The organism is Gordonia terrae (assembly GCF_001698225.1).
In the GTDB taxonomy this organism is placed as follows: domain Bacteria; phylum Actinomycetota; class Actinomycetes; order Mycobacteriales; family Mycobacteriaceae; genus Gordonia; species Gordonia terrae.
Genome location: NZ_CP016594.1, coordinates 2,350,639 through 3,273,384 on the forward strand (window position 1 = coordinate 2,350,639; position 922,746 = coordinate 3,273,384).

793 protein-coding genes, 6 tRNA genes, 3 rRNA genes, 8 pseudogenes and 3 riboswitches (2 of these 813 cut by a window edge) are annotated in these 922,746 nt (G+C 68.1%); of the genes and pseudogenes, 474 read left to right on the top strand and 336 right to left on the bottom strand.

The window, feature by feature from the left end:
• The 3 genes from BCM27_RS10625 to clpX form a co-directional block, all read left to right on the top strand.
• Positions 1 to 201 carry the final stretch of an ATP-dependent Clp protease proteolytic subunit gene (locus BCM27_RS10625; RefSeq protein ID WP_004019614.1) on the top strand. It extends 399 nt beyond the left edge of the window, so only the last 201 of its 600 coding nucleotides appear in the window; its start codon lies off the left edge, out of view; the stop codon is at positions 199 to 201.
• A gap of 65 nt (positions 202 to 266) precedes the next feature.
• Positions 267 to 962, top strand: a complete 696-nt coding sequence (locus tag BCM27_RS10630) for an ATP-dependent Clp protease proteolytic subunit (RefSeq protein WP_033203562.1) — start codon at positions 267 to 269, stop codon at positions 960 to 962.
• 210 nt (positions 963 to 1,172) lie between these two features.
• A complete protein-coding gene (gene clpX / locus BCM27_RS10635) occupies positions 1,173 to 2,453 on the top strand; it encodes an ATP-dependent Clp protease ATP-binding subunit ClpX (RefSeq protein ID WP_004019616.1) in 1,281 nt (426 codons plus the stop codon).
• Positions 2,454 to 2,527: 74 nt separating this feature from the next.
• Here the strand turns inward: clpX and BCM27_RS10640 are convergent, their stop codons facing one another.
• Positions 2,528 to 4,828, bottom strand: a complete 2,301-nt coding sequence (locus BCM27_RS10640; protein ID WP_239450699.1) for an FdhF/YdeP family oxidoreductase — start codon at positions 4,826 to 4,828, stop codon at positions 2,528 to 2,530.
• Between the two features lie 148 nt (positions 4,829 to 4,976).
• Between BCM27_RS10640 and mobA the strand changes: the two genes are divergently transcribed.
• The 11 genes from mobA (at position 4,977) to proB (ending at position 19,013) form a co-directional block, all read left to right on the top strand.
• Positions 4,977 to 5,552 carry a molybdenum cofactor guanylyltransferase gene (mobA, locus tag BCM27_RS10645; RefSeq protein ID WP_373278279.1) on the top strand — a complete coding sequence of 192 codons (576 nt, stop codon included), beginning with the start codon at positions 4,977 to 4,979 and terminating at the stop codon, positions 5,550 to 5,552.
• Positions 5,553 to 5,647: 95 nt separating this feature from the next.
• The gene (locus BCM27_RS10650) at positions 5,648 to 8,311 is read left to right on the top strand and encodes a valine--tRNA ligase (protein ID WP_085944151.1); all 2,664 of its coding nucleotides are present in this window, start codon (positions 5,648 to 5,650) and stop codon (positions 8,309 to 8,311) included.
• On the top strand, positions 8,308 to 9,840 hold the full coding sequence (gene folC / locus BCM27_RS10655) for a bifunctional tetrahydrofolate synthase/dihydrofolate synthase (protein ID WP_004019620.1): 1,533 nt from the start codon (positions 8,308 to 8,310) through the stop codon (positions 9,838 to 9,840). Before BCM27_RS10650 ends, folC begins: the two co-directional genes overlap by 4 nt.
• Positions 9,837 to 10,229 carry a DUF4233 domain-containing protein gene (locus BCM27_RS10660; RefSeq protein WP_004019621.1) on the top strand — a complete coding sequence of 131 codons (393 nt, stop codon included), beginning with the start codon at positions 9,837 to 9,839 and terminating at the stop codon, positions 10,227 to 10,229. The genes folC and BCM27_RS10660 overlap by 4 nt, the downstream gene beginning before the upstream one ends.
• A 219-nt stretch (positions 10,230 to 10,448) precedes the next feature.
• A complete protein-coding gene (locus BCM27_RS10665) occupies positions 10,449 to 10,910 on the top strand; it encodes a hypothetical protein (protein WP_004019622.1) in 462 nt (153 codons plus the stop codon).
• A 38-nt stretch (positions 10,911 to 10,948) separates the two neighbouring features.
• Positions 10,949 to 11,365 carry a nucleoside-diphosphate kinase gene (gene ndk, locus BCM27_RS10670; RefSeq protein WP_004019623.1) on the top strand — a complete coding sequence of 139 codons (417 nt, stop codon included), beginning with the start codon at positions 10,949 to 10,951 and terminating at the stop codon, positions 11,363 to 11,365.
• Between the two features lie 426 nt (positions 11,366 to 11,791).
• The gene (locus BCM27_RS10675; protein ID WP_004019624.1) at positions 11,792 to 15,403 is read left to right on the top strand and encodes a translation initiation factor IF-2 N-terminal domain-containing protein; all 3,612 of its coding nucleotides are present in this window, start codon (positions 11,792 to 11,794) and stop codon (positions 15,401 to 15,403) included.
• 283 nt (positions 15,404 to 15,686) lie between these two features.
• Positions 15,687 to 15,998, top strand: a complete 312-nt coding sequence (rplU, locus tag BCM27_RS10680) for a 50S ribosomal protein L21 (protein WP_004019625.1) — start codon at positions 15,687 to 15,689, stop codon at positions 15,996 to 15,998.
• A 38-nt stretch (positions 15,999 to 16,036) separates the two neighbouring features.
• Positions 16,037 to 16,300, top strand: a complete 264-nt coding sequence (rpmA, locus tag BCM27_RS10685; protein WP_004019626.1) for a 50S ribosomal protein L27 — start codon at positions 16,037 to 16,039, stop codon at positions 16,298 to 16,300.
• A gap of 95 nt (positions 16,301 to 16,395) precedes the next feature.
• The gene (obgE, locus tag BCM27_RS10690; RefSeq protein ID WP_004019627.1) at positions 16,396 to 17,865 is read left to right on the top strand and encodes a GTPase ObgE; all 1,470 of its coding nucleotides are present in this window, start codon (positions 16,396 to 16,398) and stop codon (positions 17,863 to 17,865) included.
• Positions 17,862 to 19,013, top strand: a complete 1,152-nt coding sequence (gene proB / locus BCM27_RS10695) for a glutamate 5-kinase (RefSeq protein ID WP_004019629.1) — start codon at positions 17,862 to 17,864, stop codon at positions 19,011 to 19,013. The genes obgE and proB overlap by 4 nt, the downstream gene beginning before the upstream one ends.
• 15 nt (positions 19,014 to 19,028) lie before the next feature.
• On the opposite strand, the gene BCM27_RS10700 is transcribed toward proB, so the two are convergent.
• Positions 19,029 to 19,907 (bottom strand): Sir2 family NAD-dependent protein deacetylase, encoded by an 879-nt coding sequence (locus BCM27_RS10700; RefSeq protein ID WP_004019630.1) that lies wholly within the window; start codon positions 19,905 to 19,907, stop codon positions 19,029 to 19,031.
• A 21-nt stretch (positions 19,908 to 19,928) separates the two neighbouring features.
• On the bottom strand, positions 19,929 to 20,564 hold the full coding sequence (locus tag BCM27_RS10705; RefSeq protein ID WP_004019631.1) for a TetR/AcrR family transcriptional regulator: 636 nt from the start codon (positions 20,562 to 20,564) through the stop codon (positions 19,929 to 19,931).
• A 77-nt stretch (positions 20,565 to 20,641) separates the two neighbouring features.
• Between BCM27_RS10705 and BCM27_RS10710 the strand changes: the two genes are divergently transcribed.
• A complete protein-coding gene (locus BCM27_RS10710; RefSeq protein ID WP_004019633.1) occupies positions 20,642 to 21,496 on the top strand; it encodes an alpha/beta fold hydrolase in 855 nt (284 codons plus the stop codon).
• Between the two features lie 47 nt (positions 21,497 to 21,543).
• Here the strand turns inward: BCM27_RS10710 and BCM27_RS10715 are convergent, their stop codons facing one another.
• The 3 genes from BCM27_RS10715 to ectA all read right to left on the bottom strand — a co-directional run bounded on the left by BCM27_RS10715 (position 21,544) and on the right by ectA (position 24,013).
• Positions 21,544 to 21,978, bottom strand: a complete 435-nt coding sequence (locus BCM27_RS10715; RefSeq protein WP_004019634.1) for an ectoine synthase — start codon at positions 21,976 to 21,978, stop codon at positions 21,544 to 21,546.
• On the bottom strand, positions 21,975 to 23,246 hold the full coding sequence (gene ectB, locus BCM27_RS10720) for a diaminobutyrate--2-oxoglutarate transaminase (RefSeq protein ID WP_004019637.1): 1,272 nt from the start codon (positions 23,244 to 23,246) through the stop codon (positions 21,975 to 21,977). Before ectB ends, BCM27_RS10715 begins: the two co-directional genes overlap by 4 nt.
• A 239-nt stretch (positions 23,247 to 23,485) precedes the next feature.
• Complete coding sequence (gene ectA / locus BCM27_RS10725; protein ID WP_004019638.1) at positions 23,486 to 24,013, bottom strand: diaminobutyrate acetyltransferase; 528 nt, start codon at positions 24,011 to 24,013, stop codon at positions 23,486 to 23,488.
• 23 nt (positions 24,014 to 24,036) lie between these two features.
• Here ectA and BCM27_RS26305 point away from each other — a divergent pair, with 23 nt between their 5' ends.
• The 32 genes and pseudogenes from BCM27_RS26305 (at position 24,037) to BCM27_RS10880 (ending at position 53,840) form a co-directional block, all read left to right on the top strand.
• Positions 24,037 to 24,096: an SWIM zinc finger family protein gene (locus tag BCM27_RS26305; RefSeq protein ID WP_354559857.1), complete on the top strand. Its 60-nt coding sequence runs from the start codon at positions 24,037 to 24,039 to the stop codon at positions 24,094 to 24,096.
• An 81-nt stretch (positions 24,097 to 24,177) separates the two neighbouring features.
• Entirely contained in the window at positions 24,178 to 24,729 is a 552-nt protein-coding gene (gene rsmD, locus BCM27_RS10730; protein WP_004019640.1) for a 16S rRNA (guanine(966)-N(2))-methyltransferase RsmD, read from the top strand.
• Between the two features lie 16 nt (positions 24,730 to 24,745).
• Positions 24,746 to 25,234: a pantetheine-phosphate adenylyltransferase gene (gene coaD / locus BCM27_RS10735; RefSeq protein ID WP_004019642.1), complete on the top strand. Its 489-nt coding sequence runs from the start codon at positions 24,746 to 24,748 to the stop codon at positions 25,232 to 25,234.
• 117 nt (positions 25,235 to 25,351) lie between these two features.
• Positions 25,352 to 26,203 (top strand): DivIVA domain-containing protein, encoded by an 852-nt coding sequence (locus tag BCM27_RS10740; protein ID WP_033203506.1) that lies wholly within the window; start codon positions 25,352 to 25,354, stop codon positions 26,201 to 26,203.
• 105 nt (positions 26,204 to 26,308) lie between these two features.
• Positions 26,309 to 26,956: a YceD family protein gene (locus tag BCM27_RS10745; RefSeq protein WP_004019646.1), complete on the top strand. Its 648-nt coding sequence runs from the start codon at positions 26,309 to 26,311 to the stop codon at positions 26,954 to 26,956.
• Complete coding sequence (gene rnc / locus BCM27_RS10750; RefSeq protein ID WP_004019647.1) at positions 26,949 to 27,674, top strand: ribonuclease III; 726 nt, start codon at positions 26,949 to 26,951, stop codon at positions 27,672 to 27,674. The genes BCM27_RS10745 and rnc overlap by 8 nt, the downstream gene beginning before the upstream one ends.
• Before the next feature lie 51 nt (positions 27,675 to 27,725).
• Positions 27,726 to 28,631 carry a bifunctional DNA-formamidopyrimidine glycosylase/DNA-(apurinic or apyrimidinic site) lyase gene (gene mutM / locus BCM27_RS10755; RefSeq protein WP_004019648.1) on the top strand — a complete coding sequence of 302 codons (906 nt, stop codon included), beginning with the start codon at positions 27,726 to 27,728 and terminating at the stop codon, positions 28,629 to 28,631.
• A gap of 599 nt (positions 28,632 to 29,230) precedes the next feature.
• On the top strand, positions 29,231 to 30,400 hold the full coding sequence (locus BCM27_RS26070; protein ID WP_004019650.1) for a hypothetical protein: 1,170 nt from the start codon (positions 29,231 to 29,233) through the stop codon (positions 30,398 to 30,400).
• A 74-nt stretch (positions 30,401 to 30,474) separates the two neighbouring features.
• Entirely contained in the window at positions 30,475 to 31,488 is a 1,014-nt protein-coding gene (locus BCM27_RS10765; RefSeq protein ID WP_141638814.1) for a hypothetical protein, read from the top strand.
• Between the two features lie 191 nt (positions 31,489 to 31,679).
• Positions 31,680 to 31,835, top strand: a pseudogene (locus BCM27_RS25420) (zinc finger domain-containing protein); the annotation flags it as partial.
• A 115-nt stretch (positions 31,836 to 31,950) separates the two neighbouring features.
• On the top strand, positions 31,951 to 33,345 hold the full coding sequence (locus BCM27_RS10770) for an HNH endonuclease signature motif containing protein (RefSeq protein WP_004019652.1): 1,395 nt from the start codon (positions 31,951 to 31,953) through the stop codon (positions 33,343 to 33,345).
• A 103-nt stretch (positions 33,346 to 33,448) separates the two neighbouring features.
• Positions 33,449 to 33,907 carry an OsmC family protein gene (locus BCM27_RS10775; protein ID WP_004019653.1) on the top strand — a complete coding sequence of 153 codons (459 nt, stop codon included), beginning with the start codon at positions 33,449 to 33,451 and terminating at the stop codon, positions 33,905 to 33,907.
• Between the two features lie 4 nt (positions 33,908 to 33,911).
• The gene (locus BCM27_RS10780; protein ID WP_004019654.1) at positions 33,912 to 34,217 is read left to right on the top strand and encodes an acylphosphatase; all 306 of its coding nucleotides are present in this window, start codon (positions 33,912 to 33,914) and stop codon (positions 34,215 to 34,217) included.
• Between the two features lie 44 nt (positions 34,218 to 34,261).
• Positions 34,262 to 37,870 carry a chromosome segregation protein SMC gene (gene smc / locus BCM27_RS10785; RefSeq protein WP_033203499.1) on the top strand — a complete coding sequence of 1,203 codons (3,609 nt, stop codon included), beginning with the start codon at positions 34,262 to 34,264 and terminating at the stop codon, positions 37,868 to 37,870.
• The gene (ftsY, locus tag BCM27_RS10790; protein WP_004572308.1) at positions 37,867 to 39,444 is read left to right on the top strand and encodes a signal recognition particle-docking protein FtsY; all 1,578 of its coding nucleotides are present in this window, start codon (positions 37,867 to 37,869) and stop codon (positions 39,442 to 39,444) included. The genes smc and ftsY overlap by 4 nt, the downstream gene beginning before the upstream one ends.
• Before the next feature lie 228 nt (positions 39,445 to 39,672).
• Positions 39,673 to 41,022, top strand: a complete 1,350-nt coding sequence (locus tag BCM27_RS10795) for an ammonium transporter (RefSeq protein WP_004572307.1) — start codon at positions 39,673 to 39,675, stop codon at positions 41,020 to 41,022.
• A 50-nt stretch (positions 41,023 to 41,072) separates the two neighbouring features.
• Positions 41,073 to 41,411 (top strand): P-II family nitrogen regulator, encoded by a 339-nt coding sequence (locus BCM27_RS10800; RefSeq protein ID WP_004572306.1) that lies wholly within the window; start codon positions 41,073 to 41,075, stop codon positions 41,409 to 41,411.
• Positions 41,412 to 41,440: 29 nt separating this feature from the next.
• Positions 41,441 to 44,063 (top strand): annotated as a pseudogene (locus BCM27_RS10805) ([protein-PII] uridylyltransferase).
• A gap of 37 nt (positions 44,064 to 44,100) precedes the next feature.
• A complete protein-coding gene (gene ffh, locus BCM27_RS10810) occupies positions 44,101 to 45,678 on the top strand; it encodes a signal recognition particle protein (protein WP_004572304.1) in 1,578 nt (525 codons plus the stop codon).
• A gap of 25 nt (positions 45,679 to 45,703) precedes the next feature.
• On the top strand, positions 45,704 to 46,780 hold the full coding sequence (locus BCM27_RS10815) for an amidohydrolase family protein (protein WP_051987022.1): 1,077 nt from the start codon (positions 45,704 to 45,706) through the stop codon (positions 46,778 to 46,780).
• Between the two features lie 470 nt (positions 46,781 to 47,250).
• Positions 47,251 to 47,688: a 30S ribosomal protein S16 gene (gene rpsP, locus BCM27_RS10825; RefSeq protein ID WP_004572302.1), complete on the top strand. Its 438-nt coding sequence runs from the start codon at positions 47,251 to 47,253 to the stop codon at positions 47,686 to 47,688.
• The gene (locus BCM27_RS10830) at positions 47,685 to 47,927 is read left to right on the top strand and encodes an RNA-binding protein (RefSeq protein ID WP_004572301.1); all 243 of its coding nucleotides are present in this window, start codon (positions 47,685 to 47,687) and stop codon (positions 47,925 to 47,927) included. The genes rpsP and BCM27_RS10830 overlap by 4 nt, the downstream gene beginning before the upstream one ends.
• Before the next feature lie 26 nt (positions 47,928 to 47,953).
• The gene (gene rimM, locus BCM27_RS10835) at positions 47,954 to 48,487 is read left to right on the top strand and encodes a ribosome maturation factor RimM (RefSeq protein ID WP_004572300.1); all 534 of its coding nucleotides are present in this window, start codon (positions 47,954 to 47,956) and stop codon (positions 48,485 to 48,487) included.
• Positions 48,487 to 49,206 (top strand): tRNA (guanosine(37)-N1)-methyltransferase TrmD, encoded by a 720-nt coding sequence (gene trmD / locus BCM27_RS10840; protein ID WP_004572299.1) that lies wholly within the window; start codon positions 48,487 to 48,489, stop codon positions 49,204 to 49,206. Before rimM ends, trmD begins: the two co-directional genes overlap by 1 nt.
• 40 nt (positions 49,207 to 49,246) lie before the next feature.
• Entirely contained in the window at positions 49,247 to 49,591 is a 345-nt protein-coding gene (locus tag BCM27_RS10845) for a YbaB/EbfC family nucleoid-associated protein (RefSeq protein ID WP_004572298.1), read from the top strand.
• Positions 49,578 to 49,934: a hypothetical protein gene (locus BCM27_RS10850; RefSeq protein WP_004572297.1), complete on the top strand. Its 357-nt coding sequence runs from the start codon at positions 49,578 to 49,580 to the stop codon at positions 49,932 to 49,934. Before BCM27_RS10845 ends, BCM27_RS10850 begins: the two co-directional genes overlap by 14 nt.
• Positions 49,931 to 50,902 (top strand): hypothetical protein, encoded by a 972-nt coding sequence (locus BCM27_RS10855; protein WP_004572296.1) that lies wholly within the window; start codon positions 49,931 to 49,933, stop codon positions 50,900 to 50,902. Before BCM27_RS10850 ends, BCM27_RS10855 begins: the two co-directional genes overlap by 4 nt.
• 208 nt (positions 50,903 to 51,110) lie before the next feature.
• Positions 51,111 to 51,452 carry a 50S ribosomal protein L19 gene (rplS, locus tag BCM27_RS10860; RefSeq protein WP_004572295.1) on the top strand — a complete coding sequence of 114 codons (342 nt, stop codon included), beginning with the start codon at positions 51,111 to 51,113 and terminating at the stop codon, positions 51,450 to 51,452.
• Positions 51,453 to 51,470: 18 nt separating this feature from the next.
• Positions 51,471 to 52,325 carry a signal peptidase I gene (lepB, locus tag BCM27_RS10865; protein WP_004572294.1) on the top strand — a complete coding sequence of 285 codons (855 nt, stop codon included), beginning with the start codon at positions 51,471 to 51,473 and terminating at the stop codon, positions 52,323 to 52,325.
• Between the two features lie 10 nt (positions 52,326 to 52,335).
• Positions 52,336 to 53,025 (top strand): ribonuclease HII, encoded by a 690-nt coding sequence (locus tag BCM27_RS10870; RefSeq protein WP_004572293.1) that lies wholly within the window; start codon positions 52,336 to 52,338, stop codon positions 53,023 to 53,025.
• Positions 53,022 to 53,333 carry a DUF2469 domain-containing protein gene (locus BCM27_RS10875; protein ID WP_004572292.1) on the top strand — a complete coding sequence of 104 codons (312 nt, stop codon included), beginning with the start codon at positions 53,022 to 53,024 and terminating at the stop codon, positions 53,331 to 53,333. The genes BCM27_RS10870 and BCM27_RS10875 overlap by 4 nt, the downstream gene beginning before the upstream one ends.
• 102 nt (positions 53,334 to 53,435) lie before the next feature.
• A complete protein-coding gene (locus tag BCM27_RS10880; RefSeq protein WP_004572291.1) occupies positions 53,436 to 53,840 on the top strand; it encodes a YraN family protein in 405 nt (134 codons plus the stop codon).
• A gap of 6 nt (positions 53,841 to 53,846) precedes the next feature.
• Here the strand turns inward: BCM27_RS10880 and BCM27_RS10885 are convergent, their stop codons facing one another.
• Positions 53,847 to 55,187, bottom strand: coding sequence for a DUF4185 domain-containing protein (locus BCM27_RS10885; protein ID WP_004572290.1), 1,341 nt, complete (start codon positions 55,185 to 55,187; stop codon positions 53,847 to 53,849).
• Between the two features lie 98 nt (positions 55,188 to 55,285).
• Entirely contained in the window at positions 55,286 to 55,924 is a 639-nt protein-coding gene (gene bluB / locus BCM27_RS10890; RefSeq protein WP_004572289.1) for a 5,6-dimethylbenzimidazole synthase, read from the bottom strand.
• 122 nt (positions 55,925 to 56,046) lie between these two features.
• On the opposite strand from bluB, the gene BCM27_RS10895 reads away from it, so the two are divergent.
• Entirely contained in the window at positions 56,047 to 57,555 is a 1,509-nt protein-coding gene (locus BCM27_RS10895; RefSeq protein ID WP_004572288.1) for a YifB family Mg chelatase-like AAA ATPase, read from the top strand.
• Positions 57,552 to 58,694 carry a DNA-processing protein DprA gene (dprA, locus tag BCM27_RS10900; RefSeq protein WP_004572287.1) on the top strand — a complete coding sequence of 381 codons (1,143 nt, stop codon included), beginning with the start codon at positions 57,552 to 57,554 and terminating at the stop codon, positions 58,692 to 58,694. Before BCM27_RS10895 ends, dprA begins: the two co-directional genes overlap by 4 nt.
• 2 nt (positions 58,695 to 58,696) lie before the next feature.
• On the opposite strand, the gene BCM27_RS10905 is transcribed toward dprA, so the two are convergent.
• On the bottom strand, positions 58,697 to 59,275 hold the full coding sequence (locus BCM27_RS10905) for a TetR/AcrR family transcriptional regulator (RefSeq protein WP_004572286.1): 579 nt from the start codon (positions 59,273 to 59,275) through the stop codon (positions 58,697 to 58,699).
• 174 nt (positions 59,276 to 59,449) lie between these two features.
• Between BCM27_RS10905 and BCM27_RS10910 the strand changes: the two genes are divergently transcribed.
• Positions 59,450 to 60,316, top strand: coding sequence for a siderophore-interacting protein (locus tag BCM27_RS10910; protein ID WP_004572285.1), 867 nt, complete (start codon positions 59,450 to 59,452; stop codon positions 60,314 to 60,316).
• Between the two features lie 86 nt (positions 60,317 to 60,402).
• Positions 60,403 to 61,287 (top strand): tyrosine recombinase XerC, encoded by an 885-nt coding sequence (locus BCM27_RS10915; protein WP_004572284.1) that lies wholly within the window; start codon positions 60,403 to 60,405, stop codon positions 61,285 to 61,287.
• 25 nt (positions 61,288 to 61,312) lie between these two features.
• Here the strand turns inward: BCM27_RS10915 and BCM27_RS10920 are convergent, their stop codons facing one another.
• Entirely contained in the window at positions 61,313 to 61,798 is a 486-nt protein-coding gene (locus BCM27_RS10920; RefSeq protein ID WP_004572283.1) for a M23 family metallopeptidase, read from the bottom strand.
• A 357-nt stretch (positions 61,799 to 62,155) separates the two neighbouring features.
• On the opposite strand from BCM27_RS10920, the gene rpsB reads away from it, so the two are divergent.
• Together rpsB and tsf are read left to right on the top strand one after the other, a co-directional pair.
• Positions 62,156 to 62,977, top strand: a complete 822-nt coding sequence (rpsB, locus tag BCM27_RS10925) for a 30S ribosomal protein S2 (protein ID WP_004572282.1) — start codon at positions 62,156 to 62,158, stop codon at positions 62,975 to 62,977.
• Positions 62,978 to 63,033: 56 nt separating this feature from the next.
• On the top strand, positions 63,034 to 63,858 hold the full coding sequence (tsf, locus tag BCM27_RS10930) for a translation elongation factor Ts (RefSeq protein ID WP_004572281.1): 825 nt from the start codon (positions 63,034 to 63,036) through the stop codon (positions 63,856 to 63,858).
• Positions 63,859 to 63,912: 54 nt separating this feature from the next.
• Here tsf and BCM27_RS10935 read toward each other — a convergent pair whose 3' ends face one another.
• Both BCM27_RS10935 and BCM27_RS10940 read right to left on the bottom strand, forming a co-directional pair.
• Positions 63,913 to 65,499 (bottom strand): MFS transporter, encoded by a 1,587-nt coding sequence (locus BCM27_RS10935; protein WP_081486963.1) that lies wholly within the window; start codon positions 65,497 to 65,499, stop codon positions 63,913 to 63,915.
• 95 nt (positions 65,500 to 65,594) lie between these two features.
• Positions 65,595 to 67,016, bottom strand: a complete 1,422-nt coding sequence (locus tag BCM27_RS10940; RefSeq protein WP_004572279.1) for a condensation domain-containing protein — start codon at positions 67,014 to 67,016, stop codon at positions 65,595 to 65,597.
• Between the two features lie 303 nt (positions 67,017 to 67,319).
• Here BCM27_RS10940 and BCM27_RS10945 point away from each other — a divergent pair, with 303 nt between their 5' ends.
• From BCM27_RS10945 to BCM27_RS10960, 4 genes are all read left to right on the top strand, one after another.
• The gene (locus BCM27_RS10945) at positions 67,320 to 68,351 is read left to right on the top strand and encodes an alpha/beta hydrolase (RefSeq protein WP_004572278.1); all 1,032 of its coding nucleotides are present in this window, start codon (positions 67,320 to 67,322) and stop codon (positions 68,349 to 68,351) included.
• 101 nt (positions 68,352 to 68,452) lie between these two features.
• On the top strand, positions 68,453 to 69,187 hold the full coding sequence (gene pyrH / locus BCM27_RS10950; RefSeq protein ID WP_004572277.1) for a UMP kinase: 735 nt from the start codon (positions 68,453 to 68,455) through the stop codon (positions 69,185 to 69,187).
• Between the two features lie 57 nt (positions 69,188 to 69,244).
• On the top strand, positions 69,245 to 69,802 hold the full coding sequence (gene frr / locus BCM27_RS10955; RefSeq protein WP_004572276.1) for a ribosome recycling factor: 558 nt from the start codon (positions 69,245 to 69,247) through the stop codon (positions 69,800 to 69,802).
• A complete protein-coding gene (locus BCM27_RS10960; protein WP_004572275.1) occupies positions 69,799 to 70,650 on the top strand; it encodes a phosphatidate cytidylyltransferase in 852 nt (283 codons plus the stop codon). Before frr ends, BCM27_RS10960 begins: the two co-directional genes overlap by 4 nt.
• Positions 70,651 to 70,657: 7 nt before the next feature.
• Here the strand turns inward: BCM27_RS10960 and BCM27_RS10965 are convergent, their stop codons facing one another.
• Complete coding sequence (locus tag BCM27_RS10965) at positions 70,658 to 71,065, bottom strand: LapA family protein (RefSeq protein ID WP_004572274.1); 408 nt, start codon at positions 71,063 to 71,065, stop codon at positions 70,658 to 70,660.
• A gap of 30 nt (positions 71,066 to 71,095) precedes the next feature.
• Between BCM27_RS10965 and rlmN the strand changes: the two genes are divergently transcribed.
• Positions 71,096 to 72,202 carry a dual-specificity RNA methyltransferase RlmN gene (gene rlmN, locus BCM27_RS10970; protein ID WP_033203494.1) on the top strand — a complete coding sequence of 369 codons (1,107 nt, stop codon included), beginning with the start codon at positions 71,096 to 71,098 and terminating at the stop codon, positions 72,200 to 72,202.
• A gap of 77 nt (positions 72,203 to 72,279) precedes the next feature.
• Here the strand turns inward: rlmN and BCM27_RS10975 are convergent, their stop codons facing one another.
• Complete coding sequence (locus tag BCM27_RS10975; protein ID WP_004572272.1) at positions 72,280 to 72,582, bottom strand: DUF2631 domain-containing protein; 303 nt, start codon at positions 72,580 to 72,582, stop codon at positions 72,280 to 72,282.
• Between the two features lie 125 nt (positions 72,583 to 72,707).
• Between BCM27_RS10975 and dxr the strand changes: the two genes are divergently transcribed.
• From dxr to BCM27_RS11000, 5 genes are all read left to right on the top strand, one after another.
• Positions 72,708 to 73,901 carry a 1-deoxy-D-xylulose-5-phosphate reductoisomerase gene (dxr, locus tag BCM27_RS10980; RefSeq protein WP_033203492.1) on the top strand — a complete coding sequence of 398 codons (1,194 nt, stop codon included), beginning with the start codon at positions 72,708 to 72,710 and terminating at the stop codon, positions 73,899 to 73,901.
• A 51-nt stretch (positions 73,902 to 73,952) separates the two neighbouring features.
• Positions 73,953 to 75,179: a M50 family metallopeptidase gene (locus tag BCM27_RS10985; RefSeq protein ID WP_004572270.1), complete on the top strand. Its 1,227-nt coding sequence runs from the start codon at positions 73,953 to 73,955 to the stop codon at positions 75,177 to 75,179.
• A gap of 85 nt (positions 75,180 to 75,264) precedes the next feature.
• The gene (ispG, locus tag BCM27_RS10990; protein ID WP_004572269.1) at positions 75,265 to 76,452 is read left to right on the top strand and encodes a flavodoxin-dependent (E)-4-hydroxy-3-methylbut-2-enyl-diphosphate synthase; all 1,188 of its coding nucleotides are present in this window, start codon (positions 75,265 to 75,267) and stop codon (positions 76,450 to 76,452) included.
• Between the two features lie 33 nt (positions 76,453 to 76,485).
• On the top strand, positions 76,486 to 77,322 hold the full coding sequence (locus BCM27_RS10995) for a GNAT family N-acetyltransferase (protein ID WP_004572268.1): 837 nt from the start codon (positions 76,486 to 76,488) through the stop codon (positions 77,320 to 77,322).
• Between the two features lie 57 nt (positions 77,323 to 77,379).
• Positions 77,380 to 79,221: a penicillin-binding transpeptidase domain-containing protein gene (locus BCM27_RS11000; RefSeq protein WP_033203486.1), complete on the top strand. Its 1,842-nt coding sequence runs from the start codon at positions 77,380 to 77,382 to the stop codon at positions 79,219 to 79,221.
• On the opposite strand, the gene BCM27_RS11005 is transcribed toward BCM27_RS11000, so the two are convergent.
• Genes BCM27_RS11005 through BCM27_RS11015 form a run of 3 tightly spaced genes read right to left on the bottom strand, consistent with a single transcriptional unit; the run spans position 79,163 to position 82,154 of the window.
• A complete protein-coding gene (locus tag BCM27_RS11005) occupies positions 79,163 to 80,005 on the bottom strand; it encodes a heme ABC transporter ATP-binding protein (protein ID WP_004572266.1) in 843 nt (280 codons plus the stop codon). The two genes, BCM27_RS11000 and BCM27_RS11005, sit on opposite strands and share 59 nt — an antisense overlap.
• Complete coding sequence (locus BCM27_RS11010) at positions 79,999 to 81,135, bottom strand: FecCD family ABC transporter permease (protein ID WP_004572265.1); 1,137 nt, start codon at positions 81,133 to 81,135, stop codon at positions 79,999 to 80,001. Before BCM27_RS11010 ends, BCM27_RS11005 begins: the two co-directional genes overlap by 7 nt.
• Complete coding sequence (locus BCM27_RS11015) at positions 81,132 to 82,154, bottom strand: heme/hemin ABC transporter substrate-binding protein (protein ID WP_004572264.1); 1,023 nt, start codon at positions 82,152 to 82,154, stop codon at positions 81,132 to 81,134. The genes BCM27_RS11010 and BCM27_RS11015 overlap by 4 nt, the downstream gene beginning before the upstream one ends.
• A gap of 122 nt (positions 82,155 to 82,276) precedes the next feature.
• Here BCM27_RS11015 and map point away from each other — a divergent pair, with 122 nt between their 5' ends.
• Positions 82,277 to 83,140: a type I methionyl aminopeptidase gene (gene map, locus BCM27_RS11020; RefSeq protein WP_033203484.1), complete on the top strand. Its 864-nt coding sequence runs from the start codon at positions 82,277 to 82,279 to the stop codon at positions 83,138 to 83,140.
• Between the two features lie 58 nt (positions 83,141 to 83,198).
• Here map and BCM27_RS11025 read toward each other — a convergent pair whose 3' ends face one another.
• Positions 83,199 to 85,463, bottom strand: a complete 2,265-nt coding sequence (locus BCM27_RS11025; RefSeq protein ID WP_231895972.1) for a protein kinase domain-containing protein — start codon at positions 85,461 to 85,463, stop codon at positions 83,199 to 83,201.
• Between the two features lie 171 nt (positions 85,464 to 85,634).
• Between BCM27_RS11025 and BCM27_RS11030 the strand changes: the two genes are divergently transcribed.
• Together BCM27_RS11030 and BCM27_RS11035 are read left to right on the top strand one after the other, a co-directional pair.
• The gene (locus BCM27_RS11030) at positions 85,635 to 87,182 is read left to right on the top strand and encodes a cobyric acid synthase (protein ID WP_033203558.1); all 1,548 of its coding nucleotides are present in this window, start codon (positions 85,635 to 85,637) and stop codon (positions 87,180 to 87,182) included.
• 68 nt (positions 87,183 to 87,250) lie between these two features.
• Entirely contained in the window at positions 87,251 to 88,054 is an 804-nt protein-coding gene (locus tag BCM27_RS11035; RefSeq protein ID WP_033203557.1) for an alpha/beta fold hydrolase, read from the top strand.
• 23 nt (positions 88,055 to 88,077) lie between these two features.
• Here BCM27_RS11035 and mtr read toward each other — a convergent pair whose 3' ends face one another.
• The 3 genes from mtr to BCM27_RS25870 are packed head-to-tail and all read right to left on the bottom strand — an operon-like array spanning position 88,078 to position 90,751.
• Positions 88,078 to 89,475 carry a mycothione reductase gene (mtr, locus tag BCM27_RS11040; RefSeq protein WP_004572259.1) on the bottom strand — a complete coding sequence of 466 codons (1,398 nt, stop codon included), beginning with the start codon at positions 89,473 to 89,475 and terminating at the stop codon, positions 88,078 to 88,080.
• Positions 89,472 to 90,500 carry an alpha/beta hydrolase gene (locus tag BCM27_RS11045; RefSeq protein WP_004572258.1) on the bottom strand — a complete coding sequence of 343 codons (1,029 nt, stop codon included), beginning with the start codon at positions 90,498 to 90,500 and terminating at the stop codon, positions 89,472 to 89,474. The genes mtr and BCM27_RS11045 overlap by 4 nt, the downstream gene beginning before the upstream one ends.
• Before the next feature lie 20 nt (positions 90,501 to 90,520).
• Positions 90,521 to 90,751 carry a hypothetical protein gene (locus BCM27_RS25870; RefSeq protein WP_162180533.1) on the bottom strand — a complete coding sequence of 77 codons (231 nt, stop codon included), beginning with the start codon at positions 90,749 to 90,751 and terminating at the stop codon, positions 90,521 to 90,523.
• Between BCM27_RS25870 and mqo the strand changes: the two genes are divergently transcribed.
• The 6 genes from mqo to BCM27_RS11075 are packed head-to-tail and all read left to right on the top strand — an operon-like array spanning position 90,699 to position 98,485.
• On the top strand, positions 90,699 to 92,225 hold the full coding sequence (gene mqo / locus BCM27_RS11050) for a malate dehydrogenase (quinone) (protein ID WP_004572257.1): 1,527 nt from the start codon (positions 90,699 to 90,701) through the stop codon (positions 92,223 to 92,225). The genes BCM27_RS25870 and mqo overlap by 53 nt on opposite strands.
• A gap of 47 nt (positions 92,226 to 92,272) precedes the next feature.
• Positions 92,273 to 92,752: a GNAT family N-acetyltransferase gene (locus BCM27_RS11055; protein WP_004572256.1), complete on the top strand. Its 480-nt coding sequence runs from the start codon at positions 92,273 to 92,275 to the stop codon at positions 92,750 to 92,752.
• The gene (locus BCM27_RS11060; protein WP_004572255.1) at positions 92,749 to 94,737 is read left to right on the top strand and encodes a VWA domain-containing protein; all 1,989 of its coding nucleotides are present in this window, start codon (positions 92,749 to 92,751) and stop codon (positions 94,735 to 94,737) included. The genes BCM27_RS11055 and BCM27_RS11060 overlap by 4 nt, the downstream gene beginning before the upstream one ends.
• A 42-nt stretch (positions 94,738 to 94,779) precedes the next feature.
• Positions 94,780 to 95,397, top strand: coding sequence for a cob(I)yrinic acid a,c-diamide adenosyltransferase (gene cobO, locus BCM27_RS11065; RefSeq protein WP_004572254.1), 618 nt, complete (start codon positions 94,780 to 94,782; stop codon positions 95,395 to 95,397).
• Positions 95,391 to 96,872, top strand: coding sequence for a cobyrinic acid a,c-diamide synthase CobB (locus BCM27_RS11070; RefSeq protein ID WP_004572253.1), 1,482 nt, complete (start codon positions 95,391 to 95,393; stop codon positions 96,870 to 96,872). The genes cobO and BCM27_RS11070 overlap by 7 nt, the downstream gene beginning before the upstream one ends.
• Complete coding sequence (locus BCM27_RS11075; protein ID WP_004572252.1) at positions 96,872 to 98,485, top strand: GAF domain-containing sensor histidine kinase; 1,614 nt, start codon at positions 96,872 to 96,874, stop codon at positions 98,483 to 98,485. Before BCM27_RS11070 ends, BCM27_RS11075 begins: the two co-directional genes overlap by 1 nt.
• Before the next feature lie 13 nt (positions 98,486 to 98,498).
• Here the strand turns inward: BCM27_RS11075 and BCM27_RS11080 are convergent, their stop codons facing one another.
• The gene (locus tag BCM27_RS11080) at positions 98,499 to 99,194 is read right to left on the bottom strand and encodes a response regulator (protein WP_004572251.1); all 696 of its coding nucleotides are present in this window, start codon (positions 99,192 to 99,194) and stop codon (positions 98,499 to 98,501) included.
• Positions 99,195 to 99,335: 141 nt separating this feature from the next.
• On the opposite strand from BCM27_RS11080, the gene BCM27_RS11085 reads away from it, so the two are divergent.
• The 6 genes and pseudogenes from BCM27_RS11085 to BCM27_RS11110 all read left to right on the top strand — a co-directional run bounded on the left by BCM27_RS11085 (position 99,336) and on the right by BCM27_RS11110 (position 104,789).
• On the top strand, positions 99,336 to 100,343 hold the full coding sequence (locus BCM27_RS11085) for an acyl-ACP desaturase (protein WP_004572250.1): 1,008 nt from the start codon (positions 99,336 to 99,338) through the stop codon (positions 100,341 to 100,343).
• Between the two features lie 41 nt (positions 100,344 to 100,384).
• Positions 100,385 to 100,651, top strand: coding sequence for a hypothetical protein (locus tag BCM27_RS11090; RefSeq protein ID WP_239402786.1), 267 nt, complete (start codon positions 100,385 to 100,387; stop codon positions 100,649 to 100,651).
• A gap of 28 nt (positions 100,652 to 100,679) precedes the next feature.
• Positions 100,680 to 101,969 (top strand): uroporphyrinogen-III C-methyltransferase, encoded by a 1,290-nt coding sequence (gene cobA, locus BCM27_RS11095; protein WP_004572248.1) that lies wholly within the window; start codon positions 100,680 to 100,682, stop codon positions 101,967 to 101,969.
• An 86-nt stretch (positions 101,970 to 102,055) separates the two neighbouring features.
• The gene (locus BCM27_RS11100) at positions 102,056 to 103,591 is read left to right on the top strand and encodes a DHA2 family efflux MFS transporter permease subunit (RefSeq protein WP_033203482.1); all 1,536 of its coding nucleotides are present in this window, start codon (positions 102,056 to 102,058) and stop codon (positions 103,589 to 103,591) included.
• A 12-nt stretch (positions 103,592 to 103,603) separates the two neighbouring features.
• Positions 103,604 to 104,179: pseudogene (locus BCM27_RS11105) on the top strand (class I SAM-dependent methyltransferase); the annotation flags it as partial.
• Positions 104,180 to 104,222: 43 nt separating this feature from the next.
• On the top strand, positions 104,223 to 104,789 hold the full coding sequence (locus BCM27_RS11110) for a pyridoxamine 5'-phosphate oxidase family protein (RefSeq protein WP_004572245.1): 567 nt from the start codon (positions 104,223 to 104,225) through the stop codon (positions 104,787 to 104,789).
• An 18-nt stretch (positions 104,790 to 104,807) separates the two neighbouring features.
• Here the strand turns inward: BCM27_RS11110 and yaaA are convergent, their stop codons facing one another.
• The gene (yaaA, locus tag BCM27_RS11115) at positions 104,808 to 105,590 is read right to left on the bottom strand and encodes a peroxide stress protein YaaA (RefSeq protein WP_004572244.1); all 783 of its coding nucleotides are present in this window, start codon (positions 105,588 to 105,590) and stop codon (positions 104,808 to 104,810) included.
• Here yaaA and BCM27_RS11120 point away from each other — a divergent pair.
• A complete protein-coding gene (locus BCM27_RS11120; protein WP_004572243.1) occupies positions 105,589 to 107,319 on the top strand; it encodes a proline--tRNA ligase in 1,731 nt (576 codons plus the stop codon). The two genes, yaaA and BCM27_RS11120, sit on opposite strands and share 2 nt — an antisense overlap.
• Positions 107,320 to 107,326: 7 nt before the next feature.
• Here the strand turns inward: BCM27_RS11120 and BCM27_RS11125 are convergent, their stop codons facing one another.
• Positions 107,327 to 107,809, bottom strand: a complete 483-nt coding sequence (locus tag BCM27_RS11125) for a ferritin-like domain-containing protein (protein ID WP_004572242.1) — start codon at positions 107,807 to 107,809, stop codon at positions 107,327 to 107,329.
• Positions 107,806 to 108,369 carry a hypothetical protein gene (locus tag BCM27_RS11130; protein ID WP_004572241.1) on the bottom strand — a complete coding sequence of 188 codons (564 nt, stop codon included), beginning with the start codon at positions 108,367 to 108,369 and terminating at the stop codon, positions 107,806 to 107,808. The genes BCM27_RS11125 and BCM27_RS11130 overlap by 4 nt, the downstream gene beginning before the upstream one ends.
• 96 nt (positions 108,370 to 108,465) lie before the next feature.
• Here BCM27_RS11130 and rimP point away from each other — a divergent pair, with 96 nt between their 5' ends.
• The 10 genes from rimP (at position 108,466) to truB (ending at position 118,880) form a co-directional block, all read left to right on the top strand.
• Positions 108,466 to 109,062, top strand: coding sequence for a ribosome maturation factor RimP (rimP, locus tag BCM27_RS11135; RefSeq protein WP_004572240.1), 597 nt, complete (start codon positions 108,466 to 108,468; stop codon positions 109,060 to 109,062).
• A 16-nt stretch (positions 109,063 to 109,078) separates the two neighbouring features.
• Positions 109,079 to 110,089 (top strand): transcription termination factor NusA, encoded by a 1,011-nt coding sequence (nusA, locus tag BCM27_RS11140; RefSeq protein ID WP_004572239.1) that lies wholly within the window; start codon positions 109,079 to 109,081, stop codon positions 110,087 to 110,089.
• A 103-nt stretch (positions 110,090 to 110,192) separates the two neighbouring features.
• Positions 110,193 to 110,477 (top strand): YlxR family protein, encoded by a 285-nt coding sequence (locus BCM27_RS11145; protein WP_004019005.1) that lies wholly within the window; start codon positions 110,193 to 110,195, stop codon positions 110,475 to 110,477.
• Between the two features lie 99 nt (positions 110,478 to 110,576).
• On the top strand, positions 110,577 to 113,441 hold the full coding sequence (gene infB / locus BCM27_RS11150) for a translation initiation factor IF-2 (RefSeq protein ID WP_033203474.1): 2,865 nt from the start codon (positions 110,577 to 110,579) through the stop codon (positions 113,439 to 113,441).
• 100 nt (positions 113,442 to 113,541) lie between these two features.
• On the top strand, positions 113,542 to 113,994 hold the full coding sequence (gene rbfA, locus BCM27_RS11155) for a 30S ribosome-binding factor RbfA (protein WP_004021895.1): 453 nt from the start codon (positions 113,542 to 113,544) through the stop codon (positions 113,992 to 113,994).
• Positions 113,991 to 114,947 carry a DHH family phosphoesterase gene (locus BCM27_RS11160; protein WP_004021894.1) on the top strand — a complete coding sequence of 319 codons (957 nt, stop codon included), beginning with the start codon at positions 113,991 to 113,993 and terminating at the stop codon, positions 114,945 to 114,947. Before rbfA ends, BCM27_RS11160 begins: the two co-directional genes overlap by 4 nt.
• 17 nt (positions 114,948 to 114,964) lie before the next feature.
• The gene (locus BCM27_RS11165; RefSeq protein WP_004021893.1) at positions 114,965 to 116,296 is read left to right on the top strand and encodes an MATE family efflux transporter; all 1,332 of its coding nucleotides are present in this window, start codon (positions 114,965 to 114,967) and stop codon (positions 116,294 to 116,296) included.
• A 28-nt stretch (positions 116,297 to 116,324) separates the two neighbouring features.
• Positions 116,325 to 117,326, top strand: coding sequence for a metallophosphoesterase family protein (locus tag BCM27_RS11170; protein ID WP_172622053.1), 1,002 nt, complete (start codon positions 116,325 to 116,327; stop codon positions 117,324 to 117,326).
• Entirely contained in the window at positions 117,323 to 117,979 is a 657-nt protein-coding gene (locus tag BCM27_RS11175; RefSeq protein ID WP_004021891.1) for a 4'-phosphopantetheinyl transferase family protein, read from the top strand. The genes BCM27_RS11170 and BCM27_RS11175 overlap by 4 nt, the downstream gene beginning before the upstream one ends.
• Position 117,980: 1 nt before the next feature.
• Entirely contained in the window at positions 117,981 to 118,880 is a 900-nt protein-coding gene (gene truB / locus BCM27_RS11180) for a tRNA pseudouridine(55) synthase TruB (protein ID WP_004021890.1), read from the top strand.
• Between the two features lie 27 nt (positions 118,881 to 118,907).
• Here the strand turns inward: truB and BCM27_RS11185 are convergent, their stop codons facing one another.
• Positions 118,908 to 119,576 (bottom strand): metal-dependent transcriptional regulator, encoded by a 669-nt coding sequence (locus tag BCM27_RS11185; protein WP_004021889.1) that lies wholly within the window; start codon positions 119,574 to 119,576, stop codon positions 118,908 to 118,910.
• A 100-nt stretch (positions 119,577 to 119,676) separates the two neighbouring features.
• On the opposite strand from BCM27_RS11185, the gene BCM27_RS11190 reads away from it, so the two are divergent.
• The 3 genes from BCM27_RS11190 (at position 119,677) to BCM27_RS11200 (ending at position 123,824) form a co-directional block, all read left to right on the top strand.
• Positions 119,677 to 120,645 (top strand): bifunctional riboflavin kinase/FAD synthetase, encoded by a 969-nt coding sequence (locus tag BCM27_RS11190; RefSeq protein WP_081487019.1) that lies wholly within the window; start codon positions 119,677 to 119,679, stop codon positions 120,643 to 120,645.
• A 146-nt stretch (positions 120,646 to 120,791) separates the two neighbouring features.
• Positions 120,792 to 121,061, top strand: a complete 270-nt coding sequence (gene rpsO / locus BCM27_RS11195) for a 30S ribosomal protein S15 (RefSeq protein WP_004021887.1) — start codon at positions 120,792 to 120,794, stop codon at positions 121,059 to 121,061.
• A gap of 474 nt (positions 121,062 to 121,535) precedes the next feature.
• On the top strand, positions 121,536 to 123,824 hold the full coding sequence (locus BCM27_RS11200) for a polyribonucleotide nucleotidyltransferase (protein WP_004021886.1): 2,289 nt from the start codon (positions 121,536 to 121,538) through the stop codon (positions 123,822 to 123,824).
• A 72-nt stretch (positions 123,825 to 123,896) separates the two neighbouring features.
• On the opposite strand, the gene BCM27_RS11205 is transcribed toward BCM27_RS11200, so the two are convergent.
• Complete coding sequence (locus BCM27_RS11205) at positions 123,897 to 124,637, bottom strand: chymotrypsin family serine protease (protein ID WP_004021885.1); 741 nt, start codon at positions 124,635 to 124,637, stop codon at positions 123,897 to 123,899.
• Between the two features lie 136 nt (positions 124,638 to 124,773).
• Here BCM27_RS11205 and BCM27_RS11210 point away from each other — a divergent pair, with 136 nt between their 5' ends.
• Both BCM27_RS11210 and BCM27_RS11215 read left to right on the top strand, forming a co-directional pair.
• On the top strand, positions 124,774 to 126,255 hold the full coding sequence (locus BCM27_RS11210; protein WP_033203469.1) for a putative nucleotidyltransferase substrate binding domain-containing protein: 1,482 nt from the start codon (positions 124,774 to 124,776) through the stop codon (positions 126,253 to 126,255).
• Positions 126,256 to 126,261: 6 nt separating this feature from the next.
• Positions 126,262 to 127,041: an NRDE family protein gene (locus BCM27_RS11215; protein ID WP_004021883.1), complete on the top strand. Its 780-nt coding sequence runs from the start codon at positions 126,262 to 126,264 to the stop codon at positions 127,039 to 127,041.
• A gap of 10 nt (positions 127,042 to 127,051) precedes the next feature.
• On the opposite strand, the gene ald is transcribed toward BCM27_RS11215, so the two are convergent.
• Entirely contained in the window at positions 127,052 to 128,167 is a 1,116-nt protein-coding gene (ald, locus tag BCM27_RS11220) for an alanine dehydrogenase (RefSeq protein ID WP_004021882.1), read from the bottom strand.
• Between the two features lie 145 nt (positions 128,168 to 128,312).
• On the opposite strand from ald, the gene BCM27_RS11225 reads away from it, so the two are divergent.
• The 6 genes and pseudogenes from BCM27_RS11225 (at position 128,313) to BCM27_RS11250 (ending at position 132,953) form a co-directional block, all read left to right on the top strand.
• Positions 128,313 to 128,795 (top strand): Lrp/AsnC family transcriptional regulator, encoded by a 483-nt coding sequence (locus BCM27_RS11225; protein WP_004021881.1) that lies wholly within the window; start codon positions 128,313 to 128,315, stop codon positions 128,793 to 128,795.
• A gap of 55 nt (positions 128,796 to 128,850) precedes the next feature.
• Positions 128,851 to 129,600, top strand: coding sequence for a 4-hydroxy-tetrahydrodipicolinate reductase (gene dapB, locus BCM27_RS11230; protein WP_004021880.1), 750 nt, complete (start codon positions 128,851 to 128,853; stop codon positions 129,598 to 129,600).
• Between the two features lie 4 nt (positions 129,601 to 129,604).
• A complete protein-coding gene (locus BCM27_RS11235; RefSeq protein ID WP_004021879.1) occupies positions 129,605 to 130,144 on the top strand; it encodes a hypothetical protein in 540 nt (179 codons plus the stop codon).
• Between the two features lie 4 nt (positions 130,145 to 130,148).
• Positions 130,149 to 130,604, top strand: a complete 456-nt coding sequence (locus tag BCM27_RS11240; protein WP_004021878.1) for a flavodoxin family protein — start codon at positions 130,149 to 130,151, stop codon at positions 130,602 to 130,604.
• A 692-nt stretch (positions 130,605 to 131,296) separates the two neighbouring features.
• Positions 131,297 to 131,413: pseudogene (locus BCM27_RS26075) on the top strand (flavodoxin family protein); the annotation flags it as partial.
• A 151-nt stretch (positions 131,414 to 131,564) separates the two neighbouring features.
• Positions 131,565 to 132,953 carry an HNH endonuclease gene (locus BCM27_RS11250; protein WP_004021876.1) on the top strand — a complete coding sequence of 463 codons (1,389 nt, stop codon included), beginning with the start codon at positions 131,565 to 131,567 and terminating at the stop codon, positions 132,951 to 132,953.
• A 49-nt stretch (positions 132,954 to 133,002) separates the two neighbouring features.
• Here BCM27_RS11250 and BCM27_RS11255 read toward each other — a convergent pair whose 3' ends face one another.
• Together BCM27_RS11255 and BCM27_RS11260 are read right to left on the bottom strand one after the other, a co-directional pair.
• Positions 133,003 to 133,365 (bottom strand): HNH endonuclease, encoded by a 363-nt coding sequence (locus BCM27_RS11255; RefSeq protein ID WP_004021875.1) that lies wholly within the window; start codon positions 133,363 to 133,365, stop codon positions 133,003 to 133,005.
• 58 nt (positions 133,366 to 133,423) lie between these two features.
• The gene (locus BCM27_RS11260; RefSeq protein WP_004021874.1) at positions 133,424 to 134,104 is read right to left on the bottom strand and encodes a TetR/AcrR family transcriptional regulator; all 681 of its coding nucleotides are present in this window, start codon (positions 134,102 to 134,104) and stop codon (positions 133,424 to 133,426) included.
• A 64-nt stretch (positions 134,105 to 134,168) separates the two neighbouring features.
• Here BCM27_RS11260 and BCM27_RS11265 point away from each other — a divergent pair, with 64 nt between their 5' ends.
• The 5 genes from BCM27_RS11265 (at position 134,169) to BCM27_RS11285 (ending at position 137,995) form a co-directional block, all read left to right on the top strand.
• Positions 134,169 to 134,486 carry a hypothetical protein gene (locus tag BCM27_RS11265; RefSeq protein WP_004021873.1) on the top strand — a complete coding sequence of 106 codons (318 nt, stop codon included), beginning with the start codon at positions 134,169 to 134,171 and terminating at the stop codon, positions 134,484 to 134,486.
• Positions 134,487 to 134,552: 66 nt separating this feature from the next.
• Positions 134,553 to 135,386, top strand: a complete 834-nt coding sequence (locus BCM27_RS11270; RefSeq protein ID WP_004021872.1) for a thymidylate synthase — start codon at positions 134,553 to 134,555, stop codon at positions 135,384 to 135,386.
• The gene (locus BCM27_RS11275; RefSeq protein ID WP_004021871.1) at positions 135,383 to 135,910 is read left to right on the top strand and encodes a dihydrofolate reductase; all 528 of its coding nucleotides are present in this window, start codon (positions 135,383 to 135,385) and stop codon (positions 135,908 to 135,910) included. The genes BCM27_RS11270 and BCM27_RS11275 overlap by 4 nt, the downstream gene beginning before the upstream one ends.
• The gene (locus BCM27_RS11280) at positions 135,910 to 137,139 is read left to right on the top strand and encodes a winged helix-turn-helix domain-containing protein (RefSeq protein ID WP_004021870.1); all 1,230 of its coding nucleotides are present in this window, start codon (positions 135,910 to 135,912) and stop codon (positions 137,137 to 137,139) included. Before BCM27_RS11275 ends, BCM27_RS11280 begins: the two co-directional genes overlap by 1 nt.
• 76 nt (positions 137,140 to 137,215) lie before the next feature.
• The gene (locus BCM27_RS11285) at positions 137,216 to 137,995 is read left to right on the top strand and encodes an HAD-IIB family hydrolase (RefSeq protein WP_033203553.1); all 780 of its coding nucleotides are present in this window, start codon (positions 137,216 to 137,218) and stop codon (positions 137,993 to 137,995) included.
• Here the strand turns inward: BCM27_RS11285 and BCM27_RS11290 are convergent.
• Positions 137,992 to 139,650 (bottom strand): alkaline phosphatase D family protein, encoded by a 1,659-nt coding sequence (locus BCM27_RS11290; RefSeq protein WP_004021868.1) that lies wholly within the window; start codon positions 139,648 to 139,650, stop codon positions 137,992 to 137,994. The two genes, BCM27_RS11285 and BCM27_RS11290, sit on opposite strands and share 4 nt — an antisense overlap.
• A gap of 148 nt (positions 139,651 to 139,798) precedes the next feature.
• Between BCM27_RS11290 and thyX the strand changes: the two genes are divergently transcribed.
• From thyX to BCM27_RS11325, 6 genes are all read left to right on the top strand, one after another.
• Positions 139,799 to 140,551 (top strand): FAD-dependent thymidylate synthase, encoded by a 753-nt coding sequence (gene thyX / locus BCM27_RS11295; RefSeq protein ID WP_004021867.1) that lies wholly within the window; start codon positions 139,799 to 139,801, stop codon positions 140,549 to 140,551.
• A 38-nt stretch (positions 140,552 to 140,589) separates the two neighbouring features.
• Entirely contained in the window at positions 140,590 to 141,495 is a 906-nt protein-coding gene (gene dapA, locus BCM27_RS11300) for a 4-hydroxy-tetrahydrodipicolinate synthase (RefSeq protein ID WP_033203462.1), read from the top strand.
• Positions 141,495 to 143,441 carry a ribonuclease J gene (locus tag BCM27_RS11305; protein WP_004021865.1) on the top strand — a complete coding sequence of 649 codons (1,947 nt, stop codon included), beginning with the start codon at positions 141,495 to 141,497 and terminating at the stop codon, positions 143,439 to 143,441. Before dapA ends, BCM27_RS11305 begins: the two co-directional genes overlap by 1 nt.
• A gap of 46 nt (positions 143,442 to 143,487) precedes the next feature.
• Positions 143,488 to 144,120: a TIGR03085 family metal-binding protein gene (locus BCM27_RS11310; protein ID WP_004021864.1), complete on the top strand. Its 633-nt coding sequence runs from the start codon at positions 143,488 to 143,490 to the stop codon at positions 144,118 to 144,120.
• A gap of 81 nt (positions 144,121 to 144,201) precedes the next feature.
• Positions 144,202 to 147,201: an FtsK/SpoIIIE family DNA translocase gene (locus BCM27_RS11320; RefSeq protein WP_110117415.1), complete on the top strand. Its 3,000-nt coding sequence runs from the start codon at positions 144,202 to 144,204 to the stop codon at positions 147,199 to 147,201.
• 219 nt (positions 147,202 to 147,420) lie between these two features.
• Positions 147,421 to 148,467 carry a TerC family protein gene (locus tag BCM27_RS11325; RefSeq protein ID WP_004021861.1) on the top strand — a complete coding sequence of 349 codons (1,047 nt, stop codon included), beginning with the start codon at positions 147,421 to 147,423 and terminating at the stop codon, positions 148,465 to 148,467.
• A gap of 37 nt (positions 148,468 to 148,504) precedes the next feature.
• On the opposite strand, the gene BCM27_RS11330 is transcribed toward BCM27_RS11325, so the two are convergent.
• Together BCM27_RS11330 and BCM27_RS11335 are read right to left on the bottom strand one after the other, a co-directional pair.
• Positions 148,505 to 148,789, bottom strand: coding sequence for a YciI family protein (locus tag BCM27_RS11330; RefSeq protein WP_004021860.1), 285 nt, complete (start codon positions 148,787 to 148,789; stop codon positions 148,505 to 148,507).
• Between the two features lie 2 nt (positions 148,790 to 148,791).
• On the bottom strand, positions 148,792 to 149,307 hold the full coding sequence (locus tag BCM27_RS11335) for an amino-acid N-acetyltransferase (protein WP_004021859.1): 516 nt from the start codon (positions 149,305 to 149,307) through the stop codon (positions 148,792 to 148,794).
• Between the two features lie 163 nt (positions 149,308 to 149,470).
• Between BCM27_RS11335 and pgsA (BCM27_RS11340) the strand changes: the two genes are divergently transcribed.
• The 7 genes from pgsA (BCM27_RS11340) (at position 149,471) to BCM27_RS11370 (ending at position 154,885) form a co-directional block, all read left to right on the top strand.
• Positions 149,471 to 150,172: a CDP-diacylglycerol--glycerol-3-phosphate 3-phosphatidyltransferase gene (pgsA, locus tag BCM27_RS11340; RefSeq protein ID WP_004021858.1), complete on the top strand. Its 702-nt coding sequence runs from the start codon at positions 149,471 to 149,473 to the stop codon at positions 150,170 to 150,172.
• Positions 150,173 to 150,318: 146 nt separating this feature from the next.
• Positions 150,319 to 150,696 carry a helix-turn-helix domain-containing protein gene (locus BCM27_RS11345; RefSeq protein WP_004021857.1) on the top strand — a complete coding sequence of 126 codons (378 nt, stop codon included), beginning with the start codon at positions 150,319 to 150,321 and terminating at the stop codon, positions 150,694 to 150,696.
• Between the two features lie 143 nt (positions 150,697 to 150,839).
• Positions 150,840 to 151,655, top strand: a complete 816-nt coding sequence (gene pspA, locus BCM27_RS11350) for a phage shock protein PspA (RefSeq protein WP_033203461.1) — start codon at positions 150,840 to 150,842, stop codon at positions 151,653 to 151,655.
• A 37-nt stretch (positions 151,656 to 151,692) separates the two neighbouring features.
• Positions 151,693 to 152,901, top strand: a complete 1,209-nt coding sequence (locus tag BCM27_RS11355) for a glycosyltransferase (protein WP_004022861.1) — start codon at positions 151,693 to 151,695, stop codon at positions 152,899 to 152,901.
• Positions 152,892 to 153,086 (top strand): DUF3046 domain-containing protein, encoded by a 195-nt coding sequence (locus tag BCM27_RS11360; RefSeq protein ID WP_004022862.1) that lies wholly within the window; start codon positions 152,892 to 152,894, stop codon positions 153,084 to 153,086. Before BCM27_RS11355 ends, BCM27_RS11360 begins: the two co-directional genes overlap by 10 nt.
• Positions 153,087 to 153,284: 198 nt before the next feature.
• Positions 153,285 to 154,328 carry a recombinase RecA gene (gene recA, locus BCM27_RS11365; protein ID WP_004022863.1) on the top strand — a complete coding sequence of 348 codons (1,044 nt, stop codon included), beginning with the start codon at positions 153,285 to 153,287 and terminating at the stop codon, positions 154,326 to 154,328.
• 8 nt (positions 154,329 to 154,336) lie between these two features.
• The gene (locus tag BCM27_RS11370; RefSeq protein ID WP_004022864.1) at positions 154,337 to 154,885 is read left to right on the top strand and encodes a regulatory protein RecX; all 549 of its coding nucleotides are present in this window, start codon (positions 154,337 to 154,339) and stop codon (positions 154,883 to 154,885) included.
• Between the two features lie 15 nt (positions 154,886 to 154,900).
• Here the strand turns inward: BCM27_RS11370 and BCM27_RS11375 are convergent, their stop codons facing one another.
• Genes BCM27_RS11375 through BCM27_RS11390 form a run of 4 tightly spaced genes read right to left on the bottom strand, consistent with a single transcriptional unit; the run spans position 154,901 to position 158,203 of the window.
• Positions 154,901 to 155,791, bottom strand: coding sequence for an amino acid ABC transporter permease (locus BCM27_RS11375; protein WP_068884376.1), 891 nt, complete (start codon positions 155,789 to 155,791; stop codon positions 154,901 to 154,903).
• A complete protein-coding gene (locus tag BCM27_RS11380) occupies positions 155,788 to 156,465 on the bottom strand; it encodes an amino acid ABC transporter permease (protein WP_004022866.1) in 678 nt (225 codons plus the stop codon). The genes BCM27_RS11375 and BCM27_RS11380 overlap by 4 nt, the downstream gene beginning before the upstream one ends.
• A gap of 15 nt (positions 156,466 to 156,480) precedes the next feature.
• Positions 156,481 to 157,473 carry a glutamate ABC transporter substrate-binding protein gene (locus BCM27_RS11385; protein ID WP_004022867.1) on the bottom strand — a complete coding sequence of 331 codons (993 nt, stop codon included), beginning with the start codon at positions 157,471 to 157,473 and terminating at the stop codon, positions 156,481 to 156,483.
• Position 157,474: 1 nt separating this feature from the next.
• Complete coding sequence (locus BCM27_RS11390; RefSeq protein ID WP_167550915.1) at positions 157,475 to 158,203, bottom strand: amino acid ABC transporter ATP-binding protein; 729 nt, start codon at positions 158,201 to 158,203, stop codon at positions 157,475 to 157,477.
• Positions 158,204 to 158,337: 134 nt separating this feature from the next.
• Here BCM27_RS11390 and miaB point away from each other — a divergent pair, with 134 nt between their 5' ends.
• Positions 158,338 to 159,876, top strand: coding sequence for a tRNA (N6-isopentenyl adenosine(37)-C2)-methylthiotransferase MiaB (gene miaB, locus BCM27_RS11395; RefSeq protein WP_033203552.1), 1,539 nt, complete (start codon positions 158,338 to 158,340; stop codon positions 159,874 to 159,876).
• Between the two features lie 62 nt (positions 159,877 to 159,938).
• Here miaB and BCM27_RS26360 read toward each other — a convergent pair.
• Positions 159,939 to 160,046, bottom strand: a pseudogene (locus tag BCM27_RS26360) (pentapeptide repeat-containing protein); the annotation flags it as partial.
• On the opposite strand from BCM27_RS26360, the gene BCM27_RS11400 reads away from it, so the two are divergent.
• Positions 160,000 to 160,584: an Rv2732c family membrane protein gene (locus tag BCM27_RS11400; protein WP_051987147.1), complete on the top strand. Its 585-nt coding sequence runs from the start codon at positions 160,000 to 160,002 to the stop codon at positions 160,582 to 160,584. The pseudogene BCM27_RS26360 and the gene BCM27_RS11400 sit on opposite strands and share 47 nt — an antisense overlap.
• Before the next feature lie 94 nt (positions 160,585 to 160,678).
• On the opposite strand, the gene BCM27_RS11405 is transcribed toward BCM27_RS11400, so the two are convergent.
• The gene (locus tag BCM27_RS11405) at positions 160,679 to 162,082 is read right to left on the bottom strand and encodes a DUF349 domain-containing protein (RefSeq protein ID WP_033203456.1); all 1,404 of its coding nucleotides are present in this window, start codon (positions 162,080 to 162,082) and stop codon (positions 160,679 to 160,681) included.
• 331 nt (positions 162,083 to 162,413) lie between these two features.
• Between BCM27_RS11405 and BCM27_RS11410 the strand changes: the two genes are divergently transcribed.
• The 4 genes from BCM27_RS11410 to hflX all read left to right on the top strand — a co-directional run bounded on the left by BCM27_RS11410 (position 162,414) and on the right by hflX (position 166,602).
• Positions 162,414 to 163,193 carry a class III extradiol ring-cleavage dioxygenase family protein gene (locus BCM27_RS11410; protein ID WP_004019384.1) on the top strand — a complete coding sequence of 260 codons (780 nt, stop codon included), beginning with the start codon at positions 162,414 to 162,416 and terminating at the stop codon, positions 163,191 to 163,193.
• The gene (gene miaA / locus BCM27_RS11415; RefSeq protein ID WP_004019385.1) at positions 163,190 to 164,125 is read left to right on the top strand and encodes a tRNA (adenosine(37)-N6)-dimethylallyltransferase MiaA; all 936 of its coding nucleotides are present in this window, start codon (positions 163,190 to 163,192) and stop codon (positions 164,123 to 164,125) included. Before BCM27_RS11410 ends, miaA begins: the two co-directional genes overlap by 4 nt.
• 61 nt (positions 164,126 to 164,186) lie before the next feature.
• Positions 164,187 to 165,077 carry a diaminopimelate epimerase gene (gene dapF / locus BCM27_RS11420; protein ID WP_204161411.1) on the top strand — a complete coding sequence of 297 codons (891 nt, stop codon included), beginning with the start codon at positions 164,187 to 164,189 and terminating at the stop codon, positions 165,075 to 165,077.
• 52 nt (positions 165,078 to 165,129) lie between these two features.
• Positions 165,130 to 166,602 (top strand): GTPase HflX, encoded by a 1,473-nt coding sequence (gene hflX, locus BCM27_RS11425; RefSeq protein ID WP_004019387.1) that lies wholly within the window; start codon positions 165,130 to 165,132, stop codon positions 166,600 to 166,602.
• Positions 166,603 to 166,622: 20 nt separating this feature from the next.
• Here hflX and BCM27_RS11430 read toward each other — a convergent pair whose 3' ends face one another.
• The 4 genes from BCM27_RS11430 to BCM27_RS11445 form a co-directional block, all read right to left on the bottom strand.
• Positions 166,623 to 166,883: an HPr family phosphocarrier protein gene (locus BCM27_RS11430; RefSeq protein WP_004019388.1), complete on the bottom strand. Its 261-nt coding sequence runs from the start codon at positions 166,881 to 166,883 to the stop codon at positions 166,623 to 166,625.
• A gap of 110 nt (positions 166,884 to 166,993) precedes the next feature.
• The gene (locus BCM27_RS11435) at positions 166,994 to 169,099 is read right to left on the bottom strand and encodes a PTS fructose transporter subunit IIABC (RefSeq protein ID WP_004019389.1); all 2,106 of its coding nucleotides are present in this window, start codon (positions 169,097 to 169,099) and stop codon (positions 166,994 to 166,996) included.
• Positions 169,100 to 169,176: 77 nt separating this feature from the next.
• Entirely contained in the window at positions 169,177 to 170,142 is a 966-nt protein-coding gene (pfkB, locus tag BCM27_RS11440) for a 1-phosphofructokinase (protein WP_004019390.1), read from the bottom strand.
• Positions 170,139 to 170,909 (bottom strand): DeoR/GlpR family DNA-binding transcription regulator, encoded by a 771-nt coding sequence (locus tag BCM27_RS11445; protein ID WP_004019391.1) that lies wholly within the window; start codon positions 170,907 to 170,909, stop codon positions 170,139 to 170,141. Before BCM27_RS11445 ends, pfkB begins: the two co-directional genes overlap by 4 nt.
• Positions 170,910 to 171,058: 149 nt before the next feature.
• Between BCM27_RS11445 and BCM27_RS11450 the strand changes: the two genes are divergently transcribed.
• Positions 171,059 to 172,768, top strand: a complete 1,710-nt coding sequence (locus BCM27_RS11450) for a phosphoenolpyruvate--protein phosphotransferase (protein WP_004019392.1) — start codon at positions 171,059 to 171,061, stop codon at positions 172,766 to 172,768.
• On the opposite strand, the gene lexA is transcribed toward BCM27_RS11450, so the two are convergent.
• Positions 172,746 to 173,450 (bottom strand): transcriptional repressor LexA, encoded by a 705-nt coding sequence (lexA, locus tag BCM27_RS11455; RefSeq protein WP_004019393.1) that lies wholly within the window; start codon positions 173,448 to 173,450, stop codon positions 172,746 to 172,748. The genes BCM27_RS11450 and lexA overlap by 23 nt on opposite strands.
• Before the next feature lie 242 nt (positions 173,451 to 173,692).
• Here lexA and BCM27_RS11460 point away from each other — a divergent pair, with 242 nt between their 5' ends.
• Positions 173,693 to 174,232 carry a LysM peptidoglycan-binding domain-containing protein gene (locus BCM27_RS11460; protein ID WP_004019394.1) on the top strand — a complete coding sequence of 180 codons (540 nt, stop codon included), beginning with the start codon at positions 173,693 to 173,695 and terminating at the stop codon, positions 174,230 to 174,232.
• Between the two features lie 99 nt (positions 174,233 to 174,331).
• A complete protein-coding gene (nrdR, locus tag BCM27_RS11465; RefSeq protein ID WP_033203453.1) occupies positions 174,332 to 174,844 on the top strand; it encodes a transcriptional regulator NrdR in 513 nt (170 codons plus the stop codon).
• Here the strand turns inward: nrdR and hrpA are convergent.
• On the bottom strand, positions 174,818 to 178,807 hold the full coding sequence (gene hrpA, locus BCM27_RS11470) for an ATP-dependent RNA helicase HrpA (protein WP_033203451.1): 3,990 nt from the start codon (positions 178,805 to 178,807) through the stop codon (positions 174,818 to 174,820). The genes nrdR and hrpA overlap by 27 nt on opposite strands.
• A gap of 83 nt (positions 178,808 to 178,890) precedes the next feature.
• Here hrpA and BCM27_RS11475 point away from each other — a divergent pair, with 83 nt between their 5' ends.
• Entirely contained in the window at positions 178,891 to 180,144 is a 1,254-nt protein-coding gene (locus BCM27_RS11475; protein WP_033203550.1) for an aminotransferase family protein, read from the top strand.
• 208 nt (positions 180,145 to 180,352) lie between these two features.
• On the opposite strand, the gene BCM27_RS11480 is transcribed toward BCM27_RS11475, so the two are convergent.
• Positions 180,353 to 180,886 carry an alkyl hydroperoxide reductase gene (locus tag BCM27_RS11480; protein ID WP_004019398.1) on the bottom strand — a complete coding sequence of 178 codons (534 nt, stop codon included), beginning with the start codon at positions 180,884 to 180,886 and terminating at the stop codon, positions 180,353 to 180,355.
• Between the two features lie 11 nt (positions 180,887 to 180,897).
• Entirely contained in the window at positions 180,898 to 181,485 is a 588-nt protein-coding gene (locus BCM27_RS11485; RefSeq protein ID WP_004019399.1) for a peroxiredoxin, read from the bottom strand.
• A 126-nt stretch (positions 181,486 to 181,611) separates the two neighbouring features.
• On the opposite strand from BCM27_RS11485, the gene BCM27_RS11490 reads away from it, so the two are divergent.
• Positions 181,612 to 182,544, top strand: a complete 933-nt coding sequence (locus tag BCM27_RS11490) for a hydrogen peroxide-inducible genes activator (protein WP_172622054.1) — start codon at positions 181,612 to 181,614, stop codon at positions 182,542 to 182,544.
• Here the strand turns inward: BCM27_RS11490 and BCM27_RS11495 are convergent.
• Together BCM27_RS11495 and BCM27_RS11500 are read right to left on the bottom strand one after the other, a co-directional pair.
• Complete coding sequence (locus BCM27_RS11495) at positions 182,541 to 184,673, bottom strand: DEAD/DEAH box helicase (RefSeq protein WP_033203449.1); 2,133 nt, start codon at positions 184,671 to 184,673, stop codon at positions 182,541 to 182,543. The two genes, BCM27_RS11490 and BCM27_RS11495, sit on opposite strands and share 4 nt — an antisense overlap.
• Before the next feature lie 17 nt (positions 184,674 to 184,690).
• Positions 184,691 to 185,662 (bottom strand): proteasome assembly chaperone family protein, encoded by a 972-nt coding sequence (locus BCM27_RS11500; protein ID WP_004019402.1) that lies wholly within the window; start codon positions 185,660 to 185,662, stop codon positions 184,691 to 184,693.
• Between the two features lie 177 nt (positions 185,663 to 185,839).
• On the opposite strand from BCM27_RS11500, the gene BCM27_RS11505 reads away from it, so the two are divergent.
• Positions 185,840 to 186,544: a hypothetical protein gene (locus tag BCM27_RS11505; protein WP_004019403.1), complete on the top strand. Its 705-nt coding sequence runs from the start codon at positions 185,840 to 185,842 to the stop codon at positions 186,542 to 186,544.
• Positions 186,545 to 186,637: 93 nt separating this feature from the next.
• Positions 186,638 to 187,762, top strand: a complete 1,125-nt coding sequence (locus BCM27_RS11510; RefSeq protein ID WP_052369245.1) for a DUF4192 domain-containing protein — start codon at positions 186,638 to 186,640, stop codon at positions 187,760 to 187,762.
• 30 nt (positions 187,763 to 187,792) lie between these two features.
• Here the strand turns inward: BCM27_RS11510 and BCM27_RS11515 are convergent, their stop codons facing one another.
• Complete coding sequence (locus BCM27_RS11515) at positions 187,793 to 188,488, bottom strand: iron-dependent transcriptional repressor DtxR (protein WP_004018860.1); 696 nt, start codon at positions 188,486 to 188,488, stop codon at positions 187,793 to 187,795.
• 185 nt (positions 188,489 to 188,673) lie between these two features.
• Here BCM27_RS11515 and BCM27_RS11520 point away from each other — a divergent pair, with 185 nt between their 5' ends.
• A complete protein-coding gene (locus BCM27_RS11520) occupies positions 188,674 to 189,918 on the top strand; it encodes an acetoin utilization protein AcuC (protein WP_004018859.1) in 1,245 nt (414 codons plus the stop codon).
• Positions 189,911 to 192,760, top strand: a complete 2,850-nt coding sequence (locus BCM27_RS11525; protein WP_004018858.1) for a bifunctional acetate--CoA ligase family protein/GNAT family N-acetyltransferase — start codon at positions 189,911 to 189,913, stop codon at positions 192,758 to 192,760. The genes BCM27_RS11520 and BCM27_RS11525 overlap by 8 nt, the downstream gene beginning before the upstream one ends.
• A 55-nt stretch (positions 192,761 to 192,815) precedes the next feature.
• Here BCM27_RS11525 and BCM27_RS11530 read toward each other — a convergent pair whose 3' ends face one another.
• Positions 192,816 to 193,754, bottom strand: coding sequence for a sigma-70 family RNA polymerase sigma factor (locus BCM27_RS11530; RefSeq protein WP_171011532.1), 939 nt, complete (start codon positions 193,752 to 193,754; stop codon positions 192,816 to 192,818).
• Positions 193,755 to 194,030: 276 nt separating this feature from the next.
• A complete protein-coding gene (locus BCM27_RS11535) occupies positions 194,031 to 194,483 on the bottom strand; it encodes a DUF3099 domain-containing protein (RefSeq protein ID WP_004018856.1) in 453 nt (150 codons plus the stop codon).
• A gap of 100 nt (positions 194,484 to 194,583) precedes the next feature.
• Between BCM27_RS11535 and BCM27_RS11540 the strand changes: the two genes are divergently transcribed.
• On the top strand, positions 194,584 to 194,856 hold the full coding sequence (locus BCM27_RS11540) for a DUF3039 domain-containing protein (RefSeq protein ID WP_010840877.1): 273 nt from the start codon (positions 194,584 to 194,586) through the stop codon (positions 194,854 to 194,856).
• Positions 194,857 to 194,908: 52 nt separating this feature from the next.
• Here BCM27_RS11540 and BCM27_RS11545 read toward each other — a convergent pair whose 3' ends face one another.
• Complete coding sequence (locus BCM27_RS11545; protein WP_004018854.1) at positions 194,909 to 196,114, bottom strand: YihY/virulence factor BrkB family protein; 1,206 nt, start codon at positions 196,112 to 196,114, stop codon at positions 194,909 to 194,911.
• A gap of 283 nt (positions 196,115 to 196,397) precedes the next feature.
• Here BCM27_RS11545 and BCM27_RS11550 point away from each other — a divergent pair, with 283 nt between their 5' ends.
• Positions 196,398 to 198,158, top strand: a complete 1,761-nt coding sequence (locus tag BCM27_RS11550; RefSeq protein WP_004018853.1) for a DEAD/DEAH box helicase — start codon at positions 196,398 to 196,400, stop codon at positions 198,156 to 198,158.
• 131 nt (positions 198,159 to 198,289) lie between these two features.
• Here the strand turns inward: BCM27_RS11550 and BCM27_RS11555 are convergent, their stop codons facing one another.
• From BCM27_RS11555 to ppgK, 4 genes are all read right to left on the bottom strand, one after another.
• Positions 198,290 to 198,496 (bottom strand): DUF7455 domain-containing protein, encoded by a 207-nt coding sequence (locus BCM27_RS11555; RefSeq protein WP_004018852.1) that lies wholly within the window; start codon positions 198,494 to 198,496, stop codon positions 198,290 to 198,292.
• Positions 198,497 to 198,754: 258 nt separating this feature from the next.
• On the bottom strand, positions 198,755 to 199,804 hold the full coding sequence (locus BCM27_RS11560) for a sulfite exporter TauE/SafE family protein (RefSeq protein ID WP_004018851.1): 1,050 nt from the start codon (positions 199,802 to 199,804) through the stop codon (positions 198,755 to 198,757).
• A gap of 393 nt (positions 199,805 to 200,197) precedes the next feature.
• Positions 200,198 to 201,760 carry an RNA polymerase sigma factor gene (locus BCM27_RS11565; protein WP_004018850.1) on the bottom strand — a complete coding sequence of 521 codons (1,563 nt, stop codon included), beginning with the start codon at positions 201,758 to 201,760 and terminating at the stop codon, positions 200,198 to 200,200.
• A 56-nt stretch (positions 201,761 to 201,816) separates the two neighbouring features.
• Positions 201,817 to 202,620: a polyphosphate--glucose phosphotransferase gene (gene ppgK, locus BCM27_RS11570; RefSeq protein ID WP_004018849.1), complete on the bottom strand. Its 804-nt coding sequence runs from the start codon at positions 202,618 to 202,620 to the stop codon at positions 201,817 to 201,819.
• 157 nt (positions 202,621 to 202,777) lie between these two features.
• Between ppgK and BCM27_RS11575 the strand changes: the two genes are divergently transcribed.
• Positions 202,778 to 203,731, top strand: a complete 954-nt coding sequence (locus BCM27_RS11575) for an inositol monophosphatase family protein (RefSeq protein WP_004018848.1) — start codon at positions 202,778 to 202,780, stop codon at positions 203,729 to 203,731.
• A 1-nt stretch (position 203,732) separates the two neighbouring features.
• Here BCM27_RS11575 and cei read toward each other — a convergent pair whose 3' ends face one another.
• Positions 203,733 to 204,425 carry an envelope integrity protein Cei gene (gene cei, locus BCM27_RS11580; RefSeq protein ID WP_004018847.1) on the bottom strand — a complete coding sequence of 231 codons (693 nt, stop codon included), beginning with the start codon at positions 204,423 to 204,425 and terminating at the stop codon, positions 203,733 to 203,735.
• Between the two features lie 411 nt (positions 204,426 to 204,836).
• On the opposite strand from cei, the gene BCM27_RS11585 reads away from it, so the two are divergent.
• Positions 204,837 to 205,136, top strand: a complete 300-nt coding sequence (locus BCM27_RS11585) for a DUF4193 domain-containing protein (protein WP_004018846.1) — start codon at positions 204,837 to 204,839, stop codon at positions 205,134 to 205,136.
• Positions 205,137 to 205,217: 81 nt separating this feature from the next.
• Here the strand turns inward: BCM27_RS11585 and BCM27_RS11590 are convergent, their stop codons facing one another.
• On the bottom strand, positions 205,218 to 205,790 hold the full coding sequence (locus BCM27_RS11590; RefSeq protein ID WP_004018845.1) for a DUF3093 domain-containing protein: 573 nt from the start codon (positions 205,788 to 205,790) through the stop codon (positions 205,218 to 205,220).
• A 22-nt stretch (positions 205,791 to 205,812) separates the two neighbouring features.
• Between BCM27_RS11590 and dut the strand changes: the two genes are divergently transcribed.
• Together dut and BCM27_RS11600 are read left to right on the top strand one after the other, a co-directional pair.
• On the top strand, positions 205,813 to 206,298 hold the full coding sequence (dut, locus tag BCM27_RS11595; RefSeq protein WP_004018844.1) for a dUTP diphosphatase: 486 nt from the start codon (positions 205,813 to 205,815) through the stop codon (positions 206,296 to 206,298).
• 84 nt (positions 206,299 to 206,382) lie between these two features.
• Positions 206,383 to 207,324 (top strand): DUF3710 domain-containing protein, encoded by a 942-nt coding sequence (locus BCM27_RS11600; protein ID WP_004018843.1) that lies wholly within the window; start codon positions 206,383 to 206,385, stop codon positions 207,322 to 207,324.
• A gap of 7 nt (positions 207,325 to 207,331) precedes the next feature.
• Here the strand turns inward: BCM27_RS11600 and BCM27_RS11605 are convergent, their stop codons facing one another.
• The gene (locus BCM27_RS11605; RefSeq protein WP_004018841.1) at positions 207,332 to 208,063 is read right to left on the bottom strand and encodes a hypothetical protein; all 732 of its coding nucleotides are present in this window, start codon (positions 208,061 to 208,063) and stop codon (positions 207,332 to 207,334) included.
• A gap of 214 nt (positions 208,064 to 208,277) precedes the next feature.
• Between BCM27_RS11605 and BCM27_RS11610 the strand changes: the two genes are divergently transcribed.
• Positions 208,278 to 208,652 carry an OB-fold nucleic acid binding domain-containing protein gene (locus BCM27_RS11610; RefSeq protein WP_004018839.1) on the top strand — a complete coding sequence of 125 codons (375 nt, stop codon included), beginning with the start codon at positions 208,278 to 208,280 and terminating at the stop codon, positions 208,650 to 208,652.
• Entirely contained in the window at positions 208,649 to 209,341 is a 693-nt protein-coding gene (locus tag BCM27_RS11615; RefSeq protein WP_004018838.1) for a DUF3159 domain-containing protein, read from the top strand. The genes BCM27_RS11610 and BCM27_RS11615 overlap by 4 nt, the downstream gene beginning before the upstream one ends.
• Here BCM27_RS11615 and BCM27_RS11620 read toward each other — a convergent pair.
• Together BCM27_RS11620 and BCM27_RS11625 are read right to left on the bottom strand one after the other, a co-directional pair.
• A complete protein-coding gene (locus BCM27_RS11620; RefSeq protein WP_004018837.1) occupies positions 209,322 to 209,984 on the bottom strand; it encodes a potassium channel family protein in 663 nt (220 codons plus the stop codon). The genes BCM27_RS11615 and BCM27_RS11620 overlap by 20 nt on opposite strands.
• A gap of 22 nt (positions 209,985 to 210,006) precedes the next feature.
• Positions 210,007 to 210,675 (bottom strand): potassium channel family protein, encoded by a 669-nt coding sequence (locus tag BCM27_RS11625; RefSeq protein ID WP_004018835.1) that lies wholly within the window; start codon positions 210,673 to 210,675, stop codon positions 210,007 to 210,009.
• Positions 210,676 to 210,753: 78 nt separating this feature from the next.
• Here BCM27_RS11625 and BCM27_RS11630 point away from each other — a divergent pair, with 78 nt between their 5' ends.
• The 4 genes and pseudogenes from BCM27_RS11630 to BCM27_RS11645 all read left to right on the top strand — a co-directional run bounded on the left by BCM27_RS11630 (position 210,754) and on the right by BCM27_RS11645 (position 217,373).
• Complete coding sequence (locus tag BCM27_RS11630) at positions 210,754 to 212,769, top strand: APC family permease (protein ID WP_004018834.1); 2,016 nt, start codon at positions 210,754 to 210,756, stop codon at positions 212,767 to 212,769.
• Positions 212,766 to 214,070 carry a class I SAM-dependent RNA methyltransferase gene (locus BCM27_RS11635; RefSeq protein WP_004018833.1) on the top strand — a complete coding sequence of 435 codons (1,305 nt, stop codon included), beginning with the start codon at positions 212,766 to 212,768 and terminating at the stop codon, positions 214,068 to 214,070. Before BCM27_RS11630 ends, BCM27_RS11635 begins: the two co-directional genes overlap by 4 nt.
• Before the next feature lie 151 nt (positions 214,071 to 214,221).
• Positions 214,222 to 216,180, top strand: coding sequence for a 1-deoxy-D-xylulose-5-phosphate synthase (dxs, locus tag BCM27_RS11640; RefSeq protein WP_004018832.1), 1,959 nt, complete (start codon positions 214,222 to 214,224; stop codon positions 216,178 to 216,180).
• A 30-nt stretch (positions 216,181 to 216,210) separates the two neighbouring features.
• Positions 216,211 to 217,373: pseudogene (locus BCM27_RS11645) on the top strand (carboxylate-amine ligase).
• A gap of 12 nt (positions 217,374 to 217,385) precedes the next feature.
• Here the strand turns inward: BCM27_RS11645 and BCM27_RS11650 are convergent.
• The 3 genes from BCM27_RS11650 to BCM27_RS11660 form a co-directional block, all read right to left on the bottom strand.
• On the bottom strand, positions 217,386 to 217,814 hold the full coding sequence (locus BCM27_RS11650; protein WP_004018830.1) for a type II toxin-antitoxin system Rv0910 family toxin: 429 nt from the start codon (positions 217,812 to 217,814) through the stop codon (positions 217,386 to 217,388).
• Positions 217,815 to 217,934: 120 nt separating this feature from the next.
• Positions 217,935 to 219,212: an HRDC domain-containing protein gene (locus BCM27_RS11655; RefSeq protein WP_004018829.1), complete on the bottom strand. Its 1,278-nt coding sequence runs from the start codon at positions 219,210 to 219,212 to the stop codon at positions 217,935 to 217,937.
• Complete coding sequence (locus tag BCM27_RS11660; protein ID WP_033203548.1) at positions 219,209 to 219,835, bottom strand: DUF3000 domain-containing protein; 627 nt, start codon at positions 219,833 to 219,835, stop codon at positions 219,209 to 219,211. The genes BCM27_RS11655 and BCM27_RS11660 overlap by 4 nt, the downstream gene beginning before the upstream one ends.
• 91 nt (positions 219,836 to 219,926) lie before the next feature.
• Between BCM27_RS11660 and hemE the strand changes: the two genes are divergently transcribed.
• Genes hemE through hemQ form a run of 3 tightly spaced genes read left to right on the top strand, consistent with a single transcriptional unit; the run spans position 219,927 to position 223,150 of the window.
• Positions 219,927 to 220,991 (top strand): uroporphyrinogen decarboxylase, encoded by a 1,065-nt coding sequence (hemE, locus tag BCM27_RS11665; protein WP_081486956.1) that lies wholly within the window; start codon positions 219,927 to 219,929, stop codon positions 220,989 to 220,991.
• On the top strand, positions 220,991 to 222,397 hold the full coding sequence (locus BCM27_RS11670; RefSeq protein ID WP_004018826.1) for an FAD-dependent oxidoreductase: 1,407 nt from the start codon (positions 220,991 to 220,993) through the stop codon (positions 222,395 to 222,397). The genes hemE and BCM27_RS11670 overlap by 1 nt, the downstream gene beginning before the upstream one ends.
• 57 nt (positions 222,398 to 222,454) lie before the next feature.
• Positions 222,455 to 223,150 carry a hydrogen peroxide-dependent heme synthase gene (gene hemQ, locus BCM27_RS11675; protein ID WP_004018825.1) on the top strand — a complete coding sequence of 232 codons (696 nt, stop codon included), beginning with the start codon at positions 222,455 to 222,457 and terminating at the stop codon, positions 223,148 to 223,150.
• Between the two features lie 15 nt (positions 223,151 to 223,165).
• Here the strand turns inward: hemQ and msrB are convergent, their stop codons facing one another.
• The 4 genes from msrB to BCM27_RS11695 form a co-directional block, all read right to left on the bottom strand.
• The gene (msrB, locus tag BCM27_RS11680; RefSeq protein WP_004018824.1) at positions 223,166 to 223,597 is read right to left on the bottom strand and encodes a peptide-methionine (R)-S-oxide reductase MsrB; all 432 of its coding nucleotides are present in this window, start codon (positions 223,595 to 223,597) and stop codon (positions 223,166 to 223,168) included.
• A 37-nt stretch (positions 223,598 to 223,634) separates the two neighbouring features.
• Complete coding sequence (locus BCM27_RS11685; protein ID WP_004018823.1) at positions 223,635 to 224,939, bottom strand: glycosyltransferase family 87 protein; 1,305 nt, start codon at positions 224,937 to 224,939, stop codon at positions 223,635 to 223,637.
• A 60-nt stretch (positions 224,940 to 224,999) separates the two neighbouring features.
• Entirely contained in the window at positions 225,000 to 226,610 is a 1,611-nt protein-coding gene (locus tag BCM27_RS11690) for an alpha/beta hydrolase (RefSeq protein WP_033203439.1), read from the bottom strand.
• A gap of 76 nt (positions 226,611 to 226,686) precedes the next feature.
• Complete coding sequence (locus BCM27_RS11695; protein WP_004018821.1) at positions 226,687 to 227,487, bottom strand: pyrimidine reductase family protein; 801 nt, start codon at positions 227,485 to 227,487, stop codon at positions 226,687 to 226,689.
• A 35-nt stretch (positions 227,488 to 227,522) separates the two neighbouring features.
• Here BCM27_RS11695 and zapE point away from each other — a divergent pair, with 35 nt between their 5' ends.
• Positions 227,523 to 228,536, top strand: coding sequence for a cell division protein ZapE (gene zapE, locus BCM27_RS11700; RefSeq protein ID WP_033203437.1), 1,014 nt, complete (start codon positions 227,523 to 227,525; stop codon positions 228,534 to 228,536).
• A 24-nt stretch (positions 228,537 to 228,560) separates the two neighbouring features.
• On the opposite strand, the gene BCM27_RS11705 is transcribed toward zapE, so the two are convergent.
• From BCM27_RS11705 to BCM27_RS11715, 3 genes are read right to left on the bottom strand one after another with little or no spacing between them, the layout of a single operon-like run.
• Positions 228,561 to 229,136, bottom strand: a complete 576-nt coding sequence (locus tag BCM27_RS11705) for a GNAT family N-acetyltransferase (protein WP_004018819.1) — start codon at positions 229,134 to 229,136, stop codon at positions 228,561 to 228,563.
• Positions 229,133 to 229,951 (bottom strand): sulfurtransferase, encoded by an 819-nt coding sequence (locus BCM27_RS11710; RefSeq protein WP_004018818.1) that lies wholly within the window; start codon positions 229,949 to 229,951, stop codon positions 229,133 to 229,135. Before BCM27_RS11710 ends, BCM27_RS11705 begins: the two co-directional genes overlap by 4 nt.
• Before the next feature lie 22 nt (positions 229,952 to 229,973).
• Positions 229,974 to 231,917 (bottom strand): flavin-containing monooxygenase, encoded by a 1,944-nt coding sequence (locus tag BCM27_RS11715; protein WP_004018817.1) that lies wholly within the window; start codon positions 231,915 to 231,917, stop codon positions 229,974 to 229,976.
• Between the two features lie 138 nt (positions 231,918 to 232,055).
• Between BCM27_RS11715 and BCM27_RS11720 the strand changes: the two genes are divergently transcribed.
• Genes BCM27_RS11720 through BCM27_RS11735 form a run of 4 tightly spaced genes read left to right on the top strand, consistent with a single transcriptional unit; the run spans position 232,056 to position 236,017 of the window.
• Entirely contained in the window at positions 232,056 to 232,694 is a 639-nt protein-coding gene (locus BCM27_RS11720) for a nitroreductase family protein (protein WP_004018816.1), read from the top strand.
• Positions 232,691 to 234,301, top strand: coding sequence for a class I adenylate-forming enzyme family protein (locus BCM27_RS11725; RefSeq protein WP_004018815.1), 1,611 nt, complete (start codon positions 232,691 to 232,693; stop codon positions 234,299 to 234,301). Before BCM27_RS11720 ends, BCM27_RS11725 begins: the two co-directional genes overlap by 4 nt.
• Entirely contained in the window at positions 234,282 to 234,926 is a 645-nt protein-coding gene (locus tag BCM27_RS11730) for a TetR/AcrR family transcriptional regulator (RefSeq protein WP_004018814.1), read from the top strand. The genes BCM27_RS11725 and BCM27_RS11730 overlap by 20 nt, the downstream gene beginning before the upstream one ends.
• Entirely contained in the window at positions 234,923 to 236,017 is a 1,095-nt protein-coding gene (locus BCM27_RS11735) for a CaiB/BaiF CoA transferase family protein (RefSeq protein ID WP_004018813.1), read from the top strand. Before BCM27_RS11730 ends, BCM27_RS11735 begins: the two co-directional genes overlap by 4 nt.
• A 49-nt stretch (positions 236,018 to 236,066) precedes the next feature.
• Here BCM27_RS11735 and BCM27_RS11740 read toward each other — a convergent pair.
• The 3 genes from BCM27_RS11740 to BCM27_RS11750 form a co-directional block, all read right to left on the bottom strand.
• Positions 236,067 to 236,141, bottom strand: a tRNA-Val gene (locus BCM27_RS11740).
• A gap of 21 nt (positions 236,142 to 236,162) precedes the next feature.
• Positions 236,163 to 236,236 (bottom strand) — tRNA-Cys (locus BCM27_RS11745).
• A 22-nt stretch (positions 236,237 to 236,258) separates the two neighbouring features.
• Positions 236,259 to 236,331: transfer RNA gene (locus tag BCM27_RS11750), tRNA-Gly, on the bottom strand.
• Positions 236,332 to 236,584: 253 nt separating this feature from the next.
• On the opposite strand from BCM27_RS11750, the gene BCM27_RS11755 reads away from it, so the two are divergent.
• Positions 236,585 to 236,656: transfer RNA gene (locus BCM27_RS11755), tRNA-Val, on the top strand.
• Positions 236,657 to 236,742: 86 nt separating this feature from the next.
• Here BCM27_RS11755 and BCM27_RS11760 read toward each other — a convergent pair.
• Entirely contained in the window at positions 236,743 to 237,504 is a 762-nt protein-coding gene (locus BCM27_RS11760) for a GTP pyrophosphokinase (protein ID WP_004018812.1), read from the bottom strand.
• Positions 237,505 to 237,773: 269 nt separating this feature from the next.
• Here BCM27_RS11760 and BCM27_RS11765 point away from each other — a divergent pair, with 269 nt between their 5' ends.
• On the top strand, positions 237,774 to 238,106 hold the full coding sequence (locus tag BCM27_RS11765) for a hypothetical protein (RefSeq protein ID WP_004018811.1): 333 nt from the start codon (positions 237,774 to 237,776) through the stop codon (positions 238,104 to 238,106).
• Positions 238,107 to 238,143: 37 nt separating this feature from the next.
• On the opposite strand, the gene BCM27_RS11770 is transcribed toward BCM27_RS11765, so the two are convergent.
• The gene (locus BCM27_RS11770) at positions 238,144 to 238,677 is read right to left on the bottom strand and encodes a hypothetical protein (protein WP_004018810.1); all 534 of its coding nucleotides are present in this window, start codon (positions 238,675 to 238,677) and stop codon (positions 238,144 to 238,146) included.
• A 148-nt stretch (positions 238,678 to 238,825) separates the two neighbouring features.
• Between BCM27_RS11770 and BCM27_RS11775 the strand changes: the two genes are divergently transcribed.
• From BCM27_RS11775 to BCM27_RS11890, 24 genes are all read left to right on the top strand, one after another.
• A complete protein-coding gene (locus tag BCM27_RS11775; protein WP_004018809.1) occupies positions 238,826 to 240,223 on the top strand; it encodes a glycosyltransferase 87 family protein in 1,398 nt (465 codons plus the stop codon).
• 85 nt (positions 240,224 to 240,308) lie between these two features.
• Positions 240,309 to 240,821 (top strand): TIGR02611 family protein, encoded by a 513-nt coding sequence (locus BCM27_RS11780; RefSeq protein WP_004018808.1) that lies wholly within the window; start codon positions 240,309 to 240,311, stop codon positions 240,819 to 240,821.
• A 121-nt stretch (positions 240,822 to 240,942) separates the two neighbouring features.
• Complete coding sequence (gene thrS / locus BCM27_RS11785; protein ID WP_033203434.1) at positions 240,943 to 243,036, top strand: threonine--tRNA ligase; 2,094 nt, start codon at positions 240,943 to 240,945, stop codon at positions 243,034 to 243,036.
• Positions 243,029 to 243,592 carry an ATP adenylyltransferase gene (locus BCM27_RS11790; protein ID WP_004018806.1) on the top strand — a complete coding sequence of 188 codons (564 nt, stop codon included), beginning with the start codon at positions 243,029 to 243,031 and terminating at the stop codon, positions 243,590 to 243,592. The genes thrS and BCM27_RS11790 overlap by 8 nt, the downstream gene beginning before the upstream one ends.
• Before the next feature lie 96 nt (positions 243,593 to 243,688).
• Positions 243,689 to 244,390 carry a phosphatidylinositol phosphate synthase gene (gene pgsA, locus BCM27_RS11795; protein ID WP_004018805.1) on the top strand — a complete coding sequence of 234 codons (702 nt, stop codon included), beginning with the start codon at positions 243,689 to 243,691 and terminating at the stop codon, positions 244,388 to 244,390.
• Positions 244,387 to 245,310, top strand: coding sequence for a phosphatidylinositol mannoside acyltransferase (locus BCM27_RS11800; RefSeq protein WP_004018804.1), 924 nt, complete (start codon positions 244,387 to 244,389; stop codon positions 245,308 to 245,310). Before pgsA (BCM27_RS11795) ends, BCM27_RS11800 begins: the two co-directional genes overlap by 4 nt.
• A 46-nt stretch (positions 245,311 to 245,356) precedes the next feature.
• Positions 245,357 to 246,481, top strand: a complete 1,125-nt coding sequence (locus BCM27_RS11805; protein ID WP_004018803.1) for a glycosyltransferase family 4 protein — start codon at positions 245,357 to 245,359, stop codon at positions 246,479 to 246,481.
• The gene (locus BCM27_RS11810; protein WP_004018802.1) at positions 246,481 to 247,026 is read left to right on the top strand and encodes a LemA family protein; all 546 of its coding nucleotides are present in this window, start codon (positions 246,481 to 246,483) and stop codon (positions 247,024 to 247,026) included. Before BCM27_RS11805 ends, BCM27_RS11810 begins: the two co-directional genes overlap by 1 nt.
• Positions 247,027 to 247,121: 95 nt before the next feature.
• The gene (gene pdxS / locus BCM27_RS11815) at positions 247,122 to 248,033 is read left to right on the top strand and encodes a pyridoxal 5'-phosphate synthase lyase subunit PdxS (RefSeq protein ID WP_004018801.1); all 912 of its coding nucleotides are present in this window, start codon (positions 247,122 to 247,124) and stop codon (positions 248,031 to 248,033) included.
• Between the two features lie 131 nt (positions 248,034 to 248,164).
• The gene (locus BCM27_RS11820; protein WP_004018800.1) at positions 248,165 to 249,031 is read left to right on the top strand and encodes a PP2C family protein-serine/threonine phosphatase; all 867 of its coding nucleotides are present in this window, start codon (positions 248,165 to 248,167) and stop codon (positions 249,029 to 249,031) included.
• An 11-nt stretch (positions 249,032 to 249,042) separates the two neighbouring features.
• Positions 249,043 to 249,810, top strand: coding sequence for a hypothetical protein (locus BCM27_RS11825; RefSeq protein WP_004018799.1), 768 nt, complete (start codon positions 249,043 to 249,045; stop codon positions 249,808 to 249,810).
• Positions 249,811 to 249,980: 170 nt separating this feature from the next.
• Positions 249,981 to 250,475, top strand: coding sequence for a helix-turn-helix transcriptional regulator (locus BCM27_RS11830; RefSeq protein ID WP_033203431.1), 495 nt, complete (start codon positions 249,981 to 249,983; stop codon positions 250,473 to 250,475).
• A gap of 64 nt (positions 250,476 to 250,539) precedes the next feature.
• Complete coding sequence (locus BCM27_RS11835; RefSeq protein WP_004018797.1) at positions 250,540 to 251,382, top strand: acyl-CoA thioesterase; 843 nt, start codon at positions 250,540 to 250,542, stop codon at positions 251,380 to 251,382.
• Positions 251,379 to 251,999 (top strand): pyridoxal 5'-phosphate synthase glutaminase subunit PdxT, encoded by a 621-nt coding sequence (pdxT, locus tag BCM27_RS11840; RefSeq protein WP_004018796.1) that lies wholly within the window; start codon positions 251,379 to 251,381, stop codon positions 251,997 to 251,999. Before BCM27_RS11835 ends, pdxT begins: the two co-directional genes overlap by 4 nt.
• 155 nt (positions 252,000 to 252,154) lie before the next feature.
• Complete coding sequence (locus tag BCM27_RS11845; RefSeq protein ID WP_004018794.1) at positions 252,155 to 252,910, top strand: YebC/PmpR family DNA-binding transcriptional regulator; 756 nt, start codon at positions 252,155 to 252,157, stop codon at positions 252,908 to 252,910.
• Positions 252,911 to 253,014: 104 nt separating this feature from the next.
• Positions 253,015 to 253,584, top strand: a complete 570-nt coding sequence (gene ruvC, locus BCM27_RS11850) for a crossover junction endodeoxyribonuclease RuvC (RefSeq protein WP_033203429.1) — start codon at positions 253,015 to 253,017, stop codon at positions 253,582 to 253,584.
• Positions 253,581 to 254,174, top strand: a complete 594-nt coding sequence (gene ruvA / locus BCM27_RS11855; RefSeq protein ID WP_004018792.1) for a Holliday junction branch migration protein RuvA — start codon at positions 253,581 to 253,583, stop codon at positions 254,172 to 254,174. The genes ruvC and ruvA overlap by 4 nt, the downstream gene beginning before the upstream one ends.
• On the top strand, positions 254,175 to 255,263 hold the full coding sequence (gene ruvB, locus BCM27_RS11860) for a Holliday junction branch migration DNA helicase RuvB (protein ID WP_004018789.1): 1,089 nt from the start codon (positions 254,175 to 254,177) through the stop codon (positions 255,261 to 255,263).
• Between the two features lie 149 nt (positions 255,264 to 255,412).
• The gene (gene yajC / locus BCM27_RS11865; protein ID WP_004018788.1) at positions 255,413 to 255,796 is read left to right on the top strand and encodes a preprotein translocase subunit YajC; all 384 of its coding nucleotides are present in this window, start codon (positions 255,413 to 255,415) and stop codon (positions 255,794 to 255,796) included.
• Positions 255,797 to 256,048: 252 nt separating this feature from the next.
• Positions 256,049 to 257,674: a protein translocase subunit SecD gene (gene secD / locus BCM27_RS11870; RefSeq protein WP_004018787.1), complete on the top strand. Its 1,626-nt coding sequence runs from the start codon at positions 256,049 to 256,051 to the stop codon at positions 257,672 to 257,674.
• Complete coding sequence (gene secF / locus BCM27_RS11875; RefSeq protein ID WP_004018786.1) at positions 257,671 to 258,867, top strand: protein translocase subunit SecF; 1,197 nt, start codon at positions 257,671 to 257,673, stop codon at positions 258,865 to 258,867. The genes secD and secF overlap by 4 nt, the downstream gene beginning before the upstream one ends.
• Before the next feature lie 10 nt (positions 258,868 to 258,877).
• Positions 258,878 to 260,599 (top strand): ABC transporter substrate-binding protein, encoded by a 1,722-nt coding sequence (locus tag BCM27_RS11880; protein WP_004018785.1) that lies wholly within the window; start codon positions 258,878 to 258,880, stop codon positions 260,597 to 260,599.
• A gap of 16 nt (positions 260,600 to 260,615) precedes the next feature.
• Positions 260,616 to 261,191: an adenine phosphoribosyltransferase gene (locus BCM27_RS11885; RefSeq protein WP_004018784.1), complete on the top strand. Its 576-nt coding sequence runs from the start codon at positions 260,616 to 260,618 to the stop codon at positions 261,189 to 261,191.
• A 109-nt stretch (positions 261,192 to 261,300) separates the two neighbouring features.
• Positions 261,301 to 263,853: a RelA/SpoT family protein gene (locus BCM27_RS11890; RefSeq protein WP_276205107.1), complete on the top strand. Its 2,553-nt coding sequence runs from the start codon at positions 261,301 to 261,303 to the stop codon at positions 263,851 to 263,853.
• A 205-nt stretch (positions 263,854 to 264,058) separates the two neighbouring features.
• Here the strand turns inward: BCM27_RS11890 and BCM27_RS11895 are convergent, their stop codons facing one another.
• Positions 264,059 to 264,979, bottom strand: coding sequence for a peptidylprolyl isomerase (locus BCM27_RS11895; protein WP_033203425.1), 921 nt, complete (start codon positions 264,977 to 264,979; stop codon positions 264,059 to 264,061).
• A 210-nt stretch (positions 264,980 to 265,189) separates the two neighbouring features.
• On the opposite strand from BCM27_RS11895, the gene BCM27_RS11900 reads away from it, so the two are divergent.
• Together BCM27_RS11900 and hisS are read left to right on the top strand one after the other, a co-directional pair.
• The gene (locus BCM27_RS11900) at positions 265,190 to 265,930 is read left to right on the top strand and encodes an MBL fold metallo-hydrolase (protein WP_004018780.1); all 741 of its coding nucleotides are present in this window, start codon (positions 265,190 to 265,192) and stop codon (positions 265,928 to 265,930) included.
• Positions 265,927 to 267,192, top strand: a complete 1,266-nt coding sequence (gene hisS, locus BCM27_RS11905; protein ID WP_004018779.1) for a histidine--tRNA ligase — start codon at positions 265,927 to 265,929, stop codon at positions 267,190 to 267,192. The genes BCM27_RS11900 and hisS overlap by 4 nt, the downstream gene beginning before the upstream one ends.
• 15 nt (positions 267,193 to 267,207) lie before the next feature.
• Here hisS and BCM27_RS11910 read toward each other — a convergent pair whose 3' ends face one another.
• Positions 267,208 to 267,879: a TetR/AcrR family transcriptional regulator gene (locus BCM27_RS11910; RefSeq protein WP_004018778.1), complete on the bottom strand. Its 672-nt coding sequence runs from the start codon at positions 267,877 to 267,879 to the stop codon at positions 267,208 to 267,210.
• Between the two features lie 113 nt (positions 267,880 to 267,992).
• On the opposite strand from BCM27_RS11910, the gene BCM27_RS11915 reads away from it, so the two are divergent.
• Positions 267,993 to 268,670: a hypothetical protein gene (locus BCM27_RS11915; RefSeq protein ID WP_004018777.1), complete on the top strand. Its 678-nt coding sequence runs from the start codon at positions 267,993 to 267,995 to the stop codon at positions 268,668 to 268,670.
• Positions 268,667 to 269,482 (top strand): SDR family oxidoreductase, encoded by an 816-nt coding sequence (locus tag BCM27_RS11920; protein ID WP_004018776.1) that lies wholly within the window; start codon positions 268,667 to 268,669, stop codon positions 269,480 to 269,482. Before BCM27_RS11915 ends, BCM27_RS11920 begins: the two co-directional genes overlap by 4 nt.
• A 16-nt stretch (positions 269,483 to 269,498) precedes the next feature.
• On the opposite strand, the gene BCM27_RS11925 is transcribed toward BCM27_RS11920, so the two are convergent.
• Together BCM27_RS11925 and ypfJ are read right to left on the bottom strand one after the other, a co-directional pair.
• Positions 269,499 to 271,172: a DUF885 domain-containing protein gene (locus BCM27_RS11925; protein ID WP_004018775.1), complete on the bottom strand. Its 1,674-nt coding sequence runs from the start codon at positions 271,170 to 271,172 to the stop codon at positions 269,499 to 269,501.
• 10 nt (positions 271,173 to 271,182) lie between these two features.
• Entirely contained in the window at positions 271,183 to 272,040 is an 858-nt protein-coding gene (gene ypfJ / locus BCM27_RS11930; RefSeq protein WP_004018774.1) for a KPN_02809 family neutral zinc metallopeptidase, read from the bottom strand.
• Between the two features lie 140 nt (positions 272,041 to 272,180).
• Here ypfJ and aspS point away from each other — a divergent pair, with 140 nt between their 5' ends.
• The 14 genes from aspS to aroB all read left to right on the top strand — a co-directional run bounded on the left by aspS (position 272,181) and on the right by aroB (position 293,358).
• Positions 272,181 to 274,001 (top strand): aspartate--tRNA ligase, encoded by a 1,821-nt coding sequence (aspS, locus tag BCM27_RS11935; RefSeq protein WP_004018773.1) that lies wholly within the window; start codon positions 272,181 to 272,183, stop codon positions 273,999 to 274,001.
• 98 nt (positions 274,002 to 274,099) lie between these two features.
• Positions 274,100 to 277,585 (top strand): transglutaminase family protein, encoded by a 3,486-nt coding sequence (locus BCM27_RS11940; RefSeq protein ID WP_033203546.1) that lies wholly within the window; start codon positions 274,100 to 274,102, stop codon positions 277,583 to 277,585.
• Positions 277,582 to 280,287, top strand: a complete 2,706-nt coding sequence (locus tag BCM27_RS11945) for a circularly permuted type 2 ATP-grasp protein (protein WP_033203422.1) — start codon at positions 277,582 to 277,584, stop codon at positions 280,285 to 280,287. The genes BCM27_RS11940 and BCM27_RS11945 overlap by 4 nt, the downstream gene beginning before the upstream one ends.
• The gene (locus BCM27_RS11950) at positions 280,284 to 281,189 is read left to right on the top strand and encodes a transglutaminase family protein (RefSeq protein ID WP_004019012.1); all 906 of its coding nucleotides are present in this window, start codon (positions 280,284 to 280,286) and stop codon (positions 281,187 to 281,189) included. The genes BCM27_RS11945 and BCM27_RS11950 overlap by 4 nt, the downstream gene beginning before the upstream one ends.
• A 148-nt stretch (positions 281,190 to 281,337) precedes the next feature.
• Entirely contained in the window at positions 281,338 to 282,516 is a 1,179-nt protein-coding gene (locus BCM27_RS11955; RefSeq protein WP_033203545.1) for a hypothetical protein, read from the top strand.
• 7 nt (positions 282,517 to 282,523) lie between these two features.
• The gene (locus BCM27_RS11960; RefSeq protein WP_004019009.1) at positions 282,524 to 283,909 is read left to right on the top strand and encodes a replication-associated recombination protein A; all 1,386 of its coding nucleotides are present in this window, start codon (positions 282,524 to 282,526) and stop codon (positions 283,907 to 283,909) included.
• Between the two features lie 123 nt (positions 283,910 to 284,032).
• A complete protein-coding gene (gene alaS / locus BCM27_RS11965; RefSeq protein WP_004019008.1) occupies positions 284,033 to 286,744 on the top strand; it encodes an alanine--tRNA ligase in 2,712 nt (903 codons plus the stop codon).
• On the top strand, positions 286,744 to 287,205 hold the full coding sequence (gene ruvX, locus BCM27_RS11970; RefSeq protein ID WP_004019007.1) for a Holliday junction resolvase RuvX: 462 nt from the start codon (positions 286,744 to 286,746) through the stop codon (positions 287,203 to 287,205). The genes alaS and ruvX overlap by 1 nt, the downstream gene beginning before the upstream one ends.
• The gene (gene mltG / locus BCM27_RS11975) at positions 287,192 to 289,051 is read left to right on the top strand and encodes an endolytic transglycosylase MltG (RefSeq protein ID WP_033203420.1); all 1,860 of its coding nucleotides are present in this window, start codon (positions 287,192 to 287,194) and stop codon (positions 289,049 to 289,051) included. Before ruvX ends, mltG begins: the two co-directional genes overlap by 14 nt.
• 23 nt (positions 289,052 to 289,074) lie before the next feature.
• Positions 289,075 to 289,935, top strand: a complete 861-nt coding sequence (locus BCM27_RS11980; RefSeq protein WP_051987070.1) for a shikimate dehydrogenase — start codon at positions 289,075 to 289,077, stop codon at positions 289,933 to 289,935.
• 86 nt (positions 289,936 to 290,021) lie between these two features.
• Complete coding sequence (locus tag BCM27_RS11985) at positions 290,022 to 290,426, top strand: prepilin peptidase (protein ID WP_004020874.1); 405 nt, start codon at positions 290,022 to 290,024, stop codon at positions 290,424 to 290,426.
• 51 nt (positions 290,427 to 290,477) lie between these two features.
• On the top strand, positions 290,478 to 291,686 hold the full coding sequence (aroC, locus tag BCM27_RS11990) for a chorismate synthase (RefSeq protein WP_004020875.1): 1,209 nt from the start codon (positions 290,478 to 290,480) through the stop codon (positions 291,684 to 291,686).
• On the top strand, positions 291,683 to 292,231 hold the full coding sequence (locus BCM27_RS11995; protein ID WP_004020876.1) for a shikimate kinase: 549 nt from the start codon (positions 291,683 to 291,685) through the stop codon (positions 292,229 to 292,231). Before aroC ends, BCM27_RS11995 begins: the two co-directional genes overlap by 4 nt.
• Positions 292,232 to 292,242: 11 nt before the next feature.
• A complete protein-coding gene (aroB, locus tag BCM27_RS12000; protein WP_004020877.1) occupies positions 292,243 to 293,358 on the top strand; it encodes a 3-dehydroquinate synthase in 1,116 nt (371 codons plus the stop codon).
• A gap of 41 nt (positions 293,359 to 293,399) precedes the next feature.
• On the opposite strand, the gene BCM27_RS12005 is transcribed toward aroB, so the two are convergent.
• A complete protein-coding gene (locus BCM27_RS12005; protein WP_004020878.1) occupies positions 293,400 to 293,930 on the bottom strand; it encodes a B-4DMT family transporter in 531 nt (176 codons plus the stop codon).
• Between the two features lie 96 nt (positions 293,931 to 294,026).
• Between BCM27_RS12005 and BCM27_RS12010 the strand changes: the two genes are divergently transcribed.
• The 21 genes from BCM27_RS12010 (at position 294,027) to BCM27_RS12110 (ending at position 317,753) form a co-directional block, all read left to right on the top strand.
• The gene (locus BCM27_RS12010) at positions 294,027 to 295,136 is read left to right on the top strand and encodes a M24 family metallopeptidase (protein WP_004020879.1); all 1,110 of its coding nucleotides are present in this window, start codon (positions 294,027 to 294,029) and stop codon (positions 295,134 to 295,136) included.
• A 21-nt stretch (positions 295,137 to 295,157) separates the two neighbouring features.
• Positions 295,158 to 295,721 (top strand): elongation factor P, encoded by a 564-nt coding sequence (efp, locus tag BCM27_RS12015; protein ID WP_004020880.1) that lies wholly within the window; start codon positions 295,158 to 295,160, stop codon positions 295,719 to 295,721.
• A 3-nt stretch (positions 295,722 to 295,724) separates the two neighbouring features.
• Positions 295,725 to 296,201: a transcription antitermination factor NusB gene (nusB, locus tag BCM27_RS12020; protein ID WP_004020881.1), complete on the top strand. Its 477-nt coding sequence runs from the start codon at positions 295,725 to 295,727 to the stop codon at positions 296,199 to 296,201.
• 118 nt (positions 296,202 to 296,319) lie between these two features.
• Entirely contained in the window at positions 296,320 to 296,904 is a 585-nt protein-coding gene (gene pyrR, locus BCM27_RS12025; protein WP_033203415.1) for a bifunctional pyr operon transcriptional regulator/uracil phosphoribosyltransferase PyrR, read from the top strand.
• The gene (locus BCM27_RS12030; RefSeq protein ID WP_004021995.1) at positions 296,904 to 297,854 is read left to right on the top strand and encodes an aspartate carbamoyltransferase catalytic subunit; all 951 of its coding nucleotides are present in this window, start codon (positions 296,904 to 296,906) and stop codon (positions 297,852 to 297,854) included. Before pyrR ends, BCM27_RS12030 begins: the two co-directional genes overlap by 1 nt.
• 31 nt (positions 297,855 to 297,885) lie before the next feature.
• Complete coding sequence (locus tag BCM27_RS12035; RefSeq protein ID WP_004021994.1) at positions 297,886 to 299,211, top strand: dihydroorotase; 1,326 nt, start codon at positions 297,886 to 297,888, stop codon at positions 299,209 to 299,211.
• Positions 299,208 to 299,882: a PH-like domain-containing protein gene (locus BCM27_RS12040; RefSeq protein WP_004021993.1), complete on the top strand. Its 675-nt coding sequence runs from the start codon at positions 299,208 to 299,210 to the stop codon at positions 299,880 to 299,882. Before BCM27_RS12035 ends, BCM27_RS12040 begins: the two co-directional genes overlap by 4 nt.
• A complete protein-coding gene (gene carA / locus BCM27_RS12045) occupies positions 299,879 to 301,066 on the top strand; it encodes a glutamine-hydrolyzing carbamoyl-phosphate synthase small subunit (protein ID WP_004021992.1) in 1,188 nt (395 codons plus the stop codon). The genes BCM27_RS12040 and carA overlap by 4 nt, the downstream gene beginning before the upstream one ends.
• The gene (gene carB, locus BCM27_RS12050; protein ID WP_004021991.1) at positions 301,066 to 304,401 is read left to right on the top strand and encodes a carbamoyl-phosphate synthase large subunit; all 3,336 of its coding nucleotides are present in this window, start codon (positions 301,066 to 301,068) and stop codon (positions 304,399 to 304,401) included. Before carA ends, carB begins: the two co-directional genes overlap by 1 nt.
• Positions 304,398 to 305,228 carry an orotidine-5'-phosphate decarboxylase gene (pyrF, locus tag BCM27_RS12055; RefSeq protein WP_004021990.1) on the top strand — a complete coding sequence of 277 codons (831 nt, stop codon included), beginning with the start codon at positions 304,398 to 304,400 and terminating at the stop codon, positions 305,226 to 305,228. Before carB ends, pyrF begins: the two co-directional genes overlap by 4 nt.
• Positions 305,229 to 305,734: 506 nt before the next feature.
• Positions 305,735 to 306,049: an integration host factor, actinobacterial type gene (gene mihF, locus BCM27_RS12060; RefSeq protein ID WP_004021989.1), complete on the top strand. Its 315-nt coding sequence runs from the start codon at positions 305,735 to 305,737 to the stop codon at positions 306,047 to 306,049.
• A gap of 52 nt (positions 306,050 to 306,101) precedes the next feature.
• Positions 306,102 to 306,719: a guanylate kinase gene (gene gmk / locus BCM27_RS12065; RefSeq protein WP_004021988.1), complete on the top strand. Its 618-nt coding sequence runs from the start codon at positions 306,102 to 306,104 to the stop codon at positions 306,717 to 306,719.
• A 41-nt stretch (positions 306,720 to 306,760) separates the two neighbouring features.
• Complete coding sequence (gene rpoZ / locus BCM27_RS12070; RefSeq protein WP_004021987.1) at positions 306,761 to 307,060, top strand: DNA-directed RNA polymerase subunit omega; 300 nt, start codon at positions 306,761 to 306,763, stop codon at positions 307,058 to 307,060.
• A 13-nt stretch (positions 307,061 to 307,073) separates the two neighbouring features.
• A complete protein-coding gene (gene coaBC / locus BCM27_RS12075) occupies positions 307,074 to 308,345 on the top strand; it encodes a bifunctional phosphopantothenoylcysteine decarboxylase/phosphopantothenate--cysteine ligase CoaBC (RefSeq protein ID WP_004021986.1) in 1,272 nt (423 codons plus the stop codon).
• Between the two features lie 89 nt (positions 308,346 to 308,434).
• Positions 308,435 to 309,643, top strand: coding sequence for a methionine adenosyltransferase (gene metK, locus BCM27_RS12080; RefSeq protein ID WP_004021985.1), 1,209 nt, complete (start codon positions 308,435 to 308,437; stop codon positions 309,641 to 309,643).
• 64 nt (positions 309,644 to 309,707) lie between these two features.
• Positions 309,708 to 311,672 carry a primosomal protein N' gene (locus tag BCM27_RS12085; protein WP_004021984.1) on the top strand — a complete coding sequence of 655 codons (1,965 nt, stop codon included), beginning with the start codon at positions 309,708 to 309,710 and terminating at the stop codon, positions 311,670 to 311,672.
• Entirely contained in the window at positions 311,673 to 312,635 is a 963-nt protein-coding gene (fmt, locus tag BCM27_RS12090; protein ID WP_004021983.1) for a methionyl-tRNA formyltransferase, read from the top strand. It begins immediately after the preceding gene.
• Positions 312,632 to 314,005: an RsmB/NOP family class I SAM-dependent RNA methyltransferase gene (locus BCM27_RS12095; RefSeq protein ID WP_004021982.1), complete on the top strand. Its 1,374-nt coding sequence runs from the start codon at positions 312,632 to 312,634 to the stop codon at positions 314,003 to 314,005. The genes fmt and BCM27_RS12095 overlap by 4 nt, the downstream gene beginning before the upstream one ends.
• 150 nt (positions 314,006 to 314,155) lie before the next feature.
• Positions 314,156 to 314,446, top strand: a complete 291-nt coding sequence (locus BCM27_RS12100) for a hypothetical protein (protein WP_239450682.1) — start codon at positions 314,156 to 314,158, stop codon at positions 314,444 to 314,446.
• Positions 314,446 to 316,959, top strand: a complete 2,514-nt coding sequence (locus BCM27_RS12105; RefSeq protein WP_004021980.1) for a TPR repeat domain-containing protein — start codon at positions 314,446 to 314,448, stop codon at positions 316,957 to 316,959. The genes BCM27_RS12100 and BCM27_RS12105 overlap by 1 nt, the downstream gene beginning before the upstream one ends.
• Positions 316,960 to 317,078: 119 nt before the next feature.
• The gene (locus tag BCM27_RS12110) at positions 317,079 to 317,753 is read left to right on the top strand and encodes a hypothetical protein (RefSeq protein ID WP_004021979.1); all 675 of its coding nucleotides are present in this window, start codon (positions 317,079 to 317,081) and stop codon (positions 317,751 to 317,753) included.
• A gap of 51 nt (positions 317,754 to 317,804) precedes the next feature.
• Here the strand turns inward: BCM27_RS12110 and BCM27_RS12115 are convergent, their stop codons facing one another.
• Together BCM27_RS12115 and BCM27_RS12120 are read right to left on the bottom strand one after the other, a co-directional pair.
• Positions 317,805 to 318,284, bottom strand: a complete 480-nt coding sequence (locus BCM27_RS12115; protein ID WP_004021978.1) for an SRPBCC domain-containing protein — start codon at positions 318,282 to 318,284, stop codon at positions 317,805 to 317,807.
• Positions 318,281 to 318,616: an ArsR/SmtB family transcription factor gene (locus tag BCM27_RS12120; protein WP_004021977.1), complete on the bottom strand. Its 336-nt coding sequence runs from the start codon at positions 318,614 to 318,616 to the stop codon at positions 318,281 to 318,283. The genes BCM27_RS12115 and BCM27_RS12120 overlap by 4 nt, the downstream gene beginning before the upstream one ends.
• Before the next feature lie 112 nt (positions 318,617 to 318,728).
• Between BCM27_RS12120 and BCM27_RS12125 the strand changes: the two genes are divergently transcribed.
• The 16 genes from BCM27_RS12125 to ppc all read left to right on the top strand — a co-directional run bounded on the left by BCM27_RS12125 (position 318,729) and on the right by ppc (position 338,589).
• On the top strand, positions 318,729 to 321,110 hold the full coding sequence (locus tag BCM27_RS12125; protein WP_004021976.1) for a TPR repeat domain-containing protein: 2,382 nt from the start codon (positions 318,729 to 318,731) through the stop codon (positions 321,108 to 321,110).
• Positions 321,111 to 322,030: 920 nt separating this feature from the next.
• Positions 322,031 to 322,735, top strand: a complete 705-nt coding sequence (gene rpe, locus BCM27_RS12130) for a ribulose-phosphate 3-epimerase (RefSeq protein ID WP_004021974.1) — start codon at positions 322,031 to 322,033, stop codon at positions 322,733 to 322,735.
• Positions 322,736 to 322,739: 4 nt separating this feature from the next.
• Complete coding sequence (gene ribD / locus BCM27_RS12135) at positions 322,740 to 323,765, top strand: bifunctional diaminohydroxyphosphoribosylaminopyrimidine deaminase/5-amino-6-(5-phosphoribosylamino)uracil reductase RibD (protein WP_004021973.1); 1,026 nt, start codon at positions 322,740 to 322,742, stop codon at positions 323,763 to 323,765.
• An 82-nt stretch (positions 323,766 to 323,847) separates the two neighbouring features.
• Positions 323,848 to 324,004: riboswitch (FMN riboswitch) on the top strand.
• A gap of 44 nt (positions 324,005 to 324,048) precedes the next feature.
• Complete coding sequence (locus BCM27_RS12140) at positions 324,049 to 324,687, top strand: riboflavin synthase (protein WP_004021972.1); 639 nt, start codon at positions 324,049 to 324,051, stop codon at positions 324,685 to 324,687.
• Between the two features lie 20 nt (positions 324,688 to 324,707).
• Positions 324,708 to 326,048: a bifunctional 3,4-dihydroxy-2-butanone-4-phosphate synthase/GTP cyclohydrolase II gene (locus BCM27_RS12145; protein WP_033203541.1), complete on the top strand. Its 1,341-nt coding sequence runs from the start codon at positions 324,708 to 324,710 to the stop codon at positions 326,046 to 326,048.
• Positions 326,045 to 326,557 carry a 6,7-dimethyl-8-ribityllumazine synthase gene (gene ribH / locus BCM27_RS12150; RefSeq protein WP_004021970.1) on the top strand — a complete coding sequence of 171 codons (513 nt, stop codon included), beginning with the start codon at positions 326,045 to 326,047 and terminating at the stop codon, positions 326,555 to 326,557. The genes BCM27_RS12145 and ribH overlap by 4 nt, the downstream gene beginning before the upstream one ends.
• A complete protein-coding gene (locus tag BCM27_RS12155; RefSeq protein WP_004021969.1) occupies positions 326,554 to 327,048 on the top strand; it encodes a PH domain-containing protein in 495 nt (164 codons plus the stop codon). The genes ribH and BCM27_RS12155 overlap by 4 nt, the downstream gene beginning before the upstream one ends.
• Before the next feature lie 10 nt (positions 327,049 to 327,058).
• Entirely contained in the window at positions 327,059 to 329,110 is a 2,052-nt protein-coding gene (uvrC, locus tag BCM27_RS12160; RefSeq protein WP_004021968.1) for an excinuclease ABC subunit UvrC, read from the top strand.
• Positions 329,103 to 330,035 (top strand): RNase adapter RapZ, encoded by a 933-nt coding sequence (gene rapZ / locus BCM27_RS12165; RefSeq protein ID WP_004021967.1) that lies wholly within the window; start codon positions 329,103 to 329,105, stop codon positions 330,033 to 330,035. Before uvrC ends, rapZ begins: the two co-directional genes overlap by 8 nt.
• Complete coding sequence (locus tag BCM27_RS12170) at positions 330,032 to 331,057, top strand: gluconeogenesis factor YvcK family protein (protein ID WP_004021966.1); 1,026 nt, start codon at positions 330,032 to 330,034, stop codon at positions 331,055 to 331,057. Before rapZ ends, BCM27_RS12170 begins: the two co-directional genes overlap by 4 nt.
• A gap of 70 nt (positions 331,058 to 331,127) precedes the next feature.
• The gene (whiA, locus tag BCM27_RS12175) at positions 331,128 to 332,105 is read left to right on the top strand and encodes a DNA-binding protein WhiA (protein ID WP_174316851.1); all 978 of its coding nucleotides are present in this window, start codon (positions 331,128 to 331,130) and stop codon (positions 332,103 to 332,105) included.
• Positions 332,106 to 332,297: 192 nt separating this feature from the next.
• On the top strand, positions 332,298 to 333,317 hold the full coding sequence (gene gap / locus BCM27_RS12180; protein WP_004021964.1) for a type I glyceraldehyde-3-phosphate dehydrogenase: 1,020 nt from the start codon (positions 332,298 to 332,300) through the stop codon (positions 333,315 to 333,317).
• Positions 333,318 to 333,350: 33 nt separating this feature from the next.
• Positions 333,351 to 334,562, top strand: a complete 1,212-nt coding sequence (locus BCM27_RS12185; RefSeq protein WP_004021963.1) for a phosphoglycerate kinase — start codon at positions 333,351 to 333,353, stop codon at positions 334,560 to 334,562.
• 3 nt (positions 334,563 to 334,565) lie between these two features.
• A complete protein-coding gene (tpiA, locus tag BCM27_RS12190) occupies positions 334,566 to 335,354 on the top strand; it encodes a triose-phosphate isomerase (protein WP_004021962.1) in 789 nt (262 codons plus the stop codon).
• Between the two features lie 121 nt (positions 335,355 to 335,475).
• A complete protein-coding gene (gene secG / locus BCM27_RS12195; protein ID WP_010841002.1) occupies positions 335,476 to 335,712 on the top strand; it encodes a preprotein translocase subunit SecG in 237 nt (78 codons plus the stop codon).
• A 45-nt stretch (positions 335,713 to 335,757) separates the two neighbouring features.
• Complete coding sequence (gene ppc / locus BCM27_RS12200) at positions 335,758 to 338,589, top strand: phosphoenolpyruvate carboxylase (RefSeq protein ID WP_033203410.1); 2,832 nt, start codon at positions 335,758 to 335,760, stop codon at positions 338,587 to 338,589.
• 8 nt (positions 338,590 to 338,597) lie between these two features.
• On the opposite strand, the gene pgl is transcribed toward ppc, so the two are convergent.
• From pgl to tkt, 5 genes are read right to left on the bottom strand one after another with little or no spacing between them, the layout of a single operon-like run.
• The gene (gene pgl / locus BCM27_RS12205; protein WP_004021959.1) at positions 338,598 to 339,335 is read right to left on the bottom strand and encodes a 6-phosphogluconolactonase; all 738 of its coding nucleotides are present in this window, start codon (positions 339,333 to 339,335) and stop codon (positions 338,598 to 338,600) included.
• A complete protein-coding gene (locus BCM27_RS12210) occupies positions 339,332 to 340,264 on the bottom strand; it encodes a glucose-6-phosphate dehydrogenase assembly protein OpcA (RefSeq protein WP_004021958.1) in 933 nt (310 codons plus the stop codon). The genes pgl and BCM27_RS12210 overlap by 4 nt, the downstream gene beginning before the upstream one ends.
• 49 nt (positions 340,265 to 340,313) lie before the next feature.
• A complete protein-coding gene (gene zwf / locus BCM27_RS12215; RefSeq protein WP_004021957.1) occupies positions 340,314 to 341,867 on the bottom strand; it encodes a glucose-6-phosphate dehydrogenase in 1,554 nt (517 codons plus the stop codon).
• Positions 341,868 to 341,873: 6 nt separating this feature from the next.
• Entirely contained in the window at positions 341,874 to 342,995 is a 1,122-nt protein-coding gene (gene tal / locus BCM27_RS12220) for a transaldolase (RefSeq protein ID WP_004021955.1), read from the bottom strand.
• A 27-nt stretch (positions 342,996 to 343,022) separates the two neighbouring features.
• A complete protein-coding gene (gene tkt / locus BCM27_RS12225) occupies positions 343,023 to 345,101 on the bottom strand; it encodes a transketolase (RefSeq protein ID WP_004021954.1) in 2,079 nt (692 codons plus the stop codon).
• Between the two features lie 338 nt (positions 345,102 to 345,439).
• Here tkt and BCM27_RS12230 point away from each other — a divergent pair, with 338 nt between their 5' ends.
• The gene (locus BCM27_RS12230; RefSeq protein WP_004021953.1) at positions 345,440 to 346,435 is read left to right on the top strand and encodes a heme o synthase; all 996 of its coding nucleotides are present in this window, start codon (positions 345,440 to 345,442) and stop codon (positions 346,433 to 346,435) included.
• A gap of 7 nt (positions 346,436 to 346,442) precedes the next feature.
• Here BCM27_RS12230 and BCM27_RS12235 read toward each other — a convergent pair whose 3' ends face one another.
• A complete protein-coding gene (locus BCM27_RS12235) occupies positions 346,443 to 347,417 on the bottom strand; it encodes a quinone oxidoreductase family protein (protein WP_033203407.1) in 975 nt (324 codons plus the stop codon).
• A gap of 32 nt (positions 347,418 to 347,449) precedes the next feature.
• Here BCM27_RS12235 and BCM27_RS12240 point away from each other — a divergent pair, with 32 nt between their 5' ends.
• The gene (locus BCM27_RS12240; protein WP_004021951.1) at positions 347,450 to 347,836 is read left to right on the top strand and encodes a hypothetical protein; all 387 of its coding nucleotides are present in this window, start codon (positions 347,450 to 347,452) and stop codon (positions 347,834 to 347,836) included.
• Between the two features lie 12 nt (positions 347,837 to 347,848).
• On the opposite strand, the gene BCM27_RS12245 is transcribed toward BCM27_RS12240, so the two are convergent.
• The 4 genes from BCM27_RS12245 to mptB all read right to left on the bottom strand — a co-directional run bounded on the left by BCM27_RS12245 (position 347,849) and on the right by mptB (position 352,631).
• On the bottom strand, positions 347,849 to 348,892 hold the full coding sequence (locus BCM27_RS12245; protein WP_004021950.1) for a COX15/CtaA family protein: 1,044 nt from the start codon (positions 348,890 to 348,892) through the stop codon (positions 347,849 to 347,851).
• Entirely contained in the window at positions 348,889 to 349,704 is an 816-nt protein-coding gene (locus BCM27_RS12250) for an ABC transporter permease (RefSeq protein WP_004021949.1), read from the bottom strand. The genes BCM27_RS12245 and BCM27_RS12250 overlap by 4 nt, the downstream gene beginning before the upstream one ends.
• Positions 349,701 to 350,690, bottom strand: coding sequence for an ABC transporter ATP-binding protein (locus BCM27_RS12255; protein WP_004021948.1), 990 nt, complete (start codon positions 350,688 to 350,690; stop codon positions 349,701 to 349,703). The genes BCM27_RS12250 and BCM27_RS12255 overlap by 4 nt, the downstream gene beginning before the upstream one ends.
• Positions 350,691 to 350,798: 108 nt before the next feature.
• Positions 350,799 to 352,631, bottom strand: a complete 1,833-nt coding sequence (gene mptB / locus BCM27_RS12260) for a polyprenol phosphomannose-dependent alpha 1,6 mannosyltransferase MptB (protein ID WP_033203403.1) — start codon at positions 352,629 to 352,631, stop codon at positions 350,799 to 350,801.
• Between the two features lie 133 nt (positions 352,632 to 352,764).
• Between mptB and BCM27_RS12265 the strand changes: the two genes are divergently transcribed.
• The 8 genes from BCM27_RS12265 to BCM27_RS12300 all read left to right on the top strand — a co-directional run bounded on the left by BCM27_RS12265 (position 352,765) and on the right by BCM27_RS12300 (position 359,767).
• The gene (locus tag BCM27_RS12265) at positions 352,765 to 353,619 is read left to right on the top strand and encodes a helix-turn-helix transcriptional regulator (protein ID WP_033203401.1); all 855 of its coding nucleotides are present in this window, start codon (positions 352,765 to 352,767) and stop codon (positions 353,617 to 353,619) included.
• Positions 353,616 to 355,064: a Fe-S cluster assembly protein SufB gene (gene sufB / locus BCM27_RS12270; protein WP_004021945.1), complete on the top strand. Its 1,449-nt coding sequence runs from the start codon at positions 353,616 to 353,618 to the stop codon at positions 355,062 to 355,064. The genes BCM27_RS12265 and sufB overlap by 4 nt, the downstream gene beginning before the upstream one ends.
• Complete coding sequence (gene sufD, locus BCM27_RS12275; RefSeq protein WP_004021944.1) at positions 355,064 to 356,251, top strand: Fe-S cluster assembly protein SufD; 1,188 nt, start codon at positions 355,064 to 355,066, stop codon at positions 356,249 to 356,251. The genes sufB and sufD overlap by 1 nt, the downstream gene beginning before the upstream one ends.
• Before the next feature lie 55 nt (positions 356,252 to 356,306).
• Entirely contained in the window at positions 356,307 to 357,080 is a 774-nt protein-coding gene (gene sufC, locus BCM27_RS12280) for a Fe-S cluster assembly ATPase SufC (protein WP_004021943.1), read from the top strand.
• A gap of 43 nt (positions 357,081 to 357,123) precedes the next feature.
• Positions 357,124 to 358,413 carry a cysteine desulfurase gene (locus BCM27_RS12285; protein ID WP_004021942.1) on the top strand — a complete coding sequence of 430 codons (1,290 nt, stop codon included), beginning with the start codon at positions 357,124 to 357,126 and terminating at the stop codon, positions 358,411 to 358,413.
• Between the two features lie 3 nt (positions 358,414 to 358,416).
• Positions 358,417 to 358,884, top strand: a complete 468-nt coding sequence (gene sufU, locus BCM27_RS12290) for a Fe-S cluster assembly sulfur transfer protein SufU (protein WP_004021941.1) — start codon at positions 358,417 to 358,419, stop codon at positions 358,882 to 358,884.
• Positions 358,881 to 359,273 (top strand): metal-sulfur cluster assembly factor, encoded by a 393-nt coding sequence (locus tag BCM27_RS12295; protein ID WP_004021940.1) that lies wholly within the window; start codon positions 358,881 to 358,883, stop codon positions 359,271 to 359,273. The genes sufU and BCM27_RS12295 overlap by 4 nt, the downstream gene beginning before the upstream one ends.
• A gap of 101 nt (positions 359,274 to 359,374) precedes the next feature.
• Positions 359,375 to 359,767 carry a DnaJ family domain-containing protein gene (locus BCM27_RS12300; protein ID WP_004021939.1) on the top strand — a complete coding sequence of 131 codons (393 nt, stop codon included), beginning with the start codon at positions 359,375 to 359,377 and terminating at the stop codon, positions 359,765 to 359,767.
• On the opposite strand, the gene BCM27_RS12305 is transcribed toward BCM27_RS12300, so the two are convergent.
• Together BCM27_RS12305 and BCM27_RS12310 are read right to left on the bottom strand one after the other, a co-directional pair.
• A complete protein-coding gene (locus BCM27_RS12305) occupies positions 359,768 to 360,895 on the bottom strand; it encodes a lycopene cyclase family protein (RefSeq protein ID WP_004021938.1) in 1,128 nt (375 codons plus the stop codon).
• A gap of 57 nt (positions 360,896 to 360,952) precedes the next feature.
• Positions 360,953 to 361,765 (bottom strand): SDR family oxidoreductase, encoded by an 813-nt coding sequence (locus BCM27_RS12310; protein ID WP_004021937.1) that lies wholly within the window; start codon positions 361,763 to 361,765, stop codon positions 360,953 to 360,955.
• A gap of 100 nt (positions 361,766 to 361,865) precedes the next feature.
• Between BCM27_RS12310 and BCM27_RS12315 the strand changes: the two genes are divergently transcribed.
• A complete protein-coding gene (locus BCM27_RS12315) occupies positions 361,866 to 363,494 on the top strand; it encodes an ABC-F family ATP-binding cassette domain-containing protein (protein ID WP_033203399.1) in 1,629 nt (542 codons plus the stop codon).
• Here BCM27_RS12315 and BCM27_RS12320 read toward each other — a convergent pair.
• The 6 genes from BCM27_RS12320 to BCM27_RS12345 form a co-directional block, all read right to left on the bottom strand.
• Entirely contained in the window at positions 363,478 to 364,536 is a 1,059-nt protein-coding gene (locus tag BCM27_RS12320; protein ID WP_033203539.1) for a pyridoxal phosphate-dependent aminotransferase, read from the bottom strand. The genes BCM27_RS12315 and BCM27_RS12320 overlap by 17 nt on opposite strands.
• Positions 364,533 to 365,564 carry a 3-oxoacyl-ACP synthase III family protein gene (locus BCM27_RS12325; RefSeq protein ID WP_004021934.1) on the bottom strand — a complete coding sequence of 344 codons (1,032 nt, stop codon included), beginning with the start codon at positions 365,562 to 365,564 and terminating at the stop codon, positions 364,533 to 364,535. The genes BCM27_RS12320 and BCM27_RS12325 overlap by 4 nt, the downstream gene beginning before the upstream one ends.
• Positions 365,561 to 366,226 (bottom strand): hypothetical protein, encoded by a 666-nt coding sequence (locus BCM27_RS12330; RefSeq protein WP_004021933.1) that lies wholly within the window; start codon positions 366,224 to 366,226, stop codon positions 365,561 to 365,563. The genes BCM27_RS12325 and BCM27_RS12330 overlap by 4 nt, the downstream gene beginning before the upstream one ends.
• On the bottom strand, positions 366,223 to 367,905 hold the full coding sequence (locus BCM27_RS12335) for a thiamine pyrophosphate-binding protein (RefSeq protein ID WP_004021932.1): 1,683 nt from the start codon (positions 367,903 to 367,905) through the stop codon (positions 366,223 to 366,225). Before BCM27_RS12335 ends, BCM27_RS12330 begins: the two co-directional genes overlap by 4 nt.
• A 157-nt stretch (positions 367,906 to 368,062) precedes the next feature.
• Positions 368,063 to 369,625 carry an acyl-CoA synthetase gene (locus BCM27_RS12340; protein ID WP_004021931.1) on the bottom strand — a complete coding sequence of 521 codons (1,563 nt, stop codon included), beginning with the start codon at positions 369,623 to 369,625 and terminating at the stop codon, positions 368,063 to 368,065.
• Between the two features lie 112 nt (positions 369,626 to 369,737).
• A complete protein-coding gene (locus tag BCM27_RS12345; RefSeq protein ID WP_004021930.1) occupies positions 369,738 to 371,348 on the bottom strand; it encodes a GMC oxidoreductase in 1,611 nt (536 codons plus the stop codon).
• 151 nt (positions 371,349 to 371,499) lie between these two features.
• Between BCM27_RS12345 and BCM27_RS12350 the strand changes: the two genes are divergently transcribed.
• Positions 371,500 to 372,363, top strand: a complete 864-nt coding sequence (locus BCM27_RS12350; RefSeq protein ID WP_004021929.1) for a hypothetical protein — start codon at positions 371,500 to 371,502, stop codon at positions 372,361 to 372,363.
• Between the two features lie 3 nt (positions 372,364 to 372,366).
• On the opposite strand, the gene BCM27_RS12355 is transcribed toward BCM27_RS12350, so the two are convergent.
• Complete coding sequence (locus BCM27_RS12355; protein WP_004021928.1) at positions 372,367 to 372,933, bottom strand: TetR/AcrR family transcriptional regulator; 567 nt, start codon at positions 372,931 to 372,933, stop codon at positions 372,367 to 372,369.
• Between the two features lie 15 nt (positions 372,934 to 372,948).
• The gene (locus BCM27_RS12360; protein WP_085944170.1) at positions 372,949 to 375,771 is read right to left on the bottom strand and encodes an aconitate hydratase; all 2,823 of its coding nucleotides are present in this window, start codon (positions 375,769 to 375,771) and stop codon (positions 372,949 to 372,951) included.
• A gap of 372 nt (positions 375,772 to 376,143) precedes the next feature.
• Between BCM27_RS12360 and BCM27_RS12365 the strand changes: the two genes are divergently transcribed.
• From BCM27_RS12365 to BCM27_RS12405, 9 genes are all read left to right on the top strand, one after another.
• Complete coding sequence (locus BCM27_RS12365) at positions 376,144 to 376,755, top strand: Rv1476 family membrane protein (RefSeq protein WP_004021926.1); 612 nt, start codon at positions 376,144 to 376,146, stop codon at positions 376,753 to 376,755.
• Between the two features lie 373 nt (positions 376,756 to 377,128).
• A complete protein-coding gene (locus BCM27_RS12370; protein ID WP_033203537.1) occupies positions 377,129 to 378,640 on the top strand; it encodes an NlpC/P60 family protein in 1,512 nt (503 codons plus the stop codon).
• Positions 378,641 to 378,833: 193 nt separating this feature from the next.
• Positions 378,834 to 380,033, top strand: coding sequence for an AAA family ATPase (locus tag BCM27_RS12375; protein ID WP_004019125.1), 1,200 nt, complete (start codon positions 378,834 to 378,836; stop codon positions 380,031 to 380,033).
• A complete protein-coding gene (locus BCM27_RS12380; RefSeq protein ID WP_004019124.1) occupies positions 380,023 to 380,961 on the top strand; it encodes a DUF58 domain-containing protein in 939 nt (312 codons plus the stop codon). The genes BCM27_RS12375 and BCM27_RS12380 overlap by 11 nt, the downstream gene beginning before the upstream one ends.
• Positions 380,962 to 380,965: 4 nt before the next feature.
• On the top strand, positions 380,966 to 381,934 hold the full coding sequence (locus BCM27_RS12385) for a VWA domain-containing protein (RefSeq protein WP_004019123.1): 969 nt from the start codon (positions 380,966 to 380,968) through the stop codon (positions 381,932 to 381,934).
• Positions 381,935 to 382,020: 86 nt separating this feature from the next.
• A complete protein-coding gene (fabG1, locus tag BCM27_RS12390; RefSeq protein ID WP_004019122.1) occupies positions 382,021 to 382,755 on the top strand; it encodes a 3-oxoacyl-ACP reductase FabG1 in 735 nt (244 codons plus the stop codon).
• A 76-nt stretch (positions 382,756 to 382,831) separates the two neighbouring features.
• A complete protein-coding gene (gene inhA, locus BCM27_RS12395; protein ID WP_004019121.1) occupies positions 382,832 to 383,671 on the top strand; it encodes an NADH-dependent enoyl-ACP reductase InhA in 840 nt (279 codons plus the stop codon).
• Entirely contained in the window at positions 383,668 to 384,801 is a 1,134-nt protein-coding gene (locus BCM27_RS12400) for a ferrochelatase (RefSeq protein ID WP_004019120.1), read from the top strand. The genes inhA and BCM27_RS12400 overlap by 4 nt, the downstream gene beginning before the upstream one ends.
• A 286-nt stretch (positions 384,802 to 385,087) precedes the next feature.
• Positions 385,088 to 385,747 carry a hypothetical protein gene (locus BCM27_RS12405; protein WP_004019119.1) on the top strand — a complete coding sequence of 220 codons (660 nt, stop codon included), beginning with the start codon at positions 385,088 to 385,090 and terminating at the stop codon, positions 385,745 to 385,747.
• Here the strand turns inward: BCM27_RS12405 and BCM27_RS12410 are convergent.
• Positions 385,733 to 386,602 (bottom strand): hypothetical protein, encoded by an 870-nt coding sequence (locus BCM27_RS12410; protein WP_004019118.1) that lies wholly within the window; start codon positions 386,600 to 386,602, stop codon positions 385,733 to 385,735. The two genes, BCM27_RS12405 and BCM27_RS12410, sit on opposite strands and share 15 nt — an antisense overlap.
• Positions 386,603 to 386,745: 143 nt before the next feature.
• Here BCM27_RS12410 and BCM27_RS12415 point away from each other — a divergent pair, with 143 nt between their 5' ends.
• The 3 genes from BCM27_RS12415 (at position 386,746) to BCM27_RS12425 (ending at position 389,358) form a co-directional block, all read left to right on the top strand.
• Positions 386,746 to 387,573 carry a DUF3097 domain-containing protein gene (locus tag BCM27_RS12415; protein WP_004019117.1) on the top strand — a complete coding sequence of 276 codons (828 nt, stop codon included), beginning with the start codon at positions 386,746 to 386,748 and terminating at the stop codon, positions 387,571 to 387,573.
• Between the two features lie 82 nt (positions 387,574 to 387,655).
• Positions 387,656 to 388,084, top strand: coding sequence for an NfeD family protein (locus BCM27_RS12420; RefSeq protein WP_004019116.1), 429 nt, complete (start codon positions 387,656 to 387,658; stop codon positions 388,082 to 388,084).
• 50 nt (positions 388,085 to 388,134) lie between these two features.
• Positions 388,135 to 389,358, top strand: coding sequence for an SPFH domain-containing protein (locus BCM27_RS12425; protein WP_004019115.1), 1,224 nt, complete (start codon positions 388,135 to 388,137; stop codon positions 389,356 to 389,358).
• 16 nt (positions 389,359 to 389,374) lie between these two features.
• Here BCM27_RS12425 and BCM27_RS12430 read toward each other — a convergent pair whose 3' ends face one another.
• The 3 genes from BCM27_RS12430 to BCM27_RS12440 form a co-directional block, all read right to left on the bottom strand.
• Positions 389,375 to 390,025, bottom strand: a complete 651-nt coding sequence (locus tag BCM27_RS12430) for a hypothetical protein (RefSeq protein ID WP_004019114.1) — start codon at positions 390,023 to 390,025, stop codon at positions 389,375 to 389,377.
• Positions 390,022 to 390,633: a hypothetical protein gene (locus BCM27_RS12435; protein WP_004019113.1), complete on the bottom strand. Its 612-nt coding sequence runs from the start codon at positions 390,631 to 390,633 to the stop codon at positions 390,022 to 390,024. The genes BCM27_RS12430 and BCM27_RS12435 overlap by 4 nt, the downstream gene beginning before the upstream one ends.
• 81 nt (positions 390,634 to 390,714) lie before the next feature.
• Positions 390,715 to 391,500, bottom strand: a complete 786-nt coding sequence (locus tag BCM27_RS12440; RefSeq protein WP_004019112.1) for a TVP38/TMEM64 family protein — start codon at positions 391,498 to 391,500, stop codon at positions 390,715 to 390,717.
• Positions 391,501 to 391,645: 145 nt separating this feature from the next.
• Here BCM27_RS12440 and BCM27_RS12445 point away from each other — a divergent pair, with 145 nt between their 5' ends.
• From BCM27_RS12445 to meaB, 3 genes are read left to right on the top strand one after another with little or no spacing between them, the layout of a single operon-like run.
• Entirely contained in the window at positions 391,646 to 393,592 is a 1,947-nt protein-coding gene (locus BCM27_RS12445; RefSeq protein ID WP_004019111.1) for a methylmalonyl-CoA mutase family protein, read from the top strand.
• Positions 393,589 to 395,877: a methylmalonyl-CoA mutase gene (scpA, locus tag BCM27_RS12450; RefSeq protein ID WP_004019110.1), complete on the top strand. Its 2,289-nt coding sequence runs from the start codon at positions 393,589 to 393,591 to the stop codon at positions 395,875 to 395,877. Before BCM27_RS12445 ends, scpA begins: the two co-directional genes overlap by 4 nt.
• Positions 395,877 to 396,875, top strand: coding sequence for a methylmalonyl Co-A mutase-associated GTPase MeaB (meaB, locus tag BCM27_RS12455; protein ID WP_004019109.1), 999 nt, complete (start codon positions 395,877 to 395,879; stop codon positions 396,873 to 396,875). Before scpA ends, meaB begins: the two co-directional genes overlap by 1 nt.
• 225 nt (positions 396,876 to 397,100) lie before the next feature.
• On the opposite strand, the gene BCM27_RS12460 is transcribed toward meaB, so the two are convergent.
• Together BCM27_RS12460 and BCM27_RS12465 are read right to left on the bottom strand one after the other, a co-directional pair.
• Complete coding sequence (locus BCM27_RS12460) at positions 397,101 to 398,051, bottom strand: LLM class F420-dependent oxidoreductase (RefSeq protein ID WP_004019108.1); 951 nt, start codon at positions 398,049 to 398,051, stop codon at positions 397,101 to 397,103.
• Between the two features lie 4 nt (positions 398,052 to 398,055).
• On the bottom strand, positions 398,056 to 399,123 hold the full coding sequence (locus tag BCM27_RS12465) for a nucleoside hydrolase (protein WP_051987027.1): 1,068 nt from the start codon (positions 399,121 to 399,123) through the stop codon (positions 398,056 to 398,058).
• 112 nt (positions 399,124 to 399,235) lie between these two features.
• On the opposite strand from BCM27_RS12465, the gene BCM27_RS12470 reads away from it, so the two are divergent.
• Together BCM27_RS12470 and BCM27_RS12475 are read left to right on the top strand one after the other, a co-directional pair.
• Positions 399,236 to 400,498 (top strand): M23 family metallopeptidase, encoded by a 1,263-nt coding sequence (locus BCM27_RS12470; RefSeq protein WP_004019106.1) that lies wholly within the window; start codon positions 399,236 to 399,238, stop codon positions 400,496 to 400,498.
• Between the two features lie 92 nt (positions 400,499 to 400,590).
• Positions 400,591 to 401,511 (top strand): mechanosensitive ion channel family protein, encoded by a 921-nt coding sequence (locus BCM27_RS12475; RefSeq protein WP_004019104.1) that lies wholly within the window; start codon positions 400,591 to 400,593, stop codon positions 401,509 to 401,511.
• A gap of 71 nt (positions 401,512 to 401,582) precedes the next feature.
• On the opposite strand, the gene BCM27_RS12480 is transcribed toward BCM27_RS12475, so the two are convergent.
• Positions 401,583 to 401,671: transfer RNA gene (locus tag BCM27_RS12480), tRNA-Leu, on the bottom strand.
• Between the two features lie 108 nt (positions 401,672 to 401,779).
• On the opposite strand from BCM27_RS12480, the gene BCM27_RS12485 reads away from it, so the two are divergent.
• Both BCM27_RS12485 and BCM27_RS12490 read left to right on the top strand, forming a co-directional pair.
• Positions 401,780 to 403,114 (top strand): M20/M25/M40 family metallo-hydrolase, encoded by a 1,335-nt coding sequence (locus BCM27_RS12485; RefSeq protein WP_004019103.1) that lies wholly within the window; start codon positions 401,780 to 401,782, stop codon positions 403,112 to 403,114.
• A gap of 129 nt (positions 403,115 to 403,243) precedes the next feature.
• Positions 403,244 to 403,789, top strand: a complete 546-nt coding sequence (locus BCM27_RS12490) for a YbhB/YbcL family Raf kinase inhibitor-like protein (protein ID WP_004019102.1) — start codon at positions 403,244 to 403,246, stop codon at positions 403,787 to 403,789.
• 66 nt (positions 403,790 to 403,855) lie between these two features.
• Here the strand turns inward: BCM27_RS12490 and BCM27_RS12495 are convergent, their stop codons facing one another.
• From BCM27_RS12495 to BCM27_RS12505, 3 genes are all read right to left on the bottom strand, one after another.
• Positions 403,856 to 404,992 carry a quinone-dependent dihydroorotate dehydrogenase gene (locus BCM27_RS12495; protein ID WP_004019101.1) on the bottom strand — a complete coding sequence of 379 codons (1,137 nt, stop codon included), beginning with the start codon at positions 404,990 to 404,992 and terminating at the stop codon, positions 403,856 to 403,858.
• Positions 404,986 to 405,321, bottom strand: a complete 336-nt coding sequence (locus tag BCM27_RS12500; protein ID WP_004019100.1) for a DUF5703 family protein — start codon at positions 405,319 to 405,321, stop codon at positions 404,986 to 404,988. Before BCM27_RS12500 ends, BCM27_RS12495 begins: the two co-directional genes overlap by 7 nt.
• Before the next feature lie 133 nt (positions 405,322 to 405,454).
• Positions 405,455 to 406,531, bottom strand: coding sequence for a YncE family protein (locus BCM27_RS12505; protein ID WP_239450683.1), 1,077 nt, complete (start codon positions 406,529 to 406,531; stop codon positions 405,455 to 405,457).
• A gap of 100 nt (positions 406,532 to 406,631) precedes the next feature.
• Between BCM27_RS12505 and BCM27_RS12510 the strand changes: the two genes are divergently transcribed.
• The 6 genes from BCM27_RS12510 (at position 406,632) to BCM27_RS12535 (ending at position 411,590) form a co-directional block, all read left to right on the top strand.
• A complete protein-coding gene (locus BCM27_RS12510; protein ID WP_004019098.1) occupies positions 406,632 to 407,474 on the top strand; it encodes an undecaprenyl-diphosphate phosphatase in 843 nt (280 codons plus the stop codon).
• 68 nt (positions 407,475 to 407,542) lie between these two features.
• Entirely contained in the window at positions 407,543 to 408,304 is a 762-nt protein-coding gene (locus BCM27_RS12515) for an MSMEG_4193 family putative phosphomutase (protein ID WP_004019097.1), read from the top strand.
• A gap of 25 nt (positions 408,305 to 408,329) precedes the next feature.
• Positions 408,330 to 409,064 (top strand): DUF3090 domain-containing protein, encoded by a 735-nt coding sequence (locus BCM27_RS12520; protein ID WP_004019095.1) that lies wholly within the window; start codon positions 408,330 to 408,332, stop codon positions 409,062 to 409,064.
• Positions 409,027 to 409,890 carry an SCO1664 family protein gene (locus tag BCM27_RS12525; protein ID WP_004019092.1) on the top strand — a complete coding sequence of 288 codons (864 nt, stop codon included), beginning with the start codon at positions 409,027 to 409,029 and terminating at the stop codon, positions 409,888 to 409,890. Before BCM27_RS12520 ends, BCM27_RS12525 begins: the two co-directional genes overlap by 38 nt.
• Positions 409,891 to 409,974: 84 nt before the next feature.
• Positions 409,975 to 411,225 carry a cysteine--1-D-myo-inosityl 2-amino-2-deoxy-alpha-D-glucopyranoside ligase gene (gene mshC, locus BCM27_RS12530; protein ID WP_004019091.1) on the top strand — a complete coding sequence of 417 codons (1,251 nt, stop codon included), beginning with the start codon at positions 409,975 to 409,977 and terminating at the stop codon, positions 411,223 to 411,225.
• Between the two features lie 56 nt (positions 411,226 to 411,281).
• A complete protein-coding gene (locus tag BCM27_RS12535; RefSeq protein ID WP_004019090.1) occupies positions 411,282 to 411,590 on the top strand; it encodes a hypothetical protein in 309 nt (102 codons plus the stop codon).
• A gap of 16 nt (positions 411,591 to 411,606) precedes the next feature.
• Here BCM27_RS12535 and BCM27_RS12540 read toward each other — a convergent pair whose 3' ends face one another.
• A complete protein-coding gene (locus BCM27_RS12540) occupies positions 411,607 to 412,485 on the bottom strand; it encodes a PAC2 family protein (protein WP_004019089.1) in 879 nt (292 codons plus the stop codon).
• 51 nt (positions 412,486 to 412,536) lie between these two features.
• Here BCM27_RS12540 and metH point away from each other — a divergent pair, with 51 nt between their 5' ends.
• Both metH and BCM27_RS12550 read left to right on the top strand, forming a co-directional pair.
• Entirely contained in the window at positions 412,537 to 416,127 is a 3,591-nt protein-coding gene (gene metH / locus BCM27_RS12545; protein WP_004019088.1) for a methionine synthase, read from the top strand.
• A gap of 38 nt (positions 416,128 to 416,165) precedes the next feature.
• The gene (locus tag BCM27_RS12550) at positions 416,166 to 416,933 is read left to right on the top strand and encodes a crotonase/enoyl-CoA hydratase family protein (RefSeq protein WP_004019087.1); all 768 of its coding nucleotides are present in this window, start codon (positions 416,166 to 416,168) and stop codon (positions 416,931 to 416,933) included.
• Between the two features lie 353 nt (positions 416,934 to 417,286).
• Here the strand turns inward: BCM27_RS12550 and BCM27_RS12555 are convergent, their stop codons facing one another.
• Positions 417,287 to 418,927, bottom strand: a complete 1,641-nt coding sequence (locus tag BCM27_RS12555) for an HNH endonuclease signature motif containing protein (protein WP_004019086.1) — start codon at positions 418,925 to 418,927, stop codon at positions 417,287 to 417,289.
• A gap of 223 nt (positions 418,928 to 419,150) precedes the next feature.
• Positions 419,151 to 420,080: a manganese-dependent inorganic pyrophosphatase gene (locus tag BCM27_RS12560; protein ID WP_004019085.1), complete on the bottom strand. Its 930-nt coding sequence runs from the start codon at positions 420,078 to 420,080 to the stop codon at positions 419,151 to 419,153.
• A 127-nt stretch (positions 420,081 to 420,207) separates the two neighbouring features.
• Here BCM27_RS12560 and BCM27_RS12565 point away from each other — a divergent pair, with 127 nt between their 5' ends.
• Together BCM27_RS12565 and BCM27_RS12570 are read left to right on the top strand one after the other, a co-directional pair.
• On the top strand, positions 420,208 to 420,660 hold the full coding sequence (locus tag BCM27_RS12565) for a MarR family winged helix-turn-helix transcriptional regulator (protein WP_004019084.1): 453 nt from the start codon (positions 420,208 to 420,210) through the stop codon (positions 420,658 to 420,660).
• A complete protein-coding gene (locus tag BCM27_RS12570) occupies positions 420,657 to 422,132 on the top strand; it encodes an MFS transporter (RefSeq protein ID WP_004019082.1) in 1,476 nt (491 codons plus the stop codon). Before BCM27_RS12565 ends, BCM27_RS12570 begins: the two co-directional genes overlap by 4 nt.
• A gap of 3 nt (positions 422,133 to 422,135) precedes the next feature.
• Here BCM27_RS12570 and BCM27_RS12575 read toward each other — a convergent pair whose 3' ends face one another.
• Positions 422,136 to 422,951 carry an alpha/beta fold hydrolase gene (locus tag BCM27_RS12575; protein WP_004019081.1) on the bottom strand — a complete coding sequence of 272 codons (816 nt, stop codon included), beginning with the start codon at positions 422,949 to 422,951 and terminating at the stop codon, positions 422,136 to 422,138.
• A 119-nt stretch (positions 422,952 to 423,070) separates the two neighbouring features.
• Between BCM27_RS12575 and BCM27_RS12580 the strand changes: the two genes are divergently transcribed.
• The 5 genes from BCM27_RS12580 (at position 423,071) to hisG (ending at position 426,356) form a co-directional block, all read left to right on the top strand.
• The gene (locus BCM27_RS12580; RefSeq protein ID WP_004019080.1) at positions 423,071 to 423,541 is read left to right on the top strand and encodes a CinA family protein; all 471 of its coding nucleotides are present in this window, start codon (positions 423,071 to 423,073) and stop codon (positions 423,539 to 423,541) included.
• A gap of 71 nt (positions 423,542 to 423,612) precedes the next feature.
• A complete protein-coding gene (locus tag BCM27_RS12585) occupies positions 423,613 to 424,413 on the top strand; it encodes a helix-turn-helix transcriptional regulator (RefSeq protein WP_033203530.1) in 801 nt (266 codons plus the stop codon).
• Positions 424,414 to 424,493: 80 nt separating this feature from the next.
• Positions 424,494 to 425,165, top strand: coding sequence for an HAD family hydrolase (locus BCM27_RS12590; RefSeq protein WP_051987029.1), 672 nt, complete (start codon positions 424,494 to 424,496; stop codon positions 425,163 to 425,165).
• On the top strand, positions 425,162 to 425,425 hold the full coding sequence (locus tag BCM27_RS12595; protein ID WP_004019076.1) for a phosphoribosyl-ATP diphosphatase: 264 nt from the start codon (positions 425,162 to 425,164) through the stop codon (positions 425,423 to 425,425). Before BCM27_RS12590 ends, BCM27_RS12595 begins: the two co-directional genes overlap by 4 nt.
• An 85-nt stretch (positions 425,426 to 425,510) precedes the next feature.
• Positions 425,511 to 426,356, top strand: coding sequence for an ATP phosphoribosyltransferase (gene hisG / locus BCM27_RS12600; protein WP_004019075.1), 846 nt, complete (start codon positions 425,511 to 425,513; stop codon positions 426,354 to 426,356).
• Between the two features lies 1 nt (position 426,357).
• Here hisG and BCM27_RS12605 read toward each other — a convergent pair whose 3' ends face one another.
• Positions 426,358 to 427,209, bottom strand: coding sequence for a thioesterase family protein (locus BCM27_RS12605; RefSeq protein WP_004019073.1), 852 nt, complete (start codon positions 427,207 to 427,209; stop codon positions 426,358 to 426,360).
• Positions 427,210 to 427,278: 69 nt separating this feature from the next.
• Entirely contained in the window at positions 427,279 to 428,169 is an 891-nt protein-coding gene (locus BCM27_RS12610) for a RecB family exonuclease (RefSeq protein ID WP_004019072.1), read from the bottom strand.
• Positions 428,170 to 428,368: 199 nt separating this feature from the next.
• On the opposite strand from BCM27_RS12610, the gene BCM27_RS12615 reads away from it, so the two are divergent.
• From BCM27_RS12615 to BCM27_RS12625, 3 genes are all read left to right on the top strand, one after another.
• Positions 428,369 to 429,199 carry a tRNA (adenine-N1)-methyltransferase gene (locus BCM27_RS12615; protein WP_004019071.1) on the top strand — a complete coding sequence of 277 codons (831 nt, stop codon included), beginning with the start codon at positions 428,369 to 428,371 and terminating at the stop codon, positions 429,197 to 429,199.
• Between the two features lie 179 nt (positions 429,200 to 429,378).
• Positions 429,379 to 431,196: a proteasome ATPase gene (gene arc / locus BCM27_RS12620; protein WP_004019070.1), complete on the top strand. Its 1,818-nt coding sequence runs from the start codon at positions 429,379 to 429,381 to the stop codon at positions 431,194 to 431,196.
• A gap of 117 nt (positions 431,197 to 431,313) precedes the next feature.
• A complete protein-coding gene (locus tag BCM27_RS12625; RefSeq protein WP_004019069.1) occupies positions 431,314 to 433,872 on the top strand; it encodes an FHA domain-containing protein in 2,559 nt (852 codons plus the stop codon).
• Positions 433,873 to 433,913: 41 nt separating this feature from the next.
• On the opposite strand, the gene BCM27_RS12630 is transcribed toward BCM27_RS12625, so the two are convergent.
• Both BCM27_RS12630 and glgP read right to left on the bottom strand, forming a co-directional pair.
• Complete coding sequence (locus tag BCM27_RS12630; RefSeq protein WP_004019067.1) at positions 433,914 to 434,339, bottom strand: nitroreductase family deazaflavin-dependent oxidoreductase; 426 nt, start codon at positions 434,337 to 434,339, stop codon at positions 433,914 to 433,916.
• Positions 434,340 to 434,425: 86 nt separating this feature from the next.
• On the bottom strand, positions 434,426 to 437,023 hold the full coding sequence (glgP, locus tag BCM27_RS12635; protein WP_033203392.1) for an alpha-glucan family phosphorylase: 2,598 nt from the start codon (positions 437,021 to 437,023) through the stop codon (positions 434,426 to 434,428).
• A gap of 67 nt (positions 437,024 to 437,090) precedes the next feature.
• Here glgP and dop point away from each other — a divergent pair, with 67 nt between their 5' ends.
• From dop to BCM27_RS12690, 11 genes are all read left to right on the top strand, one after another.
• The gene (dop, locus tag BCM27_RS12640) at positions 437,091 to 438,590 is read left to right on the top strand and encodes a depupylase/deamidase Dop (protein WP_004019065.1); all 1,500 of its coding nucleotides are present in this window, start codon (positions 437,091 to 437,093) and stop codon (positions 438,588 to 438,590) included.
• A 268-nt stretch (positions 438,591 to 438,858) separates the two neighbouring features.
• Complete coding sequence (locus BCM27_RS12645; RefSeq protein ID WP_004019064.1) at positions 438,859 to 439,050, top strand: ubiquitin-like protein Pup; 192 nt, start codon at positions 438,859 to 438,861, stop codon at positions 439,048 to 439,050.
• Entirely contained in the window at positions 439,047 to 439,928 is an 882-nt protein-coding gene (prcB, locus tag BCM27_RS12650) for a proteasome subunit beta (RefSeq protein WP_004019055.1), read from the top strand. The genes BCM27_RS12645 and prcB overlap by 4 nt, the downstream gene beginning before the upstream one ends.
• Complete coding sequence (gene prcA / locus BCM27_RS12655) at positions 439,925 to 440,746, top strand: proteasome subunit alpha (RefSeq protein WP_004019053.1); 822 nt, start codon at positions 439,925 to 439,927, stop codon at positions 440,744 to 440,746. The genes prcB and prcA overlap by 4 nt, the downstream gene beginning before the upstream one ends.
• Before the next feature lie 75 nt (positions 440,747 to 440,821).
• Positions 440,822 to 442,180, top strand: coding sequence for a Pup--protein ligase (gene pafA, locus BCM27_RS12660; RefSeq protein WP_004019052.1), 1,359 nt, complete (start codon positions 440,822 to 440,824; stop codon positions 442,178 to 442,180).
• 68 nt (positions 442,181 to 442,248) lie between these two features.
• Positions 442,249 to 443,241: a helix-turn-helix transcriptional regulator gene (locus tag BCM27_RS12665; protein WP_004019051.1), complete on the top strand. Its 993-nt coding sequence runs from the start codon at positions 442,249 to 442,251 to the stop codon at positions 443,239 to 443,241.
• On the top strand, positions 443,241 to 444,212 hold the full coding sequence (locus tag BCM27_RS12670) for a helix-turn-helix transcriptional regulator (RefSeq protein ID WP_004019050.1): 972 nt from the start codon (positions 443,241 to 443,243) through the stop codon (positions 444,210 to 444,212). The genes BCM27_RS12665 and BCM27_RS12670 overlap by 1 nt, the downstream gene beginning before the upstream one ends.
• A 107-nt stretch (positions 444,213 to 444,319) precedes the next feature.
• Positions 444,320 to 444,592, top strand: coding sequence for a Sec-independent protein translocase subunit TatA (gene tatA / locus BCM27_RS12675; RefSeq protein WP_004019049.1), 273 nt, complete (start codon positions 444,320 to 444,322; stop codon positions 444,590 to 444,592).
• 93 nt (positions 444,593 to 444,685) lie between these two features.
• Entirely contained in the window at positions 444,686 to 445,606 is a 921-nt protein-coding gene (gene tatC / locus BCM27_RS12680) for a twin-arginine translocase subunit TatC (RefSeq protein ID WP_085944146.1), read from the top strand.
• Positions 445,603 to 448,410 carry a DEAD/DEAH box helicase gene (locus BCM27_RS12685; RefSeq protein WP_004019047.1) on the top strand — a complete coding sequence of 936 codons (2,808 nt, stop codon included), beginning with the start codon at positions 445,603 to 445,605 and terminating at the stop codon, positions 448,408 to 448,410. The genes tatC and BCM27_RS12685 overlap by 4 nt, the downstream gene beginning before the upstream one ends.
• A gap of 218 nt (positions 448,411 to 448,628) precedes the next feature.
• Entirely contained in the window at positions 448,629 to 449,504 is an 876-nt protein-coding gene (locus BCM27_RS12690; protein ID WP_004019046.1) for a DUF4333 domain-containing protein, read from the top strand.
• Positions 449,505 to 449,583: 79 nt separating this feature from the next.
• Here BCM27_RS12690 and BCM27_RS12695 read toward each other — a convergent pair whose 3' ends face one another.
• The gene (locus BCM27_RS12695) at positions 449,584 to 450,540 is read right to left on the bottom strand and encodes a 5'-3' exonuclease (RefSeq protein ID WP_004019045.1); all 957 of its coding nucleotides are present in this window, start codon (positions 450,538 to 450,540) and stop codon (positions 449,584 to 449,586) included.
• 54 nt (positions 450,541 to 450,594) lie between these two features.
• Here BCM27_RS12695 and BCM27_RS12700 point away from each other — a divergent pair, with 54 nt between their 5' ends.
• On the top strand, positions 450,595 to 451,755 hold the full coding sequence (locus tag BCM27_RS12700; protein WP_081486964.1) for a M24 family metallopeptidase: 1,161 nt from the start codon (positions 450,595 to 450,597) through the stop codon (positions 451,753 to 451,755).
• 103 nt (positions 451,756 to 451,858) lie between these two features.
• Here BCM27_RS12700 and BCM27_RS12705 read toward each other — a convergent pair whose 3' ends face one another.
• Positions 451,859 to 453,481, bottom strand: a complete 1,623-nt coding sequence (locus BCM27_RS12705) for an HNH endonuclease signature motif containing protein (RefSeq protein ID WP_004019043.1) — start codon at positions 453,479 to 453,481, stop codon at positions 451,859 to 451,861.
• A 1,044-nt stretch (positions 453,482 to 454,525) separates the two neighbouring features.
• Positions 454,526 to 454,927, bottom strand: coding sequence for a PPOX class F420-dependent oxidoreductase (locus BCM27_RS12710; protein WP_004019041.1), 402 nt, complete (start codon positions 454,925 to 454,927; stop codon positions 454,526 to 454,528).
• Positions 454,928 to 454,975: 48 nt separating this feature from the next.
• Here BCM27_RS12710 and BCM27_RS12715 point away from each other — a divergent pair, with 48 nt between their 5' ends.
• Genes BCM27_RS12715 through BCM27_RS12730 form a run of 4 tightly spaced genes read left to right on the top strand, consistent with a single transcriptional unit; the run spans position 454,976 to position 458,716 of the window.
• Complete coding sequence (locus BCM27_RS12715; protein WP_051987028.1) at positions 454,976 to 455,773, top strand: decaprenylphospho-beta-D-erythro-pentofuranosid-2-ulose 2-reductase; 798 nt, start codon at positions 454,976 to 454,978, stop codon at positions 455,771 to 455,773.
• On the top strand, positions 455,770 to 457,167 hold the full coding sequence (locus BCM27_RS12720) for a bifunctional cobalt-precorrin-7 (C(5))-methyltransferase/cobalt-precorrin-6B (C(15))-methyltransferase (protein WP_043457908.1): 1,398 nt from the start codon (positions 455,770 to 455,772) through the stop codon (positions 457,165 to 457,167). Before BCM27_RS12715 ends, BCM27_RS12720 begins: the two co-directional genes overlap by 4 nt.
• Positions 457,164 to 457,940 carry a precorrin-4 C(11)-methyltransferase gene (cobM, locus tag BCM27_RS12725; RefSeq protein WP_004019037.1) on the top strand — a complete coding sequence of 259 codons (777 nt, stop codon included), beginning with the start codon at positions 457,164 to 457,166 and terminating at the stop codon, positions 457,938 to 457,940. The genes BCM27_RS12720 and cobM overlap by 4 nt, the downstream gene beginning before the upstream one ends.
• Positions 457,937 to 458,716, top strand: a complete 780-nt coding sequence (locus tag BCM27_RS12730) for a cobalt-precorrin-6A reductase (protein WP_004019036.1) — start codon at positions 457,937 to 457,939, stop codon at positions 458,714 to 458,716. Before cobM ends, BCM27_RS12730 begins: the two co-directional genes overlap by 4 nt.
• On the opposite strand, the gene cobJ is transcribed toward BCM27_RS12730, so the two are convergent.
• From cobJ to cobG, 3 genes are read right to left on the bottom strand one after another with little or no spacing between them, the layout of a single operon-like run.
• Positions 458,669 to 460,276 (bottom strand): precorrin-3B C(17)-methyltransferase, encoded by a 1,608-nt coding sequence (cobJ, locus tag BCM27_RS12735; protein ID WP_004019035.1) that lies wholly within the window; start codon positions 460,274 to 460,276, stop codon positions 458,669 to 458,671. The genes BCM27_RS12730 and cobJ overlap by 48 nt on opposite strands.
• A gap of 2 nt (positions 460,277 to 460,278) precedes the next feature.
• Entirely contained in the window at positions 460,279 to 460,902 is a 624-nt protein-coding gene (locus tag BCM27_RS12740) for a precorrin-8X methylmutase (RefSeq protein WP_004019034.1), read from the bottom strand.
• A gap of 13 nt (positions 460,903 to 460,915) precedes the next feature.
• Positions 460,916 to 462,076: a precorrin-3B synthase gene (gene cobG, locus BCM27_RS12745; protein WP_004019033.1), complete on the bottom strand. Its 1,161-nt coding sequence runs from the start codon at positions 462,074 to 462,076 to the stop codon at positions 460,916 to 460,918.
• A 3-nt stretch (positions 462,077 to 462,079) separates the two neighbouring features.
• A riboswitch (cobalamin riboswitch) is annotated at positions 462,080 to 462,215 on the top strand.
• A gap of 72 nt (positions 462,216 to 462,287) precedes the next feature.
• On the opposite strand from cobG, the gene cobN reads away from it, so the two are divergent.
• From cobN to BCM27_RS12770, 5 genes are all read left to right on the top strand, one after another.
• Positions 462,288 to 466,019 carry a cobaltochelatase subunit CobN gene (gene cobN, locus BCM27_RS12750; RefSeq protein ID WP_004019032.1) on the top strand — a complete coding sequence of 1,244 codons (3,732 nt, stop codon included), beginning with the start codon at positions 462,288 to 462,290 and terminating at the stop codon, positions 466,017 to 466,019.
• Between the two features lie 105 nt (positions 466,020 to 466,124).
• The gene (locus BCM27_RS12755; protein ID WP_004019031.1) at positions 466,125 to 466,634 is read left to right on the top strand and encodes an FxsA family protein; all 510 of its coding nucleotides are present in this window, start codon (positions 466,125 to 466,127) and stop codon (positions 466,632 to 466,634) included.
• A gap of 104 nt (positions 466,635 to 466,738) precedes the next feature.
• On the top strand, positions 466,739 to 468,373 hold the full coding sequence (locus BCM27_RS12760; protein ID WP_004019030.1) for an amidohydrolase: 1,635 nt from the start codon (positions 466,739 to 466,741) through the stop codon (positions 468,371 to 468,373).
• Positions 468,370 to 470,058 (top strand): apolipoprotein N-acyltransferase, encoded by a 1,689-nt coding sequence (gene lnt, locus BCM27_RS12765; protein ID WP_004019029.1) that lies wholly within the window; start codon positions 468,370 to 468,372, stop codon positions 470,056 to 470,058. The genes BCM27_RS12760 and lnt overlap by 4 nt, the downstream gene beginning before the upstream one ends.
• Entirely contained in the window at positions 470,042 to 470,860 is an 819-nt protein-coding gene (locus BCM27_RS12770; protein ID WP_004019028.1) for a polyprenol monophosphomannose synthase, read from the top strand. The genes lnt and BCM27_RS12770 overlap by 17 nt, the downstream gene beginning before the upstream one ends.
• 77 nt (positions 470,861 to 470,937) lie before the next feature.
• On the opposite strand, the gene BCM27_RS12775 is transcribed toward BCM27_RS12770, so the two are convergent.
• A complete protein-coding gene (locus BCM27_RS12775) occupies positions 470,938 to 471,282 on the bottom strand; it encodes an RNA polymerase-binding protein RbpA (protein WP_004019027.1) in 345 nt (114 codons plus the stop codon).
• A gap of 333 nt (positions 471,283 to 471,615) precedes the next feature.
• Here BCM27_RS12775 and BCM27_RS12780 point away from each other — a divergent pair, with 333 nt between their 5' ends.
• The 6 genes from BCM27_RS12780 to BCM27_RS12805 all read left to right on the top strand — a co-directional run bounded on the left by BCM27_RS12780 (position 471,616) and on the right by BCM27_RS12805 (position 475,835).
• Positions 471,616 to 471,981 (top strand): hypothetical protein, encoded by a 366-nt coding sequence (locus tag BCM27_RS12780; RefSeq protein WP_004019026.1) that lies wholly within the window; start codon positions 471,616 to 471,618, stop codon positions 471,979 to 471,981.
• Positions 471,978 to 473,129, top strand: coding sequence for a DUF475 domain-containing protein (locus BCM27_RS12785; RefSeq protein ID WP_004019025.1), 1,152 nt, complete (start codon positions 471,978 to 471,980; stop codon positions 473,127 to 473,129). Before BCM27_RS12780 ends, BCM27_RS12785 begins: the two co-directional genes overlap by 4 nt.
• 218 nt (positions 473,130 to 473,347) lie before the next feature.
• A complete protein-coding gene (locus tag BCM27_RS12790) occupies positions 473,348 to 473,569 on the top strand; it encodes a DUF3263 domain-containing protein (protein WP_004019024.1) in 222 nt (73 codons plus the stop codon).
• A 96-nt stretch (positions 473,570 to 473,665) separates the two neighbouring features.
• Positions 473,666 to 473,989: a hypothetical protein gene (locus BCM27_RS12795; RefSeq protein ID WP_004019023.1), complete on the top strand. Its 324-nt coding sequence runs from the start codon at positions 473,666 to 473,668 to the stop codon at positions 473,987 to 473,989.
• Positions 473,986 to 474,711: a VOC family protein gene (locus BCM27_RS12800; protein WP_004019022.1), complete on the top strand. Its 726-nt coding sequence runs from the start codon at positions 473,986 to 473,988 to the stop codon at positions 474,709 to 474,711. Before BCM27_RS12795 ends, BCM27_RS12800 begins: the two co-directional genes overlap by 4 nt.
• 116 nt (positions 474,712 to 474,827) lie before the next feature.
• Positions 474,828 to 475,835 (top strand): oxygenase MpaB family protein, encoded by a 1,008-nt coding sequence (locus BCM27_RS12805; RefSeq protein ID WP_033203385.1) that lies wholly within the window; start codon positions 474,828 to 474,830, stop codon positions 475,833 to 475,835.
• 20 nt (positions 475,836 to 475,855) lie between these two features.
• Here the strand turns inward: BCM27_RS12805 and BCM27_RS12810 are convergent, their stop codons facing one another.
• Positions 475,856 to 477,031 (bottom strand): NAD(P)/FAD-dependent oxidoreductase, encoded by a 1,176-nt coding sequence (locus BCM27_RS12810; RefSeq protein WP_004019020.1) that lies wholly within the window; start codon positions 477,029 to 477,031, stop codon positions 475,856 to 475,858.
• Positions 477,032 to 477,143: 112 nt separating this feature from the next.
• On the opposite strand from BCM27_RS12810, the gene BCM27_RS12815 reads away from it, so the two are divergent.
• From BCM27_RS12815 to BCM27_RS12865, 11 genes are all read left to right on the top strand, one after another.
• Positions 477,144 to 478,373 carry a glucose-1-phosphate adenylyltransferase family protein gene (locus tag BCM27_RS12815; RefSeq protein WP_033203381.1) on the top strand — a complete coding sequence of 410 codons (1,230 nt, stop codon included), beginning with the start codon at positions 477,144 to 477,146 and terminating at the stop codon, positions 478,371 to 478,373.
• The gene (locus tag BCM27_RS12820) at positions 478,370 to 480,040 is read left to right on the top strand and encodes a phospho-sugar mutase (protein WP_004019018.1); all 1,671 of its coding nucleotides are present in this window, start codon (positions 478,370 to 478,372) and stop codon (positions 480,038 to 480,040) included. The genes BCM27_RS12815 and BCM27_RS12820 overlap by 4 nt, the downstream gene beginning before the upstream one ends.
• A 25-nt stretch (positions 480,041 to 480,065) precedes the next feature.
• Complete coding sequence (locus BCM27_RS12825) at positions 480,066 to 480,497, top strand: helix-turn-helix transcriptional regulator (protein WP_004019017.1); 432 nt, start codon at positions 480,066 to 480,068, stop codon at positions 480,495 to 480,497.
• A 19-nt stretch (positions 480,498 to 480,516) separates the two neighbouring features.
• A complete protein-coding gene (locus tag BCM27_RS12830) occupies positions 480,517 to 480,927 on the top strand; it encodes a VOC family protein (protein WP_004019016.1) in 411 nt (136 codons plus the stop codon).
• Positions 480,928 to 481,132: 205 nt separating this feature from the next.
• Positions 481,133 to 483,541, top strand: coding sequence for an ATP-binding cassette domain-containing protein (locus BCM27_RS12835; RefSeq protein ID WP_004019015.1), 2,409 nt, complete (start codon positions 481,133 to 481,135; stop codon positions 483,539 to 483,541).
• A 232-nt stretch (positions 483,542 to 483,773) separates the two neighbouring features.
• The gene (locus BCM27_RS12840; RefSeq protein ID WP_068884378.1) at positions 483,774 to 485,528 is read left to right on the top strand and encodes a transposase; all 1,755 of its coding nucleotides are present in this window, start codon (positions 483,774 to 483,776) and stop codon (positions 485,526 to 485,528) included.
• Positions 485,529 to 485,953: 425 nt separating this feature from the next.
• A complete protein-coding gene (locus BCM27_RS12845) occupies positions 485,954 to 487,225 on the top strand; it encodes a reverse transcriptase family protein (protein WP_004019405.1) in 1,272 nt (423 codons plus the stop codon).
• Positions 487,226 to 487,337: 112 nt separating this feature from the next.
• Positions 487,338 to 487,784, top strand: a complete 447-nt coding sequence (locus BCM27_RS12850) for a globin domain-containing protein (protein ID WP_004019406.1) — start codon at positions 487,338 to 487,340, stop codon at positions 487,782 to 487,784.
• A gap of 50 nt (positions 487,785 to 487,834) precedes the next feature.
• Positions 487,835 to 489,133 carry a glycosyltransferase 87 family protein gene (locus BCM27_RS12855; protein WP_004019407.1) on the top strand — a complete coding sequence of 433 codons (1,299 nt, stop codon included), beginning with the start codon at positions 487,835 to 487,837 and terminating at the stop codon, positions 489,131 to 489,133.
• A 100-nt stretch (positions 489,134 to 489,233) separates the two neighbouring features.
• Entirely contained in the window at positions 489,234 to 490,649 is a 1,416-nt protein-coding gene (locus BCM27_RS12860; RefSeq protein WP_172622055.1) for a cytochrome P450, read from the top strand.
• Positions 490,650 to 490,782: 133 nt separating this feature from the next.
• Positions 490,783 to 492,003: a PucR family transcriptional regulator gene (locus tag BCM27_RS12865; protein ID WP_033205512.1), complete on the top strand. Its 1,221-nt coding sequence runs from the start codon at positions 490,783 to 490,785 to the stop codon at positions 492,001 to 492,003.
• 40 nt (positions 492,004 to 492,043) lie between these two features.
• Here BCM27_RS12865 and BCM27_RS12870 read toward each other — a convergent pair whose 3' ends face one another.
• Genes BCM27_RS12870 through BCM27_RS12920 form a run of 11 tightly spaced genes read right to left on the bottom strand, consistent with a single transcriptional unit; the run spans position 492,044 to position 505,319 of the window.
• Positions 492,044 to 492,274 (bottom strand): NAD(P)-binding domain-containing protein, encoded by a 231-nt coding sequence (locus tag BCM27_RS12870; RefSeq protein WP_004019410.1) that lies wholly within the window; start codon positions 492,272 to 492,274, stop codon positions 492,044 to 492,046.
• Positions 492,275 to 492,284: 10 nt separating this feature from the next.
• Positions 492,285 to 493,751, bottom strand: coding sequence for an aldehyde dehydrogenase family protein (locus BCM27_RS12875; protein ID WP_004019411.1), 1,467 nt, complete (start codon positions 493,749 to 493,751; stop codon positions 492,285 to 492,287).
• Positions 493,748 to 494,866, bottom strand: a complete 1,119-nt coding sequence (locus BCM27_RS12880) for a Zn-dependent alcohol dehydrogenase (protein WP_033205515.1) — start codon at positions 494,864 to 494,866, stop codon at positions 493,748 to 493,750. The genes BCM27_RS12875 and BCM27_RS12880 overlap by 4 nt, the downstream gene beginning before the upstream one ends.
• Positions 494,863 to 497,289 carry an AMP-binding protein gene (locus BCM27_RS12885; protein ID WP_004019413.1) on the bottom strand — a complete coding sequence of 809 codons (2,427 nt, stop codon included), beginning with the start codon at positions 497,287 to 497,289 and terminating at the stop codon, positions 494,863 to 494,865. Before BCM27_RS12885 ends, BCM27_RS12880 begins: the two co-directional genes overlap by 4 nt.
• Complete coding sequence (locus BCM27_RS12890) at positions 497,286 to 498,047, bottom strand: gamma-glutamyl-gamma-aminobutyrate hydrolase family protein (RefSeq protein ID WP_004019414.1); 762 nt, start codon at positions 498,045 to 498,047, stop codon at positions 497,286 to 497,288. Before BCM27_RS12890 ends, BCM27_RS12885 begins: the two co-directional genes overlap by 4 nt.
• The gene (locus BCM27_RS12895) at positions 498,044 to 499,408 is read right to left on the bottom strand and encodes a glutamine synthetase family protein (RefSeq protein ID WP_004019415.1); all 1,365 of its coding nucleotides are present in this window, start codon (positions 499,406 to 499,408) and stop codon (positions 498,044 to 498,046) included. The genes BCM27_RS12890 and BCM27_RS12895 overlap by 4 nt, the downstream gene beginning before the upstream one ends.
• Positions 499,401 to 500,048 carry a hypothetical protein gene (locus BCM27_RS12900; protein WP_004019416.1) on the bottom strand — a complete coding sequence of 216 codons (648 nt, stop codon included), beginning with the start codon at positions 500,046 to 500,048 and terminating at the stop codon, positions 499,401 to 499,403. Before BCM27_RS12900 ends, BCM27_RS12895 begins: the two co-directional genes overlap by 8 nt.
• Positions 500,049 to 500,097: 49 nt before the next feature.
• A complete protein-coding gene (locus tag BCM27_RS12905) occupies positions 500,098 to 501,525 on the bottom strand; it encodes an APC family permease (RefSeq protein WP_004019417.1) in 1,428 nt (475 codons plus the stop codon).
• Positions 501,522 to 502,922, bottom strand: coding sequence for a flavin monoamine oxidase family protein (locus tag BCM27_RS12910; RefSeq protein WP_033205520.1), 1,401 nt, complete (start codon positions 502,920 to 502,922; stop codon positions 501,522 to 501,524). The genes BCM27_RS12905 and BCM27_RS12910 overlap by 4 nt, the downstream gene beginning before the upstream one ends.
• Positions 502,919 to 503,818, bottom strand: coding sequence for an alpha/beta fold hydrolase (locus BCM27_RS12915; protein ID WP_004019820.1), 900 nt, complete (start codon positions 503,816 to 503,818; stop codon positions 502,919 to 502,921). Before BCM27_RS12915 ends, BCM27_RS12910 begins: the two co-directional genes overlap by 4 nt.
• A complete protein-coding gene (locus BCM27_RS12920; protein WP_004019819.1) occupies positions 503,811 to 505,319 on the bottom strand; it encodes a flavin-containing monooxygenase in 1,509 nt (502 codons plus the stop codon). The genes BCM27_RS12915 and BCM27_RS12920 overlap by 8 nt, the downstream gene beginning before the upstream one ends.
• A gap of 283 nt (positions 505,320 to 505,602) precedes the next feature.
• Between BCM27_RS12920 and BCM27_RS12925 the strand changes: the two genes are divergently transcribed.
• Positions 505,603 to 506,304, top strand: a complete 702-nt coding sequence (locus tag BCM27_RS12925) for a hypothetical protein (RefSeq protein WP_004019818.1) — start codon at positions 505,603 to 505,605, stop codon at positions 506,302 to 506,304.
• The gene (locus BCM27_RS12930; protein WP_004019817.1) at positions 506,301 to 507,734 is read left to right on the top strand and encodes an NAD(P)/FAD-dependent oxidoreductase; all 1,434 of its coding nucleotides are present in this window, start codon (positions 506,301 to 506,303) and stop codon (positions 507,732 to 507,734) included. Before BCM27_RS12925 ends, BCM27_RS12930 begins: the two co-directional genes overlap by 4 nt.
• A gap of 242 nt (positions 507,735 to 507,976) precedes the next feature.
• Here BCM27_RS12930 and BCM27_RS12935 read toward each other — a convergent pair whose 3' ends face one another.
• The 13 genes from BCM27_RS12935 to BCM27_RS12995 all read right to left on the bottom strand — a co-directional run bounded on the left by BCM27_RS12935 (position 507,977) and on the right by BCM27_RS12995 (position 519,613).
• Entirely contained in the window at positions 507,977 to 508,585 is a 609-nt protein-coding gene (locus tag BCM27_RS12935; RefSeq protein ID WP_004019816.1) for an FKBP-type peptidyl-prolyl cis-trans isomerase, read from the bottom strand.
• Positions 508,586 to 508,614: 29 nt separating this feature from the next.
• Positions 508,615 to 509,079, bottom strand: a complete 465-nt coding sequence (locus BCM27_RS12940; protein WP_004019815.1) for an SRPBCC family protein — start codon at positions 509,077 to 509,079, stop codon at positions 508,615 to 508,617.
• The gene (locus BCM27_RS12945) at positions 509,079 to 510,113 is read right to left on the bottom strand and encodes an LLM class F420-dependent oxidoreductase (RefSeq protein WP_004019814.1); all 1,035 of its coding nucleotides are present in this window, start codon (positions 510,111 to 510,113) and stop codon (positions 509,079 to 509,081) included. Before BCM27_RS12945 ends, BCM27_RS12940 begins: the two co-directional genes overlap by 1 nt.
• Positions 510,110 to 510,538, bottom strand: a complete 429-nt coding sequence (locus tag BCM27_RS12950) for a nuclear transport factor 2 family protein (protein WP_004019813.1) — start codon at positions 510,536 to 510,538, stop codon at positions 510,110 to 510,112. The genes BCM27_RS12945 and BCM27_RS12950 overlap by 4 nt, the downstream gene beginning before the upstream one ends.
• Positions 510,504 to 511,505, bottom strand: coding sequence for a DMT family transporter (locus tag BCM27_RS12955; protein WP_004019812.1), 1,002 nt, complete (start codon positions 511,503 to 511,505; stop codon positions 510,504 to 510,506). The genes BCM27_RS12950 and BCM27_RS12955 overlap by 35 nt, the downstream gene beginning before the upstream one ends.
• Positions 511,502 to 512,575 (bottom strand): MSMEG_0565 family glycosyltransferase, encoded by a 1,074-nt coding sequence (locus BCM27_RS12960; protein WP_004019811.1) that lies wholly within the window; start codon positions 512,573 to 512,575, stop codon positions 511,502 to 511,504. The genes BCM27_RS12955 and BCM27_RS12960 overlap by 4 nt, the downstream gene beginning before the upstream one ends.
• 59 nt (positions 512,576 to 512,634) lie before the next feature.
• Positions 512,635 to 513,483: a carbon-nitrogen hydrolase family protein gene (locus BCM27_RS12965; protein WP_004019810.1), complete on the bottom strand. Its 849-nt coding sequence runs from the start codon at positions 513,481 to 513,483 to the stop codon at positions 512,635 to 512,637.
• Positions 513,484 to 513,547: 64 nt separating this feature from the next.
• The gene (locus BCM27_RS12970; RefSeq protein WP_004019809.1) at positions 513,548 to 514,978 is read right to left on the bottom strand and encodes an MSMEG_0567/sll0787 family protein; all 1,431 of its coding nucleotides are present in this window, start codon (positions 514,976 to 514,978) and stop codon (positions 513,548 to 513,550) included.
• Between the two features lies 1 nt (position 514,979).
• Positions 514,980 to 516,035: an MSMEG_0568 family radical SAM protein gene (locus BCM27_RS12975; protein WP_004019808.1), complete on the bottom strand. Its 1,056-nt coding sequence runs from the start codon at positions 516,033 to 516,035 to the stop codon at positions 514,980 to 514,982.
• Between the two features lie 409 nt (positions 516,036 to 516,444).
• Complete coding sequence (locus BCM27_RS12980; protein ID WP_004019807.1) at positions 516,445 to 517,716, bottom strand: MSMEG_0569 family flavin-dependent oxidoreductase; 1,272 nt, start codon at positions 517,714 to 517,716, stop codon at positions 516,445 to 516,447.
• Complete coding sequence (locus BCM27_RS12985; RefSeq protein ID WP_004019806.1) at positions 517,713 to 518,129, bottom strand: MSMEG_0570 family nitrogen starvation response protein; 417 nt, start codon at positions 518,127 to 518,129, stop codon at positions 517,713 to 517,715. Before BCM27_RS12985 ends, BCM27_RS12980 begins: the two co-directional genes overlap by 4 nt.
• Positions 518,122 to 519,033: a carbon-nitrogen hydrolase family protein gene (locus tag BCM27_RS12990; RefSeq protein ID WP_004019805.1), complete on the bottom strand. Its 912-nt coding sequence runs from the start codon at positions 519,031 to 519,033 to the stop codon at positions 518,122 to 518,124. Before BCM27_RS12990 ends, BCM27_RS12985 begins: the two co-directional genes overlap by 8 nt.
• A gap of 55 nt (positions 519,034 to 519,088) precedes the next feature.
• The gene (locus BCM27_RS12995; protein WP_004019804.1) at positions 519,089 to 519,613 is read right to left on the bottom strand and encodes an MSMEG_0572/Sll0783 family nitrogen starvation response protein; all 525 of its coding nucleotides are present in this window, start codon (positions 519,611 to 519,613) and stop codon (positions 519,089 to 519,091) included.
• 549 nt (positions 519,614 to 520,162) lie between these two features.
• On the opposite strand from BCM27_RS12995, the gene BCM27_RS13000 reads away from it, so the two are divergent.
• Entirely contained in the window at positions 520,163 to 520,849 is a 687-nt protein-coding gene (locus BCM27_RS13000) for a ZIP family metal transporter (protein WP_004019803.1), read from the top strand.
• 71 nt (positions 520,850 to 520,920) lie between these two features.
• Here the strand turns inward: BCM27_RS13000 and BCM27_RS13005 are convergent, their stop codons facing one another.
• Positions 520,921 to 522,036: an alpha/beta hydrolase gene (locus tag BCM27_RS13005; RefSeq protein ID WP_004019802.1), complete on the bottom strand. Its 1,116-nt coding sequence runs from the start codon at positions 522,034 to 522,036 to the stop codon at positions 520,921 to 520,923.
• Positions 522,037 to 522,160: 124 nt separating this feature from the next.
• On the opposite strand from BCM27_RS13005, the gene BCM27_RS13010 reads away from it, so the two are divergent.
• Genes BCM27_RS13010 through BCM27_RS13020 form a run of 3 tightly spaced genes read left to right on the top strand, consistent with a single transcriptional unit; the run spans position 522,161 to position 527,993 of the window.
• Complete coding sequence (locus tag BCM27_RS13010) at positions 522,161 to 523,675, top strand: DUF3375 domain-containing protein (protein WP_004019801.1); 1,515 nt, start codon at positions 522,161 to 522,163, stop codon at positions 523,673 to 523,675.
• Positions 523,672 to 524,652, top strand: a complete 981-nt coding sequence (locus tag BCM27_RS13015; protein ID WP_004019800.1) for a DUF4194 domain-containing protein — start codon at positions 523,672 to 523,674, stop codon at positions 524,650 to 524,652. Before BCM27_RS13010 ends, BCM27_RS13015 begins: the two co-directional genes overlap by 4 nt.
• Positions 524,649 to 527,993, top strand: a complete 3,345-nt coding sequence (locus BCM27_RS13020; protein WP_004019799.1) for an ATP-binding protein — start codon at positions 524,649 to 524,651, stop codon at positions 527,991 to 527,993. The genes BCM27_RS13015 and BCM27_RS13020 overlap by 4 nt, the downstream gene beginning before the upstream one ends.
• 1,158 nt (positions 527,994 to 529,151) lie before the next feature.
• Here the strand turns inward: BCM27_RS13020 and BCM27_RS13025 are convergent.
• The 7 genes from BCM27_RS13025 to BCM27_RS13050 form a co-directional block, all read right to left on the bottom strand.
• Positions 529,152 to 529,382, bottom strand: coding sequence for a hypothetical protein (locus tag BCM27_RS13025; RefSeq protein WP_033205572.1), 231 nt, complete (start codon positions 529,380 to 529,382; stop codon positions 529,152 to 529,154).
• A 39-nt stretch (positions 529,383 to 529,421) separates the two neighbouring features.
• Positions 529,422 to 531,662 (bottom strand): 3'-5' exonuclease, encoded by a 2,241-nt coding sequence (locus BCM27_RS13030; RefSeq protein ID WP_004019796.1) that lies wholly within the window; start codon positions 531,660 to 531,662, stop codon positions 529,422 to 529,424.
• Positions 531,663 to 538,037 carry a DEAD/DEAH box helicase gene (locus tag BCM27_RS13035; protein WP_033205529.1) on the bottom strand — a complete coding sequence of 2,125 codons (6,375 nt, stop codon included), beginning with the start codon at positions 538,035 to 538,037 and terminating at the stop codon, positions 531,663 to 531,665.
• 155 nt (positions 538,038 to 538,192) lie between these two features.
• Positions 538,193 to 538,747 carry a hypothetical protein gene (locus tag BCM27_RS13040; protein WP_004019793.1) on the bottom strand — a complete coding sequence of 185 codons (555 nt, stop codon included), beginning with the start codon at positions 538,745 to 538,747 and terminating at the stop codon, positions 538,193 to 538,195.
• A 43-nt stretch (positions 538,748 to 538,790) separates the two neighbouring features.
• The gene (locus BCM27_RS25775; RefSeq protein WP_004019792.1) at positions 538,791 to 545,162 is read right to left on the bottom strand and encodes a P-loop NTPase family protein; all 6,372 of its coding nucleotides are present in this window, start codon (positions 545,160 to 545,162) and stop codon (positions 538,791 to 538,793) included.
• 134 nt (positions 545,163 to 545,296) lie between these two features.
• Positions 545,297 to 549,874, bottom strand: a complete 4,578-nt coding sequence (locus BCM27_RS13045) for a DNA methyltransferase (RefSeq protein ID WP_033205535.1) — start codon at positions 549,872 to 549,874, stop codon at positions 545,297 to 545,299.
• Positions 549,875 to 549,877: 3 nt separating this feature from the next.
• Positions 549,878 to 552,742 (bottom strand): helicase-related protein, encoded by a 2,865-nt coding sequence (locus BCM27_RS13050; protein WP_004021270.1) that lies wholly within the window; start codon positions 552,740 to 552,742, stop codon positions 549,878 to 549,880.
• Between the two features lie 208 nt (positions 552,743 to 552,950).
• Here BCM27_RS13050 and BCM27_RS25780 point away from each other — a divergent pair, with 208 nt between their 5' ends.
• Both BCM27_RS25780 and BCM27_RS13055 read left to right on the top strand, forming a co-directional pair.
• Positions 552,951 to 553,127 (top strand): hypothetical protein, encoded by a 177-nt coding sequence (locus BCM27_RS25780; protein WP_004021271.1) that lies wholly within the window; start codon positions 552,951 to 552,953, stop codon positions 553,125 to 553,127.
• A gap of 473 nt (positions 553,128 to 553,600) precedes the next feature.
• Positions 553,601 to 554,092, top strand: a complete 492-nt coding sequence (locus BCM27_RS13055) for a nuclear transport factor 2 family protein (protein WP_004021272.1) — start codon at positions 553,601 to 553,603, stop codon at positions 554,090 to 554,092.
• A 58-nt stretch (positions 554,093 to 554,150) separates the two neighbouring features.
• Here BCM27_RS13055 and BCM27_RS13060 read toward each other — a convergent pair whose 3' ends face one another.
• The 3 genes from BCM27_RS13060 to BCM27_RS13075 all read right to left on the bottom strand — a co-directional run bounded on the left by BCM27_RS13060 (position 554,151) and on the right by BCM27_RS13075 (position 556,909).
• Positions 554,151 to 554,756 carry a class I SAM-dependent methyltransferase gene (locus BCM27_RS13060; RefSeq protein ID WP_004021273.1) on the bottom strand — a complete coding sequence of 202 codons (606 nt, stop codon included), beginning with the start codon at positions 554,754 to 554,756 and terminating at the stop codon, positions 554,151 to 554,153.
• A gap of 473 nt (positions 554,757 to 555,229) precedes the next feature.
• The gene (locus BCM27_RS13070; RefSeq protein WP_004021275.1) at positions 555,230 to 555,736 is read right to left on the bottom strand and encodes a flavin reductase family protein; all 507 of its coding nucleotides are present in this window, start codon (positions 555,734 to 555,736) and stop codon (positions 555,230 to 555,232) included.
• Positions 555,737 to 555,742: 6 nt separating this feature from the next.
• The gene (locus BCM27_RS13075) at positions 555,743 to 556,909 is read right to left on the bottom strand and encodes an LLM class flavin-dependent oxidoreductase (RefSeq protein WP_004021276.1); all 1,167 of its coding nucleotides are present in this window, start codon (positions 556,907 to 556,909) and stop codon (positions 555,743 to 555,745) included.
• 223 nt (positions 556,910 to 557,132) lie between these two features.
• Between BCM27_RS13075 and BCM27_RS13080 the strand changes: the two genes are divergently transcribed.
• Positions 557,133 to 557,888 (top strand): helix-turn-helix transcriptional regulator, encoded by a 756-nt coding sequence (locus tag BCM27_RS13080; RefSeq protein ID WP_004021277.1) that lies wholly within the window; start codon positions 557,133 to 557,135, stop codon positions 557,886 to 557,888.
• A gap of 25 nt (positions 557,889 to 557,913) precedes the next feature.
• On the opposite strand, the gene BCM27_RS25430 is transcribed toward BCM27_RS13080, so the two are convergent.
• A complete protein-coding gene (locus BCM27_RS25430; RefSeq protein ID WP_081487006.1) occupies positions 557,914 to 558,564 on the bottom strand; it encodes a DUF3558 family protein in 651 nt (216 codons plus the stop codon).
• Entirely contained in the window at positions 558,557 to 558,880 is a 324-nt protein-coding gene (locus BCM27_RS25945) for a hypothetical protein (protein WP_205635027.1), read from the bottom strand. The genes BCM27_RS25430 and BCM27_RS25945 overlap by 8 nt, the downstream gene beginning before the upstream one ends.
• A 417-nt stretch (positions 558,881 to 559,297) precedes the next feature.
• Between BCM27_RS25945 and BCM27_RS13085 the strand changes: the two genes are divergently transcribed.
• The 5 genes from BCM27_RS13085 to BCM27_RS13105 are packed head-to-tail and all read left to right on the top strand — an operon-like array spanning position 559,298 to position 567,560.
• A complete protein-coding gene (locus BCM27_RS13085) occupies positions 559,298 to 559,690 on the top strand; it encodes an SseB family protein (RefSeq protein WP_004021281.1) in 393 nt (130 codons plus the stop codon).
• Entirely contained in the window at positions 559,687 to 560,319 is a 633-nt protein-coding gene (locus BCM27_RS13090; protein WP_004021282.1) for a hypothetical protein, read from the top strand. Before BCM27_RS13085 ends, BCM27_RS13090 begins: the two co-directional genes overlap by 4 nt.
• On the top strand, positions 560,320 to 566,574 hold the full coding sequence (locus tag BCM27_RS13095) for a putative T7SS-secreted protein (protein ID WP_052369253.1): 6,255 nt from the start codon (positions 560,320 to 560,322) through the stop codon (positions 566,572 to 566,574).
• A complete protein-coding gene (locus BCM27_RS13100; RefSeq protein ID WP_004018540.1) occupies positions 566,571 to 566,990 on the top strand; it encodes a hypothetical protein in 420 nt (139 codons plus the stop codon). The genes BCM27_RS13095 and BCM27_RS13100 overlap by 4 nt, the downstream gene beginning before the upstream one ends.
• Positions 566,991 to 566,999: 9 nt before the next feature.
• Positions 567,000 to 567,560 carry a hypothetical protein gene (locus BCM27_RS13105; protein WP_239450592.1) on the top strand — a complete coding sequence of 187 codons (561 nt, stop codon included), beginning with the start codon at positions 567,000 to 567,002 and terminating at the stop codon, positions 567,558 to 567,560.
• Between the two features lie 91 nt (positions 567,561 to 567,651).
• Here the strand turns inward: BCM27_RS13105 and BCM27_RS13110 are convergent, their stop codons facing one another.
• From BCM27_RS13110 to BCM27_RS13125, 4 genes are read right to left on the bottom strand one after another with little or no spacing between them, the layout of a single operon-like run.
• Positions 567,652 to 569,013, bottom strand: a complete 1,362-nt coding sequence (locus BCM27_RS13110; protein ID WP_004018542.1) for an MFS transporter — start codon at positions 569,011 to 569,013, stop codon at positions 567,652 to 567,654.
• Complete coding sequence (locus tag BCM27_RS13115) at positions 569,013 to 569,549, bottom strand: 3-isopropylmalate dehydratase small subunit (protein ID WP_004018543.1); 537 nt, start codon at positions 569,547 to 569,549, stop codon at positions 569,013 to 569,015. The genes BCM27_RS13110 and BCM27_RS13115 overlap by 1 nt, the downstream gene beginning before the upstream one ends.
• Positions 569,546 to 570,802, bottom strand: a complete 1,257-nt coding sequence (locus tag BCM27_RS13120; RefSeq protein WP_172622056.1) for a 3-isopropylmalate dehydratase large subunit — start codon at positions 570,800 to 570,802, stop codon at positions 569,546 to 569,548. Before BCM27_RS13120 ends, BCM27_RS13115 begins: the two co-directional genes overlap by 4 nt.
• A gap of 5 nt (positions 570,803 to 570,807) precedes the next feature.
• Positions 570,808 to 571,671: an isocitrate lyase/PEP mutase family protein gene (locus BCM27_RS13125; RefSeq protein ID WP_033205544.1), complete on the bottom strand. Its 864-nt coding sequence runs from the start codon at positions 571,669 to 571,671 to the stop codon at positions 570,808 to 570,810.
• A 109-nt stretch (positions 571,672 to 571,780) separates the two neighbouring features.
• Between BCM27_RS13125 and BCM27_RS13130 the strand changes: the two genes are divergently transcribed.
• Positions 571,781 to 572,617 (top strand): IclR family transcriptional regulator, encoded by an 837-nt coding sequence (locus BCM27_RS13130; protein WP_004018546.1) that lies wholly within the window; start codon positions 571,781 to 571,783, stop codon positions 572,615 to 572,617.
• Positions 572,618 to 572,721: 104 nt separating this feature from the next.
• On the opposite strand, the gene BCM27_RS13135 is transcribed toward BCM27_RS13130, so the two are convergent.
• On the bottom strand, positions 572,722 to 573,477 hold the full coding sequence (locus BCM27_RS13135) for a M23 family metallopeptidase (protein WP_004018547.1): 756 nt from the start codon (positions 573,475 to 573,477) through the stop codon (positions 572,722 to 572,724).
• 166 nt (positions 573,478 to 573,643) lie between these two features.
• Here BCM27_RS13135 and BCM27_RS13140 point away from each other — a divergent pair, with 166 nt between their 5' ends.
• A complete protein-coding gene (locus BCM27_RS13140) occupies positions 573,644 to 573,934 on the top strand; it encodes a hypothetical protein (protein WP_004018548.1) in 291 nt (96 codons plus the stop codon).
• Positions 573,935 to 573,940: 6 nt separating this feature from the next.
• Here BCM27_RS13140 and BCM27_RS13145 read toward each other — a convergent pair whose 3' ends face one another.
• Positions 573,941 to 574,546: a TetR/AcrR family transcriptional regulator gene (locus tag BCM27_RS13145; protein ID WP_004018549.1), complete on the bottom strand. Its 606-nt coding sequence runs from the start codon at positions 574,544 to 574,546 to the stop codon at positions 573,941 to 573,943.
• 360 nt (positions 574,547 to 574,906) lie between these two features.
• Here BCM27_RS13145 and BCM27_RS13150 point away from each other — a divergent pair, with 360 nt between their 5' ends.
• The 5 genes from BCM27_RS13150 (at position 574,907) to BCM27_RS13170 (ending at position 580,652) form a co-directional block, all read left to right on the top strand.
• On the top strand, positions 574,907 to 576,142 hold the full coding sequence (locus BCM27_RS13150) for an ABC transporter substrate-binding protein (protein WP_033205547.1): 1,236 nt from the start codon (positions 574,907 to 574,909) through the stop codon (positions 576,140 to 576,142).
• Positions 576,143 to 576,208: 66 nt separating this feature from the next.
• Positions 576,209 to 579,004 carry a branched-chain amino acid ABC transporter permease/ATP-binding protein gene (locus BCM27_RS13155; protein WP_004018551.1) on the top strand — a complete coding sequence of 932 codons (2,796 nt, stop codon included), beginning with the start codon at positions 576,209 to 576,211 and terminating at the stop codon, positions 579,002 to 579,004.
• Positions 579,001 to 579,723, top strand: a complete 723-nt coding sequence (locus tag BCM27_RS13160) for an ABC transporter ATP-binding protein (RefSeq protein WP_004018552.1) — start codon at positions 579,001 to 579,003, stop codon at positions 579,721 to 579,723. The genes BCM27_RS13155 and BCM27_RS13160 overlap by 4 nt, the downstream gene beginning before the upstream one ends.
• A gap of 213 nt (positions 579,724 to 579,936) precedes the next feature.
• Entirely contained in the window at positions 579,937 to 580,251 is a 315-nt protein-coding gene (locus tag BCM27_RS13165) for an ArsR/SmtB family transcription factor (protein WP_172622057.1), read from the top strand.
• On the top strand, positions 580,248 to 580,652 hold the full coding sequence (locus BCM27_RS13170) for a VOC family protein (protein WP_033205550.1): 405 nt from the start codon (positions 580,248 to 580,250) through the stop codon (positions 580,650 to 580,652). The genes BCM27_RS13165 and BCM27_RS13170 overlap by 4 nt, the downstream gene beginning before the upstream one ends.
• On the opposite strand, the gene BCM27_RS13175 is transcribed toward BCM27_RS13170, so the two are convergent.
• On the bottom strand, positions 580,653 to 581,843 hold the full coding sequence (locus BCM27_RS13175; RefSeq protein WP_004018555.1) for a DUF2235 domain-containing protein: 1,191 nt from the start codon (positions 581,841 to 581,843) through the stop codon (positions 580,653 to 580,655).
• 104 nt (positions 581,844 to 581,947) lie between these two features.
• On the opposite strand from BCM27_RS13175, the gene BCM27_RS13180 reads away from it, so the two are divergent.
• From BCM27_RS13180 to fadD5, 4 genes are all read left to right on the top strand, one after another.
• Entirely contained in the window at positions 581,948 to 582,457 is a 510-nt protein-coding gene (locus tag BCM27_RS13180) for a M15 family metallopeptidase (protein WP_004018556.1), read from the top strand.
• A gap of 179 nt (positions 582,458 to 582,636) precedes the next feature.
• A complete protein-coding gene (locus tag BCM27_RS13185; RefSeq protein WP_004018557.1) occupies positions 582,637 to 583,014 on the top strand; it encodes a YciI family protein in 378 nt (125 codons plus the stop codon).
• Positions 583,011 to 584,261: an RNA polymerase sigma factor gene (locus BCM27_RS13190; protein ID WP_033205555.1), complete on the top strand. Its 1,251-nt coding sequence runs from the start codon at positions 583,011 to 583,013 to the stop codon at positions 584,259 to 584,261. The genes BCM27_RS13185 and BCM27_RS13190 overlap by 4 nt, the downstream gene beginning before the upstream one ends.
• Positions 584,262 to 584,497: 236 nt before the next feature.
• Positions 584,498 to 586,108: a fatty-acid--CoA ligase FadD5 gene (fadD5, locus tag BCM27_RS13195; protein ID WP_004018559.1), complete on the top strand. Its 1,611-nt coding sequence runs from the start codon at positions 584,498 to 584,500 to the stop codon at positions 586,106 to 586,108.
• Between the two features lie 268 nt (positions 586,109 to 586,376).
• Here fadD5 and BCM27_RS13200 read toward each other — a convergent pair whose 3' ends face one another.
• From BCM27_RS13200 to BCM27_RS13245, 10 genes are all read right to left on the bottom strand, one after another.
• Positions 586,377 to 587,177: a crotonase/enoyl-CoA hydratase family protein gene (locus BCM27_RS13200; protein ID WP_004018560.1), complete on the bottom strand. Its 801-nt coding sequence runs from the start codon at positions 587,175 to 587,177 to the stop codon at positions 586,377 to 586,379.
• 4 nt (positions 587,178 to 587,181) lie between these two features.
• Positions 587,182 to 587,895: an FUSC family protein gene (locus BCM27_RS13205; RefSeq protein ID WP_033205558.1), complete on the bottom strand. Its 714-nt coding sequence runs from the start codon at positions 587,893 to 587,895 to the stop codon at positions 587,182 to 587,184.
• Positions 587,896 to 587,947: 52 nt separating this feature from the next.
• The gene (locus BCM27_RS13210; protein ID WP_004018563.1) at positions 587,948 to 589,069 is read right to left on the bottom strand and encodes an FAD-dependent oxidoreductase; all 1,122 of its coding nucleotides are present in this window, start codon (positions 589,067 to 589,069) and stop codon (positions 587,948 to 587,950) included.
• On the bottom strand, positions 589,066 to 589,995 hold the full coding sequence (locus BCM27_RS13215; RefSeq protein ID WP_004018564.1) for a DUF1295 domain-containing protein: 930 nt from the start codon (positions 589,993 to 589,995) through the stop codon (positions 589,066 to 589,068). The genes BCM27_RS13210 and BCM27_RS13215 overlap by 4 nt, the downstream gene beginning before the upstream one ends.
• A 4-nt stretch (positions 589,996 to 589,999) precedes the next feature.
• Entirely contained in the window at positions 590,000 to 590,476 is a 477-nt protein-coding gene (locus BCM27_RS13220) for a glutathione peroxidase (protein WP_004018565.1), read from the bottom strand.
• A 60-nt stretch (positions 590,477 to 590,536) separates the two neighbouring features.
• Positions 590,537 to 591,253 (bottom strand): ferredoxin reductase, encoded by a 717-nt coding sequence (locus tag BCM27_RS13225; RefSeq protein ID WP_004018566.1) that lies wholly within the window; start codon positions 591,251 to 591,253, stop codon positions 590,537 to 590,539.
• On the bottom strand, positions 591,250 to 591,846 hold the full coding sequence (locus tag BCM27_RS13230; RefSeq protein ID WP_004018567.1) for a sulfite oxidase-like oxidoreductase: 597 nt from the start codon (positions 591,844 to 591,846) through the stop codon (positions 591,250 to 591,252). Before BCM27_RS13230 ends, BCM27_RS13225 begins: the two co-directional genes overlap by 4 nt.
• A gap of 103 nt (positions 591,847 to 591,949) precedes the next feature.
• Positions 591,950 to 593,293 (bottom strand): permease prefix domain 1-containing protein, encoded by a 1,344-nt coding sequence (locus BCM27_RS13235; protein WP_004018568.1) that lies wholly within the window; start codon positions 593,291 to 593,293, stop codon positions 591,950 to 591,952.
• The gene (locus tag BCM27_RS13240; protein ID WP_004018569.1) at positions 593,290 to 593,649 is read right to left on the bottom strand and encodes a PadR family transcriptional regulator; all 360 of its coding nucleotides are present in this window, start codon (positions 593,647 to 593,649) and stop codon (positions 593,290 to 593,292) included. The genes BCM27_RS13235 and BCM27_RS13240 overlap by 4 nt, the downstream gene beginning before the upstream one ends.
• Positions 593,650 to 593,721: 72 nt before the next feature.
• Positions 593,722 to 593,925, bottom strand: coding sequence for a hypervirulence associated TUDOR domain-containing protein (locus BCM27_RS13245; protein WP_004018570.1), 204 nt, complete (start codon positions 593,923 to 593,925; stop codon positions 593,722 to 593,724).
• Positions 593,926 to 594,023: 98 nt separating this feature from the next.
• Between BCM27_RS13245 and BCM27_RS13250 the strand changes: the two genes are divergently transcribed.
• Both BCM27_RS13250 and BCM27_RS13255 read left to right on the top strand, forming a co-directional pair.
• Positions 594,024 to 594,989, top strand: a complete 966-nt coding sequence (locus BCM27_RS13250) for an ABC transporter ATP-binding protein (RefSeq protein WP_004018571.1) — start codon at positions 594,024 to 594,026, stop codon at positions 594,987 to 594,989.
• A 4-nt stretch (positions 594,990 to 594,993) separates the two neighbouring features.
• Positions 594,994 to 596,583, top strand: a complete 1,590-nt coding sequence (locus BCM27_RS13255; RefSeq protein ID WP_004018572.1) for an ABC transporter permease — start codon at positions 594,994 to 594,996, stop codon at positions 596,581 to 596,583.
• A 282-nt stretch (positions 596,584 to 596,865) separates the two neighbouring features.
• Here the strand turns inward: BCM27_RS13255 and BCM27_RS13260 are convergent, their stop codons facing one another.
• The 3 genes from BCM27_RS13260 to BCM27_RS13270 form a co-directional block, all read right to left on the bottom strand.
• Positions 596,866 to 597,726: an LLM class F420-dependent oxidoreductase gene (locus BCM27_RS13260; RefSeq protein WP_004018573.1), complete on the bottom strand. Its 861-nt coding sequence runs from the start codon at positions 597,724 to 597,726 to the stop codon at positions 596,866 to 596,868.
• A 52-nt stretch (positions 597,727 to 597,778) separates the two neighbouring features.
• Positions 597,779 to 598,666 (bottom strand): hypothetical protein, encoded by an 888-nt coding sequence (locus BCM27_RS13265; RefSeq protein ID WP_004018574.1) that lies wholly within the window; start codon positions 598,664 to 598,666, stop codon positions 597,779 to 597,781.
• 169 nt (positions 598,667 to 598,835) lie between these two features.
• Positions 598,836 to 600,044 (bottom strand): beta-ketoacyl synthase N-terminal-like domain-containing protein, encoded by a 1,209-nt coding sequence (locus tag BCM27_RS13270; protein WP_004018575.1) that lies wholly within the window; start codon positions 600,042 to 600,044, stop codon positions 598,836 to 598,838.
• 292 nt (positions 600,045 to 600,336) lie between these two features.
• Between BCM27_RS13270 and BCM27_RS13275 the strand changes: the two genes are divergently transcribed.
• From BCM27_RS13275 to BCM27_RS13285, 3 genes are all read left to right on the top strand, one after another.
• Positions 600,337 to 602,736, top strand: coding sequence for a sensor domain-containing protein (locus BCM27_RS13275; RefSeq protein ID WP_033205974.1), 2,400 nt, complete (start codon positions 600,337 to 600,339; stop codon positions 602,734 to 602,736).
• Positions 602,737 to 602,957: 221 nt separating this feature from the next.
• Entirely contained in the window at positions 602,958 to 604,424 is a 1,467-nt protein-coding gene (locus tag BCM27_RS13280) for a sugar porter family MFS transporter (RefSeq protein ID WP_064570301.1), read from the top strand.
• On the top strand, positions 604,425 to 605,438 hold the full coding sequence (locus tag BCM27_RS13285) for an NAD(P)H-dependent flavin oxidoreductase (RefSeq protein ID WP_004018578.1): 1,014 nt from the start codon (positions 604,425 to 604,427) through the stop codon (positions 605,436 to 605,438).
• Between the two features lie 11 nt (positions 605,439 to 605,449).
• Here the strand turns inward: BCM27_RS13285 and BCM27_RS13290 are convergent, their stop codons facing one another.
• Positions 605,450 to 606,214: an SDR family oxidoreductase gene (locus BCM27_RS13290; RefSeq protein WP_004018579.1), complete on the bottom strand. Its 765-nt coding sequence runs from the start codon at positions 606,212 to 606,214 to the stop codon at positions 605,450 to 605,452.
• A gap of 101 nt (positions 606,215 to 606,315) precedes the next feature.
• Between BCM27_RS13290 and BCM27_RS13295 the strand changes: the two genes are divergently transcribed.
• Positions 606,316 to 607,167 carry a helix-turn-helix transcriptional regulator gene (locus BCM27_RS13295; protein ID WP_004018580.1) on the top strand — a complete coding sequence of 284 codons (852 nt, stop codon included), beginning with the start codon at positions 606,316 to 606,318 and terminating at the stop codon, positions 607,165 to 607,167.
• Between the two features lie 18 nt (positions 607,168 to 607,185).
• On the opposite strand, the gene BCM27_RS13300 is transcribed toward BCM27_RS13295, so the two are convergent.
• On the bottom strand, positions 607,186 to 607,656 hold the full coding sequence (locus BCM27_RS13300; protein WP_004018581.1) for a MarR family winged helix-turn-helix transcriptional regulator: 471 nt from the start codon (positions 607,654 to 607,656) through the stop codon (positions 607,186 to 607,188).
• 114 nt (positions 607,657 to 607,770) lie between these two features.
• Here BCM27_RS13300 and BCM27_RS13305 point away from each other — a divergent pair, with 114 nt between their 5' ends.
• From BCM27_RS13305 to BCM27_RS13315, 3 genes are all read left to right on the top strand, one after another.
• Positions 607,771 to 608,235, top strand: coding sequence for a DoxX family protein (locus tag BCM27_RS13305; protein WP_004018582.1), 465 nt, complete (start codon positions 607,771 to 607,773; stop codon positions 608,233 to 608,235).
• Positions 608,236 to 608,324: 89 nt separating this feature from the next.
• The gene (locus tag BCM27_RS13310; protein WP_004018583.1) at positions 608,325 to 608,669 is read left to right on the top strand and encodes a DMT family transporter; all 345 of its coding nucleotides are present in this window, start codon (positions 608,325 to 608,327) and stop codon (positions 608,667 to 608,669) included.
• A gap of 2 nt (positions 608,670 to 608,671) precedes the next feature.
• Positions 608,672 to 608,992 (top strand): DMT family transporter, encoded by a 321-nt coding sequence (locus BCM27_RS13315; protein WP_004018584.1) that lies wholly within the window; start codon positions 608,672 to 608,674, stop codon positions 608,990 to 608,992.
• A gap of 155 nt (positions 608,993 to 609,147) precedes the next feature.
• Here BCM27_RS13315 and BCM27_RS13320 read toward each other — a convergent pair whose 3' ends face one another.
• The 6 genes from BCM27_RS13320 to BCM27_RS13345 all read right to left on the bottom strand — a co-directional run bounded on the left by BCM27_RS13320 (position 609,148) and on the right by BCM27_RS13345 (position 616,040).
• Complete coding sequence (locus tag BCM27_RS13320) at positions 609,148 to 610,152, bottom strand: YihY/virulence factor BrkB family protein (protein ID WP_004018587.1); 1,005 nt, start codon at positions 610,150 to 610,152, stop codon at positions 609,148 to 609,150.
• A gap of 136 nt (positions 610,153 to 610,288) precedes the next feature.
• Positions 610,289 to 611,623, bottom strand: coding sequence for an NAD(P)H-binding protein (locus tag BCM27_RS13325; protein ID WP_004018588.1), 1,335 nt, complete (start codon positions 611,621 to 611,623; stop codon positions 610,289 to 610,291).
• A 130-nt stretch (positions 611,624 to 611,753) separates the two neighbouring features.
• On the bottom strand, positions 611,754 to 613,109 hold the full coding sequence (locus BCM27_RS13330; RefSeq protein WP_004018589.1) for an LLM class flavin-dependent oxidoreductase: 1,356 nt from the start codon (positions 613,107 to 613,109) through the stop codon (positions 611,754 to 611,756).
• Between the two features lie 38 nt (positions 613,110 to 613,147).
• Positions 613,148 to 614,365: an acyl-CoA dehydrogenase family protein gene (locus tag BCM27_RS13335; protein WP_004018590.1), complete on the bottom strand. Its 1,218-nt coding sequence runs from the start codon at positions 614,363 to 614,365 to the stop codon at positions 613,148 to 613,150.
• The gene (locus tag BCM27_RS13340) at positions 614,362 to 615,273 is read right to left on the bottom strand and encodes a haloalkane dehalogenase (RefSeq protein WP_004018591.1); all 912 of its coding nucleotides are present in this window, start codon (positions 615,271 to 615,273) and stop codon (positions 614,362 to 614,364) included. The genes BCM27_RS13335 and BCM27_RS13340 overlap by 4 nt, the downstream gene beginning before the upstream one ends.
• 317 nt (positions 615,274 to 615,590) lie before the next feature.
• Positions 615,591 to 616,040 carry a nuclear transport factor 2 family protein gene (locus BCM27_RS13345; RefSeq protein WP_004018592.1) on the bottom strand — a complete coding sequence of 150 codons (450 nt, stop codon included), beginning with the start codon at positions 616,038 to 616,040 and terminating at the stop codon, positions 615,591 to 615,593.
• Between the two features lie 357 nt (positions 616,041 to 616,397).
• On the opposite strand from BCM27_RS13345, the gene BCM27_RS13350 reads away from it, so the two are divergent.
• The 3 genes from BCM27_RS13350 (at position 616,398) to BCM27_RS13360 (ending at position 619,350) form a co-directional block, all read left to right on the top strand.
• Positions 616,398 to 617,192 carry a PfkB family carbohydrate kinase gene (locus BCM27_RS13350; RefSeq protein WP_004018593.1) on the top strand — a complete coding sequence of 265 codons (795 nt, stop codon included), beginning with the start codon at positions 616,398 to 616,400 and terminating at the stop codon, positions 617,190 to 617,192.
• Positions 617,193 to 617,291: 99 nt separating this feature from the next.
• Positions 617,292 to 617,732 (top strand): DUF1622 domain-containing protein, encoded by a 441-nt coding sequence (locus tag BCM27_RS13355; RefSeq protein WP_004018594.1) that lies wholly within the window; start codon positions 617,292 to 617,294, stop codon positions 617,730 to 617,732.
• An 85-nt stretch (positions 617,733 to 617,817) separates the two neighbouring features.
• Positions 617,818 to 619,350, top strand: a complete 1,533-nt coding sequence (locus BCM27_RS13360; protein ID WP_004018595.1) for a flavin-containing monooxygenase — start codon at positions 617,818 to 617,820, stop codon at positions 619,348 to 619,350.
• Here BCM27_RS13360 and BCM27_RS13365 read toward each other — a convergent pair.
• A complete protein-coding gene (locus BCM27_RS13365) occupies positions 619,323 to 620,270 on the bottom strand; it encodes a GlxA family transcriptional regulator (protein ID WP_004018596.1) in 948 nt (315 codons plus the stop codon). The genes BCM27_RS13360 and BCM27_RS13365 overlap by 28 nt on opposite strands.
• A gap of 122 nt (positions 620,271 to 620,392) precedes the next feature.
• Here BCM27_RS13365 and BCM27_RS13370 point away from each other — a divergent pair, with 122 nt between their 5' ends.
• A complete protein-coding gene (locus tag BCM27_RS13370) occupies positions 620,393 to 621,028 on the top strand; it encodes an isochorismatase family protein (protein ID WP_004018597.1) in 636 nt (211 codons plus the stop codon).
• Between the two features lie 27 nt (positions 621,029 to 621,055).
• Here BCM27_RS13370 and BCM27_RS13375 read toward each other — a convergent pair whose 3' ends face one another.
• The 8 genes from BCM27_RS13375 to BCM27_RS13410 form a co-directional block, all read right to left on the bottom strand.
• The gene (locus tag BCM27_RS13375) at positions 621,056 to 621,874 is read right to left on the bottom strand and encodes a DUF1206 domain-containing protein (protein ID WP_004018598.1); all 819 of its coding nucleotides are present in this window, start codon (positions 621,872 to 621,874) and stop codon (positions 621,056 to 621,058) included.
• 79 nt (positions 621,875 to 621,953) lie between these two features.
• Positions 621,954 to 623,045: a YihY/virulence factor BrkB family protein gene (locus BCM27_RS13380; RefSeq protein WP_004018599.1), complete on the bottom strand. Its 1,092-nt coding sequence runs from the start codon at positions 623,043 to 623,045 to the stop codon at positions 621,954 to 621,956.
• Between the two features lie 68 nt (positions 623,046 to 623,113).
• On the bottom strand, positions 623,114 to 623,839 hold the full coding sequence (locus BCM27_RS13385) for a lysophospholipid acyltransferase family protein (RefSeq protein ID WP_004018600.1): 726 nt from the start codon (positions 623,837 to 623,839) through the stop codon (positions 623,114 to 623,116).
• 82 nt (positions 623,840 to 623,921) lie between these two features.
• Positions 623,922 to 624,965, bottom strand: a complete 1,044-nt coding sequence (locus BCM27_RS13390) for an NAD(P)-dependent alcohol dehydrogenase (protein WP_004018601.1) — start codon at positions 624,963 to 624,965, stop codon at positions 623,922 to 623,924.
• Positions 624,966 to 625,079: 114 nt separating this feature from the next.
• The gene (locus BCM27_RS13395) at positions 625,080 to 625,451 is read right to left on the bottom strand and encodes a TraR/DksA family transcriptional regulator (protein WP_004018603.1); all 372 of its coding nucleotides are present in this window, start codon (positions 625,449 to 625,451) and stop codon (positions 625,080 to 625,082) included.
• A gap of 22 nt (positions 625,452 to 625,473) precedes the next feature.
• On the bottom strand, positions 625,474 to 626,979 hold the full coding sequence (locus tag BCM27_RS13400; RefSeq protein ID WP_004018604.1) for a protein adenylyltransferase SelO: 1,506 nt from the start codon (positions 626,977 to 626,979) through the stop codon (positions 625,474 to 625,476).
• An 88-nt stretch (positions 626,980 to 627,067) separates the two neighbouring features.
• Entirely contained in the window at positions 627,068 to 627,271 is a 204-nt protein-coding gene (locus BCM27_RS13405) for a zinc-ribbon domain-containing protein (RefSeq protein ID WP_033205967.1), read from the bottom strand.
• 53 nt (positions 627,272 to 627,324) lie between these two features.
• Positions 627,325 to 627,789 (bottom strand): GNAT family N-acetyltransferase, encoded by a 465-nt coding sequence (locus BCM27_RS13410; RefSeq protein WP_239450593.1) that lies wholly within the window; start codon positions 627,787 to 627,789, stop codon positions 627,325 to 627,327.
• 243 nt (positions 627,790 to 628,032) lie between these two features.
• Between BCM27_RS13410 and BCM27_RS13415 the strand changes: the two genes are divergently transcribed.
• Complete coding sequence (locus tag BCM27_RS13415; RefSeq protein WP_004018607.1) at positions 628,033 to 628,824, top strand: hypothetical protein; 792 nt, start codon at positions 628,033 to 628,035, stop codon at positions 628,822 to 628,824.
• 208 nt (positions 628,825 to 629,032) lie between these two features.
• On the opposite strand, the gene BCM27_RS25785 is transcribed toward BCM27_RS13415, so the two are convergent.
• Entirely contained in the window at positions 629,033 to 629,173 is a 141-nt protein-coding gene (locus BCM27_RS25785) for a hypothetical protein (RefSeq protein WP_156036621.1), read from the bottom strand.
• Positions 629,174 to 629,379: 206 nt separating this feature from the next.
• Here BCM27_RS25785 and BCM27_RS13420 point away from each other — a divergent pair, with 206 nt between their 5' ends.
• Positions 629,380 to 630,129, top strand: a complete 750-nt coding sequence (locus tag BCM27_RS13420) for a DUF6319 family protein (protein ID WP_004018610.1) — start codon at positions 629,380 to 629,382, stop codon at positions 630,127 to 630,129.
• 18 nt (positions 630,130 to 630,147) lie between these two features.
• Here BCM27_RS13420 and rsgA read toward each other — a convergent pair whose 3' ends face one another.
• Both rsgA and BCM27_RS13430 read right to left on the bottom strand, forming a co-directional pair.
• Entirely contained in the window at positions 630,148 to 631,233 is a 1,086-nt protein-coding gene (gene rsgA, locus BCM27_RS13425) for a ribosome small subunit-dependent GTPase A (protein ID WP_004018611.1), read from the bottom strand.
• A gap of 263 nt (positions 631,234 to 631,496) precedes the next feature.
• The gene (locus BCM27_RS13430) at positions 631,497 to 633,980 is read right to left on the bottom strand and encodes an AAA family ATPase (RefSeq protein WP_004018612.1); all 2,484 of its coding nucleotides are present in this window, start codon (positions 633,978 to 633,980) and stop codon (positions 631,497 to 631,499) included.
• A gap of 187 nt (positions 633,981 to 634,167) precedes the next feature.
• On the opposite strand from BCM27_RS13430, the gene BCM27_RS13435 reads away from it, so the two are divergent.
• Both BCM27_RS13435 and BCM27_RS13440 read left to right on the top strand, forming a co-directional pair.
• On the top strand, positions 634,168 to 634,986 hold the full coding sequence (locus BCM27_RS13435) for a class I SAM-dependent methyltransferase (RefSeq protein WP_004018613.1): 819 nt from the start codon (positions 634,168 to 634,170) through the stop codon (positions 634,984 to 634,986).
• Entirely contained in the window at positions 634,983 to 635,507 is a 525-nt protein-coding gene (locus tag BCM27_RS13440; protein ID WP_004018614.1) for a hypothetical protein, read from the top strand. Before BCM27_RS13435 ends, BCM27_RS13440 begins: the two co-directional genes overlap by 4 nt.
• Before the next feature lie 73 nt (positions 635,508 to 635,580).
• Here the strand turns inward: BCM27_RS13440 and BCM27_RS13445 are convergent, their stop codons facing one another.
• Positions 635,581 to 637,380: an ABC transporter ATP-binding protein gene (locus BCM27_RS13445; RefSeq protein ID WP_004018615.1), complete on the bottom strand. Its 1,800-nt coding sequence runs from the start codon at positions 637,378 to 637,380 to the stop codon at positions 635,581 to 635,583.
• Positions 637,381 to 637,490: 110 nt separating this feature from the next.
• Here BCM27_RS13445 and BCM27_RS13450 point away from each other — a divergent pair, with 110 nt between their 5' ends.
• Both BCM27_RS13450 and BCM27_RS25440 read left to right on the top strand, forming a co-directional pair.
• The gene (locus BCM27_RS13450; protein ID WP_004018616.1) at positions 637,491 to 638,066 is read left to right on the top strand and encodes a TetR/AcrR family transcriptional regulator; all 576 of its coding nucleotides are present in this window, start codon (positions 637,491 to 637,493) and stop codon (positions 638,064 to 638,066) included.
• A gap of 108 nt (positions 638,067 to 638,174) precedes the next feature.
• A complete protein-coding gene (locus BCM27_RS25440; protein ID WP_004018617.1) occupies positions 638,175 to 638,360 on the top strand; it encodes a hypothetical protein in 186 nt (61 codons plus the stop codon).
• A 70-nt stretch (positions 638,361 to 638,430) separates the two neighbouring features.
• Here BCM27_RS25440 and BCM27_RS13455 read toward each other — a convergent pair whose 3' ends face one another.
• Positions 638,431 to 639,045 carry a hypothetical protein gene (locus tag BCM27_RS13455; RefSeq protein ID WP_004018618.1) on the bottom strand — a complete coding sequence of 205 codons (615 nt, stop codon included), beginning with the start codon at positions 639,043 to 639,045 and terminating at the stop codon, positions 638,431 to 638,433.
• A 221-nt stretch (positions 639,046 to 639,266) separates the two neighbouring features.
• Here BCM27_RS13455 and BCM27_RS13460 point away from each other — a divergent pair, with 221 nt between their 5' ends.
• On the top strand, positions 639,267 to 640,211 hold the full coding sequence (locus BCM27_RS13460; protein WP_004018619.1) for an NADP-dependent oxidoreductase: 945 nt from the start codon (positions 639,267 to 639,269) through the stop codon (positions 640,209 to 640,211).
• 28 nt (positions 640,212 to 640,239) lie between these two features.
• Here the strand turns inward: BCM27_RS13460 and BCM27_RS13465 are convergent, their stop codons facing one another.
• Positions 640,240 to 640,572: a hypothetical protein gene (locus tag BCM27_RS13465; protein WP_239450594.1), complete on the bottom strand. Its 333-nt coding sequence runs from the start codon at positions 640,570 to 640,572 to the stop codon at positions 640,240 to 640,242.
• 6 nt (positions 640,573 to 640,578) lie between these two features.
• Between BCM27_RS13465 and BCM27_RS26080 the strand changes: the two genes are divergently transcribed.
• From BCM27_RS26080 to BCM27_RS13475, 3 genes are all read left to right on the top strand, one after another.
• Complete coding sequence (locus BCM27_RS26080; protein WP_231895879.1) at positions 640,579 to 640,722, top strand: hypothetical protein; 144 nt, start codon at positions 640,579 to 640,581, stop codon at positions 640,720 to 640,722.
• A 175-nt stretch (positions 640,723 to 640,897) separates the two neighbouring features.
• On the top strand, positions 640,898 to 641,365 hold the full coding sequence (locus BCM27_RS13470) for a hypothetical protein (protein ID WP_004018621.1): 468 nt from the start codon (positions 640,898 to 640,900) through the stop codon (positions 641,363 to 641,365).
• A gap of 237 nt (positions 641,366 to 641,602) precedes the next feature.
• On the top strand, positions 641,603 to 644,614 hold the full coding sequence (locus BCM27_RS13475; RefSeq protein ID WP_004018622.1) for a Tn3 family transposase: 3,012 nt from the start codon (positions 641,603 to 641,605) through the stop codon (positions 644,612 to 644,614).
• Between the two features lie 35 nt (positions 644,615 to 644,649).
• Here the strand turns inward: BCM27_RS13475 and merB are convergent, their stop codons facing one another.
• The 3 genes from merB to merA all read right to left on the bottom strand — a co-directional run bounded on the left by merB (position 644,650) and on the right by merA (position 647,252).
• Positions 644,650 to 645,300, bottom strand: coding sequence for an organomercurial lyase MerB (gene merB, locus BCM27_RS13480; RefSeq protein ID WP_004018623.1), 651 nt, complete (start codon positions 645,298 to 645,300; stop codon positions 644,650 to 644,652).
• 70 nt (positions 645,301 to 645,370) lie between these two features.
• A complete protein-coding gene (locus tag BCM27_RS13485) occupies positions 645,371 to 645,781 on the bottom strand; it encodes a MerR family transcriptional regulator (RefSeq protein WP_004018624.1) in 411 nt (136 codons plus the stop codon).
• A gap of 34 nt (positions 645,782 to 645,815) precedes the next feature.
• Positions 645,816 to 647,252 (bottom strand): mercury(II) reductase, encoded by a 1,437-nt coding sequence (gene merA, locus BCM27_RS13490; RefSeq protein WP_004018625.1) that lies wholly within the window; start codon positions 647,250 to 647,252, stop codon positions 645,816 to 645,818.
• A gap of 122 nt (positions 647,253 to 647,374) precedes the next feature.
• Between merA and BCM27_RS13495 the strand changes: the two genes are divergently transcribed.
• The 6 genes from BCM27_RS13495 to BCM27_RS13515 all read left to right on the top strand — a co-directional run bounded on the left by BCM27_RS13495 (position 647,375) and on the right by BCM27_RS13515 (position 651,584).
• Positions 647,375 to 647,761 (top strand): ArsR/SmtB family transcription factor, encoded by a 387-nt coding sequence (locus tag BCM27_RS13495; protein ID WP_004018626.1) that lies wholly within the window; start codon positions 647,375 to 647,377, stop codon positions 647,759 to 647,761.
• Positions 647,758 to 647,907 carry a hypothetical protein gene (locus tag BCM27_RS25790; protein ID WP_156036620.1) on the top strand — a complete coding sequence of 50 codons (150 nt, stop codon included), beginning with the start codon at positions 647,758 to 647,760 and terminating at the stop codon, positions 647,905 to 647,907. Before BCM27_RS13495 ends, BCM27_RS25790 begins: the two co-directional genes overlap by 4 nt.
• 66 nt (positions 647,908 to 647,973) lie before the next feature.
• Positions 647,974 to 649,353: a dihydrolipoyl dehydrogenase family protein gene (locus tag BCM27_RS13500; protein WP_004018627.1), complete on the top strand. Its 1,380-nt coding sequence runs from the start codon at positions 647,974 to 647,976 to the stop codon at positions 649,351 to 649,353.
• 166 nt (positions 649,354 to 649,519) lie between these two features.
• A complete protein-coding gene (locus BCM27_RS13505; RefSeq protein WP_004018628.1) occupies positions 649,520 to 650,047 on the top strand; it encodes a site-specific integrase in 528 nt (175 codons plus the stop codon).
• A 71-nt stretch (positions 650,048 to 650,118) separates the two neighbouring features.
• Entirely contained in the window at positions 650,119 to 650,460 is a 342-nt protein-coding gene (locus tag BCM27_RS25950) for a hypothetical protein (RefSeq protein WP_004018629.1), read from the top strand.
• A 320-nt stretch (positions 650,461 to 650,780) separates the two neighbouring features.
• Positions 650,781 to 651,584 (top strand): M56 family metallopeptidase, encoded by an 804-nt coding sequence (locus BCM27_RS13515; protein ID WP_239450595.1) that lies wholly within the window; start codon positions 650,781 to 650,783, stop codon positions 651,582 to 651,584.
• 28 nt (positions 651,585 to 651,612) lie between these two features.
• Here BCM27_RS13515 and BCM27_RS13520 read toward each other — a convergent pair whose 3' ends face one another.
• Entirely contained in the window at positions 651,613 to 652,266 is a 654-nt protein-coding gene (locus BCM27_RS13520; protein ID WP_004018631.1) for a DUF305 domain-containing protein, read from the bottom strand.
• A 271-nt stretch (positions 652,267 to 652,537) separates the two neighbouring features.
• On the opposite strand from BCM27_RS13520, the gene BCM27_RS13525 reads away from it, so the two are divergent.
• Positions 652,538 to 653,473, top strand: coding sequence for a M23 family metallopeptidase (locus tag BCM27_RS13525; RefSeq protein ID WP_004018632.1), 936 nt, complete (start codon positions 652,538 to 652,540; stop codon positions 653,471 to 653,473).
• A gap of 19 nt (positions 653,474 to 653,492) precedes the next feature.
• Here the strand turns inward: BCM27_RS13525 and BCM27_RS13530 are convergent, their stop codons facing one another.
• The 7 genes from BCM27_RS13530 to BCM27_RS13560 all read right to left on the bottom strand — a co-directional run bounded on the left by BCM27_RS13530 (position 653,493) and on the right by BCM27_RS13560 (position 662,212).
• Positions 653,493 to 653,840 (bottom strand): metal-sensitive transcriptional regulator, encoded by a 348-nt coding sequence (locus BCM27_RS13530; protein WP_004018633.1) that lies wholly within the window; start codon positions 653,838 to 653,840, stop codon positions 653,493 to 653,495.
• Positions 653,837 to 656,038: a copper-translocating P-type ATPase gene (locus tag BCM27_RS13535; protein WP_004018634.1), complete on the bottom strand. Its 2,202-nt coding sequence runs from the start codon at positions 656,036 to 656,038 to the stop codon at positions 653,837 to 653,839. The genes BCM27_RS13530 and BCM27_RS13535 overlap by 4 nt, the downstream gene beginning before the upstream one ends.
• A complete protein-coding gene (locus BCM27_RS13540; protein WP_004018635.1) occupies positions 656,035 to 658,392 on the bottom strand; it encodes a heavy metal translocating P-type ATPase in 2,358 nt (785 codons plus the stop codon). The genes BCM27_RS13535 and BCM27_RS13540 overlap by 4 nt, the downstream gene beginning before the upstream one ends.
• A 61-nt stretch (positions 658,393 to 658,453) precedes the next feature.
• Positions 658,454 to 659,404, bottom strand: a complete 951-nt coding sequence (locus BCM27_RS13545) for a TolB-like translocation protein (protein ID WP_004018636.1) — start codon at positions 659,402 to 659,404, stop codon at positions 658,454 to 658,456.
• A 92-nt stretch (positions 659,405 to 659,496) separates the two neighbouring features.
• Positions 659,497 to 659,703, bottom strand: a complete 207-nt coding sequence (locus BCM27_RS13550; protein ID WP_033205924.1) for a heavy-metal-associated domain-containing protein — start codon at positions 659,701 to 659,703, stop codon at positions 659,497 to 659,499.
• 103 nt (positions 659,704 to 659,806) lie between these two features.
• Positions 659,807 to 661,075: an MFS transporter gene (locus BCM27_RS13555; protein ID WP_004018638.1), complete on the bottom strand. Its 1,269-nt coding sequence runs from the start codon at positions 661,073 to 661,075 to the stop codon at positions 659,807 to 659,809.
• A gap of 3 nt (positions 661,076 to 661,078) precedes the next feature.
• Positions 661,079 to 662,212, bottom strand: a complete 1,134-nt coding sequence (locus BCM27_RS13560; RefSeq protein ID WP_004018639.1) for a PLP-dependent cysteine synthase family protein — start codon at positions 662,210 to 662,212, stop codon at positions 661,079 to 661,081.
• 207 nt (positions 662,213 to 662,419) lie between these two features.
• On the opposite strand from BCM27_RS13560, the gene BCM27_RS13565 reads away from it, so the two are divergent.
• The 3 genes from BCM27_RS13565 to BCM27_RS13575 are packed head-to-tail and all read left to right on the top strand — an operon-like array spanning position 662,420 to position 664,840.
• Entirely contained in the window at positions 662,420 to 663,190 is a 771-nt protein-coding gene (locus BCM27_RS13565; protein WP_004018640.1) for a response regulator transcription factor, read from the top strand.
• Positions 663,180 to 664,412: a sensor histidine kinase gene (locus BCM27_RS13570; protein WP_004018641.1), complete on the top strand. Its 1,233-nt coding sequence runs from the start codon at positions 663,180 to 663,182 to the stop codon at positions 664,410 to 664,412. Before BCM27_RS13565 ends, BCM27_RS13570 begins: the two co-directional genes overlap by 11 nt.
• A gap of 47 nt (positions 664,413 to 664,459) precedes the next feature.
• Positions 664,460 to 664,840, top strand: a complete 381-nt coding sequence (locus tag BCM27_RS13575; protein WP_033205923.1) for a BlaI/MecI/CopY family transcriptional regulator — start codon at positions 664,460 to 664,462, stop codon at positions 664,838 to 664,840.
• Positions 664,841 to 664,901: 61 nt separating this feature from the next.
• Here BCM27_RS13575 and BCM27_RS13580 read toward each other — a convergent pair whose 3' ends face one another.
• Together BCM27_RS13580 and BCM27_RS13585 are read right to left on the bottom strand one after the other, a co-directional pair.
• Positions 664,902 to 665,228, bottom strand: a complete 327-nt coding sequence (locus BCM27_RS13580; RefSeq protein WP_004018643.1) for a hypothetical protein — start codon at positions 665,226 to 665,228, stop codon at positions 664,902 to 664,904.
• Between the two features lie 28 nt (positions 665,229 to 665,256).
• Positions 665,257 to 665,700, bottom strand: a complete 444-nt coding sequence (locus BCM27_RS13585) for a hypothetical protein (protein WP_239450596.1) — start codon at positions 665,698 to 665,700, stop codon at positions 665,257 to 665,259.
• A 1,032-nt stretch (positions 665,701 to 666,732) separates the two neighbouring features.
• Here BCM27_RS13585 and BCM27_RS13590 point away from each other — a divergent pair.
• Both BCM27_RS13590 and BCM27_RS13595 read left to right on the top strand, forming a co-directional pair.
• Entirely contained in the window at positions 666,733 to 667,689 is a 957-nt protein-coding gene (locus tag BCM27_RS13590) for an adenylate/guanylate cyclase domain-containing protein (RefSeq protein ID WP_039865688.1), read from the top strand.
• 246 nt (positions 667,690 to 667,935) lie between these two features.
• Positions 667,936 to 668,238: a hypothetical protein gene (locus BCM27_RS13595; protein ID WP_004018646.1), complete on the top strand. Its 303-nt coding sequence runs from the start codon at positions 667,936 to 667,938 to the stop codon at positions 668,236 to 668,238.
• A 156-nt stretch (positions 668,239 to 668,394) separates the two neighbouring features.
• On the opposite strand, the gene BCM27_RS13600 is transcribed toward BCM27_RS13595, so the two are convergent.
• The 6 genes from BCM27_RS13600 to BCM27_RS13625 all read right to left on the bottom strand — a co-directional run bounded on the left by BCM27_RS13600 (position 668,395) and on the right by BCM27_RS13625 (position 672,984).
• Positions 668,395 to 668,622 (bottom strand): carboxymuconolactone decarboxylase family protein, encoded by a 228-nt coding sequence (locus BCM27_RS13600; protein ID WP_004018647.1) that lies wholly within the window; start codon positions 668,620 to 668,622, stop codon positions 668,395 to 668,397.
• 21 nt (positions 668,623 to 668,643) lie between these two features.
• Positions 668,644 to 668,916 (bottom strand): hypothetical protein, encoded by a 273-nt coding sequence (locus tag BCM27_RS26260; protein WP_033204881.1) that lies wholly within the window; start codon positions 668,914 to 668,916, stop codon positions 668,644 to 668,646.
• Between the two features lie 174 nt (positions 668,917 to 669,090).
• Positions 669,091 to 669,984: an SGNH/GDSL hydrolase family protein gene (locus tag BCM27_RS13610; protein ID WP_033204917.1), complete on the bottom strand. Its 894-nt coding sequence runs from the start codon at positions 669,982 to 669,984 to the stop codon at positions 669,091 to 669,093.
• 155 nt (positions 669,985 to 670,139) lie between these two features.
• Positions 670,140 to 670,520, bottom strand: coding sequence for an SRPBCC family protein (locus BCM27_RS13615; RefSeq protein WP_004018650.1), 381 nt, complete (start codon positions 670,518 to 670,520; stop codon positions 670,140 to 670,142).
• Between the two features lie 314 nt (positions 670,521 to 670,834).
• Entirely contained in the window at positions 670,835 to 671,740 is a 906-nt protein-coding gene (gene sigJ, locus BCM27_RS13620) for an RNA polymerase sigma factor SigJ (protein ID WP_033204918.1), read from the bottom strand.
• 29 nt (positions 671,741 to 671,769) lie between these two features.
• Positions 671,770 to 672,984 (bottom strand): NAD(P)/FAD-dependent oxidoreductase, encoded by a 1,215-nt coding sequence (locus tag BCM27_RS13625; RefSeq protein WP_033204919.1) that lies wholly within the window; start codon positions 672,982 to 672,984, stop codon positions 671,770 to 671,772.
• A 184-nt stretch (positions 672,985 to 673,168) separates the two neighbouring features.
• On the opposite strand from BCM27_RS13625, the gene BCM27_RS26315 reads away from it, so the two are divergent.
• Both BCM27_RS26315 and BCM27_RS26320 read left to right on the top strand, forming a co-directional pair.
• A complete protein-coding gene (locus BCM27_RS26315) occupies positions 673,169 to 673,516 on the top strand; it encodes a DUF3500 domain-containing protein (RefSeq protein ID WP_373278269.1) in 348 nt (115 codons plus the stop codon).
• Positions 673,446 to 673,835, top strand: coding sequence for a DUF3500 domain-containing protein (locus tag BCM27_RS26320; RefSeq protein ID WP_373278270.1), 390 nt, complete (start codon positions 673,446 to 673,448; stop codon positions 673,833 to 673,835). The genes BCM27_RS26315 and BCM27_RS26320 overlap by 71 nt, the downstream gene beginning before the upstream one ends.
• Here BCM27_RS26320 and BCM27_RS13635 read toward each other — a convergent pair.
• On the bottom strand, positions 673,807 to 674,643 hold the full coding sequence (locus BCM27_RS13635; RefSeq protein WP_004018654.1) for a DUF4436 family protein: 837 nt from the start codon (positions 674,641 to 674,643) through the stop codon (positions 673,807 to 673,809). The genes BCM27_RS26320 and BCM27_RS13635 overlap by 29 nt on opposite strands.
• A 239-nt stretch (positions 674,644 to 674,882) precedes the next feature.
• On the opposite strand from BCM27_RS13635, the gene BCM27_RS13640 reads away from it, so the two are divergent.
• Positions 674,883 to 675,185: a hypothetical protein gene (locus tag BCM27_RS13640; RefSeq protein ID WP_004018655.1), complete on the top strand. Its 303-nt coding sequence runs from the start codon at positions 674,883 to 674,885 to the stop codon at positions 675,183 to 675,185.
• A gap of 212 nt (positions 675,186 to 675,397) precedes the next feature.
• Here the strand turns inward: BCM27_RS13640 and BCM27_RS13645 are convergent, their stop codons facing one another.
• Positions 675,398 to 675,841 (bottom strand): DUF1801 domain-containing protein, encoded by a 444-nt coding sequence (locus BCM27_RS13645; RefSeq protein ID WP_239450597.1) that lies wholly within the window; start codon positions 675,839 to 675,841, stop codon positions 675,398 to 675,400.
• A gap of 179 nt (positions 675,842 to 676,020) precedes the next feature.
• Between BCM27_RS13645 and BCM27_RS13650 the strand changes: the two genes are divergently transcribed.
• Positions 676,021 to 676,500, top strand: a complete 480-nt coding sequence (locus BCM27_RS13650) for a DoxX family protein (RefSeq protein ID WP_004018657.1) — start codon at positions 676,021 to 676,023, stop codon at positions 676,498 to 676,500.
• A gap of 177 nt (positions 676,501 to 676,677) precedes the next feature.
• The gene (locus BCM27_RS13655) at positions 676,678 to 677,118 is read left to right on the top strand and encodes an SRPBCC family protein (RefSeq protein WP_004018658.1); all 441 of its coding nucleotides are present in this window, start codon (positions 676,678 to 676,680) and stop codon (positions 677,116 to 677,118) included.
• A 63-nt stretch (positions 677,119 to 677,181) separates the two neighbouring features.
• On the opposite strand, the gene BCM27_RS13660 is transcribed toward BCM27_RS13655, so the two are convergent.
• The gene (locus BCM27_RS13660; protein WP_004018659.1) at positions 677,182 to 678,069 is read right to left on the bottom strand and encodes a DUF5996 family protein; all 888 of its coding nucleotides are present in this window, start codon (positions 678,067 to 678,069) and stop codon (positions 677,182 to 677,184) included.
• Between the two features lie 193 nt (positions 678,070 to 678,262).
• Between BCM27_RS13660 and BCM27_RS13665 the strand changes: the two genes are divergently transcribed.
• A complete protein-coding gene (locus tag BCM27_RS13665; RefSeq protein ID WP_004018660.1) occupies positions 678,263 to 678,610 on the top strand; it encodes a hypothetical protein in 348 nt (115 codons plus the stop codon).
• A gap of 72 nt (positions 678,611 to 678,682) precedes the next feature.
• Here BCM27_RS13665 and BCM27_RS13670 read toward each other — a convergent pair whose 3' ends face one another.
• Positions 678,683 to 679,285 carry a TetR/AcrR family transcriptional regulator gene (locus tag BCM27_RS13670; RefSeq protein ID WP_004018661.1) on the bottom strand — a complete coding sequence of 201 codons (603 nt, stop codon included), beginning with the start codon at positions 679,283 to 679,285 and terminating at the stop codon, positions 678,683 to 678,685.
• A gap of 145 nt (positions 679,286 to 679,430) precedes the next feature.
• Here BCM27_RS13670 and BCM27_RS13675 point away from each other — a divergent pair, with 145 nt between their 5' ends.
• The 3 genes from BCM27_RS13675 to BCM27_RS13685 all read left to right on the top strand — a co-directional run bounded on the left by BCM27_RS13675 (position 679,431) and on the right by BCM27_RS13685 (position 681,907).
• Entirely contained in the window at positions 679,431 to 680,291 is an 861-nt protein-coding gene (locus tag BCM27_RS13675; protein ID WP_004018662.1) for an SDR family NAD(P)-dependent oxidoreductase, read from the top strand.
• A gap of 137 nt (positions 680,292 to 680,428) precedes the next feature.
• The gene (locus BCM27_RS13680) at positions 680,429 to 681,268 is read left to right on the top strand and encodes a PE-PPE domain-containing protein (RefSeq protein WP_004018663.1); all 840 of its coding nucleotides are present in this window, start codon (positions 680,429 to 680,431) and stop codon (positions 681,266 to 681,268) included.
• Between the two features lie 105 nt (positions 681,269 to 681,373).
• A complete protein-coding gene (locus BCM27_RS13685) occupies positions 681,374 to 681,907 on the top strand; it encodes a hypothetical protein (RefSeq protein ID WP_004018664.1) in 534 nt (177 codons plus the stop codon).
• A gap of 128 nt (positions 681,908 to 682,035) precedes the next feature.
• Here the strand turns inward: BCM27_RS13685 and BCM27_RS13690 are convergent, their stop codons facing one another.
• Positions 682,036 to 682,485 carry a GNAT family N-acetyltransferase gene (locus BCM27_RS13690; RefSeq protein WP_004018665.1) on the bottom strand — a complete coding sequence of 150 codons (450 nt, stop codon included), beginning with the start codon at positions 682,483 to 682,485 and terminating at the stop codon, positions 682,036 to 682,038.
• 168 nt (positions 682,486 to 682,653) lie between these two features.
• On the opposite strand from BCM27_RS13690, the gene BCM27_RS13695 reads away from it, so the two are divergent.
• Complete coding sequence (locus tag BCM27_RS13695) at positions 682,654 to 682,947, top strand: hypothetical protein (RefSeq protein ID WP_004018666.1); 294 nt, start codon at positions 682,654 to 682,656, stop codon at positions 682,945 to 682,947.
• Between the two features lie 15 nt (positions 682,948 to 682,962).
• Here the strand turns inward: BCM27_RS13695 and BCM27_RS13700 are convergent, their stop codons facing one another.
• Complete coding sequence (locus tag BCM27_RS13700; protein WP_004018667.1) at positions 682,963 to 683,478, bottom strand: MarR family winged helix-turn-helix transcriptional regulator; 516 nt, start codon at positions 683,476 to 683,478, stop codon at positions 682,963 to 682,965.
• A 42-nt stretch (positions 683,479 to 683,520) separates the two neighbouring features.
• Between BCM27_RS13700 and BCM27_RS13705 the strand changes: the two genes are divergently transcribed.
• The gene (locus BCM27_RS13705; RefSeq protein ID WP_033204888.1) at positions 683,521 to 685,662 is read left to right on the top strand and encodes an MMPL family transporter; all 2,142 of its coding nucleotides are present in this window, start codon (positions 683,521 to 683,523) and stop codon (positions 685,660 to 685,662) included.
• 78 nt (positions 685,663 to 685,740) lie between these two features.
• On the opposite strand, the gene BCM27_RS13710 is transcribed toward BCM27_RS13705, so the two are convergent.
• Positions 685,741 to 686,913 carry an acetyl-CoA C-acyltransferase gene (locus BCM27_RS13710; protein WP_004018670.1) on the bottom strand — a complete coding sequence of 391 codons (1,173 nt, stop codon included), beginning with the start codon at positions 686,911 to 686,913 and terminating at the stop codon, positions 685,741 to 685,743.
• Positions 686,914 to 687,037: 124 nt separating this feature from the next.
• Here BCM27_RS13710 and BCM27_RS13715 point away from each other — a divergent pair, with 124 nt between their 5' ends.
• The 3 genes from BCM27_RS13715 to BCM27_RS13725 all read left to right on the top strand — a co-directional run bounded on the left by BCM27_RS13715 (position 687,038) and on the right by BCM27_RS13725 (position 688,980).
• Positions 687,038 to 687,541: a winged helix-turn-helix transcriptional regulator gene (locus BCM27_RS13715; RefSeq protein ID WP_004018671.1), complete on the top strand. Its 504-nt coding sequence runs from the start codon at positions 687,038 to 687,040 to the stop codon at positions 687,539 to 687,541.
• Positions 687,538 to 688,044: a putative immunity protein gene (locus BCM27_RS13720; RefSeq protein WP_004018672.1), complete on the top strand. Its 507-nt coding sequence runs from the start codon at positions 687,538 to 687,540 to the stop codon at positions 688,042 to 688,044. Before BCM27_RS13715 ends, BCM27_RS13720 begins: the two co-directional genes overlap by 4 nt.
• Before the next feature lie 189 nt (positions 688,045 to 688,233).
• Complete coding sequence (locus BCM27_RS13725; protein ID WP_004018673.1) at positions 688,234 to 688,980, top strand: MBL fold metallo-hydrolase; 747 nt, start codon at positions 688,234 to 688,236, stop codon at positions 688,978 to 688,980.
• Between the two features lie 98 nt (positions 688,981 to 689,078).
• Here the strand turns inward: BCM27_RS13725 and BCM27_RS13730 are convergent, their stop codons facing one another.
• A complete protein-coding gene (locus BCM27_RS13730; RefSeq protein WP_004018674.1) occupies positions 689,079 to 690,455 on the bottom strand; it encodes an NAD-dependent succinate-semialdehyde dehydrogenase in 1,377 nt (458 codons plus the stop codon).
• A 250-nt stretch (positions 690,456 to 690,705) separates the two neighbouring features.
• On the opposite strand from BCM27_RS13730, the gene BCM27_RS13735 reads away from it, so the two are divergent.
• The 6 genes and pseudogenes from BCM27_RS13735 (at position 690,706) to BCM27_RS13760 (ending at position 696,524) form a co-directional block, all read left to right on the top strand.
• Positions 690,706 to 691,701 (top strand): alpha/beta hydrolase, encoded by a 996-nt coding sequence (locus BCM27_RS13735; protein ID WP_004018675.1) that lies wholly within the window; start codon positions 690,706 to 690,708, stop codon positions 691,699 to 691,701.
• Between the two features lie 559 nt (positions 691,702 to 692,260).
• Positions 692,261 to 692,524: a hypothetical protein gene (locus BCM27_RS13740; RefSeq protein ID WP_240492360.1), complete on the top strand. Its 264-nt coding sequence runs from the start codon at positions 692,261 to 692,263 to the stop codon at positions 692,522 to 692,524.
• A 200-nt stretch (positions 692,525 to 692,724) separates the two neighbouring features.
• The gene (gene gdhA, locus BCM27_RS13745; protein WP_004018677.1) at positions 692,725 to 694,086 is read left to right on the top strand and encodes an NADP-specific glutamate dehydrogenase; all 1,362 of its coding nucleotides are present in this window, start codon (positions 692,725 to 692,727) and stop codon (positions 694,084 to 694,086) included.
• An 87-nt stretch (positions 694,087 to 694,173) separates the two neighbouring features.
• Positions 694,174 to 694,716 (top strand): annotated as a pseudogene (locus tag BCM27_RS26325) (DNA polymerase III subunit beta family protein); the annotation flags it as partial.
• A 34-nt stretch (positions 694,717 to 694,750) separates the two neighbouring features.
• Complete coding sequence (locus BCM27_RS26265; RefSeq protein WP_004018680.1) at positions 694,751 to 695,545, top strand: tetratricopeptide repeat protein; 795 nt, start codon at positions 694,751 to 694,753, stop codon at positions 695,543 to 695,545.
• Positions 695,546 to 695,684: 139 nt separating this feature from the next.
• Positions 695,685 to 696,524, top strand: a complete 840-nt coding sequence (locus tag BCM27_RS13760; RefSeq protein ID WP_004018682.1) for a hypothetical protein — start codon at positions 695,685 to 695,687, stop codon at positions 696,522 to 696,524.
• Between the two features lie 12 nt (positions 696,525 to 696,536).
• Here BCM27_RS13760 and BCM27_RS13765 read toward each other — a convergent pair whose 3' ends face one another.
• Positions 696,537 to 697,220 carry a DNA alkylation repair protein gene (locus tag BCM27_RS13765; protein ID WP_033204937.1) on the bottom strand — a complete coding sequence of 228 codons (684 nt, stop codon included), beginning with the start codon at positions 697,218 to 697,220 and terminating at the stop codon, positions 696,537 to 696,539.
• Positions 697,221 to 697,280: 60 nt separating this feature from the next.
• On the bottom strand, positions 697,281 to 697,580 hold the full coding sequence (locus BCM27_RS13770) for a putative quinol monooxygenase (RefSeq protein ID WP_004018684.1): 300 nt from the start codon (positions 697,578 to 697,580) through the stop codon (positions 697,281 to 697,283).
• Between the two features lie 157 nt (positions 697,581 to 697,737).
• Here BCM27_RS13770 and BCM27_RS13775 point away from each other — a divergent pair, with 157 nt between their 5' ends.
• Positions 697,738 to 699,381: an alkaline phosphatase D family protein gene (locus BCM27_RS13775; RefSeq protein WP_004018686.1), complete on the top strand. Its 1,644-nt coding sequence runs from the start codon at positions 697,738 to 697,740 to the stop codon at positions 699,379 to 699,381.
• A gap of 23 nt (positions 699,382 to 699,404) precedes the next feature.
• On the opposite strand, the gene BCM27_RS13780 is transcribed toward BCM27_RS13775, so the two are convergent.
• Both BCM27_RS13780 and BCM27_RS13785 read right to left on the bottom strand, forming a co-directional pair.
• On the bottom strand, positions 699,405 to 699,842 hold the full coding sequence (locus BCM27_RS13780; protein WP_033204893.1) for a VOC family protein: 438 nt from the start codon (positions 699,840 to 699,842) through the stop codon (positions 699,405 to 699,407).
• Positions 699,843 to 699,922: 80 nt separating this feature from the next.
• Positions 699,923 to 700,354 carry a PPOX class F420-dependent oxidoreductase gene (locus BCM27_RS13785; protein ID WP_004018688.1) on the bottom strand — a complete coding sequence of 144 codons (432 nt, stop codon included), beginning with the start codon at positions 700,352 to 700,354 and terminating at the stop codon, positions 699,923 to 699,925.
• A 125-nt stretch (positions 700,355 to 700,479) separates the two neighbouring features.
• Between BCM27_RS13785 and BCM27_RS13790 the strand changes: the two genes are divergently transcribed.
• Both BCM27_RS13790 and BCM27_RS13795 read left to right on the top strand, forming a co-directional pair.
• Complete coding sequence (locus tag BCM27_RS13790; protein WP_004018690.1) at positions 700,480 to 701,040, top strand: DUF4334 domain-containing protein; 561 nt, start codon at positions 700,480 to 700,482, stop codon at positions 701,038 to 701,040.
• A 72-nt stretch (positions 701,041 to 701,112) separates the two neighbouring features.
• Positions 701,113 to 701,526 carry a hypothetical protein gene (locus BCM27_RS13795; RefSeq protein WP_033204939.1) on the top strand — a complete coding sequence of 138 codons (414 nt, stop codon included), beginning with the start codon at positions 701,113 to 701,115 and terminating at the stop codon, positions 701,524 to 701,526.
• 37 nt (positions 701,527 to 701,563) lie between these two features.
• Here BCM27_RS13795 and BCM27_RS13800 read toward each other — a convergent pair whose 3' ends face one another.
• Positions 701,564 to 702,460, bottom strand: coding sequence for a hypothetical protein (locus BCM27_RS13800; protein ID WP_004018692.1), 897 nt, complete (start codon positions 702,458 to 702,460; stop codon positions 701,564 to 701,566).
• Positions 702,461 to 702,590: 130 nt separating this feature from the next.
• Here BCM27_RS13800 and BCM27_RS13805 point away from each other — a divergent pair, with 130 nt between their 5' ends.
• The 5 genes from BCM27_RS13805 to upp all read left to right on the top strand — a co-directional run bounded on the left by BCM27_RS13805 (position 702,591) and on the right by upp (position 708,731).
• The gene (locus tag BCM27_RS13805; protein ID WP_033204941.1) at positions 702,591 to 703,022 is read left to right on the top strand and encodes a Fur family transcriptional regulator; all 432 of its coding nucleotides are present in this window, start codon (positions 702,591 to 702,593) and stop codon (positions 703,020 to 703,022) included.
• Positions 703,023 to 703,102: 80 nt separating this feature from the next.
• Positions 703,103 to 705,364 (top strand): catalase/peroxidase HPI, encoded by a 2,262-nt coding sequence (gene katG / locus BCM27_RS13810; protein ID WP_004018695.1) that lies wholly within the window; start codon positions 703,103 to 703,105, stop codon positions 705,362 to 705,364.
• 184 nt (positions 705,365 to 705,548) lie between these two features.
• Positions 705,549 to 706,796, top strand: coding sequence for a GTP cyclohydrolase II (locus tag BCM27_RS13815; RefSeq protein ID WP_004018696.1), 1,248 nt, complete (start codon positions 705,549 to 705,551; stop codon positions 706,794 to 706,796).
• The gene (locus BCM27_RS13820; RefSeq protein ID WP_004018697.1) at positions 706,796 to 708,040 is read left to right on the top strand and encodes a URC4/urg3 family protein; all 1,245 of its coding nucleotides are present in this window, start codon (positions 706,796 to 706,798) and stop codon (positions 708,038 to 708,040) included. The genes BCM27_RS13815 and BCM27_RS13820 overlap by 1 nt, the downstream gene beginning before the upstream one ends.
• Positions 708,041 to 708,101: 61 nt before the next feature.
• The gene (gene upp / locus BCM27_RS13825) at positions 708,102 to 708,731 is read left to right on the top strand and encodes a uracil phosphoribosyltransferase (protein ID WP_004018698.1); all 630 of its coding nucleotides are present in this window, start codon (positions 708,102 to 708,104) and stop codon (positions 708,729 to 708,731) included.
• A gap of 73 nt (positions 708,732 to 708,804) precedes the next feature.
• Here upp and BCM27_RS13830 read toward each other — a convergent pair whose 3' ends face one another.
• The gene (locus tag BCM27_RS13830; protein WP_004018699.1) at positions 708,805 to 709,515 is read right to left on the bottom strand and encodes a CPBP family intramembrane glutamic endopeptidase; all 711 of its coding nucleotides are present in this window, start codon (positions 709,513 to 709,515) and stop codon (positions 708,805 to 708,807) included.
• A gap of 36 nt (positions 709,516 to 709,551) precedes the next feature.
• Between BCM27_RS13830 and BCM27_RS13835 the strand changes: the two genes are divergently transcribed.
• Entirely contained in the window at positions 709,552 to 710,553 is a 1,002-nt protein-coding gene (locus BCM27_RS13835) for an arsenic resistance protein (RefSeq protein WP_172622059.1), read from the top strand.
• On the opposite strand, the gene BCM27_RS13840 is transcribed toward BCM27_RS13835, so the two are convergent.
• On the bottom strand, positions 710,528 to 711,262 hold the full coding sequence (locus tag BCM27_RS13840; RefSeq protein WP_004018701.1) for a glucose 1-dehydrogenase: 735 nt from the start codon (positions 711,260 to 711,262) through the stop codon (positions 710,528 to 710,530). The genes BCM27_RS13835 and BCM27_RS13840 overlap by 26 nt on opposite strands.
• 134 nt (positions 711,263 to 711,396) lie before the next feature.
• On the opposite strand from BCM27_RS13840, the gene BCM27_RS13845 reads away from it, so the two are divergent.
• Positions 711,397 to 712,482, top strand: coding sequence for an NAD(P)H-dependent amine dehydrogenase family protein (locus BCM27_RS13845; RefSeq protein ID WP_004018702.1), 1,086 nt, complete (start codon positions 711,397 to 711,399; stop codon positions 712,480 to 712,482).
• A 219-nt stretch (positions 712,483 to 712,701) separates the two neighbouring features.
• On the opposite strand, the gene BCM27_RS13850 is transcribed toward BCM27_RS13845, so the two are convergent.
• Together BCM27_RS13850 and BCM27_RS13855 are read right to left on the bottom strand one after the other, a co-directional pair.
• Positions 712,702 to 713,352: a response regulator gene (locus BCM27_RS13850; RefSeq protein ID WP_004018704.1), complete on the bottom strand. Its 651-nt coding sequence runs from the start codon at positions 713,350 to 713,352 to the stop codon at positions 712,702 to 712,704.
• Positions 713,349 to 714,482, bottom strand: coding sequence for a sensor histidine kinase (locus BCM27_RS13855; RefSeq protein WP_239450601.1), 1,134 nt, complete (start codon positions 714,480 to 714,482; stop codon positions 713,349 to 713,351). The genes BCM27_RS13850 and BCM27_RS13855 overlap by 4 nt, the downstream gene beginning before the upstream one ends.
• A gap of 149 nt (positions 714,483 to 714,631) precedes the next feature.
• On the opposite strand from BCM27_RS13855, the gene BCM27_RS13860 reads away from it, so the two are divergent.
• The 5 genes from BCM27_RS13860 (at position 714,632) to BCM27_RS13880 (ending at position 719,787) form a co-directional block, all read left to right on the top strand.
• On the top strand, positions 714,632 to 715,555 hold the full coding sequence (locus tag BCM27_RS13860; RefSeq protein ID WP_004018707.1) for an ABC transporter ATP-binding protein: 924 nt from the start codon (positions 714,632 to 714,634) through the stop codon (positions 715,553 to 715,555).
• Positions 715,552 to 716,364, top strand: coding sequence for an ABC transporter permease (locus BCM27_RS13865; protein ID WP_004018708.1), 813 nt, complete (start codon positions 715,552 to 715,554; stop codon positions 716,362 to 716,364). The genes BCM27_RS13860 and BCM27_RS13865 overlap by 4 nt, the downstream gene beginning before the upstream one ends.
• Positions 716,365 to 716,467: 103 nt before the next feature.
• The gene (locus tag BCM27_RS13870) at positions 716,468 to 718,219 is read left to right on the top strand and encodes an alpha/beta hydrolase (protein WP_004018709.1); all 1,752 of its coding nucleotides are present in this window, start codon (positions 716,468 to 716,470) and stop codon (positions 718,217 to 718,219) included.
• Positions 718,220 to 718,285: 66 nt separating this feature from the next.
• On the top strand, positions 718,286 to 719,233 hold the full coding sequence (locus tag BCM27_RS13875; RefSeq protein ID WP_004018710.1) for a helix-turn-helix transcriptional regulator: 948 nt from the start codon (positions 718,286 to 718,288) through the stop codon (positions 719,231 to 719,233).
• Positions 719,233 to 719,787: a dihydrofolate reductase family protein gene (locus BCM27_RS13880; RefSeq protein ID WP_004018711.1), complete on the top strand. Its 555-nt coding sequence runs from the start codon at positions 719,233 to 719,235 to the stop codon at positions 719,785 to 719,787. Before BCM27_RS13875 ends, BCM27_RS13880 begins: the two co-directional genes overlap by 1 nt.
• Before the next feature lie 58 nt (positions 719,788 to 719,845).
• Here the strand turns inward: BCM27_RS13880 and BCM27_RS13885 are convergent, their stop codons facing one another.
• The gene (locus BCM27_RS13885; protein WP_004018713.1) at positions 719,846 to 720,505 is read right to left on the bottom strand and encodes a PaaI family thioesterase; all 660 of its coding nucleotides are present in this window, start codon (positions 720,503 to 720,505) and stop codon (positions 719,846 to 719,848) included.
• 112 nt (positions 720,506 to 720,617) lie between these two features.
• On the opposite strand from BCM27_RS13885, the gene BCM27_RS13890 reads away from it, so the two are divergent.
• On the top strand, positions 720,618 to 721,460 hold the full coding sequence (locus BCM27_RS13890; protein WP_004018714.1) for a crotonase/enoyl-CoA hydratase family protein: 843 nt from the start codon (positions 720,618 to 720,620) through the stop codon (positions 721,458 to 721,460).
• A 356-nt stretch (positions 721,461 to 721,816) separates the two neighbouring features.
• Here the strand turns inward: BCM27_RS13890 and BCM27_RS13895 are convergent, their stop codons facing one another.
• On the bottom strand, positions 721,817 to 723,079 hold the full coding sequence (locus BCM27_RS13895; protein ID WP_033204898.1) for an HNH endonuclease: 1,263 nt from the start codon (positions 723,077 to 723,079) through the stop codon (positions 721,817 to 721,819).
• A gap of 376 nt (positions 723,080 to 723,455) precedes the next feature.
• Entirely contained in the window at positions 723,456 to 724,475 is a 1,020-nt protein-coding gene (locus BCM27_RS13900; RefSeq protein WP_081486952.1) for an N-acetylglucosamine kinase, read from the bottom strand.
• 99 nt (positions 724,476 to 724,574) lie between these two features.
• Here BCM27_RS13900 and BCM27_RS13905 point away from each other — a divergent pair, with 99 nt between their 5' ends.
• Entirely contained in the window at positions 724,575 to 725,042 is a 468-nt protein-coding gene (locus BCM27_RS13905) for a nitroreductase family deazaflavin-dependent oxidoreductase (RefSeq protein ID WP_004018718.1), read from the top strand.
• Between the two features lie 11 nt (positions 725,043 to 725,053).
• Here BCM27_RS13905 and BCM27_RS13910 read toward each other — a convergent pair whose 3' ends face one another.
• Complete coding sequence (locus BCM27_RS13910; protein ID WP_004018719.1) at positions 725,054 to 726,094, bottom strand: hypothetical protein; 1,041 nt, start codon at positions 726,092 to 726,094, stop codon at positions 725,054 to 725,056.
• Positions 726,095 to 726,125: 31 nt separating this feature from the next.
• Positions 726,126 to 728,144 carry a molecular chaperone HtpG gene (gene htpG / locus BCM27_RS13915; protein ID WP_004018720.1) on the bottom strand — a complete coding sequence of 673 codons (2,019 nt, stop codon included), beginning with the start codon at positions 728,142 to 728,144 and terminating at the stop codon, positions 726,126 to 726,128.
• 173 nt (positions 728,145 to 728,317) lie between these two features.
• Between htpG and BCM27_RS13920 the strand changes: the two genes are divergently transcribed.
• A complete protein-coding gene (locus BCM27_RS13920) occupies positions 728,318 to 729,073 on the top strand; it encodes a PIG-L family deacetylase (protein WP_004018721.1) in 756 nt (251 codons plus the stop codon).
• On the opposite strand, the gene recD is transcribed toward BCM27_RS13920, so the two are convergent.
• Genes recD through BCM27_RS13940 form a run of 4 tightly spaced genes read right to left on the bottom strand, consistent with a single transcriptional unit; the run spans position 729,066 to position 738,346 of the window.
• Entirely contained in the window at positions 729,066 to 730,955 is a 1,890-nt protein-coding gene (gene recD / locus BCM27_RS13925; protein ID WP_004018722.1) for an exodeoxyribonuclease V subunit alpha, read from the bottom strand. The genes BCM27_RS13920 and recD overlap by 8 nt on opposite strands.
• Complete coding sequence (locus BCM27_RS13930; RefSeq protein ID WP_033204901.1) at positions 730,952 to 734,332, bottom strand: UvrD-helicase domain-containing protein; 3,381 nt, start codon at positions 734,330 to 734,332, stop codon at positions 730,952 to 730,954. The genes recD and BCM27_RS13930 overlap by 4 nt, the downstream gene beginning before the upstream one ends.
• Positions 734,329 to 737,808, bottom strand: coding sequence for an exodeoxyribonuclease V subunit gamma (recC, locus tag BCM27_RS13935; protein WP_033204903.1), 3,480 nt, complete (start codon positions 737,806 to 737,808; stop codon positions 734,329 to 734,331). The genes BCM27_RS13930 and recC overlap by 4 nt, the downstream gene beginning before the upstream one ends.
• A gap of 31 nt (positions 737,809 to 737,839) precedes the next feature.
• Positions 737,840 to 738,346 (bottom strand): acyl-CoA thioesterase, encoded by a 507-nt coding sequence (locus tag BCM27_RS13940; protein WP_033204905.1) that lies wholly within the window; start codon positions 738,344 to 738,346, stop codon positions 737,840 to 737,842.
• A 134-nt stretch (positions 738,347 to 738,480) separates the two neighbouring features.
• Here BCM27_RS13940 and BCM27_RS13945 point away from each other — a divergent pair, with 134 nt between their 5' ends.
• Together BCM27_RS13945 and BCM27_RS13950 are read left to right on the top strand one after the other, a co-directional pair.
• Positions 738,481 to 739,086 carry a GNAT family N-acetyltransferase gene (locus BCM27_RS13945; RefSeq protein WP_004022142.1) on the top strand — a complete coding sequence of 202 codons (606 nt, stop codon included), beginning with the start codon at positions 738,481 to 738,483 and terminating at the stop codon, positions 739,084 to 739,086.
• A gap of 170 nt (positions 739,087 to 739,256) precedes the next feature.
• Positions 739,257 to 740,786, top strand: a complete 1,530-nt coding sequence (locus BCM27_RS13950; RefSeq protein ID WP_004022143.1) for an NAD(P)/FAD-dependent oxidoreductase — start codon at positions 739,257 to 739,259, stop codon at positions 740,784 to 740,786.
• A 19-nt stretch (positions 740,787 to 740,805) separates the two neighbouring features.
• Here BCM27_RS13950 and BCM27_RS13955 read toward each other — a convergent pair whose 3' ends face one another.
• The 7 genes from BCM27_RS13955 to BCM27_RS13985 all read right to left on the bottom strand — a co-directional run bounded on the left by BCM27_RS13955 (position 740,806) and on the right by BCM27_RS13985 (position 745,984).
• Complete coding sequence (locus BCM27_RS13955) at positions 740,806 to 741,534, bottom strand: urease accessory protein UreD (RefSeq protein ID WP_004022144.1); 729 nt, start codon at positions 741,532 to 741,534, stop codon at positions 740,806 to 740,808.
• Between the two features lie 2 nt (positions 741,535 to 741,536).
• Positions 741,537 to 742,223, bottom strand: a complete 687-nt coding sequence (ureG, locus tag BCM27_RS13960; RefSeq protein WP_004022145.1) for an urease accessory protein UreG — start codon at positions 742,221 to 742,223, stop codon at positions 741,537 to 741,539.
• A 62-nt stretch (positions 742,224 to 742,285) separates the two neighbouring features.
• Positions 742,286 to 742,942, bottom strand: coding sequence for an urease accessory protein UreF (locus tag BCM27_RS13965; RefSeq protein WP_004022146.1), 657 nt, complete (start codon positions 742,940 to 742,942; stop codon positions 742,286 to 742,288).
• On the bottom strand, positions 742,942 to 744,660 hold the full coding sequence (locus tag BCM27_RS13970) for an urease subunit alpha (protein ID WP_004022147.1): 1,719 nt from the start codon (positions 744,658 to 744,660) through the stop codon (positions 742,942 to 742,944). The genes BCM27_RS13965 and BCM27_RS13970 overlap by 1 nt, the downstream gene beginning before the upstream one ends.
• A 3-nt stretch (positions 744,661 to 744,663) precedes the next feature.
• Complete coding sequence (locus tag BCM27_RS13975) at positions 744,664 to 745,041, bottom strand: urease subunit beta (RefSeq protein WP_004022148.1); 378 nt, start codon at positions 745,039 to 745,041, stop codon at positions 744,664 to 744,666.
• A gap of 85 nt (positions 745,042 to 745,126) precedes the next feature.
• A complete protein-coding gene (locus tag BCM27_RS13980) occupies positions 745,127 to 745,429 on the bottom strand; it encodes an urease subunit gamma (RefSeq protein ID WP_004022149.1) in 303 nt (100 codons plus the stop codon).
• 132 nt (positions 745,430 to 745,561) lie between these two features.
• Complete coding sequence (locus BCM27_RS13985) at positions 745,562 to 745,984, bottom strand: PaaI family thioesterase (protein ID WP_004022150.1); 423 nt, start codon at positions 745,982 to 745,984, stop codon at positions 745,562 to 745,564.
• Positions 745,985 to 746,337: 353 nt separating this feature from the next.
• Between BCM27_RS13985 and BCM27_RS13990 the strand changes: the two genes are divergently transcribed.
• The 9 genes from BCM27_RS13990 (at position 746,338) to BCM27_RS14030 (ending at position 757,790) form a co-directional block, all read left to right on the top strand.
• The gene (locus tag BCM27_RS13990; protein ID WP_004022151.1) at positions 746,338 to 746,736 is read left to right on the top strand and encodes a BlaI/MecI/CopY family transcriptional regulator; all 399 of its coding nucleotides are present in this window, start codon (positions 746,338 to 746,340) and stop codon (positions 746,734 to 746,736) included.
• Between the two features lie 45 nt (positions 746,737 to 746,781).
• Positions 746,782 to 747,735, top strand: a complete 954-nt coding sequence (locus tag BCM27_RS13995; protein ID WP_004022152.1) for a M56 family metallopeptidase — start codon at positions 746,782 to 746,784, stop codon at positions 747,733 to 747,735.
• 86 nt (positions 747,736 to 747,821) lie between these two features.
• Entirely contained in the window at positions 747,822 to 749,279 is a 1,458-nt protein-coding gene (gene gndA, locus BCM27_RS14000) for an NADP-dependent phosphogluconate dehydrogenase (RefSeq protein WP_004022153.1), read from the top strand.
• Positions 749,280 to 749,295: 16 nt separating this feature from the next.
• Complete coding sequence (gene guaB1 / locus BCM27_RS14005; RefSeq protein WP_004022154.1) at positions 749,296 to 750,729, top strand: GMP reductase; 1,434 nt, start codon at positions 749,296 to 749,298, stop codon at positions 750,727 to 750,729.
• A gap of 1 nt (position 750,730) precedes the next feature.
• Positions 750,731 to 752,173 (top strand): hemolysin family protein, encoded by a 1,443-nt coding sequence (locus BCM27_RS14010; protein WP_004022155.1) that lies wholly within the window; start codon positions 750,731 to 750,733, stop codon positions 752,171 to 752,173.
• Complete coding sequence (locus BCM27_RS14015; protein ID WP_004022157.1) at positions 752,166 to 753,239, top strand: hemolysin family protein; 1,074 nt, start codon at positions 752,166 to 752,168, stop codon at positions 753,237 to 753,239. The genes BCM27_RS14010 and BCM27_RS14015 overlap by 8 nt, the downstream gene beginning before the upstream one ends.
• A gap of 5 nt (positions 753,240 to 753,244) precedes the next feature.
• The gene (locus BCM27_RS14020) at positions 753,245 to 754,147 is read left to right on the top strand and encodes a 3-methyladenine DNA glycosylase (RefSeq protein ID WP_231895873.1); all 903 of its coding nucleotides are present in this window, start codon (positions 753,245 to 753,247) and stop codon (positions 754,145 to 754,147) included.
• Positions 754,148 to 754,221: 74 nt separating this feature from the next.
• Positions 754,222 to 756,414, top strand: coding sequence for a malate synthase G (locus BCM27_RS14025; RefSeq protein ID WP_004022159.1), 2,193 nt, complete (start codon positions 754,222 to 754,224; stop codon positions 756,412 to 756,414).
• A 140-nt stretch (positions 756,415 to 756,554) separates the two neighbouring features.
• Positions 756,555 to 757,790, top strand: a complete 1,236-nt coding sequence (locus BCM27_RS14030; RefSeq protein WP_033204908.1) for a substrate-binding domain-containing protein — start codon at positions 756,555 to 756,557, stop codon at positions 757,788 to 757,790.
• A gap of 88 nt (positions 757,791 to 757,878) precedes the next feature.
• Here BCM27_RS14030 and gcvP read toward each other — a convergent pair whose 3' ends face one another.
• From gcvP to secA2, 8 genes are all read right to left on the bottom strand, one after another.
• A complete protein-coding gene (gene gcvP, locus BCM27_RS14035) occupies positions 757,879 to 760,788 on the bottom strand; it encodes an aminomethyl-transferring glycine dehydrogenase (protein ID WP_004022161.1) in 2,910 nt (969 codons plus the stop codon).
• 173 nt (positions 760,789 to 760,961) lie between these two features.
• Positions 760,962 to 761,063: riboswitch (glycine riboswitch) on the bottom strand.
• A 29-nt stretch (positions 761,064 to 761,092) separates the two neighbouring features.
• Positions 761,093 to 761,737, bottom strand: a complete 645-nt coding sequence (locus BCM27_RS14040) for a MerR family transcriptional regulator (RefSeq protein ID WP_004022162.1) — start codon at positions 761,735 to 761,737, stop codon at positions 761,093 to 761,095.
• 294 nt (positions 761,738 to 762,031) lie between these two features.
• Positions 762,032 to 762,544 carry a bifunctional nuclease family protein gene (locus BCM27_RS14045; RefSeq protein ID WP_004022163.1) on the bottom strand — a complete coding sequence of 171 codons (513 nt, stop codon included), beginning with the start codon at positions 762,542 to 762,544 and terminating at the stop codon, positions 762,032 to 762,034.
• A gap of 161 nt (positions 762,545 to 762,705) precedes the next feature.
• Positions 762,706 to 763,428 carry a transcriptional regulator FtsR gene (ftsR, locus tag BCM27_RS14050; RefSeq protein WP_435529114.1) on the bottom strand — a complete coding sequence of 241 codons (723 nt, stop codon included), beginning with the start codon at positions 763,426 to 763,428 and terminating at the stop codon, positions 762,706 to 762,708.
• Positions 763,429 to 763,433: 5 nt separating this feature from the next.
• Positions 763,434 to 763,886, bottom strand: coding sequence for a glycogen accumulation regulator GarA (gene garA, locus BCM27_RS14055; protein ID WP_004022165.1), 453 nt, complete (start codon positions 763,884 to 763,886; stop codon positions 763,434 to 763,436).
• 316 nt (positions 763,887 to 764,202) lie between these two features.
• Positions 764,203 to 764,607 carry a glycine cleavage system protein GcvH gene (gene gcvH, locus BCM27_RS14060; protein ID WP_004022166.1) on the bottom strand — a complete coding sequence of 135 codons (405 nt, stop codon included), beginning with the start codon at positions 764,605 to 764,607 and terminating at the stop codon, positions 764,203 to 764,205.
• Positions 764,608 to 764,628: 21 nt separating this feature from the next.
• Entirely contained in the window at positions 764,629 to 765,258 is a 630-nt protein-coding gene (locus BCM27_RS14065) for a CDP-alcohol phosphatidyltransferase family protein (RefSeq protein ID WP_004022167.1), read from the bottom strand.
• Positions 765,255 to 767,696 carry an accessory Sec system translocase SecA2 gene (gene secA2, locus BCM27_RS14070; protein WP_004022168.1) on the bottom strand — a complete coding sequence of 814 codons (2,442 nt, stop codon included), beginning with the start codon at positions 767,694 to 767,696 and terminating at the stop codon, positions 765,255 to 765,257. Before secA2 ends, BCM27_RS14065 begins: the two co-directional genes overlap by 4 nt.
• A 152-nt stretch (positions 767,697 to 767,848) precedes the next feature.
• Here secA2 and BCM27_RS14075 point away from each other — a divergent pair, with 152 nt between their 5' ends.
• Positions 767,849 to 769,399, top strand: a complete 1,551-nt coding sequence (locus BCM27_RS14075; protein ID WP_004022169.1) for a hypothetical protein — start codon at positions 767,849 to 767,851, stop codon at positions 769,397 to 769,399.
• A 19-nt stretch (positions 769,400 to 769,418) separates the two neighbouring features.
• Here the strand turns inward: BCM27_RS14075 and BCM27_RS14080 are convergent, their stop codons facing one another.
• Positions 769,419 to 770,633: a hypothetical protein gene (locus tag BCM27_RS14080; RefSeq protein WP_004022170.1), complete on the bottom strand. Its 1,215-nt coding sequence runs from the start codon at positions 770,631 to 770,633 to the stop codon at positions 769,419 to 769,421.
• Positions 770,634 to 770,797: 164 nt separating this feature from the next.
• On the opposite strand from BCM27_RS14080, the gene BCM27_RS14085 reads away from it, so the two are divergent.
• The 4 genes from BCM27_RS14085 to BCM27_RS14100 are packed head-to-tail and all read left to right on the top strand — an operon-like array spanning position 770,798 to position 773,332.
• Complete coding sequence (locus BCM27_RS14085) at positions 770,798 to 771,214, top strand: META domain-containing protein (protein ID WP_004022171.1); 417 nt, start codon at positions 770,798 to 770,800, stop codon at positions 771,212 to 771,214.
• Between the two features lie 8 nt (positions 771,215 to 771,222).
• Positions 771,223 to 772,194, top strand: a complete 972-nt coding sequence (locus BCM27_RS14090; protein ID WP_172622102.1) for a malate dehydrogenase — start codon at positions 771,223 to 771,225, stop codon at positions 772,192 to 772,194.
• A gap of 11 nt (positions 772,195 to 772,205) precedes the next feature.
• Complete coding sequence (ppk2, locus tag BCM27_RS14095; RefSeq protein WP_033204948.1) at positions 772,206 to 773,036, top strand: polyphosphate kinase 2; 831 nt, start codon at positions 772,206 to 772,208, stop codon at positions 773,034 to 773,036.
• Positions 773,036 to 773,332, top strand: a complete 297-nt coding sequence (locus tag BCM27_RS14100) for a DUF503 domain-containing protein (protein WP_004022174.1) — start codon at positions 773,036 to 773,038, stop codon at positions 773,330 to 773,332. Before ppk2 ends, BCM27_RS14100 begins: the two co-directional genes overlap by 1 nt.
• Here BCM27_RS14100 and BCM27_RS14105 read toward each other — a convergent pair.
• Positions 773,313 to 773,900: a mismatch-specific DNA-glycosylase gene (locus tag BCM27_RS14105; RefSeq protein ID WP_004022175.1), complete on the bottom strand. Its 588-nt coding sequence runs from the start codon at positions 773,898 to 773,900 to the stop codon at positions 773,313 to 773,315. The two genes, BCM27_RS14100 and BCM27_RS14105, sit on opposite strands and share 20 nt — an antisense overlap.
• 40 nt (positions 773,901 to 773,940) lie before the next feature.
• On the bottom strand, positions 773,941 to 774,309 hold the full coding sequence (locus BCM27_RS14110) for a VOC family protein (RefSeq protein WP_004022176.1): 369 nt from the start codon (positions 774,307 to 774,309) through the stop codon (positions 773,941 to 773,943).
• 115 nt (positions 774,310 to 774,424) lie between these two features.
• Here BCM27_RS14110 and BCM27_RS14115 point away from each other — a divergent pair, with 115 nt between their 5' ends.
• The 10 genes from BCM27_RS14115 (at position 774,425) to BCM27_RS14160 (ending at position 787,000) form a co-directional block, all read left to right on the top strand.
• Positions 774,425 to 777,625 carry an ATP-binding protein gene (locus BCM27_RS14115; protein ID WP_004022177.1) on the top strand — a complete coding sequence of 1,067 codons (3,201 nt, stop codon included), beginning with the start codon at positions 774,425 to 774,427 and terminating at the stop codon, positions 777,623 to 777,625.
• 122 nt (positions 777,626 to 777,747) lie between these two features.
• Positions 777,748 to 779,172, top strand: coding sequence for an FAD-binding oxidoreductase (locus tag BCM27_RS14120; protein WP_004022178.1), 1,425 nt, complete (start codon positions 777,748 to 777,750; stop codon positions 779,170 to 779,172).
• 55 nt (positions 779,173 to 779,227) lie between these two features.
• Positions 779,228 to 779,638: a PIN domain-containing protein gene (locus BCM27_RS14125; protein ID WP_004022179.1), complete on the top strand. Its 411-nt coding sequence runs from the start codon at positions 779,228 to 779,230 to the stop codon at positions 779,636 to 779,638.
• Positions 779,639 to 779,756: 118 nt separating this feature from the next.
• Positions 779,757 to 781,385, top strand: a complete 1,629-nt coding sequence (locus BCM27_RS14130; protein WP_004022180.1) for an FAD-dependent monooxygenase — start codon at positions 779,757 to 779,759, stop codon at positions 781,383 to 781,385.
• A 73-nt stretch (positions 781,386 to 781,458) separates the two neighbouring features.
• Positions 781,459 to 782,766 carry a polysaccharide pyruvyl transferase family protein gene (locus BCM27_RS14135; protein ID WP_004022182.1) on the top strand — a complete coding sequence of 436 codons (1,308 nt, stop codon included), beginning with the start codon at positions 781,459 to 781,461 and terminating at the stop codon, positions 782,764 to 782,766.
• A gap of 70 nt (positions 782,767 to 782,836) precedes the next feature.
• A complete protein-coding gene (locus BCM27_RS14140) occupies positions 782,837 to 784,033 on the top strand; it encodes a serine hydrolase domain-containing protein (RefSeq protein ID WP_004022183.1) in 1,197 nt (398 codons plus the stop codon).
• A 29-nt stretch (positions 784,034 to 784,062) separates the two neighbouring features.
• Positions 784,063 to 784,548 carry a PPOX class F420-dependent oxidoreductase gene (locus tag BCM27_RS14145; RefSeq protein WP_004022184.1) on the top strand — a complete coding sequence of 162 codons (486 nt, stop codon included), beginning with the start codon at positions 784,063 to 784,065 and terminating at the stop codon, positions 784,546 to 784,548.
• A gap of 31 nt (positions 784,549 to 784,579) precedes the next feature.
• Positions 784,580 to 785,548, top strand: coding sequence for a daunorubicin resistance protein DrrA family ABC transporter ATP-binding protein (locus tag BCM27_RS14150; protein ID WP_004022185.1), 969 nt, complete (start codon positions 784,580 to 784,582; stop codon positions 785,546 to 785,548).
• Positions 785,545 to 786,348 (top strand): ABC transporter permease, encoded by an 804-nt coding sequence (locus tag BCM27_RS14155; RefSeq protein ID WP_004022186.1) that lies wholly within the window; start codon positions 785,545 to 785,547, stop codon positions 786,346 to 786,348. The genes BCM27_RS14150 and BCM27_RS14155 overlap by 4 nt, the downstream gene beginning before the upstream one ends.
• Before the next feature lie 10 nt (positions 786,349 to 786,358).
• A complete protein-coding gene (locus BCM27_RS14160) occupies positions 786,359 to 787,000 on the top strand; it encodes a GyrI-like domain-containing protein (protein WP_033204952.1) in 642 nt (213 codons plus the stop codon).
• A 29-nt stretch (positions 787,001 to 787,029) separates the two neighbouring features.
• Here the strand turns inward: BCM27_RS14160 and BCM27_RS14165 are convergent.
• Positions 787,030 to 788,070 (bottom strand): annotated as a pseudogene (locus BCM27_RS14165) (LLM class flavin-dependent oxidoreductase).
• A gap of 131 nt (positions 788,071 to 788,201) precedes the next feature.
• Between BCM27_RS14165 and poxB the strand changes: the two are divergent.
• Entirely contained in the window at positions 788,202 to 789,938 is a 1,737-nt protein-coding gene (gene poxB / locus BCM27_RS14170; protein ID WP_004022189.1) for a ubiquinone-dependent pyruvate dehydrogenase, read from the top strand.
• On the opposite strand, the gene BCM27_RS14175 is transcribed toward poxB, so the two are convergent.
• Positions 789,935 to 790,585: an MBL fold metallo-hydrolase gene (locus tag BCM27_RS14175; RefSeq protein WP_004022190.1), complete on the bottom strand. Its 651-nt coding sequence runs from the start codon at positions 790,583 to 790,585 to the stop codon at positions 789,935 to 789,937. The genes poxB and BCM27_RS14175 overlap by 4 nt on opposite strands.
• Positions 790,586 to 790,791: 206 nt before the next feature.
• On the opposite strand from BCM27_RS14175, the gene BCM27_RS14180 reads away from it, so the two are divergent.
• Together BCM27_RS14180 and BCM27_RS14185 are read left to right on the top strand one after the other, a co-directional pair.
• Entirely contained in the window at positions 790,792 to 791,988 is a 1,197-nt protein-coding gene (locus BCM27_RS14180; protein WP_239450702.1) for an oxygenase MpaB family protein, read from the top strand.
• Positions 791,989 to 792,053: 65 nt separating this feature from the next.
• On the top strand, positions 792,054 to 793,106 hold the full coding sequence (locus BCM27_RS14185; protein ID WP_033204954.1) for a fused (3R)-hydroxyacyl-ACP dehydratase subunits HadA/HadB: 1,053 nt from the start codon (positions 792,054 to 792,056) through the stop codon (positions 793,104 to 793,106).
• Between the two features lie 9 nt (positions 793,107 to 793,115).
• Here the strand turns inward: BCM27_RS14185 and BCM27_RS14190 are convergent, their stop codons facing one another.
• Together BCM27_RS14190 and BCM27_RS14195 are read right to left on the bottom strand one after the other, a co-directional pair.
• A complete protein-coding gene (locus BCM27_RS14190) occupies positions 793,116 to 793,592 on the bottom strand; it encodes a hypothetical protein (RefSeq protein WP_004022193.1) in 477 nt (158 codons plus the stop codon).
• 80 nt (positions 793,593 to 793,672) lie between these two features.
• A complete protein-coding gene (locus tag BCM27_RS14195) occupies positions 793,673 to 794,098 on the bottom strand; it encodes a nitroreductase family deazaflavin-dependent oxidoreductase (RefSeq protein ID WP_004022194.1) in 426 nt (141 codons plus the stop codon).
• Positions 794,099 to 794,243: 145 nt separating this feature from the next.
• Between BCM27_RS14195 and BCM27_RS14200 the strand changes: the two genes are divergently transcribed.
• Positions 794,244 to 794,723, top strand: a complete 480-nt coding sequence (locus BCM27_RS14200; RefSeq protein ID WP_004022195.1) for a methylated-DNA--[protein]-cysteine S-methyltransferase — start codon at positions 794,244 to 794,246, stop codon at positions 794,721 to 794,723.
• Between the two features lie 57 nt (positions 794,724 to 794,780).
• Here the strand turns inward: BCM27_RS14200 and BCM27_RS14205 are convergent, their stop codons facing one another.
• Positions 794,781 to 795,692, bottom strand: coding sequence for an alpha/beta fold hydrolase (locus tag BCM27_RS14205; protein ID WP_033204957.1), 912 nt, complete (start codon positions 795,690 to 795,692; stop codon positions 794,781 to 794,783).
• A gap of 286 nt (positions 795,693 to 795,978) precedes the next feature.
• Between BCM27_RS14205 and BCM27_RS14210 the strand changes: the two genes are divergently transcribed.
• From BCM27_RS14210 to BCM27_RS14250, 9 genes are all read left to right on the top strand, one after another.
• Complete coding sequence (locus BCM27_RS14210) at positions 795,979 to 796,548, top strand: recombinase family protein (RefSeq protein ID WP_004022197.1); 570 nt, start codon at positions 795,979 to 795,981, stop codon at positions 796,546 to 796,548.
• Positions 796,545 to 796,847: a hypothetical protein gene (locus BCM27_RS14215; RefSeq protein WP_004022198.1), complete on the top strand. Its 303-nt coding sequence runs from the start codon at positions 796,545 to 796,547 to the stop codon at positions 796,845 to 796,847. The genes BCM27_RS14210 and BCM27_RS14215 overlap by 4 nt, the downstream gene beginning before the upstream one ends.
• A 289-nt stretch (positions 796,848 to 797,136) precedes the next feature.
• Positions 797,137 to 797,556, top strand: a complete 420-nt coding sequence (locus tag BCM27_RS14220) for a chorismate mutase family protein (RefSeq protein WP_004022199.1) — start codon at positions 797,137 to 797,139, stop codon at positions 797,554 to 797,556.
• A gap of 1 nt (position 797,557) precedes the next feature.
• Positions 797,558 to 799,687: an aminodeoxychorismate synthase component I gene (gene pabB, locus BCM27_RS14225; protein ID WP_004022200.1), complete on the top strand. Its 2,130-nt coding sequence runs from the start codon at positions 797,558 to 797,560 to the stop codon at positions 799,685 to 799,687.
• Positions 799,684 to 800,574, top strand: a complete 891-nt coding sequence (locus tag BCM27_RS14230; RefSeq protein ID WP_004022201.1) for a prephenate dehydrogenase dimerization domain-containing protein — start codon at positions 799,684 to 799,686, stop codon at positions 800,572 to 800,574. Before pabB ends, BCM27_RS14230 begins: the two co-directional genes overlap by 4 nt.
• Positions 800,571 to 801,512 carry a diiron oxygenase gene (locus BCM27_RS14235; protein ID WP_004022202.1) on the top strand — a complete coding sequence of 314 codons (942 nt, stop codon included), beginning with the start codon at positions 800,571 to 800,573 and terminating at the stop codon, positions 801,510 to 801,512. Before BCM27_RS14230 ends, BCM27_RS14235 begins: the two co-directional genes overlap by 4 nt.
• Positions 801,513 to 801,564: 52 nt before the next feature.
• Positions 801,565 to 802,038 carry a GNAT family N-acetyltransferase gene (locus BCM27_RS14240; RefSeq protein ID WP_033204959.1) on the top strand — a complete coding sequence of 158 codons (474 nt, stop codon included), beginning with the start codon at positions 801,565 to 801,567 and terminating at the stop codon, positions 802,036 to 802,038.
• 38 nt (positions 802,039 to 802,076) lie between these two features.
• On the top strand, positions 802,077 to 803,165 hold the full coding sequence (locus BCM27_RS14245) for an ATP-binding protein (protein ID WP_004022204.1): 1,089 nt from the start codon (positions 802,077 to 802,079) through the stop codon (positions 803,163 to 803,165).
• Between the two features lie 182 nt (positions 803,166 to 803,347).
• Complete coding sequence (locus tag BCM27_RS14250; RefSeq protein WP_004022205.1) at positions 803,348 to 804,079, top strand: dienelactone hydrolase family protein; 732 nt, start codon at positions 803,348 to 803,350, stop codon at positions 804,077 to 804,079.
• A gap of 15 nt (positions 804,080 to 804,094) precedes the next feature.
• Here BCM27_RS14250 and BCM27_RS14255 read toward each other — a convergent pair whose 3' ends face one another.
• Complete coding sequence (locus BCM27_RS14255) at positions 804,095 to 804,565, bottom strand: DUF6389 family protein (RefSeq protein WP_033204914.1); 471 nt, start codon at positions 804,563 to 804,565, stop codon at positions 804,095 to 804,097.
• Between the two features lie 57 nt (positions 804,566 to 804,622).
• Here BCM27_RS14255 and BCM27_RS14260 point away from each other — a divergent pair, with 57 nt between their 5' ends.
• Positions 804,623 to 805,162 carry a hypothetical protein gene (locus BCM27_RS14260; RefSeq protein WP_004022207.1) on the top strand — a complete coding sequence of 180 codons (540 nt, stop codon included), beginning with the start codon at positions 804,623 to 804,625 and terminating at the stop codon, positions 805,160 to 805,162.
• A 76-nt stretch (positions 805,163 to 805,238) separates the two neighbouring features.
• Here BCM27_RS14260 and BCM27_RS14265 read toward each other — a convergent pair.
• The 41 genes from BCM27_RS14265 to infC form a co-directional block, all read right to left on the bottom strand.
• A tRNA-Pro gene (locus tag BCM27_RS14265) sits at positions 805,239 to 805,312 on the bottom strand.
• 150 nt (positions 805,313 to 805,462) lie between these two features.
• A complete protein-coding gene (locus tag BCM27_RS14270) occupies positions 805,463 to 805,726 on the bottom strand; it encodes a GlsB/YeaQ/YmgE family stress response membrane protein (RefSeq protein ID WP_033204961.1) in 264 nt (87 codons plus the stop codon).
• 50 nt (positions 805,727 to 805,776) lie between these two features.
• A complete protein-coding gene (gene der / locus BCM27_RS14275; protein ID WP_004022209.1) occupies positions 805,777 to 807,216 on the bottom strand; it encodes a ribosome biogenesis GTPase Der in 1,440 nt (479 codons plus the stop codon).
• Entirely contained in the window at positions 807,213 to 807,926 is a 714-nt protein-coding gene (gene cmk, locus BCM27_RS14280) for a (d)CMP kinase (RefSeq protein ID WP_004022210.1), read from the bottom strand. The genes der and cmk overlap by 4 nt, the downstream gene beginning before the upstream one ends.
• The gene (locus tag BCM27_RS14285) at positions 807,923 to 808,858 is read right to left on the bottom strand and encodes a pseudouridine synthase (RefSeq protein WP_004022211.1); all 936 of its coding nucleotides are present in this window, start codon (positions 808,856 to 808,858) and stop codon (positions 807,923 to 807,925) included. Before BCM27_RS14285 ends, cmk begins: the two co-directional genes overlap by 4 nt.
• Positions 808,859 to 808,864: 6 nt before the next feature.
• Positions 808,865 to 809,623 (bottom strand): SMC-Scp complex subunit ScpB, encoded by a 759-nt coding sequence (scpB, locus tag BCM27_RS14290; RefSeq protein ID WP_004022212.1) that lies wholly within the window; start codon positions 809,621 to 809,623, stop codon positions 808,865 to 808,867.
• Positions 809,620 to 810,498, bottom strand: a complete 879-nt coding sequence (locus BCM27_RS14295) for a segregation and condensation protein A (RefSeq protein WP_004022213.1) — start codon at positions 810,496 to 810,498, stop codon at positions 809,620 to 809,622. Before BCM27_RS14295 ends, scpB begins: the two co-directional genes overlap by 4 nt.
• A complete protein-coding gene (locus BCM27_RS14300) occupies positions 810,495 to 811,457 on the bottom strand; it encodes a ParA family protein (protein WP_004022214.1) in 963 nt (320 codons plus the stop codon). Before BCM27_RS14300 ends, BCM27_RS14295 begins: the two co-directional genes overlap by 4 nt.
• A 210-nt stretch (positions 811,458 to 811,667) precedes the next feature.
• Positions 811,668 to 812,588, bottom strand: coding sequence for a site-specific tyrosine recombinase XerD (gene xerD / locus BCM27_RS14305; RefSeq protein ID WP_004022215.1), 921 nt, complete (start codon positions 812,586 to 812,588; stop codon positions 811,668 to 811,670).
• Positions 812,585 to 813,220 (bottom strand): NUDIX domain-containing protein, encoded by a 636-nt coding sequence (locus BCM27_RS14310; RefSeq protein WP_004022216.1) that lies wholly within the window; start codon positions 813,218 to 813,220, stop codon positions 812,585 to 812,587. Before BCM27_RS14310 ends, xerD begins: the two co-directional genes overlap by 4 nt.
• 6 nt (positions 813,221 to 813,226) lie before the next feature.
• Complete coding sequence (locus tag BCM27_RS14315) at positions 813,227 to 815,026, bottom strand: CTP synthase (RefSeq protein ID WP_004022217.1); 1,800 nt, start codon at positions 815,024 to 815,026, stop codon at positions 813,227 to 813,229.
• Between the two features lie 143 nt (positions 815,027 to 815,169).
• A complete protein-coding gene (locus tag BCM27_RS14320; protein WP_004022218.1) occupies positions 815,170 to 816,105 on the bottom strand; it encodes a copper transporter in 936 nt (311 codons plus the stop codon).
• Between the two features lie 3 nt (positions 816,106 to 816,108).
• A complete protein-coding gene (gene steA, locus BCM27_RS14325) occupies positions 816,109 to 817,296 on the bottom strand; it encodes a putative cytokinetic ring protein SteA (protein WP_033204963.1) in 1,188 nt (395 codons plus the stop codon).
• 103 nt (positions 817,297 to 817,399) lie between these two features.
• Complete coding sequence (gene recN, locus BCM27_RS14330) at positions 817,400 to 819,154, bottom strand: DNA repair protein RecN (RefSeq protein WP_004022220.1); 1,755 nt, start codon at positions 819,152 to 819,154, stop codon at positions 817,400 to 817,402.
• Between the two features lie 2 nt (positions 819,155 to 819,156).
• Positions 819,157 to 820,179, bottom strand: a complete 1,023-nt coding sequence (locus tag BCM27_RS14335) for an NAD kinase (protein ID WP_004022221.1) — start codon at positions 820,177 to 820,179, stop codon at positions 819,157 to 819,159.
• A gap of 76 nt (positions 820,180 to 820,255) precedes the next feature.
• A complete protein-coding gene (locus tag BCM27_RS14340; RefSeq protein ID WP_004022222.1) occupies positions 820,256 to 821,143 on the bottom strand; it encodes a TlyA family RNA methyltransferase in 888 nt (295 codons plus the stop codon).
• Between the two features lie 43 nt (positions 821,144 to 821,186).
• Positions 821,187 to 821,477, bottom strand: coding sequence for a hypothetical protein (locus BCM27_RS14345; RefSeq protein WP_004022223.1), 291 nt, complete (start codon positions 821,475 to 821,477; stop codon positions 821,187 to 821,189).
• Between the two features lie 11 nt (positions 821,478 to 821,488).
• Positions 821,489 to 823,519, bottom strand: a complete 2,031-nt coding sequence (locus tag BCM27_RS14350) for an HAD-IIA family hydrolase (RefSeq protein WP_239450602.1) — start codon at positions 823,517 to 823,519, stop codon at positions 821,489 to 821,491.
• 38 nt (positions 823,520 to 823,557) lie between these two features.
• On the bottom strand, positions 823,558 to 823,713 hold the full coding sequence (locus BCM27_RS26090; protein ID WP_231896064.1) for a hypothetical protein: 156 nt from the start codon (positions 823,711 to 823,713) through the stop codon (positions 823,558 to 823,560).
• A 136-nt stretch (positions 823,714 to 823,849) separates the two neighbouring features.
• Positions 823,850 to 823,966 (bottom strand): 5S ribosomal RNA (gene rrf, locus BCM27_RS14355).
• A gap of 113 nt (positions 823,967 to 824,079) precedes the next feature.
• A 23S ribosomal RNA gene (locus BCM27_RS14360) occupies positions 824,080 to 827,214 on the bottom strand.
• Positions 827,215 to 827,643: 429 nt separating this feature from the next.
• Positions 827,644 to 829,166: ribosomal RNA gene (locus tag BCM27_RS14365) — 16S ribosomal RNA — on the bottom strand.
• The 16S, 23S and 5S rRNA genes sit together here, the layout of an rRNA operon.
• Before the next feature lie 450 nt (positions 829,167 to 829,616).
• Complete coding sequence (gene tyrS, locus BCM27_RS14370; RefSeq protein ID WP_004018771.1) at positions 829,617 to 830,933, bottom strand: tyrosine--tRNA ligase; 1,317 nt, start codon at positions 830,931 to 830,933, stop codon at positions 829,617 to 829,619.
• An 87-nt stretch (positions 830,934 to 831,020) separates the two neighbouring features.
• A complete protein-coding gene (locus BCM27_RS14375; RefSeq protein WP_033206417.1) occupies positions 831,021 to 831,236 on the bottom strand; it encodes a Trm112 family protein in 216 nt (71 codons plus the stop codon).
• 5 nt (positions 831,237 to 831,241) lie between these two features.
• Positions 831,242 to 834,238: an AMP-binding protein gene (locus tag BCM27_RS14380; protein WP_004018769.1), complete on the bottom strand. Its 2,997-nt coding sequence runs from the start codon at positions 834,236 to 834,238 to the stop codon at positions 831,242 to 831,244.
• A 94-nt stretch (positions 834,239 to 834,332) separates the two neighbouring features.
• Complete coding sequence (gene argH / locus BCM27_RS14385) at positions 834,333 to 835,805, bottom strand: argininosuccinate lyase (protein ID WP_004018768.1); 1,473 nt, start codon at positions 835,803 to 835,805, stop codon at positions 834,333 to 834,335.
• Positions 835,802 to 837,001, bottom strand: a complete 1,200-nt coding sequence (locus BCM27_RS14390) for an argininosuccinate synthase (RefSeq protein ID WP_004018767.1) — start codon at positions 836,999 to 837,001, stop codon at positions 835,802 to 835,804. The genes argH and BCM27_RS14390 overlap by 4 nt, the downstream gene beginning before the upstream one ends.
• Positions 837,002 to 837,160: 159 nt before the next feature.
• Entirely contained in the window at positions 837,161 to 837,667 is a 507-nt protein-coding gene (locus tag BCM27_RS14395) for an arginine repressor (RefSeq protein WP_004018766.1), read from the bottom strand.
• 47 nt (positions 837,668 to 837,714) lie between these two features.
• Positions 837,715 to 838,638: an ornithine carbamoyltransferase gene (gene argF / locus BCM27_RS14400; protein ID WP_004018765.1), complete on the bottom strand. Its 924-nt coding sequence runs from the start codon at positions 838,636 to 838,638 to the stop codon at positions 837,715 to 837,717.
• Entirely contained in the window at positions 838,635 to 839,828 is a 1,194-nt protein-coding gene (locus BCM27_RS14405; protein WP_004018764.1) for an acetylornithine transaminase, read from the bottom strand. The genes argF and BCM27_RS14405 overlap by 4 nt, the downstream gene beginning before the upstream one ends.
• Positions 839,825 to 840,742, bottom strand: a complete 918-nt coding sequence (gene argB, locus BCM27_RS14410; protein ID WP_004018763.1) for an acetylglutamate kinase — start codon at positions 840,740 to 840,742, stop codon at positions 839,825 to 839,827. The genes BCM27_RS14405 and argB overlap by 4 nt, the downstream gene beginning before the upstream one ends.
• Entirely contained in the window at positions 840,739 to 842,007 is a 1,269-nt protein-coding gene (argJ, locus tag BCM27_RS14415; RefSeq protein WP_004018762.1) for a bifunctional glutamate N-acetyltransferase/amino-acid acetyltransferase ArgJ, read from the bottom strand. The genes argB and argJ overlap by 4 nt, the downstream gene beginning before the upstream one ends.
• Positions 842,004 to 843,062 (bottom strand): N-acetyl-gamma-glutamyl-phosphate reductase, encoded by a 1,059-nt coding sequence (argC, locus tag BCM27_RS14420; RefSeq protein ID WP_033206414.1) that lies wholly within the window; start codon positions 843,060 to 843,062, stop codon positions 842,004 to 842,006. Before argC ends, argJ begins: the two co-directional genes overlap by 4 nt.
• 65 nt (positions 843,063 to 843,127) lie before the next feature.
• Positions 843,128 to 845,605, bottom strand: a complete 2,478-nt coding sequence (gene pheT / locus BCM27_RS14425; RefSeq protein WP_004018760.1) for a phenylalanine--tRNA ligase subunit beta — start codon at positions 845,603 to 845,605, stop codon at positions 843,128 to 843,130.
• 63 nt (positions 845,606 to 845,668) lie between these two features.
• Positions 845,669 to 846,721: a phenylalanine--tRNA ligase subunit alpha gene (gene pheS / locus BCM27_RS14430; protein WP_004018759.1), complete on the bottom strand. Its 1,053-nt coding sequence runs from the start codon at positions 846,719 to 846,721 to the stop codon at positions 845,669 to 845,671.
• 125 nt (positions 846,722 to 846,846) lie between these two features.
• Positions 846,847 to 848,256 (bottom strand): acyltransferase family protein, encoded by a 1,410-nt coding sequence (locus BCM27_RS14435; RefSeq protein WP_004018758.1) that lies wholly within the window; start codon positions 848,254 to 848,256, stop codon positions 846,847 to 846,849.
• 159 nt (positions 848,257 to 848,415) lie between these two features.
• On the bottom strand, positions 848,416 to 850,887 hold the full coding sequence (locus tag BCM27_RS14440; protein WP_004018757.1) for a Tex family protein: 2,472 nt from the start codon (positions 850,885 to 850,887) through the stop codon (positions 848,416 to 848,418).
• 46 nt (positions 850,888 to 850,933) lie between these two features.
• On the bottom strand, positions 850,934 to 851,743 hold the full coding sequence (locus BCM27_RS14445; RefSeq protein WP_004018756.1) for a TrmH family RNA methyltransferase: 810 nt from the start codon (positions 851,741 to 851,743) through the stop codon (positions 850,934 to 850,936).
• A 47-nt stretch (positions 851,744 to 851,790) separates the two neighbouring features.
• On the bottom strand, positions 851,791 to 852,171 hold the full coding sequence (gene rplT, locus BCM27_RS14450; protein ID WP_004018755.1) for a 50S ribosomal protein L20: 381 nt from the start codon (positions 852,169 to 852,171) through the stop codon (positions 851,791 to 851,793).
• 43 nt (positions 852,172 to 852,214) lie between these two features.
• On the bottom strand, positions 852,215 to 852,409 hold the full coding sequence (gene rpmI, locus BCM27_RS14455) for a 50S ribosomal protein L35 (protein ID WP_004018754.1): 195 nt from the start codon (positions 852,407 to 852,409) through the stop codon (positions 852,215 to 852,217).
• 131 nt (positions 852,410 to 852,540) lie between these two features.
• Positions 852,541 to 853,182 carry a translation initiation factor IF-3 gene (infC, locus tag BCM27_RS14460; protein ID WP_081486955.1) on the bottom strand — a complete coding sequence of 214 codons (642 nt, stop codon included), beginning with the start codon at positions 853,180 to 853,182 and terminating at the stop codon, positions 852,541 to 852,543.
• Between the two features lie 276 nt (positions 853,183 to 853,458).
• Between infC and BCM27_RS14470 the strand changes: the two genes are divergently transcribed.
• Positions 853,459 to 853,884 (top strand): DUF1844 domain-containing protein, encoded by a 426-nt coding sequence (locus tag BCM27_RS14470; RefSeq protein WP_004018751.1) that lies wholly within the window; start codon positions 853,459 to 853,461, stop codon positions 853,882 to 853,884.
• Positions 853,885 to 853,903: 19 nt separating this feature from the next.
• Complete coding sequence (locus BCM27_RS14475) at positions 853,904 to 854,191, top strand: hypothetical protein (protein ID WP_004018749.1); 288 nt, start codon at positions 853,904 to 853,906, stop codon at positions 854,189 to 854,191.
• Between the two features lie 45 nt (positions 854,192 to 854,236).
• Here the strand turns inward: BCM27_RS14475 and uvrA are convergent, their stop codons facing one another.
• Positions 854,237 to 857,119 (bottom strand): excinuclease ABC subunit UvrA, encoded by a 2,883-nt coding sequence (gene uvrA, locus BCM27_RS14480; protein WP_004018748.1) that lies wholly within the window; start codon positions 857,117 to 857,119, stop codon positions 854,237 to 854,239.
• Between the two features lie 242 nt (positions 857,120 to 857,361).
• On the opposite strand from uvrA, the gene BCM27_RS14490 reads away from it, so the two are divergent.
• From BCM27_RS14490 to BCM27_RS14505, 4 genes are all read left to right on the top strand, one after another.
• The gene (locus BCM27_RS14490; RefSeq protein WP_004018746.1) at positions 857,362 to 858,060 is read left to right on the top strand and encodes an MBL fold metallo-hydrolase; all 699 of its coding nucleotides are present in this window, start codon (positions 857,362 to 857,364) and stop codon (positions 858,058 to 858,060) included.
• A 212-nt stretch (positions 858,061 to 858,272) separates the two neighbouring features.
• The gene (locus tag BCM27_RS14495; RefSeq protein WP_004018745.1) at positions 858,273 to 859,367 is read left to right on the top strand and encodes a DoxX family protein; all 1,095 of its coding nucleotides are present in this window, start codon (positions 858,273 to 858,275) and stop codon (positions 859,365 to 859,367) included.
• Positions 859,368 to 859,473: 106 nt separating this feature from the next.
• Complete coding sequence (locus BCM27_RS14500; RefSeq protein WP_033206411.1) at positions 859,474 to 860,169, top strand: hypothetical protein; 696 nt, start codon at positions 859,474 to 859,476, stop codon at positions 860,167 to 860,169.
• Positions 860,166 to 862,514: a HelD family protein gene (locus BCM27_RS14505; RefSeq protein WP_004018743.1), complete on the top strand. Its 2,349-nt coding sequence runs from the start codon at positions 860,166 to 860,168 to the stop codon at positions 862,512 to 862,514. The genes BCM27_RS14500 and BCM27_RS14505 overlap by 4 nt, the downstream gene beginning before the upstream one ends.
• 34 nt (positions 862,515 to 862,548) lie before the next feature.
• Here BCM27_RS14505 and BCM27_RS14510 read toward each other — a convergent pair whose 3' ends face one another.
• Positions 862,549 to 889,161: a non-ribosomal peptide synthetase gene (locus tag BCM27_RS14510; RefSeq protein WP_068884386.1), complete on the bottom strand. Its 26,613-nt coding sequence runs from the start codon at positions 889,159 to 889,161 to the stop codon at positions 862,549 to 862,551.
• On the bottom strand, positions 889,158 to 897,368 hold the full coding sequence (locus tag BCM27_RS14515) for an amino acid adenylation domain-containing protein (protein ID WP_004018863.1): 8,211 nt from the start codon (positions 897,366 to 897,368) through the stop codon (positions 889,158 to 889,160). Before BCM27_RS14515 ends, BCM27_RS14510 begins: the two co-directional genes overlap by 4 nt.
• Before the next feature lie 466 nt (positions 897,369 to 897,834).
• On the opposite strand from BCM27_RS14515, the gene BCM27_RS14520 reads away from it, so the two are divergent.
• Entirely contained in the window at positions 897,835 to 898,737 is a 903-nt protein-coding gene (locus BCM27_RS14520) for a hydroxymethylglutaryl-CoA lyase (RefSeq protein WP_004018864.1), read from the top strand.
• A 61-nt stretch (positions 898,738 to 898,798) separates the two neighbouring features.
• Here the strand turns inward: BCM27_RS14520 and BCM27_RS14525 are convergent, their stop codons facing one another.
• Both BCM27_RS14525 and uvrB read right to left on the bottom strand, forming a co-directional pair.
• Positions 898,799 to 899,242, bottom strand: coding sequence for a universal stress protein (locus BCM27_RS14525; protein WP_004018865.1), 444 nt, complete (start codon positions 899,240 to 899,242; stop codon positions 898,799 to 898,801).
• A 173-nt stretch (positions 899,243 to 899,415) separates the two neighbouring features.
• Complete coding sequence (uvrB, locus tag BCM27_RS14530) at positions 899,416 to 901,572, bottom strand: excinuclease ABC subunit UvrB (protein WP_033205868.1); 2,157 nt, start codon at positions 901,570 to 901,572, stop codon at positions 899,416 to 899,418.
• Between the two features lie 145 nt (positions 901,573 to 901,717).
• On the opposite strand from uvrB, the gene BCM27_RS14535 reads away from it, so the two are divergent.
• Complete coding sequence (locus BCM27_RS14535; RefSeq protein ID WP_004018867.1) at positions 901,718 to 902,311, top strand: ribonuclease FAU-1 family protein; 594 nt, start codon at positions 901,718 to 901,720, stop codon at positions 902,309 to 902,311.
• 24 nt (positions 902,312 to 902,335) lie between these two features.
• On the opposite strand, the gene BCM27_RS14540 is transcribed toward BCM27_RS14535, so the two are convergent.
• The 4 genes from BCM27_RS14540 to BCM27_RS14555 form a co-directional block, all read right to left on the bottom strand.
• Entirely contained in the window at positions 902,336 to 902,806 is a 471-nt protein-coding gene (locus BCM27_RS14540; protein WP_004018868.1) for a hypothetical protein, read from the bottom strand.
• A 136-nt stretch (positions 902,807 to 902,942) separates the two neighbouring features.
• Positions 902,943 to 903,839 (bottom strand): dephospho-CoA kinase, encoded by an 897-nt coding sequence (gene coaE, locus BCM27_RS14545; RefSeq protein ID WP_033205890.1) that lies wholly within the window; start codon positions 903,837 to 903,839, stop codon positions 902,943 to 902,945.
• A gap of 143 nt (positions 903,840 to 903,982) precedes the next feature.
• Positions 903,983 to 905,248 (bottom strand): zinc metallochaperone AztD, encoded by a 1,266-nt coding sequence (aztD, locus tag BCM27_RS14550; RefSeq protein WP_275447532.1) that lies wholly within the window; start codon positions 905,246 to 905,248, stop codon positions 903,983 to 903,985.
• A 66-nt stretch (positions 905,249 to 905,314) separates the two neighbouring features.
• Complete coding sequence (locus tag BCM27_RS14555; RefSeq protein WP_004018871.1) at positions 905,315 to 906,037, bottom strand: TetR/AcrR family transcriptional regulator; 723 nt, start codon at positions 906,035 to 906,037, stop codon at positions 905,315 to 905,317.
• 44 nt (positions 906,038 to 906,081) lie between these two features.
• On the opposite strand from BCM27_RS14555, the gene BCM27_RS14560 reads away from it, so the two are divergent.
• Together BCM27_RS14560 and BCM27_RS14565 are read left to right on the top strand one after the other, a co-directional pair.
• Entirely contained in the window at positions 906,082 to 907,893 is a 1,812-nt protein-coding gene (locus BCM27_RS14560; RefSeq protein ID WP_004018872.1) for a DEAD/DEAH box helicase, read from the top strand.
• A complete protein-coding gene (locus BCM27_RS14565) occupies positions 907,890 to 908,513 on the top strand; it encodes an SWIM zinc finger family protein (RefSeq protein WP_004018873.1) in 624 nt (207 codons plus the stop codon). The genes BCM27_RS14560 and BCM27_RS14565 overlap by 4 nt, the downstream gene beginning before the upstream one ends.
• A 59-nt stretch (positions 908,514 to 908,572) precedes the next feature.
• On the opposite strand, the gene rpsA is transcribed toward BCM27_RS14565, so the two are convergent.
• Positions 908,573 to 910,048 carry a 30S ribosomal protein S1 gene (gene rpsA, locus BCM27_RS14570; protein WP_004018874.1) on the bottom strand — a complete coding sequence of 492 codons (1,476 nt, stop codon included), beginning with the start codon at positions 910,046 to 910,048 and terminating at the stop codon, positions 908,573 to 908,575.
• A 225-nt stretch (positions 910,049 to 910,273) separates the two neighbouring features.
• Here rpsA and BCM27_RS14575 point away from each other — a divergent pair, with 225 nt between their 5' ends.
• From BCM27_RS14575 to BCM27_RS14585, 3 genes are all read left to right on the top strand, one after another.
• The gene (locus BCM27_RS14575; protein WP_004018875.1) at positions 910,274 to 910,849 is read left to right on the top strand and encodes a 2'-5' RNA ligase family protein; all 576 of its coding nucleotides are present in this window, start codon (positions 910,274 to 910,276) and stop codon (positions 910,847 to 910,849) included.
• Positions 910,850 to 911,186: 337 nt separating this feature from the next.
• Positions 911,187 to 912,284: a class I SAM-dependent methyltransferase gene (locus tag BCM27_RS14580; protein WP_004018876.1), complete on the top strand. Its 1,098-nt coding sequence runs from the start codon at positions 911,187 to 911,189 to the stop codon at positions 912,282 to 912,284.
• A gap of 84 nt (positions 912,285 to 912,368) precedes the next feature.
• Complete coding sequence (locus BCM27_RS14585) at positions 912,369 to 913,232, top strand: class I SAM-dependent methyltransferase (protein WP_004018877.1); 864 nt, start codon at positions 912,369 to 912,371, stop codon at positions 913,230 to 913,232.
• A gap of 6 nt (positions 913,233 to 913,238) precedes the next feature.
• On the opposite strand, the gene BCM27_RS14590 is transcribed toward BCM27_RS14585, so the two are convergent.
• The 6 genes from BCM27_RS14590 to BCM27_RS14615 form a co-directional block, all read right to left on the bottom strand.
• Positions 913,239 to 914,048 carry an amino acid ABC transporter ATP-binding protein gene (locus BCM27_RS14590; protein WP_004018878.1) on the bottom strand — a complete coding sequence of 270 codons (810 nt, stop codon included), beginning with the start codon at positions 914,046 to 914,048 and terminating at the stop codon, positions 913,239 to 913,241.
• Positions 914,045 to 915,004, bottom strand: a complete 960-nt coding sequence (locus BCM27_RS14595) for an amino acid ABC transporter permease (protein WP_004018879.1) — start codon at positions 915,002 to 915,004, stop codon at positions 914,045 to 914,047. Before BCM27_RS14595 ends, BCM27_RS14590 begins: the two co-directional genes overlap by 4 nt.
• 1 nt (position 915,005) lies before the next feature.
• On the bottom strand, positions 915,006 to 915,905 hold the full coding sequence (locus BCM27_RS14600; RefSeq protein WP_004018880.1) for an ABC transporter substrate-binding protein: 900 nt from the start codon (positions 915,903 to 915,905) through the stop codon (positions 915,006 to 915,008).
• A 304-nt stretch (positions 915,906 to 916,209) separates the two neighbouring features.
• Entirely contained in the window at positions 916,210 to 917,301 is a 1,092-nt protein-coding gene (locus BCM27_RS14605; RefSeq protein WP_004018881.1) for an isocitrate/isopropylmalate dehydrogenase family protein, read from the bottom strand.
• Complete coding sequence (gene polA / locus BCM27_RS14610) at positions 917,301 to 920,081, bottom strand: DNA polymerase I (protein ID WP_004018882.1); 2,781 nt, start codon at positions 920,079 to 920,081, stop codon at positions 917,301 to 917,303. The genes BCM27_RS14605 and polA overlap by 1 nt, the downstream gene beginning before the upstream one ends.
• A gap of 60 nt (positions 920,082 to 920,141) precedes the next feature.
• Positions 920,142 to 920,714 carry an N-acetyltransferase gene (locus BCM27_RS14615; RefSeq protein WP_033205901.1) on the bottom strand — a complete coding sequence of 191 codons (573 nt, stop codon included), beginning with the start codon at positions 920,712 to 920,714 and terminating at the stop codon, positions 920,142 to 920,144.
• Positions 920,715 to 920,975: 261 nt separating this feature from the next.
• Here BCM27_RS14615 and BCM27_RS14620 point away from each other — a divergent pair, with 261 nt between their 5' ends.
• Together BCM27_RS14620 and BCM27_RS14625 are read left to right on the top strand one after the other, a co-directional pair.
• A complete protein-coding gene (locus tag BCM27_RS14620; protein ID WP_004018884.1) occupies positions 920,976 to 922,229 on the top strand; it encodes an ABC transporter permease subunit in 1,254 nt (417 codons plus the stop codon).
• A gap of 3 nt (positions 922,230 to 922,232) precedes the next feature.
• A protein-coding gene (locus BCM27_RS14625) for a branched-chain amino acid ABC transporter permease (RefSeq protein ID WP_004018885.1) crosses the window boundary here: on the top strand, positions 922,233 to 922,746 show its 5' portion. 476 nt of this gene lie beyond the right edge of the window; 514 of the gene's 990 nt are visible here — the first part of the coding sequence; the start codon lies at positions 922,233 to 922,235; its stop codon lies off the right edge, out of view.

Below are 922,746 nucleotides of genomic sequence, written 5' to 3' on the forward strand. Positions count from 1 at the left end.
GGTGGTACCGCCGCCGACATCGCGATCCAGGCCGAGCAGTTCGCGCTCACCAAGAAGGAGATGAACCGGCTCAACGCCGAGTTCAGCGGTCAGCCGCTCGAGAAGATCGAGGCCGACGCGGACCGTGACAAGTGGTTCACCGCGGAAGAGGCCAAGGAATACGGCTTCGTCGACAAGGTCATCTCGCGTCCGGGTCAGTGAGACCCGGGGTCGATGACCGCGCCTGACAGCCACCGCCGAGCCACCTCTACTCAATGGAGCAACAGATGACCAACTCCCTTTCCCACGACGGCATGCCCGCCGAGGTCGCCGCCGGGATCCCCGCGTCGGCCCTGGCGCTGAAGAACATCGAGGCGCGGTACATCCTGCCGCAGTTCATCGAGCACACGCCGAACGGTCAGCGTCAGTACGACCCGTACGCCAAGCTCTTCGAAGAGCGGATCGTGTTCGTCGGCACCCCGATCGACCAGGTCGTGTCCAACGACGTCATGGCGCAGCTGCTGGTCCTGGAGTCGCAGGATCCCGACCGCGACATCACCATGTACATCAACTCGCCGGGCGGCAGCGTGCCGGACATGCTCGCCATCTACGACACCATGCAGTACGTGCACTGCGACATCGTCACCGTCTGCCTCGGCGAGGCGGCCTCGGCCGCGGCGATCCTCCTCGCCGGCGGAACGCCCGGCAAGCGCGCGGCACTGCCGAACGCCACGGTCCTGATCCACCAGCCGCGTACCGGCGGTGCGTACCAGGGTCAGGTGTCCGACCTCGAGATCCAGGCCGCCGAGATCGAGCGCATCCGCGACCGGCTCGACGAGATCCTGGCCGGCCACACGGGCCAGGACAAGGTGAAGATCCGTAAGGACACCGACCGCGACAACATCCTGACCGCCGCGGCGGCCAAGGAGTACGGGATCATCGACGAGGTCTTCGAGTACCGCAAGAAGTCGATGAGGAAGTAGACGTCGCAAAAGAAGTAGTTGTGGCAGTACAGAAGTCCCGGTGATTTTCTGCCGCGACATTTGGCCTTATCGGTCGAAGTTCGGGCGGCACGCGGGTACCGTCGGGTTACTGGGCATTCGAGTGTCGATCAAATGACCCATGCCCGGCTGCGTGCGACGCGACGGACAAGACACGACAGTCCGGCAACGAGGAAGTAGGTACAGCGCGAGATGGCACGAATCGGAGACGGCGGCGACCTGCTCAAGTGCTCTTTCTGCGGCAAGAGCCAGAAGCAGGTGAAGAAGCTCATCGCCGGCCCTGGCGTGTACATCTGCGATGAGTGCATCGATCTGTGCAACGAGATCATCGAAGAGGAACTGGCCGAGAACGGCGACGTCAAGCTCGACGAGCTGCCGAAGCCGACGGAGATCCGTGACTTCCTCGAGAAGTACGTCATCGGTCAGGACACGGCCAAGCGGACACTCGCGGTGGCGGTGTACAACCACTACAAGCGGATCCAGGCGGGAGAGAAGAAGGACTCCCGGACGGGCGAGACCGTCGAGCTGATGAAGTCGAACATCCTCATGCTCGGCCCGACCGGGTGTGGCAAGACATACCTGGCGCAGACGCTGGCGAAGATGCTCAACGTGCCGTTCGCGATCGCCGACGCGACCGCCCTCACCGAGGCCGGTTACGTGGGCGAGGATGTGGAGAACATCCTGCTGAAGCTGATCCAGGCCGCCGACTACGACGTGAAGCGCGCCGAGACCGGCATCATCTACATCGACGAGGTCGACAAGATCGCGCGCAAGAGCGAGAACCCGTCGATCACCCGCGATGTGTCGGGTGAAGGTGTGCAGCAGGCACTCCTGAAGATCCTCGAGGGTACGCAGGCGTCGGTGCCGCCGCAGGGCGGACGCAAGCACCCGCATCAGGAGTTCATCCAGATCGACACGACGAACGTGCTCTTCATCGTCGCCGGTGCATTCGCGGGCCTCGAGAAGATCGTGTCGGAGCGGATCGGCAAGCGCGGCCTCGGCTTCGGCAACGAGGTGGCGAGCAAGGACGAGGTCGACACCTCGGATCAGTTCGCCGACGTGATGCCGGAGGACCTGATCAAGTTCGGTCTGATCCCCGAGTTCATCGGACGCCTGCCGGTCGTGGCCTCAGTGACCAACTTGGACAAGGATTCGCTGGTCAGCATCCTCTCCGAGCCGAAGAACGCGCTGGTGAAGCAGTACACCCGGCTGTTCGACATGGACAACGTGGAGCTGGAGTTCACCAAGGATGCACTCGAGGCGGTCGCCGACCAGGCGATCCACCGCGGGACCGGTGCCCGTGGCCTGCGCGCCATCATGGAAGAGGTCCTGCTGCCGGTGATGTACGACATCCCGAGCCGGGACGACGTCGAGAAGGTCGTCGTCACCGGTGAGACCGTCCGGGACAACGTGCTTCCGACGATCGTGCCGCGGAAGGCCTCCAGCGACGAACGTCGCGACAAGAGCGCCTGACCCGCAGCCCACTCACCGACGACAAGCGAGCCCCGCCCGGTCCTCCGGGCGGGGCTCGCTGCTGTTGTCTCCGGCTAGGCGCATTCGACCGGTTCGATGCGGATGACCACCGCCTTGGAGACCGGTGTGTTCGACTCCCTGGCCACCGATCCGAGCGGGACCAGCGGGTTGGTCTCGGGGTAGTACGCGGCCGCGTTGCCGCGCGGTGTGTCATACGGGACGACCTCGAAGCCGCGGACCCGTCGTTCCTCGACCCCGGCCTCGCCGTCGAACTCCGAGACGATGTCGACGAGTTGCCCGGCGCGCAGGCCGAGGGACCCGATGTCGTCGGGATTGACCATCACGATGTGGCGGTTGCCGGAGATGCCCCGGTAACGATCGTCGTGGCCGTAGACGGTGGTGTTGTACTGGTCATGGCTGCGGAGTGTCTGCAGGACGAGGCGGTCGGCTGGGACGTCCACCCATTCGAGGGGATGGACTGCGAAGTTGGCCTTGCCGTTCGGGGTGTCGAACGACCGGGTGTCGCGGGGCGGGTGCGGCAGCACGAAGCCGTCACTCCGACGGACGCGGATGTTGAAGTCATCGAAGCCGGGTACAACCCGCTCGATCCGGTCGCGGATGCGGTCGTAGTCGCGCTTGAGTTCCTGCCACGGAACCGGGTGATCGGCACCGAGGACGCGGGTCGCCAGGTCGCAGATGATCGCGACCTCACTGCGCAGGTGCGCCGACACCGGCGGCAGCGACCCACGGGACAGGTGCACTGCCGACATCGAGTCCTCGACCGACACACGTTGTGCCACACCGTCGATGACGTCCCGGTCGGTGCGCCCGAGGGTGGGCAGGATGAGTGCGCGACGACCGGTGACGAGATGGGATTCGTTGAGTTTGGTGGACACGTGCACGGTGAGTGCGCAGCGCCGCAGGGCGTCGGCGGTGACGTCGGTGTCGGGTGAGGCCGACACGAAATTGCCGCCCATCCCGACGAAGACGCGGACCTTACCGGCGGCCATCGCGGTGATGGCGGCGACGGTGTCGTACCCGTGCTCGCGTGGGGACGTGATGCCGAACTCGGCGTCCTGAGCAGCGAGGAAGGACTCCGGCATCTTCTCGAAGATCCCCATGGTGCGATCGCCCTGCACATTCGAATGACCGCGAACGGGGCAGAGGCCGGCGCCGACGCGGCCGATCATGCCGCGCAGGAGCAGCACGTTCGTGCCCTCGGCGATCGTCGCGACGCCGTGGCGGTGCTGGGTCAAACCCATCGCCCAGCACAACACGATGCGGCGCGAAGTGGCGACCGTCCGTGCGAGCTCGTCGATCTGGGTGCGGGTCACGCCGGTGACCTCGACGACCCGGTCGAGGTCGACGTCGTCGAGCAGGTCGAGGTACTCCTCGACCCCGGCGCACGACTCGTCGAGGAACTGGTGATCGAAAACCGTTCCGGGGGAGGCTTGTTCGGCGTCACGGAGCAGACGTGCGACGCCGCGGAACAGAGCCATGTCGGACCCGAGCCGGACCTGGAGGAAGTCGTCGGCCAGCTTGGTACCCGCGCCGACGACCCCGCCGACCTTCTGCGGATCCTTGAAACGCATCAGGCCTGCCTCGGGCAGCGGGTTGATCGCCACGATCCGGGCCCCGTTGTGCTTCGCCTTCTCCAGGGTGGCGAGCATTCTCGGGTGATTGGTGCCGGGATTCTGGCCGGCGATGAGGATGAGGTCGGCCGCCTCGAGATCGGGGACGGTGACCGAACCCTTGCCGATTCCGATCGACGCGCCGAGAGCGGCGCCGGAGGACTCGTGGCACATGTTCGAGCAGTCGGGGAGGTTGTTCGTACCCAGGCTCCGGGCGAAGAGCTGGTACAGGAAAGCGGCTTCGTTGCTGGTGCGACCTGACGTGTAGAACACGGCCTCGTCCGGCGAGTCCATCGCGGCGAACTCGGCGGCGATGACGGCGTTGGCCTCGTCCCAGCTCAGCGGGCGGTAGTGGGTGTCGCCCGGACCGAGGTACATCGGGTGCGCCAGGCGTCCCTGCTGCGAGAGCCAGTAGCCGCTGCGCGTCCGGAGGTCGTCGACGCTGTGGGCGGCGAAGAACTCGGGGGTGACGGCTCGACGCGTGGCCTCCTCGGCGACCGCCTTGGCGCCGTTCTCGCAGAACTCGGCATGCTTGCGGTGGCCCGGCGTCTCCGGCCAGGCGCAGCCGGGACAATCGAACCCATCACGCTGATTGAGCTTGATCAAGGTCTGTGCCGTCCGGAGCGCGCCCATCTGCTCGACTCCGCGCTTGAGGGCGACCGCGACCGCCGGGACTCCGGCGGCGTAGGACTTCCGGTGCGCGCGCCGGACCTCGTGCGGCTCGTCGACGGGGTGCGCCGCCATCGATTCAGTGTCGTGAGTCTTGCTCATGATGTCCATCTTGCCCCGCCCGTGCGCCAGATCGCGCACACTGGACACTGTGACTCAACACACGGAATCGGACACATCGGTGATCGCCGCCCTGGTGCTCGCGGGCGGACGCTCGCGGCGTATGGGCAGTGACAAGGCCGCACTGGACTGGGACGGCGAACCGATGCTCGCCCGGGTGGTGCGCGTGGTGTCGCAACGGTGCGATCCGGTGCTGGTCGTCGCGGGTGAGACATCCGCCGCATTCCGCGGCGTCGACGACATCCGGGATCGCGCGGCGCCGGGTATCGATGCGTCGAAGGTGCGCTGGGTGACCGACGAACAGGAGGGGACGGGCCCGCTCGGGGGTCTCGTCGCGGGTTTGTCCGCCGCTGCCGCCGCGGGCGCCGAGTATGCGTTCGTGTGTGCCACGGACATGCCGCTCATCGCCCCGGAGCTCATCGACGAGTTGCGGCTGGGCGTGACCGGGTCGACTCAGGCGGTCATCGCGCGTGACGCGCAGCGGGATCATCCGATGGCGGGCATCTACCGCACGGACGCGGCCGGACTGATCGCCGACATCGTCGCCGGCGGCGAACGACGGATGCTGGGGGCGATCGAGGCACTCACCACCCACCGTGTCGGAATCTCCGATCCGGACTGGCTCGTCAACGTCAACGCACCCGAGGACCTGCACAGGTTGCGCGTGTCGGCGGGCTAGCGGCGGGCGCGGTCGCGCGGACGGGTCCCGGGCGAGGTCCGGCCCGGCGAAAACATAGAATAGCGCCCGTGACATCACCCGACCAGACATCCGCGTTGCCCGAGACAGCGTCGCCCCGGACTGCCGTACCCGAGACCGGGTTGCCCAAGTCCTGGGATCCCGCTGAGCACGAGGCGTCGCTTTACCAGGGCTGGGTGGACGCCGGGTACTTCACCGCGGACGCGGCGAGTGACAAGCCGCCGTTCTCCATCGTGATCCCGCCGCCGAATGTCAACGGCTCCCTGCACATGGGTCACGCCTACGAGCACGTCCTGATGGATGCGCTCTCGCGTCGTCGACGCATGCAGGGCTACGAGGTGCTGTGGCTGCCCGGCATGGACCACGCGGCCATCGCGATGCAGACGATGGTCGAGCGCAAGCTCGCCGCCGAGGGCAAGACGCGTGACGATCTCGGCCGGGAGGCGTTCATCGACCGCGTGTGGGCCGAGAAGGCCGAGATCAGCGGCAACATCGGTGAGCAGATGCGGCGGCTCGGCGACAGCGTCGACTGGTCGCGCGAACGCTTCACGATGGACGAGGGCCTGTCGCGGGCGGTGCACACCGTCTTCAAGAAGATGTTCGACGACGGGCTGATCTACCAGGCCGAACGTCTGGTCAACTGGTCGCCGGTCCTCAAGACCGCCGTCAGCGACATCGAGGTGAGTTACGCCGACGTGGAGGGCGAGCTCGTCAGCTTCCGTTATGGATCGCTCGACGACACCGAACCCCACATCGTCGTCGCGACGACCCGGTTGGAGACGATGCTCGGCGACACCGCGATCGCGGTTCATCCCGACGACGAGCGTTATGCCCACCTGGTCGGTACCGAGCTGCCGCATCCGTTCGTCGACCGGACGATCCCGATCGTCGCCGACGACTATGTGGACCCCGAATTCGGCAGTGGCGCAGTGAAGATCACTCCTGCGCACGACCCCAACGACTTCGCGCTCGGGCAGCGGCACAACCTCCCGATGCCGACGATCATGGATGAGTCGGCCCGGATCGCCGACACCGGAACCGAATTCGACGGCATGGACCGGTTCGAGGCGCGGGTCAAGGTGCGTGAGGCGCTGGCCGAGCAGGGGCGCATCGTCAAGGAGGTGCGTCCGTACCTGCACAGCGTCGGCCACTCGGAGCGGACCGGTGAGCCGATCGAACCGCGGCTGTCGATGCAGTGGTGGGTCGCGGTCTCCGCGCTGGCCGCAGCGGCCGGCGACGCGGTGCGCGACGGGTCGACGGTGATCCACCCGACGTCGATGGAGCCGCGCTGGTTCAGCTGGGTCGACGACATGCACGACTGGTGCATCTCGCGTCAGCTGTGGTGGGGTCACCGGATTCCGATCTGGTACGGACCCGACGGCGACGTGGTGTGCGTCGGGCCCGACGAGCAGGCCCCCGAGGGTTATGTCCAGGAGACCGACGTCCTGGACACCTGGTTCTCCTCCGGGCTGTGGCCGTTCTCGACCATGGGCTGGCCCGACCAGACCGCGGATCTCGACAAGTTCTATCCGACCTCGGTTCTCGTCACCGGGTACGACATCCTGTTCTTCTGGGTGGCCCGCATGATGATGTTCGGCACCTACGTCGGCAAGGATCTGGGGCAGGGCAACGAGATCCCGTTCCACAACCTGTTCCTGCACGGGCTGGTGCGCGACGAACACGGTCGCAAGATGTCGAAGTCCAAGGGCAACGGCATCGACCCGCTCGACTGGGTGGAGCGCTTCGGCGCCGACGCCCTGCGCTTCACGCTCGCCCGCGGGGCCAATCCCGGCTCGGACATCTCGGTCGGTGAGGACCACGCCCAGTCCTCGCGCAACTTCGCGACGAAGCTCTACAACGCCACCAAATTCGCGCTGATGAACGGCGCGAAGCTCGGTGAACTGCCCGATGCCGAGGCGCTGACCGACGCCGACCGGTGGATTCTCGGCCGCCTGGACGAGGTGCTCGCCGAGATCGACGCCGGATTCGAGTCCTATGAGTTCTCCAAGGCCTGCGAGGCGCTCTACCACTTCGCGTGGGACGAGGTGTGTGACTGGTACCTCGAACTGGCGAAGGTGCAGATCGCCGAGAACGACGAGAAGCGTTCGGAGGCAACCGCTCTCGTACTCGGCGCGGTCCTCGACCCGCTGCTGCGGGCGTTGTCGCCGGTGATGCCGTTCGTCACCGAGGTGCTCTGGAAGGCGCTCACGGGGGGCGAATCGTTGGTGATCGCGCCGTGGCCGACCACCTCCGGACGTGACTGGTCGTCGGATTCGGCAGCCCGCGTGGACGATCTGCAGCGGTTGATCACCGAGGTCCGGCGTTTTCGCAGCGATCAGGGTCTGCGTCCCGGCCAGCGCGTCGCCGTGCAATTCGACGGGCTCGGTGAAGCCGGGCTCGAACCGCTGCTGCCGTACGTGACCTCGTTGGCGCGCCTGGACCCGGCCGGCCCCGGTTTCGGTGCCACCGCGACCATCGAGGTCCGCCTCAGCGTCGCGACGGTGGTCGTCGCGATCGACACCTCGGGCACCGTCGACGTCGAAGCCGAACGCAAGCGGCTCACCAAGGACCTGGCAGTCGCCGAGAAGGAACTGTCGACGACGTCGGCGAAACTGGGCAACGAGCAGTTCTTGTCCAAGGCTCCCGACCACGTGGTCGCCAAGATCCGGGATCGTCAACGGATCGCGACCGAAGAGGTCGAACGGCTGAGCGCGAAGCTGGCGAGTCTGGCCGGCGCGTGAGCGACGACACCGGTTTTCCCGAAGAGGATCCCGCCGTCCTGGGAATGGATGCGGCGGGCGACCCCCTGGGTCTGTCCGCGATCCTGGGAGAGGACGAACCGGATCCGGATGCCGAGCCGGCTCGGTTGCGCGTCACCGACAGCGCCGACGATCTCGCCGAACTCGCCGAGGTCGAGGCCGAACTCGACACCCGGTGGCCCGAGACGAAGATCGAGCCGTCGCTGACCCGCATCGCCACGCTCATGGACCTGCTCGGTTCTCCGCAGCACGGGTACCCGGCGATCCACATCGCCGGGACGAACGGCAAGACATCGGTCACCCGCATGGTCGATGCCCTGCTGTCGGCGTTGCACCGGCGCACCGGACGGATCACGAGTCCGCACCTGCAACGCGTCACCGAGCGGATCTCGGTGGACGGCAAGCCCATTGCGGCCCGCACGTACATCGACACCTATCGGGAACTCGAGCCGTACATCACCATGGTCGACGATTCGTCGACCGCCGCGGGTGGGCCGCGGATGAGCAAGTTCGAGGTCTTGACCGCGATGGCGTACGCGGTGTTCGCCGAGGCGCCGGTCGACGTGGCCGTCGTCGAGACCGGTATGGGCGGACGCTGGGACGCGACCAACGTCATCGACGGCACGGTCTCGGTCATCACGCCGATCGCGATGGATCACGCGGACTATCTCGGCGACACCCTGACCGCGATCGCGGGGGAGAAGGCGGGAATCATCAAAGCCGCCGAAGCCGATGCCGCCGGAACCGTCGACCCCGTCACGGTGATCGCCGAACAGAGCCCCGAGGTCATGGACGTGCTGCTGCGCGCGGCCGTCGACGCGGGCACCATCGTCGCCCGCCAGGGTTCGGAGTTCGCGGTCCTCGACGCGGGCATCGCGGTGGGCGGACAGATGCTGACCATCCAGGGGCTCGGCGGTGTCTACGACGAGATCTTCGTGCCGTTGCACGGCGCGCACCAGGCGGCGAACGCCGCGCTGGCCCTCGCGGCGGTGGAGGCGTTCTTCGGTGCGGGTGCCGATCGGCAACTCGACATCGACGCCGTCCGTGCGGGTTTCTCGACGGTCGACAACCCCGGGCGGCTCGAACGGTTGCGCAGCGCGCCGACGGTGTTCGCCGACGCGGCACACAACCCGCACGGGGCGGCCGCACTGGCGCAGGCCCTGGCCGAGGAATTCGACTTCCGCCGTCTCGTCGGCGTGGTCGGCGTGCTCGGCGACAAAGACGCCCGTGGGGTCATCGAGGCCCTGGAGCCGGTGCTCGACGCGGTGGTCGTCACCGACAACGGATCACCGCGCGCCCTCGACCCCGAGACGCTCGCGGAGTACGCGCGCGAGGTGTTCGGTGAAGACCGCGTCGTCGTCAAACCCTTCCTGCCCGACGCCGTCGAAGAGGCCATCGCCCTGGCCGAGGAAGCCGACGGGGAGCGTGTGTCGGGCGCGGGCGTGGTCATCACCGGGTCCGTCGTGACCGCAGGCGCCGCGCGAACACTCTTCGGGAAGGAACCTTCATGACCACCCGATACACCCCACCCACGAACGATCCGTGGAAGGGGCTGCGCGGCGTGATGGCCGGCACGATGATCCTCGAGGTCATCGTCATGATCCTGGCGTTCCCGATCGTGTGGCGCCTGGGCGATGGGCTGACCTGGTTGTCCGGTGGTTATCTCACGGTGGTCGTCATCGCGATGATCGTCGCCGCGGGGATGCAGGGCAGGCCGTATGCCATCAACCTCGACCTCGGCTTGCAGATCGTCGTGATCGCCGGCGGGGTCTTCCACTGGTCGATCGCGGTGGTGGGCGTCGTCTTCGGGTCGGTCTGGCTCTACATCCGCTACATCAAGGGCGATGTCGAGAAACGCGTCGAGCGCGGAATGCTGCCCGGCCAGGAACCGATCGACTAGCGGGAGCGGTTCGGCACCGTCTGCACGGGCACCTGACCAGCCGTGTTCGCGGTGCTCAGTACGGGCTTTGGTGGCCGCAAGAGCTGTGGCCGGACCGTTACCGCCGAACCCGGGCGGCCCGGCGGGTCGGCTGCAACAATGGCCCAAGCCGCGGGGGCGACAGGTCGTTCCTCGCAGCCTGTCGAACCACTTCCCGCTACACCCGATGTGAGGACATACGTGCAGTTCCAGCTCTCCCGGACCGTCATCTCCGACCGCGCCCGCCGCACCGCGCTGCCCGCGGGTCTGCTCGCCGCCGCGGCACTCGCGCTGACCGTCCCGGCGACGGCCGCCGCCGCGCCCGAGGACGAACAGGCCCCGCTCGCGATCGTGAACCTCACGGGTGCGCCGGAAGCCGGTGCGCCGGTTCCCGTCGGGCCGGGGGAGTACAGCTACGTCGCCACGCACGCGATCACCGAGCGTGCCGCGTCGATGAAGGCGCCCGAGGCGATCGCCGGCCTGCCGGTACCCGCCCAGTACCGGCCCGCGAATCTCGGTCTGGCGCAACAGTTCGACCTCGCGTTGGCCGGGGCTCTCGCCTCACCGGGCGGCTGCATCCAGGTGGTCGTCGATCCGCGGTCCCGAACCGGCAGCCTGTTCAATTACGGTTTCTTCCCGGTCGCGGGTGAGTACTGCTCCTGACCGGTGCGGAAGCGTCACCGGTCGATAGGGTGTGAGTCGTGACTGAACGCACTCTCGTACTCATCAAGCCGGACGGCGTCGAACGCGGCCTCGTCGGCGACATCATCAGCCGTATCGAGCGCAAGGGACTGACCCTGGTGGCACTCGAGCTCAAGACCGCGGACGACGCGGTCGCCCGTGGGCACTACGCCGAGCACGAGGGAAAACCGTTCTATCCCTCGCTGCTCGATTTCATCACCTCGGGTCCGCTGGTCGCGGCGGTCCTCGAGGGGGACCGCGCGGTGGCCGCGTTCCGGCAGATCGCCGGCGGCACCGATCCGGTGGAGAAAGCCGTGCCCGGAACCATCCGTGCCGACTTCGCCCTCAACACTCAGTACAACCTGGTCCACGGGTCCGATTCGCCCGAATCGGCGGAGCGTGAGATCGCGCTCTGGTTCCCCGGCCTCACGGGCTGAAACAGGTTCGTCAGCTCGACGCGCGCCGTCAAACGCTCATCCTTTGCGGTCATCCGACCGCGGTGTGGGATACTTGTGCAGTTATCGCCGACACACTTTGTCGACGGCAACCGGATGACGCGCCCTGGTTCCGGCGCGTCGCGGTGCGTCACCGACGCATCGCGACGCCACGGAACCGCAGCTGACCCCACCGAGTTCGCACTGCTGCCAGCAGCCGAACACTCAGGTTCTCCTGTGCCCGGTGGCGTGGAAGGCGTCCGGGGATGCGGTCATCGACACAGCAAGAGCGTCGTCGGGTGACCCGCAGATCGGGTCGTCGCAACGACGCGCAGACCACACAACACCGGTCCGATCAGGTCCGGGACACAGAGCAGACCCTCGCGTGGCCGCGTCAGCCCGACGCGCCCGGGGGTTCGAGGAGACTGAGTGACCGACAACGGGTCGCCGGCTGACGCGAACGCAGCGTCGGAATCGGCGGAGGAATTTCCCAGCAAACTTCGTGTGCACGCCCTGGCGCGCTTCTTGGGCCTGACGAGCCGACAGGTGCTGGCTCACCTGGCGAGCCTCGGTGTGCAGACCCGCAGCCCGCAGTCCAGCGTCGAACGCGACCTGGCGAAAGCCGTGGCCGACCGGGTCCGCGCCGGGGTCGACGAGACCGCGGCGACGCCGGCCGCAGACGGCCCGGCGGAGGCTCCGGCGGCGCAGTCCACGCCGGCCCAGGCCGAAACAGCCGAGGCCCGATCTGACCAGGCTGAACCAGCCCAGGCTGAACCAGCCCAGGCGGAAACAGCCCAGGCGGAAACAACCGAGACCGGTTCAGCCGCTCCGGCGCCGGCCGCGGTCGAGGAGACCGAGACCGAACCGATCCCGTCGCCGACGGAGACGTCGGCGGACGAGGCCGGCTCGACGTCGGCAGCGGAGGCCCCGACACTGTTCTCGGCGGCGTCGGCGCAGTACAACGCGCCGGTGGCGCCGTCAGCAGGCGAGGCCGAGCCATCTGCCGGCGTGCAACCGCTGTTCTTGCAGCCGCAGGCCCCGGCCGAGAAGCCCCGCTCCGCCCGGTCCGGGCGCGCGAAGGCCAAGGCCGACGCGAATGCCCCTGCGGCGACCACCGACGACGAGTCGGCCGGCTCCCCGACCTCCGAGGCCCCGACCTCCCAGGCCGCGACAACCGAGGCAGAGACAACCGACGCCGCGACACCCGAGGCCGCGTCACCCGAATCCGGGGCAGGCGGAGCGGCGGACCGGCCGGTGGTCGACGAGTCGAAGGCCGACGACGCCGGCGATTCGAACGCCACCGATTCGAATGCCGAAGACTCGAACGCCGATGACTCGAACGCCGAGGACTCGAACGCCGAGGATTCGAACGACGACGATTCTGCCGACGATTCGGGTTCGGGTCGGAGCCGCCGTCGTCGTCGTGGGCGTCGTGGTCGCGGACGCGGTCGAGGCGACCAGGGCGGAGACGGTGAGTCCGACTCCGACGAGTCGGATGCCGACGACTCCGCCGGTACCGACGCGTCGAGCGACGCCGCGACCCGTGATTCCGACAGCACCGCCGGTGAGACGGACTCCGAGGACAGCTCGTCCGAGGACGAGTCGGCCGACGAGTCACGCTCGGATGAGGGCCGCCCGTCGGGGAAGCGCACACGGCGCCGCAGCCGCAGGTCGGGTTCGGAGAAGTCGGCCGACGCCGAGTCCGCGGGTGCATCGAGCGGCCGCGCCGAGGAGGCCGGCGACGACGCCGACACCGGTGATGATGACGGTGACGACGCGTCCGGCGACGATGACAACGGCGATTCGTCGTCGACCCGCCGCCGGCGCCGGCGCCGCCGCCGCAAGGGCGGGGGCGAGGCCGACGAGGCGTCTCCCGACGATCCGCCGAACACGGTGGTGCACGAGCGTGAGCCGCGCAGCAAGCGGGCCCGCGACGAGGTGCAGGGCATCTCGGGCTCGACCCGCCTGGAGGCCAAGCGTCAGCGTCGTCGCGACGGCCGCGATGCCGGTCGCCGTCGGCCGCCGATCCTGACCGAGTCGGAGTTCCTCGCGCGCCGCGAGGCGGTCGACCGTGTCATGGTCGTCCGGGAACGCAGCGCCAACAGTCGCATCTCCGGCAACGACGGGCACGAACACGCCGCGGTCGAGGACTACACCCAGGTCGCGGTCCTCGAGGACGGCGTCCTCGTCGAACACTTCGTCACCACCGCGACGTCGTCGTCGATGGTCGGCAACATCTACCTCGGCCGGGTTCAGAACGTCCTGCCGGGCATGGAAGCCGCGTTCGTCGACATCGGCCGCGGACGCAACGGCGTGCTGTACGCGGGCGAGGTCAACTGGGACGCCGCCGGACTCGACGGCGGTTCGCGCAAGATCGAACAGGCACTCAAGCCGGGCGACAATGTCCTCGTCCAGGTCAGCAAGGACCCGGTCGGGCACAAGGGCGCTCGTCTGACCACCCAGATCTCCCTCGCCGGTCGCTACCTGGTGTATGTGCCCGGTGGTTCGTCGACCGGGATCAGCCGCAAGCTGCCCGACGTCGAACGCAAGCGTCTCAAGCAGATCCTGGCCAAGCTCGTCCCCGACGAGGCCGGCGTCATCATCCGCACCGCGTCAGAGGGGGTCAGCGCCGAGGAACTCGGAGCCGACATCGCACGCCTCGAGTCGCAGTGGAAGACCATCGACGAGGCGGTCGCACAGGCCAAGAAGGGCGGGTCGTCGAACCCCAAACCGCTGTACGAGGAGCCCGATCTCCTGGTGCGTGTGGTCCGCGACCTGTTCAACGAGGACTTCAAGAAGCTCGTCGTCGAGGGCGACAAGGCCTGGAACCTGGTCGAGGGCTACGTCAGCTCAGTGGCGTCGGACCTGATGGAGCGTGTCGAGAAGTTCGACAAGCCGCACGCCGACGCGCCGGATTCGTTCGTGGTGCATCGCATCGACGAGCAGCTCGCGAAGGCGCTCGACCGCAAGGTGTGGCTGCCGTCCGGCGGCACGCTGATCATCGAGCACACCGAGGCGATGACCGTCGTCGACGTGAACACCGGCAAGTTCACCGGCTCGGGGGGCAACCTCGAGGAGACGGTGACGCGCAACAACCTCGAGGCCGCCGAGGAGATCGTGCGCCAGATGCGGCTGCGCGACATCGGCGGCATGATCATCGTCGACTTCATCGACATGGTCCTCGAGTCCAACCGGGATCTGGTGCTGCGCAGGCTCACCGAGGCCCTCGCTCGTGATCGCACCCGCCACCAGGTCTCCGAGGTGACCTCGCTCGGTCTCGTCCAGATGACCCGCAAACGCCTGGGAACGGGTCTGCTCGAAGCCTTCTCGACCACCTGCACGGCATGCAGCGGCCGGGGCATCATCGTGCACGCGAATCCCGTCGAGGTGAAGACCGAGGACTCCTCGCGGGGGGAGGGCTCGGGCTCGAAGCGGTCGCGTCGCGGCAAGAAGAAGGCCGACGCACAGCCGGAGGCCGCTCCGGCGGTCGCGCCGGCCCACAAGCCCGCCGAGCATCCGATGTTCCGGGCGATGGCCGCGCACTCCCATGACGACGAGCACGCCGAGGACAACGGCGGAGACCAGCCGGACCGTGACACGCCGCGCGGTTCCGGCGGGGACGCGGCACCGGGCGTCGACGCGCCGGCCGGACAGCCGGTCACCGACGCCGAGTCGGACGCAGCTGCGGACAGCTCGACTCCGGCCGCCGACACCTCCGCGGAGCCGGTCGGGGCACAACCGGTCGAGGCGGAAGCGGACACGACCGAACGGGAAGCGCCGGAACCGGCGGCTGCCGGGACCCCCGCGTCCGACGGTCAGGCGCCGGCGCGACGACGGCGTCGGGTCGTCCGTCGTCCGGCCCAGACGACCACGGCACCCGAGAACGTGGTGATGACCGCGGTGGACGTGGTCCCGGACACCCCGCTGACGACCTCGGGGCCGGTCTCCTCCGAAACTCCGCAGACGGCGGTCGCGGTCCGGCGCCGACCGCGTAAACGCGGCGCCGGGCGTCCCGCGGGACCACCGCCGGCCGACGACTGAGGGGCGGTGGCCGGACGGTGACGGGCCGGCGTCGGGTGAGTTTGACCCGACCGCCGACATTCCCGTAACCTTGGAAAGTCGCCTCCCGCGGAGGGTCTGCGCTGTTCTGCCCGCTTCGGCACAGCAACGGTGCGAATCCCGTCGGCAGGCCCTCTGGTGCGAACCGCAGCTTCCCGGCCACGTGACTGGGTGCCCTGCGGCCCGCCCCGGCACGCACAACACAAACGCCCCAGGAGCGCCCGCGCCCCGAGGGTCCGAGTAGACGAGTAAGAGGAATACTTCGATGGCAACGTACGCGATCGTCAAGACCGGCGGAAAGCAGTACAAGGTCGCTGAGGGCGACACTGTGAAGGTCGAGAAGATCGACGGAGAGATCGGCAGCACGGTGAGTCTGCCGGTCGCGTTGGTCGTCGACGGGTCGAATCTGACCACCGATGCCGACAAGCTGGCCAAGATCTCGGTCACCGGCGAGGTCGTCGACCACGTCAAGGGCCCCAAGATCCGCATCCACAAGTTCAAGAACAAGACCGGCTACCACAAGCGCCAGGGTCACCGTCAGAAGCTGACGGTCCTCAAGGTCACCGGCATCAAGTAGTTCGACCCGCTTCGAGAAGACCTCAGGAGGACTGACACATGGCACACAAGAAGGGCGCGTCCAGCTCGCGCAACGGTCGCGATTCCAACGCCCAGCGACTCGGCGTGAAGCGCTTCGGCGGCCAGCAGGTGAGCGCAGGCGAGATCCTGGTCCGCCAGCGCGGCACCAAGTTCCACCCCGGCGTCAATGTGGGTCGCGGTGGCGACGACACCCTGTTCGCGCTGGCCGCGGGCGCGGTGGAGTTCGGCTCCAAGCGTGGCCGCAAGACGGTCAACATCGTCCCGGAAACCGCTTCGGTCTGACCTGAGCAACCGGCACGACACAGCTCTACACAGGGCGGGCAGGGTCATCGCGTACCCCGCCCGCCCTGTTCTTTTTTGACGGAAGAAGGATTTCGATGTCTCGGTTCGTCGACCGCGTGACCATTCACGTCGCCGCGGGGAACGGCGGCCACGGCTGCGCGTCGGTCCATCGCGAGAAGTTCAAGCCTCTCGGCGGACCGGACGGCGGCAACGGCGGCAACGGCGGCTCGGTGCGCCTCGTCGTCGACCCCCAGGTGCACACCCTGCTCGACTTCCACTTCCACCCGCACGCCAAGGCGTCGAACGGCAAGCCCGGAGCCGGCGACAACCGTGACGGGGCCACCGGAGGCGACCTCGTCCTGAAGGTGCCCGACGGCACGGTCGTCCTCGACGAGCGCGGCACGATCCTCGCCGACCTGGTCGGGGAGGGTGCGGTCTTCGAAGCCTCGCAGGGCGGTCGCGGCGGACTGGGGAACGCGGCGCTCGCGTCGAAGGCCCGCAAGGCCCCCGGCTTCGCCTTGCTGGGGGAGGAGGGCCAGCAGCGTTCGCTCGTCCTCGAACTCAAGTCCGTGGCCGATGTCGGCCTCGTGGGGTTCCCGTCGGCGGGCAAGTCCTCGCTCGTTTCGGTGCTCTCGGCCGCGAAACCGAAGATCGCGGATTACCCCTTCACCACGCTCGTCCCGAACCTCGGGGTCGTGCAGACCGCCGGCGACGTCTTCACGATCGCCGACGTCCCCGGTCTGATCCCGGGCGCCTCGACCGGCCGCGGGCTCGGACTGGAGTTCCTCCGACACCTCGAGCGCTGCGCGGTGCTCGCGCACGTCGTCGATTGCGCCACACTGGAACCCGGGCGCGACCCGATCTCCGACATCGATGCGCTGGAGGCCGAGCTGGCCGCCTACGTCCCGGCACTCGACGACGATCACGGACTCGGCGACCTCGCCTCTCGCCCGCGTGTGGTGATCCTCAACAAGCTGGACGTACCCGACGCCGCCGAGCTCGCCGATCTGATCGAACCCGAACTGGCCGAACGCGGTTGGCCGGTGTTCCGGATCTCGGCGGTCGCCCACGAAGGTCTGCGCGAGCTCACCTTCGCACTGGCGCGAATGGTGCGCGAGTACCGGGAGTCCCAGCCCGCCAAGGTCGCCCGGCGTGCGATCATCCGGCCCAAGGCCGTCGACGACACGGGCTTCACGATCGAGACCGATCCCGACAACGAGGGCGGGTTCATCGTCCGCGGCACACGCCCGGAACGCTGGATCGCGCAGACCCAGTTCGACAACGACGAGGCCGTGGGCTACCTGGCCGACCGGCTCAACCGTCTCGGCGTCGAAGACGAACTGGTGAAGCGGGGTGCGCAACCGGGTGCGCCCGTCACCATCGGTGCGGTCACGTTCGACTGGGAACCGTCGACGCCCATGGGCGACGACGTCCCGATCACCGGCCGCGGCACCGACATCCGCCTCGACCGCTCCGATCGCGTGGGTGCCGCCGAACGCAAGCAGGCACGACGCCTGCGGCGCGGCCTGCCGGACGAGGACGGCGGGGAGCGGGACCTCCCGTGACCGCCGGCTCCGTCGATCGGGTCCACGACGGATCGGTGCGCGACCGGATCGCCCACGCGCGCAGCGTGGTCGTGAAGATCGGGTCGTCGGCGCTGACAGACCTCACCGAGGGACTCGACCGCAACCGACTCGACGCTCTGGCCGACGCCCTCGAGGCCCGGATGCGGGCCGGGTCGGATGTGATCGTCGTGTCCTCGGGGGCCATCGGCGCCGGGATCGCACCCCTCGGCCTCAAGCGACGGCCCACTGATCTGGCCACCAAGCAGGCGGCGGCCAGCGTCGGGCAGCTGGCCCTCGCGCACGCGTGGGGTACGTCGTTCGCTCGGTACGGCCGCACGGTCGGTCAGGTCCTGCTCACCGCCGACGACATCTCCAACCGCAGTCATCACGCGAATGCGCAACGGACGCTTGACCGTCTGCGTTCGCTCGGCGCCGTCGCGGTGGTCAACGAGAACGACACCGTGGCCACCAACGAGATCCGCTTCGGCGACAACGACCGCCTCGCCGCGCTCGTCGCCCATCTGTCGGGAGCCGATGCACTGATCCTGCTCTCCGATGTCGACGGCCTCTACGACGGCGATCCGCGCAAGGTCGACGTCGACGGACGGCGTGCCCGGCTGATCCCGGAGGTCAACGGTCCCGAGGATCTCGACGGGGTGATCGCCGGATCCGGCGGCGCGCTGGGCACCGGCGGCATGGCGTCCAAGCTGGCCGCCGCACGGTTGTCGGCCGACGCCGGCGTGCCCGTGCTGCTGGCGGCCGCCTCGTCGGCGGCTCAGGCGCTGGCCGACGCCTCGGTGGGGACGGTGTTCGCCGCGCGACCCGAGCGACTGTCCGCCCGGCGCTTCTGGGTACGTCATGCCGCCGACGCGCGGGGCCGGATCGCGCTCGACGACGGAGCGGTCGATGCGGTGTCGCGCAAACGGCGTTCCCTGCTCGCCGCGGGGATCGTCGGGGTGACGGGCAGGTTCTTCGAGGGCGACGTCGTCGAACTCGTCGACCGGTACGACACCGTGCGGGCCAGGGGAGTCGCGGCCTACGGTGTCGACGACGTGACGTCGATGGTCGGTCGTTCCACGCGTGACCTCCCGCCCGAGCTGCAGCGTCCGGTGGTCCACGCGGACGATCTCGTGGTCGTCTCGCGCTGAGCTGTCGCTCGGATGTCAGAAGGTCGCCAGCGCCGGGAGAACGAAGCCGGCCTCGTGATCGATCTTCAGGGTCGCGATCTCATCGGCACGCGTCACTCCCCGGTTGACGATGATCAGCGGCTTGCCGGCGCGGTGCGCCCGCCGCGCGAACCGCAGACCGGACATGACGGTGAGTGACGATCCGACGACCACCAGGGCGTCGGCATCGTCGACCACCGAATATGAATCGTCCACAACGTCTTTGGCGACGGTCTCGCCGAAGTAGACGATGTCGGGCTTGAGGATGCCGCCACAGTTCGGGCAGTCGATCATCACGAAGTCCGATGTGTCCGACAGGGTGGCATCGGCATCGGGGGCGACCTCGATGGCCCCGCGCCCGCGGACCCGCCGGGCGAACTCGATGTTGACCTCCTCGAGGAGTTCGGCGAGGCGGTGCCGCGAGATCCGCCAGTCGCAGTCGAGGCAGCGGACTCGTCCGTAACACCCGTGCAGCTCGATGACCCCGCGTGTGCCGGCCTTGGTGTGCAGCATGTCGACGTTCTGCGTCAGGACCCGGGAGAGCCATCCGCGCTGCTGTAGCCCGGTCAGTGCGAGATGAGCGCGGTTGGGGACCGCGGCGTCCATGTGCCGCCAGCCGAGGTGATTGCGGGCCCAGTAGTGGCGGCGGAAGTCGGCGGAGGACAGGAACATCTCGAGGGTCATCGGCGTGCGCGGCGGCGACCCGGGGCTCCGGTAGTCGGGAATACCGGAATCGGTGGAGATGCCCGCTCCGGTGAGCACCGCGAAACGGCGCCCGGCGAGGATGTCGGCGGCCAGCGCGATCCGGTCCGCGACGTCGTCGTCGAGCGGGGTGTGCTCGGCCGGGGTGGAGCCGAGCTGGAGACGAGTACGCACTCTCGCCAGGATAGGCCGGTCTCAGATCTCGTCGATACGGTCCGCCGTGGCCGTGGTCTGCGCGATGAACCACTGCTCCCATCGGGCCGCGGTCCAGCCGCGCTCCCGCGTGAGGCGGAGCCACAGGGTTCTCGAGGCGAGCATCCACATCGAGTCCACGGTGTGGTCGTCCGGCTCCCGGTCGAGGACGAGTGTGAGGGCAAAGCGGACCTCGTGCCAGCGGGTCTGCTCGCGTGCACTGCGAAGCGCCGCCGCGTCGCCGTCGGTGACCGCGGCTTCGTCGAGAACGTGCTGGATGGCCGCCGATCGGAGGTGCGCGTCGCGCAACCACGAGGCCGCCGCGCGAATGCGAGCGTGCCGGTCGCCGCGTCCCATGGCCTGGTAGTCGGAACTGTCGCGAACCGGGACGTCCTCGTCTCGTCGCAGGGCCGAGACGATGCAGGCGTTGAGCAGGTCGAGCTTGTTGTCGAACTGTCGGTAGACGGTCGGTCGGGTGAGTCCCGCGCGGGTCGCCACCCCCGACATCGTCGTCGCCACCCACCCGTCTTCGCAGAACATCTCGGTGGCGGTCTCGAGGACCAGGGCGCGGTTGTCGCGGGCTCGCTCCGCGCGAACTTCCGATGAGTAGGTCCTGGCCACGTCGACGAGTCTAGACATAATTGAAGATACACTGTGTAATGTGAATTAAAAGGGTGGTCCGACTCGAGTGCCACCTCGTCAGGCAGGGAGCACCGATGGACGACTTCTTCGTACCGACGACGCTGGGGCGTCTGCACGTCCGTGCTGTGGGCAACGGGCCCCCGGCGGTGCTGTGGCACAGCATGTTCGTCGACTCGGCGGCCTGGGATCGTGTGGTCCCGGGCCTGGCGACACACCGGCGTCTGTTCATCGTCGATGCGCCCTGGTGTGGGGAGAGTGACAAGTCGGCCGAGCCCGCCGACATCGCCGCGTGTGCGGACGCCGCGGTCGAGATCATCGCGACCGTTCGCGACCTCACCGGTTCGGCCGCGGTGGACTGGGTCGGCAACGCCTGGGGTGGGCACGTCGGCCTGCACCTGGCCGCGGTCGAACCCACACTCGTCACCACGCTGGTGGCGATGAGTGCGCCGACGGGTCCGATCGAACGCGACCTACGACGACGGATTCGGCTCCTGCTGCCGATCTATCGGGTGATCGGCGCACGCGGCCCGGTGTGGTCGGCGATCGTGGCGACGTTGTTCACCGACGACACACGTCGCGACGATCCCGAGGCGATCGACCTGCTGCGGCGCGCTGTACGGGTTTCCGGACGGTCGATGATCCGAGCCGTCCGCACCGCCATTCTCCACCGCACCGACCTGACCTGGGCGGCCGAGGCGATCACCTGTCCGGTGCTGTTCGTGACGACCGATGATCGAGGAGAGTGGACTCCCGAGGAGGCGAGGTCGGTGGCGCGCACAATGCATGATGCGCGCGAGATCACCGTTCGCGGGGCCCGGGTGATCCCGTCGGTCGAGCAGGCGGCTCAGACGGTCGACGCGGTGCTGGCGTTCTGGGAGGCGATAGAACGACAATCGCCACCTCCGAGGGCAGTCGCGACAGACATCTGAGCGACTGCCACGCGGGGTGGCGATTGTTGGGGGCTTGTGTCAGCAGATCAGGAGGACACGGCCTCGTCGGCGTGCTTGCCGGTCGGTTGCGGCACGGCCACCAGCGGATACACGCCGTTCTCGTCATGCACCTCGGTGCCGACGACCGGCGGGTTGAACACGCACAGCATGCGCATCTGCGTGTCGGCGGTCACCGTGTGGCGCTCGTGTCCGTTGAGCAGGTACATGGTGCCGGGCGCCAGGGGATAGGTCTCGCCCGTCTCACGATCGAGCAGGTTGCCGGTGCCCTCGACGAGCCAGACCGCCTCGACGTGATTGGCGTAGTGGAATTCGTTCACCGAACCGGCCTTGATGGTGGTCTCGTGGAACGAGAAGCCCACCTGGTCGCCGCCGAGCACGATGCGCTTGGAGACCCAGTTTCCCTTCGGGTCGGCGACCTCGCGTTCGGTACCGGTGATCTCTTCTGTGGTGCGGACGATCATCCGATCACCTCCTTGACTGCGTCGGACAGGATGGTCAGGCCGCGGTCGAGATCCTCGCGGGAGATGGTCAGCGGCGGGAGCAGCTTGACGACCTCGTCGGACGGACCCGACGTCTCGGCCAGGAGCCCCGCGCCGAAGGCCTGCGCGCAGACCTTGCCGGCGGCGGTGTGGTCGTCGAAGGCGAGTCCGCGCACCATGCCGCGACCGCGGGTGGAGATGCCGTCGTAGCGGCTGCACAGGTCGGTGAAGACCTCGTGGATCCGCTCACCCTTGGCATGGATGTCGCGGGTCAGCGCGTCATCGGCCCAGTAGGTCTCGATGGCCTTGGCGGCGGTGACGAACGCGGGATTGTTGCCGCGGAAGGTCCCGTTGTGCTCGCCGGGGGTCCACACGTCGAGCTCGGGCTTGAACAGGGTCAGCGCGAACGGCAGGCCGTAACCGCTGATCGACTTCGACAGCGTGACGATGTCGGGCTTGATGCCGGCTTCCTCGAACGAGAAGAACTCGCCGGTGCGGCCACAGCCCATCTGCACGTCGTCGACGATCAGCAGGATGTCGCGACGCTCACAGAGCTCGGAGAGCGCGCGCAGCCACTCGGCGCGGGCCACGTTCACGCCGCCCTCACCCTGGACCGTCTCCACGATGACCGCTGCCGGACGGTTCAGGCCGCTGCCCGAGTCGTCGAGCACGCGCTCGAACCAGTGGAAGTCCTCCATGACACCGTCGAAGTAGTTGTCGAACGGCATCGGGGTCGCGTGGACGAGGGGGATACCGGCGCCGGCGCGCTTCATTGAGTTTCCGGTCACCGACAGCGACCCGAGGGTCATGCCGTGAAAAGCGTTGGTGAAGCTGATGATCGACGTACGTCCGGTCACCTTGCGGGCCAGCTTCAGCGCCGACTCGACCGCGTTTGTGCCCGTCGGTCCGGGGAACTGGATCTTGTAGTCCAGTCCGCGCGGCTCGAGGATGTGGCTGGTGAACTTCTCGATGAAGTTCCCCTTGGCGGCGGTCGCCATGTCGAGACCGTGCGTGATGCCGTCGGCTTCGATGTACTCGAGGAGCGCCTTCTTCAGGACCGGGTTGTTGTGGCCGTAGTTCAGCGAACCGGCGCCGGCGAAAAAGTCGAGGTACTCGCGACCGTCTTGGTCCTTGATGTGGGAGCCCTTGGCGGTGGTGAAGACGGCAGGCCAGTTGCGGCAGTAGCTGCGCACCTCGGACTCATGGGTGGTGAATATGGCGTCATCGATCTGGGTGTCGAGAAGTTGCATGTCTTGTGCTTCCTTCTGGTGTGACAATGTGGGGCTCTTCAGGTGTGCCCGGCTCGTCATTCGCTTCGTTGCGATCGCCGGAGGAGGATGGGTCCCACGGGGCGGGGTCGGCGATGGTCGAGATGTCGTCGGGGACAATCGATCACGGGGTCTGTGTCCGACAAGTGGTGTGCGGGCCGGAAGCCCGGACGTGCAGCGTCCACCTGCGATCTGCGCAGGCGGACCCAGTGCTCAGAACCTCAGGGCTCGGGGATCTCCGGTTCGAGCATGTAGAGGTCCTCCGGCTCATGAGAGTCGGGGAACGTGTTGGCAGCGAACAGATCCCGGCGTTCGAAGCGGAGTCCGCGAGCCTTGGCGACCGACGCGAACAAGCGCTGCGACGGGATGTTGTCCGGGCTGATGGTCGTGTGCATGGCCACCATGCCCTGCTGGTTGACGCGATCGAACAGTTGATGGAGCATCGTCGCGGCGATGCCGTGTCCACGGACGTCGTCGTCGACGGCGACCTGCCACACCATGAGGGTGGACGGATCGCTCTGCCGACGGTAGCCGGTGACGAAACCGACTGCGCGACCGTCTACTTCGGCGACGATGGACGTGCTGGCGAAATCGTGGCACCACAGGACGTAGGAGTAGCTCGAGTTGACGTCGAGAACCTTTGAGTCCGAAGCGATTTCCCAGAGGCGGGTGCCGTCGTCGACTGTGGGTGTCCGATAGTCGACGGCGAGGGTGGTTGTTGGGGCCGTTCTTGTTTGGGAAGGGCTCATAACGCATTCGACGTTAACAACGCGTGTCGGCGAAGTCATGTACCTGCGGAAATTGGTCCGCGGAACACCTACCTTGTCCCTGATCAGACATGCAATGTGAAGTGGGTCACAAAGACGTGATTCATGATTGGTTCGGGCGGCTTCCCGGGTTGCAGAATGGCTTCATGACGAGGATCATCGCCGGCCGCTTGGGGGGTCGCCGGCTGCGCGTTCCGGGAGAGGGCACCCGACCCACGTCGGACCGGGTTCGCGAGTCGGTGTTCAACATGCTCGCCGCCCGATCCGACCTGGACGGACTCTGGGTGCTCGATCTGTATGCGGGGTCGGGGGCGCTGGGGCTCGAGGCGATCTCACGGGGGGCCGCCGGGGCGACGTTCGTGGACTCCGGCCGCCGGGCCGCCGCCACGATCGCCGCGAACGTGCGGGCCTGCGGGGTGGCCTCGAACGCCACCGTACATACGCGTGCGGTGTCCGCCTACCTCGCCGGCGCCCCGGAACGGCGCTTCGGAGTGGTCTTCGCCGACCCGCCGTACGACGTCGTCGCCGAACGGATCGCCGAGGACCTGACCCTGCTGACCGCACATCTGGACGACGACGCGCTGGTGGTCGTCGAACGGTCGACGCGGTCCATCGGGGAGGTCTGGCCGTCGGACTACGAGGTGATCGTCGACAAGTCCTACGGAGACACCCGGGTGGAGATCGGCCGCCTGGTCTGACCGGTAGGTTCGGACCATGACGACGGCTGTGTGTCCCGGTTCCTTCGATCCCTTCACCCTCGGTCATCGATACGTGGTCGAACGCGCTGCGGCGTGTTTCGACGAGGTCGTGATCACGGTGGTGGTCAATCCCAACAAGCGCGGCATGTTCGCGGTCGACGAGCGCATCGCACTCATCGAGGAGGACTGCGCCGACATCCCGAACGTGCGGGTCGATCGGTGGGAGGGCCTCCTCGTCGACTATCTACGCCAGGAGTCGATCCACACGATCGTCAAGGGGCTGCGTTCCGCGGTGGACTTCGACTACGAGGTGCCGATGGCCCAGATGAATCGCGAGCTCGCCGACGTGGAGACCGTTTTCCTGCTCACCGACCCGCGGTTCGCGCACGTGTCGAGTTCGCTCGTGAAAGAGGTGGCGAAATTGGGAGGCGACGTCTCGCCGTTCCTGTCGAAACACGTGCACGGCCGATTGCTGGGTCGACTGTCCGGCGAGCTGACGGCCTGATCGGACACCCGCTGCGACACACCCCACGCGCTTCACGAGTCACAGACGCACCATTCGGCACAATAGTCACAGATTCACCAACTGTTGCAACCAGGCAAGCGCCGGATTGGGGTGGCTGTGTACCGGGTATTTGAGGCTCTCGACGAGCTGGTCGCGATCGTCGAAGAGGCACGAAGTGTGCCGATGACCGCAGGCTGCGTCGTCCCGCGCGGCGATGTGCTGGAACTCCTCGACGACATCAAGGACTCCATCCCCGGCGAGCTCGACGACGCGCAGGACGTGCTCGATCAGCGCGACACGCTCATCGGCGATGCCCGCGAGCATGCCGAGACGACGGTGGCGAAGGCGGATTCGGAGTCCGAGGCCGTTCTCGCGCACGCCCGCGCCGAGGCGGACCGGATTCTGTCCGAGGCGAAGGCGCAGGCCGACCGAATGGTCGACGAGGCGAGCGCGCACTCGAACTCGCTGGTCGGGGATGCCTCCGAGGAGGCCCATCGCCTGCAGACGAGCGCTGCTCGCGAATTCGAGGCCGTCACGGGTCGGGCGCGGGCCGAGGCCCAGCGCACCATCGACGCGGCCAACAACTCCTACGACAAGTCGGTGGCCGACGGCATCGCCGAGCAGCAGCGGCTGGTCTCCGAGACCGAGGTCGTCGGCGCGGCGAAGTCCGAGGCGGAGCGCATCATCGATGCCGCCCACGCGGAGGCGGATCGTCTGCGCGGTGATTGCGATGTCTACGTCGACGAGAAGCTCGCCCAGTTCGAAGAGGTCCTGACCGGCACGCTGCGATCGGTGAACCGTGGGCGGCACCAGCTGCGCACCGGTGCCGGAATGCACGATTACGTCGAGTACCCCCGCGGCGTCGACGAGTCCGGCCGGACCGAGAACAAGGGTGACGGTTCACGCTCACGCGAGGCGTCCGCGCGTCACACCTACGACCGCGATCATGGTTCGCCGCTCGCGGTGTGACCCTGGGTGTGACACGGTCGTCGACCCGGCTGTCCACACGCCGCCGGCGTCGGTCGATCATTCGGGGACGCCAGCGTATGGTGGGCGTCTGTGGCTGATCATGCTGTGACATCAGAGCCGTCGCACGGTCCCGGTTCGACCCCCAGGCGCGAGCCGTTCGTGCTGGATGTGCGTTCGATGGGACGCCGCCCGGGCACCATGTCCGAGGTGCACCGAACGGTGCGTACACCCGAGCGGCTCGGCGTCGAGATGGTCGGTATCCCGGCGGATTCCGACGTCGATCTCGACCTGCGCCTCGAGGCGGTGTCCGAGGGGATCCTGGTGACCGGCACGGTGTGCGGCGAGACCGTCGGTCAATGTTCACGGTGCCTCGAACCCGTCGACGGAACGGTCACGGTCTTCCTCACCGAACTCTTCGCCTATCCGGACAGCGCGACCGAACAGACGACCGACGCCGACGACATCCATCGCATCGCCGATGACCGCATCGATCTCGAGCAGTCGATCATCGATGCGGTCGCGCTCGAGCTGCCGATGTCGCCGTTGTGTTCCGAGGACTGTCAAGGTCTGTGCCAGGTGTGCGGCGTCCGGCTCGCCATCGCCGAGCCGGGCCACTCCCACGAGGTCATCGACCCCCGGTGGGCTGGTCTCGCGAGCAAGTTCGCCGACCTCGACGCCGACGACTCGGCATCGGCGTCGGAGGGCGACGCCGCCGACACCGCGGATCCCGACCGGAAACGACATCGTGACTGAGGCCGTGCGGGAGGATGGACCGCGAGCCGCGCTGCTCGACGCCCTGGACACCGACATCCCCGATGAGCTCCTCACGCTGGCGCTGACCCATCGGTCCTACGCCTACGAACACGGCGGTCTCCCCACCAACGAGCGCCTGGAGTTCCTCGGCGACTCGGTGCTGGGCGTCGTCATCACCGAGCGTCTCTATCTGCGCTATCCCGATCGTCCCGAGGGTGAACTGGCCAAGATCCGCGCGAGCGTCGTCAACATGCACGCCCTCGCCGATGTGGCTCGCGGGCTCGGGGACGAGGGCGGGCTCGGAAAATACCTGTTCCTCGGTCGCGGCGAGGAGATGACGGGCGGCCGCGACAAGGACTCGATCCTGGCAGACGGTCTGGAATCACTGTTCGGCGCGGTCTTCCTCAGCCATGGTCTCGAGACCTCGCAGCGGGTCATCCTGCGCTTGTTCGACGAGCGTCTCGACCGTGCCGGCAGCCTCGGCGCGGGCCTGGACTGGAAGACCTCGCTCCAGGAGCTGAGTTCCGAGCGCGGCTTCGGTCCGCCGCAGTACCAGATCAGCGCGACCGGTCCAGACCACAACAAGGAGTTCACCGCGACCGCGCTGGTCGCGGGCGAGAGTCTCGGCGAGGGCGTCGGCCGGACCAAGAAGGAAGCGGAGCAGCAGGCGGCTGCGCATGCCTGGAAAGTGCTCACCGAGCGCGCTTCCGCCTCGTGAAACCCGGCTTCGTGATCTTCCGTCTCGTGCACGACCTGCCCGCGGTGTCGCATGCCTGAACTGCCCGAGGTCGAGACCGTCCGCAGCGGTCTCGAGACCCATCTCGTCGGGCGCGTGGTGACCTCGACCGAGGTCCTCCATCCCCGCGCGATCCGTCGTCATGCCGGGGGTGAGCCGGATCTGATCGGCCGGCTCGCCGGCAAGCAGGTGACCGGCGTCCGCCGCCGCGGCAAGTACCTGTGGATCGATCTCGCCGACTCCACCGACCGGGCGGCGCTCGTGGTCCATCTCGGGATGAGCGGGCAGATGCTCATCGCGCGGGTCGGAACCCCCGACCACACGCATCTGCGGGTCCGCGCCGTCCTCGACGACGAGAACGAACTCCGCTTCGTCGACCAACGCACCTTCGGCGGCTGGCATCTCGACGACTACACCCCTGATGTGTATGCGCCCCAGCATAATTCGGGCACGACCGACTCGGCATCCGCTGACGTCCCGACGTCGGTGGCGCACATCGCCACCGATCCCTTCGATCCGGCTTTCGATCCCGGCCGTGTCGTGGATCGCATGCGCGCCAAGCACTCCGAGATCAAACGGGTGCTGCTGGACCAGACCGTCATCTCCGGGGTCGGCAACATCTACGCCGACGAGGCGCTCTGGCGCGCGCGCCTGCACGGTGCGCGGATCGCCGAGACCATCAGTCGCAAGAAGCTACGCGAACTGATCGACGCCGTCACCGACGTGATGGCGGCGGCGCTGAAGGTCGGCGGGACATCCTTCGACGCGCTGTATGTGAACGTCAACGGACAGTCCGGGTACTTCGAACGGTCCCTGAACGCCTACGGGCGGGCGGGGGAGCCGTGTCGCAGGTGCGGCGCGATCATGCGGCGGGAGCAGTTCATGAACCGGAGCTCGTTCTTCTGCCCGAAGTGCCAGCGGCCGCTGCGAACTCTGTAAAGCCTCTGCCTGGACAGCGATCGTTCCCGGAGCGCTGCGATGTACGTTGTACGTTTTGGTCGCGTGCGCATCACCGTGATCCTGCGAAAGTCGGATCGACCTAAGGAGTCGGAAGGTAGGTTTCAGGCTCCCGAAGCCCTATCGCCACCGCCAACGTGACCTGCTTTGACGGTTGAAAGTAGGCGGTTGGCTCCTGTCGATCTGCGCGTGGCAACGCCAGGTGACCGCTCGCATCGAGATTGGCAGCTGGGGGACTAGGTGCAGTGACTTGACAGGGTGTTGTCAAGCGGCGAGCACGCAGTCAAAGCAAGTCCCCTCGATCGACCGCTCTGGGTAACGCTTGGGCTTGGTGCGAAGCTTCAACAAGAAAGCGTGACTAGCAGTGATGGCATCACGCCCGGACAACCCCGGGGGCACATCATCCGGTGGGGGACGAACCGGGAATCCTGCAAGGGGCGTCCCGCGGCACAACGTCCCGACGACCGGGCACTGGTGCTGAACTGCGAGTACATCAAGACCGTCGTGCCTGACGTCGCTGAGACTGATGGACTGACATGATGAGTGTTTGAGGCCCATCAGGAGACGAGTTAAGAGGCTGCATGAGTTTGGTGAATCAGATCCACGACACGCGAACCGATTGCTACTCAGTTATGACCGAGATGAAGGTAGGGGACTATCTGAAGGTCGTTGAGAAGGCGCATGCCGATAGGGGAGGTATTGAGGGCCAGCGCGCGGTCTTGGGGACTACTACCGCGCGGCGCATCCGAGACCGGATGGTCTCGGATATCACGCAAGGTGCTGTTCTGCCCCCGATTGTCATCGGCCTGGTCGTTGACGTGGAGACCTTCAATGCCGGGCCTCTGTCGACATTCGAAGAACTGCAAACGATTCTTGCCGGAGCACCGGGTGAGGACGTCGCGATTATCGACGGTATGCAACGCACTGCCGCCCTGCTCGCAGCAAGCGAGCAGGACGAGTCAGTAAGCGACCGGCCAATGCGAGTTGAGTTCTGGCTGACGCGGGGCGTTCGCGCTTTGATCTACAGGATGCTGGTACTCAACACCGGTCAGGTTCCGTGGACACTCGATCGACAGATAGCTGTGGTGTTCGCGTCGATGCTTGGAGAGGTCCGTGACCGTGTCCCTTCAATTGAGAAGCTGATCACGCCTGATGAACCCGGCCGACGCGTTGGCGCCGCGCAATTGAGGTTTGACTCCATTGTCGAGATGTATATGGCCTTCTCACTACGAAAGGCGACGGTCGATACAAAAGAGCAGGTTTCTGACGAGTTCTCGCGCCTCGACTTTGTTGAGAACTTAGATGACACCAATTTCCAGGCCCAATTCTACGGAGTGCTGGAGATGCTCGTTGATCTCGACAAGGAATTCTCACGAGCGGCAGCTTCTCCAGGTGTGCCGCTCAGTAGCGGGCGTCGGGTATTTGATCGGCAGCCGGCACGAATCGGCTTCTCCGTGGCCTTCGGCCTCAAAATAATCGGCCGTCCGGGCGAGAGTCGCAGCTCGGAGAAAAAGGCGCGCGCTTTGCAGACCCTACAATCGCAACATCAGGATTTTCTCGATCAGCTGAAAAGGCTTAATGACCAAGAACTCGTCGACTTTCTGCGCCTGGATGTTCTTGGGGAGGTTCTCGATAAACGTGTTGGTCAGGTTGGTCGTTATGAACGCGGAGTCTTTCAGGAGGCTTTCAAGGTGCTCATTGAAGAGCAGTTCGATGTGACGTCGATGGAGATATGCTGGAGGGCAGCGTAGTAGTGTCTCGGAATGCCAAAGACACTGCAGCCACGATCTTCGATCGGCTCGTGCGGTACGCAGCGGACCGAGGAGTGCAAATCCCGCTCGGCGAACGATACATATTTCTCGATGAGGCCGAGTACGACATCCTCGTGAGGACTAAACGGCTTGCGCACGTCAAGTTCGGGAGGAACCAGGCCGCTGCGCTGATCAAGTCACAGAACACGGTGGTACTGGCGATTGCAGGGTTTGAGGCCGAGGCAGTGGTATCGACCTCCCAGACTCGCGAGGTGGAGATGACTGCTGGACTCGCGGTCGCGATGCTGGCTGATCTGGAAGTGAATCCATCAGCTAGTCCAGCGTCCGTCCTTGATGTCGCTGGAGCGGGCAGCGCGGCGGATGGCGGGTATCAGGGTCACGACCTCGATCTGGTGTTGGGGCTCTATCCAGACATGCAGGCCCTCGAGATCGACGACCTGGCCGCCGGATGGACGGATCTTGACGCCAACTTATTACCCACGTGTGCTCGTCAGGGCGCCCACGGCAACGGCTGGGTCAACAGTGAACTCGCTGGTGAACTTGCAATGCTTGGGGAGCAACGTATTGCGGGCATCCCGTACGAGTTCCTGACCCGGGCGGTCCTTGATCTGAACCCCACAAGTCTCTTCCTATCGCTGTATCGCTGTCTGGAGGCCACTTACGCGTATACAAAGGCTTCAGAACTCGCTACCACTCTTGGGATATCCAAGCCCTGGATTGAGATTGCCGAAGCGTTGGGAAACACCCTCAGCTGGTATCCACGCCACGATCAGGGTTTGGCTGCAGTCCTGGCTATGCCTACGGTTGGCAGTGACGAACTTGAGGCACTGGCCGTCGCTCTTGGCCGCGACGAAGGTGCGGATGCACTCTCAACTCGTGTTGCCGCTGGCGTGCGAGAGCTACGAAATAGCTTAGTGCACTACGGCCCAACGACACGTCAGGTGGCTATCTTGAACGACGATTGGAATGCGCTATGCATTCCTCTTGCACGAGTCGTGGGGAGCGTATTCGCGCATGCGTATGCGGGCGACTTACCGGCAGTCTCATCGACGTTAGGTGATCGTTAGAGCGGCGCTGTTTGCCCGCGCGGATAGAGGCGAAAGTTGCCTCGATCTACCCGCTGCGGAAATACCTCGATGGTGACGCCAGGCAATCTCTCGACGGCGAGGTCGGCTGGTCGGGTGCATCTGTCCTGCTCAAAGAACACGCGAGATCAAAACTCTTTAACCGTCTTCATCGCGTACCTCGGCTGTCCTTCAACCCCTACGGACGCGAAGGGCAGCCGTGCCGCAGCTGCGGGGCAATCATGCGCCGAGAGTCGTTCATGAACCGCAGCTCGTACTTCTGCGCGCGGTGCCAGACCGTGCCTCGGCGCCGCCCACGTCGCTACGAGCGTTCCGCGGAACGCTCGTAGCGACGTGGCCACCCATTTTGTCGGTGGGCGCCGCTACGTTGTTCGCATATCCGTTCGAACAGCTGGGGGGCTCGGGGTGTCGGTTTCGGTATTGCACGGTGAGAACGTGTCGTCGATGTTCGATGGCGCGGATCCGGCGTCGTTGTCCGATGACGCGTTGGAAAGCAGGGTGCTGGTTCATGCCGCGCAGATCACCGCTCTCACCGCCGAGTTCTTGTCTCTGGTGGCGGAGTTGAATGAGCGGCAGTCGTGGCGGGGGCCGGGTGTTCACTCCCTGGCGCATTGGCTGTCGTGGAAGGCGGGTGTCTCTCGGCGCACGGCGCAGGAGCAGGTACGGGTGGCGAAGGCACTGACGGAGTTGCCGCTGATCCGGCAGGCGTTCGGTGCGGGGCGGTTGTCATATTCGAAGGTGCGGGCGCTGACGCGGGTGGCGACCCCGTTGCGGGAGAAAGAGCTGGTGAACCTGGCGTTGTCGTGTACGGCCTCCCAGCTGGAGCGGGCGGTACGTGCGATGGGACGGATCGATATGGATCGTGGCATCGAGGCGGAGAATCGCCCGCCGGTGGAGTCGACAGGCCGGTGGAAGTGGAATGCCGATGGTTCCTTGTCTGTGTCGCTGACGCTGTCTCCGCTGGATGGTGCCAGGGTCCTTGCCGGTGCGGTCCGTGCGGAGTACGAACGCACCCGGACCTGCGACGATTCGGATCTGCCCGCGGTGTCGAGCGTTCCGCGGAACGCTGCGAGCGAGTTGGAGACCGTGGAGGGAGAACCGGATTTCGAGGTCAAGCCGGCGAATCGGCGGGACCTGTGGCGGAATGTGCCGTCGAATCTGGCTCCCGCGATGGTGGCCATGGCCGACATGGTGCACGACGGGATCGCGATGCCTGATCTCGCTCCGGGCGCCGAGATCCTGATCCACACCGACGAGGGTGGAGAACTGGCCCACCTCGATGACGGGCCGGCGCTGTCGGTGGCCGAGTTGGAGGAGGTGCACTGTGGTGCTGCGGTCCGGAAGGCGTTGTCCAGGAAGGTGTCCGGCGCTCCAGGGAAGTTGGCATTGTTGGGGCTGGGGCGTAAGTCGCGAACGCCGAACAGGGCACTGGTCAGGGCGTTGTTCGTGAGAGACCGGTGCTGTCAGATGCCCGGCTGTGAACGCACACGGCATCTGCACGCCCATCACGTGGTGTTCTGGTCGGCCGGTGGGGAGACCGACCTGGACAACCTGATTCTGTTGTGTGGGAGCTGTCACCGTGCGTTGCATCGGGGTGAGTTCAGTATCACCGGTCATCGGTCGCAACAGTTTTCGTTCCACAGGCCGGGTGGTTCGGTGATCGACGTAAGTCCCGCGACACGCGCGCCGGGGCAGTGGTCGCCGGATGAACGGGTGGCGGCGGATGCGACGGTGCCCGTGGGTGGCGGCAAGCTTGACCTCGGGTACGCGACCGAGGTGATCTATGCGGTGTGGGAATGGAAGGAACGCAGCGCACGCCGAGACGCGGCAGCGGCCTGACGACGTCGGAAGCGGCCGGTGCGGGAATCTTTCCTGATCCTCGGCTCTTACTATGGTCTGCGGTGCCAGCGCCGCCCCGCCGCCTGAGAGGACCCATCCCAGCATGACGATCGAACAGAACACCGCCGCCCCGGCACAGGCCGCGGAGCCCGCGTACACCGACCTCTGGGTCGAGCGCACCGGCACGCGCCGCTACACCGGACGCAGCTCGCGCGGTGGCGAGGTGCTGATCGGCTCACAGGATGTCGATGGTGTGTTCACCCCGGGTGAGCTGCTCAAGATCGCATTGGCAGCCTGCACCGGCATGTCCTCGGACCGGCCGCTGGCGCGTCGCCTCGGTGACGACTACGACGCGACGATCCGGGTGAGCGGCGACGCGGACCGCGACAACGAGGTCTACCCGCGCATCGAGGAGACCCTCGAGATCGACCTGTCCGAACTCGACCCCGATGCCGCCGCGCGCCTGCTGGTCGTCGTCGAACGGGCCATCGACGCGGTGTGCACGGTCGGGCGCACGGTGAAGGCCGGTGCCGAGGTGGATCTGCGGATCGAGACGGACTGACCCGATGACCGACGAGACCCGGATTGGGGACGGCGCCGACCGCATCAGGCTGACCGCGCATGTCCACGGACACGTGCAGGGCGTGGGCTTCCGGTGGTGGACGCGGTCCCGCGCCCTCGAACTCGGTCTGGTCGGCTACGCATCGAACCAGGCCGACGGCCGGGTGCTCGTCGTCGCCGAAGGGACACGGGACTCGGCGCTCGCCCTGCTGGAGGCGCTCCGGTCCGGCACCACGCCGGGACGGGTCGACCTGGTCGTCGAGCGTGTGGATGAACCGCGCGGGGACCTCGACGGCTTCGTCGAACGGTGAGCGGAGCCCGGAACATGTCGCGATGGTGAGTAGTCTGTACCGTCGTGCACCTCAAAAGCCTGACCCTGAAGGGCTTCAAGTCGTTCGCCTCGGCGACGACCCTGCGCTTCGAGCCGGGTATCACGTGCGTGGTGGGCCCCAACGGCTCCGGTAAGTCGAACGTCGTCGACGCCCTGACCTGGGTGATGGGCGAGCAGGGCGCCAAGGCGCTACGCGGCGGGAAGATGCAGGACGTCATCTTCGCCGGCACATCCGGCCGGCCGCCGCTGGGCCGCGCCGAGGTGACATTGACGATCGACAATGCCGACGGCGCGCTGCCCATCGAGTACTCCGAGGTCTCCATCACCCGCCGGATGTTCCGCGACGGTGCCGGCGAGTACGAGATCAACGGCAGTTCGTGCCGGCTGATGGATGTGCAGGAGCTGCTCTCGGATTCGGGTATCGGCCGCGAGATGCACGTGATCGTCGGCCAGGGCCGGCTGTCGGCGATCCTCGAGTCCCGGCCCGAAGACCGCCGCGCGTTCATCGAAGAAGCCGCGGGTGTACTCAAGCACCGCAAGCGCAAGGAAAAGGCGGTCCGCAAGCTCGACGCGATGCAGGCCAACCTCGCGCGCCTGACGGACCTGACCGCCGAACTCCGTCGCCAGCTCAAGCCGCTCGGCCGGCAGGCCGAGGTGGCACGCCGTGCCCAGACCGTGCAGGCCGACCTCCGCGACGCCCGGTTGCGTCTTGCCGCCGACGACCTCGTCACCCGCCGGACCGAGATGGCCGAACACGCCGCCGTCGAGGACGAGGTCCGTCGCAGGCAGGATGAGGTGGCCGCCGAGCTGGACCGCGCGAACGCGGAAGTGGCCGAACACGAACAGCATCTCGCCGAGATCACGCCCGCCGCGGCCGCCGCGAACCGCGCGTGGTTCCGGCTGTCGGCGCTGGCCGAGCGCGTCGACGCGACCCGCCGGGTCGCCGCCGAACGCAGCCGGTACCTCAGTGAACCGTCCGGCGAGGCGTCCGGACCCGACCCCGACGAGCTCGACGAGCAGGCCCTCGAGGCCGCCGAACTCGAAGCCGAACTCACCGAGGGCGTCGAGATCGCCGCCGAACAGCTCGAGACCGCCAGAGAAGTCCTCGGCGAGCGCGAGTCGATCGCCGAAGCCGCCGAGGCCGCTCACCTCGCCGCCGTCCGCGCCATCGCCGACCGTCGGGAGGGATTGGCGCGTCTGGAAGGGCAGGTCGACAACCTACGGACGCGTTCGGAGTCGGTCGACGCCGAGGCGCAACGCCTCACGAACGCGATCTCGGCGGCCACCGAGCGCGCCGAAGGTGCTGTGACGCAACAAGACTCGGCCGCCGGAGAGCTGGCGCAACTCGAGGCCGCCGAACGCGCTCTCGACGAACATCACGAACGCTGCGTCGCCGCGCTCAACCTGTCCAACGAGCGCGTCGCGACCCTGCAGGCATCCCACCGCGAGGCCGAGCACGCCATCGCCTCGCTGTCGGCGCGGGTGGACGCGCTCGCCATGGGACTCGAACGGGGCGACGGCGGTGCCTGGTTGCTGGAGAACGCGCCCGAGGGTCTCCTGGGTCCGATGTCCGAGCTGGTCACGGTCGAGGCGGGCTTCGAGACGGCCATCGCCGGGGCGCTCGGACCCGCCGTCGACGGCATCGTCACCGTCGACGGGATCGCCGCGGTGCGAGCGCTGGCGGCCCTCAAATCCGGCGACGGTGGACGGGCGGCGCTGATCTGCGGCGGGCTCACCGGTCCGGACCGGAAGAGTGAGGTCGCGTTGCCGGACGGGGCCAGGTGGGCCGCCTCGGTGGTCGACACCCGGCCCGAGATCCGCGGTGCCATCGACACCGTCCTGGCCGACACCGTCATCGTCGACGATCCCGCCCAGGGACTCGAACTCGCCCGCCGCCTCGGGGTGCGGGCGGTGACCCCCGCGGGCGACCGCATCTCGGCAGCGTCGGTCGAGGGGGGTTCGTCGCGCCGACCCTCCACGCTGGAGGTCCAGTCCGCGATCGATGCGGCGACCGCCGAACTCGGCGCGACGCGCCGACGCGTCGAAGAACTGGAGGCGGCGCTCGACGGTGCGCTGACCGAACAGCACGAGCGACGCGAAGCGGCCGAGGAGGCGCTCGCCGCGCTGCACGAGTCCGACGCCGGCGTCGGCGCCGCGTACGAGCAGATGGCCCGGCTCGGTCAGGAGATCCGGGCGTCGCGCGCCGAGGCCGACAAACTGACGCGCCAGCGGAACCTCCTCGAGAAGGGCCGCGCGGAGACCCTCGAATCGTTGCAGGAACTCACCGAGCGGCTTCGGCTCGCGCGCGACGAGCCCGAGGTGGGGACCGAGATGTCGGCCGACGACTCCGAGCGCGCGACCGCATCGGCGGCGGTCGGGGTGGCGCGCAGCGCCGAGATGGAGGCGCGTCTGACGTTGCGGACCGCCGAGGAACGCCTCGCCTCGGTCCGGGGCAAGGCCGACTCGCTGCGTCGCGCCGCCCAGCGCGAGCGGGAGGCGCGCGAACGAGCCCGCCGCCAGGACGAGATCCGGCGACAGGCCGCCGGCGTCGCGGTGGCCGTCGAACGCGCGGGCGCGCAGGTCAGTGAGCGCCTCGCGGCAGCGGTGGCCTCGGCGCAGGCCGGGCGCGACGAACTCGAGGAGATCCGGACCGCACGTACCGCAACCCTGGACGAGCTCCGCGTTCGGGCGGGCGAGCTGACGACCACGCTGAACTCACTGCGCGACACCGTCCACCGCGACGAGGTGGCGCGAGCCCAGGTCGCGCTCCGCATCGAGCAACTCGAAGAGCAGGTGCTCGAGACGTTCGCGATGGCACCCGACGATCTGATCGCCGAATACGGCCCCGACGTGCCGATGCCCCCGTCGGCGCTGGAGATGGCCGAGTACGAGCAGGCGAGGGAACGCGGCGAGCAGGTCGTCGCGCCGGCGCCGATGCCGTACAACCGGGCGACCCAGGAAGCCCGCGCGAAGAAGGCGCAGAAGGACCTCAACACGCTCGGCAAGGTCAACCCGCTCGCACTCGAGGAGTTCGCCGCACTCGAGGAGCGATACAACTTCCTGTCCTCACAGCTCGAAGACGTCAAGGCGGCGCGCAAGGATCTCCTCGACGTGGTCGAGGAGGTCGACGCCCGCATCCTGCGGGTGTTCACCGAGGCCTACGCCGACGTCGAACGCGAATTCGCGCAGGTCTTCCAGACGCTGTTCCCGGGCGGCGAAGGGCGACTGGTCCTCACCGAACCCGGCGACATGCTCACGACCGGCATCGAGGTCGAGGCGCGTCCGCCCGGCAAGAAGGTCAAGCGGCTGTCACTGCTGTCGGGTGGGGAGAAGTCGCTCACGGCCGTCGCGATGCTGGTGGCGATCTTCCGGGCACGGCCGTCACCCTTCTACGTCATGGACGAGGTCGAGGCCGCTCTCGACGACACCAACCTGCGGCGACTCATCACATTGTTCGAGCAACTGCGGGAGAAGTCCCAGCTCATCGTCATCACCCACCAGAAGCCCACGATGGAGGTCGCGGATGCGCTCTACGGGGTCAGCATGCGCGGCGACGGCATCACGACGGTCATCTCACAACGCATGCGCGGAGTGAACATGCCCGTCGGACAACAGGAGGACACCAGCCAGTGAACACCGGAATCATCATCGGCATCGTCGTCGCGGTGCTCGTCGTGATCGCGTTGATCGTGCTCGGTCTGGTGCTGTCGCGCCGCCGGCGCATCTCGCTCACCGACGAACGACAGCCAGAGGTCGTCGACGGCACGACCCGTCAGGTCGACCGGTCGGGCGGTTACCAGGCCGGGTCGGGCTTCAGTTTCAGCCGCGGGGACGCCGGTACGGCGCTCGCGGAACCGCCTGCGCGCAAGCCCGAACCCGTGCGCAAGCCGGCCGAGCCAACCGTGCGGCCGCCGGGAGATCGCACCGACGTGGACGGTCAGCCGGGTGTCGGCGACGACGCCGCGGTCCCGCGTGACTCGATTCGACGCGGCGTCACCGACGTATCCCTTCCCGAGCCGGACACCGCCGAGCCGGACACCGTCGAGCCGGAGGCTAGCGAGCCCGGGACAGCCGAGCCCGAGGCTGCAGAGCCCGAGACGGTTGAGCCCGAGACGGTGGAACCGGAGGCCGCCCGGCCTGCGACTGCACCGCCGGACACGGTGGTTCCGGACACGGCTGAACCGGACACGGCGGAACCCGCGGCAGTCGAGCCGGAGATCGTCGAACCCGAGACGCGGGTGCCCGACGATGTCGCGGAGGCGACCACGGCGCCGCCGCTGGACGACATCGCGCCGACGGCGGGCCGGATCGGTCGGCTGCGTGGCCGGCTGTCCCGGTCGCAGGGCGCGATCGGCAAGGGTGTGCTGGGACTCCTCGGTGCGGGCGATCTCGACGAGGAGAGCTGGGAGGAGATCGAGGACACGCTGGTGATGGCCGACCTCGGCGCCGCGACCACCGCCACCGTCGTCGAGACGTTGCGAACCGAACTCGCGGCCAATCCGGTCCGGACCGCGGGGGAGGCCCGGGCCTTGCTCAAGCGGGTCCTGATCGAGCAGCTCGACCCGACCCTCGACCGGTCGATCCGGGCGCTGCCGCACGCCGGTCGCCCCGCCGTCGTGCTCGTCGTCGGGGTCAACGGCACCGGCAAGACGACCACGACCGGCAAACTGGCGCGCGTGCTCGTCGCCGATGGTCGTCGCGTCCTGCTCGGAGCCGCCGACACCTTCCGCGCCGCCGCCGCCGATCAGCTGCAGACCTGGGGTGAGCGTGTCGGTGCCGAGATCGTGCGCGGCAAGGAACAGGCCGATCCCGCCGCGGTCGCGTTCGACGCGGTCGACCGCGGCATCGAGACGGGTGTCGACGTGGTCATGATCGACACCGCGGGCCGCCTGCACACCAAGACCGGCCTGATGGACGAGCTGGGCAAGGTCAAACGCGTCGTCGAGAAGAAGGCACCCGTCGACGAGGTGCTGCTGGTCCTCGATGCGACCGTCGGACAGAACGGCCTCATGCAGGCCCGCGTGTTCGCCGAAGTCGTGAACATCACCGGTGTGGTGTTGACGAAGCTCGACGGCACCGCGAAGGGTGGCATCGTCTTCCACGTCCAGAAGGAACTCGGGGTACCGGTCAAGCTCGTCGGGCTCGGCGAGGGAGCCGACGATCTCGCGCCGTTCGAACCGGACGCATTCGTCGACGCCCTGCTGTGAACTCCGCTGCCGCTGTGAATTCCGAATCTGTGATCGGAAATGTCGGGTTAGACGTCGGCCGAGGAGTCTGAGAGTCGGCTCAGAGCCGAACTGGGACGTTACCTGTGCGCAATACAAACCACTCAGGGGGTTACGCGCCCGAAACGTCAGGGCACCACGGCTGAAACCGACTGCCGACAATCTCTGTGGAGGCGCCGAGCCGTCGGCGCATCCTGAGGAGGTTTCGTAGTGGATTTGGCTCAGTTGCCAAACGAATCGTTTGGCCCGATCGACACGGGCAACACGGCATTCATGCTCGTGTCGGCCGCGCTCGTGTTGCTGATGACCCCAGGCCTCGCGTTCTTCTACGGGGGGTTGGCGCGAGGCAAGTCCGTCCTGAACATGATGATGATGTCCTTCGGCGCGCTGGCGTCGATCAGCGTCGTGTACGTGCTGTGGGGCTTCTCGATGTCGTTCAGCGACGGGATCACCGGTAGCAGCGACATCGGCGGGATCTTCGCGAACCCGTTCGCTCTGTTCGGGTCCGACCAGTTGATGAGCACGATCGGCGAGGGCGACACCGAGCTGTACGTCACCGGCGGCCTCTCGATCCCGGCGATCGTCTTCATGGGCTTCCAGCTGACCTTCGCGGTGATCACCGTCGCTCTCATCAGCGGTGCCCTGGCCGAGCGCGTCAAATTCTCCACCTGGATGGTCTTCACCGTCCTGTGGGCGACGATCGTCTACTTCCCGCTGTCGCACATGGTCTGGGGCGGCCTGGTCGGTGGCGGCGGTCTCCTGGGTGCGGGTGAGGACGGCCTGGCGGCCAAGATGTTCGGCACGACCGACGGGGAGGCCAACGTTGCCCCGATCGACTTCGCCGGCGGCACGGTCGTCCACATCAATGCCGGCATCGCGGCGCTGGTCCTGGTCCTGATCATCGGCAAGCGCGTCGGCTTCGGTCGCACCGCGTACCGTCCGCACAACATCCCGTTCGTCATGCTCGGCGCCGCCCTGCTGTGGTTCGGCTGGTTCGGGTTCAACGTCGGCTCCGAGCTGGGCGCCGACCTCCTCGCCGGACAGGTGTGGGTCAACACCACCGCCGCGACGGCTGCCGCGATCATCGGCTGGCTCGTGGTCGAGGTCATCCGCGACAAGCACGCGACGAGCGTGGGCGCCGCATCGGGCATCGTCGCCGGTCTGGTCGCGATCACCCCGGCGTGTGGCTCGCTGACCCCGATCGGCTCGTTGATCCTCGGCCTCGTCGCAGGTGCGCTCGCCGCGACGGCCATCGGACTGAAGAACAAGTTCGGATACGACGACTCGCTCGACGTCGTCGGCGTCCACCTCGTCGCGGGCCTCTGGGGCACGGTGGCCATCGGTCTGATCGGCGAGGACGTGGGCCTCTTCTGGGGCGGCGATTACAAGCAGCTGGTGGTCCAGGTCGTCATCGCTCTGTTCGCGCTCGTGTTCACCGCTGTTCTCACCGCGATCATCGCCTTCGCGCTCAAGCCGCTGGGTTGGCGCGTCAGCGATGAGGACGAGAAGACCGGCATCGACGAGGCGGAACACGCCGAGACGGCCTATGAGCTGGCATGACGCTCGAAGCCATTCGCTACTACGCTGAATCCTGTGGAGAGGGATAACTTATGAAGCTGATCACTGCAATCGTCAAGCCGTTCACGCTCGAGGATGTCAAAGCCGGGTTGGAGCAGGCCGGCATCCTGGGCATGACCGTGAGTGAGGTCCAGGGCTACGGACGCCAGAAGGGCCACACCGAGGTCTATCGCGGCGCCGAGTACTCGGTCGACTTCGTGCCCAAGGTCCGCGTCGAGGTCGTGGTGGACGACGCGGCCGTGGACAAGGTCGTCGATGTGATCGTCGAGGCCGCCCGGACCGGCAAGATCGGTGACGGCAAGGTGTGGGTGTCGCCGGTGGAATCCGTGGTCCGCGTCCGCACCGGTGAGCGTGGCGGCGACGCCCTGTAGCGAGCCCGTGCCGCGTTGACGAACTCCCGGTGAACGGCCCCGTGCCCGACGACCAGTCGGACGCGGGGCCGTACCGTTCGACAGCTCGAGATCATCTCTCTCCCACACACTTTGGAGGCAGTCGTAAGCGCCGCAGACCTGGCCAAGACCCGACGGCAACTCACCGAGTCCGGCCGCTCGGGAAAACTCGATGCACCGGCGCTGCGCCAGGTGCTCGTCGACCTGCACGAGTTCTGGCTGACCAGCAAGGGTGCCGAACTCGGCATCAAGCCGCACAGCGGTTTTGCGATCGTCGCCGTGGGCGGGCTCGGTCGCGGTGAGATGCTCCCGTACTCCGACCTCGACCTGATCCTGTTGCACGACGACATGCCCGTCGAACGGGTGTCCGAGGTGGCCGATGGGCTCTGGTATCCGTTGTGGGACGCCAACATCCCGCTCGACCACAGCGTGCGGACGGTGCCGCAGGCGCTGCAGGTCGCGGGGGAGGACGTCACCGCGGCGCTCGGCTTGCTCGAGGCCCGCCACATCGCGGGTGACGAGGATCTGTCCACGTTGCTGATCGGCGGCGTCCGTCAGCAGTGGCGCAACGACATCCGCACCCGGTTCCCCGAAGTCGTCTCCCACGCCCAGGACCGCTGGCGGCGCGCCGGCGACATCGCGCACCGTGCCGAACCCGATCTCAAGAACGGCCGGGGCGGGTTGCGCGACGTGCAGTTGCTGGGAGCGCTGGCGATCGCGCAGCTCACCCATGGGATGGCGAGCCTGCGGCCCGACTCGCCCGGTGCCGGACCGCAGGTCGCCTACACCAGGCTCCTCGACATCCGCACCGAGTTGCATCGCATCGCCGGGCGTCCCCGCGAGCACGTGCAGGCGCAGGACGCCGACGAGATCGGGGCAGCACTCCGGATCGGGGACCGGTTCGACCTCGCGCGGGTCATCAGCGACTCGGCCCGCACCATCAGCTACTCCATCGACGCCGGCCTGCGGACAGCAGGCAACGCCCTGCCGCGTCGCGGTCTGGCCAAGCTGCGGCGCTCGCCGCTGCGTCGTCCGCTCGACGAGGGCGTCGTCGAGCACAGCGGCGAGATCGTGTTGGCGCGCAACGCGATCCCGAGCAAGGACCCGGGACTCATCCTGCGGGTGGCGGCGGCGTCGGCACGCACCGGTCTGCCGATCGGCGCATCGACGCTGAGCCGACTCGCCGACTACGCGCCGGAACTGCGTGAGCCGTGGCCGGCCGAGGCGCGCAGCGACCTGCTGGTGCTGCTCAGTTCGGGGCACCACATGGTGGATCCGATCGAGGCCCTCGACCGCACGGGTCTGTGGGGCCGGCTGCTGCCGGAGTGGGGCGCCGTCCGCGACCTGCCGCCCCGCGACGCCATCCACACCTGGACCGTCGACCGTCACCTCGTGGAGACCGCCGCGTACGCGAGCGCGATGACCACGCGGGTGTCCCGGCCCGATCTCCTCGTACTCGGCGCGCTCATCCACGATCTGGGCAAGGGGCGGGGTGCCGATCACAGCATCGTCGGCGCGGATCTGGCCGTTCAGGTCGGCAACCGGTTCGGGCTCTGGCCCCAGGACGTGACGATCCTGTCGGACATGGTCCGGCATCACCTGCTGCTGCCCCAGGTCGCCACCCGCCGCGACCTCGACGACCCCGCCACGGCCGAGTCCGTCGTCGAGACCCTCGGGCACAACCGTGTTCTCCTGGAACTCCTTGCCGCACTCGCCGAGGCGGACTCGCTCGCCACCGGACCGGGGGTGTGGGGGGAGTGGAAGGCCTCGCTGATCCTCGACCTCGTCCGCCGGTCGATGCGGCTCATCGACGGGGAGAAGCCGAGCGCTCCCGACCCGCTGACCGCCGAGCAGCTCGCGACCGCGGCCGAAGGTGATTTCGCAGTGCGGCTCGTCCGGGCCGAGGGCCAGCACACCTATCGCGTCACCATGGTCGCGCCCGATCAGCCCGGCCTGTTGTCGAAGATGGCCGGGGTCCTCGCCCTCGGCGGGCTGCGGTCGCACTCCGCCTGCGCTCAGAGCGCCGACGGCAAGGCGATCAACTCGTTCCTCGTGGTGCCGATGTTCGGCAGTCCGCCCGATGCCGGACTGCTGCGCCAGCAGCTCATCGCCGCGATCGACGGCAAGATCGACGTCCTCGCGCGGCTCGACGCGCGCGAACGGGACTCGCCGGTCCCGACGATCGGCACGGTTACCACGATCCCCGGCACCGTCGTGACCATCGGCGCCAGCGCCGGCAGCACCGATCCCGAGGTGGACGGGGCAGGCCATCCGAAGAACGCGGTTCCCGCGCTGTTCGCCGTCGCGCCGCCACGGGTGACGTGGCTCGAGGCGCCGGCGGGGCAGGCAGTGCTCGAGGTCCGCTCGGACGACCGGATCGGCCTGCTCAGCCGGGTCAGCGCGGTCCTGGAACGGCACGGCGCCGACATCCGGTGGGCCAAGGTCGCGACCCTGGGTGCGACCGGCGTGGACATCTTCGGCCTGCGACTGGCGACCGACACCGACGCCGCACGGGCGGAGCTGGCCGACGCCGTCGTGGCGGTCTGCCCGCCTCCGCAACCGGTGCGCGAGGAAGACGGCGACGGGCCGCAGTCCTACGGCGGGACCGGGCGGTCCGGAGTGCCGATCTCCTAGCTGTTCGGTCCCGGGACCCACATGGAAGGATGGGGCCATGTTCGATTCCCTCTCCGACCGGTTGACCGGTGCCCTGAAGGACCTGCGTGGCAAGGGGCGGCTCTCCGACGCCGACATCGACCGCACCTGTCGCGAGATCCGGCTCGCCCTGCTCGAGGCGGATGTCTCGCTCGCCGTGGTCCGGTCCTTCATCGCCCGGATCAAGGAGCGAGCGAAGGGCGCAGAGGTCTCCGCGGCGCTGAACCCGGCGCAGACGGTCGTCAAGATCGTCAACGAGGAACTCATCGGCATCCTCGGCGGCGAGACCCGCCGCGTGCGGTTCGCCAAGAACCCGCCGACCGTCATCATGCTGGCCGGCCTGCAGGGCGCGGGTAAGACGACCCTCGCCGGAAAGCTGGGCAACTGGCTCAAGCAGCAGGGTCACACGCCCCTGCTCGTCGCCTGTGACCTGCAGCGTCCGGGGGCCGTGTCGCAGCTCCAGATCGTCGGCGAACGCGCCGGCGTCCCGGTGTTCGCGCCCCATCCGGGCACGAGCGTCGGCGGCGACGGCGTCCTCGGTGTGACCTCGGGCGATCCGGTCTCGGTCGCGCAGGCAGGCGTGGACGAGGCGCGGGCCAAGCACTACGACGTCGTGGTCATCGACACCGCCGGTCGCCTGGGTATCGACGCGGAGCTGATGAAGCAGGCGTCCGACATCCGGGATGCGACCTCGCCCGACGAGGTGCTCTTCGTCGTCGACGCCATGATCGGTCAGGACGCGGTGACCACCGCCGAGGCGTTCGCCGACGGTGTGGGGTTCACCGGAGTCGTGCTGACCAAGCTCGACGGTGACGCACGCGGTGGTGCGGCGCTGTCGGTGCGCGAGGTGACCGGCCAGCCGATCATGTTCGCGTCCTCGGGCGAGAAGCTCGAGGACTTCGACGTCTTCCACCCCGACCGCATGGCCAGCCGCATCCTCGGCATGGGCGACGTGCTGTCCCTCATCGAGCAGGCCGAACAGCACTGGGATGCCGAACAGGCCGAGGCCGCGGCCGCCAAGATCACGCAGGGCGAGCTCACCCTCGAGGACTTCCTCGACCAGATGCTGATGATCCGCAAGATGGGACCCATCGGCAACATCCTGGGCATGTTGCCCGGCGCGGGCCAGATGAAGGACGCGCTGTCGCAGGTCGACGACAAGCAGCTCGACCGGGTGCAGGCGATCATCCGCGGCATGACGCCCGCCGAGCGTGACAATCCGAAGATCATCAACGCCTCCCGCCGCATCCGGATCGCGAACGGCTCGGGGGTGACGGTCAGCGAGGTCAACCAGCTCGTCGATCGGTTCTTCGAGGCCCGCAAGATGATGGCGCAGATGTCGGGACGCATGGGCATGGGCGGGATGAACCGCAAGTCCAACCGCAAGAAGGGCAAGGGCAAGAAGGGCGGCGGAAAGAAGAGCACCGGCCGCGGCCCCACGCCGCCGAAGGTCCGCGGCGGCTTCCCGGGCATGCCCGGGGGAATGCCGGCCGGGTTCCCGGACCTGTCGAACATGCCGGCCGGCCTCGACCAGCTGCCGCCGGGACTCGAAGGTCTCGACGTGTCGCAGTTCCAGCAGCCCAAGAAGAAGAAATAGTCACGTGGGCGCGAGCAGGGACGGGATGGGAGCGCCGAAGCACTACCGCGGCACCGACCCGCTGACCGCGGAGCCGGTCGAGTTCTGGGTCAGCGGTGACACCATCAGTGCGACACCGGTTCCCGACGCCGAGACGGCCGTCGACGGCGGCTGGATACTGCCGGGCCTCGTCGATGCCCACAATCATGTGGGCATCGCCCCCGGTCTCGGGGTCGACATCGAGCAGGCCCGCGGCTTCGCCTATGCCGATGCGCGCGCCGGCACCCTGCTGATCCGCGAGGTCGGGTCGCCGCTGGACACGCACCCGCTGGACGACGATCCCGCATGCCCGCGCTTCATCCGATCGGGCAAGCACATCGCGCGACCCAAGCGATATCTGCGCGACTACGGCGTCGACCTCGACGATCCGAACGAACTGGCCGCCGAGGTGGCCCGGCAGGCGCAGGCCGGCGACGGCTGGGTGAAGATCGTCGGGGACTGGATCGATCGCGAGGTCGGCGATCTGGCCCCGCTGTGGACGCGAGCGCAGATCGAGTCGGCGGTCGCGGTCGCGCACGAGCACGGTGCGCGGATCACCGCCCACGTCTTCGGAACCGACGCCCTGGTCGACCTGATCGGCGCGGGTGTGGACTGCATCGAGCACGGCACCGGACTGACCGGTGATCTCGTCGACCAGCTCGTCGAACGCTCGATTGCCTTGGTGCCCACCATGATCCAGGTCGAGAACTTCCCCGGGATCGCCGACGGCGCCGAGCGCTTCCCGACCTACGCCGCGCACATGCGGGCTCTGCACGCGGGTGCGCCGAGCGTGTTCGACGCCGCGTACGAGGCCGGAGTGCAGATCTTCGCCGGAACGGACGCGGGCGGATTCGTCGAGCACGGTCGCATCGTCGACGAGATCGAGGCGCTGTCGGGCATCGGCCTCGGTCCCGCGGCCGCGATCGCGGCGGCGTCGACGGCGGCGCGGGGCTGGCTCGGTGCCGACGTCCTCGAAGACGGTCATCGTGCCGACTTCGTGGTCTACGCAGACAACCCATGTGACGATCTGGGCACGCTGCGGCACCCGGTGGCAGTGGTGTCGTCGGGTCGCCACATCGTGTGAGCAACGCCACACGATGGCATCTGGTTGCTCTTCTTACCGCCGCGTAACGTAGCAACGGCGTTGCAACGGTTCGGCCCACGATGCCGACCAGTCCACGCCGGAATCACTTCAGCCTGGGTCCGGCGACGCGGAACCGTCGGAGCCGGGGGTCGAGGGAGGCTCCGGCGGTGTCGTGATCTCGGACACCGATGAGCCGACACCGATGAGTGACGGAATGGCGACGTGCGGCATGTGGTCGCCTTCGCGGGGTGGGTGACCACATGCCGGTACATCGGCCGCCTTCGTCGGCATGGACGCCGGTCATGGTCGCCGGATTCGGTGTCCGTCGTCTGGTCTGGCACAATGGCTCGCTGGTTCGTCGGATCCGGTCACGGCCGCCCGACGGTCACACCGATACAGACGCAAAACCGGGTCCGCCATTCCGGGCGGTCTGCTGAATTGCGCAGTGACCATACGAAAGAGAAGTAGACATGGCTGTCAAGATCAAGCTCACGCGGCTCGGCAAGATCCGCAACCCGCAGTACCGCATCGTCGTCGCCGATGCCCGCACCCGCCGCAACGGCCGGGTCATCGAGACCATCGGCAAGTACCACCCGAAGGAAGAGCCCTCGCTGATCGAGGTCGACTCCGAGCGCGCACAGTACTGGCTGGGAGTCGGCGCGCAGCCGACCGAGCCCGTCGCCGCGATCCTCAAGGTGACCGGTGACTGGCAGAAGTTCAAGGGCCTGCCGGGCGCCGAGGGCACCCTGAAGACCGCCGAGGCCAAGCCGTCGAAGCTCGACCTGTTCAACGCTGCGCTCGCCGCCGCCGACAACGAGCCCGTCGCCGCCGCGACCACCCCGAAGAAGAAGGCCGCCAAGAAGGACGACGAGGCAGCCGAGGCGCCCGCCGCCGAGGGTGACGCGTGAGCGCAGTCGTCGCCGACGCGGTCGAACATCTCGTCCGCGGAATCGTCTCCAACCCCGATGACGTCCGGGTCGACCTCGTCACCGGCCGCCGCGGCCGGCTCGTCGAGGTCCACGTGAACCCCGACGATCTCGGCAAGGTGATCGGACGCAACGGTCGGACCGCGACCGCACTGCGGACCCTGGTCTCCGGAATCGGCGGACGCGGGATGCGCGTCGACATCGTCGACACCGACCGCTGACCGAGAACCCGAACACCGAACGCATCGTGGATCTCGTCGTCGGCCGTGTGGTCAAGTCGCATGGAATCCGTGGCGAACTCGTCGTGGACGTCCGCACGGACGAGCCCGAGATGCGTTTCGCACCGAACTCGGTGCTGCGTGGCCGTCTGCCGCGCGGCGCCGGGGAGCGGGACTTCACCGTCACAGCCGCCCGGGAACATTCCGGGCGGCTGTTGGTGTCCCTGGCCGGTGTCGCCGACCGGAATTCGGCCGACGCCCTGCGCGGCACGCTGTTCCTCATCGACTCCTCGCAGGTCGAGCCGTCCGACGACCCGGATGAGTTCTACGACCACGAACTCGAGGGCGTCCCCGTACAACTCGTCGACGGTTCCGCGGTCGGCGTCGTCGAATCGGTCCTGCACCTGCCCGGCGGTGAGCTGCTGTCGGTGCGGACCACCGACGACCGCGAGGTGCTCGTCCCGTTCGTGCGGGAGATCGTGCCGGGCGTCAGCCGCGAACTCATCGTGATCGACCCACCCGACGGACTGCTGAATCCGGACTCGCTCGACGAGGCGCCCTGATGCGTCTCGACGTCGTGTCGATCTTTCCCGAGTACCTCGATCCGCTCCGAGTCGCCCTGCTGGGCAAGGCGATCGACGCCGGACGGATCAGCGTCGCGGTCCATGATCTACGAAACTGGGCCCACGACGTCCACCGCAGCGTGGACGACTCGCCCTACGGCGGCGGACCCGGGATGGTCATGAAACCCGAGGTGTGGGGACCGTGCCTCGACGAGGTGTGCCCCGACGACGCCCTGCTGATCGTGCCGACGCCCGCCGGTGTGCCGTTCACCCAGGAGACCGCGCGTCGCTGGAGCGCCGAGAAGCACCTGGTGTTCGCCTGCGGCCGGTATGAGGGCATCGACCAGCGCGTCTTCGACGACGCCGCCCGACGCGTGCGCGTCGAAGAGGTCTCCCTGGGCGACTTCGTCCTCATCGGGGGAGAGGTCGCGGTCATGGCCATGATCGAGGCGACCGTGCGTCTCCTCGACGGCGTGCTCGGCAATCCCCGGTCGCATCAAGAGGATTCCTTCTCCGACGGACTCCTCGAAGGTCCGAGCTACACGAGGCCGGTGAGCTGGCGCGGCCTCGACGTCCCGCCCGTGTTGCTCAGCGGCGACCACGCGAAGGTGGCCCGCTGGCGTGCCGAGCAGGCCCTCGAGCGCACGCGTGTGCGGCGCCCCGACCTGCTTCCGGACGCTGTGGACACCGCCACGGACCATCCGGGCGATTCCGGCTAGGATCTGCCGGAGAGTCGACTCGCAGGGGGTTCGGGGGACGATGCAGGGGTATTCGGCCATGGTCGACGAGCTCGACCGTCAGCGCACCGAACTCGAGCGCATCCGGAAGATTCTGTCGCAGCTGACCTCTCGGGCGACCAGTCACGACCGGCTCGTCGCGGTGACGGTCGACGCACGCGGGCTCGCGGTGGACATCATCATCGAACCCGCCGCGCTGCGGCGCTACCGCGCGGATCAGTTGTCGACCCTGCTCACCACGCTGATCGCCGAGGCGGACACCGCCCTGCGCGTCCGTGTCGCCGAAGTGCTCTCCGGCGCACCGGATCTGGCGATCGACTACGCCGACATCCGCCTCGAGAGCGTGATGGCCGATGACGAATCCTGATCCGGTCGCCGGAGGACAGAACCACGCCCACCGGGTGAGCGCCGATCCCGCCGCGGCCGTCGCCCTCGCGCTGCGTCTTGCGCAGGCCGCCGAGGGGCTGGCGGCGGTGCGCGGCGAACTGTCCACGCTGCTTCTCGACATCGATGCGGCGGTGGGCGCCGATGGCGCGGCTGGTGCATTCCGGACGGGGTTCGCGCCGGCGGCCACGGAGGTCGCCGCGTCCCTGCGGGACGCCGAGGAGCGACTCGGAGAACACCGTCGGGCCCTCGAGACCGGCGTCGACGCACTGGTCGGCGCCGACGCCGACGCGTCCGCGCATCTCGGCCGGAGCGCGGCGCGATGACGCCGGGCGAGGCCGAGCGGATCGCGGAGGGGCTGGCACCAGGGGTGTGGCCGAGCGCCGACGCCGTCGCCCTGCACGACTCGGCGCAGCGCGCCCGCGCGCTGGCCGCGACGCTGGACGGCCTCGCCGAGACGGTGACGTCGGCGATCGGGTCGTACACGGCCGGCGACGTGACCGCAGGCCGGTTCCATGAGGCCGTCGTGGGCGGGCTCGGGCGCACTGCCGGCGCCGACCTGCCCGGAGCGGCGGAACGACTCCGTGCGCTGGGGACGTCGTTGGACGCCTATGCCCGGACGGTGGCCGATACCCGACAGCAGATGACGGTGATCGCGCTGATCGCCGACCGCGACGCGCGGCGGGCCGAGGTGAACGCCGCCGTCGGAGACGACACGTGGCGGGTGGAGGCCGCGGGTGCGGGCCGGATGGCACTCACCGCCGCCGGTGACGACCACACCGAACGGTCGGAGGACGCGGGTCAGAGTGCCGGCGCGCCTGCGGCGACGAGCGGCATGATGCCGATGATGCCGCTCGGGGCGATGGGCGCGGCAGGGGCGGTGGCGGCCGGCGTCGGGGGTCTGGCCGGTGGGCGGGCTCATGCCGTCCACAGCGGCGTCGGCGCGAGCGATCTCACCTGGCTGCGGACCCGCGCCGAGAAATTGCAGACAACGGTTCCGTCGTCGATCGCCGGGTGGTTCCGGACGGCGGTCGGGTTGGGGACCGGTGACCGCGGTACCCGGGTGGTCGTCGTGGGGACGAACGATCCGCAGCCCTACCAGCGGGCCGGCGTCGAGCTCGCCGACGACGAGGCGATCACGGCCAACGGTCGGGCGCCGGAGCTCGCGATCCTCGACCACATGGTGCACGCCGGTGTCACGCCCAGGGCGATCGCGGCGGCGACCCCGATGGACGCCGCCACCATCTCCGCCCTACAGGCCGAGGACGTCGTGGTCATCGGGCCGCGCGCATAGCCACTCCGCGATTTCGTCGGCTCGGGGTGTCTCTGGCACAATAGTCGGGTTGCCTGTCGACGATGCCCCGGCCACGGGGCCGTCCATGACCGCGATGTCAGTGACACCGTCGACAGTGACGCCAACGACTCGGAGCACGAACCGGTCGAGCCCTCGGGCCGCCAGGTTCCTCTGCTCAACGTTTCCCGCCAGACAAGGACCACGACACATGAACACGCTCGACTTCCTCGACAAGCAGTCCCTCCGCGACGACGTGCCGGACTTCGGCCCCGGCGACACCCTCGACGTCCACGTCAAGGTCATCGAGGGCAGCAAGGAGCGCGTGCAGGTGTTCAAGGGTGTCGTCATCCGCCGCCAGGGCGGCGGCGTGCGCGAGACCTTCACCGTCCGCAAGGTGTCCTTCGGCGTCGGCGTCGAGCGCACCTTCCCCGTGCACAGCCCGAACATCGCCAAGATCGACGTCCTCACCCGCGGTGACGTCCGTCGCGCCAAGCTGTACTACCTGCGCGATCTGCGCGGCAAGGCAGCCAAGATCAAGGAAAAGCGCTGACGCGTCTAACCTGACGAGGTGGCCGACACACAGCGACCCCACGATGCACCCGACGGTGACCGCGACGAGGACGCCAAGCGTCCGTGGCGGTTGAAGACCGACCGGGACGACCCCACCGACGACCGCGGAAAGCGTAAGTCCGGATCGGGCTCGCTCCTACGCGAAGTCGTGATCATCGTGGGGTGCGTCCTGCTCCTCACCTGGGTTCTGCAGACCTTCATCGGTCGGCAGTACGTGATCCCGTCGGAGTCGATGGAGTCGACGCTCATCGGCTGCGACGGGTGCACCAACGACCGCATCGTCATCGACAAGCTGACGTACCGGTTCGGCGATCCGCAGCCCGGTGACGTCGTCGTGTTCAAGGGTCCGTCGGAGTCGTGGAACGGCGCCTGGGTGTCACCCCGGTCGACGAACCCGGTGATGCACAAGGCGCAGGATGCCCTCTCGTGGTTCGGGTTCGCGCCACCGGACGAGAACAATCTCGTCAAGCGCGTCATCGCCACCGGTGGTCAGACCGTCGAATGTCGCAACGACGAGGGCGTCGGCGTCAAGGTCGACGGGCGACCGCTGCGTGAGCCCTACATCGACATGAAGCTCCAGGAGGAGACGGTCACCTCGTTCGGCCCCGGCGTCGCCGGGCCGGGCAACCAGGTGCCGCCGTGTCTGGGTCCGGACTTCGGTCCGATCAAGGTCCCCGAGGGCAACGTGTGGGTGATGGGCGACAACCGGCTGAACTCCCAGGACTCCCGGTACCACGTGGACGACCAGTATCAGGGCACGGTCCCAGTCAGTGACATCCGCGGCAAGGTGCGCTTCATCATCTACCCCTTCTCGCGGATCGGTGGTGTCGGTTCGTTCAATCCGCAGCAGTGATGGGTGCACTGTGACGACTCGATGGCCTCCGCGCTCTCCCGTCCGCCGCGCCGCGGGGCTGCGGACGTTCGAATTCGCGTTGCATCGCCAGGGCCTCGGACCTGTTGCCGGCGTCGACGAGGCCGGTCGCGGTGCCTGCGCCGGGCCGCTCGTGGTCGCGGCGTGTGTGCTCAAACCCACGCAGCTCGTCTCGCTGGCGGAACTCGACGATTCCAAGCGTCTCTCCGAGCGCACGCGCGAGGGTTTGTACCGCTCGGTGACGCGCTACGCCCAGAGCTGGAGCGCGGTGGTCATCGAGGCCGCGGAGATCGATCGCATCGGGATCCACGTCGCCAACATCGAGGGCATGCGACGTGCGGTGGCGGCGCTCGACGTGAAACCCGGATACGTATTGTCCGACGGCTTCGCGGTGCCGGGACTGACCGCGCCGTCACTGCCGGTGATCGGGGGAGACGGGGCGGCCGCGTGCATCGCCGCCGCCAGCATCATCGCCAAGGTCACCCGAGACCGCATCATGGTCGCGATGGACGACGACCTGCCCGGCTACGACTTCGCCATCCACAAGGGCTACAGCACGGCGCTGCACATGTCGCGCATCGACGCGGCAGGCCCCTCACCCCAACACCGCATGTCGTACCGTAATGTCGCGGCACGTGTGGTCACCAGCGCAAACGACAACAGGGATAGGCTGACAGGATGAGTGCTGAGGATCTCGAGAAGTACGAAACCGAGATGGAACTCTCTCTGTACCGCGAGTACAAGGACATCGTCGGGCAGTTCACGTATGTGGTGGAGACAGAGCGGCGCTTCTACCTCGCCAACGCGGTCGAGATGATCCCGCGCAACACCGACGGCGAGGTCTACTTCGAACTCCGCATGAGCGATGCGTGGGTGTGGGACATGTACCGGCCCGCGCGTTTCGTCAAACAGGTTCGCGTGATCACGTTCAAGGACGTCAACATCGAAGAGCTGGAGAAGTCGGAACTCCGCCTGCCCGACGAGCCCTGATCGAGATCGAAGCCTGTTGACAACGCCCTGATCCTCCACAGATCAGGGCGTTGCTCGCTCTCGAGGGGTCGGCGAAAGCGGTTCTGCGCGAAGCTGATCGGCATGAGTTCTGAACCGCGCGGACATCCCTGCCCCGATCGACGTGGCCACATCGGCCGACTCGGCGAGGACGTGGCCGCGGACTACGCGACGTCGCTGGGTTGGGTTGTCCTGGATCGCAATTGGCGTACCAGATATGGCGAGCTCGATCTCGTTGCGTGCGATGGGTCGATCCTGGTGATCGTCGAGGTCAAGACGCGAGCGAGCCGCACCTACGATGATCCGGTCATGGCGGTGACGCCGACCAAGCTCACCCGGATGCGTCGACTCGCCCGGTTGTGGCTGGCCGCGCAGGACCGCCGGTGGTCGCAGATCCGGTTCGACGTCGTCAGCGTGCGGCTCGATCAGGCCACGCCCGATGATCTGGCTCGCGCGCGGGTGCGGCATCACCGAGGCGTGTACGTGTGAGGTGCGTCAGAGTTTGCTCAGGTCCGTGCGGATCAGCATCACGTTGTAGTCGCTCCACCGCGACGCATTGAAGTACAGGTCCTTCGAGTCACTCTGCAAGGCAGGGGAGTTCGGCAGCATCATCGGCCCGTACAGCACCAGTGCGCCGCGGGGCACGATGGTTTTCGGAGCGCTCCACGGTCCTTCGGGATGGTCGGAGGTGCGCAGCGTGATGTCGTTGTCGCCGGCGAGCATGATGTATTTCTCGAGGTATGGGCTCCAGGCGACCGAGAGTTCGGTGACCGGCTGTCGGACGACCACCGCGGAGCCGTCGTCGGGGATGGCGGCGATGTCGTCCACCCACCCCCGGCTGGTTCCCGCCCAGTACTCGTAGGCGTCGAGTTTCAGGATGTCGGCCGGCTTGAACCGTGCGAGGAACGCGGCGCCGAAGCGGCCGTTCGGCGTGCCGTACTGGTAGACGTAGTCCGCTTCGGGCGTCCCGGGCCGACCGCGGACGTAGGCGTTCTGCTGGAACTTGCCGTTGTTGAACTCCACCGGACGGAACTCGCCGGGGAGTCGGAGCGAGACCGGCGCGTTGACGAGGATCGTGTCCTGGTCGGTGACCCAGGTCTGGCCGTTGTCGTCGGAATGGGCGATCGCCGAGAAGTTGGTGACCCAGTTGCCCGGCGATCCCCACGATCGCACCGACATGTAGTTGATGTACTGGCGGAAGCCGTCACCGTATGGGAGGGAGATGGCCGCGGTCGGGATGGTCGTGACCTCGACGTTGGAGATGCCGACCGACGGGATGAGTTCCTGCGCGTAGTTCGGTTGTCCGGGCGCGATGACCGAACCGGACGTCACGTCGCCGGCCCGGCCGTCGGGAACGGACAGCCCGTTGGCGAGGTTGTCGTCGTCGGTGCGCAGCAGCACGTTGTGACGCCACTGCTGTCTCGGGGCGTTGCAGTTGCCGAACGTGTCCCCGAACGCCATCAGGGTCTGGCCGCGCCCGTTGTCCCAGGCGACGCCTAGGTCGGTGCCGCCGATGCCGAACCGGCTGAACGTCCGGTTGGCGCTGAGCGGGCCCGTCACCCAGCCGACGGTGCGGGACTTGGCGCCGACGTAGGGCACGAGCGGGGCCTGCGGACCCGGATTCGGGATGTTCGAGCTGCCGGAGGAGCCTGCCGATCCGCTCGATCCGCTCGAACCGCTGGATCCGAAGCCGAGAAAGCTCGATCCGGTGCTCGCGTTGCCACAGGGTGCAGCGTGCGCGACGCCGGCGCCGGTCGTCAGGGCGATTGCGGTACCGCTGAACGCGATGACCCCGGCGAGCGCCAGCCGGACACTCGTGGTGAGACGGCTCGACACGCGCGTCCTCCAGTTACTTTTGTGGCAGAAGTGAATGACGTGACTATTGTTACTGGAGTTACCGTCGGATCGCGCAGTCCGAGGGTCACGATCTGGTGTCAGCGCACGAAGAACCGCTCCTGGTAACCCGTCCGTGACTGCCAACCGACACGCTCGAGTTCCGGCGTCTCCGAGTCGTGGGCAGGGTGGCCGATGCACAGATAGGCGACCAACTTCCAGGAAGACGGTACGTCGAGTGCCGTGGTAACCCGGTCGGGTTCGATGATCGACACCCACCCGACACCGACGCCCCGCGCCCGCGCCGCGAGCCAGAGTGTGGAGATCGCGGTGACGACCGAATACTCCAGCGTCTCGGGCACTGTTTGTCGGCCGAGTCCCCGGCCCTGCTCGACAGCGGGTTCGCAGAACACGGCGAGGTGGACGGGAGCGTCATCCAGACCGGAGAGCTTGAGCGACGAATACAGCTGTGCGCGTTCGCCCGTATAACCGTCCAGCGCGTCGGCGTTGCAGCGAGTGAAGCTGTCGCGCACCGATTGTCGGGCTTCGGCGGACCGCACCTCGACCCAGCGCCACGGCTGACTGTTGCCCACGGACGGTGCCAATTCGGCCGCCTCGAGGATCTCGGGAAGCACGTGGGGTTCGAGTGGTTCGCGGCGGAAGCGACGGACGTCGCGCCGCCATCGAAGTAGTCGGTCGAGATCGCCGACGAACTCATCGTCGAAAGTTTTGTCGCTCATCGATGGTCGAGCCTAGTCGGGCCGCTGTGAACGGCGGTGCACAACCGCGGGGTCATCCACAGATCGGTTGTCTGAGCGGTTCGGCGCCGCCCGCCACGCGCGTCACCGCCGAGACTGTGCTCATGCTGGGGCAAACACAGGCGGTGGGGCTCAATGCCTTTGCCGCAAGCGTCGTCGACGTGCAGGCGAGTGTCAGTTCGGGGTTGCCGGGATTCGCGGTGACCGGCAACCCGGATCCGTCGGTGCGAGAGGCGCGGGACCGGGTGCGGGCCGCGATCAAGAACTCCGGGTTCAGTTTTCCCGAGTTGAAGGTGACGGTGGCTCTGTCGCCGGCCGACATACCGAAGATCGGTTCGGGGTTCGATCTGTCGATGGCCGTCGCGATCCTGGCTGCCACCCAACAGGTGTCGGCGGAGAGGCTGTCATCGACGATCTTCTTGGGCGAACTCGGTCTGGACGGCAACGTGCGGCCGATCCGCGGAGTCCTGCCGGCGGTGATCGCGGCGCGGCAGGCGGGCTACTGCCGGGCGGTCGTGCCGATCGAGACGGTCGCCGAGGCGGCGCTGGTCGTGGGGATGGACGTCGGTGGTGCGACGAGTCTCAAGGAGGTGACGCAGTGGCTGGCCGGTGACCACGTGCTCGACACCGTGCACGAGGCGACGACGACGAAGCCGCCGCCGATCCCGGACATGGCCGACGTCGTGGGGCAGCAGGAGGCCCGGCATGCGCTCGAGATCGCCGCGGCCGGAGCGCATCACGTGTTGATGACCGGATCGCCGGGGATCGGCAAGACGATGTTGGCGCGGCGGTTGCCGGGTATTCTCCCGCCGCTGGGCCTCGAGGATTCCCTGGAGGTGACGGCCATCCATTCTCTGGTGGGCGAGTTGTCGCCCGGGCGTCCGCTGATCACCGAGCCACCGTTCATCGCCCCGCATCACAGTTCGACGACCACAGCCCTGCTCGGAGGGGGTACGGGTTTCGCGCGTCCGGGTGCGGTGTCCAAGGCACACCGAGGGGTGTTGTTCCTCGACGAGTGCGCCGAGATGAGTGTCAAATCCCTGGAGTCGCTTCGAGAACCCCTCGAGGACGGTGAGGTCCGGGTGCCGCGACGAGACGGCGTGGCGGTCTACCCCTCCAGGTTCCAGCTGATCCTGGCGGCGAACCCGTGTCCGTGTGCGCCCGCCCACGACGTGGATTGTGTGTGCTCGGCCGTCGTCCGACGACGCTATCTGGGCAAGCTGTCGGGGCCACTGCTGGACCGCGTGGACATCCGCGTACGCATGGATCCGCCGGGAAACACGGCCCTGATGAGCGGTGCGGGGGAGTCCAGCGCCGATGTCCGGGCCCGCGTGACCACTGCGCGCGCCACCGCGATCGACCGGTGGGCGGAGTTCGGGTGGCGCACCAATGCCGAGGTCCCCGGGTCCGCGCTGCGACAGCGGTTCCGACTGCCGCCGGACGTGTTGCGGCCCATCGAATTGTTCCTGCGCGACGGCCGCGTGACGGCTCGCGGTGCCGATCGCGCGCTGCGCCTGGCGTGGACCCTCTGTGATCTGCGCGGTACGGGTCGTCCCGTGGAAGACGATGTCGCGCAGGCGCTTCTGTACCGAGACCGAGGAGCGACCTGGTGACCGCCCATCCGTCGGAGTCCCGTTCTCCCGAATCGATCGCGTGGGCTTATCTGGCGCGGGTGGCCGAACCGCCGTGTGCCGCGCTCATCGCGCTCGTCGACGACATCGGTCCGGTCGAGGCCGCATCGGCGATTCGTCGACGCACCGTGCCCGGGAGTCACGACGCGGTGCTCGCCGCGACCGCGGCCCGGTGTGATTCCGACTGTGCGAGAGACGACCTCGACACCGCCGACCGGATCGGCGCTCGGTTGGTGACCCGCGCCGACCCGGAATGGCCTGCCTGGTCGATGCTGGCACTGGGACAGGCAGACACAGCGGCGCGTGGGGGCGAACCGCTCGCCCTGTGGGTGCGCGGTCCCGCGCGCCTCGACGATCTCGCCGCCGCGTCGGTGGCGCTGATCGGGTCCCGCGCCGCGTCGGCCTATGGCGAACACGTCACGCAGACACTCGCGTCGGGACTGTCAGGGGAAGGTTTCGCGGTGCTGTCCGGGGGTGCGTTCGGCATCGATGGCGCCGCCCACCGTGCGGTGGTCGCGGCGGGTGGAGTGACCGCGGCGGTGATGGCGTGCGGCATCGACCGGGACTATCCGGCGTCGCACTCGGCTCTGCTGACCGCGATCGCGCGCACGGGTGCGGTGATCAGCGAGTATCCGCCGGGGACGACGGCCGCCAAACATCGGTTCCTCACCCGGAACCGTCTCGTGGCGGCGATGAGCGGTGCGACCGTGGTGGTCGAGGCCGGGCGACGGTCCGGCGCGGCGAACACCGCCGCGTGGGCGCGCAAGCTCGGGCGGCCGCTGGGCGCGGTGCCCGGCCCGGTCACCTCGGCGACCTCGGTCGGCTGCCACCGCATGATCGCCGACGACCTCGCGGTGCTGGTCTCCGACGTCGCCTCGATCGTCAACCTGGTGCGCCCCGACGGAGGGGGCGACATCGGCCGCGGTCGCACGAAGCCGACGGACGGACTCGACGCCGAGCAACTGCGTGTCCACGACGCCATTCCCGGCCGCGGCGCCGTGGGGATCGACGAGATCGCCTTCGCCGCGGGTCTCGACATCGGGGCGGTCCGGTCGGCGTTGGCGCACCTCGACATCAGGGGGTATGTGCAGAACGTCGATGGACGATGGCGGCTGGCGTGAGCTCAGCGGCGGGTGAGGACGTCGATGATGACGCGCAGATCGTCGGCGGTCGCCTCGTTCAACCGGCCGTGCGCGTGGACATAGCCGATGCCCGCGTACAGCAACGTCGTGGCCCGAGCGTGTGTCTCGGCCTCCGAGAAGCCGAGCTCGCGCATCGCCGAGATCGCGATCGAGAAGATCCGGCAGTCGAGCTGGTCGACCGAGTCCGCGATCGAAGCGTCGGTGTCGGCCCACCGGCGCAGAGCCGACTCCATCGCCCAGCGGCGCGGGTCGGACAGCAGGCGTGCCATCCCTTCCAGCCGTTCGACCGGTGGTAGGGCTTCGAGCGCCTCGATCCGATCGGCTGCCGCCGACTGAGCCCGCCGACAGTGTTCCGCGAGCGCGGCCTTCAATGCCCCGATATCGGTGAAATGCCAGTAGAAACTGCCCTTGGTCACACCGAGACGCGCGCTCAGACGCGAGATCTTCAGTGCATCGATGCCGTCGTCGACCAAGATCTGGGTCGCGGCCTCCAGCCAGTCGTCCACGCTCAACCGCGAGCCGCGGCGCGGGGTGGATTGATCCACGGGCTGATCCGGCATGGAGTCACCTCTGGTCGGGTCTCGCGACGTCTGATTTTAGTAATGGCAAAGTCTCAGATACACATCGCTCGATCGAAGAGAAACCTTACAACCGCGGATGGGTGGTTCGCTCGACTAAAGCTAAGGGTCACCTAATCTGGAAGGCGTAGGGTTGACGCCTGAAAGGGAGGTTCGATGGCGAAACGCGTGAACACGATGACGGTGCTGCGGAGCGAGCGGATCAGTCCGCACTTCGTGCGCCTGTTCCTGGGTGGAGAAGGATTCGACGACTTCCAGCCGGCGCTGGGGAAGTCCGGGGAGCCCGACACCGACATGTACGTGAAGTTCGTCTTCGCGCCGCCGGGTGTCACCTACCCGGAGCCGTTCGATCTCCAGGAGATCCGTTCCGCCGAGCCGGCGGAACGCCAACCGGTGCTGCGGACCTACACCGTCCGCCGCGTGGATGCGGCGGCCCGCGAGCTCGTCGTCGACTTCGTCGTCCACGGCAGCGAGGGCATCGCCGGCCCCTGGGCGGCGTCGGTCCAGCCGGGGGAGACGATCCGGTTCATCGGCCCGGGCAGCGGTTACCGCCCGCGGACCGACGCTCCCTGGCACCTGCTGGCCTGTGATGAGGCCGGACTCCCTGCGGTGGCGGCCGCACTGGAGGCGCTGCCCGCCGACGCCGTCGCCAAGGTCTTCATCGAGGTGGCCGGTCCCGAGGACGAGCTCGAACTCCGGGCGCCGGTCGGGGCGGAGATCTCCTGGGTGCATCGCGGCGGACCCGCGGGCGAGGTGGGCGACTCACTCGCCGGCGACAACGCCCCGCTGATCGAGGCGGTCCGCGCGGCGGAATGGCTCGACGGCGAGCCGCACGTGTTCATCCACGGTGAGGCGCAGGCGGTCATGCACAACCTGCGGGCCTATGTCCGCAAGGAACGCGGAGTGGGGGCGGCGAACGCGTCGATCTCCGGCTACTGGCGGCGCGGACGGACCGAGGAGGGCTTCCGGCAGTGGAAGGCCGACCTGCGTGCCGAGGAAGAGGGTGTCGGCGCCCAGGGCTGACGCGAACCGACCATCGTGGCACCGATTCGGCCACGACGCCGCGTGTGCTGTTGCGCCCGGCTGCCCGACACGGTGAGGTCGTGACCATGCTCGACGACTTCGCCGACCACCTGCGCCTCGAGAAAGGGCGCAGTGAGCACACGATCCGTGCCTACGTCGGTGGTGCTCGTGCGCTTGTCTCGTTCGCCGGTGCCCGGGGGATCGAGGTCGGCGCCATCGACCTCGCACTGCTGCGGGCCTGGCTCGCCGAACTGACCCGTCGTGGCGCTGCGCGGACGACCGTCGCCCGACAGGTCTCGGCGGCGAAGACCTTCTGCGCGTGGGCGGTCCGCGAGGGCTACCTGGCCACCGACCCGTCGCAGCGACTGAAGGCGCCCAAGGCGCACCGGACCCTGCCCGCGGTCCTGGCCCCCGCCCAGGCCGAAGCCGCGATCGCGGCCACCGGCGTGGACCGAGCGGCCGACGACCCGATCGCACTACGCGACCGGGTGATCCTGGAGCTGTTGTACGCGAGCGGGGTTCGCGTGGGGGAGCTGTGCGGGCTGGACGTCGGTGACGTCGATGCCGACCGGCGGGTGGTGCGCGTGATCGGCAAAGGCGACAAGGAACGGTCGGTGCCCTACGGCGAGCCGGCCGCGCGCGCGATCGACGACTGGCTCCGGACCGGACGCCCGGCCCTGGTGACCGACGCCTCGGGGGCGGCGCTGCTCCTCGGTGCCCGCGGGGGCCGGTTGGACCAGCGGATGGCGCGCTCGGTCGTGGCACGGGCGGTCCACGCGAGCGGCGGGCCGGCGACCGGACCGCACGGGCTCCGCCACAGCGCCGCCACACACCTGCTCGAGGGCGGTGCCGACCTGCGCGTCGTCCAGGAACTGCTCGGGCACTCGTCGCTCGCGACGACACAGATCTACACCCATGTGAGCGTCGAGCGCCTGCGCGCCGTCCATCGTCAGGCGCACCCGCGGGCCTGAGGACTCCGGGCGGCGCGCCCGTCGGTCATCCAACCGGTTTGAGTCGGACTCGGACCGCGCCGAGCAGTCCCAGCGGGTCCATGTAGTCCGACCCGCGGCCGCTGCCGCGCCGAGCTCCCCAGTGCAGGCAGACGACCACCGGGCAGCCCGGATGCCCGCCGATCACCGTCCCGATGATCTCGCCACGAGAGACGTGGTCACCCGCCGCGACGCGGGCCTCCACCGGCTCGTACGTCGTGATCACACCGTCGGGATGCGCCACCGAGACGACCGGCCGTCCCACGACCGTTCCCGCGAACCGCACCCGCCCGGCACCGGCCGCGCGGACGGCCTGTCCGGGCCCGGCGGCGAGGTCGACGCCCCGGTGCCCCCGCTGCCAGCGTTTCTCCGGTTCGTCGAAGGCCGTCACCACGGTCGGCCGAGGTGTCAGCGGGGCCGAGTACACCCCGTCGGTGGAGGCAGTGGCGATCGGACCGGCACACCAGAGGGCGGCGAGCACGAGCGTGGCCACGACACGCGGTGAAGGAAATGGCACCTGGATTGGACGCAGCAGAGGCCGTGCGGGATCCGCCGGTCGGTGCACCGGTGCCGGATTCGCACTCCGACGTGGGCGAAGGCGTTTTGGTGTTCCTTCCGCGGCGGCGTAAACTTCTCACCGCACCTCATCGATCGTTGATGAGGTGACTTCGCGCGCCTGCATTCGGTTCCGTGTTGCTCAGCGGCTTCGACGCCCTGACCAGCACAGTCGAGAAAACACACGCCAAGTGAGCAGTCCCGGAACGGTCCATGCCGTCCCGGGTGGCACTCGGCCGCAGGCGCCAGGGTCGGTACCGACGGTGCCGACGACAACTGCGAGAAAAGGACGATCATGGCTGTCGTGACCATGAAGCAGCTGCTTGACAGCGGCGCACACTTCGGGCACCAGACCCGCCGTTGGAACCCGAAGATGAAGCGATTCATCTTCACCGACCGCAACGGCATCTACATCATCGATTTGCAGCAGACGCTGACCTACATCGACAAGGCGTACGAGTTCGTCAAGGAGACGGTCGCCCACGGTGGCACCATCCTCTTCGTCGGCACCAAGAAGCAGGCGCAGGAGTCGATCGCCGCGGAGGCGACCCGTGTCGGCATGCCGTACGTCAACCAGCGCTGGCTCGGTGGCATGCTCACCAACTTCTCGACCGTCCACAAGCGCCTGCAGCGCCTGAAGGAACTCGAGACCATGGAGCAGACCGGTGGCTTCGAGGGTCGCACCAAGAAGGAAATCCTCATGCTCACGCGTGAGAAGAACAAGCTCGAGCGCACGCTCGGCGGTATCCGTGACATGGCCAAGGTCCCCTCGGCCGTGTGGGTCGTCGACACCAACAAAGAGCACATCGCCGTCGGTGAGGCGCGCAAGCTGAACATCCCGGTCATCGCGATCCTCGACACCAACTGCGATCCCGACCTCGTCGACTACCCGATCCCGGGCAACGACGACGCCATCCGCAGCGCCGCGCTGCTCACCCGTGTCGTGGCCTCGGCCGTGGCCGAGGGTGTCCAGGCCCGTGCCGGTGCCGCCAGTGGCGACGCCAAGCCCGAGGCCGGCGGCGGCGAGCCCCTGGCAGAGTGGGAGCAGGAACTGCTGACCCAGGCTGCCGCGCCGACAGGCGGCGACGCCGCGACCGACGCACCGGCCGCTCAGTAGTCCCGACTGCTCTGCAGTCCGGTCCCAACACACTTCCCGAAGGAGGCTCGCCGACGATGGCGAACTACACCGCAGCTGATGTGAAGCGTCTCCGTGAGCTCACCGGCTCTGGAATGCTCGACTGCAAGAACGCGCTGGCCAACAACGACGGCGATTTCGACAAGGCCGTGGAAGAGCTGCGCATCAAGGGTGCCAAGGACGTGGGCAAGCGCGCTGAGCGTTCCACCGCCGAGGGCCTGGTCGCGGCCAAGGACGGCGCGCTCATCGAGATCAACTCCGAGACCGACTTCGTCGCGAAGAACGGTGAGTTCCAGCAGCTCGCCGACGACATCGTGAACGCGGCGGCCGCGGCCAAGACGAACGATCTCGACGAACTGAAGAAGGCTCCGCTCGGCGACGGCACCGTCGACGAAGCGGTCGCCGCCCTCTCGGCCAAGATCGGCGAGAAGCTCGAGCTCCGTCGCGTGGCGTACTACGACGGCCCGGTGGCCGTGTACCTGCACAAGCGTGCCTCCGATCTGCCCCCGGCGGTCGGTGTGCTCGTGTCCTACACCGGTGAGGGCGAGGGTGCCGAAGAGGCCGCTCGCGGCGCCGCGATGCAGGTCGCTGCTCTGAAGGCGCGCTACGCCACTCGTGACGAGGTTCCCGCGGACGTCGTCGAGAACGAGCGTCGTATCGCCGAGCAGACCGCCAAGGAGGAGGGCAAGCCGGAGCAGGCTCTGCCCAAGATCGTGGAGGGTCGCGTCAACGGCTTCTACAAGGATGTCGTGCTGCTCGACCAGTCGTCGGTGCAGGACTCCAAGAAGACCGTGAAGGCACTGCTCGACGAGGCCGGCGTGACCATCAAGGGCTTCACCCGGTTCGAGGTCGGCCAGGCCTGATCGAACTCGCTCCACATCGCCCCGTCTCCGTCGAGGAGACGGGGCGATGTGCGTTCACGGGGTCTGTCGTGTCCGCAGAGCAATCGTGAGTGCCGCGATCGCCATGGCGACGAGGCCCAATGTCACCAGGGTCGTCTGCAGCGCGGCCAGGAACGTCCGGGCGGTCACCGACCGCGCCGCATCCTGGGTCCAGGGTCGGGCTTGCGCGGCGACCGCGGCGACCGCCGGCGACGTCGGTCCGCCTGCGCAGGCGGGCGCCGGTCGCTCCGGATGAGCGGACCGCAGCTGATCGCTCGCGCAGGAGGCGAAACGGTCGGCGACCGCCTCGTGGAGCATCGGCTGAACGGGTGACTCCGACAGCGAGGCAACGAGTTCGGCTCGCACGGCCGGAACCGTCTCGGTTGTCTGGCCGGCCACCTGGCCGAAGAAGAAGAGGGTGACGACCGCCAGACCGAGCGAGGCGCCGATCTGCTGGACCGTGGGGATCGTCCCGGTTGCTGTGCCCACCGTGGCCTCGGTCGTGTCGGAGAGGATCGCCGCCTGCAGTGGTGCGATGAACAGACCCGTGCCCACGCCGCCGAGTACGAGGGGACCGAGAATCCCGGGCATCGGCAAGCTCTCCGCTGCCGGTTCGATGATCATCGCGAGCCAGACGAATCCGGCTCCGACGGCGACGGATCCGGTCGTCAGAGTGAACGGAGCCGTGAACCGGGCAACCACCCGGGGCGAGCAGAGCGAGCCGACGGCGGCGCCGATCGCGAAGGGCAGGGCCAGCATCCCGGTTCGGAACGCCGAGTAGCCGAGTCCGAACTGGGCCGAGATCGACACGGTGAAGAAAAATCCCGCGAACACGCTGAAGAACACGAGGGACAGGAGAAGTCCGACCGCGAACCGGCGCGAGGCGAACAGCTGTGGTCGCAACAGGGGAGTGCCACCGCGGGCGTCGACGCGCACCTCGTGAAGGGCGAACAGCGCCAACAGGACTCCGGCTGCCCCGATCATCATCCACAGGATCGGGGGCCACCCCATCTCGCGTCCGAGGGCCAGTGGGTACAGCAGCAGGAACAGCGCCGTCGCCGACAGAACCACGCCCGGGACGTCCACGCGTCCCGGCGCCGGCTCGCGCGCGTCGGGTAGGCGGCGGTGGGCGAGCAGACAGGAGAGCAGGCCGAGCGGGACGTTGACGAAAAAGATCGCGCGCCAGCCCCATCCGAGGACGTCGGCGTCGACGAGCACGCCGCCGATCACCGGACCGAGGATGGCGGCGAGACCGGCGACGGCCCCGTAGACGCCGAAGACGAGTCCGTGACGCCTCTTGTCGAACAGGGCCGCGATGAGCGCCAGGGTCTGTGCGGACATGAGCGCCGCACTGACGCCTTGTATCCCGCGGAGGGCGATGAGCTCACCAGGGCCGGTCGCCACCCCGCACAGGACCGAGGTCAGCGTGAACGCCACCATCCCGGCGACGAACATCCGGCGGCGTCCGACTCGCGCCCCGAGCGTTGCCGCGGTCAGCAGGGTGCAGGCGAACGACAGCGTGTACACGGTCAGCACCAGGAGTTGCTGCGAGGTCGACGCACCGAGATCCCGTGCGAGATCGGGCAGAGCGATGTTGACGATGGTGGTGTCCAGCATCTGCATGAACACACCGAGCAGGCATCCCGCGAGGGCCGCCCATGCGCCCGGACGATCGCGCAGAGCGCCGGCGGTCTCCCGGCCCGCCGCGGGACCGGCGGTCACGGAGCGAGAGCCGGCAGCGATGGTCGGTAATCGCCGAGGTCGGCGACCGCCGACATCACCGCGACGAATCGTTCGACGTACTGCGCCACGGAGTCGTGCGCGATCTCGGTGTCGGGGTACAGCAACGTGATCGAGGTCTGGCCGGAGAACCGGTTGACCCACATGTACACCTCTTCGCTGCTCCCGCGATTGCCGAAGAGGCACCCGTTCCCGGCCTCGAAGATCTCGACGCCGGGCAGTTTGCGGACGTCGATGTAGGACACCATCGGTACCGCCCAGCCGGACCGGACCGCGATCTCGTCACCGGGTTCCACGAGTTCGAGCACCCGGTGAAACGAGATGTCGGTCAGCTCTTTTCCGGATTCGTAGCTACGCGCGGCCGCCGGCGCGAGGGAGCGGAACGTGGTGTCGTCGCCGACGGTGAGCGGAACGGGGATCAGGCTCGTGAACCAGCCCACCGACTTCAGTTCCGCGGCACCCGATCTCGTGCTCTTCGGGGTCATCCCGAAATACTCGGTCCGACCGGTGAACTCGGCATACACGAGGGCGGCCGCCGTCATGATCCCGGCGATCATGTTGGCGCCCAGATCGCGACAGATCTGCTCGAATCGCGCGGCCGTGAGCTCGTCGAACAGGGTCGAGTTCACGATTGCGCTGCGGGTGTAGGTCTGCGCGCCGGTGCCGAGCGGCAGCGGGAAGCCGGGCAGGTGCCCACCGTTGGCCTGCACCAGGTCGATCCAGCGCTGGACGTGCGGTGATCGGCGGGTCAGCCGGCGCGACACGGCGCGCTCGCGCACGCAGTAGTCGAGGTAGCTGCCGACCGGGGGCAGCTCGGCATCGCCGCCGAAGGCCTCGTTCATGTAGAGCGTCAACAGGTCCACGCAGGTGATGGCCTGGGAGATCCCGTCGGTGTTGAGATGGTCGGCCGCGGCGTAGAGGGTGAACCCGCCCTCCCACTCGATGGCCCCGAAGGTGAAACAGTCCCAGTTGAACGGCCCGGAGGTCTCGTCCTGCACGTGCGTCCGCAGTTGCGACGCGTCGCGGTCGCCGTGTGCGACCGGAACCAGTTCGACGACCTCCGGGGGCACGAGATGGCGGAGGACCGAACCGTCGTCCTCCATCGAGAACCAGGACCGAAAACTGTCGTGGCGCTTCACGAACTCGTTGACCGCCTTCGTCATCGCGGACACGTCGAGCGGTGCCGAGACGTCGAAGGCCATCAGGCAGAGCCGCGCGAAGCGGAACCCCGCGGACTCGTTGCGCCACGCCACCCGCAGGTACTCCTCCTGCTGGTGGGACGGCGGGGAGGGATGCACAGGAGCCCGATCGGCATTCGTCACCGAAGCGAGGGAGGCGACCCAGCTGGTCAGGTGACCGGGACGGGGCTCCCATTGCTCGATGAGGCCGAACTTCATCATGTGTGTTCCTCGATTCGCCTGTGGGAAAGTGGATCCGGCGACCGCTCGCTCGAGAGGCGTCCGAGGTCTCCCGGACGGTGGAGCGGCCGACCGGGACGCACCCTACCGCACGGTAACCTCGACGGTCGGGGAAACGGGACAACCTCGATGCGATGAGACGGTGTATCGGTTCGTGTATCTCTGTGTCATCGAATGCCGTTGCGGTGCTGGACGATTGACCCATGTGGACATCGGGCGGTGCGTCGGGCACACTGCCGGGGTTGCGCGTGTGACGCCGGTCGCACCCGAATGAAGGCGAGGGGTATGGACGACGGGTCTGTCAACGAGGACCGACCACGGCACCGGCACACGCCGGTGCGACCGGCCGTGCTCGTGATCGCGCTGGTCGCTGCGACTCTCGGGCTGGCGGTGCCCGCCGCCGCGACACCCGCGCCCGCTCGCATCGTCGGCGAGACGGTTCAACGCGGTGGTGAGATCGACGTCGCCGTCCGGTCGGCGGCGATGCGCCGGGTGGTCCCGGTCAAGGTGTGGCCCGCCCGCGGGAACCGGCCCGCGCCGACGCTCTATCTCCTCAACGGCGCGGCCGGCGGCGAAGGTGGGAGCAGTTGGTTCGACCGGACCGACATCCGGACCTTCTTCGCCGACGAGAACGTCAACGTCGTCGTCCCGATGGGCGGTGCGGCGAGCTACTTCACCGACTGGCACCGCCCCGATCCCGTGTTGGGGAGGCAGAAATGGGCGACCTTCCTCACCGAGGAACTGCCCGGGACGATCGACGACCGATTCGGCGGCACTGGGCGCAACGCGATCGCCGGGATCTCGATGGCGGGCACGTCGGTGTTCCAGTTGGCCTTGCACGCGCCGTCGGTGTACCGGGCGATCGGCTCGTTCAGCGGCTGCGCCCAGACCAGCGATCCGCTCGGCCAGGCTGTCGTCCGGATGGTCGTCGAGGGGCGTGGCGGCGCCAACACCCTGAACATGTGGGGACCCCCCGACGATCCCGCCTGGCGTGCCAACGACCCCTATCTGCATGCCGAGGCGTTCCGGGGGATGTCGATCTATGTCTCGAACGGGTCCGGGATGCCGGGACGGTACGACACCCTCGACGGCCCCGGCATCGACGGCAACGGCTCCAAGCTGTTCGACCAGATCGCGGTCGGGGCGGTGATCGAGACCGCCACGGCCCAGTGCACGCGGAATCTCCAGCGCCGGATGCGCGACATCGGTGTGCCTGCGACGTTCCACCTCTACGAGGGCGGCACGCATGCGTGGCCGTACTGGCAGGACGAACTGCATCGCGCCTGGCCGCAGTTCGAGGCGGCGCTGCGCGGCTGACCTCGCGCGAGGCGGTTTCCCGAGGCGCGCACGACGCGTGTCGCGGGTCGGTTCCGGTGACGACGTACGATAGTTCACCGAACCGACGAGTGAGGAAGCCGATGAGTGAAGCGTCCGACCCCATCCGGCGGGATGGATTCCGTAGGGTCTTGCTGAAGTTGGGCGGCGAGATGTTCGGTGGCGGCGAGGTCGGGCTCGATCCCGACGTCGTGGGCACCGTCGCCGACCAGATCGCCGACGTCGTCAATTCCGGTGTCCAGGTCGCTGTCGTGATCGGCGGCGGAAACTTCTTCCGCGGCGCCGAGCTGCAGCAACGAGGCCTCGACCGGAGCCGCTCGGACTACATGGGCATGCTCGGCACGGTCATGAATTGCCTTGCACTGCAGGACTTCCTGGAGAAGCGGGGAGTCTCGACCCGCGTGCAGACAGCCATCACGATGGGACAGGTCGCCGAGCCGTATCTGCCGCTGCGCGCGCAGCGGCATCTGGAGAAGGGGCGCGTGGTCATCTTCGGCGCCGGCATGGGCATGCCGTACTTCTCCACCGACACCACCGCCGCCCAGCGCGCGCTGGAGATCAAGGCCGAGGTGGTCCTGATGGCCAAGGCGGTCGACGGTGTGTACGACGCCGACCCGCGCACCAACCCCGATGCCACCCTCTTCACCGAGATCACCCATCGCGAGGTGCTCGACAAGGAACTCAAGGTCGCCGACGCGACGGCCTTCAGCCTGTGTATGGACAACAAGATGCCGATCTTGGTGTTCAATTTGCTCCAACAGGGCAATATCGCCCGTGCGGTCGCAGGCGATCGCATCGGCACCCTGGTCAGCACCTGACCCGACGCCCCACCCCGAGATCGACGAGAACCCCGACCGAACGGAACAAGGACGAACATGATCGACGACGCGTTGCTCGACGCCGAGGAGAAGATGGAGAAGGCGGTCAACGTCGCCAAGGAGGACATGGGTTCGATCCGGACCGGGCGCGCCAACCCGGCCATGTTCAACAAGGTCAACATCGAGTACTACGGCTCGTTGACCCCCGTCACGCAGGTCGCCAGCATCAACACGCCCGAACCGCGCCTCGTCGTGATCAAGCCGTACGAGGCGTCCACGCTGCGCGACATCGAGACCGCGATCCGCAACTCCGATCTCGGGGTGAATCCGACCAACGACGGCACGATCATCCGGGTGGCCGTCCCGCAGCTCACCGAGGAGCGGCGCCGCGACCTCGTCAAGCAGGCCAAGGGCAAGGGTGAGGATGCGAAGGTCGCGATCCGCAACGTGCGCCGCAAGGCCGCCGACGAGCTCAAGCGCATCCAGAAGGACGGCGAGGCCGGCGAGGACGAGGTCACCCGCGCCGAGAAGGAACTGGACAAGACCACGGCGACCTACGTGCATCAGATCGACGAGCTGGTCAAGCACAAAGAAGACGAATTGCTCGAGGTGTGAACGAGGTTCCGCAACGAGGCGGTGAGAAGAAGTCGCGTGCGGGGCGCGACCTGCCGGCCGCCATCGCGGTCGGCGGCACACTCGGCATCAGCATCATCGCGATCCTGATCTTCGTGCCGAAGGTCTGGTACGGCCTCGTGGCGGTTGCCTTCGCGATCGCCACCTGGGAGGTCGTCAAACGCCTCCGCACCGGGGGTTACGAGGTCGCGCTCTGGCCGCTGCTCATCGGCGGGCAGGCCATCATCTGGGCGAGCTGGCCCTGGGGTCCGACCGGCGCGCTCGTCGCGTTCGTCGCGACGGTGCTGGTGGCCATGGTGTGGAAGCTCCTCGGGCAGGGCATCAACCATGCGCCGGTCAACTACCTGCGCGACCTCGCGGTCACCGTCTTCGTGCTCGCGTGGCTGCCGCTGCTCGCCTCCTTCGGCGCACATCTGGTGGTGCAGGACGACGGAGCCGCGCGGGTCGCCACGCTGATGGTGGTCGTGGTGTGCTCCGATGTCGGCGGTTACGCCGCGGGCGTGCTGTTCGGCAAACACCCGATGGCGCCGGCCATCAGCCCGAAGAAGTCCTGGGAAGGCATGGTGGGGTCGCTGGTCGTCGGCACGGTCGGTGCCGTCGGCTGCGTGGTGTATCTGCTCGGGAGCCACTGGTGGATCGGCATCATCCTCGGACCGGTCCTGGTTGTCTGTGCGACCCTCGGCGACCTGGTCGAGTCGCAGGTGAAGCGCGACCTCGGGATCAAGGACATGGGCACGCTGCTGCCCGGGCACGGCGGGATCATGGACCGGCTCGACAGCCTGCTGCCGTCGGCGTTCGTGGTGTGGGTCGTGCTGACCGGATTGCTCTGACCGGGCGCTACTTCGCGGCTTTCTTCAGCGCACGCCGCAGTTGCAACATGCGCAGGCCACCCACCAGTGCGACGATCAGCGCGCCGGCGATCGCCGCGATGAGCAGGCTCACCCCGAGTGGCAGATTCACCTCCCAGAACAGCAGCTCGATGGTCTGCGAGCCGAGGTTCTGGACGATGAAGACCAGCAGCAGGACGAGGATGATCGCACCGATCACCACTCCGAACCAGGTGGCTCTGGTGCGTGTGTGCTCGACGTCGGCGACCGTGCGTCGGAGACGATCGCGGGGGTCGGGCTCGGGGGAGTGCTGCTCGGGGGTGTGCGGGTGGCCGGCCGCCGGGACCGGCGACCCGGCGGGTTGTTCGCCCCACGCTGGTACCGAACCCGTGTGCGGTCGGTCCTCGGGTGTCGTCATCGCTTCATCATGACATGCGACAATGGCGAAATGACCTCATTGCCACTTGTGTTCGACGCGCCCCGACGCGGGCGTCCGCCGACACACTTCGCCGACCTCGACGCCGCCGGTCGCGTCGCGGCGCTGGCCGAGCTGGGGCTGCCGAAGTTCCGGGCCGACCAGTTGGCCCGGCAGTACTACGCGCGTCTCAACGGGAACGTCGACGAGATGACGGACCTGCCGGCCACCTCTCGCGAAGCGGTGCGGGACAAGCTCTTCCCGCAACTGCTCACCCCGGTCCGGCACATCTCGTGCGACGACGACTCGACACGCAAGACGCTGTGGCGCCTGCACGACGGCACTCTCCTGGAGAGCGTCCTCATGCGCTACACCGAACGCAACACCCTGTGTATCTCGAGCCAGGCCGGGTGCGGCATGGCCTGCCCGTTCTGCGCGACCGGGCAGGGCGGGCTCGACCGCAACCTGTCGACCGCGGAGATCGTCGACCAGGTCCGGGCCGCCGCGCGCGCGCTGCGGGACGGCGAGATCGGCGAACCAGGGCGCTTGTCGAATGTCGTGTTCATGGGCATGGGCGAGCCGCTGGCCAACTACAAGCGGGTCGTGAGCGCGGTCCGGCAGATCACCTCGCCCGCGCCGGACGGACTCGGCATCTCGGCGCGCTCGGTGACCGTCTCGACCGTCGGTCTCGCGCCGTCGATCCGTCGGCTCGCCGACGAGGGGCTCGCGGTCACGCTCGCCGTGTCGCTCCACACGCCCGACGATGAACTCCGCGACACCCTCGTCCCGGTCAACAACCGGTGGTCGGTCGCCGAGGTGCTCGAGGCTGCGCGATACTACGCCGACACCACCGGACGGCGCGTCTCGATCGAGTACGCCCTCATCCGGGACGTCAACGACCAGCCCTGGCGCGCCGATCTGCTGGGGGAGAAGCTGCACCGCGCGCTCGGATCGTTGGTGCACGTGAATCTCATCCCGCTGAATCCGACCCCGGGCTCGGAATGGGACGCCAGTCCCAAACCGGTCGAGCGCGAATTCGTCCGGCGGGTCCGCGAGCAGGGAGTCTCCTGCACCGTCCGCGATACGCGCGGTCAGGAGATCGCCGCCGCATGTGGCCAGCTCGCGGCCGAAGAGCGCTGAGTCTCGACGAGGCAGACACGAGAAACGCCGAGCGGATCACCGCTCGGCGTTTTCTCTGGGTCTGGCGAGGTGGCCGGTCAGGACCACTTTCCGCGGTTCATCCACCAGCCGCGGACTGCGAAGAACAGCGTGCCCACGGCGAAGGCGATGAGGTAGAGGTCCTCGATGTGGCCGGTGTGGTTGCCGATGATCATCGCGAGCAGGAACAGCGCGAAGAAGATGGCCGCACCGTAGAAGGTCTTGGTCGCCGCGCCGTGCCAGCCGAACCGGGCGGACGGGGCATCGGCGGGCTCGCGGCGCCAGCCGGTGTCGATGACCTCGACTTCGCCATGCCTCCCATCGCCGTGCCCCACAGTGTGCTCCACATCGGTGCTTGCCACAGCCACTCCTCACAGCGCGGATGTCAGATGTCTGACGATCGGTAGTAGTTCTCCGAGCAGCATAGCGGCACGCCCCGCCCGCGGGTCGGTCCGGTGTCGCCGGCCACGGTGGGCCGCGCGACCCGATGGTCCAGAATGGGTGCGTGCCCACACGTGTGCTGATCCTCGGTTCCACCGGTTCCATCGGCGTCCAGGCGCTCGAGGTGATCGCCGAGCATCCCGACCTCTTCGAGGTCGCCGGTCTCGGTGCCGGCGGGTCGAACCCCGATCTCCTCGCCGACCAGGCCGCCGCGTTCGGCGTTCCGGCCGCGCGGATCGCCGTCGCGGACACCGCGCGGGCGCAGGAGCTCGCGGACCGTCTCGGCGGCCGGGTCCTCGGCGGACCCGACGCCATGTGTGACCTCATCGACGCGGTTGTCGCGGACACCGGTGTGGATGTGATCCTCAACGCGGTCGTCGGCTCGATCGGGCTCGCACCCAGTCTCGCCGCGCTCCGCTCGGGTGCCCGGCTCGCGCTGGCGAACAAGGAGTCGCTCGTCGCCGGCGGCGCCCTCGTCCTCGACGCCGCGGCGCCCGGGCAGATCGTGCCGGTCGATTCCGAACACTCCGCCATCGCCCAGTGCCTGCGCGCCGGGACGGCCGCCGAGGTCGACCGGCTGGTCCTCACCGCGTCGGGCGGCCCGTTCCGCGGGTGGTCCCGCGCACAGCTCGAGGACGTCACCCCCGAGCAGGCCGGCCGACACCCCACCTGGTCGATGGGTCCGATGATCACCCTCAACTCGGCGACCCTGGTCAACAAGGCTCTCGAAGTCATCGAGGCGCACCTGCTGTTCGACGTCGACTACGACCGCATCGACGTCACCGTCCACCCGCAGTCCATCGTCCACTCGATGGTGACCTTCGTGGACGGCGCGACGGTGGCGAAGGCCTCGCCGCCGTCGATGAAGCTGCCCATCGCGCTGGCGCTGGGCTGGCCGGACCGGGTGCCCGGTTCGTCGGCGGCGTGCGACTTCTCGACCGCGTCGTCGTGGACCTTCGAGCCGGTCGACGACGCGGTGTTCCCCGCGATCGATCTGGCGCGGCGCGCCGGCAGTGCGGGGGGCAGCCTGACGGCGGTCTACAACGCGGCCAACGAGGCCGCCGCGGCCGGGTTCTTCGCAGGTGCGATCCGGTTCCCGCGCATCGTCGAGGTGATCGAGGAGGTGCTCGGCGAGGCCGATCAGTGGCGCCGGACGCCAGGTACTGTGGAAGAGGTCTTCGCCGCCGATCGGTGGGCCCGGGATCGCGCTGCGCAGCTGGTCGCGGCGGCATCCCGCTGATCGGCGGCCCTCGTGAGCGGGTGCGTCCCGTGATCCGGATGGAGTAGGTACGTGAGTTTCGCGATCGGCGTCACGCTGTTCGCCGTGGCGCTGTTGCTGTCGGTCGCCTGGCATGAGTGTGGTCACATGTGGGCCGCCCAGGCGACGGGCATGAAGGTCCGACGCTACTTCGTCGGCTTCGGTCCCACGATCTGGTCCACCCGCCGCGGCGAGACCGAGTACGGGATCAAGGCGCTGCCGCTGGGCGGTTTCTGCGACATCGCGGGGATGACCCCGCACGAGGAGCTCGCCTGGGACGAAAAAGACCGGGCGATGTACAAGCAGAAGGCGTGGAAGCGCCTCGTCGTGCTGTTCGCGGGACCTGCTCAGAACTTCATCCTCGGCTTCGTCCTGATCATCATCGTCGGGCTGACCTTCGGTCTGCCCAATCTCAACCCGGGACCCACCCCGGCGACCGTCGGCAAGACCCAATGCGTTCCGGCGACGATCACCATCGAAGGGAACACACAGACCGACGCACCCTGCGGTGGCACCGGTCCCGCGGGCGCCGCCGGCCTGCTCCCCGGTGACGACATCGTGGCGATCGACGGCCGGCCGGTCGGCCAGGCCTCGGACCTGACCCCGGTGATCCGCGAGTCCACCGGCCCGGTCGCCCTGACCGTCGACCGGGACGGGCAGCGACTCGACCTGACGATGACTCCCGAACCCGTGACGGTCACGGCGACGCGTGCCGACGGCACCAGCGAGACACAGACCTACAACATGGTCGGCATCGAATACGACGTCCCGCCGGGGATCATCCAGTACGGCGTCACCGACATCGTGCCCGGCGCGTTCGCCTTCACCGGCGACCTGATCGTCGAGACGTGGAACGCGCTGCTGTCGTTGCCGTCGAAGATCGGCGCCCTGTGGACGGCGGTCACCGGCGGGGAGCGCGCACTCGACACCCCGGTCAGCGTGTACGGCGCCTCCGTGCTCGGCGGGCAGGCTGTCGAACGCGGCCTGTGGGACATGTTCTGGATGCTGCTGATCAGCATCAACTTCTTCCTGGGCCTGTTCAACCTCGTGCCGCTGCTCCCGCTCGACGGCGGGCACATGGCCATCGTCGGCTACGAGAAGGGCCGCGACACGATCCGCCGCTGGTTCGGCCGCGCGCCCGGCGGAGCCGTCGACTACTACAAGCTGCTCCCGATCACCTACGCGGCGGTGGTGGTGATGGCGGGCTTCATGGTCCTCACGCTGACCGCCGACATCGTCAACCCGATCAACCCGTGGTGAACACATCCGGGGTGAGCCCGCACGACGAACACCTTGTGACCCAGCCCGAACACACCGACACTCCGATTCCCCAGAGGTGAACGAGATGAACGCCCCGACTTCCGCGAACGCCGTGCCGATCGGACTCGGCATGCCCGCCGGGCCGCCGCCGGTGCTCGCTCCGCGCCGCAAGACCCGCCAGCTGTTCGTCGGCTCGGTCGGGGTCGGCAGCGATCACCCGATCTCGGTGCAGTCGATGACGACCACCAAGACCCACGACATCAACGCGACCCTGCAGCAGATCGCCGAGTTGACCGCCTCCGGCTGCGACATCGTGCGCGTCGCGTGCCCGCGTCCGGAGGACGCCGAGGCGCTGCCGATCATCGCCAAGAAGTCCAAGATCCCGGTGATCGCCGACATCCATTTCCAGCCGAAGTACATCTTCTCCGCGATCGACGCCGGCTGCGCCGCCGTGCGCGTCAACCCCGGCAACATCAAGGAGTTCGACGGACGCGTCAAAGAGGTCGCCAAGGCAGCCGGTGATGCGGGTATCCCGATCCGCATCGGCGTGAACGCCGGCTCCCTCGACAAGCGCATCCTGCAGAAGTACGGCAAGGCGACGCCCGAGGCGCTGGTCGAGTCGGCCCTGTGGGAGGCGAGCCTGTTCGAGGAACACGGCTTCGGCGACATCAAGATCTCGGTGAAGCACAACGACCCGGTGATCATGGTCGAGGCCTACCGGCAGCTCGCCGCCGCCAGCGACTACCCGCTGCATCTCGGCGTCACCGAGGCCGGCCCGGCATTCCAGGGCACCATCAAGTCCGCGGTCGCCTTCGGCGCGCTGCTGAGCGAGGGCATCGGCGACACCATCCGGGTCTCGCTCTCGGCGCCGCCTGCCGAGGAGATCAAGGTCGGCGACCAGATCCTGCAGTCGCTGAACCTCCGCCCGCGCAAGCTCGAGATCGTCTCGTGCCCGTCGTGCGGCCGCGCCCAGGTCGACGTCTACAAACTCGCCGACGAGGTCACCGCGGGACTCGAGGGCATGGAGGTCCCGCTGCGCGTCGCCGTGATGGGCTGCGTGGTCAACGGCCCCGGTGAGGCCCGGGAAGCCGACCTCGGGGTCGCGTCCGGCAACGGCAAGGGACAGATCTTCGTCAAGGGTGAGGTCATCAAGACCGTCCCCGAGGCGCAGATCGTGGAGACCTTGATCGAAGAAGCGCTGCGGATCGCCGAGGAATCAGGAGAAACTGGAGACAGTACTCACGTGGGCCCACCCGTGGTGACCGTCTCGTAGGTCGGGCGCAAGGCTCGAGAGGGAGGAGCGGCGTTGCTGAAGCTTCTGGGCGACAAGCCGCTCGGTGCTCGTGATGCGGCTGTCGTCGAGCGCGTCCTCACCTCGGACCCGGTGGCGATGTGCATGGTCGCGGCCCGATTCGAGACGCACGGGATCAATCCGCGCCTGCTCGGTGGTGAACTGTGGACGGCGCACGACCCGGCGTCGTCGCTGTGTTTCTCCGGGGCCAACCTGATCCCGCTCAGCGGGTCGCCCGGAGACCTGGACTACTTCTCCGATCGCGCCATCGCCGGACCGCGAGCCTGTTCGTCGATCGTCGGCCGCGCCGAACTCGTGCTCCAGATGTGGGATCAGATCGAGCCGGTATGGGGTCCGGCGCGCGAGGTCAGACCGGTGCAGCCACTGCTCGCGCTCACGACCTGCTCGGCGGTGCCTGTCGACCCGCTCGTGCGGCTGGTCACCCTCGACGACCTCGACGCGTACATGCCCGCGGCCGTCGACATGTTCATCGGGGAGGTCGGCGTCGATCCGACGGCCGGGGACGGCGGCCGGTCGTACCGGCGGCGTCTCGCCTCGCTCATCACCGCGCAGCGGGTGTTCGCGCGGTTCGACGGCCCCGACGTGGTGTTCAAGGCCGAGATCGGCTCACTGTCCCGTCGAGTCGGCCAGATCCAGGGTGTCTGGGTCGCCCCGGACCGGCGTGGTGAGGGGCTCGGGCTGGGCGGTACCGCGGCGGTCGCCGAGGCGGTGGCCGCGCACGGTCGCATCCCGAGTCTGTACGTGAACAGCTTCAATGTCACCGCACGCGCGGTGTACGACCGCATCGGGTTCACCGAGGTCGGCACCTTCGCCACCGTCCTCGTCGACTGAACGCCCCACCGCGTGGCGTCCCGGTAATCCGACCGCGCCACCCTAGACTCGACGTCGATGTGGCACATGCGAACTCGATGGACCCCGGCGGTGATCGTCGCGCTGTGTGCTGCCGTGACGGTGGCGACGGTCGGCTGTTCGGCCTCCGAGGACGACGGCCCGCGCCATGCCGCGGAACGTTTCCTCCAGGCCTACGCCGACCGTGAGGTCGGATCCGCGGCCGCGTTGACCGACGCGCCCGCCGCCGCCGAGTCCGCGATGGAGGCGGCCTGGTCCGGTCTGGGTGCCGAGGCACTCGAGTCGCAGGCCGGCCGCGTCCGCGTCACCGGCGACACCGCCGAGGTCGACGTCGACTACCGCTGGGCGCTGCCGCGCGGTCGCGACTGGGCCTACGACGCCACCCTGCGGATGGGCCGGTCCGACACCGGGTGGGCGGTGCGCTGGGCGTCGACGAACATCCACCCGAAACTCGGTGCGGATCAACGACTCTCGCTCCAGATCGTCGAGGCGCCGCGGGCCACGGTCAACGAGGCCGACGGCTCGGAGGTGATGGTCAACGGCAGCGTCGTCGGCATCAACTTCGATGCGTCCGCCGCCGCCGAACAGGGCGCGCCGATCGCGGAGTCGGTGACCGCTGCGGTGGCGGTGCTGCGTCGGTTCAGTCCGTCGCTCGACGAACAGACGATCACCGAGCAGGTCACCGCGAACCGGCAGCAGTACCCGCTCGCCCGGCTTTCACATGAGCAGTTCGACCGCCTGCGCGATCAGCTGGCGATCCCCGGTGTGGTGACCAACGAACAGGCCGAACTGGTCCCCGAGGACCCGCAATTCGCGCCCGCCCTGCTCACCGAGGTCAAGAAGGTCGTCGACTCCGAGGTGTCGGGTCGGGCGGGCTGGCGCGTGGTGACGGTCAATCCCAACGGGCTCGACGCCGACGTGCTCGCCGACCACGACCCGGATCCGGCGCCGGCGGTCTCGCTGAGCCTGTCGCGGACGGTGCAGAACGCGGCCCAGCGAGCGGTCAACGCCACCAATCGTTTCCAGATCGCGCTGGTGGCCGTGCAACCGTCCACCGGACGCATACTCGCGGTCGCGCAGAACCCCGCCGCGGACCGACAGGGCCCGATCGCCACGACCGGTCTGTACCCGCCCGGTTCGACGTTCAAGATGGTGACCGCCGCGGCTGCCATCAGCCACCGGATGGCCACCCCCGACACCCCCGTCGGATGTCCGGGCGCGATCCAGATCGGGCCACGACTGATCCCGAACTACGACGGCTTCTCGTTGGGGACCGTGTCGATGCTCCGGGCGTTCGCGCAGTCCTGCAACACCACGTTCGCCAAGCTCGCCAGTGAGATGGGGCCGTCGGACCTTGCGCATGCCGCGGCCGCGATGGGCATCGGACAGCAGTACGAGATCGCCGGTCTCGACGCGGTGTCCGGCTCGGTGCCGATCGAGAACGAGCTCGTCGCCCGCAGCGAGGACGGCTTCGGGCAGGGCAAGGTGCTCGTGTCCCCGCTGGGCCTCGCGCTGGTGGCGGCAACCGTCGCCAACGGCACCAAGGCGCCGGTGCCCCAACTCATCCTGGACAAGCCCACCAAGGTCGAGGGCCCGAGGCCCACCATGGCGCCCGAGGTCTACGACCAGCTGCGTCCGATGATGCGTGCGGTCATCACGAGCGGAACCGCGTCGGTGATCGACGGTCAGGGAGCCGTGTTCGGCAAGACCGGTGAGGCGGAGTTCGCCGGCGGTTCGCATGCCTGGTTCGCCGGGTACCGCGGCGACATCGCCTTCGCGACCCTCGTCGTCGGTGGTGGTGACTCGAACAACGCGGTGGCCGTCACCCGGGATTTCTTCGGTGGTCTCGGACCGGGGTACGCGATTCGCTCGGCGTCCTGACCGGCAGGACCACGCGTCGACCGGCGTGCTCGATCACCTCGACGGGGTGATCGTAGGTGCGACTGAGTAGATCGACGGTCATCACCTCCGACGTCGGTCCGATCGCCAGCAACCGGCCGTCCTTCATCACTGCCACCCGGTCGGCGTAGGCGGCCGCGAGGGTCAGGTCGTGGACCACGAGCAGCACCGCGTTCCCCGCGTCGCGGTGAACCCGCAAGATGTCGAGGACCTGCTCCTGGTGGTGGATGTCGAGGGCGGCGGTCGGCTCGTCGAGCATCATCACCGGGGTGTCCTGGGCGAGTGCGCGTGCCAGGGATACGCGTGCCTGCTGGCCGCCGGAGAGCTGCCCGAACGGGCGGTCGGCGATGGCGCCGAGTTCGCACAGAGCCATCGCGTCGGCGATGACGGCGGGGGAGTTCGCGGCGCGCGGTGTCCGCAGCCACGGGTACCGGCCCATCGCGACGACCTGGGCCACGGTGAAGGGCGTGTCCACGCGGTTCAGCTGCGTGACCAGCGAGCGGTGTCGGGCGAGTTCGCGCATCGAGGTCGAGGTGACGTCCCGACCGTCGACCTCGATGTGTCCCCGCTGTGGTGCGCGGGTGCCCGACAGTGCCGACAGCAGCGTCGACTTGCCGCACCCGTTGGGGCCGACCAGCGCGACGAGTTCGCCCGGACCGACGTCGAGGGAGACCCCGCGGACCACCTCGCGCCCGCCCAGGACGACCGAGACGTCCCGGGCGTGGATACCGAGGACCGTGGTCGCCGGCTTGTCGGCGGTCACCATCCGGCACCCGCATGACGGCTTCGACGCAGCAGGATGAAGAAGACCGGACCGCCGATGAGGGACGTGAACATCCCCAGCGGGAGGTCGGCGTCACCCAGCATCGTCCGGGCGGCCAGGTCGGCGCCGGTGATGACCAGTGCTCCGCCGATGACGCTGGTCGGCAGCAGGATCGCGTGGCGCGGCCCGACGATGAGACGCATCACGTGCGGCACCACCAGGCCGACGAACGCGATGATCCCGGCGAAGGCCACTGCGGCGGCGGTCAGCACCGCGGTCAGGACGATCGCCTGTCGGCGGACGGCCTCCACGTTCACGCCGAGGGAGGCGGCCTGGATGTCACCGAGGGCCAGCAGGTCGAGCTTGTGCACGAGGAACAGACAGGCGGCGACACCGCCGATCACCAGTGGTGCCACGACCCAGATCTCGCTCCAGGTGCGGCCGGCGAGCGAGCCGAGCTGCCAGAAGATGATCTGCTCGCGAGCCGCGGTGGTGGCGACGAAGGTGAGGAACGCGATGATCCCCGCGGCGAACGCGTTGACCGCGATACCCGTGAGGACCAGCATGATCGCCGACGACGAACCGTCTCGGAGCGACAGCAGGTACACCGCCGCGGCCGTGATGAGGCCGAACACGAAAGCGGCCCCGGCGAGAGCCCAATTGCCCGCGGCGCCACCGACTCCGACGGTGCCGCCGGCCAGCACGATCATCAGACAGGCGCCGACCGCGGCGCCTGAGGAGACGCCGATGATGCCCGGTTCGGCCAACGGATTCGCCAGCACCCCCTGGAGGAGGCAGCCCGCGGCGCCGAGTGCGGCACCGACGAACAGACCGAGCACGATGCGGGGGAATCGCACATTCCAGAGTGCGCCCTCGCCGTTCGGGTGTGACGGGAGTGGTCCCAGGTCGAGGTGGAAGTGGTGGGCGATGCTGCCGAGGACCTCGAGTGGCGGCACCGACACCTTGCCGGTACCGGCCGACACGATGACGAGAACGACGGTGGCGGCCAGCATCACCGCCACCACCGTGAGGTCGCGGACCCGGTGCGGTGTGCCGCCCGGGGGAGTGGCGACCGCCGACGAGGTCGTCGGCTCGGTCGTCGGCTCCGTCGTGGTCCGCGCGGGGTCGGTCATGCGTAGATCGACCTCGCGAGGGCGCCGAGCACCAGTCCGACCTCGGGTCCGAACGCCAGGATCTGACTCTCGTCCATCTGCACGACCCGTCCGTTGCGGCCGGCCTCGGTGTCGGCCACACCCGGCAGGGTCAGCACTCCCTCGGGCCCGCCGACGGTGGCGGCGCCCTGGGTCATCACGAGGATCACGTCCGGGTCGGCGGTGATCATGGCCTCGGCGCTGATCGCGGTGAACGCGCCGGTGAGATCGGCTGCCGCGCCGGCATCCCGGCCACCGAGCGCCTCGATCAGGTCGTCGGCGCCCGATCCGGGCCCGGCCAGCAGCAGCAGGTTGCGTCCGCGGATGTAGAGGAACGCCATCGTGGGATCCCCGGACGGGTCCGGTACCAGTGCGCGCGCCTGCTCGATCTGGGCGTCGGTCCGCGCGACGAGCTTCTCGCCGGCGTCGGCGACGCCGAGAGCGGCCGCCACCGAGCGGATCAGGGTGTCGTTCGACTCCAGGTTGCGGGCGGCCGGGAACACGACGACCGCGACCCCGGAGTCGCGGATCTGGTCGACTGCGGCGGTCGGCACGGTGGACTCGCTGACCAGCAGGACGCTCGGGTCGAGTGCGAGAACCGATTCGGCGTTGAGACTGTGCCCGCGGTTGGTGACGACCGGGAGTGACCTCGCCGAGGGGAAGGCGGTGGACGTGTCACGCCCCACCACGCGAGACCCGAGTCCGAGGTTGTACACGATGTTGCCGAGGGTTCCGTTGATGTCGACGGCGATGATCCGGTCGGCGTCGTCGACGGTCACGTCGCCGTACCGCAGTGAGTCGACGGTCGCGGGCAGCCGGGGAGCAGGGTTCTCGACGACGGGAGTGACATCGGACTCCGCGAGCGTCGCGGTCTGCGGGCCGGTGCGCAGATGCGCGCCCGGCGAGTGCCTGTCCTGCTCGATCGGGGTCACGAAGCATGCCGACAGGCTCAGTACGGCCAGCACCATCACGAGCGCCGCCCGCCACCCCCTGGTCCGCACTGCCTCACCTCCACCGTCGACCCCGATGGCCTCCCATCGGCTCCTCCCGGCGAGCTTAGTGGCGTTCGGTCCGGAGTCCGCCCACGGGCCTCGCCGCGACGGGCAGGGATAGTCTGGACCGCATGCCAGTTCGTAGTGCCCTCACGCCTGGGATCGTGTCGCCCGTCCGGTCCGTGCCCGACTCCATCGAACGTCCCGAGTACGTGTGGAAGCCCACGGTCAACGAGGGCCACGAGCCCTGGGTGCAGACCGCCGAGACCATCGAGAAGATGCGCATCGCGAGCAAGATCGCGGCCAACGCACTCGCCGAGGCGGGCCGGGCCGTCGCCCCGGGTGTGACCACCGACGAGCTCGACGCGATCGCGCACGAGTACATGATCGACCACGGCGCATACCCATCGACGCTGGGATACAAGGACTTTCCGAAGTCGTGCTGCACGTCGCTCAACGAGGTGATCTGCCACGGCATCCCGGATTCGACGGTGATCGAGGACGGGGACATCGTCAACATCGACGTCACCGCCTACATCCACGGCGTGCACGGCGACACCAACGCGACGTTCCTCGCCGGCGACGTCGATCAGGAGGCTGTCGACCTCGTCGACCGGACCCGGATCGCCACCGAGCGGGCCATCAAGGCCGTCAAGCCGGGCCGCGAACTGAATGTCGTCGGTCGCGTCATCGAGTCCTACGCGAACCGCTTCGGCTACACGGTCGTGCGCGATTTCACCGGCCACGGCATCGGTGAGACCTTTCACAACGGGCTGATCGTGCTGCACTACGACGAACCGAATGTCGACACGGTCCTCGAACCCGGGATGGTGTTCACGATCGAGCCGATGATCAACCTCGGCGCGCTGCCGTGGGAGATGTGGGACGACGGCTGGACCGTGGTGACCGCCGACCGTCGGTGGACCGCCCAGTTCGAGCACACCCTCGTCGTCACCGACGATGGCGCCGAGATCCTCACCGTGCCAGACAACTGATACAGGCCAGACAACTGAACCGGGCCGGACAACTGAGTTCGGGCCCGACGACTGAGGGTCAGGCGGGGAACCGGACGGGTTGCGGTTCGCTGCTCGTCGTGGTGGTCCCGTTGCCGAGCTGCCCCTTCCCGTTGAGGCCCCAGCAGTACATCTCGTCGTCGGCGACGGCGCACACGTTCGCCGAACCGGTGGTGACCTCGGTGACCCCGGACAGTCCGTTGACCCGGTCGGGGCTCTTGTCGGGCTGGTCGCTGCGCGAACCCCAGCAGTAGGCGGAGCTGCCTGCCGCGGCACAGCCGCCGTAGGCCGCGGTCGACACCTCGGTGGCACCCCGGACGTCGATCCGGGTGGGCGTGCGCCGGTTCTGCTCGGTTCCGTCGCCGAGCTGACCGCTGGTGTTCTGTCCCCAGCAGAACACGCCACCGGAGCCGGCCACCGCGCACGTCGAGTACAGGCTCGTACTGATCGACGTGGGCGTGTCGAGTCCGAGAACGCGGGTCGGGGTCAGTCGGTCGATGGTGGTGCCGTCGCCGATCTGGCCCTCCCGGTTGTTACCCCAGCAGTACGCGGAGCCGCCGGCGATGGCGCAACTCGTGGTGTGCGAGGTGGAGACGGCGGTGACGTTCGACAGGCCGGCGACACGGGTGGGCACCTCCACCGATCCGGTGCTGCCGTTGCCGACCTGTCCGCTCGCGTTGTTACGCCAGCAGTAGGCGTCGCCGTCGCTGATCGCGCAGATGGTCAAGCCGACCGACACGGCTGTCACCCGGGACAGACCGGCCACCTTCGTGGGGAGCGGTACGTTCTGCCCCGGTTGGCCGACCCCGTATCCCCAGCAGTACAGGTCGCCCGAACTGATCGCGCACGTCGTGCCGAGGCCGCCCATGCTGACCGCCGACACGTCGGAGATGCCGGTGATCGCGACGGGCCGCGGCCGGTCGGTCGTGGTTCCGTCGCCGAGAGTGCCGCGTTCGTTGCCGCCCCAGCAGTACAGCCGACTCTCGCGCACCGCGCACGTACTGTCGCCGCTGGAGGCGATGGACTCGAAAGTGCCGCTGCCCGACGATGATCCGCCCGAGGTGCTGGGCCCGGTCGTCGACGATCCGGCGATCGTCGTCCCGGGTTCCGACTCCGATCCGCTGAGCGCGATGGCGGCCCCGACGATCCCGACGACGAGGACGAGGACGCCGAGAACCGCGGCGATGATCCATGCGGTTCGTGAGCCCGATCCCCGGGGTCCCGGGCCGGGCCCCTGGGGTCCGCCGGGGCCGGTCGGGTATCCGGGAGGGGGGCCGGGGGGTGGCCCGGCCGGACCGTACGCCGGGAACGGGGTGTACCGGCCGCCGCCGGGTGGCGGCGGGTTGTGGGCGGGTGCCTGCTGGGTGGGCTGGTGCTGACCCGGCGACTGGTGGTGTGGGAACGACGGTGTGGGAGCCGGGGTGGTCGCGATCCATCCCTCGGGCATCATCGGAGACGGTTCCGGCCGCCTGGCGTGCGGACTCGTCGGAGCGGTCTCGACAGCCCGCGCCAGCGTCGCCGCGAACTCCGAGCACGACGAGAACCGGTCGGCCGGGTTCTTGGCGAGGGCACGTGCGAACACCGGGTCGAGATGGCCGAGATCGGACCGACGCTCGGAGATCCGCGGCGCGGGTGAGTTGACGTGGCCGGCGATCAACGCCATGGGGGTCTGTCCGGGGAAGGGCTGGGTTCCGGTGAGCAGTTGGAACATGGTGCAGGCGAGCGCGTACTGGTCCGACGCCGGGATCGCCGCGTCGCCGGTGAGGATCTCGGGCGCGGCGTAGGCGAGAGTGCCGACGAACAGATTGGTGGCGGTCATCTTCGCGCCGTCCATCAGCCGCGCGATGCCGAAGTCGAGCACGGTGACGCGCGTGATCCGGCCATCGGGCCCGCGCGCGATCACGATGTTCGCGGGCTTGATGTCGCGGTGGATGACGCGTTGTGTGTGGGCGTAATCGAGGGCGTCGGCGACCTTGCCGGCGATCGTCACCACGTCCTCGATGGGCAGGACCGGTGCGGCGGTGAGGTCATCGCCCTCGAGATAGGTCATCGAGAACCACGGGCTCCCGTTCTCCACGCCATGCGTGTAGACGGTCACGATGCCGGGATGATCGAGTGCGGCCGCGGTGCGGGCCTCGTTGCGGAACCGCTCGGCGAAACTGGGGTCGGCGGGATTCGGCGAGATGATCTTGAGCGCCTCGCGCCGGCCCAGCGTCGGATGTTCGACGAGCCAGACTTGTCCCATGCCGCCGTGTCCGAGCAGCGAGAGAACGCGATACCCGGCGAACACGGATCCGGGCTTCACGACCTCCACGTCCGACGACCCCCCGTTGCTCGACGACAGGCTGTCCACCTGTTCGATGGGGTCACTGTATCCAGCGCTGCCGGCTCGCGAGGCGAACGGTGTGTCGTGTGAACGACGCCACTGGGGTCGGCGCCATCCGGCGGTGTGTCTCGGGACCACTACGCTGTCCGGGTGGACGGACTCGGTGGCGCGCTGCTCGTGGGTGGTACCAGCAGCGATGCCGGCAAGAGCCTGATCGTCGCCGGACTGTGCCGGGCGCTGAGCCGGATGGGCGTTCGTGTCGCGCCGTTCAAGGCGCAGAACATGTCGAACAACTCGATGGTCACCCTCGACGGCGGCGAGATCGGGCGCGCGCAGGCGTTGCAGGCGTTCGCATGCGGGCTCGAACCGTCCACCCGGTTCAACCCCGTGCTGCTCAAACCGGGCAGTGACCGTCGCTCGCATGTCATCCTCCGGGGCCGGCCGGCCGGTGACGTCGGCGCCGCCGACTACCTGGCCTGGCGGGCGCGTCTGCGCGCCGTCGTCGCCGACGAATTGGCGGGTCTGCGTGCGGATTTCGACGTCGTCATCTGCGAGGGTGCGGGTTCCGTCGCCGAGATCAATCTGCGCGCCAACGACATCGCCAATCTCGGTCTCGCCCAGGCGGCACGTCTTCCCGTGCTGCTGGTGACCGACATCGACCGGGGCGGATCGCTGGCCCACCTGTTCGGGACCACCGCCGTTCTCGACGACGCCGATCAGGCGCTGATCGCGGGTTTCGTGATCAACAAGTTCCGCGGCGACCCGTCGATCCTCGAACCCGGGCTTCGCCAGGTCGAGGCGATCACCGGACGGCCGACGTTCGGCGTGGTGCCGTTCGCCGACGACCTGTGGCTCGACGCCGAGGACTCCCTCGCCGCGCCGGTCGGGCGCCGCGTCGGGCCGCCACGGTCGTTCACCGAGTCCGGCTCCACCCCGGGCGCCCGGTTACGGGTCGCGGCCATCCGCCTGCCGCGGATCTCGAACTCGACCGACGTCGAGGCGCTCGCCTGCGAACCGGGAGTCGACGTCACCTGGGTCGACGACCCGGCCGGGGTCGCGGCCGCCGACCTCGTGGTCGTGCCCGGCACCCGCGCCACCGTCGCCGACCTCGAGTGGGTGCGGGCGCGCGGCATCGGCGAGGCGCTGAGCGAACGCGCCGCTCGCGGCCGTCCGATCGTCGCCGTCTGCGGCGGTTTCCAGATGCTCGGGCGCACGCTCGACGACCGGGTGGAATCCGGTCGCGGGCGGGTGCCGGGACTGGGGCTGTTCGACCTCGACATCGAGTTCCACACCGACAAGACCGTGCGGCAGGTCACCGGCACCGGGGGCGGCCCGATCAGCGGTTACGAGATCCATCACGGCCGCGTGGTCCGGTCGGCGGAGGACACCTGGATCGTCGACGACAGGTACGGACCGGAGGGTGCGGTCCGCGGAGCCGTGCGGGGTACGCACTGGCACGGACTGCTGGCGTGCAACGATTTCCGTCGCCGTCTGCTCGTCGACGTCGCCGCCGAGGCCGGGGTGCGCGGATTCCGTGTGGCACCGGACACCGACGTCGACGCCGAACGCCGACGGCAGGTCGACCAGATGGCCGACCTCGTCACCGACCACCTCGACCTCGACGCCGTGACGCGCCTCATCGAACAAGGGCCGCCACACAATCCGCCGATCATCCGGCACCACCTCGAAGCCTTCTAGGCGTTGCGGCCACCGTCGACGGGTGGTGCCGGCCGGGTTATCGTGGCCCAATGACTGAAGCCACGCAGGTGACCGTGAACGGCCTCACCTTCGACGTCCGGATCGGGGGACCGGAGACCGGTCCGTGGGTTCTGCTGCTGCACGGCTTCCCGGTGAACGGAAGCTGCTACGACCAGGTCCTCCCGCGCTTGCACGAGTCGGGCCTGCGCACCCTGGTGATCGATCAGCGCGGATACAGCCCGGGCGCGCGACCCGCCGAGGTGGACGACTACCGCCTCACCCACCTCGTCTCCGATGTGATCGGTGTGCTCGACGCGCTGGGCATCGGCTACGCGATCCTGGTCGGACACGACTGGGGTGGCATCGTCGCGTGGCACCTCGCCGGGAAGTATCCCGACCGGTTCACCGGACTCGTCGTCGGGAGCACCGGGCACCCGTCGGCCATGCGCGACGCGCTCGTCGGCAGCGATCAGCGTGAACGTTCGTCGTACATCCTCGATTTCGTCGCCGACGGGGCCGAGGAGAAGTTGCTCGCCGACGACGGGGCGGAGCTGCGGACCGTTGGGATCACCGCGGACGAGCTCGCCCCTCTCCGGGAGCCGGGGGCGCTGACCGCGGCGCTGAACTGGTACCGCGCGAACTTCACCGGCGACATCAAGGCGACGATGGCATGCCCGCCCGTGGAGATCCCGACGACGCTGCTGTGGAGCGACGCCGACACCGCGCTGGGCCGCGAACAGGCGCAGGGTAGCGGCCGGTACGTCTACGGCGACTTCCGCTTCTGCGAACTCGCCGGCGTGGACCACTGGATCCCGCAGCACGCGGCTCCGGCCCTCGCCAGCGAGATCGCGCTGCGCTCAACGATCTTCTGAGCCGCCCGGCGATCGCCGGGCGGTCAGATCTCGAGCCCGAGCAGTGCGTTCTCGAGGACCTCGGGCATCGCCGGGTGGATCCAGTACTGCCCGCGCGCCAACTCGTGTGCGGTCTGTCCGAAGTGCATCGCCTGGATGACCGGCTGGATGACGGTCGGTGCCTGCGGGCCGATGAGATGCGCGCCCAGCAGCCTACCGGTGCCCCGCTCGGCGATCAGCTTGCAGAATCCGGTGGTGTCCTCCATGGCCCAGCCGTAGGCGACGTCGCCGTAGGCCTGCACCTTGACGGCGATGTCGAGGCCGGCGTCGAGGGCCTCTCCCTCGGTCAGGCCCACCGATGCGATCTGGGGGTGGGTGAACACCGCAGCCGGCACGAACCGGTGGTCGAACGCATCCAGATCGGCTGCGTCCCAGCCCTTCAGGAGATTGGCCTGAACGACCCGCTGCTCGTGGTTGGCGACGTGCTTGAGCTGGTAGGGCGAGCTGACGTCGCCGAGCGTCCACACGCCGCGCGCGGCGGTGCGCCCGTGCTGATCGCACCGCACCCGGCCCTCGTCGTCGAGTTCGATGCCGACGGAGTCGAGGTTGAGCCGGTCGCCGTTGGGCTGCCTCCCCGTCGCGACCAGGAGCACATCGGCCTCGATCGTCGTGCCGTCGGAAAGCTCCACTCGCACACCGCCGTCGGGCAGGTTCTCGGCGTGGGTGATCGTGGTCTCGAGCCGGACGTCCCACTTCTCCCGGGCGACCTCGGTGAAGCGGTTGGAGATGTCGGCGTCCTGCTTGCGCAGCAGTGCCGGTCCGCGCGCGATGATCGACACATGTGAGCCCAGTGCGCCGAAGACGTGCGCGAACTCGGCGGCGATGTAACCGCTCCCGGCGATGATCAGGCGTTCGGGCAGCTCGGGCAGACGCATGACGTCGTTGTTGGTGTAGTAGGTGACACCCGAGTCGGCGATGACGTCGGGGATGACCGCGCGCGACCCGGCGGCGAGCACCACCTCGGCGGCGAGGACCGTGTCGCCGTCTCGCGTGACCAGTCGATAGCGGCCGTCGTCGTCGCGTCCGTCGAACTCGACGTGGGAGTCGTACACGGTGATGTTCTCGCACCGGTCGACGCGATACTCCTTGCCGCCCTGCGACAGTGGATCGATGCGGCCGAACACGCGCTCGACGATCCCCGGCCAGTCGACCGAGTCCACCTTCGCGTGGACGCCCAGGCGGGCGCCGTGGGTGGCGATCTCGGCCACCTCGGAGGCGTAGACGAACATCTTGGTCGGGATGCAGCCCACGTTGAGGCAGGTGCCGCCGTAGACGCCCTCCTCGAAAATCGCGAGGGTCTTGTCCGCGAACCGGTCGTCGGGGATCGCGTTGCCGCTCCCGGAGCCGATGATGGCCAGGTCGACGACCTGTGTGGCGGTCATAGGGGGTTCTCGCTTTCGGTTGAGAGGACGGCGGACAACCAGTGATCGACCTCGCGATACGCGTGTTCACGAGCGTGCCGGACGGACAGGAATACGTCATGCCGGGCGTCGGGGATCGGTACCGCGGTCACCCGGCCGCCGAGACAGCCGCTCCAGCGGGCGATGTGGGTGACGTCGAGGACGGCGTCGGCGTGATCGGTGGACGCGGAGTAGGTCCGGGCGAAATGCGTTTTGTCCGAACGTAACACGAGTGCAGGAACGCCGACGTCGATGCCGCGGTGCAGGCGCCGCTGCCCGGTGCGGACCGCGTCGAGGAACCCGAAGGTGACCGGGAAGCCGCCCAGCGGTTTCGCCGACAGGTCGTAGTTCCACTCGCCGTGGGCGCTGTCGTGCAGGCTCTCGCCGTAGGCCTGCGAGAGTTCCTTCGGGATCACCCTCGTCGGCGCGACGGCGGCGACCGCCTTGATGAGCATGGTCACCGGGAGCGTGCGCAGGATCGCATCGCCCTGCAGATCGAACCAGGGGGAGTTGAGCAGCAGCCCGTCGACCGCGGCGTGCAGGTCGGGCTCACGCTGCCGCAGCCGGTCGAGCCAGAGCGCGGTGATGAGACCGCCGGTCGAGTGGCCGGCCACCACGACCCGACAATCGGGGCCGACCTCGCCGAGGATGATCCGGAGCGAGGCGTTGAGCTCCTCGTCGTACATCGCGAGGTCGGTGGTGAAGTGTGGCGTGTGGTGCGCCTGGCGTGACCGTCCGCATTTGCGGAGATCCACCGCGTAGAACGCGTAACCGCGGTCGACGAAGAAGTCGGCGAGCGGCTCGTGGAAGAAGTAGTCGGTGAAGCCGTGGACGTAGAGCACCGCACCGCGTGCGGGTGACGTCTCGGCGCGGCGCACCAGGGTTGCGGTGACCGGCGACTCGCCGTCGGGGTCGGGGCCCAGCGGGAGCACGCGTTGCCGGTAGTCCTCGAGGAATCGGTCGGGCCGCCAGTCGGCGGCGTCGGATGCGCTCACGGCAGCCAGCATAGTGACAGGTCACCGACTGCTCAGGTGTCATGCAGCACACAGTTGCGCAGGTCGATTCTGTCGGGGGACATGCCATGCTGGACAATGGCGGTTGAGAAGGATCGGGCGAGAAGTGCCCGGTAGAAGAAGTTGCCATCCGGGACGACGTGCCGCGACGAACTCAGGTCACAGTGTCCCACCAGGTGAAGTGGAGTCCAGGTGTCGAAAACGGAGATCACGACCGACGTCGCGTTGGTGGGTGCGGGAATCATGAGCGCCACCCTCGGTGCACTGCTCCGGCAGTTGCAGCCCGACTGGTCGATCAGCCTGTTCGAGCAGCTCGACGCGGCAGCCGCGGAGAGCAGTGACCCGTGGAACAACGCCGGCACCGGCCACTCGGCGCTCTGCGAGCTCAACTACACGCCGAAGACCGCCGACGGTGACGTCAACATCGACAAGGCGCTCACCATCAACGAGCAGTTCCAGGTCTCGCGCCAGTTCTGGGCCCATGCGGTCGACAACGGCATCCTCGGCGACCCGTCGGAGTTCATCAACCCGATCCCGCACGTCGCGTTCACGCACGGCGCGGAGGGGCAGAAGTACCTGCGCAAGCGTTACGACAATCTCGCCACGCAGACCTTGTTCGAGGGCATGGAGTACATCGACGACCCCGCCGAGTTCACCGCGCGGCTGCCGCTGATGTCGCAGGGGCGCGACTTCGCCGACCCGGTCGCATTGAACTGGTTCGATCAGGGCACCGATGTCGACTTCGGCGCGCTCACCCAGCAACTCCTCAACTACGTCGCACACGGCGCCGACATCTACTTCGGCCACTCGGTCACCAACCTGTCCAAGCAGTCCGACGGCAGCTGGATCGTCAAGGTCCGCAACGGGCGGACCGGGGAGAAGCTGTCCGTGCACGCGAAGTTCGTCTTCGTCGGTGCCGGTGGTGGCGCACTGCATCTGCTGCAGAAGTCGGGGATCAAGGAGGCCAAGGGATTCGGCGGATTCCCGGTGTCCGGTGAGTTCTTCCGCTGCACCAATCCCGATCTCGTCGCCGAGCACCACGCGAAGGTCTACGGGCAGGCTGCCGTGGGTGCGCCGCCGATGTCGGTGCCTCACCTCGACACCCGGGTCATCAACCACAAGCCCGGCCTGCTGTTCGGTCCGTACGCCGGGTGGTCCCCGAAGTTCCTCAAGAGCGGCAAGATCACCGACCTGCCCGCGTCGATCAAGCCGGGCAACCTGCTCCCGATGGTGTCGATCGCACCGAAGGAGTTCGGACTCCTCAAGTACCTCATCAGCGAGCTCGCCGCCGGCCCCGCCGACCGGGTGAAGACGCTCTCGGAGTTCGTTCCCCGCGCGCTCGGCGCCGACTGGGAGCTCATCACCGCCGGCCAGCGCGTGCAGGTCATCCGCAAGACCGGCGTGGGTGGGCAGCTGGAGTTCGGCACCGCGGTCGTCGCCGCAGGCGACGGCACCATCGCCGGTCTGCTGGGTGCATCCCCCGGTGCCTCGACCGCCGTCCCGGCGATGATCTCGGTTCTCGAGCAGTGCTTCCCGAAGGAGTACGCGGGCTGGTCGTCGAAGCTGTCCGGGATCATCCCTTCCTTCGGCCAGAAGCTGAACGGCAACCGCGACCTGTACCGCCAGGTCTGGGACTGGACGAACAAGTCCCTGCAGCTGACCGAGCGGACCGAGACCCCGGCCGAGACGGGTCGGCTCGCCCCCGCCACCGCCGGCTGATCACTCGCGAGATGAAGTCCGGTCGCGTTGTGTGCTAACCACGACACATGATCTCCGAACCGCGGGTGCATCGCGCCCTGGCCGATGACATCGACGCAGCCACGCTGTATCGGATACTGCGGCTGCGGGTCGAGGTCTTCGTCGTCGAGCAGGCGTGTCCGTACCCCGAACTCGACGGACGGGATCTGGAACCGACCACGCGACAGTTCTGGATCACCGACGAGAACGGGTCCGGCGAGGCGGGGTCGGTGCTGGCCACCCTGCGTCTGCTGGAGGAACCGCAGGCCGATGGCGGTCAGGTCTTCCGGATCGGGCGGGTGTGCACCGAGCGGAACCATCGGGGCCACGGTCTCGTGTCGACCCTCATGACCGCGGCGCTCGACGAGGTCGGGGACCGGCCGTGCCGGATCGAGGCACAGGCCTACCTGACCGACATGTACGGCAAGTTCGGCTTCGCCCGCGACGGCGAGGACTACCTCGAGGACGGGATACCCCACGTGTCGATGCTCCGCGCCGGGTCGCGATGACCCCCTACGGTGAACCTCCCGCCCCTGCCGGTCCACCTGCTGAGGTGCGGTACCCCTTCAGCGCCGTCGTCGGCCAGGAGCAACTGAAACTCGCGCTGATCCTCTCGGCCATCTCGCCGGGCATCGGAGGTGTCCTGATCCGCGGCGAGAAGGGCACCGCGAAGTCGACGATCGTCCGTGGACTCGGCCCCTTGCTGAATTCCCCCGGGGCGGCGGACGAGTCCGCCGGCCGCGTCGTGGAGCTGCCGATCGGCGCGACCGAGGACCGGGTGATCGGCTCCCTCGACCTCACCTCGGTGCTGCGGGACGGCCGCGCGGAGTTCACTCCCGGTCTGCTCGCCCGTGCGCACCGCGGGGTCCTCTACATCGACGAGGTCAATCTGCTCGCCGACCATCTCGTGGACGTGCTGCTCGATGCGGCGGCGAGCGGGCGGGTCACGATCGAGCGCGACGGCGTGTCGCACACGCAGGCCGCCGATTTCGTGCTCGTCGGCACCATGAACCCGGAGGAGGGGGAGCTCCGTCCGCAGTTGCTCGACCGGTTCGGGCTCGCCGTCGACGTGGCGGCCGGTCGCGAGGTCGACGAACGCGTGGAGGTGGTGCGCCGGCGGATGGCCTACGACGCCGATCCGGCATCGTTCGTCGCCGCCCACGCCGACGCCGAACACGAACTGACGCAACGCATTGCGACCGCGCGGGCCGCAGTGGGCGCCGTCGGACTCCCGGACCGGGAGTTGCGGCGGATCGCCGGGATCTGTGCGCACCTCGACGTCGACGGCCTGCGCGGCGACATCGTGGTGGCGCGGACCGCGCTCGCGCACGCCGCCTGGCGCGGTGCCGACGTGGTCGAGGACGTCGATGTCCGCGCGGCCGTCGAGCTCGCGCTGCCACATCGCAGGCGCCGCAATCCCTTCGACGAATCCGGGCTCACCCAGGATCAGCTCGACGAGGCCATGTCGGCGGGCGACGAAGCCGCCGGACCCGAGACGCCCGACGACGACCCGGGACCACCCGAGACGCCACCACCCGGTGGTGGAGGCGAGCCGCCGGCGGCACCAGAGGCCGGCACGGCACCCGATGCCGCACCCGAGGCCGCCGACGCACCCGGCACCGACGACGCCCCGCAGCACGCACCCGGCCCCGCATTCGGCGCGGCGCCGGCCCCCACCGGTCGCCGGCTGAGGACCCTGCGCGTCGACGGCCTCGGCGACGGCGACCCGGGCCGCCGCTCGAAGGCCCGCAGCCGCCGCGGGCACACCACCCACGCCGTCGACTTCGACGCCGCCCGACCGGTTCACCTGTTCGGCACCGTCCTCGCCGCCGCCGGCCGGGCCGCCGGACGCGAGGACGGGACCGGGCCCGGCAGTGTTCGGATCGCCGCCCCGGATCTGCGGTCTGCGCAGCGGATCGGTCAGGAGTCGAACCTGGTCGTGTTCGTGGTCGATCTCAGCGGTTCGATGACCGCCCGGCGGCGGCTGGCCGCGGTGTCCGAGCTGTGCGTGGAGATGCTGCGCGACTCCTACACCCGCCGCGACCGCGTCGCGGTCGTCGTCGCACGGGGGTCCGCCGCGACACTCGCGGTGCCGCCCACGAAGTCGGTCGAGATCGCGGTGCGCCGCCTGGAGGAGATTCGTACCGGTGGTCGGACGCCCCTCGGTGAGGGTCTGCAACTGGCGGCCGACGTCGTGCAGCGGTGTCGCCGCGCCGAACCCGACCGGCGGCCGCTGCTCGTGGTGCTCACCGACGGGCGGGCCACGTCCGGCCGTGACGCGTCGGGACGGAGCGCGATGACACGCGCACGGGAGGCCGCGGACGGCATCCGGCGGCGCGGCATCGGGTCCGTGGTCGTCGACTGCGAGCAGGGAATGGTCCGGCTCGGGTTGGCCGGCGATCTCGCGGCCCACCTCGGCGCGAGCCTGATCCCCATGGACGAACTGTCGGCCACCGCCCTCACCGGACCGGCACCCGCACGCGGGGCGGCCTGACCCGCCACCGAACCGACCACTGACAGCGCGAGGAGAAGTCGAGTGCCCCAAGGAGTTCCGGTCAGCATCCCCGACGACGGGCTGACGACGCGACAGCGCCGCAATCAGCCTGTGCTCGCGGTGCACACCGGCGACGGCAAGGGCAAGTCGACCGCTGCCTTCGGCATGGCGATGCGCGCGTGGAACGCGGGCATGCGCGTCGCGGTGTTCCAGTTCGTCAAGAGCGCGAAGTGGAAGGTCGGGGAGGAGTCGACGATGCTCGCCCTCGATCGGGTCCACGCCGAGACCGGTGCCGGCGGTCCGGTCGAGTGGCACAAGATGGGCCAGGGCTGGTCGTGGCTGCGCGCCAACTCCGACCACGATGACGACCACGCCGCCGCCGCGCAGGCGGGGTGGGCCGAGATCGCCCGCCGTCTCGACGCAGGCGAACACGACTTCTACGTCCTCGACGAGTTCACCTACCCGCTGCACTGGGGATGGGTGGACACCACCGAGGTCGTCGAGACCCTCGCCCGACGTCACGGACGCCAGCACGTGGTCATCACCGGCCGGCGCGCGCCGGCCGAACTCGTCGACGCCGCCGATCTGGTCACCGAGATGCGCAAGATCGCCCACCCGATGGACGCCGGCCGCAAGGGGCAGAAGGGGATCGAATGGTGACACCCACGGGGGCCACCACCGGGGCTCCGGCCGCCGGTTCGACGCCGGCCGTAGTGATCGCCGCGCCGTCGTCCGGCAGCGGCAAGACGACCGTGACCACCGGCCTCATCGGTGCCCTGCGGGCGGCCGGTCACCGGGTGGCGCCCTTCAAGGTCGGTCCGGACTACATCGATCCCGGGTACCACGCCGTCGCGGCCGGCCGGCCGGGGCGCAATCTCGACCCGAATCTGGTGGGCGCCGACCGTATCGCGCCGCTCTTCGCCCATGGCGCCGCGGGCGCCGACATCGCGGTCGTCGAGGGCGTGATGGGCCTGTTCGACGGCCGCATCGTCGACTCCGGCACCGCGGACGAGGACGGCTCCCTCGGTGTCGGGTCCACCGCGCACGTCGCGTCGATGATCGGCGCGCCGGTGATCCTCGTCGTGGACGCCGCGGGCCACAGCCAGTCGCTGGCCGCCGTGCTGCACGGATTCCTGTCCTACGACCCCTCGGTGTCGATCGCGGGCGTGATCCTGAACCGGGTCGGTTCGCCGCGTCACGAGATGGTGCTCAGGCAGGCGGCCGCGCGGGTGGGACTGCCGGTCCTCGGCGTGCTGCGCCGTCACCCGTCGCTGACGGTGCCCTCCCGCCACCTGGGCCTGATCCCGGCCGCCGAACGCAATGCCGATGCGGTCGCGGCCGTGGACGCGATGACCGAGCACCTGCGCGGCGCCCTCGATCTCCCGGCCATCGTCGCCGCCGCCCGCGGCCGGTCGACACCCGACGCGACGCCGTGGTCGGCGGCGGAAGCCGTTGCGCCCCATCGCCACACTGATCTGACCGGGTCACCGGTGATCGCCGTCGCCGGGGGAGCGGCGTTCACCTTCGGCTACACCGAGCACGCCGAGATGCTGACGGCCGCCGGCGCGCGCGTCGTCGTGTTCGACCCGCTCGTGGACCGGCTGCCGGCCGACGCGGCCGGTGTCGTGATCGGCGGTGGCTTCCCGGAGGAACACGCCGAGGCGCTGGCCGCCAACGAGGTGCTGCGCGCCGACCTCCGCGCGCATGCCGCCGCGGGCCGACCGATCCACGCCGAATGCGCGGGTCTGCTGTACCTGTGCGAGCAGCTCGACGGGCACCCGATGAGCGGCGTCCTCGACATCCCCGGCCACTTCGGCCCCACCCTGACACTCGGTTATCGCGACGCCGTCGCCGTGAGCGACTCGGTCCTGTTCCGGACCGGCGAACGCGTGACCGGCCACGAATTCCACCGCAGCGGGGTCGGGGACGGGGCGCTCGCACCCGCCTGGGCGTGGCGGGACACGGCCGGCCGGGCTTCGACGCACGGGGTGACGACCTCCTCGGTGCACGCCTCCTACCTGCACCTGCACCCCGCGGCGATCCCGGAAGCGCTGTGTCGCTTCGTCTCCCGTGCCGCCGCGGTGGCCCCGGCGAGATCGGCGTCGCGGGCCGGGAACACCGCCGGGATGTCCTGATGCTCGACCATCGGCTCCGGGAGACGCTCGACGCGTTGGCCGACCACGGCGCCGACGACCCGGCGCTGCTCCGGGAACTGCTGGAGGCGGTCCTCGTCGTCGGGCAGGGCGTCGAACTCGACCGGGCGCTGCAGCGCATCGTCGAGGTCGCGGCGGGGCTGGTCGATGCCCAGTACGGCGCCCTCGGCGTGCGCGGTCCCGACGGCGGCCTGAGTGAGTTCGTGCACATCGGGATCACCGATGCCCAGCGGGCCACCATGGGGCACCTCCCCGTCGGACGCGGGGTGCTGGGCCTGCTCATCGACGACCCCCGCCTGCACCGCATCCACGACCTCGGCGCCCACCCGACCTCGGTCGGCTTCCCGCCGAACCACCCGCCGATGCACACGTTCCTCGGGGCGCCGATCATGGTGCGCGGGGAGGTCTTCGGCAGTATCTACCTGACCGAGAAGCGGTCCGCGGAGGACTTCTCCGAGGTCGACGAGACCGTCGTCGCGGTGCTCGCGGTCGCCGCGGGGATCGCCGTCGACAATGCGGGCCTGTTCGAGCGGGCCCGCACCCGGCACCGCTGGATGCAGGTCCTCGCCCGGCGCGGGTCGGAGCCGCTCGCCGGAATCGCGCTGTCGGACACCATGTCCCGCATGTGTGCCGACGTCGCCGATCTGGTCGGCGCCGTCGACGTGTACTTGTTCACCGAGCTGGCCGGACAGGTGGAACTGCGTGGTCACACCGGTGACCCGGTCGAGGTCGACACCTTCATCGCGCCGGACGCCACGGCCCTGCGGGTGCAGCGAGCCGGTCAGATCGCCGACTCGCTCATCCGCCACGGCGCGCGCTGGACCTCGGTGCAGCCGCTCCAGCGCGCCTCGGGGGCGTTCGGGTGGATGCTCATCACCCACCGCAAACGGCCGTACTGGGACGACGAGGAGATCGCCGGTCTCGCGGGTGTCGCCGAAGTCGCCTCACTGGCGGTGGTCTACGCCGAGCAGCAGCAGATCGCCCGCGATCTGGAGGTCCTCGAAGACCGGCACCGGATCGCCCGCGACCTGCACGATCACGTCATCCAGCGACTCTTCGCGGTGGGGATGTCGGTCCAGACGCTGCTGGCCGGGACCACCGACCCGGCTGCCGCGACCGCGCGCCTCGAACAGATCATGACCGATCTGGACCGCACGATCGCGCAGATCCGGACCTCGATCTTCGACCTGCAGACGGCGTATGGACCCGATGCCGATCAGACACTGCGGCGGCGGGTCCTCGACATCGTCGCCGAATTGTCCGGGCACGCATCCATCTCCCCGAGCGTGGAGTTCGACGGCCCGGTCGACACGGTGGTGCCGGATTCCCTCGGACCGCACATCGACGCGGTCCTGCGGGAGGGGTTGAGCAACGCGCTGCGGCACGCGCGCGCCGAGCACATCGAGGTCTCGGTGACCGCCGACGACGTGCTGACGGTCGAGATCAGCGACGACGGCATCGGCATCGGCGCCGACGTGACCTATCGCGGACTGGAGAACCTGACGCGGCGGGCCGAGGACTGCGACGGGACGTTCAGCGTCTTCACCCGCACGGGCGGGACGACGCTCACCTGGTCCGTGCCTCTCCTGGGATAGCTCGCCTCCCGGCTCAGTCCCTGCCGTCGCGGAGCTTGGTCGCCATCACCGCGACCTGGGTGCGTCGCTGCATGTCCAGCTTGCCCAGGATGCGCGACACATAGTTCTTGATCGTCTTCTCCGCCAGGAACATCCGCTCGGCGATCTGGCGGTTGGTCAGCCCCTCGCCGATGAGTGCGAACACCTCGCGCTCCTGGTGGGTCAGCTCGGCGAGCGGGTCCTTCTCGGTCTGCTTTCCGTCGCGCAACTTGGCCAGCAGCGCCGCCGTCGACCGGTCGTCGAGCAGCGAGCCGCCCCGGCCGACGGTCCGGACGGCGGCGACCAGGTTGTGGCCCAGGATCTGTTTGAGGACGAAACCCGACGCTCCGGCGAGAACCGCGGCGAGCAGCGCGTCGTCGTCGGCATAGCTCGTCAGCATCAGACACTGGATCCCGGGTTCGGCGGCACGGACGTCCCGGCACAGCTCGACGCCGCTGCCGTCGGGCAGGCGGACGTCGAGGACGGCGACATCGGGCCTGGTCGCGAGGATGCCGACGAGGGCCTCGCCGACCGACGCCGCCTCACCGACCACCTCGATGTCGCCCGCGGTCCCGAGAAGGTCCCGCAGGCCGCGCCGGACGAGTTCGTGGTCGTCGACGAGATAGGCGCGTACGGGGGTCGGTGACGCGGTCGGATCGGTGGTGGGCGAATCCGTCGTGACAGGGGCCATGGGTCTGAAAGTACCGGATGTCCGGCTCTGCCAACTCGCGACGTCGGACCCCATCCAGGCGGGACTTTTGCCTCACGAACACCACCCGTCCCGTCGCGCAGAGTGAACGGTACGACCCCCGGCCCGCGACCAGGAGAGCATGTGACAACCCTCATCGGACCCCCCGACACCGACCTCGGCAACTCCGGCATGACCGGCTCGGACCTGCTGCGCGAACTGCTGCCGGTGTGCGAGACCGAAGTCGAACGGCACATGAAGATGACCCGGGACTGGCACCCGCACGACTACGTGCCCTGGGACGACGGACGCAACTTCGCGGCCCTGGGTGGACACGACTGGGACCCGTCGCAATCCCGGCTCTCCGATGTCGCCAAGGCCGCGATGATCACCAACCTGCTGACCGAGGACAACCTGCCGTCGTATCACCGGGTGATCGCCGACAACTTCACCCTCGACGACGCCTGGGGCTGGTGGGTGGGCCGCTGGACCGCCGAGGAGAACCGCCACTCGATCGTCATGCGGGACTACCTGGTGGTGACCCGCGGCGTCGACCCGGTCGAACTCGAAGAGATCCGGATGGCGCACATGACGTCCGGGTTCAACCCGCTGCCCGACGACGACGGCCAGCGCGACCACAGTTTCGACATGCTCTTCGCGGTCGCCTACGTCAGCTTCCAGGAACTGGCCACCCGGGTGTCGCATCGCAACACCGGAAAGGCGTGCGGTGACCCGATCGCCGACCGCATGCTCCAACGTGTCGCGGCCGACGAGAACCTGCACATGCTCTTCTACCGCAACATCGTCGCGGGTGCCCTCGACCTCGTTCCCGATCAGACCATGGCGGCCATCCACGCGATCGTGACGAACTTCCAGATGCCCGGCGCGACCATGCCGAACTTCCGGCGCAACGCGGTGCTGATCGCCAAGGGCGGCATCTACGATCTGCCGCAACACATGTCGGATGTCGTCATGCCGGTCCTGCGCAAGTGGCGCATCTTCGAGCGCGACGACTTCGGCCCGATCGGCGAGCACTACCGCGAACTGCTCGCGGAGTTCCTGGAACAGATGGACATCAAGGTGCGCAAGTTCGAGGAATCGCGCGAGCGCGCACTGGAACGACAGCGCGCTCGCGAGCAACGGACACAGTGACCGGCATGACAGTGATCGACTCGACGATGACCGACCCGACGATGACCGACCCGACGATGACCGACCCGGGGCCCTCGGCCACCACACCCGCCGGGTTCACCACCGCGATCGCCATGGCCGAGGCCGCCGCGGATCGCAACCCGTTGTGGTGGAACGAGATCCGGGTGAACGCCGACGACTCGCTGGATGCCGCGTTCTGCACCTCGACCCTGCTCGGCGTGCTCCTGCAGTCCGCAGCCCATCGCCTCGGGGTCCCGGCGGCCGACGTGTGGGCGCACATCCGCTCCACGGGTGAGGTGCCGCTCTGACCCGGCCGTCCCGGTAGTGTCAGCTCCCATGTCCGAGCCTGACTCCGCCCTGTCGAATGTCCCGGGGTCGAATGTCCCAGGACCCCCGCACGCCCCCGGGCCCGACGCCTTCCCCTCCGGCGAGGGGCACTACCTGGTCGGCCTCGACCTCCGCGGACGGAAGGTCGTCGTGGTGGGTGGTGGGTCCGTCGCCCAGCGGCGCCTGCCCAACCTCGTGGCGGCCGGCGCCGACGTCCACGTCGTCGCGCTCGACCCGACGCCCGCCGTCGAGTCCTTCACCGGCATCACCGTCACCCAGCGTCGCTACGTCGACGGGGACCTCGAGGGTGCCTGGTACGCGATGGCCTGCACCGACGACCCGGCCGTCAACGAGGCGGTGGTCGCCGAGGCCGAGCGCAGGCACACGTTCTGCGTGCGCGCCGACGACGCCCGCCACGGCACCGCGGTCACACCGGCGTCCGGGCGCCACCGCGACGTGCAGTTCGGCGTCCTCGCCGGCGGCGATCACAAACTGTCGGCCGCGCTCCGCGCCGCGATCAGCCGCGCGCTGGCGGAGGGCTCGCTCAGCGTCGACGACGCCGCACCACATGCCGCAGGCGTGGCCCTCGTCGGCGGCGGTCCGGGTGACCCCGACCTCATCACCGTCCGCGGGCAGCGGCTCCTCGCCGAGGCGGACGTCGTGGTCGCCGACCGGCTCGCGCCGCCCGAACTGCTCGCCGAGCTAGGCCCGCAGGTCGAGATCATCGACGCCGCGAAGGTGCCCTACGGCCGCGCGATGAAGCAGGAGGCCATCAACGACGTCCTGGTCGAGAAGGCCAAGGAGGGCAAGTTCGTGGTCCGTCTCAAGGGCGGCGACCCCTACGTGTACGGACGGGGCTTCGAGGAACTGCAGGCCTGCGTGGCCGCCGGCGTCCCGGTGACCGTGGTCCCGGGGATCAGCAGCTCGATCGCCGCACCGGCGTCGGCGGGCATCCCGGTCACCCACCGCGGCGTCACCCACGAGATCGTCATCGCCTCGGGGCACGTGCCACCCGGCCACCCCGACTCGCTGATCGACTGGTCGGCGATGGGCAGGCTGCGGGGCACCCTCGTCCTGATGATGGCCGTCGAACGCGTCGACGTCTTCGCCGACGCGCTGCTCGAGGGCGGCCGCCGACCCGACACCCCGGTCGCGATGATCGAGAACGGGTCGCTGCCGACCCAACGGCTGCTGCGTACCGATCTCGCCCACGCCGGCGAGGTCGCCGAGGCGGAGGGACTGCGTCCGCCCGCGATCGTGGTCATCGGCGACGTGGCCGCGTTCACCGAGGGCGCCTGACCGAACCGGCACCCGGCCGAAGCGGCGCCCGACCGAATCAACGGGGATTGGCATGTCCCGGCCGTCGGCCGGTACGGTCGTTCTCTATGTCGACTCCCGGACCTGTGAACACCGGAACCGTGAACACTGGAACGGTGAACAGCGAGCAGTTCCGTCCGGTCTTCGGCCTGCCGATCCTGGTGCTGTCCGGAATGCAACTGCTCGTCGTGCTCGACGGCACCGTCGCCGCGCTCGCGCTGCCGAGCATCCGGGACGCACTCGCCCTGTCGGAGTCGAGCGCCAACTGGGTCATCAGCAGCTATGTGCTGGCCTTCGGCGGGCTCATGCTCCTCGGCGGCCGACTCGGCGACACCTTCGGTCGCAAACGGATGTTCATCGTCGGGGTCGTCGCATTCACACTCACGTCATTGCTGTGTGGTCTGGCATGGAACGAGGCCAGTCTCCTCGCCGGGCGGGCTCTGCAGGGTGCGTCGGCCGCGATCGCGGCGCCGACCGCGATGGCCCTGGTCGCCACGACCTTCGCGCCCGGCAAACCGCGCAGTCAGGCCTTCGCGGTCTACGCGGCCATGACCGGTGTCGGATCGGTGGCCGGGCTGATCCTCGGCGGGGTGCTGACCGAGTTGTCGTGGCGCCTGGTCTTCCTCATCAACGTGCCGATCGGTCTGATCGTCGTGGTCGGGGCGATCGTCGCGCTCCGGGAGTCCCAGGGGGAACGACTGCCCCTCGATGTCCCCGGCGCGGTCCTCGGCACGCTGGGCTGCACCCTGCTCGTACTCGCGGTGAACGAGGGACCGAACGGCTGGACCGCGCCGGTCGTCGTCGGGTCGTTCATCCTCGGCGCCCTCGCCCTGGCGGCGTTCATCGTGGTCGAACGTCGTGCCCGCAACCCGCTGCTGCCGTTCTCCCTCTTCGACAACAGCTCCCGTGTCGCGGCGCTGCTCGCGATCCTGCTGGCCAGCATGATCATGATGTGCATGGCGGTCTTCATCTCGCTGTACCTGCAGGGCATCCTGCAGTACTCACCGATCCAGAGCGGGCTCGCGGTGGTGCCCTTCGCGTTCGGACTTGGCATCGCCGCGGCGATCGCGTCGAAGCTGGCGCTGATGATCCAGCCGCGCTGGCTCGTCCTGGTCGGCGGCGCGGTGATCCTCGTCGGCTGCCTGTACGCATCGTCGATCGCGACCGACTCGCCGGACTATTTCCCGAGCATCTTCATCCCGGTCGTCGTCATCGGCTTCGGCGTCGGTCTGGCGGTCATCCCGCTGACCCTGTCCGTGGTGGCCGGGGTGGGCACCACCGAGATCGGACCGCTGACCGCACTGGCCCAGGTGGCGCAGAACCTCGGCGGCGCCGTCGGCCTGGTCGTCGTCGGTGCGATGGTGACCTCGCGAGCACTGTCGAAGGGCGGCACCACCGCGCCCGTGGAGACGATGAATCCCGCTCAGCTCGCGGCGCAGGCCGAGGGCTACGGACTGGCCTTCGGAGCCTGCGCCGGCATCGCCGTCCTCGCCGCGATCGTCGTGCTGTTCATGCGGTTCACGCCCGAACAGGTGGCCGAGGGACAAGCCGCTCAGGAAGCCGCCGACGCGGGGCTCCCGGAAAGTGACAAAGCCACCGGGTGACACGTCGCGGCTGTCGATCCCTCCGAACCCTTCGTCGACGCCTGCCGCGAGGCGTATCCCGGAGTCGACGTCCGCCGGGGCGTGGCGGCCGAGCTGCCCTATGCCGACGCGACGTTCGATGCGTGCGGCGCATGTCTCGTCGTGCACTTCATGCCCGACCCGGTGTCCGGTCTCGCCGAGATGGGGCGCGTCACCCGCACCGGTGGGTGGGTGGGCGCCACGGTCTGGGATCTGGCAGGTTCCCGGGAGCCGATGGCCGCTGTGTGGGCGGTTCTCCGCGAGCTCGATCCGGCGGTGCACGACGAGCGGGGTCTTCCCGGCGGGCGCGAGGAGCAGCTCGCGGAGTTCTTCACCGTAGCCGGACTGGACGACGTCGAGACCACCGAGATCCCGGTGACCGTCACGCACCCGGATTTCGACGAATGGTGGGAGCCCCACCTGCACACGGTCGGCCCGATCGGGGAGACCATCGCGACGCTCTCGCCGGGTCAGCGCGAACGGCTCCGTGACGGTTGCCACGAACGGCTCGGTGACGGACCGTTCGACGTCACGGCGGTCGCCTTCGGTGCTCGCGCACGCGCGCGCTGACGCGACAGGCCACGGCCCGCCACCCGGCGCTCGGCGATGAGTTGTGACCGCCGGCGCGGTCGACCTCTGTATGGACGCCAAGAATCTCGCTGAGCTCTACGACATCGACACCCTCGCCTGGCAACCCGTCGCGGCGCGACTGGCGGCCGGGGTGTCGCAGGCACCCGGCACCGGCGGTCCCGACCGGCACACATGGTGGATCGCCACGATCAACCCCGACGGCAGTCCGCACGTCACCGGCATCGGGGCGCTGTGGCATCGAGACGCGCTGTGGCTCGAGACCGGACCCTCGACCTGGAAGGCGCGCAATCTCGCGCGCGATCCACGCTGCACCTTGTCGGTCGCCCTCGACGACGCCGATCTCGTCGTCGACGGGCACGCGCGCCGGATCACCGAACCCGACGTCGTCGCCGAACTCGCAGAGCTGTGGGCGAGTGACGGCTGGCCGTGTCGCGTCGACGAGTCCGGGATCGCGCTGACCGCCGACTTCAGTGCGCCGTCGGCCGGCCCGCCGCCGTGGCACGTCTACCGCGTCGCACCGCGCCGGGCGACCGTTCTGCAGACCGTCGAGCCCGGTGGCGCGACGCTGTTCGAGTTCGACGAGCGGTAGCGCCCCATCGAGTTGGGGTCAGTCGGTCAGCACGACGATGCGGTCGGGAGCCTCGATCTCCACCCGCTGTCCGGCGTCGGCGAGGACCGCGGCCAGTCCGTCGACGTCGCGGACGGTGCGGCGCGTGCGGACCAATTCGCGCGCCATGAGGCCCTTGTAGTGCTTGTTGAAATGGCTCACCACTTTGCGCGATCCGTCGGTCTGCTCGGTCATGACCGTCGCCGTCACCGCGTCGCGTACCGGTCCGAGCTGGTGGTAGACACCCGACCGCAGGTCCACGACGAAGTCGTCGACCGCGTCCAGCGCGGGGGACAGGTCCGATTTCCACAGCGCCGCCAGGGTCGGCATGCCGGGCAGCTTGGACCCGCCCGAGAGGCGGTAGGCGGGAATCGGATCGGGTGCTCGCACCACGCCGAACAGCGCCGAGCCGATCGCCAGCCGGTCGGCCGCCTTCGTCTTGCCCGCCCGGGTCAGCGACCGGTGGTCGAGCGCGTCGTACAGGACGCCGGTGTAGCGCTCGAGCGCCGGCCGCGTGGGCGAGAGCCAGAGTTCGGCGTTGCGGTCGACCTCGGCGAGCTGGGTGGCCCCGAGACCGAGCGCGGTGCGACTGGCGTCGAGGTCGGCGGACAGGGCGACGAGCGCCTCGGCGAGCTGTTTGCGGACGGGGTTCAGCTCGGGGAAGGACAGCGTGTCGAGATCCAGGGGAGCCCCGCGGCCGCCGTCGGATTTCGTCTCTGAGGGAGGCAGGATGACGAGCACCGCAACACCATAACTAAGCTGGTTGGTCGTGATCACACGCATGTCGACCCTGTTCCTGCGGACCCTGCGCGACGACCCCGCCGACGCCGAGGTCCCCAGCCACAAGCTGCTGGTCAGAGCCGGTTACGTCCGCCGGGTCGCACCCGGCGTGTACTCGTGGCTGCCGCTGGGATTGCGCGTGCTCAAGGCGATCGAGAACGTCGTCCGCGAGGAGATGAACGCCATCGGCGGCCAGGAGATCCTCCTGCCGGCCCTGCTGCCGCGTGAGCCCTACGACACCACCAACCGCTGGACCGAATACGGGGACGCGCTGTTCCGCCTCAAGGACCGCAAGGGTGCCGACATGCTCCTCGGCCCGACGCATGAGGAGCTGTTCGCGACCCTGGTCAAGGGCGAGTACTCGTCCTACAAGGACATGCCGGTCATCCTCTACCAGATCCAGACCAAGTACCGCGACGAGGAACGGCCGCGCGCGGGCATCCTCCGCGGCCGCGAGTTCGTGATGAAGGACGCCTACTCCTTCGACCTCGACGACGACGGACTCAAGGCCGCCTACAACGCGCACCGCGAGGCCTACCAGAAGATCTTCGAGCGCTTGCGGATCGAGTACGTCATCGTCGCCGCGACCTCCGGCGCGATGGGAGGCAGTGCGTCCGAGGAGTTCCTGGCGGAGTCCGCGGTCGGCGAGGACACGTTCGTGCGCTGCGTCGAGTCCGGCTACGCCGCCAACGTCGAGGCGGTCATCACCCGCGCGCCCGACCCGTTGCCGTACGACGACCTGCCCGCGGCGGTCGTCCACGACACACCCGGTACCCCGACGATCGACAGCCTCGTCGACTGGGCGAACGCGACGCTCTCCGGGCAGTACAGCGGCGCCGACACACTCAAGAACGTCTTGGTCAAACTCCGTGCGCCGGGTGGTGATTGGGAGATCACCGGCATCGGCGTCCCGGGTGACCGCGAGGTCGACTTCAAGCGTCTCGAGGCCTCGGTCGAGCCGGCCGAGGTGGAGTTGCTCACCGATGCCGACTTCGCCGCGAACCCCTTCCTGGTGAAGGGATACATCGGACCGAAGGCGCTGGCCGCGAACGGGGTCCGCTACCTCGTCGATCCGCGCGTCGTCGACGGGACCGCGTGGATCACCGGTGCCGACGAGCCGGGCCGGCACTACGTCGGGCTCGTCGCGGGTCGCGACTTCACGCCCGACGGAACGGTCGAGGCGGCCGAGATCCGGGACGGCGATCCGTCGCCCGACGGCGCCGGACCCCTGGTGAGCGCCAAGGGTATCGAGATCGGGCACATCTTCCAGCTCGGCCAGAAGTACACCGACGCCTTCGAGGTCGACGTCCTCGGCGAGAACGGCAAACCGGTCCGCCTCACCCAGGGGTCGTACGGGGTCGGGGTGTCGCGTCTGGTCGCGGTCATCGCCGAGCAGTCCCACGATGACAAGGGTCTGCGCTGGCCGAAGTCGGTGGCGCCGTTCGCCGTTCACCTCGTCATCGCCAACAAGGACGAGGCCGCCGTCGCGGGCGCCGAACAGCTCGCCGCCGACCTCGACGCGGCCGGGCTCGAAGTGCTCCTCGACGACCGGAAAGCCTCTCCGGGTGTGAAGTTCAAGGATGCCGAACTCCTCGGCATGCCGACCGTCGTGGTCGTCGGACGGGGATATGCCAACGGCACCATCGAGATCCGGGATCGCTTCACCGGCGAGGCCGCCGAGGTCGCGGTCGACGCCGCGGTCGACACGGTGGTGGCGGCCGCCCGGGCCTGATCGCGGCTCAGCCCTGTGCGGGAGACCCGGGGAACGCCACCGTGACCGGGCTCTCCTGCAGCACCACCCGCCACCGGGCGGCGCGCACCGAACTCTCGGTCAGTCCGTCGACGCCGATCCGCCGGCCGGTCTCGTCGTCGGCCTGTTCCAGCAATGCGCGATAGGCGACCGTGCAGTCGATCTCGGCGGCGAGGGCCGCGCGGGCCGCGGTGGTCGGATCGGTGACCTCGACGGGAAGCGTGTAACCGGCGGCGGCCGGCGGCGGTGTGTTCCCCGCCGCCTCGATCGCCCGCTCGATCTCGTCGCGACGCGCCCGGTGCGCGTCGGCGTAGTCGGCGACGGTGCGTCGGCGCGATGCGGCGACGAACGCGGTGATGACGCCGTAGGTGAAGACGGCGGCGTTCTCCGCCTCGGCGGCGACGGCGAGCGGATCGTCGGAATCGGCCTGTGCGGCCGGGCTGTTCGGGGTCGTGCTCAGTGGTGAGGTCATGCCAGCTGCACCTCTCGCATCGATGTGACCGCGGCGGCGACGGAGCCGGTGAGCCCGGAGACATACCCGCCCGCGGCGAGGGCGATCGTACGGGCCTGCCCGGCCGCGGCATCGAGATCGGTGCGGAGCCGGGCCAACGACGGTGCGGCGGGGGGCGCGCCCGCAGCCGTGGTCGCGGCGGTCGAGGAGGTGGCCGGGCGATCGAGGGTCGCCGCCACGTCCTGGTCGAGGCGGATGATCTCCTCACGCAGCGCGCGGGCGTGCTGCGCGCGCTGATCGGCCACGACCCCGAGCGCGGTCGCGTAGGCGGGCTCGACGGCGACCAGGGCGCGCGCGGTGCTCTCGTCGGCGGTCGCCGACCGCACCAGAGGCACGAGGTCTTCGGCGAGGAGGGTCTCCGCGGAGGGTGACGAATCGCAACCGGTCAGTCCGACACCGGCCGCGCCGGCACCGATCACGGCGGCACCCGCGAGGAGTCCGCCGCGCAACGCCGTGCGCCGGTCGATCGGGTGCCGCACGGTCCGTCGCGCGATCGGGGGCATGCTCACCCGGGACATCATGCCAGCAGTTCTCCACCCGATCGATCCACTACGATGTTCGGAGCAACGTCGTGCGACACCCGGCACGGCCCGACAACTGAAGACGAGGGGAGTGGCATGCCGATCAGCCCGACGCACGTGAGCGAACTCGTCCAAAAGCTTGTCGCCGAACGGGGATTCGACCTCGAAGACGTCGCGGTACGCACCCGTGACGGCCAGGAGGAACTGTCGATCGTGGTCGACCGCGACGGCGGCAGCGACCTCGACGTCCTCGCCGGCCTCAGCACCGAGATCTCCGACCTCCTCGACGCCACCCCCGCTTTCGCCGACCTCGCATATGTGCTCGAGGTGACCTCGCGCGGCGTCGAGAGCCCACTGACCCTGCCCCGGCACTGGCGCCGCAACACCGGCCGCCGGGTGGTCGTCGAGCTGACGGGCGACCCCGACTCGCCCGCGCGCACGGTCACCGGCCGCATCGGCAGGCTGCTCGACGACCCGGCCCCGGCGGTCGAGGTGGTCGCGAACCACAAGGGACGGATAGCGGTAAAGACGGTCGAGCTCGGCTCGGTGACCACGGCCGTGGTGCAGGTCGACTTCTCCCAGCCCAGCGTCCGCGAACTGGAACTGTGCGGCCTCGAACCGCACGAGATCGAGGCGCGCCGCGCACCCGCCGCGGCACGCCGGCTGGACACGACAACCGAACACGACAAGTGAATAGGAGACCGACGACATGAACATCGACATCGCCGCCCTGCGAATGATCGAGGCCGACAAGGGCATCTCGATCGAGACCGTCATCACGGCGATCGAGACCGCGCTGCTGACCGCCTATCGGCACACCGACGGATTCGCGCCGCACGCCCGCGTCGACGTCAACCGCAAGTCCGGCGCCGTCCGTGTGATGGCACAGGAGGTCGACCAGGACGGAAATGTCGTCCACGAGTGGGACGACACCCCCGAGGGATTCGGACGCATCGCGGCGACGACCGCGCGGCAGGTCATCCTGCAACGTCTGCGCGACGCGGAGAACGAGAAGAACTTCGGCGACCTCGTGGCCCACGAGGGCGAGATCGTCGGTGGCGTCGTGCAGCAGGACTCACGCGCCAACGCCCGGGGCATGGTCGTCGTCCAGATCGGCAGCGACGCCAACTCCACCGAGGGGATCATCCCGCCCGCCGAGCAGGTGCCCGGCGAGGTCTACACCCACGGCGACCGGATCAAGTGCTACGTCGTCGGGGTCAGCCGTGGACCCCGCGGACCCCAGATCACCCTGTCCCGGACCCACCCGAACCTGGTGCGCAAGCTGTTCTCGCTCGAAGTGCCCGAGATCGAGGACGGCAGCGTCGAGATCGTCGCCGTGGCGCGGGAGGCCGGACACCGGTCGAAGATCGCCGTACACACCGGGGTCTCCGGCCTCAACGCCAAGGGCGCGTGCATCGGGCCGATGGGTCAGCGCGTGCGCAACGTGATGAGCGAACTCGCCGGCGAGAAGATCGACATCATCGACTTCGACTCCGACCCGGCGGCCTTCGTCGGGAATGCACTGTCACCCGCGAAGGTTGTGTCGGTGACCGTTGTCGACGCCGAACTCAAGGCCGCGCGGGTCGTTGTGCCCGACTACCAGCTTTCGCTGGCCATCGGCAAAGAAGGCCAGAACGCCCGACTCGCGGCCCGGCTGACGGGGTGGCGGATCGACATCAGATCCGACGCCGCGCCGGCCGCCGAGGCGGGGCAGGAGTGACGCGCGCGACGGTCGATTGTCCTCCGCGCGTTCGCTCGCGCTAGACTGATCGATGGTTCAGCGATCCGCCCCACGGTCGCCCGTCGACGGCACACCCATCCGGATGTGCATCGGCTGTCGGCAGCGGGCAGAGGCCGTCGAGTTGGTTCGTGTCGTGGCGCAAGTGCGCGACGGCACCCCGACAGTCGTGGTCGATCCCGCGAAGACCATGCCGGGGCGAGGCGCGTGGCTGCACGCGCGGGCGGAGTGCATCTCCACCGCGACGCGACGCCGGGCCTTCGCCACGGCGCTCCGGACCCCCGGTCTGACCGTGGACCCGGACGATCTCACCGAACAGCTCGGCGCGATCACCCACCAGAGGAAGGCTCCCCGGAGCCAGAACAGGTAGCAGAAGACATGAGCACACCGTGAAGTCACGATGAGCATGTACCGGACTTAAATCGAGGCCGTAGCGGGTGAGCCGCTTGGCCTCCAAGTGAGGAGAGCAGTGGCAGGCAAAGCCCGCGTGCACGAACTGGCCAAGGAACTCGGCGTCACCAGCAAACAGGTGCTCGAGCGACTCAAGGAACAGGGCGAGTTCGTCAAATCGGCGTCGTCGACGGTAGAGGCCCCCGTGGCCCGTCGACTGCGTGAATCATTCCCCGGCAAGGACGGGGGAGCCAAGGACTCCAAGTCGTCCCCGGCCCCCGGCCCGCGCCAGAGCGCAAAGCCCGGACCCAAGCCGTCCGGCACCACCAGTGCACCGAAGCCCGGTGCATCTGCGACCCCGGCGGCACCCGCCGCCGACCGCCCGAGCCCCGGTCCGCGGACCGGCGGCCCGAAGCCCGGCGCACCCAAGCCCGCACCCGCACCGGTGGAGACCCCGGCGCCGGCTGCGCCCGCACCGGCGGCGGAACGTCCCAGCCCGAAGCCCGCCCCCGCGGCACCCGCCCCGCAGGCCCCGGCCGCGTCGGCGGCACCTGCGGCCCCGGCACCGTCCCCGGGCGCGCGTCCCGGCCCGAAGCCGGGCCCGCGCACCCCGCGGGTGGGCAACAACCCGTACTCGTCGGCACCGGCGCCCGCGCCGCGTCCGGCTGCCCGTCCCGGTCCGGGACAGGGCGGCCCGCGTCCCGGCGGCGGTCGTCCCGGCCCGGCCGGCCAGGGTGGTCCGCGTCCCGGCGGCGGTCGTCCCGCTCCCGGTCAGGGCGGCCCCCGACCCAATCCCGGCAACATGCCCCCGCGCCCGAGTCCCGGCGCCATGCCGTCGCGCGCGGCCCGTCCGGACGCCCGCCCGGGTGGTCGTGGCGGACCCGGCGGTGGCGGCGGCCGTGGCGGTGGCGGCGGCGGATACCGCGGTGGCCCCGGTGGCGGCGGCGGTGCACCCGGTGCACCCGCAGGTGGCGGCTTCCGCGGTCGTCCCGGCGGCGGTGGCGGTGGCGGCCGTGGCCGCGGCGGCGCTGCAGGCGCCTTCGGTCGTCCCGGTGGTGCACCGCGCCGTGGTCGCAAGTCGAAGCGGGCGAAACGCGCCGAATACGAGAACATGCAGGCACCGGCCGTCGGTGGCGTCCGGCTGCCGCGCGGCAACGGCGAGATCATCCGTCTCGCCCGTGGCGCGTCGCTGTCCGATTTCGCCGACAAGATCGACGCCAACCCGGCATCGCTGGTCCAGGCGTTGTTCAACCTCGGCGAGATGGTCACCGCGACCGAGTCGGTCAACGACGAGACGCTCGAGCTGCTCGGCTCGGAGATGAACTACCGCGTCCAGGTGGTCAGCCCCGAGGACGAGGACCGCGAGCTCCTCGACAGCTTCGACCTCACCTACGGCGAGGACGAGGGCGGCGAGGAAGACCTCGAACAGCGTCCGCCCGTGGTCACCGTCATGGGCCACGTCGATCACGGTAAGACCCGACTGCTCGACACGATCCGCAAGGCCAACGTCCGTGAGGGCGAGGCCGGCGGTATCACCCAGCACATCGGTGCCTACCAGGTGAACACCCACCTCAACGGCGAGGATCGCCTGATCACGTTCATCGACACCCCGGGTCACGAGGCGTTCACCGCCATGCGTGCCCGCGGTGCCAAGGCGACCGACATCGCGATCCTCGTCGTCGCGGCCGACGACGGCGTCATGCCGCAGACGGTGGAGGCGGTCAACCATGCCCAGGCGGCCGACGTGCCGATCGTGGTCGCGGTGAACAAGATCGACAAGGAAGGCGCCGACCCGCAGAAGATCCGCGGACAGCTGACCGAATACGGTCTGATCCCCGAGGAGTACGGCGGCGACGCCATGTTCGTCGACATCTCGGCCAAGCAGGGCGAGAACATCGACGCGCTGCTCGAAGCCGTCCTGCTCACCGCGGACGCGTCGCTCGACCTGCGGGCCAACCCGGACATGGACGCCCAGGGTGTCGCCATCGAGGCGCACCTCGACCGCGGCCGTGGCCCGGTGGCGACCGTGCTGGTCCAGCGCGGCACGCTGAAGGTCGGCGACTCGATCGTCGCCGGTGACGCCTACGGACGTGTCCGTCGCATGGTCGACGAGCACGGCGACGACGTCCCCGAGGCGCTGCCGTCGCGTCCGGTGCAGGTCATCGGTTTCACCTCGGTCCCTGGCGCAGGCGACAACCTGCTCGTGGTCGAGGAGGACCGCATCGCACGGCAGATCGCCGACCGGCGCAACGCGCGCAAGCGCAACGCGCTGGCCGCACGCAGCCGCAAGCGGATCAGCCTGGAAGACCTGGATTCGGCGCTCAAGGAGACCAGCCAGCTCAACCTCATCCTCAAGGGTGACAACTCGGGTACGGTCGAGGCCCTCGAAGAGGCGCTGCTGAACATCGAGATGGGCGACGAGGTCTCGCTACGGATCATCGACCGCGGCGTGGGTGGCGTGACCGAGACCAACGTCAACCTGGCGGCGGCCTCGGATGCGATCATCATCGGCTTCAACGTCCGTGCGGAGGGCAAGGCCACCGAGCTGGCCAACCGCGAGGGCGTCGACATCCGGTACTACTCGGTGATCTACCAGGCCATCGACGAGATCGAGAGCGCGCTGAAGGGCATGCTCAAGCCGATCTACGAAGAGGTGGAGCTCGGCCGCGCCGAGATCCGCGCGATCTTCAAGTCGTCGAAGGTCGGCAACATCGCCGGTTGTCTCGTGCAGTCGGGCATCATGCGGCGCAACGCCAAGGCCCGCCTGTTGCGCGACAACGTGGTGGTCGCCGAGAACCTCACCGTCTCCTCGCTCAAGCGCGAGAAGGACGATGCCACCGAGGTTCGCGAAGGCTACGAATGTGGTCTCACGCTGACCTACTCGGACATCAAGGTGGACGACGTGATCGAGACCTACGAGCTGCGGGAGAAGCCGCGCGACTGATCGCGGCAGCGACTGCCCTCGTACGACATCTCGACAGCTGTGGTGCGCGCCGACCGGTTTCCGGTCGGCGCGCACGCAGCGCTACGGAAGGAGTCCTGTAATGGCTGATCCGGCACGAGCTCAGCGCCTGGCCAAGCGGATCTCGTCGATCGTCGCGTCGGCGATCGCGCACGAGATCAAGGATCCGCGACTGGCGTATGTCACCGTCACCGATGCCCGGGTGACCAACGACCTGCACGACGCGACGATCTACTACACCGTGATGGGCGAATCCATCGATGCCGAGCCCGATGTCGAGGCCGCGGCCGCGGGGCTGGCGAAAGCGACCGGCGTGCTGAGGTCGAAGGTCGGCGCGGGCACCGGGGTGCGCTTCACCCCGACGCTGCGTTTCGTACTCGACACGGTGCCCGACGCGGCACGTCAGATGGAGGAGCTCGTCGCCCGCGCCCGCGCGAACGACGAAATCGTCGCCCGGCGTGCGGCGGAGGCGAAGCCGGCGGGCGATTCGGACCCGTACCGTTCGGCGGACGACTCCACCGGTACCGAAGAGTGAGCGGTTCGTCGAGCGCGGCGATCGCCGCGACGCTGGCCTCTGCGACCGCGGTGACCATCTGCTGTCATGTGCGCCCCGATGCGGACACGATCGGCAGTGGTCTGGCGCTGGGGCTGGCACTCGACCGCCGGGGCGTCGACGTCGAGGTGTCCTACCCGGGGACCGAGCAACTCCCGGCGTCGCTCGCCGGGCTGCCCGGCAGCAAGCTGCTGTGTTCGCCCGCGCAGGTCGTCGGACATCCGCTCGTGGTGGCGGTCGACGCCGCCAATCTCGATCGTCTCGAATCGCTCGGCGCGACGTTCACCGCGGCGCAGACCTCGGTTGTGATCGACCACCATGCGTCGAATCCCGGCTTCGGGGACCTCGACCTGGTCGACCCGGACGCCGACTGCACCGCGGTCCTGGTGCTCGACGTCCTCGACGACCTGGGCGTTGAACTCGACGCCGACATCGCCACCTGCATCTACGCCGGTCTCAGCACCGACACCGGTTCGTTCCGGTGGGCTCGTCCGGCGTCGTTCCGGGTTGCGGCCCGACTCCTCGAGACCGGCGTCGACGCGCGGAGGTGGAGCCGCATCCTGTTCGACTCGCATCCGTTCGCGTGGTTCTCGATGATGTCGGGCGTCCTGGCGTCGGCCCAGCTCGCCCCGTCGGCGTGCAACGGCGAGGGTCTCGTCTACGCGATCGTCGATCACCAGGCACTGGCCGGGATGAGTTGGGACGAGGCCGAGAGCGTGATCGACACGATCCGTACCGCGCGCGAAGCCGAGGTGGCCGCGGTCTTCAAGGAGAGCGAGCCGGGGAGGTGGACGGTCTCGCTGCGATCCAAGGACATCGTCGATCTCGTCCCGATCGCCCGGGCCCATGGTGGCGGCGGACATCGTCAGGCCTCCGGGTACAGCGACACCGGTACCGCTGACGACGTGGTCGCCAGGTTGCTGGAGTCGCTCTGAGCGAGGATTCCCCAGGCGTGGCGCGCATCGCCACGCTGACCGTCTCGGCTCTCGCGGTTCTCATCGCGCCTCCGCTCTACCTCCTGCTCGACCTTGCCGTCGTGGGACGTCTGGGCGGCGAACAACTGGCCGCACTGGGAGTCGGCACCCTGGTGCTCTCGATCGTCAGCACCCAGCTGACCTTCCTGTCCTACGGCACCACGGCCCGGTCCGCGCGACGCTTCGGTTCCGGTGACCGGCCCGGTGCGGTCGTCGAAGGCGTGCAGGCGAGTTGGATCGCGGTGGCGGTCGGCATCCTGATCGTCGCGGTGGCGTATCCGTGTGCCCCGGTCGTGATGCGCCTGCTGGTCGGAACGTCGTCGCCGGAGTCGGCCGCGGTCGCCCAGGACGCGGCGGGCTGGCTGCGGATCGCGATGTTCGGTGTCCCGCTGATCCTGTTGTCGATGGCGGGCAACGGGTGGATGCGCGGAGTGCAGGACACGCGTCGTCCGGTCGTCTACGTCGTGGTCGGTCTGTCCCTCGCCGCGGTGCTCGTCGTCGGACTGGTCCACGGCATCGGCCCGTTCCCGCGTCTGGGCCTGGACGGCAGCGCGGTGGCCAACGTGATCGGACAGGGTGTGACCGGCATGCTGTTCGCCGTGCGAGTGGTCCGTGAGGCGCGACGGGTCCCGGGTTCGCGCGCCTTCGCGCCCGACTGGTCGATCATCCGCGCCCAGCTGGTCATGGCGCGTGATCTGGTCGTGCGCAGTCTGTCGTTCCAGATCTGCTTCGTGTCCGCGGCCGCAGTCGCCGCCCGATTCGGGGTGGCCCAGGTCGCCGCTCATCAGCTGGTGCTGCAGCTGTGGGAGTTCATGGCGCTGTTCCTCGACTCGCTGGCCATCGCCGCCCAGGCCCTGGTCGGCGCCGCACTCGGTGCGGGACGCCTCGGCGCCGCCGACTCCGTGGCCCGTCGCGTCACCGCGGTGTCCGTGGTCGCCGCCACCGCGATGGGTGCACTGTTCGCCGCCGGCGCGACGCTGATCCCGCGCATCTTCACCTCCGACGCCGCGGTCCTCGATGCCGTGGGTGTGCCGTGGTGGTTCTTCGTCGGGATGCTGCCGATCGCCGGGGTGGTCTTCGCGCTCGACGGCGTCCTGCTCGGCAGCGGCGACGCCGCCTTCCTGCGCACCGCGACACTCACCGGCGCCCTGGTCGGCTTTCTGCCACTGATCTGGCTGTCGCTGGTGTTCGACTGGGGCCTCGCCGGCGTCTGGTCGGGCCTGGTGGTGTTCATGCTCGTCCGGCTGGCCACCGTGGTGTGGCGGATCCGATCCGGACGCTGGCGGCAGGCGGGTGCGGTCCGCGCCTGAGACCGCGACTCTGGCACGATGGATCCTCGTGGCTACTCTGTGGGCGATCAGCGATCTGCACATCGCACATCGGGGCAACGAGCACATCATCGACAGCATTCGGCCGACGTCGCCGGAGGACTGGCTCATCGTGGCCGGTGATGTCGCCGAACGCACCGACGACGTCGTCGACACCTTGCGTCGACTGCGGGCGCGCTTCGCCACCGTCGTCTGGGTGCCGGGCAATCACGAGCTGTACACGACGGCCAAGGATCCGCTGCAGGTGTTCGGGGTCGCGCGCTACGACTACCTGGTGCAGGCCTGCCGCGACATCGGTGTGGTCACCCCGGAGGACATCTATCCGCTCTTCGACCCGGGTGACGGCTCGGATCCGGTCCGCGTGGTCCCGATGTTCCTGCTCTACGACTACACCTTCCGCCCCGAGGGCACGGCGAACAAGCTGACCGCGCTCGCGCTCGCCCGGGAGCGCAACGTGGTGGCGACCGACGAGTTCCTGCTGTCGCCCGAGCCGTTCCCCACCCGCGACGCCTGGGGGCGAGCGCGGATCGAGATCACCCGACGCCGGCTGGAGGCCATCGATCCGGCCGAGAAGACGATCCTGATCAATCACTGGCCCCTGCGTCGGGAACCGTGCGACGCACTCATCTATCCCGAGTTCGCGCTCTGGTGCGGCAGCGAACTGACGGCCGACTGGCACACCGAGTTCAACGCGGCCTGCTGCGTCTACGGCCATCTCCACATCCCGCGGACCACCTGGTACGACGGCATCCGGTTCGAAGAGGTGTCGGTCGGCTACCCGCGGGAATGGAAGCGTCGCGGACTGCCGAATCCGTTGATGCGCAACATCGTTCCCGGCGATGGGCTCGGCGCGGCCGATCTGCCCGAGCACGGGGTGCGGTTCGATCTGCCGCCGGACTATGCCGAACGCGCCGCCGAGTTCCGGCAGCGCGTCGAGCAGCGGCAGGCGGAGCGACGCACCCGGCAGGCCGAGAGACAGGCCGAACGCCAAGCACGAGAGGACAACCGATGATCGAGCAACTCCTGCCGGCGGGCGTCGCCTCGGCGGAGGCGTTCGCCGACCCGCCCGGTCTGATCCTGATGCCGGCCGAGCAGAGCCTGATCGCGCGTGCGGTGGAGAAGCGCCGCCGCGAGTTCACCACCGTCCGGCACTGCGCCCGCCAGGCGCTGGGCGAGCTCGGTCACGAGCCGGTCCCGATCCTCAAGGGCGACAAGGGTGCACCCGTCTGGCCGGCCGGGATCGTCGGGAGTCTCACACACTGCGACGGCTACCGCGCCGCGACCGTGGCATACGCGATGTCGGTGCGTTCCCTCGGCATCGACGCCGAACCGCACGACGCCCTGCCCGACGGCGTGCTCGAGCACACCAGTCTGCCCGCGGAGCGGGAGGTCCTCGCGACGCGATCGGGCGACCTGCACTGGGACCGATTGCTGTTCTGTGCCAAGGAGGCCACCTACAAGGCATGGTTCCCGGTCGCCAAGCGCTGGCTGGGTTTCGAGGACGCGCACATCACCTTCGAGCAGTCCACCCCGACGTCGGGCACGTTCACCTCGCGCATCCTCATCGACCCGGCCGCGACAGACGGGGGGCCGCCGCTGCTCGAGTTCTCCGGTCGCTGGCTGGTCGAGCGGGGCATCATCACCACCACGATCGCGCTGACCTGACGTGGCCGACGCAACCATCGAGAACGCCGGGCTGCTCGTCGTCGACAAGCCGGCCGGTATGACGAGCCACGACGTCGTCTCGCGCTGCCGGAAGATCTTCAACACCCGCCGCGTCGGCCATGCGGGCACCCTCGACCCGATGGCGACCGGCGTCCTGGTCGTCGGGATCGAGAGGGCCACAAAACTTCTCGGTCTGTTGTCGCTGACCACGAAGTCCTACACGGCGACGATCCGGCTCGGTGCGTCCACGACGACCGACGACCGCGAGGGGGAGATCCTCTCCACCGCGGACGCATCCGGGGTGTCCGATACCGAGATCGCCACGGCGATGGTCGAACTCACCGGTGACATCCAGCAGGTCCCGGCGAAGGTCAGCGCGATCAAGGTCGACGGCCGACGGGCGCACGCGCTCGTGCGTACCGGCGCCGACTTCGACCTCGCGGCGCGCCCGGTCACCGTGTCCCGCTTCGAGCTGCTCGCCACCCGGCGCGACGGGGAGTTCGTCGATCTCGATGTGGTGGTGGACTGTTCGTCGGGTACCTACATCCGGTCACTGGCACGCGATCTCGGCGCCGCCCTGGAACTCGGCGGGCACCTCACCGAACTCCGCCGGACCGCGGTCGGCCCGTTCACCCTCGACCATGCGCGCACGCTCGACGACGTGCGCGAGGAGCCGCGCGTCAGCCTCGACATCGACGAGGCGGTCAAGATCTCGTTCCCGCGCCGGGACATCGACGACGACGAGGCCGAGTCGATCAGTCAGGGACGGTGGCTGGAGCCGATCGGACGCAAGGAGATCTATGTCGTCGTCGACCCGCGGGAGCAGGCGATCGCGCTGATCCAGGAGAAGGGTCGTCGCGCGAGTTCGGTGATGGTGGTCCGGCCGGCGACGCTGCGCTGACGCCGGTGACCGCGCTCCCGGACCGGGTCAGGCGCGCGGGACGACGAAGATGGCGCGCGCGGCGATGTCGCCGAGGTCGATCGGATCGGCATCGTCGAGCGACACCGAGATCGTGCCCGCGAACGGGCGTTTCTCGGCGACGGTCACCACGCAGTCGAGCGCGACGCCCACCTGATCGAAGTAGCGCAGCATCTCGGGATCGGTGTCGGAGATCCGGGCGATGGCGCCCGACGCCCCCACATCCAGGTCGGCGAGCAGGGCCGCGTCCGGCGCGGGGATCGTGCCGTCCAGGGCGGGGATCGGGTCACCATGTGGATCCCGGTCGGGGAAACCGAGTTTCGCGTCCAGCCGGGCCATCAGACGGTCGGAGACCGCGTGCTCGAGGATCTCCGCCTCATCGTGCACCTCGTCCCACCGGTATCCGAGTTCGCGCACCAGGAAGGTCTCGATCAGACGATGGCGGCGCACCATCAGGATGGCCGCGGATCGACCCTCGTCGGTCAGGGTGACCGCGCCGTACGGTTCGTGGGAGACGAATCCCTGGTCGGCGAGCTTGCGGATCGCCTCCGAAGCGGTGGATGCGGACACACCGAGGGACTGGGCCAGCAGCTTGGTGGTGACCTTGACGTCCTCCCACTCCTGGCTGGTCCAGATCACTTTGAGATAGTCCTGGGTCACCTGTGACAGTTCTGTCACCGGACGATCCGATCCCCGAGGCATGACCAAGAGCTTAACCCCACCGCAAACGCGAGTGGCGGTGGTGGTTTGGAACACCGGGTGCCCGTAGTCTGGTCGCGTGTTGCGATGGCGAGGTCTGGACGACATCCCCGCGGACTGGGGACGGTGCGTGGTCACCATCGGTGTCTTCGACGGTGTCCACCGGGGACACGCCGAGCTCATCAGCGCCGCCACCACGGCGGCGAAGGAGCACGGGGTGCCGGCGGTGCTGATGACATTCGATCCGCATCCGTCCGAGGTGGTCCGGCCGGGATCCCATCCGCCGCAACTGACGACGCTGACGCGGCGCGCCGAGCTGGCCGAGGAACTCGGCATCGACGTCTTCTGCGTCATGCCGTTCACCCCCGAACTCGCCGCCCGGTCGCCGAAGGACTTCGCCCACGACATCCTCGTGGAGACGCTGCACGCCGCCGTCGTGGTGGTCGGCGACAACTTCACCTTCGGTCGCAAGGCGGCCGGGGACGTGTCCAAGCTCGCCGAACTCGGTGGGAAATTCGGCTTCTCGGTGGAATCGGTGTCGCTGTTCGGTGAACACGCGGTGACGTTCTCGTCGACCTACATCCGTTCCTGTGTCGCGGCCGGTGACGTGGACCGTGCCACCGAGGCGCTCGGTCGGCCGCATCGGGTCGAGGGCGTCGTGGTGCGCGGCGACGGCCGCGGCCGCGACCTGGGCTACCCGACGGCCAATGTGGCGCCGCCGATGTACGCCGCCATCCCGGCCGACGGCGTCTACGCCGCCTGGTTCACGATCCTCGGCGCCGGTCCGGTCGTCGGCGAGGTCGAGCCGGGGGAGCGGTACGAGGCCGCGGTGTCGGTGGGCACCAATCCGACGTTCTCCGGCCGGACTCGCACCGTCGAGGCGTTCGTGCTCGACAAGAGTGCCGATCTGTACGGCCAGCACGTCGCCGTCGACTTCGTCCATCGCATCCGTGGCATGGAGCAGTTCGACGGCGTCGACGATCTGATCACCGCGATGGGTGACGACGTCACGAAGACCAGGGAGATCCTGGCCGCGGCCGAGAGCTGAGGGTCCACGGCCCGCTCGCTGCGCTCCCGGCGCCGATTTGGGCCGCGTCCCACTCGGGCTGTAGCCTGATCAGTCGGTGTTGCTGCAGTCCGCGGTGGCGCATCGTTGTCGTTTCGGACGCGGTACTGAGAAACAGGAGTATCTCCATGGCTTTGACTGTCGAGCAGAAGAAGGAAATCCTCGCCGAGTACGGTCTGCACGAGACCGACACCGGTTCGCCCGAGGCCCAGGTCGCGATGCTGACCAAGCGCATCACCGACCTCACCGAGCACCTGAAGCAGCACAAGCACGACCACCACAGCCGGCGCGGTCTGCTCCTGCTGGTCGGACGCCGTCGTCGTCTGCTCAAGTACGTCGCCAAGGTCGACATCAACCGCTACCGTTCGCTCATCGAGCGCCTCGGCCTGCGTCGCTGATCCCACGACTTCGACCGGCCGCCCCCGAATCCGGGGGCGGCCGGTTTGTCGTATGCCTGTTTGTCGTATTGAGGTATTGACAGTCGGCGGTGATACGCTGACAGACGGATCGTGCCGGAACTCGAGGCAGTACGGAACGACCAGCCAGATCGGTCCTCGGTAGTGGCCGCCGGAAACCTCGCCCGGGCAATCCCCGGGCGCGCAGGATTCCGGCCGCTTCGATCGAAGGCCGTCTGAGCACTCATCCGGCGCAGATACGCTGCGCCATTCACCGTGCTGCCGCACATTCTCGGCGCGTTCTGGGTCGGTCCGATCCGCGCGTGCGCTCTTCGAGGACATGTCCGCTCGATGCGGCATGTGAGTACGTGCTGCGCACCTCCGCGATGACCACCCCCAACCGCACAAGCGGCCGACTCCGCGTGGCCGCGTCAGACGGCCGCCACCGGCAGCCGCTACGAAGGGATTCCACCCCACATGACAGATGTGAACACGACCGAAGACTTCGCCGACGACTACGACGACGCCATCACCGAGGCGACCGCCGTCATCGACAACGGGAGCTTCGGCAGCCGCACGATCCGGTTCGAGACCGGACGGCTCGCGCTGCAGGCCGCCGGGTCGGTCACCGCCTACCTCGACGACGAGAACATGCTGCTCTCGACCACCGCGGCGTCGAAGCACCCGAAGGAGCACTTCGACTTCTTCCCGCTCACCGTGGACGTCGAGGAGCGGATGTACGCCGCCGGACGCATCCCCGGATCGTTCTTCCGTCGAGAGGGCCGCCCCTCGACCGACGCGATCCTGACCTGTCGCCTCATCGACCGTCCGCTGCGCCCGTCGTTCGTCGACGGTCTCCGCAACGAGATCCAGGTCGTCGTGACCGTCCTCTCGCTCAACCCCAACGACCTCTACGACGTCGTCGCGATCAACGCCGCGTCGGCCTCGACCCAGCTCGCCGGCCTGCCGTTCTCCGGCCCCGTCGGCGGCGTGCGCGTCGCGCTCATCCCGACCGAGGAGAACAAGGCCGGACAGTGGGTCGCGTTCCCGACCGTCGAGCAGCTCGAGGGCGCCGTGTTCGACATGGTCGTCGCGGGCCGCATCGTCGCCGGCTCCGGTGACACCGCCGACGTCGCGATCATGATGGTCGAGGCAGAGGCCACCGACAATGTCATCGACCTCGTCGCCGGTGGCGCACAGGCGCCGACCGAGGCGATCGTGGCCGAGGGCCTCGAAGCCGCCAAGCCGTTCATCGCCCGCCTCTGCGAGGCGCAGAAGTCCCTGGCCGCCGCCGCGGCCAAGGAGACCGCCGAGTTCCCGCTGTACCCGCCGTACCAGTCGGACGTCTACGACGCCGTGGCCGCCGCTGCCACCGATCGCCTGTCGGAGATCCTGACGATCGCGGGCAAGCAGGAGCGCGACGACAAGACCGACGAGCTCAAGGCCGACATCCTGGCCCAGCTCGGCGAGCAGTTCGAGGGTCGCGAGAAGGAGATCGGCGGCGCCTACCGGTCGCTGACCAAGAAGCTCGTGCGCCAGCGCATCCTGACCGACCACTTCCGCATCGACGGTCGCGGCATCACCGACATCCGCGCGCTGTCGGCCGAGGTCGCCATCATCCCGCGTGCGCACGGCAGCGCGCTGTTCGAGCGCGGCGAGACCCAGATCATGGGTGTCACCACCCTCGACATGGTCAAGATGGCGCAGCAGATCGACTCGCTCGGACCCGAGACGTCGAAGCGGTACATGCACCACTACAACTTCCCGCCGTACTCGACCGGTGAGACCGGCCGCGTCGGTTCGCCCAAGCGTCGCGAGATCGGCCACGGCGCGCTCGCCGAGCGTGCCCTGGTGCCGGTGTTGCCGAGTGTCGAGGACTTCCCGTACGCGATCCGTCAGGTCTCCGAGGCATTGAGCTCCAACGGTTCGACCTCGATGGGTTCGGTCTGCGCGTCGACCATGTCGCTGCTGAATGCCGGTGTGCCGCTGCGCGCCCCGGTGGCCGGTATCGCCATGGGCCTCGTCTCCGACACCGTCGACGGCGAAACCCGTTATGTCGCACTGACCGACATCCTCGGCGCCGAGGATGCCTTCGGCGACATGGACTTCAAGGTCGCGGGCACCAAGGACTTCGTGACCGCGCTGCAGCTCGACACCAAGCTCGACGGCATCCCGTCGCAGGTGCTCGCGGGTGCGCTCAGCCAGGCCAAGGACGCCCGGCTGACCATCCTCGACGTCATGGCCGAGGCCATCGACGAGCCGGACGAGATGAGCCCGTTCGCGCCGCGGATCACCACCATCAAGATCCCGATGGACAAGATCGGTGAGCTGATCGGCCCCAAGGGCAAGACGATCAACGGCATCACCGAGGAGACCGGCGCGAACGTCTCCATCGAGGACGACGGCACCGTGTTCGTCGGCGCCGCCGACGGCCCGTCCGCGCAGGCCGCGATCGACCGCATCAACGCGATCGCGAACCCGCAGCTGCCGAAGGTCGGGGAGCGTTTCCTCGGCACCGTCGTCAAGACCACCGCGTTCGGTGCGTTCGTGTCGCTGCTGCCGGGTCGCGACGGCCTGGTGCACATCTCGAAGCTCGGCAAGGGCAAGCGCATCAACAAGGTCGAGGACGTCGTGAACGTGGGCTCCAAGCTCCGCGTGGAGATCGCCGACATCGACGAGCGCGGCAAGATCAGCCTCGTCCCGGTCGACGACGACGCCGACAAGGCGGAGGCACCGGCTGCCGAGGCAGCCACCGCAGACGCCTGATCTGACACCGAGTGGGTCCGGAAGGGGCCCGTCGTCCATGCGGACGGCGGGCCCCTTCGCCGTGTCGTGGCTCTACCGACGATCGGGTTCGTCGAACCAGATCTCGAATCCGTCGGTCCAGGCCGTTCCGGAGCCGGCGATCTGCTCGTACAGACCCTCGATGGTCTGGGCCGTCGAGATCGCCTGGTCGGGGTTCTGGGTACCGAAGTTCCCGCTCGAGGAGATCCCGACGAGGACGTACCGGCCGGCGCGGGTCTCCTGGTACCAGGGCGACCCGGAGTCGCCGCCCAGGACGACGAGCTCGGCGTTGACGAGCCGGTGTTCGGGTGCCGCGTCCTGATGCAGCAGTCCCGTCACGGTGCCGACGGTCGTGCCGGTGCGTTCACCGGTCTTGGCCACCGGATCGCCGACCTCGGGATCGGCCGCCGTCACGAACACCGGGTCCACATCCCAGTCATCGTCGATCGCGATGACGGTGTAACCGCGCGGATCGGCGAGGGTGATCGACCCGTCTGCGGTGCCTCCGTCGTCCTTCCACTCCACCACCTCGCCGATCGGCTCGCCGTCGGTGGTGGTGACCTCGTCGCCGACGCCCTCGGCGCAGTGCCCGGCCGTGACGGCGAGACGGTCGCCGTCGTCGTTGGTCCCGAAGAATCCGATGGAGCACAGGCCGTCGCCGATCAGGATGCCCTGGCCCGCGGTGAGGGTGTCGGCGTACTCGGGGGTGATGGCGGCGGCTGGGGCGGTGGTGCCCAGCGCCACGGCCAGAGCGGCCAGCAGAGTGGTCGCGGCGGCGACGTGAGGCTTGATCATCGGGGTGTCCTTTGCTCCGAGCGGGTGTCTGCTCCGTTGGAGTGCCGCACGGGTCCTGTGGTGTCCGGCCCGACGCGGAATCATCCGACCGGCCGACGGCCCGGTCGGTCGCGACGCGCGCCTAGACTCTGCAGAGATGTCCGGTGAGGAGAAGGTGCAGCTGACGGTCGCGCGCCGTCGGGACGCCGGTGACGTCTCCGCCGCGCGCGCCGTCGCCGAACTCCTGCGCACCGCACCGGTGATCGGCCGGGCCGACATGACCGTTCGTCAGGCGGCCTCGCTGATGACCGAGCGCGGACAGGATTATGTGGTCATCCCGCTGCCGGACCGACGCCACGGTGTGCTGACCGACGGCGACATCCGGGCCGAGGTGGTCGCGGCCGGGCGCAGCGTCGACACCGAGGTCGGGGAGATCGTGACGGAGCCGGCGTTCGTCGTCGATGCCGGGGCGGCCGCCGTGGACGTCCTGACCGAACTCGTCGATCGTGACCTCTCGATCGTCCCGGTGTGCGACGCCGACGGCGATGTGGTCGGTGTCGTCGGTCCGGGCGATTTCGTCGCGGACCCGGCGGGCGCCGGAATTCCTCTGCGCGAACAGATCCGGCGGTCGATCGACGTCGACGAGCTGCAGGGGCACGCGCGCCGACTGCCGCAGTTCGTCGCCGACCTGGTGCGCCGCGACCGGCCGCCGTACGAGATCACCCGCGCGGCGTCCCTGATCGTCGACTCGGTCGTCGGTCGTGCGCTCGATGTCGTCCTCGCCGCCCATCCCGAACTCGATCCGGCGGCGTTCACCTGGCTGTCGCTGGGTAGCACCGCCCGTCGGGAACCGGTCTTGAGCTCCGACGTGGATTCGGCTGTCTCTCTCGATGATTCGGTCGCCGACGAGATCGATCGGTACCGGACGGCGTTCGGCGAGGTCGACGAGGTGTTGCGGAAGGCCGGACTGCGGGTCGACGCCAACGGCGCCCTCGCGTCGAAGCCGCTGTTCGCGCGGACGCACTCGCAGTGGCAGGCGGCGGCGCGGGGCTGGATCGACGACCCGCTCGCGGGCAAGGGGATGATCTTCACGTCGCTGATGCTCGACGGCCGGCCGGTCCGCGGGGGCGTCGCGTCGTCGGCGACGCCGGCGGTGGCGATGATCGCCGGCCTGCGGCGTGACCCGAGGACGATGAATCTGCTTCTGGCCGAGACTCTGTCGACGCGCGCCCGGTTGCGCTCTCGGCGTGATGTGCTGACCGGGCGGGGCAACGTCGTCGACATCAAGAAGCATGCGGTCACACCGCTGGTCAACATCGCGCGATGGGCTGCGGTCAGTGTCGGTTCGACCGACGTCGACACCCGGGGCCGTCTGCGCGCGGCGTCCGGCAGCGAGATGCTGCCGGACGAGCAGGCGTCGATGCTCATCGAGGTCTTCGACGTGTTGCAGCGCGTCCGACTGCGATATCAGGTCGCGCAGTTCGACAACGGCGACCCGCCCGGCGATCGGTTCGACGTCAGACAGTTGTCCCCGCTGGACCGCAGCCTCCTCGGGCAGGCGGTCCGCGAGATCGCCGGTGTGCAGCGGCGGATGTCCACCATGAGCCGACTCCTCCCCGGACCCGAGCAGGTGACCTGAAACCCGATGTGTCTGATCCTCTTCGCGTGGAACGCCCACCCCACCCGGCGTCTGATCGTGGCCGCCAACCGGGACGAGCAGCACCGCCGCCGCACGTTCGCGCTGTCGCACTGGGACGACCTGCCGATCCTCGGGGGTCGCGATGCCGTCGCCGGCGGGACGTGGATGGCCGTCTCGGCGGAGACGCCCGACCGGGTGGCGATGGTCACGAACGTCCGCGTCGGTCCGGCTCGACGAACCGGAATCCGTTCGCGCGGACAGCTTCCGGTGGACTATCTGGTCGGTGACGACGATCCGAAGGTGTACGCGCACCGGGTCGTCGACGACGCTGCCGCGTACGACCCGGTCAATCTGCTCGTCGCCGATCGGAACGAGCTGTGGTGGATGACGAACTGGCCGGAGCCGCGCGCCGAGCGGGTCGCCGACGGTGTGCACGGTCTCTCCAACGGGGCCCTGGACAACGACTGGCCGAAGGTTGTCGACGGTGCGGCGGCGTTGGGTGAGCTGGTCGAGGCGGAGGGCGCCGATCCAGACGCCGCCACCCTGGACGAGTCCTACTTCGCCATGCTGGCCGACCAGGATCGGCCGGACCCGGCGAGGCTGCCCGACACCGGCGTCGGCCCACAGGCCGAGGCGGCGCTGTCGTCGATGTTCATCAACATCCCCGGATACGGCACCCGGGCATCGACCCTTCTGCGGGTCGGGCACGACGGCCACGGATCGATGACCGAGCGACGCTATGGCTGGCGTGCGCGACGTCGAGGCACCACGACGCTGACCTTCTGACCGCTTGTGCTCAGTTGTGCGCGAAGGGGTTAGGCGACACTTCCAGATCGAGTGCGGCGCCGACCTCCGCGGTGAACAGTTCGCCGTCTCGCGTGCTCAGCCCCGAGGCGAGTGCCGTGTCGGCCGCGCACGCCTTCGCCGGTCCCGAATCGGCCAGCCGGAGGACGTGCGGGAGGGTGGCGCCGGTGAGCGCCTGGGTCGACGTACGCGCGACATTGCCGGGCATGTTCGCGACGCAGTAGAAGACGGTCTCGTGGACGGCGAAGGTCGGATCATCATGCGTGGTGGGCCGGGAGTCTTCGAAACAACCACCCTGGTCGATCGCGACGTCGACGAGCACCGCGCCCGGCTTCATCCGGGCGACAGTGCTGTTCGAGACGAGGACCGGTGCCTTGGCACCCGGGACGAGAACGGCTCCGATCACCAGGTCAGCGTCGACGACGGCGGCCTCGATCGCGAGTGCCGTGCTGTACCGGGTGTGCACGCGACCGCCGAAGCGGGCGTCGATGGCCCGCAGTTTGGCGATGTCGATGTCGAAGACGGTGACCTGGGCGCCCATGCCGAACGCGATCTGGGCCGCGTTGACGCCGCTGACGCCACCGCCGAGAACGACGACGTCGGCGGGCTCGGTTCCCGGGACGCCGCCCATCAGTACGCCCCGGCCACCCGCCGAACGCATCAGGTGGTAGGCGCCCACCTGTGGTGCGAGGCGTCCGGCGACCTCGCTCATCGGGGCCAGGAGGGGGAGTGCACCGTCGGCGCTGCGGACCATCTCGTAGGCGATGGAGGTGATGCCCGAGGCAAGCAGTGCCTGTGTGCACTCTCGGCCCGCCGCGAGGTGAAGGTAGGTGAACAGGGTCTGATCCCGGCGCATCAGCGGGAACTCGGAGGCGATCGGTTCCTTGACCTTCAGCAGCAGATCGGCCTGCTCCCACACCTCGGCGGCCGATCCCAGGATCTGAGCGCCCGCGGCCTTGAAATCGTTGTCGGGAATCGCCGAGCCCTCACCCGCACCGGCCTGGATCACGACGTCGTGACCGCGATGGTGGAGTTCGGCGACGCCGGCCGGGGTGATGGCCACCCGGTACTCGTGGTTCTTGATCTCGGTGGGGATGCCGATACGCATGGTGACTCCGTACTGGTTGCGTCTCCTGAATGTTCCTCGATGAACTGATTCCAGCGTGAAGGAACGTCGATCATGTCACAATGCGACTGAAGAATATTCTCGACAGTCGGGATTCGCCGACGATTCTGTGATCGGAGAGCATGCGATGCCCGCGACGCCGAAGGATTTTCGGACGGGCGACCTCGACGCGACGGACCGGGAACTGCTGCGACTGCTGCAGTCGGATGCGCGGATGCCCAACAGCGAACTGGCCCAGCGCGTCGGCATCGCCGCGTCGACCTGCCATGGGCGTCTGCGGAGGCTCGTCGAACTCGGCATCATCCGCGGCTTTTTCGCCGATGTCGACCCGGCCGCGCTGGGACGTCCGTTGCGCGCGATGGTCGCCGTCAGCCTGCAGTCCGACGCGCGCGGGCGGATCCGGCAGTTCGTCGGCGAGATCGCCACCCACGACGAGGTGATCGACGTGTTCTTCCTCGCCGGCACCGACGACTACCTGTTGCATGTGGCCGCCGCCGACACCGAGGCGCTGCGGCAGTTCGTCGAACGACTCAACGGGCGGCGCGAGGTCGCCGGAACGACGACGTCCCTGGTGTTCGAGCACCGCCGCGGGGGCGCGCCGATCTTCTGAGTGCGCCGCGCCACTAGACTGGGCTCCGGCATTTGTCGAGACGAAGAGGGTGGACATGAGCGGTATCAAGGTGGGCGTCCTGGGCAGCCAGGGCAAGGTCGGGCAGGCGATCGTCGCCGCGGTCGAGAACGCCGACGACCTCACCTACACCGTGGGCGTCGACAAGGGGGACTCCCTGGAGTTCTTCACCGACACCGAGACCCAGGTCGTCGTCGACTTCACCCACCCCGATGTGGTGATGGACAACCTGAGGTTCCTCATCGCCAACGGGATTCACGCCGTCGTCGGCACCACCGGATTCACCGAGGAACGACTGGACACGGTCCGTGGCTGGCTGTCGGACAACCCCGGCGTGGGCGTCCTCATCGCACCCAACTTCGCGATCGGCGCCGTGCTGTCGATGCGTTTCGCCGCGCAGGCCGCCAAGTACTACGAGTCGGTCGAGGTGATCGAGTTGCACCACCCGCACAAGGCCGACGCGCCGTCGGGTACCGCCTATCGGACGGCAGAGCTGATCGGGCGGGCGCGGGCCGAGGCCGGTGTCGGACGGAGCCCCGACGCCACGACCGAGGAACTCGACGGCGCCCGCGGCGCTGTCGTCGACGACGTGCGCGTCCACTCGGTACGGCTCGCCGGACTCGTCGCACACCAGGAGGTGCTGCTCGGCACCGCCGGTGAGACGCTGACCATTCGGCACGACTCCCTCGACCGGGCGTCCTTCGCGCCCGGGGTGCTGCTCGGTGTGCGTAGCATCGCCGACCGACCCGGGCTGACCATCGGGCTCGAAGAACTGATGGATCTCTGAACCGATGACTCCCGACGGACCGCAGACCGGACCAGCCCACGACGACGACACCGAGGGTGGCGCACCGCGACTCGGTCCGCGCACAAAGGACTCGCGTCCGATCGTCTGGATGATCGCGTTCCTGGTGGTGGCGCTGATCGTCTACTTCGTACTGCTCGGATGGCGCGGCATCCAGTTGATCGGTTCGGGGTCCGTCGCGGGCATCGGGTTGGGCGTCGGGGTCATCGCCCTACCGCTGATCGGGGCCTGGCTGATCTACGCGACGCTGCGCGCCGGCCTCGAGCATCAGAAGCTCGCGGCGATCATGGCCGACGAGGGTCGCGAACTCGACATCTCCCAACTCCCGCACCGGGCTTCGGGCCGCATGGAGCGCGACGCGGCCGACGAACTCTTCGCTCAGGTGAAGGCCGAGTGGGAGGCCGACCCGAACGACTGGCGCAACACCTACCGCATCGCCCGTGCCTACGACTACGCCGGCGACCGCACCCGCGCCCGCTCGATGATGAAGCGGGCTGTCGCCCAGTACCACGGCCGGGAACAGTAGCCCGGTGAGCCGGCTGCTGATCGTCCACCACACCCCGTCACCGGCGTGCCAGGAGATGTTCGAGGCCGTCGTGTCCGGCGCGACCGACCCCGAGATCGAGGGCGTCGAGGTGATCCGACGAGCCGCGCTCGCCGTCACCGCCTCCGACTTCCTCGACGCCGACGGGTACCTCCTCGGCACGCCCGCCAATCTCGGATACATCAGCGGCGCACTGAAACACGCCTTCGACGTCAGCTACTACCAGATCCTCGACTCGACCCAGGGCCGGCCGTTCGGGCTGTACCTCCACGGCAATCAGGGCACCGAAGGTGCTGTGCGAGCGGTCGATTCGATCACCTCCGGCCTCGGCTGGACCAAGGCCGCCGAGTACGTCATCGTCTCCGGTTCGCCGAGCAAGGACGACCGCGAAGCGTGCTGGGAGTTGGGTGCGACGGTCGCGGCGGGGTTGATGGCGGGGTGAGCTTACAGGGACGTTTTCCCTCACCGATGGACGTCGGACGCCGAGATTGCGGAGTCCAAGCGGCAGGCTGCTGCGGGTGGGGTGGGGAAGAAGCATCACCATGTTCCGAGGGTGTACCTCCGCCGGTCAATCGTTTTGGCCGTGCGAAAATTGTGAGTAGGGCGCTGCCTTGGGTGTGTGCACTGTATAGAATTCCGTACTCGCACGATCGTCACGATCGTCGCATGTGATCTTTCCGGTGGGACCGCACCGACTATTGGTGCTTGGGGTGAGGGAGCTTCATCCACTGCCTCCGCCGTACACGCTGACCACTGACGAGGCCCGTCAGATCAACTTCGAGATGGTCGCCGCGTCACACGAATTCACTTACGAGAGTCCCGAGACGATGATCGCGGCGACACTCAGCGTCCCGCCTTGGCCAGTTCATGACCCCGATGGTGCGCAGACGTTCATGGAAGCAGTCTTGGAACCCTCGAGATGGCAACCGGGCGAAGGCCCGTCGTGGGCAGTGGGGCGGTGGTACGCCTGAGGTGCGGCAGACGAATCGCCGCATGGCTGAGCGTCGTCGATGACTAGTTGCGTGTCCCGGTCGAGGACATCTGGATCTTCCTTGCGGTGGACCGCCGCGAGTACGTGCCGGGGTGAAAGCTTGTACCTCGGGTATTAGGATCAGAGGAACGGACCCCGATCCAGGACTCGGCTGGACCAAGGCCGCCGAGCACGTCATCGTCTCCGGCGCCCCGGCCAAGAAAGCCCGAGACGCGTGCTGGAAATTCGGCGCGACCGTCGCCGCGGGGTTGATGGGGTAGCTCGCGAGTGTTCCGCGGAACACTCTGAACCTTGGATTGGGGCTCGAGGAATTGTCGGTGCCTGGCGATACCTTGTTCCTGTACTTCTCGTCCGGTTCAGGGGGTTGCTGTGGGGGTCAGTGCTTTTCGTTTCGGTGGAGATGTGTCGTCGATGTTCGATGGTGCGGATCCGGTCTCATTGACGGATGAGGTGCTCGAGGCGCGGGTGCTGGGATATGCCGCGCAGATCACGGCGCTGACAGCGGATTTCCTCGAACTGGTGGCGGAACTGGATGAGCGGGAGTCGTGGCGGGGGCCCGGGATTCATTCGTTGGCGCACTGGTTGTCGTGGAAGGCCGGCATCGCACCGCGAACGGCGCATAAGCATGTGAGGGTCGCCAAGGCGATACGAGAGTTGCCGGTGATCCGCAAGGCCTTTGGCGAAGGTCGGTTGTCGTATTCGAAGGTCCGGGCGTTGACGCGGGTGGCGACGCCGGAGCGGGATCAGGAGTTGGTGAATCTGGCGTTATCGTGCACGGCGAGCCAGTTGGATCGGGCGGTGCGGGCGATGGGCCAGATCGACCGCAACCGTGGCGTAGAAGAGAGTAAGCCGCCGGTGGAGTCGACCGGTCGGTGGAAATGGAATGCCGACGGGTCGTTGTCGGTGTCATTGCGGTTGAGTCCGTTGGATGGGGCGCGGTTCCTTGCTGGGACGGTGCGGGCGGAATATGAACGCACCCGGACCTGCGATGACCCGGATCTGCCTACCGTTGGGAGTGTTCCGCGGAACACTGAATCCGGTTCAGAGTCAGAGGATTCGGAGGTGGTTCCGGCGCGGCGGCGGGATCTGTGGCGGCAGGTGCCGTCGAATGTGGCGCCGGCGGTGGTGACGATGGCCGACATGGTGCATGGCGGGATCGCGATGCCTGATGTTGCGCCGGGTGCGGAGATCCTCATTCATGCCGGTGAGGGGGTGGAGCAGGCTCATCTCGATGATGGTCCGGCGTTGTCTGAGGAGGAGATGGCCGAGGCTCGGTGCGGCGCGTCGACTCGAGATGTGGTGAGTCGCAGGGTTCCCGGGCAGCCGGGGAAGCTGGCGTTATTGGGTGTGGGGCGTCGTAGGCGTGCGCCGAACAAGGCGTTGGTGCGGGCGCTGTTTGTGCGGGATCGGTGTTGTCAGATGCCGGGGTGTGGTCGGACGCGTCATCTGCATGCTCATCATGTGCGGTGGTGGTCGGTGGGTGGGCGGACGGATCCGGACAATCTGATTTTGTTGTGTGGGTCGTGTCATCGGTCGTTGCATCGGGGTGAGTTCTCGATCACTGCGCATGGGTTGCAGCGGTTTACGTTTCACGGCTCGGGCGGGGTCGAGATCGAGGTGGCTCCGCCGACGGTGAGACCTGCTGGGTGGCGGCCCGATTGGCGGGTGGGTGTGGAGGCGACGGTCCCGATCGGTGGGGGTCGGATGGATCTGGGGTACACCACCGAAGTGCTTTACGCGGTATGGGAATGGAAGGAACGCAATTCTTCCGGTGTCGACCTCGAAAGGTCAGCGGCGTAGCCGGCGATGGTCGACCGGCCGGGTTCGCCAGCAGGCGCGAGCCGGCTGATCAGTCGACCGGGTCCACGGCGCCGGCGAGTTGCCTGCTCACCTCGAATTGCCGGACCAGGAACGCCTTCTCGTCGAGCTTCTTGCGCCGCATCCACGTCGTGACCTCGGAATTGCACTTGCTGGCGTTGCACGAACCACAGCAGGGCACGACGTTGGCGACGGTGTACCGGCCGCCCCGGGAGATGGCGAGCATGCAGTCGCGCTGCAGTGCGACACCGATGGCCCCGCAGTACGCGCACCCACCCCACGCCTCCTGCAGCGCCAGCCACTGGGCGTCGGTGAGGTCGTTGTCGCGTGAGGCGACACGCTTGCGACGTCGCTTCGCGTAGCGATTGGCACGGGTGGTGCTGCGTGGGGCCACGGGAGGAGAGTACCGGTCGAATCACATGTGCCACAGCAGCCACACGGTCGTGCGTGAGTCAGCGGTCGGCGGGATCGGCCAAGAGCAGTCGGCACCACGCATCGAAAAGCCACTGCCTGAAGCGGTCCGCCGACCAGTCGCGATCGGTCACGAGCATCGAGTAGTACTCGGTGGAGTTCATCGTCCAGACGATGTCGGCGATCTCGTCGACGGTCAGGTCTGTCCGAGTGCCGCCCGTTGACGCTAGGTCAATGGCGAGCAATCGCATGTTGTCGGCACGACGGCGAGTGATCTCGTCCCACAGCTCGCGGAGGTTGGGGTCGAGGGCTGCGGCATCGCGCAGTACGAGGAACAGCGGTGCGAGGCGGCCCTGGATGTCGGTGACCGCCTCGGCGTACACGGCCAGCTTGCGACGCGCGTCGGCCTCTGCCTGCATGCGGGCGACGTAGTCGCGCTGTGCACCTGGAACCGGCTGATCGGTGCCGGACAGTGCGAGCTCGATCAGCTCCCGGAACAGGACGGGCTTACGGCCCACCGCGGTGTAGACCGTGTCGGGCACGACACCCGCTCGCCGGGCGATCTCGGCGACGGTGGTCGCGGCATACCCACGTGTCACGAACAGTTCGCGCGCAGCGTCGAGGATGTGCACCCGGGTCCGCGCTGCGGCCGCGCGCCGACGGCTGGCGTCGTACTTGCGGGGACGTTGTTCGGGTAATTGCTCATTGACTGCCTCGGACATCGGACCTAGTCTAGGTGCACGTCAATTGATCCGATACCGAGTCGGATGAAATAAGAGGTGCGCGATGGCATTCTTCGCCTGGACCCAGGACGTCCCGATCAACGCCGAGATGTACGGGGAGATCGCCGACCGGATAGGGGAGACCCCGATGCCGGGGTTACTGGTCCACGTGGCGATCGAGAACGCGGACTCGACCGTGAGCTACCTCGACGTGTGGGAGTCCGAGGAGAGCTGTTACGCGTCCCTCGAGAAGGTGGTCCACCCCGCGGTGCACCCGGTTCTGGAGGCGCAGGGCATCCATCCGCCCGGCGAACCGCCGCGCACGCCGGCCACTGTCCTCGAGGTGCGGTTCGGCGACGGGACGGCGCAGCGCCCGTCGTAGACCCGCGGGTCGGGTGGAGGTGCCACCTCCGAGCTGTGGTGCGGGTCGGGCCGTAGACTGTCCCCCGTGAGTACGGCGATCCGCGACATCTCAGCGACCGGGACCATCCCGACACCGTACGAGGACCTGTTGAGCCTCGTCATGGAGACGGGGACGCCGAAGGCCGACCGCACGGGAACCGGGACACGCAGCCTGTTCGGTCGACAGTTGCGCTACGACCTCGCCGAGGGCTTCCCGCTGATCACCACCAAGAAGGTGCACCTGAAGTCGATCGTCTACGAGTTGCTGTGGTTCCTGCGCGGTGATTCCAACGTGCGGTGGCTGCAGGACCGCGGGGTGAGCATCTGGGACGAATGGGCCGACGAGAACGGTGAACTCGGACCCGTCTACGGGGTGCAGTGGCGGAGCTGGCCGACCCCGTCGGGCGAGCACATCGACCAGATCTCGGCCGCGCTGGAATTGCTCAAGACCAACCCCGATTCGCGCCGGAACATCGTGTCCGCGTGGAACGTGGGGGAGATCCCGCAGATGGCCTTGCCGCCCTGCCATGCGTTCTTCCAGTTCTACGTCGCCGACGGCAAACTGTCGTGCCAGCTGTACCAGCGCAGCGCCGATCTGTTTCTCGGGGTCCCCTTCAACATCGCGTCGTATGCGCTGCTGACCCACATGATGGCCCAGCAGGCGGGCCTCGAGGTCGGCGAGTTCGTGTGGACCGGCGGCGACTGCCACATCTACGACAACCACGTCGACCAGGTCACGCTGCAACTGTCGCGCGAGCCGTATCCGTATCCGAAACTGGAACTGCGCAAGCGGGACTCGATCTTCGACTACGAGTACGACGACATCGCCATCGTCGATTATCAGTCCCACCCCGGGATCAAAGCCCCGGTGGCAGTGTGACGTCCGACCTCGCAGGGGAGGGGTCGCGCCAGGTGCGGCTGGTCTGGGCGCAGGGACGTGGCGGGGCGATCGGCCGGGACAACACGATCCCGTGGCGGGTCCCCGAAGACGTGGCTCGGTTCAAGGAACTGACGGTCGGGCACCCGGTTGTCATGGGCCGCAAGACCTGGGATTCGCTGCCGCCGCGCTTTCGGCCGCTGCCCGGCCGTACCAATGTGGTGGTCACGCGCGACGCGGGATGGTCCGCCGACGGGGCGACGGTCGCGGGGTCGGTCGCCGACGCGCTCGAGCTGGCCGGCGGCGACTATATCGGGGTCATCGGTGGTGGCGAGATCTACCGGCTGGCAATGGAATTCGCCACCGAACTGTGCGTGACAGAGATCGACGTCGAGGTCGACGGTGCCGACGCGCATGCGCCGGAGATCACCGACGACTGGACGGTGGCGGTCCGTGGCGAGTGGCAGACCTCGACGAGCGGGATCTCGTACCGATTCGTCGACTACCGGCGGACCCGGCAGGCCTGATGCCGCCGGATCGTCTCTCGCCGGCTCAGGCGCGCCGAACCGCGCTGGCCGCACAGGGTTTCACCGACCGCCGGCCCGCCGCGGCACCCACCATGGCGCACCTGAAGCGGGTCGTCGGCCGGACCAGGCTCCTGCAGATGGACTCGGTCAACATCGCCGCGCGAGCCCACTACATGCCGCTATACTCCCGGCTCGGCCCCTACGACCCCGATCTGCTGCACCGCGCCGCGTGGCAACCCGGGCGGAGTCAGCGGTTGCTCGTCGAATACTGGGCGCACGAGGCCGCGCTGATCCCGGTGGCCGACTGGCCGCTCTTCCGCTGGCGGATGGACGAATTCGCCGATGGTCGGTATCGGCACACGCGAGACGTGATGCGTCGCAACCGTTCTCTGGTGGGTGACGTCCGGGCGGTGATCGAGGCGGTGGGCGCGACCACGCCCCGCGCCATCGAAGCGGAATTGGGCATCGAACGGGCGCCCGGCGCCGCGGGCAGCTGGTGGCAGCGGGGTGAGGTCAAGCACCTGTGCGAGGCCATGTTCGCCGCAGGTGACCTGTCCGCCGTGCGCAACGGCAACTTCGTGCGCCACTACGACCTCACCGAACGGGTCGTCGGCGCCGACATTCTCGCGCAGCGACCCAGCCGCGCCGAGGCGCACCGTGAACTCGTCAGCCGCGCCGCACAGGCACTCGGAGTCGCGACCGTCGCCGATCTGGCGGACTACTACCGGCTCCGGCCGGCCGACGCGCGACCCGCGGTCGCCGAACTCGTCGAGAGCGGGGCGCTGCGGGAGATCTCCGTGGACGGCTGGCGCGACCCCGCCTGCCTGGCCGCGGGCGCAGCGATGCCGCGACGCGTCGACACCTCGGCCATCCTGTCGCCGTTCGACCCGCTGGTCTTCTTCCGTCCGCGGGCCGAGCGTCTCTTCGACTTCCACTACCGCATCGAGATCTATGTGCCCGAACACAAACGCGTGCACGGCTATTACGTGCTGCCGTACCTGTTGGGCACCGACATCGCGGCGCGCGTGGACCTGAAGGCCGACCGCAAGAACCGCACCCTCCTGGTCCTCGGGGCGTACTGCGAACCGGGGCATCCCCGGGATCTCGTCGCCGAGCGGCTGTCCGCGGATCTGCGGAACTTCGCCGGCTGGCAGGACCTCGACGACGTCGTCGTGGGCGGGCGCGGGGACCTCGCGCCCGACCTGCAACGCCTCGCGCACGGTGGGTGAGTCACGGCGGGTGCTGTGCACCGGTTGATGCAATCCTGGAGATCAGAAGTTCACGACAACGATGGGAGACGAAGAGATGACCGTGTCGTATGAGGGCAACGACTACCGATTGGTGATGTTCGATCTCGACGACACCCTGGCGCCGTCGAAGAGCCCGCTCGACGACAAGATGGTCGAACTCCTGCGTCGCATGCTCGACGTGAGCCTGGGCTGCATCATCTCCGGCGGCAACTTCACCCAGTTCCAGAAGCAGGTGCTCGCGCGGCTGGGCAGTTTCGACAGCGTCGGGAACCTCCACCTCATGCCGACCTGCGGAACCCAGTACGTGCGATGGTCCGGCGACGAGTGGGAGACGGTCTACGCGGAATTCCTCACCGACGACGAGAAGCAGCGCACTCTCGACGTGCTGGAGACCGGCGCTCGGGAACTCGGCCTGTGGGCGAGCGAGACGTGGGGTGACATCCTCGAGGACCGCGGCAGCCAGATCACCTTCAGCGCGCTGGGCCAGAAAGCCCCGGTCGATGCGAAGGCGGCCTGGGACCCCGACGGGGCGAAGAAGGAGTCACTGCGCGCCTACGCTGCCGAGCGACTTCCCGACCTCGAGGTGCGCAGTGGCGGTTCGACGTCGGTGGATGTCACCAAGAAGGGCATCGACAAGGCCTATGGCGCACTGAAGTTGATGGACATCCTCGGACTCGGCACCAGCGACATCCTGTTCTTCGGCGACCGGCTCGACGAAGGCGGCAACGACTACCCGGTCAAGGCCCTCGGGATCACCTCGATCGCGGTCCACGGCTGGCCCGACACCCACGCCAAGCTGTCGGCGCTGCTCGATCAGGTCGACACCGGCAGCTAGACCGCGGGCCCGCCCGCCGGGACGACCCGCTGGGTGCCGCTGGCGACCCGGTAGGACTTCGCGTAGTACTGGCCCGACCGCGGGTTCGTCTTGTCGTGCACGAAATACCAGTCCATCTGGGTGGCCGCCGGGGTCACGGTCAGGACCGAGTAGCCGTGCGCGTCGAACTCGCTCCAGCGCACGTGGTGGTTGGTGGCACCGAAGGCCGAGGACACGGCGACCCCCGCGGTGTTGGCGGGCACGTTCAGCATGTCGTCGATGTTGGTGGACGTGATCGACGTGCCGACCAGTTCGGTCGCGACACTCCCGCCGCCGGGGTAATTCGCCGGGTCGGCCGGGATGTCGCAGGCCCACGACGAGTGGATGTCGCCGGTGATGAACACGACGTTGTCCACACGATCGCGGCGGAGCGATTCCAGCAACCGCCGGCGATCGGCCGCGTAACCGTCCCACTGGTCGGCGTTGTACGGGATACCCTCACGCGGGATGCCCAGCAGTGCGGTGACCGCCCCGGTCGTCTGCGGATCCAGCGGGGGGATCAGCACGGGGGCGATCATCACCGGATTGCCGACGATCTTCCAGCGGGTCTCCGACGACGTGAGTCCGTTGGTCAGCCACGACATCTGCGCGCGGCCGAGGATCGAGCGGGCGGGATCGTCGATGGCCGCCGACCGCGCGCTGACCTGCAGGTCGCGATAGGAGCGCAGATCGAGCATGGACAACTCGAGCAGACGGCCGAAGCGGAGCCTGCGGAACAGATGCCGGCCCGCGGTGTCGACGGCGGGGCGGATCGGCATCCACTCGGCGTAGGCGCGTAGCGCCGCGGTGCGCCGCGCGGCCCAGGACCCCTCGCCCGGTTGGTGATTCTCCGCGCCGCCCGACCACGAGTCGTTCGACGACTCGTGGTCGTCCCAGATGCAGATGAACGGCTGTTCCCGGTGCAATGCGGCCAGATCCGGGTCGGTCTTGTACTGCGCGTGGCGAGTTCGGTAGTCGCGCAACGTGATGATCTCGTGCCGGGGCTCGTGCGCCCGAACGGTTCCGGTCTTGCCGGTGTAGCGGCCGGTCTCGTACTCGTAGAAGTAGTCGCCGAGATGGACAACCGCGTCGAGTGCGGGCTGCGCGGCCAGATGACGGTAGGCGGCGAAGTAACCGGCCTCCCAGTTGGCGCACGAGACGACGCCGAAACGGATCTTCGCGACGTCGGCGCCGGCCGCGGGCGCGGTGCGCGTCCGCCCCACCGGCGACACCGCACCGGCCGCCGGGCCGGACACGACGGTGAAGCGGTAGTGGTACCGGGTCCGCGGGGCCAGGCCGGTGACATCGACCTTCACCGTGTGGTCGGCGTCGGCCGAGGTGCGGGTCTGGCCCGACGCCACTTCAGTCCCGAACCCGGGATCACCGGCGACCTCCCAGCGAACCAGACTCTCCGGTCCGATCCCGGAACCGGGCGTCGCCGCCGGGGTCGGGGTGATGCGGGTCCAGAGGATGACGGCATTCGGAAGAGGGTCGCCCGAAGCGATGCCATGGGCGAAGACGCGCGCGGACGAGGACTCGGGCGACCGCGGTGCCGCGTGGGCGACGACTGCGGGTGCGGCGAGCGCGGTCCCGGTCACGACCGTACCGGTGCGCAGGAAATCGCGTCGTGTCGTCATCGCATCCCACCCCCGGTCGTCGAGCACGCCCCAGGGACTCTACCCGCGGGCACAGCCCGAAGGTGCGGTACGGAGGCGGTGGGGGAGAATCGGGTACCGCAGGGCACGCGGAGGTGTGGCCGTACGTGAGGGACGACAGGAGACATGCGTGTCCGAATTGGTGCCGCTGAAGGTGCAGATGGTGGCGATGACCCAGTTCACCCCGCCGGAGGACGTGCCGTGGAGCACCGACGCCGAGGGTGGTGAGGCGCTCGTCGAGTTCGCCGGTCGGGCGTGCTACCAGAGCTGGGACAAGCCGAACCCGCGCACCGCGACGAATGCCGGCTATCTGCGGCATATCCTCGAGGTCGGGCACCTGTCGCTGCTCGAGCACGCCTCGGTCACCTTCTACATCAGCGGCATCTCGCGGTCGTGCACCCACGAGCTGATCCGGCACCGGCACTTCTCGTACTCGCAACTGTCCCAGCGGTTCGTCCCCGAGCACGACTCGAACGTCGTGGCGCCGCCCGCGATCGTGGGCGATCCCGAACTCGAGGACCTGTTCACCGCGGCGACCGACGCCAGCCGGGCCGCCTACACCGAACTCCTCGCGGCGCTCGAGGCGAAGTTCGCCGACGTCCCCAACGCCATCCTGCGTCGGAAACAGGCACGTCAGGCCGCTCGGTCCGTGCTGCCGAACGCCACCGAGACCAAGATCGTCGTCACCGGCAACCACCGGGCCTGGCGGCACTTCGTCGGCATGCGTGCCACCGAGCACGCCGACGTCGAGATCCGCCAGCTGGCGGTGGAATGCCTACGCCAGCTGATGCGCGTGGCGCCCACCGTGTTCGGTGATTTCGAGATCGGCACCCTGGCCGACGGGACCGAGGTCGCGACCTCACCGTTCGTGCTGGAAGGGTGAGGATCGTCACGGACAGGGAGGCGGTAGCCTTGAGCACCATGAACGCAGTCCAGGAACCGCTGCACGAGCATCCCTTCGGGACGAACGTGGTTGCGATGGTCACCCCCTTCCGCACGGACGGAAGCCTCGATCTGGACAAGGCGGCCGTCCTCGCCGACCACCTGGTCTCCAAGGGCTGTGACGGGCTGGTCGTGTCCGGTACCACCGGCGAGTCGCCGACCACCACGGTGCCGGAGAAGCTCGAGCTGCTCCGGGTCGTCCTCGATGCGGTGGGCGACCGGGCCCGGATCACCCAGGGCGCAGGCAGTTACGACACCGCCGAGAGCGTTCGGTTCGCGATCGAGTCCGAGAAGATCGGCGCCCACGCGCTCCTCGTCGTGACCCCGTACTACTCGAAGCCGCCTCAGGCCGGCCTCCTCGCGCACTTCCGGACCGTCGCCGACGCCACCGCGTTGCCGGTCCTGCTCTACGACATCCCGCCACGGTCGGTCGTCCCGATCATGAACGAGACGATGCTCGCTCTCGCCGAACACCCCAACATCCGCGGGGTCAAGGACGCCAAGGGCGACCTGCACTCGGCGGCCGGTCTGATCGCGAGCACCAGCCTCGAGTACCTCTCCGGTGAGGACGCGCTCAACCTGCCGTGGCTCTCGATCGGTGCCACCGGGTACGTCAGCGTCATCGGTCACCTCGTCCCGGATCGGTTGCGGGACATGCAGATCGCCGTCGAGAAGGGGGATCTGCACGCCGCCCGGGCGATCAACACCTCGATGCTCCCGCTGGTCAACGCCATGGGCCGGCTCGGCGGGGTCACGATGGTCAAGGCGGCACTGCGCATCCTCGGGCTGGAGGTCGGCGACCCGCGCCTGCCGCAGGTGCCCGCGAACCCGGCGCAGATCGAGGAACTGATCGTGGATCTGCGCGCGGCGGGTGTGCTGATCTGATGACCGACAACGACACCACCGGCCCTGACGCCGGCACCGACCGCCCCCGCACCCGACGCCGGGCCGCCGCCCGCAAGGCCGGCCCGCCCAGTCCGCCGCCGGCCGTGGCCACGCCGCCCGCCCCACCCGCCATCTCTGACGCGACCGCCCCGAAGCATGCGGCCAAGCGTCCGGCGAACCCCGCGTCGAACACCCGCCGGCCGCGTCACGAACGCGGTGATGCCCGCGGTGGGCGTCGGACCGAGCCGGCGACCCCGGCCCCCGTCGACCGGTTGGGCACACCCCGACGGCTGCCCAAGGGCGGTCTGCGCGTGGTGGCTCTCGGCGGTATCGGCGAGATCGGCCGCAACATGACCGTCTTCGAGTACAACGGTCGTCTGCTGATCGTCGACTGCGGTGTGCTGTTCCCCGAGGACGCACAGCCGGGTGTGGACCTGATCTTGCCGGACTTCCGCTACATCGAAGACCGCATGGACGACGTCGACGCGGTGATCCTGACCCACGGCCACGAGGACCACATCGGCGCCCTGCCGTTCCTGCTCCGGCTCCGCAGCGACATCCCGGTGATCGGTGCGAAGTTCACGCTCGCCCTGGTCGAGGCCAAGTGTCGCGAGCATCGCCTGCGGCCCAAGCTCGTCGAGGTCGTCGAAGGTCAGAAGACCTCGCACGGCCCGTTCGAGTGCGAGTACTTCGCGGTCAACCACTCGATTCCCGACGCGCTCGCGGTGGCGATCCGGACCCCCGCCGGCGTGGTGCTGCACACCGGCGACATCAAGCTCGACCAGCTCCCGCTCGACGGCCGCCTGACCGACCTCGCCGGTTTCAGCCGACTCGGTGACGAGGGCGTCGACCTGTTCCTGGTGGACTCGACCAATGCGGAGGTGCCGGGCTTCGTCACTCCCGAACGCCAGATCGGCGGGGTTCTCGACCAGGTCATCGGCAAGGCCAAGCAGCGCGTCATCGTGGCGTCGTTCGCCAGCCACGTCCATCGCATCCAGCAGATCATCGACGTCGCCCACACCCACAACAGGCGGGTGACCTTCGTCGGCCGTTCGATGGTGCGCAACATGCAGATCGCGCAGGACCTCGGTTACCTCTCGGTCCCCGACGGCGTCGTCGTCGACCTCGACACCGCCGCGAGCCTGCCGGACCATCGCGTCGTGCTGATCTCCACCGGTTCGCAGGGTGAGCCGCTGTCGGCGCTCTCGCGGATGGCACGCGGCGAGCACCGGCAGATCAACATCCGGGCCGACGACCTCGTCGTGCTGGCGTCCTCGCTCATCCCGGGCAACGAGAACTCGGTGTTCGCCGTCGTCAACGGTCTCGCCAAGCGCGGCGCGACCGTCATCACCCAGCAGAGCGCGAAGGTCCACGTCTCGGGCCACGCGTCGGCCGGCGAGCTCCTCTACCTCTACAACGCGGTGCGCCCCTCGAATGCGATGCCCGTGCACGGCGAATGGCGGCACCTGCGTGCTAACGCCGCACTCGCGGTCGCGACCGGTGTGCCCGAGGACCGGGTGGTCCTCGCCGAGGACGGCGTCGTGGTCGACCTCGTCGACGGTCGGGCCGACATCGTCGGACGGGTTCCGGTCGGGCACGTCTACGTCGACGGCCTCTCGGTCGGCGACGTGGGGGAGTCGACGCTCTCCGAACGCCTCGTGTTGGGTGAGGGCGGCTTCATCGCCATCACGGTGGCCGTGGACGTGGCGACGGGCCGGGCAGTGAGCACGCCCGAGGTCTCCGGCCGCGGATTCTCCGATGACCCCGACGCGCTCAAGGAGGCGGCGAACATCGTCAACCAGACGCTCGATTCGTTGGCCGCCGAGGGCGTCTCCGACACGCATCGGATCGCCCAGGGGATCCGGCGAGCGGTCGGGCGCTGGGTGTCGACCGCCTACCGTCGCCGGCCGATGATCGTGCCCACGGTCATCGCGGTGGGGGACTGACCGGCGCCAAGGAACGAATTCCCGGTGATGTCGCTACCGTGGTCGTGTGACCGGTGCACAGAACGAAAGAGCAGCCCTCGTCGAGACCCTCGCGAAGGTGGGTCCCGACGCGCCCACCCTGTGTGAGGGTTGGACCACCCGCGACCTCCTGGCCCATCTCGTCGTCCGCGAGCGACGACCCGACACCGGCCCGGGCATCCTCATCCCCGCCTTCGCCGGCCACACCGAGAAAGTGCGGGTCCAGGCGACGTCGAAGGACTGGGATGAGCAACTCGCGCTGCTGGCGTCGGGGCCACCGGTCTTCTCGCCGTTCAAACTGGTCGACCGATTCGCCAATCTGGCCGAGATGTTCGTCCACCACGAGGACGTCCTGCGCGGCGGCGCCGATCCCGACGGCCCCTGGACCCCGCGGGCGCTGACCCCGGAACTCGAGGCGGAGCTGCGCACTCCGGCGAAGTCGATGGGCAAGATGACGCTCAAGAAGGTCCCGGCCCGGGTGACGCTGCGTACCCCCGACGGTGAGGACCTCGTCACCGCGGGATCGGGCGAGGAGGTCGTCGTCACCGGCCGGATCGGTGAGCTGGTGCTCTTCGCGTTCGGTCGTTCCCCCGTCGACGTCACCTTCACCGGCGACGACTCGGCGATCTCAGGTGTCCGAGCGAGTTCCCGGGGTCTGTAAAGCGGTCACAACTTCGACACGTACCCCGTTGTCCGTGTTGCCCGTGTGACTGATGTGATCGCCGCCCACTAGTCTGTCCGTATGGCTTCGAAGGCAAGCACGGGTACGCGCGCGTCCTCTTCGCGCGGCGCCGCCGGCTCCACACGCGGCGGTTCCGCACGCGGTGGCTCGACGCGCGGGAGTTCGACCTCGGGGAATCCGACCGCCGGCCGGCGCTCGACGAGCGGTTCGAAGGGTGGCGCCTCGAGGAGCGGCAAGTCCACCGGCAAGCCGAAGAGCGGCGGTACCACGAGGTCGAAGGCCGGGGCCTCGCGAGGCGGCTCCCGCTCCACTGCACGATCGGCGCCCGCCGAGTCGGTGGACCTGCATCGCCGGTCGGTCGCCGCGGCCGGGGCGTCCGCGGTCGGCAAGGGCATCGGCGCCGGGTGGTCGCTGTTCGCGCGCGGAGTCGGAAGTGCCGCACGGGCGGGTTCGGGCGTCGGGCGCGGGCCGCGCACGGATGTGGTCGGGGAGTTCGACGACGGCGACGACGCGGACTTCGATGCGGACCTGTTCGACGACGACGCCGGGGTGGACGAGCGTGGTCGGCCCCGCGCCGGCGGTCACACCCATCGACGTGACGGAATCGCGCTCGGACTCCTGGCCTTCGGCCTGCTCGTCGGTGCCAGCGTCTGGTTCGGCGCGGCCGGCCCGGTGGGCGCCTTCATCGAAGCCCTCATCCGTGCGGTGATCGGCACCGCGGCGGTGGTCGTGCCGGTCGGTCTGCTCGCGCTGGCCGTCGTCCTGATGCGACGCCCGGCTGCTCCGGAGCGACGCGGTCGCTACCTGGCGGGCGGATTCCTCGTGGTCCTGCCGCTGCTGGGTCTGATGCACCTCGTCGCCGGGGCGCCGGTTGATCTCCCGGGCCGTTCCGAGGCCGCCGGGTTCGTCGGTTTCGCCGTCGGCACACCGTTGACGGCGGGTGTCACCGCCTGGGTGTCCGTCCCGATCTTGTTGCTGTGCATGGCATTCGGCGTGCTCATCCTCAGTGGACGAACCGTCCGCGAGGTGGTGGACGCCGCCGCGGGCTACCTCGGTCTCGGGGTGGGGCGCGCCGACGACGCGCCCTGGGACGACGACGAGTGGGACGCGGAGGCGTGGGACACCGACGCCGAGAACTACGAGGATCCCGACTTCGGCGATCCGGCCGGCGGCGATGCGGACGCCGAGTCGGACCGCTGGGATTCCGACGCCCTCGCATCGCGGTCCCGGCGCCGCCCGTACTCGTCGAACCCGTACGACAACTACCCGCCGGACTCGACGCCCGCGCGGACCTCGGGACGAACGGCGCGGCGCAAGCCCACCGACGTCGCCGACGCCGCACCGCTCGAGGAGGCCGTCACCGAGAATTTCGCGGATGCCCCCGGTGGAGTCACCGATCAGGTCACCGAGGTGATCGCACCGAGCCCCCGTACCCGTACCACCCCCGCCCGGCGGGCGACCGCGCGGCCGGCACCGCGCCCAGCACCCGAACCGGAACCCCAGCCCGACCCCGCGGACGAGAGTGCGGACGACGAGGCGTTCATCCCGTCGGACCCGACGGGCGACGGGGACTATCGACTGCCGCCGCCTGATCTGCTCCTCGAGGGCGATCCGCCCAAGATGGGCAGCAGCGCCAACGACGACATGATCGACCGGATGACCGGGGTGCTCGAGCAGTTCAAGATCGATGCCGCGGTGACCGGATACACCCGCGGCCCGACCGTCACGCGCTACGAGATCGAACTCGGCCCGGGCGTGAAGGTCGAGAAGATCACTGCGCTGCAGCGCAACATCGCCTACGCCGCGGCGACGGACAACGTCCGCCTGCTCGCGCCCATCCCCGGCAAGTCCGCGGTCGGCATCGAGGTCCCCAACTCCGACCGCGAGATGGTCCGCCTCGCCGATGTGCTGAACTCGCCGTCGACCCGAAAAGACAAGCATCCGTTGGTGATCGGCCTCGGCAAGGACATCGAGGGTGATTTCGTCAGCGCGAACCTGGCGAAGATGCCGCACCTGCTCGTCGCCGGTTCGACCGGTTCGGGCAAGTCGAGCTTCGTCAACTCGATGCTCGTCTCGCTGCTCAGCCGGGCGACCCCGGAGCAGGTGCGGATGATCCTCATCGACCCGAAGATGGTCGAGCTCACCCCATACGAGGGGATCCCGCACCTCATCACGCCGATCATCACCCAGCCCAAGAAGGCCGCCGCGGCCCTGGCGTGGCTCGTCGAGGAGATGGAGCAGCGCTACCAGGACATGAAGGCCTCGCGCGTGCGTCACATCGACGACTTCAACTCGAAGGTCCGGTCCGGTGACATCACCGCCCCGCTGGGCAGCGAACGCGTCTACAAGCCGTACCCGTACATCCTGGCCATCGTCGACGAGCTCGCCGACCTGATGATGACCGCGCCGCGCGACGTCGAGGACGCCATCGTGCGGATCACCCAGAAGGCGCGCGCCGCCGGTATCCACCTGGTGCTCGCGACGCAGCGCCCGTCGGTCGACGTGGTCACCGGTCTGATCAAGACCAACGTGCCGTCGCGGCTGGCGTTCGCGACGTCGTCGCTGACCGACTCACGCGTCATCCTGGACCAGCCGGGTGCGGAGAAGCTGATCGGCATGGGCGACGGGTTGTTCCTGCCGATGGGCGCCAACAAGCCGATCCGCATGCAGGGCGCCTACATCACCGACGAGGAGATCGCGGCGGTCGTCGACTTCTCCAAGGAGCAGGCCGAGCCGGAGTACACCGAGGGCGTCACCGCGGCGAAGGCCGGCGACAAGAAGGACATCGACAGCGACATCGGCAACGACCTCGACGATCTCCTGCAGGCCATCGAACTGGTCGTGTCGAGTCAGTTCGGCTCGACGTCGATGCTGCAGCGCAAGCTGCGGGTCGGTTTCGCGAAGGCCGGCCGGCTGATGGACCTGATGGAGACGCGTGGAGTGGTCGGACCCAGCGAGGGATCGAAGGCGCGGGAGGTGCTCGTCAAGCCCGACGATCTCGCCGGCGTGATCGCCTCCATCACCGGCGGGGACGGCGAAACGGACAGTTCCGACACCTGACGCATTCGCCTGACCAGCGGTTTCTGCGCGTCACCGGCGGTTTGTATATGGTGGCCGAAGATCCATGAGGGGAGTATCCCCAAAGCGGCGTCTCCGTCAATACGGTCACGACCCCCGACGATGCCGATCATCGTCGCGGCCGGGACCCGGAGCGTCGGCCCCCGTTCGGTGGGAGAGACCTCTGGCTCGTCAGCTCATGCTGCCTGCTGGAGGTATGGAATGGATGTGTCGCTGTCCGTATGGCTGATCACCTGTGCGGTGATCCTCGGACTGTTCGTGTTCGACTTCTTCACCCACGTGCGCGTGCCCCACGCGCCGTCGCTGAAGGAGTCGGGCATCTGGTCGGCGGTCTACATCGGCTTCGCCGTCATCTTCGGTCTCTTCGTCTGGTGGAACTGGGGTTCCACCTTCGGCGGTGAGTACTTCGCCGGGTACGTCACCGAGAAGGCCCTCTCGGTGGACAACCTGTTCGTCTTCGTCATCATCATGGCGAAGTTCGCGGTGCCCAAGGAGTACCAGCAGAAGGTCCTGCTGCTGGGCATCCTGATGGCCCTGGTCATGCGCGGCATCTTCATCGCCGTCGGCGCCGCCGCGATCAACGCCTACAGCTGGGTGTTCTATCTGTTCGGCGCGTTCCTGATCTTCACCGCCGTCAAGCTGCTCCGCGAGAGCGACGACCCGGTCGAGCACGAGGAGGAGCGCGAGACGCGCCTCGAGCGCTTTGTGAAGCGCTACCTGCGCACGCATGACTCGTACGACCGCGACAAGCTGTTCACCCGCGTCAACGGCAAGCGCCTCGCGACCCCGATGCTGATGGTCCTCATCGTCATCGGCTTCACCGACGTCCTGTTCGCGCTCGACTCGATCCCGGCGATCTACGGACTCACGTCCGAGCCCTACCTCGTCTTCACCGCCAACGCGTTCGCGCTGATGGGTCTGCGTCAGCTGTTCTTCCTCATCGGTGGACTGCTCGATCGTCTCGTCTACCTGTCCATCGGCCTGTCGATCATCCTCGCGTTCATCGGCGTCAAGTTGGTGCTGCACGCCCTGCACGAGAACACCCTGGGATTCATCAACGGCGGCGAGCACGTGGCGGTCCCCGAGATCTCGACGGCCCTGTCGTTGTCGGTGATCCTCGGTGTCCTGGTGATCACGACGGTGGCCAGCCTGATCAAGAGCCGTGGGATGGCCAAGACGCCGGAGGTCGAGTCCGCCGGTGATCCGACCGGCTCCGACACCCCGGCGCCGAAGACCAAGGACCTCTGACCGGTCGGTCCGTCCCGGATCGACGGGTGGACGCGGGTCAGGCCGGGAACGGCCCGAACACCTGCGTCCACTCGTCGATGCGGATGGCGTCCACTGCCTGATGGGCCTGGAACGGATCATTGGCGAGGAACGCCTCGGCCGCCTCGAGGTCGGCGGCGCGGATGACGATGAGTGCGCCCGAACCGTCGGGGTACGGGCCGGCGATCAACACGTTCCCGGCCGAGTGTTCCTCGGCGAGCCACTCACGATGCAGTGGCCGGTGCTGATCCCGCAGGGCGGCCTTGGCGGGACGGTAGGTGTACTGCACTGCGAAGAACGGCATGGTCACTCCTGCTCGATGGTTGCCAGCATCCGGGTGTTGCCCAGGGTGTTGGGTTTGACATAGCTGAGGTCGAGAAATTCCGCGACGCCGGTGTCGTACGACCGGCACATCTCCTCGAAGACCTCCCGCGTGACGGGGGTGCCCTGGATCTCGGCGAATCCGTGGCGTGCGAAGAAGGTCGTCTCGAAGGTGAGCACGAAGACGCGCGAGAGCTGCAGCTCCCGCGCGACCGCCATGAGCCGGTCGACGAGCAGGTGGCCGATGCCCCGCCCGGCGTGCGCGTTGTCGACGGCGACGGTGCGGACCTCGCCGAGGTCGGCCCAGAGCACGTGCAGCGCACCGCAACCGACGACCACCCCGTCGATGTCGGCGACCCAGAACTCCTGGACGGACTCGTAGAGCGTGACGAGATTCTTCTCGAGCAGGATCTTGCCGGCGTACTGATCGATCAGTTCTTTGATCCGCGGGACGTCGGAGGTGCGCGCACGACGGACGACGACGTGTTCGGCGGGGGGCATGGGAATCCACTTTAGTCCTGTCCGGCGCGCGCGCCGTCCACGCCGGCGCGGCGCGCAGGACCGACCTGTTCACCACGTTCACCGGGCCTGCCGATACCCTGATGGGCGTGTACATGAGGACTGCCCCGAACTGCGGCATGACGCCGCGATCGGGGACGAGCTCATGACCGACCGGATCAGGCGGGCCGTCGACGAGAAGGGCATCGCCAACGTCGGCCGCGGGCCCGATCACATCACCGACCCGGTCGACCCGGTGCCGGTGGTCAACATCGCGAACGCGCTCACCGTCTTCCGCATCGTCCTGGTCCCGGTGTTCCTCGTGGCGTTGTTCATGGAGTCCGGTGAGTCGACGCTGTGGCGCGCGATCGCGACGATCGTCTTCGGTGTCGCGGCGCTGACCGACCGCTACGACGGGATGATCGCCCGGCAGCGTGGCCTGATCACCGACTTCGGGAAGCTCGCCGACCCGATCGCGGACAAGGCGCTGATCGGCGGTGCGCTCGTCGGCCTGTCGATCCTCGGCATCCTGCCGTGGTGGGTGACCGTGGTGATCGTCGCCCGCGAGGTGTGGGTGACCGCGCTGCGTTTCTGGGTGTTGCGGCACAAGGTCATCCCGGCCAGCCGGGGCGGCAAGCTGAAGACGCTGCTGCAGGCGCTCGCCATCGGCCTCTACCTGCTCCCGCTGGGCGGTCCGTGGCAGGTCGCCGCCGACATCCTCATGGGACTCGCGGTGGTGGTGACGATCTACACCGGGCTGGACTACACCTGGCAGGCCATCAAGGTCCGGTCCGATCGCGATGATCCGGAACCGCAACCGTCGGCAGCGCGACGACGTGCTGTGGGAGGAACCGGCGGCGGCCGCTGAGTTCGACTATCGTCGACCAGACGGTGCTTCGGTGACCCCACCGGTCGGTCTGCGGGAACTCGTCGACGCCGCGAAGCGTTGGCTAGGGCAGCAGACGCGCCACCGTCAGGTGTGCGTGGCGAGAAGGTCAGTAGGGAGGAGACTCGATGGCGATGCTCTTACGCGAGGCGCTCGGCGACAGCCTGCGTCGGGTCCGCACGCAACAGGGCCGAACCCTCCGCGAGGTGTCCACCGGAGCGCGGGTGAGTCTGGGGTACCTCTCGGAAGTCGAGCGCGGGCAGAAGGAGGCGTCGAGCGAACTGCTCGCCGCGATCTGCGATGCGCTCGACGTGGAGATCGCCGACCTCCTCCTCGAGGTCGGGAGCGCCATGCGTCCGGCCGGTGCCGAACCGGTCGTGGTCGGCGCCGAGCCGATGGGCGACACCGCCGGTGTGGATGCCGCAGACGCCGGCCTGACCGCGACCAAGGTCGTCATCCCCGCGCCCACCGGGCGGCGTGATGCGACGGCTCTGGCCGCTGCCTGATCCCCGGTTCCGCCGAAGGACGCCGTGTGTACGGTCCGACGGGCGCCGGTTTGCACCATCCGAACGACACCGAATCACCCGGGACTCACAGACGCTAGATTGGTCACCAGAGTTCTCAGACCCCGGAATGGAGTACGACGAGCATGGCGAACCCGTTCGTGAAGTTGTGGCGCTACCTCACAGCACTCGGCAACGCGAAGATCGACGAGCACGCAGACCCGAAGGTCCAGATCCAGCAGGCCATCGAAGACGCCCAGCGCCAGCACCAGGCGTTGTCGCAGCAGGCGGCCTCGGTGATCGGCAACCAGCGCCAGCTCGAGATGAAGCTGAACCGGCAGCTCGAGGACATCGAACGGTTGCAGGCCAACACGCGTCAGGCCCTGACCCTGGCCGACCAGGCCGCCGCGGCGGGTGACACCCAGAAGTCGACCGAGTACACCAATGCCGCCGAGGCGTTCGCGGCGCAACTCGTGACCGCCGAGCAGAGCGTGGAGGATCTCAAGTCCCTGCACGATCAGTCGCTGCAGGCCGCCGATCAGGCCAAGAAGGCCGTCGAGCGCAACGCGATGATCCTGCAGCAGAAGCTGTCCGAGCGGTCGAAGCTGCTCAGCCAGCTCGAGCAGGCCAAGATGCAGGAACAGGTCTCGGCCTCGCTCAACCAGATGAGCGAACTGTCGGTCCCCGGCAACACGCCGAGCCTGGATCAGGTCCGCGACAAGATCGAACGCCGCTACGCCAACGCGCTCGGTTCGGCCGAACTGGCCAAGAACTCCGTCCAGGGCCGCATGCAGGAGGTCGAGCAGGCCGGCGTCCAGATGGCCGGTCACTCTCGCCTCGAGCAGATCCGCGCCAGCATGCGCGGCGACGCGCTGCCCTCGGGCGGTGCCACCGCACCCGGCCTGCAGAAGCCCGCGACCCAGGCCGCGCCGCCGACCACCGAACCGCCCCAGCAGAATTGACGCGGTCGAGCTGACGCGTCCGGAAGGCGGTCGCGACGTGCCCGTCCGCGTCGCGATCGTCGCGGGTTCCGACGCCGGGCACGCTTTTCCGGCCTTCGCGCTCGCCGAACGATTTCGCGCGGCCGGTGACGATCCGATCGTGTTCACCTCCCTGGGGTGGTCGGACGCCGCGCGTCGCCGGGGGATCGAGATCGCCGAACTGCCCGGATTGCGTGCCGAGGACTCCGACGACGACACCGACGCAGGGGCCAAGCTGAGCGCACGTGCCGCCCGGATGGCCCGGCAACTCGTCGGGCCGATGCAGTCGGCCGGTACCGAACTCGTCATCTCCGATGTCATCACGGTGGGCGGTGGCTGGGCTGCCCAGCTGGGTGGCCTTCCGTGGCTCGAGCTGTCCCCGCATCCGCTGTACCGGCCGTCCCGGGGATTGCCGCCGATCGGTTCCGGACTCGAGCCGGGCCGTGGCTTCGGGGGTCGGCTGCGCGACACACTGATGCGGGCGGCCACCGCGTCGTCGATCCGACAGGGCGTGCTGCAGCGTGAGGTCGCCCGACGCTCGATCGGTCTGGGCGCAGCCGATGCGGAGCCATCAGCGCGCCTGATCGCCACCCTGCCCGGGCTCGAGGTCCCGCGACCGGACTGGCCGGCGGCCGCGCATCTCGTCGGGCCCCTGGTGTGGGAGCCGACCGACGAGCTCTTCGCCGTGCCGGCCGGGGACGATCCGCTCGTCGTCGTCGCACCGTCGACGGCCGAGACCGGTGCCGCCGACATGCTCGGCGCGGCCCTCCACGCGCTGTCGCCCGCCTCGCTGGGCAGGACGGTTCGAGTGGTGGTCTCCGGGCTGCGGTACCCGGCCGACGCCGACCTCGCGAGATTCGACGGCCGACTGATCACCGTCGGAGCTGGCCGGCAGGACGAGGTGCTCACCCACGCTGATCTGCTGATCTGCGGTTCCGGGCACGGCATCCTCGCCAAGGCGATGACGGCATCGGTGCCGGTGGTCGCGGTGCCCGGCGGGGGAGACCAGTGGGAGCTCGCCACGCGCATCCGGCGTGCCGGCGCAGGCCGCGTCGTCCGCCCGGTCACCTCGGTCGCCGTCGCCGAGGCCGTGCGCGCGGTGCTCGACGATCCGGCGTACGCCCGAGCCGCGGGCGCGATCGGGGAGTCGGTGACCGACGTCGTCGACCCGGTGGCGGTGGCGCATCGGGTCCTGGCGTCGTCCCCTAGGCTGGACCCGTGCGTCTGACCGAGTTCACCGAGCTGATGACCGCCGAATTCGGTGTGCCCTCGGCGGATTCGATCCTGTCCGATCACATCCTGATCGATGTCGGCGGCCGTACCGGCGCCCAGGCGATCGACGACGGGGTCGACCCGCGCGACGTCTGGGTCGCGATCTGTCGCGACTTCGACGTGCCGCGCCACCGCTGGTGACACGCGACCGCGTGTCGCACTTGCCATCGAACAGGTGTTCGTCCATCCTGGTGCCCAGAGGTGAAACCAGACGGAACCACACGGGCCGCGTCTGCGTCTGAAGAGTTGTCGGACCCACCGGCTACCTTTCATCACATGAACGCCCGGACCGCACAGACCGCCCGCCGGAAATCCGGCTCACAACCGAGGAGAACTCCCATGGCACCTGCGCCCCAAGACCGCGAGAAGGCTCTCGACCTCGCCCTCGCGCAGATCGACAAGAACTTCGGCAAGGGCTCGGTGATGCGGCTCGGCGAGGAGACCCGTCAGCCGATCGAGATCATCCCCACCGGGTCGATCGCGCTCGACGTCGCCCTCGGCATCGGCGGGCTGCCCCGCGGCCGCGTCGTGGAGATCTACGGCCCGGAGTCGTCGGGTAAGACGACCGTCGCCCTGCACGCGGTCGCCAATGCCCAGGCGCAGGGCGGCATCGCCGCGTTCATCGACGCCGAGCATGCACTCGATCCCGACTACGCCGCCAAGCTCGGTGTCGACACCGACGCGCTCCTGGTGTCCCAGCCCGACACCGGTGAGCAGGCTCTCGAGATCGCGGACATGCTGATCCGGTCGGGCGCTCTCGACATCCTGGTCATCGACTCGGTGGCCGCGCTGGTCCCCAAGGCCGAGATCGAGGGCGAGATGGGCGACAGCCATGTCGGTCTGCAGGCCCGTCTGATGAGCCAGGCGCTGCGCAAGATGACCTCGGCACTGAGCCAGTCGAAGACCACCGCGATCTTCATCAACCAGCTGCGCGAGAAGATCGGCGTCATGTTCGGTTCGCCCGAGACCACCACGGGCGGTAAGGCGTTGAAGTTCTACTCCTCGGTGCGTCTCGACGTCCGTCGGATCGAGACCCTGAAGGACGGAACAGACGCGGTCGGTAACCGGACGCGCGTCAAGGTCGTGAAGAACAAGGTCGCACCGCCGTTCAAGCAGGCCGAGTTCGACATCCTCTACGGCCAGGGCATCAGCAAGGAGGGTTCGCTGATCGACATGGGCGTGGCGGAGGGCTTCATCCGCAAGTCCGGCTCGTGGTTCACCTACGAGGGCGATCAGCTCGGTCAGGGCAAGGAGAACGCCCGTAAGTTCCTCCTCGAGAACGTCGACATCCGCGACGAGATCGAGAAGAAGATCAAGGAGAAGCTGGGCATCGGTGCCACGGTCGACGCCGACGACATCGCCCCGGCCCCGGTCGAATTCTGAGGTAGTTCTTGAGCGAGGCATCGGACCCCGAGCAGACGCGCAGGCGGCGGGACAGTGATCCCGACCGCAAGGGACCCAGCGCATGGGACTCGGGGTTGCGGCTGCTCGGGGTCCGTGCGCGTTCTCGGCAAGAGATGCGGGATCGGCTGACGCGCAAGGGTTTCGAACCCGAGGTGGTCGACGAGGTGATGGCACGCCTGGAACAGCACAAGCTGCTCGACGACGAAGAGTTCGCGTCCGAGTGGGTGCGGTCCCGGCACCTCAATTCCGGTAAGGGACGCGTGGCGCTACGGCATGAATTGCGCACCAAGGGCGTCGACGAGTCGATCATCTCCGAGGCGCTGGCCGATATCGACCCCGACGACGAACGAGAGATCGCGTCCGGTCTGGTGGCCCGCAAACTCACACCCTCGGTCGTCGACCGTATCGGCGATGATCGCGCCGAGCGTGACAAGGCGATGCGTCGCCTCGTCGGGATGCTGGTGCGGCGCGGGTATTCCCAGTCCCTCGCCTTCGAGGTCGTGGGTGAGGCGCTCAGTGCGCTTCGCAGCGGCTGAGCGCCTCACCTCGTACTACCTACCGGTCGGCATGTTCTCCGACGCTGCGAGTTCCGTCGCCTCGGGGTCCGCGGGCCGCCCGGACGACCGGCGCCCTTGCCGAAGCCGTCGTTCGAGAGCGGTGGCGAAGGTCGAAAGCCCGAAGTTGATCAGGATCATGATGATGGCGACGACGATCAGCGCGGGGATGTAGTTGCCGTAGCGCGATGCCGAGAGCAGGCCGCTGCGCACCACCTCGGAGTACCCGATGATGTAGCCCAGCGCGCTGTCCTTCAATGCCACGACCATCTGCGAGATCAGCGCGGGCATCATCGCGGTGATCGCTTGCGGCAGAAGGACGATGCGCATCATCTGGCTCTTGCGCAGCCCCAGTGCCATCGACGCCTCGGTCTGGCCCTTGGGCAGCGAGTTGATTCCCGACCGCAGGATCTCGGCCATGACCGACCCGTTGTAGAGGGTCAGACCGGTGACCACGGCCGCGAACGCCAGGAACGACGACGGGAAGATGCCGTAGATGGCGAACAGGAACCACGTGAACACCATCAGGATCAGCACCGGGATGGCACGGAAGACCTCGACGAACAACCCCGAGAGCGTCCGCACCCACAGGTGGTCGGAGAGCCGACCGATGCCCAGGACGGCCCCGAGCAGCAGCGACAGCACGATGGACACCGCCGCGGCAGCCAGGGTTCGCCACAGGACCGGCAAGATGTAGCCGGTCCAGGTGCTCCACGTGACGAACGGCGACCACTTCTCGGCGGTGAACTGTTCGTTGGCGGCGAGGACGACGATCACGTAGATCGCGATGGCGGCCAGGATCGCGAGGAAGGCGATCGCGAGCAGGCGGTTGCGGGCCCGGGCGCGTGGTCCCGGCGCGTCGTAGAGAACGGTCGAGTCGGCACTCATCGTTTCACCGCCAGTCGCTTGGCGAGGTAGCCGAAGACGGCACCCTCGCTGAGTGTGATGATCATGAACCCGACTGCGATGACGCCGAAGATGACGAACAGCTGATCGGAGTAGGTCTCGATCTCGGTCTTCATCAGGGCCGCCGCCTCGGCGACACCGATCACCGAGGCGACCGTGGTGTTCTTGGTGAGGGCGATCAGGACGCTGCCCAGCGGACCGATCACCGACCGGATCGCCTGCGGCAGCACGATGATCCCGAAGACCTGCGCGAATGACAGACCGAGGGAACGAGCAGCCTCGGCCTGGCCGAGCGGGACCGTGTTGAATCCCGACCGCAACGTCTCACAGACGAACGTCGACGTGTACAGCACGAAGGCCAGGACGGCGAGCCAGAAGTTGTTCGACGCGATCGTCGGCGCGAACGTGAGTCCCAGGTTCTGATACAGGCCGATCGCACAGAACAACACCACCAGGGTCAGGGGTGTGTTCCGGACGATGTTCACGTACACCTCGGCGAATCCGCGCATCACCGGCACGGGGGAGACGCGCATGGCGGCGAGGATCGTGCCCCAGACCAGCGAGCCGATCGCCGAGTAGAAGGTCAACTGGATGGTCACCCAGAAGGCGGGCCACAGTTCGGGACCCATGCTTTCCCACAGAGAGACGTCATTCATCGGTTGCTCCGTCGCTCACTGGAGCCCGGGCGGGCACGGGGTGGAGGGCGAGTCGAGGAAGTCGAGATCGCCGGGATCGGGGAGATACGGGAACTTCGAGTCCGGCCGGTCGGCACGGGCGATGATCTCGTCCACGTAGGGGTTGCCGAGCGCCTCGCGCAATGCGGCGTTCCAGGCCGACTCGCCGTCGACCGCGGGCGCGAGCATGGCGTCGAGCGCCTTGTTCACCGCGTCCTGCGAGGCGGTGTCGTCCAGGGCGAGCCCCACGCCGTAGCGCTCGGTCGAGAACGGGCTGCCCGCGGTCTTCAGGGCGTCCTTGACGCAGGCGTCCTTGAGGTAGGTCATCTCGACGAGCTTGAACTCGCCCTCCCAGAAGTTGGAGTAGCCGGCCAGGATCGCCTCGTCGGTGGTCACCGCGTCGACCTTGTCGCGGCGCAGCGCCTCGACACAGGCCGAATAGGAGTCGTACTCCTGCAACTGCACCGCGGGGAGCTGTGCCTTGACGTTCTGCGCCGGCGTCGAACCGGTCACCGAGCAGAGCTTCTTGCCCTTGTCGAGGTCCGCGAGCTGGTCGATCGTGTTGTCGTCGGCACGCACCATCAAGCCCTGATAGGTGACGAGATAGGGGCCGCCGAAGGACACCTTCTTCGAGCGGGCCGCGTTGATCGAGTACGTGGCCGCGATGAGGTCGACCTCGCCGTTGTCGATCATCGCCTCGCGTCGTGCCGACGGCGTCTCGCGCCAGGTGACCTCGGGATGGGGGACACCGAGGTCGTCGGCGATGTGGTTCACCACGTACCGCGACACAGACGCGTCGAAGCCCTCGACGTTGCCGTCCGGCTCGTACAGACCGAGACCCGGCTGATCGAACTTGACGCCGAGCACGACCGAGCCCTCGCGGATGGAGTCGAGCAGGTTGCGGGGTTCGGTGCTGCCACACGCCGACAGCACGGTGGCGAGCAGTGCGCCGACTGCCAGGATCAACCCGGCGGTGCGTACCTGTCTCATGTCAGTGCCCCAGGATCTTGCCGAGGAAGTCCCGGGCACGGTCGGTCGAGGGGTTGCTGAAGAACGCCTCCGGATCGGAGTCCTCGATGATCGCCCCGTCGGCCATGAAGATGATGCGGTCGGCGGCCTTGCGCGCGAAGCCCATCTCGTGGGTCACGACCACCATCGTCATGCCCTCTTTCGCGAGGGACACCATCACGTCGAGCACCTCGTTGACCATCTCCGGATCGAGCGCCGAGGTCGGCTCGTCGAACAGCATGATCTTGGGGTCCATCGCCAGCGAGCGGGCGATGGCCACCCGCTGCTGCTGGCCGCCGGAGAGCTGGGCGGGATACTTGTCCTTCTGGCTGGCGATGCCGACCCGTTCGAGCAGTTCGAGGGCGCGCTTACCGGCCTCGTCCTTGCTCTTCTTGCGCACCTTGATCGGTGCGAGGGTGACGTTCTCGAGAATTGTCTTGTGCGAGAACAGGTTGAAGGACTGGAAGACCATCCCGACGTCGGCGCGGAGGCGGGCGAGATCCTTGCCCTCGGCCGGCAGGACCTGACCCTCGACGAGGATCTCGCCGTCGTCGATCGGCTCGAGGCGATTGATCGTCCGGCACAGGGTGGACTTGCCCGAACCCGAGGGTCCGAGGACCACCACGACCTGGCCGGCGGGCACCTCGAGATCGATGTCCTTGAGGACGTGCAACGACCCGAAGTGTTTCTGCACCCCGCGCATCGCGATCATCGGCTTGGACCCGGGGTCCGCGGACTTGCTCGGCGAAATGGTCATTGGGGAACCCTATCCGCCGACGTGCATCCGGGTGTCCTGTGGGAGTCGATTTGCTTGCGCCCCGTACCCTCGTAAGAGTGAGTATCGAGTTGTCGGATCGGCCTGAGCAGGCAGCACCCGCCGCGCGCAGCTATCAGGTTCGTACCTACGGCTGCCAGATGAACGTCCACGATTCCGAGCGGATCGCCGGTCTCCTCGAGGACGCCGGGTACGTGCGCGCGGCCGAGGACGACGCCGCCGATCTGGTCGTCTTCAACACCTGCGCCATCCGCGAGAACGCCGACAACAAGCTGTACGGCAACCTGTCGCATCTCGCGCCGGTCAAGTCCGACCGGCCGGGTATGCAGATCGCCGTCGGCGGCTGCCTCGCCCAGAAGGACAAGGACACCGTGCTGTCGCGGGCCCCGTGGGTCGACGTCGTGTTCGGCACGCACAACATCGGTTCGTTGCCCGCGCTGCTGGATCGCGCCCGCCACAACGACGCCGCCCAGGTGGAGATCCTCGACGCACTCGAGCGGTTCCCCTCGAACCTCCCGGCCAAGCGCGACTCCGCCTATTCGGGCTGGGTCTCGGTGTCGGTGGGCTGCAACAACACCTGCACGTTCTGCATCGTGCCGTCGCTGCGCGGCAAGGAGGTCGATCGACGGCCGGGTGAGGTGCTCGCCGAGGTGCAGGCTCTCGTCGACCAGGGCGTCGTCGAGGTCACCCTGCTCGGACAGAACGTGAACGCCTACGGCATGTCCTTCGCCGATCCCGACCAGCCGCGCAACCGGGGTGCCTTCGCCGAACTGTTGCGCGCCTGCGGCGACATCGAGGGACTCGAACGCGTCCGATTCACCTCACCGCATCCCGCCGAGTTCACCGACGATGTGATCGAGGCGATGGCGCAGACGCCGAACGTGTGTCCGCAGCTGCACATGCCGCTGCAGTCCGGGTCCGATCGCATCCTGCGCGCCATGCGCCGCAGCTACCGGCAGACCAAGTTCCTGGGCATCCTCGACAAGGTCCGCGAGGCCATGCCGCATGCGGCGATCACCACCGACATCATCGTCGGCTTCCCCGGCGAGACCGAGGAGGACTTCCAGGCCACCCTCGACGTGGTCGAACGGGCCCGGTTCTCGAGCGCGTTCACCTTCCAGTACTCGCCCCGCCCCGGCACCCCCGCGGCGACGATGGCCGAGCAGGTCCCGCCCGACGTGGTGGCCGACCGCTACCGACGGCTCATCGCCCTGCAGGAGCGGATCTGTCTGGCGGAGAACGAGGCGCTGGTCGGCACCGAGGTGGAACTGCTCGTCGTCGCCGACGAGGGTCGCAAGTCGGCGAAGACCCAGCGCATGACCGGACGGGCCCGCGACGGCCGGCTGGTGCACTTCGCACCCGGCACGGCGGCGGGTATCCGCCCCGGCGACATCGTGCACGCGCAGCTCACCGCGGCCGCGCCGCACCATCTGATCGCCGACTCCGGCGTCCTCGCGCACCGTCGGACCCGCGCCGGCGATGCGCATGAACAGAGCCGTACCCCCACCACCGCGCCCGTCGGCGTCGGGCTCGGGCTGCCGGGGGTCGGTGCCCCCGCCCCGGCCCCGATCGAGGCCGACGCCGGTTGCGGTACCGGTTGCGGCAGCTGACCACCATCACGAAGTGAGGCGATGACCATGTCCGACCCCGGCAAGTCCGACCCCGGCAAGTCCGACCCCGGCAAGTCCGACCCGGGAAAGCCCGACCCCGAGAAGACGGCGTTCGAGAAGTCCGTGACCGAGAAGTCGACGTTCGAGCAGTACGAGCGGGACCTGCGCAAGGCCGAACGCCGGGTCGCCGGCGAGATCGATCCGGGAGCCCGTGCGGTCGTCGTCGCCGTGGCCGTCGTCCTGGCCATGGTGTCGATGGTGCTGCCGCACACCGGTTCGGTGACGGGCCTCGAGGTGCTCACCTTCACACCCGAGGCGGCCGCCGAACGCGTCACGATCGTCTCGCGGATCTTCGTCTATCTGGTGACGATCTTCGGCATCGTCGTCTCGATGCTCGCGCTGCTCACCCGACGCTGGTTCCTGGCCTGGATCGCGCTGTGCGGGTGCGCCATCGCATGCGTCGCCGGGATGCTGGCGTGGTGGTCGCGCAACACCCCGGGAGTCGGTGGCGTCGAGCCGCCCTCGGGCGTCGGCGTCGGGCTCGTACTCGGCTGGATCGCGGTCTTCGTACTGACGTTCCACTGGTCGCGGGTGGTGTGGGCACGTAGCTCGTACCAGCTCGCCCTCGAGGACGAACGCCGACGCCAGGCCGCCGAGCAGGAGGCCTACGCCTCGGCCCTCTACCACAAGAAGCCGCAGCAGCCCTGACCGCGCAGATGTGACCAGCGAGATCTGACCACCGACAACTGACCGCCGAACCCCGACCGGGGTCGGCGGTCAGCGGATTCAGCGGTCGGCGGATTCAGCGGTCGGTGACGGCGTTCTCGGCGGCGTCGGCCCACTCGCGCCACTGCGCCGCCTGGTCGCGCAGTTTCGCGGCGTCCCGGTCCTTGCCGCGTTCGGCGGCCTTGCGTGCCTGATCCTCGAGTTGCGCTGCGCGATCGGCGAATTGCGCCGCCCGCGCCAGCGCCTCGGGATCGGTGCGCTGCCACTGCGCGTCCTCGGCGTCGCGGATGCGCTTCTCCAGTGCCCGCGCCCGGGCCTCGAGGCTGTGCATCTGGTCGCGCGGGACCTTGCCGAGTTCGTCCCACTGGTCGCGGAACGACCGGAACTCGCGCCGGGCGGCGTCGAGGTCGGCAGCCGGGTCGATGGCCTTCTCGGCGGCGTCGAGCAGCGCGATCTTGGCGGTCGCGTTCGCGCTGAACTCGGCGTCGCGCTCCGACGATGCCGCGTTGCGCGCCCCGAAGAACACGTCCTGGGCGGCCTTGAACCGCTGCCACAGCGCCTCGTCGGTGTCACGCGGTGCGCGTCCCGAGGCCTTCCACTCGCCGAGCAGTTCCCGGAACTTCGCCGACGTCGGGCCCCAGTCGGTCGAGCCGGACAGCTCCTCGGCGCGGGCGATCAGCGCCTCTTTGCGTTCTTTCGCTCCGGCGCGCTCGCGGTCGAGTTCGGCGAAGTGCGCACCGCGCCGGCGGTTGAACGCGTCGCGCGCCTTCGCGTAGCGCTTCCACAGCGCGTCGTCGGTCTTGCGGTCGACGCCCTTGATGGACTTCCATTCGTCGAGGATCTCGCGCAACCGGTCGCCCGCGCTCTTCCAGTTGGTCGCGTCGGCGCCGATCTGCTCGGCCTCGGTGGCCAGCACCTCCTTGCGGGCGACCGCCTCGGCGCGGTTCTTCTCGCGCTCGGCGCGGATCGTCTCGGCGACCTCGTCGGCGCTGCCGACGATGGCCTCGAGCCGGCGCTGCAGCGCGGCGACGTCACCGATCACATGCGCGTTGGGCAGTTCGTCGAGCAGATGCTTGGCGGCACCCTGCGCCTTGCGCGGGTCGCCCGACCGGGCGCTGAGTCGTTCCTCGAGGATCTCGACCTCGGTGGCCAGATCGTCGAACCGGCGTCCGAAGTGCGCGAGTCCCTCTTCGACCGTCCCGGCCTGCCACGACGCGATCTCGCGTTCGCCGTCCTCGGTCTTGAGCCACACGACGCCCGCTTCGTCGATCCGGCCGAAGCGGTGCGGATCGGCCGTGACCAGGTGCGTGACGACCGGCTCCGATGCGACGCCCGGCCGCGGGCCGGGTTTGGGGCGCGGGCCGGGTTTGGGCGCGGGTGTCGGTGAGCTCTGGCCTGCCTGCGCCGGCTGGGTGTCGGGTGAAGCGTCGCCCGGGGCGGACGATCCGGTCGCGGGTGCCGATTCGGTCGGGTTGGTCATGTGCACGTGTCCTGCCGCTCAGTGGTGCCGCGCGTCACGGCTGCCGGTCGCTGGAGTCGGCTCCCGCCGGGCATCCGATGCCCGCGATCGCCGAGAAGTACCGTTCCATTCAAGCAGTTCAGGCCCGTCGATGTGGCGTCCGTGCCGAGTTGGTGGGTCGTGGGCCGGATGTCCCGGCGCCGGGAGCGGAGCGAGCGGGCCGAATGTCCCGGCGCCGGGAGCGGAGCGAGCGGGCCGAATGTCCCGGCGCCGGGAGCGGAGCGAGCGGGCCGAATGTCCGGGCGCCGGGAGCGGAGCGAGCGGGCGCTTTGTTTTCGACTAGCGTCGTGGTGTGCTTGCGGCCCTCGTCTTCGTTCCGAGTGCTCCTCTGCTCGTTCCCGAACTGGCCGGACCGGCCGCCTCCGACACCGAACCGGTGCGTCGGGCGGTGCTCGACGCGGTGGCGACGGTGCGCGACAACGGCATCGACCGGTGGGTGGCTCTCGGCGCCGCCGACGCGCCGACCGCGGGTCCGGTGTGCGAGCCGGTCCGGGGGACCTTTGCGCGGTTCGGCGTCGACGTCCCGGTCGCGACAGACACGGTGACCCCGATGATCACTGGGGCCACGGGGGATACGGCCCCCGACGGTGCGTCGCGTCGGATGAGTCTGTCGATTCTCATCGCCGGCTGGCTTGCGGAGCGGATGGCGCTCGGACCCCTGCAGGTGTGCAGTGTCGGTTCGACGACGCCGCCCGCGGAGTGCGTGGCCCTCGGTGCCGGATTGTCCGCGCGGCTCGACGAGGGGACGGAGCGGGTCGGTGTCCTCGTGGTGGGGGACGGGTCGACCGCGCTCACCGACAAGGCCCCGGGCGGGGGTCGTCGGGAGTCGGCGGTGGCGCTCAACGACACGGTCGTCGCGGCGCTCGGTGCGGCGGATACCGCGGCGCTGACGGCACTCGATCAGCAGCAGTGCGATGTCGAGGGTGTCGGCGGCCGGGTCGCGTGGCAGGTTTCGGCCGGCCTCGTCGGCGACCGTTCGGTCCGGGCCGTGCTCGACTTCGCCGACGCGCCCTTCGGGGTGGGGTATGCGGTCGCGACGTGGACCGTCGACCGCGGCGGACGTGTTCAGTGAGCGAGGCATCCCTCCCGTCGGCTCCCACCCCGATCGCTGTCGTCGGGCCGACTGCCTGCGGCAAATCCGACCTCGCCCTCGACCTGGCCGAACGGCTCGGCGGGGAGATCGTGAACATCGACGCCATGCAGCAGTACCGGGGCATGGACGTCGGAACGGCCAAGCTCCCGCCCGGCGAGCGCCGCGGCATCCCGCACCATCAGCTCGATGTGCTCGACGTGACCGAGGTGGCGACCGTCGCGCGTTATCAACAGGCCGCGCGGGCCGACGTCGACCGGTTGCGCGCCGCGGGCCGGGTCCCGGTGATCGTCGGCGGATCGATGATGTACGTCCAGGGACTCCTGGACGACTGGCGGTTCCCGGCCACCGATCCCGACGTACGGCGGCGCTACGAGGACATGCTCGACGAGCGCGGGGTGGGCGCGATGCACCGGTTGCTCGCGTCGGTAGACCCGGCCGCGGCGGCGACCATCCTCGCCACCGACGGCCGCCGCATCGTGCGAGCGCTGGAGGTGGTCGAGTTGACCGGTGCGCCGTTCGCCGCGTCACAGCCGACGATCGGCGAGCCGCGGTGGGGCACGATCATCCTCGCCCTCGACCGGGACACCGAGGAACTCGACGACCGCATCCGACGGCGCACGAGTGCGATGTTCGAGCAGGGTCTCGTCGACGAGGTGGAGGAGCTCTGTGCCCGTGGCCTGCGGGACGGGCGCACGGCCTCGCAGGCGATCGGCTACAAGCAGGTGCTCGCGGCCCTCGACGGCGAATACGACCTCGCGCAGGCCGAGGAACTGACGTTCATCGGGACCCGGCGGTACGTCCGGCGGCAGCGGTCGTGGTTTCGGCGCGATCATCGGGCCGTGTGGCTCGACGCCGCCGCACCCGACCTCCTCGACCGAGCGCTGTGTGTCGTCGCCGGCGACGCCCCGTAGGCTGTTGTCCGTGACTTCCGCCCCGCAGAGCAGTGCGAACGACGGCCTGGCCCCATCGGGTGTGCAATTCGGCGGCCTGCCTTTCGTCAAGGGGCACGGGACCCAGAACGACTTCGTGGTCCTCGCCGACCCGAGGGCCGAGCTGTCCCTCGACGCCGAGATGGTCGCGGCGCTCTGCGATCGCCAGCGGGGGATCGGTGCCGACGGGCTGTTGCGCGTCGCGCGGGCGGGGGCACTGGTGTCCGGTGGTGTCCTGGACGCGCTGCCCGACGGGGTGTCCGCCGACGACTGGTTCATGGACTACCGCAACGGCGACGGCTCGGTCGCCGAGATGTGCGGCAACGGCGTCCGGGTGTTCGCGCACTTCGTACGCGCGTCGGGCCTCGTCGACACGGACACGTTCCCCGTCGGTTCCCGGGCGGGCGCGCGAGGCGTCACCATCCACTCCTTCGACGCGGTACACGCCGAGGTCACCGTGGAGATGGGCGTGGCACGGCTGGACGGATCGTCGGTGGTCCGCATCGGCGACGACATCTACCCGGGCGCGATGGTCGACGTGGGCAACCCCCACCTGGCGTGCGTCGTCGCGGACATGACCGCCGACGATCTCGTCGCCATCGACTTCGGGGCCGGCGTGACGATCGAGGCCGACGACTTCCCGCACGGCGCCAACGTCGAGCTCCTCACGCCTCCTGTCGACGGACCCGACGGCGGGCTGACCGCGCGGATGCGGGTCTTCGAGCGGGGTGTCGGGGAGACGCGCAGCTGTGGGACCGGCCTGGTCGCGGCCGCGCGCGCCGCGCTGGACGCCCGCGGAACGGACGCGGGGGAGCTGCGTATCGGTATCCCGGGCGGAGAGGTCACGGTGACGATCCGTCCCGACGGATCGACCCTGCGCGGGCCGTCGATGCTCGTCGCCGACGGGGTGCTCCGGCCCGGCTGGCAGCGCTGAGCTCGATATTCGCGTGCTCGCATCCTGGCGGACGTGAGACCATGGATCTCGTATGACCGAATCACGAGAAGACATCATGTCCGCAGCCGATCTCGGTGTCCAGGACACCGCAGGTCCCACCAGTGGGGACCCGAACGGCGTGGACCCCACCACCGGCGAACTCCAGCTCTCCGAGCGTGCATCTCTGCAACGCGTCGCAGGACTCTCCACCGAACTCACCGACGTCACCGAGGTCGAGTACCGGCAGCTCCGACTGGAACGCGTGGTCCTGGTCGGCGTGTGGACCGAGGGCAGCGCGGCTGCCGCCAAGGCCAACATGACCGAGCTGGCCGCGCTCGCCGAGACGGCCGGATCCCAGATCCTCGACGCGGTGATCCAGCGTCGCTCCAAACCGGATCCCGCCACCTACATCGGCAGCGGCAAGGCCGAGGAACTCCGCGAGATCGTCCTCGCGACCGGCGCCGACACCGTCGTCTGCGACGGTGAACTCACCCCCGCCCAGCTGAACGCGCTGGAGAAGGTGGTGAAGGTGAAGGTCATCGACCGCACCGCCCTGATCCTCGACATCTTCGCCCAGCACGCGACCTCGCGGGAGGGCAAGGCACAGGTCTCCCTCGCGCAGATGGAGTACATGCTCCCGCGGCTCCGCGGTTGGGGTGAATCGATGTCCCGGCAGGCCGGTGGCCGGGCGGGCAGCAACGGCGGCGTGGGTCTTCGCGGTCCGGGTGAGACCAAGATCGAGACCGACCGTCGCCGGATCCGGGAGCGAATGGCCAAGCTGCGCCGCGAGATCCGCGGCATGAAGAAGGCGCGGACGACGAAACGCGCTGCGCGCAAGAGTGGTTCGATCCCGACGATAACCGTCGCCGGGTACACCAACGCCGGCAAGTCCAGTCTGGTCAACGCGATGACCGGTGCCGGGGTGCTCGTGCAGGACGCCTTGTTCGCGACCCTCGATCCCACCACCAGGCGTGCCACGCTCGATGACGGGCGCGCGGTCGTGTTCACCGACACCGTCGGGTTCGTCCGCCATCTGCCGACCCAGCTCGTCGAGGCATTCCGGTCCACGCTCGAGGAGGTCGTCGACGCCGACCTGTTGCTCCATGTCGTCGACGGCGCGGATGCCTTTCCGATGGAACAGATCTCGGCCGTCCGTCAGGTCATCAACGACATCGTCGCCGAGGAGGGCGTCACCGCGCCGCCAGAGCTGCTGGTGATCAACAAGATCGACGCCATCGACGGCAACCGCCTCACCGAGTTGCGCGGTGCGCTCGGTGCGGATGCGGTCTTCATCTCCGCCCGGACCGGAGAGGGACTGCCCGAATTGTTCGGGCGTGTTCGCGAGTTCGTCGGTCGCGAGGACGTGGAGATGACCATCGAGGTGCCGTTCGACCGGGGCGACGTCGTCTCTCGGGTTCACAGCGAGGGCGAGGTCATCTCCTCGGAGCACACCGAGGCCGGCACGACGATGAAGGTCCGCGTCCCGGCCGCGTTCGCGGGCGAGATCGCGGACCTCCGGATCTGAGCGGGTTCGCTGCGTACGGACTAATCCGCGTCGAGATCCTTCTCGACGAGATCGACGATGGTGTCGAGCGCGGCCTGGTCGTCGGCCGTGACCACCACCCGGGTCCCCTTCTCGGCCCCCAGCGTCATGATCATCAGCGCCGATCCCGCATCGACCGGATCGCCGCCCTCGAGACCCAGCGTCACGGGGCTGCCGGTCTCGGCGACCGCCTCGGCGATGATCGTGGCGGGTCGGGCGTGCAGTCCGACGGCGGAGCCGACGGTGGCGGTGGTGCTGGGCATGGGAACTCCTTCGAGTGGGTTGGGGTGTCGGGTGTGGTCGGTCGTCGTGCGATTCGGTGCCGGGGTCTGACCCGGATGTCGGGTGTTCGGGTGGTCGCGTCGTCGAGGCGTCAGGCGGCGACCGCCTCGAGTTCGTCGAACGCGACGGCGTCGCGACTGCGATGGACCTGCTTGGCCGCGATCACCAGGACGGCGGACAAAACGGTACCGGCGACGAGTGCGACGAGGAAGAGTACCCAGTTGTTCATCGCGAAGAAGACGAAGATGCCGCCGTGCGGAGCACGGAGTTCGACGCCGAACGCCATGATCAGTGCGCCGCTGAGCGCGCCGCCGGCCATCATCGAGGGGATGACGCGGAAGGGATCGACCGCCGCGAACGGGATGGCGCCCTCGGAGATGAACGACGCGCCGAGAAGCCATGCGGCCTTGCCGTTCTCGCGCTCCGGCTCAGTGAACAGGCCGGGGCGCAGGACGGTGGCGAGTGCGAGCGCGAGCGGCGGGACCATGCCGGCGCACATCACGGCCGCCATGATCTGGTACTGCGCGGTGCCTGCGGTCGCGGCGTCGGCGATCCCGGCGGTGGCGAACAGGTAGGCGGTCTTGTTGACCGGCCCGCCGAGGTCGAAGCACATCATCAGACCGAGCACGATCCCGAGGGCGATGGCCGATCCGCCGGACATGCTCTCCAGGCCGCTGTTCATCTGCTCGGTCAGCCAGGCGAGCGGCTTGCCGAGCACCATGTAGAGCAACCCGCCGACGATCATGCTGCCGAACAACGGGATGACCACGACCGGCATGAGGCCGCGCGCCCACTGGGGCACCGGGGTCCGCGCGATCCACAGGCACACCACACCGGCGATGAGGCCGCCGATCAACGCGCCGATGAAGCTGGCGCCCACCGCGAGCGAGACGATGCCGGCCACGAAACCGGGTGCGATACCGGGTCGGTCGGCGATCGCGAACGAGATGTAGCCGGCGAGCACCGGGACCGCGAGTCCCATCACCCCCGAGCCGATCGCGAAGCTCACCGCACCCAGGTACTGCAGGAGTCCGCCGGACGGCAGGTCCCACAGACTGTTGTTCAGGGCGATGAAGGCGCCGTCGCTGAGGGTGCCGCCGTCGTCGAGGGTCGTGTTGGCGACCTCGTAGCCGGCGAGGAGGAAGCCGAGTGCGATGAGCAGTCCGCCGGCGGCGACGAACGGGATCATGTAGCTGACACCGGTCATGAGGGCCTGGCGCGTGCGGCCCGCGAGGCCCACGCCCGACGTTGCGGTGTCGGCGGACTCGGCATCGGCCCCATCGCCGGTGACGCGCGCCGCGTTCGGGTTGCGCCCCGCGGCCACCGCCTCGGCGATCATCGCGTCGGGTTCGTTGATCGCCCGTTTCACCCCGGATGCGATGACGGGTTTGCCGCTGAACCGGTTGCGACCCTTCACCCCGACGTCGGTGGCGAAGATGACGGCATCGGCCGAGGCGATCACCTCCGGGTCGAAAGCGGTGGTGGCCGAGGACCCCTGGGTCTCCACCGCGAACTCGACACCGGCCCGCTCGGCCGCGTACTTGAGCGCATCGGCGGCCATGTAGGTGTGGGCGATCCCGGTGGGGCACGCGGTGATCGCCACGATGCGCGGCTTCGTGTCCGCGGTCTGGGCCGGATCGGTCGGGGCCGGGTCCTTCTGGGCCGATGCGTTCTCGGACTTCGCGGTCGACACCGCTGCAGCTGCGGGCGCTGCGGCCGCGGGGTCGGCGGGGGCGGGGGGTGCGGGGTTGATGGCCTCGTCGACCAGTTCGATCACTCGCTCCTCGTTCTCCGCCGCGCGGAGCGAGGCGACGAAGTCGGGCCGGACGAGTGAGCGGGCCAGGGAGCTGAGGAGTTTCATGTGCGCGCTGGCGCCCCCCTCGGGGGCGGCGATGAGGAAGACCAGGTCGGCCGGCCCGTCCGGCGCGCCGAAGTCGACCTTCCGGGACAGCCGCGCCATGGCGAGACTGGCCGTGGTCACCGACGCGGTCCGGGCGTGCGGGATGGCGATGCCGCCGGGAAGCCCGGTGGCGGACTTGGCCTCCCGGTCCAGCGCGGCCCGCGCGAGATCGGCGGGATCGGTGGTCCGGCCGGCCGCGGCGAGCGCGTCGGCCAGCGTGGTGATGACGGCGGCGGGATCGCCGCCGGCGTCGACGTCGAGACTCACCGTCTGGGCGGTGATGATCTGCTCGGTCATGGGATGTCCTTTGGTGACAGGGGGTACGGGGTCAACGGGTGGTACTGGATGTGCGGTGCGGGTCCGTGAAGGTGGCGTCAGCTCATGCGGGCGGCTCCCGACAGTTCGGTCACCCGGACGCCGGGGAGGTCGAGATGGTCGGGAGTCGGGGCCTGGGTGCCCGCGAGTGAGGCGGCCGCGGCGCCGTAGGCCACCGCCGACCGGAGGCAGTCCGCGGGCGAGGCCCCTGTGCTCTGGGCGATGAGGAAGCCGGCGAGCGAGGAGTCGCCGGCGCCGACGGTGCTGCGCGGCACGATCGGCGGGGGTGTCGCCGACCAGACGCCCGATGCGGTGACCAGGACGGCGCCGGCTGCTCCGAGTGTGGCCAGGACGTTGCCGCCGATCTGTTCCGCGATCGCGGTCGCGGCCTCGACCACGGGTTCGAGGTCGTTGCGCGACAGGGCTTCCCGCAGCGTGGCCGGGTCGGCGCCGGTCAGTTCGGCGAGTTCGTCCTCGTTGGGTTTGATCAGGTCGACGCGACCGGCCACGGTCGCCCGGAGCGGGGCGCCGGAGGTGTCCACCGCGACGCGGCACCCGGCCAGGACCAGGTCGTCGGCGATCGCGCGGTACCAGTTGTCGGTTACGCCGGGCGGGAGGGAGCCGCAGAGGGTGACCCACTGGGCGGAGTCGGCGTGCGCCCGGATGAGTTCGACGAGCGCATCGCGATCCCGCGCGGTCAGCGCGACACCCGGAGCGTTGATCTTGGTGGTCGTGCCGTCCGACTCGGCGATCGTGATGTTGGAGCGGACCTCGCCGTCGACAGGCACCGCGTCGTAGGGGAGTCCGAGTTCGTCGAGTGCGGTACACAGCGGGTCGCCCGTCCGCGCGGGGAGCAGGGCTCGGGTGGACAGGCCGGCGGCCGCGACGACGCGGGCCACGTTGACGCCCTTGCCGCCGGGTTCGGTGCGGACCGTGCCAGCGCGCTGCACCTCGCCGCGTGCCAGCGGTGCGCCGAGCTCGAGGGTGCGATCGAGGCTGGGGTTCGCGGTGACGGTGACGATCATGCGATCACGACCTCGACGCCGCGCGCGGACAGTGCCGCCGAGAAGGCCGGGTCTATCCCGGAGTCGGTGATGAGGACGTCGACGTCGTCGATCCCGGCGAAGGAGGAGAGGTCTTCGCGATCCATCTTCGAGCTGTCGGCGAGGACCACGACGCGTTGCGCGGCCGCGACCATCGCCGCTTTCACCGCCGCCTCGTCGGGATCGGGAGTCGACAGCCCATGGGACTCGCTCAGACCGTTGGTGCCGAGGAACGCGGTGGTGACCCGCAGGCGGCGGAGCGCGTCCACCGTCTCGACGCCCACCGTGGCCTGGGTGAGACCACGGACGCGTCCGCCGAGCGCATGGAGCCCGGCGGGGTGGGTGCCGGCCAGCAGGCCGGCGATGGGCAGGCTGTTGGTGAACAGGGTGAGCCTCCGATCGGGCGCGGTCGCCTCGGCGGCGCGGTAGGTCGTGGTGCCGGCGTCGAAGAGCACGGAACCGCCGTCCGGCGGCAGGAAACGGATCGCCGCTCGGCCGATCGCCGTCTTCTGTTCGATCTGGCTCGACTCGCGCTCGTCGATGCCGAGCTCACCCAGGGCGCGCATGACCTCGGCGCGCACGGCACCGCCGTGGACTCGCTGCAGATGTCCGGCACGCTCCAGGACGGCGAGGTCTCGACGGACGGTCTCGCTCGTGACGTCGAACTTCTCGGCGAGCGCAGCCACCGACGCCCGCCCCGCGACGCGCACCTCGTCGACGATCGCCTGTTGTCTCTCCTCGGCGTACACACCGCTCCGATCTCCGGTTCCGACCACCCCGCTTGTTGAGGCGTGTGGGATTGCATGTTGTAGTAATTGTGTTTACGCCTGTTTGTGTTGACAAGTCAAGCACATTTTGTAACGGTGGTCACATCGGTAGTCGAGTGAGAGGCAAGACGATGGCGCAGATCCTGACAGGGACCCCGGTGGTCGGCGGACTGGCCCACGGTCCCGCGCTGTGGCCGGGCGAGCGACCCGATCACACGCCGGAGAAGCTCGGCGTCGGCGTGGAGATCGCCGAGGAGCGTCGTGCCGACGAGGTAACACGCTTCGCCACGGCGGCAGGCGCCGTCGCCTCGCGACTGCGTACGCGCGCCTCCCAGAACACCGGGGTGACCGCGGAGGTGCTCGCGGCGACCGCGGGACTCGCCGAGGACCGGGGGTGGATCGGGGCCGCGAGCGCGCTCATCACCAAGGGCGCCACGGCCGAGGCCGCTGCCGTCGCCGCGACCGATCAGTTCGCGGCGGTGTTCACCAAACTCGGCGGGCTGATGGCCGAGCGGGTCACCGATCTGAACGATGTCCGCGACCGCGTGCTCGCCGAACTGCTCGGTCTACCCGAGCCGGGCCTGCCGACACCGCAGGTGCCCTCGGTGCTGCTCGCCGACGACCTCGCGCCCGCCGACACCGCCGGTCTCGACCCGACGACCACGATCGCGCTCGTCACCCGGCTGGGTGGGCCGACCAGCCACACCGCGATCATCGCCCGGCAACTGGGGATTCCGTGTGTGGTGGCCGTGGCCGATCTCGCCGAGATCACTGCCGGTACAACCATTCTCGTCGATGGGACGACCGGCCGGGTGGAGGTGGAGCCTGACGCGGAGACGGCGCGGGCGCGAGTCGAGGAGGATCGTCGGCACGCCGAGCTCGTCGCCGGGTGGACGGGTCCGGGGCGGACCGCCGACGGCATCGCCGTCTCGGTGCTCGCCAATGTCGCCGACGGATCGTCGGCGCGGGCCGCCGCCGGGCACCCGGTCGAGGGCGTCGGACTCTTCCGCACCGAACTCGCCTTCCTCGAACGTGCCGACGAACCGTCGGTGGACGAACAGGCCGCGATCTACCGGGAGGTCCTCGACGCGTTCGGCGGGCAGAAGGTGGTGATCCGTACCCTCGACGCCGGCTCGGACAAGCCCTTGAGGTTCGTGACCCACCCAGACGAATCCAATCCCGCGCTCGGTGTCCGTGGGGATCGAATCGCCCTGGCGCATCCCGAGATCCGAGCCCACCAGCTCGACGCGATCGCGCACGCCGCGTCGGGTTCCGACGTCGCGCCGTGGGTCATGGCGCCGATGATCGCCTCGCCGTCCGAGGCGCGCGCCTTCGCCGCGGAGGTCCGCGGCCGGGGCCTGGTCGCCGGGGTCATGATCGAGGTGCCCGCGGCCGCCATCCTGGCCGAGGCCGTGCTCGCCGAGGTGGACTTCGTGTCGATCGGCACCAACGATCTGACGCAGTACACGATGGCGGCCGATCGGATGTCGGCCGATCTCGCCGGATTGACCGATCCGTGGCAGCCCGCGGTGCTCAGCCTGATCGCGGGTGTCGCCGCAGCGGGTGTCCGCCAGGGCAAGCCGGTCGGGGTGTGCGGTGAGGCGGCTGCCGATCCGAATCTTGCCTGCGTGCTCGTCGGTCTCGGGGTGACCTCGCTGTCCAGCGCGCCGGCCGCGGCCGCCGCGGTGGGGGCTCGGCTCGGCGAGGTGACCGCACAGGACTGCCGCACCGCCGCCGACGCCGCGCTGGCCACGTCCGACCCCGCCGCGGCGCGGGAAGCTGCCGCGGCGGTGCTCGACCGTTCGGTCGGGGGAGAGGTCAGACTCGCCGCATCACGGTGACGACCTTGCCGAGGATCACGGCGTCGTTGCCCGGGATGGGATCGAACAGCTCGTTGTGCGGCATCAGCCACACATTGGCGCCCTGACGCTTGAAGGTCTTCACGGTGGCCTCGCCGTCTATCATCGCTGCGACGATGTCGCCGTTGTCGGCGACGTTCTGCTGCCGCACGACGACCCAGTCGCCGTCGCAGATGGCGGCGTCGATCATCGACTCGCCCACGACGCGCAGCAAGAAGAGCGAGCCCTCGCCGACCAGCTCGCGAGGAAGCGGGAACACGTCCTCGACCGCCTCCTCGGCCAGGATCGGGCCACCGGCCGCGATCCGGCCGAGGACCGGCACGAAGGTCGGCTCGGGCAGCCGGCCGGCCGACGGGGTCTCCGGCGACGGCGATTCGCTCGGCGCGATGTTGACCGCACGCGGCCGGTTCGCGTCCCGCTTGAGCAGACCCTTGCGCTCGAGGGTCCGCAGCTGGTGGGCGACCGACGATGTCGAGGCCAGGCCGACCTCGTCGCCGATCTCGCGGATGCTCGGCGGGTAACCGCGCTCGCGTACCGAGCGGCGGATCACTTCCAGGACCCCGAGCTGGCGCGGGGTGAGTGAGGCCTCGGCGGCGGCGACGTCGATGGGGGCCTCGTCGTCGGCTCCCCGCGCTCGGCCGCGCCTATCGCCGGTGTCACTCATGTTCGGTTCCTCTCGTCTTCGGAACGTGCTGGTAGATGGCCCGTGGGGATGTTCAGCCGCGTCCGAGCCTAGCGGAGTGCGACCTCCACCTCAAACATTTGTTCGATGTGTCGCGAGACTTTGTCGGTGCGCCGTGCTACAAATTCGAACATCAGTGCATCGAACATCTGATCGAGGTTCGAACACCGAATGCCAGACACCCGAACACCCGACGATCCCGCACCGAACACCCGGAGGGCACCATGCGCACCGCCACTCTCGTCGCTCCCGTCCGTACCGAGCGTCCCGACACCGTCCGGGCGCGCACCGACCGCGCCGACCGCATTCGGACCCGGACCCCGCTGTCCGACGGTTCTCGGCCCGTCGACAACCGGCCGGCAGGCAACCGTCCGGTGGGCGGGTCGCCACTGACGCCACGTGCCGGCGGCACGCACTGTGGCTCGGCGGTGGGTGCCAGGGGCCGCGGGCCGGTCGGTCCGGATGCAGCGGTGTTCCGTCGCCGTCGCCGCACCGCCGTCGCGGTCCTCGCCGGCGTCGGCCTTGCGTTCGTCGTGTGGGTGTTCGGTGTCGTCGGTCAGAACTATTCGGACTCGATGACGCCCGCCGCGGTGAGCGCAGAGGTCGTCCACGTGCGCGCCGGGGATTCCCTCAGCACGATCGCCGGCCGGGTGGCGCCCGAGATGCCCCGCGACATCGTGATCGACGAGATCGTCGCGATGAACGATCTGCCGTCGAGTGCGCTGCAGGTGGGTCAGCCCCTGCTCACCCCCCGGTACCGCTGAGGCCGGGCGGTATCCTCGATGTCACAGGGGCCGGCCGAGAAGCGGCGGGGCGCACGGTTTCGGTGCGTTCCAGCGTCCCGCGACCTGCGTGAGGACACGATGCGCTGCCCCTTCTGCAAGAACGACGACACCAAGGTCATCGACTCGCGTGTCGCAGATGAAGGGCAGGCCATCCGACGGCGTCGCTCGTGTGTGGAGTGCGGACGCCGATTCTCCACGGTGGAGAGCGCCGTGCTCGCCGTGGTCAAACGCAACGGTGTCACCGAGCCGTTCAGTCGCGAGAAGGTCATGCGCGGTGTGCGTCGTGCCTGTCAGGGGCGGCACGTCGCCGAGGACGCACTCGCGCAACTCGCCCAGCAGGTCGAGGACACGGTGCGCGCGAGCGGATCGGCCGAGATCCCCAGCAACGAAGTCGGTCTCGCGATCCTGGGGCCGCTGCGTGATCTCGACGAGGTGGCGTACCTGCGGTTCGCGTCGGTGTACCGGTCGTTCGACTCGGTGGAGGACTTCCAGCGGGAGATCGACGATCTGAAGTCGTCGGCGTCCGGTGGCGGGCGTGTCGAGACCGCCACCACCGATCCCGTCTCAGCCGAGTCGGTCCAGAGCTCGTAGGACGCGCTTCTCCGACACGGGGAACGCGGTACCGAGACGCTCGGCGAACAACCCGACCCGTAGTTCCTCGACGAGCCACTGCGCCTCGTCGTCGACGATCGCCCGTCGGTGCTCAGGGACCTGTTCGAGCCGTTGAGCCCACCGCTCGACGACGCGATCGACGACCGCGACGCCGGCCTTGTCGCGCGCGGCGGACGCGGGCAGCGCCTCGAGACGTGCCCGCGCACCGTCGAGGTACCGCGGCAGGTTCTCCAGATGCCGCCGTGCGGTGGCTGCCACGAAGCCGTCGAACACGAGATGGTCGATCTGCTCGGCGACGTCGTCGGCAGCCAGCGATCCGGCGTGCCGGTCGATCGCCGCGCGGACCGGCGCCAGCCGTTCGAGCGCCGCGACGGCGAGCGAGAAATAGTCCGGGGCGGCCTCGGCGACGCGCGGCCTGATCCGCTCGAGGAAGGCCGAAAAGGACTGTGGCGAGCGGACTGCCGCCAGCTGGGCGTCGCCGACGCCGATGACCGCGTCCCGGATGGCCCGTCGAGTGCAGTCGGCGAGCAGTGCCTCGATGTCCGCATAGGGACTCAGGCTCAGGGCGAGTCGTTCGGCCGGATCGAGTGAGCCGGCGAGGCGTTTGGACAACGGGGGAATCGCCAGTTCGAGCAGGGCGACGAGCCCGCGACGACGGAGACGCTCGCGGGCGTCGGGGGAGGACGCGTCCACGACGATCACGCCACGCGGGCGGCCCTTGTCATCGGCGACCGCGTCGATCGTCGGGTAGCGGGTCAGCCGCTGCCCGGCGACGTCGACCGTCGTCTGTTCGGGGAGCGTGCCGATCCCGTCGGCGGTCCAGGCCCGGTACAGCGTGCGTGACACCGTTCGCGGCGCCGCGGGCACACCCTTCTGCTGGAGCTCGGACAACGAGTCCGCGCGGGCGATGATCCGTCCGGCATCGTCGGCGACCGCGAAGTGCATCCGGAGGTGAGCCGGCACCCGTTCGACGTCGAAATCGGCTGCGGTGACCCTCATCCCGGTGATCGCCGACAGCTCGCGCGCCAGTCCGGCGGCCAGCGGCTCCTTGCGGGGGGTGAGTCGGCCGAGGGCGAGGTCGGCGAATCGCTGCGCGGGGGACATGCTCTTGCGGAGTTGTTTCGGCAGGGACTTGACCAGTGCGGTGGCGAGTTCGGCGCGCATGCCGGGGACCGACCAGTCGAATCCGGCCGGACGCACATGGGGGAGCAATGCCTGCGGGATCACGACCGTGACCCCGTCGTCGGGCGCGCCGGGTTCGAAGCGGTAACGCAGTTCGAGTCGGGTGTCGCCCTGCTGCCAGGCGCCGGGGTAGTCCGTCGGCGCGACATCGGTGCCTCCCGTGACGTCCTCGGGACGCAGATCCAGCAGATCCGGCTCGGCCCGGCGGGCCTTCTTCCACCATGAGTCGAAGTGTCGCGCGGAGGTGACGTCGGCCGGTAGCCGCTGGGCGTAGAACTCGAAGAGCTGGTCCTCGGTGATCACCAGACCCCGGGTGCGCGTGCGGTTCTCGACGTCCGAGGCGGCCTCGAGAAGCTTGCGATTGCGGTCGAAGAAGGCGTGCTGCGTCCGCCAGTCGCCCTCGACGAGAGCGTGCCGGATGAACAGCTCCCGCGAGACCACCGGGTCGATGGGGCCGTAGTCGACGCGCCGACGGGCGACGAGCGGGACCCCGTAGAGCGTCACGCGTTCGTAGGCCATGGCGGCCCCGCGTCTGGCGGACCAATGCGGTTCGCTGTGGGTGCGCTTCACGAGATCCCCGGCGAGTTTCTCGGCCCACAGCGGATCGATCCCGGCGACGGTGTGGGCGAAGAGTCGGGACGTCTCGAGGATTTCGGCCGCCATGATGAAGGCGGGTGGCTTCTTGGCGAGCGGAGAGGCGGGGAAGATCAGCAGCGTGGTGTTGCGCGCACCGGTGAACTCGCGGCCCTCGGTGTTGCGGGCGGCGATGTTGCTCAGCAGACCCGACAGGATGGCCCGGTGGACGGCGTCGGCGTCGAGCTCGGTGGGCGCGACCGACCAGTCGAGGTCCTTGACGATCTCGGTCAGCTGTCGATGGAGGTCCTGCCACTCCCGGATGCGAAGGAAGTGCAGGTACTCCCGCTCGCACATGCGCCGAAAGCGGCTGCCGGACAATTCCTTGCGCTGTTCGCCGAGGTATCGCCACAGCTCCACGTAGGACAGGAAGTCCGACTGCGGGACGACGAAGCGCCGGTGCTGGGCGTCGGCGGCCTCCCGGTGCTCGGCCGGCCGTTCCCGCGGATCGGGGAGCGACATCGCCGCGGCGATGACGAGAAGGTGGTCGAGACAGCCGAGCTCGTGTCCGGCGATGAGCATTCGGGCGACCCGCGGATCGACCGGAATCCGCGACATCGACCGGCCGGTCGGGGTGAGCCGAGGCGGGCCGCCCTCGCGTGGGACGGTGATGGCGCCGAGTTCGGTGAGAACGCCCATGCCGTCGCGGATCGCGCGGTCGTCGGGCGGCTGGACGAACGGGAACTCAGCGATCTCGCCGAGTTTGAGGGAGGTCATCTGGAGGATGACGGCCGCCAGGTTGGTGCGCAGGATCTCGGGGTCGGTGAACGCCGGTCGGGATTCGAAGTCGTTCTCGCTGTAGAGGCGGATGCAGACACCGGGCGCGACGCGACCGCATCGGCCTGCGCGCTGGCGGGCGCTGGCCTGGGAGACCGGCTCGATGGGCAGGCGATTGACCTTGGTCCGGGTGGAATACCGGCTGATCCGGGCGGTGCCGGTGTCGATGACATACCGGATGCCAGGCACGGTGACCGAGGTCTCGGCCACGTTGGTCGCCAGCACGATCCGGCGTCCGTCGGACGGGGAGAAGACCTTCTGCTGTTCGGCGATCGACAGCCGCGCGTAGAGCGGCACGATCTCGGCGCCGGGCCCTTTGCCACCACCGGTGCGGCGGCGCAACGCGTCCGCGGTCTCCCGGATGTCGCGCTCGGTCGGCAGGAACACCAGGATGTCGCCGCGGCCACCGGCCCACAGTTCGTCGACGGCGGCGTCGATGCCCTGGATCTGGTCGAGGTCGGCATGCTCGCCACCACCGGCATCGTCGCCGTCGTCGGGGCGCTCCTGCAGGCTCAGCGGCCGGTAACGGATCTCGACCGGATAGGTGCGACCCGACACCTCGATGACCGGGACCGATGTCGTCGGCGTGCTGAAATGCCGTGCGAACCGGGCCGGTTCGATCGTCGCGGAGGTGATGATGACCTTGAGATCGGGTCGTCGCGGCAGCAACCGGCGTAGGTATCCGAGGATGAAATCGATGTTGAGGCTGCGCTCGTGCGCCTCGTCGATGATGAGGGTGTCGTAGCGGCGCAGCATCGGGTCGGTGGCGATCTCGCGCAGCAGGATGCCGTCGGTCATGACCCGGACGAGGGTGTCGGCGCCGGACCGGTCGGTGAACCGGACCGAGTAGCCGACCGCGTCGCCGAGCTCGGTGTCGGTCTCGTCGGCGATGCGTTTGGCGACCGAGCTCGCGGCGATCCGCCGGGGCTGGGTGTGCCCGATCGACCCGCGGATGCCCCGGCCGAGTTCGAGGCAGATCTTCGGGAGCTGCGTGGTCTTGCCCGAACCGGTCTCACCCGCGATGACCACGACCTGGTGGTCCCGGATCGCCTCGGCGATCTCCTCCCGTGCCGCCGAGACGGGGAGTTCGTCCGGGAAGCGCAGGACCGGGACGCTCGCGCGCCGCCGGTCGAGTCGTGCACGTGCCTTGTCGACGTCGGTGACGAGTTGCTCCCACTTCGCGTCATCCGGACGCGCCGTGAGGCGGTCGATGCGACGCCGCAGCCGGTCGGCGTCGACGAGGCCCACGTCGTCGAGTGCGCGGAGCAGGTCCGGGCGCGACACACCCGGTGCGCCTGCAGACGGGGCACTTCCCGGCGACGGGGAAGCTGAGGAAGACGGGTCCGGCATGATCCCTCCAGGATATGGGTCGGTGCGCGCGGGACTTCACCCCAGTGGCCGTGCAGGGTGCGCGGACCGGCATCATTGGGGCCATGGCTGATGGTTCGAGTACCGGAATTCCGGGGTCGCTGTGGCACGGTTTCGCCGACATGGGTGCGGTGACCGCGAGCGGTCCGTTCGTCGTCACCCGGGGCGAGGGTGCGCGCATCTTCGATCGCGACGGCAAGTCCTATCTCGATGCGACCGCGGGTCTCTGGTTCACCAATGTGGGCCATGGTCGTACCGAGATCGCCGACGCCGTCGCCCGGCAGCTCGGCTCCATCGCGCACTATTCGAACTTCGGTGACATCGCGAGCGACACGACCCTGCAACTGGCCGAGGAACTCGGCGCGATCGCGCCGGTGCCCGGGTCGAAGATCTTCTTCACCTCCGGCGGCAGCGACTCGATCGACACCGCCGTCAAGCTCGCCCGCCGTTATTGGGTGGAGCAGGGACGCGAGTCCAAGCGGGTCGTCGTCAGCCGCACCAAGGCCTACCACGGCATGCACGCCGCGGGCACCTCGCTGGCCGGCATCCCGCTGAACCACGACGGGTACGGCGAACTCATGCACGACGTCCAGAACGTCGAGTGGGACGACGCCAAGAGCCTGCTCGGCCTGATCGAACGGGTGGGCGCCGACAACATCGCCGCGTTCTTCTGCGAGCCGATCATCGGTGCCGGCGGCATCTACCTGCCGCCGGAGGGTTACCTCGCCGAGGTGCGGAGCATCTGCCGCGACCACGACATCCTCTTCGTCGTCGACGAGGTCGTCACCGGCTTCGGTCGCATCGGCGGCGAATCCTGGTTCGCCTCGGCACGATTCGGCCTCGAACCCGACATGATCACCACCGCCAAGGGCCTCACGTCCGGCTATGTCCCGATGGGCGCGGTGTTCATCGCCCCCTGGATCGCCGAGCCTTTCTTCGCCGGTGGCGTGTGGTGGCGGCATGGCTACACCTACGGCGGGCACGCGGGTGCGGCGGCGGCCGCCCTGGCCAACCTGGACATCATCCGGCGCGAGAACCTCCTCGCCGAGGCGACGCGTCTGGAGGGTGACCTCGCCGCGGCGCTGTCACCGCTCACCGATCTCGATGCGGTCGCCGAGGTCCGGACCGGTCTGGGTGCGGTCACCGCGGTCCAGCTCGCCGACGCCGCCACCGCTCCGGCCGCGGTTCGCGCGCTGCGCGAGCACGGCGTCAGCACGCGCGCGGCGGGTCAAGGGGCGCTGCAGATCTCGCCCGCCTTCGTGATGACGACCGCCGAGGTCGGCGAACTCGCCGACCGGATGCGCGCGGCCCTGAGCTGACCCTGCGATAGCTGTTCGTTCTGCTCCCTGAGGAGCGCCTGGAGCTTGCGGAGGGCGCGTCCCCACTGCTCCCTGAGGAGCGCCTGGAGCTTGCGGAGGGCGCGTCCCCACTGCTCCCTGAGGAGCGCCTGGAGCTTGCGGAGGGCGCGTCACGAAGGGGCCCGGCTGCTCGAAGCAGCCGGGCCCGTGTTCGTCGCGCTGCGGCGGATCAGGCGTTGGCGAGCACCTCGGTGGTGGCGATCGCCTGGGCGACGCCGCTGACGATCGAGGCGACCTTGAGCGCCTCGAGGATCGCCTCACGGTCGACGCCGGCCTCGCGCAGGGTGTTCTCGTGTGCGGCGACGCAGTGGCCGCAGCCGTTGATCGAGGACACCGCGAACGACCACAGCTCGAAGGCGGCCTTGTCGACACCGGGGTTGCCGATGATGTTCATCCGCAGGCCGGGACGCAGGTCGTCGTACTTGCCGTCGAGGAAGCCGCGACCCCGGTAGAACACGTTGTTCATACCCATGATCGACGCGGCGCCGAGTGCGGCGTTGTAGGCCTCGGCGGACAGCGTGTCGGCGGCCTCGTCGGCGATCTCGCTCAGCACCTTGGCATTACGGCTCGCCGCTGCGGTCGACAGCAGGGTCCCCCACAACTGCTCCTCGCTCAGCGCGGTGGTCCGGCTGATCGATCCGAGGTTGAGTTTGAGGTCCTTGGCGTACTCGGGGAGTGCGTTCTTCAGATTCTCGATGCTCATCTGTTCTCCTCTCAGACGCCGGCCGTCATGAGCTCGCCGGCGTCGATGGTCGGATCGCCCTTCTTCCAGTTGCATGCGCACAGCTCGTCGGACTGCAGCGCGTCGAGGACCCGCAGGACCTCGTCGACGTTGCGGCCCACCGAGCCGGCGGTGACCGACACGAACTGGATCTCGTTGTTCGGATCGATGATGAAGGTCGCGCGGTCGGCGACTCCGTCGGCATTGAGAACGCCTGCAGCGGTGGCCAGTTCACGCTTGAGGTCGCTCAGCATCGGGAACGGCAGGGTCTTGAGGTCCTCGTGCTGTGCGCGCCACTGGAAGTGGACGAACTCGTTGTCCACCGACGCGCCGAGGACCTGGGTGTCGCGGTCGGCGAACTCGTCGTTCAGCTTGCCGAACGCGGCGATCTCGGTGGGGCAGACGAAGGTGAAGTCCTTCGGCCAGAAGAACACGATGCGCCACTGACCGGGGTGATCGTCGGACGACACGGTGGTGAAGTAGTCGTCGGGCTGCTGGGCATTGACCTTGCTGAGGTCGCCACCGATGACGGCGGTGAGGTTGTAGGCGGGGAACTGGTCACCGATGGTGAGCAGGGCCATGTGTCGCTCCTTCAGCTGGTGAATGTACGGAAACTTGCGCGCGAAAGAGTTTCGCGACGTACGAGTACCATCGTGCCGGATTCTGGCCGAAAGCGAAACGTGATGATTAGCACTACACTGATAGGCATGCCCGATAGAACTTATCAGCCCACCGTCGCCGGTCTGCGCGCCTTCGTCGCTCTCGCTCATCGCCGTCACTTCGGAACTGCCGCAGCCGATCTCGGTGTCAGTCAGCCGTCACTGTCGCAGGCGCTGTCCGCGCTGGAGTCCGGACTCCGGGTGACCCTCGTCGAACGCACCACGCGGCGTGTCCAGTTGACCGCCGACGGTGTCGAACTCCTGCCGCGGGCGATCGCGGTGACGGAGGCCGTCGACGAGTTCACCTCGGCGGCCGCGGGCGCCGGACAACCGCTGCGCGGGGTGCTGCGGCTGGGGGTCATCCCGACGGTGGCACCCTACGTCCTGCCGACGCTGCTGCGCGGGCTCGGCGAGCGGCTTCCGGATCTCGTGCCCCGGGTGGTGGAGGAACAGACCGCGCGACTGGTCGAGCAGTTGCGCACCGGCACGTTGGACGTGGCGTTGCTCGCCCTCCCCGTCGAGGTGCCCGGCATCGTCGAAATCCCCATCTACCGTGAGGATTTCGTTCTCGCGCTCCCGTCCGGACATGCCCTCGCCGGACGTCGCCGCGTCGACCCCACCGCCCTGGCGGACCTGCCGTTGCTCCTCCTCGACGAGGGACACTGTCTGCGCGACCAGGCCCTGGAGGTGTGCCGGCTCGCCGGCGTGCGGCCCGATCTCGGACAGACCCGGGCCGCCTCGCTGACCACGGCGGTCCACTGCGTCGTCGGCGGTCTCGGTGTGACGCTCATCCCACAGACGGCGGTGGCGTCGGAGACGGCGTCGGGCGACCTGGCCACCGCGACGTTCGCGACCCCCCGTCCGGGCCGTCGGATCGGCCTGGTCTTCCGGGCCTCCGCACGCCACGACGAGGCCTACCGCGAACTGGCTTCCGTCATCGGTGATCTCGTCGGCGCGACCGGGGCCGTGACCCCGCTCTAGACCGGCTCGCCCGTCGAGGCGAGTGACTCGGCGGCGGCCGCCTGCGCGGCCAGGGCCTCCCACTCGTCGACGAGACTCGAGTCGACCTCGCGGACCATGGTGCCCAGATCCTCGACGATCCGCTCGATCTCGGGCGTCACCACGCTCGTCGGAACACCCTGGCGCAGAACTCGATAACAGTCCGACAGGTAGCGCAGCAACACGCCTTCGCTGCGGGCGAGGCCGTAGGCGGAGATCAGCTCGGTGAAGGTCATGGCCTTCTCCAGCATCTCGCGCAGGACCGCCTTCGGCGCCGGCGGGAACGACGACACCCAGGGATGGCCGCGACGGTAGATGTCGAAGGCGGCGAAGATCTCCTCGGCCAGCGGCTGCGGCCAGGTGATCTCCTCCAGTCGGGTCATGCGCTCCTCGTACTCGATGCCGTCGGCCTTCATCTCGGCGATCGCGGCGTCGCGGGCCACCTTGCGCTGGGCGAGCAGCAGCGGGCGGGGATTCTCCAGCGTCGATTCGAGGACGGAGACCACATCGAGTGCGTATGTGGACGATTCGGGGTCGAGGATCTCGAAGGTCGCCAGCGCGAAGGCGGACAGCGGATTGGTCAATGCGAAGTTCGCCGGCATGTCCACGCTCAGCGCGATGTGCCGTCCGGTGTCGTCGGGTTCGTCGAGCTGCACGACGATGCCGGCATCTCGCAACCCGCGGTAGAGCTCGATCGTGTGCTTGATGGTGCGCAACTGCCGGTCGCGGGGTTCGTGGTTGTCCTCGAGGAGGTGGCGCACCGCGGCGAAGCAGTCGCCCGGTCGGCCGAGCACCTCGAGCAGCATGGCCGTCGTCATCTGGAAGTGGCTGCGCAGCGGCTCGTCGGGGGCGTCGACGAGCTGGGTGAACGTCTTCTCACCCCACGACACGAAGCCCTCGGGGGGCTTCTTGCGCACCAGCTTTCGCAGTTTCTTGGGATCGTCGCCGGCCTTGGCCACCGCGCGGGCGTTCTCCACGTCGTGATCGGGGGCCTGGGCGACGACGTAGCCGATCGTGTCGAACCCGGCACGCCCGGCGCGGCCGGCGATCTGATGGAACTCGCGCGCCCGCAGGCGCCGGACCCGGCGCCCGTCGTACTTGCTCAACGCCGCGAACAGCACCGTACGGATGGGCACGTTGATCCCGACGCCGAGCGTGTCGGTCCCGGCGATGACCTTCAGCAGACCCTGCTGGGCGAGGCGCTCCACCAGGCGCCGGTACCGCGGGAGCATCCCGGCGTGATGCACACCGATCCCGGCGCGCAGGAGTTTGGACAGGGTGTTGCCGAAGCCGGTGGAGAACCGGAAGTCCCCGATCGCTTCCGCGATGGCGGCCTTCTCGGCCTTGTCGCAGATGCGGACGCTCAGCAGTGCCTGCGCGCGCTCGACCGCGGCGGCCTGGGTGAAGTGCACCACGTAGATGGGCGCCCGGCCGCGATCGACCAGTTCCTCGATCGTCTCGTGGACCGGCGTCATCGCGTAGGTGTGTTCGAGGGGGACGGGCCGCTGTGCACCGGTGACCTCGACGGTCTCGCGTCCGGTGCGGCGGGTCAGATCGTCGACGAAGAACGAGACGTCGCCCAGCGTCGCCGACATCAGCAGGAACTGCGTCGACGGCAGTTCGATGAGCGGCACCTGCCATGCCCAGCCGCGGTCCGGTTCGCCGTAGTAGTGGAATTCGTCGGCGACCAGGGTGCCGATGTCGCTCTCACCGCCCGCGGCCAGCGCGAGGTTGGCGACGATCTCGGCGGTCGCGCACACGATCGGCGCGTCGGCGTTGACCGCGGCGTCACCGGTCAGCAGACCGACCTGGTCCGCGCCGAACATCGCGCACAGCTCGAAGAACTTCTCGCTGACGAGCGCCTTGATCGGGGCGGTGTAGAACGCGCGCTCGCCGCGGCAGCGCGCGAAGTACAGCGCACCCGCCGCGACGAGTGATTTACCCGAGCCCGTCGGCGTCGCCAGGATCACGTGGCTGCCGGCGAGGAGTTCGAGGAGTGATTCCTCCTGATGGGGGTAGAGGTCGAGACCACGCCCCGTCCACCAGTCGGTGTACCGCTGCAGGGCGGCGTCCTCGTCGTCGGTCGGGACCAGGACGTGGGGTCCGGGAATCGATGCGGTCTCGGGGATCAGATCGGTGATCGTGGACCCTCGTCCCCGGGGTCCGCCTCACCGTTGCCGGTCTGCTCGGCCAGGAACCGCTCGAGTTCGGCTCCGAGTTCGTCGCCGCTGGGCAGGGATTCTTCGGCGGCGAGCAGCGAGGCCCGTTCCTGGGCGGCCTGGGTGAACGTGTCGTACTGGGTCTCCAGCGCGGCCACCACCGACTCGATCTCACTGTTGCCCTCGACCTCGGTGTCGACCTGTGCGCGCACCTTCTCCGCGGCGCTGTCGAGAGCGGCGAGCGGGAGGTCGAGGCCGGCGAGTTCGGCGACCGCCGCCAGCAACCGTGCCGAGGCCGCCGGATAGTTGGTCTGCGCAAGGTAGTGCGGGACGTGCACGGACAGCCCCGAGGCGCGGTAGTCGTGCTCACCCATGCGGAGTTCGAGCAGCATCGACGCGCTGGCGGGCAACTTCATCGCCGATCCCCACCGGGGCAGGTCGCCCAGGGCGTCGGGATCGCTGCCGTGCGCGGTGATCGACGGCGGGCGGGTGTGCGGCACGGCCATCGGGATCGCGTTCAGGCCGATGACGTCGGTGACGCCGAGGCCGTCGCTGAGGCGACGGACCGCGTCGACGAACTGTTCCCACCGGAGGTCGGGCTCGGAGCCGGCGAGGAGGAGAAACCCCTTGCCGGAGTTGTCGCGGATGGCGTGCAGCGCCAGCGACGGCATCTCCACGTCGGTGAACGTCTCGCCGCTGAACGAGATGGTCGGCCGGCGCGAGCGGTAGTCCATCAGTTCGTCGGACGAGAAGGTCGCGACCAACTCGGATTCGAGGCTGTCGCGCAGATGCGCCGCCGCCAGGGCGACCGCATGCCCGGCATCGGCGAACCCTTCGAGTGCGTGGATCAGTACCGGGCCCGTGCCGTCGGGCCGGGTCACCTGCGGAGCGGGAAAGGCGAGTTCATACAGCGCGTCGTCGCGCGCGGGCTGCTCGTCCACGTCGTCCCTCCTTCTGCTGGCAGCTGTCCATCGAGACAGCTGAACGTCCATTGTCCCGCACCGGGGTGCCGAGAGTCATCTGGGGCAACCACCTCGGCACGCGGGTGATTCCCGCCCTGGTGCGCGCGGTGTGTCGGAGGGCGTGCGGGGCGTGCGGCGGTGGCACAGTAGACCGTTGTGACCGAGCCGCGTGTGCCCCGACCGTGCCTGCCTTCCCCGGGCCGGACCCGTGTGCCGGCCGCCTGCCTGGTGGCCGCCGCGGTCCTGCTCTCCGCGTGCTCGGTGGCCGGGGAACCGGCGCCGTCCGGCCCGGACCTCTCCGCGCGATCGGTGTCGGCCGCGGACTTCCCGAATGGCGCGGCGAGCGAGATCCCGGCGTCGGCGGTCGCGAACGCGCTGGCCGACGTGACCGGCGCACCGATGGCCGGACAGACCGGCACCGAGGTGTCGCCGCCGGACTGCGCGCCGGCCACCGTCGCCGCCGACGGCGCGGTCGCCTACCTGGGGCCCGGCCCGGGGGAGCGGTCCACCCTGACCACGGTCGTGGCCGGCGTCGACACGACTCTCGACGACGTGGTCGACCTGGCGCAGCGGTGCGGGCAGACCACGACGACGACGTTCGGTGCGTCGTCGACGGTCACCACCGAGGTCCTACCTCCGCCGCCGGCGCCCGACGGGGTCGACACGGCCACCATCCGTCGCACGATCGTGACCGGCGGCGGCGTCCCCACGACGACGAGTGCCCTCACCCTGCTCGGCGAGCGAGACGGGGTCCGGGTCTACACCGAATACCGTTGGCCCGCAGCCGGTCCGGTGGCGCCGGAGGCGGCCGCCGTGCTCGACGCACTGTTCGTCAAGGCGAACGCGGCCGCATTCGGCTGATTCCCCACCGCCCCTGTGGATGACTCGACCCGGGTTGTCCACAGGACGAGTTCCCCGGCGTTCGCGCGGCCGCCTACGGGTGACGCTGCGTCCATGCAGATGTTCGAATCACGTCCGTCGGGGCCACACGACCCGTCTACGCTGCTCACCTCGATCCCCGCACGTCTCGGATTCGTCCCGGAGCGATCGATCATCGTGATCGCCTTCGCCGCCGACCGGACCGTGAACGCGACCATGCGACACGACCTCGCCCTCGAGGACGACGGCAGCCCCAGCCGGGAGTTGGTCACCGTCCTCGGCGGGCTCGGAGAGATCACCTCCACCTATGGCGTCGAGGAGATCGTGGTCGTCATCGCCGACGACCGGCATCCCGTCGACGACCACCGCCACCGCCGGATCATGGCGATGAGCGACCGGTACTTCGGTGAGGTCGGCGGCGTCGCGGCGGGATTCGCGCTGGCGACCTTCGACGCAGGCGCCGAGTGGACCACCATCTGGTGTCCCGAGGACCGAGCATGGTCGGTCGAGGTGTCTGCCGACGCGGTCGGGCGCATCGACGACCCGCACACGAGTCCGACGGCGATCGCCGAAGCCGTGCGCTCGGGCCGACGAATCCTCGGACGGCGCTCGGAGATGAGGTCGATGCTCGAACCGCTGTACGGCGAGTGCGGTCCGGGTCGCCCCCGGCCGGAGTGCCATCGGTGCCGCGGCCACGACCTGGACCGGACCGATCTCGACCGGTTCGATCCCGACACCGACGACGTCGAGGTCTCGGCGCTGGCGCTCGACCTGGTGATCAGCGCGATGATCGGAGCGGACCGGGCGCTGGACTGCGACGAACTGGACCTGCTCGAACGGGCGATCCTCCGCCCCGACGTCCGCGACGCCGCGCTCGCCCTGGCCGTCACCGAACTGCGGGGAGCTGCGGAACGCCTGTGGCGAGAACTCACCAGACGACTCGCCGGACGCGGACGCGCAACCGCCGCAACACTTCTCGCGCACCTGCACTACATCGGCGGGGACGGGGCCTATGCCGGTGTCGCGCTCGACGTCGCGCTCGCGTGCACAGAACCCGGGCCGCTGGCCACGCTGCTGGACTCGGCCCTACGGGCAGGCGTACGCCCGGCAAGATTGTGGGGCACGATCGACAAGTCCTACGACGCGGCGAAACGTCTCGGCGTCGTCATCCCGGCGGCGACATTGCGCACCGCCGGGTGACCGGACCTGTTGCGTCAGACCTTCGCTGGGTCAGACCTTCTCGACGACCTTCTCGACGAACAGCGAGTGCGCCATGTCGGGCGAGAGCTCGAGACCGTCGTGACCGGGCGTGTCGATGGTGATCGTGCCCGCGGTGTTCGAGACCGTCACGCGGGCGTTGGGGACCACACCCGCCTCCCGGAGCGCGCCGATGAGCTCGGTGTCGGACTGCGCGTGCTCCGACAGACGACGGACGATGACCGGCACCGTCTCGCCCGGCGGGAGGTCGGCGAGACGGGTGGCACCGTCGTCGGAACTCGGCACCTCCACGCCCAGCAGCTCCAGGCCCGGGATGGGGTTGCCGTACGGCGACGTCGTCGGGTACTCCAGGACCGCGAGCAGGCGACGTTCGACGTTCTCGCTCATCACGTGCTCCCAGCGGCAGGCCTCCTCGTGGACCTGATCCCAGGGCATCCCGATGACATCGACCAGCAGGCGCTCGGCGAGACGATGCTTGCGCATCACCGCGACGGCGAGCGAGCGGCCGCGGTCGGTCAGTTCGAGGTGTCGGTCGCCGGCAACGCGGAGCAAACCGTCGCGCTCCATCCGGGCAACGGTCTGCGACACGGTGGGACCGGATTGGTCCAGACGCTCGGCGATACGTGCCCGCAGCGGCACGATGCCCTCTTCTTCGAGATCGTAGATCGTTCGCAAGTACATCTCGGTGGTGTCAACCAGGTCGTTCACTGTGCGCAATCCCTTTCGTCCCCGCCAAGATTACCCTCTTCGCGAGCGGTGACCGCGATCTCACCGCGGCCGGGTGGTCCGCGACGAGGATGGTGCGGTGCCCGCCCGTGTCCGACGCGACATCCGTGGCCGCTGCGCGAGGTGTACCACTAGCCTGAGGTCGTGATCAACACTACGAGCGCCCGATGACGACGGCGGTCATCTGGAGCGAGGACTTCCTGTCCTATCGCTGGGCCCACACGCACCCGATGAACCCGGTCCGACTCGCCCTCACGATGACCCTCGCGCAGAGCCTCGGGGTCCTCGACGACGTCGAGACGGTCCCGCCGCAGGCCATCGACGACGACGCGCTGACCGTCGTCCACAGCCGCGACTACATCGACGCCGTGCGTGCGGTCGGCTCCGGGACCGCGTCGCTGTCGGGCCCGTTGCTCGAGCGGTTGTTCGGTCTCGGTGACGCCGACAACCCGGTCTTCACCGGGATGCACGAGGCCGCGCGCCTGCTCGTCGGCGGCACGCTGGCCGCGGCCCAGACGGTGGTCTCGGGGGCGGCGACGCGAGCGGTCAACATCGGTGGTGGCATGCACCACGCGATGCGCTCGCGCGCGGCGGGGTTCTGCATCTACAACGACTGCGCCATCGCGATCAAGTACCTGCTCGACAACGGCTTCGACCGGATCGCCTACATCGACGTCGACGCCCACCACGGCGACGGCGTCCAGGTCGAGTTCGCGACCGACCCGCGTGTGATGACGGTCTCGCTGCACCAGCATCCGGCGACACTGTGGCCGGGCACCGGATGGCCGACCGAGGTCGGCGACGGCGATGCCGCGGGCAGCGCGGTCAACCTGGCCCTCATGCCCAACACCGAGGACCGATTGTGGCTGCGCGCCTTCCACGCCGTGGTGCCGTCACTGATCGCCGAGTTCCGGCCGCAGATCATCGTCAGCCAGTGCGGCGCCGACAGTCATCGGGCCGATCCGCTCACCGACCTCTCGCTGACCGTCGACGGCCAGCGGGCGGCGATGATCGCCATGCGCGACCTCGCCGACAAGTACTGCGAGGGCCGCTGGATCGCGGTGGGCGGCGGCGGCTACGGCGTCGTCAACGTGGTGCCGCGCAGCTGGACGCACCTGCTGGGGGTGGCTCTCGGGCGCGAGGTCGACGTATCCTCGGTCATCGACGAATCCTGGTGTGCCACAGCCGAACAGATCTCTGAGCAGGTGCATTCCGACTACGCCGCCCCGCCGGTTCGGGTCATGGGCGACGGGGGCATCGTCGACTACCAGCCGTGGGCGGGTGACGCCGGTCAGGAGCCACCCGAGGGCGTCGCCGCCAACGCCCAGCGCCAGACCGATCGCGCAATTCTCGCCACGCGACGCGCGGTGTACCCGCTCCACGGTCTCGACCCGGAGGATCCCCGTGACTGACGACACCACGACCGCAACGGACGCTTCGCCTCCCGACCCGCCCGCCGCGGTGGCCGATCAGCCGGAACCACGCAGCCCGTGGGACTACCCGCGGCACTGGATCGCCGACGTGCTGGCCTCTGACGGCGGCGTCGTGCATCTGCGGCCGATCGTGCCCGACGACGCCGACCGCATCGTGGCATTCCACTCCAAGCTGTCCGAGCGGACGCGCTACATGCGTTACTTCGGTCCGACCCCGACCCTGCCGCCGCGCGAGGTCGCACGGATGACGACCGTCGACCATCAGCAGCGGGTCGCGATCGTCGCCGAACTCGGGGGCGAGATCATCGCGGTCGGCATCTACGAGGGTCTCGGCTTCGACGGCAAACCCGAATCGGCGGAGGTGGCCTTCGTCGTCGCCGACGAACACCAGGGTCGCGGACTCGGACCGATCCTGCTCGAACACCTCGCCGGCGCGGCGGCGGAGAACGGCTTCACCCGCTTCGAGGCCGAGGTGCTCAGCGAGAACCCGAACATGGTCGCGGTGTTCCGCGACGCCGGGTATCAGCTGGCGCGGAGCTTCGACGGTTCGACCGTGCACGTCGAGTTCCTCATCGACCCCACCGAGGCGATGCTGTCGGTGCGCAACGCCCGGGAACGCGCCTCGGAGGCGCGCAGCGTGGCGAACCTGTTGCGTCCCACCTCGGTCGCGGTCATCGGCGCGTCGACGGACCCGAACAAGGTCGGCAACGCGCTGCTGGCGAACATCATCGCCGGGGGGTTCACCGGACCGGTGTTCCCGGTCAACGGACCCGCCCGGGTCGAGGACGAGAAGTCCGAACCGGGCCGACGCGGGGCCGGCCGCGAACCGACGCCGGCGCGTCGACGCACTCGGGAACGCCCGCCGTCGGTGCGCGGGATCCGTGCGTACGAGACCGTGCGGGACATCCCCGATCCCGTCGACCTCGCGGTGGTCGCGGTGCCGGCCGCGCGCGTCGACGACGTGCTCGACGACTGTCTCGTGAAGGGTGTGCGCACGCTCGTCGTGGTGTCGTCGGGCTTCGGCGAGTCCGGTGAGGAAGAGGGGTTGGAGAACGAGCGCCGGCTGGTGGCCCAGGTCCGCGAGCACGGGATGCGTCTGGTCGGGCCGAACGCCCTGGGGGTGGCGAACAACGACCCCGCGGTCGCACTCAACGCGACTCTCGCGCCGCGCATCCCGGGCGCGGGCCGGGTGGGGTTCTTCTGTCAGTCCGGCGCGCTGGGGATCGCGATCCTCGACACCGCAGCCCGACGCCAGATCGGCCTGTCGACGTTCGCCTCGGCCGGCAACCGGGCAGATGTGTCGGGCAACGACCTGCTCCAGTACTGGGACACCGATGCCACCACCGACGTCATCCTGCTCTACCTCGAGAGCTTCGGTAACCCGCGCAAGTTCTCCCGCATCTCGCGCCGGGTGTCCCGCTCGAAGCCGATCATCGCGGTCAAGTCCGGACGGGGCGCCATGACACCGGTCCGCGCGGCGCGGTCGGCGGCCACCCTCGACGACCAGATCGCCCGGATGATGCTCGAACAGGCGGGGGTGATCCAGGTCGACACGATCCCCGAATTGTTCGACTGCGCGGCGTTGTTCGCTTATCAGCCGCTCCCGCGGGGACCGCGCGTCCGCATCATCGGCAATTCCTCGGTGCTCGGCAGCCTGGCGGCCGATACCGCGCGCAACGGCGGCCTCGAGGTCGTCGACACGATCGATCTGGGAGCCGGTGCCTCCGAGGAGGAGTTCGAGTCGACGGTCTCCGCGGCGATGGCCGATCCGGGTGTCGACGGGATAATCGTCGTCTTCGTGCCGCCGGTGGCGGTGGGCGCCGATTGGCACGCCCGCGCCCTCATGGCGGCGGCGAACACACCCGCCGCCGATGGCGACAAACCGATTGTCACGACCTTCCTCGCCGTGGACGGTATCCCACCGGGCCTGACCAGGCCCGGTCCGGGCGGGATGCCGACGAAGGGGTCGATCCCGTCGTACGGCTCACCCGAGCGGGCCGCGGCAGCGTTGGCGAGGGCCTGGCAGTACGCCCGGTGGCGCCAGCGGCCGGAGTCCGTCGTGCATCGTCCCGAGGGCACGGACCCCGAGACGGCCCGGATGTTCGTGCGTGAGGCCATGTCGGGCGAGGGTGTCCCCGACACTCCCGGCGAGCGACTGCTCGGACACGTGGAGTCGGCGAAGTTGTTGCGCTGGTACGGCATCCACGTGGTCCCGTTCCGGGAGGTCACCACCATGCACGAGGCGTCCGCGGCCGCGCGCGAGCTGGGACTACCGGTGGCGGTGAAGGCGACGTCGGACAAATGGCGCGGCCGGCTCGACCGCGAGGGCGCGCGCCTCGACCTGCCCGACGCGACATCCGTGGTGACCGCGTTCGCCGAACTCACCGAGCTGACCGGTGATCGGGTGCTGCACGTGCAGAAGATGGCACCGAAGGGCGTCGGCACGGTGATCCGGGTCCGCGACGACCCGTCGTTCGGTTCGGTCATCTCGTTCGGTCTGTCCGGGCGGACGTTCGATCTGCTGGGCGATCACGGTTACCGAGCCGTCCCGCTGTCCGAGCTCGACGCTCGTGAACTGATCGAGGAGCCGCGGTCGGCACCGCTGCTGTCGGGATACCGCGGGGAGGAGCCTGCCGACAAGGAGGCGCTCGCGGATCTCCTGCTCCGCATCTCGACCCTCGTCGACGACATCCCGGAGGTACGCGAAGTCGTCTGCGACCCGATCCTTGCCTCGGTCGACGGGGTGGCCGTGCTCAATGCCCGGATACGAGTGGGCCCGGTGCCCGACAGGCGGGACACCGGACCCAGACGACTCGGCTGATCGGCGGACCGACCGAGAGACTCAGTGAAGGCTGCAGTCGAGCGTGGGGGGACCCTCAGCTCGCGTAGGCACGCAGGCGCTCGGCACGGTCACCGTGGCGGAGCTTGCCCATGACCTCGCGCTCGATCTGACGCACGCGCTCGCGCGACAGCCCGAACATGCGGCCGATCTGGTCGAGGGTGCGTGGCTGGCCGTCGTCGAGGCCGTAGCGCATCCGGATGACCTGCTGTTCCCGCTCGTCCAGCGTGGCGAGGACGGCCCGGATGTCGGAGTGCAACAGTCCGGCGATCACCGCGTTCTCGGCGGAGGTGGCCTCGGCGTCTTCGATGAAGTCTCCGAGCGGTGCTTCCTCGTCGCTGCCCACCGGCATGTCCAGGCTCACCGGGTCGCGGCTGTGGTCGAGGAGGTCGGCGATCTTCTCCGCGGGGATGCCCGACTCGTTGGCCAGCTCGTCGTCGGTCGCCTCTCGGCCGAGCTGCTGGTGCAGCTCGCGCTTGATACGGGCCAGCTTGTTGACCTGCTCCACGAGGTGGACGGGGAGCCGGATCGTGCGACTCTGATCCGCCATACCGCGGGTGATCGCCTGGCGAATCCACCAGGTGGCGTAGGTCGAGAACTTGAAGCCCTTGGCGTAGTCGAACTTCTCCATGGCCCGGATCAGACCCAGGTTGCCCTCCTGGATCAGGTCGAGGAGCGGCATGCCGCGGCCGGTGTACCGCTTGGCCAGCGAGACGACCAGGCGGAGGTTCGCCTCGAGCAGGTGCGCACGGGCGGCCTCACCTTCCCGGACGATGACCGCGAGGTCGCGCTTCTTGGCGGCGGAGAGCCGCTTCTTGTTCGCCAGAACGTGTTTGGCGTAGAGGCCGGCCTCGATCTGCTTGGCGAGTTCGACCTCCTGCTCCGCGTTGAGGAGAGCGGTACGACCGATTCCGTTCAGATAGACACGGACCAGATCCGCCGCTGGAGACTGGGCGTCGAGATCTTGTTCGGTCATCGCCGGCCGGGTACCCGGAGGGGTGACTTCGGCGAAACCTTTGGTCGGGGTCGAACGTGCAACTGTCGAGCGTGACATGCGGCCTCCTGACTTGAGTGCGTTCACTGGGTCCAACGTCCATGTGTGGCCGATAGTTCCCGAGAGTGCTTCGGAGCAAACCTCGATGAGGCTTGGTGACCTGCGCATTCTTTTTCGCGACTCGACAAGCGGCTGAGAAGTTGCTGAGATGTCGCGCGCGACGGAACCGCGCCGCGATGCGGTGAACGGGTCGAGGTGTCAGGCGCGGGGATCGTCGGGGTCGACGACCTGCCCGTCGACGGTGCGCGACAGCTTGTTCTCGGTGTCGGGGAGTGCGGGCGGGCCCACGACGTGGTGGTCGGCGCCGTACTTGTACTGGGGGACCTCGCCGCGCTTGCGCGGTGGACGGTCGTTGGCGATGAGGACCGCCGCCCAGGGCAGCGGGATGGAGATCGCGACGATCGCCAGCGCCAGGAGCCCCGACCCGGTGATGCCGTAGGCGATGCCGGCGATCAGGAGGGCGGGCACGCGGAAAGCCATGAGGAACAGGTATTTCCGAACGCGTGCCCGGTGCTGGGCCTCCAGCGAGTCCGGCGCGTCGGTGATCAGGTAGGTCTCGGCGGCCGGCCGTTTCGACAGGGGGTGGCCGTGCTCGTCGACGTGCGGTGACGCGCTCCTGCGGCCGTACTGACCGCGACCGGTCTCACCCATGGATTCCCTTTGTTCGAACACCCTCTCCACTGTCCCACTTTCGATCATCGAATGCACCCGCGGCTTCGCCCGCCGCCGCCTGTTGACGCACAATGGACGCATGGGAACCGAAACCATCGAACGCCCGGACCTCGACGAATGGTCCGACACCAAGACCGACGAGCGTCCCGACGCCGACGCGACCGATCGGGATGACGACGACCGCCCCAAGTTCTTCCACTACGTGAAGAAGAACAAGATCGCCGAGAGCGCGGTCATGGGGAACCACGTCGTCGCCCTCTGCGGCGAGACCTTCCCGGTGACGCGGTCGGCCAAGCCCGGGTCTCCGGTGTGCCCGAAGTGCAAGAAGATCTACAGCAAGATGCGCAAGTAGCGGCTGCCTGATCGGGCCCGCCCGCTGCCGGGCGGCGGCGGGCCCGGCGCCGTCAGCCGCGCCCGCGTTCGCGCGGCTGCCTGCGGATCGGACCGGAGGACAGCCGGTCGGGCAGGGTCCGGAGCTGTCCGGTGAAGTCCGATGTCTGCGAATTCACCCAGTGGCGCACCTGGGTCGTGGTCGAGGCCTTCGCCGGCCAGAACTGTTGCACCGCGGCGTTGAACTCCGCGCCGATCACGATGCCGAATCCCAGCGAGAACGTGAAGAGCAGGAACGCGATCGGGGTGGCCAGCGCTCCATAGGAGACCCCGGCCTCGGTGATCTTGGTGAGGTAGATGCGCAGCAGATAGCTCGCCACCCAGAAGAACACGCCGGCCACGACGGCGCCGCCGATGAGCCGATGCCACGGCAGGGGATTGGGCAGCGCGAGGTGGTAAAGCGTCGTGAGCACGAACAGGAGGAGGACCGCGACGAACGGGAAGTAGCCGTAGTCGATGAGGGTGGTGACGAACGATCCCCACGATTCCGGCACGATCGCCCGGAGGTAGTTCGGTCCGAGGGCGACGAGGGGCAGCAGGAACACCGCCACGCTCAGGAATCCGACGTAGAGGAACAGCGCGAAGAACCGCTGCCACACCGGATTACGGACCTCGTGCTGATCGTGGGCGTGGGCGATCGAGGCGATGAAGCACGATACGGCCGACGATCCCGCCCACAGTGACAGGACGAAGCCGACCGACATCAACCCGATCCGTCCGCGACCGAGCACGCTGTCGACGGTGGGGGTGATCAGGTCGTCGACGACGGTCGGGGTGAACGTGCGGTCGGCGAAGTCGATGATGCGGGCGTACACGACGTCGACGGTGTCGGGACCGAACCAGCCCGCGACGTAACCGACCGAACCGAGCAACCCGAGCAGCAGCGGCGGCAGGGACAGCGCCTGCCAGAACGCGGCCTGCGCGGCCCAGCCGATGATCCCGTCGTCCCAGGACTTGACGATGGTCCGCCAGATCACGCGATGGATGTTCGGCAGCACCGGCAGGCCGGGCCCGGTCGGTGCCTCGTCTCGGACCGGGTCGTCGTTGCCCGGCTTCGACGAACGGCCGGCGTCGGCGGGCACCTCGACGTCGCCGGACGCGGGCGCGGCTCGCAACGCGGCGGAGCGCAGGGGTTCGGTCGCGGTGTCGCCGATCGGGGCGGTGATCGCGGCCGACACGGGCGCGGGTGGCGGCCCCGCGGGCAGGCTCGGCGCAGCCACCGACGACGTCTCGTCGGCCAGCGGGACCGGATTCCTCTTACGCGTTGTGATGTGTTCAATATCCCTGATCGGAGGGGCGGTTGGGTACTCGGGTCACCAGGCGAGTCGTTCGGATCGCCCACGAGGGGCGACTTCCGTGGGCCCCTCGGCCCGGTGTCGGGATGCGGGAGCTGTCGCCGGTCGGCGGTACGATTGGCGGGTCCCCTTGGGCGCGGGTGCCGCACGCGAGGGGTCATTTCATGTCCGGCAGTACACCCGCACGCGTGGAGGAGCAGCACTGAAGGTGACGTCAGCCGAACCCTCCGCCAGTGGTCCGTCCGGGTCCACGAGCGCCCCCACACAGCAGCTCCGCGCCTGGCAGCGTCGTGCGCTGACCAAGTACCTGACGCAGAAGCCGAAGGACTTTCTCGCCGTGGCGACCCCCGGCGCAGGCAAGACGACCTTCGGTCTGCGCATCGCCCGCGAGCTGCTCGACGACCGCACCGTCGACAAGATCACCGTGGTCGCGCCCACGGAGCATCTCAAACACCAGTGGGCCGAGGCCGCGGCGCGCGTCGGGATCGCGCTCGACTCCCGGTTCACCAACGCCGCCGGACAGACCAGTTCGGACTTCCACGGCGTCGTGGTCACCTACGCGCAGGTGGCCGCCCACCCGGCTCGGCATCGGGTGCGCACCGAGAACTACCGCACGCTGGTCATCCTCGACGAGATCCATCATGGTGGCGATGCCAAGTCCTGGGGTGAGGCGATCCGCGAGGCCTTCGACGACGCCGAGCGCCGGCTGCTGCTGACCGGTACGCCGTTCCGCTCGGACGACTCGCCGATCCCGTTCGTCACCTACGAACCGGAGGCCGGCGGGCATCAGCGTTCCAAGGCCGACCACACCTACGGCTACGCCGACGCCCTGAAGGACGGCGTCGTCCGCCCGGTCGTGTTCCTCGCCTACTCCGGTGAGGCCAGTTGGCGGGACAGCGCGGGCGAGGAGTACACCGCGCGCCTGGGCGAGCCGCTCTCGGCGGAACACACCACGCGCGCCTGGCGCACTGCCCTCGACGCTCACGGCGACTGGATCCCGGCGGTGCTCACCGCCGCCCACACCCGCCTCGGACAGTTGCGCGCGACCGGCACACCGGACGCGGGCGGCTTGGTGATCGCCACCGATCAGACCGCGGCCCGCGACTACGCCGAACTCCTCACCGCCATCACCGGTAGAGAGCCGACGGTCGTGCTCTCCGACGACCCGAAGTCGTCGTCGCGGATCGGCCAGTTCGCCGCGTCCACCGACGAGTGGATGGTCGCGGTCCGCATGGTGTCCGAGGGTGTCGACGTGCCGCGCCTGGCCGTGGGCGTGTACGCCACCAGTTCGTCGACCCCGCTGTTCTTCGCGCAGGCCATCGGCCGCTTCGTGCGATCGCGTCGGCCGGGTGAGACCGCGAGCGTCTTCCTGCCGTCGGTGCCGGTGTTGCTCGACCTGGCCAGCCAGATGGAGGTCGAGCGCGATCATGTGCTCGGCAAGCCGCACCGCGAGAGCGACGGCCTCGACGACCAATTGCTGATCGACGCCAACAAGCAGGAGGACGAGCCGGGGGAGGACGAGCCGAAGTTCCAGTCCCTGCACGCCGACGCCGAGCTCGATCAGGTCATCTTCGACGGCACGTCGTTCGGCACGGCGACGTTCGCGGGCAGCGATGAGGAGTCGGACTACCTCGGCCTTCCGGGGCTGCTCGACGCCGATCAGGTGCGTGCCCTCCTGCGCAAGCGGCAGGAGGACCAGGTCACCGCGCGGACGGCTGCGTCGACCGCGGAGTCTCCGGCGAATGCCGAGCAACCGACGCCCGGCCGACCCCCCGGGACGACCGGTGAGAACCTGCACGCGCTGCGCAAGGAGCTGAACACTCTCGTCGCCATGCATCACCATCGCACGGGTAAACCGCACGGCATGGTGCACAACGAATTGCGGACCCGTCTCGGTGGGCCGCCGACCGCGATGGCCAGTGCCGAGCAACTCAAGGAACGGATCGCCGCGCTGCGCGAGTGGCGCTGATCGGTCGGGTGGGGCGAAGGCCCGGACATGACCGACACGACGGACAGACGCACGACACGACAGAGCCCGGCCGGATGATTCCGGCCGGGCTCTGTGCGCGTAGGAACGCCCGTGTCAGATCGTCGGGATCGTCAGACCAACTCGCCGGCGGACTCGACGACGGTGGCGCTCAGCTCGACGAGACGGGCTTCGTGCTCGTTGAAGTGATGGCGGCAGAAGAGAAGCTCGCCGCCCTTGGGCAGGACGGCCCGTACCTTGGCTGCGGCGCCGCAGCGATCGCAGCGATCGGCGGCAGTGAGCGGCAGGTAGATCGGGGCTGTGGTGGCGATGTCAGTCATGGTTGTCGTTCCTCCGTCCCGGTCCGGCGCCGGTGTCCGGTCGCCTTCCCTTCGAGCCGACACATCCGGGCGATGCGTCAACCTCACTCTGTCAGACGCTCGAGGCGTTCGTATTGTTCCGGGGGTGCGCTCGGTGTGTCGTCACTCACCGTTTACCTCGCGCAACAACTGGACAACGATCGCCCGAACGCAATGCGACCCGGCCATGGGGGCCGGGTCGCACCACTCTACGTGTTCTGCGCGGGTCGGGTCGGACGGTCAGCTCGTCCGGGTGGGGGAGTGCGTCCCGCTTGCGCCCGCGTCGGGTTCGGGTGCGGTGTCGGCGGCCGGGATGTCGGACGTCGATGCCGCCTCGGTGCCCGAACGCTCCGTGCCCTCGGCGCCCACGAGCGCCTCTTCCTGCTCCTCGCGGAAGTGGGTGACCGCGTCCGAGGACTCGTTCTCACGGTCGCGCAGGTACTCGCGAAGCGAGTAGGCGAACGCCGCTGCCCAGGCGATGGCGATCACGACGTAGAAGACGTTGCGCACCGAGCCGGGGGCATCGATGAAGTCGCTCTTCAGCAGGCTGCGGGTGTTGGTGAGGACGATCAGGCCGCCGACCGAGGCGCCCAGAAGGCGCGGCGGGATGTGGCGCACGAGCCAGGCGGCGATCGGTGCGGCGATCACGCCGCCGACGAGGATGGCGCCCACCCACGCGAAGTTGATGCCCTGCGAACCGAGGCTGAACAGGAATCCGAGGCTGGCGGCGACGGCGATGATGAACTCGCTGGTGTCGATCGAACCGATCACCTTGCGGGGTTCGAGGCGGCCGCTGGCCAGGATGGCCGGGGTGCCGACCGGCCCCCAGCCGCCGCCACCGGTGGCGTCGACGAATCCGGCGACGAATCCGAGCGGGCTGAGGAAGCGCTTGCGCAGCGGCTTGCCGAGGTTGTGCCGGGGAATGCCCTGGAAGGTGAAGCGCACCAGGATGTAGAGACCCAGCAGCAGGAGGATCACGGCCATGACGGGGGCCGCGGTCTCGGTGGAGAGATTCGACAGGATCGTCGCGCCGAGGAATGCGCCGATGGCACCCGGAATCGCGATCCGGCGCACGACGCGCCAGTCGACGTTGCCGAACTTCCAGTGCGAGACGCCGGACACCAGCGTGGTGCCGATCTCGGCCAGGTGCACCGTTGCCGACGCGGCGGCCGGGTTGGTGCCGATGGCGAGGAGGAGGGTCGTGGTGGTGACGCCATAAGCCATGCCGAGACTGCCGTCGACGAGCTGTGCAGCGAAGCCGACGAGGCCGATCAGGACAATCGTTCTCATAGTGGGTCTTTCCGGGAAGTCACACCGTCAGGGGCGTGACGAGGCTGGAGCGGGCACGATGCGGCCGCGAGAAGAGAAACGCAGAAGGTGGGGACGCACGTGGGCCCCGGGGCGGGTTGGGTCGTCTCACAGACACAGCATCGAGGCTGTGCGCAGCAGGTCAACGGTGGCGCGGCGCACCAACATGGCGCCGCGTCTGCTCCCGGTCACTGCGTAAGTCACCGCGCCATCCTATGTAGTGCCTCGCCGAAACTCCGACTCTCCGCCTGTGTCGAAATCGGAGCGCGCGCAAACCTTGACAAATCTGCCTTTGCGTGTCTGTGCGGGCACGAAAACGCCGTCGCCCCCGTACCGGTGAGGCACGGGGGCGACGGCGTCGAACGAAGGGGCGACCTAGTCCAGGTAGTCGCGCAGGACCTGCGACCGCGACGGGTGGCGCAGCTTGGACATCGTCTTGGACTCGATCTGCCGGATGCGCTCGCGGGTCACGCCGTACACCTGGCCGATCTCGTCGAGCGTGCGGGGCTGACCGTCGGTGAGACCGAACCGCAGGCGGACGACGCCGGCCTCGCGCTCGGACAGGGTCTCCAGGACCGACTGCAGCTGATCCTGCAGCAGCGTGAAGCTGACCGCGTCCACCGCGACCACGGCTTCGGAGTCCTCGATGAAGTCACCGAGCTGGCTGTCGCCCTCGTCGCCGATGGTCTGGTCCAGGGAGATGGGTTCCCGGGCGTACTGCTGGATCTCCAGCACCTTCTCCGGGGTGATGTCCATCTCCTTGGCGAGCTCCTCAGGCGTCGGCTCGCGGCCGAGGTCCTGGAGCAGTTCGCGCTGGATTCGACCGAGCTTGTTGATGACCTCGACCATGTGCACCGGGATACGGATGGTGCGGGCCTGGTCGGCCATGGCACGGGTGATCGCCTGGCGAATCCACCAGGTGGCGTAGGTCGAGAACTTGTAACCCTTGGTGTAGTCGAACTTCTCGACCGCGCGGATCAGACCGAGGTTGCCCTCCTGGATCAGATCCAGGAACGCCATGCCGCGGCCGGTGTAGCGCTTGGCCAGGGAGACGACCAGGCGGAGGTTCGCCTCGAGCAGGTGGTTCTTGGCGCGGTTGCCGTCGCGCGAGATCCAGTTGAGATCGCGTTTCTGGGCGGTGCTGAGCTTCTCGCCGGCATCCATGATGCGGCGGAGACGTTCGGTGGCGAAGAGACCGGCCTCGATCCGCTTGGCGAGCTCGACCTCCTCCTCCGCATTGAGGAGGGCGACCTTGCCGATCTGCTTCAGATACGCGCGGACGCTGTCGGCGGAGGCGGTGAGTTCGGCGTCCTTGCGCGCCTGGCGCAGGGCCTCCGATTCCTCCTCGTCCCACACGAAGTCGCCCGACTTCGCAGCGGCGGACTCGTCTTTGGCGCCCGCCTTCGCGGTGGCGGAGGCGGCGGCGGCCGGGGCCTTGGCGTCGGTGGCCTCCTCGTCGTCGTCCGACTCGTCGGAATCGTCATCGTCGTCGTCGACCTCGAGGTCGTCGATCTCGACGTCTTCCAACTCGGCGTCGGGACCGTCGATGTCGTCGATCGAGTCCGGGTCGTCGGGCTCGGCGTTCGGATCGTCGCCGGCGCCCTCGGCCGACGCGGCCTTCTTGGCAGCTTTCTTCGGGGCCGCCTTCTTGGTGGCCTTCTTCGCTGCTGCCTTCTTGGCGGGAGCCTTCCGGGCGGCGGTCTTCTTCGCAGCCTTCTTGGCGGTCCGTTTGGCCGGGGCGTCGGTCGCGGCGGGGGTCGACTCGGTCGACTCCTCGGCCTCTACATCACCCTGATGGGTCGTGATGGCTGCCACGTACAACCTTTCGAACTGTCTTCTGTGGTGTCTACTGTCGTCTGTCACCAGACGCGACACGGCAGCACGAGCCGCCGTGGACGAGGTCTTGGTTTCGCGGTTGGAATGACCGGTGACGACCATTGTAACGACATCGTCCGGTCCGGTGTGTCAAAGACCTGGTCAATGGACGCGCGGCGCTAGGTTTTGAGGCCCCGCGAGACCGCCATGGCGGCGCCGACGATGCCTGCTGTGTTGAGCAGTACCGCCGGTACCACCGGGGTCTTGTTGGTCAGCAGCGGAATCCACTTGTCGGACTTGCGGCTGATGCCCCCGCCGGCGATGAAGAGCTTCGGCCAGAAGAGTGCTTCGTAGGTCTCGAGCACCTCGGAGACCTTCTCGGTCCACTTCTCGTAGGACCAGCCCTTCTCCTCCCGGACGCGGGAGGAGGCCTGATGCTCGGCTTCCTTCTTGCCGACCTGGAGGTGTCCGAGCTCGGTGTTGGGCACGAGGGTGCCGTCGATCAGGATCGCCGATCCGATCCCGGTCCCGAACGTCAACAGCATCACGACCCCTGCGACGTCCTTGCCGGCGCCGTACGCGTCCTCGGCCATGCCCGCGGCGTCGGCGTCATTGAGCACCGACACCTGCCTGCCGTCGAGGTGTTTGCTGAACAGCTCGTAGACGTCCGTGCCGATCCAGGCCTTGTCGATGTTGGCGGCCGTGCGCATGATCCCGTCGGTCACGACGCCGGGCAGGGTGATGCCCACCGGGCCCGTCCAGTCGAAATGCGCAACGACCTCGGCCACCCCGTCGGCGACGGCGTCGGGTGTCGCCGGCTGTGGGGTCAGCACCTTGAACCGCTCGCCGACGAGCTCACCGGAATCGAGGTCCACGATCCCGCCCTTGATCCCGGACCCACCGACGTCGACGCCGAAACCGAGGTTGGTCGAGGGCGTCGAACCGTCGGGGTCGGACGATTCGGGGACGGACGTGTCGGTCATGGCGGGGCTCCCTGTCCGGGTCGGCGGCAATCGACATCCAGGCTATCCACGCGACCTGCCGAACGCGCGACATCGCAACACTTGTCGACACGTTTCGCCCGTTCGAGGCGAGAGATCGGTCACCGCGATCGGCGGTGCGGTCGGGCCATGTGCTGACATGGAAGGCGTGGATCAGACAATTCCGGTGGACGAGCTCGCCGCGGTCGCCGACGCCGTGGCCCGGGAGGCCGCCGCGCACGTGCGTCGCCGCCGGCCCGAATTGTTCGGTGCGACACCGGGACACGGCGAGCCGCCGGAACCGGGCACCGTTGACGCGACGGTGCAGGCTGTGTCGACGACGTCGACGGTGCAGCCCGTGTCGACGACGTCGACGGTGCAGGCTGTGTCGACGAAGTCGACGGAAACCGATCCGGTCACCCTTGCCGACACCGAGACCGAGCGACTGATCCGCTCGCTGCTCCGTCAGGCGCGCCCCGACGACGAGGTGCTGGGGGAGGAGGACGGCGGCAGTCGCGCGGTGCCCTCCGGCGTCCGATGGGTCGTCGACCCGATCGACGGCACCGTCAATTTCATGTACGGCGTCCCGGCCTACGCGGTGTCGGTCGCGGCGCAGGTCGACGGGCGGTCGGTGGCCGGGGTGGTCGTCGACGTCGCCCGCGACGTGACCTACGGCGCGACCCTCGGCGGTGGAGCCTGGGCCGCGGACTCGACCGGGGTCCGGCGCCCGTTGCGCTGCAACCCTGTCAGTCGTGCCGAACTGGCCCTGGTGGCAACGGGTTTCGGGTACGACGCAGCACGACGCCGACAGCAGGGCCGCATCGTCGCCGAACTGCTGCCGCGCGTGCGGGACGTGCGTCGCATCGGCGCCGCGGCCCTCGACCTGTGCATGGTCGCCGCCGGTGCCGTCGACGCGCACTACGAGCACGGGCTGAGCCCGTGGGACTGGGCGGCGGGAGGCCTCATCGCCGCCGAAGCCGGCGCCGTCGTCCATACGCCGCCGCCGGACTCCCGGGCCGACGAGGGACACATCACCGTCGCCGTCGCGCCGGGTGTGGCCGACGAATTCCTCGCGCTGCTGGACGAATTCGATGCGCGTCGCCCGCTGACCTGAGTCAGCAGGGCGTGGAGTGCACGGCCTCGACGAGTACCGGGTCGACGCCGCTCGCCGGGTTCTTCGGGTCCGCCGAGCGCAGTGCCTCCAGGGCGGCCTGCGCGTCCTGCGACATCTCGCCGCCCGAGTGGTGGACACCCAGGGCGACATCGACGGCCGTCCCGCGCCGGCCGTCGTCGACGAGCTGGGCGCACGGGAACGCGAGCCACGTGGCCGCCGCGGCGGCGCGACCCGCCGGGCCGAACCGGATCTGCGCGACGCAGTCGAGATCCCGGTTGGGGTACACCGGATCATCGGCGTATGGGTTGTCCGGCACGGGCGTGAAGCCCTGGGCGGTGAGGTCGTCGGACACCGTCCGGGCAGCGCCGCGTTCGTCGGAGGCGTTGAGGACCCGCACACCGAAGGTCGACAGCGGAGCCGGTGCGACCCCGAGCATCTCGTCGCGCCCGACGACGGTCAGCGTCGGCGGTGCGGCCGGTGCGGGTGCGCCGGCCTCCACCGACGTCGGGGGCGTCGGCTGATTGCAGGCCGTCGGTACGGATTCGGTGTCGCCGCCACCGAGCGCGATCGCCCACACCACCACACCGACGACCATCAGGACGACGACCGTGATGATCGCGGGCGCGTAGCGGCGCCGGCGGTAGGGGCGGCCCTGCTCGTCTGTCGGATAGCCGGACGTAATCTTCGACACCACCGTGAACTGGCTCCTCAACTGGGCGTTGCGTGATCTCGGATCACTCTAGAGGGTGGCCCCGCGGCGGACCGCGTGCCTCGCCGGGAGCGGTGTCGGCCGCGCGAATCGGGTCGTCTGCCGACGGACGAGGTGAAACTTACCGACGAGTTGGGTGCAGTGTATTGACCTTGGATGGGGCGTCGACTAAGCTTCGGGCGCCCGCGCTTCCAGACCCGGGGTGCGCCTGATATCTAACCGTGATCGACATCACGCAATACGTTTGTTCTTCTGGTACGAATCTCGCCCGAGACGACGTTGCAGTGACCCCATCGGTAAGACAATCCCGGCGGAGTCGTGCGCAAGAACACCGGGTGGCGACGTCAGCGCCGTCACCGTGAGCGCCCCTCACACTCTCGACAAGTTAGGCACAGAATGGCTACAGATTATGACGCGCCACGGCGGACGGAGACCGAGGACCTCAACGAGGACTCGCTCGAAGAGCTGAAGGCCCGGCGCAGCGAGGCCCAGTCCTCGGCGGTGGATGTCGACGAGAGTGACACCGCGGAATCCTTCGAACTCCCCGGCGCCGATCTCTCCGGCGAAGAGCTGTCGGTGCGTGTCATCCCCAAGCAGGCCGACGAGTTCACCTGTACCAGCTGCTTTCTCGTCTATCACCGCAGTCGGCTGGCCGAGGAGAACGGAAGCTCGCTCATCTGCGTCGACTGCGCGTGAGCAGGTCCGCCGCCAGCGACTGACAGCTGACGAAAGGGGCCGTCGCCGAACACCGGCGCGGCCCCTTCGTCGTGTCCGGGGTCAGGCGGTGGGGGCGGGACGGTCGGCCGCGGCGTCCTCGATGCCCAGGGCGGCGAGGAGTTCGGCCGGGCGCCGGGTGGACACGAGCCAGTACGGGGTCGGGTCGTCGGGATCGTCGAGGACGATGAGGACCATCGTCTTCACCCAGGACCGGTGCACGAGGTAGGCGGCCGGATCGAGCTGGCGGCCGAGTGCCGCGCTCTTGGCCGACGCCGGAACCGTCGCCCCGCGGGCCACGACGCCGCGCGGCAGGACGGCGCGATGGGCGTGCAGTTCCCGATCCGGGGTCACCCGGATGCGGGTGCGGCCCATCGACCACAGCATCACCACGCACAGCACGCCGGTGGCGACGTAGCCGATGATGCTCCAGGCGCTCCCACGCGCCGACAGCTGGATCTCGTAGCCCACCACGCCGGTGAGGACCACGGCGGCGAGCCACCACCACCAGGGGACGTACAGGCGCTCGTCGAACCGATCGGTCGTCGAGTCGGTCACGCCGGCGGTCCGCCCGGTGGGTGCGGGGGAGGCGTCCGACGTGCCCCCGGGGCGCTCGGGCGAATGATCTGCGGTCACGTGACCAGCGTAGTCTGCGTCCGTGACCCCAGATCTCCCCCCTGCGCAGCCCTCCGCCCCGGCGTCGATCGCGGTCCGTCGCCTCGACCCCGACCTACCCCTGCCGACCAGGGCGCACCCGGGTGATGCGGGGGTCGACCTCTATTCGACGATCGATCTCGAACTGCCCGCCGGGCGCCGGCAGCTCGTCGGAACCGGGATCGCGGTGGCCCTGCCGGTGGGCACCGTCGGGCTGATCCATCCGAGGTCGGGCCTCGCCGCCCGGGCCGGCCTGTCGGTCGTGAACACCCCGGGCACCATCGACGCCGGCTATCGCGGAGAGATCAAGGTGTGTCTGATCAACCACGACCCGGAGCAGACGATCTCGATCGCGCGCGGCGACCGGATCGCCCAGCTGATCGTGCAGCGGGTCGAGCTGCCCGACTTCGTCGAGGTCGACGAACTCGATGAGACCGCCCGGGGCGACGGCGGTTACGGATCGAGCGGCGGTTCGGCGATTCTCGCCTGACCGCTGCCCGGTGGTGGTGGATTACTGTTTTCCGTGTGGCCGGCAGATCGTCGTCGCCGGCGGTGACGAACCAGGAGTGACGCGATGGCACAGGACGGATCAGAGGAACTGCGGGTCGGTCAGGCGCGTGGTCCCTACGACCTCGACGCGCTGACCACCCGACCGCAGGAGCTCGAGAACTCCCATCTCGACCTCGGCTCGGTGCTGGTGCCGGTGGTCGAGGGTGGCCAGGTCACCGTCGAGATGTCCGAGGCCCACCAACCGCAGAACGTGTACCTGGTGACTCCCATCGGCCGCATCTCGGTGACGGCGTTCGCGGCACCGAAATCCCCCGGGATGTGGCGCGAGGTGGTCCGGGAACTGGCCGGTTCGCTCCGCGACGACGGCGCCACCACGAGTGTCGAGGACGGGCACTGGGGGCGTGAGGTGGTCGCCGAGGTGGACGGTGTCACCCATCGGTTCATCGGGGTCGACGGGCCGCGCTGGCTCGTCCGGTGTGTGGGCAGCGGGCCCACCGAGAACTCCGAGGACCTCGCACGGCTGAGCCGTGCGGTGCTCGCCGAAACCGTCGTCCGGCGCGGTTCCGAACCCTTCCCCCCGCGGGACCCGCTGCCGATCGTGCTGCCCCCGGTGCTCGCCGAGCAGGTCGCGGCCGCCCAGCAACAGATATTCGCCGACCCCGCGGCCGGACAGAATCCCCAGAACCCGACGGCCCAGAACCCGAGCGCCCAGAACCCGAGCGCCCAGAACCCGAGCGCCCAGAACCCGACGGCCCAGGCTCCGGTCGCCGGGGCCGACGCGGACGCGACCGACGAGTCGGGTCCCGTCGCCGGCGGCGCGCTCGATCAGGTCGCGCACGCCACCGTGTACGGCGAGAACACCTTTCGCGATGACGCGGATGCCGCTGTCGAGGTTCCCCAGGACGAATCACCCGCGGCCGAGGCGCCCGATGTGCCGGCGGACGCCGATGACCAGGAGCCGCCGTCGTCGGGATCGGCGATGCAGCGCTTCCTGCGACGGCGCTGACGTCCGCTCACGCCTGCGGGTCCATCAGACCGAGGATGCCGTCCCGCGTGCCGGCTCCGAGGAGCCCCGGGTTTCGGCCCCAGTCGTCGAGGGCGACCTCTGCGAGAGCCGATCGCGGTGCGGCGGCGTGCCATTCACGGGCGACGGCGATCGGGTGCACGGGATCGTCGGGGGCCGCGACGATGGCGAGGGGCACCGTGAGGCCGCCGATCTCGGCGGGCACCGGAGCCCGGTAGCCGGCCGCCTCGCGCAGGGCGGCGGCGAGTCCCGGGTGCAGGCGCCGCCACGACCGGGTCAGTTCCGCGGCCAACCAGCCGGGGCTGCTGCTCGTCATCGCGGCAATGGTGGCCTCGAGTCCGTCACGCTCGAGCGCCTCGGCGGTGGCGACGGCACTCGCGGCCGCGGGGGCGGTGTGGGCCTCGCCACTCCATGCCGGCAGCGCGGCGAGCACTCCGGAGCACCGTCGTCCGGCATCACCGATGGCCCAGTCGAGCGCGATCGCGGCCCCGATCGAGACGCCGCCCACCAGAATCGACCGATGGGCTCGAGCGGCACGCTCCAGCCCCAGTCGGTGGCCGTCGATCAGCGACGCCGTCGGTTCCAGGGCGATGAGCTCGATGCCGAGGTCGGCGGCGGCGACGCCGAAGGAGCGGGAGGCGTGGTCGGCGTCGGAACCCGTTCCCGGGATCACGACCAGAGCGGTCGGCGGCGGGCGGTGCAGACGGTCGGTGCCGGGCATCAGGGCATCATCCCCTAGTGTGTCCCGGGGCCCCGCGCAGACCCGAGTTCGCGGCGGCCCGGCACCGCGGAATGCCCCCGTGGTCGTCTACGTTGTCACTGGCACGGGCCGGGGTCTACGCTGGCGGACAGGTCACCGATCACTCGTTCGGCGACCCACGGTCACCGCTCTGCACAGCCCGCGGTACCGGCCGAAATCCATTGGGAGGGTCGAGATGCCCACTGCCGGCTATCTCAAACGACTTACCCGTCGGCTGACCGAAGATCTCGGTGACGCCGACGCAGAGAAGATCGCCGAGGAATCCAAGGCGACGGGTGCCCAGCGCGCATCCGAATGCTGCCGCGGTGACGAGGTCACCATGCACGGTGAGCTCCGCGCCGTCGAGACGTGTTCGCGGTCGGCCAAGGCGGGTGTGAAGGCCGAATTCTTCGACGGTTCCGACATCGTGATGCTCAAGTGGCTGGGTCGCAACCGCATCACCGGGATCGAACCCGGCCGCAAGGTCACCGTCCGCGGCCGCCTCGCCGAGCAGGACGGACACAAGGTGATCTACAACCCTTATTACGAGCTGCACGGCGTCGACGAGTGACCGGCCCGGCGCCCGACCAGTCGGCATCTGAACCGTCGGCTCCCGAGCGGACGACGCCGACGGTCCTCGAACAGATCGGTGGCGTCTCGGGCCTCGTCTACTCGACGGTGCCCGTGGTGGTGTTCGTCCCCGTCAACTCCTTCTTCGACCTCCGCACGGCCATCTACGCCGCACTCGGTGTGGCAGCGCTGCTCTTCGTCGTACGACTCATACGCCGCGAACCGCTCACACCCGCGATCTCGGGCCTGCTGGGTGTAGGGATATGCGTCTTCATCGCCGACCGGGTGGGGGATGCGAAGGGCTACTTCCTCTTCGGTATCTGGAGCACCCTCGTCTACGCGATCGTCTTCGTCATCTCGATCCTGGTGCGCCGGCCCCTCATCGGTGTGGCGTGGCACCTGGTCAACGGCGAGGGGTCGAGCTGGCGCAGACAACGCTCCATCCTGCGTGCCTACGACATCGCCACGGCGCTGTGGGCGCTGCTCTTCGCGGCGCGCTACCTCACCCAATCGGAACTGTACGACGACGGCGCGACCGGGTGGCTGGCCTTCACCCGCATCGCGATGGGGTGGCCCCTGACCGCTCTCGTGGTGCTCGCGACGATCCTGCTCGTCCGCCGCGCGCAGCGCGCCGAAGCGGCCCGCGCGGAAGCCTCGGCGGACGCCGGGATCACCGCACGATCTGCATAGCCTCGTAGAGGGCGGGTTCGGCCTCGGTCGGCGCGATGAAGATCAGTTCGTCGCCGCCCTCGATGGGGTCGTCGCGCTGCGGGACGATCACCCGTCCGCCGCGCAGGATCGCGACGAGTGCCGCGTCCCGGGGGAGTTCCAGCTTGCGTACGGGTTTACCCGCGAGCGGCGTGTTCGACGGCAGGGTCAATTCGACCAGATTGGCCTGTCCCTGGCGGAAGGTCATCAACCGGACCAGATCGCCGACCGACACCGCCTCCTCGACGAGGGAGGCCAGCAGTCGCGGCGTCGACACGGCGACGTCGACGCCCCAGTCCTCGCCGAAGAGCCACTCGTTGCGGGGATCGTTGACGCGGGCGACCACCCGGTTGACCGCGAACTCCGTCTTCGCGAGGAGACTGACGACGAGGTTGGCCTTGTCGTCGCCGGTCGCGGCGATCATCACGTCGTAGGTCTGCAGCTGCGCGTTCTCGAGATTGGCGAGTTCGCACGCGTCGGCGAGCACCCAGTCCGCGCCGGCGACGGCGTCGGTGTCGATGTGACCGGCGTCGCGCTCGAAAAGTGTGACCTCGTGGGCGTTCACGAGCAACTCGCGTGCGATGGAGCGCCCGACCGCGCCGGCTCCGGCGATGGCAACCTTCACTTCAGGACTCCTTCGGCCCGGATCATCCGGACTCGTTCTGGGTGAACGGCTTCGCGGCGAGGCCGCGGGCGTTCTTGAGATTGTCGAGCATGACTGCCCCGTAGATCACATCATCCTGTTGGACAACGGTTTTCGCGTCGGGCAGGACCGGGCGTCCGACGCGGCTGAGGAACACGACCCGCGCCCCGGTCTGTTCCTGGAATCGGGCGACCGAGATCCCGATCCAGGACTCGTCGACGTCGATCTGCGCGATGGCCAGCGAACCGGACGGGTCGCGCCACTCCATCGTCGTCGTCTCGCCGAGTGCCGAGACGAACCGTTCGGTCGTCCACGGCACGGTCGCCACCGTCGGGATCCCGAGACGCTCGTACACCTCGGCTCGCTTGGCGTCGTAGATGCGGGCCACGACGCGCTCGACGTCGAAGGTCTCGCGGGCCACCCGCGCCGAGATGATGTTCGAGTTGTCCCCGGACGACACCGCGGCGAAGGCGTCGGCGTGCTCGATGCCCGCCTTGACCAGGATCTCGCGGTCGAACCCGACCCCGGTGATCGTGCGGCCCGCGAAATCGGGGCTCAATCGCACGAACGCGCTCGGATCGCGGTCGATGATCGCGACGTCGTGTCCGCGCTTCTGCATCGCCATTGCGAGCGAGGATCCGACCCGCCCACAACCCATGATGACCACCTGCACGGCATTCCTCTCCACATGCGGCTCGTCTGCCGCGAGTCGAACCTACCCGGCTCGGCGCCGACGCTCTAGGGTTGCCTGGTGTCCACCGTCTCCAAGGTGTCCGTCGCGACGAAACGCCTGCTGCTCGGCAGGCCGTTCCGCAGCGACACCCTCGGTCATACCCTTCTGCCCAAGCGGATCGCCCTGCCGGTCTTCGCGTCCGACGCGATGAGCTCGGTGGCGTACGCGCCGCAGGAGATCTTCCTGGTCCTGTCCGTCGCGGGGATCAGCGCGCTCGCGTTCACGCCGTGGGTGGCGATCGCCGTTGCGATCGTCATGATCGTCGTCGTCGCGAGCTACCGGCAGAACGTGCACGCCTATCCGTCGGGTGGCGGCGACTACGAGGTGGCGACGGTCAACCTGGGACCCAACGCGGGCCTCACCGTCGGCAGCGCCCTCCTCGTGGACTACGTGCTCACGGTGGCGGTCTCGGTCACCTCCGCCGCGGAGAACATCGGCTCGGCGATCCCGTTCGTCGGTGAGCACAAGGTGTGGTTCTGCGTGGGCGCGATCATGCTGCTCGCCGCGGTGAACCTCCGCGGCATCAAGGAGTCCGGCGCCTTTCTGGCGATCCCCACCTACGGGTTCATCATCGGTGTCCTGGGCATGCTCATCTGGGGCTTCACCGAGATCTTCGTGCTCGGGCAGGACATCCATTCCGAGACCGCGGACTTCGGGATCGTGCCCGAGCAGGACAACCTCACCGGGCTGGCACTCGTCTTCCTCGTCGCCCGGTCGTTCTCGTCCGGCTGTGCGGCGCTGACCGGGGTGGAGGCCATCAGCAACGGCGTGCCGGCGTTCCGGAAACCCAAGTCGCGCAACGCCGCGACGACGCTGCTGCTGTTGGGTGCCTTCTCGATCACGCTGCTGCTGGGCATCGTCCTGCTGGCCGAGAAGATCGGCGCGAAGTACGTGATGAATCCCGAGCAGGATCTCATCGGCGCGCCCGAGGGCTATCAGCAGAAGGCGATGATCGCGCAACTCGCGCACGCGGTGTTCGACTCGTTCCCGCCCGCGTTCTTCTTCGTCGCCACCGTCACCGCCCTGATCTTGCTGCTGGCCGCCAACACGGCCTTCAACGGGTTCCCGGTGCTGGGTTCGGTGCTCGCGCAGGACCGTTACCTCCCACGGCAGCTGCACACCCGCGGCGACCGGCTGGCGTTCAGCAACGGCATCCTGTTCCTGGCGATCGCCGCGATCATCTTCGTGGTCGCCTTCGGCGCGCAGGTGACCGCGCTGATCCAGCTCTACATCGTGGGTGTGTTCGTGTCGTTCACCCTGAGCCAGACCGGCATGGTGCGGCACTGGACGCGCCTGCTGCGCACCGAGACCGATCCGAGCGCGCGCCGCCGCATGATGCAGTCCCGGGTGGTCAACACCGTGGGCTTGGTGATGACGGCCACCGTCCTCGTCGTGGTGCTCCTGACCAAGTTCACCGAAGGGGCCTACATCGCGGTCATCGCTATGGTCGTGCTGTTCGTGATCATGAAGCTCATCCATCACCATTACGCATCGGTGCAGCGGGAACTCGACCGCGCCGAGGAGGACGACGAGGCCGTCCTGCCGAGCCGCACCCACTCGATCGTGCTCGTGTCCAGCCTGCACATGGCGTCCAAGCGTGCCCTGCGGTACGCGCGGGCGACCCGGCCGGACGTCCTCGAGGCGATCACGGTCAACGTCGACGACCGCGACACCCGCAAACTCGTCTCGGAATGGGAGGCCAGCGACATCACGGTCCCGCTGAAGGTCATCGCGTCGCCGTATCGCGAGATCACCCGTCCGGTCGTCGAATACGTGCGCCGGGTGCGCCGCGAGTCGCCGCGTGACGTGGTCACCGTGTTCATCCCGGAGTACGTCGTTGGACACTGGTGGGAGCAGATCCTGCACAATCAGTCGGCGCTGCGCCTCAAGGGACGCCTGCTGTTCGAACCCGGCGTCATGGTGACCTCGGTGCCGTGGCAGCTCACCTCGTCGGACCGGCGCAAGGAAGACCGTGCGTACTGGGCGCCGGGGGAGACCCGCCGCGCACTGGGCGAACCCGAACGGCGACCGTGACCGGGTCGGGATCGCCCCGCCGGGTCGAGGTCACCGTCGACCGACCGGCCAACGGCGGTGAGGCGGTGGGCCGCGCGGACGGCCGGGTCGTGTTCGTGCGCGGGGCGATCCCCGGCGAACGGGTGGTCGCCGAGATCACCGACGACCGGCACGACTCGTACTGGCGGGCCGATGCGGTGGACGTGCTCGACGCCTCACCCCATCGGGTGCCCTCACCGTGTCCGGCGGCGTCGGCCGGAGCCGGCTGCTGCGATCTCGGCCACGTGGCGCCCGATCATGCCCGGGACCTGAAACAGGCTGTGCTGCTCGATGTCCTGGACCGGGTGGGCCATCTCCCGCGGAACGTCGTCGCGAGCACCGAGCTGGCGACCGTCGGTGTCCGGCGGCTCGGGGACGCCGACCTCGGCTGGCGGATCCGTACCCGCCTCGCCGTGGACGGGCAGGGGCACCCGGGCCAGTCGGCGTTCCGCGGCCGGACGATCGTGACCGAGCCCTGCGTGCAGCCCGCCGCGGGGATGCTCGACGGACTCGCCGACGGTCGCTTCACCCCGCACTCCGAGCTCGCGGTCGTGCTCGACGCCGACGGCGCACGCCACGTCACCGAGCTGGCACCGGTCGAGAAGCCGCGGCGGGGCCGCGCCGACAGCCGGCGCCGCGCGCAGCAGAACCGTGTCCGGCGGTCGCGACCCCGCGCCCAGGCGATCCTCGAAGGCGGCGCGAACGCGGTGCACCGTGTCGGCGGGCGGTCCTGGGACATCCCGATCACGGGATTCTGGCAGGCGCACCGCGAAGCGCCCCGGACCTACTCCGAGACCGTCGCCGAACTCGTCGGTGCGCGTCTCGGGACGCCGCCGCGCGTGGCGTGGGATCTCTACGGCGGCGCGGGAGTGTTCGCGGGCGCGTTGCTCGACGGTCCGGGTGGCCTGGACTCCGTTCACATCGTCGATTCCGATCCGGCCGCCCTCGACGCCGCCGACCGTGCTTTCGCCGGCGAGGGCGATCGGGTGCGCACCCACAGGGGCGAGGTCGCGACCCGGATCGCGGACCTGACCGGGCGGCCCGACGTCGTCGTGCTCGACCCGCCCCGCACGGGTGCAGGCGAGCGGGTGATCACCGCGGTCGCCGACGCCCGGCCCGGCATCGTCGTCCACGTGGGCTGTGACGCAGCCCGGTTCGCACGTGATCTCGGACTCTTCGCCGAGCGCGGATTCCGCGTCGCGGAGATCCGCGGTTTCGACGCGTTCCCGCTGACACACCACGTGGAAGCGGTGGCCTGCCTCCTCCCGTCCGCGCCCGGGTGAGCAACGCGGGCCCGGACGGTCCGGCGACGGCGGTGTCCCGGCCATCCGCCGGTCCGGCTCGCGACGAATGCTTCCGTAGACTGACCTGACATGTGCCGGACGTCGTCGGCACAACAGCCGACCCGGCCTCGCGCCGGTGATGGAGGAAACGATGGGTGTGCTCGACCGGATCAGCTCACCGGCCGATCTCCGGCCGCTGTCGGACGAGGAGATGGAAACCCTCGCGTCCGAGATCCGGACGTTCCTGATCGAGAAGGTCGCGGCCACCGGCGGGCACCTCGGTCCGAATCTCGGTGTCGTCGAGCTGACGCTCGGCATCCACCGGGTCTTCGACTCGCCGTCGGACGCGATCCTGTTCGACACCGGCCACCAGTGCTACGTCCACAAGATCGTCACCGGACGCAAGGACGGCTTCGATCAGCTGCGTCAGCGCGCCGGGCTCACCGGCTACCAGGAACGCGCGGAGTCCGAACACGACTGGGTGGAGTCCTCGCACGCCTCGGCGGCGCTGTCGTACGCGGACGGACTGGCGAAGTCCTTCGAGCTGACCGGTCAGTCGCACCGCACTGTGGTCGCGGTCGTCGGTGACGGCGCTCTGACGGGCGGTATGTGCTGGGAGGCGATCAACAACATCGCGGCCTGCAATCGCCCGGTGGTCATCGTCGTGAACGACAACGGGCGCTCGTATGCGCCGACGATCGGCGGTCTGGCCAGCCATCTGTCCGGGCTCCGGCTGCAGCCGGGGTACGAGAAGTTCCTCGACGAGGGGCGGCGCGTCGTCAAGCAGGTGCCCGTCGTCGGCGAACCGGCCTATGCGGTCCTGCACGGGATGAAGAGCGGACTCAAGGATCTGCTGGCCCCGCAGGCGATGTTCACCGACCTCGGTCTCAAGTACGTCGGGCCCGTGGACGGTCACGACATCGACGCGGTCGAATCGGCGCTGCGGCAGGCACGCGACTTCGGCGGACCGGTGATCGTCCACACCGTGACCCGCAAGGGCATGGGGTACGCCCACGCCGAGAACCACGTCGCCGACCTGATGCACGCCACCGGGATCATCGATCCGGTCACCGGGCGACCCACGAGTGTGTCACCGCAGGACTGGACCGCGGTGTTCTCCGCCGCGCTGCTCGACGCCGGCGCCAACCGCCCCGACGTCGTCGCCATCACCGCAGCCATGCCCGGACCGACCGGACTCACCCCGTTCGGCGATCGCTACCCGGATCGCATGTTCGACGTCGGCATCGCCGAACAGCATGCGATGACCTCGGCGGCCGGGCTCGCCCTCGGCGGACTGCATCCGGTCGTCGCCATCTACTCGACGTTCCTCAACCGGGCATTCGACCAGCTGCTGATGGACGTCGCGCTGCTGAAGCAGCCGGTGACGCTCGTCCTCGACCGTTCCGGGATCACCGGCCCCGACGGTCCGAGCCACCACGGCATGTGGGACCTCTCGCTCATGGCGATGGTGCCCGGTCTGCGGGTGGCCGCACCGCGGGACGCGGTCCGGCTTCGCGAGGAGTTCGACGAGGCACTCGGTGTCGCCGACGGTCCGACCGCGCTGCGGTTCTCCAAAGGCGCGGTCCCCGAGGACATCCGGGCCGTCGAACGGCTCGACGACGGGGTCGACGTACTGCACCGGACCGACCGTGACCTCGGCCCGGCCGGCGGCGACGTGCTGATCGTCGCGGTCGGTGCGTTCTGCGGACTGGCCGTGGACACCGCCGAACGCCTCGCGCGTCAGGGCATCGACGCGACGGTCGTCGATCCGCGGTGGGTGCTGCCCGTGCCGACATCGGTGGTCGAGGTGGCGCGCCGCCATCGGCTGGTCGTCACCCTCGAGGACGGATGCACCAGCGGCGGTGTCGGTTCCGCCGTCGCGACCGCGCTGTCGACGGCCGAGGTGCTGGTGCCGGTGCAGATCAAGGGCATCCCGCAGGAATTCGTCCCGCACTCCTCCCGGGGTGAGATCCTCGCCGATCTCGGGTTGACCGCACAGGACCTCGCCCGGTCGATCACCGCCACGGTGTCGGGCATGCAGGCCGGGCCGGGCCTCGACCGCGCGATCCAGAACGCGCCCGACGCGGCGGAGAGCCGCGCAGAGGACTGACACCCACAGCGGACTGAACGCGGCGGTTCCATGCCGGACAGGTCCGGTTTGGCCGGTACCGCGGCTGGGCATTTTCACCTGGTGAACGATGACCCGCCGGCACCTACCCTCGGGGTCGAGGAGGAGTTCGTCCTGGTCGACCGGGAACCGGACGGCCGGTCGGGCGCAATCGTGAGGTGGCTGCGGCGGCATCGGCGCGCGGTCTCGACCTCGAGTTGGAGCTCACCTCCTCGCAGATCGAGATCGCGACGCCCGCGGCCGGCTCGGGTCCGGAGACCGGCGATCACCTCCGTCGGCTACGTGACATCCTGGCCGCGGCCGCCGAGGAGGTGGGTGTCGACGTGGTCGCGTGCGGGGTGCCGCCGCGCGTGCCCGACTCGTTCCCGGTGACCGACACCGGCCGGTACCGCGCGATCGCCGACCGTTACGGAATGCTCGCCCACGAGCAGGGCATCAACGGTTGCCACGTCCACGTGGGCGTGCCCGACACCGAGACGGCGGTCGCGGTGTGCAACTGGCTGCGGCCGTGGCTACCCCTGCTGCTGGCGCTGGCGGCCAACTCGGCGATCTATCGCGACGCGGACTCGGGCCACGCGAGTTGGCGGTCGGTGCTGTGGTCGCGGTGGCCGGCATCGGGGCCACCGCCGCATCTGCGCTCGGCCGAGCACTTCGCCGACACCGTCGAACTCCTCGTCGCGACCGGCGCGATCCTGGATCCGCACATGCTCTACTGGGATGCCCGACCGTCGGATCACCTACCCACGGTCGAGGTACGGGTCGGCGACGTGCAGATGCGGGCGGAGGAAACACAGGTCTTCGCCACCGTCGTCCGGGCCGCGGTGATGAGCGCTCTCGACGACCTACGGCACGGGGGACGACGGTCACGTTCCGGCGCGGTCCTCGATCCGGCGCTTCTGTCCGCCGCCTACTGGATCGCCGCTCACGACGGCATCGACGACCGCGCGCTGGACCCGGCGACCGGCGCTCTGATGTCCATTCGGACCCGCGTCGATCAGCTGCTCACGACCCTCGTACCCGCGCTCGACCGGCTCGGCGAACGTGAGCACGTCGAGCAGGCGCTGAGTGCGATGCGACGGGACGGTAACGGGGCCACCCGGCAGCGGCGGATCTTCGAGGAGTCCGGGTCGGCGCTCGCCGTCGTCCGGGCGGCCACGCTGCGCCGGGCCGGCTGACCACAGCCAGGTTCAGCGCAGCGTCGCCAGGTTCGAGATCGACTTGTGCACATCGGCTTCCAGTACCTTGGCGACGAGCCGGCCGACCGGACCGTTGAGCAGCCCGCCGGACAACTCGGCCGAGAGGTCGAAGTGGGAGCCGTCGACGATCTCGTCGACCTTCATCGCCAGATCGATGTTCACGCCGCCGCGTCCGGTTCCGGAGAGTGCGATCAGGCGCGGCTCGTCGTAATCGGTGACCGTCCAGTGGATGACGTTGCGGAAGCCCTTGACCTTGATCAGCGACGAGATGGTGGTTCCCTCGGCGATCGTGTCGGGCACCGGCGAACGCCAGCCGCCGAAGATGGTCATCCATTCGTCGAAGCGCGAGAGGTTGCTCGCGAGAGTCCAGGCCGCGCTGGGGTCGAGGTCGGAGTCGATGCCGACGGAGACTGTGGCCACAGAACTGCTCCCATCGCAGGAGGTGGTCCGCTCGGGAAGGTGACTTCCCCCGGGCGGTTCGTGCATTCGGGTGGTTCGCATTCGGGTCGTGACCGAATGTACGCGAACGACGCGGTGTGGCTACTCGCCCGCTGCTGTCGGCCCTGGTCGAGCAGCCTCGAGGAGGGCCTGCGTCAGGGGCTCGGCACACAGTGTCCGCTGCCAGACGCGGGCGCCCGCAGCGGCCAGGTGCGCATCGAGCGCCGCGGCCGTGATCGGCTCGGGCAGCCCGTCCCAGCACAGTTGCCGCACCACATCGGGAGCGAGAAGGTTCTCCATCGGCAGGGTGTGGGTTTCGGCGATCTCTTTCAGCGCCGGACGCACCGTCTGCAGTCGTGCCGCGGCCTCCGGGTTGCGCTGATCCCAGCGACTGACCGGTGGCAGGCCCGGCCCGGTCGTCTTGCGCGACGGGAGCTTGCTGTCGGGGATCTCGCGGGCCCGTTGCAGCGCCGACAGCCAGATCCCGGCCTGGCGTCGTTGCCGCGGACCGCCGAAGACCGGCAACTTGGTGAGTTCGGCGATGGACTCGGGGTTCACGGTCGCGGCGTTGACGATCGCGGTGTCGGGCAGGACGCGGCCGGGTGCGACATCCCGGCGCTGCGCCAATTCCTCACGCGCGGTCCACAATTCGCGCACAGCAGCCAGTGCGCGGGTCGACTTGACGGTGTGGATGTTCGAGGTCTTGCGCCACCTGTCGGTGCGCGGCGGGGCGGGCGGCCGGGAGAGGATGTATGCGAATTCCTCGCGCGCCCAACCGTCTTTGCCGGCCGCGGCGAGCGCGGCGTCCATCGCATCACGCAGTTCGACGAGGACCTCGACGTCGAGTGCGGCATAGTTGAGCCACTCGTCGGGCAGGGGACGACGCGACCAGTCGGCCGCACCATGACCCTTGAGAAGCCCGAGCCCGAGGAACTCGGCCACCATCGCCGCCAGGTTGACCTTGGCCAGGCCCAGGAGGCGTCCGGCCAGTTCGGTGTCGTACAGCTCGACGCACTCGAAACCGAGTTCACGCAGGCACGGGAGGTCCTGGTCGGCGGCGTGCAGCACCCACTCCGGTCCGCGCAGAGCGTCGATCACCGGTGCCAGTGCGTCCGGATCGCCGATGGGGTCCAGCAGGAAGCTGCCCGACCCGTGTCGTTTGATCTGGATCAGATAGGCCCGTTGTGAGTAGCGGTAGCCCGATGCGCGTTCGGTGTCGATGGCGATCGGTCCGCTGCCCGCCGCGAGAGCTGCTGCGGCGTCCGCGAATTCGGCGGCCGTCGCGAGGACCGGGGGTACGCCGTCGGCCGGCTGGAGCAGTGGGGTGACCTCCGGTGTGGGGTCGTCGGGAGCCGTGTCGTCGGGCGCGGGATCGTTCACGTCGCGCCGAGTTCGGTCACCCCGACCGGTGGGAGACCGGCTGCGGAGGCGAGGACATCGCAGAACGCCTCGAGATGGCTCCCGAGCCCGTCCGCGCTGAGTGCGGTCCACGAGGCCCGCACCTCCAGTTGGTGTGCGCGCGGCGGCCCGGCGATGTCGCCGTATCGGACCGACGTGGTGGAGGTGACGGTGCCACCGAGGGCGGTCACCTCGACGCGGTGCGCCGACCCCTCCGGTGTGGCGGTCGCGCCGACCGGTACGCCGAGCGCATCGCTGATCCAGCTCCAGGCCACCTCGGGCAGCAGGGGGTCCATGGCCAGTGCGGCCTCGACCTCGGCCTGTAGGAACGCGACGAGACGCATGGTGCCGTTCCAGGCGTCCTGGCCCGCGGGGTCGAAGAGCAGGATGAGTCGCCCGAACGCGCTGCCCTGCGAATCGGTGGGCACCACGTCGAGGTCCTCGGGCGGACGCACCTCGGCGCCGACGGCGTAGCTGTAGGGCGCCAGGCGCTGCGGCGGGCGGATGGGTCCGACCTCGATCTCGCGGCGCACCCGGGCAGCATGCAGCGACTCCACCGCCGCGCGGAAATCAGCAGGCTCGTCCGGAGCTCCCGAAGAGGTCACCGTTCGACCGTAGGGCGGGCGCGCCCGGCCACGGCGGAGGCGCGCCGACACCACACGTGCGGGATCGGGGGGCATGGCAGAGTAAGCGGTGATGTCGAACGCAACTGGTACCCGGGTCCATAGGTCGCACCTGCCGCTCGTCGCCGCGGCCACCGGCGCGACCCCCTCACGCCGTCCGGTGTGGTTCATGCGGCAGGCCGGCCGGTCGCTGCCCGAATACCGGGCCATCCGCGCCGATCACGGCATGCTGGAGTCCTGCTTCGACGCCGAACTGGTCTGCGAGATCACGATGCAGCCCGTCCGCCGGCACGACGTCGACGCGGCGATCCTCTTCTCCGACATCGTGGTGCCGCTCAAGGCCGCAGGCATCGACCTCGACATCGTCGCCGGAACCGGACCGGTGATCGCCGAGCCGGTGCGCTCGCCCGACGCGGTGTCACGCATCCAACGACTGGAGCCCGCTGCCGTCGGCTCGATCGCGCGGGCCATCGAACTCCTGCTCGGCGAACTGGGCGACGCCACGGCGCTGATCGGCTTCGCCGGTGCGCCGTTCACCCTCGCCTCGTACCTCATCGAGGGCGGGCCGAGCCGCAACTACGAGCGGACCAAGGCGATGATGCACGGCGACCCGGAGACGTGGGGCGAACTCATGGCACGTCTCGCCGACATCACCATCGCGTTCCTGCGCGTCCAACTCGACGCGGGCGTCGACGCGATCCAGCTGTTCGACTCGTGGGCCGGCATGCTGTCGGCCGCCGACTATCAGCGTTTCGTGGCGCCGCACAGCGCCCGCGTGCTGGCCGAGGTCGCCGAATACGGGGTGCCGCGCATCCACTTCGGCGTCGGTACCGGTGAGCTCCTCGCCCCCATGGCGCATGTCGGCGCCGACGTCATCGGCGTCGACTGGCGCGTGCCGCTCGAGGAGGCCGTCCGCCGGGTGGGTCCGGGCAAGGCCGTGCAGGGCAACCTCGACCCGACACTCCTGTTCGCCGGCCAGGACGTGGTCGACAGTGAGGTTCGGCGGGTCGTCGCCGACGGCGACCGCGCGGTGGCGGCCGGGGCGATCGGGCACATCTTCAACCTCGGTCACGGCGTGCTGCCCGGCACCGACCCGGATGTGCTGACGCGGGCCGTCGAAGTGATCCACAGCCTCTGATGTCTCCGCGCGTCCGGATCGCGATCGTCGGCGGCGGGATCTCCGGCCTGACCGCCGCGTACCGCCTTCGTCGTGCGCTCGGGTCCGACGCCCACATCGACCTCGTCGAGGCATCCGGTCGGCTGGGTGGTGTGCTGCACACCGCGACCGTCGGCGAGCGGGCCGTCGACGTCGGAGCCGAGGCGTTCATCGTCCGGCGTCCCGAGGCGCTCGACCTCGTCACCGAACTCGGCCTCGCCGACCGGATCGTCTCACCGACACCGCGGCGTCCCGCCGTGTGGTCGGGGGAGCGGTTGCATCCGCTGCCCGGTCCGGCATTGATGGGGATCCCGGCCGGTCCGGCGGTCGTCGAGGGGCTCGCCGACCCCGCCGACCTCGTTCGGATGGCCGACGAACCCGGACAGCCGTTGAGTTGGCAGGCCGGCGCCGACATGTCCGTCGGGGAGCTGGTCGCCGAGCGGTTCGGGCCTTCCGTCGTCGCTCGGAGCGTCGATCCGATGCTCGGCGGGGTGTATTCCAGTCTCGCCCGTGACATCGGGGTCCGTGAGGCGCTCCCGGCCCTCGCGACGAGTCTGGACGCGGGTACGCCGTCGCTCAGTGCCGCCGTCGACGCCCTCATCGCCGCCGGCGCGGGCGCCTCCGGCCCCGTCTTCGGTGCGCTCGTGGGCGGTTACGCGGTCCTCCTCGACGCCCTGCGGACCGCGGCCGGTATCGATCCCCAGATGGCCGGTCCCGTCACCGATGTCACTCCGTCGGCAGACGGTTGGGTGCTCGGATCCGATGGTGCCGTGGATCGGCCACCGTACGACGGGGTGATCCTGGCGGTGCCCGCCTGGCGGGCCGGCGACCTGCTGCACCGGTCCGTGCCGGAGCTGTCCGCTCCGCTGCGGGCGGTCCGGCGCGCCTCCTCCGTCGTGGTGTCGATCGCGCTTGCGCCGGAAACGGTGCTACCCGAACACTCCGGCGTGCTGGTGGGCACCGGAGAAGGATTGCGCGCCAAGGCTTTCACGTTCAGCTCGCAGAAGTGGGCCCACCTGTCCGACACCGGCCGGCCGGTGTCGGTCCGGGCGTCGTTCGGACGGTTCGGTGCGCCGGTTCCGGATGAGACCACCGAACCCGGGGTCGAGGAGCGGTTGCGGCGCTATGCGCTCGAAGATCTCGACGAGGTGTGCCGGGCCGCCGGCGTCCCGCCGGTGTCGTCGAGGGTCGTCGACGTGTATGTGCAGCGCTGGGACGAGGGACTGCCGGTCTATGCGCCCGGACACCTCGCCGCGATGGCGCAGGTGCTGAGTGCGCGGCCCCCGCGTCTCACCCTGGCCGGGTCGTCGTACGCCGGCGTCGGGGTGCCGGCCTGCATCGGCCGGGCCGGTCGCGCGGTGACCGAACTGCTCGACGATCTGGCGTGAGCCGGCAGGGTTGACCTGCCTCGTCGTCGGATGGGCTGCGGTGGCACGATGGCTTCCATGAGCCGCTTGGATTACGCAGAACTCAACTCGACGATCCGCTACCTGATGTTCTCGGTGTTCGCGGTCCGCCCCGGTGAACTGGGCGCCGATCGTGATCAGGCCAAATCGGATGCCGCGGACTTCTTCAAGTCGCTCGAGGACAGCGGCGTCGTGGTGCGCGGTGTCTACGACGTGTCCGGACTGCGCGCCGACGCCGACTTCATGATCTGGTGGCACGCCGAAGACGTCGAGCCGATCCAGGCCGCCTACGCCAGGTTCCGCCGCGAGACGGTTCTGGGACGTGCGTGCAACCCGGTGTGGAGCAACGTCGCGTTGCATCGCCCGGCCGAGTTCAACAAGAGCCACATCCCGGCGTTCCTCGCGGGCGAGGAAGCCGGCAACTACATCTGCGTGTACCCGTTCGTGCGGTCCTACGAGTGGTACCTGCTGCCCGATGAGGAGCGTCGCAAGATGCTCGCCGACCACGGCAAGGCGGCCCGTGCGTACAAGGACGTCCGCGCCAACACCGTGTCGTCGTTCGCGCTCGGCGACTATGAGTGGCTGCTGGCGTTCGAGGCGCCCGAACTGCACCGCATCGTCGATCTGATGCGTGACCTGCGCGCCACCGAGGCCCGGTTGCACGTCCGCGAGGAGACGCCGTTCTTCACCGGTCCGCGCGTCGAGGTGTCCGCGCTGATCGACGCGCTGCCCTGAGCCGGGGAGCGGACGCTAGTCGGCGGACTCCAGCTTGAGGCTGATGCTGTTGATGCAGTAGCGGAGGTCGGTGGGGGTGTCGTAACCCTCACCGGCGAAGACGTGACCGAGGTGGCTCTTGCAGTTCGCGCAGAGCACCTCGACACGCCGCATGCCGAGTGAGTTGTCCTCGACCTCGATGATCCTGTCACCGGCCAACGGGGAGAAGAACGACGGCCAGCCGCAGTGCGATTCGAACTTCTGCTCGCTGCGGAACAACTCGGCGCCGCAGGCGCGGCACCGGTAGACCCCGACCGTCTTGGTGTCGGTGTACTCGCCGGTGAACGGTGCTTCGGTGCCTGCCTGGCGCAGGACCCGGTATTCGGCGGGGGTCAGGCGCTGCTTCCACTGGTCGTCGGTGAGATCGGCGAGATCTTCGGCGTCGGTCGACGGGGTGCTGTCGGTCATGCCCTCCACGGTAGCGCGCGTGGCCGGACCGACTGTGTCAGCGCTGTTTCGACAGGCCGACCGCGTCCTCGGCGCTGGTGGCCGTGTCGGCGGAGGCGTCGATCCCGCCGGCGGGGACACGCGGCGCATCGGACTCCGGCCGGACCGGTGGCACCATGCCGGCCACCCCGTCGGACCTCATGTCGAGGTATCGGAACAGCAGCGAGCAGAACACCGCGATCATCAGCAGCGACCAGCCCCACGTGACCTTGTTGTACTCGACCATCCAGCCGAACGCCGTCCATCGGTCGGAGTAGAAGCCGTCGAAGGTCATACAGCCGTAGACACCGAGCCACGCAGGCCAGTTGCGCATCGGCGACCCGGGGAGCAGCACCGTCATGAGCAGCGGGAACAGGAGCATCGAGTAGTAGCCCTGACCGAGCGAACCGACCAGGAACGTGGTGCACAGCAGGACTCCCGACGAGACCGCCAGCCACATCAGCTCGTTGGTCTTGCGGTAGTAGCGGTACAGGAACCACAGCGAGAACGCGGCCATCAGCACGAACGCCGCGCGCAGCAGCAGGATCAGCCACGGGGCGACGCCGAAGTAGGCACCGTTGCCGGCGATCGAGCTGTTGTAGTAGTCACGCGCCTCCCCGAGGTACGGGACCGTCCGACTGATGAAGTCGTTCGCGTCGACCGAGAGGGGCCAGGCGACGACCGTCAAGACGACCGGGATGACGATGGCGAGGGCGAACACCCGCCACTGGCGGTTGAGCAGCGGCAGGAGCATCAGGGGCGCCAGCACCGGCTTGACGGCCAGGGTCAATCCCATCGGTACACCGGCCCACCAATCGTGCCGGTTGAGCATCAGCATGAGGAATGCGATCAGTCCCAGCAGTACGAACGAGTTGAAGTTCGTGAAGATCAGTGTGTGCGAGACGGTCTCGGTGCTGAAGAAGAAGAACAGGACCGTCGGCATGACCCACGAGTCGAGGGCGTAGCCGAACATCCGGGTGAGCAGGTAGGCGCAGATGAGAAGCGCGATGACACTGACGGCGATGAAGGCCCAGCGGGCGCGCTCGTAGTCGATGATCGCCACCGGCGCCATCAGCAGGGTGCCCGACGGCGGGTAGAGGTAGTGCGGGTCGACGGTGGCGTAGTTCTCGCCGTAGACCGGCAGGTTGTTCAGGAAGTTGTAGGCGGCGGCGTACACCGGCTTGAAGTCATCGGTGCGGTCACCGTTGACACCCAGGAACACCGAGCGGTGCACGACCATGAGCAGGCTGATCGGCCACAGGACCATCGGGATGATCCGTTGAGCACTCATCGGTGGATAGAGATACCTGTCGAGATTCGCCACCCGCGAACCGTACTACGCTCGCCGTCGAGCTCAGAACCCCGAGCGCGCCTCCGGCGTTGCTCAGGTCGGACAGCCGCGTTGGGTCGGGCCCTGCAGCGGGGCCCGGTCGACATACTCGGTGACCACCTCGGCGGCACAGGCGCTTCGGCCCAGCACCGAGAACCCCAGTCCGTCCCAGGCGACCGTCACCGGTTCGGCGTCGGCGTTCATGAACAGCGGGACCAGGGCGGCGGCTCCCTCGCCGCCGTTGATCGGGTCGCGTGTCCCGTTGAGGATCAACGGGTCGGCCGGCAGCGACGTGGGCGGCCGGACCGGATTGCCCGAGGCCCAGCCGTTGCACCGGACGAGCGAGAGCGCGCTGTCGGCCCCGGTGAGAGGGTTCTGCTTCGACCACGCGTCCACGAGACCCGGCACCTCGTTCTGGCCGACCGGTCCGGTGACGTCGTTGCACCGGGAGACCAGGGCGCCGTCGGGAAGCCGGAGGGTGGCGGCGCGATCGGCGAGACGGACGAGCGCGGCGGTCTGCCCGCGGTCGGCGGCCGCGATCGCGTCGGCGAGGTCGAGGAGTGACTGCGGCCGGTCCGAGGCGAGGGCGAGGGTCGTCGTGATCGCGTTGAGCGCGGCGGTGTCCGACAGGGAGGGGAGCTCGCCTGCGCGCGCCTTGGTCAGCACGCGGGTCATCGTCGCGACTCCGTTGGTGCCGAGGGCGCAGCCGCCAAGCGCCGAACAGCGCTGTGCGAAGCCCTGCAGCGCCACCTGGACGCCCCGCGCCTGTGCCAGGGCGCGGTCGCGCGCGTTCGCGCCGAACGGCGTCGGGGTGTCCAGGATGATCCGCCCGGCGCGCCCGCCGTACAGGGAGGCGAAGGCGAGCACGACATCGGAACCCTCGCCGGCGCCGATGAGTCCGAGGTGTTCGACCCCCCAGCGCTGACGAAGGGACTCGAGATCTGCGGCGGCGTTCGTCGCCCCGAAACTCAACTGGTACGGGGTGAGTGTCTCGGTACAGCCGTCGGACGCCGACGACGCTGCCGATGCGAGCCGGGAGATCCGCGCGTCGGTGGTCGTCCCTCGCTCGGTGAGGCCGTTGTTCGCGATCGTCTCGCGTTCGAGTCGGGTCATGCAGTCGATGTCGGTGCTGAGTGGGATCCCGCGATGGTCGACCGCGACCACCGGGTGCGACGCGAGGAGCGCCCGTCCCGGTCCGGCCGTCATGACCATCAGGGTTCGCGACGACGGCAGGTCCGAGCCGGAGGTGAGGACGAGCGGCGCGGCATCGGGTGGCGTCTCGGCCGTCCGGGCGCGGGTCACCGCGATCGAGACCGCTTCGCCGTCCGGCTTGTCGCGGTCGATGGGCGAGTCGTACTCGGCGCACTCGATGGTCACGCCCTCCGGACGTGCCACCCCGTACCGTTCGGTCGTCTCGGCGGCACAGTCACTCCACGCCAGATCGGTCTTCGGCGCCGCGAGCGCCGGCACCGGCGGGGCGGTCGACGAGGACGGGGCAGGCCCCTGCTGGCCGCCGCCACCCGGGATCAGGTCCGGTCCGCGATCGGGGCCGACGGCACAGGAGGACAGGACGATCGCCGCGATCGCGCCGGCGACGACACCCGCGAGAGCCCTCGGACGGGTGCGTGGTCCTACGCCGACGGCCGGGGTGTGCGCTCTTGGCATGTCCGCGAGAGTAGTCAACGCCACCGCGAAGACGCCCCGGCCGGGTGCGGGGGCGCGTCGGGATGGGACCGACGGGTCACCGGGTCGACGAGCGCCCGTGGCGGAGCCATCGGGTGAACACGAACCCGTCGTCGTCGGTGAGGATCGACGCCGGGCGCAGCGCGTGCAGGACGGCGGATGCTCCGCCGGACTCCGCGCCGCCGGTGGTCACGATGCGTCCGGCGTCGCCGCCCACCAGGTGCGGGCTCGTGGTGAGGCAGAGTTCGTCCAGGGCGTCGGCGGCCACGAGGGAACCGAGCAGGCGGGGTCCACCCTCGCACAGCACGCGGGACCATCCGCGGTCTCTGCAGTGTTCGAGGATTGCCGACGTCGCGACGGTGTCGTCACCGCAGTCCACCAGCGTCGCGCCCGCGTCGATCAACGCGCGTCGACGATCCGCGGGGGCGTTCGTACAGGTGAGGACGACCGTGTTCGGGTCGGCGACGGGCTCGAAGTCGGGTGGGATGGACAACGACCGAGACACCAGCGCCAGTGCCGGCGCGGGTGCCTGCCCCAGCGATTCGCGATGCGCGGCGAGCGCGTCGTCGGCCTGGGGCCGGCCGTACCCCTCGGTGGTCGCGGTACCGGCACCCACGAGGATGACGTCGGCCAGTCCGCGCAGCACGCGGAACAGGGCCTTGTCGCCGCGTCCGCCGAGTCCGCCGGATTTACCGTCGTAGGTGACCGCACCGTCGATCGATGACACCATGTTGGCGCGCACGAAGGGGGTGGCGGCGTCGGAACCCGACGCCGGGCCCGGTGGGTACCGGTACAGCTCGGCCAACCGGCCCAGCTCGTCGTCGGATGTGACCTGGGTCGCTTTCTGCAGGTGGAACATGTGTTCATCATTCCGCGGATGGCTACTCTCCACACATGGTGGCCCGACTCTGCGATCGCAACCCTGCGACCTCGCCCGACGCACTCATCGACGAGATGGTGCCCCCGTCGACGTTCGACGACGTCAGCTTCGACTCCTACATCCCGGACCCGAACGAGCCGTCGCAGGCCGAGGCGGTGGCCAAGGCGCGCGACTTCGTGGTGCGGGCGTCGAAGGCGCGCTCCGGGAAGAAGGGCCTCTTCTCGCGGAAGGCGCCGGCCCAGGGAGTCGGTCTCTACCTCGATGGCGGTTTCGGCGTGGGCAAGACCCACCTGCTGGCATCGATCTACCACTCGATGCCCGCGCCGAAGTCGTTCGCGACGTTCGTGGAGGTCACCCACGTGGTCGGTGCGCTCGGCTTCGTCAACGCGGTCGAGCGGCTCTCGCAGCACACGGTGCTGTGTATCGACGAGTTCGAACTCGACGACCCGGGCGACACCATGCTCGTCTCCCGGCTGCTGACCGAGCTCACCGCCAAGGGCGTCTCGATCGTCGCCACCTCGAACACGCTTCCCGGCCAGCTCGGCGAGGGCCGGTTCGCCGCCCAGGACTTCCTGCGGGAGATCCGCAAACTGTCCGCGGTGTTCGAGACCATCCGTGTCGACGGCCCCGACTACCGCCACCGTGACCTGCCGCCCGCGCCGGAGCCGCGAAGCGAGTCCGAACTGACCGAGATCGCCGAGTCCACCGACGGCGCGACCCTCGACGACTTCGACGCCCTGTGCGATCACCTCAGCACGCTGCACCCGTCGAAGTACAAGGACCTCGTCGACGGCGTCTCCCTGGTCTGCATCTCGGGATTGCACCCGGCCGAGGACCAGTCGGTGGCGCTGCGCCTGGTGGTGCTCGCCGACCGCCTGTACGACGCCCACATCCCGGTCACCGTCGCGGGCGCGAAACTCGACGAGATCTTCACCGACGAGATGCTCGCCGGCGGCTATCGCAAGAAGTACCTGCGTGCCACGTCCCGCCTGCTCGCGCTCTCGCGGTTCGCGGAGTCGGCGGCCTGACAACGTAACCGGGTTTGTGTCGGCTCAAAGCCGTTGCGTGAACACGTAATCGTGTTCGGTGCTCTCCCCGAGGGTGAAGGTCTTCACACCGACGCGTTCGAAACCCATCTTCGTGTAGAACCGCTGGGCGCGGGCGTTCAGCTGATTCACCCCCAGCCAGATGAGCGTGCTGCCGTGTGACCGTGCGCGTTCGATCGCGGTGCCCATGAGCAGATGCGACGGGGTCGCGCCCTGCCGCGAATGGTGGTCGCGCAGCACGTACATCTTGGACACCTCGCTCACCGGACGTTCGGTCACGACCGCGCAGACGTCGGGGTGTGCCGGTTCGGTGTGCATCACGAGCGCGTAGCCGAGGATCGGGCCGCCGACACCGTCTCGCGCGACCAGGACATCGGCGCGCGGATCGGTGATGTGGGCACGAAAGTTGCTCTCCCGCAGGTTCGCCGCGACGAAGTCGTCGATGTCGGCCGGCGACGCATGCGGTGGGCACGCGAGCGGAAACGTGATGGCGGCGACCTCGGCGACACCCCCCGCCGCGGCGGGGTCGGTCACGACCTCGACGACGACCTCGGTCGTACCGGTGACATCGGGGCCGCTCACGACAGCGGGCGGGCCGGGTCGGCGGTCCAGGCGTTCATCGACCCGTCATAGACGGCGACGTCGTCCCGGCCGAGGGTGCGCAACGCGAATGCGGCTGCGGTGGCGGCGATCCCACCGCCGCAATAGGTGACCGGTCGCACCGACGGGTCGAGGGCGCCCGCGTCGTCGAACAGTCGGCGGAGCTCGTCGAGCGGCCGGAGCCGGCCGGCGTCGTCGACCAGTTCGGCGAACGGCACGTTGACACTGCCGGGGATGTGGCCGCCCGCGAACGATTCCCGGTCGAGTGCGTTCACGAGCAGGACGGACGAATCGCCGGTGGCGGCGGCGACCTCGTCGGTGGACACGATGCGCTCGGACCGGCGGCTCGGGGTGAATGTCGCTGCCGGACGGGTGACCTCGCCGGTCTCGACCGGCAGGTCGGCTGCGGTCCAGGCGCTGTATCCGCCGTCGAGGACGAGCACGTCGTCGAATCCCTCGAGTCCGAACTGCCACCACAGGCGGGTGGCCCAGATGCCGTTCACGGTGTCGTAGACGACGACGGTCGAGTCGTCGCCGATCCCCAGCCCGCCGATCGCCGTGGCGAACCGCGCCGAGTCGGCCGCGGCGAAGGGAGCTTCGCCGTCGGGATCGCTCAGATCGGCGATCTGGTCGGCGAACACCGCGCCGGGCAGGTGACCGGCCAGATAGGTGTCCCGGCCGGAGGCGACATGTGCGCCGTCGGCATCGAAGGTCAGGTGCACGGTGGCGTCGACGATGCGCAGGTTCTCGTCGTCGAGACGGGCGGCGAGGTCTGTGGCGGAGATGAGCGAGGTCATGACAGACACCGTAGTCCCGCCGTCATCGGAGGGGTTCGGTGGTGAAGTCGGCGAGCTCGACGCGGCGGGTCCTGTCCCAGTAGTCGACGATCCGCCACGGCAGGACGGCGACCACGCGTCCGTCGGGGTTGCGATACCAGTTGGTCATCGCCGGATGCGTCCACACCATCTGCGCGTGGGCGCGGTCGACGGCGTCGTTGTACTCCTCGGTGACGTCCCGCCGGACTTCCAGTGCGCCCAAGCGGTTCTCGATCATCGCGCGGATGGCGTCGCAGACGTAGCGCACCTGGTATTCGAGGATGCTGATGAAGCTGCCGCCGTGTCCCAGTGCGGTGTTCGGTCCGGTGAGGATGAACAGGTTGGGGAAATCGGGCGCGGTGATGCCGAGGTAGGCATACGCGTCGTGGTCACCCCACGCCTCGACCGTGTTCTGCCCACTGCGCCCCACGATGTCCATGGGGTAGAGGTAGCGATCGCTGTGGAACCCGGTCGCGAAGACGATGATGTCGAAGTCGTGCGCGGCGCCGGTGCCGTCGACGAGTCCCTGGGACGTGACCCGCTCGACGCCGTGCGGGACCAGTTCCACATTCGGCCTGCGCAACATGCGAAACCAGCCGTTGTCCAACAGCATCCGCTTGCCGAAGGGCGGGTAGTCGGGAGTCGACAGTTCGATGAGGTCGTCGCGGTCGCCCAGTTCGGTGCGCAGGTAGCGCAGGTAGAACTCGCGGTGACCGTGGTTGACGGCGTTGATCGACGCGGTCGGCTCGGGCCACTCCGGGTCGACGCGCAGGGTCGAGTGGACCTTGTCGTTGAAGATCCACGACAGACGTGCGCGGTACCACTCCCGGTACCCGGGGAGATTGTCCATCAGCCAGTGCACGGCGTCGCCGACCGGTGCGAAGTAGTCGTCGTTCGGCGCGATCCACTGCGGTGAGCGCTGGAAGATCGTCAGCGACCCGACCCGATCGGCGATCGCCGGCCCGATCTGCATCGCGCTGGCGCCGGACCCGACGATCGCCACCCGCTTGCCGGTGAGGGCGTCGGGCTCGTCGAGTTCGTCGGGCCACTGGGCGGAATGGAAGATCGGACCGGTGAAGTCGGCCAGGCCCGAGAGCTGGGGGAGCTTGGGGCGGTTGAGGAGTCCGACCGCGCTCACCAGGATCCGGGCCGTGAGGGTGTCCTGACGGCCGTCGCGATCCCGGACGTGGACCGTCCAGCGCTGGGTGTCGGCATCGTAGGTCGCCGAGATGACCTCGGTGCCGAAGCGGACGCGATCACGCACCGCGTGCCGGTCGGCGAAGGCCTGAAGGTAGCCCTGCACCTCGTCGCGTTTGCCGAAGTGCGTCGACCACGGGTGGTCGAAGGACGAGATGGAGTACAGGTAGCTCGGCGTGTCCACGCCCGCGCCGGGGTAGCGGTTCTCGTACCACGAGCCGCCGACCTCATCGTTCTTCTCCAGCACGGTGTGCTCGACGCCGGCTTCGGCGAGTTGCGTGGAGATCAGCATGCCGGCCACCCCGGCGCCGATCACCAGCGCGTCGATCGACGTGGCGAGATCGGCGGGCACGGTCGGCAGGTGTGTACCCCGTAGGTCGCCGCGGACGATCTCGGTCATCATCGGCGCGAATTCCGGGGCCACCTGCTCGCCCGCGGTGAACGACATCAGGGCGGCCACGAGTGTCTCGTCGGCGGGCGTGCGCGTCGGCTGCCCCCGGTCGTACCAGTCGTCGAGAGCCTCGACGACCGCCTCGCGGATCTCCTGCTGGATGTCCGCTGCGAGCCCGCCCGAGGAGTTGTCGTCCATGCCGCGGCTGCGGGTCGGCCGGTATCGGTCGGCCATCCACCGGCGGTCACCGGTCATCTCCACGAGAACGGCGAGCAGGGTCGGGATGTTGCCGGCCGCGACCGCCGCGCGGATGTCCGCGGTGCGCGGCCGGGTGTCCGAGGGCGAGGAAACGGATGTCATGACTAAAACTAACCACTGTTAGTACTTCGACGTCAATACCGGATCGATGCACTCCTCGCGGCTATTGACGTCGCGAATCGGGTGTGTAAGTGTGTGCTCAGTCATACTAACAACGGTTAGTGATCACGGAGGGTTGACATGGAACTCAGCGAAGCAATGCGCACCACGGGCACCTGCCGCTACTTCAGCGAGCGGCCCGTCGAGGACGAGGTGCTGTATCGGGCGTTCGACGACGCGCGATTCGGCCCGCAGGGCGGGAACCGTCAGCCCGTCCGCTGGGTGGTCGTCCGCGACGAGACGACGAAGAAAGCTCTCGCCGACCTCTACCTGCCGTTCTGGGAGGGTTACTACGCCGCGGTCGTCGAGGGTTCGAAGAAGGTCGGCGCGATCCCCAAGACCGTGGAGAGTGCCAACTACTTCGCCCACCACCTCGCCGAGGTGCCGGCGCTGATCGTGGTCTGTGCCGAGATGGACGGTCTGCATCCCACCGACCACGAACTGGGCAGGCTCAGCGTCGTCGGCGGGGCGTCGATCTACCCGAGTGTCCAGAACCTCACGCTCGCGCTCCGGCAACAGGGCGTGGCGACCGCACTGACGACCCTGCTCTGCGCCGCCGAGAACGAGGTGAAGGACCTGCTCGGCATCCCCGACGGCTACCTCACCGCAGCGCACATCGCCGTCGGCTACCCGCGCGACGACTTTCCCCGCAAGCTGACCCGGACCCCGGTCGAGGACATCACCTTCCTCGACCGCTTCGACAACCGGATGTTCGCGTGAGTGCCCCCGCCATGAACCCGACCACGCGCGCCCTGTCGCCCGCACAGACCTCGATGCTCGGCCGGGCCACCATCGGTGACCAGCTCCGACGACTGGCCCGGTCCCAGGGATCGACCCCGGCGATCGTGGCGTACGACGCACAGGGCGGACGGACGTCGACGTCCTACGCCGAGCTCGACGCGATGGCCAATCGCGTCGCGCATGTTCTGCTCGACCTCGGCGTCGGGCGAGGGGACCGGGTGGCGGTGATGAGCCGCAACCGCGTCGAGACGGTCGCCACCTACTACGGCGCATTGAAGGTCGGCGCCGCGTACTCCGGCGTGAGCCCGATGTTCCGCGAAGGCGAGGTCGCACAACAGCTCCGCCACCTGGAGCCGACGGTGCTGGTGATCGAACAACCGCTGTCCGCGCTGGCCGGCCCCATCGCCGACAGTCTCGGCATCTCGGTCCTCGTCGTCGGCGACGCCGAGGGGAACTCGTGGAACTCCTTCGACGAGTCGGTGGCCGCGGCGGACGACTCCGAACCGGAGTGTGAGGTCGACGAACACGACCTCGCGATGATCGTCTACACCAGCGGGACCGAGTCGACACCCAAGGGCGTCGAGATCGCCCACCGCAACTACCTCATCTCCACCTCGCCCGCGTACACATGGGGACTTCGCTGCCGCAACGACGACGTGTGGCTCTACGTCATGCCCTTCCACACCATCGCCGGGATCGGTTCGCTGACGTCGCTGACGCTGCTGGGTGCCACCCTCGTCCTGCCGGCCGCGGTCGACCCGGCGACGGCGTTGCGGATGATCCGGGACGAGAAGATCTCCGTCCTGGCGCAGACGCCGACGTTCTTCATCGCGCTGGCCAATCACCCCGATTTCGGCCCCGACACCGTGGGTACGGTGCGTCGCTGCCTGACCTACGGCGGCCAGGTGTCGCCGCACGCGGTCGACGCGTGGGCCGCGGCCACACCCGAGTCCGTCTGGGGCACATACTGGGGACAGTCCGAGCTGACCCAGCTCGGCTCGGTCGGCTGGTTCCGGCGGCTCGAAGACGTACCGGACCAGGACCCGACATGGATCGGCAAGCCGGTCGGGCACCTGGAGGTCCGGGTCGTCGACGCCGACGGCAACGACTCCGAAGAGGGCGAGCTGCTGTGTCGCACACCGTCGGTCATGCTCGGCTACTTCAAGGACCCCGAGCGCACCGCGCAGGTCTTCGAGGGTGGCTGGGTGCACACCGGTGACATCGTCCGCATCGATGCGGAGGGCAACCTGTTCTTCCGTGACCGGCGCAAGGACATGATCAAGACCGGCGGGTTCAACGTCGCATCGCAAGAGGTCGAGCGTGTCCTGCAGGCGCACCCCGACGTCGAGCGCGCCGCCGTCGTGGGGCTTCCGGACCCCTATTGGTCGGAGGCCGTCACCGGCTTCGTGGTCCTGCGCGCGGGTGCGGAGGTGAACGGCGACGACATCCGTGAGTACTGCCGCACCGACCTGGCAAAGTACAAGGTGCCCAAAGAGGTCCACGTCGTCGACGCACTGCCGACCGACGCCCAGGGCAAACTGCTCAAGCGCGAGTTGAGGAAGGCCTATGGAACCGGTCAGGGCTGAGGACGACGCCGTCTCGGCAGCCGACGATCAGCGGCAGCGAACAGATCGACGGCCACGCCGGCGCCGCGACGAGATCGTCGAGGCCGCCGCGGGATACTTCGCCGAACACGGATACTCCAACGCCGGGATGCGTGACATCGCGCAGGCGGTCGGCATGCGGGGCGCGAGCCTCTACAACCACTTCCAGTCCAAGGAGGAGATCCTCTACGCGATCGCCCTGCGGATGACCGAGGACCCGCAGCAGGACCTGTTGCTGCTCGACGGCGAAGGCGGTCCCGTCGAGCGGTTGACCAACCTGATCGAGGCGCATGTCCGGCGGTTGGCGCGACACCGGGTGGAACACCTTGTCGCCCTGCGGGAGCTGTCGGCGCTCACGCCCGAGCATCGCCGCGTGGTCACCGACTATCGCAAGTACTACCAGCGTCGGATCCGCGACGTCATCGATGCCGGCGCGCGGCTGGGCCTGTTCGAGGTTCGCGACCCGCACCAATCGGCGATCGCGGTGCTCGATCTGATGAACGGGATCAGCTGGTGGCTCAACGACTCCCACGACGTCGACCAGTTGGTGCGCGACTACGTCGACTTCACGATCGGTGGCGTTCTCCACCACCGTCCGGCGTCGTGAGCGGCCCGCTCGCCGGCGTGCGGGTGGTCGAGATGCCCGGCCTCGGGCCGACCCCGCACGCATGCATGCTGCTCGCGGATCTCGGTGCCGACGTCATCCGGATCCGGCGCCCCGGCCCCGATCTGCCCGGGCCCGACGGTATCCCGAATGCCGACGCAGGTCTGTACCGGTCACGGCGCAGCGTCGACGCAGATGTGAAGGATCCCACCGACCTCGCGGGCATCCGCGAGTTGGTCCTGCGCGCCGACATCCTGGTGGAGGGTTTTCGGCCGGGTGTGATGGAGCGCCTCGGCCTCGGGCCCGAGATCTGCTCCGACGCTCCGCAACTCATCTACGCCCGGATGACCGGATGGGGCCAGAGCGGTGACCGCGCCGCCACTGCGGGACACGACATCAACTACCTGGCCGTCACCGGTGTGCTCGAGGCGATGGGTCCGGCCGGATCGCCACCGGTGCCGCCGCTGTCGCTCGTCGGCGATTTCGGTGGGGGATCGATGTTGCTCGTCGTCGGGGTGCTGGCCGCCCTGCACGACCGCACGCGTACCGGCCGCGGTCAGGTGATCGACGCTGCGATGGTCGACGGTGCCGGACTCCTCGCCGCGCTCCAATGGTCGTGGAAGACGGCCGGACGCTGGGGTTCTCGAGATCAGGGCAACCTGCTCGACGGGTCGGCGCCGTTCTACGCCACGTATCGGTGCGCCGACGGCAGATTCGTCGCCGTCGGTGCGCTCGAGGAGAAGTTCTGGCGGAACCTCGTCGACACCCTCGGGGTGGGCGATCTGCCCGATCGGTGGGACCGTGCCTCGTGGCCGGTGATCGGCGCGGCACTGCAGGCCCGCTTCGGCACGCGCACGCGCGACGAGTGGGGGAGCGTCTTCGCGGACGTGGATGCCTGCGTCACACCGGTTCTCGACTTCGACGAGGCCGCCGTGGACCCGGTCGCGGTGCAGCGGGGCTCGTTCGTGCGCGTCGACGACGCGATCACCCCGGCGCCGGCACCCCGCTTCTCGCGGACCGTGTTGCCGGCTCCCTCCGCGCCGTCGGCGGCGTCGCTGGGGGAGATCGTGGGCGAGTGGTCGGCGACGAGGTAGCGAATTCGTGACAACGAAAAACCCCCGGGGTGACCCGGGGGTTTTGTCGTGGTGCGCGATACAAGGATTGAACTTGTGACCTCTTCCGTGTCAGGGAAGCGCTCTCCCACTGAGCTAATCGCGCGGGTATCAAATTGTGTAGCGGTGGAGGTGGCGACGGGAATCGAACCCGTGTACACGGCTTTGCAGGCCGTTGCCTCACCACTCGGCCACACCACCAGATGCGAGTCGACTCGCGCCGAGCGGATGACGGGATTCGAACCCGCGACCCTCACCTTGGCAAGGTGATGCGCTACCAGCTGCGCTACATCCGCATGCCCACGAGCGATCTTGTGGATCTTGCTGCTCGCGGTGCGAAGAGAAACTTACGCGATGGTTTCCGAACTATCCAAATCGCCTGGTCAGAAGCGTGGGACGAGGTGAATCCCCAGCATGTGATTCACCAGGCGACCCGAAACTCCTCGCTGTGACGTGGCCCACCGTCGGAATTTGGGACTTCTGCGCAAGCCGTGTAATCTTCTGGCTCGTGCACAGGCGCCCCTGGCATCGACAGCAGGCGCCCGACACGGTCCCGTGGCTCAGTGGAAGAGCGTCCCGTTCACACCGGGAAGGTCGCTGGTTCGATCCCAGCCGGGACCACCGGATCACAAGAGCCTCGCCGGATTTCCGGCGAGGCTCTTGTCGTTGGCCGGGTTCCGCGACATCCGAATCCCCCGGCGGGGAGGTCAGGGTGCTTCCGGTCGGCCTTCCTCGACCTCCGGCCACGACGAATGCTGCCGCAGATACCGGATCACGTCGTCGTCGATCGGGTCGCGCGCCGAATCGGGCCCGTCGCCGTGGACCTCGGCGTGCAGCCGTTCCATCCGTTGATCCAGTTCGTTCGCGGTGCGAGCCGCCGAGGCGAGCTCGGCGGACAGATGATCAGGGACGCGGCCGTCGTACTTGTAGAAGATCTTGTGCTCCAGCGACGCCCAGAAGTCCATCGCGACAGTTCGGATCTGGATCTCCACCACGACCTCGACGGGTCCGGTGGACAGGAAGACCGGGATCGCGACGATCGCGTGCAGACTCTTGTAGCCGTTGGGCTTGGGCGCGGCGATGTAGTCCTTGATCTCGATGACGCGGATGTCGTCGTGCGAGGTCAGGGTCTCCAGGATTCGATAGGTGTCGGCGATGAAGCTGCACGTGACGCGGATGCCCGCGATGTCGGTCAGCTGGGAGCGGATCGTGGGCAGGTCGGGGGCGATGCCCTTGCGCATGGCCTTGCGCAGGATGCTGTCCGGTGTCTTGACCCGCGAGGTCACGTGCTCGATGGGGTTGTAGTGATGCAGGTGAAGGAACTCGGTGCGCAGGATGGTGACCTTGGTCAGGATCTCGTCGACCGCGAACTGATGTTCCATCTGGAATCGGGTCATGTCGCCACGCAGTCGCGCCAGATCACCCAGGATCTCGCGGTCGGTCGGACTGTCGCTGTCGCCTGCGGTCATCGGTCCTCCACTCTCTCGCTCCGATGGACGCACAACAGGCCACCGACCATCGACGATAGAAGCTCTCGCGATTTCGCCGCGTCTGGGCGAACATCGGGCGTTCGACCGATCAGATGAACAGCGCCTCTACCTCGAGGTTCGTCGCCATCAAGTGGATATGCTGCGGACTCACGTGGGCTGTCCACAGCGGACGGATTGTTCCTCGGCAGCGACCACGCCCTCTGTCCCCGCCCCGCCTACCGCTACGAGAACTTCTGAGGAGAACCGTAATGGCAAAGAAGAGCATCGCCGGATTTGCCGTGGCTGCAGCAGTCATCGGCGCTGTGGCCGGTGTCGGCGAGGCGTCGGCGGCGCCGTCCTCGGAGCAGCGCGACGGCGGGCCTTGCTACGTGCACGAGTACGGCATGGACTCTGCCGACGGCGCGCTGTACTGCTCGCCTGAGGGCGAAGGGTTCTGGCGCAGTCATGCAGTGTCTCGCGCGCCCAAGGTCCGACTCGGCGCCCCCTGCCCGAAGCTCGGTGCTCGCGCGATGGTGTACCAAACCGACGGCATCGCCACCTGCCGCCAGTCGAACAGCGCCGGTTTGCGGTGGCAGTGGTAGTTGCCGCGTTCTGCGGGTGTGGCACGTCCGGTCGCGGTCAGTAGGGACTGCAACCCTGAACGAACACGGGCCGGTATGGCTGTCCCGCAACCGCATCGACGTCGGCGAGAACCCGGGCCAGCACGACGACCGCGGCGTCTGCGGATCGCTGCTGCGGCGCGATGAGAAGCGCGTAACCGTGTCGCATCGTCACTGTGGCGATGATGCGCGCCTGCCAGCCCGGCGCGTCGGCCGGCGGTGACTGGATGGCGTTCAGGACGCGGCAGGTCGACCGCTGCGCGAGCTTCTCGCCGGCGTTCCCGGTCGAAAGGTCGACCAGTGCCTCGGTCGCACGCTGTTGGTCTGGCCGGAGCGCGGCGTCGTCGGGGAGTGGCCACCTATCGATGTGTGGGCGCACGGGCTCAGACGGGGTGTCGACGGCGATGCGAATCGGTGGTGCCGGACCCTCGACCACGGGATCAAACGCGCCGGCGCGCGTCATCGCCGCCGGTTCGATGCCGCTGCCCGTGCAGGCGGCGATGGTCAGTGCCAGAGTTGCCGCGGCGAGTGTGCCGAGTGCTTTCGGTGGCATGGTGTCGTCCCCAAGGTGATCTCGTCACCCACCGAGATCGACGGTAGTCCGGCCCGGGCCGCCGGGACCGGGCTGTCTGTCGAACAACCGACCTCGTCACGCGGCGTTTCGCGTGAGCGGGCTCACAATTGGGGCGTACTCTCGCCGCGTGGCCGCGAAGACTGCCGTCGATCTGCCGGAGTCGCCACGTGCTGTGCCCGCACCGATCCCGACGGCGGCGATCGTCGTCGCGGCCGTCGTCGCACTCGGGGTGATCGCCTGGCACGTCGCGGCATTCCCCATCACCAACCCGTTCTACGGACTCTTCGAGAACGCCACCGATGTCCGTGTCTACCGCGCAGGCGCTGCCACGGTGCTCGACGCCGGACCGCTGTACGACGCCCCTGTCCTGTGGCGACTGCACTTCACCTATCCGCCGTTCGCCGCGGTGGCCTTCGTCCCGCTGGCCCTGCTCACCGAGACTGTCGCCAACATCGTGTGGTGGACAATCGGATTCGCAGCGCTCACCGGCGTCGTCGCGATGAGCCTCCGCAGCCTGAACCACCGCTTCGATACCCGCCTCGGCGTGTTCGCCGTGCTGATCGCGATCGCGTCCACCGCCCTCGAACCCATCCGCACGACCATCTGGCTCGGGCAGGTCAACCTCCTGGTGATGACGCTCATCCTGGTCGACCTGGTGTTCCTCGGGAAGAGTTCGCGGTGGCGCGGAGTCGCGATCGGGATCGCCGCCGGGATCAAACTGACACCGCTGTTCGCGGTCGTCTACCTGGTGGCGAGCCGGCAATGGCGTGCGGCCGGTACCGCGGTGGCGACCTTCGCGGCGACCGTGGCCATCGGATTCGTGGTCATCCCGGGTGATTCGTGGGCCTACTGGACCCGCCACCTGACCGAGACCGACCGTGTCGGCCGGGCCGATTCGCCCGCCAACCAGTCGATACGCGGATCCGTGTCACAGTTGTTGGCCCACTTCGACATAGGACGATTCGCCGAGCGCGCGCCCGGCGGGCCCGTCTTCGTGGCGCCGACCTGGTTGTGGCTACCGCTCGCGGTGATCGTCGCCGGTCTCGGGCTGCTCGCCGCGGTGCTCGCCCATCGCGAGTCGCGCGAGGTCCTGGCGGCGACGATCGTCGGGATGACGATGTGTGCGGTCTCGCCCTTCGCGTGGGGACACCACTGGGTCTGGTGCGTACCCCTCTTCATCGTCGGGCTCGACCTGGCCCTGCGGCGGGGGACGACGGCTCGTACATGGTGGTACTGGCTTGCCCCGGCAGGCGTGGTGGGCCTGACGTTCACCTGGTGGCGGCACTGGTGGGACAGCGGGCCGTATCTGACGTCGGATCACGCGATCGCTCTGGGGCTGTTCATGATGCCGCGTGACCCACCCGGCTCCCTCGTCGGGGACGTGCAGGTCGTTCTCTACTCGGGGTGTTACCCGCTGCTGCTCGCGGTCACGGTGTCGGCGACCCTGATCGACGCTGCGCGGACGCGGCACCGGCGTCGTACGTCGACACTGCCGGCGCCGGAGGACGCTGCCTCGATCGCGTAGCCTGGACGTCACTTTTCCGGCACGTACGGCCGGGACGCACACCGGCCCCACACATCATCGGGCCGGACGAACAGGGTGGGAGACGATGCCGACACCGGGGGCGAGCGAGTCCGGAGTGAACGAGACCTCCACGCCGGACACCGCGCGGCGTGGATCGTCGACGTCGGACCGGGCCGATCGCGGGTCCCGCCGGCACCGGCTCCGGATCCTCGCGCGTCACCGTCGCTTCGTCGTACGCAGCAATCCGCGGTGGCACGGCATCTACCGCATCGCGGTCGGGACCATCGGCACGATCGTCTTGCTCTGCGGGATCGTCGCGATCCCGTACCCGGGCCCCGGATGGCTCATCGTGTTCCTCGGCCTCGGAATCCTGGCATCGGAGTTCGAGTGGGCCCACCGCCTGCTGAAGTTCGCGCGCGCCAAGTACGACGCCTGGATGGAGTGGATGGGCCGTCAGCACTGGTCGGTGCAGGCGATCTTCTGGCTCGGCACCTGCGCGATCGTCATCGCGACCCTCTGGGTGCTCGGTGCCCTGCACACCGTCGCCGGCTGGGTGGGTCTCGACTACGAGTGGCTGGCGAGCCCCGTCTTCGGCTGACCGCCGGCGCCACGAGGTAGGGGTGCACCCCGCGACGACCCGGCGCGGATACCATCAGAGTCGCAAACGTCCCGACCCGGACGCGTCTTCGCGTGTCCGCCCCGACCCTAGGAGCGCCCCCGTGCCCGACGACGTCCAGGTGACCAGCCCCGCCACGATCCGTGTGCCGGCTGGGACGACCGCGGGCACCGCACTGCGCGAGGCCGAGTTGCCCAACAAGGGGCCGGAGGCCGTCGTCGTCGTCCGCGACGCGGGCGGCGATCTGCGCGACCTGTCGTGGGCACCCGACGCCGACACCGATGTCGAACCGGTCGCCGCGAACACCGAGGCCGGCCGCAGCGTGATCCGGCATTCGACCGCACACGTTCTCGCGCAGGCGGTCCAGGAGCTGTTCCCCGAGGCCAAGCTCGGCATCGGCCCGCCGATCAAGGACGGCTTCTACTACGACTTCGACGTCGCCGAGCCCTTCACACCCGAGGACATCGCAGCCCTCGAGAAGAAGATGAAGCAGATCATCAAGTCGGGTCAGCGATTCTCGCGCCGGGTCTACGCGTCGAAGGACGAGGCCCGCGCCGAACTGGCCGGCGAGCCGTTCAAGCTCGAGCTCATCGACGACAAGGGTGCCGCCGACGACGCCGAGGTCATGGAGGTCGGCGGTGGCGAACTGTCGGTCTACGACAACCTCAATCCTCGTACGGGCGAACGGATCTGGTGCGATCTGTGCCGCGGGCCGCACGTCCCGACCACCAAGTACATTGCGGCTTTCAAGCTGACCCGCAGCTCGGCGGCCTACTGGCGCGGCGATCAGGCCAACGCCGGTCTGCAGCGCGTGTACGGCACCGCGTGGGAGTCGGCGGAGGCCCAGGACGCGCATCTCGAGATGCTCGCGGAGGCCGAGAAGCGCGACCACCGCCGCCTGGGTTCCGAGCTGGACCTGTTCAGCTTCCCCGACGAGATCGGCTCGGGCCTGCCGGTCTTCCACCCCAAGGGCGGCATCATCCGCAAGGAGCTCGAGGACTACTCGCGACTCCGCCACTCGCAGGCCGGCTACGAGTTCGTCTACACCCCGCATGCGACGAAGGGCGAGCTGTTCAAGCGGTCGGGTCACCTCGACTGGTACGCCGACGGCATGTACCCGCCGATGCAGCTCGACGAGGAGGTCGACGCCGACGGCACCGTCCGCCGACCGGCCATCGACTACTACCTCAAGCCGATGAACTGCCCGATGCACAACCTGATCTTCAACTCGCGGGGCCGTTCGTATCGTGAGCTGCCGCTTCGCCTGTTCGAGTTCGGCACGGTGTACCGCTACGAGAAGTCCGGCGTCGTCCACGGCTTGACCCGTGCGCGCGGCTTCACCCAGGACGACGCCCACATCTACTGCACCCGGGAGCAGATGGGCGATGAGGTGCGGTCGCTGCTGCAGTTCGTGCTCGATCTGCTGCGCGACTACGGTCTCGACGACTTCTACCTGGAGCTGTCGACCCGCAATCCCGACAAGTCGATCGGCTCCGACGAGGCCTGGGAAGAGGCGACCGAGGTCCTGCGCGACGCCGCGTCGAGCTTCGGACTCGACCTCGTCGACGACCCCGGGGGCGCCGCGTTCTACGCGCCGAAGATCTCCGTGCAGGCCCGCGACGCCATCGGCCGGACGTGGCAGATGTCGACCATCCAGGTCGATCTGATGCTGCCGGACCGGTTCGAGATGGAGTACACCGGTTCCGACGGCGCCAAGCACCGCCCGGTGATGATCCACCGAGCCCTGTTCGGGTCGATCGAGCGGTTCTTCGGTGTACTCACCGAGCACTACGCGGGAGCGTTCCCGGCCTGGCTGTCCCCGGTCCATGTGGTGGGCATCCCGGTCGCCGAGGCGTTCGTCGAGCACCTCCAGGGCGTCGTCGACGATCTGTTCGCCGCCGGCGTCCGCGCCGAGGTCGACTCCTCCGACGACCGGATGCAGAAGAAGATCCGCAACCACACCACCGGCAAGGTGCCGTTCATGCTGCTGGCCGGCGAGCGCGACGTCGAGGCAGGCGCGGTGAGCTTCCGCTTCCGCGACGGGACGCAGGTCAACGGCGTGCCGGTGGCCGACGCGGTGTCCGTCATCGTCGAGTGGGTCCGCAGCAGGCGCAACGAGTCGCCCACCAAGGAGCTGATCGAGATCGCCCTGGGCGACGTGGAGACGGTCGTGGTGGCGGGGGCGCTCGATGAGTGACGCCGCCTTCGGGGACGCGCCCGGCGAGATCCGGGACGAGGGGGTCGGCGTCGGCGATCGCCTGCAGCGGCTGTGGAGTCCGCACCGGATGACCTACATCGCCGACCCGCAACCGGCGGAGAAGACCGGACACCCGTTCCTCGACATCCCGACCATGTCCGACGAGGACGGTCTCATCGTGGCGCGCGGCGAGGCCGTCTACGCGGTGCTGAACCTCTATCCGTACAACCCGGGGCACACCATGGTGGTGCCGTACCGGCAGGTCGCCGACCTCGAGGACCTGACCGCGACGGAATCGGCCGAACTGATGTCGTTCACGCAGCGGATGATCCGGACCATCAAGTCGGTGTCGAATCCGAACGCCTTCAACGTGGGACTGAACCTCGGGTACGCCGCGGGCGGTTCGCTCTCCGAACACCTCCACCAGCACATCGTGCCGCGGTGGATGGGTGACGCGAACTTCATCACGATCGTGGGTGAGACGAAGGTCATGCCACAGCTGCTGCGAGACACCCGCGGACTGCTGGCCGATGCCTGGCAGCGTCTGGGCGACTGACGTCCGCGGCGTGCGATCAGGTGAGGCGAGTCAGACGATGAGTGACCGGGACGCGTCGGCGCGCGGCGCGCGGCGAGATGGGGGAGGAACTCGGCGATGCTGAGCATTCTGGGTCGGGCGTCGGTCTCGAAGGTGACCCTCCCGATGGGTCGGGCGCTCCTGCGGACCGGGCTCACGCCGGACTCGGTGACGGTGATCGGCACGCTGGCCGGCGTCGCGGCCGCGCTCACCCTCTTCCCGATGGGACAGCTCTTCTGGGGCACGCTGGTCATCTGGCTGTTCGTGATGTTCGACATGCTCGACGGCGCGATGGCCCGTGCCCGCGGCGGTGGTACGCGCTTCGGTGCGGTCCTCGACGCGACATGCGACCGCGTCGCCGACGGCGCCATCTTCGCCGGCCTGGCGTGGTGGTGCGCCATCACCGAACCCCACGATCTGTTGCTCGTCGCGACCCTGATCTGTCTGGTGACCTCCCAGGTGATCTCCTACGCCAAGGCCCGCGCGGAGGCGAGCGGTCTCTACGGCGACGGCGGTCTCATCGAGCGGCCGGACCGGCTCATCATCGTGCTCGTCGGCACCGGGCTCACGGGACTCGGGTTGTGGTGGGCCGTGCATGTGGCGATGTGGCTCCTCGCCGTCGCCAGCGTGATCACCGTCGGGCAGCGGATGTGGTCGATCGCCCAGTCGCCGGGCGCGCGGGACCTCATCCCGATCACGCCTGCACCCGAGGACACCGCATCCGAGGCCGGCCCGACGGCCGGCCCGGACGGACCGACGCCACCCGTGGGAGAGCGATGACCGATCTCGGCGCACTGGCGGCCGACCTCGGGTACCGGGCGGGCTGGGCCGCGGTCCGATGGGCACCGGAGCGGGCGGCGCGGGCCGTGTTCGACCGCGCGGGGAACGTCGCCGGGCGCCGGTCCGGCGGTCCGGATCAGTTGCGGCGCAATCTCGCCCGTGTCCTCGGTGTCGAACCGGCGGAGGTGCCCGACGACCTCCTCGCCGACGCGATGCGGTCGTACGCGCGCTACTGGTGTGAGGCGTTCCGGCTGCCCGCGCAGGATCGCGCGACGGTGGCGCAGACCGCGGTGCTCCCCGACGCGGACCGGGCTCGTCTGGATGCCGCGCTGGCCCCCGGCAAGGGCGTGATCCTGGCCCTGCCGCACACCGGCAACTGGGACACGGCCGGAGTCTGGCTGGTCCAGCACTACGGCCGATTCGCGACCGTCGCCGAGCGACTCAAGCCGGAGACGCTGTTCGAGCGGTTCGTGGCCTACCGGGAGTCGCTCGGCTTCGAGATCTTCCCGCTCAGTGGCGGCGAGCTGCCGCCCTTCGGGCTGCTGGCCGACCGGCTGCGTGCCGGGGGCATCGTGTGCCTGCTCGGCGAGCGGGACATCGCCCGGCACGGGGTGCCGGTGACCTTCTTCGGCGAGCGAACCCGCATGCCGGCTGGATCGGCGCGACTGGCGATCGAGACCGGCGCCGCACTGTTGCCGGCCCATCACTGGTTCGAGGAGGCGCCGTACTCCCGTATGAGCCTCGGCGAGCCGATCGACGTCTCCGGCGGCATCGAATCCGCCACGCAGGCGCTGGCCGACGCCTTCGCGGTCAACATCGCCGCGCATCCGGCGGATTGGCACATGCTGCAGCCGCTCTGGGAGGCGGACTGGACCGATCGGCAACGCAGTCGCGTGGAACGGGACGGGCCGCCGCCATGACCGGCCCGCACGATCAGGACTCGGAAACGACGACCAGGGGAGTGCCATGCGTATCGGGATGATCTGTCCCTACTCCTTCGATGTGCCCGGCGGGGTCCAGGCCCACGTCACCGAACTCGCCGACGTCTTCCTCGACCGCGGTCACGAGGTGAGTGTGCTCGCCCCGGCCGCCCGCGACACCGACCTGCCGGAGTACGTCGTCCGGGCGGGACCGGCGCTGGCCATCCCGTACAACGGATCGGTCTCCCGCGTGAACTTCAGTCCCAAGGGCTACCTGCGACTCCGACGCTGGGTCGCCGAGAACGGCTTCGACGTCCTGCACGTGCACGAACCGAATTCGCCGAGCATCTCGATGCTGTCGTTGATGGTGGCGTCCGGGCCGATCGTCACGACGTTTCACACAGCGACGTCGAAGTCATTGTGGCTGAGCGTTTTCCAAGGAATCCTGCGGCCTTATCACGAACGGATCGCGGGCAAGATCGCCGTCTCCGAGCTCGCGCGCCGGTGGCAGATGGAATCGCTCGGCTCGGACGCCGTCGAGATCCCGAACGGCATCAACGTCGCCTCCTTCGCCGACGCGGAGCCCCTCGAGGGATATCCGCATCCCGGTGGGACGATCCTGTTCCTCGGTCGCTTCGACGAACCACGCAAAGGCATCGACGTGCTGATGCGCGCCCTGCCCGCGGTGGTGGAGAAGTTCCCGTATGTGCGGGTCCTCGTCGTGGGCGGCGGCAATCAGGCGGCGTTGCGCCGTCGGGCGGGCGCGCTCGCCGAGCATCTCGTGTTCCTCGGGCAGGTCGACGACGCGACCAAGGCGCGGGCGCTGGCTTCGGCCGACGTGTACTGCGCACCCAACCTCGGCGGCGAGAGCTTCGGCATCGTCCTCGTCGAGGCGATGGCGGCGGGTGCGGCGGTGATCGCCAGCTCGCTGAACGCTTTCCGCCGGGTCCTCGACGACGGCCGGGCGGGTCGGCTGGTCGAGACGGGTTCCCCCGATCAGCTCGCGGCGGGGCTCGTCGAGCTGCTGACCGATCCGGAAGCGCGCGCCGACCTCGTCGCCGCCGGTCGGGTCCGCGCCGACAAATACGACTGGTCGCGGGTCGCCGATCAGATCCTCCGGGTCTACGACACCGTCACCGTGGGAGCCGGTCCGGTCGTGGTGTCGGACTGATGGCCACCTGGATCGTTCTCGGTGTGGTGGCCGTGCTGCTCGTGGTGGGCTGGGCCTACCACACGGCGAACCGGCTCGACCGCCTCAACGTGCGGGTCGACCTCGCCCGTCAGGCGCTCGAGTCGAGTCTCGACCGTCGAGCGGTGGTCGTGCGTGCCGTCGCCGCCGAGATGATCACGGGCGACGGTTCCGCGGGGTACCGCACGCCCGTCGGCGACGACGTCGCCGCTCAGGCGCGTGAACTGGCGCTGCTGGCCGACCGGGCCGAGCGTGCGGCTCCGTCGGCGCGTGAGGACGCCGAGAACGCCGTGTCGGCCGCGCTGGCGCGCACCGACCCAAACCGTCGGTCCGCAGCGCTCGTCGTCGAGCTCGCCGATGCCGAGACGCGGGTGATGATGGCCCGTCGCTTCTACAACGACGCCGTCCGCGACACCAGGGCTCTCGCGCAGCGGCGGCCCGTCCGGTGGCTCCGGCTCGGCGGGCACGCCACGCCCCCGGAGTACTTCGAGATCATCGAGCGCGTCACCCCAGGCCAGGCGGACTGACCCTCGTCGGGGGCGATCGGCCCCTCACCTAGACTGGTGGGCGTACCGACGCCGCGATCGCGGCTGGTCGAGACTGCGACACGAGGAGATCTTCAGTGAGTCACAACGGCGCGACCGTTCCCGAGGTCGGCCAGGGCACGGCCCGGGTCAAGCGTGGCATGGCAGAAATGCTCAAGGGCGGCGTGATCATGGATGTCGTGACCCCCGAGCAGGCGAAGATCGCCGAGGACGCCGGTGCCGTCGCGGTCATGGCCCTCGAGCGGGTGCCCGCCGACATCCGCGCCCAGGGTGGCGTGTCGCGGATGAGCGACCCGGACATGATCGACGGCATCATCGCCGCGGTGTCGATCCCGGTGATGGCCAAGGCCCGCATCGGTCACTTCGTCGAGGCGCAGGTCCTGCAGAGCCTGGGCGTGGACTACGTCGACGAGTCCGAGGTCCTGACCCCGGCCGACTACAGCAACCACATCGACAAGTGGGCGTTCACCGTGCCGTTCGTGTGCGGTGCGACCAATCTCGGTGAGGCCCTGCGCCGCATCACCGAAGGCGCGGCGATGATCCGCTCGAAGGGCGAGGCGGGTACCGGCGATGTGTCCAACGCGACCACGCACATGCGTCAGATCCGCGATCAGATCCGTCGGCTGACGTCGCTGCCGAAGGACGAGTTGTACGTCGCGGCAAAGGAATTGCAGGCGCCCTACGATCTCGTGGCCGAGGTTGCCGAGGCCGGCAAGCTGCCGGTCACGCTGTTCACCGCCGGCGGCATCGCCACCCCGGCCGACGCCGCGATGATGATGCAGCTCGGCGCCGAGGGCGTGTTCGTGGGATCGGGGATCTTCAAGTCGGGCAACCCGGCACAGCGCGCCGCGGCCATCGTGCAGGCGACCACCTTCCACGACGACCCGGACGTGCTGGCGAAGGTCTCGCGCGGTCTGGGCGAGGCGATGGTCGGCATCAACGTCGACGACATCCCGCAGCCGCACCGCCTCGCCGAGCGCGGCTGGTGACCGGTTCGACCGAATCGTAGGTGGTCAGCCGGACCGCCGTCCGCCGCGGAGCCCCCGCCCAACACGCCCGAGACCGAACAGTCGACAGGCGTAGCGGGTCAAGGGCTCCGCGGCGGTAGTATCTGCTGATCATGGATGCGGCGACCATCGTTCGAGACGCTTCGGTCTCGGGCACACACATCGTGGGTGAATTGCGGCTCGAGTGGTCTGCCGCGTGCAACGTCGGACGAGTCCGCGAGACAAACGAGGACGCTGCGCTCGCGCTGCCGGGGATGTACCTGCTCGCCGACGGCATGGGCGGTCACGACAGCGGGGAGCTGGCCAGCGAGGCAGCGCTTCTCACCCTGTCGGAGGCCACCAGCGCGGGGGAGCTCAAGGCCACCCAGCTGCAGCTCGATGATCTGCTGCTCGCCGCCCAGCGTCGGATCGGGGAGATCGACACCGAGACCGAGCGTCGCGCGGGCACCACCGCGACCGGCGTCGTGCTCGTCACGCACCAGCAGAGCCCCCACTGGCTCGTGCTCAACATCGGCGACTCCCGGACCTACCGTTTCCAGAACGGGTCGCTCAACCAGCTCACCACCGACCACTCCCAGGTCCAGGAATTCATCGACGCCGGCTTCCTCACCCCCGAGCAGGCCCGCACCGACCCGCGTCGCAACGTGATCACCCGTGCGTTGGGCGCCGGCATGGTCGACCCGGTGGCCGACTACTCGAGCACCCCGGCTTTCCCGGGTGACGTGCTGCTGCTGTGCACCGACGGCCTGACCGGTGAACTGCCCGACGAGGAGATCGGCGACATCCTGCGCAACGCCGCGGATTCCCAACAGGCTGCCGAGCGGCTCGTCGACGCCGCGCTGGCACTCGGCGCGCACGACAATGTCACCGTGATCGTCGTGTCCGTCCACGAGTCGGTGCCGACCCTGACGATGCCCGCGCTCGACGGTTCGGCGCAGGGAGAGGCAGCCGGACAGGCTCCGGCACCCGACCCGAGCTGATCGGAGAGCAGATGACCACGGGGCAGGATCGAGCCGCGACCCCCGCAGAACCCGGCGACGCCGCGCTCGATGCCGGGGCAACCTACGTCGAGTACTGCGGCGAACGCATCGCCCTCGACGCCGATCGCCGATTCTTCATCGGTCGGGAAGCCGATCTGTCGATCGACGACAATCCTTACCTTCATCGTCGATTCCTGGTCGTCCACAACGAGAACGGGCTGTGGTGGCTGACCAATCTGGGTACGCACCTGTCGGCCAGCGTGTCGGCGGGCGATGTCGGGTTCTCCGCGACGTTGGGTCCGGGTGCGCGGATGCCGCTGGTCTTCGGCGAGACGACCATCGTGTTCACCGCGGGCCCCACCACCTATGAACTGAGCCTGTTCGCCCGCGCGCCGCAGGTGAAGTCCGTGACCCGCCCGGAGTACAGCGGCGGTCACACCACCCAGGGCGTGCCGACGCTCACCGAGAGCCAGAAACTGCTCATCATCGTGCTGGCCGAGGAGATCCTCCGACGCGAGGGGACAGGGTCGAGTGCCATCCCGTCATCGGCGCAGGCGGCCCGACGGCTGGGCTGGCCGCTCACCAAGTTCAACCGCAAGCTCGACAACGTCTGCGACAAACTCGACCAGCTCGGCGTGAGCGGAATGCGCGGCGGCGGAGGCAAACTCGCCAGCAATCGCCGGACCAAACTCGTTGAATACGCGGTGTCGTCGCGCATCGTCACCCGCGAGGACCTCCCGCTCATCGACGCCGAGGCGGCACGGAACGCCGAGGGCTGAGGCCGACTCTCCTTTGCACGCTGTTGACCTGCGGTTTCATCGTGGGTAGTTCTCCCCACGGGTAGGGGAGTTCTCCCCATCGACCGCCCGGGCGAAAGCTCATAATCTTCATCTCATCGCCGGGAGAACCCGGAGGACCACCCCAGAAGATGAGTGAAGAGGAAGCACACATGACTGCGATCGCCCATCAGGCTCCCCAGCACCTGCGCTCGGTCAGCGCTCGTCGCGATGCGGAGGCCATCGCCCGCCGGAAGGAAGCCCTGGCGCGTCTCGCGGCCCGCCGGATGCCGTTGCCCGGCCACCAGATCCAGACGTCGCGCTCGGGTCAGCCGCTGGGTCTGGGACATCGACCGGGCCACCCCCACCTGCACCGGGCGGTCGCCGTGCCCGCCACCACCGACATCCCCGAGGTCGCCGCGGCACCGGCCGTCGACCGGGCGAAGCCCAACCTCACCTCACGCGAGGTCGAGGTGCTGCGCACCTGGATGCTCGGCGACTCCAAACCTGCTGTGGCACAGGAGCTCTACATCTCGCTCGGCACGGTCAACACTCACCTCACCCGCATCCGGGCCAAGTACGCCGAGATCGGCCGTCCGGCCCCGACCAAGGCGTCGTTGGTCGCCCGCGCCATCCAGGACGGGATCATGACGCTCGACGAGCTCTGATCGCGGAACGTCTGGCCGGCGGGCAGGGGAGTGTCCACCGGCCCGGTGCGCGATACTGGTCTGCGTGGCAGCCATCGAGGACATACTCCAGGTCGAGCAGATCGACAACGACATCTACCGTGGCGGTGCCTTCCCGAGTCGCCTGCAGCGCACTTTCGGCGGTCAGGTCGCAGGCCAGGCCCTGATGTCGGCGACCCGGACGGTGTCCGAGGAGTTCGATGTCCACTCGTTGCACGGCTACTTCCTTCGCCCCGGCGATCCGGACCGCCCGGCGGTGTTCCTCGTCGACCGCATCAGGGATGGACGATCCTTCGTGACCAGGCGGGTGACCGGAGTCCAGAACGGTGAGGCCATCTTCACGATGTCGGCGTCGTTCCACGTCCGCACCGACGAGGGCTACGAGCACCAGGACCGGATGCCGCCGGCGCCGCGCCCGGACGAGCTCGCCGACCGATCCGAGGAACTGAGTGAGAGCGAGCGCGCGGTCTTCCAGGAGTGGCGCAACTTCGACCTGCGCATCGTCCCGGCCGACAAGCTTGTCACGTCGCCCTATTTCGCTGCCCAGCAACGGGTGTGGTTCCGTTACCGACATCCGCTGCCAGATGACACGGTGTTCCACGTCGGCACGCTCGCCTACATGAGCGACATGACCCTGATCGGTTCGTCGCGCGTGCCGCATCCGGACTCCAAGCCGCAGGTGGCCTCCCTCGACCACGCCATGTGGTTCATGCGGCCCTTCCGCGCCGACGACTGGCTCCTCTACGACCAGACCTCGCCGTCGGCGGGAGCCGGACGTTCCCTCACCCAAGGGCGGATCTTCGACCTACAGGGACGACTCGTGGCCGCGGTCACCCAGGAGGGCCTGACCCGCACCGGGCGGCGCGACCCCGCCCGGACCGATCGGTGACCGCGACGAACCGGCCGCGTATCGGGGTCCTCGCGCTGCAGGGTGACGTCCGCGAGCACGTCCACGCGCTCGAGGCCAGCGGTGCCGACGCCATCGCCGTCCGTCGTCCGGCCGAGCTCGACGAGATCGACGGGATCGTCATTCCGGGCGGCGAGTCGACCACGATGAGCAAATTGCTCGGCATCTTCGACCTGTTCGACCCGCTCGCGGAGAAGCTGTCCGACGGGCTCCCGGCCTACGGGTCGTGCGCCGGCATGATCATGCTCGCATCCACGATCCTCGACACCCGCCCGGACGCGCGGCACCTCGATGCCCTCGATGTGACGGTGCGCCGCAACGCATTCGGCCGCCAGGTCGAGAGCTTCGAGACCGATCTCGACTTCGCCGGGATCACCGACGCCGAGGGTGCTGCGCCGATGCGCGCGGTGTTCATCCGCGCGCCGTGGGTGGAGACGATCGCCCCCGAGGTCAAGGTGCTGGCACGCGTGCCCGACGGTCCGGCGGCCGGGCGGATCGTCGCGGTCCGTCAAGGAAACGTCCTCGCGACGTCGTTTCACCCAGAGGTGACCGGCGACCGGCGCGTACATGAATACTTCGTGGAGATGGTGCGTCGGTAAGATCGTGCCGAACCAGAGGTAGACCATGAGCCCGGCACGCCGGGCGCAACCAACAGGGCGCACAACAAGTTGGGCGGCCGGACAGAGGCAGGAGTGCGCCGGATGCGGGCTGCGGCCCGCCGCACGTGCCGGCGCCGGGAAAGGAATCGACGGACATGAGCGGCCACTCCAAATGGGCCACCACCAAGCACAAGAAGGCGGCCATCGACGCCAAGCGCGGCAAGATGTTCGCCAAGCTCATCAAGAACATCGAGGTGGCGGCACGGACCGGCGGCGGCGACCCGGCGGGCAACCCCACGCTGTTCGACGCCATCCAGAAGGCCAAGAAGTCGTCGGTCCCCAACGACAACATCGAGCGCGCGCGCAAGCGCGGCGGTGGCGAAGAGGCCGGCGGCGCCGACTGGCAGACCATCATGTACGAGGGCTACGGACCCAACGGCGTGGCCGTGCTCATCGAGTGCCTCACCGACAACCGCAACCGCGCGGCCGGCGAGGTCCGGACCGCGATGACGCGCAACGGCGGCAACATGGCCGACCCGGGCTCGGTGTCCTACCTGTTCACCCGCAAGGGCGTGGTGACGCTCGAGAAGAACGGGCAGAGCGAGGACGACGTGCTGATGGCTGTGCTCGACGCCGGTGCCGAAGAGGTCACCGATCTGGGTGAGTCCTTCGAGATCGTGAGCGAGCCAAGCGATCTGATCGCAGTCCGCAGCGCTCTGCAGGAGGCCGGGATCGACTATGACTCCGCCGAGGCGAGCTTCCGGGCGTCGGTCGAGGTGGCCGTGGACGCCGACGGCGCCCGCAAGGTGTTCAAGCTGATCGACGCGCTCGAGGACTCCGACGACGTCCAGAACGTCTACAGCAACGTCGACATCAGCGACGACGTCCTCGCCGAACTCGAGAACGACTGACCTCAGGACGCGGCCAGGTGTGTTGATCACCGGCGTCGTCCGCTCGTCCCGATAGGATCTCGAACAGTTGTTCGCAACTGTCCGCGAGGCCTGGGAGGGTACGAGTGCGCGTCATGGGTGTCGATCCGGGTCTGACCCGGTGCGGTATCGCGCTGGTCGAGTCGGCGCGTGGTAGGTCGGTGACGGCGCTCGACGTCGACGTGGTGCGCACCCCGAGTGACATGGACCTCGCCGAGCGGTTGCTCGCCATCTACACCTCGGCGTGTCACTGGCTCGACGTCCACCAGCCCGACGTGGTCGCCATCGAACGCGTCTTCGCCCAGAATCAGGTGTCCACCGCGATGGGGACCGCGCAGGCCGGTGGCGTCATCGCGCTGGCCGCGTCGCAGCGCGATGTCCCGGTCCGCTTCCACACCCCCTCGGAGGTGAAGGCGGCCGTGACCGGCAGCGGGCGCGCCGACAAGGCCCAGGTGACCGCGATGGTCACCCGGATTCTCGGCATGCAGACCAAACCGCGTCCCGCCGACGCGGCCGACGCGCTCGCGCTGGCGATCTGTCACTGCTGGCGCGGACCGATGATGGAACGGATGGCCGCCGCGCAGAAGCAGGCCGACGCCGCCGCGGCCCGTCACCGCGCGCGGGTGGCCCAGGCACGAGAGGGGAGTCGCGCATGATCGCGTCAGTTCGCGGACCGGTGTTGGAGATCGCTCTCGACCATGCCGTGATCGATTGCGGGGGAGTGGGTTACCGCGTGCTGGCCACGCCCGCGACGCTGTCCCGGCTTCGCCGGGGCGACGAGGCGACGCTGCTGACCTCGATGATCGTCCGCGAGGACTCGATGACGCTCTACGGCTTCACCGAGCCGGACGCCCGTGCCCTCTTCGCTCTGTTGCAGACGGTGACCGGTGTCGGCCCACGACTGGCGATGGCCACCCTCGCGGTGCTCGAACCGGATGCGCTGCGGCGAGCACTCGCGGAGTCCGACACCAAGGCCCTGACGTCCGTGCCCGGCATCGGCAAGCGGGTGGCCGAACGGCTCTGTGTCGAACTGCGGGACAAGGTCGACCGGCCCACCGGCGAGCCCGCGAGCGGTGTGACCGTCGTCGGCGGCATCCGAGAGCAGGTCGCCGAGGCCCTCGTCGGGCTGGGATTCACCGCGGGCCCCGCCGAGAAGGCGGTCACCGCGGTCCTCGCCGAACACCCCGACGCCGATGCGTCGACGGCGCTCCGGCACTCGTTGTCGCTGCTGGGGAAGGCGTCCTAGATGTTCGACGACACCGATGACGTCGACGACCGGGACGTGAGCGCGACCCCGGTCCGCTCCGACGGCGATCTCGACGCGGGTCTGCGCCCGAAGTCGCTCGCCGACTTCATCGGGCAGCCGCGGGTCTGCGAACAGCTCGAACTCGTTCTGCACGGTGCCAAGGGGCGTGGCGGCACACCCGACCACATCCTGCTGTCGGGTCCGCCAGGGCTCGGCAAGACGTCGCTCGCGATGATCATCGCCTCGGAGATGGGGGCCGCCATCCGGGTGACCTCGGGGCCGGCCCTGGAGCGCGCCGGCGACCTCGCGGCCATGCTGTCCAACCTCGTCGAGGGCGATGTGCTGTTCATCGACGAGATCCATCGCATCGCGCGTCCGGCCGAGGAGATGCTGTACCTCGCGATGGAGGACTTTCGCGTCGACGTCGTGGTCGGCAAAGGACCCGGTGCGACCTCGATCCCGCTCGACGTCGCGCCGTTCACCCTGGTCGGGGCGACAACCCGATCCGGTTCGCTCACCGGGCCGCTGCGCGACCGGTTCGGATTCACCGCGCACATGGAGTTCTACGAACCCGACGAGCTCGTCCGGGTGCTCCATCGGTCGGCCGGGATCCTGGGCATGGAACTCCGCGGCGACGCCTCCGGCGAGATCGCTCGCCGCTCGCGGGGCACGCCCCGTATCGCGAACAGGCTGCTACGCCGGGTCCGTGACTACGCCGAGGTACGCGGCGACGGCTCGATCACCGTGGACGTCGCCCGCGCAGCGCTCGCGGTCTACGACGTCGACGAACTCGGTTTCGACCGGCTCGACCGAGCCGTGCTCGACGCCCTGATCCGCGCTTTCGGCGGCGGACCGGTCGGCGTGTCGACGCTGGCCGTGGCGGTCGGCGAGGAGCCGGCCACCGTCGAGGAGGTCTGCGAACCGTTCCTGGTGCGCGCCGGGATGATCGCCCGGACGCCCCGCGGGCGGGTCGCCACCGCCGCCGCCTGGCATCACCTCGGTCTCACCCCACCGGCGGGTGCGATGAACGCCACCTTCGGCGTGCGTCCGCGCGACGTCGGTGCGGAGACGTTGTTCGACGACCTCTGACCACACCGGCACCACCTGCGGGGATGACCTCCGCGCAAGACGTGGCACACTGTGTGGAGCACAGCTGAGCTGATGCTGCCCGGATCACCTCCGGACAGGCCGCTCGCTCACGCCGTACATCCCGATACCCAAAGGACTGACTCGCACTCATGGACGCTCTGCTCTTCCCGCTCCTGCTCGCCCTGCTGGCCGGCTTCATGTTCCTGTCGATGCGGAAGCAGAAGAAGCGTGTGGCCGAGATGCAGGAGATGCAGAACTCGGTGTCCACCGGAACCCGCGTCCAGCTGACCTCCGGCCTGTTCGGCACCGTGATCGATGCCAGTTCACCCGACGTCGTCGACGTCGAGATCGCGACCGGCGTGGTCACCCGCTGGAACCGGCTCGCGGTCATGCGCGTGGTCCCGACCGACGAGGCCGCCGCCACCTACGCGGGTCATGTCGCCCCGGAGATCCCGTCCGACGACTACGACGACGTCGACTCGGTCAGCCTGGACAAGCCTGCCGCCGACGACGCGCGCGACACCGACAAGTAAGCCGAACCCGCGCCGCGTCGATTCTGCGACGCGGCGCGCCCACCTGCCCGCACGGCCGCGTCGCACGCGGCTCCGGCGGGACCTGGCCGCGGGCCGGTGGTGGGTCGTGCCGGTCGTGATGCCCGTCGGCCGGTTGACGCTCTCAAGGAGACCTGAACAGCTGTGACAACTCCCTCTCGGACTTCGGGGAAGGGCCGGACTGCAGGGAAGCGGTCGCGACCGGCTCGAGAGATCCCGCCGTGGCGCCCGCTCGTGGCCTTCATCGGCCTGCTCGCGGTCGTGTACGGCCTGATCTTCTTCACCGGACCCCAGACCATCGAACCGAAACTCGGCATCGATCTGCAGGGCGGTACGCGGGTCACGCTGACCGCGCGGACCGAGGACGGACAGGCGGCGACCAGAGAGCAGCTCGACCAGGCGAAGCAGATCATCGAGCAGCGTGTGAACGGCCTCGGTGTCTCCGGTTCCGAGGTCGTCGTCAGCGGCGACAACCTGATCATCACGGTTCCCGGCCAAGACGGTGCGCAGGCCAAGTCGCTGGGTCAGACGGCGCGCCTGTATGTCCGGCCGGTGGTCGGGCAGCCGGCCATGGCGACCCCGCAACCCCCGAAGCCCGAGAGTGCCGACGACCAGGCCGACGCCCTGCCCACCGAGGCCGCGGCCGCCGCGATCGACGAGCAGCGCAGACTGCGGCAGGCGCCGGCGAACGCGACCCCGCAGCAGCTCGAGGCACTCCAGCAGCAGATGGCGAAGATGGACTGCTCGCCGACGGCGAACGATCCGCTGCTGGGCAACGATCGCCCCGACCAGTACCTCGTGGCCTGTTCGACCGACGGCTCGGAGGTCTACCTCCTGGGCCCGGAGATCATCGACGGTCGTGACATCAAGAACGCCAACGCCGGTACCGATCCGCAGACCGGCGAATGGGTGGTGACCCTGGAATTCGAGGGTGAGGCCGCCAACTTCTGGCCTCGGTACACCGCCGAACAGGCACCCAACCGGACCCAGACCGCGTTCACGCTCGACTCGCGCGTCGTCTCGGCGCCGGCGATCAACGAGCCCATCCCGGGTGGTCAGACACGGATCAGCGGCGGTAGCGCCAGCCCGTTCACCGAATCGTCGTCGAACGAGCTCGCGAACGTGCTGAAGTACGGCTCGCTGCCGCTGTCGTTCACCGCGTCGGACGCCGAGACGATCTCGGCGACACTGGGTCTCGCCTCGCTGCAGGCCGGCCTCATCGCCGGACTGGTCGGTCTGATCGCGGTCTTCATCTACGCCCTGGCCTACTACCGAATGCTCGGCATCCTCACGGTGCTGTCGCTGGTCCTGGCCGGCGCCATGGTCTACGGCATCATCGTCCTGCTCGGCCGCTGGATCGGATTCACGCTCGACCTCGCCGGTATCGCGGGTCTGATCATCGGTATCGGTATGACCGCCGACTCCTTCGTCGTCTACTTCGAGCGAATAAAGGACGAGATGCGCGAGGGGCGCAGCTTCCGGTCCGCGGTGCCCCGCGGCTGGGCGAGCGCGCGCCGCACCATCTGGTCCGGCAACGCGGTGAGCTTCATCGCCGCCGCCGTCATCTACGTCCTGGCGATCGGCGAGGTCCGCGGCTTCGCGTTCACGCTGGGTCTCACCACGATCCTCGATGTCATGGTCGTGTTCCTGGTCACCCACCCGCTGGTCGTCTACGCGAGCCGCTCGACGTTCCTGTCGAAACCGAGCGTCAACGGCCTCGGGGCGATCAGCGAGGTCGCCCGCCAGCGTCGCGTCGCGGCACACCGACAGGCGAGTGCTACCCCCGACGGCACGCCCGCGGGCACCGCGGACGCCGACGACACCACTGATGCCACTCGGGAGAAGGGGACGGTGCGATGACCGGGCCGGACAACAAGGCAGCCGGCGACTCGGCCGTTCTCGACGCCGATAAGGCCCAGCCCGGCGCGGACGCCGACTTCGTCGCCGATCGCAACCGCTCGTTCCTGTCCCGGCTCTACACCGGTACCGGTGCGTTCCAGATCGTCGGGCGTCGGCGCATGTGGTACGGCGTGACCGCGGCGATCCTGCTGATCTGCCTGGCCTCGATCGGAATCCGTGGGTTCACCCTCGGCATCGACTTCGAGGGCGGCACCCAGATGTCGGTACCGGTGGCCTCCTCGGAGATCACCGCGGAGTCGGTGGAGAAGGTCGTCGCCGACACGCTCGGCGAGGCTCCGGAGTCGGTGCAGACCGCGGGTGCCGGCGGCAGCCAGACGGTGCAGGTGCGCACCGAGACACTCGATCTCGCCCAGGCGGAGTCGGTGACGCGTGCGTTGGCCGACGAGTTCGGACCGGAACTCGCGCCCGCCGAGGTGAGCATCTCGGATGTGAGCTCCACGTGGGGCAGTGAGATCACCGAGCGAATGCTGATCGCGCTGGTGGTCTTCCTGGTCATCGTCTTCGTGTACATCGCGGTGCGATTCGACCGGGAGATGTCGATCGCGGCGATGGGGTCGCTGTTCTTCGACCTGATCGTCACCGCCGGGATCTATTCGCTGGTCGGCTGGGAGGTCACGCCGGCAACGGTCATCGGTCTGCTCACCATCCTCGGCTTCTCGATCTACGACACGGTGGTCGTGTTCGACAAGGTCTCGGAGAACACCCGCTCGGTTCTGCAGACAACCCGCCGCACGTACGCCGAACAGGCCAACCTCGGCGTCAACCAGACGCTGATGCGATCGATCAACACCACCGTCATCTCGGTGTTGCCGATCATCGCGCTGATGGTCATCGCGGTCTGGCTGCTCGGCGTCGGCACGCTCAAAGACCTCGGTCTGATCCAGCTTGTCGGTGTGCTGGTCGGTACCTTCTCGTCGGTCTTCCTCGCGGCGCCGCTCCTGGCGACCCTGAAGGAACGTCGCCCCGAGATCGCCCGCCACACCGACAAGGTGCTCAAGCGTCGCGCCGCGGTCGAGGCCGGTGCGCCGGTCGGTGACGCGCGTCCCGTCCGGACCCAGCGACGAGGCGAGACCGTCGAGACCGACGAGGCGGACCGCGCGGTCCCGACCGGCAAACGCCGCCGGAACCGCTAGTCTCTCCGACGTGATCGTTCGGCGCCGGGAGTTCGTCAGGGTCCTGAGCCTCCTCGTCGGGGTCGTCTCGGTCGCCGGGCTGCTGACGGCGTGCGGCGACGACGGGCCTCCGACGATCGACTACGTCGTCGACGCCCGGATCTCGACCTACAACGCGAACACGGTGGGCGGCAACGCCGACGGCGTGCTGATGGCCACCACCCGGTTGCTGCCCGGGTTCAGTCTGCTGGGCCCGGCCGGTCAGGTGATCCCCGATCGGGACATCGGCACGGTCACCCAGGTCCCCGGCCGGTCACCGACCCTGCGCTACGAATTCCGTCCCGAGGCGACCTTCTCCGACGGGGTGGCCCTCGATTGCGACGACCTCCTGCTGGCCTGGGCGGCGATGAGTGGACGGATGCCCGGCTTCACCCCGGCGACCACCGCGGGATACCGGGACATCGAGTCGGTGGACTGCGCCGCAGGCGACAAGAGCGCGACGGTGACCTTCGCGCCCGGGCGTGAGTACCGCAACTGGCTCTCCCTCTTCGGCGCGGGCACACTGATGCCGGCGCACGTCGTGGCCCGCGTGGCCGGACTGTCCGACGTCATCGACCCGATCCGGGCAATGGACCGGGCCGCCGTCGGACGCATCGCCGATGCGTGGAACACCGACTTCGATCTGGGTTTCGGCCCCGTCGATCACGCGCACTACCCGGCGTCGGGTCCTTACCGCATCGACCGGTATTCGCGATCGGGCGGGCTCGTCCTGGTGCCCAACGACAAATGGTGGGGCGACAAGCCCGAGACCTCGCGCATCGTCGTCTGGGGACGCGGTACCGACGCCACCCGCCGGCTCCCCGACGGACGGTTCGACGTCGTCGACGTGACGGCGGGCCTCGTCGACGGCGATGTCGCCGGCTCCGCGGGTCCAGCCGGGCCGGCCTCGCCGGCGCGTGCGCTCGGCGTCGAAGAACTCGTCCTGGCCGGCCGCGGCGTGTTCGGCGACGTCCGCATGCGACGGGCGTTCGCCTCGTGTGTGCCGCGTGCCGACCTGGCGCGCGACTTCGGCGGAGGCGCGCAGGTCTGGAATCTGCGGGTGCTCTCTCCCGCCGACAACCTCGCCGGCCAGATGAACACCGAATTCGGTCAGGCCTATCAGCGACCCGACATCGAACGGGCGCGGGGACTCGTGCGGGCGGCCACCGGCCAGGGCGAGGATTCGGCCACCGGTGACACGACAACCTCGGCCGTCGCGACCCGGACGGTGCGCATCGGTTACGTCGCGCCGACACCACGGTGGCAGCAGATGACCGCGGCGATCGCGGCGTCGTGTCGCGGCGCGGGCCTCGCCGTCGAAGACGTGTCGTCACCGGACATCGGCCCCGACGCGCTCGGCCGCGACGCCGACGTCCTGATCGTCGCCGGTGGCGCGTCGTTCGCGGCGGCCGGTGCCGCCGACCCGAGCCGCGACGCGTACGCCCTGCGCGGCGGGGACCCGTTGAACCTGTCCGGAATCCGGGAACCGATGGTGAGTCGTGGGGTCGATCAGCTCGCGACGACCGTCTCGGCGCCCGACCGGCTGCGTCTGGCCCGGTCCATCGAGAACGCGACCTGGTCGACGATGCCGTCGGTGCCCCTCTTCGCGGCACCGCGGGTGCGGCAATGGAAGGATCGGGTGGGCAACGTGGTGGCCGGGATGGGCCGCGACGGCACCGGATGGAACATGGATCGGTGGACGATCCGTGGCTGAGCAGGGGAGTGAACCGATGGGTGGTGTCGTGCCCGAACGTACGGCGGAGGCGGTCTCGCGAGCACGGGCGGCCATCGCCGAACACGCTCGCCTCGTGGACGACTTCCCGGCTCCCGGAATCGCTTTCAAAGACCTGACCCCGGTACTCGCCGACCCGGAGGGGCTGTCGACGATCGTCACCGCGCTGACCCACGGTTGCTCCTCGATCGACCTCGTGGCCGGCATCGATGCGCGCGGCTTCCTGCTGGGCGGTGCGGTCGCACGTGAGCTCGAGGTCGGGGTGCTCGCGGTCCGCAAGGGAGGCAAACTACCGCCGCCCGTCATCGCCGTCGACTACAGCCTCGAGTACGGGCAGGCGACGCTCGAGATCCCGGCGAACGGCCTGAACCTGACCGGCCGTCGCGTGCTGCTCGTCGACGACGTGCTCGCGACCGGGGGGACCGCGGTGGCCGCGGCCGAATTGCTGCACCGCGCCGGTGCGCAGGTCGTCGGGGTCGCGGTGATCATGGAGCTCGCCGGTCTCGGCGGCCGGGACACGATCGCCCGGGGTCTCGGACCGGACGTCCCCGTCCACGCGGTCGCGTCGGACTGACGGCGTCGACACGGTGACGGCTGGGCCGCGACTAGAATCGTCTGAGCCCGCCCGGGCAGGCGCGATGGGCTCATCGCGTGCCGACAGACAACCGTGAGGAGGACCGCTGATGCCCGATGAATCCGACACGGCGCAGCGCGGCGTGACCCCCGCGGACAACGCCGGGACGACGCCCGAGAGCGCCGACCGGCCGGTCGGCGGCACGGGTGCGGTGGGCTCGATCCAGCCGGGCGCGTCCGCCTCGGCGTCGCGCCGGGTGCGCGCACGCCTCGCGCGCCGCATGACCGCGACCCGCAGCCAGGTCCGCCCCGTCCTCGAACCGCTGGTCACCCTGCACCGCGAGATCTACCCGAAGGCCGATGTCGCGCTGCTCCAGCGCGCCTACGACGTCGCCGACGAACGGCACAGCGGGCAGAAGCGCAAGTCCGGCGATCCCTACATCACCCATCCGCTGGCGGTCGCCACGATCCTCGCCGATCTGGGCATGGACACCACCACGCTCATCGCGGCACTCCTGCACGACACGGTCGAGGACACCGGCTACTCCCTGCAGGCACTGGAGAAGGATTTCGGGCCGGAGGTGGCCCACCTCGTCGACGGCGTGACCAAACTCGACAAGGTCGCCCTCGGCAGTGCGGCCGAGGCCGAGACCATCCGCAAGATGATCATCGCGATGGCGCGCGACCCACGCGTTCTCGTCATCAAGGTGGCCGACCGACTGCACAACATGCGCACGATGCGCTTCCTGCCGCCGGAGAAGCAGGCCCGAAAGGCTCGCGAGACGTTGGAAGTCATTGCGCCACTGGCACATCGACTCGGTATGGCGACGGTCAAGTGGGAGCTCGAGGACCTGTCCTTCGCCATCCTGCACCCCAAGCGATACGAGGAGATCGTCCGGCTCGTCGCCGATCGCGCACCGTCCCGCGACACCTACCTCGCCCGCGTGCGCGCCGACATCAACAACGCGCTCGCCGGCGCGCGCATCAACGCCACCGTCGAAGGGCGTCCGAAGCACTACTGGTCGATCTATCAGAAGATGATCGTCAAGGGTCGCGACTTCGACGACATCCACGACCTGGTCGGCATGCGCATCCTCTGCGAGGAGGACCGCGACTGCTATGCCGCCGTCGGCGTGGTGCACTCGCTGTGGCAGCCGATGGCAGGTCGCTTCAAGGACTACATCGCCCAGCCGCGATTCGGTGTGTACATGTCGTTGCACACCACCGTGATCGGTCCCGAGGGCAAACCCCTCGAGGTGCAGATCCGCACGCACGAGATGCACCGGACCGCCGAGTTCGGGATCGCCGCGCACTGGCGTTACAAAGAAAACGGCTACCGCAAGTCGGGCAAGAAGTCGGACACCGCCGAGATCGACGACATGGCGTGGATGCGTCAGCTGCTCGACTGGCAGCGGGAGGCCGCAGACCCGGGTGAGTTCCTCGAGTCGCTGCGCTACGACCTCGCCGTCCGCGAGATCTTCGTGTTCACCCCGAAGGGCGACGTGATCACGCTGCCCGCCGGGTCGACGCCGGTCGATTTCGCCTACGCGGTGCACACCGAGGTCGGTCACCGCTGTATCGGCGCGCGCGTCAACGGCCGGCTGGTCGCGCTGGAACGCACGCTCGAGAACGGCGAGGTGGTGGAGGTGTTCACCTCCAAGGCCCCGACCGCGGGCCCGTCGAAGGACTGGCAGACCTTCGTGGTCTCGCCGCGCGCCAAGGCCAAGATCCGGCAGTGGTTCGCCAAGGAGCGTCGCGAAGAGGCCCTCGAGGCAGGCAAGGACGCCATCGCCAAGGAGGTCCGACGCGGCGGACTGCCACTCCAGCGGCTCCTCAGCGCGGAATCGATGTCGGCGATCGCGCGCGAACTGCGCTACACCGACGTGACCGCGCTGTACACCGCGGTGGGCGAGAACCACGTCTCCGCACGGCATGTCGTCAACCGGCTGGTCGCGTCACTGGGTGGCATCGAGGACGCCGAAGAAGCGATCGCCGAGCGGTCGACACCGTCGACGATGCCGACGCGGTCGCGGCAGGGCGGCGACGCCGGTGTGATGGTCGACGGCATCGACAACGTCGTGATCAAGCTCGCCAAGTGCTGCACCCCGGTACCCGGCGACGACATCCTGGGGTTCGTGACCCGCGGCGGCGGGATCAGCGTGCACCGCACCGACTGCACCAACGCCGAATCGCTGCGCCAGCAGGAGGAACGCATCCTCGACGTGTCGTGGGCCCCGTCGCCGGAATCGGTGTTCCTGGTTGCGATCCAGGTGGAAGCGCTCGACCGGCACCGTCTGCTGTCGGATGTGACCAAGGTGCTCGCCGACGAACGCGTCAACATCCTGTCCGCGTCGGTCACGACGAGCCGCGACCGGGTCGCCATCAGCAAGTTCACCTTCGAGATGGGCGACCCGAAGCACCTCGGCCACGTCCTCAACGTCGTGCGCAACGTCGAAGGTGTCTACGACGTCTATCGGGTGACCTCGGCCGCCTGGTCGCAACGCGGGGGGTCGGGCCCGCGACCGGCAGACTTCACCCCGACCGACAGACTTCGATCGAGGTCTAGGAGTCGAGTTGAAGTCTGTCGGTCACTGAATCGGGGACTTCGGGGAAGGTCTTTCGTGGCCCACGACGGTCGCCAGGCCGCGGGTACTGAGGTGTGAGGGGCGCAAGCGACCCTCCTTCTGCTCCCTGAGGTGTGAGGAGCGCAAGCGATCCTCCCTCTGCTCCCTGAGGTGTGAGGAGCGCAAGCGACGAGCCTCGAAGGGGCACCATGCCCTAATGGGGGTGGATCGCTCGCACCTCAGGGAGCAAGGGGGGCGCTTCGCTCGCACCTCAGCGAGCGGTGGCTCGTCGACGTAGGTCGGGCTAGTTGATGGTGGCCGTCTCGATGGTCACGGGGAGCTTGGGCTCGCCGTCGCCCGGTTGGCTGCCGACCGGTCCGGGGTTGATGCCGCCGGCGTAGACCTTGTCGAGCACCGCGAGTCCGGGCTCGTCGACCTTGCCGACGATCGAGTAGTCCGGGCCGAGCTGGCTGTCGTTGATGACGATGAAGAGCTGGCTCGAGCCGGTGTTCGGATTCTGGCCGCCCTGGCTGCTGTTGGCGATCGCGATCGTGCCGCGCGGGTAGGTGACGGGCGCGGAACCGGTCTGCGGATCGGGTTGTCCGGCCGGCTGCAGGTCGGTCGGCGGCTCGTCCGGGCTCGTCCAGCCGGGCCCGCTCATGCCGGTTCCGGTGGGGTCGCCACACTGCAGGATCTTCAGCGTCTCGCTGGTGGTCATGCGGTGACAGGTCGAGTCGTCGTAGAACTTGTTCTCGATCAGGGAGGTGACCGCCGCGGTGTTGCACGGGGCGCCGTCGCGTTCGAGCGTGATCGGCAGGGTGCCCTGGGTGGTGACGAAGGTGGCCTGTTCGGTGCCCGACTTCAGGACCCGTTCGTCCGGCTTGGGGGAGGTCCGCTCGTTCTTGGCGGCAGCCTTCAGCTCGTCGAGCTCGGCCTGGTACTGCGGCCGCTGCTCGGCCGGGACGGTGTCCGGCACCTGGTCGGGCAGCTGGTCGAAGCGGCTTGGGGAGTCCTCGTAGGCGCAGGTCGTCCAGCGGGCGGCCTCGCGGTCGTCCATGATCTTCTTCACCACGACGGCTGTCACGCCCGCGACGACGGCCACCACGACCGCGGTCGAGACGGAGGCGATGACGATCTTCCGCTTGCGCCGGGCGCGTCGCTCGGTCTCGAGGCGTTCTTCGAGCTTCCGCTTCGCCGCCTCACGGCGCTCCTCATTGGTGGACACGCGGGTGAATCCTCCTGAATCCCGGCACTCCAGTGCCGACGGTCTGCCGGCATGGGTGTGCCGACATCGTCGTGGATGTCACTTACTCGGGGGCAAGTGTGCCAGTTGTACCTGAGAACAGGGTGCGGCGGGTGGCGAGCCATGCCGCCTACGCAACAATGGACCTCGACGTGTGCGCGTCGTCCTGTCCGTGCCGACCCGAGGAGCATCATGCTCATCACCGGATTCCCCGCCGGGATGTTCCAGACGAACTGTTACATCGTCGCCGCCGAGGCGGGATCGGACGCGGTGATCATCGACCCGGGTCAGGACGCGGCGCCCCGGGTCCGCGAATTGCTCGCCGAGCACGACCTCACCCCGGTGGCCGTTCTCCTCACCCACGGTCACCTCGACCACACCTGGAACGCGACGGAGCTCTGCGACGAGTACTCCATCCCGGCCTACATCCACCCCGCTGACCGCCCGATGCTCGCCGACCCCGGTCTGGGAATCGGGCGGGCCCTGGGCGCGATGATCGGCGACGAGGTGTTCACCGAGCCGGCGAAGGTGATCGACTTCGCCGACGGCGAGCCGGTGGAACTGGCCGGGATCTCGTTCTCGGTCGATCTCGCGCCCGGACACACGCAGGGATCGGTGCTGCTCGGCGTCGAAGTAGACGTGCCCGATGAGGCGCGGGAACAGGGCGGTCCCGACACGCCCGCGGTGGTCGGGGTCTGCTTCGCCGGTGACGTACTCTTTGCCGGGTCGATCGGACGGACGGATCTGCCCGGTGGCAACCATCAGCAGTTGCTCGACTCGATCGCGGCGAAACTGCTGCCGCTGCCCGCGGAGACACTGGTGCTGCCCGGGCACGGACCCCAGACCACGATCGGCCAGGAGGGCGCGAGCAATCCCTTTCTGGCCGGACTCGACAGCCAGAGCGCACGACCGAAGGGACGACACGGACTGTGAGCGGAGCATTTCAGGCCCCCCGGGGTATCCCGGACTACTTCCCGCCGAACTCGGCGGACTTCCGTAGGGTCCGGGACACGCTCACCGACGCCGCGCGCCGCGCCGGTTACGGCCACATCGAGCTGCCGGTCTTCGAGGACACCGCACTGTTCGCGCGTGGGGTCGGCGAGTCGACAGATGTGGTGAGCAAGGAGATGTACACCTTCGCCGACCGCGGCGACCGGTCGGTGACGTTGCGCCCGGAGGGCACCGCCGGTGTGGTGCGTGCGGTCATCCAGCACGGACTCGACCGTGGTCAGCTGCCGGTGAAGGTCTGCTACGCCGGGCCGTTCTTCCGATACGAGAAACCGCAGACCGGTCGTTACCGTCAGCTGCAGCAGGTCGGGGTCGAGGCGATCGGCGTCGACGACCCGGCGCTCGACGCCGAGGTCATCGCAATCGCCGACGAGGGCTACCGGCGCCTCGGTCTGACGGGGTTCCGGCTCGAGATCACCTCGCTCGGTGACGACGAGAGCCGTCCGCGGTATCGAGAAGCGTTGCAGGAGTTCTTGTTCGGGCTCGACCTCGACGAGGCGACCCGCATGCGCGCCGAGATCAACCCGCTGCGGGTCCTCGACGACAAGCGTCCCGAGATCAAGGCGGCGACCGCGGGTGCACCGCTGCTCATCGACTACCTGTCCGAGGACGCCAAGGCGCACTTCGATCTCGTGCTCGCGCACCTCGACCGACTCGGGGTGGTCTACGAGATCAATCCGCGCCTCGTCCGCGGGCTGGACTATTACACGAAGACCACGTTCGAATTCGTCCACGACGGGCTCGGTGCACAGTCGGGCATCGGCGGCGGCGGCCGCTACGACGGACTGATGCGACAGCTCGGCGCCAAGCAGGACCTCTCCGGTATCGGATTCGGGATCGGCGTCGACCGCACCATGCTCGCACTGGAAGCCGAGGGTGTGGCGGGCACCGAGGCGGCTCGCTGCCAGGTCTTCGGAGTGCCGCTCGGCACGGCGGCAAAGGCCGAACTCGTCGGCGTCGCAGGCGCTTTGCGTGCCGCCGGGATCAGCATCGATCTCGCCTACGGCGATCGTGGCCTCAAGGGCGCGATGAAGGCGGCCGACCGCTCGGGGGCACGCCTGGCTCTGGTGCTCGGCGAGAACGAACTCGCCGAGCGGCAGCTGGAGATCAAGGACCTGAGCAACGGTGAACAGCACCGGGTGGCTCTCGACGAGGTCGTCGCCGAGGTCGGTCGCCTGCTGGGCTGAGCCGCCCGGCCCGGATCACTCCACCCTGCCGGACTCCAGTCGTGCGCGGGCGAGTTCGCTCGCGGCGGTACCCAGCGCGAGCCACAGGGCGCTGATGTCGTCGACGAGATCGGCCCGGGAGACCGGCAGGGTCCCCTCGGCCCACGCGAGGATCGCCTGGGCGCTTCCCCCGATCACGAAGGCGGGGGCGGTCCGCGCCAGCGAGTCGGCCTCGAGTTCGACGTCGTGAATGGTCCGTGCGTGCTCGATCAGCACGGCGGTCAGACCCGTCATCGCCTCGGTGCGCCGTTCATCCGCGGCGGGGGTCCCGGCCGCACCGCCCAGCAGGATCCGCGCCTTGCGTCGGTCGGTGCCCAGGACGCCGACGACCGCGTCGACGGCACCGCGGGCCTGGTCGGCGAGCGGGCGGTCGAGGAGGCCGAGGTAGGCGCCGACCGCCGCCTGGACCACCTCGCCGGAGATGTCGTCGATCACCGCATCGGCCAGGGCGTCGAGATCCGGAAAACTCTCGTAGAAGTAGCGCTTGTTGAGTTGCGCGTCGGTGCAGAGACCCGCGACCGTCGCGGCCCGCCACCGACCGTCGGACATCACCGTCGACGCGGCATCGACGAGAGCAGCGCGCCGTCGCGCCGTCCGTCCGGCCGCAGATTCGCCGCCATAGCTGCGGTCGGTGCTGGTCGAACTCACCGGCCCATCCTTCCATCCCGCCGGGCAGGATCGGCCGTTGACAGCCCGCACTCTATCTGGCACATTCTGGTACCACATTAAGTGGCACGACATAGTGCCAGATGGGAGACGGAATGAGCGCAGAGCTGAACACCGCACGAGATGTCGACGAGGCGAGCCCGACGGAGCTCCAGATGCTGGCCGAACTGCGGAGCCTCGCCGATCACAGCCCCCTCCGGGCGCGCTGCGAGGCATGGGACTTCCTTCGGCAGCTCGGTGACCGCGACGACCGGGAGGCGCTCTCGACGCTCTTCGGTGCCGGAAGTGACCCGCAGGGCCTCGACGGCAGGCTGGAGGGACTGATCGTGGGCAAGCTGTTCGGGATTCCCGAAGCCGCCCTTGCCAACCCGCTGATGAAGATCGATCCGACGTGGCGGGGCAAGTCCTTCGACCAGCGGTCGGGAACCGGCCTCAACCGGCTGTCGCCGATCGCGGCGCTGGTGATGCCGATCATCACCGCCGGATACCTCGGCCTGCGCCCGGTCGAGGGCGAGATGGAGGGATTCCATTTCGAGCACGAGCCGAGCCTCGGACTGATCGAGCCGAAGGTGCGCGTGCGCGCGCTCGACTACGGGGTGCCGAAGTACAAGAATCCGGGAGTCCGCACGTTTCCGATCCGCAAGACGCGCGACGAGATCGTCGAACTCGTCCCCGGCGTGTACCTCGGCCGGGCACTGCTGTTCCGGAGCAGCGGTGAGATCCGCCTGATCGCGTACTTCGCCCTGCGCCACCCGATCGGCAGCCCGCTGTGATCGCACTCCAGGGCGCGCGGGTGTGCGTCACCGGGGGAGCCCGCGGTATCGGTGCCGCCACCGCCGCCGCCCTCGTCGAGCGCGGCGCGACCGTGTGGATCGGCGACCGCGACCTCGACGCCGCGACCGCCACGGCCGAGCGACTCGGGCGCCGGGCCCACGCGGTGCGCGTCGACGTCACCGACGTCGACTCGTTCGCCGCCTTCGTCGACGCCGCGAAGTCGACGGGACCGATCGACATGCTCGTCAACAACGCAGGGATCCAGCACATGGGGCGGCTGGTCGATCAGGATCTCGCCGGACTGCACCGTGAGTTGGCGATCAATCTCGGAGCGGTCGTCACCGGCACGCACCTGGTGCTACCCGGGATGATCGAGCGCGGGCGCGGCCACATCGTCAACGTGTCGTCGATGGCGGGCAAGGTCACCACGCCGGGGATCGCGACCTACTGCGCGTCGAAGTTCGGCGTGGTCGCCTTCTCGAAGGCGATACGCGCCGAACTCACCGGGACCGGCGTCACGATGACGACCGTCCTGCCCGCGGCCACCCACACCGATCTGACCGCTGGCGTTCGCCTGCGGTTGCAGCCGACCCTCGAACCGGCCGACGTGGCAGCCGCGATCGTCGCCAGTGTCGAGCACGGGCGCGGGGAGGTCACCGTCCCGCGTTACCTCGCGCCGATCGGCATCCTCGAGGACCTCATCCCGTCGCCGATCATGTGGCGCCTCAAGCGGTTCGTCGGGGGCGCGGACTACGGCGCGTTCGACGAGGGGCAGCGGCAGGCGTACCTGGACCGCAGTCGGGCGTCCTGAACGGTGCCGGGCCGCCTCAGCTCGCGGGCCGGCCGGCGACCTCGGCCGCGAGCACATCCAGCGAGACACCGCCGAGAGCCAGTGCGCGCGAATGGAAGTCCTTGAGGGTCCACTCCGGGTGCAGGCGGAGTGCGGCCGTGCGGGTCTGTTCCCAGACGCGCTGGCCGAGGGCGTAGGAGGGGGCTTGACCGGGCCAGCCCAGATAGCGGTCGAGTTCGAAGCGCAGCACAGAGTGATCCATCGCGACCGACGAGGTCAGGAACGCCCACGCCTTGTCGGCGTCCCAGATGCCCCCACCGAGCGACTCCGGCGCGGGCAGTCGGCAGTGCACCCCGATGTCGACGACGATCCGCGCTGCCCGCAGCCGCTGCGAGTCGAGCATCCCCATTCGGTCGCCGGGATCCTCGAGCCAGCCGAGTTCGTCCATGAGGCGCTCGGCGTAGAGGGCCCATCCCTCGCCATGACCGGAGGTGAACGAGGCGAGTTTGCGCCAGGAGTTGAGGTCGGGGTCGACGATCGCCGAGCCGAGCTGGAGGTGGTGTCCGGGGACGCCCTCGTGGTAGACGGTCGTCTTCTCCTGCCAGGTGTGGAAGACGGTCTGGTCGTCGGGCACCGCCCACCACATGCGGCCGGGCCGGGACAGATCCGCGCTGGGCTGGGTGTAGTAGATGATGCCGGTCGACGAGGGGGCCAGCCGGCACTCGAGCCGGGACAGCCGGGCCGGGAGGTCGAAGTGGATTCCCGAGAGACCGGTGACCGCCGCGTCGGAGGTCGCCTGCATCCAGTCGACGAATTGGGCGCGATCGTGGATCTGATACTGCGGCTGGCGGTCCAGCCAGGCGAGGGTCGCGCCGATGCCCTGTCCGGGGAGCAGTCCCTCGGCGATCTCCTGCTGTTCGGCGATGATCTGCTGCAGGCGGGTCATCGCCCAGGCGTACGCATCGTCGGGATCGGCGTCGGCGCCCAGATATGCGGGAAGGTGCAGCAGATACCGGTCGCGGCCGACGGCGTCGTCGTCGAGGGCGTGATCGAGAACCTCGGTGCGCAGGTAGTGGGCGAACGTCCCGAACGAGGTGCGTGCGGCGTCGAGCGCGGTTGCGAGCGTGCCGGCCAGCGCCGTGTCCGCAGCGATCGGCCCGGTGGCGCCGCCGATGGCGTCGGCCGCCGAATCCGCCTGGCGGGCGACGGCTTCCACCTGCCGGCGGGCCGGCGGTGGGCCGTGCCGAAGGCGATGGGCCAGACCGTCGACGACGCCGGTCAGCGAGGCCGGGATGGCGGTGAGCCGGGACAGGAAGATCTCGCGCTGTTCACGGGTGTCGGTGGGCATGAGGTCGAAGACGTCGCGCAGTGCCTGCAGCGGGGACGCGATGACGTTGCATTCGCCGATGTGCTCGCCGGCGTCGGCGAGCGCGAGCTCACGACGCAGTGAGGCGCTCATGGTGGCGACGGTGACGCGGTCGATCGGATCGGTGATGTCGGCGTCGGCCAGCGCGGACAGCGTTCCGGCGGCGACCTCGGCGCGTTCGGCGCATCCCTGCGCGGAGAAGTCGGTCATCCGGTCGTCGTGCTCGCCGTGGCCGATCTCGGTGGCGAAGAGCGGATTCAGCGTGCACAGCCGGTCGAGGTGCGCCTCGGCGATCGCGTCGACGGTGGTGGGCCGACGCGCGCCGACGGTGTCGGTGGGGTTCACAGGCCGGGGTTCACAGGTCGTCGGTGGCGAAGGTGTCGCAGCGATCCGGGTCGCCGCCCTGGTAGCCGACGGAGAACCAGCGCGTGCGCTGCGCGGCCGAACCGTGGGTCCACCCCTCGGGATTGGACCCCGGACCCTGGATGGTGTCGTCGCCGATGGCCTTCGCGGTCTGGATCACGCCGGCGATCTGTTCCTCGGTGATCGGTGCGAGCAGTGCGTCGGGGCCGTCGTCGGCGTGGTGGGCCCACACCCCGGCGAGGCAGTCGGCCTGCAGCTCGACCCGGACCGAACCCGATCGCGGTCCCTGCGAACCCATCCGCTGCCCCTTCGCCAGGGCGCCGGTGAGGTTCTGGACGTGATGCCCGTACTCGTGGGCCACCACGTACTCCTGCGCGAGGGGCCCGTCGCTGCCGCCCATGCGGCGGAGTTGGGCGAAGAACGTCGGGTCGAAGTACGCCGTCGAATCGGCGGGGCAGTAGAACGGGCCCGTCGCCGAACTGGCCGAGCCGCACCCGGTGTTCACCGCGTCGGCGAAGATGACCGTCTGCGGTGCCTCGTACTCGGGCCAGAGGTCCGACCACACCGAGTCGACGCTCACGGTGGTCGCCTTGATCCGGCAGATCGTGTTCTCGTTGGCCATCTCGTACGTGCACGAGTCCAGTTGCTGCTGGATCTGCGCGGCGTCGGACGATGTCCCGGGCGCCGGACCGCCGGAGCCGAGCAGGTCGCCGGGATTCACGCCGAAGAACAGCGCGACGATCGTGATGAGGAGCCCGGCGCCACCGCCCAGCGCGATCCGGCCGCCACCGCCCCCGCCGCCGCCGGAGACGTTGCCGGTGTCGATCGATCCGCTGCCTTGGAAGGTCACGCGGCCATTCTGGCACGATCGGCACCCGCCCTCGGCGCAGTCGCGGAGGTATGCGATTGACGCCCCGGGGCGTGGATACGGCACCATGGACACCTGGTCTGCGTTTCTGCCGACCGATTTCGACGTTGGAAGGATTCTCAGTGCTCCGCACGCATTCCGCAGGTTCGCTGCGCCGCGCCGACGCGTCGCAGACCGTCACCGTCGCCGGGTGGGTCGCACGCCGTCGCGACCACGGTGGCGTGGTCTTCATCGACCTGCGTGACGCCACCGGACTCGTCCAGGTGGTCTTCCGCGACGAGTCTGTCGCTTCGGCCGCCCACCGTCTGCGCGCCGAATACTGCGTCGCGGTGACCGGTGTCGTCGAGGTACGACCCGAGGGCAGTGAGAACCCCAACCTGAGTTCCGGCGAGATCGAGATCAACGCCGTCGGACTCGAGGTCCTCAACGAGTCGGCACCGTTGCCGTTTCAGCTCGACGAGTCGCCGGGTGAGGAGGCGCGGTTGCGCCACCGCTACCTCGACCTCCGCCGCGAGGGCCCGAGTGCTGCCCTGCGTCTGCGCTCGAAGGCGAATGCGGCCGCGCGTGGGGTCCTCGCCGCGCATGACTTCACCGAGATCGAGACCCCCACGCTGACCCGGTCCACCCCGGAGGGTGCGCGTGACTTCCTGGTGCCCGCGCGCCTGCAGCCGGGTACGTTCTACGCACTGCCGCAGAGCCCGCAGCTGTTCAAGCAGTTGCTGATGGTGGCAGGTATGGAGCGCTACTACCAGATCGCACGCTGTTACCGCGACGAGGACTTCCGGGCCGACCGGCAGCCCGAGTTCACCCAGCTCGACATCGAGATGAGCTTCGTCGACCAGGACGACGTCATCGCGGTCGCCGAAGAGGTCCTGACCGCCCTGTGGAAGCTCATCGGAGTCGACATCTCGACACCGATCCCGCGGATGACCTACGCCGACGCGATGCGCCGATTCGGTTCGGACAAGCCGGATCTGCGCTTCGGCATCGAACTCGTGGAGTGTGCCGAGTACTTCACGAACACCCCGTTCCGCGTGTTCCAGGCGCCGTACGTCGGCGCCGTGGTCATGCCCGGCGGCGCGTCGCAGCCGCGTCGTCAGCTCGACGCCTGGCAGGAATGGGCCAAGCAGCGCGGCGCCAAGGGCCTCGCGTACGTCCTGATCGCCGAAGACGGCACGCTGTCGGGTCCGGTCGCCAAGAACCTGTCCGACGACGAGCGCGCCGGTCTGGCCGCCCACGTCGGTGCGCAGCCCGGTGACTGTGTGTTCTTCGGGGCGGGAGAGGTGAAGTCGACCCGCGCGCTCCTCGGCGCGGCGCGTGGCGAGATCGCCTCGAAGCTCGGTCTCATCGAGGACGGCGACTGGGCGTTCACCTGGGTCGTCGACGCGCCGATGTTCGAGCCGGCCGCCGAGGCGACCGCGTCCGGTGATGTCGCACTGGGACATTCGGCCTGGACCGCGGTGCACCACGCATTCACCTCGCCGAAGCCGGAGTCGGTCGACGCCCTCGAGTCCGATCCCGGTTCGGCCCTGGCCTACGCCTACGACATCGTGTGCAACGGCAACGAGATCGGCGGCGGATCGATCCGTATCCATCGACGGGACGTGCAGGAGCGCGTCTTCGAGATCATGGGCATCGGCCACGACGAGGCCCAGGAGAAGTTCGGCTTCCTGCTCGACGCCTTCGCCTACGGCGCACCGCCCCACGGCGGCATCGCCTTCGGCTGGGACCGCATCACCGCACTGCTCGCCGGTGAATCGTCCATCCGCGAGGTGATCGCCTTCCCGAAGTCGGGCGGCGGCGTCGACCCGCTGACCGACGCGCCCGCGGCGATCACCGCGCAGCAGCGCAAGGAATCGGGGATCGACGCCAAGCCCGCACCGCGGGGCGGCGCCGATCAGAACGACGCCGATCAGAAGGACGCCGGGAGCACCTCGGTCTGACCCGAAATGCGGTGGCCGGACGTGAGTTCGGCCACCGCCATCCGACGGTGGTGCTCGCCACCCGGCGCCTGCCGGTCATCTGTGATGAGATTCCCAGCATGACGATCAAGGTCGCACTCGAGCACCGGACGGTGTACTCGTTCGATCGGCCGGCCAAGATCTACCCCCACGTCGTCCGCCTGCGTCCGGCGCCGCACTCGCGCACTCCCATCGAGGCCTACTCGCTCACCGTCGAACCCGGTGCGCATTTCCTGAACTGGCAGCAGGACGCGTTCAGCAATTACCTGGCGCGCCTGGTGTTCCCGGAACCCTCGACCTCCCTCGGGATCACCGTGAGTCTCGTCGCGGATCTCACCGCGATCAACCCGTTCGACTTCTTCATCGAGGAGTGGGCCGAGTTCTACGGGTTCGACTATCCCGCCGAACTGCGCCGCGACCTGGAGATCTTCCTCCGTCCCGCCGGCGTCACCGAGGGTGAATTCGCGGGCGCGCCAGTACATCCGGAGATCGCGAGGTTCGCGGCGAAGCACCGGCCGGCGGGCCGGACGCGGGTCATCGACTTTCTCGTGGGTCTCAACGCCGCGGTCCGCGACGCCGTCGGCTACACCGTTCGGCTCGAGGCGGGCGTGCAGTCGCCCGAGTACACGCTCTCCAGCGCCATCGGATCCTGCCGCGACTCGGCCTGGCTGTTGGTCGCACTCCTGCGCGAGCTCGGGTTCGCGGCGCGTTTCGTCTCCGGCTACCTCGTCCAGCTGACCTCCGACGTCAAGGCCCTCGACGGACCGTCGGGTCCCGACGCCGACTTCACCGACCTGCACGCGTGGACCGAGGTGTACCTACCCGGTGCCGGCTGGGTGGGCCTGGACCCGACGTCGGGCCTGTTCGCCGGCGAGGGACACATCCCGCTGGCGGCCACCCCGCATCCGGTCGGTGCCGCGCCGATCACCGGTTCGACCGGTCCGTGCCACGCGACGCTCGACTTCACCAACACGGTGACCCGCTTCCACGAGGACCCGCGGGTCACGCTGCCCTACACCGCGGAACAGTGGAACCGGGTGACCGATCTCGGCGCGCTGGTCGACGAGCGGATGAAACGCAACGATGTGCGCCTGACGATGGGCGGCGAGCCGACGTTCGTGTCCATCGACAACCAGACGGACCCGGAGTGGCGGACGGCCGCGGACGGTCCCCACAAACGGCTGCTGGCCGGGCGGCTTGCCGGTCGACTGCAGAAGGCTTACGCGCCCGATGGCCTGATCCGGCGCAGCCAGGGCAAGTGGTACCCCGGCGAACCGCTCCCGCGCTGGCAGCTCGAACTCCTGTGGCGCAGTGACGGTCTGCCGATCTGGCGGGACCCGGGTCTGCTCGCCGACCCGTGGGCGACGCCGGAGCAGTGCGCGGCCGCCATCGAGACCGAGACCCACGGTCCGGATCCGGAGATCACCGGCGATGCCGGCCCGGCGCGGGAACTGCTCACCGCGTTCGCGGCGGCGCTCGGTCTCCCGGCCGGACAGGTGATGCCGGCCTACGAGGATCCACTGGTGCGGATGCGTGAACTCGCCGCGATGCCCCCCGGTGATCCCGGTACCGACCCCACCCTCCCCGCCGCGCGCGCCTTCGCGCAGGCCGACATGACCGTCGACGCGGACTCGACGGACGGCGAGGACGACGAGAGCCTCGCGCCGGCATCGGATTCCGTCGCCCGCAGGCGGGCGCTGATCGCCCGGCTCGACGCCGCGGTCACCGAGCCGTGTGCGCACCTGGTGCCGTTGAGTCGATCGGAGGATCGGACCGCGTGGCAGAGCGCGGTGTGGACGACCCGGCGGGGGCGCATCGTGCTGACGCCGGGCACCTCACCGGCCGGCCTGCGGCTGCCGCTCAACTCGCTCTCGTGGGGTCCGGCTCCGACGCTCTTCGAAGCCGACCCGTCCGCGCGCCACGAGGACCTGCCGGCCGACCCGTCGACGGCGTTGGGCCACGCCGTCCGCGATGTCGACCCCGTCCAGTTCCTGCCCCGCACCGCCCTGGTCGCCGAGGTGCGTGGAGGCGTCGTCCATGTGTTCATGCCGCCGACCTCGACCCTCGAGGAGTACCTCGCGATCGTCGAACTCGTCGAGGACGCCGCCGCCGCGACGTCGACACCGGTCGTCGTCGAGGGATACGGACCGCCCGCCGACCCGCGCCTGGTGTCGTTGTCGGTCACGCCGGACCCGGGTGTCGTCGAGGTCAACATCCAGCCGACCGGGAGTTTCGCCGAGCAGTCCGAACTGCTCGAATCGCTGTACGACCATGCGCGACATGTGCGTCTGGGCACCGAGAGTTTCGACCTGGACGGCAGTCACGGCGGGACCGGCGGTGGTAACCACATCACCCTCGGCGGCGTCACGCCCGCCGACTCGCCGATGCTGCGCCGCCCCGATCTGCTGGTGTCGATGCTGACCTACTGGCAGCGGCATCCCGCGCTGTCCTACCTCTTCTCCGGCCGGTTCATCGGCACCACGTCGCAGGCACCCCGCGTCGACGAGGGGCGCGAGTCGGCGCTCTACGAGTTGGAGATCGCCTTCGCCGAGATCGACCGGCTGGCGGTCAAGGACGCCGTCGGCGGGCGATTCGACGGGGCGCCACCCAACCCCTGGGTCACCGACCGGGCCCTGCGGCACCTGCTGACCGACATCACCGGCAACACCCATCGGGCCGAGTTCTGCATCGACAAGCTCTACAGCCCCGACTCGGTGCGCGGGCGGCTGGGTCTGCTGGAACTGCGGGCGTTCGAGATGCCGCCGCACCATCGGATGGCGATGGTTCAGTCGCTGCTCGTGCGCAGCCTGGTGTCGTGGTTCTGGGAGAAGCCCTATCGCGCCCGGCTCATCCGCCACGGCGGTGACCTGCACGGCAAACACCTGTTGCCGCACTACGTGATCGCCGACATCGCGCTCGTCGCCGAGGAGCTCCGTGAGGCGGGCTACCCGTTCGAGACCGCGTGGCTGGACCCGTTCACCGAGTTCCGGTTCCCGCGTCTGGGGACCGTGCAGATCCGGGACCAGGAGATCGAGCTGCGCAGTGCCATCGAGCCGTGGAACACGCTGGGGGAGGAGTCGACCGGAACCGGCACCGCTCGTTATGTCGACTCGTCCGTCGAGCGGGTGCAGGTGCGGGTCCTGGGTGGTGAGGACGATCGATACTTGTTGACATGCAATGGTTTTCCGATCCCGCTGCGGGCCACGGGGCGCACCGGGGAACGCGTCGCCGGGATCCGGTTCCGGGCCTGGCAGCCGCCGAGTTCGCTGCACCCGACGATCACCATCGACACCCCGCTCACCTTCGATCTGATCGACACGGTCAACGGCCGGTCGGTGGGTGGCGCCACCTATCACGTCGTCCATCCCGGCGGACGGGCCTACGACCGTCCGCCGGTCAACGCGGTCGAGGCCGAGTCGCGCCGCAACGGGCGGTTCGAGGCGGCCGGACACACCACCGGCACCGTCGACGTCGGACTGTTGCGCGAGCGAGCGTCCCGGCAGGCCATCGACTTCGGGGTGCCCGGAGTCCTCGACCTCCGGCGGGCACGTACAGTTCTTCGGTGATCTCTTCGCCGGGCGACGCCTCCGCGGTGTTCGACCGCTACCGCGCCGCGGGCCAGACCCTCTTCGACCCGGACCGGCCGGTCGAATCCTACGACGAACTCCTCGAACCCGGTGGGGCGATCCGTCCGGCGTGGGCGGACCTGGCCCGCATCTACCGGTTGCGCGGCACCGACCGGCTCCGGGGCTCCGCGGCGCGCCTGGCGGCCGCGGTGAGCGACGACGGCGTGGTCTACAACGAGTTCGACGGCCACGACACCGTGACCCGCGACTGGGAGGTCGACGCGGTGCCGCTGGTCGTCGACGGTGTCGAGTGGGCCGAACTCGAGAAGGCCGTCACGCAGCGGTCGATGCTGCTGGACCTGCTGTTGCGCGACCTCTACCGCGACCAGAAGACGATCGCCGCCGGACTCGTCGCACCCGAGATGGTCTTCGGACACCCCGGGTACATCCGGAAGGCGGCCCGTCTGGAGGTCGCCGGACCCCATGCGCTGTTCCTGCATGCGGTCGACATCTCACGCACCGCCGACGGCGACTTCGTCGCCTACCGCGACCGCACGCAGGCGCCGTCGGGGGTCGGCTACGCGATCGCCGGGCGCCGGCTGATGTCGAAGACCTTCCCGCAGCTGTTCCAGGCGTGCGCGCCCCGGCCGATGGCCAACTTCGCCGGCACCATGCGCCTCGCGCTCACCGAATACGCCCCGCCGGGGGTCGACGATCCGACGGTGGCGGTCCTCAGTCCCGGCAGCATGTCCGAGACCGCCTTCGACCAGGCCTACCTCGCCTCGGTGCTCGGCTTCCCGCTCGTCGAGGGCGCCGATCTCACCGTCCGCGACGGTGCGGTGTACATGCGTTCGCTCGGTCGGTACAAGCGTGTGGACGTGTTGCTGCGGCGGATCGACGCCGCCTACGCCGACCCGCTGGACCTGCGGACGGACTCCCAGCTCGGTGTCGCCGGTCTGGTCGAGGCGATCTCGCGCGGCACGGTGACGGTCCTCAACACCCTCGGTTCGGGAGTGCTGGAGAACCCGGCTCTGCACACCGTGCTGGAGCGGCTGGCGCCGGTCCTGCTCGACGAGGAGCTGATACTGGGTTCGGTCACCACCTACTGGGCGGGAGATCCGCTGCAGCGCAGCCTGATCCGCGATCGATTGGCGTCCCTCGTGCTGACCGACACGTGCACGGGAGAGGAAGTCATCGGCCCGCTGCTCGCCGCGTCCGAGCGCGCCGACCTCGCCGCCCGGATCGAGGCGCAGACCTGGCAGTGGGTCGCGCGCGAACTCGAGGCGTTCTCGGTGGCCCCCACGGTCACCCCCGGCAGCGCTCCGGGCGGGTCGCAGGCGCCGCTTCGTGCGGCGCCGGTGTCGGTGCGCGCCTTCAGCGTGGCGCAGGGTCCCGGTTACGCGGTGATGCCCGGCGGGCTGGGGGCGGTCCTCGCCGACGGGGTGGAGGGCGCCGCCCACCACGTGATCGCCGCCAAGGACGTCTGGGTCACCAGCACCGAGGTGGGCGGGCACGTCTCGCGCCGTCCGGAGACCCGCACCGAGCCGGCCGCCGAGGTCGTCGCCGGCGCTGCGGCGGGCCGTCCGGTGACCCGCGAGTACTCCGACGTCGCGGCCGCGGCCAGCCCACGAGTGCTGGCGGACCTGTTCTGGCTCGGCCGCTACGGCGAGCGGACCGAGCTCGTGACCCGACTGGCGAAGGTGTCCCGCGAGCGCTATCAAGACTTCCAGTATCGGCCGTGGATGTCCGGCACGCCGGCGGTACCGCGGCTGCTGCATGCCGTCGCCACGGTGACCGGCACCGCGCGTTACCTCGACACCGCCGGGCTGCTGATGTCGGGGTCGGACCGGCCGCCGTCGCCCGAGCAGGTGAACGAGGCGATCGAGAAGATCGCCGACCTCACCGTGTCGCGGTCGGTGCCCGGGACCATCGCGTATTCGATCGACCGGCTCATCAGTACGGCCCGGGCGGTCCGGGACCAGATGTCGACGAGCACCTGGATGGTGCTCGCCCCGGTCGAACGCGTCATGGCGAGCACGACCAGGCTGGTCGTCCGGTCGCGGGCCGAGGCGGGCGCAGGCGACGCCGCGCTCGACCTCGGCCCCGACCTGGCCCGCGCGCACGACGAGATCCTGCACGGCGTGCTGGCCCTCACCGGACTACAGGCCGAGTCGATGGTGCACGACCCGGGCTGGATGTTCATGGATGTCGGCCGGCGCATCGAGCGGGCGGTGACCCTCGCCGACCTCACGCTCGCGATGTTCGCCGACGCGCAGGACACCGACGTCGAGCAGGCGCTGCTGGAGTCGTACCTGGTGGCCAACGAGTCGTCCATCATCTACCGCCGCCGCAACCGCGGTCTGTACCAGCCGGCCGGTGTCGCCGAGCTGCTGCTGTTCGACCCGACCAATCCGAGGTCGATGATCTTCTCACTGGAGCGGTTGAACTCCGCCCTGTCCTCGGTGCCGGAGACCCTGCGGTCGGCCGGGGCCGAACGCGCCGTCCAGGACATGATCGCCGAACTCCGGCGAAGCGACCCCGTGGATCTCGTGCACGTCGACACCGAGCGGCGCCGCCCCGAACTCGTCGAACTGATGACGACGCTGCGCACCGGTGCGCGGGAACTCTCCGACCTGCTGACCCGGACCCGCTTCGCCACCCCCCGTCAGGCGCGACCGATCTGGGCCGGTGGGGAATCGTGAGTTCGCGCACCTACCGCGTCATGCACCGGACCACCTACACCTACGACGACGACGTGTCGTCGTCGTACGGGCGGTGCCACCTGACGCCGCGTGACCTGCCCGGGCAGCGCGTGCACTCGACGTCGCTGGAGATCGAACCCGAGCCCGACGACCGGTCGACGGGGCTCGACGTCTACGGCAACCACGACAGCTACTTCCACGTGCGGACGTCGCATCGCGAGCTCACCGTCACCGCGCGCTCCGTCGTCGAGGTGGACCCGGTGGACCCGGGAGTCCTCCTGAGCCCGGCCGCCCGTACCCCGTGGGAGCAGGCACGTCCGGCCGCCGTCGACGGCCGGGAGGGTGCCCTGGCCGCCGAGTTCGTCCTGGATCTGGAGCGGCCGGAGATCACCCCCGCGGTCCACGAGTACGCCGCCGGGGTTTTCACCCCGGGCCGGCCGCTGGTCGAGGCCGTCACCGAACTCACCTCACGGATCTTCGCCGACTTCACCTACCGCTCGGGGTCGACGGCCATCACCACCCGGGTCGACACGGTCCTGCAGCGGCGCGAGGGCGTCTGCCAGGACTTCGCCCGCGTCGCGATCGCCTGTCTGCGGTCGCAGGGCCTCGCGGCGAGGTACGAGTCGGGGTATCTCGCGACCGAGCCGCCGCCCGGCACGGAGAAGGTCTTCGGCGCGGATGCCAGCCACGCGTGGGCGGCGGTCTGGATGCCCGACGGCCGCTGGCTGCCCTTCGACCCGACCAACGACAAGCTGGTCGACGAACGCCACGTCACGGTCGCCTGGGGACGCGACTACGACGACGTGCCGCCGCTACGCGGGGTCATCTACACCGACTCCACCAAGAGCCGGATCGAGGTGTCGGTGGACGTGAGCCCGGCCGATGGCCCCGCGCCGGGCTGAATCGGACACGGTTCCGCGGCCCACGCGGTAACCCGCTGTGCCACAGCGTGTTCGGCACCCGATCTGCTGACGCCCCGATCGCGACGTGGTACAGATGAACGAACAGTGCTGTTGCGACATCGTTGCAACGGGTAGGTTGGTGGGCGACATGACGGTCATTACGGAAAGCCGCATCACCAGCGTGGTGCGGGCGGCAGAGGCGCTGCTGTCACACCGCGCCGGATCAGCAGTGGTCCTCGATGATCCCGAGGACCTCGGCGGCAGCGGGCGCACCACGGTGGTGCGGGTCCGGGTCGCCCAGAACCCTCTCAGCCTGGACCGATCGCTCGTGATCAAGGCCCTTCCCGAGCACGAGGACCCGCAGGCCTTCCACCGGGAGATCGCGTCGTACAAGTACGCGACCGCGCTGCCCAACGAATCACGCCCGGGGCCGCAACTCATCGCCTCGGATCCCGACCTGCGGATCATGGTGCTCTCCGACCTCGGCCACGGCCGCTCGATGCTCGAGTACCTCGCCGGCGTCGACCCCGTCGAGACCTCCCGCGCGGTCAGCGCCTGGGGTCAGGCCCTCGGCCGGATGCATGCGGCCACGGTCGGCGGCGAGGGGGACTTCCTCGCGCTGCTGCGCCGCGGACCGTCGGGTACGCAGGGGCGCGACATCCTGCGCGACGAGGCGCTGCGGTCGATCGATTCGGTTGTCGGGCACGCTGCCGCGCTCGACGTCGTGGTCCCGGAGCAGGTCGTCGAGTCGTTGCGGAGCGCGGCGACGCTGTTCGACGAGGGCGATCACCGCGCCTTCAGCCCCTCCGACGTCGGACCCGAGAACATCCTGCTCAACGACGACGGTGTCCAGTTCATGGACTACGAGTGGGGCGGATTCCGCGACGCGACCCTCGACATCGCCTACGCGCTCGTCACCATCACCGCCCAGCTGCCGCCCCGGACCTCCGCGCGTGCCACCGACCTCGAGGTGTCGATGGTGGACGCCTGGCGGTCCGAGGTGCACTCGATCTGGCCGGCCCTCGCCCACGAGCGGGAGATGCAGCGCAAGGTGCTGCTCGCCCGCCAGCTCTGGGTGTGGCTGTCGACGGTGTGGATGTTGCCGGGCGATCCGGAGACGACCGACCAGCCAGATGCCGAGTTCGATGTGGCCGACTTCGGTGCCGCCGGCTTCACCCACGACTGGGCCCTGCACACCAACGACCCCCGCGTGATCGTCAGCCGCTGGACCGATCTCGCCGCCGCGGCCGGACGGGCGGGGGACGACGAGACCGCCGTGTTCGCGACCGCGATGGGCGTCGCGCTCCAGCGCATCTGGCTGGCCTGACACGCTCGTGGACGGACTGTTCGACCCACCTGACGATCCTCGGGCAGGTTCTGCCGGGCCCGGCAACGCGGGCGGCCTCACCGCGCCGCCGTCCCCGACCGCGCCGCTCGCGGTCCGGATGCGCCCGCAGAACCTCGACGAGATCGTCGGGCAGCAGCACCTGCTCGGGACCGGCTCGCCGCTGCGGAAGCTGATCAGCGGGTCGGGCGCGGCGTCGGTGTTGCTCTACGGGCCACCGGGCACCGGCAAGACCACCATGGCCTCGCTCATCGCGCGGGCCACCGGCGGCCGTTTCGAGGCGTTGTCCGCGCTGACCGCAGGGGTGAAAGAGGTGCGGGCGGTCATCGACGTGGCCCGCCGCCGGCTCATCGGCGACGGCAAGAACGGCGGTCAGCAGACGGTCCTGTTCATCGACGAGGTGCACCGGTTCTCCAAGACACAGCAGGATGCACTGCTCGACGCAGTGGAGAACCGCATCGTCCTGCTCGTCGCCGCGACGACCGAGAACCCGTCGTTCTCGGTGGTCGCCCCGCTGCTGTCCCGGTCGCTGGTCCTGCAGCTGCGGTCCCTGACCGACGCCGACATCCGCGAGGTGCTGACCCGGGCGGTCGCCGACCCGCGGGGGCTGGACGGCAAGGTCGAGGTCTCCGACGCCGCCTACGACCACCTCGTCGCGGTGTCGGGCGGGGACGCGCGCCGGGCGCTGACCGCCCTCGAGGCGAGCGCCGACTCGACGGAGTCCATCGACCTGGCCGACGTCGAGACCGCCATCGATCGCGCCGCGGTGCGCTACGACCGGGACGGCGACCAGCACTACGACGTGACGAGCGCGTTCATCAAGTCCATCCGTGGTTCGGACGTCGACGCCGCCGTGCACTATCTCGCGCGGATGATCGCGGCGGGGGAGGACCCGCGGTTCATCGCGCGGCGCCTGATGATCCATGCCAGCGAGGACATCGGGATGGCCGACCCGACGGCCCTGCAGACCGCGGTCGCGGCCGCTCAGGTCGTGAACCTGGTCGGGATGCCGGAGGCCAAACTGGCACTCACCCAGGCGACCATCCACCTCGCGACGGCCCCGAAGTCGGCGGGTGTGGTGTCGGCCATCGGCGCGGCCCTCGCCGACGTCGAGTCGGGCAAGGCCGGCGCGGTTCCGGCCCACCTGCGCGACAGCCACTATCCGGGGGCCAAGAAGCTGGGCAACGGCGTCGCCTACCGATATCCGCACGATGATCCCGATGGCGTTGTGGCGCAACAGTATGCGCCCGACGATCTGGTCGGGAGGGACTACTACGTCCCCACCGACCACGGGCTGGAGCGCGAGATCGGTCCGCGAGTGGCGAAGTTGCGGTCGATCGTGCGCGGCGCGGTGTCGCGGCGCCGGTCCCGCTGACGTTCTCGCAGTTGAGAGTCCCTGCGCCGTTCGACGACCCGCCGACGGTAGGCTGGGATGTCGCGACATCAACGGCCGCCACCACCAACGGCTGCGATCACCAACGGCAGGACGAAACCCACAGTGCAGACGCATGACATCCGGAAGCGGTTCCTGGACCACTTCATCAAGGCCGGGCACACCGAGGTGCCGAGCGCTTCGTTGCTGCTCGACGATCCCAACCTGTTGTTCGTGAATGCCGGCATGGTCCCGTTCAAGCCGTTCTTCCTGGGTGAGCAGACCCCGCCCTACTCGCGGGCCACCAGCGTGCAGAAGTGTGTCCGGACCCTCGACATCGACGAGGTCGGCATCACCACCCGGCACAACACCTTCTTCCAGATGGCGGGCAATTTCTCCTTCGGCGACTACTTCAAGCGGGAGGCCATCACCTTCGCCTGGACGCTGCTGACCAACAGCGTCGCCGACGGCGGCTTCGGCATCGACCCGCAGAAGCTGTGGCCGACCGTCTACCTCGACGACGACGAGGCCGAGGCCATCTGGCGTGATGAGATCGGTGTCCCCGCCGAACGCATCCAGCGACGCGGCATGAAGGACAACTATTGGTCGATGGGCGTGCCTGGCCCGTGCGGTCCCTGTTCGGAGATCTTCTACGACCGCGGGCCCGAGTACGGCGTGGAAGGCGGCCCCGAGGCAGATGAGGACCGTTACATCGAGATCTGGAATCTCGTGTTCATGCAGAACATCCGCGGCCCCGGCGGCGGCAAGGACAACTACGAGATCCTCGGTCCGCTGCCGAAGCAGAACATCGACACCGGCATGGGCGTCGAGCGCGTGGCCTGCATCCTGCAGGGCGTCGACAACGTCTACGAGACCGACCTGTGCAAGCCCATCATCGATCTCGCCGCGCAGCTGTCCGGGCGGGCCTACGGCGCCGGTTCGCACGCCGACGACGTCCGGTTCCGCGTGGTCGCCGACCACGCCCGCACGTCGGCCCTGCTGATCGGCGACGGCGTGCTGCCCGGCAACGACGGCCGGGGATATGTCCTGCGTCGTCTGCTGCGGCGGGTCGTCCGGTCCATGCGTCTGCTCGGCGCCGGGAGCGGAGCGAGCGGGCCGAATCAGCTCGGTAGTGGCGACAGTCAGCCCACCATGGGCACGATCATCGGCAAGGTCATCGATCTGATGGCGCCGTCGTATCCCGAACTCGAGACCCAGCGCAAGCACATCGTCGACGTGGCGGTGGGCGAGGAGACCTCGTTCTCCAAGACCCTCGCCGCGGGTTCGAAGCTGTTCGCCGACGCCGCGACCGCCACCAAGGCCGCGTCGCGCAGCACCATCACCGGGTCGGACGCCTTCACCCTGCACGACACCTACGGTTTCCCGATCGACCTCACCCTGGAGATGGCGGCCGAGGCCGGTCTCGCCGTCGACCAAGAGGGCTTCACCGCGCTCATGGCCGAACAGAAGCAACGCGCCAAGGCCGACGCGACCGCCCGGAAGACCGGGCACGCCGATCTCAGCGTCTACCGCGACTTCCTCGACCGCGGGCCGACCGAGTTCACCGGCTTCGACGAGCTGGTGTCGGAAGCCCGCGTCCTCGGCCTCGTCGCCGACGGTGCGCGATTGCCCGCCGCATCGGCCGGGCAGGAGCTGACGGTCGTTCTCGACCGCACGCCGCTGTACGCCGAGTCCGGTGGACAGATGGCCGACATCGGCACCATCAGCACCGGATCCGGAGTTCGCATGTCGGTCACCGACGTGCAGAAGGTCGGGAAGTCGGTGTGGCTGCACAAGGTCCGCATCGACGAGGGTGAGATCGAAGAGGGCGACGAGGTACTCGCCGCGGTGGACACCGCCTGGCGTCACGGCGCCACCCAGGGCCACTCGGGCACCCACATGGTCCATGCGGCGCTGCGCGAGGTCCTCGGCCCCGGGGCGACGCAGGCCGGGTCCCTGAACCGTCCCGGTTATCTGCGTTTCGACTTCAACGCCGGCGGTCCGGTGACCGAGGCCCAGCGTCGTGAGATCGAGGAGATCAGCAACGCCGCGGTCGAGGCGAACTATCAGGTCAACACCTTCGAGACCGGTCTGTCCGAGGCCAAGGCGATGGGCGCGATGGCGCTCTTCGGCGAGAACTACGGCGACGTCGTCCGCGTCGTCGAGATCGGCGGGCCGTTCTCGATGGAGCTGTGCGGCGGCACGCACGTCGCGTCGTCGTCCCAGATCGGACCCATCACCCTGATCGGCGAATCCTCGGTCGGCTCGGGCGTCCGGCGCGTCGAGGCGTATGTCGGCATGGACTCGTTCCGGTTCCTGTCGAAGGAACGGGCGCTGCTGGCCGGGCTGGCGTCGTCGCTGAAGGTGCCGTCCGAGGAGGTGCCGGGCCGCGTGGAGCAGCTCGTCACCAAGCTGCGCGACGCCGAGAAGGAACTCGAGCGGGTGCGCGCCGACGCCGCACGGGCCGCGGTCTCCGGTCTTCTCGAGACCGCGACGACCGTCGGTGCGACGCTCGTGGTCGAGGGCCGGGTGCCGGGCCTGGACGCCAACGGGCTCCGCTCGGTGGTGACCGACCTGCGTGGCCGGGTCGCCGACCGGCAGGCGGTGATCGCGCTCTTCTCGCCGAGCGGTGACGGGCCGGATGCCAAGGTGCCGTTCGTGATCGCCACCACGGCCGCCGCGCGGGACGCCGGGATCAAGGCCGGCGACCTCGTCAAGGAAGTCGCACCGCTGCTCGGCGGACGTGGCGGCGGCAAACCCGACCTGGCTCAGGGTGCCGGTACCGATCCGTCGGGCATCGCCGCCGCGCTGACCCGCATCCGCGAGTTCGTCGCCTGATGCCCGACCCGCAATCCCGGCCCGACGCTGCGCCGCGGACCCGAGGACGACTCCTCGGCATCGACGTCGGGAGCGTGCGGATCGGCGTCGCCGTGTGTGACCCCGACGGCATCCTCGCCACGCCGGTGGAGACGGTGCGCCGGACTCCGTCGCGCACAGACGATCTCGACCGGATCGCGGCCCTGGTCACCGAGTACGAGGCCGTCGGCGTGGTCGTGGGCCTCCCGAAGACGCTCAAGAACACCGCGGGCACGGCGGCGGAGACCGCGCGTGCTTTCGGGGACCGACTCGCGTCCCGGATAGACCCGGTGGCGGTGCATTGGCACGACGAACGTTTCACGACGGTGACCGCACAGCAGGCACTGCACGCGAGCGGCCGGACGGTGAAGTCCTCGCGCGCGGTGATCGACCAGGCCGCGGCGGTCGCTATTCTTCAGGGGTGGTTGGATGCACGACGGTGAGTCAGGGGAGCCTCCGGTGACCGACGATCGGCGTCGCACACGCCACCGCGACGGCCAGGGACGCCGAACCGAGGGCATGGATCCGGAGCGTCTGCGGTATTTCACCCAGTCCGCCGAGGGATCCCCGCACACGCGGCATCGTCGCCGCCGGACCGGTCCGGACTCCGCGGACCCGGCCGGCCGTCGGCCGGTCCCGCCGCCCGTCCCGCCCGCCGAGCAGGCGCGTCCGGTGGCCGGCTCGCCGCGGCCGCGCGCGACGCCGGTCCGCATCCCGCCGGGACAGACGCCGACCCCGCCGCCGGTCGCGCCGCGCCCCGCGCCGCCGCAGTCCGACACCGATGCCACGATGGCTCGTCCGCCCGCCCCCGAGCAGCCCGCCCCGAAGCGGCCGGCCCCCGAGCGGCCCGCCCCGGAGCCGCCGGCCCCGGAGCCGCCCGTCCGCGGGTCCCGCGACGACGGATTCCGTTCTGCTCCAGTCGCTTACGAACCCGCCGGGTACGAGCAGGATCGCTACGCCGACGAGTCATACGACGACTCGCGGTACGGCCCGCCTGTCGAGACCGCACGACCGGTTCGCGACCCCGCGCCGGCGGCCCCGGCATCGGGCCGGGGTGTCGACGAGCCCGACGACTGGTGGGCCGGGGTCGACGACACCGAGTCCGAGCCGCAGACACGCCGTGCCCCGCGCCGCACGCGCAGCCGGGGTAGACGTCGTGCGGTGCTGGCTCTTGCGATCGTCTTCATGCTCGCGCTCATCACCGGCGTCGGCTACTACGGCGTGCGCGCCACCGGCCTGCTCGAGTCGCGCAAGGACTACACCAACGCGGCGGGTGCCGGCGACGTGGTCGTCGACATCCCGGACAACTCCACACTCGCCGATTTCGGCCGCATCCTCGTCGACGCCGACGTGGTCGGCAGCGTGCGCGCCTTCGTCGATGCCGCAGGCGGACAGCCGATGTCGGGTGGGCTGTACAAGATGCGCACCCAGATCCCGGCGACCACCGCCGTCGAGATGCTGACCGACGACGGTGCCGAACACCGGGTCGGGCGGGTGGTGATCCCGCCGGGACTGCAGCTCGATTCGAAGACGGGTATCGACGGCAAGGTCACCCCGGGCATCTTCCAGCTCATCGAGAACGCGACGTCGTTCTCGGTCAACGGACAGCAGGAGGGGGTGACCGTCGCCGACCTCGAGAAGGCCGCGGCGCAGGCCACCCCGGAGGAGCTCGGCGTACCCGAGTGGGCCCGCCAGAACGTCGCCGCGATGACGGGCGACCACCGGCGGATCGAAGGACTCATCGCGCCCACCACCTGGGAGCGGGTCGAACCCGATCACACCGCCACACAGATCCTGCAGGAGATGATCTCCAAGAGCGGGGCGATGTTCGAGCAGTGGGGGCTGCTGGACCGCAACAACTCCGGGCTCGAGCCGTACGAGACCCTCATCGCGGCGTCGATCGTGGAGCGCGAGGTCCGTCACGTCGAGGACGCGCCGAAGGTGGCGCGGGTCATCCGCAACCGACTCGACCGCGACCAGTTGCTGCAGATGGACTCCACGCAGAACTACACCGCCGACATCACGAACATCGACGTCCACGGCGAGGCCTACAAGAACGACAACGAGTGGAACACCTACCGCTACAAGGGGTTGCCGCCGACACCGATCGCGGCGGTCGGCGTACCGGCCCTCGAGGCGATGCTCGACCCGGCCCCGGGCGGATGGCTGTACTTCGTCACGGTCGACACCGCCGGGACGACGCTGTTCGCCAACACCTTCGAAGACCACAAGCGCAATCGCGAGGTCGCCTGCCGTAACAAGCTGGTGGCCACGGGATGTAGTCAGTGACCGGCGGACCCGCCGTGAACACTATGCCCGCCGACATCCGCTCCCCGTACGGCGCTCACCGCCGGGCCGCGGTCCTGGGTTCGCCGATCACTCACTCGCGCTCGCCGCGCATCCATCTGGCCGCTTACCGGGCGTTGGGGCTGGCCGACTGGCGATACGACCGGATCGAGTGCACCGCCGATCGTCTGCCCGAGATAGTGTCCGGCGCCGACGCCGACTTCATCGGCTTCTCGGTCACCATGCCCAACAAGCGGGCGGCCCTCGACTTCGCGGCCGAGCGCACCGAGCGCGCCGAGCTCGTCGGGTCGGCCAACACCCTCGTGCGGGTGCCGTCCGGATGGCGCGCCGACTGCACCGACATCGACGGAATGGCCGGTGCACTCACCGATCTCGCGGTCGGCGCCGACATCGCGTCCGGGACCACGCCCCTCGCCGTGGTCGTCGGGGCGGGCGGGACGGCCCTGCCGACGATCATGGCCCTCGCCGGCGCGGGCGTCACCGACGTCGTGGTCGTCGCCCGTGACGCCGGCCGCGCCGCGCCCGTCCTCGACCTCTGTGAACGGCTGGGCCTGAGTGGCGAGGTCCTGCCCTTCGAACCCGCCGAGGCCCTGGACCGCCGGTGTCGGGACTCCGCCGTCGTCGTGTCGACCGTGCCCGCCGAGGCGGCCTCCGGACTGGCGTCGACGCTGGCGCAGGCCCGCAAGGTCGTGGACGTGATCTACGACCCCTGGCCGACGCCGCTCGCGACGGCGGTCGGTGCGGCCGGCGGAACCGTCGTCGGCGGTCTGGTCATGCTGGTGAACCAGGCGTTCCGGCAGGTCGAACTCTTCACCGGGCTCCCCGCACCCCGCGAGGCGATGATCGAGGCCCTCACCGCTGACTGACGCCGCGACGTTCGAGGTCGTCCACACGACGAACGGCGTGTGGACAGAGGTGCGGTGATGCGTCGGTCCCGCGTCATGCTCGGCGGATGGGTGAATGCGCAATCCTGGTGTGGCTGTCGGTGGTCGCGGTGACCGACGCCGAGACCCGCCGGATCCCGAATACGCTCGTCTGGCCGGGGATCTGCGGTGCCATGGGCGCGTGCATGGTCCACCCGGGGGTGGCGGTGGCCGCCCTGACGGCCGCGACCCCGTACGCGCTGGCGTTCGGAAGGCGATGGTGCGGCGGCGGGGACGTCAAATTCGCCGCGGCGTGCGGTGCGCTCGCCCTCGACTGGGGCGCCGCGCTTCTCGTCGTCACACTCGCGTCGCTCATCGCGGTGGGCGTGGTACTCGCCGACCGAGTGGCCCGCCGGGAGCCGGCCGGTACCGCCGCGCATCCGCACGGGCCGGCGCTCGTCGCCGCGACGATCGTCGTCGCCGGTCTGCTGTGACGCGTGCTACCCGTGATTCGGCGGCGCCGCCGTCGGACGGGGCACGGCCGCATGGAACAATCGACCACTGTGTTGCGCTGGATAACTGCCGGAGAATCCCACGGCCCCGCCCTGGTCGCCATCGTCGAGGGCATGGTGGCCGGTGTCGAGGTCACCTCGTCCGACATCGGCGAGCAACTGGCTCGCCGCCGGCTCGGCTACGGCCGCGGAGCGCGGATGAAGTTCGAGGCCGACAAGGTCACCGTGCTCGGCGGGGTCCGCCACGGTCAGACCATGGGCGGTCCGGTCGCCATCGAGATCGGCAACACCGAGTGGCCCAAATGGGAGACGGTGATGGCCGCCGACCCCGTGGACGAGGCCGAGCTCGAGGGCAGCGCGCGCAACGCGCCGCTGACCCGTCCCCGGCCCGGCCACGCCGACTACTCGGGCATGCTCAAGTACGGCTTCGACGACGCCCGGCCGGTGCTCGAGCGTGCCAGCGCGCGAGAGACCGCGGCCCGCGTCGCAGCGGGCACGGTCGCCCGCAACTTCCTCCGTCAGGTGCTCGGCATCGACGTCGTCTCCCATGTCATCTCGATCGGCGCGAGCGATCCCTATGTCGGCCCCCCGCCGCGCATCTCCGACCTCGAGGCCATCGACGCCAGCCCGGTCCGGGCCTTCGACGCCGATGCCGAGAAGTCGATGATCGCCGAGATCGAGGCGGCGAAGAAGGACGGCGACACGCTCGGTGGCGTCGTCGAGATCGTCGCGACCGGGGTACCGGTCGGGCTCGGCTCGCACGTGAGCGGTGAGACCCGCCTGGACGCCAAGCTCGCGGCCGCGCTGATGGGCATCCAGGCCATCAAGGGCGTCGAGGTGGGCGACGGATTCACCACCGCGCGCCGTCGCGGCAGCGAGGCCCACGACGAGATGGTGCCCGGCGCCGACGGCGTACTGCGCTCGACCAACCGCGCGGGCGGGCTCGAGGGCGGCATGACCAACGGCGAGGACCTCCGCGTGCGCATCGCCATGAAGCCGATCTCGACGGTGCCGCGCGCACTGTCGACGATCGACATGTCGACGGGGGAGACGGCCAGCGCGATCCATCAGCGTTCCGACGTCTGCGCCGTGCCCGCGGCGGGTGTGGTCGCCGAAGCGATGGTCGCACTCGTCGTCGCCCAGGCCGCGCTCGAGAAGTTCGGCGGTGACTCGGTCGGCGAGACCGCCGCGAACCTCGCCGCCTACCGGGCCGCGGTCGACGCGCGTCCGCCCCGGGCATGACCCAGCCCCCGACCCCGACGCGTGCGACGACCGGTCGTCGTCCGGCGGCCGTGCTGATCGGTTTCATGGGGGCGGGTAAGTCCACGGTCGGCCGCGTGCTCGCCGACCGGCTCGGTGTCGACTTCATCGACACCGATGTCGAGCTCGTCCGCCGCACCGGACGCAGCATCCCGGAGATCTTCGAATCCGATGGCGTCGAGGCGTTCCGGACGATCGAGGAGAACGTCGTCACCGATGTCCTGGACAACCACGGTGGGGTGGTGTCGCTGGGCGGCGGTGCGGTGACGACCGCAGGCGTGCGCGACGCACTGACCGATCAGCGCGTCGTGTATCTGCGGGTCTCGCCCGAGCGCGGATACGAACGCGTGTCCGGTACCGACCGCCCACTGCTGGCGACCGCCGACCCCGCCGCCCGATATGCCGAACTGCTGGCCGGGCGGACGGCCGTCTACGAGGCGGTGTGCACCTTCGACGTCGATGCCGATGCCGACCCCGACACGGTTGCCGACGCCGTCGTCGTCCGACTCGCCCGCGAACTGATGTGAGGAAGCCGAGAATGTCCGAAACCGAACCCATCGCCATCCGGGTCAACGCCGGCGCGCCCTATGACGTGACCATCGGCCGGGGACTCCTCGGCGAGGTGGCCGCCGCGGCACAGGGCGCCGACCGCATCGCGATCCTGTATCAGCCGCCGCTGGCCAAGACCGCCGAGCAGGTCCGAGAGTACCTGGCGGGCAAGGGATTCGACGCCCATCGCGTGGAGATCCCGGATGCGGAGGCCGGTAAGGACCTGTCGGTCGCGTCCTTCTGCTGGGAGGTGTTCGGCCGCATCGGCCTCAAGCGCAACGACAAGGTCATCAGCCTCGGCGGTGGCGCCGCCACCGATCTCGCCGGCTTCGTCGCGGCCACCTGGATGCGCGGCATCGGGGTCATCCACATCCCGACGACGCTGCTGGCGATGGTCGACGCCGCCGTCGGCGGCAAGACCGGCATCAACACCGAGGCCGGCAAGAACCTCGTCGGGTCGTTCCACGAACCCGACGCCGTGCTCATCGACACCGGCACCCTGGAGACCGTCCCGCGCAACGAGATCGTCGCCGGACTCGCCGAGGTCATCAAGACCGGGTTCATCGCCGATCCCACCATCCTCGACATCATCGAGGCGGATCCCGAGGCCGCCGTCGACCCGACGTCGCCGGTGCTGCCCGATCTCATCCGGCGCTCGGTTCAGGTGAAGGCGGATGTGGTGTCGGCCGATCTCAAGGAGTCGTCGCTGCGCGAGATCCTGAACTACGGCCACACCCTGGGACATGCGATCGAGCGGCGGGAGCGCTACCGGTGGCGTCACGGCGCGGCGGTGTCGGTGGGCCTCGTGTTCGCGGCCGAGCTCTCGCGCCTGGCCGGCCGCCTCGACGACGCCACGGCGGATCGGCACAAGGCGATCCTGGATCTCGTCGGGCTCCCCACGACGTATGACCCCGACGCGTTCGCCGATCTCCTGCAGGGCATGGCGGGAGACAAGAAGAACCGCTCGGGCGTTCTGCGCTTCGTGGTCCTGGACGGCCTGGCCAAGCCGGGTCGTCTCGAGGGTCCCGACCCCGGATTGATCGCGGCCGCCTACTCCGCGGTGGCGGGTGGCCCGGCGGCGAAGAGCACGTCGGTGCTGCTGTAGGCCTGACGCCCGGTCAGCTGCCGGTCACCCTTTGCGCCGACTCAGCGAATGCGCTGGGTCGGCGCGTCCGCGTCGGCGGGGATGCCGTCCTCGTGATGGGTCGAGCGATCCTCGTGGACCGACCAGTCGTCGTCGGCGGCGCCCTTGTTCTGGTCGCGCCGCACGAGGAAGCGGCCGATGGCCGCGCCGACGAAGGCCGGGACGAAGACGAGCAGCGCGGTGAACGACGCACCCGCGACGAGTTCGACGAACAGGCTGGCCTGTCCGATCCCGGCGAGGACGACCGTGCCGAGGATCCAGGAGATCAGTCCGGCGAGGACGCCGGCCAGGACACCGGCCTGCAGCCACCGCACCGTGAGGTCCTCGTAGTCGTCGGGGTCCGGGTTGGCGCGCGCGTCACGGATGCCGTCGTAACCACCCCACAGCAGGGCGATGAGGACGACGACGGCGATCGCGATGGTGCGCCAGACGGTGGAGTTCAGCGGCGCCTGGACCACTGCGAATCCGAGCAACACCCGGGCGAGGACGTGAACTGCGGTCATCGTCAGACCGCGCACCAACCACGAAGACATGCGCGTCATCTTACGCACGGTGGTGGTGACAGCGGACACACCTGGTCGAAGTGGTCCGGTTCGCGCGGTTCGGGTGCCCGCCGTAGCGTGGCTGGGGTGCCGATCAACCATGACACGGCCGGGCGTCGCGCCCGGTTGCGTACCGAACTGCGGGCCGCCGACGACCCGGTCTCGTTCCTCGTCGTCTCCGACCTCGTCAACGTCCGCTATCTGACGGGTTTCACCGGCTCCAATGCCGCTGTGCTGATCGATGCGGACGACCCGGCGGGTGACCGCATCGCCACCGACGGCCGCTATCTCACCCAGGTCGCCCAGCAGGTGCCAGACGTCGAACCGATCATCGAACGCGCCGTGGCGCGGGCCCTCGTCGATCACGCCCGCTCCGGCGGGGCCGATCGAATCGGCTTCGAGTCCGACACCGAGACCGTGGCCGGGCACCGGGCACTCTCCGCCGCCGTCGGGGACTCCGGGGTCGAACTGATCGGCACGTCCGGTCTGGTGCAGAACCTCCGGGCCGTCAAAGAGTCGGGGGAGATCGAGCTGCTCCGGGCGGCGTGCGCGATCGGGGATGCGGCCCTGGCGCAGATCATCGCGGACGGCGTCCTGCGGGCCGGGACGACCGAACGCGAGGTCGCGCGGGCCCTCGAATGGGAGATGTACCGCCTCGGGGCCGACGGGATCGCGTTCGAGACCATCGTGGCGGCCGGCGCCCACTCCGCGATCCCGCATCACCGGCCGACGCACACCGCGCTGGCCGACGGCGACCTCGTCAAGATCGACTTCGGCTCCGTCGTCGGCGGGTACCACTCGGACATGACCAGGACCTTCGTCCTGCGCCGCGCCGCGTCGTGGCAGCGTGACCTCTACCAGCTCGTCGAGACCGCGCAGGCCGCCGGCCGGGCGGCGCTGACCCCCGGCGCCGACCTCCGTTCGGTCGACGCGGCGGCGCGCGACGTGATCGACCGCGCCGGGCACGGGGAGCACTACGTGCACGGCCTGGGCCATGGGGTGGGGCTGGAGATCCACGAAGCGCCGGGAATCGGCAAACTCGCGGCGGGTACACTGCCATGCGGTGCAGCGGTCACCGTGGAGCCCGGTGTGTACCTGCCCGGATGGGGCGGGGTCCGGATCGAGGACACACTGGTGGTCACCGACGGCGACCCCGACCTGCTGACCGCCACCGACAAGACATTCACCGTCATCTGACTGCAAGGGAACACAAACCACATGGCATCCACCGCCGACTTCAAGAACGGCCTCGTGCTGCGCATGGACGACCAGCTCTGGCAGATCCAGGAGTTCCAGCACGTGAAGCCGGGCAAGGGTCCCGCGTTCGTGCGCACCAAGATCAAGAACGTGCTGAGCGGCAAGACCGTGGACAAGACCTTCAACGCGGGCGTGAAGGTCGAGACCGCGACCGTCGACCGTCGTGACATGACCTTCCTCTACAACGACGGCACCGACTACGTGTTCATGGACGCGCAGGACTACGAGCAGTTCTCGCTGCCGCCGGCCACCGTCGGCGACGGCGCGCGCTTCCTGCTGGAGAACATGACCGTGCAGGTCTCGCTGAACGAGGGCAATCCGCTGTTCGTCGAGTTGCCGGTCACCGTCGAGCTGATCGTCGCCCAGACCGATCCCGGCCTGCAGGGCGATCGTTCCACCGGCGGGACCAAGCCCGCCACGCTGGAGACCGGAGCCGAGATCCAGGTGCCGCTGTTCATCAACACCGGGGACAAGCTCAAGGTCGATTCGCGCGACGGCAGCTATCTCGGCCGCGTCAACTCCTGACCTGTGAAACAACCCGGAACCCGACACAAGGCCCGACGCCGCGCGGTGGACCTCCTCTTCGAGGCGGAGGCCAAGGGCGTCAGTCCCGCCCAGCTGGTCACCGAACGACGCGAGTACGTCCGATCGGACGAGAGCGTCGGCTCCATCCACGACTACACCGCGACCGTGATCCAGGGACTGGCCGACGATCAGTCCCAGATCGACGCGGTCATCTCGTCGTATCTGCGTGACTGGACCCTCGAACGGCTCCCTGCCGTCGACCGCGCCATCATGCGCCTGGCGACCTGGGAGCTGTTCAACTCGCTCGACGTCGACACGATCGTGGTCGTCGACGAGGCGGTCGAGCTCGCCAAGGAACTCTCCACCGACGACTCGCCCGCCTTCGTCAACGGGGTGCTGGCCAAGATCGCCGAACTCGCTCCCCAGGTCCGGGCGGCCGCGTCCGCCGAACCCGCACCCGGACGGCCGGAGCAGAACTGATCCGCACCGGGTGTGGCGTACGTCGCGGGAATTCGTCGGCGTCGCCGCCCGGTGTAGAGTGTCGCGAGACAGACATCCTTTAACGATCCGTCCTGCGAGGCGGAGAAGGAGGTCGGCTTTGGCCAGCCCCGCTCCCAGGGTGCTGCTCGATGCCGCCGACGTGTCGCGGACGATTGCTCGTGTCGCGCACCAGGTCATCGAGAAGACTGCTCTGGACTCGCCCGACGCACCCCGCGTCGTTCTCATCGGAATCCCCACTCGCGGAACATCTCTCGCCACCCGGCTGGGTGCCAAGATCGGTGAGTTCGCGGGTGTCGACGTGCCGGTGGGTTACCTCGACATCACGCTGTACCGCGACGATCTGCGCGGCAAGCCGCACCGTCCGCTGGAGCGGACGATGGTGCCCGCGGGTGGCGTCGACAACGCCATCGTGATCCTGGTCGATGATGTCCTCTACTCGGGCCGGACGGTGCGCGCGGCGCTCGACGCCCTGCGCGATCTCGGTCGTCCCGCGGCCGTCCAGCTCGCGGTCCTCGTCGACCGCGGCCATCGCGAACTCCCGTTGCGCGCAGACTATGTCGGCAAGAACATCCCGACGGCCCGGGACGAGCAGGTCTCGGTCCATCTCGTCGAGCACGACGGCATCGACGAGGTCGTCCTCGCGTCGGCATCGAGTTCGGCTGCGGCGGAGAGTGATTCGTGATGCGGCATCTGCTGTCGACGCAGGACCTCAGCCGCGACGATGCCACCGCTCTCCTCGACGACGCCGAGCGCTTCGAGCAGGCGCTCACCGGGCGCGAGGTGCGCAAGCTGCCGACACTGCGCGGGCGCACGGTGATGACCGTGTTCTACGAGAACTCGACCCGTACCCGGGTCTCCTTCGAGGTCGCGGGCAAGTGGATGAGCGCCGACGTCATCAACGTCAGCGCCTCGAGTTCCTCTGCGGGCAAAGGGGAGTCGCTGCGCGACACGGCCAAGACCCTGCACGCCGCGGGCGCCGACGCGCTGATCGTCCGGCACCCGGCCTCGGGTGCGCCGGCCCAGATCGCCGACTGGACGACGACTCCCGACGGTGACGGCCCCGCGGTCATCAACGCCGGGGACGGCACGCACGAGCATCCCACGCAGGCACTCCTCGACGCGCTGACCCTGCGTCAGCGCCTCGGATCACTCGACGGTCGGCGCATCGCCATCGTCGGCGACATCATCCATTCCCGTGTCGCCCGGTCCAATGCGCATCTGCTCTCGACACTCGGCGCCGAGGTCGTGCTGGTCGCACCGCCGACCCTGCTGCCGGTCGGGGTCGAGCAGTGGCCGGTGAGCGTCTCCGGCAGCCTCGACGCCGAACTCCCCGCCGTCGACGCCGTCATGATGCTCCGGGTCCAGGCCGAGCGCATGAACGGCGGGTTCTTCCCGAGTGCCCGCGAGTACTCGGTCCGGTTCGGGCTGAACGACCGCCGACTGTCTCTGCTGCACGATGACGCGGTCGTCCTGCATCCGGGACCGATGCTGCGCGGCATGGAGATCGGCTACTCGGTGGCCGATTCGCCCAAGGCCACCGTGCTCGAACAGGTCCGCAACGGCGTGCACGTCCGGATGGCGGTCCTGTTCCGTCTGCTCGTGGGTTCCGATTCCGCGGGAGCCCACCTATGACCCCCCTCACAACCATTGCAGGAGTTGGACAGTGAGCGCCACAACCGGATCCGTACCGCCGACCGGGTCCGTCCTCATCAGAGCCGTCCGCCCGTACGGCGAGGGAGACCCGATCGACGTCCTCGTCGTCGACGGTGTCATCAGCGAGCTGGGTTCGGCGGTCACCGCACCCGAGGGGACCGAGGTGATCGACGGCAAGGGCGGAGTGCTCCTGCCCGGCTTCGTCGACCTGCACACCCACCTGCGTGAGCCGGGCCGTGAGGACACCGAGACGATCCGCTCGGGTTCGGCAGCCGCGGCGCTCGGCGGCTACACCGCCGTCTTCGCGATGGCCAACACCAGCCCGGTGGCCGACAACTCGACTGTCACCGACAACGTGTGGCGGTCGGGGCGCGAGGTCGGGCTCGTCGACGTCTACCCGGTCGGCGCGGTGACCGTCGGTCTCGGCGGCAAGCAGCTCGCCGAGATGGGCATGATGGCGGCCGGCGCCGCGGGCGTGCGGATGTTCAGCGACGACGGCAAGTGCGTCGACGATCCGCTGCTGATGCGTCGTGCTCTGGAATACGCCACCGGGCTCGGGGTCCTCATCGCCCAGCACGCCGAAGAACCGCGGCTGACCGTCGGTGCGGTCGCCAACGAAGGGCCGACGGCCTCGCGTCTCGGCCTGGCGGGCTGGCCGCGCGCCGCCGAGGAGTCCATCGTCATCCGCGACGCCCTTCTCGCGCGCGATGCCGGGGCGCGTATCCACATCTGCCACGCCTCCACGGAGGGCACCGTCGAACTGTTGCGGTGGGCGAAGGAACAGGGGATCGCGATCACCGCCGAGGTGACACCGCACCACCTGCTCCTCGACGACTCGGTCCTGCACACCTACGACCCGGTGAACAAGGTGAATCCGCCGTTGCGCGAGGTCCGCGACAAGCAGGCATTGCGGCAGGCGCTCGCCGAGGGGATCGTCGACTGTGTGGCCACCGACCACGCCCCGCACGCCGCGCAGGAGAAGTGCTGCGAATTCGCGCAGGCCAAGCCCGGGATGCTCGGCTTGCAGACGGCGCTGCCGATCATCGTGGAGACCCTGGTGAAGCCCGGCCTGCTGGACTGGCGCGGCGTCGCGCGGGTCATGAGTGAGCGACCGGCGCAGATCGTCGAGCTCACCGATCAGGGCCGTCCGATCGAGGTGGGTGAACCCGCGAACCTCGCCGTTGTCGATCCGGACACGCCCTGGGTGGTCCATGGTCCCGACCTGGCGAGCCTGTCCGACAACACCCCGTTCGAAGCGATGACCATGCCCGCCACGATCACCGCGACCGTGCTGCGCGGCGTGGTGACCGCTCGCGACGGGCAGGTGACCCGATGACCCCGGCGCCGGGAGCGAAGCGAGCGGGCCGAACCAGACCCGCGAGGACAAGGCGCGGACTGATCCCGGGGATTCTCGCGGTCCTGGTCATCGCCTCGGTGATCGCCTCGCTGTTCGGATACGGCAAGATCGTTTTCAACGCATGGTTCATCGGCGCCGTCGCACTGCTCGCCATCGGGATCCTTTCGGTGTTCTACCTGCTGGTGACGGGGAACCGGAAGAAGACCGCGGCGCAGGCCGACCTCATCGGTGCACTCCCGACGATCCCCGCCGACCCGGGCACAGTGCTCCGAGGCCCGGACACCGGCCTCTACCTCGGCAGCACCGTCGCGCCGAGCTGGCAGAACCGGGTGACAGTCGGTGACATCGGTGATCGTGCGTCGTCGGTGCTGACCGAATTCGAGACAGGCATCCTCATCGCGCGCCAGGGTGCGAGTGACATCTGGATTCCGCGCGAGTCGGTCACCGCGGTCCGGACGGAGCGCGGCATCGCGGGCAAGGTGATGACCGCCGACGGCGTCCTCGCCATCCGCTGGGTCCTGCCCAACGGAACCGAGATCGACTCCGGGGTGCGCGCCGACGACAAATCGATCTACCCCGGCTGGGTGAACGCCTTCGCCGGGACGCATGACAGTGGACACGGTCCACAGGGACAAGGGGCACAGGAATGAACACAGCGGTCTTGGTGCTGGAGAACGGTCAGGTGTTCACCGGCCGGAGCTACGGCGCAGTCGGCGAGACCCTTGGCGAGGCGGTGTTCTGCACCGCGATGACCGGCTATCAGGAGACCCTGACGGATCCGAGCTACCACCGGCAGATCGTGGTGGCCACCGCGCCGCAGATCGGCAACACCGGTTGGAACACCGAGGACGGCGAGAGCACCGGTAGCGCCGGGAGCACCGGCGTCGACGGTGACTCGGGCAAGATCTGGGTCGCCGGTTATGCCGTGCGCAACCCCACCCGACGCGTCTCCAACTGGCGTGCGACGACCTCCCTGGAGGAGGAGCTGGACCGCCAGGGCGTCGTCGGCATCGGCGGCATCGACACCCGCACCGTCGTCCGCATCCTCCGCGACCACGGCTCGATGAAGGCCGGCATCTTCTCCGGTCCGGCCCTGGCCGACACCGACGAACTCGTCGCCCGGGTCCGCAATCAGCCGGACATGAAGGGCGCCCGGCTGGCCGACGAGGTCACCACCAGCGACGGCTACGTCGTCGAACCCCTCGATCAGCACCGTTTCACGGTGGCCGCCATCGATCTGGGGATCAAGACGAACACGCCGCGGATGTTCGCCGAACGGGGAGTGCGCACCCACGTGCTGCCCGCGACGGTCGCGCTCGACGCGATCGCCGACCTCGAGCCCGACGGCGTCTTCCTCTCGAACGGTCCCGGCGACCCGGCCACCGCCGACGACATCGTCGAACTCACCCGCGGGGTTCTCGGTCGGGACATCCCGCTGTTCGGCATCTGCTTCGGCAACCAGATCCTGGGCCGCGCGCTCGGCCGTTCGACCTACAAGATGAAGTTCGGACACCGCGGCATCAACATCCCGGTCGTCGACCACGCCACCGGCAAGGTCTCGATCACCTCGCAGAACCATGGCTTCGCGCTCGAAGGCGAGGCGGGGGAGGAGTTCGACTCCGACTTCGGCCGAGCCCGCGTCAGCCATGTCTGCGCCAACGACGGCACCGTGGAGGGCGTCGAACTGCTCTCCGGCCGCGCCTTCTCCGTGCAGTACCACCCCGAAGCGGCGGCCGGCCCCCACGATGCCGCGTACCTGTTCGACAAGTTCGTCACCCTGCTCGAGGGCGACCGTGAGTCCCGCAAGACCAAGAACCAAGGAGCGAGTGCCTGATGCCGCGCCGCGAAGACATCAACCACGTCCTGGTCATCGGGTCCGGGCCGATCGTCATCGGTCAGGCCTGCGAGTTCGACTACTCCGGGACCCAGGCGTGCCGTGTGCTCAAGGCCGAAGGCCTGCGCGTGTCCCTGGTGAACTCCAACCCGGCGACGATCATGACCGACCCGGAATTCGCCGACGCGACCTACATCGAGCCGATCACGGCCGAGTACGTGGAGAAGGTCATCGAGGCCGAACGCGACGCCGGACATCCCATCGACGCGGTGCTGGCCACCCTCGGCGGGCAGACCGCGCTGAACACCGCTGTCGCACTGCATGATCGGGGTTCGCTGGAGAAGTACGACATCGAACTGATCGGTGCCGACTTCGACGCGATCCAGCGTGGCGAGGACCGCCAGATGTTCAAGGACATCGTGGAGAAGGTCGGTGGTGAGAGCGCCCGGTCGCGGGTATGCCACACCATGGACGAGGTGCGCGACACCGTCGCCGAACTCGGCTTCCCGGTGGTCGTCCGACCCTCGTTCACCATGGGCGGCCTCGGTTCCGGCATGGCCTACGACGACGCAGACCTCGACCGCATCGCCGGCGGCGGCCTGGCCGCGTCGCCGACGGCCAACGTCCTCATCGAGGAGTCGATCCTCGGGTGGAAGGAATACGAACTCGAGCTCATGCGCGACAACCGCGACAACGTCGTGGTCGTCTGCTCGATCGAGAATCTCGACCCGGTCGGCGTACACACCGGCGACTCGGTGACGGTCGCCCCGGCGATGACGCTGACCGACCGCGAGTACCAGATCATGCGTGACCTCTCCATCGACATCCTCCGCGAGGTCGGCGTCGACACAGGCGGTTGCAACATCCAGTTCGCGCAGGACCCGCGCGACGGCCGGCTCGTCGTCATCGAGATGAACCCGCGCGTGTCGCGGTCGTCGGCACTGGCGTCGAAGGCCACCGGCTTCCCGATCGCGAAGATCGCCGCCAAGCTGGCCATCGGCTACAGCCTCGACGAGATCGTCAACGACATCACCAAGGAGACCCCGGCCTGCTTCGAGCCGACGCTCGACTACGTGGTGGTGAAGGCTCCGCGGTTCGCGTTCGAGAAGTTCCCGGGCGCGGACGACACGCTCACCACCACCATGAAGTCGGTGGGGGAGGCGATGAGCCTCGGCCGCAGCTTCGCCGAAGCGCTCGGCAAGGTCATGCGCTCGCTCGAGACGAAGGCCGGTGGATTCTGGGCCGAGCCGAACCGCCCGGACCCGGCCACGGTCGACCTGCCCGCGCTGCTGGAGGACATCAAGACCCCGAAGGACGGTCGGCTGTACAAGCTGATGCTGGCCTTCGACGCGGGCGCGACGATCGAGGACCTGTACGAGGCCACCGCGATCGACCCGTGGTTCCTCGCCGAGATCGGGGGCATCGCCGCTCTGGGAGCAGAGCTGCGCGATGCCGACACCCTCGACGAGGCTTTGCTCCGCGAGGCGAAGTCGACCGGCTTCTCGGACCGTCAGATTGCCGCGCTGCGTACGGATTTCGCTGACGAGGCGGCCGTGCGCGCGCATCGGATCGAGCTGGGCGTGCGTCCGGTCTACAAGACCGTGGACACCTGCGCGGCCGAGTTCGAGGCGAAGACGCCGTACCACTACTCCAGCTACGAGCTCGATCCGGCGGCGACCAGCGAGATCGCACCGCAGACCGATCGGGAGAAGGTCCTGATCCTGGGGTCGGGCCCCAACCGCATCGGACAGGGCATCGAGTTCGACTACTCGTGTGTGCACGCCGCGCTCACGCTGTCGGAGGCCGGGTACGAGACCGTGATGGTCAACTGCAACCCGGAGACCGTGTCGACGGACTACGACACCGCCGATCGCCTGTACTTCGAGCCGCTGACCTTCGAAGACGTGCTCGAGGTGTACCACGCCGAGTCGCAGTCGGGGACGGTCGCCGGAGTCATCGTGCAGCTCGGCGGACAGACCCCGCTCGGACTGGCGCATCGGCTCGAGGCGGCCGGCGTACCGATCGTCGGCACCAGTCCGGCCGCCATCGACCTGGCCGAGGACCGCGGTGAGTTCGGCAAGGTCCTCACCGCCGCCGGCCTGCCGGCGCCGGCGTTCGGCACCGCGACGAGCTTCGCCGAGGCGCGCGACACGGCCGCCCGGATCGGGTATCCGGTGCTCGTCCGGCCGTCGTATGTCCTCGGTGGCCGCGGAATGGAGATCGTCTATGACGAGAAGTCCTTGGAGGACTACATCTCTCGGGCGACCGAGCTGACCCCGGATCACCCGGTGCTGGTCGACCGGTTCCTCGAGGATGCGGTGGAGATCGACGTCGACGCCCTGTGCGACGGTGACGAGGTCTACATCGGCGGCGTGATGGAGCACATCGAGGAGGCCGGTATCCACTCCGGTGACTCCGCCTGTGCGTTGCCGCCGGTGACCCTCGGGCGCGCCGACCTGGAGATGGTGCGTTCCTCGACCGAGGCGCTCGCCAAGGGCATCGGCGTGAAGGGGCTGCTCAACGTCCAGTACGCGCTGAAGGACGACATCCTCTACGTGCTCGAGGCGAATCCGCGTGCGAGCCGGACGGTTCCGTTCGTCTCCAAGGCGACCGCGGTGCCGCTGGCCAAGGCATGTGCCCGGGTCATGCTCGGCGCGTCGATCGCCGACCTGCGCGAGCAGGGCATCCTGCCGGCCACCGGCGACGGGGGCGAGGCCCCGGCCACCGCACCCATCTCGGTGAAAGAAGCGGTCCTGCCGTTCAACCGGTTCCGGCGACACGACGGAAGCGGCGTCGACAACCTGCTCAGCCCCGAGATGAAGTCGACCGGTGAGGTCATGGGCATCGACGCCGACTTCGGGCGCGCCTTCGCCAAGTCGCAGACCGCCGCCTACGGGTCTCTGCCCACCAGCGGCAAGATCTTCGTGTCGGTGGCCAACAAGGACAAGCGGGCGCTGATCTTCCCGGTCAAGCACCTCGCCGACCTCGGTTTCGAGATCCTGGCCACCGAGGGCACCGCGGACGTGTTGCGGCGCAACGGGATCAAGTGTGAGACGGTGCGCAAGCACTTCGAGGCCGCCGAGGGGCAGCGCACGATCGTCGACATCATCCGGGGCGGCGAGGTGACGATGGTCATCAACACGCCGTACGGCAACTCCGGTCCGCGCGTCGACGGCTACGAGATCCGCAGCGCGGCGGTGTCGGTCAACATCCCGTGTATCACCACCGTGCAGGGGGCCTCCGCTGCCGTGCAGGGCATCGAGGCCGCGATGACCGGAGACATCGGGGTGCGGTCACTGCAGAATCGGCACGCCGACCTGGCCGGCCGGTCGTGATCGACGCGTCCGGGTTCGGAGACCGCTACGCACGTGTGGTCGCCGAGCGCGGGCGTCTGTGTGCGGGGATCGATCCACACGCGGCGCTGCTCGAGGAGTGGGGGCTGCCGGTCACCGTCGACGGCCTGTCCCGCTTCGCCGACATCTGCGTCGATTCGCTCGGGCCGGTGGCCGCGGTGATCAAACCTCAGGTCGCGTTCTTCGAGCCGTTCGGAGCGGCCGGTTTCGCGGTGCTCGAACGGGTCATCGCGGGCTGCCGGGATGCGGGTGCGCTGGTGGTCGCCGACGCCAAACGCGGTGACATCGGTTCGACGATGGCCGCCTACGCGCAGGCATGGTTGTCGGACTCGTCGCCGCTGTGCGCCGACTCGGTGACCGCGTCGCCGTACCTCGGCTACGAGTCCCTCCGCCCCGCGCTCGACCTCGCTCGCGAGGGCTCCCGCGGAGTGTTCGTGTTGGCGCGGACGTCCAACCCCGAGGGCGGCGACATCCAGCGGGCGCGAGCGGGGGAGCAGACCGTCGCGCAATCGATCGTCGATGCCGCCGCGGCCGAGAACACCGACGGCACCGCGACGGTCGGGCTGGTCGTCGGAGCCACCCGCGAACACGGCCTGGATCTCGCCGAATTACGCGGCCCTATCCTGGCGCCCGGGCTGGGCGCCCAGGGTGCCACGGCCGCCGATCTGCCCGTGGTGTTCGACGGCGCCGATCCGGCCTGGGTGCTGCCCGCCAGTTCCCGCGGGGTTCTTCGCGCCGGGCCGGACCCGACCTCGTTGCGCGACGCGTTCGTCAGGACTCGCGACGAGGTCGAGGCCGCGCTGGGCTGAGACACCGGTGGCGGGCCTGCCCGTCACCCCGCACGTCCGCCGGCCCCGGACGGCGCGACACGCGCGACCCCCCACCTCAATCGCAGAAATTCAGGTCACACCACTCGTGTCACACGCGTATCAGCGCGTCCGGGGTCCGGACGCGGGTCTTTCGCGTTGCTAGCGAACCGCTGGCTGCGCGATGCCGCGCTGACCTGCGGTGATGATGCAAAACACGTAGTCAGGGCGATGGCGAGAACAGTGAATCGGTGCTGTGCCCGTGTGAACGCACCGAGAGCCCTACAACATGAGAAAAGACCGCGAAAACGGGGGGTCGCACTCGCAAATGCCTGCTCACGTCGGTACGGTCGCATTCGCCGCCAACATTTGATGGCGTCGGCCGGGTGCACACCCGGCTGACAGGCCGGCGATGGCGATCCAGCCGCGGTCGCACGGCAACAGCGCCTCGGACGCCCTTCTGGGCGAACGATGCAGTCCCACTCGAGAACGAAAGACGGAGGAACCCCGTGGCCCTTCCCCAGTTGACCGATGAGCAGCGCGCCGCTGCGTTGGAGAAGGCAGCTGCCGCTCGTCGTGTCCGCGCGGAGCTCAAGGAGCGCCTCAAGCGCGGTGGCACCGATCTCCAGCAGGTGCTCAAGGATGCCGAGAACGACGAGATCCTGGGCAAGATGAAGGTCTCGGCCCTGCTCGAGGCCCTGCCCAAGGTCGGCAAGGTCAAGGCGCAGGAGATCATGACCGAGCTCGAGATCGCCCCGACCCGCCGCCTGCGCGGTCTCGGCGACCGTCAGCGCAAGGCTCTGCTCGAGAAGTTCAGCTCCTGAGCGTGAGCAACCGAACCGAATACGGCAGCGGGACGAACCCGGGGTCCGGACGGTGAACAACCGCCCGGACCGCGAGGGAACCGGACGCACGAGGGGTCGACTGATCGTTTTGGTCGGCCCCTCGGCCGTCGGCAAGTCCACCGTGGTCGCCAAGGTCTGCGCCGCGATGCCCGATGTCTACTTCAGCGTGTCGGCGACGACCCGCGATCCGCGGCCCGGCGAGGTCGACGGCCGCGACTACCACTTCGTCTCCGCCGCCGACTTCGACAAGATGATCGCCGCCGACGAGCTCCTGGAGTGGGCCGAGATCCATGGCGGCCTGCAGCGTTCGGGCACCCCGATCGCCCCGGTCCTGGCCGCACTGGAGGCCGGCAAGCCGGTTCTGGTCGAGGTCGACCTGGTCGGCGCACGCAATGTCGTCGCCCGACTCCCCGAGGCGGTCACCGTCTTCCTCGCACCGCCGAGCTGGGACGAACTCGTGTCCCGACTGACCGGCCGGGCCACCGAGACGCCCGAGGCCGTCGAGCGCCGACTGGCCACCGCACGCACCGAGATGGCCGCTCAGGACGAGTTCGACCACGTCATCGTGAACAGCGAAGTCGACCGAGCAGCCGATCAGTTGGTATCCTTGCTGGTCGGACCTGAACAGCCGGCCGCATCCGCGACCTGACCGGCCCTTTCCGACACCCAGACCTCGACGCAGGAGTTCGTGTGAGCACCCCGACCAATTTCGACATCACCGAGATCGCCGACGCACCGGCCTACGACACGCCGTTGGGCATCACGAATCCGCCGATCGACGACCTGCTCGATCGCGCGTCGTCGAAGTACGCGCTCGTGATCTACGCGGCCAAGCGTGCACGCCAGATCAACGACTACTACAACCAGCTCGGCGACGGCATCCTCGAATACGTCGGCCCGCTGGTGGAGCCCGGCCTCCAGGAGAAGCCGCTCTCGATCGCCATGCGCGAGATCCACTCCGACCTGCTCGAGCACACCGAGGGCGAATAGTCCCGGCCCCCTGATGACGACAGCGACCGGAACCCGGCGTCGCGTCCTGATCGGCGTCGGCGGCGGGATCGCGGCCTACAAGGTCTGTTCGGTGATCCGGCACTTCACCGAGGCCGGCAACGACGTCCGTGTCGTGCCGACGCCGGCAGCACTCGAGTTCGTCGGCAAGGCGACCTTCGAGGCGCTGAGCGGCAATCCCGTTTCCACGACCGTGTTCGACGACGTCGACGAGGTCGCCCACGTCCGCCTCGGGCAGGGTGCCGACCTGGTCGTCATCGCCCCGGCCACCGCCGACCTCATGGCCCGCGCCGCCCAGGGACGCGCCGACGATCTGCTGACCGCGTCGCTGCTGACCGTCCGCTGTCCGGTGCTGTTCGTCCCGGCCATGCACACCGAGATGTGGGAGCACCCCGCCACGCAGGCCAATGTGGCGACGCTCCGGTCCCACGGCTCGGTCGTGATGACCCCGGCGTCGGGGCGCCTGACGGGTACCGACTCCGGCCGCGGCCGCCTCCCGGATCCGCAGGAGATCGCACTGGTCGGTGAACTGCTCCTCGACCGGTCCGATGCACTCCCATACGACCTCGCCGGGGTCCGGGTGCTCATCAGTGCCGGCGGCACCCGAGAACCACTCGACCCGGTCCGCTACCTCGGCAATCACAGCTCCGGCAAGCAGGGCTTCGCGCTTGCCCGCGCCGCTGCGCAACGCGGTGCGAGCGTCACCGTCGTCGCCGGGTCCACCGCCGACCCGGGTGACCCGGCCGGTGTGTCGATCGTGCGGATCTCGACCGCCGAGCAACTCGCCGACGAGATGACCAAGCGCGCGGCCGACGCCGACGTCGTCATCATGGCCGCCGCGGTCGCGGACTTCCGCCCGATCGCCGTCGCCGACGCCAAGATCAAGAAGGGCGACACGGGCCCGGCGCCCATCGAACTCACCACCAACCCCGACATCCTGCGCGGGCTGGTCACCGCCCGCGACGAGGGCCGGATCCCCCGCGAGACGGTGATCGTCGGCTTCGCCGCCGAGACCGGCGACGAGACGGGCGGAGTCCTCGACCATGGTCGCGCAAAACTCGCTCGCAAGGGCTGTGACCTGCTCGTCGTCAACGCCGTCGGCGACGGCAAGGCCTTCGGGACCGAGGACAACACCGGCTGGTTGCTCGCCGCCACCGGCGACGAGACCGCATTGCCCTTCGGGTCGAAAACACTCATGTCGAGCCGGATACTTGACGAAGTGCGCCAACTGGTGCCTGATGGTCGAGGAGCTCGACCGACCGATTAGGTTGGATGTAATCACCCGGCCAGTCGGACCTGGCCGACACTGCCAGCGGCGCGTCGACCACCGACGCGCGTAGATCTCGAGAGGATCTGATGACCACCTCGTCACGCCTGTTCACGAGCGAATCCGTCACCGAGGGACACCCCGACAAGATCTGTGACGCGATCAGCGACTCGATTCTCGACGCCATCCTCACCGACGATCCCAAGGCGCGTGTCGCGGTCGAGACCCTCGTGACCACCGGGCAGGTGCACGTCGCCGGCGAGGTCACCACCACCGCCTACGCCGACATCCCCAAGATCGTGCGCGACAAGGTCCTCGAGATCGGCTACGACTCCTCGACGAAGGGATTCGACGGCGCGTCGTGCGGCGTGAACGTCGCCATCGGTGCGCAGTCCCCGGACATCGCCGGCGGCGTCTTCAACTCGCACGAGAGCCGCAGCGGCATCTCGGAAGACGAGATCGACAGCCAGGGCGCCGGCGACCAGGGCCTCATGTTCGGATACGCCACCAACGAGACCCCCGAGCTCATGCCGGTGCCGATCGCGCTGGCCCACCGCCTGTCGCGTCGCCTCACCGAGGTGCGCAAGAACGGCACGCTGCCGTACCTGCGCCCGGACGGCAAGACGCAGGTCACCATCGAATACGACGGTGACACGCCGGTTCGTCTGGACACCGTGGTCCTGTCGACGCAGCACGCGGCCGACATCGACCTCGACAACCTCCTCACCCCGGACATCAAGAAGCAGGTCGTCGACGCGGTACTCGCCGAGATCGACCTGCCGACCCTCGACACCACCGACTACCGCCTCCTGGTGAACCCGACCGGCAAGTTCGTCCTCGGAGGTCCGATGGGTGACGCCGGGCTGACCGGTCGCAAGATCATCGTCGACACCTACGGCGGCATGGCCCGCCACGGTGGTGGCGCGTTCTCCGGCAAGGATCCGTCGAAGGTCGACCGCAGCGCCGCCTACGCGATGCGCTGGGTCGCCAAGAACGCCGTGGCGGCGGGGCTCGCCAACCGCATCGAGGTCCAGGTCGCCTATGCCATCGGCAAGGCCGCACCGGTCGGGTTGTTCGTCGAGACGTTCGGCACCGAGAAGGTCGATCCGGCCGTCATCGAGCGCGTCATCAAGGAGAACTTCGACCTGCGTCCGCTCGCGATCATCCGCGACCTGGACCTGTTGCGCCCGATCTACGCGCCGACCGCCGCCTATGGCCACTTCGGCCGCACCGACGTCGACCTGCCGTGGGAGCGGACCGACCGCGCGGAGAAGCTGCGGGCCGCCGCGGGTCTGTAGACCCTCTGCGGAAGTACTCTCACTGACACCCAAAGGAGCACGGGTCCCGGCCGCTGAGCTGCCGGTGGCCCGTGTTCTGCCTGTTCTGGGACTCGCGCACCTCGACCGGCCGTTCGACTACCTGATCGACGCCGACCAGGACGAGGCCGCGCAGCCCGGCGTGCGCGTCCGCGTGCGATTCTCCGGTCGGCTCGTCGACGGTTACCTTCTCGACCGCATCGAGAAGAGCGATCACCCCGGCAAGCTGGGGTGGCTCGACCGTGTCGTGTCCGCGGAACCGGTGCTGACCCCACAACTGGCGACGCTGTGTCGCGCTGTGGCCGATCGGTATGCGGGGACCATGGGCGACGTCGTGCGTCTGGCGATCCCGCCGCGGCACGCGCGCACCGAGAAGGAGACGACTCCAGAACCGACTTCCGTCGTGGAGACGCCCGAGCTCGCCGACTGGCATCGGTATCCGCTCGCCGATTCCTACGTCGAGAATCTCGTCGACGGCCATCCGCGCGCCGTCTGGCAGGCCCTGCCGGGGGAGGACTGGCCACGTCGTCTCGCCGAGCTCGCCGCGGCGACGCTCGCGTCCGGGCGCGGGTGCATTCTCATCGTCCCCGATCAGCGGGATCTCGATCGCGTATGGGCGGAGTGTGAGCCGCTGATCGGCGATCGTGGTGTCGCGCTGTCGGCCGGTCTCGGACCCACCGCGCGCTATCGCAGGTGGCTGGCCGTGCGGCGGGGCGCCGCGCAACTGGTGATCGGCACCCGCAGCGCGGTGTTCGCGCCGGTCGCCGATCTCGGCCTCGTCGTCGTGTGGGATGACGGCGACGACAGCATGTCGGACCCGCGGGCGCCGTATCCGCACCCCCGCGAGGTTGCGGTGCTGCGCTCCCACCACGAGCGATGCGGCCTGCTGCTCGGCGGTTTCGCCCGGACCGCCGAGGCCCAGGCGCTGGTCGCGTCGGGCTGGGCGCATGATCTCGTCGCCGATCGCGCGACCGTCCGTGGCCGCAGCCCACGCGTCCAGGCCATCTCCGACGACGACCGCCAGATCGCGCGCGACCCCATGGCGAGGTCGGCACGTATCCCCGAAGTCGCGTTCGACGCGGCACGCTCGGCGTTCGCCGCCGATCGTCCGGTGGTGTTCAGCGTCCCGCGGCGCGGATATGTGCCGTCGCTGGCGTGCACGCGCTGCCGGGAACACGCGCGCTGCCGCGCCTGTCACGGTCCCCTCCAACTCGACGCCGACCAGCGGCTGAGCTGCCGATGGTGTGGGCGTCCCGAACGGTCCTTCCGCTGCCCGGAGTGCGGCAACACCTCGGTGCGGGCGACGGTGACCGGCGCCCGCCGGACGGCCGAGGAGCTGGGCCGCGCGTTCGCCGGTGTGCCCGTCCTGACCAGCGGGGGCGACACGATCCTCGACGAGATCGAACCCGGTGCGCGGCTCGTGGTCGCGACACCGGGCGCCGAACCGGTGGCTCCGGGCGGGTACGGCGCGGCGGTCGTCGTCGACACCTGGGCGCAGCTCGACCGTGCCGACCTGCGCGCCGAGGAGCACGCGGTCCGCCGCTGGATGGCGCTCGCCGCGATGGTCACGCCGCACGGCGATGGCGGTCGCGTGGTGATCGTCGCCGACTCGTCACTGGCTCCCGTGCAAGCGCTGATCCGTTGGGACCCGGTGGGATTCGCGTCGATCCAGTTGCGGCAGCGGGTGGAACTCGGCTTTCCGCCGGCCGTCACGATGGCCTCGGTCGACGGACCGACCGGGGTGATCACGGACTTCGTCGAGCATCTCGAATTGCCCACTGACGCGGACGTTCTCGGACCCGTGCCCCTACCTCCAGGAGTGCGGCCCCCCGCCGGAAGCGCGGACTGGGAGGCCGCGGCAGATGACGAGATGGATCGAATTCTGGTGCGGTTGCCGCGTAAGGACGGACGGTTCCTCGCGGAGGCGCTCGTCGCGGGCCAGGTCCGCCGGAACACGCATCGGCAGACCGGGCCGATCCGGGTGCAGATCGACCCGCCTACGATCGGATGAATGCGCATCGTTTTCGCCGGGACCCCCGAGGTCGCCGTGCCGTCGTTGCAGGCCCTCATCGACTCGCCGTCACATGAGGTCGTCGGGGTCGTCACCCGCCCCGATGCGGTGTCCGGCCGCGGCCGCAAGGTGATGCGGTCTCCCGTCGGCCTACTCGCCGACGAGCACTCGCTCGAGGTGATCACCCCGCGACGGCTGTCCGAGCCGGAGGTCGACGACGTGCTCCGGCGCTGGGCTCCCGACTGCGGCGCCGTCGTGGCCTACGGCGGGCTCGTACCACCCGGACTGCTCGACCTCCCGCGACACGGCTGGATCAATCTGCATTTCTCGGTGCTTCCCGCCTGGCGCGGTGCGGCTCCGGTCCAGGCCGCCATCGCGGCCGGCGACGAGGTGACGGGCGCCAGCACGTTCCGGCTCGAGAAGGGCCTCGACACCGGCCCGGTCTTCGGCGTGCTGACCGAGACCATCCGGCCCACCGACACCAGCGGCGACCTCCTGGCACGGCTGGCCGATGCCGGCTCCGGGTTGTTGCTGTCCACCCTCGACGGCCTGGAGGCGGGCGAACTCGCCCCCGAACCACAGCCCACGGCCGGCGTGAGCCACGCGCCCAAGATCGAGGTCGACGACGCCAAGGTCCGATGGGACCTGCCGGCGCACATCATCGATCGACTGATCCGCGCGTACACCCCCGCCCCCGGACCGTGGACGAGTCTCGACGACGCGCGGATCAAGGTGGGGCCGGTGTCGATCGTGTTGTCGACCGACGACCCCGGTCTGCCCGAGGCGGTGCGGGACGGTTCACTCGCGCCCGGTGCTCTCGCGGTCAGCAAGAAGGCGGTGTTCGTCGGAACGGGCTCGCAGCCGGTGGCACTGGGCACCGTGCAACCGCCCGGAAAGAAGCCGATGCCCGCGCCCGACTGGGCCCGCGGCGCGCGTCTGACCGACGGGACGGTCCTGGGATGAGCGGGAAGTTCCGGCAGAAGGATCTCGATCCCGCCCGCGTGGCGGCCCGCGACACCTTGCGCGCAGTGCGTGAACGCGACGCCTACGCCAACCTCGTTCTTCCGAAGATGCTGCGGGACAGAAGAATCGAAGGACGCGACGCTGCCTTCGCCACGGAACTGGCCTACGGTGCGGCGCGAGCACAGGGTTTGCTGGACGCGGTGATCTCGGCCGCCGCGAAACGGCCGGTCGCCGACATCGACGGCTCGGTTCTCGACGTCTTGCGCCTGGGTACCTATCAGCTGTTGCGGACGAGGGTCGGCGCGCACGCCGCGGTGTCCACGTCGGTCGATCTGGTGCGTTCCGAGAACGGAATGGGACCGTCGGGTTTCGCGAATGCCGTGCTGCGGAAGGTCTCGCAGAAGGACGAGGACATGTGGGTGGAGGAGCTCGCCCCGTCGCCCGCGGACGATCTCGTCGGCTATCTCGCCTTCCAGTACGCCCATCCGCGATGGATCGCGGAGGTGTTCCGCGATGCGCTCGGCGGTTCGGCGGGACAACTGCAGGCTGCGCTGGCCGCCGATGACGAGCGACCGCCGGTGCATCTCGTGGCGCGTCCCGGTCTCATCACCGCCGAGGAACTCGCTCTCACCAGCGAGGGCGAGGTCGGCGACTTCTCCCCGTACTGCGTCTACCTGCCGGGCGGCGATCCCGGCGACGTCGCCGCGATTCGCGAGGGGTACGCGGGCGTGCAGGACGAGGGCAGTCAGCTGATCGCTCGTGCGGTGACCGTTGCCGAGGTCGCCGACGACGGCGGTCGATGGCTCGACATGTGCGCCGGCCCCGGCGGAAAGGCCGCACTCATCGGTTCGCTCGCCGAGATCGACGGTGCCCGACTCGATGCGGTCGAGGTGTCCGAGCATCGCGCCGGCCTGATCCGCAAGGTCGTGTCCGACCTGCCGGTGACCATCCATGTCGCCGACGCCCGGTCCAGTGGGCTCGATGACGGTTACGACCGGATCCTGCTCGACGCCCCGTGCTCGGGGCTGGGGTCGCTGCGCCGACGCCCCGAATCCCGGTGGCGCCGGACCGCTGCCGACGTCGACGAACTCGTCGTCCTCCAGAAGCAACTGCTCACCGAAGCCCTGCGGTTGGTCAAACCCGGTGGTGTGGTGCTCTATTCGACGTGTTCGCCACACCCGGCCGAGACGACCGCGGTGGTGGCCGACGTGGTGGCATCGGTCGACGGCGTGCGCCAACTCGATGCCCGCCCGCTCGTGACGGTGGGCAAACTCGGCCCGGACCTGTTGGGCGACGGCCCCCACGTACAGCTCTGGCCACATGTCCACGGCACCGACGCCATGTTCTTGGCGGCGTTGACGCGGGACTGACGACCACGACCGAGCCCGGTCCGGTCGGTCAACGTGTGCACAAGGCAGAGACTTCGGAGTCGTCCTGGGGTAGTCTGCGATCGCGTTTTCGCAACTGGCAGAGAGCCTGCGTGCGCTCGGACGGGGGAAATGGTGGGCGAACGGTTTGCTGTGGACGAGGTCGGCACGATCTACGACGTCGGAGCCACGCTCGCGCAATGTGGTACCGAGATCGGAAGTCTCTGGAAGACCGAGGGCGCGTTCGTTCTCGCGACCGCAGGAATGCCGAACTCGGCGATCGGGGAGGCCTGCGCGGACAAGGATTCCCTCGTGCGCGCGGTTCTCGGCAGGGCAGCGTCCAGACTGGACCAGGTGGCGCAGACCTGCTTCCAGGCTGGACAGCAAGTGATTGACACCGAGGACGAGCTGGCCAGCGGTTTCAACGCGATCTCAGAGTTCTGATGAATCGGCCTTCCCGGTCGACCGTCAACGGATGGGACGTTCTGTCTCTCGACGACGCAGCCAACAAGCTCGATACCGCCGTTTCGCTGTTGTTGAGACAGACGCAGAAAATGGTCGACGCACCAATGATCGCAGGTGACTCGCAGGCATGGGTGGGTGCATCTCAACGCGGGTGCGAAAGTCGAACGCAGTCGGACCGTACGGAGATCAACAAGATCGGTACCGAACTCTCTGCAGCGGCGAATGTCCTACGGAACACTTCGACGGCAATCAGCGCCAACCGCAATGTTGCGCTGACCCGGTCGTTGGCACTGGAGATGGATCGTTTCGAGGTGCACGACGATTGGTCGGTCACCGACACCCGTGACTATTCGAGCGAGCTCAACGGTGTAGAAGCTGGGAGCGCCGCTGAAAGCAGCATTCTGTCCCAGCGAGCCGACCGAGCGACTGAGGCCACGAACGCAATGCTGTCCCTGCAAGGTCTCGCAGATCAGATGGGGGAGGACGACCGCAACGGTGCTCGCGCGCTCGCCATGGCGTTTGCCGGCGCCGACGCACACGCGCCCGTGACTTCGGCCTATTCACCCCAAACCGCCAAGGCCGACTGGCTCGCCATCATGCAGGGAACGGCTACCGACGAACAGCGCGAGCGTTTCGCTCGCGCGACACAGCTGACGCCCGAGCAGCGCGGCGCGTTGGCCCGCGGGGACTATGCAGTGATCGCCAAGGAGCAACTCGATTACCTCAAGGCGTTCTATGAGGCGTCGGAGGGCGGAGTCGTGGGGCTGCCGCGCGGTCTGGACGCGCAGGCAACCTTCGGAGATCGCTTCGGGAGCGCGGAGTCGGACGTGCTGAAACGGCAATTCGCTGACGGCCTCTACCTTCTCGGCAATCCCCGGGTGCGGACAGAGCAGCGACTCGAGCCGGGTTTCCTCGCTGGACCATTGCAGACCCTGGGCCTCACACCGCCGCAGAGGTTTGTGACCGGGGGCGTGAATGAGCTGCCCGCATCGGTCAAGGACCTGCTGACAAAGTCGGCGGTGTCGGAGCGGGATGTGTCGAGATCGATGACCTTGACCGGTCATTACGCCGACATCGAGAAGTACCACGAACTTCAGAAGTTGATGGATATCCTCGACCATCGGTCGATCGAGCCGGGACAAAGCAACCAACTCGGCAGTGACATCGACCGCGCCCTGATTTCGCGTGCCAGCGAGATCGCGGGGGGAGGAAATGGCAAGGATGCCTACAGCATCGGCGACGATGAGATCGCGCACGGCGATGTCGAGAAGCTTCTACGAAGAATGGTTGACAACGCGGGCGGCGACCACATCGCTGTCCACGACGCGCTCATGGGCCGTCACGGTAGTGCGGCTCCGCTGGGTTCCATGCCCGAGGTCTTCGACCTGAACGGGAGAGCAAGCTCGTACGACGCTTCTGATGCGATGCGAAATCTGCTCACCTTCGATTGGTCGGATCAAGTCGACGCAAACGGAGTGGGAGTCGGCAGCAACGGGGTGAACAAACTGTTCAACTGGATGCCCGATGCCGCGATTCCGCACGATGGGAGTCTAGAGGCGATCGCCGAAAGTGAGCGAGCTGGTCATGTTGCGAGCGAGCTTGCACGAATATTCGCGGAGAACAGGACCGAACTCGTCGACATCGGTGACGACAAGCTCGCGATCGGCGAACTCAATCCCGAACTCACGCAGACCCTTGCCAAAGCTATCGCTCCATATACTCCGGAACTGGCCGGTGCGGATCCGGACATCTTTGGGACTTTGGGCACGTCATCTCTGGATTCCGCCTACGAGCTGAAATCGGTGTTTCAGGTCCTTGACTCGGATCCGGTAGCAGGGCGGATTTTCAACTCGATGGCAGCGATCCAAGTCGACCACATCCAGGAACTCTTCGGTGCAGATCCGACACGAGCATCGCTCGGTACTCTCGCAGGTCGAATCGAGGGTGCGATGACTGGGGGAATGCAGGCGCAGATCGACAACGATACGGAGGACAGTCGAAGCCACGCTGTCAAGGCCTATACCGAGCATGGTGCGATGTACGACAGCGGCAAGGCGTTGGTTTCGGCAGTGCCGGGCCTCGGCCCAATCGTGAAAGCCATTCTCGACGTGTCCGCGCCAGAGGCAAAGCTAGAGTTTGTGGGGCTCCCACCTGGGCAGGGCACCGGCAATGCGGAGCTGTCAGCTCTCGACAACCAAGTCTTCAAGACCACGTCGACAGAGGCTCAATACGTCCAGATGTTGGAGGGCCATCTCCGTGCACATCCCGATCTCGTTGACGACCCGAGTTTCCGACGAATGTTCACGGGCCAGGACGAAGCGTTCTTCGAAGGGGTGCGAGCAACCGGCAGATTCCCGGCAGACGTGAACCTGGCCAAGGTTCCAGAATTCATGTTGAACCTCCCGGGCGCCGAGATCGACAACTACAGCACCCTGTACGACCCGCAATTCGACCGTGCCAGGACAGCGACCGAGCATCGGGAGGGTTGGTGACTGTGGTCGTTCCACCACGCGCAGCCAGAACCGTCGTCGGGTTGTTCCTGGTCCTGGCAGTGCTTGTCACGTCAACCGGGTGTGGTCCCAACGATCCGCCTCTCCGGGAGTCGTCGTCGGTGGCATCGTCGGCGGATCATCTGCCGCCGCGGTACGACGTCACCTTCCGTTGGGCGCCGACCGATGTCGTCGACCTGCATGAACCGACGGGCACCTTCGTGCGGGCCTTCGTCGAATCGTTTGAGTTGGCGTTCGCCGGTCGATCTCCGGAGTGGGGCTATCCGGGGTTCAGGGAGGCTGCACCGGCGGACATCGACTCCCTCGTCGCTGGTCGGCTCGTGTCCCCGAGCTACTCGACGGACCTGGCCGGCACGTACTTCTTTCGTCCTCTCCGGCGCGAGGACGACGGGTTGTTCACGACCATGGTCCTGTGTCGCAGTGAGATTCAATCCGTGCGCAGGAATCCCGAGGCTCCTGCACGCGAATGGCAGAATACGAGCTACCCGCGTTGGACCTTCCCCGCTGTCATCGTATTCGAACGCGCGCCTGGCGCTGTCCCGGCGGCCGACCGAGGTGGGGGAGCAAGAGGTGCCACCCGAGATGTGTTCGGCGCGTGGCGCGTTGTCGACTACATTCGGCAATCGGTCGGGGGTACGCGCTATATCGACGATGAGGCGGAGTGCGACCGAATCGGGAGGAACGCTGAAATTCCACAACAGCCGGACAGTTTCGGGCCGCGACCGTGGCCGGTGATGAAGCCGTCGCCCGGTTGGCGGGTCCATCCGTCGGTATGAAGCTGACGACCGTGGCGTCGTCGATCACGACGAAGTCCGCGACGGCGATTGTCATTGTGCTGCTCCGTGTTCCACGAGGTTGGCGAGTGCGGCGGTGACCGAACCCCAGCCGTCGTAGAAACCGAGCTCGTCATGGCGGTCACGATCGGACGGGCTGCGATGGCGCACCACGACGCTGTACTCGGTTCCGTCCGCGTGCTCGGCGAATGTGACCTCGGCGGTCATGGGAACCGGCGACGGTTCGGCGGGACGCCACGAACTGTCGACGGCGTTGGTGAACACCAGGCGCTCGTGCGCATCCACGACCAGGAAGACGGCGTTCATGTGCGGGACGAAAGTGGTTCCGTCGTCGCTCATCCTGGTCACGAGCGCACCGCCGGGCTCGGGTTCGAGGCGGTCGACGCGGGTGACCGTCGGGGCCGGAGTCCACCACTTGGCGAACTGCTCCGGTCGGGTCCAGGCATCCCAGATCCGTTGTCGCGGAGCGCGGATCACCCGGTGCAGCGTGAGGTCGAGTTCGGGGTCGATCATGGTGTCTCCTCGGTGTCGGTGACGAAGTGCTCGAGACGGTCGGTGCGTTCGGTCCACACGGTGCGTTGGTGTTCGAGCCACGTGGACAGACGGCGCATACGGCGCCTGTCGAGGGTGCACATCCGCGTGCGTCCGACCTTCTTGGTCAAGACGAGCCCGCTGTCCTCCAGAACGCGGAGATGCTTCATGAACGACGGCAGGGTGATGGGGAACGGGTCAGCGAGCTCGCCGACACTCGCGGGTCCACGCCCTAGTCGTTCGACGACGGCGCGACGCGTCGGGTCGGACAGGGCGCCGAAGATGTCGTCCAGTGGAGTAGGACCATGTGCCATGTGGCTAAGTGTTGCAGGATCGTTCACTGAACTCAACGGCTAAGTGAAAGAGATTGCTCGGAGCTGTGTAAAGATGCTCCCAAACAGCGCATATCCAGGTAATATCGAATGTATGTACGAGGCACCTCCGGACACAAAATGCGCCGGCTCTGATCGGGTCGAGATCAACAAGCTCGGCGCCGACCTCACCCACGCTGCCAACGTCCTACGAAATACCTCGTCAGCGATCGGCCCGAATCGCACCACGGCGCTGCTTCGCGCGCTCGGACTGGAACGGGACAAGTTCAGCGTTGCCGACGACTGGACTGTACGAGACACCCGGGACTATGCGGCCGAGCTCAAGGGCGTGGAGGCGGGGAGCGCGACCGAAAGTGCGATTCTCGCCGACCAGGCGTCGCGTTCTGAAGAAGCCAAAACGGCCACCCTCTCGCTTCAGTCACTGGCAGACCAGATGGGTGAGGACGATCGCAATGGGGCGCGAGTGCTCGCGACGGCCTTCGGGGACGCGGAGGGCAATGCGCCGTTGGCGTCGAGCTACTCACCGGGCCAGGCCAGTATCGATGTCCAAGCCATCATGAGTGGGACCGCCACGAGGGAGCAGAAGGATCGGTTCTTCAGCGCGACCAGCCTGACCCCGGAACAGCGTGCAGCGCTGGCCCGCGGAGATTTTGCGGTCATTCCCAAGGAGCAGTTCGACTACCTGAAGGCGATCTATACGCCGAACTGGGGTGGCGGTCCCGAAGGGCACCCACTGTCCCTCGGCGCCTTGGTGTCGTTCGGCGACAAGTACACCGGCGCTGAGCGAGAAACTCTGAAGCAGAGTCTCGCTGACGGTGTGTACATGCTCGGGAACCGCAACCTGCGGACCGGGCAGACCGACTCGAATGTGTTTGCCGAGATCTGGGGGACTCAAGCACCATTCGTGACCGGCGGGATGAGTCAGCTCCCGACGCCGATCCGAGACGCGCTGACCGAATCTGCTGCGAGTAAGGGGCGGCTGACGGTTCCGGACTCAGGCGCGCACTCCGGCGGCCACAGGTCCGTCACCGATCTGAAGACCTTCGACGACCTCAAGTCGGTGATGGACATCTTGGAACATCGCTCGGTCGATCCGGCAGGTGGAGTGTACGGTTCGGAGTCCGTGCAGTTGGGAAGCGACGTCGACCGGGCATTGATCGCGAGAGCCAGTGAGATCGCAGGTGCAGGTGCCACTGAATATGCCTCCAATCCGGGCCTGTTGGATCACAATCTCGTCGGTAAGGGCGAAGTCGAAAGTCTCCTGGTTCACATGCTCGGGGTCGCGGGCAGTGATCACATCGCGGTACACGACGCAGTGATGTCGGCAACCGGCAATCCGTCCAGCAGCACGATGCCGACCACGTTCGATATGGACGGCACCGAGCGGTCATTCAAGGATGCCGAAGCCCTCAAGCATCTACTGACGTTCGATTGGACCGATGAGGCGGGGCATGAGAGCGACGGCATCAACAAACTCTTCAACTGGATGCCAGGCGTCGCCAACACGCCAGATCACGCAACTGCGGAACAGATGGCCGACAGTGTTAGGTCGGGCGAGGTCGCCAGCGCTTTGGCTCGATTCATAGCGGACAACAAGGTTGACTTCGCAGACGTTAACGGCTCACCGGAATCTCTTGGCGCGCTGAACCCTGAACTCACGCGAACCTTGGCTTCGGCCGTCGCGCCGTACTTGGCCGAACTCGGAGGCGCAGATTCCGATATATTCGAGACTCGAGGCGTTGTGCCTCTCGATGACGCATATGACTTCAAGGCGCTGTTCCATATTCTGGATACAGACCCGGATGCAGGACGAATAATCAACACGAATGCCATGCTGCAGGCGAGTGCACTAGAACAGATATTCGGAGCCGACGCGACTCGTGCCGGGTTGGGCGAGGTTGTGGGGCGGTTGCATGGCGCGATGACCGGTGGATTGAACGAGATGCTCGACGAGGATGTCGCCGACAAACGTTATGAGGCCGCACGTGATTATGCCCTACACGGTGCTGCATTCGATTCAGTGAAGTCATTGGGGCTCGCGGCCCCCAACCTGAATCCGCTCTTCAAAACGTTCGTAGATGTTGCTTCGCCGTCGCTTAAGCTGGGCGTGGTCGGGATGCCGCCGAATCCGGACGATATCAGCCCAGATGTCCAGTTCAACGAGGTTCGCGCAAGCGTTTTCAGAGGGACTAATCTGGATTCGGTCTATCAAGGACTGCTTGAGGGATATATACGAAGTAACCCCAGCTTCTTAAATAGCCTAGAAATGCGCGATATTTATGGCGACCGAATGGATGACCCGGAGTTTGTCGAAAATCTACGACGCAACGGGCTCGTTGAGGGTGGCGACACAAAGAAGATCAATTCTGTGGTGCAAGGCATATTCGGTGACCGGGACAACGATTTCCTGAACGAGTACGAGAATCAGCTGAACAGGTTGAAGGATCCCAAGCTCCCGAAGGGTGCTGGGTGGTGAGGAATCTGCTACTGCGTGGTGGCAGGGCATTTCTGGTGATACTTACGGTGCTTGCGCTGACCTCGTGCGTCGGAGCCAGTAACAACCAGGACAGAGAGGCGTCCCCTGGTAGTGCCACTCGAGATGAGGGCCTACCGTCCGGTTTCGACGTCACCTTCCGATGGCCAGCGAATGACCGCTTCGATCCGATGAGTGCGGAGGGTACGTTCATTCGGGCATACGTGGAGTCGTTTTACTTGGCGCAGGAGGGGCAGTCGTTGTCGTGGGCGTATCCCGGTTTCGTGGACGCTTCGCCCTCAGATACCGAGGCCAAGATGCGGGCTCTGCCGAGTCAGAGTGCATCGTCGAAACTGGTGGGGACGTCAACCTTTAGTGTGCTGAGCCGTCTGCAGCGAGGATACCGCACTCGTGTTGTGCTGTGCGAGTTCGGTTATCACTCCTCTGTCGATAGCTCAGGGGCGAAACGCTGGCGAACTCATCCAAAAAGCAGTCTGGCTTCGATAATCGAATTCTCTAGATTGGGGCAGGCCCCGCCGGCAGGGCAGCGCGGGATTGCACGAAGGCCGGACAGTGATGTGTTCGGTGACTGGAAAGTCGACGACTTTGAGTTTCTCGCTTCCGCGGGCGGGTTCCCCGAGGAAGCCGAAGGGTGCAATGCCGAGCCGCTCCCTGCAGGAGTGCCCGCGGAGGCTGAGGTCCGCGGCAGCGGACCCGTGCCGCGCTCTCCGCAGCCCCAGGATCCTGGCTGGCCCGTAGGCTCGGCACTGTGACTGTGTTCATCGCCGGGTCCCGGAGGATCACGCCCGAACTCTGCTGACTTCCAGGTCCGGAGTGGCGAAGTCGTGAAAGGTCGGGACTTCCGTGGACCCGGCCCGACCGCTATACGTCCGTACGAACCCCGCGCCCTACACTTGTCGACCATGTGCACCGCTGGCACCGCGCCCATGATCGCCCCGTCCATCCTCTCCGCGGACTTCGCGAACCTCGCGGCCGAGGCCGCTGCCGTGGCGCGGCCGGGCGAGACCCGCGCCGATTGGTTGCACGTCGATGTCATGGACGCGCACTTCGTGCCGAACCTGACCCTGGGACTCCCCATCGTCGAGAGCCTGCTGAAGGCCACCGACATCCCGCTCGACTGCCATCTGATGATCGAGAACCCGGAGCGCTGGGCGCCGCCGTATGCCGAGGCCGGCGCGCACAACGTCACCTTCCACGCCGAGGCCACCGAGAACCCGATCGGCGTCGCCCGTGACATCCGCGCGGCGGGGGCGAAGGCGGGGCTCTCGATCAAGCCGGGAACCGCGCTGGAGCCGTACCTGGAGATCCTGCGCGACTTCGACACCCTGCTGATCATGAGCGTCGAACCGGGCTTCGGTGGTCAGAAGTTCATTCCGGAGGTCCTCGAGAAGGCCCGCGCCATCCGGAAATTCATCGACTCCGAGGATCTGCGGCTCCTCGTCGAGATCGACGGTGGCATCAATGCGGACACGATCGAAGAGGCCGCCGAGGCCGGCATCGACTGCTTCGTCGCCGGATCGGCCGTCTACGGTGCGGACGACCCCGGACAGGCCGTCGCCGCGCTCCGCGAATCGGCTGCCGCCGCTCGGGCTCAGAGCCAGGTCTGACCCGATGGACATCGCCGCCGCCATGGAACGCGCGATCAGCGCGTCCCGGGAGGCGATGGGGATCAGCTCACCGAACCCGCCCGTCGGCGCGATCATCCTCGCCGCCGACGGCTCTGTCGTTGGCGTCGGGTCGACCCAACAACCCGGCGGACCGCACGCCGAGGTGATGGCACTACGAGCCGCGGGCGACGCCGCGCGCGGCGGCACCGCGATCGTCACCCTCGAACCGTGCAACCACACCGGTCGGACCGGCCCGTGCGCGCATGCCCTCGTCGAGGCGGGCATCGCCGAGGTCCACTACGCGGTGAGCGACCCCAACCCGGTCGCCGCCGGCGGCGCCGACACGCTTCGGGCTGCCGGGGTGCGCGTCACCGGGGGAGTCGGCGCCGCCGACGTCGAGAACGGTCCGCTCCGCCCGTGGCTCACCCGGCAGCGTCTCGGCCGGCCCCACGTCGCCGCGAAGATCGCCGCCGGAATCGACGGCCGGATCGCCGCGCCCGACGGCACCAGCCAGTGGATCACCGGTCCGGCGGCCCGCGATCACGCGCACGCACAGCGCGCCCGGATCGACGCCATCGTCATCGGCACCGGCACCGCGCTGGCCGACAACCCCACGCTCACCGCGCGCACCGCCGACGGCATGCTGTATCCGCACCAGCCGGCGCGGGTCGTTCTCGGCCATCGCGACCTCCCGGCCGACGCCCGCCTCCGGGATCCGGCCGGTGGCCCGCTGATCCAGGTCGACTCCCACGACCCCGCCGACGTCCTCGCGGCACTGCCCGACGCGTTGTGGGTGCTGGTCGAGGGCGGGCCGCACATCCTGGGGGCGTTCTTCGCGGCCGGACTCGTCGACGAGGTACACACCTACGTCGCCCCGCTGGTGCTGGGCGCCGGTCGCAGCTCGGTCGAGATCCCGGGGGTGACCACCCTCGCCGACGGCCTGCGCTTCCGCACGAGCTCGGTGACCCGGCTCGGCGAGGACGTCCTCGTCACCCTGGCGCGACCGTCGACAACCTCGCGCGACAACTGAGCGACGCGACATGTCGGCGACGCTTTTCACTCACCGGAATCGCAATGCGACTGACATCGCGGACCGTGCTAGCGTCGATGTCACCAGTTCTCGGGGCGGGGTGAGATTCCCCACCGGCGGTGATGAGGGTGCGGTGGATCCGCATCGTCCAGCCCGCGAGCGCCTGCCACCAGGCAGGGACAGCAGATTCGGTGCGAATCCGAAGCCGACGGTCACAGTCCGGATGCGAGAGAACAGGCGACACGAGGCCGCCCTGTCTGCTCCGAGCGAGCAGGAGGAGTGCGTGTTCACCGGAATCGTGGAAGAACTCGGCGTCATCGCCGACCGCGAGGATCTCTCCGACGCCGCCCGATTCACCGTGCGCGGGCCAGTGGTCACCGCCGACGCCGGTCATGGCGACTCGATCGCCGTCAACGGCGTGTGTCTGACCGTCGTCGACCTCCGTCCCGGTGAGTTCACCGTCGACGTGATGGGCGAGACGCTGCGCCGCAGTTCGCTGTCCGACCTCGCCGCCGGAAGCACCGTCAACCTCGAGCGCGCCATGCCCGCGAACGGTCGTTTCGGCGGCCACATCGTGCAGGGACACGTCGACGGCACGGGAACGATCGCTGCGGTCAGCCCGTCGGAGAACTGGACGGTCGTGCGGATCGCCGTTCCCGAGACGCTCACGCGCTACCTCGTCGAGAAGGGATCGATCACCGTCGACGGTGTCTCCCTCACCGTGTCGGCGGTCGGCGGATCGGGCGACGACTCCTGGTTCGAGATCTCCCTGATCCCGACGACCCTCAACGAGACCAATCTCGGCGCCGCCCGGCCCGGCACCGTGGTCAACCTCGAGGTCGACGTCATCGCCAAATACGTCGAGCGCCTTCATCTGGGTTCGGACACGACTGGTACTCCTGATGTTGCGGGGACGAAATGAGCACAACGAGTGAGGTTCTGATGAGCGAGTCGCCAAATGACGGTGATGACGTGACCGCAGCCGGGCAGACCGGCGTCGCGTTCGACACGATCGAACGCGCCATCGCCGACATCGCGGCGGGCAAGGCCGTCGTCGTGGTCGACGACGAGGACCGCGAGAACGAGGGCGACCTGATCTTCGCTGCGGAGAAGGCGACCCCCGAACTGGTGGCGTTCATGGTGCGCTACACCTCCGGCTACCTGTGCGTCCCGCTCGACGGCGACGCCTGCGACCGACTCGGTCTGCCGCCGATGTACTCGATGAACCAGGACAAGCACGGCACGGCCTACACCGTGACCGTCGACGCCCGCGAGGGCATCGGGACCGGCATCAGCGCCGCCGACCGTGCCACGACGATGCGCCTGCTGGCCGATCCCGACGCAGCCGCGGCCGACTTCACGCGCCCCGGCCACGTGGTCCCGTTGCGGGCGAAGGAAGGCGGCGTGCTGCGCCGTCCCGGGCACACCGAGGCAGCGGTCGACCTCGCCCGCCTCGCCGATCTGGCGCCGGCCGGGGTGATCTGCGAGATCGTCAGCCAGAAGGACGTCGGCTCGATGGCGCAGACCGACGAGCTGCGCGTGTTCGCCGACGAACACGACCTGGCGCTGATCTCGATCGCCGACCTCATCGCCTGGCGTCGTCGTCACGAAAAGCATGTGGTGCGCGTCGCCGACGCCCGGATCCCCACGCGCCACGGCGATTTCCGCGCGGTCGGGTACTCCAGCGTCTACGACGACGTCGAACATGTCGCGCTCGTGAAGGGCGACATCGCCGGCGGTGACGCCGACGGACACGACGTGCTGGTGCGCGTGCACTCGGAGTGCCTGACGGGTGACGTCTTCGGTTCGCTCCGCTGCGACTGCGGTCCGCAACTCGATGCGGCGATGGAGATGGTGGCCGCCGAGGGCCGGGGCATCATCCTGTACATGCGGGGCCACGAGGGCCGCGGCATCGGCCTGCTGCACAAGCTGCAGGCCTACCAGCTGCAGGACGCCGGCTCCGACACCGTCGACGCCAACCTCGAACTCGGTCTGCCCGCGGATTCGCGCGACTACGGACTCGGCGCCCAGATCCTCGTCGACCTCGGGGTGCGGTCCATGCGACTGCTGACCAACAACCCGGCGAAGCGCGTCGGGCTCGACGGATACGGCCTGCACATCGTCGACCGCGTCCCGATGCCGGTGCGCGCCAACGCCGAGAACCTGCGCTACCTGCGCACCAAGCGGGATCGAATGGGCCACGATCTCGTCGGCCTCGACGATCACGCCCACTCCGACAACGCCCAGCCCACCGACGGCGCATCTGAAGGAGCACCTGCATGAGCGGCCACGGAGAGCCGACCCTCGAACTCGCCGATGCCGGGGCCCTGCGTCTCGCCATCGTCTCGTCGCAGTGGCACGAGACCGTCTGTGGCGCACTACTCGACGGGGCCATCCGGGCCGCGCGCGACAACGGCGTGACCGAACCGACGATCGTGCAGGTCGCGGGCGCCATCGAACTGCCCGTGATCGTGCAGGCGCTGGCCCGCACCCACGACGCGGTGGTCGCCCTCGGTGTCGTGATCAAAGGCGAGACACCGCATTTCGACTACGTGTGTGACGCCGTCACCGCTGGTCTCACGCGGGTGTCGCTCGACGAGTCGACACCGGTCGGCAACGGTGTGCTCACGGTGCTCACCGAGGACCAGGCGATCGCACGCGCCGGCCTCCCGGGCTCGACGGAGGACAAGGGCGCCCAGGCAACCGTCGCCGCACTGGCGTCGGCGCTGACCCTGCGCGCACTGCAGCGCGGCGAGACCCTCCCGGCGGCCGTCGGAGGAGCATCGGCGTGAGTCCTGCGGACACCCCGCCGACCGGCTCCGACGCGGCCGGGTGGGACCTGGTCTACCGGCCCCGCAACCTGCCCCGGTGGGCCATCGCGGCGGCCGTGGTGGTGCTCGCGATCCACATCACGTTCGGTCTGCTGCTGACGATCGACGACGTCGGCGTCCGCAACCTCGGCGGCTCCGACCAGGTCGCGATCATCCTCATCGGGGTGCTGGTCTCGGCGGCCATCCTGCTGTTCACCCGGCCGCGGCTGCGCGTCGGCGCCGCCGGTGTCGAGGTCCGCAATCTCGCGACGGTCCGACTCTTCGAGTGGGATCGTGTTCTCGGTCTCACGTACCCGGAGAAGGGTTTCGGCGCGTGGCTGTTGTTCCCCGCCGACGAACACATCACCGTCCTGGCTGTTCAGGCCGGTGACGGTCAGCGCGCCATCGACGCGATGGGCCGGTTCCGCGAGCTGGAGGAGCGCTACCGCGGGACTGTCCGGCCCGGCCACTAGCCTGGAACACGTGGCCGACCCGACTACCTACCGCCCCGCGCCGGGGTCCATCCCGACCGATCCCGGGGTGTACAAGTTCCGCGACGAGCACCGTCGCGTCATCTACGTGGGCAAGGCCAAGAACCTCCGGTCGAGGTTGACGTCGTACTTCGCCGACATCACCTCGCTGCACCCCCGCACCCGCCAGATGGTGACGACGGCCGCGTCGGTCGAGTGGACCGTCGTCGGCACCGAGGTGGAGGCGCTCCAGCTCGAATACAACTGGATCAAGGAATTCGATCCGCGCTTCAACGTCCGATATCGCGACGACAAGAGCTACCCGATGCTCGCGGTCACGCTGAACGAGGAGTACCCGCGCCTGTTCGTGTACCGGGGGCCACGCCGGCGCGGCGTGCGGTACTTCGGCCCGTACGCCCACGCCTGGGCGATCCGCGAGACGGTCGACCTGCTGACCCGGGTCTTCCCGGCCCGCACCTGTTCGGCGGGGGTGTTCAAACGGCACCGGCAGATCGACCGGCCGTGCCTCCTCGGCTACATCGACAAGTGTTCGGCTCCCTGTGTGGGACGGGTGGACGCCGAGGAACATCGGGAGATCGTCGAGGACTTCTGCGACTTCCTCGCCGGCCGCACCGACCTGATGATCCGCAGGATGGAACGAGACATGTCCGCCGCGGCCGAGGACCTCGACTTCGAGCGTGCCGCCCGGCTGCGTGACGACATCGGTGCGATGCGACGCGCGATGGAGAAGCAGGCCGTCGTGCTCGGCGACGGCACCACCGCCGACGTCATCGCGCTCGCCGGCGACCAGCTCGAGGTGTCGGTCCAGGTCTTCCACGTCCGCGACGGACGGGTGCGCGGTCAGCGCGGATGGGTCGTCGAGCGCAGCGACAACGGCACCGACGGCGATGTGGTGGGGGAGTTCGTCACCCAGTTCTACGGCGCCCAGGTCGATTTCGACGCCACGGTCGACGTCGGCACCGACCGCGCACACGGCGAGTCGATCCCGCGCGAGGTGCTGGTCCCGGAGTTGCCGTCCGACGCCGGGGAACTCGAGGAGTGGCTGTCCGGTCTCCGCGGCAGCCGGGTGCGGCTGCGGGTGCCGCAGCGCGGCGACAAGAAGGCGCTGTTCGAGACCGTCGCCCGGAACGCGGGCGAAGCCCTTGCGCAGCACAAGCTCCGGCGCGCGGGCGACCTCACGACCCGCTCGGCGGCCCTCACCGAGCTACAGGAGTCCCTGCTGCTCGACCAGGCGCCGCTGCGCATCGAGTGTGTCGACATCTCGCACGTCCAGGGCACCGACGTGGTCGCCTCGCTCGTGGTCTTCGAAGACGGTCTGCCGCGCAAGTCCGACTATCGGCACTACTCGATCCGGCATGCGGCCGGCGAGGGGCACTCCGACGACGTCGCGTCCATCGCCGAGGTCACGCGACGCCGGTTCCTCCGGCACCGCACCGACTCCGACGCGTCGCCTCCGGTGTCCGGGGAGATCAGCGCCGCCGCCGACACGCCGGCCCAGCCCCGGAAGTTCGCCTACCCCCCGAACCTCTTCGTCGTCGACGGTGGCGCGCCCCAGGTGCACGCCGCGGCGGCGGTGCTCGACGAGCTCGGCATCACCGATGTCTCGGTGATCGGACTCGCCAAACGCCTCGAGGAGGTGTGGGTGCCCGGCGACGACGACCCGATGATCCTGCCGCGCAACAGCCAGGCCCTGTTCCTGCTGCAGCGCGTCCGCGACGAGGCGCATCGCTTCGCCATCACGTTCCACCGCAGCAAGCGCAGCAAGCGGATGACCGAGTCGGTGCTCGACGGCGTCCCCGGTCTGGGCCGGACCCGCCGCACCGCGCTCGTGACCCACTTCGGGTCGGTGGCGCGGCTGCGTGAGGCATCCTTGGACGAGATATCCCAGGTGCCCGGAATCGGTCTCACCACGGCGCGTGCGGTCAAGACCGCGCTCTCCGACGAGACCCCGGCGCCCGAACAGACCCCGACCCCGGCCCCGGCGGGAGCCGAGAAGGAGATGACGGTGGCGACCGGTGACGCGGGACGTGGTGGCGATGAGTGACCACACCGAAGGGGAGAGCACGGTGACCGCGACGCAGACCGGAACCGATTTCACGGTGCTGTTCGTGACGGGGATGTCCGGTGCGGGACGATCCACCGCGGCGAACGTGCTGGAGGACGACGGCTGGTACGTCGCCGACAACGTGCCCCCGTCACTGATCTCGACGATGGTCGGGATGGTCCGGGCGGACGATCCCGACATCACCCGGCTCGCCATGGTGCTGCGCGCCTCCGACGACAACCTCGCCCACCAGCTCGAACAACTGCGAGACAGCCTGGAGCAGTCCGGGATTCGCACCCGGCTGCTGTACCTCGACGCCAGCGACCAGGTGCTGGTCCGGCGCTTCGAACAGGTACGCCGGCGGCACCCGTTGCAGGGCAAGGAGACCCTCGTCGAAGGGATCGCCCGCGAACGCGCGATCCTGGCCCCGATCAAGAACGTCGCCGACCTGGTCGTGGAGACCTCCGCGCTGACCGCGGCCAAACTCCGCGCGATCGTCGAGGGCGTCGCGCCCGGTGACACCGAACCCCGGCTCTCGATCGCGGTGCAGTCGTTCGGCTTCAAGTACGGGCTGCCCATCGACTCCGATCTCGTCGCCGACGTCCGGTTCCTGCCCAACCCGCACTGGATCGACGAGTTGCGCGATCACAACGGCCGGGAGGCGCCGGTCCGCGACTACGTCCTCGGTCAGCCGGACGCGGACGGATTTCTCGACCTCTACACCGGGCTGGTGTCGATCGTCGGACGCGGCTATCTTCGGGAAGGCAAGCGCTACATGACGATCAGCGTCGGGTGCACCGGCGGAAAACACCGCAGTGTGGCCATCGCCGAGGAACTGTCGGCTCGTCTGCGCCGCGCCGTAGACGACGCCGGGACCGCGTCCTACGACGTCCGGGTGATGCACCGCGACCTGGGGCGCGAATGAGTGCCCGGGAGCCCCGCATCGTCGCCCTCGGCGGCGGACACGGCCTCTATGCCACGCTGACCGCGATGCGCTACCTCAGCGCCGACATCACCGCGGTGGTCACCGTCGCCGACGACGGCGGATCGTCCGGGCGCCTGCGTGCCGAGCTCGGGCTCATCCCGCCCGGCGACCTGCGAATGGCGCTCGCCGCGTTGATGAGTACCCCCACGGGGCTCGAGGACTCGCCGACCGCCGATCCGCTCGCCCGCCGTCGACAGGAGCTGTGGGCCGAGGTCCTGCAGCACCGATTCGGCGGCCGCGGGGCACTGGCCGGACATCCCATCGGCAACCTCCTCCTCGCCGGGCTCACCGAGGTCCTCGGCGACACGGTCGGGGCGCTCGCCGAGTTGCGGGCCACCTTCGGTATCACGGGGCACGTGCTGCCGATGTCGACCGTCCCGCTCGACATCGAGGCCGACGTCTCCGGACTCGAGGCGGACCCGCGGATCAGTCGCGAGATCCGCGGCCAGGTGGCCGTGGCCACCACACCCGGCAAGGTTCGCCGCGTCCGGCTGCTGCCGAACGATCCGCCGGCCTGCGAATCAGCCCTCGCCGCAATCGAATCGGCCGATCTCGTGATGTTGGGGCCGGGTTCCTGGTTCTCCAGTGTGATCCCGCATGTGCTCGTGCCCGAGCAGCTGAAGGCACTGCAGCGCAGCCACGCTCGCAAGGTGCTGGTGGTCAATCTGGCACCCGAGCCGGGGGAGACGCCGGGGTTCTCGGTCGAGCGGCACCTCCATGTGCTGCACGCGCACGCGAACACGTTCCGGGTCGACCACGTCCTCGTGGACGCGTCGTCGGTCCCCGCCGGGCGGGAACGTGACCACCTGGTGCGGGCGGCCGGATTGTTCGGCGCCGAGCTGAATGTCGGGGACGTCGCGGTGCCCGGCCGACAGGTCCATGACCCGGCGAAAGTCGCCGCCGTGGTGAACGAACTGTGCGAAGGTGAACTGACCCGTTACTCTGGCCGAGCGGACGCCTGACCCAGGCGAAGTCTCCGCGATTCTTCGAGGGACGTGTGGTCTGTTGACAGGAGGACAGGTACCGGTGGCGATGACGGCGGCGGTGAAGGACGAACTCAGTCGCCTGTCGGTGACTCAGGTGAGTTGCCGGAGAGCCGAGGTGTCGGCGTTGCTTCGATTCGCCGGTGGCCTGCACATCGTCGCGGGCCGCGTGGTGGTCGAGGCCGAGGTCGACATGGGCAACGTGGCCCGCCGGCTGCGACGCGAGATCCACGACCTGTACGGCTACGCCTCCGACGTCCACGTCCTACGGGGCGGCGGACTGCGCAAGTCGGCGCGCTACATCGTGCGGATCACCAAGGACGGCGAAGGCCTGGCCCGGCAGACCGGACTCCTCGACCTGCGTGGCCGGCCGGTGCGCGGCCTGCCCGCACAGGTCGTCGGCGGCAGTGTCGCCGACGCCGAGGCCGCTTGGCGCGGAGCGTTTCTCGCCCACGGCTCGCTCACCGAACCGGGCCGGTCGTCGGCCCTGGAGGTCAGTTGCCCCGGACCGGAGGCGGCGCTCGCCCTGGTCGGCGCGGCGCGGCGACTCGGTGTCACGGCCAAGGCGCGTGAGGTCCGCGGCGCCGATCGGGTCGTCATCCGCGACGGCGAGGCCATCGGGGCGCTGCTCACCCGCATGGGCGCCCACGACACGAGGCTCGTCTGGGAGGAACGTCGGATGCGGCGGGAGGTCCGCGCGACCGCCAACCGCCTGGCCAACTTCGACGACGCCAACCTGCGTCGCTCGGCGCGTGCGGCGGTCGCGGCCGCGGCCCGCGTGGAACGCGCACTGGACATCCTCGGCGACGAGGTGCCCGACCATCTCATCGCCGCCGGGCAGCTCCGCATCACGCACCGTCAGGCGTCACTGGAAGAGCTCGGCCAGCTCGCCGACCCGCCGATGACCAAGGACGCCGTCGCCGGTCGAATCCGGCGGCTGCTGTCGATGGCCGACAAGAAGGCGCGCCAGGACGGCATCCCCGACACCGAATCCGCGGTCACCTCCGAGCTGCTCGACGAGGCCTGAGTCACGCGTCCGAGGACCATAGGCGTGCCCGACCCGGACCTGCGGTGTGCCGAGCACAAGGTCGCCTACTAGGCTGGTGGCGACGTGCGCGGAGGCGTGACCACTCAGGTGTGCTTTCGCTGACCGCTCACGCGCGGCCAGACAGGGCTTGACCACCAGGCCCGACCATGAATACCGCTAAGGAGCACAACTGTGACTGTTCGGGTAGGCGTCAACGGATTCGGCCGGATCGGCCGCAACTTCTTCCGCGCCGTCGAAGCGCAAAAGGCTTTGGGCACCACCGACATCGAGATCGTCGCGGTCAACGACCTGACCGACAACGCGACCCTCGCACACCTGCTGAAGTTCGACTCCATCCTCGGTCGCCTCGCCGACGACGTCACCCTCGAGGGCGACGACACCATCGTCGTCGGTGAGCAGAAGATCAAGGCCCTGGAGGTCAAGGAAGGCCCGGCCGCGATCCCGTGGGGCGACCTGGGCGTCGACGTCGTCGTCGAGTCGACCGGCATCTTCACCGCTCGCGCCAAGGCGCAGGGGCACCTCGACGCCGGCGCCAAGAAGGTCATCATCTCCGCTCCGGCGTCGGATGAGGACATCACGATCGTGATGGGCGTCAACGACGACAAGTACGACGGCAGCCAGAACATCATCTCCAACGCGTCGTGCACCACCAACTGCCTCGGCCCGCTGGCGAAGGTCCTCAACGACGAGTTCGGCATCGTCAAGGGCCTGATGACCACCATCCACGCCTACACCCAGGACCAGAACCTGCAGGACGGCCCGCACAAGGACCTGCGTCGTGCCCGCGCCGCGGCCATCAACATCGTGCCGACCTCGACCGGTGCTGCCAAGGCCATCGGCCTGGTGCTCCCGGAGCTGAAGGGCAAGCTCGACGGTTACGCCCTGCGCGTCCCGATCCCCACCGGTTCGGTCACCGACCTCACCGCGCAGCTGTCGAAGACCGCCACCGCCGACGAGATCAACGCGGCGCTCAAGGCGGCTGCCGACGGTCCGCTCAAGGGCATCCTCAAGTACTACGACGCGCCGATCGTCTCGTCCGACATCGTCACCGACCCGCACAGCTCGCTGTTCGACGCCGGCCTGACCAAGGTGATCGACGACCAGGCCAAGGTCGTGTCCTGGTACGACAACGAGTGGGGCTACTCCAACCGCCTCGTCGACCTCATCGGTCTCGTCGGCAAGTCGCTCTGACCCGCCCCCAACGACCTTAGGAGTCAACGCCTCATGGGTGTTCCCACTCTGAAAGACCTTCTGGACGAAGGTGTTTCGGGCAGGGGTGTGCTGGTCCGGTCGGATTTCAACGTCCCGCTCGACGGGTCGACGATCACCGATCCGGGTCGCATCCTCGCGTCCCTGCCGACGCTCAACGCACTCATCGACGCCGGTGCCAGGGTGATCATCACCGCGCACCTGGGTCGTCCGAAGGGTGAGCCGGATCCGGCGTTCTCGCTGGCGCCGGTCGCCGCCCGTCTCGGCGAGGAACTCGGCCGCAACGTGCAGCTGGCCGGTGATGTCGTCGGAACCGACGCGCTCGCCCGTGCGGAGGGTCTCACCGACGGTGACGTCCTGCTCCTGGAGAACATCCGCTTCGATCCGCGGGAGACCTCCAAGGACGACGCCGAACGCGAGAAGCTCGCCAAGGCGCTCGTCGAGCTCGTCGGCGACGACGGCGCGTTCGTCTCCGACGGTTTCGGGGTGGTGCACCGCAAGCAGGCGTCGGTCTACGACGTCGCCAAGCTGCTCCCGCACTACGCGGGGGAGCTGGTGGCCGCGGAGGTCGACGTCCTGTCGAAGCTCACCGACGAGGTGACCCGTCCCTACGCGGTCGTCCTCGGCGGGTCGAAGGTCTCGGACAAGCTCGGGGTCATCGAGGCCTTGGCTCCCAAGGTGGACACGCTGGTCATCGGCGGCGGCATGGCGTTCACGTTCCTTGCCGCACAAGGCCATTCGGTCGGTACGTCGCTCCTGCAGGAAGATCAGATCGATGTCTGCAAGAGCCTGCTGGAGCGGTTCGGCGACGTGATCCACCTGCCCGTCGACGTCGTGGTGGCCGACAAGTTCGCCGCTGACGCCGAGTCGGACACGGTGGCCTCCGACGCCATTCCCGACGGCTGGATGGGTCTGGACATCGGACCGGAGTCGGTGAAGCGTTTCGCCGCGGTCCTCTCGGGTGCCAAGACCATCTTCTGGAACGGCCCCTCGGGCGTGTTCGAGTTCGAGAAGTTCTCGGCCGGTACCCGTGGTGTGGCCGAGGCCATCGCGGGCGCGACCGGAAACGGCGCGTTCACCGTGGTCGGCGGCGGCGACTCGGCGGCCGCGGTGCGCACCCTGGGTCTGCCCGACTCCGATTTCTCGCACATCTCCACCGGAGGTGGCGCATCGCTGGAGTACCTCGAGGGCAAGGAACTCCCCGGACTGAAGGTTCTGGAGAGCTGATCCATGGCAACTCGTAAACCGCTCATCGCGGGCAACTGGAAGATGAACCTCAACCACCTCGAGGCCATCGCGCTGGTTCAGAAGATCGCCTTCGCCCTTCCGGCGAAGTACTTCGACAAGGTCGACGTCACAGTGATCCCGCCGTTCACCGACATCCGCAGCGTGCAGACCGTCGTCGACGGCGACAAGCTCCTGCTCACCTACGGAGCGCAGGACCTGTCACAGCACGATTCGGGTGCCTACACCGGCGAGATCAGCGGAGCGTTCCTCGCCAAGCTGGGCTGCACGTTCGTCGTCGTCGGACACTCGGAGCGTCGCACGCTGCACGGCGAGACCGACGAGATCGTGCTCGCCAAGACCAAGGCGGCCCTCAAGCACGACCTCACCCCGATCGTCTGTATCGGAGAGGGACTCGACGTCCGTGAGGCCGGGGAGCACGTGGCCCACAACGTGGCGCAGCTCAAGGGCTCGCTCGCCGGTCTGTCCGCGGCCGAGATCGCCAAGACCGTCATCGCCTACGAGCCGGTCTGGGCGATCGGCACCGGCCGCGTGGCCGGCGCGGACGACGCCCAGGAGGTCTGCAGGGCCATTCGCGAGGCGCTGGTGGAGATCGCCGACGCCGAGACCGCGGCGTCGGTGCGCGTCCTCTACGGCGGATCGGTCAACGCCAAGAACGTCGGCGACCTCGTCGGACGTCCGGACGTCGACGGCGCTCTGGTCGGCGGCGCATCGCTGAAGTCCGACGAGTTCGCGACGCTGTCGGCGATCGCCGCGGGTGGCCCCTTGCCCTGACGGGTCATACCCACGCGTACACTGTGGCAGGTTGGCCTCGAGTCGATTCACTTCGTCGATCGGGCCGGCCTGCCACAGCTGTATGTAGGGGCTTTACGGAAGGGCGTTGCGACTCGTGACTGTGCAAGGTGCACTCGACATCGGATTGATCGTGACCAGCGTGTTGCTGATCGTGCTCATCCTGCTGCACCGCGGCAAGGGTGGCGGTCTGTCGTCGCTGTTCGGCGGCGGTGTCCAGTCCAGCCTGTCGGGCTCGAGCGTCGTCGAACGCAACCTCGACCGGCTGACCATCTTCGTCGGACTCATCTGGGTGATCTTCATCGTCGGCGTGGGCGTCGACATCAAACTGTCCGGATAGCATCTCGGGATGCCGCGCCCGGGCTGTCCCGGGATACTTGACGGCATGAGTGAAACCGCCCCCGCACGGGGAGTCCCGGACTGGCGCCCATCCATCTCCATCGTCGACCACATCGTCGTCGACGACGAGGGCCGGGCACTCACCGAACCGCTGCGCGAGGACATTCGTCTCCTCGGCGGAATCCTCGGCGACGTCGTCCGAGAACATTCGGGACGCGACGTGTTCGATCTCGTCGAATCCGCCCGTGTGGCCGCGTTCCGCGTGCGCCGCAACGAGATCGACCGGACCGAGCTCGCCGACATGTTCGTCGATCTCGACGTCTCCACTGCCGTCCCGGTCATCCGGGCGTTCAGTCACTTCGCGTTGCTGGCCAATCTGGCCGAGGACATCCACCGCGAGCGGCGCCGGGCCATTCACGTCCGAGCCGGCGATCCGCCCCAGGACAGCAGTCTCGCCGCCACCTACCGCAAACTCGCCGATGCCGGTCTCGGCGACGACGAGGTCGGTCGGACCCTGTCCGACGCCGCGGTGATCCCGGTCATCACCGCACACCCCACCGAGACTCGCCGCCGCACCGTCTTCGAGGCCCAGAACCGCATCACCGAGCTGATGCGATTCCGCGGCCGCACCGAGCTGATGCCGGACGAGGACGCGGAGGTCACCGAGTCCATCCGGCGTCAGATCCTGACGCTCTGGCAGACCGCCCTCATCCGCCTCGAACGTCTCACCATCCAGGACGAGATCCGTTCGGGTCTGCGGTATTACGACGCGTCGTTCTTCGAGGTCGTGCCGGCGATCAACACCGCGGTGCGCGCCGCGCTGCGCTCGACATACCCCGATGCCGGGCTCGCCGACGATCCGATGATCCGAATGGGGTCGTGGATCGGCGGCGACCGCGACGGCAATCCGTTCGTGAACTCCGACGTGGTGACCCTGGCCACGACCCTCGCGGCGCAGGCCGCCGTCGGACACCACCTGTCCGAACTCGAGAGTCTCGCACAGGAACTCAGCATGTCGGCCCGGCTCATCGACGCCAGCGACACCCTGTTCGACCTCGCCGGGGCCGACGCCGACGACCCGGGGGCCGACGAACCCTTCCGACTCGCTCTGCGCGCCATCCGCTCCCGTCTGCTGGCGACCGCGCGGGACATGTTCGACGACGACTTCCTCACCTCCAGCGAGGAGAAGTCGATCGATGGGCGACAACCGTACGGCGACGCGGCCGAACTGCTCGCCGACCTCGATGTGATCGACGGCGCACTCCGCGCCAACAACGACGACCCGATCGCCGACGATCGGCTGCTCGCACTCCGGGAAGCCGTGCGCACCTTCGGCTTCCACCTGTCCGGGCTGGACATGCGGCAGAACTCCGACACGCACGAGGAAGTGGTCGCCGAGCTGCTCGCGTGGGCGGGGGTGCACCCGGACTACGCGTCGCTCGAGGAGTCCGCGCGAGTGGAGATCCTCTCGGCCGAGCTGAGCGCGCGTCGTCCGTTGACCAGCCCCGACGCCGAACTCAGCGAGCTCGCGACCAAGGAGCTCGGTATCGTCCGGGCCGCCGCCCGAGCGGTTGCGACCTTCGGGCCGGCGGCGGTGCCCAACTACATCATCAGCATGTGCACCTCGGTGAGTGACATGCTCGAGGCGCTGATCCTCCTCAAGGAGGCCGGCCTCTACGACCCAAATGACGGTACGCCGCGGTGTACGGTTCGGGTGGTCCCGCTCTTCGAGACCATCGAGGATCTCCAGCAGGGTGCGCAGACACTGCTCGCGGTCCTCGACGTCCCGTTCTACCGAGCGATGGTGGACTCCCAAAACGGGATCCAAGAGATCATGCTCGGTTACTCCGATTCCAACAAGGACGGCGGCTACATGGCCGCCAACTGGGCGCTCTACCGTGCCGAACTCGATCTGGTCGACGCGGCCTCGCAGTCGGGGATTCGGTTGCGGCTGTTCCACGGACGCGGGGGCACCGTCGGCCGTGGCGGCGGTCCCAGCTACGACGCCATCCTGGCCCAACCGCCGGGCGCAGTCCAGGGCTCGCTGCGCATCACCGAGCAGGGTGAGATCATCGCCGCGAAATACGCCGAGCCGGTCGCGGCGCGGCGCAATCTCGAGACCCTGCTCGCCGCGACCATCGAGTCCTCGCTCCTGGACACCGAGGGCCTCGGTGACGAGTCCGACTCGGCCTACGAGATCATGGACGACATCGCGGCGAAGGCCCGCGCCGCCTACAGCCGCCTGGTGCACGAGACACCGGGTTTCGTCGAGTACTTCACCACCTCGACGCCGCTGTCGGAGATCGGCGCGCTCAACATCGGCAGCCGTCCGGCGTCGCGCAAGCAGACCGAGAAGATCTCCGATCTGCGCGCGATCCCGTGGGTCCTGTCGTGGACGCAGTCACGCGTGATGCTGCCTGGTTGGTACGGCACGGGGTCGGCGTTCGAGGAATGGGTCGCCGACGACCCGGACCGCCTGGAGACCCTGCGCCGCTACTACGCGAAGTGGCCGTTCTTCCGGACCGTCATGTCGAACATGGCCCAGGTGCTGGCGAAGTCGGACATGGGTCTGGCGCACCGGTACGCGCAGCTCGTCCCCGACGAGGAGTTGCGCGACAAGGTGTTCGGCATGATCGTCGACGAACACGAACGCACGATAGCGATGTGCGCGAAGATCACCGGCACCGACGACCTGCTCCACGACAACGCCGCCCTCAAGCGGTCCGTGTACAACAGGTTTCCGTACCTCGAACCGCTGAACCTGCTGCAGGTCGAGTTGCTCCGCCGCTTCCGGGCGGGGGAGGACACCCCCATCGTCCGACGCGGAATCCAGCTCACGATGAACGGTCTCGCGACCGCGCTACGGAACTCGGGCTAGCCGGGGAATCAGGTCAGTTCGGCAGCGGCCGCGTCATCGAGGAACCAGATCGTCTCCTCGGTGCCGCGGGCGCCCGCGGCGGGCCAGTCGGCCGGATCCGCACCGCGATGGGCGGCGCCGACGGCCTCGGACTTGTCGGCCCCGGCGACGAGGAACCACACCTGCCGCGAGCGGTTCACCACGGGCAGGGTCAGGGTGAGCCGGCGGGGTGGCGGTTTCGGTGAATCCTCGACGGCGACAACCGACTTCGTGGTCTCCGCGGTGGCGGCGGTGTGCGGGAACAATGAGTTGATGTGCCCCTCACCACCCATGCCGAGCAGGTGGAGGTCGAACTCGGGTGCCACCCCGTCGCTCGACCGCCCGGCGAGGATCGCGGCGTAGTCGGCGGCGGCTGCCTCGATGTCGTCGCCGAGCGGACCATCGGACGGTGCCATCGGGAACACCCGCGACGGGTCGACGGGCACCTTGTCGAGGAGTGCCTCGCGTGCCTGACCGGAGTTGCGTTCCGGATCGTCGGCGGGGACGAATCGGTCGTCGCCCCAGTAGATGTCGACCTTGGACCAGTCGATCGTGCCGCTGTCCGCGGCCAGTGCCGTGAGGATTCCGATACCGTTGCTGCCACCGGTCAGCACGACGCTGGCGACGCCGCGTTCGGCCTGCGCGCGGGTGACGAGGTCCACGAACCGGGTGGCGGCGGTCTCGACCAGTTGCTGCTTGGAATCGAAGACGAGGGTCTCGGTGGTCATCGGGCGGCAACTCCTTCGGCGTCGTCTGCGAACTCGACCTCGGGCACTCCCTTGAGTGCCTCGACATACACCTCGTCGGTGTCGAGTCGTCGTAATTCTTCGGCGATACAGGCGGGCAGTTCGCGTCGGCCCATCGCCACGCGTCCGTCGGGTTTGCCCGGCATCGAGAGCACCGCGTTGTTCTCCTCGTCCACCGCGAGGATGGTCGGGCCGTCGTCACGGAGGAGCCGGATCTCGAAACTGCCGCGGCGTCGTCGCGTCGGAACCCGCAGGGTCGACCGCAACCACCCGGCGAGGAGATCCACCGACGGCGAGTTCTGCGCGCCCGTCACCTGGACCTCGGTGACCGGGGTGTGCGGCGGACGGTCGAATGCGGAGGCGAGGATCGCGCGCCAGTGTGTGACGTGAGTCCAGGCGAGGTCGGTGTCGCCGGGGGAGTAGGTCGCGAGCCGCTGGGCGAGTACCGCGAGCGAGTCGTCGGCCTTGCCGGCGTCGACGATGCGCCGGTGTCCGAGCTTGCCGAGTGGATCGTCGGCGGGCCGCTCGGGCCCTTTACCGGGCCACCAGGTGACGACGGGGGTGTCGGGGAGGAGGAACGGGGTCACGACACTGTCCGGGTGGTCGGCGAGCTCACCCTGAAGCGACAGCACCACCACCTCGGAGGCGCCGGCGTCCCCGCCCACGCGGATCTGCGCATCGAGCCGAGAGTCACCCTCGCGCACACCGCGATACACGACGATCACGCGGCTCGGATGTTCGCGGCTGGCGCCCACCGCGGCCTCGATGGCACCTTCCATCGGTTCGCCGAGTTCGACGCACACGACCAGGGTGAGCACGCGCCCGAGGCTCAGTGCGCCACCCGCGGCGCGCACCTCGATGATCTTCTTCGCGACTTTTCCGGTCGACGTGTCGGGCAGTTCGACGATCATCGGGAGGCCTCCTGAACGGAACGGTCGGTGAGGGCGTGTGGACTTCTCGTCACGGTCGGCGCCACGCGCGACCGGTCCGGGCCATCATCTCCTCGGCCGAACGCGGACCCCACGTCCCGGACTCGTAGGTGTCGGGCGACCCCGACGCGGCCCAGTGTTCGAGCACCGGATCGAGGATGCGCCAGGACAACTCGACCTCTTCGTTCACGGGGAACAGCGAGGGTTCACCCAGCAGGACGTCGAGGATGAGCCGCTCGTAGGCCTCCGGGGACGCCTCGGTGAAGGCGGTGCCGTAGCTGAAGTCCATGTTGACGTCCCGGACCTCCATGCTCGACCCGGGGACCTTGGAGCCGAAGCGAAGGGTGATGCCCTCATCCGGCTGGACCCGGATCACCAGCGCGTTCTGACTGAGCTCCTCGGTCATGGTCTGGTCGAACGGCAGGTGCGGCGCGCGTTTGAAGACGAGCGCGATCTCGGTGACCCGCCGCCCCAGCCGTTTGCCGGTGCGCAGGTAGAACGGCACGCCCGCCCAGCGGCGGGAGTCGACTTCCAGGGCGATGGCGGCGAAGGTCTCGGTGGTCGAGTCCTTCGCGAAACCCTCCTCCTCCTTGAGGCCCGGCACCTTCTCGCTGCCCTGCCAACCGGGGCCGTACTGGCCGCGGGCGGTGTTCTCGTCGATCGGCATGGCGTTGCGTGTCGCGGCGAGAACCTTGATCTTCTCGGCCTGTAACTGCTTGGGCTCGAAGGAGATCGGCTCCTCCATCGCGATCAGGGCCATGAGCTGGAGCAGGTGGTTCTGGATGACGTCGCGGGCCGCGCCGATGCCGTCGTAGTAACCGGCCCGACCGCCGAGGCCGATGTCCTCGGCCATGGTGATCTGGACGTGGTCGATGTAGTGCGAACTCCACAGCGGGTCGAACAGCTGATTGGCGAACCGCAGGGCCAGGATGTTCTGGACGGTCTCCTTGCCCAGGTAGTGGTCGATCCGGAACACCGACGACTCCGGGAAGACGTTGTTGACGATCGCGTTCAGCTCGCGGGCGGACTCGAGGTCGTGACCGAAGGGCTTCTCGATCACCACCCGCCGCCAGCTGTCGCCGGTGGGGGCGGCGAGCCCGCTGCGCTCGAGTTGCTCGCAGACCTCGGGGAACGCCTTGGGCGGGATCGACAGGTAGAACGCATGATTGCCGTCGGTCCCGCGTTCGGCGTCGAGTGACTTGAGCGTGTCGCGCAGCCTGTCGAAGGCGGCGTCGTCGTCGAAAGCGCCTTGCACGAACCGGAATCCCTCGGCGAGCCGCTCCCACACCTCTTCGCGGAATCCGGTTCGCGCGTGGTCGCGGACGGCGTCGTGGACGACGGCGCTGAAGTCCTCGTCGGTCCAGTCGCGCCGGGCGAAACCGACCAGGGCGAAGGACGGTGGCAGGAGGCCCCGGTTGGCGAGGTCGTAGACCGCAGGCATCAACTTCTTGCGTGCCAGATCGCCGGTGACCCCGAAGATGACCAGGCTGCACGGTCCCGCGATGCGCGGCAGCCTTTTGTCCTGGGGGTCACGGAGCGGGTTGGTCCACGGACCGGTTCCGGTTGAGTCCTCGCCTCCCGCCACCTGGGTTCAGCCCTTGTTCGCCGCGGACAGTTGTTCGGCGGTCGCGCTGAGCAGGTCGTTCCAGGCGTCTTCGAACTTGCTGACGCCCTCGTCTTCGAGAACCTTGAAGACGTCGACGACGTCGACACCGATCGCGGCGATCTTGTCGAAGATCTCCTGCGACTCCGCGGCGAGACCGATGATGGAGTCGGTGTTGACCCAGCCGTGATCGGCGAAGGCGTCCATCGTCTTGCCCGGCATCGTGTTGACCGTGTTGGGTGCGACGAGCTCGCTCACGTAGAGGGTGTCCGGGTAGTCGGGGTTCTTCACACCCGTCGACGCCCACAGGGCGCGCTGCGGCCGGGCGCCCTTGGCGAGCAGGTCGGGGAAGCGGGATTCGACCTCGAAGACCTGCTGGTAGGCCGAGTATGCGAGGCGCGCGTTGGCCAGTGCCGCCTTGCCCTTCAGCTCGACCGCCTCCGGGGTGCCGATGGCGTCGAGCCGCTTGTCGATCTCGGTGTCGACCCGCGACACGAAGAACGATGCGACCGAGTGGATGCGCGAGAGGTCATGACCGGCCTGGCCCGCGGCGTCGAGTCCGTCGAGGTAGGCCTCGATGACCTTCTCGTAGCGCTCGACCGAGAAGATCAGCGTGACGTTCACGCTGATGCCCTCGGCGATGACCTTGCTGATCGCGGGGAGCCCGGCCTCGGTGGCCGGGATCTTGATGAGCAGGTTCGGCCGGTCGACGATCTTCCACAGTTCGACGGCCTGTGCCACCGTCGCGTCGGTGTCGTGGGCCAGGCGGGGATCGACCTCGATCGACACGCGTCCGTCGACGCCGTCGGTCGACTCGAAGGTCGGGGCGAGGACGTCACAGGCGTTGCGCACGTCGTCGGTGGTGACCGTGCGGATGGTCGCGTCGACGTCGGCACCCCGTGCGGCCAGTTCGTTGACCTGGTCGTCGTAGGCATTGCCCTTCGACAGCGCGGCCTGGAAGATCGACGGGTTGGTGGTCACCCCGACGACCGACTTGGTCGCGATGAGGTCCGCGAGATCGCCTGAGCTGATCAGGTCCCGGGACAGGTCGTCCAGCCACACCGAGACTCCGGCGGCGGACAGTTCGGCGAGCTTCTCGTTCTGGGTCACGATTCTCTCCTCTTGGGTTGTGGGCGCTCAGCCTGCGACGGCGCGCTCGGCGGCCGCGGTCACGGCCTCGGCGGTGATGCCGAACTTGGTGAACAGCACCTTGTAGTCGGCGGAGGCCCCGAAGTGCTCGATCGAGACGATCTCGCCACCGGCGCCGACGATGCGGTACCAGGGCATGGCGATGCCGGCTTCGACCGCCACGCGCGGAACCGACGGCGGCAACACGTGGTCGCGGTAGCCCTGCGGCTGCTCGTCGAACCACTCGACACACGGCATCGAGACGACGCGCGCCTTGATTCCCTTCTCCGCCAGCGCCTTCTGTGCATCGACGGCCAGGTGGACCTCGGAGCCGGTGCCGATGAGCACGACGTGGGGGTCGCCCTCGGAGTCGCTCAGGACGTATCCGCCGTTGGCGACTCCCTGCGCGGAGGTGCCCTCGAGGATCGGGATGTTCTGGCGGGTGAGCGCCAGGCCGACCGGGTGGTTGCGGCGGGTCAGCAGGTGCTGCCACGCGTAGGCGGTCTCGTTGGCATCGGCGGGACGCACGACGTCGAGATTCGGGATCGCCCGCAGCGCGGCCAGGTGCTCGATCGGCTGGTGGGTCGGGCCGTCCTCGCCCAGACCGATCGAGTCGTGGGTCCAGACGTAGATCGGGTCGATCTCCATCAGTGCCGCGAGGCGGACCGCGGGACGCATGTAGTCGGCGAACTGCAGGAAGGTGCCGCCGTAGGCGCGGGTCGGACCGTGCAGGGCGATGCCCGACAGGATCGATCCCATCGCGTGCTCACGGACGCCGAAGTGCAGGGTGCGGCCGTACGGGTTCGCCGACCACTTCTTGGTGCTGATCGACGTCGGTCCGAACGACGGCTCGCCGTCCATGGTGGTGTTGTTCGAGCCGGCGAGGTCGGCCGAGCCGCCCCACAGCTCGGGCAGCACGGGCGCGAGGGCGCCGAGGACCTTGCCCGACGCGCTGCGGGTCGCGACGTCCTTGTCGCCCACGTTCCAGCTGGGCAGCACATCGGTCCAACCCTCGGGCAGTTCGTGGGCGGTGAGCCGGTCGAACAGCTTCTTCGCGTCGGGGTTCTTCTCCGCCCAGGCGTCGAACGACGACGTCCACGCCGTGCGCTCCTCCGCGCCGCGGTCGACCAGCTTGCGGGTGTGGCCGATCACCTCGTCGGTGACCTCGAAGTTCTTCTCCGGGTCGAACCCGAGGACCTTCTTCGTCGCCGCGACCTCGTCTTCACCGAGGGCCGCGCCGTGCGCCATGCCGGTGTTCATCATGTTCGGCGCGGGGTAGCCGATGATCGTGCGCAGACAGATGATCGACGGCCGGTCGATGACCTCCTGGGCTGCCTTGATCGCCGCCTCGATGGCGACGACGTCCTCGCCGCCCTCCACGGTCTGCACATGCCACCCGTAGGCCTCGTAGCGCTTGGCGACATCTTCCGAGAGGGCGATGTCGGTGTCGTCCTCGATCGAGATCTGGTTCTGGTCGTAGAACACGATCAGGTTGCCGAGCTGCTGGGTGCCCGCCAGCGAGCTGGCCTCCGACGTCACGCCTTCTTCGATGTCGCCGTCCGAGGCGATGACATAGATGTAGTGGTCGAACGGGCTCTTGCCGGGCGCGGCGTCGGGGTCGAAGAGGCCGCGTTCGCGACGGGCGGCCATCGCCATACCCACCGACGAGGCCAGACCCTGACCCAGCGGTCCGGTGGTGATCTCGACGCCCCGCGTATGGCGGAACTCGGGGTGACCGGGTGTGAGGGAGTCCCAGGTCCGCAGCGCCTCGATGTCGGAGAGCTCGAGCCCGAACCCACCGAGATAGAGCTGGATGTAGAGCGTGAGGCTCGAATGTCCACATGAGAGCACGAAGCGGTCGCGGCCGGCCCAGTCGGTGTCGGTCGGGTCGTGACGCATCACCCGCTGGAACAAGGTGTAGGCGAGCGGCGCGAGGCTCATCGCGGTGCCGGGGTGGCCGCTTCCGCACTTCTGCACTGCGTCGGCCGCCAGGATCCGGGCGGTGTCGACGGCGCGGGTGTCGAGGTCGGTCCAGTCGTCCGGGTGACGGGGGGTGGTCAATGCGCGGATCTCGTCTGTGTCGGCCACGATGCTGATTGTCTCCTGTGCCTGCTCGGTGCGATTCGTACTCGGTCCGTCTTGTACTGGGTGATCGGTACTCGGGGCGATGGGTACTGGGCCATCCGTATTCGGGCAACCGACGATCGTCGGCGCGTACGAGTCCAGAGTAATCGGCGCGGGGGACACGCTGCGCGGCGACCGATGGTTACCGGCGAGTTCGGGTGTCGTCGCCGGTCGTGGGCCCGCTCGCGTCGTCGCCCCGCCTCGATTCACGGTTCGCAAAGGCAAACGTCTACCATGCTCTGTAGTAGCCCGCGGGCGTCTGTGCGGGCGGACGAGGAGTGTTCGTGAGGATAGGGGAGCGTGTGAGCGGGGACAGTTCCGCCGCATCTCACTCGACCGACACCGCATCGAATCCGCAGGTATCGACCGATGAGGTCGCGCCGGCCGATCAGTCGTGGGCCGGGCGCGTGCGTGCGACGGTGCTCGCCTACATCGCACTGACCAAGCCGCGTGTCATCGAGTTGCTTCTCGTCGCGACGATCCCGGTCATGCTGCAGGCCGACCGGGGCCACGTCGACATCGCGGTCATCGCTTTCACGCTGATCGGCGGCTGGCTCGGAGCCGGGAGTGCCAACACACTCAACATGGTTGCCGACGCGGACATCGACAAGAAGATGAAGCGCACCGCCCGGCGTCCGCTGGCACGCCGTGCCGTCGCGACCCGCAGCGCCCTCATCTTCGGACTCCTCCTGTGGGCGGCGTCGTTCGCGGTGCTGTACTTCGCCGCCAATCTGCTCTCGGCGCTGCTCGTCTCGGCGACGATCCTCTTCTACGTCGGCGTCTACACGCTCATCCTCAAGCGCCGCACCTGGCAGAACGTGGTCTGGGGCGGTGCCGCCGGATGCATGCCGACCCTGGTCGGCTGGGCCGCGGTCACCGGCTCGCTGAGCTGGCAGCCGATCGTGCTCTTCGCCGTCATCTTCTTCTGGACGCCGCCGCACACCTGGGCGCTCGCGATGCGTTACAAGGAGGACTACAAGGCGGCCGGCGTGCCGATGCTCCCGGTCATCGCGACCGAGGAACGCGTCACCCGGCAGATGCTGATCTACACGTGGCTCACCGTGGTGAGCTCGCTCCTGCTCATCCCGGCGACCAGCTGGATCTACACCGTGATCGCCCTGGCTGCCGGTGGCTGGTTCCTGGAGCGCGTGCACAAGCTCTACCGCGACACCAAGCGTGGTGCCGAGGTCGCTCCGCTGAAGGTGTTCCTGCAGTCCAACGAGTATCTCGCCATCGTGTTCTGCGGACTCGCGATCGACGCGGTCGTCGGACTGCAGACCATCTCGTCGTACTTCTGAGACCGGCTCACACCCCGGCCGGCAGCAGCACCGTGGTGCCTGTCGTGACGCGAGCCTCCAGGTCGGCGTGCGCGACCGCCGCGTCGGCCAGTCGGTACCGCTGACCGACGCGCACCTCCACGCCGCCGTCGACGATCGCCTCGAAGTACTCACCGGCTCGCCAGTCGAGTTCCTCGGCCGTGTCGGTGAAGTGGGCCAGCGTCGGCCGGGTCACCGACAGTGATCCCGCCGGGTTGAGCCGCTGGAGATCGAACGGGGGCACCGGACCGCTTGCCGCCCCGAACAACACGACGATCCCCCGGATCGCCGTCGACGCCAACGACTGCTCGAAGGTGTCGGCGCCGACACCGTCGTAGACCACCGGCACGCCGCGCCCGTCGGTCAGTTCACGCACCCGGGAGCTGAGGTTGTCGCCGTAGCGCAGGACGTGGTCGGCGCCCGCCGCCCGGGAGAGTTCCTCCTTCTCGTCGGACGACACCGTCGTGATGACCGTCAGTCCGCGACGCTTGGCGAGCTGGGTGAGGATCAGTCCGACACCGCCGCCACCGGCGTGCACGAGAATCGGATCGCCGGCCTGTGGACGAGCACTCCCGTCCAGGAGGTAGTGCGCGGTGAGGCCGCGCAGCAGCGACGAGCCGGCCACCGCGTCGTCGACCGCGTCGGGCACCCGCACTGCCTTCGACGCCGGGACCGCGACGAGCTCGGCATAGGAACCGGGCGCCGCGCACCACGCCACGCGTTGCCCCTCCTGCAGCGAGGTCACCTCCGAGCCGGTCGCGACGACGACGCCGGCACCCTCGGTGCCGGGAATGTAGGGCGGCGTCGAGGGATACAGGCCGCGGCGCAGATACGTGTCGATGAAGTTGACGCCCACCGCGGCGGTCCGGACGATCACCTCGTCGGGAGCGGGGATGGGGTCGTCGATGCTGCCGAAGGTCAGGACGTCGGGTCCGCCGTGGCGGGTCACCTGGATAGCTCGCACGACACCGTTCTACACGCCGAAATCGTCCCGGTATGCTGACCCCCATGACGAACACCACCGCCGACGAGAACTCGAGCACGCAGCAGAAGGTCGAGGCACCCACCGAGGTCGTCGCCTCGGTACGCAAGTTCGTCGCACGCGAGGGTGGGAGCGCGAAGGTCGTCCTCCAGGCGATCGGCGACGCCGGTGTGCGTATCACGCTGGTCGGCGACGCGAACGGCATCCTCGGTGACCGGGTCGTTCCCGACCTCGCCACGGCGCAGGCAGTGGTCGACGCGGTCGACGGTCTCGAGATCGCCGAATGGGATCGTGACCTCACGTCGGAGACGACGGTGTCGACGTCGCACTACCGCAAGATGGCCGGTTGGGTCGCGCGGCAGAAGCGGTTCCCGCGCGCACGCAACCGCGCCATTCTCTGAGGTCGGCGTCGATCAGGCAGACTCGCGCAGCGGGTCTGCATTTTTCGTGCCCGTGTCTCGCGCGACCAGGAGCTGCCAGGTGGCTCCGATGAGCAGGACCGCGCTGCCGAACATGTGCGCGATGACGAGCGCGATCGGCAGGTCGGTGGCGAACTGGACGAACCCGATCAGACCCTGCAACAGCAGCAGCAGCATGAACACCACGGCCGACCGCTGCTGCGGACGCGCGAAGACGCGCGCGTAGACGAGGGCGGCGATCGCCAGCCCGACGAGAGCGAAGACGGCGTCAGCGTGCAACTGCGTCGCATTGCCCGGGTCCAGACCGTTGCGCGGGGCGTCGGCGTCGCCGGCGTGGGGGCCGGAGCCGGTCACCACCGTGCCGAGGTAGATCGCCGCCCAGGTGACGACGTACACGAGCCAGGCGAGATAGATGCCGAGCCGGCGGGTCGCGGTCGGCGGGGCGTCGGGGTCGGGCGAGTCCGGCGCGGCGGGAGTCGGGTAGGGGCGCATCCGGAAGACCAGGACGGTGGACGCGGACACCAAGGCCATGGACAGCAGGAAGTGCAGCGCGACGACCCACGGGTTGAGCTGCGTGAGCACCGTGATGCCGCCGATGACACCCTGGAAGGGGATGCCGAGCGCGATCAGCGTGACCAGCCACTTGTCGCGTCGTGCGGACCCGGCGAGGCGCAGGACCGCCACCCAGGTCGCGATCGCGATGACGACCAACACGAAGGTGAGGAGGCGGTTGCCGAACTCGATCGCGCCGTGCAGACCCAGTTCACCGTGCGGCACGAACGACTCGTCGGTGCACCGTGGCCAGGTTGGACAACCCAGTCCCGAGCCGGTGAGGCGTACGGCGCCGCCGGTTGCGACGATGCCCACGTTCGAGATCAGCAGCGCGATGGCCCAACGGTGTACGAATCGGGCTGTCGGCCGGCCGAAGCCGGGGACGAACCGCCACGGACCGGTCAGCTGGCGCGGTGCGTCGTCGGCGGACGTGGGTCGCGCGCCGGACCGGGACCCGGCCGGTGCGTTCGAAGTATCGGATGTCATCGGAATCGGAACCACCTCACGGCCAAGGTGCCGGCCACCGCGGCCCACACCAGCAAGACACCCACCCCGAAGGCGTCGAACGAACCCTCGGAGGCCATCTCGAGTGCCTCGCTCAGGGCCCCCGACGGGATGCACCGCGCGATCCAGTGCACGGCGTCGGGGATGTTGGAGTCGACGACGACCAGGCTGCCGAGGCCGATGAACGCGAACCACAGCAGGTTCGCGAGCGCCAGGACGACTTCCGCTTTGAGCGTGCCGCCGAGCAACAAACCGAGCGCCGCGAAGCACGCGGTGCCGACCGCCAGGACCACCGCGCCGATGAGCAGGCCGACGGGACTCGGGCGCCAGCCGAACGCGGCACCGATCGCGCCCAGGATCACCGACTGCAACGCGACCACCAGGAGCACGGCGATCGATTTGCCCACGATGATCCCCCAGCGCGGAATCGGCGTGGCGCCGAGGCGTTTGAGGGCGCCGTAGCGACGGTCGAAGCCCACGGCGATGGCCTGTCCGGTGAACGCGGTCGACATCACGGCGACGGTCAGGATCGCCGGGACGAACAGCGCCGCCCGCTCTGCCGGACCGTCCCCGAAGCCGGTGTCGATCGGCAGCAGGCACAGCCCGACGAGCAGCGTGATCGGGATGAACATCGTGAGCAGCAGTTGCTCGCCGTTGCGGAGCAGGAGCTTGAGTTCGAGGGTGGATTGCGCGGCGATCATCGCGGGCAGGGACGCCGGGCGCGGGGCCGGGCGGAACAGGCCGTCAGGGAATGTGCCGGAACGCTGCGCGTCGGTGGGAACGGAGGAGGTCACGGTCGTAGGGCCCGTCCGGTGAGGTCGAGGAACACGTCTTCGAGGCTGCGGGTCTCGACCCGGAGATCGGTGGCGAGGACATTGATCTTCGCGCACCACGCCGTCACGGTGGCCAGCACCTGCGGCGTCATCGGACCGATCACGAGATACGAACCGGGGGTGGCCTCGGTGCAGTGGTAATCCTCCGGCAGCGCCAGGACCAGCATCGACAGATCGAGACCACGCGGTGCGGTGAAACGCAGTTCGTTCTCCGCGCCGGTGCTGGTGAGGTCGGCGGGTGTGCCGTCGGCGACGACCCGCCCGTGGTCGATGATCGCGACGTGGTCGGCGAGTTCTTCCGCCTCGTCCATCAGGTGCGTGGTCAGCAGCACCGACGCACCGTCGGCCCGCAGACGGTCGATCAGCTCCCACACGACGAGTCGGGCGTGGGCGTCGAGGCCGGCGGTCGGCTCGTCGAGGAAGACCAGTTCGGGCCGATTGACGACCGCGCAGGCCAGCGCGAGGCGCTGCTGTTGGCCGCCGGACAGACGGCGGTAGGAGGTACGACGCACCTCGGTCAGGCCGAGCGCGTCGAGGAGGAACTCCGGGTCGATGGGGTCTGCCGCGTACGCCGCGACGAGGCGCAGCATCTCCTCGGCACGCGCACCCGGGTAGGCGCCGCCGCCCTGCAGCATGACGCCGATGCGGCGCCGGAGCGCGTCGTTGTCGGCGACCGGGTCGAGTCCGAGGACGCGGACGGTGCCGGCGTCGGGCGTGGTGAATCCTTCGCAGATCTCGACGGTGGTCGTCTTGCCCGCACCGTTGGGCCCCAGCAGGGCCAGGATCTCGCCGCGACGGAGGGTGAGGTCGAGCCGGTCGACGGCAGTGCGGTCGCCGAAGCGTTTGACCAGGCCGCTGATCTCGACCGCGAGACCGGCCGACCCGGGCCGATCCGCGGCGACCTCAGCGGATGATGACCCGGGATCGCGGAGCCGACGATCGTTCACTCGATCGTCGTCGCTGATCTGCCGAGAGGTCGTGCTTCGCACACAGGTCAGACTAGGCGCTCGGAGCCCAGGGACGAAAAACGGTGACCCGGCCCACCACGCAGGTGCTCAACGTCGTGTCGACGGCGGGTCGGCCGGTGCCCGGTCGACGGTCGGGGCCTCGTCACGACGACGCCGGCGGCCGGGCGCGCGGTCCTCGAAGAACAGCGCAGTGAGGACCGCGACCATGATCACGCCTGCCAGAAGTCCCTGTGCCAGCACCACTCCGCTGGTGTTGGAACTGGTGGGCATCACCACGATGGCGATGATCGCCGACGCGGCGATGGTGGAGATCCGGAACCAGGCGCCGGTCGCCCACGCGGCCAGTGGGATGACGGCCCAGAGGAGATACCAGGCCTGGACGAACGGGAAGAACAGCACGACTGTGGCCATCGACACACCGAGGGCGCCGAGCGGGTGGAGCCGGCCGCCGAGGGTGGCGAGCATCCACCGGACGATGAACAGTGCGGCGACGAGCTGACCGATGGGTCGGGCCACCTCGAGGATCGCCTGGGTGTGCTCGCCGAGACCGAGGGTCACGCCGATCCGTCCGGTGGTCACCGACAGCAGCGTCGGCATCGACATCCACGAGCGGACGATCTCGCCCGTCGACAGCGTGCCGGTCCAGCCGAACCCGAGTCCGGTGCCGAGCGAGATGCCCATCATCACGATGCCGAGGACCACCACGTAGAACGCCGCGGAGGCGCTCAGCATGTAGATCGACCAGCGCGACCGGCCCCACCACTCGCGGATCGGCGCATGCCGCAGGGCGGGCAGCGTGGCGCCCCAACGCATGGCCAGGGCGATGCCGACGAAGCCGAGGGCGAGCATCGAGGTGACCTTGATCATCGCCGACGCCGCGAGCACCGCGCCCCCGGCGATGAGCAACCAGCCCGCGCGGGTGGGCACGAGCGTTCCGGGTCGGCGTAATCGTTCGGCGCCGTAGATCGCACGGAAGCTCAACTCGAGGCCGACGAGCATCAGCCCGAGCATCAGGGCCTCGTTGTGGATACCGCCGACGAGATGAAGGATGACCAGCGGATTCATCGCGCCGAGCCAGAGTGCGGCCACCGAGGACACCCCGCATCGGCGTGCCAACCGGGGGAGTGCCCAGACGATGAGGGCCACACCGATCAGCGCGACGATGCGGTGCAGGAAGATCGCGGCGGTGATGTTGTCGCCGGTGACCTTGGTGATGCCCTCGCCGATCCACAGGAAAAAGGGACCGTAGGGCGCCGGGGTGTCCCGCCACAGATTGGGGACCGACCTGGTCAGGATGTGGTCGACCCCGAGCCCGCGGACGGGGCTCACCGAATAGGGGTCCATGCCGCGGAACGCGATCGCGCTCTGCGCGAGGTAGGAGTAGATGTCCTTGCTGAGCAGTGGGGGCGCCACGATGATCGGCGCGATCCACAGCATGAGGGTCCGGTCGGCCTGGCGGCGGCTCATGCGGCGCTCCGGGCTCCGGCCGTGTCGGACCTCGACGCTGAACCGGCCGACCGCGAACCGGCCAAGAAGCAGCCACGCGACGACCAGCGTGATCGCACCGCCGATCGACAGTGCGAGCGCGGTACCGAACATGCGCGACGGCAGCGACAGCACCCGCATCCCGGCCACCGGGTTCTGCAGCACGGGCACCGCCCCGGTACCGAGGGCGCCGATGAGGATGAGGACCGAACCGGTGGCGCCGAACAGCTTGATGCGGCGCAGCCGGCGGGTCTCCTCGGCGTTGAGCGGTCCGACCTCGCGCTCGTCGTCGTGGTGGAGGCGGGCGACGGTCTTGCCGTAGTCGCCGCGATCGGTGTCGGTGGGAACGGCGTCGGCGGGGCGCTGTTTGCGCAACCCGAGATAGGTCAGCACGCCGAGCAGCCGGGTCCACACGAGTCCGAAGTAGTCCGGCACGCGGCGCGGAGCTGTGGTTTCGGGCACACGACGACTGTAATCGCCGGACGTGGTGGCCTCACGACCCCCCGCGATAAGGGCACCCTTGCTGGCAGGCGGGAAGCAATTACGTCACACTCGTGTTGTGAAAACCATGCGGAACGATGTTGTGCTGCCTTCGGGCGGCGTCGGCGCCGTGCCATCCGCTGGTACGGGCGCCACGGGAACGGCCGGTGGTGCCGACGCGCACCACGACGGTCAGACACGCGAGGCCGTGGTCACCCTTCTGGTCGAGGACGGCCCGCTCACCGCGGGTGACATCGGCGAACGTCTCGGGATCTCGGCGGCCGGTGTCCGTCGTCACCTCGACGCCCTCGAGGGCGCCGGCGACATCGAGGTCGCCTCGCCGGGCTTCGGCCAGCGCGGCCGCGGACGTCCCGCCAAATACTTCCAGCTGACGGCGTCCGGTCGTGGCAAGATGCGGCACGCGTACGACGACCTGGCCGGCGCGGCGATGCGCAAGCTCCGCGATCTCGGCGGTTCCGATGCGGTTGCCGAATTCGCCCGGGAGCGCGTCGAACGCATCGTCGCCGATGTGCGTCCGAGCACGAACCCGGTGACGGTGGCCGACACCGTCGAGGAGATCGCCGACGCGCTGACCAGCGCCGGGTACTCCACCAACACCCGTCAGGTCGGGACCGGCCTGCAGATCTGTCAGCACCACTGCCCGGTGGCACATGTCGCCACCGAGTTCCCGGAGCTGTGTGAGGCGGAGACCGCGGTCTTCACCGAACTCCTCGGCACGCACGTGCAGCGTCTGGCGACCATCGCCAACGGTGACTGCGCCTGCACCACCCATGTGCCGATCCACCCGCCGCCGGGCGGGACGCACGAGGCCAGACCCGACCCACCCGGGGCCGGCGCGGATCCCGATACCCAGCCCGTATCGCGCCGCGCGACCCCTGCTCCGACACCGACTGCCACGACAACCCGAAAGGCCACGCGATGACTGTCACCGATCCGGCCACCCCGACCCCAGCGGCGCCCCTCTCGCAAGAGGAGACGATTGCCGCCCTCGGCAAGTACGGCTACGGCTGGGCCGACTCCGACGTCGCGGGCGCGAGCGCCAAGCGCGGACTGTCCCCGGCGGTCGTCGCCGACATCTCGTCGAAGAAGAGCGAGCCCGAGTGGATGCTCGAGCAGCGCCTCAAGGCGCTCAAGATCTTCGACAAGAAGCCGATGCCGGGCTGGGGCGCGGGGCTCGAGGGCATCGACTTCGACAACATCAAGTACTTCGTGCGCTCGAGCGAGAAGCAGGCCGCCACGTGGGACGACCTGCCCGAGGACATCAAGAACACCTACGACAAGCTCGGCATCCCCGAGGCGGAGAAGCAGCGTCTGGTCTCCGGCGTCGCGGCGCAGTACGAGTCCGAGGTCGTCTACCACTCGATCCGCGAGGACCTCGAGAAGCAGGGCGTGATCTTCCTCGACACCGACACCGCGCTCAAGGAGCACCCGGAGATCTTCCAGCAGTACTTCGGGACCGTCATCCCGGCCGGTGACAACAAGTTCTCCGCGCTGAACACCGCGGTGTGGTCGGGCGGTTCGTTCATCTACGTACCGCCGGGTGTCCACGTCGACATCCCGCTGCAGGCCTACTTCCGGATCAACACCGAGAACATGGGCCAGTTCGAGCGCACGCTGATCATCGTCGACGAGGGTGCCTACGTGCACTACGTCGAGGGTTGTACCGCGCCGATCTACAAGACCGACTCGCTGCACTCCGCCGTCGTCGAGATCATCGTCAAGAAGGGCGGCCGCTGCCGCTACACGACCATCCAGAACTGGTCGAACAACGTCTACAACCTGGTGACCAAGCGCGCGAAGGCCGAGGCCGGCGCGACCATGGAGTGGGTCGACGGCAACATCGGCTCCAAGGTCACCATGAAGTACCCGGCCGTCTGGCTGACCGGTGAGCACGCCAAGGGCGAGGTTCTCTCGGTCGCCTTCGCCGGCCCGGGCCAGCACCAGGACACCGGCTCGAAGATGGTCCACCTCGCGCCGAACACCTCGAGCAACATCGTCTCCAAGTCGGTGGCACGGGGTGGTGGCCGGGCGTCCTACCGCGGGCTGATCAAGATCAACAACGGCGCGCACGGCAGCCGGTCGACGGTCAAATGCGATGCGCTGCTGGTGGACACGATCTCCCGCAGTGACACCTACCCCTACGTCGACATCCGTGAGGACGACGTGACGATGGGTCACGAGGCGACCGTCTCGAAGGTCAGTGACGATCAGCTCTTCTACCTGATGAGCCGTGGCCTGACCGAGGACGAGGCGATGGCCATGGTGGTGCGCGGCTTCGTCGAGCCGATCGCCAAGGAACTCCCGATGGAATACGCGCTCGAGCTCAACCGCCTGATCGAGCTTCAGATGGAAGGAGCTGTCGGCTGATGGCCGATCCCACACTGCCCGTGTCCACCCCCGGTTCCCAGGCGCCGGTCGTCAACAAGGGTGAGCTGTTCACCTCGTTCGACGTCAACGCCTTCGAGGTGCCGAGTCCTCGTGAAGAGGCGTGGCGGTTCACCCCGTTCCGTCGTCTGCGCGGACTGCACGACGGTTCCGCGCAGCGAACCGGCGAGGCCACGACCGATGTGACCGGGGCTGTCGAGGGTGTGACCGTCGAGACCGTCGGTCGCGACGACACGCGACTCGGCGAGGGCGGCGTGCCGTTCGATCGTGTTGCCGCTCAGGCCTATTCGTCGTTCACGCAGGCGACCGTGGTGACCGTCGGCCGCGAGGTCGAACTCGCCGACCCGGTCACCGTCACGGTCACCGGCCCCGGCGAGGGCGAGACCGCGTTCGGCCACACCCAGATCCGGCTGGAGGCGTTCGCTCGTGCGGTCGTCGTGCTCGACCAGAAGGGCAGTGGAACGTTCGCCGAGAACGTCGAGTTCGTCGTCGGCGACAGCGCGGCCCTGACCGTCGTGAACATCCACGACTGGGCGGACGACGCCGTCCACGTCGCGACGCACCACGTGCGCGCGGGCCGCGACGCGGTGGTCCGGCACTTCGCGATCAGCTTCGGCGGCAACCTGGTTCGCCTGTCGCCGATCGTGCACTACGACGCACCCGGCGGCGACGTCGAGATGTGGGGCCTGTACTTCGCCGACGCCGGCCAGCACCTCGAGCAGAGATTGCTCGTCGATCACAGCCAGCCGCACTGCCGCTCCAACGTCGTCTACAAGGGCGCATTACAGGGTGACGTCTCGGGTGACCGGAGCCGCGAGGCCCACACCGTGTGGATCGGTGACGTGTTGATCCGCGCCGAGGCCGAGGGCACCGACACCTTCGAGCTCAACCGCAACCTGGTGCTCACCGACAACGCGCGCGCCGACTCGGTGCCCAACCTCGAGATCGAGACCGGCGAGATCGTCGGCGCCGGACACGCCAGTGCCACCGGACGTTTCGACGACGAGCAGCTGTTCTACCTGCAGGCCCGCGGTATCCCGGAGGATCAGGCCCGCCGCCTGGTCATCCGCGGCTTCTTCGGCGAGGTGATCGCGAAGATCGGTGTGCCCGAACTGCGCGAGCGTCTGTCCGCCGCGGTCGAGCAAGAACTCGAACTCGCCGGCGCCTGACCGCCGGACATCAGCCACACGAACTTCCCCAGCCCGGAGAAAGAATTCTGAGACTATGACCACACTGGAAATCCGCGATCTGCACGTCGACGTCGCGCAGACCGACACCGACGCCGAGCCCATCCACATCCTCAAGGGTGTCAACCTGACCGTGAAGTCGGGGGAGACCCACGCGATCATGGGCCCCAACGGTTCCGGCAAGTCGACGCTGTCCTACGCCATCGCCGGCCACCCCAAATACGAGGTGACCTCGGGCTCGATCACCCTCGACGGTGAGGACGTCCTGGAGATGAGTGTCGACGAGCGCGCTCGTGCCGGCCTGTTCCTGGCGATGCAGTACCCCGTCGAGGTGCCCGGCGTCTCGATGTCGAACTTCCTGCGGACCGCCGCGACCGCCGTCCGCGGCGAGGCGCCGAAGCTGCGCCACTGGGTCAAGGAGACCAAGGAGGCCATGACGGCACTCGAGATCGACCCGTCGTTCTCCGAGCGAAGTGTCAACGAGGGCTTCTCCGGCGGTGAGAAGAAGCGCCACGAGATCCTGCAGCTCGACCTGCTCAAGCCGCGCATCGCGATCCTCGACGAGACCGACTCCGGCCTCGACGTCGACGCGCTGCGCGTGGTGAGCGAGGGCGTCAACCGCTACAAGGAACGCGACAACGGCGGGGTTCTGCTCATCACGCACTACACCCGCATCCTGCGCTACATCAAGCCCGACTACGTGCACGTCTTCGTCAACGGCCGTGTCGTCGAGTCCGGCGGGTCCGAGCTGGCCGACGTGCTCGAGGAGAAGGGCTACGAGCGCTTCACCTCGGCGGCCAAGGCCGGCTGAGCCACCCACCGGTCCGAGTCCGTCAGCACAGGAGGTGTAGCAGGTGACACTCTCGACAGAGGCAACATCAGCGGCTTCCGCGGCACTGGACGTCGCCGCGTTGCGGGCCGACTTCCCGATCCTCTCGCGGACGGTGCGCGACGGGAAGCCGTTGGTGTACCTGGATTCCGGCGCGACGTCACAGCGTCCGGTCCAGGTGCTCGACGCCGAGCGGTACTTCCTCACGCATCACAACGCCGCGGTGCACCGCGGTGCGCATCAGCTCGCCGAGGAGGCGACCGACGCCTACGAGGATGCCCGCGAGGTTATCGCGGCGTTCGTCGGCGCGTCCGCCGACGAGCTCGTGTTCACCAAGAACGCGACCGAGGCGCTCAACCTCGTGACCTACACCCTCGGTGACCCGAGGTCGGCAGACGTCCTCGGCGGGTCGGCTCTCGGGTCCGGCGACACCATCGTGATCACCGAGCTGGAGCACCACGCCAACCTCGTTCCGTGGCAAGAACTGTGCCGTCGCACGGGCGCGACCCTGCGCTGGTACGGCGTGACGGACGACGGTCGGATCGACCTGGACTCGCTGACCCTCGACGAGTCGGTGAAGGTCGTCGCCTTCACCCACCAGTCGAATGTGACCGGCGCGGTCGCCGATGTGGCCGAACTCGTCTCGCGCGCCCGCGCGGTGGGGGCGCTGGTCGTGCTCGACGCGTGCCAGTCGGTGCCGCACATGGCGGTCGACTTCCGCGCTCTCGGCGTCGATTTCGCCGCGTTCTCGGGACACAAGATGTTCGGTCCCAGCGGCGTCGGCGCCCTCTACGGCAGGTCGGACCTGCTGAACGCGTTGCCGCCGTTCATCACCGGCGGATCGATGATCGAGACCGTGACGATGGAGGCATCGACCTACGCCCCGCCGCCCCAGCGGTTCGAGGCCGGTGTGCCGATGACCTCGCAGGTCGTCGGACTCGGCGCCGCGGTGCGGTATCTCACCGATCTCGGTATGGACGCCGTTGCCGCGCACGAGCATGCGCTGACGGCGCGGACGCTCGAACAGCTGGGTGGCATCGACGGGGTGCGCATCATCGGCCCGTCGACCGCGGAGGATCGCGGTGGGGCCGTGGCCTTCCTCGTCGACGGCATCCACGCGCATGATCTCGGCCAGATCCTCGACGACGAGGGCGTGGCCATCCGGGTGGGTCACCACTGCACCTGGCCGCTGCATCGGCGCTTCGGTGTCGCGGCGACCGCACGCGCATCGTTCGCCGCGTACAACACGTTCGCCGAGGTCGACGCGCTCGCCGCCGCGGTCGTGAAGGCGCAGAAGTTCTTCGGGACGGTCTGAGCCATGCGGATGGAACAGATGTATCAGGAAGTGATCCTCGATCACTACAAGCACCCGCACGGCCGCGGCCTCCGTGAGCCGTTCGGCGCCGAGGTCCATCACGTCAACCCGACCTGTGGCGACGAGGTGACGTTGCGCGTCGCGGTGTCCGATGACGGCTCCAGCATCGACGACGTGTCCTACGACGGACAGGGATGTTCGATCTCCCAGGCGTCGACATCGGTGCTGCACGACCTGATCGTCGGCCTGCCGGTCGGGGAAGCGCTGGCCACCGTCGAGTCGTTCAACTCGATGATGACCTCGCGCGGCAAGGACGCCGGGGACGAGGACGTCATCGGCGACGGGATCGCCTTCGCCGGGGTGAGCAAGTACCCGGCGCGCGTCAAATGCGCACTTCTGGGCTGGATGGCGTTCAAGGACGCACTCGCACAGACGATGGACAGTCACGAGACACGAGCGGAGACAGCATGAGTGACGACACAGCGACGACCACCACCCCGACCGACACCGGTGTGACGGGGACACCTCCGGCACCCGCGACCTCCCTGCCTGCCATCGAGGACGTCGAGGAGGCCATGCGCGACGTCGTGGATCCCGAACTGGGCATCAACGTCGTCGATCTCGGCCTGGTCTACGGCATCGAGGTGACCGATGACGCGGTCGCCAAAATCGACATGACCCTCACCTCGGCGGCCTGTCCGCTGACCGACGTGATCGAGGACCAGTCCCGTGGAGCACTGGTCAGCAGCGGACTGTGCACCGAGCTGGAGATCAACTGGGTCTGGCTGCCGCCGTGGGGCCCCGACAAGATCACCGACGACGGCCGCGAGCAGCTGCGGGCTCTGGGCTTCACCGTCTAGTAGACGCCGCAGGCACCCCGAGCGCCGGCTTCGGTCACGATCGATGACCGGGTCCGGCGCTCGTCGGTTCCACAGCACCTTCCGTGCGAGGAGTAGATCGCATGAGACGCTTCGAATCACGGGTCGAGCGGATGATCCGCGAGGCGACCGAACGCGGCGAGTTCGACGATCTCCCGGGTGCGGGCAAGCCCCTCGATCTCACCGACAGCGACGACCCCGACTGGTGGGTGAAACGGAAGATCCGCGACGAGAATCTGGACTCGTCGGCGTTGCTCCCGGCGCCGCTGCAACTGCGCCGGGAGGCGCAGGACTTCCCGGAATCGCTGCGCGACATCGCCGACGAGGACGCGGTCCGCGATATCCTCGTCGACTTCAATCGCCGTGTGCGCGAAGCACATCTGGCGTCGCGTCAGATGGCGCTGCCGCACAGTGTCGTCGCGCACACCGTCGACGTCGACGACGTGATCCGGCGGTGGCGGGCGTTGCGGAGCTGATCAGTCGGTGTCGCCGGCCCACGCCGGTGTCGACATGGCGCCGCGTGCCACCACTGCGCGGGTGCGCATGTCCACCGCTGTGATGACCCGCGTCATCGCGCCCATCGTGCCGGTGAGGTCGTCGCGCCCGCTGAGGTAACTTCGTTGGGCGGCAACGGGCATCGCGAAGAACGCCTCGAAGAAGGCGATGGTCTGCGACGGGCTCAGCCGCAGCAGCGCGCTGAGCCCGCGTAGACGCAGATTGTGGACCGCGCGTGCAGACGATGGCCACAGGTCGACGGCGGGGTCGCGACCCGCGGCGAGCGCGTCCACCACTGCGTCGGTGCACATGAGCGACGTCGCGACGCTGTAGCCCGTCGTCGGGTTCTTGAAGCCGCCCGCGGCGCCGAATCGGAACGTGGGGTCGCGCCACGGTTGTGGCGACGAACCGGTCAGCGGGAAGTCGACGTGTTCGACCCTCAGAACCTCGGTCGGCATCCCGCCCAGACGGGCGGCGAGTCGGCGTTCGAGTTCGTCGAGGCCCAGGGCGGGATACCCGGCGAGGCAGGTCTCCTCGAGGAGGTACTCGCCGCCCCCGAGGGGCACGACGTACAGGAACGACGGCAGCGACCGGCGGTCCGCGGCGCCGCCCCGCCAATCCATCAGCATCGCCTCGTGTCCGGCCAGGATCGGTCCGGCGGTCCGCGCCCCGACGACGATCCCGTACGCGGTCTGCCGGGGCGCGTCGTGGGGGAGCGCGCCGCGGGAGTCGACCACCGCGTCCCCGGTCAGGACCGTTCCGTCGTCGAGATGCACACGCGCACCGTCGATCTCGACCACGCGGGCGGCCACGGTCGCAACCCGGTCCAGGGACAGTGACCGTTGCAGGCCCGGAGTGTCGAAGACGGTGTACCCGCGGGCGACCTCCTCGAGGTCGCGGCCCGCAACGCCGACGCGCTCGGTGCGGGCGGCGATCGCGGACGGATCGATCCAGTCGGGCAACTCGTCGGACCAGCAGGCGAACGTCGACCGCCAGACCCGATCGGGAGACGGGTCGACCAGCGTGACGGCAACACCGGCACCGACCAGCCGGTGTGCGAGGGCACGGCCGGCCGGTCCGGCCCCCGCGACGATGACTCCGGAATTCACACCCCGTCCTTCGTCACGGGCGGCGATCCGGACGGGGTGTGGCGTCGGACGACGATGTCATGAACCGCCGGTCGCCAACATGCCGCCGTCGACGGCGAGGGTCTCGCCGGTGATCCACGCCGACTCGTCGCTCGCCAGGAAGGCGACCGCGCGGGCCACGTCCTCGGGCTCGCCGATCCGCTTCATGGGGTACGAGGCCGCCGCACGCGCCTCGTTGTCACCTTCGGTGAACACCGATGCGAACTTGGTCCGCACGATCGAGGGGGCGATCGCGTTGACCCGGATGTTCGGCCCGAGTTCCCAGGCGAGTTCGGCGGTGAGCCGGATCAGCGCCGCCTTCGATGTTCCGTACGCCGCGATGACGCCGGTCGACCGCAGGCCCGCGACGGACGAGATGTTGACGACCGAACCACCGGTGTCCTTCATGCCCGCCCGGTAGGCCTCCTGGACGAATCCCAGCGCGGCGACCACATTGGTGTCGAACGTCTTGCGGTAGGCAGACAGGTCGGCATCCATCAGGGGGCCGGCCAGCGGTGCGATGCCGGTGTTGTTGACGAGGATGTGGATGCCGCCGCCCTGGGCGACGGCGGCGGCCACCGCGGCCGCCCGATCGTCGGCGTCGCCGGTGTTTCCCGCGCACGCGGAGACCGTCGCGCCGGGCACCGACTCCCGAATCCGGCCGGCGGCCTCCTCGAGGGGCTCGGCCTTGCGGCTCGTGATGACGACCGACGCCCCACGTCGGGCCAGCTCGGTCGCGATCGCCTCGCCGATGCCGCGACTGGCACCGGTGACCAGTGCGGAGCGGCCGGTCAGGTCGGAGGTCTGCGGAAAATTCTGCGGAATCGTTGTGGAGTGCGTCACGCCCCACACCGTATCGGGCCACCATGTCACCGCGGGCCGACTCGCGCATGCGGTGCGCCGGCCCGTGCGTGGACAAACCAGTGGCGCGGCACCGGTAGAATCGACCGTCGTGATCACCGCGACCGACCTGGAAGTGCGAGCGGGTGCTCGGACCCTGTTGTCGGCGCCCGGCGACGCCCTACGCATTCAGCCCGGCGACCGGATCGGCCTCGTGGGCCGTAATGGTGCCGGCAAGACCACCACGCTGCGCATCCTGGCCGGCGAGACCGAACCCTATGCGGGGTCGATCCGCCGGTCCGGCGAACTCGGCTACCTCCCGCAGGACCCCAAGGAGGGCGACCTCGACGTCCTGGCCAAGGATCGGGTGCTCTCCGCCCGCGGTCTCGACCAGATCCTGCGCGACATGGAGAAGCAGCAGGCGCAGATGGCCGAGGCCGCCGACGACAAGCTGCGTGACAAGGCCGTGGCGCGCTACGGCCGACTCGAGGAGCGGTTCGCGTCGCTCGGCGGGTACGTCGCGGAGTCCGAGGCGGCGCGGATCTGCAACAGCCTGGGGCTGCCCGATCGGGTGCTGAACCAGCCGCTTCGGACACTGTCCGGCGGGCAGCGGCGCCGCATCGAACTCGCGCGGATCCTGTTCGCGGCGTCGGACGGTTCGGGGAAGTCCGACACCACGCTGCTGCTGGACGAGCCGACCAACCACCTCGACGCCGATTCGATCGCCTGGCTCCGCAGCTTCCTGCAGAACCACGACGGCGGTCTCGTCGTGATCAGCCACGATGTGGATCTGCTGGCCGACGTGGTGAATCGGGTGTGGTTCCTCGACGCGGTGCGCGGTGAGGCCGACATCTACAACATGAGCTGGAAGCGATACCTGGATGCCCGGGCGACCGACGAGCAACGCCGTCGCCGGGAACGCGCCAATGCCGAGAAGAAGGCGTCCGCGCTGCGTGCGCAGGCCGCGAAGCTGGGTGCCAAGGCCACCAAGGCGACGGCCGCGCAGAACATGCTGAAGCGCGCCGAGCGGATGATCGATGCCCTCGACGACGAGCGGGTGGCCGACCGCACCGCGCGGATCCGGTTCCCCGAACCCGCCACCTGCGGCAAGACCCCGCTGATGACGTCCGGTCTGTCGAAGAGCTATGGCTCGCTGGAGATCTTCACCGGCGTCGACCTCGCGATCGACAAGGGCAGCCGGGTCGTCGTCCTCGGTCTCAACGGTGCGGGCAAGACCACGCTGCTGAGAATGCTTGCCGGAGTGGAGAAGCCGGACACCGGACAGATCGAGCCCGGCTTCGGCTTGAAGATCGGTTACTTCGCGCAGGAACACGACACCCTGGACGATCAGGCCTCGGTGTGGGAGAACATCCGACACGCCGCCCCCGACGCCGGGGAGCAGGATCTCCGAGGTCTGTTGGGCGCGTTCATGTTCAGCGGCGCCCAGCTCGATCAGCCGGCCGGCACGCTGTCGGGTGGTGAGAAGACCCGTCTCACTCTGGCCGGGCTGGTGTCGTCGGCCGCGAATGTGCTGCTCCTCGACGAGCCGACCAACAACCTCGATCCGATCTCGCGTGAACAGGTCCTCGACGCCTTGCGCAGCTACACCGGTGCCGTCGTCCTGGTGACGCACGACCCGGGCGCCGCAGCCGCGCTCGATCCGCAGCGCGTGATCCTGCTGCCGGACGGCACCGAGGACCACTGGAGCGAGGAGTATCAGGAGCTCATCGAGCTCGCCTGATCGCCTCGACGACCCGGTCGGTACCGGCCCGGTCGGGCACCGTCAGTCGGTGGCCGTGACCGTCGAATTCCCGTCCGACGACTCCGGCCGCCCGGAGCCGTCGGCCGAACTCGATGCCGTCGGCGCCCGGCACGAACAGGAAGTTCGCCTCGCTCGGCAGCGCGGGATGGCCCGCACGCCGCAAGGCGTCGGCGAGTCGGTCGCGTTCGCGGCGCATCGCCGTGACCCGCCCGGCCAGTTCGTCGGACGCGCCGAGCGCCAGCGCGGCGGCCTGTTCGGCGGCCGCGGTGATCGCGAACGGGATCTCGAGGCGCCGGGCGCCGCGCACCGAGGTCGCCGACCCGAACGCGTACCCGACGCGCAGCCCTGCCAGGCCGTGGGCCTTGGAAAACGTCCGGACGACGATCAGGTTGGGGTGCTCCTCGAGCAACATCCGGACATCGGGCGTGTCCCGGCTGTACTCGACATACGCCTGGTCGAGGACCACCGGAATGGACGGATCGACAGACGCCAGCAGCGCGCGCACCTCGTCGTCGGTCAGGACCGCTCCGGTCGGGTTGTGCGGGCTGCACACGACGAGGGCCGCGGTCTCGGGACCCGCGGCGGCCGCGAGCGCAGCCAGGTCGGGACGCCCGTCGTCGAGCAGCGGCGTCGTGTCGAGCACCAGGCCGATCTCGTCGGCGAGCAGCGCGAAACCCTCGAAAGTCGGTGCCGGGGTGGCGATCCGAGGGACGAAGTGGCCCGCCGCCCGGCGTGGCGTCGCCGAGTCATGCAGGATCGCCGCGAGTACGGCGGTCGCACCGGCGCCGACGGTGATGTGGTCGATGTCCGACCCGGTGTGCTCGGCGATGGCCCTGCGCAGATGGTCGGGACGGAACGACGGGTAGTGGTGCGCTGCGGTCGTGTGACGGCGGAGCGCGGACACGACCGCGGGTAGGGGTGGGTACGCCGACTCGTTCCGGTCGCACCACACGGTATCCGTCGAGTGCGTGATCGAGTCGTCGACGCGTGCACCCGCCGGGCCGGGGAGGAGGACGGTCACGAACGTCCGCTCCACCGGATCGCACCGGCCGCGGCGAAGTCGCCGGCGTGGGCGAACGCCGACATCATCACGACATCTCCGGGACGGACCCGTCCGTCGTCGACAGCCGCGTCCAAGGTCATCGGGATTCCGACCGCGAACAGGTTCCCGCACTCGTCGAAGGTGTCGGGATGCCGCGACTCGGGCAGCTCGAGGGCCTCGCGCCAGTTGCGCAGGAAGATCCGGTTGGGCTGATTCGTGACGAGCACATCCAGGTCGGCGGGTCGCACGCCGATTCGGTCGGCCAGTGCCGCAGCCACTTCCGGAACCATCCGGTTCCCGCGGGCCAGGACCTTGGCGATCTTCGCCTCGGTGAAGCCGACGTGGATCTGTCCCGGACCCGCCTCCCAGTACTTGCGCTCCGGTTGCGCGACGGCGGTCATGTCCGCCGAGAACTGGCCGAAGGACCGCGACTCGGTGCCCAGCACCGGGTTCCCGGAGTCGCCGAGCGTCAGGGTCGCGACCGCCGCCCCGTCGCCGGGGATCGCGGCCTGGGCCTTCACGCGGACCTGCTCCTGGGTGAAGATCTGTCCGGCGCTGTTCTGCGCCAACCCGATCAGGGCCTTGCGACCTCCGCCCGCGCGCAGCAGTGCGCCGGCGATCTCGATCAGGTGGACGAATGCGGCGCAGCCGCCGTTGTGCACGTCGAGTACGGTCCGCGGCGCGAGTCCGAGTCGATGGGCGACCTCGCCCACACACCCGCGGACGGGGACCTCCGGCAGCTGACTGTGGGTGAGGACGACGTCCACGTCGTCGAGATAGGTGTCGCCGTGCCGATCGAGCAGACGGCGTGCGGCGGCGACGATCATGTCCGCGGAGGTCTCATCGTCGGCCGCATGATGCCGGAAGGCCGGTGCCCGGAACATGACGTTGTCGGCGAGTTCGTCGTCCTCGGCGTACTGCGCGAAGAACTCCGCAGGGACCCGCGCGGCCGGCCGGTAGGTGGCGAGATCGGCGAGGGAGATCGGCGGGGCGGGGGCGGCGGTCATGAGCGCATCCATTCGGGGGTCAGCGGAAGGCCGTGGCGATGGCGGTGTTCGGCGATGGCCGTGAGGTTGTCGAGTTCGATCTGGTGTCCGGCCCCGAACATGTCCCACAGGTCGCCGACCCACTCCTCGCGACCGGCCGGTGCGGTGTCGGGATACGGGTTCTCGTCGTAGAACGGGTGGTGGCAGTTGTTCCACAGGACCACCGAACCGGGGCGGTTCAGGACGAGCTGCGCGTCGACGACCCGCATCAGATAGATCATCCAGAGATGCTCTCCCTGGTCCCAGGCGCAGTGGTAGTCGACGGTCATGGACTCGGCGTTGGCCACAATCCGGACATAGATCTTGGTGTCCTCGTTCAGTCGGTCGTATCCGACCCAGAGGTTCGGCTTCCCGGTCGGCTCGAAACCTCTTGTGCTGTAGGTCCATTCCTCGAGTGAGCGGGTGTCGGCCAGCCATTCGTACAGTTCGCGCGGGGGTGCGTCGACGTAGCCCTGCACGGGGCAGAAGTCGCCGAACACCTGGTGATGGGGATACACCGAGCGGACCTTGTCGACGACGAGTGCCGTGTTGGCGGACCGGGGGTGGGTCTCCACCCGGACCACGCCGTCGAGCGTGGCCGCGGTGTCCCCGAGGTCGGACAGGGCCGGGGCGTGCGTGGTCATGGGGTACCTCTCGCGATCAATGGGGCGAACGGGGGTGTCTCGTCGGGATCGACATCCACGACGATGCAATTCGGTCCGGGACGTGACAACAGCTCGTCGCACGCCGAACGCAGGGACTCCAGGTCGGGAGCGGAGCGCACCGGCAGACCGGCGAACATCGCGGCCAGCCCACCCGCGATGTCGGTGTGGCGGAACCGGTTGACGCTCGGCGCGCCGGGAAAGAAGCGCGCCTCCCGCGTGACGCACATGCCGTGTGCGTCGTTGTTGAGCACGATGAGGGTGACCGGCGCATCGTGTTCGATAGCGGTGTGGATCTCCATGCCGTGCATGAGGAACGAGCCGTCACCGGCGATGACGACGACCCGGCCGTCGGCATCGGAGGCTCGGGCGATCGCGGAGCCGATCCCCGCCGCGATCGCCCATCCCATCCCGCCCATGCCCAGAGCGACGACGAACCGCCCGTCGCCGAACGGGAGATGGTGGATCGCCGCCGCGCCGGTGTTCCCGGCGTCGGCGAACACCGCGCTTCGCTCGGGGAGGGCGTCGCCGATGGTGTTAAGGACCTCGCGCATCCCGACGGCCCTCGACGGCGGGTCCACGGGCAGATGGTCGATCGGGTGGGCCCGCGGCGACCGCCGGTGGCCGACTCGGTCGGCGAGCGAGTTGCGGAGCGCGTCGACGGTGTCGGCGAGGTGCGGGGTTCGGATGTGTTCGGCGGCAGCGGGTGTGCGCGGCGGTGCGCTGCCGAGATGGACGATCGGGATCGTGGCGAGCGCGTCGTCGAGGCCCGCGCGATCCGTCATCGACATCCGGCAGCCGATCACCAGGAGCAACTGCGCATGCCGCACGGCGCGGTGCGCCGACGGATGTCCCATCACCCCGGTGACCCCGGAACATGTGGAGCGCCCGATGTCGCGCCCACCGGGGGACACCACGACCGCGGCGCCGAGAAGGTGCGCGAGATCGTCCACCGCAACCGACATCTCGATACGGGACGCCTCCTCGCCGGCCCAGATGCACACGGTCCCGCCGTCGCGCACGACGTCCGCGAGCCTGTCGGCGAGTCCGTCGACCACGGCCGCGGGCACTGTGCCGGTGTCTTCCGGCCGGTCTTCGTTCGCATCTGCGCCCGTCCAGGGCGAGCACTGGACGTCTTTCGGCAGGATCACCGCGGCCGGCAGACCGCGTGCCATGGTGGCGAACGCGGCGTCGAGGACCCGGTCGAGACCAGACGGCTCGTCGACGAGTTCGCAGAAGCCGGTCACACCGGACAACACCGCGCGCAGATCCACGGTGTCGGGCGGATCGAGCATGTCCTGGAAACCGCCGCGTCCCACCGCGGGGGTCGGCGCCGAACCGATCAGGGCGATCACCGGGACACGGCTGTCGTAGGCCTCGCCCAGCGCCGGTACGACATTGAGTGCCCCGCCGCCCGACGTGGTCAGGATCGCGGCCGGCTCACCGGTGAGCCGCATGTGCCCGTCGGCCATCGCGCCGGCCCCGAACTCGTGCTTGGCGACGACCGGGCGCAATCGAGCATGCCGAAGGGCCGCGTCGAAGACGTCTTCGATGTTGGCGCCGTGAACGCCGAATGCGGTCCGCACACCGGCGTCGACGAGTCGCCCGGCGACCCGGTCGGCCACCGATGCGCGGCCGACCGGTGCGGGTGAGTACCCCACGCGTGTGTCCAAACCCTGCACTCCCAGCCCCGAACATCGTGCGGCACCGGTCGATTCGCCGGAGTCCGACTCACACGGACAGCTCAGTTCGAGTTAGCTTAGCGTAAGCTAATGTCCGACGGCAGGGGGTATGCCGGCCCCAGGGCTCGTCACCGCCTCAGCCGACTGGAGTGCTCGGGACCTCCGGCCAGTACCGCTTGCGCAGGTCGCCCTTCACGAGCTTGCCGGTGGGCGTGCGCGGCAGCTCGTCGACGAAGTCGACCGATCGGGGCGCCTTGTACGCCGCGATGTTGTCGGTGGTGAACGCGATCAACTCCTCGGCGAGCTGATCGGTGGGTTCGTGACCGTCCGCGAGCTGGACACATGCCTTCGCCACCTCGCCGAGGTCGGCGTCGGGGACGCCGATCACCGCGACATCGAACACCGCGGGGTGATTGATGAGGACGTTCTCGGCCTCCTGCGGATAGATGTTGACGCCGCCGGAGATGATCATGAACGCCTTGCGGTCGGTCAGGTACAGGTAACCCTCCCCGTCGACGTACCCGACATCGCCTGTGGTGGACCAGTTCTCGTGTTCGGGATGCTGGGCCTTGCGGGTCTTGTCCGGATCGTTGTGGTACTGGAAGGCCACGTCCTCGCGTTCGAAGAACACCTGCCCGACCTCGCCGGTCGGGAGTTCCTTGCCGTCCTCGTCGCAGATGTGGACGACGCCGAGCAGTGGCTTGCCCACCGAACCGGGATGGTCCAGCGCCTCCTGGGGGCCGATGAACGTGGCACCCGCGGCCTCGGTGGACGCGTAGTACTCGTGGATCACCGGGCCCCACCACTCGATCATCGCCCGCTTGACCTCGACCGGACACGGCGCGGCCGCGTGGACGGCGACCTTCAGGCTGCTGACGTCGTACTTGGTGCGGACGTCCGCCGGGAGCTTGAGCATCCGGATGAACATGGTGGGGACCCACTGGCTGTGGGTCACCTTGTACTTCTCGATGGCCGCGAGGGCTGCTTCCGGGTCGAAACGATCCATCATCACGACTGTGCCGCCGACGGAATTCGTCATGCCGCAATAGCGCAGTGGCGCAGCGTGATACAGCGGTGCGGGGGAGAGATAGACGGCGGTGTCGTCGTAGCCGTACATCGGCGCGAAGATCGCGGTGTAGGCGTCGGGGACCTCGTCGACCTGTCCTTCGGGCATCGGTGTCTTGATGCCCTTCGGGCGGCCGGTGGTACCCGAGGAATAGAGCATGTCGGTGCCGCGGGGCTGATCGGTACGGGGTTCGGATGAGGCATTGGCCAGTACTTCGTCGAAGCTGTCGAAGCCGTCGAGGTCGCCGCCCCAGACGACGCGTCGTCCCGGGCCCGCCAGTGCCTCGATCTCGCCGGACGCCGACACGGCATCGACGACCGATGCGCCGGCGAACAGGACCTGGGCATTGCAGTCGGCGAGGATGTAGTTGGTCTCGGCTGCGGTGAGGTGGTGGTTCACGGCGGTCACGTACAGGCCGCTCCGCAGGGCCGCCCAGTAGACCTCGAACACGTGGAAGTCGTTGGCCGAGACCACGGCGATGCTGTCGCCGCGGCGAAGGCCGAGGGACTCGAGGTAGTTGGCGAGGCGGGTCGAGTTCTCGTCCAGCTGCCGGTACGTCAGTTCCTCACCGGTCGCGGCACGGACGACGGCCGGCTTGTCGGGAGTGGATTTCGCGAAGACTCCAGGAAACAAGGGAGGCGCTCCTCGTGACGAAGGGATGGACACCCCGAACGGCCGTATCTAACGATCGTTCGGGGTGGTGCGAGTCACATTACCCTAGCGTCGTGTCCGATTTCTCAGACCCTCACCGCGTCGCGAGAAACCTGTCCATGGTGCGTTCCGCGAGAGCGGTGATGGTGAGCGCGGGGTTCACCAGGCCCACGGCGCCCGGGACGAAGGAGCCGTCGACGACCCACAGGTTGTCGTAGCCGCGCACGCCGCCGCCCATGTCGGCCGCGGCACCCATCACCACGCCGCCGAGTCCGTGATAGGTGCTCGCGGAACCGAATCCGAGCGCCCGCGACGACACATGGGTACCGTTCGCGCCGAACCCGAACCGGCCCTCGGTGCGTTCGTGGAACCGCCTGATGAATGCGTTGCTGCGACGGTCCAGGTCGTTGCGGTCGGCCGGGTGGGGGTAGTTCAACTGCGCCCGACGCGTGCGATGGTCGTAGTCGATCGTGCCGCGCTCGTCGGTGTGGGCCTGGACGAGGTGGGTGGTCGCCGCCTTGCCGAGCGGCGCGGGCAGCGGGGTGGCCTGGTAGACCATCGAGACCGGCCCACCGGGCAGGTTGTCCTCATAGATCCGGGCATAACCCGGTCCGCCCTGGACGGCGCCGAAGTCCTCACGCGGGTTCGCGCGGATGGTGAGGAAGTCGCCGTTGACGCCGAAGCCGTCACCGATGCGCGGCGACAACCGCGGGAGGCGCCCCTGGGCGCGCGCCTCGACGAGCAAGCGAGTGGTGTGGAACGACCCCGCGGCCATGAAGAGGTGATCGGCCTCGGCGGTGACGGTACGCACCGAGCGTCCCTGCTCGTCGAGAACCCGTGCGGTGACGACGAATCCGGCGCGCCGTGACCGGGGCCGGATGTCGAAGACCTCGTGCATCGGCTTGACGGACACGTTGCCGGTCCGTTCGGCGGCGAGGAGATAGCTGCGGTCGAGCGACTTCTTGGCGCCGCTGTTGACGCCGTAGCTCAGTTCGCCCGCGGTGACCGACGGGGTTGCCCGGCCGGCCAGTTCGTCGCGGACGATGTCCCAGTCGATCGCGAAGTCGAAGAAGTGTGGGGACGCTCCGTAGCGCTCGATGACCTTCAGCCACGACCGCGCGCCGATGTACTTCGGGTGCGCGAGGATGTCCGCGGGCAGCGGCGAGACGCCGAGCCCGGCCTTGGCGCGCGGAAAGTAGGTCTGGGCGAGCTGCGCGTAGTCGGCGGCCGCCGGGAAGATGTGGTCGAAGTCCTGGCGGCGGGGGACGGGAGTGAAAGAACCGAACACGAGAGATCCGCCGCCGACGCCCGCGCCGTACACGGCCTCGACACCGTTGCCCATCACATGGTCGAGGACACCGGGATAGGGCTCGACCGGCAGCCCACTCGCCGCACTCGCGCCGGCCGGGCTGCCGAACCACGCCGCGCGCTTGTCGGGATTGGTGGTCGTGGCGAAGGTGTTGCCGTCCGGCCGAATCGGCCAGCGGCGGCCACGCTCGAAAACTGTTGTGCGATAACCGGCCTCGCCGAGCCGGCGAGCGGCCACCGCGCCGCCGAAGCCGGTGCCGATGACGATCGCGGTCTGCGCCGGCGCCGCCTGCGCCGGAGTGACAGTCGCGCCGAGCGCGACGAGTGCTCCGGCGCCGGCCGCCGAGCGCATGAGGGTCCGGCGAGAGACGGCCGGACCGGAAATGTCGTAGTTCACCTGGGCACCTTAGCGTGAGCTAAGTAAGGTTAGGAACTCCTTAACGTAGGTGAGAATGTGGGATGGATCACCGTTCGGGCCGGTTCTTTCCCATGACGTCACGGGATGTCTCGACGAGCCGGTGGGCGCGCCCGGACGATAGGCTCCGGGCGTGACGGCTTCGCTGGTGATCGGGGTGGACCGCGACAGTGTGTCGATGGGGGATGATGTCTCGCCACACGGGTATTCGCTCGCGGTGCAACCGGGTACGGCGCTGAGTGTCGTGCTCGAGTCGGCGGCGCCCGAGATCCGGGCCCGGGGGTGGTCCTGGGTGGCCGACGTCGATGGCCGGGTCGCCGCCGTCTGGTCGGTGGACCACGGCGTGCAGATGCTCGTCGAGGACGCTCCGGTGTCCGCCGCGGACGGGCCGCGACGGATCCACTACCGGTACTTCCTGCAGATCGACCCGGCGTGGTTGCATCGGCGGCTCGCCGACGGTGCGGCCGCGAACCGGCCCGCACTGGAACGGGAGTACCGCCCCATCGGCGACCGGCGACGTGAGGAGGAAGAGCGTCGCCGGGAGAGCGACTCGTCGGCTCGGTATCTGACCGACGACTGCACCGCGGCGTTGCGTGGGTTCGGCGCGGAGTTCGATCTGCACAACGACCGGCTGGCACGCTTCACGCTGTTCGGATCGCCCATGCGGGTACAGCGCGCCGACACCATGACCATGACCTTCGACGGCACGCATGGGGTCATGTCATCGATTCGGCCCGTTGCGGTCGCCGAGTGCTGGTTGGTCGCCGTCGCCGGACAGCGGGCGAGGCAGGCACGGGGACTGTCCCCGGTCATCGACGCCTCCCCGATGCCGGCGCCGGAGCTGTGGCCGATGGGGTCGGGGGTCGCCGGAACGGAGCGCTGGACGACGAGAGGCGATCCCGTCGTCCAGCTGACGGGCGACGAGGCGGTCCGGGCCTACCGGTTGTCGGCGAACCGTTCCATCAGTGAGGTCGTCACCATCCTGAGTGCGCGGTGAGCGTCACTCGTGAGCGCGCACCGACGCCTCGACCAGGTCGAGCACCGCGTGCAGGTCGTCGGTGGGCTGGCCGGTGGCCAACCGGGTGATCAGGCCGTCGAGGACGAGGTCGAGATAGTTCAGCAGCACGTCTGTCGGCACGTCGTCGCGCAGGCGTCCCGCCTGGCGGCCCCGTTCCAGCCGACTCAGGGTCGCCTGCTCGACCTCGGCCGAGTAAGAGACCCACTCCGTCCGGAAACCGTTGTCCGTCCGTAGTTTTCGGGCGATCTCCAACCGGGTGCCGAGCCAGTCGAAATCCTGCGGCCGGGTGAGCATGTCGCGCATCACCTGCACCAGACCCTGTTCGGCCGCCACATCGGCCATGCGCTCGGCATCTTCCCGGGCGAGCGCGAGGAACAGCGCTTCCTTGTCCCGATAGTGGTGGAAGATCGCTCCGCGGGACAGGCCCGTGGACTCCTCGATGCGCTTGACGGTGGCGCCGTCGTATCCGTACTCCGCGAAGCAATGCCGCGCGCCGTCGAGAATCTCCCGACGACGCGCGGCAAGCCGGTCATCGCTGACCTTGGGCACGTCGAGTGCCTCCTGTCAGCTCTTGATCATGTTGCGCAGCACGTACTGCAGGATGCCTCCGTTGCGGTAGTAGTCGGCTTCGCCGGGGGTGTCGATGCGGACCTTCGCATCGAACTCCACCGTCGAACCGTCCTCCTTGGTGGCGGTGACGTGCACGGTCGACGGCGTGGTGCCGTTGTTCAGCTCCTCGATCCCGGCGATGTCGAAGGTCTCCGTGCCGTCGAGGCCCAGCGACTTGTGCGACTCACCCTCGGGGAACTGCAGCGGGATCACGCCCATGCCGATCAGGTTCGAGCGGTGGATGCGCTCGAAGCTCTCGGTGATGACGGCCTTGACGCCGAGCAGGCTGGTGCCCTTGGCGGCCCAGTCACGCGACGACCCGGTGCCGTACTCCTTGCCGCCGAGCACGACGAGCGGGATGTTCTGCTCGGCGTAGTTCTGCGCGGCGTCGTAGATGAACGACTGCGGTGCACCCTCCTGGGTGAAGTCGCGGGTGTAGCCGCCGGTGACACCGTCGAGCAGCTGGTTCTGCAGACGGATGTTGCCGAAGGTCGACCGGATCATCACCTCGTGGTTGCCGCGGCGGGCGCCCAGCGAGTTGTAGTCCTTGCGGGCCACACCGTTCGCGTCGAGGTACTGCGCGGCGGGGGTGCCGGGCTTGATCGTCGACGCGGGGGAGATGTGGTCGGTGGTCACCGAGTCGCCGAGCTTCGCGAGCACGCGTGCGCCCTTGATGTCGGAGACCGGCGACGGCTCACGCTGCATGCCCTCGAAGTACGGAGGCTTGCGCACGTAGGTGGACTCGTCGTCCCACTCGAAGGTCTTGCCCGACGGGGTCGGCAGGTTCTGCCAGCGCTCGTCGCCCTTGAAGACGTCGGCGTAATCCGAGGCGTACTGCTCCGGCGAGATCGACGAGGCGATGGTCGCCTCGATCTCCTCGTTGGACGGCCAGATGTCCTTGAGGAACACGTCGTTGCCGTCGGTGTCCTGGCCGAGGGCGTCGGTCTCGAAGTCGAAGTCCATCGTTCCGGCCAGTGCATAGGCGATGACCAGCGGCGGCGACGCGAGGTAGTTCATCTTCACGTCGGGGTTGATGCGACCCTCGAAGTTGCGGTTGCCCGAGAGCACCGCGGTGGCGGTCAGGTCGTTGTCGTTGATCGCCTTGGAGATCTCCTCCGGCAGCGGGCCCGAGTTGCCGATGCAGGTGGTGCAGCCGTAGCCGACGAGGTAGAAGCCGAGCTTCTCCAGGTACGGCCACAGGCCGGACTTGTCGTAGTAGCCGGTGACGACCTGCGAACCGGGTGCCATCGAGGTCTTGACCCACGGCTTGGAGCTCAGGCCCTTCTCGACGGCCTTCTTGGCGAGCAGCGCCGCACCGAGCATGACCGACGGGTTGGACGTGTTGGTGCAGCTGGTGATCGACGCGATGGTCACGATGCCGTGGTCGAGGATCATCGAGCCGCGCTCCTCGGAGTCGACCCGGACCGGGTTGGTCGGCCGACCCTCGGCGCCGTTGGCGGCCGAGTGCAGTGGCTCGGCGTCGTCGTCGGCGAAGGACAGCGTCGCGGGATCGGACGCCGGGAAGGTCTCCTCGACGGCCTCGTCGAGCTTCGTCTGCGGGGCGGAGTTGCCGTTCTCGACGTAGTTGTGGATGTCCTTGCGGAACGCGTTCTTGGCGTCCCACAGCTCGATCCGGTCCTGCGGGCGCTTCGGGCCGGCGATCGAGGGCACGACGTCGGCGAGATCGAGTTCGAGGTACTCGGAGTAGACGGCCTCCTCGGCGTCCTTCTCCAGCCACATGCCCTGTTCCTTGGCGTACGCCTCGACGAGCGCGAGCGTCTCCTCGCTGCGGCCGGTGAGCCGCAGGTACTTCACGGTCTCCTCGTCGATGGGGAACATCGCACAGGTGGAACCGAACTCGGGGCTCATGTTGCCGATGGTGGCGCGGTTGGCCAGCGGGACCTCGCCGACGCCGTTGCCGTAGAACTCGACGAACTTGCCGACGACGCCGTGCTTGCGGAGCATCTCGGTGATGGTGAGGACCACGTCGGTGGCGGTCACGCCGGGCTTGGCCGAGCCGGTCAGCTTGAAGCCGACGACACGCGGGATCAGCATCGAGACCGGCTGGCCGAGCATCGCGGCCTCGGCCTCGATGCCGCCGACGCCCCAGCCCAGGACGCCGAGACCGTTCTCCATGGTGGTGTGCGAGTCGGTGCCGATACAGGTGTCGGGGTAGGCCACGCCGTCGCGGACCATGATCGAGCGCGCGAGGTGCTCGATGTTGACCTGGTGGACGATGCCGGTGCCCGGCGGCACGACGCGGAAGTCGTCGAAGGCGCCCTGGCCCCAGCGGAGGAACTTGTAGCGCTCTTCGTTGCGCTGGTACTCGATCTCGACGTTGCGCTCGAAGGCCTGCGCGTTGCCGAAGGCCTCGATGATGACCGAGTGGTCGATGACCATCTCGGCGGGCGCGAGGGGGTTCACCTTGTCCGGGTCGCCGCCGAGTTCCTTGACCGCGTCACGCATCGTGGTGAGGTCGACGATGCAGGGCACGCCGGTGAAGTCCTGCATGATCACGCGCGCGGGGGTGAACTGGATCTCGATGCTGGGGTCCGCGTTCGGATCCCAGTTCGCGATCGCCTCGATGTGTTCCTTCGTGATGTTGGCGCCGTCTTCGGTGCGCAGCAGGTTCTCCGCCAGGACCTTCAGCGAGTAGGGGAGTTTGCCGGTGCCCTCGACCGCGTTCAGACGGTAGATCTCGTAGCTGTTGTCGCCGACGTCCAGCGTGCCGCGGGCGTCGAAGGAATTGATACTCACGTCTAAATCCACTCTCCTCATGTACCGGCGGGCTGCGCCGGCGATACTCGATGATCCACTTGCGGTCGGGCGTGACCGGCGGGCGGGCGTCGCTCCCGTTCCGTCGGTGTGTGCGCCGTCTGACGTTCTGCACCGGCGGGCTGCGCCGGCGCCATCGGATGTCCGCGAGGGCCACCCGCGACAACATCGTCCAGTCTAACAGTACGAGCGTACTGTTACCAAGCTCGTGCCCGGGACGCGCCGGGCGGACGTGCCGCCACCGGAGTACCCAGACGACTCCATTGTGTCGTACGGTGCAGGGCGGGGTTCGGCGAGTGGACACTCGACGTCGGCGCGATACCGGCCGTCCACGTCTGCGCAACCCCGGTGATCTCGAGAGGACAGGGGTGGCGGATGGGTCCGCAGGCGACGACGTTGGTGCTGGCAGCTCCTGCGGAGAACAACGAACTCACCGGACTCGTCGGGGTCGAGATGGGCGAGCTGTCCCGGGACATCGCCGATGACGGTGTCGCCGGTGCGACACCCGAGCAGTTGCCCCGGATGCTCGAGGTCGTCGAGTACGCCCACTCCAAGGGTCACGACGTGAGCTTCGTGGTCATCGATCAGGTGCAGCCGCGCTTCACGCTCTACCGCGACATCGCGAACCAGTTGCAGGAGCAGGTCGGCGGAACCGTCATCGTGCTGGGCCCCAACTCGGTCGGTAGCTCGTCTCCGGATTTCAGCCGCGTGGTGCAGGAGCAGGCCACCGACGGCCTCACACTGACGGACCCGGCGGGGGCGGCTCGCCAGATGATCGACACGATGACCGGTCCCAATGTGGACTGGACGATCGTCGGCGTCCTGCTGGTCCTCGTCGTCGCGATCGGTGCGGTGCTCGCCAGGCTGCGTCGGATCCGCGCCCGCACGAACCTGGCCGCCGGTCCGCTGGGACCCGTGCAGTCCGCCGGCACGACATCGGACGAACCGTCGTCGCGCCGCCGCGAGCCGTCTTCTTCCGGCAGGTAGTCGCGGGGCTCCGGCGCCGCTCGACCCGGCAGCCGGAGCACACGATCTCGACCCCCTGACACCCGTCTCGTCCCTCCAAGCGGACCATGGCCGGCGTGTCGTCCGGTCTGTTGCCAATTCGAGACCTCGACAACTGCTCGAGCTTTCGCCAGTTCACGGCATTTTCGCAGGTAATCACGCGTTTGTAATTCACGAACGCGGTTTTCTCGTGTGGTTGATGTGACGTACGGTTCTGATGTCACGTGTGATGCCTGTGTCCCCTACAGGGTCCGATGTGGCGCAAGTGCAGTGCGTGATCGCCGCGGTTTCGACGACCCGGACGATCGCCGGCCGGGGATCGCGAGATCCCCGCACGAATCGCGAGGAGTTCCAGGTGAGGCGAGGAAGAACTGGTGCGTCGTGGCCGGCGCGCGTCTCGGCAGCCCTGGCTGTCGTACTCATCTGCGCGCTCGGCGCGGGTCACGCCGACGCGGCACCCAAGAAGACGCCCGAGTCGCCCATCTCCGGTCTGATCAACCGCATCGCGACGGTCAACCAGGACATCGCCGACCTCGATCAGGCGCTCGCCGCCCGCCAGGAGAACGTGAACCGGTCGATCGCCGATTTCCAGAACTCCCTCGCCCAGCGACGCCTCGCCACGGTGGCCGCACGCGGCGCCCGGACCGAACTCGATCGCTCCAGCAAGGCCGTCGTCGATGCGCAGAAGGAGTTCGACCGGTTCGCGCGGCTGGCCTACCAGCAGGGACCCGAGCAGGGCTCGATGTCGAACTACGTGTCCTCGGAAGACCCGCAGGCCGTGCTCGACCGCATGAAGCTGATCGACCAGGTCGGCAAGAAGCAGCAGGAGATGATCCGGCGGCTACAGGTCGCACGCAACCAGAAGGCCAACCGTCTCGCCGCGGTGGAGGCCACCCGTCGACAGGCGTCGTTCGCGGCCAAGAGCGCCGAGCAGCGCAAGATCGATGCGATGGCCGCGGTGACCGAGGCCAAGACCGCCATCACGACCCAGCAGAAGCGCAAGGCCACCCTCATCGGTGAGCGCGATCGGGTACAGAAGCGTCTCAACACCATTCGCGGCTATGTCCCGAAGAAGACGGTCGAGGGGCCGTCGGCGAGCGATCTGCTGTCCAACCTGTTCCCGAAGGACCCGTCGGCCGAGGGTGCCCTGAAGGCGCTGCCGGCCACGCCGGTCACCGACAACCAGGCGCTCGCCGTCGCGGCCGAGGCCGCCGCACGCCTCGCGGTCGATGTCGGTCAGTCGATCCTCGCGGGTCTCGTCGGTCAGCAGCAGCTGCCCCAGTCGGAGCTGCTGAACGAGCTCGGACTCGGTGGTGCGGATGTCACCGGCAGCAGCGGTGGCGACACCCTCAGCGCGCGACTCGGTTCCGGGAGTCTCGGCACCCTGTTCGGCAGCTCCTCCGGCGGTGGCGGCGGAGGTGGGATGGTCCGACCCGGACTGCGCGGCCCGCAGGCGGTGGAGATCGCGGTCAACCGCGCCCTCTCGCAGCTGAACGTGCCCTACGCCTGGGGCGGCGGCGACGCCAACGGGCCCACGCAGGGCATCCGCGACGGCGGCGTCGCCGACAGCTACGGCGACTACAACAAGATCGGCTTCGACTGCTCGGGTCTGATGATCTACGCGTTCGCCGGAGTGGGTATCGAGTTGCCGCACTACACCGGCTACCAGTACACCTCGGGACCGCAGTTCCCGCTGTCGCAGATGCGCCGCGGCGACATGATCTTCTACGGCCCCAACGCGAGTGCGCACGTCGCGCTCTACCTCGGGGACAACAAGATGGTCGAGGCGCCGCAGTCCGGAGACGTCGTCAAGGTGTCGCCGCTGCGCACCGACGGCGCGATGCCGAACGTGGTGCGTCTGCTCTGACGGCCGGCGGTCCGGGCGGGGGTCGTGAACGACCGACACCCGCCGAGTCTTCTTGGCACCTTTTCAGTTCGCACGGCTAGGCTTGCACAGACACGCGGGGTCGACGCCTGCGCGCTGCGCGATCGCGGCCGCACCCAGGGCTGACGCCTCGCCGCCCGAGAAGAACAGCAGTTCAGAGGAACAGGAGCACGGGTTGACCGAATCGCACTCCCTCGGCAAGGCGGCCACGGGGGATCCCGGGGCGGCAGGAGCGGACTCCTCGGTGCTGAGCGACGCCGACGTCGCCCTGCTCGAACGGGCCATCTACGAGGTCAAGCGCGTCATCGTCGGCCAGGATCAGCTCGTCGAGCGCATTCTCGTCGGTCTGCTCGCCCGAGGCCACATCCTGCTGGAGGGTGTGCCCGGTGTCGCGAAGACGCTCGCGGTCGAGACGTTCGCCCGCGTCGTCGGCGGGTCGTTCTCCCGCGTGCAGTTCACCCCCGACCTGGTGCCCACCGACCTGATCGGTACGCGTATCTACCGCCAGGGCCGTGAGGAGTTCGACACCGAGCTGGGCCCGGTCGTCGCGAACTTCCTGCTGGCCGACGAGATCAACCGCGCACCCGCCAAGGTGCAGTCCGCCCTGCTCGAGGTGATGGCCGAGCGGCATGTCTCGATCGGCGGCAAGACCTACTCGATGCCGGATCCGTTCCTGGTGATGGCGACCCAGAACCCCATCGAGAACGAGGGCGTCTACCCGCTGCCCGAGGCCCAGCGGGACCGCTTCCTGTTCAAGGTGCTCGTCGACTACCCGTCGGTGGAGGAGGAACGAGAGATCGTCTACCGGATGGGCAACGTCCCACCGACCGCGTCCCAGGTCCTCGACCCGGCCGCGATGCTGCGCCTGCAGCGGACCGCGGCGAACGTCTTCGTCCACCACGCCCTCGTCGACTACGTCGTCCGCGTCATCAACGCGACCCGCCGCCCGGCCGAGCTGGGCCTCAACGACGTCGCCTCCTGGCTGTCCTACGGGGCGTCGCCGCGCGCGACCCTGGGCATCGTGGCCGCCGCTCGCGCGCTGGCGCTGGTCCGCGGTCGCGATTACGTGATCCCGCAGGACGTCGTCGAGATCATGCCCGACGTGCTCCGGCACCGACTGGTGCTGTCCTATGACGCGCTCGCCGACGAGATCGACGCCGACCAGGTGATCGCCCGGGTGCTGCAGACCGTCGGACTGCCGCAGGTCGGCGCGCAGCCGATCCCGCAGGGGCAGTACCCGGCCGGGCAGCCGCAGGCGCCCAACGGTGGACACGGGCCGAATGGCTATGCGGGACAGCAGGTCTCGCAGTCCGCCGGACCGGTGGACCCGAATTCGGCACCGGCGAACCGGAATTCACCTCAGTATGGCGGCTAATCGCGACCTTCCGCGCCTCGGCGCCGGTCTGCTCGACGAGCCGCAGCTGACCGCGGCCCTGAAGATGCTCGAGCTCACCGTGCGGCGCAAGCTCGACGGCGTGCTGCAGGGTGAGCACCTGGGACTGATTCCCGGACCGGGTTCGGAACCGGGGGAGGCACGGGCGTATCAGCCGGGCGACGACGTCCGGCGGATGGAGTGGTCGGTCACCGCGCGCACCACCCAGCCGCATGTCCGGCAGATGATCGCCGACCGCGAACTGGAGACCTGGCTCGTCGTCGATGCCTCGGCCAGTCTCGACTTCGGCACCGTCGACTGCACCAAGCGTGACCTGGCGGTGGCTGCGGCCGCGGCGCTGGTCCATCTCACGACCGGCGGCGGCAACCGGCACGGCGCGCTGGTGGTGACCGGCGACGACCTCGTGCGGGTCCCGGCCCGGGCCGGACGCGCGCACGCACAGAACCTCTTGAAGGCCATCGCCACGACCCGACGCAGTTCTCCCGGGGTGCGCGGGGATCTGAGAGCGGGCATCGAGGCCCTCCGCCGGCCCCAGCGCCGGCGCGGGCTCGCGGTCGTCATCAGCGACTTCCTCGGACCCATCGACTGGGAACGCTCGCTCCGCGCCATCGGCGCGCATCACGAGCTGCTCGCGGTCGAGGTCCTCGACCCCCGCGACCTCGACCTGCCGGCGATCGGCGAGGTCACGCTGGCCGATGCGGAATCCGGCGAGATCCACGACGTCACGATCACCGAGGATCTCCGACGCGATTTCGCGGCCGCGGCCGCGGCGCACCAGCAGCGGGTCCACCGCACGCTGCGGAGTTGTGGCGGGGCGGTCCTGACCCTGCGTACCGATCGCGAATGGATCGCCGACACCGTCAAGTTCGTCGCACAACGCCGTCGCGGCCTCGCGGCGGGGGTGGGGTAGGCCGATGCTGTCCAGTCCCTGGTGGTTGCTGCTGCTCCTGGTCGTGGTGCTGCTCGGCGTCGCCTACGTGTACATGCTGCGGCGCCGTAGGCAACGCGCGCTGACCTTCGCGAACCTCGACCTGCTGAAGTCGGTCGCCCCGGCCGACCGCGGCCGGTTGCGTCACCTGCCGATCGCGCTCCTGATCATCTCGCTGATCCTGCTGACGGTCGCGCTCTCCGGCCCGCAGGCGGATCGGAAGGTGCCGCGCAACAAGGCGACGGTGGTGCTGGTGATGGACGTGTCGCGATCGATGAACGCCACCGACGTGTCGCCCTCCCGGATCCGCGCGGCCCAGGAGGCGGCCAAGAAGTTCGCCGACGAGCTGACCGAGGGGATCAATCTCGGTCTGATCTCCTTCGCCGGGACCGCGGCGAGCCTGGTGTCACCGACACCCGACCACAACGCGACCAAGGTCGCCGTGGACAAACTCCGTCTCGACGACAAGACGGCAACCGGCGAGGGCATCTTCGCGGCGCTCCAGCAGATCAGCACCCTGAACGCGGTGCTCGGCGGCACCGAGGGCGCGCCGCCCGCGCGCATCGTGCTGCTCTCCGACGGCAAGGAGACCGTGCCGGACGACCCCGACGATCCGCGCGGTGCCTTCACCGCTGCCCGCAAGGCCAAGGAGGAGAAGATCCCGGTCTCCACCATCTCCTTCGGCACCCGGACGGGCACCGTCGAACTCGAGGGCGACCGGGTGCCGGTCCCGGTCGACGACGACTCGCTGCGCAAGATCGCCAACCTGTCCGGCGGCGACTTCTTCACCGCGGCCAGCCTCGACGAACTGAACAAGGTCTACGAGCAGCTCCAGGACGAGATCGGTTACGAGACCCGGCGAGGGGACAATTCGAAGCCGTGGCTGATCGCGGGTACGTTGTTTGCGCTGGTGTCGGCGTTCGCCGCGCTGGCGATCAATCGCCGGCTGCCCTGACGCGGAGGTGTCCGGGGTGTGCCGCCGCGCCCCCGCGCGCCGACCGCGTGCCACCCACGCAACGAGAACGGATAGGTTGAACACCCATGACGGCAGCTAGCAACGAAGCGCAGAATCCCTCCCGCTCGGTCCTGGTCACCGGCGGCAACCGCGGAATCGGCCTGGCCGTGGCACAGCGCCTCGCGGCCGACGGTCACCGGGTCGCGGTGACCCATCGTGGTTCCGGGGCCCCGGACGGACTGTTCGGCGTGAAGTGCGATGTCACCGACTCCGAGTCGGTGGACCGCGCGTTCGCCGAGGTCGAGGAGCACCAGGGCCCCGTCGAGATCCTCGTCGCCAACGCGGGCATCACCGACAACATGCTCCTCATGCGACTGTCCGAGGACTCCTTCGAGAAGGTCGTCGACGCGAACCTCACCGGCGCATTCCGGTGCGCCAAGCGCGCCACCAAGGGGATGCAGCGCGCCAAGTGGGGACGCATGATCTTCCTCGGCTCGGTGGTCGCGATGTCCGGCATCCCCGGACAGGTGAACTACGCCGCCTCGAAGGCGGGCCTGATCGGCATGGCGCGCTCGATCGCACGTGAGATCGGGTCCCGGAACATCACCGCCAATGTCGTGGCGCCCGGATTCATCGAGACGGACATGACCGCGTCGATGGAGGACCGCTACATCGAGATGGCCAAGCAGGCCATCCCGCTCGGCCGTACCGGCAAGCCCGAGGACGTCGCCGCGGCCATCAGCTTCCTCGCCTCCGACGAGGGCGGCTACATCTCCGGTGCGGTCCTGCCCGTCGACGGCGGCATGGGCATGGGGCACTGACCGTCACCCGATCACCGAGCCGCCACGCGCGGCCACACGGCACGTCAATCAACGTCGATCTCAGGAGCACATCCACGTGAGCGGAATCCTGGACGGGAAGACCGTCCTCATCACGGGCATCATCACCGATGCGTCGATCGCCTTCCACGCTGCCGCCATGGCGCAGGAGCAGGGCGCGACCGTCATCATCACCGGCATCCCCGAGCGGCTCCGGCTGATCGACCGGATCGCCAAGCGGTTGCCCAAGGAGGTGCCGCCGGCCATCGGTCTCGACGTCACCAACGAGGACGACCTCGACGCGCTCGCCGGGAAGATCACCGAACTGGCACCGCAGGGCATCGACGGCGTCATGCACTCGATCGCCTTCGCGCCCCGGACGTTGATGGGCCCCGAGGCCAAGCCGTTCCTGGAGGGGCCCGGCCCCGACGCCGCGAAGGCCTTCGAGATCTCGGCCTGGAGCTACGCCTCGCTCGCCCGGGCCGTGCTGCCCGCCATGAACGAGGGCGGATCGATCGTGGGCATGGACTTCGACCCCCGCACCGCGATGCCGTACTACAACTGGATGGGCGTGGCGAAGGCTGCGCTGGAGTCGGTGAACCGGTACGTGGCGCGCGAGGTCGGCAACGCCAAGAACGTCCGATCGAATCTCGTGGCCGCCGGTCCCATCAAGACCCTGGCCGCGAAGGCCATCGCCGGGACCGCGACAGACGACGCCAAGCAGCTCAACATGCTCAACGAGTACTGGGACGGTGCGTCGCCGATCGGCTGGGACGTCGATGACCCGACCGTCGTCGCCAAGTCGGTCTGCGCACTGCTCAGCGACTGGCTGCCGGCCACCACCGGTTCCATCGTCTACGTCGACGGCGGCGCCAGCCACAACACCTGGTTCCCGGAGGGCATGACCACCGGCTCATGAGCTCGCCAGCACCGGGCGACACCGCGCCCTTCGATGCCGTCCTGTTCCTGTCGTTCGGCGGGCCGGACGGACCCGATGACGTGATGCCGTTCCTGGAGAACGTCACCCGTGGTCGCGGAATCCCGCGTGAGCGGCTCGAGTCGGTGGCCGAGCACTACCTCCACTTCGGTGGTGTCTCGCCGATCAACCGGCTCAACCTGGAGATGATCGACGCGCTCCGCGACGAGCTCGGCCGGCGCGGTGTCGACCTGCCGGTGTACTTCGGAAACCGCAACTGGCACCCGATGGTCGAGGACACGCTGGCCGAGATGTATCGGGCCGGACATCGCCGGATCCTCGTGTTCCCGACGTCGGCGTGGGGTGGCTACTCCGGCTGCCGGCAGTATCACGAGGACATCGACCGGGCGCTGACAGCGCTGGCCGAACGCGAGCCGGGCAGCAGTCGTCCCGACGACGCGGTGGTGTTGCGCAAACTTCCGCAGTACTGGTCGCATCCGGCGTTCGTCGCAGCCGGGGCCGACGCGGTACGTCGCGCGTTCGAGACGCTCGGCCCCGGTGACGAGACCCCGCGGCTGGTGTTCACCGCCCACTCGGTACCGACCTCGGCCGACGCCGCGTCGGGGCCCGCAGCGGACGGCGGCGGCCTGTACTCGCGCCAGGTGATGGCTGCCTCACAGGCTGTCGCCGACGAACTCGGCGTCACCGCCTTCGATCAGGTCTGGCAGTCGCGGTCGGGTCCGCCGCAGATCCCATGGCTCGAGCCGGACATCTGTGATCATCTGGAAAGCCTTGCTGCCCAGGGGGTCCGGCGCGTGGTGGTGTACCCCGTGGGGTTCATCTCCGACCATCTCGAGGTGATCTGGGATCTGGACAACGAGGCCGCCGAGGTCGCCGAACGGCTGGGCATCGACTATGCGCGCGCCGCCACCGTCGGTCCCGATCCGCGTTTCATCTCGATGATCGGCGACTTCGTCCAGGGCTACGCCGGGGGCGACGGCGATCTGTCCGCCATGGGGTGCGGCGACAACGGTCGTACGTGTCGAGATCGGTGTTGTGTGCCTGCGGCGCGACCGAAGAAGAGGGTGGCCGACCAGATTCGGCCGACAATGGGAAGCGATTCGCGAACATAACGATTCGGTATAGGAATGGATCAAAATGTGATCTGCGCCTCAACCGAAATGCAACTCTCTTGGTACGCGCACCTGAATCAGGGTGCGAATGTGAGAGAGGAATCCCCATGGCAGAAGGACCTATCGAACTCGAAATCGATTTTCTCGGACCGATTCTCGAAACACTCTCCACCGGCTCCGCCGAGGGCAGCAGCGAACCCGTCAGCTGAGAGTGTTCGCCTCCGGTGGGCTGCGTCGTCGACGCGGCCCACCGCTGTGTGACCACCCTGTTTGGACGTGTGACCAAGTGTTGACCGCAGAGCGGACACTCACCACAGCCGATCTACGGCCCGCCGCCGAGCTCCTGGCCCGCGCGGTCGACGAGATCCCGCTGTACCGGTGGGTATTGGGCGAACACATCGCCGATCCCACCCTTTGTGAATGGCTGGCCGAGATATTGGTGCGGCCTCATCTCGAGGCCGGATATGTGATCGGATCTCACCAGGACGGTCGGCTCGTGGGAATTCTGATCTGGCATCCGCACGATGCCGATCTGTCACCCGACGGCTCACCGCCACTCGTTCCGGCCGATTTTCTCCGGGCCGCGACCATTCCCGGACTCCGGGAGCGGCTGATCGATTTTCTCACCAGCGCGCAGTTGCCGTCGCCGGCTGCCGATGCCGTCGACGTGCGCATCGCCGCAGTGCTCCCGGAATGCCGTGGTGGTGACGCCCTCACCGGCATGATGCGCGAAGTGGAACGGTTCTGTGTCTCGGCGGCCCGGCCGTACTACGCCTGGACCGGATCCAAGCGGCTGCGGGACTGGTTCGTCCACGAATGGGGAGCGTCGTTGTTCGCGACGGAGAGCCGGAACGGACTCGACCTGTACGGCGTCGTGTCCGAGCGCCCACCCAGACTGCGAGAAGTCCGTGCCGGTGAACACCACCGCGACTCAGTGACGCAGTAACTCCAGAATCGTCTGGTTGACCGCGGCGGCCCTCGCGGTCCGGGTCAACACCTGGAGACCGCGGAGGGTCGCGTCGCCGGAATCCCATTGTCCGGCACTGTCGCCGATCTCCACGCCGCGCGCGCCCGCGAGGTCGACGATCGCCTCCACCTGCGCCGCGGTGTCGATCAGGCGGGTCGACCGGGCGTCCAAGATGTGGGGCGGCAGGGCGACCCGATGCCGCGAGGTGAGCGCGACCAGCTGCGCGCGGAGGTCGGTCGCGTCCGTCGCCCGTCGGCCGCCGAGACCGCCGATGATCGTGGTGGCGTCCCGGACGGCTTGCCGCAGCTCGTATTCCAGGTCGCCCGCGCTGGGTCCCGCGGAGACGAGGTGTCCGAGGTCGAGTGCGGTGTCATATCGGTGGGCGTACCACGTGCAGATGACGGACGGTGGTTCGGCGACGTCCACGGCGGACGTCGTGACGGTGAAGGTCGGCACGAGGGCGAGCGTGCCGGTGCCCGTCGCGTCGTCGACGAGCAGGACCTCACCCGCGCCGAGGGCGGCCGATGTCGCCGCATGTGGGGGGAGCCCCTGTGGATCGCCCGTCGAGGGCAGACGGACAACGAGTCGCCGTGCCGGTCGTAGAAGCGCCAGGAGGTCGAGCACTCCACTCGCCGAACCCGTTGGGAGCGACTCCTGTTCGACCGTCGGTCCGGGGGCGTCCGGCCACTGCACCAGGTGCCGGTCGGCGGACTCCGCCAGCGTCTCGATCACGTCGTCGGGCGAGCAACGGCCGGTCAGCCAGGCGGCCGACCACGCGCCGAGAGCACACGTCGGCCACGCGACGGTCGAGGAGAGGAGGCGGCTGCGATTCATCAAGATGCCAGGGTACCGCCGCGGCCGACGGTCGGGTCGGGCGTGGCAACCCGCTGAGCGGGGCGTCGGGGCATACGGTGTGTGCGCCGCGGCAACGCTCTCCGCCGCGGCGGCGAGAGGTCGGATCGAGAAGGTGGTGTGCGATGGATGACCGCTACGGGCGCGACGTGCTCTCTCAACCCCGCCGGGCGAAGCCGCGTCCCGCGGAGGTCGCCGCGGAGCGGGACCTGGTCGTCGAGGACGCCGCCACCGGATTCTGCGGTGCGGTCGTCGGCCTCGAGAAGAGCTACGCCGGCGACCTCGTACGGCTCGAGGACCGGCGGGGGCAGACGCGGGTCTTCCTCATGCACCCCGGTGCGTTCCTCATCGACGGCCGCCCCGTGACGCTCGTCCGGCCGCGCACCAGGGGCCCGCAGAAACCGGCCATGACGGCCTCGGGTTCGCGAGCCGCGACGCGTGCACGCGCGCGCACCGCCCGCGCGAGCCGGATCTTCGTCGAGGGCGTGCACGACGCGACGCTTCTCGAACGCGTGTGGGGCGACGATCTCCGCGCCGAGGGTGTGGTCGTCGTCAGTCTCGACGGACTCGACAACCTCGATGCGGCGCTCGAGGAGTTCCAACCCGCGTCTCATCGACGCGCGGGGGTCCTCGTCGACCATCTGGTCGCCGGGTCCAAAGAAGCACACCTGACCGCCGAGGTGGGGGAGCACGTCCTCGTGTGCGGGCACCCCTATATCGACGTCTGGGAGGCCGTGAAGCCCGCCTCGGTGAAGATCACTGCGTGGCCGCGGATTCCGCGGGGCACCGACTGGAAGACGGGGGTGTGCGCGGAACTCGGCTGGGGGGAGCCGCGCGACGGCTGGCGCCGGGTGCTGAGCGGCGTGAGCAGTTTCCGAGACCTCGAGGTCGACCTCCTGCGCTCGGTGGAAGAACTCATCGACTTCGTGACCGCGGCCGAAGAGCCCAGGTGACCACTCCGGCCGGACGCGGACAGGGATACGTCCGCGTCGCGAGCGCCGAAGGGGGTTCGGACATCTCTGGCAGACTGGACGCATGAGCGCCCTGCTGTGGTTGGCGGCCGCGATCGTCCTGACGGTCGCGGAGATGTTCGGGGGCGAACTGGTCCTGCTCATGCTGGCCGGTGGCGCACTCGCTGCTGCGGGCGTCGACTTCGTCTTCGAGCCACCGCTCTGGGTGGACGGCGTCGTCTTCGCACTCGTCTCGGTGTTGCTGCTCGTCGCGGTTCGTCCGATCGCCCGCAGGCACATGCTCAACCGGCCCGCGGTGCTGATGAACACCGAGGCTCTCGAGGGTCGGCCCGCGGTGGTGACCGAACAGGTCGACGCCACCGACGGTCGGGTCAAGATCGACGGCGACGTGTGGTCGGCCCGCACGATGGATCCGTCTCAGGTGCTCGAACCGGGAACCCACGTGACCGTCGTCGAGATCGACGGCGCGACCGCGGTGGTGTGGCGCGCCTGATCCGCGGCGGCAGTGCGGACACGTAGGAACGACAACGCAGGAAGGTGACCATGGAGTACGAGATCTTCGGCCTGACCGTCCTCGTCTTGCTCGTGTTGCTCGTGGTGGTGATGCTGGTCAAGTCGGTGGCCCTCATCCCGCAGGCGGAGGCGGCGGTGATCGAGCGACTGGGCCGCTACACGCGGACCGTGTCCGGGCAACTCACGCTGCTGTTGCCGTTCATCGACCGCATCCGCGCTCGCGTGGATGTCCGTGAGCGGGTGGTCTCGTTCCCGCCGCAGCCGGTCATCACCGAGGACAATCTGACCCTGTCCATCGACACGGTCGTCTACTTCCAGGTCACCAACCCGCGGGCCGCCGTGTACGAGATCGACGACTACATCGCCGGCGTCGAACAGCTGACCATCACGACCCTGCGCAACGTGGTCGGCGGGATGACACTCGAGGAGACCCTGACCTCTCGCGACTCCATCAACGGTCAGCTGCGCGGAGTCCTCGACGAGGCGACCGGCCGCTGGGGACTCCGGGTCGCACGCGTCGAGCTGAAATCGATCATGCCGCCGCCGTCGATCCAGGAGTCGATGGAGAAGCAGATGAAGGCCGACCGCGAGAAGCGGGCGACGATCCTCTCCGCCGAGGGCCAGCGCGAGTCGGCGATCAAGACCGCCGAGGGCAACAAGCAGTCGCAGATCCTCGCCGCCGAGGGTGCCAAGCAGGCCGCGATCCTCGCGGCCGAGGCCGACCGGCAGTCGCGCATCCTCAGGGCACAGGGCGAGCGGGCCGCGTCGTACCTCAACGCGCAGGGTGAGGCGAAGGCGATCGAGAAGACCTTCGCCGCGATCAAGGCGGCCAAGCCGACGCCCGAGCTCCTGGCCTATCAGTATCTACAGCAGTTGCCCGAGATGGCGAAGGGCGAGGGCAGCAAGGTGTGGGTCGTGCCCTCCGACTTCGGTTCGGCCCTACAGGGATTCGCCAAGTCGTTCGGTGTGCAGGGGGACGATGGGGTGTTCCGGTACGAGCCGACGGACTCGCCGCCCTCGCCGATCGACGACACGGAGACCGAGGACTGGTTCTCGATGGCCTCGGATCCGAAGGTCGCGCAGGCGGTCGCCGAGGCCGAGGCGGTCGCCCGTACCCCGGTCGCGCCCGAGATCACGGCGCGCGCCGGGCGCGCCTCACGACATGTACCGCCGGTCGGGACCGAGCCGGCCGAACTCACCGATGGCGGTTGGTCCGAACCCGCGGATCCGGGCACGTCCGAGCCCACGACGTAGTCGGTCGGCGCCGCGTTCAGCGGATGACGAGGTGTTCGATCCCCGCCATCCCGACGGCCCACATCACCGAGGCGAAAGTGCCCATGATGAACTGCTCGGCCGCGTGCGGCGCGCGGAGTTCGGGATAACGGGCGAGGCTCTTCACGGCGAGGATGATCGCGAGGCCCTCGGGCCATCCGGCCATGAGCGTGGTGACGACCGCGAGTCGTTCGAGATAGCCGATGACGCGGCCACCGCGCAGCGGGCCGCCGTCGGTGGCCCCGGCCGGTCCGTCGGCGTCGGGTGCCGGGTGCTCCGGGGCGTCCGGTGATTCGGCGTCGCCGCCCGGTTCGTGGTCCGGCGAGTCCGGGGCGTCGGGCCCGCGGCCTGTTCGCGCGCCGACCCCGCCGGCGACGAGAACCGTCCGGACCACGGGTCCGCCGCCGGTGACCGCCGCGAGGGCGGCGACGACCGGGACCGCCGATGCGAGGAAGCCGGTCGCGGGCCCGGCTGCGGCGGCGAGCACGGCGGCGATCGAGGCCAGCAGGAGGAGTACGACGGCTCCGATCACGTCGAGTCTGCGGACGACGGCCACCGGAGCCCGGCTGCGCCGTGTGCGCGTCGCGAGTGCCCAGATCGGCGTCGTCAGGGCGGTCAGGAGCAGCAGGACGATCGCGGCGGTGGTCATTCCGGTCCTCCGGTCGGTGCTGTCATCCGTCGGTCTGCCTCGGCGAGCGCATCGGCGACGAGGTCGAGGGAGTCGGATTCGAGATCCCAGCCCGCGGCACGCAGGCGTTGGCTCATGGCCTGCGGGGTGATGGCGAGTGCGGCGGCTGCGTCGACCTGGGTCAGGCCGCGCCGCATGAGTTCCACCGCCTCCCGCCCGGCGGAACTGCGCGCGGTGATGACGTCGGCGATGAGTCGGCCGGCCGTCTGGGCGTGGCGGCACCAGCGGGCGTCGGGGCCGCGGACGCACAGCGGTATCCGCTGCCGTTTGGCGGCCTCGACGGCGTCGCGGGCGTGGACGAAGGCGGGTCCGCGCCCGGCGCGGGTGGACGGGGGGAGGGGCTCGTCGACATCGCCGGCGCCGATGCCGACACTCCAGTGCCCGTCGGCGGTGAGTTCGACGGCCAGCCGGGCAGTGGCCACCGGGTCGGCGAGGATGCCCTGGATCTCGTCACCCGCGGTGCGTTCGAAGGCGCGGACGGTGTCGACCGCCTCGAGTGCGGCGAGGACGGGGTCCACCCGGTCGATGTCGCGCCGGCTGCCCCGTTGGTCGACGGTCACAACGAACATCACTCAAGGCTATATGCTTGATCAGGACGAATCAAGGCATGGAGCTGGATGAATCAAGACTGATGGCTTGATCGATGGCCATCAACGCTCGGAGCTTGTCGCCCCGGCGCGCACCACCGGCAGGCGCGAGTCCAAGACCAGGCCGGCGATGCCGATCGCGAACAAGCCGCCGGTGACCGCCAGCTGAGCCGGATGCGTGTCACCGGTCAGGGAATCGCCGAGCATCACCACGGCCGCGGTACCCGGGGCCATCCCGAGGATGCTGGCCACCGCGTACGGCACGGGACGCACCGACGACAGGGCCGAGCAGTAGTTCGCCACCGAGAACGGGCAGGCCGCGATGAAGCGCAGTGACCCGACCGCCAGCCAGCCGCGTCGCTCGAGCCGGTACTCGACGGCCCGGACCACCGGCGTCTTCAGATAGGGCTGCACGCGATCACGCCCGACCCGGCGGACCAGGGCGAACGCGGCCACCGCCGCGATGGACGAGGCGATCATCGCCCCCGCGAAGCCGACGAGCGGCCCGAAGAACACCCCGGACATGACGGTGAACGTCGAACGCGGGATCGGCGCGATGGTGATCACCGCGTAGGCGAGGAAGAACACCCACACGAAGGCCGGGCCGAGGTCGGCGCCCCAGTCGCGCACGCTCACGATCGAGGGCAGCGGGACGAAGTAGGAACCGGCGAGGACGGCTGCGAGGAGTGCGGCGGCGAAGAGCGCCCGGCGCACGGTTCGGCGATCGAATCGCCGGCGGCCGGGTACCGGGGTCCGGGCGTCGCCGGTCGCTCCCGCGTCCGCGGCATCGGCGGCATCGGTCCCGATCGGGTCGGCGACGTCCTCGCTGACAGTGGAAGGATCGGGCACCCGGACACTCTACTCTGGACCCCGCGACGGTCAGCCTGCTCGAGTGGGCCACGTCACGCCCACCTCGGCGCCGGGCCGAGCGAGCGATCGGCTAGTGTCGTCTACGCGCTCATCACAGTGCATTCACGGAGGTGTGCTTCCCCACATGCCACAGCAAACTGACCAGCCCAAACCGGACCCAGAACTCGATCAGGCCTACCAGGCGTGGTCCACGGCCGCCGCGGCCGTTCTGGCGAAGTCGCGACGTGTCGACGTCGACGAGCTGCCCGACACACCCGAGGCGCTGCTCTCGACCGACACCGCCGACGGGCTGACCATCCGACCGCTCTACACGCGGCGCGACGAACTCGCCGAACCCGGTGTTCCCGGTCGCTTCCCGTTCGTCCGCGGTGCCGATCCCGCTCGGGATGTCACCACCGGCTGGCGTGTCACCGAGCGCTTCGGCGACGACGCGGCCTCCGCGGAGGACCTCAACGAGCTCATCCTCGAGGCGATGGCCAACGGGACGAGCGGACTCTGGCTCTCGGTGAGCAGGCCCGGCGACGGGCTCGGGGTCGCCGACCTCGCGACAGCGCTGCGCGGCGTGTACCTCGATCTGGTGCCGGTGACCCTCGATGCGGGCACGGAGGGGATCGCGGCAGCCCGCGAACTGCTCACCCTGAAGGAACAGGCCCAGTCGGCTCCGGTCGCCGCCGCTCCGACGGCGGCCACCGTCCACTCCTTCGGACTGTCGCCGCTGACGGCGGCCTTCTCCGGCCGACCCACCGTCGATCCGGACGAGGCGACCGCGCTCGCGGCCTCCGGGCTGCCCGACGGGGTGCGTACGTTCCGCGTCGACGGAAGCGACTTCGCCACCGCGGGCGCCGACAACGGCCTCGAACTGGCCCTCACGGTGGCGGCCGCGGTCGCCCATCTCCGGGACCTCACCGCCGCCGGCCTCTCGGCCGAGGCAGCGCTGGGTCAGATCACCTTCGGCGTCTCGGCCGATGACGACCAGTTCGCCACGATCGCGAAATTCCGTGCGCTGCGCAAGATCTGGGCCCGAGTGGCCGAGGTGGTCGGCGCACCCGCAGCCGGCGGTGCGCTGACCCACGGCGTGACCGATCTGTCGATGTACTCCCAGCGCGACCCGTGGGTGAACATGCTCCGCAGCACCATCGCGGCGTTCGGGGCCGGTGTCGGCGGTGCCGACCAGCTCACCGTCCTGGGCTACGACGCGACCATCCCGGCGGACAAGCGCACCTCGAGCGCCTCGTTCTCACGTCGCATCGCGCGCAACACCCAGTTGCTGCTGCTCGAGGAGTCCAACGTCGGCCGTGTCCTCGATCCGGCCGGTGGCTCGTGGTTCGTCGAATCGCTGACCGACGAGATGGCCACGAATGCGTGGACGGTGTTCACCGAGGTCGAGGCCGCGGGCGGTTACCGTGTCGCGCTCGACACCGGCTGGATCGCCGAGAAGGTCGACGCCTCGCTCGCACGCCGCGACACCGAGGTCGCACACCGTCGGATCTCGGTGACCGGTGTCAACGAGTTCCCGAACATCGACGAACGCGCGCTGTCGGAGACGACGGGGGCCCCGGCTTCGGCGGTCACCGATGTCGTCACCGGAACGCCGCGTCTCGCGCGGATCGGGCGCGCCTTCGAGGAGTTGCGGGATCGTTCCGACGTCGTGCTCGCCGAGCACGGGGCCCGGCCCTCGATCCTGCTGATCCCGCTGGGCAGCGTCGCCGAACACAACGGCCGCACCACCTTTGTCGCGAACTTCCTGGGTGCCGGCGGCATCACCGTCGTCAACCCGGGCCCGCTGACCGCCGACAAGATCGGCGACGCGGTGGCCGGGGCGAGCACCCCGATCGCGGTGCTCTGTGGCACCAAGGCCCGGTACGCCGAGGAGGGGCCCGCCGCACTCGCGGCCGCTCGCGCGGCCGGACTGTCGAAGGTCCTGCTCGCCGGACCGGACAAGGAATGGCCCGAGGGAGACGATCGCCCCGACGGTTCACTGCGGGTCGGCATCGACGCGGTGAGCACCCTCGGTGACCTTCTCGACCAGCTGGCCTCGACATCCCCGACGACGGCGGGAGCTACGGCATGACCCAGACCGAACCCGATGTGACACAGTCGATCCCGAGCTTCAGCGGGATCGGGCTGACGTCGGACGACACCGGCTCGTCGACCGCAGGCGGGGGACCGTCCGGTTCCGCGGCCGCGGTCACCGACGAACTCGCCTCGGCGCACGGTTACTCGGTGGACCAGGTCACCTGGAACACCCCCGAGCAGATCGACGTCACGCCGGTCTACACCCGTGCCGAGCGCGACGCCGTGCTCGACGACGCCGAGCATCCGTACCCGCTCGACTCGGTTCCCGGTGCCGCGCCGTTCATCCGGGGCCCGTACCCGACGATGTACGTCAACCAGCCGTGGACGATCCGCCAGTACGCCGGCTTCTCGACCGCCGCCGAGTCCAACGCCTTCTACCGCCGTAACCTCGCGGCCGGCCAGAAGGGACTGTCGGTCGCCTTCGACCTCGCGACCCACCGCGGATACGACTCCGACCATCCGCGCGTCGCCGGCGACGTCGGCATGGCCGGTGTGGCGATCGACTCGATCCTCGACATGCGTCAGCTCTTCGACGGCATCGACCTCGGCAGCGTGTCGGTGTCGATGACGATGAACGGCGCCGTGCTGCCGATCCTCGCGCTCTACGTCGTGGCCGCCGAGGAGCAGGGTGTGCCGCCGGAGAAGCTGGCCGGGACCATCCAGAACGACATCCTCAAAGAGTTCATGGTCCGCAACACCTACATCTATCCGCCGAAGCCGTCCATGCGGATCATCTCGAACATCTTCGAGTACACCAGCCAGAAGATGCCGAAGTTCAACTCGATCTCCATCTCCGGCTACCACATCCAGGAAGCCGGTGCGACGGCCGACCTGGAACTGGCCTACACCCTGGCCGACGGCGTGGAGTACATCCGCGCGGGCCTCGAGGCCGGTCTGGACATCGACAAGTTCGCGCCGCGCCTGTCGTTCTTCTGGGGCATCGGCATGAACTTCTTCATGGAGGTCGCCAAGCTGCGGGCGGCGCGTCTCCTGTGGAGTGAGCTCGTCGCCGACTTCGAGCCGAAGGACGCGAAATCGCTGTCGCTGCGCACACATTCGCAGACCTCCGGTTGGTCGCTGACCGCCCAGGACGTGTTCAACAACGTGGCCCGCACCTGCGTGGAGGCGATGGCCGCGACCCAGGGGCACACCCAGTCGCTGCACACCAACGCCCTCGACGAGGCGATCGCGCTGCCGACCGACTTCTCGGCGCGCATCGCCCGCAACACGCAGCTGCTGCTGCAGCAGGAGTCGGGCACCACGCGCCCGATCGATCCGTGGGCCGGTTCGAACTACGTCGAGTGGCTCACCCATCAGCTGGCGCAGAAGGCGCGCAAGCACATCCGCGAGGTCGAAGAGGCCGGCGGCATGACGCAGGCGATCAACGAGGGCCTGCCCAAGCTGCGTATCGAGGAAGCCGCGGCACGGACCCAGGCGCGCATCGACTCGGGCCAGCAGCCGTTGGTCGGCGTGAACAAGTACCAGGTCGCCGACGACGAGGAGATCGAGGTCCTCAAGGTCGAGAACTCCAAGGTGCGCGCCGAGCAGCTGGAGAAGCTGGATCGGCTTCGCGCAGAGCGTGACTCGGCAGCCGTCGAGGCTGCGCTGGCCGATCTGACCCGCGCCGCCGCGTCGTCGGAGGGTGGTCTGGAGAACAACCTGATGGCGCTGGCCATCGAGGCCGCGCGGCATCAGGCGACGGTCGGCGAGATCTCCGAGGCACTCGAGAAGGTCTATGGTCGCCATCAGGCGGAGATCAAGACGATCAGCGGGGTGTATCGGCATGAGGCGGGCGAGGTGAGCAACATCGATGCGGCGATCGAGGCCGTGCGCCAGTTCGCCGAGGCGGAAGGTCGTCAGCCGCGTGTCCTGGTCGCGAAGATGGGCCAGGACGGTCACGACCGCGGTCAGAAGGTGATCGCGACCGCCTTCGCCGACCTCGGCTTCGACGTCGACGTGGGCCCGCTGTTCGCCACGCCCGAGGAGGTGGCCGCCCAGGCCGCCGACAACGACGTGCACGTGGTGGGTGTGTCCTCGCTGGCCGCCGGGCACCTGACGCTGGTCCCCGCCCTGCGGGAGGCGCTGAAGGAGGTCGGCCGCGAGGACATCATGGTCGTCGTCGGCGGTGTGATCCCGCCCGGTGACTTCGCGGAGCTGTACGAGGCCGGCGCCGCCGCGATCTTCCCGCCCGGATCGGTCATCGCCGACTCGGCCGTGGAGCTCATCGGCAAGCTGGCGGACACGCTCGGCCTGGAGCTGCCCGGGGCGACCGCGAACTGATGGCGGTGCAACCTCGACGTCCCGTCGACGTCGACGCGCTGGCCGACGCCGTGCTGGCGGATCGCCGCGCCGACCTGGCGCGCGCGATCACGCTCGTCGAGTCCAAGCGCGCCGACCATCGCGCAGCCGCGCAGGAACTGCTCCTGAAACTGACCCCGCACGCGGGTAAGTCGTTCCGGGTCGGCATCACCGGGGTGCCGGGCGTCGGCAAGTCGACGACGATCGAAGCGCTCGGTATGCATCTGCTCGAGCTCGGTCACAAGGTCGCGGTGCTCGCCGTCGATCCGAGTTCGACGCGTACCCGCGGCTCGATCCTCGGCGACAAGACGCGCATGGGCCGGCTGTCGATGTCGGAGAATGCGTACATCCGGCCGTCGCCGACCTCGGGCACGCTCGGTGGCGTCGCCAAGGCCACCCGCGAGAGCATCGTGCTCGTCGAGGCGGCCGGCTTCGACGTCGTGCTGGTGGAGACCGTCGGGGTCGGCCAGTCCGAGGTGACGGTCGCCAACATGGTCGACACCTTCACGTTCCTCACCCTGGCCCGCACCGGAGATTCGTTGCAGGGCATCAAGAAGGGCGTCCTCGAGCTCGCCGATGTGGTCGTCGTGAACAAGGCCGACGGCAAACACCTCAACGAGGCCAAGGGCGCGGCCCGGGAACTCACCAACGCGCTGAAGCTCATCTACCCACACGACGCCTTGTGGATGCCGCCGGTGCTCACAATGAGCGCGATCGAGAACACCGGGGTGGACGAGTTCTGGAAGACCGTCGTGCGACACAACGAGACCCTCACCGAGGCGGGGGAGTTCACCGCGCGCCGCAACCAGCAGCAGATCGACTGGACGTGGGCGATGGTCAACGACATCGTGCTGTCACGGCTCGGCGACTCGTCCGCGGTGCGCGGAATCCGCGGCGAGGTCGAGCAGCAGCTGCGTGACGGGTCACTGACCCCCGCACTCGCGGCGCAACGGATCGTGGACGCGTTCGACGAACGCTGAGTGACCCACCTCTGCTCCCGTGAGGTGCAGGAGCGGCCGGTTCTGATGTTCCCTGAGGTGCGAGGAGCGATAGAGACGAGCCACAAAGGGCTGCCGACGCACGAGACCATGCCCTTCGTGGCTCGCTTCGCTCGCACCTCAGGGAGCGGGGGCTCGCTTCGCTCGCACCTCAGTGATCAGGGGCTCGCTTCGCTCGCACCTCAGGGAGAGCAGAGGTGGCCGCGTTCAGGCCAGCAGCGGTGCCAGTGTCTCGCCGAGCAGCGAGACACGTCCCGGCACGTGGCCGTTGGCGGGTGCGTTCACCGTGACACCGTCGATACCGGTCGCGAGCAGTTCGGCGTACCGGGCGGCCACCTCGTCGGGGTCGCCGACGATCGTCGATCCGCGACGCGACTCGGCCGCCGGTGTGCGCTCCAGATATGCCTCCAGCTCGGCCGTCGCCTCGGCGGAGGTGGGTGCCACGCACGCCGACGTCTGCACGGTCACGGTGATCTCCGAGCGGTCGCGCCCGAGTCGTTCGCAGTGTTCGGCGAGGGCGTCGAGTTTGCGGGGGATGTCGGCGGGCGTGCACAGCAGGTTCGATTCGTCGGCGTACTGCGCGACCATCCGCAACGTCTTGCGCTCACCGCCGCCACCGATCATCACCGGGATCTTCGACAGCGGCGCAGGCACATTGAGGGCATCGGCGACCCGGTAGCGCTTGCCGTCGAGGCTGGGAGCCTCCCCGGCGAGCATGCCGAGGATGATCTGCAGCGCCTCCTCGAGACGCTCGAACCGGTCGGTGAACGTCCCGAACTCGTACCCGAGTGAATCGTGTTCCAGCTCATACCATCCCGCGCCGATGCCGAGCTGAGCCCGACCACCGGACACCACATCGAGTGCGGTGACCGTCTTCGCGAGCAGGGTCGGATTGCGATAGGTGTTGCCGGTGACCAGCGATGACAGACGGACCTTCGAGGTGTGCTGCGCGAGGGCCGCGAGCAGGGTGTAACACTCGATCATCGGATCGTCGGGTTCACCCAGCATCGGCAGTTGATAGAAATGGTCCATCACGAGAACGGTGTCGAATCCGGAGTTCTCGGCTTCTCGCGCCTGCGCCACCACGGTGGGGAACAGCTGGTCGGCGGGCACGCCGGGGTAGGTGAAGTTCGGGATCTGATATCCGAGTCGAGTCACCCGTTCAGACTAGTCCGGCGGACTCCGCCGTGGCGCCGTTCATTTCCGTTGCACGGCGTCGGGCGAACGCGCCGATCGTCTCGATGAGTTCGTCGAACACGGCGTCGACGTCGGCCGATGTCGCGATGCGGACGTTGGGGCCGGGCGAGGTCATCCAGCGTTCGTCGGCCACGGTCATGCCCCGGGTCAGGGTCCCGGCGAGCTCGACGTCGACATACGCCGCGCGCGTCTGCACCGTGTCGGGGACCAGCGCGACGAGCGCGGCGAACGGATCGTGGAGGTGGGCGATGTAGCCCTCGTCGTGGTCGTCGTGGAACTCGAAGTAGAACCGCAGGGCGTCGACGAGGTGCCGGACGATCTCGTTGTCGGCGACCGACCGGAGGCCGCGGTCGTCGGTCGGGTCCGGGCATTCGACGGGTGCGCTGCCGGCCGCGGCGGCGAGCCGGACCACATGATCGGGGGTCAGCACGACCGATTCGGTGAGGTCGAGTGCGCAGACGATGGGTTCGGGCGCACCCGCGGTGCCGAAGGCCGCGAACACCTCGGCGGCGGCCTCCGGATCGACGGCGACGTTCCACTCCGAGGTGGGTGTCGTGTTGCCGTGCGTGTGAAAGGCGCCGCCCATGATGACCAGTCGCCGCAGGCGTTGCGGCAGGCCGGGGTCCCGGCGGATCGCGGTCGCCAGGGACGTGAGCGGTCCGGTCACCAGGCCGACGAGTTCACCGTCGTGCGCTTGCGACGCCTCGATCCAGGCGTCGGCGGCATCGAGATGGCTCGGCGTCGTCGTGGGGGCAGGCAGCTCGGCGTGCCCGACACCCAGCGGTCCGTGTGTGTCCTCGGTGGTCATCAGTGCCGCGACGAGGGGAGTGGCCGAACCGGTCGAGACCGGTACCTCGGGACGGCCGCACAGTTCCAGCCAGGAGAGGTTGTTGGATGTGACGACGTCGACGGGCACGTTCCCGGCCGTGGATGCGATGCCGACGAGATCGACGTCGGCGCGTGCGAGTAGGTAGATCAGGGCGAGCGAGTCGTCGATGCCGGTGTCGCAGTCGAAGAACAGGCGCTGGGTCACCACACAATTGTGCCGGGTCCGGCGCGAACGTCGCCGCACCACCCCGCCGGAGCCCTACGCTCGCCGCAGCCGGGACGAACCGACGTCGGCCCGATGAGCCCGGAGGAAACCGATGGCCTCGACACGACTCATGCTGGCCGCCCTCGGTGCCGCTGCGGTACTCCTCATGAGCGCATGCGGCGCGAACTCGTCGGATCCGGATGCCTCCGCGAGCAGTGATACGGCCGGGTCGAGCGGCACCCCGCCGGAACCCGTCGTCACACCGGTGGTCGGTTCGGTGATGTTCGCCCCCACGCCGTTCGCCGGTTCCGACGGCAACAACCATCTCGTCTACGAGATCTCGCTGACCAATTTCATGCGCGCACCGGTGACGATCACCGGGGTGGAGGTTCTCGACGCCACCGCGAACGGCGAACCGCTGCTCGCTCTCGACGAGAACGGGGTCCGCAGCCGGCTCAAGCCCACCGGCGCACCGTCGGTGCCGACGGCCCCCGGCACACCGGAGGGGTACGCGGCCGTGCTGGCCGCGGGTCAGAACGGCGTCCTCTTCCTGCACGTGATCTTCTCGGGGAACGCGCCGAAGGAACTGGTCCACGAGATCGCGGTACGCGCCGACCAGGCGCCGCCGGGTATGCAGGTGTTCGACGAACGCATCGCGCCCGTCACGGTCAGCGACTCGACCGTCCCGGTCCTGGGACCGCCACTCGCCGGCGAGTACTACATCGCCGCCGATGCGTGCTGCGACGCCGTCCGGCACACCCGTGCGGTCCTCCCGCTGAACGGATCGCCGGTCCTCGCGCAGCGTTACGCGGTGGACTGGGAACAGGCGGCCGCGGACGGACGGATCTTCGTCGGCGACGCGAAGAACCCGGCGAGCTATCGGATCTTCGGCGACGACGTCCTCGCCGTCGGTGACGGCACCGTCGTCGCGAGCCGCAACGACCTGCCCGAGCAGACCCCGGGAGAGTATCCGGCCGGACTGCCGATCGACGACGCTGACGGCAACAACCTCGTGCTCGACATCGGCGATGGCTTCTATGTGAACTACGCGCACATGCAACCCGGTTCGGTGCGCTTCGCAGCGGGCGATCGCGTGCGGCGCGGCGACGTCCTCGGCAAGGTCGGCAACAGCGGGAACTCGGTGGCGCCGCACCTGCACGTGCACGTGATGAACGGACCGGAGTTCCTCGGGTCGGAAGGCGTCCCCAGTGTGACCGACAAATTCACGGTCACCGGGCGCGTGGCCGACACCGCGGCCTTCGACGCGTCGGAGGGGACCGGGGTACCGCTTCGGGTCACGCCTGGCGTGACCGAGAGCACACATGAGGATCAGATGATCCTCGATCAGAACATCGTCTCGTTCACCGCAGGCTGACAACGGTTTTCGACTCCGTTACACGCGGCCGCCCGCGATGACGGGACCCGTCGCGACTGGACATCGAGGTCATCATCCGTACGGTCGGACCCATGTCGATTCAAGACTCTGCCTTCGAATGGACGGAAACGAATCGCGAATGGCTGATCGAGAATCCTGCTCGCATCGTCGCTTACGTGGTCGTCGCGTTGATCGTCCGTTTCGTGATCCATCGCTCCATCGACCGCGCCACCCGGCCGCGAACCGCCGGTGGCGAGCCGGGCCGGGGGACAGCCCTCATGCGTGGGCTCCGGTCGAAATCGCCGTCGCCCGAACGCAGTGCGCAGATCGCCGCCCGGCGGGCGCAGCGCGCGGCGACGATCGGCTCGGTCCTCAAGTCCACGGTGTCGATCGTCCTGCTCGTCTGGGTCGTGCTCAGCGTCCTCGGCGTCAACATCGCACCGTTCATCGCCTCGGCCGGGATCGTCGGCCTCGCCATCGGTTTCGGCGCGCAGAATCTGGTGCGGGACTTCGTGACCGGCGTGTTCATGCTCCTCGAGGACCAGTACGGCGTGGGTGACATCGTCGATCTCGGCGAGGCGGTCGGCGAGGTCGAGTCGGTGGGTCTCCGGGTGACCACGCTGCGCGACATCGACGGCACCCTCTGGTACGTCCGCAACGGCGAGATCGCCCGGGTGGGCAACATGAGCCAGGAATTCGCGGTCGCGCGTGTCGACGTCCCGGTGGCACCGGGTGCCGACATCGACAAGGCGCAGCAGGTGGCGGACGAGGCGGCCCGCACCGCGGTCGAGGAGGACTCGACGGACATCCTCGGCCAGATCGAGATGCTCGGCGTGCAGGAGGTGTCGTCGGATCAGGTCGTCCTGCGGCTGACGGTGAAGACCAAGCCGAACGGCCAGTGGGCGGTGCAGCGGCGTCTGCGCCGTGCCATCCTGCGGGCCTTCGTGGAGAACTCGATCGACCTGCCGTACTCGCGGGCCTGGGCGGCGCTGGCGGATTCCGTCGCGCCGTGACGGGCTGCGCAGACGACTGCTGACACAACGAGAAGAACCCCGGCTCAGAGCCGGGGTTCTTCTCGTTGTTCTGGTGTCCGAGGGGGGACTTGAACCCCCACGTCCGTTAATAGGACACTAGCACCTCAAGCTAGCGCGTCTGCCATTCCGCCACTCGGACCTGCATGCCGCGGTGAGTGTTTCCGGCGGTGTCCCGCCGTCGTCTCCCTGCAGCGGGATAACCCTAACCGAGGTTGCCCGTGTATCCCAAATCCCGTAGGAGTGAGGGGTGTCTTCACAGTCTGCGACCGACGAAGTGGTCGATCTGGTCAGCCAATTGATCCGTTTCGACACCTCCAACACCGGCGAGCCCGAGACCACCAAGGGCGAGGAGGAGTGCGCCCGCTGGGTGGCCCAGCAGCTCGAAGAGGTGGGCTACACGACCCAGTACGTCGAGTCCGGGCGGCCGGGCCGGGGCAACGTGTTCGCCCGCCTCGCCGGGCCGCCCGACTCCGATCGCGGCGCACTGCTCATCCACGCCCACCTCGACGTCGTGCCCGCCGAGCCGGCCGACTGGAGCGTGCATCCGTTCTCCGGGGCGATCAAGGACGGTTACATTTGGGGCCGCGGCGCGGTCGACATGAAGGACATGGCCGGGATGGCCCTGGCACTCGCGCGTCAGTTCAAGCGCGACGGCACGGTGCCGCCCCGGGAGATCGTCTTCGCGTTCCTCGCCGACGAGGAGGCCGGTGGTGCCTGGGGTTCGCACTGGCTGGTGGAGAACCGTCCGGACCTGTTCGAGGGCATCACCGAGGCGGTCGGCGAGGTCGGTGGCTTCTCGCTCACCGTCGACCGGCCGGACGGAACCCAGAAGCGTCTCTATCTCGTGGAGACCGCGGAGAAGGGTCTGGCCTGGATGCGCCTGACCGCCGAGGCGCGGGCCGGACACGGGTCGTTCCTGCACGACGAGAACGCGGTCACCGAGGTCGCCGACGCAGTCGCCCGGATCGGACGGCACACGTTTCCCCTGGTGATGACGGAATCGGTGAGCCAGTTCCTGGCCGAGGTCAGCGCGGAGACGGGTCTCGACCTGAGCCCGGAGGCCCCCGACCTGGAGACGTCGCTGTTCAAGCTGGGCAATCTCGCGCGGATCATCGGTGCGACACTGCGCGACACCGCCAATCCCACGATGCTCAAGGCCGGCTACAAGGCCAACGTCATCCCGCAGAAGGCCGAGGCGGTCATCGACTGCCGCGTCCTGCCCGGACGCCAGGCCGCCTTCGAGAAGGAGATCGACGAACTCATCGGGCCCAACGTGCGCCGCGAGTGGATCACTCATCTCGATTCCTACGAGACCACGTTCGACGGTGACCTCGTCGAGGCGATGAACGCCGCCATCCTCGAGCACGATCCGCAGGGAAAGACGGTGCCGTACATGCTCTCCGGCGGCACCGACGCCAAGGCGTTCGCGAAACTCGGGATCCGCTGCTTCGGCTTCGCGCCGCTGCAGCTGCCGCCCGAACTCGACTTCGCGGCACTGTTCCACGGCGTCGACGAGCGCGTTCCCGTCGACTCGGTTCTGTTCGGCACCAAGGTCTTCGAGCACTTTCTGCGGCACAGCTGATCGCATCCGAGACGCACCACTGAGACACACCACTACAGTGGGCGGCACGGCCTTCCTCCTGACCGGGACCACCGCGTCGGAGAATGCCCGGCACTCTTCCGACGCGCGAAACGTGAGAAAGGTGAACACATGTCGTCATTCGACCCGTACTCCCTGCTACCGAGCCTGCCCGGCTTCACCCTGACCTCGGAGAGCCTCACCGACGGGGCCGCGCTGGCCAACGGGCAGGTGAGCGGGATCATGGGCGCGGGTGGGGAGGACCTCTCGCCGCAGCTCAGCTGGTCCGGGTTCCCCGCCGAGACCAAGAGTTTCGCCGTCACCGTGTACGACCCCGACGCTCCGACCGCCGCCGGATTCTGGCACTGGGCGGTCGCCGACATCCCCGTCTCGGTCACGAGCCTGCCCGAAGGCGCAGGTGACGAGGAGGGGTCCGGACTGCCCGATGGTGCGGTCACGCTCACCAACGACGCCTCGCTGCGCCGCTACATCGGTGCGGCGCCGCCGCCCGGACACGGTCCGCACCGGTACTTCGTCGTCGTCCACGCCGTGGACACCGAGTCCCTGGGCCTACCGGAGAACGCGACACCCGCGTACCTGGGCTTCAACCTGTTCTCCCACGCGATCGCGCGCGCGACCCTCATCGGCACCTACGAACAGCCGGGCGAGAACGTCTGAGTCCTCCCTCCGGCGCCCTTTGTCGCCGATCGCCCGGTACGAGTCGTGCCGGGCGATCGGTGTCTTTCAGGGCTGGTTGCGAGCCGCGGATCCCACCGCGTCGGAGATCGAGGCGAAGCCACCGGCACGCACCCGCTGCGCGAGGCCGGCGTGCAACTCGGCGAGCCACACCGGGCCGCCGTAGATGAAGCCGGTGTAGACCTGCAGCAGGTCGGCGCCGGCGCAGATGCGTTCCCAGGCCTGGTCGACGGTCTCGATGCCACCGACGCTGACGAGCGCGATCCGTCCGCCGACACGGCCGTAGAGGCGACGCAGCACGGTCAGCGACCGCGCGGCGACCGGTGGCCCGGAGAGTCCACCCGCACCGATCTCCCGGACCTCGTCGGATGCGGTGCGCAAACCCTCGCGGCCGATCGTGGTGTTGGTGGCGACGATCCCGGCCAAGCCGAGCTCGACGGCCAGGTCCGCCACGGCGTCGACGTCGTCGTCGACGAGATCCGGCGCGATCTTGACCAGCACCGGTACATGCACCGCGGCGAGCACCGCGGCCAAGATGGGCCGAAGTGAATCCACGGCCTGCAGGTCACGCAGCCCCGGGGTGTTGGGCGAGCTCACGTTCACGACGACGAAATCCGACAGCGGACCCAACAACTCGGCCGAGCGCCGGTAATCGTCGATCGCGTCATCGACCGGAACGACCTTGGTCTTGCCGATGTTGGCGCCGATGGGCACCGACACCGGGCCCCGTCGCACGCCGGTCAGATGCTGCGCGGCCACCTCCGCGCCCGGATTGTTGAAACCCATGCGGTTGATGAGCGCGCGGTCGGCGGGAAGCCGGAACAGCCGCGGCGTCGGATTGCCGGGTTGCCCCTGACCGGTGATCGTGCCGATCTCGGCGAAACCGAACCCGATCTGACCCCAGGTGTTCACCGCGCCCGCGGTCTTGTCGAACCCGGCCGCCAGACCGATCGGGGCGGGGAAGTCGACACCGAAAACCCGCGTGCGCAGGACCGGATCGTGCCGGGCCAGCAATTTGGCGGTCAGGAACGCCAGGGGCGGAAACCGTCCGACGACCCGCAGGACCGCGAAGACGATGTGGTGGATCCGCTCCGGATCGACACGGAACATCGTCGAACGCAGCAGGGGATAGCACCACCGGTTGAGCACGACGAGCGCTCCGGTGGTGCCGCGGGACATCAGCATGCGCGTGCGCTCCGGGGATCGTGGCCGTTCTGGTCAGGGGACTGCTCATGGGTCGAGTCGGGGCCGCGGGATCCCCGCGGCGGCCGGCGCCGCTTCAGCAGTACCTTGCGGGTGCCGTCGGAGTAGAGCCGCACCCGCGACAGTTCCCAACCGCCGAACTCGGCTTCGAGGGCCAACCGCATCGAGGCGGTCACGCGGGTCACGTCGGGCGGCAGACGGAGCAGTACGCACTCGACATCCTCGGTGGTGACCTCCCACCCGTCCGGATAACGAGAACCGTGCCGTGCCGAGGTACGCGCGGATCGCGTGGTCGAACGGTCAGAAGTCATTCGGCCCGCTCGCTTCGCTCCCGGCGCCGGGAGTCATTCGGCCCGCTCGCTTCGCTCCCGGCGCCGGGAGTCATTCGGCCCGCTCGCTTCGCTCCCGGCGCCGGGAGTCATGCGGCCCGCTCGCTTTCGGGAGTCATCCGGCCCGCCCATCCGGGACGACCTGCAGCCCGCCGTCCCGTGCGGAGAGCACATAGACGGTGCCCGACGAGTCGACGGCGATCCGGTCGGGCTGCACGACCGACGCGAACCGCTGGATCTCGGTGGGTTCACCGTCTGCCAGGTCATATGCCACCACCTCGTTGTTGCCGGTCGTCGACACCCAGAGCCGGTCCCGGGTGTCGTCGTAGTCTACGGCGTACGGTCCGTCCGCCACCGGATAGCGAAACCGCATCACCAGCGGCGATCCGAAGAACCCGAGGATCTCGCCGTCGCGGGTGTTGGCCACGAGTACCCGTCCGAACTCGTCGACGGTCGAGTTCGTGGCCCCGTTGCCGGCGCGCAGCGCCGGGCCCAGTTCGCCGGACTCGGGGTCGACGGGCGTCACCGACGACTGCGCGCGGTCCAGCACGACGACCTGGCCGCCGAGCCCCTCGGCTGATTCCGGTGCCGCGGTCAGCGAGTCCACCCGCACGAACCGATCGAGATCGTGCTTCTTCGCGAAGTTGTTGTCGTACACGATAACTCGTCCGTCCGCAGTGCCGACGACGAGAAAGCCGGACGTGGTCCGCGCCACCGCGGTCGGTTGGTCGGATTCGAGGTCGCCGGTCTGGACCCGGCCCTCCGCATCGACGACGACGAGGACACCCGGGCCGGCGCCGACGTATGCGCCGTCGTCACCCGCGGCCAGGGCGGTGAGGCCGGGCACGGTGATGGTCTGCGGTGGCGAGGTCACCCTGCCGGTGTCGTACCGGAGGATCTGGTTGCCGTCGGCGGAGAGCACCGCGACGCTGCCGCCCGACGTCGCGAGGGCGCGCGCGCCGGCAGGCGCCGGGACGACGGTGCCCGCGGGCGCCGTCGCCGAACTCGCCGGGGCCTCCGGCGCGGTCGCCGCCGTCACGGTCGGTACGTCGGGGGTGCTGTCGTCGGAGCCGCACGCAGTGATCATGCCCACACCGATCACCAGAGCCGCCGCTGCGGCGACCGGACCCCGCAGGCGCGACATGCCCGTGCGGGACTGGTGAGGGGTGCGGGATGGTCGCGGCGAGGACATGACCCCATCTTGCGTGACCGCGTCCGCGCGGCACTCAGGCGGGTCGAGGGCGCGCGCCGTGTCGGGTCGGGCGCCGCGGTCCCAAGTAGCATCGGGCGCCGTGACCGACACCATGACGTGGACCCAGTCGATCGTCCTCGGGGCGTTGCAGGGCCTCACCGAGTTCCTGCCGATCTCCTCCTCCGGGCATCTCCGGATCGCCTCCGAGCTGATGTTCGGCGAGGACGCCGGCGCCTCGTTCACCGCGGTCACCCAGCTCGGCACCGAGGCCGCCGTCCTCGTCTTCTTCGCCCGGGACATCGTCCGCATCATCACGGCCTGGTTCCGTGGTCTCCGGCATGCCGATGAGCGGAACCTCGACTACCGGATCGGTTGGTATGTGATCTTCGCGACCATCCCGATCGGCCTGATCGGCTACCTGTTCAAAGACGAGATCCGCACCACGGGGCGCAACCTGTGGCTCGTCGCGATCATGCTCATCGTGTTCGCGGGGGTGTTCTGGCTCGCCGAGCGGTACGGGCAGAAGCAGCGGAACCTCGAGCAGCTCACCCTCCGCGACGGTCTCGTCATGGGCGGTGCCCAGTGCCTCGCGCTGATCCCGGGGGTGTCCCGTTCCGGCGCGACGGCCAGTGCGGGCCTGTTCCTGGGGCTCGAACGGGAAGCCGCCTTCCGTTTCTCGTTCCTGCTGGCCATCCCGGCGGTCACCGCGTCAGGTCTGTTCAGCCTGCCGGACGCCTTCAACCCGAGCGGCGAGGGCATGGAGGCCAGTGGGTCCCAGTTGCTCGTCGCGACGCTGATCGCGTTCGTCGTCGGCTATGCCGCGATCGCGTGGTTGCTGAAGTTCGTCAGCGCGCACTCGATGAACTGGTTCGGTGCCTACCGCGTCGTGCTCGGCGTGACCCTGATCGTGTTGCTGTCGACGGGCGTGATCTCGGCGACCTGACGCCCCGCCCGCCGCGCCGGACTCCGCGCGCTGTGCGGCCCCGCGGGGCCGGTGCCTATGGTTGTGGGATGACCGTGATCCTTCTCCGGCACGGCCGTTCGACGGCGAACACCTCGGGGGTGCTCGCCGGTCGCAGCGCCGGCGTCCATCTCGACGACCGCGGGCGCGCCCAGGCCGATGATCTGGTTCGACGCCTCGGCGACCATCTCGGCTCCATCCGGGCGGTGGCACGTTCGCCGCTGGACCGATGTGCCGAGACGGTCGCGCCGCTGCTGGCCGCGCTGGGCGCGGACGGGCAGGCCCCGCCCGAGATCGTGGTCGACGACCTCGCGGAGGTCGACTACGGCGGGTGGACCGGGCGGTCTATCTCCGAACTGCTCAAGGAACCGCTGTGGAAGGTCGTGCAGCAACAACCGTCGGCCGCGGTGTTCCCCGACGGGGAGGGGCTGGCCGACGTCCAGGCGCGGGCGGTGCGCGCGATCCGTGAACTGGACCGGATCCACGGCGGGCCCGACGGTTCCGGGGTGTGGATCGCCTGCTCGCACGGCGACGTGATCAAGGCGATCATCGCCGACGCCATGGGCACCCACCTGGACGCCTTCCAGCGCATCGTCGTCGAACCGGCGTCGATCAGCGTGATCAGGTACGCCTCGTCGCGGCCATACGTGCACACCGTGAACACGACCGAGACGCTGTCCATACCGAAGCCCCCGCCGCCGGCACAGGACGGGCAGCGCCCGGCCGACGACGCGGTCGTCGGCGGGGACACCGGGGCGGATGTCACGCCGTCGGCGAACGGCGCCGCGACGATCCCGGCGACATCGGGATAATGAACCAGACGACGAAGGAGGTGTGATGTCTCGAGCCATCCATGTGTTCCGCAGCCCGGACCGCTTCGTGGCGGGCACGATCGGGCAGCCCGGCGACCGTACGTTCTACCTCCAGGCGGTCCACGAGGCCCGCATCATCAGCGTGATGCTCGAGAAGCAGCAGGTCCAGATCCTGGCGGATCGGATCGGTGCGCTGCTCGACGAGATCCACCGCCGCTTCGGCACGCCGATCCCGCCGGAGACCGACCGGGTCGGCGACCTGAGCCCGCTGGTGATGCCCGTCGACGCCGAGTTCCGCGTCGGCACGATGGGTCTGGGGTGGGACGCGGAGTCCGAGGCCGTGGTGGTCGAGTTGCTCGCCATCACCGAGGGGGAGTTCGACGAGAGTGTCGTTCTCGACGACACCGACGAGGGTCCGGACGCCGTGCGCGTCTTCCTCACCACCGCCGCCGCCCGCGAGTTCGCCGCACGGTCGTCGAAGGTGATCTCGGCCGGCCGGCAGCCGTGCCCGCTGTGCAGCGAACCGCTCGATCCCGAGGGGCACCTGTGTATCCGGACCAACGGCTACAAGCGGGACGCGGAGTTGAGCAAGTCCCTCGACTTCATCGATCCCGAGGTTTTCAACAGCCTTGCCGCACAGAGTGATCCGGGCCTGACGGCCGACGAGGAACCGTTCGACCAGGCGGGGGACGCACCTCAGCCCGGTGACCCGGACGAACCCGATGAGCCCGGTGACACCGGCCCCTCCGCACGTGACTGACGAGCCCGCGGTCGACCACGTCCTCCGCGAAGGCGAACTCACGATCCTCGGCCGGATCCCCTCGGCCAGCAACGCGACCCTCGTGTGCGACGCGGTGCTCGACGGCCGGACGTCGGTGCGCTGTGTCTACAAGCCGGTCCGCGGCGAGGTCCCGCTGTGGGACTTCCCCGACGGCACCCTCGCCGGGCGAGAGGTGGCGTCGTATCTGATCTCCGAGGCACTGGGCTGGGACACGATTCCCACGACGGTGCACCGCGACGGCCCGCTCGGGCCGGGGATGGTGCAGCGCTGGGTCGAGACACCCGACAACACCGACCATCCGATCCCGGAGACCGAGCCGCGGATCGACCTCGTCGACCTCTGCCCGGTCGGGGCCGTGCCCGCCGGGTACCTCGCCGTGCTCCAGGCCTACGACCCGTACGGCGACCCCGTCGTCCTGGTACACGCCGACGACCCGCGGCTGCAGCGGATGTCGGTGCTCGACGTCATCCTCAACAACGCCGACCGCAAGGGCGGACACGTGCTCGAGGGTCTGGACGGTGTCGTCTACGGGATCGACCACGGCATCTGCCTGCACGGCGAGGACAAACTGCGGACAGTGCTGTGGGGTTGGGCGGGGGAGCCGGTGCCCGGGCACCTCGTCGCCGACGTCGCCGAACTCGCCGAGCGGCTCGAGACCGACGGGTCGACGCTGCGCACGCAGCTCGCCGAGCACATCACCGCCGACGAGATCGAGTCGCTGGCGATCCGGGCGATCGTGGTCGCCGAGAGCGCGACCATGCCGCATCCGCCGGGTCATCGGCCGATACCGTGGCCGCCGTTCTGAGGGAGTCCGGCGCACTCGGCGCGAGGGGACCGAACTGCTCGCCCCCGAACGCGATACACGGCCAGCGGGCAATACAGTGGACGCATGCAGTCGTGGCCCGATCTCGAACTCCCCGCCGTTCCGGGTAGTGGACCCGCCCTCCGTCTCTATGACACCGCCGATCGCGCGGTCCGACCCGTCGCACCCGGCGCCACCGCGACCATGTACGTCTGCGGTATCACCCCGTACGACGCCACCCACCTGGGGCACGCGGCCACCTACGTGACCTTCGACCAGGTCAATCGGGTGCTGCGCGATCAAGGCCACGAGGTCCACTACGTCCAGAACGTGACCGACGTCGACGACCCGCTGTTCGAGCGGGCGGACCGCGACGGCGTCGACTGGCGCGACCTCGGGGCCCGGGAGACACAGCTGTTCCGCGACGACATGACCGCCCTGCGGGTCCTGCCGCCGCGCGACTACATCGGCGCGGTCGAGTCGGTCGACGAGGTCGTCGAGGTCGTCGACAAGCTGCTCGCCTCCGGCGCCGCCTACACCGTCGACGACGCCGAGTTCCCGGATGTGTACTTCCGTACCGACGCCACCGAACAGTTCGGCTACGAGTCGGGGTACGACCGCGAGACCATGGCGCGGTTCTTCGCCGAACGCGGCGGCGACCCCGATCGTCCCGGCAAGCGCGACCCGCTCGACGCCCTGCTGTGGCGTGCCGTGCGGCCCGGCGAGCCGTCGTGGGACTCACCGTTCGGTCCGGGCCGGCCGGGCTGGCACATCGAGTGTTCGGCGATCGCGTTGAACCGCCTCGGCATCGAGTTCGACATCCAGGGCGGCGGCAACGATCTCATCTACCCGCACCACGAGTATTCGGCCGCCCACGGCGAGGCCCTCACCGGTTCACGGCGGTTCGCCCGGCACTACGTGCACACCGGGATGGTCGGCCTCGACGGCGAGAAGATGTCCAAGAGCCGCGGCAACCTGGTGTTCGTCTCGGTGCTGCGTCGCGACGGCGTGGACCCGGCGGCGATCCGCCTCGCCCTGCTCGCCGACCACTACCGAGGTGACCGGATGTGGACCGCGGAGGTCCTCGACACGGCCGTCGAACGCCTCGCCCGGTGGCGTGCGGCGCTCGGCGCGAGCACCGGTCCCGACGCCGAGCCGGTCATCGCCCGCATCCGCCAGCACCTCGCCGACGATCTCGACACCCCGAAAGCGCTTGCCGCAGTCGACGGTTGGTGCGCGGACGTGCACACCGGCATCGGTTCGTCGACGACGGCGCCGGCCGCGCTCGCCGACGCGGTCGACGCCCTGCTGGGAATTCCGCTCGTCCCCGGCGCCTGAGCGGCGTCGTCCCACACCGAGATGTCGGCTCGCCGGCGTCTGGGTAGAGTGCTGACGTGGCGCGCGTGCAAGAGATCCGACCCGAGACCGACGCCGGGGTGTACACCGTCGTCACCCGGACGTCGACCTACCTGCTGGATTTCACCGAGATGACGCTTCTCCGGGCTCCCGGGGTCGGTGGCACCGACAACGAGGACTGGACGGTCAGCCGGCTCCGGCGTGACTCCGAGGACATCCCGCTGCTCGGCGTGAAGTCGTGTCGCCTGGGCGAATCCGCACAGTTCTGGGTCCGGGCCGCCGACGACCCGGACGTCCGCACGTGGCGGATCACCACCCCCGTGGTCTCGATCGAGAAGATCGGCTGACGCCCGGTCGCCCGGTTCAGGACCCGAACGGCCCCTGGCCGCGGCGCTTGAGGTAGCGCTCGAACTCGGCGGCGAGTGCATCGCCGTCGATCTTCGCCATCACCTCGTCCGGATCGACCTCGGCGTCCCCGCGCTCCTCGAGCCCGCGCACGTAGTCCGCGATCTCCTCGTCGTCCTCGGTCATCTCGGTGACCGCGCGTTCCCATTCCTCGGCCTGCTCGGGGAGCGTGCCGAGCGGTACCTCGATGTCGAGGACCTCCTCGACCCGCGTCAGCAGTGCCACGGTCGCCTTCGGGTTCGGCGGCGTCGACACATAGTGGGGGACCGCCGCCCAGAACGACACGGCCGGCAGGCCCGCCTGGACGAAGAGGTCCTGCAGAACCCCGGTGATTCCGGTCGGGCCCTCGTAGCGGCTCTCGGCGAGGTTGTACCGGGCCGCGGACTCGCTGCTGTAGGCCGCGCCGGTGACCGGCACCGGCCGGGTGTGCGGGGTGTCGGCGAGCAGCGCGCCCAGCATCACCGTGGTCTCGACCCCGAGCTCCTGCGCGAGGTCGACGATCTCGGCGCAGAACGCCCGCCACCGCATGTTCGGTTCGATGCCGCGGACCAGCACGATGTCGCGGTCGGCGCCACGCGGGCTGCAGTACGAGATGGAGGTGGTCGGCCAGTCGATCCGGCGCGTGACACCGTCGATCTGATTCACAGTGGGGCGATTGACCTGGAAGTCGTAGTATTCATCGGAGTCGATGTCGGCGAGGGGTCGGGCGTCCCATTCGAGTGCCAGGTGCTCGACAGCGCTGCTGGCGGCGTCCCCGGCGTCGTTCCACCCCTCGAAGGCCGCGAGCAGAATGGGTCTGCGCAGCTGGGGAAGGTTCGACGTCTGCTCAGCGTTCACCGATCCAGCCTACGACCGAACACGCAGAGAGGGCGAACTACGCTGTCAACCATGTCCCCTGATTTCTCCGGAACCGATCCTCGCGATTTCGACACGACCTTCCTGTCGTCGATGTCGCGCCGGGTGCTGATCGGCGACGGGGCGATGGGCACCATGCTGCAGGCCGCGGATCTGACGCTCGACGACTTCCGTGGCCTCGAGGGTTGCAACGAGATCCTCAACGACACCCGGCCCGACGTCCTCGAGGGCATCCATCGTGCCTATTTCGAGGCCGGCGCCGATGCCGTCGAGACCAACACCTTCGGTTGCAACCTCTCGAATCTCGGCGATTACGACATCGCCGACCGCATCCGGGAGCTGTCGTACAAGGGCACGGCCATCGCGCGCGGCGTCGCCGACGAGATGGGTCCCTCGGCCGACGGCACCGCCCGATTCGTCCTCGGATCGATCGGGCCGGGCACCAAGCTGCCCAGCCTCGGCCACACCACCTATGCGGCCATCCGCGACGCGTACCTCGAGTGCGTGATCGGCATGCTCGAGGGCGGCGCCGATGCGGTCCTGATCGAGACCTCCCAGGACCTGCTGCAGGTCAAATCGGCAGTGGTCGCCGCGCACCGCGCGATGGAGCGGGTGGGTCGCAGGATCCCGATCATCTCCCACGTCACGGTCGAGACGACCGGCACGATGCTCCTCGGGTCGGAGATCGGGGCCGCACTGACGGCGCTGGAACCCCTCGGGATCGACCTCATCGGCCTCAACTGCGCCACCGGTCCGGCGGAGATGAGCGAGCATCTGCGATACCTGTCCAAGCACGCCCGCATCCCGGTGTCGGTCATGCCGAACGCCGGTCTGCCGGTCTTGGGCGCCAACGGTGCCGAGTACCCGCTGACACCCGAGGAACTGGCGCAGGCCATGGCGCAGTTCGTCGGCGAGTTCGGACTGGAGTTCGTCGGCGGCTGCTGCGGGACGACGCCCGAACACATCCGGCAGGTCGCGGCGGCGGTCGCCGAGGTGACCCCGGCGACCCGCACCCCGGAGCACGAGTCGGAGACGTCGTCGCTGTACTCCGCGGTGCCCTTCGACCAGGACGCCAGCTTCCTGGTCATCGGTGAGCGCACGAACACCAACGGCTCCAAGGCTTTCCGCGAGGCGATGATCGCCGAGGACTACCAGAAGTGCCTCGACATCGCGAAGGACCAGACCCGCGACGGCGCCCACATGCTCGACCTCAACGTCGACTACGTCGGCCGCGACGGTGCCGCCGACATGACCGCCCTCGCCAGCCGGTTCGCGACCTCGTCGACGCTGCCGATCATGCTCGACTCCACCGAGCCGGAGGTCATCCGTGCAGGTCTGGAGTCCCTGGGCGGGCGTTGCGCGGTGAACTCGGTGAACTACGAGGACGGCGACGGACCGGACTCCCGGTTCACCAAGATCATGCAGCTCGTCGTCGAACACGGTGCGGCGGTCGTCGCGCTGACCATCGACGAAGAGGGGCAGGCGCGCACCGCCGACTGGAAGGTCCGGGTGGCCGAGCGGCTGATCGCCGACATCACCGGCAACTGGGGCCTCGCCGAAGAGGACATCATCCTCGACACGCTGACCTTCCCGATCTCGACGGGTCAGGAGGAGGTCCGGCGCGACGGCATCGAGACCATCGAGGCCATCCGCCGCTTGCACGAGGCCCACCCCGACGTGCACTTCACACTGGGCATCTCGAACATCTCGTTCGGCCTCAATCCCGCTGCACGACAGGTGCTCAACTCGGTCTTCCTGCACGAGTGCGTGCAGGCCGGCCTCGACACGGCCATCGTGCACGCGTCGAAGATCCTGCCGATGGCCCGGATCCCGGAGGAGCACCGCGAGGTCGCCCTCGATCTCGTCTACGACCGTCGTCGCGAGGGTTACGACCCGCTGCAGAAGTTGATGGAGCTCTTCGAAGGTGTCTCCGCGGCCTCGGCGCGCGAGTCGCGGGCCCAGGAACTGGCGAAGCTGCCGCTGTTCGAGCGGCTGGAGCGCCGGATCGTCGACGGCGAGCGCAACGGGCTCACCGACGATCTCGACGAGGCGATGACCCAGGTGCCGCCGCTGTCGATCATCAACGACACTCTGCTGTCGGGGATGAAGACCGTCGGCGAGCTCTTCGGTTCGGGTCAGATGCAGCTGCCGTTCGTGCTGCAGTCCGCCGAGGTGATGAAAACCGCGGTGGCGCATCTCGAGCCGCACATGGAGGCCACCGGCGAGGACGGCAAGGGTCGCATCGTGCTCGCCACCGTCAAGGGCGACGTGCACGACATCGGCAAGAACCTGGTCGACATCATCCTGTCCAACAACGGCTACGAGGTCGTCAACATCGGCATCAAGCAGCCGATCGCGACCATTCTCGACGTCGCGGCGGACAAGCGGGCCGACGTCATCGGCATGTCCGGGCTGCTGGTGAAGTCGACCGTGGTGATGAAGGAGAACCTCGAGGAGATCAACTCCCGCGGTCTCGCCGACGAGTACCCGGTGCTGCTCGGCGGCGCCGCGCTCACCCGCTCCTACGTCGAGAACGACCTCTCCGAGACCTACGAGGGCGACGTGCATTATGCGCGTGACGCTTTCGAGGGTCTGCGCCTGATGGACGACATCATGGCGACGAAGCGCGGCGGGGGGCCCGATCCGGACAGCGCCGAGGCGAAGGCAGCGGCGGAGAAGGCCGCCGAACGCAAGGCCCGGCACGACCGGTCGAAGCGCATCGCCGCGAAACGCAAGGCCGCCGAGGAGCCCGTGGAGGTGCCGGCCCGCTCGGATGTGGCCGCCGACAACGAGATCCCGACGCCGCCGTTCTGGGGCTCGCGGATCGTCAAGGGCGTCCCGATCGCGGACTACATGCAGCTCCTCGACGAGCGCGCGCTGTTCCTGGGCCAGTGGGGACTTCGCGGCGCCCGCGGTGGTGACGGACCGTCGTATGAGGAGCTCGTCGAGACCGAGGGCCGGCCGCGCCTGCGCTACTGGATCGATCGTCTGTCGACCGAGAACATCCTGCAGCACGCCGCGGTCGTCTACGGGTACTTCCCGGCGGTCAGCGACGGCGACACCGTCCACGTGCTCACCGAGCCGGAACCGGATGCGCCGGTGCGGTTCAGCTTCACGTTCCCGCGTCAACAGCGGTCGCGGTTCCTGTGCATCGCGGACTTCATCCGGTCGCGCGACGACGCGAAGGCCGCGGGCAAGGTCGACGTGCTGCCCTTCCAGCTCGTCACCATGGGTCAGCCGATCGCCGACTTCGCGAACACGCTGTTCGCCGAGGACGCCTACCGCGACTATCTCGAGGTGCACGGCATCGGCGTCCAGCTGACCGAGGCGCTCGCCGAGTACTGGCATCAGCGCGTGCGCAGCGAGCTGACATTCGGCGACCGCACGATGGACAGCGAGGACCCGGAGAACGCGCAGGGCTTCTTCGATCTCGAGTACCGCGGCGCGCGTTTCTCGTTCGGCTACGGGGCCTGCCCCGACCTCGAGGACCGGGCGAAGATGATCGAGCTGCTCGAGCCCGGTCGGATCGGTGTCGAGCTGTCGGAGGAGTTGCAGCTGCATCCCGAGCAGTCGACCGATGCGTTCGTGCTGCACCATCCGGAGGCGAAGTACTTCAACACCTGAGGTACGTCCGCGGCCGATCGAGGGACGGGGGACAGGCGATGACGGTTCTGGAGCGGACCGAGGGGCCGGTGCGGATCATCGGGATCGACCGGCCGGATCGGCGCAATGCCGTCGACCGGGCGACGGCCGACGCGCTGGCGGATGCGTTCCGCCGGTTCGCCGCCGACGACTCGGTGTCCGTCGCGGTGCTCTACGGCGAGGGCGGGACGTTCTGTGCCGGGGCCGATCTCAAGGCGATCTCGGACGGCGTGCCGAACCGGGTGGCGCCCGACGGTGACGGGCCGATGGGTCCGACGCGGATGACGTTGTCGAAACCGGTGATCGCGGCGATCTCGGGGCACGCCGTGGCCGGCGGACTGGAGCTGGCGCTGTGGGCGGACCTCCGTGTCGCCGACGACGACGCCGTCTTCGGGGTGTTCTGTCGCCGGTGGGGCGTCCCGCTGATCGACGGCGGCACAGTCCGTCTGCCGCGCCTGATCGGCGAGAGCCGGGCCATGGATCTCGTGCTGACCGGCCGGGCGGTCCCGGCGGAGGAGGCGTTGTCGATCGGGCTCGCCAATCGCGTCGTACCGTCGGGGACCGCGCTACCGGCCGCGATCGCGCTGGCCGCCGAGATCGCCGCCTTCCCGCAGACGTGTATGCGGGAGGACCGGCTGTCGGTCCTCGAACAGGACGGCCTGGACACCGATGCGGCGATCGGCAACGAGTTGCGGCACGGCATGGTCTCCCTGGCGACCGACACACTCGCCGGGGCAACCCGATTCGCCGGGGGAGCGGGCCGGCACGGTGAGGGCGTCGGCAGCTAGACGAACCGACGCATACGGTTCGTCTCTGCGCGGCAAGCTTCTCAGCGGGTAGCTGGGTTGCGACATAACGACTGCTCCCTAACCGACAGAACCGCATTACCCGCAGGTCCCAGCCCCTGCTCCCTGAGGTGCGAGGAGCGATAGCGACGAGCCTCGAAGGGCCTGGTGAGACGAGTTGCGAAGACCCTTCGTGACGCTCGCAAGCTCGCTCCTCAGGGAGCAGGGGGTTTGGATACTCGCAAGCTCGTTCCTCAGCCGAGGTGCGAGGAGCGCAAGCCGCCGGGCCGAGCAAGCGACGAAGGAGCGCGTCGAGGTCGACGAGCCTCCAAAGGTCCTCTTGTGTTGCAGCGCAGTCAGTTGAGTGCGAGGAGCTCGGCTAGGCATGCTTCGACGAGGGAGGGCCGGAGCTGTCGTTGGCCGGGACGGGGTGGTCGGACGTCGATGACGTGGCTGATTGTCGACCATGAGCGGCGCGCGTCGTCGTGGTGGTGGCCGTCTGGGCGTGGCCGCGCGCCGGGCCGGGTGGTCGGTCCGTAAATTTCGTCGCGCACGGTGTTCAGGTGTTGTGCGAACCGCTTGGGTATGTCGGGTCGGCGGTTGATGCGTTCGGGGTTGGGTGGTGCTCCGGGTTCGGCGTTGAGTCGCCAGAGGCAGCGGCCTTCGTCGGGGCCGGACCGGGCGATGCGGGTGGTGTATTGGCCGGGCTGGTCGCCGACCATGCGGTTGTGTCGTGGGCAGGCGGGTGCGAGGTCGTCGATGTCGGTGAGACCACCTTTGGCCCAATCTTTGTGGGCGTGGTGGAGTTCGACGTGGGTAGCGGGTTGATCGCACCCGGGAGCCGAGCACACCTCACCGTCGGGGCGCGCGAAGGAGACGAGGCGTTGTTCGCGGGTGGCCAGACGTCTGCCCCTACCGAAGTACAGCGGTACGGCGGTGGCGTCTTTGAAGACTGCCAACCAGGGTTGGATCTCGCCGGCCATCGCGATCAGGTCGGGGATGGGCAGCAGGGTGCCGGTCGCGGTCGTGGCCAGTCCGGCTTCGCGAATGAGGTCGTTGAGGTCGGCTTTGATGAGCAGTTGCACGGGCAGGCCGCGGTGCGACGTGCCGAGTGTCCTGTCGGCGAAACCGGCGGCCAGGGCGGCGTCGAGGGCGTCGTGGTTGGTCTGGGCGGGGGTGCGTTGGTCGCGGTCGGCTGCGAGGGCCAGGGCGTCGGGGTCGGCGGTGCCGGCCGGCCCGCTGGGTGAGTTGGGGTCGTCGGGGTTGTTGAGTCCGGGTTTGCCCCAGACGGCGAACATCATCGTGAGCCGGGCGGCGAGTTCGGGGGTGAGGGTGCCGGAGATTTTGGCGGTGCCGTCGGCGCGTTGCCGGCCGATCCACAGGTTGCGGCGCCGTTTCTGGTCGGTGTCGTCGGTGAGGGTGCCGTCGGGGTCGAGGTGAGCGAGAAGCCGCGCGCCGAGTTGGGTGATGTCGGCGGGTGTGTGGTCGGCGGCGATCTCGGCCATCTGACGTTCGGCGGCGACTTTCACATCATGCTCGACAGCGTTCGGGATCTGGTCGAGGACATCGAGCGCGGCCTGGACGTGAGCAGGGCCGACCGCACCCGCAGCGAAAGCCTCGGCAAGGCAGGGGTGTTCGGGTTCCAGGAGCTCGCCGCCGAGGCTGGTCCGGTGGGCGGTGGCGTCCATCTGCTTACGACGCCGGACAGGGTTGGAGACCCGCAGCCGGTGGGTCATGAACTGCATGAGGGTTCGGCAGCCCGTCTTGCGGGGCAGGTCGCGGGCCTCGGCCTGATCGATCTGCCGGTCACCGGCGACGGTCAGCCGTGCGATGGCGCGTTCGGTCGCAGATGCAACCTCGATCAAGTCTTCGTCCGAACACGGCGCCAGGTCCACGGTCTGCAGTTCGTCGAGGATCGCATGCAGGTCGGCCACCAGCTCGACGGCACGCGGTTGCGGCACCGCCGAATCGCCATCGACGTGTGTGGTGACCGACATGCCGGTCGCCTCCCCCCGAGATCCGTTGCTGCGAATGTATGTTCGAGTGTACACGCATATCGGGGTTAGGTAACCGCGAGAATGACTGTCGTGCAACGATACTGCGTTCCGGCTACTTGTCGGTGCGTTGTGGTAGACGGGGCGCCGGGTTGCGTTGGCCTCTAATTCTGTTGTTATGAGTCGTCTCTCGACTGCGGATGCGCGCGGGGAGGTTCGAGGCCGCTCAGACGTCCAGCACTTCGGTGAGTTGCGGCACGATCTGCTTCTTGCGGGACACGACGCCCTTGCCGAAGGCGTGGCCGTCGGCGACGGTGACCCCCAGGGCCTGCTCGACGGCCGTAACGGGTTCGCCGACCACCAGGAGGTCCGAGTCGCAGGCGATCACGTCGGTGATCAGCAGGAGGTAGAGGTCGTAGCCTGCGGCGTCCTTCTCGGCGGTCATCGCGGCGAAGAACTCGTCGCGGCGGTCGAGCACCTCGGCGGAGTCGACCGTGGTGAGTTGGGAGACCCGCACCGTCTTCGGTCCCATCGCGAAGCTCTTGGAGTCCCGGCCGATGATCGTCGACGCCGGATCGTCGCCGAGGGCCGTGCCCGCGCGGAGCAGTGCGTCACCGTACTCGTCCACGTCGACGCCGGCGATCGCGGCGAGCTCCGCGGCGGCCGCGCGGTCGGCGTCGGTGCAGGTCGGCGAGTTGAACAGGAGGGTGTCGGAGATGATCGCCGAGAGCATGATCCCCGCCTCGGCGCGCGGGATGTCGACCCCGTTCTCCGCATACATGCGGGTGAGGATCGTGCACGTGCACCCGACGGGCTCGACCCGGACGTAGAGCGGCGCCGCCGTCTCGAAGTTGGCGATCCGATGGTGGTCGATGACCTTCAGCACGGTGACATCGGTGATGTCGGCGACGCTCTGCTGCCGTTCGTTGTGGTCGACGAGCATCACGTCCGACGGGGCCGCGGTCTCGATCACGCGGGGCGCGTCGAGGCCGAAATGCTCGAGCGCAAAGGCGGTTTCGAGACTCGGCCGGCCCAGGGCGACGGCCTCGACGTCACTGCCCAGCGCGGCTTCGAGGGAGGCGAGGCCGATCGCGGCCCCGATGGCATCGGTGTCGGTGTCGGGGTTGCGGTGTCCGATGACCAGGATCTTCGACATGGCGACTCAGCTTTCGCTCGACGTTGCTGAATCCCAGCCTACGGTGGCGCTACATCGTGAACCCCCGGAAGACGGCTCCATCTCGACGATCATTGCCGGGGGATAGTTGTAAATATACAATCGTTGTATGTCTACAACTGATGGCACGATCGGCGCACACTCGCAGACCGCGACCGACGTGTGGTTCACGATGAACAGCCTGGTCCGCGATCAGGCCAAGCAATCGCGCGACCGCATCAGCGAGGTCATCGACATCCCCTTCAGCCGGTTCCGGGCACTCCGCCGCGTCGCGGTACGGCCGATGACCCAGCGGGACCTCGCGGAACGGATGGGCGTGGACGCATCGGCGATGAGCGGCATCGTCAACGATCTCGTCATCCGCGGGCTCGTGACCAGGGAGCCCGACGCCGACGACGGCCGATTCAAACGCGTCACGATCACCGACGTCGGACGTCGTGTGGTGGACGAGGTGGCCGCGAACCCGGCCACGGCCCCCGGCATGTTCGCCGCGCTCGACGAGGAACAGCTCCGTCAGCTCGCGGACCTGCTCGGCCTCCTCCGCGAGGCGGCCGAGTCGTGAACGCTGCACGCGCGGCGTTGCGCGCCCGCTCGGCCGACGGCGCCCTCACGCGTAGGGATCGGCTCGTCATCCTCGCCACCTGCTGTCTGAGTCTCTTCATCGTCGGCCTGGACGTCTCGGCGGTGAACGTCGCACTGCCGTCGATCAGCTCGGACCTGGGCGCGACGCCTGCACAGCTGCAATGGGTCCTCGACTCGTACGCGCTGGTGATCGCGAGCCTGTTGATCTTCGGCGGATCACTCGGAGATCGTCTGGGCCGCAAGAGGGTCTTCCAGGTGGGTCTGGTGACCTTCGGTGTCGCCTCCGTGCTGTGCTCGCTGGCGCCCACACCCGAGGCGCTCATCGGGGCGCGCATGCTGCAAGCCGTCGGCGGGGCGATGCTCAACCCGGTCGCGCTGTCGATCGTCACCAACGTCTTCGTCGATGCACGAGAACGTGCCCAGGCAATCGGATTGTGGGGCACCGCATTCGGCATGAGCCTGGCATTCGGTCCGGTCGTCGGTGGCGCGCTCGTCACCGGAATCGGTTGGGAGGCGATCTTCTGGCTCAATGTCCCGGTCTGCGTGCTCGCCGTCGCTCTGACGATGCGTTTCGTCCCGGAGTCCAAGGCCGACCGAGCCCGTCGGGCGGACCCGGTCGGCCAGGTCCTGATCCTGACCTTCCTCGCCACCCTCACCTTCGCCATCATCGAGGGACGTCCCCTGGGCTGGACGTCCCCGGCCGTGGTCGCGTGTTTCGTCGTCTCCGCCGGTGCGCTCGTCGCGCTCATCGCCTACGAGAGTCGCCGCACGGAACCACTTCTCGACCCGCGGTTCTTCCGAAGCGCGCCGTTCTCGAGCTCGGTGGCGTGTGCGGTCCTCGCTTTCGCCGCCACCGGTGGCTTCCTGTTTCTCAACACGCTGTATCTGCAGGAGGTTCGCGGGATGTCGCCGCTGAGCGCCGGACTCATGATGTTGCCGATGGCGGCGGCTTCGGTGGTCTGCGCACCGATCGCCGGTCGGCTCGTGGGCGACCGGGGGGCCCGGACGCCGATGGTGATCGGGGGAGTGGCGATGGTGGCGGGCGCACTGATGCTCACCGGCCTGGGCAACGACACCGCTCTCGTCTACGTCGGTGCGTCGTACCTGGTCTTCGGACTGGGTTTCGGGTTCCTCAACGCACCGATCACCAACGGTGCGGTGTCCGGGATGCCGCGCACACAGGCGGGGCTGGCGTCGGCGATGGCCTCGACCGGTCGACAGGTCGGCACTGCCCTCGGCGTCGCGGTGTTCGGAGCGGTGGCATTCGCCGGGATCGAGGGGGCGGTCGCCGACGATCTCGCCGCGGCCGCCCGCCCGGTGTGGCTGATCATGGCCCTGTGTGGTGTCGCAGTCCTCGTTCTCGCCATCGTCTCGACCGGTGCGTGGGCTCGTGGCACCGCCGCCCGTACCCGTGAACGGATCGAGTCCACCTCGGGGACCTGGGCGCCCTGACCATCACTGCCGGACGGCGTCGGACTCGGTGGTCGCCGGCGTGACGATCGTGTGCGGGTGCCACCAGTCCGCGATTCGCTGCGCGACGGGGTCGGGCGTGCGGGCCCATCCGATGTGAGTGGTGGTCCCGCCCGCCGGGCAGTGCGCGTCGTCGTAGCGCCAGTGGGTGATCGCCTCCGCTGCGAACGCGGCGTCGAACGCCAAGGCCGCACGGTCCGTGACGACCTCGTCGTCGTGTAGCCGGATCGACAACACCGGCACCGCGATTCGGGAGTCGAGTGGGAACGGCGCCCGCCCGGTCAGCACCATGCGTGCCCACTCCCGCATCAGCGTGCGCGGCGTCGGACCGCCGAAGCCGCGTCGCGGCCACCGGCCGGTGATCCCCGCGATCGGGGCGACCGACGCGGCCAGTGCGGCGAGCGGGACCCCGCGCACGCCGTAGTGGCGACAGTGGGGGACCGACGCGCCGATCGCCACGATCCCGTCAGGGGCATTCTCCCGCCGGGCCACCATCGCGGCCAGTTGCGCACCCAGGCTGTGACCGAGCACGAGAACCCTCGTCTCGGTGTCGTCCGCCCGGGCCGCGGCCACGGCGTCGGCCAGATCAGCCGCCTCGTCGGCATAGGACCAGTCGGAACGTCGAGATGGTGGGTCGCTGCCCTCCTCGATCCCGCGGCGCGGGACGATCCGGGCGTCGAATCCGCTCCTCGTCAGCGCCTCGGTCAGACGACGGTACACACGCGCGGGCACTCCCATCGCCGGCGCGACGAGCACCGTCGTGTGCCGTGTACGAATCGGGTCGTTCTCGATGCGGGTCACGTCCCCAACGTCTCGCACCCGGTGCCGCCGGCACCACTACCTACCAGGTAGTCGTTTCAGGGTGCGGTCGAATGGATACGAACCAGCGATGACCGACGCCGACTCGAAGGGAGCGACACATGTCGGACGTGAGTGATTTCTCGGAGACCTGCCGACGCGTGGCCGACGCCGCGATGGAGGCCGGTGTACGGATTGCGGTCGCGGAGTCGCTGACCGGTGGGAATCTGGCGACGGAGCTGAGCAAGGCGCCCAATGCCGGGACGTGGTTCCGCGGAGGCGTCGTCGCGTACCACAAGGACGTGAAGTACAGCCTGCTCGAGGTGCCCGAGGGGCCGGTGGTGAGCGAGACGGCGGCGCGCGCAATGGTGGCGACGACCGCGCGCCTCTTCGACGCCGACCTGGTCGTCGCGGTGACCGGCGAAGCCGGGCCCGAACCGGATGAGGCGGCGCCGGGCACGGTGTGGTTCGGACTGGATCACCGAGGACGGGTCAGCGCGTCCCGGGAGGTGTTCGACGGCGAACCCGAGGAAGTGTTGGCCAAGACCATCGGCCACTCGCTGGAGCTGATCGAGTCCTGCTTGAAGTCCTGATGTCCCGGACTTGGTGGCCGTTACCCGCGAGGTAGTCGTGGCGGCACCGTCCGGGACCTAGCATGGCCCTCATGACGGTCGAGGTGGGGAGCATGCTGCGGCAGTGGCGCTCTCGTCGCTCGCTGAGTCAGCTGGACCTCGCCTACGAGGTCGGTGTCTCACCACGCCACCTCAGCTTCGTCGAGACCGGCCGGTCCCGGCCGAGTCCCGCACTCCTCGAGGCCCTGTCCGAGCGGCTCGATGTGCCTCTGCGGGAGCGCAACTCGCTCCTCCTCGCGGCAGGGCACGCGCCTCGATACAGCGAGGAACCGCTCGATGCGGACACCATGGTGCGTGTACGGTCGTCCGTCCAGCGGTTGCTCGACGCCCACAACCCGAACATGGGCGTGGCCCTCGATCGCGCCTGGAACGTCGTCCTGGCCAACGACACCGCGCTCACGCTCCTGGAGATGCTGCCCCGCGAACTGCACTCGGTCCCGGTCAACCTGTTCCGGGTCTCGCTGCATCCGGACGGCTTCGCACAACGGACGCACAACTTCGACGACTGGGCGACCTACCTCCTCGACCTGCTCCGGCGGATGGCGCGGATCACCGGCGACCCCCGCCTCGCCGATCTCGAACGGGAGGTGTCGGCGTATCCGTCCGTCGCCGACCTCGACGGTCGCCTGGCGCGCGACCGTGCCGGCCCTCCGGACAAGACGGAGTTGCTGGTGCCCTTCCAACTCGAACTCGGCGATCAGGTCCTGTCCTTCTTCAGCACCCTCACCACGTTCGGTTCGCCGCGCGATGTCACTCTCGACGAGCTGACCATCGAGCTGTTCTACCCCGCCGACGAGCCCACCGAGCAGTGGGTTGCGATGATGCAGGGGTGACAGACACCGCCTCCGCCCGCACGTCCACCACCTCGATCACGCCCTCGGGGACTCGTTTGCCCGCCGCGGTCCTGTGGGACATGGACGGCACGCTGCTCGACTCCGAACCGATCTGGGATGTCGCGATGGCCGAGTTGGCCGCGCGGCACGGCCTCGTCATGTCGCCGGAACTCCGCGAATCCACCCTCGGGAACTCGCTGCCCGACGCGCTGGCGAAGGTGCACGACGCGGCCGGTCTGTCCGCCGCGGACCGCGATCCCGATGCCGACGGACGCTGGACCCTCGACCGGGTCGCCGAACTGTTCGCCGACGACCTGCCGTGGCGTCCCGGCGCACCCGAAGCGCTGGACCTGGTGGCCGCGGCGGGGATCCCGATGGTGCTCGTGACGAACACCGTTCGGGAGCTCACCGAGGTGGCCCTCGAGACCATCGGGCGAGAACGCTTCACCACGACGGTCTGCGGCGACGAGGTCGCCGTGGGCAAACCGGCTCCCGACCCCTACGTGCGCGCCGCAGAGCTCCTCGGTGTCCCGACAGCCGACTGCCTGGCCGTCGAGGACTCGCCGACCGGTGCCGCGGCGGCGTCGGCGGCCGGTTGTCCGACGCTCGTCGTCGAGTCCGCAGCACCGGTCGAGCCGGGTCGGCTGCGAGTCTTCCGGACCTCCCTCGTCGGGCTGGACCTCGACGATGTCGCCGACGCATGGACCGGCGGTCTCGCGCGCATCTCGACATGCAAAAATGAGGAATCGTGAAGACTTTCGAGGAGCTGTTCGCCGAACTCAGCGACAAGGCGCAGACCCGTCCCGAGGGTTCGGGTACCGTCGCCGCCCTCGACTCCGGTGTGCACACGCTGGGCAAGAAGATCATCGAGGAGGCCGGTGAGGTCTGGCTCGCCGCCGAACACGAGTCCGACGAGTCGCTCGGCGAGGAGATCTCGCAACTCGTCTATTGGCTGCAGGTGATGATGATCAAGCGGGGACTGACGCTGCCGGACGTGTACCGACATCTGTGACCGGCTGACCCGGTCCAGATCGATCCCGCACGACCCCACTGTCACCGCGCCCGACGGGCGCGACACCCACGAAAAGGACATCGAGATGCTGCGAGTGGCCGTACCCAACAAGGGTGCGCTCTCCGAATCCGCGTCGGCCATCCTCTCCGAGGCCGGATACCGCCGCCGGACCGACGCCAAGGACCTGACGGTCCTCGACAACAACAACGACGTCGAGTTCTTCTTCCTCCGCCCCAAGGACATCGCGATCTACGTCGCATCCGGCCGCCTGGATCTGGGCATCACCGGGCGCGACCTCGCCCGGGACTCGGGCGCCGAGGTCTCCGAGCAGCTGGCGATGGGCTTCGGCTCGTCGACCTTCCGCTACGCGGCGCCCGCCGACCAGCAGTGGAGCGTGGCCGATCTCGCGGGCAAACGCATCGCCACGTCCTACCCGAACCTCGTGCGTGCGGATCTGGCCGGACACGGCATCACCGCCGACATCATCCGGCTCGACGGTGCGGTCGAGATCTCGATCCAACTCGGTGTCGCCGACGCGATCGCCGATGTCGTCGGCTCCGGCCGCACGCTGCGTCAGCACGATCTGGCCGCGTTCGGGGAGTCGCTGTGCGATTCCGAGGCGGTGCTGATCTCCCGTCGCGACGCCGACCTCACCAAGGCCGAACGCCAGTTCGTCGCCCGGGTGCAGGGCGTCGTGTTCGGACAGCAGTACGTGATGATCGACTACGACTGCCCCCGTTCACTTCTCGACCGGGCATCGCTGCTCACCCCGGGTCTCGAGTCGCCGACCGTGGCACCGATGGCCGACCCGGACTGGGTCGCCGTCCGCGCGATGGTGCCCCGCAAGGATCACCAGAACCTGATGGACGAGCTGTCCGAGCTGGGCGCGAAGGCAATCCTGGCGACCGACATCCGCTCCTGCCGGTTCTGAGCTACGGCACCGCGCTGAGCATCACAGTCTGGGCCGACCGGCCGATGTGCCCGGAGGCGTCGTAGAGGTCGGCGAAGGTGCTGCCGAATCCGTCCGGGCCGGTGATCATGTGGGCGTCGATGCCGACCCACGGTCCGCTCGGGACGCGCGTCAGGTGCACGGTGGTGTCGGTGTTCATCCAGGTCCACCGATTCGGCCGAAGCCGGGTTCCCAGCCCGTTGGCGACGTCGATGACGGTGAACATCGACTCGAGGTCCGCGATCTTCTCGTCGGCGACGAGCGGGATCGCCGGCCGTAGCCACACCGCGGGAGTCGTCCCGTTGCGTCCCTCGACCCGGATCGACTCGACGGTTCCGATGAACCCCAGCGTGCCCCAGTCGACCGCCTCGCCGCTGTCGTCGGAGAAACCGATCAACGCCTTCGACTCGTCCGGTTCGGGGGTCAGGGGAGCGGGACCGTTGGCGATCTCGGCGGTGTCGGCGACGCGCAGACGCCAACCCACCGATCGTGCGGCGGCGCGGAACGTCCCGTCGGCCTGCTGAACCTGCAGTTCGGTCTCCACGAGGCTGATCTGGCGGCCGGGTCGTACGACCCGGGCGGACACCCGGTTGACGCCCAACCCGACCGGGCCGAGGATCTCGGTGGTCACCCTCGTGAAGTGCTGGGCCGGGTCGGGCTCGCACCGCAGCAGCGACCGCATCAGGAGGGCCGACGGGGGACCGCCGTGCTGCATGGTCGGCGACCACACGCTCAGCGTGGCGTCGGTCGGGCGGAAGTACTCGAAGTCGTGCTCGGAGTCAGACCTCGCAGCATCCGACGGGCCGTCGATGGGTTCGTAGTACGAGTTCTCCACCCGGCCACTCTATGGCCATCGACATAGTCGTCCGGTGCGGGGGCACGCCGACGGGCTGCCGGCGTGGGATCAGGCCGCGAATCCCGGCGGCGGGCCCGGGTACGGCGGGACCTCACCGCCGAACTCGGGACAGCGGGCGTGGTGCTCGCAGAACTTGCACAGCCAGGACTTCTTCGGTCGAAAATCGCCGGACGTCACGGCCGCGCGGATCGCCTGCCAGATCGCGCGCAGGGTGCGCTCGAAGCGGAGCAGTTCGTCGTGGTCCGGGCGATAGATCAGCTGCTGCCCGTCGGAGAGGTACATCAGTTGCAGGCGGGCCGGCACCACCCCGCGGGTGCGCAGGATCGCGAGCGCATAGAACTTCATCTGGAACAGCGCCTTGGCCTCGTAGGCCTCGCCCGGGGATCGTCCGGTCTTGTAGTCGACGACCCGGATCTCGCCGGTCGGCGCGACGTCGATGCGATCTATGAAGCCGCGCATCAGCATGTCGTCGGCGTCGATCTCGACGTGTTCCTCCACCGCGTCGGCGTCGAACGCGGTGGGGTTCTCCATCGTGTAGTAGGTGGCGATCAGCTTGTACGCGTCGGCGAGGAAGGCCTCCTGCCCGCCCTCACCGATCACCTTCGCCAGGTCCGGGTCACCCTCGCACAGTGCGGCCCAGGCTCCCTCGACCAGGAGCTCGGCGGAGTCCTGGGTGCGGAGTTCGGCCGGGAGGTCGAACAGGTTCTCCAGCGCCGCGTGCACCACGGTGCCCCGGGTCTGCGCGGCCGTGGGTGTCTCCGGGAACCGGTCGATCGCGCGGTACCGATAGAGCAGGGGGCACTGCTTGAAGTCCGCGGCGCGGGACGGGGACAGCGCCAGCGGCCGCCCGACGATGCCGCGCCCGCCGGTGCCCTGGGAATCCGGGCCGGGCACCCCGGCTGGGGTTGTGCTGGTCGAGGTGTCCCCGACACCGGTCATCGTGCTCACCCTTCGCAGGGTAGGCGCCGGCCCCGACAGGCCGGCGCCCCGACACTCGGGTCGCACGGGACCGCGTCTCCGACCGCGCGACGGGTGACACGAGGCGGGTCGGACCCACCTGGTCGGGTAACGTCCACACGGCCCACGAACCGCTGCGCGCAGGCGCGCGGGTTCGGATCGTTCACGAGAGGAAGCACCCGTGCCCACCACCGGACCGTTCGCCATCGGCGACCGGGTTCAGCTGACCGATGCCAAGGGGCGCAAGTTCACGGTGCTGCTCGACGAGGGAAAGCAGTTCCACACCCACCGCGGGGCGATCTCCCACGACGATCTGATCGGCTCGCCCGAAGGCAGCATCGTCTCCGCGACCAGCGGGACCCAATATCTCGCGTTGCGGCCGCTGCTGGTCGACTACGTGCTGTCGATGCCGCGCGGAGCCCAGGTCATCTACCCCAAGGACGCGGCGCAGATCGTGCTCGAGGGCGACATCTTCCCGGGTGCGCGGGTGCTCGAGGCCGGTGCCGGGTCGGGTGCGCTGACGTGTTCGCTGCTGCGGGCGGTCGGTGCCGACGGCGAGGTCGTCTCCTACGAGATCCGGGATGACCACGCCGAGTACGCGACCCGCAACGTCGAGACCTTCTTCGGCGGACGCCCGGACAACTGGCACCTGACGGTCGACGACCTGGCCAACGTGGATCCCGACGAACGGTTCGACCGGGTCATCCTGGACATGCTCGCGCCGTGGGAACCCCTCGACGTGGTCCGCACGGTGTTGAAACCAGGCGGGGTCTTGACGGTGTACGTGGCAACCGTCACCCAGCTGTCCCGGGTGATGGAGGCCCTGCGCGAACAGGAGTGCTGGACCGAGCCCCGGGCCTGGGAGACTCTGCTGCGCGAGTGGAGTGCGGTGGGCCTCGCGGTGCGGCCCGAACACAAAATGCAAGGCCACACCGCCTTTCTGATCACCGCCCGGCGGCTGGCCGACGGGACCACCACATTGCGCCCGCAGCGTCGACCCAGCAAGGGCTGACCCCGTCCGAGGTCGCGGTGAAACATCGCGAATACGTTGCGAAGACGCACATTTAACACACCGTCAACACCGGCGATTGCGCGGCAGACGGCGATTCCGCGTCGCGGCCGGTAGCGTAGGGATACGGCGCGAGCATTCCGATCGAGGGATCGGGTGATTGCCGGCGAGAGGAGTCAGCAATGACCGAATCTGACCGCCACGACGCACTGGGGGACCGCGGGGTTCCCGAGAGCGCCAGTGCATCCGACGAGGGCTTCGTACCCGCCTACACTCCGCCCCCGCCGCGGAGCGGCTCCGAGTCGCCGCTGTCGCGGAGCGGCTCGGACTCGTCTGCGCGCGGCGCAGCCGACCGGCCGGCCGGGGACCTCCAGGAGCGAGTGGACAGTCTCACCGCACGCAACGCGAAGCTGCTCGACACTCTCAAGGAAGCCCGACAGCAACTCATCGCCCTGCGCGAAGAGGTCGACCGGCTCGGTCAGCCGCCGAGCGGCTACGGCGTACTGCTGGACGTGCATCCAGACGCCACCGTCGACGTGTTCACCTCCGGCCGCAAGATGCGGCTCACCTGTTCGCCGAACATCGACACCGAGACGCTGACCAAGGGCCAGACCCTGCGCCTGAACGAGGCGCTGACCATCGTCGAGGCCTGCGAGTTCGACACCGTCGGCGAGATCAGCACGCTGCGCGAGGTGCTCGGCGACGGCAAGCGCGCCCTGGTCGTCGGTCACGCCGACGAGGAGCGGGTGGTCTGGCTGGCCGAGCCGCTCCTGGGCGAGGTCGACGGAGAGGACGGCCTGCGCCGCAAGCTGCGTCCCGGTGACTCGCTGCTCATCGACACCAAGGCCGGTTTCGCGTTCGAGCGGGTGCCCAAGGCCGAGGTCGAGGACCTCGTCCTCGAAGAGGTCCCCGACGTCGGATACGAGGACATCGGTGGTCTGGGTCGTCAGATCGAGCAGATCCGCGACGCCGTCGAACTGCCGTTCCTGCACAAGGACCTGTTCCGCGACTACCAGCTGCGTCCGCCGAAGGGTGTGCTGCTCTACGGTCCGCCCGGGTGTGGCAAGACACTCATCGCCAAGGCCGTGGCCAACTCCCTGGCGAAGAAGATCGCGCAGGTGCGCGGCGACGACGCCAAGGAGGCGAAGTCGTACTTCCTCAACATCAAGGGCCCCGAACTGCTCAACAAGTTTGTCGGTGAGACCGAACGCCACATCCGGCTGATCTTCCAGCGGGCGCGTGAGAAGGCCTCCGAGGGCACTCCGGTCATCGTCTTCTTCGACGAGATGGACTCGATCTTCCGCACGCGCGGGTCGGGTGTCTCCTCCGATGTGGAAACGACCGTCGTCCCGCAGCTGCTCAGCGAGATCGACGGCGTCGAGGGTCTCGAGAACGTCATCGTGATCGGTGCGTCGAACCGCGAGGACATGATCGACCCGGCCATCCTGCGCCCGGGCCGTCTCGACGTGAAGATCAAGATCGAGCGTCCCGACGCCGAGTCGGCGATCGACATCTTCTCCAAGTACCTCACCGAGGAGCTGCCCATCCACGCCGACGACATCGGCGAGTTCGGCGGTGACCGGACGGCCTGCGTCAACGCGATGATCGAGAAGGTCGTCGAGCGGATGTACGCCGAGAGCGAGGACAACCGGTTCCTCGAGGTGACGTACGCCAACGGCGACAAAGAGATCATGTACTTCAAGGACTTCAACTCCGGCGCGATGATCCAGAACGTCGTCGACCGGGCCAAGAAGTACGCGATCAAGTCGCAACTCGACACGGGTGCACCGGGTCTGCGCGTCCAGCATCTCTTCGATTCGATCCTCGACGAGTTCGCAGAGAACGAGGACCTGCCCAACACGACCAACCCCGACGACTGGGCCCGGATCTCGGGCAAGAAGGGTGAGCGGATCGTCTACATCCGCACGCTGGTCACGGGCAAGAGCGCGGGCGCGAGCCGGGCCATCGACACCGAGACCAACACAGGCCAGTACCTGTAGCGACAGACGACTCCGCCGAGCAGACAGCCGACTCCCACGGGGTCGGCTGTCTGCTCGACAGAACGGCGTGAACAGCCTCTTCACGCACTAGAGTTGTCGGCGATGAACAGCACATCGATGACGCGTGGACGGGTGATCGTCGACGGTGGGGCACCGCACACACTGGGCGGGTCCCGCCGCGTCACCCTGGGCCGGGAACCCGACAACGACATCGTGATCAACCATCCGATGGTGTCGCGTCGACATCTCGCCATCGAGTGGCGCGGGGCGGCCTGGTGTCTGGTGGACATCGGCAGCACGAACGGCTTCTTCGTCAACGGTCAGCGGATGGCCGAGTTCATGGTGGCGGGCTCGATGCAGGTGCGCCTCGGAGACGTGAACACCGGTCCGGTGGTCGATCTCGTGGTCGACGTGCCCGTACCCGGTGGGCGGGCCCCCTCGAGTGGGCCCAATCCGGGCATGCCGCCCCGGCCGGTTCCGCCGGGCTCGCGCCCGATGCCCTCGGGTCAGCCGCCGTCGGGTCCGCGCTCGGCGGGCTTCCCTGGGACCGGAGTGCCGGCCTCCGGCCAGATGCCGGCGCGCGCACCCGGCGGTTACGATCGCGCCGGAAGCGGGCGGCAGTTCGGCGGCCTGGATCCGATGCCGCAGGAAGTGCTGAACGCGCCGCACCTGCAGGCGCTGCAGCAGAACGTGTCCGCGGTGTACCGGTTGCCCGGTGCGCCGACTCCGCCGGAGCGCGAGTCGATCTCACTGCGCGGCGTCCAGCGCATCGGACGCACCCCCGACAACGACATCGTGGTCAGCGACGTGCTCGCGTCTCGGCACCACGCCCAGGTGTCGAGCCGCGGGTCCGCCCTCGTGATCGAGGATCTCGGCAGCGTCAACGGGACCTTCGTCAACGGCCGGCGGGTGTCGAGCGCGCCCCTGACCGACGGTGACGTCGTCACGATCGGCAACAGCGACTTCGTGGTGTCCGGCGGCACCCTGATGCGCGGGCAGGAAAGTGCCGCGGTCGCCGACGGCCTGCACGTCCACGGGGTGAGCCTCGTCGTCGACGGCGGCAAGCGCCTGCTGGCCGATGTCGACTTCAGCGCCAGTCCCGGCACGTTGACCGCGGTGATCGGTCCCTCGGGCGCGGGCAAGTCGACGGTGTCGAAGATCGCGGCCGGACTCAATTCCCCGACAAGTGGTCTGGTCACCTTCGAGAGCCGCAACGTCCATGCCGAGTACGACGCGCTGCGCACCCGCATCGGGATGGTGCCGCAGAAAGACGTGCTGCACCACAAGCTCACGCTCCGGCAGGCGTTGCGTTACGCCGCCGAGCTGCGTCTGCCGCCCGACCTCTCGAAGGCCGACCGGGACCGGGTCATCGACGGGGTGCTCAGCGAACTCCAGCTGACCGAACACGTCGACACCCGGGTGGAGAAGTTGTCCGGCGGCCAGCAGAAGCGGGCGTCGGTGGCGATGGAGTTGCTGACCGGCCCGTCGCTGCTGATCCTCGACGAGCCGACCTCCGGTCTCGATCCCGCGCTCGATCGTCAGGTGATGGCAACACTCCGGCGGCTCGCCGACGCCGGACGCGTCGTTCTCGTGGTCACCCACTCACTGACCTACCTGTCCATGTGCGACCAGGTGCTGCTGCTCGCACCCGGCGGCAAGACCTCGTTCTGCGGCCCACCCGCGCAGGTGCAGGGCGAGATGGGAACTTCCGACTGGGCCGAGATCTTCGCCTTCGTCGCCGACCAGCCGGACACGGCGCACATGCGGTATCTGGACCGGCATCGCCGTGCACCGAATCCGCCACCGCCGCAGCGTCCGCCGGGGCCGCCGATCCCGGTGCCGCACACGAGTTTCACCCGCCAGTCGTCGACCATCGCCCGACGGCAGGTGCGGCTGATCTTCGCCGACGTCGGGTACCTGGTCTTCCTCGTGTTGCTGCCCGTGGTGCTGGGGTTGCTGACTCTGGTGATCCCGGGTTCGAGCGGATTCGCGCGCCTCGAGGTGATCCCCAACGCGCCGCCACCGAAGGACGGTGCGGAGGCGATCCAGATCCTGGTCGTACTGGTCGTCGGTGCCGCGTTCATGGGAGCCGCGCTGACCGTGCGCGATCTGGTCGGTGAGCGCGACATCTTCGAACGTGAGCGTGCCGTCGGATTGCGCCCGGGCGCATACCTGTTCGCGAAGATCGCCGTGTTCTTCGTCGCCGCCGTGCTGCAGACGATCATCATGGTCGGCATCACCTTCGCCGGCCGTGGGCTGCCCGACTTCGGCGGCCCGATCCTGCCGCCGCCGCTCGCGCTGCTCGTCGCGGTGTCCGTGCTGGCCTGTGTGAGCACCCTCGTCGGACTCGCCATCTCCTCTGCGGTCAAGTCCAACGAGCAGGTCATGCCGCCACTGGTCATCGTCGTCATGGTCCAGCTGGTGTTCTGCGGCGGTCTGTTCAAGCTCGACGGCATCGGACTCGAGCAGCTGTCGTGGATCTTCCCGTCGTTCTGGGGTTATGTGGCCGCAGCCGGCAGCGTCGACCTGTACACCATCAACGTCGCCGCCCCGCAGCGGATCACGCTGTGGGAGACCTCGGTCGCGCACACCGCGCTGGCCTACGGCGTGCTCGCGGTGATCAGCGCCCTCCTGCTCGCCTTCACCTATTCGCGTCTGCGACTCAAGAAGCGCTGACGAGACCCATCGCCGGGCTCCAACCAGTGGGGGCGGCTGACTCACGCGTCTCGCAGGATCGCGCTGAGCACTTCTCGTTCGTCGTCGAACCGATCGGGGAGCGGCGCATGGCTGTGGGATGCCGGTTCCACCCGGATGTCTTCTAGTCGACGCTGCCGACCGCGGTGCCGGATCGAGGCACCCTGGGCGGCGAGCACATTCGTCACCCAGTCCGACCCGGCGCCGTAGTTAAGGACCACCCAGAACCCCTCACCCGACACGTTGGCCATGACCGGTGTCCGGTAGTGACGTCCGCTGCGACGGCCCACGTGCTCGACGACCGCCATCCCCGCCACGCGCCCGGCCCAGAGCAGCACGATCGGGTTGGTCACGTGCTTGTTGAGCACCGCGACCAGCCGCATGCGTCGCTCACCGAGCTTCGAGGCGATCTGCGACGCCGTCCTCGCGACCGTCGACGACACGGACATCCGGCCCTCCCGTCACTGGCAACGTTCGACCAGTGTGGCGCGGCGAGGGCGGCGACGGCATCCGGGAAGACCCTGAAATCGTGAGCTCACCCGGTCGTCGTCGGGAACCGCACGAAGCCGAGTTCGGACTCGGACGACAGCTGCGGATGACGCGGCAGAACCCGGACGGTGTAACCGAGATGGCCGGACGCCGACGGCGGCACGAGTGCGGTGAACACCACCCGGTCCGACGCGTCGCGGTCGGCTTCGGGCGTCATGGCGGTGAACGTCGGATCGAGGATGTCGCCGTCATCGCCGACCCTGCCGAGCACGACCTGTACCGTCACCGACTCGGGAGCCAGGTCGCCGAGTGCGACATGAGCCGTGACGTGCAGACCATCCGCGCGCCTCTCGTCCTCGACACCGGCGACGAGGACCGAGGACCACCCCGTCTCCAATGCCCGGCGGTAGGCCGCGAGGTCGCGTGCCCCCGCGTAGGAGTCGGCGCACGCGGACTCGTAGGACCGGGCGGCCGGGCAGTAGAGCTCGGTGGTGTAGTCGCGGACCATTCGTGACGCCAACACCCGCGGCCCGAGTCGAGTGAGTGTGTGCCGCATCATCTCCACCCACCGGCGGGGTACACCGTCGCCGTCGCGGCGGTAGAACAGCGGGATCACCGTCTCCTCCAAGAGCGTGTACAACGCCTGCGCCTCGAGATCGTCGCGGCGGTGCTCGTCGGCGATGCCCTCCGCCGACGGGATGGCCCAGCCGTTCTCGCCGTCGGCCATCTCGTCCCACCAGCCGTCGAGGATCGACAGGTTGAGTCCGCCGTTGAGCGCCGACTTCATCCCCGACGTCCCGCAGGCCTCCATCGGCCGTACCGGATTGTTCAGCCACACATCACAACCCGCGTAGATCGCGCGCGCCATCGAGATGTCGTAGTCGGGGAGGAACACGATCCGGTCGCGCAGTTCCGGGTCCTCGGTGAACCGCACGACCTGCTGGATCAGCGACTTGCCGCCGTCGTCGGCGGGATGCGCCTTTCCCGCGATGACGAGCTGTACCGGACGATCGGGGTCGGTGAGGATGGCGCGCATGCGCTCGGGATCGCGGAGCATCAGGGTGAGGCGTTTGTAGGTCGCCGCGCGCCGCGCGAAGCCGATCGTGAGCACACGCGGGTCGAACAGGTCGGCGGTCCAGCCCAGTTCGGCGTGGGTGAAGCCCCGTTCGAGGCCGCTCGCGAGCGCACGGCGGCGCACCTCGCCGACGAGCCTCGAGCGCAACTCCTCGTGTGTACGCCAGATGGTGTCGTCGGACAGGCCGGCGTACACGGCGGGCGCGGAATCCTCGTCCCCGCCGGCGAAGTCGCGCCACTCCGGGGCCACCCAGGTCGGTCCGTGCACACCGTTGGTGACCGCCCCGATGGGGACGTCGGCGGCGTCGAATCCCGGCCAGAGGTCGGCGAACATCTCGCGACTCACCTCGCCGTGCAGCTGCGAGACCCCGTTGCTGCGCTGTCCGAGCCGAAAGCCCATGTGTGCCATGTTGAACACGCCGGGGTCCGCCTCGTCGCCGAGTTCGGCGACCGTCGCCGCGCTCAGTCCCGGCAGCAGGCGGGACCGGCCGTCCGCGTCGGCGTCGAGGTATCGGGCGACGAGGTCGGCGGGGAACCGGTCGATACCGGCCGGGACCGGGGTGTGGGTCGTGAACACGTTCGACGCCCGGACCACCGCCTCCGCGGTGTCGAAGTCGAGCCCGCCCGCCACGAGTTCCCGGATGCGTTCGACACCGAGGAAGCCCGCGTGTCCCTCGTTCATGTGGAACACCGTCGGCTCGGCTCGGCCGGTGAGCCGCACGTACTCGCGGAGTGCGCGGACACCGCCGATGCCCAGCAGGATCTCCTGCGCGATGCGGTGTTCCTGGTCGCCGCCGTAGAGCCGGTCGGTCACCGCGCGCAGGACGGCGCCGTCGGGCTGGTCGTCGTTGTGGGCGATGTCGGAGTCGAGGAGCAGCAACGGGATTCGCCCCACGGTCGCGACCCACACCTGTGCCGACAACGTGGCGCCACCGGGCATCGCCACCTCGATGATCACCGGGTCGGCGTCGCTGCCCGCGTCCCCGAGAAGCCTGAGCGGGAGTTCGTCGGGATCGTTGACCGGATACCGCTCGATCTGCCAGCCGTCGTGATCGAGGCCCTGGCGGAAGTACCCGGAGCGGTACAGCAATCCGACGCCGATCAGTGGCAGCCCGAGGTCGGAGGCCGCCTTGAGGTGATCGCCGGCGAGGATGCCGAGGCCGCCCGAGTAGATCGGCAGGACCTCGGAGACGCCGAACTCCATGGAGAAGTACGCGATTCCCGGCGGCACCACCCGGTCGGTGCCCGCATCGTCGCGCGCCGGTGATTCCGCCGCGTACCGCTGAAACCACTGCGGGGCGTCAAGATACTGCCGGAGGTCGGCAGACGCGTCGGCCACCCGCGCGACGAAGTCCTCGTCGGAAGCCAGTTCGGTCAGTCGCGTCGGGTCGGCGTCGGCGAGGACCCGCAGCGGGTCGCCGGTCGAGGACCACAGCGCCGGGTCGATCGTCGCGAACAGTTCCTGGGTGGGGAGATGCCACGCCCAGCGCAGGTTGGAGGCCAGCGGCGCGAGGTCGGCGATCCGGTCGGGCAGCGGGACTCGAACGGTGAACCGGCGGAATGCTTTCACGGCGTCGACCGTACTGCGCACCTGCGGTGGTTGCGACCGGTGGCAAGTGAACATCTACCCTCGAAGGATGCAGCGAATCATCGGGACCGAGGTCGAGTACGGAATCTCCGCGCCCGGCGACCCGACCGCGAACCCGATCATGACGTCCACCCAGGCCGTTCTCGCCTACGCGGCGGCGGCAGGAGTGCCGCGCGCGAAGCGCACACGCTGGGATTACGAGGTGGAGTCGCCGCTGCGCGATGCCCGTGGCTTCGACCTCGGCCGCGGCTCCGGGCCGGCCCCGATCATCGACGCCGACGAGATCGGCGCGGCCAACATGATCCTCACCAACGGCGCTCGGCTCTACGTCGACCACGCCCATCCCGAGTACTCCGCGCCTGAGGTCACGGACCCGATGGATGCGGTCATCTGGGACAAGGCAGGCGAGCGCGTGATGGAGGCCGCGGCCCGTCACGTCGCGAGCGTCCCCGGCGCCCCGAAGCTGCAGTTGTACAAGAACAACATCGACGGCAAGGGCGCGTCCTACGGCACCCACGAGAACTACCTCATGGCGCGGGAGACACCGTTCACCGCAGTCATCGCGGGGCTGACCACCTTCTTCGCGTCGCGCCAGGTGATCACCGGCTCGGGACGCGTGGGCATCGGCCAGTCCGGCGACGAGGCCGGCTACCAGCTGTCGCAGCGGTCGGACTACATCGAGGTCGAGGTCGGCCTCGAGACCACCCTCAAGCGCGGCATCATCAACACCCGGGACGAACCGCACGCCGACCCCGAGCGTTACCGGCGGCTGCACGTCATCATCGGCGACGCCAACCTCGCCGAGACCTCGACCTACCTCAAGGTCGGGACGACCGCGCTCGTCCTCGATCTCATCGAGGCCGGCGTCGACTTCTCCGACATCGAACTCGCGCGTCCGGTGCAGGCCGTGCACACGATCAGTCACGACCCGTCGCTCACGGCCACCGTCGCCCTGACCAACGGTCGCGAACTGACCGGACTGGCCCTGCAGCGGGAGTACCTGGAGCGCTGCCAGAAGTTCCACGAGCAGGAGCACTCCGACGACGAGCGCGCCGCCCACGTCCTGCAGACCTGGGCGGACGTACTGGACCGCCTGGAGCGCGATCCGATGGAGTGCGCCGACATCCTCGACTGGCCCGCGAAGCTGCGCATCCTCGAGGGCTTCCGCCAGCGCGAGAACCTGTCGTGGTCGGCGCCCCGTCTGCAGCTCATCGACCTGCAGTACTCCGACGTCCGGCTCGACAAGGGGCTGTACAACCGGCTCGTCGCGCGCGGGTCGATGAAGCGACTGGTCGACGAGAACGACGTACTCGCCGCGATCAGCGAACCGCCCCGCGACACGCGGGCCTATTTCCGTGGCGAGTGCCTGCGCCGGTTCGGCGCCGACGTCGCGGCCGCGAGCTGGGATTCGGTCATCTTCGACCTCGGCGGGGACTCGCTGGTCCGCATCCCGACCCTCGAGCCGCTGCGCGGCACCGCCGCACACGTCGGCAAGCTCCTCGACTCGGTGGACTCGGCCGCCGAACTGGTGGATCAACTCACCACCTGACATGCCGCGGCGCCCCGCGCCCATCTCCGCCGCGCCCCGCGCCCATCTCCGCCGCGCCCCGCGCCCATCTCCGGCGTGCTTGTGCTTCGTTCCGCCACACTTGTCGTCCCCACAGGTAGTGTGGGAGCACACGATTCCGCAGGGTCGAGACACGAGGGATCACCGTCGCGGCAGCGACACCGGATGGCTGCCGCGACAGCGACACCCGATCCCGACTCCTCGACCGCGGTAGCCCGCCAAGGGGCGATCGGTTTCAAGGAGGCAGCAGATGGCGCAGGAACAGACCAAGCGTGGTGGCGGCGGCGACGACGAGGGCGTGGGCCCCGATTCCGGCGCCGGGCAAGAGCGTCGCGAGAAGCTGGCCGAGGACACCGACGACCTGCTCGACGAGATCGACGACGTGCTGGAGGAGAACGCCGAGGACTTCGTGCGCGCCTACGTCCAGAAGGGCGGCCAGTGAGCGACAGGTTCGGTTCACTGCCCCCGCTGTCCTCATCCCGTTCCGGTTCCTCGTTCGGCGCCGACATCTCGTCGTTCACCGAGTTCCTTCGGATCCATGCACCCGACCAGCTGCCGCAGGCCCAGGTCGACCGCGTGGGGTCGTTCGCCGGCGGCACCGACGGGGCCGGTGACATCCCGCACGGCACCACGATCGTCGCGGTGTCGTACCCGGGTGGGGTGATCCTCGCGGGCGACCGCCGGGCGACGATGGGCAATCTCATCGCCACGCGGGACGTCAAGAAGGTCTACATCACCGACGAGTACTCGGCGGCCGGTATCGCCGGCACCGCCGGGATCGCGATCGAGATGGTGCGCCTGTTCACCGTCGAACTCGAGCACTACGAGAAGATCGAGGGCGTCCCCCTGACGCTGGACGGCAAGGTCAGCCGTCTGGCGTCGATGGTGCGGGGCAACCTCGGCGCCGCCCTGCAGGGTCTCGCAGCCATCCCGCTGCTCGTCGGCTACGACATCGATCACGACGATCCGACCGAACGCGGACGCATCTTCAGCTTCGACGTCGCGGGCGACCGGCACGAGGAGTTCGGGGGTTACACGGCCATCGGCTCGGGGTCGGTGTTCGCCAAGTCCTCGCTCAAGAAGCTGTACCGACCCGACCTGACCGCCGGCGAGGCGCTCGCGATCGCCGTCGAGTCGCTCTACGACGCCGCCGACGACGACTCGGCCACCGGCGGACCCGATCTGGTCCGCAAGATCTTCCCGATGGCCGCGATCGTCGGAGCCGACGGAGCCCGGGAGGTGGACGCGACCGACATCGAGGCGGCGGCACGCGCCGTCATCGAACGCCGTGGTGCCGAGCACGAGGGGGGTGCCCGATGACATTCCCGTATTACGCCAGCGCCGAGCAGATCATGCGCGATCGCTCCGAGCTCGCCCGCAAGGGCATCGCCCGGGGGCGGAGCGTCGTGATCCTGACCTTCGCCGACGGCGTCCTGTTCGTCGCCGAGAACCCGTCGAACACACTTCGCAAGACCAGCGAGATCTACGACCGGATCGGTTTCGCGGCGGTGGGCAAGTACAACGAGTTCGAGAGCCTGCGCAAGGCCGGCATCCAGATCGCGGACATGCGTGGCTACAGCTACGACCGGGCCGACGTGTCCGGGCTGTCACTGGCCAACACCTACGCCAACGCGCTGGGCAGCGTCTTCACCGAGCAGGCCAAGCCGTTCGAGGTGGAACTCTGCGTCGCCGAGGTCGCCCGCCCGGGCAAACCGAAGCGTTCGCAGCTGTACCGGATCTCCTACGACGGGTCGATCACGGACGAGACCCGCTTCCTCGTGATGGGCGGTGCGACCGAACCGATCGCGGCGGCCCTCAAGGAGAGCTACGAACCCGACATGGAACTCGGCCGCGCCATCGGCGTCGCGGTGACCGCACTGACGGCCCCGGCCGACAGCGGCAACGGGGCCCCGGCCGAACGGCGGGTGCTGGCCGCGGGCGACCTCGAGGTCGCCGTCCTCGACCACAACCGTCCGCGGCGCGCGTTCCGGCGCCTGACGACGTCTGCGGTCGAGGGCCTGCTCCCGACGGTCGCCGGGGCCCAGGCCTCGGATACCCAGGACTCGGATACCCAGGACTCGGATACACAGTCCGGTTCCGACGAAGCCCCTGGTGAGAAGCCGTCTCCCGAACAGTGACGAGAACGCCGCGGGTCGCGGCGACCGGTGCGTGTTGACCGGTCCGCCGCGGTCCGCGCGAGTAGGGTTGGTCAAGTGCAGCGACGAATCATGGGCATCGAGACCGAGTTCGGTGTCACGTGCACCTTCCACGGCCACCGCCGGCTGAGCCCGGACGAGGTCGCGCGCTATCTCTTCCGCCGGGTCGTGTCCTGGGGCCGGTCGTCGAACGTCTTCTTGCAGAACGGCGCCCGCCTCTATCTGGACGTGGGCTCGCACCCCGAATACGCGACGGCGGAGTGCGACAGTCTCATCCAGCTGATCAATCACGACCGGGCCGGCGAGCTCGTTCTCGAGGACCTGCTCGTCGACGCCGAACAGCGCCTCGCCGACGAGGGCATCGGCGGCGACATCTACCTGTTCAAGAACAACACCGACTCGGCAGGCAACTCCTATGGATGCCACGAGAACTACCTCGTCGTCCGGGCGGGGGAGTTCTCCCGCATCTCCGACGTCCTGCTGCCGTTCCTCGTCACGCGCCAGCTGATCTGTGGCGCAGGAAAGGTGCTGCAGACCCCCAAGGCGGCGACCTTCTGCCTGTCGCAGCGCGCCGAGCACATCTGGGAGGGCGTCTCCTCGGCGACCACCCGCTCGCGCCCGATCATCAACACACGCGACGAGCCGCACGCCGACGCCGAGAAGTACCGCAGGCTGCACGTCATCGTCGGTGACTCGAACATGTCCGAGATGACGACCCTCCTCAAGGTCGGCTCGGCGGCACTCGTCCTGGAGATGATCGAGGCAGGCGTCGCATTCCGGGACTTCGCGCTCGACAACCCGATCCGCGCGATCCGGGAGGTCAGCCACGACCCGACCGGCCGACGCCCGGTTCGCCTCGCCGGTGGTCGGCAGGCCAGTGCTCTCGACATCCAGCGCGAGTATCACGCCCGCGCCGTCGAACACCTCACCAACCGACGTCCCGACCCCGAGATGGACATGGTCGTGGACCTGTGGGGTCGCATGCTCGATGCCGTGGAGAGCGACGACTTCGCCAAGGTCGACACCGAGGTCGACTGGGTCATCAAGCGCAAGCTCTTCCAGCGCTACCAGGACCGGTACTCGATGGAACTGTCGGATCCGAAGATCGCGCAACTCGATCTGGCCTTCCACGACATCAAACGCGGACGCGGCGTCTTCGACGTCCTGATGCGCAAGGGCCTGGTCGCCCGGGCGACCACGGACGAGGCCATCAAGACCGCGGTCAACGAGCCGCCCCAGACGACCCGCGCCAAGCTCCGTGGCGATTTCATCTCGGCCGCGCAGAAGGCCGGCCGCGACTTCACCGTCGACTGGGTGCACCTCAAACTCAACGACCAGGCTCAGCGGACGGTGTTGTGCAAGGACCCGTTCCGCAGCGTCGACGAGCGCGTCGACCGCCTCATCGCCTCGATGTGAGCACCGGTATACCGGCCGACGCCGCGTGCCTCCGTACGCGGCGAACGGCCACGTTCTAACCTGACTCGGTGGCAACCCCCAAAGTCGAGCGTCTGCTCAACCTCGTCATCTGCCTGCTGTGGACGCGGCAGTACGTCACCGCCGACTACATCCGCCGCAACGTCGCGGGCTACTCGGATGACGGGCAGTCCGACGAGGCGTTCAACCGGATGTTCGAGCGGGACAAGAACGAGTTGCGCGACCTCGGGATCCCGCTCGTCACCGGCCGGTCGCCGATGGCCGCCGGCGCCGAGGGATACCGCATCGACCGCGATTCCTACGAGCTGCCCGAGATCTCCCTGGAGTCCGACGAGGCGGCGGCCATCGCCATGGCCGCCGCGCTGTGGGACACGCCGGAGGTCTCGACGCTGTCCCAGACGGCGATCCTCAAGTTGCGGGCCGCGGGGCTGGATGTCCGTTCCGAGGACGATCTGGGGATCACCACGGGCGGGTCGTCGCGATCACTCGGGTCCGAAGAAGTCATCGCGGGTCTGCTCGCCGCGGTCCAGGACGGGCGTGCTGTCGAGTTCCGGCATCGGTCGTCGGCGGCCGCCGCGCCGACCACGCGGCGCGTCGAACCGTGGGGAGTGGTGTCCCATCGGGGTCGGTGGTACCTCGTCGGGCACGACCGGGATCGCGACGCCACCCGGACGTTCCGGCTGTCGCGCATCGCGGCGGTTTCCGCGGTCGGCGCCGCTGACGCGGTGGTGGTCCCGGCCGGCACCGATCTCCAGCAGATCGTCTCCGCCGCCGTCGATTCCGCGTCCGGGTCCGACGGCCGGACCGCGCGGATCTGGGTGGCGGCCGACCGGGCGTTCGGCGTGCGTCGCGCTGCGACGGCAACCGAGCCCGCCGACTTCGACGGCGAACCCGGCGACATCGTCACCCTCGAGATCCACTCGCTGACCGCGGTTGCCCGCATGGTCCTGGGTGTGGGCCGGGACGCGGTCGTCCTGGATCCGCCGGAGCTGCGCGAACTCGTCGTCGCGAGCCTCGACCGCCTGAGCGGGGTGAGCGCCTGATGGCCGCCGCAGCACCGTCGCGCCTCAACCGGCTGCTGGCGATGGTCCCGTACTTCCAGGCCCGCCGCGGCATCTCGATCGTGCAGGCCGCGGCCGAACTCGGGGTCACCCAGGCACAGCTCACCAAAGATCTCGAGCTGCTCTTCGTCTGCGGGCTGCCCGGCTACTACCCCGATGACCTCATCGAGCTCGAGTTCAGCGAGGGCTTCGTGACGGTCGGCTTCACCGCCGGCATGGACCGGCCGTTGCGGCTGACGACCGTCGAGGCCAGCACGCTCCTCGTCGCATTACGGGCGCTGGTCGAGACGCCGGGTGTCGTCGACGTGGCCGCGGCGCGCCGGGCGATCGCGAAGATCGAGCAGGCGGTGGGTGCGACGGTGCCCGGGGTCGCGGGGGCGTCCGACGCGGCACCCGATCCGTCGGGGGAGAACCCGACGTATTCGACGATCCGCGAGGCCACCAAACAGGCGCGGGCACTGCGACTGCGCTACTACTCGGCCGGGCGCGACAGTGTCACCGACCGGGTGGTCGACCCGATCCGTCTCCAGGTCATGGACCAGCACACCTATCTGGAGGCCTGGTGCCGGATGGCCGAGGGGGTGCGACTGTTCCGGTTCGACCGGGTCGACACCGCGTCGGCCCTGGACGAGCCGAGCCGCCCGCCGGCCGAGGCCGCGGCGTCGAATCAGTCTGTGCTGGTGGCCGAGAACCCCGACCTCCCGGCCGTCGAGATCGAGATCGACGCCGACCATCTGTGGGTTCTCGACTACTACCCGCTCGACCCCGTCGAGAACGTCGAGGACCGACCCGACGCCGACCTGCCCGTCCGCGCCCGACTGGTCTACGGGTCGCCGGAGTGGCTCACCCGCTTCCTGCTCGGATTCGCCGGTGCCGTGCGGGTCGTCGACGAACCGACGGTCGCCGCGGCGGTCGCCGACTCCGCGGCAGCCGCACGCGCGCGCTATCGCTGAGGGTCACCGCCGCTGGGCTGGGGGGATCATCCCGCCTGGCCCCCTCCCGGCGGGCCGCATGTCGGGTAGCATTGGGCACTGTCTGATCCGATCTGAAGGGTGATCTCATGGGCTTCACGTCATGGTGGCACTGGGCGATCGTCGCCATTGTGCTGCTGATCCTGTTCGGCTCGAAGAAGCTGCCGGACGCCGCCCGAGGTCTGGGACAGTCGCTGCGCATCTTCAAGAGCGAGGTCAAGGAGATGCAGAAGGACGACGACAAGGACTCGCAGGCCACCGCCGACGCGACGCCGGCCGATCCGTCGCGGCGTGAGCTGCCCGCGGGTGACTCCACCCAGCCCACCACGCAGCGCGACGCCGACGTCAAGAAATCGGCTTAGGGGCGCGTCGGAGCATCGCCAGTGCGCTCTCTTCCGATTCCCCGACGACTCGACCCCCGGCAACGTAAGCGAAAGCTCAATCCCGACGGCACCATGTCGTTGGTCGAGCACCTGTACGAGTTGCGCACTCGTATGGTCATCTCGCTGCTCGCCATCATCGTCACCACGATCTTCGGGTTCGTCTGGTACAGCCACGGCTTCCTGGGTGTCTCGTCGCTCGGCGACGTGCTGCGCGGACCGTACTGCGATCTGCCCGCGTCGTCGCGCGCGACGTTGACCCCGGACGATTCGTGCCGACTTCTCGCGACCGGTCCGTTCGACCAGTTCATGCTTCGTCTGAAGGTCGCGCTGACCGCGGGTGTCGTGCTCGCCTGCCCGGTCTGGATCTATCAGGTCTGGCAGTTCATCACTCCGGGTCTCCACTCCCACGAACGTCGCTACGGCATCATGTTCGTCGCGATGGCGACGACCCTCTTCGTCAGCGGCGCCGTGCTGGCCTACCTGGTGGTCGCCAAGGCCTTCGACTTCCTGTTGACCGTGGGCAACGAGGTCCAGGTCACGGCTTTGGCCGGTGACCAGTACTTCGGCTTCATGCTCAACGTGCTCGTGATCTTCGGCGTGAGTTTCGAACTCCCGCTGCTGATCATCGCGCTGAACGTGGTGGGCGTGCTGACGTACGCCCGGCTGAAGAGCTGGCGGCGTGGCCTCATCTTCGCGGTCTTCGTCTTCGCAGCCATCGCGACACCGGGACAGGACCCCTTCACGATGCTGGCCTTGGCGCTCGCGCTCACCGTGCTGCTCGAGTTCGCGATCCAGTTCGCACGCATCGTGGACAAGCGCAAGGCCAAGAAGGCGTCGGCCTGGGCCGATCTCTCCGATGACGAGGCCAGCCCGCTGCCGCCGACGAAGCCCATCGCTCCGGCGTCGCCGATCCCGGCTCCCGCGAGTCGTGTCGGCGCCGGTACGAGCCGTGCGTCGGCCCGCGAACGCGCAACCTTCGACGACGTCCTGTGACACAACTCGACTCGTTCACGTCGAGACTCGCTTTCCGGCTCGACGCCTTCCAGCTCCGCGCGTGTGAGGCACTCGAAGGCGGGCACGGCGTGCTGGTGTGCGCGCCGACCGGCGCGGGCAAGACCATCGTCGGCGAGTTCGCCGTGCATCTCGCGCTGGCCGGGGGCACGAAGTGCTTCTACACCACGCCGATCAAGGCCCTCAGCAACCAGAAGTACAACGACCTGGTGGCCGTTCACGGGTCCGAGTCGGTCGGGCTGCTGACCGGCGACAGCTCCATCAACCCGGATGCGCCGGTTGTCGTGATGACGACCGAGGTCGTGCGCAACATGATCTATGCCGAATCGCGGGCGCTGGACGGGCTGTCGCACGTCGTCATGGACGAGGTGCACTTCCTGGCCGATCGGTTCCGCGGGGCCGTGTGGGAAGAGGTGATCCTGCACCTCGAACCGTCGGTGCGGGTGGTGAGTCTGTCGGCGACGGTGAGCAATGCCGAGGAGTTCGGCGACTGGATCCAGACGGTCCGCGGGGACACCTCGGTGATCGTCGACGAGCACCGGCCGGTCCCGCTGTCGCAGCACATGCTCGTCGGCCAGCGGTTGTTCGACCTGTTCGACCCGGCCGACACCGGACCGGCGCGCAAGGCCGGAACGCGCCCGCGGGTCAATCCGGAGCTGAAACGTCAGATCCGGCACCGAATCCTGATGGCCGACGACGAGCGGGAGTCGGCGCGCGGCCGCGGCCGAGGGCGCGGCAGCGGACCCCGCAGGCGGGGACGGGGACCGGCATTGTCCCGCCCGAACCTCGTCACGCGACTCGACCGGGAGGCCCTGCTCCCGGCCATCGGCTTCATCTTCTCGCGTGCCGGATGCGACGCCGCCCTGGCGCAGTGTCTGCGGTCGGGTCTCTCGCTCCTCACACCGGCGGAGATCGGTGAGGTCGACGCGATCGTCGACCGCCACCTCACCGAGTTGTCGCCGACCGACCTCGATGTGCTGGGGGTGCACGAATGGCGGGAGGGCCTGCGCCGCGGCCTCGCCTCCCACCACGCGGGCATGCTCCCGACATTCCGGCACACCGTCGAAGAACTGTTCGTGCGCGGACTGGTGCGCATGGTGTTCGCCACCGAGACCCTCGCGCTCGGCATCAACATGCCCGCCCGCTCGGTGGTTCTCGAGCGACTCGTCAAGTACAACGGCGAAGCCCACGTCGATCTGACCCCCGGCGAGTTCACGCAGCTGACCGGACGTGCCGGTCGTCGCGGGATCGACGTCGAGGGCCACGCGGTCGTCGTGTGGACACCCGAGGTGGTCCCGGAGGAGGTGGCCGGCCTCGCCGGTGCCCGGACCTTCCCGCTGCGCAGCTCGTTCTCGCCGGAGTACAACATGGCGGTCAACCTGCTCGGGCGGTTGGGCCTCGACGGCGCCCGCGAGCTGCTGCACCGATCGTTCGCGCAGTTCCAGGCCGACCGTTCGGTCGTCGGGCAGGCGCGGAAACTGGACGAGGCGCAGCGGGCGCTCCGTAAACTCGACGGTGAGCTCGCTCGCGCGGCGCAGGCGCGCGGTCTGGAACCTGCTGAGGCTCAGTCGGATTCGGAGGACGAGCCCTACGCCGGGTTCCTCGGTTACGTCACCCTGCGCGAAGACATCCGGCGTCGCGAGCGAGATCTCAAGTACCGCAAGCGGGTCGACACGCACGACGCCATCACCGCCGACCTGGCGGCACTCAAACGCGGGCATGTCATCGGCGTTCCGGTCGGCCGGCACCGTGGTCTGGCGGTCATCATCGAACCGGCCACGCAGGCACAGGATCCCAAGCCGCTCGTGCTGACCGAGGACGCCTGGTGCGGACGCGTCGGCACCCGCGACTTCGTCAACCCGCCCGAGGTGCTGGGCAACATGCGGCTGCCGAAGAACGCGGACCGACGCACCGGCCGGGGGCGGCGCGATCTGGCGTCGGCGCTGCGCTCGACCGGCATCGAGATGCCGCGCGGACGCCAGAAGAAGCGCGCCGACGCCGCCGACGACACCGAGCTCGCGCACCTTCGGCGCACCTTGCGCGCCCATCCGGCGCATCAGCTGCCGAACGGCGACGACCTGTTCCGGCTCGCCGAACGCCGTAACCGGCTGGTGCGCGACATCGTCAACGCCGAGCGCAGTATCGGGGAGCGGACGTCGACGCTCGGCGTCACGTTCGATCACATCGTCGGCGTCCTCAGCGAACTGGGATACCTCGAACGCGTCGCCGAATCGACCGAGTCCACCGGCCACACGATGGCCGTGACGGACTCGGGCAAGCTTCTCGGCCGCATCTACAGCGAGAGCGACCTGGTGGTGACCGAGTGCATCCGGGCCGGCGTCTGGGACGACCTCTCCGCGGCCGACCTCGCCGCGGTGGTCGCGGCGCTCGTCTACGAGAGCCGGCGTGACAGTTACAGCGGAGTCGACGCACTGCCGGGCAGCAGCTCGATGCGTGCCGCGATGGCGGCGACGGTGGAGATCTGGTCGCGGGTCACGGCGATCGAGCAGCGTCATCGGGTGAGTCCGACACGCGAACCCGACACCGGATTCTCGGTCGCCGTGGCGACCTGGGCCTCGGGACGCTCGCTCGGGGAGGCTCTGCTCCTGGCGGGTGAACGCGGGCAGCTGCTCTCGCCGGGCGACTTCGTGCGGTGGAACCGGCAGGTCGTGGATCTTCTCGAACAGATCCGGCTCGGGGTGGGGTCGGACACCCGCCTCGGCGGGACAGCGCGGGCAGCGGTCAAGGCGATCCGCCGCGGCGTGGTCGCCGCCGAACTCGGCTGAGCCGCCGCGCACCCGGCTGAGTCGAGGAGGCCGGTCCGCGGGTGTCGGTTCACCGGACGACGCGTCCGCGGGGCACGTGCGATGTTTGCTGATAGTCCCAGGCAGCTGAGGTAACGTTCATCCCGCATTCGGTGTCGGCGTGCTCTGCCCCGACATCGCCGCGACGTCACAGTTCGCCGGCACCCGTCAGCGGGTGGACGGCCGAGTGGGAGGGATTCATGACCGACCCGTACAACCCCAATCCGTCTCACCCGAATCCGCAAGCGAACCCGGGCCCTTCCGGCGATCAGTCCGGTACGGACGGCAAGACCGAGATCGTGAACCTTCCCGGCGGCGGGCAGTCCGGCGCGCCGCAGGCGGATCCGACCACCATGGCCCCCAACCCGGCCGCGCAGAACCCGGGTCATGGTCAGCCGCAACCGGATCCGTACCAGCAGAACCCGTACCAGCAGCCTTACGGAGCACCGGGTCAACCACCGTATTCGGGCCCGGCCCAGTCGCAGCCGACGCAGGTGGGCAATCCCGGTCAGTACGGTCAACCGGGCGCGCAGCAGCAGTACGGCCAGCCGGCTGCCCAGTACGGGGCACCGGGCCAGTACGGGGCGCCCGGGCAGGGTCAGTACGGCCAGCAGCCCTACGGCCAGAATCCGCAGGGCGTCGCGGGACCGAACGCCCAGAACCCCTACGGCCAGAACCAGTACGGCCAGAACCAATACGGCCAGAATCACTACGGGGGTGGCGACCAGTTCAGCGGGATGGCGACCGGGAAGTCGAACAAGACCGCCCGGACACTGATGTTCGTCGGCGGCGGTGCGCTGATCCTCATCGCCGCGATCGTGCTGATCACCGCGTTCCTGTTCCCCGGCTGGGCACCGAAGAACCTCGACCAGCAGGCCGCCCAAGACGGTGTGCAGAAGATCCTGACCGAGGACTACCAGGCCAGCGAGGTCTCCGGCGTGCAGTGCCCGTCCGGCCAGCGGGTCGAGACCGGTGCGTCTTTCACCTGCTCGGTCACCGTGGGCGGACAGCAACAGCAGGTCACCGTCACGTTCATCGACGACGACGGACGCTACGAGGTCTCACGTCCCAGCTGATCGAGCCCCAGCCTGCTGTCACACCAAGGCCTCAGCCGGCTGGCACGTAGAGGCATCAGCCGGCTGGCACGTGGAGGCCTCAGCCGGCCTGCGGCCAGCCGAGGGCCTTCGCCAACCGCCCGACCGACGCCCCGATGCCGAGTTCCTCGACGAGCTCGGCGAGGGCCGCGGGATCGGCGGGTTCGGCCGGCAGCACGTCGGAGCCGCTGTCGATGGTGTCGGCGTCGGTACGCACCGAGACGACGATGCGTGCCGCCTGCAGGTAGTCGACCGACGCGAGCAGTGACTTCCGGCTCCGGGTGGGCACCGACGACGACGGATCGGCGGCAGCCGCCTCCAGGGCGTCGAGGCTGCCGTACTCGGTGATCAGTTTCGCCGCGGTCTTCTCACCGATACCGGCCACACCCGGCAACCCGTCCGAGGGGTCACCGCGCAACATCGACATCTCCGCGTAGCCGATCCCGGCGCGGTCGACCGGCACGCCGTACTTCTCGGCAACTTCCACCGGACCCATCATCTCGGCTTTCGCCAACCCTCGGCCGACGTAGAGGACGCGCACCGGTACCGGATCGTCGGCGACCACCTGCAGCAGGTCCCGATCCCCACTGACGACGATCACCGGATCGTTCGCCTCGTCGTAGGCAAGGGTGCCGATCACATCGTCGGCTTCACATCCGACGGCGCCCGAGGTCGCGATGCCCGCCGCTGCGAGAACGGCCATGATCATGTCGACCTGCGGGGTGAGCGTGTCGGGCACCTCTTCGACGTCGACCTCCCTGCCCTCGACATCGGTGCCGCCGTCGGGGACCGCGACGCGATGGGCCTTGTAGGTGGGGATCAGGTCGGTGCGGAACTCCGGGCGCCAGTCGAGGTCCAGACACACCACCAGGCGCGACGGCCGTTCGCGCACCACGAGATTGGCGATGGTGTCGACGAAGCCCCGGACCGCGTTGACCGGGCGTCCGTCCGGACTCGTCATCTTCTCCGGGAGGGCGAAGAACGATCGGAACCACAGGCTCGCGCCGTCGAGCAGCATCAACGAATCCGTCACCCCCACACTCTGTCATGAGTCGGCGGTAGTGTTCGTCGCATGGCATCTGGGAACGGAGCAGCACGGGTCGCGACGTCGGGAGTGGGGGCCGAACCGCTCTTCGGCGCGGAGGTGTACCGGGACCGGGTCCGCCGTGCCGCCGACCTCACCCGCGCCGCAGATCTCGACGCGCTCGTCGTCGCACCCGGACCGGACCTGCGCTATCTGGTGGGATCGCGGGCGGAGACCTTCGAACGGCTCACGGCGCTCGTGATCCCCGCGGCCGGTGACCCGCGACTGGTGATCGCGCGGCTCGAGGTCCCGTCGCTGTCGGCTTCGGCGGTGGGCGATCTCGACATCGAGGTGGCCGACTGGGTCGACGGTGACGACGCCCACGCGCTGGCGCTGGCGGGGTTGCCGTCGCAACCGCGCATCGCCGTCTCCGATTCCATGCCCGCCCTGCATGTGATCCCGCTCGCCCGGCACACCGGCGCCACACCGCAATTGGCGACCGACGTCCTACGCGAACTCCGGATGATCAAGGACGCCGCGGAGATCGACGCTCTCCGCCGCGCCGGCGCCGCGATCGACCGCGTGCACGCGCGAATGGGCGACTGGCTGGTCCCCGGACGCACCGAGCGGGAGGTCGCCGCCGACATCGCCGCCGCGATCCTCGAGGAGGGGCACACCGAGGCGGCGTTCATCATCGTCGGGTCCGGCCCCAACGGCGCCGATCCCCACCATGAGTTCTCCGACCGGGTCATCGAGCGGTCCGACATCGTCGTGGTCGACATCGGTGGTCCGGTCGAGCCGGGCTACAACTCCGATTCCACGCGCACGTACTGCTTCGACGATCCGCCCGCCGACATCGCCGATGCTTACGCCGCGCTGCTCGAGGCGCAGCGCGCGGCCGTGGCCGCTGTCCGGCCCGGGGTGACCGCGTCGTCGATCGATGCCGCGGCGCGCGATCTGCTCGCCGAGCGCGGCCTGGCCGAGCAGTTCATCCACCGCACCGGGCACGGTATCGGGCTGTCGGTGCACGAGGAGCCCTACATCGTCGGCGGCAACGACATCCCGCTGCGGGCCGGCATGGCGTTCAGCGTGGAGCCGGGCGTCTACGTCTCCGGCCGATGGGGTGCCCGGATCGAGGACATCGTCGTCGTCACGGAGGACGGCTGCGAGTCCCTCAACAACCGCCCACACGAACTCGTCCGGCTGTAGGTATATCCGACCGATGAACCTCGCTTCGACTGTTGGACTTCGATCGAGGTCCATCGGTCGAAATGAGGTTCGGCGGTGGTGGGTCTTTATTCACGGACCCGGGTCAGTGGGTGGCGAGTAGCTCCATGAGGTGTGCTTCGACGAGGGAGGGTCGGGGCGTCGGTGGGCCGGGCCGTGGTGGGCGGACGTCGATGACGTGGCTGGTGGTCAGCCATGAGCGGCGTGCGTCGTGGGGGTGTGGCGTCTCGGGGCGTGCTTGATCGCCGGGCTGCGTTGGCGGTCCGTGGATCTCGGCGCGTATGTCGCGTAGGTGTGCGGCGAACTGCCGGGGTATGTCGGGTCGGCGGTTGATGCGTTCGGGGTTGGGTGGCGCGCCGGGCTCGGCATTCAACCGCCAGAGGCAGCGGCCTTCGTCGGGTCCGGAGCGGACAATGTGGGTGGTGTACTGGCCGGGCTGGTCGCCGACCATGCGGTTGTGTCGTGGGCAGGCGGGTGCGAGGTCGTCGATGTCGGTGAGACCGCCCTTGGCCCAATCCTTCTGGGCGTGATGGAGTTCGACCTGGGTGGCGGGCTGATCGCACCCGGGAGCCGAGCACACCTCACCGTCGGGGCGCGCGAAGGAGACGAGGCGTTGTTCGCGGGTGGCCAAACGTTTCCCCCTACCGAAGTACAGCGGCACGGCGGTCGAATCTTTGAAGATCGCCAGCCACGGTTGGATCTCGCCGGCCATCGCGATCAGGTCGGGGATGGGCAGCAGGGTGCCGGTGGCGGTGGTGGCGAGCCCGGCTTCGCGGATCAGGTCGCCCAGATCGGCTTTGATGATCAGATGGGCGGGCAGGCCGCGGTGCGACTTTCCGAGAATCCCGTCTGAAAAGCCTGCGGTGAGCGCGGCGTCGAGGGCGTCGTGATTGGTCTGCGCGGGGGTGCGTTGGTCACGGTCGGCGGCGGTGGCCAGCGCGTCGGGGTCGGCGGTGCCGGCCGGTCCGGACGGCGAGTTGGGATCGTCGGGGTTGTTGAGTCCGGGTTTGCCCCAGACGGCGAACATCATCGTGAGCCGGGCGGCGAGTTCGGGGGTCAGGGTGCCGGAGATCTTGGCGGTGCCGTCGGCGCGTTGGCGGCCGATCCACAGGTTGCGGCGCCGTTTCCGGTCGGTGTCGTCGGCCAGGGTGCCGTCGGGGTCGAGATGAGCCAGCAACCGCGCACCGAGTTGGGTGATGTCGGCCGGTGTATGATCGGCGGCGATCTCGGCCATCTGACGTTCCGCAGCAACCTTCACGTCGTGCTCGACAGCGTTCGGAATGCGGTCGAGGACGTCGAGTGTCGCCTGCACGTGTGCAGTGCCGACGGTGCCTTGCGCGAAAGCCTTGGCGAGGGACGGGTGTTCGGGCAGTAGGAGTTCGCCGCCGAGGCTGGTCCGGGTGGCGGTGGCGTCCATGTGCTTACGTCGACGCATCGGATTCGACACTCGCAGCCGGTGCGTCATGAACTGCATGAGTGTTCGGCAGCCCGTCTTGCGGGGGAGGTCGCGGGCCTCGGCCTGATCGATCTGCCGGTCACCGGCGACGGTCAGGCGTGCGATGGCACGTTCGGTCTCGGCTGCCACGTCAGCCAACTCGGCATCCGAGCAGGGCGACAGGTCCACGGTCTGCAGTTCGTCGAGGATCGCATGCAACTCCGCGACCAATCCGACAGCTCTCGGTTGCGGCGTCGCTGACTCGTCAGACATGGTCACCTCCTCCGAGAGCCGTTGCTGCGAATGTATATTCGAGTCTACACCAATATGGACGCGCGTCAACCTTAAAAGCCCTGTCATCCAACGCTATTCGGCGAGAGGGAGTTGTCGGTGCCTTGTGGTACAGGGAACCCCGATGCGGGCGATGCTGAGTGTTGACCCCGGGTCTTGCGCACAGGGTGAGACCTATACCGCGTGAAAGCATGGCAGCGTAGCGGTTTTCGTAGGTCGTCGGCAGTTGTTGTAGCGCACGAGCCAGCCGAACACTTCACCCCGGTCGGTCAGCTCGTCGGTCCAGGTCCGCTCATCTTGAATTATTTCGCGTTTCAGTATCACACGCTTGTGGTTCACCCGATCTTCGGCAGCCACGTCGTCGTTGAGTTCGGCCGTGATCGGGGAGCGCCGTAGGTGGTGCACCGATACGAGTGGTGCGGATACGTTGCGCCAGAGCATGATCAGCTTGCGTCCGCGCTGCCCGCGCGGGGGCTGCCTGCCGCCAACCGTGAAACGACGAACACGCGATCGCGAAGATTCGCATAGCCACTTGACCGGGTAGGTGTCGAGGTGGTCGGCGACGAACGCCGAAGCGGCTCACCCGTTCGTCTCCACGACGAGATACTGGGCCGCCCGCGGTCTTGCGCGTCAATGCCATAGCGGTCGAGCCAGTGACGCAGAGTGCCGTGCTCGACACCGGAGATCATCGGCGATACCACGCACCGTGGCCTCGGGGGTCGACTCGTACAACTCCACCGCGTCCTGACGAACCGCTCTCAGTCGTGTTTCCAAGCCATACCTCGATCGTCTCGCTTCCTCCAGCTCGTTGTCGGATTCAGCGTGTCCGAAATCTGGGTCAGGTCCCCCTCGGTCCTCGAGGCGTTTGTCCTCGATGTCGCAGATCGCCAGTCACACCAGCATGGGGAGTGCGCCACCGTTCGGGAAATGGCGGGCGGTCTTGATGACTATGCGAAGAACCGGACCGAGCCCGCTGACGACACCGGCGACCCACGTCAAACAGAATCCGACCTCACATGCGCGGCGCTAGCTGAACAGCGATGCGGAGCCGAGCACCCGGCTCACGCTGATCTCAATCACCACGCGGCGCGGATTCGGCCGGGGTTCCCGGTATCGCTGCGCGTAACGCTGCTCGGCCTCGCGCACGTGGTCGGGTTCGCGGCGGACCGTCGCGGGCCCCTCCAGGGTCAACCACCGCGGGCCGTCGACATTGGTGACGGCCGCGTAGGCGCCGCGCTCGGCGTTGCGGACCTTCTGATTGCCGTCAGAGGTGATGACCCGTGCCAGTCCGGCCTCGGGATCCCACGTGAATCCGACGGCGACGGCGTGTGGCGTGCCGTCGGCGCGCAGGGTGGTGAGGGTCCCGAGGTGGCGTTCGGTGAGGAACGCGAGCGCATCGGATCCGAGGTCGGCGGCGGTGCGGGGCATGACCCCACGATAGAGGTCGGTCTCGGGGCCGGTGCGATACTGGTGGCCATGTCATCACGCAGCAACGGGGCATCGGCGCGTCCGGACACCGACCCGGCCGGCACCCTCGTGCTGTTCGGCGGTCGCAGTGAGATCGGCGTGGCCACCGCTGCGCGTCTCGTTCACGGGCGGACGGTCGTGCTGGCGGCTCGTCGCCCCGACGACCTGGCCGACGAGACGGCTCGCCTCCTCGACGCCGGGGCGGTGGCGGTGCACGCCGTCGCATTCGACGCGAACGACACCGACTCCCACCCCGCACTCGTCGAGTCACTGGCGCAGCGGTACGGGCCGATCGGGATCGCGATCGTCGCGTTCGGCATCCTGGGGGACCAGACTCGCGCCGAAACCGATGTGGCACATGCGCTTCAGATCGCGCACACCGACTACTACGCCCACATCAGCGTGCTCACACCGCTCGCGTCCGTCCTGCGCGCGCAGCGCTCCGGCACGATCATCGTCTTCTCGTCGGTCGCGGGTATCCGGGTGCGCCGTGCCAACTACGTCTACGGCTCGACGAAGGCCGGACTCGACGGGTTCGCGAGCGGTCTCGCAGATGCGTTGCGCGGCACCGGCGCCCGCCTGCTGCTGGCCCGCCCCGGGTTCGTGGTCGGCGCGATGACCCGCGACCTGATGGAGTCCGGGGTGAAACCCGCACCGCTGTCGCGCAATCCCGAGCAGGTGGCCGACGCGGTGGCGCGCGCCTTCCACAAGGGACGCGGCGAGGTCTGGATCCCGGGTGCGCTCCGCCCCGTGTTCTTCGGGATGCGCCTGCTGCCACGCGCCGTGTGGCGGAGACTTCCCCGATGACGGCCCCGGATACAACCCACGGGTCGCCACCCGCATCCGAGTTCGTCGTGATCGGAATCGGTGCCGATGGTTGGCCCGGACTCGGCGAGACGGTGCGTGACGAGTTGCGTCGTGCGCAGGTGATCTACGGTGCCGCACGACAATTGGCGCTCCTCGACGGCGCTGCATCCGAACTCGGCGCGCAACTGCGCCCGTGGCGGTCACCGATGTCGGAACACCTGGCCGAGGTCGTGGCGGGCGCCGGGAGCGCAGCGAGCGGGCCCATCGAGGCGGGCGCCGGGAGCGCAGCGAGCGGGCCCATCGAGGCGGGCACCGGGAGCGCATCGAGCGGGCCCATCAAGGACGGCACCGCGCACGCGGGCATCGTCCACATCCTGGCCAGCGGCGACCCGATGTTCCACGGGGTCGGCGCCAGCATCATCGGCCGCGTCGGCGCGGACCGGGTGCGGGTGTATCCGGCGGTGTCCAGCGCAAGTCTGGCCTGTGCGCGCCTCGGCTGGGATCTCGCGACCGCCCGGATCGTCAGCGCGGTGCGGGCCGAGCCGAGCGTCGTGCTCGGCGAGGTCACCGACGGGGCTCGCGTGCTGGTACTGAGCCGCGACGAGACCACCCCCGCGGCCGTTGCGACGCTGCTCGTCGATGCCGGTTTCGGGTCTTCGACGATGACCGTTCTCGAACAACTCGGTGGCCCTGCCGAACAGATCGCCACCGACACCGCGGAGTCGTGGCGCCGTCGGGCCGGGGACGCCCTGAACATCATCGCCGTTGACTGTGTCGGCCCGCGCCGGACCCGATTGCCCGGCCGGCCGGACGATGCCTATGAGCACGACGGCCAGATCACCAAGTCGACGATTCGCGCCCTGACCGTGTGCGCGCTCGGCCCGGCCGGGGCACAGACCCTGTGGGACATCGGGTCCGGTTCCGGCAGCGTGGCGATCGAATGGTTGCGTGCCGACGACCGTGGGACGGTCGTCGCCTTCGAACGCGACTCCGAGCGTGCTGATCGGCTGCGCCGCAACGCCGCCCGCCACGGGGTGGCGCACCGGCTCACGGTGCGGGGGCCGGCTCCGGACGAACTCGTCGACGCACCGCGCCCCGACGCGGTCTTCATCGGCGGCGGACTCGACGAGGAGATCCTGTCGCTCGCCTGGGCGGCGCTCGCCGACCGCGGCCGGCTCGTCGTCAACGCGGTGACGGTCGAGAACCAGGCCCTCGTGACCCGGCGGCACGGCGAACTCGGGGGCACGTTGCGCCGACTGTCGGTCGAGACCGTGGCGCCCCTCGGCACGATGAGCACCTGGCGTCCGGCACTGCCGATCGTGCAGTGGGCGGTCGACAAACCGGCGCCGTCGACGCCCGACCCCGGGCCCGAACCCGCGGAGGCAGTCCGATGACCGTCTACTTCATCGGGGCCGGTCCCGGCGCGGCCGACCTCATCACCCTCCGGGGTGCGCGCCTGCTGGGGCAATGCGGCACCTGTGTCTACGCGGGATCGCTGGTGCCGCCGGAACTCCTGGCGCTGTGTCCCGACGGAGCCGAACTCGTCGACACCGCACGGATGCCGTTGCCGGAGATCATCGATGTCATCGCCGCCGCCGACGCGCGGGGTCATGACGTGGCGCGCCTGCACTCGGGTGACCTCAGCCTCTACTCGGCGCTGGCCGAGCAGCAGCGCGAACTGACCGCACGCGGTATCGATCACCGGATCGTGCCGGGTGTCCCGGCGTTCGCGGCGGCCGCGGCCGCTCTGGGCACCGAACTGACCGTCCCGGGCGTCGGCCAGAGCCTGTTGATCTCGCGGGTGTCGACACTGTCGACCGACATGCCGCCGGGGGAGGACCTCGCGAGTCTCGCCGCGACCGGGGTGACGCTCGCACTTCATCTCGCGGCACATCGCGCCGAGGAGATCGTGGCGGCGCTCGCCCCGCACTACGGCAGTGAATGCCCGACCGCGACAGTGGCGTTCGCGAGTCGCGCGAACGAGCAGATCGTACGGTGCCCGCTGCGCCGGTTGCCCGAGACACTGGACGCCGCCGACATCCGCAGGACCGCGGTCATCTTCGTCGGTCGTGTGCTGGACCCGGCGAGGTCCGAGGCCACCGACAGCTACCTGTACTCGCACGCGCGCATGACCAAGCTCCGCACCGACCGTGAGTCGCCGCGGTGACCGATCCCGGCACAACCGATTCGAGCCCGCCGGATGACGCTCGGCGCATCCTGATCCTCGGCGGGACGGGGGAGGCCCGGGCGTTGGCCTCGACCCTGAGCGAGTCCGGCATCGGATTCATCAGTTCCCTTGCGGGCCGGGTGAACGACCCCCGTCTGCCCGTCGGCCCGGTGCGCATCGGCGGATTCGGCGGATCCGATGGTCTCCGGGGCTGGTTGCAGAGCAACCGGATTCAGGCCGTGGTCGATGCCACCCACCCGTTCGCCGCGACCATCACCCGCAACGCGGCGCGAGCCACGGCCGACGCGGGGCTACCGCTGCTGCGTCTGCGCCGCGATCCGTGGGTGCCCGGCGACTCCGACACCTGGATCCGTGTGCCCGACCTGCCCTCTGCCGCACGAGAAGTGGCCGCCCGGGGCGGGCGGGTCTTCCTGACCACCGGACGTCAGGACGTCGGGGTCTTCGCGGGGATCGAGTCGGCGTGGTTCCTGATCCGGGTCGTCGACGCCCCGACCGGAGCGCTCCCGCCTCACCACGAGGTGGTGCGCTCGCGCGGGCCCTACGACCACGCGTCGGAGTCGAGGCTGTTGCGCGACAACGACATCGACATGCTGGTCACGAAGAACAGCGGCGGGCCGCTGACGTCGGCGAAGCTGGCGGCCGCCGCCGAACTCGGGATCGAGGTCATCATGGTCGACCGGCCCGCCGAGCCCGACTCGGCGGTCGTCTCAGAGGTCGGGGCCGCCCGGGACTGGCTCGAGGCGCTGCTCGGCTGACTCGTCGGCAGTCTGATCGGTGGTGTCCACCGGACGGTGGCTGCGTGGCGTGAACACGAGCGGGCCCGCTGCGCGCTGCACGACCCGGGTCGCCGACGACCCGATGATGATCATCGTGCGCATGTCCACGACGGCAGGGTCGAAGTCCGCGACCGTGGTGATGGTGAGCTGCTGCTCCGGACCGCCGACATCTCGCCCGAGCACCACGACGCGGTCGGGCGACACCGTCTGGGTGAGCGTGTGCTGCAGGGCGCCGACCTGCCAGGTGCGGCTCGCCGACCCCGGGTTGTAGATGGCGATGACCAGATCGGCGCCGAGCGCGGCACGGACGCGTCGTTCGATGACCGACCACGGCTTGAGCCTGTCGGAGAGCGAGATGACCGCGAAGTCGTGTCCGAGGGGCGCGCCGACCGCTGCGGCGACCGCGGTGGCCGCGGTGACGCCGGGCACCACGCGGACGGGCACCTCGTGCCACCGCGGTTGCGCGGCAACCTCGGCGACTGCGGCGGCCATCGCGAACACGCCGGGATCACCGGAGGAGACGACGGCGACACGCGCGCCGCGTCGGGCGAGGTCGAGGGCGAATTCGGCGCGTTCGGCCTCCACCCGGTTGTCGCTGGCATGCACGCGCTGGCCCGGGCGGGGGGTGACGCGCTTGAGGTAGGTGGTGTATCCGACGAGGTCGGTGGCCGTGGCCAGCTCGGTGCGCACCTCCGGGGTGGTCCAGCTGTCGTGGCCCGGGCCGAGCCCGACGACGACGAGCTCACCGGGCACGGGTTCCGGCTCGAACCTCGGATTGTTGCGGCGTCCCGGGACGACGAGGATCGAGAAGTAGGGCACCTCCGCGGGATTCACGTCGGCGGCCGGGAGCACCCGTTCGACCGTCGTGGAGGCGCGCTCGACGTAGTACGCCTCGTCGAGACGCCCGGCCTCGCGGAGCGCATCACGCACCCGCTCGAAGGTCCGGCCGAGTTTCATCACGACGATCGCGTCCCCGGAACGGAAACGGAAGAGCAGCTCCGACGTCGACGCCGTACCCGGAACCACCGTGAGGGTCTCTTCGCCCTCGACGAGCGGGACTCCGGTGGCCGCCGACGCCGCGCTCACCGAGGTCACGCCGGGCACGATCTCGGCGTCGAAGTGCGGCGACAGCCGCTTGTGCATGTGCATGTACGAGCTGTAGAAGAGCGGATCGCCCTCGGCGAGGAGGACGACGTCACGCCCGGCCCGCAGGTGCACCGCGAGACGTTCGGCGCTCTCGGTGTAGAAGTCGTCGAGTGCGCCCTGGTAGCCGCCGGGGTGGTCAGTCGTCTCGGTGGTGACCGGGTACATCAGACGTTCCTCGGTCTGGCCCTCGCGCAGGTACGGCTCGGCGACCGACCTCGCGATGCTGTTGCCGTGGCGCGCAGAGTGATACGCGATCACATCCGCGGTGGTGATGAGGCGGGCGGCCTTGACCGTCATCAGTTCGCTGTCGCCCGGGCCGAGCCCGATGCCGTAGAGCGTGCCCTGACCCGACGTCTGTCCGGCGGCCGAGCTGTCCGAGTGCATGGGGGCCATCGTCATTCCTTCGGGGTCGCGAGCGCGTTGACCGCGGCCGCGGTGATCGCCGACCCGCCGCGCCGGCCCGTGACCGTGATGAACTCGAGGTCGTCGCGCTCGGCCAGGGCCGCGCAGGATTCGACCGCGCCGACGAAACCGACGGGTGCGCCGACGATCGCGGCGGGACGGGGCGCACCGTCGTCGATCATGTCGAGCAGCGTGAACAGTGCGGTCGGCGCGTTGCCGATCGCGACCACCGCACCTTCCAGGCGGGGCAACCAGAACTCCAGTGCGGCAGCGGTTCTCGTGGTCCCCAGCTGCTCGGCAAGAGTCGGGAGAGTGGGTTCGGACAGGTGGCAGAGCACCTCGTTGTCCGCGGGGAGGCGTTTGCGGGTGATGCCGGAGGCCACCATGTTGGCGTCGCAGAGGATCGGGGCGCCGGCCTCCAGCGCGCCGCGCGCGGCCGCCACGACACCGGGCGTCGCGATCACGTCGCGCGTCAGGTCGGTCTGGCCGCATGCATGGATCATCCGGACGACCACGGTCGCGACGTCGGGCGCGAACGCAGAGAGGTCGGACTCGGCGCGGATCGTGGCGAAGGACTGACGGTAGATCGCGGCGCCGTCTCGTAGGTACTCGGTCATGGTGCTGACGAGCCTAACGGCGCCGCCGTTCGTATCCGCCGTCGGGCGTGGCCTCCACCGAGAGGTGGGATTCGGCCGGCGATCCGCAGCCACGGGCGCAACCGACCCAGTGCTCGCGTTCGTCGACGGGGTCGCCGGCCTGCACACGGGCCATCAGGTCGTCCCGGACCGGGGCGTGGGCGGACGCGCACCCGGGCGCTCCGACGCAGCAGCTGACGGACGCCCAGGGCGACGCGGCGTCGAAGATCAGGCCCATCGGTGCGAGCACGCGGACGACCGTCTCGGCCACGCCCTCCCCTAGATCGCAGAGCAGGATCTCGCGGTCGGGCGTGAACACGATCGGCGCCTGGACCGCCGCGATGAACTCCGCCAGCCGGGCCGGCAACCGACCGAGTTCGACGACCGCGCCGAGCAGGACCGCGCCGTCGTCCTGGTCGAACCAGCCGACGATCGGCTCGCCGGGGGCGCTCGGCGTGGTGTCCGGGTCGTTGTCGATCACCGGGTCGAGACCCGACGCGACGAGGTCGGTGAGTCGACGCCGGGCGTCGGTGTCGAGGTCGCGGACCCGCCACGCGCCGGGAACGACCTGACCCAGGCCCGCTGCCACCGCGATCAGCGCGCGAACGATCGCCTCCGAACCACTCGCCGACCCGACGGCGACCCCGCCGATGCTGATGTTCGCCGCTAGTGGCGTGCGGGCCCGGATCACCGCGCACGCATCCGGGCGTCGGGCGGCGATGTCACCGCGGCCGTCGTCGATCCCGAACAGGAACCGGCCGGACAAGGAGGCCGCGGCCGGGTCGGCGCGTAGGGCGTCGTCGAGGGCGGCGGCGAGCGGACGCGCGTCGGCGATGCCGCCGATACGACCGGTCAGTGGGCTGAGCTCGATGTTGCGCACCTTGTCATGGGTGCTGCTCGGCGCGAGCCCGGCCGCGACGACCGCCTCGGCGACGGCCTCGACGTCGGTGATCCCGCGCAGCTGGAGGTTGCCGCGCACCGTCAGCTCCAGGTGTCCGTCGGCATGGTCGGCGGCCGCCCGGGCGAGCTCCTCCAGCTGATCCGGACGGATCCGCCCGCCCGGCAGCCGGACCCGGGCCAGTGCGCCGTCGGCCGCCGGATGCGTGTCGAAGACCCCAGGGCAACGGTCGGCGGCGGCCCGGGCTGGCTGGTTCATCCCACCAGCCTACGACCGGCGGGTGCGGTGGCCGTAGGCTGAACGCACCGCGAGCGGGCTGAAGCCGGTGCGATTCCGGCGCGGTCGCGCCACTGTGATCGGGGAGCCGGGATCGACCGGCCATCCGGGAGTCAGACCAGTCCCTCGCACTGCACCCGCCACCCACGGCACCGACACGCACCCGGGCGCGACAACCCGGCGAGGAGACACGATGATCCTGCTGCTCTCGACCTCGGACACCGATCTGCTCACGGCCTCGGCGGCCCATGAGGAGAACGCACCGTCGGGCAGTGCTCCGACGGAGGCGTCGGTGTCCTACCGCGGCGCAAACCCCTCTCGCATCCTGGTCGAGGACATCCCGCGACTCGCCGCCGACGCCGATCTCATCGTCGTACGCATCCTGGGCGGAGTGCGCGCGTGGGAGGACGGGCTCGCGGCGGTCGAGGCGACCGGCAAGCCCCTGGTCGTGTGCTCCGGCGAGCAGCAGCCCGACCCCGACCTGATGGCGCACTCCACCGTGCCGTCCGGTGTCGCCGCGCAGGCCCACGACTACCTCGCGGCCGGCGGCGTCGCGAACCTCGTGAACCTGCACCACTTCTTGTCCGACACCGTCCTGCTGACCGGCAACGGTTTCGAACTCCCGCAGCAGACGCCCGCGTGGGGCGTGCTGGAACGGACGCCTACTCCGCTCCCTGAGGTCCGAGGAGCGCACGCCGAGCCTTCTCCGCTCCCTGAGGTGCGAGGAGCGCAAGCGACGAGCCACGAAGGGCCCGACGCCCCCACGATCGCCGTGCTCTACTACCGCGCCCAGCACCTGGCGGGCAACACCCGCTACATCGCCGCGCTCTGCGACGCCATCGAGGCGAAGGGCGCGCGAGCGCTGCCGATCTTCTGCGCGTCGCTGCGGACCGCCCCCGACGACCTCCTCGAGATGCTCGGTACCGCCGACGCCCTGGTGGTCACCGTGCTCGCCGCGGGCGGCGCCACCCCGGCCACCGCGTCGGCCGGTGGCGACGACGAGGCGTGGAACATCGAACGGCTGGCCGCCCTGGACATCCCGATCCTGCAGGGTCTCTGCCTCACCGGGTCCCGCGCGGACTGGGAGGACAGCGACGACGGCCTGTCGCCGCTCGACGTCGCCACCCAGGTGGCGGTGCCCGAGTTCGACGGTCGGATCATCACCGTGCCGTTCTCCTTCAAGGAGTTCGACGACGACGGATTGCCCTGGTACCAGCCGGATCTCGAGCGCTGTGCCCGGGTGGCAGGCATCGCCACCGCGCACGCCCGGTTGCGTCGGACACCGGCCGCGGACAAGCGGATCGCGGTCATGCTGTCGGCCTACCCGACCAAGCACGCCCGGATCGGCAACGCCGTCGGACTCGACACCCCGCGCAGCCTCCTGCGCCTGCTCGATGCGATGCGCGCGGCCGGGTACGACATCGGACCGGAGTCCGGCCCGGACGCGATCCCCGGTCTCGCCGAGGACGATTCGGATGCGCTGATCCACCAGATCATCGCCACCGGCGGCCAGGATGCCGACTGGCTCACCGAGGAGACCCTCGCCGCCAACCCGATCCGCCTGTCGGCGCGCGATTACCGAGCGTGGTTCGACACCCTGCCCGAGGGACTGCGCTCGGCGGTCACCGAGCACTGGGGTCCGGCTCCGGGTGACCTGTTCGTCGACCGCACGCACAATCCCGACGGCGACATCGTCATCGCGGCACTGACCTTCGGCAACGTCGCGATCATGGTGCAGCCGCCGCGCGGCTTCGGCGAGAACCCGGTCGCGATCTACCACGACCCCGACCTCCCGCCGTCGCATCACTACCTCGCGTCGTACCGGTGGATTGCTGCGCACGACACCGGCTTCGGCGCCGACGCGATCGTGCACGTCGGCAAGCACGGCAACCTGGAATGGCTGCCCGGCAAGAATCTCGGCATGTCGGCGGACTGCGGCACCGACGCCGCCCTCGGCGACCTCCCGCTCGTCTACCCGTTCCTGGTGAACGACCCGGGGGAGGGGACGCAGGCCAAGCGACGTGCGCACGCGGTCCTCGTCGACCATCTGATCCCGCCGATGGCACGCGCCGAGTCCTACGGCGACATCGCCCGGCTGGAACAGCTTCTCGACGAGCACGCCAACATCTCCGCCCTCGACCCGGCGAAGCTGCCCGCGATCCGCCAGCAGATCTGGACACTGCTGACCGCGGCGAAGATGGATTCCGACCTCGGTCTGACCGAACGGCCCGACGAAGAGGTCTTCGACGACATGCTGCTGCACGTCGACGGCTGGCTCTGCGAGATCAAGGACGTCCAGATCCGCGACGGCCTGCACGTCCTCGGCGAGCCCCCGCGCGACGACGCCGAGGTCGACCTCGTCCTCGCCATGCTGCGCGCCCGCCAACTCTGGGGCGGCACATCGGCTCTGCCCGGCCTCCGCGAGGCTCTCGGACTCGTCGAAGACGGCTCGGCCGAGCGCGGTTCCGTCGACGCCGTAGAGGCGCAGGCCCGCGAACTCGTCGCCGCCTGCGCGAAGGACGACTGGTCGACCGAAGCAGTTGCCGGGGCCACCGCGGGACTGCCCAGCGCGGTCGGGGATGTGCTCACCTTCGCGGCGACCGAGGTCGTCCCGCGCCTGCGTCAGACGACCGGCGAGGTCCCGCGAGTGCTGCACGCACTGGACGGCGGGTTCATCCCGGCCGGGCCGAGCGGGTCACCGCTGCGCGGCCTGATCAACGTGCTGCCCACCGGACGCAACTTCTACTCCGTCGACCCGAAGGCGGTGCCCTCGCGGCTGGCGTGGGAAACCGGTCGGGCGATGGCCGACTCGCTGCTCGAGCGCTACCTGGCCGATCACGGCGCATACCCCCCGTCGGTGGGACTGTCGGTGTGGGGGACCAGCGCCATGCGCACGTCGGGTGACGATGTCGCCGAGGTGCTCGCGTTGCTCGGTGTCATGCCCGTGTGGGACGAGATGTCCCGGCGCGTCTCCTCGCTCGAGCTCATCGGGCTCGAGGAACTCGGCCGTCCCCGCATCGACGTCACCGTGCGCATCTCCGGCTTCTTCCGGGACGCGTTCCCGCACGTGGTCACGATGCTCGACGATGCGGTCGCGCTCGCCGCGGGTGCCGACGACGAAACCGACGAGCAGAACTTCGTCGCCGCCCACGTGCGTGCGGCGATGGCCGAACACGGCGACCGGCGTCGTGCCGCGATGCGCGTCTTCGGGTCCAAGCCCGGCACCTACGGCGCCGGCATCCTGCAACTCATCGACTCGCGGGACTGGCGCAGCGACGAGGACCTCGCGCGGGTCTACACCGAATGGGGCGGCTACGCCTACGGACGCGACCTCGACGGTGTGCCCGCGGTCGCCGACATGCGCTCCGCGTACAAGCGGATCGCCGTGGCGGCGAAGAACACCGACACCCGCGAGCACGACATCGCCGACTCCGACGACTACTTCCAGTACCACGGCGGCATGGTCGCGACCGTCCGCGCGTTGACCGGCTCCTCGCCCGAGGCCTACATCGGCGACAGCACCCGGCCCGACTCCGTCCGCACCCGGACGCTGTCGGAGGAGACCAGCCGGGTGTTCCGCGCCCGCGTGGTCAACCCGCGGTGGATCTCGGCGATGCAGCGCCACGGCTACAAGGGCGCCTTCGAGATGGCCGCCACGGTCGACTACCTCTTCGGCTACGACGCCACCACCGACGTCGTCGCCGACTGGATGTACGAGAAGCTCACCGAGTCCTACGTCCTCGACGAGACCAATCAGCAGTTCATGCAGCAGTCCAATCCCTGGGCGCTGCACGGCATCGCGGAACGGCTGCTCGAGGCCGTCGAACGCGACATGTGGCGCGAGCCGCCGGCCGAGCTGCTCGACGCCCTGCGCAACGTCTTCCTGCAGACCGAGGGCGACATCGAGGGCCGCGGCGAGGACTGAACCTCTCGAAACCCCCTCGGGAGAAAAATCGGGCACTCGTTCGTTACCGATGCAGACCCTGACGTCAACGGGTGCCGAAGGGCACCGAAGGACAGGTGAAGCATCATGGCTCTCCGCTGGTTCGCGGCCTACGCCGTACTGGAGATCGCCGCATTCGTCGCGATGGTCATGACCCTCGGGTTCGGCTGGGCGGTGCTGATCAGCCTCGCCGCCGTCGTCCTCGGGGTCGTGGTCCTGCGCTGGCAGGGCCGCAAGGTCTTCGGCGAGCTGCAGCGGGCGTCCCGGAACGAGGTCGACGCCCGTGCACCGCTGGCCGACACCGCGCTCGTCGCCGTGTCGACCCTGCTGCTGGTCATCCCGGGTGTCGTGTCGACCGTGGCCGGGACCCTCCTGCTGTTCCCGCCCACCCGTCGGGTGATGCGTCCGGTCGTCGTGGCCGTCGGCGCGCGCCGGGTCGCGACCGCGATGGACCGGGCCGGGGTCTACGCCACCGGCGTCTACGGCGCGGGACGTGGCGCAACCGTCGTCGAGGGCTCCGTCGTGGAATCCGACACGCCCGGGCCGGGGTCGGCCACCACGCCGTTCGGGACCCGGGGCCTCCCACAGGGCCGCTGAGCCCGTTCTGTACTGCGTCGACTGGCGACACCGCCCGGGATCCCGACGCCCGGCAACCGGACCCCTCGCCACCCTTCACCGACGGCAAGGCACACTGAACGATCGTGGCAACCCAACTGCTTCTCGGCGGCGCCGTGTACTCGCCGGCCGCCCCCGACGCGACCGCGATGGCCGTCACCGACGGAATCGTCGTCTGGGTCGGGACCGACGACGTCGGACGTGCGCTTCACCCCGACGCCGAGGTCATCGACCTGGGCGGACTCTTCGTCAGTCCGGGCTTCGTCGATTCCCATGTGCACCTGACCTCCACCGGACTCGGGCTCGATGGATTGACCCTCAACGAGGCGTCGAGCCGCACGCATTGTCTGCGGCTCGTGGAGAAGGCGGTGGCCGCCGAATCCGCGCACGAGGGAGGCGACCTCATCTGGGGTCTCGGCTGGGACGACTCGACCTGGGCGGGTGCCGAACCCGACGACGGCAGGTTCCCGACGACCACCGAGCTCGACGCCGTGGTGGGGACGAGACCGGTCTATCTCGCCCGGATCGACGAGCACTCGGCGGTGGCGTCCACCGCGCTTCGACGCCTCATCCCAGACCTGGCCGGCGCCGTCGGGTACCACCCGGAGGAACCGCTGGTCGCCGAGGCGCACCACCTTGTCCGGGGCGCTGCCCGGCTCCTCGTGACCGCCGCACACCGTGAGCGTGCCCAGCGTCGTGCGCTGGACGGGGCCGCGGCCCACGGTGTGGTCGCGGTCCACGAGAACGGCGGACCCGACATCAGCGGTATGGACGACTTCTTGGCGCTGGCCGAACTCGACCACCCCGTCGAGGTCCGGCGTTACTGGGGACAGGCTGTCACCGACGCCGACCACGCCCGCGAACTGATGTCGATCACGCGGGCCGACGCCCTGGGCGGCGACCTGTTCATCGACGGCGCCATCGGCTCGCACACCGCGTGGCTCACCGAGCCCTACACCGACGATCCGCACACCCACGGCATCAGCTATCTCGGCGCCGAGGCGATCCGCGACCACCTGCGGGCCTGCACGATCGCGGGCATCCAGGCAGGCTTCCACGTCATCGGCGACGCCGCGACCGGTGTGGTCGTCGGCGCCCTCGCCGACCTCGCCGACGAACTCGGCACGCCCGCGCTCGCACGGTGCGCACACCGGCTCGAACACGCCGAGATGGTCACCGCCGCCGACGCGGAGGTCCTCGCGCGCTGCGGCGTGATCGCCAGCATGCAACCGCTGTTCGACGCCGAATGGGGCGGACCGGGCGACCTGTACGACGCCCGTCTGGGCGCACCCCGTGCGGCAACTCTCAACGATTTCGCGATGCTGGCCAGAACCGGAGTCGCCCTGTCGTTCTCGTCGGACGCACCGGTCACCGCGATCGACCCGTGGTCGACGATCCGTGCTGCCGTGCATCACCATCAGCCGGCCAACGCGATCTCGGCACGCGGCGCCTTCGCCGCGACGACCCGTGGCGGCTGGCGGGCCGGGGGAGTCAACGACGGCGTGACCGGCACCCTCACGCCCGGCGCCCCCGCGAGCTACGCGGTGTGGGAGGTCGACGACCTCGTCGTCGCCGGATCCCACGAGAAGGTCCAGCGCTGGTCGACCGATCCGCGGTCGCGGGTCCCGGCGCTGCCGGACGTCTCGCCGGGGGCCGAACTACCGCGCTGCGTACGCACCGTGCACCGGGGCCGGACCCTGTACGACCGGGACGCCGGATGAGTCCGCCGCAGGTCTCCCGGTCCTGGCTCGCACAGACCGGAACCGCCGTGGCCGCGGGCGTCGCCATGTGGGCGGCCTTCCCGCCGCGCAACTGGTGGTTCCTCGCCGTCCTCGGACTCGGCCTCCTGTTCGCCGCGCTGTACGTCGGGACGCCCCGGGTGCGCACCGCCGCCTGGATCGGTTTCGTCTTCGGCCTGGCGTTCTTCGTGCCGCTGCTCCCGTGGATCGGCGTCTACGTCGGCCCGCTGCCGTGGCTCGCCCTGGCCGCGATACTCGCCGGATATCTCGCGCTCTTCGGCGCGATCGCCACCGTCACGATGCGGCTACCCGTACCACCGGTGTGGTTCACGTTGTGCTGGGTGCTCGTCGAGGCGCTGCGCTCTGCGTTCCCGTTCGGCGGATTTCCGTGGGGTCGAACAGCTTTCAGTCAGGTCGACGGTCCGCTGCTGCCGCTGGCCTCGGTGCTCGGCGCACCGGGGTTGTCGGCGGGTGTCGCGCTGTTCGGCTCCTCGGTCGCCTGGCTGCTCGTGGTCCTCGTCCGCGCCTACCGACGCACCCGCTCGAATGACGGTCCGACGCCGGCACCGGGCACCGATGGCCCGGTTCCGGTCGCCGAACGTTCCTCGGGTGTCGTGCGCATCGCCACCACGGCGGTCGCCATCGCGCTGCTCGCCCCGATCGCGGCGATCGCGGCCACTCCCGCGAGCCTCGACCGCAACATCGCCACGTCCTCGGCCCGGATTGGCGCGATCCAGGGAAACGTCCCGCGCCTCGGCCTGGACTTCAACGCCCAGCGCCGTGCCGTCCTCGACAATCACGTGCGCACCACGATGGCCTACGGCCGGGCGATCGACACGGGGCAGACCGAGCAACCCGACTTCGTCCTCTGGCCCGAGAACGCCTCGGACATCTCACCGCTGGACAACGCCGACGCCGCCGCCGAGATCACCGCCGCCTCCGAGGCCGTCGACGCACCGATCCTGGTGGGCACCCTCATCCGTAACCCCGACGGCCGGCCCACCAACTCGGTCCTGGTGTGGGACGGGGCGAAGGGTCCGGTCGCCCGCTACGACAAGCACATCGTCCAGCCGTTCGGGGAGTACCTCCCGTGGCGGCCGTTCTTCCGCCTGTTCTCGTCCTACGCCGACATGGCCGGAGACTTCCGCCCCGGCACCGGACCCACCGTCGTCGACGTGCCCGGTCGTTCCGGGACGGTGACCGTCGGGGTCGCCACCTGCTGGGAGGTCGCCTTCGACCGGGCCGCGCGACAGTCCGTGCGGGAGGGCGCGCAGCTGCTCTTCGTCCCCACCAACAACGCGACCTTCGGCCGTACCGAGATGACCTACCAGCAGTTGGCCATGTCACAGGTCCGCGCGGTCGAACACGGGCGGGCCGTGGTCGTGGCGGCCACCAGCGGTGTGAGCGCCGTCATCGAGCCCGACGGCTCCATCAGTCGGCAGTCGGGCATCTTCACCTCGGATGTGCTGACCGGACGTCTTCCGCTGCACGACGACATGACCCTCGCGACCCGGCTGGGTCCGTGGCCTGAGGTCCTTGCGATCATCGCCGCAGTGGTCGGGCTTTTGTTTGCGCTGCGCTCGCGTACTAGGTTCTCACTCAGGCCACGCAGGGTCGCCGCACGGGCGACCGGTGACACGAAGGAGCTCGATGGCATCGGGGATTGACGCCACGGCAGGGCAGCGGCGGCCCGACGACGCGCCGCAACGCGTGGTCGGCGCCGACGGCACGGGCGCATTGGTCGTCGTGCCGACGTTCAATGAACGCGACAATCTGCCGCTCATCATCGGACGACTGCAGGACGTGCTGCCGGGGGCGCACGTGCTCGTCGTCGACGACTCGAGCCCGGACGGTACGGGCGACGTCGCCGACGAACTCGCGCGGGCCGACGATGCCGAACGCGTGCACGTGATGCACCGCGTCGAGAAGGACGGTCTGGGCAAGGCCTACCTCGCCGGTTTCGCGTGGGGACTCGACCGCGACTACGCCGTCATCGTCGAGATGGACGCCGACGGCAGTCACGCACCCGAACAGCTGAACCGGCTCTTCGACGCCGTCAACGACGGTGCGGATCTGGTGATCGGATCTCGCTACGTCCCCGGCGGCAAGCTCGTGAACTGGCCCAAGCGCCGCGAGTTCCTCTCGCGCGGGGCCAACACCTACGCCCGGCTCGCCCTCGGCGCGGGTGTCCACGACATCACCGCCGGCTTTCGCGCGTACCGCCGCATCGTGTTGGAGAAGATCCAGCTCGACACCGTCGAGTCCGCCGGATACTGCTTCCAGATCGATCTCGCGTGGCGGACCGTGCGCGCCGGGTTCGACGTCCGGGAGGTGCCGATCACCTTCACCGAACGTGAGATCGGCGTCTCGAAGATGAGCGGTGGCGTGATGTCCGAGGCATTCACGATGGTCGCCCGCTGGGGTGTCCAGAGCCGGCTCGAACGCTGGGGGCTTCTCCGGACGCGGTGAGCCGCTGAACAGACGAACAGACCCGGCAGGTGATCCTGCCGGGTCTGTTCGGTTCGGGGCGTCGAGCGCCCGCGATGTCAGTTGGTGATGCCCTTGCGTCGCTGCTTGAGGAGGTCGAGGCGCTCGTTGAGCAGCACTTCGAGCTCTTCCTCGCTCCGACGCTCCAGGAGCATGTCCCAGTGGGTGCGCGGCGGCTTGCCCTTCTTCTCCTCGGGCTCGGCGCCCTCGAGGATGGTGCCTTCCATGCCGTTCTTGCACGGCCACTTCGACGGGACCTCCGCGTCGTCGGCGAACGGCACATCGAAGATCTCGCCGTTGTCGGTGCGGTACTGGACGATGCGTCGTGGCGCGAGGTCGTGGTCTCGATCGGTCTCGTAGCTCACCGCGCCGAGGCGGCTACCCCGAAGTACTCGATCTGCCATGAAGGGTTCCTCTCAACTTCGTCGGATCTCCCGGTCTGCCGGGTGATCTCTGTTGCATTCCTGCTTCGCACGCAGCGCTGCGCACGACTTTCGGGTCGTCAACAGGAACATTCTACGCGCATCCGCGCGCAGGTTCCTCATCGGCGACGCCCCGTGTTGCCAGACGCGGTCGGCACGGCCGCCGCCGGGAGCGCAGCGAGCGGGGCGACTGGCTGGCCGTCGCCGGGAGCGCAGCGAGCGGGGCGACTGGCTGGCCGCCGCCGGGTGCGCCGCGAGCGGGGCGACTGGCTACAGCGGTACGGTCTCGGTGTGGATCCAGGCACTTCGCACCGTGTGGAGACCGGCGCCTCAGGCGGTGACCGACTCGGCGCCGCGCGCCGGCGCCGGCCCTACTCATGCGCCTGGTGCGGCCGCACGATGGTGGACTCCGAGTTGGGGCGGCGTCGAAAATACTGCAAACGTTCGTGCAGGCAGCGTGCCTACGAGCAGAGAACGTTGCTCGAGGGCACATCCATTCCCGACGACGCGGTGATCCTGTCTTCGGCCGAGGCCGCCGACTTCGGTGACCGGATGTTCGCACTGCGGTGTGCGGCCGAGGACCTCGGCACCGCGGTCGCCGAACGCGCCGACCATGACGTTCTCGCCGGCCTCACCGAGACCCTGCTCGAGCTCGCGCGGGAAGCCGAGAAGTTGCGGTGATCGGGCGCATCTTCGCACCGTCGCTCGTCGTCACCCTCGTGGCGCTGGTCGTCGCCTACCTCTATCTCGGCTGGACCGGACTCGCGCTCTGCGCCATCCTCGGCGTCCTCGAGGTGTCGCTGTCCTTCGACAACGCCGTCATCAACGCGACCATCCTGGAACGGATGAGCGCGTTCTGGCAGCGCATGTTCCTCACGGTCGGCGTCCTCATCGCGGTATTCGGCATGCGTCTGCTGTTCCCGCTCGTGATCGTCTGGATCACCGGCAACCTGAACCCCGTCGAGGCGCTCGACCTGGCCATGAACCCGCCGCCCGAGGGCCAGACGCACTTCGCCGACGGTCAGCCCAGCTACGAGACGATCCTCACCGAGGCGCACCCTCAGATCGCGGCGTTCGGTGGGATGTTCCTGCTGCTGTTGTTCCTCAACTTCGTGCTCACCGAGCGCCCGCAGACGTGGCTCACGTGGCTCGAGCGGCCGCTCGCGACACTCGGCAAGCTCGACCAGTTGGCGGTGGTCATCGCCTCACTCGCGCTGGTGCTCACCGCCGAGTTCCTCGCCCCCGACGAGGTCCGCGCGACGGTGCTGATCGCCGGGATCCTCGGCATGGTCACCTACGTCACCGTCGACGGACTGAGTTCGCTGTTCATGGCCGAACCCGATGCGGACCCCGCGACTGAGAACGACGCAGATTCAGACGGGGCTGGGGCAGAGCAGGCCGGCCGGGGGCGGTCCGGCCCGCACCCGGTCACCGTGGCCACCGGCAAGGCCGGGTTCTTCCTCTTCCTCTACCTCGAGCTGCTGGACGCCTCGTTCTCCTTCGATGGGGTGATCGGCGCGTTCGCCATCACCTCGGACCCGATCATCATCGCGCTCGGGCTCGGTTTCATCGGCGCGATGTTCGTGCGGTCCATCACGATCTACCTCGTCCGCAAGGGGACGCTGGGGGAGTATCGCTACCTCGAGCACGGCGCGCACTGGGCGATCGGAGCCCTCGCCGCGATCCTGCTCATCAGCATCGAGTTCGAGATCAACGAGGTGGTCACCGGGCTCGTCGGGGTGGCGTTCATCGGCGCGTCGCTGGCGAGCAGCATTCGTGCGAACAGGCGCGAGGCACGGGCGGCGAGCCCCGACCGACTGGCCGTCTGAGGGTCGGTCCCGCGCCCTCCTCGAACGTGCGATGAACGTTTGCGGCACCTTTGGAATCAGCCTGGGCCACCCGCTGTCTTCTGTCGGTCGACAGGTGTACAAATGACGTCGTCGGTGACGTGCATCACGCGTAGGCCCACAGGTAGAGGTAACTGCCGCACGGGCTCCGCGACGCACGTTCAGGTTCTAGGTCGAAAACGCAGAATTCGGTGGCTTCCATGGACAGCAAGCAGCAGCAGATGATCCAGTTCGAGACGAACTGGTACCCCTTGGGCGGGGGTTCGTCCCGGCAGATCGGCGAGGAGTTCGGTCTCACGGATCGGGACTTCTTCTCCGAGGTCGATCGTCTCGTCGACACCGATCCGCCGTCGGCACTCACAGCGTCGGAGCTACGTCGTATGCGTGAGGTCATCCGCCGCCGACTCTGGATGGCGCGCTGATCCTCCGCTGCTCTCGATCCGTCAGCTCTCGACCCCCTTGCGCGCAACCAGGCCCGCCCAGCGCGGGGAAGGCCCGGCTCGGGGGATAATCGACCGGTGCCCTTCTCCGACGACGATCTCGAGGCGTTCTATCGCGACGTCGAGGCACGCACCGCATTTCGCGATCAGCCTCGTCGCGCCCGCCGCGGTGGCGTCGACTATCCGGCGTGCCCGACGCCCGACAAGTTGCCGTTCGCCTCACCCGCGGACGCGCGCGAGGGGATCGATCGGCTGCGCCGCCACCTCGTCGGCACATCCTCGGAGCTGCGGTACTACGAGTGCTCCTGCGGCGCTTGGCATATCACCAGTTCCGCGCAATTGATCCACCGACGGGTGCCGCCGCCGGCGGCCCGTCGTCGAAAAGGTAAGAAGAAGCGGTGACGATACTGCCCGGACCGCACGCCCTCGTCGACCTCACGAGCGACGATCCATCGTCGACCGCCGCGACCTATGAGCGACTGCTCGGACGGAAGGTCGGTACCGACACCGACGGCCGCCGGACGCTGGCCGTCGGCAATGTCGTGCTCTCGTTGCGGGCGCCGTCCGGCGGGTCCGACTCCCATGGCGTCTACTTCACCGTCGACGACGTCCCGGCGACCCGACGCCTGCTCGGTCGGCGCGGTTACCCACTCACCGACTCCGTGCTCGGCGCGCTCGGCGAGACGTCTCCGATCGGGATGGCGGCGCGCCCCGATCCGGTGGCCGGTCCCGACAGCGACCTCACCGGTCTCGACCATCTGGTCTTCACCTGCGACAACCGGGATGTCGCCGTCGCGCTGTTCGCGGGGACCTTCGACCTCGACTTCCGGCTCGATCAGCCGATCGGGCAGGACGCCCGCCAGTTGTTCTTCCGGCGGGGCGACCTGATCGTCGAGGTCGTCGCGGCGCCGCGACCGCCGGCCGACCCGGTGCCGTCATCGCCGGTCACACTCTGGGGCGTCGCGTGGCGCTCGATCGATGTCGATGCCACCCACGCACGTCTGACGGACGCCGGGCTCGATCTCAGCGAGATCCGGGTCGGCCGCAAGAAGGGCACACGGATCTTCACGGTCCGTCACCGCGAACTCGCCACGCGGACCGTGGTCATCGGCCCCGAGGCCTGAGTCTCCCCTCCGAGCACCTGAAATCCGGCAAACGGTGGGTTTTCGGGAACGGCTGCGCTAATCTGACTACGAATGTTGTCGAATTAGCAGTTTCCGAGACCATCGTTGGGGGCACCATGACCGCGGTACATGACGAGCGGACAGCAATCGAACCCGAAACCGGAGATTCCGTGGCGGCCGAGCCTCTGCTCAACCACCGCGATGACGAGATCGAGCTGATCCCGCCGGACTCGCTGACCGCCAAGCTCACGGGGATGTACACCTTCCTCCCGATCAACGGCGCGGCGTTCGTGATGCAGGTGATGCACCCGGTCATCGGCGACGTCGTCGGCAAATACTCCGTGTTCCGTACCGATCCGGTCGGCCGTGCGATCCGGTCGGCCGACTCCGTGCTGCGCTGGACCTACGGGGGGCAGGAGGCCCTCGAAGAGGGCAAACGACTCCGCAAGCTCCATCAGCCGCTGCAGATGCGCAATGCCGAAGGAAAGCACATCAGCGCGCTGAACCCGGAAGCGTACGCCTGGGTGATCGCCACGGCGCTACCCACGATCGAGACCGCCGCGCCGCTGGTTCTGGGCCGACACTTCACCCTCGAGGAGCGCCGGGAACTCCTGCGGGACAACCGTCGGATCGCGAAGATCGTCCAGGTGCCGATGAACAACTATCCCGAAACCCTCGAGGAGTTCGACGAGTACTTCGACGACTTCATCGAGAACAAACTGGTCCGGCACCCGGTCGCCCTGGAGCTGATCGATCAGATGCGTGCCGCACCGGTCATCCCGAAGTCGGTACCGAAAGCTCTGCGGCCCGCCGCCAAGAAGGCGGCCGCCACCGCGTCGGTGCCGTTCCAGAACTTCAACTACCTCACCACCGTCGGTGTGATGGACCCGCGGGTCCGCGAGATCCTGGGGCTCACCTGGACCGACGCCGAGCAGCGGCACCTCGAGCGCATCCATCGCAATCTGCGGTTCGCCTACCGCACCCTGCCCGAGCGGCTCACGTATTTCCCGCTGGCCTATCACGCGCGGCGCCACCACGACGCGATCCAGGCGATGAAGGTTCGCGAGAAGGCCAGTGCCGCCTACCAGTACCACCCGAAGCCGGGTGACTCACCGCAGAGCTGAGCTCTCTCCGGTCGGTCTGGTCACGTCGTCGGGGGCGTGACCAGACCGACGACATGTTCGGCGATCGCCAGCGACGACGTGATGCCCGGCGATTCGATACCGAACAGGTTGACCACCCCGGCGATCCCGTGCGTCGCCGGGCCGTGGATCTCGAAATCGCCTGCCGCAACGCCCGGCCCGGTGACCTTCGGCCGAATGCCCGCGTACGCGGGAACCAGGGCCGCCGTGGGCAATCCGGGCCAGTAGGTGCGGATCGCGCGCTCGAACGCCGCGGCGCGCGCATCGTCGACGGCGTAGTCGAGCTCGTCCTCGGTGGCTGTCTCGCCCGCGGTCACGTCCAACCACTCGACGTCGGGCCCGAATCGTGCGGCGCCGCCGAGATCCATCGTGAAGTGCACGCCCAGTCCACCGTCGGCGGGTACCGGATACACGAGGTGCCGGAACGGCGCTCGGACGCCGGACAGCCCGAAGTAGTTGCCCTTCGCGAGAAATCGAGGCGGTAGAGGCCCGTCGAATCCGGTCAGGCTCCGGGCCACCTGCCACGCGCCGATCCCGGCGCAGTTGACGAGTGTCCGCGTGACGGCCGACTCACCGTCATCCGTGTGCACGGTGATCCCGCCGCGGTCGATGTGTCCGCCGATCACTCTGCTGCGCAGAGCGATTCCGCCGCCCAGTGCCTCGAGGTCCCGGCGGAGTGCGCGGACCACGCCGTCGACGTCGACGATCCCGGTCGACGGCGAGAACAGTGCCGCGACGCCGTCGATCTCGGGTTCGCGGTCGCGTAGTTCGTCGACATCGATCGGACGCAGGTCGGTGACACCGTTGGCCAGGCCGCGCCGGTGTATCTCGTCCAGTCGTTCCCGCTGGGTGTCGTCGGTGGCGACGACGAGTTTGCCCGGTTGCGCCCACGACACGTCGTGTTCGTCGCAGAACCGCGTCAGCAGCCGTCGACCGCCGACGCACAACCTCGCCTTGAGGCTGCCCGCGGGATAGTAGAGACCCGCGTGGATGACCTCCGAACTCCGCGACGTCGTCTGCGTGCCGACGGAATCCGTGGCCTCCAAGACGACGACCTCGCGCCCCTGCAGCGCGAACGCGCGGGCCACGGCCAGACCCACGATCCCGCCGCCGACGACCAGACAGTCGACCTCGACACGCTCCGTCGTCGCGTGCTCGGCCGGTCGGATGCGCGCCACCGATGTACCTCCTCGTCAGACCGGACCGACAGGTGTGTGGTCGAGCATGCCACCCAGCGCTCCGTGGCCCCGCCATCCGGGCAAACCCGGCGCAGTGCGGCAGACTGGGGTGATGCGGTATTCGGAGGTTCTCGCGATCGTGCAGGCCGGTGGACGTGGTTCGCGGATGGAGGTGCTGACCGATCGGCGTGCGAAACCGGCGTTGCCGTTCGCGGGCAACTATCAGCTCATCGACTTTCCGCTGTCCAACCTGCACCACAGCCACATCGACGACGTGTGGCTCTGCGTGCAGTACGAGGCCGAGACCATCACGCAGATCGTGGCCGGCGGTCGGCCCTGGGACCTCGACCGCACGAGCGGCGGTCTGCGCGTCGTGATGCCCGAGCAGACCGACGCCGCGGAGACCGAAGACGGCTTCGCCACCGGCAACGCCGACCTGCTGTACCGCATCCGCGGCCGCATCGCCGCCCACGCCCCGGCGGAGGTCATCGTGATGAGCGCCGACCACGTGTACGACTTCGACTTCCGCGACGCCATCGAAACCCACCGCCGTCATGGGGCCGAATGCACCGTTGTCACCACGACGTGTCCGCTGGACGAGGCCACCCAGCACGCCACCGTCAAGGCCCGCCGCGACGGGACGGTCCGCGAGTTCCGCTACAAACCCGAGCGCGCCACCACGCGCACGATCGCCACCGAGATCTTCGTCTACGACCCTGCCGTCCTCATCGAGGGCTTGGAGTACCTCGAGAGCCGGACGACGGAGAGTTCACCGAAGGACGACACCGGCCTGGGTGACTTCGGCGAGCATCTGCTGCCGTGGTTCGTCGATCGCGGCAAGACCGTCGCCCACGCGATGCCGGGGTACTGGATCGACGCCGGCCGTCCCGAGACGTACCTGCAGGCGCACCGCGACCTGATCTCCGGGGCACTGGACGTCTTCCGCGGCGACCGCCCGATCCTCACCAATCAGCCGCAACGCCCGGCCGCCCGCATCGAGACCGGGGCGGTTGTCGAGGACAGTCTGGTCAGCGGCGGTGCCCATGTGCTCGGCACGGTTCGGCGTAGCGTGCTCGGACCGGGCGTGGTCGTCGAGAAGGGTGCGGTGGTGGCCGATTCGGTGGTCTTCGGCGATGCCGTCATCGGCGCCGGCGCGTCGGTTGCGTGGTCCGTGCTCGACGAACGCGTTCGCGTCGGTCCGAACGCGGTGATCGGCGGGCATCCTCGCACGCGGCCGGTGCCCACGGAGAAGATCACGCTCGTCGGCATGGACACGCAGATCCTGCGAGGTGCCCGCGTCACCCTCGGTGACCGGGTCGACCCGGGCCGTCGTATCCGGTGACGACGATCGAGACCGCACGCCGCTGGCGAGACCACGATCCCGATCCGTCGACCCGGGCCGTGCTCACCGAACTGATCGACGCCGCCGATAACGGCGACGACGCGGCAGCCGGCGATCTCGCGTCCCGGTTCGACGGCCCGCTGGCCTTCGGTACCGCGGGCCTGCGCGGTGAGGTCGGTGCCGGTGAGTCTCGGATGAACGTCGCCGTCGTCACCCGGGCCACGGTGGGTCTCGCCCGATATCTGCTCGACACGGTCGGTCCCGATGCCCGCGTCGTGGTCGGTTGCGACGCCCGGCACGGCTCCGCGGAGTTCTTCGACGCGGCGACCGAAGTTCTTGCCGCGCAGGGGCTCACCGTGTTCGCGCTGCCGCCCAGGCTGCCGACCCCGGTGACCGCTCACGCCACACGGTCACTGGATTGCGACGCCGGGGTGATGATCACCGCCTCGCACAATCCGCCGGCCGACAACGGCTACAAGGTCTACCTGGGCGGCCGCGCCACCGATGATCCAGGCAGGGGAGTCCAGATCATCTCGCCCGCCGACGGCGGCATCGCCGACCGGATCGCGCAGGCGCCACCCGCCGACCAGGTGCCCCGTGACTCCGCGGCCGTGATCCACCTCGACGACGCGATCGTCCGCACCTACGTGCAGCGAACCGCTGGGCTGCGACCCGACTCCGGTCCCTCACCGGTTCGTGTCGTCCTGACGCCCCTGCACGGTGTCGGCGGCGAGGTCGCCCGAGAAGTGCTGCGGGCAGCGGATATCGGCGACGTCCACATCGTGGCACAGCAGTTCGCGCCCGATCCCGACTTCCCGACAGTGCCCTTTCCCAACCCGGAGGAACCCGGGGCCCTCGACCTCGCGCTGGATCTCGCGCGCGACGTCGGCGCGGATGTCGTGATCGCACTCGACCCCGACGCCGACCGTTGCTCGGTCGCCACGCCCGGTGCCGACGGCCGATGGCGGCAGTTGACCGGTGACGAGATCGGCGGATTGTTGGGGGAGCAGGCGGCGAGTGACCCGGCGCGACCCGGCGACACCCTGGCGTGTTCGATCGTGTCGAGCCGACTGCTGGACCGGATCGCCGCGCACCACGGGCTCCGGTTCGCGGCGACGCTCACCGGCTTCAAATGGATCGCCCGCACGCCCGGCCTGCGTTTCGGCTACGAGGAGGCGATCGGCTACTGCACCGACCCCGACACCGTCCGCGACAAGGACGGCATCGGTGCGATGGTCCGGGTGATCTCCCTGGTCGAGGAACTGGCCCGCGACGGCCGCACGCTCACCGACGAACTCGACCACCTGGCCGGCCGCCACGGTCTGCACGCGACCGCGCCGTTTACCATCCGCGTCGAGGACACCGCGCTCATCGGCGAGATGATGGAGCGTCTTCGGTCCACACCGATCGATCGTCTCGCCGGCTCGCCGGTGGTCGAGAACCGCGACCTCGCACACGGATCCGCCGATCTGCCGCCCACCGACGGCATCTTGCTGCGGACCGCCGCCGACGACCGGGTCGTCGTCCGCCCCTCGGGAACCGAACCGAAGCTGAAGTGCTACCTCGAGGTCGTGCTGGACTGTCCCGACGGCGTCGTACCCCACGCCGAGGCCTCGCGTCGTCTCGACGCACTCGGCGCCGACATCGCCGCATTGCTCCAGCTGTGAACCGTCGGCGCACTACCATCGATTCGTGCCGCGAACCGATTCCGATCAGCGCCTGCGCGACCTGACCCTGCTGCGTCAGGTCCGCGACCGCATCGACCGCGAGTACGCGCAACCGCTCGACGTCGAGGCACTCGCTCGCGGGGTGAACATGTCGGCCGGTCACCTGAGTCGCAAATTCCGCCAGACCTACGGTGAATCGCCCTACTCGTACTTGATGACTCGTCGTATCGAACGCGCGATGACCCTCCTCCGGCGCGGCGATCTGAGCGTGACGGAGGTGTGCTTCGAGGTCGGATGCTCCTCATTGGGCACGTTCAGCACCCGGTTCACCGAACTCGTCGGGGTGCCGCCGACGGTCTACCGCGAACAGTCGGCCGACGCGACGGACGGGATACCGGCGTGCCTGGCGAAGAACATCACCAGACCGATCAGGAATCGAGAAGCACAGCGTGGGTGAGACTGCCTAGCCTGATCCCATGAACATCACGATCCAGTACACCTTCCTCCCGCACACCGACGGCGACGCCGCCCTCGGCTTCTACCGCGACCTCCTCGGCTTCGAGCTCCGCAAGGACGTCGGCTACGAGGGCATGCGGTGGCTGACCGTCGGCCCGCCCGGTCAACCGGGTACGTCGATCGTCCTGCATCCGCCGGCCGCGGACCCTGGCATCTCCGATGAGGAACGCCAGACGATTCTCGAACTGATCGCGAAGGGAAGCTACGGCGCTCTCACGCTGGCGACCGACGACCTCGACGGCCTGTTCGAGAAGCTGCAGGGCAGTGGCGTCGACATCGTGCAGGAGCCGATGGATCAGCCGTACGGCGTGCGCGACGCCGCCGTCCGTGACCCGGCAGGCAACCTCATCCGTATCGACCAGGCCGTTTGAGGATGTGCGGACCCGGTCGATGCCCGCCTCCGGAGGCGCTCGTCGCGGCTGTTGATGGACAACACTCCGCGACGGTGCAGTCCACCCTGGTTAGATCGACCGGGAGTCCGCGCACCGATCTGGCGGAACCGACCCTCCGAGATGGCACGAGCACCCCGAACCCCGGCGACCGCCCACGTGCGGTCGCCGCATTGATGGAGAGACGATGAGCCGAACCGCGACCCGTTCCGAGACAAAGGTCGACGCCGTGCGGGCCGACGGCGTCCACCCCGCCGACACACACGACCTCATCCGCGTCCACGGCGCACGGGAGAACAACCTCAAGGACGTCAGCGTCGAGTTGCCCAAGCGTCGGCTGACGGTGTTCACCGGTGTGTCGGGTTCCGGGAAGAGCTCGCTGGTCTTCAGCACCATCGCCGCGGAGTCCCAACGCCTCATCAACGAGACGTACAGCGCGTTCGTCCAGGGCTTCATGCCGTCGATGGCGCGGCCGGATGTCGACATCCTGGAAGGTCTGACGACCGCGATCATCGTCGACCAGGAACGGATGGGTGCCAACATCCGGTCGACGGTGGGTACGGCCACCGACGCCAACGCGATGCTACGTATCCTGTTCAGCCGCTTGGGGACTCCGCACATCGGTTCACCGCAGGCCTTCTCGTTCAACGTCGCCTCGATCAGTGGGGCGGGTGCGGTGACGATCGAGAAGGGCGGCCAGAAGGTCAAGGAGCGGCGGAGTTTCTCCATCACCGGCGGTATGTGCCCGCGATGCGAGGGGCGCGGGGACGTCTCGGACTTCGACCTCACCGCGCTCTACGATGCGTCGAAGTCGATCAACGAGGGCGCGCTGACCATTCCCGGCTACTCGATGGACGGCTGGTACGGCCGGATCTACCGCGGTTGCGGCTTCTTCGACCCGGACAAGCCGATCGCGAAGTACACCAAGAAGCAACTCAACGACCTGCTCTACAAGGAGCCCACGAAGATCAAGGTCGAGGGCATCAACGTCACCTTCGAGGGTCTGATCCCGAAGATCCAGAAGTCGATGCTGAGCAAGGACCGGGAGGCGATGCAGCCGCACATCCGCGCCTTCGTCGACCGCGCGATCACCTTCGCGAAATGCCCGGACTGTGAGGGCACCCGCCTCACGGCCGAGACCCGGTCGTCGAAGATCAGGGGCATCAGCATCGCCGACGCCTGCGCGATGCAGATCAGCGATCTCGCCCAGTGGGTCGCCGATCTCGACGACCCGTCGGTGGCGCCGCTGATCGCCGCGCTGCGCGATCACCTCGACGCGTTCGTCGACATCGGTCTCGGCTACCTGTCGCTGGAACGTCCGGCCGGCACACTCTCCGGTGGCGAGGCCCAGCGCACCAAGCTGATCCGCCATCTCGGTTCGTCGCTGACAGATGTGACCTACGTCTTCGACGAGCCGTCGATCGGTCTGCATCCGCACGACATCACCCGGATGAACGATCTGCTCCGTGCGTTGCGGGACAAGGGCAACACCGTGCTCGTCGTCGAGCACAAGCCCGAGGTGATCGCCATCGCCGACCGCGTCGTCGACATCGGTCCCGGGGCCGGCACCGACGGCGGCGAGATCGTCTTCGAGGGCACCGTCGACGAACTGCGTGTCGCCGACACACTCACCGGACGCCACCTCGAGGATCGCGCCGCCGTCAAGGACGAGGTCCGCACGCCCAGTGGACATCTCGAGGTCCGCGGGGCCGATGCGAACAACCTGCGCGACGTCGACGTCGACATCCCCCTCGGCGTGCTCGTCGTGCTGACGGGTGTCGCCGGTTCGGGCAAGAGCTCGCTGATCAACTCGACGGTGGCGAAGGAGGACGGGGTCGTCTCCATCGACCAGAGCGCGATCAAGGGGTCGAGGCGCTCCAACCCGGCGACCTACACCGGGCTGCTCGAACCGATCCGCAAGGCGTTCGCCAAGGCCAACGGCGTCAAACCGGCGCTGTTCAGCGCCAACTCCGAGGGTGCCTGCCCCAACTGCAACGGTGCGGGTGTCGTCTACTCGGACCTCGCGATGATGGCCGGTGTCGCCGCGCCCTGCGAGGTGTGCGAGGGCAAGCGTTTCCAGGCCGAGGTGCTCGACTACACCTTCGGCGGCCGCAACATCAGCGAAGTGCTCGAGATGTCGGTGGCCCAGGCCGAGGCCTTCTTCGCCGACGGCGACGCCAAACTACCTGCTGCACACAAGATCCTGCATCGAATGGTCGACGTCGGGCTCGGATACATCAAGGTCGGCCAGCCGCTGACCACCCTGTCCGGCGGCGAACGCCAGCGCCTGAAGCTGGCCAGCCACATGGGGGAGAAGGGTGACGTCTACATCCTCGACGAGCCGACCACCGGCCTCCACCTCGCTGACGTCGAACAACTCCTCGGGCTGCTCGACCGTCTCGTCGACTCCGGGAAGTCGGTGATCGTCATCGAGCATCATCAGGCCGTCATGGCGCACGCCGACTGGATCATCGACCTGGGCCCGGGCGCCGGCCACGACGGTGGTCAGATCGTCTTCGAGGGCACACCGGCCGACATCGTCGCCGACCGGTCCACACTCACCGGCGAACACCTCGCCGATTACGTCGGAGCCTGATCAGGTGTCGTAGGACGTTGCGCTCCGCACAACGAAACGCGACGCCTGGCATGGGTCGGAACTCGTGGCGCCGAAATCTCGGCGTCGGAGGTGCGCCCTGACCCAGGCGGTCGACAGAATTCTCGTCCACCTCAGGGTGATCGAAGGGCAATCTCGGGCTGTCGGGATTTGTTGGCCACGATTCACGGGTGTCGGACCTCTAAATCGGGCTTTGAACTGCGATGATGTGTGGATGGCGAAGGATTATCGGCCGGTTGATCGTGACCAGGTATTCCTGCTTCCTCCGGATATGCGGGACTGGGTCGGCCGCGATGACCCGGTATGGCTGGTGATCGCCACGGTGCAACGGATGAACACCGCCTCCGTGCACAAGCTGCGCAAGACCGGCGGTGTCGGGCGGCGTGGCTATGACCCGGACATGTTGTTGACCTTGCTGATTTGGGCGTGGGCTCATGGGCAACGGTCCTCGCGGCAGATCGAGCGTTTGTGCCATCGGGACCTGACCTACCGGGTCATCTGCGCTGGCGATGTCCCCGATCACTCCACGATCGCCCAGTTCCGCAAAGATGCCTCGCCGGTGATGGCTGATTTGTTCGCTGAGTCGTTGACGGTGTGCGCGCAGCTAGGGATGGGCCAGTTGGGTGTCGTCGCTCTTGATGGAGTCAAGATCGCCTCGAATGCCTCGCAGTCGGCCAACCGCACAGAGAAGCATCTGGTCAAAGAACGTCAGGCAGAGGCTCAACAGCTCCGCAGCAAGCTCAAAGACGTTGGTGCACAGTCGGATGCCGAACATGCCGCCAACGATGACGATGGCGATGGCGATGGCGGTGACGAGATCCCGCCGGGTCTCATCAATGCTCCCGGCGCTGAACGGCTCGCCCGAATCGACGCTGCGTTGGCTTCGGCTCGCGAGCACAACCAGGCAGCGCGAGACGCCAAGCCGACCCAGACGCGCGCAGAGATCAACCGTGATCACACGGTTCGGCGCCGCGCGGCCGAAGACGCCAAAGCCCAGCAGTGGGTGGTGGCCTACACCGCCCATCTCGCCGGTGACGGCGACTATCCAGGGGCGCCGCCGATGGCGGCGCAGCTTCAGGCCGCTGTGCTGCGGTTGAGCAAAGCACGTGCTGATCAGCAGACCAAGATCGATGCGTGGGAACGCAAACCGCGTAAACGTAGGCCGCCGAGCGCAGTTGATGACCACAGCTCAGTTCGACAAGCGCGCACACGTGTTAAGCGGGCCGAGGTCCTGGACGCGCAGCTGCGTGCCCGGCGTGTGGCCGAGGACGAAACCTACGCCGCCGCGATCGTGGCCGCCCGCAACCACACTCGCACACCACATCGGGCCAATACCGACACCCGCCGCAACATCACCGACCCGCAGTCCCGGGCCCTGTCGTTGCGTGGTGGTGGCTGGATCCAGGGATACAACTGTCAAGCCGTCACCAGCAGCGACGGCTTGATCATCGCGACCATGGTCACCAACGGGGCCATCGATACCCCACACTTCGTACCGATGATGAACAAGGCCGTCGCCGCCGCTGAACACATTCAGTCCCACCAGCACCCACCACCGGACACGCCGGGAATCGGGCTCTTGCTCGCCGATGCCGGCTACCACTCTGAAGCCAACATCACCGCCGCTGGACCCGACCGGCTCATCGCTTCGACCAAAACCCACAAACTTCGCGTGGCGCGCGCCGAACACTCCACCACCGAAACCACGGCATCCTCACCGGCCCAATCAGATACCGTCGCCACCCCGATCGAGGCAATGGCAACCCGATTGCTCACCGAAGAAGGCCACGCCGCCTACAGCAGACGCAGCCACATCGCGGAAACACCGTTCGGGTGGGCTAAACACACCCTCGGTTTCCGTCGATTCACCGGCCGCGGACTCGCACGAGCAAACGCCGAGTTCACCTTCCACGCCATGGTCAACAACATCTGCAAAGCCCTCACCGCCGGCCACCTCGCCACAACCTGACCCGTCACGGGGGCCACACCCCCTCACAGCCCAGAGCTCTCGTGATCCCCGGAGACCACCGGGAAGACCACCGGGAACTTCAAATCCCGACAGCCCGATCTGCCCTCCAACAGCACTGAGGTGGACGAGTTTTCACACCGAAACGGGGTCACGCCTCCACATGGGACGCCGCGGCCATACCCGCATCGTCCCTCGGGTTGTCACACCACCGTGGCAGCATGACGGTTGATGAACGACGGGCGAGGTGAGAGGGGATCGTCGCGATCCGTCTCAGGGGTAACCCCTGGGTGCACTTCACAGTTGGTTCCTGCGTCCGACGCCGGCGCGCACGCTCCACGTGCCACCCGGCGCCGCTGCACCACAGCTCTGGTCACCACACCCGTCGTTCATCACCGGCCGTCGACGCGTACACAGGCGACGACGCCGTGACCGACCCATTCCTCCACGCACACGAGGCCGCCGAAGTCGCTGCGGCGTTTTCGCGGACGTACTCGGCATGGACGTGGCCGGAGGTCGTCGACGCGCTGCGTACCGTTCTGCCTGCCGAAGCCATCACCGACGTGGCCGACCGCCTCTTCGACCTCTCGCCGCACGAACCGAGACACCCCGCATCCGTGCTCCTCGAGGCATTGCTTCCGTGGACCCACCCGACGCCCGAACCCCGCCGGCCCCTCCTCCTGCACGAACCGGAGTCGACGGGAACTGTGCCCGACGATCTGCCCGATCTCTACGACGTGGAGCAGTTCGCGCACTGGCTCGACTTCACCGTTCCGGAACTCGAGTGGTTCGCCGACCGTGGACAGTGGCTGCGAACTGCACGTCCTCCGTTGCGGCACTACCGAATCTGGCGGCGCGACAAACGCGACGGTGTCCGCGTCATCGAAGCCCCGAAGCCGCGGACGCGCGAAACCCAACGGCGCCTGCTCAGGCGTCTGGTCGAACGTATCCCGGCACATTCGGCGGCACGCGGGTTCGTGCCCGGGTCGTCGCCGGCCGCGTTCGCCTGGCCGCACACCGACCGGCCGGCGGTGGTGCGCGTCGACCTCCGGCACTGCTTCGAGACCATCACCGTCCACCGCGTTCGTGCGGTGTTCCGCGACGCCGGGTACCCGTCGCATATCGCGCGCCTGCTCGCCGAATTGTGCACCACGGCAACCCCCGTCGACGAGCTCCGGGGAATCGACCGCGCGCACGCAGCTCTACTTCGCGAACGTCATCTCCCGCAGGGCGCACCGACGTCGCCCCATCTCGCCAACCTCGTGATGCGGTCGCTGGATCGGCGGCTCGACGGCTATGCCCGCCGCAACGGTCTCCGATACACCCGGTACGGCGACGACCTCGCGATCTCGGGCGACGCGATCGACGCCGACCGGGCGCTGTGGACGACGCTTCGCATTGTGGGAGCCGAGCGCTTCACCGTCCACCCGGACAAGGTCCGCATCATGCACCGCCATCAGCGCCAACGCCTCGCCGGACTCGTCGTCAACGACCGACCCCAGGTCGCCAGATCCGACTACGACAACCTGAGAGCGCTGCTCCACAACGCCCGCCGCCACGGTGCGTCGTCGCAGAATCACGACGATCACCCGGACTTTCGCGCACACGTCTACGGACTCATCGCATGGATGGGGGCGACGGGGGAGACCCGTCGACGCCGGTTGCTGGACCTGGCATCGGCTGTCGACTGGGACACATAGAGTCCGAACCATCCCGAACCTCACACGGAGTGCACGTCGGTGTGCGGTCACTGTTACCTCTGGCTTCCGGACCGCCAGTCCAGCGGCAACGCACGACCACCAGAGTTCCTCCATGGACAAGCAACTGCTCGTCGACAGTCTGGCTCTCGTCGACCTGCCCGACTCGGGTCTCACCGTCCGTTTCTACGAAGTCCTCTTCGAGCGCTATCCCACGGTCCGCGCGATGTTCGACGGTGACACCCGCGTGCAGGCACGCAGGCTGCGGAGCGCGATCGTGTCCGTCGTGGAGCATGTCGACGACGCCGAGTGGCTGAGGACGACGCTCCACGCGCTGGGGCGGCAGCATGCCCGGTTCGGCGTCACCCGGCCGATGTACTGCGCGTTCGCGGAATGCATGATCGCCGCCATGAGCGAGATCGGCGGCGATGCGTGGACTCCGGCGATGACGCAGGCGTGGGACCGTGCCCTCGGCGCGATCGCGACGATCATGCTCGACGGCTACCCCGACCAGTCGGCAACTGCACCGCGCGCCCGACGACGCAGCGCAGGGGCGGCCTGACCGGCCCCGAGAGTCGACCGCGATACGATCCCGCTCGGAAGTGAGGGCTCGTGACTGCTGCTGGAACCATCCGACATGCGCTGGATCGCTACCTGGGATCAGCTCGGGCCCGGTGGGCGACACTCGCTGCCTTCGTCCTCAGTTCGGCGGTCGCGATTCTCGTTCTGCCGAACCAACCGCCAACCCCGTATCGCATCGACTTCGACGTCTACCGCATGGGTGGACAGGTCCTGCTCGACGGCGGCGATCTGTACGGCATGCTGCCGCAGCTCGCCGAGGGCTCCTATCTGCCGTTCACCTACCCACCGCTCGCCGCCGCACTGTTCTCTGCGTTCACCGTCGTACCGCTCGGCCTGGGCCAGGCACTGTTCACCGCGATCTCCATCGGCTGCCTGCTCGTGGTGTGCCGGATCGTCCTGTCCGGTCTCCTCGACCGGCCGGTCAGAGACCTGTGGTGGCTCGCAGCGGCGGCCACGACAGTCGCCCTCTGGCTCGAACCCGTCCGAGACACGCTCAACTTCGGGCAGATCAACATCGTCCTGATGACACTCGTCGTCGTCGACGCCCTACTGGGCCGGGGCAAATGGTGGAACGGTCTGCTCGTCGGCCTCGCCATCTCGATCAAGCTCACCCCCGCGGTCTTCCTGCTGTATTTCTTCGTCCGCCGGGACTGGCGCGCACTTGTCGTCGCCGCGGTGTCAGCGATCGGCTACGCCGCTCTCGGCCATCTGCTGACACCGAGCGACTCGACCACCTACTGGACCTCGACCCTCTTCGACACCGACCGCATCGGGAGCCCGCACTTCGCGAACAACCAGTCGATCAAGGGTGAACTCGGGCGCCTGGGCATCGAGTCCGACGCGGCGTGGTTCCTGGTCTCGCTCGTCGTCGGATTGTTCATCGCGTGGGTGGCATGGCGCCTGCTGTCGCCGGCACCGGCGGACCCGCCGACGACGACACCGGCGGACCCGCCGACGACGACACCGAACGACGTTGCAGCCCTCATCGCGGTCGCCTTCGCCGCGCTGTACTGCTCACCGGTCGCCTGGGATCACAGCTGGGTCTGGGTCGTCCCGCTGCTTCTCGTGCTGACCTACCTCGCAACGCGCCCCGCCGCGTCGTCGATCTGGTGGTGGCTCCTCGGCCTGGGAGTGGTCATCTTCGCCGTCGCACCGCATCAGCGCATCCCACAGCGATACGACGCCGAGCTGTCCTGGGCCTGGTGGCAGCACCTCGTCGGGGCGTCGTACCTGCTCTGGGGTCTGGCCGTGCTGATCGCGGTGGGAGTCTCGGCGCCGCGCGTGCTCGCCTCGCGAAGGTCTGCCGACACGCTCGCACAACCTGCGTGAACACCCCGTCCGCACCACCCTCTTGAAACAAGCGCTAAAATCCGTTCCAATGGTGCATAGTGATGTAACGCACATCGGATCAACGGGGAGTGGCAGGTTCATGACGAGTCGGAAGAAGCAGATCCAAACCGTGCTGGCGAAGGCGAGCAGCATGTACCCGAGCTCGGAGCGCCCCCTCGCCGAGCCGCCGGCAGGTTCCGACCTCAAACCGGTCATGGGCGATCCGGGAATTCCGTGGCTCGGGAACACCCTCGAAGCGCTGGTCGACCCGTTGAAGTCGGCGATGGAGAGGTTCGATCGCTACGGGCAGGTCTCGTGGTCGGGTGCGCTGGGCATGAACATGGTCACACTCGTCGGTCCGGATGCGATCGAAGCGGTCTGGATGAACCGCAAGAAGGCATTCTCCAGCGAACTCGGCTGGGAGCCGATGATCGGCCCGTTCTTCCGCCGCGGCGTCATGCTGATGGACTTCGACGAGCACATGCAGCATCGGCGCATCATGCAGCAGGCCTTCAGCAAGCCCCGGCTCACCGGCTACCTCGACATCATGACCCCGCACATCGAGAAGACCCTCGCCAACTGGGAGGTGGGGAACGGCTTCAAGATGTACTCCCGCACCAAGGACCTCACGCTGTCGCTCGCGACCGAGGTCTTCATGGGCGCGCACGTCAGCGAGTCCGAGGCCCACCGCCTCGAGCACGCCTTCGAGGCGGCCGTGCGTGGCGGTCAGGCGATCGTGCGTAAGGATGTCGGCAACTGGACCTGGGCCAAGGGGCTCCGAGGCCGCGAGGTGCTGCAGGAGTACTTCCGCTCCGAGATCCCGCTGCGTCGCGGCAACGACGCCGACGACCTGTTCAGCGTGCTCTGCAACGCCGAGAGCGAGGAAGGCGAGACGTTCTCCGACGAGGACATCGTCAATCACATGATCTTCGTGATGATGGCCGCGCACGACACCAGCACCATCGCGCTGTCGATGATGACCTACTTCCTCGGCCGCCATCCCGAATGGCAGCAGCGCCTGCGCGAGGAGTCCCTGGCCCTCGACAAGCCGACGATCGACTACGACGACGTCGACAAGCTCCCCAGCATGGATCTCGCCTTCAAGGAGACGCTGCGGCTCAACGCCCCGGTCGGCATGCTCTTCCGGATGGCGATCGAGGACACCGAGGTCTGCGGGCATTACATCCCGAAGGGCACACTGCTCGGCATCCACCCGTGGGCGACGATGCTCCGTAAGGAGTGGTGGCCCAACCCCACCCACTTCGATCCGGAACGGTTCTCCGCCGAGCGCCGCGAGGACAAGGTCCACCGCTTCGCGTGGGCGCCCTTCGGTGGCGGCGCCCACAAGTGCATCGGCCTGTATTTCGGTGGGATGGAAGTGAAGTCGATCCTGCACCAGATGCTGCTGCGCTTCGAGTGGGACGTCCCGGCCGGCTACCGCCCGGAACTGACCTACGGCACCGGCCCGACCCCCGCCGACGGCCTCCCGATCAACCTGCGGCACCGCAAGATCTGAGCCGCTGAACAGGAGCGCCCTTTCCGACAACGGGAGTCGCGCTTCTGTTTTCAGCTCTACACGCGCATCGGTCACTGTGGACGTTGCGTGTCGGAGAGGAACGACAGGACCGGCGCAGCGCTACAGTTCGACGGTGGGAACATCGTGGCCGGGTCCGAGCGTGCGCATCTCGACGCTCATCCGGATGGTGGCGGAGCACATGCTCGCCGCGGCCGACGCCGCTGCGCAAGAGGTGACGGCGGCGGCACACGAGTCGGCGGATTACCGCGCCGTGCTCGACGATCCGCAGCTCGTCGACGCGGACCGCCGGATGAACAGGACCAACATGCTGCACTGGTTGTCCGCGAACATCCAGGCTCCGGGAATGCGGGTTGCGCCGAGCATGGATCCGGAGATCCTGCAGTTCGCGCGGGATGTAGTGCGCCGGGGGCTGGATCTGCACGACCTTGGTTCCTGGCGCGGCGCTCAGCACGGCGCGTGGTCGATGTGGGTCGACGGCTGCTTCGCCGTCACTACAGACCTCGACGAACTCCGGGAGCTGATAAAGGTGTCCGAGCGCTCGATGGCGACGTTCATCGACGATTCGATCGCCGCGCTCGACGAGTTCGTGGAGCGGGAGCGCGCCGATCTCGCCAAGGGGGCGAACGCCGAACGGCACGCCACGGTCCAGCTGTTGCTCGAAGGCGCGCCGATCGGTCGCGCGCGGGCGGAATCACGTCTCGGGTACGCACTGACGGGGCACCACGTGGCCGCGATCATCTGGAGCGATTCGACGGATGAGGCGGCCGGCCTCGACACCGCCGCGGAGGCGGTGATGCGAATGTGCGGCGCCGGGCGCAGGCTCACGCTCAACGCGAGCACCACCGCCCTGTGGGTGTGGGTCCCGGCGCACGTGGTCCCACCGGCCGAGGTCGCCGAACAGATCGTCGCGGACACCCCGGGAATCCACCTCGCCTTCGGGCGGCCGGGCCAGGACCTCGACGGTTTCCGCCGCAGCCACCTCGACGCGGCGTCGGCCCAGCGCATGCTGGCCCGACTGGGCTCGAACCGGACCGTCGTGCGCTACGAGGACGTCGCGCTTGTCTCGGTGCTCACCGCCGACATGGCCCAGGCCGATCAGTTCGTCGCCGACACCCTGGGCGACCTGGCCACCGCCGATCCCGCGCTGCGCGAGACGGTGCTCACCTACGTCCAGGAGCGGTTCAACGGCTCCGCCGCCGCCGAGCGTCTGTTCACCCACAGGAACACCGTCGAGCGGAGGCTGGCGCGCGCCGACCAGCTCCTGCCCGTGCCGCTCGCCGAGAGCGCGGCGAGCGTCGTCGCCGCGCTCATGCTGGTGCAACTGCGCGACTGACGCCCGCGGCGTCCCCGGCCGGAGCCGTCGTGCTCCCGGCTCATCCCACGGCGACGACCGTCGCCTGGCCGTGTGCAGACCAGGCGGATTCGGATCCGGAGTAGAGGATCGCCGCGGCCTTGGCGTGGGTCCGGTTCCACAGGGCGACCCTGTGGCCGGCATCGGCCGGCGGGCGTACGAGTGGGGCACCCATCAGTCCGCAGCCGAGGACCGTGACGTCATGAGCGGTCTGTTCTCCACGGGTGTCTCCCTCGTGGTCGGTCCGGGTCATGGTGGCCGGTCTACACCGGCAGGTCGGGCGAGTCGACGCCGACCACCCGGTCGCCGCAGAACACCCGGATCGACTCGGCCGGACCGTGTCCGCCGATTCCGGACGGCCCCCAGAAGCTCTGCGCGGAGTTGTCGCCGAGGTCGGCGACCTTCGCGCCGTTGACGCGGACCTCGCCGGACTTGACCCGGGCGCCGACCGCGATCGCGCGGTCGGTGTCGGTGCCGAAGACGTACGCGTCGAGGCCCGACGGGTGCGCGTTGGCCGCTCGCAGCGCCTCCTCCTCGGAGTCCACGCCGTGCAGCGAGACGACCGGCCCGAACAGCTCTGCCGTCGTGCGGTCGGGGTCGGAACCGGTGGCGACCGTGGGTGACAGGAAGAACCCTGCCAGGGCGGGCAGCCGGCCCGGCTGGTCGACCTCGGCTCCGAGCGCGCGCAGGCCGTCGATTCGCTGCTGCAGCATGCGGTAGTGCGGCTCGTTGGAGATCGGGCCGATGTCGGTGGCCTCGTCCAGCGAGTGCCCGATCCGCAGTTTCGCGATGCGCTCTGCCAGCGCCACACGGAGCGGCTGCACCAGGTGCTGTGGCGCGAGTACCTTGCCCGGGCCCTCGCACCATTGTCCGTTGAGGTTCGTCATGCCCGTGAGGATCCCGTCGGCGGTCGCGTCGAGGTCGGCGTCGTCGAGCACGATCACCGGGTTGTTTCCGCCCAGCTCCAGCTGCAGGACCTTGAAGTCCTCCGCTGCGGCGCGGGCGATCGCCCGCCCCGCGCCCGGGCCGCCCGTGAAGGACACGACCTGGATCCGATGGTCACCCGTCAGTGCGGCACCGATGTCGCCGGCGCCGTGGACCAGTTGGAGGGCACCGTCGGGCAGGTCGGCATCGACGAGGCACTCGGCGATCACCTGCGCGCTGGCGGGCGCGTGCTCGGACGGCTTGAGGAGGACGGGGCAGCCGGCGGCGACAGCGCTCGCGACCTTGGCCGCCGGGATGAAACTGGGGCCGTTCCACGGGGTGAGGATCGCCGCGGGGCCCCACGGGATCCGGTGCAGCCGTACGTCGCGGCCGCCTGCGGAGAGCTCAGTGACGCGGGCGATGTTCCGCGCCTCGGCGGCCGCGCCGCGTAGGCGGTGCGGAAGGAACGCCGCGATCTTGCGGGTGGCGCCGATCGCCGTGCCGCTTGTGAGCGCGTCGACCCGCGCGATCTCCTCGAGCCGCTGCTCGACGTTCGCCGCGGCCCGCTCCAGGGCCTCGGCGCGTTCGATCCGGAAGTCGTCGGCGGAGAAGTCCGTCGCGTCGTAGACGCGCTGCGCGAGGTCCAGCGCGCGGTCGAGATCGGCCTGGGTGGTGGTCACCGTGCGGTGGACGGGGGCGCCGGTGTTCGGGTCGACGTTCCAGGTGTCGAGCGTCTCGCACTCTATCCACTCCCCGGCGATGTAGCTGCGGGGCTGGGCAAGGGTGGTTGTGGTCTCGGTGGTCATAGGGTCACCTCGGTCTCGGAGCGGGTGGGCATGGCGACGACGATCCGCGTGACGTCGCCCGATTTCATGGCCTCGAAGCCCTCGTTGATCGCCTCGAATCCGATGACGTCCGTGACCATCTCATCGAGCAGCAGCCGGCCTTGCTGGTAGAGGCGGGCGAACTGTCCGATGTCCTCGCGTGCCTGGCCGGAGCCCATGTACGAGCCGATCAGGCGCTTCTCGCTGAAGAAGAAGTCGGCGGCGGGGACGGGTACGTCGGTGCCGTCGGGCGCGATGCCGACCAGGCACGCGGTGCCGGTGGCACGCGCAATCGCGAGTGCCGTCGCGGCGGTGCGCGCCGAGCCGACGGCCTCGAAGGCGTAGTCCACGCCGTCGCCGAGCAGTTCGGCGATCTCGGCTCGCACGTCGCCCGCACCGTTCACCGTGTGCGTGGCGCCGTACTGGTGCGCGGCCTTCAGCCGGGCGTCGTCGAGGTCGATTCCCACGATGGCGGACGCGCCGGCCAGCCGCGCGCCCTGGATGATGGCCGAACCGACTCCGCCGCAGCCGATCACCGCGACGGTGGAACCCGGGCGCACCTGCGCCCCGCGGAACACAGCGCCGACGCCGGTCACGATGCAGCAGGAGAGCAGGCAACCCACGCGGGTCGGTACGTCGTCGGGCAGCTTCACCGCGGCGTTCGCGCGGAGCAGGATGTGCTCGGAGAACGCGCCGACGTCGCCGAGGCGGGCGACGGGCGTCCCGTCGGGCAGCGAGTACGCGGGCCGAGGGCGGCGCCGGATCTCCGCCTGCCGCTGGCACTGGGTGGAGCGACCTGCGTTGCAATTCGCGCACTGCCCGCACGACGGGGTCAGCGCGCCGGTCACGCGGTCGCCGGGCTCGAGGTCGGTGACGGCGGAGCCGACCGACTCGACGACACCCGCCACCTCGTGCCCGACGACGACCGGCATCTCGGATTCGACGGTGCCGGTCATGTAGTGCAGGTCGCTGTGGCACAGCCCCACGTGGGTGACGGCGACCCGCACCTCGTGGGGCTCGGGATCGTCCACGTGGATGTCGGTCAGGTGCAGGGGCCGGCCCACCTCGGTGAGCACAGCGGCGCGGGTGGTCATCATCGGCTCGCTCCGTTCGCGGTGGCGGGTGTGCGTGCGTCCCAGAAGCTCTGGACGCCGGCGGTGAGCGCGCCGCTGTTCCAGGACTCGTCGGCGGCCGCGTCCTCACGCTCGAAGGCGCGCTCGATCTCCTCGATCGACGGCCGCAGCAGCTCCAGGTGCAGAGCGGTGTTGTTGACGCCCTCGGGGGTCCACGCGTGCACGGTGTCGATGGCGCGATCCAGCAGCTCCTCCGGCTCGACGATCTCGTCGAGCAGGCCGATCTCCAGCGCCTCGTCGGCCCCGACGCGCTCGGAGGCCAAGACCATGCGCATCGCGTGACCGCGGACGATGCGGGGCAGCAGGATGCTGGACGCGTTGGAGATGGTCAGGCCGCGTCCGTTCTCGGGCTGGTAGTACTCCGTCTGTGGCGTGCCCAGTCGGGCGTCGCAGCACAGCGTGATCTCCGACGCGCCGCCCACGGCGATGCCGTTGATCGCAGCGATGACGGGCACCCTGGTCTCGATCACGGCGCGGGTCACGTCGTGGAAGCTCTCGAAGCTCTCCCGCATCTCCTCGAAGGATGTGGGCGCGACGGCGAGGTCCTCGCCGGCACTGAACGCGCGTCCGGTCCCGGTGAGCACGATGCCCCTGGCCTTGTCGCCGGTGCCGTACTCGCGGATCAGCGCGGACAGGCACCTGCGCATCGGTGCGGTGAGAGCGTTGAGCTTCTCGGGCCGACGCAGCGTGATGACGGCGACCTCCCGGGTCACCTCGACGAGCACGTGCTCGGCCGCCTGGTCGGTGTCGTTCACCTTGTTCTCCTTGGTCGACGGTGCCGGCGCGCGCAGGTCGTGGACGGTGCCGGGGGCCTGCTCGACGCGGGCCTTGAGTGCGGGTTTGGACACCCGCTCGGACGGGGTGCGCGGGAAGTCCGCGACGAATTCGACGTAGCGCGGAACCTTGAAGCGGGCAAGGCCTTCGGCGACGCGGGCGACGATCGCCTCGGCCGTCGAACGGTCGGCGGCGACACCCGCCGCGAGCTGCACGAAGGCCTTGACCTCCTCTCCGAGCACGTCGTCGGGTTCGGCGACGACGGCGGTCGCGACGACGGCGACGTCGCGCTCGAGCGCGGCTTCCACCTCCGCGGCGGCGACGTTCTCCCCGCCGCGCCGCACCATGTCTTTGAGACGGCCGACGAGGCGTATCCCTCCGTGCTCGTCCTTGACGGCGACGTCACCGGTGTGCAGGCGACCGCCGCGCAGGATCCTCTCGGTCTCCTCGGGGCGGTCCCAGTAGCCGAGCATCATCGGCGTTCCGGCCACGGTCAGCTCGCCCGGTGTCCCGGCCGGGACCTCGGCACCGTCGGAGTCGACGATCCGGACCTGCTTGGTGGGCACGGGATGCCCGAGGGTTCCGCTGCCGACGGCGGCGACGTCGTCGAACGGGCTGAACAGGTCGATCCCGCTCTCCGTCATCCCGTAGACCTCGCGCCAGGGTGCGCCCCAGCGCTCCTCCAGGGCGCCGTGCAGCGCCGTGGGGATGGCGGAGCAGAAGACGCCACGTAGGCGATTCGCGCGATCGTCGGGACCGGGCGGTTGCTTGAACAGCAGCGTGGGCATCGAGCCGAGCACGTAGCAGAAGGTCGCGCCGTGGCGGCGCACGTCGCGCATGAAGCCGGACGCCGAGAACTTCGGCAGTACCACCAGCGGAGCGCCGGTCGTCAACGCCAGCACGGTGTTCCACTGCGGGTCCATGTACGAGAAGGGCTGGGCCGTCAGCAGCACGTCGTCGGGACCGAGGCCGGCCGCTCCGGCGCAGGTCCAGCCGATTCGGGTCCAGTAATCGTGCGTGAGCATGCACGCCTTCGGGAAACCGGTGGTCCCCGACGTGTACTGCAGGTTCGCAAGGGTGTCCGCGCGGATGTCCACGTCCGGGGCGGTGGACGAGTGCTCCGTGCCGCTGGCCTCCGCGATGTCGACGACGGCGACGCCGGCCACCGCGTCATCGCTCGCGATCACCTCGCGTACCAGCGGCACATGGTCCGCATCGGTCACGATCACATGGGTGCCCGAGTCCTCGAGCACGAACCGTAGGTCGGCCGCGCGGTAGGCGGAGTTGACGGGCACGGCGACCGCGCCGGCCTTGAGCACGCCGAACCAGGCGAGCGGCCAGCCCGCGACGTTGGGCAGCATGATCGCGACCCGGTCGCCCGGCGCGATGCCGTGATCCGCGATCAGCAGGTGCGCGAGCCGCGACGACGCCGCATCGGCCTGCTCGTACGTCCACGACTCGTCGCCGAACCGCAGCAGCTCCGCACCCGGCGTGCGGGCGGCACCGTCGGCCAGAAGGCCCATCACCGTGCCGATCCGCGGGGCGTCACCGAGCTCGTCCACGGCGACGGCGGGGCGTCGCGCGGTCTCTTCGGGATGAGATGTGGTGGTCACTGCCAGGCCTCCTGTCGGTTCTTCGATTCGTCGACGATCCAGGCCATCGCCGGGTCATCGCTGTCCATCCATTCGGGATGCCACTGCACGCCGAGGATCGGCGCGCCGGGCATCTCCACGGCCTCGACGACACCGTCGGACGTCCGGCCCGTCACGATCAGGCCGTCGCCGCACCGGTCGACGGCCTGGTGGTGCCACGAGTTCGTCGTCATGCTCGGGCCGAAGACCCGCGCGGCCGTCGACCCGGGCTCGAACCGCACCACGTGAACGGCGTCGCCGTCGGTGGGCGCGGACTGCGGCGACAGGTGCGGGATCGGCCCCGCCGGAAGGTCGGCGATCAGCGTCCCCCCGAGCGCGGTATTGAGCACCTGCAGGCCGCGGCATACCCCCAGCACCGGGATCCCGCGGTCGACGGCCGCGCGGGTGAGCGAGAACTCGTAGTCGTCGCGTTCCGGATCGTGCGCGTTCGTGTCGGTCCTCGGGTCGACGTCGCGTACGAGCGCGGTGTCCCCGCCCCAGCGGGCGGGGTGGACGTCCTGCCCTCCGGTGATGACCACGCCGGACAGCCTTTCGCAGCAGTCGTCCGGGGCGGCGTCGTAGGGCAGGTGCACCGGCAGACCGCCGGCCCGGGCGATGCGGGTCGCGAACGCGGACATGAACGAGTCCATGCACGCCTTGCCGTAGCGCGGGTCGGAGCCGGCGATCAGGCTCAGTTCGAAACGGCGACCGGTGATCCCGATGAGTGGCGGGCGGTTCATGCGAACTCGAAGTAGCGTCGGGACTCCCACTCGGAGAGCTCGGCGTACGGATCACCCCCGGTGGTGTGGAACTGCATCCACTCCCACCGGCGCGAGGCGGTCCAGAAGTCGACGAACTCGTCGCCAAGGTATTCGCGGAGGATGGGATCGCCGTCGAGCGCGTCGATCGCCTTGGTCATCGAGTCGGGGATCCGCGCGACGCCGCAGTCGTCGGGCAGGCACCACGCCATGTCGTCGACCTGCGGCGGGGGCGCCATCCCCTTCTCGATCCCCGCGACGATCCCGGCGAGCAGGCCCGCGAGCGCATAGTAGGGATTGACGTCTGAGCCGGGAACGCGGTATTCGAGACGGGAGTACTTCGGATGGCCGGTGATCGCCCGCAGCGCCGCGGTCTTGTTGTTCACGCCCCAGCTGATCGTGGTGGGCGGCCCCGATACGTCGACGAGACGGCGGTACGAGGTGATCTGCGGCAGCGCCAGCAGCGTGTTCCCGGCCATGGTCGCCATCAGGCCGCCGACGGCCTGCAACATCGTTTCCGACGGCCCGTCGGGCGCGTAGAACTGGTTGACGCCGTCCCGCTGCAGCGAGACGTTCAGGTGCGCTCCCTGCCCGAAGCCCGCCGTCGGCTTGGCCATGAACGTCACCGACCGGCCGTGCTCGCAGGCGATTTCGCGCATGACCTGTTTCGTGCGCACCCAGGAATCGGCGAGGGTGAGCGGCTCGGAGGGAGCGATGTTCAGCTCGGTCTGGCCCGGCGCGGCCTCGTCGGTCCACGCCTCCCAGACGATGCCGAGCTCGTCGAGCCGGTCCGTGACCGCCTCCATGTACTCGATCCAGTCCGCGGACCGGGCCAGGTTGTAGGTGGCACCCGTCTCGCCGCCGAGGGCGGTGAGGTCGCGATAGCCGCGGGCTCTGGCCGCCTGGATGGACTCCTCGAACAGGGTGGTCTCGATCTCCACGGCGACGGTCGCCGTGTAGCCCAGCGATCCGAGGCGGTCGATGAGGCGGCGCACCATGTTCCGGGGACAGATCGGCACGGGGCGTCCGTCCTTCATCCAGAAGTCGCCGATCACGGACTGCACGCCGGGCTTCCACTCGACGAGCGTGTTCATGTCCGGGAGGAGGGAGATGTCGTAGAGGTTGCCGCGCCACTCGGGATAGGCGTCGCCGAACACGATGTCGGTGCCCATGTCGATGGCGAACAGCACGTCGGCGAACGCGAAGCCGGATTCCCTGCCGGCGGCGAACTTCGCGGGGGTGACGTTCTTCCCCATGAAGCTGCCGTCGTGGTTCGTTGCTTCCACGCGGTACGCCTTGGCCGGGCCGGGTGCACCGGCTCCGGGTCGGCTGGGATCAGACATCGTAACGGGCCTTCCAGGAGGCAGCGGTCATGACCGACAGCTGCGCGAGAGAGCCCTGGACCCGCAGGCCGCGCTCCAGGGCGGTGAACAGGAAATCGGTGCCGGTGAAGAATCCGGCCAATGTGTCTACGCTGCCGACGATGCGGTAGGCGACGTCCCCGCCGCCGAATCTCGCCTCCTGCGAGCCCTCGATTCCGCGGGCGACCACGGCCAACGCGTCGGGCATGCCGGGGATGGTGCGGGTCTGTTCCCAGAAGCGGGCACCCGCCTCCTGCCAATCGGGCAGGGGAACCTGCAGGGCGCCGAGCACCGCGTCGGCAAGGTCCGCGTCGCCCTCGGTATAGACCCGCGCGCACCGGCTGTCGAGATCGACGACCACGGTGGCGTCGACCGGGGCGAAAACGCCTCCGGTCACAGCGATCATGCCGTCGGCGAAGGTGACAGTGGCGGCCTGCGGGGTCGAGTGAGAGCGGATCGCGACAGATCCAGAACCGCGCCCGAGCACGTCGGCCGCGTGGCCGGTCCGGCTCGCATCCCGCAGGATCCGGCCGAGGAGGCGGACGATCGGCGTCGCGTCATCGTCGATCTCGATCCGGATCGCGCTCGCAACTCCGGCTGCGGAGAGGGTGGTGATTTCCATGGCATGTCCTACTTTCGGGAAGGTGGTGGCCCGCTGTGCGCGGCCGGAGTCATTCGAGCGTCGCGTACACGTCCGGCCGGTTCCTGTGCAGCGCGACGGCCCACACGAGGCCGGAGAGGAAGGCCGTGGCCAGGACAGCGAGGAACATGTCGGCCAGGCCGTGCGAGCCGATGAGCAGGTCGAAGTTGCCGACGACGAGGACCAGGATCGTGCCGAGCGCTAGGAGCGCGAGGACGGGCGCGACGGTGCCACGCCACACGCCGGCCGTACGGACCCGAAGGAAGTGCACGACGATCGCGGCGGAGGTGAGCACCAGGAGGGCGATCAAACCGAGCGTTCCGGCGCCGCCGAACCAGGCGTAGACCTCGGTGACGGGATCCAACCCGCCGATCGCCGTCACCGCCACCAGCACGCCGATGACCGCAGAAGTGAGCAGCGATGCGACGTGCGGCGACCGGTGTGCGGCGTGCACCTCGCCGAGGCGCCGGGGCAGGGCGTCCTGCGTGCCGAGGGCGAACAGGTACCGCGAGACCACGTTGTGCGCGGTCAGGATGCATGCGAAGAAGCTGGTCACCAGGAGCACCTGCACACCGTCGTGCGCGACCTGCGAGACGTAGCGCGTCGCGAGCCCGGGCGCGAGCCCCTCGGGGTCCTGCGCGGCGAGCTCGGCGGCGCGGGAGACACCGAGTCCGCTGATCATCGCCCAGGAGGAGAAGGCGTAGATCACGGCGATGAGGATCACCGCGATGTAGGTGGCGCGCGGGACGGTGCGGTCGGGGTCCTTCGCCTCGGACCGGAACACTGCGGTCGCCTCGAAGCCGACGAATCCGAAGACCGCGAACATGATTCCGGTTCCGGTGGCCCCGCTGGAGAATGCGCCCCAGGACAGCGGCTCGGCCGAGAGACCGTCGGCGCCGCCGCGCAGCACGATCGCGAGGTCGACCAGCGCGACGATCCCGATCTCCGCGACCAGCAGCACACCGAGTACGCGGGCGCTCACCTCGACGTTCCGGTACCCGAGGTAGCCGATCGCCCCGAGCCCGGCCGCGGAGAGGATCCACCACGGCACCGACACGCCGGTGAATGTGGTCATCACGTTGCGGGCGGCGGCACCGAGGTAACCCGTCACGGAGACGATCAGGACGGCGTAGGTGACCAGGGCGAGCGCCGCCGCACCGAGGCCGACGATGGTGCCCAGGCCTCGCTGCACGTATGAGTAGAAGGCGCCGGCGTTGCGGACCTCGGGCGTCATCGCGGAGTAGCCGACGGTGAACAGCACCAGCACGATCCCGACGATCACGAAATCAACGGGGGTGCCGATGCCGTTCCCGGCACCGAGCATGAGAGGGATCAGCCCGGCGAACACCGTGAGCGGTGCGGCGAACGCCACCACCATGAAGACGATCTGCGGGACGCCGAGGGTTCGGTTGAGGCCGGTGCCGGTCTCCGGTGCCTGGACTTCGCGCTGCCGCGTCATGAGGGAACGCCCCCGCCGACCCGGGCGCCCGCGGCGGTGAGAACCTCCGAGGCGGCGCGCTCCGCGGCGCTGACGGCACCGTCGATGTAGCCCTGATTCAGGATCGCCGTCTCCGTGCCGGCCCAATGAATCCGGCCCACCGGCCGGCGGTCGGCGTCGGTGTACTGGGTCAGCGAACCGGGCGCGCGGGAACCGACGCAGCCGCTGATCCACTGCTCGTGCGTCCAGTCCTTCTCCAGGTACGCCGCCGGATTCGCGGCCTCAGGCCCGAACAGGGTGGTCAGATCGGCGAGGAAGGCGTCGTGGCGCGCCGCGGGATCGTCGAGGATCGCGTCGGACCAGTGCTGGCCGAAGCCCGCGCCGGCGGTGCCGTGGAAGGTCAGCAGGATGCCGACGCTCGCGTCGGGCGGAGAGTTGTCGACGACGTAGTTCGCGACCGGGAGGTCGGTGACGGCCTGACCGTTCAGCCCCTGCTCGCGCCAGAACGGGCGGTCGTAAACCGCGAACAGCTTGTTCTCGGAGCCAGTGCTCCACCGTCGCTGCAGCATGCAGCGCCGGGTCGGGAGGTCGGGCGTGAACCGGATCCGGGTCGCGTCCGCCGGCGACATCGCGACGATGACGCGGTCGGCCCGGACGTCGGCGCGGGCGGATCGGACGAGCACGGCGTCGGCTTCCTGGCGGACGTCGGAAACCGGGGAGTCGAGCACCACTGCCGGCCCGAGGTCGGCCGCCATGCGGTCGGCGATCGCCGCCGTGCCGCCCACCACCCGCGACTCCTGCGCACCGTCGGTGATGTTGACGGCGTGATCGATACCGCCACCACCCTTGATCCGCGCGAGCTGGACCAGCAGCGAGGTGCTGTGCAGATCCTCCGCGTTGGTCACGGTGAAGGCCATCGTGAACATCTCCCTGGCCTCCGCGGTGAACGAGTGCGCGTCCAGCCACCGGCCGAACGTCGTCGCGTCCCATTCCTGTGCCCGGCGCGCCGTCCACGGGGCCTCGAGGGGAACCGATTTCGCCATCCGCTCGAGCCGGAGCTGCAGTTGGGCGAAGTCGGCGATGGCCAGGGGGCTCATCGGCGGGATCGTTCCGTCGTAGCGCCTCGACCGACCGCGCCGGTGGTAGATCGACTTGCCGTCGATGAACGTCTTGAACGTTGCGAGGCCCAACTCGTCGATCAGTGCGAGGACGCGGTCCTGGCCGGGGCCGACCCACTGGCCGCCGCCCTCGGTGATCACGCCGTCGGTCACGTGCAGGTTCATCGTGCGGCCGCCGACGCGGTCGCCGGCCTCGATCACGGCCACGGAACGTCCGGCCTGGGTGAGCCGGCGCGCCGCCGTCAACCCGGAGATCCCGGCGCCGATCACCACGACGTCCACAGTGCGCTGCTCGGTCATGCCGCCACCTTCTCGATGTGGGAGACGACGTGGTCTGCGATGCGCAGGGCGAGCGCGTCGGGAAGGTGATGCCCCATCCCTGGGATCACGATGTGGCGGGCGTGGGGGATCGCGGCGGCGGTCGCATCGCCGCCCGACGGTGCGACGATGAGATCGCGGTCGCCGTTGATCACCAGGGTGGGCGCGCTGATCCGTGCCAGCTCAGCGGTGCGGTCGCCCGACGCCGCGATCGCCTGGATCTGCCGGGCGGTGCCGGCGACACCGTCGCCCGCGGTGCGGTTCCAGGTGGTGACGGCATGCGCCGCCTCCTCCACCTCGTCGATCGGGTACGCCGTGCCGGCGAGATGGGCCGTCATCCGCAGGTGTGCCCGGACAGCGCCCACCCGGTCCCGCGGGGGCGGGCTCGCGATGAGCGCCATGGTCGACGCCGCGGGCTGCCCCACCTTCGCGTTCCCGGTGGTGGAGTACAGCGACGTCAGCGACGCGGTCAGTTCGGGATATCGCGCGGCGACGGTCTGCGCGATCATGCCGCCCATCGACCGCCCCACGACGTGGGTGGGTCCGAGCCCGAGATGCTCGATCAATTGGGTCGCGTCGTCGGCCATGTCCGCCAGCTTGTAGGCGTCGCGGCGGGCCTTGCCGAGCAGCTGCTGCAGCGTGTTCGGTGGCGGTGTCGTCGCGTACGTCGACCGCCCGCAGTCCCGGTTGTCCATGCGGATCACCAGGAATCCCGTGGCGGTCAACGCCGACACGAATCGGTCCGACCAGGTCGTCAGGTCCTCGGCGAGTCCGGCGATGAGAAGCACGGGCGGCGCGCCGTACTCGCCGTCCATCCGGTAGCAGATGCGGGTGCCACCCGGCAGCGGGGCGAACCTGTCTTCGGTGTGCTCAGACACAGACGGACTCCTTCGCCGTCGACGGTGCGGCGTCGTCCGTCGTTGAGCCGAACACCAGGGCGTCGTCGAGCAGCGGGCCGCGGAGGATCTTGGCGTCCTGCTGATACGACATGGACATCTGGAACAGGCCCGTGCCCTGCTTGGGGATGACGTCGCGCGCGCGCTGGGCGTAGCCGGAACTCAGGTCCACGATCGGCCGGCGCTCCATGCCTGGGTCGGCTTCGACGCGGACGCTGTCGTACCCGAAAAGGTCCATGTGCTTGACCAGGTCGCAGAAGTAGCGGGCGAGGATTCCGACCTTGAGCGTCCATGCGGACGTGGTGTACCCGATCGAGATGGCCAGGTTGGGGATGCCCGACAGCAGTGCGCCGCGGTACGCGACCGTGTCCGGAAGGTGGATCGGGGTGCCGTCGACCTCGAGGTCGATGCCGCCGAGCATGCGCATGTTCAGGCCGGTCGCGGTGACGATGACGTCGGCGTCGAGGTGTTCGCCCGATTCGAGCGCGATCCCGGATGCCGTGAACCGGTCGATCGTGTCGGTGGTGATGGAGGCGGCGCCGGTGCTGAGCGCCTCGAAGAAGTCGCCGTCGGGGCACAGGCACAGGCGCTGGTCCCACGGGTTGTACGGCGGGTTGAAGTGGGTGTCCACGTCGTAGCCCTCAGGCAGAGCCTTGGCGTTGACGCGCCGGATGATCTTGCGCGTGAGGTTCGGGAATGCGCGCATGAACTTGACCTGGCCGAGGTCGGTCCAGATGTTGGTGAACCGGGTCATCGCGTAGCCGCGCTTCTCGCCGAACACTCGGCTGAGCAGCTGGGCGAAGCTGTCGACCTTGGGCCACGGCACGACGTAGGTCGGCGTGCGCTGCAGCATGGTGACGTGAGCGGCAGCGCCCGCGTGGTTCAGCATCGACGGGATCAGCGTCACCGCAGTGGCACCGCTGCCGACGACCACGACCTTCTTGCCGGCGTAGTCGTAGTCCTCGGGCCAGTGCTGGGGGTGGATGATGTCGCCCAGGAAGTCCTCGCGGCCCTCGAAGTGCGGGGTGTATCCCTCGTCGTAGCGGTAGTAGCCGGTGCCGGCGAAGATCCAGTTCGTCGTGATGCGCCGGTCGCCGTCCGGCGTGTGGACGTCGAGGGTCCAGCGGGCGTCGGCGGACGACCACGAGGCGTGCTGGACGCTGTGCTCGAAACGCACCAGCCGATTCAGGCCGAACTCGTCGAGCGTCTCCTGCAGGTAGGCGACGATCTTCGGCGCCTCCGCTATGGCGTCCGGGTCGGTCCACGGCTTGAACTCGTAGCCGAAGGTGTGCAGGCCGTTGTCTGACCGGATGCCCGGGTACTTGAACAGGTCCCAGGTGCCGCCGATGTTCGCGCGACCCTCGAGGATCACCACCCGCTTGCCGGGGAACGCCTCGGTGATGTACTTCGCGGCGCCGATGCCGGAGATGCCGGCACCCACGATGACGATGTCGAATTCTTCGGTCTGCGGGAGCGTCTTCATCGTGGGCCCTTTCGGTGGTGACGATGTGTCGGTGGTCACTTGATGTGCCTATGACGGTGCCGGTTCAGCCGTTGTATGAGCCACAACACACTGCTCCCATTTCTCCAGAGGGCAGTGCAGTGTGCACACGGCGGCCGGCTCCGGCCACCGGTGATCGCATCATCTGGTGCAGGGTGTTGCGCAGGTCGGCCCAGGATGTTGCACCTCGCTGTAGCGCGCGGAGGGTTCGCCGCGACAACGTGAGAAGCGTCACGAGACACGGATCACATCTCACGGAGGAACCATGCGCGACTTGCTCTTCGCCGCAGCGGACATCTGGATGATCGCCATCGGATTCATCTGCGGCGTGAAGTTCATCAGGAATCACTCGAACTGGCTGATCGGCCTTGAGTGGATGATCATGGCGACATCGGGCACGAACTTCCTGATCTACGGTGTGACGAAGGCCGGCACCGATTCGCCGATGTACCACTTTGCGTACTTCCTCGACGCCTTCTCCCGGTCGATCGGTTTCACCGTGATCCTGGTGCTCGGCCTGCTCACGGTGACGCACCGGTACAAGCCGACGAAGGCCATCGAGGTGGGCGCCTTCGCCCTCGCCGCGGTGCTCGGCTACTTCCTCTCCGAGTTCGCCACCGAGATCGGCACCCCCGGCAAGGTGTTCTTCCTCGTGATGGCGCTCGGCGTCAGTGCCTACCTCGTCTACTACGGGCAGCGTCTGTGGGCACTGGGCGAGCACGCCCACGCGGTCTGGGTGTGGATCGCGACGGCGCTCAACGTCGTCGTCGCGTCGATCTACGACTTCTGGCACATCCCCGGTGACGACGACGCCCACACGCTCTTCTACATCCTCGCGCTGTTCACCTGGGGGCTCGCCATGCTCGTGATCTACCGCTCGTACATCGCCTTCGACGCGCACAACAAGCGATTGGACGGTGCGCGTAGCGCCGGCGCGGCCGTCGTCCAGGGGGCCGAGAACGCATGAGCGCCACGACGAACACGGTCTACACCGAATTCACGGGCTGGATCGATCCACCCACTGACGTACGCCCTCCGCTCACTGAGAACCTGACCTGCTCCGTCGCCGTGATCGGAGGCGGGCTCGCAGGCATGGCGATTGCGCTGCGCCTCGCGGAGCACGGCGTCGACACGATCCTGATCGAGGCGCAGTTCTGCGGGAACGGCGCCGGATCGCGCAACGCCGGCCAGCTCGCCAGCGCGCCCGGCGGCGACATCCAGCTCCTGGATCTGCTGTACCGCAAGCGGATGCCGGCGATCATCCGCCTCACCGAGAACGCGGCGGCCCACGTCGAGAACGTCATCGCGACACAGGGGATCGACTGCGACTACGAAGCCACCGGTAACGTCTTCGCCGCCGTATCCCGCGGCCAGCTCGGGCGAACTCGGCGGATCGCGAAGATCCTCCGCAGGGCCGGCGCCGAGGTCGAAGAGGGGGACGCCCGCGAACTGGGAATCCCGCACGGATTCGTCGGCGGCATGCGGGAGGTCCACGGCGGCATCATGAACCCCGGGAAGTTCCTCCGCGGGCTGCGCGCGGCGGTGCTCGACTCGTCGGCCCGGGTCTTCGAGCAGTCCAAGGTGACCGACGTCGTCCGGGATGGAGGCGACGTGGTCGTCGAGACCCCCGGTGGAATCGTCCGGGCGGGCACCGTCGTCCTCGCGACGAACGCCCACGCGGGCGAGTGGGACATCACCCCGAAGAGGCTGTCCTCGCCGATGTGGGTGACCGAGGTCGAGACCGAGCCGATCGACCCGGAGCGGCTCGCCGCGCTCGGCTGGACGAGCCGATCCGGGCTCGTCACGCAGCACAACATCATGGAGAACTACCGCCTCACCGCGCGCAACACCATCGTGTTCGGGGTGCGCCGGATCGAGCGCGCCGTCGAATACCCTCTCCCGGAACGCACCCCGGATCCGTCCGTCGTCGCCGAACTGGCGGAGGCCTTCGCGGGACGGTTCCCGACGCTGGCAGACGTCGCCGTCGCCCGGGCATGGGGCGGCTGGATCGGCATCACTTCGAGCTGGTTACCCGTGGCGGGAACGACCGGAGGCAACGTCTATTACACACTCGCGTGCAACGGCCACGGCCTGGCGCAAGCGCCGTACATCGGTGCTCTCATCGCCGATCGGATCGCGACGGGAACGATGCCGGAGGACCTGCGCACCGTGTGGACCGACCAGCCGCGGTTCGGCCGCGCGGTCGGCCTGATCATGGGGCGCCTCGGCGTCCGAGCGGCCTGGGCCCTCGACCGGTTCAACGACGCGCTGAACGGGAGCAAGCGGATCGCGCGGCGGCGCTACGCGCACGCGACATCGGCCGACACGAAATCCTCCCGGGCGCTGGACGTACCGTGTCGACGGTCACGTAGATCCCCAGGGTTTTCCGTCGAGTAGTTGCCCTTGTTTCAGCGCTCTGGGCTCAGCGAAGCTGAGTAGGTCGGGTGGGGTGAGGCGGTCTACTTCGCTGGCCGCCCGTGTCGTTCACGGGGTCGGTAGGACGAGCCGTCCATGAGGATCTGATGGGCCGGTGGTCGATGAGCCACCCCCGCTGATTGAGCCGGCACCGAGCGAAGCGAGGAGCCGAGTCGAAATCACTTGGTGACCCGAAGTCACCCAGTGACTCCCGCGCATGACTTCTACGACGCGCCGAGAATGCTGATCTCGAAAACGAGGGTGTCACCGACCTCGATGTTCGCCTGCGGATTGCCCTGCGCGTAACCGTCGGCCGACGTCATGGCGACGCCCACCTTGGATCCGACCTTCTGTCCCGCGATGGCCTTGCTGAACCCGGGGATCACGCCGTCGAGCGGGAACGTCACGGGGGAGCCGTTTGCGTAGGCGCTGTCGAAGGTCTCGCCGGTGCGGCCGTTCACGCCGACGTAGCAGACCGACACCGATGCGGTCTCCGGAACGACGGCGCCGTCACCCTCGACGAGCGTCTTGACCTGGGTGGCATCGACGCTGAACGGGTTCTCGACGGTGATGTCCGGGGCTTCGGTCGCGGTGGATGCGACCATCTGCAGGCTGCCGGTGGTGCCCTGCTCGGTCCACTGCGGTGCGGCCTCGGCGTTCGCGGGTGCGGTCGGGCAACTCTCCGCTCCTGCCGCCGGTGTCTCAGCGCCACCGGTCGCCGCAGTCGCAGTGGGTTCCGTTGTGCCCGAACCGGAATCGGAGTCAGAGCTGCAACCGGCGACGGCCAGGACCAGAGCGGTGCCGATGACGAGTGTGGCGTTCTTGATGTTCACCCTGGGAACGCTACCCGAGCCGTGACCCCTCACCGAGAGCCGCGACCGGCCAGGACGCGGGCAGCCCGCTCGAGATCGGCACGCACCGCTCGCGCGGCCGGCCACCGCGTAGCGCTCAGTACCAGCCCGGCGACCGCGGGCACCGTCAACACCGCCTCGGCATGCACGTCGGTGCCCCCTTCCCGCTCGGCGAACGTCAACGTCAGCACCGCGTCGACCGACCGCCACCGTCCGATCTCCTGCCACCGTCGACGAGACTCACAGGCGGTCACCTCCATCCGAGGTGACACCCCGGGTACGACGGTGACGTCGGTCCAGCTGGTGCCGACGTCGCCCGCCCGGTCTCCGATCGGCCGCAGGTCGTCGACCCGACGCAGGCTCGATTGCCACTCCGGACGATTCGCGGGGTTCGCGAGGTAATCGAAGGTGACGTCGAGCGGCGCATCGAACGGCACCACGGTGTCGATGACGGTGACGCGGGCGGGGGAGAGCATCAGCGGATCAGTTCTGCCAGCTGCTCGACCTCGGCAACGCTGCCGGGCGACACGAGCATCATCGTCACCCCGCACGCTTCCCAGACCTTGATCTGTTCACGCACGTGGTCCAGGTCGCCGACGATCGCCGAGTCGTCCACAACAGCGTCTGGGATGATCTGCGCCGCTTCGTCTTTGCGGTTGCTGCGGAAGAGTGCGGTCACCTCGTCGACGACGTCGGAGTAGCCCATCCGACGGTAGACCTCGGCGTGGAAGTTGGTGTCCTCGCTGCCCATCCCGCCCATGTACAGCGCCAGGAACGGCTTGATCGCGGCGTAGGTACCTTCGCGGTCATCGGTGACGACGATCTGGGCGGTCGCACACACCTCGAAGTCCTCACGACTGCGTCGTGCACCCGGGCGGGCGAATCCCTCGTCGAGCCACTCGTTGTACGTCTCGGCCATGCGCGGCGTGTAGAACAGCGGCAGCCAGCCGTCGGCGATCTCGGCGGCGAGCGCGACGTTCTTCGGCCCCTCGGCGCCGAGCATGATCGGGATGTCGCTGCGCAGCGGGTGCGTGATCGGCTTGAGCGTCTTGCCCAGCCCTGACGCGCCCTCCCCGTCGAACGGCAGGGGATAGTGGGGGCCGGCGCTGCTGACCGGCGCCTCGCGGGCCCACACCTGACGCATGATGTCGATGTACTCGCGGGTCCGGGCCAGCGGCTTGGCGAACTTCTGCCCGTACCAGCCTTCGACGACCTGCGGCCCCGAGACGCCGAGCCCGACGATGTGCCGACCGCCGGACAGGTGGTCGAGGGTCAGCGCGGCCATCGCGCATGCGGTGGGCGTGCGCGCCGACAGTTGCAGCACCGACGTCCCGAGCCGGACACGTTCCGTCGACGACCCGAGCCAGGCCAGCGGGGTGTAGGCGTCGGATCCCCAGGCTTCGGCGGTGAAGATGCTGTCGAAGCCGGAGGCCTCGGCCGCGGCGACGATCTCGGCGTGATGGGTCGGCGGTTGCGCGCCCCAGTAGCCCAGTTGCAGACCGAGTTTCACTGGCTGACCCCCTCGGGCTCGGTGGTGTTGCCCGATTCGGCGGCAGCCTCGGCGGCGATCTGCTCGAACTGGGCGCCCATCGCCTCGGCGACGGCCTGCGCGCCCGAGAGCGGGCGGACCATGACCATGAGGTCGTCGATCTTGCCGTCGTCGTTGACGTGGATGAAGTCGCAGCCGGTGATCTTCTTGCCGCCGACGACGGCTTCGAAGACGAGTGCCGAATCGTGTCCGCCGGCGTCGTTGATCTCGCGGATGTAGCGGAAGTCCTCGAAGACCCGCAGCACGCCCCGCAGGATGGCCGACGTGATCGCCTTGCCCGGATACGGCTTGAACGCGACCGGACTGGTGAAGAGCACGTCGTCGGCGAGCAGTGCCCTCATCGCCTGCTCGTCACGCGCCTCGACGGCCTCTCGGAACTGCTTCATGCGTCGACCTCCCTGTCGATGATTCTGCTTCGACGCTAGTGGATGCCGGTCCGGTTGATGCAGGAAGGCGAGGAGCCAGGAGTACGAGCAGAGCGGTGGCCAGTAGTGCAATGCCGACCCACCCGACCGCGGTGATCGGTTCCGCGAGCACCCCGACGGCCAGCGCGGTCGCGACCGCGGGCTCGATCAGCGTGATGGTGGTGGCGGTCGAACTGTCGATCCGGCCGAGCCCGCGACTGAACAGTACGTACCCGAGGAACTGCGGCACCAGGACGAGGTAGGCGAGAACGCCGAGTGTCTCGGGGTGGGCGATCACCGATGGCACGCCGACCGCGACGACCGGCAGCAGAAGCAATCCGCCCAGTCCCATCACTGTCCCGGCCGCGGCGCCGCGCGGCACCGACCTGTTCATGAGCCGACGCATCGCCCACGACAACCCGGCGTAGGTGATGCCCGCGAGCAGACCGAGTCCCACACCGACTGCGGCCGACTGACTCCCGGACAACGTGTCCCCGTGCGACGACTCGCTCCGTGACAGTGCGAGCGCCGCACTGCCGACGATGCCCAGCGCGCAGGCGATCGTCCACCGGAGGGTCAGCCTCCGCCCGTCGGCAACTCGTTCGATCACCGCCGAGAACAGCGGCGCTGACGCGAGTGACACGACCGTCCCGAGCGCGACGCCGCCGACGCGCATCGACCCGAAGAAGCACAGTGGATAGATCATCACGCAGATGCCGCCGAGTAGCGCGACCCGCCACTGAGCCGTCACCGACGACCACGCGGCTCGAATCCCGCGGGCGTTGACCGCCGCCTGTAGCAGGCCGCCACCGCACATGGCCACGGCGCCGACGGTCACGGCGCTGAGCTCGGGCGCCATCGCCGCCGCGGTTCCCGACGTGCCCCACAGGAGCGCGGTGAGTGCCACCGCCAGCATCCCGGCGCGCTCGGACCGACGGGTCTCGTTCATCCGTGGGCGCCGACAGCTGACGCCGGATACGGGTGCCGCGCATAGAACTCGAGGTGCCGACGTGCCGCGTCGTCCCACGTCAGCGATGCCGCCAGGGCGCGGCCAGACGCCACGCGCGCAGGGTCGGGCGCGAGCGACGCGTCGAGCGCATCGGCCAGTTCGACGACGGTCGAGGCGTAGGTGACGGTGTCGCCGAACACCTCACGCAGGATGGGGAGGTCTCGCGCGACGACCGGCCGCCCCGCGGCGAGTGCCTCCATCGCCGCCAGACCGAAGCCCTCTTTCACCGACGGGAACGCGAACACGCGGCAGGCCGCGACCAGTGACGGCAGGTCGTCATCGGGCACGTTCCCGAGCACGACCGGTTCGACGTCGAGTTCGGCGCGCCGACGGTCGAAGTCGGCACGGTAGTCGCGGTAGTCGAAGAGGGTCTCGCCACCCGCGAAGACGAGCTTCAGTCCTGGGTGCCTCTCGCGCAGCACGGCATACGCCTCCAGGAGGTCGATACTGCCCTTGCGCGGTTCGATGCCGCCGACGGCGAGCACATAGTCGCCCAACCGATCCGACCAGCGTCGTCGAGCTTCGACAGACTTGGGGGAGTCCGACGCCGCTCCGGCGAAACGTTCATACGCAACGCCATTCGGGATCACCGTCGGAGTGAAACCCCAGCCGTGTTCGACTTCGTCGGCGACGGCACGCGACACACAGATCCGCGCATACGGGTTGACCACCGCCTTCTCGTGGCAGGCGACGAGGATCGGCGTCGTGAACTGATCGAGATGGTGGATCGTGCGGATGCACGTCCCGACGGCGTTGGCACTGATGCAGTCCTGTGCATGCACGATGTCGAAGTCGGACGGGTTGAAGGCGGTGCGCAGGGTCTCGATGGACCGCACGATACGTTCGGTGATCGACTCGTTCTCCCGGTCGGAAAACGGGACGAGCCGCACCCGCACAGCCGGATCCACAGCGCGGAAGAAACCCTCGTCGCCGCCGCGGGCGAGTGACCACACCGTGACGTCGGCGCCGAGCCGCGCCATCGCCTCGGCGAGGTTAAGCGTATGCACCACGCCGCCGCGGGGTTTCGTCGAATAGGTCAGGAGAGCGATGCGGAGATTCTGCGTACCGGTCACCGCTGCTCCGCCGGCATCGTCGACCGGTACGTGTCCGGCCGGAGTTCGGCGAGGTGACTCAGGACGCGCCGCGCCCGGTCGACCTCGGCGTCGACATCGACGGTCACCGTGGCCATCCCGCCTTTCGAACGAGTGGTTGCCAGGATGTCGCCACCTGGTCCGACAACCTTCGCCTGTCCGAGGAAGCGCAGTGACCCCATCACCCCGGTCTGGTTCGACGACACGACGAACACCTGATTCTCGGCAGCTCGGGCGCTGTCGTAGAGATCGAACAACCGGGACTGGCGGTCCGCTGGTAGGCGTGCGGCGCGGTCGGTGACGCTGGCCGGCCACGCGGACAGCGCCGCGATGATCCGTGCGCCGTCGAGCGCCAGCGTGCGTGCCGACTCCGGAAAAGTCTTGTCGTAGTCGATCAGCATGCCGATGCGGCCGACCGGGGTGTCGAAGGCGTCGAAGGAGTCACCGGCCGCGTAGGCGAGTGCCTCGCCGGCGGGCTGATGCACCTTGCGGTGCGTGCCGAGGATGCCGTCCCCCGAGAGACAGACGGCGGTGTTGAATCGCTGCTCGCCGACCGCTTCGGTGTAGCCGATGCAGACGGTCATGTCGCCGGCGGCGGCGGCGATCGCGGCGAGTTCCGGACCGTCGGGTTGGAGAGCGGGTGGCAGCTCGGTCGGATCGGGTTCACGGAGATCGCCGAGATAGCCGCCGAGCGAGGCATCGGGGAAGACGAGAAGGTCGACGCCGTCGGTCGCGGCGGATTCGACGATGCCGACCGCCTTGGCAACACCGCGTTCCACGTCGCGTCCGAAGTGCGCGGCGAGGGCCCCGAGGGTGACCGTCCTCATGGGCGAACTGTACCGGTCGAGACCGTCGTCGAGGTCGGTCGCTGGAGAGTCATGCCCACGGGGTTCATGCGGCCCCCAGCCCGGTGACCGTCGATGCCACTGCAACGGTTGTCTCGCCGTCGGGCCACCGTAATCGCACGCCGGGTTCCGCGGTCAGCCGGCCGCAGTCGGCGGTCGTCACCGGAGCAGGTGTGGGGACTGCGCGTCGGGCGCCGGCGCGATCGGTGCTCAACATCGCGTAGCCCGGGAAGCAGGTGAGCCACCCACCCATCGACGCGTCGCCGGGGCGCGGTACTGCCGTCACCTCCAGTTCGGCGCCCGTTCCCGACGCTTCGGCGAGCATGCCGAGCGTCCCCACGATCCCGGCCATGCTGACGTCCTTCGCCGACGCCGGACGCACCGTCGCGAGATGCGACGCCATGGCGCAGAGTTCGTCGCTGCTGCGTGAACTCGTCGAGTCCCACTGACGATCGTGATAGCCGGGCCGCCAGGAGCCGCCGAGGTCGGCGTGGAGGGTCACGGTGTCGCCGACCGCTCCGCCGCCGGCGCGGAGAGGGGTACTGGTCGTGCCCAGCGCGGTGACCGACAACGCCGACGGCACGCCGACCTGGGTGTGGCCACCGAGAACGGGCGTGCGCCACGCGGCGGCCGCGGAGGAGATCCCACGGATGATCCGCGTCAGATGCGACGTCGTGGGCGCCCCCACGGCATCGAGCAGGCCGAGTGGGTGGGCACCCATCGCGCCGAGGTCGTTGATGTTGACGAGCACCGAACACCAACCCGCCCATTCGGGATCGCGTTCGATCATCGACGGGATGATGGCGTCGCAAGCGGCGATCACGTCGGTGCCGGGCAGCGGCACACCGTCGTCGCCGCGGAACCCCGCGGCTCCGAGGCCGCCGGGCATGTTCGCGAACGGCGCGAGCGCATCGGCGAGAACCGCTTTCGTCCCGTCGACCGTACGTTGAACTCTGTCGAGTGGGTAGCGCATCTCGCGGTGCGACCGGCCTTCGATCCGCGGGCCGGGACCGCGGTCCAGCCAGCCGAGTCTCGAGAACATGGGTGCATAACGGTCCTGCACAGTCGCGTCGAACCGCAGGGCACCGAGTTGTTCGACGTGTGCGCAGGCCGCTCGTACGAGTGCTGCGCCGATCCCGCCCGCAAGCCCCGGATCGGCGACGACGAGCCGCGAGCCGAACCACCATCCGATGTCGGCGTGGACCGATCCCGCCCAGGGGGTGGGGGCGATCCGCACGCCACCCGCGATCGTCCCGTCGGCCAGGGTCGCGACGAGGACGGTGGTGCGCGGGTCCTCGTCGGTGTCGTCGAGATCGGTGCGCTCGAAAAGTGCCTGACGCTCGACGAATTCGCGGTGCCGCAGCGCCCGATACGCCGCATGGTCCCGCGGCCTGTCGGCGACGGTGATCAGGAACTCCGACCGTGGAGTCGTTCGCGGAAGCCCGGACAGGATCGACAGTTCGCCCCGTGACAACACGTCAGCCTCCGACCGTCGGCAACACGCTGCAGGCACCACAGGCCGCGCAGCCCGCACGTTGGTCCGACCCGGACATCCCGATGAAGCTCAGATGACCGGCGACCTCGCGGCTGATCTTCTCGACGATCGTCGGGTCGGGTGCGGGAGCGTTGTCGACGTCGACGGCGAGGGTCCCCGCGTGACGCCGGAACGGCACGATGAATGGGTACACACCCATGTCAGCCAGTTCCTTGGCGCCGGCGATCATCTCGTCGGTGTCCTCGCCGAGTCCGACCAGCAGATAGGTCGACACCTGGTTGCGACCGAAGACCCGGACCGCCTCCGCCCAGGCCGCCCGGTACTCCGACATCGGTACCGTCGACTTGCCGGGCATCCAGCGGCGCCGCACGTCGTCGTCGAGTGATTCGACGTGGATGCCGATGGCGTCCGCACCGGCGTCGCGGAGTTCGGTCAGGACGGCCAGGTCGGCAGGCGGTTCGCACTGGACCTGGATCGGCAGTTCGGGCACCGCGGCCTTGATCGCCCGGACGCACCGCGCGAGATGACGAGCCCCGCGGTCGCGTCCACCGCTGGTGCCGGTGGTCATGACCATGTTGGTGACGCCGTCGAGATCGACTGCTGCACGAGCGACTTCGGCGAGTTGCTCGGGCTTCTTCACCGCGATCGTCGAGCCGGACTTGAGCGACTCCTCGATCGAACAGAATCGGCATCGCTGGTCCTCGGCGTAGCGGATGCATGTCTGCAGGACCGTCGTCGCCAACACGTTGCGTCCGTGCAGGCGGGCGATCTTCTCGTAGCTCACCCCGTCCGCGGTCTGCAGGTCGTAGAACCGGGGGCGCCCGATCGCACTGACCTCGACGCCGATGTCGACCCCGTCGTACAGCACGCGATCACCGTCGAAGACGAACGGGCTCTGCGGATTCCGCGGGATCGCGGCATGCAGCCCGTCGACCATGAGGTGGCCGTCGTCGCTGGGCCCCGCACCGCCGCTGCGCTGCACCGGCGGTTCGCCGCGAATACCGAGCAACGCGAGGTCAACTCGTGTCGATACCGTCATGGGTACTCCTTAGAAGAATGAACTATGTGCTCGACGGTGAGCGCTTCTTGCTGGTTGAGCCGACTCCGAGCGGAGCGAGGCGTCGTGTCGAAGCCACCTGGTGACCCGCCCCGCTGGTTGACCCGAAACCCCCCCGCTGGTTGAGCCGACTCCGAGCGGAGCGAGGCGTCGTGTCGAAGCCACCTGGTGACCCGCCCCGCTGGTTGACCCGAAACCCCCCCCGCTGGTTGAGCCGACTCCGAGCGGAGCGAGGCGTCGTGTCGAAGCCACCTGGTGACCCGCCCCCGCCGGTTGACCCGAAACCCCCCCGCTGGTTGAGCCGACACCGAGCGAAGGGAGGCGTCGAGTCGAAGCCACCTGGTGACCCGTCCTCCACAACCCAACCCTCGAAGCCCACAGAACCCCACACCTACTGCGCAACAATCAATTGCGAGCGTCTATCACAAACTGCTTCAACTACGTGCTCAGCCACATACCTCGCATCGCGGTCGATACCAAGGAACCGTCCGGAACCCCAGGTGTGCATCCACGGCAACCCGACGAAGCTGAGCCCGGGCACTTCGGTGATCCCGCGCGTCTGCATGGGCCGGCCACCGCCGTCGAACGCACTGGCCTCGATCCACCGGTAGTCGGGTCGGTAGCCGATGGCCCAGATGATGGAGGTGACACCTTCGGCGGCGAGATCGAGCTCGGTCGGATCGACCTCGGGCGCCCACACCGGTTCGTACCGCGACGCCTCCGGCGCCTCGATGCCCAGCTTCTCGATGTGCCGGTCGATGTCGCCGCAGATCGAGTTGTATACCGCGTCGGCCCGGTCGAGCGCGGCGGTCAGCGTCGACGCGAACCGCAGCGTCGAGTCCTTGCCGTCGGTGAGGACGCCGTAGAGCTTCATGCCCTCCGCTGCGAAGCGTCGAAGGTCGATGTCGCGGCCGCCGTCGCGGCCGGTGACGTAGTGATTCGTCTTCTCCTGTGCAGCGCGCCCGCCGGGGTACTCCTGGGTCGGAGTGTCGTAGAGACCCATGTCGGACAGCCACGTCATGCAGTCGCGTCCGCGATAGAACCGGGCGACTCGCGGCGCGTTACCGATCGCGAGATGCACCTGACGGCCCGCGAGGTGGAGATCCTCGGCGATCTGCGTGCCCGATTGTCCCGACCCGACGACCAGCACGGCACCGTCGGGCAATTGCTCGGGGTTGAAGTACTCCTCGGAGTGCACCTGGTGCACAGCCGGATCGAGCGACGACGCGAACGGCGGCACGACCGGCAGTGGGTATCCACCGGTCGCGATGACCGCCTGATCGCAGGTGAGTGACCGCATCCCGTCGGCGCCTTCGAGAGTCAGCTCGAACCGATCACCGGACAGTCGCTGTAGGCGAGTGACCTTCGTGTGTTCGACGAGCGGCGGTTCGAACGTCTCCAGCCAACCCTTCAACCACTCAACGACCTCGTCACGGGTCATAAACCCGTCCGGGTCCGGACCGTCGTAGGTGTATCCGGGGAGCTTGCAGTGCCAGTTGGGTGTCACGAGGGTGAAGTTGTCCCAGCGCTTGTCGGCCCACGCATGAACCGCGGTGTCGGCTTCGACGACGAGGTGTTCGACGTCCGCCTGCCCGAGGTACCAGCTGACCGAGAGGCCGGCTTGTCCGCCACCGATGACGACGACCGGCACATGTGCGTTCATGAGAGCTCCTCACTGCTGGTTCCACTGCTGGTTGAGCCGGGCCGGCCCCGAGCTTCCGCCCCGTCCCCACTGCTGGTTGAGCCGGGCCGGAGCGAAGCGACGCCCCGAGTCGAAGCCACCTCCGCACCCGGCAACGGCGGGTACATCGACACCACCTCGACCGCAGCGCAATCCGCATGCCGAGCCGCATCGAGGGCGATCTCCTCCGCCGACGCCGCTGCCGACGTGCACACGAAGCCGTACTTGGCCCGGACCCGTGCGCTGGCTTCGTCGAGCGCCGTGGTGGCGCGGGAGCGAAAGTCGTCGACCCGGTAAGTACCTGGCGCGAGGTGGTCGTGCAGTACGAGGCTGGGGGAGTAGTACTGGCGCAGCAGGCCGTCGGGCCAGCGCACCTGGACGGTCATCTCAGGCATGGGCGAGGTCCCGCCATGCGAAGGCCGTCGAGGCAGCGGGATCGGTGTCCGCCTCGACGAGCATCCCGTACACCTCGGGCCGCCGGTCCCGCAGGTGGAACATCCCGGCCCGCATGGCGGTGAAGCTCTCCGCGATGTCCACGTCGGCGACGGCCAGACCGCTGCCGAGAAGCGTTGTGTCGAGGATGTTCCCACCGGGGTCGACGATCTTGGCGTTGCCCACATACCGCAGTGACCCGAAGGTGCCGCTCTGGTTGGCCGCGACCCAGAACACCTGATTCTCCAGGGCACGCGCGGTGTCGAAGAGGTTGAATCGGTAGGTCCAGCGGTCGTCTTGCAGGTTCGCTGCGGTCGCGGTGCGCGCTGCCGGCCAGGCGGACAGGCTCGCGATGATCTCGGCGCCCTTGAGTGCCATGATGCGAGCTGCTTCGGGAAAGGCCTTGTCGTAACAGATCTGGAGGCCGATCCGGCCGACGGGCGTGTCGAAGACGTCGTACCCCGTGCCCGATGAGTACGACATGTTCTCGCCGAGCGGTTGATGCACCTTGCGGTAGCTGCCGTAGATGCGGGTCCCGTCGAGGACGGCGGCCGCGTTGTAGCGGGTCTCACCGTCCTCGCCGAGCTCGCAGAACCCGATCGCCACCACCAGATCTCCGACGATGGACTGCACCCGAGCGATCTCGGGCCCGTCGAGGGAGATCGCCGGCGGCAACGACCGGGTGCTGTTCTTGCGGGTGTCGCCGTGGTTACCCAGGGACGACAGGTATCCGCCGATCGCCGCCTCCGGGAACACCAGGAAGTCGACGCCCCGCGTCCGTGCTTCGGCGACGTACTGTTCGATCGTCGCGTAGTTCTGCTCGAGATCGCGGGTGAAGTTTGCCGCGACGGTTCCGATGGTGGTCATGTGATTCCCGGAGTCGGTGGTCGGAAGATGCTGGAAGGGAGGGTGATTGGTACCGTCAGACCATGTAGGTCGAGTTGATGATCGCGCCCTTGCGTGCGTAGTGGATGAGTGCGTCCTGGACGTCGAGCGGGTGTGCCGGGATGACGCCTTCGATCAGGTCCTCTTCACGTCCGCCGTGCAGCGCGAGGCCGAAGCGGCAGCAGAACACGGTGCCGCCTTCGGAGATGAAGGTCTCGAGCGAGTTGTTGATGTTCTGCTCGCCCGGGAATCCGGAGTCGCCGGTCGTCGGGAATCCCCGTGTGGCAAGGCAATTGATGGCACCGGGTCCGTAGAAGTACATGGCCGATTCGAAGCCCTTGCGGAGCGCGCGAGTAGCCTGCAGAACGGCGACGAACGACACCGACGACTCGTGGGCGATGCCGTGCACGAGCGTGAAGTACGACTCACCGTTCTCGGCCTGGTAGTCCGGGAAGATCTTGGTGCCGCCGTAGATGTTGGAGCCCTTGGGAAGTGAGGGGTGCGGGATCTCCGCCAGCGACGCGGCGATGTTCTCGGTGATGGTTTCGTCGAAAGAAGGCACAAGAACTCCTGGGATGGCGAGACGAGACAGTGTCTGATGGTCGGGCCGCCTGGCGGCTCGACGTGCGAGGGGGGATCGGGCATCATTGCCCTGAGTGGTTCGACCGGAGATCCGGTCTCATCGAGTAGCGATTGCTTGCTACGACACTCAGTTCACTCGCCATCGATTACCGAATGGTTTCCAGCGGAATAAAGAAACCGCGGATTCGCGTAACACGACCCTGGTCGGTCGACCGACACGCGCGGGACGGGCCGGGCAAGAAAATATCCGACGAACCGGTCGGGTCGGGGGTCTGACCGGTTCGTCGGACGAGACCCAGTGTATCCCTCGCCCCGCAGCACGGTCCATCGAGGTATCCGCAATTCTGTGACCTCTTGGATTGCAGATCCTTCATCGCTTCTTGCTCCATGAGGTGTGAGGAACCACCATGTGCTCCCTGAGGTGCGAGGAGCGAAAGCGACGAGCCACGAAGGGCGCCCGCAAGCCACCACCACAACCTCCTGCGCGCCGCGCTCGCCATCGACCGCGACGCGGAGCAACCTTGACGTCATGCTCACTGCAGTTCTCTACGGGCTCGCGACTGCCATACCCATCGCGGTCGGCGCTGCGATCGGTCTGCGCTGGAACCTGCCGAATCCGATCCTGGCGACGCTGATGGCGTTCGGCGCAGGCACGATGATCGCGGCGGTGTCGACCGAACTCTTCGAACCCGCCTTCACCCAAGCCGGTACGGGTGTTGCGGCGGTCGCGCTCTTTTCCGGGACCGCGGTCTACGTCGTCGCCGACCGTCTCGTCGAGACCAAGCTCGGGTCGTCGGCGATCGGTCCCGCACTGATGATCGGTGTCTTCCTTGACGGTGTGCCGGAGAACACCGCGCTCGGCGTCTCGCTGACCGCGGGAGGCTCGCTCGTGCTGGTGGTGGCGATCGCGGTCGGCAACGTCCCGGAAGCGGTGAGCGGCGCGTCGTTGATGCGCCGCGAGCACGACGCCTCGGGCCGCTCGGCGCTCGCGATGTGGACGTTCACCGCCGTCGTCCTGGTTGCCGTCACGGTGGGCGGTTACGCGATGGCGGATGCCATCCCGTCGACCGCGATCAGCGTCGTCCAGGCGTTCGCCGGCGGCGCGACGCTCGGTGTTCTCGCCAATTCACTGATGCCGGAGGCCTACCGCGAAGGCGGGTGGTGGGTCGGCCTGGCAACCGCCGGTGGTTTCCTGCTCGCCTTCGTCCTCGGGTGAGCGTATTGACTGCTCCCTGAGGTGCGAGGAGCGCAAGCGACGAGCCACGAAGGGCGCCCGCAACCCACCCCTCAGTGCGTCTGCGCAGCCTCCGGATCGGCGGCCACGTGCCCGTCGGCCAATTCCGACAGCGCCCGGAACACACGTTTCGACGCCTCGGCCCACGGCATGAGGATGGGGAAGACGTGGAACATGCCGGGTTCTTCGATGGCGTGCGTGGGCACTTCCGATGTTTCGAGCCGTGCCGCGAAGTCGCGTATGCCGTCGCGGAACATCTCGCTGCCGCCCCAGCACACGAACGTCGGCGGGAACCACGACGGATCGGGTTCACCGTTGATCGGCGACACCCGCGCATCGTTCGGCTGGACACCGTGCAGGTACGGCGTGACCGGGATGCTCCACGGGAGGATGTCGTAGGGCGCGTTGTCGGTGATGGACGGGTGGTCGAGGTCGAGGTCGATCTCCGGCGAGAACAGCGCGAGTGCGCCCGGACGCGGCAGGTCGTGGTCCCGAAGGTAGGCCACCAGCGACGCCGCGAGCCCACCACCACCGGAGTCGCCGGCGACGATGATGTGGTCGGGGTCGACGCCGCGTCCCAGGAGTCCGCGATAGACGTCAGCGGCGTCGTGAACGCCTGCGGGGAAGGGGAATTCGGGGGCCATCCGGTAGTCGGCGATGAACACCTCGTGGCCGGAGATCCGCACGAGCGATGACGCGAACGCCGAATACATCATCGGCGAGGTGCCGATGTACCCGCCGCCGTGGAGGTACAGGATCGTGGCGCCGATCTCTTGCTTGTCGTCGCAGTCGTCGACATAGGCGTCCGAGCTGGCCTTGGCACGACACCACAGCCCGGGCACGCCGCCGACGACGTCGTCGGTGAGTTCGACGCCGTCGGTCAGCTCGACGAAGGGCGGCATCACGACGCGGCACACGTCGTCGAGGATCTTCTCCATCGACCGGAACTCCTCGATCGGCAGTCCCATCGAGTAGCCCATGAACGCGCGGATGGTTTGCCGGGTGACCGACTGGCCGAGATTGTCGAGCAGCCCGGACGGGCCCGACCACGGCTTGCGGAACGGCACCCGTGCGAGGCCGTTGACCATGCTCTGCGCGAGTCCGACAACAGTCAGCGCGGTCACCGGCGCCGACGCGGTCTGGACCTCCGGACGATCAGCCATCACCATGCCGCTCAGGGTAACGAGAGTGTCGATGCCCGGCTGGACACGCGACCCACCGGGTGGGGCGGCAGCCGCCAGGCGTGGCAGACTACCCGGGTCCTCTAGTCCCCGAGATCCCCGTGAGGCGGCGATGGAGTTCTCAGCCTTCCCGGCTCCGGTCGAGGCCCCCGGCACGTCGAGCGGTTCCGAGTCCGCGCAGGTCACGCTGACCGACGCGTGGGAATCGAACCGCTCGATCCAGAAGTCGGCGGTGGGACGACTCTTCGCGGCCACCAACTCGGCCCTCTACGTCACCTTGATGGAACGGCACCTCGACTACGGCGCCAAACTGTCCGAGACCGAGCTGACGGTGCGCCTGGACCGCGACCTCGCCGACCTCGACCTCACCGATCAGGCCACCGGCCTCGAACTGGTCAAACTCTGGGCCCGGCAGGGCTGGCTGCACCGCGTCACCGACACCACCGACCCGCACGCCCCCAACCTGTGCCATCTCACCAGCGAGGCGCGGTCGGTCCTGGACTTCATGCGGCGTCAGCGTCGCGAGGATTCGATCGCCACCGGCGGATCCATCACCGGCATCGCCGCCGAGCTCCGACGCGTCGCCGGTCAGGTCAGCAACGATCCCGACCAGATCCGCTCGGAGATCGAGGCGCAGATGTCCGACCTCGACGCCGAACTCGCCGACCTCGACGCCGGCCGACGCCCCCCGGTCGACCTGCGCGTCGCCGAGGACGCCGCCCGCACCATCGGCTACCAGATGGAGCAGATCATCTCCGACATCGGCCAGTACGGCACGATGCTCGACCGCATCACCACCGCGCTGCTCGACGACCCCGGCGACTCCGACCTCGCCTACCGCGACCGCCAGCGCCAGCTCTTCGACGACTACGAGGCGCTCCTCGACTCGCCGCAGTCCGCGTCGTACCAGGCGTTCTCCCACCTGATCCAGGATCCGGAGCGTCGTGCCCGCCTGAAGTCCGACATCGAGACCATCATCGACAGCTTCCCGGGCATGGACGCGGGCCTGCGGTCGGTGATGGACAACTTCTTCGGTCTGGTGACCCAGCAGATGGCGGAGGTCGGCCGCACTCGACAGCGGTGTGCACGCCGTATCCGACGCTTCGTCGCGTCCGGGACGCTCGAGCAGAGCCGCGGACTCGCCCGTCAGCTCAACGACGCCCTGGCCACCGCCAACGAACTGCTCAAAACGTCACTCGCCGATCGTCGCATCGGCTACGAGCTACCCCTGGCCGCGCCGACGGTGAACTCGATCGGCCGACTCGCCTTCGAGATCCGCGAACACGTCCCGCCCGCACCCGCGCTCCCGGCTGCCGTCGACGCCGACCTCACCTCGTTCGCCTCGCTGTCGGGTCAGGTCGACACCACCGAACTCACGGACACGGTGAATGCCGCGGTCGCCACCGGACCGGTCGCCCTCGCCGACGTGATCGAAGGACTCGAGGAGCCGTACCTCGCACACGTCATCGTCCTGTGGTCGTGGGCCTCGAAACAGCAAGCGGCAGGGGAGAAGGTACCGATGACCACCGTCCGCTTCCGGTCCCTCATCGGCGACGACCACGCCATCGAAGTGCCCGACCTGACCTTCACCGAACCGATTCCGACTGCGGAGGTCGACGCCGAATGACATCTTTGCCCCCTGAGTTGGACGCTGACTCCTCGCTCCCTGAGGTGCGAGCGGACGACCCTCTGCCCCCTGAGGTGCGAGCGCAGCGAGCCACGAAGGGCGACCCTGAGGTGCGAGCGGACGACGCCCAATCTCCGCTCCCTGAGGTGCGAGCGGACGACCCTCTGTCCCCTGAGGTGCGAGCGAAGCGAGCCACGAAGGGCGCCCCCACCCCCGACGAATTCGCCGGCTTCGACGACCTACCCACCGTCGCGAACCGCGCGGCGACCCACACGCCGAACGCCCCGCGCTTCGACGGCGACGTCAGCGAGCTGCCCGACCGCGCGTGCTGGGCACTGCAGAACCTGTTGACCCGCCGCTACATCAGCGGTGACCGGCAGCCACAGCTGTGGTCGTGGGTCGCCGAATACCAGGACGTGCTGCGCGGCCGCCTCTCCGAACTCGACCTCCGGCTCCGCATCGTCGACGAACTGCAGGTCGCCTTCGTCGAGCAGGCGGGCTACGACTCCCGCTGGGGCCGAAAGATCCTCAAGCGCGAGACGATTCATACCTACGACGCCATCCTGGCGTTGCACCTGGCCAAGTACGTGCGCGCCGCTCGCGACGAGCCGGTGCTGATCACCCGCGAAGAGATCCACGAGCTCTTCGCCGGCGTCACCAACACCATCGACCGCGACCTCGCGCTCTTCGACAAGCGCATCGAACGCGCCCTCGACAAGATGGAGGAGCTCGAGTTCCTGCGCAAGCAGCGCGACGACGCCGACACCTTCGTCGTCAGCCCGGTGATCTCCGCGGTGATGACGGCATCGGTGATCACCGATCTGCAACGGCAATTCGAGCAGTTCATCGGGTCCGGTGACACCGGGGAAGTGCCCCCGGAGGACCTCGCCGACGAACCTGCGGACCGCGACGACGACGCAGCCGACCTCGACGGAGACAACGCCTACGGCGAGAACGACGAAGGAGACGACTGGTGAGCGGGCAGGTCGACCAGTACCACCTGTCCCGGTTGCAGCTGATCAACTGGGGCGTGTTCGACGGGTATCACTCGATCCCGTTCAGTCCCAACGGTTCTCTGATCACCGGGTCGTCGGGTAGCGGTAAGTCGTCGTTGCTCGACGCCATCTCGCTGGCGTTCCTGCCAGATCATCGACGCAACTTCAACGCCTCGGGTGATGCGACGGCGGCCGGATCCTCCAGCGGCAAGCGCACGGTCGGCAAGTACGTGCGCGGCGCATGGGGTGAACGGCGCGACGGCACCAACGCCCACCGCGAGATCATGTACCTGCGCGGCACCGGCCCGGCGTGGGCGGCCATCTCGGTCACCTACACCTCCAGCTCCGGCGAGGCCATCACCGGCCTGGTGCTGAAATGGCTTGCCGCCGGCAAGATGACCGACGCGCACAGCTCGTACTTCATCTACGACGGCGACGCCGACATCGTCGAGGTTTGCAACGAGTGGGCCGCCAGCAACTACAACTCGGCGAAGTTCCGCGACCGCGGCTGGCGCGGCGGACCCGGCGAGGGGAAGTACCTCTCGACGCTGTACTCGCTCATCGGCATCCGTGGCTCCGACGCCGCGCAGCAGCTGCTCGGAAAGGCCAAGTCGCTCAAAAGCGTCGGCGGTCTCGCGCAGTTCGTGCGGGAGTTCATGCTCGACGCCCCGACCAGCATCGTCGGGATCGCCGACGCCCTCGACCAGATCGACCCGCTCGTCGAAGCGCGCGAACTGCTCGACGTCGCGCGCCGCAAGCGCACCATCCTCGGCAACATCGAGGAGGTGCACGAGCGGTACGCGGGGGAGGCGGCCACCTTCTCCGTCCTCGACACCATCGACAACACCACCATCCGCAGTTACGTCAACAACCTGCGGATCCACAACGCGCAGCCCGAGGTCGCCGACCTCGACGACCAGATCACCCGCCTCGACGGCGATCTCGCCGCCTTGACCACCCAGCACGACCAGCTCCGCCAGGACCACAGCCTGCTGCTGTCCCGGATCGCGACCTCCACCGGCGACCTCGCCCCGTTGCGCGAACAGCTCGGCGGCGCACAGAAACTCAGTACCGAGGTCACCGCAAGACGCAACGCCTATGAGGACAAGGTCTCCGCGCTCGGCTTCACCCCGCCCACCCGGGCCGAGGGCTTCTGGCTGCTCCGCGAGGAACTCACCGAGGAGGCCGCGAAGATCGACGGCCAGCTCGACGCCGGACGCGCGCACTATGCCGAGGCGCTAGCCAGTGAGGTCGCCGCGCGCACTCGCCGCGACGCCGCCCAGGAAGAACTCGGCCGCGTCGAGAACGCCGGCTCCGCGCTACCGCGCACCGAACACGAGATGCGCCGGGTCATCGCACACGCGCTGCAGATCGACGAGTCCGAGCTGCGCTACGTCGCCGAACTCGTTGAACTCGACCCCGACGAAGAGCGCTGGCGATTGGCCGTCGAGAAGGTCCTGCGGAACGTCGGCCTGCGCCTGCTGGTGCCAGACAAGCACTTCCGTGCCGCCCTGCGCTTCGTGAACTCGCACGACATGCGCGGCCGGATCCAGCTGCACCAGGCTGAGACCCGCTCCATGCCCGTCGTCGAGCCGGGCACTCTGGCGTCGAAGCTCCGTCCCGTCGATGCGTCGCACCCGTGTGCAGCCGAGGCGATGACGGTCCTGTCGAAGCTGGGCAACCACATGTGCGTGGACAGTCCCGGCGAGTTCTCCCAATACGCCAAGGCCGTCACCGAACATGGCCTGCGCAAGGATTCGGCGAAGCTCGCAGTGAAAGACGACCGCCATCAGCTGCGCCGGTCGCAGTACATCTTCGTCGGCGACGTCGCGTCGAAGATCGCGGCGCTGCGCGACGAACTCGAGTACGAGGAGCGGGCATTCGAGGATGCCCGCCAGGATTGCGCGGAGCTCGACCGGGAGCGCAGCGCCAAGGAACGACGCCGCGACGCGTATCGCCGTGTGTGCGAGCAGTTCACGCAATGGAACGAGATCGATGTCGACTCCGTGGATGACCGGGTCGACCAGCTCACCGATCAGTACGACCTGCTGATCGAGGAGAACCCCGACGTCGAGGCATTGCAGCGCAAGGCCGAAGACCTGTGGGAGCAGGTGCGCAACGCGATTTCGCAGGCCGCGCTGGTCAAGGACAAGATCGCCCGGCAGGACTCCCGCCGCACCCAGCTCCTCGACCTCATCGACCGGTTGAAGCCCGAAGACGTTCCTGCACAGGCGGAGAAGACCCTCGACGGCTTCCGTGAAGACCTTTCGGCGACCCTCGACGTGCTCAACCCAGAGCCGTACCGCCAGGAGATCGTCAAGGCCGCGAGCCGCGAGCGCGACCGAATGCGGTCGGATGCCCGACGCTCCCGCGACGAGCTGGCCCGCATCCTCGACACCTACGACGAGGAGTTCCCCGACGCCATTCCCAATGACAGCGACGACTTCGACGAACGTCTCCACGACTACGTCGCCGTCTGCCGCCGCATCGACGAGCGCGAGCTGCCCGCCGCCTACGAGCGGATGCGCCGTCTCATCACCGAGCAGGCGCCGGGCGCGATCCTGGGTCTGCACATGGCCGCCGACGCCGAGGAACGACGCATCGTCGAGCAGATCGAGCGCGTCAACACCGGTCTCGGTGCGGTGGCCTTCAACCGCGGCACCCGCCTGCGTCTGCGTCCAGGGCGCAAGAAGCTCGCCGCGGTCGAAGAACTGACCGAGAAAGCCCGACAGATCTCCAATCGTGCGACCGCGGTCAGCTTCGGCGATGAGCAGGCCATCCTCGAGCAGTACTCCGACATCCTGCTGCTGCGCGAACGCCTCGCCGGCAACACCCCGGAGGACCGCCAGTGGACGCGCGACGCCCTCGATGTGCGCAACCGCTTCGACTTCTACTGCGAGGAGCACGACGCCGAGTCGGGGGAGACCATCCGCACCTACTCCAACGCCGGGGACAACTCCGGTGGCGAGCAGGAGAAGCTGATGGCCTTCTGCCTCGCCGGCGCGCTGAGCTTCAACCTCGCCAGCCCCCACGGCAACGACAACCGGCCGATCTTCGCCCAGTTGATGCTCGACGAGGCGTTCTCCAAGTCCGACCCGCAGTTCGCCCAGCAAGCGCTCTCGGCGTTCCGCAAGTTCGGGTTCCAGCTGATCATCGTCGCCACGGTGCAGAACACCAGCACGATCCAGCCTTACGTCGACAACGTCGTGATGGTGTCGAAGACGGAGGCGGGACCTGAGTTGCGGCCGGTTGCTACCGCTACATCGACGGGGATCAAGGCGTTCTCGGAGTTGAGGCGGTCTGGCAGTCAGTTGCCGGTGTGAGCTTGCAATCAGTCTTGCGTAGTCGTTGTAGTAGTCGTCGCATCTCGCGAAACACGGGGTGGTCGCCGTGTCCGTTGCCGGCAGGGCAGCATCCGCGGGCGGGTATCTAACCGACGTAGTTGAAGGACAGCGCGCACACAGATAGCAGTGCTTCGAGCTGCGGTTCGTCTGCACCGTCTGTCGCTGTGCGTTCGGAAAGTCCGCGCAGAAATCCATCTAGCTGTTCGGTCGCGACCTCCGTATAGTTCTCGCGTCCTTCTTGGAGCGCCAAGGACGGAATGAAAAACCGCTTGTCGAGCCGCCGCAGTTCGCGTAGTCGTTGAGCCGGGATACCAGGTTTTCGCGGACGGCCGCGATCTGAAAGACTCGATATCTCGTCTGACGGAAGCGTAGGCAAATCAGGTCCAACTTCCTGGCGTCGCACTGCTGCTAGAGCATCGCGCAGCTGAATGCGGGTTGCCTCTCCGCGCGGTCCTGGTCCGTCAGGCGGGAGGATGAAGATGCTGGGCATATCGGGGGATCCACAGCCCGCCATCTTCTTCCAGAAAGATCTCCAGGCCCAATGTTGAAGGGCTACGGGTGACGTGAGCGTAGCTGTCTTTTGCATGACTCCAGGAGACAAATGGTCCAAGAGGTCACGGGCGAGACACACGTATGTCCAATTGCCGAACCAGCGGCCTTCGGACCGCACGTACGCCAGGTCGGCCCGTCGCTCGGGACCCAGCCAACCGGAGGTCAGAAGGTCCCCGCGCCAGGGCGGCCGAGGGAACACGTAGTACACCGGGAGACCTGATGCGCAGTACCTTCGCAACTGGCCGACGTCGATAATCGTCCTATGAGTTTCGTCGGCCTGAAGCTCTGGCACTTTCGTCTCAAGTAGGACTGCTTTGCCAGGAAGTGTCCCTAGATCTTCGACATGGATGTCCTCGCCGGAGGTCGGCCACCAAAGACCCCCCATCGGGAATCGATGGCTGATGTACATGCTTGACCAGTGCTCGAACGTCTTCTCTGGCAGAGAGCGAACCATGCCGGAAATGATAGGTGCTAGCGCAGGTTAGGGCTGCAACTCTGTGACGGACTCGCTCGCACAAGTGCTGACCCCAACATGCAGATGAGCATCAAGTATGGATTGTCATAGGCACTACCGGCTATCCGCGGTCATATGAGGTCGCGGCGAATGATCTCCACCAGCTTCTGTGCCGTCTCTGCGTCCAGTTCGATAACCTGGCTCGGCTTAGGCCCCGATTTCCGCATGTCAGACCCGTATGTCGTGATCTTGAGAATCTTTCCTCGATCGGGGTCGTCCACGACGACGTACGTTCCGTCGACTTCCGACTGTGGCGGCCGACCGCCGCCCTTCCCACGCTCCAGCGATCTGATGAGTGCCATTCGCATCCTTCGTTCTTGTTCGTAGCTGCTCGGAGCTCCCTATACGGCGTTTGCGGCGAGCAACTCCGACCGCGTCCCGCTCCAGGTCACCACAAGCTCATCCCGCGCTCTCGACGCTGCGACGTACAGAAGCGACCGCTCGCGCAGCAACGCCTCTGCCTTCTCTTCTTCTGGAACCGAACGGAGTGTCGCCGCCGACGGCACGTGCCCGGCGTCGACGCCGGCGAGGACCACCCGTGAAAATTCCATGCCCTTCGATCGGTGCATCGTCAGCACCTGCACGTACCCAGAGGACGCGGGGTTGCTGTCCAGCGCGCGCGCCTCAACTCCTCGTTCGCCAAGTGCGCGTACAAACTGACTCCGGTCGTTCTGCCCTCGTGTCAGCACGGCAATCGTGGATTTGTCTACGCCCTCGTCGATCCACGCCTGTACAAGTTCGGCAACCCTGTCGAGTTCGTCTCCAGCAGAACTACATTCGACGAGGCGCGGATTGGGCCCCAACCGTGCGGACCTGTACTCATCTGTCGACTCCTCGCCCTGTTCGAGATCCTTGTACTCGGCCCCTGACAGGATGCTGACCGCGAAGTGCAGGTTCTGGGCCGTCGTGCGATAGTTCAGTGTCAGTCGCCGCGCCCGGCCAACGATCTTGATTCCGAACTTTGACAGGACGACCGGTTGGCCGTAGATCCGCTGGTGCGAGTCCTCGGCGATGAAGAGGTCATTGCGACCTTCCGCGACTAATGCTCGCAAGAGAGCCCAGTGGGCCGCATGGAGATCCTGGGCCTCGTCTACAAGCACATGGTCAGCGACGAAACCGTGCTCCGACTCGGCGCGGAGTCGAAGGTGCTCGGCAGCCACGGAGAGGACCTCCGGGAAGCTGAGGCTGCCATCGACTCGCTCCTGACGGCGGAATGCTTCGACCAACTTCCACACGGCGATACGCTGTGGCCGGCTCAGCCTCACGCCGCGTCCAGGGCGAGGAACCTTCGCGTACTGTTCGAGTGTTGTCGTCCGATTCGCCAGAACGACCGACACGTACTCGTTTTCGAGGAAGCCGGGTGTCGCGAGTTTGGTATCTAGCCCGCTACTGACGGACTGCACCACATCGCGCCAGACCTTGTCGGAGTTCGTCCGGTTGTGTGTCAACTCTGCACCTCGGTAGCCGAGGACGCGTTCAGCAGCGCCCGCGATGTCACCGGCGTGACTGAGGACCGAGTTTCCGAGCGCGTCGATACCGCTCACGTAGACGCCGCGCTCGCCAAGTCGTTCGGCGAGAACGACTTTGGGGTCAAGCGTCTTGAGTGCGGCTTTGAGGTCCGCAGCGAGAGTTCTGTTGTAGGTCGTCAGGACAATACGCGCGTCCGGGTTGAGGTTCGCAAGATGTCGTGCGCGATGAATCGCCACGACGGTCTTCCCCGTGCCTGCACCGCCTGACAAGCGAAACGGCCCGCTGAAGTCTTTCGCGACGTACTTCCGCTGTTCGGGGTGCAAGAAGGTGCGCCACGCCGCAAAGTCGCCACCTTCGATGATCCGGCGGAGCTCCTCGTCATCCTCGACGAACGTGAACTGCATCTTGGAGGCCGGTTGTTCGAGCGCTTTGAGGATCTTCTGGTCCTCATCAAGGTCGCTATCAACATCGGTCTCGGTGAAGCCGTGCTTCTCGCGAATGGTGTCGATATGTAGACCAGTTGCCAAGTCGAGGAGGGCGCTGCCCTGCCACCCGACCGCGTTGGCCGCGATATCCACCAGGACGTCTTCGCTCGACGCAGCGAGGGCCCGTTCCGCCAGCTCGGAATCCAGACCAAGTCGTTCGGTGAGATCCGAGAGACTGAACCGCTCAGCGAGGTAAGGCTTCGCCTCCGCTCGCACAGCGCGGTCAAGCTCGCCTTTCGGGTCCGGAACAACCGTGCGCTTCTTACGATCGTCCTCGCCGTCGAGTTCCCCGATGATCCCTTCTAGGACTCCGTTGATGGGGTTGACTCGAAGCTGCGATCGCTCAGCCAGCTTGTTTGCGTCATCGTGTGGCCACGTCCCCATGTAGATGAATGTGGGGTCGTCGCCAAGCTTGTCGTCAACTTTAAATAGGATCGCCCGAAAGTTGAGATCGACTCGTCCGGTGCGCACCCGAGGGTCGATGGCTCCGTTGAGGGGTTCGATGTGAAGGCCAGGGGCGGTGTGATCCGCTGAGAGCTTCTCGATGAAGGCCCAGACCTTATCCTTGATGGTCTTGTCGAGCTTCTTCATCGCCTTCGTGTTCGACGCTATGACCAAGTTCGCCATCTACGACACCCCATTCCTTATCGCGGTAGCGATCGTTTCAGCATCCGGCGGGAACATCGTCCACCCCGCATCCGACATCGTATGAGTCGTCTCATCGTCGGGATCGAGCAAAACGCCGATGCCGCGGTCGGCCCATGCAAAGTCCACCACGTTCCCGTCGGCAGTCTCGTAGCCAAGCTCCGGCACTGGGACGTTCGCCGCTGCCAGGGCTAGCACCAGCTGTTTCTCCGCATCGGACACGGTGGCGTCGAAGAGAACACGCCAGTCGTGAGTCAAGTCAGTCGAGGTGGGTGCCGAGGTAGGCGCCGCGTCGTTCTGGCTCAGCAGGCTTCTCGTGGTGATCCGATGGTTTCGGCTCAGGCCCAGCCAGTTGGATAGCCGGAGCCATTCTTTCCAAGCATGCCCGTCGAGGACCTCGAGCCGATCGTCTCGGTCGTCGAGCGCTAGGACGGCGTTCGTGGTGCGAGTGCTGGGCCGCATCGTAGCCGCAGCGACCAGTGGTCCGTCGATGTATGACCAGCACATATCGAGGCCGTCGCCAAAGTGCGGAGTCTTGCCGTCCAGGAGGTCGAGAGCTCGGGCACCGACGGAATCACCGTCTCCCTTAGCTCGTGTGCCGCCGCCGACGAACATCATCGGTACCCACCTGCTCACCTGCTCCCAGGCGTCGAGATCAGGGTCCGTGAGGAACGACAGGAGGGTCGTGATTGGGTCGGCGGACAGCAGTTTGACGACGGCGGGCCGGAGGTTGCCGGCGGCCATGATTTTCGACGCGGCCTGCTCGGTGAACCACGACGGTACTGGCGCTGACTTGTCCTTAAAGCGCTGGAGGTCTTCATGTCCGAACGACCAGACAAGATGACCGCTGTCGCGTAGGACGGCTCGCTTGGCGGCGTCGTCGGCTACACGATTGCAGCCTGACATGGCGTGAAACCGGCGGCCGTCGGCGAATATAGCGATTCGGGGAATCTCGGGATCGGTTGTAGCAAGCTCGAAGTCGGGCTTGGACTTGACCATATGAACCTGCGGGGTGAGCTTCCAGGTGCGAATCTTCCTCCCAGGGAGCACGATCGTTGCAGAAGGTCCGTAGGTACCAGGTGTTTCTTTGACGGTCGCACCCATTGCGCGTAGACGTTCGATGAAGGCGACGTAGAACTCCTTCTCAAGTGGCGACTCCTCGCTGCCGATTGGCCTCGATGGTGCCGACTCGGTCACGTCCGCAATCCATGTCTCCCGATTAGGTTCTGCGTCGCCGTCCACGGCGAGGAGATCGTCGAGGATGCGCACTGCGGTCTTCCGAGACACCTTGTCGAGGTCATGCGGCGGAGCGAACGGCAAGAGGCACTTGTGGCAGGCCAACCGATCATGCTCCGCGCAGTCGCAGTGACGGACGACTGTTCGCGCAGCGTCCAGCACTGCCCAGACTTTCGCGGGGTCCGCAAATTCGGCCAGGTAACCGGTGCCGCCCGGGACGGTGTCGTGAATCAGTAAGGCGCGTTGGCTAGGTGCGTGGAGGGCATCGGGGATCGTGGCCACATCAAGGTGCTCGGGCGAACCTCCGATGACCTGGCGTAGTCCCAAAAGAATCGCGGCGCTGAGGCTGGGGTGGGCGAATGGGTCATACTCCAGCGCCTGTGGCAGATGAAGTAAAACACCCTGTGTGCGCAGCGTGCGGGCCAGGGCGATCTCTCGAACATGTTCGGTTGCCGCGTTTCGGTAACGACACCAACTGCGGTGCTCGTAGCGGCTATTGCGCCCAGCGGCACGGTCGAGCTGTCCGCACGACGAGCACACGCGAAACAGTCCGGTTGTAGTTTCCTGTCCGGCGATCGTTCGGGTACCCCCCTGAGAGGTTCGGCGGCCCATATTGAGCCAGCGAACATCTATGCGGCGCAGGTACTCGGCACCGAACTCGAGTTCGCCGACGAACCACGCGCGATCGACATTGACCTGGTCGATGTCCGCAGCGGTGACGACGGTGAACGACTCCTTGTGCCGCTCATCGCGCGAATCATTGATCGAGGCTTCGTCGCGGCGCACTTCCGCGGAGACGCGAGCCATCTCAACAACCTGTAGCTGCTGGCTTACGTCGGCGATGGCTGAGGTCTCGCAACGCGGGCACGCCGTCACCGACGGTGGTTCCTCACCGGCGAGAGTTATTCCCGCCCAACCGCACTGCGGGCATAGGCGCCAGGTGTGGATGTTGGATTCGCCGGCGCCGAGATCGACGGCATCGATCCGGGCCGCCAGGCCCTGCGCGTAGAAAGTGGCGCCGGGAGCCAGTTCTGTCAGCGCCACGCGGGAGCCGCGCTGGTAGCTCGTGGCCTCGCCCATGTACTGATTGGTGTCGGGATCAATCCAAGTGACTCCCACATCGAGGGTGACCGAATCATCGAGCAGCGTGTAGTTGGGGAGAACGCCGTAGCGTTCGAGGACGCTGATCCAGTAATCGTCGGTGAGGTCGTGAATTTGGCCGCCTAGCAGTCGCAGTGATCCCTTCGCAGTTCGCAGATCTCGCAAGTCGTCGTCCGTGGCGGCAGGCGACGATGCCCGGCGCTCGAACTCTGGCATCTCAGCTTCGACGGCTGCGCGGCGGGCGGTGAGTTCGGTGAGATCGCGATTCCAGCGATGTACAGCCTCTTGGAGATCATCGACGAGTTCGAAAGGCGAGCCATCAGGCCCGGGTGTGGCCCATGCACGCAGAGAACCTCGAGCCTCGTCGTCGAGGACATCATTGAACTGAGCCAGAAAACCGTCGACAAGTGCATCTGCATCGGTGCTCACTGCAGCGAGCAGGTCAGCCATCCAGCTACCGGGATCGAAGCTGACGAGCACGGCGCGGGCGCCTCGGGGAGCGAGGGTATTGGGGTCGCGCGCGAGCCGGTCAATCACGTGCGCGATGTACTGGCGTTGCAAGATCTCCTCAGCGGTGAGGAACGTTGCGGGCGGCCGTACGTCGCCCTGGATCACCGAGGTGGGGTCGTACAGCTTGGGCAGGTGTTCACCGCGACCGCGGACGAAAGCTAGGACCAAAGAGTTGCCGGTGAGACGTCCGGCGCGGCCGACCCGCTGCAAGTACGACGAGACGGTGCGCGGCAGCGACCCGAGCATCACGGTGGACAGGTCGCCGATGTCGATGCCCATCTCCAGCGTGGGGGTGGCGACGAGGACGTTGGGGGCCTGCGGGTCGGCGCCGCCGCGTTTGAACGCGGTCTCGTAGCCGAGCCGCGTCGCGGTGGGCAGCAGGGACGTGTGTTCGCGGGCGACGACGCGTTTCATTTCGGCGGTGTCGTACAGCCGGCGGTAGAAGTTCTGCGCCTTCGGTGCGCGGGCGAGGGTGCCGAGGCAGCGGACGAGCAGGCAGGGCGCGCCGTCGAGTTCGTCGACGACGGTGACGCTGCCGGGCGTCGGGGTCTGGCAGACGCTGCACACCAGCAGGTGCCGGCCGGCGGCGAGGTCGTCGTCGGCGGGAGCGGAGACGATCACGGATGCGGGGGACAGCCCGTAGGCGGTGAGGCCGGCTTCGGTGAGGACGGCCGTCAGTACCCGCTGCTCGGCGAGGACGGAGAAGAGGGAGCGGGCGAGGAAGCTGCCGTCGAACGGCGACACTCCCAGGCACTGTGACGCCCACCGCGCGTACCAGGACGAGGCGGCGGTGATCGCGTCGAATCCCTCGGGGACGGACCGTGATCCGACGGCTGGGAACGCGGGTGCGGGTCGGCCCTTCGGGAAGGCGGGCATGCCCTCACCCTTGGGGCGGGCACCCCACACCCAGCGGCGGTTGGCGTCCTTCTCGACGTACTTGCGCAGCCACGGGTGGTGGATGGCGCCGCGGGTGCGGACGCGTTCGACGGTGCCGCGGACCCAGCGGATGATCGCCGCGGCGTCCGGTGGGGTGAGCGTGAGCTGGTGTTCGGTGGCGTTGAGGGCGGCGCGGCCGAGCCGGACGGGTCGCTCGCTGCCGCCGAGGTCCACTTCGGCGACGGCGCTGCCGGTGAGTTCGAGGGTGCGGCCGAGCCGGGACTGCAGCCCGAACTCCAGGTCGATGTCGAACTCGAGGCGGCGAAACACCTTCGCTGCCGCCTTCTTGCGGGAGGCGGCGGTCGCATCGGGCTTCCAGAACGGGGTGAACTCGTCGTGGTCGACGATGTCGGGGGCGAGGAGGTGGTAGCGGCGGGCCGGGTCGTCACCCGCTCGGGTGATGACGGCCTCGCACAGCTCCGGCAGCGTGAGCGCCCCGTCGCCGATTGCGCTGCGGAGCGTGGAGCGCAGGCTGAGGGTGTGGGAGCGGGCCTGCACGAAGCCGGCGCGGTGCGCGGCGTCCTGCACGCTGTCGGTGAACATCAACGCCTTCTTCTCGTCGGCGTCGAGTCGGGCGTCGCCGAACAGGTTCGACAGGGTCACCGAGAGCTGGGTGGCGACGGCGCTGCCGAGGAAGCGGATGCCGTCGGCGGCACCGCAGGCGGGGCACATGTCGTTCTTGGAGTTCTCCTCGACGTTGTCACCGGTGAGGGTGAGGACGGGGAGGACCTTGCCTTCGAGCTCGTCGGTGCTGTCGGGGTCGGGTGGGGTGTCGGAGATCTCGCGGTCGTCGATGCGGAACCAGCGCAGCCCCTCGATCTCCTCGTCGGGTCGGGTGGCGGCGAGCAATGCCTCGGCGGGCGCGGACAGGAGGGCGCGGAAGCGGGAGGCGCCGGCGGCGTGGTCGGCGCGGATGGAGTCGTCGGTGACGTCGAGGGTGTGGCCGGTGGGGGCGAGGCGGGCACCCCACCCGGAGCGGCCGCAGTGCCGGCAGAACACCGCGGGCAGATGCATGACGTCGCCGTCCTCGTGGACGCCGTCGTCGGACCAGCGGTAGGTGGTGTTGGAGGCGACAGCACGGTCGATGCGGGAGAGTTCCCGAATCCACAGGTGCACATCGACGTTCAACGCATCGCGGCCGGTCTCGGCGCGTAGGTGGGACAGCGCGGCGAACAGGTAGTCGAGGAAGCGTTGCTGCGCGGCCCGGACCCGGCGGGTGTCGCGTTCGGTGGCGGGGACGTCGAACAGGGCATCGGCGAGGTCGGCGAGGGAGATCGCGTCGACGGCGCGGTCGAGGAGCCGAGCCAGTATCGGGTGCGCCTTGAGCAGGTGCAGTTGCTCGACGGGTGTGAGGGAGCGGAGGTCGGTGGGGGTGAGGCGACGATCGGTGTCGAGGTCGTCGGCGGCCGCGAATAGTTCGGTGCGCTCGAACACCTCCGCCCGCTCGAACAGTTCGGCGAGCACGGCGGAGGTGAGGGCAGCGTTGGTGGGTGAGCCGCCGGCGAACTCGTCGAGGCGCCCGGCCGCGTCGACGATGGCCGGGGCGATGGGGCGGTACAGCCGGTCGAGACCGGTGTCGCGGTCGGCGAGCCAAGCGGCGGCGGTGAGGCGGGTTTCGCCGATGACGGCATCGGCGTCGAACTGCTCACCGAAGACGGTGTGCGCGAAGTCGAGCATGGCGGTGGGTTCGGCCTTGGAGCCGAGGGTGGCGGAGGTGGCGACGGGGGTGATGCGGCCGAGGGGACGGGCGCGGTCCTCGTCGGTGACGGGGGACGTGTCGGTCCAGTGCGCTTTGACGGTGAGGCCGAGGCGGCGAAGCAGCATCGCGACGTCGGTGCCTTGCGCGCCGTCGTAGGTGTGGAACTCGTCGAGGACGGCGTACTTCAGCGAGTCGGCGGAGAGACGCCAGATGTCGGCGCGGTCGGGGTGCAGCAGCAGGTGGTCGAGCATCTTGTAGTTGGTGAGCAGGATGTCCGGGGGAGCGGAATGCATGAGGGAGCGGTCGGTGATGAGCCCCTCGTCAGTGACCTTGGTGCGCCCGCCGGTGGACTGCTCGCCGGTGTAGAGGCCGGCGGAGACACCGGACAGTTCGGGGTGCGCGGCGATGAGGTGGGCTAGGCGTTCGGCCTGGTCATTGGCAAGCGCGTTCATCGGGTAGAGGATGAGTGCCTTCATCCCGGTGACGCCGGCCGCCTTGGCGCGTAGGACGTGGTCGAGGATCGGGTAGAGGAAGGCCTCGGTCTTCCCGGAACCGGTGCCGGTGGTGACGAGCGTCGGCTGGGGGCGCTTGTGGAACTTGGTGGACAGCCGCTCGAATGCGGCGGCCTGATGGCCGTAGGGGGTGAATCCTGTTGGCCACCAGTCCAGGTGCATACCCCAGTTCCCGCCCGCCGGCGCGAAGGGAAGTCGCAGGCGGACGTAGGGACCCTTGAACATGCCGGTGTCTGGGTGGCCGACGAAGTCCGACAAGGCGCCCTGCGCGTCGGGGTCGGTGAGGGCGAACGTGGTTGCGAGGTAGTCGGTGAGGCCCTCGTGCAGGTGGTTAGCCTGTAGCGTTGGTAGAAGCGCGCCCACGATGTGTCTCCAGTCATTGCGTTGACACAGCAGCGAGCGTGTCAGGTTGAGATCATGCCAAAGCGAGTGGCAACGCTTCGGGGGACTCCGCACAGGAGCGGAAGTCCGCCGCAGTCACTGCCTGGCCGCCCATGCGTCTTTCATTTGTGGACGCCCTACCCCTCCACCTCTTCATCAGGGTAGAGAGTTGCGTAAGCGGCTTCGAACGCGGCCTTGCGGCGGGTGCTGAGATCCTCGATCTCTTCTCGAACTTGATTCGCCAATTCCTTCGGGTTGAGACCTGCGAATTTGGATGTGCGTGTTGATTTCTGCTCTATGCGAAGGGAACGCAACAGGCGCGAATACTCCGCTTCGTCATCGTTCAAATATCCGTCAAGCAGTTCGAGTGCACCGAGTTCTTCATTCCCGCTGTCAGGGAGGATATTCTCCGAGTTGACCGCAATCATCATCCACAATTCGAACTCCGACTTAAGAAGGGTTTGAATTTCCGCAAGTTTGTGGGGCCAGGGTGACAGGGCACCATCGACATTCGCGACGCTGCGGCCGGGCTTGTCGAACCAGTGTAGGGCTCGTGCGATTGACTCCGTTGGCCATCCGTGCGGCCATGACGACCGCCGTTCCCACAGTCGCAGAATGAGATCGGTCGCCTCGCCCCTGGCCGCTGCGTCCATTTCAGCCACAGAGATGAGCTCGGCGACGCGGCAAGCCATCCAGCGGCTCAGTGTATCGGTAGTCGTTTCCAAGTCGAGCTGCTTAACGATAATTCTCCCCAAGTTCGCGACTTCCGTCCAAGGTCTCGAGTTTTCCGCCTCGGCGAAGGAGGTAGATTCGGCTTTCTCCTGGCTCATAGTTTCCGTCGCCCCCATCATTGGTGCTGATTCTTCCATCAAACTGTCGCGCTATGCGCACCTCAAATATGACATCCATCCCGATCTGCTCCATGAACGTCAACAATTCGTCCAGACGAACCCAGGTCTGGCGTCCTTGCGTTGTCGTTGTATGACCTGAATTGCTAGTAGAAGTCGGGAGATCGCTCCACTGGGAGTTCCATGCGCTGAGATTTCCATCCGTGTTGACTAGATCTCGACCCATGTTGAGGGATTTGAGATTGAGAGTTTCGGTAAAGAGGGTTCCTGGTCTGGAGAATGTGTCGTCGATTCGTCGTAGCGGATCATGCTTCTCCGGCCCAAGATTGTGTCGCTGTTTTTCCTGAACCCAGCCCCTTAGCTGGAACTGTCCATCGTTGACTTCGAATTGGTTGCTCCAGGCGAAATCTTCTGGAGGGAGACGGAAGTCGGTAGGGTCCGAACATATCTGTAATGCCACAAGTAGAGCAGCTGCGTTGCTGGGTGATACGAGTGCGCTTGCAACCCATGTACTTCCATGTCGTTTAGATGCGAATACTTCACAGTAGCTATCAACTACGATGGCCGCCGTCGATGTGTCGAGACCGAGCTCATGGTCGAAGTCTGAGGGATTGCGGTCGCGCCAACGATCGATTGAAGGCACAACCCCGAATGACGCGGGCGTAACTGGGGCCGGTGCGCGCTTCTCTATCATCCAACCGGTAGGGCTAGGGACGTGATCAGAGATCCATACTTCCCAGGGATCGTCCGGGTCGTCCCAAGTCGGGACAACCACCGAGGTGCCTAGATCCACGAGCTCGCCAGCGACAAGCATCATTGCGTGGTACTCCAGATACGTTTGAAGATCTTCAACTTGGGGTAACTCCCCATGATCATTGCGAAACTCGGTGTAGCGATACCGCTGAGTCAATAGTGCGGGTTCAGTCGAAACTGACTCATCTGTGAACAGGAGATTGTCGACGATCCACCGCTCAGCTCGATCGCATACATTATCGCAGCTGATTCCGAATTGATTCGCTAGAGGACCAAACCAGTAGGGAACAGTATCGAGGCTGTTGAATCGAAACCGCCTATTATCGCGGTTGTCAAATGCACCACCTCGACCACCTATTCGCCTTTCTAGGCGTGACGATTGCGGCTTGTTTGCCAGGTTTAGGTCTTCAATTAATGAAGTGGACTGGTCTCCAGGGCCTAAGAACTCGAATACGGATAGTGCGGCGCGCCGAGCAAGTTCACGATGTGCAGCGTGTGGAAAACTCTGATCCAGAGCTATTTCTGCCAGCTCCCGCGTCAGTGACTCCACGGTAGACGGCCTATCGGCTGCCATTCGATCGATCAACATGAGCAGCCAGGACTGGGCTGAAAGGGCGAAGAACGTTCCTGTATCCGGGCCGAAGGGACCTGCCGATTGTTCCTTGAATCTACTCCAGAGTTGCGGTAGGTCCGTCGGATCGTCAGAAAGGATCTGACGGGCAGAGTGCGCCGCGCGCCAGCGAACGTGCTTGTCGGGATGCCCAAACAACGAGTATAGAAATCTCGAAAGAACATCGATCGGGTCAAGGGAAATAGATGGTGTGCGAACGGGGGCTTCTTCGAGCTGCGCGAGGGACCAGTCCAAGACGTTCAGACGATCATCAGTGGGTAAGGTTATTGCAACCCCCTGAGCGATGGAGTACAGCTGTGTCGCGCTGAGTTCTGAGAGAAGGGGTCCAATACCTTCGATAATAATTCCCGTAGCGTCTGAAAGGCCTGGCATAGATGCAATTATCGGGAGGGTCATATCAGCGGTCTGCTCATAGGCCACGATGTCTTGCACATGTGCGCGTATGAGAAAAGGAAGCTCGTCCGTGGCCCACGAGTTTACAGCAGGCATCAAATTCCACTGATTCAGCAGCGTATGAATAGTTGCGAAGAGGGATCTCGTATGGAATCTCCAAATTCGGTGGCCCGCAGGGATATCAGAAATTGCACGCAGCAATCGGGTACGGTCGGCGGGAACAATCGACGCAGCCATATTAGTGAGGAAGCTCTCAATGTCGTTCCCTCGTGCCCATGCTTCGCCGAGTTCGTCCATTGCAGATTTGAGATCGCCGATAGGGCAAGCGGACGCCTTGTCGACGACTGCACGGACCTTTGCGCTATTGCTGTCATCGCTATGGTGATGAGGTACCTGGTGCTCGTGCGGGAAGTCCTTCGAGTAGTCAACTAGGACGACCAGTCGCTGAATCGGTTCCGTGTCTTGAAGTCCGTGCTTTTTCGCCCATTCGACGACCGCAGGCGCAGCGTCAACTCGATCACCGGGTGCGATATCACGGCAGATATACGACACGAGCCAACGCAATGCAGACGCGAGCATACGGCGGTTATGGCCAATTCGAATCGAATCGACAATATCGAGCGCGATCAACAGGGGAAAATGATCCTCCCCTGACAGTAGGAGAAGCGGTAGTACTTTCTGCGGCGAGATGAAGGTATTTGCTACGGTCGAGAGTACGGAAGGTAGACTTACCCACAATGGGAGTAGATCTTGCTGCTCCCAACGAGAGAGCAGTGCGAGGCCAGCAGGCGGGTGAAGTTGAGCGACGGCATGTGCAGTTTCGCGCCACGGCAAACGCTCGGGATCACTGACAAACGGCTGGAACCGCTCAAGTGCCCGCGCCAGGCGCTCCGCGATCCCAGGAGTGCGTGAGTCGGATAGGTCGTATGAACCTTGGCTTACAGCTGCATGGAAACGGAGAACGCCAGCGCCCTCGTCGTCGAGACCCTCTGCCGCTTGCACTGCGGCGCGGTAATAACCGGCTGCCATGTCGGGTGCGTGTTCGTCGGCTATGTCTGCAAGATCAAGCAGTCGGTCTGCGCGTGCAGTTGCGGGTTCCACGGAACTAGCTGTGGCCTGGGCTGCTCGATCGAGCCAACTTAGTGCGGTGGACCGGTACTTTTCATGGATAATTAGTCGGCCGGCGAGCGCCGGCGATAGGTGCATGCCTAATCCAGCATCTCGAGCCCATATTTCGTCCATCAGTTTTGTGGCTGTCTCTGTCGCGTCACCGATGGCACCAGCGAGTACATCGACAGCATGCACTGCCCACTGTTTCGTGGTGTCAGGCGAGTCGTTGTGTAGGGGCCTTGACCGCAGTGTCGCGATGCGTTCGAGTACAGGTTTCGAAGCGTCACTGATAGGTACGTCTAGAAGCCACACTGTAGCTCGCGCGAGCAGTACGTCTAGAGAAACACTGACGACTGTTTGGAGTCTCCGGCGCTGCTCGTCCTTCTCCTCTCGATCCCGTGGACTATCGTCCTCGTTGTCGCGCATACGTGGTGGCACAAATTCTGATACATCGATTGACCGTGATTCGGCAACTGCGGTGAGGCATCGCACCCGAACGACTGGTCCCCAATCATCAAGACCCGTCCATTCGTTCGGGGCGTGTGATGGGAAAATCGGGGAGTAGACCGCAATCCATCGCAATAGTAGATTTGTATCCCTAGTGCTGGAAGCGATGAGTTCAGCAAAGCTGGCGACCCATGGTTCGTGGCGCCGTTCTGGGTCCGCCGGATTAGTAAGTGAGGCTTCGGCGACTAGCCTGATGGACTCCGTGGCTCCGACGGCACCTCGGACAAACAGGGCCGCGAGCAGCTGAGCCTTGGTCGGCGCGGGGATCGCTAATTCCGAGATTATGCACGTTAGATCGTATGCCGGCACGATTGAACTAAGCGATTCAACGAGCTTCGTTGCGCACTCCATTGCGAAGTCGAACGGCTGCCACCGGCGAATCTCGTCGGAGGCAGCTTCGGCTCCATACAGGATGAAGATCGCCTCGGCGCCTGCGGCGACATCTTCAGCTCCCAGGACCCAATCGTGACGTTCATGTTGATCAAGTCTTGACCAGCGATGAATCCACGCATCGGAGAGACGTAGTTCCTCGATGGCGCCCTCAGCGTCTCCGGCACGTGCCCGAAGAGAGGCAAGACGCATATGAAGTGATCCGCGCCAAGGATCAGAATGACTACCTTCGTATATTCTTGCAACTGCTGTGGCATCGCCATACGTAATTGCAAGGTCAGGTCGCTTCCGGACGATTGTCGTCACCGCGTTATTAGAGGTAGATGCGCTCGCAGCCAGAATGGTCAGCTTAACGACATCGATCCGTTGGTGCGGTTGGTTTGCTACCTTCATTCCAAGTTCTAGGCGACGAAAATAGGATTGGAGCCGTGCGACGGGGTCGAGGACAATTTCCGGTTGCCCCTCGTCGACTGCTAGACGGATCAGATCATTCGGCCTGCCTGCTAGGTATAGATGTTCAGCGCAGGAAATCGCTGCAAGAGTATCGGAAGTTCGGCGACTCATGAAGTAGCTGGCAAGCCTCGCGTGTGCAGCCGTGCACGCTTCACTCGAGACCTTGTCTCGGAGGTGCGCTTCAAAGTCTTCGTCTCTGAATGAAACGGTGTGACCCTCAACCACAACGCCGGGGATGAGCCCATGGCAGAAGGATTCTGCGTCTGAGATCTCAAGGCCTGACGCGCCCGCGAGTGTTTCTATTGATGCGGGCCTACTCAGGGAGATTAAGTTTGCAAGCAGTAGCTCAGAGGTAGCTGGATCCTGGGATTCCATTGTTGCTGCGCTAAGGAGATCATCGAATATCTGTTGCGGTGTGATATCGGACCTTGTGATTGCGTCACCAACTGTTGTTGGAGCGTCGGGACGATCGCTGTCCAGGACATAAAATTGACTTCGTGCGTTTCCAGTGGTGCGCTCATGGAAGCGCCGGCACTGAGTATCTGTGGCGGATGGGAAACGTGTTCTCAAGTGGATTGCGGAGGCGTCTAAATCGAATCCTGAGAGCTCTATTTCGCGTGCACTTTCCGGTGCAGAAATACTTGTTCGGCGGTGAGTGCGGCATGTTGCCACAATGTGCACTTTAGGGGGCAGAGGTACAAGCCATAGATCTTGCAAGAAGACGGAATGGCCGCGATGGCGCCCGGCAATTGCTGCATTGTCGGCTGCGTCGATAGCGATGACTAAGTGTCCATCGTGGGCTTCTAGGCCCGTACTAGCTGCCGCGAGGATATCCCGTAGGTGTTGCCAAATGGAAAATTCGTCTTCATTTCCGGGTATGAGGATTGGGGTGCCGTACCGGAAAGCAATTTCGTTAATGATTTGAGTTAGTGCTGGTCGCGCAAGATGTCGTGACTCGGTAGGGCTGAGATACTCGCCGTTTCCGAAGCAGTCGTACGAGATAACTGCCGATCCTGTCGGAAGTGAATTCTCGAGAAGTGCCACTGTTGTCGTTTTCCCTACACCCGCATCGCCGTGGGCAACCACATGCTGGATGCCGGAGAGGATTGCAGTGGTTATTCGATCTGCGTCTGGTGTTGGGATGACGAGCTGTGGCATCTTCAGGCGGGGCGGAAGTGGGAACAGCGACGAATGGCGCGACGCGCCTAGCTCGGCAAGGATCTGCTCAGGGGTTAATCGGAGGGGGTCCGCCTCTGGGAGTGCTTGCCGCCTGACTAGGTCGTATAGGGCCCGAGCGCCAACGCTTGGGCCGATGAGCACATGCTTTCCGATAGTCGCTACGATCTGATCCCATTGCATCCATCGTGGATCTGCGCCAAGTTCGTCTAGTGATAGGACGCGGAGAAAGTCGCCGAATTCGGAGGTATTTAGCCTGGTTGCGGCCTTAATCTTTTCTAGATCTGCTATCTCCTTTTTTGAAAGTCCACGTTGGAGAGTTGTCATGCGTGGTCGTGCCGGTGACTGATCGAGGGTTGCGCTGACCTTTGCGAGCAGCGTCTCCAGGCTTGAACTAATTGGCTGATTACTGACAAGTCGGATGCTTAGCTTGCTGAGAACCTGCTCTCGCTCAGCTATGGATCTGAAATGGCGAAACAAATCTGACAACCGTGCGATCACGCCATCCTGCCCACGTGATCCCTTTTGAGCTAGACGACTGGCAGTCCATGTCTGATTTGGCTTACGATGGCTGTGTTTTAGTTGACTGACGATTACGGAGTCAGCCGAATCGAATGTATTTCCTCCATGGTATTCAGTGAGGTCTGCGCCGAGTAGCAGGTGCTTCGACGACGTCACTTCGTCAATGGGGGACAGGCCTTCCATGACGATCAGCGTCAGGTTGTTGCGCTGGTTTAGCATGTTGAGAGCTCGGCCGACGGCCCACAGGACATGGAACTCGTCGCCTGCGTTGGACTCGGGGGCGCCTGGCAGCTCCGCCATCGCGGCGTTCACATAGACCGCCAACTCGAAACGACTGCGTTGGCAGGTTCAACCCTCACGTAATGCTCCTTGACCTACTTTGTTCCCATGGGGGCTTGATGGTAGTCGGCTGCGTGTGTGTAATGGGGAGCCCGCTATTGTGCGAGGGCCGCACCTGATTACACAGCACTGAAGTGCTTGTGGGCGAGTTCGATATCACGTTCGCGGTCGACTCCGACGAAGGGCTCCTGGTATGTGATGCCGTCGACGGTTAGGTCGGCTGGCTTGAGGGAGCCCTTCTTGCGGTACTCGGACGCGAGCTTCGTGGGGAGCTGGCGACCCGTTGCGTCGTACAGAGCTTCGCGCTCGTACTTTTGCAACACCGGGAACTGGGTGCGGTAGATCGTCAGCAGCTCTTCGGCGGTGATGCCGAGCATAACCGCGACAATCGCGTCGATCTCGACGAGAGCTTGGCGGCGGTCGGCTGCGCGGCGGAGGGGAGTGGCCCATTCCCATTCGGGGCCGATGTCGCCGAGTCCTGTGCGGCCGGCGTAGTCGATGCCGATGTCCGGAACCCACGAATTGTGTTGCCAATCAGTTGCGTAGAGTTCTTTCCATAGCTGAGAGTAAGGGCGGACGAGGCAATTCAAGCGGAGGGTTCGTAGGATGAGCTGCTGCTCTAGGTGATGGTGCCTCGGGGTAGGGAGCATCCTCCATACAGATGCCTTGATGTGGGCCCCTCCGGTGACCTTAACCATGAAGTCTGCGACGACAGAATGGCTTACACCGGCCAAGAGCGCGAGCTCACGATTGTGTTCCGGCAGGGTAAACGATTGCACTGCGTGTACGTGCGTGGGGCCGGGTGGCAGCAGCGCAGTGTGGAGAGTGCGTAGATTTCCTGGCTCGGCCATCTCGCGCCATGCGAGACGGGCATAGTCTGAACTCGCCTCGCCGTTCCAGTGCGGATACTCGGCGATGTACTGAGCGTACGGCTTGGCGATCTGGTAACTGGTCCTTGGAACGAAGGACTCCGGCACCGCGTCCAGGTCTATCAATTTGGTGTCCAAGCGATTCCGCATGGACTCGTTCGGCTGCTTGAACAGCGGGGTCGCGACCGTAATATGTGGGCCCTGCAAGATTGCATCTTCCCATCGCGCTGGCACCGAGGACCGGGATTCGAACAGACCCCGCCGACGGTCCGCCGATTCATGCCAGCCGGATGTCCACTCGAATTCAAGGTCGGAGGCCAGTCGTGGTGCGGCCGCGATCTTTTCGAGCACCTCGGCGCTCGACTGGTTAACCGGGTACAGCATGCGCGCCTCTGTCGGCGGTGTGCCAGGTTCATCGATGAGGGCTGCCCAGGTCGCCAGCTGAGCAGTTTCAACGGTGATGATCCGTTCGGCGTGCGGCCGGAGATCCCAGCGACCCGCGTCGTCCTTCATGCCTGGTGCGGAACCGGAACCGTCATGGTGGAATGATCGGTCCACCGTATCTGGGTGGTATAGGGCGGCGCCGTGAAGGAAGCGTACGTCCGAGTCGGAGCCGTAGACGTGGATGCCGAACACGTTGTGGTGATCGATCTCGAATAGGCTGAGTTCGTTCTTGAACTGCCAGTGCCGACGTAGCCTTCGATACGTCTCGTGCCGCAGCCCTTTGGCTCGGACTTCAGTGAAGTGGCTTTCGGGATGGATCAAACCGACGACTCCATCTGTCGCCATCGATCGCCATGTGCGCTCCATGAAGCACCGGTAGAGATCAGGCTGAAGACCCGTAAGCACCGGCCGGTCGACTCCGGACCCCAGATGGTCTTTCATGCCAGTTTGATCAGCACGCTCGTCCAAGTACTCAGCAAGCACTCCGGCCTGAGTCAGAGTCTTCTCGCGCTTCTGCTGCTTCACCGGTTCGGCGGCCTTATCTGACAACTGCCACCACGGATCGAACTCGGCCAGAACCCCCGCCTCGTCCCAGTCCGGCCGTACCCAGGGCGGATTCCCGACCTGCAGGTCGAAACCGCCGCGCGCGAATACCGGCGCGAAGTCGAGCTCCCAGTGGAAGAACCCCTGCCGCTCGGAGATCTCCTGCGCGACGCCTAGCCACGGGAACTGGTGGTACGCATGCCCGACCGCCATCGCGCGCGACAGCAACAGGTCGTTCTCCTCGGCGAAGCCGAGCTCCTGCCAGCTGGTGTCCCGTCCGATGCTCAACTGGCCGCGACGCTCGGCAGCGGTCTCCTTCACCGGAACACCAAGCACGGCCTCCAGCCCGCCGACCCACTGATCCCAATCCGGCGGCTCGACACCCGTCGTCAGCGGCCACGACCAGATCGCACACCACGCATCCAATGCCCGGCGAAGCCTCTGGTAGGCGCCGTTCGGGTTGCTCAGGACGCGCTCAATCTCCTCACGTGTCACCGCCGAGGTGTGGTCGACCGGCTCCGAACCCCACAGGTGAATGTCGCGCCGGATCTCCGACTCCGCGATCGTCAGACGGCGAAGCGTGAACTCCCACAACGTCTCCACCCGCTGTGCCAGCGCCTGCAGACGCTTCACGATCGCCTTGCTCGGCGACTTGCGGATCTCGTTGCGCCACAGCCGCAACTCCTCACGCATCTCCAGGGCGTAGGTCTTGGCCTCGGCGGTGTCGATCACCGCGCCCCAGCCCTCCGACGGCAGCAGGAAGTGGTGGATGCCGGCGCCGATCTCCTCGCCGAGCGGCACGTCCTTCGCCGACGTCTTGAGCCACTGCTTCTTCGCCAACAAGCTCGGCGCGTACACCGACCGTCGCGCACCGATCAGGGAGTTGCCGCGACGCAGGTGCAGGCCGAACCACGGGGCCTGCAGGCCGGCGACCATGGTGTCGAGCCACAGCGAGATTTCCGCGAGCTCGACGGCGGTGGCGTTGAGGTCCACCCCGTACACCTGGTGCAGGGCGATGTGCGCCTTCACCTTCTGCAGCTCCACCGGATACTGGTCGGCGTCGATCAGCTCACCCAGGTCCTCCTGCTTGCGCTTGAGGTACTCGGCGGCGAGCTGGCGGACCGCCTCGATCGCGAACGCGCCCGACCCCAGGGCGGGCTCGCAGATCGTGAGTTCCAGGATCTGGTCGGGAGTCGTGCGCTCGTCGTTCTGATCCAGCAGCTCCTCAAGGGCCTGCGAGACGACGAACTTCGTCAACACTTCGGGCGTGTAGTACGAAGCCGACTGCTGGCGTTCGCGGCCGGCGAGTCGAAACACGAACGTGCCCTGCTCGTGCAGCACCGGCTTCTCCTCTCCGGTGGCCTCGTCGACCTTTCGGACGAAGTCCTTCGGATCCAGATGATCGGAGCGGTTCGTCGGGACGACCCACGAACCCTTCTCCGGGTCACCGTTCTTCGCGACCTCGTACAGGTCCTCCTCCGCGAAGAACCCGGTGTAGGACATCAGGCCCTCGTACACCGCGCCCAGCTGGTTGATGCCCAGCTCCGCGTACGAGATGAAGCCGCGGTCGGCGCCGCGGCGGCCCTTCGACTCCTTCGACAGCAGCAGGTGTTTGAGCACCCGCTGCGTCGCCTCGTTGCCCAGGCCCACCTCGTCGATCAGCGCCGTCGACTCCGGCTTGAACAGGTCGGCGCGCAGCGGCTGGAACTCCAGGCCCGGCGCCGGATCGTCTGCGACATCGTCGCGGACGGCGGGCGAGTGGCCGCGGTCCACGAGCCGGAACAGCGTGGCGAGGGACTCGTACAGGTGCGTGCCGGTGCGGGACTGCTCCGACACCAGCTCGGTGAGCGTCAGCTCCCGCAGCCGGTCGAGGCCGTAGCCCTCCTCGTACTCCGCGGCGCCCGTCGGCAGCACCCGCATCTCCGGGGACGCCTCCGCGTACAGCAGGAACAGGATCCGGTACAGGAACCGCAGCGAATGCTTCGCCAGATCCTGTCCGTCGATCCCGTCCAACGTCATGCCTTGCGCGTCCCGCCGCTTCACCACTTCGTTGGCGATGATCTCGATGGACAGCCGGATGCCCTCGCGCAGATCCTTCGACACCCCGACGGTGTGCTTGACCGAATCCTCCAGCACCCCCGTCCACCAGACGTCGCCGTCGACGTCCGGCAGCAACGCCTGCTTGCCGAACATGGCCGCGACGCGGTCGATCTCGCCGCCCTTCGCCTCGTGTCGGCGCTCGGCGACCACCAGCAGATCGACGGCCAGGTAGCGGCCCTCCGCCCAGCGTTCCGCCTCGGCGAGCATCAGCCACTGCCCGGCCTGCACCACCACGAACGCCGGCGGGGCGTCCGAGCGGAACGCCGCCGACACTGCCTTCGACGCCGACTCGATCGGCTTGCCGTCCTCGACGGCGGGGGCGATCAGCACGCCGGTTTCGGGATCGAGGAGGTCCTCGATCGATGCCACCGGAACCGCCTGCAGGAACAGCACACTCGCGACGCCATCGAGCTTCGAGTCGGGGATTTCCAGTTCGGAGCCGGCCCGCTCGGCGGTGAACGTCGACAGCACAGCCGGGTAGCCGAACGTGGTCCGGGTCAGGGCGTGCGCTTCGGGTGCGGCGTCCGGGTTCTCCGCCAGCGCGGCCAGCGCTGTCTGCAGCTCGGTGGTGGAGGCGAGCAGGTCGTCGCGGACCGTCGTCCGACCTTCCTTCTTCTCGGCGTCCCACAGCTTGCGCAGCTCCAGGACCTTGCCGTGGAACGACTCCTTCGCCGAGTCGGTGGTGAAGTAGTGCTCGCTGATCCAGTCCTCGCCGATGACGATGGAATCGAAAGACGCCACGACCTACTGGTCCTTTCCGGAGTTCTGCGCAGGAACGATGAACAACAGCGGACGCACCAACTGCTGGGTGGGGGCGAGGGATTCGGCGAGGCGCTGCTCTTCCGCGATGCGGCGGGACAGGGTGTCCACCTTCTTGCGCTGTCCGGCGACGAGCTCCAGCTGCTCGGCACCCGAGTGCCAGCGGTCGGCGCGCTTCCGCCAAGTCGCGAGCCGTTCGGTGGCGGTGCGCTCCTGCGCACCGAGGACGAGGTGCATCGCCGTCGTCGCCTCGACCACCGCGATCGGCACCAGCGCGCGATACCGCTCGGCGTCTGCGACCGCTCCGGGATTGGCCGACCCGGGCCGCAGACCGGTGGCGGTGGTGAGGAAGTCGAGATCCGCAAGCGTCTCCACCACGCAGAACGACGGATTGTTCGGGTTCGGGAATTCGGCTGTGGAGAAGACACGGGAGATCAGCTGCCCGCGACGGTTCATCAGCGTGCCCATCAGCAGCACTGTCGGGGCGTCCACGTCGCCGCGGATCACGAAGATCTGGTTGCGGCCCAACGCGCTCAACGCGCGGTCGCTCGCCCAGTCCAGCACCGGGTGCAGCGGCCCCAGGAAGTGCGCCTCCGGCCACGTCGTATTCGCGACGCCCTTGCCTTCCTTCGCGGCGGCGAGCTGCGCGTTCCCGACCTCCGGGGAGGTCGCGAGGGTCAGGCGTTCAAGCACCTTCCCGTGCTGCAGGTAGTTCTGCGGCAACTGCCCGAGACGCTGCCTCAGGTCCCGCGGCGGCGTCAGCTCCGCGACCGCGTGGTTGGCATGCACCGTCCACCCGACGCCGCCGGCCTCCGGCTTCGCGTGCGGCACATCGTGGAACGCGGCCTTGAGCGCCTCGTCGAGGAAGGTGAGGTCGTCGGCGTACAGGCTCTGCCGCGGCGCCTGCGGCAGAGCGTTCGCCGGGGCGTCGTCCTCGGTCTCGTCGAGATCGAACTGCGCGAAGAACGCATCCAGGTCGTCGCCGTCGGCGACGTCGTCGATGTCGCGGATCTGCTCGTCGAGGGTCGACTTGCCGACCAGGACGTCGCGGATAGCGTTCTCCTCGTCCGTCACCGAATGCTTGCCCATCAGTGACGCGACGTCGCCGAGAGTGCCGTGCGCCTGGTTCTCCCGCTCCAACAGTCGCGACAGCACCCGCAGGTCACCGGAGAAGTCGGGGTCCGATGGTTCGAGGATCAGCGACGAGATCACTGGCGGATGCTTCTGCCCGTACCGGTCGACGCGGCCGTTGCGCTGCTCGATGCGGATCAGCGACCACGGGATGTCGAAGTGGATCAGGTGATGGCACTGCGCGTGCAGGTTCACGCCCTCCGACGCGACGTCGCCCGTCACCAGCACTCGGATCGGGGAGGTCTCCAGCTTGAAGCTGTCCACGATCTCCTGCTGCTCCACGTCCGACAGGCCGCCGTGCAGCATCGCGACGTTCTCGGGCTTGAGGCCCAGCTGCTTCGGCAGGTGCTCCGTGAGCCAGCGCAGCGTCGCAACGCGTTCGGCGAACACCACCGCACGGGTGCTCGACTTCGCGCCGACCCCGATCTCCTTCAGCCGCTGCACCAGCGCGGCCTGCTTGCCGGCCGACTCGTTCAGCGCCTGCGCGTTCAGCTCGTCGAGTGTCGTGAGCGCCGCCAGTTCGGTGGCCTGTGCCGGGACGTGCGGGTCGAGCTTGCCGAGGCGCTGCTTGATCGACTCGGCGAGCGCGGCGGGGGAGGATAGGAACGCCTTCGCGAGGGTCCAGGGAAACAGGGCCTTCGTCTCACCCGAGTACGGGGCGCGGCCGGATTGCGGGTGCAGCCACGTCTGCGAGAGCTCCTGCGCGACGGCGTCTTCCGCGGGCGACGGCGTGACCAGTTTGTGGACGGGTTCGGCGCGCTCGGCCCAGTCGCTGCCCACCTCCGCCGCCACCTCCGGGTGGTGGCGGTGCCGGCGGATCAGCAGCGACACGACATCGTCCTTGGTGAACGAGCCGTCCGCGGCGACGGCCGTCGGGTCCAGCAGGCGCAGCAGCTCCGCGAACGACTCCTCCTTGCCGTTGTGCGGGGTCGCCGACGCGAGGATCAGCGCCTCCGTGTTCGGGGCAAGGACGCGGGCCAGCTCGTTGTTCTGGGTGCCGACGTTCGTCAGGTTGTGCGACTCGTCGATAACCACAGCATCCCAGTGCTGCCGCTGCAGGTGTGCCTTATAGCGGGGGCTCTTGAGGGTGTCGATCGAGATGATCGCCCGCTTGAAGTACGTGAACGGGTTGCGGGTCGCCGGCAGCTTCTGCCGCACCTTCTGAATACCCGCCGAATCCAGCCGCACGAACGGCAGCGCGAACCGGCACCACAGCTCGTGCTGCATCTGCTCCAGCACATGCTTCGGGGTGACGATCAGGATCCGCTCACCACGCCCGCGGCGCACCAGCTCCGACAGGATCATGCCGATCTCGAGGGTCTTGCCCAGACCCACCGCGTCTGCTATCAGGATGCGCGGGCGGATGTGCTGCGGATCGAGCGCCTTCGCAACCGCTGCCCGCTGGTAGCCGAGCGAATCAGCAAGCATCTGCGTCGAGACCGTTAGCGTCTGGTCGCCGTAGGGGAACGGTGTCTTGCGGAGCAAAGCTTCAAGCCAGAGGCGTGAGTCCCGGTAGCCCGACGAGGCATCAGCGACAACCTCCGCGTTGCGCGGGTCCTGTACCTCGATCTTGTCCAGGCTGGAGTAGAAGGTCGCGGTTGTGTCCTTGACTAGCTCGGTCAGCCCGCGGCCCTTGATCAGCCAGCCGTCGGAGCCCTGCTCAGCGGACGTGACCAGCCACTCCTCGTCGCGCACCACGACGATCGAGCCAGGTGCCACATTCAGTTCTGTAGTCGGTGCAGAAATCTTGCAGCCCTCCGGATCGCGACGTCTGCTCAAGACGCTATCGCGTAGTTCGACCGATTCGTCACACCGGAGGGTGGGAGCGTCGCGAGCTGTAGCTCGTCCAGACGACAGTGGGGGAACTCGCCTTAAATGTCGGATATCAGTGGCACAGTGAATCGCGCTGACGAGCTGGAGGTAACAGATGGGCTCCTACCTGGCAGACCAGGCTAGCGACGAAGAGTATCGAATTCGCGAGGCACTCAAGGGCGTTGGGCTGTTCTTTGAGCTGAACTTCGACGAGGACGAGCTGCGTCGTACTCAAGAGCACTTTGGTCGGCTCGTCGCGCGAGAGCTGGAACCGGCACGGGGGTCAGTCTGATCAGACGATTCGCTGCACTGAACTCTGACAACGATGGTCGGCCACGCCGGTCTCTCGTACGAACAGGGACGTTATTGGGACAGCTTTTGGGACGAACTCGCCTCGATCGAGTCAACGTCAGTGCCGTGGCCGTCAAGCTGCTCGTGGTGCAGTAGCGCGCCGGCGGTAAGGCTTTGACGGCGAACGCGGATCTGGGGCGAGAACCCCTCATGACCCCCAGATGATCGCATCGACCACTGACAATTTTTGGTCGGCCATGGCGATGCGGGATGACGACGCACTGTTCTGGCGTCCGCGGGGCGGACGTACCCCAACTCGCGGTAGCGTCCCGAATCATCGGGGCGAGCCTGCCTTCCGGAGACCGGCCCGTTGGTGTGCGCGAATCCGCGTGAGGTTGGTGCGATCGGACATAGGCTGCCCCTGACGCCCGGGCGGACCGCGGGCGGGGCCTGTGCAGCTGAGAACGGATGACGATGACGACTGATTCGGAGCATGACCACGTCGCTGCGATCGAGCGACTCAAGTACCGCTACTGGCGAGCGTCAGATGCCAAAGACGCGGACGCATTTCGCGGCTGCTTCGTCCGCGACGGCGCGCGGATCGACTACGGGCCGATGGGCACCTGCGACGATGCCGACGCCCTGACGGACATCTTTCGGCGGGTCGCACTGCACAAGGTCGACGGCCGGTTCGCCATCCTCGACATGCACCACGGCATGCATCCGGACATCACCATCACCAGCGAGACGACTGCGACGGGGCGGTGGTCGTTGCGCTTCCGACAGGTGAATCTGCTCGACCGGACCGAGACGGTGATGGTGGGAGAGTACGACGACGAGTACGTCGTCGAAGACGGCGAGTGGAAGATCGCCGCGTCGAAGCTGACTGAACGCTGGCGGATGCGGCAGCCATTATCGCCAGACGTCGAGATCACGGAGGGGTCGTTCGGGTCCGCCGACGGCTGATTCGGTTGTCGCTCACGGATCTTGACGACTGGCGTGCAGATACCGAACTGCTGCAGCACTACGCGGGCCGCAGGACCGCCACGAGGAACTCCGACTTGTCGGTGAACGGCCGGACGTCCCAGGATTCCAGGAGTAGGTCCTGAGCGAAGCCGGAGGTGGTGGCGTTCTCGAGGAACTCATCAAACGCGTAGTCCCGGCCGGCGCCGAAGCCGATCACTGCGCGACCGTCGTCGCGCAGATGTGCACGCAGCCGCTCGAGGACGGTGACACGGGTGCTCGGCGCGAGGAACGCCATCACGTTGCCGGCCGAGACGATGAGGTCGAACGGTTCGTCGATGCCGAGGGCGGGGAGGTCGAGCTCGGCGAGGTCGTTCACCAGCCAACGGGGGCCTGGGTGGTCTTCTTCGGCTGCCTGGATGAGGACTGGGTCGACGTCGACGCCGACGACATCATGTCCGACCTCGGCGAGGTACCCGCCCACCCGTCCCGGACCACACCCGGCGTCGAGGATGCGGGACCCGCGCGGCGCCATCGCGTCGATGAGCCGCGCCTCGCCGACCAGGTCGTTGCCCTCACGAGCGAGGGCGCGGAAGCGCTCGACGTACCAGCTCGAGTGGTTGGGATCCGCGGCGGACTTCTGCATCCAGATGCTCTGTTCGACCATGCCCTTCATTCTGGCAAAGGCGCGAGGTGCACTGGTCCGGGCGTGGCCGAGCCGGGCCATGTCGAGCGGTGAGGATGCCGACGATGCCGACCTCATCGGCACCCTCATAGACCGCTCAGATACAGAGTTGAATCCGCATCACGCTAGTGCTGATCTCCGAACCGGATGTGCGCGCGTATCGCTTCGCCGTCCGGTGACACCCACCCATGTTCGACCGCGTAGGCGACCATCGCACTGAATTGGTCGGCGTCGAAGTCCGAGGTACTCGCGAGTCGCGTTCGAAGCGGGTCAATCCGGATCCACGCGTGACCGTCCTCGACATCTCCGAGTCGCTCACGCAGAAGTCGCGCGCCGATGTCGACAGCGGAGAGGCCCGCGTCGGCCTGGAGGTCAAACCGTCGATAGTCCGTGGGCTCGAGAACGTCGACGTGGCTCGGTTGGACCGATATGTACACGGTGAACGACCTCCGATTTCAGATGACGTCAGCAAGTGGGGAGTGGGTGCCGAAGCCGCGACCGTGGTAGGTCAACGGTGCCGACTCCTCGCGGACAACACGTTGCACGGCGCCGACGATGATCGTGTGGTCGCCGCCGGGCACGAGTCTCTCCGCAGCGCAGCTCATGAAGATCGCCGCGCCGTCGAGTGCTGGAAGCGTCTCGGTCGTGGTCCAGCCGACTCCGTCGAACTTGTTGTGCCCCTTCGTCGCAAAGGTGAGCGCGACGTCGGACTGGTGTGAACCCAGTACGTTGATCGCGAAAGACCCGTGCCGGCGGATCACGCCGAGCAGTTCCGAGTGCTGGTCCAATGCGATGGTTGCCATCGGCGGCGTCATCGACAACGACATGAATGCGCTGACGGTGGTTCTGTGCGGCCGGTCGCCGTCGAATGCCGTGATGACGGCGACCGGAGAGCACACGTGAGCCATCGCATCGCGAAACGAGGTCGTCAGCGAGTCTGTGGCTGTTGTGGTGGTAGGCATGGTAGTTCAGCCCTTCGATGCCAGTTCCTGCTCGTACTTGCGGGTCATGTGGTCGACAGCCTCCATCTGCTTGGCGGCGTGTCCTTCCCGAACTGCGCGAGCGTGCTCGGCGGCATCGAGCGTCGCCTGCGCCTGACCCTGGAAGTGCGGGAATACCTCCTGCGCAAACAGTTCCGCGGAACGCATGGTGTCCTGCGGGTTCGCCCAGTCGTGGCCCATCTGCAGCAGGCATCCGAATCCTTGGGACTGGTCCCACAACCGCTGGACCTGAGCGCGAGCCTGTTCGGGGGTGCCGATGACACCGATCCCGGCCTCGTTGATGAAGTCGATCATCTCGGTCAGCTTGTTGCCCGACACCGCCATCTGCGGGAACGCCGCGACGTGCTGGAAGTAGTCGAACCACTGCTCGATGCCGTACTCGACCTGACGCCGCGCCTCTGCCTCGGTCTCGGCGATGTGGAAGGGGCCGGCGAGGGTCCACTTGCTGCGGTCGACCGTGACGTTGTTGGCCGCGGCACGTTCTTCCATCACGTTCCAGTGGTGCCCCAGTGCGTCGAACCCGTCGGCCGACAGCGTGGCACCGATCGACAGCAAGCCGAGGCCGTGAGTACCGGCCAGTCGCGGCCCGGTCGGGGAGGCGACCGCAGCCACAACGACGTCGATGCCGTCGGCCGAATATGGGGCGAGCTGAAGTTTGGCGTCGAACAGCTCATGGGTGCGAGTCTTCGCCGAGACCGTCTCCCCGCGCAGCAGGCGGACGACGATGTCGAGGTTCTCCTGCAGGAGCTCGCGGGTGTCGGTGGGATTGAGTCCGATCATCGCGGAGTCGGTGGGCAGCGAACCCGGCCCGACGCCGAAGATGGTCCGGCCGCGCGTCATGTGGTCGAGCTGCATGATGCGGTCCGCCGCCCACAAGGGGTTGTGATAGGAGAGCGACGTGACGCCGGTGCCGAACCGGATGCGCTTCGCGCGTTGGGACGCGGCGGCGATCATGATCTCCGGTGAGGCGATGATCTCGCTGCCCGCGGAATGATGCTCGCCGAACCAGGCTTCGTCGTAGCCGAGGTGATCGAGGTGTTCGACCAGGTCGAGGTCTCGCTCCAGCGCCGCGGTGGGATTGCGACCGGGTGCGTGGAACGGTGCCATGAAGTATCCGAAACGAAGTCTGCTCACGGGATGTCTCCTGTCGATCTGGTCGGTCGACGGTCTGTCGGCCACACCTCAGACCGTAGGAAATCTGTGACCGGTGCCACAGTGCACCAAAGTGGACAGTGCTTTGTTCCAGGTCGGGGTTGCGGTTCGCCCTTGCCTCCGGAGGCTTGCTCTTGTTGGATAGTGCACTACGTCACAGTGGGCTCCCGGGCACACAGGCCACATCGAGTCGAAGGGTGGGCCGTTGAGCAGTCAGTCGGTCACGCTGCCCGCTGCCGAGTACGAGCGGGTCTTCGCCGTGCTGGACGCGACTTCGGAGGCGAAGACGCTCGGCACCTTCAAAAACGCGCTCATGGAGGCACTCCATGAGCACTATGACTGCTTGAACACGACGTTCTTTGCCGGTCCGACGTTCGTAACAGCGTTCTCCGACCCGGAACCGGTGGTGACCGGTCGCATCGAAGGCGTGATCGACGAGTACCAGGCGCGCTGGGTTCCGAAGGACGTCTTCGCGTCGGTGCAGTCGCGGGCAGCGTTGTCGAAGTATCCAGCGTTGTCGGCGGACCACCTGCGAGGCCTGACTGATCCCTCGGTGACCTATCTCGAAGACTTCCTCTATCGCAAGCGTCTACACAGCGCCTCGGTGATGCACCTCGATCTCGCGCACGACTGCCACGGCTTTGTCGGACTCTTCGATTCAGAGGGCAAGGCACCCGACCGCATGCGGGTGCAGGCGATGGGGCTGCTGTCGCGGCAACTGTCGAACTACGCGAAACTACTTCCCGGGCAGCCTGTTCCGTCATGGCGCGACCGCCTCTCACCGCGACAGATGGAACTCGCTGAACTGGTCGCCGACGGTCACACAAACGAGGAGATCTCTGCGATCCTCCATCTTGGGGTCGACACGGTGAAGAAGTATGTCAGTCGCGTATTCGTCGCTGCGCGAGTACGCAATCGTGCGGAACTGGTCAAGTTGGTCTGCTTGGATCGGTTGGATTGAGAGGGATCCCGCGCGCTCACAAGCCTTAAACCGGTATCTCATCGATAGTCGCGCGCAAGAAGTCCGTGGCCTCACGGCATACCGCTTCAGTTGCGGGACGGCGGGAGCCCAATCTAGTGACGGAAGTGATCACTACGGCTGTGCCAGACTGAACGTAAACTGTACAGTCTCCAGGCATCATCGACTCCGTTAGGACGCGGCGTCCCTCCACTTCAGTATCAGGAAGCCAGGTCGTACCAGCCTGGTTCAGTATTTTGTGCCCGGTTAACCCCTCGTCCGGACGGACAAGGTTTCCCACGAACTGCGAAATTGATGACCGCGCGTGGTCGGCGAACGTCCAGTCACATCCCCGTGCGGTCTGAAAGTCAGAAGCGGCGGCGTCGCGGGCTGAGGCGGGGTCTAACCCGAACTGCCGAAGTACGCTTTCGAGAACCTGAGTGCACGGTTCGTAGGTAGTGCCATCGTTATTGATGTTCCACCGATTTTGGAACTTAGTGACGAACGGGAGCTCTCGACCTGCTCCGTCGGTCTGTCGGACACTAGAAACTGAAGTATGACTCGAGCTCGGGGATCCGGCCATTGGCTCACCGGTCACTGTGGCACAGGCTGCCGTCGAAACAAGCACCAGTGCAATCGCACACCACGACCATGCACGAGGAGTCAGAGAATCAGGCATCGAACTGTGCGGCACCTCGTGTGTCTGCCAACTCAATATCCGAGGCTGCCGACTTGCATAGCGATGCAAGATCGTTCGCCCTCTCTGAATTGGACAAAATCTCTTGCGTCAGTGAGGAGACTGCACGCCGCAGGCCTTCGTACACGCCATCCCCCTCCACACAGTCGCCGAAGTAGTTGACTCTCACTACTTTTCTCAGGTTCGTGTAGGCAGTGTCCAATTCTGCGACAGCATCAGCCGCCACCGCCGCCCGCCGTTCCCAGAGCGCGCGATCCGAACGAAGCCTCGTGGCCTCGCCATGCGGGCTGACTGGCATGGGAGGAGCGTCCATCGGCTGCACAGTGCCGTCCGAAAACGGTGATGTCACGAGTCCCCCCTACGTTTATGCGCCCAACCGCGCCCCCCGCGCAACAGACTAGCCCGGCTGGCGAATTCCGCCAGCCTATCGAACCGGTTGTGGACGGGCGCACGTCCACGATCGAGCCGCATCGCGACAGCAGTCGACAGGACACGGGGCAAGCGCAGGTGCGCGCAGCGGAAGACTGCCTCCGCTACACGCACTGGAAGCTGGCCCCTGCGATGCCTGGGACGAAGACGAAACGGTGCGAGTCAGGACCGCGCCAAGGAATCAACGGTCGACCGTCCGAGTCCGCTGTGGACACCACCGCGAGAACCCAGCCTTCATGATCTAGCATCAACCGGCACACGGTGATGACTGCGGGGGAGTCCGGTGATGACGACATATGTCGGTGAGGTGCGGGCGTATTTGTCCGGTTTCGGCGATCCACCTCGCCTGTACGAGACCCTGCGCGACACCGATCTCGTCGTTCCCCTCGACATCAACGGTCGCCTGTTCACACTGGTCGAGGCTGGGATCCCGTGGATGCTGGCGTTCACTACGACCGACCGACTGCGCGAGTTCGCCGCGCTTACCGAACGAAACCTGGACGAGGTCCGCTACCTCGACGTACCTGGCCACGCACTGATCGACCGCGTCCTTGACCATGCGCCAGAACCCACCGGCCTTGTCGTCGACCCCGCGACACCCTCGACGATGACGTTCCCGCCGGGTAGGGAGCTGACGCCGCATTGCTACTACGACGACGAGGGCGAAGTAGTCCGATGACCGACAATTTGCACGTCGAGCCCTCAGATCTCGACAAGGCCAGCGCCGGCATCAACGGCGTGATCGACGGGCTCGCCGACACCGGCGTCGGATCGGACTACAGCGCCGCGCTGGGTCGTGGATACGGCGACCTCGACCTCAACGGACGCACGATCGGCCATGCCGAACCGAAGAGCGGCCTGGAGGAGTACTGCGACCGCTGGGAATGGGGCGTTCGAGCGCTCGTCACCGGTGCAGCCGAGATCTCGAAAGGACTCGGGCTGGGCGCCAGCCACTACGAGCGCGAAGAAAAGTGGGCGGGCGACCAGCTCAAGAACTTCACAATGGACCTGATCGGCGACCCGAACCTCACTCCGGACCAGGTCAAAACAATGTCGTGGGGCGATCTGTGGGAGCACAACAAGAACGCCATCACCGACCCGCAGTGGGCGCTGACACCTGAGGAGATGGCCGAGCATCGGAAGTTGGGTGAAGAGCTCAGAGGGACGTTGACCGAGGACCTCGAGACGATCGGCCGCCACCAGATCGACCCGTCCTCGCTCGTCACCGACACGATCGACGGCTTCGAACAAGTCGGATTCACCGCAGATTCGCCGAGCAGTGCCGAGACCACACCGGAGACCAAGTAGGTGGGTCTTTTCGACGCCCTCGAAGGCGGGAAGGAAGCACTTGGCGGACTCGTCGACGGCGCGACTGAACTGCTCAGCGGCGGCCTGCGCGCCATCGGCCTCGACAGCATCGCCACCAACGTCGAGGACTTCGGTGATGGCGTCGCCAACTCGTTGGGCGCCATGCCCGACGAGAAGAACCTCGACCAGACGAAAGACCCCAAGGAATTAGTCCTCGGTGATCCGGCCGGGATCACCGCTCTGGCCGAGAAGTTCACCGGCTTCGCCGCAAACTTCATAACTGCTGGCGAAGGTCTGCGGGGCATCTCGGTCGACACCTGGTCGGGCGACGGTGCAGCAGACTTTCGCGATGCGATCGGACGTCAGGTTCCACCGTGGTTCGCAGCCGGTGACGCCGCAGCCAAAGCCGCTGCGGCGCTGACCGGTTGGTCCGGCGTCGTTACCTTCGCTCAGCAGAAGGCCGCCGACGCCGTCCGCATCTGGGAGGAGGGTGAACGAAAACACAACGAGTGGGTCACCAAAGCCAACACCTACAACGACGAACTAGACGACTACAAGAACGATCGACGAGACACCCCGCCCACGCATCCCGGACCCGACCCCTGGCCCGGCTTTAAGGCCGAGGCAGAGCGAGTCCTGAAAGTCGGGCGAGACCAGCGCAACTCGTCGGCCCCGGGAGTCAAGGCTGAGCTGAGCGGCGCTGCGGATATGGCGCCGCCGATGCCGTCGGCCTTCGATCAAGCCCGAATGACCGCCAGCGACGTCGGGACCGCTGCACTCACGGGCTTCAACCACTTCGAGGCCGGCCTGATCGGGTCGGTCACCGAGCTCGTCAAAGGCCTCAACACACTGAGCCCGCAGAACCCGTACAACATCGCCAATCCTCATGACTACATGCGCAATTCGGCGACCATGGTCGCCGGCATCGTGCATCAGGTCGCCCATCCCGATGAGTTCGTCCGGAACTTCGCCGGGTCCGGGTGGTCGACGGATCCGTCCCAGGCGCTGGGCAACGTCATCGGCAATACCGTGATGATGGTTGCGCCAGGGCCGAAGGGCGGCAGCCTGCTGACTGGGCTCGCGAAGTCCGGCCGCAACCTGACGACCCCATCGCCCACGCCACACATCGGCCCGACGTCACATCGCCCCGACGCCCCGCCCGCATCTGCACCCACGTCGCCTTCGCCGCACGGGTCGTCGCCAGGCGCGCCTGGTGCCAGTCCCAGCGCCGAGCTGCCTGGGCGACACGGTCCCGACATCTCCGTCGATCACGATGCGCCTCCTGTTCCCCGGGCCGACGGTCCCGCACCGGACGTGCGGGCGGCCGAGCCCCCAGCGCCCGCCGGCTCACCGAATCCGGCTCCCACGCCCGAGGCTCCGGCACCGCCGTCGGGTGCTGTTGACTCTCCGCCCAGCGGGGGAGCACCTGAACCACCCGCACCTCGCCCCGACGCCGCGTCACCGGACCAGCCCGTTGCCGGTGGCCCAATTGACGGCAACGGCCCGAGCGGACCTCACCCCGACACCCCGGCGCCGGCGCCGAAACCCGAGCCCGGACCCTCACCCGCGTCGGACGGGCCGGGCTCCCCGACGCCGGGACCCGCGGACAGTCCGCCAGCACCGCGAAACCTCGGCGACGACGACCCGCCCGGACCGAACCGCGGCGACACCACCACTCCCGCAGCCGCGTCCGGTGGTGACCACACACCTGGCCAGTCCACTCCGGCGCACAACGTCGACCGCGACGGCGCACCGAACCCCGCGCATCACGAACCGACGCCACCCAAGCCCAACGAGCCTGTCGTCGACCGAAGCCCGACCCGGCACGACGAACCGACGAGCGGACACCCGCCCAAGGCTGACGAACCAGCAAATCCGACAACACCTCACGCGCGACCTGACACCGAAGCACCTGGCCCCCGTCCGACGCCGGCCGCACATCCCGACGCACCGACTCAACCCGACAGCGTTGACACCCCCACGCGCACGCCTGACCAGACCGACACGCCCGCGCACGGACCCGTCGCACCGGTCGCCGGGCACCACCCGGTCTCGACGCCACACACGACACCCGATCCCGCGCAACCGAAGCCGGGCACAGCGCCAGCAGGCCCGGCAACCCCGCCGCGTGCGGATGCCCCCGCCGCCCCACCGCGCACGCCCGACCACACCCCGGACCGCACGCCACCAGCGCGCACCACACCTGAATCCACAGCTTCACGCGACATCGACCGCAGCCGCCCGGTTCCGTCGAACACCCATCACGTGCCCGAGCCCACGGTCCGCCACGCGCCGGACTCGACACCTCACCCGCCACGCAACGGCCCCGAGGACCGGCCGATCCCGCCGGCAGTGGTTCCGGACCGTCCGTTCACACCGGAGCGACCTTCGGCGGCCAACCCACGCCCAGCGAGTCCCGACGCACCGTCCTCGCCGCGAGATCCCGCAACCGGCAACCGACCCGACGGCGACAACCCGGATGGCAGCAACTCCACCCCGGACAACGACACCGGCGAACCTATCGATCCCGCGAATCCCGAACGCACCGACGCAGGCTCGACCGAGCGTGCCGACACCAGCGAGGGCAACGAGTCACCCGACCAGTGTCGGAGCAATGGTGAGCCGGTCAATGTCGCCACCGGCGAGTACTTCCTTCCGCTGACCGACGTCAATCTGCCCGGGGTTCTGCCGCTCCAGCTCACGCACCGTCATCGATCGCGGTACCGGTGGGGTCGATGGCTCGGACCGACGACACCGTCCACCTTCGACGCCCGCGCCATTGTCTCCGACGACCTGGTGACCATCGTCGACGCCGACGGCACCATGACGAATTTCCCGAAACCGCAGGCTGACTCGGTGTCGCGGAGTGTGAACGACACCGACTGGGAACTGCGAGCAACTGCGACAGACGGTTATCAGCTGACCCATGTCCGTACGCTCATAAGCTGGTTCTTCATCCCGATCCCGGAATTGGACGGCATCGATGTCGCGGCCGGCAGCATCGCGGTTTCGGCCATGACCGACCGGCATCACAACAGGATCCGGTTCGTCTTCGACGAACTCGGAAGGCCCTCTGCGGTCGAACATTCCGCCGGCTATCGCATCGACGTCCAGTGCGACGGTGCTCGGATCCTGGGGTACCGGCTGACTGCGGGGGTGGACGGCGTCCCTGTCGACACGCAGCTGTGCACTTTCGCCTATCACCGCGGCCATCTCGCGGCGTCGACCAACGCCGTCGGTGCGACAACGCGTTTCGGCTACGACGAGGCCGGGCGGATGACTTGGTGGCGTGACTCGATCGGGATGGAGTACTGGAACCGGTACGACGACCTCGGCCGTGTGACCATCCAATCCGGCATGAACGGCGTGTGGTCCGGGCGGTTCGACTACCAGCTCCGGACGGCGGGCCCCGGGTCGATGACAACCTACATCGACGCCGTCGGCGCGACGACGCTGTACGGCCTCGATGCAGACAATCGGGTGCGGCAGGAGATCGATCCGATGGGACGGATCATTCGGACCGACTACAACGACAGTCGGCAACCCATGGTGCTGACCGGTCCGGATGGTAATCCGACGCGGCTGCACTACAACGCCTCTGGTGATGTCGAGCGAATCGTCGGACCCGACGGCGCAGCGACGGAAGTCAGTTACGCGGGTCCGGGACGGCCGGACACGATCGTCGAACCGGGTCCGGTCACCACACGAATCGCGTACGGAGACAACGGAAGTCCGCTGTCCGTGAGTGACAACGCCGGTGCGGTGACGTCATACACATACGACGACCACGGTGCGCTGACGTCGCACACGGATCCCGACGGCGTGACGGTCCGGTACCGCAACAACGCAGCCGGACTACCCACCGAGATCACCGACATGCTCGGGAACACAACGCGGATCGCGTACGACACGTTCGGACGGCCGGTCGAGGTCGTCGACGCCGAGAACGCCAGAACCACCGTCGGATACGACGCGATGGGGAATCGGACCAGTCTCGTCGCTCCCGATGGTGGACAGTCGCGGTGGGAGTACGACGGCGAGGGCAATTGCGTCGCCTACGTCGATCCCGTCGGCGCGACCACGCGTTGGGAGTACGGCCACTACGACCTGCCGGTCGCGCGGATCGATGCGGACGGGTCGCGAACCGCGTTCACCTACGACACCGCACGCCGGCTAGTCGCTGTCACCAACCCCGACGGTCTGGGGTGGAGCTACTCGTACAACCCGGACGGGTCGTTGCAGTCCGAGATCGACTTCAACAACGCGACAACGACCTACACGTGCGACGCGGGCGGACGGCTCGCTACGCGGACGAACGCGGCCGGGCAGACTGTAGAGTTCGAGTACGACGCCGCCGGTCGCGTTGTCGCTGAACGTAGTTCGGACCCGCTCAACCCCGACTTCGACGGGGAGGTCACCGAGTACAGCTACGACCTCGCCGGTCGGCCGGAGAGTGTCGTCGGCGCGTTCGGGCGGTGGCACTCGACGTATACGGCGGCGGGAATGCCGCTATTGACCGGCGTGAACGATGGAACCGGCGACTGGGTGATTGAGTCGGGGTGGACGGGCGCGGGCCGTTCGGCATCGGTGACGACGCCGACCGCAGTGCACACGCGCTACGGGTATGACCCGCGCGGGGTGCTCGACTTCATTTCGACGGCGGGTCGTACCTGCGACATCACCACCGACGCATCCGGCCGCGAGCAGCGTCGACGCTTCGACGGCACGGCCATCGATTCGTCGTGGGATCCGGTCGGACGGCTGGTGGGCCGGTCGGTTGCGAAGGTCTCTGCCAATCCGGCAACGCTGAACCTCGGCTCGGGCGGTCGGGGTGGCGGGGGACCGGAACGTACCGTGGCCCGAGCCGAATACGCCTACCGCGCCGACGGCATCCTCACTGCCTCGACGACGACCCTGGCCGATCGCGGTCGGACCGACTACCAGGTCGACGTGCTCGGACGGATCACTGCGGCGGTCAGTCCCGCCGGCACGGAGCAACTGACCTACGATGCGACCGGCAACGTCACCGACTACGGAGTCTCGGAGACCTACCAACCCTCGGAACCGAGGTCTTCCAAGGGTCGATGGCGATACTCCGGCACGCTCCTCGTCGATGACGGCCGAACGTCGTACCGCTACGACCCCGCCGGTCGCCTCATCTCGATGAGCCGCAGGCGACTGTCGCGCAAACCTGATGTGTGGCGGTACGTCTGGGACGCTCACGATCGACTGCGCGGCGTGACCACTCCCGACGGGACGACATGGACGTACACCTACGACCACCTCGGGCGACGCCTGAGCAAGACCAATACGGCAACTGGGGCCATCACCCGGTTCCATTGGCACGGCGAGCAGTTGGTCGAGCAGACAGAGGCGATCTCAGACGCGCCAGACGACCGGTCCATCGCTAGCCTCGCTGCGACTACCTGGACGTTCGCACCAAACGCGTTTACACCTCTTGCGCAGACGCGCAGTACAGAATCGATCACGCCGTCAGACCGCACTGAGGACGAAGGGAGTGCGCCTGACGGGGAGGTGAGCCTCAACCTGGGCCCACCTTCGTTCGCACCGTCCAAGCCGGTCGAGTGGACGCAGACCGAGGTGGACCGAGAGTTCTTCGCGATCGTCACAGACCAGATCGCGACACCGACAGCGCTCATCGATCCGCTTACAGGTGATGTCGCCGGGCAGGCCGCGCGAACGCTGTACGGCGAGAGCACGTGGGTCGGCTCTTCGACGCCGTGGGCGTTTCCTGGTCAGTACGTCGACTCCGAAAGCGGACTGCACTACAACCGTCACAGGTACTACCAGCCGGGGACCGGAAGGTACCTGAGTCCGGACCCGCTGGGGCTCCGGCCAGCACCCAACCCTCATACATATCCGACGAACCCCACGTTGGCGGCTGACCCCCGTGGTTTGGCGCCAACGAAGGGTTGCGGTGACTCCCGATCGCGTAATGGCGACTCGCTGGAACAGAACGACAAGACGTCGCCCGAGCGCAGGCTATGGGAGATCACCAAGGATGGCACATCAGAGACGAAGTCCTGGGGCTCCAGGAAGTACTACAAAAGCAAATCGGACGGGCTCTGGTGGTCAAAGGATGACGCCGGTCACGGGAATTCGGTGTGGAAGGTGTACACAGAAGACAAGCGCGGACTGCATTGGTTCAGGGACGCCGACGAGTACGGAGACTTCATCGTGGGCAAACACAAAGGCGATGCCGGAGTCTTCATACCGAGAAAGGACCTGCATTGATCACCTCACTCAGCGAGTATGAGTCACTCCTGAACAGCGACGACCTCGAGGATCGGCACCGTGTGGCTCGTGACTCGGCACCAGCGGAGGTGTGGCTCAGGATCATCTCTGAAGTGCCCGAGTACCGGGCTTTCGTTGTGCAGAACAAGACCCTTCCGCTTGATGTTCTCCGAATCCTTGCGCAGGACGTCGATCGAGACGTGCGTTTCACGGTTGCGATGCGACGGGCCGCGGCTAAGGACGAAACGATTGCCAGGCTATTGGCCTCCGATTCCGACGCGGGCGTCCGAGCCGCGCTGGCGAAGAACCCTAAGCTAGATCAAACAGTGTTGCAGCAACTCGCACGTGACGAGGATGAGTGGGTCCGTGAGTGCGCACAGGACTCCCTTGCGCGACGGGCGCAATCTTCTTCTTGACGATCTGTGGTGGCATTGGAATTGAAGCCGCTCTCTGGCTGGTTTGGAGGAACTCGGCGCCGCCGAACCCGACTGCTGGCAGCGGAACTTGGGGGCGCCGGAGCCGGAACGCATGGAGTGGCTGCGCAGGAATACTGCCGAAAAGATGTAGGAGAAATAGTGATTGGACAGCACGCCGACCAAGCCCGCCGCGCCTTGACGAAATACTTCGAAACCTACTCGATGTCGACTGTAATCTACATCGAGTTGCCAGACCTCCCGCGTGGTAAGGCCCTCGATAGTTACTTCTCGCTCGACTCCGTTGAAGTGCGTGAGGGAACAGGGATCTATGCCGACCTCGGATATACGGCGTACTTCACGGTTAACCCAACCAGCGTGAAGCTGAGTGACGACCTATTCGCACTGACAATTGAAGGGGTCGACTTAGAATTCGGTTCCTCCAGCATGCGGCGCTTCTATGAGCAAGGGGCTATTCGATTCTTTGTCATCCCCGATACACCCATAACGGAGCGCGCACGTGAAAGCGGCGAAGTCAGATTACGAAGCTTGCTCGCAGAGCTTTCCGCGTGACCCTGGTGTCTCAGTACCGTTCCGCACACAACCGGCGAAACAGGTCCCAACGAACCTGTCTCGCCGGCTGCGGTTTGCGCCAAAACCCCGCCTAAGCAGGAAGGGCGGTCTTGCTGGTCTCACGGATCGCAAGCAGCGTGACGGTACCGATCAGGCAGACACCGACCACCCAGAACGCGGGCGCCATGGCATTGCCGGTCGATTCGACGAGCTGGGCGGCCACGTACGGCGCGGTCCCGCCCGCGGCGATGGTGCCGATGTTGAACCCGAGGGAGACACCGGTGTAACGGGTGGCCCTGGGGAACAGCTCGGTGAACAGCGGGAACGCGGGCACCTGTACGACACCATTGAGCGTCATGTAGACGAAGTAGACGAGTCCGACGACCACGATGCTGCCGGTGGCGCCGAGGATCATGAACGCGGGGAACGCGATCACGATGTAGGTGAGGTATCCGAAGAGCAGCACGGGTCGACGTCCGAAGCGGTCGGTCATCATGCCGCTGATCGGGAACGTGGCGCACGCCAACGCGATGGCAATTGCCGATGTCCAGTAGACGGAGTCCTTGCTGAAGCCGAGGTCGTTGATCAGGTAGACGTTGAAGTACGTCAATCCGATGTATCCCGAACCGTTCATCGCGATCGCGATGCCTACCACCTTCAGGACCGACCTCGGGTTGTTGCGCACGACGTCGAGCAGCGGGCTCTTGGCGACCTCCTGCTTCTCGGCCATCTCCTCGAATTCCGGTGTGTCCTCGAGCTTCATGCGCACGCGGAGGCAGATGAGAGCCAAGGGGAGCGCGAGGAGAAACGGGATACGCCAGCCCCACGACTCCATCTGTTCGTCGGTGGTCAGGAGGGTGACGAGACCGACAACGGCTGCGGCAACGGCGAATCCGAGCGTCGAACCGATCGGGGTGAACGAGCCGAAGAAGCCGCGGCGATGTGCCGGGGCCGACTCGGCGATGTAGGTGGCGGCGCCACCGACCTCACCGCCGGCGGAGAATCCCTGGGCCAGACGCACCAGCACCAGCAGGATCGGTGCCAGGACGCCGATCGACGAATGTGTCGGCAGCAGACCGAGGATGCCGCATGCGATACCCATGCAGACGACGGTCGCGACCAGGGCCGAGCGCCGTCCGCGGCGGTCGCCGAGGCGTCCGAAGAAGATGCCGCCCAACGGCCGCGCCACATACGCGACACCAAACACCGCAAGCGTCGCGAGAATCGATGTACCCGGACTGTCCGACGGGAAGAACAGCGGCGCGATCACCACGGCGAGGAAGCCGTAGACCGCGAAGTCGTAGTACTCGATCAGGGTGCCGACGCCACCGGCGATCGCAGCCCGCCGCGCCATGGCCGGCGACTTCTGCGGTTCCCTGGATCGATGCGGGTCCGGCGGCGTTGCGCCAGGAGATCGGTCGTCGGCCCGGGTGGGCTTCTCCACGTTGGTCATCAGGGCTGTCCTTGTCGTGCGGGGGAGTGTTCGGCGAGCAGGAGCTGATACGAGCCGCCTGCTTCGATGATCTGGATGGTGCGGGGGTTGGGTGAGGCGCCCACGAGTTCATCACCGGTGGAGGTCCGCAGCGTGGCGGTGCGCCAGTCGAGGGTGACCGGCTCGTCGACCGACACGGCCGACGACACACCTGGGATGGTGATCAGCGGCATGCCGTTGAACGTCTCGCCCCTCCAGAAACCGGGGGAAAAGGATTCGGCGACAATCGCTGCGATGCCGGCATTGCGCAGCGCCACCATCGGTGGGTAATGCGGATGGCCGTAACCGAAATTGCGTCCGCCGACGATGATGTCGCCGGGACGTACGCGATCGGCGAAACCGGGGTCGTAGGCGCTCATACACACCGAACGCAGGTGGTCGGGATCGTAGGACTTGATGTTGGAGACGCCGACCACCAGATCGATGTCGAAGTCGTCGCCGAAGATCCACGCGACCTTACCCTCGATCACCTCGGGTGGCGGCGGGTAGGCGCTCATCGAACCGACTCCACGATCGAACCGCTGACGGCACTGGCGGCGACGGTGTACGGCGAGCCCATGTAGATGTTCGCCTCCGGGCTGCCCATCCGGCCGTTGATGTTGAGAACACCTGTCGAGATGCAGTTCTCACCGGGCTGTAGCGGCTGCTGATAACCGAAGCAGAAGTCGCAACTCGACATCGCGATCGTGGCGCCCGCCGCGCGGAGGACGTCCAGCAGGCCCTCCTTCTCAGCCTGGTCCAGGACCTCGCGTGACGTGGGTACCACGTTGAGTTCGACGGTGGGCGCGACTTTCCGGCCGTCGAGGACCAGCGCGGCCGCGCGAAGATCCTCGATCCGGCCACTGGCACACGAACCGATGAACGCGCGGGTGATCGGCGTGCCTTCCAGTTCGCGGGCGGTGGCGGTGTTGGCAACCCGCGCCGATCCCGGTCGAACCACCTTGGGCACGAGTGCATTCAGATCGATGGTGTACCGAGCCGCATAGACGGCATCGGGATCGGGGTAGACGGGTTCGAAATCCGTTCGCGCGACCTTGCGCGCATAGTCGAGCGACAAATCGTCGGGTTCGAACACCGCCGACACCGCACCGGTGAACATCGCCATCCCAGACAGACCCTGCCGGTGATCGATCTTCATCGAGCGGGCGCCCGGACCGCCGAACTCCATGACCTGATGGGCGCAGCCGTCGGCCCCGACCATCTCGATGATGGTGTGGACGAGGTCACGGCTGTCGACGCCCTCGGGGAACTCCCCGACGAGGTCGAACCGTGTGGTGGCCGGGATGTCGAGGTGGATCTGCCCCGTCACCCACGCCTCGATCAGGTCCCGCCGGATACCCCAGCCGAGTGCGTTGAACGCGCCAACGCCGCTGATGTGGCCGTCGAAGTGCACGAGGAAATCACCGGGGATGGCGAGCCCCAACTCTGCGGTGAGCTGGTGGCCGATGCCCTGCGCCTCATGCAGTTCGATGCCGTAGAACTCGCACCAGTCGCGCGTGACCTGGTGTACCTCGTCTTCGCGTTCGTTCTTCTTCGTCAGCATGTGGTCGATGAACACGACGTACCGGCTAGGGTCCTCGAGCTCGGTGATCCCGAAGTCGTCGCGCATCTGCTTGAACATGACGTCGGTATACCCAGGAAAGTCGTAGGCGATCATGCGTGACGGGCGAACCGCATGGTTCTCTCCCGCGCGCACGGAATCGAGGCCGGTGGCGCGAGCGAGGATCTTCTCGGTGATCGTGTGGCCCATCGCCATCACCGTGCCGCCGGGAGGTACTTGCGCTGCATCGCCTCGACCTCGCCGAAGCCGATCAGGTCGACGAACTCGTGGTGCGGGAGCGCGTCGGCGCTGACCTGAGCCGGAGCTTCGCCGGCAGCGAGGCGTCGAAGAGTGTTCTGGGCTGCTCCGGTGACCGCCATCAACACCTGAGTGGGCAGCAGTGCGAGCCGAACCCCGATCCGGTCGAGCACCTCCGGGGTGAACTCCCGTTCGGTCCAGGTCGACGCGGTGAGGGTCGCCATCAGGGGTACCCCGACCTCGGAATGACAGTGCTCCCATTCCTCGGCGGTCTCGAACGTCTTGGTGACCGGCATGATCATGTCGGCTCCGGCCTCGACGTACGCGTGCGCGCGACGCATCGCTTCGTCACCGCGCGCGTCGGTGCGTGCGATGAGCAAGACGTCTGCCGGACTCGCGTCGCGTACCGCCCGGATCTTCCCGGTCGCCTCCTCGACGCTGATGAGGTCGACCGGATCGCCGACGCAGATCGGGCACGACTTCGGCGAGACCTGGTCTTCCATGAACATCCCGTCGACACCGGCGTCGACGAACTTCGACGCCGTGCGCGCTGCGTTGACCGCATTGCCGTAGCCGGTGTCGATGTCGGCGACCAGCGGGAGCGACGACGCCGAGCGGATCGTCCGGACGGCCTGAAGGTTCTCGGTCATCGTGTAGAGCTCGGCGTCGGGCAGACCCAATGCGGCCGAGACGGCGAAGCCCGACGCACAGAGCGCGTTGAATCCAGCCTGCTCGGCCAGGCGTGCGGTCAAACCATCCCAGACACCGGGGGCATAGACGAGACCGCGTGACGTGAGTTCCTTGAGCGAGGGTGCGCTCATGCAAATCATCTCCGTTTCGTGATGCGGAATGCATATCGCAATACGTAACGAGACGCTAAGGTGGCCTGAGTCACATGTCAAGAAGCCTGTACAGAGTTGTCTTCGTAAGATGTCGGAGACGGTCGCCCTACTACCCGGAAGCGAGACACTGTTCGTGGCTACATTCGCCGATCCCGAGACGCCCTCGAGCCGGGAGGTCGTCGGTGCCGTGCTGAAGGCCTGCACCCTGCTCGAACACTTCAGCGCCGACCGTCCGTCGTGGACGCTGAACGAGCTCACCTCGGCCAGCGGGATGAACAAGACGACCGTCCATCGGCTCATGGCCACCCTCATTCACGCCGGGTGGATCGAGCGCACCGACAGCGGCGCCTACCGGGTGGGCCTGCGGGTCTTCGAAGTCGGCTCAGCCGCCTTGAGTGACCTCGACATTCGCTCCGCAGCAAAGCCGTTCATGACCGAACTCGCCGCCGACTTCGGGGACACCGCCTACCTCATGGTGCCCGCGGAGCAGGGCGCGGTCTGTATCGACCTCGTGGAGGGGAACAGCTCACTCGTGGTCGCCGGCATCTCGGTGGGCACCGTCCTGCCGTATCACGCGGCAGCTGGACCCACGGTGATGCTCGCGATGTCGGATACGTTGCGCGCCAGATGGATCAACGATCGGCTGCCCGCATTCACCGATCGGACCCTGACCGACGCGGCGGCATTGACTCGCCACCTCGATCGCATTCGCGAAATCGGCTACTCCGTGAGCGACTCGGACTACCTCGATGGGGTGGCAGCCGTCGCCGCGCCGATCACCGACCGGTCGGGCGGTCTGATCGCCTCGATCAGCATCGGCGGCCGGGTCGAGGGATTCGGCGGACAGGCACTGTCGGAGAAGATCGATCGCGTCCGTGACGCGGCAGTCCGGATATCCACAGTGCTGCAATCGGTTCCGCGCTGACGGGTCGTCGGATCGCATCCAAACGAAACGCCGACAGCGGTATAACGCAAACGATCCCACCGACATGTCGGTGGGATCGTCTGTGCGGCAGGATCAGGCGTCCGTCACGGGTGAACGCCACGCTTGTTGAGCCAGGCCTGCGGGTTGATCTTGGTGCCGTTGGCATCCCAGACCTCGTAGTGCAGATGGGGGCCGGTGGACTGGCCGCGGTTGCCGACGGTCGCGATCTTCTGGCCGGCGCGCACATGCTGGCCGGGGTGGACGAAGCTCTCGTTGACATGCCCGAAGACGCCGACGGTGCCGTCGTCCTGCTTCACACGGACCCACTGGCCGAAGCCGGATGCCGGGCCGGATTCGAGGACGACGCCGTCGGTCACGGCGTAGATGGGGGTTCCGACCTTGTTGGCGATGTCGACTCCGTTGTGGTGGGTTCCCCAGCGCGGGCCGTAACCCGAGGTCACGGTACCGCTGACGGGCTTCACTGCCTTCTTGATACCGGGGAGGTCGGAGCTGCCCGGGCCGAACACCGACGGCGGGAGGACGTCGCGAGCGAGATCATCGATCTCGGGCGGCAGGACCAGACCGGCCGGGAGCTTCACGTTGTCGGGCAGCGCAATCTTCGGCGCAGGCGGGGGAGCGGGCTGCGCCGTCGCCTGTGCGGCGGTTCCGGCAGTCAGGCCGACCGCGCCGACGAACGCGGCCAGAGCGCCCGTGTGCAGCGCTGTGCGGGTGGCAGAACGCGAGGTGGCACGATGGCGTCCGGGGCGCCGAGTGCTCGACGTCGAGTCGAACAGTGCGCGGGTGGCGGGGCGCGTCGCAGAGTCGGTGTTCAGTCGGTGAAGAGGCAAAGCGTTGTCCATCTCAGGTTGGGTAACAGTTCGGTATCGGCAAGGACACGGCGAAGTTACCTCCCGATACTTAAGCAGACCCTGAGAGCTTGCTTCAGACACCCGCGACGTCGCAGGTGAGACCCCAAACGAGATCCCGGTCACACAGGGCGCCGAATCGGCATGACACCGTGGAGACATGTCCGAGCCCGAACACACCCCCGACGGCCACCACATCATCGTCAACGGCCGCAAGTGGCGGGCGACGGATCCGCTGATCCCGGACGAACGGCGGTCCGAACTGCAGTCGATCCTCATGGCGTGGCGTCGAGACGTGAAGCGGACGAACGGCGCACCGGAATCACGCCACGGCGTCCAGGCGGCGAAGGTCGCGCTGGGGGAGCGCGGGACCCCGTGGTGGGAGCAGACGGAGGACGAGCGCCGGGAGCGGTGGGAGACCGAGGTCGCGCGACCCGACGACCAAGAGTGACCAGCGCTACCGCGGCAGCAGCGACTCCGCGGCATAGCGGCCGGCGCGTTCAAAGCTCTCGCTCACCTCGAAGCCGGGATCGATCTGCCAGTACCGCATGCTCGACACATAGATGGCCGCCACCATCTGAGCCAGGAACTCGGGCGGGTGATCGGTCCGCACATCCTGCTGTTCGACGCCGCGCTCGATGAGCCGCAGTACCTCCGAGGTGAACACATGGCTGCGTTCGCCCAGTGTCCCGGACATCGACGAGATTCGTTCTATCTCGCTCGTCACCGTCCGCATGTAGTCCGGGTCGGCGACCGACGACCGCGCGAAGTCGACGAACACACCCACCACGCGCTCATACGTGCTGAGCGGCTTGCCGAGCATGGCGTCGACGACATGCGAGAACGTCCCCATCAGCTGCCCGTACAGCTCGGTGAGCAGATCGTCCTTGCTCGGGAAGTAGTTGAAGAACGTCGCCCGCGACACCTCGGCCCGCTCGGCGATCAACTCCACCGTTGCGGCGCTCCCGTCGGACGCCAGCAGTTCGCGCGCAGCGATCAGCAGGCGCTCACGCGTCTGCTGCTTGTTGCGTTCCCGGCGGCCGATGGCCGGAGCTTCGGTCAATGTGGTGCCTTCCGTACGAGCGGGGCGACCCCGACCGACCAATTCTTGCATTCCGCCACCAAAGTTTGGATGGTCGTCTAACTTTTGCCTCTGAGTCCAGAGTGAGTTCGTCGGCAGCACGCCGACGACGTCACGCGAGTCGACCGCGGGGGGTCTTCCGGTGCCGGACCGACGATCGATGCTGCCGTGCGCATCGATCGCCTCGAAGGCCGAGACTCATTGCAGGACAGATTATTTCGAAACCATCCAGCGACGACGACCCGACGGTTACAGTCGCCACCGAGTCATCAAATCCGACATTTCGTCCCATCTCCACACCAGGGGACGGCGACTTGTCGAATCACGATCGAAGGGGATCGCATGAAATCACCCAGTGCACTCAGGCGTGTGCTTCGGACCGCGACGGTGATCGGCTGTTCCGGGGTGCTCGCGCTCGGAGCGCTCACGGCCTGCGCCGACGACAGCTCGGAGAGCTCGACTGCGGGCGAGACCAGCCAACTCCCCAGCAATCCGGCGACGGGCGACCCTGTCAAGGTCGGCTTGATCGTCCCCGAGGGCGGTGCGGTGACGACGCCGATGGTGCGCGAGGGCAGCGAAGCCGCCGTCGAATACCTGAACAACAACGGTGGCGGCATCGGCGGCCATCAGATCGAACTGGTGGTGTGCAAGCAGCAAGAAGAGCCCGCCTCGGCCACCAAGTGCGCGAATCAGATGGTGGAGCAGCAGGTTTCGGTCGTGGTCTCGCCGCTGGGCGCACAGGGTGCGGTCATGCTGCCGATCATCGCCGGCGCCAAGATCCCGTTCGTCGCACAGGCTCCGGTGTCACAGGCCGAGATGGCCACCCCCGGCTCGTTCATGCTGTCCGGCGGAATCGTCGCCGTTCTCGCGGGACAAGCCGCCACCGCGGCCAAGGACGGGCTCAAGAAGGTCACCCTGATCATCGGCGACTCCGGTGACGCAGCCGCATCGGTGAAAGCGCTCGGCGACCCGATGTTCCAGCGTGCCGGCGTTGCTCTCAACGTCGTCACCGTGCCGGTCGGCGCCGCCGACCTGACACCGCAGATCACCGCCGGTCTCGCCGACAACCCGGATGCGGTCAGCATCCTCGGCGACACCCGCCAGTGCATCTCGGTCCTCAAGACGCTGCAGACCGTCGCACCCGACGCCTCGAAGTACCTGATCGCCAGCTGCCTCGACAAGCCCGTCCTCGACGCCGTCGGCAACGAAGCGGTCTCCGGTGCCAAGGCGTTCACCACGGTCAACCTCAGCTCCGACGATCCGAGTGTCACCCAATACCGCAGTGTCATGGCGCAATACGCTCCGGACACCGACCCGGCCGGTCTCGCCTACATCGGATACCAGGTCATGACCGCACTCGGCGAGCTGAACGGCCTCGAAGGCACCGTCGACGCCCAGACGTTCACCACGGCACTGTCGGAGGCCAAGAACGTCCCGCTGCCGGCCGCACCCGGCATCACCTTCACCTGCGACGGCCAGGCGTTCCCGCCGCTGACGTCGTTGTGCAGCAAGGCGATTCTGGTCAGCGAAGTGACCTCCGACGCCAAGCTCGAGAACACCGTCGTCACCAACAACTAGATCCGCCACAGATCGGGGGTCGCGTCCGCGCGGCCCCCGATCCCCGCACTTCCCAGTGGGAGTTCCATGACTGACCATCTCGCGTTCCTGGTCCTCGGCCTCGGCAACGGCGCCGTCTTCGCCGCCCTCGGCCTGGCGCTGGTGATGACGTTCAAGAGTTCCGGCGTCGTCAACTTCGCCACCGGAGCCGTCGCCCTGTACGCCGCGTACACGTATGCGTTTCTGCGCCAGGGGGAACTCCTCAACCCGATACCCGGTTTCCCGGCGACCATCTCCCTCGGCTCCGACCTGGGAGTTGCTGGGACGCTGCTCATCTCCGTCGTCGTCGCAGCGATCCTCGGAGTCATCCTCTACCTGCTGGTGTTCCGCCCGATGCGCGCCGCCCCGGCCCTGGCCAAGGCCGTCGCCGCGATCGGTCTGATGCTCGTCATCCAGGCACTCATCGCGCTTCGGGTCGGCGAGAACGCACCGAGTGTCGGCCCCATCTTCAAGGTCGACACGTTCACGATCGGCTCCAGCGCGGTTCCGACCGACCGTCTGATGCTCGCCGTGGTCATCGTCGGCCTTGCCATCTGTGCGGGACTCGTCCTGCGCTACACACGCTTCGGCGTCGCGACCGAGGCTGCCGCCGAATCCGAGAAGGGCGCACTGGTCACCGGACTCTCGCCGGACCGCATTGCCGTCGCCAACTGGGCGCTGTCGTCCGCCACTGCGGGACTCGGCGGTGTACTCATCGCACCGATTGTTCCGCTGAACCCGGTGGCCTACACCATGTTCATCGTGCCGGCCCTCGCGGCGGCGCTGGTCGGCAACTTCACCGCGATCTCGATCACCGTCGGCGCCGGACTCATCATCGGCATGCTGCAGTCCGAGGCCACCAAGCTCCAGACCACCTGGGACTGGATGCCCGACGCCGGTGTTGCCGAGGCAGTCCCGCTCATCCTCATCATCGGGTTCCTGCTCATCCGTGGACGTCCACTTCCCGGTCGGGGAGCGGTGACGCGCAATGACCTCGGCCGGTCGCCGCGTCCCGATCATCTGCTGATCCCGGGAATTGTCGGTGTCGTCGTCGCGGTCCTGGCGCTCGTCACCACTTCCGGCAGTCTCCGCCTGGCAGTCATCGCCACGATGATCTACGCGATCATCGCGCTGTCTCAGGTCGTCGTCACCGGTTACGCGGGCCAGGTGTCCCTCGCACAGTTGACCCTCGCCGGCGTCGGCGCCTACGCGCTCAGCCGGCTGACCGACGACCTGAACATCCCGTTCCCGCTGGCGCCGCTGCTCGCGGCCTGCGCTGCGATGGTCATCGGTGTCATCGTGGGCCTGCCCGCGCTTCGGGTGCGCGGGCTACCGCTCATGGTCGCGACCCTCGCGCTCGCCGTGTTCTGCGAGGCGTTCTGGTTCCGCAACCCGTCCCTCAACGGCGGATTGCAGGGCGCACCCGTCGACCCCCCATCGATCTTCGGTATCGACCTGGGAATCGGTGCGGGCGAGGGGTACCCGCGCATCGCCTTCGGCATCCTGTGCCTCGTCGTGCTGACCCTGGTCGCGTACGCGGTGGCAGTTCTGCGCCGCAGCGGACTGGGCGCGTCGATGCTGGCCGTTCGCGCCAACGAACGGTCCGCGGCCGCGGCCGGGATCAACGTCGGTGCAACCAAACTCATCGCCTTCGCGATCGCGTCCTTCCTCGCCGGCCTCGGCGGATCGCTGCTGGCCTACCAGCAGACCCTCGCCACCGCGGGCAGTTACGCCGTCTTCGCCGGGATCGGGCTCTTCGCGGTCTTCTACATCGCAGGGGTGACGTCGATCTCCGGAGCGATCCTCGCCGGGATCATCGCCCCGGGCGGGGTCATGTACTTCGCCGCCGACAAGTACGCCTCCTTCGGCGACTACTACATGCTGGTCAGCGGAATCCTGCTGGTACTCACCGTGGTCACCAGTCCCGACGGCATCATCGGATACCTGCACAAGATCCCGCTGCCGGGTCGACGCCGCCGCCCGGCACCGACGCAGGTCGACGATCAGTCCGTCGCGACTGCGCCGGTACCCTCGCCGACCAACGGCAAGGTTCTCCTCTCGGCCCGCGACGTCACGGTGCGCTACGGGGCGGTGACCGCTGTCGACAACGTCAGCTTCGACCTACGTTCCGGCGAGATCGTCGGCCTCATCGGTCCCAATGGCGCCGGCAAGACGACCCTGATCGACGCCATCAGCGGTTTCGCGACCGCGGACGGAACAGTGACCCTCGGCGGCACAACCCTCAACGGCCTTGCACCGCATCGTCGCAGCCGGACGGGTCTCGGTCGGACTTTCCAGGACATCGAGCTCTACGGCGAACTGTCGGTCGCCGAGAATCTGGCGATCGCCGCACGTCGCGCACCGGGCGACACCGCGGAGAACGTCCGCGACGTCCTGGCGATGCTGGAGATCGGTCACCTCAGTGAGGTTGCCGCGGCTGACCTCTCGCAGGGACAGCGTCAACTCGTCGCAGTCGCACGGGTGCTCGCCGGCAACCCCGAGGTCGCGTTGCTCGACGAGCCGGCCGCCGGGCTCGACAGCACCGAGAGTCGGTGGCTGGGGGACAGGTTGCGCGCTGCCCGGGCGCACGGTGTCTCGATGGTCCTCGTCGATCACGACATGGATCTCGTACTCAGCCTCTGTGATCGGGTAGTCGTCCTGGACCTCGGCGCCGTCATCGCCGAAGGCACCCCCGACGAGATCCGACGATCACCGGCGGTCGTCAACGCCTACCTGGGCACGCCGTCATCGGCGGCTGCGGGGACCGGCGAGCCCGATGACCCCTCGCCATCGAACCGGGCTGGCTCCGAACCTCATTCGACGACCAAGGAGATGACGCCGTGACTCTGCTCGAATGTCGCGGGCTCGACGCCGGGTATGCGCGCGGCAAGGCCTGCGTCCACGGTCTCGATCTGTCCGTCGAGGCGGGCGAGATCGTCGCGCTACTCGGTCCGAACGGTGCCGGAAAGACGACACTGCTCGCGACGCTCGCCGGTCTGCTTCCGCGCCTCGGCGGCGAGGTCAACGTCGCCGACCAGTCCGTTCGTGCGGGGGAGGCACGCGCAGCGGTCCGCGCCGGGCTCGTCCTGGTGCCCGACGACCGGTCGCTGTTCAAACAACTGACGACACGACAGAACCTGCAACTGGCCATTCGACGTCGCGGCGCGGCCCGAACCGAAGCCATTGACCGGGTGCTCGGCCATTTCCCCGCCCTCCGTGCGCGATTGAAGGTCGCCGCCGGGGAGCTGTCCGGGGGAGAGCAGCAGATGCTCGCCATCGGGCGCGCCCTGTTACAGCAACCCAAGGTGCTGCTGATCGACGAACTGAGCATGGGCCTGGCGCCCATCATCGTCGAATCGATTCTGCCCGTCCTGCGAGAGGTCGCCGACACCGACGGCGCCGCGGTGGTTCTCGTCGAACAGCACGTCCGGCTGGCGCTGGATGTCGCCGACCGGGCGGTCGTCCTCGTCCACGGCGAGATCGCACTCGCGGATTCCGCCGCCGCCCTTGCGAATGACATCAGACGGGTCGAGGAGGCGTACCTCGGGAGCGCGAGAACTTAGGGGCTTTTGACCCCTGCTCCCTGAGGAGGCCGGAGCCTGCGGAGGCCGTCACGAAGGGTCCTGGTGAGATGCGTGGCAGACCCTTCGTGACGCGCCCTCCGCAAGCTCCGGGCGCTCCTCAGGGAGCAATGGAGGGGGCGGGCGCTTTTCGGACTAGGGAGCAATAGGCGCGCACCTCATGGCACTAGGGCGAGCGCGGCGGCTGCCATTGACATGCAAGCATCCACTTGCCTATCGTCAGGTGTGGCCGATGTGTTCCATGCGCTCGATGACTCGACGAGGCGGGCAATCCTCGACGAACTCGTCGAGCGTGACGGTCAGACGCTGTTCGAGATCTGCGGACGTCTCACATCTCGGCGTGGGTTGAACCTGAGCCGGCAGGCGATCTCGCAGCATCTGGGTGTGCTGGAGACGGCCGGACTCGTCCACACCGAGAAACGTGGACGCTCCAAATTCCACTACTTCGACCCCGCACCGCTCGACGAGATCGCCGACCGGTGGCCCGCCCATCGAAAGGACCTCCCATGAGACTCACATTGATGTCCGTCTTCGTCGACGACCAGCGCAAGGCGCACGAGTTCTACACCGAGATACTGGGATTCACCACGCGGCACGACATTCCGATGGGGGAGGACACGTGGTGGCTGACGGTCGTCTCCCCTCAAGACCCAGAGGGGATGGAACTCCTCCTCGAACCGTCCGGCCACCCCGCGGTGAAACCCTACCGGGATGCGCTCATCGAAGACGGAATCCCGCTGGCGCAGTTCGCTGTCGACGATGTGCAGGCCGAGTACGACAGGCTGCGCGGACTCGGCGTCGAGTTCACCCAGGAACCCACCGACATCGGCCCCGCGATCGTCGCGGTATTCGACGACACGTGCGGCAACCTGATCCAGATCGCCGCTACGAAAGACGCGGCCCCGCAGTGACTATCGCGGGGTGACCAGCGGCGGTGCCGTGGGGACCGACGCAGCCGGAGGTTTCGGCGCGGTGACCGGTCGCTCGAGCGGAGGAATCTCGACCGCGCGGACCGACAAGTCCTTGATCAGCTCTTCCCACGCGCCGATGTTCGTCGCCCTCTTCTTGCGTGACCCGACATCGTCATTCCACCGAGTGAGCGCAGGCGCGGCTATATACAGCGGCCTTGCAGGATCATTCTTGTCCGCCTCGAGCAATCGCGACTGACCCTTGTGACGCACGGTTTCTCCGCGCATCCGCAGCGGGCCGAAGGCGAGCTTGACGATGTTGACGATGCGGTACGCGGCGTTCATCGACTTGTTGGTCGTGTACCTCTCGTTCGACGGGTCGATGGGGAAGCTGATGGGCGTGAATCGCTTGTAGCAGAACTGCAGGCCGGCAAGGTCCGCCTCGCGCACCATCCAGGACAGACTCAGTTCCGAGGGTTCAGTGACCGCCAGACCACCGCCGATGTCGGAGTGGACCCCCTCGAACCACACCTGTTTGACGTCGATCTTGCCCTCATCTGCCTTGTCGACTTCCCAGACGCAGGGATCGAATGTCAGCCGACGTTCGTCGATGGCGAGCGCCTGTCTGGCCACTGCGACGTTCTTGCCGAGCTTCACGTCGTGGAACTTGTGCTTGACGCGGGTGATGCCGGGAACGCCGAGGGCACCGACGGTGTCGAACACACCGATGAACTTGACCGGCACCGGGGCGCCTGGGGTCTTCGCCGGACGATCTTCCCGCTTCATCCGGTAGTACCGCAGGACGGTTTCGAAGAGGTTCTCGGTCGGATGCTGCGCGAGTTCGAGCGGTGAAACCAGCCCGACCTGCCAGATCATGCCGCCAAGACTCCGTGCGGTGTACGCGCCGCGACTGAACCCGAAGACGAAGATCTCATCGCCGGGCTCGTAGTTCAGAGCGAGGAATCGGTAGGCATCGACCAGGTTGGCATCCAGCCCGCGACCGAATGCACCGCCGATGATCCGGTCCGACCAGCCGGATCCGGTTCCGACTCCGTTGACATAGTGAACGAGTTGGACCGTCCCGTCGTCGGCATCAGTGGTGACGGCCCGGGCGATCTTCTCCACATTCGAAATTCTCGGGTCCTTCGACGACTTCCACGTACCGTCGCAGCAGACCACCAGACGCTTCTTCATTTTTCCGACCCTCCACAGGCTCGCACGCGGCCCACCCGACGATGACGATAGTCGCTTCGCGCAGACGGGTGCAGCAGTTGTCGGTCGTACGGTTTACTGCGGTCATGAGCTTTCTGGACGTTCCACCGAGCCGATTCGCGATCGTCTGTGCCACCGTCCTCGGCGTCCTGCTCGTCGCAGCCCTCGGGGCCGCACCGGCCGGCGCCGCACCGCCGACCACGGGCCTCGACCCGGTCCTGGCGACGTCCTATCAACAGGCGTCGAATGCTGCTCGTGCACAGGGGGTTCCGTTGTGGATCACCTCCGGCAAGAGAACTCACGCCGAGCAACGTCAGATGTGGCGGGATGCGATCGCGACCTACGGAAGCCCCGAAGCCGCCCGACGGTGGGTCCTGCCACCGGAGCAGTCGAGCCACGTGCACGGTCGGGCCATCGACGTCGGACCGCGGGAAGGGGCCGCCTGGCTCCAGCGCACCGGATATCGCTGGGGCCTGTGTCGGACGTTCGCGAACGAGTGGTGGCACTTCGAGATCGCGACCGTGCCCGGCCTGCCGTGTCCGGCGATGTGGCCCGACGCCGCTGTCCGCGCCGATCGCGGCGGCGACCCTTCGTGACGGCCCTCCGCAAGCTCCGGGCCTCCTCAGGGAGCAGTACAACCGCCCCCGCAAGCTCCGGGCCTCCTCAGGCGAGAACGACCGAAAAGATCTCTGCCGAAGATGTCGAATGGCGCCCCGCGAGGTCGTCATCACTGCACACGGACCGATGAGCGGCCCGACGAACGAGAGGTCAGACCATGCATTACTCACTGCTCCTGCACTACCCGGAGATGGACGCGTCGACCCTCGGTGACGAGGCCATCGCACAGGGAGAAGCTGCGTTCGCGGCCTACACCACTGCCCTCCAGAAGGCAGGCGTGCTCGTGAGCGCCGAAGTCCTGCAACACTCGGACGTCACCACGACGCTGCGCAAGGTCGACGGTCAACTCGTGGTTCAGGACGGTCCGTTCGCCGACACCAAAGAGCAACTCGGCGGAACCGTCGTCATCGATGTCGGCAACCTTGACGCCGCCATCGAGTGGGCGCGTCAGGCGCCACCGATCGAGTGGGGAGTCGTCGAGATCAGGCCCGGCGCCACTTACACCGTCGACGGTGCCTGGACGCCCAACGCATGACCCGACGAGAAGCGCACACCGCCGCCGAACATGCCGCCCGAGCGTCATATTCGCGGTTGGTGGCGCTTCTCGCAGCTTCCTCGGGCGACCTCGCTCTGGCCGAGGACGCTCTGGCAGCCGCCTTCGAACGGGCGCTCGTCACCTGGTCCGCCGACGGGGTGCCCGCGAACCCCGAGGGATGGCTACTCACGGTCGCGCGCAATGAGCAGCGCGACGTCTGGAAGTCGGCGGCGCACCGCACGTCGACCGTTCTCGACGACACCCTTTCGCCAGGAGCCACCGCCGTGACCCCCTTCGACGATGTGGACCCGGACGCCATCCCCGACAGGCGACTCGAGCTCCTGTTCACCTGTGCGCATCCGGCCATCGACGCAGCAGCCCGAACCCCGCTCATGATGCAGTCGGTGCTCGGCTTCGAAGCGACCGACATCGCTGGTGCGTTCGCAGTCGCGCCGTCGGCGATGTCGCAACGTCTGGTTCGTGCGAAACGTCGCATCCGCGACGCACGCATACCGTTCGTCGTTCCCGACCGCGCGTCGATGCCCGGACGCCTACCCGCAGTCCTCGAGGCCGTCTACGGATGTTTCGCGATCACGTGGAACGACGCGGACGGCGCCGACCCCGACACCGTCGAATCGATGGCGGGGGAGTCGCTGTACCTGGCCGTCACGCTGGCCTCGCTGCTCGACGACCCGGAGGCCTGGGGTCTCGCCGCGCTCATCGCGCTGTCGCTGTCGCGGGCTCCGGCGCGAATCGGGCCGTTCGTTCCGCTCGACGAGCAGGATCCCTCGACCTGGGATGAGGAGCTGATCCGCGATGGCGAGGTGATGCTTCGACACGCCTCGTCGTTCGGCCGACCACACGGCCGATTCCAGCTCGAAGCGGCCATGCAGTCCGTTCACGCCGACCGCGCACGCACCGGTGTCGTCGACTGGGCTGCGTTGCGGTCGCTCTCGTCCGCGCTGGTGTCCGTGTCGCCGACGCTCGGTGCACGGGTTGCTCACGCCGGGATCGTCGGGCGCGCGAATTCTGCCCTGGACGGACTGTCCCTGCTCGACGAATTGAGCGGTGATGCAGCGGATTTCGGACCGTTCCACGCTGCGAGAGCGGATCTTCTGGTACGGGCCGGGCACTGCGATGCGGCGCGTGAGCACTTCGAACGGGCCGCGGCGCTCACCGGCGACGAGCGCGCACAGGACTACCTTCGACGCCGTGCGGGTGAGGTGTCGCAGGACCGTCGCGAGTGAGCCGAAGGGTGCTGTCGGGCGACGCAGAGGGAGTCACGACCGACCAGGGGAGAATTCTCCGCTCGCTGAGCTCGGGCCCCAGTCGACGGGTCGCCGGCGGGTCTCACCCAAACCGCGGGAATGCCTGAATCTGGCAACACGGACGACCTAATGTGTGACGCGAGACACAACAGTGCCGACCCCTCGACGAGGGAGTTCACAACGGGTCGAGTCCGCTCGACGAATGGGAGGCAGTCATGACTGCAAGTGCCGACGTCACCAGCAATCTGACGACGGAACCGTACCGCTCGCGCCGCAATCACTGGAACAACCAGGTGCGCCGGCACGCCATGATGACCCCGGACAAGACAGCGATCACCTACCTCGACAAGAACACCAGCTGGAAAGAACTCGACGACCGGTCGCACGCCTTCGGCGCGGCCCTCCATCGGCGTGGCGTCCAGTTCGGTGATCGGATCCTGATGGCCTTGCTCAATCGCACCGAGTACATCGAGGCGATCCTCGGGGCCACCCTGATCGGTGCCATCCCGGTGCCGGTGAACATCCGCATGAGTCCGGCCGAAGTCGCGTACCTCGTCACCGACAGCGGGGCGAAGGTCGTCGTCACGGAAACGCTGCTCGCGCCGATCGCCGACGCGGTCGCCGGGTCGACCGGCCAGATCGACACCATCATCGTCGTCGACGGCAGCGACAACGACGCCCATCTCGACTTCGAGACCCTCCTCGCGGAGGACGCGTCGGACCTGCCGGAGGTCGACGTGCCGGAGGACACCGTCGCCGCCATCATGTACACCTCGGGCACCACGGGAAAGCCCAAGGGCGCCATGCTCACCCACCAGAACATCCAGGCGCAGGCCGTGACGACGATCGCCACGGCCGGGGCACAGTCCGGTTCCGATGACGTCGCGTCGATCGTGCCGCCGTTGTTCCACATCGCCGGGATCGGCGGCTTCGCGCCGATCTTCTACCGCGGGGTGCGTGCGGTCCTGCATCCACTCGGTGCGTTCGATCCCGACACGATGCTCGACACCCTCGAACGCGAAGGCGTCACCTCGGTGTTCATGGTGCCTGCGCAGTGGCAGGCGGTATCTGCGGCACAGAAGGCGCGACCCCGGGACCTCAAGCTGCGCACCATGAGCTGGGGCGCGGCGCCGGCCTCGGACACCGTGCTCAATGCGATGAACGAGTCCTTCCCGGGAGCCGCGAACATGACCGCGTTCGGGCAGACCGAGATGTCTCCGGTGACGACGATCCTGGAGGGCAAGGACGCGCTGCGCAAGCTCGGCTCGATCGGCAAGGTCGTGCCGGCGGTCACCGCGCGGATCGTCGATCCGCTCATGAACGACGTCAAGCCCGGTGAGGTCGGGGAGATCGTCTACCGCGGACCCAACATGATGATCGGCTACTGGAACAAGCCCGAGGCGACCGCAGAAGCGTTCCGCGGCGGGTGGTTCCACTCGGGCGACCTCGTCCGGCAGGACGAGGAGGGGTTCCTCTACGTCGTCGACCGTGCCAAGGACATGATCATCTCGGGTGGCGAGAACATCTACTGCGCCGAGGTCGAGAATGCGCTCTACGGGCACCCGAGCATCGCCGAGGCCGCCATCATCGGTCGTGCGGACGAGAAGTGGGGCGAGGTACCGGTCGCGGTGGTGGTGCTCGCCGAGGGCGTCGATGATCTCACCCTCGCCGAACTCGAACCGCACCTCAACGAGAACCTCGCCCGATTCAAGCACCCGAAGGACCTGGTGATCATCGACGAGTTGCCCCGCAATGCGGGCGGCAAGGTCGTGAAGCCGAGACTTCGGGAAGCCTACGGCAGCAAGGACGCCGGCCTGTCCAACTGATCCGATGCCGGCCCGGGCGGGCTACAAAAGACTCCGCACCCGAATCCGAAAGAAGCGTCCCCCCTGCTCCCTGAGGAGCGCCCGGAGCTTGCGGAGGGCGCGTCACGAAGGGTCGTGGCGAGATGCGTCGCCGACCCTTCGTGGCTCGTCGCTAGCGCTTCTCGCACCTCAGGGACCCGGGGTCATACGGATCCTTCGGATCAGGGACCAGTGCTTTTGCGGTTTCTTCGAATTGGGGAGCTTAGATTGACACAGGGCGGGGGTCCGGTCACTCCGGGTCGGCGAAGCTCGGCTCGCGCCGCGCCATCCCGGCGTGGACGGCCTCCATCTGATTGGGCGAGCCCATCAGGCCGACCTGGAGTTCGCTCTCCAGCATCAGCGCCGCAGCCGGATCCGTGCCCGCCCACGACTCGTCGTAGAGACGTTTGGCAGCGCGGACCGCGTGCGGCGACTTCGACGCGATCTCGTGCGCCAGCTCGAGCGCAGCGGTGAGCGGATCATCGACGACGCGCGTGACGAGCCCGAGCCGCTGGGCCTCCGCGCCGTCGATGATGCGTCCGGTGAACGTCAGTTCCTTTGCGACGTCCGCGGACACGAGTCGCGGCAGCGTCTGCGTGATGCCCATGTCGGGCACCAGACCCCACTTGACCTCCATGATGGACAGGCGCGCATCAGGGGTCGAGTAGCGGATGTCGGCGCCCAGCGCGATCTGCAGGCCACCGCCGAAACAGTTTCCGGTGATCGCCGCGATCACCGGCGCGGGGATCCGGCCCCAGTCCAGCGACACCCGCTGCGCGTGGTTGCCGAGCACACCCGGTTCGCGGTCCAGCAGCGAGTTCACGCCGCCACCTTGACCCAGGCTCGACACGTCGAGTCCGGAGCAGAAGCTCTTGCCCGAACCGTGCACGACCACGGCCCGGACGCGCTTGTCGGCGGCCAGCGCGCCCGTCACGTCGATGAGGGCTTCAAACATCGCCGGGTCGAGGGCGTTGTGTTTGTCGGCCCGGTTGAGCGTCGCGGTGGCGACGCCCGCATCGTCGATGTTCACGATGATCCGCTGCTCGGTCATGAGGTCATTTCCCATCTGTTGCAGGGTGTTTGATCTGGTCGAGTTGACGACCGCGGCGCCGGTAGCGCCAGATGAAGTAGCCGACCCCGATCGCCAGAACGATTCCGATGACCACGCCCCACGCGGTGGCGGCTCGAAAGCCGGGCGCGTCGACGTCGAAGATCCGTTCACCGGCGTGTGCGCCGTTTCCGCCGCCTGCGACCACGGTGAGGGTGAGCAGATTGGGGACCGCGATGATCACGCCGAGAACGGCGAACATGATCGTCGGGACGTTCTTCATCCGGCTGCGGTTGACGAACGCCAGGGTGAAGAACAGCACGGGCAGGAAGGTGCAGACGATCCCCAGCACCAGCCCGGTGCCGATGCCGCGGCTGAACGATCCCTCGACGCGCTGTCCGATCTGACCGGCCCACCAGCGCGGCAGGAACGCCTCGAGGATGAAGTACGTGACCACGAGCAGGGCGGCGATGACAAGACCGATCACCACCTTCTTCACAACGGCGTTCGCACGCTCGCCGGCCGTCTTTTTGGCCGGCGGCGCGTCCGTCGTCGACCCATCCGGTGGCACCGCACCCGGGGTCTCGACGGGATACGAGGTGGCCGGCGGGGTTGTCCCGGGTGGCGTATGTCCCGGTGGGAACGCGCCTGACGGAGTCTGTCCCGGCCCGCCCGGCGTCGGGTGGCCGGAGGGATTCGCAGAGAACGGTTCGTTGCTCATGCGCCGAGTCTATGCGCGGTCGCCACCCTGTCCGCCGGGATGAGCGACACGGTCACCGGGGCTTCCGGATGCCGCCGTAGATCCCGCGCCGGACGATCCACGGTTGCAGGATCGTGTCGACCGACCACGCCGGAAAGCGGAACGGACGACCGCTGGGCGCAAAGACCTGGAGTCCGTCGGCCTGCACCCCGAGCACCGAACCCCACCGACGCCGTGGGGGAACGTAGCGTCGCGCCCGGTCGGGCCGCCCGCCGAGGTCGGCGCGGATGTTGTGTGCGAGCAGACGATCGGCACGATTGCGAGCCGAACTGCGCAGATCGTCGGTCGCCGCGACGTCGCCGATGGCGTACACGGAATCGACCCCGGGCACCCGCAGTTCAGCAGACACACGGACGAAACCCGACGCGTCGAGCACGTCCGCAGGCAGCCAGTCCGTGTTCGGCGCGACCCGGCCGATGGCCCACAGCACGGCGTCCGCCCCGACCGCCGACTGGCCGGTCGAGAAACTCACCGGACCGGGCGTGATCTCGTCGCAGCTGAATCCGTCGGGCACGACAGCGCGATGGCCGCCGTGGACACCGACCCCGAGCCGACGCAGTCGGGCGCGGACCGTGGCCCAGGTACGCGGATGATGCTGCGGCAGGGCGCGATCGCCCGGGTGGTAGAGGTCGATCTGCTTGTCCCGCCAGGTGGCGGCCAAGTTGGCGGCGGCGCTCACCGCCGCCGCACCGCCACCGATCACGGCAATGGAGTCGGCGTCGGCGAATCGCCGATGCGCAGAACGCAAGTCGGCGTCGATGTCGGCCGCGGACTGTAACCCGGGTTGTCGCCAGAAGCCGTTCCGTACCCCGGTGGAGATGACCAGCGCGTCGAAGCCCTCGACGGTCGCGGCGCCGGCGGCATCGACAACGGAGACGGTGCGGTTGTCGAGATCGGCGGCCGTCAGCGTGCCGTGGACGGTCCGGATGCCGTCGAGTTTGCGGAAGCGCCCGAACGGGATCCGATAGTCCCGGGCCCACTCATCGGGCCGGCTGATCCGGAGGCCGAGCTCCTGACCGCTGACGAGTCCCGGCTTCGACGAGATGCCGACGACATCGGCATGCGGAGCGAGGTGGATCGCGGTCAGCAATCCGGAATCACCGAGACCGGCGACGACGACGCGGGGTCGGCTCACGCAGTGACCTGATCCGGTGGATGGGCGGCCGAACGCGGCGGCCGGGGGATGAACCGCGGCACCCGGTCGATGACGTCCTGGTAGCCGGGACGTCGCTCGAGGCTTCGCTTCTCCATCATGGGGATGCTGGCGCCGAGGAACATGGCGAGCATCAGCACCGCGCCGACGAACAGCCACCACCAGTCACCGGGTGAGGCGGCGAGACCGAACAGGGCCATCGACACCCAGAACATGACCTCGCCGAAGTAGTTCGGGTGCCGCGACCACGCCCAGACGCCGGTGTCGAGGACGGCGCCCGGCGTTCGGTGTGCGGCGAACCGGCGCAACTGTCCGTCGGCGATGTACTCGAGCGCCGTGGCGGCCAGTCCCACGACAGCAGCGACCGCCGTCAACCATGCCACCGCGCCGGTGTGGGTGACGGCGACGTAGATCGGGATCATGCCGAGGAACACCTGGAAGGTGGGGAAGACGTGGATGGCCATCAGATCGACGGGCAGCTCGGCGCGCCCGGCACCGGACTTCAGCATCGGGTAGCGCCAGTCCTCGTGCTGCAGTCCCGGCCAGCCGATCGCCCAGTTCGCGGTGAGTCGGATCGCCCAGGCGCCGATGACGACGGCGATGACCCAACAGTGCACTGCGTCTATCCCGACGTCGCCCGCCGCCCACCAGTAGAGGAATAGTGCGGGCGGTACCACACTCCAATAAGCGTCGTAAAAGCTGGAATTGCCGTAGTACCGGCTGAACCCGAAGATGACCAACGTGGCCAGCAGGTCGGCGATGAGGGTGTCCAACCACAGGTACGCGGTGGTCGGACCCCAGATCAGCCAGGCGGCAGCGACTGCGAAGGCCACCAGGTAGGCGATCGTGATCCGGGCGAACGAACCGGTCCGACTGTAGGTGCGCTCGGTGTTCACAGGGTCACCCATCTCGTCACAGCTGTTCTTCGATGGACCCGGCGAGCTTCTCCGGCTTCGTGGTCGGCGCATACCGCGCGACCACCGAACCGTCCCGCCCGATCAAGAACTTGGTGAAGTTCCACTTGATGCGGCCGCCGAGCACGCCGGACTTCTGGTCCCGCAACCAGGCGAACAACGGGTGTGCCTCCGGCCCGTTCACGTCGACCTTCGCGAACATCGGGAACGTCACGTCGTAGGTCAGCGAACAGAAGTTCTTGATCTCCTCCTCGTCGCCAGGTTCCTGATGTCCGAACTGATCGCACGGGAAGCCGAGTACACGCAGCCCCTTGTCGGCGTAGTCCCGGTGCAGGGCTTCCAGACCGCGGTACTGCGGGGTGAATCCGCACTGCGAGGCGGTGTTCACGATGAGCAGGGGACTGCCCTGGAAGTCCGAGAGTTCGACGGGTGTGCCGTCGATGCCGGTGGCGGTGAAGTCGTACGCGGAGGTCATGCCGCTACGCTACTTCCCAATCAAGCACTTGCTCGGGAGAATCGGCGAAGGATCCGCCGATCATTCCCCGAACCGCTCCGTCCGGATGCGGGTGCGATCGTGTCCGGCGTCGACCATCCATTGAGCGCAGTTCTCGACGAACCGATTGGGGCCGCAGATGAACACCGTCGGCGAGGTCGCGGGGTCGAGCGTGAGTCCGGCCAGTTCGTCGGCGGTGAGGCGTCCCGCAGGTCGTGTCGCATCGTCGGGCGCCACCCGGGTGTGGATCAGGTGGACGTCCATGCGCCGGTGTTCGATCAACTGCCGCAGCTCGTCCCGGTAGTAGACGCGGTCGGGGCTCCGGACCGAGTACACGAGGGAGAACGGCGTCTGCGGGGCCTCGACCTCGCGGCCGCGGATCATCGACATGAGCGGCGCGATGCCGGAGCCGCCGCCGATCAGCTGCACGGGCCGGTCGTCTCCGGACGGCCAGGTGAACCAGTATCCGTGTGGATCGCTGATCTCCAGCGGGTCGCCCACCTCGACGACGTCGACGAGGTACGGCGACACCTCACCGTCCTCCAGGCGTTCGACGGTGACCTCGACCGAACGCGTCTCGCGGACATCGGACAACGAGTAGGCGCGTGCGGTGGAGTAGCCGTCCTCGGCGGTCAACCGGATGTCGACATGCTGACCGGGCAATGCGTGGACGGCCTCGGGGAGGGCGAGGCGCAGGGCGCGCGCGGTGGGGGTGAGGTCGACGACCGCGGTGACCGTCGTGAGATGCCAGGTCGTCACGAGTAGCGCTGTTCGCGCCAGGGATCGCCGTACATGTGGTACCCGCGTTCCTCCCAGAATCCGGGCGCGTCCTCGGCCATGAAGCGGAGTCGCCGAACCCATTTCGCGCTTTTCCAGAAATACAGGTGCGGCACCAGGAGCCGGGCCGGGCCGCCGTGTTCGGCGGCGAGCGGCTCGCCGTCGTAGGTGTCGGCGATCCAACCGCGGCCGTCGACGAGATCGGCGAGCGGCACATTGGCGGTGTAACCACCGTGGCAGTGTGCCATCACGAACGGAGCCGGCTCCCACGGCAACGCACGTAGCAGCGTGTCGAAGGAGACGCCGCGCCACCGCGTATCGAACTTCGACCACCGTGTGACGCAATGGATGTCGGTGGTGACGTCCTCGTGAGGGAGGTCCTGGAACTGCTCCCACGTGAACGTGGCCGCCTTGTGGTCTGCCGACTGCACGGCCAGCATCCAACCGGCCGAGGCGACCGCGGGCGTCGGCTCCGACGACAGGACCGGAAAATCGAGTGTCGTGTACTGGCCGGGAGGGAGACGCCGCGCATCGCGGTCGCGGCGCCCCACGAACCCTCGGTTGACAATCGCCATGATCGCGGAGTCTACGCGGCTGTAGTTGATTCGGCCCGCTCGCTCCGCTCCCGGCGCCGGGCATCGATTCGGCCCGCTCGCTCCGCTCCCGGCGCCGGGCGCCTCATGAGAAGTCGAACAGCGCAGGCACCGCGACGACGACCGCGGCAGCCCAGAAAGCGAACACCGGGAGGTAATCGGTCTGCCATCGTTCCGTGGCGTCGAACCCGCGGCGCCGACGCACGAAGTCGAAGAGCAGGTACGCCGCCCACGACAAGTTCACCAGCAGAACGAGGTTGAGTCCCAGCGCCACGGTCTTGTTGGCGGTGAACCCGAACTCCGCGATACGCGAGGCCATGATCGTCAGCATGACCGCGTCGACCGCGAGCGCGGTCACGACCAGGACCAGTTGCAGACGGTCGAAGAGCTCGGGGCGCAGATGCGGATCGCGCGCCGAGATCGCGTACAGGAGCAGGCCGAGAACGACGACGAGGATGAGATCGATCAGGATCAGCAGCTCACGGTCGACGTCGACGACGTCGCCACTGGTCACCATCGCGACCAGCAGCACCACGAGCATCACCGCGGTGACCGGGGTGAACACCTTGGTGAGCACCGGTGCGATGTTCTCGACCACGCTCTGCTTCGCCTCCACCAGCCACGCCGCCAGCAGCACGATTCCGGTCGCGGCGATCGGCAGCAGCCACTGGGTGATGACGGTGTCCACGTCGATGCCGAGTGCACCGAAGGCCCCGGCGGTCAGGCCGGTGAGGACTCCGACCCCGAGACCGAGAAGCGTTGCGTAGACGATCCATTCGCCGGTGAACCGGATGAAGTCCATTCGTCTCGGCCCCGACCGCCAGTGGCCGCCGACATACATCACGCCCATCAGAAACCACAGAACGATCGGTGTGTGAATCGCGACGATGGCCTGGGTGGTCCCGTCATGGACGAACGGATAGACGTTGACGATCACGCCGGTGGCGATGAACGCGGAAGCCACGGTGAGTGCGGTTCGCGCCGAGACACGACGCTTCCAGCCGAAATAGGCCGCCAGGAACGGCAGCACCAACAGCGTCGCGTTGCGGACGAGTACCCATTCGGGCATCAGGTCGAAGGCGACGCGGACCGTTGCGGCCGCGGCGACGACGAGACCGATCACGACCCCGAGTTCGAGCCGCCGGCGACCGGGGTTGCCCGCCGGTTCCGCGGTCAGGACCAGTTGCTTCCACAATCTGTCAGAATGCTCGCGCGCGAACTCGCGCGACAGGGCATCGACCCGTCCCATTCGCTTGACGGCCACCAGAAACGCCTCGTCGTCATCGAGACCACCTGCGGCGAGGTCGGCAATCTGACCGCGCAGGTGATCTTCCATCTCGTCGGCGTCGGTGGTGGCGATCGCCTGATGGCGCAGGACATAGCCACGCCACCGGTCGATCTGGTTCTCGAGTTCGGTCTCCGCGGTCATGCGAGACCCTCCGCGGCCGGCGGCAGCGCGACCGTCCGCCACACCTGGTCGAGCGCGTCGGCCACGACTTCCCACTGCGACCGTCGCTCGGCGAGCGCCGCCAACCCCACCGGCGTGATCGTGTAGTGCTTGCGCCGTCGACCGGTGTCGGCCTTGCCCCAGGTCGCCTCGACGTGCCCGGCACGTTCGAGCCGATGCAGCAAGGGATAGAGCATCCCGTCGGTCCACTCCATCCGGCCACCGGACATCTCTCGGACGCGCTTGAGGATCGCGTACCCGTAGGACTCGCCCTCGGCGAGAATCCCGAGCACCAGCGGGGTGGCGGACGCAGCTACGAGGTCCTTCTCGATATACATAGAACTCCTATGCCTAGAACTGCTAGGAGCATAGCAGCTCTAGGTATGGGAGTGACGCGGCTGACGCGGCCGCTACTTCTTCGAGAGCGACGATTCCTTATGCGCGGCCTTCGAACCCGTCTTCGACGACTTGACGATCCAGTACGGCTCGTCCTCGCTGGCCTTGAATTTCTGTCCCTCGAAGGTGAATTCCTTCGTCCGCTTCTCCTCAGCGGTCCCTTCGGTCTCGCCCTGAGAGGTGTTCCAGCGCACGGTGTCGTTCTTCTTGATCGCCATGTCGGCAGTGTGCCCCGCCGATGTCGACGGTCAAACCTCCTCCGCCCCATCGGTCGCTGTGGAACGATCAGCACGTCGTGTCGAGCCGGAGGTACGTCATGAGCGTCGAACGTTCCGACAGTCGTCGGGGGGCCGATCCGGCCATCGGTGTCCGGGGCCTGCGAAAGTCCTTCGGCAAGTTCGAAGCACTCCGCGGACTCGACCTCGAGGTCGCCCGCGGCGAGGTCCACGGCTTCCTCGGACCTAACGGCGCGGGCAAGTCGACGACGATCCGGGTCCTCCTGGGTCTACTGAAGGCGGACGGGGGAGAGGTCCGGCTCCTGGGCGGCGATCCCTGGCGTGATGTCGTGGAACTGCACCGCCGACTGGCGTATGTGCCCGGTGACGTGGCGCTGTGGCCGACGATGACCGGCGGCGAGATGATCGACCTGCTCGGCTCGATGCGGGGCGGACTCGACGACGCGAGACGCGCCGATCTCGTGGCCCGATTCGAACTCGATACCACCAAACGGGGACGGCAGTATTCGAAGGGAAACCGGCAGAAGGTCGCGATCGTCGCGGCTCTGGCGTCGGACGTCGAGTTGCTGATCCTCGACGAGCCGACATCGGGACTGGACCCGTTGATGGAGAACGTCTTCCAGGACGTCGTGGGTGAGGCCACCGCCCGTGGCACCACGGTCCTGCTGTCGAGTCACATCCTCGCCGAGGCCGAGACACTCGCGGATCGGCTCAGCATCATCCGCGACGGGGCCGTCGTGGCGACCGGCACGCTCGCGGAGCTGCGCGGCCATACCCGCACTTCTGTTCGCGCCGAACTGGATTCGCTGCCGGGTTCGGATCTGCTGGCGCAGTTGCACGACGTCGACGTCCAGGGCCTCGACGCGCACGACACCGGTTCCGGTGGTCATCGCCTGAGCGCGACGGTCGATTCGGCTCGGATCGGTCCGGTGATGTCGGTGCTGTCCTCCTGTGGCCTACGCTCACTCACGGTCGAGCCACCATCGCTGGAGAGTCTCTTTCTCTCGCTGTACGAGGGGGCTGACCAGCCCGCGGGAGAACGGTGAGGTCATGACGGCGTCGACGATCGGCACCGCCCCGCTGGTACGGGCCTCCCTCCGCCACGAAGGTCGCGGCTTCGCCCCGTGGATCGTATTGCCGACCGCGCTCACCGTGTCGTCGGTCATCGCCTATCCGCTCCTGTTCCCCGACGCCGCGGAGCGCGCCGCCTTCGCCGCGACGATCGGCTCGAACCCGGCGCTCGGGTTGATCTTCGGACCCGCCTACGACCTGTCCACGGTCGACGGGTTCGTCGCCTGGCGCAGCCTTGCGCTCGGTGGATTCATCGCTGCCCTCGGCGCGATCTTCATCGTGGTCAAAGCCGCTCGTGGTCAGGAGGATTCCGGCCAGGCCGAACTCCTCGCCGCCGGGGTACTCGGACGCGCCGCACGGTTGTCGACCGCGCTGATCATGGCCGGAGTGTGCGCGATCGCGATCGGACTCGTGGCGGGCCTGGCGACATCCCTGTGCGGTGGGGAGTGGGAATCGTCGTTTCTGCTGGGAGCCGGGTTCACGGTCACCGGTTGGATGTTCGGCGCCGTCGCGGCGGTGAGTGCCCAGGTGGGTTCCGACGCACGGGCCGCCACGACGATGGCCGTGTCGCTTCTCGGTGTGCTGTTCGTGATGCGCGGCTTCCTGTTCTCGGTGGAGGCGCCCGCGTGGACCACGTGGATCAACCCACTCGGGTGGGTTCAGGAGACCCGCCCGGCAACCGGCGATCACTGGTGGCCTCTGCTTCTCGGGCTCACCTTCACGGTCGTCGTCGGAGCGGCCGCCTTCGTGTTGCAGCGCGCGCGGGACTTCGGTCAGGGTCTCGTGCCGGCACGTCCGGGGCCGGCACGGGGTGGCATCGGCTCGCCGCTGGCCCTGGCCATCCGCCTCAACCGGGCTCCGATCGGCTCGTGGGTACTCGCGTTCGTCGGACTCGGCATCATCTTCGGCTACTTCACCAGGTCGGTTCGCGGCCTGCTGACCGCGAATCCGGCGATGGCCCAGATCTTCGCCTCCGGTGCGGCGTCACCTGCAGACCTGGTGTCGGCCTTCGTCACGACGATCCTCGGCCTGGTGGGGATCATCGCGTCTGTCGCCGGGGTGCAGATCGTCAACCGTATCCGCACCGAGGAACTGGAGGATCGCGCGGAAGCGGTGCTCGCCACCGCGGTCAGCCGTCCGAGTTATTTCGGTGCCGTCACCGCAGTCGCCCTCGTCGTCCCTGCGGCGCTCGTCGCCGTTGCCGGGCTGGTCATCGGCACCTTCGCCACGACGGCCGATCTCGGCCTCGGCTTCGGCGACGTCGTCCTCCAGTCGATCGCCACCATCCCCGCGGTGTGGGCCGTCGTCGGGATCGCGGTCGCCGTCATCGGGGCCCGACCCCGCGTGCGGCCCGCCATCTGGCTCGGGGTCCTGGTCTCGTTCGTACTCACGATCCTGGGCCCGAGTTTCAAGCTCCCGGACTGGGCACTGGGCTTCAGCCCGTTCCACCATGTGCCGGATGTGTCTGCCACCCAGCCTGATTGGTGGGGACTCGGCGGTGTGGGCGTGGTCGTGGTGGTGCTCGTCGCCCTCGGATTCGCCGGGTTCCGCCGGCGGGACGTGCCGTAGACGCGTCCCAGCTGCCTGGTTAGCGCGCATGACAACTGCTCCCCGAGGTGCGAGCCCCACAACTGCTCCCCGAGGTGCGAGCCCCACAACTGCTCCCCGAGGTGCGAGCCCCACAACTGCTCCCTGAGGTGCGAGCGCAGCGAGCCACGAAGGGCGTCGCAAAGTATCTCGCCAGGCCCTTCGAGGCTCGTCGCTATCGCTCCTCACACCTCAGGGAGCAGAGGGTGGACGCACCTCAGGGACCAGTGGGTTCGGTGTTCTTCGGGATCAAGGAGCAGAAACTCAGCCCAGGGCTGCCGCGAGGCGGCGCCACTGCTCGCGCGGGAAGCCCCGGTGGTCCGCCTGCAGGACCTGCACGCACACATGGTCGGCGCCGGCGGCTCGATGCTCGTCGATCCGCTTCAGGATCGCGGTCTCGTCACCCCAGACGATCAGGGCGTCGAAGAGTCGATCGCTCACCGACGTCAGGTCGTCCTCGGAAAACCCGAGGCGGCGGAGATTGTTGGCGTAGTTGGGCATTGCGAGGTAGCCCGTGAGCCACTTCGTGCCCACCGCCCGTGCTTCGTCGCGGTCGGCGGCGATGATCGCGGTCTGCTCGGGCGCGAGGAGCGGCCCGTCGCCGAGGGTTTCGCGCGCGATCTTGGTGTGGTCCGGGGTCACCAGGTAGGGATGGGCGCCTGCGGTCCGGTCGGCCGACAACTGGAGCATCTTCGGTCCCAGCGCGGCCAGCACTCGAGCATCGCTCGGCACAGGTTGCGGGGCGTCGTCCAATCCGTCGAGGAACGCCTTGGTGGTCGCGAGCGGCTTCTTGTAGCGTCCCGCTTCCTGGGCGTCGATCAGCGGCGCGTGGCTGATGCCGAGGCCGAGGAGGAAACGTGCACCGTGCTGCTCGGTGAGGCGGGCGTGTGCCGCCGCGACGTCGTGCGGCTCGTGCATCCACATGTTGAGAATCCCGGTGGCGACGACGGCGTTCTGAGTGGCGCCGAGCAGGTTCTCGACCGAGTCGAGGACCGGACCACCCACGTCGGGGATCCACAGTGCCGTGTAACCCAATTCGTCCAGCTCGGCCGCGGCTTCGGCGGCCTCCCCGGTGTCTCCGTACCGCAGCGGTGAACTCCAGATTCCTACGCCATCGAGTTTCATGTCGTCGACATTACCGATCGAGCGATCGGGCCGCGCCGACTGCCGGGTCCGCTCACCCGTGTGCCGGTCGGCCTGACTGGGCCTCCAACCGCGCGTCCATGGCGGCCGTCATGCGCTTGAACACATTGATCGCGACCACGCCCACGACGATCAGGACGACTCCGGCGACCGAACCGAGGGAGTCGGTGACCAGTCCGGAGATGCCGATCGCGAGAACGTAGATCGGCACCCACCCGAACAGGTGCAGGATGCTCTCGGGCTTCTCGTCGGTGGCCCAGCCCTCTCGAACCGCAGCCCGATAGGTGGCGTAGTCGGGATAGAACTCGGTGAACGCGATCGCGAAGATCGTGCCGCCGATCTGGATGATCCATCCGGTCCAGAAGTTGTTCGGGTCGTCGAGCACCAGATCGCCGAACGCGCCGGAGATCGCGGCGACGCCGAATCCGGCGACCCACGCCCAGGTGATGACGTAGTTGATGTGGATGAACAGCGGGCTGTCCCAGAATTCCTTCTCGGTGGTCTCCCGCGCGTACTGGAGGGTGAACGGCTGGCGCACGATGATCGACCCGAGCGCGAAGGCGACCAGCGCGATGTTGGTCATCTCCCCGCCCCACCGCTCCAGCCAGTCGATGACGCCGTCGGAGGCGAACAAGGCGATGATCGCCATGGTGCCGAAGTAGGTGACGTCGAAGACTTCGAGGAGTTTGACGTTCGTGCCCCGCTTGTGACCGCCGATCACCAGCAGGAGTGACAGCGCGAACGCCGACGCCGCGGCCTCTTCGAATCTGCCGGGCCCCGCGAGGAGCGCCATCAGGATCCACGGGGACATGCCCGCGAACGGAGAGTTGAGGAACAGCGTCAGTGCGTGCCGTGCGCCCGACGTCGGTGGTGGGTCGGTCCGCGTCGAGTCGGCCACCGGCGGATTCGGGTCATCGCTCATGGCTGAATTGTGAGGCGCGCGGCGGCATTCCGCAGCGGACTGCGACAATCCGGACGATCTCGGGCAACCGGGCGGTGCGTGCCGGAGATGGTCGGCAGGTGCGTACCCGGTGCGATGCGGCCCCGGCGGTCGGCCGAGGCCGCATCGCCTCATCAGGTCGTCAAGACCCTCACGCATGGGGCGCGAGAACGACCGCCGCGTTGTGTCCGCCCATTCCGAGTGAGGTCTTCAACGTCAGCCCGTGCTCGAGATGGGTACGCCCGTCGAGCAATTGCGGGATGACCGCGTCGGCGACCCGCGGTGTCGCGGGGACCTCGCCGCGTTCGTAACCGAGCAGCGACGCCGCGAGTTCCACGGCCCCGGCAGCGCCCTGGCAGTGCCCGGCGAGCGGCTTCACCGAGAACACCTCGGCATTGGGCAGCATGGTGTCGGCGATCGCCGCCTCGGCGCGGTCGCACTGCCGGGTTCCCGGGCCGTGCGCGTTGAGATACCGGATGCGCTCGCCGCTGACGCCGGACATCGTGAGCGCCTGCTCCACACACGACCGCACGCTTGTCAGTTCCGGATCGATCGACGTGACGTGAAAGGCGTCATGAGACATCGCCCCGCCCAGCACATCCGCGTACCCGTCGGCGCGACGGTTGGTCATCGTGAACGCGATCGCCGCCTCGCCGAAGGTGAATCCGCGGCTGCCCTCCTGGAACGGTCTGCACGCATTGAGCGCATCGGTGTCGGTGATGGCGACTCCGAGTTGAACGAACATCGTGACCACTTCCGGTTTCGCCGAGAGATCTGTCGCCACCACCACGACGTCGTCGACGAGGTCGGAGTCGAGCCACGATTTCGCGGTGACGATGGCCGCCGATCCCGAGGTGCACATCGCCGACACGTTGATCGCGGGCCCGTGGAATCCGTATTCCTGCATGAGCAGCGACACCGGAGTCGACGGGGTCACCGAGAGGTACTGCCGTCCGCTGTACCGTCCGACCCCCGACGTCACCATCGGATACATGTCGAGGTCACCGAGGACGCAGGCGTGTACGAGGCCCACCCGTGCGCCCGGCGTCCAGCCCCGTGCCATCGCGTCTTCGATGGCCTCCCGTGCCGCGGCACGCATCGCCCGCGAGAAGCGTGTGCGTCCGTCGGACTGTTCGCCGCCCTCGGGTACCCGCACGATCCACCCGGGTCCGTCCGACGCGGGCTGTCCGGCCCCGGCGGCATCCTGGCCGACCGACGGCCGGCCGCCGCCGAAGCCGAAGCCGTGGTGCAGCGCGGCTGCGGACTTGCCGGACGCCAGACCGTTCCACAAGGCCTCTCGGCCCCAGCCGTAACCGGTGACAGCTCCCAGGCCGGAGATGGTCGAACGCTGAATAGTCATGATCGTGAACTTTCTGTGGGATATGCGATGACGGAGGGTCATCGCGGCCACCCAGGTGGGTGGTCCGCCCTCAGGATCCCGCGCAAACCCGACATTCGGCCAGTTCACGCGGGTATTCGTGGGGTGCAATATCCGTTTTGGCGCACTCTTGCATCTCGCAGCGCGCCCTTTTCGATGACTCGTAGGGGAGGATGAACGGTGGGGGATGACGGTTCGAGGGGGTGACGCAGTGGGACGACCGAAGGACGACGGCGACGACCGCCCCGGACTCGTGGCACCGGACGCCGAGCCGATGGCCCGTCCCAGCGACGCCGCGGTCGCCGAACGCTATCGCCTTCTCCTCGAGCTGAGCCCGGACGCCATCGCGGTCCACCAGGACGGTCTGATCGTCTATGTGAACTCCGCCGCGCTCGCATTCGCGCGCGTCGAGGACCGCAACGCGATGCTCGGTCGTTCGATCGCCGAATTCGTCCATCCCGACGAACTGCCGCAGATGATCGAGCGGATCATCGGGATGGGCGACGAGGCCGGTGCCTCGACCACACCCGAAGAGGTCGTGATGGTCGACGCGCAGGGCGTCGCCCGCCCCATGGAGGTGACCTCGGTCCGCACGGTCTGGCACGACCTGCCCGCCTATCAGGTGATCCTGCGCGACATCACCGCACAGAAAGCCGTCGAATCCGCGCTGCGTCGACAGGCGGCGCTGTTGGATCACGTGAGCAACGCGGTGATCGCGGTCGACGACCAGATGACGGTGCGCTCGTGGAATCCGGCCGCGGAACAGATGTACGGCAGGGGAGCGGCCGACGCGATAGGACGGAATCTCGACGAGGTCGTCGGAGCGCACGTCGACCCGCATGCGGCGGTCTCGCTGGGCGGCACCGTCGATGAGCTCCACCGCCGTTCCGACAACGGGCGATCATTTCTCGCCCACACGTCGGTGACGACCATGGACGACGGCTTTCTCGTCGTCGCCGAGCCGACCCGTCGCCCCCTGATCGAACGGCTGGGAACAATCCTCGCTGCACTCCATCAGGCGGTGATCGTCGTTCGGGAGGACGGCGACATCGAACTCGCCAACCCGGCAGCCGGAACCATGCTCGGTCCCGAGGCGATCCCCGGCGCCAGTGTCCACCAGGTGCCGCTCGACTTCGTCGGTGACGAATCACCGATATCGCGCTGCCTGCGCACCCGTGAAGCGGTCACCGACACGACCGCGACGATCACCACGCCGACCGGCGAACGCTGGCTGTCGTGCAGTTGCCGCCCGATCGACGACGACGGCACCGACGTGGTCGTCCTGGTGTCCTTCGTCGACATCACCGATCGCTACCGGGAGCGCACCCAGCTCGCGTGGGAGGCCGTGCACGACCCGTTGACCGGTCTGTACAACCGATCCGGCATCATCCGCGAGCTCGAATCCCACATGGCCCGGCTCGAGGCGGAGCACGACGCCTGCTGCGTCGCGATCTTCTACATCGACCTCGACAACTTCAAGCTCGTCAACGACTCGCTCGGCCATGCCGTGGGTGACGAGGTGTTGCACGCCGTCGCACAACGATTGGCTGCGGCGACGCCCGACGAGGCGGCGGTGGGCCGGATCGGCGGCGACGAGTTCGTCCTCGTCGCGACCCTCGGTATCGCCTGTTCCGCCGAGGAGATCGAGCAGCAGATCGACGATATCCGCGGCACGGTCTACGAGCCGATCACGGTCAGTACCCGCAGCGAACCGCTCAAGGTCGAGGCGAGTATCGGTGTCGCCACGGTGAAAGCCGGTGACGAGTACACCGCCACCGACCTGCTGCGCGACGCCGACATCGCCCTCTACCAGGCCCGCAAGGCTTCTCGCGCACGCTACGTCCGGTTCCAGACGCAGCACCGCGAAGAACTCCAGCGTCGCCAACGCATCGAGGAAGAGCTCCGACGCGTCCTCGACACCGACACCGAGCAGCTGGAGATCCACTACCAACCCATCGTGTCGACCGGCGACGGCACCCTCGTGGGCCTGGAGAGTCTGTTGCGGTGGCGTCACCCGGAGTTGGGATCCATCTCACCGACCGAGTTCATCCCGCTCGCAGAAGGATCCAATCTCATCGACCGAGTGGGAAACTACGTCCTGGAGACCGCCACCGCCGAGGTGGCCGCCATTCCCGAACTGCGTCGGGTGATGTTGTGCATCAACGTCTCCCGGCGAGAACTCACCAACGGTCAGTTCCCCGAACGGCTCCGGGACACGATGACCCGGTCCGGGATGGACCCCACCGCGTTCTGCCTGGAGATCACCGAAAGCGCGCTCGACCCGCTCGACGGGGACCTGCTGACCCTCTTGGGCAACGTGCGCGAGCTCGGAACACAGGTGTCACTCGACGATTTCGGCACCGGAGCGTCGTCGCTCAGTGAGTTCTACCGCCTTCCGGTGAGCGTGCTGAAGACCGCCAAGTCCTTCGTCGACGCCCTCGAGGAGCACCCCAGTGCGAAGTCGATCCTCGCCGGCATCGTGACGATGGCCCACGCCGCCGGGATGCGGGTGGTCGCCGAGGGAGTCGAGACGGAGTCGCAGGCCGCCATCGTCGCCGAGGTGGGGTGCGACCTCGCGCAGGGGTATCACTACGGCCGCCCCGCCCCGCTGGCGGAGGTGATCGCGTCCGGAGTCCGGATCCAGGCGAATCCCGGTGTCTGGGAGACCGCCTGACCGGTGCCCGGATCCGTCGACCGCCGCGGCCACCCGACACGACGCCTCCCGGCGCGTGCCTGCGATCCCAGCTCGGCTGTGTCCGATAGCGTCAGGCTCGGCGGCTCACGCGAGTAGATTGAGCGCCACGTCGATTACCCGGCGTCCATGCAACCGGACAGCGAGGTCACGGACATGACACACATTCTGCGGTGGACTCCTCCGACGGTCAGGACGACGCCATGACCGACGCGCAGCGCGAAGTCGCCGAACAGCACACGGCGAAGGTCATCGGGGTCACGGTCGCCGCCGCGGTCGGCGGATTCCTGTTCGGTTTCGACAGTTCGGTCGTCAACGGCGCGGTCGACTCGATCGAGGCGGACTTCGGACTCGGCAAGCTCATGACCGGCTTCGCCGTCGCGATCGCGTTGCTGGGCTGCGCGCTCGGCGCGTGGTTTGCCGGCCGGTTGGCCGACGTCTGGGGCCGCAAGCGCGTGATGTTGCTCGGCTCGGCGCTTTTCATCATCTCCGCGATCGGGACCGGCTTCACCCAGACGATCCCCGACCTGCTCCTGTGGCGCGTCCTCGGCGGCATCGGCATCGGCATCGCGTCCGTCATCGCACCCGCCTACATCTCCGAGATCGCCCCGGCCCGGTATCGCGGGGCGCTCGCCTCGATGCAGCAGCTGGCCATCACACTCGGTATCTTCGCGGCACTGCTGTCCGACGCCCTGCTCGCCGACAGTGCCGGCAGCGCCTCGAGCGACTTCTGGTGGGGACTGGAGGCGTGGCGGTGGATGTTCCTGGTCGGCGTCGTGCCCGCGATCGTCTACGGCGTCCTGGCCCTGCTGATCCCTGAGTCGCCGCGATACCTGGTGGGCCGCAACCGCGACGCCGAGGCGGCGCGGATCCTGCAGGAGGTCACCGGCGAGGAGAACCCGCTCGAACGGGTAAAAGAGATCAAGCTGACGGTCAAGCGTGAGGCGAAGTCGTCGATCAAGGACATCACCGGGCCCTCGTTCGGCCTCCACCCGCTCGTCTGGGTGGGTATCTGGCTGGCCATCTTCCAGCAATTCGTCGGCATCAACGCGATCTTCTACTATTCGACGACGCTCTGGCAGTCGGTCGGTTTCTCCGAGGCCGACTCCTTCAAGACGTCGGTGATCACCGCCGTCATCAACGTCGCGATGACCTTCGTGGCCATCCTGTTCGTCGACCGCATCGGACGCCGGAAGCTGTTGCTCGGCGGATCGGTGGGCATGTTCATCGGCCTGCTCATGGCGTGTATCGCGTTCACCCAGCAGATCGGTGAGGGCGAGAACATCACGCTTCCCGACCCCTGGGGCGTGGTGGCGCTGATCGGCGCCAACCTGTTCGTGGTCGCGTTCGCCGCGACCTGGGGCCCGGTGATGTGGGTGATGCTCGGTGAGATGTTCCCCAACCGAATCCGCGGTGTCGCGCTGGGCGTCTGTACCGCGGTGAACTGGGTCGCCAATTTCACCATCTCGATGCTCTTCCCGCCGATGACGGAGGCCGTGGGACTGGGGATCATCTACGGCTTCTTCGCCTTCTGCGCCGCGGCGTCGTTCTTCTACGTGCTCCGCAAGGTGGAGGAGACGAAGGGAATGGAGCTCGAGCAGATGGACTCGGTGGCAGAGGCGAGACTTTCGCAGTTCACCGCGGTCCGCGCGGCGAAGGACAAGGCCTGAATGTTCGATCTCCATGAACTGTCCCGCCGCGTCGTCGCCGCTCCCATGGCCGGTGGTCCGACCACCCCGGAACTCGTGGTGGCGGCGGCTTCGGCCGGCGGTGTCGGCCAGCTCGCCGCCGGGTACCTGACGCCCGACAAGGTGCGCGCCGACATCGCGGCCGTGCGGGCGTCGGGCACCGAGGCCTTCGGCGTCAACATCTTCGTCCCGGAGTCCGAGCCGATCGATCGAGACGCCGTCGCCCGCTACCGCGCCGAACTCGTGCCGTACGCCCGTGGTCTCGGGGTGACCCTCCCGGAAGTGGACGACCTGGGGGAGGACGACGACCACTTCGACGCCAAGATCCGGCTGATGTGCGACGAGCGAATCCCGCTCGTCTCCTTCGCCTTCGGGTGTCCGGCGGCCGATGTCTTCGACGAGCTGCACCGGCACGGGTGCAGTGTCGGGGTCACGGTGACCACTGCCGCCGACGCCGACATCGCACAGCAGGCCGGCGCCGACTGGCTCTGCGTGCAGGGCCCGGACGCCGGCGGACACCGCTCCGTCTTCGACCGCCGGACCAGCCCTCCCACGCTTCCGCTCGACGAGCTGATCGGCGAGGTCGTCGAGCGGGTGCCGCTGCCGATCGTCGCCGCGGGCGGGATCTCGACCCCGGCCCGCGCCGAGGAGGTCCGTGCGCTGGGACCCGTTGCAGTGCAAGTGGGTACCGTGCTCCTGCGGACCGACGAGGCCGGTACCAAACCCGCGCACGCGGCGGCTCTCGCCGATCCGGACCGAACCGAGACAGTGGTCACGCGGGCATTCAGCGGGCGGCCGGCACGAGCGCTGCGCAATCTGTTCACCGACAGGTTCTCCGCAGCGGCGGTGGCCGAGTACCCCGCCGTCAACACGCTGACGGGCGGCATCCGACGCGCCGCCGCCAACGATCCCGACGGCATCAATCTCTGGGCCGGAAGCGGATACGGCGACGCCGTGGAGGAATCCGCGGTGGAGACCATTCACAGGCTCGGTTGAGGGAGCGCCGATCAGGAACCGTGCGGGTCATGGTCGTTCAGCGTGGCCACGACGCCGGCGTAGTCGCCGCGCGCCTCGCCCCAGCGCAGGAACTTCACCCGCTCGACGAGTAGCTCGGTGGCGTCGGGTTGCGTGCCGATGAGGTCGATCACCTCGTCGGCGAACTCGTCGAGCGGCATGGCGAAGTCGCTGTCGCGCTGTCCCGGCATCAGATCGGTGCGTACCGCCGGCGGCACGAGTTCGATGACCTCGACCGAGGTACCGGCGAATTGCAGGCGCAATGACTCGCTCAGCATGTGGATGGCGGCCTTGGTGGCGTTGTAGGTCGGTGTCACCCGCAGCGGGGCGAACGCCAGGCCCGAGGACACGGTCATGATCGTGGCGGCTGGTCGCGTCTGCAGATGGTCGATGAATGCCGCGACGAGACGAATGGGACCGAGAAGGTTGGTCGTGATGGTCGCTTCGGCGGTGTCGAGAAACCCTGCCGGGGACGACCAGTCCTCGACACGCATGATCCCCGCCATCGCGATGAGGACGTCGAGGTCCGGATGCTCGGCGATGACCTGTCGGGCCGCCGCGTCGACACCCGCCGGGTCGGCGATGTCGATTGCGACGGTGTGCAGACCGGGGTGGTCCTCTCGAATCCGGTCGAGGAGTTCGGTGCGCCGCCCGCCGACGATGACGGTGTTGCCCTTGTCGTGCAGGCGGGTGGCGAGCGCCAGGCCGATCCCGCTCGTCGCGCCGGGGATGAAAATGGTGTTTCCGGTGAGGTTCATGTCTTCGAGTCTCCGATCTGTTGGCCAGCCGATCCAGAGTGCGGTCATCGGGGGATCGCCGATCCCTGGCAACGCGATTTCCGTGCCGCGATACTGGCCAGATGGATCGTGATGCGCTGGCCGGTTTCCTCGTGAGCCGACGCAACGGGCTGCAACCGTCGGATGTGGGTATCCCGGCAGGCGCTCGCCGGCGCACAACCGGTCTCCGTCGCGAAGAGGTGGCACAGCTGGCAATGATGTCGACCGATTACTACACCCGGCTCGAGCAGCGGCGTGGACCCCAGCCCAGTACCCAGATGCTCGCGGCGCTGGCCCGCGCCCTGCGGCTCACCGCCGATGAGCGCGACTACCTGTTCCGCGTCGCCGGGCACAGCGCACCGGATCGGATGGTGGCGTCGGACCACATCGCTCCGGGGCTTCTGCGCGTGCTGGACCGCTTGGCCGGGACGCCTGCCCTCATCCTCTCCGCCCTCGGCGAGACCTTGATCCAGAACGACTGCGCGCGAGCACTGTTCGGCGACAGCGGCCATCTCACCGGAATGGATCGCAGCGCAATCTACCGGTGGTTCGTGCACCCCGACGACGAGCGCAGCCGCTATCCGGCCGACGACCACGAGCGGCAGAGTCGGGCACAGGTCGCCTCACTGCGGGCCGCATACGGCGTGATGGGCGCACAATCGCGTGCCGGGGCGATGGTCGCCGAACTCCTCCGCCGGAGCAGCGAATTCGCCGTGCTCTGGGACACCCACATGGTGAGTCGACGCTTCGAGGACCACAAGATCCTGCTCCACCCCGAGGTCGGCGCGATCGAGGTCGATTGTCAGGCCTTGTTCACCGAGGACGAGACCCAGGTGCTGCTCGTGCTGACGGCGGCACCACGGACCGACGCGGCCGGCAAGATCGAGTTGCTCAACGTGCTCGGAACACAGCAGCTCGGACTCGGCCCGCGCTGACGGTCCGGCAGACCCGGACTACGCCGTCCCGGCGGGCCGGGTGTTGATCCGACGCCCGATCGCCGACACCTGCCGGAGCTGCGCACGCGTCAGCCGATCGACGACGAGTTCGCGCACATTGGCGAGATATCCGGGAGCGGTGGCGACCACCTTCTCCCAACCCGACTCGGTGAGAACGGCATTCGTGAACCGTCCGTTCTCCGGGCACGGGTGACGTCGAACCCAACCCCGCTTCTCGAGCCTGGAAACCACGTGCGACAGCCGCGACAACGAGCCGTAGGACAGCTCCGCGAGTTGGCTCATCCGCAGAGTGCGCTCGGGAGCTTCGGACAGCGCAGACATCACTTCGTATTCGAAATGGGTGATCTGGGCGTCGCGGAGGAGCTGGGCGTCGAGCGCGTGGGGCAGGTGGGCGAGCGCCGTTGCCACCTGAATCCAGGCGTCCATCTCCTCGTCGTCGAGCCAGTTCGGCTCGGGGGCAGTGGACATCTGCGCAGTGTATACGAAGTGAACACGTCCGCGATCAGGTTGACGCATCAAGTGTGACCACCTAGCCTTCACTTGATACTTCAAGTCAAACCCACCTAGTAAGGCGGCTCAGTCATGACCAACCCCATCGTCCGCAGCGCGGGCATCCTCATCGGACGCGTCGCTCTCGGCGTGATCTTCCTGGCTCACGGCCTGCAGAAGTTCCAGCAGAACGGCTGGACGGGACCACAGACCGGGTTCGACATGATGGGTGTGCCGGCCGCGTCGTTCTCGGCGTTCGTGGTCACGTGGCTCGAGATCCTCGGCGGCATCGCCCTGATCGTCGGAGTGCTGACCCCGATCATCGCCGCGCTGTTCGTCATCGACATGGTCGGCGCGCTGTTCATCGCCCACGTCGACAGCGGGATCTGGGTCTCCGACGGCGGATACGAGTTCGTCCTCGCACTCGCGGCCGGTTCGCTGCTGCTGGCGGTCGTCGGCGCCGGACGGTTCAGCGTCGACGCCGCGCTGGGCTCGAAGGTGAGTTGGCTCGCCACCGACGACTCCCGCTCGGGCGAGCTCGCCGGCACCTCTCGCTGACGCCCGCATGACGCCACGCCCTGGTCCATCGGCCAGGGCGTGGCGTCGTTCGCCTAGAGTCGCCATAGACCCCGAGCGGAACGAGAGACATGACCTGGGTGATGCTGATCGCGGCGATTGCCTCGGAGGTGGCGGCGACGTTGTCGCTGAAGGGTTCAGAGACCGAACCGGCGCTGTATGCGGTCGTCGCCCTGGGCTACACGATTGCGTTTGCACTCCTCGCCGGAGTCCTCAAGCGCGGCATGGGGATCGGCGTCGCCTACGGAATCTGGTCGGCGTCGGGGGTGGCCCTCACCGCGATTCTGGCGACCTGGATCTTCGACGAACCCTTCGGGATCGTGATGGGGATCGGCATCGTGTGCATCATGGTCGGGGTGGTGCTGGTCGAGACCGGTCACCGGCGACCTGTCGACGCCGGCGCACCGGAGGCCTGACCGTGGGCTATCTCTTCATCGTGGCGGCCATCATCGCCGAGGTCACCGGCACTCTCGCATTGCGCGCCGCAGCCACCGGGAGTCGGCGTTTCTACGGACTGGTCGTGGCCGGGTACCTGACCGCGTTCGTCGCATTGACACTCGGACTGAGACACGGTGTGCCCCTTGGTGTCGCCTATGGCATCTGGGCGGCCGCCGGCGTCGCGGCCACGGCGGTCGCCGCACACTTCCTGTTCCGCGAACGCCTCAACCGCCGGATGGTCACCGGAATCGGCGTGATCATCGTGGGTGTGCTTCTCATCGAGTTGGGTGCGCTGCACTGACATCCGGGCTTCGTTCACGAGGCCGGGTCACCGGGTGGCTTCGACGCGACGCCTCGACCTCGACACGCTCCTTCGTCGCTCGCTCGGCCCGGCGGCTGCGCTCGGTGTCGGCTCGATCAGCGGGTGGGCGCGCACGTGACGCGTGAGCGGTCGTCTCACTCACGCGTCCGCGGGTCCTCCAATTCGGCGTCGGAGTCGACGTCGCGCGGATTGTCGAAGGAGACATCGATCTCCTGGAAGCCCTTGTTGCGCTGCGCGAGAACCTGTGCCGCGTATGCCGCCTCATCCCCCTTCGTCAAGCTGACGTTGTCGGTGAAGGGGGTCAGCAGCGACCGCGGGTAGAGGCGATCGACACGGACCGCATTGGTCTCGAGACAGAACACGATCACGATCGACGACACGTACAGAAACGCCAGCAGGCCGAGCACGATCGCGAAGACCCCGTTGGTCGAACTCGCGTTCCCGATGACGTGCTGCACGTAGACCGCGCCGAAGGTCTGGATGATCTGCCAGCAGACCGCTGCGCCGAAAGCTCCTGGCAGAACGTCCCGTACCGACACGTCACGGGCGGTGCCGATCCGGAACGCAATCGTGAACACCAACGTACTCAGCGCCACCGACGCCAGGATGGCAAGCCAACGGCCCACGATCCCCAGCTCGAATGCCGCCGAGACGCCGTTGACGATGGTCAGCCCGATCACCGCGACGCCGATGGTGGACAGCAACAACAGCCCACGCAGACGGGCGAAGATCGGATCGGGGCGCTCATTGCGCGGGACCGCCCAGATCGTGTTCATCGCGTTCTGGGCGGCGACTGCGACACCGAGGCCGCCGTACAGCGACACCACGATCCCGATGACGATCGCAGTGACCCCGCCACTGAGCTTCTCGGGTTCCTCGAGTTGCCCACCGATGACCGGGATCTGACTCATCGCCGAGTCCAGGATTCGTTCCTGCAGGTCGGGGTTGTCGGCCAGGACGATACCCAGCACGGTCGCGAACAGCAGCAGTAGCGGGAACAGCGAGATGAACGCGTAATAGGCGCACAGCGCAGCGAGATATGCGCCCTGATCATCGACGAACTTGTAGATGACGGCAAGCGGAAAGCCCGTCGCAGGATGACGCCGCTGGAACCGGTCGACCCGCTCGGTCATCGACACCCGATCATCCCCTTCCTCGACGGATCGTCATCGTCACCCGCTCCGTCGAACGAGTCGCTCACCGGGGGTTACCACGGTGCTGCCGACTCTAACCCGGGGGCTGACGGATCCATCGATACGTCATCGGATCGGCGGTTCACCGAAGTGGATCAGCGCCGGGGATGCCGAGTGCCCGGAAAGGTCGGCCGAGACGCCAGAACGCGAGGCCGGCGAGACCGCGTGGAAAGAACCGCTCCGTGGTCGTGATCTCCACGACGCCGGCCGTCCCAGCCGCATCATCGATCTGATGCTCTCGATACGATCTGCCGAATCGGTTGTCGCGGAGTCGTACTCGAAGAAGATCGGGACGTCGGGCGAGCGCGATCTCGCCTCGGTGCCGCGCCTCCCGTTCGAGCCGGTCCCAGACCGTCGTGGTGCTCGCGCGCTCGCTGGTGCGGGTGACCCGCTCGAAGATCTCCTCACCGGCCCAGTCCGGGTCGGTGGGAAGGGGTTCGGCCGGAGACACGTCGGCGGAGGCATTGGCCCACGAGGCCCGGCCGTCACCGCGCGCAGACCGCTCGAGGGTGCGGGCCACCGCCTCCGAGTAGGGGGTCAGGCCGCCCTCCGGCCGATCGATGATCGCGTCGACCGCCCGGTCGCGACACACGGCGTCGCATTCGAGAGATTCGATCAGCGGCCGTGCGATCTTGCCGCGAATGGGGGTGACGAACCGGACCCATCGACTGGCCAGTGCCGGAGTGAGATAGGGAAGCACCACCATGATCCGGGGACGGAGGCCGGCGACCTCGGCATACACCTGCATCATGTCGCCGTACTCCAGGACGTCCGGTCCACCGATGTCCCACGTTCGTGATGACGGGACCATGGCGGTGGCCGCCTCGACGAGGTAGTGCAGCGCATCGTCGACCGCGATCGGCTGGATCTTGTTGTGGACCCATCGAGGAGTGGTCATCGCGGGCAAGCGCTCGGTGAGGTGCCGGATGAGTTCGAACGACGCCGATCCCGAGCCGATCAGCGTGCCCGCCTGCAATGCGACGGTCTCGATCGGCGAGTCGATCAGGATGTCACCGACCTCGGCTCGGGACGCGAGATGTTCGGAGAGATCGGTGCCGGTGGGGTGCAGGCCACCCAGATACACGATCCGGGCGACCCCGTTCTGCTGGGCCGCCGCGACCACGTTCTCCGCAGCGCGCCGCTCCTCCGCGGCGAAGTCGGCGTCGGTGCTCATCGAATGCACCAGGTGGTAGACGACGTCGACTCCGGCGAACGCCTTCACCAGTGAGTCACGGTCGGAGAGGTCGCCTTCGACCACCTCGGCACCCGGATCGGACAGCCACGGTGCACCGGACAGCTTGTCCGGCGTCCGCGCCAGCGCGCGGACGCTGTGTCCGCGTGCCAGCAACCGCGGCGCCAACCGACCTCCGACGTAGCCGGTTGCTCCGGTGACCAGACAGGTTCGCGACTCGTCCACCTGACTCCTCTGCTCGGGGTTTGTCCCCAGGTTAGGAGCGCGTTGGTGTCATGTCGTCCGGTCGGAGCGGTCGGTGCACGATCGTTCTCTGCGGCCACGATTCAGTAACGACAAGGCGGACCGGCGCAGCTCACCGCGCTCGATCGGCGCTGCTCGTCGACTCCCGAACCCGGTTCGGACGAGGCAGACCGAGATGGTCGCGCAAGGTAGTTCCTTCGTAGCCCTCGCGGAACAGGCCCCGTGTGCGCAGGATCGGCACCACGGTCTCGGCGAACGTGTCGAACCCACCGGGGAGGTACGGAGGCATGACGTTGAAGCCGTCCGCGGCACCGGCATCGAGCCACTCGACCATCGTGTCGGCGATCTGTTCGGGCGTGCCCGCCACGACCCGGTGTCCGCGCGCCCCGGCGAGGCGGTGCAACAACTGCCGCAAGGTGGGGCGTTCGCGGCGGACGATGTCGGCGTAGACCTGGGTGCGCGATTTCTTGTTGTTCGTGACGTCCCCCGCATCGCCGAAGGCCTCGATCGGCACCGGTGCATCGAGTTCGAGGTCATCGAGGTCGACGTAGGCGAAGTCCTTCAGCTGCATCAGTCCGAAGGCCGGGATGGTCAGCTCGTTGAATTCGGTCTCGAGTCTGCGTGCCTCGGCTTCGGTTCCGCCGATGAACGGACTGAGACCGGGCAGGATCTTGATGTGCTCGGGGTCGCGACCGAGCGCGGCCGCCTTGCCCTTGACGTCGGCGTAGAACGCCTGCGCGTCGTTGATGCGCTGCTGGGCGGTGAAGATCGCCTCGGCATGACGCGCCGCGAACTCCCGGCCGTGATCGGAGGAGCCGGCTTGCACCAACACCGGGTGTCCCTGAGGCGGACGCGGAGTGGTCAACGGCCCGGCCACGTTGACGTGTGGACCACTGATGCGAGGCGCCGTGATGCGGGTGGGATCGGCGTACTGTCCTGCCTCCCGATCGATCCGGACTGCATCGTCGTCCCACGAATCCCACAGCGTGAGAACTGCTTCGACGAACGCTTCCGCTCGTTCGTACCGCGTGCGGGCATCCGGATTACCGGGTAGTCCGAAATTGCGGGCCGCGTCCGGGGAGTCGGTGGTGACGATGTTCCACGCCGCGCGCCCCCGGGACAGATGGTCGAGGCTCGAGAGCGCGCGGGCGAGGTGCCACGCGTAGGAGTACGTGGTCGACGCGGTGGCGATGAGGCCAATGCGCTCGGTGGCACCGGCGATCGTGGCCAACGTCAGCAACGGGTCGAGTCGGCCGGCAGCGTTGAATTCGATGTTCGCGTCGAGTTTCGGGATGTCGGCGAGGAACACCGCGTCGAAGGCTGCTGCCTCGGCCGATCGAGCCAACTCGGTGTAGAACGCCGGGTCGAACATCCGCTCCGGCGTCGAACTGGGGTGACGCCAGGCCGCCTCGTGATGCCCGGAGGACAGGATGAACAGATTGAGATGGAGTTGGCGACGATCAGCCATGGGGGACGCGGTGTTCCTTTGCGGAAGTGATGACGTGGTCAGAAGTACGTGTTGTCGGGCAGGGTCGTGTCGTTGACCAGCAGGTCACCGATCGCGCGGTTCTTGAATCGAGTGGGGTTGTGCGACGCGACTGTCCGGATGTTGCGCCAGTGGCGGTCGAGATTGGCCGATCGTTTGACGGCCGACGCACCGCCCACATCGAACAGCAACGTCGCGGCGCGAAGGGCCAGGTCGTCGACGACGACCTGGGCCTGTGAGGCGCGCAGCGCTGCTTCGTGGACCACGGCATCGTCGGTTCGACCGTCGACAACCGTGCCGGGGATCCGGGCGAGATCATCGGCGACGTCGAGGACGACCGAACGCGTGGCCTGTGCCAGCGACGAGATCTCACCGACGACCTCGAGCAGCACCGGATCCTCTCTCGGTACATCTGCGGACCCGTGGGTGAAGCTGCGTGTGCGACCTCTGAGGAGGTTCACCGCGTCATCGACGATCGCAAGGGCGTTCCCGGCGACGACGGCGTTGAGGTAGTGCTGGTAGAAGGGACCGAGGTGCCAGCGTGGGATCGTGCTCAGGTCCTCCGGAGGGAGGGTCACCTCGTCGGCGAGAACGCTGACTCCCTCGAAACGGGTTGTGCCGGTACCGGTCAGGGACTGGCCGAAGCCGTCCCAATCGTCCTCGACGATGATCCCGGGCCGATCGAGCGGTATCAGCGCCTGCACGGGCACGCCGCCCGGGGTGACACCGGTGACGAAGGTGTGCTCGGAGTACAGCGTGCCCGTCGAGTAGTACTTGACGCCGTCCAGCCGATAGCCGTCGCCGTCGGGCGTGAACGTGGTCGACTTGGCGAAATCACCGGCATGCCTGCTGCTCAGTTCGTTGTTCCCGTTGCCGATCAGCTCGCCGGCCGCGACCCGCTGTAACCACAGCTCACGGCGCGGAGAATGCGGCCACAGCAAGATGTCCTCGACGGTGCCGTAGTGCGCCCGGAGCAGATGGCCGAGGTTGGAGTCCGCGCGGCTTAGCCGGATGACGAGATCGAAGAGTTCGCGGACGGTGGCACCCCCGCCGCCGTCGGCGGGCGTGAGCCGATAGGCGCCCAGTCTTGCTGCCTTCAGCCACCGCACCTGTTCGTGGGGTGCGGTCCCGGTGTGCTCGCGCTCGAAACTGCCGTCCGCGATCCGGTCCAGCAGGGCGTCGAGTTCGATCGAGCCCGGGCGGACCGGGACCTGGGTGGGATCCGCGGAGATGGTCATCGGACGTCTCCCGCCCGCGCCAGGAGGTCGACCACGCCGTCCGCGATGGCCTGTGGCTGTTCCTCCTGGACGAAGTGCACACCCTGGCCGGCGGCCCGGACCTCGAGATCGGCGATATGTGCGGTCGCCCAGGACAGGATGTCCGGCGTCAGAAGGAATCCCGGCTCGAAGGTCAACAACAACTTGGGAACTCCGGAGCTGCTCTCCAGCCATTCGACACTGCGGTCGAGGAACTCGACGGTCCCGACAGGGTTCCCGTCGATCGGCAGATTCCGGGGGAAGCGGATGAGGTGCGCGCGGCCCTCCACGGTGGGGAAGGGAGCGAGGTACACGTCGAGATCTTCCTGGGCAGGCCGTTCCAGGAACGCGCCGGGGAAGACCTGGGTGAGGAACTGGTTGTCCTCGACCACGAACTTCTCCCCGTCACCCGGGGTCCGGATGAGTTGCTGCGCCTGCACGAAGGGCTGGGGCAGATCGGCCGAAGCGATGTCACGAAGCACCGGCTCGGCGAGAAGCACCGCCTGCACACGAGCAGGATGCCTTGCCGCCCAATTGATCCCGAATGCGGCGCCGTAGTCCTGCAGAACGAGCGTCACCCGGCTCAGGTCCAGGGCCTCGAACCAGGCGTCGAGGTATCGAACGTGGTCGTCGAGCTCGTAGGCGATGTCCGGTCGGCCGGAATCACCGAAGCCGATGAGGTCGGCGGCGATCAGACGTCCGCGTCCGGTGAGGCGGGTGAAGACGTGACGCCACAGGTACGAGCTCGTCGGGCTGCCGTGGAGGAACACGATGGGGTCGCCGTCACCGTGCTCGACATGGTGGATGTGGGAATCCAGGACCGGGGTGTCGACGCTACGGGCGTCGGGTCCGAAGGCGCCGAGCGGAATCGCTCGAGAAGTCTGGGTCATCGAAGATCCTTGTCGAGATGTGGCACTGTGCCGATGGGGGTCGTCGGCACAAGTTACCCAGCGCGAGACATGCCCAGATCGTTGCGCGATGCGGGTGACGACGGTCTCCCTCCGAACCGAGGACGAGAACCCGCGCGCGGGATGAGGGCGCACCGATCGACGGATCAGTGAACTGGGACAACACAAGCGAGGCACGCATGTGACACGCGGCCGGAGGCCGCGTTGCCGACATCGTCAAGGCCCGCGAAAGAAAAACCTCTGCAGGTTTTAAGTCCCGGAGATCGGCGACCCGACGCCCTCGGCACCTCGGCCGCGCGTCAGCTGCCTTCGGTGCCCGCGGGGGAGTTCTCGAACCACAGGCACTCTTCCACGAGCCCGGAGCTCTTCCAGCCGTCGGGTGTTCGGACCATCGTGTGGTGGTAGTTGCCACCGCAGGTGCTGAGTTCGGGCATCCCCACGAAACGCATCGGGTTGTAGAACATCGCCCGCACGTCGGCACGATCACCCGTGCCGTCGTGATCGAAGGTGTACTCGATGTTGGTGATGAAGTGCTGGCTCACCGACACGAATGCAAAACTCTCCTCGAGCCAGGCCGCGATCTCGTCGCGCGTGCCCGCCTGACCGAACGGCGTCGACGAGTAGTCGACCACCGCCTCCGGGGTGAACACCGAGCGCCACAATTCCCAGTCCTTGGTGTCGACGGCGCGTGAGTACCGGTGCAGCGTGTCCGCGATGCCGAACCGGTCGCTGATCTCCTGCAGGTCCATCGTTCTCCAGTCCGTCGATCTGCGGTCCGGGGCGGCCGTGACGCAGCGTCCCATGGCCGCGATCCGCCTCGTCGCCGACTATAGACACCGGTCCAGACGAGTGTCAGGGATTTCGGGACTGCGCGGCGTCGGGTCGCGGTCCCCGGATGCCCGGGCTCAGCCCGGGGCCACGGTGTCTCCCAATCCGAGTCATCGAGAAACCGTCGAAGCGAGCGAAGGATCAGCCAGTGGGCCGCGCCGTGGACGCACCGGAAACCGAGATCGCCCCCGCGGACGGTGCGGTGCGAGCAGACCGGCGGTTCGAGAAGGGGTGTAGAAAAGGACCCGAGTCCAGGAAGGCCACGGGAGGAGATCGTGATGTCGGTGGTGTCGTATGTGATCGCCGGGTCGGAGGCCAGCGGGGGAGCGGGCATCCAAGCCGACCTGCGAACGTTCGCGCAGCTCGGCACCTACGGGGTCGGGACCATCACCTGCATCGTGTCCTTCGACCCGAACAACGGGTGGGCACATCGATTCGTACCCGTCGAGTCCGCGGTGATCGCCGATCAGATCGAGGTGGCCACGGTCGCGCACGAACCCGACGTCGTGAAGATCGGCATGCTGGGCACGCCGGCCACCATCTCGACCGTCGCGACGGCCTTGGCCGCGCGTGAGTGGCGCGACGTCGTCGTCGACCCGGTGCTCATCTGCAAGGGCCAGGAACCCGGGGCGGCCCTCGACACCGACAACGCCCTGCGTTCGGAGATCCTGCCGCTGGCCACCGTGGTGACCCCCAACCTGTTCGAGGCCGCGACCCTGGCCGGCATGGCCGAGCTCACATCGATCGATGACCTCGCCGAAGCGGCGCGTCGGATCCACGACCTCGGGCCTCGGGTGGTCGTCGTCAAGGGCGGGGTCGGGCTGCCCGGGGACGAGGCGGTCGATGTCGTCTTCGACGGCACCGAGGTCACTGTCTTGCGTGCCCCGAAGGTGGGCGACGAGCGTGTCTCCGGGGCCGGCTGCGTGTTCGCGGCCGCCACGACCGCCGAACTCACCAAGGGCGTCGAAGTTCTCGACGCGATTCGGACCGCCAAACAGTTCACCCATGACGGCATCGTCGGTCGTCTCGCCTCGCGCGCGCCGTTCGACGCCGTGTGGCACGGCTCGCAGTAGTCCCGGTAGCGCGCCCGCGGCGAACGCCTTCACGACGCATCCGGTCGGTGCGCGCGATCGTTAGTCCCGAGCCGTCTCGCTTCCCGTAATCTGACGCGCATGAGCGGCGAGGACGTGTTCACCACGGTCGCGGTCGGGTTCGAGGCTGTCGGCGCATTCGCGATGATCGTCGGCGCGATCATCGCCTGCGTGCTGGGGGTCCGGTCACTCCGCCGCGGGGAGGGCGGAGGGACCGCCTTCTCCGTCCTCCGCAACACGCTCGGGGCGGCCATACTTCTCGGCTTGGAGGTACTGGTCGCGGCCGACCTCATCCGGACGATCACCTCCAAACCCTCGATCGAGGACGCACTCATCCTCGGGATAATCGTCCTCATCCGGACCGTGCTGTCCATGTCCATCCAGATCGAGATCGAAGGTGTGGCACCGTGGCGTCGTGCGCTCGTGACCAGCGGCGGACGCCTGCTGGGCGCGGCGGTCGCCCAGGACTCGGCAGCGGCGCGTCCAACGGCCGAAACACCAACTCACCCGGCTGACAGGTGAGTCCAGCACACCAGCACAGCGGAACGACGGATGTGCGGCATCCTGGATGGGCACCGTACGGGGAGTATGACCGAAGGAGAATCGGGTGACGACCACGCCACACGAAGTCGATGTCCTCATCGTCGGGGCCGGGATCTCGGGCATCGGCGCGGCGCGCTGGGTGCGGACCGAGCATCCCGGCAAGTCGATCGTCGTCGTGGAGGCCCGGGAAAAGGCCGGCGGCACGTGGGACCTGTTCCGCTATCCGGGTATTCGGTCTGACTCGGACTTGCACACCTTCGGTTACGACTTCAAGCCCTGGACTGATCGACAGGCCATCGCCGACGCCCCGCGCATTCTCGACTACCTCCACGAGACGATCGACGAGAACGATCTGGGATCTCTGGTTCGGTACGGACATCGAGTCGTGTCCGCCGCGTGGTCGTCCGATGCGGCTCGGTGGCTCGTCGACATCGAACGCGCCGGCACCGCCGAACGGGTGCAGATCAGTGCCCGGTGGATCTTCTGCGGCTCTGGCTATTACGACTATGACGAGGGATTCTCGCCGGAGTTCGCCGGGACCGAGCGGTTTCGCGGCGAAATCGTTCATCCGCAGCACTGGCCCGAGGATCTCGACTACACGGACAAGAGAGTCGTGGTCATCGGCAGCGGCGCCACGGCGGTCACGCTGCTGCCCGCGATGGCCGATCAGGCGGCACACGTCACCATGCTGCAGCGAACCCCGACCTACATCATCCCGCTGCCGCGCGAAGACGCGATCGCCAACGCCCTGAAGAAGGTCTTCGGCACCGAACGCGGTTACGCACTGACCCGGCACAAGAACGTCGCGCAGCAACGGGTGTTGTTCGAACTGTGCCAACGGTTTCCATCGGTCGCCCGCCGGATGATCCGCAAGATCAACGAATCACAACTGCCCGACGGTTATCCGGTGGACACCCATTTCAATCCGCCCTACAACCCATGGGATCAGCGGTTGTGTGTGGTGCCCGACGCCGACCTCTTCCGGACCATCCGTGCGGGGAAGGCCTCGATCGTCACCGATCGGGTCGACACCTTCACCGAGGCCGGCATCCGGACCGCCGGCGGCGAAGAACTCGAGGCCGACATCGTCGTCACCGCAACAGGATTGAACATCAAGATCATCGGCGGCATCGAGCTGACGGTCGACGGTCAACCGGTGTCGCTTCCCGACACCGTCGTCTATCGCGGGATGATGCTGTCCGGGGTCCCGAACTTCGCGCTGGCGATCGGCTACACCAATGCGTCGTGGACCCTCAAGATCGGCCTGCTGTGCGAGTACTTCTGCAAGCTGCTCGCACACATGGACTCCCAGGGATACGACAGCGTGTGGGCGGTGGCCGACCCGGAGATGCCGACGAGGCCGCTGCTCGACTTCGGGGCCGGATATGTGCAACGCGCGTTGGACACCCTGCCCAAGCAGGGCCCCGAGGAACCGTGGGTCATGTCGATGAGTTACTACGCCGACCGCCGGTTGTTCCGGGGCGAGGTCGACGACGACAGACTGCGATTCGCAGTTGCGGGAGATCGGACGAGGCCGGGAATCGGGGAGTCGGCCGGGCGCACCACGAGTCACACACCCCGGAACTGCCGCCGATAGTTGGCCGGTGACGTCGCGAACGCGGCGGCGAAGTTCTGGCGCATCGTGACCGCGCTGCCGAAACCGCAACGGCGAGCGACCGTGTCGATCGCGAGATCAGTCGTCTCCAGGAGGACACGGGCCGCATCGAGGCGTTGGGACAGCACCCACTGCGCGGGGGTCGTTCCGGTTGCGACCTTGAACTTGCGGACGAAGCCGCGCGTACTCATACAGGCCTGCGCCGCGAGTCGGTCGACGGTCAGCGTCTCGTCGAGATGCTCCAGCGCCCAATCGATCACGTCGCCGATCGGGTTGCCCGTGTGCGTCTCCGGAACGGGACGGCGCGTGTACTGGGCCTGGCCACCGTCGCGGTGCGGGGCGACGACCAGGCGCCGCGCGACGTCGTTGGCGATGTCGGCGCCCAGCCGGTTCCGCACCAGATGCAAACAGGCATCGACTGCGGAGACCGTGCCGGCCGACGTCATCACGTCGCCGTGATCCACGTAGAGAACCAGCGAGTCGACCTCGATGTCGGCGTGCCGCGCCCTGAGGGCGTCCATGGCCGCCCAATGCGTCACCGCGGGCCGTCCGGCGAGCAGACCGGAGTCCGCGACGGCGACCGCGCCCAGGCACAACCCGACGATCGTCGCACCCCGCTCGTGCGCACCGCGCAGGACTTCTCGAAGAGCGTCATCGAGCGCGGGAAGATGTTCAGGCCATGAGGGCACGACGACGATGTCAGCGGTTGTCGCCGAGTCCGGTCCGGCCACACCGGACAGGCGGTAGCCCTCGGCAACCGTCACGTCGCCACCGGTGAAGCTCCAGAGGGTTGTCTCCCACGACACGGACGGCAGCACGCGGGTGACCTCACCGAACACCAGTTGGGGAGCAGCCAGGTGAAAGGTGGACACACCGTCGAAAGCGTAGATCGCGATTCTCATCGTGGCTCATTCTCATCGATGGAGGGCATCTGCGCCACTTCCGGTCGAGGGCTCGCCCTCGCACAATCGGGGGACCCGCGTCTCGCCGTACGGGTAGACGCGAACCATCAGAAGGAGCCTCCGTGGCCGCACCCAGACGCGCACTCGTTCTCGTCGACATCCAGAACACGTACTTCGACGGCCCGCTCGCCATCCAGTACCCGTCGAGAGACACGAGTCTGTCGAACATCACCCGGATCATCGACCACGCCGAAGCCAACGGCATTCCGGTGGCCGTCGTTCAACACACGCTGCCGGCGGGCGCCCCGGTGTTCGCCGAGGGCAGTCCGGCGTGGGATCTGCATCCTCACGTCGCCGAACGGGTCACTCCGCGGTGGAAGTCGGTGCACAAGAGCGTCGGCAGCGTCTTTGGCGGTACCGACCTGGCGGACTGGTTGCGAACTCAGGACGTGGACACGATCACGCTCGTCGGTTACATGACCAACAACTGCGATCTGGCATCGGCGGCGGGCGCGGAGGAACTCGGCTTCGGCGTGGAGATCATCTCCGACGCCACCGGTGCCATCCACCTCGCGAACGCTGCCGGGAAGGCATCTGCCGAAGACGTCCACAACACCCTCATGGCACTGCTGAACTCGAATTTCGCCGCGGTGGCCACGACCGAGGCGTGGATCGAGGCCATCACCTCCGGCACCGGGCTGGACCGGGACAACCTCGTGAACTCGGCAATCGAGGGACGAAACGCGTTCGGCGCGTGAGTGACCGGCGGTGCGGTTCGCGGGGACTCACATCCGCGCGAATCGCACCAGCCAGTAGCAGTACACGCCGTAGGCGGCGATACCCACTGCCGCCAGCACCATCAACACCTGACCGGCAGGCAGTCCGGACAGCGATTTGACCGCGCCGTCGATTCCCGTGGCCTTGGATGGGTCCGCGGTCACGACCGCCACGATGACCAGGATGCCCGTACCGGCGAGGACGACGCCTTTACCGCAATAGCCGATCACGCCCGCGACGGTCGCAGCCTTGTCGTCGGAGATCTTGAGATCGTCGAGGAACGAACGGCTGGCGCCCTTGTACACGTGATAGATCCCGACTCCGATGATGATCAGACCGGCTGCCACCAGAACGAACTTGCCGCCACCGGACTGCAGAAGCCGCGCCGTCAGACCCGCGTTCTCCTGACCACTCGACTTTCCCTGGCCGGTGGCGAAACGGATTGCCGACCAAGCGAAACCGACGTAGACGACAGCCAGCGACAGTGCTTTTCCGCGGTCGAACCACTGCTCGGCGCCGTCACTGTCCTCACCCGGCTCGGTGGCATGAGGGCCCACGATGGCCTCGGCGAGTCGCCACAGTGCGAGAGCGGCGAACGCGACCGCGGCGACCCACAGCACGAACCGGCCGCCTGCTGAGTCGGCGAAGATACCCAGCGCCCCCGACTGATCGGCGTTTCCACCCCCGCCGAACGCGAGGCGCAGAATGATATAGGCGATCAGCAGATGGAGCAGACCGCTGACCCCGTGTCCGGCACGCGCAAGACGCTCGAACCACGGGCTGTCGGTGGCGCGGTCCACCGCGCCGGTCACTTGATTGCGGCTCATCGTGCCACGTTCCTTCCGCCGATCGACCGAGCTCGTGCCAGGTCGGTTGTACTGACGTTACGGGGTACCGCCCCGCAGCTCAGTTCCCTTGCGACTCGCGAAGCGCGCGCGCCTGTTCGATGAACTTCTGATCCTTCTCGTCGTTCTTGTCCGACGCGGTGGTGTCCCGCGGCGGCAGCTGCAGGTGCTCCTCGGCGGGCATGCCCGCCTGGAGTTGCCGGCCGCGTTCCAGTTCCGAATCGAATTCGGCGCCGAAGAGCAGTGCGAGGTTGGTCAACCACAGCCAGAGCAGGAAGACGATGACCCCGGCGAGGGCTCCGTAGGTTTTGTTGTAACTGCCGAAGTTCGAGACGTACAACGCAAACGCTGCCGACGCGACGATCCAGGTGATGATGGCGAGGACCGCACCGGCGCTGATCCAGCGGAACTTCGGCTGCTGCACGTTCGGCGTTGCCCAGTACAGGATCGCGACGATCAGGACGACGAACAGCAGCAGGATCGGCCACCGGACGATGTTCCACACGGTGAGTGCGGTGTCACCGAATCCGACGACGTCACCGATCGACTTCGCGATCGGCCCACTGATCGCGAGCATCAGTGCCACTGCCGCCGCGAGCACGAGAGCGACCAATGTCACCAGCAGCATGATGGGCCGGAGCTTCCAGATGGGTCGGCCCTCGTCGATCTCATACATCCGGTTCATCGCACGGCCGAATGCTCCGACGTAACCGGACGCCGACCACAAGGCGCCGACCAGACCCAGGACGAGCGCGAAACCGGCGCTGGGGGCGGAGACCAGCTGTTCGACGGGGCCCCGCAGGGTGTCCACTGCCGACGACGGTCCGACGTCGTCGACCATCTGCAGGACGGCGTCGGTCGTCTTCTCGCCCTGGCCGAACACACCGAGCAGGGACACCAGCGCGAGGAGGGCCGGAAACAGCGACAGCACCGAGTAATAGGTCAACGCGGCAGCCAGGTCCGTGCATTGGTCCCGCGAGAACTCGCGCGCCGTCTTCTTCAGGACGAAGACGATCGACGGCTTGGTCAGATCTGTCGGCGAGTCCGGCTTCCGTGGGTCGTCGGGATCGGCGGAATCCGGATCGTCGCGGACGTCCCGGTCAGATACGGCCGTGTCTCGTTCAGCTGGATCTGCGGCGTCATCTCGTTGCATCTCCTGCGCTTAACCCTGGGGCGTGCAAGCCAAACCCGATCGGCGTCGTCACCCGGGCGGACCCTGAGTCAACGGACCTGGCTGCACGCGTCGTCGACCACCCCTTGCAGATCTCGCTGGATCCATCGGGTGACCGCTGCAGGCGTGTCGTCCCGCCGCGTAGCGAGGTCCACCGGATCACCCAACGCGACGACGGGGCGCCCGCCTCCGTCCGGATAGGCGATCCCCGCGGAGATCAACCACACCCCGACGTCGTCGCGAAGCGCCCGATGGGCGATGTGGCCGATTCCGGTGCCGAGTCGTTGCACCTGTGTGGGGTCGCCCTCGTTGCACGTGCCTTCCGGAAACACGGCGATGCTGTCTCCGCGCGCCATCCGTTCGACGCACACGCCGATCATCTGACGACCCGCATCCGCGGCGGCGCGCACCCCGTGGTCCTTCCCGCGGAAGACGGGGATCCCACCGAGGGTGTCGATCTTCCTGCGTTGCTCGGCATCGGCGAACAGTTCGTCCTTCGCGAGGACACGCAGATTGCCGATCCGCCTCCGCAGGGGCGACCGGAATCCGGCCGCGGCGAGCACCAGCGGATCCCGTTCGGAGACGTGGTTGGCCGCGATCAGCAACGGTGCACCGCTGCGGACAACGCGCGTGAGACGGTCCCGGGAACGGAGGCGCACGACCGGTCGAATCCGGGCGGCCAGCACTCCGTACATCAGCCGCGCCCGGGTTCGATCCTGCTGATGCGTCAGGTAGTGCTCGTACACAGCCTGGGATTCGGACAGGTCGACCTTCACCTAAGTTACGGTACCGTAGGTTAGGTGGGCGCGGGACGGTTGGGGAATTCTCGCCGACGGCTCGACGTGCGTCCTGCGGACGTCAGTCGGGAATCACGACCGCCCGTCCGCGCAGCTCGTTCGCAGCGAGCCGGCGATACGCCTCGAGCCCGTCGTCGAGGGAGAACTTCTCGACGGCGACCTCCAGGACGCCGTCACGGGCGAGGTCGAGGACCTCGATGAGTTCGTCCCGGGCACCCCAGTACGGTGCGCGTACCGACACCTCATACGGCTGCGAGAAGAACCCGACCTTGGCGGCCGCGACCCCGTCACCGATGCCGACGATCACGACATCGCCCATGGTGCCGACGACTCCCATCGCGGTGTCGATCGTCGGCTGCAGTCCGACGAAGTCGAATACGGCTGTGGCCCCGTCATTTCCGGTGATCTTCCGAACATTCGCGACGGCGTCGGCATCGCTGAGGACCGTCTCGTGAGCGCCCACTTCGCGCGCGAACGCGAGCTTGTCCTCGCTGACATCGAGGGCGATGATCCGCGCCGGGGTCAGGTGCCTCAGCAGCTGAATCCCGATGTGCCCGAGACCACCCGCGCCGATCACGACCGCGGTGGTGCCGCCGACGAGCTTTGGCAGCGACGGTTTGATCGCATGGTAAGGAGTGAGTCCGGCATCGGTGAGCGGTACCGCCGCAACCGGGTCGAGATCACCGAGCGGCACGAGATGCCGAGCATCGTCGACGATCATGTACTCGGCCATCGCGCCCTCGTTGCCGAGTCCGGGCGGGGCGATGCCGAGTTCGGCGGCGCGGGTGCAGTAGTTCTCGAGGCCCCGCGAGCAGAAATGACAGACGCCGCAGCCCCACGGGCCGTAGACCGCGACCGCGGTTCCCTCGGTGAGTGATGTTACGCCGCTACCGATCTCGGCGACCACGCCTGCGCCCTCGTGCCCGAGCGTCATCGGCAGCGGATAGGGAAAGCCCTCGGCGGGCATGTTGAGCACGAAATCGTCGGAGTGGCACGCACCGGCCGCGGTCACCTTCAGCAGCACCTGCCCCGGTCCGGGTGTCGGCTTGTCGACCTCGCGGAGTTCGGGCCGATTTCCTGGCTTGACGATCTGGATGGCTTTCATGCCGGACACCTCTCGGTTCGAGTCGTTGCGTGCTCTACCGCCCTCCGGTCTACCCGCGTATGGCCACACGCGCATATGTCGGAGGCGAACCGGACACGAATTCCTGGTCCCTCCTCACCACCGTCTCGACGGACTCCGCGCCGCGCATCGCACGCACTGCCGGGCGGCCGGTAGCACTTCGAGTCGCTCCGCACCGATTGGCGTACCGCAGGTTTCGCACCGGCCGTACGAGCCGGAACCGACTCGATCCAGGGCGGCACCGATCTCGTCGAGCCGGACCCGTGAGCGTTCCAGCTGGGCGACCAGATGTCCGCGTTCGACCGCCAGAGTCGACCCCTCCGGGTCGTGCTCGTCGTCGGCCGCGGCGTCACTCGTCGCCTCGACGACAGCGGCCAGGCGGCTCGACAAGGACTCGATCAGTGCGGCGGTGCGTTCCCTCTCGGCGAGCAGTGCATCGCGGGAATCGACGTCCTCACCGGGGTTCACGAGTCCTCATCCGACGGTCTAACTAGGTGCCGCAGAAGGTCTGGAAGGAGTCGCTGAAGGCCTGCGGGGCCGGCGCCGCGTAGTGCGCCCACTCCGTGCGACGTTCGAACGGATGAGTGACGGCCGCCAGCAGCCGACCGAAGGGTTCCAGATCTCCCTCGGTCGCGGCGCGCAGGGCTGCGTCGACCTGGTGATTGCGCGGGATGTACACGGGATTGACCCGATCCATCGTCGAGGCGACCGCCGCGGGTTCGCGGCCGGCTGCGGCCAGCGCGGCTCGCCACCGGTCGAGCCACGGACCGATGTACTCGCGCGGTAGGAGACTGGTGATCGGGACCTGATCCCCGCGGAGCTCATCCGCGAGCGCGCGGAAGGTACCCGTCCAGTCGGCGCGATGCTCGCGCATCAGGGTCAGGAGGTCGGCGATCAGGTCGGGTTCGGCGGACGCATCTTCCAGACCGATCTTCGACGCCATGCCGGTCGCGAAGTGGCGCTCGTACCGCGCCTCGTAGGAGTCCAGCACCTCGGTCGCCGCAGTGATCGCCTCATCGGGCGTCTCGGCCATGAACCTGAGGAGTGTCTCGGCGAACCGGGCCAGATTCCACTTGAGGACTGCCGGCTGATTTCCGTACGCGTACCGACCCGCGTGGTCGATCGAACTGAACACTGCCGACGGGTCGAACGCGTCGAGGAACGCGCAGGGCCCGTAGTCGATTGTCTCACCCGAAATCGTGGTGTTGTCGGTGTTCATCACCCCGTGCACGAAGCCGACCAGCATCCACTGGGCCACCAGAGCGGCCTGACGTTCGAGGACGGCTTCGAAGAACTCGAGGTAGCGGTTGCGACCGGACTCCGAGTCCCGCGCGAGCTCCGGATAGTGACGATCGATCGCATAATCGGCGAGCTGCTGGGTCAGATCGGTGTTGCGCACCGCGTACTCGAAGGTTCCGACGCGGAGATGGCTCGCGGCGATCCGGGCGAGCACCGCGCCCGGCTCGGCACCGGTCCGCTGGATGTCACGGCCGGTCGCCACGACCGACAGCGAACGCGTCGTCGGAATCCCGAGCGCGTGCATGGCCTCGCTGATCAGATACTCACGCAACATCGGCCCGACGACCGCGAACCCGTCGCCGCCCCGGGAGAACGGCGTGCGCCCGGATCCCTTGAGTTGCAGATCGACTCGCCCGCCATCGCGGTCGATGAGCTCGCCGAGCAACAATGCCCGGCCATCGCCGAGAAGTGGGGAGTAACCGCCGAACTGATGACCGGAGTAGGCGGTTGCGACGGGAAGCGCGTCGGCCGGGGCGGCCGCACCCGACAGGAGCGCGACGCCGTCGTCGGTTCGGAGCGCCCCGATGTCGAGCTGCAGGTCGGCGGCGAGTGACTCGTTGACGACGAGCAGCCGCGGGGCGGGCGCGTCGGCCCCCTGCCACGGCACCGTCAGGGCCGTCAGCGCGTCGACGAAGGTGCGCTCGAAGCCGGTGATCGCGGCACTGGTGCGTGCGGGGGAATCGGGGGAGGCGGACACCCTTCCGAGGGTAACCAGTTTCGCCCTCGGCAAACCGGGTCCGCGTCCGGCACGAGACGGAGACTCCCCGAGTCACCCCGGACGGCGCTCAGACCGCCACTGCCGCGCCGCAGATCCCGCAGGCCTCGAAGTTGCGCCGGTTCCACCGGGCGATCGGGATGAAGAAGACGGAGAACTGCGAGTACTCGCGCATCCGCGCCCACTGGGTGGTGTTGTGACAGCGGGGACACGCACGGGTCTGACCCGCGCCGAGATGCTTCTGCCTACGGCCATATCCGAACAAGAAGAACACGCCGCCATGGTAGAGATCGCTCGCAGCGCCGACCGCGCGTCCACGTGTCGCTGTCACCGCCGTCGGATCATGAGGTCGTTGTCCATATCGAAACCGCATCGCTCGTAGAGGCCCACTGACCGTTCGGTTGGTGAAAGGACCGTCTTGGCGTATCCGCGATCGTCGGCAGTCCCGGTGGCACGCCGGATCAGGTCCCGTCCGAGACCGGACCCGCGGAACGCGGGGCGCACGTAAAGGTGGCCGAGATAGCCCCAACGGCCACCGGCGGCGCGGCGAGGACTGGGCATCCGGGCGTGTTCAGTCAAACACACCATTCCGACAGCGAGATCACCGGCACCGGCGGTCCAGACCGTTCGGCGATCGTCGTCGAGCCAGGCCGTGACCGCTGCGATGAACGCACCATCGGCCCGCCACGGCCCGACGCCGGGATCGGCCTCACGTGCCCATTCCCAGCGGAGCTCGGCCACGCGTGTCCCGCTGTGACTGCGCAGTATCCGGATTCCGCTGCCATCGGTCACCTCACAAGGGTGACCGATGGCCGCGTCGGCCGTGCAGCGCGGCATCGTTCGTGATGGTCACCGTCATTCGTCACCCGGTCGAACCCGCAAACGCGGATTCAGGAACTCGACGAGAATGGTCAGCGCCTCGTCGCCGCTCGCCGACGCGGCATCGCACCGACCGCCGTCGGTACGCTCGGTGGTGTCCGAATTGTCGGTTGGTGACGACCGGCATGCCGCGGACACGCGAAACCGGAGGGAAGCATGGAAGCACTGATCTTGATCGCCGTCATCGTCGTGGTCGTCGTCGGGGTGGTGGTCTTTGCCCAGCAGCGTTCCGGCGCCAACGCGGCCCGCACCCTCGACGACGCGAAGGCCGATGCGCGACAAGCCATCGAACGGCTCGGGGGACAGGTGTTCATGCTGGTCGGCGACGGACCGGCGTCGAAGCAGGCGCTGGCCGACGCGGGGGAGCGGTACACCGCGGCCGGCTCGCAGATCGAGCAGGCCAACTCCCCGACGCAGGCCCGACTGGCGAAGCAGACCGCCATCGAAGGTCTGTACTACATCCGGGCGGCCCGCGCCGCGATGGACCTCGACCCCGGACCGGCGATTCCCGAACTCGACGGACAGAAGAGCGCCGGCGCGGTCACCGAAGACCGCACCGTGGAGTTCGAAGGACGTCAGGTCGCAGCCTCGCCGAACCCGTCCGAGCAGACCCCGAACTACTACCCGGGCGGTCGTGTCGCTGGGCGACCGGTGCCCGCGGGCTGGTACTCGGAGCCTTGGTGGAAGCCGGCATTGGTCGCCGGCGCGTGGGGACTCGGTTCGATGTTCCTGTTCTCGGCGATGTTCTCCGGCATGGCAGGCGTGCCCTACGACGCGCAGGGATTCGAGAGCGGCGCCGGTGACGGCTCCGACACCGGCGCGCTCGACGGCGGGGACTCCGGGGACTTCGGCGGCGGCGATTCGGGAGACTTCGGCGGTGGCGGCGATTTCGGCGGTGGCGGCGATTTCGGCGGTGGCGGCGATTTCGGCGGCGGGTTCGACTTCTGACGTTCCACGGGATTCACCCGGTACCGCCCGCGAACTCGATCAAGATGCCGACGGTGCCGTGACGACAGATGGTGGTCGGGGTGCACCCGCCCCTCTCTCGCCCGATCATTCAGTGGTGTGTGCCACCTGCGGACCGAAGTCGACGCAGGTGACACACCGGCAAGGAGCACTTGTGGTGCTTTCCACTCGAAGTATGGCGGCGTACGGGTCAGGGGAAGAGCGTGAGGAATGTGGCGGCCGAGGTCACGCACAGCAGCGCGGCGATCGTCATTCCGGCGTACGCGTGGTCGGCGATCGGGACCTCACGCGCGGTGGTCGACGTGTGTGCCGGGGTGTTCGCCTGAGTCACTGGTTTTCCCTCCGAAGGCCCGTTACCGTCCCTCAGAACATTAGGGCCGCGAACGGTCTCGATCGTTCCGCCACTCACCATCGAGGCCAGTCCGATGCTCGAGGTCACGAAAACGTAACGGTCGCCCGTTGGAGGGTTTGATCCGCGTCAAAGCGCCTCATTCCCATTCCACGGCTCTGCCGCACTGTCGATGACCGTTCGCACGCATGTGCGACAATGGCGCGGTGAGTTCACAGACAAAGGCCGGACTGACTCCCGGCGACCTCGAGTCGCTGTCCGCTGCACTCGCTTCCGGAAAGCGGGTCACCGTGTACCTGCGAGACGCGATGCCGTCGTTGAATCTGGAGGCCGGCGCCTCGGCACGGGTCGTGTCGATCGATGGTTCGACAGTGACAGTGAGCCCCAGGGGCGTCGACGATCAGTTGCCGTTCGAGGCCGACGAGTTGCGGCGGAATCGAACGGCGCCGGCGCCCGCGTCGTCCGCCGGCGGACGAAACTCGAAACGGCAGCCCGCGCAGGACGTTCCCGTCTCGGTCGCCAAGCCCGCCACCACCGAATCGAGTCCGCGCCAGACACCCAAGAGGGCGCAACCCGTCGCCGACACTCAGTCCAGAGCCGGGGAGCCGACGCCCTCGCCCGCCACGAGCAAACCGCCGCGAAAGACGAAGGCGCCGACCGCTCCGACGACCGTGACCATCACCGCGGCCGGAGAGAGCACCTGGACGGTGGCAGTGTCACACGGCACCAGGAAGCAGGGGAGACCCACCGAGGTGACCGCAGACCGAGTGGCCAGGGCCATGCGCGAACTGGGCGACGAGACCGCGATCACCGCGGTCGACACCGTCATCGAGTCGGCACGCTCAGCCGCTCAGCGTCGCATCGAGGAACTCAGTCAGGAGCTCGAAGCCGCGCGGGCCGCCCTGGCGCACCTGGACGGTCCCGTCGGCGACGACTGACCAGTGGGCTGAGTCCGTTCAGCCCTGTCGGTCCCGAAACCGATACATCGCGCGTATGTCCCGCGTGATGGCCTTGTCCCGCTTGCTTCGCTTGCTCGCCTGGCGGGCATCGCCCCGGGCCGCCGACCATTCGCTTTCGCGAAGCAGTTTGCGGTAGCGCTCCAATCGACCCTCATCAATCCGACCGTCTCGAATCGCTTCCTGCACCGCACATCTGGGCTCGCTACGGTGCTCACAATCGCGGAATGAGCAGTCGTGTGCCAGCTCCTCGATCTCGGCGAAGGTCTGACCGGCCGCGTCCGCGACATCCTGGACCCCGATCCCGCGCAGACCAGGAGTGTCGATGAGGGCCTTGCCTCCGGGAAGAATCAACAGCTCACGGTGCGCCGTGGTGTGTCGTCCCTTACCGTCGACGGAACGGATCTCGTTGGCCGCCATGTGATCACGTCCCAGCAGCGCATTGGCCAGGCTCGACTTGCCGGCACCAGACGAGCCCAGCAGAACGGCGGTGCCGGTCATGGTGGCCGCGAGCGCGTCGACACCGACACCGCTGACCGTGCTCGTCACCACCATCTCGGCGCCCGGGGCCACCGCGGTGACCGCGGCTTCGCCGGCGACGAGGTCGTCGACCAGGTCCGACTTGGTCAACGCGATCACCGGTCGCGTGCCGGCGTCGTAGGCCAGCGTCAGCAGGCGTTCGATCCGGCCGAGGTTCACCCGGTTCGCCACCGACACCGCGATGATCACCGTGTCGACGTTGGTAGCGAGCACCTGCCGTTCGGACGTCCGATCCGAACTCGCCCGCGTGATCGCCGTCCGGCGCGGCAACACGTCCACGATGTGGGCCGGCTCGTCGTCGCGGCGCAGCACGACCCAGTCGCCGGTGCAGACCGTCCGCTCGCGGTCGGTGCCGAGTCCGGAGCCGCGGACCGCGCGAACCGGACCCGTTGCGGTCAGGGTGTCGCACCCGCCGCGATCCACCCGCGCGACGCGCGCGGGCACGTCGCCGTCACGTGCGTGATCGGCGAACAGAGTCGAAAAATAGTCGTCCCAGCCGAGCGTGGTCAGCTCGATACGGCCGGACGAATGATCTGGAGAATTCACTGTTGAGACCTTCGGATGTGCCCGCCGCCCCGGAAGCGCAGCCGATCCGCGACTCAGTCGCTTGCACGGGAACAGCTTTCGAGGGTCAGAGACGGGCTGGAGGAATGGGGATGGTTCGGATGCTGTGGGCGACAGCGATCTCGACGGCAACCATCGACTCACCTCCGGGTCTCACGCTGTCCATCATCGAACAGCGCGGCTCACGCTAGCACCGGCCGAATGGGCCCGCCACCTCTTTTCCGACGAGGCACGCGCACCCGGCACTATCTCAGCCCCAACTCGACGCCCTGCGCCAGGATCTCACGACGCGAGGTCATCCCCAGCTTGGACAGCACCGCCGAAACGTGGTGGTCCGCGGTCTTCGACGAGATGTACAGGCGCCCGGCGATCTCGGTGTTCGACAACCCCTCGGCCACCAGACGTGCGACTTCCAATTGCCGGTTCGTCAGGCCGCCGGGATTCACCCGCGTCGCCGGCCTGGGTCGCTGGGGGACAGAGGCGCAACCTCGTTCGCGCAGCATCGCCCGTGCTCGATCCGCGGTACCCACGGCGCCGAGTCCGTCGAGCATCGTCACACCGCGTCCGGGATCGTCGGAGTCCAACCAACACAGCGCCGACGAGAACGGATCACCCGCGTCCGACCACCATCGCGCGGCGTCGGCGTGCCGGCCGTCGAGCGACAGCCGATACGGTTCCGCGATCCGGCCGGTCTGCGTCGGCAGACCCAGCCGGGACCGCCACACGGCGAGACTTCCCGACCCCCACTCGGTTCCGTCGTCGTCGAGGGTGTCCGACGCGACGACCCGCGCATCCTCGATCCCGGTCATCCAGCTGATCTCCGCGAGCGCGGTCAGAACCGCGAGTCGCCGTAGGGGTTCGTCGATCTGGCTGGCCAGCGTCCACGCGTTCTCGATCTCGGCGGCATCGAACGGGGCACCACGGCGAAGTGGCACCAACACCGTGACCAGGAGCGGCCACAGCGTGGCGATCGGCATCCCGTCGGCCTCGATGACCGCAGCGGCGTCCTCGAGGGCACCGTTCCAGTGGCCACGCGTCAACTGCAGCCGACTCCGGACCGCCGTCTGCCAGTGGCGACAGATCTGGATGTCCCGTTCGACCGTGAACGGGAGTCCGACGTCGAGAATCCGGTCGGCAGCACGGTATCTGCCCTGTTCGACGTCGAGGCTGGCCACTTGCGAATATACGGTCGACGCCAGTTCGTCGAAGCCGCGTGCGCGCGCGGTCTCCATGTGCGCGAGAAGCCTGCGGCGCGAATCCTCCTCACCACCGGACAGCGCGGCCGATTCCGAGACGACCCGAGTCCACAGCTGGAGTTCCCCATCGGGAGCCGAGGCGGTGTCGGCCAGTAGGGATGCGGTACCCGTCACGTCGCCGCGCATGAACGCCAGGAACGCGCGCTGGATCTGGGCCTGGCTGTACACCGTCGTGGCGCCCGTGCCATACGCGATCTCCGCCGCACGAGTCAGGTGCGACTCGGCACCCTGCCGGTTGGCGCTGTAGTACTCGTAGACCCCGACGGCCACATGCGCTGTCGCCAAACCGGCGTCGTCGCCGAGCTCGGCCCACATCGGGAACGTCTCGTCGACGCTGGCTATCGCATCGCGCAGTCGGCTGACCATGTACTGCTCGTTGGCCAGTGCAAGCAGCAACTCCGCACGCTCGCGCGCAGAAGCGTTGCGCTGATGCTGCTTCGCGATCTCGTAGTAGGCGACGGCCTCGGTGTGTGCGCCACCGCGGATGGCGTCCTCGGCCGCCGCGAACGCATGACGGATGGCTCGGCCGGAGTCTCGGGCCGCGACGGCGTGATGGGTCAGCACCGACGGGTGCACGGTACCCAACTGTTCCAGCGCGTCCAGGAGCTGCGCGTGCAGATGTGCGACCCCACCCGGTGGGATCGTGGATTCGATTGCCCGCCGGGCCAACTCATGTCGAAAGACGATGCCATCGGGTCGCCACTCCAGCAGCCCGGTGTCGGCGAGCCGCTGGAGTGTGGGGTAGTCGATGCGCAAGGCGGGCAACGCGCTGTCGGCGACGCGTTCCGGCGAAGCAGCTATCAGCTGGAGCGCCTCGAAATCTGTAGCGCTGACCTTCGTCGTCCGTGCCAGCACCGCGTCACGCACCGAGGACGGGATCGGCAGATCGGGTTCACGAGAGACCTCGGTCGCGAAATAGGGGTTGCCGCCGGTCGCGGCATGCACACGCGCGGGATCGAGACCTGTGCCCTCGACCAGCTCTGCGATCGCCGCGACGCTGAGCGGCGGCAGTTCGATCCGACAGACGTCTTCGGCGAGAAGTGCACGCGCCGCCGCCTGCGGTTCGAGATCTCGATGAGTCAGCAGCAAGAGCAGCGGCACCGACTCGATCCGGCGACACAGGAACCGCAGCACATCGGTCGAGGCGGCGTCGACCCAGTGCAGATCTTCTACCACCAGCAGCGTCGGCTCGGCGCCGAGATGGGCGAAGGCGGCCTCGCAGACGTCGGCCAGCATCATCGGCTCGCGGCCGATCCCGAGATCCTTCACCGGTCCCAGTGGTCGCGGGGTGTCGAGCGGATCGCAGGCCACCCGCAGGACGCGCACATCTGCAGCGGTCGCACAGATCTGCGCGACCAGCGTCGTCTTGCCCGCGCCGCTCTCGCCCGTGATCGAGAACGCCGAGCCGGTCGGGAACCGGGCAAATGCCGCGCTGATCTGCGACAACTGCTCGGTTCTCTCCAACAGACGCACCGTCCGGGTGTAGGCCGCGAGACGGCCGAATAGGTGGGTCTACCCATTCAAGGGCAGGACGCTCGACGAAAGATGGGAGGTCCTCACCGATGTGGCCCGCATGCCCGATGACCGACTGTTGTGGTGCGCCGGTACCGACATCGGTCACCGACGGCCAGTCGTCCCACCACACAGAATGGACAATCCAATGACGACATCCCTCTCCCCGGACCTCGTCTCGTTGCGCGACAAGCAGCAGAAGGTCTGGAGCAGCGGCGATTACAACCGAATCGCCGCGCTGACCGTGCCGGTCAACGAAGCGACCGTCGCCGCGGCGTCGGTCGTCCCCGGCGACCGTGTTCTCGACGTCGCGACCGGCACCGGCCACTCGGCACTCGCCGCAGGCCGGCAGGGCGGCGACGTCACCGCGATCGACTATGTGCCTGCGCTTCTCGACATCGCCCGCAGTCGTGCAGCCGCAGAGCATCTCGACGTCGACTTCATCGAGGCCCCCGCCGAGGTTCTGCCGTTCGGCAACGGGGCCTTCGACACCGGCATCTCGACGATCGGCATCATGTTCGCCGCCGATCACGAACAGGCGGCCCGCGAGCTGACCCGCGTCGTCCGACCGGGTGGGCGGATCGTCGTCACGAGCTGGACTGCGGACGGTTTCGTCGGCGGGATGCTCGCCGCCGTCGGCCGCCACGTGACGCCACCTCCCGGAGCTCGTCCCGGCACTCGTTGGGGCGACCAGGAGTACGTCGCCTCGCTGCTCGGTGACCGTGTGCAGTCGCTGGACTCGCACACTGCCGCGCTGACCGTGAGGTTCGTCGACGCGTCCGCGTTCGCGGACTTGTTCCTGAGCCATTACGGGCCGACGTTCACCGCCGCGTCGAAGCTCGACGACGACGGTGAGCAGGCACTGCGAGCCGATCTCATCGCACTCGCAGAGTCCTACGAACAGCCGGTCCCCGGCGGGATCTCGATCGACTGGGAGTACCGCGTGGTCGAGGCGGTGCGGTCGTGAACGCTTCTCGGAGACACCGCAAGGTCATCACCCGCCTGGCTTCGGCAGTGGCGATCGCCGCTGCCGTCGGGGTGGCGGCACCGCTGGCGACGACGGCATCGGCAGCGCCCGCCCGCACGCCGGGCGCGACTCTGACGATCGTCGATCAGAACATCACCGGCGCCGGCAAGAACCGCATCATCATCCAGGGTCTGTATCCGATGACCCGTGCGGACGCCGTCGGGTTCGTCAGCCACATCAACGATCGGGGCTGTGGTGGCATGCAGTACATCGTGCTGGGAGACGACGGGAAGGAGCAGTACCTCTACGATCGCAACTTCCCGGGCACCTCGGTGGGCACCGACGGATTCCTGCGTGCATCGGACCGTGGACTCGAGTATCTTCGCCAATTCGTGGTTCCCAGTTCGGTTCTCGATGAGGACCGGGACGGTACCGACGAGGTGTTCGTCCGGGTCCGGTTCACCGACGGTGACTGCCGGGCGCGCGTCCAGACCACCAACGTGGTGGTCGGCAGGTTCTGACCCGACAGCGCCCACCCGACAGCGCCCACCCGACAGCGCCCACCCGGGCTCGACCGGGTGGGCGAGTGCCGGACTACGTGCGATCTGCGGGTTCGAGGTCGGTGTCGATACGCATGGCGGCCACCAGCTCGCGATAGAGCTCGTCGGTGGCGAGCAGGCTTCGATGGTTGCCGACAGCGCGCACCCGACCGGCCTCGAGGACGACGATCTGGTCGGCGTCCATGATGGTCGAGAGCCGGTGGGCGATCGTGACGACGGCTCCGCGGGTCGCCTGTCGTCGGATCCCCTCGGCCACCGAGGCCTCGGTGAGCCCGTCGAGCTGGGCGGTCACCTCGTCGAGCAGGAGGAGTTCGGGGTCCACGACCAGCGCTCGGGCGAGTGCGATCCGTTGCCGTTCCCCACCGGACAGGGTGGACGTGGTGACGTCGGTGAGGAGACCGTCCGGCATCGCACGGACCCGGTCATCCATCCGAACAGCCGCGAGTGCGCGCCACACCTCGTCGTCCGAGGCCTCGGGTGCGGCATAGACGAGGTTGTCGCGCACGGTTCCGGGAACGAGCGGGGTGTCCTGTTCGACGTAGGCGATCCGGGCTCGTAGATCGTGGAGTGTCCACTGATCCAACGGTCGGCCGTCGAGCACGATCTCGCCGCGATCCGGCCGCAGGAACTTCAGGAAGAGGGAGAAGATCGTCGTCTTCCCGGCACCCGACGGTCCGACGATGGCGGTGTGCCCTCGGCGTGGAATCGTCAGGTCGATTCCGTCGAGCGCGGCGGGAGCATCGGGCGCGTAGCGGTACACCACATCGCGAAGTTCGAGCGCGGCAGCGGTCCGGTCGACACGGGCCGCCGGGGGCTCGGTCACCGCGTCGTCCGATTCCGTTCTGAGATCCGAGATCTCGGAGATCCGAGCGGCAGCGGCCAGTCCGGACTGCAGTGCGGTGACACTCATGGTGAGCAGCGAGACCGGCATCATCAGCTGGAACCCGTAGAGCAGGAAGGCGATCAGGGTACTGACGGTCATCGAGCCGTCCGCGACGCGCCAGGCCCCGAACGCCAGCACGATCATCACCGCGAGGTTGATCCCGGCACCGGTGATCGTCCAGGCCCACGCCTCGATACGGACGGCCCGGATGCCTTTTCTCGCCGACCGATGCGCGAACTCGCCGATCCGGTCGGACTCACGTGCCTCGGCGCGACTCGCCTTGACGGTACGGATCGATCGGAGAATCCCTTCCAATCGTCCACCCAGGTAACCGATCTCGGCCTGCGCGTCTTGCTGCGCCTTGGCGAGACCGGGCATCAGGACTGCCGCGGCGACACCGACCATGATGATGACGACCATCGTGGTCGCGAAGAGCGGTAGGTCCAGAACCGCCATGAGTACCAGCGCGCCGGCCATCCCCACGAAGCCGTTGACACCGTTGACGATGCTCGATGTCGTCGCTTCCCGGATCAGCAGAGTGTCGGAGGTGACGCGGGCGACCATCTCGCCGCTCGGTCTGCGAGCGAGTCCGGGGACCTCGACGCGGAGCAGGTGGCCGATCAGTCCGGTTCGAGTGGCCAGGATGATGCGTTCGGCCAGCGTGCCCAACATGATCGTCTGGATCAGACCGATGACGGATCCGGCGACGAGCAGCACCGCCAGAACCGTGATCGGCGCCGTAAGGGACTCGGACACCGCGAGACCGTCGAGTACCCACTTCGTGACCAGAGGAGTGGCGAGTTCGGCGGCGGTGCCGAGTAAACCGAGGAAGACACCCAGGGCGAGGAGTCCCCGGTACGGGCGCATGTACCCCCACAGAATCGCCAATTTGGTGCGCATCGTCATGTCCGGGGTCTGCCCGGGGTCGGCCGTGGATACCGAAGTCGTCATCGAGTCAGCCCTCCCGAGCGGAACATTCGAGATCTAGAATGACACATCAATGTCTCATTTTCAATGCATGATGTTGCTGTGGTCACCGCGCGGTGGATAGTCTCGGCCATGTGAACGATGCGCCGGAGCCGGCCGCCGTCTCGGGCGTGCGCCTGCGCACCCGACAGGCCATAGTGTCAGCCGCCATCGCGGCATGGGCAAGTGATTTCTCGACGTCGCTCGGCGACATCGCCGACCGGGCCGATGTCAGCCGGAGCACTCTGCACCGGCATTTTCCCGACCGCCAGTCATTGGTCGATGCCGCCCTGGTGGAAGCGAGCACCATCCTCGATCGACAGTCGAAGGAAGCAGTGGACGGCTGCGAATCAGCTCGCGCAGAACTGGAATCGCTGATGCGCGTCATCATCGGTATCGGCGACATCATCGTGTTCCTGTTCTCCGACCCGAACCGATTCGAGGGCAATCCGGAGTGGTCGGAGCAAGAGGATCAGATGCTCCCCGAGATCCTCACCCGGGCGCAGCGAGAGGGTGCACTCGCCGATGATCTCGAGACGAGGTGGTTGGTCGGGGTGTTCTATTCGCTCTGCTTCGTCGGCGCGGTCTCGATCGCCGCGGAAGGGATGTCGCGGCGTCGCGCCGCCGATGTCGCCATCCGGACGTTCTTCTCCGGAGTCTCTGCCGACTGATTTCGTCCGGTGTCTGCGTGTTCGTCACCGCCCGGGGAGTCGGCGTCGGCGATGACTTTCGTCCAGTGGTGTGGTCACACTTCGCACAGACACACGATCGGATGAGACATGAGCAACGTGAATGTATGGGCTTGTGCGGTGGCAGTTGTCGCGGCATTCGCGGCGAGCGCCGTGTACTACGGCATTCTCGGCGCACCTGCTGCCACGGAGGTTCGCCGACCGGCTTGGGCGACGCCGATTGTGGAGGTGGCGCGTAACGCGTTACTCGTCGTGATCGTGTCGCTGTGGCGGTGAGGGCGCGAATCGGGGGATTCATCTCCTGCTCACCGCTTTTCGGATCACAACGGTCCGGGCACGTGGACCCTCAGGCCGGCTCCAGGGCCCGCTTGGCCTTCTCCAGTGCGGCGAGCGTACGCAACACCGAATCGCGCTTGGCGGTCAAGTCGGACACCTTGGCCTTTCCGCTCAGGCCGGAGTCCGCCTGGGCGACGGCCAGCCGTTCCTCGATCTCGGTGAGCTGCACCAGCAAGGATTGGGCGCGGCTCATCAGCTCCTCACGGTCGGGTCGGGAGACCCCCGCCGTCCGGGCGCTTCCGGCCGCGACGTTCTTGGCGCTGGACGACGTCGGGTTTCCGCCCGCCTTCGTGGTGGTGGATGCCGGTCGTGCGACGCCCCGCTGCCCGGACCGGGCGCGCCGTGGGGGCTGTGTGCGCGTCCCATTCAGCACTGCCCAGGCATCTCGGGCGGCCACCCGGTGGTCGCGTTCTTCGTCGTCGTCGGACGTCAGGGACGCGCCCAGGGGTCGCAGCCCATAGAAGCCGACGAACTCGCGAGCCGCCGCGATGGTCTGTTCTGCTTCGCGACAGCGCCCGCACCGCGGTTCGCCGCGGAGTTCTGCGATGTCGTCGCTGGATGAGCACCACACACAGGCACGGGCAGTGGGATCGGTCACGAGGGCGTCAGCAGCAGCGAGATTCACGGGTGAATACACTACGGCACAATGTCTTTCACACTGAAACCGGGCTTCGTCCCACGGCTCCGGATCGGGCTTGCACTGGTTGTTCCCACGTCGGACCACATTTTCACTCCCGCCGAAGGCGGGCACGTTCGGTCGCCCGGGCCGATCTCCACGACGTGTGGCGTCGGCGGACACCGCAGGGTTCTCGGAATCATTCCGCCGAGCCACCCGTTGGTGCCAGCATGCGAGCAATCACTTACGACCGCTTCGGCGGTCCCGATGTCCTGGAACTGACCGATCTCCCCACGCCCAAGGTCGGTCCCGACTCCGTGCTGGTGCGCGTGCGGGCCTCGAGTGTGAACCCGGTGGACTGGAAGGTCCGCGAAGGCTACCTCGCCGAGATCATGGATACCGTGTTCCCGGTCGTCCCGGGCTGGGATGTCGCCGGTGTGGTCGAGCAGGTCGGCTTGGACACGCCCGAGTTCGAGGTCGGCGACGAGGTGTTCGGTTATGTGCGCAAAGACGTGGTCGGTGGGGAAGTGGCGGGTGGTACGTTCGCCGAGATGGTCGCCGCTCCGGTACGGACGCTCGCGCACAAGCCGTCTGGCTGGTCGTTCGAGGAGGCCGCGGCGGTTCCGCTCGCCGGCCTGACCGCCTATCAGACGATCCGCCGCGCGGGCGTGCAGTCAGGGCACACCGTCTTGGTGCATGCCGCTGCCGGCGGCGTCGGATCGTTCGCGGTGCAGATCGCACGGTCGATCGGCGCACGGGTGATCGGCACCGCCTCCGAGTCCAACCACGAGTTCCTTCGAACGCTGGGCGCCGAACCCATCACCTACGGCGACGGTCTGGCCGACCGTGTCCGCGCACTCGAACCCGAGGGGGTCGACGTGGTCCTCGACTACGTCGGTGGTGACGCGCTCGACTCGGTCGGCGAAGTGCTGCGCGACGGCGGCACCGTCGCCTCCATCACCGACGCACGGGCCCGAGACGAGTTCGGTGGCCACTATGTATGGGTACGGCCCGATTCAGCGGATCTCGCCGAGCTGGCCCGGCTCGGCGAGGCCGGCAGCCTCACGCCCGAGATCGCCGAGGTGTTCGAACTGGCCGACGCCGCCGGCGCGCACGAACGCAGCGAGTCCGGTCACGTACGCGGCAAAATCGTCGTACGCGTCGCGACCGACTGACAGGCGGGTGACCCCTGGTGACCACCGATCAGGGCATCTCCATCGTCTGGGCGCGACGGATCTCCTGCACAGCTCGGGTCAAGTACGCCGTCGGGTCGACCCCGGCACGTGCGGCGAGGTCGGTGATGACCACCAGTGCAGCAGCGGTGGTCTCGGTGTCCAGTGGGCCGGCGGACGAGATCGAGTCGGAGTCGGCGGTGTCGCCCACCCCCAGGGCACCGGTCAGCACCAGCGCTATGCCTGCGGGACTGACAGCAGGGTTCCACGAGGCGGCAGCACGGCTCGTGGAGGTGATCACCTCGGACACATCGTCTCCGGTCAGCCCATCCGGGAAGACGGTCTCGAGTAACTCACGCAGCATGAGCGCATGCACCTCACGCGACTCGGGCTGCAGCGCAAGAAGATCGGCCGCGGCACCGAACGCTTCCGAGTCGTGGGCGCGCGCGGCATGGAGGGCGTGGCCGGTGGTCTGCGTGACCCTGTCCGCTATCGGCGACCGGTCGGAGTGTGATTCGTTGTGAGGCATGGGAACTACTCTTCCTGTGTGTCCGGTGGCAAACAACCCGGAGATGCACGAGGACGATCACCCCAGGTGACACTCCACAGGGCACCGGCCACAACGGGAGTTCTCCACACCGGCGTCCGACCTCCGGGCACGAGCCGGTTCCCCTGTCAGTATTCCGCACATGGGAATTCGCTACTACGCCTACCCGTTGCAGCCAGGCGATGTGAACGAGGCTCGACGCAATCCGTATCCGTTCCTCTCGCCGGACCCGCTCATCGATGCATGGGGACGTGAGCAAGACCGCCCCCGGATGCTGTATCTCGACAAGGCGTGGCGAGAGCTTCAGCACGTCTTCGCCGTGACCGACGGCCGGTTGCAACCGCGGATCTCCTTGGAGCTCGTCAAAGGAAACGTGACCCCGGTGGGGCCGTACGGCGGTCATGTCGGGTTCGTGCACGTGTTGTCTCCCGATGTGGTCAAAGAGGTTGCGGAAGACATCGTCATGGTTGAGCCGATCGTGGAGACCGACATCATCGAGGCAGTGCCGTACTCGAACGCCGACTACGCCAACTCGTTTCTCCGCGAGGCACAAGACTTCATGGTCGCCCTCGCGGACGATGGCCTGGGACTGGTCTACACAATTCGATGAGGCGACCGGTGGCGTAGCCCAACCCGCGCGACTCACTCCGTTCCCATCATTTCGTCACGGGTGACGAAATGTACTGACGCCATTGCGCAGGGGTCCCGGTAGTAATGGCGCAAAAAACAACGAAGTTCGCGTAGTGCCTGGTCAGCGGCGATTTCTCGGTTCGGGCTGCGGGCCGGGGTGGTTGGTGCTTGGCTTGTCTGCCGATGAGGTTGGTCGGCGTGTTGGAGGCTGGGGTTCGTGGCGACGCGGGTATTCGCGGACGAGGAGTTGCAGCGCCTGCGGGAGTTCCCGGAGATCAGTCGTGAGGAGTTGTTCCGGTACTTCACGCTGACCCCGGCGGATCTGGCGTTTGTTGCTCCGCAGGGCAGGGGCCCTGCGGTCCGTCTGGGCCTGGCGGTGGCGTTGTGCACCTTGCCGTGGCTGGGGTTCGTGCCGGACAAGGTGCCGTCGGCGCCGCCGGTGGCGGTGGCCCGGCTGGCGGATCAGCTGAATATCGATGCAGCGCAGCTTCGTTCGTATGGCAAGCGGGCGCAGACGCGGACCGAGCATGTGCGGCTGGTGGCCCAGTATCTGGGGTGGCGGCCTGCCGGGGCGATGGAGTTGAAGGAGCTGGATGAGTTTCTGCTGGCGCGGGCGATGGAGCACGATTCGCCGACGCTGTTGTTCCGGCTGGCGTGTGAGTACCTGATCTCGGCGCGGGTGATCCAGCCGGGCCCGGAAACGGTGGTCCGCCGGGTCGCGCACGCTCGCACGCGGGCGCAGCGGGAGACCTACGACCGGTTGGCGCGCGAGTTCACGCCGCAGCGGTGTAAGGAACTGGATGCGTTGCTGGTCGTCGACCCGTCGATCGAGATGTCGCGGTTGCGGTGGTTGTCGACCGGCCCGGTGGAGGCGTCGGCGACCGCGGTGAAGGCCGAGGTCGAGAAGCTGGTGTTCCTGCGCAACCTGGGCGCGGATGAGCTGGACATGTCGGTGCTGCCGGCGGAGCGGCGGCGGTTCCTGGCGACGGTGGGCCGCCGCTTGACGGGCCAAGCCCTCGAACGCCGGGATCCGCAACGCCGCTACCCGATTCTGCTCACCGTGTTGGCGCAGTCGGCCACCGATGTGCTCGACGAGGTGGTGCAGCTGTTCGATCAGGCGATCTCGGCCAGGTTGAGCAAGGCCGAACGCCGGATGCGCGACGAGCTGGCCGAGCGCGGTAAGGCCGGAGAGGATCGGCAGGGGTTGCTCGACGACCTGCTGGCGATCGTCTGTGACCTGCAGATCCCCGACGAGGAGATCGGCGGCCTGATCCGGGGCGATCGGATCGGATGGGAGCGGTTGCGGGCCGCGGTCGCGCAGGCCAAGCCTCGGCTGCCGCGCGATCACGGGCACCTGGCCGCTCTGGACAGCTCGTACTCCTACCTGCGGCAGTTCACCCCGCAGGTGCTGTCGACAGTCCGGTTCGCCGGCGGCACCGCCGCGACCGAGCTGCTGATCGGGGTGCACATGCTGCGGGAGCTGAACGCGACCGGTACCCGCAAGGTGCCCGACGACGCGCCGACCGGGTTCGTGCCGACGAAGTGGCGCGGCTACCTCGACGAGGCCCGCAAAGCCGGTAACACCACCGCCTATCGGCACTACTGGGAGCTGTGCGTGCTGCTGGGGCTGCGTGACGGGTTGCGCAGCGGGGATGTGTTCGTGCCGGGGTCGCGCCGCTACGCCGACCCGGCCGCGTACCTGCTGACCCCGCAGGCGTGGGAGCCGCAGCGTGACGAGTTCTGCCGCCTGGTCGGCAAGTCCGCTGATCCCGCTCGCGCGCTGGCGACCGCCACCGACGAGCTCGACGCCGCTATGGGCGAGTTGGAGAAGGTGCTCGCCGGCGGCGACGGGCCGGTCCGTCTCGATGAGGCCGGTGACCTGGTGATCTCACCGCTGTCGGCGGAGGATGTGCCCGCGGAGGCGACGGCGCTCAAGGCCGAGCTGACGGAGATGCTGCCGTTCGCGCCGATCGTGTCGCTGCTGATCGAGCTGGACAAACGCACCGGCTACCTGGACTGCTTCACCCACGCCGGCGGCAAACAGGCCCGCAGCCCGGAGCTGAAACGCAACCTCATCGCCGTCCTGCTGGCCTACTCCACCAACCTCGGGCTGACCCGAATGGCCGAGGCGTCGGGCCTCTCCTACGACATCCTGGCCTGGACCAGCGAATGGTATGTGCGGGAGGAGACGCTGCGGGCGGCGAACCTGACGATCATCGACTACCACCAAAGGCTGCCGCTGACCCCGGTCTTCGGCGCCGGCACCCTGTCGTCGAGTGATGGGCAACGGTTCCCGACCCGCGGCAAATCGGTCACCGCCAGAGCGTTGAGCCGCTATTTCGCGAACGAAGGACTGAGCACGTATACCCATGTCACCGATCAGCACGCCACCTACGGCACCAAGGTCATCGTCGCGACGAGACGCGAAGCTCACTACGTGCTGGACGAAATCCTCGGCAATGCAACGGATCTGCCGATCACCGAGCATGCGACCGACACGCACGGCGTCACCCTCGTGAACTTCGGGCTGTTCGACCTGCTCGGATTGCAGCTCTCGCCCCGCATCCGGGACCTGGGCCGGATCACCCTGTATCGGGCGGCGCCTCGGGCCCAGGTGGAGTCCGCGTTCCCGCACGCCGGGCCGCTGCTGACCCGCAAGCTGAATCTGGATCTCATCGCCGAGCACTACGACGACCTGCTCCGGCTGAGCGGGTCGCTGAAGTTCGGGCACGCCACCGCGTCGCTGCTGGTCGGCAAGCTCTCCGCGTCGGGCCGGCAGAACGCCCTCGCGGCGGCGCTCAAGGAATACGGGGCGCTGCGGCGCACGATCTACGCCGCCCGGTACCTGTCCGACCCGGGCTATCGGCGCAAGATCTCCCGACAGCTCAACAAGGGCGAATCCCTGCACGCGCTCCGCCGCGACCTGCTCTACGCGCACGAAGGCGCCGTGCGCGCGAGGCACCTGGAGGGACAGACCGAACAGGCATGGTGCCTCACGTTGGCGACCAACGCCGTCATCGCCTGGACCACAGAGTATTACGGGCTGGCGACCGAACAGATGCGGCGGGCCGGGCGGCGCATCGACGACGAGGTGCTGACGCACATCTCCCCGGCCCACAGCGAGAACATCAACTTCTTCGGCGCCATCGAGGTCGACATCGACGCCGAACTCGCCCAGCTCGGCCCCACCGGGTACCGGCCGCTGCGCGTGCGGGACACCCTGTTCTGACCCGCAGCGCCGGCCCGGATCGGCGGCGGCGCGATCTAGCAGCAGGCGCTGGTTCCGGTGGTCGTGGTCGGGTCGGTGATCGCGTCGGCGAGGGGGCGGGCGAGCTGGTGGTAGGCGTCGGTGACCGGCAGCACCGTCATGCCTGGGAATTTCGCCTGCCAGTGGTGGGCGGCGTCGGAGGTGGCGAGGAACATCTGCGGGTTGCAGCAGGTGGCGCGGAGGTGACCGGGCTGGATCCGGTCGGGGTCGACGAAGGCCACCATCGCGGTGGCCGGTTCCAGGTCGCTGACTCCGGTGACGGGGTCGATGGTAAGGCGCACGGTGGTGCCCGTGATCGGGCAGTCGGATTCGATGCAGGCGGGTGCGCCGATGACGGCGGGGAAGATGAGGGTGTCGGGGGCACACCAGGTGTAGAGCTGGTGGCCACCGACGCTGAACCGGTGCGGGGTCGGGTTGAGGGTCAGGCCCCAGCCGACGATCCGGCCGGCCTCGTCGTATTCGACGTCGGCGCCGATCGGCGTCTGCGCGGGGTCGAGGTCGGGCACTCCCGCGGCGGCGGCGAGTTCGGTGACGGTGACCGGGGTGCCGTGGGCGAGCAGCCGCAGCGCGGCGCGCATCAGCGCCCGGTCCCGGCCGGCGGGCAGGATCTTGGCGAAAACGTCGGCAGTGAGGTTGTCGGTACTCATGGGATCGGACTCCTCGAGGGCGATCGGACAGTGACGGTGCCGACGGTAGGGTCTGTCCCCGGGGTGAGGGTCAAGCCCGTAGCTCGCATCCGCACGGGTCACCGGCCCAGCACAGGTCGTCGGTGGCCAGATGCGCACGGTGTGCGGTTTCGAAGGCGTCGATGCGGTCGAGGATCTGCTCGGCATCGGCGATGCGCTGGCGCAGCCGCTGCCGCGACCGCTGCAGCAGCTCGGCGAGATGGGCGCCGACCGAACGGCCGTGGTCGTCACGGTCGGTGGAGGTGAGCTGGCAGATCTCGGCGATGGTGAGCCCGAGGCCGCGCAGCTCGCCGATGAACCGCACGCACCACTCCGCGTCGTCGGTGTAGAGGCGGTAGCCGGCCGGGCTGCGGCCCAGGGTGTAGATCAGGCCGAGGTCGGTGTACTCGCGCAGCGCCTTCACCGGCACCCCGGTGCGGGCCGAGAGGTCCCCGATCGTCATGTGTCCGTTCATCACTGCCTCCCGTCCGACGGCGTCAGCCTGCGCAGCAGGACAGTTTGGTGACGTCGGTGGTGAAAGTCTGCGCGGTCAGTTTCAGCGCTTCGGCCATGGTCAGGTACGGCGCCCAGGTGTGGGCGAGCCGGTCGACGGTCAGACCCGCGGTCATCGCATAGGTGGCGGCGGTGATCAGGTCCCCGGCGCCGTCGCTGAGGGCGTGCACGCCCATGATCCGGCCGGTGCCGGCTTCGGCGACGATCTTGACCAGGCCGCGGGTGTCCCGGTTGACCAGCGCCCGCGGCACGCTCGACAACCCCAGCACCCGGCACTGGCAGGCCAGCCCGGCCGCGGCGGCTTGCGCGTCGGTCAGTCCGACCGAGGCGATCGCGGGGCTGGTGAACGTCACGCGCGGCACCGTGGTGTAGTCCAGGACGCGATCGGCACCGGCCAGGGCGTTGTCGGCGACCAGGGTGCCCTGCGCGGCGGCCACGTACACGAACTGCGGATCCCCGGCCACGTCCCCGGCCGCCCAGATGCGCGGATTGCTGCTGCGCTGGCGGTCGTCGACCACGACCGCGCCCCGCTCGTCGACGGCGACGCCGACCGCATCCAGGCCCAGCCCGGCGGTGTTGGGGCGGCGGCCGGTGGCCATCAGCACCTGCTCGGCCCGCAGCTCGGTGCTGGCGCCGCCGCCGGTGCGCACGGTCACCACCTTGTGCCCGTCGTCGGCGAGGACCTTCTCGACGGTGGCGGTGGTGAGCACGTCGATGCGCTCGTGGGCGAAGACGGCCTCGAGCGCGGCCGAGATTTCCGGTTCCTCACCCGAGGTCAGCCGGCTACGCGCGATCACCGTGACCTTGCTGCCCAGGCGGGCGAACAGCTGGGCCTGCTCGAGCCCCACATAGCCCGCACCCACCACGATCAGCGACTCCGGCAGCTGCTGGAGGTCCATGGCGGTGGTCGAGGTCAGATACCCGGCCTCAACGAGGCCGTCGATCGGCGGAGCCCAGGGCGCGGCACCGGTGGCGATCAGATACTGGTCGGCCTCGATCACCCGTACACCGCCCTCGGCGCGCGCGACCCGCAGCACGGGTGCCTCGGCGCTGCCGTCGAACACCGCGGTGCCGGAGACGATCTCCCACCCGTAGTCGGCGGCCAGGTCGACATACTTCTCCGCCTGCAGCTGCCCGACCAGCGCGTCCTTGCCCGCGATCAGGGCGGGGAAATCCAGCGGCACCTCGGCGGGGGTGAGCCCGGGGAACCGGCCCGCCGCCTCGGCGGCGTGGCGGGCCTCGGCGGCGGCCAGCAGCGCCTTCGAGGGCACACACCCGACGTTCACGCACGTGCCCCCGACCGTCCCGCGCTCCACCATCACCACCCGTTTGCCGAGGTTGACCGCGGCGATGGCGGCGGCGAACGCCGCCGAGCCGGAACCGATGATCGCCAGATCGGCGCGGGAATCTGTCAAGGTCACGAGGGTGCCTCCTGGTCGGGCAACCGCTGAACCGACAACGGCTGCTATTCGTGTTGACGAATATCTACCGGAATCATATTATGCGCTTATCCGAATAGTTCAAGTCTCGTGGAGGCGATCCCATGGCCCGGTCCACCACCGCCACTGTCACCGTGCCCGGTGCCGAGTCGGCGTGTACGCATCTGGATACGACGGCGAAGTTTTTTCGCGCCCTGTCGGATCCGACCCGGCTCAAGCTCCTCGAATTCATCCTCGCCGGGGAGCGCACCTCCGCCGACTGCGTCGAACACGCCGGCATCTCGCAGCCCCGGGTGTCGGTACACCTGTCCTGCCTGGCCGACTGCGGGTATGTCCTCGCGCGCCGCGACGGGAAGAAACTGCGGTACTCCGTGGGTGATCCGCGGGTAGCTGACCTGGTGATGCTGGCGCGGTCGCTGGCGGCCGACAACTCCGCCGCGCTGGGCTGCTGCCCGCGCATCCCCGCCGCGGACGGTAGTGGGCGGCGATGAACACACCCGACAACAAGGCGATGAACACACCCGACAACGACTCGGGCGGGTTCGGTGGTCTGCTCGCAGTGGCCGGTGGCGTGCTGGTGATGGTCGCCTGCTGCGCCCCCGCACCCGCCACAATCGAGGAGAAACACGCGCGCTGACCGCGCCGACCGGTCGACTGCCGTACCCCTTCCAGAGCGATTCGATCGAGGAAAGGCACCGAGCACATGAGCGAACGCTACGACACCCTGGTACTCGGCGGCGGCATGGCCGGCCTGCCGCTCGCGCTGCGCGCGGCCCGGCACGGCCGCGTCGCGTTCGTGGAGAAAGAACTGCTCGGCGGGACCTGCCTCAACCGCGGCTGCATCCCCACCAAGACCATGATCGCCTCCGCCGCCGTGGCGCACCAGGCGCGCCGCGCCGCCGAATTCGGGGTCCGCCTACCCGGACCGGTCACCGTCGATTTGGCCGCCGTGGTCGACCGCAAGAACACCATCGTCGACTCCATCCGCGCGGGCTCCTACCGCACCGTCGAGAAATCAACGGACCTCGACTTCTACCACGCCACAGGACATTTCACCGCACCCCGCACACTCACCGTCGACGGCACCGACCTGACCGCCGACCGGATCTTGCTGGTCACCGGCACCCGCAGCACCATCCCCGCCATCGACGGCCTCGACACCGTCCCCTACTTCACTTCCCGCACCCTGCTGGACCTCACCGACCTGCCCTCACATCTGCTCGTCGTCGGCGGAGGCTACGTCGGCTGCGAGTTCGCCCAAATGTTCCGGCGATTCGGCTCCGAGGTCACCCTCATCCAACGCGCCGACCGGCTGCTGCCCGGCGAGGACCCCGACATCTCCGCCGCCGTCAGCGAGGGCATGACCGCCGACGGCATCACCGTGCTCACCGGCACCACCTGCACCGCGGCCACCGGCACCACCGGGAACATCCGGCTCGGCTGCACCGGCAGCGAAGCCGACGACATCACCGGCAGCCACCTGCTGATCGCGACAGGACGCACCCCCAACAGCGACAATCTCGGCCTCGAGTACCTCGGTCTCGAACCCGACCCACAGGGCTTCCTCACCGTCGACGCCTCCCTGCGCACCGACGCCGAAAATGTTTGGGCGCTCGGCGATCTGCGCGGCGGGCCCATGTTCACCCACACCGCCCGCGACGACGCCGACATCGTCTACCGCACCATATTCCGAAGCCAGGACCGCACCACAACCGGGCGCATCGTGCCGCACGCGGTGTTCACCGACCCCGAAGTCGGCGCCGTCGGGCTCACCGAACCTGCCGCCCGCGCCGCCGGCTACGACGTCGTCGTCGGGCGCCAGGACTTCACCGGCGTCGTGAAAGCCCGCGCCATCGGCAACACCCGCGGCCTGGTCAAATTCGTCGCCGACGCCGCCACCGACCGTATCCTCGGCTGCCACATCGCCGGACCCGACGGCGGGAACCTCGTTCACGAGGCCGTCATCGCCATGACCACCGGCGCCACCTACACCCAACTCGCCCAAGCCATCCACATCCACCCCACCCTCGCCGAAGCGGTCAACACCGCCGCCGGCGGCGTCCACCGCGAAATCGGCGCATAGACACCCCATGAGCATCGCCCGGTACTCGGGTGAGGCCATTTTCCGACTGCCACGGATAACACCCTGTTATCTGTAGCATCATGACATCCGGCCTGCGCCGACTCCGCTCCGGCGGTGCGCGACGCGGACCTGTTATCTGCGGCAAGCCCAGTGAGGAGGTACCACCGTGCCGTCCGGGATCACCGTCCGCGCCGCCGGCGACAGCTTCCTCGACTCGATCGGCTCCCCGAACACCCGCCGCGCCTACGGCATCGCCGTCGACAAGACCACCGCCACGCTCGGCGAGACCCGGCGGCTGGCCGACGTCGCCGACGATGAGATCGGTGAAACCCTCGAAACCCTGTGGGGCTCCTCAGCAGTCAACACCTGGAACGCCCGCCGCGCCGCGGTCGCGTCGTGGCTGGCGTGGTGCCGCGAGCACGGCCACACCGCCCCGGCGGTCCCGGCCTGGGTGAAACGCTCCACTCCACCGGACTCCACCACCCCGGTGCACTCGCGCACCGCGATCGACCGGCTCATCGCCCGCCGCGACATCGACCTCCGGGAGAAGACGCTGTGGCGGATGCTCTACGAAACCTGCGCCCGCACCGAGGAACTGCTCCAGGTCAACATCGAGGACCTCGTGGGTAGGGCCGAGTTCGGTAGTGGCGGCTCTGGTGGTGGGTGTGTTCGGCGTGGCGGCGAGACCGAGTAGAGAGTCACCCTGGCCCTCTGGGGGCGTCGTGATCACGACATCTGGGTGGGAGTGGAAGGTTGCGAAGATTCTTGACCGCAACGTCTTTGGAGGACGAGGGAGATCAGGACGGTACCAAGGTGGTGACGCGCCCCGGAGAGGTCGCCGATCGCAGCGAGGTGGCGGGCGAGACCGATGTGCGCGACGAGGTGGCGGCGTCGGTTCGAGGTGACGCTGAGGTGGTGGGCGCGGCAGAAAAACTGGTGGGCCGAGTATGGCGTGGGTGCTCGGTAGACGTCTCGCATGGCATGCAGATACTGGCGACGGTGGTCGTCCGGGGGCCAGTGCGTTTCCCTCGGGGTCTCGGTCACGGCGTATTCCTCGAACTGGTACGCGCAGGCCAGGTCAACCCGCGTCATCAAACTACTATATAGCCTAGTAGTTAGCGACGCGGTGGGTGCTGGAGTTGCGGCGTCACGGGCGAACCTCTGCGGCATACTGGCTGGTGGTGCAGATGTGCGGACACACCGGAAGGGTGTGTTGACCGTGGGCTCAGCGAGCAGACGGCGAGGCGTCGAGGATCGAGACGAACGATGGGTGAGCATCCATGAGTGCAGCGGTGGTGTTAGTTGTTGCCGCAGGTGTGCTGGGCTGGTTGTGGCCTCGATGGATGGCTCGAGTGCAGGGCCGTATCGATGCTCGTTGGGTGTTGGTGGCCTGGCCGGCCGCACAGGTTATGTTTGCCTTGCTGTGGGTGGGAGCTGTTGTGACGCTGACGGTTCCCGGTCATTTCGGCATCCATTCGTTGTCTGAGGTGGTGTCGTGTCTGCGGGTGTTGTCACACGGCGCATCCCCGCGGGTGGAGGCGATCTCCGGTGGCGTGCTGGCGGCGGTGACCGTGGCAGCGATTGTCCGAGCAGTGACGATCGCGGTGCGATCGGCGATGCGGATGCGTGGTGCTCGCGAGGAGTATCTGCAGTCGTTGCGGTTGGTGGGCGCCCGCAGTGAGCGCTATCCCGATGTGTGGTGGCTCGCCGACGGGCGGCCGATGGCGTTTTGTCTGCCGGGTAAGAAAGCCGGCATCGCCGCCACGACCGGGTTGCGGGCGGCGTTGTCCGGTGAGGAACTCGATGCCGTCGTTGCCCATGAGCGCGCACACCGGCGGCAACGTCATCACGCCGTGGTGTTGGCGGCCCGCGCTCTCGGGCGTGCGTTCCCGCTGATTCCGTTGTTCAGCCGGGCGGGCCGTGAGGTCTCCGACTTGGTCGAGCAGGCCGCCGATGCCCGCGCGGCCCAGCTGGTGGGTGCGCGGGCGGTCTGCTCGGCATTGGGAGCGTTGGCCCGTTCGGGGTCCGTGGCGGGCCCGGTGGGTGTGCTCTCGATCAGCGATTCGTCGTCGGTGGGGCCTCGGCTGAGCCGTTTGGACTCCGGTCGCCGGTGCCGATCGCGGCGTCATCATGTGGGTGCCGCCGCGGCGGTGGCTGGTGTGGTCGCGGTGCCGACCACACTGGCGGTGTCCGGTGTCGTGGCGGCGATGGTGATCGCGATGTGTGTGTAGCCGAGACCGACCCGGGCGGGCCCGACCGCTAGGGGTTGTTGAGAAGCTGCTGCATCCTGGCGATTTCGTTCTCTTGGTCAGTGACGATCTGACGTGCCAGGGCGATCGCCTCGGGCGATTGACCGTCTTGGATTTCGGTCTTGGCCATGGCGATGGCGCCGCGGTGGTGTTCGATCATCTGCGTCAAGAACAGGCGCGACGCCTCGGCTCCTTGCGCGTCGCGTAGCTGCTGCATCTGTTCTGGCGACATCATTCCCATCATCGACGGCATCGGGGAGGCGCCCGGTGCCATCGACGTGTCCATGTCCATGTTGTGGCCCTGGCCCTCGAGTGGGGCTCCCCACTGCTTCAGCCACGACTGCATCTGTTCGATCTCGGGCTGCTGAGCGTCTTTGATCTGCTGCGCCAGACTGACGACCTGGGGGTTGATGTTGTCTTTCTCCAGCAGGATGTCGCTCATCATGATCGCCTGGGTGTGGTGCGGGATCATCTGCTGGGCGAAAGAGATGTCCGCGCTGTTGTGTTCGGCAGTGGCCGCCGCCGACGATTCGGCGCTCGTTGAGCTGGTGCCCATGCCCGTCATCGAGGAGTGGTCCTCGGTCGTGGTGTCCGAACACGCGGCCACCACTGTCAGAACAGCCGCCGCGGCAGCAACGACGACACCGGTTCGTGTGGCTCTCATCGATCTCCTCCTTCAAGAGTGATACTTCGCCACCGCCCGGCGGCGCTTCGATAACGATTCTACTAACACCGATAGTAGTTAGTCGCCTACCTTACACCCACAAAACGGGCCGTGAACTGCGCAAACACGGCCGCCAATGCCCCAATAGTTCACTTCGTCGAGGTGTCGCGTGTGACTGGTGGGGCACAAGTGACTTGTGGTGTGATCTCGCGGGTACACGCACGGCACTGGTGCGTGGGTCTATGACGTCCGTGGAGAAGGGGCCGACCGCATGCAGACGGTGTTGACATCGCTACGGGTCAAGGTGGGGCAGCAGTGGGGCCCCAAGGTTATGGGGGTGGCAGCGGCGATGTGTGTGGGTGTTGCGCCTGTGATTGCCACCGCACCGGCGGCGGCCTCGACCGATGGACATGTGGCCGGGGAGTTGATCGCGATCGTGCAGGATTCGGTGAAGGCCGCTTTGGGTGGTGCCGCGGCGGCGAGTTTGGGGGAGCCGATCACGCAGGCGGCGTCTTGCCTAGGTGCTCAAGCTCAGTCGGGCAGCGTCGGCGATGCGGGCAGTGCGACCGCGCTGCAGTGCTTCGGCACGTTTTCGCTCATTAATCCGATAGACGGGTTCCGGATCATCGACGCGTTACCGCTGGCTCGGCTGGTGGCCACCCTGATCGCCGCGATCGTGCCGCACGATCCGAACGAGCCGCATGGCCCCCAGCCGCAGGAACCCGGGACGCCGACGCCGTTGCTGCCCGGTAGTGGCGGTGCAGTGGCGCCGACTGCGGGTGAGATCACGTCCACCTTCGGTGACGGGCGGGGCCATCAGGGCATTGATATCGGCAATGATCTGGGCGCGCCGATTGTCGCGGTGGCTAATGGGGAGGTCATCACCTCCGGACCTGCCGAGGGGTTCGGGTTGTGGATGCGGATCCGGCACGATGACGGCACGATCACCACCTACGGCCACAATGACGAGAATCTGCTCGAGCAGGGCGCGCAGGTACGAATGGGGCAATCGATCGCCACAGTAGGCAACCGTGGGGTCTCGACCGGCCCTCATCTGCATTTCGAGGTTCTCGATCCGACGGGAGTCAACGTCGATCCGGCACAGTGGCTGGCCGATCGCGGGGTGGTTCTGGCGATGGCCGTTGATGCCGACGCCCGCGTGCCGGGGCCGGTGGTGCCGCAGTGGGTGGGCGAACCACGCCTGTGACGAGCCAGCCCGTGGTGGGTCAGGAACGAACGAGGCGAGCGATGGCCGCCGAGGCTTCAGCGATCTTTTCCTGCGCCTCCTCGCCGCCGGCGTGGGCGGCATCGAGCACACAGTGGGTGAGGTGGTCGTCGAGCAAACCTAGCGCCACCCCTTCCAGGGCTTTGGTCAGCGCCGAGATCTGGGTCAGGATGTCGATGCAGTATTGCTCCTCATCGACCATCCGGTGGATACCTCGGGATTGCCCTTCGATGCGTTTGAGCCGGGCCAGGTATTTGCCTTTGTCGCTGATGTAGCCGCGGGAAGAGTGTTGCGAGGCGGAGGATTGTCCCGGCGCGGAGGAGTTTCCCGGTGCGGAGGCAGTGGTCATGGACTCACTTTCTCAGTCGATCGCGGTCGGTTGTGCTGCAGTGCACGCACTGTACTCGCGCCTGGGTGCAGGTCGAGTCGGCGTAACAGTTGCGCGTTGAGTGCGACCACGACCGTCGAGGCTGACATCAGGATCGCTCCGACCGACATTGGAAGGACGAACCCGATGGGCGCGAGAATTCCGGCGGCCAGCGGTACCGAGATCAGGTTGTATCCCGCTGCCCACCAGAGGTTCTGCTTCATTTTTCGGTAGCTGGCGTCCGACAGCTCGATGACCGACAGCACCGAGCGGGGGTCGTCGCTGGCGAGGATGACCCCGGCCGAGGCGATCGCGACGTCGGTGCCGGCCCCGATCGCGATGCCCACATCGGCTTGGGCCAGGGCGGGGGCGTCGTTGACGCCGTCGCCTACCATCGCCACCTTGCGGCCTTCGTGCTGCAGTTCGGCCACTTTGCTGGCTTTGTCTTCCGGGCGTACACCGGCGAACACCCGGTCGATACCGAGGTCGTGAGCGACGGTGTGCGCGACTGCTTCGGCGTCGCCGGTGATCATCACGACCTCGACCCCGCGGGCGTGCAGCGCCTCGACGGCTTGGCGGGATTCCCCGCGCACCTCGTCAGCGAGTTTGAGAGCTCCGATCAGCTCCGTGTTGCGGGTGACGTGCAGGATGATTGCGCCGTCGGCGCGCCAGCGATCGGCGATGGCCAGTTCCTGATGGCCCTGTTCCTCGAGCATGCGGGGCCCGCCTACCCGCACTGTGGCGCCCTTGACGCGAGCGGTGACACCGACCGCCGGTGACGAGGTGAAGTCGGTGGCCGCCGGCACCGGCTGGGCGCGGTCGCCGGCTGCTGCGACAATCGCTCGCGCCAGCGGGTGCTCACTGCCGGCTTCGGCGCTGGCGGCCAGGGTGAGCACGGTGTCCTCATCGACGCCGTCGGCGGCGGCGATCTCGATCACGGTGGGCTCACCCTTGGTCAGCGTCCCGGTCTTGTCGAACAGCACCGCATCCACAGTGCGCATGGCCTCAAGTGCCAATCGGTCTTTGACCAGCACGCCGCCGCGGGCGGCGCGTTCGGTGGCAATGGCCACCACCAGAGGGATAGCCAAGCCGAGTGCGTGCGGGCAGGCGATGACCAGCACGGTGATGGTACGAATCACCGCCTGGTCGGGTTGACCGATGACTGTCCACACGATGGCGGTGATGATCGCTGAGCCGAGCGCGAACCAGAACAGCAGCGCTGCAGCGGAGTCGGCTAGCCGCTGGGCGCGGGAGGTGGAGTTCTGCGCGTCTGCCACCAGGCGCTGAATCCCGGCCAGCGCCGTGTCATCGCCGGTGGCGGTGATCTGGACCCGCAGCCCCGAGTCGGTGGCCACCGTGCCGGCCACCACCTGATCACCGATGCCGCGGCGCACCGTGCGCGATTCTCCGGTGACCATGGATTCATCGAGCTCGGCCGAGCCGTCTACGACGCGACCGTCGGCCGGGACGCTGGCCCCGGGGCGCACGATTACCACATCTCCGACCTGCAGCTCACTGGGAGTAACGGTGGTGATCTGGTCGCCATCGACGCGTTCGGCCTCATCGGGCAGCAGCGCGGCCAGCGAGTCCAGGGCCGAGGTCGTCTGGGCCAGCGACCGCATCTCGATCCAATGCCCCAACAGCATGATCACGATGAGCAGAGCCAGTTCCCACCAGAAGTCCAGTTCGTGGTGCAACACACCGATGCTCGCACCCCAGGACGCCACGAAAGCCACCGTGATCGCCAAACCGATCAACAGCATCATTCCCGGTGCGCGCGACCGCAGTTCTGCATAGGCGCCTACCAGGAACGGCCGCCCACCCCAGCAGTACATCACCGTACCCAGCGCCGGTGAGACCCACTGCAGCACTTCGCTATCGGGCAGACCGTAGCCGATGAGCATCGCAAACATGGGCGAAAAGGCCACGACCGGCACAGCTAGGGCCAGCATGATCCAGAACAGCCGGCGGAACTGCCCGACGTGATCACCATGGCCCGCATGCCCGCCATGCCCGGCGTGATCATGTTCGGCCTGATCATGGTCTGCGCGGGCGCGCTCAGCATGGTGATCGTGGTGGTTGTGTGACGCTGCGGCGAGTTGGCCGTGGTGGCGTTCGTCGGCGGCGTCGTGACCGGCGTAACCAGGGGAAGAGTGCTCGGGGGAGGAGTGCTCGTTCATACCGTCACCTTATACCCCTTGGGGGTATGCGTAGAGGGGTTGGTGGATGGAGTTGTGGACGCTGAGTGGGCCGGGCTGGTGAAGGCGCGTAGCCGCAGGCTGTTGCTGACAACGAACACGCTGGAGAACGCCATGGCGGCGCCGGCCAGCATGGGGTTGAGCAGTCCCAGCGCAGCCAGCGGTATCGCGGCGACGTTGTAGGCGAATGCCCAGAACAGATTCGTTTTGATCGTTTTCAGAGTGGTGCGTGCCAAGGCGATCGCGTCGGCGGCGGCGTTGAGGTCGGCGCGGACCAGGGTGATGTCGGCGGCATGCATGGCGGCGTCGGTGCCGGTGCCCATCGCCAGCCCGAGATCGGCGTGGGCCAGGGCGGCGGCGTCGTTGACGCCGTCGCCGATCATGGCCACTACCTTGCCTTCGGATTGCAGGTCTGTGATGACGGCGGCTTTGTCGGCTGGCAAGACGTTGGCGATGACGGTGTCGATACCGACCTCAGCGGCCACGGTGTCGGCGACGGTCTGATTGTCGCCGGTCAGCAGGATGGGCGTCATCCCCAGTGCGGTGAGCCGGGTGATGGCATGTGCGCTGGTGGGTTTGATCGCATCGGCAACCGTCAGGACCGCATGGGCGCGGCCGTCCCAGGCGACGAGTACGGCGGTCTGTCCGGCTTCTTCAGCGGCGGTCTGTGCCTCGGTGAGGTGAGGGTCATCAACGGCGATGTCGTGTTCGGCCAGCAGAGTCGGACGCCCGACGGTGACCACACGTCCCTGGACCGTGCCGCGCACGCCTCGACCTTCGAAGTTGCGGAAATCTTCGACCTGGTCGAGCGGCCCGACTTCGGCGGCTGCACCAGCAGCGATGGCGGCCGCGACGGGGTGCTCGGAGGCGTTTTCCACCGCCCCCGCGAGGGCGAGCACGTCGTCGCGAGTGGTGGAGGGGGAGGTGGTGACCTGGACGAGTGTCATCTGGCCTGTGGTGATCGTGCCGGTTTTGTCTAGGACAACGGTGTCGACGGTTCGGGTGGATTCGAGGACTTCGGGGCCTTTGATCACGATGCCGAGTTGGGCTCCGCGGCCGGTACCGACCAGAAGTGCGGTCGGGGTGGCCAGTCCCAGCGCGCACGGGCAGGCGATGATCAGCACAGCGACCGCGGCGGTGAACGCCGCCTGCAGGGGATAGCCGGCACCAATCCACGCGCCGAGGACAGCGACGGCGATCACAATGACCACCGGCACGAAGACGCTCGAGATCCGGTCGGCCAGTCGCTGGGCGTGGGCCTTTCCGGTCTGGGCGCGTTCGACCATCGCGGCCATTTGCGCGAGTTGGGTGTCTGCCCCCACGCGGGAGGCCCGCACACGCAGGTGTCCGCCGGCGTTGACCGTTCCGCCGGTCACGGTGTCGGCGGGGGCGACCTGGACTGGCATCGACTCGCCGGTGACCATGCTGGCATCGACTGCCGAGGTGCCCGACACCACCACACCGTCGCTGGCGATCTTCTCGCCGGGCCGCACAATGAACTCGTCGTCGACGGCCAGCTCGCCGATCGGTATCCGATGCTGGTGGCCGTCCCTGAGCACCGTGACATCTTTGGCGCCGAGCTCCAACAAGGCCCGCAACGCCGCACCGGCTCGCCCTTTAGAGCGCTTCTCGAAGTAGCGGCCAGCCAAGACGAACATCGTCACCCCCGCAGCGACCTCGAGGTAGATATTGCCTGCACCGTCAGAGGCGCTGACAGTCAAGGTGAGTCCGTGGGTCATGCCTGGCTGTCCGGCGGTGCCGAAGAACAACGCATACAACGACCACAACAGCGCCGCGGTGGTGCCGACCGAGATGAGGGTGTCCATGGTGGCCGCACCGTGGCGCAGGTTGAGCAACGCGGCGCGATGAAACGGCCATGCCGCCCATACGATCACTGGCGCGGCCAATGTCAACGACGCCCACTGCCAGTAGGTGAACTGCCACGCCGGGACCATTGCCAGCGCGATCACCGGTACCGAGAGAACCACCGCCCCGATCAGTCGGTGACGCAACGCCACGAGCTCCCCGTCGTCGTCCGAAGGGTCATCGTCGAGGGCGGCGCCTTTGGTGGGAGTGGCGGGCAGCGCAGCGCGGTACCCGGCCTGTTCGATGGTCTCGATCAGCAGGTGTGGGTCGACACCAGCGTGTGTGGTGACGTGAGCCTTTTCGGTGGCGTAGTTCACCGAGGCGCTCACTCCGTCGAGTTTGTTCAGTGTGCGTTCGATGCGTGCCGCGCACGACGCACACGTCATGCCCGACACGGCGAGTTCGATATCGGCCATGCCCGTTCGCTCGGCGGTGGCCGTAGGTGGGTGGATAGGAGCTGAGGTGGTCATTGGGGGAGTTCCTCATGGGTGAGTGCCTCGGTGAGTGCCTCGGGCGGCGCTGGTCAGCGAGTTAGTGTCCGGCGTGCGGATCGGCCGAGGGGGCCGTGGAGTCAGGTGTCGGGGCAGGGGTGCCGGTGGGGGCGTCGAGAACGAAGGTGGCGGTGTGCACAGCGCCCTGGACCTGGAAGTCGAGGTAGAGCAGATAGCGGCCCGGGGTGGGGGCGGTGGTGGCGAAGCGGACCTGTGGTCCCGCGAGTTGACCGGCGGTCGGTGCCGCGCCCTCAGGGTGAACATGCAGGTAGGCCAGATCGCCCTGACGGAGAGCCACCAAATGACCGAAAGCGCCCAGATACGGCTGCAAGCTGGTGACTGGTTGTCCTGCTCGCCGCACGGTGACCGTGAGTTCGGACTCGGCTCCTGCGCGCAGGTGCCCGGCCAGTTCGATGTCGAACCCGTCGACGGGTGACTGTCGTGATTCGGCGGCGGGTGGGGCCGGCTGGTAGTCACCCCTGACTTCGACGGTGCTGGTCAGGGTGAGGGGTTGGCCGGTGGCGGCGGGCACGAAGTCGGCGTAGATCCGGTAGCTGCCTCCCGTCGCCCACTGCCAAGGCAGCGTCCAGCGCCCGTCGGGCGAGAGGGTGGGGTGCACGTGTCGGAAGTGGGTGCCATCCGCGCGGACGACGATCAGGTGCAGCTGTTTGTCGTGCTCGGTGGCGTAGTCGGTGACCGCGGCCCCGGTGGCGTCGAGGATCTCGAAGCTCAGCGGTGCGTGCACCCCGGAAGCATGGGGTGCCACCACATTCCCCAGGATGAAGCCGCCTGCTGCCATCGAAACTCCGCGGACCTGATCGGCACCCGGGGACGAAGACGATGGCGGGTGGGCAGTGTGGCCGGCATGGGTGGACTCGGCGGACGACGGGCGCGGCCGATCGGGAGCGATACCCGCGGCGATGGCGTAGGCCGCGGCGAAAACTATCAGCAGAGCCGCGGCGAAGACGCCGAGCTTGGTTGGAACATTCATCGCTGGATTCCTGTCATCGGGGTTGGCCGACACACACGCCGCCCGGGGGGCTGAAGTCCTCGGCGGGGCAGACACCTCAGCCCCCCATTCGGCTACTGCGCCAGGTGGTAGCCGGCCTCTTCGACCGCGCCGCGGATCGCGTCGGGCTCGATCGGGGCCGAGCTGGAGATGGTGACGTGCCCGCTAGCCACGTCGACCTCGACGTCAGTCACGCCGGCCAGTGCTCCGACTTCTTCACGCACCGACGACGCGCAGTGCCCACACGTCATTCCGGAGACGATCACTGTCGATGTGCTCATGAGATGTGCCCTTTCGTTACAGCTGTGGTGCCGACGACCCTCAGGGGGTCTGTCGCTGTGGCGCCTCGCCACGCCATATTTATACCCTACCCCCCTAGGGTAATCAACGGGTGGTGGTGGACTGGGCCTCGGTGGTGGCGGTGAAACCGAGCCATCCGCGGCGGTACAACAGCAACAGGGCTGACGCCGCCGCCATGCCGGTGAGAACTAGAGCGATCCACACCAGTTCGGGCATGTCGCGGGTGGTGGCCGCGCTGAACAGCCACCCGGTCGCGGCGTTGCCGAGCAGAATCCCTATCCCGACGATGGTGTTGTAGAGCCCGTAGTGGGTGGCGACAAGCGTGCCGCGGGCCAGTCCCACCACGGTGTCCATTTCGAATGGGAACACTGCTGCGGTGGCGGCGGCGAGCAGGGCTGCGGTGAGCAGCAGGGCGGCGATGTTGAGGGCGAGGTTGCGCTGATGCGTTGCGGCGCTGGCGACTAGGGGAAGGAAGGCTGTAGCCATCAGCGTCATTCCTACGCTTAGGCTGCCGGTGCTGCCCCAGCGGTTGCCGAACCATGTGGTGATGCGTAGCTGTCCGGCGATGGCCACCAGCCCGGTCACCACGAACATGGCGGTGACAATGCCGGTGGCGAGGGTGGGGTTGTCTGTGATGCGGTCGGCTTGTAGGGGCAGGGCGAGGTAAACCTGGAAGGACAGCACATACGAGCTGGCCATCGCCACAGCGAAGAGCAGGAATCGCCGGTTACGTACGACGCCGCGCCAGTCCTGAATGATCGAGGTGCTGCTCGGGGCGGGTGTTGTTGCGGGTAGCGCTTTGATCTGAACGAGGGTCAGGACCGCGAAAACTGCTGCCGCACAGAGGGAGGTGAGCCGGAAGTCCAGGGCGGTCAGCCCTAGTCCGACCAGCGGCCCAAGCAGGATCCCGGCCTGGTAGAAGACGTTGAACACGGCGAATGCTTCGATGCGACGCTCACCGGAGTCGGCGGCCAGGTATGCGCGTACGGCGGGGTTGAACAGCGCCCCGGCGAATCCCGTTGCCGCCGAGGCGATCAGGATCGCCGGCAACGAACTGGCCAGGGCCAGTAGGACGAATCCGATGACTCGCATCAGGCATCCGGCGATGATGAGCGGTTTGTAACCCCAGCGGTCAGCGAGTGTTCCCCCGATCAGGAACATGCCCTGTTGGGAGAAGTTGCGTATCCCCAGGACCAGGCCCACTGCCCATGCCGCCAAGGCCAGCGGGCCGGCGAGGTAGGCCGCGAGGTAGGGCATGAGCATGTAGAAGCCGAGATTGATGGTGAACTGGTTGACCATCAGCACTTGGCTGGGGCGATCGAAGCTGCGGAAACTGCGGTAGAGGCGTCGCATAGGTCAGGTTGTGGGCTCGGCGTGCGGCACGCCAGTGGGGTCGATGATGGTAGGGCACCGCGTCCAGGTGCTCGCGACCTGGGTGAGCGGATCGTCGATGGTGCGGGGTTCAGTGGGCGCCGGGGCGCCGATCAGGTCGTGAGCGCGGCAGTACTCGTCGTTGTAAATGGTTCCGTAGTAGCGGGCGGGGCCATCGGGGAACACCGCCGCGATGCGCGTATCGGCCGAACGAGTGCGCGCCAGCCAGCCCGAGACCAGGGCCACCGCGCCCACGCTCCAGCCGCCGGTGGCGTAATGCGTGGCGGCCAGGGTGCGACATGCCCAGACTGCTTCGGCCGGCGCCACCCAGTGCACCTCGCTGAACTGGTCATAGGCGACGTTGCGGGGGTAGATGCTCGAGCCAAGTCCCCGCATGATCCGTGACTGTGCCGGTTGGCCGAAGATCGTCGAGCCGATGGTGTCTACGCCCACAACCTCCAGCTCAGGGTTGAACTGCCGCAGAGTATGAGCCACACCGGCTGAGTGCCCACCGGTGCCCACCGAGCACACCAGCACATCGATGTGTCGCAGCTGCGCGATCAACTCCACACCCAACGAGCTGTAACCGGTCACGTTGTCGGGGTTGGAATACTGGTCGGGACACCACGCGGCCTCGTCACGCTCGAGCAAGGTGCGCACGCGGTCACGGCGGGCTTGTTGCCAACCCCCGACCGGATGCGGATCGCTGACGACATCGACCCGGGCGCCGTAGGCGGCGAGCATCTGCCGCAAGATCGGTTCCAGTCCCGGATCGGTCACCAAGGTCACCGGATGCCCGAACACTATGCCCGCTAGTGCCAGGCCTAATCCCAGTGTTCCACTGGTCGATTCGATGATCCGCGCCCCTGGGGCCAGCTCTTCACGGGCGCGGGCGCGTTCCACCATGTGCAGCGCAGGCCGGTCTTTCATACCACCGGGGTTGAAGCCCTCCAGCTTAGCCCAGAAGCCGCGCCCGTACTCGGCGAAGGGTTCCTCGATGCGCAACACCGGGGTGCCGCCCACCAACTGACGGCTGAGCCCAGCACGGGGCGACGCGGCTTCGGCGGGGAAAGTAGTGGCGAATGGATCACTGGTGGTGAGGCTGTAGGAGACAGTCACACGGGCATCCTCTGCGTTGTTGAACAGGACGCCGCCGGGCAGAAATCAGATTGGCAGTGCGAGAGGGAACTGTGTCATAACGTTCCACCCGGCGACACCGCCACCTTGCCCACCGAACCTCAAGGCTGATCAGCAGTTCAGATCAAGATCTGCTCAAGAATGCCCACGAGGTTGGATGATCGTGTAGACCACCGCCACCATAGGGGCGTGCCCCAAGATCGCAACGTCGTCGACGACCTCCACGGGCCGGCGGTCCGACCACCGCACGGTCTGCACGCTCTGGTAATCGAAGACGAGCCCGACATTGCCGAAGTCGTTGCTGACTACCTTCAGCGCAGCGGGTTCACGGTCACCGTTGCGCCCGACGGCCAGGAGGGACTCGCCGCCGCACGCATGGCGAGTCCGGCGGTAGTCATCCTCGACCTGGGCTTGCCGTCAATCGATGGCGTCGAGGTCTGTCGACAGTTACGCACCTTCACCAACGCTTACATCGTGATGGTCACAGCTCGCGCGGACGAAGTCGACACTGTCATCGGCCTGTCGGTGGGGGCTGATGACTACCTCACGAAACCATTTCGCCCTCGTGAGCTGATGGCTCGCATCGACGCCATGCTGCGCCGACCGCGGGAGACCCCGACCGGCGAGGCTCACCCGCGGACGATAGGGGAGCTCACGCTCGACCCTCGGAGTCGTGAAGTCCAGGTGCAGAGCACACTCGTAGAGCTGACTCGGACTGAGTTCGACGTTCTTGAAGCGCTCACGCGGCGGCCCAGTGTTGTGTTCAGTCGAGAGCAACTGCTCACCGAAATCTGGGGACCGAACTGGGTTGGCGATACCCACGTCGTCGAAGTCCATGTCGCCAGTCTGCGCCGCAAACTCGGCGACAGCGCCGCGGCCGGCCGATTCATCCGCACCGTTCGCGGAGTGGGCTACCGGATGGGTGACGGCCAACCTCGAGGAGCCAGCGATGAACGATGAGCGTCGACGGTTGCGTATCCCGGGCAGCTTTGGCTCTCGGCTCATGCTGGCTCAGGCTATCGTCATCGGCGGCGGCGGCATCAGCATCGCGATCGTGGCACTGTTCGTCGCTCCACACACCTTCCACGACCATCTTGGCCAAGCTCGCCTCGAACCAGGGTCAGTTCAGGCCGAACATGTCGAAGCCGCGTTCACTTCCTCGATCGTCGTCTCAATGTCTGCCGCATTGATCACCTCAACGATCCTGGCGACGGCCGTCAGCTGGTTTCTAGCTCGGCGCGTGCAACAGTCAGTCGCCAGCGTCGCCCGCTCAGCCGTGGCTATTGGCGCCGGCAACTACCGCACACGCGTGCCTGATCGCCAGCTCGGCACCGAGTTCACCCAGCTCAGCCACGCTATCAACCAACTTGCCCAACGGTTGGATTCACAAGACGACATCCGTAAGCGGATGCTCTCAGACCTTGCCCACGAACTGCGTACCCCGTTGACCACCATCGGCGCGATCACCGACGCCGTCGAAGACGGAATCCGGGCTCCCGACTCCCACACCTTCGACGTCGTGCGCACCGCCACCACCCGGCTGCAACGTCTCGCCGAGGACATCGCGACCGTATCCAGCGCCGACGAGCATCAAATGCCCCTCCACCCGGCGACGATCACTGTCAACGAACTGCTCATCGCGACCTACGAAGAAGCCGCCGAGCTATTCACTGACGCCGAAGTCACGCTGGGCATCGTCACCACCGCCTCGCGCGTACACATCGACGTCGATGCCGAACGGATGAGCCAAGTACTGCTCAATCTGCTCACTAACGCGCTGCGACACAGCTCCCCAGGCCAGCGGGTCGTAGTGAAAGCCGACACCGCCCCGGCACACGCGGTGCGCATCAGCGTCGTCGACTGCGGTGACGGCATTCCCGCTCAACACCTTCCACACATCTTTGACCGCTTCTACCGCACCGACTCCTCACGGACCCGAGACGCCGGCGGCAGCGGCATCGGCCTCACCATCGCCCGCTCCATCGTCGAAGACCATGGGGGCACCTTGCTCGCCGAAAGCCTGGGAACCGGACACGGAGCCACCTTCACCATCACGTTGCCGACCACAACACGACGTCACATCCACCGCAGCACCCATGGCACCGAATTATCCGTGGCCTTCGAACACTGTCGGCCTCGCGGCCCTGCCGATGCGCCTCAACGGGACCGAGCTACTAACTGAGGTAGTCCGTCGTAAGATTGACCCGCATCTAGAGATGGTGGGTGAAAATGACTGGGCTGGGTTCGCTGGAACGCGCAGTGATGGACGTGCTGTGGTCGGCCGGCGCAGCGATGTCGGTGCACGACCTAGTCGAGGAACTCCACGACCGCGAACCGGCCTACACCACAGTGCTCACCGTCGTCACCAACCTGCACAAAAAAGGGTTCGTGGGTCGAGAAAAGGTCAGCCGCGCCTACCGGTACTTCCCCATGCAGACCCGCGAAGAGGCCACCTCACGCACCTTGCGTCAGGTCCTCGACGCCAGCGGGGACTCCGCGGCAGTACTGATGCACTTCGCTCAAACCGTGACACCCGCCGAGCGTGAAGTGCTCAGCGAATACCTCACCCGCAAACCTCGCCACACCCGCGGCGGCGGCACCAAAGCCTAAGCCACAGAAACCCTCCGAGAGTCGAAATCCCGGTGCCCCCGGCGGGGCCCGGCCCGACTACTCAACCGGTCGCGCGGCCCTTGACCGCTGGGAGTAGATGCGCCGCCAGCGCACCGGCCACACCCGCAGCGAAGGCCGCAGCACTCAGAGCCGACACCCAGTCGTGCACATCCACCGCGGTCAGCACCCGCAGCTCAAACTGATCACCGCGCCCGACTCCTGCAGAGTCGGATAGCACGAGATCCGACGTTCGGAGCAGCATTACCAGCCAGAACGCGGCAACCGCCTCAAACATCACCACAGCAAGGCCCACCGCACGGGAGATCGTACGGGCAGGACCGCGCGGGCCGAACCGATCCGGCCGCCGCACCTCGACACCGTCAGTCATGCCCCACCACCTCCTCTGCACACCCGCATCACACCCCACTTCTACTAACCACGTTCGTATTTTGTGGGCATCGGGCGTGGGCGCCGGGAACGAGGGCCCCGAAGCCATCACCGCGGGAGGCCGGCCGGGCCACGCGGAAGACTATCGCGGCCACCAGACCGAAGATCGCGATCACACTGCCTGTACGGACCCACCTCGGGGGTCGATTCAGCTCCGCCCTCAACGCCAGCTCGGCGATCGGATCAGCAGGCACCACACCCATCTCGATCGGCGCGCCCGTGGCGGCGAACACGATGAACACCCAGATCGCCGAGGCCATCCACACAAGCGGGTCAACCATCACCGCCAACGACGCGCCGTGCAGATGAGCAGAAAACAGCATGAGCGCCCCAACACAGAGCAGCGCGAACACGATCGCCGACGCGACATCGCCCTGGGGAGCAATTACCACCACGCCGACGGCCGCACTCACGGCCACCGCACACGAAACGAGCGCCCGCCAAGCCTCCCCACCTCGATCCGGCTGACGGGCAGCGGCGACACCACACGCTACGACCGCACCGAACAGCCCCAAGAGTGCCCCTTGGGCCACAACGTTTGCGATCACCACGCCTCCAACAGGCAGCTTGAAACTATTCTAGATAGTAGTTCAGGTGGGCCGGCGGGCGCTGAGCGGAGGGGGAGTAGCTCTATATCCCCATGGATGGACCGAAGCCTCCCGAGGCGACGAAACCATGGGCCTGCCTCCCGACTTCGAGAGTGATCGCGCGGTACACGCCAATCTGTTGCGCCCGTAACTGAAAGCGGAACAACCAAGAGTGCTCTCCGGTACCAGATCTCCGGCGTGGCGAGTGCGATTGACGGGCCTTTGCAGCCGGGGCGCGTGTCGCGCCGGGAGCCGTTTGATCGCGACGGCAAGAGTGTTGCGGCTCAGTCTTGTGTCTGTGTGAACGCTGGTAGCAGGATCGCGTCGATGAACCACGGGGCGTCGAGGCGTCCGGCGCGTACTTCCTCAGCTGCCGCGTTCACACCACGTGGGTGGTGGTCAGTAGCCACGTCACGGGCAGATCAGTTCGGAACGCGTCTACGCGTTGTCCACGCAGCGGCAAGCTGCGCATGCGGGCCTCAGCACTATCGTGCATCCCACGGATGATCCCGCTCAGGTCGACGACATTCGGTCAACAACCCCGCATCGAGGTCCTGGCACCGATTGCACGACGTCGATGCGTTCGTTCCCGTGATTTCCGTACACTTTCGTCACTGGTGACGAAATGTGTTGCTAAGCAAGGAAATTCGCCGATAAGATACATTATGTCAAGTAAAGCCTCGCATCTCGCATCAAATGCATCAGGCCAGCCGCCCCCCACTGTCGGATGACGGCGAGACGCAGGTACAGGTCGCTGTGGTCGAAGACGGGCCGGATGACGCCCGCGGTGCGGGCACGGTGTCACCGAGGACGCGGCGGTGTCAGTCTCGCGATGAGCGGGGCCACTAGACTCAAGGCGTGACCGGAGCCGACGACTCGACACGTGACCGCGACCGCGACGGTCTCCCGGATGATCCCGGTCCGACTGACGACGATGCGACATCCGCCGCGGACGGCCCGGACGAACCCTCCGCAGCGAACGATAGGACCGGTGGGTCGACCCGTCGTCGGGGCGAGCGGCTTCCCGTCCGACGCGACGATCCCGACCGTCCCGGACCCGGGCGCCGGATGGCCGACCTGCTGGCCCGCACCGACTCCAGCGTCGGGGTCGTCAAGGCGGCTCGCGCCGCACGAGATCTGATCCCGCACAACGAGAACCCGATCACCGGGCCGCGTGCATCCGACCGCGTGGCACGCCTCATCAGCGAGTCCCGGCCCGAGAAACCCAGTGCCATACGAGAGCTCGGCCTCGCATCGGTCCAGGTGTGGCAGGCGTTGGTGACCACACGACGTCGTCGATCCGATCGCACCCCAGTCCCCGCCACCATCTTGTTCACCGATCTCGTCGGATTCTCGACGTGGGCCCTGCATGCCGGAGACGACCAGGTCCTCCGACTCCTGCGCGACGTCAACGACGTCACCGAGAACATCGTGCGCAGCCGCGGCGGACGCATCGTCAAACATCTCGGCGACGGGACGATGGCCGTGTTCGTCGACGGTGTCGAGGCGATCGAGGCAGGTCACGAGGTGATCGTCGCCGTGAGTGCCCTGACGGTCGGGGGCTACCGGCCACAGCTGCGAGCCGGTCTCCACACCGGCGAACCGCGGGCGGTCGGTGACGATTTCCTCGGTGTCGATGTGAACGTCGCCGCTCGGGTCGCGGCAGCCGCGGGAGCCGGCGAGCTGTTGGCCAGCGGAGCGACCGTCGAGGCCGCCGGCGCCGATCGGTATGCCACTCGTCGCCGGCGATTCCGCGCCAAGGGGGTACCGCGCGACATCGAGGTGTTCGCCGTCGTGCCCCGCTACTCCGACTGATCGAACCCCGACCTCATGAAGGTCCGACAGTCGAATCCTTAGGTCGCGACCAACGAGCCTTACGTCAGACAGCGCCGAGAACCGTTCTCCCCCAACTTCATCGAGGTGCCAAATAGTCACCTCATGTCAACTACCGTTAGACGGAGCCCGCCAGCGGTACGAGGCCACCCCACCACGTCCTGTTGGCGACGGCCTGGACGGTCAATACTTCCCGTCCAGTCGATGGCGACGGATAGAATGTGGGCTGTGCTGCTAGCTGAGGCCGGACTGTCCGAATGTGCGCGCGATGCTGCGTGCAGCGCGGACTTCAACCGGCCGTTCTACTTCGCCTTCGCGATGCTCGTCCTGTTTTCCGTCTGGAGCACTCTGGCGATGTTTGCAACAGTCGACGTCATCAGTCGTCATCTCGGCCTGCGACGCAGCGTGACATGGCTTGGCGTCGTGTGGGTCGTTCCGATCGTCGGCGCGGCCACGTGGCGGTTGAGCCGGTCGCGATGGCTGAATCGTCAGTGGCGCGGCGACGGTTCTGTCAGCTCGACGTCCGTCTGAGCCGGCCCAAGCTACGACGGGACCTCATCGCCGCCCCGCCTCGATTGCAACTGTAAACACAATCGCGTCGCCCGCAGCCAGTACGTCAGACGCGCACCGGCCCGCGTTCAGAAACCATCCCGCGAGGAGCTGGACCGTTGGACGGTTCCCATGCCCTTAGGGCGCCACGGGATAGTGGCTCGCGATGGCGATCCGGTTCCACCCGTTGATCGCCACGGCAAGCCATGTGACGGCAGCCACCTGCTGTGGCGACAACGCTTGCTCGACGTCTATTGCCGGCGGGGCGGCAGTGTGCTCGTCACCAATTCGGGTGACTTGCTCTGCCAGCGTGAGAGCCGCCTGCTCTTCGCTGGTGAAGTACTGAGACTCCCACCATGCAGGCAAGACCGCGAGCCTATCGGCGGTCTACCCCTTCTGGATCGCATCTCTGGTGTGCATCCGTAGATCATCCGGTGCGGGCTGGTCGGTGAGCAGCGTCCACCGCAGATCGGTACCACTGCGCCCGCCGCTCAGATCGAAGACCACCTGAGCGTCCGGCCGTTTCGTCCACAACGACGACCACACCACCCGCGTGGGCCGCGCCGACTCGAGGACAGTGGGCGCAACCTCGTCGTCAAGCAGGTGGAGCCACGGCCGTGACGGCTGCCTGTTCGGGCTCACGAGATCGTCGAAGATCACATGCGGTGGCGCCGGCTGGTTCTTCTCTTTCGACGCAACAGTTTCCACACGGCAAGCCTCGCAACGACTCACGGGGCGTTGCAACCGCTTTATCCGGGGAGCGTGGATACAAGGGTCGGTGAGGCCACCGGTATTGAAGGCAGCGATGATCACCTTGACTCGCAGCGGAGGTCCTCAGCGCAGCGCGGCCACGACCTGATCGGCCATCGCCTGCTGGCCACGAACGTTGGCGTGCATCGCCGGGAAGCTGACGGCTCCCAACGTCGGCTCCACCCATCGCCGATCGCCCGCGCAGGCATCGTGACCGGCGGAGACCTTGGTCATGTCGACAAAGGTCGCGTGAGTGGTCGCGGCGGCTCGGCGCATGGCGTCGTTGAGAGCCGCAAAAGCCCGGTGCAGATATGCGGTGTCTCCGGGTGCCGTGAGCAGCGACGCCGAGCAGAGCACACTACCGGCGGCCGGGAAGATCTGCGGATACCCGACGAGCATGACGCGGGCGCGCGGCGCGGCGCGGTCGATGTCACGCAAAGCGTTCACCAGGGCGGGGTAGGTCGAGGAATTGATCTTGTCCACCAACGAGGTACCGAACTCATCGCGGCACGGGGCGGCCGACAGCGGCGCGGACATCCAGGCCTGCTGGCAGGCCGAGGTCGAGTCGTTGAACAGACCGTTGTTGTTCGCGCCGATCGTCAGAGTGACCAAACGGGTGGCCGGTCCCAGCGCGTTGATCTGCGGTCCCTGCCATCGGTATTGCGATTGGGTCAGGTGCTCGGTCGTCGCACCCGAGCAACTGACATCGGCGACCGGGGTCCCGCGTCGCTTGGCGACCAGGCTGGAGTAGTTGACCAGCGAGTTCGAGCAGAAGGTTGCCGCCCGCGTCGCCTGAGGGAACACTGCTGCGCCCGCGCTGTAGCTGTCACCGAGATTCACGTACGGGTACCCGTCCGCTGCATGAGCCCCGCCGGCCTGGGCGAGTCCGCCGACGAGGGCGACGGCGGTGGCCACCGCGGCCACCACGGTTCGGATGCTGAGGCGTCGGCGAGGGCTGCGGCCGTACGACAAAGGCATTCGATAGCTCCGGATCATGGTGCTCGAGTTACTCAAGTTACTGATGGTGCTTATGATACTAACACTATCGGGTCGACGAACCCGCCTCGTCTGCGCGTGGTCAGAGTGCGGCGACCAACAGTGCCGGGAAGAGCAGTGATCACCGACCGGAAACGTCAGTCCCCCAGTCCTGAAGCGATCCGTTCGATCCGTGGCAATGCGATTGCCAGTACCGGCAGATAGGCCACCGCCCAGGCCGGCGCGCCGAAGCTGAGAACGCAGCCACCCGCCACCGGGATCACCTCGTGTCGTGTCGCGTTCACGCCGGCCACCTTCCAGGCCCACGACCGTCCATCGACGAACTCGGTGATCTCAAAGGGCAGGGGCACCCCCGCGATGGTCGTGATCGTGCCGCGTGTCCCCGACGCCAACTCGACGTCACCATCCACACGTGCGCCGACGACCGTGGGCCCCCATGACGGCCAGGCCTGCACATCGGTGATCGTGGCCCACACCGCCTCCGGGGGCAGGTTCGTCCGCAAGTCGGTGGTGGGCATGCCACGCCGCAACCCAACTCGAACTCTCAGCGCCGACCGCAGCGGGGTGTGAGTCACCGAACGTTCGACCCCTCGGAGAGGCACTCCCAGGTCCGCTCATCAGCTCGTGGCATTCCCACCCATCCCGGTTGATCCGGAATACCGTGGCCGAACGCGTTTCGCATCATCGACCCATCGTCGCAGAAGGATCCCGGCCTGGCACCCATGGACCTGATCCCGCGACAGCACACCATCGGTGGATACAGCAGTCGAGCCCGCCGTGGTCCAGCTTTGTCGAACCGTGCAGGTGGGAATGGACATGACCCGGCCAGACCTCACCGTGCGATGGTTCGCGGCTCCTCGACCGCAGCGAGCTTGTCCGGATTGCGCATTGCGTAGATCTGTTCGATCACGCCGTCGACAATGTGGAACGTGAAGACGCCCTGCAGCTTTCCGTCGAAGTACACGATCATGCCCGGTTCGTGATTGAGCAGGGCCACCTCGGCACGATAGTCGTCGATCGTCGTCCCCAACCGTGCGAAGCCGGCGAGCAGGCGTGCCACCGGCAACGAGCCCTGAATGGGCCGCTTCACCGCCGTGGCCTTTCCGTCGCTGTCGGCGATGAACACGACGTCGGGTGAGAGCAGCGCGATGAGCGACTCGATCTGCCCCGACTGCGCGGCGTCGAGGAACTCCTCGACAACCGCTCTGGCCCGTTGCGCGTCGACCGGGTCGAAACGGGGCCGCCGTGACTCGACATGCGACCGGGCGCGGTGCGCGATCTGGCGCACCGTGGCCGGAGGTTTCGAGACCATCGACCCGATCTCGGTGTAGGAGAAGCCGAAGACCTCGCGCCACACGAACACCGCACGCTCGTCGGGACTCAGCGACTCCAGCACCACCAGCATCGCCGTGGACACCGACTCGGCGAGTACGACGTCGTCGGCGAGGTCACGATCGTCGAGCAGGATCGGCTCCGGAAGCCACGGGCCGACGTACTCCTCACGACGCCGCGAGCGAGACCGCAGCGCATTGAGCGCCTGGCGTGTGACGATCTTCGCGAGGTAGGCCTTCGGATCGACCACATTGGCGTCATCGACCTCCGCCCACCTCAGGTAGCTCTCCTGCAGGACGTCGTCCGCGTCGGCCGCGGACCCGACGATCTCGTACGCGACGGTGAACAGCAGCGGCCGGAGGTCGGCGAACCGAGCTGCGCGACGGTCGGATTCGCCGTGTGCCATGGACACCCCCTTCTCCGTCCGTTCGCTGGTCATCGCCCTGCCGGTTCAGGCTCGACGGCCGTTGCCTTCGCGCCGCTGAACCAGCTGAACCTACCGGGTCGCGCGGCCTCACGCCGGATGTTCGCCACGGTCTGACGGCAGACCAACTCCTTGGTCAAGGCCGCGAGGCGACCTGTCACCACGGCACGCGTCGGCGCATCGTCACGGCGCGTGAACTGCAGAGTGGCCGCGTGTCGGCCGATGCTGGCACACTGCGCGACGAAGCCCTGATCGACGACGGTCGGCTGCTCACCGTCGATCCTCGCAAGCACCGCGTCAGCGGCCTGAGCGCCCAGCGGCTCGGCGGCCTGGCAGCTCATCCGCAACGAGATCCCCTCGACCGCAACCGCATCACCGGCGCCGACCACCCGATCGTCGTCGATGCTGCCCAGCGGTACGTCGGCGCGGAGACGGCCGATCTCGTCGGTCGCCAGGCCGCTGGCGGCTGCGAGTTCCGGAGCCTCGAAGCCGGTGGCGAGAATCGTTGCCGTGCTGGGAAGTACGGTGTGTTCGCCGTCGAGAGCGACGGTGACGGTCCGCTCCCCTATCTCGACCACGCGTCCCTGATCCACGACATCGACACCGAGTCGGTGCAGCTGCTTCTCCGTGGCGCGCCGGGCCCGGCCGCCCACCGAGGTCGCGATCCCTCCGCCGCCGACCAGCCGGACGTCGTGTCCGCTCTCGGCGAGTTCTGCCGCGACTTCGATCCCGGTGAGCCCCCCCACCGATGACAGTGACCGTCTCTGCGCCCCCAGACTCCCGACGCGTTCCCGGATGCGTTGTGCACTCGCCCAATCGGCGATGAACAGAGCATGTTCCGCTGCACCTGCGATGTCCGGGGTGCGGTGCCGGCTCCCGATCGCGTAGATCAGGTAGTCGTAGTCGAGGTGTGCGCCCGACGCCAGATGAACCCGACGCCCGCCGGTGTCGATGAGCGTGGCGGTGTCGACGACAACGCGAATGTCGTCGGCGAGCATGCCGTCGAGTCCGACCTGGGGATCGCCGGTCCCCGATGCGAACTGGTGAAGCCGGATGCGCTGCACGAAGAACGGCTGCGGGTTCACGATCGTGACGTCGACGGAGGGGCTGCGCCGAAGCCTGTTGGCCGCCATCGCGCCGGCGTAGCCCGCGCCGAGGACGACCACGCGTGGCCGTTGCGCGTCGACCCGCTCGTCGTCGATCCGTGTGATGCCGGTGGTGTTCATGATCCTGCCTTTCGTCGATGTTCGAAGTGCTCTCACCCCCAAGACACCGACGGCATCGGGAATGTGACAGCCGTCGACCGCGACATCGACCTCTGCGTCGTCTGCGGCCACCACCCAGGACGCGGCCGCGACCGCTGCGACGATCACGTCGTCCGTTCAAGCGGCTCAGGCGTTCCTGACCACCCTGACCGACGAACAGCGTGAGCAGGTCACCTACGACTACGACGACGAAACCAAGACGACGTCATGGTCGAACTTTCCGGTCACCCTCGTCGACCGCGCGGGCGTGAATCTCGCCGATCTGAGCGATGAACAGCGGACCGCCGCACTGAGAGTTCTCGATGCACTGCTGAGCGACGAGGGGTACGCCACAGTCACCGGAATCATGGGCGGCGACGAGTACCTTCACAAGAAGCAGTTCGACCGAGGACTCCCTCGGTCAGTGCACCGAGGTTCAACAGATCGCGGCATCTCTCGACGAGACCTACGTCAACTGGTCCGGAGCCACCACCTACGACATGACCCAGGGTGACGGAATCTACTTCCAGATCTCCGGCCCCGATGTAGCCATCGAGTTCGCCGCGCAGCAAGGTTCGGCCGGCGCCGATGTCGTCACGACGTCGGGCTGGGGACACGTCCACACGATCTACCGTGACCCGACTGGCGACTACGCCGGCAGCGTCACCCAGCAGGCCGCCGCCGGATTGGGTTCGGGCGGTCCCGGCGGCAGCCAGCCTCCCGTCGGTGCAGGACCTGCCCGGGGCTACCCCGAGCCGCCGGCATCCGGATCGACATCGGCCCGAAGATTCGGGTGGTTCCTGCTCACGGAGCCTGCTTCCACCACGCGATGACATACAGCGCGAGCGATGCGACGAGCCCGCCGAGGACCCAGAGCACCACCGAGTAGTCGACCCACGACCCGAACGGAGGCGATCCGGGGAAGATGTTGCGCAGCGGGAGCACGGCGAACAGCATCACCGCGAACCAGGTGACCATCGGGGGTTGAAATGCCTTGCGACGCCGCACGGTTTGAATGGAGACGAAGAGAGTGCAGATCGGTAAGACGACCAGCATCACGCACAACGCGAGATCGAACGTCAGGGATCCGGCCGTCCTCGACGACGTGATCGTGAACGCCTGCCCACCGGCGTAGTCGCTGTCGGCCGCTCCGACGTGCCAGCCGATCAGTGAGTCGGTGACAGCGACCTCCGTCGGCAATTCCACGTCACCCGGGCCGTACGCCTGGACGGTGACCGAATCCGACACGTAGCTGTCGAATGGCCACAGTCGGATGTCACCATCGCTGTACATCGTCACCGGGAGGGTGCCCGGCCGCGTACCCGCAGAGAACTTGAGTTCGGTCGACGAGGTCAGCGGTGAGACGTCGATCGTCACATCCTCGTCGAGGTCACCACGCGCATCGAGCAGATCGTCCCCGGCATAGACCGTGATGTGACCGCCGATTTCGAAGGCGCCACCGTTCACGGCGTCGACGTCGACGTACACGAGTACCCCGTTCGCCGCGGGTTTCCGTGTGTCCGAATCATCGCCGGAATCGCCGGCGGCATAGACCGCCAGAACGGCGACGTACAGAATCAACAGACCGACAACGATCGCCAGACCCTTGACCCACGCCTTGTGCTCACCGGCTTGCGCCATCCGCCAGCCTCCACGATCGTCGTCGTTCGGCGGCCGCGGATCAGGCGCCGGTTGGCGGTGAGTGTATCGGCAACTCTCATGAGCCGACGATCGATCCGGAAACGTCCGCCGTGGTGGCGTCGAGATGCTGCCATTCTGTGCCCATGTGTCCCATGCCGACCAGATCACGCCCACCGTGGGTCCCGGCCGACCGATACTGATCCCGCCCAGATCACCTTCACCGAACGCGAGGAGAACCGATGTCGATCAGCGAGCCCGCGGGTGGCCGCGGCACATTCTTCGGCGACCCGATATCGATCGATGAGCGCACCACGATGATCCCCGTGTCGCGCAGCGGGTTCCGCGGTCGACCGGTTGCGATCGGCGCCTATACGGTGACCGATGGCGCGACGACCTGGACCCCGGCAGTCGACGGCGGCCGGGTAGCCCTCATCGGGGTGATCACCGGCCTCGTCGCAGCAGCACTGGGATCAGCCGCGGTCCTGCGGCAACCGCCTTGGCCTCGCATGACCATCGAACAAGGCCGTCGCCCCGGCCACTGATCACCGACGAGCTTCGTTCGACACGAGTTCGACTTCGGCGCACCGACGTTCGACCACCACGTCATCCGCCCGCGAAAACCGTGCGGCCCCTTGCCCAGGTCCGCCACAGCAGCCAGATCGTGAACCCGTTCGTCAGCACGAAGCCGACGAAAGGTAGCGACGAACGTATTTCGGGTCCGTGTCATCTGCTCACCCGCAAGTCGGTGTACGCCTCAACCCTCGTGGGTTGCACGCGTCCCCGCCAGAGATCGCTCGAGAAGCGTTCGCAACACCGCACGATCCACGTCGTCGAGGCGGGTCAGATGCAGGCACGACTTTCCTACACGATTCTTTCCGAGCGTCTCGACGAGATCTGGCCACCGGGTCGCGAAATCGCTCACCAGGTAGATGGTGTGATTCTTGGGCCCTGTTGCGAAGGCGAGTTCGGGTGCCCGGCCGCAGTGTCCGCTGGCGTACCGGTACTCGTATTCGCCGAAGCCGACCATCCGGCCGGCCCACACCACGGGCTCCCTCCCGGTGACCTCCGACAACAACGAGAGCAGTTCGTCGGCCTCACCTCGACGCGGACCAACCGCCCGGTCGAGTGCTTCCCCGATCGGTACCGCCGAGGGACTCATCGTCGGCGCTGGGCCTCGGGCACGCTTGTTGTCGTTCACGGCAACCACTTCCAGTTCGATCGTCAGCGAATCGACTGTCCATCACTCCCCTCCGTCGGAGCGACCTCCCCCGTGAATCGACGATTCGCCCGGTCATCCCACCGGACCACGAGCGTAACCCCTGTGATGTGAGTCGCTACCCAGATCGTAAAGCGGCACGCCCGTGCAATAGTTAGGCAATGCTTGCCTTAACTGAGAGTGCCGGTCCGTGGTTGATCGGCGTCTATCGCATGGTCATCGGTTTCCTTTTCTTCTGTCATGGGACGACAACGCTGTGGGGGTGGCCGATCGAACCGTACGGTGGCGCGACTGCGGAGTTCGGCGCTTGGCCATCCTGGTGGGCCGCCGCGATCCAAGTGGTCGGCGGTTTGCTGATCATGATCGGCGTGGGAACCCGGGTTGCCGCCTTCGTCAGCGTGGGAAGCATGGCAGTCGCATATTTCTGGAAGCACCAGGGCGATGGCCTACTGCCGGTTCAAAACGACGGCGAGTCCTCGGCGCTCTTCTGCTGGGCGCTCCTGATCCTGGTCGTGATCGGGCCCGGAAAGCTGGCTGTGCAGCCTGTGCTCGATCGTCTACGCGGTCGAGCGATACCCGCGAACACGACTGGCTCGGGCACTGTTCCACAGGCACCCGAGCCATCCATGGCTCAGCACTGAGACGCGGACCCAACAGCTACGGCCTGCAACGGTTCCGGTGTGACCGCTTGCGCACCTCCGCGGCTGCGGGTGCCGATGAGTTCTGACCATCCCGAGGGTCTGCCTCGGTGCGGACGATGTCGTCCGCACCGAGGCACCGATGTCCGCGGACGTCGACGACCAGAAGGAAGGTTCACGATGACCGACACCACCGGGGCTACCCTCACCTACACTTTCGCCGCTTCACCCGACGCCGTCTTCGACGCGTGGACGACACCTGAGCTCTTCGCGACCTGGTTCGGAGGCGGAGCGAACGAGGTGCCCGTCGACTCGGTCACGCTCGACGCCCGCCCCGGAGGCACCTGGACGGCAACGATGATCGTCAGCGACGACATGCCCGAATTCCACTGGCGCGGCGAGTACATCGAGGTTCATCGACCGACCAGGCTCGTCCTGACGATGACCGACGAACCCGGGGACGCGCGTGAACGCCTCACCGCCGACTTTCTCGCCGTCGACGCCGGCACCGAGGTCCGATTCGGTCAGACGGGCGGGAACCTCACGGACGAGCAGTACGAGTACGCCGCCGCCGGATGGCGCGCGGCGTTCGAGACGCTGGACGCATTGTTGGGCGAGTAACCGGGCGCCGTCAGGACTCGGTCGACGACGCCGAGGTCCGAGCAACTCCGGGACCGGTCGCGCTCACTCCCAGCCGGCGGTCTCGGCCGCCGCCTGGTGGGTTTGGCGAAGGAATTTCAGCACCACGGCGTCCGGATCCGGCGCTTGGCGAACGAGGTGATACGGCAGGACGTACTCCCCCAGCGCGGCATCCCAGTGGGCCGGGGCCTCCACCGCAGGGTGGGTGTCGTATCCCTCGGGATGCGGATACGCGTAGGCGTAGAAGGCACCTTCCTCGGCGCCTCCCGGCCAGTATCCCGCGCTCGACACCTCGTCGCTGTAAGCCTCGTGCATGACCCAGTCGGGACAGTTCGGAACCCCGCCGGGATGCTGCGGCGCGCTTCGCCCCGAGAAACGAGTGACCGCCAGATCGAAAGCACCCCAGAAGAAATGCACAGGCGACGACTTACCCCTGAACTCACCACGGAACGTCGACAACACCCGCTGAGCGCTGACGAGCGACCACCAGAACCTCGTAATGGCTTGCGGGTCGTAGGACGAGTGGACCGTGTCCTCTGCGAACGGGGTGGCGTCAGGCAGTTCGACGGGGGTCCCGACGATGTCGATGTCGAAACCGAGGTCGGTCAGGTGGCCGGTGTATTCGGCGTAGAAGTCGGCCACCGTCCGCGGTTCGAGCTTCATCCGACGAGTGGATCCGTCGGTGACCAGGAAGACCAACTCGTGGTCCACGAAATCGAAGCGGATCTCGAGCCCGCGAGTTCCGACGGCCATCAGCGACGTGGTGAGTCCACGCCCGTCGACATACAGCGGTACCCCCCACCAGTGATTGATCTCGGGACCGAGAGCGAGACGCGTCTTACCGACGATCTGGGTCCACAACTGCACCGTGTCCCTGGTGTCGCTCCACGAATCAACCGGTAGCGCGGGCCAGGCCTCGTATTGGGTTTCCATGACTCCATGATCCCGAACGCGTCAACTCGACGAGCGCTCCGCAAGACGCGGCGGGATCGGTGATCGTCCTCCTCGGTCCGCCGACGTCGCCTCATGCCTGTGGAGACCCGGCGCGTGTCGATCGTCAAACCCCATACCCTGTCGACATCGAAGCGCCCGTCAACTCGGTGCGCTACACCGTGAGGAGGACAAGGTGCCGCGCATAACCCTTGGTGCGATTCTCGTTCTGGTCGCGATCGGAAGCACGATGATCGTCGCCCTGCTCGGGGCACCCGACTGGTTGATCGTCGTCGTACTCACCGGACTCTGCGTGTCCGCCCTTGTGCTTCCCACGGCGATCCGAGAATTCAGGCCGGATCCGCAGCGCGCTGCCGACCGGCCAGATTTCGAGGATTCCGAGAGTCCCCGTCCGACTCCGGCGCACCAACGCCGGAGTGTCCAGGGTTCCGATTCGTCCTCGAGTTGGTTCGGCTTCGACGGCGGGTGGTCGGGTGACGGCAGTTCCGACTCAGCGGGCGGCAGCTCGAGTGGCGGCGAGTGACTGACGGTGAGTCAGATTCAGCACGACGTCGAGTTCGCTGATGGCCGGTGAGGTGTCGGGGACCGAAGTACTTCAGCGAGGGTGCTGGATCGCCTCGACCAACTGCCGGCAGTGACGGGTGACCTCGGCGGCGGTCAGGTCATGATGCTCTGTCCACCAGTCGATCACCGCGGACACGACGCTGAACCAGCATGCGAGCAACAGCGAATGTGTCTCTGACGACATCGGACCAGCCCGCACCGACAGGACCTCGGCCACCCCTTGTGAACCCAGGGCGTTGAGCGCCTGCTGGTAGTGGCGCGTTCGGTCATGTGCGGCGCTCGGCTTGGGCGGGGTGAAATCGTAGAGCACCCGCCATTTCTCGGTACCGCCGTCGAGCGCCTCGACGATCGCTGTCAATGTCGCCAGAGCGCGCAGGTGGGCCCCCTGCACCTGTTGCGCAGCGGTCACCGCCTCGACGAGTTGCTCCCCCGCCCGCTGAACGCACGCCGCGTGCAGACCATCGCGCGACCCGAAGTAGGTGTAGATCAACGGCTTCGAGATACCTGCCGTCGCCGCTATGTCGACCAGGGAGGCGTTTGCGTAACCGCGTTCGGCGAACTCCGCCGTCGCGACATCGATGATCTGTTGCTCCCGCACCGCACGGGGCACACCTTTTGTTCCCGCGAGCGTCAATCACTTCTCCTCCCGTCACGTGACGATGAGCTGCCGCACCCTCGTTGACTTGAGAGTAAATTACCGTAGAGTCAACGCCGCTGTCACGTCGTCGGCATGGGTGCGCGATGGTCGACTCGGCACCGTGAACAGAGAAGGAGATCCGATGAGCAGGATCGGCACCGAGCTGCAAGCGGTTCTCGGCAGGAGCGTCGGGATGGCGCTACAACGCCGCACCCTGCTGCCCCGCGTGGTTTCCGAGGCGATCGCCGGTGACGGGCGCGATGTCCAGGGGCTGACGGTGGTGGTGACCGGCGCATCGGCAGGGATCGGGCGGGAATCGGTGCGGCAGCTCACCGCCCGCGGCGCGCACGTGATAGCCGTCGCACGACGCCGACAGGAACTGATCGAACTGTCCGAGGAGACAGGTTGTGACCACACACTCTGCGACCTCTCCGACGAGATGTCGACCGCGGCGTTGATCGACGAACTTCGCAGTGAACCGATCGACGTGCTGGTCAACAACGCAGGCCATTCGATCCGTCGGACGATCCTCGACTCCACCGACCGGCTCCACGACTACCAGCGCACCATGCGTCTCAACTACCTCGCCCCCGTTCAACTGTCGCTCGGCCTGTTGCCGGACATGGTCGACCGTCGGTCAGGACATATCGTCAACGTGTGCACGTGGGGCATCATGGCGAACACCTTTCCCAGGTTCTCTGCATACGCCGCGTCGAAGAGTGCGCTGGCCATCTTCGGCCGTAGCCTCAACGCAGAGAATCCCCATCCACAGATTCGGGCCACGAACGTCTACTTCCCCCTCGTGCGAACCGAGATGATCGCTCCCACAGCCGCTTACGACAACACTCCGGCACTCACCGTCGAGGAAGCCGGGCGGTGGATCGTCCGCGCGATCACCCATCGTCCGACCTCGGTGGCGCCGGCAGCTGTACGCACGCTGCTGCCCGTCATCGACTATCTCGCACCGACGGCCGCCGACAGGGCGATTGCATCGCTCACCTGACGGCCCGTCGTCAACGGTTCACGGGTGCTCCACGTAGCGGAGATTCGTTCACATACGGACCGCCGTCCCTATTTCTGATCGTCCTGCGGCCATTTATCCATGTGATAGACAGTGTCGAGACCGTGAGGCGGCAATCGATGACGAAGCGATATCTGCGGACCATTCTTGTGCTCATTCTGGCGGCCGGGATCGGACAATGGTCACCGGTCGCCGGTGCAGTCCCGGATCCGGGCGGCGCGACCGTCCTGACGCTCGACCCTGCGTTCCGTTCCCTGCCGATGAATTGGCTGCGCGGCGAGTTGTTCGCATCACCGAATCGCGTCGTGAAGGTGCCCTACAACAACTTCCCCGGCGCGACGAACACCCACCGCGGGCGGGACAAGCTCAACGAGATGCTGCACGAGATCCCGGGCCGGAAGATCGTAGTGGGTCACAGTCAGGGTGCGCAGGTTCAAGACGATTGGCTGCGCACCTATGGGCCCACGAGCGACATCGACCCCGCGACAGTGATGTTCGTACTCACCGGTGATCTCGAATCCAAATACAACGGATGCGCCAATCAAGGCGGCTGCCGAGCAGACTATGGCGGAAACAACTTTCCCGACAACACCCGATACACCGTCAAGATCGTTGCGAGGCAGTACGACTACTGGGCCGACGCACCCAACCGCGATCTGATGACCGACGCCGCTCGTCGAAACCACAGCGCGTCGAATTCTGTTGGCGGACAGGGTGAAGGCCGTCCCGTGCACAACGACTACAGCATGATCGGACTCCACGATCCGGCCAACAAGACCTTCGTCGAGGGCAATGCCACGTACATCCTCGGGTCTCCGGCCACCTACTATCTGCCGATGGTCACCCAGATGTGGACCACTGCAGCCCGCAAGGCGACCGAGGACGCCCGGCTCCGCCCAGAGGTCGAGAAGGCCTACGACCGGCCGATGGGGGCGCCACCGGCAACCTCGGGTACCTGAACCGCTCCTCGTGTCGCGAGAATCAGGCGGAAACCGAGCTCGAAACGGACGCCGACATCTACCATCAGGTGCACCAACCGGACGATGTGGTGAAAGAGGACCGGCATGAAAAAGACTCTGAATTCTCTGTCAGAGAGCGAATATCTCCTCGTCCGGGAGACCAAGAAGTCGCAGATGGCCGGGCTCGACGAGGACGGTTTGATCGACCTCCACTCCCGCATCCGGCGCGCTCGGAACAAACACGTCACCTTGTACCGACGAGCTGGGGCCGAGAAGGTCAAGGCCAAAGGCGGGCGCGGGAGCGCCAAGGCAGCGAATGTCCGGAACGCCGCCAAAGCGGAGGTGTTCGAGGACGCCCTGAGCCGGGTGAGTAGGCGATTGGCCCGGGTTTCCCGCGACGCGGCCCTCGAGCTGAAGGCCGAGCGATTGGCACGCGCACGGACCGAGAACCCGGCACCATCCACGGACGGCGGCAAGCCCCGCAAGAACAAGAACGACAGCAAGGGCAAGGTCGCCTCGTCGGGACGAATCCGTACCGACGACACCCGCGACTCGCCAGGCCGCAAGAAGTACGAGGCGTCGACCATCGCGGCCGGCGCACGCCGCCAAACCAAGAAGGACCGCCGACACGACTCCTGACCCCGGCGGCAAACGTCGGCCCGGCCCGTCGCAGCGCTCAGCGAGGACCGATTCGCGACCCATGTGCCCGCGGACGGACGCAGTCTCGACCAGATGGTCGAACACATCGGAAACAGCGCGCAGTGTCGCTATGGAACCGCGCGGCGGCGCAGGTGTAGAAGCGGGAACGGCCGGCCATCCGAGTCGACCGGCGAACGCCCCACCTGGTCGAAACCTCTGCGCCGATAGAATTCCACGGCACCCGGATTCTGCTCGTTGACGTCGAGCTCGTCGATGCCCACGCGTTCCACCGCATGATCGAGCAGCACCGTGCCGATGCCCCGGCCGTGGGCGGCAGAATCGACGAACAGCATCTCGAGCCGGTTGTCGGCTGTCCCGCTGAAGCCGACGATGACTCCACCGACCTCAGCGACGACCAATTCCACCGCGGGGAAGAAATCCCGCGCGAGTCGACTGGCAAGGCCGTCGATGTCAGCGGGAGTCAGAAAGTGGTGCGTTGCCTCGACCGCAGAGCGCCACACGGCCACCAGTCGGTCCGTGTCCGCGCCGTCGGCCTGTCGGAGCCTCACCTCAGCCATACGTCATCAAGGGGGATCTCGGTCCACGGGTCGATGAATGCACGCCCGGCACAGTAGTAGGCACGGGTCCCGATGGACAAGGGTATTTCGATCTCGCGCAAACCCCGGCGCCGACGTCCCCGGCGGATATCGTGATCACGACACATCCGCAGGGACAAGGGGTATCACGTGCTCGAGATCCATGGTCTGTCGAATGAAACGGTCGTGCTCGACGGGGAGTGGTTCGAGAAGCTCCGGGGCGGCACCTCCAAGACGCGACTGCCGGCCGCGTCGTTCGTATCTGCCGAGGTCACGGAGACCGATCGGCGGAAAAAGTTGTTCGGCAGCGAACGGGAACAACTCCTCCAGGTGACCCTCACCTTCTCGCGTCCGCCGTTCGTCGGGCTGATGACATCGGCGGAGAACCGGGCGAAGGTCGACGCTCTCGTGGCCGGCCTCGAAGCCGCACGCGACGCGGGCTGAGTCCAGCCTCGCCCGTCATGATGATCCTGCGGTCCGATCCTGTTGCGCTCGAATCAGTTCGAGCAGCAACCGACGAAGTTGTGATTCCGATTCACCGATGGACGCGATCAGCGCCGGATCGGTTCGCTCTCGCTCGAGGAGTGCGTGATAGACCTCGGTCCCGGCCGGAGTCGAGCTCACATGTTTACGCCGCTCGTCGTCGGGGTCGACCTGCCGGCGTACATAACCCATGCGTTCGAGTCGTTCGATGGTGCGGCTCGCCGTCTGATCCGTCACCCGCGCCTTCCTGGCGATCTCCCGCTGAGTGGCAGGCCCCGTACTCACCACATGCAGAACGACGAGTCCGGCGCTGGAGATGTCGTACTCCCGCAGCACCGCCTCCCACGCGTGTTCGACCATTCTCGCCGCCGCTGACAGCAGCCGACCCGTCGGCCAGCCGTCCATCCCGTCGTTCCTGTTGTTCACCGCGTCCTGCCGATTCTCTACGTCACACTCCACAGACTTGCAATTGTTCAGCCTGCTGAACATCATGGTGCTGTCCCGAGTCAGCCGCAACCAACGAACGGAAGCTCCGTGAACCCACCCACTCCTGCTCGACGAGTCAGTCGTTTGCGATGGATTCTGCCAGCCCTGTTGGTCATCGGATGGCTGGCCCTGGGCTCCGTCGGCGGGCCGTTCGCCGGAAAACTCGGCGACGTGCAGGCGAACGACAACACCTCGTTCTTGCCCGCCTCTGCGGAGGCCACCGAGGTCTCCCGCCTCGAAGCCGACTTCGTCGACTCGTCCGAGATCCCCGCCGTGGTCGTCGCCGAACGTACCAGCGGCATCACCGACGCCGACCTCGCCTACGTGTCCGACGCCGTGAGCAAGGTGGCCGGTACCGACGGCATCTCCGAGCGCACGTCGCCACCGATCCGCTCTCAGGACGGCCAGGCGATCCAGATGATCGTGCCCGTCGACTCCTCGGGCGAGGTCTCGGAAAGCGTCGAGGCCCTGCGCACCGAACTCGCGAACGGCCCTCCCCAGGGGTTGTCGGTGTACGTGACCGGACCGGCGGGTACCGCGGGTGACCTCACCACCGCGTTCGGCGGCATCGACGGACTGCTGCTGCTGGTTGCCGGCGCGGTCGTCATCCTCATCCTCATCGTGGTGTATCGCAGTCCGATCCTTCCGTTCGTCGTGATCGTCTCCGCCGTCTTCGCGCTCGGGCTCGCGAGCCTCCTGGTCTACGTGCTCGCATCGAACGACGTGCTGACGCTGAACGGCCAGAGCCAGGGCATCCTCTTCATCTTGGTCTTCGGCGCGGCAACGGACTACGCGCTTCTACTGGTGTCGCGGTACCGAGAAGAATTACGACTCACGGCCGACAAGTACGACGCGATGAGGGCGGCGTGGCGCGCGACCCTCGAACCGGTCGCGGCCTCCGCCGGTACGGTAATCGCCGGCGTGCTGTGTCTGTTGCTGTCGGACCTGAATTCCAACCGCGGACTCGGCCCGGTTGCGGCGATCGGTATCGCGGCCTCCTTCCTGGCCTCGATGACCTTCCTCCCCGCAGCTCTGACCCTGTTGGGACGCAGCGCCTTCTGGCCGAAGCGGCCGGTCACCGAACCCGAGGCCGCGCAGCGTGACGACAGCAGCAACCACCGGTTCTGGGGCGCCCTGGCGAACCGCATCGGGCGACACCCCCGCCGTTTCTGGGTGGCCACCACGTTGCTGCTCGTCTTGTTCGCACTGTTCCTCCCCCAGTTCAAGGCCGACGGGGTCGCGCAGTCCGACACCTTCCTCCTGAAGGTGGAATCGCAGGAGGGCCAGGAGGTTCTCTCCGCCCACTTCGACGCCGGAGACGGATCGCCTGCGGTCATCATCGCCAACGGGGCATCGCTCCAGCAGGTCCAGAGCGCGGCGACCGGCGTCGACGGTGTCGCCGAGGTCGCCCCGGTCACCGATCCCAGTGGCGCACCCAAGACCGTCGATGGACGGGTCGCACTGCAGGCGACCCTGACCGACCCGGCGGATTCACTGGCCGCCGAGGAGACCATCGAACGCCTTCGCGACTCAGTCGGGAACGTGAACGGCGCCGATGCACTCGTCGGCGGCCCGACGGCTGTCGACCTCGACACGAAGACAACCGCCATCCACGACCGAAATCTGATAATCCCGATCGTCAGCATCGTGGTGCTGCTCATCCTGTGCGCACTGCTCCGCGCGATCGTCGCGCCGATCCTCCTGATGGCCACCGTCATCTTGAGTTTCGCGGCGACATTGGGAATCTCGTCGATCGTGTTCAACCACATCCTCGGGTTCCCCGGTGCCGACCCGGTCGTACCGCTGTTCGCGTTCGTGTTCCTGGTGGCCCTGGGCATCGACTACAACATCTTCCTGATGACCCGTGTTCGCGAGGAGGCTCTCCAGATAGGCACGCGCCGAGGCGTTCTCCGCGGACTGACCGTGACCGGCGGAGTCATCACGTCCGCCGGCGTGGTCCTCGCCGCGACGTTCTCCGCCCTGGCGGTCATTCCGCTGATCTTCTTGGCGCAGATCGCGTTCATCGTCGCCTTCGGCGTCCTCCTCGACGCGCTCATCGTCCGGACGCTCCTGGTCCCGGCGCTGGTCTACGACATCGGCCGACCGGTGTGGTGGCCCAGTGCGCTGGCCAAGAAGGAGGACGTGCCGGAAGAGGAGGAACTCGTCGAGGCAGGCTCGACCGAGCGATAGAACACCTCCGATAACCAGGTCGAACGGTCCCGGCTTCCTTCGAAGCCGGGACCGTTCGCGCGTCGCATGCCTTCCGGGTCAGCCGAGTCGTTCGTAGATGGTCGCATTCGCGAGTCCGCCTGCCTCACACATGGTCTGCAGGAGGTAGCGACCCCCGCGTTGTTCGAGGGCGTTGAGTCCGGTGGTCGCGAGGCGGGCACCACTGGCACCCAGCGGATGACCGAGCGCGATCGCACCGCCGTTGACGTTGACCTTGTCGACGTCCACACCGAACTCCCGAGACCACGCCAGCACCACTGGCGCGAAGGCCTCGTTCACCTCGAACAGGTCGATGTCCTCGATACGCAGTCCACTGCGCGACAGCGCCTTTCGGGTCGCCGGGATGATACCGGTGAGCATCAGCAGCGGATCGTCGCCGGCGACTGCGATGGTGTGTACCCGGGCGCGCGGGCGCACACCGAGTTCGGCGGCCTTCTCGTCGCTCATGAGCAGCACCGCCGAGGATCCGTCGCTGATCTGGCTCGCGCTCGCGGCGGTGATCTCCCAGCCGATCTCGGGGAATCGGCGTGCGATCGTCACGTCGAAATAGGCGGGCTCCAACCGCGCCAGATCATCGAGACTGCCTCCGAGACGGATTCCCTCGTCCGACGTCAGGCCAGCAAGAACAGCGAGCTCGTCGTCGAAGAGTCCGTTCTTGGTCGCGGTGGCGGCCAGATCGTGCGACCGCAGCGAGAATTCGTCGATCTCACGACGCGAGATGTTCCATCGGGCTGCGATCAGTTCGGCCGAGATGCCCTGCCCGACGAGCCCCTCCGGGTAACGCTCCTCGAACGCCCGCCCGTTCAGATCGGCGGTGCCGGCCGCGGCCGAGCCCATCGGTATCCGGGACATCGATTCGACCCCCGCCGCGACCGCGACATCGTAGGTGCCCGCGATGATGCCCTGCGCGGCGAAAGCGATCGCCTGCTGACCACTACCGCACTGGCGGTCGACAGACACCCCCGGCACCGATTCGGGATAGCCCGCGGCGAGGAGCGCCCGCCGCGCGAGGTTGAAGCTCTGCTCCCCCACTTGGCTGACGACTCCGGTGATCACATCGTCCACGCGTCCGGGCTCAACACCCGAGCGGTCCACGATCGCGCGCAGGCTGTGCGCGAGGAGGTCGACAGGGTGGACGTCGTGCAAGGCGCCGGTGGGCTTGCCCTTCCCGATGGGCGTACGAACGGCGTCGACGATGACCGCTGATCTCATGACTGATCCTCCATCAGTGCGCGGGCCGGAACAGGCGCCGGCCCGGATACCGGCTGACTTTTGTCTGCCATAGTCAGGACTACGCTCTGACTATGGTTCTGTCAAGTCAGGGTAGAGTGGGGTCATGATGCACCTGAAGGGACCGCTCGCCGAGCGCGACAGCTGGGAGGCGAGCGGCTGCTCGATCGCCAAGGCGATCGACCTGGTGGGGACCCGGTCCGCGATCCTCATCTTGCGCGAGGCCTTCTACGGCGCAACCCGGTTCGATCAGTTCAGTCGCCGTGTCGGGATCACCGACGCGGTCGCGTCGAGCCGCCTCCGAGAACTCACCGAGGCCGGGATCTTCACCAAGGTGCCCTACCGCGAAGCCGGTCAGCGGGAACGGTTCGAGTATCAGCTCACCGACAAGGGCCGCGACCTCTTTCCGGTGGTGATGTCGTTGATGCAGTGGGGTAACGACCATCTCCAACCCGGCGGTGCGCCACTCACCGTGACCGACACGGAGCAGGCCCCCGTTCGGGTCGGGGTCGTCCCCGAACACACTGCCCTGCTCTCACCCGAGGACGTCGAGGTGCGAGTCGCCCGGCGCACCCGCCCGGTCCCGCTCCGACCGGAGCGGTCGGAATGATCCTGCCCACGATCTTCGATCCTCGCCTGGTCACCATCCGTCGTGGCGGGACGCTGACCGACGCCGATCATCACTCCCTTGCGCTCTGGGCAGCGACATGCGCCGAGCACGTCCTCCCCCTGTTCGAGTCGGCCCGTCCCGAGGACGCGCGACCCCGCGAAGCCATTGCCGCCGTCCGCGCGTGGACCCGGGGCGAGCTGGCGATGATGGCGTCGCGGGCCGCTGGCGGACATGCCATGGGTGCCGCACGCGACCTGCGTGGTGCACCGCGCTTCGCCGCATACGCCGCCGGGCAGGCGGCGGTGACGGCCCACGTCGCATCGCACGATCTGGGCGCCGCGGCCTACGCGATCAAGGCGGTGCGAGCGGAGCACGGGACCGATGCGGGCAAGCTCGAATGCGCTTGGCAGCGTGAACAACTCCCGGACCGGCTGCGCGAGCTGGTACTCGACGACCAGCGTGCCCGGAATGACCTGTGCTGGTTGGCCTTCTCCGTCGACTGACACCGGTACCGATGTCCGCGATTGGCTTTCTGTGCGGCAACACTGATAGTGTCGTAATCACGCTCACGCGGTGCTGTAACCCGCATGTCGAGCCAGAGGCCGGGGTGATTACAGAAACCCCCGGTCTTGTCCAAACTTCCACGGTCGTGCCACGGTTTGCGGCTGCCCCCAGCGGGTATGCGCCCGAGCATGACCTTCCATCGCGACGTCGTACCAGGCATTCACTGGCTGGAACACGCGCACACGAATCAGTACATCGTCGAGGACCGAGACCGGCTGGTCCTCGTCGACTGCGGACTCCCCCGGTCGTATCAACCCCTCGTCCGGGCCATCCGCGAACTAGGCCGGGACACCGACGCCGTCTCCGATCTGATCATCACCCATGGCCACTTCGACCACGTGGGCACGGCGCGCCGTCTGGCGCGCGAATGGCGGATACCGGTCCACGTTCACCGTGACGATGCCTGGCTGGCATCGCACCCCTACCGTTATGCACATCAAAACGCCACCAGATTCGGAGTGCCCCTTCGTCATCCGCGGTCTCTGTCCCTACTCGGGCGGATGGCGGTGGCGGGCGCGTTCACAGTCCGCGGCGTCGATCACATGGACGTGACGAGCTTCGGCGACGCCGCGGTACTCCCCGGCGGCGCGCAGGTGATACCCACCCCGGGCCACACGTACGGCCATGTGTCACTTCACTTCCCGCTACGTGATGCGGTGATCGCCGGCGATGCCCTGGTGACTCTCGATCCCTACACCGCGGCTACCGGCCCCCGCATGATCGCCGGGTCCGCGACCGCCGACCTCGGTCGCAACCGAACGTCGCTCGATGCCCTGGCAGCGACGGAGGCGAAGTCCCTCCTTCCCGGTCATGGGGTGCCGTGGCATCACGGAGTGGACGTCGCGGTGGCCCGGGCGCGCGAGACCAGCGGCTGACCCAGCAGACAGACGTGAGGGCGGGCCGACGCGTGTCGCGTCGCCCCGCCCTCACGGCTTGGTGGCGTCCCCACCGATGATCGCCGGCGTGGCTCGGTCTATGCCGAGGCTGTCCGACGCAGCTTGGTGTTGACGAACTCGCCCATACCCCAGCGCCCGAGTTCACGACCGTAACCGGATCGCTTGACCCCGCCGAACGGGAGGCCCGGCAACGTGGTGCCGTGCTCGTTGACGTAGGCCATCCCGACCTCGAGCCGGTCGGCGACCTTCTCGGCGCTGTCGATGTCGTCGCTCCACACCGACCCGCTCAGGCCGAACTCGACGTCGTTGGCGAGCGCCACGGCGTCCTCCGCGGAGGCGACCTTGTAGATCATCGCGACGGGACCGAAGATCTCCTCGGAGTATGCGTCCATCTCCGGGGTGATGTCCGTCAAAACGGTGGGTTCGAAGAACGCGCCGTCGCGCTGCACCGGCTTGCCACCCGTCCGCAACGTCGCACCCTGATTCACGGCCGTGTCGACCTGCTCGGCGACGGTGTCGCGTGCCGAGAGCGACGACAGCGGTCCCATCTGAGTGGACTCGTCTGCCGGATCACCGACGGCGGTCGACTCGAACTGTTTCACAACCCCGTCGACGAAGTCGTCGTACAGGTCATCGAGCACGATGAAGCGCTTCGGTGAGTTGCAGGCCTGCCCGGCGTTCGACAATCGCGCCCGGGCCGCGATCTTCGTCGTGCGTTCCATGTCGGCGGAATCGAGGAGGATGAACGGGTCGGATCCCCCGAGCTCGAGCACGGACTTCTTCAGGTTCGCTGCTGCCACCTTGGCCACGGCTGCACCGGCTTTCTCGCTTCCGGTGAGCGACACACCGCGTATCGCATTGTGCGCGAGTAGGTCTGCGATCTGATCACTGCTCGCGTACACGTTGATGTACGCGTCTCCAGGCACGCCCGCGTCGTGCAGGATCTCGGCCATCAGGGCCGACGAGGCCGCGCAGATCGACGCGTGCTTGAGGATGACGGTGTTGCCCGCCAACAGGTTCGGCGCGGCGAATCGCGCGACCTGATAGTACGGGTAGTTCCACGGCATGACGCCGACGAGCGGACCGATCGGAGCGACCTGCACGATCGACGACTCCGCACCCTGCGGATCGAGCGCCTCGGTTTCGAGGAGATCGGGCCCGTGCTCGGCGTACCAGCGATAGATGTCGGCGGCGAGCTGCACCTCCCCGGCCGCCTCCTTGGCGGGCTTTCCCATCTCGGTCGTGATCACGGACGCGAGCTCGCCGGCCCGCTTCTCGTACAGATCAGCAGCCCGCGCGAGCACCGCGGCACGTTCGGACACTTCGGTCGAACGCCAGTCCTGATACGCGGCCAGGGATCGTTCGGCAACCGTGGCCACCTCGGCGTCCTCGAGCCCGGAGAACTCCCGGTCGGTGACACCGGTGGTCGGATTCGCGGTGACATATGTGCTCACAGAGCACCTACCTTCCTCTGTCGTTGTGAATCCCGACTGTCGACAGCCCGGAATCGTTCGGGTACCCGGATCGCATGGACCAAAACCCGGCCGTCGGCGCGCTCCGGGCACACAAGCGCCGCCGACCTGTTCTAATGGGTCCGCGGTCCGTGTTCGGGCCGGTGATCGACCGACACACGATGAACGCCGGACGTCGACCTGGGGGTGGGTCGCCGGCTCGTGACGGGCAGTGCCCGAGGGGGAACGAAGAGTGTCACGCTGGCAGCGGGCCGTAGGGCTCGGTTGTGCATTTCTGATCGCGGTCGTCGCGAGCCTGTCGACGGGGCAACCGGCGGGGGCGACTCCACCGAGGCTCGCCGACACGGCGCGGATTCTCGCGGTGTCCCCGGAGACCGCGACGCGGACGACGATGACCGTGTACTCCGCGGCCATGAAGCGGCCTGTTCGGGTGAGTGTGCTCGTCCCCCGCGACCGGACCGGGCCCCGGCCCACCGTTTACCTGCTCGACGGGATCGATGGTGGGGTCTACACCAACTACACGCAGAGTGGGTGGACGTTCCAGACCGACCTCGCGCGCTTCGTCGCCGACAAGAAGGTCAACGTGGTCCTGCCCATCGGGGGTACGGGTTCGTACTACACCGACTGGCGCCGACTCGACCCCGTCCTGGGCCGGAACATGTGGGAGACCTTCCTGACCGAGGAACTCCCTCCACTGGTCGACCAACGCTTCCGAGGCAACGGGCGGAACGTGATCGGCGGGCTGTCGATGGGGGCGCTGGGTGCGATGTCCATCGCCGTGCGCAATCCGGATCTCTACCGGGGCGTCGTCGCCTTCAGCGGGTGTCTCGATCAGGGTTCGCCGGAGTTCCGGCAGGCGACCGCCACATCGGTCAGCACGAGAGGTGGGAACCCGGAGAACATGTGGGGACCGCTCAATCACGACACCTGGGATGCCCACAATCCCGCCGATCATGTGTCCGCGCTGCGGGGTAAGCCCGTATACGTCGCGGTCGGCAACGGCCTGCCCGACCCGGCACTCGGACTGGCCGGGCTGGCGTCACCCGTCGGCGGCGTCCTCGAAGGCATCGTCGCCCGATGCACCGAGAGCTTCAAGCGTCGCGCGGACCGTGCCGGGGTCGACATCACCTACGACTTCCGTGCCGGTCTCCACTCGTGGGGTTACTGGAATCAGGATCTGCATCGAGCCTGGCCCACGATCGCCCGGGCGCTGAACAGCGCGGGCTGACACGAGTCATCGTCAACGCGCGCTTTTTCTCTTCCGAATCAACGAGACATCGTCGCGTGCCCGCTTTCGCTCCCGGCGTTCCTTGAGTTCTTGTCGACGCTTTTTCGAACTCGAATTCTTTTCTGCCACTTTTCCTCGATGGGTTGTCTTCTACAAACGGGTCGGTCCCGCTCACCTCCGTGACCATAGCCCAGAAACCAGAGAAGTCCAGCCCACCCACATTCCTACGATCTAATCCGCTCTAATTCGTTGTTGCACATCATTTTTCGTAGCCGACAGGTTCGCGACAAACGCCGGACTGGCTTTTATTTTTTTCTGGGCTAGAGTCCATGGCACCGGTCGCAGATGGCCGGAAACAGCGAAAGGAAGCGTGGCCGTGAAAGCGGTTGTGATGGAGTGTCGGATACGCGTGTGCGGTTCCCCCGGTCGGGTGAAGGAATTCGTGGATCGAGCGTCGATTCGCGCTCGGGACGCCTTTCCCCACCCCGCGAGGTGTTCAATTGTTGTCGAAGGGTCGGACTCGTTGTTCCTGCGACGCCAATGGCACCGTGAGAACGACGTGGACGTGTTCGGAGTGCCGGAGGGGCGGGATGTGTGCTTCGGTTTCGCGGACTCGTCCGGACGGTTGACCGTCGCGAGACTCGAGAGTCTGTCACGCGACATCCTGAGCCACCTCGAAGTGGATCCGTGGGTGTCCGACGACACCGAGTCCGTGCCGTGGATTCTGACACTCACCACCGGTGCCGATCCGAGGTCCAGGCGTGAGATCGTGACCCGCCATCCGTCGCTCGAGGTGCGACGACCTGTTCTCGCGCCTTCGTGATGGCGCACCACGGTGCGACCTGACTGCGTGTCGGGAACGAGCGGCCCCCGACCACCTCACCCCGATCAGGTCACCGCAGACACGCCCGTTGTCACCGTCTGTCGGACCGGTCTGCGGTCGAATTCCTGTCACTCGATAGGGTGCGGGTGGCGACGTGCCCATCCGGGTACGTCGCCGTCCCACACGTATCGGAGAAGGAAGTGGTCGCCATCGTGGCCGTGCTCGACGAGAAGATCAGCGATCTGTACGCGCAGGTTGTTGCGCGAAACCCCGGGGAGGCCGAATTCCATCAGGCCGTCCGGGAGGTCTTCGACAGTCTGGGTCCGGTCTTGGCGAAACACCCCCACTACGCGGACGCCGGGATCATCAAGAGACTGACCGAGCCCGAGCGCCAGATCATCTTCCGGGTGCCGTGGGTCGACGACCAGGGTCAGGTACAGATCAACCGCGGGTTCCGGGTGGAGTTCAACTCCGCTCTCGGCCCGTACAAGGGCGGGTTGCGCTTCCACCCGAGCGTCTACCTGGGCGTGGTCAAGTTCCTCGGATTCGAACAGATCTTCAAGAACGCCCTGACCGGACTCCCGATCGGCGGCGGCAAGGGTGGCGCCGACTTCGATCCCAAGGGACGCTCCGACGGCGAGGTGATGCGCTTCTGCCAGTCCTTCATGACCGAGCTCTACCGCCACATCGGCGAGTACACCGACGTACCCGCCGGCGACACCGGCGTGGGCGGCCGCGAAATCGGTTATCTGTTCGGCCAATACAAGCGCATCACCAACCGCTACGAATCCGGCGTCCTCACCGGCAAAGGGCTGGCGTGGGGTGGGTCGCAGGTGCGTACCGAGGCGACCGGGTACGGCGTCGTGTTCTTCGTCCGCGACATGCTCGCCGCAGCCGGTGACGACCTCGACGGCAAGACCGTGGTCGTCTCCGGCTCGGGCAATGTCGCGATCTACGCCATCGAGAAGGTGCAGCAGCTCGGTGGCCGTGTGATCGCCTGCTCGGACTCCGGGGGTTACGTCGTCGACGAGGCCGGGATCGACCTGGATCTGCTCAAGGACATCAAAAACGTTCGACGCGGACGTATCTCGGACTATGCCGACGCCCGCTCCGATACTGCCCGCCACATCGCATCCGGCTCGTTGTGGAACGTGCCCACCGACATCGCCATCCCCTGCGCGACACAGAACGAGCTGAACGGGGTCGACGCCGCCGAACTGGCGAAGAACGGTTGCCGCATCGTGGCCGAGGGCGCGAACATGCCCAGCACCCCCGAGGCGGTGCGCATCTTCTCCGAGGCGGGCGTCAGCTTCGCGCCGGGGAAGGCCGCGAATGCGGGCGGGGTGGCCACGAGCGCACTCGAGATGCAGCAGAACGCCTCCCGAGATTCGTGGACGTTCAGCCACACCGAGGAGCGGCTGTCGGAGATCATGACGTCGATCCACGATCACTGCCTCCACACGGCGGACGAGTACGGGGCGCCCGGCAATTATGCGGCCGGAGCCAACATCGCGGCCTTCACCCAGGTCGCCGACGCGATGCTTGCACTGGGTCTCATCTGACCCGACACCGGAGTTCGGACATCAGCGGGGTTCGGACATCAGTCGACACTTGACCTTCAGGTAGGTCGAAGCCGGATGATCTCCGATATGCCTTCTTCCGACACCGAGCACGGCGAGCTCGTCCCGATCGGCGCGTTTGCGCAACGCACCGGGCTGACCGCCTCCGCGTTGCGGTTCTACGCCGACTCGGCGGTGCTCACCCCGGCCAGCATCGACGCGTCGACGGGATACCGGCTGTACAGCACGGCGCAGGAAACCCGGGCCATCACACTCCGCCGACTCCGCGAGATCGGGATGTCCCTCGCCGACATCCGCACGGTCCTCGACGCCGAGCCGACCGCCGCGCGCGAACTCATCGACGACCATGTGCGAACGGTCATGACGGACGCCGCCCGGACCCGGCGCGAGGCCGCGGCCATCACGACGGCCATCGCCGCAGAAGCAACGACGCTGCTCACGTCCGTGCGCGGGCCCGTACTCGCAGCCGCGATCGGCCAGGTGCTCACCGCCACGGCACGCGATGCCGAGCACCCTGTCCTCGACGCCGTCGAGTTCCGCTTCGAGGACGGGGCGGTGACCCTCACGTCGACCGATCGCTACCGAATCTCCTCGCGGTCACTGCCGACTGGCGAACCGAGTGACACCCGGTCGTCGGGAACGCTGTGTGCCGGGGACCCTCCGCGATGGTCTGTCCGACCTGGCCCGAGGTGGCGCTGTCGGAATCGAGGCCGGGACCCGCGCGGTACGGTTCCGACTCACCGGTCGGGACGATCTGTGGTGCCGCTTGCTCGACGACCCCTTCCCCTCTCACCACCCCATGGTCGACGCACTGCCACCGGTGACCACGCGCGCGAGCGTCGCCACATCCGTTGTGCTGCAGTATTTGGAGGGCTGCGTCGACGAGCGAGTACACCTGGACTTCACGTCGACAGCACTGGTGTTGAGCGACGGAGCGTCGGTGGGGGTCACCACCCTGCCCGCCGACATCCACGGGCCGCCGGTCGAGATGTGGTTCGAGGTCTCGACCCTCTTCCCCGCGGTCGGTGTGTCCATCGGCGTCGACGGTGACGCGCTCCATCGATGCACTCTCGCGCATCATCTCGCTGACCTGTACAGCGACCCGGCGGACTCGCTCGCGTGGGATGTACGTGCGCTCGACGCCGCCCTTGCACTGACCGATGAGCGGGTGCGGTCTCACCACGCCGATCTCTCCGTGGCGGGTTTACTTCCCTCACTACATCTCAATCTCGCCGACGATCATCGACGGCTGGGGTCATTCGAGGCGGCACGCCGACATCTCGACGAGGCACTCCGCACCGCGGCCGAACTACCAGAAGGACCGTACGGCAGCATGATTCGAGACCTGATCGAGGACATCGCCGGCGCGGTCGAGCGCCGGGACAGGACTGCCAGACAATCGCATCCGGGCGCGTCCGGATCAGACGGTCACGACGGGTGACCGCACACCAGGCCACCCCGCCCAGATCCCTTGACACCCCGTTGACCAGGGTCTTCACTGAAGAGTGCGTGTTCGTCACTCGATCGGCAGGGGCATGCGTATGGCAGGGAACGGACCCGAACCACGGTGGCGACGACTCATGCCCCGGCCGTGGCCGCCGTACACGGTGGTGGCCCTGATCGCCGTCGTCGGGCTCATCTCGCCACTGCTTCCCCGCGCCGATGCCCAACCGGGCACGAGCACAACCGGTTTCGCGATCCCCTTTGCCGGCGCCCCCGCTTTCGCCGGCCTGGCACCGCCGAAGTCGACAGTCACGGAGCTGATCAACGAGCCACTGGGCGCGGAACGAACCGAGCGCATCGCCGCCGGCATCGGCTTGTCCTCTCGAGATGCGCTGTCGGCGGAGCAATTCCGTGAATTGACGACCGGCAGTGGAATCGGAGGCAGGCGCGATGCGGCCCAGATCATCGATGCGTGCCTGCAGATTCTCACCAACTCCGCGGGACGTCCGATGTTCGGTGGGTCGGTTCTCGGCAGTTACGGCCTCTATGTGACCCGACAAGGTCTGCTGCAGAGTCCGGCAAACGCGAGCGCCCCGACCCGACAGGTCAATTCACTCCTCGCGCCCGGCGGTTACGTCGGCACCTGGTTGCGCGCCAACGGCGCCACCGACACCCTGGTCGCACTCTATCGCTCGGCATACACCGTCGAGGTGCCGTTCGGGTTCGTCGCGCAACAGACCTCGGGGGCAGCGCAACTGGTTCGCAACACCAAGGACTCGGTGACGACGACGGTCGGTATGTCGATGGCACCACCGCTGTGGATCGTCAACTTCGCCCTGCTCTACGTCGTGAAACCATCCCTGGCCGCCGCGATGCCGGCCTACTGGACGCCGATTCCACCTGTCGTGGCCGCGGCGATCGAGGCGAGTCCCACCGGCCAGGTCCCCTACGCGGAGTACGAGAACAATTTCGGGTGACGAGTGCGCGGGTCAGCCCTCTCGGCGTCGAACGATCTCGGCGATCCACACCGGCGCATACGGTGAGGTACAACCCGGCGAGGTCGGGTAGTCCTCCAGCACCCGCAGCCGTTTCCCGATGTCGATGGCACGGGAACGACACTCGGGACGCTCGATACCGATGGTCGCCAAGCACGTGTTCATCGCCCATTGCACACGAGGCGGGGCCGTCGCCATCTCGGCCTCGATGATGTCGAGCAGGGCGGCGAGGTCGAGATCGTCCGGACGCTTGACCACCCGGTCGGAAGTCAGAGCCCAACCCGCCGCCGCGACACCGGCGGCGGGGTCGTTCATCCAGGACGTCCGCAATTCCTCGGCATGCGCGCTCTTCTTGGCGACGTAGTTGACGAACCAATCGTGCACCTTCGGCCGGTCGGCCTCGCGGACCATCGCGTCGAGCTCCGCGGCGCCGAAGGCCTTCGGTCGGCAGATCAGCAGCGCGAGCAGCCGCGCCGCGGTGTCCCCCGTCGCCCAGAGCGCCGACGAGAGTTCGGGCTGCGTCCGCAGCCGCTTCGCCATCGCCCTCAGCTTGGTGAGGTTGACGCCGTGATCATCACCGTGCCGCTCGTTGACCGTCCGGATTCTCGGCTCGTCGAGTGCTCGCAGCTCGCCGAGAACCTCGGCGAGCGTCGGCTCGATGTCGGTGCTCCTGGTTATGACCCCTCCCTCGTGTGGCGCGTGCACAGCCTACGACGGCGACCGCGACGGGCCCGGACGTCAGTCCGGCGCGCCCGCCAGGACCCGCATGTCCGCGACGTCGTACTCGGCCACCGTCGCCGAGAGGATGGCCCGCGCCTGGTCGTCGCCGACCCCGGAACCCCGGAAGGCCTCGACAGCCGACTGCGAGTCCCACCGCTCGAAGATGTTGATCCGGCCCGGGTCCGTCGAGTCCGCGCTGATCGCGAAGTCTCGACATCCCGGTGCCCGGCGGGCCGCTGCGACGACGCCCTCGCATCCTGCGAGGTAGTCCGCGCGCCCGCCCGGGTCGACCCGAAGACAGCCGGCGACGATCACCATTTGGTCCTCCTTCGATTCGCCATACACCTGCCCTGCCGGCGTCAGCTTGCATCCCTGCAGGCAGACGCACCAGGAGTACAGACTCGTCGACCCGGGCGAAGTCATCGCGCCGATCGACGTGGCCGCACGAGCCGACGCGACGGCCTACTCTGATCGAATGGCTTTGGTTCTGGGTCCGATCCTCCGGCACGTCGACGAGACCTCCGCGCTGGTCTGGGTGCAGACCGACGAACCGGGCGAGGTGGAGGTCCTCGGGTGCGGCACCCGGACCTTCGAGGTATCCGGTCACCATTACGCGTTGGTCGAGGTCACCGGCCTGGTACCCGACACCACCACCGAGTACCAGGTCCGCGTCAACGGTGCCCTCGAGTGGCCGCTCCCCGACACGGAGTTCCCGCCCAGCGTCATCCGGACCCGTGGCCCCGAGACCGCCGACCGGCACCGCTTCGTGTTCGGATCCTGCCGGTACCCCCGGGCCGAGGATCCGAAGCTCGACGAGAAACTCGGACTCGACGCGCTGGACTGCTATGCCATCCGCATGCGCCATCTCCCCGTCGAAGAATGGCCGGACACGCTCATCCTGCTCGGCGACCAGGTGTACGCCGACGAGCTGACCCCGCAGGTGAAGGAGTCGCTCGAATCGAGTCGGACGTCGACCGCCGGACCGGCGGACGAGGTCGTCGACTTCGAGGAGTACGAAGGCCTGTATCGACACACCTGGGGAGACCCCGAGATCCGGTGGATCCTCTCGACCGTGGCGACGGCCATGATCTTCGACGATCACGACATCCGCGACGATTGGAACACCTCCGACACCTGGCGTCGACAGATGAGTGAGAAGCCCTGGTGGCAGGACCGGATTCGTGCGGGCCTGGCCTCGTACTGGGTGTATCAGCATCTCGGCAACCTCTCCCCGGCCGAACTCCGCGAGTCCGAGGACTACCACCGCGTCCGCGACATCGACGGCGACTGTTGGCCCCACCTCGTCGACGTTGCGGATCGCGCCGATCGCGAGACCGACGGGACGAAGGGCATCCGGTTCAGTTTCCGCTGGGATCTGGGCAACACCCGGCTGATCATGATCGACTCCCGCAACGGGCGCATCCTCTCCGGCGGAACGCGGAAGATGTTGAGCGACGTCGAATTCGAGTGGGTCGAGAACCAGGTCGAGGATGATCTCGAACGGCTCGACCACCTCGTGCTCGGTTCGTCGCTGCCGTGGTTGCTGCCGCCGGTCATCGGTGATGCGGAGACCCTCAACGAGATCGGCGCCCGGCAGTCGGGGCGTCGAGGACGACTGGCCGAGAAGATCCGGCAGGGGGCCGACCTCGAGCACTGGCCGGCGTTCTTCGACTCCTTCGTCCGGCTCAGCGAGATGATCCGCCGGGTCGCGAGCCGCGACCCGGGACCGGCGACGATCAGCGTGCTGTCCGGCGATGTCCACCACAGCTATGCGGCGCGTGCCGCGTTTTCGGATGCGACCAGTGCGGACGTGCACCAGTTGGTGTGTTCGCCGGTGCACAACGCGATCCCGCCCTATATCAAGGTGGTGTTCCGGGTGGGGTGGTCCACTCGGCTCGCCTCCGTTGTGCGTCGGTGGGCCCGTCGCGGCGGATCGCCCGACCTACCGGTCGCCTGGCGCAACACTCTCGGCCCACTGTTCGGCAACACCATTGCCACGCTCTCGGTGGAGGGGCGTTCCGCCGAGGTCACCTTCGAACAACCAGACCTCGACGGGACGCTGGGCAGGGCCGGAAACATCTCCCTGACACCGGATTCCGTGGCGACAGAGCGGACATAGCGCGCTCGGTCGCGTCGAGAACCCTAGTCCAGGCAGAACTCGTTGCCCTCGGGGTCCTGCAGAACGATGTGCCCCTCGCCGAGCGGTGGTGCGGGGTCGTGCCGTTCGACCCTGGTCGCGCCCAACGCGACGAGCCGGTCTGCCTCGGCTTCCAAGGCGGCCATCCGATCATCGCCGCGCAGACCGGGCGCCGCACGAACATCGAGGTGTACCCGGTTTTTCGCCGCCTTCCCCTCGGGGACGCGCTGGAAGAACAACCGGGGCCCGCGTCCGTCGGGATCGATCACGCCCGACGCGTCGTTCCGGCGTTCCGGCGGGACACCGAAGGCCTCGAGCGCGGCATCCCAGCTGTCGAAGCCGGGCGGTGGGTCCTGGAGCCGGTAGCCGAGCACCTCGGCCCAGAACCCCGACAACGAAGCCGGGTCACCACAATCGAACGTCACCTGAAAGTCTGTCGCCATGGGAACCACTCTGCGTCATCGCGAGGACAGCCCGTGTCCTAATTCGTCATCGCAATCTCGTCGACTCCGGCGCCGCCACCTCAGCGAAGACGTTCGCCGTACACCCGGTCCACCGACATGACCATGAGAACGCGACGGTCGGCGACCATCACGCTGCGGTATTCGTCCCAGTCCGGGTGTTCGCCTGCGGCCTTGCGGTAATAGTCCACGAGCGCCTCGACCTCGGGTCCGTCCGGTTCGGTGCCCGGGCCGATCAGCGTGACGGTGCCCTCCGCGGTCGCCCAGGTGTAGCGGTCGGGCCCGGTGATCTCCAGGGCCGCGCGCGGATCGCGCCTGAGATTCGCGGTCTTGGCCCGGCCCTCGGTCATCGAGACATAGATGGTCTCGGCGTCGCGGTCGTAGAAAGCGGTCACCGGGGACAGCTGCGGAAGTCCCGATGCCTTGATCGTGGCGAGGACACCGAGACCACCTTCGGCGAGGAGATCACGGGGGTCATACGTGGAGTGGGTCATGCCTGCGGCAACCCGGCGAGCGGAACGGCTATTCCGGGACGTCGGGCGTCTCGCCGCGATCGCCCAGCCGGGCCATCGTTGCGACATTCTTCAGATCCTGTGTCTTTGCACGTACGATCGTCGACATGCATGTGCGCGAGATCCTGCCCACCACACCGACCACGACCGCCGAGGCACTCGACCTGTTCGACTCCTCCCCCGCGGTCGAACCCGACTTCATGATCGGCACCTGGCGCGGTGCCGAGCTCCCGACCGATCACCCACTGGACGGGTTCCTGGCCGCAAGCGGCTGGTGGGGAAAACAGTTCGTGGATGCCGAGACCGTGCACCCCCTGCTCTTCCCGACCCGCGACGGTTCGGCGCTGTGGGCGATGAACCCCGCGATCGCCTTCGGCGGACTCGGCGTCGCCGAGAAGGCACCGGGGGTCACTTCGATGTCCTTCGCGACTCCGATCGCGGCAACCCGTCTGCTGAGCCAGACCCGGCGGTCACGCGCCCGGTTGCGCACCACCCGGTACCGCGGCACCGACACCGCGACGATGTCGTATGACCAGTTGCCGATCAACGACGTCTTCCACCGGATCTCCGACGACGCCGTCTTGGGCGCCATGGACCTGAAGGGTTCGCCGAAGCCGTACTTCTTCGTGCTCCGACGCGACGACTCGCTCCGCCTCCTCGGCCACTGACCGTCGCTTTCGATTTCGCATCGGCATGGCCGATGCCAGGTCATCGAGATGGCACGGGCGTTCACTGGACAGATGAGCACCACACTCGACTCTCGATACAGGCACTGCGCCGCACCGGCGGCCGCGGTTGCGATCGCCGGAGTACTCACCCTTGTCGCCCCCGGGACAGCACTGGCCGCCCCACCGATGCCGAGCGGGTACTACCGCGGCAACGTCACCAGCGCACCCATCGCCGACACCGTGTGGTTCGGCAAGAACTTCACCGGCTCGCGTGTCGTCAACAACACCGCGGTCGGCTGGGCCTTCCCCGGTGCGGTCTACCGCGGCCGCTCGGTGCAGGACGGCGCGCCCGTCATCGTCGTGGACTATTCGGGGACCACCGTCGGATTCGTGCGCGACGAACTCCGGGCCGACGGCCGGGGCAGGTACTGGGGTCGCGCGCTCAACGGCAGCACCGAGTTGCTGCGCTTCCATCTGACGCGCTGACCTACGGCGACGGCGACGCGGGGGCACCGCGGCGACCTCAGAGCTCGGCGAGCGCCGCGCGGATCTCGTTGGTGGCCGCGACCGCCTCACGGAGAGCGATCCGCGCCTCGGACCGCCCCTGCTCGGCGGTCGAGAGACGTTGCCGCGCAAAGCGCAACGATTCCTCGCACCGCGCCAGCTCCGCCCGCAGTTCCTGGGCTCGGCCGACGATCTCGTCGACCTCCGACGACACGCCGTCCACCGTGTCCGACGCATCCTCGAGGTGAGATCGCGCTGCCCGCTCGCCCGCCTCCGCGTCGGTCAACCGGGCTTCGAGCTCCCGACGTTCGCGGTCGGATTCGCGGTCGGTGTCATCGGACGACGAGGGTTCCGAATCGTCGGCAGCACTTGACGCGTCGCGCGTCTCGGCCTCGCTCCGATCGGGTTCCGGCGACGGCTCCGGAACCACGAACACCCCGGCGGGTCCGAAGCCGCTGTACTCGGCGGATGCGGTGAGGTTGCCCCGCAACACCTGCTCGAGCACGTCGTGGTCGGCCACTGCGGCGCGCAATGTCTGCGTGACCTCGCGAATGGCGCTGTCTGCCAGCCGCACCCGACGGTCGGCCGCGGCCCTCGCAACCGCGGTCACCGACGAGTTGATCAGTTCCTGGCGGCGTCGGGACAACGCGCGCATCTTGTCGACCGCCGAGCGACGCTGTGCCACGGTCAGTTCCGACGCCAACTCGGCGATGAGCGCACTGTCGTCGGGATGCGCGCGCACCCATTGATTGATGGCCCAAGCCGCTTGCGTCGGTCGACGGAGCTTGTCGATCCGCCCGGCTAGTTCACGATCACCGTCCGCCTTGGCCTCGCGAGCGAGTTCGTTCCGGCGCTTCACGAACGCGTCGGGCGCGAGACCGTAGAGCTCGTCGACGACCTCGTCGAATCGGCTCACCGGGTCACCCGCGCACGAGTCGGCGTCGCAGTCGGCATGGCCCGATCTTACGACGCCGAGCGTGCGTGATCGGCACCTCACTTCCGCCATAAACTTGAATGATTCCAGAAAAATGGGCACGATGAACGCCATGCTCACCGACGACGACTGCGCCCGGCATCTCCGGGCGGCCGGTTTGCGGGTCACCCGTCCACGCATCGTGGTGATGCAGTCCGTACGTGCCCACCCCCATGCCGACACCGACGAGGTACTCCGTGCCGCTCGCGAACGGCTGCCCGAGGTCTCGCAACAGACGGTGTACGACGTTCTGGGCGTGCTGACCTCAGCCGGGCTGATCCGGCGTATCCAACCATCGGGCCACGCGTCTCGATATGAGTCACGCGTCGGGGACAACCATCACCACGTGATATGCCGTACATGCGGATTCATCGGCGACGTCGACTGCGCAACCGGCGAAGCCCCGTGCCTGACCCCGTCCGACGACCGGGGTTTCGTCATCGACGAAGCCGAGGTCATCTACTGGGGCTACTGCCCCGACTGCACCCCCGGCCCCGGCCGATAACCCGACAACACACTCCGCTCCCGGTCTGTGATCACCGCCCCGGCGATCGCAGTTCTCATCGTGCCCGAAAGGAAACCCAGATGGCACCGCACGACCCCTCGTCCGTCTCCGCTCCGCCTCCCCCGGAAGCCCGGGAGCATCCCCCGATCGCCGAGGCGAACACCGAGCCCGCCGGCGGGGGCACATGCCCGGTCGCGCACGGTCGGCTCAAGCCGCCCACCCAGGGCGGCGGCAACCGGGACTGGTGGCCGAACCAGTTGAATCTCAAGGTGTTGCAGCACAATCCGGATGTCGCGAATCCGATGGACGCCGACTTCGACTACGACTCGGCCCTGGAAACCCTCGACGTCGGAGCGCTGCGCGCCGATCTGATCGCACTCATGACCGATTCCCAGGACTGGTGGCCCGCCGACTTCGGCCACTACGGCGGCCTGTTCGTCCGCATGTCCTGGCACGCCGCGGGCACCTACCGGGTGGAGGACGGCCGCGGCGGCGCCGGTGCCGGCATGCAGCGATTCGCCCCGCTCAACAGCTGGCCGGACAACGCCAACCTGGACAAGGCGCGCCGCCTGCTGTGGCCGATCAAGAAGAAGTACGGCACGGCGTTGTCCTGGGCCGACCTGCTGGTGTTCGCCGGGAACGTCGCTCTGGAGTCGATGGGATTCACCACCGCCGGCTTTGCCTTCGGGCGCGTGGACGAGTGGGAGCCCGACGAGGTCTACTGGGGACCCGAACTCGAGTGGCTCGCCGACCAGCGGTACTCGGGCAACCGTGACCTCGAGAATCCGCTTGCCGCGGTGCAGATGGGTCTCATCTACGTCAATCCGGAAGGGCCGAACGGCAATCCGGACATTCTCGCGTCTGCGGTGGACATCCGGGAGACGTTCGCGCGCATGGCGATGAACGATGTCGAGACCGCCGCCCTGATCGTCGGCGGCCACACCTTCGGCAAGACCCACGGCGCCGGTGACGCCGGACTGGTGGGTCCCGAGCCCGAGGCAGCAGACGTCGCGGACGCCGGCCTCGGGTGGACCAGCTCACACGGGATGGGCAAGGGCGCCGACGCGATCACCAGTGGCCTCGAGGTGATCTGGAATCCCACCCCCACCACCTGGGACAACGCCTTTCTCGAGACCCTCTACGGTTACGAGTGGGAGCTCTACAAGAGCCCGGCCGGTGCCAACCAGTGGCGTCCGAAGGACGGGGCCGGGGCGGGCACCGTCCCGAAGGCGTTCGGCGAGGACACCACCCACCCGTCGATGCTGACCACCGACCTGGCGATGCGGTACGACCCGGGTTTCGAGCGGATCACCCGCCGCTGGTTGGACCGTCCCGAGGAACTGGCCGACGAATTCGCCAAGGCCTGGTTCAAACTGCTGCACCGCGACATGGGGCCCGCCGTCCGCTATCGCGGTCCGCTGGTCCCGGCCGAGACCTACCTCTGGCAGGACAATGTCCCGGCGCATGAGGGACCGGTCGTGTCCGCGACCGACGTCGCGAACCTGAAGGCGACGCTGCTGGAGTCGGGATTGACTGTCGCGCAACTCGTCAAGACCGCCTGGGCGGCGGCGTCGAGTTTTCGCGGTAGCGACAAGCGCGGTGGTGCCAACGGCGGCCGCATCCGCTTGCAGCCGCAGTCCTCGTGGGAGGTCAACGAACCCGACGAGCTGGCACCCGTGGTCCGCACGCTCGAGGGCATCCGGGACTCGTTCACCGGGGAGTCCGGGGCGACGATCTCCTTCGCCGACCTGGTGGTCCTCGGCGGCGCGGCGGCCGTGGAGAAGGCCGCGCGAGACGCCGGCATCGACATCACCGTGCCGTTCACACCGGGGCGTACCGACGCCTCGCAGGAGGAAACGGACGTCGATTCCCTGGCGCACCTCGAACCGAAGGCCGATGGGTTCCGCAACTACGTCGGCAAGGCCGGCGTCCTCCCGGCCGAGTTCGCCCTCGTCGACAAGGCGGCGCTGCTGACCCTCAGCGCTCCCGAGATGACCGTGCTGGTGGGTGGACTCCGCCTGCTGGGCAACAACTTCGGCGGGTCGACCGCCGGTGTCCTGACCGATCGCCCCGGCGTCCTGACGAACGACTTCTTCGTCAACCTGCTGGACATGTCGACGGCCTGGTCGGCGTCGGATCAGGAGAACGTGTACATCGGTCGCGATCGCGCCACCGGTGAGCAGATCTGGACCGGCACCCGCGCCGATCTGGCGTTCTCGTCGAACTCCCAGTTGCGTGCCCTCGCCGAGGTCTACGCAACCGACGATGCTGCCGAGAAGTTCGTGAACGACTTCGTCGCGGCCTGGGACAAGGTGATGAACCTCGACCGGTTCGACGTCTGACGGAAGCCGGCACATCTGGTCGAGACGTCCGGGACGCGGCGGCTGCACCCTCGGTGGGTGCCGCCGCCGCGGCGTTCGGCATCGCCATTCGGCATCACCCGGCGGACACGAGCATCCGGAACTATGCTGGCGCTTTCCCTGAAGTGGCGGGTGACCGTCTCGACAGAAGGTGAGGACGACGACGATGTCCGGCGAGCACAGGTCCCTGGGCCACATCCGACTGACCTCACACAGCGGCGGGATCGACGCGCCGCCCATCCGCTGGGGGGCCGGCACCGCGGCCGAACGCGGTCCCGTCATCGGGACGACGGGCACGCGAGCGCATCGCAACGTCATCGGCACCCACAGCGGCTCCTACAGCGTCTATCGCGCACTGGCCGTCGCCGCCGGCGCCCTCGCACGAGAACACCGGGCCGATCTCACCAACACCTCACCCACCGACCACATCGGGCCGTATCCGCAATGGGGTGACCCGCGCGCCATCGTCTCGCTGGATCCCTGGGGAGCAACGGTCGCAGAGAGTTTCCCCGACGAGATCCGCCGTGGGTACGACATCCGGCCGACCATCGCGGTGACCAAGGCCCACGTCATCCTCCCCGAGATCGCCGAGGCCATCGAGAAGGGCCGTCTCGTCCCCGACGGCGAGGTCCTGCTGCCCAACGGCGCCGCCCTGGTCACCAAAGCGGCGGTGGAACCGGTGTGGCACCTCCCCGGGGTGGCCGATCGTTTCGGTTGCTCCGAAGCCGAGCTGCGTCGGGTGTTGTTCGAGGAGACCGGGGGCATGTACCCCGAACTCGTCACGCGCTCGGACCTGGAGGTCTTCCTGCCACCGATCGGCGGACAGACGGTCTACATCTTCGGCGACGCCCGCGACCTCGCCGATCCCTCGGTGGAACTGACCGCACGGGTGCACGACGAATGCAACGGCTCCGACGTCTTCGGCTCGGACATCTGTACGTGCCGTCCATATCTGACGCACGCGATCGAGGAGTGCATCCGCGGCACCCAGCGCGGTGGCGTCGGCCTGGTCGCCTACTCCCGCAAGGAGGGGCGTGCACTCGGCGAGGTCACCAAGTTCCTCGTCTACAACGCACGTAAACGGCAGCTCGGTGGTGACACCGCAGACCAGTACTTCGCACGCACCGAATGCGTTGCGGGCGTGCAGGACATGCGGTTCCAGGAGCTCATGCCCGACGTCCTGCACTGGTTCGGCATCACCAGAATCCATCACCTGGTGTCGATGTCGAACATGAAGTACGACGCCATCACCGGCTCGGGCATCGAGGTCGGCGAGCGCGTCAACATCCCCGACGAACTGGTCCCCGCGGACGCCCGGGTCGAGATCGACGCGAAGATGGCCGCCGGCTACTTCACCCCCGGACCGGTCCCCGACGCCGAGCAGTTGCGCCAGGTCAAGGGTCGGGGGTTGTGATGACCGGTGCGCCACAGGTGGAGTTGTCGGCGTCGCAGGCGGCCCGGTTGCTGCGGTCGACCGCCACCGTCCGGAGCCGGTCGCGACAACTCCTCGAACGGGCGCGGGCCGGTGACTCCCCGTGGTTCGTGGTCCACGACGTGAAACTGGACGCGGTGGCCGACCTCGTCGCGGAGACGACCGCATCCCGGTATCCCGACGGGGACATACCTTTTCACAGCCGGTGGCGACACTTCGAGGCCGGTGGCGTCGACCGTCTCGGCGCTCTCGACGCCGCTTTGCCGACGGCCGGTTCGGCCGAGCGGACCCGGGCCCTCATCGACGTCGTGCTCGTCAGTGTTCTGCTGGATGCCGGGGCCGGACCCGAGTGGTCGTTTCGCGAACAGTCGACCGGGCTCGTCCTGACGCGTTCGGAAGGACTCGGGGTCGCGAGCTGGGCGGCGTTCTGTGACGGACTGTTCTCGAGCGACCCGGCGGATCCGCTACGGGTCGATGCCGCGGGCCTGAACCGGATCAGCGCCGATGCTCTCGGCGCCGCCTTCCAGGTGGGTCCCGACAACTCCCTCACCGGACTGTCCGGACGGGCCGACCTCCTGCGTCGCCTGGGCGAGGTCCTGGCCGGCCGGCCCGAGATATTCGGTCCGGACGCACGACCCGGCCGCCTGTTCGATCACCTCACCCGCGGTGGGCGCGCAGAGGTGTCCGCGGTGGACGTCCTGAACGCGGTCCTCGACCACCTCGGCGCGATCTGGCCGTCGGACAACGCGATCGACGCCCATCCACTGGGCGACTGCTGGCACCACGACGCGGTCGTCGGTCCGGGCCTCACCGCCGGCTGGGTGCCGTTCCACAAACTGTCGCAGTGGCTGACCTATTCACTGCTCGAGCCGTTTCGGTGGTCCGGTGTCCAGGTGACCGGACTCGACGAGCTGACCGGTCTCCCCGAGTACCGCAACGGTGGCCTGCTGCTCGACTCCGGTGTGCTCGAGCTCCGCGACGCGAGCTGGGCGGACCACGAGTGGGAGGTCGGCGACGAACTCGTCGTCGAATGGCGCGCGCTCACCGTCGCGCTCATCGACGAGGTCGCCGACCGCGTGCGCGCGCGTTTCGGCGCGGATACGACCACCATGCCCCTCGCCTGCGTGCTCGAGGGCGGAACCTGGTCGGCCGGCCGAATTTTGGCGGGCCGGCTTCGACACGGACTGCCGCCGTTGTCGATTCGAAGCACCGGCACCGTGTTCTGAGCGCAGCATCGGCACACGGCCGGATCCGCACACCTCATCTACCGACGACCGAGAGGTTTCCATGAGCAGCGTCGCCGTCATCGACCATCCGCTCGTGCAACACAAGCTGACGCTGATGCGTCGTAAGGAGACGTCGACCAACGACTTCCGTCGCCTCCTCGACGAGATCTCCATCCTCATGGCCTACGACGTCTTACGCGACATCCCGATGCACGAGATCACCATCGACACACCGCTCGAGACCACCACCGCGCGGGTCATCGACGGCAAGAAGCTGGTGTTCGCCGCGGTGCTTCGTGCCGGTGCGGGCATCGCCGACGGCATGCTGACCGTGGTTCCCGGCGCGCGAGTCGGACACATCGGCCTCTACCGTGATCCCAAGACCATGGTGGTCGTCGAGTACTACTTCAAGATGCCGTCGGAGCTGTCCGAACGTGACGTCGTGATCGTCGATCCGCTTCTGGCGACCGGCCATTCAGCGGTCGCCGCGATCGACCGCATCAAGGAGTACGGTCCGAAGTCCATCAAGTTCGTCTGTCTGCTCGCCTGCCCGGAGGGCATCGGGGTGCTCCACCGCGCGCACCCCGACGTGCCCATCTACACGGCCGCGGTCGATCGGGAACTCGACGACAACGGCTTCATCCGTCCAGGACTCGGTGATGCGGGCGACCGCATCTTCGGAACCGCCTGATCGTGCAGAACGGGAGTGAGGCGGCCTCTGGGCTTTGAGGTTCTGTCGGAAGGCGGAGCGGAGGCTTGCCGGTCTACGACACCTGCCACGCCACCGCGGCGCCGATGGCCCCGGTCGCGTTCAAGGCCCAGTGCAGCGCGATCGGCGCGAGGAGACTCGTGGTGCGCTGGCGCAGCCAGCCGAGTACGAAACCCGCGGCCCCGGTCGCCACGACGGCACCCGCGATCCCGGCGATCTGCGCAGGCATCCCGGAGCCGAGGACGCCGCTCAGGCCCTCGTTGCCCGCGGTGAGGCCCGTCGAGGAGAGGATGTGCCACAGCCCGAACGCGACCGCGCCGACGACCAGCGTCGTCAACGGGGCGAACAACCGGCCCAGAACACCCTGCAGCACACCGCGGAACAGGACTTCTTCGGGCAGAACGGTCTGCAGCGGAATGATGACGAACGCCGCGAGGAGTGCCTCGGAGGTGTCGTCGTATCGGTCGGACAGGAAGAACTCGCGCGTCGCCGGGATGGCCACCGCCGTCGAGACCACGGCGGCGACCACCAGGACCGCAGCAACGGCCACCGGGATGCCGGCACGTAGTTCGGCGCGGCTCAGGCCGAGGTCGCGCCAGCCGAGGCCGGCCAGGCGGGCGATGACCACGGCCACGACGGCTGCAGCCGGGACGATCGCCACCGACAACACGCCGTCCGCGACATGCGCACCGACGTTCACCGCGGCGAGGAGCGCGACCACGACGACCAGGAGCGCGGCGTCGGTACGCCGGGACGGGGTGGTCACCCGTCGAGTCTGCCGTACCGCGCCACCGCGGTGTCGATGAACGAGTGTGCGGTGTCGCAGAATGATGCGGTGCCCGATCCTGCGACCGTCGTCGATCGTCTCGAACGCCATCAGGTCGCGCTGTATCTCGCCGCCATCTTCGCCGGACTGGGTGCCGGACTGCTCGCACCGAGCGCGGCCGAAGGTCTCGAGGCGGCGATCACGCCGCTGCTCGCCGCTCTGCTCTACGTCACCTTCTTGCAGATCCGCCTGTCCGACCTGCTCGCTTCGTGGCGCGACCGCAGGTTCATGCTCGCCGTGCTGCTGGTGAACTTCGTCGTCGCCCCACTCGTGGTCGCCGTGCTGTCCCTCGGACTACCCGCCGACGATGCGATTCGGCTCGGCGCCCTGCTGGTCCTCTTGTGCCCGTGTGTCGACTACGTCGTCGTGTTCGCCGGTCTCGGCGGCGGCGACGCCCGCCGGCTCCTCGCGGCCACGCCGCTGCTGCTCCTCGCCCAGATGCTGTTGACACCGCTCTACCTGCTGGTGCTGCTCGGCGACGGGCGATCGGTGATCGAGCCGGAACCCTTCCTGTGGGCGTTCCTGATCCTCATCGTGTGCCCGTTGGCCTTGGCGTGGACCACCCAGGCGTGGGCGAACCGGTCTGCAACCGGCCGCCGGATGTCGGCCGGGGCCGACGCATCCATGGTTCCTCTGATGGTGGCCGTGCTGTTCGTCGCCGTGAGTTCTCAGGTACCCCTGGTCGGTTCGCGGTTCGCCGACATCGCCGGCGTCATCCCGGTCTACGCCGCATTCCTGGTCATCATGGTGGCGATCGGATTCGCGGTGGCGCGCCTGTTCCGACTGGCGCCGGAACCGGCGACCGCGGTCGTCTTCTCCGGTGCCACGCGGAACTCGCTCGTCGTCCTCCCACTGGCATTGGCCGTGCCGGTCGGCGCGGAACTCGCCGCGGCGACGGTCATCACGCAGACGCTCGTCGAACTGATCGGGATGGTCGTCCTGGTGTGGGCCTTCACTTGTGCGGCACGTCGGCGCTGAGGCCGCCGTCCATCACGAACTCGGCACCGGTCGCATACGACGACTCATCGCTCGCCAGGAACACCACGAAAGTCGACACCTCGCGTGACTCCGCGGCCCGGCCCATGGGGACGGTCACCATGTCATCGGGAATCCCCTCGGTCATCGGGGTGCGGATGAGACCCGGGTGGATCGAGTTGACCCGCACGTTGTGCGGGGCGAGTTCCAGCGCAACCGATTTCGCCAGACCGCGGACACCCCACTTGCTCGCGACGTAACCGTGCGCCCAGGGACTTCCGCGCAGGCCCTCCACCGAGGACACGTTGATGATCGACCCCCCGCCCGCGTCGATCATCAGGTCGGCGACCGCCTGGATGCCGAGGAACGTGCCCGTCAGGTTCACGTCCAGGATCTGCTTCCACTTGTCGAGCCGGAACTTCTGGATCGTCGACCCGTTCACGATGCCCGCGTTGTTCACCAGGACGTTGAGCTTCCCGAACTCGTCGACCGCGGTCGAGACCACCGTCTGCCAGTCCTCGGGCGAGGTGACGTCGAGGTGGACGTAACGTGCCGCATCCCCGAGTTCGGCGGCCAGGGTCTTGCCCTCGTCGTCGAGGATGTCGCCGATCACCACCTTCGCGCCCTCGGCAACGAGGGCGCGGGCATGCTCGGCACCCATGCCCCGTGAACCGCCGGTGATCACTGCAACCTTGTCGTCTACGCGTCCCATGGGCGGCAACGCTACCGCGACCGGAACGAAAATAGAACAGGTTCCACCGAGAAATGGTCTACTGAACAGACAAACGTCCGGACAGGTGTACACCGCGCCTACCGGCGACAACCGAATGCAAGGAGTCCCACGCCATGACCATCCGGGTAGCTCTCGTCGGAACCGGCAACGTCGGCCGGTTGTGTCTCACCCAGCTGATCGAGGACCCGCGGTTCGAACTCGCGGCGGTGTCCGTGTCCACACCGGAGAAGGTCGGAGTCGACGCCGCGACGCTGGCCGGAGTCGATACGCCCACCGGAGTCCTGGCGGTGGGCGACGTCGACGAGGCGATCGCCACGAAACCTGACTGCGTCGTCTACTGCGCCATGGGCGACACCCGTCCCGTCGAGGCATTCGACGATGTGGTGCGCATCCTCGCCGCCGGTGTCCATGTCGTCGGGTCCTCCCCCAACACCCTGCAGTACCCCTGGGACGTGATGCCCGCGAAGGCAATCGCCAAGATCGAGGAGACCACCGCCGCCAGCGGAGCCGGCCTGTTCGTGACCGGCGTCGACCCCGGCTTCGCCAATGACCTCATCCCGCTCGTCTTCGCGGGCACCTGCCAGCGGGTCGAGCAGGTGCGCTGCATGGAGATCGCGGACTACGCCACGTATGACGGGGCCACGGTGATGTTCGACGTCATGGGCTTCGGCAAACCGATCGACGAGACGCCGATGCTGTTCCTGCCGGGTGTGCTCGGACTCGCGTGGGGGACGACGATCCGGCAATTGGCCGCCGGTCTCGGCGTCGTCGTCGACGACATCGAGGAGGTCTCCGAAAGCGAGCCCGCCCCCGAAGATTTCGACATCGCGGCCGGTCATATCGCCGCGGGCACCCGGGCTGCCGTCCGTTTCGAGATCATCGGCAAGGTGGCCGGCGAACCGGTGATCGTCATCGAGCACGTGACGCGGCTCCGGGGCGACCTCCGGCCGGACTGGGCCCAACCCGCCCAGCCGGGTGGGTGCTATCGGGTCGAGATCACCGGTGAACCGTCGTACACCGTCGACATCTGCCCGACGAGCCGGAAAGGCGACCACAACCACGCCGCCATCGTCGCCGCCGCGGGCCGGATCGTGAACGCCATCCCCGCGGTCGTCGACGGCCCCCCGGGACTTCGCACGACACTCGACCTCCCGCTGGTGACGGGACCAGGGGTTTCGACATGCTCAACCGGCAGGTGAGGGCTCAACCACTCGGCAGTGCTACTCCGGAAGAACCGAGTACCTCTGGTCCCTGAGGTGCGAGGAGCGCAAGCGACGAGCCACGAAGGGCTTGGCGAGACGAGTTGCGGAGACCCTAATGGGGGTGGCTTCGCTCGCACCTCAGGGAGCAGAGATGTAGACGCTCACGAGTGTTCTTTCATAGTCCACGACGGCCGCCGGGCCGCAGATACTGCGTACTCACACCATCCCGGCATCGTGCATGAGGATCGCGACCTGGACTCGGTTGGTCGCATCGAGCTTGGTGAAGATGTGCGAGATGTGCGCCTTGACGGTCGCGAGACTCATGTAGAGGCGTTGGGCGATTTCGGCGTTCGACGCGCCGCGGGCCAGTTCGACGGCCACGTCGCGTTCGCGTGCCGTGAGCAGGTCGACCCGCCCGGACGCGGACGACGCACGACTGCCACCGGTGCTCACGACCTGCTTGATCAATGCGGCGGTCACCGAGGGACTGAGCGCGGGCCGACCGTCGAGAACCTCGTGGATGGCGGCGACGATGTCGTCGGGCGGTGTGTCTTTGAGGAGAAAGCCGTCGGCGCCCATCGCGAGTGCGCGGACCACATAGTCGTCGGCGTCGAAGGTCGTCAGGACGATGACCGCCGGCGGTGAGGTCAGCTCCTTGAATCGGCCGGTCGCCGCGATCCCGTCGAGGACGGGCATCCGCAGATCCATGAGCACGAGGTCCACGGGCGCGGCGCCGTGGATGTCGAGGGCCTCCTGACCGTTGCCGGCCTCGGCGACGATGACGAGACCTGGATCGCCCCCGAGGAGAAGCCGGAGTCCGGAACGGACGAGCGGGTCGTCGTCGACGATCATGATGCGGGCGGTCATGACTGCCACGGTAGCCAGACGTGCAGCAGGAAGCGTTTGTCCTCACTGACCGTCGCCGACTGCCGGCCGCCGTGCAGCTGCACCCGCTCGGCGAGGCCGACGAGGCCGAATCCCGGTGAGGAAGCATTCGAACCCATCGACAGCGGTAGTGGGTTCTCGACGAGCAGATCGACCCCGTGCTCGGGTCCGCCGCGGATGTGCATGGTCACCGGCGCGCTCGGCGAATGGCGGCGCGCATTGGTCAGGGCCTCCTGCACACACCGGTACAACGTCCGCGCGATCCCCGGACTCAGCGAACCCACGTCGATGTCACAGCGGCTCTCCACGCGCATACCCAGCCGTCGGGCCTCCTCGATCAGCCCCGACAGGTCCGGCACCCCCTGCGGTTTCTCCGGAGTGGCATCGCCGGGACCCTCACGCAGAACCCCGAGCACCTCCCGGAGTTCGGTCAACGCGAGATGTGAGGTCTCCTGGATCGTCTGCGCCGTCTCGCGGATCTGCTCGGCGGACAGGTCCGAGCGGTAGGCCAGCGCACCCGCCGACATACTCATCGCCGAGATGCGATGCGCGAGGATGTCGTGCATCTCCCGGGCGATCCGCGCCCGTTCCAGCGACCGCGCCTGCATGACCTTCGCCTGCTGCTCGGCTTCCGAGGCGAGCGCCCGCGCCCGCCAGCTCGCGAGAAGCTCACGGCGCGAGCCGATGTAGAGACCCCACGCGACCATCGCCCCCGTCGCGACCGCCGTCACCGCGTACTGGACGATGACCGGATCACTCGCCTCGGTGGGAGTGGCGAAGAACTCGAGGGCGATGATGCCCGCTACGACGGACAGCACGGCCTGCGGGATGATCTCGCGCCAACGCCGCCGGGTCGACAGCGACACCATGGCGAGGATCGCCGGCCCGAGTGACGACGACGACACGATGGTCACGATGTTGACGAACGTCGTGACCGGCACGGGATGACGTCGGCGCCACCAGATGACGATGAAGGACACCAGCCCGAGCGTGAGATCGGCGATGAACCACCACCGGGCCTCGTCCCAGAGGTACGACGCACGAGTCGCGAAGGCGCCGGCCGAGATGCAGAGCATCACCGCGAGCCGCCACAGTCGGCCGGTCCACGTCATCGGGGGTTGGTACTGCTCGGGACGCACACCGTCACCGTAGTCGTGCCCGACGTGGACCGCGTCCGACCGATGGGTGCCGACCCCTACGACTTTCGGCCGATACGACGGTGTCCGGACGCCCGATGTGCGCAGCGTGCGGGAACGACACGATGGACGACATGATCACAGTGAAGAATCTGACGAAGCGCTACGGCGACTACGTCGCGGTCGATGACGTGTCCTTCACCTGCCGCCCCGGGCAGGTGACCGGATTCCTCGGCCCCAACGGCGCGGGGAAGTCGACGACGATGCGCATCATCGCCGGACTGACGCCGCCGACCTCCGGGGTGGCCCAACTCTACGGCGTCGACTATCGGGCGATCCCGAATCCGGCGACGCAGGTCGGCATCCTCCTGGACGCCTCGGCGCAGCATGCAGGCCGAACCGGCGCAGAGGTGCTGCGCCTGTCGGCGATGACGATGGGCATCGGCCGCGACCGCGTCGACGAGATGCTCGAACTGGTCAGCCTCACCCCGGAGGAAGCCGGGCGACGAGTGCGCAACTACTCCCTCGGCATGCGGCAGCGGCTCGGTATCGCCGCGGCACTGCTCGGCGATCCGAAGATCCTCATCCTCGACGAACCGGCGAACGGACTCGATCCGGCCGGCATCCACTGGATGCGAACCCTCCTGCGTGGATATGCCGACCGTGGCGGGACGGTCCTGCTGTCGTCGCATCTCCTGCACGAGATCGAGATCGTCGCCGACGACATCGTCGTGATCGGCAACGGCCGGATCGTGGCGCAGGGCACCAAGGACGAGCTCCTCGCCGGGGCGGGCACGCGTGTCCGGTCACTCGACGACGCCGCGCTCGGCGAGGCGCTCGTGGCTGCCGGTATCACTGTGCAACGCAACACCTCCGGTGGACTCGATGTCGATGCCGACCCCGTCGACGTGGGCCGCGCCGCGGTCGCCGTCGGCGTCGTCCTCACCGAACTACGGCCCGCCGACGGTGCCCAGCTCGAAGCCATGTTCCTGCAGCTGACCGCCGAGACCCAGCGCGAACACACCACACTCGAAGGAGCAGCCCGATGACCCTCGCCGACTTCGGTACACCCGTGCCGCCGGCCGACGTGATCGACGTCGACCGCCCCGGAATCCCGTTCTCCCGGCTCGTGCGGGTCGAACTCCGCAAGCTCGTGGACACCCGCGCCGGTTTCTGGCTGACCGCCTCGATCGGGGTGATCGCGGCCGTCGTCGTGATCGCGATGCTCATCGCGAACCGCAACAGCCCCGAGAACCTCAACCTCGGACAGTTCTTCGGGATGATGAACATCCCCACCGCCATCATCCTGCCGATCCTGGCGATCCTGCTCGTGACCGGCGAGTGGAGTCAGCGCACTGCCCTGACCACGTTCACGCTCGAGCCACGACGGCAGCGCGTCATCGGGGCGAAGCTGGTGGCGGCGCTCCTCACCGCCGTCGCGGCGGTCGCGGTGGCGCTCCTCCTCGGCGTCATCGGCAACGGGATCGCGGGCCTGGCATTCGCCGATCCCGCCGGCTCCTGGGACCTCACCCTCGCCGGATTCGTCAATTCGTTTGTGTCGCAGACCTTCGGCCTGCTGCTCGGATTCGGTTTCGCCGCCCTGATCCTGAACACCCCGGGCGCGATCGTCGCCTACTTCGCGTTGCCCACCGCCCTGACCGTGGTGAGCCAGCTGGTCCCGTGGTTCAAGGACAATCTCGGGCAGTGGGTCGACACCGGACTGACGAACGTGCCGTTCCAGGAGGCCGATTGGGCGACCGGGGGCGAATGGGCGAGGATGCTGGTCTCGGCGGTGATCTGGATCGGACTACCGCTCGGAGTGGGTGTACTGCGGATTCTGCGGTCCGAGGTCAAGTAACGGACGCCGACCGGTGGCACGACGGTCACGGTCACCGTAAGCGCCGCTGCCACACCGCGATCGGTGTTACGGTTTTCGGGTTCTCGAGAAAAGAGGAACCCACGTGTCGTCGAGTGCACCCACCTCGCAGCCGGCCGCAGCTCCGGAACCGGACGATTCGCCGGTCCCGGAGCGCGCTGCCGCGACCGGCCAGGCCGAGGAGAAGAAGCCGTCCTGGTGGAGACGCCGCCTCCACCGGTATTCGTGTGTCGGGCTGACGGTCGCGCTCGTCTTCTTCTGGCTGTCGGTGACACCGTCGCTCCTGCCGCGCGGTCCGCTGTTCCAGGGCATCGTGAGCGGGGCGTCGGCCACCGTCGGGTACGGCCTGGGCGTCGGTGTCTCGTGGCTGATCCGCTACATGATCTCCCGGGACGATCCGTGGCCCGCGCCGATGCGCCGCCTCTGGGTCGCGCTCGGCCTGGCGGCCGTCGCGGGGACGGTGGTCATGCTCGTCGCGTTCCAGCGGTGGCAGGACCAGGTCCGCACCATGATGGGCGTCGATCTCCTGTCGTGGACCGCCTACCCGCAGATCCTACTCATCGCCGTCGTGGTCTTCGCCCTGCTGATGACCATCGGACAGGCGTGGGGCGACGGAGTCGTGTGGCTCGTCCGGAAGCTCAATCATGTTGCGCCTCCGCGCATCTCGGCATTCGCAGCGGCCACGATCGCCATCATCGTCACGGTCCTGGTGCTCAATGGCGTGGTTGCCAACTACGGGATGCAGGCCCTGAACTCGTCGTTCGCCGCGGTCAACGACGAGACCACCGCCGACTCCAACCCGCCGACGACCCCGCTGCGTTCGGGCGGACCGGGCTCGCTGGTGACCTGGGATTCGCTCGGGCGTCAAGGCCGCATCTTCGTATCCGTGTCGCCGACGGTGGCCGAGCTGAGCGAGTTCAACGGAACGCCTGCGATGGAACCGATTCGCGCCTACGTCGGACTCGGGTCGGGCAGCGACCTGCGAGCCAATGCCGAACTGGCCGCGGACGAACTCGTTCGCGCCGGTGGGTTGCAACGCAAACTCATCGCCGTCGCCTCCACCACCGGAACGGGCTGGATCAACCAGGCCACCGTGGACTCCCTCGAATACATGTACAACGGCGACACCGCGACGGTCAGCATGCAGTATTCGTACCTACCGAGCTGGCTGTCGTTCCTCGTCGACAAGGAACGTGCCCGGCAGGCAGGACAGGCTCTCTTCGAAGCGGTCTCGGAACGGGTGAGCGAGGTGCCCGAGGCCCAGCGCCCGAAGCTCGTCGTCTTCGGCGAGAGCCTCGGATCCTTTGCGGCCGAGTCCGCGTTCGGGACCATCCCGGCGTTGAGCGCGCGTACCGACGGCGCCCTGTTCAGCGGCCCGACCTTCAACAACAAACTGTGGGTGGACACGACCGGGGCACGAGACGACGGGACCCCGGAGGTGTTGCCCACCTACGACGACGGCCGGCAGGTCCGATTCATCGCCGACGCCCCGGACCTCGACGAGCCCACCGCCGAATGGGTGTCACCGTCGGGTCGCGCGGTGTATCTGCAACACGCCTCCGATCCGATCTCCTGGTGGAATCCGCGGTTGATCCTGCGCGAACCGGACTGGCTCGAGGAGGATCCCGGACGCGACGTGCTGTCGGCGATGCGCTGGATCCCGTTCGTGACGTTCCTCCAGGTCAGCGCGGACATGGCCGTGTCGGTCGGTGTCCCCGACGGGCACGGCCACAACTACCTGTCCGCGATCCCCGCCGCCTGGGCCAAGATCCTGCAGCCACCGGGTTGGACCGAGGCCAAGACCGAACGATTGATCCCGCTGCTGACCAGGGACTGATCCGCCACCGAAGCCGGTGGAGCAATTTCGGTCGGGCGGGCCGGGGCCCCGCGGTTCCATACTCAGATGGTGACCTCCACCCCGGCCGACCGTGACCGCCTCCGGCAACTGCTCGATGCGGTGCTGTCCGACGACAACACGTCGCTCGACGACATGGCCGCGGGCGCCTACGCGTCGCCGTTCCACTTCACCCGGCAGGTGCGGCGTGGCGCAGGCGAGGCACCGGTGTCCCTGCGCCGCCGGGTGCTCCTCGAACGTGCGGCGTGGTTGCTGCAGCGCGGCCAGTCGGTGACCGATGTGGCCTTCGAGTCCGGATATTCGTCGGTGGACGGCTTCGCACGCGCGTTCAGCCGCGCCTTCGGGCACAGTCCCGGCCGGATGGGCGCGGTGGGCGAGCACAGCCACTGGCTGCCTGCGCCGAACGGCATCCACTTCCACTCGCCCACTGCGCTCTACGTCGACAGCGGCTCACCCACGACCGAGGACGCCGGCAACGTGGTGATGCTCATGGTTCGCCACGATCTCGACGACATCGAGGCGCTCCTGGACGCCGCGAAGAATGTCGACGTCGCATCATGGACCGCACCGCGCCTGGCCGGGAACCAGCTGCTGTCCTGGAGCGGGCCGGAAGAGAATCTCGCTCAAGTGATCTCGCATCTGGTCGCGGACAAGCTCCCCTGGTTGTCGACGATCGAGGGAGCTGACCTCCCGCCGGCTGCGCCGACCGAGCTGACCGACCTCGTCGACCTCCATCGCGACATCGCACCGCGCTGGCTGGCTCTGGTCCGCGACATCGATCGCCGCGGCGCATGGCAGGACCGGGTCATCGATGCGTTGTGCGATCCACCCGAATCGTTCCTGCTCTCGCAGATCGTCGCGCACGTCCTGACGTTCTCCGCACACCGTCGGCTCATCGCCCGGTGGATGTTGCGGGAGTCCGGCGTCGACGTGTCCGCTCCGACCCTCGACCCCGACCCGATCATGTGGCATCGCAGACACTCCGGAGGATTCTGATGGCATTCCGCTACTACACGGCGACCACCCTCGACGGCTTCCTCGCCGACGACCACGACAGCCTCGACTGGCTGTTGAGTCAACCGCAGGAAGAGGGCGGCCCGATGAACTACGACGACTTCTTCCGGCATGTCGGGGTGGCCGTCATGGGTGCGACCACCTACCAGTGGATCCTCGACCACGAGGTCTCGGACGGGAAACCCTGGCCATACGAGATCCCCACGTTCGTCTTCACCCATCGGCCCCTCACGCCGGTGTCGGACACCATCACGGTGGTGGTCGGGGACCCCGCGAACCTTCGTGACCGTCTCACCGACACCGCGGGCGGTCGTGACATCTGGATCGTGGGCGGTGGCGACCTGGCCGCACAGTTCGCCGAGGCCGGCATGCTCGACGACGTCGTGGTCTCGATCGCGCCGGTCACCCTCGGATCGGGACGGCCACTCTTCCCGCGGCGGTACGACTTCGAGCTCCGGGAGTTCGCCCGCAACGGCGCCTTCCTGTGCGCGCGCTACTCGCCCGTCGGACCACGATCGGCACCCGCCCAGGTCTGAGCATCGGGGACACAACCGGCTACAGATCCGAGCGGCTCTCGGTCCGCGACCGACGAGTTCAGCCCTCGCCGACCGACTTTCGCATGGCCTCGGGCACCTCGCCGCGGGCCCATCGGGGAAGGATGAAGATGCCCTCGGATTCGGCGGTGACCTCACCGTCGACCGAGATCGTCCCGGTGACGAAGGTCTTCACACCCTCCACCCGATCGACCCTCGCCTCGCCGCGGATCGGGCCGAGCGGCGTGCCGCGCCGGTACCGCACGGTGAGGGTCCCGGTCATACCGGGCACACCCTGGAACTCCGCGGCCGAACCCAGCAACTGGTCGAAGACGAGCGCGAGCACACCGCCGTGAACGAGTCCGGCCGGCCCCTCGTACTGGGGACCGAGGTCGACCTCGAGCCAGCTGTGGTCGGTCTCGTGACGGATCTCGACCGGCGGTGCGATCGGGTTACGCCGGCCGAGGACGGCGTTGCCCCAGGACCGCTTGGTCCCGTCCGCGTTGAACCGGATGCCGAACGGCCCCGGCAGCTGATCTTTCCGAAGGACGTCGGTGGCGGCGGCGATGAGGCGCCTCGCCTCCGCGATATCGGTTTCGCCGACCTCGGTGCGCACCGTCGCATCGATCAGTTCTCGGACGCTGCCCGCGATCGCGGACGCGAGTTCGGTCCGGTGCGCGAGCTCCTCCGGGTCGATGTCTTCCTGGATGTATCCGCTCATACGCCCATCTAACAGGGTGGATGCCGCCCGGGTCGCGACGGACCGGCAGCGCCCCGGCGCGAGCGGCGGATCCGGCCACGCGCACTTCTGACCGCCGAGTAGGCTCCCTCGCATGACAGACCAAGCCTGGAACGACCGCGCCTGGGCGGCGTTCGACGTCACCGTCTCCGAGTACATCGCCGAGGTCACCCTGATCGGCCCGGGCAAGGGCAACGCCATGGGGCCGGACTTCTGGCAGGAACTCCCCGAGCTGTTCGGACACCTCGACGCCGATCCCGACGTCCGCGCGGTGGTGCTCACGGGATCGGGCAAGAACTTCTCCTACGGTCTCGACCTCGTCGCGATGGGCGGGACGCTGTCGGGCGTGCTGGCCGGGGACGCGAAAGCGGCGCCGCGCACCGAGTTCCTCGACTCGCTCCGGAAGCTGCAGGCCGGGATCACCGCGGTTGCCGACTGCCGCAAACCGGTCGTCGCGGCCGTGTCCGGCTGGTGCATCGGTGGCGGCGTCGACTTGATCTGCGCGGCGGACGTGCGCTACGCGAGCGCTGACGCCAAGTTCAGTGTGCGCGAGGTCAAGGTCGGCATGGTCGCCGATGTGGGGACGCTCGCTCGTCTTCCGTTCATCATCGGCGACGGCCACCTGCGTGAGCTGGCGCTGACCGGTAAGGACATCGACGCCGCCCGCGCCGAGAAGATCGGTCTCGTCAACGACGTCGCCGACGATCAGGACGCCGTGCTCGACCTCGCCCGCTCGACCGCGCGTGAGATCGCGGACAACCCGCCGCTGGTGGTCCACGGCATCAAGTCTGTGCTCGATCATTCGCGTAGCGCCGCCGTGCACGACAGCCTCCGCTACGTTGCCGCATGGAACTCCGCGTTCCTGCCCAGCGAGGACCTGTCCGAGGCCATCACCGCCGTCTTCGAGAAGCGCAAGCCCGAGTTCAAGGGCCGCTGAGCCGGCTGGTTCTCGCGCGACCACGGTCGGCCCGCTCACTCGCCGGCCCCTGGAGTGCGAGGCCACCGGGCCCAGCGGAGCTCGGGTCCACGGGTCGAGACGGGGGGTTGCGGCCGGGGGTCTGGTGACGCATCTCGCCACGACCCTTCGTGACGGCCTCCGCAGGGAGCGGACTACTTTCGTAGTCCACGACGGCCGCCGGGCCGCAACGCTGAGGTGCGAGGAGCGCAAGCCGCCGACGGAGCGCGGAGTGGCATCGCTGTGGAGTTGTCAATGAACAGATGCGGTCCCGGGGATGGTCCGAGTCGGAAGATGCTGCGCGAGAATCGGTGTCGGGGCCGGTCAGGCGGCGTGGGTCAGGCTGCGCTGTCGAGGCGCATGGTGCGACGGTTGTAGGCGGGTAGCGGTCGGCGGTGGGGATCGATGCCGGCGGGCGGAACCAGCCAGGGATGCCTGTCGAAACCCATCACGACGTTCCAGCCGTGGTGATGGACCTGGGTATGGCAGCGCTGGCATAGTAGGCACCCGTTGTCGAGGTCGGTCGGGCCGCCATCGGCCCAGTGTTCGATGTGGTGCACCTGCGTATGGGACGGTGGTGCACCGCATTTGACGCAGCAGGTGTCACGCACGATCACCGCTTTACGCAGATGCGCCGGGAACAACCGGTGGGTGTGCCCCATCTGCAGCGGTACGGCTTCGCCGTCGAGGACGATCTCGGTGAGAGAACCGTCGCATGACACTTGCCGGGTCGTTGCTCGACTGGCCGCTCCGGTCCACGGCAGCGTTGCCGGATCCGCGCCCGTGGCGGGAATGGCCAGCAGGAGTTGCGTCCGGGGAGGACCAACACTGTCGATGCTCGCGCCGATCGCTGCTTGGTCGAGGATCAACTCGAAAGCATCCGCGCGTCGCTGCTCGGCCGAACGTCGGTCGTCGGCGCCGTCGGGTTCGGGTCGTGGGCAGGCACGTTCGTCGATCATGGACAGGAACTTCTCGCCGACCACCTGTGTGAGGTCGGCGCGGATCTCGACGCGTCCGTCGTCGGTTGTGGAGGCGTTGACCGTGTTGAGCGATGAATCGTCGGCGGCGGAGATGCCGGTGTCGGTGGTGTCGGCGATGGTGTTGCCGATGGCGCGGGCGAACTTCTGCACTTCTGTCGGTGTTGCTCCCGACAGCGCCTGGCCGATCAGGACGGTCTCGTAACCGGCGTACTCCTCGTCGGAAAGTGCTGTGGGCGAGCGCTTGTCAATATGCGCCATGGCGCGGATGATCGCATCGCCGACTTCTGCGGACACGCGTCCGTCGGCAGCGTGACGGGCCAGGGCGGGCAGCGTGGGGAGAGCGTCGACGCTCCGCATGGCACGTAACGCCGCAGCGGGTGCGTAGCCCATCTCGATCAACATCTTCTTGGTGGTGCCGCCGGCCTTCTGTGCGACCCCGAGTTCCTCGAGTTGCGCTGCGTGCGTGACGATCTGATGATCAATGGTGTTTCGGAGCAGGCGCAGAGTGTTGAGTGCGTCGAATGTTGCTACGCCCGTGAGGTCGTCGGCGGGTGGTGTGGTCTCGATGAGCTGGTCGAGGAGAGTGGTGAGCTCTGGCATGACTCCAAGGTGCCGGAACATTTGTTCGATTACGAGGAGTTTTCACAGCTATACGGACTCGAAATATATTGCTGTCTAGTACGATTCGGCACTTTGCCACCCATCAGCAACACCAGTGAACAGCAATCACATCCGGCTCGAAATTGGGTCGAGAGTGGTGATCCAGTCTGCCGGACGATGAAGTGAGCAGGGGATGTGCACGGCGTGAGGCGAGGAGTGGTTCGCGGAGTTGTCGGGGTGTCACACAACGATCGGAGCCGGCTTCGTACTGGGCGAGTCGAAGAAGAAGCCCGTCATCGACGGCGCACCAATAGGTCAGCTACCGCACCCCACCTCAGCGACCACGAAACCGGCGGCGCGTGACGATCGAACACAGCCCAGCACAGACATTCCCGGCTCAGGGTACCGAGTCCGCGCGGTGCACCTCCTCGGACAGCGGATGCGTGCCGTCGAGATCTGCCAGGAGCCGGACGCCGTCGAAAGGCGACCCATAAGGCGGTGCCACCGTCACCCCGGGGTCTCGGCGAGACACATTCTCCACGAATCGATTTCGGAGTCGATCGCTGGCCGACATGACGCCACCCACCCAGCTCACGCGCACGGGTTCATCGGCCTCCCGGCCGCTGCGGTCCAGCGCGGTGATCGCCGAGGTCGCGAGCTCGTCGGCGGCGTCGTCGATGATCTGCTTCGCGACCGGGTCCCCGGCCTCCGATGCGGCGTCGACCGCCCGCGCGAAGCCGGCGACGCGGGCGACCCGGTCGGGGTCGGCCTGCACCACCATGTACAACTCGGGCAGCGGACCGAACTCGTCCGCCGCGTTCGCACGAAGCGCGGTGTCAGGTCCCCGGCCGTCGAAGGCACTCAGAGCCGCCGCGATACCCGCGCGCCCGATCCAGTAGGCACTGCCCGCGTCACCGAACAGATGCCCCCAGCCGTCGACGCGGCGGACCCCGGCCCGACCGACACCGAGCGTGACCACTCCCGTGCCCACCGCGGTCACGGCGCCGAACTGGTGTCGGTTGGCAGCCAGGTAGGCGGTCACCGAATCATGGGCGAGTGCAACGGAAACGACGCCCGCCCCGGCGAGAGCATCGAGCAGATCGGCCGGGCGGGAGGCGTCGGGAGTCAGACCGGACACGCCGGCCGCCACCACCCACGGGCCAGTCGGTTCGTCGAGCCCCGAGCTCCCGGCGTGGGAGTTGAGGAGGTCCCGCACCGTCGCGGCGATCTGCTCCACGACCGGCCGGTCGGTACGGATCGGCGGCGCATCGCGATCGACCGGACCGTCGGCCGTCTCGATCCGAACACGCGTCCCGGTCTGGCCACCGTCGATCAGGATGCGCTTCACGCTGTCACCGGTCGTCACGAACCGCAACGCTACCTCGGTGTTTGCCGCGCGCAGAGCATCACACGGCATCGGCGGCGCCCCACGAGCCGACCGACAGCACCTCGACGTACCGGCCCGATCTCCGGAGAGTCGGCGTCGGGTCCGGAGCGCTCATGACACACTGGACACATGAAGGTGCGGCGGGGACTCGCGGTGAAGATCGGTTCGATCTCCTGGATGCCACGCTTTCTCCCGCAGATCGTGAAGTGCGACAGCGTCATCCAATCCGTGTCGGGCCACCGGCTCAGCCTGCTCGACATCGGCGACCTGCCGAACATCACGATCCGCGTGCCGGGACGAAAGAGCGGCGCGATTCGGACCACGCAACTGCTCGCCGTCCCGGACGGTTCGGACTGGTTGATCGCCGGCTCGTATTTCGGCGGGCCGACGATGCCGGCGTGGGTGTTCAATGTCCGGGCTGCCGACGAGATCGAGATCATCGTGCACGGTGAGGTGTCCGTGGCCGTGGCCACGGAGCTGTTCGATGACGAGCGGGACGCGGCCTGGCAGACGTTGCGCTCGGTGTGGCCCAACTTCGATCTGTACGAGCAGCGCACCGACCGCCGTATCCCGGTGTTCCGTCTGCGGCCTCGCTGACCTGATGCCGGTCAGCCGTCGGTGACGAACTCGGGCCGGTTCTCGGTCAGGTCGACATGGCCGACGAGATACTGCTCGTCGGTCGTCTCGACCCGCGGACCGTCGGCGTCGTAGTCCGGGGTGTAGGAAACGCGCCAGCGTACGGGCCCGACGACGTCGACGACGCCCGGGTCTGAGCCGCCCGCAGTGCCCTGGCTCGCGGGTGCACCGGGGTCCGGATCACGAAGCAGATAGCGCAGCCCGGACAGATTCCGCGGGGCCGTCCACCGGACACTGCCATCGACCGCGGAGCGGTACAGCCGTTGGGTGCAGCCCTCGACCTGCCGCCCCGCCTCGGCATCGGTCGACGCCGCACAGACGGCCAGGTGGGCCGACACCGCATCGCTGACGGCCCCGGCTCCGGTGGCACTCAGTTCACCGACGACCCGCACCGCCATGGGTCCCCGGGGCGCGGTCGGATGATCGTCGTCCGATGCCCGCGCGGTGAAATCGGTGTCGCGCGAACCCCATCGCTGCGGCCCGGGGAACAGATGGACCGTGTCGCCCTCGTCGACCTCGGCACCGAAGAGCGTCGGTTGCACGACATGCAGTGATGCGATCCGCACCGCGACCGCGCCGTCGACGACCGCCCATCCGTCGGCGACCCGCGTCGTCCGGATCTCGGTGTCGATCACCCGCGTCCCCATCCGGTAGCGCACCGGGACGTCGGATTCCTGGCCATCGGCTTCTGGGACATCGATTTCTGGGACATCCGATTCCGGTTCGCCGTCAGCCGCAGGCCGGACCTCGATGTCGGTGAGCTGCGCGGCTGCACGTTGTGCGCGCAGGACATTGTCGGTCAGGAACCGAGTGTCAGGGCGTGGGGCGATGACCCCCAGGGCGGCGTCGGCGTCGGCGTCGGCAAGTGCGTGAAGGTAGGTCCGCACCGCGTCCACGGGTGTGGTCGCGCGGTCGTCCTCCCGGGCCAGACCCACGACGAGCGCGGCGACCAGCACCACTGTGAGCACCGCCGCCGAGCCGCCGAAGACGATCACTCGTCTCCGGCGGCTCACCGGCGTGACGTCCGTTGTCGGGAGGACGGGATCAGGACTCCGAGCCGGCCGACGACCCGCTCCCGGCAAACGAGTCGGTGAGGCGGCCGGCGAGGATCTTCGCGAACTCGGCCGGGTCGTCGAGCTCGCCGCCCTCGGCGATGACGGCCATGCCGTACAGCAGCTTCGCCGTCGGCACCAACTGCTCGTGATCACCGTCGCCGTAGGCCTTGTTCAGGGCGGCGACCAGCGGGTGATCGGGGTTGAGCTCGAGGGCCCGCTTCGACTTGGGGAACTCCTGCCCGGACGCCCGGTACAGCTTCTCCAACTGCGGCGACATCGAGAACGTGTCCCCGACCAGACAGGCGGGCGACTCGGTGAGCCGAGAGGACAGCCGCGTCTCGCTGACATCGTCGGACAGGGTGGTCGTGAGCCAGCCCAGCAGATCGGCGTAGGTCTTGTTCTGTTCTTCCTTGGCCGAATCGTCGGTGTCCTCGTCGTCACCCTCGAGATCGACCGCGCCCTTGGCGATCGACTGGAAGGTCTTGCCGTCGAATTCGGCACCCGCCGAGACCCACATCTCGTCGACCGGATCGGACAGGACGAGGACCTCGATCCCCTTGGCGCGGAAGGCCTCCATGTGCGGCGAGTTCACGATCTGCTGACGAGACTCGCCCGTCATGTAGTAGATCGTCTCCTGACCGCTCTTCATCCGGCCGATGTAGTCCGCGAGCGTGGTGAGTTCGTCCTCGGAGTGGGTGGACGCGAACGACGACGCCTTCAGGAGCGCATCGCGGTTGTCCGGATCGTTGACGAGACCTTCCTTGAACACCCGGCCGAAGGCATCCCAGAAGGTGCGGTAGTCGTCCGGACGACCGGCGCGCATCTCGGTGACCGTCGAGATGACCTTCTTGGTGAGACGCCGACGGATCGCACGGATCTGCCGGTCCTGCTGCAGGATCTCGCGGGACACGTTCAACGACAGGTCGGCCGCGTCGACGACGCCCTTGACGAACCGCAGGTACTCCGGCATCAGTTCGGCGCAGTCGTCCATGATGAACACGCGCTTGACGTAGAGATGGATGCCGACCTTGCTGTCCCGCATGAACAGATCGAACGGCGGCTGCGTCGGGATGAACAGCAGCGCCTGGTACTCGAAGGTGCCCTCGGCCTGCAGCGTGATGGTCTCCAGCGGCGCATCCCAGGCGTGGGAGACATGCCGGTAGAACTCCTGGTACTCCTCGTCGGTCACCTCCGAGCGCGACTTCGCCCAGAGCGCCTTCATCGAGTTGATCGTCTCCGATTCGACGACCGTCTTGGTCTCGGGCGTCTTCGGCTCGCCCGACTCGTCGGTCTCGGTCTCGGCGGTCTCGGCGGCGGGGGTCTCGACCGGGACCGTCTTCTCGACGTCCATCCGGATCGGCCACGCGATGAAGTCCGAGTACCGCTTCACGAGCTGACGCAGTTTTGACTGATCCGAGTAGTCGTAGAGGTGGTCCTCGGTGTCGACGGGCTTGAGCGCCAACGTGACCGAGGTTCCCTGCGGGGCGTCGGGAACATCGTCGATCGTGTACGTGCCGTCGCCGGTCGACTCCCATCGGGTACCGGTGCTCTCCCCCGCCTTGCGGGTCACCAGGGTCACCTTCTCGGCGACCATGAACGTCGAGTAGAAGCCGATGCCGAACTGGCCGATCAGCTCCTCGGCGGCCGCGTCGGACACCCCGTTCGCGCGTGCTTCCGCGAGCGACCGGCGCAGCTCGGCCGTGCCCGACCGGGCCAGCGTGCCGATCAGTCCGACGACCTCGTCCCGGGTCATGCCGATCCCGTTGTCGGCGACGACCAGCGTTCGGGCCTCCGGGTCCGGGTCGAGCGTGATGTGGAGGTCGGAGGTGTCGACGTCGAGATCCTTGTCGAGCAGGGACTCGAGCCGCAGCTTGTCCAGCGCGTCGGATGCGTTCGAGATCAACTCGCGCAGGAAGCTGTCCTTGTTGGAGTAGATCGAGTGCACCATGAGATCCAGCAGCTGCCGGGTCTCGGCCTGGAACTCGTGGACTTCGGGCTGAGCGCTCATCGCAGACCTCCATGTTCTGTTCTCGTGCACCGTGCGGCGAGGATCCTCGCCCCGGTGCGACACGTGGGGACGGACACCGACTTTACCGAGAGGTGGTGTGGCTACCCTGGGTCGGGGACCGACTAACCCGGACGACATCCGTGCCGTGCGGGAACGATCAGGAAGCCAGGTGGATGGGCACACCGCGACTGCTGTTGGTGCACGCGCACCCCGACGACGAATCCCTGTGGACCGGCGGCCTCATCGCGCGTCACACCGACGCCGGCGGCGAGGTGGACCTCGTGATGTGCACCTGGACCGACGGCACGGTCCGGCACCGCGAACTCACCGATGCCGCGACCATCCTCGGCATGCCCCGGCCACCGATCATGCTCGGCTACGCCGACGACCGGCGACCCGAATCGGCCCCCGACGCGCAACGACTGTGCGCCGCGTCGTTCGACGAACAGGTCCGGGCACTCACCCACCACATCCGTGCTCTCCAGCCCGACATCGTGATCACCTACGACCCGCTGGGCATCTACGGTCACCCCGACCATGTTCATGCTCATCGACTCGCATGCGCGGCCGCCGACGCCGCAGCGTCGACGAAGCTGTACCACCGCGCCGGGCCTGCTTGGCGAGTCCGCTCGCTGTATTTCGCCACGATTCCGGAATGGATGATGGACATCCTCGCGGAGAGCCTCTTCGCAGACATCCCCCGGGCGCAGCTGCCCGGGACGCCGGAGTCCGAGATCGACGTGGTCGTCGACGTGTCCGACCTGGCGGCCCGCAAGCGAGCCGCGGTCACCGCCCATCGTTCCGAGATCGATCGCAGCCGGGCCATCTCGGGGTTCATGTCGCTGCCCGACGACATCCAGGAGAAGTTGCTCGGCGTCGAGTGCTACCAGCGGCGCGACCTCGTCCCCGGTGGTTGCGACCTCATCTAGGACGTCGACGAACCCGATCATCCCGGTCGTCGAACGGCGTGACCGTCGATCGCAGACCACTGGCTCGCTGCACGCGACGGTCGACCGCTGCGGCGAGCACCTCCGGCGTGCCGACGATCCGCACGTGTTCGCGGGCACGGGTGATCGCGGTGTACAGCAACTCGCGGGTGAGCAGCTCCGAACCCGTGGGCGGGAGGATCACCGTCACCTGTCGGAACTGACTCCCCTGACTGCGGTGGATGGTCATCGCGTGGACCGATACGACGTCGGCAAGCTGCGTCGGATGCAACAGTCGCGCCGTCCCGCCACGCCGGAAGGCGACCCGGACGGCGTCGACTCCGGACATCCGTCCCTCGGGGTCGGCGATCACGACTCCCGTGTCGCCGTTGAAGGTCGAGGTCTGCCGGTCGTTGGCGGTGACCAGGATCGGCTGTCCCGGATACCATCCGGCGACTTCGGCACCCGTGGTACCGAGCCACTCGGTGATCCTGGCCGACCACCCTCGGACTCCGGACGATCCCTCCCGATGCGCGCACAGCACGCGGTGGGCGTCCAGTGCATCGAGCGCAGCTGCGGCATCGGCACGGCGGGCGGCGACACGCAGCGTCCTCCCCCACTCGACGAGATCGGCGCGTACATCGTCGAGTTCGTCGGGAGCCACGAGCTCGACATTCGGGACGTCCTTTGCCGCCACGAGCCGCAGGACCTCGTCGGCGTCACCGGAATTCACGGCGGCGGCCACTCGTGAGATACCGCCGCCGAAACGGAACTGCCGACGCAGGGTGATGACGCCGTCGGCGAGCTGATCCCTGTCCGCCGGGTCCGGTTCGTCGTCGGCATCCGCGAGCACCGCCTCGAGCGCGGTCCGCGACACCGCCATGGCGGTTTCCGAATCCTTCTGCGCCCCGGCCGCATCGGTTCGTTCGACGAGATCGGCGAGCACCGCCCCCGCCTCCACCGAGGCGAGCTGATGCGGGTCACCGACGAAGAGCACCCGCGCGTCGGGTCGGACCGCGTCGAGCAGGCGGCTCATCGCCGTCATCGACAGCATCGAGGTCTCGTCGACGACGATCACGTCGTGTGGGAGCGTACGCCCGCGGCCGTATCTCGGGTTGGCGCCCGGGCGCCATCCGAGCAGCGAATGCAACGTGACGGCGTGTGCCGTGACCGGGACCGTCGACTCCGCCTCCACCGAGGCCTGCAGCTGAGCCGCCGCGCGGCCGGTGGGCGCACACAACCCGATCCGCAGGCCGGGCCCCTGCAGCGCGTCCAGGACGGCGAGAATGCGTGCGACGGTGTAGGTCTTGCCCGTGCCCGGGCCGCCCGCCAGGACGGTGGTCCAGCGGGTCGCGGCAACCGCGGCGGCGAGCTTCTGCAGGTACCCGTCCTCGGGCGAGGTGTACACCGCGGCGATCGCGGCGCGCAGCGCGCCCGCGTCGACCACGGGCGAGGTCTGCGCACGCCGGGCCAGGGTGTCCCGGATCGTCTGCTCCTGCCGGAAGTACTTCTGGAGGTAGACCAGGGGGCCGTCGACGGAGCGCCGTACGACCAACGGACGCAACGGACCCGCCTCGCTGCCGGCCACCAGCGGGCTCTCGAGCAGGGCGTCGAGGACCGCTTCCGACGACGGGACCGTGAGATCCGGGATGGTCTCGCCGGCGAGCTCATCCAGCCGATCCAGCGCCAGGCACGTCGAACCCAGGCGCACGGCACGTACGGCGAGCGCGGCGCCGAGTCGCGCGGTCTCGGACACCGGCTCGGCGCACATGGCGACGAGACGATCGGTGATGTGCACGTCCGCGGCCGCCAGCACCCCGGCCTCGTTCCACTCGGCGAGCACACCGGTGGCCCATTCCGTCACCTGGACATCGGAAATGCTCATCGCGAAACCCCTGCCAGCGCGTCGGACAGGTCGACGATCAGCTCCGCGGGCAGCGCCCACTCGAACACGCCGCAACCGGGCGGCGTGTCCGGACCGGCCATTCCCCGCACGAAGTGGTACTGCACCGGACCGAGGTGCCGGACCGGATCGTAACCCGGTACACGCCATCGCAGATAGCGATGCAACGCAACGGAATACAGCATCGCCTGCAGTGGGTAGTGCGCGGCGGTCATCTCGCCCGCCATCGCCGTGGTGTCGAAGTCCTCGACGAGGAGGTCGCCCGGACGGATCCGGTTCGTCTTGTAGTCGACGATGACATAACGCCCATCCGGGGTCCGCAGCACGGAATCGATGCTGCCCGTGAGGAACCCGCGCAGCTCCCGGGCGGGCAGTTCGCGGAGGTGGTCGGCGTAGTCCCGCAGCGGATCGTCGTCGGGCAGATGTCGGTCCAGGAGCTCGGCGAACACCCCCGGCGTCGCCCCGGCACCGCCGGGTGTGCGGTCCGACGGTCCCAGCGGGAGCTCGAAGTCGAGTTCGGCGAGGCGATCACCCGGTTCCACACCCCACAGATCCCCGAATCCCAGTGGCGTGGTGAGAACGCCGACCAGCGCGGTGACCAGGGTGTCGGCGTCGATGTCGGCCGGCAGGACCCCGAGTGCGCGCGAACACAACTCGCGCACATGCGCGGCGATATCGGGTGCCGAGGTGTCGACGTACTCCAGGACCTCGTGCACCAGGGTTCCGAACGCCGCACCGTAGGGCAGCCCGTTCATCAGCGACGGCGTACCGGTCCGTTCACCATCCGGGGCCTCGTCGATGTCGGCGGGGTCGACGGCCGGCTCGTCGTTCAGGATGTCCTCGGTGGGTTCACTTCCGGTGGTGACGACCGGGCCACCGGGCGCTCCCGGCGCGCCGTGCGCGACGTCGGCGACGATGGCCGAGTACGACGTCCGACGCCATTCCTGATCGATGGCGCGCCGGAACCGCGCCACCCCGAGCGACGCTGCCTCGTCGACGGCCTGCGCCGGCGTCGTCACCCCGACGGCCTCGATGCGGCCGGCGGGTTCGACCGAGATCGCCGCGTCGCGTTCGGTCAGGGTGCGGAGCACGCTCACGCAGGTGGGGTCGTCGTCCGGGATGGGCACGTCGGAAGCGACCGCCCAGACCGACTCTCCGGTCTCGGACGGAATCCGTGTCGCGGTGTCACGCCCGAAGATCAGCCGGTGCAACGGTCCACTCGTGGTGTTCATCGACGGCGCCCACCACGCCACGACCTGCGACTGCGCCCGCGTCAGCGCCACGTAGAGGAGTCGGAGATCCTCGCCGGCGGTCTCCTCGGCGTACCGTTTGCGTCGGGCCGCACGCCCGGGGGCCTGCCCACCGCCGACGTCGAGCCGCCGCGTACCCGACTCGTCGTGGTAGGTGATGTTGCCGCGGTCGCCGATCCACGTCCCGTCCCAGCCATAGGGCACATAGACGATCGGGAACTGCAGACCCTTGCTGGCATGCACGGTCATGATCTGGACCGCCTGGGTGTCACGGTCGAGTCGCCGGCTCTGGTCCTCGTACCGCTGTCGGGCGGACGTGTCCGTGATCCGCTCCGCCAGCCACTCCACGAGGCCGCTGAGTCCGGCCGAGGTCTCGACGACGTGCTTGTTGCACAGCGCGGACACCTGCAGGAGATCGGTGAGGACACGTTCGCCGTTCTCGGTGGCCAGCACCCGGGCGGCGACCCCGTGCGAATCGAGGAGCCGCTGTGTCATCGCGGCGAATCCGCCCTGCCCGAACACGCGTGCCAACGACGACATCTCGGCCCCGAGCTCGGCGATCTCGGGTTCGCCCGCGGTCGCCACCCGCTCCGTCGACCAGCCGAGGAGCGTCGTGAGTGCGGCCAGCCGCACCCGCTCGGCACGCGACGGCTGCTCGACGGCGCGCATCACCCACAGCCAGTGCTGGGCCGCGGTCGTGGAGAACACGTTGACCCCCGACCCGATGACGGAGTTGATGCCGCGCTCGGCGAGTTCCCGCTGGAGTGGCTCGATGGTGCTGTTGAGCCGCACCAGGATCGCGATGTCACCGGGGTCGACCGGGCGGGAGGTGCCGTCGACCTCGATCCTGGTCCCCTGGGCGAGTGTGTGTGCGATGTCGTCGGCGACATCGATCGCGATCCGGGTCCGGACGTCCTTCACCGAGGGCAGATTGTAGGAGTTGCGCGACGAGAAGTCGTTGCGCAGGAACGCGCGGATACGCAACGGCGGGCGGCCGTCCAGACGGCTCCCCGGATGGGCGGCCGAGACCGGATGCACCACGATGCCCGGATGTCCCAGCGCTGCTTCGCCATACAGGTGACCGAGCGCGTCGACCAGGGCGCCGTCGGACCGACGGTTCACGTCGAGCGCCTGGAGGGTGTCGGCGGAGGACACCGCGGCGAGATAGCTGAGGACCTCCGCACCGCGGAACCCGTAGATCGACTGCTTGGGGTCGCCGACGAGGATGAGGCGACGGTGACCGTGGAAGCAGCGCCGCACGATCTCCCACTGCAACGGGTCGGTGTCCTGGAACTCGTCGACCAGGACGACGGTGAAGGTGTCGCGAATCCGCCGGCACGCGCGCTCGCCGACCACCGGGTCGGTCACGATCCGGTGCAGGATGGCCTGCAGGTCGTCATAGGTCCGCACCCGCGCATCGCGTTTCCGGGTCTCGACGATGCGGCGGACCGCGGAGGCGAAACTCACCCGGCGGGCGGCGACCGCGTCGGCGGCGGGCCCGTCGGTCGCCTCGGACTCGTCCGGCGCCAACGCGACCGACGCCTGACGCACCGCGTCGCGGGCGATGGCGCGGGCCTCGGAGAAGTCGAACTCCGGTGTGTCGCTTGCCCAGAAACCCCGGAGGTAGAGGTCCAGGGCCACTTCTTCGGTGAGCTCGTCGACCTCCTCGACGATCGAGTAGACCAGTTCGCGTTCACCGAGGAATCCGAGCGCCTCCAGCATCCGATTGCAGAACGTGTGGGTGGTCGCGATCGTCGACGCGTCGAAGTCGCTCAGGGCCCGGGCCAGATTGCGACGCCGCGCGGCGACCTCGTCCGGTGTGCCCTGCGCCAGCATCTGCAGCAGCGCGTCGTGACCGGTGTCCGCGCCCGGGCGGGCCAGCCCGTCGAGCAACTCCCGCACGCGGTCTCGCATGCGTTCCCGCAACTCGGCGGTCGCGGCCCGACTGAATGTCACGAGCAGCATCTCCGAGATGGGTACGCCTTCGGCGATGTGCCGGGCGGCGAGACCGACGATGGCATAGGTCTTTCCGGTACCCGCGCTGGCCTCCAGGACCGTGGTGTGGTCCGGCAGGTCGGCGGTGATGTCGAACGTGGCCGGGCGTCTCATGTGCCCTCCCGATGCTGGTTGAGCGGCACCCACACAGTGCGCGCGAGGCCGGCGAACAGCGGTTCGCCGTCGGCCATCGGCAGTTCGACCCCGCCGAGCGTGCGAGGCCCGGAATCAACACCGCCGACCGTCCGGTCCTCGGGTGTCGGGCAGGCGAGGAGGTCGTCGAATTCGACGTCGGCCAGCACGTCTCCGCCGAATGTCAACCGCACATGGGGGTCGCGCGCGGGACCGAATCTGTCCTCGAAGTTCCTGCGCGCGTTGGCCAGCGAGAACGTACTGCGCCGCCCGGGACCGTCGTTCTCGACGAAGGTGCACGCGGGTTCGAGGGGCAACGGCAGCGGACGACGCAGACCCTCGTCGCGGAGTCGGACGAGGTCGTACAAAAGCGGGACCGGGTCCTCGGGGCGCCGGAATCGCACGGTGCTGGTCCCGCCGCCGCGGGCGGCACGCCCGACCAGGACCGCCGACTCGACAGACCCGGCCGCGTCGTTGCCCTGGGTCGCCGCGGCGGCGACCGCGAGCAGCGTGATCCACCCGCTGAGTTGCTGTTTGGCCTTGAGCTTGGAATAGGTCGCCCGCACCACCGCCGCCGGCCCGGAGTCGCCGAACACCTCGCCGACCGTCCCGTGCACCCGCCGCCCGTCGGGCAGACGGACCAGGATGTCCAGGGTCCGGGGAGTCCCCGACCGCAACGGCTCGACGACACCGTGCAGGCGTGTCACCGCCCGGGAGATGGCGCGGAGCTCGCGGGTGCCGAAGGCGAACGGGGGCAGGGTGCCGCGCCGGAGCTCGGCGGCCTCGCAGTCCGAGATGGGCACCCCGGTCAGCATCCGGGAGAGGAACCGGTCGCCGATCCCCCACTTGTCCAGCGGTTCGAGTTCGACGTCGAGCTGATCGTCGTGCGGCCGGTCGTCGTCGGGAATGCGGGCACCGAGCCGTTGCCGGATGAAGGCGACGATCGGATCGACATGGAAGTCGATGAGGGTGGCGAGGTCGATGTCGTCGGTGTCGAGGGTGCGTTCCGGCGCCGGGAGGACCTCGCGCGCGGCCACCACCGGGCGTCGCGGCGGCTCGCGCAGCGCCTCGGCGCCGGCGAGCATCGACGAATCGTGGCTGAAGGGTCCCGAGATCCCCCGGACGCCACCGGGAGTGAAGTTCCGCGCGTCGAATCCATGCAGAGAGTGTCGACGGACCGGGTCGGCGCCGGTCAGGCCGGTCAGTGTGTCGACGAGCTCGCTGACGACGACGGCGGGCGGGATCCGCCGGCCGGAGACCGGGTCGGCACCGCTGTAGAAGACGAGAAGTGAGTCCTGCGCGGCGCAGATCGCGTCGAGGAAACACTGCCGGTCCTCGTCCCGCGGATTACGTTCGCCCACCAGCGGATCCACCCCGAGGACGTCGTCGCCGTCGATCCGTTGGACGCGTGGGAAGACCTCCGCGTCCACCCCGAGCAGCACGATCACGCGGTGCGGCACCGAGCGCATGGGCACCATCGTGCAGACGGTGAGTTCTCCGGTGCGGAAGTTCGAGCGGGTCGGTCTGCCGGCGACCAGTGCCGCCAACAGGTCTCGCACGTCCGCCAGCCGCAGCACCTCCTCCGGTTCGACCGGCCGGGTGTCTCCGAAGGCCTCGCTCAGCATCCGGATGGCCTGGGCGCGTTGCCAATCGTCGGCGGGCTCGGTCGCCGTGAGCGACGACACGGCGTCGATGAGCGTCTCGGCCCAGCGGTGCGCGGGAGCTGCTTCCCGCAGTTCGGCCAGCACCCGACCCAAGCGGTCGAGGAACTCGTCGAACCGGCCGACGAGGTCGATCCCGGTGCTCTCGACGCCGGCCAGCGGCAGTGCGGTGCCGAGCCACTCGTCGTCGGCCTCCTCGGCGACGACACCGAGGGCGATCCGATCCAGACCGGCATCGAAGGTTCCCTGCCGGAATCGTTCGAGGCCGTACCGGGCCCGTTCGGCGACACCCAGGCCCCAGCGGACGTTGCTGTGCGCCAACCATTCCCGGATCAGGTCGAGGTCGTCGTCGGTCATCGCGAACCGGGTGCGTACCGGCGGGGCGCCGAGGAGGTCGACGACTTCGCCGGCGGTCACGCGACCCGCGGCCAGCTCCACGACCCCGACGATGACGTCGAGGATCGGGTTGACGTGACGGATTCCGCGGTCGGCCAGGCGAACCCGTAGATCGAAGGCGGGGTGCGGCAGACCTGCCTGGCCGAACGCGCCACGGATCAGCGGCGCGAATGTCTCGACATCCGGGCACATGACGAGGACGTCCCGCGGCTGCAGCTCCGGATCGGCCGCGAACAGATGCAGCAATCGGTCCCGCAACACCTCGATCTGGCGCTCGGGTCCGTGACAGGCATGCACCTCGACCGACGGGTCCGCGGTATCCGGGATGTTCGAGCTCGCCGAGGCGGCGGTGAGGTCAGCCGCGGGGGCCAGGTCGTCGCGGATCCCCGACTGCACGGCGTGCAGTGCCGTATCCGCCACAACCGGCTGCCGCGGGGCATGGTGCAGATCCCGGTCCACGATCGGGGCCAGACGCAGCTGGAGTTCCTGGAGATCCCGGGAGAGGCCGGCCAGCAACGGGTTTCGTAGTTCGGGGAGCTCGCGCTCCCCGCGCCGCGGCGGGACCCCCTCGCCGGCATCGGCATCGACGAGGGCGCCGAGTTCCTCCCACAACCGGGGACTCGGGTGCGGCACGAACAGGTGGACATCGTGGTGGACGGCCGCGGCGGCGGCGATCCGACGGAACGACTCGGTGATCCGGGTGGGCCCGAACACCGACAACCGTTCCGGCAGTCCCCCGGCTTCGGGGTCGGTGCGCAGGCGATCGCAGACGGCGGGGAGATTCTCCGCGGGATGCGGGCGGCCGATCTCGTCGCGGACCGCGCGCCAGAATGCGGGTTGCCAGGCGAGATCGTCCCGCAGGGGTCGACCGGCGCCGTCGAGGTCGTGACCGGCGGCCCAGTCGGCGATCAGGGACGGTCGCGACCGCCCGTAGCGGTCGAACAGCTCGGCCAGATGCCGTGCGGTGGCGTAGCGGCGTCCGATCCGGGGCGAGGAGGCGTCGCCGGCACCGATGTGCCGCGCGATGACGTCGAGAGCGGGATCGTCGATGCGGTCGTCGAGGACCCGCAGGACCGGCCATGTCAGCTCGGCCGCGCGCCACGGGTCGTCCGGCGCGGTGAGCGAGGCGGCGGTGTGCAGACGGGTATCGCCGAGCACCGCGGCGCCGATCGCATCCGCAAGCCGGGACGGCCCGGTGAAGTCGATGTTCGCGGCGATACCGTCCTCGCCGGTCCCGGTTCCCAGCCGTCGCGCCAGATGCTGGGCGAGCCATCGCTCGACCCCGGCAGCGGGAACCGAGACGATGTCGGGCCGCATGGGATCGCCGAGCGGACGCGCCAGCACCTCGGCCAGCGCATCGGCCAGGGTGTCGGTGCGTTCGGCGCGGTGCAGGATCAGCATCGGGTGGGTGTGCCGGTCGGGCGCGGGCCGGTCAGCCCGCTGCGTTCGTCCGAGGTGTGTGGAACCGCACCGGTTCCCCGAGCCGCGCGGACAGCAGACCCCGCGCGTCGTCGGGGATGGGGGTCGGCCTGCCGGTGTCCGGGTCGACGACGACCATCGTGGTCTCGGCGGTGGCGCACAACGTCCCGGACTGGTCGAACAGGCGCAGGGCCATGACAAACGACGACCGGCCGACGCGTCCGATGCAGGTGCGGACGTGGACGGGGTCGAGCGAGTAGTGGACGGGCGCGGAGAACCCGATGTCCTGGCGTGCGACGAGGAACGAGAACTTCCGCGGCCGGTCGGGCATCCACTCGAAGAACGATCGCACGCGGCTCTCCTCGAAGATGCGCGAGATCTGCACGTTGTTGATGTGGTTGTTGATGTCCATGTCGCCCCAGCGCAGCGCGACCGGGATGTCGAGGTGATAGCCGGAACCGGCTGCGCGCGCGTTCGGATCGAGGGCGTCGGTATCGAGGGCGTCTGGGTCGAGGGCCACGGCGCAGATCTTAGTGCGGGACACGCGTGGGACGAACTGCAGGAGTCACCGTCATCCAGACCGTAGACTCACTCGCCGGGGCAGGACGACAAGCGAATCGGTGCGCGCACCCCCGCGCGCGGTGAGGGGCTCGGGTGAACATCGACACGGCACGGGCTCGTCTGCGCCCGGTGTCCGCGGTCGACGTCGACGAGCTCGTCCATCTCGACAGCGATCCCGAGGTCATGCGCTTTGTCAGCGGCGGCGCCGCGACACCGCGCGCCGTCATCGAGGAGTGGGTGGTGCCCCGCGCCGAGACCGAGCACCGGAGATACGGCACCGGCACCTGGGTGCTGTGTGACCCCGCCACCACCGCTTTCCTCGGCTGGATCTCGCTGCGCACCCCCCGCCACAGTTGTCGCGCGGAACTGGAACTGAGTTATCGCCTCCGCCGCACGGTGTGGGGTCGTGGACTGGCCACCGAGGCGGCGTTCGCCCTCGTCGCCTTCGCCTTCGATCACCTCGGGACCGACCGGGTGTTCGCGAGCACCGTCGCGCGCAACGCTTCCTCGCGTCGTGTGATGGAGAAGCTGGGCATGACCCTCTGCGCGATCCACCTGTGCGACGACGCGGCCGACTCGGCCGAACTGCTCACCATCCACCCGGACCGGGACCGGTCCGAGGTCGAATACGAGCTGTTGCGCGCCGACTGGCAGGAGCGGTCCCAGCGCTGGTCGGCGGCCGGTGGTCTCACCGCGTGAACTCAACACCCCTCTGGCCGCGCCCATCGGATCATCATTGACTACCGTTGAGAACATGCACGGTCGTACTCCGGCCCCGGCGCTACGCGGCTCCCCCGGGTAGCGCCCCCACCGGGTCCGCCGAAGTCCGCACGACCGTCGCCCAACGACCTAGAAGGAGATGTCTGGAGATGAGCAGCCCCGCCGTCCAGGCCCCCGCTGGAGCAGCCACGACCCGCCGGAAAGTGGTCATCATCGGTTCGGGCTTCGGCGGATTGTTCGCCGCCCAGCGACTGGCCAAGGCCGACGTCGACGTCACCCTGATCGCGAAGACCACGCATCATCTGTTCCAGCCGATGCTCTATCAGGTCGCGACCGGCATCGTCGCCGAGGGCGAGATCGCGCCGGCCACCCGCGTGGTCCTGCGCAAGCAGAAGAACACCGCCGTCCTCATGGGCGACGTGTTCGACATCAACCTGGAGGCCAAGACCGTGACCTCCCGCCTTCTCGAGCGGATCACGGTCACCCCGTACGACGATCTGATCGTGGCCGCAGGCGCCGACCAGTCGTACTTCGGAAACGACCACTTCGCCGAATACGCACCCGGTATGAAGACCATCGACCACGCCCTCGAACTGCGCGGCCGCATCCTCGGCGCCTTCGAGCAGGCCGAGCTGTCGCACGACCCCGCCGAGCGCGCCAAGCTGCTGACCTTCGTGGTCGTCGGCGCGGGCCCCACCGGCGTCGAGCTGGCCGGGCAGATCGCCGAGATGAGCGACAAGACGCTCAAGGGCGCGTTCCGCAACATCGACCCGACCGAGGCACGGGTGATCCTGCTCGACGCCGCGCCGGCCGTCCTGCCGCCGTTCGGTCCGAAGCTGGGCGGCAAGGCCGCAGCCCGCCTCGAGCGCATGGGCGTCGAGATCCAGCTGAACGCGATGGTCGTCGACGTCGACTACGACGGCCTGGTCGTCAAGGAGAAGGACGGCACCACCCGCCGCATCGAATCGCAGTGCAAGGTGTGGTCGGCCGGTGTCCAGGCCAGCCCGCTCGGCCAGCAGCTCGCCGAGCAGTCCGGTGTCGAACTCGACCGCGCCGGCCGCGTCAAGGTGCTACCCGACCTCACCATCCCCGGTCACCCCGAGGTGTTCGTCGTGGGCGACATGATGGCCGTCGACGGGGTGCCGGGTGTCGCGCAGGGCGCGATCCAGGGCGGCCGGTATGCGGCGGATGCCATCAAGGCCGAGCTCAAGGGGCAGACTGCCGACCAGCGCAAGCCGTTCAGCTACTACGACAAGGGGTCGATGGCGACCATCTCGCGGTACTCCGCGGTGATGCAGGTCCCGATCCCGGGCATCAAGAAGACGTTCGAGACCGAGGGTTACTTCGCGTGGCTCGGCTGGCTGGCACTGCACCTCGTCTATCTGGTCGGGTTCCGCAACCGGTTGAACACGCTGATCAACTGGTTCTTCGCGTTCACCACGCGTGGTCGCTCGCAGCTCGCGGTGACCGAGCAGCAGGTGTATGCGCGTACCGCCATCGGTCAGCTGTCGGCTCTGGAGAAGGCCGGGACCTCCTCGGAGTCGGAGTCGGAGTCGGAGTCGGCCAAGACCGATTCCGGGACCGTGGACTCGGCGTCGACCGGCCCCGAGACCACGGGTTCGGTGCCCACCGAGGGCAAGGACGCCGACGGCAAGGAATCCGAGGCCGAGGCGAGCTGAGGCGCTTCGGCACCGGCCGCTACTGCACCGGGGCCAGTGATCTGATCTCGAGGTCGTCGGCCAGCCGCTGCGCATCGCTGACCGATGGTGCGAGCGCAGTCGTCAGGCTGGCTCCGCCGGCCAGCTGGAGCCGAGCGGCGAACTCCGTCGCATGCACCTCGCCCGACCGGTCGTCCGGGTAGCGAAAGACGCTGCTGGCCGCGCGGTGGCCGGCCGCGCCGGCTGGGGTGCCGTGCCCCAGCCTGAGGCGATGCGCCAGCACCACCTCGCCGTCCACGTCTACCCGCAGTCCCCCGGTCCAGGCACCCGCCCGATCGCGGTCGGCCAGCGTCGAGTCAGTCATCGTGGCAGCCCGGCCTATCTGCACGTGCTCGTGCAGGTCGAGGGTGGCGCCGGACGCCAGGCGCACCGTGACGTCGGACCGATGCCGGGCACCGCCCGCGACGACGGTGGGTTGCGGGTCGAAGCGCAACCGGCCACCGTCTTCGACTTCCATCTCCCACCGGGCCGACGAGTCGGCGCGGTCACGGGCGGGCAGTGCGATGGTCGCGGCGACGCTGGTCACCCGTAGGTGCGCGCCGGGTTCGACCTCGATACGGACCACGATCTCGTCGCCGCCCAACGGTGTCGCGGCCGTACCGATGAGCTGCACATGGCCGGGAGCGGTGACCCGCACGCCGAGGCCCCCGACCGCCCGGTGGCGCACACCGCGGTCGACGGTGGCGACGATGTCGACCTCGGTGCGCATGGTCACCCGGCGACGACCTGGGCAGCCAGCTGGGTCCGGACCCACGCCATTACGTCGGTCGCGGCGGGATCCTCGGTCAGCGAGATCATGGCGGTCTGCCGGCCGTCACGGACCTTCGCCGCGTCCCGGCGCATGACGTCGAGGTCGGCGTTGACGCGTTCGGCCAGATCGATCTTGTTGATCACCAACAGATCCGAGAACGTGACGCCGGGACCGCCCTTGCGCGGCACCTTGTCCCCGCCGGCCACGTCGATCACGAAGATCTGCACGTCGATCAGACCTGTCGAGAAGGTGGCGGTGAGGTTGTCGCCGCCGGACTCCACCAGGATGAGGTCGAGGGGCGGGTTCGCCTCGACGAGATCGTCGATGGCGTCGAGATTGGCGGTGATGTCGTCGCGGATGGCGGTGTGCGGGCACCCGCCGGTCTGGACCGCCGTGATCCGCTCATCGGGCAGAACGGCGTTGCGACGGAGGAAGTCGGCATCCTCGGTCGTGTAGATGTCGTTGGTCAGCACCGCCACCGACAACTCGTCCCGGAGCTGCCGGCACAGCGCGGCCACCAGCGCGGTCTTGCCGGACCCGACGGGGCCACCGATGCCGATCCGCAGGGCCTCGCCGGGTTCCCGCTTACGGCGCGGCCGGTCGTGATCGTGGGTGTGCGGCTGCCCGTCGATGAGATGCGGGGGCATGGGAACTCCTCTCGGTCGGCGATGTCCGGTTGCGCGACATCGTCTGGTCAGGTCGGGCGGGGTCAGGACATGAAGAGCGGCATCGGTTGCCGCTCATGACGTTCGGCGAAGATGTCGAGGACCGGGTCGGACAGGTCCGCCAGACCGACCGCGGCCTCGGCGGCGACCCGTTCGCACTCGGCGCCGAGTTCGGCGATCATGATCGACACGTCGGCGGGGTCGAGTGCGAGCAGACGCTGACCGGCGGTCGCCGACCCGCTCATCGTGGTGTACACGAGGATCAGCGCGGTGTGGAATCCCGAGAGCGCCGACACCGCGCCGATCGACCCGCTGATGACCGGGAGATGCGTCGACGGCCGATGAGCCGACCAGTCGGTGTCCGGCCACATCCGGCGTGCGAGGCGCGCCATGCCACGACCCTGCGCGAGCGACGCCTTCCGCGCTGCGGATGACGGTGTGCGCGCGTCGGTCTCGCGCTGGGCGCGGGACACGTCGAGTGCACCGTCGGCGACCGCCGCCGCCACCGACGCCGCGACCAGACCACTCGTGGTCACCCGGCGGTACAGAAAGGACGCGAGATCGCTTGCAGTGCGGATGAATCCGTCGGCGATGGCCTGTTCGACCCCGCCGGAGTGCACGTGCCCGCCCACCGGCAGTCGCGAATCCGCCAGTGCGAGCATCATCGCCAGGGGCGCGGAGGTGGTGTCGCCGGATCGCATCAGAACAGGAAATACCGTTGCGCCATCGGGAGTTCGGCGACCGGTTCGGATTCCCACACCTCACCGTCGACCCTCACCGTGAACGTGTCGGGATCGACCTCGATCGTCGGGCACGCGTCGTTGTTGATCATGTCGGCCTTGCCGACGCCGCGGGTGTTCTTGACGGGAACGAGCCTGCGGTCGACGCCGATCCGGCCGGCGAGGTCGGCGTCGGCGCCCGGGGCCACGAAGCTGACCGACGTGGCGGCCGCGAGTTTCGGTGCGGCGCCGAACATCGGTCGCGGGAAGACCGGTTGCGGCGTGGGTATCGAGGCGTTCGCGTCGCCCATCGCCGCCCAGGCGATGGCGCCGCCCTTGATGACCAGATCCGGCCGGATCCCGAAGAACGCGGGATCCCACACCACCAGGTCGGCGAGCTTGCCGACCTCGACCGAGCCGATCTCGTCGTCGAAGCCGTGCGCGCGCGCCGGGCAGATCGTGTACTTCGCGACGTAGCGCCGTGCGCGAGTGTTGTCGGCACGCCCGTCGCCGGGAAGGGACCCTCGCTTGCGCTTCATCACGTGGGCGGTCTGCCACGTGCGCAGCACGACTTCGCCGATCCGGCCCATCGCCTGCGAGTCCGACCCGATCATCGAGATGGCACCCAGGTCGTGCAACAGGTCTTCGGCGGCGATCGTGGACGGGCGGATCCGGCTCTCGGCGAAGGCCAGATCCTCGGGGACCGTGGGATTGAGGTGGTGACAGACCATCAGCATGTCGAGGTGCTCGTCGAGTGTGTTGACCGTGTGCGGACGAGTCGGATTCGTCGACGACGGAAGCACATTCGGGTATGCCGCGACCGTGATGATGTCCGGCGCGTGACCACCGCCGGCGCCTTCGGTGTGATAGGCGTGGATGCCCCGGCCCGCGATCGCGCCGAGAGTGGTCTCCACGAACCCGGCCTCGTTCAGGGTGTCGGAGTGCAACGCGACCTGAACGCCGGTCTCGTCGGCGACCCGCAGGCAGGCGTCGATGGCCGCGGGTGTACTGCCCCAGTCCTCATGCAGCTTGAAACCCGAAGCGCCCGCGCGGATCTGCTCGTGCATCGACTCGGCGCTGACCGTGTTGCCCTTGCCGAGGAGTGCGATGTTCATCGGCCAGTGATCGGTGGCGGCGAGAATCGACGCCAGGTGCCACGCGCCGGGCGTCACGGTGGTCGCCTTGCTGCCCTCGGCCGGTCCCGTCCCGCCGCCGACCACGGTGGTGATCCCGTTGCCCAGCGCCTCGTCCATGATCTGCGGACAGATGAAATGGACGTGGCAGTCGATCGCGCCGGCGGTGACGATCTTGCCGTTGCCCGCGATGATCTCGGTCGACGGTCCGATGACGAGGTCCGGATGCACCCCGTCCATGGTGTCGGGGTTGCCCGCCTTGCCCATCGCGACGATGCGGCCGTCGCGAATCCCCAGGTCCGCCTTGATGATTCCCCAGTGATCGAGGACGACGACACCGGTGATGATCGTGTCGGGAGCGCCGTCGGCGCGGGTGGCCCGGCTCTGTCCCATCGACTCGCGGATCACCTTGCCGCCGCCGAAGACCGCCTCGTCGCCGGCGCGTCCCGGCCCACCCGACAGATCGTCGGTCACCTCGATGAGCAGGTCGGTGTCGGCGAGCCGGATCAGATCGCCCATCGTCGGGCCGAACAGTTGGGCATAGCGGTCGCGTCCCAGGATGGCCATGCGTCACTCACTCTCGTCACTGGGGACGGCGCCGACCGGGCCGCAGGCGCCGGGAGGATCGAGGGATATCCCGTACACCTCGCGGGTGCCGCCGAGCGGGACGAGGCCGATGGTCATCTCGATTCCCGGCTCGAAGCGCACCGCGGTGCCGGCGGGGATGTCGAGCCTGCGGCCGTGGGCCCGCGCACGGTCGAAGACAAGCGCCTCGTTCGACTGCGGAAAGTGCACATGACTGCCGACCTGCACCGGGCGATCACCGGAGTTCACGACGCGGAGCTCGACGGCGTCGACGCCCGCGTTGAGTTCGATGGTCCCGTCGGCGGCGATGACCTCGCCCGGCACGATCGTCGATCGCGGGCCGGTGGAGTGCGTACCCGACATCTCGGTCCTTCCTGGAGTGCTGCGGTTCGGCGGACGGGACGGGTCGCGAACGGACCGTCCACCACCTGTCTCGTTCGGTCGGGGCTCAGGCGATCGGGTCGTGCACGGTCACCAGCTTGGTGCCGTCGGGGAAGGTCGCCTCGACCTGGACGTCGTGCAGCATCTCCGGTACGCCGTCCATCACGTCGTCGCGCCGCAGGACCTCGCGTCCCGAGGTCATCAGCTCGGCCACCGAGCGGCCGTCACGGGCGCCTTCGAGGACGTGATCGGTGATCAGCGCAACCGACTCCGGGTGGTTGAGCTTCAGACCGCGCGCCTGCCGCCTGCGGGCCAGTTCGGCCGCATACGAGATCAGCAGCCGTTCTTGTTCATGGGGCGACAATCGCACCGGGAGCGCTCCTCGGGGGTGGTCGGCCGGCGGTCGATCGGTGTGGTCCGGCCGGGCAGTAGGAGACATCCTGCCATGCCGCGACAGGGTCGGCGCGCCGAGCGACGCCGGCGTGACGCGGGCCTCAGCGGCCTACTTGACCTCGATGTTCTGCAGTCGCACCTGCGACCGGGCCAGCAGCGCGCCGTCCTGGTCGACCATGTCGACGGCCCAGAGTTGCTGGCGGCGGCCCCGGTGGATCGGGGTGGACGTCGCGGTGACCGTGCCCGCCCGCACCGACCTCAGGAAGTCGGTGTTGTTGTTCACCCCGACGGCGGTGCCGCCGATACCGGAGTCCTGCAGCCACAGGAAGCCGCTCATGCTGGCGACACTCTCGCCGACCGCGCAGTAGACCCCGCCGTGCACGATCCCGAACGGCTGATGGTGACTCTCGGTGATCTCCATCGTCGCCACGATCCGGTCGGGCCCCGCCTCGACGACCCCGAGTCCGAGGACGCCGTCGAGTCCCTTGCCGAATGAATCCCGGAGAACCTCGTCCGCACTGTTCGCAGTCATGACGTCAACAGTCGCATGAGCCTTCGGACGTCGCGACACCAGTCCGGCTCGCGATCGGTGTCCCCGCGGGAACACGAGGAGGGGGCGGGCCGTTGTCCATCTGTGGATACCGGAAGGCCCCGCACCTCTGGGAGATGCGGGGCCTTCCGTGCCGTGGACCGGGGGTCTCTGCAGCCCTCAGGACTCTCACGCGGTCCGACGTGACACTTAATGTAGGCTAGCCTTACCAACGTGTCAAGCGCCGCGGGAATGTCCACGTCAGAGGCGTGATCGCTCCTCGGACACGTGCACGGCACGCATGTGAGCAACAACTGGGTATCCAGCGGACCCACTATCGGAGGCAGAGCAGTAAAATGCGAAAGATGAATGGCCTGGGCGACCTCGAACGCGCTGTGATGGACTCGTTGTGGGAGAGTTCTGCCCCGCAGACGGTGCGGCAGGTGCATGCCGACCTGTCGCGTGACCGTTCCCTCGCCTACACCACCGTCATGACCGTGTTGCAGCGGCTGGCGAAGAAGAACCTCGTGACGCAGATCCGCGACGACCGGGCGCACAAGTACGTACCGACCCACCCTCGTGAAGACCTCGTGGCGAGTCTGATGGTCGACGCGCTGAGCGAGGCCGATGCACCCGGGTCGCGTCACGCGGCGCTCGTGTCGTTCGTCGGACGCGTCGGCGCCGACGAGGCGGCCGCCCTCCGTTCCGCACTCGATGAGCTCGAAGCCGCACGCGGAACGAGCGACACCGGTTAGATTCGCGACACCACCCACTCGCAGCCCACTTTTAGGAATCACCAGATGACCGCCTTGCTCTTCGGCATCGTCAGCCTGGTGCTCGCCGGACCCGTACCCGAAGCACTGTCGCGGGCACGATGGCCGATCCGAGCGCCACGCGCGGCGATGACGCTGTGGCAGGCCATTGCCCTGGCAGCCGTGTTGTCGGCGTTCAGCTGTGGCCTGGCGATCGCGGCGAACATCCTCGTGATCGGTCCGGACGGCACGCCGACCACCCACCCGGTCCGCGAGATCGAGCGGCTCGGCTGGCCGCTGTGGCTCCTCTGCGTCGGCGTCTTCGTCCTGACCCTCCTGGTCGGCGCGCGCCTGTTCTACACGGTGATCCGCGTCGGTGTGCGCACCCGCGCCCGACGCAAGGCACACCGCCAGCTCATCGACATCCTCGACCGCTGCGATCGGACCGACGACGCCGACGACCCGCTCTACGCTCGTGACGTCCGGATGATCGACGTCGAGCAACCCCTCGCCTACTGCCTGCCGGGCCTGCGCCAGCGCGTCGTGGTCAGCGAAGGCGTCGTCCATCGCCTGACCCGAGACGAACTCGTCGCCGTCATCGCCCACGAACGAGCCCACCTGCGTGCCCGGCACGACCTCGTGCTCGAGGCCTTCATCGCCCTGCACGAGGCGTTCCCCCGATTCGTGCGCAGCAGCTCCGCGCTCGGCGCGACCGAACTCCTCGTCGAGGCGCTGGCCGATGATCAGGCCGTTCGCGCGACCACCCCGACCACGCTGGGCCGAGCCCTGGTCGCCTGCGCCGACGCGGTGGCCCCGCGCGGTGCGATGGCGGTCGGCGGACCGACCACCCTGACGCGCGTCCACCGTCTGCGCGACGACCGCCCCGCCCGGGTCGTCGCCGCCGGCGCCTACGTCGCGGCCGCCGCGATCCTGGTGCTCCCGACCCTCGCGGTCGCCATCCCGTGGCTCACCGAGCTCAACCGCCTCATGTCGGCATTCTGACCGCCCGTCGCACCCGGCTGCGTCGGCCCGGCATCACACGCGGAGGCAGATCGCCGGTTCGGACACAGAGGCAATAGGCTGTCCGCATGAACAACGTCGACTCCTCGTCCTCCTCCGCGAAGGCCCAGATCGGTGTCACCGGCCTGGCCGTCATGGGTTCGAACATCGCACGCAACTTCGCCCGTCACGGGTACACGGTCGCGCTGCACAACCGGAGCATCGCCAAGACCGATGCACTGCTCGAGAACCACGGCAGCGACGGTGAATTCATCCGCACCGAGACCGTGGCCGAGTTCGTGGCGGCCCTCGAGCGTCCGCGCCGGGTGCTCATCATGGTCAAGGCCGGCGACCCGACCGACGCCGTGATCGAAGAACTCGCCGACGCGATGGAGCCGGGCGACATCATCATCGACGGTGGCAACGCCCTCTACACCGACACCATCCGTCGCGAGGCCGCGATGTCGGCTCGAGGACTCAACTTCGTCGGCGCCGGCATCTCCGGCGGCGAAGAGGGGGCGCTGAACGGCCCGTCGATCATGCCGGGCGGCCCCGTCGAGTCGTACGAATCGCTCGGACCGCTCCTCGAATCCATCGCCGCCCAGGTCGACGGCGAGCCGTGCTGTACCCACATCGGCCCCGACGGCAGCGGCCACTTCGTCAAGATGGTGCACAACGGCATCGAATACGCCGACATGCAGCTCATCGGCGAGGCCTACGACCTCATGCGCAAGGCCTTGGACATGCCGGTCTCGGAGATCGCCGACGTCTTCCGCGACTGGAACACCACCGAACTCGAGAGCTACCTGATCGAGATCACCGCCGAGGTCCTCAGCCAGGTCGACGACGAGACCGGCAAGCCGCTGGTCGACGTCATCGTCGACGCCGCGGGCCAGAAGGGCACCGGTCGCTGGACCGTGAAGTCCGCCCTCGATCTCGGCATCCCGACGACCGGGATCGCCGAGGCCGTCTTCGCCCGCGCGCTGTCGAGCGCCACCGATCAGCGCGTCGCGGCCCGCGGGCTGTCGTCGGGCAACCTCGGCTCGGCCCCCGCCGATCGCGAGACCTTCGTCAACGACATCAAGACCGCCCTCTACGCGTCGAAGGTCGTCGCCTACGCGCAGGGCTTCGATCAGATCGCCGCCGGCAGCGCCGAATACGGCTGGGATGTCGACCGCGGCGCGCTGGCCACCATCTGGCGTGGCGGCTGCATCATCCGGGCGCAGTTCCTCAACCGCATCCGCGAGGCCTACCACGACGACCCCGCCCTCCCGAGCCTGCTGCTCGCCCCGTATTTCCGCGAGGCCGTCGAGGTCGGCATCGACAGCTGGCGCCGGGTGGTTTCGACCGCGACCCTCCTCGGTATCCCGGTGCCGGCATTCGCATCGTCGCTGTCGTACTACGACGGTCTGCGTGCCGACCGCCTCCCGGCCGCGCTGACCCAGGGCCTGCGCGACTACTTCGGCGCGCACACCTACCAGCGCATCGACAAGGAGGGCACGTTCCACACCCTGTGGAGCGGTGACCGCTCGGAAGTGACCGAATAGGAGCCTGCGAACTCCAGTGCGATTCATCGAAGGCCACCGGCCGACACACGATCTGACGTACGACGATCTGTTCATCGTCCCGGGCAGGTCGGACGTCAGTTCGCGCTTCGACGTCGACTTGTCGACGTCCGACGGCAGCGGGACCACGATCCCGCTGGTCGTGGCGAACATGACGGCGGTCGCGGGCAAGCGGATGGCCGAGACGGTGGCCCGCCGCGGTGGGCTCGTGGTTCTCCCCCAGGACCTGCCCATCGAGGCGGCCGCCGCGTCCATCGCGTACGTGAAGTCGCGGCACCTGGTCGCCGACACCCCGGTCACCCTCGATCCGGGGGCGTCGGTGACCGACGCGGTCGCGTTGATCCCGAAGCGGTCACACGGGGTGGCCGTCGTGGTCGAGGACGGCCGCCCGGTGGGGGTCGTCACCGAGAAGCGCTGTCGCGACGTCGACCGGTTCGCGCGAGTGCGTGACGTCGCCGACCCCGACATCGTGACGCTGCCCGTCGACACCCCGCCCCGTGAGGTCTTCGACGCACTCGGCGATCTGCACCTCGGCCTCGCGGTGCTCGTCGAACCCGACGGTCGGCTCGCCGGGGTCCTCAATCGGGTCGGCGCCCTGCGCCACGCGATCTACACCCCGAATGTCGACGCGGCCGGCTCGCTGCGCATCGCGGCGGCCGTCGGCATCAACGGCGATGTCGTGGGCAAGGCTCGAGCGCTTGTCGCCGCGGGCGCCGACCTGCTTGTCATGGACACCGCGCACGGTCACCAGGAGAAGATGCTCACGGCGCTGTCGGCGGTCGCCGGCGCGGACCTGGGCGTTCCGATCGCCGCGGGCAACGTGGTCTCGGCCGAGGGCACCCTCGATCTCATCGATGCGGGGGCATCGATCGTCAAGGTCGGAGTCGGACCGGGCGCGATGTGCACGACCCGGATGATGACCGGCGTCGGACGCCCCCAGTTCTCGGCCGTCGCCGAGTGTGCCGCCGTCGCGGCCGGACACGGTGCGTCGGTGTGGGCCGACGGCGGTGTCCGGCACCCACGCGACGTGGCCCTGGCCCTGGCCGCGGGGGCGTCGAACGTCATGGTCGGCTCGTGGTTCGCCGGCACCCACGAGTCGCCGGGCGACCTGCTCGTCGATGCGCAGGGCCCGTACAAGGTCAGCTTCGGCATGGCCTCGAAGCGGGCGGTCGCGGCGCGGTCGAGCGGCGACAGCACCTACGACCGGGCACGCAAGAGCTTGTTCGAAGAGGGCATCTCGAGTTCGCGGATCCGTCTGGACCCGGATCGTCCCGGCGTCGAGGACCTGATCGATCACATCTGCTCGGGTGTCCGCAGCACCGCCACCTACACCGGTGCGCGGAACCTACGCGAACTGCACGACAAGGTGGTGCTGGGGATCCAGTCGCCCGCCGGCTTCGCCGAAGGACGACCCCTGCCGGGCGGGTGGTGACGTGGAGATCCTCCTCCTGGTCGCGAGTCTCGTCGGATTCATCGCACTGACGCTGGGGACCGCCCTGTTCGTGGCGGCCGAGTTCTCGCTGACCGCGCTGGAACGCTCGACCATCACCGCCGATGTCGCCGATCGCGGGGACCGGCGAGCGCGGATGGTCCAGCGCGCGCACTCCACCTTGTCGTTCCAGCTCTCCGGCGCCCAGTTGGGCATCACCATCACGACGCTGATCACCGGTTACATCGCCGAACCGGTCCTCGCCCGGATACTGCGACCACCACTGAACGCACTGGGGGTCGGCGACTCCGTCGCGTCGGCGACGTCGCTGATCCTCGCGCTGGTGATCGCGACCTCGCTGTCGATGGTCCTCGGCGAGCTGATCCCGAAGAACCTGGCGATCGCCAAGCCGCTTGCGGTCGCACGGGCCACCGCGGGTCCGATGACCGTGTTCTCGGCGGTGTTCCGCTGGGCGATCAACGGACTCAACGGCACCGCGAACTGGATCGTGCGCCGTCTCGGCATCGAACCGACCGACGAGCTGGCCTCGGCGCGGTCGCCTCAGGAACTCGTCTCGCTCGTCCGCAATTCGGCCCGCCGCGGCGCCCTGGATCAGCAGACCGCGACCCTCGTCGACCGGTCACTGCGTTTCGGCGAGCTCACCGCCGAGGACCTGATGACCCCCCGCGTCACGATCGACTGCCTCGATCGCGCCGACACCGTCCGCGACCTCGTCATGGCGTCGTCGCGCACCGGCCACTCCCGGTTCCCGGTCGTGATCGACGGTGACCTCGACGACCTCGTCGGGGTCGTCCACATCAAGCAGGCCTTCACCGTCGCACCGGAGCGACAGGCCACCACGTCGGTCACGTCGATCGCCCGGCCGGTCCCGCGGGTGCCGGCGAGCCTCGACGGCGATGCGCTCATGGAGCGGATCCGCGCCGACGGCATGGAGCTGTGCGTGGTGATCGACGAATACGGCGGCACCGCGGGCATCGTCACCACCGAGGACCTCATCGAGGAGATCCTCGGCGACGTGACCGACGAACACGACGACGAACGAGCCGACGTGGCTGTCGACGGCAACGGCTACCTGTGCGCCGGGTTGTTGCGGATCGACGAGCTGTACGACGCCACCGGCTACCACGCGCCCGACGGGCCGTACGACACGCTGGGTGGGCTCATCATGTACTGCCTCGGGCGCATCCCCGCCGTCGACGACGCGGTGGACCTCCCGCGCCGGTCGCCCGTCGGCGAGACCGACGACGACACCTCACAGTCGCCGGACCGCGGGCCGGACATCACCTGGCGGGCGACGGTCGCCCAGATGGACGGACGCCGGGTCGACGTCGTCGCCATCCGGCCCGCGCCGGAGGGACAGGATCTCCCGCTGCCCGCCCACCAGGGCATCGACGTGCCGAGGGACGACGGGAACTCCCATGGGTGATCTCTGGGCGGTCGGGCTGACCGTCGTCCTCCTCGCCGGCAACGCGTTCTTCGTGGGCGCCGAGTTCTCCCTGATCTCGGCACGTCGCGACCGCCTCGAAGCGCTCGCCGAGAGCGGGAAGTCCCGTGCGCGTACCGTGATCCACGCCGGCGAGCGGTTGTCGTTGATGCTGGCCGGGGCACAACTCGGCATCACGATCTGCTCGATCCTGCTCGGCCGGGTCGGCGAGCCCGCGGTCGCGCACCTCATCGAGGCACCCTTGCACCTCGCACACGTTCCCGACGCCCTGCTGCACCCGATCTCGTTCGCCATCGCGCTGTCGCTCGTCGTGGTGTTGCACATCCTGTTGGGTGAGATGGTGCCGAAAAACATCGCACTCGCCGGACCGGAGTCGTCGGCGATGCTGCTCGTGCCGGCGCACCTGCTGTTCATCCGGCTGGTCCGGCCGTTGATCGCCTTCTACAACTGGCTGGCGAACATCTCGCTTCGACTGCTCCGCGTGGAGCCGAAGGACGAACTCGAATCCACGGTGTCGCTCGGCGAACTGGCCGAGATGGTCGGCGAGTCCAAGCAGGAGGGTCTGCTCGACGCCGAGGAGCACGAACGTCTGACCCGGGCCCTGCAGTCCATCGGCCGGACGGTGTCGGAGGTGATGATCCCGCTCGAACAGATGCGCAGCGTCGGCGTGCAGGTGTCCGGCACCGGTGGCATCGGGCCGACGCTGGGCGCCGTGGAGAAGGCGGTCACCGAGACCGGATTCTCCCGATTCCCGGTGCGCGGGCCCGACGGCACGTTCACCGGCTACCTGCATCTGAAAGACGTGCTGGACGAGATCCTCGACGAGCACATCGGATCGGACACCATCATCGGCGTCGACAAGATCCGGCCATTGCCGGTCATCGACTCGACCACCCCGCTCGACGAGGCCACCGGGGTGCTGCGTCGGTCCAGTTCGCATCTCGGCGCCGTGGTCGACGACAGCGGCCGGACCATCGGCATCGTCCCCCTCGCCGATCTGGTGGAGGAGTTCGTCGGCAACGTCCGCGACGAGACCCATCGGGTGTGACGACGGTGGCGAGTTCACGACTGCCGTCCACGGCCCCGGTTCGCGGCGCCTCCGTCCTGACGGCCGACCAGTGGCGATCGCGGCGTGCGACACATCGCCGGGCCGTCGACGAACTGATCGGTCCCTACCTCGACGCGCGCCGCCGCGGTGCCCGACATCCGGTGATCGACTTCCTGTTCACCTACTACTCCTCGCGACCCGCGCACGTGCTGCGCTGGCATCCCGGCTACGGCGTGGTCCTGGAAGACGCAGACGAATTCCTCGGCCTGCGCGGCTACGAACAGACCGACGCCGGGGTGCGCGTCGGAGCAGCGCACCTCCGGCACCGGGCCGACGCTCTCGTCGCGGCCGTGGACATGCTCGGTGCCACCGCCCGGCGGCCCGTCCGGCTCGGCTGTTTCGGCCTGCACGAGTGGGCGATGGTCTACCGCACCGACGACACCCGGCACGATCTCCCGCTGCGTCTGGGGGGTGCGGGCACGGATGCCGTCGTCGAATCCATGCCGCTGCGGTGCACGCACTTCGACGCCTTCCGGTTCTTCACCGACCCGGCGCGGCCGCGCAACGACGCCACGCTCACCCGGGCGTCCCAGATCGAACACGAACAACCCGGTTGCCTGCACGCGACGATGGATCTCTACCGGTACTGCTTCACCCTGTCGCCGCTCGTGCCATCGGACCTGACTCTCGACTGCTTCGCGCTGGCCCTCCGCGCGCGCGACCTCGACATGCGAGCCAGTCCGTACGACCTCGGCGGCCTCGGGTACGAGCCGGTTCGCATCGAGACCCCTGCGGGCCGGGCCGACTACGTCCGCGAACAGTCGGCGATCGCCGAGCTCGGGACGACTCTGCGGTCTCGGTTGCTCACCCTCTGCACCGAGCTCGCGGAGCGCGCTCACCACACGTGACGGGAGGCGCCTGCCGCCCACCGTTACCGACGAGTAGCATGTATGCGTTGTCATTTCGCTCGAGAAAGGCTGCCATGTCTGACCGGATCACCGTCAACGGGTTGCAGGTCGCTACCGTCCTGCACGACTTCATCAACAACGAGGCGTTGCCCGGTACCGGTGTAGATGCGGACGCCTTCTGGGCCGGCGCGGCATCGGTGATCACCGATCTCGCCCCGCGCAACCGCGAACTCCTCGCCGTCCGCGACGACCTGCAGAGCAAGCTCGACGCCTGGCATCGGGATCACAAGGACGCCGACCTCACCCCCGGTACCGCCGACTTCGACGCGTACAAGTCGTACCTGACCGAGATCGGTTACCTCGTCGACGTGCCCGCGGACTTCCAGATCACGACCGCCGGCGTCGACCGCGAGATCGCCGACACCGCCGGGCCGCAGCTCGTCGTCCCGGTCCTCAACGCGCGCTTCGCGCTCAACGCCTCCAACGCACGCTGGGGTTCGCTCTACGACGCGCTCTACGGCACCGACGCGATCCCCGAGACCGACGGAGCCGAGAAGGGCAAGTCGTACAACAAGGTCCGCGGCGACAAGGTCATCGCCTACGCCAAGGACTTCCTCGACAAGGCCGTGCCGCTCGAACAGTGCAGCTACACCGATGTGCGGTCCTTCGCCGTCGTCGACAGCGCGCTCCAGGTCAAGCTCGACGGCGACAAGACGTCGACTCTCGCCGACCCGACCGCCTTCGTCGGGTACCGGGGCGACGCCGCCTCGCCGACGTCGATCCTGCTGCGCAACAACGGACTTCACCTCGACATCGAGATCGACCCGTCGTCGCCGATCGGATCCACCGACCCGGCAGGCATCAAGGACGTCGTCGTCGAGTCCGCGATCACCACGATCATGGACTTCGAGGACTCCGTCGCCGCCGTCGACGCCGAGGACAAGGTCATCGGCTACCGCAACTGGCTCGGCCTCAACAAGGGCGATCTCGCCGAAGAGGTCAGCAAGGGCGGCAAGACCTTCACCCGAGTGCTCAACGGCAACCGCGAGTACACCGCGCCCGACGGCACCGCCTTCGACCTACACGGCCGCTCGCTGCTCTTCGTCCGCAACGTCGGACACCTGATGACCAACGACGCCATCCTCGACGCCGACGGCAACGAGGTCCCGGAAGGAATCCTCGACGGCCTGATCACGTCGCTGATCGGCATCCACGGCATGTCCGACAACGGACTGCAGAACTCGCGAACGGGTTCGGTCTACATCGTGAAGCCGAAGATGCACGGGCCCGACGAGGTCGCCTTCACCGTCGAACTGTTCGGCCGCGTGGAGAAGGTTCTCGGCCTGCCCGAGAACACGCTCAAGGTCGGGATCATGGATGAGGAGCGCCGCACCACGGTGAACCTGAAGGCGTGCATCAACGCGGCTTCCGAGCGCGTCGTCTTCATCAACACCGGGTTCCTCGACCGCACCGGCGACGAGATCCACACGTCGATGGAAGCCGGCGCGATGGTGCGCAAGGGCGAGATGAAGCAGCAGACCTGGATCGGTGCCTACGAGAACTTCAACGTCGACACCGGTCTGCACGCGGGCCTGCAGCACAAGGCGCAGATCGGCAAGGGCATGTGGGCCATGCCCGACCTGATGGCCGACATGCTCGAGCAGAAGATCGGGCACCCGAACGCCGGTGCCACGACCGCATGGGTTCCGTCGCCGACCGCCGCCACCCTGCACGCGCTCCACTACCACCAGGTGGACGTGTTCGAGCGCCAGGACGAGATCGCCAAGCGCGACCCCGCCTCCGTCGACGACGTCCTCACGATTCCCCTCGCCCCCAAGACCGATTGGTCCGACGAGGAGAAGCAGCAGGAACTCGACAACAACTGTCAGTCGATCCTGGGTTACGTCGTCCGCTGGATCGACCAGGGCGTCGGCTGCTCGAAGGTGCCCGACATCCATGACGTCGCGTTGATGGAAGACCGTGCGACACTGCGCATCTCGAGTCAGTTGCTCGCCAACTGGCTGCGGCACGGCATCGTGACCGAAGCCGACGTCGTCGCATCGCTCGAGCGGATGGCCCCGGTCGTCGACCGTCAGAACGCCGGCGACCCGACCTACCGTCCACTGGCGCCGGACTTCGACTCCAACATCGCGTTCCAGGCAGCGAAGGAGCTCATCCTGGAGGGCACGACACAGCCCAGCGGCTACACCGAGCCGATCCTGCACCGCCGTCGCCGCGAGTACAAGGCGGCGAACCCGGCGGGCTGACCGCGCCGGTCTCGACATAGGCGATACGACCGTGCCGAACCGTCCAGGATCGGCACGGCGTATCGTCGTACCCTGCACTGCGCACCGGGTCGCCACGGCCGACCGGGCGAGGGACGCACCGAGCAGGGAGGGCATCGGCGTTGGCACATCATCGGAGTAGCGGCGGGGAGAGCATCCGTAGCCGCGGCGTGAGCCGAGGTGTCGTCGCCGCCCTCTTGTCGATCCTGCTCGTCGCCGCAGTCGTCGTCACCTGGCGAGACCTCGGCGATCGGATCGATCGCCAGGCCGAACAGGCCGCCGCGCAATGCGTCGAAGGCCGTGAGTCGGTCCCGATCATCGCCGACCCCGACATCGCGCCGGGGCTCGCGGCGGTCGCCCGCAACTTCGGTGCGACCAATCCGGTCGTACGCGACAAGTGCGTCACCGTCGACGTCCGCCCGGGCGACGCCAAGATCACCCTCGACGGTCTGTCGGGGTCGTGGGACACCGAGTCGATGGGCGCCCATCCGGCCGCCTGGGTCCCGCAGTCGTCGGTGTGGTCGGCAGATCTCGCGGCGGCGAAACCCGATGCGATCGAGGGCAACACACGCTCCCTGGTCTCGACACCGGTCGTTCTGGCCGTGTCGCCCGAACTCGACACCGCCCTCCACGGACGTCTCGACTGGTCTCAGATCCCCACGCTGCAACGTCGGGACAACTCGCTCACCGACTTCGGCCTCCAGGGCTGGGGGTCGCTGCGGATGGCGATGCCGATCGGGGCACAGTCCGACGCGAGCGCACTCGCCGCCCAGGCGGTCGCCACCCGCGTCACCCGGACCACCGGTCCGCTGACGACAACCGACGCCGAGTCCCCGCGGGTGAGCTCCAGCGTCCGCGCCATGCTCGAGGGCGCCCCGCTCTCCCCGGACGGGACACCCCAGGGCGCCGCGACGACGATCGCCGACGCCCCCGATGCCGCTCGGGCGCCGATCCACGTCGTACCCATCACCGAGCAGCGCCTGTTCCAGATGACCCGCGACGACGACCGTGCGCGGCTGGCCGAACTGATCCCGTCCGGTCCGACACCGATCGCCGACTATCCGGTGATCCGTCTGTCGGGACCGGAGGTGACCGAATCGGCGACCGATGCCGTCGCCGAGTTCATCCAGTTCGCCTCGGAACCCGAGCAGCTCCGGTTGCTCACCGAGCTCGGTTTCCGGGGCGACGCCCCGATGCCCGCGGCCACGCCGACGGTGACCTTCCCCCGGACTCCGAACCCGATGCCCACCCCCGAGGACGGCGCGATCGTCGCGATCAACCGGCTGGTCTACGGGCCGGCCAGCGTCCCGGCGAGCTCGACGGCAGCGTCGGTGCCGTCGGGAACCGCGGGCGGTTAGAAGCGACGGCCGGGGTCGTTTCGATACGGCTCGTCGCTACGCTCCTCACCTACTCAACGAGCAGGCGAGGAGCTTCCCGAGCGTCGGGTCAGCTGCTGTAGGCCTCGATGGGCGGGCAGCTGCACACCAGGTTGCGATCGCCGTACACCCCGTCGATCCGCCGGACGGCCGGCCACACCTTCGCCCGGCCACCCGCGGACGGCAGCCCCTGCGGGTAGACGGCGAGTTCGCGCGAGTACGGATGTTCCCACTCACCGACCAGCGACTCGGCGGTGTGCGGCGCACCGCGGAGCGGGTTGTCCTCGGCGGGCCACTCCCCTCGTCCGACGAGTTCGATCTCGCCGCGGATCGCGATCATCGCGTCGCAGAAGGCGTCGATCTCGTCGAGGTTCTCGCTCTCGGTGGGCTCGACCATCAGGGTGCCCGCAACCGGGAAGCTCATGGTCGGGGCGTGGAAACCGTAGTCGGCGAGCCGTTTTGCGACGTCGTCGACGGTGACGCCGGTCGCCTTGGTGATGGCCCGCAGATCCAGGATGCACTCGTGGGCGACGAAGCCCTCCTCGCCGGTGTAGAGCACCGGGTAGTGCTCACCGAGCCGCTTGGCGACGTAGTTGGCAGCGGTGATGGCCGTCAGCGTCGCCCGGCGCAACCCGTCTGCCCCCATCATCGCGATGTAGGCGTAGGTGATCGGCAGGATCGCCGCCGAGCCGTACGGTGCGGCGGCGATGGTCGCCGAGCCTGGCAGCTCGTCGGCGAGCGGGTGTCCCGGCAGGAACGGGGCGAGGTGCTCCCGGACCGCGACCGGTCCGACGCCCGGTCCGCCGCCGCCGTGCGGGATGCAGAAGGTCTTGTGCAGGTTCAGGTGACTGACGTCGCCACCGAAATGCCCTGGTCGTGCCACGCCGACCAGCGCATTGAGGTTGGCGCCGTCGACGTAGACCTGTCCGCCGGCGTCGTGGACGGCGCCGCAGACCTCGCGCACGTCGTGCTCGAAGACCCCGTGCGTGGACGGGTACGTGATCATGATCGCCGCGATGCGACCCTCGTTGGCGTCGATCTTCGCGCGCAGATCGTCGAGGTCGACGTCGCCGTTGTCTCGGCACCCGACCACCACGACGCGCATTCCCGCCATGACCGCCGAGGCGGCATTGGTGCCGTGGGCGCTCGACGGGATCAGGCAGACATCGCGGTCGCCGTCGCCGCGGCTGAGGTGGTATCCCCGGATCGCCAGCAGGCCGGCGAACTCTCCCTGCGACCCCGCGTTCGGTTGCAGGCTGACGCGGTCGTATCCGGTGACCGCCACGAGCCAGTTCTCGAGGGTGGCGATGAGCTCTCGGATCCCCGCGGTGTCGTCGGCCGGAGCGAACGGGTGCAGCTGCGCGAAGCCGGGCCAGGTGATGGGTTCCATCTCGGTGGTGGCGTTGAGCTTCATCGTGCACGACCCGAGCGGGATCATGCTGCGGTCGAGCGCGATGTCCTTGTCCGACAGGGCTCGCAGGTACCGCAGCATCGCGGTCTCGGTGCGGTACCGGTTGAACGCCGGGTGGGTGAGGAACTCGCTGGTGCGGTTCTCGATCGGCTGCGTGAACGCACGCGGCGTGACGCCGGCGACGTCGAAGGCACGCAACACCGCATCGAGGTCGGCATCGACCGTGGTCTCATCGCAGGCGATGCCGATGGTGTCGGCGTCGACCCGGCGCAGGTTGACACCCTCCTGGCGAGCCCGGGCAACGACGGTATCGGCCTGACCCGGGGCGTGCACCTCGATGGTGTCGAAGAAGTTCGCGTGCGCGACCGAGAATCCGCCGGCCGCGAGCGAGTCGGCCAGCCGGGCCGCCGCGGCATGGGTGCGGCGCGCGATGGCGCGCAGCCCCTCGGCGCCGTGGTAGGAGGCGAACATGGCGGCCATCACCGCCAGGAGTACCTGCGCGGTGCAGATGTTGCTCGTGGCCTTCTCGCGGCGGATGTGCTGTTCGCGGGTCTGCAGCGCGAGCCGGTAGGCCAGGTTGCCGTCGGCGTCCTTGGAGATCCCGACCAGACGGCCCGGGAGTTGCCGGGCGTGCTTCGAGCCCACGGCGAGGTATCCGGCGTGCGGCCCGCCGAAGCCCATCGGCACGCCGAAGCGCTGCGTCGTGCCGAAACAGACGTCGGCGCCCTGCTCGCCGGGCGGTGTCAGCAGGGTCATCGCCAGGAGGTCGGCACCGGCCGCGACGAGTGCGCCGCGGTCGTGCGCCGCGTCGATGATCGCGGTGGCGTCGACGATGCGACCCGACGCACCCGGTACCTGGAGGATCACGCCGTAGAACTCGCCGTCGGGAAGTCCGCATCCGGGGAGCTCGGGATGCAGTGACGCCTCGACGATCTCGATGCCCAGCGGCTCGGCGCGCGTGTCGAGCACCGCACGCGTCTGCGGAAAGAGGTCGGCGTCGACGACCACGCGCGGAGACTTCGACTTGCCCGCACGGCGCATCAGCGTCATCGCCTCGGCAGCCGCGGTGGCCTCGTCGAGCATCGAGGCGTTGGCCACCTCCATCCCGGTGAGGTCGGCGACCATGGTCTGGAAGTTGAGCAGCGCCTCGAGACGTCCCTGGCTGATCTCGGGCTGATAGGGCGTGTACGCGGTGTACCAGGCCGGATTCTCGAGCACGTTGCGGAGGATGACGCCGGGCGTGTGGGTGCCGTAGTAGCCGAGCCCGATCATCGACCGAGCGACGGTGTTGCGTGCGGCCAGGTCGCCGAGCTGAGCGAGAACCGCACTCTCGCTGAGGGGCTCGGGTAGTGCGCCGAGTACGTCGGAGTCGAGTTCGTCGGCGATGACCGCCGGGATGACGCGGTGGGCGAGGTCGTCGAGTGAGGTCGCGCCGATCGCTTCGAGCATGCGCCGGGTCTCGTCGGCGTCCGGACCTACATGACGGTCGACGAAGGCGGCCGAGACCCCGGGGGCGGGGGCTGTGGACGGGTCCGGGGTGTCGGACGGGGTCGCATCGGTGGTGGACACAGGTGGAGGGCACCTCTCGCAGGCGCCGGTGCGCGCACCGGCTGCTGGCCCTCCCCCTCTGTCATGTCGTCGGCGGCAGCCGATGTGACGCCTGAGAGATTCGGTGCCCCGCAGCGCTGCGCGACGACCTTTCACCGTGGGCGGACGACGGATCGTCACTTTCCAGAGACGTCGTCACCACCGCGGTCCTGGGTGCCTGAGAGTTTGACGGAGAGGTGTTGCTCCTTCGGCGGCCGCCGGCATCTCTGCCGTCGGCGCTCTCCCGCAGCGTAGCGACGCGGGGCCAGTCTACGCGGAACGCGGACTAGCCGGTGCGACGGGCGCGGTTCTTGCGGCGCGCCGCGAGTTCGTCCTCGGGCGCGGTTTCGCTGACACCGCCGTCGGCCCGTTCGCCGGGGAAATCCGCGATGGTGCCGGTCAGTTCACGCATGGCGCCGCTGACCGCGATCCCGAACACTCCCTGCCCGCCTTGGAGCAGGTCAACGACCTCTTCGGCCGACGTGCACTCGTACACCGTCGTGCCGTCCGAGAAGAGGGTGATCTTGGCGAGGTCCTCGACACCGCGCTGGCGCAGGTGGTCGACGGCGACTCTGATGTTCTGCAGCGAGATGCCGGTGTCCAGCAGACGCTTGACGATCTTGAGGACGAGGATGTCCTTGAACGAGTACAGGCGCTGGCTGCCGGATCCCGCGGCTCCGCGGATCGACGGGACGACCAACGACGTACGGGCCCAGTAGTCGAGCTGACGATAGGTGATCCCGGCGATCTGGCACGCGCTCGGCACGCGGTAGCCGACGAGCTCGTCGGGCACGGTGTCGTCCGGGAACAGGCCCGGGGCGATGTCTCCGAGACTGCCCTGGGTCGGGACGGCGTCTACACGCTCGGCCACCGGACGATCGGGTGACTGGTCGCTCGACGTCGTTTCGTTGTCGACCGGACGATCGCCCACTTCTGACTCCCTCGCAAAGCTCGGATCGGACGCCGCACCACGGTGCCTGACGTCCACGTCCACAGTACGCGGTCCAGGCTGTTTCCGGTCGGCCGATCATCTTCATCGGCCCGTGTCCGGTGCTCGATGTCGCTGATGACGCTATGCGGCGGATGACCGGGGATCAACGCGACTCGCCACGACACTGAACCTCAACTTGAGATCGAGACAATCGGTGACCGGCCGGTGTCGATTCTGTGATCTGGCTTTCGGCTGCGGAGCCGGCCCGCCTGCCCCGACCTCGGAACGGACCGCTCAGGCCCCACTCGCCTTGAAGTCGTCGGGTGAGACGTTGTCGAGGAACTCCTTGAACTTCTCGACCTCGTCCTCTTTGACCTCGTCGGCCTGCGCCTCGGGCGCCTCGTCCGAGTCCTCGTCCGGGATGAGCAGGCCGGCCTCGGCGAGCACCTCTTCGTCGGCGATGATCGGGACCTCGGCGCGCATGGCGACCGCGATCGAATCCGAGGGCCGCGCCGACACACGCAGATCGCCGGTGAAGATCATCTCGGCATAGAAGGTGCCCTCTTGCATGTCCACGATCCGGACCTCGAGCAGGGTCTGCCCGAACTCTTTGATCAGATTGACGATCAGGTCGTGTGTGAGAGGGCGGGGAGGCTCGATCCCCTTCTGTCGCAATGCAATCGACGCCGCTTCGCTCTGGCCGATCCAGATCGGCAGGTAGCGTTCGCCGTCGACCTCACGCAGCAACAACACCGGCTGGCTCTGCGGGGGTTCGACCCTGATGCCCACCACACGCATCTCGCTCATCTCGCACCTCCCAGACGCCTTGTACGGCGCTCGATTCAGTGACCTCGACGCTACACCGACTGAGTGAACAGCGGCGGCCGACTCGCGGCGGTCTTCCGACGGTCGTTGCTGTTCAGTCCGGTGCGACGACGCGCACCGGAGGCCGACGGCGCGCCGGGAATTCAGTCCAGCGCGCCCTTGACCGCAGCCTTGACCAATTGCGTGTGCAGCGTCACCGACAGCGCGGCGATCTCGCGTACGAGTTCCTCGGCGCGATCCCGCGCACCCGTGCCCTTGCCCTTCGCGATCGGGCCGGCGATCTGGGCGACCAGACCCGCCTCCCGATCCGCGGAGACCTTGAAGGCCCGCAGATGGCGGGTCTCGAGGCCGTAGCTGGCCAATGCGGCCGCCGCCTCGACGAGACGCACCGCGTCCTCGTCGAAGAAGCCGGCCGGGCCGGCGATCAGCAGACCGTTGCGCTGCAACTCGGTGACGAACGCCGAGTCGACCCCGGTGCGTTCGATCAGCGTCTCGCGCGACACACGCCCGGCTCGAGCACCGAAATCGGTGGCCGGCGCCACGGTCCCCCGGGCCGCGGAGAGCACCCGCGTCCCGCCGGGACCGAAGCCGCCGTTCCCGTTGTCGATCGCGTCGAGTTGTTCCTTGATCACCTTGAGCGGGAGATAGCGATCCCGCTGGGCGGTCAGCACGAACCGCAACCGATCGCAGTCGGCCTGGCTGAACCGCCGATACCCCGACGGTGCCCGTTCCGGGGTCACCAGACCCTCCGACTCCAGGAATCGGATCTTCGAGATCGTGATGTCGGGGAAGTCATCACGCAACTGGGCGAGGACCGTGCCGATCGACATCGATCCTTCGCCGCGGGGGGCCGTGGACGCCGTCACGGGTGTCAGGCGTCTGCTTCGTCGCGGGGACCGCTGAGGAAGACCAGGCGGAACTTGCCGATCTGGACCTCGTCGCCGTTGCTCAGGGACGCGGTGTCGACCGGTTCCCGGTTGACGTAGGTGCCGTTCAGGCTGCCCACGTCGACGACCTGAAACTCGTTGTCGCCGAGACGGAACTCGGCGTGACGACGACTCACGGTCACGTCGTCGAGGAAGATGTCGCTGTCGGGGTGTCGACCGGCCGAGGTGGTCGGCTGATCGAGGAGGAACCGCGACCCTGCGTTGGGTCCTCGCTTCACGACAAGCAGCGCGGTCCCGGGAGCGAGTCGCTCGACCCCCGTGTCGGCCGGCTCACCCGAGGTGCTGGTCCCGGCGTCGAGTTCGTTGATGAACTCCTCCCGGAACACCGATGTGGTCTCCACCGGCGCCTCGAAGTCCCTGTCGTTTTCGCTCACCACTTCTCCTTCGTCGTCGTCAGTGCCAACCGCATAGTCGTCAACCGCGTCCTCGGAACCGTCGGAACAGCCCGGGACGATGCCCGCCCGATGTCACCGCGACGGCCGGTCGAATCTACATGACTTGTGCGGCCGGGTAGTTCTCGGCACGAGATCGTGAGCATCGGTGTCACGCCGCGCCTCGTTCCCACTGCCGTAACCGTACCGGTCATGCCGATCGCACCGGCGGGCGAGTCGACTCCGGCAACGACGATCATATCGTTCCGAGAGCCGTCAGCCGGGCCGATCGGGTCACCGGCCGCTCACGGCCGTCGGGAACTCACCCCTCGATGACGGCGCGGTAGCCCGCGGCGTCGAGTACCTCACCCAGGTGTTCGTCGAGGATCGCCTCGTCGGCGGCTTCGATCTCGACCAGCCAGCCCTCCCCGTACGGATCGGAGTTGACCAGTTCCGGCGATGCGTCGAGCGCGTCGTTGACCGCCGACACCGTGCCGGCGAGGGGACCGAAGATGTCCGACACGCTCTTGGTCGACTCGACCTCGGCGAACGACTCCCCGACCGTCACCTCGGCACCGCTCTCCGGCAACTGCACGAACACCACGTCGCCGAGGGCGTCCTGCGCGTAGTCGGTGATCCCGACGCGCACCGTGGTCGGCCCGAGTCGCTCGATCCACTCGTGCTCCGCGGTGTAGCGCAAGGTCTCTGGCACTTTGCTGTCGGTCACGCGAACCCCTTTCGTTCTCGGTCAGACCCTGCTGTCTGCCGAGGCGCCTGCCGGGTGACGCGGCGGCATGAGCCGCACCACCAGGATCGTCTGATACCAGTACAGGACGAAGGACCACAGATACAGTCCGACACCCCAGATCATGAAAGCCCAACCGATCGGGTAAGCGATGGTTCCCACGATCGAATCGAGTTGTCCGGCAAGAAGCCACGGGAAGGCACTCATGAGCGCGAACGTCCCGGCCTTGCCGATGTAGAGCACCGGGAGCGCCAGCACCCCGCGCGACCGCAGCAGCGGCGCCGACGCGAACAGCAGGACGTCCCGCGCGATGATCACACCGATCAGCCACCACGGCAAGAACTCCCGGATGCCGAACGCGATCGGGATGATCACGATGTAGAGCCGGTCGGCGGCCGGATCCAGCAGCGCGCCGATCCGCGACGACTGATCGAGCAGACGCGCGATCTTCCCGTCGGCCCAGTCGGAGAAGCCGGAGAACATCAGCACGGCGAAGGCCCACCCGTCCGCCTTCTCGACGAGCAGCAGCCACACGAACACCGGGATGAGTGCGAGCCGAAGCACACTCAGCGCGTTCGGAACCGTGACGATCCGGTCCGGAGCCGGCGTGGTCGCCGCCTCCGGCTCGGTCACCGGAAGATCCCGATGATGCCCTGCAGTGTTTTCGCTCCGCCCGAGGAGAACAGATTGTCGTGGACCATGTAGGTCCACGTGGTCGTCGAGCGGTGCAGATCGGCGGAGCCGAGGTCGACGCCGTCGGGGGTGATGTCGGCCTCCCGGAACGTCTCACGCGCCTTCGTGAGCGCCGTGCCGGGGAGGTCGGCGAACTCGGCGAGGATCAGCCGATGGAATTCGTCGAGCGGGCTCTCCTTGCCCAGCGACCGCAGGTGGATGCTCGCGCGCACGTCGGAGACGAACGCGAGATGGTCGGCCCAGGCGCGGTCCAGATGGTAGAGCACGATCTCGCGAGCGACCTGCGTCAGCACCTCCCGGGAGACCGGTGACACCGCCCGGGCGGTGCCGGCCTTCGTCGGGTCGGCCTTCGTCGGGTCGGGCTCGGTCGTGTCGGGCTCCGTCGTGCCGGGGTCGGCGTCGGACTTGTCGCTGTCGGACTTGTCGCTGTCGGCCGTGTCGGTCGTCGTCTCGCTGGTCAGCTGCGCATAGCGTTCCGGTTCCAGATCCGCGAGCTCGTCGAGTGCGACGTCGGTGGTGAGGATCTGCATCCGGCGTTCGACGATGATGTCGCGCTGCTGGTTGACCAGCTTGTTGTAGCGCCAGGTGTTCGCGTGGAGTTCGAGCATCACGCCCTCGGCGATCCGCTGGGCCTGCTCGATGAGATCGATGCCCTTGCTGCCCATCGAACCGTCTTCGTTGGGCGACACCGGGTCTCGTTTGAACGCGAGGTTCTTGGTGACGACCGGGTCCTCGAGACTCGAGAAGAACACCGACGTACCGGGGTCACCCTGACGGCCGGCGCGACCGCGCAGCTGGCTGTCGAGACGCTCGGTGTCGTGCCGGCCCGTTCCGACCACGCACAGCCCGCCGAGTTCGATGACCTCGTCGTGGGCGTCCGCGTCGTCCTTGGAACCGCCCAGGCGGATGTCGGTGCCGCGGCCGGCCATCTGGGTCGACACGGTCACGGCCCCCCGCGCACCGGCCTCGGCGATGATCTTGGCCTCTTCCGCGTCGTTCTTCGCGTTCAGCACGACCGACGGCACCCCGGCCTTGTCGAGGAAGTACGCGAGTTCTTCGGACTCGGCCACGTCGTGGGTGCCGATGAGGACCGGCTGTCCGGTCTCGTGGATCTCCTTGACGTAGGCCACGATCGCCTCGACCTTGTTGGCCTTGGTGTCGTAGACCCGGTCGGGCAGGTCGGTCCGGACGTTGGGGGTGTTCGGCGGGATCTGAGAGACGCGCAGTTCGTAGAACTGCCGGAACTGCTCGCCCGCGGCGAGCGCGGTGCCGGTCATGCCGCACACCTTCGGGTAGCGGCCGACGAGCGCCTGGACGGTGATGGTGTCGATGACCTCGCCCGAATCGGTCTGGGTGAGACCCTCCTTGAGCTCGACCGCGGCCTGCACGCCGTCGGGCCAGCGCTGCAGCTGGGCGACCCGGCCGCGCGAGGCGTTGATGAGGTGCACCCCGCCGTCGCGCACGATGTAGTGGATGTCGCGCTCGAGGAGGTAGTGCGCGTGCATCGCGATGCTGACGTGCACGAGGGTCGTGCCGACGTGCTCCTCGCTGTAGAGGTTGATACCGCCCAGTTCTTCCTCGACGAACGCCGCACCCTCGTCGGTGAGGGTGACGTTGCGACCCTCCGCGTCGACCTCGTAGTGCTTGTTCTTCATCCGCGAAACGACGTCGTGGATCGCCTCGTCGGGCACCTCGGTCTCGGTCGACCCGGCGAGGACCAGCGGCACCAGCGCCTCGTCGACGAGAACCGAGTCCGCCTCGTCGATGATCGCGACGTCGGGTGTGGGCGACACGAGGTCCGATTCGGACAGCGCGAGCTGATCTCGCAGGACGTCGAAGCCGATCTCGTTGACCGACCCGTAGGTGACGTCGGCGTCGTACGCGCGGCGACGTTCCTCACGGTCGGAGTTCTCCGACACCGCGTGCACGGTGATGCCGAAGACCTCGAAGAGCGGTTTCATCCACTCCGCGTCGCGGGTCGCCAGGTAGTCGTTGACCGAGATCACGTGGACCTGATGTCCCTGCAGCACATGACCGATCGCGGCGATCGCGCCGGCGAGCGTCTTGCCCTCACCGGTGGCCATCTCGACGATGTCGCCCTCGAGGAGGCGCAGGGCACCCTGCAACTGGACGTCGAAGGGCCGCAGGTCGAGGGCGCGGTCGGCGGCCTCCCGGACCAGGGCGAGGAACTTCGCGCGGTCGGCCGGCTTCTCGGTGATGTCGAGTTTCTCGGCCTCCGCGCCGAACGCGTCGTCGGCGAGGTCGGCGGCCCAGTCGGTGTGGGCTTCGGCGTCCTTGATCACTCCCAACGACTTCGACTGATTGCGAGTCGACTGGGCGCCCAGAAGTCGCCACATGCTGTTGCTCAGCTTTCCCACCGAAACATTTCTCCTGATCGTTCCCGGTTTGCGTCGCGACCCGCCCACTCTCGGCGGCCAGGTCAGCAACAACGGTACGCGGCCGCTGGTCGACCGAGGACGCCGACATTATGATCAGTCCACCGATTCGGCTCGAGGACTAAGGACGGCCCATGACCAGGACTCGCCGGAACAGGGTTCGACGCCGCCTCGTCCGGGCGGTGGTCGCCGGCTCACTGATCGCGGTGGGTGTGGGCCTCGGTGCGTTCAACGACTGGTGGGTGGCGCTGTTCTTCGGGATCCCGCTGGTGTTCGCCGGTATCGCGATCAGTCCGCGCGCGTCGCGGGTGTCGGAGCTGCCGGAATTCAGGCGAGCCACCTCACCCGACGCCCCGCAGGTCGAGGTGGAGGCACTCACACGCAGCAGCCTCACGGCCGACGACGTGCAGCCGACGATGGTCACCGCGACCATCAACCCGCCGGACGACACCGCGTATCGGGCCCGCTGGATCACCTCGATGACCAAGGGCAACTTCCAGTCGCTGACCGACACCCCGTTCACGACCCTGCCGCCGGACGCACTTCCGCCGCGGGATCAGACCGACACCCCCGAGTTCGACGACCAGCCCGGGCGCTGGGCGCTCGCGTACCCGGCGGTGACCCTGTTCGTGGCCGGCGCACTGCTGTTCGGCGTCGCCGGCGGGTGGCACGTCGAGGGACCGTCGCTCTCGGGGTTCGACTCCGCGATCGGTTCCGACGACGAGTCGTCGGACAAGGAGGACGCCACGAGTCTCGCCGACCAGCACCGCCGGATGCTCGACGCGATCGCCGAAGAAGTGGGCCCGCAGGGTGTGCGCAACGTCCTGTCACTCAGCTATCAGATCGACTCTCCCTCCGCCTACGCGCGTGTCTTCGATCCCGCCACCGGCCGCGCGACGAACATCAACATCGGTGACGGGTACTCGAATTCATCGATCGTGCCCAACACCGAACGGGCGAACAAGACCTTCGACGCAGCGGCCATCGACCCGAACGTCCTCGGCGCGCTGGTTGACCCGATGACCGCGGCGGTCCGGCCGTACTCCACCGAACCGGAACTCGAGAAGGTGGAGATCGAACGGCGCGGACCGGATGGCCCGGTCCTGATCGAGGGCACCATCGAACCGGGTGAGGGCGTCGTCGACGACTACGTCGTCCAGGCGACCCCCGACGGCACCGTCGCCGAGTTCTTCGACCCCGCGGACTTCGGCAAGTCTTTCGAACTGGCGCGGCGAGAATTGGTGGCGGCGCGCGTGCCCCTGAACGCGCCCGTCATCGAGGAGTTCATCATCCAGGGGATCGCGGACGGGGTCTCCCCGGTGACGGCAAGCGTCATCCAGAATTCGGGCGGGGTCCTGGTCCGGTACCGGCTCGGCGACCGCGGCGGCGAAGTCGCCGTCGCACCCGGCGAGTTTCCGGTCGCCACCACCAGTGCGGGCCGTTATCGAAGCGAGGGCTTCCGCTTCGACAGCATCTCAGCGGACACGTTCGACCGAGTCAGGGCCGACTTGATGAGACGTGCCTCGGTTCCGGAGTATGACCGGAATGCGGTGGGTGTCGAGGTCGAACGCAACCGCGTCGACGAGGCTCAGCAATTCGTCATCCGGATGGACATCGCCAACACCGAAAACGCCGAGGCGGTCTACACATTGGATGGACGCTTCATCAAGGAAGGCCGGTACTGACGGCCCGCCGTTCCCACCCTCACACCTTCGGGGTCCCCGCTTCCAGCGCCCTCCGGGTGACCGCCTGCAGTTCGGCGACCGCCGCCTCGGGTGGGTGGAGCACCCCGCGATCGGTCATGGTGCTGACGATGTCGCGGACGCGACCGTAGTAGGTCGCCTGTTCGGCAGGCGTACTGCTGGCGGCTGCGTGGTTGTACAGCTTGAGCGCGCGATCGAGGTCGTCCTGATCGTTCTGCTCCAGGTAGCTCGCGCCCACCCGCCGGCCGTTCTTCTCACAGGCGATCCAGGCCCGCCGCAGCCTGGCGACCGATTGCTGATAGGCGTCCGCGCGCGAGCGGTTCCCCGGGTACTCGTCGGTGCGCAGGGCCATCGCCTCGTCGAGCGCGAGATGGAAGGTCTGTGTCTGGTCGACGGTCACGTCGGTGACGGCCGGGTACCGCAGCAGCATGGCGGGATCGAGTTCATAGGTGCCGTAGGCGCCGAGGACCTCGTCGTGGCGACGCGCCGCTTCCTCCCACAACCGTTGCGCCGCTTCGTCGGACCCCGCGTCGGCGATCCGTGGACCGCCCGACGGCGGCCGCGTCAGGTCGACCGGGTCGTCCGCCGCACCACTCGCCTCAGTGCCCGGCTTCGGCCCGGACGGCGTCGCAGCCTTCTTCTTGGTGGCGACCCGTTCGGGAGCGTGCCGCCGAAGCCGGGCCAGGATCTCCGCCACCGCGGGGTCCCCCTCGACCACTGCCACCCGCCAGAAGTCCGTCTCCGATGCGGAGTCGGCGTCGTTCTCGCGGTCACGTCGGGTCGCCTCGGCGGCGACCGGCTTTCCGTCCTGTGTCGCGAAGGTCAGCTTGAGGTACTTCTGCCCGAGCACCGTCAGGTGCCGGGCGCGTTCGCCCGTCATGTCCGAGGTGGCATCGGCCGGCCCGCCCACCGCGACCGTGACCAGCGAATCGAGCGGATAGCTGACGAGCGTGCGGTCCTCGTTGCCGAAGTAGACCGCGTCCTCGTCGACGGTCAGCAGGACAGCACCTCGTTCGCCGAGTCGCCCGTAGGCCGCGCCGAGCAGCGACGCCACGAGCGCCCCGCCGACCACCGCCGAGGTGACCAGGCCGTCGACGCCGGCGACGTTGAGCGCCACGAGCGCGACCATGCCGGCGACCATGAGGAGCCAGGCGGCGGTCGCCGAACGATGGTGGCGACCGGTCAGGAACTCGGTCCGGCAGGTCACCGGGACCATGGAGCACCCACATTCGTCATATCCATACCCCTGTCCGGTCGGCTACCGTTGTGCACGTGAGTTCCGGCGAACGCCGTCAACCGGCGCAGAGACGTCAACCCGTATCGGGACGTCGATCCGCACACGACCGTCACCCAGCCCGCGAACACCGCATCAGCTTACGCATGGCGCTGCTGCTCAGCGCGGTGATCGTCGCCCTCGGTACGACGATCGTCGGCACCGGCTCCGCATCCGCTGCTCCCCCGGTTCCCGGCTTCGTCGGCAAGACCTACACCTCGACGGCGGTGACCGGAGAGCAGATCCCCGGTGGCGGGCCGCTGGAGGTCAGTTTCCCCGCCGCGAATCGGATCGCCCTGTCGGCCGGCTGCAACCGGCACATCGGCGACCTCCGCGTCGACAACTCGCTGCTGCGCCTGGGCTCCCTCGCCTCGACGATGATGGCCTGCCCCGGCCCGCGCGCCGACGCCGACGCCTGGGTCACCGAGTTCACGAAGGAACCGCTCACCTGGTATTCGGTGGGCCACGCCCTCGTCCTCGTCGGGCCCGCTGCGCAGGTCCTCCTCACGGAGAAGCCCGCGTGACCCGACGGATGCCCGTGACGGTGACCGTCACGGGCGCGGCCGGCAGCATCGGATACGCGAGCGTGTTCCGCATCGCCGCCGGCGCGATGCTCGGTCACGACCAGCCGGTCGCACTGCGGCTCCTGGAGTTGCCGCAGGCGATCTCCGGTGCGGTGGGCACCGCCATGGAACTCGACGACGGGGCCTTTCCCCTCCTGACGTCGGTGGACGTCCTCGATGATCCGCGCAAGGCGTTCGACGGCGCGAGTTTCGGACTGCTCATCGGGGCCCGACCGCGCACCAAGGGCATGGAGCGCGCCGATCTGCTGGCGGCCAACTCCGACATCTTCGCCGCCCAGGGCTCGGTGATCAACGAGGTTGCCGCGGATGACATCCGGGTGATCGTCGTGGGCAACCCCGCCAACACGAACGCCTCGGTGGCCGCCGCCCACGCCCCCGAGGTACCGGCCGAACGGTTCACGGCCCTGACCCGTCTGGATCACAACCGCGCGATCGCGCAGCTCGCCCGACGCGCCGGCGCCGGCGTCGCCGAGATCAGCCGGGTCACCGTGTGGGGCAACCACTCCGCGACTCAGTACCCGGACATCTTCCATGCGCGGGTCGGCCATCGGAGCGGCTCCGACATCGCCGCCGACCGTGACTGGCTGGTCGACGACTTCATCCCCACCGTCGCCCGGCGCGGCACCGCGATCATCGAGGCCCGTGGATCGTCGTCGGCCGCTTCGGCGGCGAACGCCGCGATCGACCACGTCCACGACTGGGTTCTCGGCACCCGTCCGGACGACTGGACGTCGGTGGCGCTGCCGTCGCCCGGCGTCTACGGAATCCCCGAGGGACTCGTCTGCTCGTTCCCGGTGCGTTCGGTCGACGGCCGGTGGCAGATCGTGGAGGGTCTAGAGATCAACGACTTCTCCCGGGCCCGCATCGACGCGTCGGTCGCCGAACTGCAATCCGAGCGCGAGGCCGTCCGCACCCCGTAGTGTTTCTGCTCATGTCGAAGAAGGACAAGGCGAAGCAGCCCAAGGTCGGGAACGAGGTCTACGAGGCGGAACTGTTCCGGTTGCAGACCGAGCTCGTGAAGCTCCAGGAGTGGGTCCGCGAGAGCGGCACTCGCGTCGTGGTCGTCTTCGAGGGGCGCGACGCCGCGGGCAAGGGCGGAACGATCAAACGGATCACCGAGTACCTCAGCCCACGGATCGCGCGGGTCGCCGCATTGCCCGCCCCGACGGATCGTGAACGCGGGCAGTGGTATTACCAGCGGTATGTCGCGCACCTACCGGCTCCCGGTGAGATCGTGCTGTTCGACCGGTCTTGGTACAACCGGGCGGGCGTCGAGAAGGTGATGGGCTTCTGCACGCCCGAGGAGCACTCACGGTTCCTGCGACAGACGCCGATCTTCGAGCAGATGCTCATCGACGACGGCATCCTGCTGCGCAAGTACTGGTTCTCGGTATCCGACGACGAGCAACTCAAGCGGTTCCGGTCCCGCATGAAGGACCCTGTGCGGCAATGGAAATTGAGTCCGATGGATCTCGAGTCGGTGTACCGGTGGGAGGAGTACTCGCGCGCCAAGGACGAGATGATGGTCCACACCGACACCGCCCTGAGTCCGTGGTACGTCGTCGAATCCGACGTGAAGAAGCATGCGCGGCTGAACATGATCTCGCACCTGTTGTCGACCATCGACTACACGGAGGTCCCGCGCCCCAAGGTGACCCTCCCCAAGCATCCGATCGAGTCGGGCAACTATCACCGTCCACCGCGTTCGTTGTCCAAGTACGTACCCGACCACGTGGCGACGCTGATCCGCACCGATCACTGATGTGGATCGGGTTCTGCGAGTTCGACTATCTGCTCGGCGACGTGCACTCGCTCAAGCAGAAGCGGTCGGTGGTACGGCCGATCGTCGCCGATCTCCGCAAGCGGTACACGGTCTCGGCCGCCGAAGTCGGTCACCTGGACGTGCATCGTCGGACCGTCATCGGGGTCAGTGCGGTGGCCGCCGACCGCGGACATGTCGTCGACGTGCTCGACGCGGTCGAGCGGTCGGCGGCGGGTCATCCCGAGGTGGAACTGCTGTCGGTGCGGCGTCGGGTCGTCAGCTCGGAGGACTTCTGAGGTCGTCGACGACCCCGGCGGCGACCGCGGCCCGTCGGTAGGCAGCGGCCAGGGTGTCCACCGTCTCGTGGGCGTTCAGTCCGCTCGGGTTCGGGACCACCCACAACTGCGCGCCGTCCCACGTCTCGTCCTGCCGTCCCGCCACCGCGTCGCGGCGGCCGAACGCGCTGCGATAAGCGGTGATCCCGGCGACCGCGACGACGCGGGGGCCGATCACGCGGACCCGCTCACGCAGGCGGCGTCCGCCGTCGCGGAACTCGTCGACGGTCAGTTCGGCGGCGGCCGCGGTGGCCCGCGATACGACGTTGGTGATTCCCACGCCGCGGTCGAGCAGCAGGGTCCGATCGGCGTCGGACATCCCCCGGGAGGCGTCGATCACGTGGTCGACGATGCCGGCCCGGGCGAGCGCGGGGTAGAACCGGTTGCCCGGGCGGGCGAAATGCGCTCCGGTGGCCGCCGTCCACAGCCCCGGGTTGATCCCGACGAACAGCAGCTTGCAGTCCGCACCCACGAGGTCGTCGACGGTGCGGTCCTGGAAGGCGAGCAGTTCGGCTCGGGTGAAACCCATCAGCGCCGTCCGGCGTACGCCCGGCGGAGTCTGCGACGTGTCAGGATGCCGTCTCCGCGTCGTGCCTGGCCGACACACAGAACTGGTTGCCGTCGGGGTCGGCGAGCGTCACCCACGCGAACCCGGGCATCTCACGATCGGCGATCCGGGTCGCTCCGGCGGCCACGAGTCGGTCCACCTCCGACTCGAGATCGTCGGTCGTCAGGTCGAGGTGGATGCGGTTCTTCCCGGGTGTGGGGTCCTCGACCTTCTGGAACGCGAACAGCGGCACGCCCTCCCCGACCGCGACGACGACGAAGTACCCGTCGTTGTCCTCGACGATGCGGCCGCCGAGCCGGTCGGCCCACCAGTTCGCCAGCGGCGCCGGTGCAAGCGCGTCGACGGTGATCATGCCCGGTGCGAGAGTCATGGCTGTCAAGCTACTCCCGACCGCCGACATCTCCCGAGCGATCGGGGGCCGGATCGCCGGGCACGTTCGCCACTACTCGCCCGGAAGGTCGCCGGCAGCACCTAGACTCACGCTGATGCCCGAACTCTCATACACGATCATGGGCGGTCTCGGCGCCCAGATCGGTTCCGATGCCGTCGAACTCGGCACGCGCAAGCAGCGGGCGACGCTCGCCCAGCTGATCCTTGCCGAGGGCGCGCCGGTGCGTGCCGACAGTCTGATCGAGGGCATCTGGGGCGATTCGCCACCGGAGCGCGCGGACGTGTCACTCCAGTCCTACATCTCGGGTCTGCGCAAGGCCCTCGAACCACACCGCAGGCCACGGACTCCCTCCACGGTCCTCCTCACCCACGGCACCGGATACAGCCTCCCCGTGACCGGCGAGCAGGTCGACGTGCGCCGGTTGACGACCCGCGTCGTCGCCGCGCGCGCTCTGATGCAGCAGGGCGAGGCCGCGGCGGCCGCCCCGCTGCTGGCACAGGTGCTCGACGACTATCGCCCGCTGCTGCCGGAGTTCGAGGGCTTGGCCTTCCGGGACGAGGCCGCCGACCAACTCGACCGCATGCTGCAGGCCGCCCGGGAGTTGTCGTTCGAGGCACGGATGGCCGACGGCGACCACCGTCTGCTCGTCACCGAACTCGAGAGCGAGGTCGAGCGTTCACCTCTCGACGAGGGACTGTGGGTCCTGTTCGCGACCGCGCTCTACCGTCTCGGTCGCCAATCCGACGCGCTCGGCGCGATCGCGACCGCCCGCCGGGTCCTGGCCGACGAGATCGGCGTCGACCCCGGGCCTCGGTTGCGGACCCTCGAAAGCGACATCCTCGACCACGCCCCGCATCTCGATCTCCCCACCGCCGCCCGTCCGGACATCACGACGACCGTGTCGGACGTCGCCGAATACGGCCGGACGACCCCGGCGGGCCCCGCTCGCGACCCTGACGTCCGCGACCCCGAACCCGACGAGGCGCCGTCGATCGTGGGTCGAACCGAGGAACTGGCCGCATTGCATCGAGCGGTGCTCGCCTCGATGTCGGGGCACGGCGGCGTCGTCGTGGTCGAGGGTGAGCCGGGCGCGGGCAAGACCGCGCTGATCGACGAAGCCGGCCGCCGTGCCGCGGGTGCCGCCGATCTCCGAGTGCTGTGGGGCCGTTGTGTCGACGACCCGGCGGCCCCGTCGATGTGGCCGTGGGTCCAGATCCTCGGTGCCGTGCTGCCCCGACTCGATCCGGCCGATCGGGAGCGACTCCTCGACAGCTCGCTCGGCCGGATGGTGACCGAAGGCGTCAACGTGATCCCGCCGCCGCGGCAGATGCCCGACGCCGCCGCACGATTCCAGTTCTACGACCAGGCAGCCGATCTCCTCGACGGCGTGGCCGCGACGTCGAAGCTCATCATCGTGCTCGACGACCTGCAGTGGGCCGATGGTGCATCGCTGGAACTGTTCGCACACATGGCCGCGCGCCGGACCGCCGGGGTGACCTTCTTCGCGTCGCTGCGCGCGCCGTCCACCCGACCGGTCGTCGCCGGCACGCTGGCCACGCTCGCCCGGCTTCCGGAGCACCGGCGCCTCCGCGTCGGCCCGCTCGACGGCGACGACATCTCCGAACTCATCCGGCGCGAGACCCGCCAGTGGCCGGAGGTCGCCACCGTCGCCTCGATCGAGCGACGTACCGGGGGCAACGCGTTCTTCGTCCGGGAACTCGCCCGCATCCTGGCCGATCGCGGGTCCATCGCGGGCAGCGCGGTCCCCTCCGGTGTCCGTGACGTCATCCGCCAGCGGTTGGTCGGTTTGTCATCGGAGACGACGGAACTCCTCGAACTGGCGTCGCTCATCGGCACCCGCGTGGACCTCGTCCTGGTGGCGGCCGCCGCGAGTCGGCCGGTGGACGAGGCGCTCGACCTGCTCGAACCCGCGGGCGAGGCGGGCGTCATCGATCTCGGACCCGACGACCCGTTCGGTTTCGGGTTCAGCCACGACATCATCCGCGAGGCGATCGCCGACGGTATCGCCGCGATGCGCGCCCGGCGACTGCATCTCGCGATCGCGGATGCGCTCGCCGGCAACTCCTCACCCCATGCGGTGACCAGGGTCGCCCGGCATCTGTGGTCCGCCGGTCCGCTGGCCGACCGGAAACGCACCACCACCGCCCTTCTCACCGCAGGCGACATCGCCTTGCGCACCTACGACTTCGACGGTGCGCGCCGGCATCTCGGAGATGCGGCGACGCTGGCCCGGGCGACCGGCGACCAGCAGGCGGAGCTCGTCGCGATCACCACACAGCTGGCCGGCGAGGTCGCGGCGCACGGCTACTTCGCCGCCGACCCCGATCTCCAGGACCGTGCCCGGACGCTCGCATCCACTCTGGGCGACACGCGCCTGCTCGCGACACTCGACTACGCACGCTGCGCGGCCCACATCCAGATCGCGGACACGCACACCGGCCACCGCCTCGCGCTCGATCTGCGTCGTCGCGCCGAACGGTCCGACGACCCGGTCGTCACCCACCTGGGCATGCACGCCGCGGCCATCGACGAGTTCCACCGGGGGAACTTCGGTGCGGCGCATCGCATCCTGGAGACCTACGCGCCGATCGACGTGGATGTCGAGGGTCTCCGCGACGACCAGCTCGCGATGGCCCGCGGCTTTCGCGCCTGGGCGGCGACCGTGCATCTCGGCAGCGCTGCCGGCCGAGCAGTGTTCGCGACGATGACCGACGCGCACCCGGATCCGCGGTCGCAGCTCGGCATGGCGATCTTCGCGGTCGGGGCGGCGTCCATGCTCGGTGACGCGGAGTGGGTTCTGGAAGCCGGCCCGGCCATCACCTCCGACGGCGCCGCCGCGCTCGCCTACCTCCGCCGCGGCGGCGAACGCATGTACTGGTGGGCGCGGGCCATGACCGGCGACCTCGACGACGCCCTCGAACACATCGACCGGCTGGGGACCGAGGACCCCGCCATGGAGGACCATCCGCGTACCGGTGAGAGCTACTGGCTCGGTCTGCATGCCGAGGTGCTCGTGGTCGCCGGCAAGCTCACCGACGCCGCGACACTCCTCGATCGGGCCGCCGACGTCGCCGACCGGACCGGCGAACGGTACGCCGACGCCCACCGCCTCGTCGTCCGCGCACGCTACGAGTACGCCAACGGTCGTCCGGCCTCGGTGGTGGCCGCGACCCTGTCCGCCGCGCGCGACACCGCACTCGCGCAAGAGGCGGCGGGGTTGGTCCGGAGGATCGACGCACTGTCGACGACCTGGGGACTCACCTCGCCCGCCTGAGGCGCACCAAGTCCGTCTCAAGTCGCTGTCAAGGACCCTCGGCGACCCTGGTCGGGAATCCGGCACCGCCCGGAGACCGTCGAACCCGCCGGACCGTTCCGGCCGCAACCGAGGACCTGCCGATGACCGCAACCCCCGCCTCCTCGCCCGAGCACACCGAGCGACTGACCGTCCGCACCCGCACCTCGGTGCTCGCGCAACTCCGCGACCGGATCGCCGGCGACGTCTACGGTCCCGGCGACGCGGGCTACCTCGACGCACGGTCCGGATTCAACCGGCTCGACGTGCATCGGCCCGCCGTGATCGCCGTTCCCGCCAATCACTTCGACGTCGTGGAAGCCGTCCGGTTCGCCACCGAGGAGGACCTGCGCGTCGCGGTGCAGGCCACCGGCCACGGCACCGGGCGGGTCGCTGACGGCGGGTTGCTGATCAACACCTCCCGACTGTCCTCGGTGAGCGTCGACCCGATCACCCGGACCGCGCGCGTGGGCGCCGGCGCCACGTGGCGGACCGTTGTCGACGCCGCCGCCCCGTTCGGATTGGCGCCGCTGATGGGTTCGGCGAGCGGTGTCGGCGCGGTCGGTTACACGCTGGGCGGTGGTTTCGGCTGGCTCGGCCGACGCTTCGGTCTCGCGTCGGACACCGTGCGCTCGGTCGACCTGGTCACCCCGGACGGCACACCGATCCGGGTCACCGACACCAGCCACCCGGACATCTTCTGGGCGCTGAAGGGTGCCGGCGCAGGCGGCTTCGGGGTCGTGACGTCCATGGAGATCAGGCTCGTCGACGTGTCGACCGTGTACGCGGGCAACCTGTTCTACCCGGTCGCCGACGCCGAGGAGATCATCCGCCGCTTCCGGGACTGGGCACCGGCGCAGTCCGACGAGCTGACGTCCGCCGTCGCGATCGTCAACCTGCCACCCACCGACGACGTCCCGGCACCGTTGCGCGGCCGGAGCTTCGCGGTCGTGCGCGGATGCTGGTCCGGAGATCTCGACGCCGGTCGCGCGGTCCTCGACGAGTGGCGGGCGTGGCGCGCGCCGATCGTCGACGCGTGGGATGTGCTGCCGTTCGCCGCGATCGACGCCGTCAGCATGGACCCGACCGATCCGATGCCGGTGATGGTCACCACCGAGTGGTTCGACGATCTCCCGGACGCCGCCATCGACATCGTCGCCGGCCGGGTCCGGCCGGCCCCCGCATCCGCGCCGCTCATCGTGTGCGGCGAGATCCGCCACGCGGGTGGGGCGATCGCGCGCGGGGCGCGGCAAGCACCCAATGACCGGGGCCGGGCGGGACGATTCCTTCTCGAACTGGTTGCTGCGGTGCCCGACCCCCACATCGCTCTTGCGGTCGAGTCGACGCTGCGGGTGACCCGCACCGAGCTGGCGCCGTACGTCACCGGCGCCGCCTATCCGAACTTCACCTCGGGTACCGAACGGGTGGCCCGCGCCGCCCAGGCGTTCAGCGCCGACCACCGGCAACGACTCGACGCGATCAAGGCTGCCCTGGACCCCGCGAACCGCTTCTGTCACGGCGACATCTGACGGTCGCAACCGGAACGCGCTTGCCCTCGACGCGCGGGTGTGGGCTGATGGTTCCATGTCCGACCCGTCCGGTGACCGATCCCCCCGCGCGGCACACCCACCCCTGCTGATCGTGGACGGCGCCAACGTCGTCGGATCGGTGCCCGATGGGTGGTGGCGCGACCGTCGCGGAGCCGCCGAGAGGTTGCGTTCGCGACTCGAGTCCGTCGCGGTCGGCGGCCTCGAAGGACTGCCGGGACCGCTCGAGGTGGTGCTCGTCGTCGAGGGACGGGCGCGCGGTGTCGAGGCGAGCGAACACGTCCGGGTCGTCGACGCATCCGCCGTGGGCGACGACACGATCGTCGACGTCGTCGCCGAGGCGGACCCGCACCGGGACCGGATCGTGGTCACCGCCGACCGCGAGTTGCGAGCCAGGGTCGCGCGACTGGGCGCCCGGGCAATCGGTCCCGGGGCCATCCCGAGGTAGTCCGCCGCTGTGACGAGGACTGTTCGGGCGTCCGATTTCTCCGATCTCGCACCACGTCGGCGTCCGGTCGGTCGATAATCCTCACAGCGTCGGCGAGTGCCGACAACGGGAGGAATCCATGACCGAAGTCGATGTCCTGATCGCCGGTGCCGGACCCATCGGCTTGACCGCTGCAGTCGAACTGCGCAGACGCGGAGTGCGAGTACGAGTCGTCGACCCGCTTCTCGAGCCCCCGCAGTACGCCAAGGCCGTGGGCATCCAACCCCGCACCCTCGAGGTGTTCGAGAGCATGGGCATCGTGGGATCGGTACTCGACGCGGGCCTGGAGATGCGCGGTCAGCTCGTCTACGTCAACGGCAACCAGGTCTCGCGAGTCGATCTCACGACACCGCCCGATGTCCCCTACCGTTTCCACCTGCTCCCCCAGTACGCCACCGAACGCATCCTGCGCGAGCGCCTTTCCGATCTGGGCACCGAGATCGACCGGGGCTCAGCGGTATCGGCGTTCGAGCAGGACGCCGACGGGGTGACCGTCACCCTCACGGGTCCGGACGGCGAGACCACCGTCCGAGCGGATTATCTGATCGGCGCCGACGGTGCGCACAGTGTGGTGCGGAAGGGATTGGGGCTGACCTTCGAGGGTGCTGCCTTCACCGAGCAGTACATGCTCGGTGACGTCGTGGTGGACTGGTCGATGCCGCGCGGATACGCCATCCGGTCGATGCATCAGACCGCGGACGGCACCACCGACGACCAGCTGGTGTGCATCCCGCTGCCCGGCCGTGGCCGCTACCGGATGTCGATGCTGGTCCCCGACGAGCTGGCCGTCGCGCCCACCACCGGCGGAGACGGTGTGGCGCACGGGTTCGAGGGAACCCGGGCACCGGAGTTGTCCCACATCCAGGCCGTGGTCGATCGACTCGCACCGGAACCTGCGACGGTCTCGGACCTGCGATGGTCCTCGGTGTTCCGGATCAGTCATCGCATCGTCGACTCCTACGGCCGCGGACGCGTGTTCGTCGCCGGCGATGCCGCACACATTCATCCGCCGACGGGTGCGCAGGGCATGAACACCGGAGTGCAGGACGCACACAACCTCGCGTGGAAGCTCGCGCTCGCCGTGGCCGGTGACGCCTCCGCAGCACTCCTCGACAGCTACGACCTCGAGCGGCGGCCCGTCGGCGAAGAGGTCGTGGGCCGCACCGTCCGGGACGCCCGCGAGGGCATCGGTACCGATTCCACCGACATCGACTTCGTCATGCGGCGCGAGGCGCAGTTGCTGATCTCCTACGCCGACAGTCCCGCCGTCGCGGGGTCGACGGTTCCGTCGGCCCCCGCCGCGCCGCGGGCAGGTGAACGCGCACCGGACGCCGCGGGCCTCAGTCGCGAGTCGGTCAACCACGCGCTTCGTCTGTTCGACGTGCTGGGTGGCGTCGACCACTCCCTCATTCTCTATGCGGACGCCGCCGCCGGTACCGGCGAAGTCGCCGTTCTCGAGTCGCTCGCCGACGAGGTCTCCGCGAACGCTCACGGCCACATCGACATCCACGTGGTCGCGGCACCGACGGCGCAGGTCGGCAGCACCGAGTTGCCGCTGCTGCGCGACACCGACGGCCGGTTCGCCGACGGCTACCTCCCCGACGGTTCGACGGTGTTCGTCATCCGCCCCGACGGTTACGTCGGATACCGCGGACCCGTCACCGACACCAAGGGCGCGCTCGCCTACCTCGAGGGCACGTTCCGGTAGCTCTCGCGGACCACCTGCCCGACCACCGTGCGGGCGGCACCGGGTTCGCGCGCACGCCGTAACCTTGGGGACCGTGACCAGACGACCGGCGACCGCCCGCCCGCTGTTCCGGACCGCGGGCATCCTGGCCGATCGGATCGGCACCGCGGTCCGGCACCGCACCGCCGATTCCCGTCTCGCCCGCGAGATGGGGGCCGACGAGGTCATCTATCTGGTGGCCCCGGCCGGGCATCCCAACTACGGCGACGAACTCATCGCCAGGACGTGGCTGCGGCACCTGGCACGGGTGCGGCCCAACGCCACGGTCGTGCTCGACTGCCACAGCCCCGGCACGGCCACGACGCTGTTGCGCGATGCCCACCCCGACCTGCTCGTCGTCGACACCCTGTGGCAGATGACCACCTACGCGGCGGAGGCCGAATCGCAGTCGCCGTGGAGTTGGGTCGCGTCTGCCGTCAGCGACGCCGGCCTGGCGCCGCGTCTGACCGCGGGCATCGATCTGCTGCACTCGGCGACTTCCATTCATCTACTCGGTGGCGGTTACCTCAACACCGTATGGCCGCACCATGTCTCGCTGTTCGTCGCCGCTGCCGCAGTGGCTCGGGCATCGGGCGCCCGACTCGCCGCGACCGGTCAAGGACTCGTGCCCACACTGCAGGGCCGGGCCTGGGCGGCGCTGACCGAGGCCTTTGCCGCGTTCGACATCGTGGACGTGCGTGACACCGCGTCGTACGCCGAGATCGCCGACATCGGCGGCGCACGGCATTCCGGCGACGACGCGTGGCTGGCTCTGCACCGGCCCCGGCCTCCGCTGTACCGAGAGACCGATCCGCCGGCCGAGCACGGCGTCGTGCTCTGCCTGCAATCCGATCTCACCGAGAGATTCGCCGGGCCGCGATCGACCGGCGTCGAGGCGCTGGCCGATTTCGTGCGTACGACGCTCGACGCGTGGGACGTGCCCGGTTCGGCGGTGACCGTCGTCGAGGGAATCCCCGGACACGACAACGAGGTCCCGTTCCTGCTCGGCTCGCGCCTGGACGGGGCGACCGTGCTCAACTTCCGCGATGTCTGGCTCGGCGGGTTGCCCGCCGGGCACCGCAACACGTGGATCAGCACTCGGTTCCATCCGCACCTGATGGCCGCGGCCGCGGGCGATCCCGGGGTCGCGGTCGTGGCGATGCCCGGGTACTACTCCACCAAGCACCGGTCTCTGATCGATGCCGGCTCCGACTGGACCGTCGTCGATTCCGGTACGACTGTCCCGGACCGGCCGAACGGTCACGGGTTCGACGCGATCGCGCGGGACCGAGCGGTCTCGGCCAAGCTCGCCACGGCGGTCGACATCTACCCGGTCCCGCCGGTGCTGGCACACCGTATCTGAGCTCCCCCATGGCCACTCGGCTTTCGCGGCAAACCGCCTCGTCGCGCCGGTCTACCGATACAGTGAGCGGATGATCCGAAAGCCTTTGCGCGCCATGGTCCTCCTCCGCATGACGACGCTCGGGGCGGCAGCCGCACTCGGCCTGGTCGCGTGCTCGCCAGCGGAGACGGCTTCGGGTGCGGGATCGTCGACGGCATCGGTCACGGGGCAGCCGACATCGGTGCCCGCCGACGCCGCGGCGGCGTTTCAGAAGGCGATCGACGACACGCGGGCCGCCGGCGACTTCCCCGGGGTCATCGCCCGGGTCATCTCGCCGGCCGGAACCTGGACGGGAACATCCGGTGTGCGGGCGGCAGGCGGGGACGAACCCATCGAGTCCGGAGACCACACGCGTATCGGTTCTCTCACCAAGACGATGACCGCGACACTCCTGTTGCAACTCGTGCAGGAGGGTCGGGTCTCCCTCGACGATCCGATCGACAAGTACGTCGCGGGCGCACCCAACGGCTCCGCGACGTTACGGCAGGTCGCCGACATGACCAGCGGCATCCCGTCGTACACCGCGTCCGAGGCCTTCGACCGGAAGTTCTTCGCCGACCCCGAAACCGTCTGGACGCCCGCCGAACTAATCGACACCGCGAAGGCGCTGCCGCCGAGCTTCCCACCGGGGCAGGGCTGGGAGTACTCCAACACCAACTACGTCCTGCTCGGACAAGTGATCGAGAAGGTGCTCGCGAAGCCCATCGGCGAGGTCTTCACCGACCGGATCTTCACACCCCTGGGGATGGACGAATCCTCCTGGCCCGGCGGGTCGGTCGAGATCCCCGATCCGCACCTGGACGGACTGACCGACCAGGGTCAGCCCGACGGGCAGACGGTGAACTCCACGCGCTGGAACCCCTCGTTCGCCTCCACCGCGGGCGCCGTCATCTCGACGATCGACGACCTGCAGACCTGGGGCGAGGCGCTGTTCACTGGACGCGGGGTGCTCGATCCGGCCACCCAGCAGCTGCGACGGGATTCGATCCTCACCTCGCCACCGCCCAACACCGCCACCTCGGGATACGGCATCGGAATCGGCAACCGCGACGGATGGTGGGGCCACGACGGCGATTTCCCCGGATACAACACCTCGCTGTTCCACGAGTACGACTCGGACACGACCATCATCATCGTGATCAACACCGACGACGCCGTCACCGTCGACGGCAAGTCCACGCCCCCGGTCTCCGCGGTGCAGTCCGCGCTCATCGCCGCACTGCCCTGAATCACCCCGTCCGGGCGTAAGGTCGGCGCATGGCCAGAACAGTCGCGAAAGCCGATGGTGTCGACCGTGCCGGACTGCTCGAGTTCATCCGGCCGCGTCACCACATGATCCTCAGCACCGTCCGATCCAATGGCAGTCCGCAGATGTCGCCGGTCACCGGCGGCGTCGACGAGCAGGGGCGGATCGTCATCTCGACCTACCCCGGACGCGCCAAGGCCGCGAACCTCCGCCGCACCTCCGTCGCCGGGGTCGTGGTCCTGTCCGACGAGTTCAACGGTGCCTGGGTCCAGGTCGACGGCGATGCCGAGGTCCTCGACATGCCCGAGGCCGAAGACGCGCTGGTCGACTATTTTCGCAGCATCTCCGGAGAACATCCGGACTGGGACGAATACCGCGCCGCCATGCGGACCCAGGGCAAGTCGCTGATCCGCATCACCCCGACCAGTTGGGGTCCGATCGCCACCGGCGGGTTCCCCGCCGACGTCGCGGCGCGGCTCGACGCACAGGATCGATGATCGACCCCCGCGGCGCGACGGGCCCGATCGGTTGACCACCGCCGCTGACATCGAGATCAGCGCGCTCACGAAAACCTATGGTGAGCATCGTGTTCTCGACGGCATCGACCTGCACGTACCCGCGGGAAGCGTGACCGCCCTGTTGGGGCCGAACGGGTCCGGCAAGACCACGACCGTCGGCATCGCGTCGACCCTGTTCCCTGCCGACTCGGGGACGGTGACCATCGGCGGATACGACACGGTCGCGCGGGCGCGCGAGGTCCGGGCGATCATCGGCGTCACCGGTCAGTCGGTCGCGGTCGACGAGTTGTTCAGCGGACGAGACAATCTCGTTCTCATGGCCGATTTGCGCCGGCTGGGCCGACGCGGTGGACGCGCACGTGCGCAGGAGTTGATCGAGCAGTTCGACCTCGTCGACGCCGCAGACCGGCCGGTGTCGACGTATTCGGGCGGAATGCGCCGCCGGCTCGACCTCGCGATGACGCTCGTGTCGATCCCGCGGGTCATCTTCCTCGACGAACCGACCACGGGACTCGACCCCAGGAGTCGACGGATGCTGTGGGAGACCATCTCTCGCCTGGCCGCCGACGGTGTCACCATCTTCCTCACCACCCAGTACCTCGAGGAGGCCGACCGGCTCGCCGACCGGATCGCCGTCCTGGACCATGGACACATCGTGGCCGAGGGCACCGCCGCCGAGTTGAAGAGCCGGGTCCACGATTCCGAGGTGCGCCTGACCTTCCCCGACCGCGACTCGTTCGACGCGGCGGCCTCGCTCCTGCCGGATGCGCGTCCTGTTCCCGAAGCACGTCGCCTCGACATCGCGACCGACGACACCGTCGCCACTGTCCGGAACACGCTGAACCGACTCGACGCCGCCGGGATCCGGGTCGCCGACGTCGGAGTCCATGCCCCGACCCTCGACGACGTGTTCTTCGCCCTCACGGGCAACCCCTCTCCCGCGATCACCGACCCCGATGAGTTCGGCGGAACGTCATGACGGCCCTCGCGCACACGGTGTCGGACGCGCGGGTCATGGTCCGCCGCAACGTTCGGCGGCTCATCAAGTTCCCCGTCCTCACCGTGATGCTGGTCGGGATTCCGGTCGTCTTCCTGCTCCTGTTTGTCTATGTGTTCGGCGGTCAGCTCGGCGCCGGGATGACCACCCAGTCCGGCGACACCGGTCGGACCGCCTACCTCGACTACGTGGTGCCCGGGATCGTGCTGGTCACCGTCGCCTCGGCGGTCCAGGGCACCGCGATCGTCGTCGCGATGGACATGACATCGGGGATCATCAACCGCTTTCGCACCATGGACATCGCCCGCTCGGCGGTCCTCACCGGCCACGTGCTCGCCAGCCTTCTGCAGGCGCTGTTCAGCATCGTCGTGGTCCTGGCCGTCGCCATCGCGATCGGTTTCCGTCCGTCGGCGGGACTGCTCGACTGGCTGGGCGCGCTCGGCGTGACCACCGTGTTCTCGATCGCGCTGATCTGGCTGTCGGTCTATCTCGGGCTGGCGGCCAAGAGCGTCGAGACCGCAAGCAACACACCGATGTTCCTCACGATCCTGCCGTTTCTCAGCACGGGGTTCGTGCCGGCCGAGTCCCTGCCCGCCGGACTTCGGCAGTTCGCCGAGTACCAGCCGTTCACCCCCGTCATCGAGGTGCTGCGCGGAACCCTCACCGACGCCCCGGTCCCGGTGGGGAGCGTTGCCGCGGCACTCGTGTGGAGCGTCGTCATCGGCGGGGCGTCGTATGCCCTCGCCCTCCGAACCTACGAGCGGCGGCGTGTTCCCGGATAAGGTCGTCGACGTGCCCGAGAAGGTCGACTTCAAGAAGACGCTCGACGCGTACAAGGCCCGCCGCGGCCGGATACGTGTTCTCGAAATGCCCGTGATGCGCTACCTCATGATCGACGGGTCGGGCGACCCGAACACCACGCCGCAGTTCGCCGCGACGATCGAGACGCTGTACCCGGTCGCCTATGCGCTGAAGTTCGCGAGCAGCCGCGAACTCGGCCGCGACTACGTCGTGCCGCCGCTCGAGGGTCTCTGGTGGGCGGAGGACATGAGCGCGTTCACCGGGGCTCGCGACAAAGGCCGCTGGAATTGGACACTCATGCTGATGGTCCCCGACTGGATCGACACTGGCATGCTCGACGCCGCGGTCGTGCAGGCGGGCACGAAGAAGTCGCCGCCGCGGCTCGACGACCTCCGCATCGCCTCCCTGGACGAGGGCCTGTGCGTACAGACGCTGCATCACGGTTCCTTCGACGACGAGGGCCCGGTGCTGGCCGAGATGCACGATCGATTCATCCCGGACAACGGCCTGCGTATGCGCGGCCGGCACCACGAGATCTATTTCAGCGACTTCCGTCGGGTCGCGCCGGACAAGCTCCGCACCCTCCTGCGTCAACCGGTCGGATCCGCGACGACGACCACCGGGACGGTGTGACGAAAGACGCCACATGGCACGCACTTCCGCTACGAATCCACAGTCTGTGCCCTGGCCGGTGTCCAACCGAGCGCAGGCCCGAGCCGTCCGGCGAGATCACCCACGATCTGCAGATAGTCCGGTTCGTCGAAGGAGAACGGCAACGCGAAGGCCACCTCGGTGGCGCGCTGGAATCCCGCGTGCTCGTAGAGCGTTTCGGCGAGTTCGGCGGACGGACCGACGTAGTCGGGCGAGAACAGCAGGCCGCGGGGTCCCTGCGGGGTGCGCGTGCGTTCCGATCGGCTCTCGGCGTACGCCCGGTACTACCGTACCTGATCCGGGGTCGCCGAGTCGGTGGGGATCACCACCAGCCCCTGAGACACCCGCGCTCGGTCGGGATCGACGTGACTGGCGCGGTAGGCGTCGATGTGTTCGGCCTGGATCGTCGCGAAGTCCCGCGACCGCGTCCCCTCGACGGTCACCACCGACGAGGTCAGGTAGTTGATCCCCTGCCGACCCGCCCAGACCGCGGAGCTCAGTCCGCCTCCGTACCAGACCCGGTCGGCCAGTCCGGGCGAATGCGGCTGCACACGGCGCGAGAACGTCTCGATCCCGACGGTCCCCTCGAAGTCGCTGACCGGCTCACCGCGCAGGTTGTCCAGGAGCCGCGCCACCCGATCCTTCGAGAAGTTCTCCAGCGCATGTGTTTCGGGGTACAGGGCGGTCTTGACGTCGTCGTAGCGCATCGGTACGCCCACGGAGACACCCGGATTGAGCCGGCCCGCGCTGAGGATGTCGACGGTCGCCAGGTCCTCGGCCAGCCGCAGCGGGTTCTCCAGGCCGAGCGGGATCACCGCGGTGCCCAGCTCGATGCGGCTGGTACGCACAGCGGCAGCGGCCAGCACGGCCACCGGCGAGGAGATGCCGTACTGGAGATGGCGGTTGCGCACCCACACGCTGTCGAAGCCGAGTTCCTCGGCCAGCTCGATCATCCGCAGGGTTTCGAGATGGCCGGGGCGGGGATCGTCGCCGTCGAAGCGTCCGATGGTCAGGAATCCGAGCTTTCGGAGGGGTTCACCGCGTCGTGGCATGCCGTCGATTCTCACACCGCGGGCGGCCGGACGACGCCGGAAAATCAGTGTGGGCCGAAGTCCGGCGGGGCCGGTGTCCCCCGGCTCGCGTCTATAGTCGGGACACACCGACCCCGACCGAACGGATCGCCATGTCCACCACAGTCGCGGAGAGAATCGTCGAGGAACTCGAACGTGCCGGAGTCCGGCGCGTCCACGGGCTTCCCGGTGATTCGCTCAACGGTTTCACCGATGCCCTGCGCAGAAACGACGCCATCTCGTGGCGGCACGTCCGGCACGAGGAGTCGGCCGCCTTCGCCGCATCCGCCGAAGCCGCTCTCACCGGCGAACTCGCGGTGTGTGTCGGAAGTTGCGGACCCGGAAACCTGCACCTGATCAACGGCCTGTTCGACGCCCACCGCAGCCGTGTCCCCGTCCTCGCGATCGCCGCGCACATCCCGGCCACCGAGATCGGCACCGGTTACTTCCAGGAGACGCACCCCGAGCAGCTGTTCCGGGAATGCAGCGCCTACTGCGAAATGGTCAGCACCCCCGACCAGATGCCGCGCCTGCTCGACATCGCGCTGCGCACCGCCGTCGAGAAGCGGGACGTCGCGGTGCTCGTCATCCCGGGCGAGACGTTTCTCGCGCCCTGCCCCAAGCGACGAGCCGGCGCCCCCATCCGGCACATCCCACGCGTCACCCGTCCCACCGATGCCGAGATCGCCCGTGCCGCAGACACTCTCAACGCCGCCGAGCGGGTGACCATACTCGCCGGCGCGGGCGTGCAGGGCTCGCATGACGAGGTCGTCGAGCTCGCGCGGGCGCTGCAGGCACCCGTCGTCCACGCCTTGCGTGGCAAGGAGTTCATCGAATACGACAACCCCTATGACGTGGGAATGACCGGCCTTCTGGGCTTCTCATCCGGGTATCGCGCAATCGAGAAATGCGACACCCTGCTCATGCTCGGCACCGACTTCCCCTACGAGCAGTTCTATCCGTCGAAGGCGACCATCATCCAGGTCGACATCCGCGGTGAACAGATCGGTCGACGCTGTCCCGTCGACCTGCCTCTCGTCGGCGATGTCGGCGACACCGTCCGGGCCCTGCTGCCGTCGATCACCGCAGGCCGCGACAGCGAGCACCTGTCGACCTCGCTGGCCCACTACGCCACGGCACGACGCCGCCTCGACGATCTCGCCGACAACGACCGCAACCGGGCACCGATCCACCCGCAGTACCTCACCCGCCTGATCAGCGAGAAGGCCAGTGCCGACGCGGTGTTCATCCCCGACGTCGGCTCACCGGTGGTGTGGGCGGCGCGTTATCTCGAGATGAACGGCACCCGGCGACTGATCGGTTCGTTCACCCACGGCTCGATGGCCAACGCCGTGTCCCAGGCGATCGGCGCACAGACCGCCTTCCCCGACCGCCAGATCATCGCGCTGGCCGGCGACGGCGGGCTCGCGATGTTGCTCGGCGAGCTGCTCACCATCACGCAGAACAAGCTGCCGGTGAAGATCGTCGTCTTCGACAACGCGTCCCTGAACTTCGTCGAGGTCGAGATGAAGGCTGCCGGATTCGTGAACTACGCAACCGATCTCGACAACCCGGACTTCGCCGCGCTCGCGGAGTCGCTCGGTATCCGGGGCCGGCGCGTCGAGAAGCCCGACGACCTCGCCGGCGCGGTCGACGACTTTCTCGCCCACGACGGTCCGGCGCTGCTCGACGTCGTCACCGCTCGGCAGGAGCTGTCCATCCCGCCGGCGATCACCGCTGCCCAGGCCAAGGGTTTCACCCTCTACGCCCTGCGCACCGTGTTGTCCGGGCGCGGCGACGAACTCATCGACCTCGCCGAGACCAACCTGTTCCGGCGTCTGTTCGACTAGCGGCTCGGGCCGGCGGCTGTCGACAGACCCGCGATTGCCTCGGTCACGTGAGCCGTCCAGGCCGAGGTGTCGACGCGGTGAACGGCGGAGTCCCCGGCGTAGGCGCTGGATATGACAACGTCCGGGGCCACGGTGGCCAACAGTTCCAGGCTCGCGGCGAGCTGATCCGCGTCGCTCATGCCGGGGAGGTAACCGGCGGTCCACCGCCCCGAGGCGCTGAGATAGAGGGTGTCCCCGGTGAACAGATAGCGGTCACCGTCGGCGCCGTGCACCAAGTAGCTCGTGCTGCCCGGAGTGTGACCCGGCGACGGGATCACCTCGACCCCGTTGTCGTCGACGTGCCGGTCCGCGAGAGCGACACCGATCCGCGCGTGACCGCTGATCCGATCCGCTTCGGTGGCCGGCGCGCGCAGGTTCGAACCGAAGCGTGCCTGGATCGTGGCGAGCATGGGTCCGGCCTCGTCCTGGTGGGACAGGTACTGCTCGTCGATCCCCCCGAGCCGGGCGAAGCTGTCGAACTCGGAATCGGAGGCGACCGAGTAGAAGAGCACATTCCGGCTCGAGGTCCACAGGTAGGCGTGCGTGGTGAGTCCGGGGAACGGGTTGTCGGAGCTGGTCTCCCACAAGTCGGTGAGAACGCGGCGCATCGGTGTCTCCTTCGGTTGTGTGGAATGTCCACTCCACGCTGCAACTTCAGGTTGGCTTGAAGTCAACGTCCGTGAGTGCCAGGTGCGCGACAGTCGGCACGGGTGATACACATTAGGGAATCCGTCTCACGTCTGGAGTTCCTGTGTCCCTCTCGCCGCCACCCGACGCTCCGGCCTTTCCCGCGGCGGTCGCCTATGAGTCCGCGATGTCGAACCGCCGTCTGCGACGTGTCCGTACCCTGGTCCGGCGAGCGACCCGCAAGGATCTCTTCCCGGAGCCGGAGCACCTGCGCACCTTCGCCGAGGACATGTTCCGCACCGACCCGGTCGCCGAACGTTTCGTCGACGAGGTGTACGGCACGCTGGGCGGTGAGACCGCGCGGGCGCTCCTCGATCAGGCACTCACCGACGGTCTCGACAGCATCAGCGATCCCCCACCTGCTCTGGTCGACCTGTTCGAGGAGTTCGAGACCGTCCCGGACTGGGTCGACCCCGAACTGATCGCGGAGGGCGAGGCCATCTGGCGCCGGTGGGGCACCGGCCTGTTCAGTGTCGCCGGCGGGATCACCCTGGAGATGTACACCGAGTCCGCTGTCGCGAAACCGCTCTCACTGGCCGGCGGTTATGCAGGCGACAACGCGCTGCGCCGGTTCCTGGAGACCTCGCGCTTCTGGATCGACGTCTCACAGCCCGGGGCGCTGCTCACACCGGGGTCGCAGGGTCGTGCGACGGCGATGCGCGTTCGGGTCATGCACGTGTGGGTTCGTCGCACCGTCGCCGAGCATCCGGAATGGGATCGGCAACGCTGGGGGGATCCGATCAGTCAGTCGTATCAACTGCTGACCCTGCTGGGCGGCAGCGTGGTGCCGGCGATGGCGCTGTGGCTCACCGGAGTACAGACGACACCCCGCGAGATCCGCGTCCTGCTGCACTACCAGCGTTACCTGGGCCACCTGCTCGGTGTGCGCACGCAGTGGTACCCCGAGACGATCGCCGACTCCTTACGGCTGCTGGCCTTCGTCACCTCCACCCGCACGTACGACGCCGGGGACGATGGTGCCGAGCTCATCGAGTCGTTTCCGGCGGCGTTCGCGAAGAGCGGCTCGACCGGACTGCAGCGACTGCGCGGCAGATACAACGCGGCCATGTACGCGGCATATTCGAGCATCTACATGCTGCCCATGACGCGGGTGCGCTACCGGATGCCGAGCCCGGTTCCGGGGATACTCGTCATCGCACTCCGTCTCCCCGCCGTGATCGCCATCGAGACCGCCCGTCGGATCTCACCCGGATTCCGCCGTCTGCACGAGCGGTGGATGTGCCGCCACCGGGAGAACTGGCACGACTGGCAGACCTCGGGGCGGCCGGCGGAGTACGCCCACGGCAAGGGGCTCCGACGCTGACGCGCGACGGCCGCAAACTTACTCCGGAGTTGGACTCGGATCGGTACACCGTTAGCGTGTTCGGGGTGACGCACACTCCGACGACCACCGCCACGACCGCCGATGATCCCGCCGGGATAGAATCCCGAGTCGGGCACTACTACGTCCTCGACGGCTCGTACCAGGTCGGACGCGAGAAGGTGCGCGAGTACGCCCGCGCGGTCCAGGACTACCACGGCGCGCACTGGGAACCCGAAGCCGCAGCCGCACTGGGCTATTCGGGACTCGTCACGCCGCTCACCTTCACCTCGATCCCGGCGATGGCGGCCAACCGGGAACTCTTCGAGAAGGTCATCGTCGGATATGACACCTACGTGCAGACCGAGCAGGTCTTCGAACAGCACCGGCCGATCGTCGCCGGAGACGAACTGACCACCGACGTCGAGCTGAGCAGCGTTCGTCGGATCGCGGGCAAAGACCTGATCACCGTGACCAACACCATGACCGACGCCGCGGGCGAACGAGTGCACACCATGCACACCACGGTCGTCGGCGTGACCGCGGACGAGGTCGATCCCGAACTGAGCAGTGCGGTTCGCAAGGTGATGATGCACGACGTCAACATCTTCAGCCACGACGAGGCTGCCCACCGCTACGTGAAATCGGTTCGTCCCGAGCGCGATGTCCCGGCCGCCGATGACACGGGTCGCACCTCCGGGGCCCGGAGCTTCGACGACCTGAGCGTCGGCGACGAGCTGCCGCCGCACACCATCCGACTGTCCCGCGGCGACCTGGTCAACTACGGCGGTGTCGCCGGCGACGCCAATCCGATCCACTGGGACGAGACGAGTGCGAAGCTCGCGGGCCTCCCCGATGTGATCGCCCACGGGATGCTGACCATGGGCCTCGGGGCGGCGTACGTGTCCTCGTGGTCGGGCGATCCGGGTGCCGTGACCCGTTACGCGGTGCGCCTGTCCCAGCCCGCCGTCGTGTCCCGCGCCGAGGGCGGGGAGATCGAGTACAGCGGGCGGATCAAGTCGCTCGATCCGGCGACCCGAACGGGCGTCGTCATCGTGGTGGCGAAGTCGGGTGGCCGCAAGATCTTCGGTCTCGCCACCCTGAACATCCGCTTCAAGTGACCGTCGGGGTCAGTACTCCCCTTTGATGACGAAGTAGGACCCGCGGATGACGCCGGCGAGTTTCGATTTCTGGCGGGCGAACTTGAACTTCGCCTCCAACTCGGCCGGGACGTCCATACCCTCGGACAGCTTGAACCCGACAGCACGTTTCCCGGCGGGGTCGATGCTGTACATGACGTTGACGGCCAGGCCCGACCCGTAGAACACGTACGACATGTGGAGTCTGCCGTCGTCCGGGCCCACCTCGAAGTCGCTGACCTCAAGAGCCGGCGACGCGATGGTGATGTCGCGCTCGTTCGCCAGGATCGTGGTCACCCGGTCGAGGATGTCGGGTGCTTCCGATGCCGGGACGACGACGAAATCGTGCCCGTACTTCGTCTTGTGGTACCGGGCCTCGTTGGCCCGGAGGCCGGCCAACGCCTCGGCGACCGGTGAACTGTCGAGTCCCGTGGTGGAGACATCCTTGAAATCGACGACGTTCCCCATGACGCTCCTTCCGCCTCACTGGGTGAGACAGCGTAAAGCCCCCGGCCGCGGCCGGGGGCTCCAACGGTGAAGCGCGCCCCTCACTCGAGCACGAACACCGGGATCTGCCGATCGGTCTTCGTCTGATACTCCGCATACGGCGGGAAAGCGGCGACGGCGAGCTCCCACCAGTGGTCGCGCTCCTCGCCATCGCTCAGCTCGCGAGCGGTCAGTTCCTTGACCTCGGCGCCGTCCTGCGCTGTCACCTGCGGGTTCGCCTTCACGTTGTGGTACCACGCCGGATGCTCCGGTGCGCCACCCTTCGAGGCCACCATGAGGTACTTGCCGTTCTCCTCGACCCGCATCAGCGGCACGTAGCGCTTCTTGCCCGACTTCGCGCCGGTGGTGGTGAACAGCACGATCGGACGGTCCATCACGGTCACACCGTCGGTGGTGCCCTGCTCGAGGATCTTCTCGGTCTGCTCGCGGACCCAGCCTTCAGGACTCAACTCTGCATTAGCACTCATGGTGGGCGGAACACGACGGCCCAGCCGAATATTCCCAGATACTCTCGGAGCTGTCTCCACCGAAGGGCGCGACTCTGGCGCTACTGTGACCGCACCCCGACCCCGACCGTGAGACCCCGCGATGCCCCCAGCACACAGTGTTCTCGTGCCGACGCCTGTCGGCACCCTGGCCGTCGAGAGCGACGGCTCGGCCATCGTGCGCATGGCCTGGCGAGCGGACATCGAGGCACCGGCCGGCATCGACTCCGTCGATCCCGTTCTCCCCGAAGCCGTCCGGCAACTCCGCGCTTATTTTGCCGGCGAGCTCACCGAATTCGACCTCCCGGTCGACCTCGGCGGGATGTCGGATGCCGCACGTGCGGTTCTGACCACGCTGCACCGGGAGGTCGGCCATGGCGACACCGTCACCTACGGAGAACTCGCCGCGATGACAGGCACCCGGGTCTCCGCGCGCGGCGTCGGGACCATCATGGGCATCAATCCCGTGCCGCTGCTGATCCCCTGCCACCGCGTCGTCGCCGGTGACGGTCTCGGCGGCTACTCGGGAGGCGTGACCGGCCAGGGACTGTCGACCAAGCGCTGGTTGCTCGAGTTCGAAGGCGCCCTCCCGCCGACGCTGTTCTGACGGCCGCCCGACAGGCGACCACGCGCGACCGTCGCTTGGTCTCACGGACCAAGCCCTTCACTCCACCGCGGCCAGGTGCTCACCGACCAACGCCTGTAGTCGCGACGCGTCGGAGCCGAGCCACATCGACAGGTGGGTGCCTTCGTCGATGCTCGCCTCGAGGCGAGCATCGACCAGGGTGTCGACGGCATGGACACTCTGGTCGAAGGGGACGTCGGCGTCGGTGCGCGCGTGGATCGCCAGCACCGGCGCGGTGATGGCCGCGAGTGGTAGGTCGAGCTCGCGAAACTGGTCGAAGTCGTTGTCGAAGCCTGCTTTTCGGCCCCCCGACACGGTGGCGAACAAATCGGTCGCCAGCGCGCGCTGGTCGTCGTCGGCGACGATGCCCGCCGTGAGCTCCCGGATCTGGGCGCGCGACAGATCGCCCTCCCCCGACAGCAGAGTCGAGATGGCCGTGGACGGGGCCTTGGCGGCGAGCGTCGTCGCGAGCCACTGGCCGAAGCGGCTGAACAGAAGCCTCTCCTCGGATAGTTCGAGTCGGCCGCGCAGACTGCTCCGCGGGTCGAACCGCGTGCTGACCGCGGCGACCGCGACCATCGATGCGACGCGGTCCGGCACCGCAGCGGCGAGCGAGTAGGCGGCGGGTCCGCCCCCGGACCAACACATCAGTGCACAACGCTCGATCTCGAGCGCATCCAACACGGCCACGGCGAGCTCCGCCTGCGCCGCCGGAGCACTCGTCTCGTGCGTGAGCGGCGTGCCCAGGTACCCCGGCCGCGAGATCGCGATGACCCGATGCGACCCGGCGAGAAAGCGCGTCATCAGGACGCCCTGGTCGTAACCGCCCGGCGACCCGTGCAGAAAGAGCACGGGCGGGCCCGACCCGACATCGGCGGATTCGACCGGTCCCAACGGTGTATCGACAAGGTGCGGTCCGGACGCGTGGGCGCCCGAGTCTGCCAGTCCCATGAACATGCCTCCACCGCCGACGACAGGTGGTGCGACGGTAACGCCGGATCCGGGCTCTCGCGGCGAAACCCCCCGAAGTGGGGTGGACCACCCGGTATGCCTGGCTCGGGGTCTCAAATTGTCTCATTTTGTTTCGGGACTACCTTTACTGTTTTGCGACATAGCGATCGACTTAAGCCGTTTTCAGGCGGTGTTCTGTCTCGAATCCCCGCGTGTCGCGAAATCATGTCGAACACTTTTGAGATACGCTGCCACGGTGACAGCAGATCCAACACAACCGTCGGGAATGGCCCTCGGTTACGCTCGCGAAACGGTCGGCACCCATCCACTCGCGCCGCAGATCGATGCGTTGACCGACGCGGGTGTCGATCCCGCACGCATCTACACCGACGCAACAGACCGGTCCATCCCCGCCGGCCACCGCCCCGGCATCGCCGCGCTCCTCGACTACGCGCGTGCGGGAGACGTCACCGTGGTGGTCGGTATCGATCGCCTCGGGCGCACCGTGCCCGAGATCATGGAGATCGCGAACCAGATGACCGGACGCCGCATCGGACTGCGCTCGTTACGCGAGGGCATCGACACCTCCGACCCGGCCGGAGCGATGATCGTCGGGGTCTTGGCGTCGCTGGCCGAACTCGAGGACACGCGCACACCGACCGACCGCTCGACACCGAGAACGCTGCGCGGATCGACCTCGACCATCGGTCGACCACGAGCGCTCGACGCCGAGCAGGTGGCCCGAGCCGAGCAGATGCGCGCACGAGGTGTCGCCGTACCGAAGATCGCGCAGGAGCTCGGCGTCAGTCGGGCGACCCTGTACCGCACGCTGGCCGAAAGGCGTTCGGTCCGTTGAAAACTCCCGACCCCGATCTTCCCGAGCTCGACATCGTCACCGAGCACGGCATCGTCACGCGACTGCCGACGTCGTTTCCGATCTTCGACGCCGAACTCGACGAACACCTCGACCCGGATCTGTTCCAGCAGGGTTTCCTCGACGCCGCCGCCGATCTCGACGCCCTGCCGGCGCCGTGGGCTCGACAACTCGCGTCGTCGACGCTCGCCTGTCCACCCCACCCCGATGACGAGGAACCCAGTTACACCCGCGGTTATCGCGCCGCTCTGTACGGACACCTGCGGCACGCGGGAAAGTGAGGGCGGCAAAGGATTCGGCGGGAGCACCGCCCGGAAGGTCGGACTTGCCGCAATCGAACTGCCGCCCGGACAACGCATCTCGCCACGGTGACGTCCCGGTCGATGATGAATCGTGATCAGCTGGTGACGTCAACGCCTTCGAGATCTCGCAGTCGGTGCGACCATGGACCGAGTCGGGGTGTGGGTTCGTCGACGCGAGCCCGGGCGCAGGACCCACGGGGCGGCGCCGCATCTCGGGGCGGTTCAAGCCGGCGGGCCGCACATTCGGACACTTCTAGGTGGTCGCGCCGTGAACCAGACGACGAACATCGACGGGCGAGCGCTGGGTGAGAACGACCTCGGTGCACGCGAACTCGAAGCATTGCGAACGGAATTGGACGGGATCGACGATCGACTGCTCGACACCGTTCGTGCCCGGATCGAGGTGTGCACCCGCATCGCGCGACTCAAACGCCGGCATGCCATCGCGGTGATGCAGCCGGGTCGTGTCGGGGTCGTGCACGAACACGCCCACCGGTTCGCCGTCGAACACGACCTCTCCCCCGACTTCCTGCACGCCCTCTACGACCTGTTGATCGCCGAGACATGCCGCGTCGAGGACCTGATCGTGGCAACCGATTCGCGGCGGGCGATCAGCGATCCGGTGCCCGGCGCAGAGCCGGATCGTCACCCTGTCCGGCGCGCGGCCGCCGGGTCGAGCACGGACTGAGGTGGCCGCGGTGCGCACCCTGCTGATCGACAACTACGACTCGTTCACCTACAACCTGTTCGCACTGCTGACCGACGTCAACGGCCGGGAGCCGGTTGTCGTCGCCAATGACGTGCCGTGGACGTCGGTGGATCTGACGGCTTTCGACAATGTGGTGGTCTCCCCCGGCCCGGGCCGACCGGACTATGTCCGCGACTTCGGGATCAGCGCGCGGGCTCTGACCGACAGTGGGCTACCCGCGCTCGGGGTGTGTCTGGGGCACCAAGGTCTGTGCCACGTGTTCGGCAGTCCGGTGGTGGCGGCCCCGGAGCCGCGGCACGGGCGGGTCAGCGCCGTGCACCACGACGGCCGGGGCCTCTTCGCGGGGCTGCCGTCCCCGTTCCACGCGGTGCGATACCACTCACTGGCCGTGATGGACGTCCCCGACGACTTGGAGGAGCAGGCCTGGTCCGACGACGGCGTCCTGATGGCGGTGCGCCACCGGGATCTGCCGTTGTGGGGGGTGCAGTTCCATCCGGAGTCGATCTGCAGCGAATACGGCCGGGAACTGCTGGCGAACTTCGCCGCGGCAACGCCAGTGCGGGTGCACCGGCGGGGACGGGCAGCATCGAGGACGTCGCCGGCGACGACAAGCGTTTCGGCAGAGCGCATGCCGTCGCACATGCCGGTACACCGCTACCGCGTGCGGTCGGTGCGGGTCGACCGGGCGGTGGACGCGCAAGCGGTGTACGAGAGGTTGTTCGCCGACGGTCCGAACAGTTACTGGCTCGACGGTTCGGCGTCCGACGACGAGGACGGCAGGTTCTCGGTCATGGGCGACTGCTCGGGCCCGCTCGCCGAGTACGTGACCTACCGCGTGCCGGAAATGACCGTACGAGTGGAACATTCGGATGGCTCCGGCGAGGTGGTCCGCAGCACATTCTTCGACTATCTCGGCGCGCGACTGCGGGAGCGCTCGGTGGCACCGCGGTCGGACCTGCCGGGCGGGTTCGGTCTCGGCTACGTCGGCTATCTCGGCTACGAGCTCAAGGCGGACACCGGTGGACAGTTGGCGCACGCATCCGAGCAGGCCGACGCGGCACTGGTCTTCGCCGACCGCGCGGTCGTGATCGACCACGGGCGCGACTGCGCGTACGTTCTCGCACTGGAACCGGTCGACCGCTCGGAAACCGGCACGTCAGGCCCCGATACCGCGGCATGGTTGCATGCGACGGCGTCGACCATCCGGGAGTCACCGGTGCCACTGGCCGACCTGGCGTCGACCCCGCCGCTGGTCCCGGTGGCGCAGGAGGCGCCGATCGTGTTCCGGCACGACCATCAGACGTATCTGGGACTCGTCGAGGACTGTCTGGCGGAGATCCGGTCCGGGGAGTCCTACGAGGTGTGCCTGACCAACTCGGCGACGGTGCATCGCAGGCTCGACCCCGTGTCCGGGTATTCGTGTCTGCGCGAGATCAGCCCGATGCCGTACAGCGCGCTGCTGCAGTTCTCGGGGTTGTCGGTGCTCAGCGCGTCCCCCGAACGGTTCCTGAAGGTCGCCGCGGACCGCACGGTGGAATCGAAACCGATCAAGGGCACCCGGCCCCGATCGGCGGACCCCGTGGAGGACGAGCACTTGCGGTGCGATCTGCGAACGAGCGAGAAGGACCGGTCGGAGAACCTGATGATCGTCGACCTCGTCCGCAACGACCTGTCGCGGGTCTGCGAGCCGGGCTCGGTGCATGTGCCGTCCCTGTTCGACATCGAGACCTTCGCTCCGGTCCATCAGATGGTGTCGACGGTGCGTGGGACGTTGCGCGCGGGGTTGTCGGCTGTCGACTGCGTGCGGGCGGCATTCCCCGGCGGTTCGATGACGGGCGCGCCGAAGATCCGCACGATGGAGATCATCGACAAACTCGAGGCGGGTCCGCGTGGTGTCTACTCGGGCGCCATCGGCTACTTCTCGCTGACGGGTACCGCCGACCTGTCGATCGTGATCCGCACGATGGTCGCGACCGAGTCGGAGGTGACGTTCGGGGTCGGCGGGGCCATCGTCGCGCTGTCGGATCCGGACGAGGAATACGAGGAGACGATGGTCAAGGCCCTGACCATGCGTCGCTGCCTGTCCGTCGCCGCCGAGAGCAGTCCGTGACCGCGTCGACCGCCCCCGGTGTGCGGTCGGTGGTCGTGGCCGGCGGAGCGGGGGCGGTGGGCACCATGTTGGCCGACCGGTGGCGCGGTGACGGCGACAGGGTCCACGTCCTGGACGCCATCACAGGCGACGACATCCGGTCCCCGGGTCCGGAGGCGACCGCGCGGATGCGCGAGGCCGATGTCCTGGTTCTCGCGGTACCGGAGGACGTGGCGCTCGCCGCGGTGGGAACGGTGCGGTCCGTGCTGCGCCCGACGGCATTGCTGGTGGAGACGCTGTCGGTGAAGACGCGGTTCTCGGCGGCGCTGGCCGACGTCGAGCCCGGCGGGCCGACCGTCGGGGTGAATCCGATGTTCGCGCCGTCCCTCGGTCTGCCCGGGCGGGTGGTCGCGGTCGTCGTCCATCACCACGGACCCGGCGCGGACCGTCTGCTCGACGACCTGGCCCGGTGGGGTGCCCGGACGGAGGTCACCACCGCGGAGCGTCACGACCGGCTGTGCGCGTCGATCCAGGCGCTCACCCATGCGACGATCCTGTCGTTCGGGACAGCGCTCGCCGACCTGGGAGTCGACGCCGACGACACCGCGCTGCTGGCCACTCCCCCGTTCACGGCCATGTCGGCGATGCTGGCCCGGATCACCGGCGGGCCGCCGGAGGTGTACCGGGACATCCAGGAGTCGAATCCGTGTGCGCCGGCGGCTCGAGAGGCCTTGTCGCGGGCCGTCTCCCGGGTGTCGGCCGCCTGCGCCGACGGCACCGGCACAGGCACTCACGGCGACGCCGGCGAGTTCGCGGCACTGCTGGCCCGGGCCGGCGCCCCCCTGGGCACCCGCGCGAACGGATATGCCGCGCTGTGTGCCCGGTTGTTCGACGGACTGGTGCCGTGACCGGCGGACTGCCCGACCACGACGCCTCCGACCCGGTGGAGTCGGCGGTGATCCGCGGGCTCGTCCGCAGCTGGCCGCGGCGAGCGACGGTGCGGCGCACCGAGGCCGAACTCGACGGCCCGACGATGGACGATCTCTACGACGACACCCGATCCGACTTCCCCGAGACGATGCTCCCGTTCGCGGGGCATCCGAGCTGGGATCGTCTCGACGACGACGTCCGGTCGAGAGTTCTGGCCTGGAGTTGGATCGCGTACAACAAGACCGTCATCGACATCGAACAAGACGTGGTGACACCCGGTTTCGGACTGCTGTTCCGAGACGCGTTCGGCACCGGCTTCTCGGATGCCGGTCGAGCGGCCGTGGTGCAGTCGATGGTCGACGAGGAGTACCACACGCTGATGCACCTGAACGCGTCTGCACTGACCCGGCGACGGCGCGGCTGGGCGCTGCCGGACGCCGCGCTGCCGGCGTCGACGACGGTGCGGCGGCATCGGGAAGCGCTCGCGCGGGCGGAGTCGACACGAGACGCCGCGCTGACGACTCTCGCGTTCGCCACGGTCGCCGAGACGTCCATCGGTGACTATCTGACCCTGATCGCCGACGACCGGTCGATGCAGCCGGTCCATCAGGCGACCGTCGCCCTGCACCGCCGTGACGAGCGCGCACACGGCTCGGTCGCCGGCGAGATGATCGCCCTGGTCCACGACCGGCTGGACCCCGACGACCGGATCGTCTTGGCGCGGGCCCTGCGTGACGGTGTCGACGCGTTCACGGCCACCGACGGGGCGGTGTGGTCGGCGATCGTCGGCATCGAGCGGATCCCGGGCGGCGATGCGATGCTCTGCGATGTCGCCGCGGACCCCGGTCGCCGGCGAATCCTGCAGGACTGCAGCGCGGTCGACCGCCTGCTCACCCGGTTCGGCGGGGACGGCTGACCGACCACCGGAACGACTGCCCACCTACGGAGGCGCCGCTACGGTGGGACCCGTGAACGACCACAACAGTGCCCGGTTGGCGACGCCGGCAGATGCGCCGGCGATGGCCGACCTCCTCGATGCGTTCAATCGCGAGTACGACGAGCCGTCGCCAGGTCCGTCCGTACTGACTCGTCGACTACGCGAGCTGCTCTCGGGCACCACGACTTTCGCCATCGTCGCCGGCGACCCGGTCATCTCGATTGGGTTGGTGACCATCCGGACCAACGTGTGGGTCGACGGCGGCATCGCACTACTCGACGAGATGTACACCACCCCCGTCGAACGGAGCCGCGGACTCGGTGGCGCGGTCCTCACCGCGGCCGTCGCGGAGGCGGCACGGCGAGGCGCCGGCGAGTTCGAGATCGAGGTCGACGAACCCGACGTCGACGCGCATCGTTTCTATCGCAGGCACGGGTTTCCGGTCCGCGACCCCGCCACCGGCGACCGTGCTTTCGTGTTGCGAAAGGAGTTGACCGGCTCGTAAGTCCGATGGAAAGCCGCCCGTGCCAGTAAGGTACGGACGTGGTTCAGCTGACAGTGGGAAATCATCGCGACAACGCGACGACCGACGTCCTCCTCGCCGCCGAGAAGTTCAACCGCCACACCTTCTGGTGCGGCCAGAGCGGCTCCGGGAAGACCTACGCGCTCGGGGTGGTTCTCGAACAGCTGCTGCTCCGAACCCGACTCCCGTTGCTGATCCTCGATCCGAACGCGGATTTCACCCGGTTACCCGAGACACGGGGTACCGCGGATCCCACCGCCGCGGATGCGATCGCGGCATCCGACATCCGGGTCCTGCATTCGACGCGACGTGACGGACCGCAATTGCGGACGCGATTCCTGACCCTGCCCCTGGCCGCGAAGGCCGCGGTCCTGCAGCTGGATCCGATCGCCGACGCCGACGAGTACAACGTGCTGCTGCACGCCGACGCCACGCTCACCGAGACATCGGACCAGACCACCTATCTCGACGCGCTTCGCAGTTCCGCCGACCCCGGACATCAGCGGCTGGCCAAGCGTATCGAGAATCTGCAGGTCCTCGATTGGGCCCTGTGGGCGCGGGGTGACCTCGCGGCGACCGACGTCATCAACGAGCGACCCCAGGCGACCGTGCTCGACCTGGGTGGGTTCGCCCACCCGGCGGAACCGAAGGTCGCCGCTCTCAGTGTGCTCGAACACCTCTGGGCCCACCGCGACGAACGGCGCCCGATACTCATCGTGATCGACGAGGCCCACAACATCTGCCCACCGCAGGCCACCAGCGCGGTGGAGCAGGCGCTGATCGACCGGGTCGTGCAGATCGCCGCCGAGGGCCGCAAATTCGGCCTCTGGCTGCTGCTGTCGACCCAGCGGCCGACCAAGATCCACCCCAATGTCCTGTCCCAGTGCGACAACTTGTGCCTGATGCGGATGAACGCCCCACGCGATCTCGCCGAGTTGGCCGACACCTTCGGCTTCGTACCCGAACACCTCCTGGCGGAGTCGCCCGGGTTCCGCCAGGGTGAGGCACTCCTCGCCGGTGGGTTCATCACCGCGCCCACGTACACGCAGATGGGTGCCCGGATCACCGAGGAAGGCGGCGCCGACGTCGCGGTGCCGCTGACCGTCTAGCGTCGACGAGAATTCCTGCCTGGCAGCAGGTCGACCGCTGCTAATGTGTACACCGTCCGTGCGACTAACCGAGGAGGCGATACCCATGAACGATTCGATGTGGGCGCTCCCCTACGGAGTCACGGTCGGGCGATAGGTCGTCCGGGGCGCGCCGTAGAAGCGCACTCCCGAGAGGCACGACCATGCATTTCACCTCTGAGACCCACCTCGCCGACGGCGTCGTCGAACGGAATTTCGTCCTCGGCGGAATCCCGGGCATCCTATGGACTCCCGCGACGACCTCGTCACCCGTTCCGCTGATCTTGCTCGGACACCCCGGTGGTCTTCCACAGATGTATCCACGACTGGCGGCCCGGGCGCGGCGGGCCGTGACCGACGGCTTCGCCGCGGCGACCATCGAGACGCCCGGCGGTGGCGACCGACCGACATCGATAAAGGCCGAGCACGCCCGTGCCGACCTGCGTCGGACGCTACAGGCCGGCCATCAGGTCAGCGCCGACATCATCGACCGGCTCGTCCTGCCCCTGGTGGAGCAGTCGGTCCCGGAATGGCGGACGGCGATGGACCGGCTCCTCGAGCTGCCCGGCATCGATGGGCCGGTGGGCTATTCCGGGGGCGTCATCTCCGTCGGCGTCCGACTGGCCGTGACCGAACCCCGGATCGCGGCCGCCGTGCTGTTTGCGGGGAGCTTCATCCCGCGAACGATTCTCGACGAGGCCCAGCGCGTCACGGTCCCCCTGCACGTATTGCTGCAGTGGGACGACGAACACAACGACCGGCAGGCTGCACTGGATCTCTTCGACGCCTTCGGTTCGACGGAGAAGAGTCTGCACGCGAACATGGGTGGACACACCGGCGTCCCGGCGTACGCGGGTGAGGACGCCGCGGGGTTCTTCGTCCGGCATCTGGGTTGATTCGGGCGTCGAGCGTCAGACCGTGGAGCCGATTCCGTTCCCGTCGACGCTCGGCCCCACCGGCCGTGGGTCGAGTGTGCCTGCACCCGAACCGATTTCCCAGGCCAGTGGCCCACTGGGGATCAGCGTGTCGAGCCACGACGCCACGACATCGACGATCGTTTCCTCCAGGTCGTAGCGCGACCAACCCCGCGGTCGCGACGGCACCGCCGGTTCCCAGCCGAGTTCGCCCCATTCGACGCCGAACAGTCGTCTCTCGTCGTCGAACCGGCGGTCCAGTTCGAACGCGTCCGCACCCTCGAATCGCGCCCACACATCGAACGGACCCTCGGCGTCCTGGTCGACGAACAAGTCGATCGTCACCCCGTCGATCACCCCGGTGACGTCGGACGTCGCGCCGCCGAGGCGTTCCAACGTTGCTGCGACATCTGCGGATCGCGTCGCAAGGATGTGTGCCAGGCTGCATCGGTACTCGGCTGCGTCCACGCCACGAGCCTGAATGGGTAGCTCCCCTCGTTCACGGCGTGTCCTAGTCTCATCGTCATGGCGAACCTCGACGCCCTCCGTGTAGGCGGCGAACCCACTCGGATGCACATCGACTTCGCGGCACTCGATGGCTTTTCCTTCGACGACGGCGGCGGGTTCCCGCCGTCGTATCGTGACTTCATCCGCCACTCGGGATGGGCGCGCACCTTCGGTCTGTGGCTCGTATACCCGCCGGTCTTGCCCGGTTTCGCAGACGGATTCGTCGGGCGCGGAGGGCAACTCACCCGCGCGTTCCGGGCCGCGTATCGAGACGGGCAGGATGAGGATTTCGATTGGATGATCGAGCCCCACGGCAGCTGGGAACTCGTCGCGTCGCTGACAGTCTTCGGCTGGAGCGAGAACGGCGACGCACTTCTCTGGGACACCACGGCGCGCGACGCTCACGGCGAGTTCCCGGTCTGGGAATCCCTGCACATGGATACGCTGCATCGACGCGGAACGAATCTGGCCGAGGTTCTCGATGGTCTGCGCAGCCGGGCCGGCGCGCTCGCTGACGACGTCGTCGACATCCAACCGCTCCCGCCGACTCGGGCCTGACCGTGACGAGTGCAATCGCAGTGCAGTCGGCGAACAGAACAAAACCCTGATGAGCAATGCTCATCAGGGTCTTCTGTCGGGCTGACAGGATTTGAACCTGCGACCACTTGACCCCCAGTCAAGTGCGCTACCAAACTGCGCCACAGCCCGTTGCTCCCTGGAGAAGCGGAGCGAGGTAAAGCCTAGCCGACGAGCACGGTCCCGAACCAATCGCCTGGTCAGGCCTCATTTCGGGCCGGTGGCCAGATGTAGTGTGTCGTTGCTTCTACCGCTACGAAGCGCTACATCTGACACCGGCTGCTAGACCGCCGAACGCTTCTTGAACCAGATCCACCCGGCGGTCACCAGGACCGCGCCCACGAGGGAGCCGATGATGCCGCTGGGGCGGAGTTCGAGTCCGTCGCCGGAGAGCAGACTGATGAGCAGTCCACCGACGAAGGAGCCAACGAGTCCGGCGACCAGGGCGAGACCCCAGTCGACGGTGCGCAGGTTCTTGCCGCCGAGGAGGATCTGCGCGAGGGCGCCGATGACCATGCCGAATACGATGATTGCCAGGATGAGCACGAGACGCAGTATCTCACAGCGGGTGTCGTGCGCCACAGACAGACCGCAGTTCAGCGCTTTCGGCGTTGCTCCCGCTTGTCGCGGACACGGACGTTGACCCGGACCGGCGAACCGTCGAAGTTGAATTCCTCACGCAGCCGCCGCTCGAGGAAGCGGCGATAGCCCGCCTCGAGGAAACCGGTGGTGAACAGCACGAAGGTCGGCGGCCGGACCGAGGCCTGAGTCGCGAACATCACGCGCGGCTGTCGGCCACCGCGCAGCGGCGGCGGGTTGGCGGCGATGACGTCCTTGAGCCAGTTGTTCAGCGGGCCGGTCGAGATGCGCTTGTCCCACGAGTCGAGCGCGGATTCCAACGCGGGCACCAGCTTCTGGACGGCCCGGCCGGTCGACGCCGAGATGTTGACCCGGCGCGCCCACGGCACGCGTGCCAGCTCGCGATCGATCTCCTTGTCCAACTGGTACCGACGATCCTCGTCGACGAGATCCCACTTGTTGAACGCGATCACGAGCGCCCGCCCGCTCTCGATGATGAGCGACAGCACCCGCAGGTCCTGTTCGGTGATCGGTTCCGACGCGTCGATCAGCAGGATCGCCACCTCGGCCGCGTCGAGCGCCGACCGCGTCCGCAGTGACGCGTAGTACTCGTGTCCGCTCGCGGTCCGCACCTTGCGTCGCAGACCCGCGGTGTCGACGAAGTTCCACGTCCTGCCGCCGAGTTCGACGAGCTCGTCGACCGGGTCGACGGTCGTCCCGGCGACGTTGTCGACCACCGACCGCTCGGTGCCGGTGAGCTTGTTCAGCAGCGAACTCTTGCCGACGTTCGGCTTGCCCACGAGCGCGACGCGACGGGGACCACCGAGAGTTGGTGCCTCCCGCGGGGTCTCGGGCAGCTTGTCCAGGATGATGTCGAGCAGATCGCCGGCCCCGCGGCCGTGTGCCGCCGACACGGGATACGGCTCGCCGAGCCCCAGCGACCACAGGGACGCGGTGTCGGACTCGAGACGTTCGCTGTCGACCTTGTTGGCACACAGGATGACCGGGGTCTTCGACCGCCGCAGGACCCGCGCGACGGCCTCGTCGGTCGCGGTCGCACCGACCGTGGCGTCGACCACGACGACGATCGCGTCGGCGGTGCGCATCGCCAGCTCGGCCTGCGCGGCGACGGCCTGCTGCAGCCCCTTCGCGTCGGGCTCCCAGCCACCGGTGTCGACGACGGTGAAGCGGCGACCCGACCACGACGCCGCGTACGACACGCGGTCACGGGTCACGCCCGGGATGTCCTCGACCACGGCTTCCCGACGGCCCAGGATGCGGTTGACGAGCGTCGACTTGCCCACGTTGGGTCGTCCGACGATCGCCACCACCGGCATGTGTTCGACGCCGGAGGCGTCGTCGGCGCCCCCGACATCGGTCAGCTGCCAGTCGGATTCGTCCGACCACGTGCCGTCACCGGGCAGCGCGGTGAGATCGTCCGAGTAGTTGTCGCTCACCGTTCCACAGCTCCGATCCGGGTCGTCACGAGGCCGCTCAGTTCCTCGAGCACCTCGTCGAGGGTCTTGTCACTGGTGTCGACGACGGTCGCGTCATCGGCCGCGCGCAGCGGCGAGACCTTGCGCGTCGAGTCGAGATGGTCGCGCCGGTTCACACTCGCCAGCACCGCGTCGTAGTCGCTGTCGCGTCCGCCGGCCAGATTCTGCTTGTGCCGCCGCTCGGCGCGCGCCTCGGGCGTCGCGGTCAAGAAGATCTTGACGTCGGCGTCGGGGAACACCACGGTGCCGATGTCGCGGCCCTCGACGACCACGAACCGGCCCTGCGCGTTCTGCTGTTGCAGCGCAACCAGTTTCGTGCGCACCTCGGCGACCGCCGAGACGGCCGACACGGCGCTCGTGACGTGGTCGGTCCGGATCGGACCGGACACGTCGCGGCCGTCGAGGAAGACCTTGGCGCCGTCTCCGTCCGGGACCAACTCGATGTCGACGCCGGCCACCACACGGGCGATTCCGGCCGGATCATCCAGCGCCACACCGGCATCGAGAACGGCGAGCGTCACCGCCCGATACATGGCGCCGGTGTCGAGGTAGCTGGCCCCGACCTTCGCCGCGAGCAGTTTCGACACCGACGACTTCCCGGTGCCCGCCGGGCCGTCGATGGCGACGACGTGCGTGGTCCCGCCTGCGGACTCCGACGTGCCGTCGCTCACAGGCCGACCGCCCTGTACAACCCACCGACCTCGTCGCTGCCCAGAACACGGAGACTGCCCGGGCGCTGTTCGCCGAGTGCCACCGAACCGACGTGTGTGCGAACCAGTTTGACGACGGGGTAGCCGACCTCGTCCATCATCCGGCGGACCACCCGGTTGCGGCCCTCGTGCAGCGTGATCCGCACCAGCGACTGCCCCTCGTGGACCTCGATCACGGTGAACCTGTCGACCAGGACGGGACCGTCTTCGAGGTCGACACCCTCCCGCATGCGTCGCGCGATACCGCGCGGCACCTCCCCCTTGAGGGTCGCCAGATATGTCTTGGGCACCTCGAACGACGGATGCATCAATCGGTGCGCGAGTTCGCCGTCGTTGGTCAGCAGCAGCAGACCCTCGGTGTCGGCGTCGAGACGGCCGACGTGGAACAGTCGCTGCCCCGCCATGACCCGCTCGGCGACGACATCACCGACGCAGGGACGACCCTGATCGTCCGACATGGTCGACTGCCAGCCCTTGGGCTTGTTGAACGCCAGGTACTGACGGGTCTCGTCCATGATCACGCGTGCACCGTCGACGCGGATGATGGCGGTGTTCGGATCGATCCGCAGACCCTGCTCGGTGACGATCTCACCGTCGACCTCGACACGACCGGCGGCGATCAGTTCTTCGGCACCGCGTCGCGACGCCACGCCGGCCTGGGCGAGCACCTTTTGCAACCGAACGCCGTCCTCGACGTAATTGGCTCCGGCGCCCTGGTTCTCATCGGCGGGCGTCTGGTGGCGCGCCGGCCGTGCGTTGTTGAGCCGGATCTTGCCCACTTCGGCGTTCGGCTTCGACGACCCCTTGCGGTGGGTCTTCTTGGTTCGCGGCTGTTGTGCGGGCGCGCCCTTGCGGCGTTGTCCCGGTGAGCCATCTCGGCCAGCGGATGCCATGTTCTCTCAGTCCTGTGAGTCGGTGGTGGTGCCACCGTCGATGATCAGTTCCTTCGAGTCTGACGGTTGAGAGGACAGTTTGGCGAATCGGGGATCCGACAGCAGTTCCTCGTCGAGGTCGTCGATGAGGTCGACGTCGGGCAGCAGCGGCGCCAGATCGGGCAGTTCGGCCAGGGATGCCAGGCCGAGACGTTCCAGGAACAACTCGGTGGTGGCATAGGTCGTCGCGTTCGTGGTCGGTTCGGTGCCGACCTCGTTGATCAGTCCACGGGCGACGAGCGTGCGGATCACGCCGTCGACGTTCACGCCGCGGATGGCGCTCACGCGGGCTCGGGTGACCGGTTGCCGGTAGGCGATGACCGCGAGGGTCTCGAGGGCCGCCCGGGTGAGCTTCGACCGTGCCCCGTCGAGCAGCAACCGCTCGACGTAAGGGGCGTACTCCGCGCGGGTGTAGTAGCGCCAGCCGTCGCCGGCGAAGCGCAGATCGAAACCGCTCCCCGACGCGGTGAGCTCCGACGACATGGCGTTGAGCATCTCCCGGACCCGCGTGCGGTCCTGGTCGACCGCGTTCGCGAGTTCGTCGGTGGTCACCGGGGTGTCCACGACGAGCAGCACCGCCTCCAGCGCCGAGCGCAACCGATCGTCGTCGAGGTACTCCCCGTCGCCGTGGAGCTCGGTCTGCTCGGGTTCGTCCGGACCCGGGTCCTCCCCGCCGGCCGTCCTGGTCGGGTCGAGGATCTCGACCTCGGGAACCTGGTCTGTCATCCGTAATCCTCTGACTTGTCGATGCGCAGGTCATCGGCGCCGCGTTCGCCCGTCCACATCACCGCGAGTTCCTCGAGCGCCACGGGCTGTTCGAAGGCGACGGCCCGCTCGCGGAACAGCTCGAGCAGCCCGAGGAAGCTGCCGACGATCTCCAGCCCGTTCGCACAATCCGCGGTCAGTTCACGAAAACTCAGCCAGGTCCCCGAGGCCGCGCTGAGCAGCGAGGCCATCCGACGCGCCTGGCCCGGGACGGACACCTTCTGCACGTCGTGGAGGTGGTCCAGGCCGACGGTCGGCACCGGACGGGGCGTCAGCCCCGCAGCGGCGACCTGGGCGAAGCCGTCGGCGTCGACGCCGAGGGTCACCTCGGGCAGCAGATCCTCGAACCGTTTCTCCAGCGACACCGCGCGTGGATAGCGCTGCAGGGCGGCGGCCTCGAGTTCGCCGAACAGCGCGGCCACCTGCTTGTATGCGCGGTACTGCAGGAGCCGGGCGAACAACAGATCCCGCGCCTCGAGCAGAGCCAGATCCTCGGGGTCGTCGACCTCTCCGGACGGCAGCAGGCGGGCCGCCTTGAGATCCAGGAGCGTCGCGGCGACGACGAGGAACTCGGTCGTCTGGTCCAGGCCCATCTCCGGACCGAGTTCGCGCGTGTAGGCGATGAAGTCGTCGGTGACCTCGTGCAGCGCCACCTCGGTCACATCGAGACGGTGTTGCGAGATCAGGTTCAGCAAGAGGTCGAACGGGCCCTCGAAGTTGCGCAGTTTGACCCGGAAGCCGGGCTCCTGGGCGACGTCGGTCGAGTCCTCCCCCGCCGGTGCGTCGAGGTCGGGGGTCGCGGCGTCGGGCGGCGCCTGATCCGTGCCGAGCGTCATGCGCCTTTGACGTTGCGGGCGATGACCTCGCGCGCGAGCGCCCGATAGGCCTTCGCGCCGGCCGACCTCGGCGCCCAGGAGGTGATCGGCTCGCCGGCCACGCTGGTCTCCGGAAAACGGACGGTTCGAGCGATGACGGTGTCGTAGACCGCGTCGCCGAACACCTCGACGACGCGGGCCATCACCTCGCGCGAGTGCAGCGTACGGGCGTCGAACATGGTGACCAGGATGCCGCCGAGGTCGAGGCGCGGGTTGAGACGGTCGCGCACCTTGTTGATCGTGTCGGTGAGCAGCGCCAGACCGCGGAGGCTGAAGTACTCACATTCCATCGGGATGAGCACGGTGTCGGCGCAGGCCAGCGCGTTGACGGTGAGCAGACCGAGCGACGGCTGGCAATCGATGAGGACCACGTCGTAGCGATCGAGCACGGGATGCAGCGCCCGGCCGAGCGATTGCTCGCGACCCACCTCGGTGACCAGCTGGATCTCCGCGGCGGACAGGTCGATGTTGCTGGGCAGCAGGTCGAGGCCGTCGACGCGGGTCCGCATGAGGACCTCGTCGGTCGCCACCTGCGGCGGCACGAGCAGGTTGTAGACGGTCTGCTCCAGTTCGTGATGCGGCACACCGAGACCCGCGGACAGGGCTCCCTGCGGATCGAGGTCGACGAGCAGCACCCGACGACCGTATTCGGCAAGGGCTGCACCGAGATTGATGGTCGACGTCGTCTTGCCCACGCCGCCCTTCTGGTTGCAGACCGCGATCACCGTGGCGGGTCCGTGACGGTCGAGCAGAGCCGGCTCGGGGACGTCGCGATACGGCCGACCGGTGGGGCCGATCTCATCGGCGTCCCCAGAAGGGTGTGCAGAGTCGGCTTCCTCGGTGTCGTTACCGGGCGACACCTGGATGCTGTACTGATCTCCCGGACGGGCGCCAGACCGCGGTGCGCTCGGAGTGGTCACGTGTCCGCCGCTCCCTTCGCTGTTCGATGCCGCTTCTATTCGATGCCGCTGCTGTTCGATGCCGCTGCTGTTCGATGCCGCTGCTGTCTTGCCGATGTCGCCACTGTTCGGTGGTGCGGCCGGTCCGCCCGTCGGCGGCCGAACCTCGTATCAGCCTAGGACACCCGCCCGGTCATTCCGGCGTCGGCGCGCCCGAGGCCATCCGAGGGGTCAGCGCGCTCTCGGATGTGCGACGGCATAGACCTCGCGCATCGTGTTCACCGTCACCAGCGTGTACACCTGCGTGGTGGTGACCGAGGCATGTCCCAGGAGTTCTTGCACGACGCGGACGTCGGCACCACCGTCGAGGAGGTGGGTCGCGAAGCTGTGCCGCAGCGTGTGCGGCGAGACCGCCTTGTCGAGTCCGGCGCGTTCGGCCGCGGTGACGAGCACCTGCCAGGCGCTCTGCCGGGACAGCCGTCCGCCGCGCGCGTTGAGGAACAGTGCGGGCGTCGCCCGGGACACCAGCGCGGGCCGCCCACGAACGAGATACGCCTCGAGTGCGTCGACGGCGGGTCCGCCGAGCGGGACCAGGCGCTCCTTCCCACCCTTGCCCCGAAGGCGAACTGCGCGCATGTCGTCGAGATCGAGATCGTCGACGTCCAGCGAGGTGGCCTCGGAGATCCGCGCCCCGCAGCTGTAGAGGAACTCCAGCAGCGCGCGGTCGCGCAGACCACGTGGGTGGTCGTCGGCACCCGCGGCGTCGAGGATCGCGAGCACCTCGTCCACCGGCAGCGACTTCGGCAGCCGGCGTGCGGCACGAGGCGGCCGGACATCATGTGCGACGTCGGTCGCGACGATCCCCTCGTCCATCGCGAACTTGTGAAAGCGCCTGGTGGCGACCAGGGTTCGCGCGATCGAACTGTCGGCGAGCGGCGCGAACCCGGCGTCGGTGTCACCGCGCCGCAACTCCACGAGGAACTCGCGGATGTCTTCCTCGGCCACCGCGTCGAGTGCGGAGATCCCCCGGCGGTCGAGGTACCGCCGGTACCGCTCGAGGTCGCGCCGATAGGACGAGACCGTGTTGGCCGCCGCACCCCGCTCCACAGTCAGATGGTCGAGGTATCGCGAGATGTCGGCGGCCAGGGTCACGACCGGCGGCCCCGATCGTCGGCCCGACGGTTGCGCAGCGCGGTCGGCTCGTCCGGCCACGGTGCGTCGACGTCGCGCAGGCCGGTCGTGGAATCCCGGGCGGCCGCCGCGGCCAGGATCCCGGCGACGCTGGTCGCGTTGACGATCTCCCCCGCGAACACCTGGGCGACCGCGTCGTCGAGCGGCACCCATTCGACCGACATGTCGGCCTCTTCGTCGATGCGTTCGGCCGCGTCGAGATGGTGCAAGCCCTCGGCGAGGTACAGCCGCAACGCCTCGTCGGTGAAACCGGGTGAGAGCGCGAGGTCGACGAGGACGTGCCACGAGTCGGCGGCGAGGTCGGTCTCTTCGGCCAACTCGCGCTTGGCGGCGGCCAACGGCTCCTCGTCGGCCTGGTCGAGGAGCCCGGCGGGCAACTCGAGCAGACGGTGGCCGAGGGGATGGCGGTACTGCCGCACCATCGCCACGCGACCTGCGTCGTCGCGCGCCAGGATCGCGACCGCCCCGAAATGCTCGACGACCTCACGTTCGGCGACGCGCCCACCGGGCATCTCGACATCGTCGACCCGCAGGGTGATGATCGCGCCGTCGTAGACGGTGCGGCTGTCCTTGACCTCGAAGTCGTGGCCCAAAACGGGTCAGCTCCGGCCGGCCGAGTCGTCGAGCGCCGTCTCGCCGAGGCCGGCCACCGGCTCCACCGTGACCGCGTTGACGGCAGCCACCGCATCCGCGGGGGCATCATTCGACTCGTAGTCGTCACCCAGGTCGACCGGGAGGCGCTCGGCAGCCTTGTACTTCAACGCCGCCTCGATGAACGACCGGAACAGCGGGTGCGGCCGGGTCGGCCGGCTCTTCAGCTCCGGATGTGCTTGAGTGGCAACGAGATACGGATGGACCGACTTGGGGTACTCGACGAATTCGACGAGATGCCCGTCGGGTGAGGTGCCAGAGAAGACAAGTCCGGAATCGGCGATCTTGTCGCGGTAGGCGTTGTTGACCTCGAAGCGGTGGCGATGACGCTCGGACACCTCGCGCGTCCCGTACGCCTCGGCGACGACCGAACCGGCCTTCAGCACGGCGTCGTAGGCACCGAGTCGCATGGTGCCGCCGAGGTCGGCGTCGCCGGCCACGGCGTCGGCCTGATCGGCCATGGTCGAGATCACCGGGTGCGGTGTGTCCGGGTCGAACTCGGTGGAACTCGCCTCGTCGAGCCCGACCGACCGGGCGGCCTCGATGACCACGCACTGCAGTCCGAGACACAGGCCGAGCAGCGGGATCCCGCGCCGGCGCGCGTACGAGATGGCCCCGACCTTCCCCTCGATGCCACGGATGCCGAAGCCGCCGGGGATCAGGATCGCGTCCACGTCGCCGAGGGCGGCCTGTGCACCTGCCGGAGTGGCGCATTCGTCCGACGGCACCCACTTGATCTCGGTACGCGCCTTCCAGGCGAAGCCACCGGCCCGGATCGCCTCGGTCACCGACAGATAGGCGTCGGGCAGGTCGACGTACTTGCCGACCAGTGCGACGCGGACGGTCTCCCGCGGCTCGTGCACGCGGCGCAGGAGCTCGCCCCACACCGTCCAGTCGACGTCACGGAACGGCAGTCCGAGCTTGCGGACCACGTAGGCATCGAGATGCTCGCTGTGGAGCACCTTCGGGATGTCGTAGATCGAGGGGGCGTCGGGAGTGGAGATCACGCCGTCGAGTTCGACGTCACACATGAGCGCGATCTTCTTCTTGAGTCCCTCGGGCACGTCGCGGTCACAGCGCAGGATGAGCGCGTCGGGCTGAATACCGACGTTGCGCAGTGCGGCGACGGAGTGCTGGGTCGGTTTGGTCTTCAGCTCACCCGACGGCGCGAGGTAGGGCACGAGCGAGACGTGCAGGAAGAAGACGTTGTCCCGACCGACGTCGTGGCGCACCTGACGCGCGGCCTCGATGAACGGCAGCGACTCGATGTCGCCCACCGTGCCACCGATCTCGGTGATCACCACGTCCGGTACCTCGCCGTCGGCGTCCGGCTCGCCCATGGCCAGCACGCGCGCCTTGAGTTCGTCGGTGATGTGCGGGATGACCTGGACGGTCTCGCCGAGGTACTCGCCGCGGCGTTCCTTGGCGATCACCGTCGAATACACCTGTCCGGTGGTCACATTCGCCGACTGCGAGAGGTTCCGGTCGAGGAAGCGTTCGTAGTGTCCCACGTCGAGGTCGGTCTCGGCGCCGTCCTCGGTGACGAACACCTCTCCGTGCTGGAACGGATTCATGGTGCCCGGATCGACGTTCAGATACGGATCGAGTTTCTGCATGGTGACCCGGAGGCCCCGTGAGGTGAGTAGCTGACCCAGGCTAGAAGCCGTGAGGCCCTTGCCCAGTGAAGAAGCAACGCCACCGGTCACAAAGATGTGCTTGGTGTCATGTACATGGCGAAGTGGTCGCAAAAGAAGTGTCTCCCGTCGGCCGAATCGGGGCCGATGCCCTGATTACCTACGGGACTCCAGGGTAACACCACCGGCGCCCGACGCCGCACCGCCACACCGGAGGCGGGCGTGGCGGTACTGACGTTCGAGGCGGCGAGCCCGGCCTAGGCGGCGGGTCGACCGTCGGCGCCGACGGTGATCGCGGTCGCCCCGGCCCCGGTGCCGTAGGAACCGGTCGTGCCGTCGACCTCGGCGGTGAGCGCGAGAATCGTCGTGATGAGGCCGGTCGGCTGGTCGATGTTGTCGACCGTCGACACGGCGTTGGCCAGCGACGGATCCGAGCGGACGATGGCGATCGGAGATCCGCCCGACGCCGAACCCGTGCGTCCGACAAGCACACCGCCGACGCCGCGTGCCGCCATCGCGGCGGCGAACCGACCGACGAGCGCGCCCTGCGCGCCCGAGTCCGGGCCGAACTCGTCGCCGGTGACCACGACGACCAGATCGGTCGGGGTGATGGCATTGTCGGCGTAATCGATGAACCCGCCGTCGCGCAGCGTGCCGAGACCCGTCCGACGATCACCGGACGACGCCGGACGCGCCGTCTCGTTGGACAGTACGAGGGCGCCCAGGAGGTCACCCACCCGTCCGCCGGAATCGGTCAGTTCGGCGCGGAGCATCGTGCCCGGCGGGATCGTCTGGTCGACGATCGTCCGCAGCTCCTCGGACTTGCCGTCGGTGAGCAACGCGTCGGTCAGGGCGAGTTGCCCACCGAAGCGGGCCCCCGCACCCGAGATCGACTCCTTGACCGCATCGACATCGGCCTCCGCCGCGTTGGGCGCGGTCACCACCAACACGGACTGCCCCTTCAGCTTGTCCGCGATGAGTCGCGGCGCGATCGCATGGTCGAAGCTGTTGGAGGCGTTGAGCTTTGCATTGAGGTCGTCGCGCTCGTTCTCCAGATCGCCGATGCGGTCGCGACTCGTGCCGGTCATCGAGTTGACACGGTCACCGACGAAACCCGACCCGAGAAAGAGTCCCAGTGCGAGCGCGAGGAAGACCGCGACCAGCGAGATCGCGTGCTGTCGTAGCGAGATCATCGGCTACCTGTTCCAAACCTCTCGTGCCCAGTCGAGCAGCGCATTCCACTGCACGACGATCCAATCGGTGATGTCGGTGCCCGCGTTCGACAACATCACGGCTGCGATCACGGCCACCAGCGCCGCGAGGACGACACAGGCGATGGCAGCACCCGACACCCGGCTGCGGTACAGCGTGGCGACGGCTTTCGCGTCGACCAGCTTCTGACCGACCTTGAGTCGCGTCAGGAACATCGACGGGTTGCTCTCCCGACGCGACCGGTCGAAGAAGTCGTCGAGCGACCCGGGATAGCCGACGGTGACGATCAGGTCGGCACCGTGGTAGTCGGTGAGCAACAGCGCCAGGTCTCCGGCCGAGCCGGCGGCCGGGAACGTCGTGGCGCCGATGCCGAGGTCCTGGATGCGTTCGAGCCCGGTCGCGTGACCGTCGGTGTCGGCCGGAAGCACCAGCTGCGCACCGGATTTCAGCGTCGCCGTCTTCATGGTCTCGGGATCGCCGACGACGATCGAGGGCTTGTACCCGGCCTTCATCAGGGTGTCCGCACCGGCCCCGACACCCACCATGACGGGCTGGTACTCCTTGATGAACGGCTTGAGGGAGCGGAGATCGGCGGCGCGGTCGGCGCCTTCGCCGACGATGACGACATGGCGGCCCGCGACGTCGACGTCGATCTCCGGCACCCCGACCCCGTCGATCAGCAACGGCGATTCGCTGCGAATGAACTCGATCGTGTTGCCGGAGAACGCCTCGAGGTGGTCGACGAGACCGGCCTTGGCGCCGATCATGATGTCGGCGATGTCGCGCTCGTCGAGTTCGGTGCCGAGAGCCAGCCGCCGCTCGCCGACGTACAGCCGGTCGTTGTGGACCCGTACCTTGGCGCCGTCCTTGACCCGCTTGAAGATCTCCGGACCCACGTCGTCGAGCAGCGCGATGCCGGATGCCACCAGGACCTCGGGCCCGAGATTGGGGTACCGGCCGGTGATCGACCGCGAGGCGTTGACCACGGCCACCACGTTGGCCTCGACGAGGGCGTCGGCGGTCACGCGGTCGAGGTCGACCTCGTCGAGGATGGCGATGTCGCCCGGCCCGACGCGGTTGAGAAGCCGTTTCGTGTTCTTGTCGATTCTGGCGATACCGGTCACGCCAGGCAGTTCTTCGGTGGTACGCGCGAGCAGTGCAGGCATCTTCATGACGGCCATGATCGGCCGAAGGCATGCCTCAGCCGGGGAGGCGCGCCGTAACAGGAGCAACTTTTGTCACACACGCACCATGTGTTTCACCGCCCGTCGCCGGTCAATCGGCGGCGCGCTCCGCCTCTGCGGTCGCCAGCAGTTCCTCCGCGTGGGCGCGCCCGGTGTCGGACTCCCCCAGGCCCGCGAGCATGCGGGCCAACTCCGCGACCCGCTCGTCCCGATCGAGCGTGCGCACACTGCTGGTGACCAGTGCCCCCTTCTTGCTCTTGCCGATGACGAGGTGGTTGTCGGCGAAGGCCGCCACCTGGGGAAGGTGGGTCACCACGATGACCTGGTGGGCCCGGGCCAGCCTCGACAACCGCTTACCGATCTCGACCGCCGCGCGGCCGCCGACGCCCGCGTCGACCTCGTCGAAGACCATCACCGAACCCGACGTCGGTGCGGCGAGCACGACTTCGAGCGCGAGCATGACCCGCGAGAGTTCGCCGCCCGACGCCGACTTCGCGATGGGCAACGGGGTGGCGCCGGGATGGGCGACAAGCGCGAACTCGACCTTGTCCGCGCCGTCGGCGCCGGCGTGCACCGAGGTGCCGCCGACCGTGACGGCCAACCGATCATCGGGCGACGCCGGGTCCGGGTTGACCGCGACCGCCAACGCCGAGTCCCCCATCGCCAGCCCCTTGAGCTCACGGGACACCTTGTCGGACATCGACTTCGCGGCCTTCGCGCGCAGCGTGTGGAGTTTCTCCGCCGCGGTCTGCACCCGGTCGCGCGCAGCCGCCGCGGCGACCTCGAGTTCCTCGATCGAGGCACGGGGGTCCTCGATCTCGGCGAGCCGGGCCTCGGCCGTGCGGCGCCAGTCGATCACCCCGTCGACGTCGGGTGCGTACTTGCGGACCAGGGTCTTCAGCTCGGCCTGACGCGCGAGCAACTTGTCGAGCTCCTCGGCGTCGGCCGGCAGGCTCGAGGTGAATGCGGTCAGTTCGGCACCGACATCGGTGATGACGGTGAGCGCTTCGGCCACGCGCGGCACGAGGTCGCGCAGGGTGTCGTCCGCCGCGGTCTCGAGAAGGGTCCGCACCGTTCCGAGACCCTCGATGACCGACGATCCCGAATCGCCGGCGACGAGGTGGTGGGCTTGATCTGCGGCGCCGCGAATGGACTCCAGATCGGAGAGCCGACGGATGGTCGCGGTCAGCTCCTCGTCCTCGCCGGGCACCGGATCGACGGCGGCGATCTCGTCGATGCCGAACCGCAGCCGATCGGCCTCCTGCGCGAGCTCGCGGTGATTCGCGCGCCGGACATCGAGCTCGTCGAGCAACTCCACCCAGGCCGATCGGGCCTTGCGGTACGAATCGAGCGCCGCGACGGCCTTGGACCCGGCGAAGGTGTCGAGCGCGGCCCGCTGATGTTCGGGGCGGAGGAGACGCAACTGATCGTTCTGGCCGTGGATGGCCAGGACCGCGGTGGTGAGCTGACCCATCACGCCGACCGGCACCGATCGACCGCCCAGATGTGCACGAGAGCGTCCATCGGCGCTGACCGATCGGACCGCGATGACGGTGTCGTCGTCGTCGAGTTCGGCCCCGGTCGAGTCGAGGATCTCGGCAACGACCGGGTCCCGCTGCGTGGCGCCGTTGTCCGCGAGTCGAAACCGGCCCTCGACGATCGCCTTGGCCGCGCCGGTCCGGACCCGCGAAGCGTCGGCACGGGCACCCGAGAGCAGGTGCAGGCTGGTGACGATCATCGTCTTACCCGCACCGGTCTCGCCGGTCAGCACCGTGAATCCGGGATGGAAGCGCGCCTGCGCCTCCTCGATGACACCCAGACCGGTGATCGAGATCTCTTCGAGCACGCCTATGCCTGCCTCCCTCGCCATCCCGTGACCGGGAGGGCGAATTTGGTGACGAGTCGGTCGGCGAAGGGATCGGAGTCGATGCGGATCCAGCGCACCGACCGTTCGCTGCGTACGACCTCGACACGTGCGCCGGCGGGCACGTCGAGCGCGCGCCGGCCGTCGCACAGCGCCAGCGCCGACCGTCCGTTCTTGTCCACCTCCACCGCGATCCGCGATCGCGGACTGGTCACCATCGGCCGCGCGAACAGTGCATGGGCGTTGTTCGGTACGACCAGGATGGCCTCCAGATCGGGCCACATCACCGGCCCGCCCGCCGAGAAGGCGTACGCCGTCGACCCGGTCGGCGTCGACACCAGCACGCCGTCGGCGCCGAAGGCCGAGACCGGGCGGCCGTCGACCTCGGTCACGAGCTCCAGGACGCCGTTGTTGCTCGTGTTCAGTACCGCGACCTCGTTGAGGGCCCAGCTGCACGCGGTCGGCGGATCCGGGTCGGTCGGATCGACGATGGCGATGTCGAGGGTCATCCGCGGTTCGATCCGGTAGTCCCGGGCGATCAGCTGGTTCATGACCTCGTCGACGCGGTGCGCCTCGGCCTCCGCGAGAAAGCCGATGTGCCCGAGGTTGATACCGAGAACCGGGACCTCGGCCGGGTAGGCGAGCTCCGCGGCCCGCAGGAAGGTGCCGTCACCTCCCAGGACGATGACGAGCTCGCAGCCCTCGGCCGAGGCGGACTCGGCCGTGGTGACCTCGACGACGGCGCCCAGCGATCGCAGGTACTCGGGATCGACCGGGACGTTCGGGGGTCGAGGCGAGTCGCCCTCGTTGTTCCGGTACAGCACGTCGTGATCGGGGGCGTCGCGGTCGAGCGTGTCGTGATCGACCACGCGGAGCGCGACGTCGGCGGCCGCACAGCGTCGGGCGATCGCCTCGATGGTCTCGATGACGTTCTCGCGTCCCGTATGGGCGACCACCAAGAACTCGCGGGCACCGGGGTCGTGGTCCGGCACCGAATCGTCGGTCACTGGTGGTTCCCTCCATCGAAGTGCGGCCTGGAAAGAGTGCGGTGTCGGAGAGCGGCGACGCCACCGACCCGAGCGGTCAGCGCGGACCCGCGGCGACCGCTTGTTCGATCATGGCTCGGAGTTCGTCCGGGGACCCGGTGGTGCGATCCGCGTCGGTCGAGTCCGACCGGTCGACCCTATCGCCCTGCCCCGACTCCCCGCCTGTCCGGTGGGCCCGCTCCTTGTGCAGCCAGAGGAAGAACTCCACGTTCCCCGACGGCCCGGGCAGCGGGCTCGCGACCACGCCCCGGGTCCGTAGACCGTGGGAGGCGGCTTCGGTCGCGACCGCCAGGACCGCGTCGGCGCGCAGTTCCGGGTCGCGGACCACGCCGCCCGAACCCACCCGGTCCTTGCCGACCTCGAACTGCGGCTTGACCATCGGCAGCAGGTCGGCGCCCGGTGCGCAGCACCGGGCCAGTGCGGGGAGCACCAGCCCCAGCGAGATGAACGACAGATCCGCGACCACCAGGTCGACTTGGCCGCCGATGGCGTCGGGCTCGAGGTGTCGGACGTTGGTCCGGTCGTGGACCACGACGCGCTCGTCGTTCTGCAACCGCCAGATCAGCTGTCCGTAACCGACATCCGCGGCGACCACCTCACGGGCGCCGCGCCGGAGCAGGACATCCGTGAAGCCGCCGGTGGACGCGCCGGCGTCGAGGCAGCGACGCCCCTCGACCGTGAGACCCTCCGGCTCGAAGGCCTCGAGGGCACCGAGAAGTTTGTGCGCTCCCCGCGAGGCCCAATCGTCGCGTGGACCCTCGTCGACGACGATGGGGGTGTCGCGGGTGACGCCGGTGGCCGCCTTCGAGGCGACCGTCCCGTTCACCCGGACCGAACCGGCATCGACGAGTTCGCGCGCCTGCTCGCGCGAGCGAGCTAGGCCCCGACGGACGAGTTCGGCATCGAGCCGTGCTCTGGTGGCCATGGTCAGGACCGCGTCGCAGGCGACGCCTGGCTTCCGGGCGGGGTCATCGGCGGTCGACGGCGTCGAGGGCTGCGGTCAGCGAGTCATGGGCCTGTTCGAGAAGCCCGGCCTGACGTTCGAGCGCAGCAAGCGAGAACGTGTCGCCCACCGACTCACGAATTTCGTCGACCTGCGCGAGGATCTCGGACACCTCGGCGTCCACGTCAGGCAACTCGCCCACCCCATCAGCCGTGCCGAACCCGTCGGCGACCGGATCGAACTGCCGACGTGGCATCCCACCCGGGGTGGGCCGGGACGGACCTTGGTCAGCCGGAGAGGCGCTCGGGTGATTCATCGTGCACCACGCTAGCCGACGAGTGTGACACCGAGAGATTTGAGCTTGGTCCTCGCCTCACCCTCCGCGACCACCCGCAACTCGTCCGGATCCGCCGAACCGGCATCGACGGCGGACCAGGTCGCCGCGGCGAGAGCGGGCACCAGACCGGCCTCCGACCCGGAGCCTCCGACCCGGATGGTCGAACCGTCGATCTCGATCTCCCATCCGGGCTGGACGGACACCCGCACGGCGTCGATGTCGACGAACAGCCCGGCGAGATCCTCGAGAACGTAGGTGGGCCGCTGCTCGGGCGGAGCAGCCAGCAGATCGTCGACGGTGCTCACACCGGTGAGGACCAGCGCGCTCTCGATACCGACGGCGTGCCCACCCTCGATGTCGGTGTCGAGCCGGTCCCCGACGACCAGCGGTGCGCTCGCACGGGCACGCGCGATCGCGTCGGCCATCAACGGGGCGGCCGGCTTGCCCGCCACCATCGGCTCTTTGCCCGTCGCGTTGCGCAGGGCGGCGACCATCGAGCCGTTCCCCACCAGCAGACCACGCTCGGACGGCAGGGTGGCGTCGACGTTCGTCGCGATCCACAGCGCGCCGGCCCGGATCGCGAGGGCGGCCTCCGACAGCTGCGCCCACCCGGTGTCCGGCGAATGCCCCTGGATCACCGCGGCGGGCCGATCATCGGCACTCCGCGTGACACCGACGCCGACCTCTCGGACCTCCTGCGCCAGACCGTCGGTACCGATCACCAGGGCGCGCGAGCCCGGCTCGAGATGTTCCGACAGCAGTCGGGCGCCCGACTGCGCGCTCGTCACGACAAGGTCGTCGGTCGCCTCGAACCCGAGTTCGCGCAGATGAGCGGCCACCTCGGACGGGCGTCGGCTCGCGTTGTTGGTCACGAAGAAGCGCGGTATCGCCAGGCGCGCGAGTGCATCGAGGGCATTCGGCAACGCACGGTGCCCGGCGAACACGGTGCCGTCCAGATCGAGGAGAAGTGCATCGTGACGATCGACGAGCGCGACGACACCGCCGTTGTCCTCCGCAACGGACGCGTCCGAGGTCGATGGTGCGTCGGCGTCTTCCACTGTGGTCAGCGGATTCGGCACGCCTGCCACGATCGTCGACTCGGCGACCACCTCGTCGGTGGACACGGCTTCCGCTTCCGCATCGACCACAGAGGTGGCGTCCTCCTCGTCCTCGTCCACGTGCACTGAGCTCTCGGGCGGAGTCGAGGTCTGCGACAGATCGGCGGCAACGGTGTCGATCTCGCGAGGGAGCGTCTCGGCTTCCGGAATGCTCGTCGCCGCGTCGACAGATGACTCACCGGCCGACACGGGCGCCGCGACGTCCGAAGTGGGTGCCGCATCCGGTTCGACGCCGGAGACGGAGACAGGCCGGGCGTCGATGTCGGCAGCGACGCCGTTCATCGACACGCTCTCGCCCGGCGCATCGTCGTTGGCCAGCTCGGTGAGACGGAACTCGGCGTCGGTCACGTCGTCGACGTCGGCAGCAGCAGCATTCATGAACCAGGTGATCGCGTCGTCCCGGCGGCCGGCCGCCTCGAGTGCCGACGCATACGCATAGAAGAGCCGAGCCGGGCCCGTACCGAGCTGCCCCGGTGTGAGATTCTCGGCCTGGAGCGTGACGACAGCCTTCTCGGGTTCGCCCAGATCCATTCGGGCGCCCGCTTCGACGATCCGCATCTCCGTGGCGTCTTCGCCGGTCAGCGAGCGTCCCTCGTCACCACGGGCGATCTCGACCGCCCGCTCTGGCCGCCCGAGACCGCGCTCGCAATCCGCGATGAGCGGAAGCAGAGCAGGGTTGCCGGTGATGCGCTTGGCCGCTCGCAGCTCGGTCGCCGACTCCTGCCACTCCCCTGCGTTGTACGCCGCGATGCCAACGGTCTCGCGGACGACGCCGACTCGAGATGCGCGGGCGCGAGCTGCGCGTGCGTGCTCCAGCGCCTGCGCGGGATCCTCGAGCAGAATGCGCGACACCATCACCAGGTGCCGCGCGACGATCTCCGCGTTGGCCTTGTCGAGTGTCAACAGATCACGCCGCACCTCGGGATCGAGGTCGGATGCTGCTACGTCATCGGGCAGCGGAGGTCCGGGCTGCCGGCTGCCACGATCAGACCCCCGGTCACGCCCCGGACGATCGGGACGGCCGCCTCGGCCGCCGTCGCGTTGTCCGCGGGTGTCCCGCTGACCGCGCCCTTCGCGACGCGGACGATCACGATCATTCATAGCTGCCAATCTATGCTCTCGAACCTTGCTGGGAAGAGCCGACCGCCGATGACACCGGCGCGGCTGACACACGAGAAAGACCCCGTATCCGACGAAAGAATTTCATCGAATACGGGGCCTTTCTGAAATTGTGTTCGGCGGTGTCCTACTCTCCCACACTGATTAGGGTGCAGTACCATTGGCGCTGGAGGGCTTAGCTTCCGGGTTCGGAATGGGGCCGGGCGTTTCCCCTCCGCTATAGCCGCCGTAACTTTGTGAAACACTTTCCACACAACAGTGTTTGTTTGTTGTGTGTTGTTTCAGAAGTACATAGTGGATGCGAACACCACCACAGTCACTTGTGTGGTGATGTTGTGGGTGTTGTTGGTAAGTCCTCGGCCGATTAGTACCAGTCACCTGAACACATTGCTGTGCGTACAGTTCTGGCCTATCAACCCCATGGTCTGTAGGGGGCCTTAACCCCGCAAAGGGGGTGAGAAACCTCATCTTGGAACAGGCTTCCCGCTTAGATGCTTTCAGCGGTTATCCCTTCCGAACGTAGCTAACCAGCAGTGCCCCTGGCGGGACAACTGGCACACCAGAGGTTCGTCCGTCCCGGTCCTCTCGTACTAGGGACAGGTTTCCTCAAGTTTCTTACGCGCGCGGCGGATAGAGACCGAACTGTCTCACGACGTTCTAAACCCAGCTCGCGTGCCGCTTTAATGGGCGAACAGCCCAACCCTTGGGACCTACTCCAGCCCCAGGATGCGACGAGCCGACATCGAGGTGCCAAACCATCCCGTCGATATGGACTCTTGGGGAAGATCAGCCTGTTATCCCCGGGGTACCTTTTATCCGTTGAGCGACACCGCTTCCACTTGCCGGTGCCGGATCACTAGTCCCGACTTTCGTCCCTGCTCGACATGTACGTCTCACAGTCAAGCTCCCTTGTGCACTTACACTCAACACCTGATTGCCAACCAGGCTGAGGGAACCTTTGGGCGCCTCCGTTACCTTTTAGGAGGCAACCGCCCCAGTTAAACTACCCACCAGGCACTGTCCCTGAACCCGATCAGGGTCCGAGGTTAGAAGTCCAATACGATCAGAGTGGTATTTCAACAACGACTCCATGAACACTGGCGTGCCCACTTCACAGTCTCCCACCTATCCTACACAAACCGAACCGAACACCAATACCAAGCTATAGTGAAGGTCCCGGGGTCTTTTCGTCCTGCCGCGCGTAACGAGCATCTTTACTCGTACTGCAATTTCGCCGAGTCTGTGGTTGAGACAGCAGAGAAGTCGTTACGCCATTCGTGCAGGTCGGAACTTACCCGACAAGGAATTTCGCTACCTTAGGATGGTTATAGTTACCACCGCCGTTTACTGGGGCTTAAATTCTCAGCTTCGCCACCGAAATGACTAACCGGTCCTCTTAACCTTCCAGCACCGGGCAGGCGTCAGTCCGTATACATCGTCTTACGACTTCGCACGGACCTGTGTTTTTAGTAAACAGTCGCTTCTCTCTGGTCTCTGCGACCCACACCAGCTCAAGCAGTAAATGCCGTCACCAGGATGGGTCCCCCTTCTCCCGAAGTTACGGGGGCATTTTGCCGAGTTCCTTAACCACAGTTCTCTCGATCGCCTTAGTATTCTCTACCTGACCACCTGTGTTGGTTTGGGGTACGGGCCGTGTACCAACTCACTAGAGGCTTTTCTCGGCAGCATAGGATCATGGAATTCACCTCAACGGCTACGCATCACCTCTCAGGCTGCATGAGTGACGGATTTGCCTATCACTCGCCCTACAGGCTTACACCAGTACAACCACTGACTGGCCCCACTACCTTCCTGCGTCACCCCATCGCTTGCCTACTACCAGCCAAGGTCCCATGCATCACCCCAACTCGGCACCCGAAGGTGCTCCCGGGGGATCAGGATGGTTAGTACAACTGATTCAGCATGGGCGCGGATACACGGGTACGGGAATATCAACCCGTTGTCCATCGACTACGCCTGTCGGCCTCGCCTTAGGTCCCGACTCACCCTGGGCGGATTAGCCTGGCCCAGGAACCCTTGGTCATTCGGCGGCAGAGTTTCTCACTCTGCTTTCGCTACTCATGCCTGCATTCTCACTCCCACACCCTCCACACCTGGATCACTCCGGCGCTTCCACGGATGCAGGACGCTCCCCTACCCACCCACACACCTGGCCGACCCTCCATAGAAGATCGACGGGCTATATGTGAGTGCCGCGGCTTCGGCGGTGTACTTGAGCCCCGCTACATTGTCGGCGCAGGATCACTTGACCAGTGAGCTATTACGCACTCTTTCAAGGGTGGCTGCTTCTAAGCCAACCTCCTGGTTGTCTTCGCGACCCCACATCCTTTTCCACTTAGTACACGCTTAGGGGCCTTAGCCGGCGATCTGGGCTGTTTCCCTCTCGACTACGAACCTTATCGCCCGCAGTCTCACTGCCACACTCTCACTTACCGGCATTCGGAGTTTGGCTGACGTCAGTAACCCTGTGGGGCCCATCGGCCATCCAGTAGCTCTACCTCCAGTAAGAAACATGTGACGCTGCACCTAAATGCATTTCGGGGAGAACCAGCTATCACGGAGTTTGATTGGCCTTTCACCCCTACCCACAACTCATCCCCTCCATTTTCAACTGAAGTGGGTTCGGGCCTCCACGACGTCTTACCGACGCTTCACCCTGGCCATGGGTAGATCACTCCGCTTCGGGTCTAGACCCGGCGACTCAAACGCCCTATTCAGACTCGCTTTCGCTACGGCTACCCCACACGGGTTAACCTCGCCACCGAGCACTAACTCGCAGGCTCATTCTTCAAAAGGCACGCCATCACCCGCCACAGTAAACTGTGCACAGGCTTTGACGGATTGTAAGCGTCCGGTTTCAGGTACTATTTCACTCCCCTCCCGGGGTACTTTTCACCTTTCCCTCACGGTACTTGTCCGCTATCGGTCACCAGGAAGTATTCAGGCTTACCGGGTGGTCCCGGCAGATTCACAGCAGATTCCACGAGCCCGCTGCTACTTGGGGACACCGTCACGCAAGACCATGTGTTTTCAGCTACCGGACTCTCACCGACTACGGCAGACCATTCCAGGCCACTTCACCTAACACATGATTTTCTCACTCACGCTTCCACAGGCAGATGGAAGAAGACGAACCCCACAACCCCACACGCACAACCCCTACCCGGTATCACATGCGCATGGTTTAGCCTCCTCCGCTTTCGCTCGCCACTACTCACGGAATCACAATTGTTTTCTCTTCCTATGGGTACTGAGATGTTTCACTTCCCCACGTTCCCCCCACACAGCCTATACATTCAGCTGGTGGTAACACGACATCACTCGTGCTGGGTTTCCCCATTCGGACACCCTCGGATCACAGCTCGTTTGACAACTCCCCGAGGACTATCGCGGCCTACCACGTCCTTCATCGGCTCCTGGTACCAAGGCATCCACCGAACGCCCTTACACACTTACAACAACACCTACAAACAACCCCCACACCACAACCCCACAACAGGGCCGCACCGCGAGGACCGAATGTAGACATCACACACTACAAATTCTGCTAAATCACAGACCAACAAAAAGTTGATTTGAAATAAAGATGCTCGCATCCACTATGCACTTCTCAAACAACACACACCGATCACCCCTTCGCCGCTCCACACCCCATCACAGGGTGGCTCAGCACGACGTCACAATGATCAGCTCAGAGAAAACGTGTGTTCTCTCAGAACCCCGATAGTGTGTTGGGAGCAGCAAGCCGGTCGCCCGGAAAGCTCGCCACCAGCGCCTGCCCATATGAGGCCGGCACCTTGTGTGGCGTGTTTGATGTTTCACCCTCGAACACACACGCGCCGCAGAACAAACGCCTGCTGAAACACGTGTTGTTGTGTGCTCCTTAGAAAGGAGGTGATCCAGCCGCACCTTCCGGTACGGCTACCTTGTTACGACTTCGTCCCAATCGCCGATCCCACCTTCGACAGCTCCCTCCCACAAGGGGTTAGGCCACCGGCTTCGGGTGTTACCGACTTTCATGACGTGACGGGCGGTGTGTACAAGGCCCGGGAACGTATTCACCGCAGCGTTGCTGATCTGCGATTACTAGCGACTCCGACTTCATGGGGTCGAGTTGCAGACCCCAATCCGAACTGAGACTGGCTTTAAGGGATTCGCTCCACCTCACGGTATCGCAGCCCTCTGTACCAGCCATTGTAGCATGTGTGAAGCCCTGGACATAAGGGGCATGATGACTTGACGTCATCCCCACCTTCCTCCGAGTTGACCCCGGCAGTCTCCTGCAAGTCCCCGGCATAACCCGCTGGCAATACAGGACAAGGGTTGCGCTCGTTGCGGGACTTAACCCAACATCTCACGACACGAGCTGACGACAGCCATGCACCACCTGTACACCAACCACAAGGGAACGACTATCTCTAGCCGCGTCTGGTGTATGTCAAACCCAGGTAAGGTTCTTCGCGTTGCATCGAATTAATCCACATGCTCCGCCGCTTGTGCGGGCCCCCGTCAATTCCTTTGAGTTTTAGCCTTGCGGCCGTACTCCCCAGGCGGGGTACTTAATGCGTTAGCTACGGCACGGATCCCGTGAAAAGGAACCCACACCTAGTACCCACCGTTTACGGCGTGGACTACCAGGGTATCTAATCCTGTTCGCTACCCACGCTTTCGCTCCTCAGCGTCAGTTACTACCCAGAGACCCGCCTTCGCCACCGGTGTTCCTCCTGATATCTGCGCATTTCACCGCTACACCAGGAATTCCAGTCTCCCCTGTAGTACTCAAGTCTGCCCGTATCGCCTGCACGCCTGCAATTGAGTTGCAGAATTTCACAGACGACGCGACAAACCGCCTACGAGCTCTTTACGCCCAGTAATTCCGGACAACGCTCGCACCCTACGTATTACCGCGGCTGCTGGCACGTAGTTGGCCGGTGCTTCTTCTCCAGGTACCGTCACTCACGCTTCGTCCCTGGTGAAAGAGGTTTACAACCCGAAGGCCGTCATCCCTCACGCGGCGTCGCTGCATCAGGCTTGCGCCCATTGTGCAATATTCCCCACTGCTGCCTCCCGTAGGAGTCTGGGCCGTGTCTCAGTCCCAGTGTGGCCGATCACCCTCTCAGGTCGGCTACCCGTCGTCGCCTTGGTAGGCCATTACCCCACCAACAAGCTGATAGGCCGCGGGCCCATCCCACACCGCAAAAGCTTTCCACCAACCACCATGCGACAGTTGGTCATATCCGGTATTAGACCCAGTTTCCCAGGCTTATCCCAGAGTGCAGGGCAGATCACCCACGTGTTACTCACCCGTTCGCCACTCGAGTACCCAGCAAGCTGGGCCTTTCCGTTCGACTTGCATGTGTTAAGCACGCCGCCAGCGTTCGTCCTGAGCCAGGATCAAACTCTCCATGAAAAAATGTAGAAACCAAACCGACCCGAAAGCCGACGTTTCAACACAAATGTTTCAACCAGGAAAGCAAAACCTGACCAAAATAATCCTCAAAAAAAAACTGGCATCAAAAAATAAACTCATCAGCGTCTCGCGACTTCGAGGTCGCGGACACATCATCTAAGCAAACCATCTGACACCAAATATATGGCATCAAACAATCCACCAACACACTATCGAGTTCTCAAAGAACACACACCCGCCAGACGTCTTCGATGTGAAGCCGGCTCCGACGAGCTTCCCAGAGCGTGACGAATACTCACGCTCTTGTTCTCGGGAGTGGCCCCGCACAGGCGGCCCGAGCGAATGGCTCGGGCACTTTTACTTCCCCGGGGCTTGCGGCTCCGGGGGAGTTGCTCTCTGCGGTGCGTCGATTAAGTTACACAGGCGCGAACAACGCGTCAAATCGCCTGGTCAGCGGCCTAGTTTGGCGCCGGCGAAACTCTTCTTGCCGCGACGGACCACCAACCACCGGCCATGGAGCAGGTCGGCATCGGCCGGCTGCCACTCCGGGTCGGAGATCTTGGTGTTGTTCACGTACGCGCCACCCTCCGACACGGCACGACGAGCGGCCTTGTTGCTCTCCGACAGCTTCGTGTCGACGAGCAGTTCGATGATGGTCGGCCGGCGATCGGGGTAGTCGGCGACCGAGGTCTCGCCGAGTGCGGCCGCGAGGGTCGCCTCGTCGAGTTCGTCGAGTTCCGCCCGGCCGAACAGTGCCTGGCTGGCCAACTCGACCGCGTCGGTGTTGGCCTTTCCGTGGATGAGGGTCGTCATCTCGGCGGCGAGGCGGCGCTGCGCCAGGCGCAGGTGCGGGGTCTCGACGGTCGCGCGCTCGAGTTCCTCGATCTCGTCCCGCCCGAGGAATGTGAACCACCGCAGGTAGCGGACGACATCGGCGTCTGCGGTGTTCACGAAGTACTGGTACCAGGAGTAGGGACTCGTCAGCTCCGGGTCGAGCCACAGACTGCCGCCGCCGGTGGACTTGCCGAACTTCTTGCCATCCGCGGACGTGACGAGGGGAACGGTCAACGCGTGCAGCGCCGAGCCGTCGAGGCGTCGGGCCAGGTCGACCCCGCCGACGATGTTCCCCCACTGATCGGAGCCACCGATCTGAAGCGTGCATCCGTACCGGCGATGGAGCTCGACGAAGTCGTTCGACTGCAGGAGCAGGTAGCTGAACTCGGCGTAGCTCATGCCGTCGGCGTCGAGACGACGCTTCACCGTGTCTCGGGCGAGCATCACGTTCACCGAGAAGTGCTTGCCCAGATCGCGCAGGAACTCGATCGCCGACAGCTGACCGGTCCAGTCGAGGTTGTTGACCACCACGGCACCTGTCGGGGAGTCGGCGATGTCGACGAACCGTCGGAGCTGCGCGTCGATGCCTCCGGCCCACTCGGCGACGGTGTCGGCCGAGTTCATCGTCCGCTCCCCCACGTCACGGGGGTCACCGATCAGACCGGTGGCTCCGCCGGCGAGGACGATCGGACGATGGCCGGCGAGCTGGAACCGCTTGAGGGTCAACAGCGGTACGAGGTGTCCGGCGTGCAGACTCGCCGCTGTCGGATCGAACCCCGCGTACAGGGTGACCGGCCCGTTCGAGAGGGCATCACCTAGGGCAGCCAGATCGGTGGACTGAGCGATCAGCCCGCGCCAGTGCAGCTCGTCGAGGATGTCGACGGTTGCGGGAACGGCGGTCGGCTCGGGGGTCTCGACGTTGTCAGCACTCACCCCTCGATCTTGTCATCCGACGAGATCGGGTCGCGGGTGAGGTGAGGCGCGCCGGAGCCCGGCACCCGGACCCGACCGACGATCGGACTACTTCGAGGAGACGATGCGCTCGTGCTCGGCGTCGTCGACCGCCCGCGCCTCGTCGACCAGCATCACCGGGATGCCGTCGGAGTCGATGCGGTACGCGACATGTAGCCGCGGGTTGTAGAGCTCGTCGCCGGCGTCGATCAGCGGACCGTGGTCCTGCGGGCAGGCCAGGCGTTCGCGCACGATCGGGTCGATGGCCTCAGCGCGTGTCGTCACCCCGATCACCCTAGGGCATCGCTCGTCCGGGAGCCGGTCCAGTCCAGCTTCTCCGCCACGGTCCGGGTGTACCTGCGGTAGCGGCCGTCATCGTCCCGGTACCAGACGCGCGCGCCGGGTTTCGGCAGTCCCTCCTCCACCAGGCCGGTGCTCAGCGGACGGAAGGACGCCGACTTCGGGATCTCCTCGACGACGTGGATCAGGTGAGGTCGGGCGTCGGCTCGGTACTCCCCCAGCGCGATCCGCAGTTGGCTGACCGTGAGCGAGTCCGGTTTGACTCCGGGCCGAAGGGTCATCGCGGCGACGACGACCTGGTGTCCGGGTTCGCCGACGCCGTACACGACGACCTGGTCGACACTCTTGAGCCGCGAGAGCGCGTGCGTGAGGGGCGGGATGAACACCGGCCCGTCGGCGGTTCGCAGCACGCGGTCGGTCGCCCCGAGGAAGTACAGGTCGCCGTCGGCGTCCCGGACGAACAGGTGTCCCGACACCTCCCACCGGTCCCGCGTCGTGAAGACGTCGCGAAGGACCGTCCCGTTGGTATCGAACTTGTGCTTCGCCTTGGCCAGGAGCAGACCGGGCTCCCCCGTCTCGGCACGCCGGACGAAGCCGGAGTCGTCGATGAGCAACCGGTCGCCGACGATGTCGTAGGCCGCGACCTCGACGGGATTGGTCTCCGGCAGCGGTCGGCCGACGGAGGAGAGTTTGTCCCCGGACACGTTCGCGAGGATCGCCGAACCGTCGGCGGTGGCGAAGAACTCGAGGATGCGCGCGCGAGGGAAGCTGGCGCACACGTCCTCCCACAGTCCCGCCGACATGCCGGAGCCCATGAACAACCGGATCGGGTTGTGCTGGTTGATGTGGAAGTCGGGGTCGCGCACGATGCCGCTGAGCATCGACCACGTGTAGGACACGACAGTGATCCCGTAGCGCTGCACCTCCACCGCGAAGTTCGCGGGATCGATGCCGTTGGACAGCGCGATGCGTGAGCGCCCGACGACCGTCGCGCCCAATGTCGTGAGCAGTCCCGACGCATGATGCAGCGGAGGCAGGCAGTACACGGTGTCGCGGTCGGTGAGCGCCGCCGCCGACGCCGCGCCGAAGGCCGACATCGCGAACCGGTGGTTGGTCACCGGCCAGGGGACGAGTTTGCCGTACGCACGGCTGAACAGGATGAATGCGAGATCTCCCGCGAGCCCGGGATCGGGTCGGTACCAGGTCGGCATGACGACCTCGTCGGGGTCGATGCGCTCCATGTCGACGATCGATGTCCCGTCGGCGCCGTCGATCGCACGGGAATCGCCACTCCCCCCGCCGAGCACCAGCACCCGGTCCGAGGCGGCGGTCGCGAGGTCGAGGTTGGTGGGATCGGTGACGATCACCGAACTGTCGGCGAGCCGCATCATCTCGCGGACGTCGGCATCCGCGGCGAGCAGCACCGCCACCGCCCCCAGGCGGGAGAGCGCGGCGATGACGACCAGGGCGCTGGGCCGGGTGTCCATCAGCACACCGATGTGCTGGCCCGGACGGATGCAGCAGTCGACGAGGCCGGCGACCACGTTGTCGATGCGTGCGTTCACCTGGGCGTGGGTGAGCACGCGGTTCTCGAAGAGGAACAGCTCGCTGTCGCCGCCGCGTTTGGTGTTCTCGGCCATCAGTTTCGAGAGGGAGATGCGCGTCCCGCTCTGGATCTGTCCGAGGCGGAACAGTCGTGGCACGGTCCGCACCGATTCCGACGCCACCGCCCGCGAGGTCCGTTGCAGGGAGTTGGCCAGACCGAGCAGTTCGCGCGACGCAGCGGTGCCGGCGTCGGCCACCGAGCCCACTCCGTGCGTGATGCGCGAGGACAGACTGACCCCGCCGCCGTGGCCCGGTTCGACGAGCGACATCTCGGTGATGAGCTCGGGGCGCGGACCGTTGTCGGAGAGCCAGTTCACCCAGTCGGAGGTCGTCGGCCAGGTGTGCTCGCCGGCCGCGCTGCCGACCACGAGTCCGAAATGTCCGACCGGGAGCGCGGATTCGTAGACCTCGGCGTCGGGCGCGGCCCTGACTATCCCGCGCACCGCCGCGGGTTGGCCGATGTCGTCGGCATCGCCGACGAACGCGAGGACCGGGCAGGTGATCTCGGCGAGCGAGACGAGGTCGCCGTTGATCACGAAGCCCCCGGACACCATCCGGTTGTGCGCCACGAACTGCCGCAGCAGCTCGGCGATCGCCGGGCCCGACCAGGCGACCCAGCCGTCGGCTTCGAGGAAGCGGCGCTGGTCCTCACGTGGCAGGAGTGCCTCGCGGTCGTGTAGTCGACGGAGGAAGTCGATCCGGCTGCGCACCGTCTTCACCGGGTCGAGTAGCTGAAAGCCGGTGCGCGCCATCCAATCCCGCACCCAGAGATTGCGTGAGAAAGCCTTGTCCGCCAGGAATTCGGCCGCCGGCGCCACCAGGCCGGCGGGCAGCCCCAGGGGCAGCGCGGCGAGCACGTCCACCGGGCTGCCAAAGGTGATCAGACTCGCGATCCCCTTGGATCGGCGATACGCCGCGGTCTGGTACGCGAACATGCCGCCCTGGGAGTAACCGGCCAGGTGGATGTCGCGCCCGGTGGCCTCGACGATCAGGTCGATCGCCCGGCTGATGGCGACCACGTGGTCGGCGAGGTTCCGTTCCATCCCCCCTTCTTCGGAGTCCGGCGATCCGAAATCGACGACCCACGGCGTGATGCCGTTGCGGTGCAGGATGGAAACCGCACCATTGTGTTCGGTCACGTCATAGACGTTGGCCGACACCATCATCGGCGGCACCAGAACGATGTTGGGGCCGGTCGACGGATCGTTCGGGAAATACCGGCGCAGCCGGAACATCTTGTGCGTCTCGACCACCGCGAACGGTGCCGGCTCGGTACCTGTCTCCAGTCCGCCGAACCGCAACACCTCGAGGCCGTTCTGCGCGGTGGCCAACACTCTGCCGACCACCCCCGCGATATCGGGGCCCCCGTCCCACACCGCCATCGTGTCGATCCTCCAGTCGTCGGTGTCCCGGTCTCACCCGCGTGTCGAACACACCGCGCCGGTGACACAGGTCACTGTACTCAGTCGTACCGGATCAGCGTCGCCCGCCGGGCCCAGCAGTCCAACGAGTCCGCAGATCGTTGGTCGCAGCCGTCACCACCTTGATTTGTCGCTGCACCTGCTCGGGCGCGGTACCGCCGTGCGCGCTGCGCGATTCGACCGAACCGCGCACCGTCAGGACCTCGCGCACGGCCGCCGTCAGCGCGGGATGCACACCGGCCAGCGTCGCGTCGTCGAGCTCGTCCAGGCCGACGCCGCGTGATTCCGCCTCGCGGACACAGGCGCCCGCGGCCTCGTGCGCGACGCGGAACGGCACGCCCTGCCGGACCATCCACTCGGCGATGTCGGTGGCCAGGGTGAAGCCCGCCGGAGCGAGTTCGGCCATGCGGTCGGTGTGGAACTCCAGCGTCGAGACCAGTCCGGTCACCGCCGGCAGCAACAGCTCCAGCTGGGCGACCGCGTCGAAGACCGGTTCCTTGTCCTCTTGGAGGTCGCGGTTGTAGGCCAGCGGTTGTGCCTTGAGTGTCGCGAGCAACCCGGTCAGGTCACCGATGAGCCGCCCGGCCTTGCCGCGCATCAGCTCGGCAACGTCCGGGTTCTTCTTCTGCGGCATGATCGAGCTGCCGGTGGACCACGCGTCGGCGAGCGTCACATAGCCGAATTCGGGTGTGCTCCAGATGATCACCTCTTCGGACAACCGGGAGAGGTCCACCGCGATCATCGCGAACACGAACGCGGCCTCGGCGGCGAAGTCACGCGCCGAGGTGGCGTCGATCGAGTTCTCGGCGGGCGCGTCGAAACCGAGGTCGGCCGCGATCGCCGCCGGATCCAGCCCGAGCGACGAGCCGGCGAGTGCACCGGAACCGTACGGCGACACCGCTGTCCGACGATCGGCGTCGGCGAGCCGATCGATGTCGCGCAGCAACGGCTGTGCATGTGCCAGCAGATGATGCCCCAGCAGGACCGGTTGCGCCGCCTGCAGATGGGTCTTGCCCGGCATGATCGCGTCCGGATGGGCGGCCGCCTGCGCGGTGAGCGCCTCGACGACGTCGAGCACCCCGAGCGCCACCCGACGCATCGCGGCGCGCAGCCACATCCGGAACAGGGTCGCGACCTGATCGTTGCGCGACCGTCCCGCGCGTAGCCGGCCACCGAGTTCGGGGCCGACCCGCTCGATCAGCCCGCGTTCGAGGGCGCCGTGGACGTCCTCGTCGGACTCGGCCGGCCCGAAGCTGCCGTCGGCGACATCGGCGGCGAGACGATCGAGACCGTCGATCATCCCGGTGAGGTCGTCAGCCGTGAGCAGCCCGGCCTTGTTCAGGACGCGGGCGTGCGCCTTCGACGCCTCGATGTCGAACGGGGCCAACGCCCAGTCGAAGTGGGTCGACTTGCTGAGCGCGGCCATCGCCTCGGCCGGGCCACCGGCGAAACGACCACCCCAGAGCGAACCCTGGTTGGTCGTCCCGCCCGTCTCCGGGCCGCTACCGCCGCCGGTGCCCGCACTCACAGATTCAGGTCCCGCTTCGCGGCGATCTTCGACGACAGGCCGTGCAGCTCGACGAAGCCGCGCGCGGCGGACTGATCGAAGGTGTCGCCCTCGTCGTAGGTGGCGAGGTTGAAGTCGTAGAGCGACTCGGAGCTGCGGCGACCGGTGGCGGCGATGGTGCCGCCGTGCAGGGTCAGCCGGATCTCGCCCGTCACGTGCTCCTGCGTCGAGGCGACGAAGGAGTCCAGCGACCGCTTCAGCGGCGAGAACCACAGACCGTCGTACACCAGCTCGGCCCACTTCTGGTCGGTGCCGCGCTTGTAGCGCCCCAGCTCGCGCTCAAGGGTCACGTGTTCGAGCTCCTCGTGCGCGCGGATGAGGACCATGGCGCCGGGAGCCTCGTACACCTCACGGCTCTTGATGCCCACGAGCCGGTCCTCGACGACGTCGAGTCGTCCGACGCCCTGCGCACCCGCGCGTCGGTTGAGTTCCTGGATGGCCTCGAGCACGCTCACCGGACGTCCGTCGATGCTGACCGGGCGGCCCTTGTCGAAGCCGATGATGACCTCGTCGGGGGAATTCCAGTTGACCGTCGGGTCCTCGGTGTAGTCGTAGACGTCCTTGGTCGGCGCGTTCCACAGATCCTCGAGGAAGCCGGTCTCCACCGCACGACCCCACACGTTCTGGTCGATGGAGAAGGGCGACTTCTTGGTCACGTTGATCGGGATGTCGTTCTCGCCGGCGAAGGCGATGGCCTTCTCGCGGGTCCACGCGTAGTCGCGGACCGGGGCGAGTACCTGCAGATCCGGTGCGAGAGTGGCGAACCCAACCTCGAAGCGGACCTGGTCGTTGCCCTTGCCGGTGCATCCGTGGGCCACAACGGTGCCGCCATGGTCGCGGGCCGCGGTGACGAGGTGCTTGGCGATCAGCGGCCGGGACAGTGCCGAGACGAGCGGGTACCGGTCCATGTAGAGCGCGTTCGAGGTGATCGCGCCGAGGCAGTACTCATCGGCGAACTCGTCGCGGGCGTCGACCACGACGGCCTCGACCGCGCCGCAGTCCAGTGCGCGCTGCCGGATGACCTCCATGTCCTCGCCGCCCTGACCGAGGTCCAGGGCCACGGCGACGACCTCTTTGCCGGTCTCCTTCTGGATCCAGCTGATCGCGACCGAGGTGTCCAGGCCGCCCGAGTATGCGAGTACGACACGTTCTGCCATGAGGTGAAGCTCCTGTTCTGCGCGTTGACCGAGTCCATCATCGGCCCCGGTGTTCCGGCGACACCGTCCGGGTACCGATTGGCGGTGTCGCGGCTGTTCGTTTGGTGTGGTCTGTCTGTTCTGTGCTGGTCGGCTGGTTCGGTTCAGGTCCGGCCGCGGCTACACGAGTCCCTCGATCCGCCGCGCGAGCCCGGCGCCGTCGAGCGGTTCGCGAGCCACCACGAAGATCGTGTCGTCCCCGGCGATCGTCCCGACGACGTCGGGCAGGCGTGCCCGGTCGAGGGCGGCCGCGAGGTAGTGCGCGGCGCCCGGAGGCGTGCGCAGCACCGCGAGGTTGCCGCTGCTGTCGGTCGACACCAGGAGGTCGGAGACCAGCCTGCCGAGTCGGTCGGTACCGCCGGACACGCCGCGGACGGGCGAACCGTCCTCGGGAACGACGTACACGCCAGCCCCGCCGTCTGCCGCGCGCAGCTTCACCGCGCCGAGCTCGTCGAGGTCGCGCGACAGGGTGGCCTGCGTGGCGTCGACGCCCTCCTCGGCGAGCAGCCGCTGCAGTTCGGACTGGCTGCGGACCTGATGCGTGGACAGGATCTCGATGATCCGCGCATGGCGTCCCGCCCGGGTGGCGGCCAGCCGGCTCTCCGAGGGTTCGGCCCCGGCGGTCATCGTGGATTCCCGGTCATGACGAACTCCTGCTCACTGCGATTCGCGAGTCACTGGTGCTCCAGCAGCCAGATCAGCAGGGCCTTCTGCGCGTGCAGGCGGTTCTCCGCCTCGTCGAACACGACGCTGCGCGGCCCGTCGATGACCGATGCGGTGATCTCGTCGCCGCGATGTGCCGGCAGGCAGTGCAGCACGATCGCGTCGTCGGCGGCGTGCGCGAGCAGCGCGTCGTTGATCTGGTACGGACGGAACGGCGCGGTGCGGTCCTTGCCGTCGTCCTCGTGCCCCATCGAGACCCAGGTGTCGGTCACCAGGACATCGGCACCGGTGGACGCGGCGACGGGATCGCCGACGAGCTCCACCGAACCACCCGTCTGCGCCGCGCGGCGCTCGGTGTCGGCGATGACGCCGGGATCCGGCTGGAAGCCGTCCGGTGCACTGATCCGAACGTGCATCCCGGCGGTGACACCGCCCAGGGCGAGCGAGTGCGCCATGTTGTTGGCGCCGTCACCCAGGTAGGTCATCGTGAGGCCGGCGGGAGAACCCTTGTGCTCGATGATCGTCTGCAGGTCGGCGAGCACCTGGCACGGGTGGAACTCATCGGAGAGGGCGTTGACGACCGGGACCGTGGCGGCCGACGACAGCGCATCGAGTCGATCCTGGCCGAAGGTGCGCCACACGATCGCGTCGACGAACCGGGACAGCACGAGCCCGGTGTCCTCCAGCGTCTCCTCGCGCCCGAGCTGCGTGGTGCGGCCGTCGACCACGACGGCGTGCCCGCCGAGTTGGGCGATGCCGACCTCGAAGGAGAAGCGGGTGCGGGTCGAGTTCTTGTCGAAGATGACGCCGACTCCGCGAGGTCCCTCCAGCGGTCGGAAGTCGAACGGCTTCGCCTTGACCTCGGCGGCGAGGGCGAGCACCTCGGCCTGTTCGGCCGGGGACAGGTCGTCGTCACGCAGGAAATGTCGGGTCATGCCTTGTCTCCCTCGGTCGATGTGGCGGCGGTGTCGAGCAGTCCCGGCAAAGCAGCCACGAAGCTCTGGCCCTCCTCTTCGGTGAGGATCAGCGGCGGCGCCAGCCGTAGGACGTCGGGTGCGGGCGCGTTGATGAGGAACCCCGCATCCCGGGCCGCGGCCTCGACGCGCTGCGACAACGGCTGGGTCAGCACCACGCCGAGCAACAGACCGGCGCCCCGGACATGGGAGACCAGCGGGTGCTGCAGGTCCTCGATGCCGGCAGCGATCGACTTGCCCACCGCCGCAACGGAGTCGACGAGACCCTCGGAGTCGATGACGCGCAGTACGGCGAGCGCGGCTGCGGCACTGACGGGATTGCCGCCGAAGGTGGTGCCGTGCTGGCCCGGTTCGAACAGGTCGGCCGCGCGGCCGGTGGCGATGCACGCCCCGATCGGCAGTCCCCCGCCCAGTCCCTTGGCCAGGGTCATCACGTCGGGGACGATCCCGACCTGCTGGTGGGCGAAGAAGGTGCCGGTCCGGGCCACCCCCGTCTGGACCTCGTCCAGGATCAACAGCGCGCCACGCTCTTCGGTGATCCGGCGAGCCGCGGCCAGATAGTCCGCGGGCGGCACGATGACGCCCGCCTCACCGAGGATCGGTTCGAGGATGACCGCCGCTGTGCGGTCGGAGACCACCGCGTCGAGAGCGTCGATGTCCCCGTAGGGGACGAAGCGGACGCCGGCGGGCATCGGCTCGAACGGCTCCCGTTTCGCCGGCTGACCGGTCATGGCGAGCGCACCCATCGTGCGGCCGTGGAAGGCCTTCTCCGCGGCGACGATCTCCGGCCGCCCGGTCCGCCGGGCGAGCTTGAAGGCCGCCTCGTTGGCCTCGGTCCCGGAGTTGCAGAAGAAAGCGCGGCCCGGGTGGCCGAAACGGTCGAGCAACTTCTCGGCGAGTTCGACGACCGGCGGGGCGATGTACAGGTTCGACACGTGCCCGAGCGTCTGGAGCTGGGTGGTCACCGCCTCGACGATCGCCGGGTGCGCATGGCCGAGTGCGTTGACCGCGATCCCGCCGAGGAGGTCGAGGTAGCGCTTGCCGTCGGCGTCGGTCACGTGGGCGCCCGATCCGCCGACGAGGGCGATCGCCGGTGTGCCGTAGTTGTTCATCAGCGACTGTGCCCAGCGCTGTTGCAGTGGCGCGGTCATGATTCCTCCTCCGGTACGACGACGGTGGTGCCCGTCGAACTCTCGGTCAGCAGTTCGGCGAGCACGGAATGTGCCACGCGGCCGTCGATCACGTGGGCACGGTCGACGCCACCGGTGACCGCGCGCAGACAGGCCTCCATCTTGGGGACCATGCCCGAGTCGAGTGACGGCAGCAGTCCGGTCAGTGTGTCGGTGTCGATCCGGGACACCAGGGATCCGCGATCGGGCCAGTTCGTGTACAGACCCTCGACGTCGGTGAGCATCACCAGTCGGGACGCACCGAGCGCCTCGGCCAGCGCCCCGGCGGCGGTGTCGGCGTTGATGTTGTGGACCACGCCGTCGCGGTCCGGGGCGATCGTGGAGACGACCGGGATACGGCCGGCGGCGACCAGATCCAGAACCGCCGAGGTGTTGACCGACGCGATGTCGCCGACGAGGCCGATGTCGGTCGGAACCCCCTCGACGAGCACCGTCCGCCGCGAAGCGGTGAACAGGTGCGCGTCCTCGCCGGTGATGCCGACGGCGTACGGGCCGTGCGAGTTGATCAACCCGACGAGTTCGCGCCCGACCTGTCCGAACAGCACCATCCGGGCCACGTCCATCACTTCGGGGGTGGTCACGCGGAATCCGCCCTTGAACTCCCCCTGCAGACCGAGCCGCTTCAGCATCGCCGAGATCTGCGGCCCGCCACCGTGAACCACCACGGGATGCATCCCACATGCGCGCAGGAAGACCATGTCCGCGGCGAACGCCTTCTTCAACTCGTCGTCGACCATGGCGTTGCCGCCGTACTTGACGACGACGGTCGCGCCCGCGAGTCGTTGCAGCGCGGGCAGCGCCTCGGCGAGGACCTTCGCCTTCGCGAGACCTGCGGCGGGGTCGATCGGGTGGACTCCCGATGTCGTCTCGCTCATGACGAGTACGCCGAGTTCTCTTCGACGTACGCGTGCGAGAGGTCGGTGGTCCGGACGCTCGCCGCGGACTCTCCCAGCTTCAGGTCGACGACGACGGCGATGTCGGTGCCCGACAAGTCCACGTCCCGTGCGCCTTCGACGCCGAACCCGTTCTCGCACACCGGACTGCCGTTGAACGACACCGCGATGCGATCAGGGTCGATGGTGACCGGCGTCGCACCGACCGCGGCCAGTACCCGACCCCAGTTCGGATCCGAACCGAACAGGGCGGTCTTGACGAGCGAGTCGCGTGCGACGGCCCGGGCGACCGTCAGCGCATCGTCCTCGGTGTGTGCACCGGAGACCGTGATGACGACCCGCTTCGTGACGCCCTCCGCGTCGGCCATCATCTGCGCGGCGAGATCGTCGCAGACGGCGAAGACCGCGTCGTCCAGGTCGGTCTGGTCGACCGGGATCTGGCTGGCGCCCGAACTCAGCAGCAGCACCGTGTCGTTCGTCGAACACGAGCCGTCGATGTCCAACCGGTCGAACGTGCGTGCCGTCGCCCTGCGCAAGGCGGTGTCGAGTTGTTCGGCGGTCGCACTGGCGTCGGTCGTGAGGACCACCAGCATGGTGGCCAGCGACGGCGCGAGCATCCCCGCGCCCTTACCCATGCCGCCGACGTTCCACCCCTGCGGGTGATGCAGCGCAGCCTGTTTGGGGACGGTGTCGGTGGTCATGATCGCGTGCGCGGCATCCGTCCCGCCGGACAGACCGCCACCCATGTCCTGGACGATCTCGGTGACCCCCGCCAGGACCTTGTCCATCGGCAGTCGATCGCCGATCAGGCCGGTCGAGCAGACCGCGACCTCGACCGCGCCGGTACTCGTCCCCCAGTTGCTGAGCGCGTCGGCCACCGCCTCCGCGGTCCGGTGGGTGTCCTGGAACCCGCCCGGGCCCGTACAGGCATTCGCACCACCGGAATTCAGGATGACAGTGCGCAGCCGGCCGGTGGTGAGGACCTGCTGCGACCACAGCACGGGCGCGGCCTTCACCTGGTTGCGGGTGAAGACGCCGGCAGCGGCGTAGTCGGGCCCCTCGTTGAAGACCAGAGCGAGATCGGGGGCGCCGGAGACCTTGATCCCGGCGGCCATGCCGGCAGCTCGGAAGCCGAGGGGCGCCGTGACACCCTGGCCCCGCACGAGCCGCGGGTGATCGCCGGGCGCACCACCTTCGATCCGATCCTGCTCTGTTCCCGCGCTGTCGGTCTGTCCGGTTCCGGTCACGGTGCCACTCCCACGGTGCTCAGTCCCTCGTTCTCGGTCCAGCCCAGCGCCAGGTTCATCGATTGGACCGCGGCGCCGCCGGTCCCCTTGGTGAGGTTGTCCACCGCACCGACGACCACGAGGGTCCCGGCGCGTTCGTCGACGGTGACGCCGAGCTGCACGGCGTTCGACCCGATGACCGATCCGGTCGCGGGCAGTCTGCCCTCCGGCAGCACGTGCACGAATTCCTCGTCGGCATAAGCCTTCTCATACACCGCGCGTGCCTCGGCGGCCGTTGCACCGGTCCGCGCGGTGCACGTGGCGAGGATGCCCCGCGCCATCGGCGCCAGGATCGGCGTGAACGAGACCGTCACCGGCTGCTCGGCCGCAGCCGAGAGGGCCTGGGAGATCTCCGGCGTGTGCCGATGGACGCCGCCGACTCCGTACGCGCGCGCGGACCCGATGACCTCCGAGGCCAGCAGATCGACCTTCGGAGACCTGCCGGCACCCGAGGCGCCGCTCACGGCGACCACCGTGACGTGCGGGTCCGCGATCCCGGCCGCGATGGCCGGCAGCAACGACAGGATCGACACCGTCGGGTAGCAGCCGGGTACCGCGATCCGGCTCGCATCCTTGAGGACCTCCCGATTGCCGGGCAGCTCGGGCAGACCATAGGGCCACGTCCCGGCATGATCGCCGCCGTAGTAGGCGGTCCACTCGCCTGCGTCCCGCAACCGGAAGTCCGCACCGCAGTCGATGATGAGTGTGGTCGGCGGCAGCGCGTCGGCGATCACCGCCGACGCACCGTGCGGCAAGCCCAGGAAGACGACGTCGTGTCCGGCGAGGATTTCCGGGGTCGTGTCCTCCAGCACCCGATCGGCCAACGGCAACAGGTGCGGGTGATGGGTCCCCAGGGGCGTGCCGGCATTGCCGCCGGCGGTGAGCGCACCGATCTCGAGGTCACCCGATCGCAGGCGGGGGTGCCCGCACAACAGTCGGAGGATCTCGCCACCCGCGTAGCCGCTCGCACCGGCCACCGCCACCTTCACACCGCTGGTTGAGCTCGTCGAAGCCATGTTGATCATTATGCAGCAGGATGCAAATCAATTCACGGCGGGGTGGTTCCCGCGCTGGGACCGGGTCAGCGCAGACGGGCACCCACCCGGGAGGCCGCGGCGTCGACGGCGGCCAGCTTCGCCTCGTTGGCCTCGTCTTCGGTGAGAGTCCGATCGGCCGCGCGGAACCGCAGCGAGAACGTGAGCGACTTGTTGCCCGCGCCGACCTGCTCCCCGGTGAAGACGTCGAACAATGCGATGTCCTCGAGCAGGTCGCCGGCTCCGTCGCGGAGTGCGGCCTGGACGTCCGCGGCCGGGACCTCACCGCCGACCACGACGTTGACGTCCTGCAGGACAGCCGGGAACACCGACACCGACGGCGCCGGGAGTCGCTGGTCCAGGGGAAGCGCATCGATGTCGATCTCCACGGCGCAGGTCCGCTTGGGCAGGTGCGCCCGCTCCAGCACAGCCGGATGCAGCTCGCCCGCGTAACCGACCGTGCGGCCGTCGACCGTGAGCCGCGCACAGCGGCCCGGATGCCACGGCCGGTGATCGTCGGCGGTGAGCTCGACGGTCACCCCCGCCGCCCGGCCGATCGTGCGGGCCGCCTCGAAGGCGTCGAGGTGATCGGCAGCGCGTCCCGGCCCCCAGGGCCCGGCGGGATCGCGCAATCCGGTGAGCACGACGCCGACGTGCAGCGGCTGATGCGGCAGTGAGGCGTCGAGTGCGGCGATCTCCTCGTCGGTCGGGCGACGCGTCACATCGAGCGCGTCGACAGCGGCCACGTGATCACCGGCGATGACGACCTGTCCGATGGTGAACAGCGACAGGTCACGCTGTCCGCGGGCGATGTTGCGCGCCGCCATCTCCAGGAGGCCCGGAAGCAGAGTGGTGTTCAGTTCGGGACGGTCGGACTCGAGCGGGTTGAGGACCTTGACGGTGCGTCGGCGTTCGTCGTCGGCCGGGAGGTCCCACAGGTCGAAGACGCCGGACGGCATGAACGGGTACGGCAGGACCTCGACGTAGCCGTCGAGCGCCAAAGTGCGGCCGACGCTGCGTCGACGACGTTGAACCGGGGTGAGCCCGGTGCCGCCCGGCGCCCGGGGCACCACCGCGGGGATGTCCTCGAGGCCTTCGAGCCGGAGGACCTCCTCCACGAGGTCGGCGCGCTGCCGGAGGTCGGGGCGCCACGAGGGCGGGAACACGTCGAGCTCGTCGGTTCCGGTCACCACGCAGCCGACCTCGGTCAGCCTGGTCAGGGTGGTGCCGGGCGGATACCCGATACCCGCGACGCGATCGGGTTCGTCGGCCGGGATCGAGATCGTCGACCGGATCGGGGTCTGGACGTGCGTCTCCGACAGCGGGGATGCGACGGTACCGCCGGCGATCTCGACGATCAGTCCGGCCGCACGGTCGGAGGCCACCGCGGTGATCTCAGGGTCGACGACCCGCTCGAATCTCTTGCTGGCCTCCGATGTCAGCTTGTGGCGCTTCGCGGTGCGGAAGACACGAACCGGGTCGAACGTCGCCGACTCCAGCAGCACGGTGGTGGTCTCCGGCCCCACCTCGGTGCTCGCGCCGCCCATGACGCCGGCCAGGGCGATCGGCCCGGTGTCATCGGTGATCAGCACATCCTCGGGGTCGAGGACGCGCACGGTGTCGTCGAGGGTGGTGAGCTTCTCCCCCGGTTGTGCCGAACGGACGGAGACGGTGCCCGTGATCCGGTCGGCGTCGAAGGCGTGCAGTGGCTGCCCGAGCTCGATCATCACGTAGTTGGTGATGTCGACGATCGCCGAGATCGGGCGGATCCCCGCGACCATGAGCCGCTTCTGCATCCACCACGGCGAGATGGCCGTGGGGTCGACGCCGGTGATCACCCGCGCGGTGTAGCGCGTGGCGCCGGAGTTCTCGTCGATGGCGACGGGCCACGCCGGGACCGAACCGTCGTCCGGCAGGTCCGCCGATCGCAATCCCGGATCGACGAACGGAACCCCGAAGCTGCCGGCGAGTTCGCGCCCGAGTCCGCGCACCGAGAACGCGTAACCGCGGTCCGGCGTCACGTTCACGTCGATGGCCGCGTCGTCGAGTCCGAGCACCTCGCGGGCGTCGGCACCGGGCTCGGCGGTTCCGGGCGCGAGGACGAGGATGCCGCTGTGATCGGTACCGATCCCCAGCTCGGAGACCGAACAGATCATGCCGTCGGAAACGCGTCCATAGGTCTTGCGCGAGGCGATCTCGAACGGACCGGGGAGCACGACGCCGGGCAGGGCCGCGACGATCAGATCACCCTCGGCGAAGTTGCGTGCACCGCAGACGATTCCGCGCGGCTCGGCCTCACCGACCGCGACCGTGCAGAACCGGATCGGCTTCTTGAACTCGGTGAGTTCCTCGATGGTCTCGACGCGACCGATCACAAGCGGGCCGGTGATCTCCGGGAACTGCTCGATGTCCTCGATCTCGAAACCCACGCGGACGAAACCGGCGTCGATCTCCTCGGTCGTGGCCGACCACTGCGGGTCGCCGGCGCGGAGGGCCTCGGTGTACCAGGACTGTGGTGCACGCACTGTGTATCAACTACTTTCGTCGCGTCGTGAGAAGTCGGCGGGGTCGGTCCGGGCCGGACGAGGTCAGGCGGCCGGACCGAACGGGAGGGTGAAGCGGATGTCACCCTCGACCATGTCGCGCATGTCGGAGATGTCGTTGCGGAACTGCAGGGTCCGTTCCAGACCCATGCCGAACGCAAATCCCGAGTAGACGTCCGGGTCGATACCGCTGGCGCGCAACACATTCGGGTTGACCATGCCGCAACCGCCCCACTCCACCCAGCCCGGCCCGCCCTTCTTGGCGGGGAACCACACGTCGACCTCGGCGGAGGGTTCGGTGAACGGGAAGTAGCTCGCCCGCATGCGGGTCGTCGTCTCCGGCCCGAAGAGCGCACGGGCGAAGGTCTCGAGGGTGCCGCGCAGGTTGGCGAGCGTGAGTCCCTTGTCGACGGCGAGGCCCTCGATCTGATGGAACACCGGGGTATGGGTCGCGTCGAGTTCGTCGGTACGGAACGTACGGCCGGGGCACGCGACGTAGATGGGCAGGTCGCGGCTCAGCATGGAGCGGACCTGCACCGGTGAGGTGTGCGTCCGCAGGACCTGCCGGGACCCCTCGGGTGCGATGTAGAAGGTGTCCTGCATGGACCGTGCGGGGTGATCGGGGAGGAAGTTCAGCGCGTCGAAGTTGTGATGCTCGGTCTCGACCTCCGGGCCCTCCGCGATCTCCCAGCCCATGCCGACGAACACGTCGGCCACCTGCTCGGCGATCACGGTGATGGGATGGCGTGCACCCACCGGACGTCGGCCGCTCGGCAACGTCACGTCGATGGATTCGGCGACGAGCACCGCCGCGTCGCGCTCGGCGTCGAGGACGGCGGTCCGCGCCTCCAATGCCGCCGACACCCGGCCGCGGACCTGATTCACCAGCTTGCCCGCCTCGGAGCGCTGATCCTTGGGGATGGAGCCCAGCGCGCGTCGGGCGAGCGCGATCGGCGAACGATCGCCGAGGTGCGCCGACTTGGCCGCCGCGAGCTGATCGAGGTCGGCCGCCGCCTCGAACGCCGCGATCGCCGCCGAGGCGGCCGCCTCGAGGTCGTCGGGTCCCGGGAATGCCGTTGCGTCGGCGGAAGTGGCCACGGTGGGCGTGCTCCTCATGCGTCGATCGGTGGATGGTCGGCATCGTCGTCGCGGTGTGCACGCCGACCCAGCGGGGCCGACGGGCGCCTCGGGTGCCGACGATGACTCCCGTCGAGGGTAGACGACTACCGCGGGGCGCTGACCTGCAGGGAGGCGTCGTCTCCAGGAGGCGATCCCGCCGCGGTCCGGCGACCGGCGGGAACCGCCAGCCGACGGGCGCCGATGGCACACGCGAGGCCCAGGACCAGCCACCACACGCCGTCCCCGGTCAGACCGCCACGCGCGAGCATCAGGATCGCCACGCCGAGGCCGGCCAGCACCGTAAGCAGGGCCGCGCTCCGCACCGGCCCGCTGCGCCGGGCGATCGGTTCGTCCCACCACGGGAGGGACCGGTTCTCGAGCGGAGACAGCACTGCGACCACCGGGACCATGACCGCGAGCAGCAGCACGGTCTGCGCCCCGACGATCACCGGGAACGACGCCGAGTGGACGTCGGCGCGGTCGACACCCAGCGCGGCGCACGTTCCGACGATCGCGGCGAGCACCGGCAGATGCCAGAGGTAGAGGGTCATCGCGCCGCGGTTGCCCAGCACCACCCACCACCAGACCATCGGACGGTCGGCGAGGACCGCGAGGAACCGGCGCACGGCGATCGCGCCCGCGCACAGCACGATCGCGTGGCCGGCGAGCAGCAGGCTCGGCGGGCTCATGTTCGACAGCTGCTGACCCGGCACGGTGACGAGCGAGACCTCATAGGGTCCCCACGAGACGAGGGCGGCGTCGACGGCGAGCCCGCCGACGGCCACCATGAGGGCGATCCCGGGCCGCAGGATCCTCTTGGCGTAGGCGATCCCGAGAACAGCGGGGATCGTCCACACGGTGAGGAAGTTCAGATAGCCCAGCGCAGCGGGTCCGTCCGCGAGCCGGACGGCGTCGACCAATGCGGTACTCCCCCAACACACGCCCAGCGCGACCGCCACACCACCGGCGGAGGAGAGCCGCTGCAGGAACGGGACCACGGCCAGGACCAGCAGGTAGGCGCCCAGGAACCACAGGAGCTGCACCCCGAGGCGCGCGACGACGTCGGCCGTGGCCACGGCACCGATACGGGACAGGACGGCGTAGACGGCCACGACCGCACCGAGGTACCAGAAGACCGGACGCAGCAGCCGCTGAGTCCGCGCGAGGAGCCACTGCCCCGCCGTCGGGGTGTCGCCCTCGCCGCGCGAGGTCCAGCCGCGGGTCGCCGCGGCTGCGCCGGCGAAGAAGAACAGCGGCAGCACCTGCAGCAGCCAGGTCGCCGGTTGCAGCGCGGGTACCTCGCCGAGTGTGTTGCCCAGCTCGATCGAGCCGTCGGCGACCTCGACGGTGAGCATGATCGAGTGACCGGCGACGACAACGACGAGGGACACGATGCGGATGAGGTCGATGACGCGGTCCCGGTGTCCGGTGAGGGCGTCGAGTTCGCGGGGAGTGGGCAGACCCGTCGGAACCGAGCGTATTCCGGCCGGTCGGCCTGATTCGGTGCTGAGCATGGCGTCAGTCTCGGCCGCCGTCGCCGGGCGGGCCTGAGCAAAACTACTCGGCCGGGGTCAGCAATCCCCGTGCCGACCAACCGCTCCGGGACGCTCGGAGCCCGGCAGCGTCGACCGCGGCGGCCCGGTCCGTGCTGACCGGACCGCCGGCCCAGGACTCTACTTGCCGAAACCGGCCCGCTTGAGCGCGTCGGCCATCGCCCCGCTGGGCGCCGGCCGGCGATCGTTGCGGTTCCCGCCCCGGTTGCCCTGGCTCCCCCGGGCGCCCTGGCCCTGGGGGGCGCCGCGAGTACCGCCGCGCTGGTCGTTCCGGCGCGGCTGACCACCACGCGGACCATCGTCACGTCCCTGCCCACGGGGTGCGCGAGCAGGCTTGCCGTCGGAGCCCGGCTCATCGTCGAGCCGCAACGAGAGCCCGATGCGCTTGCGCTCCACATCCACGTCCATGACCTTCACCTTCACGATGTCACCGGACTTGACGACCTCGTGGGGATCGGAGACGAAGCGATGCGCCATCGCCGAGACATGGACGAGCCCGTCCTGGTGCACACCCACGTCGACGAACGCACCGAAGGCGGCCACATTGGTGACCTGACCCTCGAGGACCATGCCCGGCGTCAGGTCGGAGACCTTCTCGATGCCGGTGGCGAACGTCGCGGTCTTGAACTCGGGACGCGGGTCACGTCCTGGCTTGTCGAGTTCGGCGATGATGTCGACGACGGTCGGACGACCGAAGGTCTCGTCGACGAACTCCTCGGGACGCAGCTTGGTGAGGGTCGGGGTGTCACCGATCAGCGACCGGACATCCGTGCCCACCTTCTCGATGATGCGGGTGACGACCGGATACGCCTCGGGGTGCACGCTCGACGCATCCAGCGGGTTGTCGCCATCGGCGATGCGCAGGAAGCCTGCGCACTGTTCGAACGCCTTGGGTCCGAGCCGGGGCACCGCGGTGATCTGCTTGCGGTCCCGGAACGCACCATTGGTGTCACGATGCGCGACAATCGATTCCGCGAGTCCCGCGGTGATGCCGGACACCCGGGACAGCAGGGGCACCGAGGCCGTGTTCACGTCCACACCGACCGCGTTCACCGCGTCTTCGACGACCGCGCCGAGCGACCGCGCGAGCAGGGTCTCGGAGATGTCGTGCTGGTACTGGCCGACCCCGATGGACTTCGGGTCGATCTTCACGAGTTCCGCGAGCGGATCCTGCAGACGGCGGGCGATCGAGACCGCGCCGCGGATGGAGACGTCGAGGTCGGGCAGCTCCTTCGACGCGTAGGCCGATGCGGAGTACACCGAGGCACCCGCCTCGGACACGACGACGCTCGTCGGCGGCTTCTTGCCGGCCTCCTTGATCGCGGACAGGAGTTCACCGGCGAGCGCGTCGGTCTCCCGCGAGGCGGTGCCGTTGCCGATCGCGATGAGTTCGACACCGTGCTTCTCGACGAGTGCGCCCAGCACGGCCAGCGCGCCGGACTTGTCCCGTCGCGGCTCGTGCGGATAGATCGTCGCGTGGTCGACGACCCTGCCGGTCGCGTTCACCACCGCGACCTTCACGCCGGTGCGCAGACCGGGATCGAGGCCCATCGTCGTTCGGGACCCGGCGGGCGCCGCCAGTAGGAGGTCCTTGAGGTTCGTGGCGAACACCGCGACCGCGTCGGCCTCCGCGGCCTGACGCAGCCGCATCCGGACGTCGAGCGACAGCCCGACGAAGAGCTTGGTGCGCCACGCCCAGCGCACCGTGTCGGTGAGCCAGCGGTCGGCGGGGCGGCCCTGATCGGCGATGCCGAAACGGGCGGCGATCCGCTGTTCGTACGGGCCGGGGCCGGCAGGTCGCTCAGCCGCTTCCGGGTCGGCGTCGAGGGTGACCGAGAGGATCTCCTCGCGCTCACCGCGCAGCACGGCCAGGACCCGGTGCGACGGCAACGAGGTGAACGGCTCGGAGAACTCGAAGTAGTCAGCGAACTTGGCGCCGGCCGACTCTTTGCCCTCGCGAACCGCAGTGCGCAGCACGCCCGTCTGCCACATCAGCTCGCGGAGTTCGCCGACCAGGTCGGCGTCTTCGGCGAACCGCTCCACGGCGATCGCGCGGGCACCGTCGAGTTGTTCGGCGGTGAACGTCGACGGATCCGTCGTCGGGTCCGAGAGCAGCGCATCGGCCACGGGCTCGTGCCCGGCCTCGCGCGCGATCTGGGCCTTGGTGCGGCGCTTGGGCTTGTACGGGAGGTAGATGTCCTCGAGGCGGGCCTTGGTGTCGGCTTCGAGGATGCGTGCGTCGAGGGCGGCGTCGAGCTTGCCCTGCGCGGCGATCGATTCGCGGACCGCCTGGCGACGGGCCTCGAGGTCGCGCAGGTAGCCGAGACGCTCGTCGAGCGTGCGGAGTTGCGCGTCGTCGAGGCCGCCGGTGGCCTCTTTGCGGTACCGGGCGACGAACGGGACCGTCGACCCGCCGTCGAGCAGTTCGATGGCCGAACGCACCTGACCGACCCCCACCCCGAGTTCGGCGGCGATCGCCGAGGCGATGCGGGAGTTCACAACCGCGGGATCGGGCGCGGGCACCGTCTGCGGTGCCGCGGCCGGCGAGTCGGGAGTCGCGGGTGCGGGTTCGGGCGCGGAGTCGGGTGACACAGTTTCTGACACGATCGCCGACCCTACCGGCCGACTCGGACAGCGGTCAGACTCGACCCGCCGCGCCGTGGACACGCGCGCTCTCGTACAGACAGATGGCCGCCGCGGCAGCGACATTCAGGCTCTCCGCGCGTCCGCGGATCGGAATGGACACACGGTGGTCCGCCGAACGCTGCACGTCGGCCGGCAACCCATGTGCCTCGTTGCCGAACAGCCAGGCGACCCGGCCGGAGAGCACATCGGCCGCGGAGTCCAGGTCGACCTCGCCGTCGGCCGCCGTCGCCAGCAGCGTGATGCCGGTGGCGCGGATGGCGTCGAGCGCGTCGTCGACGGAACGCTCGCGCACCACGGGCACCGTGAACACGCTCCCCGCGCTCGCCCGGACACACTTGCCGTTGTGCGGGTCGACGGCGTCGCCGAGCAGGACGACGGCGTCCGCGCCCATCGCATCCGCACACCGGATCAGCGTGCCCGCGTTTCCGGGTTCACGCGCCTCGACGGCGATGGCGAGAAGCCGCGGCGCCTCGGTGAGGACTGCCTCGAGCGACACGTCGAGGAGCGGGCAGATCGCGAAGATTCCTGCGGGCGTAGAGGTCTCACCGAGTTTCGACGCGGCGCGGGCCGTGATCACCGACACCGGGACGCCCGCCGCCGTCGCGGCGTCGACCAGTTCGCGGTGGCGTGGCTGCTCGTCTTCGGCGACCAGGAGCACCTCGATCCGTCCGACGGCGAGCGCCGACGCGACGGCGTTCGCCCCTTCGGCGAGGAATCGGCCCTGCTCGCGCCGCTCGGCGGAGCGATGCAGCTTCGCATACGACACGACCCGCGAGGATCGCTCGGACAGGATCTCCGTCATCGGAGACTCGTCCGCGCGACTCGCGGGTCGTGGGTGCTGGGGTGCAATCAGGCAGCCGGGGCGTTGACGTCGGCCGGCAGCGCCTTGCGGGCGACCTCGACGAGACCGGTGAAGGCCTCGGGATCGGTGACGGCGATGTCCGCGAGAACCTTGCGGTCGACCTCGACACCAGCGGCCTTGAGGCCCTGGATGAGTCGGTTGTAGGTGATGTCGTTGGCGCGGGCCGCGGCGTTGATACGCGAGATCCACAGCTTGCGGAATTCACCCTTGCGCGCGCGACGGTCGCGGTAGGCGTAGGTCAGCGAGTGGAGCTGCTGCTCCTTCGCCTTGCGGTACAGGCGCGACCGCTGTCCGCGGTAGCCCTTGGAGGCCTCGAGGGTGGACCGACGCTTCTTCTGGGCGTTGACGGCCCTTTTCACGCGTGCCATGTGTTAGATCCTTTTGCTTGTCAGATGTCTGGGGTCGCTGGCGTCAGCGGTTGAGCAGTCGCTTGATGCGCGGGGCGTCGTTCTCGCTGACGACGGTGGTGCCGTCGAGACGGCGAGTGCGCTTGGACGACTTGTGCTCGAGCAGGTGGCGACGGTTGGCCTTCTGGCGCACGATCTTCCCGCTGCCGGTCACCTTGAAGCGCTTCGCGGTGCCCTTGTGGGTCTTGCTCTTCGGCATGTTCTTCCTTCTCTCGGGCGAACTCGGGCACCGGACCTGGCGAGGTCCGGTGTGTGTCCGGGTTCGCGTGTCTGATCTCGGCCGGAACGGATCGGACTCTCGTCCGGCCGATCGACTCAGTTCTCGTCCGCTCAGTTCTCTTCTGGGGCGGCCTTCGGGCCACCGGAACGTTCGCGGCTCTCTTGCGCCTTCTGGCGGGTCTTCGCACCCTTGTGCGGGGCGAGGACCATGGTCATGTTGCGACCGTCCTGCTTGGCCGACGTCTCGACGAAGCCGTAGTCGGCGACGTCGTTGCCCAGCCGCTGCAACAGGCGGTAGCCGAGCTCGGGACGGGACTGTTCGCGGCCGCGGAACATGATGGTGACCTTCACCTTGGAACCCGCCTCGAGGAACCGGATGACGTGACCCTTCTTGGTCTCGTAATCGTGGTCGTCGATCTTGGGCCGGAGCTTCTGCTCCTTGATGACGGTCATCTGCTGATTACGACGCGATTCGCGCTGCTTCTGGGCTGCCTCGTACTTGAACTTGCCGTAGTCCATGATCTTGCAGACCGGCGGACGGGCGTCCGGAGCCACCTCGACCAGGTCGAGGTCGGCCTCGTATGCCAAGCGAAGCGCATCTTCAACACGCACGATGCCCACCTGCTCCGAGTTGGGTCCGACGAGTCGGACCTCAGGGACGCGGATGCGCTCGTTGATGCGGGTCTCAGTGCTGATGGGGCCTCCTTGTTCAATCCTGCAGTGGTAACCGTCGCGTCGTGGCGAGGGACGTATGCAAGAGAACCTGCGGGACACCTCAGCAATGAAGCCCCGGGACTGATGTCCGCGGGGCTCCGATACCGACCGGTTCGTTCTCCGCATGCCAGAACTGACACACGTCGCCGTCGACATGCAGCTCAGCATCGTGGGATGCGATCTGCGACGATCTGCGACGATCGGCGTGAACCGGACCGTGCAACTGCGAGAACCTCGCGTCGAACGGTGGGAGCGGAACTCCACTTACGACCCCGGCGCATACCAGGGCGGTCGTGCTATGGGAGTCTAACAGCCATGGCCGAGAACTCCTATTCGTCACCTGCACCGTTACCCCCGGAGGGTGCGACGGACGGCGGCGCCGGAACGGGAGCTCCGGCGGACACCGATCTCGACAACGTCCGTGACCTGGGCGATATTCCGGCGATCGAGGTCATCACCCGGTCCATCGTTCTGCTGATGAGTGCGGCGGCCGAGAAGCTCGGGCTTGCCGAGGGCACACCCGCGGAACGCATCGACCTGCCCGAGGCGCGCACCCTGATCACCGCCCTGGCCGGCATCGTCGACGCGTCGAAAGCGGATCTCGGCATCCATGCGGCACCGATCCGTGACGGCCTGAAGAGTCTGCAGCTGGCGTTCCGCGAGGCCAGTGCATACCCGGACGAGCCCGGCGAGGGCCCGGGCGAGAAATACACCGGTCCGGTTCGCGCGCCCCGGAAGTAGGTGGCTCTACCCTGGACCCATGACGAATGCCGATGAGCCCGGGCGGTCCGACGAGATCGTCGATGCGGAGATCGTGCCGACCGGCCCGGTGCCGGGAGCGTTCCCCGATCCGAATTACTCCGACAGCGGGGTCCCGACCTTCGACTTCGTCCGCGACAAGATCGAGAACCGCATCACGACTGCGATCGGCTCCCAGGAGCTCGCGGAGGCCGGCCCTGAGGGACAGAGCGTCGACGAGATGATGCGCAAGCGCGACGAAGCCGCGAAGAAGCGCCTCGAGGAGATCCGCAAGTCGATGGGGTCCTGATCGACCTCGCTCCCCCGAATCGCGTTCCGCGCCACCGGTCTGCGGTCAGCCGACCGACGCCACCGCCTGGTCGATGTCGACGATCTCGGCCAGGAACTTGCCGGTGTGGCTGCCCGGGGTCGCGGCGATGTCTTCCGGGGTGCCCTCGCCGACGACGGTCCCGCCGCCTGCGCCGCCCTCGGGTCCCATGTCGATGACCCAGTCGGCGGTCTTGATGACATCGAGGTTGTGCTCGATCACGACGACCGTGTTGCCCTTGTCGACCAGGCCGTTGATCACCGTGAGCAGCTTCTTGATGTCCTCGAAGTGCAAGCCGGTGGTGGGCTCGTCGAGGATGTAGACCGTCCGGCCCATCGACCGCTTCTGCAACTCGGCCGCCAGCTTCACGCGCTGCGCCTCACCACCGGACAGGGTCGGGGCCGGCTGCCCGAGCCGGACGTAACCGAGGCCGACGTCGACGAGGGTCTTGAGGTAGCGGTGGATCGAGCTGACGGGCTCGAAGAAGTCGGCCGCCTCCTCGATCGGCATGTCGAGGACCTCGGAGATGGTCTTGCCCTTGTAGTGGACCTCGAGGGTCTCCCGGTTGTAGCGCGCACCGTGGCAGACCTCGCACGGCACGTAGACGTCCGGCAGGAAGTTCATCTCGATCTTGATCGTGCCCTCGCCGGTACATGCCTCGCAGCGGCCGCCCTTGACGTTGAACGAGAAGCGACCCGGCTGGTAGCCGCGCACCTTGGCCTCGGTGGTCGCCGCGAACAGGGTGCGGATCTTGTCGAAGACGCCGGTGTAGGTGGCCGGGTTGGACCGCGGGGTGCGGCCGATCGGTGACTGGTCGACCTGGACGAGTTTGTCCAGGTTGTCCAGGCCCTTGATGCGCGTGTGGCGTCCGGGCACCTGGCGCGCGCCGTTGAGCTTGTTGGCGAGCACCGTCGCGAGGATGTCGTTGACGAGCGTCGATTTGCCCGATCCCGAGACGCCGGTGACCGCGGTCATCACACCGAGCGGGAACGACACGTCGATGCCGCGCAGGTTGTGCTCCCGTGCGCCGACGACGGTCAGCTGCCGCTTGCGGTCGATCGGCCTGCGGATCTCCGGCACCGGCAGGGTGTCGCGTCCGGCGAGGTACGCACCGGTCAGCGACTTGCGGTTCTTCAGCAGGTCCTTGTAGCTACCGCTGTGCACGACGTGACCACCGTGCTCACCCGCGCGGGGACCGATGTCGACGATCCAGTCGGCGGCGCGGATGGTGTCCTCGTCGTGTTCGACGACGATGAGCGTGTTGCCCAGGTCCCGAAGACGGGTCAGCGTGTCGATGAGCCGACGGTTGTCGCGTTGATGCAGACCGATCGACGGCTCGTCGAGGACGTAGAGGACGCCCGCGAGGCCCGACCCGATCTGGGTGGCCAGACGGATGCGCTGCGCCTCACCGCCCGACAACGATCCCGCTGCGCGCTCCAGGGACAGGTACTCGAGCCCGACGTCGAGCAGGAAGCGGATGCGGGCCTGGACCTCTTTGAGGACCCGGCCCGCGATGGCCGCCTGCCGTGAGTCGAGCCGCAGCTGGTCGAGGAAGTCGGCGCAGTCGGCGACCGACAGTGCACACACCTCGGCGATCGACTTGGGTCCGTACTCCGGGTGGTCGAGGGTCACCGCGAGGATCTCCGGACGCAACCGCGCACCCTGGCAGGCAGGACACGGCACATCGCGCATGTAGCCCTCGTAGCGCTCCTTCATCTGCTCGGACTCGGTCTGGTCCATGCGGCGCGCCAGGAACGAGAGCACACCCTCGAACTCGGTGTAGTACGAGCGGGTGCGGCCGTACCGGTTGCGGAACTTGACGTGCACCTGGTGATCGCTGCCGTTGAGCAGTGCCCGCCGAGCCTTGATGGGCAGTTTCTTCCATGGCGTGTTGATGTCGAACTTCATCTGGTCGGCCAGCCCCGACATCAGGCGAAGGAAGTAGTCGGCGTTGTGCCCGGTGGACCATGGTGCGATGGCACCCTCGGCGAGCGACATCTCCGGGTCGGGCACGACGAGTTCCTCGTCGACCTCCTTGCGGACGCCGAGGCCGTCGCATTCGGGGCACGCGCCGTAGGGCGAGTTGAACGAGAACGAGCGCGGTTCGAGGTCGTCGATCGCGATCGGGTGTGCGTTCGGGCAGGCCATCCGCTCCGAGAACCGACGCTCACGTTCCGGATCGTCTTCCTCGAGGTCGACGAAATCGAGCACGATGATGCCGTCGGCCAGACGCAGACCGGTCTCGACCGAATCCGTCAGACGCTGCTTGGCGCTGGTCTTGACGACCAGGCGGTCGACGACCACCTCGATGTCGTGCTTCTCCTGCTTCTTCAGCTTCGGCGGATCGGTCAGCGGGTGGACGACTCCGTCGATGCGGGCGCGCGAAAAACCCTGGGTCTGGAGTTCGGCGAAGAGGTCGACGAACTCGCCCTTCCGAGTGCGGACGACCGGTGCGAGCACCTGGAAGCGGGTGCCCTCCTCCATCGCGAGGACCTGATCGACGATCTGCTGCGGTGTCTGCTTGGCGATGGGCTCGCCACAGATCGGGCAGTGCGCCTTGCCCGCGCGGGCGTACAGGAGTCGGAGGTAGTCGTAGACCTCGGTGATCGTGCCGACGGTCGACCGGGGGTTGCGGTTCGTCGACTTCTGATCGATGGACACCGCGGGCGAGAGTCCCTCGATGAAGTCCACGTCCGGCTTGTCCATCTGCCCGAGGAACTGCCTCGCGTAGGCCGACAGCGATTCGACGTAGCGTCGCTGTCCCTCCGCGAAGATCGTGTCGAAGGCGAGGGACGACTTGCCCGATCCGGACAGCCCGGTGAACACGATGAGGCTGTCCCGGGGCAGGTCGACATCGATGCCGCGAAGGTTGTGTTCGCGGGCACCTCGGACGATCAAGCGATCAACCACTGCAGTCCTTACATTCTCGAGTCACAGGGCGCACGGCCGGCGCACGGGCACAGTACCGACGGCCACCGACAAGATTGTCATCGCGAGCTCGCCCCGGAAAGATTCGGAGTTCGGTGACCGGGCGATCGGTCTCGCCGCCCGCGTGTCATTCCCCGAACCGATGATCCAGGATACGCGCGCCACGCGAACTCCCATGGTCACGACCGTCACATTCCGACGGCCTGCTGTCATAGCCTGTCGACATGACCTCCCCAGCGACACCGATCAGCGACACCTACACCGGCGACCTCTCCGAGTCGAAGACCCCGCAGCGCCGCACGCTGGCGGCGGCCACCATCGTCAAGCTGTCCGTCGGTCCGATGGACAACAACGTCTACGTGGTGACCTCGCGCGCCACCGGCGATCAGTTGATCATCGACGCGGCCAACGACGCGGACACGATCACCGGAGTCCTGTCGGCCGTCGAGGGAACGCCGAAGCTGATCTTCACCACCCATCAGCACTTCGACCACTGGCAGGCCCTCGCCGCCGTCGCCGAGCACACCGGGGTGCCCACCGCGGCCGGGCGCCTGGACGCCGGCGAACTGCCCGTCACTCCCGACCGCCTCGTCGACGACGGTGACGTCATCGAGGTCGGCGACCTCTCGTTCGAGGCCATCCACCTGGTCGGTCACACCCCCGGTTCGATCGCCCTGGCCCTCACCGACGTGGGCGACGACGGTGAGCGCACCGTCCACCTGTTCACCGGCGACTGTCTCTTCCCGGGCGGGATCGGGAAGACCTGGAAGCCGGAGGATTTCGACACCCTTCTCGAGGACGTCTCGACGAAGCTGTTCGACCGGTTCGACGACTCGACCGTGGTCTACCCGGGCCACGGCACCGACACCACCCTGGGTGCTGAGCGCGACTCGCTGCCCGAGTGGCGTGAGCGCCGCTGGTGAGCACGGCGTGTTTGGTCTTCGCCGCAGACGGTTACCTGTTCCTCGGATCGTTCGGCGAGTCGTGACCCGAGACGCCCGCACACGCGCAATCTGATCACGGCACGCCGAGCAACCTGCAGATTCGTCGCGAGAGGGTAGCGTTGAACGGGCCAGAAACGCGCTCCACCCGACGGATCTCGATAGCCAAACCCGACTGAAGAAGGTTGTGACCGATGATTCTCCGCCGTATAGCCCGTCCGCTCCTCGCCTCGGCGTTCGTCGCCAGCGGCGTGGACGCCATCCGGAGCCCCAAGCCGATTGCGCAATCCGCGGAACCGGTCGTGGACAAGGCCCGGTCGTCGCTCCCACCGGAGGTGGCCGGCCGGATCCCGGAGAACACCGAGACGCTCGTACAGATCAACGCGGCCGCCCAGATCGGCGGCGGCATCCTCCTCGCGACCGGCAAGTTCCCGCGCTTCGCGTCGGTCGTCCTGGCCGGGACGCTGATCCCCACGACGGCCGCCGGCACCGACTTCTGGAACGAGGCGGACCCGGTCAAGAAGGAGGCCCAGCGCAACGCCTTCATCAAGAACGTCGGCCTCCTCGGCGGAGTTCTGCTGGCGGCTGTCGACACCGAGGGCAAGCCCTCGCTCGCGTGGCGTGGACGCCAAAAGGCCTCCGCGGTTGCGGCGGCCCTGCCGATCGGCGCGGCCGCCGGGTCGTCGACGTGGGAGCACCTCGTCGAGCGCACCCACGACGGCGCCGAGATCGTCTCCGAGCGGTCGGCCGATGCCGCGGCGAAGTTCCGCGAACACGCTCCGGAGATCGCCGAAGCCGCCCAGAAGCGCTCGCTGGAGTTCGCCGAGAAGGCCGCCGACACCGCCTCCGACGTCGCCGACCGCATCCGTGACCGGGCCCCGGTTCTGGCCGATGCGGCTCTCACCCGCTCGTCGGAACTCGCCGACACGGCTCTCGCACGCTCGTCGGATCTCGCCGACACCGCGCGCAAGCGTGGTCCGAAGCTGGTGAAGGAAGCGCAGAAGCGCGCCGAGAAGGCCCAGAAGCAGGCCGCGAAGGCACAGAAGCAGGCGAGGAAGAAGGCTCCGAAGGTCGCCGATTCGGCACGCGACCGCGCGTCCGAACTCGCCGACACCGCACGCAAGCGCGCCCCGGAGTTCGCCGACGTCGCGCGCGATCGGTCCGCCGAGCTGGCCGACGTGGCCCGCGCTCGATCGGCCGAACTCGCCGAGACCGCACGGCAGCTCGCCGCGTCCGCCGAGGACTCGGCAGAACAGAGCCGCAAGCGTCTGCGCAAGGCACGTCGCTGATCCCTCGGGATCCTCTCGCGCACGAGCAGAAGATACGAGCACGACCCTGAGCACAACCGATCTCACGACCACGGACGCGGTGCACCCGCCAGGCGACTATCCCTGGGTGCCCGCGTCCGTGGCGCTGAGAGACGTCGCACTACGGGACGTGATCCTGGGTGATCCGGCCTTCGGGTCCGTTCCCTCTCCCGATTCCCGGTTGGTGGTCGCGGTCGGGTCGAACGCCGCCCCACACGTCCTGCGCCGCAAGCTGGCACATGTGCGGTCGTCGGACATCGTCTGTCTGCAACCGGTCCACGTCACGAACATCACAGTCGGCCATTCCGCACACGTCGCGGCCCGCGGCTATCTACCTGCCGCCCCGATCTTCGCAGGTCAGCGATCGATCACGACCATCGCGGCATGGCTGGGTCCCGACCACATCGAGGCGCTCGACGCCACCGAACCGAACTATCATCGACAGACAGTGAATACGCGCGACCACCCCCTGATCCATGGCCGGCCCACCCCCTTCCTCCCCGAGGATCGGCCGCCCCTGCCCACGGAGTTCGACCTCTACGTGTCCCGTCACGGCGTCCTCGCCGACCCGGTCACCGGCGACCCGATCCCCTTCGGCCCACAGGCCGACGTTCTGTCGTGGTTGTCCCGACGCCTCGACGATGCGACCCTCGCCGATCCGGTGCCGGACGTCTGTACCCGTCTGGCGGGCGATCCCCCGGCGGTGACCGCCCGATTGCGGGCCGCCGGCCTGTCCCGGTCCGACGATCTCCGCTCACCCCGGTCGATCGGACACGATCGATGACCGCCCTCTCGCCGGACACCGATCCCCGGGTGGATGAGGAACAGCGGCACCTCGACCGCGTGTACGGCCGCCTCGATCGGATGCGGCGGACCACCCAGCGCCGGTTGTCGTCGACCCTGTCCGAACGCGGCGGCACGCCACAGGCACTGTCCGAACGCGAGTCGTACGAGCGGATGTACAACGAAGACCTCGCCAAATTCGATGCCGCCGAACACAATCTGTACTTCGGCCGCCTCGATCTCGACGACGGCGAGATCCGGCGCATCGGGCGTATCGGTGTGCTCGACGACGGTTTCGCCGACGACGGCGAGCTCGACGCCACCGCCACCGACGCCACCCTCCTGCTCGATTGGCGCGCTCCCCTGGCCCGGCCGTTCTATCTGGCGACGCCTGCGGCCCCCGAGGACGTCGCACGCCGACGCCACATCCGGACCCGTAGCCGCAAGGTCCGCGGTGTCAGCGACGAGTCCCTGACCGCCGGCGACGCCCTGCTCGACGACTTCGGACACGGCGACGTCGTCAACGAATCGGCGTTGGTGGCAGCCCTCAACGCGGCTCGTACCGGTGAGATGACCGACATCGTCGAGACCATCCAGCGCGAGCAGGACCTGATCATTCGCTCGACGCACCGCGGGGTCACCGTCATCCAGGGCGGACCCGGTACCGGCAAGACCGCGGTCGCGCTCCACCGCGCGGCCTACCTGCTCTACACCCATCGTGAGAACCTCTCCCGCAGCGGCATTCTCATCATCGGGCCCAATGACGACTTCCTGAACTACATCGGTCAGGTGCTCCCCTCGCTGGGCGAGTCCGGCGTGCTTCTCTCGACCATCGGCGACTTGTTCCCCGGTGTGCGGGCGGGCACCGACGATCCGCGGACGACCGCGGCGGTCAAGGGCGGCCTACGGATGGTCGACGTCCTCAAGCGAGCGGTGCGCGCCCAGCAGTCACTGCCGTCCCGACCCGAAGCAGTGGACTTCGACAGCTACCGGGTCGAGATCGACTCGGCGCTGATCAAGGCCGCGCGCGCCAAAGCCCGCGCGACGCGACGCGCGCACAACCTGTCGCAGAACGCCTTCCTCAAGGCCGGACTCGCCGAACTCGCCGCCCGGCATGCGGCGACGATCGGATCGAGCCTGCTCGACGGTTCGCAGTTGCTCAGCCCCGCGGACATCGCCGACATCCGCGACGACATGAGTCGCGATCCCGACATCCGTGCCGCGCTGCTGCGCTACTGGCCGACCCTCACCCCGCAGGCACTGCTGCGCGACCTCCTCGGCGACGAACGCGCGATCCGCAAGGCCACCCCGGGCTGGTCGGACGCCGACCGCGCAGCGCTGCACCGGCCGTCGCGGCCGGCGACGACATCAGGTGAGGACTTCTCCCCTGCGGACGTGCCACTGCTGGATGAGTTGGCCGAGCTGATCGGGTACGGCACCGAGGACGCCGAGCGGGCCGAGCGCGCACGGTGGCGCCGCCAGCTCGCCGAGGCCCAGGATGCCCTGGACATCCTGACCGGCTCGGCACCGCAAGACCTCGAGGACGAACTCGACCCCGAGATCCTGATGGCCTACGACCTGATCGACGCCGAACAACTCGCCTCCCGCCAGACCGAGACCCGGCGCGCCACGACAGCCGAACGTGCCTACGGCGACCGCACCTGGACCTTCGGCCACGTCATCGTCGACGAGGCCCAGGAGCTTTCCGCGATGGCATGGCGAATGGTGATGCGGCGCATCCCGAATCGGTGGATGACGATCATCGGCGACACCGCACAGACATCCGATGAGGCGGGCACCCGCTCATGGGGCGAGGTCCTGGAACCCTATGTCGCCAAACGCTGGCAGTTCAAGGAACTCTCGGTCAACTACCGGACCCCCAGCGAGATCATGGAGTACGCCGCCCGCGTCCTCGATGAGATCGGCAACGGCGAGAAAGCACCGACCTCGTTGCGCAGCAACGGGATCGAGCCGGTAGCCATTCGGGCGGACAGTGACGCACCGGCGGACATCGTCGACGCCGTCCGCCGGGCCGTCGAGCTCGCCGAACCCGACGGCCTCACCGCCGTCGTGGTCCCCGACCACCTGCGCGAGGTCGTCGATGCGGCATTGTCCCCGGACCGATTCGCCCTGGAGGACCGCGAGCCGCCCCGGGTCTACACCGTACGGAGCTGCAAGGGCCTGGAGTTCGACACCACGATCGTCGTCGAGCCCGCCGCCGTCATCGATCAGTCACCACGGGGACTCAGCGACCTGTACGTGGCCCTCACCCGGGCGACGCAGCGACTCGTCGTCGTCCATCGCGACGATCTCCCCGACGCACTCGCTGATCTGCCGGCCGGCTGACCGGCGGGGTCCGGTGGGTCCGCGATTGTTCGGATCAGGGAGCCGCGGGGCCGTCGCCGGCTCGCGCCTCGGCCGCGGTGATCGCGGCGTCGATCCGCGGTCCGATCTCGACCAGTGCGTCACTGCCGACGATCCCGAGGTGATCGGCGTCGACATCGACCCGGGTGATCCGTCCACCGAGGAATGGCGCCCAACGTCCGGACGTTCTGTCCGGATCCGCGTCTCCGGCCGCGGCGACGACGAGCATCGCGTCACCGTCGTAGGGTCGGGGCCGGTGGTCGACGGTGCGCCGGGCCGACGTCGCCATCCGCTGCAGCATGCGGTCGAACGCATCGCCGTCGAGCAGGCCGAGTCCGGTGACCCGCTCGCGGATCGCGGCAGCCACGGCAGCCGGATCGTCCGACGTCGCCACCGCGTCGACGTCGATGACGGCCTGCCACCCACCGAGCAGGTCCGCGACCGTCGACCGCGTGTCGTCCGGTGACACCTCCGAAACCCCTGCCGCGTCGTCGATCTCGAGTTCGTCGCCGACGGCGGGATAGCTGTCGAGGAGCCCGAGGAAACCGACCTCCGCACCCCGCGCACGGAGTTCGGCGGCCATCTCCTGGGCGATCAAGCCACCGATGGACCAGCCGACGAGGTGGTAGGGGCCCTGCGGAACGATCTTTCGGATCTCGGCCACGTACCGCTTGGCGAGGTCACGGATCGACGCGTCGGCCGTGTCACCGACCACGACGAAGGGGTCCTGTAGACCGAAGACCGGCCGGTCGTCGAGATACGGTGTGAGACCGGCGAACAGCCACGCCAGACCATCGGCCGGGTGGACACAGAAGACCGGGGCGCGACCGCCTTCTGCTCGCAGCGGCACGACCACCTGGTCCCCCGGGGCGCCCGTGGCGGCCGGGTCCTCGTGGGCGGCGAGCCGGGCGCCGAGATCGCGCGGCGTCGGTCCGGCGAAGACCCATGCGACCTCGACGGGCACACCGGTTCGCCTGCGCAACAGCGACACCAGCCGCACCGCGGACAGCGACGTTCCGCCCAGATCGAAGAAGCCCTGGTCCGCGTCCACCACCGGGTTCCCGGTGATCTCCGCCATCGCCTCGGCGACAGCCACCTCCCATCGTCCGGTCGGCGCCGCGGATCCGGCATCGTCATGCCCGGTTCCGCCCCCTTCCAGAAGTGCTGCGATCTCGCGGCGCCCCGGTCGGCCGTCCGCCCCGGCCGGGATCGCGTCGACGACGCCGATCGCAGTGGGAACCCAATGCGCGGGCAGCACCTGCGACAGCGCACGCCGGAGCTCGGGCACGCCCAGGTCGCCGTCGGCAACGACCCAGGCACCCACCTCGACGCCGTCGGCTGTCAGCGCACTCACGACGGCGGCCGCGGCCACGCCCGTCATCTCGGCCAACGCTCGCTCCACCGCATCGAGATCGATTCGCCGACCGTCGATTCGGGGATGCCGCGCGACCGGCCCCAGGATCTCGGGCCGTGTCGTGGACGCGTCGACCCACCGTGCTCGTAGGCCGGTCGGCGCCAGCGCACCGTCGTCGCCGCGCTCGTGCAGCTCGCCCGGCACCCGTGGCGGCACCGCCCGGCTCGCGCTGTCGAGGATCACCGGCCCTCCATCCTCGGCAACGGTCGCGTCGGCCGCGACCAGCGGGACACGATCCACGACGGTGTCGAGATCGCCGGTGACCGCGTCGAGCATGCGGAGGAAGACGTCGCGTATCGTCGCGACCGTCTCGACATCGAACAGTGCTGCGGCATAATCGAACTCGCCGACCAGCTCGACGCCGGTGCCGACCGGCCGTTCCGCGAGACCGAGTGTCAGATCGACCTTGGCGGGCGGCGGCCCCGGTTCGACGGGCACCACCTCGAGACCGTCCACGGTGAAACCCGCTGCCTCCGTACCGGAACCCGGCCCCGGAAGCGGGGTGTCACCCGAGGACTCGGCGAGGTAGTTGATCATGACCTGGACGAGCGGCGCGTGGGCGGTGGAACGAACCGGCGTGAGGTGCTCGACGAGCGTCTCGAACGGGATGTCGGCGTGTGCGAACGCCGCGAGATCGACGTCGCGGACCCGATGGAGCAGATCCCCGACCGTGTCCTCGGCCCGCAGCGGGGTCCGGAGCACGACGGTGTTGACGAACATGCCGATGAGTCCCGCCGTGGCCGCGTGACCGCGTCCCGACACGGCGGCGCCGACGCTGACGTCGTCCACGTCGGCCACCCGCGCCAGGGTGAGGACGAACGCGGCGTGACAGACCATGAACGGGGTCATCCCATGTGCGCGTGCGGTCGCCATGACCGCCGCGCTGCGCGGCTCGCCCAGTTCGAGGGGTAGGCGGCCACCGGTCGGGTCGGCGACCGGCGGGCGCGGACGGTCGCCGGGCAGCTCCAGCGCAGCGGGAACACCGGCCAGTGTCTCGGCCCAGAACGAGTACTGCGCGGCCATCGGCGACATCGGGTCGTCGAAGTCCCCGAGCACCTCGCGCTGCCAGAGCGCGTGATCGGCGTATGCGATGTCCGGGACGTCGATCGACCCGCCCGAAGGGCCTCCGCCACTGCGGTATCCGCCGAGAACCTCCGCCGCAAGTATCGACAGGGACGCCGCATCGCCGGCGATGTGGTGCAGGACCAGCACGACCCGATGCACCGGCGGCGTCGTACCCTCCGCCGATACCGCCGAGATCACCACCCGCAGCGGCAGTTGCGTCGACACGTCGAATCCCTCCGTGCACCACGCCATCGCGTCCGCGGGCGTGCCGACCGACTCCCAGCGCAGTTCGTCCGCGGCCGTCGCCGGATCGAGGATGTGCTGCGCGGGCACGCCGTCCTCGCCGAGCGGGTAGACGGTTCGCAGGGGCTCATGACGGGTCATCACGGCGACCACCGCGGCACGCAGCGCTTCGACATCGAGGAACCCGCGGATGTCGAGGGCGACGGGCATGTTGTACATCGGGGATGTCACGTCGAACTGGTTGATGAACCAGAGTCGTTGCTGCGCATACGACAACGGGATACGGGCGGGTCGTGGACGCGCGACGAGGGGATGCCCGGCGACTCGGCGTCGTGCCAGGGTCCGCGCGAGGTCGCGGACCGTCGGGGCGCGGAAGAGGTCGCGGACATCGAGGTCGGTGCCGAGTTGTTCGCCGATCCGGGCGACGACGCGCATCGCGGCCAGCGAGTTGCCACCCAGGTCGAAGAACGGCGCTGTCACCGAGATCTCGGCGAGTCCCAGAACCTCGGCGAAGACCACCGCGACCGCGCGTTCGGCGGCGTCGGCCGGTGGCACCATCTCGGTCGCGTCGTCGCTCGGCGCGGGGAGGGCCCGGCGGTCCAGTTTGCCGGTCGCGGTGATCGGGACCGCATCGAGGATCACCCATCGAGTGGGATGCATGTACTGCGGCAACGATTGTCGGAGGTGTTCGCGGATCACTTCGAGGTCGACGTTGCCGGCCACATACCCGACCAGCGCATCGCCCGCCGGACCGCTCCGGACGGTGACGGCGGCATGGGTGACGCCGTCGACGCGGGCCAGAACGGTCTCGATCTCCCCGAGTTCAATGCGCTGCCCGCGCAGTTTCACCTGGAAGTCGGCTCGGCCGAGATACTCGAGAGCGCCGTCGGCATCCCAGCGCACGAGGTCGCCGGTCCGGTAGAGCCGTCCGCCCGTCGGCCCGGTGGGATCGGCCACGAACCGTTCGGCGGTGAGATCGGGCCGGCCCGCGTAGCCGCGCGCCAGCTGATCCCCGCCGACGTAGAGCTCGCCGACCACCCCGGCCGGCGCCGGGCGCATCCTGTCGTCGAGCACCCACGTCGTGGTGTTCGCGTTGGGCCGTCCGATCGGAACGACCGCGTCACCGGGAGTGAAGCGATACGCCGTCACCTCGACGGCGGCCTCGGTCGGGCCGTAGAGATTGTCGATGTCGGCCTGCGGGGCCAACGCGGCCATCGCCTCGGCGGTCGCCGCGGGCAGGGCCTCACCGGAGGCGTTGATCCGCCGCAGCGACGACAGCGCCTCCCGCCGCTGCGGGCGGTCACCGATGTACTCGACGAACGCCGCCATCATCGACGGCACGAAGTGGACGGAGGTGACCCGATGCCGCTCGATCTCGGCGAGGACGTGGGCCGGGTCCACGTGCCAGCCGTCCTCGACGATGACCAGGCGCGCGCCGGCCATCAGCGGTTCGAACAGTTCGGGGACGGACACGTCGAAGGTGACCGGTGTCTTGAGCATGACCGCGTCATCAGGACGCAGCGGGGAACGAACCGACATCCATGCCAGGCGGTTGAGCACGGCACCGTGACTGACGGTGACGCCCTTGGGCGTTCCGGTCGATCCGGAGGTGAACAAGGTGTAGAGGGCGTTGCCCGGATACGGACGACGCAGTTCCGTACCCGGACGCGAGATGCCGTCGAGCGGTCCGCTTCCGTCGACGACGAGTATCGGCGTGGCCAGACCGGACAGCGCCGGCGGGCGGACGTCCGCCGTCAGCACCATCGCGATCGATGCCGAGTCGACCATGGCCGCGACCCGATCGGTCGGCGTCGTCGGGTCGATGCTGACGTAGCCGCCGCCGGCCATGACCACGGCATGGATCGCGAGTACGAGTTCGACGGAACGCGGGATGCACACGCCCACTGCGACATCCGGACCCACGCCGTGGGCGCTCAGGGTCTCCGCGAGCCGGGTGGTCCGGTCGAGGAACTCGCAATAGGTCAGCGTCCGATCGCCTGCCACGAGGGCGATCGACTCCGGCGAGCGTCGCGCGGCGGCCACGATCGCATCGGTGACGGTCGTCCACGGCACCGGCAGGTCAGGTCCGGACACGAGTGCGGCGATCCGCGCGCGCTCGTCCTGGTCGGTCAGATCGATGGCACCGACCGCCAGGTCGTCAGCGTCGACGACCGCCTCCAGAACCCGGGTCAGCCGGATGATCGCCGTCCGCGCGGTGTGCTCGTCGAACAGGTCGGTGGCATAGACGATCTCGACGGCCCACGGACGGTCGGGCCGGATCGTCACCGCGACGGTCAGGTCGAGCTGGGTGGTGTCGGTGGACACCTCCACCGGTTCGAGGGCCAGCGCCCGCGATGGCGATGCGACGGTTCCGGTCGCGTCGTCACCGTCGCGATCGTGCAGCACCGACAGCATCACCTGGCTGATCGGGGCGAACGCCTCCGACCGGACCGGGGCGAGGCGATCCACCAGGTATTCGAAGGGGACGTCGGTCCGCGCGAGAGCGTTGACGTCGTCGACGCGCACTCGGTCGAGGAACTCGCCGACCGGCGTCCGCGGGTCCACGTCCAGGCGCAGGACCACGGTGTTGACGAACATGCCGACGAGGTCATCGAGGTCTGCGTGCCCGCGTCCGGCGACCGGTGTCGTGATCACGATGTCGCGGGTGGCCGACAGTCGCGCCAACATGATCGACAGAGCCGCGTGGACGACCATGAACTCGGTGGCGCCGTGTGCGCGGGCGGTGGCCGCGATCCGCGCCGGCAGATCGGCCGGGAGGTTCGCCGTCACCCGACCACCACGCTGCGACGCCACCGCCGGTCGCGGGCGGTCCGTCGGCAACGGGAGCAGGTCGGGGATCCCCGACAACCGGTTCGTCCAGTAGCCCACCTGCCGACCGAGGATGGACTCCGCCGAGTCGATGTCCCCGAGCGCCTCCCGCTGCCACAGAGCGTGATCGGCGAACTGGATCAGTGGTGCCTCCACCTCGGTGGACCGCCCCTCGGCACGTGCCAGATACGCACCCCACAGGTCGGCGACGAGCGGACGCATCGACTCGCCGTCGGCGGCGATGTGATGCAAGACCACGACCAGGATGTGCTCGGTGTTCTCGACCTCGACGAGTCGGACTCGCAGCGGGAGCTCGGTGGTGACGTCGAACGTCGCATCGCCCACAAGCCCGGCCGGATCGATGGGCCCCGAGGTCGCCGCGACGATCTCCCAGCGCAGTCGGGCCCGTGCCTCGTCGATCGGCAGGATGTCCTGCCGGGGTTCACCGCCCTGCGCCGGGAACACGGTCCGCAAGACCTCATGGCGGGCGAGAACGTCGACGACGGCGTCGTGCAGGGCACGTCGATCCAACTGTCCGCGCAGGCGGACGGCCAGCGGGATGGTGTAGGCACCCGACTCCGGGTCGAGCCGGTTGAGGAACCAGATCCGTTGCTGCGCATACGACAGTGGGATGTGCGCCGGCCGCGGATCGGCGCGACGCAACGGCGGCGGTCGGTACGCGTCGTCATGGGCGGCGTCGATGCGACGCGCCAGCCGGCGCACCGTGGGCGCCTCGAAGACGTCGCGGACCCCCACGCGCACCCCGAAGGCGTCCCCGGCGCGGGCACTGACGCGCGTGGCCGAGAGCGAGTTGCCGCCGATGGCGAAGAAGTCGGCGGTCACCGAGATGCCGTCGAGGCCGAGGACGTCGCCGACGACGGTGGCGAGTACCCGCTCGGTGTGGGTCGACGGCGGCACCCGTTCGGCGTCGGTGGCCGACGGTTCGATCGCGGGGAGCCGAGTGCGGTCGATCTTGCCGATCGGGCTGCGCGGCATGGACTCGAGGACGGTGAGGGCGCCCGGCACCATGTGCGACGGCAGGTGGACGGCGAGATGCTCCCGCAGCGCGGATGTCAACTGTCGCACCTGGACCCGGCCGGCACCGGGATCGACGGGTTCCACGTAACCGGCCAGCGAGGTCACCGGGTTCCCGACGCCGATGACCGCGGCCGTCCGCACCTCGGGGTGTGCGGTCAGGACGGCCTCGATCTCACCGAGTTCGAGGCGCTGGCCGCGCAGCTTGACCTGGAAGTCCGACCGGCCCACGTAGGTCAGTTCGCCACTGCGGGATCGTCGTACGAGGTCTCCGGTCCGGTACATCCGTGCCCCCGGCTCACCGGCCGGGGCGGCGACGAAGCGCTCGGCGGTCAGGGCCGACCGCCCCTGATATCCGCGCGCGAGTTCGGGTCCGGCGAGGTACAGCTCCCCGACGACACCCGGAGGTACCGGATGCAACCGCTCGTCCAGGACGACGGCGCTCGCACCGGGAACCGGGCTGCCGAGATGGACCGGCTCGTCTACGCCGATCGGGGCCGAGGTGACGCTGATGATGGTGGTCTCGGTCGGTCCGTAGCCGTTGTGGAATCGCACATGCGGGGCCCACCGGTTCTTCTCGGTGTCGGGGACGGACTCACCGCCCACGAGTACGTCGGTCATCGGCAGACGCCCGGGGTCCGGCAGCGACGCCGCCACCGAGGTCACCAGGAAGGCGTGCGTGGTCGTGTTCGTCGTGATGAAGTCCGCGAGCTCTCGGCCGCCGTAGACGTCGGCGGGGGCGACGACGAGCGTCCCGGCGCTGCCGTGGGCGCCGAGCACCTCGAGCATGGCGGCGTCGAAGGCCGGCGAGCTGATCCCCAGCCAGCGCGACTCCGGCCCGGAGCGGTGCCGGTCGCGCAGGACCGCGGTGACGCCCGCCAGCCCGCGGTGCGTCACCAGCACTCCCTTGGGGGTTCCGGTCGACCCCGAGGTGAAGATCATGTAGGCGCCGGAATCGGGCGTCACCGGACGACGGCGACGAGGCAGGGCGATAGCGGGACGCGACCGCAGGTCACTGACGCGCGCCGGATCGAGCAGCAGTCGCGCCGTGGACGCGACCGGGCCGGCGCCCAGTCCGTCGACAGTCCCATCGGTGAGGATGAGTGCGGCATCCGCGGCCGCGAGGACGCGGGCGATGCGCTCGGCCGGGTACCGGGGATCGATCGGGCAGTACACGGCACCGGTCTTGGCCACCGCCCACAACGCCAGTTGCGCGGTCGCCGACCTCGGGAAGGCGCACACGACCACATCCTCCGCACCGATGCCGCGCTCGATCAGCGCGGCCGCGAGATGCGAACTCGCCGAATCGAGTTCGGCGTAGGTCCAGGTCTCCCCGCCGGTGGTGGCGGCCGGGTCGACGACAGCCGGATGGCCCGGCCGCATCCGCGCCGCACCGACGAGCAGGTCCGGGAGGAGCGTCGGATCGGGATCGGGGTCGCCCGACACGACCGGCACCATCTCCTCGTCGCCGGTCAGCAACTCGAGGTCACCGACCGGGCGCGTGCTGTCCTCGACCGCGGCGGCCAGCACGCGGACGAATCGCTCGGTGAGCCGGCGGGCGGCGGGTTCGTCGAAGAGGTCCGTCGCGAAGGTGAGGGAACCGCGCCACGGTGACCCCGGAGCCGGGTCGGTGAGCACACCCAGGGTGAGGTCCAGCTTCGCCGAGTTGTCCGCGACGGCAACGGGTTCCATGTCGAGATCGGCGACGCCGCCGTCGGTTGCGACGGGATCGGCGACTTCGGAGGTGGTCAGCAGCACCTGGACCAGAGGTGCGTGGGATGCGGCGCGGGTCACACCGAGTTCGTCGACCACGTCGTCGAACGGCACGTCGGCGTGATCGAGCGCATCGAGGTCCACCTCGCGCACAACCCGCAGGAGGTCGGCGAATGACCGTCCGGGAACGATCGGGGTACGCAGCGCAATCGTGTTGACGAACATGCCGATCAGGTCGTCGGTGTCGCCGTCCCGGCCCGCCGCGGCGGTACCGATGACGACATCCCGCGTCCCCGACAACCGGCCCAGCACGGCGGCCAACGCCGCGTGCAACACCATGAAGGCGGTCGCGTCGCCGTTCCGTGCGACTGCGCCCACCCCCTGCGCGACCCGCCCCGGGATGACGAAATCGACTGTCGCGCCGCGCATGGTCGGTGTGACCGGACGCGGATGCACAGTCGGTAGATCGAGCAGAACCGGCGCGCCGTCGAGTTGCCGCACCCACCACCGACGGCGTTCGTCCTGCTCGCCCGCACGCCCGGCCGACCGCACGACATGGTCTGCGTACTGGATCGGCAGGGGCATCCAATCCGGCCTCCGACCGTCACGTCGCGCCGCATACGCGGTGAGCAGATCACGTGACAGCGCTCGACCCGACTCACCGTCGGCCGCGACGTGGTGAATGCTGATCACCAGCAGCGCACCCGCGCCGGGTTCGACATGGGCGCGAGCGCGGAGCGGCAGGTCGCGGGTCAGGTCATAGGGTTCCGTGGTCACGGCCAGCGCCTCGGAATCAGACTCCACGGTCGCCCAGTCGAACGTGGAACCGTCGATGCCGGAATCCCCCGGGTTGACGTCGCGGATCAGCTGTTCCGGTCGCCCGTCGCGGCCGATCGGGTAGGTGGTCCGCAGGATCTCGTGGCGGGCGACCACGTCGGCGATCGCGCGACGAACGTGCTCGACGTCGACCTCGCCGCGAATGCGGAAGGCGAACGGGATGATGTACGACGCGACGTCGGGCTCGTACTGGTTGATGAACCACATACGCTGCTGCGCACTGGACAGAGGTACTACGGAAGGGCGGGGCACCACGGAAGGTCGGGGCACCACGGCGGGACGGCCGACCGCCGGTGTGACGGTGTCGGCGAGGGAAGTGTCGACGAGGCGCGCCAGGTCGCGGACCGTCGGCGCGTCGAAGACGTCCCGGACCCGTACCGTCATGCCGAGCATCCGGGAGACGCGGGCCGCGAGCCGGGTGGCGGCCAGCGAGTTGCCGCCGAGGTCGAAGAAGGTGTCGGTCACCGACACCGAGTCCGGGGCCGGCAATCCGAGTACGTCGGCGAAGACACCGGCGATGGCGACCTCGGTGTCGGTGTCGGGTTCCACCCGCGCTGCGGAGACGAAGTCCGGTGCGGGCAGCGCCTTACGGTCGACCTTGCCCGCCGTGTTCAGCGGCAACGCATCCAGCACGACCCACGACGTGGGACGCATGTACGCAGGTAGTTGCTCGGCCGTCGCGCGCAGCGCCTCGACCTCGACGCCCGTTCCGGTGACGTGAGCGACGAGTTGCTGTCCCGCAGGGAGTTCCATGACCGAGACGACCACCTGGGCGACACCCGGGGTGGTGGCGAGGACGGTTTCGATCTCCCCCAACTCAACCCGCTGCCCCCGCAACTTCACCTGAAAATCAACACGACCCACATACTCCAACTCACCCACACCACTCCACCGCACCCGATCACCCGTCCGATACAACCGCACACCCACCCCACCAAACGGATCCGCCACAAACCGCTCCGCAGTCAACCCCGCCCGCGACGCATACCCCCGCGCCACCTGCACACCACCCAGATACAACTCACCCACCACACCCACCGGCACCGGACGCAACCGCGAATCCAACACCCACACCGACACATTCGGCACCGCCCGACCAATCGGCACCACCACCTCACCACCAGCCACCACATACGACGTCACATCCACCGCAGCCTCAGTCGGCCCATACAAATTCACCACCCGCACCGACGGCACCAACCCCCGCAAACCCTCCACCGCACCCACACCCAACGCCTCACCCGAACAAAACACCTCACGCAACGACCCCAACCCAGCCACACCCCGCCGACCCGAACCCACAACACCCGAATCCCCCACACCCGAATCCCGCAACGCATCCACAAACACCGACAACATCGACGGCACAAAATGACACACCGACACCCCGAACCGCTCCACCACCGACGCCACATACCACGGATCCCGATGACCACCCGGCTCCGCCACCACCACCGACGCACCAACCATCAACGGCCAAAACAACTCCCACACCGACACATCAAACGACACCGGCGTCTTCCACAACACCACATCCCGCTGCTCCAACCCGAACAACGACTGCATCCACCCCAACCGATTCACCACCGCAGCCTGCGACACCGTCACACCCTTCGGCCGCCCCGTCGACCCAGACGTGAACAACGTGTACACACCCGCACCACCCGGCACCTCCCCCACACCCGACACCACCCCACCCAACAACCCCGCACCCCCAACACCCGAAAAACCCACCCCCTCACCACAATCCACCACCAACCGCCGCACACCCCCAACACCCTCAACGCCAGAAAACACATCACCCCCACCCACATCACCCGCACGCACCACCACCACACCCACACCAGCCGTCGACAACATGAACCCCACCCGCTCCGCAGGCGCATCCACCTCCACCGGCACATACCGACCACCCACAGCCACCACCGCATGCACCGCCACCAACAACTCCAACGACCGCGACATCACCACACCCACAGCCGAATCCACACCCACACCCAACCCCGCCAACTCCCGCGCCACACCCCCCACCAACCCACCGAACTCCCCATACGACACCACCCGCTCACCCACCCACACCGCCACATCACCCACCGACAACCCCACCCGCTCAGCAACCACCGACCCCACCGAACGACCCGACCACCCCAACCCCACACCCACACCACGCGACCAACCCTCGATGGCCGCGCGCTCCCCCTCGTCCACGAGATCGATGTCGCCGACGATCACCTCGGGATCGGCGAGGCCCGCGTCGAGAACATCGACGATGCGGGCAGCGACGCGGTGCGCCGTGCGCGCGTCGAAGAGGTCGGTCGCGTAGACGATCCGGCCGGCCAGCGAGGCGAGGGCACCATCGGGGTCCCGGTCGGCGGTCATCCCGATCATCAGGTCGAACCGGGCGGCCGGCGGACCGGCATCGACGGGCGTGAGCGTCAGGCCCGGTGCCGTCAGTTCCCCCACCGACGTCTGCTCCAGGGTCAGCAGCACCTGGGCCAGCGGGGCGAAGGCCTCGCTGCGAGTGGGTGCCAGCGCCTCGACCAGGTACTCGAAGGGCACGTCCGCCGCCGCGAACGCGTCGAGATCGGTGTCCCGCACCAGCCGAACCATCTCACCGAATGTCGCCGCGGAATCGACGGAGGTGCGCAGCACCAGGGTGTTGACGAACATCCCGATCAGGGCGTCGAGCTCGGCCCGCCCACGGCCGGCGACCGGCGAAGCCACCGCGATGTCCGAGGTACCCGACAGACGGGCGAGCACGACGGCGACCGACGCATGCAGCACCATGAAGACCGTCACACCGTGGGTCCGGGCGAATTGCTCGATCCGAGGCGCCAGGCCATCCGGGAGATCGAACTCCACCACCGCACCGCGGTGAGACGCCACCGGCGGCCGGGGCCGGTCGGCGGGCAGTTCGAGGACCTCGGGTAGGTCGGCAAGCCGACTCCGCCACCAGCGGGCCTGTCGACCGAGCTCGGAGGCCGGGTCGTCCACCGAGCCCAGTGCCCGCTGCTGCCACAGGGCCACGTCCGCGTACTGCACCGCCAGCGGAGCGCGGACCGGCGCGACACCGGCGACTCGAGAGCGGTAGGCCTGCAGGAGATCGTCGACGAGCGGCACCATGGACTCGCCGTCGGCTGCGATGTGATGCACGACGACGACCAGCACCTGGTCGTCGGGACGGTCCCGAGTCGGGACGGAATCGGCGATCCCCGCCCGGATCGGCAGGTCGCGGGTGACGTCGAACGGTTCCGCGGACAACGTGTCCACGCCGGTGTTCCGCCACCACTGATCGACGGTGATCTCCGATGCCGGGGCAACGTCCTGCCACGGCCGGCCGTCGGCGCCTTGCGGGTATCGCGTCCGCAGGACCTCGTGCCGCTCCATCACATCGGCCAGCGCCGCGCGGAGAGCGACCACGTCGAGACGCCCCTGCACGCGCAGCGCGATCGGGATGTTGTAGGCAGATGACGTCGGGTCGAACTGGTTGATGAACCACATGCGCTGCTGTGCGGTCGACAGCGGCGGACGTGTGGGACGCGGGACGGACCCCAATTCCGTTGTGTCCGTGACCGGGACGATGCCGGCCCGGCGACCCCCGCGATCGACGAACATGGCATCGACATACGCGGCCATCGTCCGCACCGTCGGCGCGTCGAACAGTTCGCGCACGCCGAACCGGACACCGAAGACGTGCGCGATGCGCGCGGCAACCCGAGTTGCCGACAGCGAGTGCCCGCCGATCTCGAAGAAGCTGTCCACCACCGAGATCGCCGGGGCGTCCCGCTCGCGCCCGAGCACCTCGGCGACGATGGCCAGGATGGCTCGTTCCGTGTCGGTGTCGGGTTCGACCCGTGCAGCGGAGACGAAGTCCGGTGCGGGCAGCGCCTTACGGTCGACCTTGCCCGCCGTGTTCAGCGGCAGCGCATCCAGCACCACGACCGTGTCGGGCACCATGTACGACGCGAGCCGGCGGGCAGCGTGCTCTCGTATCCGCGGTACCGCAGACCCCTCCGGGCCGGCGACATAGGCGACCAGTCGGTCGTCGCGCACCACCACCGCCACGGCGACCACGTCGTCGGCGCCGGCGAGGACGGTTTCGATCTCCCCCAACTCAACCCGCTGCCCCCGCAACTTCACCTGAAAATCAACACGACCCACATACTCCAACTCACCCACACCACTCCACCGCACCCGATCACCCGTCCGATACAACCGCACACCCACCCCACCAAACGGATCCGCCACAAACCGCTCCGCAGTCAACCCCGCCCGCGACGCATACCCCCGCGCCACCTGCACACCACCCAGATACAACTCACCCACCACACCCACCGGCACCGGACGCAACCGCGAATCCAACACCCACACCGACACATTCGGCACCGCCCGACCAATCGGCACCACCACCTCACCACCAGCCACCACATACGACGTCACATCCACCGCAGCCTCAGTCGGCCCATACAAATTCACCACCCGCACCGACGGCACCAACCCCCGCAAACCCTCCACCGCACCCACACCCAACGCCTCACCCGAACAAAACACCTCACGCAACGACCCCAACCCAGCCACACCCCGCCGACCCGAACCCACAACACCCGAATCCCCCACACCCGAATCCCGCAACGCATCCACAAACACCGACAACATCGACGGCACAAAATGACACACCGACACCCCGAACCGCTCCACCACCGACGCCACATACCACGGATCCCGATGACCACCCGGCTCCGCCACCACCACCGACGCACCAACCATCAACGGCCAAAACAACTCCCACACCGACACATCAAACGACACCGGCGTCTTCCACAACACCACATCCCGCTGCTCCAACCCGAACAACGACTGCATCCACCCCAACCGATTCACCACCGCAGCCTGCGACACCGTCACACCCTTCGGCCGCCCCGTCGACCCAGACGTGAACAACGTGTACACACCCGCACCACCCGGCACCTCCCCCACACCCGACACCACCCCACCCAACAACCCCGCACCCCCAACACCCGAAAAACCCACCCCCTCACCACAATCCACCACCAACCGCCGCACACCCCCAACACCCTCAACGCCAGAAAACACATCACCCCCACCCACATCACCCGCACGCACCACCACCACACCCACACCAGCCGTCGACAACATGAACCCCACCCGCTCCGCAGGCGCATCCACCTCCACCGGCACATACCGACCACCCACAGCCACCACCGCATGCACCGCCACCAACAACTCCAACGACCGCGACATCACCACACCCACAGCCGAATCCACACCCACACCCAACCCCGCCAACTCCCGCGCCACACCCCCCACCAACCCACCGAACTCCCCATACGACACCACCCGCTCACCCACCCACACCGCCACATCACCCACCGACAACCCCACCCGCTCAGCAACCACCGACCCCACCGAACGACCCGACCACCCCAACCCCACACCCACACCACGCGACCAACCCTCGACCGTCGAGCGCATGGCCGCCGGCATCGGATCGAGCGCCGCCACCGGCAGCGTCGGATCGTCGAGCACCGCATCCAGAACATCGGTGAGCGTGGCCGCGACCACCTCGGCGACCCCGTCGCCGACGAGGGCCAGGTCCGCCTTGACCGTCAGACAGAGGTCGTCGCCCTCCGGCGCGGCGATGAGTGCCAGCGGATAGTGCGTGGCATCGGCGGTACTCACGTCGCGGATCTCCAGGCCCGAGGTCCGTGACCCCTCCACCACCGTGTCCACGTCGACGGGGTACGACTCGAAGACCACGAGGGTGTCGAAGAGCCTCGGATGCCCCGTCGCGGCGGTGATGTCGCCGAGTCCGACGAACTGGTGGTCCAGCATCCGCGCCCGCGCGCGGTGCAACTCACCGATGAGTCCGGCCAGCGTCTGACGCGGATCGACGTCGGCTGCCACCGGCACGGTGTTGATGAACAGCCCGATCATGCCGTCGGCACCGTCGAGATCGGCGGGCCGCCCCGACACCGTCTCGCCGAAGACGACCCGCTGCTCCCCGGTGAAACGGGACAGCACGATCGACCACGCCGCATACAGCACCGTGCTCGTCGTCGTGCCCAATCGGCGCACGGTTCGTTCCACCGCCGCCCGGCGGTCCGCGGGAACCCGGACGGTCACCTCGTGGCGGCGGGGTCCATCGTCGGCGCCGGGGTGTTCCTGCGGAGCGAGCAGGGTCGGTCCGAAGTCGACGAGATGTTCACGCCAGGCGGCCACGGCGGCCTCGCGGTCGCGTCCGTCGAGCCACGCGAGGTAGGACTCGAAGTCGGCGGCCGGTGTGATCGCCGGCCGGCCCAGATGTGCCGCGAGGAGGTCGGCGACGAGGATCGGGCCCGACCAGCCGTCCAGGATGATGTGGTGCGCGGTGATGACCAGCGTGTGCGCCGGACCCGTCACCGTGTCATGCGAGACCGCGGAGAACCGGATGAGCGGCGGGTCGTCCAGTACGAACGGGCGGCGCAGATCCTCGTCGGCGATCCGGACGATCCGCGCTGCCGCCTCGGCCATGCTCAGATCCGTCAGGTCCACCCCACGGAAGTCCGGCTCCGTGACCACGGGATCGTCGCCCGGCGGAACGACCACGACCAGACGGCCGGACGGAGTGCGGGTGAAACCGGAACGCAGGACGCGTTGCCTGGCCAGCAGTTCCCGGATCGCCGGCAGGATGGTGTCGACGGGATGATTGCCGTCGAACTCGATGATCGACTGGGTGACATAGGGATCGGCGCCGACCAGGCGCTCCGCCTCGTAGAACAGGCCGTGTTGCAATGGCGTCGGCGGCCAGATCGCGTACCCGACGCGCGAGCGTGGGGTGCTCGACCGGGTGGCGAGCACATGGTCGATGTCGGACTGATCCAGCCCGCCGATCACGTCGGTTTCGCTGAGGCCCGGATCGCCCACGTCGTCGACATACGCGGCGAGCGACGACAGCGCCGCCTCCCAGCGATCGGCGATACCGGCCAGAGCGGACTCGTCGAACACTCCCGCCGGCGCGGTGAGGTCCACCCGCAGTTCACGACCGCGTGCAGTCGCCAACGAGCCCGCCGTCACAGTGAGTGCGGCCAGCGCAACCATGTCTCCGCGGACCGACGGTGGAAGGGAGGGCGCGTCCGCCACCGGTGCAAATTCCGTTGCAGCCATGTCGATATCGACATCCACGGGAACATTCGTCCCACTCGCTCCGCTCCCGGCGCCGCCACCACTCGGCCCGCTCGCTCCGCGCCCGGCGCCGGTGCGATTCGGCCCGCTCGCTCCGCTCCCGGCGCCGGTGTGATTCGGCCCGCTCGCTTCGCTCCCGGCGCCGGTGCCATTCGGCCCGCTCGCTCCGCTCCCGGCGCCGGTGTGATTCGGCCCGCTCGCTTCGCTCCCGGCGCCGGCACCCAGCAGACCCAGATAGTTCACCGTGATCGGCGGGAGGGGCCGACCCCGCAACGGTGAGTCGGGACGCGACCAGCGCAGTGGGCCGAAAGCGATCCCGTTGTCCGGCATGCGGGCCTGGGTGTCCTTGAGCGCTTTGACCATCGCCGCCAGCCGACGACCCGGGGTGGCGTCGGCGGCGGTCTCGACCGGGCCGGTCGAACTCCCGGCCCACGCGACTCCCGGGACATCGACACTCACCGGGACGAACGAGGTGAACCACCCGACCGTCTCGGCCAGGTCGGCGCCGGACGCGATGCTCTCGTCGCGGCCATGGTTCTCGATCATCATCGACACCGGATCCGAGGCCGGCACCGACTCCCGGACCGCGAGCGCGAGCGCTGCGGCCAGCACGGTGTCCGGGCGCGCGCCGAACGACTCGGTGACCGTGCCCAGCACCCGCTCGGCGAGACCGGGCTCGACGCTGCGGATCACCGAGACCGTGGTGGCGAGTCGGTCCCGAGCTCGGTCGATGGTCAATTCCGGCGGCGCAGGTGGCAGTTGTCGCGTCCACCAGTCGATCTCCGCTGTCCGGTCGGCGAGTTCGGCCAGGACGCCCGACCAGCGCCGGAACGAGGTGCCCGACGCGGTGAGGGCCGGCGACTCCCCGTTGCGGTACTGCCACCACGCGCGACCCAGACCCGACACGATGGTCGGCCACGAGACGGCGTCGACACCGAGATGGTGGGCCGCGACGACCACCCGGCCGGTACCGTCGGCGAACCGGACACCGACCGCGGCGAGCAATCGCCCGTCGGCCGGCGACAAGGTCGCCAGAGCTCGCGAATGCGCGGCGCGGATGGCGTCGTCCACCACGGGCGACGAAGTCGTCCCGGCGCCGGGGACGTCGTCACGGTCGAGGATCTCGACCGTGAGGTCACCGGGGTCGCCGTCGCCGGCCAGGATCGTCGGGGAGCCATCGGCGTCGAGGCGCAACGACGCGGTGAGCATCGGGTGGGCCGCGGCGACCGCGGTCACCACCGCCCACATCGCCGGCTCGTCGGCCTCGGCAGGAAGTGTGAGCACGGTGCTCTGCGAGAAGTCCGCGATGTCGTCCGGTTCGTCGGCGAGTTCGAGCATCCACGCCGCCCCCGGTGTCAGCTCGACCGGACCGACTGCGCCGCCGGGCAATTCGTCGAGGACAGCGACCGGCTCCGTTCGTGCGGCGCCGGCGAGCTCACGGATCGTCGACGCCGTGAACACATCGCGCGGGGTGAGGTGCAGCCCCGCTGCGCGCAACATCGACGTGAGCCGGATGGACGCGATCGAGTCCCCGCCGAGTTCGAAGAACGAACGGGTCAGCGGCACGTCCTCGAGCCCGAGCACCGACGCGACGATGGCGGCGACCATCTGTTCCGACTCACCGACGGGAGCAGAGTCGCTGTCCTCGGTCCCCGACAACAGATCGAAACGCGGAAGGGGCAGCGACTTGCGGTCCAGTTTGCCGGTGCTGCCGAGCGGGGCCTCGGTCAGCGAGACCCAGTGGGTCGGACGCATGTACGCCGGCAGCGACGCGGTCACCGCCTCTCGTGCGCGTCCGACGACCTCATCCCCGTTCGTTCCGCCGCCGTCCGGCGCGATGAGGTAGCCCACCAGGTGTTCCGAACCGCCCGGGGCGCTCGCGACGGTGACCACGGCCTGGCGGACACCGTCGACCGTCGCCAGGACCGCCTCGATCTCACCGAGCTCGATCCGCTGACCGCGGAGTTTGACCTGGAAGTCGCTGCGTCCCAGGTACTCCAGGTCGCCGGCGCGGTTGCGTCGGACCAGGTCGCCGGTTCGGTACAGCCGCGCTCCGCCGCCGGCGGGATCGGCGACGAAACGCTCGGCGGTGAGGTCGGGCCGGCCTGCGTACCCGCGCGCGAGCTGGGCACCACCGAGGTACAACTCACCGGTGATGCCGGCGGGCACGGGACGCAGCCGCGCGTCGAGGACGAACGTCCGGGTGTTCCACACGGGTCGCCCGATCGGCACCACCACGGCGTCGGGGTGCGGCGTCGCCGCGGTGACCTCGACGGCGGCTTCGGTCGGACCGAACAGGTTGGAGATGCGAACATGTGGGAGCGCGGCGCGCGTCGACTGCAGCACGGCCTGCGGCAACGCCTCACCGGAGCAGTAGAGGTGGCGCAGGGTCGGCAGGAGTGGAGGCCCGGCGCCGGGAGCGGAGCGAGCGGGCTGGAGTTCACCGATGAAAACCGCGAGCAGCGAGGGCACGAAGTGCACCGTGGTGATCTGTTCGGCATCGATGAGGCGCGCCATTGAGTGCGGGTCCAGGTGCGCGTCCTCGGGCGCGATGACCAGCCGGGCGCCGGTCAGCGCGGGGGTCAGGAGTTCGGGCACCGACACGTCGAAGGTGACGGGTGTCTTCAGCAGGATCGAGTCGTCCGGTCCGATCCCGAATTCGTCCACCCCCCACCGCAAGCGGTTCAGCACCGCGCGGTGACCGACCGTGACGCCCTTCGGCCGGCCGGTCGAGCCCGAGGTGAAGATGGTGTAGGCCGCGTGCTCGGGGCGCAGCACCGACCGGCGTTCGTCGTCGGCGACCGGCACCGTGTCGAGGGCAACGGGGCTTCCGGCGTCCACCAGGAGGGTGCGCGGGACAACGCGTGCGGCGGGTACCCGTTCGTCGCATACCAGCGCGATCGTCGCGCGCGAGGTGTCGACCATGTAGCGGACGCGGTCGGCCGGTGCATCGGGTGCCACCGGCATGTACTGTCCGCCGGCGGTGAGGACCGCATGGACCGCGACGACCAGTTCGACCGAGCGGGGCATGCACACCACGACGCAGTCCTCCGGGCCGATCCCGAGACCGATGAGTTCCCGTGCGAGAGCGGCCACCCGCGCGGCGAACTCGCGATGGGTGAGAGAGCGCTCGCCGCAGCGCAGCGCGATGGCGTCCGGAGATCGCAGCTGGTCGGCAGCCGCGATCGCCGCCGGCACCGTGAGGTCCGGCAGGACGACGGCGCGTCCGATCGAGAGGTGTTGCTGGGCCGCGGCTTCGGCCGTCGTGAGGATCGGGATGTCGGCGACCGGGAGGTCCGCGTCGGCGGCGAGGGCGGCGAGGGCCGAGGACAGCGCCGAGGAGATGGTCTCCGCGGTCGCCGCGTCGAACAGCGCGGTGGTATAGGTGATCGAGCCGGCCAGCCCGCCGTCCGAGGTCTCGCGGAAGCCGATGGCGAGGTCGAACTTCGCGACGGTGTCCTCGAGTTCGACGAACTCGGCGTCGAGATCGTCGAGTGCACCGAGGGTGGGGTCTCCGTTGACGGTGTGGACGAGCAGGACCTGCGCGAGCGGTTCCACGTTCTCGATCCGACGCGGGTCGGCGGCGTCGATCACGCGCTCGAACGGGACGTCGGCGTTGTCGAATGCCGCGAGGTCGGCGCTCTTCACCTGCTCGAGCAAGGCGGCGACGGTGAGGTGCGGCTCGACGTCGACCGACAGGACGACGGTGTTGACGAACATGCCGATCAGCTGGTCGATCTCCGCACGGCCGCGGCCGGCGACCGGTGTGGCCACCGCGATCCGGGTCGTCGACGTCAGGCGCGCGAGCACCGCGGCGGTGGCCGTGTGGGCCACCATGAACAGGGTGGCTCGTCGGGCCGCTGCTCGCCGCCGCAGTTGCGTGACGGTCGACGCCGGCAGCGACCACCGCACCGTGGCCGCCCGCCCGTCGGGCACGGCGGGACGGGGCCGGTCCGTCGGCAACGGGAGCACGTCGGGCAGGCCGGTGAGCCGTTCGGCCCAGAACCGCAGCTGTCGTGCCATCAGGGATTCGGGGTCGGAGGCGTCACCGAGCCGGTGTCGTTGCCACACCGCGTAATCCGCGTACTGGAACCGCAGGGCCGGCCAGTCCGGCGCCCGACCCGATCGTCGCGCCCGGTAGGCGCGGGCGATCTCCGCCGCCAGCACCGGCGCCGACTCACCGTCGGCGGCGATGTGGTGCAGCGCGATCACGAGTACGTGTTCGGTCGGCGACACGGAGACGATGCGAGCACGCACCGGCAGGTCGGCCGTCACGTCGAACGCGGCTGCGACGAGCTCGTGGATCTCCTGGTCGACGCCCTCGTCGGACGATGGGACGGCCCGCGGCGTGATCACCGTGTGGCCGATCGAGAGCCGTCCCGCCCAGTCGTCCAGCACGAGCGCCACGGGTTCGACACCGACCGGCACGGCGCCATCGGGCCGTCCGGCCCCGTTCGCCACGGCGTCCGAGGGATCGGCGGCGTCGGCGTCGGGAGTCTCCGTCGGATAGACCGTGCGCAGCACCTCGTGCCGGTCGACGACATCGAGGATCGCCGCGCGCATCGCGGGCACGTCGAGGTCGCCGCGCAGGCGGACCACGATCGGGATCACGTAGGCGGTTGACTCCGGGTCGAACTGGTTGAGGAACCACATCCGGCGCTGCGCGTACGAGAGGGGCACCGGGTGCGGCCGGCGGATGTCCTCGAGTGCCGGCAGGTCGCTGCCGGCGTGTTCCCCGGCGTCGACGGCGGCGGCCAGCGCGCGGACGGTGGGCGTCTCGAACAGCGCCCGCACCGATATCTCGACGCCGAGTGCGACTCCCAGGCGTGCCATGACCCGGGTCGCCGACAGCGACGTCCCGCCGAGATCGAAGAACGACTCCTCCGCCGACACCTCCTGGGCGTCGAGTCCCAGCACCTGGGCATAGACCGCCGCGACCGTCTGCTCGGTCGCCGTTTCCGGCGGGACGTGGACCTCCCCGCCGAACCGCGGCGTCGGCAGTGCTCTGCTGTCGAGCTTTCCGGTGGCCGTCAGCGGGATCTCGTCGAGCGGCAGGATGGCGGTTGGCACCATGTGGGCGGGCAGCCGACGCGCCGCGTGGGCCGCCACTTCCCCGGGGTCGGGCGCGACGCCGGCGACACCGTGGACCCAGGAGACGAGGACCGTCTCTCCCGACGTCGGGTGCTCGACTCCGGCGGTCGTCGAGAAATCCACCGACTCGTGCTCGCCGAGGACGGCGTCGATCTCACCGAGTTCGATCCGGAAGCCGCGGATCTTGACCTGGAAGTCGCTGCGGCCGAGGAAGTCCAGCGCCCATCGACCGTTTCGCATGCGCCACCGGACGAGGTCCCCGGTGCGGTACATCCGCTCTCCTGGCGCACCGAGCCCGGTGGTTGTGAACGGGGCCGCGACGAACCGTTCGGCGGTGAGCACAGTCTGGCCGAGGTAGCCGGCGGCGAGCGCGGAACCGGCCAGGTAAAGCTCACCGGTCACCCCGGCCGGAACGGGATGCAGGCGCGGATCGAGCACCGCGACGGTGATCCCGGCGATCGGACCGCCGATGGTGACCGGTGAGTCCGGGCGCATCGGTTCGGACGACGTCGCCCAGATGGTGGTCTCGGTGGGGCCGTAGAGGTTTCGCATCACGCGACCGGGCGACCAGGCCCGGACCAGTTCCGGCGAGCAGACGTCGCCGGCCACGCAGATGACCTCGAGATCAGGGAAGCCGCCGGCAGACGACACCTCCGACTCCGTGTCGGCGAGCACGTCGGACACCGTCGCCAGCGCGGTCGGGGTGATGGTCGCGTGGGTGACGTGCTCCCGGCGCAGGATCGCCGCGAGTTCGCCGCCGCCCGTCACTCCGTCCGGTACCACGACCATCGTCGATGCGGCCGCCACCGCGACCAGTGTCTCGAAGACCGCGGCGTCGAAACCCGGTGCCGCGAAGCGGAGTACGCGCGCGGACGGCGTGAGTTCGAATCTGAGGCGGGCATCGGCGACCAGGTCGGCCAACCCTCGGTGCGTGACCGCGACGCCTTTCGGCCGGCCCGTCGACCCGGAGGTGAAGATGACGTAGGCGGTCTCGTCGGGTCTTGGACGAGTGGTCGTCTCGACTCCGGTCGAGACGTTCCCGGGCACGCCGCCCCCGGCCTCGTCGATCCTGAGGTGGTCCTCGACGATGATCCATTCCACCGGCGCCGGGAGCGGAGCGAGCGGGCCGAATGACACCGGGCCGGATGGCGACAGCTCGGCGACGACTGCGGCCGAGGTGATCCCGAGGCGGGCGTCGACGGTGTCCAGCATGTGGCGCAGGCGCTCGACCGGCAGGGCGGGATCGATGGGCGCCACGGCCGCACCCGTGCGCGCGATCGCCCAGAACCCGACCGTGCCCGCGAGCGATCTCGGTGTGGCCAAGGCGATCACGGTGCCCGGTCCGGCGCCGCGCGCTCGGAGTACGGCGGCCAGCCGTCGCGTCTCGGCGTCGAGGCGGCCATAGGTCAGGTGCCGTCCGTTCTCGGTGACCGCGACGCCGCCGGGGTTCATCGAGATCGCCGCGTCCAACAGGTCTGCCAGGGTCGACCGCGACGACGCCACGCCCGGCGCGGCGACCACCGCGCCGGATTCGTCGTCCCCGGTGGGCAGGTCACCCACTGGCAGGTGCGGGTCGACCGCGGCGGCTCGCGCGAGGGCGACCATCCGCCGGAGGAATGCGTCCACGGTGTCGGCGTCGAACAGGGCGGTCGCATAGGTGATGATCACGCGGGTGTCGTCGTCGGCGGGGCGGCCCGGTTCGTCGAGGACGGTGACCTGCAGGTCGACCTTGGCCGTGGTGACCGGAGCCTCGATCTCGGCGACCACGAGATCCGGCAACTCGACCGCGGGCCGAGTCGCGTTCTGGAACGCGAGGGCGACCTGGACGAGGGGCGGATGTGCGGTGTTGCGCACCGCGACGACCTCGTCGACGACGGTCTCGAACGGGAGGTCGGCGTGATCGAGTGCGGCGACATCAATGTCGCGGATGACGTCGAGCAGGTCGTCGAACGCGACGTCACGAGGCACCCGGCTTCGCAGCGCGAGCGTGTTGACGAACATCCCGATCAGCGGATCCAGATCGCGCTCGCCGCGCCCGGCCACCGGGGTCCCGATGACGATGTCTTCGCCGGCACCGGACCGGACGAGTGTGACCGCGAGCAGCGCGTGGACGACCATGAACATCGTCGCGCCATGTCGGCCGGCCAGATCTCGCAGACTGTTCCAGGTGACCGCGTCGAACGTCGAGGACACTTCCGCACCCGAGTCGTTGCGGACCGGCGCCCGCGGCCGATCCACCGGCAACTCGATGAGCTCCGGTGCCCCCGCCAGACCGGCGCGCCAGTACTCGAGTTGATGCGCCGCGAGCGACGTGGGATCGGCGGTGTCCCCGAGCCGCTGGTGCTGCCACACCGCGTAGTCGGCGTAATGGACCGGCAGCGGCGCCCAGCCGGGCTCCCGCCCGGCCAGGCGTGCCTCGTAGGCGGTGACGAAGTCGGTGACCATCGGCGCGACCGAACCACCGTCGCTGATGATGTGATGCACCACCAGGACGAGGATCATGTCGTCGTCGGCGACGCGGAGCAGCCGGGCCCGGACCGGCGCGATGTCCTCGAGATCGAAACCCCGGCTGGTGATCTCGGCGATAGTGGCGGAGATGTCGGTCTCGTTTGCGCCGCGCATGTCGATCGGGGGCACCACCCGGACGTCGTGTCGGGTGTCCCCGGCCGGTGCGATCACCTGCTCGGGGACGCCGTCCACCGACACGAACCGCGTGCGGAGCACCTCGTGCCGGACAAGCAGATCCGCGAGCGCGGCGGCGACCACCACCGGGTCCGGCGAACGCCGGCCGGCGCCGGGACCCGGGTTCGGCGCGGCACTCAGGCGGAGGACCGCCGGGATGAGATAACCGGCCCCGCCCGGGTCCAGGGTCTCCAGGAACCAGATACGCCGCTGCGCGGGCGACAGCGGGAGCACCCCGTCGCGGTCGACCCGAGCCAGCGGAATTCGGCGCCGGGTCAGCGGATGCGCGGGGGCACCGGACCCTTCGGACTCTCCGTCGTCCTGATCGTCGATGACCGCCGCCAGACCGCGAACCGTGGGATCGGCGAACACCACTCGCGCGGAGACCGTGGTGTCGAACCGCTCGGTTGTCCGGGCCGCCACCCGGGTTGCGGTCAGTGAGTTTCCGCCGAGATCGAACAACGAGGTGGTGACTCCGACGTCGCTCACGCCCAGGATCTCGGCGACGAGCTCGGCCAGAGCGGCCTCGGTGGCGGTGGCGGGCGGCTCGGCGACGATCGGGCCGTCGTCCCCGGACGCCGGGTCGGGCAGGGCGCCTCGATCGAGCTTGCCGTTCACGGTGAGCGGGAGTCGCGGAAGCCGGACGAACCGGGTGGGCACCATGTAGTCGGGCACCGCCGTCGCGAGTCGCGCACGGATCTCGTTCTCCGGCAGCGTCATCGCCCCGACGGAAGACGAGCCGTGGACACCGGCGGTGGCCGGTTCGCCGCTTCCGTCGGTGGTCACCAGGTAGCCGACGAGGTGTTCGGTGTCCCCGAGCGTGCGGATGTCCGCCCCCGCCGCATCGACACCGTCGAGCGCCGACATCGCCGATTCCACCTCGCCGAGTTCGATGCGGAAGCCGCGGAGTTTCACCTGGCCGTCGCGTCGTCCCACGAATTCGATGGACCCGTTGCGGGACACACCGACGTCGCCCGTGCGATACATCCGGCCACCCGGCGGACCGAACGGATCAGCGACGTACCGCGTGGACGTCTGACCGTGCCGGTGCAGGAATCCACGGGTGACCTGCGTGCCCGAGACGTACAGTTCGCCGGGCACCCCGTCGGGCACCGGGGCGAGCCGACCGTCGAGCACGTGCACCCGCGAACCGAGCAGCGGCGTCCCGATGTCCGAGGCGGTCGCCCCGTCGACGAACGCACGCGTCAGTTCGCGGCGGGTCATGTAGACGGTCGTCTCGGTGGGACCGTACATGTTGTTCAGCTGCGGACCCGCGACGTCGGCGCCGGGACGGGTCGCCGACCCGTCGTCGGCCCGGTCCGACTGCCACTTCCGCACCTGCTCGTAGTCGAGCAGCTCTCCCGAGAAGTGCAGTCGCCGAACGGACTCGGGCAACCGTCGCCCATGGGGCGGGCGAACGACCGCGGCGAACTGATAGAACGACGACGGGGTGAAGTTGACGATCGTGACCCCGTGCCGGTCGAAGGCCTCGACCACATCGTCGGGGGCGCGTGTCGTCGCGTGATCGAGTACGAGGAGATGTCCACCGGCGCGCAGGGCGGCCCAGATCTCGCCCACCGACACGTCGAATGCGTACGAGTGGAACAACGACCACACGTCCTCGGGAGTGCTCTCCACGACGGTGTCGAGGGCTGCCAGCAGCGACACCACGTTGTCGTGGGTGACGACGACGCCCTTCGGCCGTCCGGTGGATCCGGAGGTGTACATCACGTACGCACACGCCTGCGGACTCACATGATCCGGCAGCGGGGACGGCGATGCACCGCCCGCGCGGATCTCGTACTGCGCCAACAGGTCCTGCGGTGTGCACAGCGGCGCGGACATCGCCGCCCAGGCCTCGACCGTCTCGGCGTCGGCCAGCACGACCACCGGCGACGCGTCCTCGACGATCCCGGTCAGCCGCGCGACCGGGTGGGTGCGATCGAGGGGCAGATAGGCCGCGCCGGTCCGCAGGACCGCCAGCAGCGCCACGACGAGGTCCGCCGATCGCGGCAGCGCGACGCCCACGAGGGTCTCGGGTCCCGCACCGCGGGCGGCGAGGGCGGAGGCCATCGCCTCCGATCGCTCGTCGAGTTCCCGGTAGGTGAGCGACGCCCCGTCGAGGTCGGTGAGAGCGACGGCGTCGGCCCGCCGCCGCGCGGCGATCCGGAAGAGTCCCGGTAGCGATTCGCGGTCACCGACTCCCAGGATCTCGTCGAAACGGCGGTCGAGTTCGACGACGATCTCCGCGGCCGCGGCGGCGAGCTGCGAACCACTCAGCCCGGCGCGTGGCATGAGTGCCGTCACCGTCGCGCGCAGGGCGGCGTCGGGCGCGACACCCCGTCCGGCCAGGGTGATCGCCGACGCCGACACCCTGCGGTGAAGGGCACGGAACGACACCGGGCCGGCCACACCGGTCATCGCGACGTCGTCGCCCGCATGGGTCGCGGCGAGCGCGAGCGAGCGCAGCGCCGACGGACGCGGCGACGACAGGGCGGACCCCGTCGAGGCGCGGGGAATCGAGGTGTCCGACGTCACGCGGGTCCCACACGATTTCGCGGGACCGCACCCGATCCGGCATCCGCGTCCCGTCGCAGCACGGCGTCGGCAGCGGTTCGCACGCTCTCGAAGACGTCGTCGATCGACCGGTCGGCGTCGGCCAGAAGCGTTGCCACGGCGATCGTCAGCGCCTCCGCCGGATCATCGTCGGGAACCGAGATCGACATCGCCACAGCGGTTGCCTCGAGATCGGCAAAGGTCACCTGCGGCGCCCCCGCGACGCCGATGACGGTGTCGGGAGCGACGGCCGCCACCTCCGACACGATCTCGTACAGCGGACGCGCGTCCTCGGTTTCGCCGGGGCCCGGCGTCGCCTCCTCCCAGATTGCGAGGTCCCCGACCGCGATGTCGGGCCGCGACACGATGTCGGTCAACAGAGTCCGGTAGCGCTCGGCGAACAGCGCCACCGTGCCCGGGTCGAACAGATCGGTGTCGAAGGCGATCTGCCCGCCGAGGGCACCGTTTCGGTCGATGCCGTCCGGATCACCGGGATAGAGCATGACCTCGAGATCCACCTTGGCCGGGAATGAGGCGGGCAACCGCGGGCGGACGTGCAGACCGTCGAGTTCGACGTCCGGGAACTCGAGGTTCTGATACGCGATCATCACCGAGAACAACGGATTACGGCGTCCGCGACGAACCGCCCCGCGATCGGCGCGGGCAAGGTGATCGACGATCTCGTCGAAGGACACGTCGGTGTGCCCCAGGTCGGCGAAGTCGTCGGTGTGCACTCGCCGCAGCAGGTCCGCGAACGGCTCGTCCAGGCGCAGCCGCGTCCGCAGTGGCACCGTGGTCGCGAGCATTCCCACCATGTCGGTCAGGGCGGGATCATCGCGGCCGGCGAACGGGGTGCCGATGACGATGTCGTCGCTGCCCGACAGCCGCCCGATCAGGACCGCGAGCGCCGCATGCAGGACGGCGAACTGGGTCGTGTTGCCCACCCGGGCCATCTGGCGGAGCATCGTCGCCGTCGACGACGGGATGTCGAGATCGACGACGCCGCCGACGTGGCGGGGCTCCACGGGGCGCGGCCGGTCGGTCGGGATCGTCGCCGGCTCCCCCACCCGGTCGAGACGCCGCCCCCAGTATTCGAGTTGCCGCTGCCGTTCGGTCATCCCATCGGGCCGCACGGTCTGCAGGCGCTCGGCATGCCAGATCGCATAGTCCGCGAACTGCACGCGTTGCCCGACGACGCTCCCCGATCCCGACCTGCCCGAGATCCGGGTGGCATAGAACTCGGCGAGGTCGCGAGCGAGCGGGGCGAGCGACCCGCCGTCGGCGTTGATGTGGTGCACGACGAACACCAGCACGTGTCGGTCGGCGCTCAGTCGCAGGATCGTCGCACGGACGGCCGGGGGTCCGGTCAGATCGAATCCGGCGTCGACGACCGCGGCGACCTCGGCGCCCACCCGGTCTCCGTCGGTCGAGTCGAGCCGGTCCCCGGCGAGATCGACCAGCGGAATCCGCAACGCGTGCACCGCATCTGCGGCCGGGATGATGAGCTGCACCGGGGTGCCGTCGTGCAGCGGGTAGCGAGTCCGGAGCGACTCGTGACGGGCAACGAGATCGCCCACCGCACCGGTGAGGGCGGGGACGTCCAACCGGCCGTCGAGTTCCAGGGTCAGCCCGACGTTGTACGCGGGCGACGCCGGATCGATCTGGTTGATCGACCACAGCCCGCGTTGCACTCCGGTGAGGTCGACGACATGGGTGCGGTCACGCGGCGTCAGCATCCGGCCGGCCGCCCGATCGGCTGTGGCGACCGCCGCCACGAAATCCGCCACGGTGGGATTCTCGAAGAGCGCCGACATCGGCACGCGACGGCCGATGTGCTGTTCGACGCGATAGGCGACCTTGGTCGCCGACAGCGAGCTGCCACCGAGTTCGAAGAACCCGTCGTGGACGCTCACCTCCCGTACGCCGAGCACATCGGCGAAGATCTGCGCCACCACGCCCTCGAGCCGGCTGCGTGGCGCGACGTACTCGCGGGCGGGTGAGATCTCCACCGCGGGCAGAGCACGCCGGTCGACCTTCCCGGTCCGGGTCATCGGCAACTCGTCGAGCACGACCACGGTGTGGGGCACCAGGTGTGCCGGGAGACGAGCAGCCGCGTGGTCGAGGATGTGCTCGGGTGCCGGCAGCCGGTCAGGTGGGGCGGTCACATACGACACCAGGACCGTCTCCCCCGCCGGCGTCGAAGTCCCGACGGTCACCGCGGTCTCCACATCGAGGTGGCTCGCGAGGACGCCGTCGACCTCGCCGGGTTCGACCCGCATACCGCGGATCTTGATCTGGAAGTCGTTGCGGCCGTGGTAGACGATGTCACCGGACGGCGTCCGGGTGACGAGGTCGCCGGTGCGGTACATCCGGCCCCCACCGTCGAACGGATCGGCCACGAAGCGTGCCGCCGTCAGTCCGGGACGAGCGTGGTAGCCGCGCCCGAGCGCCCGTCCCGACAGATACAGCTCGCCGAGAACGCCGTTCGGCACCGGACGCAGACACGCATCGAGGACCTTGACGCCCACTCCGGAGATCGGTCCACCGATGGTCACCGGTTCCGCGGGCCGCAGCGGTTCGGAGACGGTGGCCCAGATGGTGGTCTCGCTGGGGCCGTACAGATTCAGCAGCGGGCGACCCGCCGCGTGCCATCTCGAGACCAGCTCCGGCGGGCAGGCCTCGCCCGCCACCATCACGACCGCGAGTTCGGGCACCGCTGCGGGATCGAGGGTGGCGAGCGCGGTGGGGGTCATGATCGTGTGGGTGACCCGATGCCGGGCGATGACGTTCTCGAGTTCGGGGCCCGCGAAGACATCGGGTGGGCTGATCACCAGCTGCGCCCCCGAACACACCGCGAAGACGATCTCCCAGACCGCGACATCGAATCCCGATGCGGCGACGTGGAGTATGCGCGCGTCCGGGGTCGCGCCCAGCCGGTCCTGCTGCTCGGCGACCAGCTCGGCGAATCCGGCGTGGGTCAACGTGGCCGCCTTCGGACGGCCGGTGGAGCCCGAGGTGAACTGCAGATAGGCGACGTCGTCGAGGGAGATGGGCCGGACCCGCTCGGCATCGGCCACCGGATACGTCGGCCGTCCCGCGATGCCCAGATCCACCTCGAGATCGTCCAGGACGAGGCGGGCGTCCGTGGACGGGATCGTCGACGCCCCGGCGCCGGGCGGGCAGCCGTCGTCCCCGTCCGGCGCCTGCGCCGTGATCAGAAGTACCGCCCCACTGTCGGCGAGCATCGTGGCGCGGCGCGCGACGGGCAGACGGGAATCGATCATCACGAAGGCGGCACCGCTCATCGCCACCCCCAGCACGGCCAGGACCGACCGCGGTGACCGCGGAATACTCAACGCGACGACGTCACCCGGACCGATTCCGCGCGCGATCAGGACCCGGGCGAGCTGATGGGCGGTGGTCGCGATCTCCGACCAGCGCAGGACACTGTCCCCGATCAGGGCCGGCGCGCCGGGGTCGGCGCGGGCGAGACCGCGCGCCAGCAGACCGGCGAGCGTCTGTTCCGGACGCGCGCCGCGGGCGGGTGACGCCAGGGGGCGCGTCTCGTTCGGCCGCAGCAGGTCGATCGACCCGATGGTCCGGGACGACTGCCCCACCATCTGTGCCAGGACGAACTCGAGCCGCGCTGCCATCTCGCGCACCGTGGCGGCGTCGAAGAGATCGGTGGCATAGGCGATTTCGATGTCGTAACGATCGGTGTGATCGGTCACCGAGACGGTCACGTCGTACTTCGCGGACGGTACCCGCGCATCGAGGATCGCCGCGGACCCGGTCCAGTGCACCAGCTCGGCCAACTGGTCGGGCTGTACCGTCAGCGCGACCTGGAACAGCGGCGAATGCGCGGGTGATCGATGGGGCGCGACGGCGTCCACGACCCGCTCGAACGGGACATCGGCGCAACTCATCGCGCGGGCGCAGCGGCGATGGGCAGCGGTGACGAACTCGGCGACGGTGTCCGCCGGATTCACGGTCGTTCGCAGCACGACGGTGTTGACGAACATCCCGACCAGGTCGGCGACCGCCGGATCGTCTCGGCCGGCGACCGCGGTCCCGATGCTCACGTCGTCGGTCGCGGCGAGCCGTCCCAGCGTGATCGCCAGGGCGGACTGGAACACCGCGAACGGGGTGGCCGACAACGATCTCGCGAGCTGCCGGATACCGTCGGTCAGCTCCGGGCCGAGCACGGTGTCGACGTGCGCTCCGCTGCTCGACATCACCCGGGGACGCGGCCGATCGGTGGGCAGCTGCAACAGGTCCGGCGCCCCACGCAACTCCGTACGCCAGAACTCCAGACCCTCGATCAGTGCCGGCGACGGCGACTCCGGCGTGCCGAGCGTCTCGGCACGCTCGACGGCGACATCGGCGTACTGCATCGGCAAGGGCGCGAAACCCGGTACTTCACCCGTACGTCGACTGTCGTACGCGGTCATCAGATCTCGCAGCAACGGCCGCAGCGAATGCCCGTCGGCCGCGATGTGATGCACCACCAGCACGATGACATCGCCGTCCGGATGACCCGTCACCACCCGGTACCGGAACGGGATCTCCTCGGCCAGGTCGAATCCCACCTCCGTGACCGCCGAGATCGCAGCGGCCAGATCAGTCCCGCTCGCTCCGCTCCCGGCGACGGTCACACCAGTCCCGCTCGCTCCGCTCCCGGCGACGGTCACACCAAGGCGATCGGCGGCCACTTGCAGATCCAGGATTCGTTGCTCGGGCTCCCCGTCGACGACGGGGAACACGGTACGCAGGATCTCGTGCCGATCCACGACATCCAGGACGGCGCGGTGCAGGGCGGCGGTATCGACCGGATCCGTCAGGCGCAGCGCCCCCGACATGTTGTAGGTCGACTCGGCGGGCGACATCCGGTTGATGAACCACAGCCGGGTTTGCGTCTGCGACAGCGGGATTCGTGCCGGCCGCGGCATCGACCGCGTCTGTCTCGGGGCGGCCTGGTCGGACTCCGGGATGACCACCGCACGCGAGGCGAGATCGGCGAGGTCGACTGCCTCGAAGACATCGGTGAGGGCGATCCCGAGCCCGTGGTCGACGCGTGCGCGCGACACCATCCGGGCGGCGAGCAGCGAGTCGGAGCCCAGCGCGAACAGGTTGTCCGAGACGCTGACCCCGTCGCGGCCGAGCGCCTCCTCGACAAGCCCCACGAGCGCCCGCTCCGCAGGCGTGTGCGGCGGCCGGAAACCGGTTGCGCCGGAACCGAGTACCGGGACCGGCAGGGCGCGCTGGTCGAGCTTCCCCGATCTGGTCGTCGGAAACGAGTCGAGCAGGACCACCCCGAGCGGAACCATGTGGCCGGGGAGCCGCCGCCGGCAGTGTGCGCGGACGCCCTCGGCGTCCAGCACGCCGCCGACAGTGCCCGACAACACCTCCCGCCGAGCGCGCACGTAGGCGACCAGAACCGGCGCGGACCCGAGATCGTGGCGTGCGACGACCGCGACCGCATCGACGCCCGGAACCGTGGCGATCACCGCCTCGACCTCGCCGGGTTCCACCCGCCTGCCCCGGATCTTGATCTGGTGATCGGTCCGTCCGAGGTACTCCAGCTCGCCGTCGCCGGTCCATCGGACCAGATCGCCGGTGCGATACATCCGCGCACCCGCGGTGCCCTGCGGATCGGCCACGAACCTGGCAGACGTCTGACCCGGGGCGCCGACATAACAGTTCGCCAGTTGCGCACCCACCAGGTGCAACTCGCCGGCGACGCCGACCGGGACCGGACGCAACCGGGCGTCGAGCACCCGGACCACGGTGCCCGGCACCGGACGACCGATCGGCACGACCGCACGATCCGTCGTGATCCTCTGGGCGGTCACGTCGATCGCGGCCTCGGTCGGCCCGTACAGATTCACCAGTCCGGCGCGACTCGTCGACCGTGCCCGGAGGGCGAGCCGCGCGGGCAACGCCTCCCCAGAGGTGAACAGCCAGCGCACCTGATCGGGCAACGAGACGCGTTGATACGGTGCGGCGTCGCGTGGGCCCGGGGCACCGGCCGCCTGCCGATCCTCGGGCTCCGGTCCGAGCGCCACGTCGAGGTAGGCGTCGAGCATGGACGGCACGAAGTGCAGGACGGTGACCCCCGACCGTGCGATGAGGTCGCGGAGGTAGGCGGGGTCGCGATGCCCACCCGGTGCCGCGATCACCATCCGCGCTCCGACGCGCAACGGCCACAGCAACTCCCAGACCGATACGTCGAACGTCGCCGGGGTCTTGTACAGCACGGCATCACCGGCAGCGATCGGGTGGTCGTGCTGCATCCAGGCGAGGCGTTGCCCGATCGCCCGATGATCGATCTCGACGCCCTTGGGGACGCCGGTCGATCCCGAGGTGAAGATGACATAGGCGGGCAGGCCGGCCGGAGCCCGCCGGTCACGGTGCGCCGGTGTCGGCCCATCCGGACGAGGAGAGTCACGACGCCGGAAGCGAGGCGAATCGTGCCCCGGGCCGACGTCGGCGACGAACTGCGCGTCGACGATCAGCGACGGTCCGACCGCGGCGGTGATCGCCCGGCGACGTTCCTCCGGCTCGGCCGGGTCGAGCGGCACGTAGGCCGCACCCAGCGAGATGGCGGCGTAGACGGCGCACACCTGCTCGATCGACCGGTCCAGCGCAACGACGACCCGGTCACCGCGCCGCACGCCCCGCTCCGCGAACCGATCTGCGAATTCCGCACAGGCACGCTCGAACTCGCGATAGGTCAGGGTGGCGTCACCGAACGTCACCGCGGGTGCGTCGGGTGTCGAGTCGACCTGGCGATCGAAGGCGGCCAGTACGTGCTCGTCGCCGACGACGATCGCCGGTCCGCCGGAACCGAGGCGGTCCACCGTCGCCGACTCCCCGGCCATCAGGAGCTCGAGGTCTGCGACGGGTCGGCGCGGCTCGGTCACGAACTGCGTGAGCAGGTGCAACAGTCGCCTGCGGTGCATGTCGAGTTCGGCCGGCTCGTACAGGGTGGGGTTCGCGTGCAGACCCACTTCGAGCGGCGCGTCCGGGCCGGCCGCGAAGACGTTCATCACGAGGTCTTCCACCATGCCGGCGGACAACATGTGGTAGCGCACGCGAGCGCCGTCGATCACGATCGGCTTGTCGAACAGCAGCAGGTTGACCAGCGGACCGAAGCTCGTGCCGAGGGTGTCACCGAATCCGGCTGCCGCCCTGATGTCCTCGGAGCGATAGCGCTGGTGGCGGAGACCCGCGGTGATCTCCGCGGTCACGGCCGCGACGACGTCGGCACATGTCGCCGTGGCGATCCCGTTCACGCGCAGGGGCAGCATGTTGGAGACCATCCCGGCCGAGTGCCGAATGCGCGCCGTCGTCCGCGCGGTCACCGGGAGGCTGAGGACGATGTCGTCGTTTCCGGACATGCGGGCGAGGAACGCGGCGAACGCGGCGGTGAGGATGGCGGCGACCGAGGCGTCGAGGTCCCGGGCACACCTCCGCAGCGCATCGTCGAGCTCGGGACCGAGCAGGCCGGCGGAGACGACCGTCTCGTTGCGGACCCCGGTGGTCGCGGGATGCGCGGCCAGGCTCACCCGCTCGGGGAGTCCGGCGGCGCGCTCGGACCAGAATTCCCGGTCCTTCTCGAACCGCGTGCTCTGCCGGTACGCGGCGTCGTCGGCGACCACCTCGGCGATGCCGGCGCGACGCACCGGACGGTGACCGATCCGCGCGGGTGCAGAGGCGGTGGGGTCGGCCCCGCCGCCGGGCTCCCGGTGCTGGTTGTACCGCTCGACGGCCTCGTGCAGGCACATCAGCGCGCCGTATCCGTCGAAGGCGATGTGGTGCCCGCGCATGTACCAGTAGGTGCGATCGTCGGTGACCCGGATGAACGCGGCGACGGCGACCGGGTCGGCGAGCAGGTCGACGGGCCGCTGATGGTCGGCACGCATCCAGTCCTCGGCTGCCGCTTCGGGATCCGGTTCGGCTCGCAGGTCGACGTCGATGACGTCGAAGGGGACGGAGTAATCGATGTACTGCTGAGGGGTGCCGTCGACCTCGGTGACGCGGGTGTATGCCGTCTGGAGGTCGCGCGCCGCCTCGAGGACGCCGCGGCGGAACAGTTCGCGATCGAACGGGCGCCCGTCGTCGACGATGTCGAGGTAGTGCGCGACCGTCACCGAGTGGTCGTCGACGAGGTTCTCGGCAAACCACATGGCGCGTTGCGCCGCGGTCAGATCCAGCAGATCAACCCCTTCAGGCGCTCGGGGTGTCCCCGGGCGCCTGTCTCCCCCAGTCCCATCTCGGTGGGACGCAGTGTCATCCATGCCTCGTCCGACGTCGGTTTCGGCGATAGGGTCGCTCGACGAAGACGCCCCCGCGTCCCCCCGCAGCGATCGTCGAACAGCAACGAATCATACGCGGTACATCGCTTTCGCTTCCGAAAGTGATACATCCCGCATCAAAGGACCCTCTGTGCCTGTGGTCCATTGTGAAAACTGGTGTGACAGATGGGATCACCCCAGTCAAGCAGGGTCACTCTGGTCACTCTCGCACCGTGTGTGCCGGCATGGGCCCCGCGGGATTCGGTCGTTCGACCGACAGCGGGATGGACTGAAGCGGAATGAGCGGGCCGAGGAGGCCCGATGGAGTCGCGGGAGCAGAACGGGCAAGATCGATCTCATGTCAGACGTGCAGTTGATCGAGGTCGGCCCGCGGGACGGGCTGCAGAACGAACAGACCCTGCTCTCGATCGACGAGAAGGTCGAGTTCATCACCCGGGCCGTGGACGCCGGCGTGCGTCGCATCGAGGCGGTCAGCTTCGTCAACCCGCGGCGGGTACCGCAGATGGCCGGCGCGGAAGAAGTCATGGAACGGGTGCCGCGAGGAGACGACGTCTCGTATATCGGGCTCGTCCTCAATCGCCGTGGCCTCGACCGCGCTCTCGCATCCTCGGTCGACGAGGTGAATGCCGTGGTCGTGGCCACCGAGGAGTTCAGTCACCGGAATCAGGGGTGCAGCGTCGCGGACACCATCGCGGCAGCCGTCGATGTCGTCCGCGACGCGCGGGCGGCCGGCCTCGCGACGACGGTGACCATCGCGGTCGCCTTCGGTTGCCCCTTCACCGGAGAGGTCAGTTCAGGCCGGATCTCCGACATCGTGGCCCGGCTGGCCGATGAGGCCGCCCCGGACGAGATCGCGCTCGCCGACACGATCGGAGTGGGAGTGCCGGCACAGGTGCGCGACCTCGCCCGGCGGACGGCAGAACGTGCACCAGGGATTCCGCAGCGGTGGCACTTCCACAACACGAGGAACACCGGCTACGCGAACGCCCTCACCGCACTCGATACCGGCGCGCGTGCCCTCGACGCGAGTATCGGCGGCTTCGGCGGATGCCCGTTCGCGCCCGCGGCCACCGGCAACATCGCGTCCGAGGATCTCGTCTACGCACTCGACCGGTCGGAGGTCACGACCGGTGTCGAGATGCAGCGATTGGTCGACGCCGCACAGTGGCTGGGCAAGGCCCTCGACAAGGATGTCCCCGCACTCCTCGGACGTGCCGGACCATTTCCGGCCGCCCGCTGAGACGGGGACATCTCGTCCGGGGCCTCATCACGATTGCACGGTGACGACCCGCGACACCGGTTCAGCCGGTGGTGTGCACGATCAGGACGTCGCAGGCCGACTTGCGGGCGACATCCGCGGGGACCGAACCGAGAAGCCGACCGGCGATCGAGTTCAGGCCGCGGTTGCCCACCACCAGGAGGTCGGCCTTGACGTCGCTCACGAGCTGCAGGAGCGCGTCGACCGGGGCTCCCTTGACCGGGCGCTGCACCACGTTGGTCGCACCGGCCTTGGCCGCGCGTTCTTTCGCGGTCCGGAGGATCTCCTCGGTCGGGGTCGACCCGGTGACCTGATACGCCTCGTCCTTGAGGACGTCGGCCGCATCTCCGGCGCCGCGCTCGTTCGGGAAGTACGCGCAGGCGATCACCAACTGGGCGTCGCCCGCGAGTGCACCCGCACGTTCCACAGCCTTCATCGACGACTCGGAGCCATCGGTACCGACGACGACGGTTTCGTAAGAGCTCATCCCAACCTCCCGACATGAAATCGCCTCGCTGCCCATCAGCGAGGCGTCACCGCGTATACCCGAACTGCAGGGGTCCTGCATCGGGACACTAGTTTGCCACGTACGTGTCTGTCCCCCGTTCGTGGTGATCGGCACACCGGCCGGTCACACAGCGCAGGGTGGAAGACGAGACCTCACTTGATGCCGGCCGCGTCCATCCCGCGCATCTCCTTCTTCAGATCGGCGATCTCGTCGCGGAGTCGGCCGGCGAGCTCGAACTGCAGATCCCGAGCCGCGCTCATCATCTGATCGGTGAGTTGGGACACGAGATCGGCGAGCTCGGCCCGCGGCATCATCGAGACGTCGCGCTTCTCGATCACGCCCGAACTGCCGGCCTTCGAGACCTCGCCCTGTGCGCGGCGTCCGCGGCTGGCATTGCGCCCGGAACCGCCGACCGCCACGGCCTCGTCCTCGGCCTCTCGGTACACCTGGTCCAGGATGTCGGCGATCTTCTTGCGCAGCGGCTTCGGATCGATGCCGTTCGCCTTGTTGTAGGCGATCTGCTTCTCGCGGCGTCGCTCGGTCTCGTCGATCGCATTGCGCATCGAGTCGGTGATCTTGTCCGCGTACATGTGGACCTCGCCGGACACGTTGCGGGCGGCGCGACCGATCGTCTGGATGAGTGAGGTGGTGCTCCGGAGGAAGCCCTCCTTGTCCGCGTCGAGGATCGCGACGAGGGACACCTCGGGAAGGTCGAGACCCTCACGCAGCAGGTTGATGCCGACGAGGACGTCGTAGTCACCCGAGCGCAGCTGGCGCAGGAGTTCGACGCGGCGCAGGGTGTCCACCTCCGAGTGGAGGTACCGGACCCGGATACCCAGTTCGAGCAGATAGTCGGTGAGGTCCTCGGCCATCTTCTTGGTCAGGGTGGTCACCAAGACACGCTCGTCGCGGTCAGTGCGCTCCCGGATCTCGTGGACCAGGTCGTCGATCTGGCCCTTGGTCGGCTTGACCACGACCTGGGGATCCACGAGACCCGTCGGTCGGATCACCTGCTCGACGAACTCGCCGTTGGACTGGCCCAGTTCGTACGGCCCCGGCGTCGCAGACAGGTACACGGTCTGGCCGATACGATCCACGAACTCGTCCCAGGTCAGCGGCCGGTTGTCCACCGCGGAGGGGAGACGGAAGCCGTACTCGACGAGGTTGCGCTTGCGCGACATGTCGCCTTCGTACATGCCACCGATCTGGGGCACCGTCACATGCGACTCGTCGATGACGAGAAGGAAGTCGTCGGGGAAGTAATCGATCAGCGTTGCCGGTGCGCTCCCGGCGGCGCGGCCGTCGATGTGCCTCGAGTAGTTCTCGATCCCCGAGCAGAACCCGACCTGCCGCATCATCTCGAGGTCGTAGGTGGTCCGCATCCGCAGCCGCTGGGCCTCGAGCAGTTTGCCCTTGCCCTCGAGGTCGGCGAGTCGTTCCTCGAGCTCTCGCTCGATGCTCGCCATCGCCTTCTCCATGCGCTCGGGCCCGGCGACGTAGTGGGTGGCCGGGAAGATGCGCAGCGAGTCGACCTGGCGCACGACGTCACCGGTCAGCGGGTGCAGGTAGTACAGCGACTCGACCTCGTCACCGAAGAACTCGATCCGAACCGCCAGTTCCTCGTACGACGGGATGATCTCGACGGTGTCGCCGCGGACGCGGAACCCACCGCGGGTGAAGGACACGTCGTTGCGCGTGTACTGGACGTCGACGAGCAGCCGCAGCAAGGCGTCGCGGTCGATCTCCTGGCCGACCTCGACCTCGACGGATCGGTCGAGATACGACTGCGGAGTGCCGAGGCCGTAGATGCAGGACACCGAGGCCACCACCACGACGTCGCGCCGCGACAGCAGGCTCGAGGTCGCCGAGTGCCGCAGACGCTCGACGTCGTCGTTGATCGACGAGTCCTTCTCGATGTAGGTGTCGGTCTGCGCGATGTACGCCTCGGGTTGGTAGTAGTCGTAGTACGACACGAAGTACTCGACGGCGTTGTTGGGCAGCATCTCGCGCAATTCGTTCGCCAGCTGCGCCGCGAGTGTCTTGTTGGGCGCCATCACCAGGGTGGGGCGCTGCACCTGCTCGATCAGCCAGGCGGTGGTCGCCGACTTACCGGTGCCGGTGGCGCCGAGCAGGACGATGTCCTTCTCGCCTGCGTTGATCCGTCGCGTCAGATCCTTGATGGCGGCGGGCTGGTCGCCTGCCGGTTCGTACTCGCTGACGACCTCCAGGCGCGCGTCGGACCGCTCGATCTCACCGACCGGCCGGAACTCCGAGTGCGCGATGACGGGGCGCTCTGCTGCAAAAGCCATAGTGCCAGGGTAAACGCGGCCTATGACATCGATGTTCCCGCGCGGTGCACGACCCCGAAGCTCGACGAACGCGACGACTCCGAGTTCCGGCCCCGAGATCATCGGTCGCCCGGTGCAGACGCGGTGGCCTGTCTAGATTCGAGGCATGACGAACCCTCGCGGAGGCGCGGCCGAGACGGCACCCGAATCACGCCCGGCGCACCCGCCCAAGCGGGAGGTCTTCGACGTGCCCGCGATGACGAACACGGACAACAAGGGCTTCGTCCGTCAGGTCGAGGAGTACCGCGTCACCGATTACGGGCTGTACATGTCGCGGCACGCACCCGGACATCCCCGATTCGACCATCTAGAATCCTGGCTGCTACCCGCATTGGGCCTGCGCGCCAACATCTTCCACTATCAGGGCGGTTACCGCGAGGGGCAGCGCCTCTATCTGGATGTCGGCCACTTCGCCGGCCCCGACGACGACGGGCGGTGGCACGCCGAGGACTGGTATCTCGATCTCGTGGACGTACCGGGCACCCCGCCGGTGCTGCTCGACACCGACGAGTTGCTCGAGGCGCATCGGGACGGACTTCTCGACACCGCACAGTGTGTCGAAGCCGTGGAGATCGCCACGCGCGCACTCGTCGGCACGGCCGAGCACGGGAACGACGTCCAGGCCTGGCTGGACGCCGCGGCGGGGGGCGTGGTCGCCTTTCGCGACCATGACCATCGCCGCCGCGGCGACGCCCGGTAGCTCACCACCTCAGACCGGCAGACCTCAGTAGGTGGGTAGGACGAAACACGATCCGTTTCGGATGAAATCCGGGAGCTGCACGCCGGTGCCGACGGTGACGGCGCGCGTCTTCTCCACCCCGTCGAGCGTGGCCTTCAGCACATAGCGCCCGGGCGTCGACGGGCGCCAGGTCGGACGCACCTCGGAACTCGTGGGCTTCTTGTCGTAGATGGTGACCGTGCGGCCGGCACCGACCAGCGTGACCTTCAGATTCGACTTCGCCGACCCCGGATCACCCACGAGCACCGACAGCTCGTAGGCACAGCCCGCGCCGTACACGCCATAGTTGAACGAGCCGTTGGCCGACGACCCGTAACCCGGGAGGGTGTCCACCGCGATGCCCTGCAGTGCCGCCTCGGCCGGCGCGGCCAATGCGACACCGGCGCATGCCACTGCCCCGAAAGCTATTGCGCCACCGACAATCCGCGCGCGACCCCGCTGTCCCCGACCGACCATGCTGTGCTCCACTCCTACGCTCGTCCTCGACCACACCACCGTCGCGGTGGCGTGCGTTTCACAAGCTAGCAGCGCACACCGCGCCGTGTACGCATTTTGGCAACGTTTGTAGTCAGTTTCTGTGTCGCGGGACTCGTCAGCCGACGACGACGCGCACCGTGGCGGGTCGGCCGGGGTCGCACGAGCCGTACAGATCCGGCCCGGCCGGCGCGAATCCGCCGTCGGCGAGCCGGTTCGCCAGCCCCTCGGCGGCGTCGGCATCTCGGGCGGTCACCCGCAACTCGACGGCCGCGGCATCGGTGACGTCGACCGCGGTGGCCAGTTCACCTGCCACGGCCCACAACCGGTTCACCAGGCGCGCCGACGGGCCGTCCGGGTTGGGCTCGGCGGCAACGAGTCCGGGGACCGGCTCGGCGACTCGGCGAGCGCGGACATTCATCTCGAGAGGGACGAGACGCTCGTCCCAGATCCGCGCCGCGGACGCCGCCAGGTCTTCGGGGGCGCCGGAGTTGTCCAGCCACACGTCGGCGACGGCTCGACGCTGTTCGTCGGTCGCCTGCGCAGCGATGCGGGCGCGGGCATCGGCCTCGGCGACCCCCCGCATCGTCGTCAACCGATGCAGCCGTACGTCGGCCTCGGCGAACACGATCACGACGAGGTGGAAGAACGGGGCCGTGTGATTCTCCACCAGCAATGGGATGTCTTGCACCACAATTGCATCCGCCGGCGCGTCGTCGAGGATCGCCTGTGTTCGCGCCCCGATGAGCGGGTGGGTGATGCCGTTGAGCGTCGTGCGGGATTCGTCGTCGACGAAAGCCTTCCCGGCGAGCGCCGGACGGTCGAGACTCCCGTCGGCGGCCAGGATCTCCGGGCCGAACGCCTCGACGAGCGCGGCCAGACCCTCCGACCCGGGCTCGACCACCTCCCGGGCGATCTTGTCCGCGTCGATGATGTACGCGCCCCGCTCGACGAACGTCTTTGCCACGGTCGATTTGCCGGCTCCGATGCCACCGGTCAGTCCAAGCCTGATCACGCCCACCAGTGTGACAAACACCATGGCGCCGGAGTGGCGTCGGGGCGGTTGCCCGGGTCAGACACGCAGAGACCTCGTCTCGCGCAGCGCGGCCTGAGATCAGGAACACGCCGTCGAGACGAGGTCTCGTCGGATCGCCGGTGTCAGCCCGTGACGGCGGCGAGTTCGATGGTCTCGTGCGGCAACTCCGCCTCACCGACCTTCTCGTTCTTGTTCAGATCGACGGCGACGATCTTCTTGGCCGCCGGATCACTGACGTAGGCGATGCCCTCCTGGACCACGACATTCGGCATCGGGGACTGCCACTCGTCCGGTTCGCTCCACGCGCCGATCGTCGGGATGGTGGCGGTCTTCGTCGCCGTGTTGACGTCGTAGACGTGCAGGGCACCATCGGTTCCCAGGATCACGCCGGACCCGCCGGGCCCGCGCTCGATGGACCGGAAGCTGTACGAGGTGCCGAGATCGACCAGCCGCAGCTGACCGGTGCGGGTGTCGGTGAGCGAGAACCGGGTCGGCCGTTCGAGCTCGGCATCCGGGTCGGACTTGTAATCGCCGAGGATGATCGGCGACTCGTCACTGCCGGCCTGGTTGCCGATGCGGCCGTACGGGTCCGGGCTGTCGACCTTACGGATGTCGTTGCCGTTGACGATGAGCAGGCCGTCCTCACAGCCGAAGGCAAGGACCCCGCCGGCGCCGGCGGCTTCGCCGTGCACGCCCGGGCACTGGTCATTGCGCACGATCTCCTTGCGCTCGCCGTCGAGGATCGCGACACCACTGCGCGAATCCTCGTTGCCGACGGTCACCACCATGGTGCCGTCCTCACGGAACACCGCGACCCCGTGGTGGGGCTCGGGAAGGGTGAAGGAGGTCGACGCCGCGTTTCCACGCAGGAGTTCGGCGGGTTCGACGATGTCGACTTCACCTGTCCCATCGGTGAACAGGGCGATCCGGGAATCGTGGGGCACAACGTGTCCCGGCTCCTCCCCGCCGAAGGTCATGTCGGTGAGGGCCGGAGTGGTCGTGTAGTAGTGACCGTGATCGCCGTGCTGACGCGTCCAGGTACCCATGTCGAGGACCCGGAACCCGTCCGATTCGGAGACGAAGACGTTCCGGCCGTTGTCGGCGCTGTTGAGCCGGATGAAGCCGTCGACCGGCAGGTCGGCGACCTGCTCGAGCGACTCGGCGTCGAGGACCAGGATGCCGCCGTCGTAGCTGAGTGCGAGACGTGGTGTGGCGCTCTGCTGCTCGACGGCCTTGGCCGAACTGGAGGCGGCCGGCGTCGAATCACCGGAATCCTCACTTCCACAGGCGACGAGCGCGAACGATGCGGCGGCGAGAAGCGCCAGAGATCGGGTCAGATTTGTCCGTTGTGCAAACACCCGGACAGTCAACAGTGGAATGAAAATCATTGTCAACAACGCATGGTTGCGGCGTCGCACCTCCACCACCATCGATCCGCACATCGACGCCGGACATCAGGACAGCAGTGGCTGCAATCCATCCAGGACGCGCGACAGCCCGAACTCGAAGGCCTCCGCGGGCGCGCCGGGCGCCTGCCGGAGCTCGCCGACCGCAGTGCCGACCCGATCCGACAGCGGAAACGCGCCGTCGGGCACGACCGCCGCGAGTTCGGGCCCGACGATCTCCCACCAGTGCGCATCGCTCATCCCGGTCTCGGCCGCGGCCACCCTCTCCCCGACCGCCTCGCGGGCGTTGCCGACCACGAAGGCTCCGATCAGCGCGATGATGTTGTCGCGCTGTACATCCGAGATGTCGAGCGGCTCGAGCAGCTCGAGCTGCCGCTCGTAGCGGGCGAGCCGGTGCGGCCCCAGCACCTGACGCCAGGGCGAGGCCTCCAGCAACCAGGGGTGCGTCAGACACTCGGCACGCAGAGCGCGCGCGACACCCGCCAGGGATTCCACGACTGTCGGCGAACTCGGCGGCATCGGGGTGTCCGCCGCCACCGCGTCGACCATGAGCGCCACCAACACGTCACGTGTCGGTACGTAGGTGTACAGACTCATCGGCCCGACACCGAGATCGGAAGCCAGCGAGCGCATCGACACGGCGCCGAGTCCCCCCGCATCCGCGCGGCGGATCGCGGTGGTCACGATGTCGTCGACCGACACCCGCTGCCGCGGACCACGCCGCGGCCCCCCGGCGCCGCACTCGGCCCGCCACAGGAGGCGGACCAACATACGTGCATCATCAGCGGTCGACACGGCAACGCCTTTCCCGTACGGTGTACCGAGTATTTAACTCCGTACACCGTACCAAGAGGAGCGTCACGCTGACCAGACAGGCCACCTATCTGCCGGATCTCCATCAGTTCGCACTCTGGTCGTCGCATGGTCCCGACGCCGGAAGCCGCGCGGACTCATGTCGCCTCGCGATTCCGGAGGGCGGCGATCTCGTCGTCCGTGACGTCGCTTGCGACCTCGTCGACGTCCCGACGCTCCTCTCGGGTCACGCATCGGACGATCCGAGCAGGGTCGCCGAGTCGGTTCACGCGTGGCGACTCACGCTTGCCGGCGACACCTCGACGCAGCTACCTCTCGCCGCTCACGCCGAGGTCGACCCCACGGGAACCGCGATGACGACGGCCGAGTTCGCCCGCGCGGCTCTGCGGGACTGCCTGGTGGTGGAGGAAGCTCTGCGCGACAGGCTCCGGGCAAGCCTGCGGCCCTACCAGATCCGCGGCGTGGCGTGGCTCGCCCGAACCGCAGAGGTGACCGGCGGCGCCGTACTGGCCGACGAGATGGGACTCGGCAAGACCGTCCAGGCGATCGGACTGTTGACACTACGCGCCCCCGAGGGGCCCCAGCTGGTCGTCTGCCCGACGAGTCTCGTCACCAACTGGACGCACGAGGTGGCCCGCTTCGCGCCCGCACTCGACGTCCACACCGGACCCCTCGAGGACGCCCCGGTCGCGGCCGGTTCGGTCACCGTGATCTCCTACGCACGACTGCGGTTGAGCGTCGACGTCGTGCGCCGGTCTCGTTGGGCGACAACCGTGTTCGACGAGGCACAGAACCTGAAGAACCCGCGGACCCAGGTCTCCCGCGCGGCCCGCTCCGTCGATGCCGGTGCTCGTGTCGCGTTGACGGGCACCCCGATCGAGAACAGTCTCGACGACCTCTGGGCGATCCTCCGCGTCACTGCGCCGGGGCTGTTCCCCCACCGGGCGGTGTTCCGGCGCCGGTTCACCAAGGCGGTGGACGACGGCGATACCGGAGCGCTGCAACGACTCCGGGTCGCGGTGTCACCGGTCCTGCTGGCGCGCACCAAGTCACGGGTGGCGTCGGCGCTCCCACCGAAGATCCCGAATCCGGTTCTGGTCGACCTGACGGCCGAACAGGCGCAACTCTACGATGCTCACCTGGCGCGTGTGGAGGACGACGGCTTCGGCGATGGATTCGAGAGACACGGAAGGATTCTCGCCACCCTCACCCGCCTCAAGCAGATCTGCAACCACCCCGGTCTCGTCACCGGCGACACCCGGGTGCTCCCGGGCCGTTCGGGCAAACTCGACGTGTGCGCGGAGATCCTCGGCGAGAATCTACGCACCGATTCCCCCACCCTCGTCTTCACCCAGTATCGCGACACCGGTGAACTGCTCGTCCGTCACTTCGCCGAACAGTTCGCGGTCGACGCCCCGTTCTTCCACGGCGGCCTCCCGGCGAGTCGGCGCGACGAACTCGTCGCCGACTTCCAGTCGGGCCGTGGCCCCGGGATCATGGTGATGAGTCTCAAGGCCGGTGGCGTCGGGCTCACACTCACACGCGCCTGCGACGTCATCCATTTCGACCGCTGGTGGAATCCGGCGGTCGAAGCCCAGGCCTCGGATCGCGTGCACCGCATCGGCCAAGAGCGTCCGGTCACGATCACCACCCTCACGACGGCCACCTCGCTCGAGGAACACATCGACGACCTGCACCGGCGCAAGTCCGCACTCGGCACGCACGCCGACGACTCGTCGGCCCTCGCGGAACTGACCGGCCTCAGCGACGAGCGGTTGATCGACGTCCTTCGCCGCAATCGGGAGGTCCGATGACCAACTCACCCGCCGAGTTCGGTTTCAGCCGCTGGGGCGCCGAGATCGTCCGGCTCGCCGAGCCCATCGCGACCCGCTCACCGAACCCGGTGGCGCCGCGCGCCCGCAGTGTCGCCCGCAATGGTGGCGTCGCCCTGACCGTCGAGGGACGTTCGGTCAGCGGACTGGTCCAGCGAGGTGGCCAGGCGTCCGTGGCACACCTGGAATTCGAGCCGATGAGCTCGGCCACCGCGTCGGCTCTGCGCGAGCTGCTCGGCGCGTCCACCGAGCCGACCGACGACATGCACCGCAAGCTGGTCGAGGCGGCGTCGTGGTCCGCTGCGGGTCTCGACGTCGCGGACTGTTCATGTCGGGCTCGCGGCGATCGGTGCCTGCACATCCTCGCCACCTTGTACGCACTCGCCGCGGCGATCGATCGAGAACCCGCCCTGGCGCTTCGGCTACGCGACTTCGAGGGTCCGCTCGACGGCGCGCCCGGCGACGACACATCGGACCCGGACGAAGTATCGCGCCGGACGCCCCCACGCTGGTCGGCACTGACGGCCTTCGATGTCCGCGACTATTGGCAGACCGGGCCGCACGGGGAGCGCCAAGACCCGCCCGGCACGGACGAGATATGAGAGAAGCCCTCCCGGTTTTCCCGGGAGGGCTTCTCTCATGTGCTCAGTGAGCGTGCGTGTCAGGCGTTGCCGGACAGCTTCTCACGCAGGGCGGCGAGCTGCTCGTCGCTGGCCAGCGAACCGCCGGCCGACGATCCACCGGTCGAGCTGCTGGACGAGGAACCTCCGCGGCTCTCCGACGCCGACGAGTAGTCGGTCGGGGCGTTGGCGGCCTCGGCGGCAGCAGCGGCGAACTTCTCCATCTGGGCGGTATGCATCTTGTGACGACGCTCGGCCTCGGCGTACCGGGCCTCCCATGCCTCACGCTGCTTCTCGAAGCCTTCGAGCCATTCGTTGGTCTCGGCGTCGAAGCCCTCGGGGAAGATGTAGTTGCCCTGCTCGTCGTAGCTGTCGGCCATGCCGTACTTCGACGGGTCGAACTCCTCGGTGTAGTCCTCGTTGGCCTGCTTGAGGCTCAGCGAGATCCGGCGACGCTCCAGGTCGATGTCGATGACCTTGACCATCGCGTCGTCACCGACGGCGACAACCTGATCCGGCACCTCGACGTGACGCTCGGCCAGCTCGGAGATGTGGACCAGACCCTCGATGCCCTCGTCGACGCGGACGAACGCACCGAACGGCACCAGCTTGGTGACCTTGCCCGGCACGATCTGGCCGATGGCGTGGGTGCGGGCGAACTGACGCCACGGATCTTCCTGGGTTGCCTTGAGCGACAGCGACACACGCTCGCGGTCCAGATCGACGTCGAGGACCTCGACGGTGACCTCGTCGCCGACTGCGACGACCTCGGACGGGTGATCGATGTGCTTCCAGGACAGCTCGGAGACGTGGACCAGACCGTCGACGCCGCCGAGATCGACGAACGCACCGAAGTTGACGATCGAGGACACGACGCCCTTGCGGACCTGGCCTTTCTGCAGCTGGTGCAGGAACTCGCTGCGGACCTCGGACTGGGTCTGCTCGAGCCATGCACGACGCGACAGGACCACGTTGTTGCGGTTCTTGTCGAGCTCGATGATCTTGGCCTCGATCTCCTTGCCGATGTACGGCTGCAGATCGCGGACGCGACGCATCTCCACGAGCGATGCCGGGAGGAAGCCGCGCAGGCCGATGTCCAGGATCAGGCCGCCCTTGACGACCTCGATGACGGTGCCCTTGACGGCCTCGTCCTTCTCCTTGAGCTCCTCGATGGTGCCCCAGGCACGCTCGTACTGCGCACGCTTCTTGGAGAGGATCAGACGACCTTCTTTGTCCTCCTTGGTGAGGACCAGGGCCTCGACCTCGTCACCGACGTTGACGACCTCGTTGGGGTCCACGTCGTGCTTGATCGACAGTTCGCGAGAAGGGATGACGCCTTCGGTCTTGTAACCGATGTCGAGCAGAACCTCGTCCCGATCGACCTTGACGATGGTGCCTTCCACGATGTCGCCATCGTTGAAGTACTTGATCGTGGAGTCGATGGCGGCGAGAAAGTCCTCGGCAGTGCCGATGTCATTGACGGCTACTTGCGGCGAGGTGATCGTGGGGGACGACATATGTTGAGTTGCTCCGGACAGGTGTGTAGTAGGTACGATTCTGAAAAGCGCTGTTGATCGACACCACCTGGACCGGCCTGTCACCGGTCAGGGCAGGTGCGAACCGCGCGTCATCGGGCACACGCGCGTGTAGAAGCCTACTCCAGCGGCGTTGTGCTGGGCAAATGGCTCGTCTCGCGAGGCCGCCGAGACGTGCGGCCCAGCGGAAAATGAGACGATGCCCACGTGGCGCACTCCCTCGAACTCCTCCTCGACGACTCGTCCGACCAGCAGGTTCGGGCCGAATGGGACGCGCTGGCCGCAGCCGGACTGCCCCATCAGGGACGCGTCGCGTCGGCCACCAACCGCCCGCACGTGACGCTCGTGGCCGCGTCGCGCATCGATCCCCACGCCGACGCGGCGTTGGCCGGGGTCGCCATGCGCCTCCCGGTCGGCATGCGACTCGGCGCCCCGATCCTCTTCGGAGCCGCCGGCCGGTCGACACTTGCGCGGCTCGTGGTGCCGTCGACCGAACTCCTCTCGGTCCACGCTCAGGTCTGCCGACTGGCGGCCGGGTTCATCGGGTCCCGACCGGCCGGTTCCGCAACGTCACCGGGACACCACGGGACTGCGTTCGCGCACACCACCCCCGGACGGTGGACGCCGCACGTCACCCTGGCGCGGCGGATGGACGCCGAGCAGCTCGCCCGCGCGTTGGTCGTCCTCGACCTGCGCGCCGAGATCGCCGGTGAGTTCACCGCACTCCGTCGCTGGGACCCGGACGAGGGAACCGACGTCATACTCGCGGGGCGAGCCTGCTGATCGAACGGCGTCGACGGACCGCACGGAGCAGCCGACGAGAGCCGAATGGGCGATCAGGCTGACGGGCGGCCGGAGCCGCGCGCTCCGGGCAACGCGCCGAGGAGACGACGAACCCGGGACTTCCGCCGGAAGCGAGGGCAGTCACCCGCGCCGCACAGCGCGCAGTCGGTCCCCGCCCGATAGTGCTCATGAGCCGCTCGGTCGTGACCGCATCGGCAAGTCTCGTCGCCCACGACGCACAGGTTACGCACTCCCGAACCGGCGGTCCGGCGAAGTTCGCGCGACCGCGTTCGCCGAAACGAGCGCGCGCCGCCCGGACTCGGCCACATCATGGTTCATGACCGAAGCAGCGGGTGGCCACCCTGACCGGCCGGGACCGAGTGCCGACGAGTTCGCCGAGCGCCTCTTCGGCTCCGCCCTCGCGACCGCCGAGACGCTGAGCGTGTATCTCGGTGAGCGCCTCGGGTGGTACCGGTGCCTGGCCGAGGCGGGACCACTCACCGCCGACGGACTGGCCGAGCACACCGAGACCAACGCGCGGTACGCCCGGGAGTGGCTCGAGATGCAGTGCGCCTTCGGCATTCTCGACGCCGACCTGACCTCGCGGCCGCCCACCTTTGCGATCTCGCCCGGCGTCGCCGAGGTGCTCACCGACACATCGAGCCTGTCGTATCTGGGTGCCCTCCCGCGCATGTTCGCGGCGTCGGCTCGCCACCTGCCCGAACTGCTCGACGCCTATCGGCACGGTGGTGGCGTGAGCTGGGCGACCCTGGGCGCCGACGCGCGGGAGTGCCAGGCAGATCTCAACCGGCCCTGGTTCGACGCCCGGCTCGCGCCGGCGCTCGCCGGTGTCGAACACCTCCACACGCGTCTGTCGCGGCCCGGCGCCCGCATCGCCGACGTCGGCTTCGGGGCAGGGCATTCCACCATCGCACTCGCTCGTGCCTACCCGGAGGCGACCTTCGTCGGCCTCGATGTCGACGAGGCATCCGTCCAGATGGCCCGCGCGCACGCCGCAACCGCGGGGGTCTCCGAGCGCGTGACATTCCTCGTGGCCGACGGTGACGAGGCGACGGCGCACGGCCCGTTCGACGCCGCGTTCGCGTTCGAGTGTCTCCACGACATGCCCCGCCCCGTCCAGGTTCTCGCGGCGGTCCGTCGCGCACTGACACCGGGGGCGTCACTGATCGTCATGGACGAGGCGGTGTCCGACGAGTTCAGCGGTCCGGCAGACGAACTCGACAAGATCATGTACGGGTTCTCGCTGTTCGTCTGTCTGCCGGACTCGATGAGTTCGCCGCCGTCGGCGGCGACCGGCACCGTGTTCCGGCCGTCGACCGTGAGGCAGTACGCCCGCGATGCGGGATACGCCGACGTGGAGGTCCTCCCCATCGAGGACTTCAGCTTCTTCCGCTTCTACGAGCTCACGACCTGACCGGCGCCGGCGAGCGCTGCCGGTCGGGCCGACACCATGGGCCGGCGGAAGTGGCCGCCACGACCCGGGCCCTATCATCGCAGGATGTCCCCCAACCAGGCCGAACCCGCGGACACGATGTCGAACGAACCGGCAGCAGGCCGTCCCCCGAGGATTCTCGGCGACGTCGACTCCACGTCCAGCGACCGTGCCAACCGTTGGTGGTGGGATCACGACGCGGAGAACTACCACGTCGAGCACGGCGAGTTTCTCGGCGCGCATGCCGCAGGCGGTGACTTCGTCTGGTGTCCGGAGGGACTCCGCGAGTCCGACGTCGGCCTCCTCGGGGACATCGACGGACGTGACATCCTCGAGATCGGTTGCGGTTCGGCGCCGTGCGCCCGATGGCTGTCCGCCCACGGCGCCCGAGCGGTGGGCGTGGATCTGTCCCGGCGGATGCTGGGCATCGGACTCGACGCGATGGCCGCCGAGGGCGTGCGGGTACCGCTCGTGCAGGCCACCGCGGAGACGCTGCCCTTCGCCGCCGAATCGTTCGACACCGCATGCTCGGCATTCGGCGCGGTACCGTTCGTCGCCGACTCCGCCGGCGTGATGAGCGAGGTCGCGCGAGTGCTGAAACCCGGTGGCCGTTGGGTTTTCGCCGTCAACCACCCGATGCGCTGGATGTTCCTCGACGACCCCGGGCCGGAGGGGTTGACTGTCCGGATACCGTATTTCAACCGCACGCCGTACACCGAGACCGATGCCGACGGCAGGCTGACCTACGTCGAGCACCACCGCACCATCGGTGACCGTGTCCGTGAACTCCGTGCGGCCGGATTCGTTCTCGACGACATCATCGAGCCCGAATGGCCGGACGGTTTCGACCGGACATGGGGCCAGTGGAGTCCGTTGCGGGGCAGCTACTTTCCGGGAACAGCGATCTTCTGCAGCCACAAGGCCGGCTGACGGCTGTCACAGCAGCTTCGACAGGAACTCCCGGGTGCGCTGTTCTTTCGGGTCGGAGAGGACCTCGCGGGGATCGCCCCGTTCCACGACGACGCCGCCGTCCATGAACACGAGTTGATCCGCGACCTCCCGGGCAAAGCCCATCTCGTGGGTGACGACCATCATCGTCATCCCCGAAGCGGCGAGCTCGCGCATCACCTTCAGCACGTCCCCGACGAGTTCGGGGTCGAGTGCCGAGGTGGGCTCGTCGAAGAGCATGAGCTTGGGATCCATGGCAAGTGCGCGCGCTATCGCGACGCGTTGCTGCTGGCCGCCCGACAGCTGCGCCGGGTAGGCGTCGGCCCGTGTGGACAGCCCGACCCGATCCAGCAGATAGCGGGCCTTGTCGACCGCTTCCGAACGCGACTGCCGCTTCACCTGCATCGGCGCCTCGATCACGTTCTCGAGGGCCGTGCGGTGCGGGAACAGATTGAAATGCTGGAACACCATGCCGATGTCGCGGCGCTGGGTGGCCGCATCCTTGGCACTCATCTCGTAGAGTTTGCCGCTGCGTTCGCGATACCCGATCAGATCACCGTCGACGTAGAGCCGGCCGGCGTTGACGACCTCCAGGTGGTTCACACACCGCAGGAACGTGGACTTCCCCGAACCCGACGGTCCGATGAGGCACAGCACCTCGCCGCGTGCGACCTCCAGCGAGATCCCCTTGAGGACCTGCACCGAGCCGAAACTCTTGCAGACACGGTCGGCCACCACCATCGGGGTCGGTGACCCGCCGGAATTGGCCGGACCGGCCGTGTGCTCTCCCGGGCTCATGCCTTCTCTCCCCCTGCCGGGCCGGCGGCGCCGCCGGGGGCCGTGGCCGCCCCGTCGGCCATCGTCTTGAGCTGTCGCGCGGTCAGCGCCCGGGTCGCGCCCTTGGCGTAGTAGCGCTCGACGTAGTACTGACCCACCATCAGGACGCTGGTGATGACGAGGTACCAGGTCGATGCGACCAGCAGCAACGGGATCGGCTCGAAGATCACACCGGAGATGTCGCGTTGACGGCCGTAGAGGTCGAGCGTCAGCGGCACCGCTGCCACCAGGCTGGTGGTCTTGAGCATGCTGATCAGTTCGTTGCCGGTGGGCGGGATGATGACCCGCATGGCCTGCGGCAGGACCGTGCGTCGCATCGTCTGCGACCACGACATGCCCAGCGCCACCGAGGCCTCCGTCTGCCCCTCACCGACCGACGACACACCGGCGCGGACAATCTCGGCCATGTACGCGGCCTCGTTCAGACCCAGACCGATCACCGCGAAGAGGAACGCGGCGTTGAGGGTCTGGATGTCGAGGGTCACGAACTGGTGCACGAATGGGATGCCGAGGTCGATCTGCTTGTAGATCGCCGGGAACAGGCCCCAGAACACGAGCTGGACGTACACGGGTGTGCCGCGGAAGATCCACAGGTAGACCCACGACGTCCCGCGCAGCACCGGGTTCGGGCTCAGCCGCATGATCGCCAGGAGCACACCGAGCACGATGGCGATCGCCATCGACAGCAGGGTCAGGGCCAGGGTGTACCCGACACCCGACAGGATGCGCGAGTCGAAGAGGTAGTTGCCGTACGTGCCCCAGCTGTAGGCCTCGTTGGTGGCGGCACCGTAGATGAACAGTGCGGCCAGCACGACGATGATCACCGCGGCGATCCACTGCCCGGGTCGGCGCAGCGGAACCGCCTTGATCGGTTCCGGTTCGGTCGCTGTGGCGGGGTCGGCGTGTGGTGACGTCACCTCAGTTCACCGCCCCGTTGATGACGGAGACATCGATCATCCCCTCCTCGAGGCCCCAGTTGGCCGCGATCTGTTCGTAATGTCCGTTGTCGATGAGGTACTGCACGGCGCGCTGCATCGCGACCGCGAGCGGCGAACCCTTCCGGATGGCCCAGCCGTAAGGCGCGGAGTCGAAGATGCCGCCGGCCGGCGTCAACCGGCCGTCCGTCCGCTTGATGGCGTAGGCGGTGACCGGCGAGTCGGCCGACATCGCGTCCACGCGCCCGAGGAGCAGCGCATTGACCGCCTCGTCCTGGCTGTCGAACCTGACCTTGTCGATTGCCGGTTTCCCCGCAGCCACGCAGGCCGCGCTCTTGGCCGGGACCTCGTCGGTGTCCTCGTAGGTGGTCGTCTGGACCGCAACCCGGAGACCACAGGCGTTGTCCGGATCGATGTCGTCGTCGTTGTCGGTGGCCTGCGCCCACTGCACGCCTGCGCTGTAGTAGGTCACGAAGTCGACCTGCTTCTCGCGTTCGAGTGTGTCGGTGAACGAGGACATGCCGACCTGGTAGGTGCCGGCCTGGATCGACGGGATGATCGTGTCGAACTGGGATTCCTTGTAGTCGGGTACGAGTCCGAGCACCTTGCCGACGGCGTTCATCAGGTCGACGTCGTAACCGACGATCTTTCCCGACGCGTCCTTGTACTCGTTCGGCTGGTACGGGATGTTGACCCCGACGATGAGGCGTCCGGTGCGGGCGATCTCGGGTGGGACGAGAGCCGAGATCTCCGGCACCTTCGCCACGTCGATGTCGATCGGGGTGACCTGGTTCGCACGCTCCCGGGCTTCGTTGTCCACGCATCCGGTCACCACGACCAGGACGGCGAGCACGACGCCGAGCCAACGAGCCACCCGCGTCACACCACTTCCCTCCGTCCGGCCGAGCGCATCAACTCACTGTAGTTCGCCTACTGCACCCCGGCTCGATACCCGCGATTCACGCGTGTTCGTGCACCTCCCTCTGCTCGGTGATCCGAAAGAACCACAGGCCCACTGGTCCCTGAGGTGCGAGGAGCGATAGCGACGAGCCACGAAGGGCCTGGTGGGACACGTTGCTACACCCTTCGTGGCTCGCTTCGCTCGCACCTCAGGGAGCATAGAATGTGCACGCTCACCAGAGTTCTTCAGTAGCACAGGACGGCAGCCTGCCTCATTTCGTAACCGATCACTTCGCCCCAGCGAGCAGATGGTCGACCACCGCACCCGCGAACTCCGACGTGGTCGCCTCACCGCCGAGGTCGCGAGTCGACGTGTGCGCGAGTGTGTCGGCGACCGCGGCGTCGATCCGGGCCCCGGCCGCGACCAGTGCCGCGTCCTCGGTCATCCGGCCGAAGCGACTGAATCCCATTGCCACCGAGGCGATCATGGCGACCGGATTCGCGATGCCGCGCCCGGCGATGTCGGGCGCCGCACCGTGCGATGCCTGCGCCATCACGCGGGTCTCCGAGCTGTTGACGGAACCGGCGATACCCAGCGATCCGGCGAGCTCTCCGGCGAGGTCGGACAAGACGTCACCGAAGAGGTTCTCGGTCACGAGGACGTCGAAGTCGGCGGGGCGCCGAACCAGCAGGGCCGCCATGGCATCGACGTGTTGCTCGGACACCTCGACCTCGGGGAAGTCGGCGGCGACGGCGCGGCACGCATCGCGGAACAGTCCGGTGGTCATCCGCAAGACATTGGCTTTGTGCACGATCGTCAGTCGCGGTTGCCGTTCGGAACCCGCACGCTCGATCGCGGCTGCGCATGCGACCCGCGCGATGCGCTCCGACGCCGCACGGGTGACGAGCCCGACTGCGAGGGCCACATCCGGAGTCGGCATGAACTCGCCGCTTCCGACCGCCATGTTGCGGTCGGCATAGAAGCCCTCGGAGTTCTCCCGCACGATCAGCACATCGATGTCCGGCCGCAGCGCCGGGACACCGGCAAAGGCCCGAGCGGGACGGAGATTCGCGAACAGTTCGTACCGGGTTCGGAGCGTCGCTCCCGGAGTGCGATCGCCGTGACCGGGCGGGTAGGCCGCCGAGTCGTGGGGGCCGACGATCCAGAATCCGAGGCCGTCGAGAGCCGTCAGCGTCTGCTCGGGCACCGGATCACCGTGCGAGGCGATGGCAGACAACCCGAAAGGCAGTTCCTGCCAGTCGATCTCGATCGACTCCGCGGCGGCGGCCGCGTCCGCGACCGACACCGCCGCGGGAACGATCTCCGGCCCGATCCCGTCGCCGGTGAGGACGCCGAAAGTTCTCTCGCCCACGCCCATCAGTGCGCTGCGTCGTCCCAGGACCGCCCGAAACCGACCGACACCTCCAGGGGCACCGACAAGGTGATGGCGTTGCCCATCTCCTCGCGCACCACCGCTTCGACGGCGTCCCGCTCACCGGCGGCGACCTCGATCACGAGTTCGTCGTGGACCTGGAGAAGGGTCTGCGATGTGAGACCTTCGGCCGCAAGGCGTTTGTGGACGTTGATCATCGCGACCTTGATGATGTCCGCGGCGGTGCCCTGGATGGGCGCGTTGAGCGCCATGCGCTCCGCGGACTGCCGCCGCTGCCAGTTGTCGCTGTTCAGATCCGGCAGGTAGCGGCGCCTGCCGAACAGGGTCGCGGTGTACTCGTTGCGGCGGGCCTCGGCAACGACGTCGTGCAGGTAGTCGCGCACTCCGCCGAAGCGCGCGAAGTATGCCTCCATCTGCTCCTTGGCCTCGTCGCGGCTGATCTTCAGCTGGGCCGCGAGCCCGAACGCACTGAGGCCGTAGGCAAGTCCGTACGACATCGCCTTCACCCGGTGACGCATCTCGGTGGTGACCTCGTCGATCGGCACCCCGAAGGCGCGCGACCCGACGAAGTTGTGCAGGTCCTCGCCGGTGTTGAACGCCTCGATCAAACCCGCATCCTCCGACAGATGCGCCATGATCCGCATCTCGATCTGGCTGTAGTCGGCGGTCATGAGGCAGTCGTAGGGAACACCGGTCGCGGTGTCGGCGCCGACGACGAAGCCGCGCCGGATCTCCCGCCCGGCCTCGGTGCGTACCGGGATGTTCTGCAGGTTCGGCTCGGTGGACGAGAGGCGCCCGGTCGCGGCGATCGTCTGATTGAACGTCGTGTGGATGCGCCCGTCGTCGGCGACCGACTTCAGGAGTCCGTCGACGGTGACCTTCAGTCGTGTCGCATCGCGGTGCTCGAGAAGATGGGCCAGGAAGGGGTGTTCGGTCTTCTCGTAGAGCGACTGCAGCGCGTCGGCGTCGGTGGTGTAACCGGTCTTGGTCTTCTTCGTCTTCGGCATGTCCAGCTTGTCGAAGAGGACGGTCTGCAACTGCTTGGGTGAGCCGAGATTGATCTGCTCCCCGATGACCTCGTACGCTGCCTCGGCCGCGGCACGGATGCGGTCGGCGAACATCCGCTCGAGTGCGCCGAAGTGATCGACGTCGACCGCGATGCCCGCCGCCTCGGCGTCGGCCAGGACGAACGACAGCGGCAACTCCATCTCGGTCAGCAGCGGCTTGGAGTCGATCCGGTCCAGCTCCGTGTCGAGCGTGTCGGCCAGTTCCTGGACAGCACGTGCCTCGAGCATGTGTTGTTCGGCGACGCGGCCGTCGGAATCGTCGTCGAGCAGCGACATCTGGCCATCGCCCGGCCCGCCGTCGGCACGGAGTTCGCGACGCAGGTAGCGCAGCGCGAGGTCGTCGAGATTGAAGGTGCGCTGCCCGGGCCGGACGAGGTAGGCCGCGAGCGAGGTGTCACTGGTGACCCCGTCGAGCTTCCAACCGCGCGACCGGAGTGCGTGCACGGCCCACTTCGCCTCGTGGACCGCTTTGAGTGCCGACGGGTCGGCGAACCACTCCCCCAGTGCCGCTTCGTCTTCGGGAGTCAGTGCGGTCACGTCGACATAGGCCGACGACCCGTCGGCCGCTGCGATCGCCACACCCGACGGGTCGGACCCGACGACGACGTGCGGCGCGGTCACTGCAAGACCGACCCGGCCGGTCCGGGCGTGCGTGGTGAGCCACTCGCCGACCTCGCCGGCACCCAGGACCGCGCCGTCGAGATCGAAACCCGCTTCCGCTTCGGGCTCAACGGAACTCAGCGTCGAGAAGAGCCGGTCCCGCAACACCCGGAATTCCAGGTCGTCGAACAGTTGGTGGATGCGATCGCGGTCCCACCCGACCATGGCCAGGTCGTCGGGGGACGCCGGCAGCTGCATGTCCCGGACGAGCTCGGTGAGCTGCCGATTGGTCTGCACCGACGCCAGATGCGCCCGCAACGCGTCGCCCACCTTGCCTTTGACCTCGTCGACGTGATCGACGAGCGCGGCGAGCGATCCGTACTCGCGGATCCACTTGGACGCGGTCTTCTCGCCGACTCCGGGTATGCCCGGGAGGTTGTCGCTGGGGTCGCCGCGCAGCGCCGCGTAGTCCGGGTACTGGGTGGGGGTGAGACCGTACTTCTTCTCGACCTCCTCGGGCGTGAAGCGGGTGAGGTCGGACACTCCCTTGCGCGGGTAGAGCACGGTTGTCGACGCGTCGACGAGCTGCAGTGAGTCCCGGTCACCGGTGACGATCAGGACCTTGTATCCGTCCTCACGGGCCCGGGTCGCCAGGGTCGCGATGATGTCGTCGGCCTCGTAACCCTCGATGGCCAGCACCGAGACGCCCAGCGCATCGAGGACCTCCTTGGTGAGGTCGACCTGGCCGTTGAACTCGTCGGGCGACTTCGACCGCTGCGCCTTGTACTCGGGGTACATCTCCGACCGGAAGGTCTTCCGTGAGACGTCGAAGGCGGCGGCGATGTGCGTGGGCTCCTCGTCGCGCAACAGGTTGATCAGCATCGAGGTGAAGCCGTAGACGGCGTTGGTCGTCTGGCCGGAATGCGTCTTGAAGTTCTCCGCGGGAAGCGCGAAGAACGCCCGGTAGGCCAGGGAGTGTCCGTCGAGCAGCATCAACACCGGCTGCTTGGTCTTGCCCTTGGCGCGGGGTGCCGCTGTGCCCGTCGATCCGGGTGCCTTGGCGGGGGTCGTTGCCGGGGAACTCTGCGCTGGACTCACAGTCGCCGAGTCTAGTGACCCTGTCCGACACGCCTGGGACGACTCCTCACACTCGGCCTCTCATCGGAGGGGCCGGTACATGGCCCACACCGTGGGACCGTCGAGCGGGAGCTCGAACTCCTCGGTCACCGTGAACCCGAAACGCTCGTAGAGCGGCACGTTGCGGACGTTCGAGCATTCGAGGTACGCGGGGCCGTCGATCTGGTCGAGCCGATGTCCCAGCAGCGAGGTGCCCACCCCGACTCCGTGCACCGGCGCCCCGATCTGGCCCAGGTACCAATGCGGCTCCTTGGGTCGACGCTTGCCGAATTCTTCCTCGAGTTTCATCCCGCGACTCATCCGCGACCCCATCGCCCGGAAGAACCCGACCATCGACACGACCTGTGCCGTCGCCGACACCTTGTGTCCCGGGGGATCCCACGCGGCCGCGCCGACCGGTTGGCCGTCGCGCATCGCGAGGTCGAGCGTCGCCTTCGGGCCGTGGCTGTACTTCAGCAGCGTGCGGAACATGACGAGGTGACGCGAGGTGTCCGGTTGCATCCACACCGTCACCGGGTCGTCGGCGAAGGCCTGCGCCAGGAGCGCTGCGGCGAGTTCGACGTCTGTGGTTGTGGACACGCTGACCGGGACCATCGGACCAGCGTACGACCCGGATCGGGTCTCCGACAGCACATCGCGACTTCTCGGCGCGGTCGGTCGGCGCGAGAAGTTACCTCTGGGAAACGTCGTTGTCGCCACGTGGTGACGACGCTGGCGCTAATGTCCCGCAGGATGACATCGCAACGCGCCGGCACCTCGCCGCAGACGCCGCCACGATGTGCTCTCGGCGAGGATTCCGATCTCGAGAGCCATCCCCCTGCTCCCCCGCCATCGGTACGACGCCCGGCGATCGCGATGCTGCTACTGCTCGCCGCGTCGATCCTGTGTGGACTGTTCGTCGCCTCGCCCGCGGTGGCCGCACCGGAGGACTCGGTACGCGTCTTCGGGGTGCTGCGCAACGGTGCGGACAAGGTCGAGGGCGTCGAGCTCGAGGCGAAGGACGCGTCGGGGACCGTCGTCGGCACGGCGACGTCGTCGGCGACCGGGGCCTGGTCGATCAACGTGCCCCCGGGCCAGTACACGATCGTCGTCGACACCGATTCGCTCCCCGACGGCGTCGAGGTCCAGAAGTCGGAGTTGCCCGTCGACGTCAGCGGCGGAACGGCACGTCCGGTCATCTTCTCCTTCGGGGACGTCCGGACCGGCACCGAGGTGTCCGCGGTCGCCGAGCTGACGCGGCTGGCCATCGACGGGATCCGGTTCGGTCTGATCATCGCCATCACCGGGGTCGGTCTGAGCCTCATCTTCGGCACCACCGGACTGACGAACTTCGCCCATGGCGAGCTGGTGACACTCGGCGCGGTGATCGCGTGGGTGATCAACGTCAAGCTCGGGGTGCAACTCATCCCGGCGACGATCCTGGCGGTCATCGTCGGCGTCGGCATCGGGATCCTGAACGAACTCGGTCTGTGGAGACCGTTGCGAAGACGACGAACCGGGCTGATCGCCATGCTCGTCGTGTCGATCGGCCTGTCGCTGGTGCTCCGCTACCTGATCCTGATCTTCTTCTCCGACCGGGCCGAACCGTTCGACGACTATCAGGCGCAGACCCAGATCGGCTCCGGTCCGTTCGCGATCACACCGGTGAACCTGGCCTGCATCGTCATCAGCATCGTGGTGTTGCTCGGCGTCGCGGTGTTGTTGCAGCGCACCAGGATCGGCAAGGCGATGCGCGCGGTCGCCGACAACAAGGACCTCGCCGAGTCGTCGGGTATCGACGTCGACCGCGTCATCCTGTTCGTATGGGCGCTGGCCGGCGGCCTGGCCACACTCGGCGGCGTGATGTTCGCGCTCTCCGAACTCGGCGGCCGGGTCCAATGGGAGATGGGCTTCAAGCTCCTGCTGCTCATGTTCGCGGGCATCACACTCGGCGGACTCGGCACGGCCTACGGCGCACTGCTGGGCTGTCTCATCGTCGGTCTGCTCGTCCAGTTGTCCACCTACATCCTCAGCCCCGACCTGAAGTACATCGGCGGCCTGCTGATCCTCATCATCATCCTGACCATCCGGCCCCAGGGCATTCTCGGATCTCGAGCGAGGATCGGCTGACCCATGGACATCATCTCAGCGCTTCAGATAGCCATCGCGCAGCTCATCGGTCCATCGGCGATCTTCTACGCCCTGCTGGCCATCGGCCTGAACCTGCACTTCGGCTACGCCGGACTGCTCAACTTCGGCCAGATCGCCTTCGCCCTGCTCGGCGGTTACGGCGTGGGCATCATGGCCGTCAACTACGACCAGCCGCTCTGGCTGGGCGGGATCATCGGCATCGCCGCCGCCGGGATGCTGGCGGTCGTTCTCGGCCTTCCCACCCTGCGCCTGCGGGCGGACTACCTGGCGATCGTCACCATCGCGGCGTCGGAGATCCTGCGCCTGGTCTTCCGGTCGACCTCCGCCGACGACTTCACCCGCTCCACCAACGGCATCTACGGCTACGCCGGCAGTTTCTTCTCCATCAGCCCGTTCGACAACGGCAAGCAGTACTCGTTCCTCGGCGTCAAGTTCCTCGGTGGCGACCTGTGGTCGATGGTGGTCGGCTGGATCGTCGTCGCGCTCTTGTGTCTGA

What these genes read in the sequence shown, in the direction of transcription:
- BCM27_RS10630 (WP_033203562.1), top strand. Translation starts at nt 267, where the DNA reads ATGACCAACTCCCTTTCCCACGACGGCATGCCCGCCGAGGTCGCCGCC.
- clpX (WP_004019616.1), top strand. Translation starts at nt 1,173, where the DNA reads ATGGCACGAATCGGAGACGGCGGCGACCTGCTCAAGTGCTCTTTCTGC.
- BCM27_RS10640 (WP_239450699.1), bottom strand. Translation starts at nt 4,828, where the DNA reads ATGGCGGCGCACCCCGTCGACGAGCCGCACGAGGTCCGGCGCGCGCAC.
- mobA (WP_373278279.1), top strand. Translation starts at nt 4,977, where the DNA reads ATGGGCAGTGACAAGGCCGCACTGGACTGGGACGGCGAACCGATGCTC.
- BCM27_RS10660 (WP_004019621.1), top strand. Translation starts at nt 9,837, where the DNA reads ATGACCACCCGATACACCCCACCCACGAACGATCCGTGGAAGGGGCTG.
- rplU (WP_004019625.1), top strand. Translation starts at nt 15,687, where the DNA reads ATGGCAACGTACGCGATCGTCAAGACCGGCGGAAAGCAGTACAAGGTC.
- rpmA (WP_004019626.1), top strand. Translation starts at nt 16,037, where the DNA reads ATGGCACACAAGAAGGGCGCGTCCAGCTCGCGCAACGGTCGCGATTCC.
- obgE (WP_004019627.1), top strand. Translation starts at nt 16,396, where the DNA reads ATGTCTCGGTTCGTCGACCGCGTGACCATTCACGTCGCCGCGGGGAAC.
- BCM27_RS10705 (WP_004019631.1), bottom strand. Translation starts at nt 20,564, where the DNA reads ATGTCTAGACTCGTCGACGTGGCCAGGACCTACTCATCGGAAGTTCGC.
- BCM27_RS10710 (WP_004019633.1), top strand. Translation starts at nt 20,642, where the DNA reads ATGGACGACTTCTTCGTACCGACGACGCTGGGGCGTCTGCACGTCCGT.
- BCM27_RS10715 (WP_004019634.1), bottom strand. Translation starts at nt 21,978, where the DNA reads ATGATCGTCCGCACCACAGAAGAGATCACCGGTACCGAACGCGAGGTC.
- ectB (WP_004019637.1), bottom strand. Translation starts at nt 23,246, where the DNA reads ATGCAACTTCTCGACACCCAGATCGATGACGCCATATTCACCACCCAT.
- ectA (WP_004019638.1), bottom strand. Translation starts at nt 24,013, where the DNA reads ATGAGCCCTTCCCAAACAAGAACGGCCCCAACAACCACCCTCGCCGTC.
- rsmD (WP_004019640.1), top strand. Translation starts at nt 24,178, where the DNA reads ATGACGAGGATCATCGCCGGCCGCTTGGGGGGTCGCCGGCTGCGCGTT.
- coaD (WP_004019642.1), top strand. Translation starts at nt 24,746, where the DNA reads ATGACGACGGCTGTGTGTCCCGGTTCCTTCGATCCCTTCACCCTCGGT.
- mutM (WP_004019648.1), top strand. Translation starts at nt 27,726, where the DNA reads ATGCCTGAACTGCCCGAGGTCGAGACCGTCCGCAGCGGTCTCGAGACC.
- BCM27_RS26070 (WP_004019650.1), top strand. Translation starts at nt 29,231, where the DNA reads ATGAGTTTGGTGAATCAGATCCACGACACGCGAACCGATTGCTACTCA.
- BCM27_RS10770 (WP_004019652.1), top strand. Translation starts at nt 31,951, where the DNA reads ATGTTCGATGGCGCGGATCCGGCGTCGTTGTCCGATGACGCGTTGGAA.
- BCM27_RS10775 (WP_004019653.1), top strand. Translation starts at nt 33,449, where the DNA reads ATGACGATCGAACAGAACACCGCCGCCCCGGCACAGGCCGCGGAGCCC.
- BCM27_RS10780 (WP_004019654.1), top strand. Translation starts at nt 33,912, where the DNA reads ATGACCGACGAGACCCGGATTGGGGACGGCGCCGACCGCATCAGGCTG.
- BCM27_RS10800 (WP_004572306.1), top strand. Translation starts at nt 41,073, where the DNA reads ATGAAGCTGATCACTGCAATCGTCAAGCCGTTCACGCTCGAGGATGTC.
- ffh (WP_004572304.1), top strand. Translation starts at nt 44,101, where the DNA reads ATGTTCGATTCCCTCTCCGACCGGTTGACCGGTGCCCTGAAGGACCTG.
- BCM27_RS10815 (WP_051987022.1), top strand. Translation starts at nt 45,704, where the DNA reads ATGGGAGCGCCGAAGCACTACCGCGGCACCGACCCGCTGACCGCGGAG.
- rpsP (WP_004572302.1), top strand. Translation starts at nt 47,251, where the DNA reads ATGGCTGTCAAGATCAAGCTCACGCGGCTCGGCAAGATCCGCAACCCG.
- trmD (WP_004572299.1), top strand. Translation starts at nt 48,487, where the DNA reads ATGCGTCTCGACGTCGTGTCGATCTTTCCCGAGTACCTCGATCCGCTC.
- BCM27_RS10845 (WP_004572298.1), top strand. Translation starts at nt 49,247, where the DNA reads ATGCAGGGGTATTCGGCCATGGTCGACGAGCTCGACCGTCAGCGCACC.
- BCM27_RS10850 (WP_004572297.1), top strand. Translation starts at nt 49,578, where the DNA reads ATGACGAATCCTGATCCGGTCGCCGGAGGACAGAACCACGCCCACCGG.
- BCM27_RS10855 (WP_004572296.1), top strand. Translation starts at nt 49,931, where the DNA reads ATGACGCCGGGCGAGGCCGAGCGGATCGCGGAGGGGCTGGCACCAGGG.
- rplS (WP_004572295.1), top strand. Translation starts at nt 51,111, where the DNA reads ATGAACACGCTCGACTTCCTCGACAAGCAGTCCCTCCGCGACGACGTG.
- BCM27_RS10875 (WP_004572292.1), top strand. Translation starts at nt 53,022, where the DNA reads ATGAGTGCTGAGGATCTCGAGAAGTACGAAACCGAGATGGAACTCTCT.
- BCM27_RS10880 (WP_004572291.1), top strand. Translation starts at nt 53,436, where the DNA reads ATGAGTTCTGAACCGCGCGGACATCCCTGCCCCGATCGACGTGGCCAC.
- bluB (WP_004572289.1), bottom strand. Translation starts at nt 55,924, where the DNA reads ATGAGCGACAAAACTTTCGACGATGAGTTCGTCGGCGATCTCGACCGA.
- BCM27_RS10895 (WP_004572288.1), top strand. Translation starts at nt 56,047, where the DNA reads ATGCTGGGGCAAACACAGGCGGTGGGGCTCAATGCCTTTGCCGCAAGC.
- BCM27_RS10905 (WP_004572286.1), bottom strand. Translation starts at nt 59,275, where the DNA reads ATGCCGGATCAGCCCGTGGATCAATCCACCCCGCGCCGCGGCTCGCGG.
- BCM27_RS10910 (WP_004572285.1), top strand. Translation starts at nt 59,450, where the DNA reads ATGGCGAAACGCGTGAACACGATGACGGTGCTGCGGAGCGAGCGGATC.
- BCM27_RS10915 (WP_004572284.1), top strand. Translation starts at nt 60,403, where the DNA reads ATGCTCGACGACTTCGCCGACCACCTGCGCCTCGAGAAAGGGCGCAGT.
- rpsB (WP_004572282.1), top strand. Translation starts at nt 62,156, where the DNA reads ATGGCTGTCGTGACCATGAAGCAGCTGCTTGACAGCGGCGCACACTTC.
- tsf (WP_004572281.1), top strand. Translation starts at nt 63,034, where the DNA reads ATGGCGAACTACACCGCAGCTGATGTGAAGCGTCTCCGTGAGCTCACC.
- BCM27_RS10935 (WP_081486963.1), bottom strand. Translation starts at nt 65,499, where the DNA reads ATGCAGATGCTGGACACCACCATCGTCAACATCGCTCTGCCCGATCTC.
- BCM27_RS10940 (WP_004572279.1), bottom strand. Translation starts at nt 67,016, where the DNA reads ATGATGAAGTTCGGCCTCATCGAGCAATGGGAGCCCCGTCCCGGTCAC.
- BCM27_RS10945 (WP_004572278.1), top strand. Translation starts at nt 67,320, where the DNA reads ATGGACGACGGGTCTGTCAACGAGGACCGACCACGGCACCGGCACACG.
- pyrH (WP_004572277.1), top strand. Translation starts at nt 68,453, where the DNA reads ATGAGTGAAGCGTCCGACCCCATCCGGCGGGATGGATTCCGTAGGGTC.
- frr (WP_004572276.1), top strand. Translation starts at nt 69,245, where the DNA reads ATGATCGACGACGCGTTGCTCGACGCCGAGGAGAAGATGGAGAAGGCG.
- BCM27_RS10965 (WP_004572274.1), bottom strand. Translation starts at nt 71,065, where the DNA reads ATGACGACACCCGAGGACCGACCGCACACGGGTTCGGTACCAGCGTGG.
- rlmN (WP_033203494.1), top strand. Translation starts at nt 71,096, where the DNA reads ATGACCTCATTGCCACTTGTGTTCGACGCGCCCCGACGCGGGCGTCCG.
- dxr (WP_033203492.1), top strand. Translation starts at nt 72,708, where the DNA reads ATGGTCCAGAATGGGTGCGTGCCCACACGTGTGCTGATCCTCGGTTCC.
- ispG (WP_004572269.1), top strand. Translation starts at nt 75,265, where the DNA reads ATGAACGCCCCGACTTCCGCGAACGCCGTGCCGATCGGACTCGGCATG.
- BCM27_RS11000 (WP_033203486.1), top strand. Translation starts at nt 77,380, where the DNA reads ATGTGGCACATGCGAACTCGATGGACCCCGGCGGTGATCGTCGCGCTG.
- BCM27_RS11005 (WP_004572266.1), bottom strand. Translation starts at nt 80,005, where the DNA reads ATGGTGACCGCCGACAAGCCGGCGACCACGGTCCTCGGTATCCACGCC.
- BCM27_RS11010 (WP_004572265.1), bottom strand. Translation starts at nt 81,135, where the DNA reads ATGACCGACCCCGCGCGGACCACGACGGAGCCGACGACCGAGCCGACG.
- map (WP_033203484.1), top strand. Translation starts at nt 82,277, where the DNA reads ATGCCAGTTCGTAGTGCCCTCACGCCTGGGATCGTGTCGCCCGTCCGG.
- mtr (WP_004572259.1), bottom strand. Translation starts at nt 89,475, where the DNA reads ATGACCGCCACACAGGTCGTCGACCTGGCCATCATCGGCTCCGGGAGC.
- BCM27_RS11045 (WP_004572258.1), bottom strand. Translation starts at nt 90,500, where the DNA reads ATGCTGGCTGCCGTGAGCGCATCCGACGCCGCCGACTGGCGGCCCGAC.
- BCM27_RS25870 (WP_162180533.1), bottom strand. Translation starts at nt 90,751, where the DNA reads ATGATTCCCGCACCCACCAACGCGACGTCGGTCGTGATCTCCGTTTTC.
- BCM27_RS11055 (WP_004572256.1), top strand. Translation starts at nt 92,273, where the DNA reads ATGATCTCCGAACCGCGGGTGCATCGCGCCCTGGCCGATGACATCGAC.
- BCM27_RS11060 (WP_004572255.1), top strand. Translation starts at nt 92,749, where the DNA reads ATGACCCCCTACGGTGAACCTCCCGCCCCTGCCGGTCCACCTGCTGAG.
- BCM27_RS11070 (WP_004572253.1), top strand. Translation starts at nt 95,391, where the DNA reads ATGGTGACACCCACGGGGGCCACCACCGGGGCTCCGGCCGCCGGTTCG.
- BCM27_RS11075 (WP_004572252.1), top strand. Translation starts at nt 96,872, where the DNA reads ATGCTCGACCATCGGCTCCGGGAGACGCTCGACGCGTTGGCCGACCAC.
- BCM27_RS11080 (WP_004572251.1), bottom strand. Translation starts at nt 99,194, where the DNA reads ATGGCCCCTGTCACGACGGATTCGCCCACCACCGATCCGACCGCGTCA.
- BCM27_RS11090 (WP_239402786.1), top strand. Translation starts at nt 100,385, where the DNA reads ATGACCGACCCGACGATGACCGACCCGGGGCCCTCGGCCACCACACCC.
- cobA (WP_004572248.1), top strand. Translation starts at nt 100,680, where the DNA reads ATGTCCGAGCCTGACTCCGCCCTGTCGAATGTCCCGGGGTCGAATGTC.
- BCM27_RS11100 (WP_033203482.1), top strand. Translation starts at nt 102,056, where the DNA reads ATGTCGACTCCCGGACCTGTGAACACCGGAACCGTGAACACTGGAACG.
- BCM27_RS11120 (WP_004572243.1), top strand. Translation starts at nt 105,589, where the DNA reads ATGTCGACCCTGTTCCTGCGGACCCTGCGCGACGACCCCGCCGACGCC.
- yaaA (WP_004572244.1), bottom strand. Translation starts at nt 105,590, where the DNA reads ATGCGTGTGATCACGACCAACCAGCTTAGTTATGGTGTTGCGGTGCTC.
- BCM27_RS11125 (WP_004572242.1), bottom strand. Translation starts at nt 107,809, where the DNA reads ATGACCTCACCACTGAGCACGACCCCGAACAGCCCGGCCGCACAGGCC.
- BCM27_RS11130 (WP_004572241.1), bottom strand. Translation starts at nt 108,369, where the DNA reads ATGATGTCCCGGGTGAGCATGCCCCCGATCGCGCGACGGACCGTGCGG.
- rimP (WP_004572240.1), top strand. Translation starts at nt 108,466, where the DNA reads ATGCCGATCAGCCCGACGCACGTGAGCGAACTCGTCCAAAAGCTTGTC.
- nusA (WP_004572239.1), top strand. Translation starts at nt 109,079, where the DNA reads ATGAACATCGACATCGCCGCCCTGCGAATGATCGAGGCCGACAAGGGC.
- BCM27_RS11145 (WP_004019005.1), top strand. Translation starts at nt 110,193, where the DNA reads ATGTGCATCGGCTGTCGGCAGCGGGCAGAGGCCGTCGAGTTGGTTCGT.
- rbfA (WP_004021895.1), top strand. Translation starts at nt 113,542, where the DNA reads ATGGCTGATCCGGCACGAGCTCAGCGCCTGGCCAAGCGGATCTCGTCG.
- BCM27_RS11175 (WP_004021891.1), top strand. Translation starts at nt 117,323, where the DNA reads ATGATCGAGCAACTCCTGCCGGCGGGCGTCGCCTCGGCGGAGGCGTTC.
- rpsO (WP_004021887.1), top strand. Translation starts at nt 120,792, where the DNA reads ATGGCTTTGACTGTCGAGCAGAAGAAGGAAATCCTCGCCGAGTACGGT.
- BCM27_RS11200 (WP_004021886.1), top strand. Translation starts at nt 121,536, where the DNA reads ATGACAGATGTGAACACGACCGAAGACTTCGCCGACGACTACGACGAC.
- BCM27_RS11205 (WP_004021885.1), bottom strand. Translation starts at nt 124,637, where the DNA reads ATGATCAAGCCTCACGTCGCCGCCGCGACCACTCTGCTGGCCGCTCTG.
- BCM27_RS11210 (WP_033203469.1), top strand. Translation starts at nt 124,774, where the DNA reads ATGTCCGGTGAGGAGAAGGTGCAGCTGACGGTCGCGCGCCGTCGGGAC.
- BCM27_RS11215 (WP_004021883.1), top strand. Translation starts at nt 126,262, where the DNA reads ATGTGTCTGATCCTCTTCGCGTGGAACGCCCACCCCACCCGGCGTCTG.
- ald (WP_004021882.1), bottom strand. Translation starts at nt 128,167, where the DNA reads ATGCGTATCGGCATCCCCACCGAGATCAAGAACCACGAGTACCGGGTG.
- BCM27_RS11225 (WP_004021881.1), top strand. Translation starts at nt 128,313, where the DNA reads ATGCCCGCGACGCCGAAGGATTTTCGGACGGGCGACCTCGACGCGACG.
- dapB (WP_004021880.1), top strand. Translation starts at nt 128,851, where the DNA reads ATGAGCGGTATCAAGGTGGGCGTCCTGGGCAGCCAGGGCAAGGTCGGG.
- BCM27_RS11235 (WP_004021879.1), top strand. Translation starts at nt 129,605, where the DNA reads ATGACTCCCGACGGACCGCAGACCGGACCAGCCCACGACGACGACACC.
- BCM27_RS11250 (WP_004021876.1), top strand. Translation starts at nt 131,565, where the DNA reads ATGTTCGATGGTGCGGATCCGGTCTCATTGACGGATGAGGTGCTCGAG.
- BCM27_RS11260 (WP_004021874.1), bottom strand. Translation starts at nt 134,104, where the DNA reads ATGTCCGAGGCAGTCAATGAGCAATTACCCGAACAACGTCCCCGCAAG.
- BCM27_RS11265 (WP_004021873.1), top strand. Translation starts at nt 134,169, where the DNA reads ATGGCATTCTTCGCCTGGACCCAGGACGTCCCGATCAACGCCGAGATG.
- BCM27_RS11280 (WP_004021870.1), top strand. Translation starts at nt 135,910, where the DNA reads ATGCCGCCGGATCGTCTCTCGCCGGCTCAGGCGCGCCGAACCGCGCTG.
- BCM27_RS11285 (WP_033203553.1), top strand. Translation starts at nt 137,216, where the DNA reads ATGACCGTGTCGTATGAGGGCAACGACTACCGATTGGTGATGTTCGAT.
- BCM27_RS11290 (WP_004021868.1), bottom strand. Translation starts at nt 139,650, where the DNA reads ATGACGACACGACGCGATTTCCTGCGCACCGGTACGGTCGTGACCGGG.
- dapA (WP_033203462.1), top strand. Translation starts at nt 140,590, where the DNA reads ATGAACGCAGTCCAGGAACCGCTGCACGAGCATCCCTTCGGGACGAAC.
- BCM27_RS11305 (WP_004021865.1), top strand. Translation starts at nt 141,495, where the DNA reads ATGACCGACAACGACACCACCGGCCCTGACGCCGGCACCGACCGCCCC.
- BCM27_RS11320 (WP_110117415.1), top strand. Translation starts at nt 144,202, where the DNA reads ATGGCTTCGAAGGCAAGCACGGGTACGCGCGCGTCCTCTTCGCGCGGC.
- BCM27_RS11325 (WP_004021861.1), top strand. Translation starts at nt 147,421, where the DNA reads ATGGATGTGTCGCTGTCCGTATGGCTGATCACCTGTGCGGTGATCCTC.
- BCM27_RS11330 (WP_004021860.1), bottom strand. Translation starts at nt 148,789, where the DNA reads ATGCCGTTCTTCGCAGTGCAGTACACCTACCGTCCCGCCAAGGCCGCC.
- BCM27_RS11335 (WP_004021859.1), bottom strand. Translation starts at nt 149,307, where the DNA reads ATGCCCCCCGCCGAACACGTCGTCGTCCGTCGTGCGCGCACCTCCGAC.
- pgsA (WP_004021858.1), top strand. Translation starts at nt 149,471, where the DNA reads ATGACCGACCGGATCAGGCGGGCCGTCGACGAGAAGGGCATCGCCAAC.
- BCM27_RS11345 (WP_004021857.1), top strand. Translation starts at nt 150,319, where the DNA reads ATGGCGATGCTCTTACGCGAGGCGCTCGGCGACAGCCTGCGTCGGGTC.
- pspA (WP_033203461.1), top strand. Translation starts at nt 150,840, where the DNA reads ATGGCGAACCCGTTCGTGAAGTTGTGGCGCTACCTCACAGCACTCGGC.
- recA (WP_004022863.1), top strand. Translation starts at nt 153,285, where the DNA reads ATGGCACCTGCGCCCCAAGACCGCGAGAAGGCTCTCGACCTCGCCCTC.
- BCM27_RS11375 (WP_068884376.1), bottom strand. Translation starts at nt 155,791, where the DNA reads ATGAGTGCCGACTCGACCGTTCTCTACGACGCGCCGGGACCACGCGCC.
- BCM27_RS11380 (WP_004022866.1), bottom strand. Translation starts at nt 156,465, where the DNA reads ATGAATGACGTCTCTCTGTGGGAAAGCATGGGTCCCGAACTGTGGCCC.
- BCM27_RS11385 (WP_004022867.1), bottom strand. Translation starts at nt 157,473, where the DNA reads ATGAGACAGGTACGCACCGCCGGGTTGATCCTGGCAGTCGGCGCACTG.
- BCM27_RS11390 (WP_167550915.1), bottom strand. Translation starts at nt 158,203, where the DNA reads ATGATCGCGATGCGCGGGGTGCAGAAACACTTCGGGTCGTTGCACGTC.
- BCM27_RS11405 (WP_033203456.1), bottom strand. Translation starts at nt 162,082, where the DNA reads ATGACCAACCCGACCGAATCGGCACCCGCGACCGGATCGTCCGCCCCG.
- hflX (WP_004019387.1), top strand. Translation starts at nt 165,130, where the DNA reads ATGACCGAATCACGAGAAGACATCATGTCCGCAGCCGATCTCGGTGTC.
- BCM27_RS11430 (WP_004019388.1), bottom strand. Translation starts at nt 166,883, where the DNA reads ATGCCCAGCACCACCGCCACCGTCGGCTCCGCCGTCGGACTGCACGCC.
- BCM27_RS11435 (WP_004019389.1), bottom strand. Translation starts at nt 169,099, where the DNA reads ATGACCGAGCAGATCATCACCGCCCAGACGGTGAGTCTCGACGTCGAC.
- pfkB (WP_004019390.1), bottom strand. Translation starts at nt 170,142, where the DNA reads ATGATCGTCACCGTCACCGCGAACCCCAGCCTCGATCGCACCCTCGAG.
- BCM27_RS11450 (WP_004019392.1), top strand. Translation starts at nt 171,059, where the DNA reads ATGGCGCAGATCCTGACAGGGACCCCGGTGGTCGGCGGACTGGCCCAC.
- lexA (WP_004019393.1), bottom strand. Translation starts at nt 173,450, where the DNA reads ATGAGTGACACCGGCGATAGGCGCGGCCGAGCGCGGGGAGCCGACGAC.
- BCM27_RS11460 (WP_004019394.1), top strand. Translation starts at nt 173,693, where the DNA reads ATGCGCACCGCCACTCTCGTCGCTCCCGTCCGTACCGAGCGTCCCGAC.
- nrdR (WP_033203453.1), top strand. Translation starts at nt 174,332, where the DNA reads ATGCGCTGCCCCTTCTGCAAGAACGACGACACCAAGGTCATCGACTCG.
- hrpA (WP_033203451.1), bottom strand. Translation starts at nt 178,807, where the DNA reads ATGCCGGACCCGTCTTCCTCAGCTTCCCCGTCGCCGGGAAGTGCCCCG.
- BCM27_RS11475 (WP_033203550.1), top strand. Translation starts at nt 178,891, where the DNA reads ATGGCTGATGGTTCGAGTACCGGAATTCCGGGGTCGCTGTGGCACGGT.
- BCM27_RS11480 (WP_004019398.1), bottom strand. Translation starts at nt 180,886, where the DNA reads ATGAGCATCGAGAATCTGAAGAACGCACTCCCCGAGTACGCCAAGGAC.
- BCM27_RS11485 (WP_004019399.1), bottom strand. Translation starts at nt 181,485, where the DNA reads ATGGCCCTGCTCACCATCGGTGACCAGTTCCCCGCCTACAACCTCACC.
- BCM27_RS11490 (WP_172622054.1), top strand. Translation starts at nt 181,612, where the DNA reads ATGCCCGATAGAACTTATCAGCCCACCGTCGCCGGTCTGCGCGCCTTC.
- BCM27_RS11510 (WP_052369245.1), top strand. Translation starts at nt 186,638, where the DNA reads ATGCAGATGTTCGAATCACGTCCGTCGGGGCCACACGACCCGTCTACG.
- BCM27_RS11520 (WP_004018859.1), top strand. Translation starts at nt 188,674, where the DNA reads ATGACGACGGCGGTCATCTGGAGCGAGGACTTCCTGTCCTATCGCTGG.
- BCM27_RS11530 (WP_171011532.1), bottom strand. Translation starts at nt 193,754, where the DNA reads ATGACCGAACAAGATCTCGACGCCCAGTCTCCAGCGGCGGATCTGGTC.
- BCM27_RS11535 (WP_004018856.1), bottom strand. Translation starts at nt 194,483, where the DNA reads ATGGGTGAGACCGGTCGCGGTCAGTACGGCCGCAGGAGCGCGTCACCG.
- BCM27_RS11540 (WP_010840877.1), top strand. Translation starts at nt 194,584, where the DNA reads ATGGGAACCGAAACCATCGAACGCCCGGACCTCGACGAATGGTCCGAC.
- BCM27_RS11555 (WP_004018852.1), bottom strand. Translation starts at nt 198,496, where the DNA reads ATGACTGACATCGCCACCACAGCCCCGATCTACCTGCCGCTCACTGCC.
- BCM27_RS11560 (WP_004018851.1), bottom strand. Translation starts at nt 199,804, where the DNA reads ATGAGAACGATTGTCCTGATCGGCCTCGTCGGCTTCGCTGCACAGCTC.
- BCM27_RS11565 (WP_004018850.1), bottom strand. Translation starts at nt 201,760, where the DNA reads ATGGTCGTCACCGGTCATTCCAACCGCGAAACCAAGACCTCGTCCACG.
- ppgK (WP_004018849.1), bottom strand. Translation starts at nt 202,620, where the DNA reads ATGACCGACACGTCCGTCCCCGAATCGTCCGACCCCGACGGTTCGACG.
- BCM27_RS11575 (WP_004018848.1), top strand. Translation starts at nt 202,778, where the DNA reads ATGGAAGGCGTGGATCAGACAATTCCGGTGGACGAGCTCGCCGCGGTC.
- BCM27_RS11585 (WP_004018846.1), top strand. Translation starts at nt 204,837, where the DNA reads ATGGCTACAGATTATGACGCGCCACGGCGGACGGAGACCGAGGACCTC.
- BCM27_RS11600 (WP_004018843.1), top strand. Translation starts at nt 206,383, where the DNA reads ATGGCACAGGACGGATCAGAGGAACTGCGGGTCGGTCAGGCGCGTGGT.
- BCM27_RS11605 (WP_004018841.1), bottom strand. Translation starts at nt 208,063, where the DNA reads ATGCCCGGCACCGACCGTCTGCACCGCCCGCCGCCGACCGCTCTGGTC.
- BCM27_RS11610 (WP_004018839.1), top strand. Translation starts at nt 208,278, where the DNA reads ATGCCCACTGCCGGCTATCTCAAACGACTTACCCGTCGGCTGACCGAA.
- dxs (WP_004018832.1), top strand. Translation starts at nt 214,222, where the DNA reads ATGGGTGTGCTCGACCGGATCAGCTCACCGGCCGATCTCCGGCCGCTG.
- hemE (WP_081486956.1), top strand. Translation starts at nt 219,927, where the DNA reads ATGTCGAACGCAACTGGTACCCGGGTCCATAGGTCGCACCTGCCGCTC.
- BCM27_RS11670 (WP_004018826.1), top strand. Translation starts at nt 220,991, where the DNA reads ATGTCTCCGCGCGTCCGGATCGCGATCGTCGGCGGCGGGATCTCCGGC.
- hemQ (WP_004018825.1), top strand. Translation starts at nt 222,455, where the DNA reads ATGAGCCGCTTGGATTACGCAGAACTCAACTCGACGATCCGCTACCTG.
- msrB (WP_004018824.1), bottom strand. Translation starts at nt 223,597, where the DNA reads ATGACCGACAGCACCCCGTCGACCGACGCCGAAGATCTCGCCGATCTC.
- BCM27_RS11690 (WP_033203439.1), bottom strand. Translation starts at nt 226,610, where the DNA reads ATGCCAAGAGCGCACACCCCGGCCGTCGGCGTAGGACCACGCACCCGT.
- BCM27_RS11695 (WP_004018821.1), bottom strand. Translation starts at nt 227,487, where the DNA reads ATGTTCCACCTGCAGAAAGCGACCCAGGTCACATCCGACGACGAGCTG.
- zapE (WP_033203437.1), top strand. Translation starts at nt 227,523, where the DNA reads ATGGTGGCCCGACTCTGCGATCGCAACCCTGCGACCTCGCCCGACGCA.
- BCM27_RS11710 (WP_004018818.1), bottom strand. Translation starts at nt 229,951, where the DNA reads ATGACCTCGCTCATCTCCGCCACAGACCTCGCCGCCCGTCTCGACGAC.
- BCM27_RS11715 (WP_004018817.1), bottom strand. Translation starts at nt 231,917, where the DNA reads ATGACATCCGTTTCCTCGCCCTCGGACACCCGGCCGCGCACCGCGGAC.
- BCM27_RS11720 (WP_004018816.1), top strand. Translation starts at nt 232,056, where the DNA reads ATGGAACTCAGCGAAGCAATGCGCACCACGGGCACCTGCCGCTACTTC.
- BCM27_RS11730 (WP_004018814.1), top strand. Translation starts at nt 234,282, where the DNA reads ATGGAACCGGTCAGGGCTGAGGACGACGCCGTCTCGGCAGCCGACGAT.
- BCM27_RS11760 (WP_004018812.1), bottom strand. Translation starts at nt 237,504, where the DNA reads ATGACCGCAGGCGACAGCGACAGTCCGACCGACCGCGAGATCCTGGGT.
- BCM27_RS11765 (WP_004018811.1), top strand. Translation starts at nt 237,774, where the DNA reads ATGGCAAAGAAGAGCATCGCCGGATTTGCCGTGGCTGCAGCAGTCATC.
- BCM27_RS11770 (WP_004018810.1), bottom strand. Translation starts at nt 238,677, where the DNA reads ATGCCACCGAAAGCACTCGGCACACTCGCCGCGGCAACTCTGGCACTG.
- BCM27_RS11780 (WP_004018808.1), top strand. Translation starts at nt 240,309, where the DNA reads ATGCCGACACCGGGGGCGAGCGAGTCCGGAGTGAACGAGACCTCCACG.
- BCM27_RS11790 (WP_004018806.1), top strand. Translation starts at nt 243,029, where the DNA reads ATGAGTGACGCCGCCTTCGGGGACGCGCCCGGCGAGATCCGGGACGAG.
- pgsA (WP_004018805.1), top strand. Translation starts at nt 243,689, where the DNA reads ATGCTGAGCATTCTGGGTCGGGCGTCGGTCTCGAAGGTGACCCTCCCG.
- BCM27_RS11800 (WP_004018804.1), top strand. Translation starts at nt 244,387, where the DNA reads ATGACCGATCTCGGCGCACTGGCGGCCGACCTCGGGTACCGGGCGGGC.
- BCM27_RS11805 (WP_004018803.1), top strand. Translation starts at nt 245,357, where the DNA reads ATGCGTATCGGGATGATCTGTCCCTACTCCTTCGATGTGCCCGGCGGG.
- BCM27_RS11810 (WP_004018802.1), top strand. Translation starts at nt 246,481, where the DNA reads ATGGCCACCTGGATCGTTCTCGGTGTGGTGGCCGTGCTGCTCGTGGTG.
- BCM27_RS11820 (WP_004018800.1), top strand. Translation starts at nt 248,165, where the DNA reads ATGGATGCGGCGACCATCGTTCGAGACGCTTCGGTCTCGGGCACACAC.
- BCM27_RS11825 (WP_004018799.1), top strand. Translation starts at nt 249,043, where the DNA reads ATGACCACGGGGCAGGATCGAGCCGCGACCCCCGCAGAACCCGGCGAC.
- BCM27_RS11830 (WP_033203431.1), top strand. Translation starts at nt 249,981, where the DNA reads ATGACTGCGATCGCCCATCAGGCTCCCCAGCACCTGCGCTCGGTCAGC.
- BCM27_RS11845 (WP_004018794.1), top strand. Translation starts at nt 252,155, where the DNA reads ATGAGCGGCCACTCCAAATGGGCCACCACCAAGCACAAGAAGGCGGCC.
- ruvA (WP_004018792.1), top strand. Translation starts at nt 253,581, where the DNA reads ATGATCGCGTCAGTTCGCGGACCGGTGTTGGAGATCGCTCTCGACCAT.
- ruvB (WP_004018789.1), top strand. Translation starts at nt 254,175, where the DNA reads ATGTTCGACGACACCGATGACGTCGACGACCGGGACGTGAGCGCGACC.
- yajC (WP_004018788.1), top strand. Translation starts at nt 255,413, where the DNA reads ATGGACGCTCTGCTCTTCCCGCTCCTGCTCGCCCTGCTGGCCGGCTTC.
- secF (WP_004018786.1), top strand. Translation starts at nt 257,671, where the DNA reads ATGACCGGGCCGGACAACAAGGCAGCCGGCGACTCGGCCGTTCTCGAC.
- BCM27_RS11885 (WP_004018784.1), top strand. Translation starts at nt 260,616, where the DNA reads ATGGGTGGTGTCGTGCCCGAACGTACGGCGGAGGCGGTCTCGCGAGCA.
- BCM27_RS11890 (WP_276205107.1), top strand. Translation starts at nt 261,301, where the DNA reads ATGCCCGATGAATCCGACACGGCGCAGCGCGGCGTGACCCCCGCGGAC.
- BCM27_RS11900 (WP_004018780.1), top strand. Translation starts at nt 265,190, where the DNA reads ATGCTCATCACCGGATTCCCCGCCGGGATGTTCCAGACGAACTGTTAC.
- BCM27_RS11915 (WP_004018777.1), top strand. Translation starts at nt 267,993, where the DNA reads ATGAGCGCAGAGCTGAACACCGCACGAGATGTCGACGAGGCGAGCCCG.
- BCM27_RS11940 (WP_033203546.1), top strand. Translation starts at nt 274,100, where the DNA reads ATGACGATCAAGGTCGCACTCGAGCACCGGACGGTGTACTCGTTCGAT.
- BCM27_RS11955 (WP_033203545.1), top strand. Translation starts at nt 281,338, where the DNA reads ATGACGGTCATTACGGAAAGCCGCATCACCAGCGTGGTGCGGGCGGCA.
- ruvX (WP_004019007.1), top strand. Translation starts at nt 286,744, where the DNA reads ATGCCCGACCCGCAATCCCGGCCCGACGCTGCGCCGCGGACCCGAGGA.
- mltG (WP_033203420.1), top strand. Translation starts at nt 287,192, where the DNA reads ATGCACGACGGTGAGTCAGGGGAGCCTCCGGTGACCGACGATCGGCGT.
- BCM27_RS11980 (WP_051987070.1), top strand. Translation starts at nt 289,075, where the DNA reads ATGCCCGCCGACATCCGCTCCCCGTACGGCGCTCACCGCCGGGCCGCG.
- BCM27_RS11985 (WP_004020874.1), top strand. Translation starts at nt 290,022, where the DNA reads ATGGGTGAATGCGCAATCCTGGTGTGGCTGTCGGTGGTCGCGGTGACC.
- aroC (WP_004020875.1), top strand. Translation starts at nt 290,478, where the DNA reads ATGGAACAATCGACCACTGTGTTGCGCTGGATAACTGCCGGAGAATCC.
- BCM27_RS11995 (WP_004020876.1), top strand. Translation starts at nt 291,683, where the DNA reads ATGACCCAGCCCCCGACCCCGACGCGTGCGACGACCGGTCGTCGTCCG.
- aroB (WP_004020877.1), top strand. Translation starts at nt 292,243, where the DNA reads ATGTCCGAAACCGAACCCATCGCCATCCGGGTCAACGCCGGCGCGCCC.
- BCM27_RS12005 (WP_004020878.1), bottom strand. Translation starts at nt 293,930, where the DNA reads ATGTCTTCGTGGTTGGTGCGCGGTCTGACGATGACCGCAGTTCACGTC.
- efp (WP_004020880.1), top strand. Translation starts at nt 295,158, where the DNA reads ATGGCATCCACCGCCGACTTCAAGAACGGCCTCGTGCTGCGCATGGAC.
- BCM27_RS12030 (WP_004021995.1), top strand. Translation starts at nt 296,904, where the DNA reads ATGCGGCATCTGCTGTCGACGCAGGACCTCAGCCGCGACGATGCCACC.
- BCM27_RS12040 (WP_004021993.1), top strand. Translation starts at nt 299,208, where the DNA reads ATGACCCCGGCGCCGGGAGCGAAGCGAGCGGGCCGAACCAGACCCGCG.
- carA (WP_004021992.1), top strand. Translation starts at nt 299,879, where the DNA reads ATGAACACAGCGGTCTTGGTGCTGGAGAACGGTCAGGTGTTCACCGGC.
- carB (WP_004021991.1), top strand. Translation starts at nt 301,066, where the DNA reads ATGCCGCGCCGCGAAGACATCAACCACGTCCTGGTCATCGGGTCCGGG.
- coaBC (WP_004021986.1), top strand. Translation starts at nt 307,074, where the DNA reads ATGACGACAGCGACCGGAACCCGGCGTCGCGTCCTGATCGGCGTCGGC.
- metK (WP_004021985.1), top strand. Translation starts at nt 308,435, where the DNA reads ATGACCACCTCGTCACGCCTGTTCACGAGCGAATCCGTCACCGAGGGA.
- fmt (WP_004021983.1), top strand. Translation starts at nt 311,673, where the DNA reads ATGCGCATCGTTTTCGCCGGGACCCCCGAGGTCGCCGTGCCGTCGTTG.
- BCM27_RS12095 (WP_004021982.1), top strand. Translation starts at nt 312,632, where the DNA reads ATGAGCGGGAAGTTCCGGCAGAAGGATCTCGATCCCGCCCGCGTGGCG.
- BCM27_RS12105 (WP_004021980.1), top strand. Translation starts at nt 314,446, where the DNA reads ATGAATCGGCCTTCCCGGTCGACCGTCAACGGATGGGACGTTCTGTCT.
- BCM27_RS12115 (WP_004021978.1), bottom strand. Translation starts at nt 318,284, where the DNA reads ATGATCGACCCCGAACTCGACCTCACGCTGCACCGGGTGATCCGCGCT.
- BCM27_RS12120 (WP_004021977.1), bottom strand. Translation starts at nt 318,616, where the DNA reads ATGGCACATGGTCCTACTCCACTGGACGACATCTTCGGCGCCCTGTCC.
- BCM27_RS12125 (WP_004021976.1), top strand. Translation starts at nt 318,729, where the DNA reads ATGTACGAGGCACCTCCGGACACAAAATGCGCCGGCTCTGATCGGGTC.
- rpe (WP_004021974.1), top strand. Translation starts at nt 322,031, where the DNA reads ATGTGCACCGCTGGCACCGCGCCCATGATCGCCCCGTCCATCCTCTCC.
- ribD (WP_004021973.1), top strand. Translation starts at nt 322,740, where the DNA reads ATGGACATCGCCGCCGCCATGGAACGCGCGATCAGCGCGTCCCGGGAG.
- BCM27_RS12145 (WP_033203541.1), top strand. Translation starts at nt 324,708, where the DNA reads ATGAGCGAGTCGCCAAATGACGGTGATGACGTGACCGCAGCCGGGCAG.
- ribH (WP_004021970.1), top strand. Translation starts at nt 326,045, where the DNA reads ATGAGCGGCCACGGAGAGCCGACCCTCGAACTCGCCGATGCCGGGGCC.
- rapZ (WP_004021967.1), top strand. Translation starts at nt 329,103, where the DNA reads ATGAGTGACCACACCGAAGGGGAGAGCACGGTGACCGCGACGCAGACC.
- BCM27_RS12170 (WP_004021966.1), top strand. Translation starts at nt 330,032, where the DNA reads ATGAGTGCCCGGGAGCCCCGCATCGTCGCCCTCGGCGGCGGACACGGC.
- whiA (WP_174316851.1), top strand. Translation starts at nt 331,128, where the DNA reads ATGACGGCGGCGGTGAAGGACGAACTCAGTCGCCTGTCGGTGACTCAG.
- BCM27_RS12185 (WP_004021963.1), top strand. Translation starts at nt 333,351, where the DNA reads ATGGGTGTTCCCACTCTGAAAGACCTTCTGGACGAAGGTGTTTCGGGC.
- tpiA (WP_004021962.1), top strand. Translation starts at nt 334,566, where the DNA reads ATGGCAACTCGTAAACCGCTCATCGCGGGCAACTGGAAGATGAACCTC.
- ppc (WP_033203410.1), top strand. Translation starts at nt 335,758, where the DNA reads ATGAGTGAAACCGCCCCCGCACGGGGAGTCCCGGACTGGCGCCCATCC.
- pgl (WP_004021959.1), bottom strand. Translation starts at nt 339,335, where the DNA reads ATGACCACCGAGACCCTCGTCTTCGATTCCAAGCAGCAACTGGTCGAG.
- BCM27_RS12210 (WP_004021958.1), bottom strand. Translation starts at nt 340,264, where the DNA reads ATGATCGTCGAACTGCCCGACACGTCGACCGGAAAAGTCGCGAAGAAG.
- BCM27_RS12240 (WP_004021951.1), top strand. Translation starts at nt 347,450, where the DNA reads ATGCTGACCCCCATGACGAACACCACCGCCGACGAGAACTCGAGCACG.
- BCM27_RS12245 (WP_004021950.1), bottom strand. Translation starts at nt 348,892, where the DNA reads ATGACATCCGATACTTCGAACGCACCGGCCGGGTCCCGGTCCGGCGCG.
- BCM27_RS12265 (WP_033203401.1), top strand. Translation starts at nt 352,765, where the DNA reads ATGCGGAACGATGTTGTGCTGCCTTCGGGCGGCGTCGGCGCCGTGCCA.
- sufB (WP_004021945.1), top strand. Translation starts at nt 353,616, where the DNA reads ATGACTGTCACCGATCCGGCCACCCCGACCCCAGCGGCGCCCCTCTCG.
- sufD (WP_004021944.1), top strand. Translation starts at nt 355,064, where the DNA reads ATGGCCGATCCCACACTGCCCGTGTCCACCCCCGGTTCCCAGGCGCCG.
- sufC (WP_004021943.1), top strand. Translation starts at nt 356,307, where the DNA reads ATGACCACACTGGAAATCCGCGATCTGCACGTCGACGTCGCGCAGACC.
- sufU (WP_004021941.1), top strand. Translation starts at nt 358,417, where the DNA reads ATGCGGATGGAACAGATGTATCAGGAAGTGATCCTCGATCACTACAAG.
- BCM27_RS12295 (WP_004021940.1), top strand. Translation starts at nt 358,881, where the DNA reads ATGAGTGACGACACAGCGACGACCACCACCCCGACCGACACCGGTGTG.
- BCM27_RS12300 (WP_004021939.1), top strand. Translation starts at nt 359,375, where the DNA reads ATGAGACGCTTCGAATCACGGGTCGAGCGGATGATCCGCGAGGCGACC.
- BCM27_RS12325 (WP_004021934.1), bottom strand. Translation starts at nt 365,564, where the DNA reads ATGACCGCCGCCCCCGCCCCGCCGATCTCCCTCGCCGATCTCGCCACC.
- BCM27_RS12330 (WP_004021933.1), bottom strand. Translation starts at nt 366,226, where the DNA reads ATGACCACGCACGCCCCGGCCCTGTCCGACCTCGGGGACACCGCGGCC.
- BCM27_RS12360 (WP_085944170.1), bottom strand. Translation starts at nt 375,771, where the DNA reads ATGAGGAGAGTGGATTTAGACGTGAGTATCAATTCCTTCGACGCCCGC.
- BCM27_RS12365 (WP_004021926.1), top strand. Translation starts at nt 376,144, where the DNA reads ATGGGTCCGCAGGCGACGACGTTGGTGCTGGCAGCTCCTGCGGAGAAC.
- BCM27_RS12380 (WP_004019124.1), top strand. Translation starts at nt 380,023, where the DNA reads ATGGCGGCTAATCGCGACCTTCCGCGCCTCGGCGCCGGTCTGCTCGAC.
- BCM27_RS12385 (WP_004019123.1), top strand. Translation starts at nt 380,966, where the DNA reads ATGCTGTCCAGTCCCTGGTGGTTGCTGCTGCTCCTGGTCGTGGTGCTG.
- fabG1 (WP_004019122.1), top strand. Translation starts at nt 382,021, where the DNA reads ATGACGGCAGCTAGCAACGAAGCGCAGAATCCCTCCCGCTCGGTCCTG.
- BCM27_RS12400 (WP_004019120.1), top strand. Translation starts at nt 383,668, where the DNA reads ATGAGCTCGCCAGCACCGGGCGACACCGCGCCCTTCGATGCCGTCCTG.
- BCM27_RS12410 (WP_004019118.1), bottom strand. Translation starts at nt 386,602, where the DNA reads ATGAATCGCAGCCGCCTCCTCTCCTCGACCGTCGCGTGGCCGACGTGT.
- BCM27_RS12415 (WP_004019117.1), top strand. Translation starts at nt 386,746, where the DNA reads ATGGATGACCGCTACGGGCGCGACGTGCTCTCTCAACCCCGCCGGGCG.
- BCM27_RS12420 (WP_004019116.1), top strand. Translation starts at nt 387,656, where the DNA reads ATGAGCGCCCTGCTGTGGTTGGCGGCCGCGATCGTCCTGACGGTCGCG.
- BCM27_RS12425 (WP_004019115.1), top strand. Translation starts at nt 388,135, where the DNA reads ATGGAGTACGAGATCTTCGGCCTGACCGTCCTCGTCTTGCTCGTGTTG.
- BCM27_RS12430 (WP_004019114.1), bottom strand. Translation starts at nt 390,025, where the DNA reads ATGACCACCGCCGCGATCGTCCTGCTGCTCCTGACCGCCCTGACGACG.
- BCM27_RS12435 (WP_004019113.1), bottom strand. Translation starts at nt 390,633, where the DNA reads ATGTTCGTTGTGACCGTCGACCAACGGGGCAGCCGGCGCGACATCGAC.
- BCM27_RS12445 (WP_004019111.1), top strand. Translation starts at nt 391,646, where the DNA reads ATGCCACAGCAAACTGACCAGCCCAAACCGGACCCAGAACTCGATCAG.
- scpA (WP_004019110.1), top strand. Translation starts at nt 393,589, where the DNA reads ATGACCCAGACCGAACCCGATGTGACACAGTCGATCCCGAGCTTCAGC.
- meaB (WP_004019109.1), top strand. Translation starts at nt 395,877, where the DNA reads ATGGCGGTGCAACCTCGACGTCCCGTCGACGTCGACGCGCTGGCCGAC.
- BCM27_RS12470 (WP_004019106.1), top strand. Translation starts at nt 399,236, where the DNA reads ATGGCCTCGACACGACTCATGCTGGCCGCCCTCGGTGCCGCTGCGGTA.
- BCM27_RS12475 (WP_004019104.1), top strand. Translation starts at nt 400,591, where the DNA reads ATGTCGATTCAAGACTCTGCCTTCGAATGGACGGAAACGAATCGCGAA.
- BCM27_RS12490 (WP_004019102.1), top strand. Translation starts at nt 403,244, where the DNA reads ATGTCGTCATTCGACCCGTACTCCCTGCTACCGAGCCTGCCCGGCTTC.
- BCM27_RS12495 (WP_004019101.1), bottom strand. Translation starts at nt 404,992, where the DNA reads ATGCTGATGTCCCGCGGCACCACCGGAGCGCTCGTCGTGCTCAACCGG.
- BCM27_RS12500 (WP_004019100.1), bottom strand. Translation starts at nt 405,321, where the DNA reads ATGACTTCTGACCGTTCGACCACGCGATCCGCGCGTACCTCGGCACGG.
- BCM27_RS12505 (WP_239450683.1), bottom strand. Translation starts at nt 406,531, where the DNA reads ATGTCCTCGCCGCGACCATCCCGCACCCCTCACCAGTCCCGCACGGGC.
- BCM27_RS12515 (WP_004019097.1), top strand. Translation starts at nt 407,543, where the DNA reads ATGACCGTGATCCTTCTCCGGCACGGCCGTTCGACGGCGAACACCTCG.
- BCM27_RS12520 (WP_004019095.1), top strand. Translation starts at nt 408,330, where the DNA reads ATGTCTCGAGCCATCCATGTGTTCCGCAGCCCGGACCGCTTCGTGGCG.
- BCM27_RS12525 (WP_004019092.1), top strand. Translation starts at nt 409,027, where the DNA reads ATGAGCCCGGTGACACCGGCCCCTCCGCACGTGACTGACGAGCCCGCG.
- mshC (WP_004019091.1), top strand. Translation starts at nt 409,975, where the DNA reads ATGCAGTCGTGGCCCGATCTCGAACTCCCCGCCGTTCCGGGTAGTGGA.
- metH (WP_004019088.1), top strand. Translation starts at nt 412,537, where the DNA reads ATGTCCCCTGATTTCTCCGGAACCGATCCTCGCGATTTCGACACGACC.
- BCM27_RS12550 (WP_004019087.1), top strand. Translation starts at nt 416,166, where the DNA reads ATGACGGTTCTGGAGCGGACCGAGGGGCCGGTGCGGATCATCGGGATC.
- BCM27_RS12555 (WP_004019086.1), bottom strand. Translation starts at nt 418,927, where the DNA reads ATGTCGGTCACCACACACGTCGATGGCGATTCGGCGGTGCCGCAACCG.
- BCM27_RS12560 (WP_004019085.1), bottom strand. Translation starts at nt 420,080, where the DNA reads ATGTCGAAGATCCTGGTCATCGGACACCGCAACCCCGACACCGACACC.
- BCM27_RS12565 (WP_004019084.1), top strand. Translation starts at nt 420,208, where the DNA reads ATGTCTACAACTGATGGCACGATCGGCGCACACTCGCAGACCGCGACC.
- BCM27_RS12580 (WP_004019080.1), top strand. Translation starts at nt 423,071, where the DNA reads ATGTCGGACGTGAGTGATTTCTCGGAGACCTGCCGACGCGTGGCCGAC.
- BCM27_RS12585 (WP_033203530.1), top strand. Translation starts at nt 423,613, where the DNA reads ATGACGGTCGAGGTGGGGAGCATGCTGCGGCAGTGGCGCTCTCGTCGC.
- BCM27_RS12590 (WP_051987029.1), top strand. Translation starts at nt 424,494, where the DNA reads ATGGACGGCACGCTGCTCGACTCCGAACCGATCTGGGATGTCGCGATG.
- hisG (WP_004019075.1), top strand. Translation starts at nt 425,511, where the DNA reads ATGCTGCGAGTGGCCGTACCCAACAAGGGTGCGCTCTCCGAATCCGCG.
- BCM27_RS12610 (WP_004019072.1), bottom strand. Translation starts at nt 428,169, where the DNA reads ATGACCGGTGTCGGGGACACCTCGACCAGCACAACCCCAGCCGGGGTG.
- arc (WP_004019070.1), top strand. Translation starts at nt 429,379, where the DNA reads ATGACCGAATCTGACCGCCACGACGCACTGGGGGACCGCGGGGTTCCC.
- BCM27_RS12625 (WP_004019069.1), top strand. Translation starts at nt 431,314, where the DNA reads ATGACGCGTGGACGGGTGATCGTCGACGGTGGGGCACCGCACACACTG.
- BCM27_RS12630 (WP_004019067.1), bottom strand. Translation starts at nt 434,339, where the DNA reads ATGTCCGTGTCGTCGACGGTCGCGAGGACGGCGTCGCAGATCGCCTCG.
- dop (WP_004019065.1), top strand. Translation starts at nt 437,091, where the DNA reads ATGCAGCGAATCATCGGGACCGAGGTCGAGTACGGAATCTCCGCGCCC.
- BCM27_RS12645 (WP_004019064.1), top strand. Translation starts at nt 438,859, where the DNA reads ATGGCGCAGGAACAGACCAAGCGTGGTGGCGGCGGCGACGACGAGGGC.
- prcA (WP_004019053.1), top strand. Translation starts at nt 439,925, where the DNA reads ATGACATTCCCGTATTACGCCAGCGCCGAGCAGATCATGCGCGATCGC.
- BCM27_RS12670 (WP_004019050.1), top strand. Translation starts at nt 443,241, where the DNA reads ATGGCCGCCGCAGCACCGTCGCGCCTCAACCGGCTGCTGGCGATGGTC.
- tatA (WP_004019049.1), top strand. Translation starts at nt 444,320, where the DNA reads ATGGGCTTCACGTCATGGTGGCACTGGGCGATCGTCGCCATTGTGCTG.
- tatC (WP_085944146.1), top strand. Translation starts at nt 444,686, where the DNA reads ATGTCGTTGGTCGAGCACCTGTACGAGTTGCGCACTCGTATGGTCATC.
- BCM27_RS12690 (WP_004019046.1), top strand. Translation starts at nt 448,629, where the DNA reads ATGACCGACCCGTACAACCCCAATCCGTCTCACCCGAATCCGCAAGCG.
- BCM27_RS12695 (WP_004019045.1), bottom strand. Translation starts at nt 450,540, where the DNA reads ATGCTGCTCGACGGCGCGAGCCTGTGGTTCCGATCGTTCTTCGCCCTC.
- BCM27_RS12700 (WP_081486964.1), top strand. Translation starts at nt 450,595, where the DNA reads ATGGCATCTGGGAACGGAGCAGCACGGGTCGCGACGTCGGGAGTGGGG.
- BCM27_RS12705 (WP_004019043.1), bottom strand. Translation starts at nt 453,481, where the DNA reads ATGTCTGACGAGTCAGCGACGCCGCAACCGAGAGCTGTCGGATTGGTC.
- BCM27_RS12710 (WP_004019041.1), bottom strand. Translation starts at nt 454,927, where the DNA reads ATGCCCCGCACCGCCGCCGACCTCGGATCCGATGCGCTCGCGTTCCTC.
- BCM27_RS12715 (WP_051987028.1), top strand. Translation starts at nt 454,976, where the DNA reads ATGTCATCACGCAGCAACGGGGCATCGGCGCGTCCGGACACCGACCCG.
- BCM27_RS12720 (WP_043457908.1), top strand. Translation starts at nt 455,770, where the DNA reads ATGACGGCCCCGGATACAACCCACGGGTCGCCACCCGCATCCGAGTTC.
- cobM (WP_004019037.1), top strand. Translation starts at nt 457,164, where the DNA reads ATGACCGTCTACTTCATCGGGGCCGGTCCCGGCGCGGCCGACCTCATC.
- cobJ (WP_004019035.1), bottom strand. Translation starts at nt 460,276, where the DNA reads ATGGCCCCCATGCACTCGGACAGCTCGGCCGCCGGACAGACGTCGGGT.
- BCM27_RS12740 (WP_004019034.1), bottom strand. Translation starts at nt 460,902, where the DNA reads ATGACCGAGTACCTACGAGACGGCGCCGCGATCTACCGTCAGTCCTTC.
- cobG (WP_004019033.1), bottom strand. Translation starts at nt 462,076, where the DNA reads ATGAACCAGCCAGCCCGGGCCGCCGCCGACCGTTGCCCTGGGGTCTTC.
- cobN (WP_004019032.1), top strand. Translation starts at nt 462,288, where the DNA reads ATGATCCTGCTGCTCTCGACCTCGGACACCGATCTGCTCACGGCCTCG.
- BCM27_RS12755 (WP_004019031.1), top strand. Translation starts at nt 466,125, where the DNA reads ATGGCTCTCCGCTGGTTCGCGGCCTACGCCGTACTGGAGATCGCCGCA.
- lnt (WP_004019029.1), top strand. Translation starts at nt 468,370, where the DNA reads ATGAGTCCGCCGCAGGTCTCCCGGTCCTGGCTCGCACAGACCGGAACC.
- BCM27_RS12770 (WP_004019028.1), top strand. Translation starts at nt 470,042, where the DNA reads ATGGCATCGGGGATTGACGCCACGGCAGGGCAGCGGCGGCCCGACGAC.
- BCM27_RS12775 (WP_004019027.1), bottom strand. Translation starts at nt 471,282, where the DNA reads ATGGCAGATCGAGTACTTCGGGGTAGCCGCCTCGGCGCGGTGAGCTAC.
- BCM27_RS12790 (WP_004019024.1), top strand. Translation starts at nt 473,348, where the DNA reads ATGGACAGCAAGCAGCAGCAGATGATCCAGTTCGAGACGAACTGGTAC.
- BCM27_RS12805 (WP_033203385.1), top strand. Translation starts at nt 474,828, where the DNA reads ATGACCGCGGTACATGACGAGCGGACAGCAATCGAACCCGAAACCGGA.
- BCM27_RS12815 (WP_033203381.1), top strand. Translation starts at nt 477,144, where the DNA reads ATGCGGTATTCGGAGGTTCTCGCGATCGTGCAGGCCGGTGGACGTGGT.
- BCM27_RS12830 (WP_004019016.1), top strand. Translation starts at nt 480,517, where the DNA reads ATGAACATCACGATCCAGTACACCTTCCTCCCGCACACCGACGGCGAC.
- BCM27_RS12835 (WP_004019015.1), top strand. Translation starts at nt 481,133, where the DNA reads ATGAGCCGAACCGCGACCCGTTCCGAGACAAAGGTCGACGCCGTGCGG.
- BCM27_RS12840 (WP_068884378.1), top strand. Translation starts at nt 483,774, where the DNA reads ATGGCGAAGGATTATCGGCCGGTTGATCGTGACCAGGTATTCCTGCTT.
- BCM27_RS12850 (WP_004019406.1), top strand. Translation starts at nt 487,338, where the DNA reads ATGGACAAGCAACTGCTCGTCGACAGTCTGGCTCTCGTCGACCTGCCC.
- BCM27_RS12860 (WP_172622055.1), top strand. Translation starts at nt 489,234, where the DNA reads ATGACGAGTCGGAAGAAGCAGATCCAAACCGTGCTGGCGAAGGCGAGC.
- BCM27_RS12870 (WP_004019410.1), bottom strand. Translation starts at nt 492,274, where the DNA reads ATGACCCGGACCGACCACGAGGGAGACACCCGTGGAGAACAGACCGCT.
- BCM27_RS12875 (WP_004019411.1), bottom strand. Translation starts at nt 493,751, where the DNA reads ATGACCACCGAGACCACAACCACCCTTGCCCAGCCCCGCAGCTACATC.
- BCM27_RS12880 (WP_033205515.1), bottom strand. Translation starts at nt 494,866, where the DNA reads ATGATGACCACCCGCGCCGCTGTGCTCACCGAGGTGGGCCGGCCCCTG.
- BCM27_RS12890 (WP_004019414.1), bottom strand. Translation starts at nt 498,047, where the DNA reads ATGAACCGCCCGCCACTCATCGGGATCACCGGTCGCCGTTTCGAACTG.
- BCM27_RS12895 (WP_004019415.1), bottom strand. Translation starts at nt 499,408, where the DNA reads ATGTCTGATCCCAGCCGACCCGGAGCCGGTGCACCCGGCCCGGCCAAG.
- BCM27_RS12900 (WP_004019416.1), bottom strand. Translation starts at nt 500,048, where the DNA reads ATGGAAATCACCACCCTCTCCGCAGCCGGAGTTGCGAGCGCGATCCGG.
- BCM27_RS12905 (WP_004019417.1), bottom strand. Translation starts at nt 501,525, where the DNA reads ATGACGCGGCAGCGCGAAGTCCAGGCACCGGAGACCGGCACCGGCCTC.
- BCM27_RS12910 (WP_033205520.1), bottom strand. Translation starts at nt 502,922, where the DNA reads ATGACCGAGCAGCGCACTGTGGACGTCGTGGTGATCGGCGCCGGGATC.
- BCM27_RS12920 (WP_004019819.1), bottom strand. Translation starts at nt 505,319, where the DNA reads ATGAAGACGCTCCCGCAGACCGAAGAATTCGACATCGTCATCGTGGGT.
- BCM27_RS12925 (WP_004019818.1), top strand. Translation starts at nt 505,603, where the DNA reads ATGCGCGACTTGCTCTTCGCCGCAGCGGACATCTGGATGATCGCCATC.
- BCM27_RS12930 (WP_004019817.1), top strand. Translation starts at nt 506,301, where the DNA reads ATGAGCGCCACGACGAACACGGTCTACACCGAATTCACGGGCTGGATC.
- BCM27_RS12940 (WP_004019815.1), bottom strand. Translation starts at nt 509,079, where the DNA reads ATGCTCTCCCCCGCCCGCGTCACCGTCATCGACACCGTGGTGCCGTTC.
- BCM27_RS12950 (WP_004019813.1), bottom strand. Translation starts at nt 510,538, where the DNA reads ATGAAGCAGTTCCGAGAGGCCGTCGAGGCGCGTGACGAGCAGGCGATG.
- BCM27_RS12955 (WP_004019812.1), bottom strand. Translation starts at nt 511,505, where the DNA reads ATGAACGAGACCCGTCGGTCCGAGCGCGCCGGGATGCTGGCGGTGGCA.
- BCM27_RS12965 (WP_004019810.1), bottom strand. Translation starts at nt 513,483, where the DNA reads ATGAGGACGGTCACCCTCGGGGCCCTCGCCGCGCACTTCGGACGCGAC.
- BCM27_RS12975 (WP_004019808.1), bottom strand. Translation starts at nt 516,035, where the DNA reads ATGACGGTATCGACACGAGTTGACCTCGCGTTGCTCGGTATTCGCGGC.
- BCM27_RS12980 (WP_004019807.1), bottom strand. Translation starts at nt 517,716, where the DNA reads ATGAACGCACATGTGCCGGTCGTCGTCATCGGTGGCGGACAAGCCGGC.
- BCM27_RS12985 (WP_004019806.1), bottom strand. Translation starts at nt 518,129, where the DNA reads ATGCCTGAGATGACCGTCCAGGTGCGCTGGCCCGACGGCCTGCTGCGC.
- BCM27_RS12990 (WP_004019805.1), bottom strand. Translation starts at nt 519,033, where the DNA reads ATGACCACCATCGGAACCGTCGCGGCAAACTTCACCCGCGATCTCGAG.
- BCM27_RS13000 (WP_004019803.1), top strand. Translation starts at nt 520,163, where the DNA reads ATGCTCACTGCAGTTCTCTACGGGCTCGCGACTGCCATACCCATCGCG.
- BCM27_RS13005 (WP_004019802.1), bottom strand. Translation starts at nt 522,036, where the DNA reads ATGGTGATGGCTGATCGTCCGGAGGTCCAGACCGCGTCGGCGCCGGTG.
- BCM27_RS13010 (WP_004019801.1), top strand. Translation starts at nt 522,161, where the DNA reads ATGGAGTTCTCAGCCTTCCCGGCTCCGGTCGAGGCCCCCGGCACGTCG.
- BCM27_RS13015 (WP_004019800.1), top strand. Translation starts at nt 523,672, where the DNA reads ATGACATCTTTGCCCCCTGAGTTGGACGCTGACTCCTCGCTCCCTGAG.
- BCM27_RS13025 (WP_033205572.1), bottom strand. Translation starts at nt 529,382, where the DNA reads ATGGCACTCATCAGATCGCTGGAGCGTGGGAAGGGCGGCGGTCGGCCG.
- BCM27_RS13030 (WP_004019796.1), bottom strand. Translation starts at nt 531,662, where the DNA reads ATGGCGAACTTGGTCATAGCGTCGAACACGAAGGCGATGAAGAAGCTC.
- BCM27_RS13040 (WP_004019793.1), bottom strand. Translation starts at nt 538,747, where the DNA reads ATGGCTTGCCGCGTCGCCGAGCTCATCTCTGTGGCTGAAATGGACGCA.
- BCM27_RS25780 (WP_004021271.1), top strand. Translation starts at nt 552,951, where the DNA reads ATGGGCTCCTACCTGGCAGACCAGGCTAGCGACGAAGAGTATCGAATT.
- BCM27_RS13055 (WP_004021272.1), top strand. Translation starts at nt 553,601, where the DNA reads ATGACGACTGATTCGGAGCATGACCACGTCGCTGCGATCGAGCGACTC.
- BCM27_RS13060 (WP_004021273.1), bottom strand. Translation starts at nt 554,756, where the DNA reads ATGGTCGAACAGAGCATCTGGATGCAGAAGTCCGCCGCGGATCCCAAC.
- BCM27_RS13070 (WP_004021275.1), bottom strand. Translation starts at nt 555,736, where the DNA reads ATGCCTACCACCACAACAGCCACAGACTCGCTGACGACCTCGTTTCGC.
- BCM27_RS25430 (WP_081487006.1), bottom strand. Translation starts at nt 558,564, where the DNA reads ATGCCTGATTCTCTGACTCCTCGTGCATGGTCGTGGTGTGCGATTGCA.
- BCM27_RS25945 (WP_205635027.1), bottom strand. Translation starts at nt 558,880, where the DNA reads ATGCCAGTCAGCCCGCATGGCGAGGCCACGAGGCTTCGTTCGGATCGC.
- BCM27_RS13085 (WP_004021281.1), top strand. Translation starts at nt 559,298, where the DNA reads ATGACGACATATGTCGGTGAGGTGCGGGCGTATTTGTCCGGTTTCGGC.
- BCM27_RS13090 (WP_004021282.1), top strand. Translation starts at nt 559,687, where the DNA reads ATGACCGACAATTTGCACGTCGAGCCCTCAGATCTCGACAAGGCCAGC.
- BCM27_RS13110 (WP_004018542.1), bottom strand. Translation starts at nt 569,013, where the DNA reads ATGACCAACGTGGAGAAGCCCACCCGGGCCGACGACCGATCTCCTGGC.
- BCM27_RS13115 (WP_004018543.1), bottom strand. Translation starts at nt 569,549, where the DNA reads ATGAGCGCCTACCCGCCGCCACCCGAGGTGATCGAGGGTAAGGTCGCG.
- BCM27_RS13120 (WP_172622056.1), bottom strand. Translation starts at nt 570,802, where the DNA reads ATGGGCCACACGATCACCGAGAAGATCCTCGCTCGCGCCACCGGCCTC.
- BCM27_RS13125 (WP_033205544.1), bottom strand. Translation starts at nt 571,671, where the DNA reads ATGAGCGCACCCTCGCTCAAGGAACTCACGTCACGCGGTCTCGTCTAT.
- BCM27_RS13130 (WP_004018546.1), top strand. Translation starts at nt 571,781, where the DNA reads ATGTCGGAGACGGTCGCCCTACTACCCGGAAGCGAGACACTGTTCGTG.
- BCM27_RS13135 (WP_004018547.1), bottom strand. Translation starts at nt 573,477, where the DNA reads ATGGACAACGCTTTGCCTCTTCACCGACTGAACACCGACTCTGCGACG.
- BCM27_RS13140 (WP_004018548.1), top strand. Translation starts at nt 573,644, where the DNA reads ATGTCCGAGCCCGAACACACCCCCGACGGCCACCACATCATCGTCAAC.
- BCM27_RS13150 (WP_033205547.1), top strand. Translation starts at nt 574,907, where the DNA reads ATGAAATCACCCAGTGCACTCAGGCGTGTGCTTCGGACCGCGACGGTG.
- BCM27_RS13155 (WP_004018551.1), top strand. Translation starts at nt 576,209, where the DNA reads ATGACTGACCATCTCGCGTTCCTGGTCCTCGGCCTCGGCAACGGCGCC.
- BCM27_RS13165 (WP_172622057.1), top strand. Translation starts at nt 579,937, where the DNA reads ATGCAAGCATCCACTTGCCTATCGTCAGGTGTGGCCGATGTGTTCCAT.
- BCM27_RS13170 (WP_033205550.1), top strand. Translation starts at nt 580,248, where the DNA reads ATGAGACTCACATTGATGTCCGTCTTCGTCGACGACCAGCGCAAGGCG.
- BCM27_RS13175 (WP_004018555.1), bottom strand. Translation starts at nt 581,843, where the DNA reads ATGAAGAAGCGTCTGGTGGTCTGCTGCGACGGTACGTGGAAGTCGTCG.
- BCM27_RS13180 (WP_004018556.1), top strand. Translation starts at nt 581,948, where the DNA reads ATGAGCTTTCTGGACGTTCCACCGAGCCGATTCGCGATCGTCTGTGCC.
- BCM27_RS13185 (WP_004018557.1), top strand. Translation starts at nt 582,637, where the DNA reads ATGCATTACTCACTGCTCCTGCACTACCCGGAGATGGACGCGTCGACC.
- BCM27_RS13190 (WP_033205555.1), top strand. Translation starts at nt 583,011, where the DNA reads ATGACCCGACGAGAAGCGCACACCGCCGCCGAACATGCCGCCCGAGCG.
- fadD5 (WP_004018559.1), top strand. Translation starts at nt 584,498, where the DNA reads ATGACTGCAAGTGCCGACGTCACCAGCAATCTGACGACGGAACCGTAC.
- BCM27_RS13200 (WP_004018560.1), bottom strand. Translation starts at nt 587,177, where the DNA reads ATGACCGAGCAGCGGATCATCGTGAACATCGACGATGCGGGCGTCGCC.
- BCM27_RS13205 (WP_033205558.1), bottom strand. Translation starts at nt 587,895, where the DNA reads ATGAGCAACGAACCGTTCTCTGCGAATCCCTCCGGCCACCCGACGCCG.
- BCM27_RS13215 (WP_004018564.1), bottom strand. Translation starts at nt 589,995, where the DNA reads ATGGGTGACCCTGTGAACACCGAGCGCACCTACAGTCGGACCGGTTCG.
- BCM27_RS13220 (WP_004018565.1), bottom strand. Translation starts at nt 590,476, where the DNA reads ATGACCTCCGCGTACGACTTCACCGCCACCGGCATCGACGGCACACCC.
- BCM27_RS13230 (WP_004018567.1), bottom strand. Translation starts at nt 591,846, where the DNA reads ATGGCGATTGTCAACCGAGGGTTCGTGGGGCGCCGCGACCGCGATGCG.
- BCM27_RS13235 (WP_004018568.1), bottom strand. Translation starts at nt 593,293, where the DNA reads ATGACCGCGGAGACCGAACTCGAGAACCAGATCGACCGGTGGCGTGGC.
- BCM27_RS13240 (WP_004018569.1), bottom strand. Translation starts at nt 593,649, where the DNA reads ATGTATATCGAGAAGGACCTCGTAGCTGCGTCCGCCACCCCGCTGGTG.
- BCM27_RS13245 (WP_004018570.1), bottom strand. Translation starts at nt 593,925, where the DNA reads ATGGCGATCAAGAAGAACGACACCGTGCGCTGGAACACCTCTCAGGGC.
- BCM27_RS13250 (WP_004018571.1), top strand. Translation starts at nt 594,024, where the DNA reads ATGAGCGTCGAACGTTCCGACAGTCGTCGGGGGGCCGATCCGGCCATC.
- BCM27_RS13255 (WP_004018572.1), top strand. Translation starts at nt 594,994, where the DNA reads ATGACGGCGTCGACGATCGGCACCGCCCCGCTGGTACGGGCCTCCCTC.
- BCM27_RS13260 (WP_004018573.1), bottom strand. Translation starts at nt 597,726, where the DNA reads ATGAAACTCGATGGCGTAGGAATCTGGAGTTCACCGCTGCGGTACGGA.
- BCM27_RS13265 (WP_004018574.1), bottom strand. Translation starts at nt 598,666, where the DNA reads ATGAGCGATGACCCGAATCCGCCGGTGGCCGACTCGACGCGGACCGAC.
- BCM27_RS13270 (WP_004018575.1), bottom strand. Translation starts at nt 600,044, where the DNA reads ATGACTATTCAGCGTTCGACCATCTCCGGCCTGGGAGCTGTCACCGGT.
- BCM27_RS13275 (WP_033205974.1), top strand. Translation starts at nt 600,337, where the DNA reads ATGGCCCGTCCCAGCGACGCCGCGGTCGCCGAACGCTATCGCCTTCTC.
- BCM27_RS13280 (WP_064570301.1), top strand. Translation starts at nt 602,958, where the DNA reads ATGACCGACGCGCAGCGCGAAGTCGCCGAACAGCACACGGCGAAGGTC.
- BCM27_RS13285 (WP_004018578.1), top strand. Translation starts at nt 604,425, where the DNA reads ATGTTCGATCTCCATGAACTGTCCCGCCGCGTCGTCGCCGCTCCCATG.
- BCM27_RS13290 (WP_004018579.1), bottom strand. Translation starts at nt 606,214, where the DNA reads ATGAACCTCACCGGAAACACCATTTTCATCCCCGGCGCGACGAGCGGG.
- BCM27_RS13295 (WP_004018580.1), top strand. Translation starts at nt 606,316, where the DNA reads ATGGATCGTGATGCGCTGGCCGGTTTCCTCGTGAGCCGACGCAACGGG.
- BCM27_RS13300 (WP_004018581.1), bottom strand. Translation starts at nt 607,656, where the DNA reads ATGTCCACTGCCCCCGAGCCGAACTGGCTCGACGACGAGGAGATGGAC.
- BCM27_RS13305 (WP_004018582.1), top strand. Translation starts at nt 607,771, where the DNA reads ATGACCAACCCCATCGTCCGCAGCGCGGGCATCCTCATCGGACGCGTC.
- BCM27_RS13310 (WP_004018583.1), top strand. Translation starts at nt 608,325, where the DNA reads ATGACCTGGGTGATGCTGATCGCGGCGATTGCCTCGGAGGTGGCGGCG.
- BCM27_RS13330 (WP_004018589.1), bottom strand. Translation starts at nt 613,109, where the DNA reads ATGGCTGATCGTCGCCAACTCCATCTCAATCTGTTCATCCTGTCCTCC.
- BCM27_RS13335 (WP_004018590.1), bottom strand. Translation starts at nt 614,365, where the DNA reads ATGACCATCTCCGCGGATCCCACCCAGGTCCCGGTCCGCCCGGGCTCG.
- BCM27_RS13340 (WP_004018591.1), bottom strand. Translation starts at nt 615,273, where the DNA reads ATGACCCAGACTTCTCGAGCGATTCCGCTCGGCGCCTTCGGACCCGAC.
- BCM27_RS13345 (WP_004018592.1), bottom strand. Translation starts at nt 616,040, where the DNA reads ATGGACCTGCAGGAGATCAGCGACCGGTTCGGCATCGCGGACACGCTG.
- BCM27_RS13350 (WP_004018593.1), top strand. Translation starts at nt 616,398, where the DNA reads ATGTCGGTGGTGTCGTATGTGATCGCCGGGTCGGAGGCCAGCGGGGGA.
- BCM27_RS13355 (WP_004018594.1), top strand. Translation starts at nt 617,292, where the DNA reads ATGAGCGGCGAGGACGTGTTCACCACGGTCGCGGTCGGGTTCGAGGCT.
- BCM27_RS13365 (WP_004018596.1), bottom strand. Translation starts at nt 620,270, where the DNA reads ATGAGAATCGCGATCTACGCTTTCGACGGTGTGTCCACCTTTCACCTG.
- BCM27_RS13375 (WP_004018598.1), bottom strand. Translation starts at nt 621,874, where the DNA reads ATGAGCCGCAATCAAGTGACCGGCGCGGTGGACCGCGCCACCGACAGC.
- BCM27_RS13380 (WP_004018599.1), bottom strand. Translation starts at nt 623,045, where the DNA reads ATGCAACGAGATGACGCCGCAGATCCAGCTGAACGAGACACGGCCGTA.
- BCM27_RS13390 (WP_004018601.1), bottom strand. Translation starts at nt 624,965, where the DNA reads ATGAAAGCCATCCAGATCGTCAAGCCAGGAAATCGGCCCGAACTCCGC.
- BCM27_RS13415 (WP_004018607.1), top strand. Translation starts at nt 628,033, where the DNA reads ATGGAAGCACTGATCTTGATCGCCGTCATCGTCGTGGTCGTCGTCGGG.
- BCM27_RS13420 (WP_004018610.1), top strand. Translation starts at nt 629,380, where the DNA reads ATGTGCGACAATGGCGCGGTGAGTTCACAGACAAAGGCCGGACTGACT.
- BCM27_RS13435 (WP_004018613.1), top strand. Translation starts at nt 634,168, where the DNA reads ATGACGACATCCCTCTCCCCGGACCTCGTCTCGTTGCGCGACAAGCAG.
- BCM27_RS13445 (WP_004018615.1), bottom strand. Translation starts at nt 637,380, where the DNA reads ATGACGACTTCGGTATCCACGGCCGACCCCGGGCAGACCCCGGACATG.
- BCM27_RS25440 (WP_004018617.1), top strand. Translation starts at nt 638,175, where the DNA reads ATGAGCAACGTGAATGTATGGGCTTGTGCGGTGGCAGTTGTCGCGGCA.
- BCM27_RS13460 (WP_004018619.1), top strand. Translation starts at nt 639,267, where the DNA reads ATGCGAGCAATCACTTACGACCGCTTCGGCGGTCCCGATGTCCTGGAA.
- BCM27_RS13465 (WP_239450594.1), bottom strand. Translation starts at nt 640,572, where the DNA reads ATGCTGCGTGAGTTACTCGAGACCGTCTTCCCGGATGGGCTGACCGGA.
- BCM27_RS26080 (WP_231895879.1), top strand. Translation starts at nt 640,579, where the DNA reads ATGCACCTCACGCGACTCGGGCTGCAGCGCAAGAAGATCGGCCGCGGC.
- BCM27_RS13470 (WP_004018621.1), top strand. Translation starts at nt 640,898, where the DNA reads ATGGGAATTCGCTACTACGCCTACCCGTTGCAGCCAGGCGATGTGAAC.
- merB (WP_004018623.1), bottom strand. Translation starts at nt 645,300, where the DNA reads ATGAGTACCGACAACCTCACTGCCGACGTTTTCGCCAAGATCCTGCCC.
- BCM27_RS13485 (WP_004018624.1), bottom strand. Translation starts at nt 645,781, where the DNA reads ATGACGATCGGGGACCTCTCGGCCCGCACCGGGGTGCCGGTGAAGGCG.
- BCM27_RS13495 (WP_004018626.1), top strand. Translation starts at nt 647,375, where the DNA reads ATGGCCCGGTCCACCACCGCCACTGTCACCGTGCCCGGTGCCGAGTCG.
- BCM27_RS25790 (WP_156036620.1), top strand. Translation starts at nt 647,758, where the DNA reads ATGAACACACCCGACAACAAGGCGATGAACACACCCGACAACGACTCG.
- BCM27_RS13500 (WP_004018627.1), top strand. Translation starts at nt 647,974, where the DNA reads ATGAGCGAACGCTACGACACCCTGGTACTCGGCGGCGGCATGGCCGGC.
- BCM27_RS13520 (WP_004018631.1), bottom strand. Translation starts at nt 652,266, where the DNA reads ATGAGAGCCACACGAACCGGTGTCGTCGTTGCTGCCGCGGCGGCTGTT.
- BCM27_RS13525 (WP_004018632.1), top strand. Translation starts at nt 652,538, where the DNA reads ATGCAGACGGTGTTGACATCGCTACGGGTCAAGGTGGGGCAGCAGTGG.
- BCM27_RS13530 (WP_004018633.1), bottom strand. Translation starts at nt 653,840, where the DNA reads ATGACCACTGCCTCCGCACCGGGAAACTCCTCCGCGCCGGGACAATCC.
- BCM27_RS13535 (WP_004018634.1), bottom strand. Translation starts at nt 656,038, where the DNA reads ATGAACGAGCACTCCTCCCCCGAGCACTCTTCCCCTGGTTACGCCGGT.
- BCM27_RS13540 (WP_004018635.1), bottom strand. Translation starts at nt 658,392, where the DNA reads ATGACCACCTCAGCTCCTATCCACCCACCTACGGCCACCGCCGAGCGA.
- BCM27_RS13545 (WP_004018636.1), bottom strand. Translation starts at nt 659,404, where the DNA reads ATGAATGTTCCAACCAAGCTCGGCGTCTTCGCCGCGGCTCTGCTGATA.
- BCM27_RS13550 (WP_033205924.1), bottom strand. Translation starts at nt 659,703, where the DNA reads ATGAGCACATCGACAGTGATCGTCTCCGGAATGACGTGTGGGCACTGC.
- BCM27_RS13555 (WP_004018638.1), bottom strand. Translation starts at nt 661,075, where the DNA reads ATGCGACGCCTCTACCGCAGTTTCCGCAGCTTCGATCGCCCCAGCCAA.
- BCM27_RS13570 (WP_004018641.1), top strand. Translation starts at nt 663,180, where the DNA reads ATGAACGATGAGCGTCGACGGTTGCGTATCCCGGGCAGCTTTGGCTCT.
- BCM27_RS13575 (WP_033205923.1), top strand. Translation starts at nt 664,460, where the DNA reads ATGACTGGGCTGGGTTCGCTGGAACGCGCAGTGATGGACGTGCTGTGG.
- BCM27_RS13580 (WP_004018643.1), bottom strand. Translation starts at nt 665,228, where the DNA reads ATGACTGACGGTGTCGAGGTGCGGCGGCCGGATCGGTTCGGCCCGCGC.
- BCM27_RS13610 (WP_033204917.1), bottom strand. Translation starts at nt 669,984, where the DNA reads ATGCCTTTGTCGTACGGCCGCAGCCCTCGCCGACGCCTCAGCATCCGA.
- BCM27_RS13615 (WP_004018650.1), bottom strand. Translation starts at nt 670,520, where the DNA reads ATGCCCACCACCGACTTGCGGACGAACCTGCCCCCGGAGGCGGTGTGG.
- sigJ (WP_033204918.1), bottom strand. Translation starts at nt 671,740, where the DNA reads ATGGCACACGGCGAATCCGACCGTCGCGCAGCTCGGTTCGCCGACCTC.
- BCM27_RS13625 (WP_033204919.1), bottom strand. Translation starts at nt 672,984, where the DNA reads ATGAACACCACCGGCATCACACGGATCGACGACGAGCGGGTCGACGCG.
- BCM27_RS13635 (WP_004018654.1), bottom strand. Translation starts at nt 674,643, where the DNA reads ATGGCGCAAGCCGGTGAGCACAAGGCGTGGGTCAAGGGTCTGGCGATC.
- BCM27_RS13640 (WP_004018655.1), top strand. Translation starts at nt 674,883, where the DNA reads ATGTCGATCAGCGAGCCCGCGGGTGGCCGCGGCACATTCTTCGGCGAC.
- BCM27_RS13650 (WP_004018657.1), top strand. Translation starts at nt 676,021, where the DNA reads ATGCTTGCCTTAACTGAGAGTGCCGGTCCGTGGTTGATCGGCGTCTAT.
- BCM27_RS13655 (WP_004018658.1), top strand. Translation starts at nt 676,678, where the DNA reads ATGACCGACACCACCGGGGCTACCCTCACCTACACTTTCGCCGCTTCA.
- BCM27_RS13660 (WP_004018659.1), bottom strand. Translation starts at nt 678,069, where the DNA reads ATGGAAACCCAATACGAGGCCTGGCCCGCGCTACCGGTTGATTCGTGG.
- BCM27_RS13675 (WP_004018662.1), top strand. Translation starts at nt 679,431, where the DNA reads ATGAGCAGGATCGGCACCGAGCTGCAAGCGGTTCTCGGCAGGAGCGTC.
- BCM27_RS13680 (WP_004018663.1), top strand. Translation starts at nt 680,429, where the DNA reads ATGACGAAGCGATATCTGCGGACCATTCTTGTGCTCATTCTGGCGGCC.
- BCM27_RS13685 (WP_004018664.1), top strand. Translation starts at nt 681,374, where the DNA reads ATGAAAAAGACTCTGAATTCTCTGTCAGAGAGCGAATATCTCCTCGTC.
- BCM27_RS13690 (WP_004018665.1), bottom strand. Translation starts at nt 682,485, where the DNA reads ATGGCTGAGGTGAGGCTCCGACAGGCCGACGGCGCGGACACGGACCGA.
- BCM27_RS13700 (WP_004018667.1), bottom strand. Translation starts at nt 683,478, where the DNA reads ATGATGTTCAGCAGGCTGAACAATTGCAAGTCTGTGGAGTGTGACGTA.
- BCM27_RS13710 (WP_004018670.1), bottom strand. Translation starts at nt 686,913, where the DNA reads ATGAGATCAGCGGTCATCGTCGACGCCGTTCGTACGCCCATCGGGAAG.
- BCM27_RS13715 (WP_004018671.1), top strand. Translation starts at nt 687,038, where the DNA reads ATGATGCACCTGAAGGGACCGCTCGCCGAGCGCGACAGCTGGGAGGCG.
- BCM27_RS13720 (WP_004018672.1), top strand. Translation starts at nt 687,538, where the DNA reads ATGATCCTGCCCACGATCTTCGATCCTCGCCTGGTCACCATCCGTCGT.
- BCM27_RS13725 (WP_004018673.1), top strand. Translation starts at nt 688,234, where the DNA reads ATGACCTTCCATCGCGACGTCGTACCAGGCATTCACTGGCTGGAACAC.
- BCM27_RS13760 (WP_004018682.1), top strand. Translation starts at nt 695,685, where the DNA reads ATGCCCCGGCCGTGGCCGCCGTACACGGTGGTGGCCCTGATCGCCGTC.
- BCM27_RS13770 (WP_004018684.1), bottom strand. Translation starts at nt 697,580, where the DNA reads ATGGTGATCGTCGCCGGCTGTCTTCGGGTCGACCCGGGCGGGCGCGCG.
- BCM27_RS13775 (WP_004018686.1), top strand. Translation starts at nt 697,738, where the DNA reads ATGGCTTTGGTTCTGGGTCCGATCCTCCGGCACGTCGACGAGACCTCC.
- BCM27_RS13780 (WP_033204893.1), bottom strand. Translation starts at nt 699,842, where the DNA reads ATGGCGACAGACTTTCAGGTGACGTTCGATTGTGGTGACCCGGCTTCG.
- BCM27_RS13785 (WP_004018688.1), bottom strand. Translation starts at nt 700,354, where the DNA reads ATGACCCACTCCACGTATGACCCCCGTGATCTCCTCGCCGAAGGTGGT.
- BCM27_RS13790 (WP_004018690.1), top strand. Translation starts at nt 700,480, where the DNA reads ATGCATGTGCGCGAGATCCTGCCCACCACACCGACCACGACCGCCGAG.
- BCM27_RS13795 (WP_033204939.1), top strand. Translation starts at nt 701,113, where the DNA reads ATGAGCACCACACTCGACTCTCGATACAGGCACTGCGCCGCACCGGCG.
- BCM27_RS13805 (WP_033204941.1), top strand. Translation starts at nt 702,591, where the DNA reads ATGCTCACCGACGACGACTGCGCCCGGCATCTCCGGGCGGCCGGTTTG.
- katG (WP_004018695.1), top strand. Translation starts at nt 703,103, where the DNA reads ATGGCACCGCACGACCCCTCGTCCGTCTCCGCTCCGCCTCCCCCGGAA.
- BCM27_RS13815 (WP_004018696.1), top strand. Translation starts at nt 705,549, where the DNA reads ATGTCCGGCGAGCACAGGTCCCTGGGCCACATCCGACTGACCTCACAC.
- BCM27_RS13820 (WP_004018697.1), top strand. Translation starts at nt 706,796, where the DNA reads ATGACCGGTGCGCCACAGGTGGAGTTGTCGGCGTCGCAGGCGGCCCGG.
- upp (WP_004018698.1), top strand. Translation starts at nt 708,102, where the DNA reads ATGAGCAGCGTCGCCGTCATCGACCATCCGCTCGTGCAACACAAGCTG.
- BCM27_RS13835 (WP_172622059.1), top strand. Translation starts at nt 709,552, where the DNA reads ATGAACGAGTGTGCGGTGTCGCAGAATGATGCGGTGCCCGATCCTGCG.
- BCM27_RS13840 (WP_004018701.1), bottom strand. Translation starts at nt 711,262, where the DNA reads ATGGGACGCGTAGACGACAAGGTTGCAGTGATCACCGGCGGTTCACGG.
- BCM27_RS13845 (WP_004018702.1), top strand. Translation starts at nt 711,397, where the DNA reads ATGACCATCCGGGTAGCTCTCGTCGGAACCGGCAACGTCGGCCGGTTG.
- BCM27_RS13850 (WP_004018704.1), bottom strand. Translation starts at nt 713,352, where the DNA reads ATGACCGCCCGCATCATGATCGTCGACGACGACCCGCTCGTCCGTTCC.
- BCM27_RS13855 (WP_239450601.1), bottom strand. Translation starts at nt 714,482, where the DNA reads ATGACGTGGACCGGCCGACTGTGGCGGCTCGCGGTGATGCTCTGCATC.
- BCM27_RS13860 (WP_004018707.1), top strand. Translation starts at nt 714,632, where the DNA reads ATGGACGACATGATCACAGTGAAGAATCTGACGAAGCGCTACGGCGAC.
- BCM27_RS13865 (WP_004018708.1), top strand. Translation starts at nt 715,552, where the DNA reads ATGACCCTCGCCGACTTCGGTACACCCGTGCCGCCGGCCGACGTGATC.
- BCM27_RS13875 (WP_004018710.1), top strand. Translation starts at nt 718,286, where the DNA reads ATGGTGACCTCCACCCCGGCCGACCGTGACCGCCTCCGGCAACTGCTC.
- BCM27_RS13880 (WP_004018711.1), top strand. Translation starts at nt 719,233, where the DNA reads ATGGCATTCCGCTACTACACGGCGACCACCCTCGACGGCTTCCTCGCC.
- BCM27_RS13885 (WP_004018713.1), bottom strand. Translation starts at nt 720,505, where the DNA reads ATGAGCGGATACATCCAGGAAGACATCGACCCGGAGGAGCTCGCGCAC.
- BCM27_RS13890 (WP_004018714.1), top strand. Translation starts at nt 720,618, where the DNA reads ATGACAGACCAAGCCTGGAACGACCGCGCCTGGGCGGCGTTCGACGTC.
- BCM27_RS13895 (WP_033204898.1), bottom strand. Translation starts at nt 723,079, where the DNA reads ATGTTCCGGCACCTTGGAGTCATGCCAGAGCTCACCACTCTCCTCGAC.
- BCM27_RS13900 (WP_081486952.1), bottom strand. Translation starts at nt 724,475, where the DNA reads ATGCCGTGTGATGCTCTGCGCGCGGCAAACACCGAGGTAGCGTTGCGG.
- BCM27_RS13905 (WP_004018718.1), top strand. Translation starts at nt 724,575, where the DNA reads ATGAAGGTGCGGCGGGGACTCGCGGTGAAGATCGGTTCGATCTCCTGG.
- htpG (WP_004018720.1), bottom strand. Translation starts at nt 728,144, where the DNA reads ATGAGCGCTCAGCCCGAAGTCCACGAGTTCCAGGCCGAGACCCGGCAG.
- BCM27_RS13920 (WP_004018721.1), top strand. Translation starts at nt 728,318, where the DNA reads ATGGGCACACCGCGACTGCTGTTGGTGCACGCGCACCCCGACGACGAA.
- recD (WP_004018722.1), bottom strand. Translation starts at nt 730,955, where the DNA reads ATGAGCATTTCCGATGTCCAGGTGACGGAATGGGCCACCGGTGTGCTC.
- BCM27_RS13930 (WP_033204901.1), bottom strand. Translation starts at nt 734,332, where the DNA reads ATGAGACGCCCGGCCACGTTCGACATCACCGCCGACCTGCCGGACCAC.
- recC (WP_033204903.1), bottom strand. Translation starts at nt 737,808, where the DNA reads ATGCTGATCCTGCACCGCGCCGAACGCACCGACACCCTGGCCGATGCG.
- BCM27_RS13950 (WP_004022143.1), top strand. Translation starts at nt 739,257, where the DNA reads ATGAGCAGCCCCGCCGTCCAGGCCCCCGCTGGAGCAGCCACGACCCGC.
- BCM27_RS13955 (WP_004022144.1), bottom strand. Translation starts at nt 741,534, where the DNA reads ATGCGCACCGAGGTCGACATCGTCGCCACCGTCGACCGCGGTGTGCGC.
- ureG (WP_004022145.1), bottom strand. Translation starts at nt 742,223, where the DNA reads ATGCCCCCGCATCTCATCGACGGGCAGCCGCACACCCACGATCACGAC.
- BCM27_RS13965 (WP_004022146.1), bottom strand. Translation starts at nt 742,942, where the DNA reads ATGCGATCCGGCGACACCACCTCCGCGCCCCTGGCGATGATGCTCGCA.
- BCM27_RS13970 (WP_004022147.1), bottom strand. Translation starts at nt 744,660, where the DNA reads ATGGCCATCCTGGGACGCGACCGCTATGCCCAACTGTTCGGCCCGACG.
- BCM27_RS13975 (WP_004022148.1), bottom strand. Translation starts at nt 745,041, where the DNA reads ATGTCGGGTACGCACTCCACCGGCCCGCGATCGACGATCGTGCCGGGC.
- BCM27_RS13985 (WP_004022150.1), bottom strand. Translation starts at nt 745,984, where the DNA reads ATGACTGCGAACAGTGCGGACGAGGTTCTCCGGGATTCATTCGGCAAG.
- BCM27_RS13990 (WP_004022151.1), top strand. Translation starts at nt 746,338, where the DNA reads ATGCGAAAGATGAATGGCCTGGGCGACCTCGAACGCGCTGTGATGGAC.
- BCM27_RS13995 (WP_004022152.1), top strand. Translation starts at nt 746,782, where the DNA reads ATGACCGCCTTGCTCTTCGGCATCGTCAGCCTGGTGCTCGCCGGACCC.
- gndA (WP_004022153.1), top strand. Translation starts at nt 747,822, where the DNA reads ATGAACAACGTCGACTCCTCGTCCTCCTCCGCGAAGGCCCAGATCGGT.
- BCM27_RS14015 (WP_004022157.1), top strand. Translation starts at nt 752,166, where the DNA reads ATGGGTGATCTCTGGGCGGTCGGGCTGACCGTCGTCCTCCTCGCCGGC.
- BCM27_RS14025 (WP_004022159.1), top strand. Translation starts at nt 754,222, where the DNA reads ATGTCTGACCGGATCACCGTCAACGGGTTGCAGGTCGCTACCGTCCTG.
- BCM27_RS14045 (WP_004022163.1), bottom strand. Translation starts at nt 762,544, where the DNA reads ATGAGCGAGATGCGTGTGGTGGGCATCAGGGTCGAACCCCCGCAGAGC.
- BCM27_RS14075 (WP_004022169.1), top strand. Translation starts at nt 767,849, where the DNA reads ATGACCAGGACTCGCCGGAACAGGGTTCGACGCCGCCTCGTCCGGGCG.
- BCM27_RS14080 (WP_004022170.1), bottom strand. Translation starts at nt 770,633, where the DNA reads ATGGTCCCGGTGACCTGCCGGACCGAGTTCCTGACCGGTCGCCACCAT.
- BCM27_RS14085 (WP_004022171.1), top strand. Translation starts at nt 770,798, where the DNA reads ATGGCGCTGCTGCTCAGCGCGGTGATCGTCGCCCTCGGTACGACGATC.
- BCM27_RS14090 (WP_172622102.1), top strand. Translation starts at nt 771,223, where the DNA reads ATGCCCGTGACGGTGACCGTCACGGGCGCGGCCGGCAGCATCGGATAC.
- ppk2 (WP_033204948.1), top strand. Translation starts at nt 772,206, where the DNA reads ATGTCGAAGAAGGACAAGGCGAAGCAGCCCAAGGTCGGGAACGAGGTC.
- BCM27_RS14100 (WP_004022174.1), top strand. Translation starts at nt 773,036, where the DNA reads ATGTGGATCGGGTTCTGCGAGTTCGACTATCTGCTCGGCGACGTGCAC.
- BCM27_RS14105 (WP_004022175.1), bottom strand. Translation starts at nt 773,900, where the DNA reads ATGGGTTTCACCCGAGCCGAACTGCTCGCCTTCCAGGACCGCACCGTC.
- BCM27_RS14110 (WP_004022176.1), bottom strand. Translation starts at nt 774,309, where the DNA reads ATGACTCTCGCACCGGGCATGATCACCGTCGACGCGCTTGCACCGGCG.
- BCM27_RS14115 (WP_004022177.1), top strand. Translation starts at nt 774,425, where the DNA reads ATGCCCGAACTCTCATACACGATCATGGGCGGTCTCGGCGCCCAGATC.
- BCM27_RS14120 (WP_004022178.1), top strand. Translation starts at nt 777,748, where the DNA reads ATGACCGCAACCCCCGCCTCCTCGCCCGAGCACACCGAGCGACTGACC.
- BCM27_RS14125 (WP_004022179.1), top strand. Translation starts at nt 779,228, where the DNA reads ATGTCCGACCCGTCCGGTGACCGATCCCCCCGCGCGGCACACCCACCC.
- BCM27_RS14130 (WP_004022180.1), top strand. Translation starts at nt 779,757, where the DNA reads ATGACCGAAGTCGATGTCCTGATCGCCGGTGCCGGACCCATCGGCTTG.
- BCM27_RS14140 (WP_004022183.1), top strand. Translation starts at nt 782,837, where the DNA reads ATGATCCGAAAGCCTTTGCGCGCCATGGTCCTCCTCCGCATGACGACG.
- BCM27_RS14145 (WP_004022184.1), top strand. Translation starts at nt 784,063, where the DNA reads ATGGCCAGAACAGTCGCGAAAGCCGATGGTGTCGACCGTGCCGGACTG.
- BCM27_RS14155 (WP_004022186.1), top strand. Translation starts at nt 785,545, where the DNA reads ATGACGGCCCTCGCGCACACGGTGTCGGACGCGCGGGTCATGGTCCGC.
- poxB (WP_004022189.1), top strand. Translation starts at nt 788,202, where the DNA reads ATGTCCACCACAGTCGCGGAGAGAATCGTCGAGGAACTCGAACGTGCC.
- BCM27_RS14175 (WP_004022190.1), bottom strand. Translation starts at nt 790,585, where the DNA reads ATGCGCCGCGTTCTCACCGACTTGTGGGAGACCAGCTCCGACAACCCG.
- BCM27_RS14180 (WP_239450702.1), top strand. Translation starts at nt 790,792, where the DNA reads ATGTCGAACCGCCGTCTGCGACGTGTCCGTACCCTGGTCCGGCGAGCG.
- BCM27_RS14190 (WP_004022193.1), bottom strand. Translation starts at nt 793,592, where the DNA reads ATGGGGAACGTCGTCGATTTCAAGGATGTCTCCACCACGGGACTCGAC.
- BCM27_RS14195 (WP_004022194.1), bottom strand. Translation starts at nt 794,098, where the DNA reads ATGAGTGCTAATGCAGAGTTGAGTCCTGAAGGCTGGGTCCGCGAGCAG.
- BCM27_RS14205 (WP_033204957.1), bottom strand. Translation starts at nt 795,692, where the DNA reads ATGGGACTGGCAGACTCGGGCGCCCACGCGTCCGGACCGCACCTTGTC.
- BCM27_RS14210 (WP_004022197.1), top strand. Translation starts at nt 795,979, where the DNA reads ATGGCCCTCGGTTACGCTCGCGAAACGGTCGGCACCCATCCACTCGCG.
- BCM27_RS14250 (WP_004022205.1), top strand. Translation starts at nt 803,348, where the DNA reads ATGCATTTCACCTCTGAGACCCACCTCGCCGACGGCGTCGTCGAACGG.
- BCM27_RS14260 (WP_004022207.1), top strand. Translation starts at nt 804,623, where the DNA reads ATGGCGAACCTCGACGCCCTCCGTGTAGGCGGCGAACCCACTCGGATG.
- BCM27_RS14285 (WP_004022211.1), bottom strand. Translation starts at nt 808,858, where the DNA reads ATGGCATCCGCTGGCCGAGATGGCTCACCGGGACAACGCCGCAAGGGC.
- scpB (WP_004022212.1), bottom strand. Translation starts at nt 809,623, where the DNA reads ATGACAGACCAGGTTCCCGAGGTCGAGATCCTCGACCCGACCAGGACG.
- BCM27_RS14295 (WP_004022213.1), bottom strand. Translation starts at nt 810,498, where the DNA reads ATGACGCTCGGCACGGATCAGGCGCCGCCCGACGCCGCGACCCCCGAC.
- BCM27_RS14320 (WP_004022218.1), bottom strand. Translation starts at nt 816,105, where the DNA reads ATGATCTCGCTACGACAGCACGCGATCTCGCTGGTCGCGGTCTTCCTC.
- steA (WP_033204963.1), bottom strand. Translation starts at nt 817,296, where the DNA reads ATGAAGATGCCTGCACTGCTCGCGCGTACCACCGAAGAACTGCCTGGC.
- BCM27_RS14340 (WP_004022222.1), bottom strand. Translation starts at nt 821,143, where the DNA reads ATGGCCACCAGAGCACGGCTCGATGCCGAACTCGTCCGTCGGGGCCTA.
- BCM27_RS14345 (WP_004022223.1), bottom strand. Translation starts at nt 821,477, where the DNA reads ATGAATCACCCGAGCGCCTCTCCGGCTGACCAAGGTCCGTCCCGGCCC.
- BCM27_RS26090 (WP_231896064.1), bottom strand. Translation starts at nt 823,713, where the DNA reads ATGATCGTGATCGTCCGCGTCGCGAAGGGCGCGGTCAGCGGGACACCC.
- BCM27_RS14380 (WP_004018769.1), bottom strand. Translation starts at nt 834,238, where the DNA reads ATGGCGGTGTGGGACGGGGGCCCCGATATCGCGGGGGTGGTCGGCAGA.
- BCM27_RS14390 (WP_004018767.1), bottom strand. Translation starts at nt 837,001, where the DNA reads ATGGCAGAACGTGTCGTACTCGCATACTCGGGCGGCCTGGACACCTCG.
- BCM27_RS14395 (WP_004018766.1), bottom strand. Translation starts at nt 837,667, where the DNA reads ATGACCGCCGGGGCCGAACCCTCGGAGAGCCGGCTGGCCGCCACCCGG.
- argF (WP_004018765.1), bottom strand. Translation starts at nt 838,638, where the DNA reads ATGACCCGACATTTCCTGCGTGACGACGACCTGTCCCCGGCCGAACAG.
- BCM27_RS14405 (WP_004018764.1), bottom strand. Translation starts at nt 839,828, where the DNA reads ATGACCGCGCCACTGCAACAGCGCTGGGCACAGTCGCTGATGAACAAC.
- argB (WP_004018763.1), bottom strand. Translation starts at nt 840,742, where the DNA reads ATGAGCGAGACGACATCGGGAGTCCACCCGATCGACCCCGCCGCAGGT.
- argC (WP_033206414.1), bottom strand. Translation starts at nt 843,062, where the DNA reads ATGGCTTCGACGAGCTCAACCAGCGGTGTGAAGGTGGCGGTGGCCGGT.
- BCM27_RS14435 (WP_004018758.1), bottom strand. Translation starts at nt 848,256, where the DNA reads ATGCTCAGCACCGAATCAGGCCGACCGGCCGGAATACGCTCGGTTCCG.
- BCM27_RS14445 (WP_004018756.1), bottom strand. Translation starts at nt 851,743, where the DNA reads ATGACGGAGATCCTGTCCGAGCGATCCTCGCGGGTCGTGTCGTATGCG.
- rplT (WP_004018755.1), bottom strand. Translation starts at nt 852,171, where the DNA reads ATGGCACGCGTGAAAAGGGCCGTCAACGCCCAGAAGAAGCGTCGGTCC.
- rpmI (WP_004018754.1), bottom strand. Translation starts at nt 852,409, where the DNA reads ATGCCGAAGAGCAAGACCCACAAGGGCACCGCGAAGCGCTTCAAGGTG.
- BCM27_RS14470 (WP_004018751.1), top strand. Translation starts at nt 853,459, where the DNA reads ATGGCCGAGAACTCCTATTCGTCACCTGCACCGTTACCCCCGGAGGGT.
- BCM27_RS14475 (WP_004018749.1), top strand. Translation starts at nt 853,904, where the DNA reads ATGACGAATGCCGATGAGCCCGGGCGGTCCGACGAGATCGTCGATGCG.
- BCM27_RS14490 (WP_004018746.1), top strand. Translation starts at nt 857,362, where the DNA reads ATGACCTCCCCAGCGACACCGATCAGCGACACCTACACCGGCGACCTC.
- BCM27_RS14495 (WP_004018745.1), top strand. Translation starts at nt 858,273, where the DNA reads ATGATTCTCCGCCGTATAGCCCGTCCGCTCCTCGCCTCGGCGTTCGTC.
- BCM27_RS14505 (WP_004018743.1), top strand. Translation starts at nt 860,166, where the DNA reads ATGACCGCCCTCTCGCCGGACACCGATCCCCGGGTGGATGAGGAACAG.
- BCM27_RS14515 (WP_004018863.1), bottom strand. Translation starts at nt 897,368, where the DNA reads ATGTGGTTTGCCGAGAACCTCGTCGACGACCACTCGGTGACGGTCGCG.
- BCM27_RS14520 (WP_004018864.1), top strand. Translation starts at nt 897,835, where the DNA reads ATGTCAGACGTGCAGTTGATCGAGGTCGGCCCGCGGGACGGGCTGCAG.
- BCM27_RS14525 (WP_004018865.1), bottom strand. Translation starts at nt 899,242, where the DNA reads ATGAGCTCTTACGAAACCGTCGTCGTCGGTACCGATGGCTCCGAGTCG.
- uvrB (WP_033205868.1), bottom strand. Translation starts at nt 901,572, where the DNA reads ATGGCTTTTGCAGCAGAGCGCCCCGTCATCGCGCACTCGGAGTTCCGG.
- BCM27_RS14535 (WP_004018867.1), top strand. Translation starts at nt 901,718, where the DNA reads ATGACGAACCCTCGCGGAGGCGCGGCCGAGACGGCACCCGAATCACGC.
- BCM27_RS14540 (WP_004018868.1), bottom strand. Translation starts at nt 902,806, where the DNA reads ATGGTCGGTCGGGGACAGCGGGGTCGCGCGCGGATTGTCGGTGGCGCA.
- aztD (WP_275447532.1), bottom strand. Translation starts at nt 905,248, where the DNA reads ATGATTTTCATTCCACTGTTGACTGTCCGGGTGTTTGCACAACGGACA.
- BCM27_RS14555 (WP_004018871.1), bottom strand. Translation starts at nt 906,037, where the DNA reads ATGTTGGTCCGCCTCCTGTGGCGGGCCGAGTGCGGCGCCGGGGGGCCG.
- BCM27_RS14565 (WP_004018873.1), top strand. Translation starts at nt 907,890, where the DNA reads ATGACCAACTCACCCGCCGAGTTCGGTTTCAGCCGCTGGGGCGCCGAG.
- rpsA (WP_004018874.1), bottom strand. Translation starts at nt 910,048, where the DNA reads ATGTCGTCCCCCACGATCACCTCGCCGCAAGTAGCCGTCAATGACATC.
- BCM27_RS14580 (WP_004018876.1), top strand. Translation starts at nt 911,187, where the DNA reads ATGACCGAAGCAGCGGGTGGCCACCCTGACCGGCCGGGACCGAGTGCC.
- BCM27_RS14585 (WP_004018877.1), top strand. Translation starts at nt 912,369, where the DNA reads ATGTCCCCCAACCAGGCCGAACCCGCGGACACGATGTCGAACGAACCG.
- BCM27_RS14590 (WP_004018878.1), bottom strand. Translation starts at nt 914,048, where the DNA reads ATGAGCCCGGGAGAGCACACGGCCGGTCCGGCCAATTCCGGCGGGTCA.
- BCM27_RS14605 (WP_004018881.1), bottom strand. Translation starts at nt 917,301, where the DNA reads ATGGGCGTGGGCGAGAGAACTTTCGGCGTCCTCACCGGCGACGGGATC.
- BCM27_RS14615 (WP_033205901.1), bottom strand. Translation starts at nt 920,714, where the DNA reads ATGGTCCCGGTCAGCGTGTCCACAACCACAGACGTCGAACTCGCCGCA.
- BCM27_RS14620 (WP_004018884.1), top strand. Translation starts at nt 920,976, where the DNA reads ATGCTGCTACTGCTCGCCGCGTCGATCCTGTGTGGACTGTTCGTCGCC.